This is a genomic window from Streptomyces roseifaciens, from assembly GCF_001445655.1.
In the GTDB taxonomy this organism is placed as follows: Bacteria; Actinomycetota; Actinomycetes; order Streptomycetales; family Streptomycetaceae; genus Streptomyces; species Streptomyces aureoversilis.
Genome location: NZ_LNBE01000004.1, coordinates 340450 through 1258881 on the forward strand (window position 1 = coordinate 340450; position 918432 = coordinate 1258881).

825 protein-coding genes, 8 tRNA genes, 3 rRNA genes, 1 other RNA gene, 15 pseudogenes and 3 riboswitches (2 of these 855 cut by a window edge) are annotated in these 918432 nt (G+C 72.5%); of the genes and pseudogenes, 480 read left to right on the top strand and 372 right to left on the bottom strand.

The features are described from left to right. On the bottom strand, positions 1-593 hold the start of the coding sequence (locus AS857_RS18585; protein ID WP_058044434.1) for an amino acid permease. 850 nt of this gene lie to the left of the window's left edge; only the first 593 of its 1443 coding nucleotides appear in the window; it begins with the start codon at positions 591-593; the stop codon falls past the left edge of the window. A gap of 167 nt (positions 594-760) precedes the next feature. Between AS857_RS18585 and AS857_RS18590 the strand changes: the two genes are divergently transcribed. Both AS857_RS18590 and AS857_RS18595 read left to right on the top strand, forming a co-directional pair. Next, positions 761-1249, top strand: coding sequence for a ribose-5-phosphate isomerase (locus tag AS857_RS18590; protein ID WP_058044435.1), 489 nt, complete (start codon positions 761-763; stop codon positions 1247-1249). 167 nt (positions 1250-1416) lie between these two features. Further along, positions 1417-2226, top strand: coding sequence for an Fpg/Nei family DNA glycosylase (locus AS857_RS18595; protein ID WP_058044436.1), 810 nt, complete (start codon positions 1417-1419; stop codon positions 2224-2226). A 46-nt stretch (positions 2227-2272) separates the two neighbouring features. Here AS857_RS18595 and AS857_RS18600 read toward each other — a convergent pair whose 3' ends face one another. After that, the gene (locus AS857_RS18600; RefSeq protein WP_058044437.1) at positions 2273-3502 is read right to left on the bottom strand and encodes a GNAT family N-acetyltransferase; all 1230 of its coding nucleotides are present in this window, start codon (positions 3500-3502) and stop codon (positions 2273-2275) included. Positions 3503-3649: 147 nt separating this feature from the next. On the opposite strand from AS857_RS18600, the gene AS857_RS18605 reads away from it, so the two are divergent. Then, positions 3650-4789 (top strand): PP2C family protein-serine/threonine phosphatase, encoded by a 1140-nt coding sequence (locus AS857_RS18605; RefSeq protein WP_058044438.1) that lies wholly within the window; start codon positions 3650-3652, stop codon positions 4787-4789. A 22-nt stretch (positions 4790-4811) separates the two neighbouring features. Then, positions 4812-5258: an HD domain-containing protein gene (locus tag AS857_RS18610; RefSeq protein WP_058044439.1), complete on the top strand. Its 447-nt coding sequence runs from the start codon at positions 4812-4814 to the stop codon at positions 5256-5258. Positions 5259-5279: 21 nt separating this feature from the next. On the opposite strand, the gene AS857_RS18615 is transcribed toward AS857_RS18610, so the two are convergent. Further along, entirely contained in the window at positions 5280-6362 is a 1083-nt protein-coding gene (locus AS857_RS18615) for an acyltransferase family protein (RefSeq protein ID WP_058044440.1), read from the bottom strand. Between the two features lie 227 nt (positions 6363-6589). On the opposite strand from AS857_RS18615, the gene AS857_RS18620 reads away from it, so the two are divergent. After that, entirely contained in the window at positions 6590-6784 is a 195-nt protein-coding gene (locus tag AS857_RS18620; protein ID WP_058044441.1) for a hypothetical protein, read from the top strand. Positions 6785-6891: 107 nt separating this feature from the next. On the opposite strand, the gene AS857_RS18625 is transcribed toward AS857_RS18620, so the two are convergent. After that, a tRNA-Gly gene (locus AS857_RS18625) sits at positions 6892-6965 on the bottom strand. 198 nt (positions 6966-7163) lie between these two features. Here AS857_RS18625 and AS857_RS18630 point away from each other — a divergent pair. From AS857_RS18630 to AS857_RS18670, 9 genes are all read left to right on the top strand, one after another. Further along, positions 7164-7240 (top strand) — tRNA-Pro (locus AS857_RS18630). A 157-nt stretch (positions 7241-7397) separates the two neighbouring features. After that, a complete protein-coding gene (gene tig, locus AS857_RS18635) occupies positions 7398-8750 on the top strand; it encodes a trigger factor (protein WP_058044442.1) in 1353 nt (450 codons plus the stop codon). 389 nt (positions 8751-9139) lie between these two features. Then, positions 9140-9745: an ATP-dependent Clp protease proteolytic subunit gene (locus tag AS857_RS18640; protein WP_058044443.1), complete on the top strand. Its 606-nt coding sequence runs from the start codon at positions 9140-9142 to the stop codon at positions 9743-9745. A gap of 93 nt (positions 9746-9838) precedes the next feature. Continuing rightward, entirely contained in the window at positions 9839-10492 is a 654-nt protein-coding gene (locus AS857_RS18645) for an ATP-dependent Clp protease proteolytic subunit (RefSeq protein WP_058044444.1), read from the top strand. Positions 10493-10634: 142 nt separating this feature from the next. Beyond that, positions 10635-11924 (top strand): ATP-dependent Clp protease ATP-binding subunit ClpX, encoded by a 1290-nt coding sequence (gene clpX / locus AS857_RS18650; RefSeq protein WP_030366476.1) that lies wholly within the window; start codon positions 10635-10637, stop codon positions 11922-11924. Between the two features lie 77 nt (positions 11925-12001). Next, the gene (locus tag AS857_RS18655; RefSeq protein ID WP_058044445.1) at positions 12002-12397 is read left to right on the top strand and encodes a hypothetical protein; all 396 of its coding nucleotides are present in this window, start codon (positions 12002-12004) and stop codon (positions 12395-12397) included. Positions 12398-12480: 83 nt separating this feature from the next. After that, on the top strand, positions 12481-12882 hold the full coding sequence (locus tag AS857_RS18660; protein ID WP_058044446.1) for an ACT domain-containing protein: 402 nt from the start codon (positions 12481-12483) through the stop codon (positions 12880-12882). A gap of 191 nt (positions 12883-13073) precedes the next feature. Beyond that, positions 13074-13604 carry a DUF4232 domain-containing protein gene (locus AS857_RS18665; RefSeq protein ID WP_058044447.1) on the top strand — a complete coding sequence of 177 codons (531 nt, stop codon included), beginning with the start codon at positions 13074-13076 and terminating at the stop codon, positions 13602-13604. 132 nt (positions 13605-13736) lie between these two features. Beyond that, positions 13737-14156 carry a hypothetical protein gene (locus AS857_RS18670; protein ID WP_058044448.1) on the top strand — a complete coding sequence of 140 codons (420 nt, stop codon included), beginning with the start codon at positions 13737-13739 and terminating at the stop codon, positions 14154-14156. 459 nt (positions 14157-14615) lie between these two features. Here the strand turns inward: AS857_RS18670 and AS857_RS18675 are convergent, their stop codons facing one another. Next, positions 14616-14858: a GntR family transcriptional regulator gene (locus tag AS857_RS18675; RefSeq protein ID WP_245700308.1), complete on the bottom strand. Its 243-nt coding sequence runs from the start codon at positions 14856-14858 to the stop codon at positions 14616-14618. A gap of 171 nt (positions 14859-15029) precedes the next feature. On the opposite strand from AS857_RS18675, the gene AS857_RS42105 reads away from it, so the two are divergent. Then, the gene (locus AS857_RS42105; protein WP_338058268.1) at positions 15030-15437 is read left to right on the top strand and encodes a hypothetical protein; all 408 of its coding nucleotides are present in this window, start codon (positions 15030-15032) and stop codon (positions 15435-15437) included. A gap of 99 nt (positions 15438-15536) precedes the next feature. Here AS857_RS42105 and AS857_RS18685 read toward each other — a convergent pair whose 3' ends face one another. The 4 genes from AS857_RS18685 to AS857_RS18700 all read right to left on the bottom strand — a co-directional run bounded on the left by AS857_RS18685 (position 15537) and on the right by AS857_RS18700 (position 18567). Then, positions 15537-15821: a hypothetical protein gene (locus tag AS857_RS18685; RefSeq protein ID WP_058044449.1), complete on the bottom strand. Its 285-nt coding sequence runs from the start codon at positions 15819-15821 to the stop codon at positions 15537-15539. 145 nt (positions 15822-15966) lie between these two features. Beyond that, positions 15967-16899, bottom strand: coding sequence for a hypothetical protein (locus AS857_RS18690; protein ID WP_058044450.1), 933 nt, complete (start codon positions 16897-16899; stop codon positions 15967-15969). 116 nt (positions 16900-17015) lie between these two features. Next, positions 17016-17711: a hypothetical protein gene (locus AS857_RS18695; protein ID WP_058044451.1), complete on the bottom strand. Its 696-nt coding sequence runs from the start codon at positions 17709-17711 to the stop codon at positions 17016-17018. Between the two features lie 70 nt (positions 17712-17781). Continuing rightward, positions 17782-18567 (bottom strand): hypothetical protein, encoded by a 786-nt coding sequence (locus tag AS857_RS18700; RefSeq protein WP_058044452.1) that lies wholly within the window; start codon positions 18565-18567, stop codon positions 17782-17784. Positions 18568-18666: 99 nt separating this feature from the next. Between AS857_RS18700 and AS857_RS18705 the strand changes: the two genes are divergently transcribed. After that, positions 18667-21300, top strand: a complete 2634-nt coding sequence (locus AS857_RS18705) for a valine--tRNA ligase (protein ID WP_058044453.1) — start codon at positions 18667-18669, stop codon at positions 21298-21300. A gap of 214 nt (positions 21301-21514) precedes the next feature. Here AS857_RS18705 and AS857_RS18710 read toward each other — a convergent pair whose 3' ends face one another. The 5 genes from AS857_RS18710 to AS857_RS18730 form a co-directional block, all read right to left on the bottom strand. After that, positions 21515-22690, bottom strand: coding sequence for a hypothetical protein (locus tag AS857_RS18710; RefSeq protein WP_058044454.1), 1176 nt, complete (start codon positions 22688-22690; stop codon positions 21515-21517). Between the two features lie 204 nt (positions 22691-22894). Further along, positions 22895-24259, bottom strand: coding sequence for a glycosyltransferase family 2 protein (locus AS857_RS18715; protein WP_058044455.1), 1365 nt, complete (start codon positions 24257-24259; stop codon positions 22895-22897). A 256-nt stretch (positions 24260-24515) separates the two neighbouring features. After that, complete coding sequence (gene wecB / locus AS857_RS18720) at positions 24516-25646, bottom strand: non-hydrolyzing UDP-N-acetylglucosamine 2-epimerase (protein ID WP_079110493.1); 1131 nt, start codon at positions 25644-25646, stop codon at positions 24516-24518. Between the two features lie 121 nt (positions 25647-25767). Further along, positions 25768-26496, bottom strand: a complete 729-nt coding sequence (locus tag AS857_RS18725; RefSeq protein ID WP_058044456.1) for a response regulator transcription factor — start codon at positions 26494-26496, stop codon at positions 25768-25770. Further along, positions 26493-27671 carry a sensor histidine kinase gene (locus AS857_RS18730; protein WP_079110494.1) on the bottom strand — a complete coding sequence of 393 codons (1179 nt, stop codon included), beginning with the start codon at positions 27669-27671 and terminating at the stop codon, positions 26493-26495. The genes AS857_RS18725 and AS857_RS18730 overlap by 4 nt, the downstream gene beginning before the upstream one ends. A gap of 167 nt (positions 27672-27838) precedes the next feature. Here AS857_RS18730 and folC point away from each other — a divergent pair, with 167 nt between their 5' ends. From folC to obgE, 15 genes are all read left to right on the top strand, one after another. Continuing rightward, a complete protein-coding gene (gene folC / locus AS857_RS18735; RefSeq protein ID WP_058044457.1) occupies positions 27839-29365 on the top strand; it encodes a bifunctional tetrahydrofolate synthase/dihydrofolate synthase in 1527 nt (508 codons plus the stop codon). Between the two features lie 2 nt (positions 29366-29367). Continuing rightward, positions 29368-29721, top strand: a complete 354-nt coding sequence (locus AS857_RS18740) for a DUF4233 domain-containing protein (protein ID WP_058044458.1) — start codon at positions 29368-29370, stop codon at positions 29719-29721. A 116-nt stretch (positions 29722-29837) separates the two neighbouring features. Beyond that, complete coding sequence (ndk, locus tag AS857_RS18745) at positions 29838-30251, top strand: nucleoside-diphosphate kinase (protein WP_058044459.1); 414 nt, start codon at positions 29838-29840, stop codon at positions 30249-30251. A gap of 296 nt (positions 30252-30547) precedes the next feature. Beyond that, on the top strand, positions 30548-31567 hold the full coding sequence (locus AS857_RS18750) for a rod shape-determining protein (RefSeq protein ID WP_058046895.1): 1020 nt from the start codon (positions 30548-30550) through the stop codon (positions 31565-31567). Between the two features lie 215 nt (positions 31568-31782). Beyond that, positions 31783-32715, top strand: a complete 933-nt coding sequence (gene mreC / locus AS857_RS18755) for a rod shape-determining protein MreC (RefSeq protein ID WP_058044460.1) — start codon at positions 31783-31785, stop codon at positions 32713-32715. 2 nt (positions 32716-32717) lie between these two features. Beyond that, positions 32718-33347, top strand: coding sequence for a rod shape-determining protein MreD (gene mreD, locus AS857_RS18760; protein WP_058044461.1), 630 nt, complete (start codon positions 32718-32720; stop codon positions 33345-33347). A gap of 5 nt (positions 33348-33352) precedes the next feature. Next, a complete protein-coding gene (gene mrdA / locus AS857_RS18765; protein ID WP_420823986.1) occupies positions 33353-35485 on the top strand; it encodes a penicillin-binding protein 2 in 2133 nt (710 codons plus the stop codon). Continuing rightward, positions 35482-36681 (top strand): rod shape-determining protein RodA, encoded by a 1200-nt coding sequence (gene rodA, locus AS857_RS18770; RefSeq protein ID WP_058044463.1) that lies wholly within the window; start codon positions 35482-35484, stop codon positions 36679-36681. The genes mrdA and rodA overlap by 4 nt, the downstream gene beginning before the upstream one ends. A gap of 141 nt (positions 36682-36822) precedes the next feature. Then, the gene (locus AS857_RS18775; protein ID WP_058044464.1) at positions 36823-38382 is read left to right on the top strand and encodes a CYTH and CHAD domain-containing protein; all 1560 of its coding nucleotides are present in this window, start codon (positions 36823-36825) and stop codon (positions 38380-38382) included. A 101-nt stretch (positions 38383-38483) separates the two neighbouring features. After that, positions 38484-40409: a TIGR03960 family B12-binding radical SAM protein gene (locus AS857_RS18780; protein ID WP_058044465.1), complete on the top strand. Its 1926-nt coding sequence runs from the start codon at positions 38484-38486 to the stop codon at positions 40407-40409. A gap of 140 nt (positions 40410-40549) precedes the next feature. Continuing rightward, a complete protein-coding gene (locus tag AS857_RS18785; RefSeq protein ID WP_058044466.1) occupies positions 40550-41335 on the top strand; it encodes a TIGR03936 family radical SAM-associated protein in 786 nt (261 codons plus the stop codon). A 221-nt stretch (positions 41336-41556) separates the two neighbouring features. Continuing rightward, positions 41557-45396 (top strand): Rne/Rng family ribonuclease, encoded by a 3840-nt coding sequence (locus tag AS857_RS18790; RefSeq protein ID WP_058044467.1) that lies wholly within the window; start codon positions 41557-41559, stop codon positions 45394-45396. Positions 45397-45769: 373 nt separating this feature from the next. Next, positions 45770-46090 (top strand): 50S ribosomal protein L21, encoded by a 321-nt coding sequence (gene rplU / locus AS857_RS18795; RefSeq protein ID WP_058044468.1) that lies wholly within the window; start codon positions 45770-45772, stop codon positions 46088-46090. Between the two features lie 14 nt (positions 46091-46104). Further along, a complete protein-coding gene (gene rpmA / locus AS857_RS18800; protein WP_058044469.1) occupies positions 46105-46359 on the top strand; it encodes a 50S ribosomal protein L27 in 255 nt (84 codons plus the stop codon). A gap of 125 nt (positions 46360-46484) precedes the next feature. Next, positions 46485-47921, top strand: coding sequence for a GTPase ObgE (gene obgE, locus AS857_RS18805; protein WP_058044470.1), 1437 nt, complete (start codon positions 46485-46487; stop codon positions 47919-47921). A 293-nt stretch (positions 47922-48214) separates the two neighbouring features. Here the strand turns inward: obgE and AS857_RS18810 are convergent, their stop codons facing one another. Beyond that, positions 48215-50251 carry a hypothetical protein gene (locus AS857_RS18810; RefSeq protein WP_058044471.1) on the bottom strand — a complete coding sequence of 679 codons (2037 nt, stop codon included), beginning with the start codon at positions 50249-50251 and terminating at the stop codon, positions 48215-48217. Between the two features lie 271 nt (positions 50252-50522). Between AS857_RS18810 and proB the strand changes: the two genes are divergently transcribed. The 5 genes from proB to AS857_RS18835 all read left to right on the top strand — a co-directional run bounded on the left by proB (position 50523) and on the right by AS857_RS18835 (position 55679). Further along, the gene (gene proB / locus AS857_RS18815; RefSeq protein WP_058044472.1) at positions 50523-51623 is read left to right on the top strand and encodes a glutamate 5-kinase; all 1101 of its coding nucleotides are present in this window, start codon (positions 50523-50525) and stop codon (positions 51621-51623) included. Positions 51624-51894: 271 nt separating this feature from the next. Further along, positions 51895-52326, top strand: coding sequence for a hypothetical protein (locus AS857_RS18820; RefSeq protein ID WP_058044473.1), 432 nt, complete (start codon positions 51895-51897; stop codon positions 52324-52326). A gap of 103 nt (positions 52327-52429) precedes the next feature. Beyond that, positions 52430-53749 carry a glutamate-5-semialdehyde dehydrogenase gene (locus AS857_RS18825; RefSeq protein WP_058044474.1) on the top strand — a complete coding sequence of 440 codons (1320 nt, stop codon included), beginning with the start codon at positions 52430-52432 and terminating at the stop codon, positions 53747-53749. A gap of 50 nt (positions 53750-53799) precedes the next feature. Beyond that, entirely contained in the window at positions 53800-54429 is a 630-nt protein-coding gene (locus AS857_RS18830) for an SCO2584 family spore wall biosynthesis protein (RefSeq protein ID WP_058044475.1), read from the top strand. A 155-nt stretch (positions 54430-54584) separates the two neighbouring features. Next, positions 54585-55679 (top strand): SCO2583 family membrane protein, encoded by a 1095-nt coding sequence (locus tag AS857_RS18835; RefSeq protein ID WP_058044476.1) that lies wholly within the window; start codon positions 54585-54587, stop codon positions 55677-55679. Here the strand turns inward: AS857_RS18835 and AS857_RS18840 are convergent. Then, complete coding sequence (locus AS857_RS18840; protein WP_058044477.1) at positions 55676-56800, bottom strand: M48 family metallopeptidase; 1125 nt, start codon at positions 56798-56800, stop codon at positions 55676-55678. The genes AS857_RS18835 and AS857_RS18840 overlap by 4 nt on opposite strands. A 76-nt stretch (positions 56801-56876) precedes the next feature. Here AS857_RS18840 and AS857_RS40430 point away from each other — a divergent pair, with 76 nt between their 5' ends. The 9 genes and pseudogenes from AS857_RS40430 to phsA form a co-directional block, all read left to right on the top strand. Beyond that, positions 56877-57044: a hypothetical protein gene (locus AS857_RS40430; RefSeq protein WP_173864779.1), complete on the top strand. Its 168-nt coding sequence runs from the start codon at positions 56877-56879 to the stop codon at positions 57042-57044. A 128-nt stretch (positions 57045-57172) separates the two neighbouring features. Then, on the top strand, positions 57173-57337 hold the full coding sequence (locus AS857_RS40435) for a hypothetical protein (RefSeq protein WP_173864780.1): 165 nt from the start codon (positions 57173-57175) through the stop codon (positions 57335-57337). 55 nt (positions 57338-57392) lie between these two features. Beyond that, positions 57393-57998, top strand: a complete 606-nt coding sequence (gene nadD / locus AS857_RS18845) for a nicotinate-nucleotide adenylyltransferase (protein WP_058044478.1) — start codon at positions 57393-57395, stop codon at positions 57996-57998. Between the two features lie 34 nt (positions 57999-58032). Beyond that, positions 58033-59724: an LCP family protein gene (locus AS857_RS18850; RefSeq protein ID WP_058044479.1), complete on the top strand. Its 1692-nt coding sequence runs from the start codon at positions 58033-58035 to the stop codon at positions 59722-59724. Positions 59725-59870: 146 nt separating this feature from the next. Further along, positions 59871-60320: a ribosome silencing factor gene (gene rsfS, locus AS857_RS18855; protein WP_058044480.1), complete on the top strand. Its 450-nt coding sequence runs from the start codon at positions 59871-59873 to the stop codon at positions 60318-60320. Then, on the top strand, positions 60317-60973 hold the full coding sequence (locus AS857_RS18860) for a histidine phosphatase family protein (protein WP_058044481.1): 657 nt from the start codon (positions 60317-60319) through the stop codon (positions 60971-60973). Before rsfS ends, AS857_RS18860 begins: the two co-directional genes overlap by 4 nt. A gap of 112 nt (positions 60974-61085) precedes the next feature. Next, positions 61086-61158, top strand: a tRNA-Ala gene (locus AS857_RS18865). A gap of 124 nt (positions 61159-61282) precedes the next feature. Continuing rightward, the gene (locus tag AS857_RS18870) at positions 61283-61516 is read left to right on the top strand and encodes a hypothetical protein (RefSeq protein ID WP_058044482.1); all 234 of its coding nucleotides are present in this window, start codon (positions 61283-61285) and stop codon (positions 61514-61516) included. A 325-nt stretch (positions 61517-61841) separates the two neighbouring features. Next, positions 61842-63458: pseudogene (gene phsA, locus AS857_RS18875) on the top strand (O-aminophenol oxidase PhsA); the annotation flags it as partial. On the opposite strand, the gene AS857_RS37855 reads toward phsA, so the two are convergent. Further along, entirely contained in the window at positions 63424-64830 is a 1407-nt protein-coding gene (locus tag AS857_RS37855; RefSeq protein WP_420823951.1) for a glycosyltransferase 87 family protein, read from the bottom strand. The pseudogene phsA and the gene AS857_RS37855 overlap by 35 nt on opposite strands. Before the next feature lie 183 nt (positions 64831-65013). Here AS857_RS37855 and AS857_RS18885 point away from each other — a divergent pair. After that, a tRNA-Ala gene (locus tag AS857_RS18885) sits at positions 65014-65086 on the top strand. A 77-nt stretch (positions 65087-65163) separates the two neighbouring features. On the opposite strand, the gene AS857_RS18890 is transcribed toward AS857_RS18885, so the two are convergent. Then, positions 65164-66699, bottom strand: a complete 1536-nt coding sequence (locus AS857_RS18890) for an NADH-quinone oxidoreductase subunit NuoF family protein (protein WP_058044484.1) — start codon at positions 66697-66699, stop codon at positions 65164-65166. After that, positions 66696-66824, bottom strand: a complete 129-nt coding sequence (locus AS857_RS41955) for a hypothetical protein (protein WP_275477374.1) — start codon at positions 66822-66824, stop codon at positions 66696-66698. The genes AS857_RS18890 and AS857_RS41955 overlap by 4 nt, the downstream gene beginning before the upstream one ends. Before the next feature lie 319 nt (positions 66825-67143). On the opposite strand from AS857_RS41955, the gene AS857_RS18895 reads away from it, so the two are divergent. From AS857_RS18895 to AS857_RS18920, 6 genes are all read left to right on the top strand, one after another. After that, the gene (locus tag AS857_RS18895) at positions 67144-70032 is read left to right on the top strand and encodes a leucine--tRNA ligase (protein WP_058044485.1); all 2889 of its coding nucleotides are present in this window, start codon (positions 67144-67146) and stop codon (positions 70030-70032) included. Between the two features lie 142 nt (positions 70033-70174). Next, positions 70175-70972 (top strand): hypothetical protein, encoded by a 798-nt coding sequence (locus AS857_RS18900; RefSeq protein WP_058044486.1) that lies wholly within the window; start codon positions 70175-70177, stop codon positions 70970-70972. A gap of 174 nt (positions 70973-71146) precedes the next feature. Then, positions 71147-71992, top strand: a complete 846-nt coding sequence (locus AS857_RS18905) for a DegV family protein (protein ID WP_058044487.1) — start codon at positions 71147-71149, stop codon at positions 71990-71992. A 118-nt stretch (positions 71993-72110) separates the two neighbouring features. Further along, positions 72111-72962, top strand: a complete 852-nt coding sequence (locus tag AS857_RS18910; protein ID WP_079110495.1) for a ComEA family DNA-binding protein — start codon at positions 72111-72113, stop codon at positions 72960-72962. After that, complete coding sequence (locus AS857_RS18915) at positions 72959-75514, top strand: ComEC/Rec2 family competence protein (RefSeq protein ID WP_079110496.1); 2556 nt, start codon at positions 72959-72961, stop codon at positions 75512-75514. Before AS857_RS18910 ends, AS857_RS18915 begins: the two co-directional genes overlap by 4 nt. 170 nt (positions 75515-75684) lie before the next feature. After that, the gene (locus tag AS857_RS18920; RefSeq protein WP_058044488.1) at positions 75685-76539 is read left to right on the top strand and encodes an arylamine N-acetyltransferase family protein; all 855 of its coding nucleotides are present in this window, start codon (positions 75685-75687) and stop codon (positions 76537-76539) included. Position 76540: 1 nt separating this feature from the next. Here the strand turns inward: AS857_RS18920 and AS857_RS18925 are convergent, their stop codons facing one another. Then, the gene (locus AS857_RS18925) at positions 76541-76813 is read right to left on the bottom strand and encodes a hypothetical protein (protein WP_079110497.1); all 273 of its coding nucleotides are present in this window, start codon (positions 76811-76813) and stop codon (positions 76541-76543) included. A gap of 72 nt (positions 76814-76885) precedes the next feature. Between AS857_RS18925 and holA the strand changes: the two genes are divergently transcribed. Beyond that, positions 76886-77872 (top strand): DNA polymerase III subunit delta, encoded by a 987-nt coding sequence (gene holA, locus AS857_RS18930; protein WP_058046898.1) that lies wholly within the window; start codon positions 76886-76888, stop codon positions 77870-77872. 275 nt (positions 77873-78147) lie between these two features. On the opposite strand, the gene rpsT is transcribed toward holA, so the two are convergent. After that, positions 78148-78414, bottom strand: a complete 267-nt coding sequence (gene rpsT, locus AS857_RS18935; protein WP_058044490.1) for a 30S ribosomal protein S20 — start codon at positions 78412-78414, stop codon at positions 78148-78150. 213 nt (positions 78415-78627) lie between these two features. Between rpsT and lepA the strand changes: the two genes are divergently transcribed. The 3 genes from lepA to hemW all read left to right on the top strand — a co-directional run bounded on the left by lepA (position 78628) and on the right by hemW (position 83993). Further along, positions 78628-80490, top strand: a complete 1863-nt coding sequence (gene lepA, locus AS857_RS18940; RefSeq protein ID WP_058044491.1) for a translation elongation factor 4 — start codon at positions 78628-78630, stop codon at positions 80488-80490. Between the two features lie 252 nt (positions 80491-80742). After that, positions 80743-82632, top strand: coding sequence for an AMP-dependent synthetase/ligase (locus AS857_RS18945; RefSeq protein ID WP_058044492.1), 1890 nt, complete (start codon positions 80743-80745; stop codon positions 82630-82632). Positions 82633-82760: 128 nt separating this feature from the next. Then, a complete protein-coding gene (hemW, locus tag AS857_RS18950; protein ID WP_058044493.1) occupies positions 82761-83993 on the top strand; it encodes a radical SAM family heme chaperone HemW in 1233 nt (410 codons plus the stop codon). 86 nt (positions 83994-84079) lie between these two features. On the opposite strand, the gene AS857_RS18955 is transcribed toward hemW, so the two are convergent. Next, positions 84080-84907 (bottom strand): DUF3097 domain-containing protein, encoded by an 828-nt coding sequence (locus AS857_RS18955; RefSeq protein WP_058046899.1) that lies wholly within the window; start codon positions 84905-84907, stop codon positions 84080-84082. 5 nt (positions 84908-84912) lie between these two features. Continuing rightward, entirely contained in the window at positions 84913-85665 is a 753-nt protein-coding gene (locus AS857_RS18960) for an MBL fold metallo-hydrolase (protein WP_058044494.1), read from the bottom strand. A gap of 186 nt (positions 85666-85851) precedes the next feature. On the opposite strand from AS857_RS18960, the gene hrcA reads away from it, so the two are divergent. The 5 genes from hrcA to AS857_RS41535 all read left to right on the top strand — a co-directional run bounded on the left by hrcA (position 85852) and on the right by AS857_RS41535 (position 90902). Next, positions 85852-86868 (top strand): heat-inducible transcriptional repressor HrcA, encoded by a 1017-nt coding sequence (hrcA, locus tag AS857_RS18965; RefSeq protein WP_058046900.1) that lies wholly within the window; start codon positions 85852-85854, stop codon positions 86866-86868. Further along, positions 86869-88005 (top strand): molecular chaperone DnaJ, encoded by a 1137-nt coding sequence (gene dnaJ, locus AS857_RS18970; RefSeq protein WP_058044495.1) that lies wholly within the window; start codon positions 86869-86871, stop codon positions 88003-88005. 151 nt (positions 88006-88156) lie between these two features. Next, positions 88157-89287 carry a nitronate monooxygenase gene (locus AS857_RS18975; RefSeq protein WP_058046901.1) on the top strand — a complete coding sequence of 377 codons (1131 nt, stop codon included), beginning with the start codon at positions 88157-88159 and terminating at the stop codon, positions 89285-89287. Next, positions 89284-90036 carry a 16S rRNA (uracil(1498)-N(3))-methyltransferase gene (locus tag AS857_RS18980; protein ID WP_058044496.1) on the top strand — a complete coding sequence of 251 codons (753 nt, stop codon included), beginning with the start codon at positions 89284-89286 and terminating at the stop codon, positions 90034-90036. The genes AS857_RS18975 and AS857_RS18980 overlap by 4 nt, the downstream gene beginning before the upstream one ends. A 119-nt stretch (positions 90037-90155) precedes the next feature. Further along, a complete protein-coding gene (locus AS857_RS41535; RefSeq protein ID WP_245700313.1) occupies positions 90156-90902 on the top strand; it encodes a helix-turn-helix transcriptional regulator in 747 nt (248 codons plus the stop codon). 573 nt (positions 90903-91475) lie between these two features. Here the strand turns inward: AS857_RS41535 and AS857_RS18990 are convergent. The 3 genes from AS857_RS18990 to AS857_RS18995 are packed head-to-tail and all read right to left on the bottom strand — an operon-like array spanning position 91476 to position 92742. Then, positions 91476-91667 carry a DUF397 domain-containing protein gene (locus AS857_RS18990; protein WP_058044498.1) on the bottom strand — a complete coding sequence of 64 codons (192 nt, stop codon included), beginning with the start codon at positions 91665-91667 and terminating at the stop codon, positions 91476-91478. 4 nt (positions 91668-91671) lie between these two features. Then, complete coding sequence (locus tag AS857_RS37860) at positions 91672-91875, bottom strand: DUF397 domain-containing protein (RefSeq protein WP_079110498.1); 204 nt, start codon at positions 91873-91875, stop codon at positions 91672-91674. A 12-nt stretch (positions 91876-91887) separates the two neighbouring features. Continuing rightward, on the bottom strand, positions 91888-92742 hold the full coding sequence (locus tag AS857_RS18995; protein ID WP_058044499.1) for a helix-turn-helix domain-containing protein: 855 nt from the start codon (positions 92740-92742) through the stop codon (positions 91888-91890). A gap of 162 nt (positions 92743-92904) precedes the next feature. Here AS857_RS18995 and AS857_RS19000 point away from each other — a divergent pair, with 162 nt between their 5' ends. From AS857_RS19000 to AS857_RS19025, 6 genes and pseudogenes are all read left to right on the top strand, one after another. Further along, positions 92905-93354, top strand: coding sequence for a hypothetical protein (locus AS857_RS19000; protein WP_058044500.1), 450 nt, complete (start codon positions 92905-92907; stop codon positions 93352-93354). A 23-nt stretch (positions 93355-93377) separates the two neighbouring features. Further along, a pseudogene (locus AS857_RS42405) lies at positions 93378-93437 on the top strand (hypothetical protein); the annotation flags it as partial. A 1482-nt stretch (positions 93438-94919) separates the two neighbouring features. Further along, the gene (locus AS857_RS19010; RefSeq protein ID WP_058044502.1) at positions 94920-95897 is read left to right on the top strand and encodes a GlxA family transcriptional regulator; all 978 of its coding nucleotides are present in this window, start codon (positions 94920-94922) and stop codon (positions 95895-95897) included. Positions 95898-95993: 96 nt separating this feature from the next. After that, on the top strand, positions 95994-96341 hold the full coding sequence (locus AS857_RS19015) for a hypothetical protein (protein WP_058044503.1): 348 nt from the start codon (positions 95994-95996) through the stop codon (positions 96339-96341). Next, complete coding sequence (locus AS857_RS19020) at positions 96341-96832, top strand: hypothetical protein (RefSeq protein WP_063804338.1); 492 nt, start codon at positions 96341-96343, stop codon at positions 96830-96832. Before AS857_RS19015 ends, AS857_RS19020 begins: the two co-directional genes overlap by 1 nt. A 167-nt stretch (positions 96833-96999) precedes the next feature. Beyond that, positions 97000-97623 (top strand): RICIN domain-containing protein, encoded by a 624-nt coding sequence (locus AS857_RS19025; RefSeq protein ID WP_058044505.1) that lies wholly within the window; start codon positions 97000-97002, stop codon positions 97621-97623. A gap of 98 nt (positions 97624-97721) precedes the next feature. Here AS857_RS19025 and AS857_RS19030 read toward each other — a convergent pair whose 3' ends face one another. From AS857_RS19030 to AS857_RS19045, 4 genes are all read right to left on the bottom strand, one after another. Beyond that, positions 97722-100094 (bottom strand): galactose oxidase early set domain-containing protein, encoded by a 2373-nt coding sequence (locus AS857_RS19030; protein WP_058044506.1) that lies wholly within the window; start codon positions 100092-100094, stop codon positions 97722-97724. 65 nt (positions 100095-100159) lie between these two features. After that, positions 100160-101362: a glycosyltransferase gene (locus AS857_RS19035; protein WP_058046902.1), complete on the bottom strand. Its 1203-nt coding sequence runs from the start codon at positions 101360-101362 to the stop codon at positions 100160-100162. An 83-nt stretch (positions 101363-101445) separates the two neighbouring features. After that, on the bottom strand, positions 101446-103158 hold the full coding sequence (locus AS857_RS19040) for an ArnT family glycosyltransferase (RefSeq protein WP_079110501.1): 1713 nt from the start codon (positions 103156-103158) through the stop codon (positions 101446-101448). After that, positions 103155-104411 carry a glycosyltransferase gene (locus tag AS857_RS19045; RefSeq protein WP_058044507.1) on the bottom strand — a complete coding sequence of 419 codons (1257 nt, stop codon included), beginning with the start codon at positions 104409-104411 and terminating at the stop codon, positions 103155-103157. The genes AS857_RS19040 and AS857_RS19045 overlap by 4 nt, the downstream gene beginning before the upstream one ends. A 329-nt stretch (positions 104412-104740) precedes the next feature. Between AS857_RS19045 and AS857_RS19050 the strand changes: the two genes are divergently transcribed. Genes AS857_RS19050 through AS857_RS19070 form a run of 5 tightly spaced genes read left to right on the top strand, consistent with a single transcriptional unit; the run spans position 104741 to position 109158 of the window. Beyond that, positions 104741-105283, top strand: a complete 543-nt coding sequence (locus tag AS857_RS19050; RefSeq protein ID WP_144440882.1) for a hypothetical protein — start codon at positions 104741-104743, stop codon at positions 105281-105283. Positions 105284-105338: 55 nt separating this feature from the next. Further along, the gene (locus AS857_RS19055; RefSeq protein ID WP_058044509.1) at positions 105339-106688 is read left to right on the top strand and encodes an ATP-binding protein; all 1350 of its coding nucleotides are present in this window, start codon (positions 105339-105341) and stop codon (positions 106686-106688) included. Beyond that, positions 106685-107839, top strand: a complete 1155-nt coding sequence (locus tag AS857_RS19060; protein ID WP_058044510.1) for a tetratricopeptide repeat protein — start codon at positions 106685-106687, stop codon at positions 107837-107839. Before AS857_RS19055 ends, AS857_RS19060 begins: the two co-directional genes overlap by 4 nt. Before the next feature lie 42 nt (positions 107840-107881). Further along, positions 107882-108238 carry a histidine triad nucleotide-binding protein gene (locus tag AS857_RS19065; protein WP_058044511.1) on the top strand — a complete coding sequence of 119 codons (357 nt, stop codon included), beginning with the start codon at positions 107882-107884 and terminating at the stop codon, positions 108236-108238. An 11-nt stretch (positions 108239-108249) separates the two neighbouring features. Continuing rightward, complete coding sequence (locus AS857_RS19070) at positions 108250-109158, top strand: ribonuclease Z (RefSeq protein WP_058044512.1); 909 nt, start codon at positions 108250-108252, stop codon at positions 109156-109158. A 37-nt stretch (positions 109159-109195) separates the two neighbouring features. On the opposite strand, the gene AS857_RS19075 is transcribed toward AS857_RS19070, so the two are convergent. Next, positions 109196-110008, bottom strand: a complete 813-nt coding sequence (locus AS857_RS19075) for an HAD family acid phosphatase (RefSeq protein WP_245700316.1) — start codon at positions 110006-110008, stop codon at positions 109196-109198. An 87-nt stretch (positions 110009-110095) separates the two neighbouring features. Then, positions 110096-111463, bottom strand: coding sequence for a 6-phospho-beta-glucosidase (locus AS857_RS19080; RefSeq protein ID WP_058044514.1), 1368 nt, complete (start codon positions 111461-111463; stop codon positions 110096-110098). A 71-nt stretch (positions 111464-111534) separates the two neighbouring features. Between AS857_RS19080 and AS857_RS19085 the strand changes: the two genes are divergently transcribed. The 4 genes from AS857_RS19085 (at position 111535) to AS857_RS19100 (ending at position 115666) form a co-directional block, all read left to right on the top strand. After that, the gene (locus tag AS857_RS19085; RefSeq protein ID WP_079110502.1) at positions 111535-112716 is read left to right on the top strand and encodes a PfkB family carbohydrate kinase; all 1182 of its coding nucleotides are present in this window, start codon (positions 111535-111537) and stop codon (positions 112714-112716) included. Positions 112717-112867: 151 nt separating this feature from the next. Further along, positions 112868-113869: a PhoH family protein gene (locus tag AS857_RS19090; protein WP_058044515.1), complete on the top strand. Its 1002-nt coding sequence runs from the start codon at positions 112868-112870 to the stop codon at positions 113867-113869. 7 nt (positions 113870-113876) lie between these two features. Further along, entirely contained in the window at positions 113877-114374 is a 498-nt protein-coding gene (gene ybeY, locus AS857_RS19095) for an rRNA maturation RNase YbeY (RefSeq protein WP_058044516.1), read from the top strand. Then, entirely contained in the window at positions 114371-115666 is a 1296-nt protein-coding gene (locus AS857_RS19100; protein ID WP_058044517.1) for a hemolysin family protein, read from the top strand. Before ybeY ends, AS857_RS19100 begins: the two co-directional genes overlap by 4 nt. A 75-nt stretch (positions 115667-115741) precedes the next feature. On the opposite strand, the gene AS857_RS19105 is transcribed toward AS857_RS19100, so the two are convergent. Next, a complete protein-coding gene (locus AS857_RS19105; protein ID WP_058044518.1) occupies positions 115742-117196 on the bottom strand; it encodes an MFS transporter in 1455 nt (484 codons plus the stop codon). Positions 117197-117277: 81 nt separating this feature from the next. Between AS857_RS19105 and AS857_RS19110 the strand changes: the two genes are divergently transcribed. The 5 genes from AS857_RS19110 to era all read left to right on the top strand — a co-directional run bounded on the left by AS857_RS19110 (position 117278) and on the right by era (position 120875). Next, complete coding sequence (locus tag AS857_RS19110; RefSeq protein ID WP_058044519.1) at positions 117278-118144, top strand: helix-turn-helix transcriptional regulator; 867 nt, start codon at positions 117278-117280, stop codon at positions 118142-118144. 90 nt (positions 118145-118234) lie between these two features. Continuing rightward, entirely contained in the window at positions 118235-119017 is a 783-nt protein-coding gene (locus AS857_RS19115; protein ID WP_058044520.1) for a hypothetical protein, read from the top strand. 44 nt (positions 119018-119061) lie between these two features. Then, complete coding sequence (locus tag AS857_RS19120; protein ID WP_058046904.1) at positions 119062-119412, top strand: hypothetical protein; 351 nt, start codon at positions 119062-119064, stop codon at positions 119410-119412. Positions 119413-119415: 3 nt separating this feature from the next. Further along, complete coding sequence (locus AS857_RS19125; protein ID WP_058044521.1) at positions 119416-119826, top strand: hypothetical protein; 411 nt, start codon at positions 119416-119418, stop codon at positions 119824-119826. Between the two features lie 107 nt (positions 119827-119933). Further along, positions 119934-120875, top strand: coding sequence for a GTPase Era (gene era / locus AS857_RS19130; RefSeq protein WP_058044522.1), 942 nt, complete (start codon positions 119934-119936; stop codon positions 120873-120875). Between the two features lie 39 nt (positions 120876-120914). Here the strand turns inward: era and AS857_RS19135 are convergent, their stop codons facing one another. Beyond that, positions 120915-121187: a protealysin inhibitor emfourin gene (locus AS857_RS19135; RefSeq protein WP_058044523.1), complete on the bottom strand. Its 273-nt coding sequence runs from the start codon at positions 121185-121187 to the stop codon at positions 120915-120917. Between the two features lie 29 nt (positions 121188-121216). Continuing rightward, positions 121217-122275, bottom strand: coding sequence for a M4 family metallopeptidase (locus tag AS857_RS19140; RefSeq protein WP_058044524.1), 1059 nt, complete (start codon positions 122273-122275; stop codon positions 121217-121219). 329 nt (positions 122276-122604) lie between these two features. On the opposite strand from AS857_RS19140, the gene leuA reads away from it, so the two are divergent. Together leuA and AS857_RS19150 are read left to right on the top strand one after the other, a co-directional pair. Next, positions 122605-124374 (top strand): 2-isopropylmalate synthase, encoded by a 1770-nt coding sequence (gene leuA, locus AS857_RS19145; protein WP_058044525.1) that lies wholly within the window; start codon positions 122605-122607, stop codon positions 124372-124374. Between the two features lie 177 nt (positions 124375-124551). Next, entirely contained in the window at positions 124552-125289 is a 738-nt protein-coding gene (locus AS857_RS19150) for a tellurite resistance TerB family protein (RefSeq protein WP_058046905.1), read from the top strand. A 12-nt stretch (positions 125290-125301) separates the two neighbouring features. On the opposite strand, the gene AS857_RS19155 is transcribed toward AS857_RS19150, so the two are convergent. Continuing rightward, positions 125302-126426 carry a hypothetical protein gene (locus AS857_RS19155; protein WP_058044526.1) on the bottom strand — a complete coding sequence of 375 codons (1125 nt, stop codon included), beginning with the start codon at positions 126424-126426 and terminating at the stop codon, positions 125302-125304. 97 nt (positions 126427-126523) lie between these two features. Here AS857_RS19155 and recO point away from each other — a divergent pair, with 97 nt between their 5' ends. Both recO and AS857_RS19165 read left to right on the top strand, forming a co-directional pair. Next, the gene (gene recO / locus AS857_RS19160) at positions 126524-127270 is read left to right on the top strand and encodes a DNA repair protein RecO (RefSeq protein WP_058044527.1); all 747 of its coding nucleotides are present in this window, start codon (positions 126524-126526) and stop codon (positions 127268-127270) included. Positions 127271-127300: 30 nt separating this feature from the next. Next, complete coding sequence (locus tag AS857_RS19165) at positions 127301-128134, top strand: isoprenyl transferase (RefSeq protein ID WP_058044528.1); 834 nt, start codon at positions 127301-127303, stop codon at positions 128132-128134. 66 nt (positions 128135-128200) lie between these two features. Here the strand turns inward: AS857_RS19165 and AS857_RS19170 are convergent, their stop codons facing one another. The 4 genes from AS857_RS19170 to AS857_RS19185 form a co-directional block, all read right to left on the bottom strand. Then, on the bottom strand, positions 128201-128611 hold the full coding sequence (locus AS857_RS19170) for a Fur family transcriptional regulator (RefSeq protein WP_058044529.1): 411 nt from the start codon (positions 128609-128611) through the stop codon (positions 128201-128203). A 95-nt stretch (positions 128612-128706) separates the two neighbouring features. Beyond that, positions 128707-129597: a metal ABC transporter permease gene (locus tag AS857_RS19175; RefSeq protein WP_058044530.1), complete on the bottom strand. Its 891-nt coding sequence runs from the start codon at positions 129595-129597 to the stop codon at positions 128707-128709. Beyond that, positions 129597-130364, bottom strand: a complete 768-nt coding sequence (locus tag AS857_RS19180) for a metal ABC transporter ATP-binding protein (RefSeq protein ID WP_058044531.1) — start codon at positions 130362-130364, stop codon at positions 129597-129599. The genes AS857_RS19175 and AS857_RS19180 overlap by 1 nt, the downstream gene beginning before the upstream one ends. A gap of 20 nt (positions 130365-130384) precedes the next feature. Then, the gene (locus AS857_RS19185) at positions 130385-131440 is read right to left on the bottom strand and encodes a metal ABC transporter substrate-binding protein (RefSeq protein ID WP_058044532.1); all 1056 of its coding nucleotides are present in this window, start codon (positions 131438-131440) and stop codon (positions 130385-130387) included. Between the two features lie 164 nt (positions 131441-131604). Here AS857_RS19185 and AS857_RS19190 point away from each other — a divergent pair, with 164 nt between their 5' ends. The 3 genes from AS857_RS19190 to AS857_RS19200 all read left to right on the top strand — a co-directional run bounded on the left by AS857_RS19190 (position 131605) and on the right by AS857_RS19200 (position 134991). After that, positions 131605-132987 (top strand): glycine--tRNA ligase, encoded by a 1383-nt coding sequence (locus AS857_RS19190; RefSeq protein ID WP_058044533.1) that lies wholly within the window; start codon positions 131605-131607, stop codon positions 132985-132987. 169 nt (positions 132988-133156) lie between these two features. Continuing rightward, positions 133157-134359 carry a sensor histidine kinase gene (locus tag AS857_RS19195; RefSeq protein WP_058046906.1) on the top strand — a complete coding sequence of 401 codons (1203 nt, stop codon included), beginning with the start codon at positions 133157-133159 and terminating at the stop codon, positions 134357-134359. Next, entirely contained in the window at positions 134347-134991 is a 645-nt protein-coding gene (locus AS857_RS19200) for a response regulator transcription factor (protein WP_058044534.1), read from the top strand. The genes AS857_RS19195 and AS857_RS19200 overlap by 13 nt, the downstream gene beginning before the upstream one ends. A gap of 22 nt (positions 134992-135013) precedes the next feature. Here AS857_RS19200 and AS857_RS19205 read toward each other — a convergent pair whose 3' ends face one another. The 3 genes from AS857_RS19205 to AS857_RS19215 all read right to left on the bottom strand — a co-directional run bounded on the left by AS857_RS19205 (position 135014) and on the right by AS857_RS19215 (position 138633). Further along, positions 135014-135595, bottom strand: a complete 582-nt coding sequence (locus AS857_RS19205) for a TetR/AcrR family transcriptional regulator (protein ID WP_058044535.1) — start codon at positions 135593-135595, stop codon at positions 135014-135016. A gap of 445 nt (positions 135596-136040) precedes the next feature. Further along, on the bottom strand, positions 136041-137045 hold the full coding sequence (locus AS857_RS19210) for an aldo/keto reductase (protein WP_058044536.1): 1005 nt from the start codon (positions 137043-137045) through the stop codon (positions 136041-136043). A 115-nt stretch (positions 137046-137160) separates the two neighbouring features. Continuing rightward, on the bottom strand, positions 137161-138633 hold the full coding sequence (locus AS857_RS19215) for an MFS transporter (RefSeq protein ID WP_058044537.1): 1473 nt from the start codon (positions 138631-138633) through the stop codon (positions 137161-137163). Positions 138634-138734: 101 nt separating this feature from the next. Between AS857_RS19215 and AS857_RS19220 the strand changes: the two genes are divergently transcribed. Continuing rightward, positions 138735-139631 carry a helix-turn-helix transcriptional regulator gene (locus AS857_RS19220; RefSeq protein ID WP_058044538.1) on the top strand — a complete coding sequence of 299 codons (897 nt, stop codon included), beginning with the start codon at positions 138735-138737 and terminating at the stop codon, positions 139629-139631. A gap of 234 nt (positions 139632-139865) precedes the next feature. Here the strand turns inward: AS857_RS19220 and AS857_RS19225 are convergent, their stop codons facing one another. Both AS857_RS19225 and AS857_RS19230 read right to left on the bottom strand, forming a co-directional pair. Beyond that, a complete protein-coding gene (locus AS857_RS19225; protein ID WP_058044539.1) occupies positions 139866-140315 on the bottom strand; it encodes a MarR family winged helix-turn-helix transcriptional regulator in 450 nt (149 codons plus the stop codon). Further along, a complete protein-coding gene (locus AS857_RS19230; RefSeq protein ID WP_058044540.1) occupies positions 140312-141730 on the bottom strand; it encodes an MFS transporter in 1419 nt (472 codons plus the stop codon). Before AS857_RS19230 ends, AS857_RS19225 begins: the two co-directional genes overlap by 4 nt. Positions 141731-141832: 102 nt before the next feature. Between AS857_RS19230 and dusB the strand changes: the two genes are divergently transcribed. From dusB to AS857_RS19245, 3 genes are all read left to right on the top strand, one after another. Next, positions 141833-142975 carry a tRNA dihydrouridine synthase DusB gene (gene dusB / locus AS857_RS19235; protein ID WP_058044541.1) on the top strand — a complete coding sequence of 381 codons (1143 nt, stop codon included), beginning with the start codon at positions 141833-141835 and terminating at the stop codon, positions 142973-142975. 380 nt (positions 142976-143355) lie between these two features. Continuing rightward, on the top strand, positions 143356-146085 hold the full coding sequence (gene ppdK / locus AS857_RS19240; protein WP_058044542.1) for a pyruvate, phosphate dikinase: 2730 nt from the start codon (positions 143356-143358) through the stop codon (positions 146083-146085). 756 nt (positions 146086-146841) lie between these two features. Then, the gene (locus tag AS857_RS19245; RefSeq protein ID WP_079110804.1) at positions 146842-147894 is read left to right on the top strand and encodes an ArsR/SmtB family transcription factor; all 1053 of its coding nucleotides are present in this window, start codon (positions 146842-146844) and stop codon (positions 147892-147894) included. 141 nt (positions 147895-148035) lie between these two features. On the opposite strand, the gene AS857_RS19250 is transcribed toward AS857_RS19245, so the two are convergent. The 4 genes from AS857_RS19250 to AS857_RS19265 all read right to left on the bottom strand — a co-directional run bounded on the left by AS857_RS19250 (position 148036) and on the right by AS857_RS19265 (position 153053). Then, on the bottom strand, positions 148036-148905 hold the full coding sequence (locus AS857_RS19250) for a carbohydrate ABC transporter permease (protein WP_058044544.1): 870 nt from the start codon (positions 148903-148905) through the stop codon (positions 148036-148038). After that, positions 148902-149819: a carbohydrate ABC transporter permease gene (locus AS857_RS19255; RefSeq protein WP_058044545.1), complete on the bottom strand. Its 918-nt coding sequence runs from the start codon at positions 149817-149819 to the stop codon at positions 148902-148904. Before AS857_RS19255 ends, AS857_RS19250 begins: the two co-directional genes overlap by 4 nt. 1 nt (position 149820) lies before the next feature. Next, the gene (locus tag AS857_RS19260; protein ID WP_058044546.1) at positions 149821-151068 is read right to left on the bottom strand and encodes an ABC transporter substrate-binding protein; all 1248 of its coding nucleotides are present in this window, start codon (positions 151066-151068) and stop codon (positions 149821-149823) included. 95 nt (positions 151069-151163) lie between these two features. Then, the gene (locus tag AS857_RS19265) at positions 151164-153053 is read right to left on the bottom strand and encodes an APC family permease (RefSeq protein ID WP_058044547.1); all 1890 of its coding nucleotides are present in this window, start codon (positions 153051-153053) and stop codon (positions 151164-151166) included. A 220-nt stretch (positions 153054-153273) separates the two neighbouring features. Here AS857_RS19265 and AS857_RS19270 point away from each other — a divergent pair, with 220 nt between their 5' ends. Next, a complete protein-coding gene (locus tag AS857_RS19270) occupies positions 153274-153873 on the top strand; it encodes a hypothetical protein (RefSeq protein WP_063804339.1) in 600 nt (199 codons plus the stop codon). Between the two features lie 47 nt (positions 153874-153920). Here AS857_RS19270 and AS857_RS19275 read toward each other — a convergent pair whose 3' ends face one another. Both AS857_RS19275 and AS857_RS19280 read right to left on the bottom strand, forming a co-directional pair. Further along, positions 153921-154850 (bottom strand): oxidoreductase, encoded by a 930-nt coding sequence (locus AS857_RS19275; RefSeq protein WP_058044548.1) that lies wholly within the window; start codon positions 154848-154850, stop codon positions 153921-153923. A 137-nt stretch (positions 154851-154987) separates the two neighbouring features. After that, entirely contained in the window at positions 154988-155359 is a 372-nt protein-coding gene (locus tag AS857_RS19280; RefSeq protein ID WP_058044549.1) for a nitrite reductase small subunit NirD, read from the bottom strand. A 203-nt stretch (positions 155360-155562) separates the two neighbouring features. Between AS857_RS19280 and AS857_RS19285 the strand changes: the two genes are divergently transcribed. Together AS857_RS19285 and AS857_RS19290 are read left to right on the top strand one after the other, a co-directional pair. After that, on the top strand, positions 155563-156348 hold the full coding sequence (locus AS857_RS19285) for a sulfite exporter TauE/SafE family protein (RefSeq protein WP_058044550.1): 786 nt from the start codon (positions 155563-155565) through the stop codon (positions 156346-156348). Between the two features lie 170 nt (positions 156349-156518). Beyond that, the gene (locus AS857_RS19290) at positions 156519-157481 is read left to right on the top strand and encodes a trypsin-like serine peptidase (protein WP_245700323.1); all 963 of its coding nucleotides are present in this window, start codon (positions 156519-156521) and stop codon (positions 157479-157481) included. Between the two features lie 95 nt (positions 157482-157576). Here the strand turns inward: AS857_RS19290 and AS857_RS39065 are convergent, their stop codons facing one another. The 3 genes from AS857_RS39065 to AS857_RS19305 form a co-directional block, all read right to left on the bottom strand. Continuing rightward, positions 157577-157942 (bottom strand): hypothetical protein, encoded by a 366-nt coding sequence (locus AS857_RS39065; RefSeq protein WP_058044552.1) that lies wholly within the window; start codon positions 157940-157942, stop codon positions 157577-157579. Beyond that, entirely contained in the window at positions 157939-158802 is an 864-nt protein-coding gene (locus tag AS857_RS19300) for an isocitrate lyase/PEP mutase family protein (RefSeq protein ID WP_058044553.1), read from the bottom strand. Before AS857_RS19300 ends, AS857_RS39065 begins: the two co-directional genes overlap by 4 nt. A 344-nt stretch (positions 158803-159146) precedes the next feature. Next, positions 159147-159854, bottom strand: a complete 708-nt coding sequence (locus AS857_RS19305) for a SanA/YdcF family protein (RefSeq protein ID WP_173864782.1) — start codon at positions 159852-159854, stop codon at positions 159147-159149. Positions 159855-159959: 105 nt separating this feature from the next. Between AS857_RS19305 and AS857_RS19310 the strand changes: the two genes are divergently transcribed. From AS857_RS19310 to AS857_RS19330, 5 genes and pseudogenes are all read left to right on the top strand, one after another. Then, positions 159960-161285: a deoxyguanosinetriphosphate triphosphohydrolase gene (locus AS857_RS19310; RefSeq protein ID WP_058044554.1), complete on the top strand. Its 1326-nt coding sequence runs from the start codon at positions 159960-159962 to the stop codon at positions 161283-161285. Positions 161286-161452: 167 nt separating this feature from the next. Continuing rightward, the gene (locus tag AS857_RS19315) at positions 161453-162730 is read left to right on the top strand and encodes an NAD(P)/FAD-dependent oxidoreductase (RefSeq protein WP_058044555.1); all 1278 of its coding nucleotides are present in this window, start codon (positions 161453-161455) and stop codon (positions 162728-162730) included. A 39-nt stretch (positions 162731-162769) separates the two neighbouring features. Further along, complete coding sequence (gene dnaG, locus AS857_RS19320) at positions 162770-164323, top strand: DNA primase (protein ID WP_245700326.1); 1554 nt, start codon at positions 162770-162772, stop codon at positions 164321-164323. A 501-nt stretch (positions 164324-164824) separates the two neighbouring features. Beyond that, positions 164825-165448: pseudogene (locus AS857_RS41540) on the top strand (DNA primase); the annotation flags it as partial. A gap of 455 nt (positions 165449-165903) precedes the next feature. Further along, the gene (locus AS857_RS19330) at positions 165904-167247 is read left to right on the top strand and encodes an RNA polymerase sigma factor (protein WP_063278425.1); all 1344 of its coding nucleotides are present in this window, start codon (positions 165904-165906) and stop codon (positions 167245-167247) included. Positions 167248-167262: 15 nt separating this feature from the next. On the opposite strand, the gene AS857_RS19335 is transcribed toward AS857_RS19330, so the two are convergent. Together AS857_RS19335 and AS857_RS19340 are read right to left on the bottom strand one after the other, a co-directional pair. Next, positions 167263-168693: an FGGY family carbohydrate kinase gene (locus tag AS857_RS19335; protein WP_058044557.1), complete on the bottom strand. Its 1431-nt coding sequence runs from the start codon at positions 168691-168693 to the stop codon at positions 167263-167265. A gap of 93 nt (positions 168694-168786) precedes the next feature. Beyond that, positions 168787-169074, bottom strand: coding sequence for a hypothetical protein (locus AS857_RS19340; RefSeq protein WP_058044558.1), 288 nt, complete (start codon positions 169072-169074; stop codon positions 168787-168789). A 174-nt stretch (positions 169075-169248) separates the two neighbouring features. Here AS857_RS19340 and AS857_RS19345 point away from each other — a divergent pair. The 5 genes from AS857_RS19345 (at position 169249) to AS857_RS19365 (ending at position 171426) form a co-directional block, all read left to right on the top strand. After that, positions 169249-169321: transfer RNA gene (locus AS857_RS19345), tRNA-Asn, on the top strand. Positions 169322-169510: 189 nt separating this feature from the next. Further along, positions 169511-169584, top strand: a tRNA-Ile gene (locus tag AS857_RS19350). 246 nt (positions 169585-169830) lie between these two features. Further along, positions 169831-170244 (top strand): thioredoxin, encoded by a 414-nt coding sequence (gene trxA / locus AS857_RS19355; RefSeq protein ID WP_058044559.1) that lies wholly within the window; start codon positions 169831-169833, stop codon positions 170242-170244. Further along, a complete protein-coding gene (locus tag AS857_RS19360; protein ID WP_058044560.1) occupies positions 170237-170842 on the top strand; it encodes a histidine phosphatase family protein in 606 nt (201 codons plus the stop codon). The genes trxA and AS857_RS19360 overlap by 8 nt, the downstream gene beginning before the upstream one ends. Before the next feature lie 158 nt (positions 170843-171000). Beyond that, on the top strand, positions 171001-171426 hold the full coding sequence (locus tag AS857_RS19365; protein ID WP_058044561.1) for an OsmC family protein: 426 nt from the start codon (positions 171001-171003) through the stop codon (positions 171424-171426). Positions 171427-171466: 40 nt separating this feature from the next. Here AS857_RS19365 and AS857_RS19370 read toward each other — a convergent pair whose 3' ends face one another. Both AS857_RS19370 and AS857_RS19375 read right to left on the bottom strand, forming a co-directional pair. Next, a complete protein-coding gene (locus AS857_RS19370; RefSeq protein ID WP_058044562.1) occupies positions 171467-172090 on the bottom strand; it encodes a class F sortase in 624 nt (207 codons plus the stop codon). A gap of 142 nt (positions 172091-172232) precedes the next feature. Further along, entirely contained in the window at positions 172233-172925 is a 693-nt protein-coding gene (locus tag AS857_RS19375) for a hypothetical protein (RefSeq protein ID WP_245700329.1), read from the bottom strand. A gap of 104 nt (positions 172926-173029) precedes the next feature. Here AS857_RS19375 and AS857_RS19380 point away from each other — a divergent pair, with 104 nt between their 5' ends. Further along, on the top strand, positions 173030-173749 hold the full coding sequence (locus AS857_RS19380; protein ID WP_058044563.1) for an ABC transporter ATP-binding protein: 720 nt from the start codon (positions 173030-173032) through the stop codon (positions 173747-173749). Then, positions 173746-175524 (top strand): hypothetical protein, encoded by a 1779-nt coding sequence (locus tag AS857_RS39070; protein WP_058044564.1) that lies wholly within the window; start codon positions 173746-173748, stop codon positions 175522-175524. The genes AS857_RS19380 and AS857_RS39070 overlap by 4 nt, the downstream gene beginning before the upstream one ends. 119 nt (positions 175525-175643) lie before the next feature. On the opposite strand, the gene AS857_RS19390 is transcribed toward AS857_RS39070, so the two are convergent. The 3 genes from AS857_RS19390 to AS857_RS19400 form a co-directional block, all read right to left on the bottom strand. After that, positions 175644-176159 (bottom strand): DinB family protein, encoded by a 516-nt coding sequence (locus tag AS857_RS19390; RefSeq protein ID WP_058044565.1) that lies wholly within the window; start codon positions 176157-176159, stop codon positions 175644-175646. 91 nt (positions 176160-176250) lie between these two features. Then, positions 176251-177066: a VOC family protein gene (locus AS857_RS19395; RefSeq protein WP_058044566.1), complete on the bottom strand. Its 816-nt coding sequence runs from the start codon at positions 177064-177066 to the stop codon at positions 176251-176253. A gap of 138 nt (positions 177067-177204) precedes the next feature. Continuing rightward, positions 177205-177960 (bottom strand): MgtC/SapB family protein, encoded by a 756-nt coding sequence (locus AS857_RS19400; RefSeq protein WP_058044567.1) that lies wholly within the window; start codon positions 177958-177960, stop codon positions 177205-177207. Positions 177961-178048: 88 nt separating this feature from the next. On the opposite strand from AS857_RS19400, the gene AS857_RS19405 reads away from it, so the two are divergent. Both AS857_RS19405 and AS857_RS19410 read left to right on the top strand, forming a co-directional pair. Next, entirely contained in the window at positions 178049-179362 is a 1314-nt protein-coding gene (locus AS857_RS19405) for a C15 family peptidase (RefSeq protein WP_058044568.1), read from the top strand. A 7-nt stretch (positions 179363-179369) separates the two neighbouring features. Beyond that, complete coding sequence (locus AS857_RS19410; protein WP_058044569.1) at positions 179370-180098, top strand: carbon-nitrogen hydrolase family protein; 729 nt, start codon at positions 179370-179372, stop codon at positions 180096-180098. 36 nt (positions 180099-180134) lie between these two features. Here the strand turns inward: AS857_RS19410 and AS857_RS19415 are convergent, their stop codons facing one another. Both AS857_RS19415 and AS857_RS19420 read right to left on the bottom strand, forming a co-directional pair. Continuing rightward, positions 180135-180941 (bottom strand): EI24 domain-containing protein, encoded by an 807-nt coding sequence (locus tag AS857_RS19415; RefSeq protein WP_058044570.1) that lies wholly within the window; start codon positions 180939-180941, stop codon positions 180135-180137. 89 nt (positions 180942-181030) lie between these two features. Continuing rightward, positions 181031-182044: an NADP-dependent oxidoreductase gene (locus AS857_RS19420; RefSeq protein WP_058044571.1), complete on the bottom strand. Its 1014-nt coding sequence runs from the start codon at positions 182042-182044 to the stop codon at positions 181031-181033. 100 nt (positions 182045-182144) lie between these two features. Between AS857_RS19420 and AS857_RS19425 the strand changes: the two genes are divergently transcribed. Then, positions 182145-182573 carry a MarR family winged helix-turn-helix transcriptional regulator gene (locus tag AS857_RS19425; RefSeq protein ID WP_058044572.1) on the top strand — a complete coding sequence of 143 codons (429 nt, stop codon included), beginning with the start codon at positions 182145-182147 and terminating at the stop codon, positions 182571-182573. A 131-nt stretch (positions 182574-182704) separates the two neighbouring features. Here AS857_RS19425 and AS857_RS19430 read toward each other — a convergent pair whose 3' ends face one another. Both AS857_RS19430 and AS857_RS19435 read right to left on the bottom strand, forming a co-directional pair. Beyond that, complete coding sequence (locus AS857_RS19430; RefSeq protein ID WP_058044573.1) at positions 182705-183220, bottom strand: isochorismatase family protein; 516 nt, start codon at positions 183218-183220, stop codon at positions 182705-182707. 364 nt (positions 183221-183584) lie between these two features. Next, positions 183585-184475: an SGNH/GDSL hydrolase family protein gene (locus tag AS857_RS19435; protein WP_058044574.1), complete on the bottom strand. Its 891-nt coding sequence runs from the start codon at positions 184473-184475 to the stop codon at positions 183585-183587. Positions 184476-184797: 322 nt separating this feature from the next. Here AS857_RS19435 and AS857_RS19440 point away from each other — a divergent pair, with 322 nt between their 5' ends. Both AS857_RS19440 and AS857_RS19445 read left to right on the top strand, forming a co-directional pair. Next, complete coding sequence (locus AS857_RS19440; RefSeq protein ID WP_058044575.1) at positions 184798-185292, top strand: DUF3145 domain-containing protein; 495 nt, start codon at positions 184798-184800, stop codon at positions 185290-185292. A 64-nt stretch (positions 185293-185356) separates the two neighbouring features. Continuing rightward, positions 185357-186277 carry an NAD(P)-dependent oxidoreductase gene (locus tag AS857_RS19445; protein WP_058044576.1) on the top strand — a complete coding sequence of 307 codons (921 nt, stop codon included), beginning with the start codon at positions 185357-185359 and terminating at the stop codon, positions 186275-186277. 71 nt (positions 186278-186348) lie between these two features. On the opposite strand, the gene fabF is transcribed toward AS857_RS19445, so the two are convergent. From fabF to AS857_RS19470, 5 genes are all read right to left on the bottom strand, one after another. After that, a complete protein-coding gene (fabF, locus tag AS857_RS19450; RefSeq protein ID WP_058044577.1) occupies positions 186349-187614 on the bottom strand; it encodes a beta-ketoacyl-ACP synthase II in 1266 nt (421 codons plus the stop codon). Between the two features lie 70 nt (positions 187615-187684). Continuing rightward, a complete protein-coding gene (locus AS857_RS19455; protein WP_058044578.1) occupies positions 187685-187933 on the bottom strand; it encodes an acyl carrier protein in 249 nt (82 codons plus the stop codon). A gap of 102 nt (positions 187934-188035) precedes the next feature. Beyond that, complete coding sequence (locus AS857_RS19460) at positions 188036-189082, bottom strand: ketoacyl-ACP synthase III (RefSeq protein ID WP_058044579.1); 1047 nt, start codon at positions 189080-189082, stop codon at positions 188036-188038. Positions 189083-189095: 13 nt separating this feature from the next. Next, positions 189096-190049: an ACP S-malonyltransferase gene (locus tag AS857_RS19465; protein ID WP_058044580.1), complete on the bottom strand. Its 954-nt coding sequence runs from the start codon at positions 190047-190049 to the stop codon at positions 189096-189098. 89 nt (positions 190050-190138) lie between these two features. Beyond that, positions 190139-191323 carry a PucR family transcriptional regulator gene (locus AS857_RS19470; protein ID WP_058044581.1) on the bottom strand — a complete coding sequence of 395 codons (1185 nt, stop codon included), beginning with the start codon at positions 191321-191323 and terminating at the stop codon, positions 190139-190141. Between the two features lie 57 nt (positions 191324-191380). On the opposite strand from AS857_RS19470, the gene AS857_RS19475 reads away from it, so the two are divergent. Continuing rightward, complete coding sequence (locus AS857_RS19475; protein WP_058044582.1) at positions 191381-192067, top strand: pirin family protein; 687 nt, start codon at positions 191381-191383, stop codon at positions 192065-192067. Between the two features lie 29 nt (positions 192068-192096). Here the strand turns inward: AS857_RS19475 and AS857_RS19480 are convergent, their stop codons facing one another. Then, complete coding sequence (locus AS857_RS19480; RefSeq protein WP_058044583.1) at positions 192097-192915, bottom strand: serine hydrolase domain-containing protein; 819 nt, start codon at positions 192913-192915, stop codon at positions 192097-192099. Between the two features lie 150 nt (positions 192916-193065). Between AS857_RS19480 and AS857_RS19485 the strand changes: the two genes are divergently transcribed. Together AS857_RS19485 and AS857_RS19490 are read left to right on the top strand one after the other, a co-directional pair. Beyond that, positions 193066-193551 (top strand): MerR family transcriptional regulator, encoded by a 486-nt coding sequence (locus AS857_RS19485; RefSeq protein WP_058044584.1) that lies wholly within the window; start codon positions 193066-193068, stop codon positions 193549-193551. A 7-nt stretch (positions 193552-193558) separates the two neighbouring features. Next, positions 193559-194584 (top strand): aldo/keto reductase, encoded by a 1026-nt coding sequence (locus AS857_RS19490; protein ID WP_058044585.1) that lies wholly within the window; start codon positions 193559-193561, stop codon positions 194582-194584. A gap of 64 nt (positions 194585-194648) precedes the next feature. On the opposite strand, the gene AS857_RS19495 is transcribed toward AS857_RS19490, so the two are convergent. From AS857_RS19495 to AS857_RS19515, 5 genes are all read right to left on the bottom strand, one after another. Further along, positions 194649-195326 (bottom strand): response regulator, encoded by a 678-nt coding sequence (locus AS857_RS19495; protein ID WP_058044586.1) that lies wholly within the window; start codon positions 195324-195326, stop codon positions 194649-194651. Next, the gene (locus tag AS857_RS19500) at positions 195323-196690 is read right to left on the bottom strand and encodes a sensor histidine kinase (protein WP_063804341.1); all 1368 of its coding nucleotides are present in this window, start codon (positions 196688-196690) and stop codon (positions 195323-195325) included. The genes AS857_RS19495 and AS857_RS19500 overlap by 4 nt, the downstream gene beginning before the upstream one ends. 109 nt (positions 196691-196799) lie before the next feature. Further along, entirely contained in the window at positions 196800-197660 is an 861-nt protein-coding gene (locus AS857_RS19505) for a DUF4429 domain-containing protein (RefSeq protein WP_058044587.1), read from the bottom strand. A 115-nt stretch (positions 197661-197775) separates the two neighbouring features. Beyond that, positions 197776-198996, bottom strand: coding sequence for an alpha/beta hydrolase (locus tag AS857_RS19510; RefSeq protein WP_245700333.1), 1221 nt, complete (start codon positions 198994-198996; stop codon positions 197776-197778). Between the two features lie 98 nt (positions 198997-199094). Continuing rightward, positions 199095-199757: a TetR/AcrR family transcriptional regulator gene (locus tag AS857_RS19515; protein ID WP_058044588.1), complete on the bottom strand. Its 663-nt coding sequence runs from the start codon at positions 199755-199757 to the stop codon at positions 199095-199097. A 113-nt stretch (positions 199758-199870) separates the two neighbouring features. On the opposite strand from AS857_RS19515, the gene AS857_RS19520 reads away from it, so the two are divergent. Continuing rightward, entirely contained in the window at positions 199871-201463 is a 1593-nt protein-coding gene (locus tag AS857_RS19520) for an MFS transporter (protein ID WP_058044589.1), read from the top strand. 115 nt (positions 201464-201578) lie between these two features. Beyond that, positions 201579-201962 (top strand): peptidase inhibitor family I36 protein, encoded by a 384-nt coding sequence (locus AS857_RS19525; protein WP_058046911.1) that lies wholly within the window; start codon positions 201579-201581, stop codon positions 201960-201962. A 74-nt stretch (positions 201963-202036) separates the two neighbouring features. On the opposite strand, the gene aceE is transcribed toward AS857_RS19525, so the two are convergent. Continuing rightward, on the bottom strand, positions 202037-204769 hold the full coding sequence (gene aceE / locus AS857_RS19530) for a pyruvate dehydrogenase (acetyl-transferring), homodimeric type (protein WP_058044590.1): 2733 nt from the start codon (positions 204767-204769) through the stop codon (positions 202037-202039). A gap of 479 nt (positions 204770-205248) precedes the next feature. On the opposite strand from aceE, the gene AS857_RS19535 reads away from it, so the two are divergent. The 6 genes from AS857_RS19535 to AS857_RS19560 all read left to right on the top strand — a co-directional run bounded on the left by AS857_RS19535 (position 205249) and on the right by AS857_RS19560 (position 209816). Then, complete coding sequence (locus AS857_RS19535) at positions 205249-205671, top strand: DUF3052 domain-containing protein (protein ID WP_058044591.1); 423 nt, start codon at positions 205249-205251, stop codon at positions 205669-205671. 184 nt (positions 205672-205855) lie between these two features. Then, positions 205856-206314, top strand: coding sequence for a peroxiredoxin (locus tag AS857_RS19540; RefSeq protein ID WP_058044592.1), 459 nt, complete (start codon positions 205856-205858; stop codon positions 206312-206314). Between the two features lie 120 nt (positions 206315-206434). After that, the gene (locus AS857_RS19545) at positions 206435-207010 is read left to right on the top strand and encodes a TerD family protein (RefSeq protein WP_058044593.1); all 576 of its coding nucleotides are present in this window, start codon (positions 206435-206437) and stop codon (positions 207008-207010) included. Positions 207011-207127: 117 nt separating this feature from the next. After that, positions 207128-207703, top strand: a complete 576-nt coding sequence (locus AS857_RS19550) for a TerD family protein (RefSeq protein WP_058044594.1) — start codon at positions 207128-207130, stop codon at positions 207701-207703. A gap of 49 nt (positions 207704-207752) precedes the next feature. Next, the gene (locus AS857_RS19555; protein ID WP_058044595.1) at positions 207753-208907 is read left to right on the top strand and encodes a DUF475 domain-containing protein; all 1155 of its coding nucleotides are present in this window, start codon (positions 207753-207755) and stop codon (positions 208905-208907) included. A gap of 165 nt (positions 208908-209072) precedes the next feature. After that, a complete protein-coding gene (locus tag AS857_RS19560) occupies positions 209073-209816 on the top strand; it encodes a TerD family protein (RefSeq protein WP_058044596.1) in 744 nt (247 codons plus the stop codon). Positions 209817-209996: 180 nt separating this feature from the next. Here the strand turns inward: AS857_RS19560 and AS857_RS19565 are convergent, their stop codons facing one another. Then, entirely contained in the window at positions 209997-210944 is a 948-nt protein-coding gene (locus tag AS857_RS19565; protein WP_058044597.1) for a TerD family protein, read from the bottom strand. 241 nt (positions 210945-211185) lie between these two features. On the opposite strand from AS857_RS19565, the gene AS857_RS19570 reads away from it, so the two are divergent. Genes AS857_RS19570 through AS857_RS19585 form a run of 4 tightly spaced genes read left to right on the top strand, consistent with a single transcriptional unit; the run spans position 211186 to position 216491 of the window. Beyond that, positions 211186-212355, top strand: a complete 1170-nt coding sequence (locus AS857_RS19570; protein ID WP_058044598.1) for an HpcH/HpaI aldolase/citrate lyase family protein — start codon at positions 211186-211188, stop codon at positions 212353-212355. After that, positions 212352-214976: a phosphoribosyltransferase gene (locus AS857_RS19575; RefSeq protein WP_058044599.1), complete on the top strand. Its 2625-nt coding sequence runs from the start codon at positions 212352-212354 to the stop codon at positions 214974-214976. Before AS857_RS19570 ends, AS857_RS19575 begins: the two co-directional genes overlap by 4 nt. After that, a complete protein-coding gene (locus AS857_RS19580) occupies positions 214973-215776 on the top strand; it encodes an HAD family hydrolase (protein WP_058044600.1) in 804 nt (267 codons plus the stop codon). Before AS857_RS19575 ends, AS857_RS19580 begins: the two co-directional genes overlap by 4 nt. A 49-nt stretch (positions 215777-215825) precedes the next feature. Continuing rightward, entirely contained in the window at positions 215826-216491 is a 666-nt protein-coding gene (locus AS857_RS19585) for an O-methyltransferase (RefSeq protein WP_058044601.1), read from the top strand. A 7-nt stretch (positions 216492-216498) separates the two neighbouring features. Here the strand turns inward: AS857_RS19585 and AS857_RS19590 are convergent, their stop codons facing one another. The 3 genes from AS857_RS19590 to AS857_RS19600 all read right to left on the bottom strand — a co-directional run bounded on the left by AS857_RS19590 (position 216499) and on the right by AS857_RS19600 (position 219253). Next, positions 216499-216714 carry an FmdB family zinc ribbon protein gene (locus AS857_RS19590; protein ID WP_058044602.1) on the bottom strand — a complete coding sequence of 72 codons (216 nt, stop codon included), beginning with the start codon at positions 216712-216714 and terminating at the stop codon, positions 216499-216501. Between the two features lie 283 nt (positions 216715-216997). Next, on the bottom strand, positions 216998-218395 hold the full coding sequence (locus AS857_RS19595) for a coiled-coil domain-containing protein (protein WP_079110506.1): 1398 nt from the start codon (positions 218393-218395) through the stop codon (positions 216998-217000). Positions 218396-218479: 84 nt separating this feature from the next. Continuing rightward, positions 218480-219253 carry a DUF4097 family beta strand repeat-containing protein gene (locus tag AS857_RS19600; protein WP_058044603.1) on the bottom strand — a complete coding sequence of 258 codons (774 nt, stop codon included), beginning with the start codon at positions 219251-219253 and terminating at the stop codon, positions 218480-218482. 202 nt (positions 219254-219455) lie between these two features. Here AS857_RS19600 and AS857_RS19605 point away from each other — a divergent pair. Continuing rightward, positions 219456-219530, top strand: a tRNA-Val gene (locus AS857_RS19605). Positions 219531-219585: 55 nt separating this feature from the next. On the opposite strand, the gene AS857_RS19610 is transcribed toward AS857_RS19605, so the two are convergent. From AS857_RS19610 to AS857_RS19675, 15 genes are all read right to left on the bottom strand, one after another. Beyond that, complete coding sequence (locus tag AS857_RS19610) at positions 219586-220731, bottom strand: tyrosine-type recombinase/integrase (protein WP_079110507.1); 1146 nt, start codon at positions 220729-220731, stop codon at positions 219586-219588. Further along, positions 220731-220919, bottom strand: a complete 189-nt coding sequence (locus AS857_RS19615; protein ID WP_058044604.1) for a helix-turn-helix transcriptional regulator — start codon at positions 220917-220919, stop codon at positions 220731-220733. The genes AS857_RS19610 and AS857_RS19615 overlap by 1 nt, the downstream gene beginning before the upstream one ends. Next, positions 220916-222316 carry a replication initiator protein RepSA gene (repSA, locus tag AS857_RS19620; RefSeq protein ID WP_058044605.1) on the bottom strand — a complete coding sequence of 467 codons (1401 nt, stop codon included), beginning with the start codon at positions 222314-222316 and terminating at the stop codon, positions 220916-220918. Before repSA ends, AS857_RS19615 begins: the two co-directional genes overlap by 4 nt. Then, complete coding sequence (locus AS857_RS19625; protein WP_058044606.1) at positions 222313-222492, bottom strand: hypothetical protein; 180 nt, start codon at positions 222490-222492, stop codon at positions 222313-222315. Before AS857_RS19625 ends, repSA begins: the two co-directional genes overlap by 4 nt. Next, on the bottom strand, positions 222489-222662 hold the full coding sequence (locus AS857_RS40440) for a hypothetical protein (RefSeq protein ID WP_173864783.1): 174 nt from the start codon (positions 222660-222662) through the stop codon (positions 222489-222491). The genes AS857_RS19625 and AS857_RS40440 overlap by 4 nt, the downstream gene beginning before the upstream one ends. A 94-nt stretch (positions 222663-222756) precedes the next feature. Then, positions 222757-223002 (bottom strand): hypothetical protein, encoded by a 246-nt coding sequence (locus AS857_RS19630; protein WP_058044607.1) that lies wholly within the window; start codon positions 223000-223002, stop codon positions 222757-222759. A gap of 14 nt (positions 223003-223016) precedes the next feature. Beyond that, entirely contained in the window at positions 223017-223193 is a 177-nt protein-coding gene (locus AS857_RS39075) for a hypothetical protein (RefSeq protein WP_216824005.1), read from the bottom strand. Between the two features lie 168 nt (positions 223194-223361). Continuing rightward, positions 223362-223547 carry a hypothetical protein gene (locus tag AS857_RS19635; RefSeq protein WP_058044608.1) on the bottom strand — a complete coding sequence of 62 codons (186 nt, stop codon included), beginning with the start codon at positions 223545-223547 and terminating at the stop codon, positions 223362-223364. 21 nt (positions 223548-223568) lie between these two features. Beyond that, positions 223569-223760: a mobile element transfer protein gene (locus tag AS857_RS19640; protein ID WP_058044609.1), complete on the bottom strand. Its 192-nt coding sequence runs from the start codon at positions 223758-223760 to the stop codon at positions 223569-223571. Between the two features lie 15 nt (positions 223761-223775). Continuing rightward, positions 223776-224480 carry a DUF2637 domain-containing protein gene (locus tag AS857_RS19645; protein ID WP_058044610.1) on the bottom strand — a complete coding sequence of 235 codons (705 nt, stop codon included), beginning with the start codon at positions 224478-224480 and terminating at the stop codon, positions 223776-223778. Positions 224481-224749: 269 nt separating this feature from the next. Further along, positions 224750-224944, bottom strand: a complete 195-nt coding sequence (locus tag AS857_RS19655) for a hypothetical protein (protein WP_058044612.1) — start codon at positions 224942-224944, stop codon at positions 224750-224752. Between the two features lie 31 nt (positions 224945-224975). Beyond that, positions 224976-225179: a hypothetical protein gene (locus tag AS857_RS19660; protein WP_144440883.1), complete on the bottom strand. Its 204-nt coding sequence runs from the start codon at positions 225177-225179 to the stop codon at positions 224976-224978. 5 nt (positions 225180-225184) lie between these two features. Next, a complete protein-coding gene (locus AS857_RS19665) occupies positions 225185-225376 on the bottom strand; it encodes a hypothetical protein (RefSeq protein WP_058044614.1) in 192 nt (63 codons plus the stop codon). Between the two features lie 96 nt (positions 225377-225472). After that, the gene (locus AS857_RS19670; RefSeq protein ID WP_058044615.1) at positions 225473-226828 is read right to left on the bottom strand and encodes an FtsK/SpoIIIE domain-containing protein; all 1356 of its coding nucleotides are present in this window, start codon (positions 226826-226828) and stop codon (positions 225473-225475) included. A gap of 5 nt (positions 226829-226833) precedes the next feature. Continuing rightward, positions 226834-227172, bottom strand: coding sequence for an SCO3933 family regulatory protein (locus tag AS857_RS19675; RefSeq protein WP_058044616.1), 339 nt, complete (start codon positions 227170-227172; stop codon positions 226834-226836). Between the two features lie 156 nt (positions 227173-227328). On the opposite strand from AS857_RS19675, the gene AS857_RS37880 reads away from it, so the two are divergent. From AS857_RS37880 to AS857_RS19690, 3 genes are all read left to right on the top strand, one after another. Then, a complete protein-coding gene (locus AS857_RS37880) occupies positions 227329-228102 on the top strand; it encodes a GntR family transcriptional regulator (protein ID WP_079110808.1) in 774 nt (257 codons plus the stop codon). Between the two features lie 43 nt (positions 228103-228145). Next, positions 228146-228661 carry a GNAT family N-acetyltransferase gene (locus AS857_RS19685; RefSeq protein WP_079110508.1) on the top strand — a complete coding sequence of 172 codons (516 nt, stop codon included), beginning with the start codon at positions 228146-228148 and terminating at the stop codon, positions 228659-228661. An 891-nt stretch (positions 228662-229552) separates the two neighbouring features. After that, positions 229553-229909 (top strand): hypothetical protein, encoded by a 357-nt coding sequence (locus AS857_RS19690; RefSeq protein ID WP_058044618.1) that lies wholly within the window; start codon positions 229553-229555, stop codon positions 229907-229909. Between the two features lie 295 nt (positions 229910-230204). On the opposite strand, the gene AS857_RS19695 is transcribed toward AS857_RS19690, so the two are convergent. The 3 genes from AS857_RS19695 to AS857_RS19705 all read right to left on the bottom strand — a co-directional run bounded on the left by AS857_RS19695 (position 230205) and on the right by AS857_RS19705 (position 231896). After that, positions 230205-230420: a hypothetical protein gene (locus AS857_RS19695; RefSeq protein ID WP_058044619.1), complete on the bottom strand. Its 216-nt coding sequence runs from the start codon at positions 230418-230420 to the stop codon at positions 230205-230207. 42 nt (positions 230421-230462) lie between these two features. After that, the gene (locus AS857_RS19700) at positions 230463-230855 is read right to left on the bottom strand and encodes a carboxymuconolactone decarboxylase family protein (protein WP_058044620.1); all 393 of its coding nucleotides are present in this window, start codon (positions 230853-230855) and stop codon (positions 230463-230465) included. A 138-nt stretch (positions 230856-230993) separates the two neighbouring features. Beyond that, positions 230994-231896, bottom strand: coding sequence for a LysR family transcriptional regulator (locus AS857_RS19705; protein WP_058044621.1), 903 nt, complete (start codon positions 231894-231896; stop codon positions 230994-230996). Positions 231897-232160: 264 nt separating this feature from the next. Between AS857_RS19705 and snpA the strand changes: the two genes are divergently transcribed. Further along, positions 232161-232835: a snapalysin gene (snpA, locus tag AS857_RS19710; protein ID WP_058044622.1), complete on the top strand. Its 675-nt coding sequence runs from the start codon at positions 232161-232163 to the stop codon at positions 232833-232835. Between the two features lie 169 nt (positions 232836-233004). Continuing rightward, positions 233005-233532 (top strand): DUF1990 family protein, encoded by a 528-nt coding sequence (locus tag AS857_RS19715; RefSeq protein WP_058044623.1) that lies wholly within the window; start codon positions 233005-233007, stop codon positions 233530-233532. A gap of 180 nt (positions 233533-233712) precedes the next feature. Here the strand turns inward: AS857_RS19715 and AS857_RS19720 are convergent, their stop codons facing one another. The 3 genes from AS857_RS19720 to AS857_RS19730 form a co-directional block, all read right to left on the bottom strand. Continuing rightward, a complete protein-coding gene (locus tag AS857_RS19720; RefSeq protein ID WP_058044624.1) occupies positions 233713-234336 on the bottom strand; it encodes a DedA family protein in 624 nt (207 codons plus the stop codon). Between the two features lie 230 nt (positions 234337-234566). After that, a complete protein-coding gene (locus tag AS857_RS19725) occupies positions 234567-234977 on the bottom strand; it encodes a DoxX family protein (protein ID WP_058046915.1) in 411 nt (136 codons plus the stop codon). Positions 234978-235273: 296 nt separating this feature from the next. Then, complete coding sequence (locus AS857_RS19730) at positions 235274-235942, bottom strand: HNH endonuclease family protein (RefSeq protein WP_058044625.1); 669 nt, start codon at positions 235940-235942, stop codon at positions 235274-235276. 230 nt (positions 235943-236172) lie between these two features. On the opposite strand from AS857_RS19730, the gene AS857_RS19735 reads away from it, so the two are divergent. Both AS857_RS19735 and AS857_RS19740 read left to right on the top strand, forming a co-directional pair. Continuing rightward, complete coding sequence (locus AS857_RS19735; protein ID WP_245700337.1) at positions 236173-237009, top strand: ABC transporter permease; 837 nt, start codon at positions 236173-236175, stop codon at positions 237007-237009. A gap of 183 nt (positions 237010-237192) precedes the next feature. Then, a complete protein-coding gene (locus tag AS857_RS19740) occupies positions 237193-237774 on the top strand; it encodes a TMEM165/GDT1 family protein (protein WP_058044626.1) in 582 nt (193 codons plus the stop codon). Between the two features lie 124 nt (positions 237775-237898). Here AS857_RS19740 and AS857_RS19745 read toward each other — a convergent pair whose 3' ends face one another. After that, positions 237899-238573, bottom strand: a complete 675-nt coding sequence (locus tag AS857_RS19745) for an HAD-IA family hydrolase (protein WP_058044627.1) — start codon at positions 238571-238573, stop codon at positions 237899-237901. Positions 238574-238850: 277 nt separating this feature from the next. Between AS857_RS19745 and AS857_RS19750 the strand changes: the two genes are divergently transcribed. The 3 genes from AS857_RS19750 to AS857_RS19760 all read left to right on the top strand — a co-directional run bounded on the left by AS857_RS19750 (position 238851) and on the right by AS857_RS19760 (position 242367). Further along, a complete protein-coding gene (locus tag AS857_RS19750) occupies positions 238851-240950 on the top strand; it encodes an MDR family MFS transporter (protein ID WP_058044628.1) in 2100 nt (699 codons plus the stop codon). A gap of 55 nt (positions 240951-241005) precedes the next feature. Continuing rightward, positions 241006-241356 carry a hypothetical protein gene (locus tag AS857_RS19755; RefSeq protein ID WP_058046917.1) on the top strand — a complete coding sequence of 117 codons (351 nt, stop codon included), beginning with the start codon at positions 241006-241008 and terminating at the stop codon, positions 241354-241356. Between the two features lie 252 nt (positions 241357-241608). Beyond that, positions 241609-242367, top strand: a complete 759-nt coding sequence (locus tag AS857_RS19760) for a GntR family transcriptional regulator (protein ID WP_058044629.1) — start codon at positions 241609-241611, stop codon at positions 242365-242367. A 105-nt stretch (positions 242368-242472) separates the two neighbouring features. Here the strand turns inward: AS857_RS19760 and AS857_RS19765 are convergent, their stop codons facing one another. Together AS857_RS19765 and AS857_RS19770 are read right to left on the bottom strand one after the other, a co-directional pair. After that, positions 242473-242937, bottom strand: a complete 465-nt coding sequence (locus AS857_RS19765; RefSeq protein WP_245700350.1) for a GNAT family N-acetyltransferase — start codon at positions 242935-242937, stop codon at positions 242473-242475. 107 nt (positions 242938-243044) lie between these two features. Continuing rightward, positions 243045-244214 (bottom strand): steroid 3-ketoacyl-CoA thiolase, encoded by a 1170-nt coding sequence (locus AS857_RS19770; RefSeq protein WP_058044631.1) that lies wholly within the window; start codon positions 244212-244214, stop codon positions 243045-243047. A 237-nt stretch (positions 244215-244451) separates the two neighbouring features. Between AS857_RS19770 and AS857_RS19775 the strand changes: the two genes are divergently transcribed. From AS857_RS19775 to AS857_RS19790, 4 genes are all read left to right on the top strand, one after another. Beyond that, on the top strand, positions 244452-245684 hold the full coding sequence (locus AS857_RS19775) for a cytochrome P450 (protein ID WP_058044632.1): 1233 nt from the start codon (positions 244452-244454) through the stop codon (positions 245682-245684). Between the two features lie 230 nt (positions 245685-245914). Then, positions 245915-246535, top strand: a complete 621-nt coding sequence (locus tag AS857_RS19780; protein ID WP_058044633.1) for a DUF6230 family protein — start codon at positions 245915-245917, stop codon at positions 246533-246535. 1 nt (position 246536) lies between these two features. After that, positions 246537-247106 carry a DUF6114 domain-containing protein gene (locus AS857_RS19785; protein WP_245700351.1) on the top strand — a complete coding sequence of 190 codons (570 nt, stop codon included), beginning with the start codon at positions 246537-246539 and terminating at the stop codon, positions 247104-247106. Beyond that, positions 247103-247816 (top strand): hypothetical protein, encoded by a 714-nt coding sequence (locus AS857_RS19790; protein WP_058044634.1) that lies wholly within the window; start codon positions 247103-247105, stop codon positions 247814-247816. The genes AS857_RS19785 and AS857_RS19790 overlap by 4 nt, the downstream gene beginning before the upstream one ends. On the opposite strand, the gene AS857_RS19795 is transcribed toward AS857_RS19790, so the two are convergent. Beyond that, positions 247806-249836 (bottom strand): bifunctional glycosyltransferase 87/phosphatase PAP2 family protein, encoded by a 2031-nt coding sequence (locus AS857_RS19795; RefSeq protein ID WP_058044635.1) that lies wholly within the window; start codon positions 249834-249836, stop codon positions 247806-247808. The genes AS857_RS19790 and AS857_RS19795 overlap by 11 nt on opposite strands. Before the next feature lie 148 nt (positions 249837-249984). Between AS857_RS19795 and AS857_RS19800 the strand changes: the two genes are divergently transcribed. Next, positions 249985-250521 carry a GNAT family N-acetyltransferase gene (locus AS857_RS19800; RefSeq protein WP_058044636.1) on the top strand — a complete coding sequence of 179 codons (537 nt, stop codon included), beginning with the start codon at positions 249985-249987 and terminating at the stop codon, positions 250519-250521. A 79-nt stretch (positions 250522-250600) separates the two neighbouring features. Continuing rightward, positions 250601-251689 carry an amidinotransferase gene (locus AS857_RS19805; protein WP_107105633.1) on the top strand — a complete coding sequence of 363 codons (1089 nt, stop codon included), beginning with the start codon at positions 250601-250603 and terminating at the stop codon, positions 251687-251689. A 54-nt stretch (positions 251690-251743) separates the two neighbouring features. Here AS857_RS19805 and AS857_RS19810 read toward each other — a convergent pair whose 3' ends face one another. After that, on the bottom strand, positions 251744-252535 hold the full coding sequence (locus AS857_RS19810) for an ECF transporter S component (protein WP_058046918.1): 792 nt from the start codon (positions 252533-252535) through the stop codon (positions 251744-251746). Between the two features lie 137 nt (positions 252536-252672). Beyond that, positions 252673-253593: pseudogene (locus tag AS857_RS19815) on the bottom strand (energy-coupling factor ABC transporter ATP-binding protein); the annotation flags it as partial. Positions 253594-253665: 72 nt separating this feature from the next. Between AS857_RS19815 and AS857_RS41545 the strand changes: the two are divergent. After that, positions 253666-253776: pseudogene (locus AS857_RS41545) on the top strand (MerR family DNA-binding transcriptional regulator); the annotation flags it as partial. Positions 253777-254058: 282 nt separating this feature from the next. On the opposite strand, the pseudogene AS857_RS19820 reads toward AS857_RS41545, so the two are convergent. The 4 genes and pseudogenes from AS857_RS19820 to AS857_RS19835 form a co-directional block, all read right to left on the bottom strand. Further along, positions 254059-255024, bottom strand: a pseudogene (locus AS857_RS19820) (ABC transporter ATP-binding protein); the annotation flags it as partial. Continuing rightward, complete coding sequence (locus tag AS857_RS19825; RefSeq protein ID WP_420823952.1) at positions 255021-256547, bottom strand: energy-coupling factor transporter transmembrane component T; 1527 nt, start codon at positions 256545-256547, stop codon at positions 255021-255023. The gene AS857_RS19825 and the pseudogene AS857_RS19820, both read right to left, overlap by 4 nt. Beyond that, a complete protein-coding gene (locus AS857_RS19830; protein ID WP_420823953.1) occupies positions 256544-257242 on the bottom strand; it encodes an SCO2322 family protein in 699 nt (232 codons plus the stop codon). The genes AS857_RS19825 and AS857_RS19830 overlap by 4 nt, the downstream gene beginning before the upstream one ends. Then, on the bottom strand, positions 257239-258513 hold the full coding sequence (locus AS857_RS19835; RefSeq protein ID WP_058044639.1) for a prenyltransferase/squalene oxidase repeat-containing protein: 1275 nt from the start codon (positions 258511-258513) through the stop codon (positions 257239-257241). Before AS857_RS19835 ends, AS857_RS19830 begins: the two co-directional genes overlap by 4 nt. A gap of 456 nt (positions 258514-258969) precedes the next feature. Between AS857_RS19835 and AS857_RS19840 the strand changes: the two genes are divergently transcribed. The 6 genes and pseudogenes from AS857_RS19840 to AS857_RS42410 all read left to right on the top strand — a co-directional run. Next, complete coding sequence (locus tag AS857_RS19840; protein WP_058044640.1) at positions 258970-260469, top strand: aldehyde dehydrogenase; 1500 nt, start codon at positions 258970-258972, stop codon at positions 260467-260469. 3 nt (positions 260470-260472) lie between these two features. Further along, on the top strand, positions 260473-260721 hold the full coding sequence (locus AS857_RS19845) for a ferredoxin (protein ID WP_058044641.1): 249 nt from the start codon (positions 260473-260475) through the stop codon (positions 260719-260721). 143 nt (positions 260722-260864) lie between these two features. Continuing rightward, a complete protein-coding gene (gene lanKC / locus AS857_RS19850) occupies positions 260865-263726 on the top strand; it encodes a class III lanthionine synthetase LanKC (RefSeq protein WP_058044642.1) in 2862 nt (953 codons plus the stop codon). Between the two features lie 113 nt (positions 263727-263839). Then, a complete protein-coding gene (locus AS857_RS19855; RefSeq protein WP_058044643.1) occupies positions 263840-263965 on the top strand; it encodes a SapB/AmfS family lanthipeptide in 126 nt (41 codons plus the stop codon). A 114-nt stretch (positions 263966-264079) separates the two neighbouring features. Further along, positions 264080-265783, top strand: coding sequence for an ABC transporter ATP-binding protein (locus AS857_RS19860; protein WP_058044644.1), 1704 nt, complete (start codon positions 264080-264082; stop codon positions 265781-265783). Positions 265784-266817: 1034 nt separating this feature from the next. Then, positions 266818-267396, top strand: a pseudogene (locus AS857_RS42410) (ATP-binding cassette domain-containing protein); the annotation flags it as partial. A gap of 324 nt (positions 267397-267720) precedes the next feature. Here AS857_RS42410 and AS857_RS37900 read toward each other — a convergent pair. Next, complete coding sequence (locus AS857_RS37900; protein WP_079110515.1) at positions 267721-268332, bottom strand: response regulator transcription factor; 612 nt, start codon at positions 268330-268332, stop codon at positions 267721-267723. A gap of 193 nt (positions 268333-268525) precedes the next feature. After that, entirely contained in the window at positions 268526-269164 is a 639-nt protein-coding gene (locus tag AS857_RS19875; RefSeq protein WP_058044646.1) for a TetR family transcriptional regulator, read from the bottom strand. Positions 269165-269385: 221 nt separating this feature from the next. On the opposite strand from AS857_RS19875, the gene AS857_RS19880 reads away from it, so the two are divergent. The 5 genes from AS857_RS19880 (at position 269386) to AS857_RS19900 (ending at position 275102) form a co-directional block, all read left to right on the top strand. After that, a complete protein-coding gene (locus tag AS857_RS19880) occupies positions 269386-270759 on the top strand; it encodes a glycosyltransferase family 4 protein (protein ID WP_058044647.1) in 1374 nt (457 codons plus the stop codon). Positions 270760-270895: 136 nt separating this feature from the next. After that, positions 270896-271630, top strand: coding sequence for a class I SAM-dependent methyltransferase (locus AS857_RS19885; RefSeq protein ID WP_058044648.1), 735 nt, complete (start codon positions 270896-270898; stop codon positions 271628-271630). Then, entirely contained in the window at positions 271627-272709 is a 1083-nt protein-coding gene (locus AS857_RS19890) for a prenyltransferase/squalene oxidase repeat-containing protein (RefSeq protein ID WP_058044649.1), read from the top strand. Before AS857_RS19885 ends, AS857_RS19890 begins: the two co-directional genes overlap by 4 nt. Positions 272710-272793: 84 nt before the next feature. Then, positions 272794-273606 (top strand): maleylpyruvate isomerase family mycothiol-dependent enzyme, encoded by an 813-nt coding sequence (locus AS857_RS19895; protein WP_173864785.1) that lies wholly within the window; start codon positions 272794-272796, stop codon positions 273604-273606. A gap of 80 nt (positions 273607-273686) precedes the next feature. After that, positions 273687-275102, top strand: a complete 1416-nt coding sequence (locus tag AS857_RS19900; protein ID WP_058044650.1) for a M1 family metallopeptidase — start codon at positions 273687-273689, stop codon at positions 275100-275102. Positions 275103-275133: 31 nt separating this feature from the next. On the opposite strand, the gene AS857_RS19905 is transcribed toward AS857_RS19900, so the two are convergent. The 4 genes from AS857_RS19905 to AS857_RS19920 form a co-directional block, all read right to left on the bottom strand. Continuing rightward, the gene (locus AS857_RS19905; protein WP_058044651.1) at positions 275134-276141 is read right to left on the bottom strand and encodes an LLM class F420-dependent oxidoreductase; all 1008 of its coding nucleotides are present in this window, start codon (positions 276139-276141) and stop codon (positions 275134-275136) included. Between the two features lie 232 nt (positions 276142-276373). Then, complete coding sequence (locus AS857_RS19910; protein WP_058044652.1) at positions 276374-277222, bottom strand: hypothetical protein; 849 nt, start codon at positions 277220-277222, stop codon at positions 276374-276376. A gap of 191 nt (positions 277223-277413) precedes the next feature. Further along, positions 277414-278367: an N-acetylmuramoyl-L-alanine amidase gene (locus tag AS857_RS19915; protein WP_245700353.1), complete on the bottom strand. Its 954-nt coding sequence runs from the start codon at positions 278365-278367 to the stop codon at positions 277414-277416. Positions 278368-278429: 62 nt separating this feature from the next. Further along, positions 278430-279068 (bottom strand): class I SAM-dependent methyltransferase, encoded by a 639-nt coding sequence (locus AS857_RS19920; protein WP_058044654.1) that lies wholly within the window; start codon positions 279066-279068, stop codon positions 278430-278432. 146 nt (positions 279069-279214) lie between these two features. On the opposite strand from AS857_RS19920, the gene AS857_RS19925 reads away from it, so the two are divergent. Next, positions 279215-279766, top strand: coding sequence for a superoxide dismutase family protein (locus AS857_RS19925; RefSeq protein WP_245700355.1), 552 nt, complete (start codon positions 279215-279217; stop codon positions 279764-279766). A 91-nt stretch (positions 279767-279857) separates the two neighbouring features. Next, entirely contained in the window at positions 279858-280298 is a 441-nt protein-coding gene (locus tag AS857_RS41555; RefSeq protein ID WP_245700356.1) for a hypothetical protein, read from the top strand. 196 nt (positions 280299-280494) lie between these two features. On the opposite strand, the gene AS857_RS19935 is transcribed toward AS857_RS41555, so the two are convergent. The 4 genes from AS857_RS19935 to AS857_RS19945 form a co-directional block, all read right to left on the bottom strand. Then, positions 280495-281676 (bottom strand): bifunctional RNase H/acid phosphatase, encoded by a 1182-nt coding sequence (locus AS857_RS19935; RefSeq protein WP_058044655.1) that lies wholly within the window; start codon positions 281674-281676, stop codon positions 280495-280497. 5 nt (positions 281677-281681) lie between these two features. After that, positions 281682-282425, bottom strand: coding sequence for a zinc ribbon domain-containing protein (locus AS857_RS19940; protein WP_216824021.1), 744 nt, complete (start codon positions 282423-282425; stop codon positions 281682-281684). After that, positions 282422-283279 carry a Nif3-like dinuclear metal center hexameric protein gene (locus AS857_RS37905; RefSeq protein WP_079110516.1) on the bottom strand — a complete coding sequence of 286 codons (858 nt, stop codon included), beginning with the start codon at positions 283277-283279 and terminating at the stop codon, positions 282422-282424. Before AS857_RS37905 ends, AS857_RS19940 begins: the two co-directional genes overlap by 4 nt. Before the next feature lie 122 nt (positions 283280-283401). Continuing rightward, positions 283402-284442 carry an ABC transporter substrate-binding protein gene (locus AS857_RS19945; protein ID WP_058046922.1) on the bottom strand — a complete coding sequence of 347 codons (1041 nt, stop codon included), beginning with the start codon at positions 284440-284442 and terminating at the stop codon, positions 283402-283404. A gap of 301 nt (positions 284443-284743) precedes the next feature. On the opposite strand from AS857_RS19945, the gene AS857_RS42115 reads away from it, so the two are divergent. Beyond that, positions 284744-287452 carry a hypothetical protein gene (locus tag AS857_RS42115; RefSeq protein ID WP_338058270.1) on the top strand — a complete coding sequence of 903 codons (2709 nt, stop codon included), beginning with the start codon at positions 284744-284746 and terminating at the stop codon, positions 287450-287452. Positions 287453-287674: 222 nt separating this feature from the next. Further along, positions 287675-287830, top strand: a complete 156-nt coding sequence (locus AS857_RS40445; RefSeq protein WP_168094376.1) for a hypothetical protein — start codon at positions 287675-287677, stop codon at positions 287828-287830. Between the two features lie 94 nt (positions 287831-287924). Here the strand turns inward: AS857_RS40445 and AS857_RS19955 are convergent, their stop codons facing one another. The 3 genes from AS857_RS19955 to AS857_RS19965 all read right to left on the bottom strand — a co-directional run bounded on the left by AS857_RS19955 (position 287925) and on the right by AS857_RS19965 (position 290910). Next, complete coding sequence (locus AS857_RS19955) at positions 287925-288866, bottom strand: 3-oxoacyl-ACP reductase (protein ID WP_058046923.1); 942 nt, start codon at positions 288864-288866, stop codon at positions 287925-287927. 14 nt (positions 288867-288880) lie between these two features. Next, positions 288881-289957 (bottom strand): alcohol dehydrogenase catalytic domain-containing protein, encoded by a 1077-nt coding sequence (locus AS857_RS19960; protein WP_058044657.1) that lies wholly within the window; start codon positions 289955-289957, stop codon positions 288881-288883. 89 nt (positions 289958-290046) lie between these two features. Continuing rightward, the gene (locus AS857_RS19965; protein ID WP_058044658.1) at positions 290047-290910 is read right to left on the bottom strand and encodes a MaoC/PaaZ C-terminal domain-containing protein; all 864 of its coding nucleotides are present in this window, start codon (positions 290908-290910) and stop codon (positions 290047-290049) included. 135 nt (positions 290911-291045) lie between these two features. Here AS857_RS19965 and AS857_RS19970 point away from each other — a divergent pair, with 135 nt between their 5' ends. Next, entirely contained in the window at positions 291046-292200 is a 1155-nt protein-coding gene (locus AS857_RS19970) for a sensor histidine kinase (RefSeq protein WP_058044659.1), read from the top strand. Then, on the top strand, positions 292197-292802 hold the full coding sequence (locus tag AS857_RS19975) for a response regulator transcription factor (RefSeq protein WP_058044660.1): 606 nt from the start codon (positions 292197-292199) through the stop codon (positions 292800-292802). The genes AS857_RS19970 and AS857_RS19975 overlap by 4 nt, the downstream gene beginning before the upstream one ends. 69 nt (positions 292803-292871) lie before the next feature. Here the strand turns inward: AS857_RS19975 and rnpB are convergent. Together rnpB and AS857_RS19980 are read right to left on the bottom strand one after the other, a co-directional pair. Further along, positions 292872-293274: RNase P RNA component class A (gene rnpB / locus AS857_RS33460), an RNA gene on the bottom strand. An 81-nt stretch (positions 293275-293355) separates the two neighbouring features. After that, entirely contained in the window at positions 293356-294822 is a 1467-nt protein-coding gene (locus AS857_RS19980) for an RNB domain-containing ribonuclease (RefSeq protein ID WP_058044661.1), read from the bottom strand. A 204-nt stretch (positions 294823-295026) separates the two neighbouring features. On the opposite strand from AS857_RS19980, the gene yaaA reads away from it, so the two are divergent. Then, positions 295027-295833 carry a peroxide stress protein YaaA gene (gene yaaA, locus AS857_RS19985; RefSeq protein WP_058046924.1) on the top strand — a complete coding sequence of 269 codons (807 nt, stop codon included), beginning with the start codon at positions 295027-295029 and terminating at the stop codon, positions 295831-295833. A 66-nt stretch (positions 295834-295899) separates the two neighbouring features. Then, complete coding sequence (gene eda / locus AS857_RS19990; protein WP_058044662.1) at positions 295900-296559, top strand: bifunctional 4-hydroxy-2-oxoglutarate aldolase/2-dehydro-3-deoxy-phosphogluconate aldolase; 660 nt, start codon at positions 295900-295902, stop codon at positions 296557-296559. A 24-nt stretch (positions 296560-296583) separates the two neighbouring features. On the opposite strand, the gene AS857_RS19995 is transcribed toward eda, so the two are convergent. From AS857_RS19995 to AS857_RS40710, 3 genes are all read right to left on the bottom strand, one after another. Beyond that, complete coding sequence (locus AS857_RS19995) at positions 296584-296883, bottom strand: winged helix-turn-helix domain-containing protein (RefSeq protein ID WP_079110517.1); 300 nt, start codon at positions 296881-296883, stop codon at positions 296584-296586. Continuing rightward, positions 296880-297299 (bottom strand): hypothetical protein, encoded by a 420-nt coding sequence (locus AS857_RS20000; protein WP_058044663.1) that lies wholly within the window; start codon positions 297297-297299, stop codon positions 296880-296882. The genes AS857_RS19995 and AS857_RS20000 overlap by 4 nt, the downstream gene beginning before the upstream one ends. Before the next feature lie 102 nt (positions 297300-297401). After that, entirely contained in the window at positions 297402-298013 is a 612-nt protein-coding gene (locus AS857_RS40710; protein ID WP_107105634.1) for a hypothetical protein, read from the bottom strand. A gap of 236 nt (positions 298014-298249) precedes the next feature. On the opposite strand from AS857_RS40710, the gene AS857_RS20010 reads away from it, so the two are divergent. The 3 genes from AS857_RS20010 to AS857_RS20020 all read left to right on the top strand — a co-directional run bounded on the left by AS857_RS20010 (position 298250) and on the right by AS857_RS20020 (position 302487). Then, positions 298250-299728 carry an alkaline phosphatase D family protein gene (locus tag AS857_RS20010; RefSeq protein WP_058046926.1) on the top strand — a complete coding sequence of 493 codons (1479 nt, stop codon included), beginning with the start codon at positions 298250-298252 and terminating at the stop codon, positions 299726-299728. 168 nt (positions 299729-299896) lie between these two features. Beyond that, positions 299897-301195 (top strand): multidrug effflux MFS transporter, encoded by a 1299-nt coding sequence (locus AS857_RS20015; protein WP_058044665.1) that lies wholly within the window; start codon positions 299897-299899, stop codon positions 301193-301195. Between the two features lie 278 nt (positions 301196-301473). After that, on the top strand, positions 301474-302487 hold the full coding sequence (locus tag AS857_RS20020) for a small ribosomal subunit Rsm22 family protein (RefSeq protein ID WP_058044666.1): 1014 nt from the start codon (positions 301474-301476) through the stop codon (positions 302485-302487). A 93-nt stretch (positions 302488-302580) separates the two neighbouring features. On the opposite strand, the gene ddaH is transcribed toward AS857_RS20020, so the two are convergent. Then, a complete protein-coding gene (gene ddaH / locus AS857_RS20025; RefSeq protein WP_338058271.1) occupies positions 302581-303411 on the bottom strand; it encodes a dimethylargininase in 831 nt (276 codons plus the stop codon). A gap of 115 nt (positions 303412-303526) precedes the next feature. Then, positions 303527-303709, bottom strand: a complete 183-nt coding sequence (locus AS857_RS20030) for a DUF6243 family protein (protein WP_058044668.1) — start codon at positions 303707-303709, stop codon at positions 303527-303529. Positions 303710-303826: 117 nt separating this feature from the next. On the opposite strand from AS857_RS20030, the gene AS857_RS20035 reads away from it, so the two are divergent. Both AS857_RS20035 and AS857_RS20040 read left to right on the top strand, forming a co-directional pair. Then, positions 303827-304459: a TetR/AcrR family transcriptional regulator gene (locus AS857_RS20035; RefSeq protein ID WP_058044669.1), complete on the top strand. Its 633-nt coding sequence runs from the start codon at positions 303827-303829 to the stop codon at positions 304457-304459. Positions 304460-304622: 163 nt separating this feature from the next. Further along, positions 304623-305345 (top strand): bifunctional DNA primase/polymerase, encoded by a 723-nt coding sequence (locus AS857_RS20040; RefSeq protein WP_058044670.1) that lies wholly within the window; start codon positions 304623-304625, stop codon positions 305343-305345. 59 nt (positions 305346-305404) lie between these two features. On the opposite strand, the gene AS857_RS20045 is transcribed toward AS857_RS20040, so the two are convergent. The 7 genes from AS857_RS20045 to AS857_RS20075 all read right to left on the bottom strand — a co-directional run bounded on the left by AS857_RS20045 (position 305405) and on the right by AS857_RS20075 (position 312995). Continuing rightward, on the bottom strand, positions 305405-306355 hold the full coding sequence (locus AS857_RS20045) for an SCO2278 family lipoprotein (protein WP_476718237.1): 951 nt from the start codon (positions 306353-306355) through the stop codon (positions 305405-305407). Next, the gene (efeU, locus tag AS857_RS20050; RefSeq protein WP_058044671.1) at positions 306267-307235 is read right to left on the bottom strand and encodes an iron uptake transporter permease EfeU; all 969 of its coding nucleotides are present in this window, start codon (positions 307233-307235) and stop codon (positions 306267-306269) included. The genes AS857_RS20045 and efeU overlap by 89 nt, the downstream gene beginning before the upstream one ends. Before the next feature lie 31 nt (positions 307236-307266). Then, positions 307267-308577: an iron uptake transporter deferrochelatase/peroxidase subunit gene (gene efeB, locus AS857_RS20055; RefSeq protein WP_058044672.1), complete on the bottom strand. Its 1311-nt coding sequence runs from the start codon at positions 308575-308577 to the stop codon at positions 307267-307269. Between the two features lie 13 nt (positions 308578-308590). Continuing rightward, positions 308591-309724, bottom strand: coding sequence for an iron uptake system protein EfeO (gene efeO, locus AS857_RS20060; RefSeq protein WP_058044673.1), 1134 nt, complete (start codon positions 309722-309724; stop codon positions 308591-308593). A 144-nt stretch (positions 309725-309868) separates the two neighbouring features. After that, positions 309869-310723, bottom strand: coding sequence for a heme ABC transporter ATP-binding protein (locus tag AS857_RS20065; RefSeq protein ID WP_058044674.1), 855 nt, complete (start codon positions 310721-310723; stop codon positions 309869-309871). Between the two features lie 94 nt (positions 310724-310817). Continuing rightward, on the bottom strand, positions 310818-311927 hold the full coding sequence (locus AS857_RS20070; RefSeq protein ID WP_058044675.1) for a FecCD family ABC transporter permease: 1110 nt from the start codon (positions 311925-311927) through the stop codon (positions 310818-310820). A 6-nt stretch (positions 311928-311933) separates the two neighbouring features. Next, entirely contained in the window at positions 311934-312995 is a 1062-nt protein-coding gene (locus AS857_RS20075) for a heme/hemin ABC transporter substrate-binding protein (protein ID WP_079110519.1), read from the bottom strand. 137 nt (positions 312996-313132) lie between these two features. Here AS857_RS20075 and AS857_RS20080 point away from each other — a divergent pair, with 137 nt between their 5' ends. Next, entirely contained in the window at positions 313133-314617 is a 1485-nt protein-coding gene (locus AS857_RS20080) for an HtaA domain-containing protein (protein ID WP_079110520.1), read from the top strand. A 110-nt stretch (positions 314618-314727) separates the two neighbouring features. Further along, positions 314728-316464, top strand: coding sequence for an HtaA domain-containing protein (locus AS857_RS20085; RefSeq protein ID WP_058044676.1), 1737 nt, complete (start codon positions 314728-314730; stop codon positions 316462-316464). A gap of 70 nt (positions 316465-316534) precedes the next feature. Here AS857_RS20085 and AS857_RS20090 read toward each other — a convergent pair whose 3' ends face one another. Next, positions 316535-317197, bottom strand: a complete 663-nt coding sequence (locus AS857_RS20090; protein ID WP_058044677.1) for a biliverdin-producing heme oxygenase — start codon at positions 317195-317197, stop codon at positions 316535-316537. Between the two features lie 135 nt (positions 317198-317332). Next, a complete protein-coding gene (gene map / locus AS857_RS20095) occupies positions 317333-318190 on the bottom strand; it encodes a type I methionyl aminopeptidase (RefSeq protein WP_058044678.1) in 858 nt (285 codons plus the stop codon). Between the two features lie 68 nt (positions 318191-318258). Between map and AS857_RS20100 the strand changes: the two genes are divergently transcribed. Continuing rightward, entirely contained in the window at positions 318259-318501 is a 243-nt protein-coding gene (locus tag AS857_RS20100; protein ID WP_058044679.1) for a hypothetical protein, read from the top strand. Between the two features lie 49 nt (positions 318502-318550). Here the strand turns inward: AS857_RS20100 and AS857_RS20105 are convergent, their stop codons facing one another. Next, positions 318551-319879: an MFS transporter gene (locus AS857_RS20105; RefSeq protein ID WP_058044680.1), complete on the bottom strand. Its 1329-nt coding sequence runs from the start codon at positions 319877-319879 to the stop codon at positions 318551-318553. 82 nt (positions 319880-319961) lie between these two features. Next, complete coding sequence (locus AS857_RS20110) at positions 319962-320606, bottom strand: hypothetical protein (protein ID WP_058044681.1); 645 nt, start codon at positions 320604-320606, stop codon at positions 319962-319964. 282 nt (positions 320607-320888) lie between these two features. Between AS857_RS20110 and AS857_RS37915 the strand changes: the two genes are divergently transcribed. Beyond that, positions 320889-321281, top strand: a complete 393-nt coding sequence (locus AS857_RS37915) for a helix-turn-helix domain-containing protein (RefSeq protein WP_173864786.1) — start codon at positions 320889-320891, stop codon at positions 321279-321281. A gap of 92 nt (positions 321282-321373) precedes the next feature. On the opposite strand, the gene AS857_RS20120 is transcribed toward AS857_RS37915, so the two are convergent. The 4 genes from AS857_RS20120 to AS857_RS20135 all read right to left on the bottom strand — a co-directional run bounded on the left by AS857_RS20120 (position 321374) and on the right by AS857_RS20135 (position 324746). After that, positions 321374-321982 (bottom strand): ClpP family protease, encoded by a 609-nt coding sequence (locus tag AS857_RS20120; protein ID WP_058044682.1) that lies wholly within the window; start codon positions 321980-321982, stop codon positions 321374-321376. Between the two features lie 4 nt (positions 321983-321986). Next, a complete protein-coding gene (locus AS857_RS20125) occupies positions 321987-322640 on the bottom strand; it encodes a ClpP family protease (protein WP_058044683.1) in 654 nt (217 codons plus the stop codon). 145 nt (positions 322641-322785) lie between these two features. Next, the gene (locus AS857_RS20130) at positions 322786-324012 is read right to left on the bottom strand and encodes an MFS transporter (RefSeq protein WP_058044684.1); all 1227 of its coding nucleotides are present in this window, start codon (positions 324010-324012) and stop codon (positions 322786-322788) included. A gap of 131 nt (positions 324013-324143) precedes the next feature. Then, on the bottom strand, positions 324144-324746 hold the full coding sequence (locus AS857_RS20135; protein ID WP_058044685.1) for a DUF2867 domain-containing protein: 603 nt from the start codon (positions 324744-324746) through the stop codon (positions 324144-324146). A gap of 96 nt (positions 324747-324842) precedes the next feature. Between AS857_RS20135 and AS857_RS20140 the strand changes: the two genes are divergently transcribed. After that, a complete protein-coding gene (locus AS857_RS20140; protein WP_058044686.1) occupies positions 324843-325403 on the top strand; it encodes a TetR/AcrR family transcriptional regulator in 561 nt (186 codons plus the stop codon). A 75-nt stretch (positions 325404-325478) separates the two neighbouring features. On the opposite strand, the gene AS857_RS20145 is transcribed toward AS857_RS20140, so the two are convergent. From AS857_RS20145 to AS857_RS20155, 3 genes are all read right to left on the bottom strand, one after another. Further along, a complete protein-coding gene (locus tag AS857_RS20145) occupies positions 325479-326414 on the bottom strand; it encodes an endonuclease/exonuclease/phosphatase family protein (RefSeq protein WP_420823987.1) in 936 nt (311 codons plus the stop codon). Positions 326415-326750: 336 nt separating this feature from the next. Beyond that, on the bottom strand, positions 326751-327359 hold the full coding sequence (locus tag AS857_RS20150; protein WP_058044688.1) for a TetR/AcrR family transcriptional regulator: 609 nt from the start codon (positions 327357-327359) through the stop codon (positions 326751-326753). Next, on the bottom strand, positions 327356-328987 hold the full coding sequence (locus AS857_RS20155) for an MFS transporter (RefSeq protein ID WP_058044689.1): 1632 nt from the start codon (positions 328985-328987) through the stop codon (positions 327356-327358). The genes AS857_RS20150 and AS857_RS20155 overlap by 4 nt, the downstream gene beginning before the upstream one ends. Before the next feature lie 182 nt (positions 328988-329169). On the opposite strand from AS857_RS20155, the gene panB reads away from it, so the two are divergent. The 3 genes from panB (at position 329170) to AS857_RS20170 (ending at position 331983) form a co-directional block, all read left to right on the top strand. Further along, entirely contained in the window at positions 329170-330042 is an 873-nt protein-coding gene (gene panB, locus AS857_RS20160; RefSeq protein ID WP_058044690.1) for a 3-methyl-2-oxobutanoate hydroxymethyltransferase, read from the top strand. An 85-nt stretch (positions 330043-330127) separates the two neighbouring features. Then, positions 330128-331162, top strand: a complete 1035-nt coding sequence (locus AS857_RS20165; protein ID WP_058044691.1) for an ATP-binding cassette domain-containing protein — start codon at positions 330128-330130, stop codon at positions 331160-331162. Then, complete coding sequence (locus AS857_RS20170) at positions 331159-331983, top strand: ABC transporter permease (protein ID WP_058044692.1); 825 nt, start codon at positions 331159-331161, stop codon at positions 331981-331983. Before AS857_RS20165 ends, AS857_RS20170 begins: the two co-directional genes overlap by 4 nt. A gap of 18 nt (positions 331984-332001) precedes the next feature. Here the strand turns inward: AS857_RS20170 and AS857_RS20175 are convergent, their stop codons facing one another. Next, positions 332002-335466, bottom strand: coding sequence for an AfsR/SARP family transcriptional regulator (locus AS857_RS20175; RefSeq protein WP_058044693.1), 3465 nt, complete (start codon positions 335464-335466; stop codon positions 332002-332004). A gap of 138 nt (positions 335467-335604) precedes the next feature. Between AS857_RS20175 and AS857_RS20180 the strand changes: the two genes are divergently transcribed. Continuing rightward, positions 335605-336408 (top strand): site-2 protease family protein, encoded by an 804-nt coding sequence (locus AS857_RS20180; protein WP_058046930.1) that lies wholly within the window; start codon positions 335605-335607, stop codon positions 336406-336408. 93 nt (positions 336409-336501) lie between these two features. On the opposite strand, the gene AS857_RS20185 is transcribed toward AS857_RS20180, so the two are convergent. The 4 genes from AS857_RS20185 to AS857_RS20200 form a co-directional block, all read right to left on the bottom strand. Next, on the bottom strand, positions 336502-337722 hold the full coding sequence (locus tag AS857_RS20185) for a cytochrome P450 (RefSeq protein ID WP_058044694.1): 1221 nt from the start codon (positions 337720-337722) through the stop codon (positions 336502-336504). 107 nt (positions 337723-337829) lie between these two features. Further along, positions 337830-338621 (bottom strand): ABC transporter permease, encoded by a 792-nt coding sequence (locus tag AS857_RS20190; protein WP_058044695.1) that lies wholly within the window; start codon positions 338619-338621, stop codon positions 337830-337832. Beyond that, complete coding sequence (locus tag AS857_RS20195) at positions 338618-339631, bottom strand: ATP-binding cassette domain-containing protein (protein WP_079110521.1); 1014 nt, start codon at positions 339629-339631, stop codon at positions 338618-338620. The genes AS857_RS20190 and AS857_RS20195 overlap by 4 nt, the downstream gene beginning before the upstream one ends. A gap of 322 nt (positions 339632-339953) precedes the next feature. Then, a complete protein-coding gene (locus AS857_RS20200; RefSeq protein WP_058044696.1) occupies positions 339954-340679 on the bottom strand; it encodes a DUF4232 domain-containing protein in 726 nt (241 codons plus the stop codon). A 164-nt stretch (positions 340680-340843) separates the two neighbouring features. On the opposite strand from AS857_RS20200, the gene AS857_RS20205 reads away from it, so the two are divergent. Then, on the top strand, positions 340844-342334 hold the full coding sequence (locus tag AS857_RS20205; RefSeq protein ID WP_058044697.1) for a transcriptional regulator: 1491 nt from the start codon (positions 340844-340846) through the stop codon (positions 342332-342334). 61 nt (positions 342335-342395) lie between these two features. Here the strand turns inward: AS857_RS20205 and AS857_RS20210 are convergent, their stop codons facing one another. Next, positions 342396-342587: a hypothetical protein gene (locus AS857_RS20210; protein WP_058044698.1), complete on the bottom strand. Its 192-nt coding sequence runs from the start codon at positions 342585-342587 to the stop codon at positions 342396-342398. Between the two features lie 96 nt (positions 342588-342683). Next, on the bottom strand, positions 342684-343397 hold the full coding sequence (gene npdG / locus AS857_RS20215) for an NADPH-dependent F420 reductase (protein WP_058044699.1): 714 nt from the start codon (positions 343395-343397) through the stop codon (positions 342684-342686). 62 nt (positions 343398-343459) lie between these two features. Between npdG and AS857_RS20220 the strand changes: the two genes are divergently transcribed. Beyond that, a complete protein-coding gene (locus AS857_RS20220; protein ID WP_058044700.1) occupies positions 343460-343678 on the top strand; it encodes a DUF2277 domain-containing protein in 219 nt (72 codons plus the stop codon). Between the two features lie 17 nt (positions 343679-343695). On the opposite strand, the gene AS857_RS20225 is transcribed toward AS857_RS20220, so the two are convergent. The 6 genes from AS857_RS20225 to AS857_RS20250 all read right to left on the bottom strand — a co-directional run bounded on the left by AS857_RS20225 (position 343696) and on the right by AS857_RS20250 (position 350764). Beyond that, entirely contained in the window at positions 343696-344391 is a 696-nt protein-coding gene (locus AS857_RS20225) for a DsbA family oxidoreductase (protein WP_058044701.1), read from the bottom strand. Between the two features lie 69 nt (positions 344392-344460). Further along, positions 344461-346062, bottom strand: a complete 1602-nt coding sequence (locus AS857_RS20230; protein WP_058044702.1) for a S1 family peptidase — start codon at positions 346060-346062, stop codon at positions 344461-344463. 77 nt (positions 346063-346139) lie between these two features. Then, positions 346140-346598 carry a hypothetical protein gene (locus AS857_RS20235; protein ID WP_058044703.1) on the bottom strand — a complete coding sequence of 153 codons (459 nt, stop codon included), beginning with the start codon at positions 346596-346598 and terminating at the stop codon, positions 346140-346142. A gap of 167 nt (positions 346599-346765) precedes the next feature. Continuing rightward, positions 346766-348520: an NAD+ synthase gene (locus AS857_RS20240; protein WP_058044704.1), complete on the bottom strand. Its 1755-nt coding sequence runs from the start codon at positions 348518-348520 to the stop codon at positions 346766-346768. Positions 348521-348626: 106 nt separating this feature from the next. Further along, complete coding sequence (locus tag AS857_RS20245) at positions 348627-350246, bottom strand: multicopper oxidase family protein (RefSeq protein ID WP_058044705.1); 1620 nt, start codon at positions 350244-350246, stop codon at positions 348627-348629. 59 nt (positions 350247-350305) lie between these two features. After that, positions 350306-350764: a DUF6153 family protein gene (locus tag AS857_RS20250; protein ID WP_245700362.1), complete on the bottom strand. Its 459-nt coding sequence runs from the start codon at positions 350762-350764 to the stop codon at positions 350306-350308. A 103-nt stretch (positions 350765-350867) separates the two neighbouring features. On the opposite strand from AS857_RS20250, the gene gadC reads away from it, so the two are divergent. The 5 genes from gadC to AS857_RS20275 all read left to right on the top strand — a co-directional run bounded on the left by gadC (position 350868) and on the right by AS857_RS20275 (position 359521). Next, the gene (gene gadC / locus AS857_RS20255) at positions 350868-352334 is read left to right on the top strand and encodes a glutamate/gamma-aminobutyrate antiporter GadC (RefSeq protein ID WP_058044706.1); all 1467 of its coding nucleotides are present in this window, start codon (positions 350868-350870) and stop codon (positions 352332-352334) included. Between the two features lie 115 nt (positions 352335-352449). Continuing rightward, positions 352450-353310, top strand: coding sequence for an alpha/beta fold hydrolase (locus tag AS857_RS20260; RefSeq protein ID WP_058046933.1), 861 nt, complete (start codon positions 352450-352452; stop codon positions 353308-353310). A gap of 171 nt (positions 353311-353481) precedes the next feature. Continuing rightward, positions 353482-354867 carry a cytochrome P450 gene (locus AS857_RS20265; RefSeq protein WP_058044707.1) on the top strand — a complete coding sequence of 462 codons (1386 nt, stop codon included), beginning with the start codon at positions 353482-353484 and terminating at the stop codon, positions 354865-354867. A 157-nt stretch (positions 354868-355024) separates the two neighbouring features. After that, positions 355025-356386, top strand: coding sequence for a type I glutamate--ammonia ligase (gene glnA, locus AS857_RS20270; RefSeq protein ID WP_058044708.1), 1362 nt, complete (start codon positions 355025-355027; stop codon positions 356384-356386). A 72-nt stretch (positions 356387-356458) separates the two neighbouring features. After that, entirely contained in the window at positions 356459-359521 is a 3063-nt protein-coding gene (locus tag AS857_RS20275; protein ID WP_058044709.1) for a bifunctional [glutamine synthetase] adenylyltransferase/[glutamine synthetase]-adenylyl-L-tyrosine phosphorylase, read from the top strand. Between the two features lie 39 nt (positions 359522-359560). Here the strand turns inward: AS857_RS20275 and AS857_RS20280 are convergent, their stop codons facing one another. The 6 genes from AS857_RS20280 to AS857_RS20305 all read right to left on the bottom strand — a co-directional run bounded on the left by AS857_RS20280 (position 359561) and on the right by AS857_RS20305 (position 366377). Continuing rightward, positions 359561-360409 carry a phosphatase PAP2 family protein gene (locus tag AS857_RS20280; RefSeq protein WP_079110522.1) on the bottom strand — a complete coding sequence of 283 codons (849 nt, stop codon included), beginning with the start codon at positions 360407-360409 and terminating at the stop codon, positions 359561-359563. Between the two features lie 36 nt (positions 360410-360445). Next, positions 360446-361498 carry a LacI family DNA-binding transcriptional regulator gene (locus tag AS857_RS20285; protein ID WP_058044710.1) on the bottom strand — a complete coding sequence of 351 codons (1053 nt, stop codon included), beginning with the start codon at positions 361496-361498 and terminating at the stop codon, positions 360446-360448. 25 nt (positions 361499-361523) lie between these two features. Beyond that, positions 361524-363161, bottom strand: a complete 1638-nt coding sequence (locus tag AS857_RS20290; protein WP_058044711.1) for a glycoside hydrolase family 13 protein — start codon at positions 363159-363161, stop codon at positions 361524-361526. A gap of 103 nt (positions 363162-363264) precedes the next feature. Then, positions 363265-364131: a sugar ABC transporter permease gene (locus tag AS857_RS20295; protein ID WP_058044712.1), complete on the bottom strand. Its 867-nt coding sequence runs from the start codon at positions 364129-364131 to the stop codon at positions 363265-363267. Beyond that, positions 364128-365069: a carbohydrate ABC transporter permease gene (locus AS857_RS20300; protein ID WP_058044713.1), complete on the bottom strand. Its 942-nt coding sequence runs from the start codon at positions 365067-365069 to the stop codon at positions 364128-364130. Before AS857_RS20300 ends, AS857_RS20295 begins: the two co-directional genes overlap by 4 nt. Positions 365070-365075: 6 nt before the next feature. After that, the gene (locus AS857_RS20305; protein ID WP_058044714.1) at positions 365076-366377 is read right to left on the bottom strand and encodes an extracellular solute-binding protein; all 1302 of its coding nucleotides are present in this window, start codon (positions 366375-366377) and stop codon (positions 365076-365078) included. Between the two features lie 259 nt (positions 366378-366636). Between AS857_RS20305 and AS857_RS20310 the strand changes: the two are divergent. Both AS857_RS20310 and pulA read left to right on the top strand, forming a co-directional pair. Then, positions 366637-368016 (top strand): annotated as a pseudogene (locus AS857_RS20310) (alpha-amylase); the annotation flags it as partial. Between the two features lie 250 nt (positions 368017-368266). Continuing rightward, on the top strand, positions 368267-370840 hold the full coding sequence (gene pulA / locus AS857_RS20315) for a pullulanase-type alpha-1,6-glucosidase (RefSeq protein WP_079110524.1): 2574 nt from the start codon (positions 368267-368269) through the stop codon (positions 370838-370840). A 4-nt stretch (positions 370841-370844) separates the two neighbouring features. Here pulA and AS857_RS20320 read toward each other — a convergent pair whose 3' ends face one another. The 10 genes from AS857_RS20320 to sph all read right to left on the bottom strand — a co-directional run bounded on the left by AS857_RS20320 (position 370845) and on the right by sph (position 384102). Beyond that, entirely contained in the window at positions 370845-371561 is a 717-nt protein-coding gene (locus tag AS857_RS20320; protein ID WP_079110811.1) for a TetR/AcrR family transcriptional regulator, read from the bottom strand. A gap of 84 nt (positions 371562-371645) precedes the next feature. Next, positions 371646-373589 (bottom strand): hypothetical protein, encoded by a 1944-nt coding sequence (locus AS857_RS20325; protein ID WP_058044717.1) that lies wholly within the window; start codon positions 373587-373589, stop codon positions 371646-371648. A 68-nt stretch (positions 373590-373657) separates the two neighbouring features. Continuing rightward, entirely contained in the window at positions 373658-374461 is an 804-nt protein-coding gene (locus tag AS857_RS20330; protein WP_058044718.1) for a tyrosine-protein phosphatase, read from the bottom strand. 70 nt (positions 374462-374531) lie between these two features. Then, positions 374532-375137 carry a rhomboid-like protein gene (locus AS857_RS20335; RefSeq protein WP_245700365.1) on the bottom strand — a complete coding sequence of 202 codons (606 nt, stop codon included), beginning with the start codon at positions 375135-375137 and terminating at the stop codon, positions 374532-374534. A gap of 241 nt (positions 375138-375378) precedes the next feature. After that, positions 375379-378519 (bottom strand): alpha-N-acetylglucosaminidase, encoded by a 3141-nt coding sequence (locus tag AS857_RS20340; RefSeq protein WP_058044719.1) that lies wholly within the window; start codon positions 378517-378519, stop codon positions 375379-375381. Between the two features lie 93 nt (positions 378520-378612). Beyond that, on the bottom strand, positions 378613-379305 hold the full coding sequence (locus tag AS857_RS20345) for a LuxR C-terminal-related transcriptional regulator (RefSeq protein ID WP_058044720.1): 693 nt from the start codon (positions 379303-379305) through the stop codon (positions 378613-378615). A 127-nt stretch (positions 379306-379432) separates the two neighbouring features. Beyond that, positions 379433-380719 carry a sensor histidine kinase gene (locus tag AS857_RS20350; protein WP_058044721.1) on the bottom strand — a complete coding sequence of 429 codons (1287 nt, stop codon included), beginning with the start codon at positions 380717-380719 and terminating at the stop codon, positions 379433-379435. A 206-nt stretch (positions 380720-380925) separates the two neighbouring features. Then, positions 380926-381537, bottom strand: a complete 612-nt coding sequence (locus AS857_RS20355) for a winged helix-turn-helix domain-containing protein (protein ID WP_058044722.1) — start codon at positions 381535-381537, stop codon at positions 380926-380928. A gap of 444 nt (positions 381538-381981) precedes the next feature. Next, positions 381982-383025: a S66 family peptidase gene (locus tag AS857_RS20360; protein WP_058044723.1), complete on the bottom strand. Its 1044-nt coding sequence runs from the start codon at positions 383023-383025 to the stop codon at positions 381982-381984. Positions 383026-383058: 33 nt separating this feature from the next. After that, the gene (gene sph, locus AS857_RS20365; RefSeq protein ID WP_058044724.1) at positions 383059-384102 is read right to left on the bottom strand and encodes a sphingomyelin phosphodiesterase; all 1044 of its coding nucleotides are present in this window, start codon (positions 384100-384102) and stop codon (positions 383059-383061) included. Between the two features lie 245 nt (positions 384103-384347). On the opposite strand from sph, the gene AS857_RS20370 reads away from it, so the two are divergent. Together AS857_RS20370 and AS857_RS20375 are read left to right on the top strand one after the other, a co-directional pair. Beyond that, the gene (locus AS857_RS20370; protein WP_058044725.1) at positions 384348-384974 is read left to right on the top strand and encodes an HAD family hydrolase; all 627 of its coding nucleotides are present in this window, start codon (positions 384348-384350) and stop codon (positions 384972-384974) included. A 4-nt stretch (positions 384975-384978) separates the two neighbouring features. After that, on the top strand, positions 384979-385731 hold the full coding sequence (locus AS857_RS20375; protein WP_058044726.1) for an SDR family oxidoreductase: 753 nt from the start codon (positions 384979-384981) through the stop codon (positions 385729-385731). Between the two features lie 55 nt (positions 385732-385786). Here AS857_RS20375 and AS857_RS20380 read toward each other — a convergent pair whose 3' ends face one another. Together AS857_RS20380 and AS857_RS20385 are read right to left on the bottom strand one after the other, a co-directional pair. Next, positions 385787-387676 carry a glycoside hydrolase family 15 protein gene (locus tag AS857_RS20380; RefSeq protein WP_245700368.1) on the bottom strand — a complete coding sequence of 630 codons (1890 nt, stop codon included), beginning with the start codon at positions 387674-387676 and terminating at the stop codon, positions 385787-385789. A gap of 100 nt (positions 387677-387776) precedes the next feature. After that, positions 387777-388151 carry an arsenate reductase family protein gene (locus AS857_RS20385; protein WP_058046937.1) on the bottom strand — a complete coding sequence of 125 codons (375 nt, stop codon included), beginning with the start codon at positions 388149-388151 and terminating at the stop codon, positions 387777-387779. A gap of 119 nt (positions 388152-388270) precedes the next feature. Here AS857_RS20385 and AS857_RS20390 point away from each other — a divergent pair, with 119 nt between their 5' ends. The 3 genes from AS857_RS20390 to AS857_RS20400 all read left to right on the top strand — a co-directional run bounded on the left by AS857_RS20390 (position 388271) and on the right by AS857_RS20400 (position 390402). After that, a complete protein-coding gene (locus AS857_RS20390; protein ID WP_058044727.1) occupies positions 388271-388534 on the top strand; it encodes a hypothetical protein in 264 nt (87 codons plus the stop codon). 108 nt (positions 388535-388642) lie between these two features. Beyond that, positions 388643-389398: an SDR family oxidoreductase gene (locus AS857_RS20395; RefSeq protein ID WP_058044728.1), complete on the top strand. Its 756-nt coding sequence runs from the start codon at positions 388643-388645 to the stop codon at positions 389396-389398. A 116-nt stretch (positions 389399-389514) separates the two neighbouring features. Next, positions 389515-390402 (top strand): DUF8017 domain-containing protein, encoded by an 888-nt coding sequence (locus tag AS857_RS20400; protein ID WP_245700383.1) that lies wholly within the window; start codon positions 389515-389517, stop codon positions 390400-390402. Positions 390403-390922: 520 nt separating this feature from the next. Here the strand turns inward: AS857_RS20400 and AS857_RS37925 are convergent. Beyond that, positions 390923-391789 (bottom strand): hypothetical protein, encoded by an 867-nt coding sequence (locus AS857_RS37925; RefSeq protein WP_079110527.1) that lies wholly within the window; start codon positions 391787-391789, stop codon positions 390923-390925. 318 nt (positions 391790-392107) lie between these two features. On the opposite strand from AS857_RS37925, the gene AS857_RS39645 reads away from it, so the two are divergent. Next, the gene (locus tag AS857_RS39645; RefSeq protein ID WP_144440884.1) at positions 392108-392380 is read left to right on the top strand and encodes a hypothetical protein; all 273 of its coding nucleotides are present in this window, start codon (positions 392108-392110) and stop codon (positions 392378-392380) included. An 87-nt stretch (positions 392381-392467) separates the two neighbouring features. Here the strand turns inward: AS857_RS39645 and AS857_RS20405 are convergent, their stop codons facing one another. Together AS857_RS20405 and AS857_RS37930 are read right to left on the bottom strand one after the other, a co-directional pair. After that, the gene (locus AS857_RS20405) at positions 392468-393745 is read right to left on the bottom strand and encodes a tyrosine-type recombinase/integrase (RefSeq protein WP_058044729.1); all 1278 of its coding nucleotides are present in this window, start codon (positions 393743-393745) and stop codon (positions 392468-392470) included. After that, positions 393738-394055 carry a helix-turn-helix domain-containing protein gene (locus AS857_RS37930; RefSeq protein WP_063278426.1) on the bottom strand — a complete coding sequence of 106 codons (318 nt, stop codon included), beginning with the start codon at positions 394053-394055 and terminating at the stop codon, positions 393738-393740. Before AS857_RS37930 ends, AS857_RS20405 begins: the two co-directional genes overlap by 8 nt. A gap of 413 nt (positions 394056-394468) precedes the next feature. Between AS857_RS37930 and AS857_RS20415 the strand changes: the two genes are divergently transcribed. From AS857_RS20415 to AS857_RS20430, 4 genes and pseudogenes are all read left to right on the top strand, one after another. Further along, positions 394469-394693 (top strand): helix-turn-helix transcriptional regulator, encoded by a 225-nt coding sequence (locus tag AS857_RS20415; protein ID WP_173864787.1) that lies wholly within the window; start codon positions 394469-394471, stop codon positions 394691-394693. 406 nt (positions 394694-395099) lie between these two features. Continuing rightward, complete coding sequence (locus tag AS857_RS20420) at positions 395100-396386, top strand: DUF3631 domain-containing protein (protein ID WP_245700385.1); 1287 nt, start codon at positions 395100-395102, stop codon at positions 396384-396386. Positions 396387-396709: 323 nt separating this feature from the next. Continuing rightward, the gene (locus AS857_RS20425) at positions 396710-397285 is read left to right on the top strand and encodes a hypothetical protein (RefSeq protein ID WP_058044731.1); all 576 of its coding nucleotides are present in this window, start codon (positions 396710-396712) and stop codon (positions 397283-397285) included. Further along, a pseudogene (locus AS857_RS20430) lies at positions 397275-398972 on the top strand (relaxase/mobilization nuclease domain-containing protein). The gene AS857_RS20425 and the pseudogene AS857_RS20430 overlap by 11 nt, the downstream one beginning before the upstream one ends. Before the next feature lie 106 nt (positions 398973-399078). Here AS857_RS20430 and AS857_RS42120 read toward each other — a convergent pair. The 3 genes from AS857_RS42120 to AS857_RS20445 are packed head-to-tail and all read right to left on the bottom strand — an operon-like array spanning position 399079 to position 402480. Next, positions 399079-401130 (bottom strand): lactate/malate family dehydrogenase, encoded by a 2052-nt coding sequence (locus AS857_RS42120; protein WP_338058272.1) that lies wholly within the window; start codon positions 401128-401130, stop codon positions 399079-399081. Beyond that, positions 401127-402293, bottom strand: a complete 1167-nt coding sequence (locus AS857_RS20440) for a hypothetical protein (RefSeq protein ID WP_058044732.1) — start codon at positions 402291-402293, stop codon at positions 401127-401129. The genes AS857_RS42120 and AS857_RS20440 overlap by 4 nt, the downstream gene beginning before the upstream one ends. A gap of 1 nt (position 402294) precedes the next feature. Then, positions 402295-402480, bottom strand: coding sequence for a hypothetical protein (locus AS857_RS20445; protein ID WP_058044733.1), 186 nt, complete (start codon positions 402478-402480; stop codon positions 402295-402297). Positions 402481-402732: 252 nt separating this feature from the next. Between AS857_RS20445 and AS857_RS20450 the strand changes: the two genes are divergently transcribed. Both AS857_RS20450 and AS857_RS20455 read left to right on the top strand, forming a co-directional pair. Next, a complete protein-coding gene (locus tag AS857_RS20450) occupies positions 402733-404088 on the top strand; it encodes an NsdA family TPR-like regulatory protein (protein WP_058044734.1) in 1356 nt (451 codons plus the stop codon). A gap of 1 nt (position 404089) precedes the next feature. After that, positions 404090-404632: an NUDIX domain-containing protein gene (locus AS857_RS20455; protein WP_058044735.1), complete on the top strand. Its 543-nt coding sequence runs from the start codon at positions 404090-404092 to the stop codon at positions 404630-404632. Positions 404633-404898: 266 nt separating this feature from the next. Here AS857_RS20455 and AS857_RS20460 read toward each other — a convergent pair whose 3' ends face one another. From AS857_RS20460 to glnA (AS857_RS20470), 4 genes and pseudogenes are all read right to left on the bottom strand, one after another. Beyond that, positions 404899-406182 (bottom strand): hypothetical protein, encoded by a 1284-nt coding sequence (locus AS857_RS20460; RefSeq protein ID WP_245700387.1) that lies wholly within the window; start codon positions 406180-406182, stop codon positions 404899-404901. A gap of 68 nt (positions 406183-406250) precedes the next feature. Further along, positions 406251-407933 (bottom strand): DEAD/DEAH box helicase, encoded by a 1683-nt coding sequence (locus AS857_RS20465; protein ID WP_058044736.1) that lies wholly within the window; start codon positions 407931-407933, stop codon positions 406251-406253. 18 nt (positions 407934-407951) lie between these two features. Beyond that, positions 407952-408161, bottom strand: a pseudogene (locus tag AS857_RS42415) (HNH endonuclease); the annotation flags it as partial. Positions 408162-409119: 958 nt separating this feature from the next. Then, the gene (gene glnA, locus AS857_RS20470; protein WP_058044737.1) at positions 409120-410529 is read right to left on the bottom strand and encodes a type I glutamate--ammonia ligase; all 1410 of its coding nucleotides are present in this window, start codon (positions 410527-410529) and stop codon (positions 409120-409122) included. 329 nt (positions 410530-410858) lie between these two features. Here glnA (AS857_RS20470) and AS857_RS20475 point away from each other — a divergent pair, with 329 nt between their 5' ends. After that, positions 410859-411326, top strand: a complete 468-nt coding sequence (locus AS857_RS20475) for an RDD family protein (RefSeq protein WP_079110529.1) — start codon at positions 410859-410861, stop codon at positions 411324-411326. Between the two features lie 83 nt (positions 411327-411409). On the opposite strand, the gene AS857_RS20480 is transcribed toward AS857_RS20475, so the two are convergent. The 4 genes from AS857_RS20480 to lipB all read right to left on the bottom strand — a co-directional run bounded on the left by AS857_RS20480 (position 411410) and on the right by lipB (position 414540). Beyond that, complete coding sequence (locus tag AS857_RS20480) at positions 411410-412093, bottom strand: DUF4191 domain-containing protein (protein WP_058044739.1); 684 nt, start codon at positions 412091-412093, stop codon at positions 411410-411412. A gap of 10 nt (positions 412094-412103) precedes the next feature. Then, positions 412104-412364, bottom strand: a complete 261-nt coding sequence (locus AS857_RS20485; RefSeq protein WP_058044740.1) for an SCO2195 family GlnR-regulated protein — start codon at positions 412362-412364, stop codon at positions 412104-412106. Between the two features lie 269 nt (positions 412365-412633). Then, a complete protein-coding gene (gene lipA, locus AS857_RS20490) occupies positions 412634-413599 on the bottom strand; it encodes a lipoyl synthase (protein WP_058044741.1) in 966 nt (321 codons plus the stop codon). 143 nt (positions 413600-413742) lie between these two features. Further along, positions 413743-414540 carry a lipoyl(octanoyl) transferase LipB gene (gene lipB / locus AS857_RS20495; protein WP_058044742.1) on the bottom strand — a complete coding sequence of 266 codons (798 nt, stop codon included), beginning with the start codon at positions 414538-414540 and terminating at the stop codon, positions 413743-413745. Positions 414541-414881: 341 nt separating this feature from the next. On the opposite strand from lipB, the gene AS857_RS20500 reads away from it, so the two are divergent. After that, positions 414882-416321: an NsdA family TPR-like regulatory protein gene (locus AS857_RS20500; protein ID WP_058046943.1), complete on the top strand. Its 1440-nt coding sequence runs from the start codon at positions 414882-414884 to the stop codon at positions 416319-416321. 548 nt (positions 416322-416869) lie between these two features. On the opposite strand, the gene AS857_RS20505 is transcribed toward AS857_RS20500, so the two are convergent. Both AS857_RS20505 and AS857_RS20510 read right to left on the bottom strand, forming a co-directional pair. Beyond that, entirely contained in the window at positions 416870-418195 is a 1326-nt protein-coding gene (locus AS857_RS20505) for an NAD(P)/FAD-dependent oxidoreductase (protein ID WP_058044743.1), read from the bottom strand. Between the two features lie 173 nt (positions 418196-418368). Then, the gene (locus AS857_RS20510; protein WP_058044744.1) at positions 418369-419277 is read right to left on the bottom strand and encodes a TIGR01777 family oxidoreductase; all 909 of its coding nucleotides are present in this window, start codon (positions 419275-419277) and stop codon (positions 418369-418371) included. Positions 419278-419340: 63 nt separating this feature from the next. Between AS857_RS20510 and AS857_RS20515 the strand changes: the two genes are divergently transcribed. Further along, entirely contained in the window at positions 419341-419835 is a 495-nt protein-coding gene (locus AS857_RS20515) for a GNAT family N-acetyltransferase (protein ID WP_058044745.1), read from the top strand. An 8-nt stretch (positions 419836-419843) separates the two neighbouring features. On the opposite strand, the gene AS857_RS20520 is transcribed toward AS857_RS20515, so the two are convergent. Continuing rightward, positions 419844-420362: a DUF4240 domain-containing protein gene (locus tag AS857_RS20520; protein ID WP_058044746.1), complete on the bottom strand. Its 519-nt coding sequence runs from the start codon at positions 420360-420362 to the stop codon at positions 419844-419846. Between the two features lie 170 nt (positions 420363-420532). On the opposite strand from AS857_RS20520, the gene AS857_RS20525 reads away from it, so the two are divergent. Continuing rightward, positions 420533-421498 (top strand): SDR family oxidoreductase, encoded by a 966-nt coding sequence (locus AS857_RS20525; RefSeq protein ID WP_058044747.1) that lies wholly within the window; start codon positions 420533-420535, stop codon positions 421496-421498. Between the two features lie 90 nt (positions 421499-421588). Here the strand turns inward: AS857_RS20525 and AS857_RS20530 are convergent, their stop codons facing one another. From AS857_RS20530 to AS857_RS20555, 6 genes are all read right to left on the bottom strand, one after another. Continuing rightward, entirely contained in the window at positions 421589-422554 is a 966-nt protein-coding gene (locus AS857_RS20530; protein ID WP_058044748.1) for a helix-turn-helix transcriptional regulator, read from the bottom strand. A 249-nt stretch (positions 422555-422803) separates the two neighbouring features. After that, positions 422804-423427, bottom strand: coding sequence for a GntR family transcriptional regulator (locus tag AS857_RS20535; protein ID WP_058044749.1), 624 nt, complete (start codon positions 423425-423427; stop codon positions 422804-422806). Between the two features lie 188 nt (positions 423428-423615). Beyond that, complete coding sequence (gene sucB / locus AS857_RS20540) at positions 423616-425397, bottom strand: 2-oxoglutarate dehydrogenase, E2 component, dihydrolipoamide succinyltransferase (protein ID WP_058044750.1); 1782 nt, start codon at positions 425395-425397, stop codon at positions 423616-423618. A 49-nt stretch (positions 425398-425446) separates the two neighbouring features. Continuing rightward, a complete protein-coding gene (gene lpdA, locus AS857_RS20545) occupies positions 425447-426835 on the bottom strand; it encodes a dihydrolipoyl dehydrogenase (RefSeq protein ID WP_058044751.1) in 1389 nt (462 codons plus the stop codon). Positions 426836-427139: 304 nt separating this feature from the next. Next, entirely contained in the window at positions 427140-428672 is a 1533-nt protein-coding gene (locus tag AS857_RS20550) for a leucyl aminopeptidase (protein ID WP_058044752.1), read from the bottom strand. 573 nt (positions 428673-429245) lie between these two features. Further along, on the bottom strand, positions 429246-430043 hold the full coding sequence (locus AS857_RS20555) for an adenosylcobinamide-GDP ribazoletransferase (protein WP_058044753.1): 798 nt from the start codon (positions 430041-430043) through the stop codon (positions 429246-429248). 75 nt (positions 430044-430118) lie between these two features. Between AS857_RS20555 and AS857_RS20560 the strand changes: the two genes are divergently transcribed. Further along, the gene (locus AS857_RS20560; protein WP_058044754.1) at positions 430119-430856 is read left to right on the top strand and encodes a hypothetical protein; all 738 of its coding nucleotides are present in this window, start codon (positions 430119-430121) and stop codon (positions 430854-430856) included. On the opposite strand, the gene AS857_RS40065 is transcribed toward AS857_RS20560, so the two are convergent. The 6 genes from AS857_RS40065 to AS857_RS20590 all read right to left on the bottom strand — a co-directional run bounded on the left by AS857_RS40065 (position 430823) and on the right by AS857_RS20590 (position 436976). Further along, entirely contained in the window at positions 430823-431545 is a 723-nt protein-coding gene (locus AS857_RS40065; protein WP_058044755.1) for a hypothetical protein, read from the bottom strand. The two genes, AS857_RS20560 and AS857_RS40065, sit on opposite strands and share 34 nt — an antisense overlap. Continuing rightward, positions 431542-433308, bottom strand: a complete 1767-nt coding sequence (locus AS857_RS20570) for a phosphatidylglycerol lysyltransferase domain-containing protein (protein WP_058044756.1) — start codon at positions 433306-433308, stop codon at positions 431542-431544. Before AS857_RS20570 ends, AS857_RS40065 begins: the two co-directional genes overlap by 4 nt. 66 nt (positions 433309-433374) lie before the next feature. Beyond that, complete coding sequence (locus AS857_RS20575) at positions 433375-434433, bottom strand: nicotinate-nucleotide--dimethylbenzimidazole phosphoribosyltransferase (RefSeq protein WP_058044757.1); 1059 nt, start codon at positions 434431-434433, stop codon at positions 433375-433377. A 95-nt stretch (positions 434434-434528) separates the two neighbouring features. Then, entirely contained in the window at positions 434529-435755 is a 1227-nt protein-coding gene (locus AS857_RS20580) for a sensor histidine kinase (RefSeq protein ID WP_058044758.1), read from the bottom strand. A 102-nt stretch (positions 435756-435857) separates the two neighbouring features. After that, entirely contained in the window at positions 435858-436136 is a 279-nt protein-coding gene (gene pspAA / locus AS857_RS20585) for a PspA-associated protein PspAA (protein WP_058044759.1), read from the bottom strand. A gap of 45 nt (positions 436137-436181) precedes the next feature. Beyond that, on the bottom strand, positions 436182-436976 hold the full coding sequence (locus tag AS857_RS20590) for a PspA/IM30 family protein (protein ID WP_079110530.1): 795 nt from the start codon (positions 436974-436976) through the stop codon (positions 436182-436184). Positions 436977-437254: 278 nt separating this feature from the next. On the opposite strand from AS857_RS20590, the gene AS857_RS20595 reads away from it, so the two are divergent. Beyond that, positions 437255-437857: a DUF3043 domain-containing protein gene (locus AS857_RS20595; protein ID WP_058046944.1), complete on the top strand. Its 603-nt coding sequence runs from the start codon at positions 437255-437257 to the stop codon at positions 437855-437857. Between the two features lie 59 nt (positions 437858-437916). Here AS857_RS20595 and AS857_RS41565 read toward each other — a convergent pair whose 3' ends face one another. After that, entirely contained in the window at positions 437917-438063 is a 147-nt protein-coding gene (locus AS857_RS41565; protein WP_245700762.1) for a hypothetical protein, read from the bottom strand. Between AS857_RS41565 and AS857_RS20600 the strand changes: the two genes are divergently transcribed. Continuing rightward, complete coding sequence (locus AS857_RS20600) at positions 437998-438651, top strand: class I SAM-dependent methyltransferase (RefSeq protein ID WP_245700636.1); 654 nt, start codon at positions 437998-438000, stop codon at positions 438649-438651. The two genes, AS857_RS41565 and AS857_RS20600, sit on opposite strands and share 66 nt — an antisense overlap. Before the next feature lie 142 nt (positions 438652-438793). Then, a complete protein-coding gene (locus tag AS857_RS20605) occupies positions 438794-439882 on the top strand; it encodes a S1C family serine protease (protein WP_058044761.1) in 1089 nt (362 codons plus the stop codon). 46 nt (positions 439883-439928) lie between these two features. Here AS857_RS20605 and AS857_RS20610 read toward each other — a convergent pair whose 3' ends face one another. Beyond that, entirely contained in the window at positions 439929-440138 is a 210-nt protein-coding gene (locus AS857_RS20610; protein WP_058044762.1) for a hypothetical protein, read from the bottom strand. Between the two features lie 138 nt (positions 440139-440276). Here AS857_RS20610 and AS857_RS20615 point away from each other — a divergent pair, with 138 nt between their 5' ends. Then, entirely contained in the window at positions 440277-441494 is a 1218-nt protein-coding gene (locus AS857_RS20615) for a bifunctional adenosylcobinamide kinase/adenosylcobinamide-phosphate guanylyltransferase (RefSeq protein ID WP_058044763.1), read from the top strand. 21 nt (positions 441495-441515) lie between these two features. Continuing rightward, positions 441516-442211, top strand: a complete 696-nt coding sequence (locus tag AS857_RS20620; RefSeq protein WP_058044764.1) for a response regulator — start codon at positions 441516-441518, stop codon at positions 442209-442211. Positions 442212-442260: 49 nt separating this feature from the next. Here AS857_RS20620 and nadA read toward each other — a convergent pair whose 3' ends face one another. Beyond that, entirely contained in the window at positions 442261-443448 is a 1188-nt protein-coding gene (gene nadA / locus AS857_RS20625; RefSeq protein ID WP_058044765.1) for a quinolinate synthase NadA, read from the bottom strand. 246 nt (positions 443449-443694) lie between these two features. Between nadA and AS857_RS20630 the strand changes: the two genes are divergently transcribed. Then, complete coding sequence (locus AS857_RS20630) at positions 443695-444051, top strand: HesB/IscA family protein (protein WP_058044766.1); 357 nt, start codon at positions 443695-443697, stop codon at positions 444049-444051. A gap of 81 nt (positions 444052-444132) precedes the next feature. Here AS857_RS20630 and AS857_RS20635 read toward each other — a convergent pair whose 3' ends face one another. Together AS857_RS20635 and AS857_RS20640 are read right to left on the bottom strand one after the other, a co-directional pair. Further along, positions 444133-445650: a hypothetical protein gene (locus tag AS857_RS20635; protein WP_058044767.1), complete on the bottom strand. Its 1518-nt coding sequence runs from the start codon at positions 445648-445650 to the stop codon at positions 444133-444135. Positions 445651-445788: 138 nt separating this feature from the next. Beyond that, positions 445789-446004, bottom strand: coding sequence for a hypothetical protein (locus tag AS857_RS20640; protein ID WP_058044768.1), 216 nt, complete (start codon positions 446002-446004; stop codon positions 445789-445791). Between the two features lie 164 nt (positions 446005-446168). Between AS857_RS20640 and AS857_RS20645 the strand changes: the two genes are divergently transcribed. Then, positions 446169-447143 (top strand): carbohydrate kinase family protein, encoded by a 975-nt coding sequence (locus tag AS857_RS20645; protein WP_058044769.1) that lies wholly within the window; start codon positions 446169-446171, stop codon positions 447141-447143. Between the two features lie 46 nt (positions 447144-447189). On the opposite strand, the gene AS857_RS20650 is transcribed toward AS857_RS20645, so the two are convergent. Beyond that, the gene (locus tag AS857_RS20650) at positions 447190-448572 is read right to left on the bottom strand and encodes a cysteine desulfurase/sulfurtransferase TusA family protein (protein ID WP_058044770.1); all 1383 of its coding nucleotides are present in this window, start codon (positions 448570-448572) and stop codon (positions 447190-447192) included. A 278-nt stretch (positions 448573-448850) separates the two neighbouring features. On the opposite strand from AS857_RS20650, the gene ctaC reads away from it, so the two are divergent. From ctaC to AS857_RS20670, 4 genes are all read left to right on the top strand, one after another. Next, positions 448851-449822: an aa3-type cytochrome oxidase subunit II gene (ctaC, locus tag AS857_RS20655; protein ID WP_058044771.1), complete on the top strand. Its 972-nt coding sequence runs from the start codon at positions 448851-448853 to the stop codon at positions 449820-449822. Next, positions 449819-451546, top strand: a complete 1728-nt coding sequence (ctaD, locus tag AS857_RS20660; protein WP_058044772.1) for an aa3-type cytochrome oxidase subunit I — start codon at positions 449819-449821, stop codon at positions 451544-451546. Before ctaC ends, ctaD (AS857_RS20660) begins: the two co-directional genes overlap by 4 nt. After that, complete coding sequence (locus AS857_RS20665) at positions 451543-451941, top strand: cytochrome c oxidase subunit 4 (protein WP_058044773.1); 399 nt, start codon at positions 451543-451545, stop codon at positions 451939-451941. Before ctaD (AS857_RS20660) ends, AS857_RS20665 begins: the two co-directional genes overlap by 4 nt. Before the next feature lie 119 nt (positions 451942-452060). Further along, the gene (locus AS857_RS20670; protein WP_058044774.1) at positions 452061-453317 is read left to right on the top strand and encodes a L,D-transpeptidase; all 1257 of its coding nucleotides are present in this window, start codon (positions 452061-452063) and stop codon (positions 453315-453317) included. A gap of 16 nt (positions 453318-453333) precedes the next feature. On the opposite strand, the gene AS857_RS20675 is transcribed toward AS857_RS20670, so the two are convergent. Then, a complete protein-coding gene (locus AS857_RS20675; RefSeq protein ID WP_058044775.1) occupies positions 453334-453735 on the bottom strand; it encodes a DNA-binding transcriptional response regulator in 402 nt (133 codons plus the stop codon). Between the two features lie 237 nt (positions 453736-453972). Between AS857_RS20675 and ctaE the strand changes: the two genes are divergently transcribed. The 6 genes from ctaE to AS857_RS20705 all read left to right on the top strand — a co-directional run bounded on the left by ctaE (position 453973) and on the right by AS857_RS20705 (position 461090). Next, positions 453973-454593, top strand: coding sequence for an aa3-type cytochrome oxidase subunit III (ctaE, locus tag AS857_RS20680; protein ID WP_058044776.1), 621 nt, complete (start codon positions 453973-453975; stop codon positions 454591-454593). A gap of 67 nt (positions 454594-454660) precedes the next feature. Further along, on the top strand, positions 454661-455470 hold the full coding sequence (gene qcrC / locus AS857_RS20685; RefSeq protein WP_058044777.1) for a cytochrome bc1 complex diheme cytochrome c subunit: 810 nt from the start codon (positions 454661-454663) through the stop codon (positions 455468-455470). Then, a complete protein-coding gene (qcrA, locus tag AS857_RS20690; RefSeq protein WP_058044778.1) occupies positions 455467-456522 on the top strand; it encodes a cytochrome bc1 complex Rieske iron-sulfur subunit in 1056 nt (351 codons plus the stop codon). Before qcrC ends, qcrA begins: the two co-directional genes overlap by 4 nt. Beyond that, positions 456519-458144 (top strand): cytochrome bc1 complex cytochrome b subunit, encoded by a 1626-nt coding sequence (gene qcrB / locus AS857_RS20695; protein ID WP_058044779.1) that lies wholly within the window; start codon positions 456519-456521, stop codon positions 458142-458144. Before qcrA ends, qcrB begins: the two co-directional genes overlap by 4 nt. Positions 458145-458308: 164 nt before the next feature. Next, complete coding sequence (gene trpD / locus AS857_RS20700; RefSeq protein ID WP_058044780.1) at positions 458309-459373, top strand: anthranilate phosphoribosyltransferase; 1065 nt, start codon at positions 458309-458311, stop codon at positions 459371-459373. Between the two features lie 89 nt (positions 459374-459462). Beyond that, a riboswitch (SAM riboswitch) is annotated at positions 459463-459579 on the top strand. 149 nt (positions 459580-459728) lie between these two features. Beyond that, a complete protein-coding gene (locus tag AS857_RS20705) occupies positions 459729-461090 on the top strand; it encodes an aminotransferase class V-fold PLP-dependent enzyme (RefSeq protein WP_058044781.1) in 1362 nt (453 codons plus the stop codon). 229 nt (positions 461091-461319) lie between these two features. On the opposite strand, the gene AS857_RS20710 is transcribed toward AS857_RS20705, so the two are convergent. Continuing rightward, positions 461320-461601 (bottom strand): Lrp/AsnC family transcriptional regulator, encoded by a 282-nt coding sequence (locus AS857_RS20710; protein ID WP_058044782.1) that lies wholly within the window; start codon positions 461599-461601, stop codon positions 461320-461322. Between the two features lie 9 nt (positions 461602-461610). Next, on the bottom strand, positions 461611-462360 hold the full coding sequence (locus AS857_RS20715; protein ID WP_079110532.1) for a rhomboid family intramembrane serine protease: 750 nt from the start codon (positions 462358-462360) through the stop codon (positions 461611-461613). 152 nt (positions 462361-462512) lie between these two features. Here AS857_RS20715 and AS857_RS20720 point away from each other — a divergent pair, with 152 nt between their 5' ends. The 5 genes from AS857_RS20720 (at position 462513) to AS857_RS20740 (ending at position 468099) form a co-directional block, all read left to right on the top strand. After that, a complete protein-coding gene (locus AS857_RS20720; RefSeq protein ID WP_058046947.1) occupies positions 462513-462752 on the top strand; it encodes a hypothetical protein in 240 nt (79 codons plus the stop codon). A 19-nt stretch (positions 462753-462771) separates the two neighbouring features. Next, positions 462772-464151, top strand: a complete 1380-nt coding sequence (locus tag AS857_RS20725) for an NYN domain-containing protein (protein ID WP_079110533.1) — start codon at positions 462772-462774, stop codon at positions 464149-464151. 218 nt (positions 464152-464369) lie between these two features. Beyond that, positions 464370-465437, top strand: a complete 1068-nt coding sequence (locus tag AS857_RS20730; RefSeq protein ID WP_058044783.1) for a C40 family peptidase — start codon at positions 464370-464372, stop codon at positions 465435-465437. Between the two features lie 236 nt (positions 465438-465673). Further along, a complete protein-coding gene (locus AS857_RS20735; protein WP_058046949.1) occupies positions 465674-466744 on the top strand; it encodes a C40 family peptidase in 1071 nt (356 codons plus the stop codon). A gap of 146 nt (positions 466745-466890) precedes the next feature. Next, complete coding sequence (locus AS857_RS20740; protein ID WP_420823988.1) at positions 466891-468099, top strand: hypothetical protein; 1209 nt, start codon at positions 466891-466893, stop codon at positions 468097-468099. Between the two features lie 68 nt (positions 468100-468167). On the opposite strand, the gene AS857_RS20745 is transcribed toward AS857_RS20740, so the two are convergent. Continuing rightward, on the bottom strand, positions 468168-469319 hold the full coding sequence (locus AS857_RS20745) for a glycosyltransferase 87 family protein (RefSeq protein WP_420823954.1): 1152 nt from the start codon (positions 469317-469319) through the stop codon (positions 468168-468170). On the opposite strand from AS857_RS20745, the gene AS857_RS41570 reads away from it, so the two are divergent. Then, positions 469291-469467, top strand: a complete 177-nt coding sequence (locus AS857_RS41570; protein ID WP_245700763.1) for a hypothetical protein — start codon at positions 469291-469293, stop codon at positions 469465-469467. The genes AS857_RS20745 and AS857_RS41570 overlap by 29 nt on opposite strands. Positions 469468-469552: 85 nt before the next feature. After that, positions 469553-470695 (top strand): glycosyltransferase family 4 protein, encoded by a 1143-nt coding sequence (locus AS857_RS20750; RefSeq protein ID WP_058044786.1) that lies wholly within the window; start codon positions 469553-469555, stop codon positions 470693-470695. Positions 470696-470784: 89 nt separating this feature from the next. On the opposite strand, the gene AS857_RS20755 is transcribed toward AS857_RS20750, so the two are convergent. Then, positions 470785-472581: an AMP-dependent synthetase/ligase gene (locus tag AS857_RS20755; protein WP_058044787.1), complete on the bottom strand. Its 1797-nt coding sequence runs from the start codon at positions 472579-472581 to the stop codon at positions 470785-470787. 292 nt (positions 472582-472873) lie between these two features. Here AS857_RS20755 and AS857_RS20760 point away from each other — a divergent pair, with 292 nt between their 5' ends. From AS857_RS20760 to AS857_RS20785, 6 genes are all read left to right on the top strand, one after another. Beyond that, positions 472874-473635 (top strand): metallophosphoesterase family protein, encoded by a 762-nt coding sequence (locus AS857_RS20760; RefSeq protein WP_058044788.1) that lies wholly within the window; start codon positions 472874-472876, stop codon positions 473633-473635. 67 nt (positions 473636-473702) lie between these two features. Continuing rightward, a complete protein-coding gene (locus AS857_RS20765; RefSeq protein ID WP_058044789.1) occupies positions 473703-474152 on the top strand; it encodes an SRPBCC family protein in 450 nt (149 codons plus the stop codon). Positions 474153-474202: 50 nt separating this feature from the next. After that, entirely contained in the window at positions 474203-475546 is a 1344-nt protein-coding gene (locus tag AS857_RS20770) for an ArsA family ATPase (protein ID WP_058044790.1), read from the top strand. Between the two features lie 80 nt (positions 475547-475626). Continuing rightward, positions 475627-476091, top strand: a complete 465-nt coding sequence (locus AS857_RS20775) for a DUF5304 domain-containing protein (RefSeq protein ID WP_058044791.1) — start codon at positions 475627-475629, stop codon at positions 476089-476091. A 57-nt stretch (positions 476092-476148) separates the two neighbouring features. Beyond that, the gene (locus AS857_RS20780; RefSeq protein WP_058044792.1) at positions 476149-477090 is read left to right on the top strand and encodes an ROK family glucokinase; all 942 of its coding nucleotides are present in this window, start codon (positions 476149-476151) and stop codon (positions 477088-477090) included. Positions 477091-477290: 200 nt separating this feature from the next. Next, complete coding sequence (locus AS857_RS20785) at positions 477291-478052, top strand: endonuclease/exonuclease/phosphatase family protein (RefSeq protein ID WP_058044793.1); 762 nt, start codon at positions 477291-477293, stop codon at positions 478050-478052. 10 nt (positions 478053-478062) lie between these two features. Here AS857_RS20785 and AS857_RS20790 read toward each other — a convergent pair whose 3' ends face one another. After that, on the bottom strand, positions 478063-478653 hold the full coding sequence (locus AS857_RS20790; protein WP_058044794.1) for a hypothetical protein: 591 nt from the start codon (positions 478651-478653) through the stop codon (positions 478063-478065). Then, positions 478646-479425, bottom strand: coding sequence for an alpha/beta hydrolase (locus AS857_RS20795; RefSeq protein WP_058044795.1), 780 nt, complete (start codon positions 479423-479425; stop codon positions 478646-478648). The genes AS857_RS20790 and AS857_RS20795 overlap by 8 nt, the downstream gene beginning before the upstream one ends. Before the next feature lie 126 nt (positions 479426-479551). Here AS857_RS20795 and AS857_RS20800 point away from each other — a divergent pair, with 126 nt between their 5' ends. Genes AS857_RS20800 through AS857_RS20815 form a run of 4 tightly spaced genes read left to right on the top strand, consistent with a single transcriptional unit; the run spans position 479552 to position 483348 of the window. Then, positions 479552-480310, top strand: a complete 759-nt coding sequence (locus AS857_RS20800) for a lysophospholipid acyltransferase family protein (protein WP_079110534.1) — start codon at positions 479552-479554, stop codon at positions 480308-480310. Positions 480311-480359: 49 nt separating this feature from the next. Further along, positions 480360-481586 carry a MacS family sensor histidine kinase gene (gene macS, locus AS857_RS20805; protein WP_058044797.1) on the top strand — a complete coding sequence of 409 codons (1227 nt, stop codon included), beginning with the start codon at positions 480360-480362 and terminating at the stop codon, positions 481584-481586. Then, positions 481583-482275: a response regulator gene (locus tag AS857_RS20810; RefSeq protein WP_058044798.1), complete on the top strand. Its 693-nt coding sequence runs from the start codon at positions 481583-481585 to the stop codon at positions 482273-482275. Before macS ends, AS857_RS20810 begins: the two co-directional genes overlap by 4 nt. 41 nt (positions 482276-482316) lie before the next feature. Continuing rightward, a complete protein-coding gene (locus tag AS857_RS20815; RefSeq protein ID WP_058044799.1) occupies positions 482317-483348 on the top strand; it encodes a 6-phosphofructokinase in 1032 nt (343 codons plus the stop codon). Positions 483349-483459: 111 nt separating this feature from the next. Here the strand turns inward: AS857_RS20815 and AS857_RS20820 are convergent, their stop codons facing one another. After that, positions 483460-485445: an anthranilate synthase family protein gene (locus tag AS857_RS20820; protein ID WP_058044800.1), complete on the bottom strand. Its 1986-nt coding sequence runs from the start codon at positions 485443-485445 to the stop codon at positions 483460-483462. A 95-nt stretch (positions 485446-485540) separates the two neighbouring features. Continuing rightward, positions 485541-485597 carry a trp operon leader peptide gene (locus AS857_RS42420; protein ID WP_079110815.1) on the bottom strand — a complete coding sequence of 19 codons (57 nt, stop codon included), beginning with the start codon at positions 485595-485597 and terminating at the stop codon, positions 485541-485543. A gap of 257 nt (positions 485598-485854) precedes the next feature. Here AS857_RS42420 and AS857_RS20825 point away from each other — a divergent pair, with 257 nt between their 5' ends. Further along, complete coding sequence (locus AS857_RS20825) at positions 485855-487204, top strand: class II 3-deoxy-7-phosphoheptulonate synthase (RefSeq protein WP_058044801.1); 1350 nt, start codon at positions 485855-485857, stop codon at positions 487202-487204. Between the two features lie 119 nt (positions 487205-487323). Next, positions 487324-487578, top strand: a complete 255-nt coding sequence (locus AS857_RS20830) for a (2Fe-2S)-binding protein (protein ID WP_058044802.1) — start codon at positions 487324-487326, stop codon at positions 487576-487578. An 18-nt stretch (positions 487579-487596) separates the two neighbouring features. On the opposite strand, the gene bfr is transcribed toward AS857_RS20830, so the two are convergent. Next, positions 487597-488085: a bacterioferritin gene (bfr, locus tag AS857_RS20835; RefSeq protein WP_058044803.1), complete on the bottom strand. Its 489-nt coding sequence runs from the start codon at positions 488083-488085 to the stop codon at positions 487597-487599. 155 nt (positions 488086-488240) lie between these two features. On the opposite strand from bfr, the gene AS857_RS20840 reads away from it, so the two are divergent. Continuing rightward, positions 488241-488873: a sulfite oxidase-like oxidoreductase gene (locus tag AS857_RS20840; protein ID WP_058044804.1), complete on the top strand. Its 633-nt coding sequence runs from the start codon at positions 488241-488243 to the stop codon at positions 488871-488873. Between the two features lie 22 nt (positions 488874-488895). Here AS857_RS20840 and AS857_RS20845 read toward each other — a convergent pair whose 3' ends face one another. The 5 genes from AS857_RS20845 to thiO all read right to left on the bottom strand — a co-directional run bounded on the left by AS857_RS20845 (position 488896) and on the right by thiO (position 494081). Further along, on the bottom strand, positions 488896-489780 hold the full coding sequence (locus tag AS857_RS20845) for a deoxyribonuclease IV (RefSeq protein WP_058044805.1): 885 nt from the start codon (positions 489778-489780) through the stop codon (positions 488896-488898). 2 nt (positions 489781-489782) lie between these two features. After that, a complete protein-coding gene (gene pknB, locus AS857_RS20850) occupies positions 489783-491738 on the bottom strand; it encodes a Stk1 family PASTA domain-containing Ser/Thr kinase (RefSeq protein WP_079110536.1) in 1956 nt (651 codons plus the stop codon). Positions 491739-491835: 97 nt separating this feature from the next. Then, a complete protein-coding gene (locus AS857_RS20855) occupies positions 491836-492636 on the bottom strand; it encodes a thiazole synthase (protein WP_058044806.1) in 801 nt (266 codons plus the stop codon). Positions 492637-492645: 9 nt separating this feature from the next. Then, complete coding sequence (thiS, locus tag AS857_RS20860) at positions 492646-492846, bottom strand: sulfur carrier protein ThiS (RefSeq protein WP_058046951.1); 201 nt, start codon at positions 492844-492846, stop codon at positions 492646-492648. Positions 492847-492881: 35 nt separating this feature from the next. Next, complete coding sequence (thiO, locus tag AS857_RS20865; protein WP_058044807.1) at positions 492882-494081, bottom strand: glycine oxidase ThiO; 1200 nt, start codon at positions 494079-494081, stop codon at positions 492882-492884. Then, positions 494080-494191, bottom strand: a riboswitch (TPP riboswitch). It overlaps the preceding gene by 2 nt. 128 nt (positions 494192-494319) lie before the next feature. Here thiO and AS857_RS20870 point away from each other — a divergent pair. The 5 genes from AS857_RS20870 to AS857_RS20890 all read left to right on the top strand — a co-directional run bounded on the left by AS857_RS20870 (position 494320) and on the right by AS857_RS20890 (position 498962). Further along, positions 494320-495555, top strand: a complete 1236-nt coding sequence (locus AS857_RS20870) for an NAD(P)/FAD-dependent oxidoreductase (protein WP_058044808.1) — start codon at positions 494320-494322, stop codon at positions 495553-495555. A gap of 60 nt (positions 495556-495615) precedes the next feature. Next, positions 495616-495981, top strand: a complete 366-nt coding sequence (locus AS857_RS20875) for an Rv2175c family DNA-binding protein (RefSeq protein WP_058044809.1) — start codon at positions 495616-495618, stop codon at positions 495979-495981. Between the two features lie 141 nt (positions 495982-496122). Further along, entirely contained in the window at positions 496123-496773 is a 651-nt protein-coding gene (gene thiE / locus AS857_RS20880) for a thiamine phosphate synthase (RefSeq protein ID WP_058044810.1), read from the top strand. A gap of 153 nt (positions 496774-496926) precedes the next feature. Continuing rightward, positions 496927-497844, top strand: coding sequence for a methylenetetrahydrofolate reductase [NAD(P)H] (gene metF, locus AS857_RS20885; protein ID WP_058044811.1), 918 nt, complete (start codon positions 496927-496929; stop codon positions 497842-497844). A 41-nt stretch (positions 497845-497885) separates the two neighbouring features. Beyond that, entirely contained in the window at positions 497886-498962 is a 1077-nt protein-coding gene (locus AS857_RS20890) for a hypothetical protein (RefSeq protein ID WP_058044812.1), read from the top strand. Positions 498963-499013: 51 nt separating this feature from the next. Here the strand turns inward: AS857_RS20890 and AS857_RS20895 are convergent, their stop codons facing one another. Further along, the gene (locus AS857_RS20895) at positions 499014-500540 is read right to left on the bottom strand and encodes a phytoene desaturase family protein (RefSeq protein WP_058044813.1); all 1527 of its coding nucleotides are present in this window, start codon (positions 500538-500540) and stop codon (positions 499014-499016) included. A 364-nt stretch (positions 500541-500904) separates the two neighbouring features. Beyond that, positions 500905-501519 (bottom strand): TetR/AcrR family transcriptional regulator, encoded by a 615-nt coding sequence (locus AS857_RS20900; protein WP_058044814.1) that lies wholly within the window; start codon positions 501517-501519, stop codon positions 500905-500907. A gap of 208 nt (positions 501520-501727) precedes the next feature. On the opposite strand from AS857_RS20900, the gene AS857_RS20905 reads away from it, so the two are divergent. Then, complete coding sequence (locus tag AS857_RS20905) at positions 501728-502489, top strand: methyltransferase (protein WP_058044815.1); 762 nt, start codon at positions 501728-501730, stop codon at positions 502487-502489. Positions 502490-502726: 237 nt separating this feature from the next. Continuing rightward, positions 502727-503131 (top strand): DUF3040 domain-containing protein, encoded by a 405-nt coding sequence (locus AS857_RS20910; protein WP_058044816.1) that lies wholly within the window; start codon positions 502727-502729, stop codon positions 503129-503131. Positions 503132-503177: 46 nt separating this feature from the next. Here AS857_RS20910 and AS857_RS20915 read toward each other — a convergent pair whose 3' ends face one another. The 4 genes from AS857_RS20915 to AS857_RS20930 form a co-directional block, all read right to left on the bottom strand. Beyond that, positions 503178-505526, bottom strand: a complete 2349-nt coding sequence (locus AS857_RS20915; RefSeq protein ID WP_058044817.1) for a transglutaminase TgpA family protein — start codon at positions 505524-505526, stop codon at positions 503178-503180. Continuing rightward, positions 505523-506905 (bottom strand): DUF58 domain-containing protein, encoded by a 1383-nt coding sequence (locus AS857_RS20920; RefSeq protein WP_079110537.1) that lies wholly within the window; start codon positions 506903-506905, stop codon positions 505523-505525. Before AS857_RS20920 ends, AS857_RS20915 begins: the two co-directional genes overlap by 4 nt. Beyond that, entirely contained in the window at positions 506905-507951 is a 1047-nt protein-coding gene (locus AS857_RS20925; RefSeq protein ID WP_079110538.1) for an AAA family ATPase, read from the bottom strand. Before AS857_RS20925 ends, AS857_RS20920 begins: the two co-directional genes overlap by 1 nt. Positions 507952-508107: 156 nt before the next feature. Beyond that, complete coding sequence (locus tag AS857_RS20930) at positions 508108-508659, bottom strand: beta-class carbonic anhydrase (protein ID WP_058044818.1); 552 nt, start codon at positions 508657-508659, stop codon at positions 508108-508110. Positions 508660-509090: 431 nt separating this feature from the next. Between AS857_RS20930 and rsmH the strand changes: the two genes are divergently transcribed. The 16 genes from rsmH to AS857_RS21010 all read left to right on the top strand — a co-directional run bounded on the left by rsmH (position 509091) and on the right by AS857_RS21010 (position 527027). Further along, entirely contained in the window at positions 509091-510050 is a 960-nt protein-coding gene (gene rsmH / locus AS857_RS20935; RefSeq protein WP_058044819.1) for a 16S rRNA (cytosine(1402)-N(4))-methyltransferase RsmH, read from the top strand. Continuing rightward, entirely contained in the window at positions 510047-510514 is a 468-nt protein-coding gene (gene ftsL / locus AS857_RS20940; RefSeq protein ID WP_173864788.1) for a cell division protein FtsL, read from the top strand. The genes rsmH and ftsL overlap by 4 nt, the downstream gene beginning before the upstream one ends. A 4-nt stretch (positions 510515-510518) precedes the next feature. Further along, on the top strand, positions 510519-512462 hold the full coding sequence (locus tag AS857_RS20945; RefSeq protein ID WP_058044820.1) for a peptidoglycan D,D-transpeptidase FtsI family protein: 1944 nt from the start codon (positions 510519-510521) through the stop codon (positions 512460-512462). Positions 512463-512476: 14 nt separating this feature from the next. Further along, positions 512477-514171, top strand: a complete 1695-nt coding sequence (locus AS857_RS20950) for a UDP-N-acetylmuramoyl-L-alanyl-D-glutamate--2,6-diaminopimelate ligase (protein ID WP_058044821.1) — start codon at positions 512477-512479, stop codon at positions 514169-514171. Positions 514172-514236: 65 nt separating this feature from the next. Beyond that, positions 514237-515658, top strand: coding sequence for a UDP-N-acetylmuramoyl-tripeptide--D-alanyl-D-alanine ligase (locus AS857_RS20955; RefSeq protein WP_058044822.1), 1422 nt, complete (start codon positions 514237-514239; stop codon positions 515656-515658). Next, positions 515658-516722, top strand: coding sequence for a phospho-N-acetylmuramoyl-pentapeptide-transferase (gene mraY / locus AS857_RS20960; RefSeq protein ID WP_058044823.1), 1065 nt, complete (start codon positions 515658-515660; stop codon positions 516720-516722). Before AS857_RS20955 ends, mraY begins: the two co-directional genes overlap by 1 nt. Further along, positions 516704-518173, top strand: a complete 1470-nt coding sequence (gene murD / locus AS857_RS20965; RefSeq protein ID WP_058044824.1) for a UDP-N-acetylmuramoyl-L-alanine--D-glutamate ligase — start codon at positions 516704-516706, stop codon at positions 518171-518173. Before mraY ends, murD begins: the two co-directional genes overlap by 19 nt. A 115-nt stretch (positions 518174-518288) precedes the next feature. Next, positions 518289-519692, top strand: coding sequence for a putative lipid II flippase FtsW (gene ftsW, locus AS857_RS20970; RefSeq protein ID WP_058044825.1), 1404 nt, complete (start codon positions 518289-518291; stop codon positions 519690-519692). 6 nt (positions 519693-519698) lie between these two features. Continuing rightward, positions 519699-520793, top strand: coding sequence for an undecaprenyldiphospho-muramoylpentapeptide beta-N-acetylglucosaminyltransferase (gene murG / locus AS857_RS20975; protein ID WP_058044826.1), 1095 nt, complete (start codon positions 519699-519701; stop codon positions 520791-520793). Positions 520794-520816: 23 nt separating this feature from the next. Further along, positions 520817-521683, top strand: a complete 867-nt coding sequence (locus AS857_RS20980; RefSeq protein WP_058044827.1) for a cell division protein FtsQ/DivIB — start codon at positions 520817-520819, stop codon at positions 521681-521683. 239 nt (positions 521684-521922) lie between these two features. Then, positions 521923-523158 (top strand): cell division protein FtsZ, encoded by a 1236-nt coding sequence (ftsZ, locus tag AS857_RS20985; protein WP_058044828.1) that lies wholly within the window; start codon positions 521923-521925, stop codon positions 523156-523158. Between the two features lie 55 nt (positions 523159-523213). Next, a complete protein-coding gene (gene pgeF, locus AS857_RS20990) occupies positions 523214-523939 on the top strand; it encodes a peptidoglycan editing factor PgeF (RefSeq protein WP_058044829.1) in 726 nt (241 codons plus the stop codon). 5 nt (positions 523940-523944) lie between these two features. Continuing rightward, entirely contained in the window at positions 523945-524673 is a 729-nt protein-coding gene (locus tag AS857_RS20995) for a YggS family pyridoxal phosphate-dependent enzyme (RefSeq protein ID WP_058044830.1), read from the top strand. A gap of 122 nt (positions 524674-524795) precedes the next feature. Beyond that, a complete protein-coding gene (locus tag AS857_RS21000) occupies positions 524796-525407 on the top strand; it encodes a cell division protein SepF (protein WP_058044831.1) in 612 nt (203 codons plus the stop codon). Positions 525408-525484: 77 nt separating this feature from the next. Further along, entirely contained in the window at positions 525485-525769 is a 285-nt protein-coding gene (locus tag AS857_RS21005) for a YggT family protein (protein WP_058044832.1), read from the top strand. Between the two features lie 49 nt (positions 525770-525818). Then, complete coding sequence (locus tag AS857_RS21010) at positions 525819-527027, top strand: DivIVA domain-containing protein (protein ID WP_058044833.1); 1209 nt, start codon at positions 525819-525821, stop codon at positions 527025-527027. Positions 527028-527209: 182 nt separating this feature from the next. Here the strand turns inward: AS857_RS21010 and ileS are convergent, their stop codons facing one another. Next, positions 527210-530362, bottom strand: coding sequence for an isoleucine--tRNA ligase (gene ileS / locus AS857_RS21015; protein ID WP_058044834.1), 3153 nt, complete (start codon positions 530360-530362; stop codon positions 527210-527212). Positions 530363-530851: 489 nt separating this feature from the next. Here ileS and AS857_RS41960 point away from each other — a divergent pair, with 489 nt between their 5' ends. From AS857_RS41960 to AS857_RS21040, 5 genes are all read left to right on the top strand, one after another. Beyond that, positions 530852-532408: a TraR/DksA family transcriptional regulator gene (locus tag AS857_RS41960; protein WP_079110539.1), complete on the top strand. Its 1557-nt coding sequence runs from the start codon at positions 530852-530854 to the stop codon at positions 532406-532408. Positions 532409-532486: 78 nt separating this feature from the next. Further along, entirely contained in the window at positions 532487-533035 is a 549-nt protein-coding gene (gene lspA / locus AS857_RS21025) for a signal peptidase II (RefSeq protein WP_058044835.1), read from the top strand. Between the two features lie 42 nt (positions 533036-533077). Continuing rightward, positions 533078-534019 carry an RluA family pseudouridine synthase gene (locus AS857_RS21030; RefSeq protein ID WP_058044836.1) on the top strand — a complete coding sequence of 314 codons (942 nt, stop codon included), beginning with the start codon at positions 533078-533080 and terminating at the stop codon, positions 534017-534019. 5 nt (positions 534020-534024) lie between these two features. Then, positions 534025-534507 carry a GNAT family N-acetyltransferase gene (locus AS857_RS21035; protein ID WP_058044837.1) on the top strand — a complete coding sequence of 161 codons (483 nt, stop codon included), beginning with the start codon at positions 534025-534027 and terminating at the stop codon, positions 534505-534507. A 105-nt stretch (positions 534508-534612) separates the two neighbouring features. Then, positions 534613-536205: a Na+/H+ antiporter gene (locus AS857_RS21040; RefSeq protein WP_058044838.1), complete on the top strand. Its 1593-nt coding sequence runs from the start codon at positions 534613-534615 to the stop codon at positions 536203-536205. Positions 536206-536792: 587 nt separating this feature from the next. Here AS857_RS21040 and AS857_RS21045 read toward each other — a convergent pair. Next, positions 536793-537896: a mechanosensitive ion channel family protein gene (locus AS857_RS21045; protein WP_058044839.1), complete on the bottom strand. Its 1104-nt coding sequence runs from the start codon at positions 537894-537896 to the stop codon at positions 536793-536795. Between the two features lie 117 nt (positions 537897-538013). Here AS857_RS21045 and AS857_RS21050 point away from each other — a divergent pair, with 117 nt between their 5' ends. Continuing rightward, on the top strand, positions 538014-538640 hold the full coding sequence (locus tag AS857_RS21050; RefSeq protein ID WP_058044840.1) for a dienelactone hydrolase family protein: 627 nt from the start codon (positions 538014-538016) through the stop codon (positions 538638-538640). On the opposite strand, the gene AS857_RS21055 is transcribed toward AS857_RS21050, so the two are convergent. The 6 genes from AS857_RS21055 to AS857_RS21080 all read right to left on the bottom strand — a co-directional run bounded on the left by AS857_RS21055 (position 538621) and on the right by AS857_RS21080 (position 544905). Then, on the bottom strand, positions 538621-540258 hold the full coding sequence (locus AS857_RS21055; protein ID WP_058044841.1) for an alkaline phosphatase D family protein: 1638 nt from the start codon (positions 540256-540258) through the stop codon (positions 538621-538623). The two genes, AS857_RS21050 and AS857_RS21055, sit on opposite strands and share 20 nt — an antisense overlap. 77 nt (positions 540259-540335) lie before the next feature. After that, on the bottom strand, positions 540336-541157 hold the full coding sequence (locus tag AS857_RS21060; RefSeq protein ID WP_058044842.1) for a thioredoxin domain-containing protein: 822 nt from the start codon (positions 541155-541157) through the stop codon (positions 540336-540338). 46 nt (positions 541158-541203) lie between these two features. Further along, positions 541204-541872: a hypothetical protein gene (locus AS857_RS21065; RefSeq protein WP_058046956.1), complete on the bottom strand. Its 669-nt coding sequence runs from the start codon at positions 541870-541872 to the stop codon at positions 541204-541206. 121 nt (positions 541873-541993) lie between these two features. Further along, complete coding sequence (locus AS857_RS21070; protein WP_058044843.1) at positions 541994-542827, bottom strand: thioredoxin domain-containing protein; 834 nt, start codon at positions 542825-542827, stop codon at positions 541994-541996. A gap of 47 nt (positions 542828-542874) precedes the next feature. Continuing rightward, positions 542875-543510 carry a hypothetical protein gene (locus AS857_RS21075; RefSeq protein ID WP_058044844.1) on the bottom strand — a complete coding sequence of 212 codons (636 nt, stop codon included), beginning with the start codon at positions 543508-543510 and terminating at the stop codon, positions 542875-542877. A 60-nt stretch (positions 543511-543570) separates the two neighbouring features. Next, a complete protein-coding gene (locus AS857_RS21080; protein WP_058044845.1) occupies positions 543571-544905 on the bottom strand; it encodes a DUF2252 domain-containing protein in 1335 nt (444 codons plus the stop codon). Between the two features lie 158 nt (positions 544906-545063). Between AS857_RS21080 and dnaE the strand changes: the two genes are divergently transcribed. Continuing rightward, the gene (dnaE, locus tag AS857_RS21085; protein WP_058044846.1) at positions 545064-548609 is read left to right on the top strand and encodes a DNA polymerase III subunit alpha; all 3546 of its coding nucleotides are present in this window, start codon (positions 545064-545066) and stop codon (positions 548607-548609) included. Positions 548610-548731: 122 nt separating this feature from the next. Here dnaE and AS857_RS40450 read toward each other — a convergent pair whose 3' ends face one another. Continuing rightward, a complete protein-coding gene (locus AS857_RS40450; protein ID WP_173864789.1) occupies positions 548732-548905 on the bottom strand; it encodes a hypothetical protein in 174 nt (57 codons plus the stop codon). Positions 548906-549161: 256 nt separating this feature from the next. Between AS857_RS40450 and AS857_RS40715 the strand changes: the two genes are divergently transcribed. The 5 genes and pseudogenes from AS857_RS40715 to AS857_RS21110 all read left to right on the top strand — a co-directional run bounded on the left by AS857_RS40715 (position 549162) and on the right by AS857_RS21110 (position 553840). After that, positions 549162-550319 (top strand): NYN domain-containing protein, encoded by a 1158-nt coding sequence (locus tag AS857_RS40715; RefSeq protein WP_079110540.1) that lies wholly within the window; start codon positions 549162-549164, stop codon positions 550317-550319. A gap of 439 nt (positions 550320-550758) precedes the next feature. Next, a pseudogene (locus AS857_RS21095) lies at positions 550759-551193 on the top strand (NYN domain-containing protein); the annotation flags it as partial. Positions 551194-551302: 109 nt separating this feature from the next. Continuing rightward, entirely contained in the window at positions 551303-552274 is a 972-nt protein-coding gene (locus tag AS857_RS21100; RefSeq protein ID WP_058046957.1) for an ABC transporter ATP-binding protein, read from the top strand. Positions 552275-552329: 55 nt separating this feature from the next. Further along, complete coding sequence (locus AS857_RS21105) at positions 552330-553166, top strand: ABC transporter permease (RefSeq protein ID WP_079110541.1); 837 nt, start codon at positions 552330-552332, stop codon at positions 553164-553166. Between the two features lie 56 nt (positions 553167-553222). Next, the gene (locus tag AS857_RS21110) at positions 553223-553840 is read left to right on the top strand and encodes an ABC transporter permease (RefSeq protein WP_058044848.1); all 618 of its coding nucleotides are present in this window, start codon (positions 553223-553225) and stop codon (positions 553838-553840) included. Between the two features lie 303 nt (positions 553841-554143). On the opposite strand, the gene AS857_RS42545 is transcribed toward AS857_RS21110, so the two are convergent. From AS857_RS42545 to AS857_RS21125, 4 genes are all read right to left on the bottom strand, one after another. Then, complete coding sequence (locus AS857_RS42545; RefSeq protein ID WP_430542707.1) at positions 554144-554218, bottom strand: 50S ribosomal protein bL37; 75 nt, start codon at positions 554216-554218, stop codon at positions 554144-554146. A 100-nt stretch (positions 554219-554318) separates the two neighbouring features. Then, the gene (gene ybaK / locus AS857_RS21115; RefSeq protein WP_058044849.1) at positions 554319-554819 is read right to left on the bottom strand and encodes a Cys-tRNA(Pro) deacylase; all 501 of its coding nucleotides are present in this window, start codon (positions 554817-554819) and stop codon (positions 554319-554321) included. Positions 554820-554836: 17 nt separating this feature from the next. Then, on the bottom strand, positions 554837-555574 hold the full coding sequence (locus tag AS857_RS21120; RefSeq protein WP_058044850.1) for an LON peptidase substrate-binding domain-containing protein: 738 nt from the start codon (positions 555572-555574) through the stop codon (positions 554837-554839). Between the two features lie 44 nt (positions 555575-555618). After that, on the bottom strand, positions 555619-557220 hold the full coding sequence (locus AS857_RS21125; protein ID WP_058044851.1) for a hypothetical protein: 1602 nt from the start codon (positions 557218-557220) through the stop codon (positions 555619-555621). Positions 557221-557366: 146 nt separating this feature from the next. On the opposite strand from AS857_RS21125, the gene hisD reads away from it, so the two are divergent. The 8 genes from hisD to hisF all read left to right on the top strand — a co-directional run bounded on the left by hisD (position 557367) and on the right by hisF (position 563229). Beyond that, entirely contained in the window at positions 557367-558704 is a 1338-nt protein-coding gene (hisD, locus tag AS857_RS21130) for a histidinol dehydrogenase (RefSeq protein ID WP_058044852.1), read from the top strand. A 5-nt stretch (positions 558705-558709) separates the two neighbouring features. Beyond that, positions 558710-559816, top strand: coding sequence for a histidinol-phosphate transaminase (locus AS857_RS21135; RefSeq protein WP_058046958.1), 1107 nt, complete (start codon positions 558710-558712; stop codon positions 559814-559816). Between the two features lie 142 nt (positions 559817-559958). Beyond that, on the top strand, positions 559959-560552 hold the full coding sequence (hisB, locus tag AS857_RS21140; protein WP_058044853.1) for an imidazoleglycerol-phosphate dehydratase HisB: 594 nt from the start codon (positions 559959-559961) through the stop codon (positions 560550-560552). Next, a complete protein-coding gene (locus AS857_RS40465; protein WP_058044854.1) occupies positions 560549-560716 on the top strand; it encodes a hypothetical protein in 168 nt (55 codons plus the stop codon). The genes hisB and AS857_RS40465 overlap by 4 nt, the downstream gene beginning before the upstream one ends. Continuing rightward, positions 560713-561357: an imidazole glycerol phosphate synthase subunit HisH gene (hisH, locus tag AS857_RS21150; RefSeq protein ID WP_058044855.1), complete on the top strand. Its 645-nt coding sequence runs from the start codon at positions 560713-560715 to the stop codon at positions 561355-561357. The genes AS857_RS40465 and hisH overlap by 4 nt, the downstream gene beginning before the upstream one ends. Further along, entirely contained in the window at positions 561354-562079 is a 726-nt protein-coding gene (gene priA / locus AS857_RS21155) for a bifunctional 1-(5-phosphoribosyl)-5-((5-phosphoribosylamino)methylideneamino)imidazole-4-carboxamide isomerase/phosphoribosylanthranilate isomerase PriA (protein ID WP_058044856.1), read from the top strand. The genes hisH and priA overlap by 4 nt, the downstream gene beginning before the upstream one ends. Beyond that, the gene (locus AS857_RS21160) at positions 562076-562477 is read left to right on the top strand and encodes a RidA family protein (RefSeq protein ID WP_058044857.1); all 402 of its coding nucleotides are present in this window, start codon (positions 562076-562078) and stop codon (positions 562475-562477) included. The genes priA and AS857_RS21160 overlap by 4 nt, the downstream gene beginning before the upstream one ends. Continuing rightward, complete coding sequence (gene hisF, locus AS857_RS21165) at positions 562474-563229, top strand: imidazole glycerol phosphate synthase subunit HisF (protein ID WP_058044858.1); 756 nt, start codon at positions 562474-562476, stop codon at positions 563227-563229. Before AS857_RS21160 ends, hisF begins: the two co-directional genes overlap by 4 nt. A gap of 152 nt (positions 563230-563381) precedes the next feature. Here the strand turns inward: hisF and AS857_RS21170 are convergent, their stop codons facing one another. The 3 genes from AS857_RS21170 to AS857_RS21180 are packed head-to-tail and all read right to left on the bottom strand — an operon-like array spanning position 563382 to position 565482. Next, positions 563382-563915, bottom strand: a complete 534-nt coding sequence (locus AS857_RS21170) for a DoxX family protein (RefSeq protein ID WP_058044859.1) — start codon at positions 563913-563915, stop codon at positions 563382-563384. A 39-nt stretch (positions 563916-563954) separates the two neighbouring features. Continuing rightward, entirely contained in the window at positions 563955-564587 is a 633-nt protein-coding gene (locus AS857_RS21175) for a TIGR03085 family metal-binding protein (RefSeq protein WP_058044860.1), read from the bottom strand. 46 nt (positions 564588-564633) lie between these two features. Next, complete coding sequence (locus AS857_RS21180) at positions 564634-565482, bottom strand: septum formation family protein (RefSeq protein WP_058044861.1); 849 nt, start codon at positions 565480-565482, stop codon at positions 564634-564636. A gap of 75 nt (positions 565483-565557) precedes the next feature. On the opposite strand from AS857_RS21180, the gene hisI reads away from it, so the two are divergent. From hisI to AS857_RS21245, 14 genes are all read left to right on the top strand, one after another. Next, entirely contained in the window at positions 565558-565926 is a 369-nt protein-coding gene (gene hisI, locus AS857_RS21185; protein WP_058044862.1) for a phosphoribosyl-AMP cyclohydrolase, read from the top strand. An 11-nt stretch (positions 565927-565937) separates the two neighbouring features. Then, positions 565938-567464 (top strand): anthranilate synthase component I, encoded by a 1527-nt coding sequence (locus tag AS857_RS21190; protein WP_058044863.1) that lies wholly within the window; start codon positions 565938-565940, stop codon positions 567462-567464. Positions 567465-567512: 48 nt separating this feature from the next. Next, positions 567513-568100, top strand: coding sequence for a TIGR02234 family membrane protein (locus AS857_RS21195; protein WP_058044864.1), 588 nt, complete (start codon positions 567513-567515; stop codon positions 568098-568100). Between the two features lie 109 nt (positions 568101-568209). Continuing rightward, positions 568210-568443 carry an HGxxPAAW family protein gene (locus AS857_RS21200; protein WP_058044865.1) on the top strand — a complete coding sequence of 78 codons (234 nt, stop codon included), beginning with the start codon at positions 568210-568212 and terminating at the stop codon, positions 568441-568443. A 125-nt stretch (positions 568444-568568) separates the two neighbouring features. Then, the gene (locus AS857_RS21205) at positions 568569-568973 is read left to right on the top strand and encodes a DUF2752 domain-containing protein (RefSeq protein WP_338058273.1); all 405 of its coding nucleotides are present in this window, start codon (positions 568569-568571) and stop codon (positions 568971-568973) included. A gap of 172 nt (positions 568974-569145) precedes the next feature. Further along, entirely contained in the window at positions 569146-569955 is an 810-nt protein-coding gene (trpC, locus tag AS857_RS21210; protein ID WP_058044867.1) for an indole-3-glycerol phosphate synthase TrpC, read from the top strand. A gap of 8 nt (positions 569956-569963) precedes the next feature. Further along, a complete protein-coding gene (trpM, locus tag AS857_RS42425; protein ID WP_079110543.1) occupies positions 569964-570182 on the top strand; it encodes a tryptophan biosynthesis modulator TrpM in 219 nt (72 codons plus the stop codon). Positions 570183-570244: 62 nt separating this feature from the next. Beyond that, complete coding sequence (gene trpB / locus AS857_RS21215; RefSeq protein ID WP_058044868.1) at positions 570245-571495, top strand: tryptophan synthase subunit beta; 1251 nt, start codon at positions 570245-570247, stop codon at positions 571493-571495. Beyond that, positions 571495-572310, top strand: a complete 816-nt coding sequence (gene trpA, locus AS857_RS21220; protein ID WP_058044869.1) for a tryptophan synthase subunit alpha — start codon at positions 571495-571497, stop codon at positions 572308-572310. The genes trpB and trpA overlap by 1 nt, the downstream gene beginning before the upstream one ends. A gap of 65 nt (positions 572311-572375) precedes the next feature. Then, positions 572376-573155 (top strand): DsbA family protein, encoded by a 780-nt coding sequence (locus AS857_RS21225; RefSeq protein ID WP_058044870.1) that lies wholly within the window; start codon positions 572376-572378, stop codon positions 573153-573155. Positions 573156-573232: 77 nt separating this feature from the next. Beyond that, complete coding sequence (gene lgt / locus AS857_RS21230; RefSeq protein ID WP_058044871.1) at positions 573233-574150, top strand: prolipoprotein diacylglyceryl transferase; 918 nt, start codon at positions 573233-573235, stop codon at positions 574148-574150. A 279-nt stretch (positions 574151-574429) separates the two neighbouring features. Then, positions 574430-575161 (top strand): VIT1/CCC1 transporter family protein, encoded by a 732-nt coding sequence (locus tag AS857_RS21235; RefSeq protein WP_058044872.1) that lies wholly within the window; start codon positions 574430-574432, stop codon positions 575159-575161. A gap of 324 nt (positions 575162-575485) precedes the next feature. After that, entirely contained in the window at positions 575486-580051 is a 4566-nt protein-coding gene (gene gltB, locus AS857_RS21240; RefSeq protein WP_079110544.1) for a glutamate synthase large subunit, read from the top strand. Continuing rightward, positions 580044-581504: a glutamate synthase subunit beta gene (locus AS857_RS21245; RefSeq protein WP_058044874.1), complete on the top strand. Its 1461-nt coding sequence runs from the start codon at positions 580044-580046 to the stop codon at positions 581502-581504. Before gltB ends, AS857_RS21245 begins: the two co-directional genes overlap by 8 nt. A gap of 85 nt (positions 581505-581589) precedes the next feature. On the opposite strand, the gene AS857_RS21250 is transcribed toward AS857_RS21245, so the two are convergent. From AS857_RS21250 to AS857_RS40720, 4 genes are all read right to left on the bottom strand, one after another. Beyond that, positions 581590-582255, bottom strand: coding sequence for a 3-keto-alpha-glucoside-1,2-lyase-like domain-containing protein (locus AS857_RS21250; protein WP_058044875.1), 666 nt, complete (start codon positions 582253-582255; stop codon positions 581590-581592). Then, on the bottom strand, positions 582252-583442 hold the full coding sequence (gene wecB / locus AS857_RS21255; RefSeq protein ID WP_058044876.1) for a non-hydrolyzing UDP-N-acetylglucosamine 2-epimerase: 1191 nt from the start codon (positions 583440-583442) through the stop codon (positions 582252-582254). The genes AS857_RS21250 and wecB (AS857_RS21255) overlap by 4 nt, the downstream gene beginning before the upstream one ends. A gap of 80 nt (positions 583443-583522) precedes the next feature. Continuing rightward, complete coding sequence (locus AS857_RS21260; RefSeq protein WP_107105638.1) at positions 583523-584782, bottom strand: glycosyltransferase family 2 protein; 1260 nt, start codon at positions 584780-584782, stop codon at positions 583523-583525. Next, positions 584779-584997: a hypothetical protein gene (locus AS857_RS40720; protein ID WP_216824006.1), complete on the bottom strand. Its 219-nt coding sequence runs from the start codon at positions 584995-584997 to the stop codon at positions 584779-584781. The genes AS857_RS21260 and AS857_RS40720 overlap by 4 nt, the downstream gene beginning before the upstream one ends. A 324-nt stretch (positions 584998-585321) precedes the next feature. On the opposite strand from AS857_RS40720, the gene AS857_RS21265 reads away from it, so the two are divergent. Continuing rightward, on the top strand, positions 585322-587136 hold the full coding sequence (locus tag AS857_RS21265) for a DUF2334 domain-containing protein (RefSeq protein WP_058044877.1): 1815 nt from the start codon (positions 585322-585324) through the stop codon (positions 587134-587136). Beyond that, positions 587133-588209, top strand: coding sequence for a glycoside hydrolase family 113 (locus AS857_RS21270; RefSeq protein ID WP_058044878.1), 1077 nt, complete (start codon positions 587133-587135; stop codon positions 588207-588209). The genes AS857_RS21265 and AS857_RS21270 overlap by 4 nt, the downstream gene beginning before the upstream one ends. 18 nt (positions 588210-588227) lie before the next feature. On the opposite strand, the gene AS857_RS21275 is transcribed toward AS857_RS21270, so the two are convergent. Continuing rightward, the gene (locus tag AS857_RS21275; RefSeq protein ID WP_058044879.1) at positions 588228-589115 is read right to left on the bottom strand and encodes a hypothetical protein; all 888 of its coding nucleotides are present in this window, start codon (positions 589113-589115) and stop codon (positions 588228-588230) included. A gap of 231 nt (positions 589116-589346) precedes the next feature. Here AS857_RS21275 and AS857_RS21280 point away from each other — a divergent pair, with 231 nt between their 5' ends. The 5 genes from AS857_RS21280 to AS857_RS21300 all read left to right on the top strand — a co-directional run bounded on the left by AS857_RS21280 (position 589347) and on the right by AS857_RS21300 (position 594023). Further along, positions 589347-590138: a S1 family peptidase gene (locus AS857_RS21280; RefSeq protein WP_058044880.1), complete on the top strand. Its 792-nt coding sequence runs from the start codon at positions 589347-589349 to the stop codon at positions 590136-590138. A 328-nt stretch (positions 590139-590466) separates the two neighbouring features. Beyond that, entirely contained in the window at positions 590467-591201 is a 735-nt protein-coding gene (locus tag AS857_RS21285) for a hypothetical protein (RefSeq protein ID WP_058044881.1), read from the top strand. Between the two features lie 118 nt (positions 591202-591319). Continuing rightward, positions 591320-591997, top strand: a complete 678-nt coding sequence (locus AS857_RS21290) for a response regulator (protein ID WP_058044882.1) — start codon at positions 591320-591322, stop codon at positions 591995-591997. Next, the gene (locus AS857_RS21295) at positions 591994-593145 is read left to right on the top strand and encodes a sensor histidine kinase (protein ID WP_058044883.1); all 1152 of its coding nucleotides are present in this window, start codon (positions 591994-591996) and stop codon (positions 593143-593145) included. Before AS857_RS21290 ends, AS857_RS21295 begins: the two co-directional genes overlap by 4 nt. 137 nt (positions 593146-593282) lie before the next feature. Then, positions 593283-594023: an MBL fold metallo-hydrolase gene (locus AS857_RS21300; protein ID WP_245700401.1), complete on the top strand. Its 741-nt coding sequence runs from the start codon at positions 593283-593285 to the stop codon at positions 594021-594023. A gap of 22 nt (positions 594024-594045) precedes the next feature. On the opposite strand, the gene AS857_RS21305 is transcribed toward AS857_RS21300, so the two are convergent. Continuing rightward, a complete protein-coding gene (locus AS857_RS21305; protein ID WP_058044884.1) occupies positions 594046-594426 on the bottom strand; it encodes a VOC family protein in 381 nt (126 codons plus the stop codon). A 130-nt stretch (positions 594427-594556) separates the two neighbouring features. Here AS857_RS21305 and AS857_RS21310 point away from each other — a divergent pair, with 130 nt between their 5' ends. The 4 genes from AS857_RS21310 (at position 594557) to pepN (ending at position 602384) form a co-directional block, all read left to right on the top strand. Continuing rightward, on the top strand, positions 594557-597730 hold the full coding sequence (locus AS857_RS21310; protein ID WP_079110545.1) for an endo-alpha-N-acetylgalactosaminidase family protein: 3174 nt from the start codon (positions 594557-594559) through the stop codon (positions 597728-597730). Positions 597731-597859: 129 nt separating this feature from the next. Continuing rightward, a complete protein-coding gene (locus AS857_RS21315) occupies positions 597860-598750 on the top strand; it encodes a helix-turn-helix domain-containing protein (protein ID WP_058044885.1) in 891 nt (296 codons plus the stop codon). A gap of 11 nt (positions 598751-598761) precedes the next feature. Next, on the top strand, positions 598762-599067 hold the full coding sequence (locus tag AS857_RS21320) for a chorismate mutase (protein ID WP_058044886.1): 306 nt from the start codon (positions 598762-598764) through the stop codon (positions 599065-599067). 782 nt (positions 599068-599849) lie between these two features. Continuing rightward, the gene (pepN, locus tag AS857_RS21325; RefSeq protein ID WP_058044887.1) at positions 599850-602384 is read left to right on the top strand and encodes an aminopeptidase N; all 2535 of its coding nucleotides are present in this window, start codon (positions 599850-599852) and stop codon (positions 602382-602384) included. Positions 602385-602516: 132 nt separating this feature from the next. Here pepN and atpF read toward each other — a convergent pair whose 3' ends face one another. Further along, positions 602517-603071: a F0F1 ATP synthase subunit B gene (gene atpF, locus AS857_RS21330; RefSeq protein WP_107105639.1), complete on the bottom strand. Its 555-nt coding sequence runs from the start codon at positions 603069-603071 to the stop codon at positions 602517-602519. A 221-nt stretch (positions 603072-603292) separates the two neighbouring features. Here atpF and AS857_RS21335 point away from each other — a divergent pair, with 221 nt between their 5' ends. Together AS857_RS21335 and AS857_RS21340 are read left to right on the top strand one after the other, a co-directional pair. After that, positions 603293-604822, top strand: coding sequence for a pyridoxal phosphate-dependent decarboxylase family protein (locus AS857_RS21335; RefSeq protein ID WP_058044888.1), 1530 nt, complete (start codon positions 603293-603295; stop codon positions 604820-604822). Continuing rightward, positions 604819-606324 (top strand): lysine N(6)-hydroxylase/L-ornithine N(5)-oxygenase family protein, encoded by a 1506-nt coding sequence (locus AS857_RS21340; RefSeq protein ID WP_079110546.1) that lies wholly within the window; start codon positions 604819-604821, stop codon positions 606322-606324. The genes AS857_RS21335 and AS857_RS21340 overlap by 4 nt, the downstream gene beginning before the upstream one ends. Here AS857_RS21340 and AS857_RS21345 read toward each other — a convergent pair. Beyond that, the gene (locus tag AS857_RS21345) at positions 606280-608094 is read right to left on the bottom strand and encodes a bifunctional metallophosphatase/5'-nucleotidase (protein WP_058044889.1); all 1815 of its coding nucleotides are present in this window, start codon (positions 608092-608094) and stop codon (positions 606280-606282) included. The two genes, AS857_RS21340 and AS857_RS21345, sit on opposite strands and share 45 nt — an antisense overlap. Before the next feature lie 190 nt (positions 608095-608284). Here AS857_RS21345 and AS857_RS21350 point away from each other — a divergent pair, with 190 nt between their 5' ends. After that, the gene (locus tag AS857_RS21350) at positions 608285-608989 is read left to right on the top strand and encodes an SIMPL domain-containing protein (protein WP_058044890.1); all 705 of its coding nucleotides are present in this window, start codon (positions 608285-608287) and stop codon (positions 608987-608989) included. A gap of 143 nt (positions 608990-609132) precedes the next feature. Then, a complete protein-coding gene (gene pyk / locus AS857_RS21355) occupies positions 609133-610554 on the top strand; it encodes a pyruvate kinase (RefSeq protein WP_058044891.1) in 1422 nt (473 codons plus the stop codon). Positions 610555-610565: 11 nt separating this feature from the next. Here the strand turns inward: pyk and AS857_RS21360 are convergent, their stop codons facing one another. Together AS857_RS21360 and AS857_RS21365 are read right to left on the bottom strand one after the other, a co-directional pair. Then, the gene (locus AS857_RS21360; protein ID WP_058044892.1) at positions 610566-611336 is read right to left on the bottom strand and encodes a hypothetical protein; all 771 of its coding nucleotides are present in this window, start codon (positions 611334-611336) and stop codon (positions 610566-610568) included. Positions 611337-611455: 119 nt separating this feature from the next. Next, positions 611456-611530, bottom strand: a tRNA-Leu gene (locus AS857_RS21365). 95 nt (positions 611531-611625) lie between these two features. On the opposite strand from AS857_RS21365, the gene AS857_RS21370 reads away from it, so the two are divergent. Further along, a complete protein-coding gene (locus AS857_RS21370; protein WP_058044893.1) occupies positions 611626-612276 on the top strand; it encodes an ANTAR domain-containing response regulator in 651 nt (216 codons plus the stop codon). Positions 612277-612330: 54 nt separating this feature from the next. Here AS857_RS21370 and AS857_RS21375 read toward each other — a convergent pair whose 3' ends face one another. The 8 genes from AS857_RS21375 to AS857_RS21410 all read right to left on the bottom strand — a co-directional run bounded on the left by AS857_RS21375 (position 612331) and on the right by AS857_RS21410 (position 621740). Continuing rightward, positions 612331-613047: an ABC transporter ATP-binding protein gene (locus tag AS857_RS21375; protein ID WP_058044894.1), complete on the bottom strand. Its 717-nt coding sequence runs from the start codon at positions 613045-613047 to the stop codon at positions 612331-612333. Continuing rightward, the gene (locus AS857_RS21380; RefSeq protein ID WP_058044895.1) at positions 613044-613910 is read right to left on the bottom strand and encodes an ABC transporter ATP-binding protein; all 867 of its coding nucleotides are present in this window, start codon (positions 613908-613910) and stop codon (positions 613044-613046) included. Before AS857_RS21380 ends, AS857_RS21375 begins: the two co-directional genes overlap by 4 nt. Next, positions 613907-615787: a branched-chain amino acid ABC transporter permease gene (locus AS857_RS21385; RefSeq protein ID WP_245700642.1), complete on the bottom strand. Its 1881-nt coding sequence runs from the start codon at positions 615785-615787 to the stop codon at positions 613907-613909. Before AS857_RS21385 ends, AS857_RS21380 begins: the two co-directional genes overlap by 4 nt. A 5-nt stretch (positions 615788-615792) precedes the next feature. After that, positions 615793-616725: a branched-chain amino acid ABC transporter permease gene (locus tag AS857_RS21390; protein WP_058044896.1), complete on the bottom strand. Its 933-nt coding sequence runs from the start codon at positions 616723-616725 to the stop codon at positions 615793-615795. A gap of 161 nt (positions 616726-616886) precedes the next feature. Beyond that, positions 616887-618125 (bottom strand): branched-chain amino acid ABC transporter substrate-binding protein, encoded by a 1239-nt coding sequence (locus tag AS857_RS21395; protein ID WP_058044897.1) that lies wholly within the window; start codon positions 618123-618125, stop codon positions 616887-616889. 302 nt (positions 618126-618427) lie between these two features. Further along, positions 618428-618814 carry a hypothetical protein gene (locus AS857_RS21400; protein WP_058044898.1) on the bottom strand — a complete coding sequence of 129 codons (387 nt, stop codon included), beginning with the start codon at positions 618812-618814 and terminating at the stop codon, positions 618428-618430. An 82-nt stretch (positions 618815-618896) separates the two neighbouring features. Next, entirely contained in the window at positions 618897-619358 is a 462-nt protein-coding gene (locus AS857_RS21405) for a PaaI family thioesterase (RefSeq protein ID WP_058044899.1), read from the bottom strand. Positions 619359-619424: 66 nt separating this feature from the next. Next, positions 619425-621740, bottom strand: a complete 2316-nt coding sequence (locus AS857_RS21410) for an FdhF/YdeP family oxidoreductase (protein WP_058044900.1) — start codon at positions 621738-621740, stop codon at positions 619425-619427. 170 nt (positions 621741-621910) lie between these two features. Between AS857_RS21410 and polA the strand changes: the two genes are divergently transcribed. The 4 genes from polA (at position 621911) to AS857_RS21425 (ending at position 626173) form a co-directional block, all read left to right on the top strand. After that, positions 621911-624646: a DNA polymerase I gene (polA, locus tag AS857_RS21415; protein ID WP_058044901.1), complete on the top strand. Its 2736-nt coding sequence runs from the start codon at positions 621911-621913 to the stop codon at positions 624644-624646. Positions 624647-624788: 142 nt separating this feature from the next. Next, the gene (locus AS857_RS39110) at positions 624789-624923 is read left to right on the top strand and encodes an SPW_0924 family protein (protein WP_107105640.1); all 135 of its coding nucleotides are present in this window, start codon (positions 624789-624791) and stop codon (positions 624921-624923) included. 15 nt (positions 624924-624938) lie between these two features. Then, complete coding sequence (gene pgfA, locus AS857_RS21420; protein WP_079110548.1) at positions 624939-625970, top strand: cell envelope lipid trafficking protein PgfA; 1032 nt, start codon at positions 624939-624941, stop codon at positions 625968-625970. Then, entirely contained in the window at positions 625967-626173 is a 207-nt protein-coding gene (locus AS857_RS21425; RefSeq protein ID WP_058044902.1) for a hypothetical protein, read from the top strand. The genes pgfA and AS857_RS21425 overlap by 4 nt, the downstream gene beginning before the upstream one ends. Positions 626174-626640: 467 nt before the next feature. Here the strand turns inward: AS857_RS21425 and hrpB are convergent, their stop codons facing one another. Next, positions 626641-629187 carry an ATP-dependent helicase HrpB gene (gene hrpB, locus AS857_RS21430; RefSeq protein ID WP_058044903.1) on the bottom strand — a complete coding sequence of 849 codons (2547 nt, stop codon included), beginning with the start codon at positions 629185-629187 and terminating at the stop codon, positions 626641-626643. Positions 629188-629232: 45 nt separating this feature from the next. Continuing rightward, a complete protein-coding gene (locus tag AS857_RS21435) occupies positions 629233-630036 on the bottom strand; it encodes a class I SAM-dependent methyltransferase (RefSeq protein ID WP_058044904.1) in 804 nt (267 codons plus the stop codon). A gap of 341 nt (positions 630037-630377) precedes the next feature. Between AS857_RS21435 and rpsA the strand changes: the two genes are divergently transcribed. The 7 genes from rpsA (at position 630378) to AS857_RS21470 (ending at position 635839) form a co-directional block, all read left to right on the top strand. Next, the gene (gene rpsA / locus AS857_RS21440) at positions 630378-631880 is read left to right on the top strand and encodes a 30S ribosomal protein S1 (protein WP_058044905.1); all 1503 of its coding nucleotides are present in this window, start codon (positions 630378-630380) and stop codon (positions 631878-631880) included. A 207-nt stretch (positions 631881-632087) separates the two neighbouring features. Beyond that, positions 632088-633032, top strand: a complete 945-nt coding sequence (locus tag AS857_RS21445) for a PAC2 family protein (protein WP_058044906.1) — start codon at positions 632088-632090, stop codon at positions 633030-633032. A 25-nt stretch (positions 633033-633057) separates the two neighbouring features. Further along, complete coding sequence (gene coaE / locus AS857_RS21450; protein ID WP_058044907.1) at positions 633058-633660, top strand: dephospho-CoA kinase; 603 nt, start codon at positions 633058-633060, stop codon at positions 633658-633660. Positions 633661-633831: 171 nt separating this feature from the next. Next, positions 633832-634425, top strand: a complete 594-nt coding sequence (locus tag AS857_RS21455) for a hypothetical protein (protein WP_144440886.1) — start codon at positions 633832-633834, stop codon at positions 634423-634425. Between the two features lie 12 nt (positions 634426-634437). Continuing rightward, complete coding sequence (locus AS857_RS21460) at positions 634438-634758, top strand: WXG100 family type VII secretion target (protein ID WP_058044909.1); 321 nt, start codon at positions 634438-634440, stop codon at positions 634756-634758. Then, the gene (locus AS857_RS21465) at positions 634755-635486 is read left to right on the top strand and encodes a WXG100 family type VII secretion target (protein WP_058044910.1); all 732 of its coding nucleotides are present in this window, start codon (positions 634755-634757) and stop codon (positions 635484-635486) included. Before AS857_RS21460 ends, AS857_RS21465 begins: the two co-directional genes overlap by 4 nt. 17 nt (positions 635487-635503) lie before the next feature. Next, positions 635504-635839, top strand: a complete 336-nt coding sequence (locus AS857_RS21470; protein WP_058044911.1) for an HMG-box domain-containing protein — start codon at positions 635504-635506, stop codon at positions 635837-635839. 39 nt (positions 635840-635878) lie between these two features. Here the strand turns inward: AS857_RS21470 and AS857_RS21475 are convergent, their stop codons facing one another. From AS857_RS21475 to AS857_RS21490, 4 genes are all read right to left on the bottom strand, one after another. Next, positions 635879-636169 (bottom strand): DUF6343 family protein, encoded by a 291-nt coding sequence (locus AS857_RS21475; RefSeq protein ID WP_058044912.1) that lies wholly within the window; start codon positions 636167-636169, stop codon positions 635879-635881. Between the two features lie 150 nt (positions 636170-636319). Further along, positions 636320-637750 carry a WGR domain-containing protein gene (locus AS857_RS21480; RefSeq protein ID WP_058044913.1) on the bottom strand — a complete coding sequence of 477 codons (1431 nt, stop codon included), beginning with the start codon at positions 637748-637750 and terminating at the stop codon, positions 636320-636322. 116 nt (positions 637751-637866) lie between these two features. Then, positions 637867-638460, bottom strand: coding sequence for a methylated-DNA--[protein]-cysteine S-methyltransferase (locus AS857_RS21485; RefSeq protein WP_079110549.1), 594 nt, complete (start codon positions 638458-638460; stop codon positions 637867-637869). Between the two features lie 102 nt (positions 638461-638562). Continuing rightward, positions 638563-639534 carry a glycerophosphodiester phosphodiesterase gene (locus AS857_RS21490; protein WP_079110550.1) on the bottom strand — a complete coding sequence of 324 codons (972 nt, stop codon included), beginning with the start codon at positions 639532-639534 and terminating at the stop codon, positions 638563-638565. A gap of 230 nt (positions 639535-639764) precedes the next feature. On the opposite strand from AS857_RS21490, the gene uvrB reads away from it, so the two are divergent. The 4 genes from uvrB (at position 639765) to AS857_RS21510 (ending at position 645735) form a co-directional block, all read left to right on the top strand. Continuing rightward, complete coding sequence (gene uvrB, locus AS857_RS21495) at positions 639765-641906, top strand: excinuclease ABC subunit UvrB (RefSeq protein WP_058044914.1); 2142 nt, start codon at positions 639765-639767, stop codon at positions 641904-641906. Positions 641907-642041: 135 nt separating this feature from the next. Next, a complete protein-coding gene (locus tag AS857_RS21500) occupies positions 642042-642620 on the top strand; it encodes a TerD family protein (protein WP_058044915.1) in 579 nt (192 codons plus the stop codon). A 116-nt stretch (positions 642621-642736) separates the two neighbouring features. Beyond that, positions 642737-644602: a TerD family protein gene (locus tag AS857_RS21505; RefSeq protein WP_058044916.1), complete on the top strand. Its 1866-nt coding sequence runs from the start codon at positions 642737-642739 to the stop codon at positions 644600-644602. Between the two features lie 110 nt (positions 644603-644712). Beyond that, positions 644713-645735, top strand: a complete 1023-nt coding sequence (locus AS857_RS21510; protein ID WP_058044917.1) for a TerC family protein — start codon at positions 644713-644715, stop codon at positions 645733-645735. Between the two features lie 48 nt (positions 645736-645783). On the opposite strand, the gene AS857_RS21515 is transcribed toward AS857_RS21510, so the two are convergent. The 3 genes from AS857_RS21515 to AS857_RS21525 all read right to left on the bottom strand — a co-directional run bounded on the left by AS857_RS21515 (position 645784) and on the right by AS857_RS21525 (position 648703). Beyond that, a complete protein-coding gene (locus AS857_RS21515) occupies positions 645784-647067 on the bottom strand; it encodes an MFS transporter (RefSeq protein WP_058044918.1) in 1284 nt (427 codons plus the stop codon). 260 nt (positions 647068-647327) lie between these two features. Then, complete coding sequence (locus tag AS857_RS21520; protein ID WP_058044919.1) at positions 647328-647984, bottom strand: MBL fold metallo-hydrolase; 657 nt, start codon at positions 647982-647984, stop codon at positions 647328-647330. 26 nt (positions 647985-648010) lie between these two features. Beyond that, entirely contained in the window at positions 648011-648703 is a 693-nt protein-coding gene (locus AS857_RS21525) for a maleylpyruvate isomerase family mycothiol-dependent enzyme (protein ID WP_058044920.1), read from the bottom strand. A 213-nt stretch (positions 648704-648916) separates the two neighbouring features. Between AS857_RS21525 and uvrA the strand changes: the two genes are divergently transcribed. Further along, on the top strand, positions 648917-651853 hold the full coding sequence (gene uvrA / locus AS857_RS21530; protein ID WP_058046966.1) for an excinuclease ABC subunit UvrA: 2937 nt from the start codon (positions 648917-648919) through the stop codon (positions 651851-651853). A 21-nt stretch (positions 651854-651874) separates the two neighbouring features. On the opposite strand, the gene AS857_RS21535 is transcribed toward uvrA, so the two are convergent. Then, the gene (locus tag AS857_RS21535) at positions 651875-652801 is read right to left on the bottom strand and encodes a carbohydrate kinase family protein (protein ID WP_058044921.1); all 927 of its coding nucleotides are present in this window, start codon (positions 652799-652801) and stop codon (positions 651875-651877) included. A 120-nt stretch (positions 652802-652921) separates the two neighbouring features. Here AS857_RS21535 and AS857_RS21540 point away from each other — a divergent pair, with 120 nt between their 5' ends. After that, entirely contained in the window at positions 652922-653377 is a 456-nt protein-coding gene (locus tag AS857_RS21540) for a Rieske (2Fe-2S) protein (RefSeq protein WP_058044922.1), read from the top strand. A 64-nt stretch (positions 653378-653441) separates the two neighbouring features. On the opposite strand, the gene AS857_RS21545 is transcribed toward AS857_RS21540, so the two are convergent. Beyond that, positions 653442-654389, bottom strand: coding sequence for a hypothetical protein (locus tag AS857_RS21545; protein ID WP_058044923.1), 948 nt, complete (start codon positions 654387-654389; stop codon positions 653442-653444). Positions 654390-654624: 235 nt separating this feature from the next. Here AS857_RS21545 and AS857_RS21550 point away from each other — a divergent pair, with 235 nt between their 5' ends. The 13 genes and pseudogenes from AS857_RS21550 (at position 654625) to pgi (ending at position 669862) form a co-directional block, all read left to right on the top strand. Continuing rightward, positions 654625-655254: a papain-like cysteine protease family protein gene (locus AS857_RS21550; protein WP_058044924.1), complete on the top strand. Its 630-nt coding sequence runs from the start codon at positions 654625-654627 to the stop codon at positions 655252-655254. 4 nt (positions 655255-655258) lie between these two features. After that, entirely contained in the window at positions 655259-656104 is an 846-nt protein-coding gene (locus AS857_RS21555; RefSeq protein ID WP_245700403.1) for a hypothetical protein, read from the top strand. A gap of 132 nt (positions 656105-656236) precedes the next feature. Beyond that, positions 656237-658273 (top strand): excinuclease ABC subunit UvrC, encoded by a 2037-nt coding sequence (gene uvrC, locus AS857_RS21560; protein WP_058044925.1) that lies wholly within the window; start codon positions 656237-656239, stop codon positions 658271-658273. Between the two features lie 66 nt (positions 658274-658339). Then, a complete protein-coding gene (gene rapZ, locus AS857_RS21565) occupies positions 658340-659272 on the top strand; it encodes an RNase adapter RapZ (protein WP_173864790.1) in 933 nt (310 codons plus the stop codon). Next, complete coding sequence (locus tag AS857_RS21570; RefSeq protein WP_058044927.1) at positions 659269-660321, top strand: gluconeogenesis factor YvcK family protein; 1053 nt, start codon at positions 659269-659271, stop codon at positions 660319-660321. Before rapZ ends, AS857_RS21570 begins: the two co-directional genes overlap by 4 nt. Next, complete coding sequence (gene whiA, locus AS857_RS21575) at positions 660312-661319, top strand: DNA-binding protein WhiA (RefSeq protein WP_030366605.1); 1008 nt, start codon at positions 660312-660314, stop codon at positions 661317-661319. Before AS857_RS21570 ends, whiA begins: the two co-directional genes overlap by 10 nt. Before the next feature lie 170 nt (positions 661320-661489). Next, positions 661490-663703 (top strand): annotated as a pseudogene (locus tag AS857_RS21580) (M14 family metallopeptidase); the annotation flags it as partial. Positions 663704-664061: 358 nt separating this feature from the next. Continuing rightward, positions 664062-665066 carry a type I glyceraldehyde-3-phosphate dehydrogenase gene (gene gap / locus AS857_RS21585; protein ID WP_058044928.1) on the top strand — a complete coding sequence of 335 codons (1005 nt, stop codon included), beginning with the start codon at positions 664062-664064 and terminating at the stop codon, positions 665064-665066. A 177-nt stretch (positions 665067-665243) separates the two neighbouring features. Continuing rightward, a complete protein-coding gene (locus tag AS857_RS21590; RefSeq protein ID WP_058044929.1) occupies positions 665244-666455 on the top strand; it encodes a phosphoglycerate kinase in 1212 nt (403 codons plus the stop codon). A 6-nt stretch (positions 666456-666461) separates the two neighbouring features. Then, positions 666462-667238, top strand: coding sequence for a triose-phosphate isomerase (tpiA, locus tag AS857_RS21595; protein ID WP_058044930.1), 777 nt, complete (start codon positions 666462-666464; stop codon positions 667236-667238). 114 nt (positions 667239-667352) lie between these two features. After that, on the top strand, positions 667353-667583 hold the full coding sequence (gene secG, locus AS857_RS21600) for a preprotein translocase subunit SecG (protein ID WP_030366610.1): 231 nt from the start codon (positions 667353-667355) through the stop codon (positions 667581-667583). Positions 667584-667744: 161 nt separating this feature from the next. Continuing rightward, a complete protein-coding gene (locus AS857_RS21605) occupies positions 667745-668080 on the top strand; it encodes an RNA polymerase-binding protein RbpA (protein ID WP_079110552.1) in 336 nt (111 codons plus the stop codon). Positions 668081-668209: 129 nt separating this feature from the next. Continuing rightward, a complete protein-coding gene (pgi, locus tag AS857_RS21610) occupies positions 668210-669862 on the top strand; it encodes a glucose-6-phosphate isomerase (protein ID WP_058046968.1) in 1653 nt (550 codons plus the stop codon). A gap of 287 nt (positions 669863-670149) precedes the next feature. Here the strand turns inward: pgi and pgl are convergent, their stop codons facing one another. The 5 genes from pgl to tkt are packed head-to-tail and all read right to left on the bottom strand — an operon-like array spanning position 670150 to position 676774. After that, positions 670150-670929 carry a 6-phosphogluconolactonase gene (pgl, locus tag AS857_RS21615; protein ID WP_058044932.1) on the bottom strand — a complete coding sequence of 260 codons (780 nt, stop codon included), beginning with the start codon at positions 670927-670929 and terminating at the stop codon, positions 670150-670152. Further along, positions 670926-672011 (bottom strand): glucose-6-phosphate dehydrogenase assembly protein OpcA, encoded by a 1086-nt coding sequence (opcA, locus tag AS857_RS21620; RefSeq protein WP_058044933.1) that lies wholly within the window; start codon positions 672009-672011, stop codon positions 670926-670928. The genes pgl and opcA overlap by 4 nt, the downstream gene beginning before the upstream one ends. Next, entirely contained in the window at positions 672008-673534 is a 1527-nt protein-coding gene (gene zwf / locus AS857_RS21625) for a glucose-6-phosphate dehydrogenase (RefSeq protein WP_058044934.1), read from the bottom strand. Before zwf ends, opcA begins: the two co-directional genes overlap by 4 nt. Position 673535: 1 nt before the next feature. After that, entirely contained in the window at positions 673536-674651 is a 1116-nt protein-coding gene (gene tal, locus AS857_RS21630) for a transaldolase (RefSeq protein ID WP_058044935.1), read from the bottom strand. A 35-nt stretch (positions 674652-674686) separates the two neighbouring features. Continuing rightward, positions 674687-676774 (bottom strand): transketolase, encoded by a 2088-nt coding sequence (gene tkt / locus AS857_RS21635; RefSeq protein ID WP_058044936.1) that lies wholly within the window; start codon positions 676772-676774, stop codon positions 674687-674689. Between the two features lie 432 nt (positions 676775-677206). On the opposite strand from tkt, the gene AS857_RS21640 reads away from it, so the two are divergent. From AS857_RS21640 to AS857_RS21650, 3 genes are all read left to right on the top strand, one after another. Next, positions 677207-678148: a heme o synthase gene (locus tag AS857_RS21640; protein ID WP_173864791.1), complete on the top strand. Its 942-nt coding sequence runs from the start codon at positions 677207-677209 to the stop codon at positions 678146-678148. A 58-nt stretch (positions 678149-678206) separates the two neighbouring features. Beyond that, on the top strand, positions 678207-678584 hold the full coding sequence (locus tag AS857_RS21645; protein WP_058044937.1) for a hypothetical protein: 378 nt from the start codon (positions 678207-678209) through the stop codon (positions 678582-678584). 76 nt (positions 678585-678660) lie between these two features. Then, entirely contained in the window at positions 678661-679710 is a 1050-nt protein-coding gene (locus AS857_RS21650) for an amidohydrolase family protein (RefSeq protein WP_058044938.1), read from the top strand. Here the strand turns inward: AS857_RS21650 and AS857_RS21655 are convergent. From AS857_RS21655 to AS857_RS21665, 3 genes are all read right to left on the bottom strand, one after another. Next, entirely contained in the window at positions 679680-680672 is a 993-nt protein-coding gene (locus AS857_RS21655) for a COX15/CtaA family protein (protein ID WP_058044939.1), read from the bottom strand. The genes AS857_RS21650 and AS857_RS21655 overlap by 31 nt on opposite strands. 128 nt (positions 680673-680800) lie before the next feature. After that, positions 680801-681586: an ABC transporter permease gene (locus AS857_RS21660; protein ID WP_058044940.1), complete on the bottom strand. Its 786-nt coding sequence runs from the start codon at positions 681584-681586 to the stop codon at positions 680801-680803. Between the two features lie 85 nt (positions 681587-681671). Then, entirely contained in the window at positions 681672-682631 is a 960-nt protein-coding gene (locus tag AS857_RS21665; protein ID WP_058044941.1) for an ABC transporter ATP-binding protein, read from the bottom strand. A gap of 192 nt (positions 682632-682823) precedes the next feature. Here AS857_RS21665 and AS857_RS21670 point away from each other — a divergent pair, with 192 nt between their 5' ends. The 8 genes from AS857_RS21670 to AS857_RS21705 all read left to right on the top strand — a co-directional run bounded on the left by AS857_RS21670 (position 682824) and on the right by AS857_RS21705 (position 689490). Beyond that, positions 682824-683633 (top strand): helix-turn-helix transcriptional regulator, encoded by an 810-nt coding sequence (locus AS857_RS21670; RefSeq protein ID WP_058044942.1) that lies wholly within the window; start codon positions 682824-682826, stop codon positions 683631-683633. Continuing rightward, complete coding sequence (gene sufB / locus AS857_RS21675) at positions 683630-685051, top strand: Fe-S cluster assembly protein SufB (RefSeq protein ID WP_058044943.1); 1422 nt, start codon at positions 683630-683632, stop codon at positions 685049-685051. The genes AS857_RS21670 and sufB overlap by 4 nt, the downstream gene beginning before the upstream one ends. A 94-nt stretch (positions 685052-685145) precedes the next feature. Beyond that, positions 685146-686327 carry a Fe-S cluster assembly protein SufD gene (sufD, locus tag AS857_RS21680; RefSeq protein ID WP_058044944.1) on the top strand — a complete coding sequence of 394 codons (1182 nt, stop codon included), beginning with the start codon at positions 685146-685148 and terminating at the stop codon, positions 686325-686327. Beyond that, positions 686324-686650: a non-heme iron oxygenase ferredoxin subunit gene (locus AS857_RS21685; protein WP_058044945.1), complete on the top strand. Its 327-nt coding sequence runs from the start codon at positions 686324-686326 to the stop codon at positions 686648-686650. The genes sufD and AS857_RS21685 overlap by 4 nt, the downstream gene beginning before the upstream one ends. Before the next feature lie 7 nt (positions 686651-686657). Beyond that, complete coding sequence (gene sufC / locus AS857_RS21690; RefSeq protein WP_058044946.1) at positions 686658-687425, top strand: Fe-S cluster assembly ATPase SufC; 768 nt, start codon at positions 686658-686660, stop codon at positions 687423-687425. Beyond that, positions 687422-688678: a cysteine desulfurase gene (locus AS857_RS21695; protein ID WP_058044947.1), complete on the top strand. Its 1257-nt coding sequence runs from the start codon at positions 687422-687424 to the stop codon at positions 688676-688678. The genes sufC and AS857_RS21695 overlap by 4 nt, the downstream gene beginning before the upstream one ends. 12 nt (positions 688679-688690) lie before the next feature. Next, positions 688691-689155: a Fe-S cluster assembly sulfur transfer protein SufU gene (gene sufU / locus AS857_RS21700; RefSeq protein ID WP_058044948.1), complete on the top strand. Its 465-nt coding sequence runs from the start codon at positions 688691-688693 to the stop codon at positions 689153-689155. Then, positions 689152-689490 (top strand): metal-sulfur cluster assembly factor, encoded by a 339-nt coding sequence (locus AS857_RS21705; RefSeq protein ID WP_058044949.1) that lies wholly within the window; start codon positions 689152-689154, stop codon positions 689488-689490. Before sufU ends, AS857_RS21705 begins: the two co-directional genes overlap by 4 nt. 62 nt (positions 689491-689552) lie before the next feature. Here AS857_RS21705 and AS857_RS21710 read toward each other — a convergent pair whose 3' ends face one another. Beyond that, positions 689553-690548 carry an agmatine deiminase family protein gene (locus tag AS857_RS21710; RefSeq protein WP_245700409.1) on the bottom strand — a complete coding sequence of 332 codons (996 nt, stop codon included), beginning with the start codon at positions 690546-690548 and terminating at the stop codon, positions 689553-689555. Between the two features lie 157 nt (positions 690549-690705). Here AS857_RS21710 and AS857_RS21715 point away from each other — a divergent pair, with 157 nt between their 5' ends. From AS857_RS21715 to dapD, 3 genes are all read left to right on the top strand, one after another. Beyond that, complete coding sequence (locus tag AS857_RS21715) at positions 690706-691029, top strand: DMT family transporter (protein WP_058044951.1); 324 nt, start codon at positions 690706-690708, stop codon at positions 691027-691029. After that, on the top strand, positions 691029-691580 hold the full coding sequence (locus tag AS857_RS21720; protein ID WP_058044952.1) for a TetR/AcrR family transcriptional regulator: 552 nt from the start codon (positions 691029-691031) through the stop codon (positions 691578-691580). The genes AS857_RS21715 and AS857_RS21720 overlap by 1 nt, the downstream gene beginning before the upstream one ends. A gap of 146 nt (positions 691581-691726) precedes the next feature. Continuing rightward, positions 691727-692716: a 2,3,4,5-tetrahydropyridine-2,6-dicarboxylate N-succinyltransferase gene (dapD, locus tag AS857_RS21725; protein ID WP_058044953.1), complete on the top strand. Its 990-nt coding sequence runs from the start codon at positions 691727-691729 to the stop codon at positions 692714-692716. A 66-nt stretch (positions 692717-692782) separates the two neighbouring features. Here the strand turns inward: dapD and dapA are convergent, their stop codons facing one another. Next, complete coding sequence (dapA, locus tag AS857_RS21730) at positions 692783-693694, bottom strand: 4-hydroxy-tetrahydrodipicolinate synthase (protein WP_058044954.1); 912 nt, start codon at positions 693692-693694, stop codon at positions 692783-692785. Positions 693695-693764: 70 nt separating this feature from the next. After that, positions 693765-695606: an endonuclease/exonuclease/phosphatase family protein gene (locus tag AS857_RS21735; RefSeq protein ID WP_058044955.1), complete on the bottom strand. Its 1842-nt coding sequence runs from the start codon at positions 695604-695606 to the stop codon at positions 693765-693767. 294 nt (positions 695607-695900) lie between these two features. On the opposite strand from AS857_RS21735, the gene AS857_RS21740 reads away from it, so the two are divergent. The 3 genes from AS857_RS21740 to AS857_RS21750 all read left to right on the top strand — a co-directional run bounded on the left by AS857_RS21740 (position 695901) and on the right by AS857_RS21750 (position 700319). After that, on the top strand, positions 695901-697409 hold the full coding sequence (locus AS857_RS21740; protein ID WP_058044956.1) for a hypothetical protein: 1509 nt from the start codon (positions 695901-695903) through the stop codon (positions 697407-697409). A 360-nt stretch (positions 697410-697769) separates the two neighbouring features. Next, entirely contained in the window at positions 697770-699209 is a 1440-nt protein-coding gene (locus AS857_RS21745) for an alkaline phosphatase PhoX (RefSeq protein ID WP_058044957.1), read from the top strand. Positions 699210-699278: 69 nt separating this feature from the next. After that, positions 699279-700319, top strand: coding sequence for an MsnO8 family LLM class oxidoreductase (locus AS857_RS21750; protein WP_058044958.1), 1041 nt, complete (start codon positions 699279-699281; stop codon positions 700317-700319). Here AS857_RS21750 and AS857_RS21755 read toward each other — a convergent pair. Both AS857_RS21755 and AS857_RS21760 read right to left on the bottom strand, forming a co-directional pair. Continuing rightward, a complete protein-coding gene (locus AS857_RS21755) occupies positions 700294-701505 on the bottom strand; it encodes a TerD family protein (RefSeq protein ID WP_079110554.1) in 1212 nt (403 codons plus the stop codon). The genes AS857_RS21750 and AS857_RS21755 overlap by 26 nt on opposite strands. A gap of 125 nt (positions 701506-701630) precedes the next feature. Beyond that, positions 701631-702440, bottom strand: a complete 810-nt coding sequence (locus AS857_RS21760) for an NAD-dependent epimerase/dehydratase family protein (protein WP_058044960.1) — start codon at positions 702438-702440, stop codon at positions 701631-701633. 237 nt (positions 702441-702677) lie between these two features. Between AS857_RS21760 and AS857_RS21765 the strand changes: the two genes are divergently transcribed. Next, on the top strand, positions 702678-703844 hold the full coding sequence (locus AS857_RS21765; RefSeq protein WP_058044961.1) for a serine hydrolase domain-containing protein: 1167 nt from the start codon (positions 702678-702680) through the stop codon (positions 703842-703844). Between the two features lie 102 nt (positions 703845-703946). On the opposite strand, the gene AS857_RS21770 is transcribed toward AS857_RS21765, so the two are convergent. From AS857_RS21770 to AS857_RS39120, 3 genes are read right to left on the bottom strand one after another with little or no spacing between them, the layout of a single operon-like run. Continuing rightward, positions 703947-704570: a response regulator gene (locus AS857_RS21770; RefSeq protein WP_079110819.1), complete on the bottom strand. Its 624-nt coding sequence runs from the start codon at positions 704568-704570 to the stop codon at positions 703947-703949. Between the two features lie 38 nt (positions 704571-704608). Further along, complete coding sequence (locus tag AS857_RS39115) at positions 704609-705892, bottom strand: sensor histidine kinase (RefSeq protein ID WP_058044963.1); 1284 nt, start codon at positions 705890-705892, stop codon at positions 704609-704611. Then, positions 705889-706896 carry a hypothetical protein gene (locus tag AS857_RS39120; protein WP_058044964.1) on the bottom strand — a complete coding sequence of 336 codons (1008 nt, stop codon included), beginning with the start codon at positions 706894-706896 and terminating at the stop codon, positions 705889-705891. The genes AS857_RS39115 and AS857_RS39120 overlap by 4 nt, the downstream gene beginning before the upstream one ends. A gap of 281 nt (positions 706897-707177) precedes the next feature. Here AS857_RS39120 and AS857_RS21785 point away from each other — a divergent pair, with 281 nt between their 5' ends. Further along, on the top strand, positions 707178-708218 hold the full coding sequence (locus AS857_RS21785) for an aminotransferase class V-fold PLP-dependent enzyme (protein ID WP_058044965.1): 1041 nt from the start codon (positions 707178-707180) through the stop codon (positions 708216-708218). 158 nt (positions 708219-708376) lie between these two features. Here the strand turns inward: AS857_RS21785 and thpD are convergent, their stop codons facing one another. From thpD to ectA, 4 genes are all read right to left on the bottom strand, one after another. Next, entirely contained in the window at positions 708377-709294 is a 918-nt protein-coding gene (gene thpD / locus AS857_RS21790; RefSeq protein ID WP_058044966.1) for an ectoine hydroxylase, read from the bottom strand. Between the two features lie 3 nt (positions 709295-709297). Further along, complete coding sequence (locus tag AS857_RS21795) at positions 709298-709696, bottom strand: ectoine synthase (protein WP_058044967.1); 399 nt, start codon at positions 709694-709696, stop codon at positions 709298-709300. A 59-nt stretch (positions 709697-709755) separates the two neighbouring features. Continuing rightward, on the bottom strand, positions 709756-711024 hold the full coding sequence (ectB, locus tag AS857_RS21800; protein WP_058044968.1) for a diaminobutyrate--2-oxoglutarate transaminase: 1269 nt from the start codon (positions 711022-711024) through the stop codon (positions 709756-709758). 116 nt (positions 711025-711140) lie between these two features. Further along, positions 711141-711710 (bottom strand): diaminobutyrate acetyltransferase, encoded by a 570-nt coding sequence (ectA, locus tag AS857_RS21805; protein WP_079110555.1) that lies wholly within the window; start codon positions 711708-711710, stop codon positions 711141-711143. 422 nt (positions 711711-712132) lie between these two features. On the opposite strand from ectA, the gene AS857_RS21810 reads away from it, so the two are divergent. Beyond that, positions 712133-713233, top strand: coding sequence for an amidohydrolase family protein (locus AS857_RS21810; RefSeq protein ID WP_063278427.1), 1101 nt, complete (start codon positions 712133-712135; stop codon positions 713231-713233). Between the two features lie 494 nt (positions 713234-713727). On the opposite strand, the gene AS857_RS21815 is transcribed toward AS857_RS21810, so the two are convergent. Beyond that, a complete protein-coding gene (locus AS857_RS21815; protein WP_058044971.1) occupies positions 713728-714678 on the bottom strand; it encodes a bile acid:sodium symporter family protein in 951 nt (316 codons plus the stop codon). Positions 714679-714951: 273 nt separating this feature from the next. On the opposite strand from AS857_RS21815, the gene AS857_RS21820 reads away from it, so the two are divergent. Further along, positions 714952-715983: an SCO1860 family LAETG-anchored protein gene (locus AS857_RS21820; RefSeq protein ID WP_058046970.1), complete on the top strand. Its 1032-nt coding sequence runs from the start codon at positions 714952-714954 to the stop codon at positions 715981-715983. 14 nt (positions 715984-715997) lie between these two features. Here AS857_RS21820 and cobC read toward each other — a convergent pair whose 3' ends face one another. Together cobC and AS857_RS41965 are read right to left on the bottom strand one after the other, a co-directional pair. Next, positions 715998-717098 carry an Rv2231c family histidinol phosphate aminotransferase CobC gene (cobC, locus tag AS857_RS21825; RefSeq protein ID WP_275477377.1) on the bottom strand — a complete coding sequence of 367 codons (1101 nt, stop codon included), beginning with the start codon at positions 717096-717098 and terminating at the stop codon, positions 715998-716000. 181 nt (positions 717099-717279) lie between these two features. Then, positions 717280-717807: a cobalamin biosynthesis protein gene (locus tag AS857_RS41965; protein ID WP_079110820.1), complete on the bottom strand. Its 528-nt coding sequence runs from the start codon at positions 717805-717807 to the stop codon at positions 717280-717282. On the opposite strand from AS857_RS41965, the gene AS857_RS21835 reads away from it, so the two are divergent. After that, a complete protein-coding gene (locus AS857_RS21835; RefSeq protein WP_420823955.1) occupies positions 717742-718449 on the top strand; it encodes a ZIP family metal transporter in 708 nt (235 codons plus the stop codon). The two genes, AS857_RS41965 and AS857_RS21835, sit on opposite strands and share 66 nt — an antisense overlap. Here AS857_RS21835 and AS857_RS21840 read toward each other — a convergent pair. From AS857_RS21840 to AS857_RS21870, 7 genes are all read right to left on the bottom strand, one after another. Next, positions 718443-719999, bottom strand: coding sequence for a cobyrinic acid a,c-diamide synthase CobB (locus tag AS857_RS21840; protein WP_063278428.1), 1557 nt, complete (start codon positions 719997-719999; stop codon positions 718443-718445). The two genes, AS857_RS21835 and AS857_RS21840, sit on opposite strands and share 7 nt — an antisense overlap. Continuing rightward, positions 719993-720601: a cob(I)yrinic acid a,c-diamide adenosyltransferase gene (gene cobO / locus AS857_RS21845; protein ID WP_058044974.1), complete on the bottom strand. Its 609-nt coding sequence runs from the start codon at positions 720599-720601 to the stop codon at positions 719993-719995. The genes AS857_RS21840 and cobO overlap by 7 nt, the downstream gene beginning before the upstream one ends. Further along, entirely contained in the window at positions 720601-722682 is a 2082-nt protein-coding gene (locus AS857_RS21850; protein ID WP_058046973.1) for a putative cobaltochelatase, read from the bottom strand. Before AS857_RS21850 ends, cobO begins: the two co-directional genes overlap by 1 nt. A gap of 38 nt (positions 722683-722720) precedes the next feature. Next, positions 722721-724268 (bottom strand): cobyric acid synthase, encoded by a 1548-nt coding sequence (locus AS857_RS21855; protein WP_107105717.1) that lies wholly within the window; start codon positions 724266-724268, stop codon positions 722721-722723. 29 nt (positions 724269-724297) lie between these two features. Then, complete coding sequence (locus AS857_RS21860; RefSeq protein ID WP_058044976.1) at positions 724298-725263, bottom strand: cobalamin biosynthesis protein; 966 nt, start codon at positions 725261-725263, stop codon at positions 724298-724300. Between the two features lie 128 nt (positions 725264-725391). Then, positions 725392-725511, bottom strand: a riboswitch (cobalamin riboswitch). 376 nt (positions 725512-725887) lie between these two features. Next, positions 725888-726118, bottom strand: a complete 231-nt coding sequence (locus AS857_RS21865) for a hypothetical protein (RefSeq protein WP_058044977.1) — start codon at positions 726116-726118, stop codon at positions 725888-725890. 19 nt (positions 726119-726137) lie between these two features. Next, positions 726138-727382, bottom strand: coding sequence for an inorganic phosphate transporter (locus AS857_RS21870; RefSeq protein WP_058044978.1), 1245 nt, complete (start codon positions 727380-727382; stop codon positions 726138-726140). Between the two features lie 138 nt (positions 727383-727520). Between AS857_RS21870 and AS857_RS21875 the strand changes: the two genes are divergently transcribed. From AS857_RS21875 to AS857_RS21885, 3 genes are all read left to right on the top strand, one after another. Next, positions 727521-728171: a class II aldolase/adducin family protein gene (locus tag AS857_RS21875; protein ID WP_079110557.1), complete on the top strand. Its 651-nt coding sequence runs from the start codon at positions 727521-727523 to the stop codon at positions 728169-728171. A gap of 439 nt (positions 728172-728610) precedes the next feature. After that, the gene (locus AS857_RS21880) at positions 728611-729738 is read left to right on the top strand and encodes an alpha/beta hydrolase (protein WP_058044980.1); all 1128 of its coding nucleotides are present in this window, start codon (positions 728611-728613) and stop codon (positions 729736-729738) included. A 111-nt stretch (positions 729739-729849) separates the two neighbouring features. Continuing rightward, the gene (locus AS857_RS21885; protein WP_173864792.1) at positions 729850-731262 is read left to right on the top strand and encodes a hypothetical protein; all 1413 of its coding nucleotides are present in this window, start codon (positions 729850-729852) and stop codon (positions 731260-731262) included. Positions 731263-731332: 70 nt separating this feature from the next. On the opposite strand, the gene AS857_RS21890 is transcribed toward AS857_RS21885, so the two are convergent. Together AS857_RS21890 and ypfJ are read right to left on the bottom strand one after the other, a co-directional pair. Then, complete coding sequence (locus AS857_RS21890) at positions 731333-731734, bottom strand: VOC family protein (RefSeq protein WP_058044982.1); 402 nt, start codon at positions 731732-731734, stop codon at positions 731333-731335. Between the two features lie 46 nt (positions 731735-731780). Beyond that, positions 731781-732668 (bottom strand): KPN_02809 family neutral zinc metallopeptidase, encoded by an 888-nt coding sequence (gene ypfJ / locus AS857_RS21895; protein ID WP_058044983.1) that lies wholly within the window; start codon positions 732666-732668, stop codon positions 731781-731783. Between the two features lie 142 nt (positions 732669-732810). On the opposite strand from ypfJ, the gene AS857_RS21900 reads away from it, so the two are divergent. The 4 genes from AS857_RS21900 to AS857_RS21915 all read left to right on the top strand — a co-directional run bounded on the left by AS857_RS21900 (position 732811) and on the right by AS857_RS21915 (position 736793). Continuing rightward, positions 732811-733488: a hypothetical protein gene (locus tag AS857_RS21900; protein WP_058044984.1), complete on the top strand. Its 678-nt coding sequence runs from the start codon at positions 732811-732813 to the stop codon at positions 733486-733488. Between the two features lie 205 nt (positions 733489-733693). Continuing rightward, entirely contained in the window at positions 733694-735292 is a 1599-nt protein-coding gene (locus AS857_RS21905) for an ABC-F family ATP-binding cassette domain-containing protein (protein WP_058044985.1), read from the top strand. 369 nt (positions 735293-735661) lie between these two features. Then, on the top strand, positions 735662-735883 hold the full coding sequence (locus tag AS857_RS21910; RefSeq protein WP_030366669.1) for a helix-turn-helix domain-containing protein: 222 nt from the start codon (positions 735662-735664) through the stop codon (positions 735881-735883). A gap of 118 nt (positions 735884-736001) precedes the next feature. After that, positions 736002-736793, top strand: a complete 792-nt coding sequence (locus AS857_RS21915) for an enoyl-CoA hydratase/isomerase family protein (protein WP_058044986.1) — start codon at positions 736002-736004, stop codon at positions 736791-736793. Positions 736794-736870: 77 nt separating this feature from the next. Here the strand turns inward: AS857_RS21915 and AS857_RS21920 are convergent, their stop codons facing one another. Both AS857_RS21920 and AS857_RS21925 read right to left on the bottom strand, forming a co-directional pair. Beyond that, complete coding sequence (locus AS857_RS21920) at positions 736871-737644, bottom strand: hypothetical protein (protein WP_058044987.1); 774 nt, start codon at positions 737642-737644, stop codon at positions 736871-736873. Between the two features lie 106 nt (positions 737645-737750). Next, entirely contained in the window at positions 737751-738446 is a 696-nt protein-coding gene (locus AS857_RS21925) for a hypothetical protein (RefSeq protein WP_058044988.1), read from the bottom strand. A gap of 226 nt (positions 738447-738672) precedes the next feature. Here AS857_RS21925 and AS857_RS21930 point away from each other — a divergent pair, with 226 nt between their 5' ends. From AS857_RS21930 to amaP, 5 genes are all read left to right on the top strand, one after another. After that, the gene (locus AS857_RS21930) at positions 738673-739101 is read left to right on the top strand and encodes an Asp23/Gls24 family envelope stress response protein (protein ID WP_058044989.1); all 429 of its coding nucleotides are present in this window, start codon (positions 738673-738675) and stop codon (positions 739099-739101) included. An 11-nt stretch (positions 739102-739112) separates the two neighbouring features. Continuing rightward, the gene (locus AS857_RS21935) at positions 739113-739304 is read left to right on the top strand and encodes a hypothetical protein (RefSeq protein WP_058044990.1); all 192 of its coding nucleotides are present in this window, start codon (positions 739113-739115) and stop codon (positions 739302-739304) included. 72 nt (positions 739305-739376) lie between these two features. Beyond that, a complete protein-coding gene (locus AS857_RS21940; RefSeq protein WP_079110822.1) occupies positions 739377-739760 on the top strand; it encodes an Asp23/Gls24 family envelope stress response protein in 384 nt (127 codons plus the stop codon). Between the two features lie 17 nt (positions 739761-739777). Next, the gene (locus tag AS857_RS21945) at positions 739778-740371 is read left to right on the top strand and encodes a DUF6286 domain-containing protein (RefSeq protein WP_058046974.1); all 594 of its coding nucleotides are present in this window, start codon (positions 739778-739780) and stop codon (positions 740369-740371) included. A 4-nt stretch (positions 740372-740375) separates the two neighbouring features. Beyond that, entirely contained in the window at positions 740376-740981 is a 606-nt protein-coding gene (gene amaP, locus AS857_RS21950; RefSeq protein ID WP_107105643.1) for an alkaline shock response membrane anchor protein AmaP, read from the top strand. A gap of 167 nt (positions 740982-741148) precedes the next feature. On the opposite strand, the gene AS857_RS21955 is transcribed toward amaP, so the two are convergent. The 4 genes from AS857_RS21955 to AS857_RS21970 all read right to left on the bottom strand — a co-directional run bounded on the left by AS857_RS21955 (position 741149) and on the right by AS857_RS21970 (position 745607). Continuing rightward, entirely contained in the window at positions 741149-741904 is a 756-nt protein-coding gene (locus AS857_RS21955) for an SDR family oxidoreductase (protein ID WP_058044993.1), read from the bottom strand. A gap of 4 nt (positions 741905-741908) precedes the next feature. Then, positions 741909-743696, bottom strand: coding sequence for a glycoside hydrolase family 15 protein (locus AS857_RS21960; protein ID WP_058044994.1), 1788 nt, complete (start codon positions 743694-743696; stop codon positions 741909-741911). A gap of 29 nt (positions 743697-743725) precedes the next feature. Further along, positions 743726-744538 (bottom strand): SURF1 family cytochrome oxidase biogenesis protein, encoded by an 813-nt coding sequence (locus tag AS857_RS21965; protein ID WP_058044995.1) that lies wholly within the window; start codon positions 744536-744538, stop codon positions 743726-743728. A gap of 64 nt (positions 744539-744602) precedes the next feature. Continuing rightward, the gene (locus AS857_RS21970) at positions 744603-745607 is read right to left on the bottom strand and encodes a DEDDh family exonuclease (protein WP_058046975.1); all 1005 of its coding nucleotides are present in this window, start codon (positions 745605-745607) and stop codon (positions 744603-744605) included. A 232-nt stretch (positions 745608-745839) separates the two neighbouring features. On the opposite strand from AS857_RS21970, the gene AS857_RS21975 reads away from it, so the two are divergent. Continuing rightward, positions 745840-746808, top strand: coding sequence for a sterol desaturase family protein (locus AS857_RS21975; protein WP_058044996.1), 969 nt, complete (start codon positions 745840-745842; stop codon positions 746806-746808). Beyond that, positions 746805-747509: a lysoplasmalogenase gene (locus tag AS857_RS21980; protein WP_058044997.1), complete on the top strand. Its 705-nt coding sequence runs from the start codon at positions 746805-746807 to the stop codon at positions 747507-747509. The genes AS857_RS21975 and AS857_RS21980 overlap by 4 nt, the downstream gene beginning before the upstream one ends. On the opposite strand, the gene AS857_RS21985 is transcribed toward AS857_RS21980, so the two are convergent. Continuing rightward, entirely contained in the window at positions 747467-749008 is a 1542-nt protein-coding gene (locus AS857_RS21985; protein WP_058044998.1) for a S8 family peptidase, read from the bottom strand. The two genes, AS857_RS21980 and AS857_RS21985, sit on opposite strands and share 43 nt — an antisense overlap. 604 nt (positions 749009-749612) lie before the next feature. Between AS857_RS21985 and AS857_RS21990 the strand changes: the two genes are divergently transcribed. The 3 genes from AS857_RS21990 to moaA all read left to right on the top strand — a co-directional run bounded on the left by AS857_RS21990 (position 749613) and on the right by moaA (position 752792). After that, positions 749613-750011: a DUF485 domain-containing protein gene (locus AS857_RS21990; RefSeq protein ID WP_058044999.1), complete on the top strand. Its 399-nt coding sequence runs from the start codon at positions 749613-749615 to the stop codon at positions 750009-750011. Continuing rightward, positions 750008-751645, top strand: coding sequence for a solute symporter family protein (locus AS857_RS21995; RefSeq protein ID WP_058045000.1), 1638 nt, complete (start codon positions 750008-750010; stop codon positions 751643-751645). Before AS857_RS21990 ends, AS857_RS21995 begins: the two co-directional genes overlap by 4 nt. 157 nt (positions 751646-751802) lie before the next feature. After that, a complete protein-coding gene (moaA, locus tag AS857_RS22000) occupies positions 751803-752792 on the top strand; it encodes a GTP 3',8-cyclase MoaA (RefSeq protein ID WP_058045001.1) in 990 nt (329 codons plus the stop codon). Positions 752793-752836: 44 nt separating this feature from the next. On the opposite strand, the gene AS857_RS22005 is transcribed toward moaA, so the two are convergent. Both AS857_RS22005 and AS857_RS22010 read right to left on the bottom strand, forming a co-directional pair. Further along, positions 752837-753061, bottom strand: coding sequence for a hypothetical protein (locus AS857_RS22005; protein WP_058045002.1), 225 nt, complete (start codon positions 753059-753061; stop codon positions 752837-752839). Between the two features lie 215 nt (positions 753062-753276). Next, positions 753277-753651, bottom strand: coding sequence for a DUF3099 domain-containing protein (locus tag AS857_RS22010; protein ID WP_058045003.1), 375 nt, complete (start codon positions 753649-753651; stop codon positions 753277-753279). Between the two features lie 230 nt (positions 753652-753881). Here AS857_RS22010 and AS857_RS22015 point away from each other — a divergent pair, with 230 nt between their 5' ends. Continuing rightward, on the top strand, positions 753882-754169 hold the full coding sequence (locus AS857_RS22015) for a GlsB/YeaQ/YmgE family stress response membrane protein (RefSeq protein ID WP_058045004.1): 288 nt from the start codon (positions 753882-753884) through the stop codon (positions 754167-754169). A gap of 70 nt (positions 754170-754239) precedes the next feature. On the opposite strand, the gene tyrS is transcribed toward AS857_RS22015, so the two are convergent. The 3 genes from tyrS to AS857_RS22030 all read right to left on the bottom strand — a co-directional run bounded on the left by tyrS (position 754240) and on the right by AS857_RS22030 (position 758712). Continuing rightward, positions 754240-755640, bottom strand: a complete 1401-nt coding sequence (gene tyrS / locus AS857_RS22020; RefSeq protein WP_058045005.1) for a tyrosine--tRNA ligase — start codon at positions 755638-755640, stop codon at positions 754240-754242. A gap of 160 nt (positions 755641-755800) precedes the next feature. Beyond that, positions 755801-757192, bottom strand: a complete 1392-nt coding sequence (locus tag AS857_RS22025; RefSeq protein ID WP_058045006.1) for a metallopeptidase TldD-related protein — start codon at positions 757190-757192, stop codon at positions 755801-755803. Continuing rightward, positions 757189-758712 (bottom strand): TldD/PmbA family protein, encoded by a 1524-nt coding sequence (locus AS857_RS22030; protein WP_058045007.1) that lies wholly within the window; start codon positions 758710-758712, stop codon positions 757189-757191. The genes AS857_RS22025 and AS857_RS22030 overlap by 4 nt, the downstream gene beginning before the upstream one ends. Positions 758713-758999: 287 nt before the next feature. On the opposite strand from AS857_RS22030, the gene fabG reads away from it, so the two are divergent. The 3 genes from fabG (at position 759000) to AS857_RS22045 (ending at position 761021) form a co-directional block, all read left to right on the top strand. Beyond that, a complete protein-coding gene (gene fabG / locus AS857_RS22035; protein WP_058045008.1) occupies positions 759000-759719 on the top strand; it encodes a 3-oxoacyl-[acyl-carrier-protein] reductase in 720 nt (239 codons plus the stop codon). Between the two features lie 5 nt (positions 759720-759724). Further along, positions 759725-760495, top strand: coding sequence for an enoyl-ACP reductase FabI (gene fabI / locus AS857_RS22040; protein WP_058045009.1), 771 nt, complete (start codon positions 759725-759727; stop codon positions 760493-760495). Positions 760496-760676: 181 nt separating this feature from the next. Next, positions 760677-761021 (top strand): hypothetical protein, encoded by a 345-nt coding sequence (locus AS857_RS22045; protein WP_058045010.1) that lies wholly within the window; start codon positions 760677-760679, stop codon positions 761019-761021. 71 nt (positions 761022-761092) lie between these two features. Here AS857_RS22045 and AS857_RS22050 read toward each other — a convergent pair whose 3' ends face one another. After that, on the bottom strand, positions 761093-761776 hold the full coding sequence (locus AS857_RS22050; RefSeq protein WP_058045011.1) for a FadR/GntR family transcriptional regulator: 684 nt from the start codon (positions 761774-761776) through the stop codon (positions 761093-761095). A 43-nt stretch (positions 761777-761819) separates the two neighbouring features. Here AS857_RS22050 and AS857_RS22055 point away from each other — a divergent pair, with 43 nt between their 5' ends. From AS857_RS22055 to AS857_RS22065, 4 genes are all read left to right on the top strand, one after another. After that, entirely contained in the window at positions 761820-763115 is a 1296-nt protein-coding gene (locus AS857_RS22055; protein WP_058045012.1) for an MFS transporter, read from the top strand. A 42-nt stretch (positions 763116-763157) separates the two neighbouring features. Further along, complete coding sequence (locus AS857_RS41970) at positions 763158-763277, top strand: SGM_5486 family transporter-associated protein (RefSeq protein ID WP_256790788.1); 120 nt, start codon at positions 763158-763160, stop codon at positions 763275-763277. Positions 763278-763478: 201 nt separating this feature from the next. Then, on the top strand, positions 763479-763691 hold the full coding sequence (locus tag AS857_RS22060; RefSeq protein WP_058045013.1) for a hypothetical protein: 213 nt from the start codon (positions 763479-763481) through the stop codon (positions 763689-763691). Between the two features lie 86 nt (positions 763692-763777). Beyond that, positions 763778-764296: a SixA phosphatase family protein gene (locus AS857_RS22065; protein WP_058045014.1), complete on the top strand. Its 519-nt coding sequence runs from the start codon at positions 763778-763780 to the stop codon at positions 764294-764296. Between the two features lie 114 nt (positions 764297-764410). Here the strand turns inward: AS857_RS22065 and serB are convergent, their stop codons facing one another. Both serB and AS857_RS22075 read right to left on the bottom strand, forming a co-directional pair. Then, entirely contained in the window at positions 764411-765643 is a 1233-nt protein-coding gene (gene serB / locus AS857_RS22070) for a phosphoserine phosphatase SerB (protein ID WP_058045015.1), read from the bottom strand. A gap of 103 nt (positions 765644-765746) precedes the next feature. Continuing rightward, positions 765747-767417, bottom strand: coding sequence for a streptophobe family protein (locus tag AS857_RS22075; protein WP_058045016.1), 1671 nt, complete (start codon positions 767415-767417; stop codon positions 765747-765749). Positions 767418-767647: 230 nt separating this feature from the next. On the opposite strand from AS857_RS22075, the gene AS857_RS22080 reads away from it, so the two are divergent. Next, positions 767648-770266 carry an ABC transporter ATP-binding protein/permease gene (locus AS857_RS22080; RefSeq protein ID WP_079110560.1) on the top strand — a complete coding sequence of 873 codons (2619 nt, stop codon included), beginning with the start codon at positions 767648-767650 and terminating at the stop codon, positions 770264-770266. 87 nt (positions 770267-770353) lie between these two features. On the opposite strand, the gene AS857_RS22085 is transcribed toward AS857_RS22080, so the two are convergent. Both AS857_RS22085 and AS857_RS22090 read right to left on the bottom strand, forming a co-directional pair. Next, a complete protein-coding gene (locus tag AS857_RS22085; protein ID WP_058045018.1) occupies positions 770354-771061 on the bottom strand; it encodes a transglycosylase SLT domain-containing protein in 708 nt (235 codons plus the stop codon). Positions 771062-771399: 338 nt separating this feature from the next. After that, the gene (locus AS857_RS22090) at positions 771400-772098 is read right to left on the bottom strand and encodes a nitroreductase family protein (protein ID WP_173864793.1); all 699 of its coding nucleotides are present in this window, start codon (positions 772096-772098) and stop codon (positions 771400-771402) included. Between the two features lie 120 nt (positions 772099-772218). Here AS857_RS22090 and AS857_RS22095 point away from each other — a divergent pair, with 120 nt between their 5' ends. From AS857_RS22095 to AS857_RS42125, 4 genes are all read left to right on the top strand, one after another. Then, complete coding sequence (locus AS857_RS22095; protein WP_058045020.1) at positions 772219-773397, top strand: GAF domain-containing sensor histidine kinase; 1179 nt, start codon at positions 772219-772221, stop codon at positions 773395-773397. Beyond that, complete coding sequence (locus AS857_RS22100) at positions 773390-774037, top strand: response regulator (RefSeq protein WP_058045021.1); 648 nt, start codon at positions 773390-773392, stop codon at positions 774035-774037. The genes AS857_RS22095 and AS857_RS22100 overlap by 8 nt, the downstream gene beginning before the upstream one ends. 163 nt (positions 774038-774200) lie before the next feature. After that, complete coding sequence (locus AS857_RS22105) at positions 774201-774440, top strand: chaplin (RefSeq protein WP_058045022.1); 240 nt, start codon at positions 774201-774203, stop codon at positions 774438-774440. A gap of 180 nt (positions 774441-774620) precedes the next feature. Continuing rightward, entirely contained in the window at positions 774621-775097 is a 477-nt protein-coding gene (locus AS857_RS42125) for a chaplin family protein (protein ID WP_063804343.1), read from the top strand. 96 nt (positions 775098-775193) lie between these two features. On the opposite strand, the gene AS857_RS22115 is transcribed toward AS857_RS42125, so the two are convergent. Then, positions 775194-776000, bottom strand: coding sequence for a hypothetical protein (locus AS857_RS22115; protein WP_058046976.1), 807 nt, complete (start codon positions 775998-776000; stop codon positions 775194-775196). A gap of 90 nt (positions 776001-776090) precedes the next feature. On the opposite strand from AS857_RS22115, the gene AS857_RS22120 reads away from it, so the two are divergent. The 4 genes from AS857_RS22120 (at position 776091) to AS857_RS22135 (ending at position 779350) form a co-directional block, all read left to right on the top strand. Next, the gene (locus AS857_RS22120) at positions 776091-776900 is read left to right on the top strand and encodes an ABC transporter ATP-binding protein (protein ID WP_058045023.1); all 810 of its coding nucleotides are present in this window, start codon (positions 776091-776093) and stop codon (positions 776898-776900) included. A 70-nt stretch (positions 776901-776970) separates the two neighbouring features. Next, positions 776971-777393 carry an NfeD family protein gene (locus AS857_RS22125; RefSeq protein ID WP_107105644.1) on the top strand — a complete coding sequence of 141 codons (423 nt, stop codon included), beginning with the start codon at positions 776971-776973 and terminating at the stop codon, positions 777391-777393. A 157-nt stretch (positions 777394-777550) separates the two neighbouring features. Then, positions 777551-778495, top strand: a complete 945-nt coding sequence (locus tag AS857_RS22130; protein ID WP_058045024.1) for an SPFH domain-containing protein — start codon at positions 777551-777553, stop codon at positions 778493-778495. Between the two features lie 78 nt (positions 778496-778573). Beyond that, positions 778574-779350 (top strand): sulfite exporter TauE/SafE family protein, encoded by a 777-nt coding sequence (locus AS857_RS22135; protein ID WP_058046978.1) that lies wholly within the window; start codon positions 778574-778576, stop codon positions 779348-779350. Here AS857_RS22135 and AS857_RS22140 read toward each other — a convergent pair. Together AS857_RS22140 and AS857_RS22145 are read right to left on the bottom strand one after the other, a co-directional pair. Continuing rightward, entirely contained in the window at positions 779347-779841 is a 495-nt protein-coding gene (locus AS857_RS22140; RefSeq protein WP_058045025.1) for an HNH endonuclease, read from the bottom strand. The two genes, AS857_RS22135 and AS857_RS22140, sit on opposite strands and share 4 nt — an antisense overlap. A 431-nt stretch (positions 779842-780272) precedes the next feature. After that, a complete protein-coding gene (locus AS857_RS22145) occupies positions 780273-780812 on the bottom strand; it encodes a YbhB/YbcL family Raf kinase inhibitor-like protein (RefSeq protein ID WP_058045026.1) in 540 nt (179 codons plus the stop codon). Between the two features lie 95 nt (positions 780813-780907). Between AS857_RS22145 and AS857_RS40470 the strand changes: the two genes are divergently transcribed. Then, positions 780908-781375 (top strand): guanyl-specific ribonuclease, encoded by a 468-nt coding sequence (locus AS857_RS40470; protein ID WP_245700413.1) that lies wholly within the window; start codon positions 780908-780910, stop codon positions 781373-781375. Beyond that, positions 781372-781803, top strand: coding sequence for a barstar family protein (locus AS857_RS22155; RefSeq protein WP_058045027.1), 432 nt, complete (start codon positions 781372-781374; stop codon positions 781801-781803). Before AS857_RS40470 ends, AS857_RS22155 begins: the two co-directional genes overlap by 4 nt. 75 nt (positions 781804-781878) lie before the next feature. Here the strand turns inward: AS857_RS22155 and AS857_RS22160 are convergent, their stop codons facing one another. Beyond that, positions 781879-782661, bottom strand: coding sequence for a sporulation protein (locus AS857_RS22160; RefSeq protein WP_058045028.1), 783 nt, complete (start codon positions 782659-782661; stop codon positions 781879-781881). A gap of 83 nt (positions 782662-782744) precedes the next feature. Here AS857_RS22160 and AS857_RS22165 point away from each other — a divergent pair, with 83 nt between their 5' ends. From AS857_RS22165 to AS857_RS22195, 6 genes and pseudogenes are all read left to right on the top strand, one after another. Next, positions 782745-783431 (top strand): DNA-3-methyladenine glycosylase, encoded by a 687-nt coding sequence (locus AS857_RS22165; RefSeq protein ID WP_058045029.1) that lies wholly within the window; start codon positions 782745-782747, stop codon positions 783429-783431. A gap of 537 nt (positions 783432-783968) precedes the next feature. Next, a 16S ribosomal RNA gene (locus AS857_RS22175) occupies positions 783969-785492 on the top strand. 276 nt (positions 785493-785768) lie between these two features. Next, positions 785769-788891, top strand: a 23S ribosomal RNA gene (locus AS857_RS22180). 106 nt (positions 788892-788997) lie between these two features. Beyond that, positions 788998-789114 (top strand): 5S ribosomal RNA (gene rrf, locus AS857_RS22185). Together the 16S, 23S and 5S rRNA genes form the textbook arrangement of a ribosomal RNA operon. Before the next feature lie 131 nt (positions 789115-789245). Beyond that, positions 789246-790514: pseudogene (locus AS857_RS40070) on the top strand (hypothetical protein); the annotation flags it as partial. Between the two features lie 21 nt (positions 790515-790535). Continuing rightward, on the top strand, positions 790536-791420 hold the full coding sequence (locus tag AS857_RS22195) for a tetratricopeptide repeat protein (protein ID WP_079110561.1): 885 nt from the start codon (positions 790536-790538) through the stop codon (positions 791418-791420). 72 nt (positions 791421-791492) lie between these two features. Here the strand turns inward: AS857_RS22195 and AS857_RS22200 are convergent, their stop codons facing one another. After that, positions 791493-792800 carry a DUF1015 domain-containing protein gene (locus AS857_RS22200; protein WP_058045032.1) on the bottom strand — a complete coding sequence of 436 codons (1308 nt, stop codon included), beginning with the start codon at positions 792798-792800 and terminating at the stop codon, positions 791493-791495. Positions 792801-792875: 75 nt separating this feature from the next. On the opposite strand from AS857_RS22200, the gene AS857_RS22205 reads away from it, so the two are divergent. Beyond that, on the top strand, positions 792876-793907 hold the full coding sequence (locus AS857_RS22205) for an HAD-IIA family hydrolase (protein WP_058045033.1): 1032 nt from the start codon (positions 792876-792878) through the stop codon (positions 793905-793907). Between the two features lie 192 nt (positions 793908-794099). On the opposite strand, the gene AS857_RS22210 is transcribed toward AS857_RS22205, so the two are convergent. Beyond that, positions 794100-794927, bottom strand: a complete 828-nt coding sequence (locus tag AS857_RS22210; protein ID WP_058045034.1) for a siderophore-interacting protein — start codon at positions 794925-794927, stop codon at positions 794100-794102. A 62-nt stretch (positions 794928-794989) separates the two neighbouring features. Then, positions 794990-796024 (bottom strand): ABC transporter substrate-binding protein, encoded by a 1035-nt coding sequence (locus AS857_RS22215; RefSeq protein WP_058045035.1) that lies wholly within the window; start codon positions 796022-796024, stop codon positions 794990-794992. Between the two features lie 112 nt (positions 796025-796136). Between AS857_RS22215 and AS857_RS22220 the strand changes: the two genes are divergently transcribed. The 3 genes from AS857_RS22220 to AS857_RS22230 all read left to right on the top strand — a co-directional run bounded on the left by AS857_RS22220 (position 796137) and on the right by AS857_RS22230 (position 799136). Beyond that, a complete protein-coding gene (locus tag AS857_RS22220; protein ID WP_058046980.1) occupies positions 796137-797159 on the top strand; it encodes a FecCD family ABC transporter permease in 1023 nt (340 codons plus the stop codon). 53 nt (positions 797160-797212) lie between these two features. Beyond that, positions 797213-798259 (top strand): FecCD family ABC transporter permease, encoded by a 1047-nt coding sequence (locus AS857_RS22225; RefSeq protein ID WP_058045036.1) that lies wholly within the window; start codon positions 797213-797215, stop codon positions 798257-798259. A 70-nt stretch (positions 798260-798329) separates the two neighbouring features. Beyond that, positions 798330-799136 (top strand): ABC transporter ATP-binding protein, encoded by an 807-nt coding sequence (locus tag AS857_RS22230; protein WP_058045037.1) that lies wholly within the window; start codon positions 798330-798332, stop codon positions 799134-799136. A gap of 61 nt (positions 799137-799197) precedes the next feature. On the opposite strand, the gene AS857_RS22235 is transcribed toward AS857_RS22230, so the two are convergent. Continuing rightward, entirely contained in the window at positions 799198-799545 is a 348-nt protein-coding gene (locus AS857_RS22235; protein WP_058045038.1) for a hypothetical protein, read from the bottom strand. Between the two features lie 68 nt (positions 799546-799613). On the opposite strand from AS857_RS22235, the gene AS857_RS22240 reads away from it, so the two are divergent. The 3 genes from AS857_RS22240 (at position 799614) to AS857_RS22250 (ending at position 801779) form a co-directional block, all read left to right on the top strand. Further along, positions 799614-799961 carry a hypothetical protein gene (locus AS857_RS22240; protein ID WP_058045039.1) on the top strand — a complete coding sequence of 116 codons (348 nt, stop codon included), beginning with the start codon at positions 799614-799616 and terminating at the stop codon, positions 799959-799961. Between the two features lie 13 nt (positions 799962-799974). Beyond that, on the top strand, positions 799975-800790 hold the full coding sequence (locus AS857_RS22245; protein WP_058045040.1) for a TlyA family RNA methyltransferase: 816 nt from the start codon (positions 799975-799977) through the stop codon (positions 800788-800790). Between the two features lie 77 nt (positions 800791-800867). Next, entirely contained in the window at positions 800868-801779 is a 912-nt protein-coding gene (locus AS857_RS22250; RefSeq protein WP_058045041.1) for an NAD kinase, read from the top strand. A 55-nt stretch (positions 801780-801834) separates the two neighbouring features. Here the strand turns inward: AS857_RS22250 and AS857_RS22255 are convergent, their stop codons facing one another. Next, complete coding sequence (locus AS857_RS22255) at positions 801835-803280, bottom strand: S41 family peptidase (protein WP_058045042.1); 1446 nt, start codon at positions 803278-803280, stop codon at positions 801835-801837. A gap of 121 nt (positions 803281-803401) precedes the next feature. On the opposite strand from AS857_RS22255, the gene recN reads away from it, so the two are divergent. The 3 genes from recN (at position 803402) to AS857_RS22270 (ending at position 807809) form a co-directional block, all read left to right on the top strand. Further along, entirely contained in the window at positions 803402-805171 is a 1770-nt protein-coding gene (gene recN / locus AS857_RS22260) for a DNA repair protein RecN (RefSeq protein ID WP_058045043.1), read from the top strand. 625 nt (positions 805172-805796) lie between these two features. Further along, the gene (locus tag AS857_RS22265; protein ID WP_058045044.1) at positions 805797-806555 is read left to right on the top strand and encodes a hypothetical protein; all 759 of its coding nucleotides are present in this window, start codon (positions 805797-805799) and stop codon (positions 806553-806555) included. Positions 806556-806696: 141 nt separating this feature from the next. Next, positions 806697-807809, top strand: a complete 1113-nt coding sequence (locus AS857_RS22270) for a glycosyltransferase family 4 protein (RefSeq protein WP_058045045.1) — start codon at positions 806697-806699, stop codon at positions 807807-807809. A 58-nt stretch (positions 807810-807867) separates the two neighbouring features. Here AS857_RS22270 and AS857_RS22275 read toward each other — a convergent pair whose 3' ends face one another. Further along, positions 807868-808713, bottom strand: coding sequence for a pentapeptide repeat-containing protein (locus AS857_RS22275; protein ID WP_058045046.1), 846 nt, complete (start codon positions 808711-808713; stop codon positions 807868-807870). 41 nt (positions 808714-808754) lie between these two features. Continuing rightward, the gene (locus AS857_RS22280) at positions 808755-810359 is read right to left on the bottom strand and encodes a PucR family transcriptional regulator (RefSeq protein ID WP_058045047.1); all 1605 of its coding nucleotides are present in this window, start codon (positions 810357-810359) and stop codon (positions 808755-808757) included. A gap of 121 nt (positions 810360-810480) precedes the next feature. On the opposite strand from AS857_RS22280, the gene AS857_RS22285 reads away from it, so the two are divergent. Continuing rightward, positions 810481-811797: an MFS transporter gene (locus AS857_RS22285; protein ID WP_079110563.1), complete on the top strand. Its 1317-nt coding sequence runs from the start codon at positions 810481-810483 to the stop codon at positions 811795-811797. Positions 811798-811923: 126 nt separating this feature from the next. Here AS857_RS22285 and AS857_RS22290 read toward each other — a convergent pair whose 3' ends face one another. Further along, positions 811924-813726, bottom strand: coding sequence for a glycoside hydrolase family 15 protein (locus tag AS857_RS22290; protein ID WP_079110564.1), 1803 nt, complete (start codon positions 813724-813726; stop codon positions 811924-811926). Between the two features lie 450 nt (positions 813727-814176). On the opposite strand from AS857_RS22290, the gene AS857_RS22295 reads away from it, so the two are divergent. The 10 genes from AS857_RS22295 to AS857_RS22340 all read left to right on the top strand — a co-directional run bounded on the left by AS857_RS22295 (position 814177) and on the right by AS857_RS22340 (position 826194). After that, on the top strand, positions 814177-815826 hold the full coding sequence (locus AS857_RS22295) for a CTP synthase (RefSeq protein WP_058045050.1): 1650 nt from the start codon (positions 814177-814179) through the stop codon (positions 815824-815826). A 75-nt stretch (positions 815827-815901) separates the two neighbouring features. Continuing rightward, positions 815902-816528, top strand: coding sequence for an NUDIX domain-containing protein (locus AS857_RS22300; RefSeq protein WP_058045051.1), 627 nt, complete (start codon positions 815902-815904; stop codon positions 816526-816528). Positions 816529-816787: 259 nt separating this feature from the next. After that, the gene (locus AS857_RS22305) at positions 816788-818902 is read left to right on the top strand and encodes a tetratricopeptide repeat protein (protein WP_079110824.1); all 2115 of its coding nucleotides are present in this window, start codon (positions 816788-816790) and stop codon (positions 818900-818902) included. Positions 818903-819052: 150 nt separating this feature from the next. After that, positions 819053-820168: an alanine dehydrogenase gene (ald, locus tag AS857_RS22310; protein WP_058046982.1), complete on the top strand. Its 1116-nt coding sequence runs from the start codon at positions 819053-819055 to the stop codon at positions 820166-820168. Positions 820169-820511: 343 nt separating this feature from the next. Then, complete coding sequence (locus AS857_RS22315; protein ID WP_058045052.1) at positions 820512-821639, top strand: ParA family protein; 1128 nt, start codon at positions 820512-820514, stop codon at positions 821637-821639. Further along, positions 821624-822181 (top strand): hypothetical protein, encoded by a 558-nt coding sequence (locus tag AS857_RS22320; RefSeq protein WP_079110565.1) that lies wholly within the window; start codon positions 821624-821626, stop codon positions 822179-822181. Before AS857_RS22315 ends, AS857_RS22320 begins: the two co-directional genes overlap by 16 nt. Positions 822182-822246: 65 nt before the next feature. Next, the gene (locus AS857_RS22325; protein WP_079110566.1) at positions 822247-823272 is read left to right on the top strand and encodes a segregation and condensation protein A; all 1026 of its coding nucleotides are present in this window, start codon (positions 822247-822249) and stop codon (positions 823270-823272) included. A 116-nt stretch (positions 823273-823388) separates the two neighbouring features. After that, the gene (scpB, locus tag AS857_RS22330) at positions 823389-823955 is read left to right on the top strand and encodes an SMC-Scp complex subunit ScpB (protein WP_420823989.1); all 567 of its coding nucleotides are present in this window, start codon (positions 823389-823391) and stop codon (positions 823953-823955) included. Further along, positions 823955-825250 (top strand): pseudouridine synthase, encoded by a 1296-nt coding sequence (locus AS857_RS22335; RefSeq protein WP_058045054.1) that lies wholly within the window; start codon positions 823955-823957, stop codon positions 825248-825250. Before scpB ends, AS857_RS22335 begins: the two co-directional genes overlap by 1 nt. A 137-nt stretch (positions 825251-825387) precedes the next feature. Continuing rightward, positions 825388-826194: a nucleotidyltransferase domain-containing protein gene (locus AS857_RS22340; RefSeq protein ID WP_058045055.1), complete on the top strand. Its 807-nt coding sequence runs from the start codon at positions 825388-825390 to the stop codon at positions 826192-826194. On the opposite strand, the gene AS857_RS22345 is transcribed toward AS857_RS22340, so the two are convergent. Next, positions 826191-826844 carry a nucleotidyltransferase domain-containing protein gene (locus tag AS857_RS22345; RefSeq protein ID WP_079110825.1) on the bottom strand — a complete coding sequence of 218 codons (654 nt, stop codon included), beginning with the start codon at positions 826842-826844 and terminating at the stop codon, positions 826191-826193. The two genes, AS857_RS22340 and AS857_RS22345, sit on opposite strands and share 4 nt — an antisense overlap. Positions 826845-826915: 71 nt before the next feature. Further along, entirely contained in the window at positions 826916-827278 is a 363-nt protein-coding gene (locus AS857_RS22350; RefSeq protein WP_058045056.1) for a DUF952 domain-containing protein, read from the bottom strand. Between the two features lie 153 nt (positions 827279-827431). On the opposite strand from AS857_RS22350, the gene AS857_RS22355 reads away from it, so the two are divergent. From AS857_RS22355 to der, 4 genes are all read left to right on the top strand, one after another. Next, positions 827432-828517: a prephenate dehydrogenase gene (locus AS857_RS22355; RefSeq protein ID WP_058045057.1), complete on the top strand. Its 1086-nt coding sequence runs from the start codon at positions 827432-827434 to the stop codon at positions 828515-828517. Positions 828518-828687: 170 nt separating this feature from the next. Beyond that, positions 828688-829401, top strand: coding sequence for a (d)CMP kinase (gene cmk, locus AS857_RS22360; protein ID WP_058045058.1), 714 nt, complete (start codon positions 828688-828690; stop codon positions 829399-829401). A 50-nt stretch (positions 829402-829451) separates the two neighbouring features. Continuing rightward, positions 829452-830039: a lysophospholipid acyltransferase family protein gene (locus AS857_RS22365; protein WP_245700645.1), complete on the top strand. Its 588-nt coding sequence runs from the start codon at positions 829452-829454 to the stop codon at positions 830037-830039. Between the two features lie 58 nt (positions 830040-830097). Continuing rightward, positions 830098-831555, top strand: coding sequence for a ribosome biogenesis GTPase Der (der, locus tag AS857_RS22370; protein ID WP_058045060.1), 1458 nt, complete (start codon positions 830098-830100; stop codon positions 831553-831555). Between the two features lie 447 nt (positions 831556-832002). On the opposite strand, the gene AS857_RS22375 is transcribed toward der, so the two are convergent. Beyond that, positions 832003-832329, bottom strand: coding sequence for a hypothetical protein (locus AS857_RS22375; protein ID WP_058045061.1), 327 nt, complete (start codon positions 832327-832329; stop codon positions 832003-832005). Between the two features lie 143 nt (positions 832330-832472). Beyond that, positions 832473-833297, bottom strand: coding sequence for a hypothetical protein (locus tag AS857_RS22380; RefSeq protein WP_058045062.1), 825 nt, complete (start codon positions 833295-833297; stop codon positions 832473-832475). Between the two features lie 187 nt (positions 833298-833484). Between AS857_RS22380 and AS857_RS22385 the strand changes: the two genes are divergently transcribed. The 3 genes from AS857_RS22385 (at position 833485) to AS857_RS22395 (ending at position 836751) form a co-directional block, all read left to right on the top strand. Continuing rightward, the gene (locus AS857_RS22385; protein WP_058045063.1) at positions 833485-834735 is read left to right on the top strand and encodes a glycosyltransferase family 4 protein; all 1251 of its coding nucleotides are present in this window, start codon (positions 833485-833487) and stop codon (positions 834733-834735) included. Then, entirely contained in the window at positions 834732-835712 is a 981-nt protein-coding gene (locus AS857_RS22390) for a hypothetical protein (RefSeq protein ID WP_245700415.1), read from the top strand. The genes AS857_RS22385 and AS857_RS22390 overlap by 4 nt, the downstream gene beginning before the upstream one ends. Positions 835713-835776: 64 nt before the next feature. Continuing rightward, on the top strand, positions 835777-836751 hold the full coding sequence (locus AS857_RS22395) for a helix-turn-helix transcriptional regulator (RefSeq protein WP_058045064.1): 975 nt from the start codon (positions 835777-835779) through the stop codon (positions 836749-836751). Here the strand turns inward: AS857_RS22395 and ctaD (AS857_RS22400) are convergent. Next, positions 836705-838390 carry an aa3-type cytochrome oxidase subunit I gene (gene ctaD / locus AS857_RS22400; protein ID WP_058045065.1) on the bottom strand — a complete coding sequence of 562 codons (1686 nt, stop codon included), beginning with the start codon at positions 838388-838390 and terminating at the stop codon, positions 836705-836707. The two genes, AS857_RS22395 and ctaD (AS857_RS22400), sit on opposite strands and share 47 nt — an antisense overlap. Positions 838391-838855: 465 nt before the next feature. Here ctaD (AS857_RS22400) and AS857_RS22405 point away from each other — a divergent pair, with 465 nt between their 5' ends. After that, positions 838856-839071: an I78 family peptidase inhibitor gene (locus tag AS857_RS22405; RefSeq protein WP_058045066.1), complete on the top strand. Its 216-nt coding sequence runs from the start codon at positions 838856-838858 to the stop codon at positions 839069-839071. Between the two features lie 116 nt (positions 839072-839187). Here the strand turns inward: AS857_RS22405 and AS857_RS22410 are convergent, their stop codons facing one another. Beyond that, positions 839188-840198, bottom strand: a complete 1011-nt coding sequence (locus AS857_RS22410; RefSeq protein ID WP_058045067.1) for a phosphatase PAP2 family protein — start codon at positions 840196-840198, stop codon at positions 839188-839190. A gap of 273 nt (positions 840199-840471) precedes the next feature. Continuing rightward, complete coding sequence (locus AS857_RS22415) at positions 840472-841665, bottom strand: glycosyltransferase family 39 protein (protein ID WP_058045068.1); 1194 nt, start codon at positions 841663-841665, stop codon at positions 840472-840474. Between the two features lie 201 nt (positions 841666-841866). On the opposite strand from AS857_RS22415, the pseudogene AS857_RS22420 reads away from it, so the two are divergent. Continuing rightward, a pseudogene (locus AS857_RS22420) lies at positions 841867-843593 on the top strand (MFS transporter). A 129-nt stretch (positions 843594-843722) separates the two neighbouring features. Further along, complete coding sequence (locus tag AS857_RS22425; protein WP_420823956.1) at positions 843723-844889, top strand: acyl-CoA dehydrogenase family protein; 1167 nt, start codon at positions 843723-843725, stop codon at positions 844887-844889. Positions 844890-844974: 85 nt separating this feature from the next. Here the strand turns inward: AS857_RS22425 and AS857_RS22430 are convergent, their stop codons facing one another. Next, a complete protein-coding gene (locus AS857_RS22430) occupies positions 844975-845412 on the bottom strand; it encodes a cell division protein SepF (RefSeq protein WP_058045069.1) in 438 nt (145 codons plus the stop codon). 286 nt (positions 845413-845698) lie between these two features. Here AS857_RS22430 and AS857_RS22435 point away from each other — a divergent pair, with 286 nt between their 5' ends. The 8 genes from AS857_RS22435 (at position 845699) to AS857_RS22470 (ending at position 856435) form a co-directional block, all read left to right on the top strand. Next, positions 845699-846973: a DUF5685 family protein gene (locus tag AS857_RS22435; protein WP_173864794.1), complete on the top strand. Its 1275-nt coding sequence runs from the start codon at positions 845699-845701 to the stop codon at positions 846971-846973. 484 nt (positions 846974-847457) lie between these two features. Further along, a complete protein-coding gene (locus tag AS857_RS22440; RefSeq protein WP_079110569.1) occupies positions 847458-849431 on the top strand; it encodes an FAD/NAD(P)-binding protein in 1974 nt (657 codons plus the stop codon). A gap of 181 nt (positions 849432-849612) precedes the next feature. After that, a complete protein-coding gene (locus tag AS857_RS22445; RefSeq protein WP_058045070.1) occupies positions 849613-850653 on the top strand; it encodes an LLM class flavin-dependent oxidoreductase in 1041 nt (346 codons plus the stop codon). Next, on the top strand, positions 850650-851963 hold the full coding sequence (locus tag AS857_RS22450) for an NtaA/DmoA family FMN-dependent monooxygenase (RefSeq protein WP_058045071.1): 1314 nt from the start codon (positions 850650-850652) through the stop codon (positions 851961-851963). Before AS857_RS22445 ends, AS857_RS22450 begins: the two co-directional genes overlap by 4 nt. 5 nt (positions 851964-851968) lie before the next feature. Further along, the gene (locus AS857_RS22455) at positions 851969-852769 is read left to right on the top strand and encodes a DUF1684 domain-containing protein (protein WP_058045072.1); all 801 of its coding nucleotides are present in this window, start codon (positions 851969-851971) and stop codon (positions 852767-852769) included. A 163-nt stretch (positions 852770-852932) separates the two neighbouring features. Continuing rightward, entirely contained in the window at positions 852933-853847 is a 915-nt protein-coding gene (locus tag AS857_RS22460; protein WP_058045073.1) for a S1 family peptidase, read from the top strand. 151 nt (positions 853848-853998) lie between these two features. Then, positions 853999-854871: a slipin family protein gene (locus tag AS857_RS22465; protein WP_063804344.1), complete on the top strand. Its 873-nt coding sequence runs from the start codon at positions 853999-854001 to the stop codon at positions 854869-854871. A 481-nt stretch (positions 854872-855352) separates the two neighbouring features. Beyond that, complete coding sequence (locus tag AS857_RS22470; protein WP_058045074.1) at positions 855353-856435, top strand: S1 family peptidase; 1083 nt, start codon at positions 855353-855355, stop codon at positions 856433-856435. 113 nt (positions 856436-856548) lie between these two features. Here AS857_RS22470 and AS857_RS22475 read toward each other — a convergent pair whose 3' ends face one another. Then, positions 856549-857004 (bottom strand): subtilase-type protease inhibitor, encoded by a 456-nt coding sequence (locus AS857_RS22475; RefSeq protein WP_058045075.1) that lies wholly within the window; start codon positions 857002-857004, stop codon positions 856549-856551. Positions 857005-857417: 413 nt separating this feature from the next. On the opposite strand from AS857_RS22475, the gene AS857_RS22480 reads away from it, so the two are divergent. The 4 genes from AS857_RS22480 (at position 857418) to AS857_RS22495 (ending at position 863172) form a co-directional block, all read left to right on the top strand. Then, entirely contained in the window at positions 857418-858389 is a 972-nt protein-coding gene (locus AS857_RS22480) for an ABC transporter permease (RefSeq protein ID WP_079110570.1), read from the top strand. A gap of 129 nt (positions 858390-858518) precedes the next feature. Further along, positions 858519-860303, top strand: a complete 1785-nt coding sequence (locus tag AS857_RS22485) for an ABC transporter substrate-binding protein (RefSeq protein WP_058045076.1) — start codon at positions 858519-858521, stop codon at positions 860301-860303. A gap of 47 nt (positions 860304-860350) precedes the next feature. Then, positions 860351-861343 (top strand): ABC transporter permease, encoded by a 993-nt coding sequence (locus tag AS857_RS22490; RefSeq protein ID WP_058045077.1) that lies wholly within the window; start codon positions 860351-860353, stop codon positions 861341-861343. Beyond that, positions 861340-863172 (top strand): dipeptide ABC transporter ATP-binding protein, encoded by a 1833-nt coding sequence (locus tag AS857_RS22495; RefSeq protein ID WP_058045078.1) that lies wholly within the window; start codon positions 861340-861342, stop codon positions 863170-863172. Before AS857_RS22490 ends, AS857_RS22495 begins: the two co-directional genes overlap by 4 nt. Here AS857_RS22495 and AS857_RS22500 read toward each other — a convergent pair. Both AS857_RS22500 and AS857_RS22505 read right to left on the bottom strand, forming a co-directional pair. Beyond that, entirely contained in the window at positions 863152-864105 is a 954-nt protein-coding gene (locus tag AS857_RS22500) for a terpene synthase family protein (RefSeq protein WP_058045079.1), read from the bottom strand. The two genes, AS857_RS22495 and AS857_RS22500, sit on opposite strands and share 21 nt — an antisense overlap. Positions 864106-864262: 157 nt before the next feature. After that, positions 864263-864832: a signal peptidase II gene (locus AS857_RS22505; protein WP_058045080.1), complete on the bottom strand. Its 570-nt coding sequence runs from the start codon at positions 864830-864832 to the stop codon at positions 864263-864265. Between the two features lie 189 nt (positions 864833-865021). Between AS857_RS22505 and AS857_RS22510 the strand changes: the two genes are divergently transcribed. After that, on the top strand, positions 865022-865348 hold the full coding sequence (locus AS857_RS22510; protein WP_058045081.1) for a cupin domain-containing protein: 327 nt from the start codon (positions 865022-865024) through the stop codon (positions 865346-865348). Positions 865349-865368: 20 nt separating this feature from the next. Here AS857_RS22510 and AS857_RS22515 read toward each other — a convergent pair whose 3' ends face one another. Then, entirely contained in the window at positions 865369-866394 is a 1026-nt protein-coding gene (locus tag AS857_RS22515) for a YhgE/Pip domain-containing protein (RefSeq protein WP_058045082.1), read from the bottom strand. A 171-nt stretch (positions 866395-866565) separates the two neighbouring features. Here AS857_RS22515 and AS857_RS22520 point away from each other — a divergent pair, with 171 nt between their 5' ends. The 9 genes from AS857_RS22520 to AS857_RS22560 all read left to right on the top strand — a co-directional run bounded on the left by AS857_RS22520 (position 866566) and on the right by AS857_RS22560 (position 875408). Further along, a complete protein-coding gene (locus tag AS857_RS22520) occupies positions 866566-870117 on the top strand; it encodes a DNA polymerase III subunit alpha (protein ID WP_058045083.1) in 3552 nt (1183 codons plus the stop codon). After that, positions 870114-871232: a DNA polymerase Y family protein gene (locus tag AS857_RS22525; protein ID WP_079110572.1), complete on the top strand. Its 1119-nt coding sequence runs from the start codon at positions 870114-870116 to the stop codon at positions 871230-871232. The genes AS857_RS22520 and AS857_RS22525 overlap by 4 nt, the downstream gene beginning before the upstream one ends. 197 nt (positions 871233-871429) lie before the next feature. Next, positions 871430-872329 carry an esterase/lipase family protein gene (locus tag AS857_RS22530; RefSeq protein WP_058045084.1) on the top strand — a complete coding sequence of 300 codons (900 nt, stop codon included), beginning with the start codon at positions 871430-871432 and terminating at the stop codon, positions 872327-872329. Between the two features lie 43 nt (positions 872330-872372). Further along, entirely contained in the window at positions 872373-872882 is a 510-nt protein-coding gene (locus AS857_RS22535; protein ID WP_058045085.1) for a ribonuclease FAU-1 family protein, read from the top strand. Between the two features lie 119 nt (positions 872883-873001). Then, a complete protein-coding gene (locus AS857_RS22540) occupies positions 873002-873196 on the top strand; it encodes a hypothetical protein (protein ID WP_058045086.1) in 195 nt (64 codons plus the stop codon). Next, positions 873180-873689 carry a DUF6879 family protein gene (locus AS857_RS22545; protein ID WP_058045087.1) on the top strand — a complete coding sequence of 170 codons (510 nt, stop codon included), beginning with the start codon at positions 873180-873182 and terminating at the stop codon, positions 873687-873689. The genes AS857_RS22540 and AS857_RS22545 overlap by 17 nt, the downstream gene beginning before the upstream one ends. Then, positions 873673-874530 (top strand): helix-turn-helix domain-containing protein, encoded by an 858-nt coding sequence (locus AS857_RS22550; RefSeq protein WP_245700417.1) that lies wholly within the window; start codon positions 873673-873675, stop codon positions 874528-874530. Before AS857_RS22545 ends, AS857_RS22550 begins: the two co-directional genes overlap by 17 nt. Before the next feature lie 98 nt (positions 874531-874628). Then, complete coding sequence (locus tag AS857_RS22555; protein WP_058045089.1) at positions 874629-874853, top strand: DUF397 domain-containing protein; 225 nt, start codon at positions 874629-874631, stop codon at positions 874851-874853. 87 nt (positions 874854-874940) lie between these two features. Beyond that, positions 874941-875408, top strand: coding sequence for a hypothetical protein (locus AS857_RS22560; protein ID WP_058045090.1), 468 nt, complete (start codon positions 874941-874943; stop codon positions 875406-875408). A 142-nt stretch (positions 875409-875550) separates the two neighbouring features. Here the strand turns inward: AS857_RS22560 and AS857_RS22565 are convergent, their stop codons facing one another. Beyond that, positions 875551-876630: a type III polyketide synthase gene (locus tag AS857_RS22565; RefSeq protein WP_058045091.1), complete on the bottom strand. Its 1080-nt coding sequence runs from the start codon at positions 876628-876630 to the stop codon at positions 875551-875553. A gap of 296 nt (positions 876631-876926) precedes the next feature. Between AS857_RS22565 and AS857_RS22570 the strand changes: the two genes are divergently transcribed. Then, positions 876927-877496, top strand: coding sequence for a hypothetical protein (locus AS857_RS22570; RefSeq protein ID WP_058045092.1), 570 nt, complete (start codon positions 876927-876929; stop codon positions 877494-877496). Between the two features lie 44 nt (positions 877497-877540). Here the strand turns inward: AS857_RS22570 and AS857_RS22575 are convergent, their stop codons facing one another. Further along, a complete protein-coding gene (locus tag AS857_RS22575) occupies positions 877541-878827 on the bottom strand; it encodes an APC family permease (protein ID WP_173864795.1) in 1287 nt (428 codons plus the stop codon). Positions 878828-878908: 81 nt separating this feature from the next. Between AS857_RS22575 and AS857_RS22580 the strand changes: the two genes are divergently transcribed. From AS857_RS22580 to AS857_RS22640, 13 genes and pseudogenes are all read left to right on the top strand, one after another. After that, the gene (locus AS857_RS22580) at positions 878909-879370 is read left to right on the top strand and encodes an Lrp/AsnC family transcriptional regulator (protein ID WP_058045093.1); all 462 of its coding nucleotides are present in this window, start codon (positions 878909-878911) and stop codon (positions 879368-879370) included. Positions 879371-879374: 4 nt separating this feature from the next. Beyond that, positions 879375-880920, top strand: a pseudogene (locus AS857_RS22585) (carboxyl transferase domain-containing protein); the annotation flags it as partial. Positions 880921-881208: 288 nt separating this feature from the next. Then, entirely contained in the window at positions 881209-882240 is a 1032-nt protein-coding gene (locus AS857_RS22590) for a FecCD family ABC transporter permease (protein WP_420823957.1), read from the top strand. Continuing rightward, positions 882237-883403, top strand: a complete 1167-nt coding sequence (locus tag AS857_RS22595; protein WP_245700429.1) for a FecCD family ABC transporter permease — start codon at positions 882237-882239, stop codon at positions 883401-883403. The genes AS857_RS22590 and AS857_RS22595 overlap by 4 nt, the downstream gene beginning before the upstream one ends. 377 nt (positions 883404-883780) lie before the next feature. Continuing rightward, a complete protein-coding gene (locus tag AS857_RS22600; RefSeq protein ID WP_058046994.1) occupies positions 883781-884572 on the top strand; it encodes an ABC transporter ATP-binding protein in 792 nt (263 codons plus the stop codon). Positions 884573-884671: 99 nt separating this feature from the next. Further along, on the top strand, positions 884672-885676 hold the full coding sequence (locus AS857_RS22605; protein WP_058045094.1) for an ABC transporter substrate-binding protein: 1005 nt from the start codon (positions 884672-884674) through the stop codon (positions 885674-885676). Between the two features lie 170 nt (positions 885677-885846). Continuing rightward, positions 885847-887088: an ATP-grasp domain-containing protein gene (locus tag AS857_RS22610; protein ID WP_058045095.1), complete on the top strand. Its 1242-nt coding sequence runs from the start codon at positions 885847-885849 to the stop codon at positions 887086-887088. Continuing rightward, a complete protein-coding gene (locus AS857_RS22615) occupies positions 887085-888833 on the top strand; it encodes an IucA/IucC family protein (protein ID WP_058045096.1) in 1749 nt (582 codons plus the stop codon). The genes AS857_RS22610 and AS857_RS22615 overlap by 4 nt, the downstream gene beginning before the upstream one ends. Next, positions 888830-890029: an MFS transporter gene (locus AS857_RS22620; protein WP_058045097.1), complete on the top strand. Its 1200-nt coding sequence runs from the start codon at positions 888830-888832 to the stop codon at positions 890027-890029. Before AS857_RS22615 ends, AS857_RS22620 begins: the two co-directional genes overlap by 4 nt. After that, complete coding sequence (locus AS857_RS22625) at positions 890030-891742, top strand: IucA/IucC family protein (RefSeq protein ID WP_058045098.1); 1713 nt, start codon at positions 890030-890032, stop codon at positions 891740-891742. After that, on the top strand, positions 891739-892953 hold the full coding sequence (locus tag AS857_RS22630) for an alanine racemase (protein ID WP_058045099.1): 1215 nt from the start codon (positions 891739-891741) through the stop codon (positions 892951-892953). The genes AS857_RS22625 and AS857_RS22630 overlap by 4 nt, the downstream gene beginning before the upstream one ends. Positions 892954-893180: 227 nt before the next feature. Beyond that, positions 893181-895031: an asparagine synthase (glutamine-hydrolyzing) gene (gene asnB / locus AS857_RS22635; RefSeq protein ID WP_058045100.1), complete on the top strand. Its 1851-nt coding sequence runs from the start codon at positions 893181-893183 to the stop codon at positions 895029-895031. A gap of 18 nt (positions 895032-895049) precedes the next feature. Further along, positions 895050-895421 (top strand): GntR family transcriptional regulator, encoded by a 372-nt coding sequence (locus AS857_RS22640; protein ID WP_058045101.1) that lies wholly within the window; start codon positions 895050-895052, stop codon positions 895419-895421. A 256-nt stretch (positions 895422-895677) separates the two neighbouring features. On the opposite strand, the gene AS857_RS22645 is transcribed toward AS857_RS22640, so the two are convergent. Further along, complete coding sequence (locus tag AS857_RS22645) at positions 895678-896835, bottom strand: DUF5925 domain-containing protein (protein WP_420823990.1); 1158 nt, start codon at positions 896833-896835, stop codon at positions 895678-895680. Between the two features lie 126 nt (positions 896836-896961). Between AS857_RS22645 and AS857_RS22650 the strand changes: the two genes are divergently transcribed. Next, complete coding sequence (locus AS857_RS22650; RefSeq protein ID WP_107105726.1) at positions 896962-898356, top strand: xylan 1,4-beta-xylosidase; 1395 nt, start codon at positions 896962-896964, stop codon at positions 898354-898356. 30 nt (positions 898357-898386) lie between these two features. Here the strand turns inward: AS857_RS22650 and AS857_RS22655 are convergent, their stop codons facing one another. The 6 genes from AS857_RS22655 to AS857_RS22680 all read right to left on the bottom strand — a co-directional run bounded on the left by AS857_RS22655 (position 898387) and on the right by AS857_RS22680 (position 906860). Next, positions 898387-902148, bottom strand: coding sequence for a lipopolysaccharide biosynthesis protein (locus AS857_RS22655; protein WP_058045103.1), 3762 nt, complete (start codon positions 902146-902148; stop codon positions 898387-898389). After that, complete coding sequence (locus AS857_RS22660; RefSeq protein ID WP_058045104.1) at positions 902141-902941, bottom strand: polysaccharide deacetylase family protein; 801 nt, start codon at positions 902939-902941, stop codon at positions 902141-902143. Before AS857_RS22660 ends, AS857_RS22655 begins: the two co-directional genes overlap by 8 nt. Next, positions 902938-904008 (bottom strand): glycosyltransferase family 2 protein, encoded by a 1071-nt coding sequence (locus tag AS857_RS22665; RefSeq protein ID WP_058046996.1) that lies wholly within the window; start codon positions 904006-904008, stop codon positions 902938-902940. Before AS857_RS22665 ends, AS857_RS22660 begins: the two co-directional genes overlap by 4 nt. 2 nt (positions 904009-904010) lie before the next feature. Beyond that, complete coding sequence (locus AS857_RS22670) at positions 904011-904823, bottom strand: glycosyltransferase family 2 protein (RefSeq protein WP_058045105.1); 813 nt, start codon at positions 904821-904823, stop codon at positions 904011-904013. A gap of 410 nt (positions 904824-905233) precedes the next feature. Continuing rightward, positions 905234-906328 (bottom strand): GNAT family N-acetyltransferase, encoded by a 1095-nt coding sequence (locus AS857_RS22675; protein WP_058045106.1) that lies wholly within the window; start codon positions 906326-906328, stop codon positions 905234-905236. Position 906329: 1 nt separating this feature from the next. After that, the gene (locus tag AS857_RS22680) at positions 906330-906860 is read right to left on the bottom strand and encodes a hypothetical protein (protein ID WP_079110574.1); all 531 of its coding nucleotides are present in this window, start codon (positions 906858-906860) and stop codon (positions 906330-906332) included. 288 nt (positions 906861-907148) lie between these two features. Between AS857_RS22680 and AS857_RS22685 the strand changes: the two genes are divergently transcribed. Continuing rightward, positions 907149-907952 (top strand): SGNH/GDSL hydrolase family protein, encoded by an 804-nt coding sequence (locus tag AS857_RS22685; protein ID WP_058045107.1) that lies wholly within the window; start codon positions 907149-907151, stop codon positions 907950-907952. A gap of 4 nt (positions 907953-907956) precedes the next feature. On the opposite strand, the gene AS857_RS22690 is transcribed toward AS857_RS22685, so the two are convergent. Then, positions 907957-909633, bottom strand: coding sequence for a serine/threonine-protein kinase (locus AS857_RS22690; protein WP_058045108.1), 1677 nt, complete (start codon positions 909631-909633; stop codon positions 907957-907959). 240 nt (positions 909634-909873) lie between these two features. On the opposite strand from AS857_RS22690, the gene AS857_RS22695 reads away from it, so the two are divergent. Then, entirely contained in the window at positions 909874-910137 is a 264-nt protein-coding gene (locus AS857_RS22695) for a hypothetical protein (protein WP_058045109.1), read from the top strand. Positions 910138-910280: 143 nt separating this feature from the next. Here AS857_RS22695 and AS857_RS22700 read toward each other — a convergent pair whose 3' ends face one another. Continuing rightward, positions 910281-911069: an ABC transporter permease gene (locus AS857_RS22700; RefSeq protein ID WP_058045110.1), complete on the bottom strand. Its 789-nt coding sequence runs from the start codon at positions 911067-911069 to the stop codon at positions 910281-910283. After that, positions 911066-912058 carry an ATP-binding cassette domain-containing protein gene (locus AS857_RS22705; protein WP_058045111.1) on the bottom strand — a complete coding sequence of 331 codons (993 nt, stop codon included), beginning with the start codon at positions 912056-912058 and terminating at the stop codon, positions 911066-911068. Before AS857_RS22705 ends, AS857_RS22700 begins: the two co-directional genes overlap by 4 nt. Before the next feature lie 66 nt (positions 912059-912124). Between AS857_RS22705 and AS857_RS22710 the strand changes: the two genes are divergently transcribed. Continuing rightward, the gene (locus AS857_RS22710) at positions 912125-912910 is read left to right on the top strand and encodes a TetR/AcrR family transcriptional regulator (RefSeq protein WP_058045112.1); all 786 of its coding nucleotides are present in this window, start codon (positions 912125-912127) and stop codon (positions 912908-912910) included. Here AS857_RS22710 and AS857_RS22715 read toward each other — a convergent pair. From AS857_RS22715 to AS857_RS22735, 5 genes are all read right to left on the bottom strand, one after another. Then, the gene (locus AS857_RS22715) at positions 912856-913611 is read right to left on the bottom strand and encodes a GntR family transcriptional regulator (protein WP_058045113.1); all 756 of its coding nucleotides are present in this window, start codon (positions 913609-913611) and stop codon (positions 912856-912858) included. The two genes, AS857_RS22710 and AS857_RS22715, sit on opposite strands and share 55 nt — an antisense overlap. A gap of 22 nt (positions 913612-913633) precedes the next feature. Then, positions 913634-914977 carry a homogentisate 1,2-dioxygenase gene (gene hmgA, locus AS857_RS22720; RefSeq protein ID WP_058045114.1) on the bottom strand — a complete coding sequence of 448 codons (1344 nt, stop codon included), beginning with the start codon at positions 914975-914977 and terminating at the stop codon, positions 913634-913636. 99 nt (positions 914978-915076) lie between these two features. Next, complete coding sequence (locus tag AS857_RS22725; protein ID WP_058045115.1) at positions 915077-915694, bottom strand: TetR/AcrR family transcriptional regulator; 618 nt, start codon at positions 915692-915694, stop codon at positions 915077-915079. Between the two features lie 107 nt (positions 915695-915801). After that, a complete protein-coding gene (locus tag AS857_RS22730) occupies positions 915802-916404 on the bottom strand; it encodes a TetR/AcrR family transcriptional regulator (protein WP_420823958.1) in 603 nt (200 codons plus the stop codon). Beyond that, positions 916401-917162, bottom strand: coding sequence for an SDR family oxidoreductase (locus AS857_RS22735; RefSeq protein ID WP_058045116.1), 762 nt, complete (start codon positions 917160-917162; stop codon positions 916401-916403). The genes AS857_RS22730 and AS857_RS22735 overlap by 4 nt, the downstream gene beginning before the upstream one ends. Before the next feature lie 201 nt (positions 917163-917363). On the opposite strand from AS857_RS22735, the gene AS857_RS22740 reads away from it, so the two are divergent. Next, on the top strand, positions 917364-918432 hold the 5' portion of the coding sequence (locus tag AS857_RS22740) for an exo-beta-N-acetylmuramidase NamZ family protein (protein ID WP_058045117.1). It continues 218 nt past the right edge of the window; the window shows 1069 of its 1287 coding nt (coding positions 1-1069); it begins with the start codon at positions 917364-917366; its stop codon lies beyond the right edge, outside the window.

Genomic DNA, 918432 nt, shown 5'->3' on the forward strand with positions numbered 1-918432 from the left:
CCCGGCAGCACGCCGAAGACGGCCAGCATGCCGATGACCACGAACGCGGCGATCGCGACGACCTTGATGCCGGCGAACCAGAACTCGAACTCGCCGTACGAGCTGACCGAGGCGAGGTTGGTCGCCGTCAGCACGATCATGACGATCAGGGCCCAGGCCCACTGCGGGACGGACGGTATCCAGCCGTTGAGGATGGCGGCGCCGGCGGTCGCCTCGACCGCCAGCACGACGACCCAGAAGAACCAGTACAGCCAGCCGATGGAGAAACCGGCCCAGCGGCCGAGCGCCCGGTCCGCGTAGGCGGAGAACGAGCCGGAGGTCGGGTTGGCCGCGGCCATCTCGCCGAGCATCCGCATCACGAAGACGACGAGCGTGCCGACGAGGGCGTAGGAGATGAGAATGCCGGGGCCGGCGGCGGCGATGCCGGAGGCGGAACCCACGAAGAGGCCCGCACCGATCACACCGCCAATGGCGATCATGGACAGGTGGCGGTTCTTGAGTCCGGCCTTGAGGCCTTCCCCGCCCGCCGCCGGGGCGTTGCCGGGATCGCCGGTCGTCGACCCCTTCGTCATGGTCGGCGGTGTCGCGCTCATATGCACGTTCCTTCGGGTTGTTCCTTTGGTTCTCGGGTTACGAGCCACCGCATTAGAACTTTTCGAAGGTGTCTTTAGGAAGACCCGAATCCATTTCGTTGTGTTCACTCAGAGTTACGACGACCTGCTGGCCGATCACGGTCCCCGTTCGTGCCACACTCGGACGCATGCGCGTGTACCTCGGCTCCGACCATGCCGGCTACGAACTCAAGAACCACCTCGTCGAGTGGCTCAAGGCCCACGGCCACGAGCCCGTCGACTGCGGTCCCCACATCTACGACGCCCAGGACGACTACCCGCCGTTCTGCCTCCGCGCCGCGGAGAGGACCGCCGCCGACGCCGACAGCCTCGGCATCGTGATCGGCGGCTCCGGCAACGGCGAGCAGATCGCCGCGAACAAGGTCAAGGGCGTCCGGGCCGCCCTCGCCTGGAGCGAGCAGACGGCCGCCCTCGGCCGCGAGCACAACAACGCCAACGTGATCAGCATCGGCGGCCGGATGCACACCGAGGAGGAGGCGACGAAGTTCGTCGAGATCTTCCTGGCCACGCCGTACTCCGGTGAGGAGCGCCACACCCGCCGCATCGAGATGCTGGCGCGCTACGAGGAGACGGGCGAGCTGCCCGCGATCCCGGCGCACCACCCGCAGCAGGGCTGACCTCCCGTCCCGGTCGCCGGGCAGGCGGGAGATCCAGCCTGTCCGGCGCTTGAGGAAGCCGCGCGCAGCGCGGTCCGGGGCCCGGGGCGGAGCCCCGGTTCGGGAAGGGGCGGGCAGGGGAGAAGCCGCCGGCCGCCCGCAGACGGAAGCACACAGGAGACACCGCCATGCCCGAAGGGCATACGATCCACCGCCTCGCGGCCGACCATCGTGACCTCTTCGCGGAGCGCCCCGTCCGGGTGACCAGCCCCCAGGGCAAGTTCTCCGACGGCGCGGCCCTCGTCGACGGCCGCCCCCTGGAGACCGCCGAGGCCCACGGCAAGCACCTCTTCCTCGGCTTCGGCGGCGGCGACTGGATCCACATCCACCTCGGTCTCTTCGGCAAGTACGCCTTCGGGACGGGGCACGCCCCGCCCCCCACCGACACGGTGCGCCTGCGCCTGGCGAACCCCGAGGGCCACGCGGACCTCCGCGGCCCCACCACCTGCGCCCTGATCACCGACGCCGAGAAGCAGGCGATACACGACCGCCTCGGCCCGGACCCGCTGCGTCCCGAGGACGACGGCGAGGCGGCCTGGCACCGCATCTCGCGCAGCCGCACCAGCGTCGCCGCCCTCCTCATGGACCAGAAGGTCATCGCGGGCGTCGGCAACGTCTACCGCGCCGAGGTCCTCTTCCGGCACGGAATCGACCCGTACCGGCTCGGCCGTGATCTGACCCGTTCCGAATGGGAAGGGATCTGGTCGGATCTGGTCGAGCTGATGCGCGAGGGCGTGCGCAACAACAGGATCGACACCGTGCGGCCCGAGCACACCCCGGAGGCCATGGGCCGCCCGCCGCGCGTCGACGACCACGGCGGCGAGGTCTACGTCTACCGCCGCGCCCGGATGGCCTGCCACATCTGCGGCGGCGAGATCCGCACCGCCGGTCTCGCCGCCCGCAATCTCTTCTGGTGCCCGGGCTGCCAGCAGCGCTGACAGCCCGTCAGCAGGATCCCGGTACCGCGGTGCCGTGGTTCCGCGGTCAGAAGCCGTGCGGCAGCCACGGCGCCACATCGCTGCCGAAGGCCGCCGCCGCCTCCTCCAGCGCACCCTCGCGCAGCTCCCGCACCCGGCCGGCCCCCGCCAGCGCGGCGAGCGACACCCCGCCGAGATAGGCCGACCCCAGCTCCCGTACGGACAGGGCCAGGTCGGCCGCGTCCTCGGTGCGCTCGCAGGACGCGCCCTTCGCATCGCCGGTCAGCCGCCACCGCCCCGCGTTCCAGGGGCAGAAGTCGTCGGCCACCTCCAGCACGACGTCCACCGGGCTCCGGTAGGTCCGCGCGGTGAGCGCGCTCCCCACCTCGACCAGCCGCACGTGCAGCGAGTCCTTGACCCGGGGCTCGCACCGCCGGATGTCGCTGACGAGATGCAGCAGCGGGTCGTCCACGGGCCGGTTGTGGGCGGTCACGAGCGACGTCAGGTCGATCTCCGTCAGATAGCGCCACAGGGCGGCGTACGCGGCCGGGGTCAGCGCCTCCACGTCGCGCAGGAGCACCGTCCCGCCCGGGCCCGACTCGGCCCACAGCGGCCGGACCGCGTACCGCGCGTACCCCACCGTCCGCCCGCCCTCCTCGGCGAGCACGCACTGCAGCGGCGACGCGCCCTCGCGCCCGTCCGCCGGGTCCAGCAGCGGCACGGCCTCCCAGCCCGGCTGCCGCGCGAGCATGCCCGGGCGGGCGGCTACCCGGCGTGCGTAGACCGCCTCGCAGGCGTCGCGCGCTTCATCGGGCTTCGACAAGCGCAGCCGCACCCCGTCCGTGCCCTCCGGGGCGGACACGCGCACGCGGGTCGTATCGATACGGACGCTCAGGGAGTGGGTCGCGATGCCGTAGCCGAACCGCCCGTAGATGTCCGGCTCGGAAGCCGTCAGGACGGCCAGGGGTTCGCCCCAGGCCCGCAGGTCGTCCAGCTGCCGCCGCATCATCTGCCGCAACACGCCGCGCCTCCGGTGCGTCGGCCGCACGCTCACCATCGTCACCCCGGCCGCGGGCACCGGGGCGCCCCCGGGAACCGTGATCCGCAGGGCGAACGCCCCGGTCGTACCCACCGCCTCCGCGCCGTCCCAGACCCCGACCGAACGGTCGAGGCCGGCCAGTTCACGCCACAGGGCGGCCTCCTCGGGGGCCTCGGGGACCCCGCCGAACCCCAGCTCCACCGCGGTGTACCAGGCGTCGAACTCAGCACCGCGAAGGACTCGCAACTCCGTCGTCATACCCCATGCCTAGCAGCGACCCGGCCCTCCGGGCGAAGGAATTTCGCATATGGGGCCGACCCCGCCGCACGGGACGTACCGTGCGCGGCCGTGTCGGCGCGGCGTGAGTCGACGCACCGCCGAATGGGTGGATAAGGTCACGATGCAATGACTGGCGGTGCGGAGACCCCGACGGCCCGGATGCGCAAGGCATGGCACCGGGCCCGTACAAGCGTGCGCAAAGCCGGGGTCGACTACTTCCGCGGCGACGGATCCGACTGGATCGCCCTCGCGGCCCTGCTGCTCACGATCCCCGCCCTCGCCCTGACCACCATCGCGCTGCCCGCCTGGTGCGTGCCCACCGCCCTCGTCCTGCCGATCGTCGCCGGCGGGCTGCTGCTGCGCCCCGCCAGCCTGCTCGCGCTGTACGCGGCCTCGGCCGTGGCCCTCATCGCCGAGGCCGCCGTGCTCAACCCCGACGCCTCCGGCGACGGCGTCCGCGTCACGCCCGGCACGATCCTCGTCGTCGCCGCCGTCGGCCTCCTCGGGCTGCTCATCGCCCAGTTCCGCAGCCGCGTCGGCGTGCCCTGGCGGCGCGGCGGCACCATGCTCTTCGACCTGCGCGAACGCATCCGCGTCCAGAGCAAGCTGCCCAAGCTGCCGCGCGGCTGGCACCGGGAGATGGCGCTGCGCCCGGCCGGCGGCCAGTCCTTCTCCGGCGACTTCGTCGTCGCCGCCCGGACGAACGGCGGCCGCACCCTGGAGGTCGTCCTGACGGACGTCTCCGGCAAGGGCATGGACGCCGCCTCCCGCGCGCTCCTGCTCTCCGGCGCCTTCGGCGGCCTCCTCGGCTCCCTGCCGCCCCACGCCTTCCTGCCCGCCGCCAACGGCTACCTGCTCCGCCAGGACTGGGACGAGGGCTTCGCGACCTCCGTGCACCTCGTCCTCGACCTCGACAGCGGCGACTACGAGATGTTCTCCGCGGGCCACCTGCCCGGCCTCCAGCTCTGCGCCGGCACCGGCCGCTGGGAGGAGAAGGCCGCGGAGGGGCCGCTGCTCGGCGTGTACGACGGCGCCCAGTTCGACCCGATAAAGGGCACCCTGCAGCCCGGCGACGTCCTCATGCTCTTCACCGACGGACTGGTCGAGACCTCCGAGCGGGACCTCACCGAAGGCATGGACCGCCTCACCGGCGAGGCCGACCGCTACGTCTCCGCCGGCTTCCAGGGCGCGGCCTGGCACCTGATCGAGGCCGTCGCGAAGGACGTCAACGACGACCGGGCCCTGCTGCTGATCTGCCGGCACTGACCCGCAACCACGGAGGACCCGCATGACCGCTCTCGACCTCGCCGCCGTGGAGGCGCTCGCGCGGCGCGCGCACGCCGCCCAGACCGACAAGGCCGGCCGCCCGTACACCGAGCACCTGGCCGCCGTAGCCGAGGGCGTACGGCGGCGCGGCGGCAGCGACGAGCAGATGGCCGCGGCCTGGCTGCACGACGCCGTCGAGGACGGCGCGGTGAGCGAGGAGTGGCTGGAGGCCTCGGAGCTGCCCCGGCCGGTCAAGGACATGGTCCTGGCGGTCACGAAGCGCCCGGGCGAGGCCCCGGAGGACTACGCGGCCCGCATCCTGGCCACGCCGGGAGCCCTCCTGGTCAAGGAATCGGACCTGGCGCACAACTCCGACCCGGAGCGGGCGAAGGAACTGGACGAGGCGACGCGGGGTCGCCTGGCGGCGAAGTACGCGCGGATGCGGCGGCTGCTGGGCATCGAGGCGTAGGGACGCGGCCGGTCCGTAGGCCTAGGGCTTACGGAACGCCCACTCCATGCGCGGCTCCATGACACACCGGAACACCCGCCGCACAGGCGACGTGCACAGCGCCGTCATGCCCGCGATCGCGATCAGGGTGACCACGACCTCGCCGACCGGCCCGCGGATCCACGCGGCCGCGTCGTACCACTCCCACCAGCGCGACAGCTTGATCAGGAAGCCGTGCAGCAGGTACCCGTACAGGGTCCCCGCGCCCAGCGCCGTGAACCACACCTTGCGGCGCGGCACCCAGGCCAGGAACCCCGCCGTGAGCACGGCCGCGCAGGCGAACAGGACGAAGGTCATCACCGGGGCCGTCCAGGCCGGCTCGTGCAGGTCCTGGACGGCGCTGCTGCGGTAGAGCCAGCCGGTGTCCAGCCGGGGCGCCAGCCAGTACGCGACGGCGATCGCCGCGGCGAAGACCGGCACCGCCGCGATCCGCACCCAGCGGCGCCGCACCATCTCGAAGTGCTCGCGGCGCAGGTGCAGTCCGATCACGAAGAACGGCAGGAACTGCAGCACCCGCTCCATGGCGAAGTCGCCGCCGACCTCGGGGGAGACCGCGGCCAGGACGGCCACGGCGAAGGCGACGGGGATCGGCCGGCGGATGAGCTTCCACACCGGGGTGGTCAGCCGCCAGATGAAGAGCGCGGCCAGGAACCAGTTCAGGTACCACGGGTTGAGCAGGGAAATGGGCTCCGGCGGCGCGTCGTCCTCCGCCCAGTGCTGGAAGTACGTGTAGGCGACTTCGAAGACCAGGTACGGCACGACCACACCCGTGAGCAGGCGCTTGAGCTTGGCGGGGCTCAGATCGAAGCCGCGGGAGAAATAGCCGGATATCAGGATGAACGCCGGCATGTGGAAGGTGTACACGGTCATGTAGAGCGCCAGCGCGGCCCGGCTGGTGTGCGAGAGCGGCTCCCACGCGTGCCCCAGCGCCACGAGGACGATCGCGAGGTATTTCGCGTTGTCGAAAAAGGGATCGCGCTGTGCTGGGGCGGCGGGTGCGGACGCAGTGCCGGGCTGCCCCGAGGGGATCACCGCGCGGGCGGGAGGTGTGACAGCGGGGGACATCCGACGCACCCTAGCGGCGCCGAAGCCGCCGCCGCCACGCGGACCGTCAAGTCACCCGATTTCCACTGCCCACGGCTTTGCAGGCAGTTTCTGGACGAAGTGCCGATGAAATGTCACAGGCCCACGGAAACAGGCAAGTTGGTGGCACGATGGTTGACGGGCGAGGGCCGCGGGGAGCATGTCTCCCGGGCAGACCAGTGAGTATCCGACCGAGGGTGTGATCAGTTGTGGCCATTTCGCTGTCAGTGGTGCTGCTCTTGGCGATCGTGCTGGTGGTGCTCTTCCGCTCCGGCAGCATCAAGGGCGGCCCGGCACTCGTCGCCATCCTCTTCGGCTTCTTCCTCGCCTCGACGGGCATGGCGCCGTCGATCCAGAGGTTCCTGAACTCGATCGCCGAGACGATAAACGGCATCAAGTTCTGAGCCGCCCGGACGGCGTTCCCCGGGTAGGACACGGGAACGCCACGGGAAACCGGCAGGGGACCCGGCAGAGGAACGACAAACGCCTCCGGCAGGGCCGGAGGCGTCGGTGGAGCGGGCGACGGGAATCGAACCCGCGTAGCCAGTTTGGAAGACTGGGGCTCTACCATTGAGCTACGCCCGCATGCGCCGCGAACCCGGACAGGGCCGTGCGGCACGTTGTGCATCGTAGCGGGTCCGGGCCGTGCATCGCACGTCACCCCTTCGGCCCTCCGCCGCGCGCCGCTTCCGCGCCGCCTCCGCGCCGCCCCGTGCTTCCCGGCGCCGACGTTAATCAGGCCACTGTTACCCCCGCGGGCATGTACCCTACGTCTCGCACTTACGGGGTGTGGCGCAGCTTGGTAGCGCGTCCGCTTTGGGAGCGGAAGGTCGTCGGTTCGAATCCGGCCACCCCGACCACACGACCACGGTCAAGATCACATTGTGGGGCTCATCCTGCTTGCGGTTACTATGCAAGCTGCGCGCCCGTGTGTCTGCACCACCGAGTCTGCCTACCGGGCGCGATCCGCTGAACCTCAGCAGAATCACCAGAAGTCAGCCCCAAGGAGACCGAACCGTGAAGAGCGCCGTGGAGACCCTGAACCCGACTCGGGTTCGGCTCACTGTCGAGGTGCCCTTCGAGGAGCTCAAGGCCAGCCTCGACGCGGCGTACAAGAAGATCAACCAGCAGGTCACGGTGAAGGGCTTCCGTCAGGGCAAGATCCCGGCCCGTGTCATCGACCAGCGCTTCGGCCGCGGTGCGGTGCTGGAGGAGGCCGTCAACGACGCGCTTCCGAAGTTCTACACCGAGGCGATCAACGAGGCCGAGCTGAACCCGCTGGGTCAGCCCGAGGTCGACATCACGGAGCTGAAGGACGGCGAGCTGCTGGCCTTCACCGCCGAGGTGGACATCCGCCCGACCCTGGAGATCCCGGACTACTCCGGCATCGAGGTCACCGTCGACTCCGTCGAGGTCACCGACGAGGACGTCGAGAAGTCGCTCGAGCAGCTGCGCGACCGCTTCGCGACCACCTCCCCCGTCGAGCGCGCCGCCGCCGAGGGTGACATCGTCACCGTCGACCTGGAGGCCAAGGTCGACGGCGAGGTCCTCGAGGACGGCGTCGCCAAGGGCGTCGACTACACCATCGGCTCCGGCCAGCTGCTCGACGGCATCGACGAGGCCGTGACCGGTCTCGAGGCCGGCGGCACCGCCACCTTCACCTCCGAGCTCAAGGGCGGTTCCGCCGAGGGCAAGGAGGCCGAGGTCAAGGTCGACGTCACCGCCGTCAAGTCCCGCGAACTGCCGGAGCTCGACGACGACTTCGCCCAGCTGGCGAGCGAGTTCGACACGCTGGAGGAGCTGCGCGCCGACAGCCGCAAGCGCCTCGAGCGGATGAAGAAGTTCGACCAGGCCACGCAGGCCCAGGAGAAGGTCCTCGACGAGCTGATCAAGCTGGTCGAGGTCCCGATGCCGGAGAAGCTGCTCGAGGACGAGGTCAACACCCGCAAGCACAACCTCGAGCACCACCAGCTGGGCCAGATGGGCCTGGACCTGGCGAAGTACCTGGAGATCCAGGGCAAGTCCGCCGAGGAGTTCGACGCCGAGCTCAAGGAGCAGGCCGAGAAGGGCATCAAGACCCAGTTCATCCTCGACGAGATCGTCAACAAGGAGAAGGTCTCGGTCGGCCAGGAGGAGCTCACCGAGCACCTCATGCGCCGTGCCCAGTCCTCCGGCATGAGCCCCGACCAGTTCGCCCAGGCGGTCGTCGAGGGCGGCCAGGTCCCGATGCTGGTCGGCGAGGTCGCCCGCGGCAAGGCGCTGGCCACCGTGGTCGAGGCCGCCACCGTCAAGGACGCGTCCGGCGAGGTCATCAGCCTGGACGACGAGGACGAGGACGGCGAGACCGCCGAGGCCACCACCGAGGCCTGAGCCCCGGCAGCCGCATAGGGCGGCCGCTCAGGCAGCCGCACAGCAGCTACGGACGGGTCCGGACGTTTTCACGCGTCCGGGCCCGTCCGCGTCCCCGGGTGCCCCAGGGTGCCCGGGGGCGCCCGGCGCGCCTCGAAGGCGCCTCAAAGGGCCTCCGCCGGCCTCTGCGGGCTGCTGTGCGACCTGCGGAACCTGCGCTCAGAGCGAACAGTTCCTGATGCGGGATGGCGCCCGCCGAACAGCGCGTTAGGGTCCGTAGATACGAGGGCAGGGGAGACATGGCAGCGCGCCGGCGAGCAGTCCGGCCGAGCCGGACCCCGGTCCCCGGAGAAGACGCGGAGACGGCCCGTTGCCGTCAGAGACGAGCAGGTGGATACGTGACGAATCTGATGCCTTCCGCCGCCGGTGAGATCGCCATCGGTGGTGGCCTCGGCGACCAGGTCTACAACCGGCTGCTCGGGGAGCGGATCATCTTCCTCGGCCAGCAGGTCGACGACGACATCGCCAACAAGATCACGGCGCAGATGCTCCTCCTGGCCGCCGACCCGGACAAGGACATCTACCTCTACATCAACAGCCCCGGCGGCTCGGTGACGGCCGGCATGGCGGTCTACGACACCATGCAGTACATCCCGAACGACGTGGTCACCATCGGCATGGGCCTCGCGGCCTCGATGGGCCAGTTCCTGCTGACCGGCGGCACCCCGGGCAAGCGCTTCGCGCTGCCCAACACCGACATCCTCATGCACCAGGGGTCCGCGGGCCTCGGCGGCACCGCCTCGGACATCAAGATCCAGGCCGAGCAGCTGCTGCGCACCAAGAAGCGCATGGCCGAGATCACCGCGCACCACACCGGCCAGACCGTGGAGACGATCATCCGCGACGGTGACCGGGACCGCTGGTTCACCGCGCAGGAGGCCAAGGAGTACGGGATCATCGACGAGATCATCACCCACGCTTCCGGCGTTCCGGGCGGCGGCGGCACCGGGGCCTGAGCCCCGGCGCAGTACGTACCGCCAGAGAGCCCGCTTCCGGGCCGGGAAGCTGCTTCCCGGCCCATCGACCGCCACCAGGATGGTGAAACCCGCATGAACATCTCGTCCCCGAGCGGCCTGTACACCGGCCCCCAGGCCGAGGCCCGCTACGTCGTCCCGCGCTTCGTCGAGCGCACCTCCCAGGGCGTCCGCGAGTACGACCCGTACGCGAAGCTCTTCGAAGAGCGCGTGATCTTCCTCGGCGTGCAGATCGACGACGCCTCCGCCAACGACGTCATGGCGCAGCTGCTGTGCCTGGAGTCGATGGACCCGGACCGCGACATCTCGATCTACATCAACAGCCCCGGCGGCTCGTTCACGGCCCTCACGGCCATCTACGACACGATGCAGTTCGTGAAGCCGGACATCCAGACGGTCTGCATGGGCCAGGCCGCCTCCGCCGCCGCGATCCTGCTCGCGGCCGGCACCCCGGGCAAGCGCATGGCCCTGCCCAACGCCCGCGTGCTGATCCACCAGCCCTCCAGCCAGACGGGCCGCGAGCAGCTCTCCGACCTGGAGATCGCCGCGAAGGAGATCATGCGGATGCGCACCCAGCTGGAGGAGATGCTGGCCAAGCACTCCACCCAGCCGATCGAGAAGATCCGGGACGACATCGAGCGCGACAAGATCCTCACGGCCGAGGACGCGCTCGCCTACGGCCTGGTCGACCAGATCGTTTCTACCCGCAAGAGTTCCGTAAACGTTTGATCGCCGTGCCGCTGGTATCCCCCTTGAGCCGACCGAGTAAGGCCAAGGGGGGCCCGCTCGGGGGGCCCGGCAAGGTACCGTCGATAGGCAAGCACCCGGGTTCGCAGTGCAAGGCGGATCCCAGGCGAAGGGGAAGCACCTCGTGGCACGCATCGGTGACGGCGGCGATCTGCTCAAGTGCTCGTTCTGCGGCAAGAGCCAGAAGCAGGTGAAGAAGCTCATCGCGGGTCCTGGTGTGTACATCTGCGACGAGTGCATCGACCTCTGCAACGAGATCATCGAGGAAGAGCTCGCGGAGACGAGCGAGGTGCGCTGGGAGGAACTCCCGAAGCCCCGCGAAATCTACGAGTTCCTCGAAGGCTATGTCGTGGGCCAGGAGGCCGCGAAAAAGGCCCTCTCTGTCGCCGTCTACAACCACTACAAGCGCGTGCAGGCCGGCGAGACCGGCGCGCACAACCGTGACGACGGCATCGAGCTCGCCAAGTCCAACATCCTGCTGCTGGGCCCCACGGGCTCCGGCAAGACGCTGCTGGCCCAGACCCTGGCCCGCATGCTGAACGTCCCCTTCGCCATCGCCGACGCGACGGCCCTGACGGAGGCCGGCTATGTCGGCGAGGACGTCGAGAACATCCTGCTGAAGCTGATCCAGGCCGCCGACTACGACGTCAAGAAGGCCGAGACCGGCATCATCTACATCGATGAGATCGACAAGGTCGCCCGTAAGAGCGAAAATCCGTCGATCACACGGGACGTGTCGGGCGAGGGCGTCCAGCAGGCTCTGCTGAAGATCCTGGAAGGCACCACGGCCTCGGTCCCGCCCCAGGGCGGCCGCAAGCACCCGCACCAGGAATTCATCCAGATCGACACGACGAACGTGCTGTTCATCGTCGGCGGCGCCTTCTCCGGCCTGGAGAAGATCATCGAGTCCCGGGCGGGCGCCAAGGGCATCGGCTTCGGCGCGACGATCCGCTCCAAGCGCGAGATCGAGGCCAGCGATCAGTTCCAGGAGGTCATGCCGGAGGACCTGGTCAAGTTCGGCATGATCCCGGAGTTCATCGGCCGCCTGCCGGTCATCACCTCCGTCCACAACCTGGACCGCGAGGCCCTGCTCCAGATCCTGGTCGAGCCGCGTAACGCCCTGGTGAAGCAGTACCAGCGTCTGTTTGAACTCGACGGCGTCGAGCTGGAGTTCGACCGCCCCGCCCTGGAGGCCATCGCCGACCAGGCCATCCTCCGCGGCACGGGGGCGCGCGGCCTGCGCGCCATCATGGAGGAAGTCCTGATGTCGGTGATGTACGAGGTCCCGTCGAGGAAGGACGTGGCCCGCGTCGTCATCACGGCGGACGTCGTCCACTCGAACGTCAACCCGACCCTGGTCCCGCGCGAGCCGCGCATCGTGGGCAAGGACGAACGGCACGAGAAGAGCGCGTAGGCGCTGCGCTGAGCTGAGCTCGCGCAAGGGGTGCCCGGCGGATCGCCGGGTGCCCCTTTCTTGTTGTCTGCGGGTTCGTGGAACTGGTGAACGGGCTGGGCCCACTGGACGCGCCGGCGCGTGCCCTGGGAACGGTTGGCGAAGAGTCCGTCGCGTACTACTCGGAACTGCTGGAGATCGGCCTGGGAGAGACCCCGGCGAGGGAGACCTGGAGGAACCTGATGACCATCCGTACGTACTTCCCCGGCCGGGGCACCCTCGTCGAGGAGACGCTCCTGGAGGGCACGGCCAAGGGCGAGGCCAAGGGTAAGGCGGAGATGGTGTTGCGCGTGCTGGAGCACCGTGGGGTTCCGGTGTCCGACAGGGACCGGGAGCGCATCGCGGAGTGCACGGATCTGGGCATCGTGCAGGGCTGGGCCGACCGCGCCTTCACCGTCGCCTCCATCGAGGAGCTCTTCGGCGAGGAGAGCTGAGCGGTAGCGTGGAAGAGGGCGTCCGGACGAGTGCCGGGCGCCCTTTCGTGTGTCCGTGCACGCTCGTACGTAGGGTGGCGGGCATGGCAGGAGAACGCGATCTGACGAAGCTGCTGGGCGGTATGCGGCCCGTGCTCAACGGCGGGCGGTACGTGTACGGGACGGTGGAGGGGGAGGCCCCGGCGGGTGTGGCCCCCGTCGTGACGGTGAGGGAACCGGAAGGCCTCACCGTGGTCGTACGGCAGGAGGAGGCCGACGCGGCCGGCCTGGCGTACGAGTACGTGGCGGGCTGGATCACGCTGCAGGTCCATTCGGCGCTGGAGGCGGTAGGCCTCACGGCAGCAGTCGCCCAGGCCCTCGCCCAGGCCGACCTCAGCTGCAACGTCGTGGCGGGCTTCCACCACGACCACCTCTTCGTCCCGTACGAGCGGGCGGAGGAGGCGGTGAGCCTGCTGGAGGCGCTGGCGGAGGGGGCGGGGGAGTAGCCGGCCCGTTCTCGTTCCAGTGCGGCGTTCCAGGCGGGCGGTGTTTCCGCAGGTCGGGTTGGGTGGAAATGTTCCGGTGTCCCGAATGATGCGGTGGATCTTGTGAGCGCGGGAGAGTGAGAGACAGGCTGGCGACACGCCCCGGGCAACTCCGCCCCAGGGGGCGTTCGGCAACCCTTGGAGACACTCGTATGCGTACCGCCCGCATCACCGCCACCGGCCTCGCCCTCGCAGCCACGCTGCTCGTCGGCACCGCCGCCGCCACGACTGCTCAGGCGCAGGCCGCGGAACCGGCGGCGACGTCCATCCCGGCCTGCTCCTTGAGCAACACCAAGGTCACGGTCCAGAACGTGTCCCGCCCGATCAACCACCAGCTGCTGACGGCCACCAACACCAGCTCCCAGCCGTGCTTCGCCTATGCCCACCCGCACCTCGCTTTCGACGCCGCGCAGCACGTGGTGCCGGTCGTGGAGGACTCCATCCCGCAGGCCGTCGTCACGTTGGAGCCCGGCCAGTCCGCGTACGCGGGCATCAACCTGTCCGCCGCCGACGGCTCCGGCACGGACGGGCGCACCGCGAGCGTCCTGCGGGTGAGCTTCGACGAGGGCGACGGCACGCAGAGCCGGGCGCGCACGGTGAAGCTCCCCAAGGACACGTGGGTCGACAGCAAGGCGGCGGTGACGTACTGGCAGAGCGACGTCGAAAGCGCCCTGATGTGGTGAAGCCGCGGACGGCTCAAGGCAGCCCGGGTGGTGGCTGATTAGGGCTCTGGCCAGGGGAGGCGGGGTGGGCGAGCATGCGGTGGGTCCGGCCCGGTTTCGGGCCCACGTATCCCCGACGTTCAGGAGAAGGTCATGGCCGGTCACTTCATCCTCAAGAGCATCAGCAACAGCGATCTGACCATCGCGACGAGTAAGGGCGCCGCTTGGTCCCCCCTCCAGCACGCCAACGTCGGTTGGAACGCGGCCTCGCGTGCCGTGCTGTCCAAGGCCCTCTCCGGCCAGTCGATCGGCAACCGCGACGGCTTACCGCCCCACCGCTACCTGGAGTCCAAGGTCAGCACCGGCCCGACGCTGGAGAAGTACCTGCGCAGCGCCGGCTGGGCCGACCTGCTCATCCGCCCGGCCAGCCCGGGCCTGGGGCTCCGCGAGCTGAGCCCGAAGGCCAAGGCGGCCTGGGACCGCGGCGACCGCACCGGCGCCCTGGTCGAGCAGTTCCTGCACGGCACGGCGACCGTGGAGGTGTACTACATCAACGGGACCGAGATGAGCTGAGCGGGGGCTGGGGTCAAGGCAGGCCGGCGGGGGGCAGGTGGGGGCTCGGGTCCGGTGTGTTGGCTGTGTGGTGGGTGGGGTGTTGAGCGCCGTACTCCTGCCGTCACGGATGCGGCTGCGTGAGGAGACCTTGCGCTCCGGCCGTGGCTGAGGGTGAGCGGGCTGCTGCCGCGATGTGGTTCCTGCCGTCGTGGGCGCTTCGCTCAGCTCGGCACCGTAGTGGCCGGGCGTCCGGCTGTCCCGCGGTGGGGACTCTTGTGGCACGGGGTGCCTGGTGGGCTGCTGAGGCGCTCGACCGCCATCTTGAGTCACTTATCCGCCGCCCTACGGCGCAGGCCGGTGGATTTCCGCGCCCAAGTGCATCCCGCAGCCGGACGAGCAACCACGACGGTGCCGCGCTGAGCGAAGCACCCATGACGTGCCCGGCCACATCGCGGCAGCTGCCAGCCTGTCTTGACCTCAGCCGTCCTGCGGCTGCGGGGAGACGTACGAGCCCAAGCCCGGTTCCGTGTAGATGAGCCCCTCCTCGCGCAGTCCACGGTGGACCTTGTGGGCCGTCATGGCCGCGATGCCGAACTCTTCGGTGAGTTGGTTGATTGACGGAACGCGCGAGCGGGGCGGGTACGTGCCGTCCTTGATGCGTTGCCGGATCACTTCGGCCACTTGGCGCCAGCGCGGGATGTCAGGAGCGAATTCGACCACATGGGAACGCTACGTGTTCCAAGTGTTCACTGCAATGCACAGATATCTTCGTTCCCTTAGTTATCTACGGGCCCTATGGTTCCCTGCGCTAGGCTCTCCGCGTTGTGGAAGACCCCGGCGACCGCTGGCACGGTCCCGGGGCGTGGCCAACGCCTACGTAGGAGCGTCGACATGCGCAACCTTATCCGCCGCTGGTTCCGTCAGGTACGGCAGATTTCCGCCCCCGAACCACCGCCCGTCCCGCAACCCCGTACCCCAGAGGGGCCGTCCTGCAGGGTCTACGTATGGGCCACCGCCCACGGCATCGACCTCCGGCCCCGGTCTCCGTTGGGCGCGTGCACCTGCGCTGCCCGGAACCATCAGCAACCCCTGCCCGGCATCGGCACGTTCGTCCTGGACACCCGCGACGGAGCCGTCGGGCAGGTCATGCGCAACGGCGGGCCGCAGCTCCTGCTGCGTACGCTCGCAGGAGGCAAGGAGTGGGAGGCCGCACCCGACGCGGTCCGGCCCGTCACCGAGGCCGAGCTGCTCAGCGCCAAGGTGCAGGCCGCCAACACCGCCAGCAGATGGGGGAAATAGCCGAGTGCGGTAACGGCCGCAGCTGTGGCCGTTACCGCTGGCAGGCTGACGTTCCCTGCTCGGTGGTCAGGCAGGGTTGTCAGAGATGCCTGAGGTGCCTCAGTGGGCGGCGCACGCGAAGTCGGCGTGTGCGGGGCGAACGCCGAGGAGCTTCAGCATCTCTATGCAGGGCTCGTTGCCGCCCGTCATTTCATCGCTCCAGTCGTTAGCTGCAAACTGGCAAGCCTCCTTCACCTTGGGGCCGACAGAGTAGCCGTACGACTTGAGGTAACTCGTGCACTGGGCAGGAGTGGCTTCTGCCGTAGTCGAGGTGGCGAGTTGAAGCGTGCCAGCCGCCATGATCAGCCCTGCTGCAACCGCCACCCGCTGCGCCAACTTGCGCACGTTGTTGTCTCCCTCATGTTTGAGTAGCCTGCCGGGCAACCTCAATGGCCGCTCGGCAGACTTGATCATCCTTGTGGGTGACGCTACTAGCAGGACCGACAACAGACCGTCGCTATCCAGCCAACTTTCAGACTGTCGCGAGAGCTCACTTGTCCTTGCGGACCTCGTTGCGGATCTTGGCGGTTGCCCCGGCCATGTCCTGGGCGGACATCACGTTGCCGGTGGCGGCGCTGCCTCCGTAGGGGCTGTTGCTCTTCGAGACCGCATGCCGCACGAAACCGACGGCGCTCGAGTCGCCCCAGATGCAGGTGCTGAACTCGTTTGAGGCCGAAATGGCGCCCATGGCGACTGTCGACTTCTTGGTCGAGCACTTCATGACTGCGCCGTCGAAGCCACTCGGGGAGAACTCCGCCCAGGCCGTGACCGTCTCGATCTTGGCGCCCTGCATGGCTGCAGAGTTCTTCTTCTCGTTCTCCTCCATCTGCGCGATCATCGCGTCGACCGTCTTCTTCGGGTCCGATAGATCGCCGTGCACGCCCGTCACGTGAAGGTTCTGCTTCTCGGCGTTGGTGTAGCTGCCCGAGACGGCCGTGCCGTTGGAGATCCCCAACTGCTTGATCTTCTCGTTGTTCGTCAGGTCCTGAGTGTCCGTCTGCTTGGACCCCGGGGAGCTCACACTGCTCTTCGTGTACTTCCCGTCCAGCAGCTTGTCCGGCATCACGATCGTGTACGGCTTGACCTCGCCGTCGCCGCCCATGAAGTACACCGCACCCGCGATGAGCGCGCCCACGACCGCCACCGCGCCGATCGTGATGCCGATCGCCTTGCCCTTGCCGCCGCCCTGGGGCGGGACCGGCGGGGGGTACTGGCCCGGGTAGCCGGGCTGGGGCTGCTGGCCGTACGGGGCCGGCTGCTGGGGGGCGCCGTAGGGCTGCTGCGGGGCGCCGTAGGGCGTGCCGGGCGGCGGGGGCGGCGGCGGGTAACCGTAACCGGGCTGGCCGGCGGGCGCGCCCTGGGCGTAGGGGCCCGGCTGCTGGGGCGGCTGCTGCCCGTACGGGCCCGGCTGGTTGTAGCTCATGCGTCTCTCTCGATCCGTGGGGGGACTCGTGTGACAGTCCCGCTATCCTTCCGGATCTCTTAGGTGGTCCTTACCGTAGAGCGGCAACGGTTTCGGAACAGTTCTGCCCCGCACGGCTACTTCTCCTTGCGGACCTCGTTGCGGATCTTGGTCGTCAGCTCGGCCAGCCTGCCCGCGGGCAGGCCGTCCGACTGCCCGGCGTCGTCACCGCTGCCCATGGAGTGGCTGATGACGAGCCCGACGGCGCCCTTGTCGCCCCATATGCACTGGCTCGTGGTCTGCGAGTACTTCGTGTCGACGACCGTGAACGCCATCGTGTCCTGCTTGCACTTCAGGACGGCCCCGTCGAAGCCGCTCGGGCGGTAGTCCTCGTACTCCCCGCGCTTGATCTCGTCCCCCGGGGAGGGGGCGTCGTCGTCCTCGGCCATCCCCTTGATCATCTTGTCTACGGTCTTCGCCGGGGCCGGGATCGCGCCGTAGAAGCCGATGACCTGGAGGCCCTGCTTCTTGTCGTTCCTGTAGCCGGCGTTGTCGCCGTCCGCCTTCTCCAGGTCCAGCTTCTTCATCTCGGCGCGGTCCTCGGCGTCGAGGTCCTTCTTCTCCTTCTTGCCGGGGAGCCGCTTGTACTCGCCGTCCGCCAGCGTCTGCGGCATTTCGATCGTGTACGCGCCCGTCTTGTCGTCATTGCCGCTGACCATGTACAGGCCGCCGCCCACGAGGCCCACCAGTACGGCCAGGACTCCCGCCCCGATGCCGATCGCCTTGCCCTTACCGCTCGGCTGCCCGTACGGCGGCTCGTTCGTCCCGTTCATCGGATGGTCCCCCCACGTCTCTTTGTCGATAGAAGTCGGGGTACATCCTTTCTTGTCGTTTATTCAGCCCCTACCGCGGGGCCCGCGCCGCCCCCCGCAGTTCCCCCGTCGCCTCCGCCGCCTCCGAGATGCCCGCCCCTCCGCCCAGGGCCGCGCCCACGACGCCCACCGTGCTGTGGTCCGCCCACACGCAGTACGAGAAGGGCAGGCCCGCCCCGGTGCCGCCGTCCGCGGGGGTGAAGTGCACCGATTGGCACTTCATCACCGCATCGCCCGTGCCCTGCGGGCTCACCCGTACCGGGCTGCCCTCGATCTCCTCCCGCGTCCCCTGTTTCACCGGCTGTTCCCGCGCGTCCTCCGCCATCGCTTCGAACATGCCGTCCACCGCCCGCTCGGGGTCCTTCACTTCCCCCCACAGCCCGCTGTACATCAGCATTCCGCCGCGGGCGGGGCCGGACGCGTAGCCCGCCGTGACGCTCCCCGCGTCGCGGACGCCCAGGCGTCGCAGCCGCTCCAGGTGGTCCGCGCGGAAGGTGCGGTCCACGGGGGCGTCCCTGCGGAAGTCCCCCACGCGCTCCGGCGCCGTCAGCCGGTAGCGCGCGCCGCCGTGTGCCGCGCTGCCGTGTGCCGAGCTGCCGCCTCCCGTGAGGAGCAGAAAACCGCCCAGAAGTGTGCACATCGTGATGAGTGAACCGATCGCCACGGCGGCCACCACCTTGCCCCTGCCGCCACCCCGCCGGTCCGGTACCGGCGGCGGCCAGACGGCCGCGCCGTAGCCGCTCGGGCCGCCCGGCCGCGCGTAGGAGCGGGGCGCCGCCGGGAGCGGCTCGTACAGGCCGGCCTGCTGCTTGCTCATGGTTCTCTCATCGCTTCGCTGTCCGCTGAGGCGTCATCCTTGCCGATCCCGCGGGAATGGGTTCGAAACCCCCGCGCGTGCCCCCGTAGAATTCACCCCGTGACCGACAACACTCAGCGCCCCGACAGCGGGCACGCCGACCGCACCCCTGACCTGCCGACCCAGTACGCGCCGGCCGACGTAGAGGGGCCGCTGTACGAGCGCTGGGTAGAGCGGGGCTACTTCGAGGCGGATGCCAAGAGTGAGAAGGAGCCCTACACGATCGTCATTCCGCCGCCGAACGTCACCGGTTCCCTCCACCTGGGCCACGCCTTCGAGCACACGCTGATCGACGCCCTCACGCGCCGCAAGCGCATGCAGGGCTTCGAGGTCCTGTGGCAGCCCGGCATGGACCACGCGGGCATCGCCACGCAGAACGTGGTCGAGCGCGAGCTGGCCAAGGAGGGCAAGTCCCGCCACGACCTCGGGCGCGAGGCGTTCGTCGAGCGCGTGTGGCAGTGGAAGGCCGAGTCCGGCGGTCAGATCTCCGGGCAGATGCGCCGTCTGGGTGATGGCGTCGCGTGGTCGCGCGAGCGCTTCACCATGGACGAGGGCCTGTCCAAGGCCGTCCAGACGATCTTCAAGAAGCTCTACGACGACGAGCTGATCTACCGCGCCGAGCGCATCATCAACTGGTGCCCGCGCTGCCTCACGGCCATCTCGGACATCGAGGTGGAGTACCAGGAGGACGACGGCGAGCTCGTCTCGATCAAGTACGGCGAGGGAGACTCCTCCATCGTCGTCGCCACCACCCGCGCCGAGACGATGCTCGGTGACACCGCCGTCGCCGTCCACCCCGAGGACGAGCGCTACAAGCACCTCGTCGGCACCGAGATCGAGCTGCCGCTGACCGGCCGCCGCATCCCGGTCGTCGCCGACGAGCACGTCGACCCCGAGTTCGGCACGGGTGCCGTCAAGGTCACCCCCGCCCACGACCCGAACGACTTCGAGATCGGCCGCCGGCACGACCTGCCGAGCCTCACCGTTCTGGACGAGCACGGGATCATCACGGCCCACGGTCCGTTCCAGGGGCTCGACCGCTTCGAGGCCCGCTCCGCGATCGTCGGCGCCCTGCGCGCCGAGAGCCGGATCGTCGCCGAGAAGCGCCCGTACACCCACTCCGTGGGCCACTGCTCGCGCTGCAAGACGACCATCGAGCCGCGCCTGTCCATGCAGTGGTGGGTCCGGACCGCGCCGCTGGCCGCGGCCGCGAGCGACGCCGTCCGCAAGGGCGACGTGAAGATCCACCCGCAGGAGATGGAGTCCCGCTACTTCGGCTGGGTCGACAACCTCCACGACTGGTGCATCTCGCGCCAGCTGTGGTGGGGCCACCGCATCCCGGTCTGGTACGGCCCGGACGGCGAGATGGTCTGCGTCGGCCCGGACGAGCAGCCGCCGGCCGGCGAGGGCTGGCACCAGGAGACCGACGTCCTCGACACCTGGTTCTCCTCGGGCCTGTGGCCGTTCTCCACCCTCGGCTGGCCCGAGAAGACCGAGAGCGTCGAGAAGTTCTACCCGAACTCCGTCCTCGTCACCGGCTACGACATCCTCTTCTTCTGGGTCGTCCGGATGATGATGTTCGGCCTGTACGCGATGGACGGCACCCCGCCGTTCCACACCATCGCCCTGCACGGCATGGTCCGCGACCAGTTCGGCAAGAAGATGTCGAAGTCCTTCGGCAACGCGGTCAACCCGCTCGACTGGATGGACAAGTACGGCTCCGACGCCGTCCGCTTCACCCTTGCCCGCGGCGCCAACCCCGGCGTCGACGTGCCGATCGGCGAGGACTGGGTCCAGGGCTCGCGCAACTTCGCGAACAAGATCTGGAACGCCACCCGGTTCGCGATGATGAACGGCGCCACGGTGGAGGGCGACCTGCCGCCCGCCGAGCAGATGTCGGCCACCGACCGCTGGATCCTCTCGCGCCTCAACGCCGTCGTCGCCGAGGTGGACGCGCTCTACGACGACTACCAGTTCGCGAAGCTCTCCGACGCGCTGTTCCACTTCGCGTGGGACGAGGTCTTCGACTGGTACGTCGAGCTGTCCAAGACCACCTTCCAGAAGGGCGGCGCCGAGGCCGAGGTCTCGCGCCGCGTCCTGGGCGAGGTCCTCGACGTCACCCTCAAGCTCCTGCACCCGGTCGTGCCCTTCGTCACCGAGACGCTGTGGACCACGCTCACCGGCAAGGAGTCCGTCGTCATCGCCGACTGGCCCAAGGACAGCGGCTTCCGTGACGCGGCCGCCGAGCAGGAGATCGCGACCGTCCAGCAGGTCGTCACCGAGGTCCGCCGCTTCCGCTCCGACCAGGGCCTGCAGCCGGGCCAGAAGGTCCCGGCCCGGCTGGACCTGACCGGCACGGCGCTCGCGGCCCACGAGGACGCGATGCGTTCGCTGCTGCGCCTGCAGCCGGCCGGCGAGGGCTTCGCCGCCACCGCCTCGCTGCCCGTCGCCGGTGCCACCGTCGCCCTCGACCTGTCCGGCACGATCGACGTCGAGGCCGAGCGCAAGCGCCTGACCAAGGCGCTGGCCGCGGCCGAGAAGGACAAGGCGCAGTCCACGGCCAAGCTCGGCAACGAGGCGTTCCTGGCCAAGGCCGCGGAGGCCGCCGTGGAGAAGATCCGCAAGCGGCTGGAGACGGCCGATGCCGACATCGAGCGGATCAGCTTGCAGCTGGCGGGTCTGCCCAAGGGCTGAGTCGGCGCCGCCGGGATTTGAGTGGCCCCCGTACCCATGGGTACGGGGGCCACTCGCATGTCTACGGCTGCCTGCCGGGGTGCGGTTCCTTCACTGCGGGCCGGTGGGGGCTTGTCGCGCAGTTCCCCGCGCCCCTTACGGGGCGCGGTTTCGAAGCGCGCGCCCACGCGGCGGAGCCGCAGATTGACACGGCCCCGCGCCCCTTACGGGGCGCTCAGCGAGCCGCCCACGGTCGCGTCCGGTTCGGGTCCCACATCGGGCCCCATGGGCCCTCCACCGGGCCCTCGTCCTCCTCGGCGAGGGGCCGGCGGCGCCGCCGGCGCCGGTGCTGCGGCCAGAACAGTACGTACGCCGTCGACACCGCCACGAAGCCCAGCCGGATCAGGCCCTTGGCCGACTCGTCGGGTACGACGAAGACGCTTCCGTAGAGCACGATGAGCGCGATCCAGCTCCACCACGGCACGAGGCGGCGCTGTCCGCACACGTCCCAGAGCAGGGTGCCGAGCAGCACCGAGGCCGTGTAGTAGGTGTAGACGCTGGGGTCGAGGAGGATGCGGGCGTTCGCGCCCAGCAGCACGACCCCGGCCCAGCGGCCGCGCCACACGGCGACCGCGCCCAGCGTGAGGCCGAGGGCGGCCTGGGCGGGGCGGGCCCAGTCGGGGGTCACGGGGGTGTTGCCGCCCAGCCAGCGCAGCGCGGAGGCCGGGTTGTTGGGGATGGTGAACTTCGCCGCGGCGAAGGAGTCCGGGGCCGCGAGGAAGAACGGCAGCCAGGCGACGGCCAGCAGGGCCGCGCACCAGAGGACCGCCCGCAGCCAGCGGTCCCGCGGGAGGGCGAGGATCAGCGGTACGAAGGCCAGCGCCGTCGGCTTCGAGTCCATCGCCAGGGCCAGGCAGACGCCCACGGCGGCCGGGTTGCAGCGGGTCAGGAACCACACGGCCAGCGCGGTGAAGAACAGCGCCAGGACGTCGTCCAGGTGCCCGAAGCGGACCGACACCTCGATCCACATGGGGATGAACGCGGCGCCCGCGATGAGGACGCGCTGCCGCAGGCGCTGGTGGTTGGTGCCGGTGCCCAGGAAGTGGATGGCGGCGCTGCGCCCCGCGAGCACCACGATGACCAGTCCCAGCGCGGACATGAAGGCCGCCGACAGGAACTGGCCGGTGTGCTCGGAGAACGGGTTGAACAGGCCCGCCACCAGGAAGCTGATGGGGCCCATCTGCAGCTCGGGGTGGTGGGCGTAGAGGTTGAGCCCGCCGGTGCCGTCACCCGACGCCCCCTGGTAGATCAGCTCGCCGCCGGTGCGCAGGTAGTGCCAGGAGAAGCCGCCGTTGGGCTCCACCAGGGCGAACCACAGCACGGTCCACACCGTGAGCAGCAGCAAGTGCATCCGTGTGCTGATTTCCGGTACTCGTACCCGCACCGCACAACGCTCCCGTTCCGCTGCCCGGACCTGCTCCGGACATGTGTCACCGGGGGTCAGATGGCGGAACGGGGGCGGAGGTTGCGCTGTGGGCCAGAAGTGTGACCCGGTTCATGGTTTACCCGATTTGCGCGACGCCTCATCGTCCTCTCGGGCGCGAGTGACGTGTTGTCAGCTCTCGATCGCGACCGGGCCCGACGTGACCACCTCCGCGTTGCGCCGCGTCTTCGCCCAGCCGTTGCGGCCGCGCAGCATGCGGACGAAGCCGCGCGCGGACGCCGGGAAGAGGTGGTACGCGTACAGCCACAGGGCGAGCCCCCACAGCAGGGCGGACAGCAGCGAACGGTCGGACGCGCGGTCGCGGCGGTAGACCGGGCCCCACAGCACGAACGGCAGCACCGAGACGACGGCCAGGCCCAGCACCAGCGGCCACAGCGCGAGCATGCCGCCGAACGCCTCGCCGACGCCGTCCTGCGCGGCGGTCAGGCCCAGCAGGGCGAACATGACGGCGCACAGCGCCAGGGTCACCAGGTGGGCGACCGGCTGCAGGAAGGTGTAGAGCGTCTCCAGGACGCCCTTGCCGCCGTAGTGGCGCGAGGAGACGATGCGCGGCGCGTAGCGGACGCACTGCAGGTTGCCCTGGGCCCAGCGGGTGCGCTGGGTGAGGAACCGGCGGGCGTGCGGGAGGCCCTCCTGGGAGACCCAGGTGTCGGCTATGTGGGATATCCGGTCGCCGTTGAGGATCATGTGCAGGCCCAGCTCGTAGTCCTCCAGCAGCGCGCCGCGCTGCCAGGGGCGGCGCTCGGCGGCGGCGATGCGGTCCAGGGCGGCGAGCCGGGTGAACTGGCCGTTGCCGCCGAGGCCCACCGAGCCGGTGCGGCCGCGCAGCAGCTGCATGCCGGCGTTGGAGACGGAGAACTCCATGTCCTGCATGCGGACGAGGAGGCGGGCGAAGGCGTTGCGGGCGCGGCCGCGGTCCGGCAGCGGGCGCGGGTCCCCGGCGTTGCGCATGCGGACGCTGACCTGCACGCCGCCGGTCTCCGGGTCGCCGAAGCCGGCCGGGCCGCTGACGCGCTCCAGCGCGTACGGGTCGAGCTGGCCGTCGGCGTCGATGACGCAGACGACGACGCGCTCGCGGTCGGTGTCCTTGGACAGGAACTGGTTCAGCTCGTCGTAGGCGGCGTTGAGCGCGGCGCCCTTGCCCTGGCGGGCTTCGGGGCGCACACGGCTGACCAGGTGCACGCGGCGGTCGGTCTCGGCGAGCCCGGCGACGATGGCGCCGGTGCGGTCGTCGCTGTCGTCGTCGATGACCCACACGTGAGCGCGCGGGTGGTCGGTGCGCAGGCGTTCCACCGTGGTGCCGACGACTGCTTCCTCGTCCCGGCACGGGACGAAGAAGTGCCAGTCGAAGGCGCCGGGGTCGCCGTTCTCCGCCTCGGGGCGGCGGAGGTAGGCGTGGCGGGCGCCGGCCCAGTAGAGGAGGAAGCAGGCGAGGAGGAAGAAGGGGAAGGCGAGGAGGAAGGGGCTGGAGAACACGGGTTCTGCTCCGGGGGCTTTCGGCGGGTACGGCACCGCCGGTCACGTGCGTGGGGGTTGCTCGCCGTTGCGGCGGAGGAAGAGGCCCCGGTCCCGCCCTTGCACCGTTTCGTCCTCAACGCCGGACGGGCTGGATGGTGCCCTGCCGGGCACTCTTCAGCCCGTCCGGCGATTGAGGACGAGCGCGTTCAGCGCGATACGGGGGTCCGGGGGCTTGCTCCCCGGTTACGGGAAGGGGCGGGGCTGGGGAATCCCCCTACGCGGCTGCCGCCAGCTGCTGCGGTGCGGCGATCGCCGTCAGGAGCGTCACGATGCGGTCCGAAGCCAGGCCGTCCCCGAAGGGGCTCGGCAGCGAGGACAGGCGGGCCAGACCCTCCGGGCCCTCCGCGAGGCGGCGCACCGCGGCCTCCCCGATGGCGCGGCCCGGCGCCACCAGGTCCGCGAAGTCGGCCATCGCCTCCGGCCGCTCCGTGGAGCGGCGGACGACCACCAGCGGGCGGCCGAGGACCGTGCACTCCTCCTGGATGCCGCCGGAGTCGGAGACCAGCAGCGCCGCGTGCCGGGCCAGGGCGAGGAACTCGCCGTAGCCGAGCGGGCGGGTGACGGTCAGGCCCGCCAGCAGGTGCTCCAGGCCGGCGGCCTCGACGCGGGCCCGGGTGCGCGGGTGCAGCGGCAGAACGACGGGCCGGCCGTCGGCCACGAGCGCGGCGAGCTCGGTGAAGATGGCCCGCAGCGCCTCGGGGGAGTCGGTGTTCTCGGGGCGGTGGATCGTGGCCAGGACGTAGGAGTCGGCGGTCAGGCCGTGCAGCCGCAGCAGCTCCGCGCGCTCGGAAGCCGACGGCAGCTGCCCCTGTACGGCCTCGACGACCGTGTTGCCGGTCACCGCGATGCGGGCGTCGTCGACGCCTTCGGCGAGCAGGTTCGCGCGGTTGTCCTCGGTGGCCGCGCACAGCACGTCGGCGATGCGGTCGATGAGGACGCGGTTGTGCTCCTCGGGCATGTTGCGGTCGTGGCTGCGCAGGCCGGCCTCGACGTGCAGCAGCGGGATGCCGCGGGCGTTCGCGGCGAGCGCGCCGGCGAGGGCCGCGTTGGTGTCGCCCTGGACGACGACGGCGAGCGGCGGCTCGGCGGTGAACAGTTCGTCGAGCTGCGCGAGGGCGCTGGAGATCTGGACGGCGCGCGGCTGCCCGCCGACCCCGGTCAGGAACGTCGGCTCGGGCAGGCCCAGCTCGGTCAGGAAGCGGCCGGACAGTTCCTCGTCGTAGTGCTGACCGGTGTGCACCAGGTGGGCGGCAGGGCCCAGGAGGCGTACGAGGTCGGTGAGCTTGACCAGCTCGGGGCGGGTGCCGAGGACGACGGCGACGCTACGGGCGGGCAGGGACTGCACGAGGTGACTCCTGGGGCCGGCGGGCTGTGACAGCTCACGACCTTGCGGTGCCTCGGTTGCACCCCTGGGGTGACTTCGGTTGCCGGACGGTTGCGAATCGCCCGAAGCGGGCCGGAAACCCTCAGAAGGGACCTTCGCCCTCCCCGTCCCCGGGACCTTCGCCCCCGCCGTCGGCCCGGTAGCGGTAGCCCAGGCCCCGTACGGCCTCCAGCGGGTCCGCGGCCTCGTCGCCCGCGGCCTGCCGCAGCTTGCGCCGCAGCCGCAGCACGGCGAACTTCACCCGCTCGCGGCCGGTGCCCTCCGGGTCGTCCCACACCCGGTCGAGCAGCTGGTCGGTGGTGATCACCCGGCCGCGGTTGCGGACGAGCACCTGCAGCAGCCGGTACTCGATGTCGCTGAGCCGGGCCTCGTGGCCCTGCCAGACCGCCGAGCGCCGCTCGGGCACGAGCCGCAGCCCGTCGTCGAAGGAGTCGCCGGCCCAGCGGGTGGGGGCGGTGCGGCGCAGCAGCGCCTCGACGCGCGCGAGCAGCTCGTCGTTGCCGAAGGGCTTGGGCAGGTAGTCGTCGGCGCCGGCCCGCAGGCCGCGGACCCGGTCGGTCTCGGCGCCGCGGGCGGTGAGCAGCAGGACGGGCAGGTCGCTGAGGTCGCGGGTGCGCTCCAGCACCTCCCAGCCGTCGAGCTGCGGCAGCCCGATGTCGAGGAGCATGAGGGCGGGGCGCTCGGCGAACAGCAGCCGCAGCCCGTCGCGGCCGTTCCCGGCGTGGGCGACCTCGTAGCCCGCGCGGGTGAGGAGGGTGCGCAGGGCGAGGGCGAGGTCGGGATCGTCCTCGACGACGAGCACGCGGGTCACGGGGCCTCCTCCGTTACCGGTGCGTCCGGGCCCGGTGCGTCCGGTGCGTCCGGCGGGCCCGCGACCGGCAGCCGGATCAGGAAGGAGGCGCCCCCGCCCGCGGCGTCGCCGACGGTGATCGTGCCGCCGTGCAACTGGACGATCGCGCGGCTGATGGCGAGTCCGAGACCGGTGCCGGGATAACCCCCCGTACGTGCGTTCGGGGCCCGGACGAAACCATTGAAGATCTCTTCGCGGAATTCCTCCGGCACGCCGATTCCGGTATCCGCGACTTCGATCTCCCAGAACTCGCCGCGCGGTGCCGCCGTGACCGAGATCCGGCCACCCGTGGGGGTGTATTTCGCGGCATTCTCCAGAAGATTGGCCAGGACGTTCTGCAGCCGGTGCCGGTCACCCCTCAGGACGGGCCCCGCAGTGCACTCCAGAACGGTGAACAATCCCGCTTCCCGTGCCGTGCCCATCCGGTCGAGGACGGCGTCCAGCAGCATCCGGTCCACCTCCACGGCCCCGAATTCCGGCTCCAGGCCCGCGGTGGCCCGCATCCGGGTGGTCAGCAGCAGGTCGGAGATCACCCGCTGCATGCGGTCGGCGTTGCGCCGGACGGCCTCCAGGAAGGAGGCCTGCTCGTGGGTGAGGGCGCCGAAGGCGGGGTCGGTGAGCAGTCCGCAGAAGCTGATGATGGAGGTGAGGGGGGTGCGCAGCTCGTGGGAGGCGGCGGCGGTGAAGGCGTTGCGCTGCCGGGCGAGCTCGGTGAGCGCCACGTTGTCCCGCTCCAGGTCCCGCTCGCGCCGCTTGCGCTCGGTGATGTCGTCGTAGGTCCACAGGGCGCCCAGGTAGGTGCCCTCGTGGCGCAGCGGCTCGATCACGCGGCGGAGGGTGCGGCCGTCGGGGAGGGGGATCTCGGCCGTCCGGTGGACGTGGCGGCCGCCGGGGACGCCGCCGGGGGCGAGGGCGGTCCGGCCGTCCAGGTCGAACATGCGGTGGAACCTCCCGTTGGCCGCGAGCACCTGCCCGTCCGGGCTCTGCACGGCGGCGCCCGAGGGCAGGGCCTCCAGGAGCGCGTCCAGCAGCGCCTGCGGCCGGACCCGGTCCCGGTCCTCGCCCAGGTCCTCGCCCGGGCCCTCGCCCCGGTTCCTGCCCCGGTCCTCGCCTTCGCCTTTGTCCTCGGACGGCATCCCGCTCACCCAGCTCCGGCTCTTTCCCGTCAGGACTCCCGTAAGGGACATTCCGGAAAAACCGTATGACATGACTGCAGGGTGCGCCCGTGCGGCGGGAGGCGACGCGAGGGCCGCCGCGACGCCTGCCGCCCGCTCCGTCGTACCCCCTCCGTAGACTGGTCCGCGTGAGCGAGCGCCCCCTGAACGACGACAACGGCAGCACCGGCCCCGAGGGCGATGACCGCTTCGCGGAAATCGTCGATGCCGAGACCGAACGCGACCCCGACCTCGCCGTCATCGAGGCCGGCAGCCGGACCCTGCGCGCCCAGGCGGGGCCGCCGCAGGGCGACATCCCCGCCCGCCCCGAGGACCCCGAGACCGACCGGGCGCTGCGCGAGGTCGAGACCGAGCTGGCCGGCCGCTGGGGGGAGACCCAGCTCGACCCCTCGCTGGTCCGCATCGAGGCCCTGATGGACATCCTGGGCCAGCCGCAGCGCGCCTATCCCGCGATCCACATCACGGGCACCAACGGCAAGACCAGCACCGCCCGCATGATCGAGTCGCTGCTGGGCGCCTTCGACCTGCGCACCGGGCGCTACACCAGCCCCCACGTCCAGTCGGTCACCGAGCGCATCAGCCTCGACGGCGCCCCGATCTCCGCCGAGCGCTTCATCGAGACGTACCGCGACATCCAGCCGTACGTCGAGATGGTCGACGACCGCGAGGAACACCGCCTGTCCTTCTTCGAGGTCATGACGGCCATGGCCTACGCGGCCTTCGCCGACGCCCCGGTCGACGTGGCCGTCGTCGAGGTCGGCATGGGCGGCACCTGGGACGCCACCAACGTCGTCGACGCCGGCGTCGCCGTCGTCACCCCCATCTCCCTCGACCACACCGACCGCCTCGGCGCGACGCCCGGCGACATCGCCGCCGAGAAGGGCGGCATCGTCAAGCAGGACGCCACCGTCGTCCTCGCCCAGCAGCCGGTCGACGCGGCCCAGGTGCTGCTCAAGCGCTCGGTCGAGGTCGACGCCACCGTCGCCCGCGAGGGCATGGAGTTCGGCGTCGTCTCCCGCGAGGTCGCCGTCGGCGGCCAGCTGCTGACGCTGCGCGGCCTGGGCGGCGAGTACCCCGAGCTCTTCCTGCCGCTGTACGGCGCCCACCAGGCGCACAACGCCGCGGTCGCCCTGGCCGCCGTCGAGGCGTTCTTCGGGATCGGCTCGCAGCACGCCCGCACGCTCGACCCCGACACCGTCCGCCGCGCCTTCGCCCAGGTCACCTCCCCGGGCCGGCTGGAGGTCGTGCGCCGCAGCCCCACCGTCGTGCTGGACGCCGCGCACAACCCGGCCGGCGCGCAGGTCACGGCCGAGGCCGTCACCGAGGCGTTCGGCTTCAGCCGCCTCATCGGCGTCGTCGGCGCCAGCGCCGACAAGGACGTCCGCGGCCTGCTGGAGGCCTTCGAGCCGGTCTTCGCCGAGGTCGTGGTCACCCGTAACTCCACCCCGCGCTCCATGGACCCCGACGAGCTCGCGGCCATCGCCGTCGAGGTCTTCGGCGCCGAGCGCGTGCAGGTCGAGCCCCGTCTGGACGACGCCCTGGAGGCCGCGATCACCCTCGCGGAGGAGGAGGCCGAGTTCTCCGGCGCGGGCGTCCTCGTGACCGGCTCGGTGATCACGGTCGGCGAGGCCCGGCTGCTCCTCGGAAAGGGCTGATCATGCGAATGCTGTGCGCCAGCACTCTGATCGGTGAATTCTTCGTCATCGGGTTCGCCGGCCTGGTGGCCATGCAGACCTCCGACCTCTCGGCGGGGACCGTGTGGGCCGTCAGCGGCACGGCGATGGTGCTCAGCGTGCTGCTGTGCGGCATGCTCACCCGGCCCGGCGGCGTCCAGCTGGGCTGGCTGCTGCAGATCGGCCTGGTCCTGAGCGGTTTCATCGTCCCGATGATGTTCATCCTCGGGGTGGTCTTCGGCGGCCTGTGGTGGGCCTCGGTCCACTTCGGCCGCAAGATCGACGAGGCCAAGGCCCGCTTCGCCGCCGCTGCGGCCTCGGCGGCCGACGCCGCGTAGCCCCGAGGTCCACGGTCCGAGGGTCCCCCGGCGCCGGCCGGGGGAGGGTACCGGGTGCCCGCGGCACCCCTGTAGCCTCTGCGGCACTACACCCTGTCCCTGCAAGGAGCCGCAGTATGAGCCAGCGCACCCTCGTCCTCCTCAAGCCGGACGCCGTCCGCCGTGGTCTGATCGGCGAGATCGTCGGCCGTATCGAGCGCAAGGCGAACTGGACGATCGCTGCTCTGGAGCTGCGCACCCTCGACCGTGCCACCCTCGCGCAGCACTACGCCGAGCACGAGGGCCGGGACTTCTACGAGCCGCTGATGGGCTTCATGGCCTCCGGCCCCGTCGTCGCCATGGTCGTCGAGGGCGAGCGCGTCATCGAGGGCGTGCGCGCCCTGGCCGGCCCCACCGACCCCATTTCGGCCGCCCCGGGGTCCATCCGTGGTGACTTCGGCACCATCACGCGCGAGAACCTCATCCACGCCTCGGACTCCGAGGACTCGGCCCAGCGGGAAATCAAGATTTTCTTTCCCGGTCTCGCCTGATAGCTCTTCAGGCCCGGAGCCTTTCCGATCAGGGGCGACCGATTTAATTTCGGTCGCCCCTGGCATATGCGCGGCGAACGAGGGAACCTCTCACTCCGACACGACGTCACCATTACTGGGGGAGGCTCGACTTCCGCCGACAATGGCGGAGGAACCCTCGCACCGCGTTCGACCGGTCGAGACTACGATGAGAGCTTCCGCGCCCGCGGCGCACCGCAGCAGCAGCACACCCTGCCGACCTCAAGTAAGCACTCGCTCCAGCTGGGAAGGCCAGACGTATCCTCATGGGGAACAACATGTCGTTCATCGGCCGTGACATGGCTGTCGACCTCGGGACCGCCAACACGCTGGTGTACGTCAGAGGCCGCGGAATCGTCCTCAACGAGCCATCCGTCGTCGCCATCAACACCAACACCGGCGGCATCCTCGCGGTGGGTGCCGAGGCGAAGAAGATGATCGGCCGCACCCCGGGCAACATCGTCGCGGTCCGGCCGCTGAAGGACGGCGTGATCGCCGACTTCGAGATCACCGAGCGCATGCTCCGCTACTTCATCCTCAAGATCCACAAGCGGCGCTGGATGGCCCGGCCCCGCGTCGTGGTCTGCGTCCCCTCGGGCATCACCGGCGTCGAGCGGCGCGCCGTCATCGAGGCCTCCACCCAGGCCGGCGCCCGCCAGGTGCACATCATCGAAGAGCCCATGGCCGCCGCGATCGGCTCCGGCCTGCCCGTCCACGAGGCCACCGGCAACATGGTCGTCGACATCGGCGGCGGCACCACCGAGGTCGCGGTCATCTCCCTCGGCGGCATCGTCACGGCGCAGTCCATCCGCGTCGCGGGCGACGAGCTCGACAACGCGATCATCCAGCACATCAAGAAGGAGTACAGCCTCCTCCTCGGTGAGCGCACCGCCGAGCAGATCAAGATCACCATCGGCTCGGCCTACGACCTGGAACAGGACGAGCACACCGAGATCCGCGGCCGGGACCTGGTCAGCGGTCTGCCCAAGACCGTCGTGATCTCCGCCGGCGAGGTCCGCAAGGCCATCGAGGAGCCCGTCAACTCCATCGTCGACGCCGTCAAGACCACCCTCGACAAGTGCCCGCCCGAGCTCTCGGGTGACGTCATGGACCGCGGCATCGTTCTCACGGGCGGAGGCGCCCTGCTGCGCGGCCTCGACGAGCGGCTGCGCCGGGAGACCGGCATGCCGATCCACATCGCCGAGGACCCGCTGGACTCCGTCGCGCTGGGCTCCGGCAAGTGCGTCGAGGAGTTCGAGGCCCTCCAGCAGGTCCTCGACGCCCAGCCGCGCCGCTGACGCGCCCGCCCTCCCGGCGGGCCTTCCGGGGTGCCGTCGCCGGGCGTCGTTCCACCTGCCGGGGGACGCCGCCGCACCCCCTCGGCAGCGGCCGGCGCCGACGCCACCGGCGTACCGCCGTTGCCGGGAAACAACCTGATATACAGGCACAACGCTCCGGATGACCGGCCCGCCCCGCAGCCCGCCGGTCCTACGAGAAGGGCACGCCGCCGCACGTGAGGGACACACGAGAGAGCCGGCTGCTGCTGGTGCTGCTGGTCGCCATCGCCTTCGCACTGATCACGGTCGACATCCGTGGCGGTGAGCGGTCCCCGCTCGACGGCGTCCGGCACGTGGCAGCCTCCGTCTTCGGGCCCGTCGAGAAGGGCGTCGCCTCCGCGGTCGACCCCGTCGGCAACGCCGTGGCGGCCGTGCGTGACTCCGACGAGCGGCACAACCGGATCAGCGCCCTGGAGCGCGAGAACACCGGCCTCAAGCAGCGCCTCGGCAGCGACGACCGCAACCGCGGCCGGGCCGCCGAGCTCGACGCCATGCTCAAGACCGCCGGCCGCGGCCAGTACGGCATCAAGGGCGCCCAGGTCATCGCCATAGGCGCGGCCCAGGGCTTCTCCTGGACCGTCACCATCGACGCCGGCAGCCGCGACGGCATCAAGCGCGACATGACCGTCCTCAACGGCGACGGCCTCGTCGGCCGCGTCACCACCGTCGCCCGCGACACCGCGACCGTCCTGCTCGCCAACGACCCCAAGTTCACCGTCGGCACCCGCATGGAGAAGAGCGGCGAGCTCGGCTTCGCCAACGGCCAGGGCGCCGGCGTCCTGCGGGTCGAACTGCTCAACGGCAAGGCGGCCGTCCGCCCCGGCGACCGCCTGGTCACCTTCGGCTCCAGCAAGGACAAGCCGTTCGTCCCCGGCGTCCCCGTCGGCGAGGTCACCCGCGTCGAACCCGCCGGCGGCAGCCTCACCCGCACCCTCCAGGTCCGTCCCTTCGTCGGCTACAGCAAGCTCGACATCGTCGGCGTCGTCGTCGAACCCCCGCGGACGGACCCCCGCGACACGGTGCTCCCGCCCAAACCGGAAGCACCCAAGCCCACGCCCACCGTGACCGTCACGGTCACGCCCTCCGCGAGCGCCAAACCCGAGGACTGACGATGCGCCTCAACCGGATCCTGCTCTCGACCGCGCTCGTGGTGGTCGCCCTCGTCGTGCAGGTGACCGTCCTGGCACGGCTCCACCTGCCGGGAGCCGTGCCCGACCCCCTGCTCCTCGTCGTCGTCGGGCTCGCCCTCGTCCACGGCCACACCAACGGCGCCGTCATCGGCTTCTGCGCCGGTCTGCTGGCCGACATCGCCCCACCCGCCGACCACGCCACCGGGCGCTACGCCCTGGTCCTGTGCGTCATCGGCTATCTCGTCGGCCTCGCCCGGCCGGAGACGGGCAAGCTGCGCTCGGCCACCGTGCCCATGCTCGTCGTCGTCGCCGCGGCCGTCGCCTCCACCCTGCTCTACGCGGGCGTCGGCTCCCTCGTCGGCGACACCGCCGCCCGTAACGTCGGCCTCACCAGCCTCGTGTTCACCGCGGCCCTCTACGACCTGCTGCTCGCGCCCTTCGTCGTGCCGCTCGTCATGGCCATGGCCAGGCGCGTCCAGCCCGATCCGCTGTCCGCCGACGGCCCCAGCACGATGGGCGGCTCCCGCACGAACCGCGTCGGCGGGCAGCGCACGGGCATGCGCGCCGGCCTGCGCCGGCCGAGCCGGCTCAAGGGGGTGAAGCGCCTGTGAGCAGCATGTCCGACGGCGGGGGCACCTCGCGGGTCGCGATCCGCCTCATCGTCATCCAGATCCTCGTCTTCTCCCTCCTGCTCACCCTCGCCGGCCGCCTCTGGTACCTCCAGATCCGCAACGGCGACGAGTACACGGCCGAAGCCGCCGACAACCACATCCAGCAGGTCGTCGCCCCGGCCACCCGCGGCTCGATACTGGACGCCCGCGGCGTCCCCCTCGCCGACAACGAGACCCGCCTCGTCGTCTCCGCGAGCCGCACCGACCTGATGAAGATGAAGGACAAGGGCAGGACCGTCCTCACCCGCCTCGCCGGAGTGCTCGGCATGAAGCCCGAGGACGTAGCCGCCAAGGTCCGGCTGTGCGACGCCAAGACGCCCAAGCCCTGCTGGGCCGGCTCGCCCTACCAGCCGATCCCCATCACCGACGAGGCCACCACTCAGCAGGCCCTGCAGATCCGCGAGCGCGCCGAGGACTTCCCCGGCATCACCGCCGAGCCCACCGCCGTCCGCCGCTACGCCGGCCCCGGCGGCTCCAACACCGCCCAGGTCCTCGGCTACCTCTCGCCCGTCACCGACGAAGAGATCATCAAGGCCAAGGCGGGCCGCTCCCCGCTGCTCCGCTCCGACCAGGTCGGCCGCTCCGGCCTGGAGCGCCAGTACGACTCCCAGCTGCGCGGCAAGGCCGGCGTCACCCGCTACGAGGTCGACAACCTCGGCCGCGTCATCGGCAAGGCCAGGAGCGACAAGGCCGTCCCCGGCTCCAACGTCGTCACCAGCATCGACGCCCGCGTGCAGGCCATAGCGGAACGGGAGCTGGACCAGGCGATGAAGGACGCCCGCAAGGAGGTCGACCGCAACACCGGCACCAACTACAAGGCCGACGCCGGAGCCGTCGTCGTCATGGAGGCGAAGACCGGCCGCGTCGTGGCCATGGCCTCCAACCCCACCTACGACCCCAACGCCTGGGTCGGCGGCATCTCCGCCAAGGACTACCAGAACCTCACCGGCAAGGACTCCGGCTTCCCGCTGCTCAACCGGGCGATCCAGGGCCAGGCCGCCCCCGGCTCGATCTTCAAGGTCGTCTCCGCCACCGCCGCCGTCAAGGCGGGCTACGGCTTCAACGACAACTACAACTGCTCCGCCTCGTACAGCATCGGCAACCAGGTCTTCAAGAACTTCGAGTCCAAGGGCTACGGCCCCATCAACCTCGGCCGGGCCCTGGAGGTCTCCTGCGACACCGTCTTCTACGACCTGGCCTACCGCCAGTGGCAGAAGGACGGCGGCAACAACCCCAAGCACCCGGCGGACTGGTTCTACAAGACCGCCCACGAGTTCGGCCTCGGCAAGGAGACCGGCATCGACCTCCCCAACGAGGTCACCGGCCGCATCCCCGACCGCGAGTGGAAGAAGAAGTACTGGGAGGCCAACAAGGACTCCTGGTGCAAGCAGGGCAAGACCGACGACAGCTACGCCGGGCAGATCGCCAAGGAGAACTGCGAGTCCGGCATGCGCATGCGCGCCGGTGACTCCGTCAACTACTCCATCGGCCAGGGCGACACTCTCGTCACCCCCCTCCAGATGGCCACCATCTACGCCGCCATCAGCAACGGCGGCACCCTCTGGAACCCCACCGTCGGCAAGGCCGTCATCAGCCCCGACGGCAGGACCGTCCAGGAGATCGCCCCGAAGCCGCACGGCAGGCTGCCGTTCGACGGCAGGACGCGCAACCAGATCGACGCCGCCCTCGCGGGCGTCGCCACCCAGGGCACCGCCGCCTGGCGCTTCGAGGGGTGGCCGCAGAAGGAGATCCCGATGCACGCCAAGACCGGCACCGCCGAGGTCTACGGCAAGCAGACGACCTCCTGGTTCGCCACCTACACCGGCGACTACGCCGTCGTCATGACGATCGCCCAGGGCGGCACCGGCTCCGGCGCCTCCGGCCCCGCCGTGCGCAACATCTACAACGCCCTCTACGGCGTCGACGACAAGGGCAAGGTCGACGCCAAGAAGGCGCTCCTGCCGCACCCCCAGGCGGGCCTGCCCAAGGTCGAGAAGGACGGCACCATCGAGGCCCAGCCCATCGAGCCGCCCCCGCCCAGCCCCTCGGCCCGGAAGGAGGAGGAGAAGGACACGTGACCGCCACCGACGGCTACCGCGCCCGCCGCTACAGCCCCGAGCGCTCCGCCTGGGGCCGCCTCACCGCCCGCGACTCCGTCCTCCGCCGCCTGGACTGGGTCATGGTGTGGGCCGCCCTCGCCCTCTCCGGCATCGGCACCCTGCTCGTCTACTCGGCCACCCGCAACCGCACCGAGCTCAACCAGGGCGACCCGTACTACTTCCTGCTCCGCAACATCCTCAACACCGGCATCGGACTGGGCCTGGCCATCGGCGCCGTCTGGGTCGGCCACCGCGCCCTGCGCGGCGCCGTGCCCATCCTCTACGTCATCTCCGTCCTGCTCACCGTCGCCGTCCTCACCCCGCTCGGCGCCACCATCAACGGCGCCCGGTCCTGGATCCAGCTCGGCGGCGGCTTCTCCCTGCAGCCCTCCGAGTTCACCAAGATCACCATCGCGCTGGGCATGGCGATGCTGCTCGCCGGGAAGGTCGACGCGGGGGAGCGGCTCAACCCCGACCACCGCACCGTCGTCGAGGCCCTCGGCCTCGCCGCCCTGCCCATCGTCATCATCCTGCTGATGCCCGACCTCGGCTCGGTGATGGTGCTCGTCGTCATCGTCCTCGCCGTGCTCCTGGCCTCCGGCGCCTCCAACCGCTGGATCGCCGGGCTGCTCGGCACCGGCGTCCTCGGCTGCGTCCTCATCTGGCAGCTCGGCGTCCTCGACGAGTACCAGATCAACCGCTTCGCCGCCTTCGCCAACCCCGCGCTCGACCCCTCCGGCGTCGGCTACAACACCAACCAGGCCCGCATCGCCATCGGCTCCGGCGGCCTCCTCGGCTCCGGCCTCTTCCGCGGCTCCCAGACCACCGGGCAGTTCGTGCCCGAGCAGCAGACCGACTTCATCTTCACCGTCGCCGGCGAGGAGCTCGGCTTCGTCGGCGCCGGTGCGATCATCTTCCTCGTCGGCGTCGTCATCTGGCGCGCCTGCCGCATCGCCCGCGAGACCACCGAGCTCTACGGGACGATCGTGGCGGCCGGGATCATCGCCTGGTTCGCCTTCCAGTCCTTCGAGAACATCGGGATGACGCTCGGGATCATGCCGGTGACGGGCCTGCCGCTGCCCTTCGTCTCCTACGGGGGGTCGTCGATGTTCGCGGCGTGGATCGCGATCGGGCTCCTGCAGTCGATCAAGGTGCAGAGACCCGTTTCGGCCTAGCGCCTGTCCGGGGCGCTCCGGCCGGGGCGGCCGCGCATTCCGCCGGTCAGCCACAGCGTGGCCGGCCGGCGGTGCCGAATCCGCCGCAGCCCGGCGTGAAGAGGGCTGCCCCGGGCGGCGCATGCGGACTAGATTCGCCTTATGGCGGACACTCTGCGCGAGATCGAGCGGAAGTACGAAGCCGGCGGCCCCGCGGCAGCGGCCTCGCTGCCCGACCTGAGCCGTGTCGCGGGCGTCGCGACCGTCACCGACGAAGGCACGCACAAACTCGACGCCGTCTACTACGACACCGCGGACCGGCGTCTCGCCGCGGCCGGCATCACCCTGCGCCGCCGCACCGGCGGCTCCGACGAGGGCTGGCACCTCAAGCTGCCCGTCGCTCCCGGGGTGCGGGACGAGATCCGGGCGCCCCTCTCGCCGGACGTGCCGCGCGCCCTCGCGGCCCTCGTCAGGGCCCGCATCCGGCACGCCGGGCTCCTCCCACTCGTCCGCATCCGCTCGCGGCGCGAGGTCACCCACCTGCTCGACCCGCAGGGCACGCTCCTCGCCGAGGCCAGCGCCGACAAGGTCAGGGCCGACCGGCTCGGCGACGGCGGCCGCAGCGCCCGCTGGACCGAGTTCGAGGTCGAACTCGGCAGCGGCACCGACCCCGCCTTCCTCGACACCGTCGAGGAGTGCCTCCTGGAGGAGGGCCTGCGCCCCTCCGACGCGCCGTCGAAGCTGGCGAGGGCGCTGCAGGAAACGGGGGACGGGAAGAAGGCGGGGGAAGCGGGTAGGCAAGCGGCGAGGAAGCCGAAGAAGGGCGGCCGAGGGGCCGTCACCGCCGGGGACCACGTCCTCGCCTACGTCCGCCACCAGGCCGACGCCCTCCTCGCCTACGACACCGCCGTCCGCCGCGACGCCGAGGACTCCGTCCACCAGATGCGCGTCGCCACCCGCCGCCTGCGCAGCGCCTTCCGCACGTACCGCGACGTCCTGGACCGCGAGGTCACCGACCCGCTCGGCACGGAGCTGAAGTGGCTCGCCGAGGAGCTCGGCGCCGACCGGGACCGCGAGGTCGTCGCCGAGCGGCTGAAGGACGCCCTGGGCGCGCTGCCGGGCACGCTCGTCCTCGGGCCCGTCCGCGCCCGGCTGCGGATCTACGCCGCCGGCCGCGCCCAGGGCACGCGCAAGCGCCTCGCCGCCCTCCTCGACAGCGACCGCTACCTCACCCTCCTCGACGCGCTCGACGCCCTCCTCGCCGACCCGCCCCTGCGCCGGGCCGCCGCGCTCCCGGCGCCGGAGGTCCTGGCCGGGGCCGTCCTGCACGACTACGAGCGCCTGGCCGGCCGCGTCGAGCACGCCCTCGCCACGGCCCCCGGCCCGCAGCGCGACACCGCCCTCCACGACGCCCGCAAGGCGGCCAAGCGGGCCCGCTACGCCGCCGAGGCCGCGATGCCCGCGCTCGGCAAGCCCGCCAAGCGCTTCAGGTCCCGGATGAAGGACGTCCAGACGCTCCTCGGCGACCACCAGGACAGCGTCATGACCCGCACGGTCCTGCGCACCCTGGCGGCCGAGGCCCACGCGGCGGGGGAGAGCACGTTCACCTTGGGACTGCTGTACGGCCGGGAGGAACGGCAGGCGGCGGACGACGAGAGGGAGCTGCCGGACGTGTGGGCGAAGGCGGCCCGCAAGCGGTACCGGGCGGCACTGGGGGCGTGACCCGGGGGCGTCCCGCGATGGTCAAGATCGCGTGCAAGGGGCGATTCCCGGCACGTTACGCTTGAGAGTCGCCCCTTGCCAGCTCACGAAGGTCCCCCCAGATGACTGCCGAATCGGTCTTCCCACAGCTCGAGGCCCTGCTCCCGCATGTGCAGAAGCCCATCCAGTACGTCGGCGGAGAGCTCAACTCCACGGTCAAGCCGTGGGAGAGCGCGGACGTCCGTTGGTGCCTGATGTACCCGGACGCCTACGAGGTCGGTCTGCCCAACCAGGGCGTCATGATCCTGTACGAGGTCCTCAACGAGCGCGAGGGCGTCCTCGCCGAGCGCACGTACAGCGTGTGGCCGGACCTCGAGGAGCTCATGCGCGAGCACAAGGTGCCGCAGTTCACCGTGGACAGCCACCGGCCGGTCAAGGCGTTCGACGTCTTCGGCCTGAGCTTCTCCACCGAGCTCGGCTACACCAACATGCTCACCGCGCTCGACCTGGCCGGCATCCCGCTGGAGTCCAAGGACCGCACGATCGACGACCCGATCGTGCTCGCGGGCGGTCACGCCGCCTTCAACCCCGAGCCGATCGCGGAGTTCATCGACTGCGCGGTCATCGGCGACGGCGAGCAGGCCGTCCTGGAGATGACCGAGATCATCCGGGCCTGGAAGGCCGAGGGCCGCCCCGGCGGCCGCGAGGAGGTGCTGTTCCGCCTCGCGAGGACGGGCGGGGTGTACGTCCCGGCGTTCTACGACGTCGAGTACCTGCCGGACGGCCGCATCGGCCGCGTCGTGCCCAACAAGTCCGGCGTGCCGTGGCGCGTGTCCAAGCACACCGTGATGGACCTGGACGAGTGGCCGTACCCGAAGCAGCCGCTCGTGCCGCTCGCGGAGACCGTCCACGAGCGCATGTCCGTCGAGATCTTCCGCGGCTGCACCCGCGGCTGCCGCTTCTGCCAGGCCGGCATGATCACGCGCCCCGTGCGGGAGCGGAGCATCACCGGCATCGGCGAGATGGTGGACCGCGGTCTGAAGGCGACCGGCTTCGAGGAGGTCGGCCTCCTGTCGCTGTCCTCCGCCGACCACACCGAGATCGGTGACGTCGCGAAGGGCCTGGCGGACCGGTACGAGGAGGACAAGATCGGTCTGTCCCTCCCCTCCACCCGCGTGGACGCCTTCAACGTCGACCTCGCCAACGAGCTGACCCGCAACGGCCGCCGCTCCGGTCTGACGTTCGCCCCCGAGGGCGGCTCCGAGCGCATGCGCAAGGTCATCAACAAGATGGTCTCGGAAGAGGACCTGATCCGTACCGTCGCCACGGCGTACGGCAACGGCTGGCGCCAGGTGAAGCTGTACTTCATGTGCGGCCTGCCGACCGAGACCGACGAGGACGTGCTCCAGATCGGCGACATGGCGGTCAACGTGATCGCCAAGGGCCGCGAGGTCTCCGGCTCCAACGACATCCGCTGCACCGTCTCCATCGGCGGCTTCGTGCCCAAGCCGCACACCCCGTTCCAGTGGGCCCCGCAGCTCTCCGCGGAGGAGACGGACGCCCGCCTGGCGAAGCTGCGCGACAAGATCCGCGGCGACAAGAAGTACGGCCGTTCGATCGGTTTCCGCTACCACGACGGCAAGCCCGGCATCGTCGAGGGCCTGCTCTCGCGCGGCGACCGGCGGATCGGCGCGGTCATCCGCGCGGTCTACGAGGACGGCGGCCGCTTCGACGGCTGGCGCGAGCACTTCTCCTACGACCGCTGGATGAAGTGCGCCGAGCAGACGCTGCCGGACCAGGGCGTCGACGTCGCCTGGTACACGACGCGCGAGCGCACCTACGAGGAGGTCCTGCCCTGGGACCACCTGGACTCCGGTCTCGACAAGGACTGGCTCTGGGAGGACTGGCAGGACGCGCTCGACGAGACCGAGGTCGAGGACTGCCGCTGGACGCCGTGCTTCGACTGCGGCGTGTGCCCGCAGATGGACACGTCCATCCAGATCGGCCCGACGGGCAAGAAGCTGCTTCCGCTCTCCGTCGTCAAGTAAGGACGTTTGTTCGAGTGGGGGCCCTGCCGGGTTGGCAGGGCCCCCGCTGCACGTACTCTAGGTAGCAGTACGACCGCACTCACGAAGGAATCAGACCACTGGGCAAGCGACAGCCCGAAGGCCCCCCGCCCGCTCCTGCGGTGCAGCGCATTCGCCTGCGCTACACCAAGCGCGGCCGCCTCCGGTTCACCAGCCACCGTGACTTCCAGCGCGCCTTCGAGCGCGCCCTGCGGCGCGCCGAGGTGCCCATGGCGTACTCGGCGGGCTTCACCCCGCACCCCAAGGTGTCGTACGCCAATGCCGCACCCACCGGCACGGGCAGTGAGGCCGAGTACCTGGAGATCCAGCTCGCCGAGGTCCGCGAGGTGGAGCAGCTGCGCAAGCTGCTCGACGAGTCGCTGCCGGACGGGCTGGACATCACGGACGCCGTGGAGGCCCGCACGTCCTCCTTCGCCGACCGGCTGGAGGCCTCCGTCTGGGAGCTGCGGCTGGACGGCGTGGAGGCCGCGGACGCCGAGCGCGCCGTTGCGGCGTTCATGGCGGCCGAGCAGGTGGACGTCCAGCGCCGCACCAAAAACGGGTTGCGGACCTTCGACGCCCGTGGCGCCGTGATCCGGCTCGAAGCGCGGGACGCCGCGGCCGATAGGCCCGGCGACGGTCCCTGTGCGATACTGCGGCTGGTTGTTCGGCACGCCACACCCGCCGTTCGACCCGACGACGTCCTGTCCGGTCTCCGCGCTACGGCCGACCTGGCGCCGCCGGTCCCCGCTGCGGTGACCAGGCTGGCGCAGGGGCTGCTCGATGAGGAGTCCGGCACGGTGACCGACCCGCTCGCGCTTGACCGCGAAGCCGCCCCGGCCTTCCCCACCACGGCCGCCGGGCCGAGCCCCGCAGGCGATGCGCAGGTGCCGGAAGGTTCCGCGTAAGGACGGCCGTCGAAGCGCCGCCGGACACCAGGGAGCCACCCGGTGCGGCAGGCGCACTGACCAGGAGACTTTCGCCGGTGCCGATGAGCATCGGACCCGGCGAGCGAGACGACAGCTCCCGTGCGGCGACCGCGCCCCGGACGGCGGTACCGCGCACATCACGCGGGCCGGCGGGCCGGAACCGGCGCGGCGCCCGGGAGCGTGACGGGAGAACCGCCCGCATGCTCGAATCCATTGAGCCCACCGAGCCCGGCTCCGCCGGGACCGAGGACAACAACAGCCCCAGCGACACGCTGCCGGCACGTCGCCGCCGCCGTGCGGCTTCCCGCCCCGCGGGCCCGCCGGCCGCGGCCGGCGCCTCCTCCGAGGCCCCCGAAGCCGCCGCCGCACCCGCGGCGGAGGCCCCTGCAGCGCCGGAGGCCGAGGCCACGGCCGCTCCTTCGACGCCCGCCCGCCCGCGCCGCCGCGCCACCCGCAAGGCCGCTGCGCCCTCCGGTGCGCCGAAGGCCGCCGAGCCCGCCGTGGCGACCGCCCCCGAGGTGGCCGAGTCCCCGCAGCCGGTCGAGCTGACCGCCGAGCCCACCGAGGAGCCCGCGGCCGAGCCCGCTCCCCGTACGCGCCGCCGCGCCACCCGTAAGGCCACCGCCCCGGCGGGTGCGCCCAAGGGTGCCGAGGCCGTCGTCGAGCCGGTCGAGCCGGCCGTCGCCGCCGCCGTCGAGGAAGAGGCCGAGGAAGTGGCCGAGGAGCTCCAGGCCGCTGCGGCCGCCCCTGCCCGTCCGCGCCGCCGCGCCACCCGCAAGGCCACGGCGCCCGCCGGCGCCCCGCAGGCCGCCGAGGCCGCCGAGCAGGTGACCGAGCCCGCCGAGGCCGAGGCCGCCGCCGCGCCCGAGGAGCAGGCCCCCGCCGCCGAGCCCCGTGGCCGCCGTACGCGCCGCCGTGCCACCGCCCCCGCCACCGCCGCCGAGGCCGAGCAGCCCGCCGAGGCCGCCGCCGAGCCGGCTCCGGCCCGTCCGCGGACGCGCCGCCGTGTCGCCGCCGGTGACGCCGAGCAGGCCGCCGCCGCTCTCGAGGCCGCCAAGGAGGCGAGCCGCGCCCGCGAGGCCGAGGCCGAGGCCGCCCCGGCCGCGGAGCCCGCCGCCCCTGCGCGTGGCCGCCGCCGCGCCGTGCGCCCCCCGACGGCCGTCTTCCAGGCGCCCGTCTTCACCGAGCCGATGTTCCAGACCCCGGAGACCGCCGCTGCTGCCGCCGCCGCGGCCGCCGTGGAGGAGCAGCCCGAGGCCGAGGTCGTGGAGGAGCGCGTCGTCGAGGCGCAGCCCGCCGGCCGCCGCCGTCGCCGCCGCCGCGGCGAGCCCGCCGAGGCCGAGCAGGTGGAGGCCCCGGCCGCCGCCGCTGCCGAGGAGGAGCCGGAGGCCGAGTCCGATGAGGCCGCCGAGGCCGCCGCCGAGGACGAGGAGCAGGGCGAGCGCCCGTCGCGCCGTCGTCGCCGGGGTGGCCGTCGCCGCCGCCGTGGCGAGGCCGCGGACGCCGAGGGCGAGCTCGAGGACGAGCAGGCCGCCGAGGCCGAGGAGGCCGAGGCCCGCGAGGAGGAGGCCGAGGAGGGCGAGGAGGCCGAGGGCAGCTCCAGCAGCCGCCGTCGCCGTCGCCGTCGCCGCCGCAGCGGTGAGGCCATCGACACCGAGCCGGGTGCGGACGAGCCCGAGCGCACGGTCGTCAAGGTCCGCGAGCCGCGCAAGCGCGAGGAGCGCGAGCCGGGCACCGGCTTCGACGAGGTGCAGTCCATCAAGGGCTCGACCCGCATGGAGGCGAAGAAGCAGCGCCGCCGCGAGGGCCGCGAGCAGGGCCGCCGCCGTGTGCCGATCATCACGGAGGCCGAGTTCCTGGCCCGCCGCGAGGCCGTCGAGCGGGTGATGGTCGTCCGCCAGAGCGGCGAGCGCACCCAGATCGGCGTGCTGGAGGACAACGTCCTCGTCGAGCACTTCGTCAACAAGGAGCAGGCCACCAGCTACGTCGGCAACGTCTACCTGGGCAAGGTCCAGAACGTGCTGCCGTCGATGGAGGCCGCCTTCGTCGACATCGGCAAGGGCCGCAACGCCGTCCTCTACGCCGGCGAGGTCAACTTCGAGGCGCTCGGCATGGGCAACGGCCCGCGCCGCATCGAGACCGCGCTGAAGTCCGGCCAGTCCGTGCTCGTCCAGGTCACCAAGGACCCGATCGGCCACAAGGGCGCGCGTCTGACCAGCCAGGTCTCCCTCCCGGGCCGCTACCTCGTGTACGTGCCCGAGGGTTCGATGACCGGCATCAGCCGCAAGCTTCCCGACACCGAGCGGGCGCGTCTGAAGACCATCCTCAAGAAGATCGTCCCCGAGGACGCGGGCGTGATCGTGCGCACCGCCGCCGAGGGTGCGAGCGAGGACGAGCTGCGCCGTGACGTCGAGCGTCTGCAGGCGCAGTGGGAAGACATCCAGAAGAAGGCGAAGCAGATCTCGACGAGCTCGCCGAGCCTGCTCTACGGCGAGCCGGACATGACCGTCCGCGTCGTCCGCGACATCTTCAACGAGGACTTCTCCAAGGTCATCGTCAGCGGTGACCAGGCCTGGGAGACCATCCACGGCTACGTCTCGCACGTCGCGCCCGACCTGGCCGACCGGCTGCAGAAGTGGACGTCGGACGTCGACGTCTTCGCCACGTACCGGATCGACGAGCAGCTGATGAAGGCGCTGGACCGCAAGGTCTGGCTGCCGAGCGGCGGCTCGCTGGTGATCGACCGGACCGAGGCGATGGTCGTCGTCGACGTCAACACCGGCAAGTTCACCGGCCAGGGCGGCAACCTGGAGGAGACGGTCACCAGGAACAACCTGGAGGCGGCCGAGGAGATCGTGCGCCAGCTGCGGCTGCGCGACCTCGGCGGCATCATCGTGATCGACTTCATCGACATGGTGCTGGAGTCCAACCGGGACCTGGTGCTGCGGCGCCTGCTGGAGTGCCTGGGCCGGGACCGTACGAAGCACCAGGTCGCCGAGGTGACCTCGCTGGGCCTGGTCCAGATGACCCGCAAGCGGGTGGGCCAGGGCCTGCTGGAGTCCTTCTCCGAGGGCTGCGTGCACTGCAACGGCCGCGGCGTGATCGTCCACATGGACCAGCCGGCGTCCGTCGGTGGCGGTGGCGGTGGCGGCAAGCGCGGCAAGAAGAAGGGCAAGGGCGCGGGTGCCGCGCCCGAGCACGAGCACGTGCACGAGGCGGCTCCGGTCACCGAGGAGGTCTCCTCGATCGCGGAGGCCCCCGCGGCCGCCGCCGTCGAGCCGGCCGACGAGGCGCCCGAGCTGGAGCCGGTGGCCGTCACCGAGGCGCAGCTGCAGCCGTCGGTCGGCGGTGACGAGGAGTGGTTCGGCAGCGCCGCGGAAGCGGAGGCTGCGGCCGCCTCTTCCAAGCGTGGCCGTACGCGCCGCCGGGCGACCCGCAAGGCGTCCGCTCCGGCGGGTGCGCCGCGGGCCGCCGAGGCGGAGCCCGAGGTCGTCGTGGAGGCGCCTGCGCCGGCCGCTGCCCCGGAGGCCGTCGCCGAGCCGGTCGCGGAGCCGCAGGCCGAGGTCGTGGAGCCCGTCGCCGAGCCGGTGGCGGAGCCCGTGGCGGAGGCGGCCCCGGCCGCTCCCGCCCGCCCGCGCCGCCGGGCGACCCGCCGGGCCTCCGCGCCCGCGGGCTCCCCGTCGGACACCGAGGCAGCCGTCGTGGTCGTCCCGTCCGTGGCCGCGGCCGCGGAGCCGGAGTCCGCGCCGGTGGAGACCCCGGCCGCGGAGCCGGTCGCCGAGGGCGTCGAGGGCGTCGGCGAGGCGGAGGCCGCGGCCCCCGCCGAGAAGCCCGCCCGCAAGACGGCCGCGAAGAAGGCCACCGCCAAGAAGGCGCCGGCGAAGAAGGCCGCCGCCAAGAAGACGGCGGCCAAGAAGACGACGACCGCGAAGAAGGCCACGGCCAAGAAGGCCGCCACCAAGACGGTGGCCAAGAAGGCCCCGGCCAAGCGGGCGACGAAGAAGGCGGCCGCGGAAGCGGTGTCCTCCTCGGAGGACTGAGCGCCCTGGGCGCCGCCGGTCGGCCACGTCGTGGTTGCGCGCCGTTGCGGCGGGAGGAACTCGCTGGGCTCAGCGAATGTCCTTCCGCCGCAACGGCGGTCAGCCCCCGCGGCGGAGTCCGGCGGTGCCGAGCCGGCCGTACTCGTACACCCCCTGTGCGAAGACGGCCACCCCGGGCGAGGGGTCGGTTTGACCCGTTCGTCAAGGGCACGTAATCTTGACGGTCGGTGTCTGTTACGGCACCACGCCACTGAGCAAACACCTTCCGGCCCGCCGGGAGAGGCCGCTCGTCCACTCGGACGGTCACGGGTTCCGGCCCGTGCGAGCGGCTGGCATCAGAGGTCCCCTTTACTAGCGAGAGAGTGAGATCCGCGTGTACGCAATCGTGCGTAGCGGTGGTCGTCAGCACAAGGTTGCTGTCGGCGACATCGTCGAGGTTGACAAGATTTCCACCGGCAACGTGGGCGACGCGGTCGAGCTCTCGACGCTGCTCGTCGTCGACGGTGAGAACGTCACCAGCGACCCGTGGGTCCTGGCCGGCATCAAGGTCTCGGCCGAGATCGTCGACCACCACAAGGGTGCCAAGATCGACATCCTGAAGTACAAGAACAAGACCGGTTACCGCAAGCGCATCGGTCACCGCCAGCAGTACACCGCGGTGAAGATCACCGGCATCCCCACGGCTGCGAAGTAAGGGACTGAGGAGACATGGCACACAAGAAGGGCGCATCGTCCACCCGGAACGGTCGCGACTCCAACGCTCAGCGGCTCGGCGTGAAGCGCTTCGGCGGTCAGGTCGTCAACGCCGGTGAGATCCTGGTCCGCCAGCGTGGCACCCACTTCCACCCGGGCGCCGGTGTCGGTCGCGGTGGCGACGACACGCTGTTCGCGCTTGAGGCCGGTGCGGTGCAGTTCGGCACCCACCGCGGCCGCAAGGTCGTCAACATCGTTCCGGCTGTCTGATCCAACGGGATCTGACGCCGTAGAGCGATAACGAGGGCGGACCTCCCTTCCCTGCACGGGAAGCGGGTCCGCCCTCGCTGCGTTACAACAGAGACAATCCCGTATGTACCTGGAGGCACACCGCTATGACCACCTTCGTGGACCGCGTCGAGCTGCACGTCGCCGCGGGTAACGGAGGCCACGGCTGCGCCTCCGTACACCGTGAGAAGTTCAAGCCGCTCGGCGGCCCGGACGGTGGCAACGGCGGCCGTGGCGGCGACGTGATCCTGGTCGTGGACCAGTCGGTCACGACCCTGCTCGAGTACCACCACAGCCCCCACCGCAAGGCCACCAACGGCAAGCCCGGCGAGGGCGGCAACCGCTCCGGCAAGGACGGCTCCGACCTCGTCCTGACCGTCCCGGACGGCACCGTCGTCCTCGACGCCAAGGGCAACGTCCTGGCCGACCTCGTCGGCGAGGGCACCACCTACATCGCCGCCCAGGGCGGCCGCGGCGGCCTCGGCAACGCCGCGCTGGCCTCGGCCCGCCGCAAGGCGCCCGGCTTCGCGCTGCTGGGCGAGCCCGGCCAGACCGGCGACGTCGTCCTGGAGCTCAAGACCGTCGCCGACGTGGCCCTCGTCGGCTTCCCGAGCGCCGGCAAGTCCTCGCTGATCTCGGTGCTCTCCGCCGCCAAGCCGAAGATCGCCGACTACCCGTTCACCACGCTCGTCCCGAACCTGGGCGTCGTCACGGCCGGTGCGACCGTCTACACCATCGCCGACGTGCCCGGTCTGATCCCCGGCGCCAGCCAGGGCAAGGGCCTCGGCCTGGAGTTCCTGCGCCACGTCGAGCGCTGCTCGGTGCTCGTGCACGTGCTGGACACCGCGACGCTGGAGTCCGAGCGCGACCCGCTGACCGACCTCGACGTCATCGAGGCGGAGCTGCGGGAGTACGGCGGCCTGGAGGACCGGCCGCGCATCGTCGTCCTGAACAAGGTCGACATCCCCGATGGCCAGGACCTCGCGGACATGATCCGCCCCGACCTGGAGGCCCGCGGCTACCGCATCTTCGAGGTCTCCGCCGTCTCCCGGCACGGCCTGAAGGAGCTGTCCTTCGCGCTGGCCGGCATCGTCGCCGAGGCGCGCGCCGCCAAGCCGAAGCAGGAGGCGACCCGCATCGTCATCCGCCCGAAGGCCGTCGACGACGCGGGCTTCACCGTCACCCTGGAGGAGGACGGCCTCTACCGCGTGCGCGGCGAGAAGCCGGAGCGCTGGGTGCGCCAGACCGACTTCAACAACGACGAGGCCGTCGGCTACCTGGCCGACCGCCTCAACCGCCTCGGCGTCGAGGACGAGCTGATGAAGGCCGGTGCCCGCGCGGGCGACGGCGTCGCCATCGGCTCCGAGGACGACGCCGTCGTCTTCGACTGGGAGCCGTCCATGGCCGCCGGTGCGGAGATGCTGGGCCGCCGCGGCGAGGACCACCGCCTGGAGGCCCCGCGGCCCGCGGCGCAGCGTCGCCGCGACCGCGACGCGGAGCGGGACGAGGCGGAGCGGGAGTTCGACGAGTTCAACCCGTTCTAACGGGTACCCGCGCCCCGTAAGGGGCGCGGGGCAGCGTCATTCACACGCCCCGTAAGGGGCGCGGGGAACTGCGCGAGCAACCACAGCCGGCCCGCAGCCGACGGAGCACGCGGCCTCCGGCCATACGGCATGGCGCACTTGAGGCAGCGCGCTGCACCGGTCGGGCGGCTGAAGGCCGTCTTCGGGCCGGTCGCGCACTTCCCCGAGCCCCTGACGGGGCACGGCACCGCACAGTCAGCATGACGAAGGCCCCGGGAGGAACCTCCCGGGGCCTTCGTCATGCTGACGCAGACTTACACGGCGGCAGCCGTGTCCGCCTCGCGCTGCATCGGGATCTCGGAGGCGCGAGCCTCCATCCGCGCGCGCCGGGCGTCCGCCTCGGCGGCGAGCGCCAGCGCGGCCGCGTTGAAGCGGACGAGCGACGGCGGGTCGGACGGGCCGAGCAGCTGGACCTTGAGCTCGGCGCGGGCCTCGGCGAGGCCGTCCAGGCGGGGGTCGCGGACGGCCGCGAGCAGGCCTGCGACCTCGCCCGCCTCCGGGCTGAGGATCGTCGCCGCGCTGACGGTCGGGAAGTTCGTGCGGAACTCCTCCTCGGTCATGCCGCTGGTGTTCGCGACGGCGTACGGCTTCTCGCTGATCAGGTAGTCCGAGACGACGCTCGACACATCGCTGATCAGGACGTCCGCCTCGTTGAAGCAGCTGAAGAGCGCCGGGCGGGCGGTGGTGATGATCTGGTGCTCCCACTCCGGCAGGGAGGCCCAGTAGGCGGTCTCCCAGGCGGTGGTGGCGGCCTCGACCGTCGCGGCGCGGCCCGGTTCGGGCGTGCCCTGCAGCATCATCCGCTCGATCTCGTCCGCGCTGTCACGGAAGGTGCTGGTGGTGAGGCGGTCCAGCTCGGCCGTGCGGCGCTCCAGCTCGGCGGTGGCCTCCGGGCCCGGACGGGCGCCGTTCCGGGCGGCGTTGGCCTCGCGGATCATGGCCTGGATGCGCTCGTTGGCACGGCCCGCGCGCGGGTCGACGGAGCCGGTCATGGGGTGCGGCTTGTAGAGCAGGCGCACCTTGGGGTCGGCGAGGAGCGCGCGGACGATGTTCTCGCCGGCGAGCATCACCGAGGTGTTGCCGGGGTTGCCGTCCCAGCCCTCCCAGGTGGGTGCGTAGAGGACGGTCGTCAGCTCGCGTGCGGGCGCGCCCGTGTACGGCCGGATCGGGGCCAGCTGCGGGCGGCCGACCTCGACCACGTCGCGGTCGTCGACGCCGATGTCGGCGAGCTGGTAGCGCTCGCGGGCGGCGGGGCCGGCGACCCAGATCTCGTCGTACGCCTTGGAGTAGGGGTTGCAGCTGGAGAGCTTGTCGCTCTCGCCGTGGTTGATGAAGGCGTGCTTGATCGACGGCATCCGCAGGACCTGCGAGGTCTTACCGGAGTTCGCCGGGTGGATCATCATCTTCAGCGAGGACTTCTCCAGGGCCATCAGGTGGACGACCTTGGGGATGCAGATGATCGGCACGTCGGTGGCCTCGATCTTCTGCACCATGAAGCGCTCGCGGAGCACGATCACGGGGTTGCCGTCGAGCGCGGCGAGGGTGGAGAGCCACATGTTGGCCTGGTAGGCCGAGGTGGTGCCGCCCGAGAAGTACATGCCGGCGGAGGGCTTGTAGTCGGCCAGCCAGCGGTCGAGCCACTCCAGGGCGCGCTGCTCGTCGGCGATGCGCTTCTTGGGCCGCAGCCAGCTCGCGAGGTGGACGGCGCCGCCGGCCGCGAGCAGCAGGGCCAGGCCGACGCCGAGCATGCCCCACAGGGGCTTCTCGGTGCCGACGGTGACCAGCAGGCCCGCGGTGGCCGGGATCGCGAAGCGCAGCAGCCGGCGGCCGTGCTGGCGGGCCAGCAGGCGCGGCGGGGCGGCGGTCAGGCGCAGGCCGGAGGTGTCGATGTTGCGGGTCACGAAGGGCAGCGTGCGGCTGCGGCGGACCATGATCGCGGTGGCCTGGCAGGCGAGGTGCGCGGCGTAGAAGAGGACGAGCCCGACGAAGACGGGGGCGTATCCGCGCAGCGAGCCGTCGCCCTGGAGCCGCAGGAGCCCGAGGAGGATCAGCATGTCGCGCAGCAGCTGCCGGACCATGACGTCGAAGCGGACCTTGCCGAGGACGGCGACGAGACCGGGGTCACGGTGCTGCAGGTAGAGATCGAGGGCGAGCCCCGCCGCGGACGCGGCGATCAGCAGCGCCACGTCGGGCAGCAGCGCGCCGACGAGCTGCGTGGCGAAGAACACCAGCATCGCGAGGAGCGCCGCGGCCTGGACGGCGCGTCGGGAGGCTGTTCCGGCAGAAGGCACTGGGAGGGCTCCTGGCAGGCGGACTAGGGGGGACTGTGGGCGTGGGGGAACCGTGCCTGGGCAACGGTCGACTACCGACCGTATGACGCGGGCTGGTCCACGAGCAATCTTCCGTGACGGCAATCATCGCAAAACAGGGCCGAACGACCACAATCCCAGACGGTAGATTTGCGGGCCTGAGGCAGCCCGGAAGAGGCGGGCGACCGGCGAATCACCTGGGGTGTGTGCAGTGACTGGGGCAGGGGAGCAGCAAGGGGCCCGTGAAGCGGCGGTGGCGGGCGCCCGCAGGATCGTGGTCAAGGTGGGGTCCTCCTCGCTCACCACCGCGGGCGGGGGGCTGGACGCCGACCGCGTTGACGCGCTGGTCGACACGCTCGCCAAGACCACCGGCCACAAGGAGGTCGTGCTGGTCTCCTCCGGCGCGATCGCGGCCGGACTGGCCCCGCTGGGCCTCGACCGCCGCCCGCGCGACCTGGCGCGTCAGCAGGCCGCCGCGAGCGTCGGCCAGGGCCTCCTCGTGGCCCGTTACACCGCGTCGTTCGCCCGTTACGGCCGGCGCGTGGGCCAGGTGCTGCTCACGACGGACGACACCAGCCGCCGTGCGCACTACCGCAACGCCCGCCGGACGCTGGACCAGCTGCTGGCCATGGGCGCGGTGCCGGTCGTCAACGAGAACGACACGGTGGCCACGGACGAGATCCGCTTCGGCGACAACGACCGGCTGGCCGCCCTCGTGGCCCACCTCGTCCGGGCCGACCTGCTGGTGCTCCTCTCCGACGTGGACGGCCTCTACGACGGCGACCCCAGCACGCCGGGCACCTCGCGGATCGCCGAGGTCACCGGGCCGAAGGACCTGGAGGGCATCTCGATCGGCAGCGCGGGCAAGGCCGGCGTCGGCACCGGCGGGATGGTCACCAAGGTCGACGCGGCCCGGATCGCGGCCGCCGCCGGCATCCCGGTCGTGCTGACCTCGGCCAGCCAGGCGGCGGACGCCCTCGCGGGCCGCGGCACCGGCACGTTCTTCCACCGCACCGGGCGCCGCTCCGCCGACCGCCTGCTGTGGCTCGCCCACGCCTCCACGCCGCGGGGCGCCCTGACGCTCGACGACGGGGCCGTGCGGGCCGTGGTCGACGGCACCGGCTCGCTGCTGCCCGCCGGCATCGCCCGGGTCGAGGGCGAATTCAGCGCGGGCGATCCGGTCGAGCTGCGCGATTCCGCGGGCCGGGCCGTCGCGCGCGGGCTGGTGGCCTTCGACGCGGGGGAGATCCCCCAGCTGCTCGGCCGCTCCACCCGCGACCTGGCCCGGGAGCTCGGGCCCGAGTACGAGCGCGAGGTCGTGCACCGTGACGACCTCGTCGTGCTGCGCCGCTGACGGGCGTCGAACACGGCGCGACAGCGTGACGACAGAGTGTGGTAAGTCCAGCCTTTCCATGGGGCCTTTCCGTAAAAACGCCACGCGGTCGCCCGCAGACTGGTCAACTTTGATGCGAGGCACATGCGGGGAGCCGTTCCGGGCAGGCGGGTTCTCGCGTACCACCGCTCCGCCGCACGCACGCGGAGCAGCGAGCAACAGGAGGCCGCCGGTGAGACGAGGGCGCCCAGGGGCGCTGCCCCGCGCTGGAGGCACGCCCCCAGCCACGGCTGTGGGCACCTCCGCCCAGGCCCGCGGGGCCGTGGGGGAGCCGCGCACGCTGACCAGCATCGGGGGCGGGGGCGGGGGCGATGCGGTGGAAGTGTCCCGGCTGTGGCACATCACCCTGAGCGTCTCGGGCGCGGAGGCGCCGCTCGCCGAGGTCCGGCGGGCGCTGGAGCAGCTCGCCCACGACCACCCCTTCCTGCTGACCAGCCGCTACGCCCAGGACCACGCCGAGATCCGCTACTGGGAGGAGGCGCGCGACCTGCACGACGCCGCGGCGGTCGCGCTCCGGCTGTGGGGCGAGCACCGCTCGACGGCCCGGCTCCCGCCGTGGGAGATCGTGGGCCTGGAGGTCATCGACCGGGAGACCTACCACCAGCGCATCGCGGAGGGCTACGGCCCCCTGCCGGCCACACCGGTGGGGGTGCACCCGTTCTGAGCGGGGCGGCACGCCGTGCGGAGGGCCGTCCACGGGCCGGACCGACCGTCCACAGTCCGGAATGCCCGCCGCCCAGGCGTCCCGCGCGGCTAGGCTTCCGGGCATGAGCAGCGTTTTCCCCTCCCCCCTCGCCGACCCGATGCCGCAGTCCCCGGTGCTGCGCGCCGCCTACCGCGCCCGCGCCGCCGCCGCGGAGCTGGCGCCACTGCCGCGCTCGGTGAAGGACGGGGCGCTGCTGGCGATCGCCGACGCCCTGGAGGTGCGGACGAAGGAGATCGTCGAGGCCAACGCCGAGGACGTGGCCAAGGCCCGTGCCGCCGGCACGAGCGAGAGCGTCGTCGACCGGCTGACCCTCACCCCGGAGCGGGTGCGGGCCATCGCCAAGGACGTCCGCGACGTCGTCGCCCTGCCCGACCCGGTGGGCGAGGTCGTCCGTGGCTCCACCCTCCCCAACGGCATCGACCTGCGCCAGGTCCGGGTGCCGCTCGGCGTCGTCGGGATCATCTACGAGGCCCGGCCCAACGTGACCGTCGACGCGGCCGCCCTGTGCCTGAAGTCGGGCAACGCCGTCCTGCTGCGGGGCTCTTCCTCCGCGTACTCCTCCAACACCGCGCTCGTGCGCGTCATCCGCGACGCCGTGGGCGGGGCGGGCCTGCCCGCCGACGCCGTGCAGCTGGTGCCGGGCGAGAGCCGCGACTCCGTGCGGGAGCTGATGCGCGCCCGCGGCATGGTCGACGTGCTGATCCCGCGCGGCGGCGCCTCCCTGATCCGCACCGTCGTCGAGGAGTCCACGGTCCCCGTGATCGAGACGGGCACCGGCAACTGCCACGTGTACGTGGACGCGCAGGCCGACCTGGACATGGCCGTGGAGATCCTCGTCAACTCCAAGGCGCAGCGCGTGAGCGTGTGCAACGCGGCCGAGACCCTCCTCGTCCACCAGGACATCGCGCAGGAGTTCCTGCCGAAGGCGCTCGCCGCCCTGGCGGAGGCCGGGGTGACCGTGCACGGCTGCGAGCGCGTCCTCGCGCTGGCCGAGGGCGGCCCGGCCACCGTGGTGCCGGCGACCGCCGAGGACTGGGAGACCGAGTACCTGTCGTACGACATCGCCGCGGCGGTCGTCGACGACCTGGACGCCGCGGTCCGCCACATCCGGCTGTGGTCCTCCGGCCACACCGAGGCCATCGTCACCACCTCGCAGGCCGCCGCGCGCCGCTTCACCCAGCTCGTGGACTCGACGACCGTCGCGGTCAACGCCTCGACGCGGTTCACGGACGGCAGTCAGTTCGGCTTCGGCGCCGAGATCGGCATCTCCACACAGAAGCTGCACGCGCGCGGTCCGATGGGCCTGCCCGAGCTGACCTCGACGAAGTACATCGTCACGGGCGACGGCCACGTGCGCGGCGGCGGGCTCCCGGCGAGCTGAATTCCCCTACGGGCCGCACGGATTGACCCTTCCGGGGCTACGCTGGACGAGTGCCGGACGACGTGGGGGGCCAGCCGTTCCCGGACGGCGAGGAGCCCGACAGCTACCGCAGCGGGGACGATCCCTTCGCCTCCGTGGTCTTCGACGAGGAATTCGTGCGGTCCGCCAGGATCCACGAGCCCTCCGCGGTCGAGCGGATGCTCGCCGCCGACCGGGCGCGCGCCGAGAGTGAGACCTCGCAGTCCGCTCAGCGCTCCCGGTCCGGCGGCGGCACCGCCGACGACGATCCCTACGACGACTACGAGGACGGCTTCGGCGGCGCCGCGCCCGGGTACCACCCGGGCCGTGCGGGCACCTGGCCCACCCTCACCCACGACCTCGACCCCGACGACGCCTACGGGCCGTACGGCCGCCACGGCGGCCTCCGGCGGCCCTACCGGGGCCATGCCCGCTGGCACCGCCCGGTGGCCTGGGTGCTCGCCGTGGTGATGGGCATAGGCGTGGTGGCCCTCGCCTTCGCCGCCGTCTACCGCAGCGCCTCCTCGGGCAATCGGCCGAGCTCCGATCCGCCGCCGGCGACCAGCGGGGTGGACGCCCCGGCGGGGGCGCGGCCGGGCCCGCTGCCCTCCGTATCGGCGGATTCCGAGCCTCCGGTGGCCTCGGCGGTGCCCCGGCCCTGAGGGACGCCGGGAACCACCGGTCCGGGGCCATGGGCTCACCCGCCGCAACGGCTGTGACCAGCACATATGTGCGTGGCCCCGGCAGGCAGTTTTTCTTCGGAACTTGTCGTGTACCAGGGCGTTTACCGAAGCCCCGGCAGACCTACTCTTGATGTATGGACGGGCCTGGAGACCCACCTGAGGGCACGCCCGAGGGTGTCCCGGCAGGTGGGGACGACGAATACCGATCCGTCGTCTTCGACGAATCGTTCGTGCGCGCTGCCCGGCTCCAGGAGCTTTCCGCCAGCGAGCGCATGGGTGACCACGCGCTCGCGGTCCGCAACCGCCACCTGTGGTCCCGGGTCAGCACCTCACGCCAGGTGATCGTCCTGGTGATCCTCATAGCCCTGGCCTTCGGCACGGCCGTCTACATGGGACTTCGCCATCCCTACAAGGACCCCGCCGTGCCCGCTGCCGAGCCCATGCGGGCCACGCTCGTCCCGCTCGCGCCGCACGACCCGGTGCCCGGCGGCCGCGCGCAGGAGCTGTTCGACCACAGCTCCGCCGCGCAGTTCCGGCTGGGCGCCGAAGGCGTCAATCTGCCCGCCGCGCGCAGCACCCAGCACTTCTCCGAGAGCCAGGTGATGGCGGCCCTCGCCGCCGCCAAGGAGTACACGGTGAAGTCGGCCCTCGACCCGGCCGTGCTCACCGGCGGCGCCCAGCGGACCGTCCGGCTGCTGCTGGACCCCGCCCAGCTCGACCAGTTCGACCGCAGCTTCGACCGGCCCGTGGACGACGGGCGGCACGCGGCCACCGGCTGGCTCGTGCGCTTCGACCCCACCCAGGTGGCCCTCGTAGACACGCCCGTGCGCACCCGCGGCGTCTTCTCGATAGCCGAGAGCGGGCCGGCCACGCTGGAGGTCTCGGCCGACCACACCTTCGTCTACGCCCTGCGCCCGGCGAAGGAGGCGGCGGACCGCAGTGCGAACGCGGACAAGTCGTCGCTGTTCACCGTGCGGCGGGCGGTGAAGTTCCGCTTCGACCGGGAAGGGCTGCAGGAGCACCACCTGATCGTGGTGCAGAGCTACGTACAGGCCGGGCCCGAGTCCTGCTCGGCCGACGACGAGGTCTACCTGCGGCCGCTGCTGGCCGGCCAGAAGCCGGACGGATCCGTGCCGGGCGACACGGACCCGTACGCCACGGGACCGGCCACCGCCGCGGTGTGCGGCTCCCTGGCAGCGAGCGCCCAGCCGGCGCCGCCGGGCCGCTAGGCCTTCCCGCCGCCCTCCGAGGGGCCTTCCGGGCCCTCCTTGGGGGAACCGTTCGCCGGGCCTCCCGGGCCCGCGGGGCGCCCGGTGAAGACGTCCTTGAGCCGACCGCCCAGGTCCCCCGCTCCGCCGGCGATGTCCCGCACCAGCCCCATCAGCGGATCCTTGCTGGACCGCACCGACTCCGCGTAGTGGTTCGCGGACTCCCGGAGGGAGTCCGTCACCGACGTGTCCTTGTCCTCCGTGCGCCGCGGGTAGTGCCCGTCCATGATCCGCTGGTAGTCCCGGCTCTCGGACCACTTCTTCAGCTCGGCGGCTCGCACCGTGGTGAAGGGGTGGGTGCGCGGCAGAACGTTCATGATCTTCAGGACGGAGTCGCGCAGGTCCCCGCCCGCCTCGTACTCCTCGGCCTGGGCGAGGAAGGCGTCCACGTTCATCTCGTGCAGGTGATTGCCGCCGGCGATCTTCATCAGGCCGCGCATCGACGCCCGGACGTCCTGCCCGACCAGCAGGCCCGCCCGGTCCGCGGACAGCTCCGACTTGCGGAACCACTCGCGCAGGGCCGTCACGATCGCCATGATCGCGACATTGCCCAGCGGGATCCAGGCCACCTTGACCGCGAAGTTCGTCAGGAACAGCAGGATCGTGCGGTAGACGGCGTGCCCGGACAGGGCGTGCCCCACCTCGTGGCCGACGACGGCCCGCATCTCCTCCTCGTCCAGCAGCTCGACCAGGCCCGTCGTCACGACGATGACGGGCTCGTCCAGGCCGATGCACATGGCGTTGGGCTGCGGGTCCTGGGTGACGTACATCGGCGGGACCTTCGGCAGGTCCAGGATGTAGCAGGCGTCCAGGAGCATCGTGTGCAGGTGCTGGAACTGCTGCTCGCCCACGCGCACCGAGTCGGACAGGAACAGCAGGCGCAGGCTGCGCTCGGGCAGCAGCGCGCTGAGCGCCTTGAAGACCGTGTCGAAGCCGCTCAGCTTGCGCAGCGCCACCAGGGCGGAGCGGTCCGCCGGGTGCTCGTAGGCGCGCGAGGAGACGTCCGGGAAGCGCTTGCGCTGCCGCCCCGGTAGCCGCTCCCCGGGAGCGTGGCCGTTGCTGCCGTTGCTGCTGTCACTCATCGAGACCCCCTCGGCGGCGTGTGCACCTTCCGGACCCCACCCTAGGCGCTGCCGCCGACAGGGCTACCGTGGAGACATGCCCCATCTGCATGCACTTGCCGCACAGCCCGGCGTGACCGAGCTCCTCGCCGTCTCCAAGGACGACACGGGCCCGGGCGCGGTCCTCCGCACCGTGCTCATCGTCGGTGTCGTCGGCATCGTCTTCCTGGCCTGGTTCCTGCTGCGCGGCTACAAGAAGGACTGACGCGGGCCCGGCGCCGCGCCCCCGACGCGCGCAGCAAGCGTGGAGTCGGCGTGAGCCCGGCCGCGGCCCCCGCATACGATGTGGCAGAAATCTCTGCCCGCTACCGTCCCGGATTGGTCCTGCCGACGATGACTGCCTTCGCCTCAGCGCACACCGCCCTCGCCACCCTCGCCTCCGAGGGCGAGCACGTCGACACGCACCCCAGCATCAGCCCCTACATGACCGGTGGCGCCGCCCTGGTCATCCTGCTGCTCCTGCTGTGGGTCACCACCCGCTTCAACCGCGACCGCTGAGCGAGCCGGTCCCTGCGGGTCCGGCGCCCGGCCGCGCCCAGTAGGGTCTGCACGCATGGGAGAGCAGACAGGGCCCGTGAAGCGGCGACTCGGCGTGATGGGCGGGACCTTCGATCCGATCCACCACGGCCACCTGGTCGCCGCGAGCGAGGTGGCCGCGCGTTTCCACCTGGACGAGGTGGTCTTCGTACCGACCGGGCAACCGTGGCAGAAGAGCCACCGGGAGGTGTCCACGGCCGAGGACCGCTATCTGATGACGGTGATCGCCACGGCGTCGAACCCGCAGTTCTCGGTCAGCAGGATCGACATCGACCGCGGCGGGCCGACGTACACCACGGACACGCTCCGTGAGCTCGCCGCCCTCAACGACGACTCGGACCTGTTCTTCATCACCGGCGCCGACGCGCTGTCCCAGATCCTGACCTGGCGGGACACGGAGGAGCTCTTCTCCCTGGCCCACTTCATCGGCGTGACCCGGCCCGGCCACATACTGGCCAATCCGGGGCTGCCGGAGGGCGGCGTCTCCCTCGTCGAGGTGCCGGCCCTCGCCATCTCCTCCTCCGACTGCCGCGCGCGCGTGGCGCAGGGCGACCCGGTCTGGTATCTGGTCCCCGACGGCGTGGTGCGCTACATCAACAAGCGCAAGCTCTACCGGCGCTGAGCGGCACGGAACCGAGGGGCACTGAGGGGAACCGGTGAACGACCGACAGGACCCGTACGCACATCAGCCGCAGGTGTACGGCTACGACGCCTACGGGCAGCCGGTGTACCACCCGGACGCGCCCGAGCGGGTCTACGACCCGTACGGTCAACCGGTGCAGCAGCACTCCTTCTCCCCTCAGGAGGCCGGCCACGGGGGCGGCGGGTACGACGGCTACGGCGGGTACGACGGCTACGGCACGGGGGGCGGCCACGACCCGTACGGCGTGCCTGCGCAGCAGCCCCCTCAGCAGCAGGCCCAGCAGCAGGAGTGGATCCCGCGGCAGGCGGGCCCGCCGTACGCCGAGGAGCCCGGCGTCCGGGAGCGGCAAGCGCAGACCCCCGGGGCGCAGCCCCACGGGGCGGGGGCCTACGAGGCGGAGCCTCAGGCGCCACCGGCCGGTCGGCAGGCACCCGGCAAGGTGCCCGCCCCCACCGCGGCGGCGGACTACCGCACCGAGCAGTTCTCGTTCATCGAGGAGCCCGACGAGGACTCCGAGGACGTCATCGACTGGCTCAAGTTCAGCGAGAGCCGCACCGAGCGGCGCGACGAGCGCAAGCGCAAGGGCCGCAACCGGATCGTCGCCCTCGTCGTGGTGCTCGTCCTCGCGGTGGGCGGCGCGGCCGGCTATCTGTTCCTCACCGGCTCGGACGGCAAGAAGGGCGCGGCCGCGACCGCCGGGGGGCAGAAGCGCGACGTGATCGTCGTCCATCTGCGGCAGACCCGCGGCGGCGGCTCCTCCACCGCGCTGCTGGTCGACAACGAGACCACCAAGAAGGCCACCACCGTCCTGCTGCCGAACACCCTGGCCGTCGCCAAGGAGGGCGGCGCCGGCTCCACCACGCTCGGCAAGTCCGTGCAGGACGACGGCACCGGGGCCACCCGCGACGCCCTGAACACGCTGCTGGGCTCCGACATCAAGGGCAGCTGGCGGCTGGACACCCCCTACCTGGAGAACCTGGTCGAGCTCGTCGGCGGCATCGAGGCCGACACCGACACCGACGTCCCCGGCGAGAAGCCCGGCGACAGCCCGCTCGTCCGGCGCGGCACCGCGCAGAGCCTGAGCGGCCGCACGGCCGTCGCCTACGCCACCCACCGCGGGCCCGGAGAGGACGAGGGCAAGCAGCTCGCCCGGTTCGGCCAGGTCATGCAGGCGGTGCTGAAGAAGATGCCGGACGACAGCGCCTCGGCCACGCGCACCGTGGAGTCGCTCGCGCAGATCCCCGACCCCTCGCTCTCCACCGAGCAGCTGGGCGCCTCCCTGGCCCACATGGCCGCGCTGGCCCGGAAGGGCTCGTACGCCACCGCGCTGCTGCCCGTGGAGAAGGACGGCACCCTCGGCGAGAAGGCCACCGGAGGCGTCGTCAAGGAGGTCCTGGGCGGCACGGTGAGGAACACCGGCCGCGACGCGACGCCCCGGGTGAGCGTGAAGAACGCCACAGGCGGCAAGGGACCCGCCACCTCCGCCCAGATCACGCTGGTCAACAGCGGCTACAGCGTGATCGACGGCGGCACGGCGGGATCCGCGGCGACGGCCTCGGCGGTGCTCTACGCGGACGAGAAGCGGGCGGCGGAGGCCAAGGAGGTCGCCAAGACGCTGGGGCTGCCGGCGGGCGCGGTGAAGCAGGCGAAGGACGCGACGACGGCCGACGTCACCGTGGTCCTGGGCAAGGACTACAAGGGCTGAGGGGGGCGGGCGGTCACCGGAGCGCCGGGGGGCGGCCACGGGGGCCGGGGGCCGCCCGGGGGCCGGCCGTAATGGCCAGGAGGGTCGCCGGTGGGTCGTGAGACCCTTGATGGGTACCCGAATCCTCTTCGACGAAAGCATGGCTTGTGACCGCCACGGACCGCTCCATCGAGCTCATCAAGGCCGCCGCCCAGGCGGCCGCCGACAAGCTCGCGCACGACATCATCGCGTACGACGTCAGCGACGTACTGTCGATCACCGACGCCTTCCTGCTGGCCTCGGCTCCCAACGACCGCCAGGTCAAGTCGATCGTCGACGAGATCGAGGAGCACCTTGCCAAGGAGCTCGGCGCCAAGCCGGTGCGCCGTGAGGGCGACCGCGACGCCCGCTGGGTGCTGCTCGACTACGTCGACATCGTCATCCACGTGCAGCACAGCGAGGAGCGCGTCTACTACGCCCTGGAGCGCCTGTGGAAGGACTGCCCGGAGATCGAGCTGCCCGCCGACGCCGTCGCGACCCGCGGCAAGGCCGAGGAGCACTCCCGTGCGCAGGCCGCGGAGGCGGACCTCGACGGCGTGGACGGTGAGCTGAGCTGAGCGGCGGCAAGAGCGGCGGCCGGGGCCGCCGCATCGTCCTGTGGCGGCACGGCCAGACCGCCTGGAACCTGGAGCGGCGCTTCCAGGGCTCCACGGACATCGAGCTGACCGGGACCGGCGTGGCGCAGGCGCGCCGGGCCGCCCGGCTGCTGGCCGGCCTCGGGCCGGACGTGATCATCGCCTCGGACCTCAGCCGGGCCACGGCCACGGCGGCGGAGCTCGCCGCCGTCACCGGCCTCGAGGTCACCACCCACGCCGAGCTGCGCGAGACGTACGCGGGCGTGTGGCAGGGCCTCACGCACGACGAGATCATCGAGCGGCACGGCGAGGAGTACGCGGCGTGGAAGCGCGGCGAGCCCGTCCGGCGCGGCGGCGGTGAGCTGGAGACCGAGGTCGCCGACCGGGCCGCCCCGGTCGTCCTCGAGCAGGCCGCGAAGCTGCCGGAGAACGGCACGCTCGTCGTCGTCAGCCACGGCGGCACCATCCGCACCACCATCGGCCGGCTGCTCCAGCTGGAGTCCCGCTCCTGGGAGTCGCTGGGCGGCCTGACCAACTGCTGCTGGTCGGTGCTGGGCGAGGGCGCGCGCGGCTGGCGCCTGCTGGAGCACAACGCGGGGACGCTCCCCGAGCCGGTGCTCGGCGACGACGACTGAGCGCCCCCGGGGAGCCCCCGGGCCCGGATTTCACATCCGGGCAGGTGGCAGGCTAAAGTTCTTCTTGTTCGCGGGGAACGCCGGGGGAAACGCCGGAAGACCTGAGAACAGCGGGGCTATAGCTCAGTTGGTAGAGCGCCTGCATGGCATGCAGGAGGTCAGGAGTTCAATTCTCCTTAGCTCCACAGTTCGAAACGATCCCGTCTCCGTCACCGGAGGCGGGATCGTTTGCTTTAGCGGCACATTCCCGTGGCAGAATCCGGTCGTCGGGAGCGGAGGACGGGCCGAAGGGGAGGGAACGGCTGACCCATGGGTGCTCACAGCCGGAAGTGCGACTGGTGCGGCAGCGGCACGCCCATCGTGCGGGACATGGAACCGCTCAACTCCGCCTTCCAGTACTGGTGCGTGGAGTGCGCACGGGCGCTGATCATAAAAGGCGACCCCATCGAGACCTACCGCGAGCTCGAAGGCGAGCCGATCTACGGGCGGCTGCTGGACGAGCACTGCACGCTCAAGCGCTTCTACTCCTTCGCCACGGCCTGACGGCCCCGGCCGGAACGGGTCCCGGCCCGGCCCGAACGGATCCCGGCCCGGCCCGAGCGGCCGCGCACCGGAACGCACACGACCGCGCACCACGGTGTGGCGGAACCTGTGATTTCCCGGTTTTTCCCCGGATTTCCTTCATGTCCGGCAACCCTCTCCAGAGACGCACGCGTCCTGAGGGGTGAAGCTGCCGCCGGGAACGGCCGGCGGCACGGGGGAAGCATGCGGAGGACACCGCGTGACCGAAACTGTCATCGGCCCGGCCGGCTCCGAAGAGGCCGTGGCCGAACTCACACCCTTTCTCGACGCCCTGCGCGTCCCGCCGGTGCTGCGGCCCGGCCGGACCGAAGCGCTCCGCGGCATCGAGATCGACCAGACCGCCACCTGGGTCCGGCTGCACTCGCAGCTGCCGCCCACCCGCGTATGGGCCTACGAGGGCCACGTCCCGGGGCCGACGATCGAGGTGCGCCGCGGCCGCCGGCTGCGCATCACCTGGAGCAACCGCCTCACCGGCCCCCACCCGGTGACCGCCGTGGAGGCGGCGCAGGTGCCCGGCGCCCCGGCGCCCGACACCGTGCCCGGCCGCAGCGGCGCCGTACCGCTGGCCGACGTCGCGGCGCTGCCCGCCTGGACGGTGACGCACCTGCACGGCGCACCCACCGGCGGCGGCAACGACGGCTGGTCGGAGAACGCCGTCTCACCGGGCGACAGCCAGCTCTCCGAATATCCCAACGACCACCGTGCGGTCGCCTGGTGGTACCACGACCACGCCATGGACATCACCCGCTGGAACGTCTTCGCGGGCCTGGCGGGGATGTACCTCGTCCGGGACGCCGAGGAGGACGCGCTGCACCTGCCCTCGGGCGAGCGCGAGATCCCGCTGATCGTCCAGGACCGCAACCTCGACCAGGACCCGGACGGCAAGCTGACCGGCCGGCTGCTCCACAAGACCGTGATCGTCGGCAAGGACGCCCAGGGCAAGAACGTCACCCGCTCCTTCAACGGCCCGTACACCCTTGTCAACGGCGTCATCTGGCCTTACCTGGACGTGTCCGCCCAGTGGTACCGCTTCCGGCTGCTCAACGCCTCCAACGCGCGGACCTACGCGCTGCGGCTGGTCGACGGGGAGACCGGTGAGCCGGTGCGGGGAGCGGCCTGGCAGATCGGCACGGACGGCGGGCTGCTGCCGCGTCCGCTGCCGCTGGACGGGGTGCTGTCCGTGGCGCCCGCCGAGCGCATGGACCTGCTGGTCGACTTCGGGCTGCTGCGGGGCCGCCGCGTCCGGCTGGTCAACGAGGCCCCGGGGGTGCCCCATCCGCAGGTCATGGAGTTCCGGGTGGCGGACGAGGAGGAGTGCGACCCCTTCGTGCTGCCGGCGGTGATCTCCAGCTCCTTCGAGCGGCTCACCCACGACACGGTGCCCGAGCACGAGCACCGGCTGATCGCCCTGGTCCCGCCCGGCACGGCCGGGAACGCCCACCCGGGCATGTGGGAGATGCAGAAGGCCGAGCCGGGCGACGTGCACGTCCCGGGCGTGGGGGTGATCCAGGTCAAGGGCGCGGACGGCAAGCTGCGGACGTACCGCAGGGCCGCCCAGACCTTCGACGACGCGCTCGGCTTCATGGTCACCTACGACGGCTGGGAGCAGTGGAGCTTCCTCAACCTGGGCGGCCCGACGCACCCGATGCACATCCACCTGATCGACTTTCAGGTCCTCAGCCGCGACCTCTACCCCGCGGGCCCGCAGAGCCCCTTCGACGTCGCCCTGGGCGGCACGCGCGCACCGCTGGAGTTCGGGGGGCGGGCGCCGGTGTCGGAGGGCGACGCGGGCTGGAAGGACGTGATCCAGGTGCCGGCCGGGCAGATGGTCAACGTGATCGGCCGCTTCCGCGGGGCGCGCGGCCGGTTCATGTACCACTGTCACCTGCTGGAGCACGAGGACATGGGGATGATGCGTCCGTTCGTGGTGATGCCGGGTGAAGTGCTGAAGTTCCATCACGGGGAGCACGGCGGCCACGGGGGTCACGGCCACTGAGGCCGTCCCGCGCCGGGCGGTCCGGCCCGGCGCCCGCGGTCCGGAGGGCGGCCAGGGCGAGGAAGGCCGCCCCGGCCGCCGGGTAGCCGGCGGAGAGCAGCATCCGGCCGCCGTCCTGCCGGAGTTCGGGCCGGGTCTGCGGGTCGTGGGGGACCCGCCACAGCGCGTAGGAGCAGAACAGCACGGCGGCCACCGCGGTCCCCGCCCACCAGGCGCGGCTGCCGCGGGCGGCCGCCTCGCGGGCGAGCAGCAGCCCGGCCGGTACGCACCACACCCAGTGGTGCGACCAGGAGACGGGGCTGACGAGCAGTGCGGTGGCCGCGCAGGAGAGGGCGCCCCAGGCGGTGGCCCGCGGCCCGCACCGCTGCGTCCGGACCGCGACCGTGAGGCCGAGCACGGTGACGGCCAGCGCCGCGACCGCCCACCACGCCCCGGGGTCGCCGGTGTGCAGCAGCCGGGCGAGGACGCCGCGCAGCGACTGGTTGGCGGTGTCCTCGGCGTGGCCGACCCGCTCGGTGGCGAAGACGGCGTCCGTCCAGAAGCGGCGCGAGTCGTACGGCAGGGCCAGCGCGGCGAGGACCGCCGTCCCGGCGAAGGCGGCGGTGGCGACGGCCGCCCGGCGCAGCCACGGTCCGCCGCCCGCCGCGCCCGCGCCGCCTGCTCCGCCCCCTGCGCCCGCTCCGCCCGCGCGCCGGGCGAGGCCGGTCGCCGCCAGGTGGACGACGAACAGGGCGGGGGTGAGCTTGATGCCCGTCGCGAGGCCGGTGCCCAGGCCCGCCCAGCGGTGGGCCGCGGGGCGCGTCAGGTCCCACAGCACCAGGACGACGACGAGGAGGTTGATCTGTCCGTTGCGCAGGGTCTGCCACACGGGCTCGCACCAGACGCACAGGGCGGCCGCCGTGAGCGTCACGGCGGCGCGCGGGCGGACGTCGACGAGCCGCAGGGAGAGGTGGACGAGGGCGAGCAGCAGGCCGAGGTTGGCGAGCTCGGTGAGGACGCGCAGCGCGGTCGTGCCGGGCAGCGTCAGGGCGGTGAACAGGAGCGCTGCGAAGGGCGGGTAGGTGGCGGGCAGGCCGCGGTGCGTGGCGCGCATCGCGTAGAGGTCGCCGCCGGTGCGGACGGTCCACCCTTCGGCGCGGTAGACGAGGACGTCGATGGAGGTGACGTGGGCGGCCCGCTGGGCCAGCAGGAAGAGGCAGAAGGAGACCAGACAGCCCGCGGCGGCGGCCAGGGTGCTGCGGCGGCCGGGGCGGCCGGGCCGGGCTGGCACGAGGAGCACTCCGGTTCCACGGGTGACAAATCGGGCGAATAGTGGGCGATGTTATCCCATTCGCCCAGGTTCCCGGTGGCGCCGGGCGGCCGATTTGGCAGGCGGCGGGGGTCTCCGTGTAATGTTGTCGATGTCGCCGGGGGGAACGGCAAGGGAAACAACCCGAACCGAACCCGGTGGAAAACAGAACACGGGGCTATAGCTCAGTTGGTAGAGCGCCTGCATGGCATGCAGGAGGTCAGGAGTTCAATTCTCCTTAGCTCCACAGAAAATAAGCGGGTCGTCCGGAAACGGACGGCCCGCTTTTTCGTTTCCGCACCCGGCTGCCGGGAGCTCCGGTGGCTAACGCTCCTTGTCCAGCCGGAGGGCCAGCGCGGGGCAGCGCCGTACGGCCCGCTGTGCCCGGCCCCGCAAATGGTCCGGCACGCCCGCGTCCGCGAGCGCGGGATAGCCGTCCGGCCCGGTGCGGACGAGCTGCGGCAGCAGGTCCGCGCACAGCCCGTGCCCCTTGCACAGCGTCCAGTCCACCGCCAGCCGCTCCACGCGGCGCGGGGCGCCGGTGACGGCGTCCGGGCCGCCGGACGGGGGCAGCGGCAGCACCCCGGCCGTCGGGCGCCCGCAGCCGGCGCCCAGGACGTGCGCCGCGAGGTCGTCCGTGAAGGCCGACAGCGCGCTCAGGACGAACCGTGCGGCACCGTCCGGATGCCCGCACGCCCCGCGCCCCCGCACCGCCCCGGCGGCCTCCCGCACGGCCTCCAGCGCGCCCTGCCCGCCGCCGGCCGTGACGTCCGCCAGCGCCCCGGCGAGCGTGGGCAGCCCGAGCCGGCACGGCCCGCACTGCCCGGCCGACTCGGCGGCCAGCCAGTGCGCGACCCGTACCGTCTCGCCCAGCGGGCAGGTGTCCGCGGGCAGCGGCAGCACCGCCCCCGCCCCGAGCGCCCCGCCGCGGGCGGCCAGGCCCTCGTGCGACACCGGGGCCGTGGCCGCCGTCGCCGCGTCCAGCCATGCGCCGTGGTAGCCGCCGGTCAGCACCGCCTGCGGGGCCGGGGCGGCGCCGCAGGCGCTCAGGACGGAGGCGAGCGGCACCCCGCTCGGCGCCTCCACGACCTGCGGCTCCGGCACCGCGCCCGAGACGGTCAGCAGCACGGTGCCGGGCTCGCCCGCGGTGCCCGCGGCCGCATAGCCCTCGGGCCCCAGGCGGGCGGCGAGGGCGAGTTGGGCGTAGGTCTCGGCGTTGGACAGAAGCGTCGGCGCCCCGCTCAGCCCCTCCTGCGAGGCCCTGCCGTGCCGCCCGGGCGGCAGCGGCGGCCCGCCGTCGGCGGCCCGCAGCAGCGCCGAGGACTCGCCCGAGACCAGCCGCTCGGGCAGCCGCACCACCCGGGCGCGCACGGACAGGCCGCGCACGGGCCGCCCGTGCCGGTCGGTGAGGCCCCGCTCGGCGAGCGCCTCCCGCACCGAGGCCTCGGCCGTCGCCCGGGTCACCCCGACCACCACCGAGCCGGCGCCGAGGGCGGCCGCGGCCAGCAGCGCCCCGTCCAGCACCAGGTGCGGCGCCCGTCCGAGCAGCACGGCGTCCTTGCGGCAGGCCGGATCGCCCTCGCAGCCGTTGACCACCACCGCGGGGCGCGCGCCGCGCCGCTGTGCCATCCGCCCGACCGCCCGCAGCTTCTGCGCGAACGGGAAGCCCGCGCCGCCGCGGCCGCGCAGCGCGACCGCCTCCGCCAGCGCCGTCAGCTGCTCCTCGGTGTGCCCGGGCAGCGAGCCGTGCACCGACAGGTGTGCGCTGCGGTCCAGCCGGGCCGCCCTGTCCAGCCCGGCCAGCAGGTGCGGCGCCCCCAGGGAGAGGACCGCCGGCTGCTCGGGAAGTGCGGCGCTCACCGGGCCCGGCCCGGGGCGTCCGGCCGCAGCCGGTCCGCCCCTATGCGCCGGTGGACCGCCGTCGCGGCGAGCGGGGCCGGGCCGAGGACGCCACCGGCGCGTTCGGGGAAGTCGAGGAGGTCCATGGCACGGCACCGTAGGGAGCCCACCGGCGGCGTGCGGTCCGCTTCGCACAACCCCGGCGCGACGGGTCTCACCACTGCTAACGTCGGTTCGTTCGGCGCAGCCGTACCAGGGCCCGAACCTCGATGCGGCCCCTTCGGCCCCTGCGGTAACCTGGCCCCATGCGTGCCGTACGCCTTCTGCTTAGCGGGCCGCGCTGATCAGTACCGACCGGTGACCACGGTCGGCATCGGCGCGGCGTCCCCTCCTGTGCGAGGGGATTTTTCATTTCCGCAGGTGCCGCAGGTAGAGACGACGACGATCGATGGAGCTTTGAGGACGATGAGCGAGACCAACACCGCCGCCGAGGTGGCTGCCCCGCACCGCTACACGGCCGCGCTGGCCGCCGACATCGAGGCACGCTGGCAGGACTTCTGGGACGCCGACGGCACCTACGAGGCCCCCAACCCCACCGGTGACCTGGCGGGCGACCCCGCCGTCGTGGCCCGCCCCAAGAAGTTCATCATGGACATGTTCCCGTACCCCTCGGGTGCGGGCCTGCACGTCGGCCACCCGCTCGGCTACATCGCCACCGACGTCTACGCGCGCCACCACCGCATGACCGGCCACAACGTCCTGCACACCCTCGGCTTCGACGCCTTCGGCCTGCCCGCCGAGCAGTACGCCGTGCAGACCGGCACGCACCCGCGGGTCTCCACCGAGGCCAACATCGTCAACATGAAGGCGCAGCTGCGCCGCCTGGGCCTGGGCCACGACAAGCGCCGCTCCTTCGCCACGATCGACCCGGCCTACTACAAGTGGACCCAGTGGATCTTCCTGCAGATCTTCAACTCCTGGTACGACGAGGAGGCGAAGAAGGCCCGCCCGATCGGCGAGCTGATCGCGCAGTTCGAGAGCGGGCAGCGTGAGGTGCCGGGCACGCGCGCGTGGAGCGAGCTGAGCGGCGCCGAGCGCGAGGACGTCCTGGGCGGCTACCGCCTGGCCTACGCCTCCGACGCGCCGGTCAACTGGTGCCCCGGCCTGGGCACCGTCCTGGCCAACGAGGAGGTCACCGCCGACGGCCGCTCCGAGCGCGGCAACTTCCCCGTCTTCAAGTCCAAGCTGCGCCAGTGGAACATGCGGATCACCGCCTACGCGGACCGCCTGCTGGAGGACCTGGACGCCCTGGACTGGCCCGAGGCCATCAAGCTCCAGCAGCGCAACTGGATCGGCCGCAGCGTCGGCGCCCGCGTCGACTTCGCCGTCGAGGGCCACGAGGACGCGAAGGTCACCGTCTTCACCACGCGCCAGGACACCCTCTTCGGCGCCACCTACCTGGTCGTCGCCCCCGAGCACCAGCTCGTCACCGAGGACGAGGCCCACCGCTCGGTCGTCCCGGCCGCCTGGCCCGAGGGCACGCACGAGGACTGGACCGGCGGGCACGCCACCCCGGCCGAGGCCGTCGCCGCCTACCGCAAGGAGGCCGCCGCCAAGTCCGACGTCGAGCGGCAGGCCGACGCCAAGGAGAAGACCGGCGTCTTCACCGGCGTCTACGCGGTCAACCCGGCCAACGGCGAGAAGCTGCCCGTCTTCACCGCCGACTACGTGCTGATGGGCTACGGCACCGGCGCGATCATGGCCGTCCCCGCCCACGACAGCCGCGACTTCGCCTTCGCGCGCGCCTTCGACCTGCCGATGCACTGCGTCGTGCAGCCGGCCGACGACCGCGGCACCGACCCGTCCACGTGGGCGGAGTCCTTCGACTCCTACGACGCCGAGATCATCAACTCGGCCGGCGAGGGCATCTCCCTGGACGGCCTGGTCGTCCCCGAGGCGAAGTCCCGCATGGCCGAGTGGCTGACGGAGCAGGGCATCGGCGAGGCCACCGTCAACTTCCGCCTGCGCGACTGGCTCTTCAGCCGCCAGCGCTACTGGGGCGAGCCCTTCCCGATCGTCTACGACGAGCAGGGCGTCGCCCACTCGCTGCCCGAGTCGATGCTGCCGCTGGAGCTGCCCGAGGTCGAGGACTACTCGCCGCGCACCTTCGAGCCCGACGACGCCGACACCGAGCCCGAGACCCCGCTCTCCCGCAACGAGGAGTGGGTCAACGTCACGCTGGACCTCGGCGACGGCCCCAAGCGCTACCGCCGCGAGACCAACACCATGCCCAACTGGGCGGGCTCCTGCTGGTACGAGCTGCGCTACCTCGACCCGAACAACGACGAGAAGCTGGTCTCCGCCGAGGCCGAGCAGTACTGGATGGGCCCGCGCGAGGGCCAGCCGCACGGCGGCGTCGACCTGTACGTCGGCGGTGCCGAGCACGCCGTGCTGCACCTGCTGTACGCCCGCTTCTGGTCCAAGATCCTCTTCGACCTGGGCCACGTCTCCTCGGCCGAGCCGTTCCACAAGCTCTACAACCAGGGCATGATCCAGGCGTACGTCTACCGCGACGCCCGCGGCATCGCCGTCCCCGCCACCGAGGTGGAGGAGCGCGGCGGCGCGTACTACTACCAGGGCGAGAAGGTCAGCCGGCTGCTCGGCAAGATGGGCAAGTCCCTGAAGAACGCCGTCACGCCGGACGAGATCTGCTCCGAGTACGGCGCCGACACCCTGCGCCTGTACGAGATGGCGATGGGCCCGCTGGACGTCTCCCGCCCGTGGGACACCCGCGCCGTCGTCGGCCAGTACCGCCTGCTGCAGCGCCTGTGGCGCAACGTCGTCGACGAGGCGACCGGCGAGGTCACCGTCGTGGACGCCGAGGCCGACGAGGCCACGCTGCGCGCCCTGCACAAGGCGATCGACGGCGTCGGCCAGGACCTGGCGAACCTGCGCTTCAACACCGCCATCGCCAAGATCACCGAGCTCAACAACCACGTGACCAAGCTGAGCGAGGTCCCGCGGTCCGTCGCCGAGGCCATGGTGCTGCTGATCGCGCCGCTGGCCCCGCACATCGCCGAGGAGCTGTGGCACAAGCTCGGCCGCTCCGGCTCCGTGGTGCACGCGGACTTCCCCGTCGCCGACCCCGCCTACCTGGTCGACGAGGCCGTGACCTGCGTCGTCCAGATCAAGGGCAAGGTCAAGGCGCGGCTGGAGGTCCCGCCGTCCATCTCCGACGAGGAGCTGGAGAAGGTGGCGCTGGGCGACGAAGCGGTCGTCGCGGCGCTGGGCGGCGCGGGCATCCGCAAGGTCATCGTGCGGGCGCCGAAGCTGGTGAACATCGTTCCGGCGTAAGGTTCGGTCCGGCCTACTGAGGGTTCTTCCCTACGGGCAGGTTGGGGGTTCGTTCGGAACCCCTGGCCTGCCCGTGCCGTTTACGGTGGAGACGTAGGAAAAAACCGTAGGGAAAGCTGTCGTCCCCCAGCCGAGGAGCGTCATGGAAGCCGTGGCCGTGATCGTCGTTCTGATCTTCGCGGTCCTCGTCGCACTCGGGGTGATCGCCACGGTCAGGACGGCACGGGCGGTCAAGCGCGGAGTGGACCGCACCGTCGGCCAGGCGCGCCGCACGGTCGAGGACACCCGGTTGAAGGCCCGGCAGTTCGCCCAGCCGGGAGCGGCCGGGGAGGTCGCCCAGCTGCGCCTGTCCCTGCGCACGTCGATGCGCGCCACGCAGGACGCCCTGCAGAGCGCCGCGCCCGACGACGCCTCGCTGTCCGAGGCGCTCGCCCTCTTCCAGCGGCTCAGCGCCCACGGCCACGAGCTCGACGACGAGCTCAAGCGCCTGGAGAACGAGCCGGACAAGGCCCGCGTCGCGGCCTGCCTGCCCGAGCTCCGCGAGCGCACGGCCCGCGTCAAGGACTCGGCGGACTCCCTGCGCTTCGCCGCCCAGGACCGCGCCCGGCGCTTCGCCGAGGACGACCTGGAGACGCTGAGCGGCCAGATCCGCATGGAGGCGGGGGCGCTGCGGCACTGGAGCGACGAGCCGGTGGCCGGAGGGGCTGCGGGCATGCCGGGTCCGGCCGGTCCGGTGGGTGCGCAGGCTGCGGCGGGTGGGCAGGCTGCGGCGAGTGCGCCGGCCGGGGAGCCGGCTGCGGCTCCGGGCGCCGGTGCACCGGCGGGGGAGCGGCCCGAGCCCGCGCCCGAGCCTCGTGCGATCACCGGGCGGGACCAGGACGGATGGCGGCAGCCGGGCTATTCCTGGCAGAAGACGAGCCGCCCGGAGAGCACCACCTGACCGGTCCGGTGCGCCCGCTGCTCGCGGCCCGCTGCCTGTGCCCCGGTGCGCCCTGTGCGTGTGTCCCGTGCGTGTACCCCATGCGGCCTTCCGCTGTCCGGCGGTCCCGCGGGATGATCACCTGTACGGGGCCCGTACTGCCGTCGGAGCGCCCCTGCGGGTAATCTCCGGAACATGTCCCGCCATGTCGCTGTCATTACTGATTCAACGGCCTATCTGCCGCAGCGGGCGATGGAGCGGCACAGCATCACCGCCGTACCGCTGACCGTCGTACTGGGCGACGAAGCGCTCGAAGAGGGCACCGAGATCTCGGCCCGCAGTGTGGCCCAGGCCCTGCAGAAGCGCAGGTCGGTGACCACTTCCCGGCCCGGCCCCGAGGTCTTCGCGGCCGCCTATCGCGCGGCGGCCGAGGCCGGCGCGCGGGGCATCGTCTCGCTGCACCTGTCGGCCGAGTTCTCCGGTACGTACGACGCGGCGGTCCTCGCGGCGCGCGAGGCGCCGGTGCCGGTGCGGGTCGTGGACACCGGCATGGTCGCCATGGCCCTCGGTTTCTGCGCGCTGGCCGCCGCCGAGACGGCGGACGCCGGCGGCACCCTCGACGAGGTCGTCGCCGCCGCGGAGAAGCGGGCCCAGGGCACGGCCGCCTTCTTCTACGTCGACACCCTCGACTACCTCCGGCGGGGCGGCCGCATCGGCGCGGCCCAGGCCCTGCTGGGCTCGGCGCTCGCCGTCAAACCGCTGCTGCAGCTGGAGGGCGGCCGCATCGAGCTGCGCGAGAAGGTGCGCACGGCGTCCAAGGCCATCGCCCGGCTGGAGGAGATCGCGGTGGAGCGCGCGGGCGCGGCCCCCGTCGACATCGCCGTCCACCACCTGGCCGCCCCCGACCGCGCGACCCTGCTGGCCGACCGGCTGCGGGAGCGGCTGCCGGCGCTGGAGGAGCTGCACGTCAGCGAGGTGGGCGCGGTCATCGGGGCGCACACCGGGCCGGGGTTGCTGGGCGTGGTGGTGGCACCGAAGTAGGGCCGCAGCTCCTTGTCCTTCCCCCGGTGGGGTGACGGGGTTATCCACAACTGCCGGGATATCCACGGGAATCGGGCCGTCCGAGCGGGATCGGGCGTCTCGCTCTACGGTCTTGCGCATGACGGATCGCCCGAGAAATGCGGCAGTTGAGCCCGGCGGCCCTTCGCTGCGGGAGCGGGCGGGGGAGCTGTTTCCGGGGCGGCCGGCGGGGCCTGCCTCGGGTGCGGAAGACTCCGGCGGACTGAATGACCCTCGCAGCGGGGCGAGTTGGCGGCTCGCGCTGCGGGAGCGGCTGCCGCTGTGGGCGCAGCTGCGGTGCGGCATCGAGCCGAGGACGCTCGCGGCGCTGACGGTCCTGCTGGTCGCCGCGTGCGCCTTCGCCGCGTACCACTTCCTGGCCGGGCGCCCGCAGACCGTGCGGGTGCCCTCACGGGAGGCACCGGCCGCAGCGGCCGCGCCGCCGTCCTCGCCGGCCGTTCCCGCGCCCGTCGCGCCCTCGGTGGCCCGTACGGGCGGGGCGGTGGTGGTGGACGTGGCGGGCAAGGTCCGCAAGCCCGGCGTGCTGCGCCTGCCGCCCGGATCGAGGGTGGCCGACGCGCTGGCCGCGGCCGGAGGAGCCCGGCCGGGGGCGGACACGACGGGCATCAACCGGGCGCGCGTCCTCGTGGACGGCGAGCAGATCGTGGTGGGCGCACCGGGGCCCGCGGCTGCTCCGGGCGTCCCCGGAGCCTCGGCGGCCCCCGGGGCTCCGGCGGGTGCGGGAGGCCCGGCGCCCGGCGTGCCGCTGAGCCTGAACGCCGCGACGGCCGAGCAGCTGGACGCCCTGCCGGGCGTCGGGCCCGTCCTGGCCCGGCACATCCTCGACTACCGCACGCAGCACGGCGGTTTCCGCTCCGTCGAAGAACTGCGCCGGGTCAACGGCATCGGCAGCCGCCGCTTCACCGACCTCCGCCCGCTGGTGCAGCCATGACGACCACCACCGACACCGGACCGCCGCCCGAAGCCCTACCCGGGCTCCGCCGCGAGGGCCCAGTGGACCTGCGGCTGGTGGCGCCCGCGTTGGCGGCGTGGGCGGCAGCGGCCGCGGCCCTGACGGCGACGGGGTGGACGGTCGCTCTGTCGGCGGCGGCCGGAGTGCCGGCGGCCGGGGCACTCATGGTGGGCGCGCTCGCCGCCGGTGGCGGCCGCGGCCCCCACGGGCCGCCGGACCCACAGAGCGGCGCCCCGTTCCGCGCACGAGGCCCGCGGCGTGGGATCGTCGTCGCTCTCGCCGCCGTCCTGTTGTGTGCCGCCGCCGGTGCGGCGGTGGCCGCCCTGCGGGGTGCCGACGTCCGCCGTGGGCCGTTGCCCGGGCTGGCTCGCGGACAGGCCGACGTCGCCGTCGAGGCCACGGTCACCACCGACCCCAGGGCCACGCGTCCCCACGCGCGGGGCGCGGTCCATGCGGCGCCGGCGGTCGTGATCGGGGCCGAGGCCACCGAGGTCACCGCCGGGCGCATCACCACCGCCGTCCGTACGCCCGTGCTGCTGATCGCGCCGCCCTCCTGGGCCGGGCTGCTGCCCTCCACCCGGGTCCGGGCCGAGGGGCGCCTGGCCCTGCCGTCCCGGGCGGCGGGCTCCGGGCCCCCGCCCGCCGCGGTCCTGCGGATCGGCGGCCGGGAGCCGCCCGCCGTCGTGGGCGGCCCCAGTGCGGTCCAGCGGGTCGCGGCCCGGTTCCGCGCCGGTCTGCGGGACGCCACGGACGGGCTGGACCCGGACGCCCGCGCGCTGCTTCCCGGGCTGGTGGTGGGGGACACCTCCCGGGTTCCGGAGGACCTCGACGAGGCGTTCCGGGCGACCGGGATGACGCACCTGCTGGCCGTCTCCGGCAGCAATCTCGCGATCCTGCTCGCGGTGCTCGTCGGCCCGCCGCACCTGGCCGCGCGGGCCGAGCGCCGCGGGCTCGCCGCCCGGCTCGGGGTGCCCCTGCGGGCCACGGCGGTGCTGGGCGCGGGGCTCGTGCTGGGGTTCGTCGTGGTGTGCCGCCCCGAGCCGAGCGTGCTGCGGGCGGCCGCCTGCGGACTGGTGCTGCTGCTCGCGCTCGCCACGGGCCGCCGGCGCAGCCTGCTGCCCGCCCTGGCAGCGGCCGCCCTGCTGCTCGTGCTCTACGACCCCTGGCTGGCCCGCAGCCCCGGCTTTCTGCTGTCGGTGCTGGCCACCGGCGCCCTCCTGACCCTCGCGCCGCACTGGAGCGCCGCCCTGCAACGACGAGGGGTGCCGCCACGCCCGGCCGAGGCCCTGGCCGCGGCTGCCGCCGCGCAGGCCGTCTGCGCGCCGGTGATCGCGGTGCTCGCGGAGCGGGTGAGCCTGGTGGCGGTGCCCTGCAATCTCCTCGCCGAGGCAGCGGTCGCGCCCGCCACGGTGCTGGGCTTCGCCGCGATGGCCGTGTCCCCCGTGGCCCCGGCCGTCGCGGAGGGGTGCGCCTGGCTCGCGTCCTGGCCCGCATCGTGGGCCGCCGCGGTGGCCCGTACGGGCGCGGGTCTGCCCGGCGCGGAGCTCGGCTGGCCGGGCGGCTGGGCCGGGGGCCTGCTGCTGGCCGCCCTGACGGCTGCCGCCGTGCTCGCCGCCCGCGGGCTGCTGCGCAGCCCCTGGGCCTGTGCGGGCTGTGCGCTGCTGCTGCTCGTGGCGGTCGTCCGCCCGGCGCCCCTGACCCGGGCGGTGACGGGCTGGCCGCCGCCCGGGTGGCGCCTCACCGCGTGCGACGTGGGCCAGGGGGACGCGCTGGTGCTCGCGGCGGGCGAGGGGAGCGCGGTGGTCGTGGACGCCGGTCCGGAGCCGCGCGCGGTCGACCGGTGCCTGCGGGCCCTCGGCGTGGACAGCGTGCCGCTCGTCCTGCTGAGCCACTTCCACGCCGACCACGTCGACGGCCTGCCCGGGGTGCTGCGCGGGCGCGCGGTCGGGGCCGTCGAGACGACGTCGCTCGCCGAACCCCCGGGCCGGGCCGCCTTCGTCCGCCGCGAGGCCGGGCGCGCGCACGTGCCCGTGACCACGGCCCGGCCGGGGGAGCGCGGCCGGGTGGGGGAGCTGGAGTGGGAGGTGCTGTGGCCGCCGCCCGCGGGCACGTCGGCCGTGGCGGAGGAGGGCCCCAACGACGCCAGCGTCACCCTGCTGGTCCGCAGCGGGGGCCTGACCGCACTGCTCCTCGGCGACCTCGAACCGCCCGCTCAGCAGGCCCTCGCGGAGGCGCATCCCGGGCTGCCCGCCGTGGACGTCCTGAAGGTCGCCCACCACGGCTCCGCGTACCAGGACCCGCAGTTGATACGCAGGCTCCGCCCCCGCCTGGCCGTCGTCTCGGCCGGCGCCGGGAACCCGTACGGGCACCCGTCGCCGCGCACGCTCGCCGCGCTCCGGGAGCAGGGTGCGGCCGTCGTCCGCACGGACACCGACGGGCCGGTCGCGGTGACGGGCGCGGGGAGGGAGGTCGCAGCGGTCACGAAGGCTTCCGCCGGCCGGCGGCGAGCAGGGGCGGGAGGACAGGCATGAGAGGACAGGGGCGAGCGAGCAGGAGCGAGAGGACAGGGACAAGGGACGAGCGAGCAGGAACGAGAGACCAGGGACCAGGGACGAGCGACCAGGGACGGGAGAGCAAGGACACAGAGATGCAGGACCACAGCCCGATGTCACCGGCCCCCGGCCTGAGGGATAACTGACCCATGGACAAGATCATCAGTGACGAGGCGGTCGACGCCTATCTGAGCCGCATCGGCGGCACCCGCCCCTCCGCCGCGGGTCCGGAGGCGCTGCGCGAGCTCCACATCCGCCACCTGCACGCGGTGCCCTTCGAGAACCTCTCGGTCCACCTGGGCGAGGAGGTCGTGCTGGACCCCGCCGCCCTGGTGGCCAAGGTGACCGCCGGGCGCGGCGGATTCTGCTACGAACTCAACGGCGCCTTCGCCGCGCTGCTGAGCGCCCTGGGCTACCGGGTCACGCTGCTGGCCGGGCGGGTGGTGGGGCCCGACGGCTCGTTCGGGCCGCCCTTCGACCACCTCGCGCTGCGGGTCGACGCCGGGGAGCCGTGGCTGGTGGACATCGGCTTCGGCAGGAACAGCCACTACCCGCTGCGGTTCGACGAGCGGGGGGAACAGCCCGACCCCGCCGGGACCTTCCGGATAGCCGAGACGGAGGACGGGGACCTCGACGTCCTCAAGGACGGCGAGCTGCAGTACCGCCTCGAACGCCGGCCCCGGGAGCTGGCGGACTTCGAGGGCTGCTGCTGGTGGCACCGCACCTCGCCCAAGTCCCTCTTCACCCAGGCGGTGATCTGCTCGATGCTCGCCGGCGAGGGCCGGGTCACCATCAGCGACCGCACCCTGGTGACCAGCGGCCCGACGGGCCGTCAGGTGCTGACGCTGGCGGAGGAGGAGATCCTGCCCGCCTTCCGGGAGCACTTCGGCATGGAGCTGGAGCGCGTACCGCAGGCGCGCCCGGCTCAGGCACGCCCGTCGCAGGCGGGCGGTCCGCAGGAGGCCGGGGCGCAGGCGGGCGGTCCGGTCCCCGCGGAGGGGTGAGTCACTCCCTTTCGAGCCAGCCGTCGTACTCCTCGGCGAGCTCGCGCAGGGCGGCGAGGTCGAGTTCCCCTTCCGGGTCCTCCAGGACGACCAGCCACTGGGCGTCCTCGGCGTCGTCCTCGCCGGCCAGCGCCTCGCGCACTATCTGCGGGTCGTCGTCCAGGGTGAAGCGCTGGGCGGCCTCCTCGGCCGCCTCCTCGGCGGCGTCGCGGTCGGGAAGCACCAGGAGGTGTCGTACGGAATCGGTGTCTGAAGAGAGATAACGGCTGCTCACACGCACATTGTGCGATACCGGGGGACGGCTGCGCGGGGGGAGGTGTCAGTAGCGCGTGGGATGCTGGACGCGATGGCCAGGAAGACTGCAACCGACGATCTGCTCGCCCCCCTCACGCTCGCCGTGGGCCAGGAGGATCTCCTGCTGGACCGCGCCGTCCGGGAGGTGGTCGCGGCCGCCCGCGCCGCCGACGCCGACACCGACGTCCGCGACCTCACCCCCGATGCGCTCCAGCCGGGCACCCTCGCCGAGCTGACCAGCCCCTCGCTCTTCGCCGAGCGCAAGGTCGTGATCGTCCGCAACGCCCAGGACCTCTCCGCGGACACGATCAAGGACGTGAAGGGGTATCTCTCCGCGCCCGCCGAGGAGATCACCCTGGTGCTGCTCCACGCGGGCGGCGCCAAGGGCAAGGGCCTGCTGGACGCGGCGCGCAAGGCCGGGGCGCGCGAGGTCGCCTGCCCCAAGATGACCAAGCCTGCCGACCGCCTGGCATTCGTGCGGGGTGAGTTCCGGGCCGCCGGCCGTTCCGCGACCCCCGAGGCCTGCCAGAACCTGGTGGATGCGATCGGCAGCGATCTGCGGGAGCTGGCCAGCGCCTGCACGCAGCTCGTCGCCGACATCGACGGCACGATCGACGCCGCCGTCGTCGGCCGCTATTACACGGGCCGCGCCGAGGCCTCCAGCTTCACCGTCGCCGACCGCGCGGTGGAGGGGCGGACCGCCGAGGCGCTGGAGGCGCTGCGCTGGTCGATGTCCACGGGCGTCGCGCCCGTCCTGATCACGAGTGCGCTCGCCCAGGGCGTCCGCGCCATCGGCAAGCTCGCCTCCGCCCCCCGCGGGGCGCGGCCCGGGGATCTGGCCAGGGATCTCGGGATGCCGCCGTGGAAGATCGACCGGGTGCGGCAGCAGATGCGGGGGTGGTCGGCGGACGGAGTGGCCGCGGCGCTGATCGCCGTCGCGGAGGCCGACGCGGGCGTCAAGGGCGGCGGTGACGATCCGGAGTACGCGCTCGAAAAGGCGGTCGTCGCCGTGGCGCGGGCGGCCCGTAGCCGCGGCTGAGCGTCGTCGTCGACCGTCGTAAGGGGGGGGCAGAACATGTTCTGCCCCCCCTTACGACGGTCGACAACAATCCAGGCCCCGAAAACCCCGAAGGCCCCGGGTCACCCTTGGGGAAAGGGTGACCCGGGGCCCGGGTTCGTTCATCGAGCCGTGAGGCTCATGCCGCGCCCGCGTGGCGAACGACCGTGCGCGGCGGGGTGCCGTACCGGAGCGGTAGAGAGGGTCCGCTGGGTCCGGTGCCGGCGAAGGACCGGGGCTCACGCCCCGGAAAGGCTTCAGCCCTTGAGGGCGGCAACCTGCTTGGCCAGCGCCGACTTCTTGTTGGCGGCGGCGTTCTTGTGCAGGACACCCTTGGTGGCGGCCTTGTCGAGCTTCTTGCCGGCCAGGGCAACGGCGGCGGTGGCCTTCTCGGCGTCACCGGCGACGATGGCCTCGCGGGCCGCACGGACAGCGGTCTTGACCGCGGACTTGACGGCCTTGTTACGCAGGCGCGCCTTCTCGTTGGTCTTGTTCCGCTTGATCTGGGACTTGATGTTCGCCACGAAAGAGCCTTTTCAGGTTCGTTGGATTTCGAGTACTGCGTGGTGTGGCCATCGTGTAGAGGGCACGACAGGCACAGTGGACCAGGCTACCAGTAGCCCCTCCGGCCGCCCAAACCGGACCGAGGCCGCCGGTCGTGGGACGATGGGGGAGTCGTATACCCGACTCCCGCCGAGACTGGCGTTCAAACGCCGAAGTCACCGAATGGATCCTGCGTGCCCGCGACCCCTACCAACGTGCCCGAGCCGAGCCGTACCGACCCGGCTCTGATCCGTAACTTCTGCATCATCGCGCACATCGACCATGGCAAGTCGACGCTCGCCGACCGGATGCTTCAGCTGACCGGCGTGGTCGACCAGCGGCAGATGCGCGCGCAGTACCTCGACCGGATGGACATCGAGCGCGAGCGCGGCATCACGATCAAGTCCCAGGCGGTCCGTCTGCCGTGGGCGCCCACCGAGGACAAGGGCAACACCCACATCCTCAACATGATCGACACCCCTGGTCACGTCGACTTCACCTACGAGGTCTCGCGCTCGCTCGCCGCGTGCGAGGGCTGCATCCTCCTGGTCGACGCCGCGCAGGGCATCGAGGCCCAGACCCTCGCCAACCTCTACCTGGCGATGGAGAACGACCTCACGATCATCCCGGTCCTCAACAAGATCGACCTGCCTGCCGCCCAGCCGGAGAAGTTCGCCGCCGAGCTCGCCAACCTCGTCGGCTGCGACCCCGAGGACGTCCTCAAGGTCTCCGCCAAGACCGGCGTCGGCGTGCCCGAGCTGCTCGACCGCGTCATCCGCGAGGTCCCGGCCCCGGTCGGCGTCAAGGACGCCCCGGCCCGCGCGATGATCTTCGACTCGGTCTACGACTCCTACCGCGGCGTGGTCACCTACGTCCGTGTCGTCGACGGCGAGCTCAAGAAGCGCGAGCGCATCAAGATGATGTCGACCGGCGCGACCCACGAGCTGCTGGAGATCGGCACCAACTCGCCCGAGATGCTCCCGGCCGACGGCCTGGGCGTCGGCGAGGTGGGCTACATCATCACCGGTGTGAAGGACGTCCGGCAGTCCAAGGTCGGTGACACGATCACCTCCCAGCAGAACGGCGCCACCGAGGCCCTGGGCGGCTACAAGGACCCGAAGCCCATGGTCTTCTCGGGCCTGTACCCGCTGGACGGCTCGGACTACCCGGAGCTGCGCGAGGCCCTCGACAAGCTCCAGCTCAACGACGCCGCGCTGGTCTACGAGCCGGAGACCTCGGCCGCCCTCGGCTTCGGCTTCCGCGTCGGCTTCCTCGGCCTGCTCCACCTCGACGTGGTCCGCGAGCGGCTCGAGCGCGAGTTCGGCCTGGACCTCATCGCCACCGCGCCCAACGTGGTCTACAACGTGCGGATGGAGGACGGCGCCGAGTACGTCGTCACCAACCCGAGCGAGTTCCCCGAGGGCAAGATCGCCGAGGTGCACGAGCCGGTCGTCAAGGCGACCGTCCTCGCGCCCACCGAGTTCGTCGGCGCGATCATGGAGCTCTGCCAGTCCCGCCGCGGCACGATGCTGGGCATGGACTACCTCTCCGAGGACCGGGTCGAGCTGCGCTACACCCTCCCCCTCGCGGAGATCGTCTTCGACTTCTTCGACCAGCTGAAGTCCAAGACCCGCGGCTACGCCTCCCTCGACTACGAGCCCACGGGCGAGCAGACCGCCGACCTGGTCAAGGTCGACATCCTGCTGCACGGCGACAAGGTCGACGCCTTCTCCGCGATCACGCACAAGGAGAAGGCCTACGCCTACGGCGTGCGGCTCGTCGCCAAGCTGCGCGAGCTCATCCCGAGGCAGAACTTCGAGGTGCCGATCCAGGCCGCGATCGGCTCCCGCGTCATCGCCCGTGAGACGGTCCGCGCCATCCGCAAGGACGTCCTCGCCAAGTGCTACGGCGGTGACATCTCCCGTAAGCGGAAGCTGCTGGAGAAGCAGAAGGAAGGCAAGAAGCGGATGAAGATGGTCGGCAGCGTGGAGGTCCCCCAGGAGGCCTTCATCGCGGTGCTGTCCAGCGACGAGTCCGGGGAGAAGGGCAAGAAGTAGCCCTGCCGGAGGCCCCGGCGAAGCGACCCGGCGGACACCCGCCGGCACCGCCTCGCAGCGCTCCGAAGCGCCCGTTCCCCTCGGGGGACGGGCGCTTTTGCGTCATTGGCCGCGCCGGGGGCGCGCCTGCTGGTCACAGCTTCGACAAGCCCATCCCAGGCCCTTACGCAGCGGGCCCGGGCGGCTTACGCTGATCACTGCTTGGAAGGTTACTCGTGAGTCACCAGCAACGATCGGGCCCCGGAGGACGCCGTGACCGAGACACAGGCTTTGATCGAGAACCGGCCGCCCTCCGTGGCGACGATCCTCCTCGAACGCGTCGAGGCGACACCCGACGCGGAGGCCTACCGCTATCCGGTCCCCGCCCCCTCCGGCCAGGGCGCCGAAACCTGGGCCTCGCTCTCCTGGGGTGAGGCGGCCGAGCGGATCTTCGCGATCGCCGCGGGCCTCGCCGACCTCGGCGTACGGGCCGAGGAGCGCGTAGCCCTCTCCAGCGCCACCCGAGTGGAGTGGATCCTCGCCGACCTCGGAGTGCTCTGCTCCGGCGCCGCCACGACCACGGTCTACCCCAGCACCAACGCCGAGGAGACGGCGTTCATCCTCTCCGACTCCGAGAGCCGGGTGCTCATCGCGGAGAACGCGGCGCAGCTCGCCAAGGCCCGCGAGCACCGCGCCGACCTGCCCGGACTCGCCCACGTCGTCGTCATCGACGAGAAGGACGCGGTCCCCGCCGACGGCGACCCCGACGGCTGGGTGCTCTCCCTCGCCGAGCTGGAGCGGCGCGGCGCCGCCCGCCTGGAGGCCGAGCCCGGCACCGTCCGCGACCGCATCGCCGCTCTGCGCTCCGAGCAGCTCGCGACGCTCATCTACACCTCCGGCACCACCGGCCGCCCCAAGGGCGTCCGCCTGCCCCACGACACCTGGTCGTACATGGCGCGCGCCATCCAGGCCACCGAGATGGTCCGCCCCGACGACGTGCAGTTCCTGTGGCTGCCGCTCGCCCACGTCTTCGGCAAGGTGCTGACCTGCAGCCAGATCAGCACCGGGCACGTCACCGCCATCGACGGGCGGCAGGACCGGATCGCCGAGAACCTCAAGGTCGTCCGGCCCACCTACATGGCTTCCGTCCCGCGCATCTTCGAGAAGGTCTACAACGGCGTCGCCGCCAAGGCCCGCGAGGGCGGCGGGGCCAAGTACAAGATCTTCCGCTGGGCCGCCGAGGTCGCCCGCGAGTACGCCCGGGTCTCGCAGGAGAACTTCCGCCGCACCGGCAGCAGGACCGTCCCCTTCGGCCTCGCCGCGCAGCACCGGATCGCGGACACCCTCGTCTACGCCAAGATCCGCGAGGCCTTCGGCGGCCGGCTGCGCGCCTGCATCTCCGGCGCCTCCGCGCTGCCCGTGGACATCGGCCTCTTCTTCTCCGGCGCCGGCATCCACATCCTGGAGGGCTACGGCCTCACCGAGACCAGCGCCGCCAGCTTCGTCAACCCCGGCGAGGCCTACCGCACCGGCACCGTCGGCAAGCCGCTGCCCGGCACCGAGGTCCGCATCGCCGACGACGGCGAGATCCTGCTGCGCGGCCCCGGCGTCATGGCCGGCTACCACGGCCTGCCCGAGAAGACCGCCGAGGTCCTGGAGAGCGACGGCTGGTTCCACACCGGCGACATCGGCGAGCTCTCGCCCGACGGCTACCTGCGCATCACCGACCGCAAGAAGGACCTGATCAAGACCTCGGGCGGCAAGTACGTCGCACCGACCGAGATCGAGGGCCGCTTCAAGGCCCTGTGCCCCTTCGTCTCCAACGCCGTCGTGCACGGAGCCGACCGCAACTACTGCACCGCCCTCCTCGCGCTGGACGAGCCCACCCTCATGACCTGGGCCGCCGAGCACGGCCTGGCGGGCAGGTCCTACGCCGAGGTCGTCGCGGACAGGCAGACCACCGAGCTCATCGAGGGCTACGTCGAGCGGGTCAACGAGGGCCTGCAGCGCTGGCAGACGATCAAGAAGTTCCGGCTGCTGCCGCGCGACCTCGACGTCGAGCACGGCGAGCTCACGCCGAGCCTGAAGCTGAAGCGGCCGGTCGTGGAGCGGCGCTACAAGGACCTGATCGAGGAGATGTACGAGGGGGCTCGCGAGAAGTGATCGCCGCGGGGTGATCGCTTCTCGGGAGGTGTCCCGAGGCGTCCCCCTCCGGGCGGTGACCCGGCCGGTCCCGACCGGGGCGGTCCCGGCCAGGCCGGTCCGCTCCGGCGATGCCGGACAATGGACTCATGCCTTCCGTACTGCCTGACGGCGAACCCATGCCCGAGGACGGGGCCCTGCCCCGTCACGCCCTTGTCGGCGCCGGGCAGCGGCCGCTCGGGTTCTACCTGCACGTGCCCTACTGCGCGACGCGCTGCGGGTACTGCGACTTCAACACGTACACCGCGAGCGAGCTGCGCGGCTCCGGCGGCGCGCTCGCCTCGCGGGACAACTACGCCGAGACGGTCGCCGAGGAGATCCGCCTCGCACGGAAGGTCCTGGGCGATGACCCGCGCCCCGTCGAGACCGTCTTCGTCGGCGGCGGCACGCCCACGCTGCTGCCCGCCGCCGACCTCGTGCGGATGCTCGCGGCGATCCGCGACGAGTTCGGCCTCGCGGACGGCGCGGAGGTCACCACCGAGGCCAACCCGGAGTCCGTCGACCCGCGCTACCTCGCGGAGCTGCGCGAGGGCGGCTTCAACCGGATCTCCTTCGGCATGCAGAGCGCCCGGCAGCACGTCCTGAAGATCCTCGACCGCACGCACACGCCCGGCCGCCCCGAGGCGTGCGTCGGCGAGGCGCGCGCGGCCGGCTTCGAGCACGTCAACCTCGACCTGATCTACGGCACCCCCGGGGAGTCGGACGACGACTGGCGCGCCTCCCTCGACGCGGCGATCGGCGCCGGCCCCGACCACGTCTCCGCGTACGCGCTGATCGTCGAGGAGGGAACCCAGCTGGCCCGCCGCATCCGCCGCGGCGAGGTCCCGATGACCGACGACGACGTCCACGCCGACCGCTACCTCATCGCCGAGGAGGCGCTCACCGCCGCGGGCTTCTCCTGGTACGAGGTCTCCAACTGGGCCACGACCGACGCCGGCCGCTGCCGCCACAACGAGCTCTACTGGCGCGGGGCGGACTGGTGGGGCGCGGGACCCGGCGCGCACTCCCACGTGGGGGGCGTGCGGTGGTGGAACGTCAAGCACCCGGGCGCGTATGCGCAGGCGCTGGCCGAGGGACGCTCCCCGGGAGCGGGCCGCGAGGTCCTGCCGGAGGAGGACCAGCGGGTCGAGCGGATCCTGCTGGAGCTGCGGCTGGTGGACGGCTGCCCGCTGTCGCTGCTGCGGCCCGCGGGCGCGGCGGCGGCCGCCCGTGCTCTGGCGGACGGCCTGCTGGACCCCGGCCCGTACGCGCAGGGCCGCGCGGTCCTGACCCTGAGGGGTCGGCTGCTGGCCGATGCGGTGGTGCGGGACCTGGTGGACTGAGGTCCCGGGGCTCTGCCCCGGACCCCGGTCCTCAATCGCCGGACGGCTGAAAATCTTTAGCCGTCCGGCAGCGGGCGGAGCCGCGGCTATGGAGCCGTCACGAAGTCGATCAGTTCCTCCACCCGTCCCAGCAACTCCGGCTCAAGATCCTTGTACGAGCGCACGCCCGAAAGGATCCTCTGCCACGCGGCGCCCGTGTTCTCCTGCCACCCCAGTGCCCGGCACACCCCCGTCTTCCAGTCCTGCCCCCGCGGCACCCGCGGCCACTCCCGGATGCCCACGGACGACGGCTTCACCGCCTCCCAGACGTCCACGTACGGGTGACCCACGACCAGCGCGTGATCGCCCGTCACCTCCGCCGCGATCCTCGACTCCTTCGAGCCGGGCACGAGGTGGTCCACCAGGACGCCCAGCCGGGCGTCCGGCCCGGGGGCGAAGGAGCGGACGATCGCCGGGAGGTCGTCGATTCCCTCCAGGTACTCGACGACCACGCCCTCGATGCGCAGGTCGTCGCCCCACACCCGCTCCACGAGCTCGGCGTCGTGGCGGCCCTCCACGTAGATGCGGCCCGCCCGGGCGACGCGTGCGCGCGCCCCGGGGACGGCGATCGAGCCGGAGGCCGTCCGCGCGGGCCCTTGGGGAGCGCGTGCCGCACCCGCGGGGCGTACGAGGGTGACGACGCGCCCCTCCAGGAGGAAGCCGCGAGGCTCCATCGGGAAGACCCGGTGCTTGCCGAAGCGGTCCTCAAGGGTGACCACCGGCCCCTGCGCCGTCTTCTCGCACCGGATCACCGCCCCGCAGAAACCGGTGGTGACCTCCTCGACCACGAGGTCGGCCTCGGCCGGCACCTCGGGCACGGGCGTGTTCCGCTTCCACGGAGGGGTCAGGTCCGGTCCGTACTGTCTGCTGCGCATGGCGATCATTCTTCCCGGGACACGCCGAAGCGTGCCGCCAAGGCGTCCCGCTGCGCCCGTACGAACGCCGCGTCCACCACCGCCCCGTGCCCCGGCACGTACAGCGCGTCCTCGCCGCCGAGCGCCAGCAGCCGGTCCAGGGCCGCGGGCCACCGGTGGGGGAGAGCGTCCGGTCCGGCCTGGGGCTCGCCGGACTCCTCCAGCAGGTCCCCGCAGAAGACGACCTCGGGCGCCCCGCCCGAGCCCGCGACGAAGACCGCCAGGTCGTGCGCGGTGTGGCCGGGCCCGAGGTTGGCGAGGAGCACCCGCGGCCCGTCGCCCAGGTCCAGCGTCAGCTCCCCGCTGACCGGGTGCCGGGGCGTGACCAGCCGCTCGGCGGCCTCCGCGGCGGCCCCGGGCGCGAGCCCGTACCGCTCCGCGTCCAGGCGCAGCTCCTCGCGCTCGCGCCGCATCAGCTCGGCGGCGCCCACGGCCCCGTACACCTCCGCGCCCGGGAAGGCCGCCGTGCCGAAGACGTGATCGAAGTGGGGGTGCGTCAGAGCGATATGCGTCACTTCCCGGCCGAACAGCTCGCGCACCTCGCGCCCGAGCTCAGCGCCCTCCGCGACCGTCGAGCCGGTGTCCACGAGCAGCACGCCCGTACTGCCCGCGACGGCCCCGACGGTGGCGTCCCACGTCGGCATTCGGCGGCGCGCGACGCCCGGCGCGAGCCGCTCCCACCGTGCTGCATGCCCCTGGCCTTGCTGACCGCTGTCCATACCAGGACGCTAGCGGGAGCGCGGTACGGTTGCCCGTCCGGCGTCCTGCCGCGGGCACGCGGCGGGGACGGCTCTTGCCCTGCCTGTGGTGCACGGCCGTACACTGGCTGGAGGGCTTTGGCACTCGTGACTGCTGAGTGCCAGGAACGGGCCCCGTAAGACGGTCTGGACTTGGAGGTGCGCGCGATGCTGAGCGAACGCAGGCTCGAGGTGTTGCGCGCCATCGTCCAGGACTATGTGGGCACAGAGGAGCCGGTCGGCTCCAAGGCCCTCACCGAGCGGCACCGGCTGGGTGTTTCCCCGGCCACGGTGCGCAACGACATGGCCGCGCTGGAGGAGGAGGGCTTCATCGCCCAGCCGCACACCAGCGCCGGCCGCATCCCGACCGACAAGGGCTACCGGCTCTTCGTCGACCGCCTGGCGGGCGTCAAGCCCCTGTCGACGCCGGAGCGGCGCGCCATCCAGAACTTCCTGGACGGCGCCGTCGACCTGGACGACGTCGTGGGGCGCACGGTCCGCCTGCTGGCGCAGCTGACCCGGCAGGTCGCGGTGGTGCAGTATCCGTCGCTGACCCGTTCGACGGTGCGCCACGTGGAGCTGCTCTCGCTGGCTCCGGCCCGCGTCATGCTCGTGCTGATCACGGACACCGGGCGGGTCGAGCAGCGCATGATCGACTGCCCGGCCCCGATCGGCGAGACCTCCCTGGCGGATCTGCGCGCGCGGCTCAACAGCCGTGTCGTGGGCCGCCGGTTCACGGACGTCCCGCAGCTGGTGGCGGATCTGGCCGAGTCCTTCGAGCAGGAGGACCGCGGAACCGTTTCTACGGTGCTGGCCACCCTGCTGGAGACGCTGGTCGAGGAGACCGAGGAGCGGCTGATGATCGGCGGCACCGCCAATCTCACCCGTTTCGGTCACGACTTCCCCCTCACCATCCGGCCCGTGCTGGAGGCGCTGGAGGAGCAGGTCGTGCTGCTGAAGCTGCTGGGCGAGGCCAAGGACTCCGGGATGACGGTGCGCATCGGCCATGAGAACGCTCACGAGGGACTGAACTCCACATCGGTCGTCGCCGTCGGCTACGGTTCGGGCGACGAGGCAGTCGCCAAACTCGGCGTGGTCGGACCGACCCGCATGGACTACCCCGGAACGATGGGAGCGGTACGCGCAGTGGCACGTTACGTCGGACAGATCCTGGCGGAGTCGTAAGTGGCCACGGATTACTACGCGGTCCTGGGCGTACGGCGCGACGCCTCGCAGGACGAGATCAAGAAGGCCTTCCGCCGCCTCGCCCGCGAGCTGCACCCGGACGTCAATCCGGACCCGAAGACGCAGGAGCGGTTCAAGGAGATCAACGCCGCCTACGAGGTGCTCTCGGACCCGCAGAAGAAGCAGGTCTACGACCTCGGCGGCGACCCGCTCTCCGCGTCCGGCGGCGGTGGCGGCGCCGGTGGCTTCGGCGCGGGCTTCGGCAATTTCTCCGACATCATGGACGCCTTCTTCGGACAGGCGTCGCAGCGCGGCCCGCGCTCGCGCACCCGGCGCGGCCAGGACGCCATGATCCGTCTCGAAGTGACCCTCGACGAGGCCGCCTTCGGGACGACCAAGGAGATCCAGGTCGACACCGCCGTCGTCTGCACCACCTGCAGCGGCGAGGGCGCGGCCCCGGGCACCTCCGCCCAGACGTGCGACATGTGCCGCGGCCGCGGCGAGGTCTCGCAGGTCACCCGCTCCTTCCTCGGCCAGGTCATGACCTCCCGGCCGTGCCCGCAGTGCCAGGGCTTCGGCACCGTCGTGCCGACCCCCTGCCCGGAGTGCGCCGGCGACGGCCGCGTCCGCTCGCGGCGCACCCTGACGGTCAAGATCCCGGCCGGTGTCGACAACGGCACCCGGATCCAGCTCGCGGGCGAGGGCGAGGTCGGCCCCGGCGGCGGCCCCGCCGGCGACCTGTACGTCGAGATCCACGAGAAGCCGCACACGGTCTTCCAGCGCCGCGGTGACGACCTGCACTGCACGGTCACCATCCCGATGACGGCCGCGGCCCTCGGCACGAAGGTGCCGCTGGAGACCCTGGACGGCGTCGAGGAGATCGACATCCGGCCCGGCACGCAGTCGGGCCAGTCGATCCCGCTGCACCAGCGCGGCGTCACGCACCTGCGCGGCGGCGGCCGGGGCGACCTCGTCGTGCACGTCGAGGTCATCACCCCCAACAAGCTCGACCCGCAGCAGGAAGAGCTGCTGCGGCAGCTGGCGAAGCTGCGGGGCGAGGAGCGGCCGATGGGCGAGTTCAAGCCCGGGCAGCAGGGGTTGTTCTCGCGGCTGAAGGATGCGTTCAACGGGCGGTAGGCGCTGGGCCGGGGACGGACGCTGAGCGCTCCGCTTCCCCCTGGTCCTCTACGCACCTGTGTGGTCTTTTTCACCGGACGGGCTCGGATCGAGCCCGTCCGGTGATTGACATGGTCTGTGACACGATGTGGTCATGGCATACGAACCCAGGGTGGCCTCCGCGCTCACCGGCCTGTGCCGGCACCCGGTCGTGCAGGCGCCCATGGCCGGCGGCGTCTCCGGGCCCGCCCTCGCGGCCGCGGTGTCCGAGGCCGGCGGCCTCGGCTTCCTGGCCGCCGGTTACAAGACGCCCGCGGCGATGTACGAAGAGATCAAGCAGCTTCGCGCCCGCACCGCCGCACCCTTCGGTGTGAATCTGTTTATGCCGCAGCCACCCGCCGCCGACCCGGCGGCCGTCGAGGTCTACGCCGAGCAGCTCGCCGGCGAGTCCGCCTGGTACGAGACGCCGCTGGGCGACCGGGACCACGGCGGCGACGACGCCTACGACGCGAAGCTCGCGATCCTCCTCGACGACCCCGTGCCGGTCGTCTCGTTCACGTTCGGCTGCCCCTCGCGCGAGGCCGTCGCCGCCCTCGCCGCCGCCGGCACGCTGACCGTCGTCACCGTCACCTCGGCCGCCGAGGCGCTGGCCGCCCGCGACGCCGGTGCGGACGCCGTGTGCGCCCAGGGCATCGAGGCCGGCGGCCACCAGGGCACCCACCGCGACGACCCGCACGCCGACGGCGCGGGCGCGGGCCTCGGCCTGCTGTCCCTGCTCGCCCAGGTCCGCGACGCCGTCGACCTCCCCGTGATCGCCACCGGCGGGCTGATGCGCGGCGAGCAGATAGCCGCCGTCCTCGCCGCGGGCGCGAGCGCCGCGCAGCTCGGCACCGCCTTCCTGGCCTGCCCCGAGTCCGGCGCCCACGCCCTGCACAAACAAGCCCTGACCGACCCGATGTTCGTGGGTACGGAGCTCACCCGGGCCTTCTCGGGCCGTCCCGCCCGCGGGCTGGTGAACCGTTTCATCCACGAGCACGGCCCGTACGCCCCCGCCGCCTACCCCCAGGTCCACTACCTGACGGCAGGGCTGCGCAAGGCCGCCGCCCAAGCGGGCGACCCGCAGGCGATGGCCCTGTGGGCCGGCCAGGGCCACCGGCTCGTCCGGCCCCTGCCCGCCGCCGCGCTCATCGAGACGCTCATCACCGAACTCGACGCGGCACGGGACACATCGACGCAGGGGGAGCGGGGCACGGTACGGGGGAGCGAGACGCGGGGGAGCGAAATGCGAGGGAGCGAGTCATGACAGCGCCGGTGTTCCTGGTCGAGGAGGACGCCCTGACGGGGGTCTTCCCCGGTACCGTCTTCCCCCTCGACGGCCCCGAAGGGCGCCACGCGGTCTCCGTCCGCCGCCTCCGGGTCGGCGAGGAGATCGGCCTGACGGACGGTCAGGGCAATGGCGCCTTCGGCACCGTGGCCGCCGTCGAGGGCAAGGACCGGCTCGACGTCGCCGTGACGTCCGTACGCTCCGAGCCGCAGCCCGAACCCCGCATCACCGTCGTCCAGGCCCTGCCCAAGGGCGACCGCGGCGAAGTCGCCGTCGAGACCATGACCGAGACCGGCGTCGACGCGATCGTCCCCTGGGCCGCCTCCCGCTGCATCACCCAGTGGAAGGGCGACCGGGGCCTGAAGTCCCTCGGCAAGTGGCGCGCCACCGCCCGCGAGGCCGGCAAGCAGTCCCGCCGCCTCCGCTTCCCCGACGTCGCCGAGCCGATGACGACCCGCCAGGTCGCCGGGCTGCTCGCCGGCGCCGCCTTCGCCGCCGTCCTCCACGAGGAGGGCCACAGCGCTGCGCTCGCCACGGCCGCACTGCCCGCGACGGGCGACATCGTCCTCGTGGTCGGCCCCGAAGGCGGCGTCTCCCCCGAGGAGCTCGCGGCGTTCGCCGAGGCCGGCGCCCAGCCGTACCGCCTGGGCGCCAGCGTCCTTCGCACATCGACCGCGGGCACGGCTGCCGCTGCGCTGCTGCTGGGGCGTACGGGACGCTGGTCCTGACGGGCGGCGGGCGGCGGGCCGCGGGTGGTGCGCCGCGGGTGGTGCGCCGCAGGCGCGCGTAAGACGACTTCGAGAAGTATGAGGATGACGGGGGTCACGAGGGGGGAGCGAGCTCTGCCATGGCAGCACAACTCCGCACACGGGACTACGGGCGCATGCTCGACCTGGTCGTCGCGGTCCTGGAGCACGAGGACCTGGGCTCTGCCTGGCACCTGATCGCCCGGGAGCTGCTGGACTCGCTGGGCTGCGACTCGGCGACGTTCTCGGAAGTACGGATCGCAGAAGGCACCGGATCGGTACGGGGCTGGGCACCGGACGCCCTGACCAAGATCGTCGACGGTCTGGTCGAACGGCGGATCCTTCAAGGCCACCCGCTCCTGGAGTACGGGATGACCGAGCAGGCCCCGGTGAAGATCACCGACATCTGCGACGACTGGCGCAACACCCAGTGGTACCGGGAAGCGCGCCGGGACTTCGGCGTCACCCAGCAGGTGGGCGTCCCCCTCGCCTGCGAGGACGGCAAGATGTGCGTCGCCCTCGTGGGCCGCCGCGGCGACTTCGGCGACCGGGACCTCGCCTTCCTGACCCGCATGCAGCCGGTCATCCAGACCATGGCCAACCACGTGTACGAACTGCGCCGCCTGCGCAGCGCGATCGTCCCGGCCGTCGGAAGCGATCTGACGCCGCGGGAAGTCACCGTACTGGGCCTGCTGGCCGAAGGCCTCACCGCCGCGGCGATCGCCCGCCGGCTGACGATCTCGCCCCACACGGTGAACCGTCACCTGGAACGGATCTATCGGAAGCTCGGCACGAACAATCGGGTGTCGACGCTGGTGGTCGCCCGGCAGGGCGGGCTCGTCGCCTGACGGGTCGGGCATTCGCCCAACTCGCTGGCTGGCAAACGCTATTGTGATCTGTGGCGCACCTCGTGCGCCCCCTCCCACGAGGACGTGGATCCATCCCTCCGGACGCTCGCCCAGGGCGCCCGGCGTGGGCGTCCTCCGGAGCACCCCCGGGCAGGGTGCGTTTGTAGGGAGGGGGCGCCCATGGGACGCCACCGGAAGAAGCCGCTTCGCGAACGGATCTTCGCGGTGATCCGCGAGTTCGGGAGGTGGCTGACGGGACGGTGACCGGCAGTCCTCACACAGGCTGAGGGCTGACGGTCAAAACCGTCCGTCACTTTCGGTCGACCCTCGTCACGGACTAGCCCTCCGCGGCGGGGGTCTTTGCGCGACCGGGCGCCCAGCCGCACGTCCACCAAGCTAGCACTTGCCCCTGAGGCCGCACCACGACCGGAGACGGTCCGGGCCCGGACCCTGTCCGGGCGCAGCGCGGTAGGAAGATCTTCCTATGGCCCGGCCGGCCCTCCCTCGGCGAGGCTACTCCTACGGAACGGCCGGGGCCGGCCGCCGGATACGGGGGTACCGGCGGCCACCCGGTCAGCTCGCACTGGGCGTTCCGGTTTTCAGGCGGGTGAGCAGGGGGCGGAGCGCCGCGGGGGTTGTGGCGAGGATGACGTCCGGGGTTTCGCTCTCGCGGAGGAGGACGGCGCCGGGGGCGCCGACGGCGAGGTGGATGCATGTGGAGCCTGCCTCGCAGTACGAGGACTTCTGCCAGTGCAGTCCGGACACGGCCTCATCCTTCGCTAGAGAGCCTGATCAGCGTTCCGGCCTTTATGTGGGATATGAGGGGGCGGAGTCTGGTGCGAGGCGCGGAGAGTACGGCGCCGGGTGTGTCGCTCTCGCGGAGGAGTACCTGCCCTGACGGAGCAGCAGCCAGATAGACGCAGGACGAGGCCTCCTGGCTGTAGGACGACTTCTGCCAGATGAGCGTGGACACTTCCTTGTCCCTTCAATTGCCTTTGGCGATGCGGTGAATGATGTCGCGCGAAGCCGCAGGCGATACTGCTGCCTCCTCCATGCGGTCCTGCACGAGCCGGTACTTCTGAAGTTTGGCTGCGCTGTCGATCAGCGCGCCGCCGTGTTCCGTATCGATCTGTACGGTGTCGAGCTGAGTGACCGGGCCGTAGAAGTAGTCGACCCCCTGGCCGGAGGTGGGAAAACCTTTGCCGCCGAAGGGGATGACGAGGATGGCGATGTGGTTGTGCTCGCTCATGTCCAGGAGGTGGGCAAGCTGCTCGTCCGCGATGGCGGTACCACCGAAACGCATACGCAGTGCGGCTTCGTGAATGATCGCTTTGTAGGGCGGTGGATTCTCCCGGTAGAGGATGGCCTGACGCTTGATCCGATGGGAGACCCGGTATTCGATCTCATGCATCAAGAGTTGCGGCACGGCTTCGCGAAAGATGGCACGAGCGTAGTCCGTGGTCTGAAGCAGGCCCGGGATGTTGATGACCTGCGAAACCCGCAATCCAACAGCATGGTGTTCGAGTTCGGCGAGGTCGATCAGGCTCGCGGGCAGTGAATCGCGGTACTCCTCCCACCAGCCACGCCTGCGCTCGCCTGTCATTGCGGCCAGCGCATCGACGAGGGCTTGGTCCGAGCAGTCGTAGTGGCGGGCCAGCGTCCGCACCCTGTCGGCGCTGACGCCGTAGCGACCGGATTCGATATTGCTGATGCGCGATTGGGTGGCACCCAGCAACTGCCCTGCTTGTGTGGCGGTCAGATCGGTCCGCTCGCGGAGCCTGCGCAGCTCGGCCCCAAGACGTCGTCGGCGCACCGTCAGTGGAGGTGTGCTGGATGGCATTGCGTTCCCCTCGCGCTCGCACGTGCGTGTGCCGCCCCACCCGAACGGGTCTCTTGTGGGCTGCTCCCCACCGTTTCTGTGGAATGCATTCCCCGGCGGCGCTACGGTATGTGACGTGGGCCACTCGAACGGCCCAACCTCACCTCGTCGCCGGGAGGCCTCATGGCAACCGTATCCGCATCGCAGCCCTGGACGTATACGCTCGAACTGCCGCGCGACGCATCCGCACAGGCGGTCGCTCGGGCCGTGTTGCGGGCCGTCCTCGGGGAGCGGGGCATGACGGAACTGGCGGGCGCCGCCGAGACGTTGACGGCTGAGCTCATCGCCACCGCGCCGGCACCCGCAGGGGCAACGCTGCGGCTGAGGCTGCGAGGGGGCGAAGGCGGCGGCCGGCTGCAGGTGAGCGTGGGTGGCCACATCACGGAGGTGGCCGAGCAGCACGCCCGCGCAGCGTCGACCGTGTCGCTGGTCGGATGCAAGGAATGCGCCGAACTGGAGGCGGCCCGCCGCGAGGCGGAAGCGTGCGGCGGGGACAGGGCGGTGGACGCGGCGATCGCCGTGCGCAGGCACTTCCGCAACGCGCACCGGCTGGCCGAAGGGGCGATCGGGTGACCACCGTGGTGGGGAGGCTCGTGGTGAGGTGTGCGCACGCGACGGGGTGGACGCAGGAGGGAGACGCGGCGAGGTGCGACCGCTGCGGAACCCGGCGTTTTACGGGCTATGGGGCGCTGCTGATCCCGGAGTTGCCGCAGTGGGAGCCGGGCGGCGGCAGGTAGCGGGCGGTCGGGGCGGCTTGTGCGCCACTGTCCGTGAGCTCCAGCATGGTTCCCTGACGGGGGGCTGGGCGATGGGAGTGATCTGCAGTGGCGGTCCGGGATGGCGACAGGATCCGTGTCGAGGCGAGCGGTTCGGGGTGGGCCGACGGGGTCGAGGGCGTTGTTGCCGGGACGTGGGAAGGCCGTCTGCGGATCAAGGTCACCAAGAACGCACCACCAGGGGTGAGCGCGATCCTCTTGGAAGAGGACTCCGTATACGACCGGATCGGGGTATCGGAACCGATGCCGTTGTGCTCATCGTGCCAGGGGAGCGGAAAGATCGAGTGGGAGGACGAGGACGGGTGGCAGCACGAAGCGCCGTGCACGTTGTGCAACGGTGAAGGCGAAGTGACTCCCTGAGAGCGCCCGACCGGCCTCGGCGGCTCGCGGTCGCTCGTCGGCCGGTGGGGTGTTGGCCGCCGTACTCCTGCCGTCACGGATGCGGGTGCGTGAGGAGACCTTGCGCATGGGCCTGGGCTGAGAGGGGAGCTGGCTGCTGCCGCGATGTGGTGTCCGCCGTCGTGGGCGCTTCGCTCACCGGGCCGCCGTTGTGGCCGAGGGTCCGGCTGCGGACTGGTGGGAGCTTCGGCCCGGGGGTGTGGGCGGGTGGCGGCCGGTGCCTGCCTTCTTGTGGCTGAGTTCCGTGGTTCGGGTGCGGGTCAGAACAGGCTGGCAGCGGGGGGATGGGGGCGCGGGCCCGTAGGACGGCTTGCGGCCGGTGGGTGGTTGGCCGCTGTGCTCCTGCTGTCTACGGATGCACGCGCGTGAGGAGACCGATCCCATAAGCCTGGGCTGAGGGGGAGCGGGCTGCGGCCGGGGCTGGGGGCGCTTCGCTCAGCGCGGGACCGTGGTGGTTGCCCGTCCGGCTGCGGGTCGGTGGGGTGGCGGCTCGTTTGGGGGGACAGAAATCCACCGGCCTGGCCTGTAGCAGCGGGCGGGTAAGTGGCCCGGGTCGGCGGCCGAGTGCCTCAGCAGCCCCAGCAGGGTGCCCTTGCCTCATACGCGCCCGGTCTGGGCCCTCGCCCGGCGGGTAAGTGGCCCGGGATGGCAGCTGGACGCTCTCTGCAGTCCCAGCAGCTCCCTCTCGCCTCACTAGCCCTCACTCAGGGACAGTCGGCCGCGTAACCACGATGGCGGCGCGCTGAGCGAAGCGCTCACGACGGGCCCAACCACATCGCGGCAGCAGCCCGCTCCCCCTCAGCCACAACCGGACAGACCGGTCTCCTCGCGCGCCCGCATCCGTGACGGCGCGAGTGCGGCGGCCAGCCACCCACCGGCCGTAAGCCAACCGCAGGGCGAATTTGCCGCCCCCGGCCACGCCGCCCCCCTGGCGGACCCGGCACGTCGCCTACCGTTTCCGGCGTGAAGATCTCGGTTCTGGTCGTGGACGGTGTGTTCGACTCCGGGCTTGCGTCCGTGCTCGACGTGCTGCAGACGGCCAATGAACTGCGCCACGAGGTGCCGCAGCCCCCGCCCCCGTGGGAAGTGGCCTGCGTCAGCCCGCACAAGCCGACCGTGCGGACCGCCGCCGGGCACCGGGTGGATGCCGTGGCCCCGGAGGCGGCCCCCGTACCCGAGGTGCTCGTCGTGCCCGGGGTCGGGCACAGGCGGGCGGGGCCGCTGGCCGAGTGGGTCGCCTCGCCGGACCGGGCACCCGAACGGGAGCTCGTGCGGCAGGCCCGCGACACCCGTACGGCCCTCGCCGCCGCCTGCACCGGCACGTTCCTGCTCGCGGAGAGCGGCGTGCTCGACGGGCAGCCCGCCACCACCACGTGGTGGCTCGCGCCCGACTTCCGGCAGCGCTATCCCGAGGTCCTGCTGGACGAGACGCGCATACTCGCCCACGCCCCGGGCCTGACCACGGCCGGCGCCGCCACGGCACACCTGGACCTCGTGCTGTCGCTCGTGCGGGACCGCAGCCCGGCCCTCGCGGAGCTCACCGCGCGCTACCTGCTCATCGACACCCGACCCGCCCAGGCGGGCTACGCCGTGCCCAGCCACCTGGCCCGTACCGACCCGCTGGTCGCCGGGTACGAGCGCTGGGTGCGCGAACACCTCGAACAGCCGCTGCGCATCGCGGACGTCGCCCGCGGCCTGGGCGTGAGCGAGCGCACCCTGCAGCGTGCCGTGGACCGCGTCCTCGGCATGTCGCCGCTGCGCTTCGCCCAGCGGATCCGGCTCGAACAGGCCGCTCACCTGCTCCGTACGACCGCCCTGCCCACCGACGCCGTGGCCCGCCGCGTCGGCTACGAGAACGCCACCACCCTCACCACCCTCCTCCGCGAACGTCTCGGCACGACCCCTGGCCGGCTCCGCCGCCCGGCCGGGAATCCGGCGTGAGGGGGCTGAAGGGGCTGAGGAGGCCGGCTGAGATAGTGCGGGTACTGCGCGTACTGGAAGAGGCCGAGGTCGTACCGAAGCCCGGAACGGGGGATTGTGGACCGGCTCTCCGAAGAAGAGGAATGCGTTCTCATCAACGCCCGGGAAATGTCCCCCCTCTGGTCCGTCGTGATGGACTGGACCCGTGGTGGAGACGACGCCGAGTGCTCGGCCGTCGTTCCCGTCTTCGCCGAGATCATCGGCCGGTGGGAGCGAGCCGGATACGTCGAGGTCTATCAAGGTGACGAATGGCCGGCGCACGAGGGTGGGGAGCGGTTGACCGGCGACGTGCTTGAGGACGTGCTCCGCAGTCCGTCCACCTGGGAGTACCGGGAAACGCCCCCGGTGATCGGGCTGTTGGACGCGCCGGGCAGCTCCGCGCTGCGTTCGGCCTGGCTGGGTTGATGTCCTTGCGACCCGACGAACATCCGGAGATCCGCTCCTGGATCGACGGCTACACGGGCGGCGGACTCGACTCCGTCGATTTCCTCACGCAGAACTGCACGCCCGGCATGTGGCTCGCTTTCGCCCACCTCATGAACCCCGAGTTCGTCGAGGTGCGCGGGTGCGTGCTGCGGAAGCGCTCGTACGCGCCGGACAACTTCGACGACTGGTACCGGCACCTCGGCGGGGACGTCCGCGGGATCGAGGCCGTGCTCAACCGCTTCGTGGTCGGTGACGCGGTCGACTGCGGCAATGGCGGCAATGGCGGCAATGGCGGCGACGCCGACACCGCCGACGAGGAGGAAGTCCTCGGGTACATCGCGCGGGCGATCGCCCACTCCTGGGAGGCCGCCCTCGCCCGGGCCTTTCCGGCGAAGCGGTTCGACGTGCGGGTCGTGGACACCGACGACGGCCCGGTCGTCATGTTCGGGCAGGCGGCGTCCGCGTCCTGACCGGCTCCCCCGCCCCACCTCGTCCAGCCCGGCCCCGCTCGGCCCGCACCCCACCCCCCTCGTTCGTCCGGAATCTGACGGTTCACTTCGTTCTCCTGCCTGGCACATGCATGCCCCGTGTGTCCGTATGGCCCCGGCACACTCCGCAGCTGAGAAACGAGGCGAACATGCACACGTCCCGAGCAGCACTCGGCATCGCCGCCGGGCTGAGCGCCCTCACCTTCACCCTGGCCGCCGGGGCGGGGGCGCAAGCGCAGACACCGCAGCCGGTCACGGGGCCCGCCGCGGGCAAGGCCGTCGTCGACATCAGATCCGCCGCCGGGCTGCCCGGCACCGGATCGTCCGGCAAGCCCGCCGTCGACACCGTCTACCGCACGCCCGCCTTCACCAACCACCTCGGCGGGCAGTGCCTCGACGGCGACCGGAACCAGATTCCCAACAACGGGGCCAAGGTCCAGCTCTGGGGCTGCAACAGCTGGGACAACCAGAGCTGGTACTGGACGCCCGTGCCCAACCAGCCCGTCGGCTACTACACGATCCAGAACGGCTACAGGTCGCAGTGCCTCGACGGCGACCTCAACACCATCCCCAACAACGGGGCCGTGGTCCACCTCTGGGGCTGCAACGGCTGGAACAACCAGATCTGGATCTGGAACGGCACCAACCTGCAGAACGCCCAGGGGCAGCAGTGCCTCGACGGCGACACCAACACCATCCCCAACAACGGCGCCAAGGTGCAGCTCTGGGCCTGCAACGGGTGGACCAATCAGAAATGGACCTTCAACAGCTGAGTGGCTGAGTGGTTGAGCAGCTGATTGAACGAGCCCTGCCGCCGGTCGGTTCCTTCCTCGCCGGCAGCAGGGCTCCGTCCTCAGTTCCTCCTACGAGCTCACCCGCACGCCTTCCCGTTCCCGTCCGGGTCCAGCCTCAGCGGGTCGTCCTTCCCGTTCACCCTCAGGTTCTTGTAGCCGTGTTTCCCGAGCCACTCGCACCGGGCCTTCGTCGTCGGCGCGACCTTCGCCGGGAACACCGTCGGCACGCACACGTTCTCCGCGCCGTAGTGGCGGTCGCAGCCTGCGATCTGCGTGTCCACCTTCGCCGACGTGCGCTTCGGTTCCTGCTTCTTCTCCGCGGAGTGCGGCATGCCGCCCGCGAAGCCGTGCACCATCGGGCTCGCCTCGGCCGCCGTGGCCTGCGGTCCGCCCAGGTGCACCCATGACGCCACCGACGGGACCCCGGCCGCGTCGACCGCGAAGAGCATGTACCAGCCGGGCGGCGCCAGGTTCGGGTTGCTGGTGACGTTCAGGTCGATCGTCCTGCCGTCCGAGCCGACGCTCATGGGCAGGTCGACGAAGCGCTGGTTGGGGTCGGAGGAGTGGGTGACGGCCGCCGGGCGGATCAGTTCCGCCTTGACCACCGGGCGGTCCACCGTGATCCGCTGCGTGCTCGCGTAACTCCACCGGTCCGTCGCGACCGACGTGATCTGCGGGCGCGCGCCCTTGTAGAGGTACGGCGGGGTGTAGATCGACACGTGGTCGTCGAAGGTGCCGTTGCCGGGGTTGTCGCCGACGGCCATCACCCGGCCGTCGGGCAGCAGGAACGCCGACGAGTGGTACGTCCGCGGGATCGGGTCCGTCGCCAGGCCCGGCTGGAAGGTGTTCGCGGCCGGGTTGAACATCGACGCCTCGTAGACGGGGTCGGCCCGGTCGTGCAGGCCGCCGCCCGTCTCCAGGACCTTCCCGTCCGGGAGGAGGACCGCCGAGACGTACATCTTGCCCTGGCCGCCCGTCTGCGGCTTGCGGCCCTGGCCCTGGTCGACCTCGCCCTGCGGCAGCAGCGGGCCGGGCGTGTACGCCGGGTTGGGCTTCTTCAGGTCGATGATGTCCGTGTGGCGGTTCGCCTCGGGGTTGGTGTTGACGTTGCCGCCGCCCATCGTCAGGACCCGCTGGTCCTGCGCCGGCGGCAGCAGGACGCTCGCGGACTGGTCGCGGTGGTCCTTGTCCTGCAGCCCCGGCACGTCCGTGATCTTGTTGGCGCCGTAGTCGTAGACCGACGCGCCCGTGCCCGGCGTGCCGTTGCCGAAGACGTGGCTGCCGGAGTAGAACAGCCGCCCGTCCTGCATGAGGATCATCGACGGGTACAGGCCCCAGTACGACCAGGTCTGGTTGACCTCGTTCATCGGCAGCCACTTCTGCTGCGCCTGGCTGAACTTCTCGGCGGTGACGCTGCCCGTGGAGTCCTCGCGCAGCCCGCCGAAGGAGATCACGTCGCCGTTGCCGAGGAGCGTCGCGGACGGGTACCAGTGGCCGTCGTTCATGTCGTTCGTCTTCACGTACGACTCGGTCGACGGGTCGAAGAGGTACGAGTCCTTGAAGCCCTCGTAGCCGTGGCTGCCGTCCGCCGCCGGGTAGGCCTTGTTGCCGCTCATGATCAGGACGCGGCCGTCGGAGAGCTGCACGTGGCCCGCGCAGAACATGTCCACCGGGGTCGGGATGGTCTTCATCGCCCCGGTCTTCGGGTCGTAGACCGCCGATGTGAACGTGCCCGCCTTGAACATCTCCGGGTCGTTGCCGGAGCCCGCGACGAGCAGCACCTTGCCGTTGCGGAGCACGACCGAGTGCATGCTGCGGACCGGGTTCTTGAACGGCATCACGGCCCAGCTGCCCTTGGTGCAGGCGGCGCCCGCGGTGCAGGCGTTGCCCGGCGCCGGCTGGGTGGCGTCCTCCATCACGTAGTCGTCGGTGGTGACCGTGCCCGTGCCGTACACCGAGACGCCCCAGGTGATCTGGTCCGTTCCGGGCGGGACGACGGGCGTACGGACCTCCGCGCGCGTGTAGCCCGCGCTCACCGGCAGCGTCTTGAGGTCGGTCCAGTACTGCCAGCCGTCCTTGACGTCGTGCCGGAAGACGGTGACGGACGCGTCGGGCGTCGTCGACTTGTACCAGAGGGACAGGTCGTACTGGTGGGACGGGCTCACGTTCGGCGCGCAGGAGGTGTCCTCCAGCATCAGGGCCTTGCGGTCCCCGCTCAGCCGCCGGGTGAGCGTCACCGACATCGCCCGCCCGCCGCTGTGGGCCTCGGCGGCGCCCGTCAGCGCGTACGTGAAGTCGTTGTCGCCCCAGCCGGACTTCTGCCAGCACGTCGGCTCGCCGTTCGCGCGTACGGACTCGAAGCCGGGGTTCACCAGCAGGTTCGAGCCGGCGCTGGCCGGGCCGGGGGCCGACAGCAGCAGACCGGCGGAGGCCGTGCAGGTCACGAGCATCGCCGTCGCCAGCCGTGCGCGTCTGCTGCGTCTGCGGCGCCCTCGCAGCGGATTGCGTCCCGTCGTCAGTGGCATCCGTCCGTCCCTTCTCCACAGTGCCGCTTGCGGCTCTCGGGGCCCCTGCGGGCCTTGCGCGGCAGATAGACCAGGGCCTCCGTCGCCGCGAAGCGCAGCACGAAGGTCGTCAGCAGGGCGATGACCGTCGCGTGCAGCACTTCCAGGTGCAGCAGGCCGACGAGCAGCGCGATGAGCGGGATCCGCAGCAGCAGATCGGCGTTGGCGAGGAGCGCGAAGCGGGCCACCCGGTCCGCCCAGTGGCGGTGGCGGCGCCGGTCGCGGAAGAGCAGCACCTCGATCAGGAGGAAGTTCCACAGCACGCCGAGCTGGTTGGCGGCGATCTCCGCCGGTACGTAGTGCAGCCCGGCGCGCGTCAGCAGGTGCAGGCCCAGCAGGTTGGGCAGGAAGCCGGTGAGGCCGATGAGGCCGAACACCAGCATGCGGGCCCAGGGGGCGGAGGTGCGCAGCGTGGTGAGGTGTCCCAGGAAGCGGAACCCTTCGCGGGCCGAGGACTTGGACTCGCCGGAGAAGCGGTCCTGGAAGGCGAACGGCAGCTCGGTGACGGAGGCCGGGCGGCAGCGCACCGCCAGCTCCATGAGGATCTTGTAGCCCAGGGGCCGCAGCTCCTCCGTCGACGCGACCGTCTCGCGCCGGACGGCGAAGAAGCCGCTCATGGGGTCGCTGATGCCGCGCAGCAGCCGCGGGAAGGCCCCTTTGGCCAGCCAGGTCGCGGCGCGCGAGACGGCGACGCGGCGGCTCCCGGCGAGCCCGGCCCGGCTGCCGCCGGGGCGGTATCGGCTGGCGACGACGAGGTCGGCGCCCTCGCGCACCCCCGCCTCGACCAGGTCCGGCACGAGCTCGGGCGGGTGCTGCAGGTCGGCGTCCATGACGACGATCCAGCCGGGCTCCTGCGTGCCCGTGCCCGTGCCCGCCGCCCGCATGCCCTCGACGACGGCCCCGCCGAGGCCGCCCACGGGCTCCCGGCGCCGGATGACCGTGACGGGGTACGGGCAGGTGCGCGCGGCCTTCCGGATCGCCTCGGCGGTGTCGTCGGTGGAGTCGTCGACGAAGACGACCTCGCAGGAGGAGAGGCGGGTGGGCAGGGCCGCGCCGAGGCGGCGCAGCAACTCCTCCACGTTCCCGGCCTCGTTGAAGGTGGGGACCAGGACGGTGACCGCCTCGGTGACGGCGCGCGGGGCGCCGGTGGTCACCTCGGGAGAAACCTCGGCGGGAGCCTCGGCAGGAACCCCGGCAGAGGCCTCGGCCCCCCGGCGCGGGCCGGTCTCGAAGAGCGTCACGGGGCGGCCTCCAGCAGCGCGACCCGCGGCCCGGTCGGCGGCGGCCCGGCCTGTGACGTGCCGGCCGGCGAGGTGCCCGCCCGGGCGGCCGCGACCCCGACCCGCCGGATCTCGATCCGGTCCTCTCCGCGCCCGAAGGCCGCCACCACCTCCGAGTGCTCCAACGCCCCCTTGACCACCGGCAGATGGGAGGCGTCCCGCCGCACCGTCGGCGAGGCGACCACGTAGTCCAGGTCCTGCCAACCCCGCGGCAGCGTCCTGCTCACGGCCGGGTCCAGGTCGGCCTTGTAGAACCAGATGGCGCCCGTGCCCGGGGCGTAGCCCGCGTGCACCAGGTCGAGCCAGATCGCGTCGTCGGCGAGGACGCGCGTACGGGCCGGGTCGGGGACGTTGCCCCGGTCGGCGAGCCAGGCCTTCGCGGCGCGGTAGGGGCCGTTGACGTCGGTGGTGAGGGCGGCGCGGTTGCCGTCGTACCAGCGCGGCACCACGTACGCGGCGGCCGTCACGGCGAGCAGGACGAGCGCGGCCCAGCGCGCCGCGTACCAGCGCCGGCGGAAGCCGGGCCGGGTGCGCAGCAGCGCGCAGCCCACGGACGCGGCCGCTCCGGCGAGGGCCAGGGACAGGAACGGCAGGGCCTGGATGATGTACATGGCGGGCAGGTAGCCCGAGGTGCGCATGGCCACGGCCGCCAGGATCAGCACGGCCAGTGCGGGCCCGGCGAGCGCCCGGCCGGTCACGGAGCGGCGGAAGGAGGCCAGGAGCACCACGGCGGCGGCGAGGCCGCCGACGGGCAGCACCCGGTCGTAGTAGAGCCAGGAGCCCAGCACGTCGTGCGCGGCGGACGAGGGGTCGAGGAGGAAGCCCGAACCGGCCCGGCTCATCTGGTACGTGATGCCGTCGACGAGCGAGACGTGCCCGGGACCGGGGAACAGCTCGTGGTTGAGCAGCGCGAACAGCGGGTACGCCAGGCCGATCAGCGCGCACACGGTGATCGCGCCCGTCACCGCGAACTTGCGGGTGTCGCGGTGGCTGTGCCGCCACATGGTCACCAGCAGCGCGGGCAGGACGACCAGCATGGTCTCCTTCGACAGCACGGCGACGGCGGCGGCCACGCCCGCGCCGAAGTGGTGCCACAGGTGCCGGCGGGGGGAGGCCGCGAGGCAGAAGGCCAGCAGCATCCACATCACGGCGAGGTTGTCGAGGAAGATCTCCCGCTGCAGGACGACGGCGAGCGGGGACAGCCCGAACAGCGCCGTGGCCAGGCCTGCGGCCCACAGCTGCAGGCCGAGCCGGCGCGCGAGCACGTGGAGGAGGACGCAGCTCGCCGCCGTCACCACGAGCATCGCGCAGCGCATCGGGGCGACCGTCAGCGACTCGGGCGAGACGACCGACGGCAGCCACGTCAGCGCGGCTATCTGGATCCAGCCCAGCGGCGGGTGGTCGTACCAGTAGGTGTAGTGGGCGAGGCCCTCGCCCTGCTGGACGGCCCACGCCTGGGCCAGGTACGTGCCCTCGTCGTCGCTCAGGCCCGGGAAGCCGGTGATGTTCCAGCCCTGGACGAGCAGGACGGCCGCCAGCAGCAGTCCGCACAGCAGCAGGTCGGGGCGGGAGCGGCGCAGGCGCAGCACGGGGCGTACGGCCACCCGGGCCGTGGCGTGGTCAGGGGCCGCCGCCGGGCGGGCCGGGGCGGCGGGGAAGGTGGCGGTCACGTCGTGACGTCCTCTCGGGTGAGGTGCGCGCCGGCGTGGGCGGTGAGCTCCCACTCGTTGCGGCCCCGCTGCTCGCGCCAGACCGCGCGGATCGCGGCTCCGGCGAGGAGCAGCTGGTAGAAGGGCCCGCCGAGGACGAGCTTGAGGTAGTGCACGAAGCGCACGCGCAGGCCGTACTGCACGCCGAAGTCGTGCAGGCCGACGATCTCGAAGACGAAGGTGACGAAGGCGGTGACGGCCGGCAGGAAAGTGAGCACCGCGACGTACACGGGGACGTGGAGCAGGAGCGTCACGGCGATGTTGAGCGGCACGACCACGCCGGTGAAGGCCTGCAGGAACGGTGTCATCAGCGTGTAGCGGGCGAGCATCCGCTGCCCGAAGCCGGGCAGCCGGTGCCAGTCGCGCTTGCGGTAGACCTGCAGGAAGCCCTGGTTCCAGCGGGTGCGCTGCTTGAGCAGGCTCATCAGCGAGCCCGGCGTCTCCTCGCGGGTGACCATCTCGGGGTCGTAGGCGACGACGACGCGCTTGCCCTTGCTGGAGAGCCGGACGCCCAGGTCGCAGTCCTCGGCGAGGCACTCGGCGTCCCAGCCGTCCGCCTCGCGCAGCACCTCGGTGCGGACGAAGACGGTGTTGCCGCCGAGCGGGATGAAGCCCTTCTCCGCGTGCAGGTGCAGCCGGCTGCGGAACCAGAAGAAGTACTCCAGGCAGTTGCGCAGGCTGTACCAGCTGGAGTGGAAGTTGATGAGCTGGACGCCGCCCTGCACGACGTCGGCGCCGGTGCTGCGGAAGGCGTGGTCGACGTGCGCGAGCAGCGCCGGGTGCACCTGGTCCTCGGCGTCGAAGACGCCCACCACGTCGCCCAGGCAGTGAGGGAGTGCGGTGTTGAGGGCCTTGGGCTTGTTCTTCACGGCGTGGGTGTCGGTGATCACCCGGACGCGGTTGGGCGCGGCGGCGGCCATCCGCTCGGCGACCTCCGCGGTCTCCGGGTCGTCGTGCCCGACGATCACGAGGATCTCGTAGCGCGCGTGCGTGGACTCCAGCAGGCGTCTGACGGTGTGCTCGAGGACGGCCTGCTCGTGCCGGGCGGGCACCAGCAGGGAGAACGACAGGGCGCCGGTGTCGGCGGCCGGCTCGAAACGGGTCGCGGCGAGCGTCTCGGGCGTGCGCCAGGCGTGCATTTGCCACCACAGCGTGAAGGCGGCCATCCAGAACAGCGCCAGTGACACGGCGCAGACCAATACGGACGTGAGCAAAGATGTCCCCCCTAGACATGAATGCCGTGGGCGCGCCCGGCAGCGCTGAGTCAGCCACGAGCCGCGCGGCGGCCAAGACCCCCCGGCCTCCGCAGCAGCGTTGAATGCCCCCTCACGCGACTCCCCAGTGCGCGTGTGTCCCCCTTCGCAGGAGAGATTAAGGGGGGTGGGTGAAACTCAGGTGCGTAATTGATAAATCCTGTGTTTCCGAACTTACGGTCGATGCCGGGGAGTTGGGGCATTGCCGGACCGGCCGGGCCTTCCGCCCGGCCCCGGGGAGTGGGAAACTGCCGCGTATGCGGGCATTGAGGCGCCTACGGGGACGATCGGTGCTGTGTGCAGCGGGTGCGGTGGCGCTCACGGGCGTGGCCGCGGTGGCGCTCACCGGCTGCCGTCAGGAGGGCCCGGGCGGGCTGGACTCGGTGATCGTGGCCGTGACCGCCGACAAACGGGCCACCGGCCGCCTGGAGCACGACGGCTATCCCGTCCAGTGGCTGACCTGCACGGGAAAGGCCGAGGACCCCGGCGTGACGGAGAAGGGCGGGGCGCGCCCGGTCAACGCCGTCGGCGTCGACTGCGACGGCCGCACCAGCGGCGGGCAGAAGATCATCGTCTACGGGCGGGTGACGGGCCTCCACGACGACTCGTGCGTACAGGGGAAGCTGACGGCGAAGGTCGACGGGAAGACGGTCTTCACGGCGAGCGTCCTCGGCGACTGCTCGGGCAGCGGCGCGACGAACGGCGGCGGCGACTGCGGCGGCGGCAGCGGGGGCGGCAAGGGCGGCGGCGACAAGAGCACCGGCAACGACGGCGGCAAACACGGGAAGAAGGACGACAAAAACTGGCAGGAAGGACATCACCAGTCCAAGTAGGGACATCGCCAAGCCGCCTGGAGGCCCGCCCCGGACCCCCGCTTACCCTTGGTCCATGCCCGAAGAGTCCCCGCTCCTCAAGAGCCTGCGTGCGGCCGTCGACGCCGCGCCCGACGACGTGCCCCTGCGCCTGCACCTCGCCCAGCTGCTCCTCGACGCGGGGCACGTCCAGGACGCGATCTCCCAGGTCGCCGCGGCCCTGCAGCGGGAACCGGGCAACGCGGAGGCGCAGGCGCTGATCGCCCGCGCCGTCGCCCCGCCGGTGACGGCTCCGGCCGCGGCCCCGGCACAGGCCCCTGCCCAGGCCGCGCCCGCGCCCGTACCCGTGCCCGCCGAGGCCCCGGACGGCGCACCCGCCGAACCGCCCCGCTACGACTGGAAGCAGGCCGAGGACGAGCTGTCCGACGTCATCCCGCCGCGCTTCGTGGAGACCTCGGAGCAGGAGCCGGAGCCGGGTCAGCAGTCGCAGTCGCATCCGCAGCCGCTGTCCGCCGACGGCGAGGACGACCCGGCCGGCGTCAGCGCCTGGGACGTCGAGAACGCGGACCTCTCCCTCGCCGACGTCGGCGGCATGGACCAGGTCAAGGAGCGCCTCCAGGCCGCCTTCCTCGCCCCCATGCGCAACCCCGAGCTCCGCAGGCTCTACGGCAAGAGCCTGCGCGGCGGACTGCTGATGTACGGGCCGCCCGGCTGCGGCAAGACGTACATCGCCCGGGCCGTCGCCGGCGAGCTGGGCGCCCGCTTCATGACGGTCAGCATCACCGACGTCCTCGACATGTGGATCGGCAACTCCGAGCGCAACCTGCGCGAACTCTTCGAGACGGCCCGCCGCAACGCCCCCTGCGTCGTCTTCCTCGACGAGCTGGACGCCCTCGGCGCCAAGCGCAGCCAGCTCCGCCACTCCGGCCTGCGCACCACGGTCAACCAGCTGCTGACCGAGCTGGACGGCGTGGACGCCCGGGCCAACGAGGGCCTGTTCGTGCTCGCCGCCACCAACCACCCCTGGGACGTCGACCCCGCCCTGCGCCGCCCCGGCCGCCTCGACCGCACGGTCCTGGTCCTGCCGCCGGACGAGTCCGCCCGCGAGTCGATCCTGCGCCACCACCTCAAGGACCGCCCGGTGGCCCGCATCGACCTGCGCAAGCTGGTCAAGCGCACGGACGGCTTCTCCGGCGCGGACCTCCGTCACCTGTGCGAGAGCGCAGCCGAGCGCGCCCTGATGGACTCGGTCCGCACCGGCCAGGCCCGCATGATCGAGACCGACGACCTGCTCGCGGCCCTCACCCAGCTCCGGCCCTCGACGGGCCCGTGGTTCGACTCGGCCCGCAGCGTCGCCCAGTTCGCCAACGAGGGAGGGCAGTACGACGAACTGCTCGCGTACCTCAAGAAGAAGAGGATGCTGTGAGCAATACCCCCTACGGCGGCGGGCACCCGAACGTGGCCCGGGCCGAGGCGCTGCTGAGCGTCGGCCGGACCGACGAAGCCTGTGACCTCCTCACCGCGCACACGAAGGAGGTCTCCCACAAGGACGCCGACGTCTACGCCCTGCTCGCCTGCTGCTTCTACCGGAAGCAGGCGTGGCCGGCATGCCTGGTCATGGCGGAGTCCACGCTCAAGCTCAGCCCCTCCCACACCGACGGCCACATCTACCGCAGCGAGGCGCTGTGGCGCCTCGGCCGTGCGGACGAGGCCGTCACCGCGGCCCGCGAGGCGGTACGGATCTCGCCGCACCACCAGACGCCCTACCAGTCGCTGTCGGCGGCCCTGCGCGCCGCCGGCGATCTCGACGGGGCGCTGGCGGCCGCGAACGAGTCCGTGCGCGTCAGCCCGGAGTCCGTGAACTCGCACTTCGCCCGGTACTCCGTCCTGATGGACATGGGCGACAAGGCCGGTGCGCAGCAGGTGATGCGCGACGTCCTGAGCTTCGCCCCCGAGGACGCCGATGCGCGCGCCATCCTCGCGGGGCTCAAGGACGAGGCCCGCGAGCTCAGGCTGCCGGAGCTGGCCAAGGAGTACACCGCCGCACTGGGGTCGGACCCCACGAGCGCGTACATCACCGCCAAGCTGGAGGACGTCGCCCTGCGCCTGGTGCGCCGCACCCGCTGGGTCGCGCTGATCTGCCTCCTGTACGCGGCCGTCGTCTCCCGGGCCTTCCCGACGGGCGACGACCCGACCTCCCTGCCCGCGCCGCTCGGCCCGCGGATGTGGTTCTTCTTCCTGATGTGCGTGGGCTGGGGGCTGTGCATCTGGCGCACGTACTTCAAGCTGCCGAAGGGCGCCCAGCTCACCCTGCTGTCGGTGATCCGGCGCGCCCTCGCCGCGAAGCTGGCCGTGGCGCACTCGCTGTGGGGCACGCTCTGCGCGGTGCTGCTGGTGACCGTGCCGTGGACGGACCGGGGCTACGAGCAGGCGCTCGTGTGGATCGGCGCCGTGCCCGTGGTGCTGGCCATGTGGTGGGGGAACGCCCGGCGGCGCAACGAGCGCGAGGAGGCCGAGAAGGCGAAGCAGAAGCGGCTGAAGAGCGCCCGCGAGAGGGAATCGCAGGCCGCCCGGTAACATCCGGACGGTACGAGCCGACGACGCGTGAGGAGCCCACCGGTGGCGGGAGAACCGCAGGCCGACTGCCTGTTCTGCAAGATCGTCAAGGGGGAGGTGCCGGCGACGGTCGTCAAGGAGACGGAGACCACCCTCGCCTTCCGGGACATCAACCCCCAGGCACCCGTGCACGTCCTGGTCATCCCCAAGGTGCACTACCCGGACGCGGCCTCCCTCGCCGCGGCCGAGCCGGCGATCACCGCCGAGGTGCTGAAGACCGCGGGCGAGGTGGCTCTCCAGGAGAACGGGGACAAGGGCTTCCGCATCGTCTTCAACACCGGCGCCGGCGCCGGGCAGACCGTTTTCCACGCGCACGCCCACGTCCTCGGCGGCCGCGGCTTCAACTGGCCCCCCGGGTAGGAAGAACCCCCTTGTCCGTACGTGAACTCGTCGTCCTGGGCACCGCCAGCCAGGTGCCCACGCGGCACCGCAACCACAACGGCTACGTCCTGCTCTGGGACGGCACCGGCCTGCTCTTCGACCCGGGCGAGGGGACCCAGCGGCAGATGCTGCGCGCCGGGGTGGCGGCGCACGACCTGAACCGGCTGTGCGTCACCCACTTCCACGGCGACCACTCCCTCGGCCTCGCCGGGGTGATCCAGCGCATCAACCTGGACCAGGTGCCGCACCCCGTCACCGCGCACTACCCGCGCAGCGGCAAGCGCTTCTTCGAGCGCCTGCGCTATGCCACCGCCTACCGCGAGACGGTGCAGCTGGCCGAGGAGCCCGTCTCCGGCGCGGGCGGGGTCCTGGCGGAGGAGCCCTCGTACCGCCTGGAGGCCCGCAAGCTCTCGCACCCGGTCGAGTCCTACGGCTACCGTCTGGTCGAGCCCGACGGGCGGCGCATGCTGCCCGAGAAGCTCGCCGCGCACGGCATCGGCGGCCCGGATGTCGGCCGGCTGCAGCGCGAGGGCGCCGTCGGCGGGGTCACCCTGGACGAGGTGAGCGAGGTGCGGCGCGGGCAGCGGTTCGCGTTCGTGATGGACACCCGGCTGTGCGACGGCGTGTACGAGCTCGCCGAGGGCTGCGACATGCTCGTCATCGAGTCGACGTTCACCGACGAGGACGCGGCCCTCGCCGCGGACCACGGCCACCTGACGGCCGGTCAGGCCGGCCGGGTCGCCGCGGAGGCGGGAGTGCGGCATCTTGTGCTGACGCACTTCTCGCAGCGGTACGACGACCCGGCGGTCTTCGAACGGGAGGCCCGTGCGGGCGGCTTCGAGGGTGAGCTCAGCGTAGCCCGGGACCTCATGCGGATCCCGGTGCCGAAGCGCCGATGAACGATGTCCTCAATCGCCGGACGGGCTTGATTTTTTTCTAGGGCAGGAAATACATCGGGTTCGGCAGCTTGTACGTGTGCTGCGCGTACCCGCCCTGCAGGTCGCTGTACTGGTCGCCGAAGTTGGCGACGATGCGGTAGCCCTGGGACTCGATGTGCTTGCGCGTGCCCGCCTTGTACTCGACGGTGGTGCACTTGGCGCCGCACGGCAGGTACGCCGGCGGCGTCTTCTTGTTCTTCAGGTAGAAGTGCGCGGGGTCGGCGGCGGGCTTGTAGCCGGCGTTCTTGAGGTTGCGCACGCTCCAGTCGCGCTGGTGCTCGCCGCGGCCGGTGACGTAGAAGACCGTGATGCCCTTGGACTGCGCCCAGTTGACCAGCTGCGGCATGCCGAAGACCGGGGCCATGTCGGTGGACTTCAGGTACGCGTCCTGGGACTCGGGCGTGAAGTGGAAGCCGACCTGGAGCTCGTAGTTGTAGGTGAGCAGGGTCGTGTCGTCGAGGTCGAGGACGATGGCGGGCTTGGCGGCGCCCTTCCTGCCGGCCTGATTCTTGCCTGCCTGGTTCTTGACGACCTTCTCCAGCTGCGCCTTCGCCTTCTTCTCGATGTCGGCGACCTGCTTGGCGTAGTTGCTGTCGGGCGACGCGTGGTGCTGGCCGTTCTTGTCGACCGTGTCGCCGTAGTAGGCCTTGATCTTGTCCGTCACCTTGGTGAGGTTCGGGATCTCCTTGTCCGTGCGCGGCACGGAGTGCTCCGCGCCGGCCGCGCCGGCCGTGTAGAGGCCGGCGCCGACGGCGAGTGCGGCGCCGGCCGCGGCGATGCGGGCGCGCTTGGACGCAAGGCTGAGCTGCACGTGTGTACTCCTGAGTGGCAAGGGCGGTGCAGCGCGAAGCTAGGGCCTTGCCGGGGGCAGGTCAAGCAAGTGCAGGTCAAGCCTTGTCTACGCGGGTAGGGGCGTCGTCTCCCCTCCCGGGCGCCGGACGGGCCCGCGCCCGGCCCGCTCCAGGATGCGGGCCGCGACCGCCGGCGAGTCGACCAGCGGGTGCAGGGCGAGGGCGCGCAGCGCCGCGTCGCGGTCCTCGTGCACCGCGGCCGCGATCGTGGCCCGCTCGACCGCCTTGAGCTGCAGCATCAGCCCCAGCTGGTCCTCGCGCAGGGGCTTGCACGGCAGGGGGCGGGCGCCCTGGGCGTCCACCTCGCACACCGTCTCGATGATGGCCTCGGGGGCCAGCCCGGGGACGGTCGTGCCGTTGGGGACGTTGAGGATCAGGCGCGTGGGCTCGTCCCGGGCGATGGCCCGCATCAGTTCGAGCGCCACCTTGTCGTAGCCGCCGCCGTCCAGGTCGCAGGAGTCCCGCTGCCAGCCGCCGCTGGCCGCGCGGCTCTCGGCCATGTACGTGGACTCGCGCTGCAGCCGGGTGCGCTCCCACAGCTCGTACGAGCGCTCCGGCGTGGCCGCCGCCTCGGTGAAGAAGCCGCTCTGCTGCTGGTCGAGGAACTGGCCCCGGGTCTCGGGGGATTCCAGCACCGAGCGCAGGGTCTCGCGGCGGAAGTAGTAGTAGTGCAGGTATTCGTTCGGCAGCGAGCCCAGGGCGCGCAGCCAGTCCGCGCCGAAGAGCTTGCCCTCCTCGAAGGAGGCGAGGGCGTCGTCGTCCGCGAGCAGGCGCGGCAGGAGGTCCTCGCCGTCGACGCACAGCGATCTGAGCCAGCCGAGGTGGTTGAGTCCCACGTAGTCGAAGGTCACCCGATCCGGGTCGGTTCCGGCGGCCCGCGCCGCCCGCCGCACCAGCCCCACGGGTGAATCGCAGATGCCGATGACCCGCCGCCCCAGAACGGCCGACATCGCCTCCGTCACCATGCCCGCGGGGTTGGTGAAGTTGATGACCCAGGCGTCGGGGGCGACCGCCGCCACGCGTTCGGCGATCTCCATGGCCACCAGCACCGTGCGCAGCCCGTACAGGACCCCGCCCGCGCCGACGGTCTCCTGCCCCAACACCCCTTCGCTCAGGGGGATCCGCTCGTCCAGCACCCGGCCGGCCGTGCCGCCCACCCGGATGGCCGAGAACACGAAGTCGGTGCCGCGCAGCGCGTCGTCCAGGCTGTGCGCGATGCGCACGGAGGGGGCGCCGGGCACCCCGTCGGCCTGCGCCGCCAGCACCGAAGCGATCACTCTCATGCGCATGGAATCGGTGTCGTAGAGCACGAGTTCCGTACAGCGGCCCGGGGTGTCGCGCCGCGTGTCGTCCAGGAGGGCCCGGTGCACCAGAGGCACCCGGAACCCGCCACCGCCGAGAATCGTCAGCCTCATATTCCGGAAGGTACCTCAGCATCGGGCACACTGTCCGGATCCGCACCCCGTGAGAGGAGCAGCGAGCGCGTATGACGACCTCTTCGCCCCACTCGACGCCCCGGCAGGACATCCGGAACGGGCACTGCCCGGGCGAGCGCACCGAGGGATTCGAGTTCCAGGGGGCGGCTCCCGTCCTCGACCCGCTGGCCGAGGTCCGCTCGGCGGACGACCCGCCCACCGACGTGTACCTGACCGGAACGGTCTTCCTCGACATCATCTTCACGGGCCTGGACTCGGCCCCCGTGCGCGGCACGGAGTCCTGGGCCCGGGGCATGGGGTCGAGCCCGGGCGGCATCGCCAACATGGCCACCGCCCTGGCCCGGCTGGGCCTGCGCACCTCCCTCGCCGCGGCCTTCGGGGACGACATGTACGGCGAGTACTGCTGGGAGGCGCTCGCGCAAGGGGAGGGGATCGATCTCGGCCTGTCGCGCACGGTGGCCGGGTGGCACTCGCCGGTGACCGTCTCGATGGCCTACGAGGGCGAGCGGACGATGGTCTCGCACGGACACGAGGCGCCGCCGCCCGGTGACGGAGGGGTGCCCGCGCCCGAGTGCCCGCCGCCCTCGCGGGCCTGCGTGGCCCTGCTGGTGCCGGGCCGCGAGGAGGAGTGGATCGCCCGGGCGGCGGCCCGGGGCAGCAGGGTCTTCGCGGACGTCGGCTGGGACGAGACCGGCCGCTGGGACCCGGCCGACCTGGCGGGCCTGGAGCACTGCGAGGCCTTCCTGCCCAACGCGGAGGAGGCCATGCGCTACACCCGCACCGACTGCCCGCGGGCCGCGGCCCGCGCGCTCGCCGAGAAGGTCCCGGTCGCCGTCGTCACTATGGGGGAGAAGGGCGCCTTCGCGGTCGACAGCCGGACGGGGGAGAGCGCGGAGATCCCGGCGATCGCCGTCGAGGCGCTCGACCCCACGGGCGCCGGCGACGTCTTCGTCGCGGGCTTCGTCACGGGCACCCTGGCCGGCTGGCCGCTCGCCGACCGGCTCGCCTTCGCCGGGCTGACGGCCGCCCTGTCCGTACAGGAATTCGGAGGGTCTCTGTCGGCCCCCGGGTGGGTCGAGATCGCCGCCTGGTGGAAGCACGTGCGGTCCTACGACGACCAGAGCCCGGCCGTCCGCCGCCGCTACGCCTTCCTCGACGGCCTGCTGCCCGCGGCGGCCCGGCCCTGGCCGCTGCGCCGGGCCGTGCCGACGCTGGGATTCCGCAGACCGTAGCCGCGGGGCCCGCGCGGGCGGCCCCGCGCAGCCGGAAAAGCCCTCGGGCCCCTGGGCCTGCCGTCGTACCCTGGTATTCCAAGGATTTCCGGACACCGGCCGGACACAGGAGTGCAGAAAAGAGGCGATGAGCAGGCCATCGGGCCGGCCCATGACGCAGACACCCACACGACCGCAGGCGACGGCGAGGTTCACGGTCCCGGCCAAGCACCCCATGGTGACGGTCCTGGGCTCGGGGGACTCCCTCCTGCGGGTCATCGAGAAAGCGTTCCCGTCGACGGACATCCACGTACGGGGCAATGAGGTAAGCGCCACCGGGGAGCCGCGGGAAGTCGCCCTCGTGCAGCGCCTGTTCGACGAGATGATGCTGGTGCTCCGCACGGGTGCGCCGATGACGGAGGACGCGGTGGAACGCTCGATCGCCATGCTCAGGGACGAGGAGCAGGGGGCCGAGACCCCCGCCGAGGTCCTCACCCAGAACATCCTCTCCAGCCGCGGCCGCACCATCCGGCCCAAGACGCTCAACCAGAAGCGCTACGTCGACGCGATCGACAAGCACACGGTCGTCTTCGGCATCGGCCCCGCCGGCACCGGCAAGACCTACCTGGCCATGGCCAAGGCGGTCCAGGCCCTGCAGTCCAAGCAGGTCAACCGGATCATCCTGACCCGGCCGGCCGTCGAGGCGGGCGAGCGGCTCGGCTTCCTGCCCGGCACGCTCTACGAGAAGATCGACCCCTACCTGCGCCCGCTCTACGACGCGCTGCACGACATGCTCGACCCCGACTCCATCCCGCGCCTGATGGCCGCCGGGACGATCGAGGTCGCGCCGCTCGCGTACATGCGCGGCCGCACCCTCAACGACGCCTTCATCATCCTGGACGAGGCCCAGAACACCAGCCCCGAGCAGATGAAGATGTTCCTCACCCGGCTCGGCTTCGACTCCAAGATCGTCATCACGGGCGACATCACCCAGATCGACCTCCCCGGCGGTACGAAGAGCGGACTGCGCCAGGTGCGGGAGATCCTCGAAGGGGTGGAGGACGTCCACTTCTCCCTGCTCACCAGCAACGACGTCGTCCGGCACAAGCTCGTCGGCCGTATTGTCGACGCGTACGAGCAGTACGACAGCCGAAACGAAAGCACCCCCCGGTAAAAACACGATGGCTATCGACGTCAACAACGAATCCGGCACGGACATCGACGAGCAGGCGGTCCTCGACATCGCCCGCTACGCGCTCGCCCGGATGCGCATCCACCCGCTCTCCGAACTCTCGGTCATCGTTGTCGACGCCGAAGCCATGGAGCAGCTCCACGTCCAGTGGATGGACCTGCCCGGGCCGACCGATGTGATGTCCTTCCCGATGGACGAGCTCCGTCCCCCGGCCAAGGACGACGACGAGCCCCCCCAGGGCCTCCTCGGCGACATCGTGCTGTGCCCGGAGGTCGCCAAGAAGCAGGGCGAGGACGCGCCCACCGGGCACTCCATGGACGAGGAGCTCCAGCTGCTCACCGTCCACGGCGTCCTCCACCTCCTCGGCTACGACCACGAGGAGCCCGACGAGAAGGCCGAGATGTTCGGCCTCCAGGCCGCCATCGTCGACGGCTGGCGGGCCGAGCGCGGGATCGAGGGGCCCTCCCCGGCGCCCACGATCACGTGACCGGCCGGCTGATCGCGGTCGCGGTCCTCCTCCTGGTCGTGGCCTGGCTCGCCGCCTGCGCCGAGGCCGGCCTCGCGCGGACCACCCGGTTCCGCGCGGAGGAGGCCGTCCGCTCCGGGCGGCGCGGCAGCGCCAGGCTGATGGCCGTCGCCGCCGACCCCACCCGCTACCTGAACGTGGCCCTGCTCGTCCGCGTCGCCTGCGAGATGGCGGCCGGCGTGCTGGTCACCTACGCCTGCCTGCAGGAGTTCGAGAAGACCTGGCAGGCGCTGACCGTCGCCATCGCCGTCATGGTCCTCGTCTCCTACGTGGCCGTCGGCGTCTCCCCGCGCACCATCGGGCGCCAGCACCCGCTGGGCACCGCCACCGCGGCCGCCTACGTCCTGCTGCCGCTCGCCCGCATCATGGGCCCGGTGCCGCAGCTGCTGATCCTCATCGGCAACGCCCTCACCCCCGGCAAGGGCTTCCGCAAGGGCCCCTTCGCCTCCGAGGCCGAGCTGCGGGCGATGGTCGACCTCGCGGAGAAGGAGTCCCTGATCGAGGACGAGGAGCGCCGCATGGTGCACTCCGTCTTCGAGCTCGGCGACACCCTCGTGCGCGAGGTGATGGTGCCGCGCACCGACCTCGTCGTCATCGAGCGCGGCAAGACCATCCGCCAGGCCCTCACCCTCGCCCTGCGCTCCGGCTTCTCCCGGATCCCGGTCACCGGCGAGAGCGAGGACGACATCGTGGGCGTCGTCTACCTCAAGGACCTCGTCCGCAAGACGCACATCAGCCGGGACGCGGAGTCCGAGCTGGTCTCCACCGCGATGCGGCCCGCCGTCTTCGTGCCCGACACGAAGAACGCGGGGGACCTGCTGCGGGAGATGCAGCAGCAGCGCAACCACTGCGCCGTCGCCATCGACGAGTACGGCGGCACCGCCGGCATCGTCACCATCGAGGACATCCTCGAGGAGATCGTCGGCGAGATCACCGACGAGTACGACCGCGAGCTGCCGCCCGTCGAGGAGCTCGGCGAGGGCCGCTACCGCGTCACCGCCCGCCTCGACCTCGGCGACCTCGGCGAGCTCTACGGCTTCGACGAGCTCGACGACGAGGACGTGGAGACGGTCGGCGGCCTGCTGGCCAAGTCCCTGGGCCGGGTGCCGATCGCGGGCGCGGTGGCCGAGGTCGACCTCGCCGACTACGGGCTGGGGGAGCCCGGCGGCATCACGGGCCTCCGCCTGACCGCGGAGGCGGCGGCGGGCCGCCGGAACCGGATCGTCACGGTGCTGGTGGAGCCGGTTCGCTGACTTCACCCCATACCGGACGGGCTGAGTGGTTGACGCGACGCGTCAACCACTCAGCCCGTCCGGGGGCCGGGGCCCTCAGGCCTTGACCCGCCCGCGCAGGCCCACCGCCACCAGTACCGCCACCGCCGCCACGATCGCGGCGTCCACGCCCATGCCCAGGCGGATGCCGCCCAGCGTCGCCGACGCGAAGTCCGAGCCGCCCTCGGAGAGGGTGGCGGTCCGCGCCGAGGACACCGCGCTCAGCAGCGGGATCCCGATCGTGAGCCCGACCTGCTGCGAGCTGGTCACCAGACCCGTCGCCAGGCCCTGCTCGGTGTCCGGCAGGCCCGACGTCGCCGTCACCCCGTAGGCGACGATCGCCCACAGGTGCCCGATGCAGGCGATGCTCGCCGCCGCCAGGGCCAGCCACGCGCCGGAGGCGTCCTGCCCCAGGGCGAGCAGTGCGGCCGAGAAGACGGCCTGGACGGCCAGGCCGGCGAGGAGCGTGGTGCGGGCGCCGAAGCGGGCGATGACCCGCGGCGCCGTCATGCCGGCGGCGACGGCGAAGACGCCCTGCACGCCGAAGACCAGGCCCGTGCGGAAGGCCGAGAGCTCCAGCACCTCCTGCAGGTAGAGGGTGAGCAGGAAGACGACGGTGCTCATCATCGCGAAGGTGACCAGGCCGGCCAGGTTCCCCCAGGCGACCGTCCGCCGCCGCAGCATCGGCAGGGAGACCAGCGGCTCGGCGGCCCGGGACTCGACGAGGACGAAGGCCGCGAGCAGGACGGCGCCCAGGACGAGCGAGACGAGGACGTCCGCGCCGCCGAAGCCCCGCTGGGCCGCGGTCGACAGCCCGTAGATGAGGGCCAGCAGGCCGCCGGTGACGGTCACCGCGCCCGGTATGTCGACCCGGGGCCGCTGCGGGTGCCGGGACTCGGTGAGCAGACCCGGAGCGACCGCGAGGATGCCGAGGCCGGCCACGGCCAGCAGGCCCATCGTCGAGCGCCAGCCGAGCGTGTCGGTCATGACGCCGCCGAGCACCATGCCGATGGTGAAGCCGAGGGAGAGCAGGGTGCCGCTGATGCCCAGGGCGCGTTCGCGCTGCGGGCCCTCGGCGAACGTCGTGGTCAGCAGCGACATGCCGGTCGGCACGATGATGGCCGCGCCGAGCCCCTGCAGGGCGCGCGCGGCGAGGAAGACGGCCGGTGCCCAGGCGAGCGTGGCGAGCACGGAGGCCGCGGTGAACAGCGCGAGCCCGGCCAGGAAGACGCGGCGCCGCCCGTACAGGTCGGCGATCCGGCCGGAGAGCAGCAGGAAGCCGCCGGAGGGCAGGGCGAAGGCGGTGACCGCCCACTGCAGGTCGGCCTGGCCCATGCCGAGGTCGTCGCCCAGGACGGGCAGGGCCACGTTCAGGATGGAGAAGTCGAGGGCCACGATGAACTGCGCGGCGCACAGCACGAGCAGGACCAGCTTGTCGCGGGCGGACATGCCCGGGCCGGCCGCGGCGGCCGCACCGGCAGGGGTCGTACGGGGAGGGGAGTCGATCGCCATGCGCCCACCTTCCGGCGCGCGGAAGAAACGTGGGGAGAGCGTGCTTATGGTGGTGGCCGCACCACCAGGCAAGGGGGAGAGATGACCGTACAGACGCGTCGTCGCCAAGAGCTGCGTGACTTCTTGACGACCCGTCGGGCCCGGGTGTCCCCGGCCGACGTGGGTCTGCCGGACGGCGGGGGCCGCCGGCGCACGCCCGGACTGCGCCGCGAGGAGGTCGCCGTCCTCGCGGGCGTGGGCGCCTCCTGGTACCAGTGGCTGGAGCAGGGGCGGGACATCACCGTCTCGCCGCAGGTGCTGGACTCCGTGGCGAACGTCCTCAAGCTGAGCGGGGACGAGCGCCGGCACCTGTACGTGCTCGCCGGGCTGAACCCGCCGCAGCCGCAGTCCCCGTACGACCCGGACTACCTGTGCGAGGGCCTGCAGCGGCTGATCGACGGCTGGATGCCGTACCCGGCGCACATCATGGACCCGTACTGGAACCTGGTCGCCTTCAACGACTCGGCCCGCATGGTCATCGGCTTCCGCCGGAAGCCGCGGCCGAACTGCCTGGTCGACTTCTTCACCGACCCCGCCTACCGCGCCCGCGCGGCGAACTGGGAGCAGAACGCCCGGCGGGTCGTCGCCCAGTACCGCGCCGCGTGCTCGGAGCGCCCGGACGACGAGGGGTTCCAGGAGATCGTGGCGGAGGTGGCCGCGGCGAGCCCGGAGTTCACGGAGCTGTGGGCGCAGGGCGACGTGCAGGCGGGCGGCCAGCTGGTCAAGGAGTTCGACCACCCGGTGGCCGGGCCGCTGTACCTGGAGAGCACGCACCTGCGCGTGCCGGCCCGGCCGGACCTGACGATCGTCATGCACAACCCCGTGCCGGACACGGGCACGGCCGCGAAGCTGGAGTGGCTCGTCTCGCCGGAGGGCCGGCGGGGCGGCATGTACTCGGTCGCGGGCTGAGGCGGGCCGCCGGTGCGGGGCCGCCGTAGCCCCATGGGCTTTGCCCTGTGCATACTTCGGGCAGACCGTCCCTTTACCTAAGGATTCCTCGTGTCCGCTGCCCTGCGCCGTGGCGCCCTCGCCGCCGTCGCCGCCGCGTCCCTCCTGACCCTCTCCGCGTGCGGGGGCGGCGACCAGGGCGGCGCGCCGCAGTCCGCCGCGCAGAGCAGCGGCTCGGCCGGCGGCAGCGCCGCCCCCGCCCCGGGCAAGGACGCGGGGGCCCGGCCCCTGACCGCCGCGCAGGCCAAGGCTGCCCTGCTCACCCCGGGCGACCTGCCCTCGGGCTGGGAGGTCAACAAGGACATCCCGGCCTACGACGTCGGCGCGACCGGCATGCAGTTCGGCAAGGCCGACAAGGCCGCGTGCCAGCCCCTGCTCGACGTCTTCGTCGGCGCGGACAACGGCCCCAAGGCGCAGGCCCACGCCATGACCGACCTCAAGCAGGCCGGCGAGACCGGGATCCAGATGACCCAGGGCGTCACCTCCTACCAGGAGGCCGAGGCCGTCAAGATCATGCAGCAGAAGATCGACTTCGGTGCCTGCGGGAAGTTCGCGGCCAAGGGCGCCGACGGCACCACGGACCAGGCGGCCGGCAGCGAGCTGACCGTGCCCGCGCTCGGCGACGGGGCGCGCGGCGTGCGGGTGGTCTTCGCCGCGACCGAGGAGGGCGTGAGCATCCAGCACGACATCGCGGCCGTCCGCGTCGGCGGCACCGTCGTGACCGTCTCCCAGGCCAGCTTCACCACCGCCGACACGGCCGCCTTCGAGTCGTCCCTGCGCAAGGCCGTCGAGAAGGTGCAGCAGGCGCAGCAGAAGGCCGGCGGCAAGGCCTGATCCCGGGGCGATCGGGGGGACCGGCGCTGCTTATGCTCCCCGGTATGACGGAGACGACGCTGGACCCCGAAGACCGCAAGATCATCACGCTGGCCCGTTCCGCGCGCGCCCGCAACGGCGTGCCCGAGGGCGCCGCCGTGCGCGACGAGACGGGCCGCACGTACGTGGCCGGCACGGTCGCGCTCGACTCGCTGCGGCTCAGCGCGCTGCGGACCGCGGTCGCCATGGCCGTCGCGAGCGGGGCGAAGTCCCTGGAGGCCGCGGCCGTCGTCTCCGAGGCGGACGCCGTCCCCGCGGAGGACCGCGCGGCCGTGCGCGACCTGGGCGGCCCCGCCACCCCCGTGCTCCTCGCGGGCCCCGACGGCACCCTGCGCAGCAGGGTCGACGCCGGCTGAGCCGTGGCGCGGAACGAGACCCCGGCCGGCTTCGCCTGGTTCATGACCGCGGCGTCGGCCGCCCTCACGCTCACCCTGGCCGTCGAGTGGGCCCGCGGCGAGGGCTTCGACTGGATGACGGCCGCCTGGCTGATCGTCCTGTGGCCGCACGCCCTGAGGGACCTCCTGCGCGCACGCGGCCGCCGCCGGGCCGCCGGCCGCGCCGACACCGTGGGGGGCTGGAGTCCCTTCCTGGCCACCGCCGCCCTGTGGACCGGGCTCGTCCTCGGCTGGACGCGCGGAGAGGGCACGGACTGGTTCGCCCTCGCGGCCGGCCTGCTGCTGCCCGCCGGCGGGGCCTTGTGGCTCGTGGCCAAGGTGGCCGGGCGGCGCCGCGGCTCCGGGCCGGCCGCGCGGCGCCTGCGGCGGGCCTGAGGCCGTACGGCCCGTCCTGCCCGCCCGGCCCGTCGCGGCGTCCGGTACCGTCCGGCCGGACGGGCCGCTGGTCGGCGGGTGGGCAGGGATCGGGGAGAATGGCCGGTATGGATAACGCCTCGTCCCCCTCCCAGGCCCCCCACCGCGCGGGCTTCGCGTGCTTCGTCGGCCGCCCCAACGCGGGCAAGTCGACCCTGACCAACGCACTGGTGGGGACGAAGGTCGCGATCACCTCCAACCGTCCGCAGACCACGCGCCACACCGTGCGCGGCATCGTGCACCGGCCCGACGCCCAGCTGGTGCTCGTCGACACCCCCGGTCTGCACAAGCCGCGCACGCTCCTGGGCGAGCGGCTCAACGACGTGGTCCGGACCACCTGGGCCGAGGTCGACGTCATCGGCTTCTGCCTGCCCGCCGACCAGAAGCTCGGCCCCGGCGACCGCTTCATCGCGAGCGAGCTGGCCGGGATCAAGAAGACCCCGAAGATCGCCATCGTCACCAAGACGGACCTGGTGGACTCCAAGGCGCTCGCCGAGCAGCTGATCGCCATCCAGCAGCTGGGCGAGGAGCTGGGCATCCAGTGGGCGGAGATCGTCCCGGTCTCCGCGGTGGGCGACAAGCAGGTGTCGCTGCTGGCGGACCTGATCGCGCCGATGCTGCCGGAGAGCCCGCCGCTCTACCCCGAGGGCGACCTCACCGACGAGCCCGAGCAGGTCATGGTGGCCGAGCTGATCCGCGAGGCCGCGCTGGAGGGCGTCCGCGACGAGCTGCCGCACTCCATCGCCGTCGTCGTCGAGGAGATGCTGCCGCGGGAGGACCGGCCGGCGAACAAGCCGCTGCTGGACATCCACGCCAACGTCTACATCGAGCGCCCCAGCCAGAAGGGCATCATCATCGGCCCGAAGGGGGCCCGCCTCAAGGAGGTGGGCATGAAGTCCCGCAAGCACATCGAGGCGCTCCTGGGTACCCCGGTCTACCTCGACCTGCATGTGAAGGTCGCCAAGGACTGGCAGCGCGACCCGAAGCAGCTGCGCAAGCTGGGGTTCTAGCGGCAGCTGCGCACGCTGGGCTTCCAGCCGCCCCCGCGGCTATGCACCCTCCTTGAGTACCAGCCTGATCAGCTCACGCTGATCATGGCTGACATGAGGGTCCGCGCAGTGCACCGTGCGCCCGTCCACGTCGATCTCGTAGTGGAAGCCGTCCGGCACCCCCCGCACGGCCGCCGCCTCGGCGGGCGATGCGGTGAGCGCGCGGTGGGCCAGGGCCTGCACATGGGTGGCGTCGGGCCGGCCGGAGGTGTCCAGCTCGGCCCGACGCTCGATCCCGGCGAACCCGCCGGTCCGGGTGATGACGATCCGCATGGCGTCATTCTCGCCCCGGCGGGCGGTCCCTACGAGGTGGGGACGCCCACCTGCTCCCACGCCTTGAGGACGGCCTGGACCTCGTCGCCGTCGCTGTAGAGCGTGCGGGCGGTGGCCACGGTCTGCCGGGCGAAGTCGGCGAACTGGGCGTCCTCCTTGAGTTTCCCGCTGGTCAGCGTCGCGTACCAGACCTTGCCCGCGCGCTCCCAGGCGTTGCCGCCGAGCCGGGTGGCCAGCAGGTAGAAGGCCCGGTTGGGGATGCCGGAATTGATGTGCACCCCGCCCTGGTCGCGGGAGGTGCGGACGAAGTCGTCCATGTGGCCGGGCTGCGGGTCCTTGCCGAGGACGTCGTCCTCGTAGGCCGTGCCCGGCTCCTTCATGGACCGCAGGGCCACCCCGCGGTCCACGCCCGGGCCCAGCAGCCCCTGGCCGATCAGCCAGTCGGCCTGCTCGGCGGACTGCCCCAGGGCGTACTGCTTGATCAGCGAGCCGAAGACGTCCGAGACGGACTCGTTCAGCGCCCCGGACTGGCCGTAGTACTCCAGGTTCGCCGTGTACTGGGTGACACCGTGGGTGAGCTCGTGGCCGATGACGTCCACGGGGATGGTGAAGTCCAGGAAGACGTCCCCGTCGCCGTCGCCGAAGACCATCTGGCTGCCGTCCCAGAAGGCGTTGTTGTAGCCCTCGCCGTAGTGGACGGTGGCGTCCAGCTGCAGGCCCGCGTCGTCGATGGAGCGCCGGCCGTACGCCTTGAAGAACAGCTCGAAGGTGGCGCCGAGCCCGGCGTACGCGCGGTTGACCGTGACGTCCTTCGACGCCGGGTCGCCCTCGCCGCGCACCTTCCGGCCCGGCTGGGTCGCCCGGTGCTCCGCGTCGTAGATCGTCCGGCGGGGGCTGTCGGAGGGGGTGCCCGCAGGGGCGGCGAGGCCGCGCAGGGCGGTGACCCGGCGCCGGGTGCGGTGCGCCGAGTCGTGCTCCAGGGTGCGCTGCGCGATGTCGGCGCGCGCGGAATCGTCGGCCCGTGCGAGCTTGTCGAGCACGTGCGGCGGGACGATGGTGCAGAAAACGCTCTTCACGTTGTCACTCATGGCCTGAATCTGGCAGCGCCCCCCGGCCTTGTCAGGCCCCGGTGCACCGATTAACACAATCGAGTGGCACCGTTCCGTGTTGCGCCCGTGTCCCGCATGCTGGAACGCCCGTACCGAATCCCGTCCGGCTCGGCTACCGTGCTGTGCATCATGCGTTTCGGGCTGCTTCTTCTTAGCTGCCGCGGCGAGGGTCTGTAGTCGATCGGCCGACCCCCTCCCCGCGGTGTGAGGCGTTGCGGTCACCCGTGGTGACCTGCCCGTCGGCCTCCCCCGAGCTCGCCGCCGAGCCGGGGGAACCCCACCTCAGGACATACGAGGAGCCCCCGCAGATGCCCGAGACCTCCGCTTCCGTCGGCCGTCCCACCCCCCTCACCGCGGCGACCGTGACCCAGCGCCCCTCCGGGATGCCGGTGCACAAGTACCGCCCCTACGAGGCCGTGGACATCCCGGACCGCACCTGGCCCGGCCGGCGGATCACCGAGGCTCCCCGCTGGCTGTCGACGGACCTGCGCGACGGCAACCAGGCGCTGATCGACCCGATGTCCCCGGCCCGCAAGCGCGAGATGTTCGACCTGCTGGTCCGCATGGGCTACAAGGAGATCGAGGTCGGCTTCCCCTCCTCCGGCGCCACCGACTTCGACTTCGTCCGCTCGATCATCGAGGACGACGCGATCCCGGAGGACGTGACGATCTCCGTCCTCACCCAGGCGCGCGAGGAGCTGATCGAGCGCACGGTGGAGTCCCTGCGAGGGGCCCGCCGCGCCACGGTCCACCTCTACAACGCCACCGCGCCGGTCTTCCGGCGGGTCGTCTTCCGCGGCTCGCAGGAGCAGGTGAAGCAGATCGCGGTCGACGGCACCCGGCTGGTCGTGGAGTACGCGGAGAAGATCCTCGGCGACGAGACGGTCTTCGGCTTCCAGTACAGCCCGGAGATCTTCACCGACACCGAGCTGGACTTCGCGCTGGAGGTCTGCGAAGGCGTCATGGACGTCTGGCAGCCGGAGGCCGGCCGCGAGATCATCCTGAACCTGCCGGCCACCGTCGAGCGCTCCACGCCCTCCACGCACGCCGACCGCTTCGAGTGGATGTCGCGGCACCTGTCGCGCCGCGAGCACATCTGCCTGTCCGTACACCCGCACAACGACCGGGGCACCGCCGTCGCCGCCGCCGAGCTGGCGATCATGGCCGGGGCCGACCGGATCGAGGGCTGCCTGTTCGGCCAGGGCGAGCGCACGGGCAACGTCGACCTGGTCACCCTGGGCATGAACCTGTTCTCCCAGGGCGTCGACCCGATGATCGACTTCTCGCAGATCGACGAGGTGCGGCGGACCGCCGAGTACTGCAACCAGATGGAGGTCCACCCGCGCCACCCCTACGCGGGCGACCTGGTCTACACCGCCTTCTCCGGCTCCCACCAGGACGCCATCAAGAAGGGCTTCGAGGCGATGGCCGACAGCGCCGCCGCCGAGGGCAAGAGCGTGGACGACATCGAGTGGGCCGTCCCCTACCTGCCGATCGACCCCAAGGACGTCGGCCGCTCCTACGAGGCCGTCATCCGCGTGAACTCGCAGTCCGGCAAGGGCGGCATCGCGTACGTCCTGAAGAACGACCACAAGCTGGACCTGCCGCGCCGGATGCAGATCGAGTTCTCCCGGATCATCCAGGGCAAGACCGACGCCGAGGGCGGCGAGGTCACCCCCGCCGAGATCTGGTCGGTCTTCCAGGACGAGTACCTGCCCACCGAGGGCAACCCCTGGGGCCGGATCGCGCTGCGCACCACCCAGACCTCCACCACGAGCGAGGGCAGCGACGCGCTGACCGTCGAGGCCGTCGTGGACGGTGCCGACACGGTGCTGACCGGTACCGGCAACGGTCCGATCTCGGCCTTCGTCGACGCGCTGGGCGCGATCGGCGTCGACGCCCGGGTCCTGGACTACAGCGAGCACACCATGAGCGAGGGCGCCGCCGCCCGCGCCGCCTCGTACATCGAGTGCGTGATCGACGGCCAGGTGCTGTGGGGCATCGGCATCGACCCGAACACCACGCGCGCCTCGATCAAGGCCGTCGTCTCGGCGGTCAACCGGGCGTACCGGGGCTGAGGCGGACCCGCCGTCAAGGGGCCGCCGCCGATTCCACCGTATCCGGTGGCCCCGTGGCGGGTTCCCCCGTATGACGCCCGCAGTCTGCGCACGGGGTACTGACGTCGCATCATCGATGTGGCTAACATCACGTCAACGCGGCGACGAGGCCGTGGCGTTATGGAGGTGTGCGCCGTGATGCACGCGCAGGGCCGACCCGGCCGGGACCGGTGTGTGGTGGGCGTACGCACCGTATGGCGCACGGTCGGCGACGGCGAGTTCTACTGCCCCGGCTGCGGCGGCGACCGCAATTACCGCCGCCGCACCGGGCGCCGCCGCCTCGTGGCCTTCGGCCTGCCGCTGCTGCCGCGCGGCCCCGTCGGGCCGGTCGTGGAGTGCTCCGCGTGCCGGGCCCGCTACGGCACGGACGTCCTCGACCACCCCACCACCACCCGCTTCTCCGCGATGCTGCGCGACGCCGTGCACACCGTCGCGCTCGCCGTCCTCGCCGCGGGCGGCACCGAGGCCCGTACGGTCCGCAGAGCGGCCGTCGGCGCGGTCCGGGCCGCGGGCTTCGTGGACTGCAGCGAGGAACAGCTGATCACCCTGATCGAGGCCCTCGCCGCCGACACGGGGCGCCTGCCCGGCGCCTACGGCACCGACCTGGGCACCCCGTCCCCCTACGCCGGGCGGGACGGCTTCGACCCCCGGGGCACGGCCCTCGCCATCGAGCTGCACGAGGCGCTGGAGCCCCTCGCCCCCCACCTCGCCCCCGCGGGCCGCGAATCGATCCTGCTGCAGGGCGCCCGCATCGCCCTCGCCGACGGCCCCTACCGGCCCGCGGAGCGCGAGGTGCTCGCCACGGTCGGCCGGGCGCTCATGCTCTGCCCGGAGGACACGGACCGGCTGCTGGCCGCGGCGCGGACGCCGTCGTAGGGCCCCCGCCGCTCAGGAGCCGTAGCCGGACAGCGGGACGGGCTCCTGCGCGCCCGCCCCGCCCGGGGCCGGCTCCTGCAGGGCGCCGAGGACCCACGGCGCGTGCTTGCGCTGCACGCCGATGAGCACCTCCCCGTGGCCGTCGCGGCAGACCACGACCACCTGGCGCAGCGCCTTCCGCCGGCCCCGGGCCTCCGCGGTGACGCGCGCCGGATCCGACCGGTGGGGGACGCGGACGCCCTCCACGACCAGCGTGCGCGGCAGGGCCCTGCGGAGGGTGCGGCCCGCCGGATCGGGGGTCACCGCGAGCAGGCCGGGGCCCGCCACCAGGTACGGGCCGATGAGCTCGGCGCCGTACGGCGTGTCCGCCGCGACCCCGCCCTCGAAGCGCTTCTCCTTGCCGGGGACGACCGGGGCGAGCCCGCTCTCCGCCGGCCGCCGCCGCACCCGCACGCGCCACGAGGCGCCGAGGGCGACCGGCACCGCCCCCGCGCCGGTCAGCGTCAGCGCCGTCGGCACCGTGTCCGTGACCAGGGCCGCGACGAACGCGACGACGGCGATCAGGACCCCCGCGCACGTGGGCACGGTGGTCTGCCAGGTGTACCGCTCGGGGGCGCGGGGGGAGTGCCGGACCATCCAGTAGGCGATCCCGGCGAACGTCGCGCCCAGCACGAGCAGCCCGAGGCCGCAGGCGAACGGCAGGCGGTAGGCGTCCTTCGGCTGGTCGGCCGTCAGCTGCACGGTGCCCCGGAAGTCGACGAAGCGGATCTTGCCGCGCCAGTAGGTGGCGCGCACCTTGTCGCCGGGCTTGACCTTGGCGAAGACCGAGAGCGGCCCGTTCATGTCCGCGTGGTGGGTGGAGCCGTCGCGCCCCGTGAACGTGAGCCAGTAGTGGGTCGTCTTGCCCTGCGGAGCGGTCTCGGTGTGCTTCACCGCGCCCTCGACCACCTTGCGGCACTCCAGGGCCGGCTCGTCGCCCACGCACGCGGGAGCCGTCGCGAAGGCCCGGCTGTCGGCGCGCTTGTCCGGCACGGTGACGAACAGCAGGAACAGCGCGGCCAGCACGCACACGAGGGCCGCGGCTGCGGTGGAACGGACGGGGTGGCGCCTGCGGCGTCGGCGGCGGATGGGGGTCACCGGGTACTCACTGGGGGGAGGAAGATCGACATGGGGGTCACATTGTGCCTCCGGAGGCGGGGACGTTCAGCCTTCGTCGGTACGGGACAATAACTGCATGAGCCTCTTCCGCGACGACGGCGTCGTCCTCAGGACCCAGAAGCTCGGTGAGGCGGACAGAATCATCACCCTCCTCACGCGCGGCCACGGCCGCGTGCGCGCCGTCGCGCGCGGGGTGCGGCGGACCAAGTCGAAGTTCGGGGCGCGCCTGGAGCCGTTCTCGCACGTCGACGTGCAGTTCTTCGCGCGGGGGAGCGAGCTCGTCGGGCGGAGCCTGCCGCTGTGCACGCAGAGCGAGACCATCGCCGCGTACGGCGGACCGATCGTCGCCGACTACGCGCGCTACACCGCGGGCACCGCCATGCTGGAGACCGCCGAGCGGTTCACCGACCACGAGGGCGAACCGGCCGTGCAGCAGTACCTGCTGCTCGTCGGCGGCCTGCGCACGCTCGCCGCGGGCGAGCACGCCCCGGGCCTCGTCCTGGACGCCTTCCTGCTGCGCTCCCTCGCCGTCAACGGCTACGCGCCCAGCTTCGAGGCCTGCGCCCGGTGCGGAATGCCGGGTCCGAACCGGTTCTTCTCGGTGGCCGCCGGCGGCGTGGTCTGCGGGGAGTGCCGGGTGCCCGGAAGCGTCGTACCCTCCTCGGAGGCGATCGGGCTGCTCGGCGCGCTGCTGACGGGCGACTGGGCTACGGCGGACGCCTGCGAGCCGCGCCACGTCAGGGAGGGCAGCGGCCTGGTCGCGGCGTATCTGCACTGGCACCTGGAGCGCGGCCTCCGCTCGCTCCGGTATGTCGAGAAATAGGGAAACAGGGACCAAGGAGTAGTGGCACGCATGGCACGACGCGGGATTCTGGGCCGTTCCCGACGCGAGTACCGCACACCCGAGCCGCACCCGTCCGGGGCGCGGCCGCCGAAGATCCCCGGCGAGCTGGTCCCCGAGCACGTCGCGATCGTCATGGACGGCAACGGCCGCTGGGCCAAGGACCGCGGCCTGCCGCGCACCGAGGGCCACAAGGTCGGCGCCGAGCGCGTGCTGGACGTGCTGCAGGGCGCGATCGAGATGGGCGTCGGCAGCATCTCCCTGTACGCCTTCTCCACCGAGAACTGGAGGCGTTCGCCGGACGAGGTGCGCTTCCTGATGAACTTCAACCGCGACTTCATCCGCAAGACCCGTGACCAGCTCGACGAGCTCGGCATCCGGGTGCGCTGGGTGGGCCGCATGCCCAAGCTGTGGCGGTCGGTGGCCAAGGAGCTCCAGATCGCCCAGGAGCAGACCAAGGGCAACGACAAGCTCACGCTGTACTTCTGCATGAACTACGGCGGGCGCGCGGAGATCGCGGACGCGGCGCAGGCGCTGGCCGCCGACGTGAAGGCGGGCCGCCTCGACCCGTCCAAGGTCACCGAGAAGACCTTCGCGAAGTACCTCTACTACCCGGACATGCCGGACGTCGACCTGTTCCTGCGCCCCTCGGGCGAGCAGCGCACGTCCAACTACCTGATCTGGCAGAGCGCTTACGCCGAGATGGTCTTCCAGGACGTGCTCTGGCCGGACTTCGACCGCCGCGACCTGTGGCGCGCGTGCCTGGAGTACGCGTCGCGGGACCGCCGGTTCGGCGGGGCGATCCCCAACGAGCAGCAGCCCGCGGAGGAGCAGGGCACCGCGTGAGCTGAGCGCGCAGGCACGCAGGAGGGCCCCGGGCATCGCCCGGGGCCCTCGGTGCACGCGGCCGGGTCAGCGCTTCGCGGCGCACTCCCCGCACGTGCCGAAGATCTCGATGGTGTGCGCGACGTCCACGAAGCCGTGCTCCTCGGCGATGGAGTCCGCCCACTTCTCGACGGCGGGGCCCTCCACCTCGACGGCCTTGCCGCACAGCCGGCACACCAGGTGGTGGTGGTGCCCGCTGGAGCAGCGGCGGTAGACCGCCTCGCCCTCGCTGGTGCGCAGCACGTCGACCTCGCCCGCGTCGGCGAGGGACTGCAGCGTGCGGTAGACGGTGGTCAGGCCGACCGACGCACCGCGGTGCTTGAGCATGTCATGGAGTTCTTGCGCGCTACGGAACTCGTCCACCTCGTCGAGCGCGGCCGCCACCGCTGCCCGCTGCTTGGTGGACCGGCCGCGTACGGGGGGACCCGCGGTCGCCACAGTTGCCTCCTCCAGCTCGCCTGAACACCCATCCGCACATGTCGCACGGCAATTGTGCCAGTCCGCGCGGGCGGGTGGGCAAGCCCGGACGGGCGTCAGACCTTGACGTCGTCCGCCGCCGTGCGCGCGGCCGGCGCCTTGAGGGTGCATTCCCCGTCCGCCGCGGCCTTCCCCGCGCGCCGCTTCGCCAGGGGCGCGGCGAGCGCGGTGAGGACGACGAACAGGCCGATGGCGAAGAGCACGATGGTCGCGCCGGAGGGCACGTCGGCGTAGTAGGACGTGGCGGTGCCGGAGAGGGTCACCGTGACGCCGATGCCCACCGCGAGGGCGAAGGTCGCCTTGAAACTGCGGGTGATCTGCTGCGAGGCGGCGACCGGGATCACCATCAGGGCGCTGACGAGCAGCAGGCCGACGACGCGCATGGCGACGGTGACGGTGACCGCGGCGGTGACGGCGACGAGCAGGTTCAGCAGCCGCACCGGCAGCCCGGTGACGCGCGCGAACTCCTCGTCCTGGCAGATGGCGAAAAGCTGACGGCGCAGCCCGACCGTGGTGAGGATCACAAAGGCGGCCAGGATGCAGATCGCGACGATGTCCTCCTCCGAGACCGTGGCGATCGAGCCGAAGAGGTAGCTGCTCAGGTTGGCGCTGGAGCCGTTGTCGGAGAGGTTCATCAGCATCACGCCGCCGGCCATGCCGCCGTAGAAGAGCATCGCGAGGGCGATGTCGCCGCGCGTCCGCCCGTACCAGCGGATCAGCTCCATGACGACGGCGCCCGCGATGCACACGGCGGTGGCCATCCACACGGGGCTGGAGTTCAGCAGGAAGCCGAGGCCGACGCCGGTGAGGGCGACGTGCCCGAGGCCGTCGCCCATGAGGGCCTGGCGGCGCTGGACGAGGTAGGTGCCGATGGCGGGCGCGGTGACGCCCACGAGGAGCGCCGCGAGCAGGGCCCGCTGCATGAAGGCGAGGTCGAGGATGTCCATCAGGTCAGCAGCCCTGTCCGAATCGGTTCCGCAGCCGGGCCGGCGTGCGGGTGTACGTGGTCGTGGCCGGGCAGCGCGTGCTGGCCGACGGCCTCCGGGGGCGGGCCGTCGTGGACGACGCAGCCGTCGCGCAGCACGACCGCCCGGTCGATGAGCGGCTCCAGCGGGCCCAGCTCGTGCAGCACGAGCAGGACGGTGGCCCCGCGGGCGACCTGGGCGCGCAGGGCCTCGGCGAGGACCTCCTGGCTCGCGAGGTCGACGCCGGCCATCGGCTCGTCCATGATCAGCAGCTCGGGTTCGCCGGCCAGGGCGCGGGCGATGAGGACCCGCTGGTGCTGGCCGCCGGAGAGGGCGTCGACGGAGTCCCCGAGGCGGTCGTCCATGCCGACGAGCTCCAGGGCGCGTATGACCGCCTCCTTGTCGGCCTTGCGCATCATCCCGAACCGGGTGCGGGCGAGCCGCCCGGCCGAGACGACCTCGCGCACGGTCGCGGGGACCCCGCCGGCGGCGGTGGTGCGCTGCGGCACGTAGCCGACGCGGGCCCAGTCGCGGAAGCGCCGCCGGGGCGTGCCGAAGAGCTCCAGTTCGCCGCCGGTGAGCGGCACCTGGCCGACGATGCTGCGCACGGCCGTGGACTTGCCCGAGCCGTTGGCGCCGAGCAGGGCGACGACCTCGCCGGAGCGGACGGTCAGGTCCACGCCGCGCAGCACCGGGCGGCCGCCCAGGCTCGCGGTGGCGTCCCGCAGGGATATGACGGGCTGCTCCATGGTGATCTCCTCGGGCGCGCTCACTTGGTGCCGAGCGCCTTCTGCAGGGCGGCCAGGTTGGCTTCCATGACCTCGATGTAGTCGTGGCCCTTGGACTTGTCCGTGATGCCTTCGAGCGGGTCCAGGACGTCGGTCTTCAGCTTCAGGTCCTTGGCCAGCGTCTTCGCGGTCGCCGGGCTGGCGAGGGTCTCGAAGAAGATCGTCGAGACGTGGTGGTCCTCGGCGAGCTTGTGCAGGTCCTTGATGCGGGCGGCGCTGGGCTCGGACTCGGGGTCGAGGCCGCTGATGGCCTCCTCGGTCAGGCCGTAGCGCTCGGCGAGGTAGCCGAAGGCCGCGTGGGTGGTGATGAAGGTGTCCGAGGCGCGGTTCTTCAGGCCGTCCTTGAACTTGGCGTCCAGGGCGCCGAGCTTCTTCACCAGGGCGTCGGCGTTCTTCTCGTAGTCGCCCTTGTGCCCGGGGTCGGCCTCGGCGAGGGTCTTGGCGACGCCCTTGGCGGCCTCGGCGTACTTCACCGGGTCGAGCCAGATGTGGGGGTCGGCGCCGCCCCCGTGGTCGTGCCCGTGGCCTTCGTGGCCATGCTCGTCGTGGCCGTGGTCGTCGTGCCCGGCCTCCTCCGACTCCTCGGAGTGGGAGTGGTTGTCGCCGGTGGTGTGGTGCTTGCCGTCGACCTCGGTGCCGTGCTCCTCGAGCTCGGTGAGGGAGGCCACGTCCACGGCGTGCTTGTTCTTCGACTGCTTGATCGCCTCGTCCACGGCGGGCTGGACGCCCTTGAGGTAGACGATCGCGCCCGCGTCGGCGAGGGAGCCGATCTGCTTGGGCTTGAGCTCCAGGTCGTGGGGCTCGACGCCGGGCTTGGTCAGGTTGGTGACGCTGACGTGCTCGCCGCCGATCTGCTCGGCGAGGTACTGCATGGGGTAGAACGACGCCACCACCGCGAGCTTGCCGTCCGCCGCCTTGCCCGCGGACTCGTCCGGGGAACAGGCGGAGAGACCGAGCACTCCGAGTGCGGCGGCCGCGGCGACGACGGCGGTGCGTATTCGGGGGGCGCGGAGCTGGGGGAGGCGGCTTACGTTCATGACAGTCATTTTCAACAAAAATGGAAACGATTGTCAACAAGGTGGTCCGGGGCGGGGTGCGGAGGGGCATGGTCAAGCCAAGGCCAGAGCCGATTTGATTAGGAGGGTGGCAGCGCCGGTAACCTGAGTCATTCGCTGTTCGTCGTCGCAATGAAGAGAGCACCGTGGCCGCCGACAAGATCGACACCATCGTCAGCCTGAGCAAGCGCCGTGGCTTCGTCTATCCGTGCAGTGAGATCTACGGCGGACAGCGTGCCGCCTGGGATTACGGTCCGCTGGGCGTGGAGCTCAAGGAGAACATCAAGCGCCAGTGGTGGCGCTCCATGGTCACCTCGCGCGACGACGTCGTCGGTCTCGACTCGTCGGTGATCCTGGCCCGTGAGGTCTGGGAGGCGTCCGGCCACGTCGCGACCTTCACGGACCCGCTGACCGAGTGCACCTCCTGCCACAAGCGCTACCGCGCCGACCACCTGGAGGAGGCGTACGAGGCCAAGCACGGCAAGCTGCCCGAGAACGGCCTCGCCGACCTCAACTGCGCGCACTGCGGCACCAAGGGCGCCTTCACCGAGCCCAAGCTGTTCTCCGGCCTGCTGTCCACCCACCTGGGCCCGACCCAGGACTCCGGTTCGGTCAGCTACCTGCGCCCCGAGACCGCGCAGGGCATCTTCACCAACTTCGCCCAGGTCCAGCAGACCTCGCGGAAGAAGCCGCCGTTCGGCATCGCCCAGACCGGCAAGTCCTTCCGCAACGAGATCACGCCGGGCAACTTCATCTTCCGCACCCGCGAGTTCGAGCAGATGGAGATGGAGTTCTTCGTCAAGCCGGGCGAGGACGAGACCTGGCACGAGTACTGGATGGAGCAGCGCTGGAGCTGGTACACCGGCCTCGGCATGCGCGAGGAGAACATGCGGTGGTATGAGCATGCCGCGGAGAAGCTCTCCCACTACTCCAAGCGCACCACTGACATCGAGTACCGCTTCAACTTCGGCGGCACCGAGTTCTCCGAGCTGGAAGGCATCGCCAACCGCACGGACTACGACCTGAAGGCCCACTCCCAGGCCTCCGGCCAGGACCTGACCTTCTTCGACCAGGAGGCCGGCGAGCGCTGGTTCCCGTACGTCATCGAGCCGGCGGCCGGCCTGAACCGCGCCATGCTCGCCTTCATGCTCGACGCGTACAACGAGGACGAGGCCCCCAACGCCAAGGGCGTCATGGAGAAGCGCGTCGTGATGCGCCTCGACCCGCGCCTGGCCCCGGTCAAGGTCGCCGTCCTCCCGCTGTCCCGGAACCCGCAGCTGTCCCCGAAGGCCAAGGGCCTCGCCACGGACCTGCGCAAGAACTGGAACATCGAGTTCGACGACGCGGGCGCCATCGGCCGCCGTTACCGCCGCCAGGACGAGATCGGCACGCCGTTCTGCGTCACGGTCGACTTCGACACGCTCGAGGACAACGCCGTGACCGTCCGCGAGCGCGACACGATGAAGCAGGAGCGCGTCTCCCTCGACCAGATCGAGGGCTACCTGGGCTCGCGTCTGCTGGGTTGCTGACGTCTTTTCGTAACGGCCGGAGGCCCCGGTTCCCCACTCGGCGGGGACCGGGGCCTCCGGCTTTTCCACGTTCCCCCCGGACGTCCGCCCGAGGGTGGCACCAGCTGCACCACCGAGCCGGACGCCAGCACCATCGCCCGCCCCTGACCTGCGCACCTACCGTGTGACCATGCGAATCCCCATCCCCCTCCGCCGCCCCTTCGACGGGGCCGGCCGCGCCGCCGTCTTCCTCGCCGTCGGCGGGCTCGTCCAGTTCGGGGCGCTCGCCGTGCTGGCGGTGCCGTGGCTGGACGGCGGGCCGACGAGGGCGACCAGCTGCCTGCTCGCCCTGGCGGTGATGACGGGGGTCCTCGGGGCCGCCTGCCCCGTGCTGACGCGGGCGCAGCGGGCGCGGTTCCGGGCGTGGCTCGGGGTGGAGATACCGGTCGCGGGCCGGTCCTGGTCGTGGCGGCAGGTGGGCTACCACCTGGTGGCGGGGCCGCTGATCGCGCTGGGCGGCGCGCTGACGCTGCTGCTGTGGGCGGCGGCCGCGGTGGCCGCCACGGTCTACGTCTGGGTGTGGGCGCTGCCGCCCGACACGCGGCCGGCGCAGGTGGGTTACGCCGTACAGGCCGCCTACCTCACCGTCGCAGGACTCGCCGGGCTCTACGGCGCGGCATGGCTCTCCCGCGCGCTCGTCCGGCTCGACACCCGCGCCGCCACGGACCGCCTCGGCCCCAGCCGCGCCGAGGTGCTGGAGCAGCGCGTCGAGGAGGTCGCCGCGAGCCGCGCCGGCGTCGTGGACGCCGCCGACGCCGAGCGCCGCCGCATCGAGCGCGACCTGCACGACGGGGCCCAGCAGCGGCTCGTGTCGATGGCGGTGAACCTGGGGCTGGCCAAGGTGACGCTCAAGGACCTGCCCGAGGAGGCCCGCCAGGTCATCGACGAGGCGCACCGCGAGGCGAAAGAGGCCATCGCCGAGCTCGGCAACCTCGTACGCGGCCTGCACCCGGCCGTGCTGGAGGACCGCGGCCTCGACGCCGCCCTGTCCGGCATCGCCGAGCGGACGCCCCTGCCCGTGGGGCTGACGGTCGACCTCGCCGACCGGCCCGCCCCGACCGTCGAGGCCGTCGCCTACTTCGTCGTCTCCGAAGCGCTCGCCAACGTCGTCAAGCACGCGCGGGCGAACCGGGCCGACGTCCGCGTCGAACGGCGAGGGGGGATACTTCTCGTCGTCGTCACCGACGACGGCGTGGGCGGGGCCGACCCTACGGGCGGCAGCGGGCTGGCCGGACTGGCCAAGCGGGTCGCGTCGGTCGACGGCACGTTCTCGATCAGCAGCCCCGTGGGGGGCCCGACCGTCGTGACTGTGGAGCTGCCGTGCGCGCCGTGATCGCCGAGGATTCCGTCCTGCTCCGGATCGGCCTGGTGAAGGTCCTGGAGACGGCCGGGTTCGACGTGGTCGCGGAGACCGGCGACGCGGAGGCGCTGCTGGCGGCGATGGAGGAGCACCGGCCCGGTCTCGCCGTCCTCGACGTGCGCATGCCGCCGGGCTTCACCGACGAGGGCGTGCGCGCCGCGCTCGTCATCCGCAAGCAGTGGCCGGACACGGCCGTGCTGCTGCTCTCCCAGTACGTGGAGGAGCGCTACGCCGCCGACCTGCTGTCCGGGGACACGCGGGGCGTCGGCTACCTGCTCAAGGAGCGGGTCGCCGACGTGGAGGAGTTCATCGACGCGCTGCGGCGCGTCGCGGGCGGCGGCACCGCGCTCGACCCGCAGGTCGTCTCGCAGCTGCTGCTGCGCCGGCACAGCGATCCGCTGGACCGGCTCACGCCGCGCGAGCGGGACGTGCTGGAACTGATGGCGTCCGGGCGGTCGAACGCGGGGATCGCGGAGGGGCTGGTCGTGAGCGAGAGCGCCGTCGCCAAGCACATCAACTCGATCCTGGCGAAGCTGGACCTGCCGAAGGCGGACGCGGACCACCGGCGGGTGCTGGCGGTCCTGCGGTTCCTCGGCGTGGGCTGACGGGGCGTGGGCTGACGGTTTTTCAGCCCTGCAGGCCGCGCAGCAGCAGGTCGCAGACGGCGTCGAACGCGGCGTCGATGCCCGGGAGCGACCAGTCCGCGGCGTACGCCGGGTCGTGGAAGCGGTTCGTCGCGTCCCAGAGCGCGCGCGCCGTGGCCGCGGCGTCGGTCCCGGCGAACTCGCCGCTGCGGACGCCGCTCTCCACGATCCGGGCCAGCTGCCCGATCATCGTCTCGATGTGCCGGTCGACCGTGGCGCTGTTCTCGCCCACGAGGACCATGTACGTGGCGAACAGCTCGGGGTCGTCCCCCGCCTTGCGCCGCTTCGCGGCGAACAGCGCGGCGAGCCAGGAGCGCAGCCGCGGGCCGGCGGGGCCGTCCGCGTCGGCGACGGCCGACAGCTCCGCGTGCGACAGGTCCAGCCAGCGCTGCGTGACCGCCTCCCGCAGGGCGGCCTTGCTGCCGAAGTGCCGGTAGACGCTGCCGTGACTGACGCCCAGCGCACGTGCGACGTCGACCACGGTGGCCTTGGCGGGCCCGAAGCGGCGCAGCACGTCCTCGGTGGCTTCGAGGATGCGTTCGGGGGTCAGCGGCGCGGGCGACATGCGGGCTCGTACCTTTCGGCTAGGGACGGGCGGTCCGGGAATGACGTACGCCCAGATGGACGGTACCTGTCCGGCACCGGCCGGTGGGTGCCCAGTCCCGCGACCGGTCTCCCACCGCCGGACCCGCCGGTGGGGGTTGTGCGCCGTCGCGGCGGGGTTCCCTGCCGGGGCAGGGAGCGTTGAGAGGCGCTGCCTCTCGATTCCGCCGCCGCGGCGGGTCTCCTGCCCGGCGGCAGCAGGTGGCGAGAGGCCGTGCCTCTCTGTTCCGCCGCTGTGGTGAGCAACCACCGCGGTGAAGCCCGGCGGTGCCGGTCCGGCCCCGGGCTCGGGCCGTGTGGCACCGCCGGACCCGCCGGTGGGGGTTGCGCGCCGTCGCGGCGCGGACTGGCTGCCCGCGGCGGTAAGCGCACCCCCGTCCGGGGATCGGGTGAGCCGCCCGTAGGGCTCACCGTTCGCTGTCGAGGTGGGCCATCTGGGATTCCGGGTAGCGCGCGCCGGCCGCGGCGCCCGCGGGGACGGCCGCCTCGATGGCGGCGAGGTCGGCGGCGTCCAGGGTCAGGGCGAGCGCGCCGAGCGCCTCCGTGAGGCGGTCGCGGCGGCGGGCGCCGACGAGGGGGACGATGTCCTCGCCCTGGGCGAGGACCCAGGCGATGGCGGTCTGCGCGACGCTCGCGCCCTTGCTGTCGGCGACCTTGCGCAGGGCGTCTACCAGGTCGAGGTTGCGCTGCAGGTTCTCGCCCTGGAAGCGCGGGCTCATGCCGCGGAAGTCGCCCGCGCCGAGCTGCCGGTCCCGGCCGAAGTGGCCGCTGATGAGGCCGCGCGAGAGCACGCCGTACGCGGTGACGCCGATGCCCAGCTCGCGGGCGGTGGGCAGGATCTCCTCCTCGATGCCGCGGGAGATCAGCGAGTACTCGATCTGCAGGTCGGAGATGGGCGCCACGGACGCGGCCCGGCGCAGGGTGTCGGCGCCCACCTCGGAGAGGCCGATGTGGCGCACGTGGCCGGCCTCGACGAGCTCGGCGATGGCGCCGACCGTCTCCTCGATCGGCACGCCGGGGTCGACGCGGGCGATGCGGTAGACGTCGATGTGGCCGGTGCCCAGGCGCTGCAGGGAGTAGGCGGCGAAGTTCTTCACCGCGGCGGGGCGGCCGTCGTAGCCGGACCAGCCGCCGTCCGGGTCGCGCAGGGCGCCGAACTTGACGCTGGTGAGCGCCTTGGCGCGGTTGGCCTCGCTCGTCGTGCGCAGCGCTTCGCCGATGAGCAGTTCGTTGTGGCCCATGCCGTAGAAGTCGCCGGTGTCGATCAGGGTGACGCCGGCGTCGAGGGCGGCGTGGATCGTGGCGATCGACTCGGCGCGGTCGGTCTCGCCGTAGAGGGCGGACATGCCCATCGCGCCGAGGCCGAGGGCGGAGACCTGGGGGCCGGTGGTGCCGAGGGTGCGGTGCTGCACGGGAGCTCCTTCGGAGGGGAAGCGGGCAGAAAGGGGCAATCCGCCCAGAAGTGGGTAAGCCGGATTGCAGGCTCCCTTGAAGAGTGGCACATGGAATGACAGATTTCAATATCTGTCATTCATTCGTGCGCGGCAGCCGCAGCGTCAGCAGCACGGTCGCCACCACCGTCACCAGCTGCACCCCCAGCGTCACCGCGAGGGCATCCCGCATCCCCACCGCATCCGACAGCGACAGGAACAGCGACCCGAGCGTGGCCACGCCCAGCGCCATGAACGACTGCTGCGTGGTGACCATGACCCCGCCGCCCACACCCGCCTGCGCCACCGGCACCTCGCTCAGCACCGTCCGCAGCGTCAGCGGCAGCAGCAGCCCCTGCCCCAGACCCTGGACGGCCAGCGCCACGCACGGGCCCCACAGCCCCGCCCCGTCCCAGCCCCAGTAGAAGGCCGCCGCCACCCCGAGCAGCCCCACCCCCTGGACCAGCGCCCCGGCCGTCACGGCCCGCCGCCCGTACCGGCTGAACAGCCGGGGGCAGGCAAGCGAGGCCGCGAAGAACGTCACGCACATCGGCACCAGCGACAGCCCCGCCGCCAGCGGCCCCAGCCGCAGCCCCTCCTGCAGCACCACCGCCAGGACGAACATGAAGCCGCCCCAGCCGAGCGAGAACGGCACCAGCACCGCCAGCCCCGTACGCACCGACCGCACCCGCAGCAGCGACGGCGGCACCAGCGGCGTCCGCCCCTCCCCGCCGGACCGCTCCAGGCGCCGCTCCGTGACGGCGAACGCCACCGCCGCGAACGGGAAGACCGCCAGCAGCACCCACGACCACACCGGCCAGCCCGTCGCCCGGCCCTCCGTCAGCGGCACCAGCAGGGAGACGAGCGACAGCGACAGCAGCGCCGTACCCAGGCCGTCCACCCGCGTCGGGCGCGCCGAGCGGGTCTCGGGCACCGCGCGGCCCGCCAGCAGCAGCGCCACCGCCGCGACCGGCGCGTTCACCAGGAAGATCGACCGCCAGCCCATGCCCGCGACGTCCGCCGCGACCAGCACCCCGCCCAGCACCTGGCCGACCGAGGCGGCGACCCCGGACGTACCGCTGTAGAAGCTGAGCGCCCTGGCCCGGGCCTCCCCGCTCGTCGTGGCCTGGATCGTCGCCAGCACCTGCGGCAGCATCAGCGCGGACGCCGCGCCCTGCGCGATCCGCGCGATCACCAGCTCCCAGGCGCCCGGCGCCAGCCCGCACGCCACCGACGTCACCCCGAACGCGGCCGTGCCCCACAGGAACAGCCGGCGCCGCCCCACCGTGTCGCCCAACCGCCCGCCGAGCACCAGCAGCACGGCGTACGCGACCCCGTAGCCGCCGACCACCATCTCCAGGAGCGCCGGGCCCGCGTGCAGGTCGTGGTCGATGGCCGGCAGGGCGACGTTGACGATGAAGAAGTCGACCATGGGCAGCGCCGCGCCGACCAGCACGGTGAACAGGCCCAAGGGGGTCAGGACGGGATGCGCGGCGGAATGCGGGGCGGGATGCGGGACGGGGGCGGCAACGGCCGCTTCGGTGGGGGAGGTTATCCGGGTATCGCTCACCGTCCCGACGATGCCCGCCCGTCCAGACCGGTACCAGAGCCTTCTTATCCTGGTACCCGTACTACCTGGAACGGGCCGCCGGCCTCGCGCACGCTGGAGACATGACCACGATGCTGCAGGAACCCCGGACCGTCGCCGCGTCCGCGTCCGCGCCCCTGCTCACCGCCGACGACGTACGCCGCGGGGAACTCGCCGCGTTCCTGCGCAGCCGCCGCGAGCGCGTCTCCCCCGAACAGGCCGGGCTGCCGCGCGGGCCCCGGCGGCGCACGCCCGGGCTGCGCCGGGAGGAGGTCGCCCACCTCGCCGCCGTCGGCGTCACCTGGTACACGTGGCTGGAACAGGCCCGCGACATCAAGGTCTCGCCGCAGGTCCTCGACGCCGTCGCCCGCGCCCTCCAGCTCGACCGCAGCGAGCGCAGTCACCTCTTCGCCCTCGCCAACGCGGTCGACCCGCTGCCGGAGACCGACTGCCCCGGGGTCTCCGCGGACCTGCGGATGATGCTGGACCGGCTGGAGCCGTTCCCCGCCTGCATCCAGAACTCGCGCTACGACATCCTCGCCTACAACCGCACCTACAGCGCGCTCATGTGCGACCTCGACAAGCTGCCGCCCGAGGAGCGCAACTGCATGTGGCTCGCCTTCACCAACGCCGAGGTGCGGGCCACGTTCCTCGACCGGGAGGAGACGATCCGGGCCATGGCCGCGAAGTTCCGCGCGGCCATGGCCGAGCACCTCACCGATCCGGCGTGGAAGCACCTGCTGGCGAAGCTGCTGCGGGCGTCACCGGAGTTCCGGATGCTGTGGGCCCGGCACGAGGTCGCCCCCGTCACGGCCTACCGCGTACGCACCCTGTGGCACGCCCGCACGGGCGAACTCCGCCTGAACCACACCAGCCTCTGGACCGGCCCCCACCCGGGCGGCCGCCTGGTGACGTTCACCCCCGCGGACACCACGACCCACGAACGCCTGATCGCACTCACGAGCGGCGGTACGCCCTGAGGGAGCCCGGCGACCTCCTTCCGCCGCGGTGGTGAGCAACCGCTACGGTGGCGTCCGGCGGTGCCGAACAGGCCTCGGGCCCGGGCCGCATGGCACCGCCGGGATGCGCCGTCGGGGTTTCTCGCCGTCGCGGCGGACGTTGTGGGCGCCGGCGACTTTCTGTTCCGCCGCCGCGGCGCGTAACCACCACCGTGGAGCTCGGCGGTGCCGGGCCGGCCCCGGGCCGCTCGCGGCCTACTCCGGAGCGTTCCGGTCCGGTGTTCCCGTCAGGCGGGCCGTGATGCGGTCCAGGGCCGCGAGGTCTTCCGGGGGGAGGGCCAGGAGGGCCGGGGGCGGGGTGCCGAGGATGGCTTCTGCCCGGGCCGCCGCCTCGCGGCCCGCCGGCGTGGCCGAGACGATCTTCGAGCGGCGGTCGGCCGGGTTCGCGGTGCGTTCCACCAGGCCGCGCCCGGCGAGGTCGTCCACGACCAGCGTGGCGTAGGGCCGGTCGGTGAGCAGCTGTTCGGCCAGTTCGCGGAGCGTGAGCGGGCCGCGGGCGATCCGCCGCAGGGCCTTGACGCGGAAGAAGCTCATGCCGAGCGCTTCGACGACCTCCTTGCGGCGCTCGTTGCCGCCGAGGACGATCTCCCGCAGCTGCCCCCAGGCACGCTGCGCGGCCTCGTCGTGTGTGTCGTGCGCGGTCATGGTGTCGTCACCGGGATCCTGCTCCGCTCGGCGTGGGGGTCGGGGCGGGCCGCGGCCCGCTCGGCGGTCCGGGCGGCCCAGCGGCCGGTGGTGATCGTACCGACCAGGAGGACGGCCGCACCGCAGCCGGAGACGATCCACCAGCCGGTTCCCTGCAGCCCCGCGGCGACGGCCGCGCCGATCACGGCGACGCCCAGCGAGCTGCCGACCTGCCGGCTGGTGGAGGCGACGGCGGCGGCGACCCCGGCCCGGGCGCGCGGCAGGCCGGAGACGGCGGTGTTGGTGATGGGCGCGTTCACCAGGCCGAAGCCGATGCCGAAGAGGACGTAGGCGGTGAACAGCAGGGCGTCGGAGGAGCCCGCGTCGAAGGCGGCGAAGAGCAGGCCGCTCGCCGTCATGGCCACCCCGGCGAGCAGCAGCGGCAGCCGCGGCCCGCGGGCCCCGACGAGCCGGCCGGACAGCGGCGCGAAGACCAGGCACATGACGGCCATGGGCAGCATGTAGAGGCCGGCGTCGAGGGCGGAGAGGCCGCGCTCGTTCTGCAGGTGCAGGGTGTTGAGGAAGAGGAAGCCGCCGAGCGCGGCGAAGGCGGACACCGCGGTGACGGTGGCCCCGCTGAAGGGCGCGCTGCGGAAGAGCCGCGGCTCGATCAGGGGTTCCGCGCGGCGCCGCTCGTAGGGGACGAGCGCGGCCAGGGAGGCGGCGGCGACGGCGAAGCAGCCGAGGATGAGGGGCGAGCCCCACCCGGCGGCGGCGCCCTCGATGATCCCGTACGTGAGCGAGCCGAGCAGCGCGATCACCAGCAGCTGGCCGACGGGGTCGGCCCGGCGGGCGGTGGCGGCGCGGGACTCGGGCACGTACCGCGCGGTCATGGCGAGCGCGGCCAGCCCGACCGGCAGGTTGATCCAGAAGATGGCCCGCCAGCCGGTCGTCTCGACGAGCGCGCCGCCGATGATCGGCCCGGCGGCCATGCTGATGCCGACGACGCCGCCCCACACGCCTATGGCGCGGGCCCGCTCCCGGGGGTCGGTGAACGTGTTGGTGATGATCGACATGGCGACGGGGTTGAGCATGGAGCCGCCCACGGCCTGCACCATGCGGAAGACGATCAGCCAGCCGAGCCCCGGCGCCAGGCTGCACAGCACGGAGCCGGCGGTGAAGAGCACCAGCCCGGCCTGGAAGACGCGTCTGCGGCCCAGCCGGTCGGCGGTCGAGCCGGCGAGCATCAGCAGCGAGGCGAGGACGAGGGTGTAGGCGTCGATCGTCCACTGCAGCCCGGAGACGGAGGCGTCGAGCTCCCGCTGCATGGAGGGCAGCGCCACGTTGAGGATCGTGTTGTCGAGGCTCACCATCAGCAGGCTCGTGCAGCAGATGGCGAGGATCAGCAGCCGGCGGCGCCGGGAGAGCTCGGGCAAGGGGACCCCCTGGGGGAGTGGGCGCACAACAGATAGTTGTACATCTCCAATGATTTTAAGAGTACAACTAAAGGGCCGGTCGCGGTACGCGACAATGGGGCCATGACCAATGACGCCGCCACGCCGCTCCAGATCGGCCCGCACACCGTGTGGCCGCCGGTGGTCCTCGCCCCCATGGCGGGCATCACCAATGCGCCCTTCCGCACGCTGTGCCGCGAGTTCTCCGGCGGCAAGGGGCTGTTCGTCAGCGAGATGATCACCACCCGCGCCTTGGTCGAGCGCGACGCCAAGACCATGCGGCTGATCCACTTCGACGGCACCGAGAAGCCCCGCTCGATCCAGCTCTACGGCGTCGACCCGGTCACCGTCGGCAAGGCCGTCCGCATGATCGTGGACGAGGACCTGGCCGACCACATCGACCTCAACTTCGGCTGCCCGGTCCCCAAGGTCACCCGCAAGGGCGGCGGCTCGGCCCTGCCCTACAAGCGCAACCTGCTGCGCTCGATCCTGCGCGAGGCCGTCGGCAACGCCGGCAGCCTCCCGGTGACGATCAAGATGCGCAAGGGCATCGACGACGACCACATCACCTTCCTCGACGCCGGCCGGATCGCCGTCGAGGAGGGCGTCACCGCCGTCGCCCTGCACGGCCGCACGGCCGCCCAGCACTACGGCGGCACCGCCGACTGGGAGGCCATAGCCCGCCTCAAGGAGGCCGTGCCGGAGATCCCCGTGCTCGGGAACGGCGACATCTGGTCGGCGGACGACGCCGTGCGGATGATGCGCGAGACCGGCTGCGACGGCGTCGTCGTCGGCCGCGGCTGCCTGGGACGCCCCTGGCTCTTCGGCGACCTGGTCACGGCCTTCGAGGGCGGCGACGCCTTCACCGCGCCCACCCTGCGCGAGGTGGCCCGCGTGATGCTGCGCCACGCCACGCTCCTCGGCGAGTGGCTGGAGAGCGAGGAGCGCGGCGTCATCGACTTCCGCAAGCACGTGGCCTGGTACACCAAGGGCTTCTCCATCGGCTCGGACATGCGCAAGAAGCTGGCGATCACCTCGTCCCTGGACGAGCTGGACGCTCATCTGAGCGAGCTGGATCTGGACCAGTCCTGGCCGGTCGGCGCCGACGGCCCCCGCGGCCGCACGTCCGGCCGCAACCGCGTGGTGCTCCCGGACGGCTGGCTGGACGATCCGTACGACTGCGCGGCCGTCAGTGCGGACGCCGAACTCGACACATCCGGCGGCTGAGAAGGCGTGATTCTCGCCACCCCTGATCGGGGGTCCGCTCAGATGAGCGTCTGACCCGGGGGTGCATCTCTTGAGGGGTGGCACTGCGTGCCACCCCTCTTGCTTTCACAAGTCGACGTCGCACCTCGCCGTTCATCGACCCTCCGTGATCTGCTGACTTCTTTTTGTCATTCTGTCTTCAGAAGTCGAACGATCGGCTGCCGGGCCCTTTACCGGGGCGTGACTTTCGATCTGCTGGCTGACAGGCGGTTACGCCCATATGGCCGGGGGGTGGACCTCCTCATAAGCCTTCGATCTGGGTACGCTCCCCGCCGTCAGCACGTTTGAGCACGCCTTCCCCCAACTGTGTACGGGGGGACCCCAGTGAGGAGTCGAGTCCCGTGCCGGAAACCACAGATCAGCAGAAGTTCGTCTACGACTTCACCGAGGGCAACAAGGACCTGAAGGACCTGCTCGGCGGGAAGGGCGCCAACCTCGCCGAGATGACCAACCTCGGCCTGCCCGTTCCCCCCGGCTTCACCATCACCACCGAAGCCTGCAAGGTCTACCTCGAGAGCGGCACCGAGCCCGTCGCCCTGCGCGACGAGGTCTCCGCCCACCTCGACGCCCTCGAGAAGCAGATGGGCAAGAAGCTGGGGCAGGCGGACGACCCGCTGCTGGTCTCGGTACGGTCCGGTGCCAAGTTCTCCATGCCCGGCATGATGGACACCGTCCTCAACATCGGGCTCTCCGACGACTCCGTGGCCGGGCTCGCCGCCCAGGCCGGCAGCGAGCGCTTCGCCTGGGACTCCTACCGCCGCCTCATCCAGATGTTCGGCAAGACCGTCCTCGGCGTCGACGGCGAACTCTTCGAGGAGGCCCTCGACGAGGCCAAGCGCGCCAAGGGCGTCACCACCGACGTCGAGCTCGACGCCGCCGACCTGCAGCGCCTGGTCGAGGAGTTCAAGGGCATCGTCGCCAAGGAGACCGGCCGGGACTTCCCGCAGGAGCCGCGCGAGCAGATGGACCTCGCCGTCCGGGCGGTCTTCGACTCGTGGAACGGCGACCGCGCCAAGCTCTACCGCCGCCAGGAGCGCATCCCCGGCGACCTCGGCACCGCCGTCAACATCTGCTCCATGGTCTTCGGCAACCTCGGCCCCGACTCCGGCACCGGCGTCGCCTTCACCCGCGACCCCGCCAGCGGCCACCAGGGCGTCTACGGCGACTACCTGCAGAACGCCCAGGGCGAGGACGTCGTCGCGGGCATCCGCAACACCGTGCCGCTCGCCGACCTCGAGCGCATCGACAAGGCGTCCTACGACCAGCTGATGCAGATCATGGAGACGCTCGAGACGCACTACAAGGACCTGTGCGACATCGAGTTCACCATCGAGCGCGGCAAGCTGTGGATGCTGCAGACCCGCATCGGCAAGCGCACCGCGGGCGCGGCCTTCCGCATCGCCACGCAGCTGGTGGACCAGGGCCTGATCGACGAGGCCGAGGCGCTGCAGCGCGTCACCGGCGGGCAGCTCGCTCAGCTGATGTTCCCGCGCTTCGACGACAGGGCCTGCGGCAGGGAGGGGTCCGAGCTCCTCGGCCGCGGCATCGCCGCTTCGCCCGGCGCCGCCGTCGGCAAGGCCGTCTTCGACTCCTACACCGCAGTGAAGTGGTCGCGCTCGGGCGAGAAGGTCATCCTCATCCGCCGCGAGACCAACCCCGACGACCTCGACGGCATGATCGCCTCCGAGGGCATCCTCACCTCGCGCGGCGGCAAGACCTCGCACGCGGCCGTCGTCGCCCGCGGCATGGGCAAGACCTGTGTCTGCGGCGCCGAGGAGCTGGAGGTCGACACCAAGCGCCGGCGCATGACCGCCCCCGGCGGGATCGTCATCGAAGAGGGCGAGGTCGTCTCCATCGACGGCTCGACCGGCAAGGTCTACCTCGGCGAGGTGCCCGTCGTCCCCTCCCCGGTCGTCGAGTACTTCGAGGGCCGCATGCAGGCCGACGCGGCCGACGCTGACGAGCTCGTCCAGGCCGTGCACCGGATGATGTCCTACGCCGACGGCGGCCGTCGTCTGCAGGTCCGGGCCAACGCCGACAACGCCGAGGACGCCGCCCGCGCCCGCCGCTTCGGCGCCCAGGGCATCGGCCTGTGCCGCACCGAGCACATGTTCCTCGGCGAGCGCCGCGAGATGGTCGAGCGCCTGATCCTCGCCGACACCGAGGCCGAGCGGGACGAGGCCCTCGGGGCCCTGCTGCCGCTGCAGAAGGCCGACTTCGTCGAGCTCTTCGAGGCCATGGACGGGCTGCCCGTCACGGTCCGCCTGCTCGACCCGCCGCTGCACGAGTTCCTCCCCGACATCACCGAGCTGTCGGTACGGGTCGCGCTCGCCGAGGCCCGCCGCGAGCCGCACGAGAACGAGCTGCGCCTGCTCCAGGCCGTGCACAAGCTCCACGAGCAGAACCCGATGCTCGGCCTGCGCGGCGTCCGCCTCGGCCTCGTCATCCCGGGCCTGTTCGCCATGCAGGTGCGGGCCATCGCCGAGGCCGCGGCCGAGCGCGCCACCGCCGGTGGCGACCCGCGCGCCGAGATCATGATCCCGCTGGTGGGCACCGTCCAGGAGCTGGAGATCGTCCGCGAGGAGGCCGAGCGGGTCATCGCCGAGGTCGAGCAGGCCACCGGCACCGACCTGGGTCTCACCCTCGGCACCATGATCGAGCTGCCGAGGGCCGCGCTCACGGCCGGCCAGATCGCCGAGGCCGCCGAGTTCTTCTCCTTCGGCACCAACGACCTGACCCAGACCGTGTGGGGCTTCTCCCGCGACGACGTCGAGGCGAGCTTCTTCACCGCGTACCTGGAGAAGGGCATCTTCGGCGTCAGCCCCTTCGAGACCATCGACAGGGACGGCGTCGGCTCGCTGGTGCGCTCGGCCGTCAAGGCCGGCCGGGCCACCCGCCCCGACCTCAAGCTCGGCGTCTGCGGCGAGCACGGCGGCGACCCCGAGTCGGTGCACTTCTTCCACGAGGTGGGGCTGGACTACGTCTCCTGCTCCCCCTTCCGCATCCCCGTTGCGCGCCTGGAGGCGGGCCGTGCCGCCGCGCTCGGCAACGGGGGCTCCGACAGCCGCTGATGCGGCGGCCGCACCGGCCCGGCACGAACCGGGCCGGCGCGGCGGAGCCGTCGCCGGGGCGACCCCGACCCTCAACCCGGCGACGGCTCCCGATCCATGAAGGGGCGGCACCCGTGCGGGGGGCCGCCCCTTCGCCCTTGTGCGGCGGTTGCGTACGGTGGACGGGTGGCCCGGCGGCCGGGCGGACGGTTTTGCGGACGGCCGGGCGGACCGCCGGTCGAACGGCCCGGCGGACCGCCGGAGGCGGACCGGTACGACCGGTCGGTACGTACCAAGCCCCCTCGGCCGGAAGGGCGGTGGCGGAAAACCGCCCCTCGCCCGGGGCCCGTGGGGCGCGCGGCGGGGCGGCAGTGTCTCCGGCACATGACGCAGGGGTTACCGGCAGGTGATCGTCCTGTGGTGGTCATGCGCCCGAGATGTGCCCGACATGTGGCTGACCTGTGGTCATGCGGGGGCCGGACAGGGCGAAGGGGCGGCGCCCGTGCGGGAGCGCCGCCCCTCTTTACTCCCCCACCGGGAGTTGTTGCCGCCCGCATCGGCTCGGGCGGCAACTCGCATACTCAGCGGCCGCTTTTTCGCTCGCCACCCCCCACGGGAACGAGCGGGGGCGACCCCGAGTGCGTGAATAGCATTTCGCTTCCCCCACGTTCGCCGCGAGTCCTTTCAACTGTGGCCAAAAGGGCGTGGTAACAGCTCGTATCGGTGTGCATACTCAGTGAGCGGGGGGTGGTTGCGGATGTCTCATGTGGGGGTTTGGTGCTGCGCGTCCATTTCACTGGACTCGATCTGGCCCGGTTGCGCCTGGCCGGAGACCCGGACGCACTCTGGGAAACCGTATTGAGCCTCCACCGGCTCCGGGACAAACAAGGCGAGTCGATCTTCGGGGATTGGCGCTCGGAAACCCGGACCCGGTTGAATGGTGAAACTCGGCTTCTCGCCCCGCTGGTGCCTTCCCGCGGGTATTTTCCGGACTTCCTCACACCTCCCGAAGGGGTACTCGGACTCGACTCCGGCATGCAGGCCCTGCGCGAGACGCCGGGGGAGCGGGTGCACCGCGAGCTCGGCCGGCTCTCCACGGCCCGTACGCTCCCCGCTTGGATACGATCCATGGCCGAGGGCGACGACCGCGCCTTCGCCAAGCTCACCGGGGCGCTCCAGGCGTACCACGAGGCTGCGATAGCACCCTACTGGCAGCACATCCAGGCCCAGATCGAGGCCGACCGCGCCGTGCGGGGCCGGGCCCTGCTGGACGGCGGCGCCGACGCCCTGCTCTCCTCGCTGCCGCCCATGATGCGCTGGCGCGCACCCGTCCTGGAGGCCGACTACCCCGTCGACCGCGACGTCCACCTCAACGGCCGGGGCCTGCTGCTCGTTCCCTCCTTCTTCTGCCGGCGCACGCCCGTCACCTACCAGGACCCCGACCTCACCCCGGTCCTCGTCTACCCCGCCCGGCACATGTCGGAGTCCGCGCCCGCCGTGCAGACCGCGCCGCGCTCGCTCGGCAAGCTCGTCGGGCACACCCGCTCGGCGGTGCTCGGCTCCATCGGCGGCGGCTGCACCACGAGCGAACTCGCCCGCCGCGTCGGGGTCTCCGCGGCCTCGGCCAGCCAGCACGCGGGCGTACTCCGCGAGGCCGGCCTCGTCCTGACCCTGCGCAACGGCAGCGCCGTGATGCACACCCTGACGCCCCTGGGCGCGGCCCTCCTGCGCGGCGGCCACAAGTCGCCGCAACTCGCCCGGAGGACGCCTCAGTCGTCGATCCCCGAGCGTTCCACCCCCGCCACGATGCTGCAATCCCCCGGGGGATGACCCCCGGACCCCCAGCCGGGGGTGGGCTGGGCGGGCCGTCTCAGTCGTCGATCCCCGAGCGTTCGACGCCCGCCACGATGCTGCAATCTCCCGGGGGATGACCCCCGGACCCCCAGCCGGGGGTGGGCCGGGCGTGCCGTCTCAGTCGTCGATCCCCGAGCGTTCGACGCCCGCCACGATGTAGCGCTGCAGCACCAGGAAGACCAGCAGCAGCGGTAGCACCGACACGGCGGCCGCCACGAACAGTTCGTGCAGGTTGACCGCTTGGGCCGTGGTGAACGTCGACAGGGCCACCTGGACCGTCCAGGCGTCGCGGTCCTGGCCGATCACCAGCGGCCACAAGAACGAGTTCCATGCCCCGATGAAGACGATCGTGCCGACCGCGGCGAACACCGGGCGGGAGTTCGGTACGACGACGAGCCAGTACGTGCGCCAGGGGCCCAGGCCGTCCACCTGGGCCGCGTCCTCCAGTTCGCGCGGGAAGCCCAGGAAGTACTGGCGGAAGACGAAGCAGGCGAAGGCGCTGAAGAGCGTCGGCACGATCAGGCCGCGCAGGCTGGAGACCCAGCCCAGCGACGACACCAGTACGAACGACGGCACGAAGGTGACCGCCGCCGGCACCAGCAGCGTGCCCAGGACCGCGTGGAGGACGGCGTCGGCGTGCCGGTAGGGGATGCGGGCCAGGCCGTAGCCGGCGAGGGAGGCGAGGAGCAGCGTGCCGAGCGTGGTGGCCACGGCGATCAGCGAGGAGTTCAGCAGCGCGTGCGCCATCGGCACGTCCGGGTCGGCGAACAGCTCCCGCACGTTCGACCAGTGCACCTCGGACGGGAAGAACGTCCACTCCGGCGAGGTGATGTCCTCCTCGGCGGCGAGCCCGTTGCGCACCAGCAGGTAGAAGGGGAGGAGGAACAGCACGGCCAGCGCGATCAGCAGCACCAGCCGCAGCGCCCGCCCGGCCCGTACGAGGGCGTCGTCCGTCCGCCTCACGCTTCCCTTCACGCCTTCCCTCATGCTTCCCGCCTGCCCAGGCCGAACCAGCGCACCTGCACCACCGACACCACCGCGATCACCAGCGCCAGGACGACGGCGCCCGCGCTGCCCAGCCCGAGGTTCTGCCCCTGCCCGAGCGCCGTGTAGTAGAGGTAGACCAGCGGCGGCCGGGCGTAGGGCGGGTAGCCGCGCGCGTCCGACAGCAGGTTGTAGAACTCGTCGAACGCCTGGAAGGCGTTGACGATCAGCAGCAGCACCACCGCGACCGACGTGGCCCGCAGCGCCGGGAAGGTGATGTGCCGGAAGGTCTGCCACCCCGGCCGCGCCCCGTCGACGGCCGCCGCCTCGTACAGCTGCGCCGGGATGCGCTGCAGCCCGGCGAGGAAGAGCACCATGTAGAAGCCGGCCTGCAGCCACAGCCGGACGGTGACCAGGACCAGCCAGTACCAGGGCGGGTCGGTGGTCGACAGCCATGCGACCTGCTCGGCGCCGAACCAGCCGAGGACGGTGTTGGCCAGCCCGAACCGCACCCCGTTGAAGATCGACAGCTTCCACACCAGCGCCGCCACCACGTAGCTGCAGGCCGTCGGCAGGAAGAACACCGACCGGAAGAAGGCCTGGGCGACGCGCAGCCGCCCCACCGCCAGCGCGAGCCCCAGCGACAGCACGTACGTGGCCGGCACGATGAACGCCGTGAACAGCACGAAGGTGCCGAGCGCGGAGCGGAAGGCCGGATCGCCGAGCACCTCGCGGTAGTTGTCCAGGCCCGTGAAGTCGGTGGGGGAGACGGTGTTGTGCGCGTCGAAGAAGCTGAGCCAGACGCTCCAGGCCAGGGGCACGTAGGTGAAGAGGGCGAGGCCGAGGACGAAGGGGCCGGTGAACGCCCAGAACCACAGGGCCTGCCGCCGCCTGCGCTGCGCACCGTGGGCCGCCACGTCAGGGCTTCTTCCCGGCGCGCCGCAGCTCGTCCGCGGTGCGGCGCACGACCGCCTTCAGCTCGCGCTCCGGATCGGCCCCGTCCTTGATGATCCGGCTGAGCGCGTCCTGGTAGGCGGTCCGCGCGGCGACCGTCCACAGCAGCGGCTGGGCGTAGCCGTGGTCGGTGGTGAACCGTACGACCTCCGCCGCCGCACCCCCCTTGAGCTTGGCCGCCTTCGCCGCCAGCGAGGTGCGGGCGGGGATGTGGAAGCCGTAGGAGAGCGCGAAGTCCTCCTGGTGGTCGGTGCGGTCGACCCACAGCCACTTCACGTACGCCTCGGCCTCCTTCCGCCGCGCGCTGCGGGCGCTGACCGCCGCGGCGTACGCGCCGACGGGCACGGCCGGCTTGCCCGCGGGCCCGTCGGCGGGGAAGGGCAGCACCCCGAAGTCGTCACCGAGCGCCTTCTTCACCTGCGGCAGGGCCCACAGCCCGGACCACTGCATGGCGGTGAGGCCCTGGACGAGCGCCGCAGGGTCGGACCAGTCGGCGGGCGCGCCCAGCAGCAGGGACTTCCCGGCGTGGAGCCGGTGCAGCTTGCCGAGGGTGCGGGCGGCGGCCGGGTCGTCGAAGCCGGGCTTGCCGTCGGCGGTGACGAGCGAGAGGCCCGCCGCGTACAGGGGCGTGCCGCCGAGGACGCCCGCGCCGCCGTCGTTGCCCAGGAAGAGGCCCTTGACCGGGCCGGAGGTGAGCCTCCCGGCGGCGTCGACGAGCTCGTCCAGGGTCCGCGGCGGGCGCACCCCGGCCTTCTCCAGCAGGCTCCGGCGGTAGTAGAGCAGCTGGGTGTCGATCGCCTGCGGGACGCCCCACACCCGCCCGTCCCAGGTCTTGGGGGCGAGCACCGCGTGGTGGAAGTCGTCCTTCACGCCGTCCAGCAGGGCGGTGAGGTCGGTGACCTGCCCGCCGCGGATCTGGTCCAGCGTCGGGCCGTCGACCTCGAAGACGTCCGGCCCGGAGTCCGTGAGCAGGGCGGCGGCGGTCTGCTGGTCGTAGTTGCCGGGCCGCCACTCGATCCGCACGTCGGCCTTGTCGTACGCGGCGGCGTACCGTCCCACGGCCTGCCGGGTGCCGGCCTCGCCGTACTGGTGGTACCAGTGGGAGAGCCGGGGTCTGCCCGGTCCCTTGTCGCCCCGCCCGGTGTCGGACCCGCACCCGGTCAGTGCGAGCGCGGCACCACCGGTCAAGAGCAGTCTGCGGCTGATCGGCATGTCGGTTCTCCCCCTCGCGGTCGGGACCGTACGGACCAACGATCAACGATGGGGGAGGATTACGACAGAGGGAATTACCGCCGCGTGCCGGCCTTTCAGGCCTTTCGCGGGGCCGGTTCCGCGCCTGTGCGGAAGCGCAGGCGGCAGATCACCGCGTCCGTGTCGCGGCGCACCGCGTGGGCGACGACGGCGCCGCGCTGGTTCTGCAGCAGCCGCTGCCACACGTGCGCGGGCTCGACCTCGGGGATGAGGACGGTGACGCGGTTGTCGGGGTGCCGGGCGGTGAGCTCGTGGACGTAGTCCACGATCGGGCGGCCCAGGGCGCGCGTGGGCGCGGGCAGTTCGACCAGGTCGACGCCCGGGTTCCACAGCTCCCAGTCGCGCCGCAGGGACTCGGCGGCCCGCGCCCCCTCCGCATCGGGCTGGACGGCGGTCACCGCGACCACCTCGTCGCCCAGCGACACGGCGGCCGTCAGGGCCTTGCTGGTCAGCCGGGAGAGGGAGGAGACGGGCACGACGACCACGCTGTGGCAGCGGCGCGGCGCCTCGGGCACCCGGCCCAGCCCCAGCCGCTCGCCGATCCGCCCGTACGCGCGGTGGACGGTCTCGAAGGCCAGCACGATCAGCGGCAGCGCCAGGACGATCAGCCAGGCGCCCTCCTCGAACTTCGTGGCCGTGACCACGACCGCCGACACGCCCGTCAGCAGCGCGCCGAAGCCGTTGAGGAGCGCCTTGCCCCGCCAGCCGGCCGAGCGCTCCTGCCGCCAGTGCCGCACCATGCCCACCTGGCAGATGGTGAAGCCCACGAACACCCCGATCGCGAACAGCGGCACGAGGGTGTTGACGTCGCCGCCGGAGAAGAGCAGCAGCAGAGCGGAGACCGCGGCCAGGGCCAGCACGCCGTGCCGGTGCACCTGCCGGTCGGCCTTCAGGCCGAAGACGTGCGGCAGGTAGTTGTCCCGGGCCAGCAGCGCCATCAGGACCGGCAGCCCGCCGAAGGAGGTGTTCGCGGCCAGCGCGAGCAGGACGACGGTGGCGAACTGCACCACGTAGAAGGCCCAGTTGTGGCCGAGCGAGGCGTCGGCGAGCTGGGCGAGGACGGTGACGCCCTCGGCCGGCTGCAGGTGGAAGCGGCCGATCAGCACCGACAGGCCGATCAGCATGACGCCCAGCAGGGCGCCGAGCGCGACCTCCGTGCGCTGGGCCCGCCGCTGCGCCGGGGCGCGGAAGGACGGCACGGCATTGGCCACGGCCTCCACGCCGGTCAGGGCGGAACAGCCCGCGGCGAAGGCCTTCAGGAGCAGCAGCGCGCCGACGGCCGTGGCGTTGCCGGTGAGCACGGAGGCGTGCCCGGCGGCGGCCTCGGTGCTCGCGGGGGCGTCCCGCAGCAGCCCGGCCACGATCATCGTCAGGATCGAGCCGACGAAGACGGCCGTCGGCACCATGAACCACTTCGCGGACTCCACGATGCCGCGCAGGTTCACCCCGGTCACCAGGGCCAGCACGGCCAGGCAGATCCACAGCCGGTCGCCGTAGAGGGAGGGGAAGGCGGAGGTCAGGGCCGCGACGCCGGCGGTGACCGACACCGCCACGTTCAGCACGTAGTCCAGCACCAGGGAGGCCGCGGTCACCAGGCCGGTGCGCCGGCCGAGGTGCCGCTTGGCGACCGCGTACGAGCCGCCGCCGTCCGGGAACGCCGCGATGACCTGCCGGTACGAGGCGACGAGCACCGCCAGCAGGGCGGCGATCGCGAGCGTGACCGGGAGCGTGAAGCCCAGTCCGTACGCGCCCGCCGCGGCCAGCACCAGGACGATCGACTCGGGGCCGTAGGCCACCGACGCCATCGCGTCCAGGGACAGGGCCGCGAGTCCCTGAGTGGCGGTCAGCCGGTGTCGGTCCTCGGCGGAAGGCCGCGCGGCGCCGGTATCGGGCGGCTCCTCGTCGGCCGCACCGGGCCGCCGGTTCCCGTGGGCAAGCAGGGACATTCTGTTCGTACCTCCGTGAGTGGGACGCCCAGCGTGCAGCCGGTCCCGCGCGCACGCGCACGGTCTTGGCGGCCTCTTGGCGCGCTCCGGGGGGATCTTCACGCGTTCTTGACGGCCGGGGCGGGGTTGCGTCAGCGGGGCGTAAGGGTTGGCCCGAGCGGCGTCAGCGCTGCGTCAACAGCCGATGGCGCGCCCCCGGCCCGGGCCTAGCGTCACGAGCATGGGACGGCGACAGCCCTTGAGGGTGCGGGCAGACGGGCACGACGCACACGCGAGACGGACGCGGACCCACCCGCCGGGCGGCCGGGTCCTCGCCCACGACCGCAACTGGCGGCGCGAGGCGCGGGCCGCCTGGTACTGCGGAACGGCCCTCGCGGGCGTCCTCGTCCTCGCCGACCTCGGCAGGGGCGGCCTCGACGGGCCGCGCGGCGCCTGCTGGGCCGGGCTCGGGGCCCTCCTCGTGGCCGTGCTGCTGCCGCACCGGGTCACCGCCGGCGACGGCTGGCTCGCCGTACGCGGCATGCTGGGCGAGAAGCGCGTGCGCACCGACCTGCTGACGCAGGTGCGCCGCGCGGACGGCATGACGCCGCGCCTCGTGCTGCGGGACGCCGGGGGCGGCCGCGTGGAACTGGACCCGCAGGTGCTCGTCGCCAACCCGCTGCTGTGGCACCGGCTGGACGCGGGCGCCCGGCGCTCGCGCGAGAGCGGCCTGCTGCGGGAGGGCGGGGCGCCGCTGGCGGAGCTCGCGGAACGGATCGACGGCGAAGGCGCACGGCGGCTGCTGGACAGCTGCCGCTTCCCGGGCCCGTCCGGCGAATGAAGCCCGTCCGGCGGACGAAGGCGACGGCGTCCGGGGCGGAGCCGCGGTCACAGCCAGGCGTACGTCACGCCCGTCAGCCGCTCCGACGCCGCCCAAAGCCCCGCGCTCGCCCGGTCGTTGCGCGTCCAGGGCGCCCGGACCGCCCGCCGCGTGGGCGCCGCGCCGCCGCGGAACTCCAGGCGCGGGCCGAAGTAGTCGTCCTGCCGGACGTCCGCCGCGGTGGCCGCGTACAGCGTGGGCAGGGCGCCGTTCTCCGGGCTCTGCGCGAAGAGCCGGTTGCCGAGCTGTACGAAGTGCTCGGCGACCTCCCGCCCCTCCATCCGCACCCCGGCCGTCTGCAGATTGGTCGCCGCGTACCCCGGGTGGGCGGCCGCCGCGACGACCCGCGAGCCCTCCGCCACCAGGCGCCGCGCGAGCTCGTGCGTGAAGAGCAGGTTCGCGCTCTTGGAGCGGCCGTAGGCGATCCAGCGGCGGTAGTGGTGCTCCATGTTGAGGTCGCGCGGGTCGACCGTGCCCAGGACGTGCAGCCCGCTGGCGACGGTGACGACCCGCGCGCCGTGCCCGGCCTCGCGCAGTCTCGGCAACAACAGCCCGGTCAGCGCGAAATGGCCGAGATGGTTCGTGCCGAACTGCATCTCGAAGCCGTCGACCGTGCGGCGCTGCGGCAGCGCCATCACCCCGGCGTTGTTGATCAGCAGGTCCAGCCGGTCGCCGGGGAGGCCGTCCGCGAAGGCCCGGACGGAGGAGAGGTCCGCGAGGTCCAGCGGGGCGAACTGCACGTCGGCGCCGGGCGCCGCCGCCCGCACCCGCTCCTCGGCCGCCTTGCCGCGCGTGGCGTCCCGGCAGGCCAGGACCACCGCCGCGCCGCGGCGCGCCAGCTCGCGGGCCGTGACGAAGCCGATGCCGCTGTTGGCGCCGGTGACCACCGCCGTACGGCCGCTCTGGTCGGCGATCTCGCCCGCGTTCCATACCGTCACGTCTGCTGCGCTCCTCTGCGGTCCGCACCCGGCCCATACGCGTCAGTAGCCCTCGTGGGAACCAGCGTAGGCGAGGGCGCGGCCGCGCAGGGCGGGCATTCGCCCGTTACGGTGGCCCGCGCGCGGGGCGCTCCCGCTCAGCGCAGCCGGACCGTATACGCGGGGACCGACACCGCCGCGTCGTCCAGGCACCTGCCGTCCGTCAGGTCGAACCGGCGTCCGGCCGGCGGCGAGGTGACGTACGCCCGCCCGCCGGCCGAGCCCAGCGGCCCGCGCGCGAGGACGTACGCGCCGCTGAACGGGTCCCGGTTGCCTATCGCGTACGCCCGCCCGGCCCGGTCGAGGAAGACGGCGGCCTGCCGGCCGTCCGGCAGCAGGACCGCCACGCCCCGCCCGGGCCGCAGATCGCCCAGCTCGCACAGGGCGTGCCACCGGCGCCCCAGGAGCGCCTCGACGCGGACGGACACCGGTGCGGGGACGTGCGGCAGCTGCTCGGGTGCGACGGTCATCGCAGGAGGTCCCTTCGGGAGAGCGGACAGGGACGGTGGGGGAGCGGGCTGCGGAGTGCCCAGAACTGTGGCACAGCCGCCGCCGTCTGTCGTCACCGTGGCACGTGTTTTCACCGGTGACGTGACATCCGTGTGTCCGAGTCCCGCCGGGACTGCGGCCCTGTTCCGCGGGCGAGTTGGGAGGAGCCCGTACGATCGCCGGGGTGACCACCGACATATCGCTGTCGACCCTGCTCGTGCTCTGCCTCGCCGCGGCCGCGGCGGGGTGGATCGACGCGGTGGTGGGCGGCGGCGGCCTCCTGCAGCTCCCGGCGCTCATGGTGGGCCTGCCGCACGTGCCGCCCGCACACGTCCTCGGCACCAACAAGGCCGTGGCCATCTGCGGCACCGCGGCGGCGGCCGTCGCCTACGCCCGGCGCGCACCGGTGAACCCGCGCACGGCCCTGCGCATCGGCCTGGCCGCGCTCGGCGGCTCCCTGGCCGGGGCGGTCTTCGCCACCGGCATCAGCAACGCCGTCCTGCGGCCCCTGATCATGGCCATTCTGCTGGCCGTGCTCGCCTTCGTGCTGCTGCGCCCCACCTTCGGTACGGCCGTGCCCTCCGCCGAGCCGGTCTCCCGGCGCCGCACCCTCGCCGCGATCCTCGTCGCGGGCCTCGGCATCGGCTTCTACGACGGCCTCATAGGCCCGGGCACCGGCACCTTCCTCGTGCTCACCCTCGCCGCGATCCTCCACATGGACCTGGTGACGGCCTCCGGCACCGCCAAGATCGTCAACGTGTGCACCAACGTGGGCGCCCTCGTCACCTTCTCCCTGCACGACTCCGTGATCTGGCAGGTCGCCGCCCCCATGGCGCTGTTCAACCTCACCGGCGGCGCGGTGGGGGCCCGGATGGCGCTCAAGCGGGGGAGCGGCTTCGTGCGGGCGGTGCTCCTCGTGGTGGTCGTGTCGCTGGTGTGCAAGCTGGGCTACGACCAGTGGGGCGGCTGACCGGCTGGCCTGCCCGGCTGCCCGGCTGCCCGGCTGCCCGTCCGGGCCGGCCGTCCACGGCCGACCGGAGCACGACGAAAGGTAAAGCAGGAGGTAAAGCGATAGGTAAATCGGCCCGGCGCGATCCCGTACACAGCAGATGCGGTTAGCCTGTCGACTACCTTCCTGACGTGGTGGGGGTTCTCGTGCGTTTCTCCCGGTGGGGCCGGGTCCGATGGGTCCGGGCCGTGCTCGCGGGGCTCTATGTCGTCACCCTCGCGGCGGCCGTGCCCCGGGGGGCCGGAGGCCATGGCCGGGAGGGCAGCTGGTCCAGCGAAGAGGCCCGGCGGTTCTGGGGCCCGACACGGATGGAGCAGTCCGTGAACGGCAGCGGCAGCGGCGGAAGCGACGACGGTGCCGGCGGCGGCGCCGCGCCCGCCGCGCAGCGCATCACCGGCAGCGCCCGCCACTTCGACGGCGTGCCGTCCGTGGGCGTCCTGTTCTCCGTCGGCGAGGACATGCGCGACCACCACTGCACGGCCAGCGTGGTGCACAGCCCCAAGGGCAACCTGATCGTCACGGCCGGTCACTGCTCCGTCGGCTCCGACGCCGCCTTCGTCCCCGACTACCGGGCCGGCGCCGACCGGCAGCCGTACGGCGTGTGGGCCGTGGACCGCGCCTTCGTCGACCCCCGCCGCTCCGACACCGGCCCGGGCTCCGACCTGGACTTCGCCTTCGCCACCGTCAGACCCGACGGCCGCGGCCGCCAGGTCGAGCGCGTCACCGGCGCCAACCGGCTGGTCCGCACCCCCGGTTACGTCAACCGGGTCACGGTCATCGGCTACCCCGACGCCGATGACGACCCCGCCGACCAGGCCATTCGCTGCACGGCCATGACGACCCGCCTCGACGATCGCCGGCAGCTGCGGATGCGCTGCGACGGCTACGTCTCGGGCACCTCCGGCAGCCCCTGGCTGACCCACTTCGACGAGCGCACGAAGACGGGCGACCTCGTCGGGGTCCTCGGCGGCGTCAACGGGGGCGGGCCGGAGGGGGACGAGAGCGCGCAGATTTCGTACAGCCCGGTCAACGACGACGAGATCTTCAAGCTGTACCTGGACGCGATAAACGGACGGGAGCCGCAGCGGGCCTGACGCCCCCGCGGCTCCCCGCGCCCTTGCCGGCCCTCCTCCCGGCCTCCTCCCGGCCTCCTCCCGGCCTCCCCCCCCGGTCCTCCTCGTCGCCTCCCTCAGTCCTCCTCGTCCTCGCTGCCGGGCGTGTGACCGATCCAGCCGCCCTCCGGCTGCGACTGGGCGGAGCCGCCCACGTCCCGGTTGCGCACGTCGATGGCGCCGCCGCCGCCGTCGTGGTCGCTGCCGGCCGTGCCCTTGCTGCCGACGAGCGCGTTGGCCGTCCGGTCGACCTCCAGCCAGGAGTCGGCCCGTGAGTTGTCGACCACGAGGACGCCGACGTTGGAGGGGCCGATGCCCTTGGGGCAGGGCTCCGGCGGCTCGACCCGCACGCGGACGACGGCGGCGGCCTCGCCGCCCAGGAGCGTGCCGGCGATCACGGCGCCGGCGACGCCCGCGGCGAGGAGAGCGGTGCCACGGATCACGCCGGGACCGCCTGCCGGTCCAGGCGCTGCCCGCCGATGTTCCGTTCCAGCAGGCGGGTGGAGCTCGCCACCCCGACTTCGCCGCCCGCCGCGGCGTCCGGCAGCCTCCCGTCGTCCTCCCGCAGGGCGGTCAGTGCCCCGTCGATCGCACGGTGCGCGGCGAAAAGGCACGGGGTGCTGTAAATGGCGAGATCGACGCCGAGTCCGGCGAGCTCGGTCAGCGAAAGGCGGGGCGATTTCCCGCCCGCGATCTGGTTGAACAGCAGCGGTTTGTCACCGATGACGGAACGGACCTTGCGAATCCACTCCACGCTGCGCACCCCGTCGACCAGGACGACATCCGCACCCGTTTCCGCCAGGGCCGCCGCGCGGCGCAGGATCTCGTTCTCCTCGGTGGCATCGGTGCGCGCCACGACGAGCAGATCATTCCGGGCCGCCAGCACCAGTTCGAGTTTGTTCAGGTATTCGTCCAGCGGCAGGATGATCTTTCCGTCCGCGTGGCCGCACCGGCGCGGCCGCTTCTGGTCCTCCAGGATCACCCCGGAGGCGCCGGCCCGCTCCAGCCGCCGCACCACGTGGCACGCCACCTCGGGGTCGACGTAGCCGTCGTCGATGTCCACCAGGAGGTGGTGGCGGGGGAAGGCCGGGCGCAGGCGTTCCACGAAGCCGAGCATGTCGGGCCAGGCGATGAAGCCGATATCGGGGAGGCCGTAGTGGGACGCGGCGAATCCGAACCCGGATACGAAGAATCCGTTGTAGTGCTGCGCGGCGATGGAGGCCGAGTACATGTCGTAGATACCGATGAGGGGGGTGGTACCGGGCGCTGTGATGTCCTCCCGCAGGGCGGTGCCGTGGCGCATCTGTCCTCCTGACGTCCGGTTTCCGGCTAATTCACCGGAGTGGCGGCCATACGCTGTCAGAAGATTCCGGGAGGTGTAAACGGCGCTTCAACGAATCACCAAGGAGAGGACTGGTGCGACAGTCCCTTTATATGGTCGGCAGTGGATTTCTGCAGGCAGGTCAGAGGCTCGCCGACGGGACGGCGTAGGGAAATGCGGCGCGCATCGTGGGCCGCGCGCGACGGCCCGGTCCTGACCCCGGCATACTCACTCCGCGCGGCGCCCGCACGAGGAAGACGTAGCCGCGCTGGCCCGGAAGCCGTACGGGCCGTCGCCCCGGATTCCGCCCGCGCCTGCGCCCGGGCTCACCGCCCGTCCGCCTCCGCCAGCGCCTGCTGGACGCCCGGCTCGTGCGGCCCCAGGAACCGCGGCCCCGGCCGGACGAGCGCATCCAGCGCCGCCTTCCCCGAGGCGAACACCTCGCGCGCGCCTCCCGCGTACCAGGTGACGTCGTGCTTGGCGGCCACGGCGACCCCGTACGCGTCGATGCCCGCGGCCCCGCACAGCGCCAGCGCCCGCCGGACGTGGAAGCCCTGGGTGATCAGCACCGCCTTCTTCACCCCGAAGACGCGGGCGGCGCGCGTGCACGAGTCCCAGGTGTCGAAGCCCGCGAAGTCGCTCACGATCCGCTCGCCGGGCACCCCGCGGTCCGTCAGGTACTTGCGCATCGCATCCGGCTCGTCGTACTCCACGCGGCTGTTGTCGCCGGTGACCAGCACGACGCGGACCTTGCCCGCCCGGTACAGCTCGACGGCCGCGTCCAGGCGGTGCGCCAGGTAGGGGGACGGCTCGCCCTCCCACAGGCCCGCGCCGAAGACCACGGCGACCGGCGCGGACGGCACGTCGGCAACGGTGCGCACGCGCGGCGCTGCCGCCGCGTACACCCACGTAACCGGCAGCAGCGCGAGCACGCAGCCGGCCACGGCCGCCCACAGCAGCCGCCGTCTCTCCCGCCGCGTCCGCGGCATCCGCACCCGCATCCGCAGCACGCGGCCCCGCACCATGTCGATCATTCCTCCCCGTCGCCCGGTAAGAACGCCCCGGACGCACCGCAGGTTCCCGCTCCGCTCCAGCTCACGCCGTCGCTGCTGTCACACCCGGCGGTTACCGTCGGGGGTATGAACGCAGCGGCACGCACTCCCGGCGAGAAGCCCGTCATCGCCGGATACGACGAGCAGGACCTGGAGCGCTGGGCGCCCGAGCCGGACAAGCGCCCCGGACGCACCGCCTTCCAGCGCGACCGGGCCCGCGTGCTGCACTCTGCGGCCCTGCGCCGGCTGGCCGGCAAGACCCAGGTCGTCACGCCCGGGGTCAGCGCCCAGGCCTGGGACGCCAGCCCCCGCACCCGCCTCACGCACTCCCTGGAGTGCGCCCAGGTGGGCCGCGAGCTCGGCGCGGCGCTCGGCTGCGACCCCGATCTGGTGGAGGCCGCCTGCCTCGCGCACGACATGGGCCACCCCCCGTTCGGCCACAACGGCGAGCAGGCGCTCGACGAAGTCGCCGGCCCGTGCGGCGGTTTCGAGGGCAACGCCCAGTCGCTGCGCCTGCTCACCCGCCTGGAGCCCAAGCGGTTCGTCCCCAGCGACAGCACCGGCGAGCTCGTCAGCGTCGGCCTCAACCTCACGCGGGCCGCCCTCGACGCCGCCACCAAGTACCCCTGGCCGCGCGGCGGCCACCCCACCGACCCGTCCTCCCGCAAGTTCGGCGTCTACGAGGACGACCTGCCCGTCTTCACCTGGCTCCGGCAGGGCGCCCCCGAGGGGCGGCAGAGCTTCGAGGCCCAGGTCATGGACTGGGCCGACGACGTCGCCTACTCCGTGCACGACGTCGAGGACGGCCTGCACGCCGGCCACCTCGACCCCAACGCGCTCCTCGCCGAGCCCGAGCGGCAGGACGTCTTCGCCGTCGCCGCCGGACGCTACGCCCCCGGCGCCGCGCCCGAAGAGCTCGCCGAGGCCCTCGACCGCCTCCTGGAACAGGAGTGGTGGCCGCACGGCTACGACGGATCCGCCGTAGCCCAGGCCCGCCTGAAGGACGCCACCAGCCAGCTCATCGGCCGCTTCTGCCTGGCCGCCGAGAGCGCCACCCGCGCCGCCTACGGCCCCGGCCGGCTCACCCGTTACGGGGCCGAGCTCGTCGTCCCCCGCGAAACCCGCCTCGAATGCGCCGTCTTGAAGGCCGTGGCCGACCGCTACGTGATGCAGCGCCCGGCCCAGGAGAAGCTCCGCGCCGACCAGCGCGTCGTCATCGCCGAGCTCGCCGAGGCCCTCACCGCCCGCGCCCCCGACGGCCTCGACCCGCAGTTCCGCTCCCTCTACGCGGCCGCCGCCGACGACGCGGGCCGCCAGCGCGCGGTCGTCGACCAGATCGCCGCCCTGACCGACGTCTCCGCGCGCTCCCTGCTCACCCGCCTCACCGACGGACGTGCTGTGTCAGAAGGGTGACCGAATGTCCACAGAATCCGAGGACTTCCCCCACACCATGCGGGTACTGACCCGTCCGGGGTAGTCCCTCTTCCGGCGGCGGGCCCCGTGCGGCAACCTCTGCACGGGCGATTCCGGCCGGGGGCGGTTCAACGCAGACGCACTGCGTGGCAGCGAGGAGGCAGCAAGTGGTCGACGCGAACCAGACGTTCGTCATCGTCGGAGGGGGCCTGGCCGGGGCGAAGGCCGCGGAGACCCTGCGCGCGGAGGGCTTCACCGGCCGGGTGATCCTCATCTGCGACGAACGCGAGCATCCCTACGAGCGCCCACCGCTCTCCAAGGGCTATCTCACCGGCAAGGAGGACCGCGACAGCGTCTTCGTCCACGAGCCCGGCTGGTACGCCCAGGCCGACATCGAGCTGCACCTCGGCCAGCCCGCCGTCCACCTCGACCGCGCGGCCCGCTCCGTCCGCCTCGGCGACGGCACCTGCGTCCACTACGACAAGCTGCTGCTGGCCACCGGCGCCGAGCCCCGCCGCCTCGACATCCCCGGCACCGGCCTCGCCGGCGTCCACCACCTGCGCCGCCTCGCCCACGCCGAGCGGCTGCGCGGCGTCCTCGCCTCCCTCGGCCGCGACAACGGCCACCTCGTCATCGCCGGCGCGGGCTGGATCGGCCTCGAAGTCGCCGCCGCCGCCCGCTCCTACGGTGCCGAGGTGACCGTCGTCGAACCCGAGCCCACGCCGCTGCACCCCGTCCTCGGCCCCGAGCTCGGCCAGCTCTTCACCGACCTGCACAGCGAGCACGGCGTCCGCTTCCACTTCGGCGCCCGCCTCACCGAGATCACCGGCCAGGACGGCATGGTCCTCGCCGCCCGCACCGACGACGGCGAGGAGCACCCCGCCCACGCCGTCCTCGCCGCCATCGGCGCCGCCCCCCGCACCGCCCTCGCCGAGGCCGCCGGCCTCGCCCTCGTCGACCGCGCCGACGGCGGCGGCATCGCCGTCGACGCCTCCCTGCGCACCTCCGACCCCGAGATCTTCGCCGCGGGCGACGTCGCCGCGGCCGAGCACCCGTGGGTGGGCACCCGCCTGCGCGTCGAGCACTGGGCCAACGCCCTCCACACCGGCCCCGCCGCCGCCCGCGCCATGCTCGGCCGGGAGATCGCCTACGACCGGGTGCCCTACTTCTTCTCCGACCAGTACGACGTCGGCCTCGAGTACTCCGGCTACGCCCCGCCCGGCTCCTACGACCAGGTCGTCTGCCGCGGCGACGTCGGCAAGCGCGAGTTCATCGCCTTCTGGCTCGCCGAGGGACGGCTTCTCGCCGGGATGAACGTCAATGTGTGGGATGTCACGGAGACCGTCCAGAAGCTCATCCGCTCCGGTGCCCCGCTGGACCCCGACGCCCTCGCCGACCCCGCCGTGCCCCTCGACGCCCTGCTGCCCAGCCCCGCGCAGTCCTGACGGTCCCGGGCCGGCGGCCCCCGCCCGTAGAATTCACGCGTGGCAGGACGGATCAACGACGACGACGTGAAGGCGGTACGGGACGCGGTCCCGATCGACGCCGTCGTGTCCGAGTACCTCCAGTTGCGCAACGCGGGCGGCGGCAACCTCAAGGGCCTCTGCCCCTTCCACGACGAGAAGTCCCCGTCCTTCCAGGTCAGCCCGGCCAAGGGCCTCTTCTACTGCTTCGGCTGCCAGGAGGGCGGGGACACGGTCGACTTCGTCATGAAGATCGACCACCTCTCCTTCGCCGAGACGATCGAGCGGCTGGCCGGCCAGGCCGGCATCACCCTGCGCTACGAGGAGGGCGGCTACACCCCGGGCCGCCAGCAGGGCGAGCGCATCCGCCTCGTCGAGGCCCACAAGCACGCCGCCAAGTTCTACGCCGAGCAGCTCGGCAGCGCCGAGGCCGAGATCGGCCGGCAGTTCCTCGCGAGCCGCGGCTTCGGCCAGGAGGCCGCCGAGCACTTCGGCGTCGGCTACAGCCCCGCCGGCTGGGACCACCTCACCCGCTTCCTGCGCGGCAAGGGCTTCAGCGACAAGGAACTGATCCTCTCCGGCCTCGCCCAGGAGAGCCGCGGCGGCCGGCCCATCGACCGCTTCCGCGGCCGCCTGATGTGGCCCATCCGCGACATCACCGGCGAAGTCGTCGGCTTCGGCGCGCGCAAGCTCCGCGACGACGACAACGGCCCCAAGTACCTCAACACCCCCGAGACGCCGCTCTACCGCAAGTCGCACGTCCTCTACGGCATCGACCTCGCCAAGAAGGACATCGCCAAGACCAGCCGGGCCGTCGTCGTCGAGGGCTACACCGACGTCATGGCCTGCCACCTGGCCGGCGTCACCACCGCCATCGCCACCTGCGGCACCGCCTTCGCCGGCGACCACATCAAGATCCTGCGCCGGCTGCTGATGGACAACTCCGGCGCGAAGGTGATCTTCACCTTCGACGGTGACGCCGCCGGGCAGCGCGCGGCGCTGCGGGCCTTCGAGGACGACCAGAAGTTCGCCGCGAGCACCAAGATCGCTGTCAGTCCCGGCGGGATGGACCCCTGCGAGCTCCGCCTCGCCGACGGCGACGACGCCGTACGGCGACTGGTCGAGGAGAGCACCCCCCTCTTCGAGTTCGCGATCCGTTCCGTGGTCGCCCGGCACGCCGTCGAGGAGCCCGAGGGCCAGGCCGCCGCCCTGGAGGAGGCCGCGCCCATCGTGGCCAACATCAAGGACGGCTCCATCCGGCACCAGTACGCCGTGCGGCTCGCCGGCCTGCTGGGCATCCTCGACACCCAGTTCGTCGTCATGCGCGTGGGACAGCTGGCCCGCTGGGCGCGCGAGCGCGGGGAGCGCGGCGGTCACCAGCAGCGCTCCGCCGTCCGGGCCGGCGTGCCGGCCCCCGGGTCCGGCGCCGGGCCCGCGGCGGGGCCCGACCACCACCGGACCGGCGGGGGGCCGGCCCCCCCCCCGCCGGTCCGGTGGTGGTCGGGCCCCGCCGCGGGCCCGGCGCCGGACCCGGGGGCCGGCACGCCGGCCCGGACGGCGGAGCGCTGCTGGTGACCGCCGCGCTCCCCGCGCTCGCGCGCCCAGCGGCCGCCCGCCGATCTGCCGCAGGGGGAACCGGCGCACCTCGCCGACGAGGCGACGGGCTCCGGCGCGCCCGCGAGCGGGCTGGACGAGCCGGTGCCGGACGAGGCCCTGCCCGGCGCCCTCGACGAGGCCGTGCCCGGCCCCGGCCCCGGTCACACGCCGGAGCCGGTCGCCGCCCCCGCCCCGCAGCCCGTGGGGCCCGTGGGGCACGTCGACAACCCGTTCGGCGCGCTCGCTCAGCTCGCCCAGGCCGCTGCGGGCGGTCTCGTACGCGTGCCAGGCGTCGAGCCGGTCCTGGGCCTCCCGACCGGTCGTGCCGCCCGTGATGATGTCCTGCCGGACCTGGGACCGCTCCCGCATGGCGAGTGCCGCATCCCGGGCTCCGGGGCGCCCGCCCGGGCGGGCGCCCCGGAGCCCGTCGCCTCGTCGGCGAGGTGCGCCGGTTCCCCCTGCGGCAGATCGGCGGGCGGCCGCTGGGCGCGCGAGCGCGGGGAGCGCGGCGGTCACCAGCAGCGCTCCGCCGTCCGGGCCGGCGTGCCGGCCCCCGGGTCCGGCGCCGGGCCCGCGGCGGGGCCCGACCACCACCGGACCGGCGGGGCGCAGGCCGTCCGCGGCCCCGCGCTCAACCTGCGCAGCCCCGTCGCGCTCACCGAGCGCGAACTGCTCAAGCTCGCCCTGCAGCGGCCCGAGCTCGTCGCCCCCGCCTTCGACGCCTACGGCGAGGACGAGTTCACCGCCGCGCCCTACGTGGCCGTGCGCCGCGCGATCGAGGAGGCCGGCGGCGTCACCGGCGCCCCGGCCGACTACCTCACCCGCGTCCGGGACGCCGCCCCCGACGACACCGTCCGGGCGATGATCACCGAGCTGGCGGTCGAGGCGATCCGGCACAAGAACGTCGACGAGGTCTACGCGGGAATACAGCTCGTCCAGGTCCGGCTGCGCGCCGTCGAACGCCGCATCCAGGAGGTCCAGGGCAGCCTCATCCGGCTGGGCAGCCGGCCGGATCCGGAGCACCTCGCCGCCGTGCAGAACGAACTGTGGGTGCTGGAGCAGTACGCCCGCTCCCTGAAGGACCGCGGGGCGTCGGCCCTCTAGGGCCCGCCCCCGCGAAGGGGGCCGGCCCCTTCGCCTGCCCCGCCTACGGCGCCGCCCGAAAGCGTCGTCCGGCACCGCCGGTCTCCGCGGCGGCGGCTTCAAGGGTGCCGGTGATCCGGCCCTGAAGGGGCTCGGCGGGCGCCGTTTCTTGTCGAGGGGCCGGGCCCCTCGAATCCGCCGCTGTGGTGATCGGCCACCACGAGCCTGACCGGCGGTGCCGAGCCCTCCGGAAGCCTTGTCCGGCACCGCCGGTCACGTCGTGGGGGTTGCTCGCCGCCGCGGCGGGATGGAAGGGCCCGGGCCTTCGCCCGTATGACCCGGCGGTGCCGGGCCGGTGCCGAGCCCGGGACCGGGGGTGCCGGCACCGTTCCGTAACCCCCGGTCACGGAACGGACTCAGAAAGTGCCCGCACGCCCCTCGTGGCGGGCCCGCGTCGTACCCCACACTGGTGGGCGGTGCCTGAGTCCTCGGACGCGGCAGGCCCGGCCGCTCGGACCCGGAACTCGGAACCCTTCGCGAAGCCGCTCCTGATCCCCGGGACGGCCGGCGGCCAGGCCGCTGCCGCCCCTCCGGCGCATGCCGCCCCGAAACCGGCAGCGATCACCTTGGAGGTCGCCCCCGTGCAGACCCGGACACCGACCAGGCTCCCCTCACGGCCCGCGGCCGCCCCGGCCCAGGGCGTCCCCCGGCAGCCCGCCGCGCCCCAGGCCGAGAGCCTCTCCGACGAGCCGCCCCTGCCGGATCCGGCGGGGAGCACCACGCCGGCCGGCGCCCCGCACGAGGCCGAGGAGACCGAGACCGAGACCGACGCCGAGGAGACCGGGACCGCGTCCCCCCGGGCCGCGCGCGCCGAGCAGTCGGACTCCGCCCGTACCGACTCCGGCGGCAGCCCGTCCTCCGACCTCTTCCGGCAGTACCTGCGCGAGATCGGTCGCATCCCGCTGCTGTCCGCCGCCGAGGAGGTGGAGCTCGCCCGCTGTGTGGAGGCGGGGCTGTTCGCGGAGGAGAAGCTCGCCGGCGCCCCGGACCTGGACTCCCAGCTCGCCCTGGACCTCGACCGCCTCGTCGTCCTCGGCCGGATGGCCAAACGGCGGTTGATCGAGGCGAACCTGCGCCTCGTCGTCTCGGTCGCCAAGCGCTACATCGGCCGCGGCCTGACCATGCTCGACCTGGTCCAGGAGGGCAACCTGGGCCTGATCAGGGCGGTCGAGAAGTTCGACTACGCCCGCGGCTACAAGTTCTCCACGTACGCGACGTGGTGGATCCGCCAGGCCATGTCGCGGGCCCTCGCCGACCAGGCCCGCACGATCCGCGTCCCGGTGCACGTCGTGGAGCTCATCAACCGCGTCGTCCGCGTCCAGCGCCGCATGCTGCAGGAGCGCGGCTACGAGCCCACGGCCGACGAGGTGGCCGCCCAGCTCGACCTGACCCAGGAGCGGGTCAGCGAGGTCCTGCGGCTGGCGCAGGAGCCCGTCTCCCTGCACGCGCCCGTCGGCGAGGAGGACGACGTCGCCCTCGGCGACCTGATCGAGGACGGCGACGCGGCGTCCCCCGTCGAGTCGGCGGCCTTCCTGCTGCTGCGCGAGCACCTGGAGGCGGTCCTGTCGACGCTCGGGGAGCGCGAGCGCAAGGTGGTGCAGCTGCGCTACGGGCTGGTCGACGGCCGTCCCCGCACGCTGGAGGAGATCGGCCGCATCTTCGGAGTGACCCGCGAGCGCATCCGCCAGATCGAGTCCAAGACCCTCAACAAGCTGCGCGACCACGCCTTCGCCGACCAGCTGCGCGGCTACCTCGACTGACCGGGGGAGCGCCGGCTAGCCGGCGGCGTCGAAGGCCCCCGGGTGGGTCTGCTCGCGCACGGCGGCGTACTGCTGGCGCACCGCCTGACCCACCGGCAGGTCCTCGCCCGGCTCGAACACCTGGCTGGCCGCCGCGGGCCACAGGGGCGGCTCGTGGGGGGCCAGCGCGCCCTGCTGGACGCCCAGCGCCCAGGCGGCCTGCCGGGCCGCGCCCAGCGCCGCGTAGTCCGCCGGCTGGGGCACGACGACCTGCGTGCCGAACAGCGCGGGAGCGGCGGCCTGCACGGCGGGCAGCTCCGCCGCGGCCCCCAGCAGGAACACCCGGCGCACCTGCACCCCGCGCCCCCGCAGCACGTCCAGCGCGTCCGTGAGCCCGCACAGCATGCCCTCGAACGCGGCCCGCGCCAGGTGCTCCGGCTTCATGCTCTCGCGGCGCAGCCCCGCCAGCGTGCCCGCGGTGTGCGGCAGGTGCGGGGTCCGCTCGCCCTCCAGGTACGGCAGCATCACCAGGCCGTACGAGCCCGGGCTCGACTGCAGCGCCAGCTCCGACAGGCCGGCCAGGTCCGTGCCCAGCAGCTCCGCCGTGCCGCGCAGCACCCGCACGGCGTTGAGGGTGTGCACCACGGGCAGGTGCATGCCGGTCGCGTCGGCGTAGGAGGTGATCGTCCCGGAGGGGTCCACCAGCGCCTCGTGGTGCACGGCGAAGACCGAGCCCGAGGCGCCCAGGGAGACCACGGCGTCGCCCGGTCCCACGCCCAGTCCGAAGGCGGCCGCCATCGTCTCGCCGGTGCCGGCGGAGATCAGCAGGCCCTCGGGGGTGTGCCCGGCGGGCTCGGCGGGCGCGAGCACGTCCGGGAGCACGGCCGGGCGGCCCAGGGCCAGCTCGACCAGGTCCGGCCGCCAGGAGGCGGTCGCGGCGGACCACAGGCCGGTGCCGGAGGCGTCGCCGCGGTCGGTGGTGCGCCGCAGCGGGCGGCCGAGGAGCTGCCACACGAGCCAGTCGTGCGGCTGGAGCAGGGCGGCGATGCGCTGGGCGGACTCGGGTTCGTTGCGGGCGAGCCAGCGCAGCTTGGCGACCATCTGGCCGGGCTGCGGCACCGAGCCGACGGCCTGCGCCCAGGCGGCGCGGCCGCCGAGCGCGTCGGTCAGGTCGGCCGCGGAGGGCTGCATGCGCTTGTCGTTGCCGAGCATCGCGGGCCGGACGAGGACGCCGCCGGCGTCCAGCGCGAGCAGTCCGTTCTGCTGCGCGGAGACCCCGATGGCCTGCACGCCCTCCAGGAGGCCTCCGGCGGCGGCTTCGCCGAGGGAGATCAGCCATGCCTGGGGGTCGCCGTCGGTCGGCGGATGGGGGGCGTACCCCTGGCGGAGCACGGCCCCCGTGTCCGTATCGCAGACGACGATCCGTGTGCTCTCGGTGGAACTGTCCAAGCCCGCGACTATGCCCATGCCGAGATGATGCCAAACACCGGGGCATGCTCCGTGCGCCGGTCGGGTGTTGACCCGGCCGGACGGCGGCCGGGTCAGGGGCTCACGACCGGGTCAGGTGTTACTGGTGCCCCAGTCGTCCTCGGAGCCCTGTCCCCGCTCGCGCAGCGACCGCACCCGCTCGCCCACCGAATCCGGCAGCCGGTCGCCCACCTTCGCGAAGGCCCGGGAGCTCATGGCCCTGCCGTTCTGGGCGGCGGACTCGACCGTATTGCGGACCGCGGGGTTCTGGGCGATCTGCCGGGCGCCCTTGCGCAGCTGCTCGTACCGCTCGCGGCCGGCCCGTGCGCCCAGTACGTACCCGACGGCTGCCCCGATCATGAACGTCAGCCGGTAGCGCATCCCGCTCCACCCTTCCCTCGGACGCTGTGGTCGCCGCCTACCCGCCGGGTGCGAAGGTCACTCCCGGGGAACCGATTGGCGGAGCACCCCCCTGCTTGCGCTAATGTATGTCTCGCAGCGAGCGCACGCCGCCCGGAAGCCCGGGCAGCACCGCATTCGTGGCAAACGCAGCAGTCCCCTGTAGCTCAATTGGCAGAGCAGCCGGCTGTTAACCGGCAGGTTACTGGTTCGAGTCCAGTCGGAGGAGCAAGCGATCGAGGACCCCTTCGGGGGTCCTTTTTCGTATCCGGACGCTTCCGGAGGGAACCGCCCCGCCGTGATCGAAGTCCTCATGGTCAGGTAGGTCACGCAATACGCCCCCTCAGGGGCAGCAGATCGTATGAGCGGCTATGCTGCGGCAGACGGCGCGCACAGATGTGCGCGACGCGCCGTGAACGGGGCGGTAGCTCAGCCGGTTAGAGCAGCGGACTCATAATCCGTCGGCCGTGGGTTCGAGTCCCACCCGCCCCACACGCGTGACGTTGGTGCAGAAACGATGCGACCAGCGTTTTCGATGCCCCGCCCGGTTCCGGACAGGAACGACCCGGCGGGGCTTCGTGCTGTCGGGGGCCGGGCGGCGCACGTCTTCGGCCACGCAGTCCGTCTGCCCCGCCCGGGCACGGGTATGCGGCGGAATACGGCCCGGCTTCATCCTGTTGGCGCTGCTGGGCCGGTCCGACGGTCACCCGACGCCACAGCGGAAGCAGGTAGCGACGCATGAGCAGCAGCACGGTGGAGCTCACCAAGGACAACTTCGACGAGATCGTCTCCGGCAGCGGATTCGTCCTCATCGACTTCTGGGCGTCGTGGTGCGGCCCCTGCCGGCAGTTCGCGCCGGTGTACGAGGGCGCGGCGGAGCGCCACGGCGACCTGGTCTTCGCCAAGGTCGACACCGAGGCCCAGCCCGAGCTCGCGGCCGCGTTCGAGATCCGGTCGATCCCCACGCTGATGATCGTGCGGGACAACATCGCCGTCTACGCCCAGCCGGGCGCCCTCCCGGAGGCCGCCCTGGAGGACGTCATCCGCCAGGCCCGCGCGCTCGACATGGACGAGGTGCGCGCCTCCGTCGCCGAGGAGCAGGCCAAGGCCGGGCGGGCGGCGCAGGGCGAGGGACAGTCCGCCGGTGAGTGAGCTGCTGCTGGTCCGCCACGGCGAGACCGAGTGGAGCCGCGACGGCCGGCACACCGGCTTCACGGACGTGGCCCTGACCGGGCGCGGCGAGCGGCAGGCGGAGGCCCTGCGGCCGCTGCTCGCGGGCCGTACGGCCGCGAAGGTGCTGGTGAGCCCCATGAAGCGGGCCCTGCGCACGGCCGAGCTCGCCGGGCTGGACGGCGCCGAGGTCGACCCCGACCTCCACGAGTGGGACTACGGCGGCTACGAGGGCGTGACGACCGCGGAGATCCACCGCACCCGCCCCGGCTGGTACCTGTGGGACGACGGGGTCGTCCCCGGGCCGCCGGAACACCCGGGGGAGACGCCCGCGGAGGTCGGCGCCCGCGCCGACCGCGTCCTCGCGCGCATCGCGCCCTGGCTGGACGGGGACCGCGGGGACGGGGGCGACGTGGTGCTGGTGGCGCACGGCCACTTCCTGCGCGTGCTGACCGCCCGTAGGCTCGGCCTGCCCCCGGCCGCGGGCGCGCTCTTCCGCCTCGACACCGCCACCCTCAGCCGGATCGGCACCGAGCACGGCCGCCCCGCGCTCGTGGCCTGGAACCAGGCGGCTGCGTGATCCGTTGCAGGATCGGCGGAGCGTGTCGGAACCGGGGCCACGGCCGCCGTGGACCGATGATCGGGGCGGACCGGAAGGGCCGGTGACGCCCCGGTCGTGACGCCCCGGTCCCCGTACGACCGCCTTCGTACGACCGACTTCTGTGGAGGGATGTATTCGTGGCCACCACCCGCACCGCGCACACCGTCTGGGAAGGTGAGCTGCTCAAGGGCAGCGGCACCGTCACCTTCGACTCGTCCGGCATCGGCTCCCAGCCGGTGTCGTGGCCGTCGCGCGCCGAGCAGGCCAACGGCAAGACCAGCCCCGAGGAGCTGATCGCGGCCGCGCACTCCAGCTGCTTCTCCATGGCCCTCTCGCACGGCCTGACGGGCGCGGGCACCCCGCCCACCCGCCTGGAGACCAAGGCCGACGTCACGTTCCAGCCGGGCGAGGGCATCACCGGCATCCACCTCACCGTCCGCGGCGAGGTGCCGGGCCTGGACGAGGCGGGCTTCCAGGAGGCCGCCGAGGGCGCCAAGAAGAACTGCCCCGTCAGCCAGGCCCTCACGGGCACGACGATCACGCTGACGGCCGAGCTGGTCTGACCCCTGCCCCTTCGCGCTCCGCGGCCCTGATGCGTAACGCCTACGACGTCAGGGCCGCGTAGACGATCAGGTTCTGTACCGGGTGCCCGTCCGCGTCGAGGGTCCCCGCGCAGGTGACCAGGCGCAGCGCCCGCTCCCGCGTCTCCCCGTAGACCTTCTGCGTCGGGAAGACGGACTTGTCGACGGTCTCCTTCCCCGTGACGGAGAAGTGCAGCACCTTACCGTCGCCCCGCCGCACGTCGACGACGGTCCCCTTGTCCACCTTCCCCAGGTCGTGGAAGACGGCCTTGCCGTCGCGGGTGTCGTTGTGGCCGATGAGGACGGCGGCGCCGGGCTCGCCGGGCGTCGCGCCGCCGGTGTACCAGCCGGCGGTCATGCCCTTCTCCGGCGGCGGCACCTGCACGGTGCCGTCGCCGTTCTTGCCGAGGCGCAGCAGGGCGCTGTCCACGCCGATGGACGGTATCGAGACGCGGGCGGGCTCCTCGGCCGAGGCCGGGGTGCCGCTGGCGGCCGTGCTGCCCTCCGTGCCCGACGAGCAGCCGGTGAGCAGGGCCGCGGCGAGCGCGGCGGGCAGCAGCAGGGCCGCGAGGGCGAGTGAGGGAAGGCGCGCACGGCGCGTACGGGGTGCACACGGCGTACGAGGTGCACGGGGTGTACGGGGCATCGGGCATCCATCCGGGCGTGGGGGGAGGGAACGCTGCCCACGCTAGGGACGGCCTCGGCGTCCCGGCTTCGGGTGAACGGCCAGTTCTGCCTCCCCCGGAAGGAGGAGGCGCACCCCCGCCCGGTGGTGGCCCCAGGGCACCTCAGACGAACCGCTGCAGCAGCCCCCACGTGAACTCGGCCGTGTACTCGGCCCGCTCCCCGGAGGCGTCCGGCGCCGTGAAGGCGAGCTGCCAGCGGGTGGGGGCCGTGCCCTCCAGCGGCCGGGCGGGGGCGAAGGCGCGCGCCACCTCGTCCACGGTGCACGACCAGGGCTTCAGGTCCTCCACGGTCCGCAGCCGAGGGCCGGGCGCGCCCGGGGCGCGGACCAGCCACTCGTTCCAGACGGCCCCGCCGGGCGCCGCCAGCACCTCGAACCGCAGGTCCGGCCAGAGCGGCACCCGCCACGTCGCCGTCTCGAACGTCAGGTCGCCCACGTGCCGCTCGCCGGTGGCCTCGGGCGGGCCGAGCACCGAGCGGTAGTGCGGACGCGCCCCGCGCTGCCCGGGGGCCCGCAGCGCTGCCTGCCAGCGGCGGTTCGTCTTCCGCATCCTGCTCCGGTCGACGCCGAGTTCGCGCAGGGCGTCCTCGACCAGGCCGGGCTGGTGGTCGGCCATCCGCCGCAGGAGGACGAGCTGGAAGCCGAGGGGGCCGAAGGCCTCCCAGGCGCCGGTAGTACCGGGAGTGCGGGGACGGGCGGGACCGGTGGGGCGGCCGGTGCTGCCGGACCGGCCGAAGGCGCCGGGAGTGCCGGACCGCCGGCCCGGCTCGGACGGAAAGTCGGAGGCTGGGTACATGGGGGCCATCGTCGCGCACCCGGCAGCGGGCCGGGGTAGGGCTCCGCGGACGCCGCCCGCTCACTAAGGTCGGGGTGAGTGATCACTGGCGTACGGAGGCTCTGATGTCCGGCTCGAAGGCCCCGCAGGGCGGCGGCCCCGCCCCGCTCCTGCGGCTGCGCGGAGTCAGCCGCACCTACGGGGAGAGGGAGGCCCTGCACCCGCTCGACCTCGACCTGGAGCCGGGGACCTGCACCGCCCTCTTCGGCCACAACGGATCGGGCAAGTCCACGCTGCTGCGGATAGCCGCCGGCCGGGACGAGCCCACCGCCGGCACCGCGCACTTCGCGGGCCGCAAGGTCTCCGAGGACGACCCGGAGGTACGGGCCAGGGTCGCGGTCGTGGGCGACACCGTGGCCACCTACCCCGATCTGACCGTGCGCGAGCACCTCGAACTCGTCACCGTCGCCCACGCCGTGGAGGACGCCGGCGCCTGGATCGACCACGTGCTCGCCGACCGCCGGCTGACCGACCACGCGCGGGCGCTGCCCGGCTCGCTCTCCTCCGGCCAGCTCCAGTCGCTGCTGCTGGCCGCGGCGCTCGTCCGCCCCCGCGACCTGCTCATCCTGGACGAGCCCGAGCAGCGGCTCGACCCGGACGCCCGGGTCCGCCTCGCGGAGCTGCTGAACGGCGAGAAGCGCGACGGCGTGGCCGTCCTGCTGGCGACCCACCAGGCCGACCTGGCGGAGTCCGTCGCGGACCGGATGATCGCCCTGGAGGACGGCCGGGTGATCGCCGAGGGCGCACCGGCGGAGGTCCTGGCCGGGCTGGGGCTGCGCGGATGAGCGGCGAGGCGCCGGGCGGGGCCCCGGCCACCGACGAGGGCGGCGAGGCCCGCACCGACACTGACGCCGACATCGACACCGACACCGGCGTTGACGCCGACGCCGACGCCGACGCCGACGCCGACGAACCCACCTGGACCGAGGAGGAGGACGACCGCACCGCCGAGACGCTGGCCTGGCTGCGCGAGAAGCGCAAGGCCCACCGCCGGCAGAAGGGCCGCGACCTCGCCGTCTTCCTCTACTCGGTCGTCCTCATCGTCGCGGGCTACGGCAGCGCCTACGCCGTCCACTTCCTGCAGCGGGCCCGGCTGGGCGCGGACCACGGCGGCCTCGGCGAGCGCGTCCAGGACACGCTGCCCGCCCTGTTCGCCCTCCTGACCGCCGTCCTGGCCCTGCTCGCGGCGCGCGACGCCCTGTGGCGCGGCCCCGTCGTCGTCCCCGCCCCCTCGGTCGGCTGGCTGCTCGCCCAGCCCGTGCGCCGCGCGGCCGTCCTGCGCCCGTGGTTCTGGCTGTCGGCCGGGGTCTCGGTCGTCCCGGCGCTGGTGGTGGCGGTCGCCGCGGCCGTCGTCCTGCGCGTCGTGGACCTGGCCCCGCTCGGTACCGCGCTGCTCGCGCTCCTGCCGGCCGCGGTGTGCCTGCCGCTGCTGGCCGTCGCGGTCGGCATGGCGGTGGAGCACCGGGCCGGGCTCGCGCGTCTCGTACGCCGCTTCACGCCCCTGGCCGTCCTCGTGCTGATGCTGCTCGCGGGACAGGTCGCGGGTGCGGCGTACGGGCACCGGAGTGCGGTGCTGGAGCAGGTGGAGCTGTGGTCCGGGCCGTGGGGCTGGGCCGCACAGCCCGTCGTCTCCGTGGCCGGCGGCCACGCGCCCGCCTGGCCCGCCGCGGTGGCGCTGCTGGTGCTGCTGGCGGCCGCGGGCCTGGTGCAGGGGCACCGGGACGCCGCGCGCGTGCCCACGACCCAGCTGCGGCGGCGTGCGGCGACCGCCCAGACGGTCTCCTCGGTGATGTACTCGGTGGAGCTGCGGGCCGCCAAGCTGGCCCTGATGGACGCCACGGGCACCGGCAGCACCCGCCGGGTGCGGCTGCCGCGCCCGCGCAGCAAGTACCTCGTGGTGGTGTGGCGGGACCTGCTGTCCCTGCTGAGGGCGCCCGCACGCCCGGCGAAGGCCCTGCTGTGGACGGTGTGCGCCACGGCGACGGCCGCCCTGGGGCTGCAGTTCGGCGGACCGGAACGCGTGATCGGCCTTGTCGCCGCGCTGCTGCTCGGCTACGTCGGCGTGGGTGCGCTCGCCGAGCCGGCCCGGCTGGAGACGGACGACGTGCGGCGCGCGGCCTGGTCCCCGTTCCGCTTCCGCACGCTGATGCTCCAGCACGCGGTGGTGCCGACGGTGCTGGGCGCCCTGACGGCGCTGCTCGCGGCGGTGCCCTTCGCGGTGGCGGGGGCGCCCTGGGCGCTGCTGCTGATGCCGGTGTGCGCGGTGCCGTTCGCGGCGGCGGCGGTCTTCGCGGCGTGCCGGGGCCCGGCCCGTACGCACCTGATGGCCACCGGCGTCAGCACGCCGATGGGCGACCCCGGCGTGATCCTCTTCCTCGGCTGGTACGCGGCGGGGCCGCTGGTGACGGTGGGCGGCCTGGGGATCGCCCTGCACAAGGTGCTGGGGCGGGGGCAGCTCGACGCGGGGGCCGTGGCCGATGTGACCGCCGTGGCAGCGGTGCTGACGGCGGGCCTGCTCGCCTTCGCGGCGTGGTCGGCGGACCGGCTGGTCCGGCACTGACGCACGAGCCAGCACCGATGCACGAGCCGGTACCTACGCACGAGCCCGCACCGACGCACGAGCCGGCGCGGCGGCGGCCGGGCCGTCGCGGTGGCGGCCGGGCCGGTCCGCCTCCGCGCTCAGCCGCCGGTGACGCCGTCCACCCGCTCCCGCAGCAGGTCCGCATGCCCGTTGTGGCGGGCGTACTCGCCGATGAGGTGGAGGTGGACGAAGCGGAGCGAATACGGCTCGCCGTCGATGGTGAACGTGTCGTCCAGGGACGCCCCGGCGAGCACCTCGTCGGCCAGGCGCTGCTCCTCCAGCAGGCACGCGTAGTACGCGGCGGCGCGGGCCGGATCCGCCTCATCGAAGTCGGCGTTCTTGTTGTCCTCCGTGCTGTAGAGCCGCGGCAGGTCCTGACCGGCGAACCGCTCGCGGAACCAGATGCGCTCGACCTTCGCCATGTGGCGGATCAGCCCCAGCAGCGACAGGTCCGACGGCGGCACGGTCCGCTCGGCCAGCTGCTCGCCGGTCAGCCCGGCGCACTTGTGCAGCAGGGTGCTGCGGTGCCAGGCGAGCAGGCCGGTGAGCAGCGTGCGTTCGCCGGCCGCGAGGGATCCGGCCGGCCGGGTGATGGCGGGTGCTGTCCACGTCATCCGGCGATCATGCCCGGGCCAGTGCGGCGGCGCGAGCCCTTTCCCCGGCGGTCCGGCCCACGGCCGTCCGAGCCCTCGGCAGCCCCGGCCCTCAGCCGCCCGAGCCCTCGGGTTCCGGCTTGAGTACCACGAAGTCGGCTCCCGCCGGGTCCAGGCAGATGGCCAGCCGGCCGACGCCCTCCGCGTCCTCCGGGCCCATCTGCACCGTGCCGCCGCCCTCGACGACCTTCGCGACCGTCGCGTCGCAGTCGCCGGTGGCGAAGACCGGGTGCCAGTAGGGGCGGCCGCCGTTCAGGGCGAGGTGCTCGGAGGGGAGCTGCATCAGGCCGCCGTGCATCAGCTCCTTGTCCCGCCCCTCCGGGGTGAGCAGGACGTACGTCCCTCCGCCGCCCGGGAGCGGCATGTCCTCCGCGGTCCAGCCGAAGACCGCGCCGTAGAACTCCTGCGCCGCCGCCGCGTCGGTGGTGTACAGCTCGGTCCAGGACAGGGTGCCGGGGGTGTCGGCCGCCTCCAGGCCGGGGTAGGTGCCGGGCTGGAAGACGGCGAACTGGCCGCCCTGGGGGTCGGTGAACTGGGCCATCCGGCCCTCGCCCTCGCCCTCGCCGGGGCCCATCGGCGGCACCCGCACCGTGCCGCCCGCCCGCTCGACGGCCCGGGCCGCGGCGTCCGCGTCGGCCGTCCCGAAATAGATCATCCAGGCGGAGCGGGCGCCCTCCTCGGTGAGCGGGCCGATGCCGGCGACGGACTTGCCGTCCAGCCGGAAGACGCCGTAGTCACCCGCCTCCTCGCCGTGGGACTGGAACTCCCAGCCGAACACCGATCCGTAGAAGGCGGCCGCGGCCGGGACGTCGGGGGCGCCGAGGTCGAGCCAGGAGGGGGAGCCGGGGACAAAGTCGGTGGTGATCATGGAAGTGATCTCCCTTCGCGGGTCCTTTGCGAAGCCAGCGTGACACCCGCCACTGACAACCGCCCGTCGGCACAGGTCGCCCGGGTCGCCGGGGTCGCGCCGGCCCCGTGGACGGCCGCGGCACCCGGGGGCCGGGGGCTAGTCCGCGGCGTCCTGGTGCGCCCGCAGTCCGACCCCGATGATCCCGTCCCAGTACGTCAGCTCCTCCACGAGCGGGTACGCCGGGCCCTTGCCCTCCAGGCTCAGCACCACCCCGGCCTCCTTGGCCCTGCCCCGCTCCCGGCCGTCCGCCGGCTGCTCCGGCTCGATGTGCACGTCCGTGACCCGGAAGCCGCGCTTCGTGCACAGCTCCAGTATTCGCGCGAGCAGCCCTCTGCGGGTGCGGTACGACAGGTGCAGCTCGACCCGGTCGCCGGGTATGAGGGCCATGCGCCGGGTGATGACGGGGAAGCCGCGCACCACCAGGAAGTGCACCAGGGTCGCCGCGACGCCGAGCAGCGGCAGGCTCCCGCCGCAGGCCATGCCCAGCGCGCAGGTCAGCCATATCGTGGCCGCCGTCGTCAGGCCGCGCACCGCGTCGCGGCGCACGAAGATCAGGCCGCCGCCTATGAAGCCGATGCCGGAGACGATCTGGGCGGCCACGCGCGAGGGGTCCTGGCGGACGCCGACGATGCCGGACACGGCGTCGAAGCCGTGGATCGAGACCTCCATGAACAGCGCGCTGCCCACCCCGACGAGGGTGTGGGTACGCAGCCCGGCGCTCTTCTGCTGTAACTCGCGCTCCAGGCCGATGAGCGAGGAGAGCAGCAGCGCGATGCCCAACTCGGCGAACTGCCGCGCGCCTTGACCGGAGAGATCGAACAGGGGGACCGCAATGTGCTGCACGGTGTTCATGCCTCATTGTGGCTTGAAATCCACTGTCCTAGAAGGGAGTTGACACCCCACTACCGTACGACCGGGCTCAGTGGATACGTTCCGGCTCATGAATCCCATGAGACTTGGCGGAATACCCCTCGGTGCGGCGCTCGGCGCCGCCCTTCTCGCCGCCTCCGCGGCCGCCCCGCCCGCCACCGCCGCCCCGGCGCCCGCCACCGCCCCCGCCGCGCGGCAGGCCCTCACCGCCGAGGAGCAGCGCCTGTCCGGCCCCGTGCCGCAGGAGATCCTGCGCCGCGGCGGGTTCGCGGACACGGCCCCGGACTTCGCCGCCGCCCTGGCCCGTACGCGCACCCTGCCGCAGGCGCAGCGGCTCGCGACGGCCGAGGGGCAGCGGCTGTGGCGGCGGGCCGTTGACCGGGTGCAGGGCCGCGGGCCGGGCCCGGAGCGCGCCGGCGACCTGAGCCGGGACGACGACCGCCCGCTGTACTGGGCGCGGCTCGGCATGACCCGCGCCCTGCAGGAATGGAAGCCTGCCTTCCGGCTGTCCGGGCCGCAGCGCGCCGAGCTCACCGGCCGCATCGAGCGCTCCTCGCGCGGCCAGGACTCCATCGACCTCCCCGCCGGCGAGCAGGTCAGGCGCGTCCTCATCACCGGCTTCGACCCGTTCCAGCTCGACGCCGACCCCCGCCGCTCCAACCCCTCCGGCGCGGCCGCGCTCGCCCTGGACGGCACGACGATCGACACCCCGGCCGGCCCGGCGCGCATCGAGGCCGCCGTCTTCCCCGTCCGCTGGGCGGACTTCGCCGACGGCACGGTGGAACGGACCCTGCTGCCGCACTTCCGGCCGGGCCCGCGCCGGGTGGACGTCTTCACCACGATCAGCCAGGGCCGCCCCGGCCGCTTCGACGTCGAGCGCACCAACGGCGCCTGGCGCGGCGGCTACCCGGACAACGCGAACGTCTCCCGCACGGAGACCGTGCCGGTGCCGCCCGGCGTCCCGACCGTGCACCCGCAGCCGCAGTGGACGTCCACCAGCCTCCCGTACGCGGCGATCACCGCGGCCGCCACCGGGCCGTTCGCCGTGCACGACAACACCGAGGTCACGGAGATCCCGGCGGGCGCCACGGAGCCCGTCGACCGACCGGACGGGCCGACCCCCGGCTCGACCGCCCGCGCGGGCGGCGGAGGCGACTACCTCTCCAACGAGATCGCCTACCGGGCGACGCTGCTGCGCGACGCGGTGCGCCTGGGCGTACCGGGCGGGCACCTGCACACCCCGGTGCTGCAGTTCGGCCGGGGCAACGAGGATCCGGCGACCGGCACGGTCACCGACCCCGGGTTCGTCCGCAACCGGCTCGCGATCGTCGCGCAGGTGCGGTCGATCACAGGGGTGGCCGTCGCGGCCGGCCGGACGCCATGATGGACGGATGATCATCGCCGCAGCTCAGTTCACCGCCCGCCCGTGCGACATCGAAGCGAACGCGGCCCGGATGGCCGCGTTCGTGACCGAGGCGGGGGAGCGCGGCGCCGGGCTCGTCGTCTTCGCCGAACTCGCCGCCACCGGCTACGAACTGGACGCGATCATCGGCGGGGGCGACCGGCTGGTCATGGAGCCCGGCGACCCGCGGCTCGCCCCCGTGCGGGACGCGTGCCGCACGGCGGGCGTCGCGGCCGTGGTCAACTGCGCGGGCCGGAACGCCGCGGGCACGACGATCACCAGCTACGTCTACGGCCCGGACGGCGCCCTCCTCACCCGCTACAACAAGGTGCACGTGACGGACACGGAGCGGGCCGCGGGCTTCGCGGCGGGCACGGGCGAGGGCCGGTTCACCCTCCACGGCGTCCGCTTCGCGCACGTCATCTGCTACGACGCCCACTTCCCCGAGTGCGCGGCCCGCGCCGCCGCCGACGGGTGCGGCGTGCTGCTCGCCAGCTCGCTGTACGGGCAGGGCGGCGGCGCACAGGAGCGGATGGAGATCTTCCCCGCGCTGGCGAAGGCCGCCGGCCTCCACGTCCTGCTGGCGAACCACTGCGGCCCGTCGGGCCCGTACGACGCCTGCGGCCTCAGCGCGGTGTGGGCGCCGGACGGCACCGTCCTCGCGGAGGGCTCGGCCACGGAGGCGGAGCTGGTGCCGGCCGGGCTGACGCTCGGCTGAGAGCCGGCTGATTCTCAGCTGAGAACGGGCCGCCTCTCAGCCGAGCGCGGCGCCCTCGTCCTCCGTCCGGGGGCCGGGGCCGCCGGAGGCGTCCTCCTCCGCGGCCTCCTCCCCCATGAGGTCCCGGACGAGCAGCGTCGCACCGGCCACCGCGCCCGGCATCACGAACACCGCCACGAACGGCACCAGGAACAGCAGCGTCAGCGGCACCCCGAAGCCCAGCGCGAGCAGCTTGCGCGAGCGCAGCAGCCGCAGCCGCTCGCGCAGCGGCACGCCGCGGCGCTGCAGGGCGACGGCGGTGAGCTCCTCGGCGAGGAAGAAGCCGGAGATGCAGAAGCCGAGGGCCGGGATCACGGTCTGCCCGACGACGGGCACGAAACCGAGCGCGAAGAGCAGCACGCCCCAGACGGCGACGCGCACGAGCACCGCGAGGCTCTCGCGGGCCGCGATCCACAGCTCGCGCCAGAGCGGCAGCCCGGACTCGGGGACGTCGCCGCCCACGGAGCGGTCGACCCGCTCGGACAGCTCCTCGTAGAAGGGCTGGCCCACCAGCAGGGTCACGGCGGTGAAGGAGATGAGGGCCAGCAGCAGGCCGCCGCCGAAGAGCAGGACGGTCAGCGCGCCCCGGAACAGGCCGGCCCAGGGGGAGGACCAGCCGTCGGCGAAGGGCGTGGCCCAGCCGACGGCATCGCCCGCGTACAGGGCGAGGCAGACGACCGCCGCCGCGTAGCCGACGAGGGTGATGAGCCCGGGCAGCAGCCCGAACCCCCACTGCCGCCGGTTGCGCGCCACCCAGCGCTGGCCCTTGCCCAGGTACGTCAGTCCCGCCATGAGATCTCGCATGGCGGGAAGGGTATCCGGCGCGCCCCGGCCGGCCCGGGGGGCGGACGGCCGGAGCGCGCAGGACGGGTGGGAAGGGCGGAAAGGGGCCCTTAGAACGTGACGATCATCTTGCCGGTGTTCTCGCCCCGCAGCATGCCCAGGAACGCGTCCAGGGCGTTCTCGACGCCGTGGACGACCGTCTCGCGGTACTTGAGCTCGCCGGAGCGCACCCAGCCGCCGACCTCCTGCACGAACTGCGGCTGCAGCGCCTTGTGGTCCCCGACGATCATGCCCTGCAGGCGCAGCCGCTTGCCGATGATCGCGATCATGTTGCGCGGGCCGGGCTGCGGCTCGGTGTCGTTGTAGCCCGCGATGGCGCCGCAGAGGGTGGCGCGGCCGTGCAGCTTCATCGCGCCGATCGCGGCCTCCAGGTGCTCACCGCCGACGTTGTCGAAGTAGACGTCGACGCCGTCGGGCGCGACCTGCTTGAGCTGCTCGGCGACCGGGCCGTTCTTGTAGTTGAAGGCGGCGTCGAAGCCGTACTCCTCGACGAGGGCCTTGACCTTCTCGTCCGTGCCCGCGCTGCCGACGACGCGCGAGGCGCCCTTGAGCCGGGCGATCTGGCCGACCTGGAGGCCGACCGCGCCCGCGGCGCCGGAGACGAAGACGGCGTCGCCCTCCTTGAAGGAGGCGACCTCCAGCAGGCCCGCGTAGGCGGTCAGGCCCGGCATGCCGAGCACGCCGAGGTAGGTGGACAGCGGGGCGAGCTCCGGGTCGACCTTGACCGCGTGCGCGGCCTCGACCAGGGCGTACTCCCGCCAGCCGAGGCTGTGCAGGACGTGGTCGCCGACCTGGAAGGCGTCGCTGCGCGAGGCGACGACCTCGCCGACCGCGCCGCCCTCCATGGGCCGGTCGAGCTGGAAGGGCGGGATGTAGGAGCGGGCGTCGTTCATCCGGCCGCGCATGTACGGATCCACCGACATGTGGATGTTGCGCACCAGGATCTGCCCCTCGCCGGGCTCGGGCACGGCCGTCTCCCGGAGCGCGAACTCCTCGGGCTTCGGCCAGCCGTGCGGGCGGGCGACGAGGTGCCATTCACGGCTGGTGGTGGGCGTGGCGGACATGGGACGCGACCTCCTGGTGGACGAGCAAAAGCTTAAGGAACTGAAACAACCATGCTCCTCGATATTTCATGTTGTCAAGCAACCGGGTAACCTGGAGGGCATGGTCCCCCGAACCGATGCCCTGACCCGTGAGGTCGTCGACCTCATCGCGGCCGTCGTGGCCCGCTACCACGAGGAGTACGAGGAGGCGGCGGCCAAGCACGCGCTCACCGGCGCCCAGGCCAAGGTCCTCGCCCTGCTCGCGCGCGAGTCCCTGCCGATGCGCCGCATCGCCCAGCTCCTGAAGTGCGAGCCGTCCAACGTCACCGGCATCGTCGACCGCCTGGAGGCCCGCGGCCTGGTGGAGCGGCGCCCCGACCCCGACGACCGCCGCATCAAGCTCGCGGCGGCCACGCCGGCCGGCCTCGACACCGCCGGGCGCCTGAGCGAGTCGCTGGACTTCGCCCGCGAGCCGCTCGCCGGCCTCTCGGCCGAGGAGCGCGGGGTCCTGCGGGACCTGCTGCGCCGGATGCTGGAACCGGGCGCCTGAGCGGACCCGCCTGAGTCTGCCGGGTGCGCCCGGCAAGGGGCGCGGGGAGCTGCGCGACCGGCCGCCCTTGACCCGCAGCCGACCGGCTGCCCACCGTCTCGGCCGAAGGGCCCGGGGCGGTCCGGCGCCCCTTATGCAGGGAACCGCAGTTCCGCGGCCTTGGTCACCGTGCCCAGGCGCGGCATGTCCAGCGTCACCGACGCCCGGTGCTCCTCCGCCGTCAGCGCACTCATCGCGTCCTCCGCGAACACCAGCCCGTAGCCGTGGTCGGCGGCCGCACGGGCCGTCGACTCCACGCCCAGGTTGGTGGCGATCCCGCCGAGAACGAGCGTCCGCACGCCGCGCTCGCGCAGCCGCGCGTCCAGGTCCGTGCCGTGGAAGGCGCCGACCGACCGCTTCACCACCTCGACGTCGCCCTCCTCGGCGAACCCCGCGAGCAGCCCGCTCCCCGGCGGCTGCTCCGGCACCCCCGGCCGCTCGGTGCGCACCACGACCACCGTGCCCCCGGACTTCCGGAACGACCGCGCCAACTCCTCCGCCGTGCGGACCACTTCGTCCCCGCTGCGCGGAGCGAGGGGGAGCGCGACGATGCGCTCCATCAGGTCGACGAGGACGAGGGCGGTGCGCTGCGGGTCGATTTCCGTCATGGCCAGACGGTACCGGTCGGGCCCGGGCCGCGGGCGGCCTCCGGAACGCCTCCGGGATGACGATAGGTAAAGGTTGTCCGACGTCCACGTGGCCGCAGGTGCGTGGCAGGGACGGAAGTTGACCCGCGTAGGGGTGAACTTGCTTATGAGTAAGGTCTGTTCATCGGATACCGTGCTGATGAGCAGGCGCGAACGCCCGCCCGGACGCGGCCTTGGCCAAAGCCGGGGGCGTGCAGTGCGCGTGCACGCGGTGCCGGATGTCCGGAGCGAGGGTACGTACGTCCGCGCCGCGCGCACGCCGCACGACCGCGTCTGACCGGGGCGGGGCCACCTGACAGGTCCCGCCCCGAGCCACCCTCCGGCCTCAGGCCGGGTGCTTCTCCGCGGTGATGGTCCGGTAGGCCAGGGCCGCCAGCTCCCCCTGGCCCTTCCTGCTCGGGTGGAACCAGTCCCACTTGCTGAGCGCCTCGCTCGTGAAGTCGTAACCGTGGACCGCGCCGTCGTAGCGGCACAGCGCGTCCCGGCGGCAGACGTCCTTCAGGACCGCGTTGTACTCGGCGACCCGCTTGACGACCTGGGCGCGGCGCTGCTCCGCCGCCGGGTCGGCGGACTCGGAGTCCTTGAGCATCGACGGGCAGATGCCCAGCTTCCAGACCGTCTTGGCGTAGCCGTTCGCGCGGCCCTGCGACCACAGGCGCTGCAGGTCGGGCACGCTGGCCACGTAGAGCTGCGACTTCGGCAGGGAAGTGCGCAGGTTCTTCACCGAGGCCTCGAAGTCCGCGCGGAACGAGGCCGTCGGCGTCATGTCGGCCACATTGTCGCGGCACGCGTCGTTGGCGCCCAGGAGGACGGTCACCAGCTGCGGCTTGTGGGCGATCGCCGACTGCATCTGTCCCGGGAGATCGGCCATCCGGGCGCCGGTCCGCGCGTAATTCCAGCTGCTGGTCTGCGGCGACGCCAGCAGTTTCCGCGCGACGCTGTCGACCTTCGTGCCCGTGGCCCAGGAGACCTCCGGGCAGTCCGCGAGCACCCCGCAGGCGTCGAATCCGCGCGTAATGGAGTCGCCCAGCGAGGCGATGGACCCGGGGCGGGTATTCCACGCGGGGGCGGCGGGCGAGGCGCTCGGCTTTCCCGCGGAGGTGTCCCCTTCACCGCTGTCACAGCCCGTGACGAGCAGGGCTGCCGAGAAGGCGGAGACCGCTGCGACGGCCGCCCTGGCGGCTCCGCGCACCTTCCGCACCGTGCTGCGGCGCATCGCTTTTTCCCCTCCGGCCGGGTGATATCTGTTCGGGTCCGACGGTACGTCACCGCGGGGGTCCGTTCGCACGGTAGCTTTTCCCCGGGGTGGTTGTGCCGGGCCCCGGGGCGGCTTTGCACTTCCGGCACAACTGAAATACGACACGTCACATCCTGTCCCTTTCAGGAGAAATGCTCCCGATGGTGTTTACTGTTGGTAACCTCGCGAGCTGGTGCGGGAGTGGCCATTGGGGCAGAATGTCTCACGCTGTCCCAGGCGGGACCGGTACAGGTGCGAGGCCGCTGGGGAAGGCGAACCTCGAACCGCACTGGAGGTCCCGGTGACGACACGTGGAGTTCTGTATGTGCACTCCGCGCCGCGCGCGCTGTGCCCGCACGTCGAATGGGCGGTCGCGGGCGTGCTCGGTGTGCGGGTCACCCTCGACTGGATCCGACAACCCGCCTCGCCCGGCACCTGGCGTGCCGAATTCTCCTGGCAGGGTCAGGTCGGCACCGCCTCCAAGCTCGCCTCCGCACTGCGCGGCTGGCACCTCCTGCGCTTCGAGGTGACCGCCGAGCCGTGCGCCACGGCCGAGGGCGAGCGCTACAGCTCCACCCCCGACCTCGGCATCTTCCACGCCGTCACCGGCATCCACGGCGACATCCTCGTCCCCGAGGACCGCCTGCGCGCGGCCCTCGCCCGCGCCGCCCGCGGCGAGACGGAACTGGAAGCCGAGGTCGCCAAGCTCCTCGGCAAGCCCTGGGACGACGAACTGGAGCCCTTCCGGTACGCGGGAGAGGGCGCACCGGTGCGCTGGCTGCACCAGGTGGTCTGACGCGCCGCCCACCGGGCGTGCGGGCGTTTGCCCTGGAGCGCGCTCCACCCCCTAGCGTCGGGGCATGACCGAAACGATCACGCCTGACACGCGCACGCCGGGTTCGGGCACGCCGGCCGTCGCCGTCCTCGGCACCGGCATCATGGGCGCCGCCATGGCCCGCAACCTCGCCCGCGCCGGGTTCTCCGTCACCGCCTGGAACCGCAGCCGCGACAAGGCCGAACCCCTCGCCGCCGACGGCGTGCGGATCGCCGGCACGCCCGCCGACGCCGTCCGCGCCGCCGACGTCGTCCTGACCGTCCTGTACGACGGCCCGGCCACGCTCGCCGCGATGGGCGCCGCCGCCCCCGCCCTGCGGCCCGGCACGGTCTGGGTCCAGTCGGGCACCGTCGGCCTGGAAGGCTTCGAGGGCCTCGCGGCCTTCGCGGGCGAGCACGGACTCGCCCTCGTGGACGCCCCCGTCCTCGGCACCAGGCAGCCCGCGGAGGAGGGGAAGCTGACCGTGCTGGCCGCCGGGCCGGAGGAGGTGCGCAAGACCCTGGAGCCGGCCTTCGCCGCCGTCGGCAGCCGGACGGTGTGGCTCGGCGGCGACGCCGCGAGCGGCGCGGCCACCCGCCTGAAGCTGGTCATCAACAGCTGGGTGCTGACCGTCACCCACGGCACGGCCGAGGCGCTCGCCCTGGCGAAGGGCCTCGGCGTGGACCCGGCGGGCTTCCTGGACGCCGTTGCCGGAGGCCCGCTCGACATGGGCTACCTGCACGCCAAGGCCGCGATGATCCTCGGCGGCGACCTCACCCCCAGCTTCGCCACCGCCACGGCGGAGAAGGACGCCCGTCTCATCGTCGCCGCGGGGGAGCGGGCCGGGGTGCGGATGGACGTGGCGGCCGCGGGCGCCGAGCGCTTCCACCGGGCCGTGGAACAGGGCCACGGCGAGGAGGACATGGCGGCTTCGTACTACGCGTCCTTCGACGCGCCCGCCCGGTAGCCCGGCCCGGAACGGCAGCGGCCCGCCCCGGGAACCCCGGGGCGGGCCGCTGTGCCGGCGCAGAGCGTCGGTCAGACCGAGCGCAGGGCCAGGACCACGTTGTGGCCGCCGAAGCCGAACGAGTTGTTGATCGCGGCGATCGGGCCCTCGGCGGGGAGGGCGCGCGGCTCGTCGCGGACGATGTCCGCGTCGATGTCCTCGTCCAGGTCGTCGACGTTGATGGTCGGCGGGGCCACGCGGTGGTGCAGGGCGAGGACGGTCATGACCGTCTCGATGCCGCCCGCGCCGCCCAGCAGGTGACCGGTCATCGACTTGGTCGCGGAGACCGCGACGTGGTCGAGGTCGTCGCCGAGGACCTTGCGCAGCGCCTTGATCTCGGCCGCGTCACCCTGCGGGGTGGACGTGGCGTGCGCGTTGAGGTGCACGACCTCGGACGGCTTGAGGTCGGTGCTGTCGAGCAGGCTCTGCAGCGCGGCGGCGATGCCGCGGCCCGTCGGCTCGGGCTGGGCGATGTGGTGGCTGTCCGCGGACAGGCCCTGGCCCAGCACCTCGCAGTAGACCCGCGCGCCGCGGCGGGCGGCGTGCTCGGCGGACTCGAGGATCACGACGCCGGCGCCCTCGCCGAGGACGAAGCCGTCACGGGCCTTGTCGTACGGGCGGGAGGCCTTCTCGGGCTCCTCGTTGTTCTTGGACATCGCCATCATGTTGGCGAAGGCCGTGATGGGCAGCGGGTGGATCGCCGCCTCGGTGCCGCCGGCGACGACCACGTCGGCGCGGCCGCTGCGGATCATCTCGACGGCGTAACCGATGGCCTCGGCGCCGGAGGCGCAGGCGCTGACCGGGGTGTGCACGCCCGCCTGGGCGTTCACCTCCAGGCCTACGTTGGCCGAGGGGCTGTTCGGCATGAGCATGGGGACGGTGTGCGGGGAGACGCGGCGGACGCCCTTCTCCTTGAGCACGTCGTACTGGTCGAGCAGGGTGGTCACGCCGCCGATGCCGGAGGCGATGACGGTGCCGAGGCGCTCGGGGGCGATGGACGAGTCCTCGCCGGCCATGGCGGTGTAGCCCGCGTCGGCCCAGGCCTCGCGGGCCGCGATCAGCGCGAACTGCGCCGAGCGGTCCAGCTTGCGGGCGAGCGGGCGGGGCAGGACATCGCCGGGGTCCACCGCCGCGGAAGCGGCGATGCGGACCGGAAGGCCGGCGAAGCGCTCACCCTCGAGGGGCTTGACGCCGGACCGGCCGGCGAGCAGAGCCTCCCAGGTCGTCGCGCTGTCGCCACCCAGCGGTGTGGTTGCGCCGATACCGGTGACGACCACGGTGCGATTGGTCGAGCTCACAGGAATTCTGTCTCCACGTGTAGAGGTGCTGGTGAAACCGCCACCGCTGGGGTGGCGACGAACGCTCGGGTCAGTCCTGGTGCTTCAGGATGTAGTCCGCGGCGTCGCCGACGGTCTTGAGGTTCTTGACGTCCTCGTCGGGGATCTTCACGTCGAAGCGCTCCTCGGCGGCGACGACGACCTCGACCATGGACAGCGAGTCGACGTCCAGGTCGTCGGTGAAGGACTTGTCCAGCTTGACGTCCTCGACCGGGATGCCGGCGATCTCGTTGACGATGTCGGCGAGGCCCTTGAGGATCTCTTCCTGGGTGGCGGCCATGTGCGGCGCTCCTTCTATCTGTGCGGTGGAACTGCGTGGTAAGGAACTGCTGGTGCGGTGAGCTCTGCGCAGCGAGGCGGGGCCGGGCTGCGCGGATCTCGCCTAGGGGAGGGTAACGACCGTGGCGGCGTAGACGAGACCCGCCCCGAAACCGATGACGAGCGCGGTGTCCCCGCTCTTCGCCGCGCCGGTGGCCAGGAGCCGCTCCATGGCCAGCGGAATGGAGGCCGCGGACGTGTTGCCCGTGGTCTCCACGTCACGGGCGACCGTGACGCTCTCCGGCAGCTTGAGGGTCTTGACCATCGAGTCGATGATCCGCATGTTGGCCTGGTGCGGGATGAAGACGTCCAGGTCCTCCGCACTGACCCCGGCGTCGTCCAGCGCCTGCTGGGCGACCTTGGCCATCTCGAAGACGGCCCAGCGGAAGACCGCCTGGCCCTCCTGCGTGATGGCCGGGAAACGGAGCTCGTCGAGGGCCTTGCGGGCCTCGGGGCCGTCACCGCCGGGCACCGGGGTGGTGCGGTAGGCGTCCCACCCCAGGGTCTGCTTGATGGTCTGCGACTTGTCGCCCTCGGAGCCCCAGACGGTGGGGCCGATGGCCGGCTCGTCGGAGGGGCCGACGACCACGGCGCCCGCGCCGTCGCCGAAGAGGAAGGCCGTCGCGCGGTCCTCCAGGTCGGTCAGGTCCGACAGCCGCTCGACGCCGATGACCACGACGTACTCCGCCGAGCCCTCGACGACCAGGCCCTTGGCCAGCGTCAGCCCGTAGCCGAAGCCCGCGCAGCCCGCGGAGATGTCGAAGGCGGCCGGCTTGTCCGCGCCGATCCTGTGCGCGATCTCGGTCGCGATCGCCGGGGTCTGGTGGAAGTGCGAAACCGTGGAGACGACCACGGCGCCGACCTGCTCGGGGGTGATGCCCGCGTCGGCGATGGCCTTGCCGGCCGCCTCGACCGACATCGCGGACACCGTCTCCTCCGGACCGGCCCAGTGCCGCGTCGCGATGCCGGAGCGGGAGCGGATCCACTCGTCCGAGGAGTCGATGTACTTCAGGATCTCCTCGTTCGGCACCACCCGGGTGGGGCGGTAGCCGCCCACGCCGAGAATGCGCGCGTACGGCGCGCCCTTGCTCGGCTTGATCTTCGAGGTCATGCTCCGAGACTCCTTATTCGGCCGGGGACCCGGCGGGTGCGGCGTGCTCGGCGATCAGCTCACGGGCTGCGTCGAGGTCGGCCGGCGACTTCAGGGCCAGGGTCTTCACGCCGGGCAGGGCACGCTTGGCCAGACCGGTCAGCGTACCGCCGGGGGCCACCTCGACCAGGGCCGTGACGCCGAGCTCCTTGAAGGTCTCCATGCACAGGTCCCAGCGGACGGGGTTGGCCACCTGGCCGACCAGCCGCTGCACGATCTCCGCGCCCGAGGCGACGACGGCGCCGTCCTTGTTCGAGACGTAGCGGGTGTGCGGCTCGGCGGGGGACAGCTCCTGCACGGCGGCCTCCAGGGCCGACACGGCCGGGGCCATGTGGTGCGTGTGGAACGCGCCCGCCACCTTCAGCGCGACGACCTTGCGGGTGCCCTCGGGCTTGTCCTCAGCGAGCGCGGCCAGCTGCGCGGCGGTGCCGGCGGCCACGATCTGGCCCGCGCCGTTGACGTTGGCGGGGGTCAGGCCGAGCTTCTCCAGGTGCGGCAGGACGACCTCGGGGTCGCCGCCGAGCAGCGCGGACATGCCGGTCTCGGTGACGGCCGCGGCCTCGGCCATGGCCAGGCCGCGCTTGCGGACCAGCTCCATGGCGGAGCGCTCCGGCAGCACGCCGGTCAGCGCCGCCGCGGCGAGCTCGCCCACGCTGTGGCCCGCGGCCGCACCCACCAGGCGGGCGAAGTCCTCCGCCGCCGGGAACAGCTGCCGGGCCGAGACCAGCGCCGACGCGACCAGCAGCGGCTGGGCGACGGCGGTGTCGCGGATCTCGTCCGCGTCGGCCTTCGTGCCGTAGTGGACCAGGTCCAGGTCGATGGCGGCGGACCACTCACGGAGCCGGTCTTCGACACCGGGGAGGTCGAGCCAGGGGGTCAGGAAGCCGGGCGTCTGAGCGCCCTGGCCGGGAGCGACGAGTACGAGCACCCTCACACTCTCTCTCGTGGACGGCTCCGGCCACCCGTGGGGATGGGGACCAAGAACCGTCAGGGGAATTGTTGACGTTCGACAAAAGGCTAGAGGGCCGTCTCCGTGTCGGCCAGACGCCCCAGGATGAGCGCGATCCGCAGCGTGAACGCGGAGCGGACATCGGAGGGTGACCAACCGGTGACGTCCGTCACACGTCGGAGGCGGTATCTCACGGTGTTGGGATGGACGAACAGCATCCGTGCCGCACCTTCCAAGCTACTCGCCTGCTCCAGGTAGACACTCAGCGTCTCCAGCAGAGCCGAGCCCGCTTCCTGGAGCGGTCTGTAGATCTCCTCCACCAGCTGATCGCGGGCCGTGGTGTCCCCGGCCATCGCCCGCTCCGGCAGCAGATCGTCGGCAGGCACCGGACGGGGGGCGTCCGGCCAGGCCGCGCACGCCTTCAGGCCGGCCGCCGCGGCCTGCGCCGAGCGCGTCGCCGACAGCAGGTCCGGCACCACCGGGCCGGCCACCACCGGGCCCGCCGCGAACGGCCCGATCAGCGCCTTGGCCGTCTGCAGCGGATTGTCGGAGCCGCCCGCGATCACCACCAGGCGGTCGCCGAGCACCCCCGTCAGCACCTGCACCTTGGCGTGCCGCGCCGCGCGCCGGATCGCCTCGACCGTCAGCTCGCTGTCCCCGTTCGGGGCGGTGCCGAGCACCACGCAGACGTGCGCCGGGGCGCTCCAGCCGAGGGCCGCGGCCCGGGACAGGGCGCCCTCGTCCGCCTCGCCCGACAGCACCGCGTTGACCACCAGCGACTCCAGCCGGGCGTCCCAGGCGCCCCGCGCCTCGGCGGCCTGCGCGTAGACCTGCGCGGTGGCGAAGGCGATCTCGCGGGCGTAGACGAGCAGCGCCTCCCGCAGGACGCCCTCGTCGCCGGGGGCCGCCACCTCGTCGATCGCCGACTCCATGACCTCGATGGTCGTCCGGACCATCTCCACCGTCTGGCGCAAAGTGATCGCCCGCGTCAGCTCGCGCGGGGCCGTGCCGAACACGTCCGTGCTGATGGCCTGCGGGGTCTCCGGATGCCGGAACCACTCCGTGAAGGCCGCGATGCCGGCCTGGGCGACCAGGCCGATCCACGACCGGTTCTCCGGGGGCATCGCCCGGTACCACGGCAGCTGGGCATCCATGCGGGCGATGGCGGCGGCGGCCAGCGTGCCGGATGACTTCTCCAGGCGGCGGAGGGTGGCGCTGTGCGGATGCGGGGTGTTAGCGGCGGGTTCAGGCACGGGGACAAGCCTGCCTTATTCGGGTCCGGTGCGGGGTCGCCGGGCTACCGTAGCCCGATGACGCACGTACAGCGGTCCGTCCAGCGCGCCGGTGAACGCTTCCGCGGCGGCGACCCGGACGCCGGGATCGAGACCTGGCACGCCTTCTCCTTCTCCGGCTTCTACGACCCCGACAACGTGCGGTTCGGACCGCTCGCCGCCTGCAACGAGGAGCGGCTCGCCGCCGGCGCGGGCTTCGCGGAGCACCCGCACCGCGACGTCGAGATCGTCACGTGGGTGGTCGAGGGAGAGCTCACCCACGAGGACTCCACCGGGCACACCGAAATCGTGCGGCCCGGTGACGTGCAGCGGCTCAGCGCCGGCGCCGGCGTCCACCACTCGGAGCGGAACGAGGGCGGGGTGCCCCTGCGCTTCGTGCAGATGTGGCTGACCCCGTCGGAATACGGCGGCGAGCCCTCGTACGAGGTGGTGCGGGGCGTCGCCGACGATGCGTCCTACGTGTTGCCGGGGGCGGAGGCGGTGCTTCATGTGCGGCGGCTCCGGGCCGGCGAGCGGGGGTCCCTGCCGGGGGCGCCGTGGGTGTACGTGCATGTCGTACGCGGTGATGTCCGGGTGGACGGCGATGTCCTGCGCCCGGGGGACGCTGCGCGACTGCTGGACGCCTCCGCCGTCGAGGTCGAGTCGCTCGGCGCCGATGCGGAGTTGCTGGTGTGGGAGATGCACGCCGAGCCTCACTTCGGGTGACCCGGCGCTTCGCGCACTCCCGACGAGGGTCAGGCCGGGCGCAGCTCGGCCAGGACCGCGTCCGTCAGGGCCGGCCAGACCTCGGTCGCCCACGGCCCGAACGCGCGGTCCGTCAGGGCGACGCACGCCGCACCCGCGGCGGGGTCCACCCACAGGAACGTCCCCGACTGCCCGAAGTGACCGAACGTGCGGGGCGAGGACGACGCGCCCGTCCAGTGCGGGGACTTGCCGTCGCGGATCTCGAAGCCGAGGCCCCAGTCGTTCGGCCGCTGGTGCCCGTAGCCGGGCAGGATCCCGGTGAGGCCGGGGAAGGCCACCGACGTCGCCCCGGCCACCGTCTCCGGCGAGAGCAGCCGCGGCGCCTGCAGCTCCGCGGCGAAGCGCACCAGGTCGGCGACGGTGGAGACGCCGTCCTTGGCGGGCGAGCCCGGGAGGTCCGTCGCCGTCATGCCCAGCGGCTCCAGCACCGCCTCCCGCAGGTAGTCCGCGAAGGGGATGTCCGTGGCCTTGGCGATGTGGTCGCCGAGCACCTCGAAGCCGGCGTTGGAGTAGAGCCGCCGCGTGCCCGGCTCCGCCATGGCCCGGTGCTCGTCGAAGGCCAGCCCGGAGGTGTGGGCGAGGAGGTGGCGGACCGTCGAGCCCGCGGGACCGGCCGGCTCGTCCAGCTCGACCGCGCCCTCCTCGACGGCGACGAGCGCGGCGTAGGCGGCGAGCGGTTTGGTGACGGAGGCCAGCGGGAAGCGGTGCTCCACCGGGCCGTGGGCGCCCACCGTCGTGCCGTCGGCCCGTACGACCGCCGCCGCAGCGGTGTCCACCGGCCAGTTCTCGATCATCCGCAGGCTCTGCATGGATCCGAGCCTATCCCGGCCGCGCCGCCCGGCCGCTCCGGCCAAGATTCCCCCAAGAGTTCGCTTGCCTGGAGTGCACTCGAACTCTCTAGCGTTGTGGCCATCGCAAGGGCAACGACTGCGAACGCCCGCGAAACAGGGGGAAGCTCGATGACCGTCTTGGACACCGCACCGACCGTCGTGGACACCGCACCGCCGGCCGCCGTGTGCACCGTGCTGGAGCGGCAGCGCCACAGCCGCCCGGCGGGGCGCGACCGCTACACGATCAGCGAAGTGGCGGACTGCACGGGGCTGTCGGTCCACACGCTGCGCTGGTACGAGCGGATCGGGCTGATGCCGCACGTGGACCGCTCGCACACCGGCCAGCGCCGCTACACGGACCGGGACCTGGACTGGCTGGACCTGGTGGGGCGGCTCCGCCTGACCGGCATGCCGGTGGCCGACATGGTCCGCTACGCGCGGCTCGTCCGCGAGGGCGAGCACACGCTGGCCGAGCGGGAACGGCTGCTGACCGCGCACCGGGAGGACGTCCGCAAGCGCATCGCCGAGCTGCGCAGCACCCTCGAGGTACTGGACTACAAGATCGACATATACGCCGACGCCCGGCGACGGGCCGAGGCCGCCGAAGGGGCCTGACGCACCGATGACCGACAGCAACGACAAGATCTCGACCGTGACCCTCGGCACCGGCGGCCCCGAGGTGGGCGTCCAGGGCCTGGGCTGCATGGGCATGAGCTTCGCCTACGGCCCGACGACCGACCCGGACGAGGCCCGGGCGACGCTGGAGCGCGCGCTCGAACTGGGCGTCACGCTCTTCGACACCGCCGACGTCTACGGCCTCGGCGAGAACGAGAAGTTCATCGCGCCCTTCGTCCGGGCCCATCGCGAAGACATCGTCCTGGCCACCAAGTTCGCCCTCGGGACCGACCCCGGGAACCCGCAGGTCCGGACGATCCGCAACGACCGCCCCTACATCCGGCAGGCCGTGGAGGCCAGCCTGCAGCGGCTCGGCGTCGGCGAGATCGACCTCTACTACATGCACCGGCGCGACGTGAACGTCCCCATCGAGGAGACGGTCGGCGCCATGGCCGAGCTGGTCGCCGAGGGCAAGGTCAAGCACCTGGGCCTCAGCGAGGTCACCGCCGGCGAACTGCGCGCCGCGCAGGCCGTGCACCCGATCGCCGCCGTGCAGTCGGAGTGGTCGCTCTTCAGCCGCGACATCGAGACGCACGTGGTGCCGGCGGCGCGGGAGCTGGGCGTGGCCCTCGTGCCCTACTCCCCGCTCGGGCGGGGCTTCCTGACCGGCTCCTTCGTGCGAGCCGAGAGCGAGCTGTCGGGCGACGACTTCCGCCGCACCATGCCGCGCTTCACCGGCGACAACGCGGAGACGAACGCGGCACTGCTGGAGCCGGTCCGGCGGATCGCGGAGCGGCGCGGCACCTCCCCGGGCCAGGTGGCCCTGGCCTGGGTCCAGCAGCAGGCGCAGGTGCACGGCCTGACGGTCGTTCCGATCCCGGGCACGCGCCGCCGCTCCCGCCTGGAGGAGAACACGGGCGCGACCCGCATCACCCTGACGGCGGACGAGCTCGCGGCCCTGGAGCCGATCGCGGCCGAGGTCGCGGGCGGCCGGTACGCCGACATGACGTTCACCTCCGCCGGCCGCGAGTGACACGGCGCGAGTGACAGGGCACGGGTGAAGACGGCGCGGGCAGGGCAGCGCGGGTGACGTCCCGTCACTGCCCGCCCGGGGCCACCAGCCCCGACTCGTAGGCGAAGATCACCGCCTGGGCGCGGTCGCGCAGGTCCAGCTTGGCCAGGACCCGGCCGATGTGCGTCTTGACGGTCTGCTCGGCGAGCACCAGGGACGCCGCGATCTCCTGGTTGGACAGTCCTCGCGCGATGAGTTCGAGGACCTCGGTCTCGCGCGGCGTGAGCCCGTTCAGCCGCAGGGACGGGCCCTTGCGGCGGGCGGGGCGCTGCTTGGCGAAGTCGGCGATCAGACGGCGCGTCACGGACGGGGCCAGCAGGGCCTCCCCGGCGGCCACGACCCGCACCGCCGAGATCAGGTCCGCGGGCGGGGCGTCCTTCAGCAGGAAGCCGGAGGCTCCCGCGCGCAGCGCCTCGTAGACGTAGTCGTCCACGTCGAACGTCGTCAGCATCAGCACCTTCGGGCGGTGGTGCACGCCGGGCGGGGGGTCGAGGAGGCGCCGTGCGGCCTCCAGCCCGTCCATCTCGGGCATCCGGACGTCCATCAGCACGACGTCCGGGTGGGCGCTGCGGCCCAGCTCCACGCCCTGCCGCCCGTCCGCGGCGTCGCCGACGACGTCGATGTCGGGCTGCGCGGCCAGCAGCGCGGCGAAGCCCGCCCGCACCATGGCCTGGTCGTCGACGATGATCACCTTGATGGTCATGCGGTGCGGGAGTCCTCTTCTGTTCCTGTGGTGCCCGTGAGTGTTTCCGTGGGGAATTCCGTGCCCGGCTCCGCGGCGAGCGGGAGCCGGGCGGCGACGCGGAAGCCGCCGCCGTCCAGCGGGCCGGTGTCGAGCGTGCCGCCGACCAGGCGCACCCGCTCCCGCATGCCGATCAGGCCGTGGCCCGTGCCGCCGGTCTCCACCGGCGGCGCGTCCCGGTCCGCCGCGGCGGTGTTGACGACCAGCACCACCAGACCCGTGCCGGCCTCGTCGACGGACACCGACACCCGCGTGTCCGCCCCCGGCGCGTGCCGGACGACGTTGGACAGGGCCTCCTGGACGATGCGGTACGCGGAGAGGTCCACGGTCTGCGGCACGGCGTCCGGCACGGGATCCGGCATGGCCAGCTCCACCGGCAGCCCGGACCGCACGGTCGCCTCGACCAGCTGCGGGATCCGCGCGACGCCCGGCTGCGGCGCCCGCTCGGCCCCGCCCGCGCCTGCGCCCGAGGCGTCCTCGCTGCGCAGCACCCCCAGCAGCCGTCGCATCTCGGTCAGCGACTCCCGCGCCGTGGCGGCGATCGTGCCGAACTCCTCGCGCGCCTGCTCCGGCAGGCCCTCGATGCGGTACGGGGCGCTGTCCGCCTGCACGGTGATCACCGACATGTGGTGGGCGACGACGTCGTGCAGCTCGCGGGCGATGCGGGTGCGCTCCTCCAGCAGGGTGCGCCGGGCCCGCTCGGCCTCGCTGATGGTCTCCTGCTCCGCCAGCGCCCGCCGTGCGTCGCCGCGCTCGCGCAGGGCCCCGGCGAGCAGCATCAGGATGCCGCCGGTCACGAACAGGGTGATCCAGACGTTGGTGGAGCTGCGCTCCGGCACCAGGCCCCGCAGGACCGCGCCCGAGACGCCCGTGGCGAGCCAGACGGCGACGAGCGTCGGGCGCCGCTCCCGCATGCCGACCGCGAGCATCAGCAGCAGCAGGCCGATCACGGCCGTCGGCGGCCACGGCCACGGCCAGTCGCCGTTCACCGGCTCGGCCAGCGCGGCCACCGCCGCCACGAGGCTCGCCGTGAAGGCGATGGCCCAGGCGATCAGGGGCCTGCGGACGGCGATGAGCAGGGGCACGGTCTGGGCGATGCCGAGGGACAGCGCGAGGCCGAAGCCCAGGCCGTAGGCCTCCGCCAGGTTGTGAGCCGTCAGCGGCAGCAGCAGGGCGGTGAACGGCCAGGCGATCACGTAGGGCAGCCTCCGCACCCAGCGCCGGCGCGACCGGCCGCACAGCGGCACGGGCGGCCCGGCGGGGGTGCAGACGTCGACCACGAAGGCGCGCGCCCGCGCGAGGGGGGCAGGAGGTGACTGGATCATGACCCCTTCAGCCTAGGCCGCCGCCCGGGCACGGGCGTCACCCCAGGGTGGGGGCTCGTGGGTCATACCGGGGTAGCACCGGTAGCAGCCGCGCACGGGGCACGGACGGTCACAGCTCGGCGAGCAGCTGGGCCTTCTTCGCGCTGAACTCGTCGTCCGTGAGCAGCCCCGCGTCGTGCAGCGCGCCCAGGTGGCGGATGCGGTCGGCGATGCCGCCCGGGTCGGGCCGGGCGGCCGGGACGCGCGCGCCCGGCGAGGCCGGGGAGGCGGCCCGGACGGCCTGCAGGACGGCCGCGGCGAACGGCAGCGACTCGTGGAGGAGCCCGTAGCCCATGCCGAAGACGACGGCCGCCGGATCCTGGTCGGCCTGGCCCGGTGGCCCGCCCTCGGCGCCGCGCGGCACCAGCCGCAGATAGCCGCCGGCGATCTCGGGGGAGCGCCACTGGACGCCCGAGAGCTCCTCGACGGCGAACCGCTGGTCGCCGGCCTTCCACTTGGCGGAGGACGCGCCCGTCCAGAACCACCGGAAGGCGACGGAGGCGCCGTCGAAGGAGGCCTTGCCGTCGTAGGCCTTGAAGGACGCCGGGGGAGTGGGTGCCGCGACCAGGGGGCGCTGGGCGGGCACGGCCGCGTCCGGGCCCAGCGCGGCCCGTATCTCGTCGGCGTAGTACTCGGCGAGGGCGTCGCGCTCGGCGGGCAGCACCAGCCGGTAGGGGTCGCTGCCCTCCTTGAGCTGGCCGTCGGCGACGTCCATCAGCGGATCGGCGCCCGGTCTCGGCACCGCACGCAGTACCACCGTCCCGCGCTTCCCCGGGGCCTGCTCGACGGCCGCGAGCGCCTCGTAGGGGATGCGTCGTTCACCGAGCGCCTGGAGCAGCTTCGGTGTGCGGATCCCCCGTTCGAAGCGGATGAGCACGGAGTCGGTGTCGAACTCCCAGACGGTGTGGAAACCCGTCAGCACATCACCCATGCCGTCATCGTATGCGTCGCCCGCTCGCGCGTCCCCCCTGCGGGGAGCGGGGAGCTACGCGCGTCGTCCGTCCGCGCGGCCCCGCCCGGCGTGCGGCCCGGCCCGGCTCGTACCGCTATGCGCCTTCGGTGCAGGAGGCGTCCGCGTCCGCGCAGGCGACCGTCGCGGGGGCGCCGACGCCGATGCCGGCGAAGTTGGCGAGGCTCGTCGTGCCGGGCTCGAAGTACCCGGCGTGGCCCTCCGCGCCGTGGGCGGACAGCACCCGCGCGCCGAAGGCCTGCGAGACGGGGTCGGCACCGTGGCCGAGGCCGCCGACCTCCAGGTGGGGAACGCCCTGGATCCAGTCGTCCGGGTCGCGCATGGCCCATATCCGGGCGCTGGTCCGCAGCTCGGAGACGTGCTCGGCGCGCATCCCGGGGCTGCCGGCCACCGCCACGTCGGTGACCCGGGGCGACATCTCACGCGCGGCGACGCCGCACACCACCGAGCCGTAGCTGTGGCAGAAGAGGGAGACCCGCGAGGTGCCGGGCAGCGCCCGCACGGCGGCGCGCAGCCGCAGGGCGCCCTCGGCGGCGAGCTTGCCGGTGGCGGCGTCCATGCCCACGCCGGCGGGCGAGGTGTAGTCGGCCCAGGCGATGACGGCCGTACGGATGCGGGGGGCAGTCTTGCGCTCGGCGGCGTAGAGGGAGCGGGCCATGCCCACGGGGGCGCTGTAGGCCCGCTGGGACTTCTCGAACGTCAGCAGGTTGGTGTCGACGCCGGGGACGACGACGGAGACCCGCTCGGCCCGGTCGAGGTCGCCGATGACCTCCGCGACCCGGCCGGCGCCGGTGGGGTCGAAGGCGAGGATGTGCCGCCCGCCCTCGCGCAGGGACTCGAAGCGGTGCATGCGGCGCACGGCCTCCTGGCGGCCCACCGGGCTGAGGCCGCTCGCGTGGCTGCGGCGCTTCTCGACCGCGCGCGCCCGGTCCAGGGCGACGCGGTTGGCGCGGTAGCGCAGGGCGGTCGGAGCGCCGTTGAGGTTGCCGACGACGAAGGGGTGGTCGTCGGCGAGCCGGGCCTGCTGGGCACCGGTGAGGGAGGCGAAGAAGCGGGCCACGGCGTCGGGGGCCGTCCCCGGGGCCGGCAGCGGTCTGCCGGCCATGGAGCCGTGCAGCCAGGCGCTGAGCGAGACCGTACGGGCGTCCCCGGCCGCCTTGTGGCTTCTGACGGCCGTCCAGCCGGTCGTCCCGAGCATCACGAACACCACGGCCAGGGCGAGCAGTGCGCGCCACACGGTGGCCGTGGTCGTCCACGGTACGGAGGAGGGGGAGCCGAGCTCCGGGAAGGAAGTCACCGCGAAACACAGTAGGAGAAACGCGGCGGCGACTGCGAAGTCCGTGAGCTATCTCACGTTTGAGTGTGGGTAATTGGGCACATGCGTGGGTTTCTCGATCAAGCGCGCCAGTTTCCGGCCAAAGCCGGACCCAGCTGGTCCAGATAAGCCACGGTGAGCAGCCGGAGATCCTCCAGACCGCCCTCCCCGCGCTCGCCCCAGATCCTCGCCGTGACGCGCATCACCCCGCCGAACGCCGCCACGAGCACGTGCGGCCGCGGGTCGGCGCCCAGGTCCAGGCCCTCGCGCCGGGCGATCTCGCAGGTCAGCTGCTCCTCCACCTCGGAGAGCTTCCGCAGCCGCGCCGCCAGCAGCTGGGGCGTCGACTCGATCATCCGGTACATGCGCAGGTGCAGTTCGAGCGGCACGACCGACTCGATGACCTCGCCCGCGCCCTCCCAGGTGGCGAGCACGGCGCCGCGCAGCGCGGGCAGCGGCGCCTCGGCCGCCGGGCGGGAGCGCAGCGTGGCCAGGAAGAGGGCGTCCACGGAGGTCTGCATGGCCAGCGCGACCTCTTCCTTGTTCGCGAAGTAGCGGAAGAAGGTGCGCTGGGAGACCTCCGCGGCCTCGGCGATCTCGTCGACGGTGGTGCGTTCGTAGCCCTTGAGGGCGAACAGCTCCAGGGCGGACCGGATGAGGGTGTCCCGCGTGCGCCGCTTCTTGCGCTCGCGCAGACCGGACGGTGGCGCCGTACGGGCCGCCGAGTCCTCGATCGCCGGCATCGCTCGTCTCTCCTCCGCCACGTTTGTGCTGCTCAGAATAGCCGCGCAGAAAAGTGACAGGCGTCAGCGGATGCGGTCGACAGCCAATTGGCAGGCACTGACATAATTCTCCCATGACGTCTCAGACCGCTGTCGCCGAGGCGCAGCCGGACCTCGGGCCCCGCAAGGGGCTCCGCGGCCACCCGTGGCTGACCCTCGTCTCCGTGGCGATAGGCGTGATGATGGTCGCGCTCGACGGCACGATCGTCGCCGTCGCGAATCCCGTCATCCGGGATGACCTCCACGCCTCGCTCGCCGATGTCCAGTGGATAACCAACAGCTACCTCCTCGCCCTCGCGGTCGCGCTGATCACCGCGGGCAAGCTGGGTGACCGCTTCGGTCACCGGCTGACCTTCCTCATAGGTACCACCGGCTTCGCCGTCGCCTCCGGAGCCATCGCGCTCTCCGGCAGCGTGTCGGCCGTCGTCGCCTTCCGGGTCCTGCAGGGCCTGTGCGGGGCGCTGCTCATGCCGGCCGCGCTCGGCCTGCTGCGCGCCACCTTCCCGGCCGAGAAGCTCAACATGGCCGTCGGCATCTGGGGCATGGTGATCGGCGTCTCGACCGCCGGCGGCCCGATCCTCGGCGGCGTCCTCGTCGAGCACGTCAACTGGCAGTCCGTCTTCTTCATCAACGTGCCGGTCGGCGCCCTCGCGCTCGCCCTGGGCCTGGTGATCCTCAAGGACCACCGCTCCGACCACGCCCCGCGCTCCTTCGACCTCCCCGGCATCGGCCTGCTCTCGGCCGGGATGTTCTGCCTCGTCTGGGCGCTGATCAAGGCCCGGGAGTGGAGCTGGGGAGATGGCAAGACCCTGCTGTTCCTGGGCGGAGCGGCCCTCGCCCTCGTCCTGTTCGTCCTGTGGGAGACCAAGGCCCGCGAGCCGCTGCTGCCGCTGCGCCTCTTCCGCTCCGTACCGCTGAGCGCGGGCACCGCCCTGATGCTGCTGATGGCCTTCGCCTTCATCGGCGGGCTGTTCTTCGTCACCTTCTACCTGCAGAACGTGCACGGCATGAGCCCGGTCGACTCGGGTCTGCACCTCCTTCCCCTGACCGGCATGATGATCGTCGCCTCGCCGGTCGCGGGCGCGCTCATCACCCGGGTCGGGCCCCGGGTCCCGCTGGTCGTCGGCATGCTGCTGACCACCGTCGCGTGCTTCGGCATGTCCCGGCTGGAGGCCGGCTCCGGCACGGGCGTGATGTCGGTGTGGTTCGCCCTCTTCGGCCTCGGCCTGGCCCCGGTCATCGTCGGCGCGACCGAGGTCATCGTCGGCAACGCCCCGCTGGAGCACGCGGGCGTCGCGGGCGGCCTGCAGCAGGCCGCCATGCAGGTGGGCGGCTCGCTCGGGACGGCCGTGCTGGGCGCCGTCATGGCCGCCCGGGTCGACAGCGCCCTGCCCGGCAAGTGGGCCGGTGCCGGGCTGCCCCCGGGCAGGCCGGAGGAGATGGCGCAGGCGGCCGACGCCGTGGCCGTCGGTGTGCCGCCGGTGCCGCCGGGGACGCCGCCGGACGTGGCCGGGAAGATCACGGGCATCGCGCATGACACTTTCGTGTCAGGGATGAGCCTGTCCTTCACCGTCGCGGGCATCGTCGCGGCCGTCGCCGCCGTGGTCGCCCTGTTCACCAAGCGCGGATCCACCCCCGGGGCCGCGGCCGGGGCGGGTCACATCTGAGCCTGTCCGGACTGCTTCCCCTATCAGGGCCCCGCACCGCGGGGCCCTCTTGGCAGCTCCGATCACTCCCGTCAGGATGCGGAATGCAACACAGTCGACACAGGGAGTGATGCTCATGCGTACGATCCGCACCGCCGCCGCCGTCACGGCCGCGGCCGCCGCGCTGGCCCTGTTCTCCGCGCCCACCGCGGGCGCCGCGGGCACGGCCGGCAAGGAGCGGCTCGGTACCTGCGCCGCCGGGCAGCTGTGCCTGTGGACGAAGGCCGGCTTCCGCGGGGCGCGCAGCACGAGCGAGCTCGCGGACATCGGCATCGAGGACTGCGTGGCCTTACCGGCGGGCGTCAGCGCGGTCTCGCTGGCCAACCGCACGGGGCGCCCCGTCACCACGTATCAGAGCGCCACGTGCGCGGAGACGGGCGAGTTCGACACGTACCCGTCGGGGACGTGGGTCCCGGAGAGCCCGTACGTCGTCCGGGCGTACAAGGTCTGGGAGCACTAGCTCCCGCCGGAAACGCCGGTGCCCCCGGCCAGCATCGCTGGCCGGGGGCACCGGTGGTGAAACGGGGTGACCGCTTACGCGTCGCCGCCCGCGGCGCCCGGGTCGGCCGCCGTGACGTCCAGCAGCTGGTAGCGGTCCACCGCCTGCTTCAGCGCGGAGCGGTCCACCTTCCCCTGCTTGGCGAGCTCGGTGAGCACGGCCAGGACGATCGACTGGGCGTCGATGTGGAAGAAGCGACGTGCCGCGCCACGGGTGTCGGCGAAGCCGAAGCCGTCGGCACCCAGCGACTGGTACGCACCCGGCACCCAGCGCGAGATCTGGTCCGGAACGGCCCGCATCCAGTCGGACACGGCCACGAACGGGCCCTCGGCGCCCTGGAGCTTCTGCGTGACGTACGGCACGCGGAGCTCCTCCTCCGGGTGCAGGAGGTTGTGCTCCTCCGTCTCGATGGCGTCCCTGCGCAGCTCGTTCCAGGAGGTCGCCGACCAGACGTCCGCCTTGACGTCCCACTCCTCGGCGAGGATCTTCTGGGCCTCGATCGCCCACGGCACCGCGACACCGGAGGCGAGGATCTGGGCCGGGATCGCGCCCTTCTCGCCCTGCGCGAAGCGGTACAGACCCTTGAGGATGCCCTCGGCGTCCACGTCCGCCGGCTCGGCCGGGTGCTGGATCGGCTCGTTGTAGACGGTCAGGTAGTAGAAGACGTCCTCGGCGTTCTCGCCGTACATCCGGCGCAGACCGTCCTTGACGATGTGCGCCATCTCGAAGCCGAACGCGGGGTCGTAGGAGACGACGCCCGGGTTGGTGGACGCCAGCAGCTGCGAGTGGCCGTCGGCGTGCTGCAGGCCCTCACCGGTCAGGGTGGTGCGACCCGCCGTGGCGCCGAGCACGAAGCCGCGCGACAGCTGGTCGGCCATCTGCCAGAACTGGTCGCCCGTGCGCTGGAAGCCGAACATCGAGTAGAAGACGTAGACCGGGATCAGCGGCTCGCCGTGGGTCGCGTAGGCGGAGCCCGCCGCGATCAGCGAGGCCGTGCAGCCCGCCTCGGAGATGCCGTCGTGCAGCATCTGGCCGGTCGGCGACTCCTTGTACGCGAGCAGCAGCTCGCGGTCCACGGACTCGTACTGCTGGCCGAGCGGGTTGTAGATCTTGGCCGACGGGAAGAACGCGTCCATGCCGAAGGTGCGGTACTCGTCGGGGGCGATCAGCACGAAGCGCTTGCCGATCTCCTTGTCCCGCATGAGGTCCTTCAGGATGCGGACGAACGCCATGGTGGTGGCGATCGACTGCTGGCCGGAGCCCTTCTTGGCGCTCGCGTAGACCTTGTCCTCCGGGAGGACCAGCGGCTTCGACCGGTCGACACGGGTCGGCACGTAGCCGCCGAGCCCGTTGCGGCGGTCGTGCATGTACTGGATCTCCTCCGAGTCGCGACCCGGGTGGTAGTACGGCGGCAGGCCGGACTCCAGCTCCTTGTCGGCGATCGGGATGTGGAGGCGGTCGCGGAAGCGCTTGAGGTCCTCGACCGTGAGCTTCTTCATCTGGTGGGTCGCGTTGCGGCCCTCGAAGTTCGGACCGAGGGTCCAGCCCTTGACCGTCTGCGCGAGGATCACGGTCGGCTGGCCCTTGTGGGCCTTGGCCGCCGCGTACGCCGCGTAGATCTTCTTGTGGTCGTGACCGCCGCGGCCCAGGTGCAGGATCTGGTCGTCGGTCATGTTCTCGACCATCTTGCGGAGACGGTGGTCGTCGCCGAAGAAGTGGTCGCGGATGTACGCACCGGTCTCGGTGGCGTACGTCTGGAACTGGCCGTCCGGGGTGCTGTTGAGCTTGTTGACCAGGATGCCGTCGCGGTCCTGGGCCAGCAGCGGGTCCCAGGAGCGGTCCCAGACGAGCTTGATCACGTTCCAGCCGGCGCCGCGGAACTGCGACTCCAGCTCCTGCATGACCTTGCCGTTGCCGCGGACCGGGCCGTCGAGGCGCTGCAGGTTGCAGTTGACGACGAAGGTCAGGTTGTCCAGGCCCTCACGGGCGGCGATGGACAGCTGGCCGAGCGACTCCGGCTCGTCCATCTCGCCGTCGCCGAGGAACGCCCAGACGTGGGACTTGGAGGTGTCGGCGATGCCGCGCGCCTGCATGTAGCGGTTCATGCGGGCCTGGTAGATCGCACCGAGCGGGCCGAGGCCCATCGAGACGGTCGGGAACTCCCAGAAGTCCGGCATGAGGCGCGGGTGCGGGTAGCTGGAGAGGCCGTAGGGGGCCTTGGACTTCTCCTGGCGGAAGGAGTCCAGGTTCCGCTCGGACAGCCGGTCCAGGAGGAACGCGCGGGCGTAGATGCCCGGGGAGGCGTGACCCTGGAAGAAGATCTGGTCGCCGCCGTCGCCCTCGTCCTTGCCGCGGAAGAAGTGGTTGAAGCCCACGTCGTACAGCGAGGCGGAGGAGGCGAAGGTGGCGATGTGGCCGCCGACGCCGATGCCGGGGCGCTGGGCACGGGAGACCATCACGGCCGCGTTCCAGCGGGTCGCGTTGAGGATCTTGCGCTCGATCTCCTCGTTGCCGGGGAAGAACGGCTCGTCCTTGGTCGCGATCGTGTTGACGTAGTCCGTGCTGCGCATCTCGGGCACCGCGACGCGCTTCTCGCGTGCGCGCTCGATCAGGCGAAGCATGAGGTAGCGGGCACGTTCCCGGCCTCGCTCATCGACGGCTGCGTCGAGCGAGTCGAGCCACTCCTGGGTCTCTTCGGGATCGAAGTCCGGGACCTGGCTGGGAAGGCCGCCAATGATGATCGGGTTGCGATCGGATCCGGAAGCCACGCTGTTCCTTCGCTGTTCGGTCGTGGTCGTGCTCTGCACGCGATGTTGCTGCGCACGCGGTCAAATATTGCTCTGCTTTATGTCGCGCCGGTCCCATCGTGGACCGCGGCGGCGGAAACGTCATCTCTACTGGGCGGTAACCACCACTGGTGAGACGAAGCAGCGTTTGTCGGTCGCCCGGGGCGGCCAAATCGCAACCTTACGCCCCCAAAGGAGGTTCCCTGTGTACGGCTGTTCGGGGTCGGCCCGGGTCATCACATGGAGTAACTTCGCAAAACCGGCAAAGTTCTGTGTTGTGAATCACTTGCCCCTCCTGCCTCATGGTTGGAGTTGCCATAGGACGTCCCCGTCCGTCAACGTTTCGGCGGTCCCGATGGCCGGGTACTTGCGCGATCCGTCCGTCACGTGTGGACTACGCCCATCGTTTCGCGTACGCGCGAGGCGAATGAAACGTCTCGAAGGATGACAGGAGGAAATCCGTGAGCGCGACCGCGGACCACGCGGAGGAGCGGACCAATCCGGCTGCAAGGCTGGGTTTCGAGCCCGGGCAGGTGGTCCAGGAGATCGGTTACGACGACGACGTCGATCATGATCTCCGTGAAGGTATCGAGTCCATCATCGGCCAGGACCTCGTTGACGAGGACTATGACGACGTGGCCGACGTCGTCCTGCTGTGGTTCCGGGATGAGGACGGAGACCTCACGGACGCGCTGGTGGACGCCATCGGTCTGCTCGAGGACGGCGGCAACATCTGGCTGCTGACGCCCAAGACCGGCCGCGACGGCTACATCGAGCCGAGCGACATCCAGGACGCCGCGCAGACCGCCGGGCTCTCCCAGACGAAGAGCATCAGCGTGGCCAAGGACTGGACCGGCACCCGTCTGGCCGCCCCCAAGCGCTAGGAACGCCGCCGGCCCCCGGGCCCGCCGCCGGAAGAGCCGCCGCCGCGCCCCCCGACAGCACAGCTGCCGGGGGGCGCGGTGCATCGCGGGGGGCGCACAGTGACACACTGGGCGCCCTACCCGCCGGTGGCCGGGTCCGGGCGCGGACCCCGGGCCGGCCCCTGCCGAGATGAGGGATGCGAACATGGCGATCGAGGTCGGCACCAAGGCTCCGGACTTCGCGTTGAGGAACCAGCACGGCGAGACCGTCCGGCTCTCCGACTACCGCGGTGAGAAGAACGTCGTCCTGCTCTTCTACCCCTTCGCCTTCACCGGCGTGTGCACCGGCGAGCTGTGCGCCCTGCGCGACGAGCTGCCGAAGTTCGTCAACGACGACGTCCAGCTGCTCGCCGTCTCCAACGACGCCCCGTTCTCGCTGCGCGTCTTCGCCGAGCAGGAGGGCCTCACCTACCCGCTGCTCTCCGACTTCTGGCCGCACGGCGACGTCAGCCGCGCCTACGGCGTCTTCGACGAGGAGAAGGGCTGCGCGGTGCGCGGCACCTTCATCATCGACAAGGAGGGCGTCGTGCGCTGGACCGTCGTCAACGGCCTGCCCGACGCGCGTGACCTGGACGAGTACACCAAGGCGCTCGCAGCTCTCTGAGCAAGAAGTATGTAATCGGTGGGAACCGGTCACTAGGATCCACACGTTGACCGGATGCCATCGCACACCGGGGGCGCAGGCGGAGCCCTACCCCCTCGAACTCGAACCAATGGAGGACTCGTGGGAGTCAGTCTCAGCAAGGGCGGCAACGTCTCGCTGACCAAGGCGGCCCCGAACCTGACCGCGGTCATCGTCGGTCTCGGCTGGGACGCCCGTACCACCACCGGTACGGACTTCGACCTGGACGCCAGCGCACTGCTGACGAACGACCAGGGGAAGGTCGCCAACGACCAGAACTTCGTCTTCTTCAACAACCTCAAGAGCCCCGACGGCTCCGTCGAGCACCAGGGTGACAACCTCACCGGTGAGGGCGAGGGCGACGACGAGGTCATCAAGGTCAACCTGGCCGGCGTGCCCGCCGATGTCGCCAAGATCGTGTTCCCGGTCTCGATCTACGAGGCCGAGTCGCGCCAGCAGAGCTTCGGTCAGGTCCGCAACGCGTACATCCGCGTGGTGAACCAGGCCGACAACGCCGAGCTCGCCCGCTACGACCTCAGCGAGGACGCCTCGACCGAGACCGCCATGGTCTTCGGCGAGCTCTACCGCCACGGCGCGGAGTGGAAGTTCCGCGCCATCGGCCAGGGTTACGCCTCGGGCCTGCGTGGCATCGCGCAGGACTTCGGCGTCAACGTCTGACCGACAGGCCATCCGCGTCCGGCGCCGCACCCCCGTTCCCGGGAGTGCGGCGCCGGACGTGCACGGTGCCCCCGCTGCCCGAGGGCGCCGGATCTCGACCGGGGAGGAAACAAGATCATGGGCGTCACGCTCGCCAAGGGAGGCAACGTCTCCCTCTCCAAGGCCGCACCCAACCTCACCAATGTGACGGTCGGTCTCGGCTGGGACGCGCGATCCACCACCGGAGCCCCCTTCGACCTCGACGCCAGCGCCCTGCTGTGCGCCACGGGCCGGGTGCTCGGTGACGAGTACTTCGTCTTCTACAACAACCTCAAGAGCCCCGAGGGCTCCGTCGAACACACCGGCGACAATCTCACCGGTGAGGGTGACGGCGACGACGAGACGATCCTGGTCGACCTCACCAAGGTCCCGGCCGCCTGCGACAAGATCGTCTTTCCGGTCAGCATTCACGACGCCGATGCCCGTGGCCAGAGCTTCGGCCAGGTCAGCAATGCCTACATCCGCGTGGTCAACCAGGCCGACGGCACCGAACTCGCCCGCTACGACCTCAGCGAGGACGCCTCCAGCGAGACCGCGATGATCTTCGGCGAGGTCTACCGTTACGGCGGCGAATGGAAGTTCCGGGCGGTGGGTCAGGGGTACGCGTCGGGCCTGCGCGGCATCGCCCTAGACTTCGGGGTCAACGTTTCGTAAAGCCGCGCACGGCGCGGGGGAAACCCCATAACGAAGGATTGGGTAGCCAGTGCTCCTGAAAACCTTTGGTTGGTCGTTCGCCATCACGGCGGCCGGACTGGCCTTGGCCGGTGTCCTCTGGGGGTGGCAGGGGCTCGCGATCGTCGCGATACTGTCCGTCCTCGAGATCTCGCTCTCGTTCGACAACGCGGTCATCAATGCCGGAATCCTCCGGAAGATGAACCCGTTCTGGCAGAAGATGTTCCTGACCCTGGGCATCCTCATCGCCGTCTTCGGCATGAGGCTGGTGTTCCCGGTCTTCATCGTCGCCATCACCGCGAAGCTGGGGCCGATCGAAGCGGTCAAGGTCGCCATTCAGGATCACGACCGGTACGAGGCGCTGGTCACCAGCGCCCACCCGGCCATTGCCGCGTTCGGTGGCATGTTCCTGCTGATGATCTTCCTGGACTTCGTCTTCGAGGACCGGGACATCAAGTGGCTCGCCTGGCTGGAGAAGCCGCTCGCCAAGCTCGGCAAGCTGGAGACCCTCTCCATCGTCGTCTCCCTGGTCATCCTCCTGATCGCCGCCACCACCTTCGCCACCGCCGTCCCGGTGCACGACGGTGAGGGCACGATCGACAAGGCCACCACGGTCCTGCTCGCCGGAATCGGCGGTCTGGTGACGTATCTGGTCGTCGGCGGAATCTCCGGCTTCTTCGAGAACCGTCTCGAAGAGGCCGAGGAGGACGAGGAGGACGAGGCCGCGAAGGATGCGGCGCCCGCCACCGCGAAGCAGGGCAACGGCTCGGTCGTCGGCCTCGCCGGCAAGGCCGCCTTCTTCCTGTTCCTCTACCTCGAGGTCATCGACGCGTCCTTCTCCTTCGACGGTGTCATCGGCGCCTTCGCCGTCACCAACGACATCTTCGTGATGGCCCTCGGCCTCGGCATCGGCGCCATGTACATCCGGTCGCTGACGGTCTTCCTCGTCCGCAAGGGGACCCTGGACGACTACGTCTATCTCGAGCACGGCGCGCACTACGCCATCGGTGCCCTCGCCGTCATCCTGCTGATCTCCATCAAGCACGAGGTCCCCGAGGTCGTCACCGGTCTCATCGGTGTGGTCCTCATCGGGCTGTCCTTCATGTCCTCCGTGATGCGCAACCGCAAGGAGGCGGCGGAGGGCAATGGCTCCGGCACCAAGTCGGAAGTCGCTTCCGGCGCCTGACCCACGCTTCCGGGGAGTGACCCGCCCTTTCCAGGGTGTGACCCCTCCCGGGGTGTGACCCTGGCACATTTGAGGAACGCTCTCAGCGGGGCGGTCGTGAGGCTCACCTCACGGCCGCCCCGCGGCAGTTGAGCGGGAATGTGCAGAAAAAGGGGTGGGGTTCCTATGGCGGTCTGGGACAGGTTCTTCAGCAACTGGGGGCGCGCGGCCGCGCAGCAGCTCGACTTCGGCGGTGCGCACGGCGCCGTCGAGCTGACCAAGCGTCATCCCTCGTTCTCGCTCAGCAAGCAGGGGGCGGTCACCGGCAATCTCCGGGTCAACCTCTCCTGGCGGATGCGCACCTCGGACTTCGGCGACCGGCCCGGCCGCATCCAGGGTCTACGGCACCCCATGCGCAAGTTCCGGCCCGAGATGGTGCAGGCGCAGGGCCCCGCCATGGTGAACGTCGACCTCGACCTCGCCTGCATGTACGAGCTCCAGGACGGCGCCAAAGGCGTGGTGCAGCCCCTCGGGAACATACTGGGCAGCATCAACAGCCCGCCGTACGTCCAGCTGAGCGGCGACGACAGGTTCGGCTCCGGGTCCGGCGAGACGATCTACATCAACATGGACCACCGTGCCGAGATCAAGCGACTGCTGATCTTCGTCTACATCTATGACGGCACCCCGGCGTTCGACCGTACGCACGCCACGGTCACGCTCTACCCGGGCAACGGCCCCCGGATCGAGATCGCCCTGGAGGAGCGCGCACCGGAGGCGCGGTCGTGCGCCGTGGTGATGCTGGAGAACGTCAAGGGCGAGATCATCCTGCGGCGCGAGATGAAGTACGTGTACGGCTTCCAGGCGGAGCTGGACCGGTTGTACGGGTGGGGGCTGCAGTGGGGGAGGGGGTACAAGACGAAGGTGTGACCGCGCCTTCGCCGGGTGCCGCGCCGACGCGGGTGCCTCGCGCCCATACGAAGGCGGTCACTCCAACATCTTCAGCCGTCCGGCGCTTGAGGACCGGGGTCCGGGGCAGAGCCCCGGGGCGGTGCTGCGGGCAGCGGTTCGCTGCGGCCGGCGGTTCCCCGCGGCCGGCGGCCCCCGCGGTCAGCGGTTCGGCAGGAACTGCGGGCCCTGCGGCGGCAGCCGGAAGGACGGGTCCGGCACCGGCCGGTACGGCGGCGGATACCCGTAGGACGGCGCGCCCGCCGAGGGCACGGGCTGCTGCGGGTAGCCGTACGCCGGCTGCGGCGGCGCCACCGGTGCGGCCGGGGCCACCGGCGGTACCGGGGGCGGCGGCGGATACCCGTACCCCGGCTGCGGCTGCGGCTGCGGCTGCGGCGCCGGCTCAGGCGTGCACTCCGGATCGGGCGCGGGGGCGGGCGTGGGCGTGGGCGCCGGTGTGGGCATCGGTCCGCCCGTCGGTGTGGGGGACGGCGCCCCCTCGGGCGCCCCCGTGGGCACTCCGGCCGGCGCCTGTCCCTCGCCGCCCGTCTCCTCGGATTCGTCGACCGAGATCCCGAACTCCGTGGCCAGTCCGACCAGCCCCGACGCGTAGCCCTGCCCCAGCGCCCGGAACTTCCAGCCCTCCCCGCGCCGGTAGAGCTCCCCGCAGATCATCGCGGTCTCGGAGCCCGTCTCCGGCTGGACCTCGAACAGTGCGAGCGGCTCCCCGGTCTGCCCCGGGGGGACCGCCGCCGCGTCGTAGACCAGGACGCACAGGTCCCGGACCCGGCCGAAGTCGCCGCCGTCCGCCGAGGCGGCCAGCACGACCCGCTGCACCGACGGCTCCAGCGCGGTCAGGTCGGTCTCGATCGCGTCCGTCAAGCCTTCGACCAGCCGTTTCTTGCGCAGGTGGCGGACGGCGCCGGAGGGGTGGCGGGGCTGGTTGTAGAAGACGAAGTCCTCGTCCGAGCGAACGCGGCCCTCCTCGCCCACGAGCAGGGCGGAGGCATCCACGTCCGGGACGCCCGGGCCGGGGGTCCAGCGCAGTACGGCCCGCACGGCGCGGGCGTCCAGCGGGATGTTCGACCCCTTCAGCATGGCGTGCGTCATGTCCGCAATCCTGCCCTCCCACGGCTGCGGGGGACAACGCAGGGGGCGGCGGCGGTGGCGACGATCACGAAACCGGCACACGGTGCCCCCGCCGGCTCCCCGTGCCGACACTTCGGGGACTCATACGGGGCCCCAGATTTTCATGCACTTGGGGAACTCTTGACCCGTCGCCGGACGTACGATAATCGGCCACACTTCTGCCCGGACGAGCCGGTGGGAGGTCGTGGTCACGGGGAGAGTAATGAGGCATTTCGAACACCTTGCGCCCTCAGTGCGGAATGGTCTGTTCCACCGGGAGCCGGTCGCCTTCGACGCCGGCTCCCCGGCCCGCACGCTCTCCGTCGCCCTCGGCGCCACGCTCTACAGCCCCGGCACGCGGCCGGCCCTCGCCGCGGACATCGCCAAGCAGGCCGGGCGCGGCGTCGTGTCCATGGTGCTCTGCCTGGAGGACTCCATAGGCGACCAGGACGTCGTCGCCGCCGAGGAGAACCTCGTCCGGCAGTTCACCGCGATGGACGCGGCCGGCGGCGGTCCGGTGCCCCTGCTCTTCATCCGTGTGCGCGAGCCCGCCCAGATCACCGATCTCGTGCGGCGGCTCGGGCCCGCCGTCCGGCTGCTCTCCGGCTTCGTCCTGCCGAAGTTCACCGAGGAGCGGGGCGTGCCCTTCCTGGAGGCGCTCACCGAGGCCGAGGCGGAGTGCGGCCACCGGCTCTTCGCCATGCCCGTTCTGGAGTCGCCCGAGCTGCTGCACCTGGAGACGCGGCGCGAGGCCCTCGCCGGGATCGCCCGCACCGTCGAGAAGTACCGCGACCGGGTGCTCGCCCTGCGGCTCGGCGTCACCGACTTCTGCTCCGCGTACGGGCTGCGCCGGGCGCCCGACATGACCGCCTACGACGTCCAGCTCGTCGCCTCGGTGATCGCCGACGTCGTGAACGTGCTCGGACGGGCCGACGGCACCGGGTTCACCGTCACCGGCCCGGTGTGGGAGTACTTCAGACAGCACGAGCGGATGTTCAAGCCGCAGCTGCGGCGCACGCCCTTCGCCGGGCCCGCGGAGGAGCTGCGCACCGCCCTCATCCAGCACGACATGGACGGGCTCCTGCGCGAGATCCAGCTCGACCGGGCGAACGGGCTCCAGGGCAAGACCTGCATCCACCCCTCGCACGTCGCGCCCGTTCACGCCCTGTCCGTCGTCAGCCATGAAGAGTTCAGCGATGCGCAGGACATCCTGCGGCCGGAACAGGACGGCGGCGGCGTGCTGCGGTCCGCCTACACGAACAAGATGAACGAAGTGAAGCCGCACCGGGCCTGGGCCGAGCGGATCATGCTGCGCGCCGAGGTGTTCGGCGTCGCGCGGGAGGACGTGAGCTTTGTGGAGCTGCTGGCGGCGAGCGTGGGGGCGGGCGCGTGACGGGCTCCGGGGCGGGTGTGTGGTCCGGACAGTGGGTCGCCGAGCGGCTCGGCGTCTCCCTGGACGGTGACGCGCAGCTGCCGGGGCTCCTGGGGCTGGCGCTGAGGAGGAACCCGAAGCGGGCGCATCTGCTGGTGTCGAACGTGCTGGGCAAGCACGTGCCGGCGTCGCCGGCGGCGGTGTACGAGTCCGGGGCCGGGCTCGGGCGGCGGGTGCGGGCGCTCCTCGGCGAGGCGGAGGCTGCTCGGGCCGTCGTCCTGGGGTACGCGGAGACCGCTACGGGGCTGGGGCACGCCGTCGCCGACGGGCTGGGGCTCGCTCCTTACCTGCACTCGACGCGGCGGGCCGTGGCGGGGGTTGCCCCCGTCGGTGGCTTCGAGGAGGAGCATAGTCACGCCACGTCGCATTTGTTGCTGCCCGAGGATGCGGGGCTGCTGGCGGGGGACGGGCCGTTGGTGCTGGTGGATGACGAGTTCTCCACGGGGCGGACGGTTCTGAACACGATCGCGGCGTTGCATGCGCGGTTCCCGCGGGCGCGGTACGTGGTGGTTGCGCTGGTCGACATGCGGTCGGAGGGGGACCGGGCTCGGCTGGAGGAGTTCGCGGCGGAGCTGGGGGCGCGGGTCGATCTGATCGCTCTGGCTTCGGGGGCGGTGCGGTTGCCGGAGGGGGTGCTGGAGCGGGGGCAGGAGCTGGTGGCGGAGCAGGAGGCTGCTGCGTCTGCGTCTGCGGGTGCGTCTCGGGTCCGGCGGCGGGGGCTCCGGGGTGGGGGTCCGGGGCCGTATATTTACGGGCCGGTACCCCCGGCGTCAGCGGAGCACGCACCCGTGACTGGCCCGCAAATACACGTCAGCGCCCCGGACCCCCACCCCTGCGCCCCCACCACCTCCCGCGTGGACCTTCCCTGGCCGCCCGGCGTCCCGGACGGCGGCCGCCACGGCTTCACCCCCGAGCACAGGGCATCTCTGGAAGCTGCGCTGCCGGCGATGGCAGCCCACCTCGCCTCAAGTGTTGTGGGCACCCCCAGCGGTAGCTGGGGGAGGGTGGGCAGGCTCGCGGACGGCGATGGCGCTCAGCCCCCGCAGACGGATGCAGCACCGGCCCGCATCCTCGTCCTCGGCAACGAGGAGCTGATGTACGCACCCCTGCGCCTCGCCGGCGCGCTGGACGACGCCCTCGACGGCGCCGACGTCTTCTTCTCCACGACCACCAGGTCGCCCGTGCTGCCCGTGGACGACCCGGGCTACGCGATCCGTTCGCGGATCACCTTCCCGGCGCACGACGCCCCCGACGACGGCCCGGGCGACCGCTACGCGTACAACGTGGCGGGCGCCGGCTTCGACGCGGTCGTGGTCGTGGTCGACTCCCGCGGTGACACCGCCGAGCTCCACGCCCCGGGCGGCCTGCTCGACGCAGTCGCCCCGCATGCCGGTCAGGTGCTGCTGGCCGTCGTTCCCTCCTACGTTCCCGAGGTCGCTTCCTCCATGCCCGAACCGCTCAGAGGCCCCGCCTTCTCCTCCTACGAGCCGGAGGACGTCGGCTGGCTCCTCCAGGACCTTTCCGGTGCCGAGCTGGAGGCGCCCACCGAGGAGCGCGAGGAGGCCATTCAGAGCGGCGGTGCGCACTACGCCGAGTCGCTGCCCGTCGAGTACCAGCCGAGCGAGCAGTACCAGGCGCTCTTCCACGCGGCTCTGGAGACGTCGGCGGCGCGCATGGCCCGTGCCGTGGGAGCCGTCACCGAGATGGTGCTCGCCGAGCGTTCGCCGCGGCCGGTGCTCGTTTCGCTGGCCCGGGCCGGGACGCCCGTGGGCGTGCTGATGCGCCGCTGGGCGCGGCACGCGCACGGTCTGGACCTGCCGCACTACGCCGTCTCCATCGTGCGGGGCCGCGGCATCGACCGCGTCGCCCTGCGCTGGCTGGCCGAGCACCACGACCCCGCCGACGTCGTCTTCGTGGACGGCTGGACGGGCAAGGGGGCGATCACCCGCGAACTGGCGGCTGCGCTGGAGGAGTTCCCCGGCTTCGACCCGCGGATCGCCGTGCTGGCCGACCCCGGGCAGTGCGTGGACACCTACGGCACGCGGGACGACTTCCTCATTCCGTCCGCCTGCCTCAACTCGACTGTTTCCGGGCTGATTTCCCGCACCGTCCTGCGTCCCGACCTGGTCGGGCCGGAGGACTTCCACGGCGCGAAGTTCTACCGCGAGCTCGCCGGGGCCGACGTGTCCCGGGACTTCCTCGACGCCGTCACCGCCCGCTTCGGCGAGGTGGAGGAGGACGTGGCGCGGGACGCCAAGGAGCTGGCCGCCGCCGACCGGACGCCCACCTGGGCCGGCTGGGCCGCCGTGGAGCGGATCAGCGAGGAGTACGGCATCCACGACGTCAACCTCGTCAAGCCGGGGGTGGGAGAGACCACCCGGGTGCTGCTGCGCCGCGTCCCGTGGAAGATCCTCGCCCAGCGCGGGACCGGGGAGGACCTGGCTCACGTGCGGCTGCTCGCCGAGCAGCGGGGCGTGCCGGTGGAGGAGGTGGACGGGCTGCCGTACAGCTGCGTCGGCCTCATCCACCCCCGCTACACCCGCGGCGCCACCGGCGCCGACGGCAAGGCGGTGACCAAGTGACCGTCGTCGTCGCCAGTGATCTCGACCGCACCCTCATCTATTCGGCCGCGGCGCTCGATCTCGCCGGGCCCGACGCCTCGGCGCCCCGGCTGCTGTGCGTCGAGGTCTACGACCGCAAGCCGCTGTCGTACATGACCGAGGCCGCGGCCGCCGCGCTGGCGGAGCTGACCGCCTCCGCCGTGTTCGTGCCCACGACCACCCGGACGCGCGAGCAGTACGGGCGGATCAGCCTGCCCGGCCGCCCTCCCGCGTACGCGATCTGCGCCAACGGCGGGGAGCTGCTCGTCGACGGCGAGTCCGACCGCGCCTGGCGGGCCGGCGTGGAGCGGCGGATCGGCGCCGAGTGCGCCACGCTCGCCGAGGTGCGCGAGCACCTGGTGCGCACCGCCGACCCGGCGTGGCTGCTCAAGGAGCGCACCGCGGAGGGCCTGTTCGCCTACCTCGTCGTGGACCGTTCCCTGCTGCCCGGCGAGTGGGTCGCGGAGCTCACCGAGTGGGCCGGCGCCCGCGGCTGGAGCGTGTCCCTGCAGGGCCGCAAGCTCTACGCCGTGCCCCGGCCGCTCACCAAGGGCGCCGCGGTAGCCGAGGTCGCGCGGCGCACGGGCGCCTCCGAGGTGCTGGCCGCGGGGGACTCCCTGCTCGACGCCGACCTGCTGCTGGCGGCCGGCCGCGGCTGGCGGCCCGGCCACGGCGAGCTCGCCGACTCCGGCTGGTCCGCCCCGCACGTCACGGCCCTGGAGACGCGCGGCGTGGCCGCGGGCGAGGAGATCCTGCGGGCTTTCACGGGCGCGGCGGCGTAGGCTCGTTCGCGGTTTGCGGCAAGTCGTCGGCGAGTCGAGGAGAACCCCCGTGGCAGAGCTCAAAGGCACTCCCATCACGCCCGAGCTGCACGCGTACGTGCTCGCTCACAATCCCCCGCTCGACCCCGTGCAGCGGGGGCTGGTGGAGACCACGCAGCGGGCTCTTCCGAGGCACGCGGTCAAGCAGATCGCCCAGGAGCAGGGGCCGCTCCTGGCCTTCCTCGTCCGGCTGACGGGCGCCCGGCACATCGTGGAGGTCGGCACCTTCACCGGCCTGTCCGCGCTCTCCATGGCCCAGGCGCTGCCCGAGGGCGGCAGGCTCGTCGCCCTGGACATCTCCGAGGAGTGGACGGCCTACGCACGCCAGGCGTGGGAGCAGGCGGGCGTCGACGGCCGCATCGACCTGCGCATCGCGCCCGCCCTGGACTCCCTGCGGGCCATGCCCGAAGAGCCCCACGTCGACCTCGCGTTCATCGACGCCGACAAGGACAACTACATCAACTACTGGGAGGAGCTCGTCCCGCGGATGCGGCCGGGCGGGCTGATCGTGGCCGACAACGTGTTCATGATGGGGTCCGTCCTCGACCCGGGGAACCACCCCATGGGGGCCGCCGTGCGGCAGTTCAACACGCACGTGGCGGCCGACAAGCGCATGGAGTCCGTGATGATCACGGTGGCCGACGGGCTGACCCTCGCGCGGCGCGTGGGCTCCTAGCCGCGCGCTAGGAGCAGCAGCCGCCTCCGCAGCAGCCTCCGCCGCCGCCCTGCGGGGCCGGCGCGGAGGAGGAGCCGCCGCCCGTGACGGCCACGGCGGACAGCAGCTTCACCGTGTCCTCGTGCCCCACGGGACACGTGGCCGGTGCAGCCGACTCGGCCATGGGCCGGCTGAGCTCGAAGGTGTCTCCACAGGCACGGCAGCGATATTCGTAACGAGGCATGCGGGCAGCATAGCCAGGCCCGAGTGCCGTGCGGCCCCCGCGGTTGTGCCGCCCCAGCGGCACGACTGCCCACAACCGCGGGGGGCGTCACCGGCGGGAGGTGGTGGGGGCGCAGGGGTGGGGGTCCGGGGCGCTGACGTGTATTTGCGGGCCAGTCACGGGTGCCGGTGCCCGTGACGCCGGGGGGACGGGCCCGTAAATATACGGCCCCGGACCCCCACCCCGGAGCCCCCGCCACCGAACCCGAGACGCACCCGCACCCGGTCACCACCGCACCCGGCGACTACCGCCCCCGCTCCCCCCGTATCCCCTGGACGACCTCCGCCACAACCCCCCGCACAGCCTCCGTCTCGGTCAGGAAGTGCCACCAGTCCGGGTGGCGCCCCTCCAGCCCCGCCACCGCCCGCTCCAGGCGCTCCACGGCCTCGTCCAGCGGCCGAGCGTGCCGCGGATCGGGCGTGCTGCGCCCCTCCATCGCGAGCCGCTGGGCGTCGCGGATCGCGAAGCGGGTGCGCTCGACCTCGCCCTGGTGGTCGAAGGAGACCTCGTCCAGCCGCCGCAGCCGGTCCCCGGCGGCGGAGACGGACTCGTCCGTCGTGCTCAGCACGGCCCGCACGGTCGACAGCAGGGCCAGCGCGTCCGGCCACCGCTGCTCGTCCCGCGCCCGGCGCGCCTCGGCGAGCTTCTCCTCGGCCCGGGCGACGGCCCGCTGCGCCTCCTCGGGCACCTGCTGGAGGTCCTGCCAGCAGGCGGCGCTGTAGCGGCGGCGCAGTTCGCTGAGGACGGGCTGGACGCCCGCGGCACGGGTCGTCAGAGCCTGAGCGCGCGTCCGCAGGGACACCAGCCGCTTGTCGATCTCGGCGACCTTCGCGGGCAGCGCCTCGGCCTCGCCGCGCACGGCCTCGGCTTCGTGCAGGACCCTTTCCGCACGCTGGAGGGTCTCCTGTACGCCGTGCTGCCCGGCGCCCTGGTTGAGCCGGGTGAGCTCGGGGGAGAGGGCGGCGAGGCGCGCGGCGAGGCCGTCGGCCTTCAGGCCGGTCTCCCGGACGGCGTCGAGGGCCTGCGTGGCGGCGAGGAGGCCCTGGCGGGCCCGCTCGACGGCGGGCGCGAGCCGGGCGAGCTGCGTCTCCGCGGCGGCCAGCAGCGGGCCGAGGCCCTGCCCGAAGCGCTCCAGGTCGGCCTTGGCGCGCAGCAGCTCGTCCTTGGCGGCGGTGAGGTCGGCGCGGGCCCGGGCGGCGGCGCCGGAGTCGAGGTCCTCGCGGTCGATGTCGTGGGAGTCGACGGCGGAGATGTAGGCGTGGGAGACCTCGTCGATGCGCTGCCCGAAGGAGGCGAAGTCGGCTTCGGCCTTGCGGGCGGCGGGGGAGGAGTCCACCGCCGTGATCGTCTCGATGGAGATCCGCAGCTCGCGCTGGGCGGTGTCGAGCTCGTAGAAGGCGGCTGCGGCGGCGTCCTTCGCGGCCTGGGCGTCGGCCCGCTGTCCTTCGCCGCGGCCCCAGCCCCAGCGGCGCGTGCCGCCGCCGGCGAAGGCCGCGGGCGCGGCGGTGACGGCGGCCGCGGCGAGCAGGGGGACGGGCAGCAGCGCGAGGGCGAGGGTCTCCCGGGCGGCGGCCGTGAGGGCTCTGACGGCCCGGAAGCGGCGGTGTGCCGGTCGTACGGACTGCGCGAAGGTCGCCGTCACTTGCCCTCTCCCGATGGATCGCCCCTGGCCCGGATGCCATTCTCCCACCCGGTAAGGACGAACACACAGGACGGATGGTTCGCGCTACTCCGCCGTGCGGATCTTCAGCTCGCCGTTGCCGGTGCGGGCCGAGACGACGTGCTTGCTGTTGTCGTCGCGGGGCACGTCCACGTGCTCGGCGCCGTTGCGGCTGCGCGCGTCGACCCGGTAGGAGGCGCGGGGCAGGTCGAGGGTGAGGGCGCCGTTGTTGCTCGTGGCCTCCACCCGGTCCGGGACCCGGCTGAGCGTGAGCCGCACCGCGCCGTTGTCCGAGCCGGCCTTCACCCGGGCCGAGGTGATGCCGGTGGTGCGCACGGTGCCGTTGGAGCTGAAGAGGTCGAGGGCTCCGCTGCTGTCGACGACCGCCACGGCGCCGTTGTCAGAGGTGATCTTGAGGTCAGTGTCGAAGCCGCGGGTCTTCACCGAGCCGTTGTCGCTCTTCACGGTCACCTTCACCCCGCGCGGCACCTCGATCTTGTGCCGGGCCTCGCAGTCCGCGCTCAGCCCGCTGCACTGCTCCTTCAGCTTCAGCACGGAGCCGTCCAGCTCCCAGGAGACCTTGGTGGTCCCGCCCAGGGTCCACCCCGAGAACCAGCGTGTGACCTCGACACCCTTGACGTCGGCGGGCACGATCTCCAGGGCCGAGTTGTCGGACTCGACGGTCAGCTCCTTGCCGGCCAGCGCGAACGTCTTGCTCTCGGGCTTCGCCTCGCTCGCGTCCGCGCTCCCGCAGCCGGCCAGGGCCGCCCCGGCGGCCAGCACGCCGGCCGTGACGAGAGAGAAGCGGGCGGCGGAACGGGCGCGGGAGCGCGGCTTCATCGGAACTCCGGGGTCGGGTCGACGGGTGCTGTGTACCCGGCAAGCGTAGAAGTGGATCACGCCCGGGCGCGATGAAGCCTCCTACCGGACGGGGGTGAAGCCTGCTACCGGACCGGGGGTGGGGATAACCCCCGTACGCGCCCCGCCGCCCTCACATTTGCGGGGACCCGGGCGGTGCCATGTAGGCTGTCACCTCGTGCCGGGGCGCATAGCTCAGCGGTAGAGCGCTGCTCTTACAAAGCAGATGTCGGCGGTTCAAATCCGTCTGTGCCCACCAGTGCGAAGGCCCCCGGCGGATCACCGCCGGGGGCCTTTGACATCCACGGATGACATCAACGTCGGCGACGGCCGAGCATACGGTCCATGTGGGCCACAGCTTCGCGCTTTAGCGCGTCCGGCACGTGCGTATAGACGTCCATGGTCACGCTGATCTTGCTATGCCCGAGGATCTCCATGGCTACGCGCGGATGAACGTTGCCCGCAGCAAGCAGCGTGGCCGCTCCGTGTCGCGCGTCGTGCACCCGGATCCTCGGGACGTCAGCCTTGGCACTCAGCCGGTGGAACGATCGAAGGACGTTACTGCCCTCGATCGGCCGACCGGTGCGCGTGGTGAACACCAGGTCACTCTCTCGCCACGAGTCCCCTGCCTTCGCGTGCAGGGCTTGCTGGCGCATGCGCTGCCAACGGAGTGGTGCTACACACAGAACCGGTAGCGGCAAGGCACGCTTGCGGCGGTTCTTGGTGTCGTCCTCGTAGTTCTCCCCGCCGACGCGTTGGCGCTGCTTGCGTACCTGAACGGTCATGCTGTCCAAGTCGATGTCCTGCCAACGTAGTCCGACGAGTTCACCACGCCGCAGGCCGAGGCCGACCGCGAGCATGAAGGCCGCGTACAGGGGGTCGCGGCGAGCGACGAAGATGAACTTCAGCGTCTCCTCCAACGTCCACACGCTGCTTTCGTAGACATCCACGCTCGGCGCTTCGACGAGCTTCACCACGTTGCGAGTGATCAGTTCCTCGCGGCAGGCCGTTGAGAGAGCAGAGCGCAGAACACGGTGTGATTCCTTCGCGGTCGCTGCTGTTGTGGCCTTGGCGATCCGAGCCAGGGCAGCCCGAACGTCCCGCGCGCTCAGCTTTTCCAGGGTCTTTGTTCCGAGATGCGGATTCAGATAGAGACGGGCATGCGTCTCGTACTTCGCGTATGTCGTGCGCTTCCGGTGGGGCTTAATGACGTGCTCCAGCCAGTAGGGCAGCCACTCCGAGAGCTTTGCCGACCGAGTAGGGACAGGAATGCCGCTGTGTACCTTGTTGAGAAGCTCTCGCCTTTTGACGTCGCACTCTGCCCAGGTCTTGCCGTAGGCGAACTTACGCGCCCGGGTCCCATCCGGCTGCAGCACGTAAACCGCAGCTTGATACCGGCCGTCTTTGCGCTTGGTGATTGTTCCGGCCCCGTTGGGGTTGCGCTTGCGCTCGGTGGCCATCAGGCAGCCTCCTCGATCCGGTCGGCAATGAAGCCGCGTACGGCGCCAGCAGGGATACGCCGCGAACGGTCGATGGTGATGGAGGCCAGGCGTCGGCTACGGATCAGGTCGTAGACCTTGGAGCGCCCGAGCTTGAGGAGCCTCATGACTTCTGGCACGGTGAGTAGTTCCTCGGTGGCAGTGGTCATGGCTGCTCCTCCTTCTCAAAGTGCCGACCTTGCTGAACCTCGCGGGTGGTTTCACGGTTGATCCGAATGCCTTCGGCGATGCTTGCGGCGAGGGCGGATTCGCCGGGGGTGTGTCCATGGCCAGCGAATTGCCAATCGGCCAGGACGAGCACGGTTCCAGGCTCGATCTCGGGGAGCCCTAGAGCTTGCCGTTGTTGGGTGGCACGGTAATCAGCCCGAGCCTGCCGGAGCGCGCCGAGGGTGGTGGAGTACTGGCGGGACTTGGTGGAGAAGTGGCCCCGGAAGCCGAGCATGTGCGCCCAATCCCACAGACGTCGTTCGGGGTAGGCCTTATCGAGGTCCCAGCAGGCACGGATGAGCCGACGGGCGTGGGCGGGGACTTGGTGTTGGTCGAGTTCGGCAAGTTCTCCGATGCGGCGGTCTAGGGTACCGGTCACTTCGGCGGCTTTGGTGGCGTACTTGGCGACGTAGGAAGCGACTGCCTGTTCGGTGATGTCGTGGCCGCTGTTGAAAGCCTGAATAGGGCGGATGTCGAGTTGTTCGCCCCAACGCAGTTCCCGGCCGATGTGGTAGCCCGCTTCGTCGTTCGGAGGAACCTTCACCGTGGTGTAGGCGTGCGTGGCGGCGGCCCGGATTGCGTCGGTGAGCAGGTCGAGGGTGGCCCATGTGGGCAGGGTGTCGGGGCAGCGCTTGGGTCCGTCGAGTCGGATGACGGCGTGGAAGTGCACGGCGCCACGCTTCTGGAATTCGGCGACCTTGCCGAAGGCCACTTGCAGGTAGTCGGGAAGCTCCCGTTGGGTGATACCGACGCGTGAGGCGATCTCGCGACGCAGACGGCGGGTGAAGCGGGCCCACAGTTCTCCGGCGTGATTGTTGAAGAGGACGGCGGCTGCGTAGTCGTAGGTGTGCGGGTTGAGCGGCGTTCCCAGGGCGGGATCACCGTCGGGGTGATGGGTTTTGCAGCGGCAGCGGCCGGTCGACGGGCGGTTGTGGACTGGGCCGAAGGAAGGGGCGGTCAGGGTGAGGAAGACGCGGGGCCGGTTGCGGACGGCGGTGGAGATGTTCTTGTTCTCGTCGCCGACGAGGCCAGCGCGGATGAGGTGGAAGGTGTCACCGGCGTAGAGCCAGGCGCAGGAGGGGCAGCGGGATGCGCGGCGATTCCCGCAGGCGATGCGCAGACGCCCGCCGGGCTCGGTGTCCGTGCTGTAGCTGTGGAGGATCTCCCCGGTGGCACCGTCCCGTGTGACCGCCCAGCCACGCAGATGGATCGGATCAGCGCAGCCTCCGGTACGGCGGATCTGGTCTTGCCACCGGGCGAAGTCGGGGGCCGAAGCCACCCTGAGTAGATCGCCCAGGATGGTCGGGTCGAGCAGGTCTGGCACGGGCTTGGCGCTCATCGGCCGTTGCCCTTCTCCTCACTGGTGCGGTGGGTGTCGTACCAGTTCTCCGCACAGACCTTGTGGACGGGCCTACCCCGGTCGGAGCGTAAGGGGGTGGGCTTACCGCAGCACACGCACGGCTTGTCGCCGCTGGAGTCGAAGTGCTTGGGGTCATGCCAGTCGAGGAGGGTCACCGGGCCACCTCCTGGCGTTCGCGAGGGGTACCGGTGCCGCGGCAGGTGCGGCAGACAACGCGGAGCAGGGCGCGGGAGCCGTCACGGTGACGGGTGCCGGTGGTGACCATGGCCGATGCGAAGCCGTCGCAGGCACGGCAGACGCGCGGGCCCAGGGTGTGCTGAGGCATGATGAGGTCTCCCTTTCGGGTCCGTTGGATCTGAAATGGGGCCAGGCGCCCGGGGCGGCGAAAGTTTGGCGACCGAGGCCGCCCCGGGGGCCGTTCAGCGGCGTCGGCCGCGACGGGGTTTGGAGTAGGCGGGCGGGATGGCGTCGTACGCGTCCTGACCGTCCTTGAAAGAGGCCCAGTCGGCTTCGGCAAGACCGTGCTCGCGCTCGACGGTGCGAACGATTTGGTTCATGGCCCGGCGGTCGCCGTGACGCTTGGCGATGGCGTAGTCCCGGCCCAGTTCCGACAGTGCGGGATCGACCTGCAGAGCTTCCTCTTTCTTGCGATTGAACAGGCCCATCGCAGGGGCTCCTTTCAGCGTTGGGTGTGGGAGGAGTTCAGGAGCGATCGGGCGACCAGGGCGACGACGACGAGTGAGCCAGCCGTGATGGAGATGGCCAGGAACATGCCGACCAGGACGGCACCGATGACGAGCACGGCGACTGTTCCCGCACCGATGGCCGCGACCGTGGCGCCCGCCGACAGATGCACACCGCCAGAGACCGGAGCCGTAGGGGTGGGCGAGTGCTGACAGAGCGGTGTCGACGTCCCGGCATGCCTCTCGACGGGCGCCTCAGGGGCGGGCCTGATGAGCGGGGCGGGAAGCGGGTTGGCCGGTACGTGGGGGCGGAGCATGGTGGTTCTCCCCTCTGAGGTGGGTTACTTGGAGCCGCCGATGACGGTGGCTCCGCCGTTGATGCCGGACTCGATCGGTCCGGCGAGGAAGCTATTGGCGAGCAGGACGCCGCCGACTAGGAGGACGAGGACGACCCACATAGGCGGGCGGGTGAGCTTGACCCCGAGATAGGCGACGACGGCGACGACGAACCAGAGCGGGACGTTCACGGTTGGTCTCTCCTTCTGCTGCTATCGGGGGTCGCAGCGGTGGGTCTGAGCGGCGAGTTCGGCGGCGGCGGGGTTGAGGTAGTCGGCCGACCAGTTGCAGCCCGGGGCGGTGCAGGCGACGGCGTGAGCGACGCGCCCGAGCCGGTCGGTGTGAGTCGCGATCTCGACCTTTCCAATGCGGTCGCGGTTCCAGAAGCGCTTGTTGCGCGACATGGGCTGGATCTCCTCTCAGGCGAGTTGGGCGGCGATGGCCTCAGCCATGGCGGCGGGCACTCCGAGGCGAGCGCGCAGGGTGTCGGGGTCGATGTCGTTTCCGGTCGTGGCCCTGTGGGCTTCTGCGACCTTGCGAGCGTGGGCGACCAGGGCAGCAGGCGCGGAAACCTGGATCACAGGTGGCTCCGGCAAGGCCAAGGCATCAGCGGACTCGTCTTGCGGGCGCGCTTCGGACGGTGGCTGCTCGAGCGCCTGCCGGTATTCCGCCGGAGGCGTCGCTTCAGGCTCCGCCGCAGGCGTGGCAGCCACCAGTGAAACCTCAGCCGGTGCCGGATCAGTAGCTGAGATGGCCGTTGTGGGGATTGGGCTGTGTGCGAGAAGGGTGCCACCGAGGAAGGCCGCGGCGGGCCAGCCAGCGACCAGCATTCGCAGCCAGGACGGGGGGTGGCCCAGGTCGAGGAAGCCCGCGGTGGCGACGTTCGCGCCGAGGGACGCGGTGAGGGCGATGAGGAACCAGACCCAGCCCAGACGCACCCCGTGCCCGGAGCGCAGACGACGCCACGCGGCGACCAGAAGCAGATCAACGGATACGGGATAGGCCCAGCCCTTCCACCCGTCTTGCCCGGCAGCTTGAGCGATGTCGTGCAGGTGGGCGAAAGACAGGGCACCGGCGATCACCGCTTGAACCAACACCGGGTCACGGTGGGAGAGGCGTTTCATCGCGCGGTTCTCCTTCCGGAGCATCTCGGTCAAGGAGGGGCCGGGCGGGCTCTTGGGGAGCGGCGACGCCCGGCCCCGAATGGATCAGGTGGCGGGAGGCTCTTCGCCTGTGCCTAAGCAGGTCAGGCACAGGGCCTCTTGGCGGTCCGGGCTGTCGCTCTTCTTGCGGCCGCCGACCTTGAAGGACATGGAGACCTGTCCTTGCTGACAGTCCGGGCACTTCTTCGTTCGGGGCTTGCGCTGAGTGGTCCTCTTGGTGGCCATGGCGCTTACCGGATCTGCGTGCAGTTGCTGCGAACCAGGCGGCCCTCACGCAGCTTCGGGTCCTTGATGACCATGTCCATCACCATGGCTCGCGACATCGACTGTTCGGTCTCGCAGTCGTTCGATGTGATCTCGCCTTGGCTGACGAAGATCTCGTTGTTGAGCTCGATGGCGACGTCGTACTTCCAGCGGAGCATCATGGGCTGTCTCCTTCGTTGTGTGAGTGACCGGTTAGTGCGTGGTTCGGGGGTAGCTGTGACCCTCGGGCGGATAGTCGCCATCCCACTTGGCGTCGTGCTCAGCCCTGAGCGACGAGTAGAGGACGGCGACGAACTCTGGGTCGTGCCCCGGATCGGTGAGGTACTCATCGATGCTGTGAGCCATCAGGTGCGTCACGTGGGCGTCGGCGTGCTGGGGGTCGTCGCTGCAGGCCATGGAGCTCACCGGTCCGAGCGGGGGTAGTCGTGCCCGGCGGGCGGGTAGTCGCCCTGACGCTCACGGCTGGCCTGCTCCAGCATCGAGCCGAGCACGGTACTGGCGAACTCCGTGTCCGCCCCGTCACTCTCGGCGTACTCGCAGACGTCGCGCGTCATGCGGGCACTGCGGTCGAAGTCGTCGGTACGTCGGGACATTGCTTCTCCTTTGGATCTGGCCCGGTTTTTGGGCATGGGCCGGGTAGGGACTTGGCGCGTTGGAGGCCGCGCCGGCCGGTTGTGCGCGTGGGTGGGTCAGGCTGGCTCTGTGACCGGGACCGGCGTCTCGACGGACGCGGGTACGGTGTCCGGCCGGAAGGGAGCCAAAGCCGGGACTTCCGGCGTGATGTGGGCGAACTCGTTGCAGGCCGCCACGGTTTCGTTCAGGCTCGTGAAGGGACTGCGCACGACGGTCCACCTGTCGCCCGTTCCGCCCACCACAGCCGTTCCCGCACGGTTCGCGGGGATTGCGGTTGCCGCAGCCATTGCCATGGGACTGATGTCGCCGAGGGCCATCTTCGCGGAGCCCTCGTCATTGACTCGGTGCGCCGTGCGACCAGTGAGCTGGGCGCGGAGTGTCGTTGCGCCGGGGCCGAGTTCGGAGCCGAACCGCTGGCCGCAGATTTCGAGGTACACCGCGGCTGCACGTCCGAGCTGCGCGAGTCGGATCATTTGGGTGACCATGTGGTCACGGCGTTTGGTGTCTGCTGAGGAAGTGGTGAGGAAGAGTTCCGCGACTTCATCGACGATCACCACGATGGGCACCGGTCGGATGTCTTCGGGCAGCCCCCAGACGTCGGAGGTGATCTCCTCCATGGGCACGTCAGGAGGAAGGTTCTGAGCGGTACGGATCAGCTCGTACCGGTCGCTCATCTCTTGAACGAGCACGTCCAGGAGCGCGGCAGCCTCTTCCGGGGTGTAGGCCAGTGCCGAGAACCTACGGGCCAGCGGGGCAAGTTCCACGCCCCATTTGCAGTCGATGCCGACCAAGGCCACCGGCTGTGGTGCCAGCCCCTTGACCAAGCGACGCAAGTAGACCGACTTGCCAGATCCAACGGCTCCGACGACCAACTCGTGAGCAACCGTCCGGAATTCCCGCATGTGGACCAGGCCGTCTGATCGCAGCGACACCGGCACTCGGAGCAGTTCGGCGGTCGCGCTGCGTGGCATGACCACCCGTTGCAGCAGGTCGTAGGCGATGAGTCGGATCTCTAGCCATCCGGGCTTCAGGGCTCGCATGTGGATCCCGTGGGCCCGCCACGCATGACGCAGGCGCTCCGCCGCCACTTCGAAGTCGCGGACTTCCTGGCCTGGCTGCATCTTGATCTGCAGCACCAGTCCCGCCCGCGTGACCTTGACTCGCCGTAGCCGGGGAATCATCCGCGTCGGCTCCCGGTCCATGGTCTTGGCCAGCCACAGCCGTGCCCGGGACGGCCGTTCCGTCAGGTCACACGCTTCCATCACAGACCGGTAGGTGAGCTGGACGCGGACGATGGCAATCACCGCGCCGATACCGGCCCAGTACCAGAAGGGACGATGGCGACGCAGGAGCGCGGCCCCAACGACGATCAGACCTAAGCCGATCAGTAATGCAGCCTGCCCGATGGTCATCGAGATCAGCCCTTGCTGCTGAGCGCCGTGACCGCAACGGCGCGGAAGCTGATGCCGTGCCGCTTCTGGCCGTTGAACTCGTTCTCCCACGGACGGGCAACCAGCCCCGTCAGTGCCACCGGAGTCCCCATGGTCATCTTCTCGGAGATACCCGTCTCAGGGACAGTCAGCGTGACGACATCCGCGTTGCCATCCATGACGAACAGCACGTCCACCGTCATCAGAGCGGCACCGGTCTCGCGGTCCGTTGCGACCAGGCCGGACTGCCTATCTGCCAGCTTCTTCTGCGGCGGCTGCGCGATCATGACCGTCGCTGTTGTCGTGTCCACAGGGATCTGACGCATTGCTGTACTCCCTCACAGGAGAAGGGGAGTTGCCCCAGGAGCTACGAGGGCACCCCCACAGGAAACTGGCTTGAGCCAGTTCTGGCTTAAGCCAGTAGAGCATGCGCCGTGTCGCGAGTCAAGCAACTGGCTTGGGCCAGTTGTATGCTGACCCTCATGACGACCCCCGAACGCTCACAGGAAGGGCTCCCGAGCAGGCGCATCGCCGAAGATCTGCGGCAAAAAATCTTGAGCGGTGCCCTCGGGCCCGGCGACAAGCTGCCGTCGGAGCGCGCGCTGGCCCAGGAGTACGAGACGGCCCGAAACACCGCGCGCGAAGCGATCCGGCTGCTTGCCGAACAGGGCCTTGTTACCGCCGAGCACGGGCGAGGGGTATTCGTACGAGAGCCGCAGCGACTCTTTAGGTTCGGCAGTGACCGCTACTCAATTGCGAACCGGTCAACCGGGCTTACTCCGTTCCGGCTTGAGGCTCAGCGCCAAGGGAAGACCCCAAGGGTTGAAGTCGTAAGCATCTCTCGTGAGGCCCCTCCGCCGGACGTTGCAGAGCGTCTCATGGTGCCCGCCGATGAGGAGAGTGTTGTTCATCGAGAGAATCACTACTTTGCCGATGAAGAACCAGTGCAGATCGTGTCGACCTATCTTCGATGGGAGGAAGCGCAAGGCACGAGGCTCATGGAGCCCAAGACTGGCCCTAACGGGATCTACGGACGTCTTGAAGAGCTTGGCCATGTGATGACCGCCGGGTGCGACGAAGTCACGGCGCGCATGGCAAGCCCAAACGAGGCCTTGCATCTTCGGCTTCCTACAGGGGTCCCTGTTCTTGAAGTGCTGCATACGAGCCTTGACCAGAACGAGACGCCATTTGAAGTAAGTCGTTACGTGCATCGCGCCGACCGGACGGGGCTGCTCTACAAGTTCCCTGTTCAGTAGCCTGACGCTGCCCGAGTGAACCATCGAGTCCGAAGGAGTGCGCATGGAAGAGACGCCGGTCATCCGCATTCGGCAGAGTGGCGATCTCCCTGGAACAGCAGACGCCCTTGTTGCAGTTCACGCCAGCGATGGGTATCCAGTCGAAGGCGTCGACCACCCTCAAGAATGGCTCAACCCGCCCGGGTTTATCAGGGCTTGGGTGGCAGAGATTTCTGGGCGAGTAGTCGGGCACGTGGCCATCAGTAGCCCTCAGGGCGAGGATGCGGTCTCGCTCTATCGGCGCCATGCACAGGACTCTCAAGAGAGCGTCGCGGTCCTTGCCCGCCTCTTCGTTCTTCCTGAGGCGCGAAACAGGTCCACCGGTGAACGCCTCATGGAAGCAGCGACCCGGCACGCCGAGGAAGAGAACCTGCGACTCGTGTTGGATGTGATGACCAAGGACGTCGCAGCCATTCGCCTGTATGAGCGGTTGGGGTGGCAGAGGCTGGGAACGACGACCCACACCTACGGGGAAGGCCAGCAAACAGAAGCAGTTTGCTTCGCATCGCCCAACAGGTGAAGCCGAGCAACGCGCGGTCAAAGTTTCTCTACCTCATCAAGCCCCCGCCCTCCTGGGCGGGGGAGGGGAGGGAGGGGGGCCGCCCAGGGGCTTGCACCCCATAGGTCATCCCCAGCGTCGCCTCTATGACCATGAGGCGAAAGGGTCCAGGAAGCCGAGCGCTCCGATCGCCGGTCCGCTTACCGGTGCTCTTTTGGGCATTGGTCGGGCTGCCCGTGGTCGGCCCGGCGTTCTTGTCTCGGCAGCTCTCTGCCCTGGTGACCGGCTGCTCTTGCCCTTTCGGGCATCCGGCGCGGCATGCCAATGTCTTCTTCAAAGCCACCGCTACGGAGCACACCCGCCCGGCCAGCACGGCTGGCCGCCCGGGGCTCGGGACTCGCGCCGCCATGCCTTCGGCCCGCGGCGCGGCCCCGGCCCCGCGCCATCGATATGCCGCGGGGTACTCCGCTTCACGCTTTGGCACGCCCAACAGCAGCCCCGGACTCCGAGAGCCCCACGCCGGTCACCCTGGCATGACGCTGCCGGAACGCCCAGGACCGACCGTGAAGCGCCAGCCAAGGACCCAGAGGAAGGCCCACGACCGTGCACAGAACGCCAAGCCCCGGCCGCATCGCATCGTCAACCGGTTGCGCCGGAAGGGCCGCGGGATAGCGAAGGGCGGGGGGAGTGGGATGAGTGGGGGGCGGGCGGCTCTGCGGCTTTACCCACCTCCCCGGGCCGGGGCCCGCGTCGAGCAAGACCAGGGGGCCACTCGACCAAATTCCGGGCAGGATCACAACCTGCCCGAGTTGCCAACCAGCGTACGGCCCCCTGGCCATGCTCGACCCCAACCCGGGCAGGACACCGGCCAAAGCCCCAGAGCCACCCTCACGTAGCCCGTAGGGTGCGGGTATGACTATCCCCCGTGAGCCTAGTGGGCGCCCGCTCACGCTCTACACATTGGATCAGGATGCCGCTCTGGCCTACGCCCATGAGGCACTGTCGGAAGGGCTGAACGTCGAGATCAAGGACTGGGACCTTCGCGACACTAAGACCTATGGCACCTTCCAGAAGTCTCCGATCTTGGTGAAGTACTGGTCCGTGTCAGTCACGGATGGCGAGAGCGCCATGGGATACCGATCCTCCTCCGCGCACCAGATCATCGAGGCAGTCGAAGCGGTGACCCCCGAGGAGTATGGCGCCATCCATGCTGAAGATCTCGTGGCTTTCTGCCGGGATCACTACAACAAGACCGGTAACAAACAGTGAAGGGCTAAAGTGTCCGGGGGTGAGGTCGCCCGCACGGTAAAGGACGGGACCCGGGGTGCGGACAGGGCCGTCTGCCTCACCTCCTTCACTCAGGTCGAGCGAAGATCGTGGAGCTGGATTACCGGGCCTCCCTGACATCCACGCCTGACATCAACGGCAGTGGACAAGGCGAGACCCCGGCGACTCTCCACGGAGTGGGGCCGTCGCCCAGAGTGTTGTGTCCAGTGCTGAACCGGCGCCTCGATCGAACTTACAAAGCAGATGTCGGCGGTTCAAATCCGTCTGTGCCCACTCTTCATTCCCGCGGTTTCCGCTCCGGCGGTTCTCCGTGCAGCCGCGCCGCCTGTGCGTCGTAGCTTCTCAGGACCTCCTTCAGCCGGTCCAGCGGCTCCTCGCCGATTTCCGGGGGAGCGGCCTCGGTCACATAGCGGGCCGCGGCGATCAGCGCCGCGAACTCGTACACGTGCGAGGTCACCCGCAGAACGCCCGGCCGGGCCCATTCGAGCTGCATCGGTCGGTCCTTCTCCGTCTCCGTCGGTTGTTCTCCGCAGGTTCAGCCCTGCGCGCCGAGGTATCCCTTGATCTGGCCGAGTTCCTGGGCGAAGTCGTCGTAGTCCTCGCGGATGCCGTTGAGGTAGGCGCTCCAGCCGAGGCTGTGCTTCGCGTAGTGGACCGCTTCCTGGATCTCCTCCTCCGAGGCGCCGAAGATCCTGGCCGCTTCGGTGTGGAAGAGCGTGCAGTACCGGCACTTGGTCTCGGAGTGCAGGGCGATTCCCATGAGCTCCTTGTACTTGTTCGGAATGAGGGTCTCGCCGAGTTCGAGCCTCTTGAAGAGCTCCCATTCGTATTCGAGCAGGTCGTCGGGGATGCCGCTGAAGAAGTGCGGGACGAGTCCCAGCGCTTCCTTGATCTCCGACTCGACTTCGCCGCGGCTGCGGTCTCCCATGGCAGCCACCCCTTTCGTCGGGATGAGCAGCTGTCCTCTTTATTACGATAGGTCCGCCGAGCCCGGGTGTCGCGGGCGCAGGCGCGGGCGCGGGGTGCCGGCGTGCCGTGCCCGCCGGGGGCCCGTCCCTTGTGCCGCTTACGCAGCCGGCAGCATGCCGCCGTTGCGGTGCAGCCACGACCGGTAGGCCGGGTGGGCGTAGGCCAGGGACCGGTAGGCGTCCTCCAAGTCGCCGAAGACGGCGTCGGCTTCCGGGAGGGAGAGGGCGCCGGGGCGGGTGGCGAGGGAGAGTTCGGCGGTGAGGGGGTCGCCGTAGAGGGGGCGGAGGACCGTGCCGGGCGTGGCCTCCGCGGTGGGCTGGCAGGCGCGTACGGCTTCGCCCGAGGCGACGAGGTCCGCGGCCGTGGCGGCGTCGCGCACGTGCACCAGGCGCGGGTCGGTGCCGGCCGCGGTGAAGGCCCGCTGCAGGGCCGACCACTCGTGGTCGGCGGCGGGGTCCACGATCCAGGCGTCGTCGGCGAGTTCGGCGAGCCCCACCACCGGGCGGCCGGCCGCCGGATGTGCGGCGGACAGGGCGACGAACCTCGGTTCCCGTGTCATCAGGACCCGTTGCCCGACGCCCGGTGGTATGTGCAAAGGGAAACCCTCCGCCTCGTGGACGAAGGCGACGTCGAGCTGATTGGTCGCGAGCAACTGCAGCAACGTGCCCGCGGAGACCTCGATGTGGATGGTGACGTCCGTGTCGGGCAGGCGGGCGTGCAGCCGCCGCAGCCAGCCCGCGACCACGCGGCCGCCCATGCTGCCGACCCGCAGCCGGGCCCCGCCCGCGCCCGCCGCCGCGTCGCGGGCCGCCGCCATCAGGGCGGTCATCTCGGCGATGATGGGCCGCGCCCGGGAGAGCACCGAGTGGCCGAGGGGCGTGGGGCGGCTGCCCGTCTGGCCGCGGGTGAACAGCAGGCCCCCGACGGCCCCTTCGATGCGGCGGAGCTGGGTGGTGAGCGAGGGCTGCGTCATGCCCAGCTGCAGCGCGGCCTTCCGCACACTTCCCGCATCCGCAATGGCGCAAAGCGCGCGGAGGTGCCTGACCTCGAGCTCCACGGGGGGAGCATAACTGCGCCTCGCACGTCACACCAGGCACATGCCGGGGCAGGGTAGGTGATTGCACGGTGCTATGGCCAGTTGGCATCATCCGCACCGCTGATAACTCGTCACAGACTCTGCGGGACCAGCAGTTCACCCGACGGACATCCGGCCGGCGTTCCCACCACGCCCCCGGGCGTCCTCGGCACGAATGGAGTCCCCCACATGAAACGCTCCACGATGGTGCTGTCGGCGGCGATCGGCCTCGGGCTCTCGGCGGCGATGACGGCGGTCCCCGCGTCCGCCTCCGCCCCGTCGGTCACGGCATCGCAGACGGCGCAGACCGTGTCGTCCTACGCCGGCTCGTCGGCCGAAGAGGCCAACAACAAGGCGTTCTTCGACGCGGTGATGAAGTCGGCGCAGGCCAAGGCCGCGAAGTCGCCGGGTCTGCGGGCCGTCACGGTGACCTACGACGCCAGCAGAGCGCCCAGCTTCGCCTCCCAGATAGCCGCCAGCGCCCAGATCTGGAACAGCTCCGTGCGCAACATCCAGCTGCGTGCGGGCAGCAACGCCGACTTCAGCTACTACGAGGGCAACGACTCCCGCGGCTCGTACGCGAGCACCGACGGCCACGGGCGCGGCTACATCTTCCTCGACTACCGGCAGAACCAGCAGTACAACTCCACGCGCGTCACCGCGCACGAGACCGGGCACGTCCTCGGCCTGCCGGACCACTACTCCGGTCCGTGCAGCGAGCTGATGTCGGGCGGCGGCCCCGGCCCGTCCTGTCAGAACACCCGCCCGAACAGCGCGGAGAGCAACCGGGTCAACCAGCTCTGGGCCAACGGCCTGTCGGCCTTCAAGAAGGACGACAAGGGAGCCTTCACCACGGCTCGATGAGCTTCACCGCCCGGTGAGCCTCTCGGCTCGGTGAGCTCCACGGCCCGATGAGCTCTACCGCCCGGTGAGCACGCTCACCGGGCAGGGCCCTGCCCGTCCGGCGGCCCGGTTCCCTCGCGGAGCCGGGCCGCCGCCCGTCTCCGGGCCCGTGCGGCCCATACTGGAACCGATGACACACGTGCCCCCCGGCCTCACCTACGCGGAGGCCGGCGCCACCGCCCGCCGGCCGCTCCCCGCCGGCTACCACCATCTCCGTGAGGTCGGATACCTCGGCCGCGGCCGCCCCGTCTTCGAGGCCGCGGCCGACGCGCTGCTCTCCTGGCGCATGCACCGCGCCGCCGGCGTCCGCATCCCCGCCGGCACCCTCCCGGCCGCCCCCGGCGTCACCGTGGACCTCTCCCTCGGCCTCGGCCCGCTGCGCGCCTCGGGGACCTGCGCGGTCGTCTGGGCCGTGCGGGAGGAGCGCCGCGCGGGCTTCGCCTACGGCACGCTGCCGGGCCATCCCGAGTGCGGGGAGGAGTCCTTCGTCGTCACGCTCGACGGCGCGGAGGACGTACGCCTGGCCGTGACCGCGTTCAGCCGTCCGGCGCGCTGGTTCACCCGGGCCGCCGGGCCGCTGGTGCCGGCCTTCCAGCGCAGGTACGCGCGCCACTGTGCGCGGGTGCTGCGCGCGGAGACCGCTCGCGCGATGAAGTGACGGAGACCACCCGCCGGGCGACGTAGAAGGGCGGACGGGCAGGCGTACGCACGCTCGTGCGACCGCGGAATCCTGTCGTCCATCCGTCACCGACCGGACGTACGGTCGCTGCTGTAACGGGTGCTACCGAAGGTGCGGGCGAGGCCGGGCCCGGGGCCCTGTGACGCCTCGCGCCCCCTGCTACGCCTCGCGTGCCCTGGGGCGCTTCACGACGTACGCGGCGCCCGCGCCGGCGGCGAAGAGGGCGAAGAAGGAGACGGCCGTGCCGATCCAGCCGGCGCCGAGCCACTGGCCGCCGAAGTAGCCGAGGCTCACGCTGTACGCGGCCCAGGCCAGACCGGCCAGGGCGGACCACGGGAGGAACTCGGCGGCCCGGCGGTGCATCACGCCGGCGCCGAGGCTGACGACCGACCGGCCGGCCGGTGCGAAGCGGGCGACGACCACCAGGGGGCCGCCGCCGCGCAGCAGCGCCGTGCCGAGCTTCGCCTGCGCGGCGGTCAGCCGGCGCGAGCGGGCGATGGCCCGGTCGAAGCGGTCGCCGCCGCGCCAGGCGAGCCGGTAGGCGACCATGTCGCCCATGACGGACGCGGTCGCGGCGCACATGACCAGCGGCAGCATCTCGGAGAAGCCGGCGTGGCCGTGGCCGCCGACGGCGCCCGCCGCGGTGCCCGCGGCGGCGGTCGCCGCCGTGATCACCAGGACGCCGCTGGGGAGGACCGGGAGGAAGACGTCGAGCAGTACGGAGATGCTGACGATCACGTAGATCCATGGGGTGTCGGCCAACGCCCCCAGTTTTTCCAGCACGTCCTGATCTCCCGGTACGGTCCCCCGCCGCGACGTCGCAGGGGAGCGGCAGGGGCGGCCTTCACAACCGAACAGCGTACGCCTGGGGCGTGTGTGACGTGTGAGTGGGGGTGGTGATGTTGTGCGCATCACGGTACGGATCGCGACATCACGGACGCCGGTCCACACACCGGGCGGGTCCGGGCTGGGGCCCGGCGGGTCCGGGAGCGGTACCGGACCCGCTCCGCGGATCAGCCGCGGCGGGAGAAGAGCCGGTCCAGGGACAGCGCGCCCGGGCCGGTGAAGACGAGGAGCAGGAAGGCCCAGCAGAACATCGCGGAGGCCTCGCCGCCGTTCTGGATCGGCCACAGGGCCATGCTCTGGTGCACGTCGAAGTACGCGTAGGCCATGGAGCCGGAGGCGATCAGGGCGCCGGTGCGGGTGCCCACGCCGAGCAGGACGAGCGCGCCGGCGACGAGCTGGATGGCGGCCGCGTACCAGCCCGGCCAGGTGCCGGCCTCGATGGTGCCGCCGTTGGTGCCGGCCGCCCCGCCGAGGACGCCGAAGAGGGAGGCGGCGCCGTGGCAGGCGAAGAGCAGGCCGACCACGATCCGGAAGGCGGACAGGGCGTACGGGCGGGCCGCGTCGAGCCGCTGCGTCAGGGCCGGGGCCGCGTCCGCGGAGGTTCTCGCGGGGGCGGCGGGCGCCGGGGCGGAGGGGGAGGTGGCGGTGGGCGTGGGGGGCATGACGGGGGCTCCTCGTATCGGGGACAGGAACGATGAGGGAACCAGGTTAGGTACCCCTTATCGATACTTGCAAGTTCAAGTTCTTGTTTCATTGTGCCGGACTCCGCTCCGGAACGCGTGGGGGCCGATTGCCGCCTGCATGACAGTGGGGCGGTCCGGATGGAAATCCATCCGGACCGCCCCACTGTGCGAAGGCCGAGGGGAGGGCTGCCTCAGCAGCCGTTGAGGACCGCCGCCAGCTTCTCCTTCTCGGCCGAGTCGACGGTCAGCTTGTAGTGGTGCTTCACCGTGACCCACATCCGCGCGTACGTGCAGGCGTAGGAGTTCAGCGGCGGCATCCACTGCGCCGGGTCCTTGTCGCCCTTCGCCTGGTTGACGCGGTCGGTCACGGCGATCAGCTGCGGCCGGGTCAGGTCGTTGGCGAACGCCTGGCGCTGCGCCGTGGTCCAGGCGTTGGCGCCCGAGCGCCAGGCCTGGGCGAGCGGCACGATGTGGTCGATGTCGATGTCCTGGGCGTCGTGCCAGGTGGCGCCGTCGTAGGGGGAGGCCCAGGTGCCGGAGACGGCGGCGCACTTGCCGTCCTGCTGCACGTTCTCGCCGTCGCGCTTGAGGACGACCTCGCGGGTGTTGCACTGCCCGGACTGGGTGCTCCAGTGCGGGAACTTCGTCCGGCTGTAGCCGTCCATGGAGCCCTCGGGGCTCACCTTCAGCTCGCCGAGGTAACCCCGGACGGTCGCGGCGTCCGGCGGGGTGGGCGGCGCGGCGTGGGCCGTGCCCCCGCCGAGGGTGAGCGAGCCGGCCAGTGCGGCGAGGCTGCACGCCACGGCGGCGCGACGCGCGTAGAGACCGCGCGCGGCGGAGGGGGTGCGTATTGCGGACATGAGAACTCCCTGTGAAGTGGGGGGTCTTCGGCCGTCGGGAGCGGCCAGGATCGCGGCGTCCGGTGTCCGGGGGGTGGGCGCCAGGTAACAGGGTGACGACGCGATCATGACAAGGCAAGAGCCCGTTCACGTGACCTTGACCGCGATCGGCGCCGCCGCGCGCCGCCTTCCTGACACGCCGCCATGCGACCGCCGGTAACCGGCCGTTCGGGCCGCCTAGGGTGGGCCGCGTGCTCGCCGCCGCAGCGTTGCTGCCCGTCAACGCCACGCTCGCCGTGGTGCTCGCCGTCCTGCTCGTGGCCGCAGCGGGCGTCGCGGCCGCCGCCCGGCTCGGCGACGGGCGGGGGCGCGGGCACGCCCGCTCCATCGCCGTCGCCGGGGTGCGCGCGGCCGCCCAGCTGGCCGCGGTCTCCGCCGTCATCGGCTGGGTGGTCCGCGCGGTTCCCCTCCTCCTCTGCTTCGTCGGGCTGATGTTCGCCGTCGCGGTGCGGACCGCCGGGCGGCGCATCACGGACAACCGCACCTGGTGGTGGGCCGCGGTGCCGATCGGCGCGGCGGTGCTGCCGGTCGTGGCCCTGCTGCTGCTCACGGGGCTCGTGCCGCTCAAGGGCATCGCCCTGATCCCGGTCACCGGGATCCTCATCGGCGGCGGGCTCACGGCGACGGTCCTCGGCGGCCGGCGCGCCCTCGACGAGCTGCACACGCGGCACGGCGAGGTGGAGGCCGGCCTGGCGCTCGGCATGGCCGACCGCGACGCCCGCCTGGAGATCGCCCGCCCGGCCGCGTCCGACGCCCTGCTGCCGGGCCTCGACCAGACCCGCACCGTGGGTCTCGTCACACTGCCCGGCGCGTTCGTCGGCATGCTGCTCGGCGGCGAGTCGCCGCTGCTCGCGGGCGCGGTGCAGCTGTTCGTCCTGGTCGCGCTGCTGGCCGTGCAGGCGGTGGCCGTGGCGCTCGTCCTGGAGCTGGTGGCGCGGGGGCTGCTCCACCGCGAGGAGGGCGCGGCCGGCGGGCCGAGGCGATTCGCCCGCAGGTCGCGTACCCTGAACGGAGCAGAAGGGGAGTAGCTCTTCGCCGGACCGTCGACATACTGCCGAGCTCGCCTCGGCCGGCGCCCGGAGGCAGGCGTTCGCGCCCGCCAGCGAGACCTTCGGCCGCAGTGTCCACGACGCTGCCGTGCCGAAGCGACCCCTCGACAGGTTCAGGTCCCCTCGGTGCGGCAGCACCCCACCGACTGAGGGAATGCCTCCGTGATCAGCTTCACCGTCGCCGCCCTGGCCTTCGGCGTCGTCTTCCTCGCCGAACTGCCCGACAAGACCGCCCTGGCCGGCCTCATGCTCGGCACCCGCTACCGCGCGAGCTACGTCTTCGCCGGGGTCGCCACGGCCTTCGCCGTGCACGTCGCGCTCGCCATCGCCGCCGGGAGCGTCCTGACGCTGCTGCCGCACCGCCTCGTCCAGTGCGTGGTCGGCCTGCTCTTCCTCGCGGGCGCGGTCATGCTGCTGTTCAAGAAGGACGAGGGCGACGAGGAGCTGCGCAAGCCCGCCGACCAGTCCTTCTGGAAGGTCTCGGGGGCCGGCTTCATGCTGATCCTCGTCGCCGAGTTCGGCGACCTCACCCAGATCATGACCGCCAACCTCGCCGCCCGCTACGACGATCCGCTGTCGGTGGGCCTGGGCGCCGTGCTGGCCCTGTGGGCCGTCGCGGGCCTGGGCATCGTCGGCGGCCGCACCCTGATGAAGTACGTGCCGCTGGCGCTGATCACCAAGGTGGCGGCCGTGGTGATGCTGGGACTCGCGGGCTTCAGCCTGTACGAGGCGGTCGCGGGCTGATCCGCGCGAACGCCGACCGCCGGCCCGGGGCGGTCAGCGCGCCGGGCCGGCGGACGGGTGGGCCGGGCCGGGTGGTGTCGTCGGGCCGGGCCGGCGGACAGGTGGTGTCGTCGGGCCGGGCCGGTCAGGCCGAGACGTGGAGGACGACGGCGCCGTTCGCGTCCGCCTCCACGCGTATCCGGGTCAGGTCCGCGACGTGGACGTCCGGGTTGTGGGCCGCCGCGCGCGGGCCGACGCCCACCACGCGCATGCCCGCCGCCTTGCCGGCCGCGATGCCCGCCTCGGAGTCCTCGAAGACGATGCAGTCCGCGGGGGCGAAGCCCAGGGCCGCGGCGCCCTTGAGGAAGCCCTCCGGGTCCGGCTTGCTCGCGCCGACGGACTCCGCGGTCACCCGGACCTCCGGCATGGGCAGGCCCGCCGCGCCCATGCGGGCCTCGGCCAGGGCGCGGTCGGCGGAGGTGACCAGGGCGTGCGGGAGGGCGGCGAGGGCCGCCATGAAGGCCGGGGCGCCGGCGACCGGGACGACGCCGTCGACGTCGGCGGTCTCCGCGGCGAGCATCCGGCGGTTGTCGGCGTGGTTCTGCTCCATCGGGCGGTCCGGGAGCAGCACGGCCATCGTGGCGTAGCCCTGGCGGCCGTGGACGACCTTCATCACGGCGTCGCCGTCGAGCCCGTGCGCGGCGGCCCACTCGCGCCAGCAGCGCTCCACGACGGCGTCGGAGTTGACGATCGTCCCGTCCATGTCCAGGAGCAGGGCGCGGGCGGTCAGCGTGGTCGTGGTGGGGGCGTAGGCCTGCATCGACGGCTCCAGGGCGCGGGAATAAGGCAAGGCGGTCCCGCCCGCCGGTCAGGGAATACGGGCGGGACCACTTTGTTTCCTAACGATACAAAAAGTCCCGCCCGGAAAGCCAATGGCCTACCCCGGCGGGCCGGACGGGGCGATCCGGACCACGATGGAAGAGCGTTGCGCGCGTGAAGCGAGGCGGTGCGGGGTGCGGAAGCGCCGCGCAGCCCCGTTGTCCCGTAGTCCCGTATTCCGTAGTTCCAGGAGATCCCAGGAGACCCCAGGAGCGCCCATGGCGGACGACACCCCGGGCCCCTCCGTGGCCACGGAGCCCGAGCCCCTGCCCGCGCCCGGCCAGGGGCAGTCCCGGCGCACCCTCCTCGTCGCGATCGGGGCCCTGCTGCTCGGCATGCTGCTGGCCGCGCTGGACCAGACGATCGTCTCCACCGCCCTGCCCACGATCGTCAGCGACCTCGGCGGCCTCGAACACCTCTCGTGGGTCGTCACCGCCTACCTGCTCGCCTCCACCGCCGCGACCCCCCTGTGGGGCAAGCTCGGCGACCAGTACGGGCGCAAGAAGCTCTTCCAGACGGCCATCGTCATCTTCCTGCTCGGCTCCGTGCTGTGCGGCATCGCCCAGAACATGGGCGAGCTCATCGCCTTCCGCGCCCTGCAGGGCCTCGGCGGCGGCGGGCTGATGGTGCTGTCGATGGCGATCGTCGGCGACCTCGTGCCGCCCCGGGACCGCGGCCGCTACCAGGGCCTGTTCGGCGCGGTCTTCGGCGGTACGAGCGTGCTCGGCCCGCTCCTCGGCGGCCTGTTCGTCGACCACCTCAGCTGGCGCTGGGTCTTCTACATCAACCTCCCCATCGGCATCGTCGCCCTCTTCACCATCGCCGCCGTCCTGCACATCCCGGCCCGCCGCACCCCGCACCGCATCGACTACCTCGGCACGTTCCTCATCGCGGCCGTCGCCACCTGCCTGGTGCTGATGACCTCCCTCGGCGGCACGACCTACCCCTGGTCGTCCTGGCAGATCATCGGCCTCGGCGTGCTCGGCGTGGCGCTGCTCGTCCCCTTCGTGCTGGTGGAGCGGCGCGCCGCGGAGCCCGTCCTGCCGCTGAAGCTCTTCCGGATCCGCACCTTCACCCTCTGCTCGGTGATCGGCTTCGTCGTCGGCTTCGCGATGTTCGGCTCGATGACCTACCTGCCGACGTTCCTGCAGGTCGTGCAGGGCGTCTCGCCGACCATGTCCGGGGTGCACATGCTGCCGATGGTGGCCGGGCTGCTCATCGCCTCGACCGCCTCCGGCCAGATCGTCAGCCGCACCGGCCACTACAAGGTCTTCCCGATCGCCGGCACGGCCGTGATGACCGTCGGCCTGCTCCTGCTGCACCAGCTCGACCCCGGCAGCAGCACCGGGGAGATGAGCGCGTACTTCTTCGTCTTCGGCTTCGGGCTCGGCCTCGTCATGCAGGTCCTCGTCCTGGTCGTGCAGAACGCCGTCTCCTACCGCGACCTCGGCGTCGCCACCTCCGGCGCCACCTTCTTCCGCTCCATCGGCGCGTCCTTCGGCGTCTCCATCTTCGGCACGATCTTCGCCAACAAGCTCGGGCCGCGGATCGCCGACGCCCTCTCCGGCGCGAGCCTGCCCGCCGGCATCAGCCCCGACAGGCTCCAGGCCGACCCGCGCGCGGTCTCCGCCCTCCCGCCGGGCGAGCGGGCGGGCGTCCTAGCCGCCTACTCCACGTCCATCACCGACGTCTTCCTCTACGCGGTGCCCGCCGGGCTCGTCGCCTTCGCCCTCGCCTGGCTGCTGCGGGAGGAACCCCTGCGGGGCAGCGTCACCGCGCCCGACAACAGCGAGGTCATCTCCAGCAACCCCGTCGAACGCTCCTCGCGCGACGAGGTCGCCCGCGCCCTGTCCCTGCTCGGCAGCCGCGAGGGCCGCAAGAAGGTCTACGAGGTGATCACCGAACGGGCCGGGCTCGACCTGCGTCCCGCCGCGAGCTGGATGCTCCTGCGCATGAACCGCTACGGCTCCGTGGAACCCTCCCTGCTCGCCGAGCGCGTCGACGTCCCCCTGCGCGCCGTCACCGAGGCCGCCATCCAACTGGAGGTCCGGGGCCTGGCCCGCCGCGAGGGCCTGCCCCTCGTCATGACGGACGAGGGCCGGCGCGTCGCGGGCCTGCTGTTCCGGGCCCGCGAGGAATCCCTCGCCGACCTCCTCGGCAACTGGTGGACCCCGGACCGCCCCACCGACCTCGACGCCCTCGTCCGCGAACTCACCACGGAACTGTGCGGCTCGGACGCGGAACAGCCCCACGACGGCGACGCGCTGCCCCGGCGGGACCATGATGCGCGGCGGGACCCGGGGAGGCGGCAACCGTGAAAGGGTGACCGACGGCTTCACCCGCGCACAGCCGTCGCACCTGGAGGGGCGCCCCATGAGCGCAGCCGATCAACCGGCCGAGCAGAGAGACGTCCCGCCCCGTCCGGAGCGCACTCCGGACGCCCTCCGCCTGGCGCTCACCCGGCTCGCTCCCCACCGGCTGGCCGAGATGGAACGGCAGAAGAACGAGGCGTTCCAGCTCGCGGTCCAGAACGACAGCCTCGGCCCGATCCGCGGCTGGGTGACCATCTGGGCGGCCGAGGCCGAGGTCGAACGCCGCCCCGACCTCCTGGCCCGGCGCCGCGCCGCCGAGTACGCCGTCCAGACCCTCGACCGGGACGACCCGGCGTGGCGCGCCGCCATGGACGAGCTCCAAGCCGTCCTCACCGAGGCCCGCGAGGGGTAGCCGCTCCGGCGCCGTATGCCGGGCGGGGGTCAACGCCCGGCGGGCCCGGGCACGGCGTGGTCCAGGCGCCAGTGGTTACGGAATCGGTTCAAGGCGTCGACGGCCGAGTCCGCACGCTCTCCGGCCGCGGCGCACGCGGCGCGCCAGGCGGCGTCGAGTTCGGCGCATCCGACGCACCCCGACCAATGTGCCCTGTCGCCGTTGGCCAGAACCCGGAACGCCCCCCGCTGGAGAGGAAAGAGGTGATCACCGATGGCTGACCAGGGCGCTGGCCGCCGACCCAAGTACCAGCGGATCGCTGCCGATCTGCGGGACGCGATCCAGGGCGGCGAGTACGAACCCGGTGGTCGGCTGCCCGGCGAGAACGAGTTGATGGCCACCTACGGCGTGGCCCGCATGACCGTTCGTCAAGCACTCGGTCTGCTTCAGAGTGAAGGCATCGCCGAGGCTCGAAAAGGTGCGGGCGTCTTTGTGCGCTCGTTCCGGCCTATCCGGCGCCGGGGCATTCAGCGGCTGACCGAAGACACGTGGACTTCCGGGCGGTCCATATGGGCGGCCGATATCGAGGATCGCGACCTCGCGGTGGACCGCATCGAGGTCACCGAAGAGTCGGCACCGGAACATGTGGCCTCGATCCTCGGGCTGGCTCCGGAGGCCGCCGTCTGCGTGAGGAGCAGGCGCTTCGTACTCGACGGCAGGCCGGTCCTGCTTTCCGTGTCCTACCTCCCCGCCGAACTCGTGGCGGGGTCCCCGATCACCCGGGAGGACACCGGCCCCGGAGGTACCTACGCACGCTTGGCGGAACTCGGAGCCGCGCCCGTGCGCTTCCGCGAGGAGATCCGGTGCCGGATGCCTTCGGGTGACGAGGCCGACCGGCTCGGCCTGACGTCGGGGACCCCGGTCGTCTTGATCTGCCGCACGGCCTTCGCCGAAGGCGGTCGAGCCGTCGAGGTCAACGAGATGACGCTCGACTCGGCTTCGTACGTGCTGGAGTACGAGTTCGACCGGTAGCGGCGACCGCTCCACTGACGAAGGTGCGCTGTCCGTCCGCGGACGTACGGCCCCACCGTCTTCGTCAACTCGCAGATCGCGCGCGCCCGCTAGCGCGCAGGGCCGTCACCCGAGCGCGAACACCAGCTCCGGCCGCTCCCACGTGACCGGCCCCTTCGCGGGCACCGTCCCCGTCCGTTCCGCGCCCACGCTGCGGTAGAAGCCCTCGGACGGCGGGTGGGAGACGACGCGTACGCCGGAGAGCCCCGCTGCCCGGGCCCGGTCCTTCATGTGGGCCGCCAGGCGGCGGCCCACACCCAGCCCCTGGGCCTCGTCCGCGACGAACATGAGGTCCAGTTCGGCGGGCGGGCCGAGGATCAGGGCGTAGAAGCCGAGGAGCGCCCCGCCGCCCGGGCCGCCCCCGTCGCCCCCGCCGTCCCGCTCGGCCACGAAGACGTCGTGGGCCGCTATGTAGTCCGCGGTGACCTCGTAGTCCTCGACCATCGCCGCGTAGCCGCCCCGGTACGCCCCCGAGCCGCGCACCAGTTCCGTGAGCCGTCCTGCGTCCGCCGCCGTGGCCCGCCTGATCACCTGTGCCGCCCCCGTACGAGTGGAGTAATAGATCTAATGGCGTAGAGGCTATTACTTCACCCGTGCTGCGGCCCATGGCCTCCGTCACATCACGCCCGTCACGGCCCTCACAACCGCTGAATGATCGTTCCCGTCGCCAGCGCCCCGCCCGCGCACATCGTGATCAGGGCGAACTCCTTGTCCGCCCGCTCCAGCTCGTGCAGGGCGGTCGTGATCAGCCGGGCCCCCGTCGCGCCGACCGGGTGGCCGAGGGCTATCGCGCCGCCGTTGACGTTGATCTTCTGCAGGTCCTGTTCGAAGACCTGGGCCCAGGAGAGCACGACCGAGGCGAAGGCCTCGTTGATCTCCACGAGGTCGATGTCGCGGAGCGACATGCCTGCCTTGCCGAGGACGGCGCGCGTGGCGTCGATCGTGCCGTCTAGGTGGAAGTGCGGGTCGGCCCCGACGAGCGCCTGGGCGACGATGCGGGCCCGGGGGCGCAGCTTGAGCGCACGGGCCATCCGCTTGGACGACCACATCAGCGCGCACGCGCCGTCGGATATCTGCGAGGAGTTGCCGGCGGTGTGGACGGCGGTGGGCATGACGGGCTTGAGCCCGCCGAGCGCCTCGGTGTTCGTGTCGCGCAGCCCCTCGTCGCGGTCGACGAGCCGCCACATGCCCTGTCCCGCGTACTGCTCCTCCTCCGTCGTCGGCACCTGGACGGCGAACGTCTCCCGCTTGAAGCGCTCCTCGGCCCAGGCGCGGGCGGCCCGCTGCTGGGAGAGGAGGCCGAGTCCGTCGACGTGCTCCCGGGTCAGGCCGCGCTTGCGGGCGATGCGTTCGGCGGCCTCGAACTGGTTGGGCAGGTCGACGCTCCACTCGTCGGGGAACGGCTTGCCCGGTCCGTGCTTGGAGCCGCTGCCGAGCGGGACCCGGGACATGGCCTCGACGCCGCACGCGATGCCGATGTCGACGACGCCGCCCGCGATCATGTTGGCGACCAGGTGGTTGGCCTGCTGCGAGGAGCCGCACTGGCAGTCGACGGTGGTGGCCGCGGTCTCGTAGGGCAGGCCCATGGCCAGCCAGGCGGTGCGCGCGGGGTTCATGGACTGCTCGCCGGCGTGGGTGACCGTGCCGCTGACGATCTGCTCGACGCAGTCGGGCTGGATGCCGGTGCGGGCGAGCACCTCCCGGTACGTCTCGCCCAGCAGGTAGGCGGGGTGGAGATTGGCGAGCGTGCCTCCGCGCCGGCCGATGGGGGTGCGTACGGCTTCGACGATGACGGGTTCCGCGGCCATGGGTTCGTCCTCTCGTGGCATCCGCTGGGCGTCCCGGCGCCCCCGGCAAACAAGAACACGTTCTTATTCCGCTCTTCGCTCGCAGTCTTATGAGCGCTACCCCCGGTACGCAAGGGTCGCGCACGTGCTGCGCCCGCGACAGATGGCCTCGCGCCCTCCCTTGCCGCCCGCGGGGCGGCGTCACTACCTTCGGGACGCAGGCCGATAACTGATGGACCGTCAGACATGGAGGGGCCGATGCCCTGTCCCGCGCTCCCCGACGGCTTCGACTTCACCGACCCCGACGTCTACCACCGCCGCGTCCCCCTCCCGGAGTTCGCCGCGCTGCGCGGCACGGCGCCGGTGTGGTGGAACGCCCAGCCCCACGGCGTCGCCGGCTTCGACGACGACGGCTACTGGGTGGTCACCCGGCACGCGGACGTGAAGGAGGTGTCCACCCGGCCGGACCTCTACTCCGCCGCCCTCAACACCTCGATCATCCGCTTCAACGAGCACATATCCCGCGACCAGATCGACGTCCAGCGGCTCATCATGCTCAACATGGACCCGCCCGAGCACACCCGCGTCCGCCAGATCGTGCAGCGCGGCTTCACGCCGCGCGCGGTCCGCTCCCTGGAGGCGGCCCTGCGGGCGCGCGCGGGCGCGATCGTGGCCGCGGCGCGGGAGCGCGGCAGCGGCGACTTCGTCACCGACGTCGCCTGCGAACTGCCGCTGCAGGCGATCGCCGAGCTCATCGGCGTCCCGCAGGAGGACCGGGCCCGGATCTTCGACTGGTCCAACAAGATGATCGCCTACGACGACCCCGAGCTGGCGATCACCGAGGAGGTCGGCGCGAACTCCGCGATGGAGCTCATCTCGTACGCGATGAACCTGGCCGCCGCGCGCAAGGAGTGCCCGGCGAAGGACATCGTCAGCCGGCTGGTCGCCGCCGAGGACGAGGGCAACCTCACCTCCGACGAGTTCGGCTTCTTCGTGCTGCTGCTGGCCGTCGCCGGCAACGAGACCACGCGCAACGCCATCAGTCACGGCATGCACGCCTTCCTCACCCACCCCGGTCAGTGGGAGCTCTACAAGCGCGAGCGCCCCGCGACCGCGGCGGAGGAGATCGTCCGCTGGGCGACGCCCGTCGTCTCCTTCCAGCGCACGGCCACCCGGGACACCGAGCTCGGCGGCGCCTGCATCCGAGCAGGTCAGCGGGTGGGCATCTTCTACGCCTCCGCCAACCACGACCCCGAGGTCTTCACGGACCCGGAGGTCTTCGACATCACCCGCGACCCCAATCCGCACCTGGGCTTCGGCGGCGGCGGCCCGCACTTCTGTCTCGGCCGGTCGCTGGCCGCGCTGGAGATCGACCTCATCTTCGACGCGGTCGCCGACACGCTCCCGGACATCAGGCTGGAGGGCGAGCCGCGGCGGTTGCGGTCGTCCTGGCTGAACGGGATCAAGGAGCTGAAGGTCCGCTATCGGTAACCGGCTCCCCGATAACTGATTGATCGTCAATTTCCTTTCCCCGCAGGGGAATAGTCCGTACCGGGACCTTGTACGGCGACGGCCGCGGACTTACTCTCGGGTACACCTTCCGGGCAGGCCCGTTCGTCACGCCCCACGCCCGTCACAGCACCGACCCGCGCGATGCGGCGGGACACGGCGGCCACCCGTCCGGCAGCTCTCATCCGAGGCTCTCCGAGGGGACGATCAGCATGAACGATGCGCAGGACAGACCGGTCACGGGACGGGTCAGGTGGCGCAAGTTCGCCGTCCTGGCCGTGCCCGGCTTCGCGGCCACGGCGGCGCTGGCCGTCGCGCTCGCCGAGGGGGCCCTCGCGGCCTCGTTCGCCGTGTCGGGCCAGGAGTTCAAGGTCTCGGCCGACAGCCTGGAGGGCAAGGGGTTCGCGCAGTACGGCGGCGTGGACACCAACGCCCGCGGCGACCTGCTGCCCGTGGCGGTCACCGCGATCAAGGAGGCCGAGCTGCAGAAGCTCTGCCAGTCCGTGGTCACCCACCTGCCCGTCATCGGGGACATCTCCCTCAACCTGACGGCGGGCGGGAGCGGCACCCCGGTCAAGGCCACCAACCTCTTCATCGACGCCACCCAGCTCGGCGGCGACGCGGAGTTCACGAACATCGAGATCGGCCGCGACGCCTCCACCCTCGACAAGGGCCCGGCCGACGCGCAGGGCATGCAGGACCTCTTCGCCCAGCAGGCCGACCGCGTCAGCATGAAGAAGGTCCGGCAGGTCGCCTGGGCCACCAACGCAGGAACGTTCAAGCTCGCGGGCCTGCGGATGAACATCTCCAAGGGCAAGCAGGAGTGCTTCTGACGTGGCGGCCGGCACCGGGACCGCCGCCGCCCGTCCCCGCCCCCGTCGGCGGCCGTGGGCCGCGTGGCGCCGGTGGCGCAAGGCGCGGCCCTTCTGGGGCGGCCTCGCCACCGTGCTCGCCGGAGCGGAGATCTCCGTCATCCCGCTGGCGCCGCTGAAGATCATGCTCCATCAGGGGATCGCGGGCATCCCCTCGGTCCTGATGGGCCTGGTCATGGTGCTGATGGGCCTGAGCGCGTGGTTCGCACCGCAGTACCGCACCCTCGCCGGGGTGGTGACCGTCATGATCGCGGCCGCGGCGCTGGTGATGTCGAACCTCGGCGGGTTCCTCATCGGCACCATCCTCGGCGTCATCGGCGGGGGCATGGTCTTCGCCTGGCAGCCGGTGACGCCGGTGCCGGCGCCGGAAGCAGGGGGCACGCCCGGTGCCGGGGATGCGCCCGGTACCGGAGACGTGCCCGAGACCGGAGGCACGCCCGGCAGCGAGCCGTCCCACCCACCGCACGACGGGGCGCGCCCCGGACCGCACCACGATCCCCCCGCGCACCTCCCACACAAGGAGACCCGATGACCTCCGTGACCTCTCGCAGACTCCGTCCCCGCGCCCTCCTCGCCTGCGGCGCAGGGCTGGCCGTCACCGCCGCCCTCACCCTCACCGGTGCCGCGGGCGCCCAGACGGGCCCGGCCACCGGCCCGGCCGCCGCCGCGGGATCCACCACCGTCACCCCGGCCGGCCACTCCTTCGCGGCCACGCTCAACGGGAAGGCCACGTTCAAGGCCGGTTCGGTGACCGCCACCTGTACGGTCTCCAGCTCGCAGCCGTCGTCCGGCTCCGGCAACAACCGGATACCCGACGCGCCCGGCAACCAGAACCCCTCGGGGCCGGTCTCCAGCAGCATCAACCCGCCCACGTACTCCGGCTGCACCGCCAGCATCGCCGGGGTGACCGCGACCGTCACCACGTCCGGCACGTGGAGCGTGTCCATGCAGCACGGGTCGCCGATCACGGCCACCCTCGGCATCCCGGTCGGCGGCTTCGTCCTGGAGTCCAAGGGCCTGGCCAACTGCAAGATCACGGCCGCCCCGGCCGCGCCCGCGGACATCCTCACGACCTACACCAACGGCACGCCGTCCACGCTCACGGTCACCAACGCCACCGTCCCGGTCAAGGTCACGGGCGGGTTCGGGTGCCCGACCAGCGCGACGTCGTCGGTGTTCAACGCCGTCTACGACATCACGGACACCACCGACCCCGCCTCCCAGATCACCGTCAGCGACTGAGCCGGACCCCCGCAGGCAGCGGATCGCTCTCGCTGCGCGCCGCCGGCACCTTGCCGAACACCTGCCGCCCCGGGCCGCTGAGCGCGTACTGGACGGCGAAACCGGACAGCACGACGAGTGCACCGCCGACCGCGTCGAGCACGTAGTGGTTGGCGGTGCCGACGATCACCGAGAGCGTCAGCAGCGGGTAGAGCATGCCGAGGCACTTCATCCACGGCTTCGGCGCGACGGCGGCGATCACGACGCCGCACCACAGCGACCAGCCGATGTGCAGCGACGGCATGGCCGCGTACTGGTTGGACAGCTCCGTCAGCGCCCCGAAGTCGGGGTGGGCGAGGTCCTGCGGGCCGTTGGCCGTGTCGATGAAGCCGAGGCCGGGCATCAGCCGCGGAGGCGCCAGCGGGTAGGCCCAGAAGCCGGCCAGCGCCATCAGCGTGGCCAGGGACAGCGCGGTCCTGGCCCAGCGGTAGGTGCCGGGGCGGCGCACGTAGAGGTAGACCAGCAGGGACACCGGCACCAGGAAGTGGAAGGTGCCGTAGTAGTAGTTCATGCTGTCGGTGAGCCAGCCGATGCCCGCCACGAAGTGGTTGAAGCCGTGCTCGACGTCGATGTGCAGGAACTCCTCGATGCCGAGGATCTGCCGGCCGTGGGCCTCCGCGAGGGAGCGCTCGCCGGTCGCCTGCGCGCGGATGAACGAGTAGACCCAGTAGCCGACCCGTAAAAGCATCAGCTCCAGCAGGACGTTCGACCGGGACAGCGGGCGCTTCCAGAAGCGGAAGAGCGGCACCCAGGCGAAGCGGCCCTGCTGCGGCTCGGTCACCGGCGTCGGCAGCGGCCGCTCCCAGCCCTCCGCCGTGCGCGGGAGGAAGGGCACCGCGCAGGCCGCCAGGAGCGCGGCGAGCAGCGGGGCGTTGTCCCCGAGGGGGCGCAGGAACGGGTTGTCCGGCATCAGGGCGGTGCTCGTGAGCGTCATCACCAGGACGACGAGCACGGGCCATGCCAGCCGGTCGGCGCGGCGCCTGCCGACCCGGCCGACGACCGCGAGCAGGAGCCACAGCTGCTGGTGCTGCCAGGCCGTCGGCGAGACTGCGACGGCGGTGCAGCCCGCGATGGCCGTCGCGAGCAGGACCTGCCCGTCGAGGGCGTAGCGCGCGGCGCGGCGCAGGCCGAGCACGGCGACGGTCGCGGCCAGCAGCCCGTACAGCGCCAGTTCGGCCGGGCCGTGCAGGCCCAGGCGGAGCAGCAGGCCGTGCAGGGACTGGTTGGCGAGCCCGCCGGGAGCGTGACCGAGGCCCGCGCCGGCGATGTGGTGGATCCAGTACGTCCACGAGTCGTCCGGCATGAACACCCATGTGAGTGCCGAGCAGGCCGCGAAGGTGACGCCGCCGGCGGTGGCCGCGCGGCGGCGGCCCGTCAGCCACAGCAGGACGGCGAAGAGCAGCACGGTGGGCTGCAGCGCCGCGGCGACCCCGATGAGCAGGCCGCTCGTCCGGCCGGAGCCCTGCGCGAGGCGGGGCGGGCAGCAGGCGAGGAGCACCAGCAGGACGGGGATGATGCTCGTCTGCCCGAGCGTGAAGGTGTTCCGCACGGGCAGCGAGGCCACGGTCAGGATCACGGCCACGGGGGCGGCCAGCAGCGCCGTACGGCGCGGGACGGGCCCCGGCAGGGAGCGGGCGGCGACGAGCGCGAGGGCCACGACCAGCAGGAGCGTGCCGAACGTCCAGAAGACGCCGAGGTTCTCCTCGGCGGCCTTCGTCAACGGTTTGAGGACGAGTCCCGCGAAGGGGGTACCGGTGAACCGGTCCGTGTCGTAGAGCGAGCCGCGCACATGCAGGACACCGTTGTCGCCGATCCACCGGCCGAGATCGGTGAAGCGCCGCTCGGGAGGCAGTCTCAGCACCGCCGCGGCCTGACGCACGGCCAGCAGCCCGGCGACGAGCCACAGCACGCCCAGGGCGAGGCCGGTCCCCGCCCCCGCTCCCGGCGGACTTCCCGGCCCGCCCCTCTGTGCATTCACCACGCCCGGCCGCACCTCCAGTCGCCCAGCTGGGTCACCCTCGTAGTGCTCGTTGAGACCTTACTGAGTCCTGAAGAACAGACCAGGGCACCTCCACGTCACCGCGCATAATTCGGGCGCACTCTCGAACATCCCGTGCGACCATGCCCGCATGACCGGTACGGCCCCCCTCCCCGCCTCCTCCTGGAGCATCGCCCCGCAGTCCGTAGGCTCCGCCGAGTCCGCCGCGTTGCTGCGCGAGTACCTGACGGACGTCGCCGACCGCTGGTACGTCCTCAACCTCGGGCGGCGGTGCACCCCCGAGGAGATCGCGGGGCACCTCGCCGAGGATCCCAGCGACGATCTCGACCCGCCGAGCGGGCTGCTGATGGTCGCGCGGCGGGACGGGGAGCCGGTGGGGTGCGTGGGGCTGCGGTGGTTCGACCGGGTGCGGGGTGCGGCCGAGTTGAAGCGGATGTACGTGCGGCCGGGCGCGCGCGGGCAGGGGCTCGCGCCCGCGCTGCTGGCCGAGGCCGAGGCCGTCGCCCGGCAGTGGGGCGCGGAGCGGATCCTGCTGGACACGCGGAAGGACCTGGTGGAGGCGGTGGCGCTCTACGCCCGGCACGGGTTCGCCCACGTCCCGCGGTACAACACCCCCGAGGAGAATCCTTACGCCGAGGTGTGGATGGCGAAGGAGCTCCGGGCCTGACGCGAGCCCCCGCGAGGCTGCTTCGAGCCCCCGCGCGGTCACTTCGGGTGACGTGCCGGATGCAGTAGGTTACGGCGCTGTGGAACCTCTCGTTTCGCCCGTCAATTCGCACAACGAGTGGGACCCGCTGGAAGAGGTCATCGTCGGGCGCCTCGACGGCGCGGCGATCCCTTCCGACCACCCCGTCGTGGCCTGCAACCTCCCGCCGTGGGCGGCGCGGTTGCAGGGGCTCGCCGCCGGATTCCGGTACCCGCGCGTGCTGATCGAGCGGGCGCAGGAGGAGCTCGACCGGTTCGTCGCCCTCCTGGAGTCCCTCGGCGTCACGGTCAGGCGCCCGGACGCGGTCGACCACAAGCGGCGGTTCGCCACCCCCGACTGGTCGTCGCGCGGCTTCGCCAACGCCTGTCCGCGCGACAGCATGCTCGTGATCGGCGACGAGATCATCGAGACCCCGATGGCCTGGCCGTGCCGCTACTTCGACACCCACCCCTACCGCACGCTCCTCAAGGACTACTTCCGGCGCGGCGCGCGGTGGACGGCGGCGCCGAAGCCGCAGCTCACCGACGCGCTGTTCGAGGCGGATTTCCGTGCCCCCGCGCCGGGCGAGCCCGTGCGCCGCATCCTCACCGAGTTCGAGCCGGTGTTCGACGCCGCGGATTTCGTACGCGCCGGACGCGACCTGTTCGTGACGCGGAGCAACGTCACCAACCGCATGGGCATCGAGTGGCTGCGCCGTCACCTCGGGCCCGGCTACCGCATCCACGAGATCGAGAGCCGCTGCCGCACGCCCATGCACATCGACACGACGTTCCTTCCGCTCGCGCCCGGCAAGGTGCTGGTCAACCCCGAGTACATCGACGTCGGCCGGCTGCCCGACGTCCTGCGTTCCTGGGACGTCCTGGTCGCCCCCGAACCCGACCCGATCGAGGACCGCCTGCTCCGGATCACCTCGATGTGCGGCAAGTGGCTCAGCCTGAACGTCCTGGTGATCGACGGCACCAGGGTGGTGGCGGAGCGGCACCACACCCGCATGCTGCGCGCGCTGGAGCGATGGGGGTTCGAGCCCGTCCCGTGCGACCTGCTGCACTACGCGCCGTTCGGCGGCTCGTTCCACTGCGCGACGCTCGACGTCCGGCGCCGCGGCACGCTCGCATCGTATTGCCCGTGACCTGCGACCGGTGACCCGCGGGCGGGCCGAGGACGAGGTCCTGCTCCTCGGGCGTCAGCGCGGCTCCCCGAACGTCACCGGTGCGTCGAACGCCGCCCTCCGCGTCGCCCGCCGCAGCGCCTTCAGGACCGTCGGGCCGAGCGTGAGCGTCGCCGTGACCGTCACGACCGCGCGCGGCACGTCCCAGCCCAGGGAAGTCGCCAGGCAGTACGCGACGAAGCGGGCGAGGTTCTCCTCGACCGGGTCGCCCGGGACGAAGGAGACGCCCGTGGCGAGCGAGCCGATGTACGGCCAGCCCTGGAGGTTCATCACCGTGCCGTAGAGGAGGGAGGCCACCGCGCCGTAGCCCGCGAGCATCAGCACCTCGCGGGGGCCGCGCAGGCGGTCGGGGCCGGGCAGCAGGCCCGCGCCCATGGCCACCCACCCCATCGACAGCATCTGGAACGGCATCCAGGGCCCGACGCCGCCCGTCAGCAGCGCCGACGCGAACATCGACACCGCACCGAGCACGAAGCCGAAGCCGGGGCCGAGGACCCGGCCCGACAGCACCATCAGGAAGAACATCGGCTCGATGCCCGCCGTCCCCGCGCCCAGCGGCCGCAGGGCCGCGCCCGCCGCCGCCAGGACGCCGAGCATCGCGATCGCCTTCGCGTCCAGGCCCGAGTCGGCGATGGCCGCCACCACGACGGCCAGCAGCAGCGGCAGCAGGGCCGCGAACAGCCACGGCGCGTCCTGGGAGTGCGCGAGGCCCGACGCGGAGTCGGCGAGCAGGGGCCAGCCGAAGGCCGCCACCCCGGTCGCGGAGACGAGGAGCAGGGCCGCGATCGAGCGCCTGCCGAGGCGTATCGCTCGCGCTTGGCGGTCGGGAGCGGCGCTGCCGCGGCCGGGTGCGGTGTTCTCGCGGTCGGGGCCGGTGTCCCCGCGGCCGGGTGTGACGTTCTTCCCGTCGGGTGCGGAGTCCTCGCGGTCCGGTGCGGCGTCCGTCACGAGCCCGCCTCCAGCGCGTCCCGCACCTGTCCCACCGTCAGCCACGGCTGCGGCGCGAGGACCTTGGCCACCTGCGGCGCGAAGGCCGGCGAGGAGACCACCACCTCGGCCGTCGGGCCGTCCGCGACGATCTCGCCGTCGGCGATGACGACGACCCGGTGGGCAAGCTCCGCGGCCAGTTCCACGTCGTGCGTCGCCAGGACGATCGCGTGCCCCTCGGCGGCGAGGCCGCGCAGGATCTCCACCAGGCGGTGCTTGGCCGCGTAGTCGAGGCCGCGGGTCGGCTCGTCGAGGAGGATCAGCGGCGGGCTCGCCGTCAGGACGACCGCGAGGGCGAGCGCGAGGCGCTGGCCCTCCGACAGGTCGCGCGGGTGCGTCGTGCCGGGGACGTCCGGGAGGAGCCGGGAGACGAGCGCGCGGCAGGTGCCCGGTTCCGCGCCCGCGTCACCGTCGGCCGCCGCGCACTCGGCGGCGACCGTGTCCGCGTACAGCAGGTCGCGCGGCTCCTGCGGTACGAGGCCCACGTGGCGCAGCAGTTCCGCCGGGGTCGTGCTCTGCGGGGCGGCGCCGCCCACGCGCACGGAGCCCGCGGCGGGCTTGTGCATGCCGACGAGCGTGCGCAGCAGCGTGGACTTGCCCGCGCCGTTGCGGCCCATCAGCGCGACCGTCTCCCCGGCCCGTACGGACAGGTTCACGTCGCGCAGCGCCACCAGCCGGCCGTGCCGGACGGCGAGCCCGGCGGCGGCCGCGGCGGGGGCGGGGCCGGTGTCCGCCGTGCGGCGGGCCTTGCGCAGGAAGCCGGCGCGGCGGGTGCGGGCCGTGACGCCCTCCGCGCCCTGCGGGGCGGGTGCGGCCGGCGGGGCCGGCGGGGGCCGCCCCCCCCCCCCGGCGCGGGGGGGGGGGGGGCCCGCCGCCGGTTTCACAGCGCCGGTGGCACAGCAATACTGTTCGACACCGACAGGTGCGGAACAGAGAGCGAGGTGCCGCCCATGGCCGCGGAGACGGAGACCGGGGAAGCGACCCTGACGGTGGACGAGTTGGCCGCCCGGGCCGGGGTGACCGTCCGCACCGTGCGCTTCTACAGCACCCGGGGGCTGCTGGAAGCGCACGGTGCGGACGGTCACCCCGGCCCGGGCGGCCAACTCGTCCACCGTCAGGGTCGCTTCCCCGGTCTCCGTCTCCGCGGCCATGGGCGGCACCTCGCTCTCTGTTCCGCACCTGTCGGTGTCGAACAGTATTGCTGTGCCACCGGCGCTGTGAAACCGGCGGCGGCCCCCCCGCCCCCCCGCGCGCGGGGGGGTGGGGGCGGGCCTGTGTGCAGGACCGGTCAGGATCCGTCAGGGCCGGTCAAGGCCCATCAAGCCCCCGTCAAGGCCGGTCAGTGCCGGTGGGCGCGGGCCCCGCCCCCGCCGCGGCCGCCGCCGGGCTCGCCGTCCGGCACGGCCGGCTGGTGGCGCTGCGCGACGTGAACCTGTCCGTACGGGACGCGCGCCGCATGGCGCCGGCCCTGCGGGTGCGGCCGGCGGGGCCGGCGGGGCCAGCCGCTCCCGCAGGGCCGGCGCCATGCGGCGCGCGTCCCGTACGGACAGGGGGAGCGGCGACCAGCCGGCCAGCCGGCCCAGGTCGACGACGGGCGGGTGGACCGGCGACACCGCCATGACCTCGGCCGGCTCGCCCATGACCGGGGCCTGCCCGGGGCCGGGCAGCAGGATGACGCGGTCCGCGTACTGCACGACCCGCTCCAGCCGGTGCTCGGCCATCAGGACCGTGGTTCCCAGGTCGTGGACCAGGCGCTGCAGGACGGCGAGCACCTCCTCGGCCGCGCCCGGGTCCAGGGCGGACGTCGGCTCGTCGAGGACCAGCACCTTCGGGTGCGTGGTCAGCACCGAGCCGATCGCGACGCGCTGCTGCTGCCCGCCGGAGAGCGTGGCGATGGGGCGGTCGCGGAGGGTCGCCAGGCCCAGCAGGTCGAGGGTCTCCTCGACGCGGCGCCGCATGGTGTGCGGGGGGATGCCGAGGGACTCCATGCCGTACGCGAGCTCGTCCTCGACGGTGTCGGTGACGAAGTGCGCGAGCGGGTCCTGGCCCACGGTGCCGACGACGTCGGCGAGTTCGCGCGGCTTGTGGGTACGGGTGTCGCGGCCGGCGACGGTGACGCGGCCGTGCAGGGTGCCGCCGGTGAAGTGCGGGACGAGGCCGCTGACGGTGCCGAGGAGGGTGGACTTGCCGACGCCGGACGGGCCGACGAGCAGGCAGAGTTCGCCCTCGGGGACGGTGAGGTCGACCTCTTGGAGGGAGGGTGCCTCGGCGTCGTCGTAGGTGACCGACACCTGCTCGAAGCGGATCACTCGGAGGGCTCCTCGGGGTGGGTCGTGCGGGTCGTTTCGGCACCGCCGGGCTCCCCGGCGGGGGCTGAGCGCCGCCGCGGCGGGAGACCTTCCGGGGGCTCGCCCCCGGACCCGCGGGGGCCGGGGCGCAGCCCCGGGAAACGGTGAAGGGGCGGGACCGGGGCATCTTCTCCCGCCGCAGCGGTGCTCCGCCCCCACCGGCCTGCCCGGCGGTGCCCGGCAGCCTCCGGCTCGGCCGTCCCCGGTTCGGCAGGGCCCGGCTCGGCGGCCCGCTGCGGGCGCCTCGCGGTCCCCGGCCCGGTGGCCGCATCCCGCGAGCCCCCGTCGGCGGGCGCCGGCGCCACGAACGCCGGGAGCAGGCCGATCAGGATCGCCGCCGCCGGCCACACCGGCAGCTGCGGCGCCGTCAGCGGCACCGCCGGCGGATGCAGCGCGGCCGCCGCGTAGGCGTTCGCCTGGATCATCAGGGCCGCGACGGCCACGCCAGAGCCCGATACCAGCCAGGCCCGTACGCCCCACCGGTCCGGCCGGTAGCGCGTGCGGACGGAGCGGCGGCCGCCCAGCCACAGGCCCGCCAGTGCGGCGGCGAGGCCGGCCAGCAGGACGGGCATGCCGTAGCCCGCGCCCTGGTCGGCGAGCAGCCCGTACGTGCCGGCGCAGACGCCCATCAGGCCGCCCAGCGTCAGCGCGCTCGTGGTGCGGCGGACCGCGCGCGGCACCCGGGCCGTGCGGCCGTAGCCCCGCGCGTCCATCGACGCCGCCAGCGCCACGGAACGCTCCAGCGCGCCCTCCAGCACGGGCAGGCCCACCTGGAGCAGGGCGGCGAGGCCGCGGTCGGGGCGCCCGCGCAGGCGGCGGGCGGCGCGCAGCCGCTGGACGTCGGCGACGAGGTTCGGCGCGAACGTCATCGCGACGACGACCGCGACGCCCGCCTCGTACAGCGCCCCGGGCAGGGACTTCAGCAGCCGCGCCGGGCTGGCGAGCGCGTTGGCCGCGCCCACGCACACCAGCAGCGTGGCCAGCTTCATGCCGTCGTAGAACGCGAAGAGCAGCCCCTCGGCCGTCACCCGGCCGCCGAGCCGCACCCCCCGCGCCCAGTCCGGAAGCGGCACCTCCGGCAGGACGAAGAGCGTGTGCGTGCCGGGGATCGGGGAGCCCAGCACGATCGCGAAGACGAGGCGGATGCCGATGACGGCGAGGCCGAGCTTGAGGAACGCCCCGTACGAGCGCGCCCAGGGCGCGTCCGTGCGTCGCGCGGCCACGACGTAGCCGGCGACGGCGATGAGCAGGCCGAGCAGCAGGACGTTCGTGGTGCGGGAGGCCGCCGCGGCCAGGCCGAGCGCCCACACCCACCAGGCGCCCGCGTGCAGTGCGGAGGCGCGCGAGGTCAGCGGCGCGCCCCCGACGCCGGCCTCGGCGCCACCGCCGGCACCGGCGCTGACACCAGCACCAGCACTGGCCCGGGCACCGGCCCGGGCGCCCACCCCTGCCCCGCCCCGCGGAGGCTTCTTCCTGTCGCTCATCCGCGGCGTCGGCGGGCCTGCCAGAAGGCCGCGGCGCCCAGGACGACCACGGCGGCGATGCCGCCGATCAGGCCGGCCGAGGGACCACCGCCGTCACCGTCGGAGCCTTCGCTCCCGGCCGGGCCCGGCTGAGCGCTCTCCGTGCCCCGGGAATCCTTCTTCGCGCCACCGACCTGCTCGCCGCAGCCGGTCCGCGGGTAGCCGGCGATGGCGCACAGCAGCGCGGAGGAGTCGTAGCGCAGCGGCTTGGCGACGGCGGCCAGCGCCTCGCCCGCGGTCGCGTCCTCGCCCACCTGGGCGCAGGCCGAGCGGGCGGCGGGCGGCGTCTCGCCCCCGGGGGCGTCCGCGGCCGTGCCGAAGTCGAGGACGACGGCGACGCGCTTCGTACCGTCCTTGGCGGCGGTGCTGTCGCAGACCGCCCCGAAGTCGGCGGCGGCGCGAGGCTTCGCGGCGTCGGAGGAGTCCGCACTGACGGCGAACCGGAACCCGACGGCCTCGCCGTCACCGGGCCGGGCCGTGGCCGGACCCTGCGTGGCGTACGCCCACTGCCCGCCGGAGCCCTGCCAGAACGACCAGTACCGGTACCCGGCGGCCTGCGCGGGGGCCGTGCCGAGGAGGGTGAGGAGCACGGCGGCGAGCGCGGCGACCGCGCCGCCGCGCGTCACCGCGCCCCGTGCCGCAGCCGCTCGCGTCACAGCTGCTGCTTCTTCTTGCGGCCGCTGATCAGGAAGCCGATGCCGGCGCCGAAGGCCAGGCCGACGCCCACGATCCACCACACGTTGACGGTGACGGAGTCGTCGTCCTTCTTCTCCTCCGTCCCCATGCCGCCGGTGGCCTTCTTCTCCGGGGCCGGGCCGGTGGCGTTCAGCTGCTCCACCAGGTCGGTGCCCGCGAAGTCGTGCGGGTTGCCGCCCGCGGCGCGGGTGGCCAGGATCAGCTTGGCGAGGCGGCCGGGCTGGTCCTTGGCCCACTCGGCGGTGCCGCTCTCCTTGGACTGCAGCCACTTCAGGGGCTTCTCGGCGGCCGAGCGGTGGCCGCCGGCGGCGAGGGCGAGGGCGGCGTCGGCGGTGTTGCCCTGGTCGGGCTTGGCGGGGGCGCCGGGCATGGACGGCAGCAAGTAGCCGCCGTTCTTGTCCATGGTGGCCACGAGGTAGCCGTCGACGGCCTCGGCGGCAGCGGCGGCGTCCTTGGGCCCGGCCTTGTCGTCGCCGGAGCACTCCAGCGGCTTGACCGGCTGGTCGGCGTCCTTCTTCGGGGGCTCGACGAGGTAGCCCTTGCCGCGCGTGGCGAGCGCGGCGGCGGCGCTGGCGAGGTTGTCGGCGCGCAGCCCCTTGTCGTCCTTGAGGTACGCGAACGCGCCGCGCTCGCCCTCCTCCTTCGCGTCACAGCCGAGCTGGAAGGTCAGCAGCGTCTCGACGGGGTTCTTGCCGTTCTTGACGGCGTCCTTGGCCGGGTCCTGACCGGCCGCGGCGAACGCGCCGAGGGTGATGGAGGTGGAGTTGGCGTCGCTCGGGCTGCCGGCCTGGTAGCCCCAGCCGCCGTCCTCGTTCTGGTGGGCCTTGAGCCAGTCGAGGCCCTTCTTCACGGCGTCCGCGCGCCCGCCGGCCGCGGCGAGGCCCTGCACGGCCGCGGCGGTGGCGTCCGTGAACTCGTCCTTCTTGGGGTCGCACGCCTTGCTCGTGTCGGCGCGGTAGCCGGGGAAGCCGCCGTCCGCGCACTGCTGGCCGGCGAGCCAGTCGACGGCCTGCTTGGCCGGGGTGACGCCCGCCGTGCTCTGCGCCATGAAGGCCAGGGACTGCCGGAAGACGCCGTCGAACTTGGGGTCCGTGGTGCCGTAGAGCCCGGGGGCGGCCGGGGACGGGGAGCCGTCGGCGACGGCGGCGGGGACCACGGCCGTGCTCAGGGCGGCGGCGGTGGCCAGGACCGCGGCGCCGCGGCGCGCGTGGACGACGAGGGAGGGGGCCATGGGGTCGTGCCTCTCGGGTGGGTGTCACTGCGGTGGCCGGCGTGCCGGGGTGCGCGGCGGCGCAGCCGGGCGCGGCTGCCGCCCCGCGAGCTTCGCGCGGTGGCACCGGGCTCGGCTCCGCATACCTCGACGGTGCCGGTGGACCGGGCGGCACCGCCAGGCGGTACGACCGGCTCCGGAAGCCTGCCGCCTGGCCCGGGTGGTCCGGCTCGTACGGCCGCGCCGGGCGGCGGGCCGTAGTCACGGTTGCGGGTCAGCGCCGGATTTGCACCGGCTTCCCCCGTTCCGAGGCGGGATGAAGTTGTCACGGACACTTTAACCGGCCGGGTCGGCGGCCGGCCGTCCGGCGGCGGGGCCGCCGACCCCGTTGCCGCGGCGCCGGAGGAGCTGCTAACTGTCTGATGCAGCGTCAGATCCGACGCTCAGGGCTCCGCAGACGCGCGGGAGGCATCGGACATGAACCGGGACCTGAACCGGGACGGGAACGGACTGATCGAGCACGGGCAGCTCTTCATCGGCGGCACCATGACCGACCCGGCCGGCCGCGCCGTCATCGACGTGGTGTCGCCGCACTCCGAGGAGGTCATCGGCCGCGTCCCGCACGCCTCGCGCGAGGACGTCGACCGCGCGGTGGCCGCGGCCCGCACCTCCTTCGACTCCGGGATCTGGGCGGACCGGCCGGCGGCCGAGCGCATCGAGGTCGTCACCCGGATCAAGGACGGCATCGCCGCCCGGCACGAGGAGCTGGCCCGCACCGTCTCCGCGCAGAACGGCTCCCCCTACTCCTGGAGCGTCCTCGCCCAGGCCCTCGGCGCGATGATGGTGTGGGACTGCGCGATCGCCGTCGCCCGCGACCTGCCCTACGAGGAGCGGCGGGCGGGCGCCCTCGGGCCGCTGCTGGTGCGGCGCGAGCCCGTCGGCGTCGTCGCGGCCGTCGTGCCGTGGAACATGCCGCAGCTGGTGGCCGCGGCCAAGCTCGCGCCCGCGCTGCTGACCGGCTGCTCGGTGGTGCTCAAGCCCTCGCCCGAGACGCCCCTGGACTCCTACCTGCTGGCGGAGATCGTCACCGAGGCGGGCCTGCCGGAGGGCGTGCTGTCCATCCTCCCCGCGGAGCGCGAGGTCAGCGAGTACCTCGTCGGCCACCCGGGCGTCGACAAGGTGGCCTTCACCGGCTCGGTCGCGGCGGGCAAGCGCGTCATGGAGGTCGCCGCGCGCAACCTCACCCGCGTCACCCTGGAGCTCGGCGGGAAGTCCGCGGCGATCATCCTGCCGGACGCCGACCTGGACGCGGCCGTCACCGGCATCGTCCCCAGCGCCTGGATGAACAACGGCCAGGCGTGCGTCGCCCAGACGCGCATCCTCGCCCCCCGCGCCCACTACGCCGAGCTGGCCGAGCGCTTCGCCGCGGCCGCCTCCGCCCTCGTCGTCGGCGACCCCCTCGACCCCGCCACCCAGGTCGGCCCGCTCGTCGCCGAGCGGCAGCGGCGGCGCTCGCTGGAGTACATCGCGCTCGGGCAGCGCGAAGGGGCCAAGGTGCTCGCCGGCGGCGGCCGGCCGGCGGACCGCGGCACCGGCTGGTACGTCGAGCCCACCCTCTTCGGCGACGTCTCCAACGCCATGCGGATCGCCCGCGAGGAGATCTTCGGCCCCGTGATCTGCCTCCTGCCCTACGACACGGAGGAGGAGGCCGTGCACATCGCCGACGACTCCGACTACGGGCTCTCCGGCAGCGTCTGGACCCGCGACCCCGAGCGCGGCATCGAGGTCGCCCGCCGGGTGCGCACCGGCACGTACTCGGTCAACACCTTCGGCCTCGACATGTTCGGCCCCTTCGGCGGCTACAAGAACTCCGGCCTGGGGCGGGAGTTCGGGCCCGAGGGCTTCGCCGAGTACCTGGAGCACAAGACCATCCACCTGCCCGCGGGACACGGGGAGCCCGCCGGGGGAGAGGCGTGACCGATGGCGGACGAGCGCTGGCGCGTGCGGGTCGACCGGGGGCTGTGCGTGGGCTCGGGGATGTGCGCGGGGTACGCGCCCGAGGCGTTCGCGCTCGACGCGGGGCATCGCTCGCGCCCGGTCGCGGAGGAGACGGACGCATCCGGCCCGCTGTTCACGGCCGCCGAGAGCTGCCCGGTGGAGGCCATCACGATCAGCGCCCTGGACACGGGTGAGCCCGTCTTTCCCCCGGACTTCCCCCCGGAGGAGTGAAGCGGAGGCGTGTGCAGCAACGCCGTTCGCACGCACGCGCGTTGTTACTCATGCGTTCCGCACACTTCCTTGATGACACATGTGACTGGCCGGGCCCCTCACGGCGTGGAAATCTCTAGGCAACGCAGCCGAGGGGGGCGACGATGGACGCGCGGTACGAGGTCTACTGCCTGGCCGACAGGCACTTCTACGAGACCCCGGACCGCCTGTCCGTCCCGGGGGCGGACGGCGGGGGAGCCCAAGAGGCGGGCCTGTACGAGACCGCCCGCCGCCCCGCCCCCGCCGGCTGGAGCACCGCCCGCCACGGCGACTGGCTCCACGTCTTCCCCACCGGGGAGGACGGCGGCCCGCGGCCCGGGCCCCTCCAGGGCTGGAAGATCCACGTCTCCGCCACGGCCGACACCGCGGACAAGACCGCCTCCGACGTGTGGGACTACTGCGTCGCCCGGGACATCCCCTTCAAGTTCGTCCCCGGCCCCCACCTGCTCCACCTGCGCAACAACAAGTACGCGGAGCGCGGCCACAGCGGGAAGTTCGTCACCGTCTACCCCTCCGGCGAGGAGCAGCTGCACACCACCCTCGCCGGACTGCACGAGATCATCGGCGGCCGCCCCGGCCCGTACATCCTCACCGACCTGCGCTGGCACGAAGGCCCGCTCTACGTCCGCTACGGCGCCTTCACCCGCCGCTTCTGCATCGACGGGCGCGGCACCCTCGTGCCCGCGATCGAGGACGGGGACGGCAAGCTCGTCCCCGACTCCCGCAACCCCGCCTTCCAGGTCCCCGCGTGGGTGACGCTGCCCGGCTTCCTCGCCCCGCACCTCGCCGCGCGCAACGCCACCACCGTCGGCGACCTGCCCTACCGCATCGAGAAGGCCCTGCACTTCTCCAACGGCGGCGGCGTCTACTCCGGCACCGACACGCGCGACGGCCGCAAGGTCGTCCTCAAGGAAGGCCGCCCCCACGCCGGGCTCGCCGCCGACGGAGCCGACGCCGTGGCCCGCCTGGAGCGCGAGAAGGACGCCCTGGAGCGGCTCGCCGGCCTCGGGGTCGCCCCCGAGCCGCGGGACTGGCTCACCATCGGCGACCACCGCTTCCTCGTCATGGACTTCGTCGAGGGCAAGCCCCTCAACTCCTTCTTCGCCCACCGCCACCCGCTGCTTGCCGCGGACCCGGAGCCCACCGCCACCGCCGACTACACCGCGTGGGCGCTGCGCATCCACCGGGCCGTCGAGGAGGCCGTCGAGAAGGTCCACGCGCGGGGCGTCGTCTTCAACGACCTCCACATGTTCAACATCATGGTCGCGCCCGACGAAGAATCCGTCGTCCTCATCGACTTCGAGGCCGCCGCGCCCGCCTCCGAGCACGGCCGGCAGGTCGTCGCCCACCCCGGCTTCTTCGCCCCGCCGGACCGCCGCGGAGCCGACGTCGACCGCTACGCGCTGGCCTGCCTGCGGCTCGCCCTCTTCCTGCCCATCACCACGCTCTTCGTGATCGACCGGGCCAAGGCGGCGCACCTGGCCGACGTGATCGCCGAACAGTTCCCGGTGCCGCGGGAGTTCCTCGACGAGGCGGTGGCGGAGATCACGCGGGGGGCGGGGACGGTGGCGGAGCCCGCCGGGACGGCGGCGGGAACCGTAGCGGTGGCGGATTCGCCGGGCCGCGCGGCGCTGCCGAGCCCCGGCCCGGCTGCGGCCGCCCCGGAAGCGTCCGCGGGCGCCGCGGAGGAAGCTGCCGCGCCTGCCGTCTCCGCGGCCTCCGGCCCCGCCGGGCGCCGCACCCACACCCTCGCCCCCGGCGCCGGCCGCGCCCTCGCCCCGCACGCCCTCCCCGACCCCGCCGAGGACTGGCCCCGCGCCCGCGCGTCCATGGTCCGCGGCCTCCTCGCCTCCGCCACGCCGGAGCGCGACGACCGCCTCTTCCCCGGGGACATCGCCCAGTTCGCCGAGGGCGGCGGACTCGGCCTCGCCCACGGCGCCGCAGGCGTCCTGCACGCCCTCGCCGAAGCCGGCGCCGAGCGCTACGAAGAGGGCGAGCAGTGGCTCCTGCAGCACACCGCCCCCGTGCCGTCCGGCACCCCGCTCGGCCTCTACGACGGCCTCGCCGGCGTCGCCTGCACCCTCGACCGGCTCGGCCACACCCAGCGCGCCCTCGACCTGTCCGGGCTCATGCTCGGCGAGCAGTGGCAGCGCCTCACCTCCGACCTGCGCAGCGGCCTGGCCGGCGTCGGCCTCGCCCTCGACCACCTCGCCCGCACCACCGGCGAACGCCAGCTCCACGACCAGGCCGTCGAAGCCGCCCAGCTCCTCGCCGACCGGCTCGCCGCCGACTCCTCCGGCCAGGAGGAGGACGCCGGCGCACCCCGCCGGCGCGCCGGCCTCATGCGCGGCGCGAGCGGGCCCGCCCTGCTCTTCCTGCGGCTGTACGAGCGCACCGGCGCCCCGGCCCTCCTCGACCTCGCCGGGCAGGCCCTGCGCACCGACCTCGCCCGCTGCACCCGCACGGACAACGGCACCCTCGAAGTCGACGAGGGCTGGCGCACCATGCCCTACCTCGGTGACGGCAGCGCCGGCATAGGCATGGTTCTGGACGACTTCCTCGCCCTCGCCCCGGACCCCGACCCGTACTTCACCGAGGCCCGCGACGGCATCCTCACCGCCGCCCGCTCGCGCTTCTACGCCCAGCCCGGGCTGTTCCAGGGCAGGGCCGGGATGATCCTGCACCTCGCCCGCACCACCGCGCCCGGCGCGACCGCGGAGCACCTCGCCGCGCAGGTCCGCGGACTGTCCTGGTACGCCATGTCCTACCAGGGCGAACTCGCCTACCCCGGCAGCCAGATGATGCGGCTGTCCATGGACCTCGCCACCGGAACGGCCGGCTGCCTGCTCGCCCTCGCCGCCGCCCTCGACGACGACGGCGCCCGGCCCGCAGGGCCCGCGCAGCTGCCGTTCCTCGCGCCCCCACGGGGGCCCCGAAGCCGGCTCCATGCCGTTGTGGAGCCGTAGCAAGAAAACGCAAGTAGCAAATAGCTAGTGGCTAGTGGCTAGTGGCTAGTGGCAACAAGAACAAGAGAAACCGAACCCCGTCCCCACGGGAACCCCACGAAAGGAACACGACCATGGCGCTCCTCGACCTGCAGAACATGGAGTCCGACGAGAACACCGGCGGTCACGGCGGCGGCGGCCAGAGCACGGTCAGCCTGCTCTCCTGCGTCAGCACCGCCAGCGTGCTGATCTGTCTGTGATCCGGCACCGGATCCGGCACTGATCCGGCACCGGGCGGGCCCCTCCTGCGACGAGGGGCCCGCCCGGGTCCGCTTTTCCCCTACGGATGGTACGGACGCGAGGGCCACCGATCCATGGCACACACCCGCACCGCCACGGCCTCCGCCGGAGACCGGCTGCTGCTCGGCACCGCCCGGCACAGCGCCGGCCGCGCCGCCGCGCTCGCCCTCCTCGCGGTCGCCTCCACCGGAGCCGCGCTCCTGCTGCCCGTCACCCTCGGCCACACCCTCGACCTGCTCCTCGCCCGCCACGGCGCCGACGCCGGCCGATGGGTCGCCCTGTGCGCACTCCTCGTCGCCGGCCCCGCCGCCCTCGACGCCCTCACCGAACTCCTCACCGGCACCACCGCCGCCCGCGCCACCGCCCGGCTGCGCCACCGGCTCCTCGGCCACGTCCTCGCCGCGGGCCCGCGGACCACCGGCCGCTTCCCGCCCGGCGACCTCGTCACCCGCCTCGTCGGCAACGCCGCCGACACCGGCACCGCGCCCGCCACGCTCGCCCACGCCGCCGCCTCCGTGGCGGGCCCCGTCGGCGGGATCGTCGCCCTCGGCCTCATCGACCCCTGGCTCGCGCTCGCCTTCCTCGCCGGCGCCCCCCTGCTCGCCGTCCTCCTGCGCGCCTTCACCCGCGCCTCCACGGACTGCGTCGCCCGCTACCAGCAGCTCCAGGGAGACATCGCCGGGCGCCTCGTCGAAGCGCTCGACGGCGCCCGTACCATCGCCGCCGCCGGCACCGCCGCCCGCGAAGAGGCCCGCATCCTGCGACCGCTGCCCGGGCTCTCCCGCCAGGGGCACCGCATGTGGCGCGTCCAGGGCCGCTCCACGGCCCAGGCCGGCACGCTCGTGCCGCTGCTCCAGATCACCGTCCTCGCCGTCGCCGGCCTCCGGCTCTCCCAGGGCCTCCTCACCGTCGGAGACCTCCTCGCCGCCTCCCGCTACGCCGTCCTCGCCACCGGCGTCGGCATGCTCGTCGGCCACCTCAACGCCGCGGCCCGCGCCCGCGCCGCGGCCGCCCGCGCCGCGGAGGTCCTTGCCGTGCCCGAAGTCCCTTACGGGGAGCGGCCGCTGCCGCCCGGGCCCGGCACGCTGGAGCTGCGGGGGGTGAGCGTCGTACGGGGCGGGCGGACCGTGCTGCACGAGGTGAGCGTGACGGTCCCCGGAGGGACGTCGCTGGCCGTCGTCGGACGCTCCGGCAGCGGCAAGTCCGTCCTCGCGCAGGCCGCCGGCCGGCTCACGGACCCCGACGCCGGCACCGTCCTCCTCGACGGCGTCCCCCTCCCCGCCCTCCGCCGCGACGACCTGCGCCGCGCCGTCGGCCACGCCTTCGCCCGGCCCGCGCTGCTCGGCGGCACCGTCGGCGGCACGATCGGCTTCGGGGCGGTCACGCCGGGGCGCGAGGCGCGGGAGGCCGCGGCGCGGGCGGCCTGCGCGCACGACTTCGTACGGCGCCTCCCGCGCGGGTACGACACGCCCTGCGCGGACGCCCCCCTCTCGGGCGGAGAGGCCCAGCGCCTGGGTCTCGCCCGCGCCTTCGCCCACACGGGCCGCCTCCTGATCCTGGACGACGCCACGTCCAGCCTGGACACGGCGACGGAACGCCGCGTCACAGCAGCCCTGCACGCGTCGTCCGCCCCCACGCGCGTACTGATAGCCCACCGCGTGACGACGGCCGCGAGCACGGACCGCGTCCTGTGGCTCCACGAGGGCAGGACAAGGGCGGTGGCCCCACACGCCGAACTGTGGGCCGACCCGGAATACAGGGCGGTCTTCAATGCCTGAGACGACGTCATGACCGCCGGTCCGACCGGCGGGGGCGGGCCACCGCGGCGGCGGTTTCCCTTCCACCCCTGGTTGCTGAAGCCGGCCGGGTCGGCTGCTTCCCTTCCGCCGCGACGGCGAGTCGCCCCGCGGTGCGTCCCGGCGGTGCCGTCCCGGACGCAATCGTCCCGCCGACTCAGGAGGTCCCCGTGACACCCGTTGAGCCCGGGCTCGTCCGGCGAGGGGTTCGGTATCTCGCCGGGCGGCGGCGCGTCGTCGCGGTGCTGCTCGCGTGGTCCGTCGTGGAGGCCGGGCACACGTTCGCGCTGGGGTACGCGCTGGCCGAGGCGCTCGACGCGGGGTTTCTCGCCGGGCGGCCCCGCACCGGGCTCGCGTGGCTGGGGCTGGCCGCGGTGGCCGTGGTCGTCGGGGCGTACGGGACCGGGCGCACGTACGGCGGCGTCGCCGGTCTCGTGGAGCCCTTCCGGGACGGGCTCGTGAGGACGGTCGTCTCCCGCGCCCTGCACCGGGGCGACACCGCGGCCGTGTCCCGGCTGACGCACCAGGTGGAGATAGCCCGTGACGCCTTCGCCGGCCTGGTCATGGTCTCGCGCTCGTTCGTCTTCACCGCGGCCGGCGCCCTGACGGGCCTGTTCCTGCTCGCGCCCGCGCTGCTGGCGGTCGTCGCGCCGCCCCTCGTGCTCGGCCTCGCCCTGTTCCTGGCGACGCTGCGCCCGCTGGCCCGCCGCCAGGAGGCCTACCTCGCCGCGGACGAGGCCCTCGCCGCCGCGCTCGGCGACGTCTTCTCCGGTCTGCGCGACGTCACCGCGGCGGGTGCCGAGCCCCGCGTCCGCGCGGAGACAGGCGCGCTCACCGACGCCGCGCTGCACGCGTCCCGTTCGCTCGCCCGCTGGTCCGTCGTCCGGGTTGTGGCCCTGGCCCTGGCCGGGCAGCTGCCGGTGGTGCTCCTGCTGGCCGGGGCGCCGTGGCTGCTGGACCGGGGCGTCACCGCGGGCGCCCTGGTGGGCGCGCTGGCCTATCTGACGCAGTCCCTGATGCCCGCGCTGCAGAACCTCGTCCACGGCCTCGGCACGAGCGGCTCGCGCCTCGCCGTGGTGGTGCGCAGGCTGACGGCGCCGGGCCCGCCGGTGACGGGGGTGGCGGACATCCCGTCGGCCACCCCGCCGTCCACCTCCACCCCCACCCCCGCCCTCGAACTGCGCCACCTCACCTTCGCGTACGGCGACCGCGCCGACCCCGTCGTACGGGACCTGGACCTGACGCTGCCCCGGGGCGCGCACCTCGCGGTCGTCGGGCCCAGCGGCGTCGGGAAGTCGACGCTGGCCGGGCTGGTCGCGGGGCTCCTGCGCCCGGGCGGCGGCGAGGTCACCGTGGGCGGCGCCCGGGCGGGCACGGCGGCCGCCGCCGCGCAGCGGGTGCTGATCCCGCAGGAGGCGTACGTGTTCTCGGGGACGCTCGCCGACAACCTGGGCTATCTGCGCGCCGCCCCCGTCCCGGAGACGGAGCTGAGGGCGGCCGCGGAGGCGCTCGGCATGGAGGGACTCGTCCGCCGCGTGGGCGGTTTCGAGGCCCCCCTCGCCCCGGCGGAGCTCTCGGCGGGGGAGCGGCAGCAGATCGCCCTGGCCCGGGCGTACCTGTCGCCCGCCCCCCTGGCCGTGCTGGACGAGGCGACCTGTCACCTCGACCCCGTCGCGGAGGCCCGCGCGGAGCGGGCCTTCGCGCGCCGCCCGGGCGGCACCCTCGTCGTCATCGCGCACCGGGCGGCATCCGCCCGCCGGGCCGGCCGCATCCTGGTGATGGACGGCGCGGACACGGCCTGCGGGGAGCACCACGAACTGCTGGCGCGGTCCCCGCTCTACCGCGACCTCATGGGCGCCGCGGAATCCATGGACCCCGCGCACCCCGCGCACCCCGCGGCCCCCGCACCCCGCAACCCCTCACACCCACCCCGCCACCTGCGAGATACGGATCGCGTCGACCCGGTTCCGTGCCCCGGTCTTGCGGGTGATGGCGGCCATGTAGTTGCGCACCGTCCCGTTGGACAGGTGGAGGCTGCGGGCGATCTCCCCGACGGACGCCCCCTCCGCCGCGAGTGACAGGACGCTCAGCTCGCGTCTCGTCAGGGGCATCTCCGAGGCCTCCAGGAAGCCGAAGCCGAGCGTCTCGTCGATGTACCGCTCGCCGTTCGCCACATGCCGTATCCCTTCGACGAGCCGGTCGGGAGAAGCGTTTTTGCTCAGGTACCCCAGGGCCTTCTCCTCGTACGCCCGGCGCAGGGGCCCCGGCCGTCCCGCGCTGGCCAGGGCGAGCAGGGCCGCCCTGTCGTCGCGTGCGTCACCGTGCCCGGACAGCTCCCGCAGGCCGCCCGGCCCGCCGGCCTCCGGGCTGTCCATGTCCACCACGCACACGTGCGGCCGCAGCGAGTCCGACATGGCCACCGCGCGTTGCCAGGACGCGGACGAGACCTCCAGGTCCGGTTCTCTGCCGATGAGAGCCGCCAGCGCCGCTCGCAGCAGATAGGTGTCATGCACCAGTAGCACCCGGATCACGGTCCCCGCCTTCCCGCTCCCCCGCGCAGCGAGTGCTGCGCCGGACACCGACGCTCATTCATACCGGCGTGTGCCACCGCTCCGGGCGCGTATACCGGACATGGAGGGGGCGCAAGGGCGCATGAATTCCGCCACGTGCGCCCCAAGTTCACTCGAAAGCGCCCCTCATGAATCGGGTGCCGGGGGTAGCGCGTCAGGCCTGCTGTGGGGTAGTGAGCCGGATGAGCCGGCAGACGGTCTCGATGTCGATCCGCACCTGTGCGATCGAAGCGCGCCCCGAGAGCCAGGTGATGAGCGCCGAGTGCCAGGTGTGCTCGATGACGCGGACGGCGGAGAGCTGCTCGGGGGAGGGCGGCCCGGCCGGCCCCATGGCGTCCAGGATGATCGCCGTGGTGAGCCGGGAGACGGTGTCGACCTCGGCGCTCACCGAGCGGTCGGCGAAGGTGAGGGCGCGCATCATCGCATCGGCCAGATGCGGTTCGCGCTGCATGGCGCGGAAGGCCCGCATCAGGGTCTGGGCCACGCGCGCGGCCGGGTCGGCGTCCGTGGGCGGGCGCTTGCGCAGCGTCCCGTGCAGCCGCTGCAGCTGGTCCTGCATGGTGGCGACCAGCAGGTGGACCTTGGAGGGGAAGTAGCGGTAGAGCGTGCCGAGCGCGACGCCCGCCGCCTCGGCGACCTCGCGCATCTGCACGGCGTCGAAGCCGCCGCGGCTCGCGAGCTCCGTGGTGGCCTGCAGGATCCGGCGGCGGCGGGCCTCCTGACGCTCGGTCAGGGGAAGGCTGGGCCCGGCGAGCACGGCCCGCGCGGTCGGCGACTTGGGTTCCGTCGTCATATGTCCCATTCCGTGGCAATCCATCCAGGGTGTCCGTACGGCCCGGACGGCACAGCATGGCAGGGGCCGGGCCGTGGCGCGAATCACCCGATCCGGTCCTGGCGACCGCCTTTCCGGCCGGTAGATTCGAGGCTTCTGGACGACCCAGTCTGAAACTTGTTCTAGATTAGCGCGACCGGTTACGCTCCGGCCGGAACAGCAGCCAGAAGGAGGCCGGGGGAGTGACCGCTGAGGCCACTGAGGCAGCTCTCGCACATGCGGCGCGCGAGGCGCGCGCGGGGCAGGACGCACGGAACGACGGCCTCCGGGACGGGGACGGCGACCGCCCCCTGCGGATCGCGCTGCTCACCTACAAGGGCAACCCGTTCTGCGGCGGCCAGGGCGTCTACGTCCGCCACCTCTCCCGCGAACTCGCCCGCCTCGGGCACAGCGTCGAGGTCATCGGCTCCCAGCCGTACCCCGTCCTCGACGAGGGCGTGACCCTCACCGAGCTCCCGAGCCTCGACCTCTACCGCCAGCCGGACCCGTTCCGCACGCCCGGCCGCGACGAGTACCGCGACTGGATCGACGCGCTGGAGGTCTCCACCATGTGGACGGGCGGCTTCCCCGAGCCGCTCACCTTCAGCCTGCGCGCGCGGCGCCATCTCGCCGCGCAGCGCGGCCGGTTCGATGTCGTCCACGACAACCAGACCCTGGGCTACGGGCTCCTCGGCGGTCCCGACGCGATCGGCGCGCCGCTGGTGACCACCATCCACCACCCCATCACCGTCGACCGGCAGCTCGACCTCGCCGCCGCGGCGGACTGGAAGCGGCGGGCCTCCGTGCGCCGCTGGTACGGCTTCACCCGGATGCAGAAGCGGGTCGCCCGCCGGCTGCCGTCCGTGCTCACCGTCTCCGGCTCCTCGCGCCAGGAGATCGTCGACCACCTCGGCGTCCGGGCCGAGCGGGTGCACGTGGTGCCCATCGGCGCCGACACCGACCTGTTCTCGCCCGACCCGTCCGTGCCCGAGGTCCCGGGCCGCATCGTCACCACCTCCAGCGCGGACGTCCCCCTCAAGGGCCTCATCCACCTGATCGAGGCGCTGGCCGTGGTCCGCCGCCGCCACCCGGACGCGCACCTCGTGGTCGTCGGCAAGCGTGCCGAGGACGGGCCGATCGCCACGGCGATCCGGCGCTGCGGGCTGGAGGGCGCCGTCGAGTTCGTCAAGGGCATCACCGACGCCGAGCTCGTCGGCCTCGTGCGCTCGGCGCAGGTCGCCTGCGTGCCGTCGCTGTACGAGGGCTTCTCGCTGCCGGCCGCCGAGGCCATGGCCACGGGGACGCCGCTGGCCGCCACCACCGGCGGTGCCATACCGGAGGTCGCGGGCCCCGACGGGGAGACCTGCCTGGCCGTCCCGCCGGGCGACTCCGGAGCCCTCGCCTCCGCCCTGGACCGGCTCCTCGGCGATCCCGGACTCCGCCGCCGCCTCGGTGCCGCGGGCCGCGAACGCGTCCTCTCCCGCTTCACCTGGCGCGAGGCCGCGCTCGGCACGGCCCGCCACTACCGCGAGGCGATCGCCCTCGCGGGCGCCCGGCCCGCCGGACGGCGAGGCTAGTGCGGCCCGGCACCACGTCGCGGGGCCCGTCCGCCACGGCAAGCGACCACCGTGGCGCGGTCCGGCGGCGTCCAGCCGGCCGTCACCCGTACGCACCCGTCAACCACCCCGTCCCGCCGGCCGAAGGCAAATACCCGTGCTGACCGTCGATTTCTCCCGCTTCCCGCTCGCCGCAGGCGACCGCGTCCTCGACCTGGGCTGCGGCGCGGGCCGGCACGCCTTCGAGTGTTACCGGCGCGGAGCGCGCGTCGTCGCGCTCGACCGCAACGGCGAGGAGATACGCGAGGTCGCCAGGTGGTTCGCCGCCATGAAGGAGGCCGGTGAGGCCCCGGCCGGGGCCACCGCCACCGCCATGGAGGGCGACGCCCTGGCCCTGCCCTTCCCCGACGACAGCTTCGACGTCGTCATCATCTCCGAGGTCATGGAGCACATCCCGGACGACAAGGGCGTGCTCGCCGAGATGGTCCGCGTCCTGAAGCCGGGCGGCCGGATCGCGGTCACCGTCCCGCGCTACGGCCCGGAGAAGATCTGCTGGGCGCTCTCGGACGCCTACCACGAGGTCGAGGGCGGCCACATCCGCATCTACCGCGGCGACGAGCTCCTCGACCGGATGCGCGAGGCCGGCCTGGAGCCGTACGGCACCCACCACGCCCACGGCCTGCACAGCCCCTACTGGTGGCTCAAGTGCGCCTTCGGCGTCGACAACGACAAGGCGCTGCCCGTCCGCGCCTACCACAAGCTCCTGGTCTGGGACATCATGAAGAAGCCCGTGGCCACCCGGGTCGCCGAGCAGGCCCTCAACCCGCTCATCGGCAAGAGCTTCGTGGCGTACGCGACCAAGCCGCACCTGCCCGCCGGGGCGGAGGCGTGACCTTCTTCAGCCGCGGCTCCGGCCGCACCGAGCGCCTCGTGCTGCCCGGCGTCCTGACCGCCGAGCAGGTCACCGGCACCGTCGCGGGCATCGCCGCCGTCCAGCGCGAGGACGGCGCCATCCCCTGGTTCCGCGGCCACCACCTCGACCCGTGGGACCACGTCGAGGCCGCCATGGCCCTCGACGCCGCCGGCGAGCACGGGCGCGCCGAGGCCGCCTACCGCTGGCTGGCCCGCCACCAGAATGCCGACGGCTCCTGGTTCGCCGCCTACGCCGACGGCGCCGCCGACGAGCCCACCGACCGCTCCCGCGAGTCCAACTTCGTCGCCTACGTGGCCGTGGGCGTCTGGCACCACTACCTCGCCACCGGCGACGACGCCTTCCTCGACAGCATGTGGCCGACCGTCTACGCCGCCGTCGAGTTCGTCCTGGCGCTCCAGCAGGCCGGCGGGCAGATCGGCTGGAAGCGCGAGGACGACGGCACCCCCGTCACCGACGCGCTGCTGACCGGTTCCTCGTCCATCCACCAGGCGCTGCGCTGCGCCCTGGCCATCGCCGAGCACCGCGAGGAGCCGCAGCCGGACTGGGAGCTGGCCACGGGCCTGCTCGCGCACGCGATACGCCGCCACCCGGAGCGGTTCCTCGACAAGGGCCGCTACTCGATGGACTGGTACTACCCCGTCCTCGGCGGCGCGGTCACCGGCGTCGCCGCCAAGGAGCGCATAGAGGAGGGCTGGGACCGCTTCGTGGTGCCGGGCCTGGGCGTGCGCTGCGTGCTGCCCAACCCGTGGGTGACGGGCGGCGAGAGCTGCGAGCTCGCCCTCGCGCTGTGGGTGATGGGGGAGTCCGACCGCGCGGTGCAGATCCTGCAGTGGATCCAGCACCTGCGGGCCGAGGACGGCATGTACTGGACGGGCTACGTCTACGACGACGACGCCGTCTGGCCGGAGGAGCGCACCACGTGGACGGCGGGTTCGCTGCTGCTCGCGGCGGCCGCGCTCGGGGGCGACGAGGCGACGACCGCCGTGTTCGGCGGGGAGCGGCTGCCCTCCGGGCTGGAGCCGGACTGCTGCCCCTAGCGGCGCACCCTGAAGGGGCGAACCGGAATCTGAACGTCCGGGCTCGTCCGGGGAGTTGTCAGTGGGCGGACCTACAGTGAGGTCATGACGATGACGCTCAGCCACGACCGCTACTGTTCCGAGATCCTGCACCAGACCGAGCTGCTGCGCGGCGCCCTGGGCGAGGGCGCCGACGTGTCGGTCACCGTGCCCACCTGCCCGGAGTGGACGCTCGGGCAGCTCCTGCTGCACGTGGGCCAGGCCCACCGCATGGCCACCGGGCTCGTGCGCGATCAGGTCAAGGAGTTCGTGCCGCCGTCCACCGCCGCCCAGGGCGGCCCCGCGCCCGCCCCGGGCGAGCCCTCCGCGGACGATCTGCCCGCTCTCGCCGCATGGCTCGGCGAAGGCGCCGAGGCGCTGGTGGCCGTCCTGCGCGAGGCGGGGCCCGACAGCCCCGTGTGGACCTTCTCCGAGGACCAGCGGTCCGTCTTCTGGGCCCGCCGGATGACGCACGAGACCCTCATGCACCGCGCCGACGCCCTGGGCGCCCTGGGCGTCCCCTTCACGGCGGAGCCCGAAGTGGCGGCCGACTGCGTCGACGAGTGGCTGGACATCCTCACCTTCCCGGCGGCCGTCGCGTTCAAGCCGCGCCTGGCGGAGCTGCCCGGCCCCGGCCGCACCCTCCACCTGCACGCCACCGACACCCCGGCGGAGCTCGACGCGGAGTGGTTCATCGACCTCACCGGCGAGGGCGTCTCCTGGCGCCGGGCCCACGAGAAGGCCGCCGTGGCCGTGCGCGGTCCGGTGACCGACCTGCTGAGCGTCCTCTTCCAGCGCCTTCCCGCCGACAGCGACCGCGTCGAGGTCCTGGGCGACCGCGAGCTGCTCGACTTCTGGCTGGATCGGGCCGTCTTCTGAGGCCCCTGTCCTCCGTGCTTCCGGCCCCCGCGAGGCATGTCCTGACAGGCCGTCCAACAGTCGGATGAGAGCATGACCGTATGACCGTTGTGCCCAGATCCCCCGTGCCCAGGTGGCTGCGGCGGGCCGTGCTGCCCGCCGCCCTCGTGCTCCTCGCGGCCTGCGGCGGTTCCGGTGACGCCGCGTCCCGCGAGGCCGGCGCCCCCGGCGCGGGGGACCCGCTCTTCCCCCGCCTGGGCAACGGCGGTTACGACGTCCGGCACTACGGCCTGACCCTCGACTACGACCCCGAGGACAACCACCTGGAGGCCACGGCCGTCATCACCGCGCGGGCGACGCAGGACCTCAGCGCGTTCAACCTGGACCTCGACGGGCTGAAGGTCCGCAGCGCCCGCGTGGACGGGCGGCCCGCGCGCACCGCCAGGAAGGGCAGCGAGCTGACGGTGACGCCCCGGGCGTCCATCGCCAAGGGCCACGAATTCGAGACGGTCGTCGTCTACGACGGCACGCCGAAGGAGATCAAGGACGAGGACGGCGACGTCGCCGAGGGCTGGGTCGAGACCGACGACGGAGCGGCCGGCCTCGGCCAGCCCACCGGCTCGATGGCCTGGTTCCCCGGCAACCACCACCCCTCCGACAAGGCCTCCTACGACTTCACGGTGACCGTCCCCAAGGGCTACACCGCCGTGGCCAACGGCGAGCTGCAGCGCCGCCTGACCAAGGGCGACCAGACGACCTTCACCTGGCACAACGCCGAGCCGATGGCGAGCTACCTGGCCAGCGTGGCCGTCTCCCCCTTCAAGGTCACCACCACCCGCGCCGGCGACCTGCCGGTCTACATCGCCACCCACCCCAAGGAGGCCGCGGCCACGCCCCGGCTGGAGAAGCTCCTGCCCGAGGCCATCGCCTGGGCGAGCGAGCTCTTCGGGCCCTACCCCTTCTCCTCCGCCGGCGCCGTCGTCGACCACAACCCCTACGTCGACTACGCCCTGGAGACCCAGACCAAGCCCTACTTCAACGCCGCCCCGGACGACGTGACCGTCGTGCACGAAGTCGCCCACCAGTGGTTCGGCAACTCCGTCAGCCCCCGCACCTGGCGCGACATGTGGCTCAACGAGAGCTTCGCCGCGTACGCGGAATGGCTGTGGGAGGAGAAGCAGGGCGGGCGCTCCGCGCAGCAGATCTTCGAGGACCACTACACCGGGAAGGACCCGCTCAGCGAGGGCATCTGGGCCTTCCCGCCCGCCGACCCCACCCCGGCCACGGTCTCCGACCCACCCGTCTACGGCCGCGGCGCGATGGTGCTGCACAAGCTGCGCCGGGCCGTCGGCGACAAGACCTTCTTCGCGACCGTCCGGGCCTGGGTGAGCGAGCACCGGCACGGCAACGCCGACACCGCCGGGTTCGAGCGGTTCTGGCAGGAGCGCACCGGGAAGAACCTCGGCGGCGTGTTCGGCCCGTGGCTCCACGGGCAGGGGAGGCCGGAGCAGCCGTGACCGCCGGGCGCGCGGCGCCCCGCCGCTCCGGTCACACCAGCTCCGCCAGCACCCGCAGCGTCTCCGGGTCCGGCGCGGTCACCAGCAGGTCCGTCACCGGCCCGGCCCGCCACAGCTCCAGCCGCTCCGCGATGCGCCCGCGCGGCCCGACGAGGGAGATCTCGTCGGCGAAGGCGTCCGGCACGGCCGCGACGGCCTCCTCCCGCCGGCCCGCCAGGAACAGCTCCCGCACCCGCTGCGCCTCCTCCTCGTACCCCATGCGGGCCATGAGGTCGGCGTGGAAGTTGCGGCGCGCGTGCCCCATGCCGCCGATGTAGAACCCCAGCATCGCCTTCACCGGGCGCAGCCCCTCGGCGACGTCGGCGCAGACCCGCGCCTGGGCCAGCGGCGCCACCAGGAAGCCCTCGGGCGCGGTGGCGAGGGCGGCCGCGTGCAGGTCCGTCCGCAGCGGGGACCAGTACAGCGGCAGCCAGCCGTCCGCGATGCGCGCGGTCTGGGCGACGTTGCGGGGCCCTTCGGCGCCGAGCAGGACGGGCAGGTCCGGGCGCAGGGGGTGGGTGATGGGCCGGAGCGGCCTGCCGAGGCCGGTCGCGCCGGGGCCGCGATAGGGGAGCGCGTGGTGGCGGCCGTCGAGCGTCACCGGCGCCCGGCGGCGCAGCACTTGGCGGACCACGTCCACGTACTCGCGCGTCGCGGTGAGCGGGCTGTCCGGGAACGGCCGCCCGTACCAGCCCTCCACGACCTGCGGGCCGGACAGCCCCAGGCCGAGCAGCAGCCGGCCGCCGGAGAGGTGGTCGAGGGTGAGGGCGTGCATCGCCGTGGCGGCCGGGCTGCGGGCGGCCATCTGCGCGACCGCGGTGCCGAGCCGGATGCGGGTGGTGTGCGCGGCGATCCAGGTGAGCGGGGTGAAGGCGTCGGATCCCCAGGACTCGGCCGTCCACACGGAGTGGTAGCCGAGGCGTTCCGCCTCCCGGGCGAGGTCGAGGTGGCGCGGGTCGGGGCTGCGTCCCCAGTAGCCGAGCGCGAGGCCGAGCCGCACGGATGCCCTCCCGGCGGGTCCAGCGAGCTGACGGGCTGTCAGGTTCGGGGTCTCCGACGGTAGGCCCGTGCCGGTGCCCCGGCAAGAGGACCCCGCAAGAGGCCCCGGCAAGAGGTCCCGGCAAGAGGATCCGGCAAGGGGCCCCGGCAAGGGGTCCCGGACCGGGCGCCGGTAAAGGCGACGGCCCGCCGGGATCTCCCGGCGGGCCGCCATCTTTCGGCTACGGCGCGGATCAGCCGCGCTGGATGCCCGTCGTGTCCTGCAGGACGCCGCGGCGGCCGTCCTGCGTCTGGGCGACGAGGGCCTGGCCGCGCTGCTCCACCGCGAGGTACCAGGTGCCGGGCGCGAGCTCGGCGATCTGCGACGGCGAACCGTCCTCGCCGTACAGCGGGCGGGGCACCGGCACCGCGAACCAGAACGGGGCGAAGTCCCCGGCCGGAGCGGCCGCGGCCTGGCCGGCGGCCGGCTGCGGCGAGGCGGCGCCGCCCAGACTCGCGTCAGGCTGACCCGGCTGCGCGCCGTAGGGCTGCTGGGCCTGGGCGCCGTACGGACCGGCGGCACCGGGCTGGGCACCGCCCGGGCCCGGGTAGCCGTAGCCCGGGTTCGGGCCGGCGCCGAAGGGGGACGGGGCCTGCGGGCCCGGGGCGCTCACCAGCGGGGCCTTCAGGGCCGGGGTGCGCGGGGTGAGCAGCGCCGCGGCGGCCAGGGCCGCGTTGGCGAGGAGGCCCAGGATCTGGCCGACGCCCGGGGACACGCCCTGGGCGCCACCGACGATCGTCCACAGCGAGGACCACGCGGCGAACACGGCGAACGCGGTGCCCCACTGGACGAGCTCCAGGCCCACGAGCTTGCGCCCCTCGGGCTGGAAGCGCGCGGCGACGATGAGCGCGGCGGCGATGATCCCGGCGAGGAAGATCGACGGCAGAACGGGGAAGAGGCCGGCCTTCCAGCCGTTCGGCTCCGTCGGGCAGATCGATCCCGCGCAGTCGTACGAGTAGAAGCTCAGGAACGAGGCGATGAACAGCAACACCGCTGCTCCGATCACCACGCCGTCGCCTCGAGTGAGGGAGCGGATGTTCACCTAAAGTCCTTTGTCAGTGTGATCATTAACGTCGCTTTCGCCGGCACGCGAGTATGCGGGGGCGCGGGGGTGGCCCCCCATCGTACGGGTGAACCTATCGCCTGCACGGTCGGGGCGTCCTCTTCGTATCTGCCTCGTGACAAGCGCGCGGCCCGCGGGCGCCGCTACGGCCCGTTACCGCCCGGGGAGCCCTACCCGTCCAGGAAGTCCGTGATGCCGTCGGCGATCCCTTGCGCCGCCTTCTGCCGCCATGCACCGTCCGTCAGCAGGGCGGCGTCCTTGGGGTCGCGCATGTTGCCGCACTCGACGAACACCTTGGGGACGGTGGAGAGGTTGAGCCCGCCGAGGTCACCGCGGGTGTCCAGACCGGTACCGCCGCCGATGTAGTTGGACGGGGCGCTGCCCGTGCTCCGCACGAAGTGGCCCGCGATGCGCACCCCGAGGTCCTTCGACGGCCCGGCGATGGGCGAGGTGTCCGCGCGCCCGCCCTTGACGGAAGCGGGCAGGATCACATGGAAGCCGCGGTTGCCGACGCCCGAGCCGTCGGCGTGCACCGAGACGGCGGCGTCGGCGTGCGCCCGGTTGCCGATCGCGGCCCGCTCGTCCACGCACGGGCCGTACGGGCGCTCGCCGTCGTGCGTGAACACCACCTTGGCGCCCTGCGCCCGCAGGAGCGTGCGGATCCGGTGGGCGACGTCGAGGCTGAACGTGGCCTCGGCGTAACCCGCGTCCGTGGACGTCCCCGTGGTGTCGCACTCCTTGCGGCCGGTGCCGATGTCGACGGAGCGGTTGATCTCGGCGGTGTGCTCACTGTTGCGGATGTTGTGACCGGGGTCGACCAGGACCACCTTGCCCTTGAGCGGGCCGTCCGGCAGCGGCCCCTCGTCGGCCGCGGCGGGCGACGCGCTCGGCGGCGCGGACGACCCGGACGCCGAGGGGGACCCGGCGGACGGCGACGGCTGCCGGGACGGGGCCTGCGAGGCGGGGGAGCGGCCGGGCGAGGCCGACGACGCGGCGGCCACCGGGGCCTTCTCCCCGCCGTCCGCGCTCGCGTCCCACAGCAGCCAGCCCGCGAAGCCGGCCGGCACCAGGGCCGCCACCGCGATGACGACGGGCCTACGGATGCCGCCCGGACGGCGGGTCACACGGGGAAAGCTGCCTTTGGACACCCGGCGATGCTACGCCGCCGCTCCACCGCGCAGGGGGCCTACGCCGCAACCGGTACGCGCCGCAGCACCCGCAGCGAGCGCGTCACCGACACTTCGGTGAACTCCCCGGATTCCAGTGCCCTGCGGTACACGCGGTACGGCGCCTGCCCGCCGTCCGCCGGGTCGGGGAAGACGTCGTGGACTACCAGCAGCCCGCCCGGGGCGAGGTGCGGCACCCAGCCCTCGTAGTCCGCCGTGGCGTGCTCGTCGGTGTGCCCGCCGTCGATGAACACCAGCCCCAGCGGCGCCGCCCAGAGCGAGGCCGCCAGCGGCGACCGCCCCACGATCGCCACCACGTGCTCCTCCAGCCCCGCCTGATGCAGCGTGCGCCGGAACGCCGGCAGCGTGTCCATCCGCCCCACGGCCTCGTCGACGAGCGACGCGTCGTGGTACTCCCAGCCCGGCTGCTGCTCCTCGCTGCCCCGGTGGTGGTCCACCGTCACGGCCGTGACCCCCGCCTCCCGCGCCGCGGCGGCCAGCAGGATCGTCGACCGGCCGCAGTACGTGCCGACTTCGAGCAGCGGCAGCGCGAGCCGCGCGGCCTCCTCGGCGGCGGCGTGGAGCGCGAGCCCCTCGTCGAGCGGCATGAACCCCTTGGCCGCCTCGAAGGCGGCGAGGATCTCGGGCTTGGGGGGCATGGTGTCGTCCTCCTGGGGTACGCGGTGGTCGGCTCATTGTCCTCACGGGCCGCCGTGCGCGGTGCGCGAGGGGTCGATACCGTGGGGAAGCACGTCCGCGGGACGCAGGGGGAAGCCACTGCTGAAGCTCCTGAAAGGGGCGGAAGATGTCCTTCGCCGTATCGCTGCTCGCCGCTTCCATGGCAGTCGTGTCCCCCATGGGCGGGGCCCACTGCCAAGGGGCGAGCGTGAGCGCCGTCTTCGCGGAGCCCACGGCCGACGTGCTGCGCGCCGTGACCTTCGACGACGCCGCGGTCCCGCCGGGCGCCCGCGTCTCCGTCGTCGAGCGGACCGGCCACCGCGGCACGGCCGTCCAGCTGCGCCTGCGCGGCGTCCAGCCGGGCCGTACGTTCGGCGCCCACGTCCACACGAAGCCGTGCGGCACCCTGCCCGACCACTCCGGCCCGCACTACCAGCACGTCAAGGACCCGAAGCAGCCCTCGACCGACCCCCGGTACGCCAATCCGCGCAACGAGGTCTGGCTCGACCTCACCACCGACCGGCGGGGCGACGGCACGTCCTCCGCCTCGGTCGCCTGGCGCTTCCGCGCGGGCGAGGCCCGCTCCGTCGTCATCCACGAACACGCCACCGAGACGGGCCCGGGCCGGGCGGGCATGGCGGGCGCGCGGCTGGCGTGCGTCAACGTGCCCTTCAAGTGAGCGTCGAACAATAGGACGAGGCACTCGCAAGGGTGATCGTGCGCGCTGCAGGGCCCGGGCACGGCCCCCGGCGCCATAGCCTGCTGCCGCCATGAACGATTTCGTTGACGAAGCACGCTCACGCGTCGCACACCTGCTCCGGATGGCCAACACCACGGACGACCGGGTCAGGGCACGGATCATCGAGTACGCGGACACCACCCCGGAGCCGCCTGTCATGAGCCGGGCCGGGATCGTCACGACCGGATGCGCGCAGTGCCTGAGGACCGCGTGGAGGCAGCAGGACGCGGAAGGACCCGTGTGGGTCTGCGCGTCGTGCGGCCATGTCGAAGGAGTGACCGTGAACTGCCCCCACTGCAAGGTGGCCATGACCCCGCCGCCCCTCGGCGCCCCCGACCGGTGGCAGTGCCCGCGGTGCCCTCGGGTCGCGGCCACGGGTGAGAGTGCGCAGGACATCGAGGAACGCGAGCGGCAACGGCTTGCGGCGGTTGCCGCGCTGGACTCGGCGATGGCCCTGCGGGCCGGCGAGTGAGTGCTGCGCTGATGCGCCGAAGTTCACTGCGAGGTCACGCCCCGCAAGGGGCGCGGGGAACTGCGCGACCAGCCACGGTCCGCCCGCAGCCGACCGACGGCACGGCACCGCCGGTCGGGCACATGGTGGTTTCTCGCCGCTGCGGCGGAAGAACATGCCCGCCGCGGTGCAGGGCTGCCGTACGGCCACCGGCCGGCTACCGCAGGTGCCCCGTGTCGTTCAGCAGCCGCAGTGACGCGTTCCCGTCCGCGTAGTACGCCACCGCCGACAGCGACGCCGCCGACAGCTCCATGCGGAACAGGGACTCCGGCGGGGCCCCGAGGGCCAGCCGGACGAGGGTCTTGACCGGCGTCACATGGGTGACCAGCAGCACCGTGCGGCCGGCGTACCGGGCGAGGAGCTTGTCGCGCGTGACCGCCATGCGGCGGGCGACCGCCGCGAAGCTCTCGCCGCCGCCGGTCGGGGCCGCCTTGGAGGAGGCCAGCCAGGCGTCGAGGTCGGCGGGGTGGCGCTCGCGGACCTCCGCGAACGTCAGGCCCTCCCAGGCCCCGAAGTCGGCCTCGCGCAGACCCTCCTCGACGCGCACCTCCAGGCCCAGGCGCGCGGCAGCGGCGGCCGCGGTCTCGCGGCAGCGCCGCATGGGCGAGGAGACGATCGCCTGGATCGTGCCGCGCGCGGCGAGCGCCGCGGCCGTGTGCTCGGCCTGGCGGAGGCCGACGGGCGAGAGCTCGGGGTCGCTGCCGCCACTGCCGGAGAATCGCTTCTGCGGAGTGAGGGCCGTCTCGCCGTGCCGCAGCAGCACGAAGGTGGTCGGTGCCCCGAGGTCGGCGGGGGCGGCCCAGCCGACGGGAGCGGCCTTGGGCTCCTCGAGCGGCTCCGCCACGGGCTCCGCCGTACGTACGGCCGTGCGCGCGGCCGTACGCTCCGCGAGCGCCGCCGCGGAGGCGCCCGCCTCCCACTGACGGCCCGCCTTGCCCGCGTCCATGGCCTCGTTGGCGAGCCGGTCCGCGTGCTTGTTCTGCTCGCGCGGGATCCACTCGTACGCGACCTGCCCCGCGGGGTAGAGCGCGCGCGCCCGGGCGGCGAGCGGCCGCATGTCCGGGTGCTTGATCTTCCAGCGGCCCGACATCTGCTCCACGACGAGCTTGGAGTCCATCCGGACCAGGACCCCGGCGCCGGGGTCGAGGGCCTTCGCGGCCTCCAGGCCGGCGATGAGCCCCCGGTACTCGGCGACGTTGTTCGTGGCCGTGCCGATGTACTCGGCGGCCTCGGCGAGCGCCTCGCCGGTCGCCGCGTCCAGCACGACGGCGCCGTAGCCGGCGGGGCCCGGGTTGCCCCGGGAACCGCCGTCCGCCTCGACGATGAAGCGAGGGGCCACGGGGCTTACAGGCCGGACTCGGAGGTGCGGACCAGGATGCGGCTGCAGTTCTCGCAGCGGACGACCTGGTCCGGCGCGGCGGCGCGGACCTCGTTGAGCTCGGTGATGTCCAGCTCCAGGCGGCAGCCCTCGCAGCGGCGCTGGTTCAGGCGCGCCGCGCCGATGCCGCCCTGCTTCGCCCGCAGTCGGTCGTAGAGCTTGAGCAGGTCGGCCGGGACGGAGCCGGAGACGATCTCGCGCTCCTTGGTGACCGAGGCGGCCTCGGCGTCGATCTCGCCGACGGCGGCGTCGCGGCGCGCGACGGCGTCGTTGACCTTGGCCTGGACGGACTCGACGCGGCCGGTCAGCTCGGTGACCCGCTCCTGCGCGGACTCGCGGCGCTCCATGACCTCGAGGACGACGTCCTCCAGGTCGCCCTGGCGCTTGGCGAGCGAGGCCACCTCGCGCTGCAGGTTCTCCAGGTCCTTGGCGGACATGCCGACGCCGGTGTCCAGGCGCTGCTGGTCACGGGCGGCGCGCTGGCGGACCTGGTCGACGTCCTGCTCGGCCTTGGTCTGCTCGCGGGCGGTGTCGCTCTCCTCGGTCTGCGCGGCGACGAGGAGGTCGCGGTGCTGGGCGAGGTCGGCCTCGAGGGAGGCGATCTCGGCGTGCTCGGGCAGGGTCGTGCGCTTGTGGGCGAGCTGACCGAGGCGGGTGTCCAGCGCCTGGAGGTCGAGGAGGCGGATCTGGTCGGCGGGCGCGGCGTTCAGTTGGGGGCTCCTGTTGAGTGGTGGTCGGTGGAGGACGCCGCGTGGGCGGTCCAGGGGTCGGTGACGATCTTCGAGACGTGGGTGCGCAGGCCCCAGCCGTGCCGGTCGGAGATCTCGTCCAGCTGGGCGGCCGCCTGCTCGGTCCAGGGCCACTCGGTGGCCCAGTGCGCCGCGTCGACCAGCGCCAGCGGGCTGTGCTGCTGGGCCTCGGACGCGGGGTGGTGGCGCAGGTCGGCGGTGACGTAGGCGTCCACGCCGGCGGCTCGCACCGCATCGAAGAGGGAGTCGCCGGAGCCGCCGCAGACCGCGACGGTGCGGATGGTGCGCCCGGGGTCGCCGGCGACCCGGATGCCCTGGGCCGTGACGGGCAGCCGCTTGGCGGCGTGCTCGGCGAATGCGGCCAGATCCATGGGCGGGTCGAGCTCGCAGACGCGGCCGAGGCCGCGGCGGCCCGCGGGGTCGTCCGGGTCGGGCACGAGCGGGCCGGTGACGCGCAGGTCGAGCGCGCCGGCGAGGGCGTCGGAGACGCCGGGGTCGGCGCGGTCGGCGTTGGTGTGCGCGACGTGCAGGGCGATGTCGTTCTTGATCAGCGTGTGCACGGCCCGGCCCTTGAAGGTCGAGGCCGCGACGGTGGTCGTCCCGCGCAGGTAGAGCGGGTGGTGCGTGACCAGGAGGTCGGCACCGAGCTCCACGGCCTCCTCGACGACCTCCTGGACGGGGTCGACCGCGAACAGGACCCGGGTGACCGGGGCGCCGGGGTCGCCGCAGACCGTGCCGACGGCATCCCACTGCTCGGCCCGCTCGGGGGGCCACAGGGCGTCGAGGGCGGCGATGACTTCAGACAGTGCGGGCACGGAGGAAAGGCTACCTGTCCGCCGTGCCCGCGCGGCCATCGCTCAGCGCATGGTCATGCCGGGGGTTCCGGGGCGGGCTCCCGGCCGGGGTGCCGGCCGGGGGTGCCCGCTACGTCACCCTGCTACTTCACGAGGAAGCCGCGGAGGTCGTCGAGGACGCTGTTGGCGGCCGTGACGCCCAGGCCCAGGTACCAGGTCTCGTCCTTGACGTCCTTGGCCCGGTCCTCCTTGACCGCCTTCAGGCTCTTCCACAGCGGGTTGCCCTCGGCGGCGTCGCGCTTGGTCTTGTCCGCGGCGCCGTAGACGCCGGTGAAGATCCAGTCGCCGTCGGCCTGGTCGATCTGCTCCGGGGAGATCTCCACGGCGAGCTTGTCGGCCTGCTGGTTCTTCGGGCGCGGCAGGCCGGCGTCCTTGAGGATCGTGCCGATGAAGGACTGCCCGGCGTACAGGCGCGTGAACTGCGGCAGGTAGCGGACCATCGAGATGGTGGGCTTGTTCTCGCCGAGGTCCTCGCCCAGCTTCTTCGCCTTGGCGGCGTACGCGTCGAGGTTCTTCCTCGCCTCGGCGGTCTTGTCGAGCGCGGCCGCGTTGAGGAGGTAGTTCTCCTTCCACGTGAAGCCCGGGCGGAGGGAGAAGACGGTCGGGGCGATCTTGGCGAGGTCCTTGTAGTTCTTCTCCGCGCGCAGCTTGCTGCCGAGGATCAGGTCCGGCTTGAGCTCGTTGATGGCCTCGAGGTCGAGGTTGTTGATCGTGCCGACGTTCTTCGGGTCGCCGGCGTCCTTCTTCAGGTACTCCGGGAGCTCCTGGCTGCCCTCGCTGGGGGCCCAGCCGACCGGCTGGAGGCCGAGCGAGACCACGTTGTCGAGCTCGCCGACGTCGAGGACGACGACGCGCTTCGGGCGCTCCTTCAGCTCGGTCTTGCCGAGCGCGTGCGTGATGGTGCGCGGGAACCGGCCGGGCGCGGCGTCCGTGCCCATCTTGGCGGTCTCCTCGGCGGCCTTGCCGAAGTCCTTGCCGCCCTGCGCCACGGCCTTGGAGCCGCTGCCGCCGTCCTTGCCCGCGGCGTCCTTGCCACCGTCCTCCGACGACCCGCAGGCCGTGAGGGAGAGCGCGGCGGCTACGGACAGGGCGACTGCGGCGGTGCCGCGGCGACGAAGGGACATCACGTACTCCATGTCGGTCCGGCCGGCCATCGGGGCCGGCGGGTGGTCAAGGGGGCCTTTTCAGCCACCCCCCGCGACTACTTAGGCACGCCTTACCTTACGTGACGGTGCGAATGCGCGAAGCACAGCCTCCTCCTGCTCCTCAGGCGAATCGGACAAGAGCCACCCTTACGCGTGAAGCGGGCCGACTCTCATTGTTCGGCTGGAAGTGCGATAACTACGTTCAGTGCCGGAGGTGACGTTTCTCATGACGGTCTGTGCCCCCCAGAGCACTCCACAGAGCACCCCGCGGAGTGGCTCGATGGACATGAGACGCGCGGCGTTCACGGTCACGGCGAACGGCTCGTACGCCGCCCGGCTGGCCCTCGACGGCGGCACGGGCGGCTGGTTCCCCGAGCGCTGGACGCTCGACGGCCCCGAGCCCTACGCCGTGCCGCTGCCCGGCAGCCAGCCCGAGGAACCCGACAGCGAAGTGCAGCCGCTCGCCGACGGGCGGGTCCTCATCCGCCGCCGCGTCGCCGAGCGGCACACCCTCTCGCTGCTCTACCCCACCGGCCCCGGCACCGGGGAGCTGGCCGTCGGCGCCGTCGAGTGCGCCCGGCTGACCCTGCTGCCCCCCGCGCCGGGCGGCGCCGCCGCCTACGGGCTCGTGCACGCCGAGCGGACCACCGCGCTGTGGCGGCTGCACGGCGGCTCCTTCGGGCCCGAGCGGGTCGTGGAGGTGCCGGGCCGCTGCGCCGGCGGCGCCTGGCTCGACCGCACGGGCCGGCTGCTGGCCCTCGACCGCGAGCTGGACGGCCGCACCAAGACCGTCGTCGTGGACCTGGAGCGCGGCGGCGAGACCAGCCCCCTGCTGCAGATCACCGAGGAGAGCAACGACCGGCTGCTGCTCGCCGACCCCTACAGCGGCCTGCTGCTCGTACGGTCCGACGCCCCCGGCCAGGACCGGCTCGGATGGGGCGTGCTCGGCTCCGCCCGCCCCGTGCGCTTCCCCGAGTGCCTGCGGCCCGCGGGCGCCGCGCTCACCCCCTTCGCCGCCCAGCCCGGGCAGGAGCTCACCCCCGAAGGGTGCGCGGTGGCCTTCCGGGTCGAGGGAGCCACCGGCAGCTGGGTCGGCGTGTGGCGCCCCGCAGGGAAACAGCTCCAGCAATTCCCGGCACCCGCCGGGTGGCTGGTCGGCGCCGGCCTGTGGACCAGCGGCGGCGAACTGCGGCTGCCGTTCGTCACGCCGTACGTGCGCTGCGGCCTGGCACGGCTGCGGCTGCCGGAAGGGGAGCGGGGCGAGACACGGGATACCGACGGGCGCGGTGCGGCGCGGGACGCGGCCCCCGGAGGGCCGCGCACCGCGCCGGGTCAGGCACCGCGGCCTCCCCTGGAACAGGTGCAGCAGCCGCTGCCACCGCACAGGCCCCCGTCCGGCTCCCAGCTGCGGACCGGGCCCGCCCCGGCGGCCGAACAGCAGCCACAGACGCCTGCGGCGCCCGCGCAGACGCAGCAGCCGCTGCTGCAAGTACCGCGCCCGATGCCGGAGCAGACACCCGCCGGGCCGCAGCGGCCACAACAGCCGCTGCTGCGGGAAGCCTCACGCCCGGCGGGGCCGTCGACTTCCGCCGCGGCGCATCGGCCGCAGCCGCTGCTGCAGGAAGTACGGCCCGCGGCGCCGCAGCCGGTCCGGCCGGTGCTGGGGTCCGGGGCTGCGGATGGGCCGCAGGAGCAAGTGCCGTTCCTGCACGAGGTGCCCCGTGCGGCGGAGCCGCCGGTCTCCGTCGTGCCGCCTGCGCCGCAGTCGTTGCTGCGGGAAGTACGGCCCTCCGGGCCGGAGCCGGCCCGGTCGGTGCCGGAGTCCGGGTTTGCTGCGGGCGGGCCGCAGCTGCAGGCGCCGTTGCGGCAGGAAGCGCCGCGGCCGGTGCCGGAGGAGCAGGCCGCCGCAGCGCCGCAGCGGGTGGAGCAGCCGCTGCTGCACGAAGCGCTCCGCCCGGCGCCGCCGCAGACGCCGCTGCTGCAGGACGCACCCCGCCCGGCGGAGCAGCCGGGCTCCGCCGCGGCGCATCGGCCGCAGCCGCTGCTGCAGGAAGTACGGGACGCCGGGCCGCAGTCGGTCCGGCCGGTACCGGAGACCGGTTTCGCGGGTGGCCCGCAGATGCAGGCGCCGTCACTGCACGAGGCGTCCCCTGCGGCGGAGCCGCCGGTCCCCGCGGCGCCGCAGCCGTTCCGGCCGGTGCCGGGGTCCGGGGCTGCGAGTGGGCCGCAGGTGCAGGTGCCGTTGCTGCACGAGGTGCCGCGGCCGGGCTCTGCTGGGGTGCATCAGCCGCAGTCGTTGCTGCGGGAGGTGCCGTCCTTCGAGCCCCAGTCGGCGCGGCCGGTGTCGGAGTCCGGACCGGCGGGTGGGCCGCAGGCGCAAGCGCCGTTGCTGCACGAGGTGCCCCGCCCGGCGGAGCAGCAGGCTCAGCCGCAGCTGCAGGAAGTCCCGTCCCCCGAGCCGCAGCAGGCGCGGTCGGAGTCCCGTTTTGCGGGTGGGCCGCAGGCGCAGGTGCCATTGCTGCAGGAAGTTCCGTCCCCCGAGCCGCTGCCGACGCGGCCGGTGTCGGAGTCCGGACCGGCGGGTGGGCCGCAGGCGCAAGCGCCGTTGCTGCACGAGGTGCCCCGCCCGGCGGAGCAGCAGGCTCAGCCGTTGCTGCAGGAAGTCCCGTCCCCCGGGCCGCAGCCGGCCCGCCCGGTGTCCGAGGAGTCGGCTTCCGCAGGGCGGCCGCAGCAGCCGTTGCTGCATCAGGTGCCTTGCCCGCCGCAGGCGTCCCCGCAGGCGTCCCCGCCCCTCATGGAGCGTCCCCACGAAGGGCCCCCGCCCTGCCCGCCGCCTCAGGCTGAGCGAGGTGAGTCGCCCGCGTCCGTGTGGACCGCCGTGCCTCCCACCGGTCTTCCGGGCGCCGGTATGCCGGGTGCCTGGTCCGCGGCGGCTTCCAGGCCCGTGCCCCTGCAGCAGGCACCGCTGGGACGGGAGTCCCGGCCTTGAGCGGCCGCCGACTCGCGGCCCGGCCGGGTGGCCCGGGCGATCAAGGTCCCGTTAGAATCCGGGCGGGGGTTGCGCAGCTGTGCCGGACGGTGACGGTCACCGTCGTGAGCCGGACGGCCGTGCGCGGAGGACGTGTCGGCGTCCGCCGACACCGCGCGCCACTGCCGTGGCAGCCCCCTACGCGCAAAGCACGCATCCCCATCCGACGGAGTGACTTTCCCCATGCCCGACGCCCGAACCGACACGACCGAGGCGCGCCCCCTTGAGGCGTCCCAGGCCGCAGCCGCCGGCTCCGGCAGGCACCGTGGTCCGGCTTCCCCCGACGACAACAGCTCACCTGCCCACGGCAAGCACCGCCGTACGCCGGAAGGCCACTGACCGGCGTCGCCGACGATTCCGGTCAGCCCTCGGGCGCCGGGTGGTCCCGCTCAGCGGAGACTCCCGGCGCCCGAGGCGTTTTCCCGGCCGGTGCTCAACCGGGCCCGAGCTGCCACACCTCCGGCGCGGCGAACGTCTCCCCGGGCGGCCGCCCGGCGAAGTGCGGGGAGAGCAGCCCGTCCAGCTCCTCGGCGGTGAAGACGTCCCCGGCCGTGCCGAACTGCGCCGCGACCTTCGGCCGCTCCATGACGGCGACCATGCCGCCGTGGACGAGGAGCACCTGCCCGGTCACCCCGGCCGCGGCGGGCGCGGCGAGGTAGCCGACGAGGGGCGCGACGTGCTCGGGGGCCAGCGGGTCGGGCCCGCCGTCCGCGGGCGTGCCGACCCCGGCGAAGATCTGCTCGGTCATCCGGGTGCGGGCCCGCGGGCAGATGGCGTTCACCGTGACCCCGTACTTCCGCAGGGCCTCCGCCGTGGAGGTGGTGAGGCCGACGACGCCGCCCTTGGCCGCCGCGTAGTTGGGCTGGCCGGGTGAGCCGATGAGGAACGCCTCGGAGGAGGTGTTGACGATCCGTCCGTACACCGGTCGCCCGGAGGCCTTCGCCCGCTCCCGCCAGTGCGCGGCGGCGAAGCGCACGGTGTTGAAGTGGCCCTTGAGGTGGACGCGGACGACCGCGTCCCACTCGTCCTCGGCCATGGAGAAGACCATCCGGTCGCGCAGGATGCCCGCGTTGTTGACGAGGACGTCGAGCGAGCCGCCGCCGGCGTCGACGGCGAGCCGGACGAGGTCGCGGGCCGTCCCGAAGTCGGACACGTCGCCGACGTGGGCGGTGGCGCGGCCGCCGGCCGCCCGGATCTCGGCGGCGACGGCCTCGGCGGGCGCGGCCGATGCCTCGCCGGAGCCGTCCGCGCCGGGCTGCCCGTAGTCGTTGACGACGACGTGCGCGCCGAGCCGGGCGAGTTCGAGGGCCTCCGCCCGGCCGAGGCCGCGCCCCGCGCCGGTGACGATCGCGGTCCTGCCGCGCAGGGACACCATGCCCGTCACCCCTCTCAGATCTCGATGCACGTGCGCAGTGCCTCGCCCGTCCGCATCTGTTCCAGGGCGTCGTTGACGCCGGACAGCGGGACCCGGTGGGTGATCAGGCCCGCGAGGTCGATGCGGCCGGCCCGCCACAGGGCGACGGCCCGTTCGTAGGAGCGCAGGACGTCCCCGCCGCCGTACAGGGACGGCAGGATCTTCTTCTCGTCGAAGAACAGCTCGAACATGTTGATCTGGAAGAGGTCGTCCATGGCCCCGGCCCCGACGATGCAGAGCGTGCCGCCCCGCCGCGTCGCGTCGTACGCGGCGCGGGCGGTGGCGGAGGTGCCGACGACCTCGAAGGCGTAGTCGAAGCCCTCGCCGCCGGTGACGCGCGCCTTGGCGTCGGCGAGCGCGTCGGGCGCCACGGCCTCGGTCGCGCCGAAGCGCAGCGCGGCCTCGCGCCGGGAGGCGACCGGGTCGACGGCGACGATCTGCGCCGCGCCCGCGGCCCGCGCGCCCTGGATCGCGCAGATCCCGACGCCTCCGCAGCCGATGACCGCGACCGAGGAACCGGCGGTGACGTCGGCGGTGTTGAGGGCGGCCCCGAGGCCGGTGGTGACGCCGCAGCCGATGAGGGCGGCGATGTCGTAGGGCAGGTCGTCGGGGATGGGCACGGCGCAGCCGGCGCCGACGACGGCCTCCTCGGCGAAGGTGCCGGTGCCGGCGAAGCCGAAGAGGTCGGAGCCGTCCAGGCGGAAGTTGGGGGTGCCGGCCTCCATGAGGCTCGCCAGGCACAGCTGGCTCTGGCCGCGCTTGCAGGCGGGACAGCCGCCGCAGGGCGGCAGCCAGCAGACCAGGACGCGGTCGCCCGGCTGCAGCCCGGTCACGCCCTCGCCGACCTCGACGACTTCGCCGGCGCCCTCGTGCCCGGGGACGAAGGGCACCATCTGGGGGAGCACCCCGCTCATGGCGGACAGGTCGGAGTGGCACAGCCCGGTGGCCCGCATGCGCAGCCGGACCTTGCCGGGGCCGAAGCCCACCGCCTCGACGTCGTCGCGGACTTCGAGGCGGGGCCGTCCCGTCTCGTGCTGTACGGCTGCGCGCATGACGGACTCCTCTGACGTGGGAACGACGTAGGAAGGGGTCTCTGCGGGTGACGTGGAACGAGGTCTTCGTGGGCAGTGCGCCCGGTTGCTCACCCGTGCGTGACGACCGTGTCCGCGAGGACGGGTGCGTCGTCGCGCTCCACGGCGCTGACGGCGACCTGGATCCGGCCGGGCGCCGGGGTCTCCCGCCACATCCGCACGCGCAGCGTTTCGCCGGGGTAGATGACGCCGGCGAAGCGGGTGCGGTACGCGCGGACGCGGGTGACGTCCCCGGCGAGGGCGGTGTCGACGACGGCCTTGAGGGTGATGCCGTACGAGCACAGGCCGTGCAGGATCGGCCGGTCGTAGCCCGCGAGCTTGGCGAACTCGGGGTCGGCGTGCAGGGGGTTCCAGTCGCCGGAGAGGCGGTAGAGGAGCGCCTGGTCCTCGCGGACGGGCCGCTCCACGGTGGTGTCGGGGGCGCGGACGGGCGCCTCCAGGCGGGTGGAGGCGCCGCGTTCGCCGCCGAAGCCGCCCTCGCCCTTGACGAAGATCTCGCTCTCGCCCGTCCACAGCGGCCCGCCGGCGTCCGCGGCCTCCGAGCGCAGCACGATGACGGCCGCCTTGCCCTTGTCGTGGACGGCGGCGACGCGGGAGGTGAGGGTGGCGGCGCCGCGGACCGGGAGCGGGCGGTGCACGTCGAGGGACTGGCCGCCGTGCAGCACCGCGGCGAGGTCGATGTCGATGCCGGGGGCGGAGAGGGCGCCGGCCTGCGCGACGCCGCCGCCGGCGACGGTGGCGAAGCTCGGGAGGACGTGGAGCCGGCTCTCCAGGGTGTACCGGAGCTCGTCCGGGTCCGTGGCCGGGGTGCCCGCGCCGATGCCGAGGTGGTAGAGCAGGACGTCCTTGTGATCCCAGGTCAGGGAGGTGCTGCGCGGGGCGGCGGCGACGGCCCGGCGTACGTCGATGGGCATCGGGAACCTTCCTAGAACGCGTTCTAGCCGATCCGATGGGACCCCCTGTATAGCCGGGTCCGGGACAAATGTCACGGGTAGTCGCCCACACTTGCATCTGCCCAGCTCAGCGGCGGGTTCCTTAGGGTCGGAGCCATGACCGACAGCAAGGCCGGGGCCGAACGGCACAAACCCCCGGGGAAATTCGCCTTCCTTCCCTGGCTCTTCATGCTCACCGGGGACGTCCAGGACCTGTTCCGCGGCGAGGTGCCGCTGCCCTGGCTCGGCGGGCTGGGCGTGCTGGCCTTCGCCGCGATGTACACCGTCACGGTCTTCACCGGCCTCGACGCGCGGTACAGGACGACCCGCGTCCCGCGCCTCGCGCTGGCCGGACTGGCCGTCGTCACGTACGCGCTGACCATCGGGTACGGCGGCGACTGGCTGCTGTGCTTCCCGCTGCTGTCGCTGGCCTCCGGCATCGTGCTGCGGCGCGGGCTGACCGGGAGCGGGCGCCGGCCGGTCCTCCTCGTCCTCACCGTGGCCGGCTCGGCCGGGCTGATCGCGAGCATGCGCGGCGACCCGTCGGAGTCGCTGACCGTCGCCTACGGGACGCTGCTCTCCGGCTTCGTCACCGCCGCGGTCCTCACCCTCTTCGAGACGGTGGCCCAACTGCGCGCCACGCGCGAGGAACTGGCCCGCAGCGCCGTCGAGCGGGAACGGCTGCGGTTCTCGCGCGACCTGCACGACCTCCTCGGGCACACCATGTCCGTCATCGTCGTCAAGGCCGAGGCGGTGCGCCGGCTCGCCCCGCGCGACCTGGACGCGGCCGTCGGACAGGCGGCCGACATCGAGGCGGTGGGCCGGCAGGCCCTCACCGAGATCCGCGAGGCCGTCACCGGCTACCGCGAGGGCAGCCTCACCACCGAACTCGACCGCGCCCGCTCCCTCCTGGAGGCCTCCGGCATCACCGCCGGCCTGCGCCAGTCCGGCCCCCCGCTGCCGCCGCAGACCGCGGCCCTGCTGGGCTGGGTCGTCCGCGAGGGCGTCACCAACGTCGTCCGGCACAGCGGCGCGGGCCGCTGCACGGTCGAGGTGCGCGGCGAGACCGACCGGGTACGCCTGGAGATCACCGACAACGGGCGCGGCGTAGGCTCGGGGCAGGCCGCGCCGGGGACGGGCCTGAAGGGCCTGACGGAGCGCATGGCCGCCGCGGGCGGCCACCTGAGCGCCGGCCCGGACGGGCGCAAGGGCTTCCGGCTCGTGGCCGAACTGCCCGTGGACCCGGAGTCCGAGGAGGACCACCGCTCATGATCAAGCTGCTCCTCGCCGAGGACCAGGGAATGATGCGGGGCGCGCTCGCGCTGCTGCTCGGGCTGGAGGAGGACATGGAGGTCGTCGCCCAGGTCGGCGACGGCGACGAGATCGTCCCCAAGGCCCTGGAGACGAAGCCCGACGTCGCGCTCCTCGACATCGAACTGCCCGGCCGCAGCGGCCTGGACGCCGCCGCCGACCTGCGCGCCCGGATGCCCGGCTGCCAGGTGCTGATCCTCACCACCTTCGGCCGGCCCGGCTACCTGCGCCGCGCGATGGAGGCCGGAGCGTCCGGCTTCCTCGTCAAGGACGGCCCGGTCGAGGACCTGGCCGCGGCGGTCCGGCGCGTCCTGGCCGGGGAGCGCGTCATCGACCCGGCCCTGGCCGCCGCTGCCCTCGGCGCCGGCCCCAACCCCCTGACCCGGCGCGAGCGCGACGTCCTCGCGGCGGCGGTCGACGGGGCGACGGTGGCCGACATCGCGGCGAAGGTCCACCTGTCGCCCGCGACGGTCCGCAACTACCTGTCGGCGGCCATCGGCAAGACCGGGACCCGCAACCGCATGGAGGCCGTCCGCGCGGCCCGGCAGAACGGGTGGCTGTGACTCGGTGAGCACGAGAGCCCCCGCCGCCCGCGCATCGGCGGGCCGCAGGGGCTCGTGCAGAACAGGCGGCGGACGAGTCGGCCTGTACGCCGGGTTCTGTCACCCGGGTCCCTTGCGGGGCCCGGGGTAGCGGCCATCCATCTAGGCCTGCCGTTGCCGGCAGGCTCGTGCGGTCTACCCGCGGACTCGGGCTGGCAGCCCTCGATCGTCCGCGCAGGGCCGCCGCGAAGGCGGCCCCTCTTGACCTTGCTCCGGGTGGGGTTTACCTAGCCGCCTGAGTCACCTCAGGCGCTGGTGGTCTCTTACACCACCGTTTCACCCTTACCGGAGGCCTTGCGGCCCCCGGCGGTCTGTTTTCTGTGGCACTGTCCCGCGGGTCACCCCGGGTGGGCGTTACCCACCACCCTGCCGTATGGAGCCCGGACGTTCCTCGGGGGATCCGAAGACCCCACGCGGCCGCCCGGCCGGCTCGTCCGCCGTGCCGACCATGCTACCTGGCGGGGGCTGTCACGATCGCCCCGGGAGAACCCGGAGCCCGTCACCGCCGCTCCGGCTAGGCCGGGGCGAACCACACCTTGTCGCGGCCCGGGTCCGCCTCGATCACCCGGACGCGCATGCGGTGCCCCAGGGGCAGGGGCGGGCCGTCGCCGTCGCCCTCGATGTGGCCGATCACCGCCGGCTCGTAGAGGTGGACCGTGCCCGCGGTGGGGCGGTCCGCCTGGACGTCCACCACGTAGGCGTCGAAGACCTGGCCGATCCGGTCGCGCAGCAGCGCCGCCTCGACCATGTCCACGCACTCCCGCTCCACCTGGCCCGCGCGCCGCGCCCCGGTCTCCATCTCGCCGGGCAGGGCGTCGAGCGCGGCGCGCACCCACTCGGGCGGGTCGGTGCCCGCGGCAGCGGCGAGGCACAGCTCGCCGGTGTAGCGGTCGACCAGGCGGCGCAGGGGGGCGGTGCAGTGCGCGTACGGGGCGGCGAGGGCGGCGTGGCCGGGATCCGCCGGCAGCGGGCGTTCCGTGGGGCGTTCGCGGTCGAAGACGGTGTAGCCCGCGCCGCGCAGCAGTGCCGTGCACTCCTGGAGGAAGGCCGCGTGCTGGGTGTGGGAGGGGTCGAGGGCACGGATGACGACCGCGTACGGCATGTCCTCCGGCCAGGTGACGCCGAGGGCGCGCGCCACGCGCCGCAGCCGGTCGACCGCCCGCTCGGGCGCGGCGGGCAGGGTGCGCAGGATGCCCGTGCCCGTGCGCAGCATCAGGTCGGCCGCGGCCATGCCGGTCATCAGGGATATCTGGGCGTTCCAGCCGTCCGCCGGCAGGGGCGTGCGGTAGGCGAGCGCGTAGTGGCCGCCGCGGCGCACGATCTCCTGCTCGGGGACGTTGAGGGAGATGCCGCCCCGGGCGCGCTCCAGCGCCTCGCGCCGCATCCCGATCTCGCGCAGCAGGGCCAGCGGCTCCTCGGCCCTGCCGGAGTCCACGGCGGCCTGGACGGCCGCGTAGTCGAGCCGGGCCCGGCTGCGGACGAGCGCGCGCCGCAGGTCCGTCCCCTCGACGCGGCCGTCCGCGTCGAGGTCGAAGCGCCACAGCAGGGCGGGCCTGCTGTGGTCGGGGAGCAGGCTGGCCGCGCCCTCGCCCAGGACGTCGGGGTGGAGGGGGACGCGCCCGTCGGGGTAGTAGAGGGTCATGACGCGGCGGTGCGCCTCGGCGTCGAGGGCCTGGCCGGGGCGGACGAAGGCGGCGACGTCGGCGATCGCGTAGTGCACGCGGAAGCCCCCGCCGTCGCGCCGCTCCAGGTACATGGCCTGGTCGAGGTCCATCGAGCCGGGCGGGTCGATGGTGAACAGCGGCAGCTCGGTGGCGTCGTACGCCGGGAGGCGGGGCCGGCGTGCGGCCTGCTCGGCCTCCGCGAGGGCGGCGGCGGGAAACTCCTCGGTCACCCCGGTGTCCTCGCGCAGCCGGCGCAGCGCCGCTCGCAGGGGGCTGCTGCCGTCCGCGTCGGTCACGTGCATCTTGCGGCGAGGCATGGGACGAGCGTATTTCCGGTGCGGGCGCGGGGCACGGCGAGCGTGGCGTGCGGCGTCGGGGTCGGGGTTAGGCTCGTCGGGGCGTGCGGGGAGGCCCGGCGTGCCGGGCGTGCCGGGTGCCGCGCGATCCGTATGCGCACCGACCCGTGCTCGCACCGCTCGTATCCGCACCGCCCCGTATCCGTACCGATGGGAGAAGACACCGTGCTCGTGCTGTTGCCGCCGTCCGAGGGGAAGGCCGCCGCCGTCGGTTCCGGCGCCGGGGCCGCGCTGGAGGTCGGTGCGCTGTCGCTGCCGGGGCTGGCCGGGGCGCGGGAGACCGTGCTGGCGGAGCTGGTGGAGCTCTGCGCGGGCGACGAGGACAAGGCCGCGGAGGTGCTCGGCCTGTCCCCGGGGCTGCGGGGCGAGATCGCGAAGAACGCGGCGCTGCGGACGGCGGGCACCCGCCCCGCGGGCGAGGTCTACACCGGCGTCCTCTACGACGCGCTCGGCCTGGCCTCGCTGGACGCGGCGGCGCGGGAGCGGGCGGAGCGCTCGCTGCTGGTCTTCTCGGGGCTGTGGGGCGCGGTCCGGGTCGGTGACGCGATCCCGTCGTACCGCTGCTCGATGGGCGTGAAGCTGCCGGGCCTGGGCGCGCTGGGCACGTACTGGCGCGGCGTCATGGACGACCACCTGCCGCAGGAGGCGGGCGACGGGCTGGTGCTCGACCTCAGGTCGGCCGCGTACGCCGCCGCGTGGAAGCCGAAGGGCGCCCTCGCGGAGCGGACGGCGACCGTCCGGGTGCTGCAGTCGAAGATCGTGGACGGGGTGGAGAAGCGGTCCGTCGTGAGCCACTTCAACAAGGCCACCAAGGGCCGGCTGGTCCGGGACCTGCTGACGGCGGGCGCGGAGCCGGACGGGCCGGCGGAGCTCGCGGAGGCGCTGCGCGGCCTCGGGTACGCGGTGGAGGGCGGGGCGCCCGCGAAGGGCGGCAAGCCGTGGGCGCTCGACGTGGTGGTGACCGAGCTCTGAGGGCCCCTCGTTGCACATAGTGCAACGACCGTTGCGTTAAGTGGTGGCGGCGCGCAGGATGGGCCCGTGACCGCCGCCGCGCCCGCCCCAGCGCCCGCCTCCGTCCTCGGCCTCGCCCCCGTCATCCCCGTCGCCGTCCTCCCCGACGCGTCCGACGCCGTGCCCCTAGCCCGCGCGCTCGTCGCGGGCGGGCTGCCGGCGATCGAGGTGACGCTGCGGACGGACGCGGCGCTCGATGCGATACGGGCCGTCGCCGCGGAGGTCCCGGAGGCGGTCGTGGGCGCGGGGACCGTCCTCTCCCCGGCCCTGGCGGAAGCCGCGGCACGCGCCGGGGCCCGCTTCCTGGTCAGCCCGGGCTGGACGGACCCCCTGCTGGAGGCCCTGCGGGAGACGGGGCTGCCGTTCCTGCCGGGCGTCTCGACGGTCTCGGAGGTCATGGCCCTGCTGGAGCGCGGGGTGAGCGACATGAAGTTCTTCCCCGCGCAGGCGGCGGGCGGCACGCCGTACCTCAAGTCCCTGGCCTCCCCGCTCCCCGGCGCCCGCTTCTGCCCCACCGGCGGCATAGGCCCCGACACGGCCCCGGCCTACCTGGCCCTGCCGAACGTCGCCTGCGTCGGCGGCTCCTGGATGCTCCCCCCGGACACCCTGGCCCGCCGCGACTGGCCCCGGGTGACCCAACTGGCCCGCCAGGCATCCCAACTGGTCCCCGGCCCGGCCTCTGCCTGACGGAACGCCCGCCTGTCCGCCCCGCTACCCGCCGGCGATCGCCCGCAGCGCGGCACAGTGCGCGGTGAACGCGGCCCGGCCCTCCTCGGTCAGAGCCAGCCATGTGCGCGGCCGCTTGCCCACGTACCCCTTGGTGACCTTGACGTAGCCCGCCTTCTCCAGCGTGGCGACCTGCTTCGACAGCACCGAGTCGCTCACTTCGACGGTGTCGCGCACGAACGCGAACTCGGCCTTGTCGGCGGCGGCCAGGGTCGCCGCGACGGAGAACCTCACGGGCGCGTGGATCACCTCGTCCAGGCCGTGGCGCGGGTGGCTCGCCGTCACCGCCGCCCCTCCCGCCAGGCGCCGACCAGCCCGGGCAGGGCGACGACGACGGCGCCGGGCACCCACCACGCGGGGTCGCCCCGGAACCAGGTGGTGCCCGGCACGATCACGGCGGCGTGGAGCAGGCCCCAGGTGGCGATCAGGTAGTGGTGCCGGCGGCCGAGCCCGCGCCGGCTGACGGGCTGCAGGTTCGCCCAGACGGCCAGGGCCGTCACCGTCCCCGCCCAGAACAGGGCGAAGGCGAGCGCGCTCCCCGGTCCGTCGATCAGGCTGCAGGCGAGCACGGCCACCGCGGCCGCGCAGCCGAACACCAGCTGGTAGCGGGCGAACCACCGGGATCCGTCCCGCACCGTGGAGTCCAGCGCTTGCGCCCGGGCCAGTGCCGTCGCCGCGGCGGTCGCTTCGGGGTCAGGCATGTGAGCCTCCGTCAGTTGCCTCGTGTCGTCCGTACGGGAGCACGATGGCAACTACTTTCCGAACTGGCAAGTACTTTCCAGTCGGCTATGGCCCGGTCGTCGCTACGATCCGAACGTGAAGTTGGAGTGGTTCGTGGCCAGTTGCCTGCCGTCCGGGCCGTACGCCGTGACCTGGAGCTGCCAGCGCACCGACGGTGTCGGGACGAGGAACGTGGGGTGCCAGTCCGTGCTGTCCCAGGCCAGGACCGGGGAGCCGATCACGCTGTCGCCGCTCATGCTCTGCTTGGTGACGTCGTTGTAGGTGTGCCACCTGATGGAGCCCGTCCTGCCCTTGAGGCCTTTGAAGGTCACGTTCACCCGGACCTTGGTGACCGTCGGGGTGACCGCGCCCTGGGTGAGGACGCTGACGACCCGTGCGGACACCGCGGGCGCGGACGGCGACCGGGTGCGGGAGGGTGTGCCCGGCGGGGACGGCGTTCCCGGGTCGGTGGGGCCGGCCGAACTCCCCGTGCCTCCTGAGCCCCCTGAACCCTCCGAGCCCCCTGAGCCTCCCGAACTCCCCGGCCCCGCAGGGCTCCCCGGGGCCGGCGGGCTCGTGGCCGGCGGGGGAGCGGTCGTCGGGTCGCGCCCGCCCGCCCCGTCCGCCTCGAAGGGGCCCGCCTTGAACAGCACCGGGAGGATCGCCGCCAGCACCACGGCCAGGCCTGCGGTCACCCAGTACTTCCACACGTGGGACCAGAAGCGGTTCTCGGGCGGTTGCGGTTGAGGTTGTGGAGGTTCTCCGTCGTGGCTCACCGCGCCACCTCCCCCGTGGTGTCCGGCCTCGCCTCCTGGGACGGTACACCTGGAACGGGTCGTTCGGGCGGGTACGGAGCAGGTGGGACGGAACTGCCGTCGAAGGCGTGACGCGGCTCTTCACAGCCGCCCCAGCCGCGCGCAATCTGAACGGCATGACCCCCCTCTCCGAAAACCCCTTCACCCTCGGAGTGGCCTCCGGCGACCCGCTGCCGGACTCCGTCGTGCTGTGGACCCGGCTCGCGCCCCGGCCCCACGAGCCGGGCAACGGCCTGCCCGCCGAGGGCGGCATCGCCGTCCAGTGGGAGCTCTCCGAGGACGAGGCCTTCCGCCGCGTCGTGCGGAGCGGCACGGCCACGGCCCCGGCCGCCGACGGCCACACCGTCCACCTGGACCTGTGCGGCCTCGAACCCGGCCGCGGCTACTGGTACCGCTTCCGCGCCGAACGCTGGATCAGCCCGGTGGGCCGCACCCGCACCGCGCCCCGGGCCGATGCCGCCGTCGCCGCCGCCCGCTTCGGCCTGATCTCGTGCCAGCAGTACGACGAGGGCTACTACACCGCCCTCGGCCACCTCGCGCGCGAGGACCTCGACGCGGTGTTCTTCGTCGGCGACTACATCTACGAGAACGCCATCGACGCCCGCGCGGGCGCCCGGAACTACACCGAGCCCCTGCCGGAGTTCTACAACCACTGGACGCACACCCTGGAGGACTACCGCCAGCGGTACGCCCTCTACAAGACCGACGCCGAGCTCCAGGCCGCGCACGCCGCCCACCCCTGGTACGTCACCTGGGACGACCACGAGGTCGAGAACAACTACGCGGGCGACGTCTCCCAGCACGACGACCCCGTCGACCGCTTCCGCGCCCGCCGCGCCGCCGCGTACCGCGCCTACTGGGAGAACATGCCGCTGCGCACTCCCCAGCGGCCCGCCGGGCCGGACCTGCGTCTCTACCGGCGCTTCGCGTACGGCCGCCTCGCGCAGTTCGACCTCCTCGACACCCGCCAGTACCGCTCCGACCAGGCCTACGGGGACGGCTGGCACACCCCCGGCCCCGAGTCGCAGGACCCGGCCCGCACGATCACCGGCGACGCGCAGGAGCGCTGGCTCCTCGACGGCTTCCGCGCCTCCACCGCCACCTGGAACGTCGTCGCCCAGCAGGTGTGCTTCTCCCAGCGCAAGGAGACGCCCGGCGACTCCTCCCGGGTCAGCATGGACACCTGGGACGGCTATCCGGCCTCGCGCGCCCGCGTCCTGGCCGGCGCCGAGCGTGCGGGTATCCGGAACCTTCTGGTCCTCACCGGCGACGACCACACCCACTGCGCGTACGAGGTGAAGAAGGACTTCGACGACCCGGACTCCGCCACGCTCGGCGTGGAGTTCCTCGGCACCTCCGTCTCCAGCGGCTTCGACGGGCAGGCGCGCCCCGAGGACTGGGAGACGGCGCGCGCGGCGAACCCGCACCTGAAGTACTACGACGCCCGGCGCGGGTACGTCGTCGTCACGCTCGACCCGGAGCGCGTGCGGGGCGACTTCCGGACGCTGTCCGGGGTCACCACACCGGGCGCTCCGATCTCCACCGCCGCGTCGTTCGTCTCGGAGGCGGGTGCTCCGGGGCTCCGGGAGGCGTAAGGGCCCGGACGCCGGTGACGCCGGTGATGCCTTCCGGAGTCGGTGCATGCCCGGGTCAGTGCATCCCGTCACACCCGCCCCCCGAATAACATGTAAGACCCAAGTATGGGCCGCGGTCATGACACCATGGTTGAACAGACGACAACCACGGAGCACGGAGCGCGACGCATGACGGACCCCGGCCAGGACACGGCCGAGCAGGAACAGCAGCCCGCCCGGCCCGCCGAACGCCACTCCACGGGCCCCGGCACGGCCGGGGCCCGTGCCGCCCGCGCCACGGGCCTCATCGTCACCCTCGTCCTCGGCGGCCTGAGCGCGCTGCCGCCGCTCTCCATGGACATGTACCTCCCGGCCCTGCCGGAGGTCACCGGCGCGCTCCACAGCCCCGCCGCGACCGTCCAGCTCACCCTCACCGCGTGCCTCCTGGGCATGGCGCTCGGCCAGCTCGTCGTCGGCCCCATGAGCGACAAGTGGGGGCGCCGCCGCCCCCTCCTCGCCGGCATGGCCGTCTACGTCGTGGCCACCGCCGCCTGCGCCCTCGCCCCGAACGCCGGGCTGCTGATCGGCTTCCGCCTCGTGCAGGGCCTCGCCGGTGCCGCCGGCATCGTCATCGCCCGGGCGGTCGTGCGCGACCTCTACGACGGCGTGGCCATGGCCCGCTTCTTCTCCACCCTCATGCTGATATCCGGCGTGGCCCCCGTCGTCGCCCCGCTCATCGGCGGCCAGATCCTGCGCCTGACCGACTGGCGGGGCGTCTTCGTCGTCCTCACCGCCGTCGGCCTGCTGCTCACCCTCGCCGTATGGCGCTTCCTGCACGAGACCCTGCCGCCGGAGCGGCGCCAGGCCGGCGGCCTCGGGGCGACCCTGCGCACGATGGGCGCCCTCCTCTCCGACCGGGTCTTCACCGGCTACATGCTCGCGGGCGGCTTCGCCTTCGCCGCGCTCTTCGCCTACATCTCGGCGTCGCCCTTCGTCGTCCAGGACATCTACGGGGCCTCCCCGCAGACCTTCAGCCTGCTCTTCGGCGTCAACTCGATCGGCCTCGTGCTGGTCGGCCAGATCAACGGCAAGCTGCTGGTCGGCCGCGTGAGCCTCGACAAGGCCCTCGCCGTCGGCCTCGTCGTGATCGCCCTGGCCGCCGCGGCCCTGCTGCTGATGGCCTCCGGCGTCTTCGGGAAGGCGGGCCTCGCGCCGATCGCGGGCGGGCTGTTCGTCCTGATGTCCGCGATGGGCCTGGCCATGCCCAACACCAACGCCCAGGCCCTGATGCGCTCCCGCGACGCCGCGGGCTCCGCCTCGGCCCTGCTGGGCACGTCCACGTTCCTGCTGGGCGCGCTGGCCTCGCCGCTCGTGGGCATCGCGGGGGAGGGCACGGCGGTGCCGATGGCGGTCGTGCAGCTGGTGTGCGCGCTCGCGGCGGCGGCGTGCTTCCTGGGCCTGTGCCGCCCCTGGCAGAAGCGCGACTGAGTCGCCTTCCGGGCGGGGCACCCGCCCCGCCGCGGCCCGGCCGGTGCCGGCCGCACGGCCTCGCCGCCCCCCGCGCCTCCCGGTGAGCCCGGCACCGCCGGGCACGTACGTCGTGGCCGATCGCCGTCGCGGCGGAAGGATCCGCCGAGGCGGCCCCGGCGCATCCGCCGCGGCGGCGAGCAGCCACGACGCCGCGTCCCGGCCGTGCCGGACTCGCCGGCCACCGCGGCCTCACCAGCCGCAGGCGCCGCACCCGACCCCGACATAGACTCCATCAAATGCACGTCCCCCATTCCCCCCGGTCCGGCGACGAACTGCGCACCGCGCTCGCCGGGCTCCTCGACGGTCTGCCGCCGCGCCAGGCCGCACAGGCCGTCGACCGGCTGATCGCCAACTACCGGGGCCTGACCCCCACCGACGCCCCCGTGCTGCGCGACCGCTCCGACGTGGCCGCGTACGCGGCCTACCGCATGCCGGCCACGTTCGAGGCCGTGCGGTCCGCGCTGGAGGCGTTCCGGGACCGGCTGCCGTCCTTCGTGCCCGCCTCGCACGTGGACGTGGGCGGCGGCACCGGCGCGGCGACGTGGGCCGTGGCCTCCGCCTGGGAGGGCGAGAGCCGGGAGACGACGGTCCTGGACTGGGCCGCGCCCGCCCTCGCGCTCGGTGCCGAGCTCGCCGGGGAGGCCTCCGAGCCGGCCCTTCGCGCGGCCCGCTGGGAGCGGGGGATCATCGGCGACGGGCTGAAGGTGCCGGAGGGCACGGACCTCGTCACCGTCTCGTACGTGCTGAAGGAGCTGACCGACGCCGGCCGCGCCGCGGTCGTGTCCGAGGCCGCCCGCACGGCGCGGGCGGTCGTGATCGTCGAGCCGGGCACGCCCGACGGCTACCTGCGGATCATCGAGGCGCGCGACCGGCTGATCGCGGCGGGCTTCCGCGTGGTCGCGCCCTGCCCGCACAGCGCGGCGTGCCCGATCGAGCCGGGCACGGACTGGTGCCACTTCTCGGCCCGGGTGAGCCGCTCCTCGCTGCACCGGCAGGTCAAGGGCGGCTCACTGGCGTACGAGGACGAGAAGTTCTCGTACGTGGCGGCGGTACGGGGCGACGTGCCGGAGGCTGCTGCACCCGCGCGCATCGTCCGCAAGCCCCAGATCCGCAAGGGCCAGGTCCTCCTCGAACTGTGCACGCCCGAGGACGGCCTGACCCGCGAGACGGTGACCAAGCGCCACGGCGACGCCTACAAGCGGGCGCGCGACGCGGCCTGGGGCGACGAGTGGCCTCCGGCCGGGGGATGACCCGGGTGCTCTGCCGGCCGCGGGCCGTGCGTGGCCGATCGCGGCCACGCGGCGGAGCCGCAGATCGACACCGCCCCGCCGCAGGGGAGGGTGTTAAACCCGTAGCTCCTGCGTGCAGCACTTCACGCTGCCGCCTCCCTTCAGCAGTTCGCCGAGGTCCATCCCGATCGGCTCGTACCCCCGTGCGCGCAGCGGTTCGAAGAGCCCCACCGCCGCCTGCGGGAGCAGCACGTGCCGCCCGTCGGACACGGCGTTGAGGCCGAGGGCCGACGCGTCCTCCTCGCTCGCGATCAGGGCGTCGGGGAACAGCCGTCTCAGCACCTCGCGGCTGCCCGCCGAGAACGCGCCCGGGTAGTACATGATCTCGCCGTCGGTGGTGTCGTCGAGGACGCAGAGCGCCGTGTCCAGGTGGTAGTAGCGGGGGTCGACCAGGTCGAGGCCGATCACCGGCCGGCCGAAGAACTCCTGCGCCTCGGGGTGGGAGAGCGGGCTGCTGCGGAAGCCGCGGCCGGCGAGCAGCCAGGAGGCGGTGACGGCGAAGTCGCCCTCGCCCTCGTTGATGTGCTCGGGTTCGAGCACGTCGGCGTAGCCCTGCTCCCGGAACCAGGCCGCGTGGATCGCGGCCTCGGCGGTCCGCTCGGGGTGGGCGAAGCGCGCGCCGAGCACCCGGCCGTCCACGACGGTCGCGCCGTTGGCGGCGAAGACCATGTCGGGCAGTCCGGGCCGGGGCTCGAGCTCCTCGACGGTGTGCCCGAGGGCCAGATAGCGGTCCCTGAGGTCCTCCCACTGCGCGAGCGCAAGAGGGATGTCGACCGGTTTGGCCGGATCCATCCAGGGGTTGATGGAGTAGGTGACCTTGAAGTGGGCCGGGGGGCACATCAGATAGCGCCGCGGAGTGGCTGCGCGTGGAGCTGTACTACGCAAGGAGTGCTCCTCACGGTGGTGTTGGGCACGTACGGGATCGTCGTGCGTGCCCAAATCGTCCACGCTCCACGGGCTTTGGCGCATGAACCGTACGGGTGGTTTACCGCTGGCTCACTCACGCGCCGGTGGTTCCGCTTCGCCCTTCCCGCAACTTCCGCAGCAGTTCCCGCTTCTGGGCCGCCGCGTCCGCGCCGCCTCCCGCGCGCCCGCCCCTGCCACCGCCGCGCAGGGCGTTGCGGGAGAGGTTGCTGCGGGTGCCGCCGACTCCGAGCATGCCGCCCGATCCGCTCCTGCTCATGGGGTTCTCCCTTCAGTTGAGCGAGACGCTCCGTCTCGCTTCGCCCCAAGGATCCAACGAGACGTCTCGTCTTGTCAAGACGATACGTCTCGCTCCATGCGTGGCTAGGATGCCGCCATGACCGACGCCCCGACCCCGTCCTCGCCGTCCTCGCCGTCCGCCAAGGCCCCCGACGCCTCACGCCGCAGCGAGCGCTCCCGCCGCGCGATCCTCGACGCCGCCCTGGAGCTCGTAGGCGAATCCAGCTTCGCGAAGCTCACCATCGAGGCCATCGCCGCCCGCGCAGGCGTCGGCAAGCAGACCATCTACCGCTGGTGGCCCTCCAAGGCGGCGGTCCTCTTCGAGGCCTGCGTCCTCGAGGGCGTCGACCCGGCCGGCGTCGAGCTCCCGGACACCGGCGACATCGCGGCCGACCTCAGGGCCGTGCTGCGGGCCACCGTCGACCAGCTCAACGACCCGCGCCTCGACGCCCCCACCCGCGCCCTGGTCTCCGAGACCGCCAACGACCCCGAACTCGGCCGCGCCCTCACCGAGAAGGTCCTCGAACCCCAGCTCCAGGCGTACGCCCGACGCTTGCGCACCGCCCAGGAAGCCGGCCAGGTCGACCCCGACACCGACGTCCGCATCGCCCTCGAACTGCTGGTCGGCCCGCTCTTCCACCGCTGGCTGAACCGCACCCTGCCGCTCACCCACGCCTACGCGGACACCGTCCTCGACCTCGCCCTGCGCGGTCTCGCGCCGCGCCCGTGACCCGTCCGGCGCAGGCTCCGGACCGGCCGGGACGGCGGACCGGATAGATGGCCCCGCCCGCGCGAGCGGCCGGTCTCACACCCCCTGGATACGTCCGACGGTCACACCAGGCGCAGGATGGTGGCAGCATTGACCGGAGACCGCGGTCGAAGTGAGGGGATAGATGGAACGCAAGAGCAGGTTCTCCCAGTGGCTGCGCCGCCCCAGGAGCGGAGCGGGCGGCGGTACGGGCACCGGCGCGGCATCCGAGGCCGCCCGCGAGGAACTGCTCCTGGCCGCGGCAGCCGCGGGCTTCCCGCTGGCCCCGGCCGCGCACCCGTCGGGGTACGGCTGTTCCTGTGAGCGCATCGGGTGTCCCACCCCCGGCCGCCACCCCGTCTCCTTCGCCTGGCAGACCCTCGCCACCACCGACGCCGAGAAGGTCACGGCGTGGCTGCGCAGCCAGCCGGAGGCCAATTTCGTCACCGCCACCGGCATCGCGCACGACGTGCTCGACGTCCCCCTCGAGGCCGGCCGGCAGGCCCTGGAGCGGCTGCAGAAGGCCGGGGTCGAGACCGGGCCCGTGGCCACCGTCGCCCCCGACCGCATGCTCTTCTTCACCGCCACCCGCGGCACCCCGGACGACGAGGACGAGTGGTGGCCCTGCGAGCTCGACTGCCATCCCGAGACGATGGACGAGCATCCGGGCCTGCGCTGGCACTGCCGGGGGAGCTATGTGCTGCTGCCCCCCTCGCGGCTGCCGGAGGAGTCCGGAGTGGCCTGGCTGCAGGGCCCCGAGCGGCCGCTGCCGGATCCGCTGACGCTCCTGGAGACCCTCACGGACGCCTGCGCCCAGTACGCGGGCGGCCGCCCCGATCACGAGGCGGCCTGGCCGATCGGCCGCTGACCCCACCCGGCCCGACGGGTCCGGCTCGCCCCGCCGCCCGGTTCCGTACGCCCGGCGCGCTATTCGCCCTGCGCGGCCGTCATCGTGTCGATCCGGTTGAGGAAGTTGATCATCCCGCCGTCCGCGTCCCGCGGGGGCACCTCGACCGCCGCCTCCGAGACCCGCGTGTACGTCACCGAGCGCTTGAGCTCGCCCTTCAGCAGCGCCTTCGTCCGCGGGTCGGTGACCGCGGGCCGCAGCCCCTCGGCCATCGTGCGCTTCTCCCGGTGGTGCGCGGTGAAGAACACCAGCGCACCGCCGCCCTTGGTGCGCAGCGCCGGAGCGGGGAAGGCGGGCGCCTTCTCGGGGGTGTCGATGAACTCCGTCCAGAAGGTGGCCGTACGGCGCACCTTGTCGCGCTCCTCCCGCAGCCCCGTGGTCCGCGGGCCCGGCACGAAGTCCTTGCCCTTGCCGGTGCGCAGGAAGTCGGTGTAGACGGCGCTCACCTTGCCGGGGTCGGCCATCAGGCCGTGGTCCTTGCCCTTGGCCGCCGGGACGGCCTCCGCGTGGCCGTCCTTGCCGGTCGTGAACTCCGGCACCTTCCCCGGGTTGACGATCGACAGGTAGGCGGCCTTCCACGGCTCCTTCACCCCGTACCGCGTGAAGACCACGAGCCAGCGGTTGGCGTCGCGGTTGCTGCGGGTGTCGGCGAGGAAGAACTTCGGCCAGCCGGCCTGCCCGGGGATCGTGAAGCGGGCGTCGTCGAGGACCAGGGAGGGGTACTTCGGGTTGCCGCCCGGCGTCTGGACGCTCTGCGCCGCCAGGTCGGCCTTGCCTATCTCGGCCAGCGCACCGGTCTCGACCCGGGCGATGACGCCCGGGTCGAGCTTGCGGTAACCCTCGTTGTAGCCGTCGGTGAAGGCCTTGAGGACCTTGGCGGCCTCAGCCTTGCCCACCGACGGGACGATCTCCCGTTCCCCGTGCACCGTCATGCACCCGGTCGCCGTCAGCAGCAGCGCCGCCGCCGTCACTGCCGTCCGCGTCGCGCGCGGTCTGCCGGCCCCCCGTCGTCTCATCGGGCTTCGACTCCTTGGTGGCTGCTCGGTTCGGCGCCACCCTACCCGGGGCGAAGAACACCAGGAGGGTGGGTACCAGATACAGCGCCCACACCGCCACCTGCAGCCAGGTCGGGTCCGGCTGGAAGTTGAAGACGCCCTTGAGCAGGGTGCCGTACCAGCTGTCGGCCGGGACCTGCTCGCTGATGTCGAAGGCCCTGTCCCCGAGGCCCGGCAGGATGTCGGCCTCCTGCAGGTCGTGGAAGCCGTAGGCGAGCACGCCCGCCGCGACCACGATCAGCATGGCGCCGGTCCAGGTGAAGAACCTCGCCAGGTTGATCTTCAGCGCGCCGCGGTAGAACAGCCAGCCCAGCACGACGGCCGTGAGCAGTCCGAGCAGCGCGCCGGCCAGCGGCCGGACCCCGTCGTCGGTGGCCTGCACGGCCGTCCAGACGAACAGCGCGGTCTCCAGGCCCTCCCGGCCCACGGCCAGGAACGCGGTGACGACCAGTGCGGTCGTGCCCATCGCGAGCGCGGCGTCCAGCTTGCCGTGCAGCTCCTTCTTCAGGTGCCGCGCGGTGCGCCGCATCCAGAAGACCATCCACGTCACCAGGCCGACGGCGACGATCGACAGCGAGCCGCCGAGCATCTCCTGGGCCTCGAAGGTCATGGTCCGCGAGCCGTACTGGAGCAGCGCGCCGAAGCCCATGCTCAGCAGCACGGCCGCGGCGATGCCGGCCCAGACCGGGCGCAGGGCGTCCCGGCGCCCGGTCTTGACGAGGTAGGCGACGAGGATGCAGACGACCAGGCTGGCCTCCAGGCCCTCGCGCAGGCCGATCAGATAGTTGCCGAACACGCGGCATCTCCTCCCCGGGAAGAACCGGTGGTCATGCGAACAGGGCCTTGCCCCACCAGTCGTCCTTGTCCCGGACGCCCGGCGGCACGGCGAAGACCGCCGAACCCACGTGCTGGATGTACTCGTTGAGGGTGTCGTTGCGCGCCAGGTTCATCTGCAGCGGCACGAACCCGTCCCGGACGTCCTTCTGGTACGCGATGAAGAACAGCCCGGCGTCCAGCCGGCCGAGCTTGTCCGTGCCGTCCGTGAAGGAGTAGCCGCGGCGCAGGATCGTCACGCCGTTGTTGCTGTCGGGGTGGGCGAGGCGCACGTGCGCGTCGGGCTTCATGGCCTTCAGCAGCGGCTCGTCGTGCTCGCGCTCCTTGCCGACGGGCGCGCCCTCGGCCTTGTCCCGGCCGAAGATGTCCTCCTGCTCGGCGAGCGAGGTGCGGTCCCAGGTCTCGATGTGCATCCGGATGCGGCGGGCCACGAGGTACGAGCCGCCGGTCATCCAGTCCGGGCCGTCCTTCTCGCCGACCCACACGTGCTTGTCCAGGCGGTCGGTGTCGGTGCCGGCGATGTTCCGGGTGCCGTCCTTGAAGCCCATCATGTTGCGCGGGGTCTGCGCGTCGGGCGTCGTCGAGGAGGTCTTGCCGAAGCCGAGCTGCGACCAGCGGATGGCGACCTTGCCCATGCCGATGCGGGCCAGGTTGCGGATGGCGTGCACGGCGACCTGCGGGTCGTCCGCGCAGGCCTGGACGCACAGGTCGCCGCCGCTGCGGGCCGCGTCGAGGTTGTCGCCGGGGAAGACCGGCAGGTCGATCAGGGCCTTGGGGCGGCGGTCCTTGAGACCGAAGCGGTCCTTGCCGTCCTTCTCGAACAGGCCCGGGCCGACGCCGAAGGTGAGGGTCAGCCGGGACGGCTTGAGGCCGAGGGCCTCGCCGGTGTCGTCCGGCGGCAGCTCGTCGTTGCCCGGGACGGCGCCCTCGCCGATCTCGTGACCGGCGGTCATCCGCGCGGCGGCGGCCGTCCACTCTTGGAGCATCCTGACCAGGGCGGCGCGGTCGCTCGTCGTCACGTCGAAGGCGGCGAAGTGCAGCCGGTCCTGGACGGGGGTGGCGATGCCGGCCTGGTGGGCGCCGTGGAAGGGGACCGCGTCCCCGGCCGCGGCGGCCGGGGACGCGTCCTCGCCGATGCGCAGCGCGGCGGCGGTGCCGCCCGCGGCCGCGGCGCCGAGCGCGAGGCCGGCACCGCCCCAGCCGAGGACGGAGCGGCGCGAGGGCCTGCCGCCCCCGGGCGCGCCCGCGGCCGCGCTCTCGTCGGCGGGCTGCTGCGGCCCGCCGGTCTTCTCCGCGTCGGTCATGGGAGCTCCCCCGTTACTTCGCGACGGTGCCGGCGAGCTTGGACAGGGGCTCCGCGAGGGCGTTCACGGCGTCGGACAGCTTCTTGCGGTCCTCCTTGCCGACGCCGTCGTACGCCTTGAAGGTGTCGCCGTCGCGGTACTCGTCGAGCAGCTTCTTCAGGTCGCCGAACTGCTTGTCGAGCTCCTTGGCCAGCGCGGCGTCGCTCTTGGCGGCGACGGGCTTGAGCAGCGCGTAGGACTTCTCGGCGCCCTCGACGTTGGCGTGGAAGTCGACGAGGTCGGTGTGGCTGTAGCGCTCCTCCTCGCCGGTGACCTTGCCGGTCGCGACCTCGTCGAGCAGCTCCTTGGCGCCGTTGGCCATGCTGGTCGGGGTGATCTCGGCGGTGCCGACGCGCTTCTGCCAGTCCTTGAGGTCCGTCATCAGCTGGTCGGCCAGCTTCTTGTCGTCCTCGTCGATCTTCTTCTCGTCCCAGAGCGACTTCTCCAGCTTGTGCCAGCCGGTCCACTTCTGGTCCTTCTCCAGGCCGTCCTCGCGGACGTCGACCTTCGGGTCGATGTCGCCGAAGGACTCCGCGACCGGCTCGGTGCGCTCCCAGCCGATGCGGGAGACCGCGTAGAGCTTCTTGGCCTCGTCGACGTCGCCGCTCTTGACCGCGTCGGCGAACTTCTGCGCCGCCGGGATCGTCTCGTCGGCCTGCTGCTGGACGTACTTGCGGTACTCGGCGACCGCCTTGTCCAGCTCCGGGTTCGCCTTCTCCGCCTTTCCGCCGCCGGTGACGGTGATCTTCTGGCGGATGCCGTCGCCCTTCATGCCGGGCTTGCAGGCTATTTCGTAATCGCCCGGCTTCTTGATCGTCGCGGTGATCTCGGCCTTGGTCTTCGGGCCTATGTTCTCCCGCTCCGTCACGATCCGGTCGCCCGCGGCGTACACGTACACCTCGGTGACCTTGGAGCCCGTGTTCTCAATGTTGATCTTTATGTGACCGGAGGGGAAAGAGGTCCTGGAGACCTCGCACTTGTCGTCGGAGGCGGTCACCTCGATCGCATCGGAGCCCTTGCCGTCCGACTTCTCGGCGCAGCCGGACACGGCGGTCAGGGCCGCGGCCGCGGCGACGGCGGCGACGGCGGAGGAGCGGAGGGCGCGCATAAGGGCTCCAGGCGTGCTCGGAGAGGACGGAAAGGACGTTCGCGCCGTAAACGGCATGGCCGAAAACCGGCTGGCCGGATAAGGCCGCCCTAACTTATCTGAGGCTTGCCTACCCTGTTCCCGGACGGGTGCGTGATTCTGCTCTCACGAAGCAAAATCTCGTACCTCGCGCCTCGGGATCACCAATGGCTCACCCGTACGCGGATGATCAATAACCTCGACCGGCTGCGAATACACACGACTGAGCAATTCCGCTTCGAAGACGCGCGCCGGCGGCCCCTCCGCCGCGATCCGCCCTCCGTGCAGGACCGCCACCCGGTCCGCGTATGCGCCCGCCAGGCCGAGGTCGTGCAGGACGACCACCACCGCGGCCCCGGCCGCGGCCCGCTCCCGGCAGATCCGCAGCACCAGTTCCTGGTGGCGCAGGTCCAGCGCGGCGGTCGGCTCGTCGAGCAGCAGGAGCGGGGTGCGCTGCGCGAGCACGCGCGCCAGGGCGACCCTCGCCCGCTCGCCGCCGGAGAGCCCGGCGAACGGACGGGAGGCGAATCCGGCCACCTCGGCGGCGGCCATGGCGGCCCGGACGGCCTCGTCGTCCTCGTCCTCGGCGGGGGTCCCGGCCCACGGCGCGCGCCCCATCCGGACGACCTCCTCGACCGGGAACGGGAACGACAGCTCCGCCGACTGCGGCAGCACGGCCCGGCGCACGGCGAGTTCGGCGGCCGTCCAGGCGGCGGCGGGCTCGCCGTCGATGCGGACCTCGCCGGACCCGGCGGGCAGGTCGTGGGCGAGCGCGGCCAGGAGCGTGGACTTGCCCGCGCCGTTGGGGCCGACGAGCGCGAGGACTTCGCCGGCCGCGACCTGGAGGTCCACGCCGTCGAGAACGGTACGGCCGGCGAGGCGCACGTGCAGGGCACGGGCCTCGGCACGGACGGTCCCGAAGGGGGAGGGGAGGGGGAGCCGGCGCTTCCGCCCGCGGTTGCGCAGAAGTTCCTTGATCATGCCCGGCTCCCTTGCTTGCGCCGGGTCCTTCTGAGGAGCCAGCTGCGTTTTCCCGGGGGCAACCCCCGGACCCCCGGCCGGAAACCTGCCCACCTCACGCCCAGCCTCCCTGCTTCCGCCGGGTCCTTCGCAGCAACCAGAAGAAGAACGGGCTGCCGAACAGGGCCGTCAGGACGCCCAGGGGCAGCTCCGCCGGCTGGGCGGCCGTACGGGCCGCGAGGTCCGCCGCGACCAGGACCAGCGCCCCGCCCAGCGCACTGCCCGGCACAAGGAACCGGTGACCGGGGCCCGCGGCCATCCGCAGCAGGTGCGGCACCAGCAGGCCCACGAACGTGATGACCCCCGCCACGGCCACCGCCGCGGCCGTCAGCAGCGCGACCACCAGCACCAGCACCAGGCGCAGCCGCTCGACGTCCACGCCCAGGTGGCGCGCGGGCCGTTCGCCGAGCGCCAGGAGGTCCAGCTTCCGCCCGTAGAGCGGTGCGACGGCCAGGCCGGCCAGGGCGCACGGCAGGACGGCGAGCACCTTCGGCCAGGTCGCCTGCGCGAGCGAGCCGAGCTGCCAGAAGGTGATCTGGCTGACCTGGGCGTTGTCGGCGATGAAGATGCCCAGGCCGACGAGCGCCCCGCCGAACGCGTTCACCGCGATGCCGGTGAGGATGAGCGTGACCACCTCCGTACGGCCGCCCGAGCGCGAGAGGGCGTAGACGAGCAGGACGGTCACGAGCCCGGCCGCGAACGCGCAGGCGGTCACCGTCCAGTTGCCGAGGAAGGTCAGGCCCAGGGAGATCGCGGCGACCGCGCCGACGGCCGAGCCCATCGAGATGCCGATGACGCCGGGTTCGGCGAGCGGATTGCCGAACACGCCCTGCATCAGCGCCCCCGCGCACCCCAGCGACGCCCCGACGAGCAGGGCCAGGGCCACGCGCGGCAGCCGTACGTTCCACAACACGCTCTCGGGGACCCGGTCCAGCTCCGCCCCGCCGAGCCCCGCCCGGTGCAGCAGGGAGCCCACGACGTCGCCGAGCGGGATGTCGTACGCGCCGATCCCGGCGGAGAGCAGGCACGCGAGGAGCAGGGCCGCGGCCATGCCGGTGGCGAGGAGGGCGCTGGTGCGGCGGCGACGGGGCTGCTGCCCGCCGCCGGGCTCACCGGCGGGGCCGGCGGCCACGGGGGAGGGGGCCGTGGTTCTGAGGAGGCTCATCCCGCGTCACTTCCCGGCGTGGATCTGCTCGATGAGGGAGGTGAGGACGGTGTCGGTGCGGGGGCCGAAGTTCAGCAGCACGCCGTCGTCCACGGAGGCGACGCGGCGGTCCAGCCCGGCCGGCGTCTGCCCGACGCCGGGGATCTTCACCAGCCCGTCCACGCCGCCGACGGACGCGAGCCCCTTGCTCATCACGAGGATGACGTCGGGCGCGGCCTTGGCGAGGGCCTCGCTCGTGATGGGCGTGAAGTCCTTCTTCAGGCCGGACTCCTTGCCCGCGTCCACGCCGCCCGCGGCCTCGATGAGCGAGTCCGCGCCGGACCCGGCCCCGCCGAGGAGGTAGACGGAGGCCGAGCCGCGCAGGTAGAGGAAGGCGACGCGCGGCTTCTTCCCGCTGTTCCCGCCGCTGTTCGGGATGGCCTTCTCCGCCTTCTCCAGGCGCTGCCGGGTACGGCGGTCGAGCTCGTCCCCGGCGGCCGGGACGCCGAGGGCGGCGGCCACCTTGCCGATGCGCGGGCCGACGTCTTCGAGCTTCTTGGCCGGGTCGAGGACGACGAGGGGGACCCCGGCGGCGCGGATCTGGCCGATGGCTTCCGCGGGCCCGGTCGTGGTCTCCGCCAGGACGAGCGTGGGCTTCAGCGAGAGCACGCTCTCCGCGGAGACGTCGTGGGCGCGGGTGACCACGGGCAGCTTCGCCGCCTGCTCGAAGGTGGCGGTGATGTCGCGGGCGACGACCCGGTCGCCGAGGCCGAGGCTGAAGACGATTTCTGAGAGCGCTCCGGTGAGCGGAACGATCCGGTCCGTGCTGCGGACGGTGACGTCGTGGCCGTCCGCGGACCTTACGGTGGCGGGCAGTTGGGCCTTAGGCGTGCCGGAGAGTGGCTCGATACGGTCGGCCGCCGGTGCCTTGGCTGCTGCCTTGGACGCCCCTGAGCTGCTCGAACTGCCCGAGGAGCCACAGCCGGTGAGGGCCAGGGCGGCCAAAGTGAGCCAAGTGAGCAGTGCGGCGCATATGCCGGTGCGGCGTGGGGTAGGTATCGCGGGGCCCGCCGACTGCCGTTGAAGCACGGTTCTGCCTTTCGCTCCGGCCGGGGGTTTCCGACCTGATGGGACATAGCTTAGGTTAGCCTTACCTAAGTCGCTATGGCGTGATGTCTCGCGATGTCTGCCGTCCCGCGCTGTCCCACCCGAAAGGGGCCCTTTCGATGCTGCCGCCGCCCAGACCCGCCCGCGCCCCGGTCGTCGCCCTGCTGGCGGCGGTGCTGGCGGGGTTGGTGCCGGGGGTGGGGCCGGGGGCGGTCGCGTCCGCGGCGCCCGCGGCACCGGCGGCGCCCGCGGACGGGAACGCCGGCGGTGCGCGGACGGTCTCCGGCGGGCGGCTCGACTGGGGCGTCAAGTCCTCCTTCCAGGGCTACGTCACCGGGCCCATCGCCCAGGGGCGCTGGGACCTGCAGGGCGGCGCCGCCACCATCGGCGGCAGCCGGTTCCGCTTCCACTCCGCCAAGGGCGGCTACGAGGCGGGGAGCGGGGCCTTCGAAGCCGGCTTCTCGGGCGGCGTGCACTTCACGGGCCACAAGAAGCCCGACGGCTCGTACGAACTCGACCTCACCATCAGCCGCCCCACCGTCCGCATCAAGGACGGGAGCGGCACGCTCTACGCCGACATGACCAGCAAGGCCAAGGGCACGGGCGAGGTCACACAGGCGGCGCAAGTGCCGCTGGCCGCGCTCGATCTGAAGGGCGTGAACATGCGGGGCGCGACGACGGCCGTGACGCTGGCCAACGTCCCCGCCACGCTCACGGCCGACGGCGCGAAGGCCTTCGCGGGCTACTACACGGCGGGCACGGCGCTGGACCCGGTCGCGCTGTCGGCGGACGTCCTGGCCGCGGCGAGCCCCGCGCCCGGCGGAGCACCGTCCTCCGGCGCGCCCGAGCCGGAGAAGAAGGACGCGCCCAAGGGCGAGTTCACCGGCGCGGCCGTCGACTGGGGCGTACGCCGCACCTTCCGCGAATACGTCACCGGATCCATCGCCCAGGGCTCCTGGAAGCTGAGCGACGGCGCCCAGGACGGCGGAGCGCTCTTCCGCTTCCCGGACGGCAAGGGCACCTACGACGCGGAGGCGCACACGCTCGACGCCGCGTTCACCGGCACGGTCCGCTTCACCGGCAAGCACCTCGACCTCGCCCTGAGCGCGGTCAAGGTGACGGCGAAGGACGGCAAGGGGACGCTCGCCGCCGACGTGAGCGGCGGCGGCGGAGAGCAGCGGAAAAACGTTCCTCTCGTCACCTTCGACGCCGCCGGCCTCAAGGAGAAGGACGGCCTCGCCGCGGTCACCGAGGCCCCGGCCAAACTCACCGCCGACGGCGCGAAGGCCTTCGGCGGCATGTACCAGGAGGGCGCGGAGATGGACCCCGTCTCCCTCGCCGTCCCCCTCGACACGAAGGCGAAGCTGCCGCCGCTGCCGGACCTGGGCAAGGCGCCGGCGCCTGCGGCGAGCGCCGCCCAAGAGGCGGATTCCGGCCGCAAAGTGTCCGCAAACAGTGCAACCGATACCTCATCCGACTCGTCCTTCCCGGTGCTCCCGGTCGTCGCTGGGGGCGCGGGAGTCCTGGCCGTGGCCGCCGCCGCGCTCGTGGTGCTGCGCAAGCGCCGCGCTGCGGCGGCGGGCCGGCCCGCCGCCGAGGACTGACGCCCCACCGACTCCGCGCCGGCCGCGGCGCACCCCTCACGCGGCGCGGCCGGCGCGGGCCCTTATCCCACTGACACCAGCGTTTTCCTACCCATAGGAGACAACCGACCATGACAGTCCCTGCACGCCGCCGCTCTCTCGCCCTCGCGGCCGCCGTCGCCACGGCCGCCGCTCTGGGCGCCACCGCGCTGACCGTCCCGGCGGCCCATGCGGCGGACGGCCCGCCCGCCAAGTCCGGGCTCAAGGACGGCACGCTGGAGTGGGGGTTCAAGGAATCGTTCCGTCAGTACGTCGAGACCGGTTTCGGTGACGGCAAGATCGAGGTGACCGACGGGACGCAGCGCACCGGCGACGGCCCCTTCACCTTCGTCGACGGCCAGGGCTCGTACGACTCCTCCTCACAGGCGGTCAGCACCACGTTCAAGGGCGGCGTGCACTTCCTCGGGCATGCCAAGGACGGCAAGTATGAACTGGACCTCAAGTTCACAGATCTGAAGCTGGTGTCGTCCGACGGCAAGGGCGGGCGCATCACCGCCGATGTCACGGCGGGCGGCGGAAAGCCCCAGGAAGACGTCCCGATCGCCTCGCTGGACCTGGAGAAGGCGAAGAAGAACGAGGCGGGCGGCGCGCTCACCCTCGCCGAGATACCCACGAAGCTGACCGAGGAGGGCGCGAAGGTCTTCTCGTACAAGAACCGCTCCTTCTACAAGGCGGGCGCCGCCCTCGACCCCGCGAAGCTCGTGGCGAAGACGGTTGCCGCAGTGCCGAACCCGCCCGCGGGCGGCGACACGTCGGGTGGAGCGTCCAACGGGACGGCCGGCAGTGGCGCGTCGGCCGGCACGACGGGCGGCACGTCCGGCAGTGCCTCGGCTGGGAACACTGGCGGCACGGCGGGCACGACCGGCGGCGGTGCGTCGGCCGGGGCCTCCGGTGGTGCGTCGAGCGGGACCTCGGGCGAGCAGACCGGCCAGACGTCGGGCGGGACTTCGGCCGGCTCGACCAGTGGCACGTCCGGGGAGAACTCCGCCAAGGACAAGGTCTACGACGGCAGGCTCGACTGGGGCGTTAAGAAGTCCTTCCGCGACTACATCACCGACGGGTACGCCAAGGGCAAGATCGAGCTCTCGGGTGACGTCGCGAAGAAGGGCGACGGCTACCGGTTCGCGAAGGGACGCGGCACTTACAACGAGGCCGCCGCCAAGCTGGACGCCACCTTCAACGGGCAACTGCACTTCACCGGCGACCAGGGCAAGTTGGACCTCAGGTTCAGCAACCTCAAGGTCAAGGCGTCGGGTACCACCGGCACACTCAGTGCGGATGTCGCCACCAAGGACGGTGAGACGACGACCAAGAAGAACGACGTGCCGCTCGCGGACCTGACGCTTTCCGCGGACGCCCTCAAGGTCAAGGACGGGGTCGTCTCCCTGTTCGCCGTCCCTGCGAAGCTGACCGAGGAGGGCGTGAAGGTCTTCTCGCACGGCGAACGCGCCTTCTACAAGAAGGGTGCCGAGCTCGACCCCGTCTCGCTCGCCGTCACCGTCGACGAGAAGGCCAAGCTGCCCGAGGACTCGGCCGACACCGGCTCCGGCACGGGCTCCGGTTCCGGGAGCAGCACGGGAGGCAGCGGCTCGGCGTCGGGCACCGGCGGCGCCGGCACGACCGGCGGGGCCGCCGCAACCACCGGCGGCGGCTCCACCGGCGGCAGCCTCAACACCGCCTCCCTCGCCAGCACTGGCGCCAGCACCCCCACCGCCCCCCTCCTCGGCGCAGCCGGAGCGCTCGTGCTTGCGGGGAGCGGGGCCGTGTTCGCCGCTCGCCGGCGCGGCCGCGGCGCGGCGCAGGTCTGATTCCCGGCGCCCCGCATACCGGCGCCCCCCGCCTCCACAGGCCCCGGCGGGGGGCGCCGTCGCGCGTGGGTCACGCGCTCAGCGGGAACTCCCGGCCCAGCGCCTGGAAGACCGCCGTGTTCAGCGCGAACGCGCGCTTGCACTCGTCGATGACGCGCTGCTTCTCCAGGTCGTCCACGGGCAGGGCGTCGAGCAGCTCGCGGTACTCGCGCTTGAAGGCGGCCGGGTTGGCTATGGCCTCGAAGACGTAGAAGCGGACGCCGTCCCCCTTGCGGGCGAAGCCCCAGGTCTTCTCGGCGGTGCCGCGGATGATCTGGCCGCCTGAGAGGTCGCCCAGGTAGCGCGTGTAGTGGTGGGCGACGTAGCCCGCGGGCCAGTCGCGGGCGCACTCCTCGATGCGGGCCGCGTACTGCGCGGTCGCGGGGAGGGGCTGCAGGCCGCTGCGCCAGTCCGGGCCGCCCAGGTGGGCCAGGTCGCGCTCCAGCTCGGCGGTGCGGGCCAGCTCGGGGCGGATGAAGGGCCCGGCGACGGGGTCGTCCGCGAGGCCCGGGGAGGCCGCTTCCAGGGCGCGGTAGACGAACCAGAGCTGCTCGGTGTAGCGCCGGTAGGCGTCGACGCCGAGGTGGCCGCCGAGCATGTCGCTCATGAACGACGAGTTCTCCGCTTCCGTGTGCTGCTCGTGCGAGGCCGTGCGGATGAGCGTGGAGAACGGCGTGGTGGCGGGCGCGTCCAAGGCGGACCTCCGGGTGACCGAGGGGACGGGCGTGGCGTCAGGAAGCCATTGTCGCTACTTAGGCTTACCTAAGTCAATGACTTCCCGACGTCCCGTCGGTAAAAACGTTAGCGCCCGGACGGCCGCCCCGCAGGGTTACGGGAGAGTGAGGATCTCCGCACCCGTGTCCGTCACCACCAGCGTGTGCTCGAACTGCGCCGTCCGCTTCCGGTCCTTGGTGACGACCGTCCAGCCGTCCTCCCACATGTCGTACTCGTACGTCCCGAGCGTCAGCATCGGCTCGATCGTGAACGTCATACCGGGCTGGATCAGGGTGTCGTGGTGCGGGCTGTCGTAGTGGGGGACGATCAGGCCGGAGTGGAACGAGGAATTGATGCCGTGGCCCGTGAAGTCGCGCACGACGCCGTAGCCGAAGCGCTTGGCGTACGACTCGATCACCCGGCCGATGACGTTGATCCGGCGCCCGGGCTTGACCGCCTTGATCGCGCGGTTGAGCGCCTCGCGCGTCCGCTCGACGAGCAGGCGCGACTCCTCGTCCACGGCGCCGCACAGGTAGGTGGCGTTGTTGTCGCCGTGCACGCCGCCGATGAACGCCGTCACGTCGAGGTTCACGATGTCGCCGTCGCGCAGGACGGTCGAGTCGGGGATGCCGTGGCAGATGACCTCGTTGACGGAGGCGCACAGCGACTTCGGGAAGCCGCGGTAGCCGAGCGTCGAGGGGTAGGCGCCGTGGTCGCACATGTACTCGTGCGCGACGCGGTCCAGCTCGTCCGTGGTCACGCCCGGGGCGATCAGCTTGGCCGCCTCCTCCATCGCCTGCGCGGCGATGCGGCCCGCGACGCGCATCCGCTCGATCGTCCCCTCGTCCTGGATCTCCGGGCCGGAGTACGGGGCGGGGGAGTCCTTCCCGACGTACTCGGGCCGCGGGATGGAGGCGGGGACGGGGCGGGTGGGGGACAGGGTCCCCGGGGTGAGAAGCGACTGGCCAGACATGTCAGCGAGTGTAGCCAGGGCTCATCGGGGACCATGTGGGCGAGACGACGGATGTGAGGGAGGTCCCGATGCCACTGTTCAGGAAGCGCGCGGACGGCAAGCCGGGCGAGTGGTACTACTGCCTGAAGCACGGGACGGTCGAGGAGGGCCCGGAGTGCCGGGCCGCCGACCGGCTGGGTCCGTACGGGACCCGCGAGGAGGCGTCGCACGCGATGGAGACCGCGCGCGAGCGGAACGAGGAATGGCGGCAGGACCCGCGCTGGAACGACGACGTCGACGATGCCGCGGGCGGCGGCGCCAAGGGGGAGTGAGCGAGCCGGTCCCGGGGCGTCCGACGCCCCGGGAACCGCACCGCGGCCGCTAGGCCGCCTCGGCCACCGCCTCCGCCGCCTTCTGCTTCCGCATCCGCACCGCGTGCTCGTCCGTCCGCTGGTCGTAGGCCATCAGCTTCGGCAGCGACAGCGCCAGCAGGCCCACGGACGCCACGCACGCCAGACCGCCCGCCCACACGGACGCGCGGACGCCCGTCAGGGACGCCATGCCGCCCGCCCGTACCTGGCCCAGCTGCGGGCCCACCGAGTACGAGAGCATCTCGATGCCGGCCAGGCGGCCCCGCAGCGCGTCCGGGATCGTCTGGTCCCAGATCGCCGAACGGAACAGGCCGCTCACCATGTCGCAGCCGCCCGCCACGGCCAGGAACAGCAGCACCAGCCACACGTTCCCCAGCCAGCCCGCGACGGCCATCGCAGCGCCCCAGCCCAGGGCCGCGTAGACCACCATCCGGCCGTGCCGGTGCACCCGCGACGCCCAGCCGCTGGTCAGGCTCACCGTCAGGGAGCCCACCGCGCCCGCCGCGTACATCAGGCCCAGCGCCCACGGCGCGTCCAGGTCGTCGGCCAGGAACGGGAAGATCGCGGTCGGGAAGGCGAACAGCATCGCCGCCATGTCGATCGCGTACGTGCCGAGCAGGTCCTTGCGGCTCCACGCGTAGCGCGCGCCCTCCAGGATCCCGCGCAGCGACGGCTTCTCCGCCTCGTGCGAGGCGGGGGAGGGGGCCAGCCCGAGCAGCAGCAGCGCGGAGACCGCGTACGAGACGACGTCCAGCGCGTACGCCCACTGCAGGCCCGCATAGGCGGTGATCACACCGGCCAGCGACGGGCCGACGATGGCGCCGATCTGCCAGCGGATCGAGTTCAGCGCGACAGCCGCCGGCAGCTGCTCGTGCGCGACGATGCGCGGCACGATCGCCTGCATCGCCGGCCGCTGGAGCCCGCTCAGCGCGCTGACCAGACCCGCCACCACGTACAGCGGCCAGATCATCGGGTGCGGCAGGAGGGTGTTGAGCAGCAGCAGAGCGGAGAGGACGCCGAGACCGGCCTCCGTCCACAGGATCAGCTTCCGCCGGTCGAGCGCGTCGGCGAGCGCCCCGCCGTACAGGCCGAATACCACCAGCGGAACCAGCTCCACCGCCCCGACCGCACCCACCGCGAGCGCGGAGCCGGTCAGCTCCTTCAGCTGCAGGGGCACCGCGATGAAGGTCAGGCACGTACCGAAGACCGTGACCAGACCCGCCACCCACATGCGGCGGAAGTCACGGGAGGCGCGCCACGGCGTCAGATCGGGCAGCAGGGCGCGGAGCCGTCCGGAGGCGGGCGCGGGGGAAGAGGGAGGGGGGTCTTGCGCAGTCACGGGAGACCATGGTCCATAAGCGGAAGATCAGGAGCAAACGCTTTTTCGAATGCGGACTTCCATCTTCAGCTTCTGCTCGGGCCTACCAGCGCGGCGGAGGCGGCGCGGTCAGCTGGTCCGCCAGCCGCGCCAGCCGGTCACGGAACCGCCGCCGGCCGCCGCGCGGCGCGGGCAGCCCGTTCTCCCCGGCCGCCGCGCTGACCAGATGCTGCACCGTGTCCAGATCGAGCTCCGTCGTCGTCGAGACACACGACGTGGGCGGCGGCACGGGCACGGCCAGCCGGTCGTGCGCGAGCGCCGACATCTCGGAGCCCGCGTCCTCCGGGGCCCCGTCCAGCGACAGCACGGTCGCCCCGCCCCGGCGGGCGTCGTGCACCCGCTCCAGCAACCCCTCACCCGGTTCGTCCGCCGTCACCACCAGCAGCGTCTCGCCCCGGCGCGCCGCCTCCAGCCGCCCGAGCCCGACCGACAGATGGGCCGGGACGCCCGCCGGAACCCGGTGCCGCACGAGCGTCGGCGACAGCTCCGGCAGCCCCGACCAGGCGGCCTCGTCATCCAGATGCGCCGCCAAGTGCCACGGCTCGTACGCCTCGGTCCCCACCAGCAGCAACCCCCCGTGCCGCCGCGCCACCGACGCGCGCAACGCCCCGGCGAACCGGCGCGTGTCCTGCAACCACTCGGTCCCGGCCAGCACTTCGCGCAACAGCGCGACCCGTACGGCGTCCATACGTCCGCATGGTTCCGGAAGTTGTCGATCGGATGGGGAAGTTACGGGGGTTCTCACCCATATGGGCGGAGGCTCGTCCGGCTGCGGGTTGGTCGGGGCCCGGGAATCAACCGGCCTCGGGCGTAGGGCGGCGGATAAGTGGGCCGGGACGGGGGCCGGGTGCCTCGGCGGGTCAAGGTGACCCGCCTCGCCCGCCGTTGGTGCACCCGCCGTGGCGCAGTTTCGCGGGCGGCAGAACGCTCACCCCGCCCCGGACCGCCCGCACCCTTCTACGCTGGTGAGGTGACCACCCACGCCTCGAAGCCGGCCGCCCCCGCCCCCGCCCGTCCCAGCGAGCCCCTCTGGCGGAACGTCGTGGGGGACGTTCTGCGTCGTGAGCGGCTTGCTCAGAAGCGGACGCTCAAGGACGTGGCCGACGCGGGGCGGATCTCGATGCCGTATCTCTCCGAGGTGGAGCGCGGGCGCAAGGAGGCCTCCTCCGAGGTGCTCGCGGCCGCCGCCAAGGCGCTCGGGCTCAGCCTGGCCGAGCTGCTCGCCCTGGTGCAGGCGGAGCTCATCCGCCTGGCGAGCCGTACGCAGGTCCAGTCCGTCCGGTCCGTCCGGTCCGTCCGTCCGGTCGGGCAGGCCGCGCCGCAGTCGGTCGCACGGCAGAACGAAGTGCGCCTCGCGGCCTGACCGCCGGTCCCACTTCCGGGGCGGCCCGACTGCCGTCCCGGCAGGCGGCCGCCCACCCCCGTAGCGCGGCCGCCTGTCATCGGCCCGCCCCCTCAGGCGGCAGCCGTGAGCGCTCTGCGGCTGAGGACCGCGTCGGCGAGGCCGTACGCCACCGCCTCCTGTGCGGTGAAGACCTTGTCGCGGTCCATGTCGGCGCGGAGGGCCGCGACGTCGTGGCCCGTGTGCCGGGACAGGACCTCTTCGACCTCGCTGCGGATGCGGAGCATCTCCTTGGCCTGGAGGGTGAGGTCGGAGACGGTCCCCTGCTGGCCGCGGCTCGCCGGCTGTCCCAGCAGGATCCGGGCGTGTTCGAGGACGAAGCGCCGTCCCGGGTCGCCGCCGGCGAGGAGGACGGCCGCGGTCGAGGCGGCCTGGCCGACGCAGAACGTCGAGATGGGGGCGCGGACGAAGGTCATCGTGTCGTAGATGGCCATCAGGGAAGTGAAGGATCCGCCCGGGGAGTTGATGTAGAGGGCGATCTCCGTGTCCGGTGCGGCCGATTCGAGGTGCAGCAGCTGGGCGATGACGACGTTGGCGACACCGTCGTCGATCTCCGTGCCGAGGAAGATGATGCGCTCGGAGAGCAGCCGGCTGAAGACGTCGTAGGCCCGCTCGCCGTTGGGGGTGCGCTCGACCACGGTCGGAATCGTGTACTGGCTCATGTCGTCAGAGTCCGATCCGTCGCTTCGTGCCGGCCGGGCGGACGTCCTCCATGGACTCCACGACGCGGTCGATCATGCCGTAGTCCTTCGCCTGCTGCGCCGTGAACCACCGGTCGCGGTCGCCGTCGCGGGAGACGGTCTCCTCGGACTGGCCGGTGTGCTCGGCGGTGATGCGCTCGATGGCCTTCTTGGTGAATTCGAGGTTCTCGGCCTGGATGGCGATGTCGGCGGCGGTGCCGCCGATTCCGGCCGACGGCTGGTGCATCATGATCCGCGCGTTCGGCAGGGCGTAGCGCTTGCCCGGCGTCCCGACGGTGAGGAGGAACTGCCCCATGCTGGCGGCGAATCCCATGGCGAGGGTGGAGACGTCGTTGGGGATCAGCCGCATCGTGTCGTAGATCGCCAGCCCGGCCGTCACGGAGCCGCCGGGGCTGTTGATGTAGAGGGCGATGTCGGTGCGGGGGTCCTCGGCGGAGAGGAGGAGCAGCTGGGCGCAGACGCGGTTGGCGGAGGCCTCGTTGACCTCGCTGCCGAGGAAGACGATGCGCTGTGTGAGGAGCAGCGAGGCGAGGTGGTCGTCGAAGCGGGTCGGGGACGCTTCCCCGTCGGCGGCGCGCGGTGCGAGAACGGCGTGCGGTGCGAGGGCGAGCGGTGGCATGGAGCCTCCTGGGGCCGGAGAGTGGTGCGGTCCCACCACTCTCCGGCCGTCCGTGCCCTCGCGGCAGCTTTCTCTGCCTGCGGCAGATTCGCCGACGGCAGAGCGGCGGGCAGAGCGGCGGGCCGAGCGCCTCGGCCCGTACCCGCTACGCCACCCGGTCCGCCGCCGGAGCCCGGTCCTCGCCGGCGGCGCCCGCGTCGCCGGACGCGACCACCCGCGACGGCTCCGCCCCGTCGCGGTCCAGCGCGCCGGACACCACCGCGCACAGCAGGCCCGCCGCGGCCAGGGCCGCGCCGACCAGCGTGGGGGACGTCCAGCCCCAGCCCGCTGCGATGGCGACGCCGCCGAGCCACGCGCCGCCCGCGTTCGCGAGGTTGAACGCCGAGTGGTTGGAGGCGGCGGCGAGCGTCGGGGCGGCCTTGGCCTTGTTCATGATCAGCATCTGGAGGGGGGTGCTGGTCATGGAGCCGGCGGCGCCGAGCAGGACGACCGTCAGCAGCGCCGCCCACTTCACGTGCACGGTGAAGTCGAAGACGACGAGGACCGCGGCGAGGCCGGCCAGGGCTCCGTAGAGCGTGGGGCGCAGAGCGCGGTCGGTGAGGGGGCCGGCCGCCAGGACGCCCAGGGTCATGCCGATGCCGAAGAGCGCCAGCACGAACGTGACCGAGGTTTCGGAGAAGCCGGTGACCTCCACGGCCATCGCGGACAGGTAGCTGTAGACGGCGAAGACGCCCGCGAAGCCGAAGACGGTGGTCAGCAGGCCCAGCAGCACCTGGCGGCCGCCCAGGGCCCGCAGCTCCTTGCCCAGGCCCGCGCCCTGCTCGGGCGGCAGCTGGGGGATCAGCCGGGCGAGCGCGGCCATCGCCGCGAGGCCGATCGCGGCCACGACGAGGAACGTCGCGCGCCACCCCAGGTGCTGCCCCAGGAGGGTGGCCGCGGGGACGCCGACGATGTTGGCGACCGTCAGGCCGAGGAACATCATGGCGACCGCCCGGGCCTGCCGTCCCTCACCCGCGAGGCGGGCGGCGACGACGGAGCCCACGCCGAAGAACGCGCCGTGCGGCAGCCCGGCCAGGACCCGGCCCGCGACGAGCGTCCCGAAGGAGGGGGCGATCGCGGAGGCCAGGTTCCCGGCCGTGAAGACCGCCATGAGCAGGATCAGCATCCGCTTGCGGGGGATGCGTGAGCCGAGGGCGGTGAGCAGGGGGGCGCCGACGACCACGCCGAGGGCGTAGGCGGAGACCAGGTAGCCGGCGGTGGGGACGGAGGTCCCCAGGTCGTCGGCGACGTTGGGCAGGAGGCCCATCATCACGAACTCGGTCGTCCCTATGCCGAAGGCGGAGACGGCGAGCGCCAGCAGAGCCACGGGCATGAGGAGGGGGGCCTTTCGGACGGGCGTGCGGGGCAAGCCGTCCAGCCTACGGGATGGCCTCGCGGCGTCCGGCCGGCCCGTCAGGCAGCCCGGTCGGCCGTCCCGTCAGGCCGTCCCGTCAGGCCGTCCCGTCAGGCCGCGCTCTTCCCGGCGCGCCTCTCGGCGGCCGTCGCCTCCCACTCGCGTCCGATCTGCCGGAGCAGCGCCGGGTACACGCCCACGTACCGGAAGAGCTTGATGCCCGCCATGTAGACGGCGCCGAAGAGCCCGTTCGGCTTCACCAGGACGGCCATCTGCGCGTGGTGGCCCCCGGTCCCGTCCGGCACCCAGCCGAGGTGCAGCACTCCCCGTACGGTCCGGTTGGACATCTCGGCCGCCCACTCGTCGTGCGTCCGGTAGACGGAGGTGAACTTGCGGAAGTCGGGTCCGCGGGGGCCTTCGCGGAGGTCGGCGGGCAGCCGGTCCCGCAGCCCGGGCTCCTGGTCGCCCACGCCGGTGCCGGACTCGTCCCAGCCGAGCAGGGCCCCGAGCTTCCAGCGGACCGCGAAGAGCGCGCGGCCCACGCGGGAGTCGACGTAGTCCCCGTCGCCGGTCGAGAACTGCTTCACCAGGTGCGCGAGGTCGTCCGGGCCGCCCGGCGTCGGGAGGGCCCAGACGTCCTCGACGCGGAAGTCGGGGGCGATCTCGTGGATGCGCCAGGGGCGGGAAGTGTGTGCCGTGACCGGCAGCCTCATGATCGGTCCCCCATCTATACGATGCCGTATAGATCGAGGCTAGGCCCGTCTGTACGGCTCCGTATAGACGGAGGGAACGTGAGGGGAGACACAGTCATGGGCGCCATCCGTACGCCTCGCGAGAAGTGGATCGAGGAGGGGCTGCGCGCGCTCTCCGCCGGCGGCCCGGAGGCCGTCCGGATCGAGTCCCTGGCGCAGGCCCTCGGCGTCAGCAAGGGCGGCTTCTACGGCTACTTCCGCAACCGGGACGCGCTGCTCGCGGAGATGCTCGACACGTGGGAGCGCGAGGTCACCGAGGCGGTGGTGGAGCAGGCCGAGAGCGGCGGGGGAGACGCCCGGGCCAAGCTGGAGCGGCTGTTCGCGATCGTCTCGGCCGCCGCCGAGCGGCCGGTGACGAGCGTGGCGGCCGAGCTTGCGATCCGCGAGTGGGCCCGGCGCGACGAGGCGGTCGCGGAGCGGCTGCGGCGCGTCGACAACCGGCGCATGGACTACCTGCGCTCGCTGTTCGGCCCGATCTGCGCCGACGAGGACGAGGCCGAGGTCCGCAGCCTGCTCACCTTCTCCTCGCGGATCGGCACCCGCTTCATGGCCGCCGACCACGGGGGGCGCAGCCACGAGGAAGTGATGCGGCTGACCAGGAAGTGGCTCCTGAGGTAGCCGCTTCCCGGTCGCGCGGGTGCCGGTCGTGCGAGTGCCGGTCGTACGGGCGTCGGTCGTACAGGTGCCGGCGGGTCAGATCCTGACCCGCGCCGCCACCGGCAGGTGGTCGCTCTTCGTCGCGGGCAGCGTCCACGCCGAGACCGGGTCCATGCCGCGCACCATGATCTGGTCGATGCGGGCCATGGGGAAGCTCGCCGGCCAGCTGAAGCCGAAGCCGTCGCCCGCTGCGCCCTGGGCGGAGCGCAGCTGGGAGGTGATGGGGGCCAGGGAGCGGTCGTTCATGGTGCCGTTGAGGTCGCCGAGGAGGATGACGCGCTTCTCCGGCTCCTGCGCGATGGCCTGGCCGAGCGCCTCGGCGCTGCGGTCGCGCTGCCCGGCGGTGAAGCCCGCGTTGAACTTGACGCGCACCGACGGCATGTGGGCGACGTAGACGGCGACGGGGCCCTGGGGGGTGCGGACGGTGGCGCGCAGGGCGCGCACCCAGCCGAGCCGGATGTCGACGGGCTGGACCAGCTCCAGGGGGTACTTGCTCCATATGCCGACCGTGCCCTGCACGGAGTGGTGCTTGTACGTGCCCGCCAGCGCCTTCTCGTAGCGCGAGGCGTTGGTGAGCTCCTCCAGGGCCACCACGTCGGCCCCGGAGGCGGCGACGGCCCGGGCCGTGGCGGCGGGGTCGGGGTTCTCGGCGTTGACGTTGTGGGTGGCCACCGTGAAGTTGCCGCCCTTGGCGGTCTTGTCGCTGAGCAGGCCGCCGAAGAGGTTCACCCAGGTGACCACCGGGAGCAGCAGCGCGATCAGCGCGGTCGCCGAGCGGCGCACGATCGCCAGGACGAACAGGACGGGGATGCCCAGGCCGAGCCAGGGCAGGAAGGTCTCGGTCAGGCTGCCGAGGTTGCCGACCCGGTTGGGCAGCTGGGTGTGCAGGAGCATCAGCAGTCCGAGCAGGACCGCGAGGGCGGCGAGGACGAGGCCGCGCCGCCAGACGTCGCGGTCCCGCCACCGGTCCATGAGGCGCCGGGCCCCGGATCCGGTCCCCTCCGGACCGGCTCCGTCTCGGCCCGTCTCCTGCATGTACGCCTGCGCCATCCGTCGTCCTCAACTCTTCATCCGCTGCGGCCCCGCCCACCAGACGATAGGTGATCACCCGGTGAGTGCGGCATGCGCCGCTTCCGCTTCCGACGTGGCACCCCTGGTGGGGGTGTCGGTGGGAAGGACGACGTCCCGGCGGACCGGGGTTCCGGGCCGGGGGCCCGTAGGGGCGTGCTGTGACACAACGGGCATATTCGCCGGTGTCCGGGGTCGTACGGGCCGCTGCCGGGTCCCGTACGGCGGCAAGCCCGGCCGTCAGCGGGGGCGCACGCCTTCCAGGACCGCGTCGACGATCTTCCCGGGGAGGTCCTCCGGCAGGTCCGCCCGCTCGTGGAACATGGCCCGCGACAGCATGGGGCTGACGATGAGGTCGCCCATCAGCTCGACGTCCAGGTCGGAGCGGATCTCGCCGGTGGCCATGCCGCGCCGCAGGACGGCGTGGACCGCCTCGCGGCGGGCCGTGACGACCTTCTCGTGGTACTCCTGCCAGAGGCCGGGGTGGGCCTTGATCTGGGCGAGGACCGTGCGCAGGACGGCCGAGGAGCGCTTGGCCAGGCCGCGCCGGCGCAGCGTCTCCAGCAGCGTGACCAGGTCGTCCCGTACGGACTCCCCGGCGAGCTCGGGGGCGGCGTGCTCCAGGGAGCGCATGACGTCGAGCATCAGCGCCTCCTTGCCGGGCCAGCGGCGGTAGACCGTGGCCTTGCCGACGCCGGCCTCGCGCGCGATGCGCTCCATCGACAGCTCGCCGAGCGTCACGCCCTCTTCGAGCAGGCGCAGGACGGTCTCGACGACGGCCGTGTCGAGGGCGGCGTTGCGGGGGCGGCCGCGGCGCTCGGGAGCCGGGGCCGCCTGGGGGTGGGTCATGCGCCTGCTCCCGCCTGTTCCTTCTGGCCGTCCGGGCGCGCGGCGCCGGGCGCCGTGCGGACGGCCCCGCGCTTGGGCAGGAAGAGGGCGACGACGGCCGCGCCGACCAGGGCCGTGGCGCTGGCGCCGATGAGCGTGACGTGCATGGCGTGGACGAAGGCGGCGTGCGCGGGGCCGATGAGCGCCCTGCCCTCCGGGCCGAGCGTCGCGGCGACGTTCAAGGTCGCCTCGACGGACTCTCCCGCCGCGTGCCGCGCCTCGTCCGTCAGGCCGGGGAGGCCGGCGATCCGGCCGGAGATGCCGTCGCGGTAGGTGGTGGACAGGACGGAGCCGAGCACGGCGATGCCCAGCGAGGCGCCGACCTGCCGGAAGGTGTTGTTCACGGCGGAGCCCGAGCCGGCCCGCTCGCGCGGCAGCGACTGCATGATCGAGACGGTGGCGGGCGGCATGATGTGCGCCATCGAGGCGCCCTGGAAGAACAGCAGCACCTCCAGCACCCAGACCGGGGTGTCCTGGTCCAGCAGCAGGAAACCGGCCATCGTCGCGGAGACCATCACCATGCCGCCGGTGCACACGATGCGCACGCCGAACTTCTCCACGACGCGGCGCACGCGCACGGCGAAGAACATGTGGGCGGCCGCGAGCGGCAGCATCAGCAGCCCGCTCTGCAGCGGCGTGAAGCCGCGCACGCTCTGGGTGTAGAAGACGGTCATGAACGTGACGCCCATCAGGGCGAAGAAGACCAGCGCGATGGCGGAGACGGCGGCGGCGAAGGCCGGGTTGCGGAACCAGCGCACGTCGAGCGAGGGGTGGTCCGAGCGCCGCTCGTGCAGGACGAAGAGGACCAGGACGAGCAGGCCGGAGCCGGCCGTGCCGAAGACCTCGGGGTCGGTGAAGTCCGCCAGCTGGCCGCCCTTGATGATCCCGTAGACCAGCAGGACCAGGCCCACGACCGAGAGCCCCGCGCCGACCGGGTCGAGGCGGCCCGGCCGCGGGTCCCTGGAGTCGGGGACGAGCACGGACATCGCGATCAGGGCGGTGATCACGATGGGGACGTTGACCAGGAAGACCGAGCCCCACCAGAAGTGCTCCAGGAGGATGCCGCCGGTGATCGGCCCTATGGCCACGGCGAGGCCCACGGCGCCCGCCCAGATGCCGATGGCCTTGGGCTGCTCCTCGCGCTCGAAGACGTTCATGATGATCGCGAGGGTCGCGGGCATCACGAACGCGCCGCCGAAGCCCATGAGCGCGCGGAAGGCGATGAGCTCGGTGGGCGAGCCGGAGAAGGCGGAGAGCACGGAGCCGGCGCCGAAGACGACCATGCCCGCGAGCAGGACCTTCTTGCGGCCGAGCCGGTCGCCCAGCAGGCCGGCGGTGAACAGGATCCCGGCGAAGACCAGGGTGTAGGAGTTGACGGCCCACTCCAGCTGGCTCTGGGTGGCGCCGAGGCCGATGGGCGCGGGGGTGGCGATCGTCTTCATCGCGACGTTCAGGATCGAGTTGTCCAGCACGACGATGAGCAGGCTGAACAGCAGGACGGCCAGGATCGCCCAGCGCCTGCGGTGCACCGCCTCCGGGACCTTCCGGGGCGGCGCGGCGCCCGGGGCGCCGGAGGGAGCGGGTGTCATGCCCGCCAGCCTAGATCCTTTCCGATACGAACCCGTCTCGTATTGGAAAACCTTTACCCCGGTCCGACGAACGGGTGTGCGTGGGGGTCCCTTCCCCGCCCGGAGCGCGCGTGTCAGCATGGAGGTGATCCGGGGACGCCGTCAGGGCGCCTCGAGACGACATCAACACAGGAGCAACCGCCATGACGACGACGCATGCCTCGAACACCCCCGACAGCAGCCGCGACCCCAAGGCGCTGTACGGGGGCAAGGGATCCCGGCGCATCACCGTCCGCGACATCGCCGCCGCCAAGGTGCGCGGCGAGAAGTGGCCCATGCTCACCGCGTACGACGCGATGACCGCCTCCGTCTTCGACGAGGCCGGCATCCCCGTCCTGCTCGTCGGCGACTCCATGGGCAACTGTCACCTCGGCTACGAGTCCACCGTGCCCGTCACCATGGACGAGATAGCCGTCCTCTCCGCCGCCGTCGTCCGCGGCACCAAGCGCGCCCTGATCGTCGCCGACCTGCCCTTCGGCTCCTACCAGGAGGGCCCGGTCCAGGCGCTGCGCAGCGCCACGCGGCTCGTCAAGGAGACCGGCGCGAACGCGGTCAAGCTGGAGGGCGGCGAGCGGTCCGCCGAGGCGATCAAGCTGCTGGTCGACGCCGGCATCCCGGTGATGGCCCACATCGGCCTCACCCCCCAGTCGGTCAACGCCTTCGGCGGCTACCCCGTGCAGGGCCGCGGCGAGGAGGCCGCGCAGCAGCTGCTGCGCGACGCCAAGGCCGTGCAGGACGCGGGCGCCTTCTCCGTCGTCCTGGAGCTCGTCCCGGCCGGGCTGGCCGCCGAGGTCACCCGCACCCTGCACATCCCGACCGTCGGCATCGGCGCGGGCTCGCAGTGCGACGCGCAGGTGCTCGTGTGGACGGACATGGCCGGCATGACGTCCGGCCGCGTGCCGCGCTTCGTCAAGCAGTACGCGCAGCTGCGGGAGGTTCTCGGCGGGGCGGCGCGCGCCTTCGCGGAGGACGTGGTGGACGGTGCGTACCCGGCCGAGGAGCACGCTTTCCACTAGGCGGCTACCCGCTGACAGGTCACCGACAAACCCCTGTCGGTGACCTGTCGGTGCGTTGTCAGTGGCTGCTGGCACTGTGGTGGGCATGACGCGAAACGACACCACACGAGGGGCGGGCAGCGGCGGGAACGCCGTCGAAGTCCGCGGCCTCGTCAAGCACTTCGGGGACACCAAGGCGCTCAACGGCGTCGATCTCGACGTACGCGAGGGCACCGTCCTCGGCGTGCTCGGGCCCAACGGCGCGGGCAAGACCACCCTCGTGCGCTGCCTGTCCACGCTGCTCCGGCCGGACGCGGGCACCGCCCGCGTCGCGGGGTACGACGTGGTGGCCCAGCCCCGCCAGCTGCGCCGCGTGATCGGCCTGACCGGCCAGTACGCCTCGGTGGACGAGAAGCTGTCCGGCTTCGAGAACCTGTACATGATCGGCCGGCTGCTGGACCTCTCCCGCAAGGACGCCCGCCGCCGCGGCGAGGAGATGCTGGAGCGCTTCTCCCTCACCGAGGCCGCCAAGCGCCCCGCCGGGCAGTACTCCGGCGGCATGCGCCGCCGGCTGGACCTCGCCGCCTCCATGATCGGCCAACCGGCCGTGCTGTATCTGGACGAGCCCACCACCGGCCTCGACCCCCGCACCCGCAACGAGGTGTGGGAGGAGGTCCAGCGGATGGTCTCCGAGGGCGCCACCGTCCTCCTCACCACGCAGTACATGGAGGAGGCCGAGCAGCTCGCCCACGAGCTCACCGTCATCGACCGCGGCCAGGTCATCGCGGGCGGCCGGGTGGACGAGCTGAAGGCGAAGGTCGGCGGGCGCACCCTGCAGATCCGCCCGGCGGACCGCGCCGAGCTGCCCCGCATGGTCGGCGCGCTGGCCCAGGCCCAGCTCGACGGGATCGCCGGTGCCACCGCCGACGAGGCCGAGGGCGTCGTCAACGTCCCCATCATCAGCGACGAGCAGCTCACCGCCGTCGTCGCCCTGCTGGGCTCGCGCGGCTTCGCGATCTCCGGTATCTCCACCCACCTGCCGAGCCTCGACGAGGTCTTCCTCGCCGTCACCGGCCAGAAGGCGTCCGTCCCGCAGCAGGACGCCGCCGACACCGACGCACTCCAGGAGGTCGCCGCATGAGCGCGGCTACGCTCGGCGCGCCCGCGGCGGCGCCCGCCCACGAGGGCCGCATCGGCCTGCGGGCCAACCTGCGGCACATCGGCGCCCTCGCGCGCCGCAACATGCTGCAGATCAAGGCGGACCCGGAGTCGATGTTCGACGCCGTGATCATGCCGATCATCTTCATCCTGCTCTTCACCTACGTCTTCGGCGGCTCGATGGCCGGCAAGGGCCACGAGCAGGAGTACCTCAACTACCTGGTGCCCGGCCTGATGGCCATGCAGGGCATGAACATCGCCATGGCCGTCGGCACCGGCGTCAACGACGACTTCAAGAAGGGGGTGATGGACCGCTTCCGCACCATGCCGATAGCCCGGTCCTCCGTCCTCGTCGCGAAGATCGTGGTCGAGATCGGCCGGATGCTCATCGCCACCGCCATCCTGCTCGGCATGGGCTTCGCCCTCGGCCTGTCCATCACGACGACCCCGCTGCACCTGCTGGCCGCGGTGGCCCTGTCCGTGGTGTTCGGCGCCTCGCTGATGTGGGTCTTCATCCTGCTGGGCCTGTCCCTGAAGACCCCGCAGGCCGTCCAGGGCATAGCGATGCTCGTCCTGATGCCGCTGCAGTTCGGCAGCTCGATCTTCGCGCCGACCGCGAAGATGCCCGGCTGGCTGGAGGGCTTCACCGAATACAACCCGCTGTCCAACCTCGCCGACGCCGCGCGGCACCTGATGCGCGGCGGGCCCGTCGCCCACTCGGTGTGGATGACGCTGGCCTGGGCCGTCGCCATCACGGTCGTGACCGCGCCGCTGGCCGTCTCGAAGTTCCGCAAGAAGACCTGAGCCGGTCCCGTGTCCGCGTCATACGAGGGCGGTGGCCTCCTCCAGGGTGAGGCCGCCGCCCTCGGCGCACGCGCGCTCGTACGCGGCGTCGCCGAGCACCTTCCGCACCTCGGTCTCCGTGTGCTCGCGCACCTCGCGCTCCACCGACGCCACCGGGAAGTCGGCCGGGCGCAGGCCGTCACCGGCGCCGATCAGCCGGGCCGCGCACAGCGCGTGCTCCTCGCGGGCGGACGGCTCGGCGCGCTCCCCGCCGGCCAGCCCGGCGTGGGCGAAGGCGGCGAACAGCAGGTGCGTCATCGGCAGCTGCGGCACCGCCAGCGTCGACAGCGGGTCCCCGGCCATCGACAGGGCCTTGCGCAGCCTCGGCAGGGCGTCCGCCGGACGGCCCTCCAGCGTGTCCAGCCAGGCCATCTGGCCGCACATCAGGCTCTCGAACATCACCACCGAGCGGATGCCGAAGTCCGACACCAGCTCCTCGAAGATCTCCCGGGCCTCGGCCGTCCGCCCGGCGCGGGCCACCCGCACGCCGAGCTGCAGCCTGCCGAAGATCGCGGCGTCCGTATTGCCCTGCTCCGCCTCCGCGATGGCGTCGCGGAGCATCTGCTCGCCCTCGTCGTCGCCGACCGTCCCCGCCTCCACCAGCGCCCCGGCGAGGCGGGCGCGCAGCGCCGGCAGCTGCCCGGTCGAGCCGAGCTCCCGGACCTGCTCGACGGCCTCCCGGTAGTCCTCGGCCGCCAGGCCGAACTGCCCGCGCCGCTCGTGCACCTCGCCCAGGCCCGTCAGGCCCTCCGCCACGCCCCAGGAGTCCCCGAGCCGCCGGAAGATCCGTACGCTCTCCTCCGCGTCCGCGGTGGCCTGGTCCAGCCCGCCGGGCTGGTCGTTGAATATCTTCGAGCGCAGCTGCAGCGCGTGGCCGAGCTCCCACTCGTAACCCAGCTCGCGGCAGCGCGCGACGATCGTGTCCAAGCTCCTGTAGAGCGCCTCGAACTCGCCGGTCATGAGGAAGGCGAAGAAGACGATGAAGCCCGGCACGCGGCAGGTCTGCGGCTGCCCGTCCGCGTAGGCCGCGGAGATGCCGCGCAGTCTGCGCTGCATCTCCGGCGAGTGGATCAAGGCCATGTCCGTGATGCTGACCAGCCGCGTGAGATGCACCCCGCGCCGTGCCTCCGCCAGCAGCTCGGGCGGCATCGGGGGCGGCTGCTCGGTGCAGGTCACGTACAGCGGCGCGACCGGGGCGACCGGCCCGGCGAACGGATCGGGGCCCATCGCGCCCACGACCTCCGCCCAGTGCGCGGCATCCGCGCGGTGGTCCCTGAGCTGCCAGAACCAGCCCATGGACAGCACCAGGCACAGCGCCTCCTGCTCGTCCTGCGCCGCGACGGCGCGCCGCAGGGCGGTGCGCAGGTTGTCGTGCTCCAGCTCCAGCCGCTCCAGCCAGACGCCCTGGGCCGGGCCGCGCAGCAGCGGGTCCGCGGTGCGGGCCAGCTCGCGGTAGGCCAGCAGGTGGCGGCGCTCGGCGCCCGCCCGCTCGCCCGCCTCGTCCAGCCGCTCGGCGGCGTACTCCCCGACGGTCTCCAGCAGCCGGTAGCGCATCTCGCCGCCGGCCGAGGGCTCGGCGACCACCAGCGACTTGTCGACGAGCGAGCCGAGGAGGGCGGCGACGTCACGGGCCCCGACGGCGCCGGGTACGGGCGGGGTGCCGGCGCCAGTGCCGGTGCCCGGGTCCTGACCGTCGGAACACACCTCCTCGGCGGCCGCCAGGTCGCAGCCGCCGGAGAAGACCGACAGGCGGCGCAGGACGGCACGCTCGGGCCCGTCGAGCAGGTCCCACGACCAGTCGACGACGGCGCGCAGCGTCTGCTGGCGCGGCAGGACGGTGCGGCTGCCGGAGGTCAGCAGCCGGAAGCGGTCGTCCAGGCGGTCGGCCAGGGTGCGCGGGCCGAGCAGCCGCAGCCGGGCCGCGGCGAGCTCGATGGCCAGCGGCAGCCCGTCCAGACGGCGGCAGATCTCGGCACACGCCTCCGGGTCGTCCTCGATGCGGAAGCCCGGGCGGGCCGCGGCGCCGCGGTCGGCGAGCAGCCGCAGGGCGACCGTGTCGGGCAGCGGCTCCACGGGCCGCACCGCCTCGCCGGGCACGCCCAGCGGCTCGCGGCTGGTGGCGAGCACGGTGACGCCCGGGCAGTGGGCGAGGAGCGTCTCGGCCAGGCGGGCCGCGGCGTCGACGACGTGCTCGCAGTTGTCGAGGACGAGCAGCATGCGGCGCGGCGCGCAGTGCTCGGCGAGGCGCGCCAGCGGGTCCGTCGCGGAGGCGTCACCGGCGGCCCGCAGCCCGTCGGCGGTCGTCCGCACCACGGTCTCGCGGCCGCCGAGCGCGGTCAGCACCGCCTCGGGCACGGTGGCCGGATCGTCGACGGGCGCGAGCTCGGCGAACCACACGCCGTCGCTCCACCCGCCCCCGTCCCCGGCAGCGGCCTCGGCGGCCTCCAGTGACAGCCGCGTCTTCCCTGCGCCCCCGGGCCCGAGCAGCGTCACCAGCCGGTGCGCGCGCAGATCGCCCCCGATGGCCGCGATGTCGTCCTCCCGCCCGACGAAGGAGGTGAGCCGGACACGGAGGTTGCCGGGCGGGTACGGCCGGTCGTGCGGCGCCGTGGTGCCGCGTGTGCCGATGCCGCCGGGGCGCTGCACGCCGTCCGGCCCGGGCGCGTGGGGCGGGCCCTGCGGCGGCGCCGTGCCGTCCGCGGTCGCGCCGTCCGTCGCTCCCCGGTCCGGGTTCAGGAGTTCTGCGTGGAGGGCGCGGAGTTCCGGGCCCGGGTCCGTGCCCAGGCGGGTGGAGAGGTCGTTCGCGATGTCCGCGTACGCGGCGAGCGCCTCCGCCGGGCGCCCCGCGGCCCGCAGGGCGCGCAGCCGCACGGTGTGCAGGGGCTCGTCCAGCGGATGCTCCTCGCACAGCGCGGCGAGCTCCGGAAGGATCTGCTCCGCCCGGCCGAGGGCGACCGCGGCGGCCAGTTGCGTGCGGCGGGCGTCCAGGCGGCGCGCCTCGTAGCGGACGGCGAGGGCCGCCCGGCCCGGGAGGTCGGCGAGGACGGGCCCGCGCCACAGGGCGAGGCCGGTGCCGAGCAGGTCCGCGGCCTTGGCGGGGTCGCCGTCGGCGAGGGCCCGCGCGCCTTCCTCCGCGAGCCGCAGGAAGCGGTGCAGGTCGACGTCCTCGGGCGCGGCGCAGAGCCGGTAGCCGCCGGACGCCGAGGCGACGGCGTCGTGCCCGACGGCCCGCCGGAGCCGGCCCACGAGGGCCTGCAGGGCGCCCGCCGCGTCGGCGGGCGGCTCGTCGCCCCAGACCTCGTCGATCAGCGCCTCGGCGGTGCGCACGCGCCCCGGGTGGAGGGCGAGCGCGGCGAGCAGGGCGCGCAGCCGGGCGCCGCCGAGGGCGGCGGGCCGGCCGTCGCCGGAATGGACCTGGGTGGTGCCGAGGATGCCGTAACGCACGGCCCCATTCTCTCCCGGGCCCGTACCGGCCGGGTTACGGCCCGGAGGGGCGGAGGAAGTACCGTCACCCGGTACGTCCGCCGCAGCCGCCCGCCCGGGCGGCCCGGCGGGGCCGCCCACCTCACAGGAGCAGAAGCCATGCCGACAGCGACCCGCGGCGAACGGCGCGTGAGTCCCGTCTTCCTCGCCCTCGTCGCCATCATGGGCGTCTCCATATGGGCGGTGTGGACGGACTTCTCGGCGAGCCCCGGCTTCGCCGTCTTCCTCTTCGTCGTCTCCGGCTGGGTCGTCTCGCTGTGCCTGCACGAGTACGCGCACGCGCGCACCGCCCTGCACGGCGGCGACCTCACGGTGGGCGCCAAGGGCTATCTGACGCTCGACCCGCTGAAGTACACGCACGCGATGCTGAGCATCGTCCTGCCCGTCATCTTCGTGATCATGGGCGGGATCGGCCTGCCCGGCGGCGCGGTCTTCATCGAGCGGCACCGCATCCGCGGCCGCTGGAAGCACAGCATGATCTCGGCCGCGGGCCCGCTGGCGAACGCCGCGTTCGCCGTGGTGGTCACCGCCCCGTTCTGGCTCGGCGCGATGGACGGCGTCCCGGACCACTTCCGCTACGCGCTCGGCTTCATGGCGCAGCTCCAGGTGACCGCCGCGATCCTCAACTTCCTGCCGGTGCCGGGCCTGGACGGCTACGGAGTGGTCGAGCCGTGGCTGTCGTACAAGGTGCGGCGCCAGGTGGAGCCGTTCGCGCCGTTCGGGATACTGGCCGTCTTCGGCTTCCTGTGGATCCCCGAGGTCAACCACGCGTTCTTCGACATGATCGACGCGGTGCTGCGGTTCCTCGACGTGACGGCGTGGGACACGTACTGGGGCCAGGAGCTGTTCCGCTTCTGGCAGGGCACGCCGGACATCCCGCCGCTGTCGGGCATCGTCCTCTGAGCCGCCGGTCCGACGGGCGTCGATCCATCGATCCGAGGCACGCGAAAGCCCCAGGCCCCCCCGTGTGGGCCCGGGGCTGGTCTCACGCCGCGCTCACGCCGCGTCCCAGGTGACCGGGAGGCTGTGCACCCCGTAGATGTTCGAGTGGGTGCGCAGCGGCACCTCCTCGGCCGGGACTGCCAGGCGCAGCGCCGGGAACCGGCCGAAGAGCGCCGGCAGGGCGACCCGCATCTCGACGCGGGCCAGCTGCTGCCCCAGGCACTGGTGGATGCCGTGGCCGAAGCCCAGGTGCCCGGTGGCCTTGCGGTGCAGGTCGAGGGCGTCGGGGCCGGGGAACCGGAGCGGGTCGCGGTTGGCGGCCTGGAAGGAGAGGGTGACGCTCTCGCCGGCCTTGATCAGGTGACCGTCCAGCTCCACGTCCTCCAGCGCCGTCTTGATGCCGGTGTGGGCGATGGTCAGGTAGCGCATCAGCTCCTCGACCGCCTGGTCGGCGAGATCCGGGTCGCCGCGCAGGGCGGCGAGCTGATCCGGGTTCTGCAGGAGGGCGAAGGCCCCGTGGGCGATCATGTTGGCGGTGGTGTCGAGGCCGGCGCCCAGCAGGAAGCTGCCGAGGCCGGCGAGTTCCTCGTCGGTGAGGTCGCTCGTCGTCAGATCGCTGAGGATGTCGTCGGTGGGCTCGGCCCGCTTGGCCGGCACCAGCGTGTGCAGGTACTCCTGTATCCCGCTCATGGCTGCGTACATCTCCTCCTCGGAGGAGCGCATGTCGGTCAGCGTCAGCGTGTGCCGCTGGAAGACGTCGCGGTCGGCGTAGGGCACGCCGAGGAGCTCACAGATCATCAGCGCGGGGATCGGCTGGGCGAAGGCCTCCATCAGGTCGGCGGAGGAGCCCCGGCGCTCCATGGCGTCCAGGTGCTCGGCGGTGATCTGCTCGACGCGCTCGGTGAGGGCCCGCATCCGGCGGACGGTGAACTTGCCGGCGAGCAGCCGCCGGTAGCGGGTGTGCTCGGGGGCGTCCAGCCCCGTCATGTCCCCTATGGGCGCCGGGGGCATGCCGCCTTCGGGCAGGCCGGGCAACTCGAACGGGAAGTGCATGAGCTCGTACCGCGAGCTGAAGCGCGAGTCGGCCAGGATCGCGCGGATCGTGGCGTGGCCGGTGGCGAGCCAGCCCAGGTGGCCGTCCGGGTAGCGCATCCGCGTCAGCGGCTGCTGTTCGCGCAGCTCGGCCAGTCCGGCGGGCGGGTCGAAGGGGCAGCCCGCGGGGCGGGTCGTCGGCAGCGCTGCCAGGGGCTGGGCGTCGGGCAGTTCGCGTTCCATGGAAGTCCTCCGGTTGCAGAGTCAGAGTGCAAGTGCGGTGTGCGGTGTGCAGAGCGACGTGCGACGTGCGGGTGGACGTACAGGTGGACGTGTGGTGGGAAGGGGGCCTACCGCCGGGTTCCGCGGTGGAAGACCGCCCGGGCCCACAGGTAGCCGGCCAGGCTCAGGCCCAGGCACCAGGCGAGGGCGGCGATGCCGCTGTTGCCGATCTCCGTGCCCATCAGCAGCCCGCGCAGGGTCTCGATGACGGGGGTGAAGGGCTGGTACTCGGCGAACCAGCGCAGCCCGGTCGGCATCGACTCCGGCGGCACGACGGCGCTGCCGAGGAAGGGCAGGAACGTCAGCGGCAGGGGCACGTTGCTGGCGGTCTCGGGGTTCTTGGCCACCAGGCCGATCGCGGCGGACAGCCAGGTGAACGCCAGGGTGAGCAGCGTCAGGAGGCCGGCGGCCGCGAGCCACTCGACGGGCGTGGCGTCCGGCCGGAACCCGATGAGCAGCGCGACGCCGACGACGACGGTGATGCTCGCCATCGTCTGGATGACGCTGCCGACGACGTGCCCGGTCAGGAACGAGGCGCGGGAGATCGCCATGGTGCGGAAGCGGTTGACGATGCCCTCGGTCATGTCGACGCAGACGCTGACCGCGGTGGCCACGGCCCCGGAGGTCGCGGCCATCAGGATGATGCCGGGCGCGACGTAGTCGATGTAGTCGACGCCGCCCTTGGGCGCCCCGCCGATGCCGGTGCCCAGGGCGCCGCCGAAGACGTAGTTGAAGAGGAGCAGCATCATGACGGGCATGACGACGACCGAGATCGTCATCGACGGGTAGCGCAGCGCGTGCTTGAGGTTGCGCCGCAGCATCGTCCGCGCATCGCTGACGGCGTGGGACATGGTGCTCATCGGGCGGCCTCCTGCAGGCTCGGGCTCAGGCTCGGGAGCGGCTCCGGGTTCGGGCGGCCGGTGAGGGCGAGGAAGACGTCGTCGAGGTCGGGGGTGTGCACCGTGAGGCCCTCGGCCCGGACCGACGCGGCGTCCAGGACGTCGAGGACGGCGCGCACGGTGGGGATGGTGCCGTCGCCGGGAACGTCCAGGGTGAGCGCCTCGGGGTCGTGCTTGGCGATGGTGCCGAAGAGGCCGGCGGCGGAGTGGAGGTCGCGCGGGCTCGCGAACCGCAGGCGGACGTGGCCGCCGGGGACACGCCGCTTCAGCTCGTCCGCGGTGCCCTCGGCGACCAGCACCCCGTGGTCCAGGACGGCGATGCGGTCGGCGAGCTGGTCCGCCTCCTCCAGGTACTGGGTGGTCAGGAAGACGGTGACGCCGTCGTCGTCGACCAGGCCGCGGATGATCTCCCACATGGTGCGCCGGCTGCGCGGGTCCAGGCCGGTGGTCGGCTCGTCGAGGAAGATGATGCGCGGATTGCCGACCAGCGTCATCGCGAGGTCGAGTTTGCGCCGCATGCCGCCGGAGAACGTGGCGGCCGGCTTCCGGGCCGCCTCGGCCAGGTCGAAGCGGCGCAGCAGCCCGGCGGCGCGGCGGTGGCCTTCGCGGCGGCTCAGGTGGTGCAGGTCCGCCATGAGGATCAGGTTCTCCTCGGCGGTGAGCAGGTTGTCCACGGCCGAGAACTGGCCGGTGACGCCGATCGCCGCGCGCACGCCGTCCGGATCGCTCTCCAGGTCGTGCCCCGCGAGCCGCGCCCGGCCGGCGTCGGCGGGGATCAGCGTGGAGAGGATCTGCACGGTGGTGGTCTTGCCTGCGCCGTTGGGCCCGAGGAGGGCGAAGACGGTGCCCTGGGGGATGCACAGGTCGATGCCGTCGAGCACCTTCTTGTCGCCGTAGGCCTTGCGCAGGCCGACGGCGGAGACCGCCGGTTCCGCCGGTGGCATCGGGTGCATCGGTTCCGTGGTGTTCATGGCGCGGGGGTGCCTCTCGCGTCGCGGATGGTCGGGAGGGGTGATTCAGGCGCGGTGGATCAGCCGGGATGGATGAGGTGCGGTGGATCAGGCGCGGGGGATCAGGACGTTGCCGACGCCCGTGCCGGCGTGGACCACGACGGTCTCCCCGGAGCCGCCGGGGTCGCGCCGTGACGTCATCATGGCACCGTCGTGGCGCCATTCGCAAGAGGGGTGGCGCAACAGGGGGTTCGGGGGGTGGCGTCACGGGTGGTGGTGCGTCAACGGGAAGAGCCCCAGGCCTGGGAGGCCTGGGGCTCGGAGGGTGGTGCGGGGGGCGGGGTCAGGAGAGCGCGTCCTCGACCGTGGACACCCAGTACGTGACGCGCAGCGAGTCGTCGATGTGCACGCCCTCGGCCGGAAGGGCTGCCTTGGCCATCCTGCCGCCGCCCTCGAAGCCGACCTCGAGGCTGTTCGCCGTACGGCCCTCGCCGCCGCTGCCGTCGCCCGCGGAGAGGATCACGGCCGCGTAGCCCTTCCCGCCCGGCGGCAGGGAAGTGACCGCCTGCGGCTTGGTGTTCTCCATGACCGGCGGGACGGACTGGGCGCCCTCGAACTTCACGGCGGGGTACCCCTTCAAGTCGCACATCTTGGAGCCCGTGTTGGTGACGGTGAGCAGCATGTGGTTGAGGGGGCGGGGGAGCGGTGCGGCGACGACCTTGGTGTTGGCGGCGGTGCAGGGCACGCGGTTCTCCGGGGCGTACGGGTCGTGCGTCGCACCGGTCCGCTGCGCGCCGTGCGGCGTGGCGCCGGCCGACCTGCCCTTGTCCGTGCCCGGCTTGCCCTGGGGGGCCTGCCCCGCCTGCGGGGACCTCGAAGGCTCCGGGGGCAGGGCGGTCGCGCCCGTCTCGGCGGGCTGCGAGGAGGCGGCGCCCTCCTTGCGGACGCCCTCGCCCTCCCCGCTTCCGCTGCACGCCGCCAGCGAGAGCATGGCGAGTGCGGCGGCCGCCAGGCCCGCGGTGGCGAACGGACGGGGGCGGGGGTGGGCTCGGCGGGCGGAGGCGCGCATGGCTGGTCTCTTTCTTCGCGGGCAGGCAGCGGAGTGCCGCTCGACCGGATTGCGGGAGCGGCGTGCTTGGATGGCGAAAGCTTGTGCGGTATCCCGTCCCGGGCGCCAGGGTTGCCGGCCGATCAGGGACGCAGGAACGCTTGCACAGGCTCTGACCTGGGGGAATGACCATTCCCTGGAACGGGTACCTGGGATGGGGGAGTGACGTGGAGGCGGGCGATCTCGCGGAGATGCTGCGGTCGCTGAAGGAGCGGTCGGGCCTGAGTTACGGGGTGCTGGCCAAGCGGCTGCACGTCAGTACGTCGACGCTGCACCGGTATTGCAGCGGGTCCGCCGTGCCGACGGAGTTCGCTCCGGTGGAGCGGCTGGCCCGGCTGTGCAAGGCCACGCCGGAAGAACTGATGGAGGTTCACCGGCGGTGGATCGTCGCGGATGCGACGCGCGGACGCAAGACGCAGGCGGCGGCCGCCGGTCCGGAGCCGGCGGCCGAGGCTGCCCCGGAACCGGTGCCCGAGGCGGGCCCGGAGCCGGCGCCCGAGGCCGCTACGGAAGCGGTGCCCGTGGCACCGGGATCGATATCCGGGCCCGGGCCGCAGCAGGCCGGCGATCCCGGCCGTTCCGTCCGGCCGGAGTCGGTGGCGCCATCGCTGGCTCCATCGGGTGAGGGTGCGGCGCCATCGCGGCGGCGGCGCCCGTCCCGGAAGGCCGTCCTCGCCACGCTGTCGGCTGTCGCCGCGGCCACTGTGCTGGGCTCCACCGCGCTGGCCGTCGGCCTGGGAGGCGACGACCGGCCCGGGTCCGCCGCGAAGCGCCCCGCGGGAGCGGCCTCCCGGGCGGTGTCCGGGGCGCACGGGAAGCCGGGGGGCTCCGGCGGGCCGAGCACGGGCCCGGGCGGCAGCCCGTCCTCGTCGGCGCCCGGAAAGGAGAAGCAGGAAGGGGGCGAGGGGAGCGAAGGGGAGAAGGAGAGCGGTGCCCCCGCGGCGTCCCCGTCGCAGGGCGGTTCCGCCCCCGCCGCCCCCGGGGGCAAGCCGCACGGCGGCCCCGCGGAGAGCGGCGTCCCCCTGACCGCCCACGTCCGCCCGTACGCGTTCGAGGACCCCTGCTCCCAGCGCTATCTGATCGACCGGGCCCCGGGCGGCGTCACGCCGCCCCCGTCGGAGCAGGACGCGCCGGGCTGGGTGTCCGCGCTGGGCGGCGTCGCGGCCGGCTCGCAGTTCATCGAGATCACCCTGCAGGGCACCGGCAAGGACACCGTCGTCCTCGAAGGGCTGCACGTGCGGGTCCGGGGCACGAAGGCGCCGCTGCCCTGGAACAGCTACATCATGGGCGTCGGCTGCGGCGGGGACGTGTCGACGAAGTCCTTCGGCGTCGACCTCGACGCCGCCCGGCCCGCCGTCACCGCGAAGGCCGGCCAGCGCGACTTCCCGTACAAGGTGAGCGAGAGCGACCCCGAGGTCTTCTACGTCAAGGCGGCCGCCGCGCAGCACGACGTGAAGTGGTACCTGGAGCTGCAGTGGTCCAGCGGCGACCGGCGCGGCGTCCTCCGGCTCGACGACCGGGGCAGGCCCTTCCGCACCAGCGGAGCCGGGGGCAGGCCCGTCTACAAGCAGCCGCCGGGCTCGTCACAGGGGTGGGAGCCGGAGCCCGGGGCGTGACGCCCCGGGGGCGGCCGGGGCCGGAGGCCGGAGGCGGGGGAGCGGGGGCGGAGGGCCCGTCCTACGCGTCCCCGCCCTCGGCGGCGGCCTTGTCGTTCTTCGCCTTGCGCACGTAGTACCAGGCGATGTTGGACGAGACGCCCAGCATCAGGATCCAGACGATGCCGAGCCAGCTGCCCTGCGCGAAGGAGACGACGGCCGCCGCGACCGAGAGGACGCAGACGGCGAGGGCGTAGAGGGCGAGGCGGGGCATGGGGGACGGCTCCTGTCCGGGGGCGCATACGGTCACGATCCCGGCCATTGTCGCTCAGGCGCCGCGCCGCCGTGGCGTCCCCCCACCCGCCGCCCGTCAGACGTCGGTGACGCGCAGCCCGGCGTGGGCCTTGTAGCGGCGGTTCACCGAGATCAGGTTGGCGACGAGCGACTCCACCTGGTGGGCGTTGCGCAGCCGGCCCGCGAAGACGCCGCGCATGCCGGGGATGCGGCCCGCCAGGGCCTGCACGATGTCGGTGTCGGCCCGCGACTCGCCGAGCACCATCACGTCGGTGTCGATCGCCTCGATCTCCGGGTCCTGCAGGAGCACCGCGGAGAGGTGGTGGAAGGCGGCGGTCACGCGCGAGTCCGGCAGCAGCGCGGCGGCCTGCTCGGCGGCGCTGCCCTCCTCCGGCTTGAGGGCGTAGGCGCCCTTCTTGTCGAAGCCCAGCGGGTTGACGCAGTCGACGACGAGCTTGCCGGAAAGCTCCTCGCGCAGCCCTTCGAGGGTCTTGGCGTGGCCGTCCCACGGCACGGCGACGATCACGATGTCGCTGCGGCGGGCGCACTCGGCGTTGTCGGCGCCCTCGATGCCGAGGCCCAGCTCGCCGGCGGCCGCCTGCGCGCGCTCGGCCGCCCGCGAGCCGATGATCACCTGCTGGCCGGCCTTGGCCAGCCGGTAGGCGAGGCCGCGGCCCTGGTCACCGGTGCCGCCGAGCACGCCGACCACGAGGCCGGAGACGTCGGGGAGCTCCCAAGGGTCCTTCGCCGGGGCCTTCTTCGCGTCCTGGGCAACATCAGAAGTAGTCATGACAGCGATACTGTCACGCTGCGGTGCACGCACGTACGAGGGAGCGGCGGCACACTGGACTCATGTGCCGCAGCATCAAGACCCTGCGCCCGCCGATGACGCCCTCCGTCGAGGAGGAGGACATCCGCGCCGCCGCCCTGCAGTACGTACGGAAGGTGTCGGGGTTCCACCACCCCGCCGCGCACAACCAGGCCGTCTTCGACGAGGCGGTGACCGCCGTCGCGGCGGCCACGCAGCGGCTCCTGGACGGTCTGGAGGTGCGCGGCGCCGCGAAGCCCTAGCCCGGGCGGCCCGGGGCTCAGACCGCGCAGGCGCCGTCCGCGCAGGCCTCGCCGGCTCCTGCCCCGGCCCCGGCCTCGGCCCCGGTCGCCTCCGCGACCTGCTGGAGGATCTTCAGGAAGGTGGCCGGGTCCTGCCCGCCCTGGACGGCCCACTGCCCCTCGAACACGAACGTCGGCACCGCGGTGACGCCCCGCTGCCGCGCCTCCTCGATCTCGTCGAGGACCTCGTCGTGCAGGTCGTCGCCGTCGAGGAAGACGGCGACGGGATCCCGGTCCAGGCCCACGGTGACGGCGGCGTCCGTCAGGTGCTCGCGGTCGCCGATGTCGAGCCCCTCGCCGAAGTGGGCCTCCAGCAGCCGCCCCTTGAGCCGGGCCTGGGCGTCCCGCCCGTACTTCTCCAGGACGAAGCGCAGGAGCCGGTGGGCGAGGAGGGAGTTGTTCTCCACGACGCTGTCGAAGTCGAAGGTGAGTCCCTCGTCCGCCCCCAGCCGCGTGATGTGGTCGTCCATGGCGACGGACTGCGGCCCGTACTTGGCGGCCAGCACCTCGCGGTGGGGCAGCGGCTCCTCGGGGGCGTGCGGGTCGAGCTGGAAGGGCCGGTAGACCACCTCGACGCCGTCGGCACCGGGGAACGCGGCCAGGGCCTGCTCGAAGCGGCTCTTGCCGACGTGGCACCAGGGGCAGGCGATGTCGCTGTAGATCTCGACCTTCACTGCTGACTCACTCCGTTAGCATTGCTTGAATAATCAAGCAATGCTAACGCGAGCGGCCGGAGAACGCCGTCAGCCGACGAGCTGGATCTCCTTGTGGGTGCCGGAGGCGTCCACGTCGGCGTAGTAGCTGAGGTTGCCGTCGGCCCAGCGGATGAGAAGGTCCTCCCCGCCGCCGCCCCCGAAGGAACCGGCCGTCAGGATCTGGGCGTACTTCCAGGCCGAGTCCTCGGGGCGGAGACTGATGTCGTCTCCCTCGTAGGAGCCGTTCGCCTGGAAACCGGGCAGGAGGTCCGTCATGCCGTTCTTCCAGCGGACGATGATGTCGTCGGTGCCCTTGCCGGTGAACGGGCCGGAGGCGAGCTGCGCGTCGATCATGGCCTCCGTCGCCCCGGTCATCTGGGTCTCCTTCGAGACGCCGTTGATGCCGGTGTCGGTGTACGTGGACCAGGAACCGTCGGCCCAGAGGACGGCCAGATCGTCTCGCAGACCGTTGGAGCTGTGGCGGCCGGCCACGATCGAGCGGGCGTTCTTCCAGCTGTTGCGGTAGACGAGGGTCTTCTCCTCGAAGAGGCCGTACTCGTCGAGGTGGGTGAAGGTCGAGAGCTTGCCGGTGTTCCAGCGGACGGTGAGCCCGTCGCTGCTGGTGCCGCTGGAGGTGTCGTCGGTGACACGGGTGCCGGTGACGGCTTCGGCGTTCTTCCAGTAGCTGCCCTTGGGGGCGACCGAGTACTCCGCCGAGAAGGGGTGGCTGTCGTCTGCCGGGTCGGCGCCCTGGAAGACGCTGGCCGAGCCGTCGGCCCACACGACGAACAGGTCCTTGCGGGGGGCGTTGCCCCTGCGGTAGTCCCTGGTGAAGTTGCCCGAGGCCGTGTGGACGGCGTCCTTCCAGTTGTGCCGGGACAGGACCGTGCGGGCGGTGACGGCCCGCACCCACCCCTTGATGTCGTCGACACGGACCTCGGTGGCCGTGCGGCGCGTCTCGGACTCGTCCGAGCCGAAGCACCCGGCCTGGCCGGAGGTGTTGTGGATGCCGACCAGCTCGTAGAAGCCGCCGACGTCCTTGAAGGCCGGTCCGCCCGTGTCGCCTGCGCACACGGCGGCGCCGGACGACTTGGGGGAGAGGTTCATGGTGCCGTTCGCGAGCGAGTCGATCTTGAACTCGGCGTCGTGCATGCGGTCGGGAACCCACTCGTCCTTGGTCCGGCCGTAGCCGGTCACCCGAACGGTCTCTCCCGCCATCAGCCGGTCGGGGCTGAAGCGGACCGGCTTGACGTCCGTGACCGGCCGCGCCAGCCGCGCCATCACCAGGTCGCGGTCCTTGTGCGGGACGAGCTCGACGACGTCCACCACGCTGCCGCCCTTGCCCGTGATGTCCGTGCGGCCGATGGTGGCGGTCGTCTTCAGCCGGGGAGCGCCCTCGGGGACGTAGCGGTCCTTGGTCAGGTCGTCGGTGAAGCAGCTGGCGGCGCTGATCAGCCACTCCTGCTCGACGAGGGCGGCGGAGCAGTAGCGCCGTCCCTCGATGTCGAGCTTCGCCGTGAAGGCGTAGGCGCCGTCGGCGGTCTCGTCGCCGGCGATCGCGTGCGCGGGGGCGCCGGTCAGCAGGCTTGCCGCGACGGCGGACGCGAGAAGCCCGGTCATCCACGCGGCGCGCGGACGTATGGCAGTCATGACGGTGTTCCTCCGTGGGCCCCGGCGTACGACGGGCCCGGGTGAAGAGTGATGGGAAGGGCGGGCGCAGTCGTGCGTCAGACCATGATCCGGTTCAGGACGACGGGCTTGTCGAAGTGCTTGGTGAGGCCCTTGGGCAGCTCGAAGAGGCCCGGGAACTCGCTGGCCGTGACCTTGGTGTCGTACTGGCCGGCCGAGACCGCGGTCACGCCCTCGACGTACATGTCGAGTCGGCCGGTCTTCTTGCTTCCCGTCACCTTGAAGCAGTGCTTGCCCTGGTCCGGACCGTCCTGCTTGTTCGTGAAGACGACGATGTCGCTGACGGACTTGCAGTCGCCCAGGACGATGTGGCCGTCGCCGCGCCAGAGCTTGATGCCCCGCTCCTTGTAGATCTTCGCGGCGCCCGGGTAGTCGAGGGTCTCGATCGCGTGGGGCAGGGCGTCGTCGCCCGCCGCCATGCCGGGGGCGGCAGCCCCCAGGACGACCGCCGCGGCGCCGACGCCGCCGATCAGAAGTGTGCGTGCACGAGAAAACACGTGGAATCCCCCCGGATTCGGAAAAGTCAGACCTGTAACCTACCACTCGGTACGATCTTGGCCATCCGGATTTCGCCAAGGTTGCGCAGTGGCGAAAAGGCCGGTGGGGACCGCAGACCTGCGGTCCCCACCGGCCTTTGGGCGGCCGTACAACAGCCCCGCCCGCCTCACCCCGTCTCGCGCCACCGATTGGTGATAGGCAACCGCCGGTCCTTCCCGAACCCCTTCGCCGAGATCTTCGTGCCCGGCGGGTACTGCCGCCGCTTGTACTCCGCCGTGTCGACCAGCCGCAGAACACGCGTGACGAGCTCCGCGTCGAAGCCCTCGGCGACGATTTCCGCGTGGCCGCGGTCGCGGTCGACGTAGAGCTCCAGGATGCGGTCGAGGACGTCGTAGTCCGGCAGGGAGTCCGTGTCCACCTGGCCCGGGCGGAGTTCGGCGCTCGGGGGCTTGGTGATGGAGTTCTCCGGGATGGGCGGGGTCTCGCCGCGGGACCCGGCGTCCGCGTTGCGCCACTTCGCCAGGCGGAAGATCCAGGTCTTGTAGACGTCCTTGATCGGGCCGTACGCGCCGACCGAGTCGCCGTAGAGCGTGGAGTAGCCGCACGCCAGCTCGGACTTGTTGCCCGGGGCGAGGACGATGTGGCCCTCCTGGTTGCTGATGGCCATCAGCATCGTGCCGCGCAGCCGCGACTGCAGGTTCTCCTCGGCGAGGCCGGTCAGGCCCAGCGCGCCCATGTAGGCGTCGAACATCGGCGCGATCGGGACGGTGCGGAAGTTCAGCCCGGTGCGGCGGGCGAGCTCCTCGGCGTCGGCGAGCGAGTGCTCGGAGGAGTAGCGCGACGGCATGGCGACGCCGTACACGTTCTCCGCCCCGACGGCGTCGCAGGCGAGGGCCGCGACGAGCGCGGAGTCGATGCCGCCGGACAGGCCGATGAGGACGCTGCGGAAGTTGTTCTTGGTGACGTACGCGCGCAGGCCGGTGACCAGGGCCTGGTAGACCTCGGCGTCGTCGCCGAGGTGCGGCGCCGAACCGCCCGGCGTCTCCGGCTCGTAGGGCGGGAGCGGGTCCGCGGAGAGGGTGACGTGGTCGATGCGCAGGCCGTCGTCGACGGTCCCGGACGGCGGCCCGCCGGCGGCGGCCGGCAGGTCGAGGTCGAGGAGCATGCAGCCCTCCTCGAACTGGGGGGCGCGCGCGACGACCTCGCCGTGGCGGTCGACGACGATCGTGTCGCCGTCGAAGACCAGCTCGTCCTGGCCGCCGGTCATGGCCAGGTACGCGGTCGTGCAGCCGGCCTCCTGGGCGCGCTTGCGCACCAGTTCCAGGCGGGTGTCGTCCTTCTCCCGCTCGTACGGGGAGGCGTTGACCGACAGCAGCAGCCCGGCGCCCGCGGAGCGCGCGGCGGGCACCCGGCCGCCCTCCTGCCACAGGTCCTCGCAGATGGCGAGGGCCACGTCCACGCCGTGCACCCGGATCACCGGCATGGTGTCGCCGGGCACGAAGTACCGGAACTCGTCGAAGACGCCGTAGTTCGGCAGGTGGTGCTTGGCGAAGGAGAGGGCGACCGCGCCGCGGTGCAGCACGGCCGCGGCGTTGCGCGGGGCGCCCGCGGGGCGGCCCAGGCGCGGCCGCGCCTCCTCGCTGCGGTCCAGGTACCCGACGATCACCGGCAGTTCGCCGAGGCCCTCGTCGGAGAGGCGTGCGGCGAGCGCGCGCAGCGCGGCGCGCGAGGCCTCCACGAAGGAGCCGCGCAGGGCCAGGTCCTCGACGGGGTAGCCGGTCAGCGCCATCTCGGGGAACGCCACCAGGTGGGCGCCCTGCCCGGCGGAGTGCCGGGTCCAGTGGACGATCGACTCGGCGTTCCCGGCGAGGTCCCCGACGCAGGAGTCGATCTGGTTCAGAGCGAGGCGAAGTTGAGGCACGCCGCCCAGAGTACTCGTCTAACTGACGCGATCTCGGGGCTCCCACGCCGGAGGGCCGGGCCGGGCGGGTCGCGGTCCGCCCGCCCGTCCCGGCCCCCGCCCGCGGTTACTTCCGATAGCCGAGCAGCGTCATCATCCCCGACTCGGAGTGGTAGACGTTGTGGCAGTGGAGCATCCACAGGCCCGGGTTGTCGGCGTCGAAGTCCACGTCCAGCCGCTTGCCGGGCAGCACGATCGCCGTGTCCTTGCGCGGGCCCCCGCCCGGCAGGGCGAAGGTGTGGCCGTGCAGGTGCATGGGGTGCCACATCGTGGTCGCGTTGACAAAGGAGAGCCGCACCCGCTCGCCCGCCGCCACCGGGAGCCGCCGCGAGGGCGCGTACTTCTCCCCGTTGATCGCCCAGTCGTACTTGGCCATCGAACCGGTCAGCCGGAGCGTGACCGTGCGGTCGGGCTCGCGGTCACGCAGCCGCACGGCCCGGTCCGCCTTGAGCCGGTCGGCGGTGAGGAGCTGCCCGTCCAGCTCGCGCGGGCGCGCCGACGCGTCGGGGGCCGAACCGCCGCCCGTCCGCAGCAGCGCCAGCGCGGCCTCCTTCTTGCCCTCGGCCAGCGCCGTCAGCGGGAAGACGCCGTCCTTCGCCTCGACCAGAACGTCGTAGCGCTCGCCCATGCCCAGCAGCAGCGCGTCCGTCTCCGCGTGCTCGACGGGGAAGCCGTCGGTGTGGGTGACCGTCATCCGGTGGCCGCCGAGGGCGACGCGGAAGGCGGTGTCCCCGCCCGCGTTGACGAAGCGGATGCGGATCCGGTCGCCCGGCTTGGCCGCGAAGGTCTCGGGGTCGGCCGGCGCACGCCCGTTGACCAGGTAGTACGGGTAGGCGACGTCGCCCGCGTCCCCGCCGAGGAGGGGGCTGGTGGCGCCCATCAGCATGCGGGACGGCGACTTCTCCGATGCTGTGGATGCCCTGGATGTCGCCGATGTCATCGACATGTGGTGCATGCCGCCTCCGCCGCCCCCGCCGTGGCCCGTGCCGCCCCCGCCGTGGTCCATGCCCCCCATGTCGTGGTCCATGCCCTTGGCCAGCTCCGCCAGCACCGCGTCCGGCGTGCTGCCGTCCACCCCGTCCACCCAGTCGTCGAGGACGACGACCCACTCCTTGTCGTACTGCAGCGGCTCCTTGGGGTCCTCCACGATCAGCGGCGCGTACAGCCCGCGGTCCTGCTGGACGCCCGAGTGCGGGTGGAACCAGTACGTGCCGGGGTGCGCGACCGCGAAGCGGTAGGTGAACGACGCCCCCGCCCTGACCGGCTGTTGCGTGACGCCCGGCACGCCGTCCATGTCGTTGCGGAGTGCGAGCCCGTGCCAGTGCATCGAGGTGGGTTCGGGCAGGTGGTTGGCGAGGGTGAGGGCGAGCGTGTCGCCCGCGGTGACCCGGACCTCCTTGCCGGGCAGCCGGTCGCCGTAGGCCCAGGTGCCGACGGTACGGCCGCCCAGGTCGATCTGCGTGCGGGTGGCGGTGAGCCGGACGTCGCGGACGGGGCCGCTCCCGCGCTTCGCCTCGGCCGCGGCGACCTCCGCGCCGTCCGGCGCGACGAAGGCGGCGGGCGCGGCGGAGGGGGAGGAGGAGCCGCCGGAGCCGTCGGAGCAGGCGGCGAGCAGGCCGCTCCCGGCGGCGGCGAGGCCGGCGCCGAGCACGGCGCGGCGCGTGTGGGTACGGGTGTGCGTACGCATGGTGAGTGCACCTCTGAGGGATCGGTGAAGAAGGGGTAGGGACGCGTAGAGGCGCGCTCCTACACCCGCAGCACCGACAGCCGCGCGAGGGACTTGTGCCGCGGAGGCGGCGGGATCGGCCACAGGGCCCGCAGCAGCCGCACCCGGGCCGCGGCCACGGCTGCGGCGGGGCGGCGGAGGGCGGCGGTGACCAGCAGCAGGACGAGCGCCAGGAGAGCGGCGCCGAGGACGGCCAGGCAGACGGACATGGGGTCCATGCCGGGGGCGGAGAGGGGATCGCCGGCGATGGGGCCGGATGCGGGGGCGTGGGCGGCGGAGTGAGCCTGCGGATGCGCCCCGGCGGCCGCATGTGCCCCGGCGGCCGCATGCGTACCGGCCTTGTGGCCCGTACCCGCACCCGCGTGCCCCGTCGGATGTCCCAGCGTGTGCATCGTGACGATGCCCAGGAGCAGGGCGGAGAGCAGCAAAAGGCGCCCGCACCACGCGGCCGCCGTTCCCTGCTGTCCGTTCTGGATCACCCTCGCACCCTACCCCCGCGGGGTATGCCCGTTCCATGGCCCCGGAAATGGGATTATGGGGCGAAAACGATTGACGTACGGCTTGAAGGACGCTCCCCCTCCCATGACCATCACGGAACAGGTGAGGGACGACCGTCCCGTCGCCGCCGTCCCCGCACCGCCGACGGCCCCGCAGCCCCAGTTCATCTCGTGGGTGACCCTCGCGATGATGACCACGGCCTCCGTCGCCAACCTGCGGCCCTCGCCGTCCATGGCGCTCTACGGGCTCGCCGCCGTCTTCCTCTACCTCCTCCCGGCCGTCGTCTTCCTGCTGCCGACCGCCCTGGTCTCCGCCGAGCTGGCCTCGGGCTGGACCGGCGGCATCTACCGCTGGGTCAGCGAGGGGCTCTCCAAGCCGCTGGGCTTCCTGGCCGTGTGGTGCCAGTTCGCGATGACGATCGCCTACTACCCGAGCCTGCTGGCCTACGTGGCGAGCACCTTCGCCTACGTCGTCGACCCGCGGCTCGCCGACAACGGCGTCTACGTCGCCATCGTGATCGTCGTCGTCTACTGGGCCGGCGTGCTGATCTCCTCCCGCGGCACGAAGGCCGTGGCCGGGCTCTCCAGCATGGGCCTCGTCATCGGCACCCTGATCCCGGGCGTCGTCCTCGTCGTCCTCGGCCTGGTCTTCCTCGGCCAGGGCAACGCCTCCGCCGCGCCCATGGACAGCGGCCACCTCCTGCCGCCGTGGACCGGCCTGGCCAGCCTCGTGCTGATCGTGGGCAACTTCCTGTCGTACGCGGGCATGGAGATGAACGGCGTCCACGTCGCCTCGCTGCGCGAGCCCGGCCGGCAGTTCCCGCGCTCGGTGTTCGCGGCCACCGGCCTCGTCCTGCTGATCTTCATCCTGCCCGCCCTGGCCATCAGCTGGGTGATGCCCGGCGAGGACCTCAGTCTCACCGCCGGAGTGATGCAGGCCTTCCAGGGCTTCTTCGACCACTTCCACGTGGGCTGGCTGACCAAGGTCGTCGGCGTGCTGCTCGTCGCGGCGGCGCTCGGCGGCATGCTCGCGTGGCTGGCCGGGCCGTCCAAGGGGCTGCTGATGGTCGCCCGGCAGGAGGGCTACCTGCCGCCCGTGCTGCAGAAGCTCAACAAGAACGGCGTCCAGCGCAACATCATGGTCGCCCAGGGCGGGCTGACCACCGTCATCGCGCTCCTCTACGCGTTCGTCCCGGACGTCTCCAGCGCGTACTGGATCTTCTCCGTGATCACCACGCAGATCTACCTCGTCGTCTACCTGCTGATGTTCGCCGCCGCCGTGCGCCTGCGGGCCACCCAGCCGGACCGGCCGCGCGGCTTCCGCGTGCCCGCCCTGCACCTCGTCGCGGGCGTCGGCTTCGCGGCCTCGCTCGCCGCCATGTGCATCGGCTTCGTGCCGCCCGAGCAGTTCGGCGGCGGGCCGCTGTGGCGCTACCTGCTCACCGTCGGCGGCGGACTGCTCGTGCTCGGGTTCCTCGCGCCGCTCGCGTTCCTGAAGTTCCGCAAACCCCACTGGGTGGCACCGGAGCACCGGGAGAGCCTCGTCCGTTAGCTTGTCGGAGAGCGACGAGGGGGAGCCCATGAACAGCGCGAACGGCGGCAGCGGCGTGAACGGCACGGTGCGGCCGCGGACGTCGGGGAGCGAGACGGCCCGGCCGCCGGGGCGCATGCTGCGGGTCGGCGGGGTGCCGCTGCACGTGGTGCGCGAGGGGTCGGGGCCGGTGTGCGTGCTCAGCGCCGGGCTCGGCATGGGCTGGTTCGACTGGGAGCCCGTCGTGCCGCTCCTCACCCCGCACCGCACCGTCGTCCGCTTCGACCGGCCCGGCCTCGGCTTCAGCGCCCCGCCGCTGGAACCACCCACCGCCGCGGGCGAGGCCGACCGGATAGCCGGCGTCCTCGACGCGCTGGGCCTGCGCGAGCCCGCGACGGTCGTCGGCCACTCCCTGGCCGGCTTCCACGCCGAGGCCTTCGCCCGGCTGCACCCGCAGCGCACGGCCGGCATCGTGCTGGTCGACGGCAGCGTCGAGGAGGACGCCCGCCCCGCCCCCGCCCGCGAGCTGCGCACCACCGCCGCGCACGCCCGGGGCGTGGTCGTCGCCGCCGCGGGGCTGCCGCGCGCGCTCGGCCCGTCCCTGCGCCGGCTCACCGTCCGCGTCTCCTCCGTCAACCGCCAGGACCCCGCCCCGGCCGACCTGGTGCGGCGCACGTACGGCACCGGGCGGGTGGTGCGCGCCCTGCTGATGGAGAACGCCCGCTACCGCGACGTGGCCGCCGAGCTCGACGCCCTGCGCGAGAGCCGGCCCATGCCGCCCGTGCCCGTGAGCGTCCTCGCGGCCTCCCCGGGCACCGGCTCCTGGCTGGAACGCCGCTGGCTGGAGCGGCAGCGGGCGCTCGCCGAGCGCCTCGACGGCCGCTTCGAGGCGGTGGCCCCCGCGGGCCACCTGCTGATGTACGACCGCCCGCAGTCGGTGGCCACGGCCATCCTGGCGACCCCGCCGACCCGCTTCCACCGGCCGGACGGTTCCTGAGCCCGCCGCGGCCGGCGGCCGAGCGCACGGAACCAGCCCCTCCATCCCGTGTCCATCCGCCCCGCCCCAGGCGTTCGGAAGACGTCAAACCAGAGAAACCCGGGGTTTTGAGGTCCATCGCGGCGGAAAACCTCGTGGCGCGTTCGGTGCACCGCCGATTGAGGGACCGCCATGCCCGCCACGTACGTGTCCGGAACCGCCCCCGGGGCCCTGCCGCTCGTCGGTCACGCCTGGCCGCTGATGCGCAGGCCCCTCGACTTCCTCCGTTCCCTGCCCGCCCACGGCGACCTGGTGGAGATCCGCCTGGGCTCCGTCCCGGCCTACGTCCCCTGTCATCCCGAGCTGCTGCGGCAGGTGCTCTTCGACGACCGGACCTTCGACAAGGGAGGGGCGTTCTTCGCCCGGTTCCGGGACGTCGTCGGCAACGGCCTGGGCAGCTGCGAGCACCGGGACCACCGCCGCCAGCGCCGCCTGGTCCAGCCGTCGTTCCACCGCTCCCGCCTGGAGGGCTACGCGGAGGTGATGGCGGACGAGGCCGCCCGGCTGTCCGCGTCCTGGCACGGCGGCCAGGTCGTCGACGTCTTCCCCGCCATGTTCGGGCTCGCCCTGCGCACCGTCACCCGCAGCCTCTTCTCGGCCCATCTGGCCGAAGCGGACGTGGCCCGCCTGCAGGACTCCTTCCGCGTCGCGCTCAGCGGCCTCTTCCGGCGGATGTTCGTGCCCGGGCCGGTGCAGCGCCTGCCCCTGCCCGCGAACCGCCGCTACGCGCGGGCCCTCGCCGACCTGCACGGCACGGTCGACCGCCTCGTCACCGCGTACCGCCGCGGCGGGCAGGACCACGGCGACCTGCTGTCCACCCTGATCGCCGCCCGGGAGGAGGACGGCCGCGGGGGACTGACCGACGCCGAGATCCACGACCAGGTGACGACGATGGTCTTCGGGGGCTCGGAGACCGTGGCCGCGTCCCTGACCTGGTCGCTGTACGCCCTGGCCCGGCACCCGGAGGCCGCCCGGGAGCTGCACGCCGAACTCGACGCCGTCCTCGGCGACCGGGCCGTCACGCCCGCCGACCTCCCGCGCCTGCCCCGCACCGGCCAGGTCGTCACCGAATCGCTGCGCCTCTACCCGCCCGCATGGCTGTTCACCCGCGTCACGACGGTCCCGGTGGAGCTGGCCGGCCGCCGGCTGCCGCCCGGGACGACGATGGTCGTCAGCCCGCCGGTCGTCCACCACAGCCCCGCCGTGCACGCGTGCCCGGCGGAGTTCCGCCCCGACCGCTGGCCCGCGGACCAGCCCGGGCGGCCGCCCCGCGAAGGCTTCGCGATCTTCGGCGTCGGCGCCCGCAAGTGCATCGGCGACGTCTACGCCATGACCGAGGCGACGCTCACCCTGGCCACCCTCTGTCACCGCTGGCGGATGGAGTTCGCACCCGGCACGGACACCCGCCTGCCGCCCCTGGCCACGGTGCAGTACCCCCGGCGGCTGCTGGTGCGGCTCTCGGAGCGCGGGCCGGCCGCGGACCGACGGGCGGCCCGGCCGTGCGGCACCGGCGGGTGAGCAGGCAGTATGGGGTGGGGGCACCCCGGGCACCCCGGACTCCGCGTTCGGACTCACGCATGCAACGCGCCCGACATCATGTGGTGGGATGCTCTATGCCCCCCGACGTGCCCCGCGGCTTGGGAAGGGGCGGCCTGACCAGCGAGGATGGGTAGCTATGGATAAGCAGCAGGAGTTCGTGCTCCGCACTCTGGAAGAGCGCGACATCCGCTTCGTGCGGCTGTGGTTCACCGACGTGCTGGGCTATCTGAAGTCCGTGGCCGTCGCCCCCGCCGAGCTGGAGCAGGCCTTCGACGAGGGCATCGGCTTCGACGGCTCCGCGATCGAGGGCTTCGCGCGGGTCTACGAGTCCGACATGATCGCCAAGCCGGATCCGGGCACCTTCCAGATCCTGCCCTGGCGCGCCGAGGCCCCCGGCACCGCCCGGATGTTCTGCGACATCCTCATGCCCGACGGCTCGCCCTCCTACGCGGACCCGCGCTACGTCCTCAAGCGCATCCTCGCCAAGACCTCCGACCTCGGCTTCACCTTCTACACCCACCCCGAGATCGAGTTCTTCCTGCTCAAGGACAAGCCGGTGGACGGCACCCGCCCGGTGCCCGCCGACTCCTCCGGCTACTTCGACCACACCCCGCAGAACGTGGGCATGGACTTCCGCCGCCAGGCGATCACCATGCTCGAATCGATGGGCATCTCGGTCGAGTTCAGCCACCACGAGGGCGCCCCCGGCCAGCAGGAGATCGACCTGCGCTACGCCGACGCGCTCTCCACCGCCGACAACATCATGACCTTCCGGCTCGTGATGAAGCAGGTCGCGCTGGAGCAGGGCGTGCAGGCCACGTTCATGCCCAAGCCGTTCTCCGAGTACCCCGGCTCGGGCATGCACACCCACCTCTCCCTCTTCGAGGGCGACCGCAACGCCTTCTACGAGTCCGGCGCCGAGTACCAGCTCTCCAAGGTCGGCCGGTCCTTCATCGCCGGCCTGCTCCGGCACGCCGCGGAGACCTCCGCCGTCACCAACCAGTGGGTCAACTCCTACAAGCGCATCTGGGGCGGCTCGCAGCGCACCGCGGGCGCCGGCGGCGAGGCCCCCTCGTACATCTGCTGGGGCCACAACAACCGCTCCGCGCTCATCCGCGTCCCCATGTACAAGCCCGGCAAGACGGGGTCGACGCGCGTGGAGGTCCGCTCCATCGACTCCGGCGCCAACCCCTACCTGACCTACGCGGTCCTGCTGGCCGCGGGCCTCAAGGGCATCGAGGAGGGCTACGAGCTCCCGGCCGGCGCCGACGACGACGTGTGGGCGCTGTCCGACTCCGAGCGCCGCGCCATGGGCATCGAGCCGCTGCCGCAGAACCTCGGCGAGGCCATCGAGCTGATGGAGCGCAGCGAACTGGTGGCCGAGACCCTCGGCGAGCACGTCTTCGACTTCTTCCTGCGCAACAAGAAGCAGGAGTGGGAGGAGTACCGCTCGGAGGTCACGGCGTTCGAGCTGCGCAAGATGCTGCCGGTGCTGTAGGCGGGAGCCGGGGCCGCGGGGCCGCGAGGTCCCGCGGCTATCATGGCCGCAGCGCGCGAGCGAGAGGTGCCGATGACACTGCCTGAAGGGCGTCGCAGCAGCTCGTACACCCGGCTGCTGAAGTACGGCTTCACCGATCCGGCGGCCGCCGAGCGGCGGCTGGAGGCTCCGGCGCTCGCGGCGAGACGCACCGACCCCGTCCTGCTCGACGCCCTCGGCACCACCGCCGATCCCGACCTCGCGCTGCACGGCCTGGTGCGGCTCGCGGAGGCGCTGGACGCCAGGGACGGCGGCGACCGGCAGGCCCTGATGGACACGCTCGTCACCGCCAAGCCGCTGCGCGACCGGCTGCTCGGGGTCCTCGGCGCCTCCGAGGCCCTCGGCGACCACCTCGCCCGCCACCCCGGCGACTGGCACGCGCTCGTCACCTACGAGGCGGCCGATCTCAACCCGGGCGTACCGGAGTTCGAAAAGGCGCTGGCCGACGGCGCGCGCGGCGGCCGGGAGGCCGGGCTGGACGCCGCGGACGCCCTGCGCGCCGCCTACCGCCGCTGCCTGCTGACCATCGCCGCGCGGGACGTGTGCGGCACCACCGACGTCGCCCAGACCGCCGCCGAGCTCGCGGACCTGGCCACCGTCACCCTGCGCGCCGCCCTCGGCATCGCCGCCGAGGAGCAGCCCGGGGACGCCGCGGCCTGCAGGCTCGCGGTCATCGGCATGGGCAAGTGCGGCGGCGGGGAGCTCAATTACGTCTCGGACGTGGACGTCGTCTTCGTGGCGGAGGCGAAGGAGGGGACGGCCGAGGGCGCCGCCCTGCAGGCCGCCACGCGGCTGGCCTCGCGGATGATGCGCGTCTGCTCCGACGTCACGCCCGAGGGCACCATCTGGCCCGTGGACGCCAACCTGCGGCCCGAGGGCCGCAACGGCCCCCTCGTGCGCACCCTCTCCAGCCACCTCGCCTACTACCAACGCTGGGCCAAGACCTGGGAGTTCCAGGCCCTGCTCAAGGCCCGCCCGGTCGCCGGGGACCTCGCCCTGGGCCGGGCCTACACGGACGCCCTCGCCCCCCTGGTGTGGCAGGCCGCCGAGCGCGAGAACTTCGTGCCCGACGTGCAGCAGATGCGTCGCCGCGTCATCGCCTCCATCCCCGCCGGCCAGGTCGACCGCGAGCTCAAGCTGGGCCCGGGCGGCCTGCGCGACGTCGAGTTCGCCGTGCAGCTGCTGCAGCTCGTCCACGGCCGCGGCGACGCCACGCTGCGCGCCTCCGGCACCCTCGACGCCCTGACCGCCCTGGCCGCGGGCGGTTACGTGGGCCGCTCCGACGCCGCCGCGCTCGACGCCGCCTACCGCTTCCTGCGCACGATGGAGCACCACATCCAGCTCCACCGCCTGCGCCGCACGCACCTGATGCCGGAGGCCGAGGCCGACCAGCGCCGCCTCGGCCGGTCCCTCGCCCGCGTCCTGCAGTGGCCGCCGGGCACGGAGCCGGTCGACGGCCTCGGCCGCGAGTGGAAGCGGCACGCGCGCGAGGTGCGCCGGCTGCACGAGAAGCTCTTCTACCGGCCGCTGCTGGACGCCGTCGCCCAGCTGGAGCCCGGCGAGATCCGGCTCAGCGCCAAGGAGGCGGGCAACCGCCTGCAGGCCCTCGGCTATGCCGACCCCGCCGCCGCCCTGCGCCACCTGGAGGCGCTCGCCTCGGGCGTGTCCCGCAAGGCCGCCATCCAGCGCACCCTGCTGCCCGTCCTGCTCGGCTGGTTCGCCGACTCCGCCGACCCCGACGCCGGCCTGCTCAACTTCCACAAGGTCTCCGACGCCCTCGGCCGCACCCCCTGGTACCTGCGGCTGCTGCGCGACGAGGGCGCCGCCGCCGAGAACCTCGCCCGCGTGCTCTCCGCCGGCCGCCTCGCCCCCGACCTGCTGCTGCGCGCCCCCGAGGCCGTGGCCCTGCTCGGCGACCCCGAGGGCCTGCGCCCCCGCGGCCGGGAGGCCCTCGAACAGGAGACGCTGGCCGCCGTCAACCGCTCGGAGGGCGCCGAGGCCGCGATCGTCGCCGTCCGCGGGGTCCGCCGCCGCGAGCTGTTCCGCACCGCCGCCTCGGACATCATCGGGGCCTACGGGCGCAACGGCTCCCAGGGCGCGGGCACGCCCAACGGCGAGCGCGACCCCCACGTCCGCGTCGACACCGTCGGCGACGCCGTCTCCGACCTCAACGCCGCCGCCGTCGCGGGCGCCCTGCGCGCCGCGGTGCGCGCCGAGTGGGGCGAGACCCTGCCCACGCGCTTCGCCGTCATCGGCATGGGCCGCTTCGGCGGCCACGAGCAGGGCTACGGCTCGGACGCCGACGTGCTCTTCGTGCACGAGCCCCGCGAGGGCGTCCCCGACGAGGAGGCGGCCAAGGCGGCCTCCGCCGTCGCGGGGGAGATGCGCCGCCTCCTCCAACTTCCCACGACCGATCCGCCCCTGCACATCGACGCGGACCTGCGGCCCGAGGGCAAGTCGGGCCCCATCGTGCGCAGCCTCGCCTCGTACGCCGCCTACTACCGGCGCTGGTCGCTGGTGTGGGAGAGCCAGGCGCTGCTGCGCGCCAAGCCGGTCGCGGGCGACGCCGAGCTGGGGCAGCGGTTCATCGACCTGATCGACCCGCTGCGCTATCCCGCCGAGGGCCTCGGCGAGGACGCGGTGCGCGAGATCCGGCGGCTCAAGGCCCGCATGGAGCGCGAGCGCCTGCCGCGCGGCGCGGACCCCACGACCCACACCAAGCTCGGGCGCGGCGGCCTGTCGGACGTGGAGTGGACCGTCCAGCTGCTGCAGCTGCGGCACGCCTGGGCCGAGCCCGGGCTGCGCACGACCCGCACCCGCGAGGCGCTCGCCGCGGCCTGCGCCGCCGAGCTGCTGAGCACGGAGGCGGCTGCCATCCTGGATGATGCGTGGGTTCTCGCGACGAGCGTGCGCAATGCGGTCATGCTCGTGCGCGGCCGGTCCGGGGACACCTTCCCCACGGAGCCGCGGGAGCTCGCGGCCGTGGGCCGCTACCTCGGCTACGAGCCGGGCCACGTGGGGGACATGCTCGACGAATACCGGCGGACGACGCGGCGCGCCCGCGCCGTCGTGGACGAGCTGTTCTACGGGGCGTGAGCCGCGGCCGGGGGCCGCGGTCGCCGGGCCCCGGCGGGGCTACGCCACGCGCCGCGCGAGCCGGCCCGGCGTCGCCCCGAACCACGCGAAGGAGACGGCGAAGCCGAACGAGAGGCAGAGCAGGCCCCCCACGGCGTCGAGCCAGAAGTGGTTGGCCGTCGCCACGATGACCACCAGCGTGGCGAACGGATACAGCAGGCCGAGGACCTTCGCCCACACCGGGCGCGCCACCATCGCGATGATGACGCCGCACCAGGTGGACCAGCCGATGTGCATCGACGGCATCGCCGCGTACTGGTTGGACATGTCGGCCAGGTTGCCCGAGGCCATGGAGCCCCAGGTGTGGTGCACCACGACGGTGTCGACGAAGCTCTCGCCCAGCATCAGCCGGGGCGGGGCCAGGGGGAAGAGGTAATAGCCGAGCAACGCCACGGCCGTGGTGGCGAAGAGGGCCAGCCGGGCGGCGGAATAACGGCCCGGATGCCATCGGTAGAGCCACACCAGCACACCGATCGTCAGCACGAAGTGCAAGGTGGCGTAGTAGTAGTTCATGCCCACGATCAGCCACGTCACCGAATTCACCGCGTGGTTGATCGAATTCTCCACGGCGATCTGCAGTGTGTGCTCGGCCCGCCATATCCAGTCCGCGTTGCGGAGGGCTGCCGCCCGCTGCTCGGGAACGGCGTTGCGCACCAGGGAGTACGTCCAGTAACTCACCGCGATCAGCAGCACCTCGAACCACAGACGCGGCCTGCGCGGAGCACGAAGCCTCCGCAGGCCGGTCCGCTGCTCGGTGGCACCGTCCGCCGACGGCCTGTCCGCTCGCTCCTCGGTGGGTGGCGGGGCGGCCGTCCGGCCTTCCAGTGTCCTTGCCGTCGCTTCACCCATAGGGAAACAGTCTGCCAGAAACCGGCCTGCGGCAGATCATCCCCAAGTCTGGTCTTCGCCCGCTTTCGGCCGGGTTTCCGGGACCGATGCGGTTGAACCCCGAACCACCAGTTCGGGGAGGAAGACGAACTCGCTGTGCGGCGCCGGGGTGCCGCCGATCTCCTCCAGCAGCGCGCGCACCGCGGCCTGCCCCATCGACTGCACCGGCTGCCGGATCGTCGTCAGCGGCGGGTCCGTGAAGGCGATGAGCGGCGAGTCGTCGAAGCCGACGACCGAGACGTCGCGCGGGACCTCCAGGCCGTGCTGACGGGCCGCCCGGATCACGCCCAGCGCCATCATGTCGCTCGCGCACACCACGGCCGTGCAGCCGCGCTCGATGAGCGCCGCTGCCGCCGCCTGACCACCCTCCAGCGTGAACAGCGAGTGCTGCACCAGCTGCTCGGCCTCGGCCTCCGCCAGGCCCAGCTCCTCGCGCATGCTGCGCAGGAACCCCTCGATCTTGCGCTGCACCGGCACGTACCGCCGCGGCCCCAGCGCCAGGCCGATCCGCCGGTGCCCCAGTGCGGCCAAATGGGTGACGGCCAGCCGCACCGCGGCCCGGTCGTCCGGCGAGACGAACGGCGCCCGCACCTTCGACGAGAAGCCGTTGATCAGCACGAACGGCACGCCCTGGGCCCGCAGCCGCTCGTAGCGCTGCATGTCCGCCGAGGTGTCGGCGTGCAGCCCGGAGACGAAGATGATGCCGGAGACCCCGCGGTCGACGAGCATCTCCGTGAGCTCGTCCTCCGTGGAGCCGCCGGGCGTCTGCGTGGCCAGCACCGGGGTGTAGCCCTGGCGCGTCAGGGCCTGGCCTATCACCTGGGCGAAGGCCGGGAATATGGGGTTGTCCAGCTCGGGCGTGATCAGCCCGACCAGGCCCGCGCTGCGCTGCCGCAGCCGTACGGGGCGCTCGTAGCCCAGGACGTCGAGCGCGGCCAGCACGGACTCGCGGGTGGAGGCGGCGACCCCCGGCTTCCCGTTGAGTACCCGGCTGACGGTTGCTTCGCTGACACCCGCTTGGGCTGCGATATCGGCCAGCCGTGCGGTCACAGGACTGGACCTTACCGGTCGCATTTCAGACTGCCCACCAAACACATGAATCAGAGGGGATACGGACCGTACCACCGGTGAATTCCAAGGCGGCCGTGGCCAGCACCGGGCGGCCCGGCACCGGCATCCCGACCTCCTCGTCGCTCGTGTTCAGCGTGCACACCAGGCCCGGCCGGGCGAAGGCCAGCACGCCCTCGGGCGCCTCCAGCCACGTCATCTCCCCGTCGCCCAGGCCCGGCAGCTCGTGGCGCAGGGCGAGCGCCGAGCGGTAGAGCTCCAGCGTCGAGCGCGGGTCCCCGGACTGCGCCGCCACCGACAGCTCCGCCCACTGCTCCGGCTGCGGCAGCCAGCTGCCGCCCGGCCCGAAGCCGTACGGGGCGGCCCCGCCCGACCACGGGATCGGCACCCGGCAGCCGTCGCGCGTGCCGTCCTGCCCGTCGCCGCGGAAGAACGCCGGGTCCTGGCGCACCTCGTCCGGCAGGTCCACGACCTCCGGCAGGCCCAGCTCCTCGCCCTGGTAGACGTACGCCGAGCCCGGCAGGGCCAGCATCAGCAGCGCCGCCGCCCGCGCCCGCGCCAGGCCGCGCTCCCCGCCGCCGTAGCGCGTGGTGTGCCGCACCACGTCGTGGTTGGAGAGCACCCAGGTCGTGGGCGCGCCCACCGAGCGGGTCGCCGCCAGCGAGTCGTCGATCACCGCGCGCATCGAGCCGGCGCCCCAGTCGCAGGTCAGGAACTGGAAGTTGAACGCCTGGTGCAGCTCGTCCGGGCGCACGTACAGCGCGAGCCGCTCCGAGGTCGGCGCCCACGCCTCCGCCACGCCGATCCGCTCGCCCGGGTAGGAGTCCAGCAGCCGCCGCCAGGCGCGGTGGATCTCGTGCACCCCGTCCTGGTCGAAGAAGGGCAGCACCTGGGCCCCGATGAGCTTCGCCTGCTCGCTCAGCCCGATGTCCGGCAGCCCCGGCGCCTTGACCATGCCGTGCGCGACGTCGATGCGGAAGCCGTCCACGCCCAGGTCCAGCCAGAACCGCAGCACGGACTCGAATTCCTCGCGGACCTCCCGGTTCTCCCAGTTGAGGTCGGGCTGCTCGGGTGCGAACAGGTGCAGGTACCACTCGCCGGGCGTGCCGTCCGGGCGCGCCGTGCGCGTCCACGCCGGGCCGCCGAAGACCGACTCCCAGTCGTTCGGCGGCAGTTCCCCGGCCGTGCCGCGGCCCGGCCGGAAGTGGTAGCGCTCCCGCGCCGGACCGCCCTCTCTGTCGGCGAGGGCCGCCCGGAACCAGGCGTGCTGGTCGGAGGTGTGGTTGGGCACGATGTCGACGATCACCCGCAGGCCCAGCCGGTGCGCCTCCCGCACCAGGTCGTCCGCGTCGGACAGGTCCCCGAACAGCGGGTCCACGGCCCGGTAGTCCGCGACGTCGTAGCCGCCGTCCGCCTGCGGCGAGGCGAAGAACGGCGTGAGCCACACCGCGTCCACGCCCAGCTCGGCCAGGTACGGCAGGCGGTCGCGGATCCCGCGCAGGTCGCCGATGCCGTCGCCGTCGCTGTCGGCGAACGAGCGCACGTACACCTGGTAGATGACGGCGCTGCGCCACCATCCCTCGGATACGGCCTCGGACGGGGCGGCGGCGGCCGGGCGGACGGAGGGCGCGAGGTCCTGGGTCATGTACGTCCTATCGATTCGGTTGCGGAGGCGGAAGCGGTGGATCCCGTGGATCCCAACGGGTCAACGACGGCGGGCGGACAAGGTCAGCGGGTGCCGGTGGCGGTCAGCCCTTGGTGCCGCCCGCGGTCAGGCCGGCCACCAGGTGCCGCTGGGCGACGAAGAACACCAGGGCCGCCGGAATGGTGATCAGCACGGCCGCGGCCGTCATCAGGCCCCACTCGGCCTTCTGCTGGCCGACGAACGTCTGCAGGCCCACGGCGAGGGTGTAGTGCTCCTCGCTGCTCATGAACTGGGTGGCGAAGGCGACCTCGCCCCAGGCGGTGATGAAGGAGTAGAAGCCGGTCACGGCCAGGCCCGGGCGGGCGAGCGGCACGATGAGCCGCCAGAACGTCCCGAAGGGGGTCAGCCCGTCCACCCGCCCCGCCTCGTCGATCTCGACGGGGACGGTGTCGAAGTACCCCTTGAGCATCCACGCGCAGAACGGTACGGAGATCGAGCAGTACGTCACGATCAGCCCGGTGTAGGAGTCCAGGAGTTCCAGCTCACCGAGAATGTTGTACAGCGGCACGATCAGCACCGCCATCGGGAACATCTGAACGACCAGGAAGGTCCACATCAGCGGCCGGTGACCGGGGAAGCGCATCCGCGAGACGGCGTAGCCGGCGGTCGCCGCGATGAGCACGCCGAGGACGGTCGCCCCCAGCGCCACGATCACCGAATTGCCGAACCACGTCAGGAACTTGGTCTCCCCGAGGATGTGGCTGTAGTTGGAGACGTCGAAGCCGACCAGCCGCGTGGGCTCCTGCCAGCCGTCGCGCCCCCGCAGCGAGACGAAGACGATGAAGGCGATCGGGAACACCGACACCAGGCTCGCGGCGACCAGCGCCGTGTGCAGCGCGGCCGACGCCGTGCGCGAGCGCTGCTCGCGCGGGCGGTGCCGGAGGGGGCGTGCGGGCTGGGCGGTGCTCATCGCACTGCCTCCTGTCGGGTGAGCATCCGGCGGTAGAAGACGGCGAAGACCAGCAGCAGCGAGAGGATGAGGATGCCGTACGTGGCCGAGCCCGCGTAGTCGCGGACGCCCTGGAAGGCGAGCCGGTAGGCGTAGGTCACGAGGATCTCGCTCTCGGAGCTCGCGCCCTGCCCGATCAGCAGGTAGATGACCTGGAACATGTTGAACGTCCAGATCACGCCGAGCAGGATCACCGTCCCGCTCACGGACTTCAGCCCCGGCAGCGTCACGTGCCGGAAACGCTGCCAGGGGGTGGCGCCGTCCATCTCCGCGGCCTCGTGCAGCTCCCGCGGGATGGACTGCAGCCCGCCCAGGATCGCGACCATCATGAACGGCACGCCCAGCCAGACGTTCACCGCCACCGCCGACACCTTCTGCAGCGTCGCGTCGCCCAGCCAGTCCACCGGGTCCATGCCCAGCTTCGTCAGGAAGGCGTTGAGCACGCCGTACTTCTCGTTGAACATCAGCCGCCAGGAGAAGGTGGCGACGAAGGCCGGCACCGCCCACGGCAGGATCAGCAGCACCCGGTACAGCGCCCGGAACCGCATCGGCCGGTTGAGCAGGAGGGCGAGCCCGAGACCGAGCGTGTAGTGCAGGAACACGCACGACGCGGTCCACACCACCGTCCAGCCGAGGCGGGAGTAGAAGTGTCCCTCCTGCCCGGAGAGCACCTTCCAGTAGTTGTCCAGGCCGACCGACTTGTAGGTCGCCTCTATGTGGTTGACCCCGATGGTGCGCGCGACGTTCGCCTCGTTGGCGTCGGTGAAGGACAGGTAGACGCCCTTGCCCAGCGGGTAGCCGACGAGGACCGCGAGGACGATGACGACGGGCAGCACCATCGCCCACGCGTACCAGTGGGTGCCGAAGGATCGCCGGACCGTGGTGACGACTGTGGCCATCAGGCCCTACTCCTCGATGCCGTAGTCCTTGAGGAGCGCGGACTGCCAGGCCTTGGCCGTGGCGTCCAGCCCTGCCTTCGGCTCCTCCTTGAGCGTGAGGATCTTCGTGTAGTGCTGGAGCCAGTCCGTGAAGAGGTCGCCGCCCTGCGGGATCGCGGGCCGCGGGTGGGCCTTCGACAGCGCCTGGTGGTACGCGCTGCGCACCGGGTCGGCCAGGACGTCCTTGGTGTAGGCGGACTTGCGCGTCGGCAGCACGCCCACGCCGGTCGAGGCCTGCTCCTGCTGCGCGGTGTCGGTCATGAAGCGCGTGAAGAGGTAGGAGGCGTCGAAGTTCTTCGAGCCGGCGTAGACCACCAGGTTGTGGCCGCCGACCGGCGCGCCCGCGGTGCCCGTGGAACCGGCCGGGACGGCCGAGATGCCCAGGTTGTCCTTGGACTTGTACGCGTCGCCGCCGAAGATCTCCTTGGTCGCCCAGGGGCCGTCGAGCAGCATCGCCAGCTTGCCGTTCTTGAAGTCCGTCTTGAGGGCGTTGTAGCCGTCGGTGCCGGCCGGCTTGGGCGCGGCGCCGGACTTCACCAGGTCGACGGCCGTCTCGATGCCCTTGCGGGACGCGGCCGAGGAGATGGTGATCTTCTTCTTGGCGACGTCGACCATGTCGCTCTTCTCGCCGTAGAGGAAGGGCAGCGAGTAGTAGCTGTCGGGGCTGAGGCCGATGCCCTCCGCGCCCGTCTTCTCCTTGATCTTCAGGGCGGCGTCCTTGACCTCCTGCCAGGTGGCCGGCGGCTTGTCGACGCCCGCTTTCCGGAACAGCTCCTTGTTGTAGAGCAGTCCGAGGGTGTCGGTGACCTGCGGGACGCCGTACGTCTTGCCCTGGTACGCCGCGTTCTTCAGCGGCCCCTCGAGGAAGTCCTCGGGCTTGTCGAGCGCCGGGGTGCCGGTGAGGTCCTTGAGGTAGCCGAGCTGGGCGAAGCCGGGCGTCCAGCCGACGTCGGAGCGCAGCACGTCCGGGGCGCCCTTGCCGGTGGCGGCGGCGGTCTTGAACTTCTGCTGGGCCTGGTCGAACGGCACGTTGACGTACTCGACCTTGATCTTCGGGTACTTCTGCTCGAACGCCGAGACCAGCTTCTTGAACGCGGGCGCCTCGTTGGTGGCGTCCGAGGTGTCCCACCAGGTCACCGTGCCGCTCACACTGCCCGGGTCGCTCGCCGCCTTGGCGCCGTCGTTCCCGCCCCCGCCGTCACCGCCGCACGCGGTCGCGGTGAGTGCCAGCACACCGACGACGGCAGCGACCGATATGCCTCTTCGCATATGGATCTCCTCATGAAGGAGGCCGACCGTCGCGGGCGGCCCCGAGCTGTGGAGGAACGTAACAGGCTGCAATCTCTTGCGAAAGGGTTTGCAAGAACGAAACGGCGAGATTTCTCGGTGGTAACCGTCTCGTGTCCCAGGGGTTGACCGGCCGTTACCCGGCTCGTACGGTCTCGTGCGCAGCAGGTTCCGGTTGGCTTGCGAACGGCTTGCGCAAGAACCTTCATTGCTGCACATCCCCCACCCCCAGGAGCTCCGCATGCCTGCGACAGCCCGAAGAACCCTTTCTGCGGCCTTTGCCCTGGCGGCCGCCGTCACGGTCTGTGTCCCCCGGGCGGAGGCCGCCGCGCCCGGCGGCAAGGACGTCACGGCCGTCCTCTTCGAGTGGAAGTACGACGCGGTCGCGAAGGAGTGCAAGGACGCCCTGGGCCCGGCCGGTTACGGCTACGTCCAGGTCTCCCCGCCCCAGGAACACGTGCAGGGACCGCAGTGGTGGACCTCGTACCAGCCGGTGAGCTACGCGATCGCGGGCCGGCTGGGGGACAGGTCCTCCTTCGCGAACATGGTCAATTCATGTCATGGCGCGGGCGTCAAGGTCGTCGTCGACGCCGTCGTCAACCACATGGCCGCCGGATCCGGCACCGGAACCGGCGGCTCCGCGTATACGAAGTACGACTACCCCGGTACGTACCAGCGCCAGGACATGGACGACTGCACCGCCGTCGTCGGCGACTACCGCGACCGCCGCAACGTCCAGGACTGCGAACTCGTCGGCCTCGCCGACCTGGACACGGGCGAGGAGCACGTGCGCGGGCGCATCGCCCGGTACCTGAACGACCTGCTGTCGCTCGGCGTCGACGGCTTCCGCATCGACGCCGCCAAGCACATCCCCGCGGCCGACCTCGCGGACATCAAGTCCCGGCTGAGCCGGAGCGGCGTCCACTGGAAGCACGAGACCATCCACGGCGAGGGCGAAGCCGTCCGGCCCGAGGAATACCTCGGCACCGGCGACGCCCAGGAGTTCCGCTACGCACGCGACCTCAAGCGGGTCTTCCAGCACGAGCGGCTCGCGTACCTCAAGAACTACGGCGAAGGCTGGGGCTACCTGCCCGGCGGGCAGGCGTCCGTCTTCGTCGACAACCACGACACCGAACGCGGCGGCGACACCCTCAGCTACAAGGACGGCGCCGACTACACCCTCGCCAGCGTCTTCATGCTCGCCTGGCCCTACGGCTCGCCCGACGTCCACTCCGGCTACGAATTCACCGACCGCGACGCCGGGCCGCCGAACGGCGGCGCGGTGGGGGCCTGCTGGCAGGACGGCTGGAAGTGCCAGCACAAGTGGCCGGAGATCCGGAGCATGGTCGGCTTCCGCAACGCGGTGCGGGGCACGGCGGCCGGCAACTGGTGGGACAACGGGTACCAGGCCGTCGCCTTCGGACGCGGCGACAAGGGCTACGTCGTCCTCAACCACGAGTTCTCCGCGCTCGGCCGCACGTTCCAGACGTCCCTGCCCGGCGGTGAGTACTGCGACGTGCAGAGCGGGCGGCGGGTGACCGTGGACGCGAACGGGCGCTTCACGGCGACCGTGGCGCCGGGCACGGCGCTGGCGCTGCATGTGGGCGCGCGTACGTGCGGTTGATTTTTCCCCTGACCCGCCCCTTCCCGTAACCGGGGGCAAGCCCCCGGACCCCTGTCGCGCTGAACGCGCTCGTCCTCAAACGCCGGACGGGCTGAGAAGTGGCCGGCCTCGGACTTTCGGGCTGCCCGGCACAATCCAGCCCGGCCGGCGTTTGAGGCCAACGGGGGCCGGGGCGGAGCCCCGTTTCGGGAAGGGGCGGGTCAGGGGAAGGCCCCATCTTTGACCCCAGCCAAAGGAGCAGCCTTCCGTGAAACGACTGGCCGCATTGGCGGCAGCCATAGGCTCCCTCGTGCCACTTGCCGGCGTCGGCACGGCCACCGCCGCCACCCCACCCCCGACAGGGGCAAGGGTCCAGTGGATCGACCGCACCACGCTCGCCTGGCCCAAGGGCCTGGGCGACCCGGCCCGCCCCCACCGCCTCCTGCACGACAGAGGCGGCTTCGAGCTGACGGCAACCCCCGGCGGCCTCACCCCCGCCCAGCGCACGAAGTACCCCCACCTCGCCGGATACGACGCCTACCGCGTCGGCGCGACCCCCGGTCAGGAACGGGCCGCGCTCAAGGGCGCCCTCACGGCCGTCGCCGGCGACGTCGCCACCGGCGTCCAGACACCCGGCGTGCTCGACGACCTGTACGCGTCCGCCGCCGGCAGGGCGACCCTCGGCCCGTCCTTCCGCGACGGCCGCCCCACGCTCTCCGTCTGGGCCCCCACGGCCCGCCGGGTGGCGCTCGAACTCGACGGCCGCACCGTGCCGATGCACCGGGACGACGCCAGCGGCGTCTGGAGCGCGACGGGCAGCCGTGACTGGACCGGCAAGCCGTATCGCTACGCCGTGACCGTCCACGCCCCGGCCGCCGGCAAGGTGGTCACCAACCGCGTCACGGACCCGTACTCCACGGCCCTGACCGCGGACTCGGCCCGCAGTCTCGTCACCGACCTCGCGGATCCGGCCCTGGCCCCGGCGGGCTGGCGCGGCCTCCGCAAGCCGGAGGCCGTTCCGCTGCGCGACGCGCAGATCCAGGAACTGCACATCCGGGACTTCTCCCCGAAGGGCGACTACCTCGCCTTCACCGACCGCTCCTCGCCCGGCATGAAGCACTTGGCGTCGCTCGCCGGCGCCGGCACCTCCTACGTCCACCTCCTCCCGGCCTTCGACTTCGCGACCGTCCCCGAGCGGCGCGCCGACCAGGCGACCCCGCCCTGCGACCTCGCCGCCCTCCCGGCCGACTCCGACCGCCAGCAGGACTGCACCGGCAAGGCAGCCGCCCGCGACGCGTACAACTGGGGCTACGACCCGCTGCACTACACCGTCCCCGAGGGCTCCTACGCCTCCGACCCGGACGGCCCCGGCCGCACCCTGGAATTCCGGCGGATGGTCCAGGGGCTGGCCGGTGCCGGGCTGCGGACCGTCATGGACGTCGTCTACAACCACACCGCCGCCTCCGGCCAGGACGACAAGTCCGTCCTCGACCGCATCGTGCCCGGCTACTACCAGCGCCTCCTGGACGACGGCGGCGTCGCGACCTCCACCTGCTGTGCGGGCACCGCCCCCGAGAACGCCATGATGGGCAAGCTCGTCGTGGACTCCGTGGTCACGTGGGCGAAGGAGTACAAGGTCGACGGCTTCCGGTTCGACCTCATGGGCCACCACCCCAAGGCGAACATCCTGGCCGTGCGCAAGGCCCTCGACGCCCTGACCCCGGCCCGGGACGGCGTCGACGGCAAGTCCGTGATCCTCTACGGCGAGGGCTGGAACTTCGGCGAGGCCGCGAACGACGCGCGCTTCGTCCAGGCCACGCAGAAGAACATGGCCGGCACGGGCATCGCCACCTTCTCCGACCGCGCCCGCGACGCCGTCCGCGGCGGCGGCCCCTTCGACGCCGACCCCCGCGTCCAGGGCTTCGCCTCGGGGCTGTTCACCGACCCCAACAGTGCCCCGCAGGGCACGCCGGCGGAGCAGCGCGCCCGGCTCCTGCACGCGCAGGACCTCATCAAGGTCGGCCTGACGGGCAACCTCGCCGGCTACCGGTTCACCGACTCCGCCGGCCGCAGCGTCCGCGGCGCCGACGTCGACTACAACGGCTCGCCCGCCGGCTACGCCGCCGCACCCGGGGACGCCCTCGCCTACGCCGACGCCCACGACAACGAAACCCTCTACGACGCCCTCGCCTTCAAGCTCCCGCAGGGCACGTCGCCCGCCGACCGGGCCCGTATGCAGGTCCTCGCGATGGCCACGGCCGCGCTGTCCCAGGGCCCGGCGCTGTCCCAGGCCGGTACGGACCGGCTGCGCTCGAAGTCGCTGGACCGCAACTCCTACGACAGCGGCGACTGGTTCAACGCCATCCAATGGGACTGCGCCGCCGGCAACGGCTTCGGCCGCGGCCTGCCCCCGGCACGCGACAACGCCTCCAAGTGGGACCACGCCCGGCCGCTCCTCGCCGACCCGGCGCTGAAGGCCGGCTGCGGCCCCGTCGAGGCGGCCTCCGCCGCCTACCGCGACCTGCTGCGGATCCGTACGACCGAGAAGGCCTTCGGCCTGGCGACCGCCGGGGCCGTCCAGGAGGCCCTGTCCTTCCCGCTGTCCGGCCCGGAGGAGACGCCCGGCGTCGTCACGATGCGCCTGGGCGGCCTGGTCGTCGTCCTCAACGCCACCCCGCAGCGGCAGGACCAGCGCATCGCGGCCCTCGCCGGCCGGCCCTGCGCCCTGCACCCGGTGCAGGCGGCCGGAGCGGACGAGGCCGTCAAGGCCGCTGCCTGCGCACCCGCGACGGGCACCTTCACCGTCCCGGCCCGGACCGTCGCCGTCTTCAGGGCCGGCTAGCGGGTCAGGACGGCTGGGGCTGGGGCTGAGGCTGGGTCGCCACCCCGCCGAGCCGGTTCACGAGGTCGGAGAACGGCCCGTGGACCGGCTCGTCCTCCAGGATGCGGTGCAGGACGGCCGCCATGTCGTCGTCGTGGGCGGCGCTGACGGCCGCGAGCGCCGCGAAGGCGTGGACGAGCTGCAGCTCCAGCTCGCCGCGCGGGATGCGGCGGCCGTCGAGCCAGAGCAGGGCCGTGGTCTCGGTGAGCGAGATCCAGGACCGGAGGGCGAGGTCCAGGCGCGGGCCGGGGGCGGGGATGCCCAGGTGGTCGAGCATCTGGGCGTACGCGGCCCGCCGCACCCCGTCGATCATGGCGCACGTCCTGCCGGAGCCCGCCGCGGGGCCGCCGCGCATGAGGGCGGCGAAGCCCGTGCCGTGCTCCTCCACGTAGTCGAAGAAGCGGCCCATCACCCGCAGCAGACGGGCGCCGAGGGGGCCCTCGCGGGGCTCTTCGAAGAGGGCCGACAGCTCCTGCGCGGCGCGGCCGAGCGCGGCCTCGTAGAGGCTCTGCTTCCCGGGGAAGTAGTGATAGACGAGCGGCCGGGATATCCCGGCCGCGGCTGCTATCTCGTCGATGGAGACGTCGTCCGGGGAGCGTTGCCCGAACAGCTCGAGCGCGACCGAGATCAGCTGCTCACGGCGCTGCTCGACACCCATCCTGCGACGTATCCCGGTCTTCATGGCGGTCATCTTAGGGCAGACCGGAAACCGTCATTCGCCCCTGGTTTCCGGCCTGCTGACTCCATTTCAGCTGCTGGAGCGCCGCTATCGCAGAGTGGAAATCCGCCGTCCACCGGCGAGGCGCGCACTCAGCTCGGCCTGAGCCCCGGCCTTGGCCGGGACCGCCAGCCGGTCGCCGGGGGCGCTGCCGCGGACCCCGCCCGAGGCCGTGACCGACTGGACGTCGCCGCCGCCCGCCGCCGCCAGGGCGTACCACGTGCCGGCGGCCGACTTCCACAGGACGCCCGCGAGGACGTGCGGGTCGCGGGTGCCGCAGGCGGGGGTGTCCTCGGCGCGGGCGACGACGGTGCCCGCCGCCGCGGCCCGCGCGCCCGGCACCTGGAAGAGGGCCAGCGCCCGGCTGCCCGCACCCCGCCAGGTCTCGGCCCGGGCGCACGTCCACTCGGCGCTGCCGGCCCCGCCGGGCAGCTGCTGCACCGAGTACGGCCAGGCGTTGACCGTGCGCACGCCCTGGCCCCGCATGGTCTGCAGGTGGCAGGCGGTGTGGGCCCAGCCGGCCCGGGCCCGGTCGCCGACGTCGCGCGGGGCGGCGGGGGTGCCGCTGGTCAGGCGCGCGGGCGTCAGCTCGCCCAGGTCGGTGACGAGGCGGCCGCCCATCTGCAGGGCGGGCCAGCCGTGGCAGTCGCTGGCGGGGGCGGGGCTGGGCGTCGGGTCCGTGACGCCGTCGGCGCCGCGGCGGAGCGGGATCGGCGCCTCGCCCGGCTTGAGGAGGTCGCGCACGGAGACCTCGTCGACCCAAGGGGCGGTCAGATAGCGGACGTTGTTGTCGGCGCGGCCCACGACGACGGCCGTCGCGGTGTCGGCGTCCGCGGCGTCGGTCCGGGCGAAGTCCAGGGCGGCGGCCCCGCCGTCGCCGCTCTTCGACTCGGCGTAGCGCACGACGCGCAGCCCGTCGTGGAGCAGGACGACCGCGGCCTGGCCGACCTCGCCCGCGTACAGCAGCTGGGGCGGGCCCGCGGCAGGCCCGGACGGGGTGCCGGGCGTGGCCGTCACCTGGACCGAGCGGCCGGGCCGCGCCCACACGGCGAGGGCGCGGTGCAGCAGCTCGCGGTCGCCGAGGCGGTCTCCGCGGGCGGGCCAGGCGGCGAAGCCGGGGCGGTCGGCGGTCTTCCAGGCGCCCGGCGCCGCCTTCGTCAACTTGGCGGGGTCGAGGGCCTGTTGCGCCGCGGTGTTCTGCGCGTAGGGCGGGGCGGCCGCGCCGTCGGGGCCCCAGCCGTCGCCCGGCAGTGCCACGAGCATCCCGCACACCGCGGCCGCCGCAAGGGCGGCGATGGCCGCCCGGGTGTGCTGGCGGCGGCGCATCAGGTCCGTCGGCCGGGCCTGCAGGGAACAGGGGTCGAACTCCATGGACTCCAGCAGCGAGGCGTCCCGGCTGCCGGCGGGGGCGCGCAGCCCGTCCGCTTCGAGGACCGCGGCCCCGGGGTCCTCCACCCCCGCCGCCGCCAGCACCTGGCGGACGTCACGGTCGGCCGGCAGCTCCAGGGCGCGCAGCACGTACGCCGCGCGGCCGGGGCCCGACAGGGCGGACAGGGCCTGGTCCAGCGCGAGCTCGTCGGCCCCGCCCGAGCGGGGGAACAGCCGCAGGCCCCACACCTGCGGCAGCAGCGGAGGCAGCTGGCCGGGGCGCGGCAACTGCCAGCGCCCGCGCGGCCGGCCGGCCTCCAGCGCCGCCCGCAGGACCCGCAGCCGCACGTAGGCGTAGCCGGGGTCGGCGGGGGAGCCGTCGGGGCCGCGCGGCGGCGGCACCGGCAGACCGGACTGCTCGCCCGCCGCGACGCGGTTGCGCGGCAGGGCCCGCTGGGCGAGGGCGTGCGCGGTCAGCACGCGGCGGTTGCGGCCCAGCGACGGCGGCAGGACGAGATACCCGAGGCGCACCAGGCGCGGGTAGTGCTCGATGAGCGCGGCCTCGGCCTGCTCGACGTCGACGGGGGAGGGGAGGGGGCGGGGGGCTGTTGCTTGCTGCTCCACGATCCGTAGAACGAGTGAATGGTGAGATGGTCACCTCACCCTTGGGTGGGGCCCCCGGTGCTGCTGCGTCAGGCGATGCAGCGCGCGCGGATGCGGTCGACGGCGTCGTCGGGGAGGCCGAGGCCGTCGCGGACGTACGCCTCCACCCCGCCGTAGGCGCGGTCCATCTCCTCCAGCGCGGCCGTGAGGTAGGCGGAGCGCACCCCCAGGATCGCGTCGGCGATCTCCGGGTCGCCGCCCGCCGCCGTGAAGCGGTCGGTGAGGGGGGCGAAGGCGGTGCGCACGGCCGGGTTCACCGCGAGGTACTCGGCGCGGACCGTCTCCTCGTCCGCGCCCAGGAGCAGCAGGATCACGGCGGCGGCCCAGCCGGTGCGGTCCTTGCCCGCCGTGCAGTGGAAGAGCAGCGGGCCGCAGTCCGGCTCGGCGAGCGCGGACAGCAGGCTGCCGTAGGCGGAGCAGCCGGACTCGGAGGAGACGAAGGCGCGGTACGAGTCGCACAGCAGCTTCTCGGCCTTGCCGTTGCCCAGGTACTCCTCGGCGATCGCGGGGTTGCCCAGCACGGAGTCGAGCCTGGCCGGGACGTCGTCGCCGGCGGCCGCGCGGGCCGCCGCGCCGTCGGCCATCACGTCCGCGACGATCAGTCGGGCGCCGTCCGGCACCTGGTCGGGCCGCTCCTCGCGCTCGTGCTCGGTACGCAGGTCCACGACCGTGTGGATGCCGAGGGCGGCGACCGCCGGGTCCGCGGCGGGGTCGAGGCGGTCGAGCTGGCCGGAGCGCAGCAGCAGGCCGGGGCGGACGGCGGAGTCGCCGGCCAGCGCGATGCCTCCGAGGTCGCGGAGGTTGATGATCGTCGAGGCGTCGAACTGCGGCATGCGGGCGTCTCCTGTGTCTGTAGCGCACAGCGTGTCTGATATTGCTCAGATATCTACCGGTTATCTACCGTTATTGTGCCGAACGGAGAGCGAGCCCGCGCTCGCACCCCAGCCCCAGGCCGATTCCCAGGCCCAGGGCCGTCAGGTGTCCCGCGTCCGTGAAGGTCGGGCGGCGGTGCAGGAGGGGGCGGGCGCAGAGGGTCAGGAGGGCCGCGTACGCGCCCGTGCGGGCCGCGCCCCGCGGGAGGAGCGCGCCCAGCGTGCCGAGGGCGGCGTAATACCCGTAGCTCGGGCCGACGTCGGTCGCGGACCGCGTGCGCGCGGGGGCGCGCACGGCGCGCAGCCCCCGGTAGACCAGGAGCGACGCGCCCACGTGCCCGAGGACGAACGCGCCCGCCGCCCACCAGGCGCCGTACGCGTACTCCGTGTATCCGAGCACCGCCAGGAGCAGCAGCGCGTAGGGCAGTTCCAGCGGCCCCTCGGTCAGGAGCGCGCTGGTCGCCAGGGTGTCCCAGCGCCCGGCGTCGAGATTGTCGACATTGGTCGAACACCGGCGCAGGATGCGCTCGCGCGCGGCGGGCGCGAGCATCCGGTGCAGGGCGTAGGAACCGGCGAGGAGCCCGCCGACGTAGACGGGCGCGAGGCGTACCTGGGGCACGCGGGGCAAGGAGATCACCGGCCCATGGTCACCCGGGAACCCGGCCCGGGCCAGAGCCGCGGGGCTGCTTGCCGCAGCCCGGCGGTGCCGTCGTGGTGGAGCGCCGTCGCGGCGGAAGTGTCCTTGCCTGCGGCAAGGGGCAGGAGCCGGCCGGTGGCACGTGGCCCGACGGCCGGCAGGCCTCCGGCCGCAGGCAGGAATGAATCCGCCGCAACGGCGCTCCACCACGACGCTGGGATCCGGCGGTGCCGGACCCGGCCTACGCGTCCACGGCCCAGCCCGCGAACTGCGCAAGCCCCCGCGCCCCGCTGCCGTCGTTGCCCGCCGTCAGGAACAACCCCACGTCCTGCCACGCGGCAGCACCCCGCACCGTCGCCGTGGCGACCGGGAGCCACGTCTCGCCGTCCGTCGCGTACTCCGCGTCGAACGTGCCGGCCCCGGTGCGTGTGAGGCGCAGGGAGACCGGGGCGCGGACGCCCTTCACCTGGCGGTAGGTGTCGAACGTGCCGTCGCCGTCGGCGTCGTAGGACAGGACGACGCCCTGCCCCGGCGTCACCGCCAGGTTCACGGCCCCCGCCGACCACGGCGTGCCGAGGGCGTTGCGCACGATGATGCCCGTACGCGCCCAGCTTCCCGTGTCCGTCTGGCCGAGGACGCGCACCCGGGCGGTCGCGCCGGACGCCAGCGCGCCCGCCCGGTACACCGCACCGAACTCCTCGGTCCGTCTCCACAGGTCGTCGCCCGAGCCGTCGATCGCGAAGCGGTCCGCGCCCAACTGGCCGAAGACGGCGGCGTTGTTGGTGAACGTCCGCCACCCGGCGGCCAGGGGACCGGCCAGGAAGAGCGTCCCGGAGCGCACGGCCCGCACCGGCTCCTCGCCCTGCGGCCCGTAGCGGGCGCTCACCTCGTACGGCAGGGGCTGCAGCGGCTGCTCCAGCGGGGCGGCGGGGGCGGTGACGCGCCAGCGGGCCGAGCCCGTGGCCCCGGGGTCCAGGCGCGGCAGCGACGTGGGGCCCTGGGCGACGGCCGCGAGGCCGGAGACGGCGAGGGCGACGGGCCCGGTGGCGCGGAAGCCGTTGACGTTGGCGAGGGAGACGGTGAGCGCCGCCGTACCGCCCGGCGCGACGGCCGCCGGCTCCAGGGCGGCCGCGAGCGCCCCCTGGTAGGGCGCGGCCGCCAGCGTGTCCCGTACGCGCACCGCCGTGCGGTACGGGTCGCCCACCGGCCGCTGCGCGTGCTCGGTGCGCTCGCGCGTCCAGAACTCCTCGACGGCGTACCAGTCGACGGCCCGCGGCGCCCGCCCGGCCCGCAGGGCGTCCTCCAGCTCCTCCAGCCAGCGGCGCCACCGCGGCAGGTAGAAGTCGCCGACGAGGCCGTGCCAGTCGCGGCTCGCGTAGTCGTGCAGCTTCCCGCCGTCGGAGGTGCTGCGCCCGCCCCACACGGTGACGAGGACGCGCGCGGTGCGCTCCAGCTCGGCGGCCTCGTCGGGGTCGGTGCCCATGGCCCGGGCGGCCGCGGTCCAGGGGCCGAGCAGGAACGCCTTGTGCGTCCCCGCGATGTCGTCGGCGAGCCGCATCAGCTTCAGCCACAGCGCGGACAGCGTGCGGAAGGAGGCCAGGTCCTTGCGCGCGTACGCCTCCTTGAGCTGGGGGAGGAGCTGCCGGCTGCGGTGGGCGACGGCCTGCCGGGCCACGTCGACCAGGTCGTGGCGGTAGGTGTCGGTGCCGCGCGGCCCGGCGGCGACGCCGAGCAGCGAGGTGAGGACGGTGTCGAAGCGGGCCGGGTCGTAGGACGGGGCGTTCGGCGCGTACTCGGCGGCGCGGTCGGCGCCGAGGGCCGGGCGGGCGGCGAAGAGGCTGTCGTGCGGGTCGCTGCGTCCGGGCGCGCTCTGCCGGTAGGCGGTGTCGCCCAGCACGGTCCACGCCTCCTGCGCCGCCTTGTCCGCACGGCCGTAGCGGAAGGCGGCGTACGCGCCGAACCACCGGGCCCGGTCGGGCGCGCGCTCCAGCCAGGCCAGCTCGGAGAAGTACTCGAAGGCGGCGGGGTCGCGGTCGGCGCCCTCCGGCATGAACGCCGTGCCGGCCAGGGCGCTGCCGGGCTTGTCGCGCCACGCGAAGAACTTCTCGTCCCACACGTGCGTCTTGGCGCCGATCGTGGTCCGCCCGCCGAAGTTCGGGATGCTGCCGAAGGCGTACGGGGTGCCGCCCCAGTCCTTCTCGCGGTCGGTGACGCCCTTGAAGCGGTCGGAGATGCCGTCGACGATCAGCATCCGCTGCCGGTCGACCGCGCCGAGCAGCTCGGGCAGCGGGTTGTCCTCCCAGCCGAGGATCACCCAGGTCGCCTCCGGGTGCGCGGTGCGCAGGGCCTTCTCGACGGCGCGGGCGGCGGCCGCGACGGGCACGTCGCCCGCGGCGCCGCCCTCGTGCAGCAGGTCCATCTTGAAGTGCTGCGCGGGGCCGAGGAGGCGTTCCTGGTGGCGGTAGAAGGACGCGGCGACGGCGGCGAACGCGCCGGAGCGCGGGTCGAGCCAGTCCGGTCGCCGGAATCCGTGCCAGATGCCCTGCGGGACGACGCGGGCGTCCGCGTTGCGCGCGGCGAAGCCCTCGGGCACGGAGCCGTAGTAGCCGGGCAGGACGGGCGCCATGCCCAGCTCGCGCAGCCGGGCGGTGATCCGGGCCCCGAGGGCGGCGCGGGCGTCGATGAGCTTGCGGCCGAGCGGGCCGCCGTAGCCGCTGAGGTTCTGCAGCAGCCACCACGGCTGGTGGGAGGGGGCGGGCAGCCAGCCGCGGGCCTCGGCGTCGTCGTAGCCGAAGTCGCGCAGGACGCACTCGTAGACCGCTTCGTGCCCGCTTATCACCAGGACCTCGTTGCAGCCGTGCAGGGCCAGGACGTCGATCATCCGCTCCCAGTAGGCCCAGTCGGCGTACGGGAAGGTGTAGCCGTCGTTGGTGTCGTTGAGGGCGAAGCGGTGCCGGAGTCCGGTGGATCGTTTCAGCGGGCGGGCCGGGGCGGGCAGGCTGCGGGGCAGGTCGACGTGGCGGGCGCTCCAGGTGATGTGCGCCCCGCACACGTACTTGAGGTACCAGTGCACCCCCGTCAGCAGCACCGCCGGGCTCGTCCCGGCCACCTCGATCCGCCCCGTGCGGCCGGTGACCTCGAACAGGTCCCCGCCCCCGGCGGCCGCGAGCGGGGTCAGCCGGAACTGCTCCGCGTGCCCGCCCAGCAGCCGTACGAGCGCCGCCTTCGCGGGGGCGGTGTCGAAGGGCACGCGGGCGGCGGCCCGGGCGGGTGCGCGGGAGGCGAGGGCGGCTCCGGCCCCGACCGCGCCGGCGGCCCCCAGCAGCAGGCGTCTCGACGGGTTCGGCTGATCGGTCGACTGAACGGCCGGCTGATCGGTCATGGCGCTCCCCACTGTGCTGAATGCGACAACGGACGCGTGCGCGGCGCACGTTAACCGCCGTCACATGCGGGAGCAACGGGACGCGCTCTGCGTTCAGCCCCGCCCGGGGTGCCGGTGGGCCGGTCGGCCCCGGCCGGGATCGCCCCGGTCGAGGTACGCCAGCACCGCGAGGACGCGGCGGTTGTCGTCGTCGGACGGCGGCAGGCCGAGCTTGCCGAAGATGTTCGACGTGTGCTTCGCCACCGCCCGCTCGGTCACCTGCAGCTGCGCGGCGATCGCCGCGTTGGACCGGCCCTGCGCCATCAGCTCGATCACCTCGCGCTCGCGCGGCGTCAGCCGGCCCATCGGCCGGTCCTGCTCCCGCCGGGACAGCAGCTGCGAGATGACCTGCGGATCCATGGCGGTGCCGCCCGCCGCGACCCTGCGCACCGCGTCCACGAACTGTCCGGCCTCGAAGACCCGGTCCTTGAGCAGATAGCCGACCCCGCCGCTGCCGTCGGCGAGCAGCTCCCGCGCGTACAGCTGCTCCACGTGCTGGGACAGCACCAGCACCGGCAGGCCCGGCGTCTCCCGCCGCGCCGCCAGGGCACACTGCAGGCCCTCGTCGGTGAACGACGGCGGCAGCCGTACGTCCACCACCGCCACGTCCGGCCGCAGCTCGGCGAGGGCCCGGGAGAGCTCGGGGCCGCTCTCCACGGCCGCGGCGATCTCGAAGCCGTACGCCTCCAGCAGCCGGACCAGACCGTCCCTCAGCAGGAACAGGTCTTCGGCGAGCACAACGCGCACGGGCACTCCATCGTGGGCAGGGGCGGCACCCCTCGACAGCCCGGCGGGCAGGGGCGGTTCGCCTCCATCGTCGCCGATCCCGCAGGGGCCGCGGGAACCGGGCGCAGGCGGGCCCCGCGGCGGCTCGTCAGCGCAGGGCGCAGGGGATCTCCATCGTCACCATCGTCGGGCCGCCGGCCGGGCTGCTGACGGCCAGGACCCCGTCCAGCGTGCCGAGCCGGCGCTCGATGCCGGCGAGCCCGGAGCCCGCGGACCCGCCCGGGGCACCCGGGGCGACGGCCCCGCCGCGGCCGTCGTCGGTGACCGCTATCCGCAGCATGCCCTCGGCGTGGTGCACGTCGACCCACACCTGCCGGGCGCCCGAGTGCTTGGCGGCGTTGGTGAGCACCTCGCTCACCGCGAAGTACGCCGCCGTCTCGACGGGCTCCGCGGCCCGGCCCGCCAGCTCGACGTCCACCTCGACGGGCATCCGCATCCGCAGCGCGAGGGCCCGCAGGGCGTCGCCCAGGCCGCGCTCCGCGAGCACCGGCGGGTGGATGCCGCGCACCAGGTCGCGCAGCTCGGTGAGGGCCTCGGCGGAGTCGGCGCGGGTCGCGGCGGCGAGCTGCTTGGCGCGGGCCGGGTCCGATTCGATCAGCGCCTCGATGGTGCCGAGGCTCATCCCCATCGCGACCAGGCGGGCCTGTGCCCCGTCGTGCAGGTCGCGCTCGATGCGGCGCAGCTCGGCGGCGGAGCCGTCCACGGCGTCGTGCCGGGTCTCGGTGAGCCGGTCCACGCGCTGCGCCAGCTCGCGCTCGCGGAGGGTGGCCCATCCGGGCGCCAGCATCTGCCCGGCCAGCAGGAAGTCCAGGCGCAGCAGCGGTCGTGCGACGAAGACGGCCAGGACGGCCAGGGCGCAGCCGAGGCCGGCCGCCAGGTTCGCGGTGAACTGGTCGGTGACCGGGATGAACGCGTACCACTGGGTGCCGTCCGCCCGGACGATCGGCTTCCAGACGCCGAGGGCCAGCACGAAGCCCCAGGGCAGATAGAGGACGAGGGTGGGCGGCAGGAGGGCCAGGAACGTGCCCGCCACCGCATCCACCGGCAGCCACAGCAGGTCGCGCCAGGTGGCGGGGTCCTTGAGCAGGGCCGTGCAGAACTCCACACGACCTGCGAGGCCGGGGCGCCGGGCGGGCATCGGCCGGTACGGATCGGGGATCTCCACGCCGGCCCACGCCCGTGCCTGGCGGCGCCGCAGCGACGCGTGGGCCCGTACACCCGCCAGCACCACGGGGGTGGTGAACAGGCCGATCCCCAGCACCGTGAGGACCAGCGACACCAGGGTGAGCGCGAACAGCAGGATCGACGTCGCCATGCCGAAGATCGCCAGCCACAGGCCGCGGGCAGCGGCCAGTAGTGCGTTGCTGACCTTCATCCGGTGTCCCCCCGAGTACGTTCCCGGGCCCGTCCCTCGGGCCCGGGAACCAGTCTGGCCGTCCGCGGCATGATCGTCACTGGGGGCACCGCCCCGGCCGGGGGTGTACCTAGCCCCCCTCTGACCTCGGCCTTCGGCCTCAGGGGAGGCCCCAGGGAGGCCTCGGAGGACTTGGGGGACTTGGGGGACTCGGGGGAGGGGGAAGATCAGAAGCCGGCCGGCGGCGCGTACTTGTAGCCGACGCGGCGGACGGTGACGATCGAGGCGCGGTGCTCGGCGCCCATCTTGCGGCGCAGCCGGGCCACGTGCACGTCCACGGTCCGGCCGTCGCCCACGTGCCCGTAACCCCACACCGTGGTCACCAACTGGTCGCGGGTGTGCACCCGGTGGGGGTGCGCGACGAGGTGGGCCAGCAGCTCGAACTCCAGGTACGTGAGGTCGAGCGGGCGCCCGGCCACGCTGGCCGTGCGCTGCTCCGGGTCGATGCTCACCAGCGCGTCCCCGTGGGTGGCGGCGGGCGCGGCCTCGGGGGCCTGCTGCTGCTCGGCCGGCACCAGCACCAGGTAGCCGATCATCGGCGGCTGGCCCGGCAGGGTGGGCAGGGTGTGCTGCGGCGCGGGCATCCAGGTGGCCGCACCGGAGTGCAGCAGCTCGGCGACCGGCGGCACCTCGTCCGGCGCGACGGCCCGGAGCCGGTGGCGGTGCGCGGTATGGGACGGGTGGGCGGGGTGCGCGGCGGTGGACGAGGCCGTGGCGGTGGCGGTGGCCGCGGCCGGGACGGACGGGGCGGGCACGGTGAGGGTACGGAGGTTCGTCATGGAGAGCTCAGCTCTTTCGCGCGAGAGACCGTCGAGGGGACGTGCGTGTGCGCGGGGCCGTTGGCCGGAACCGGGGACCGGCGGCTGACTTCGACGTGGGGGTCAGCGGGAGGAGAGGGCCTGCGCGGAAGTCGCGCGGCAACACACTCGGTCGAAGTCGTCGTGCTGACGGGAAGGCCAGAAGGGCTCGAGGTCGCTGCGACCCGTCGCGGTGTTCTGGAAGCTGGCCATGCCCCTATTGAAGCATGACCTGCGACGCGACAGCAGACTCGGAGGGGCCGCGGATACGCAATCCTGGCGTGATGCGGACCACCGTGAACGCCCCGGCGAATACGGAGTAATCGGCTCCGGATGGTGGGGGCGGTGCGGGGGTGGTGCGGGGGTGGTGCGGGGCACCCTGGCGTCCGGGCCGGTGCGGGCCGGGGCGGTGCGGCCGGACGGCCGTCAGTACGTGACCGTGATCCGCCGCGCCGGGCCGTCCACCCGCACCAGGCCCCCGTACGGGATCACCAGCTGCGGATCGGTGTGCCCCAGGTCCACGTCGAAGACCGCCGTCATCCCGGGCGCGTACGCGTCCAGCGCGCGCTCCACCGCCTCCCGCTGCGCCCGCCGGTACGCGGCGCCGTCCTCGCGGTTCAGCGGCCGGTCGAAGGACCATGCCTTCGGCCGGCCCATCAGCAGCGCGGAGAACTGCCGCAAGAGTCCCCGTTCGCCCATATTGCGCAGAATGCGGAAAACGTCCCCGGCGGAGGGCAGCTCCTCCGAGGTCTCCAGGAACAGCACGCGGCCCTCGTACGCCTCAGGGGCCCCGATCTCCCGGTCGGCCATCAGCAGCCACGACAGCACCTCGATGTTGCCGCCCCACGCGATGCCCTCCACCGCGCGGCCGGCGTTCCGCCACGACCACTCGTCGCAGGGCGCGAGCGCCGGCTCGCTCGCGAAGGTCTTCGGCTCGTCCCAGGGGCGGTCGACGTCGTTCGAGGCGCCGGGCGCCGTGAGCTCGTACGGCCCGTGAGCGAAGAGCGCGGCCCGCAGCGAGGCCGCCGTCCGCGGGTGCAGCGAGCCGGGCCGGCCGAGCTCCACCATGACGCTGCAGCCGTGGTACCCGACGATCCCCGTGGTGCTCAGCCAGGCCAGCAGCGCGGTGTTGTCGCTGTATCCGAAGAACGGTTTGGGGTGCGCCCGGACGAGTTCGCGGTCCAGCAGCGGCAGCACCGTGATCTGGTCGTCGCCGCCGATGCTGGCGAACACGGCCGTGATGCCCGGGTCGGCGAAGGCCGCGTGCAGATCGGCGGCCCGCTCGGCGGGACTCGACCCCATTTTCCGGGTCGTCGGATATTCCACCGGGCGCAGCCCGAATTCCGACTCCAGCCGCCGCAGCCCGAGTTCGAACGGGACGGGGAAGAGGCCCGGCAGCCCCGAGGACGGTGAGATCACCGCAACGCGGTCGCCGGGCCGGGGTTTGGGCGGGTACTCGGGTGCGTCCATGCGGTCACCCTAGGCCGCACCGGGCCCTTCCGCTCAGGAGTTCCCGGCGATTACCGGATAGTGGTCACTGAGGTTCGTGTAGGTGTACTCCTTGCCCCAGCTGGAGACGGTCCACGGCGCCGAGGCCTCCTTGGCCACCGTGTTCTTCCAGTTCCCCGGGCGGGCGTGGCCATTGCGGTGCAGGACGTAGTCCAGGTCCTCGCGCCCGTCCGTGGGGTAGCGATAGGCGGCGATGGAGTTCTCCTTCGTGTCGAAGGAGTACGGGTGCCCGGTGCGCTCCGTCGCCGGGGCGAGATCGGCGTTCGCGAGCATGGATGCGTATTCGCTGCCGTGCGCGTCCACATTCAGGTCGCCGGCCACCATGACCTGCTCGCCCGCGGGAATGTTCTTCGCGTCGAGGAAGGCGTCGATCTGCCGGAACTGCTTGGCCCGGTCCGCAGCCGCCTCGCCCGCCTTGCAACCGCTGTCGGTCGACTGCGCGTGCGTACCGACCACGTGCACCTTCGTGCCGTTCACGTTCAGCACCACGTAGGCGAAGCCCTTGTTGGACCACCAGTCCGCACCGCACGCGTCCTGGTAGATCACCTGCTCCTTGCGGAGGATCGGCCACTTGCTGAGCACGGTCACCCCGCCGTCCTCCGGGGTGGTGGACGAGTAGTTCCCGCCGGTGGCGTCCCAGCCGTCCTTGCTCCGCCCGACCACCGGCGTCTGGTACGGATACCGGCCCGCCGCATTCGCCTTCAACGCGTCGGAGGCGCCGTTGTCGAAGGCTTCCTGCAGGACGACGACGTCATTGCCCTGGAAGAAACCGGCCGCGGGTATCTCCTTGGCGCGGTGGTCCTGCCCCCAGTTGGGATAGAGGTTCTTGCTCATGAGAAAGACGTTGTACGTCAGAACCTTCAATTCCGGCACGGCGGCGGTACCGGCGGTACTGGCGGCCCCTGCGGAATCGGCGGAACGGGCCGGACCGGTCGGCGCGGCCTGCGCCGCCGTTTGCGGCAGGGCAGCGGTGAGGGCGACGGCGGCGAGTGCGGTCGCGAGCGCGGAGGCCGCGCGGGCGGGCTTGAGGATCGGCACTGCAACTCCCTGAGGGGGGTGGGGGCACCGTGGTCGCAAGGTGCCCCAGTGCGAGCTGGGGAACGAGCCGCCCACATCAAATCAGCCAGGGTTACTTCCGGACACCCTTCAGGTGATCAATTCCCTTACGCGGGCCGACGACTTCGTGCCGGGCCACGTGTCGTGCGCGCGCATGAGTCGTTGAATCCGTTGGAAGAGATGAGTTCGGAAGAGGTGTGGTGTCCGGCCCACCGTGAGGAGTTCCCATGCCCCAGCCCCTGCGCCAGGGCCTCGTTCTCGATTTCGGCGGGGTCCTGACCACTCCGGTCGCCGAGTGCACCCGGGCCTTCTGCCTGCGCGAAGGCCTCGCCCCCGACGCCTTTCTCCAGGTCATCTCGGCGGACCCGGTAGGGAGCGAGATCTACGCCCGGCTGGAGCGCGGCGAGATCGGCCAGGCCGAGTGGAACGAGCGCACCGCCGCCCTGCTCGGAGTCGATCCCACGGACCTGATCCGCCGCGTCCTGGCCGACCTCAAGCCGGAGCCCCTGATGCTCGCGGCCGCCCAGTCGGCCCGCCGGGCGGGCGTGAAGCTGGGCATCCTCTCCAACAGCCTGGGCTCCGGCCCCTACGACCCCTACCGGGGCTACGGCTTCGACACCCTGTACGACGCCGTGGTGCTGTCCGGCCACCACGGGATCCGCAAGCCCGAGCCCGGTATCTACCCGGTGGTCCTGAAGCAGCTGCAACTCCCCGCCGAGGCCTGCGTCTTCGTCGACGACTCCGCCCGGAACCTGCTGCCCGCCCAGGACCTCGGCATGACCACCGTCCTGGACGGCGATCCGGCGGAGACGGTCAAGCGCCTGGAGGAGATCTTCGGGCTCCCGCTGAGGTGACGCGATGAACATCGACGGCTCGACCGCTCTCGTGACCGGCGCCAACCGCGGCATCGGGCGCGCGCTCGTCACCGCCCTCCTCGCGCGCGGCGCCGCCCGCGTCCACGCCGCCGCCCGGAACCCCGCGACCCTGGAGCCGGTCGTGGCCCTGGCCCCGGACCAGGTGATCCCCCTGGGGCTGGACCTGACCGTCCCCGCCACCGTCGAGGCCGCGGCGGAAGCGGCGTCCGACGTCACCCTGCTGGTGAACAACGCCGGTACGCACGGGGTCGGCCACCTCCTCGACATGGACCTGGACGTCGTCGAGGACGTGATGCGCACCAATTTCCTGGGCACCCTGCGGGTCCTCCGGGCCTTCGTGCCCGTCCTGGAGCGCAACGGCGGCGGAGCCGTCGCCAACGTCATCAGCATCGGCGCCTTCGGGGGCACGCCGTCGCTCGGCGGGTATCCGGCGTCGAAGGCCGCCCTGCTGCTGATGACGCAGGCCGTCCGGGCGGACCTCGCGCCGCGCGGGATCACCGTGCACGGCGTCTTCCCGGGCCCCGTGGACACCGACATGCTCGATTACGTCGCCCGCCACGAGCCGGCGTTCGGGGATTTCCCGCGGGCCTCCGCCGACGAGGTGGCCGGCCGTACGCTCGACGGCCTCGAAGCGGGCGCGGAGGACATCTTCCCGGACGACTTCGCCGCCCAGGTGGGGCGGGAGTGGAGGGCCGACCCCAAGGCGCTGGAGAGGCGGCTGTCGGGGATCACCTGAGCCGCCGGGGATCGCCTGAGCCGTTGGGGACCCGCCGGGTTCCCCGGGGGCAGGGTCAGCTCGTGTGCCAGTGCCGGGCCGCCGGGCCGTGGTGTGCCGCGAGGGCGCGGTCCAGGTTCGTGGCGGCGCTGATCAGGGCGAGGTGGGTGAACGCCTGCGGGAAGTTCCCGAGCGCCTCGCCCGCCGGCCCGATCTCCTCGGCGTAGAGGCCGAGGTGGTTGGCGTGCGTGGTCATCTTCTCGAAGACGTAGCGGGCCTGGCCGATCCGGCCGGAGCGGGCCAGCGCCTCCACGTACCAGAACGAGCAGAGGTTGAACGTCCCCTCGCTGCCGTCCAGCCCGTCGCCGCCGTCACCGCCGCCGTCACCGCCGTCGGTCCGGTAGCGGTGCACCAGGCTGTCGCTGACCAGCTCCTCCTCGATCCGCCGCACCGTGGACAGGAACCGCGGGTCCTTGGGCCCGGTGAACTTCACCAGCGGCATCACCAGCAGCGAGGCGTCGAGCGTCGAGCAGTCCGGGTACTGGCAGTAGGCGCCGAGCTCCGGCGACCAGCAGCGGTCCTGGACGAACCGGTAGGCGGCCGCGGCGGTGTCCCGCCACTGCTCGACGGGGGCGGGCATGCCGCGGTGCCGCGCGATGCGCATCGCCCGCTCGAAGGCGACCCAGGTCATCAGCGCGGAGTACGTGAAGCGCCGCCGGCCGCCGCGGGTCTCCCAGATCCCGTCGTCGGGCTCCTCCCAGTTCTTCTGCAGCCAGTCGAGCTGGCGGGCCAGCGCCTCCCACAGCTCGTAGGAGATGGGCTCGGCGTGCTTGTTGTACAGGTAGACGGAGTCCATGAGCTCGCCGTGGATGTCGAGCTGGGTCTGGCGGGCCGCGGCGTTGCCGATGCGGACCGGGCGCGCACCGCGGTAGCCGCAGAGGTGATCCAGGACGGTCTCGGGCAGGTCGGCGCGGCCGTCGATTCCGTACAGCACCTGCAGCCCGGTGCCCGGAGGGGCCTGCGCGCAGCGCTGGTGCAGCCAGTCGATGAAGGCGGCGGCCTCCTCGGTGAAGCCCAGCCGCATCAGCGCGTAGAGGGTGAAGGCGGCGTCCCGGATCCAGGTGTAGCGGTAGTCCCAGTTGCGGCCGCCGCCCGGTGCCTCGGGCAGGGAGGTGGTCGGCGCGGCGACCAGGGCGCCGGTCGGCTGGTAGACGAGCAGCTTCAGGGCCAGCGCCGAGCGCTCGACCGCCTCGCGGTAGCGGCCCCGGTACTGCGACTGGCGCAGCCAGCCGTCCCAGTACTGCAGCGTCGTGTCCAGCAGCCGGGCGGCCTCCGCGCCGTCGAGCGGGCACAGGACGCCTTCCCGTACGGCCCCGTCCCCGTCCCACTGCGCGGCGAGCTCCAGCGACTGGCCGGGCTCCAGGGTCACCGTCGTGCGGGCGGCCGCGCCGTCGGGCGTCAGGGGCACGGAGGAGCGCAGCACGAGGAACCCTGCGGGTCCGGTGAAGACCACGCCGGCGTTGCCCACGGCGCTGACCTCGTGCGGGGCCCGGCCGTAGTCGAAGGCGGGCCGGCAGTGCACGTCGATCGTGGCCCGACCGCGCAGCACCCTCACCTGGCGGACGATCTGGCGGACGCCCGAGGAGGGGCAGGAGGGGTGGTCGGGCACCATGAAGTCGTACAGCTCGGCCACGGACTCCTGGCCGAGGAAGCGCGTCAGCAGCACGTTCGAATCCGGCATGTACATCTGCTTGGTGCGTTCCGCGCCGCGGACCGTGACGGAGAACGAGCCGCCGCGCTCGGCGTCGAGCAGGGAGCCGAAGACGGAGGGCGCGTCGAAGCGCGGCAGACAGCACCAGTCGATCGTGCCGTCGACGCCGACGAGCGCGACGGTGTGCAGGTCGCCGATGATCCCGTGGTCCTCGATGGGCAGATAGCCGGGGCGGGTCTCGGGTATGTGCTTCACGGGCGCCTCCTGGATGGGGGCATGCCACACCACCCGTTATACCGCCGGTGACGGCACGGCGCCCGGCGGAGCCCCGGCCTCGGCCCGGGCCCCGGCGGCCTCAGCCGGCGGCCTGCGACCGGGACAGGGCTTCCCGCACGGCCTCCTCCGTACGGGCCACCACCGCCGTCCCGTCGTCGGCCGTGATGATCGGCCGCTGGATGAGCTTGGGGTGCCCGGCGAGGGCGGTGATCCAACGCTCCCGGGCGCCCTCGTCGCGCGGCCACTCCTTGAGGCCGAGCTCCTTCGCCGCGGCCTCCTGGGTCCGCGTGATGTCCCACGGCTCCAGCCCGAGCCGGTCGAGCAGCGCGCGGAGCTCGTCCTCCCCGGGGACGTCCTCGAGGTAGCGGCGGACGGTGTAGCCGGCGCCCTCGGCGTCGAGCAGGCCGATGGCGCTGCGGCACTTCGAACAGGCGGGATTGATCCAGATCTCCATGCCCCACACCGTACCGCCTGCCACCATCAAATCCCTTCTGAGCTGGGGCGATTGTCAGTGGGGGGCAGTAAAATCGAAGACAGACGAGAGAGGTTACGAACCCCTCAGGAGGAACGCCGATGGCCGTAGCCGCACCCACTCTTCCCACCCTGCCGAAGGAGCCGCTGCCCGCGGGCCGCCCGCGCGGCTGGTACGAGGCGCACAACCGCCAGCTGAAGGCCATGCGCCTGGCCATCGCCCTGCTGCACACCGGGGTGTACCGCCCGGAGCAGGCGAGCAACCGCAGGATACGGGCGACCGCCGTCCGCATCGGGGTCCACGCGCCCTCCGACACGACGTGCCGGGCCGTGCGCTCCCTCATCCACGACGCCGCCAACTACTGACCACGACTGAACGGCAGGCACGGGCCTCTCCCGGCCGCCCGCATGCGAACCCTTGAACTTGCCCATAACGTGACAAGAGGGTCGTCATGTCGTCACCGGGAGAGGTCCATGCCTGCTCGTACGCTCAAGGACAAGGTCGTCGTCATCGGCGGTGCGTCGAGGAACCTCGGCGGCCTCATCGCCCGGGAGATCGCCCCGGACGGCGCCAAGGTCGTCGTCCACTACAACAGCGACTCCTCCCGCGACAAGGCGGAGCAGACCGTCGCGGACGTGAAGAAGGCCGGCGGCGACGCCTTCGCCCACCAGGGCGACCTCACGAAGGTCGCCGAGGTCGAGCAGCTCTTCGACGCCGCGGTGCGGACGTTCGGCAAGGTCGACTGCATGGTCAACACGGCCGGCATGGTCATCAAGAAGCCCATGACCGAGACCTCGGAGGAAGAGTTCGACAAGATGTTCGCCGTCAACACCAAGGCGGCGTACTTCATGATGCGCGAGGCCGCCAAGCGCATCGAGCGCGACGGGGCCATCGTCACGATCGTGACCTCCCTGCTCGCCGCCTACACCGGCCTCTACTCCGTCTACGCCGGCAGCAAGGCCCCCGTCGAACACTTCACCCGGGCCCTCTCCAAGGAACTCTTCGGCCGGAACATCTCGGTGAACAACATCGCCCCCGGCCCCATGGACACCCCGTTCTTCTACCCGGCCGAGAGCGACGACTCCGTCGCGTACCACAAGTCCTCGTCCATGAACGGCGACCTCACCAAGATCGAGGACATCGCCCCCTACGTGAAGTTCCTCCTCACCGACGGCTGGTGGCTCAACGGCCAGACCCTCTTCATCAACGGCGGCTACACCACCCGCTGACCCGCCGGGGCCGCCCGGGCCCGCGTATCCCTGCCCTGTGCAAGCGCTTAGGGTTGCCTCTCATGTGGCAAGGACAACAGCCTCCGGGGAACGGGCAGGACCCGCAGGGCCGTCAGGTGAATCCGTATCAGCAGCCGAGCCCGTACGGGCAGACGCAGTGGAGCGGCGACTCCGTGGGAGCGCCCGGGCCTCCGGCGGGCGGCGGGAAGAAGACCGCGGTCATCGCCGTCGCCGTGGCCGCGGCGGTGGTCGTCGCTGCGGGCGTCACCGGCTTCCTGCTGCTGGGAGGCGACGAGGGCGACGAGGCGAAGGGCCCGCAGCCGGCCGCCAGTTCCTCGGCACCGGCCGAGGGAACGGATCCCACCGCCGCGGAGAAGGACGACAACCCCCGGGCCGACCGCGACCCCAAGCCGGTCGTCCCCGGCTGGAAGGTCGTCGTGAACCCCACGCGCGGCATCGTCTTCGACGTGCCCCCCGAATGGGACCGCAAGGAGACCGACTGGGCCAGCTACGTCTCCGAAGACGGGGACTCCGAGGAGAAGCCCCTCGTCGGCTTCACCGCACCGGCGATGCTCAACGAGCAGTGGTGCCGCGCCGACGCCGACGGTGACGGCAAAGAGGACGACGTGTCGCTCGCCGCCGCCGGCTCCCGCGGGGAGAGCTCCGCCCGGAGCGCCGAGGACGCGGCCCGGACCACCGCCGGGCTCTGGGTCTACGGCCGGTACACCCAGCCGGACAAGAAGAAGGCCGAGACCGGCCCGGCGGAGAGCTACACCACCAAGTCCGGACTCACCGGCTCCCTGGCCACGTCCTCGTCCAGCGGCGTCCGGAAGAAGAACAAGTGCGACTCCGACGGCAAGGCCACCACCTTCGCCTTCAAGAACGCCAAGGGCGAGCTCACCTCCTGGACCTTCTTCGGCGCGAAGGGCGTGAAGGACGAGGTGCCGGACGAGACCGTCCGCAAGATCCTCAGCACGGTCCGCCTCACCGAGCCCCCGAAGTAGCGACCGACCCGGCACGGCCGCGCGCCCCGAAAAGACCGCCGGCCGTGCCTTCCCCGAGGGGACGGCACGGCCGGCGGGAATTCGCGATGACCTGCGGGGTTCTTAGATGTCGAAGTAGAGGTGCGAAAGGGCTTTGACCTGCATGTACAGGCCTCTAGCGCCGAGCGGGTGCACAAGCGGTGCACCGGAGACCAGGGTCAGGTGGGGTCCTGGCCTCGCCTGGGGTTTCGGCTCTGTGTTTTTTGCCTCTCGGGGATAGGGCGGCGTTGAGGCGTACCCTTTCGGGTCGCACGGCGTCGGTGCTCAAGGACCGCGACCCACCATGCCAACCGATCGCTGGACTGATCCGGGATGAGCAGCCGGAGGGCTCGGAGGAAGAAACTGCCCAGCCCTGCCACGACGGCGACGAGGCAGGCCGCCCACCAGGGCACGCCCGCCGCTAACTTTGTAAGGAACTCGATCACGACGTGAGTACGCTTCCTGTCAGGGAACCAGCGGAGACAAGCGACGTGCTGCCGGTCTACGTATGTCGCGAACGAAGGCTGAGGGTGGCACTTCCCAGGGTGATCACGAGGTGGTTGCTGCTTGAGAGCACCTTGGCCCCGGGAACGCCGACGATTGGATCGGTCATGGCTGCAGCGAGATCATCTGGATAGGGGTACGAGTTCCACAGCAGTTCCCAGTCGTTGCCGGAACCATGCAGCTTCCTGCCGCCCCCATACTGGCGTGCGCTGTCGAGCCGGCCCGGGCGGTCCAGAGGGTCGTAGAACCAGTTCCCGATGGCCCACTTGCCGCCAGGATCGGTGACCGAGATGCGGCAGAAGACCCCAGCCAGTAGTCGCTGCGCGTCTTTGCTGATGTCGGGAACTCTGGCCAACTGCTCCCGCTCGTCGGGACTGAGAGGAGTGCTTGTGGTGAAGAAGTCACGGTAAGGATTGTTTCGTGCGCCGGTGGGCCTTCCTGTCGGGTTGCGTGTGATCACGAGCTGTGCGTTGGTGGGCAGATGGCGGGCGATGTGGGTGCCGTTGCCGCGGCGTTCCTCGAGTCGCAGTCCGGGCAACCTGGACAGTGAGTTCGGGCGGGGGAGGAGATACGGGGCCACGTTGTCTGGCACGTCGGTGATGAGCACCAGGCGTTCGAAGCGTGGTGACGCTGTGATGGTGTACGCGGAGAGAGTGCTCATGTGCCATCCGGCGGGGGTGCTGTAGTCAACTCCCTGGTTGAAGAAACCAAGCGCAAGCAGCGCCCGAAACTCTCGTTGCTCGGGCAGGCAGACGTCCAGGCCCGCGGAATGATCGCGAGCGATGCCGGCCCTTGCTGCCTCGTAGGCCTCACCGGTGTACAGCGCGCGGGTGCGAGCGGCGATCTTTCGCTGACTTTCGGGCATGCTTCACCTCGTCGCCGCCCGGTCGGCGCATCAGGGTCACATACCTCGTGAGACCGCACTGCTGCAACGCTGCGGAGTGGGTGCTCCACACCCTTGCACAGCTTCTGTGAGTACCGGGCTCACATACTTCTGCTGGCATCCGGATCTCCGCGAACCGGCATGCGATTGCACTGTACCCGACAGGTATCCACCTGTGCATGGGTTCAACCGAAGGCAATGGCAGGGTGGTTGGGGTGACGGACGTTGCAGGGTGATCTACGCAAGGGCTTGAGGCATGTTGCTTCCGCCAGGCAGTGTGGCCCTCATACTGTGACGCCTATGACAGCAACCTCGAAGGAACAGCTCGACGAGTTGATACAGGTTGTCGCGAACCTGCACATAGCAACGGTGCGTGATGAAGATGCTCGTGTGGCCTCTGAAGCCGCTGCCAATCTCTGTTCGGGAACTAGCTTCTTGAATGCCCCGATGGAGGTCCTGCAGATGTTCGCCCAGGCCATCGAGGTCGGCTATGCGGCAGCTCTGCACGATGTCCGTGACGGCGCCTTTGACGAAAGAGTCCGGGATTGGCGGCCCGATCTGTTTGAGGCTTGAGTGCAGCCTCTGTCGTAACGAGGCCCGGCGGAACTGTCGTCCGCCGGGCCTCACGCATGCGAGGGGCCCAAGCTGTGAGGTGAGGTTTCACGCAGCCAGGCGGTAGCGCTTCCCGATGGCCTTCCGGGCCTTCTCGACTGCCCCCGTGACGCGGTGCACGTAGCGGCGGAGTGTGAAGGCCGGGTCTTCGTGGCCGAGCAGGTCGGCGAGTGTGTAGACGTCAACGCCCTCGTTGATCGCCTCCGAGGCGAACAGGTGCCGTAGGGCATGCATCATCTTGTCGCGGCATGCCTCCCACTTGCGGCCCTTGCCGACCGGCTTGTCGTTCACCGCCTTGATGCCGCCGATGGCCTCCAGGGCCGCCTTCCAGAGGTAGTTGAAGTAGTTCCCGTTGAGGGCCTTGCGCTCACGCGTGGTGAACATGAGACGTACGGTGACCAGCTCTCCGTCCTTCTCCAGCCACGGCAGTGTGACCTCGACCGGTGGGAACACGCGCATGTGCTCGCGCAACCGTGTCGCCAAATCCTTGTCGAGGGGGACGTACCGGTCCTTCGGGTCGTCCTTGGTGCCGCCTTTGGGCGGAGCGAAGACGAGCGTGCCGCGGTGATGCGTGATCTGGCGACAGATGCGGACGGTCTTGTCCTCCTCCGACCAGTCCACGTCGTCCGGGCTGAAGCCGAATATCTCGCCCTGCCGCATCCCGAGCCCTCGGCCGCAGTCGACCGTGGCCTGATATCGGTCGGGCAGCTGCTTGCGCAGGTCGTCCGTCTGTTCCCAGGAGAGCGGTACGTCTTTGGCCGACTTCTTCGACCTCCTGGGCTTCACGCGCTTGACCGACCCGGTCTCGCAGGGGTTCTTCGGGATCAGGTCGTCGTCTACCGCCATGGCCAGGATTGACGACAGATGGGTGAAGACCAGGCCGACTGTGGTCTCGTCGAGGACTTGTAGCCGGCGCTTGATCCACGTCTGGACCGTGGACGCCTTGACCTCCCGCAGTTTGAGATTCCCCAGAGGTCCGACGATGTGGTTGCGGACGCGGGATTCGTATTGGTGGTACGTCCGGGGGTTGCCGAATGTCTGGTTCGCCAGCCACTGCTCAGCGATCGTTTTGAGCAGCGTGTCGCCCTTCCTCGGGGCGATATACGTGCCGTCGTCGACGGCCCCGAGCATCCGCGTCAGATGCTGGCGCGCGTCCTCGTAGCGATCGAAGCTCTCGCTCTGCTGCTGCCCTTCGGGGTCACGCCACCGAGCCAGCCACCTTTTTCCGCGCCCGTGTTCACGGGACGGCACTTTGCCGTGGGTCTTGCACTTCTCGTCACCGGGCTGCGGGCGCTTCTTGTGCCAGCGGTCGTACGGCTCAGCCAAGAAGGGCCTCCTGCATGGGGCTGAAGGTCCGGGCCGCGGAGTGGGAGACGACACCGCGAGCCACCCACTGGGGCAGCAGAGCACCAGGGGATATGTCGAGGGCGGCGGCGATGGCGACCAGGTCGTCGACGTCGCAACGGCGACGGCCACGTTCGGTGCGGCTCACAGCGATGTTGGTCATCGGGCGGCCCAGGGCAGTGCAGCGCTCGGCGAGCTGCCGCTGGGTGAGGCGGCACGCCACACGGGCCGCCTCGATATTGCGGGCCGTGTCGATTCCGGCCGGTCCGATTTCGATGGGGTAAGTAGCCATGACGGATAGCTGTAACTCGAAATCGGCGGCTATGGCAATAGTTAGCTCTGAAACTCTACAGAACTTGCAGGCGCGGGATATTTGCCAAGGCTGGGCCTTCCGGCGTATCGGTAGTCGAGCGGTACTGTCCCGCGCCGTTGCGGTGGTGAGAGGCGTTGGTAGTCACCGCAGAGGCTACTGGCCTGCTGTTTCCCCGGCGACGGGTCGTTGAACGCCTACGCGGATTTTCGAGGGAGAACCGGACGGGCGGCGAGCTTTTTGGTCAACCGGTGATCCGGTCTTACGGTTATGTCCTCTTCGGTTGCCCCGCCATTCGCGGGTGCCGAGGAATGCCTAAAGACGCATATGGACAGAGCCCGGCGTGTGTGGCTTTCTTGCCCATGCCCGTCGCCTGCAACCGATATGGAGTGCCCTTGCCCAACGGATTCCCTCGCCCCGCCACGACCGTCGCGCGCGGCCCGCTCGCCACGCCTGCTGAGATCGCTACCTATCTCGGGGTGCCGGTGAAGACTCTCTACCAGTGGAAGTACCGGGGTATCGGCCCGAAGGTCCACAAGGTCGGCCGTCACCTGCGCTATCGCTGGCGCGAGGTCGACGCCTGGCTCGACCAGCAGACCTTGTACGACCTCACGGCATGACTCATGGGGGAGCAGAGCGGCCCTCGGCGCGTCAACGCCGGGGGCCGGAGAATCCCCCACGCATCGCCCATCCCTGAACGAATGAGCCAGTGAGGGGCGGGACCTTGCCCGTCCTGCCCCTCACCAGAGAGGAATGTCTATGGAGGACTCTACGTCCTCACGCACTTCGAGTGCGTCCGCCAACGCGGAAAGCAAGCCCCAAGTTGCCTGGCCGCCCGTGGCCGTCCCCGGGCAGCGGACAGATGCCGGGGACCGGTCCCATCGCGCGGGGACCGGGGACCGACCGCACCACAGTCTTGCTCCGCTGCGGCCGAAGGGCGCGGCCTGGCCCCACGAGCCCGAAGAGGGGACCGGTCCCCAGACCGCGGGGGACCGTGCGGCAGGGGACCGTGGTCCCGAACAGTCCGTGGGGACCGAGCAGGTGCGGAGCGGGACCGCGGTCCCGGACGGCGGTTCGGGGACCGGAGACTGTGGGCGCGCAGGCGCCGAGGCGGCCGGTGACGGGGCGGAGCTGCTGGACGAACTGCAGGCGGCGATCGGCCGGTACGTAGTGTTGCCGAGTGAGGAGGCTCTGACGGCGGTCACGCTGTGGGTGGCGGCCTCTCACATCCAGCCCGCCCTCCAGCACGCGCCGCGTCTGGCGGTGGTGGGACCGACCAAGGGGTGCGGCAAGTCCCGTGTCCTGGACGTGCTCCACGAGACGGTGCACCAGCCGATGATGACGGTGAACACCTCGCCGGCGGTGGTCTTCCGCGTCATCGGCAAGAACCCGCCGACCCTGTTGGTGGACGAGGCCGACACCATTTTCGGCCCCAAGGCGGGCGAGAAGGAGGACCTACGTGGCCTGCTGAACGCCGGGCACCAGCGCAACCGGCCCGCCTGGCGCATCTCCGGGCCGGAGCACAAGCCGACGGCGTTTCCCACCTTCGCCATGGCCGCGCTCGCGGGGATCGGCGACCTGCCCGACACGATCATGGACCGGGCGGTCGTGCTGCGCATGCAGAAGCGCAAGCCCGGCGAGCGGATCACACCGTTCCGATCCCGGTACTCCGTGCCTGAACTGCACGCGGTGCGCGACCGGCTGGCCGCGTGGCTGACGCCGCTGCGCGAGGCTGCCGGCCGTCTGGTGCCGAAGATGCCGGTCGAGGACCGGGCGGCGGATACCTGGGAGCCGCTGGTCATCGTCGCCGACTTGGCCGGCGGCCACTGGCCCGCGAAGGCCCGTGCGGCCTGCTTGGCGATGACTCGGCACGAGGCCGTCCAGGATGAGCAGACGACCCTGAAGACGCGGCTGCTGCGTGATATCCACCGCATCTTCGAACAGGAGGGCAACAAGGAGGCTCTGCGCTCGCAGGATCTGCTGGCCGCTCTCCTGGCAGACGCTGAATCTCCATGGCCGGACTACGGCACCAAGGGGCTGACCGCCTTCCACTTGTCGGCGCTGCTGAAGGACTTCGGTATCCGCCCGGCGAATCACCGCTTCGAGCAGGGCCGTCAGGCCAAGGCGTACGTCCGCAACCAGTTCCTCGACGCCTGGGCCCGCTACTGCCCCACCCCCGCCCAGCCGGCCCCCGCAGTCGGGCACGAGTTCGCGCCCGTACGTCCAGGCCAGGGCAAGCCGCCCGTTCCTCCGACCGGGTCGCTGCCCGTCGGCCCGCCCGGCGGCATCGCAGGCCCCAAGCCCACCCGCTGACCTACCTCCCCCTGGGCCCGTCTCAGTCCGTCCCGTCCGTCCCTGCGCAGGTCAGCGCGGGGACGGACTTCCTCACCGGGACGGAGATGTCCGTACCTGCACTCGAGTCCGTACCTGTCCTGACCAGCCATGGGACGGATGCGACGGACGTGACGAAGCCCTGCCCCATGCCACACCGGAGCATCACCATGCACGACAACAACGTGAACGACGCGCCTTCCCACCACCGCAGGGGACTGTTCAGGCTGGCCCGCCGAACAGCAGCAAGCTGGAGCGAACGAGCCTCTAACGAGGCTTCGTCCGCGCTTGCCCCCGTTCCAGGGGTGGCGGAGGAGAAGGCCGGGCGCCAGGGGGCGCCCGAGCCCGGGGAGGGGACGACCGAGCCCAGCACCACACCCGTCAGCGACCGCGCCGCCCCGCACCCCGAGCAGCATGCCGGTGCCCGACCGCCTGCCGAGCAGCCTTCGTGGCGCGAGCCCGACGCCCCGGCGCTACCTGCACTGATGAACCGCAAGCGCACCACCGAGAAGCGCGATCAGGAAAAGACCATCCGCTTCACCCCGACCGCGGTCCGCATCATCGCCGAGGAGGCCGAGCGGCGCGGTCAGAAGTTCGCCGGGTTCGTCGGCGACGCCGCGCTCGCTGTCGCGCTCGGCAAGGCGGGCATGGTCGGCAGCCCGGAGGACGATCCTGTCCGCCCGCTGATCGAGGCCGTCGAGGCTCACACAGTCGCGCTGAACCGCGTCGGCCGCAACCTCAATCAGATAACCGGAGCCATTCACCGAGGAACCGTTCCCGAGCAGGCCGAGGCTGTGCTCGCTCGCGTCGAGCGGACGGCCGAGAGCAGTTACCGGCTGATCGACCAGCTTCTGGTAGAAGGGGAAAGCCGTGGTGCCTGATGTATCCACCGGCTCCAGCACCTGCGGACTGATCAACTATCTCTTTGGCCCGGGCCGACGGGACGAGCACACCGACCAGCACATCGTCGCCGCCTGGGATATGGCAGGCGCCCCCGACCCCGGCCGTGACCCCGAAGCCACCCAGAGCCAGCTCGCCAGGCGCCTCGACCACCACGTCGACCTGCGCACGCGCGAGCTGGGTGGCAAGAAGCCGCCGCAGCACGTGTGGCACTGCCCCGTACGCACCGCCCCCGGCGATCGCTACCTCACCGACGCCGAGTGGGCCGAAGTCGCCCGCCGCGTCGTCGCGGCCACAGGCATCGCCCCCGAGGGCGACGAGAAGGCGTGCCGGTGGATCGCCGTACGGCATGCGGACGACCACATCCACATCATGGCCACCACCGTCCGCGCCGACGGGCGCCGGCCCCGCACCCACCGCGACGGACAGCGGGCCCAGGCCGAGTGCCGCAAGATCGAGGCCGAGTTCGGCCTGCGCCGCCTGAAGTCCGGTGATTTCACCGCGCCCCGCACCCCCACCGGCGCCGAACGCGCCAAGGCCGAGCGGCACGGCCAGACGGTCACAGCACGGCAGTGGCTGCGCGAGCAGGCGTACGCGGTCGCCGCCGCCGTACGCAACGAAACCGACTACTTCACCGTGCTGCGGTCCCTCGGCATCAAGGTCAAAACACGCCTCGGTCCGGAGACCGGCGACGTGATCGGCTACAGCCTCGCCGCACCTGGCGACACCAACGCGGCCGGCGAACCCGTCTGGTACGGCGGCTCCAAACTCGCTCCCGACCTCTCCATCAACCGCCTACGCGAACGCCTCCCTGCCCGGGAAGTGGCCGACCGTCCGCAGCATGCGGCGGATCCCGACGAGCCATGGCGGCACACCACTACCGCACTGCAGGCGGCGTACACCGTTCTCGGATCCAGTGATGATGCCGCTGCCCAGGGCTACCTGGCCGCCTTTGGCGATGCCCTGTACAACATCGCCAGTGCCACGACCGGCCCACACCGGACAGAACTGCGGGCGGCGGCGATGGCATTCAATCGTGCCCGCCGTTCGGCCACCCGCGCCGACCACCAAGCCGCCATCGGCCTGTGCAAGGCCGCCAAAGAACTGGCTTACGCCTCCAGCGAGCCGGGCGGGCTCGCCGTCGCCCTGCTCTTCGCCACCGTGCATCTGGCCCGCGCCGCCGCTTAGTGGCATGAACAACGCGGCCACGAACAGCAGGCCGCAGCGGCCGAGGAAGCCTTCCACCATCTACAGGTTGCCTACCAGCAGACCGCCACACCGGCCTTGGCGGACCTCGCCCTCCGCGCACCACGTGCCACAACCGCCGGCCGCTTCGAGCAGGACCTTCGTGCGACCATCCCCAACCACGCCGACCGCGTCCTGGCCGACCCCGCCTGGGTTGCGCTGACCACAACTCTCGCCCGCGCCGAAACCGTCGGCCGCAGCCCCCGCCAGCTCTTGGCGGAAGCCGCTGCCGAACGCGACCTCGACACCGCCGAGCATCCCGCTCAGGTCCTCATCTGGCGTATCACCACCCAACCGAGCAAGCGTGTGCAGGCAGCACGCAGGCGAAGCGCCGCCAGCGGCATATTCACCACGCCTTCCGCGTCACAGGCTCCCGTCATGACGGTGAATGCGAGGGCTGAGGAACGCCGACGACATCGATAGCGGCACATGTGCGCCCAACGACATCACGGGGGTGCCGTCCAGGCAGTTGATCTCTCTGATGGCGACGATGGCGGAAATGCCGTGGGGCATCCCCGCCATCGTTCGTTCATGCGGTCGAGCCTGCGACCCGGGTGAGGAAGTCGGTGTTTGCCTTCACGTCGTGCCCCAGGGACAGGACGTTCCGGGGAAGTTCGCCAAGGAGTTCGAGCAGAGGCTGAGTGTCGGGGAGGTCGGAGGGCAGGAGGCCGAAGACGTCGGGGTAGCGGTCTTCGGTACCGGCGGTGAAGAAGTCGGCGTCGCGAACGGTGCGCTCCTCGTCCAGGACGGTGGGTTCGGCTCCGGGGGTGATCTGGGGGAAGAGGATGCGGGCCGAGTGGCCTTCGGTAGCCAGGGTCAGGCCGAGCCAGGAGTGAAGCTGGTCGGGGAAGAACTGCGGCTTCAGCTCCTTGCCGGACTCCTTCCACAGGGGTGTGCGGCTGCCGGAGTGGAGGGCGTCGGTCACCTTCTGGTGCTGGGTGGGGTGGAGCTGTTCACCCCGTTGGACGCGTTCGCGGACCTGGTCGTACCAGCCGAGGGCATCGAGGAGGCCCAGGCCGATGGCGGCTGCCGACGGCCAGGGCAGGACCCGCAGTCGGTCGTCCTCGCGACGGATGAAGACGCGGTCGTTGGCCAGCAGCTGCCAGCCGGCACGGGCCAGGAGGAGGGCGGTGGTGGTCTTCCCTGCGCCCTTGTCGCCCAGGGTCAGCACGGTCTGCCCGTCGCGGACGACGGCGGAGGCGTGCAGGATCGACCAGCCGTCCGCCAGGAGCTGCCCGCGGACGACCTCGCGGGTGAGCCGTGCGGTGGCCAGGGCGACAGGAATGTCTTCACACCCGTAGATGCGCAGGGGCCCGCCGGGCTCGGCCCGGTAGACGAGCTTTTCGTCGGGCTGGGAAGCGGCCACGGTGCCGTCGTCGTCCTGGTCGAAGAGCATGTTCGAGTTCGCGTAGACGGTCTTCTCGTGGGGGTGGTCGGCCACGCGCTGGGCGATCTCGGTGACCCGGCCGGCGTTGACGTCGGTGATCACTGCTGCGTTGGTGTCCGGGGCGGTGCTGGTGGCATTCCACCAGGGGCCGAAGTAGCGAAGGGCCCAGTCTGTGACCACCGGGCTGTTGCTGGTGACGGTCGCGGCCTGGGTGGCCGTGGCGATACGGACAGCGGTCTGAGGCACTGCGGTCTTCTCCTTCTGTCGGGGGTGCGCGGGGAGGTACAGGCGGGCCAGGGGCTCGTAGGCATCACGGAGCTTGGCGTCGGCGGCTATCAGCTGACGGGCCTCGGCGGCGTCCAGCCGGGGGAGGCACACGGTCGGGGTTCCGGCGGTGAAGCGCAACGGAATTCCCCTCCACCTCCCCTCGTGGTTGACGCACAACTCCGTAACCGCGTCGTCCAGGCCCAGGCCTGCGCGGAGGGCAGCGATCACCGCCCCGGCTGGGCCGCAGCGGGTACGGCCCAGCTCTGCGTTGATCCGCCGGGGCCGGTCGCTCAGCTCGTCGCGGACGTGCCGCAGGGGCACCGGCACGGGCAGGTCACCGACGCGGGTAGCCGACGCGCACACCACGGCCTGGTCGCCGTGCTCGCCGATCACGTGGCCGACCACGGCCTGCGGGGGCACGTCCAGGAGGCGGGCAAGGGCGAGGCGGTAGCGGGCGGTGTCGGTGTTCGAGCCGACCCCGTACACGTGGGGGCAGCCGGAGACCTCGGCGAACAGGCGGGTGAGGACGTCGACGGGGTTGGTCACCATGACCACGAGTCCCTGGTACTGGTCCAGTTTCCGCGCGAGGTCGGCGATGACGGGGGCATTGGCGTTCAGGCCGGCCATCCGGATGTCGGTGCGGGTGGTGTTGGTGAAATCGCCCCGCGGGCAGACGACCACCGCTTCGCAGGAGGCGAGCTGTCCGGCGTCGGTGACGTGGACCGCCCGGACGGAGGAGGCGGTGACCTGGCACATGTCCTCCAGATCGGTCACCAGGGCCCGGGCCGAGAGCCCGGTGCGGGAGACGATGCGGACGGACTCGCACCAGCCTCCGGCGGCCAACAGCATGGCCACGCTCTGGCCGACGGCTCCGGCGCCGATTACTCCGACCGCGCCGACCGGCGGTGGCGTCAGCGGTGGCGTCACCGGTCGGCCGCCTTCGCCACGTCAGCCAGGGCGAGCCGCCACACCGCCCGCGGGTCTGCCCCGGCGAGCAGGTTCGCGGTGGTGCGGTCGAGCAGGGTGCACACCGACATGGCCTGATGGGTGATTTTGACGGCGTGCTCGGGCAAGGGCAGGTTGGCTGGGCAGGTCAGGTAGGTGCTGAGGATGTTGGTGGTGTCCATCAGCCACAACACCACCAGGTGCTTGATCCATGCGGCTCGCTCGTCGGGCCCGAGGTCGGCGGTCATCACGTCGACGAAGACCTCGATGCCGCCAACAACCGCTTTGGCCGCTGCCCGGTCCGGAGGTGAGGCGACCAGGTTCAGCACCGTCCGCGAGACCAGCTTCGCCGCATCTGTCTGGGGCCGGCCGCGGGCGAGGGCCGGGTCGAGGAAGACCGGACGGTCCTCGGGGCCACCGGGGAAGACCGCGTGGTCCGGCTTGAGGTCGCCGTAGACCACCGGCCGCCGCCCGGCCGCCGGAGCCGGTCGCAGCCGTCGCAGTCTGCCCACCATGCCCGCCAGCACTTCACCCGTCTGCCCCGCTTTACGCAGGTAGGTCGGGCCGCTGATGCCGTTGAACTTGCGGTGAAAGGTTGGCCCAATGCCCCGTTCGACGATCGCCACTTCGTCCACGGACTTGGCGATCGCGGGCCGCTGCAGACCCGCTAGCTCCACCAGGACGCGGGTCATCAGCTCGCCACTGCGGTGGGGCTCCTTGGCCAGCAGGTCGGCCAGCGTCGGGCCCGTCACTTGCTCGGTGAACAGCACGCCACTCTGGAGCCCGGCGACGCGGCAGGCCAGCACTCCGGCCTCCTCGCGCAGGATGTCCAGTCCCCGGGCTTCCCGCTCCAGCAGAGTGCCCGGCGAGCCCTGGTAAGCCGCCTGGGCGGCCCGGACCTGGGCCCAGTCCCCGGCCGTACCTCGCAGCACCGACACCAGCGACAGGCCCAGCAGTGAGACCTTGGCGAACAGGTCCCGCTCATCCACCTGAACTCGACGGACGTAGGCCGTCACGCTCGGCGTGTGCACCCCGAGCCGCACCGCGGCCCCCGGCCACAGCCTGGCCGCGGCCTGCTCGATCTGCCGGTCCGCGTAGGCGAAGACATCCGCGGCCGCCAGGGAGGCGCTCGATGTTTCCGCCATCTCAGTGGACCTCCGGCCACGACACCGCCGCGACACCATCCGCGCGATGGGTCAGGTCATGGCCCACGATGGTGGTCAGGCCGCTCGCCGCCGCGAGCGTGCCGAGAGCCCAGATCCAGCCGAGCGTCACGCCCAGCCAGTCGCCACGGGGCTTCCTGTCGCTGGTTGTACGGGACTTGTACGTCACCGTCGTCTCCTTCGGGAATGGATGCAGCGGGCCGCCGGCACGGCGAGGAGACAACTGGTGGGCGCCGGGGGCCCGCTGCGGCTTCATAGGCCGCCAGTCAGTCGGGCAGGGAGCTGCCGAGGGGAGAGCCAGGATGCGTTCGGGCAGTTCCAGGCGGCTGCGATTAAGTGAACCGGCGGTCACGCACAGTGGGTACGGTGAAGGCGAGGCCAAGCGGTATACGCGGTTTACAGCCCCAGGACGGAGGAGGTCATGGCGGCACCCAACAGACCCAATATCCGTCTGCGCGAGGTCATCGACGCGATCGGCTGCACGTACGAAGCGCTGGCCAGGGATGTGCGCCGGATCGCTGCGGAGAACGGCGAGATCATCCAAACCAACAAGTCGGCGATCTCCCACTGGGTGAACGGCACCCGGCAGCCCACTGGTCAGACCGGTCACTACCTGGCGGAAGCTCTCTCGCGCAGGGCCGGCCGCACCATCACCCTCACCGAGATCGGCCTGCGCGACCCCGAAGTCACTGTCCCCGACGACCCCGATCCCGTCGTCACAGCGACCGACCTCGGCCGCGCCGACGTCGAGCGACGCCGCTTCCTGGCTGTGGCCGCCTTTACCACCGCAGGCGTGGCGATGCCCCTGGCCTACGACCACGAGGCGGCATCCCGCATGCTTCGCGCACGCACCGGTAGGTCCCTGGTCGGGTCGGAGGACGTCGAGGTGGTCCGCCAGATCACCGCCGCGTTCAGCGCGGCCGACGAACGCCTGGGCGGTGGCCACGGGCTCACCACCGTCACCGCCTACCTCGCCGACACCGCCTCCCCCATGCTCCGCGCCCGCTTCCCCTCCGATGCCTTACGCCGTGCCGCCTTCGGCGCCGTCGCAGAGCTGGCATACCTCGCGGGCTGGAAGCACCACGACCTCGGCCAGGAAGGCGCCGCCCAGCGCTACTACCAGGTCGGCTACCAGCTCGCCTGCGAAGCCGACCCGCACGGCCACGCCGCCTGGATGATGCGCGCCCTCGCTCACCAGGCCCTCAGCCTCAAGCAGCCCCACCACTGCGTCGACCTCGTCGAAGGAGCCCTCAGCCGCGGCCTCGGCCACGTCGACGGCCAGACCGAGGCACTGCTCCACATCACTCACGCCCGCGCCTTCGCCGCAGTCGACGCGAGGTCCGCAGCGGCCCGCGCCCTGCTCGCAGCCGAGGACGCCCTGCTCCGCGACGACTGCCCCCAACCCAGCTTCTCCCTCGTCAGCGGGCCGGCCGCCGGCACCGTCGCAAGCCACACGGCCCGTACGCTCACCGACCTCGCCGATCACCTCGGTACCGAGCAACAGCACCGCGATGCGCTCGTCCGCTGGGATCCCGAGAAGTACAAGCGCGTCCACGCCCTCACCTATGCCGACCTCGGCGACAGCCTCGCCGCCCAGGCCCGTGCCGATGAGGCCGTCGCCGCCTGGAACCAGGCCCTCACGCTGATGGAGGGCATGACCTCCGACCGCACCCGCAAGGCGATCACCTCCATCCGATCGACCCTGGTGATCTACCAACGGCGCAAAGTGCCCGGCGCAGCCGATCTCGCCCGCCGCGCCCGGGAGGCGCTCGCCTAACATGCCCACCAACCCGGCCGACGAAGGGACCCCCGTGGCTCAGCCGACAACCGATGACCAGCCCAAGGCGCTCAAGCCCGCCCTGGAATCCATGACCCTGCTGGTCGCCGCCGTCATCGTCCACGACAAGACCACCAACCGCGTGGTCCTCCTCCAGCGCAGTGACCAGGCCAAATTCGCAAAGGGCAAGTGGGACCTCCCCGTCGGCAAGAGCGAGCCCGGCGAACCCATCACCGAAACGGCGGTTCGCGAGCTGTATGAGGAGACCGGCCTGACCGTGAAGCCGGCAGCGCTCAAGGTCGCCCACGTCATCCACGGCGCCTGGGGCGTGGAGGCCCCGAACGGCTTTCTCACGGTCGTCTTCGTCACCCACGAGTGGGCCGGTGAACCCGAAAATCGCGAACCGAAGAAGCACGCCCAGGTGCAGTGGGTGGGCGTAGACGCCGTCCCAGAGGAATTCGTCGATACCACCGCCAGGGCTCTTCACCATTACCTGGCTGGCGGTCCGCAAGTCTCGCTGGACGGCTGGGGACAGGGCTCCTAATTGCTCGCGAGGGAGGTGCTCCACGCCGCACGGTTGCATCAGCTGGCAGTTCAGGTTAAGCCGCCGCAGGCTGGACTGGGCCTTCTGCCACGTGGCGCTGATTAGGGAACACAGCGCCACGCAGCAGGGCGAGCGGAATCCGGCCATGGTTCGGCCCCACCACTACCTCGCCGCTGAGGTGGTGATACTCGATGCTCGTCACGGGGAGAGCACGCCCCGCCAGCGAAGCACTCACTTCGACAACGGACACCTGCAGGACGATGGCATCACGCTCCACCGACTGCGCGTAGGGCGGGACGAGGACCTGCCTTCCTGAGGCTTTCGAGGCACGCCTCCACGCTCCTCTGAAGGCTCTCCAATTTCTCGACCATATCGGCCTCGTACATGTCGGCCAAATCGTTCAGATCCAGTTGCTCGAACGCTTTCGAAGCCTTCTGTACATTGCTGTAGAACCTGGCCTGACGCTCCCGAATGTTGACTGCCGGGTCAGCCTTGATCGACTCGGCGATGAGCTGCTGGACAGTCTCGTACGCCTCAGTGATTGACTCAGCCGGGTTGACGTCCGCCAAGTGCTCAATTTGTGCCAATTGGCGCTCTGCTTCGGATTTCACCTCAACGGAGGCTTCGATGATCTGGCCCGCTGGGGTTTTAAAATTCCCCTGCTCCGCGATCTTGCGGACATAGTCGAGCTGGTCTGTCCGCCTAGTCTCTGCAGCCACTGCCTTCTTCAGCTGAGGGACTTCAGCTACGGTCCGTGCCATGGCAGCCTGAAGTTCTGGGTCTTCCCCTAGCCTTTGCATCAAGGCTTCGCGTGCAGCTTCTGCCGTCTTTGCGTCCGCGAGAATTGCAGTCCGGAGGTCGCTCGGATGATGGGCAACGTGGAGAGCCCCCACGAAGCTGGTGCCCGCCGCCTCGGCCTCCGCAGCAATGTTCTGGCGCCTATCTGTGCTGCGTTCGGCGCTCGTGAAATATTCACTCCACGTTTCACCATCGGGCAGTTCGACATCTACACCGGGGGCGAGATCCTCAGAGGCTGGAACGACACGAGCCTCTGCCGCACGCTCCCACGCCCGGTAGAAACGCATCACACGAGAGGGTTTTGTTCCTGCCATGTCAGCAAAATCCTTTGCCGACACCTTCGTAACCTCATTGTTCTCGTCAAGAGAAGATCCCGACTTCTTCCCCTGCCCTGAGCCCGGTTGGACGTTACGAGCCACCAAGAGGCCGAAGCGCCATCCTCCTGAGCGAGTGTACGCACCAAAGTCGCGTGCGTCGCGCTGGACCAGGTCGATCTCAGCAGCCCGCCGTTCAGGCTCACGCAGGCTATCGACCGGGACGTCAAGCGCTCGCGCGAGCAGGTCGAGTGTGTCCTCATCGTCACCGATGAGACGCACGACGTCATCCAGCGTTCGCCCCAGTCCGCCAGTGGGTGCCGTGGTTACGAACGACTCGAAGGTGTTGTGTGTAACCTCCTCGCCCCGAGGTGTCGTGAACTGTCGCCACGATCCTTCTTCCAGCACACGCCGGATCAAGCCTGGGGCGGTCTCCATCCCGTTGAGAGTGGAACGGACAGACGAACTTAGGACGTTGACCAACACGGCGTTACCGTCTGATCGGCTCATTCTTCCTCCTTCAACCAGCCGTCCAGCATGTCAACTCGCTTGTAAAGCGAATCCAGCGGGGCATCGGTGACCTTGTTGCCCAAATGTTGGTTCATTTCGCTGTGGATGTGCGAGTGAGGGACGCCCCTCATGATCGACAGCTTGCTGACCTTCCTCCTAATCAATAGCCGGACATCCTTCTTCCGGTCGGAGAGTGTCGCGTGCGTGGGCGTCGCGTTCCGTTGGTGGGGCACAGGGGTTGCTTGGCCACCGAGGCGAAGAACGAGTGCAACGGCTTCGGGAGTCATACTTCGCGGGAGGGCAGATCCGGCAGCACTCAATACAGCTTCGGCCTTAACCTTCTCCTCCGTTGTGATGGCCTCACCATTCGCGATGGTGGCGTGATGCCTTGCAATCGAGGATCCGATCACCTCGATGGTCGGGATCAGTGACGGAGGTTTATCGGGATCGTCGTCACCTTCCTGGGACTCACGGACCCGCTTCTCCTCATCGGCCAGCACCGCGTCCACGGTCTTCTCAATGTCTCTCGCATACGACAGAAGCGGCTCAATAGACGGGATGAATACTCGTGCAGTGGTTTCATCCTCTTCGCCCCGCATCCGAACAAAGCGCCCGACCACTTGGATAAAGAACATCTGCGTGCGTACACGCGAGGCGTATACACCTACCGCGAGTCGCGGAATATCCACGCCCTCGGCCACCATCTGCACCGCAATGATCCATTGCTGACTGGAGGCAGCAAATTCCTTGATGACCTTGGATGCCTCGGGATCGTCCGACACGGCGATAGCTGGTCGCTCGCCCGTAATTCGTTCGAGAATCGCAGCGTAGGCGCGTGCAGCGCTCTGGTCACTGGCGACCACCAGGCCACCTGCATCCGGGGTGTCGATTCGAGCCTGCGTCAAGGCGGCATGTGCTTCAGTGAGTACTGAAGGAATCCACTCTCCGTTCCAATCAAGGGCTGCGCGCAGCGCAGGGGGGACAGTCTTCTCGTCGGTCTCGGCCAGAGTGATGGACGTGGTGGCCAGCTCGCCAGAACGACGCCACTTGGACTCACCGTCCATGGCCGGAAAGACTGCCGGACGCACCACGCCGCCGTCTGCTAGGGCCATACCATAGTCGTAGTTGTACCCGGGCATGGCGCGACCGTTCTCGTAGTGCACGAACGGGATCGGTTTTGCATCGCTACGAAACGGGGTTCCGGAGAGCAGTAGCCTGCGAGTGGCGAGCTCGAAGGCATCCTTGAGGGCTTGTCCCCAAATGAGGTTCTCTCCGTCGCCTGCGTGATGGATCTCATCGAAGACCACGAGGGCGCGGTCGGAAGTCAACTTGCGCCACAGGAGCGGCGAGGACGCTACGGCCTGGTACGTGACCACGACGCCGTCGTAGTCGCTGCCCACGGTCCCATTCTTGTTCACGAAGGTATCGTCGAGCTGCACTCCCTTTTTGTGGGCGGCTTCAGCCCACTGACGGCGCAGATGTGCAGTGGGAACCACCACCACGAGGCGACTGATAGTCCTCTGCTCGATCAGATCCTGAGCAATGGTCAGTGCGAAGGTGGTCTTACCCGCTCCTGGAGTGGCCACGACCAGGAAGTTGCCGCTCTCGCCGCCATTACGGCCGTGGTAGCGCTCACGAGCCTCCTGCTGCCACTCGCGCAGTCCGAACGCATCTGCCATAGAAGTCGTTCCCTTCTTCACGTTGCACCCCGGGCAGAGCGCCTGCCCATTCACGACGTCCGTTGGTCCACCTTTGGACCACGCTTGCACGTGGTCTCCGTGCCAGCCCGGAGGCAGCTCTTGACCGCATCCTGAGCACTGCCCGTCGGCGGCGAGGAACAACGCGACGCGCTCATCGCTGTTGAACGCCCGCCGCCGGTCACGAGGCCCGTCAGAGACTCCTGTCATAACTCCGCAGAGTATCCGCCAGGTCTGACAACGGGCCCTGGAAGTCTGGGAACTGATGGGCCGACCCTGCCAGTTGTGGATCACCAAGGCGGGAGCGGCGCTGTCTTCTGTACCACTCCGGTTCCTGCGCTGCCGGGTGGCGGGCCGGCAGGGGTGCCCTGCGGTGCGGGACTAACCGCCTCATATATGACCGAACATGACCACGCGACATGACAGGCTCGTCGTCCCGCTACGAAGCGATCTTGCTGTCAGTCCTCACAAGGAGTTGCTATCAGCAGCACCTCGCGATGGGCCTTCGGCTGAGATGAGTGTGCCTGGGCAGCGATGGCGATGGCGTGAGCGGACGTATCAAGAGCCGTCGCAAGCTGGACAAAACGTCTCGTGCATGGCGCCGACTTGCCAGAACGGTGCCGCGCGGCACAACCGCCTTCGATCATGGGTTCGTGGTGCTTGCGAGCCTCGATCGGTCGGTGCACGGACCGAGTGGTACTCGCTGATGATCACGTGAGTCCTGGGCGGGCAGCCGGACCGTGTGGGGCCGGCCTACCGTCCACGCTCTCTTGCAGCGGCACGTGAGCCAGTCCTGGCAGTCCGCACGCAGTCCGCAAGACGCCCGATCAAGACCGTTGCACCCCATCGCCAGCCATCACCAAAAGGTCAGGTCGGCGACCTGCGGCACCTATCGCCTCTGGTCACCGGCCTGGCTCATTACTAGGAGACCCAAGAAGGCCGCCACTGTATCCAGAGTCTGGACAAGGAGCGAGGGCCGCTACCCCGACTAGGGGGTAGCGGCCCTCGCTGTCATTCCTGACATCAAGTCAGGGGATTAGTCGAGCGGTGCACACCGGGTGCACAAGGGGGTGGAAGGTAGGCGGTGACAGCGAGAACTGCTGAGAAGAGTTTTCGCAGGTCACAGCACGTTTTCAGGGCTTCCGCCCAGGCCGCCCGGCCTCGCCTCTTAGATGTCGAAGTACATCTCGAACTCGTGCGGGTGCGGGCGGAGCTGGATCGGGGCGATTTCGTTGGTGCGCTTGTAGTCGATCCAGGTCTCGATCAGGTCGGAGGTGAAGACGCCGCCGGCCTGGAGGTACTCGTTGTCCTGCTCCAGGGCGTCGAGGACGGCCGGGAGGGAGGTCGGGACCTGGGGGACGTTCGCGTGCTCGTCGGGGGCGAGCTCGTAGAGGTCCTTGTCGATCGGCTCGGCGGGCTCGATCTTGTTCTTGACGCCGTCGAGGCCGGCCAGGAGGAGGGCCGAGAAGGCGAGGTACGGGTTCGAGGACGGGTCCGGGGCGCGGAACTCGACGCGCTTGGCCTTCGGGTTGGAGCCCGTGATCGGGATGCGCATGGCGGCGGAGCGGTTGCGCTGGGAGTAGACCAGGTTGACCGGGGCCTCGAAGCCGGGGACCAGGCGGTGGTAGGAGTTCACCGTCGGGTTGGTGAAGGCCAGCAGCGACGGGGCGTGCTTGAGGATGCCGCCGATGTAGTAGCGGGCGGTGTCCGAGAGGCCCGCGTAGCCCTGCTCGTCGTAGAAGAGGGGCTCGCCGCCGGTCCACAGGGACTGGTGGACGTGCATGCCGGAGCCGTTGTCGCCGAAGATCGGCTTCGGCATGAAGGTGGCGGTCTTGCCGTTGCGCCAGGCGACGTTCTTCACGATGTACTTGAAGAGCATCAGGTCGTCGGCGGCGGCGAGCAGCGTGTTGAACTTGTAGTTGATCTCCGCCTGGCCGGCCGTGCCGACCTCGTGGTGCTGGCGCTCGACCTGCAGGCCGGCCTTGTCCAGCTCCAGGGAGATCTCGGCGCGCAGGTCGGCGAAGTGGTCGACCGGCGGGGCCGGGAAGTAGCCGCCCTTGTAGCGGACCTTGTAACCGCGGTTGTCCTCGACCGCACCGGTGTTCCAGGCGCCGGCCTCGGAGTCGATGTGGTAGAAGGACTCGTTCGCGGCGGTGTTGAAGCGCACGCTGTCGAAGACGTAGAACTCCGCCTCCGGGCCGAAGTACGCGGTGTCCGCGATGCCCGTGGAGGCGAGGTAGGCCTCGGCCTTCTTGGCGATGTTGCGCGGGTCACGGCTGTACTGCTCGCCGGTGATCGGGTCGTGGATAAAGAAGTTGATGTTGAGCGTCTTGTCCCGGCGGAAGGGGTCGACACGAGCCGTCGACAGGTCCGCGCGCAGCGCCATGTCGGACTCGTGGATGGCCTGGAAACCGCGGATCGAGGAGCCGTCGAAGGCCAGCTCCTCGGCCGGGTCGAACGCCGCAGCCGGGATCGTGAAGTGCTGCATCACGCCGGGCAGGTCGCAGAACCGGACGTCGACGAACTTGACGTCCTCGTCCGCGATGAACTTCTTGGCGTCGTCGCCGTTCTGGAACATCCAACTCCTCCTAGCCCGCCCGTGAACGGCCGGGGTTGTTTCGGTGGCGCGGTCCCTGTGCGGATTCGTGCAGGCTCCGCAGATGCAGTTCCCATGCAGTGGTGCGCGCTGGGGCCGACCCTAGAGAGACGGGATTTCCCGGGCATGACCCATTTGTTTCGCCGAGGTTAACCGGGATGCGGCCGGTACGTGCTCTGAAACACGGTCGTGGGGCGGATACGGAAACGGATGCGGAAGCGGATACGGCATACGGTGGCGGGGCCGGTGCGTCACACGGACGTGCGACCCCGGGCCGAAGGGAACGAATGCGGGCGCAGTACCTTGGACGGGTGGACAACAGGCAAGCAATCGGCTCATGGCTCTCCGGCCCGCGCGCGGCCGCCGAGGAGATGGGCGTCGACTTCGGGCACCGGGGTGAGCGCCTCGGGCTCCCGGCGGACGGGCCCGGCTCCATCGCCCCGCTCGGACGGCGCTTCGGCGCCGTTTTCATCGACTGGGCGCTGTGCATGCTCATCGCCTACGCCCTCCTCGCGGACGGCAAGCCCCAGCAGACGGGCAACTGGGCCCTGCTGATCTTCTTCGTACTCAGTGTCGTCACTGTCGGTACGGTCGGCTGCACCCCCGGCAAGCGCCTCCTCGGGCTGCGCGTCGTCAGCGAGGGCGGCGGACGCCTCTCGCTGCCCCGCGTCCTGTTCCGCAGCGTACTCCTCGCCGTCGTCATCCCGGCCGTCATCTGGGACCGCGACACCCGCGGCCTGCACGACCGCCTCGCCCGCGCCGTACAGGTGCGGATCTGACCGACCGCACACACATCACAAAGAGGGCGGGGCGGATCCGAAAGGATCCGCCCCGCCCTCTTCGATTTCCCGCCGTCCGCGCCTCAGCGGCCCTTCGGCGCCCGCATGCCCTTGGGCATCGGGCCCTTCGGGATCGGCATGTTCTTCATGGGATCGCCCATCGCCCGCAGGCGGTCGGTGGTCGCCGTGACCTTGTCGCCGGGGACCACGCGCGGCAGCTTGGCCAGCGTCGTGCGCATCTTCTTCAGCGGCAGCTGGCCCTCGCCGTTGCCGATGATGAAGTCGTGCACGGGGACGTCCGTCACGATGCGCGCCATCTTGCGCTTCTCGGCCGCCAGCAGGCCCTTGACCCGGCCGGGGTTGCCCTCGCCGATGAGGACGATGCCGGCCTTGCCGACGGCCCGGTGGACCATGTCCTCGTCACGGTTGAAGGCGACGGCGGTCGTGGTCGTCCACTGCCGGCCCATCTGCTGCTCCAGGATGGATGCGGCAGCGCCCCGCACGCCCTCCATCTTGCTGTTGTAGGCGCGCTGGGCGCGCTGGCCGAAGACGATCGCCATCGCGAGGAACGCCAGCAGGACGCCCAGAAGGCCCAGGTAGACCGGGTGGCCGATCGCGAAGCCCACGGCGAGCAGGACACCGAGGGTCACGATGCCCACGGCAGCGACGACGAGACCGACCTTCGGGTCAGCCTCTCGCGTCATCTTGTACGACAGGACGATCTGCTGCAGTCGCCCCTGCTTCTCAGGTGTTGCCTTCCTCGCCATAAGGCGAAGTTTACGTCGCCTGCGGACCGGGGGCCGCCACGGCCTCCAGCACGTGCTGCGCCTCGCGCCTGTCCTTGGCGCGGCGGCGGTCCTCCAGCACCGCGGTCCAGGCGTTGCGCCGGGCGGTGCGCTGGCCGCCGCGCATCAGCAGCCCCTCCAGGGCCCGCAGGGCCCCGGTGACGGACGGGGGCCGGACGGAGAGCGTCGCGGGGAGGGTGGAAGCGGCGCGGGTGGCTGTCGCCATCGCTGCCTGGGCGGGCGCGGCCTGCATGTCGTTGTCCCCTCGGGAGCGGAAGTGAATCATTGGGCAGCGGGGGGCTGGCGGTGCGTACCGACGGAGAAGTGTGCTGGGAAACGCCGTGCATGGGAACTGCTGTGCGTGCCCCTATCGTCACCGAACGGTGTTACCAACGCATGACCTCTCGGTCAAACACCTATGAAACGTTGACGCGGCCCGCATCGTCCCCACCGTCGTACGGGGGGTGATGCGGGCCGCGTCCAATGCCGTGCCGGGAGGCCGTCTCTGCAGGTCGGAGCCGGTCAGACCGCCTGGGCGGAGGGTGCCGCCGCGCGCCGCTCCATCGCCTGCTGGTAGAGGCGGCCGGCGCGGTACGACGAACGGACCAGGGGGCCGGACATGACGCCGGCGTAGCCGATCTCCTCGGCCTCCTGCTTCAGCTCGACGAACTCCTGCGGCTTCACCCAGCGCTCCACCGGGTGGTGCCGCGGCGACGGCCGCAGGTACTGGGTGATCGTGATGAGTTCGCAACCCGCCTCGTGCAGGTCGCGCAGGGCCTCGGTGACCTCGGCCCGCTCCTCGCCCATGCCCAGGATCAGGTTGGACTTGGTCACCAGGCCGGCCTCGCGGGCCTTGGTGATGACCTCCAGCGAGCGCTCGTAGCGGAAGCCGGGGCGGATGCGGCGGAAGATCCGGGGGACGGTCTCGACGTTGTGCGCGAAGACCTCGGGGCGCGAGGCGAAGACCTCGTCCAGCAGCTCGGGGACCGCGTTGAAGTCCGGCGCGAGCAGCTCGACCTTGGTGCGGCCGGCCTCGCGGCCGGCGGTCTGCAGGTGGATCTGGCGCACGGTCTCGGCGTACAGCCAGGCGCCGCCGTCCGCCAGGTCGTCGCGGGCGACGCCGGTGATCGTGGCGTAGTTCAGGTCCATCGTGACGACCGACTCGCCGACGCGGCGCGGCTCGTCACGGTCCAGGGCCTGGGGCTTGCCGGTGTCGATCTGGCAGAAGTCGCAGCGCCGGGTGCACTGGTCGCCGCCGATGAGGAACGTCGCCTCGCGGTCTTCCCAGCACTCGTAGATGTTGGGGCAGCCCGCCTCCTGGCAGACGGTGTGCAGACCCTCGCGCTTCACCAGGCCCTGCAGCTCGGTGTACTCGGGGCCCATCTTCGCCCGGGTCTTGATCCACTCGGGCTTGCGCTCGATGGGGGTCTGGGCGTTCCGGACCTCCAAGCGCAGCATCTTGCGTCCGTCGGGTGCGACTGCCGACACGTCCGGCTCCCTATGGCTTCGATTCTTCGGCGGACACCAGGGTACGCCCGATATTTCCTACGCTCTTACTCGTATGCCCAAGGCAACTCATGGAACCCGGGCCACATTCCCCCCACGGCCCCCACCGGCCGGCGCCGGCCCGGCTAGCCCGCCGCGGTCTCCACGACCCGCGGCAGCGGCTCCGCCGTCTCCAGGATCTCCCGCAGGTGCTTCTCCACCACGGGCAGGACCTCGGCCACGGACACCCGCCGGCCCAGCTCGTTCGAGAGCGAGGTCACGCCGGCGTCCCGGATGCCGCAGGGCACGATCCGGTCGAACCAGGTGTTGTCAGGATCACAGTTCAGCGCGAAGCCGTGCATCGTGACGCCCTTGGCGATCCGGATGCCGATCGCGGCCAGCTTGCGGTCCTCGCGGCGCTGGCCGGCGTTCGAAGGGGCGTACTCCGGGCCGTTCAGCCGGGGGTCGAACTCCTCGTCCGTCAGCCGGGGGTCGAAGTCCAGGGACAGGCCGCCGATGGCCGGGCGCTGCTCGACGGGGTCGCCCAGCACCCAGACGCCGCTGCGGCCCTCGACGCGCGTGGTCTCCAGGCCCAGCTCGGCGCAGGCGCGGATGAGCGCCTCCTCCAGCCGGCGGACGTGGGCGATCACGTCCACGGGGCGCGGGAGCTTGAGGATGGGATAGCCGACGAGCTGTCCCGGGCCGTGCCAGGTGATCTTTCCGCCGCGGTCGACGTCGACGACGGGCGTGCCGTCCAGGGGGCGCTCGCTGTCCTCCGTGCGCCGTCCCGCGGTGTAGACCGCCGGGTGCTCCAGCAGCAGGCAGGTGTCCGGGACCTCGTCCGCGAACCGGGCGGCGTGGACCCGGCGCTGCTCCTGCCAAGCCTCCTGATACTCGACGGCGTCCGCCCCGAAGCCCAGGTGGACGAAGCGCAGCTCATTCACGGCGGCTCCTCAGCTCCTCTTCGACTCTGCTCCGACTGTGCCGTGCCCCCGTACGCCCCCGGTGAGGGCGCGCAGGTGGCGCGTATGGCGCGTATGGGTGCATCTCGCGTGAATTCCCACGCTCTCGACGCGCCCTTGCCACTGTACGGCGGTCCGCGGACATCGCCGCAGGCGGGCGGGGCGCCGCGGGCGGAGGGCCGGTGGGGTCCGGACCGCCCTCCGGGTGTATTTGATCTGTCCTCACACGATCGGATGAATGCGGGGCGAAGGGAGCGATCAGGGCGTTGAGGACCGCTAAGTTCGCGCCGTTCCAGAACGAGATCAGGGAGACCGGCAGGCTGATGACGGAACGACCCCCGCAGCGCATCCCCAATCGTCAGCTCGCCGCGTTGATCGCGGAGGCGGGCTTCTCCAACGCAGGGCTGGCTCGGCGAGTCGATCAGTTAGGGCTTGAGCACGGCCTCGACCTGCGTTACGACAAGACGTCCGTCACCCGCTGGCTGCGCGGCCAGCAGCCCCGGGGCACCACCCCGGCGCTGATCGCCGAGGTGTTCACCCGGCGGCTCGGGCGGCGGCTGTCCGCGCAGGACCTGGGGCTGGACGCCTGCGCCCCGGTGTACGCCGGGCTCGAATTCGCCGCGTCCCCGGAGGAGGCCATCGACATCGTCAGCGGCCTCTGGCGCAAGGACTCCGGCAGCCACACCGAGCTCCGGAAGATCGCCTTCACCCCGGCCGGGCTGGTGGTGCCCAGCCGGGACTGGCTGATCGGCCGGGCCGACGAGCGCGTGGCCCGCGGTGCCCCCGCCTCCGAGGGCGGCCGCGTGCCCGCCCAGGGGCGCGGCCACCCGCCCCGCCCGCGGCACGTCGAGCGCGGCCCCGGCGGCCGGGTCTCGATGGGCGACATCGCCGCGCTGCGCTCGGTCGGCGAGCTCTTCCGCACGCTCGACCACGCCTACGGCGGCGGGCACGCCCGCCAGGCCCTCGTGCGCTACCTGGAGCACGAGGCCGAGCCGATGCTGCGCGGCACGTACGGGGAGGCGACGGGGCGGCGGCTCTTCGCCGCCGTCGCCGACCTCACCCGGCTCGCCGGATGGACGTCGTACGACATCGCCGCGCACGGTCTGGCGCAGCGGTACTTCGTCCAGGCGCTGCGGCTCGCCCAGGCCGCGGGGGACCGCGCCTACGGCAGCTACGTGCTGGTCACCATGAGCCGGCAGGCCGTCTATCTCGGCCACGGCCGGGAGGCGGTGCAGCTGGCCAGGGTCGCCCAGCAGGGCATCGGGTCCAGCGCCCCGTCCGTCGTGCAGTCGCTGCTGCACGCGGTGGAGGCGCGCGGGCACGGCGTCCTCGGCGAGGTACGGGCCTGCTCGGCGTCGCTGGCGCGGGCGGAGCGGGCGCTGGAGTCCTCCCGGCCGGGGGACGACGTGCCGTACTGGGCCCGGTTCTTCGACGAGGCCCAGCTGGCGGACGAGTTCGGGCACTGCCACCGCGACCTCCAGCAGTACCGGGCCGCCGCGCAGCACGCGGAGCGCTCCCTGCAGCTGCGCAGCCAGGCGTACGCCCGCAGCAGGCTCTTCTGCCGCGTGGTGCTGGCCACGGCGCGGCTGGGCCTGGGCGAGCTGGAGCAGGCGTGCCAGCTGGGCGCGGAGGCGGCGCAGGCGGCGGCCGAGATGCGGTCGGTGCGGGCGCTGGAGTACATCCGCGACTTCGAGCGGAGGCTGGAGCCGTACCGGGACGCGGCGGCGGTCCGGGCGTACCGGGAGAAGGTGGCGGCGCTTTAGCCTGCGGGGTCCCCTGGCCGGGTGGGCGCGGCGCCGCCGGGTTCGCCTGCGGCGGGGCTGATACGTCGGCTCGGCCAGGGGTCGCTCGGCACCGCCGGGGTCCCCGGTGGGGGCTGGGCGCCGTCGCGGCGGGTTCAAGAGGCTCTGCCTCTTGAACTCCGGTGTCCTGCCTGCGGCAGGCGGCCTCTTGCCGCAGGCAAGATCGATCCGCCGTCGCGGCGAGCAGCCTCGACCGGAGGTGCTCGGTGGTGGGGTTCCGGCCTCCGGTGCTCGGCACCGCCGGGGTCCCCGGTGGGGGCTGAGCGCCGTCGCGGCGGGTTCAAGAGGCCAGGCCTCTTGGGCTCCGGGGCGCTGCCTCCGGCGGGCGGTCTCTTGCCGCAGGCGAGACCGACCCGCCTGCCGCGGCGGGCAACCCGACCGGAGGAGCCGGGCGGTGGGGCCTCCTTCCTGCGGCAGGCGGCCTCTTGTCGCAGGCAAGATCATCCCGCCGCCGCGGCGAGCAACCCCCACCGGAGGTGACCGGCGGTGCCGTGCCGGGCTCGGCCCGGCTATGCCGCCTGCAGTTCCTCCGTGTCCTGTGGGGCCCGGATGCCCAGGTCCCGTAGGACTGCCAGCGCGGCCCTTCGGCCTGAGAACAGTGCTCCCTGGACCGTGCTGGTGTCGCGGTGGTCGCCGCAGACGTACAGGCCCGACAGCAGCCGCACCGGGCGGCGCACGTCGTGGGGTGCCGGCATGGCCGGAACCGCTTCCGGGTCGTGGTGGGCCGCGAGGAGCTGCCAGTCGGCGGCCGGGGCGCCGTAGACGCGGGCGAGCTGGGCGCGCGCGGCGCGGTCGAGCTCGGCGAGGGGCAGGCCCGCGGCCGCGCCCAGCACGGTCGAGGTGATCAGGGGCCGCCCGGCGGGCGCCCGCGAGGGGTCCACCTCGCTGGTCACCATCGTGTGGGCGACCGGCCCGCGGCGGCCCGCGGCGATGATGAGCGAGGCCTCGCGCAGCGGCGGTTCGTCCGCGGTGTGGTGGAGCACGGTCACCGGGTGGAAGCCGGGCAGCCGCAGGCCGGGGATGAGTTCGGCGGCGGCGCGCGCACCCGTGGCCACGACGACCGAGCGGCACCGCAGGACGCCGTGCTCGGCGGTGGTCACGGAGGTGGTGCAGGCGGCCTTGGCGTGGACGCCGGTGCGCACCGTGCCGGGCGGCAGCAGGTCCGCCAGCAGCGCCGGTACGGTGTCGGCCCCGCCGGCCGGCAGACAGAGGCGGCCGCGCGCGTAGCCCCGCAGGACGAGGTCGGCGCAGCGGCTGGACGTGGTCAGCTCCGGATCGCACAGCAGGGACGCCAGCAGGGGCCGCAGGAACACCTCGACGGTGCGGGCGGGCAGGCCGCGGCCGGCGAGCGTCTCGGCGGTGGGCCGGTCGGGCCGGGCGAGGACGCGGTGGGCGGGCAGGGCGGCGAGGCGGCCCAGCGCGGTGCCCAGCCGGGCCTGGTCGAGGCCGCCGGCCCGGGACGCGCGCGCCGCGGTCGCGAGGGCCCGTGCCGTGGTGAACGCGCGCTTGGCCGTCCGGGGTTCGGCCGTGCGCTGGTTGCGCCCGTCGGCGTGGACGAGGACCCCCGGCGTGAACGGCTTCAGGGTGAGCGCGTCGAGGCCGGGGGTGCGGAGGAGCTCCGGGAAGGAGGTGTTGAGCAGCTGGGCCGTGCGGTCCAGCCGGAAGCCGTCGGCCCGGTCGGTGGCCATCCGCCCGCCGACGTGGGGGGCGGCCTCCAGAACGGCGACCGTAACCCCTGCGGCCGTGAGCCGGTGCGCCGCCGAGAGCCCGGCGAGGCCGGCTCCCACGATGACGATGTCGGCGTCGATAGCGGTGTCGCGTGCGCTGCTGAGCACGTGCCCTCCCGGGTTCGGTCCGCTCGCTCGGTGCCCTGATGCCCTCAACGGGCCGTGGCGATGCGCGATTTGACTTGACCGTAGAGAGAAATTCGGTCAATAACAGTCGCGCACGGACAGGGCACGGTCGCACGGTGGGTAGCACGGCCGCCGGCCGCGTGCGCGGTCCGTGGTCAGTGTGTGTCCGCCAGCGCCGCTCGTACGGCGCTCTCGACGTCCGGGAAGGTGAAGGAGAACCCGGAGTCCAGCAGCCGCCGGGGCACGACCCGCTGACTGCCCAGCACGTCCGTGGCCATTTCGCCGAGGGCCAGCCGGAGCAGCGGGGCGGGCGCGGGGAGGAGCGCCGGGCGGTGCAGCACGCGCCCCATCACCTCGGTCACCTGACGGTTGGTGACCGGATGGGGGGCGGTGAGGTTGACGGGCCCGGCCACGTCGTCGGCCTCCAGGAGGTGGCGGAGCGCGGCGACGTGGTCCTGCAGGGCGATGAAGCTCCAGTACTGCCGCCCGTTGCCGAGGCGCCCCCCGAGGCCCGCCCGGAAGAGCGGGAAGAGCTTGCCCCACGCGCCGCCCTCGCGGGCCACGACCAGCCCGGTGCGCGCGAAGACGGTCCGTACGCCGGCTTCGGCGGCGGCCGCGGCCGCGTCCTCCCACTCCTGGCAGACGCCGGCGAGGAAGCCTTGCCCGGGCGGGGTGCCCTCGTCGGCGAGCCGGTCGCCGGTGTCGCCGTAGATCCCGATCGCGCTGCCGCTGACGAGCACGCGCGGCGGGGTGTCGAGGGAGGCGACGGCCTCGGCGATCGCGGCGGTGCCGAGGACGCGGCTGTCCCGGATCTCCTTCTTGTAGGAGGGCGTCCAGCGGTGGTCGCCGACGCCCGCGCCCGCCAGGTGCACCACGCCCGTGCAGCCGGCGAGGCCGGAGGTGTCGACGGTCTGCCGCAGGGGGTCCCAGGAGACCTCGCCCCGCGCGCGGGCTTCGCGCCGCACGAGGCGTACCACCTCGTGGCCGTCCGCCCGCAGGGAGCGCACGAGCGCCGTGCCGATGAGCCCGGTGGAACCGGTGATCGCGATCCGCATACGCCTCATCCTGCCCCCGGGTCCCGAAAAAATGGCAGAGGGGTCGCGGGGCGCGCCTGGCACAGTGGCCCCATGGTGAATCCGATCATCCGTCCGGCCACCGAGGCCGACGGCACAGTCCTCGCCGAGCTGGACCGGCGCACGTGGTCCCCCCTGCACGCGGTGCAGCCGCGGCCCGAGCCGCCGTACGAACCGTTCTTCACCGAGCGGAACCGGCCGGAGCACATCCTGGTGGCCGAGGCCGGCGACCGGCTCGCGGGCTACATACGGCTCGTGGTGCCCACGCCGCTCGCCTGCAACGCCCACGTGCGCCAGATCCAGGGGCTCGCGGTGGACGACGACTTCCGCGGGCAGGGCGTCGCCCGGACGCTGCTGCGCGCGGCGGGCGAGGAGGCCCTGCGGCAGGGGGCGGTCCGGCTCACGCTGCGGGTGCTCGGGCACAACTCGCCCGCCCGGAGCCTGTACGCCTCGGAGGGCTTCGCCGTGGAGGGCGTGCTGCCGGGGGAGTTCCTGCTGGAGGGCGGCTACGTGGACGACGTGCTGATGGGGCGCTCCCTCACCCCCTGAGCACGCGCCTACTCCCTGAAGCGCTCCCACAGCGCGGGGAACCGCTCGGCGAGCGCCGCCTCGTCCTCCGGGTCGACGGGCGTGCCGAGCGGCTCCGCCGGCTGGTCGGGCAGCCCCAGGTCCGGGGTCTCGGCCCCGGTGAGCTGTTCGTACGCCTCGTCGGCCGCGTAGCCGAGGTCCTCGCCGTCCCCGTCGACCTCCTCGTCGAAGTCCTCCAGGAGCTCGGCGAGCCGGTCCGGGTCGTGCATCGCCCCTTCGAACACCTCCCGGCCCTGGCCGATCAGCCAGCACCGGAAGTAGTCGAAGACGTCGTCGCTCGCGCCGTTCAGCATGACCGCCGCCGCGCCCCACAGGTCCCACAGGTAGGCGCGGTTGTAGCGGGACTCGAAGTGCCGGGCGAAGTCCACCACGCGCTCGGGGTCGAGCTGCATCAGCCGCTCGACCAGCAGGTCCGCCTGGTCCTCGGCGTCGCCCTCGGCGGCCTCGCGCGTGGTGTCGATCAGTTCCCAGAACTCCGTCTCGTCCACGCCACCAGCATCGGGCCAAGCACCGGCCCCCGCACGCGGAGCGGGGCGGATGCGGCCGTCTCGTTATCGGGGCGTGCCACCGGGCGCGGTGTGACGTGTGAAACAGGACAGAGGGTGTCTTGTTTCGGTGACAGGGTCACGACCGTACCGAGGAGAGGAGACCCGAGGACATGGGTACGGAGACGCAGAGGCGCACGCAGGCTCAGGCGCAGGACGACCGGCCGCTCGCGGGCAAGGTCGCGCTCGTGGCGGGGGCCACCCGCGGCGCGAGCCGCGCGATGGCGGTCGAGCTCGGCAGGGCCGGTGCGGTCGTCTACGTGACCGGCCGGACCACGCGCGGCCACCGCAGCGAGGTCGGGCGGTCCGAGACCGTCGAAGGGACGGCCGAGCTGGTGACCGGGGCAGGGGGGACGGGGATCGCCGTCCCCACCGACCACCTGGAGCCGGCGCAGGTGGAGGCGCTCGTACAGCGCATCGACCGTGACCACGGGCGGCTCGACGTGCTCGTCAACGGCCTGTGGGGAGGCGACCACCTCGTCGGCTTCCCCGACGCCTTCAGCAGGAAGATGTGGGAGCACGACCTGGACGCGGACCTGCGCATCCTGCGGCTCGGCATCGACTCCCACCTGATCACCAGCCGCTTCGCGCTGCCGCTGCTGACGCGGCGGCCCGGCGGGCTGGTGGTCGAGGTGACCGACGGGACGGCCGGGTACAACGCGAACTACCGCGGTCACCTCGCCTTCGACCTCGCCAAGTACGCGCCGATCCGCATGGCTGTGGGGCTCGCCGAGGAGCTCCGGGACCTCGGGTGCACCGCGGTCTGCCTCACGCCGGGATACCTGCGGTCGGAGGCGATGCTGGACACGTACAAGAAGGTGACCGAGGAGACCTGGCGCGACGCCCTGCGGGAGGACCCGCACTTCTGCATCTCGGAGAGCCCGGCCTACGTCGGGCGCGCCGTGGCCGCGCTCGCCGCCGACCCCGAGGTGGCGCGGTGGAACGGGCAGTCGCTGTCCAGCGGACAGCTGGCCCGCGTCTACGGGTTCACCGACACCGACGGGACGCAGCCGGATGCGTGGGGGTACATCACCGCCTTGGAGGCGGGGGAGGAGCCCCAGGAGGCGGACTACCGCTGACGGTGGAGCGGGGGGCCGCGGCGGACCCTGCCCCCGCCGCGCTGAACGCGCGGTGTCCTCGAACGCCGGACCGGCTGAGCAGTCGCCGCCTCAGCCGTACAGCTCGGCCACCCTTCTTGCCGCTTCCGCGAAGCGCTCGCGCAGCTCGGGCGGGCCCAGGACCTCCGCCTCGGGGCCGAGCGCCAGCAACTGCTCGTAGGCCACGTCCAGGGACTCCACGGCCAGCGTGACCGTGACGCGCCCGAGGCCGTCGGGGGCCGGGGCGGCCGCCAGGGCATCGGCGGCGGCCGCGCCGTCCGTCACGTGCGGCAGGCGCCGGGCGCCGTCCGGAGTGAGGCGCAGACCGACCCGGTCGCGGAGGATCGAGCGGGCGAACTCCGCTGCCCGCTCCTCCCAGAAGGCCGGCAGGTCGAACGTCCCGTCCCGTTCGAAGCGGTCCGCCCGGGCGGCCACGGCCGTGAAGCGGTCCACCCGGTAGACGCGGAACTGCTCGCCGGCACGGGCCGCGACGTACCAGATGCCCCCTTTGAGGATCAGTCCGTACGGCTCCAGCTCGCGCTCGACCTCGGTGTCCCGCCGCCGGTAGCGGGCCGTGACGGGGCGGTCGTCCCAGACGGCGTCCGCGACGGCGGGCAGCAGGGGCGGCGGGTCGCCCTCGCGCCACCAGCCGGGTGCGTCGAGGTGGAAGCGCTGGGCCGCGGACGCGGAGGCGTCGCGGAGCTCGGGCAGGAGGGCGGCGGAGACCTTGAGGCGGGCGGCCGAGGCCGCGTCTGCCAGGCCCATCTCGCGCAGCGCGGAGGGGACCCCGGAGAGGAACAGCGCCTCCGCCTCGGTGCGCCCGAGGCCGGTCAGGCGCGTGCGGTAGCCGCCGACGAGGCGGTAGCCGCCCGTGCGGCCGCGGTCGGCGTAGACGGGAACGCCCGCTTCGGACAGCGCGAGGACGTCCCGGGCGACGGTGCGCTCGGAGACTTCCAGCTGCCGGGCCAGCTCGGTGCCCGTCATCGAAGGGCGGGACTGGAGCAGCAGCACCAATTTGATCAGCCGTGCGGCGCGCATGGCTCAAAGGGTAAGGGGAGTGGCGACAGGAGCCGGTGCGCAGCCAGGGCAGGAAGACGCACGGGCTCCTGTCGTCACTTCTGAGCCGTTCCGCGACACAGGACAGGGCGCGCGGGACGGCTCGACGGAGACTGTACGCCCCTGATCGATGATCGATCAATCCTTGAGACCCAACAGAGACCACCCGGCAGGGACACCAGGGGGCTCGGATCCACGTCGGATCCACGTCGGATCCACGTCGGATCCGCGTCAGATCCGCGGCGCGCAGCTCAGCACGTGCGTCTTCAGCAGCTCCCCGATCGCCGGGTCGCGCCGCCGGAACGCGGCCACGATCTCGGCGTGGTCCTCCGCGTGGGCGCGCGGCTCCGGGCTGAGCCAGCGGATCGACAGCGTCGTCCACACCTCGATGCCCAGCGACTCCCAGGTGTGCAGCAGGACGGCGTTGCCCGCGGCCTTCACGATCTCCCGGTGGAAGGCGACCGTGTGCCGCACCTGCGCCTCGCCGTCGCCCACCCGGTCCGCCTCGTACAGCGCGGCCACCTCCGGCTCCAGCGCCGAGACGTCCTCGGCCAGCGCGGGCGCGGCCAGCTCCGCGGCCACCTGCTCCAGGCCGGCCCGGACCGGATAGCTCTCCTTGAGATCCGTGGCGGTCAGCTCGCGGACCCGGACGCCCTTGTTGGGCGAGGACTCGATCAGCCGCAGCGACTCCAGCTCGCGCAGCGCCTCGCGCACCGGCGTCTGGCTCACCGCCAGCTCGGCGGCGATCCGCCGCTCGACGATCCGCTCGCCCGGCTGCCAGCGCCCGCCGACGATCCCTTCGAGGATGTGCTCGCGGATCTGCTCACGCAGCGAGTGCACGACGGGTGTGGCCATGGGAGAGGCTCCTCAGCGGGGTGGTGCGCGGTAGTGCGGGGTGGTGCGGCGGTGCGGGGGCGGCGGGTGCGGGGGGCGGCGACTCGGGCGGTGACTCAATTATCCCGGCGGTGCACAAGGGCGCGGCCCCGGCTCGTACGAAACGAGCCGGGGCCGCGCCCTGATGACATCCTGCCGTGCCGCGAGGACTACAGACCGATCTCGGCCTCGAACTCGGCGGCCTCCAGGAGCTCCTTGATCGCCGTCAGGTAGCGGGCGGCGTCGGCGCCGTCCACCAGACGGTGGTCGTAGGAGAGCGTCACGTAGGTCATGTCGCGGACGGCGATGGTCTCGCCCAGCTCCGGGTGGCTGATGACCACCGGGCGCTTGACGGTCGCACCGATGCCCAGGATCGCGACCTGGTTCGGCGGCACGATGACCGTGTCGAACAGCGCACCGCGCGAGCCGGTGTTGCTGATCGTGAAGGTCGCGCCCGACATCTCGTCCGGGCTGATCTTGCCGGTGCGGACCTTGCCGGCCAGCTCCGCGGTCTTCTTGGCGATGCCCGCGATGTTGAGGTCACCCGCACCCTTGATGACCGGGGTCATCAGGCCCTTCTCCGAGTCGACGGCGATGCCGACGTTCTCGGAGTCGAAGTAGGTGATGGTGCCCTCGTCCTCGTTGATCCGGGCGTTGATGACCGGGTAGGCCTTCAGCGCCTGGACGGCGGCCTTGACGAAGAACGGCATCGGCGACAGCTTGACGCCCTCGCGCTGGGCGAAGGAGTCCTTGGCCTTGCCGCGCATCCGCATGATCTTGGTGATGTCCACCTCGATCACGGAGCTCAGCTGGGCCTGGCCGTGCAGCGCCTTCATCATGTTGTCGGCGATGACCTTGCGCATGCGCGGCATCTTGACCGTCTGACCGCGCAGCGGCGACGCCTGGAGGGCCGGAGCCTTCGGGGCGGCAGCGGCCGGGGCGGCAGCCGGGGCCGGGGCGGCCTTGGCGGCCTCCGCGGCGGCGATGACGTCCTGCTTGCGGATGCGGCCGCCGACGCCGGTGCCCTGGACCCGGGTGAGGTCCACGGCGTTCTCGGCGGCGAGCTTGCGCACCAGCGGCGTGACGTAGGCACCGTCGGTGACGGCGGCAGCGGCGGCCGGGGCCGGCGCCGCGGGGGCGGCCGGAGCGGCCGGCGCGGGAGCCGGGGCCGGGGCGGCCGGAGCAGCCGGAGCGGCGGGGGCCGCGGCCGGAGCCGGGGTCCCCGGGGCGGCCGGGGCGGCAGCCGGGGCCGGGGTGGCCGGAGCGGCCGGAGCGGCGGCGGGGGCAGCCGGGGCGGCCGGAGCGGCAGCGGCCGGAGCCGCGCCCGCGGCACCGATCACGGCGAGCTTGGCGCCGACCTCGGCGACCTCGTCCTCACCGACGGCGATCTCGAGCAGCACGCCGGAGACCGGGGCCGGGATCTCGGTGTCGACCTTGTCGGTGGAGACCTCGAGCAGCGGCTCGTCGGCCTCGACCGTCTCGCCGACCTGCTTCAGCCAGCGGGTGACGGTGCCCTCGGTGACGGACTCGCCCAGCGCGGGCAGGACCACGTCGGTGCCCTGGGCGGCGCCGGCCGGAGCCTCGGCGGCGGCCGGGGCGGCGGGCGCCTCGGCCACGGGGGCGGCCTCGGCCGGAGCCGGGGCGGCGGGGGCCTCGGCGACCGGGGCCGGAGCCTCGGCAGCGGCCGGAGCCTCGGCGGCGGCGGGGGCGCCGCTGCCGTCGTCGATGATCGCGAGCTCGGCGCCGACCTCGACCGTCTCGTCCTCGGCCACCTTGATGGAGGCGAGGATGCCGGACGCGGGGGCCGGGATCTCGGTGTCGACCTTGTCGGTGGAGACCTCGAGCAGCGGCTCGTCGGCCTCCACGCGCTCACCCTCGGCCTTGAGCCAACGGGTGACGGTGCCCTCGGACACGCTCTCGCCGAGCGCCGGCAGGGTTACGGAAACCGCCATGGTTGCGGTTGCTCCTTACGAGTAGTGCGGATGGTGGTGCGCTCGGGACTTAGTCGTGCGAGTGCAGCGGCTTGCCGGCCAGGGCCAGGTGAGCCTCGCCCAGAGCCTCGTTCTGCGTCGGGTGCGCGTGGATGAGCTGCGCGACCTCGGCGGGCAGCGCCTCCCAGTTGTAGATCAGCTGGGCTTCGCCGACCTGCTCGCCCATGCGGTCGCCGACCATGTGGACGCCGACGACGGCACCATCCTTGACCTGGACGAGCTTGATCTCGCCCGCGGTCTTCAGGATCTTGCTCTTGCCGTTGCCCGCGAGGTTGTACTTCAGAGCGACGACCTTGTCGGCGCCGTACAGCTCCTTGGCCTTCGCCTCGGTGATGCCGACGGAAGCGACCTCGGGGTGGCAGTACGTGACGCGCGGCACGCCGTCGTAGTCGACCGGCACGGGGTTGAGACCGGCCAGCCGCTCCGCAACCAGGATGCCCTCTGCGAAGCCGACGTGCGCGAGCTGGAGGGTCGGGACGAGGTCACCGACGGCCGAGATGGTCGGCACGTTGGTGCGCATGTACTCGTCGACCAGGACGTAGCCGCGGTCCATCGCGACGCCCTGCTCCTCGTAGCCCAGGCCCTGGGAGACCGGGCCGCGGCCGATGGCGACCAGCAGCACCTCGGCCTCGAACTCCTTGCCGTCCGCAAGGGTGACCTTGACGCCGTCGGCGGTGTACTCCGCCTTCTGGAAGAAGGTGCCCAGGTTGAACTTGATGCCGCGCTTGCGGAACGCGCGCTCCAGCAGCTTGGAGCTGTTCTCGTCCTCGACCGGGACGAGGTGCTTCAGGCCCTCGACGACGGTGACGTCGGTGCCGAAGGACTTCCACGCGGAGGCGAACTCGACGCCGATGACGCCGCCGCCCAGGATGATCGCGGACTTCGGCACGCGGTCCAGGGTGAGCGCGTGGTCCGAGGAGATGATGCGGTTGCCGTCGATCTCCAGGCCCGGCAGCGACTTCGGCACGGAGCCGGTCGCCAGGAGGACGTGGCGGCCCTGGATGCGCTGGCCGTTCACGTCGATGGAGGTCGGGGAGGACAGGCGGCCCTCGCCCTCGATGTAGGTCACCTTGCGGGAGGCGACCAGGCCCTGCAGGCCCTTGTACAGGCCGGCGATCACGTCGTCCTTGTACTTGTGGACGCCCGCGATGTCGATGCCCTCGAAGGTGGCCTTGACACCGAACTGCTCGCTCTCGCGAGCCTGGTCCGCGACCTCACCGGCGTGCAGCAGCGCCTTGGTGGGGATGCAGCCGTTGTGCAGGCAGGTCCCGCCAAGCTTGTTCTTCTCGATCAGGGCGACGTCCAGACCCAGCTGCGCTCCGCGCAGGGCAGCGGCGTAACCGCCGCTACCGCCTCCGAGGATCACTAGGTCGAAAACGGTGCTGGCGTCGTTCGCCACGTCACGTCCTCCATGCATGGGTACGCCGGAGCCGGTCACCGATGACCGGGCGGCGGCTGTCGTTCGGCCGCGTTTCTTCGGCCCTGTGATTAGGGGGGCCCTGTCCTGCCGAGACAACATCTTCGCATTTGTTGACGGACGGCGGGACGCCGGGCCGGTCCCGGAGGCGACGGTTGCGTCACCTTCGGGGGTTACTCGTGCGTACGGCCGAGGTATTTCGTTACAAGCGAACGGATCCGCACGGCCCCGGGCAAAAGCCGCGGGACCGTGCGACCGTACGGGCCGTGCGGACCGTGGGTGATGCTCAGCCGAGGTCGCCGGCGGCGGTGTGCTCCGCCAGGCGGACCAGCGTGCGGACCGCGGAGCCGGTGCCGCCCTTCGGGGTGTAGCCGTACGGGGCGCTCTCGTGGTACGCCGGGCCCGCGATGTCCAGGTGCGCCCAGGCGATGCCCTCGCCCACGAACTCCTTCAGGAAGATGCCCGCGAGCAGGCCGCTGCCCATCCGCTCGCCCATGTTGGCGAAGTCGGCGACCGGGGAGTCCATGGCCTTGCGCAGCTCGCCCGGGAGCGGCATCGGCCACGCCTGCTCGCCGACCTCCTCGGCGATCTCGTAGACCGAGGTGCGGAACGCGTCGTCGTTGCCCATGACGCCGAACGTGCGATTGCCCAGCGCGAGCACCATGGCACCCGTCAGGGTGGCGACGTCCACGATCGCGTCCGGGTTCTCCTCCGAGGCGCGGGCCAGGGCGTCGCCCAGGACCAGGCGGCCCTCGGCGTCCGTGTTGAGGACCTCGACGGTCTTGCCGCCGTACATCTTCAGGACGTCACCCGGGCGGGTGGCGGAGCCGGAGGGCATGTTCTCCGCGAGGGCCAGCCAGCCCGTCACGTTGACCTTCAGGCCCAGGCGGGCGGCGGACACGACCGCGGCGAAGACGGCGGCCGCGCCGGCCATGTCGCACTTCATGGTCTCGTTGTGACCGGCCGGCTTCAGGGAGATGCCGCCCGAGTCGTAGGTGATGCCCTTGCCGACGAGGGCCAGGGTCTTCTCCGCCTTCGGGTGGGTGTAGCCGATCCGCACCAGGCGCGGCGGGGCGTCCGAGCCGCGGCCGACGCCCATGATGCCGCCGAAGCCGCCCTTCAGCAGGGCCTTCTCGTCCAGCACCTCGACCTTGAGGCCGAACTCCTTGCCGGCGGTCTGGGCCGCGGCGGCGAAGGTCTTCGGGTCGAGCTCGTTCGGCGGCATGTTGACGAGGTCGCGGGCGCGGTTGACCTCTTCGGCCACGGTCGCGGCGCGCTCGGCCGCGGCCTTGAACGCCTTGTCGCGGGGCTTGCCGCCCAGCAGGGCGATCTCGGCGAGCGGGGCGCCCTTGTCGGCCTTGCCGTCCTTCTTCGCGGCGGCGGCGTTGCGGGCCGGGCGGTAGGAGTACGCGCCGAGCAGGGCGCCCTCCGCGACCGCGCCGGCGGCGTCGGCGTCCTCGACGGGCAGCGCGAACGCGGCCTTCTTGGAACCGGCCAGCGCACGGGCCGCGGAGCCCGCGGCGCGGCGCAGGGCCTCGTGGGCGAAGCCCTCGTCCTTCGCCGGGGCTTCGCCCAGGCCGACCGCCAGCACGACCGGGGCCTTCAGCCCGGACGGGGCGGGGAGCTTGGTCGTCTCCCCCTCGCCGCCGGTGGCGCCGAGGGCCTCCAGGACGGCGGTCAGCTTGCCGTCGAAGGCCTTGTCAACGGCTTCGGCGCCGGCCGCGACGACGGGGCCCTTCGGGCCCTTCGCCACGCCGATGACGACGGCGTCCGCGCGCAGCGTCGCCGCACTGGAAGTGCTGAGAGTCAGAGCAGACACGGTGGTGAGGTCCCTACTTCCGTTGAGTTTCTCGGCCGAGCGGGTGGGTCGGCCGCACCCCGGGCATCGTATGCGCCATATCGCTGCGGGGGGCATCCAAGGGTCTTCAGTGGCCGCGCGGTTCGGCCGGCGCCGGGCCCGCGTCCACCTCCGCCGCGGCGGTGATCGGCCACAGTGGCGCGTTTCGGCGGTGCCGTGCGGTGCCCGGCCGGGCTCGGCGCCGCCGGGTCGGTCGTGTGGGTTCCCGCCGTTGCGGCGGTGGAGAAGTGCCTGGTGGGCGCCATTTGCCGGACAGTCAGCCGTTTCCCGGGCGGTCGGCCGGTACGTCCTCCGCCGCGGCGGTGATCAGCCACCGTGATGCTGACCGGCGGTGCCGTGACCGGCTCGGCGGGGATGGGCACCGCCGGGTTGGTCGAGTGGGGTTCTCGCCGTTGCGGCGGTGGGAAGGTGCGTGGTGCTCGGGGAGCGTGCCCGGGTGCGGGGCGCTCTGTCTGCCCGGCCGGCACCGGGCATCTTCCGCCGCGGCGGTGATCAGCCACCCCGGTGCTCCACCGGCGTTGCCGGGCCGGGGCGCTAGCCCAGGGTCATGGTCACCAGGGCCGTCGTCGCCGCCGTTTCCGCGAGGGCGCCGAAGACGTCGCCCGTCACCCCGCCGAAGCGGGACACGCACCTGCGGAGGAGCAGTTCCGCGCCGAGGAGGCCCGTCGCGGCCGCCGCGGTCGTGTGGAGGGGGCCGTACGGGCCCAGGAGGGCGCCCCACGCCGCGCAGGCGGCCACCACCGCCACTCCGGCCGCCAGCGCCCCGCGAGGCGGCACCACGCCTGCCACGGCCGCCCCCAGGCCCTCCGGGCGGGCCGCCGGTACGGACGGGCGGCACGCGAGGGTCAGGGCGCAGCGGGCCGTCACGGCCGCCGTCAGCGCCGCGAGCGCCCCCCGCAGCGGGGACGCCGCGTACGCCCCGGACAGCGCCGCCACCTGCGCCAGCAGGACGAGCAGGAGTGTCACGACCCCGAACGGCCCGATGTCCGACTGCTTCATGATGCGCAGCGCGTCGTCCGCCGGCTTCCCGCTGCCCAGCCCGTCCGCGACGTCCGCCAGGCCGTCCAGGTGCAGCCCGCGGGTGAGGACCGCCGGCACCGCGACCGCGGCCACCGCCGCCAGGAGCGGCCCGGACCCCAGCGCCAGGAGCGCCGACCCCGCCGCCGCGGCCCCGGCGCCCACCGCGAGCCCCGCCAGCGGTGCCGCGAGCATGCCGCCGCGCGCGGCGGGGCGGTCCCAGCGGGTGAGGCGGACGGGCAGCACGGTGAGCGTGCCGAAGGCGAAGCGGAGGGCGTCGCCGGGGGTGGCGCGCGCGGGTGTCGTGTCGGTCATCGCGGGCACACTATCCGGCCCGCCGAGGGCAGTAGGTTGCCGGTGGAGGGCCGATCGGGAGCGGGTGCGTACGTCATGGGCCAGTGGTTGAGCCGCAACATCGTGGAGCCAGGGAAGCTGCCCCTGCTGCTCGCCCTGGGGGCCTTCGTCCTGACCTTCCTGGTGACCCGCGTCATCACCCGTCTGATCCGCGCGGGCAAGGGCCCCTTCCGCAACATCAGCCCCGGCGGGATACACGTCCACCACGTGGTGCCCGGCGTGGTGCTGATGGTGATCGGCGGCTTCGGCGCCGTCGCCTCGGGCCGGCACGGCCTCGGGGCGATGACCGCGGCCGTCCTGTTCGGTACGGGGGCGGGGCTCGTCCTCGACGAGTTCGCGCTGGTCCTGCACCTGGACGACGTCTACTGGACCGAGCAGGGCCGCAAGAGCGTCGAGCTCGTCGTGCTGACGGCGGCCCTCGTGGGCCTGGTGCTGGCCGGTTTCCTGCCCTTCGGGGTGAACGAGCTGACCCCGGAGGAGCTGCACGACCGCGGCCTCGTGGTCGTCAACGTCCTGATCAACTTCCTGATCGCCCTGTTCGCCCTGGCCAAGGGCAAGCCGCGGATCGCCCTGATCGGCGCGGTGGTCCCGTTCGTCGCCCTCTTCGGCGCGGTGCGCCTGGCCCGCCCCGGATCGCCCTGGGCGCGGCGCTTCTACCGCCACCGGCCGCGGGCCCGCCGCCGGGCCCGGGTGCGGGCCTACCGGCACGACGCGCGCTGGGAGGCGGTCCGCAACAGGATTCACGACCTGCTGGCGGGCGCCCCGGACCGCTGACCGCGCTGGACGTCCTCCTGCGCGCGGGCCTCGCGGCGCCTGCGCCGCACCTCGTCCGCCGCGCACAGCGCGAGCACCGCGACGACGGCCGCGATGTGCTCCTTCCCCGCCAGGTTCGGCTTGATCACCACCTCCACCGCCATCGCGAGCACGACCGCGGCACAGGTGAACCAGGCCCGGTAACGCCAGGAGACGAAGATCGCGAGCCCTACGACGGCCGCCGACGGACCGGTGTCGACGACCTTGGCGGCCTCGGGCGGCAGCCCGAACACCGAGTCGGGACCGATGTGGACGGCCAGCCGCGCGTACATCGTCCCGGCGAGCGTGGCCACGTAGGAGATGGCGAGCGTGCGCCACTTGCCCAGGCAGATCTCGGCGATGCCGAAGACCAGCAGGACCTGCGCCAGCGCGCCCCACACCGGCAGGTCCAGGGCCGGGACGAAGAGCGACAGCGGCGTCCGCAGCAGCGCGAGCCACCACGGCAGCTGCGCCTGCACCGAGCCGATCCGCTGCACCGGCCCGAAGCCCCAGGACTGGTTCTGGACGATCTGGAAGACGGCGGTGAGGAGGACCGCCGCGAGGGTCATCGGGACCGCCCGGAACTTCTTGCGTACGAGCGCCCGCCGGACGGTCCCGAAGAGCGGGCCCCACTCGGTCAGCGCGGCGCGTCGCAGCGCCGCGCGGTTCATCGTCGGCTCTCCAGGTGCTTGCGGTTGAGCCACTTGGGCAGGCCGGGGGCCTCCAGGAAGCCCTCGGCGCGTGCGCTCGCGATGCCGATCCGCAGCAGATCGCTGCTCTTCTCGAACAGCATGAAACGAGGCTCCCAGATGGGGCGGTATTTCGCATTTGCTCGATAGAGGGACTCGATCTGCCACCAGCGGGAGAAGAAGCTGAGCAGCGAGCGCCACGCCCGCAGCACCGGCCCCGCGCCCAGCCGGGAGCCGCGCTCGAAGACCGACCGGAACATCGCGAAGTTCAGCGACACCTGGTGGATGCCCAGCCCCTTGGCCTGCTGCAGCAGCTCGATGACCATGAACTCCATCAGGCCGTTCTCGGAGTCGCGGTCGCGCCGCATCAGATCCAGCGACAGCCCCTTGGGGCCCCACGGCACGAAGCTCAGCAGGGCGCGCAGCTCACCGCTGCCGTCGTGGCACTCCAGCATCACGCAGCGGCCGTCGAGCGCGTCGCCGAGCCGGCCCAGCGCCATCGAGAAGCCGCGCTCGGTCGCCCCGTCGCGCCAGTCGTCGGCACGCAGCAGGAGCTGCGCCATCTCCTTCTCGGGGATGTCCTCGTGGCGCCGGATCCGCACCGTGTAGCCGGCGCGCCTGACCCGGTTGTACGCCTGCCGCACGGTGCGCATGGCACGGCCCTCGAGGGTGAACTCCGCGGTGTCCACGATGGCCTCGTCCCCGAGCTCCAGGGCGTCCATGCCGTGGCGCGCGTAGATCGTGCCGCCCTCTTCGCTCGCGCCCATGACGGCCGGGATCCAGCCGTGCTCGCGCGCCTCCGCCAGCCACGGCTCGATGGCCCCGGGCCAGGCCTCCGGGTCGCCGATGGGATCGCCGGAGGCCAGCGAGACCCCGCCCACGACGCGGTAGGTGACCGCGGCCTTGCCGCTGGGGGACCAGATGACGCTCTTCTCGCGGCGCAGCGCGAAGTAGCCGAGGGAGTCGCGGTCGCCGTGCCGGTCGAGCAGGGCGCGCAGCTTCTCCTCGTCCTCGGCGGTGAGCGGGTCGGTGGCGCGGCGGGCCCGGAAGGCCGCGTACACCACGACCAGCAGCAGGACCGAACTCATCACGTTGATGGTGACGTCCACCCACCCGGGGACGGACAGCCCCGGGTAGGCGCTCTCGTCGACCTGCAGCGAGATCAGCCGCATGAAGCCGTAGTGCCAGCGGTCGAGGAACGTCGCCCGGTACTCGTCCGGGGCGTCGTTCGCGGCCCGCACCAGCAGCGCCGCCGTCAGCGAGGTGACCAGCAGGCCGACGACGGCGACGATCGCCGCCAGCTTCGGGTTGGAGCGGTCGCCCTTGGCGTAGAACTCCTTGCGGCCGGCCAGCAGGGCCCCCACGAAGAGGCCCGTGGCCACCAGCGAGAACCAGTTCAGCGCGTGCCGGTTGAACTCCCGGGAGAACATGAGCGTCGCCATGAACACCAGGAACAGCCCGGCCAGCACCAGGTTCAGGATCCACGACGCGCGCTTGCGCCGGCGCAGCGTGACCGCCATGACGAACGACCACAGCGCCGACGCGAAGCCCGCCGTCAGCAGGTACGGAGTGAAGAACTCGGCGTCGTTGTGCCGCCGGATGTCCGCGCCGAACGACACCCACACCGCGCTCAGCAGATTGACGAAGGTGACGAAGCGCAGGTACCACACGGCGAAAGCGGCGGCGCGCCGTGACCTGGCGCCGGCAGGTGCGCCCTCATCCGGAGTCAAGCGGACTTCTCCCATGAAAGATCATCATTCGGGGCATTGTCTGCGGCGGGCTCCGCGCTCCTCACACCGGCTGCCTGTCGGTCAGTCGCGATCCGGAAGTCGCTCGGGAAGGTCCGCCGCCAGGGCCGCGGCCGCCTGCACCAGTGGCAGAGCGAGCAGCGCCCCAGTCCCCTCGCCCACAGTGACGCCGTGATCGAGCAGAGGGTTGAGCGCCATCCGGTCAAGCGCCTTCGCCTGCGCCGGGTCGCCGCCGGCCTGGCCGGCCAGCCACCAGTCCGGCGCCCGGAACGCGACCCGCTGCGCGACCAGCGCGCACGCCGCGGAGACGACTCCGTCGAGGATCACCGGGGTGCGGCGCACCGCGCTCTGCAGCAGGAAACCCGTGGCAGCGGCCAGGTCGGCGCCGCCCGTCGCCGCCAGTAGCTCCAGCTGGTCGCCCAGCACCGGGCGGGCCCGGCGCAGACCGTCCCGGATCGCCGCGCACTTGCGCATCCAGGCCAGGTCGTCGATGCCGAAGCCGCCGCGGCCCGTCACCACGGAGGCGTCCGTGCCGCACAGCGCGCCGATCAGGGTGCCGGCCGCCGTGGTGCCGCCGACACTCAGATCGCCCAGAACCACCAGGTCGGTGCCCGAATCGGCCTCCTCGTCGGCGATCGCCATGCCCGTACGGAACGCGGCCTCCGCCTCCTCGGGCGTCAGCGCGTCCTCGATGTCGATCCGGCCGGATCCGCGCCTGACACGGTGCCGGGTCACCTCCTCCGGCAGCTCGGCGGGATCGCAGTCGACCGCCATGTCGACCACGCGCAGCCGCGCCCCGGCCCGCCGGGCCAGCACCGCGCCCGCGCTCTCGCCGGCCAGCGCCGCCTTCACCAGGACCGCCGCGCCGCCCTCGGGGCCCGCGGAGACGCCCAGCTTCGCGACCCCGTGGTCGCCCGCGAACACCAGGGCCGTGACCTGCTCCACCGGCTTGACCGGCACCGCCCCCTGCGCGGCGGCGAGCCACTCGGCCAGCTCGTCCAGCCGCCCCAGCGCACCGGGCCGCAGCCCGAGCCGCTCCCGCCGCTCCTCCGCGTCCCGCCGCACGCCCGGGTCGGGGCGCTCGATCAGCGTGGCGAAGTCATCAAGATTCAGACCGCTCATCCGCCGAACCCTACCCGCCCGGAGGGCGGCTAGACCTGGCTCGTACGGGTTGCTGCCGGTTCGCCGGGCGGCGACGGGGCGCGGGGGCCGTGCCCCTACGGTCTCCTCGGGAGGGGGAGCGTCGCCCGGACGCGGAAGCCCGTCGCACCCCCCTCGCCGGAGGCGGCCACGCACTCGCCGCCCAGTGCCGCCACCCGCTCCCGCATGCCCACCAGGCCGTGCCCGCCCGTGAGCGCAGCCCCGCCGGGAGGGCACCCCGTGCCGTCGTCCTGGACGGTCACGGACAGGGCGTCCGGGCCGCGGGTCAGCGTGATCTCGGCCCGCGCCCCGGGGCCCGCGTGTTTGTGGACGTTCGTCAGGGCTTCCTGGACGACGCGGTACGCCGTCAGGTCGACCGCCGCCGGCAGCGCCCCGACCGCCGCCACCGCCTCGGGCCCGCCGGCGACCGTCACCTCCAGCCCCGCCCGGGCGAACCCGTCGACGAGCTGGTCGAGCACGCCGAGGCCGGGCGCGGGCTCGGTGGGCGCCTCCGGGTCGCCGTACTGCCGCAGCAGCCCGACCGTGGCGCGCAGCTCCGACAGCGCCGAGCGGCTGGCCTCCCGTACGTGGGCGAGGGCCTGTTTGGCCTGGTCGGGGCGGCTGTCCATGATGTGCGAGGCGACGCCGGCCTGGACGTTGACGAGCGCTATGTGATGGGCGACGACGTCGTGCAGCTCGCGGGCGATCCGCAGCCGCTCCTCGGCCACCCGCCGCCGCGCCTCCTCCTCGCGGGTGCGCTCGGCCCGTACCGCGCGCTCCTCGATCGCCGCGACGTAGGCCCGGCGGCTGCGGACGGCGTCGCCCACGGCCCCGGCCAGGGCCGTCCAGGCGAAGAGCCCGAGGTTCTCGGGGGAGTACCAGGGCGGGGCGCCCAGGACCATGACGGCCGCGGTCAGGCCCGCGACCGTGGCCAGGGCGAAGCGCCACGCCGCCGGGCGTTCGGTGCGCGCGGCGACGGTGTAGAGGGCCACGACCACGGCCATCGCGATCTGGGTGCGCGGGGGAGCGGCGCGGTCGGTGGCGATCTCGGCCAGGGTCAGGGCGGACGTCACGCCGAGGACCGTGCGCGGGGCGGCCCGGCGCGCCGCCAGCGCGGCGCAGGTCAGCGCGCTCAGCACCAGGAAGCCGGCCCCCGGCGGCTCCGTGGCCCGGCCCCGCCCCGCGAACGACCCGATGAGGACGATCGCGAAGACGGCCAGGGAGAGCAGCGAGTCGGCGGCGACCGGGTGCGCCCGCAGCCAGCGGTGCGGGCGGGCCATGCCGGGAACGGCGAGGGAGCTCATCGCGAGAGGGGTCCCGTCTCGTGGCGGCGCCCCCGTCCCGGACGGGGACAGGGGCGCGGCGGGTGCTGGAGTACCGGTACCGGGCGGAGCGGGCCCGGGCGGTCAGCCGGGGATGAGGCCGTCGTCGCTCAGCATCTCGCGGACCTCTTCGAGGCTCGCGTCGGGAGCGGGCAGGATCAGCTCGGAGGGCTCCAGGGCGTCGTCGGGCAGCGGGCCGCCCAGCCGGCGCACGGCTTCCAGCAGGGCGTCGAGCGTGCGGCGGAAGCCCTCCTGATCACCGTTCTCCATCTCCTCCAGGAGCTCGTCGTCGAGCTTGTTGAGTTCGACGAAGTGGGCGTCGTCGAGCTTCCACTGCCCTTCCCCCATGATCCGTACGATCATGACGGTCTCTCCCTCGGTCGGGTGCGGGTGCCTGGGACCTGCGGACTACTGCTTGTCGAAGCGCGGCCGCTCCTGCTCGGTGCGGGAGGCGGCCTGGCCGCCGTTGCCGCCCTCGATGGCCTGCTTCGGGGCGCTGCCGCCGGCCAGCTCGGCCTTCATCCGCTGCAGCTCCAGCTCCACGTCCGAGCCGCCCGAGAGGCGGTCCAGCTCGGCGGTGATGTCGTCCTTGGCCATGCCCGTGGGGTCGTCGAGCGCGCCGGAGGCGAGCAGCTCGTCGATGGCGCCGGCGCGGGCCTGCAGCTGTGCCGTCTTGTCCTCGGCGCGCTGGATGGCCATGCCGACGTCGCCCATCTCCTCCGAGATGCCGGAGAAGGCCTCGCCGATGCGGGTCTGGGCCTGGGCGGCGGTGTAGGTGGCCTTGATGGTCTCCTTCTTCGTACGGAAGGCGTCGACCTTGGCCTGCAGGCGCTGCGCGGCGAGGGTGAGCTTCTCCTCCTCGCCCTGCAGCGTCTGGTGCTGCGTCTCCAGGTCGCTGACCTGCTGCTGCAGCGCCGCGCGGCGGGAGAGGGCCTCGCGGGCCAGGTCCTCGCGGCCCAGGGCGAGGGCCTTGCGGCCCTGGTCCTCCAGCTTGGAGGACTGGCCCTGGAGCTGGTTGAGCTGCAGCTCCAGGCGCTTGCGGGAGGTGGCGACGTCCGCGACGCCGCGGCGCACCTTCTGGAGCAGTTCGAGCTGCTTCTGGTACGAGTAGTCGAGGGTCTCGCGCGGATCCTCGGCCCGGTCCAGGGCCTTGTTGGCCTTCGCGCGGAAAATCATCCCCATACGCTTCATGACACCGCTCATGGGCCTCGCGCGCCCCCTTCTGACGGACTTCGGCTCCAGCACACCTTGCAGACCCCACAGTAAGGGCCCTGCTTCCATTACCGCACTGTTCGGGCCCCGATGCGCTCCTCCTCCAGGACGATCAGGCGGCCGCCGTCCTCCGGCGCAGGGAGTAGACGTCCACCCGGGGAGAAGTCCGGGGAGGAGCGGGGGAACAACCAGGGCAACGGCTGCCGTTGCCGGATCGTTCCCCCGGACGGGCGGGTACCCGCTCCCCTTACCCCGTACCCTTGGGTTTCGTGTTCCGAAGCCGTTCCACTTCCAAGGATGAGCAGGCCGCCGCCGCCAAGGTGACCGCGGACCAGCCCCAGCAGACCCGTGACCCGCAGGCCCCCAAGGGCCGCCCGACCCCCAAGCGCAGCGAGGCGAACTCCCAGCGCCGCGCCGTGGCGCACACGCCCGCCAACCGCAAGGACGCCGCCAAGCGCGCCCGCGAGACCCGCCGGGCCGACCTGGCCAAGCAGCGCGAGGCCCTCGCCAACGGGGACGAGCGCTACCTGCCCGTCCGCGACAAGGGCCCCGTCCGCCGCTTCGCGCGCGATTTCGTGGACTCGCGGTACTCCGTGGCGGAGTTCTTCCTGCCGCTCGCCGTCCTCATCCTGATCCTCAGCATGATCAACAAGGGCGCGTTCCAGACGTACGTGCTCCTCGCGTGGATGATCGTGATCGCCCTGATCGTCATCAACTCGGCGGTCACCGGCATCTCCCTCAAGCGCGCCCTCAAGCAGCGCTTCCCCGACGAGAACACGCGCGGTGCGGTGGCCTACGCCATCATGCGCACGCTCCAGATGCGCCGGCTGCGCCTGCCCAAGCCGAAGGTCAAGCGCGGGGAGAAGCCCTGAGCGCCTTCGCACCCGGCTTCGGTGCCGGTGCCGAGGGCCGGCTCCGGGGCCTTGGGGGCTTACGGAACACCGTCCGGCAGGAGCTGGTCGCCCGCCAGCTCGACGAGCAGATAAGCGCCCGCTATCCGGTCGGCCGGCGGCTGCGCATCCTCGACGTCGGCCCCGGCCAGGGCACCCAGGCCCTCCGGCTGGCCCGCGCGGGCCACGAGGTCACCGGCCTGGAGTCCGATCCCGTGATGCTCGGCGCCGTGCGCGAGGCGCTGGCCGCCGAGCCGGAGGGCATCCGGGAGCGGGTGCGGCTCGTCGAGGGCGACGGCCGCGAGACCGGCGCCCACTTCACCCCGGGCTCCTTCGACATCGTGCTCTGCCACGGCGTCCTGATGTACGTGCCCGAGCCGGATCCGATGCTCGCCGGGCTGGCCCGGGTGCTCGCCCCCGGCGGCCTGCTGTCCCTCCTGGTGCGCAACGCCGACGCCCTGGCCATGCACCCGGGCCTCGCCGGCGACTGGGACACCGCCCTCGCCGCCTTCGACTCGCCCGCCTACACCAACCGCATCGGCCTGGAAGTCCGCGCCGACCGCCGGGAGACCCTGACGGCGACGCTCGCCGGGATCGGGGCGCCGCTGCACACCTGGTACGGCGTGCGGGTCTTCACCGACCAGGCGGTCGACGGGCGCGAGCCGCCGGGAGGCCCGGAGCTGGAACGGCTGATCCTCGCGGAGGACCGGGCCGGACGAACGGATCCCTACCGCTCGGTGGCGGCCCTGCTGCACCTGTGCGGCGTCCGGGGCTAGCGGCCCCGGGGCGCCCGGCGCCGACGCCGGTCTTCCCGCGGCCCGGGCCCGCCGGGGCCGCCCCGAGCCGTGCACCCGGCCCGTACCACCCGTTCGTAGGCCCGGCCGGGACAGGGGCCCCCGCAGGGGCAATACTCCGAGCATGGATGGCTCACGCGCCCATGCCCGTGCCACGTTCCTGCTGACCGCCCTCGTCTGCTCCGCCGCGCTGACCGCCGGCTGCTCCGCCACCTCGCCCCGCCCCGTGGAGCGGGAGGGCCCCGAGAAGGCGCCCGCCGTGTCCGGGGCGCCCACCATCCGGGGGTCCGCCGGGGACCTCCAGGCCGCCTACGAGAAGGTGGTCAAGGACGTCCTGCCGTCCGTCGTGCAGATCACCGCGGGCGACAGCCTCGGCTCGGGCGTCGTCTACGACGACAAGGGCCACATCGTCACCAACGCCCACGTCGTCGGCTCCGCGCAGTCCTTCAAGGTCACCCTGGCGACCGGCGGCGGCCCCGTCGGCGCCCGGCTGGTCGCCGCCTATCCCGAGCAGGACCTGGCGGTCGTCCGGCTCGACGAGGTCCCCAAGAGCCTCAAGCCCGCCACCTTCGGGGACTCCTCGAAGGTGGAGGTCGGCCAGATCGTGCTGGCGATGGGCAATCCGCTGGGCCTGTCCAGCAGCGTCACGCAGGGCATCGTCTCGGCCGTGGGCCGCACCGTGAGCTCCGGCCGCAGCGGCGGCGGCACGGGCGCCACCATCGCCAACATGGTGCAGACCTCCGCGGCCATCAACCCGGGCAACAGCGGCGGCGCCCTCGTCAACCTCGCGGGCCAGGTGATCGGCATCCCCACCCTCGCCGCCACCGACCCGGAGCTCGGCCGGGGCCCGGCGCCCGGCATCGGCTTCGCGATCCCCGCCGTGACCGTCCGCACCGTCGCGGGCCAGATCGTCAGGAGCGGCAGGGTCACCGACTCCGGCCGGGCCGCGCTCGGGATCACCGGGCGCACGATCGTCGGCCCGGACTTCACTCCGGCCGGCGTCGCGGTCGTCGCCGTCAACCAGGGCGGTCCCGCCGACCGGGCGGGCCTGCGCGCAGGGGACGTGATCACCGCGGTGGGCGGGAGCGGCATCTCCACGATGCAGTCCCTGTCCGAGGCGCTCGCGGGCCTCAAGCCGGGCGAGCGCACCGAGGTGACCTACGACCGGGACGGCGCCGAGCACACCACGACCGTGACCCTCGGTGAAATCTGAGACCGCCTGCCGCCCCTTCCGGGGGCGGCAGGCAGCGGGACGCAGGTCAGCTCTCGGCCGCCGCGCGCAGGCTCATCACGTAGATCTTCGTGTCGTCCTCGAACAGCGTCACCTGCTCCGCGCCGCCGTCCAGGAGCTCCTTCCAGACCTCGCCGATCCAGGACTCGGCATCGCCCTGAGTCGTGAACTCCTCCGGCTCGACCGCCGGGGAGGTCTCCGTCCCGTCGGCCTTCTCGAACCGCCACAACCACGCCATGTCCGCCTCCTGAGTCCCACCGGAACGTGCTGGATAGGTCCTGCATACGTGCTGCGCTGCGCAGCCTAACGGCCCGTCGGCGACGAGAAAGGGTGAGCCCCGCGCGCCCGCCGCGCGCGGACGCGAGACGATCAGTGCGTGGAACTGACACTGCTCGGCACCGGAGCCCCCGAAGGGCTGCCGCGCCCCGACTGCCCCTGCGCCTCCTGCGCCACCGCCGTGGGCGACGAGGCGCGGGCCGCGACCGCGGTCCTCGTCGACGGGGCGCTGCTGCTGGACCTCACCCCCGGGCCGGCCTTCGCCGCGGCCCGCGCGGGGCGGTCGATCGCCGGGGTCCGGCAGGTCCTGCTCTCGCACCCGCACGACGGGCCGGCCGTGGAGTTCCCGGCGGGCCTGCCCGCGCCGGTCCGGGTGCCGGACGGCCGGGAGCTGGCCGTGATCAGCGGCCACCGGATCCGGGCGGTGGCCCTGGACGCCCCGGGCACGGGGTACGAGGTGACCGCCGCGGACGGCGAGCGCCTGCTCTACCTACCGCCGGGCGCGGCCCCCGCTGGCCTGAACGGGCCGGGCCCCGGCCCCGACCGCCCGGGCGGCCCGTACGACATGGTGCTGCTCGACGTCCTCGGCCGGCCGGACGCGCTCGCCCGGCTGCGCTCCGCGGGCGCCGTCACGGCCACGACGGACGTCCTCGCCGTGCACCTCGACCACGACGTGCCGCCCGGGCGGGAGCTGCACCGGCAGCTCGCCGCGGCCGGCGCCCGCACGGTGCCCGACGGCACGACGCTGGTCGTCGGCGACTACCACGCGGTACCGGACCTGCCGCGGCGCACGCTGGTGCTGGGCGGCGCCCGCTCGGGCAAGTCCGTGGAGGCCGAGCGGCGGCTGGAGTCGTTCCCCGACGTGCTCTACGTGGCCACGGGCGGCACCCGCCCGGGCGACGCCGACTGGTCGGCGCGGGTGGCCCTGCACCGCGAGCGCCGGCCCGGCTCGTGGCGCACGGCCGAGACCTGCGACCTCGTGCCCCTGCTGGCCGGGGAGGGCCCGCCGCTGCTGCTGGACTGCCTGTCGCTGTGGCTGACGGACGCGATGGACTCGGTCGGGGCGTGGGACGACGAGTCGTGGGCCGACGGGGGCGCGGACGCGCTGGCGGCGAGGGTCGCGGAGCTGGTGGCGGCCGTGCGGGCCACGCGGCGCACGGTCGTGGCGGTGAGCAACGAGGTGGGTTCGGGGGTCGTCCCGGCGACGGCGTCGGGGCGGCGCTTCCGCGACGAGCTGGGCCGGCTGAACACGGCGGTGGCCGCGGAGTGCGAGCACGTCCTGCTGGTGGTGGCGGGACAGGCCCTCGCGCTGCGCTGAGCGCTCCGTACCCTGAGGCCCATGCCTGCACCCGACCGCCCCGCCATCCGCGTCCTGCTCGCCGACGACCAGGCCCTGCTGCGGAGCGCCTTCCGCGTCCTGGTGAACTCGGAGCCGGACATGACCGTCGTGGGGGAGGCCGCCGACGGCGCCGAGGCCCTGGAACTGGCCCGCAGCCGGGCCCCGGACGTGGTCCTGATGGACATCCGGATGCCGGGCACGGACGGCCTCGCCGCCACCCGCGCGATCTGCTCCGACCCGGCCCTGGCGGACGTCCGCGTGGTGATGCTGACGACCTTCGAGGTCGACGAGTACGTGGTGCAGTCGCTCCGGGCGGGCGCCTCCGGGTTCCTCGGCAAGGGCGCCGAGCCGGAGGAGCTGCTGTCGGCGATCCGGATAGCGCGGGCGGGGGAGGCGCTGCTGTCGCCCGCGGCGACGAAGGGGCTGATCGCGAGGTTCCTCGCGCAGCCGGGGGAGCCCGAGCGCCCGGCGGGCCGGGCCGTGCGGCTCGACGCGCTCACCGGCCGCGAGCGGGAGGTGCTCGTCCAGGTGGCGGGCGGGCTGTCCAACGACGAGATCGGCGAGCGGCTGGAGGTCAGCCCGCTGACCGTCAAGACGCACGTCAACCGTGCGATGGCGAAGCTGGGGGCGCGGGACCGGGCCCAGCTCGTGGTCATCGCCTACGAGTCGGGCCTGGTCCGGCCGAGGACGGACTAGCGGCGGTTCCCGGGGCTCGCCACGGAGCCCCGGGAAGGTGCCGTGGCGGCTACGGCAGGGCCAGCATCCGCTCCAGCGCGAGCTTCGAGAACGCCGCGACCTCGGGGTCGACCTCGATGCGGTTGACGACCTTGCCGTCCGCGAGGGACTCCAGCGCCCACACCAGGTGCGGCAGGTCGATCCGGTTCATCGTCGAGCAGAAGCAGACCGTCTTGTCGAGGAAGACGATCTCCTTGCCCTCGTCGGCGAATCGATTCGCCAGACGCCGGACCAGGTTCAGCTCCGTGCCGATGGCCCACTTGGAGCCGGCCGGGGCGGCCTCCAGGGTCTTGATGATGTACTCCGTCGACCCGACGTAGTCGGCCGCGGCCACGACCTCGTGCCTGCACTCGGGGTGCACCAGGACGTTGACGCCCGGGATGCGCTCGCGCACGTCGTCGACGGAGTCGAGCGAGAAGCGGCCGTGCACGGAGCAGTGCCCGCGCCACAGGATCATCTTGGCGTCGCGCAGCTCCTGGGCGGTCAGCCCGCCGCCCGGCTTGTGGGGGTTGTACAGGACGCAGTCGTCCAGGGACATCCCCATGTCGCGGACGGCCGTGTTGCGGCCGAGGTGCTGGTCGGGGAGGAAGAGGACCTTCTCGCCCTGCTCGAACGCCCAGGTCAGGGCGCGCTCGGCGTTGGAGGAGGTGCAGATCGTGCCGCCGTGCTTGCCGGTGAAGGCCTTGATGTCGGCGGAGGAGTTCATGTACGAGACCGGGACGGTCGCCTCGGCGATGCCCGCCTCGGTCAGCACGTCCCAGCACTCGGCGACCTGCTCGGCGGTGGCCATGTCGGCCATGGAGCAGCCGGCGGCGAGGTCCGGCAGGACGACCTGCTGGTCCTCGGTGGTGAGGATGTCCGCGGACTCGGCCATGAAGTGCACGCCGCAGAAGACGATGTACTCGGCGTCCGGCCGGGCGGCGGCGTCGCGGGCGAGCTTGAAGGAGTCGCCGGTGACGTCCGCGAACTCGATGACCTCGTCGCGCTGGTAGTGGTGGCCGAGCACGAAGACCTTGTCCCCGAGCTTCGCCTTGGCCGCTCGGGCACGCTCCACCAGGTCCGGGTCGGAGGGCGCCGGCAGGTCGCCGGGGCACTCCACACCGCGCTCGCTCTTCGGGTCGGCCTCGCGGCCGAGCAGCAGGAGCGCGAGGGGCGAAGGGGAGGGGGCCTGGAAGTCCAAGGGCTGGGCGGTGGTCACGTCACGCACCCTTTCTGTTCTGCGGACGGCCGGAAAGGGCCTTGTCGTCAATATGACGCTATCTATCATAACCGCTTCGCGTCACTTTGACGATGGTGATCGCGTCGATGTGACACATTCCCGATCCGGCGAACGGTGTGCGAGCATGAAAGGCGGAATACACCGCAGCAGGCCCGGAATGAATCCGGGAGACCGGCGGTTGCAGCCGAGGGCAAGCAGTCCGCACCAAACCCGGGAGTGAAGCAGATGTCCGTTCAGGACGAGAAGACCACTGTGAGCGACGGCATCCTCCTGTCCGATGCCGCCGCCGCCAAGGTCAAGGCCCTGCTGGAGCAGGAAGGCCGTGACGACCTCGCGCTGCGCGTCGCCGTCCAGCCCGGCGGCTGCTCCGGTCTGCGGTACCAGCTCTTCTTCGACGAGCGCTCGCTCGACGGTGACGTCGTCAAGGACTTCGACGGTGTCAAGGTCGTCACCGACCGCATGAGCGCCCCGTACCTGGGCGGCGCCTCCATCGACTTCGTCGACACCATCGAGAAGCAGGGCTTCACGATCGACAACCCGAACGCCACGGGTTCCTGCGCCTGCGGTGACTCCTTCAGCTGAACCGTCACCACCTCGTGACCGCGAAGGCGGTGGCCCCGGCCGGGGCCACCGCCTTCGCGGTTTCGTACGGGCGCGATCCGCTCACTTCTCCTGCTGCTGCGCCACCGGCTCCCCGGTCGAGACGTCCACGACCTTCCGGTCGCCCAGGGGCTCGTCCAGCGTCACCGTCTCGTCGAACTTCTTCGCCATCAGCACGCACTGCCGTCCCGGCTGCTTCTCCGTGCCGGTGACCTTGACCGTCACCGCGGAGGAGGACTGCTCGGCGGAGACCGCGTAGTTCTGGCACACCCCGCCCCAGAAGTGCAGGACGAGCTTCCGGTCCTCCACGCTGTACGACGTCACGCGCACGGGGGACGACTTCGGCGTGTCCTTGCCGGGGCGCTCGGAGCGGGCCGGTGCCGGCGAGGGCTTCGCCACGAACTTCGGGTCCACCGCGGGCTGGGCGACGGTGACCGCCTGCCCCTTCTCCGCACCCGGCAGGCGCACCTGGAACAGCCACGACGGCACCAGCGCCGGCCGCCCGGCCACCGACTGCGCCGACAGGCCGAACGCCGCCCCGGTCACCACCGCGGGCTCGCGCGGCGGCTGCTTCGGCGGGCAGGGCGGCGCGAAGCCGCCCGGCACGTCCGAGCCGTCGTGCGGGACGGGCGAGGCGCAGCCGCCGATCCCGCCGCCGGTGCCGCCGCCCTTGTTCAGCTCCTTCAGCGCCTCGTCCGCCGTCACCACCGGGTACGTCGCGCCCTTCGGGGGGACCTGCAGCTGGCCGCTGCCGCGCACGATCTGCGCGTCCGAGCCGACGTCGAGGGTCGTCCGCCAGCCGAAGGCCGGCAGGCCGTCCAGCACGGGGTCGGCGTTGACCGTCCGCACGGCGCCGAAGAGCACCGAGGCGTCCACCTTGGAGTCGTCCTGGCCGAGCGCCTTCAGCACGGGCGCGGCGGCGCCCTTCGCCTTCTCCTCCGGCACGGGCGGCTGCCCGTCCGAGGCCTTGCCCTCCTGCTGCGGGCAGCGGTCGGCGGCGCCGGGGGAGAGGTCCGCCGCGGGGTCCGTGCCCGGCCCCGAGGCCGGGTGCGCACAGCTCTTGCCCGCGTCGCCGAAGCGCGCGAACGACCAGTTGCCCGGGCCCTTGCGGGCCACCCGCAGGACCGGCTCGTCCGCCCCGGGCGGACCGCCCACCCGCCACACGTCCCCGTCCGCGGTGGGCGTGCCCGGCACGTGGAGGGCCTCGGCGAGACGGGCCACGTCCTCGCGGCCCACCTCGCCCTTCGGCAGCCGCACCGGGGCCGTCCGCGGCCCGTCGGGCAGCTTCCCCCCGGCGCGGTAGCGCACGCCACCGGGGTCCGGCTCGCCCACGGCGATGCCCTGGTGCGGAGAGCCGGCGGGACCGCCGCCCGCGGACGGCGCGTCCAGCGCGAGGGGTGGTGGCGGGCTCTCACCGCCCGCCGAACCCTTGTCCTTGCCGCCGTCGCCCTCCGAGGCCGTGGCCGCCCAGTACGCCCCGCCGCCACCGGCCAGCAGCACCGCCGCCGCGACCGACGCGACCGCGAGCCGGGACCGCTTCCGCTGCTGCTTGCCTTCGGGGCTGCCGCCCTCGGTACTCACCACATCGCTCCTTCACTCCGCCCAATGTCCGTAGCGCCGCATCCCCCGCGAGGGGGACGCCGCTTGGACGGAGCGCAGGAGCGAGTGGTTCCACCGGGATCCGTCTACACCGGATCCGTCAGTCGCCGTATTCGGGCATCAGTCGCCGTACTCAGACATTCCGTCGATCAGCCGTGGCGTCCCCGCCGGCACCGAGACCCCCCTGATCCACGAGGGCGGGACGACCGCGGCGGCCTGCCGCTGCCCGGTGCCGCCCGTCCAGTGCGGGGACATCCGCGCGCACAGCCCGCGCAGCTCCGCCAGGGATTCGGGCTCGGAGTCGGAGAAAGTGACGTCCTTCACAGGGTTCGGCATAACGGCACCGTATGCAGCTCGCGACGCACGATGAAAGGGCTACTATTTGGTAATTTTGTCCGGACGGTGGCCGAAACCGTACCCAGGTGCGATATCCGGACCCGGTAGCGTGGTGTGGCTCGTCTCGAATTCCACCCACCTCGCCCCGCAGGAGCAGAACCGCCGTGCGTATCGCTGTCACCGGCTCCATCGCCACCGACCACCTGATGACGTTCCCCGGCCGTTTCGCCGATCAGCTCGTGGCGGACCAGCTGCACACCGTCTCGCTCTCCTTCCTCGTCGACGACCTCGACGTCCGCCGCGGCGGTGTCGCCCCCAACATCTGCTTCGGCATGGGCCTGCTCGGCCTGCACCCGATCCTGGTCGGCGCCGCCGGCGCCGACTTCGCCGAGTACCGCGCCTGGCTGGAGCGGCACGGCGTGGACACCGACTCGGTGCGCATCTCCGAGGTCCTGCACACCGCGCGCTTCGTCTGCACCACGGACACCGACCACAACCAGATCGCGTCCTTCTACACCGGCGCGATGAGCGAGGCCCGCCAGATCGAGCTGCAGCCCGTCGCCGACCGCGTCGGCGGCCTCGACCTGGTCCTGATCGGCGCCGACGACCCCGAGGCGATGATCCGCCACACCGAGGAGTGCCGCTCGCGGGGCATCCCCTTCGCCGCCGACCCCTCCCAGCAGCTGGCCCGCATGGACGGCGACGACATCCGCGTCCTCGTCGAGGGCGCCACGTACCTCTTCACCAACGAGTACGAGAAGGCCCTCATCGAGTCCAAGACCGGCTGGTCGGCGGACGAGATCCTGGCCAAGGTCGGCACCCGCGTCACCACCCTCGGCGCCCGGGGCGTGCGCATCGAGCGCGCGGGCGAGCCCGTCGTCGAGGTCGGCTGCGCCCAGGAAGAGGCCAAGGTCGACCCGACGGGCGTCGGCGACGCCTTCCGCGCCGGCTTCCTCGCGGGCCTGACCTGGGAGCTCTCCCTGGAGCGCGCCGCCCAGCTGGGCTGCATGCTCGCCACCCTCGTCATCGAGACCCTGGGCACCCAGGAGTACGAGCTGCGCCGCGGCCACTTCATGGAGCGCTTCACCAAGGCCTACGGCGACGAGGCGGCCGCCGAGGTCAAGGCGCACCTGTCCTAGTCCGCGAAGGCCCCTGCCCCCGCCCGGGGCAGGGGCTCACGCGTTTCTACGTGCGGCGCCGCACCACGTACGCCGTGCCCCGCTCCGCCGGGCGCTCGCCCACGTACTCCTGCTCCCGCATGTCGCACCACGCGGGGATGTCCAGCCGCGCGGCCTCGTCGTCGGACAGGACGGTCACCAGCCCGCCCACCGGCACGTCGCCGATGGACTTGGCCAGCTCGATCACCGGGATCGGGCAGCGCTTGCCCAGCGAGTCGATCACCAGCTCCGACGCCGTCCGGGAGACCGGCTCCGGCGCGGCCGGCGCGCCCAGCTGCTGCCGCACGGACGCCACCACGCCCGGCAGGACGTCGAGGAAGCGCTCGACGTCCTCCTCCGCGGTGCCCGCCGGCAGCGACACCCGGACGTTTCCCTCCGACAGCACGCCCATCGCCTGCAGCACGTGGCTCGGGGCCAGCGTGCTGGAGGTGCACGAGGAACCGGAGGAGACCGAGAAGCCCGCCCGGTCCAGGGCGTGCAGCAGCGTCTCACCGTCGACATACAGACACGAGAAGGTGACCAGATGCGGCAGCCGCCGCACCGGGTCGCCCACCACCTCCACGTCCGGTACGAGCGCCGGCACCCGCTCCCGGATCCGCTCGACCAGCGCCCGCAGCCGGGCGCCCTCGGTCGCCGCCTCCTGCCGCACGGCACGCAGCGACGCGGCCGCCGCCACGATCGCCGGCAGGTCGGGGAAGCCCGGCGCCCGGCCCGACTCCCGCTCGTCCGCGGGCCCCTGGGGCGCGAACCGCACCCCCTTGCGCACGGCCAGCAGGCCCACGCCCGCCGGACCGCCCCACTTGTGCGCACTGGCCGTCAGCAGCGACCAGCCGCCCTCCACCGGCCCCCACGCGAGCGACTGCGCGGCGTCCACCAGCAGCGGCACGCCCGCCGCCCGGCACTCCTCGGCCACTTCGGCCACCGGCTGCGCGGTGCCCACCTCGTGGTTGGCGGACTGCAGGGCGGCCAGCGCGGTGTCGGGGCGCAGCGCGGCGGCGTACGCGCCGGGGGCCACGCGGCCCCCGCGGTCGACGGCGACCTCGGTGAAGCTGCCCCCGGCCGCCTCCAGGGCCGCGGCGGAGTGCAGCACGGCCGAGTGCTCGACGGCGGAGACCACGAGGTGGCGGCCGGTGCGGCGGCGCCCGGCGAGGGCGCCGGCAATGCCGTCGTGCAGGGCGCGGGTACCCGAAGGGGTGAAGACGAGCTCGTCCGGGCGGCAGCCGACGGCCTCCGCGGCGGCCTCGCGCGCGGCGTCCAGCAGCAGCCGGGCCCGGCGGCCCTCGCGGTAGAGCCGGGCCGGATCGGCCCAGCCCTCGTCGAGGGAGGCCAGCAGCGCCTGGCGGGCGACGGGGTGCAGGGGGGCGGCGGAGGCGGCGTCGAAGTAGGGCACACCCAGAAACTAACCTGCCACCGGCGCGCGGCCGGTGCGTACCGCCCGACCTGCGAAGCAGTCGTCTGACGGTCCCCCAGACGGCGGCCGGACCCGTGGATTCCATCCCTTCGGGGAGTGACGCGGCGCGTTGGGCACCCTCCCCGCGCGGCCCCAAATAGCGTCCAGTAGGGTTTGGTCCGCATAAACATCCAAACCCCTGCCCGCAGCGGGCCGGCGACCGACCAGCGAGACGGCCGCAGCCGGCCGCACGGGCGAGACTCTCGGGAAGGCGCTACGTGAGTCCCAACGGCTCCGACCGCTCGTCGCGGCGCCCGGTGCGGCGGAAGCTGCTGCAGGCGCTGGCCGCGGGCGCTGTCCTGGCGACCGCCTCCGGTTGCACATATAAGGACTTCCCCCGCCTCGGAATGCCCACTCCCGTCACGGAAGAGGCGCCGCGGATCCTCTCCCTGTGGCAGGGCTCCTGGGCCGCCGCCCTCGTGGTCGGTGTCCTGGTGTGGGGCCTGATCATCTGGAGCGTCATCTTCCACCGGCGCAGCCGGACGAAGGTGGAGGTGCCCCAGCAGACCCGGTACAACATGCCGATCGAGGCGCTGTACACCGCGGTCCCGATCATCATCGTGTCGGTGCTCTTCTACTTCACCGCTCGCGACGAGAACAAGCTTCTCACCAACCCTGAAAAGCCTCAGCACGTCATCAACGTGGTGGGCTTCCAGTGGAGCTGGGCCTTCAACTACATGGAGGACGTCGACGGCAACGCCGCGACCCCGGCGAAGCCGCTCCGTGACAACAAGGAGCTCGACGCGATCCCGGACCGGTTCCTGACGAAGGCACCGAAGGGCGCGGAGGGTGTCTACGACATCGGCATCCCCGGCACGCGCAACGAGCAGACCAACAACCCGGGCCCCACGCTGTGGCTGCCCAAGGGCGAGACGGTTCAGTTCGTGCTCACCTCGCGGGACGTCATCCACTCCTTCTGGGTGGTGCCGTTCCTGATGAAGCAGGACGTCATCCCGGGTCACACCAACAGCTTCACGGTGACCCCGAACAAGGAGGGCACCTTCCTGGGCAAGTGCGCCGAGCTGTGCGGCCAGGACCACTCCCGGATGCTCTTCAACGTCAAGGTCGTCTCTCCTGAGCGTTACAAGCAGCACCTGAAGGAGCTGGCCGCGAAGGGCCAGACCGGCTACCAGCCGGCGGGCATCGCGCAGACGGATCACGCGAAGAACGCGGAGACCAAGAACAAGTGAGCATCCTCAACGAACCCCAGGGTGCCGCCGCCGCGACAGCCACGGCAGCACCGCCAGTCCGCCAGAAGCAGCCCGGTATCAATGCGGTCAAGTGGCTCACCACCACCGACCACAAGACCATCGGCACGCTCTACCTGGTCACGTCGTTCGCGTTCTTCTGCATCGGCGGTCTGATGGCGCTGCTGATGCGCGCCGAACTCGCCCGTCCCGGCACGCAGATCATGTCGAACGAGCAGTTCAACCAGGCGTTCACGATGCACGGCACGATCATGCTGCTGATGTTCGCGACGCCGCTGTTCGCCGGTTTCGCGAACTGGATCATGCCGCTGCAGATCGGTGCGCCCGACGTGGCGTTCCCGCGGCTGAACATGTTCGCCTACTGGCTCTACCTCTTCGGCTCGATCATCGCGGTGGCCGGGTTCCTCACCCCGCAGGGTGCGGCCGACTTCGGCTGGTTCGCCTACTCCCCGCTGTCGGACGCCGTCCGCTCGCCGGGTGTCGGTGCCGACATGTGGATCATGGGTCTGGCCTTCTCGGGCTTCGGCACGATCCTCGGTTCGGTCAACTTCATCACCACGATCATCTGCATGCGCGCGCCCGGCATGACGATGTTCCGCATGCCGATCTTCACCTGGAACGTCCTGCTGACCGGTGTGCTGGTCCTGCTGGCCTTCCCGGTGCTGGCGGCGGCGCTGTTCGCCCTGGAGGCGGACCGCAAGTTCGGGGCCCACGTCTTCGACGCGGCCAACGGCGGTGCGCTCCTGTGGCAGCACCTCTTCTGGTTCTTCGGCCACCCCGAGGTGTACATCATCGCGCTGCCGTTCTTCGGCATCATCTCCGAGGTCATCCCGGTCTTCTCCCGCAAGCCGATGTTCGGCTACTGGGGTCTGATCGCGGCGACGATCTCGATCGCGGGTCTGTCGGTGACGGTGTGGGCGCACCACATGTACGTCACGGGCGGTGTGCTGCTGCCGTTCTTCTCCTTCATGACCTTCCTGATCGCGGTCCCGACCGGTGTGAAGTTCTTCAACTGGATCGGCACCATGTGGAAGGGCTCGCTGTCCTTCGAGACCCCGATGCTCTGGGCCGTCGGCTTCCTGATCACCTTCACCTTCGGTGGTCTGACCGGCGTCATCCTGGCCTCGCCGCCGATGGACTTCCACGTCTCCGACTCGTACTTCGTGGTCGCGCACTTCCACTACGTCATCTTCGGCACCGTGGTGTTCGCGATGTTCTCCGGCTTCCACTTCTGGTGGCCGAAGTTCACGGGCAAGATGCTGGACGAGAAGCTCGGCAAGATCACCTTCTGGACGCTGTTCGTGGGCTTCCACGGCACGTTCCTGGTCCAGCACTGGCTGGGCGCCGAGGGCATGCCGCGCCGTTACGCGGACTACCTCGCCGCCGACGGCTTCACCACGCTGAACACCATCTCGACCATCAGCTCCTTCCTGCTGGGCCTGTCGATCCTGCCGTTCATGTACAACGTCTGGAAGACCGCCAAGTACGGCAAGAAGGTCGAGGTCGACGACCCGTGGGGCTACGGCCGCTCGCTGGAGTGGGCGACCTCCTGCCCGCCGCCGCGGCACAACTTCCTCACGCTGCCGCGCATCCGCTCCGAATCCCCGGCGTTCGACCTGCACCACCCGGAGATCGCGGCCCTGGAGCTCGAAGAGAACCTCGCGGCTGAGAAGGCCCTCGCGGGTGGCAAGGAGGCCGGCAAGTGAAGATCCAGGGCAAGATGTTCATCTGGCTCTCCGTCTTCATCCTCGCCATGGCGTGCGTCTATGGCGTGTGGTCGAAGGAGCCGGCCGGTACGACGGCGCTCTTCCTGGCCTTCGGCCTGTGCATCATGGTCGGCTACTACCTGGCGTTCACCGCGCGCCGGGTGGACACCGGCGCCGGTGACAACAAGGAGGCGGACGTCGCCGACGACGCCGGCGAGCTGGGCTTCTTCGCCCCGCACAGCTGGCAGCCGCTCTCCCTGGCGATCGGTGGCGCCCTGGCCTTCATGAGCATCTGCTTCGGCTGGTGGCTGATGTACTTCTCGGCGCCGGTCATCGCAGTCGGTCTCTTCGGCTGGGTGTTCGAGTTCTACCGAGGCGAGAACCAGAACCAGTAACGAGCGGCCGCTGCCGTCCCGGGCCCCGCACACCATCCGGTGTGCGGGGCCCGGTGCATTTCCACCCGTTTGCAGTCACCCGGCAGGCCGTACGCCCCGATCCTTCCTACGGTGTGACCATGACCCAGTCACGTCGACACCGTCTGGCGCTCACCGGGGCGGTGCTGCTGACCGCGCTGGTGGTGGGGGTCACCGCCTGCGCCGGCTCGTCCAACCCGCTGGCCGACAAGCCCTACGACGCCAGCGGCCAGGTCGAGCTCACCTCTGCCCGCGACGGGCAGAAGGCGGACCCCAGCAAGCCCCTCGAGGTGGTCGCCCGGGGCGAGGACCGGATCACGGACGTCACGGCGACGGACGCGGCGGGGCGCTACGTCAAGGGCGAACTCTCCGCCGACGGCTCCCGCTGGCACAGCACCGGCGCGCTCGCAGCCGGTGCCCACTACACCGTGCGCGTCACCACCGAGGACGAGAACGGCTCCCAGGGGCGCCGCACGATCGGCTTCGACACCAACCCGGCCGACCGCCTCCTGCGCGTCAGTTTCGGCCCGCAGAGCGGCACCTACGGCGTGGGACAGCCCATCACCGCCGAGCTGAGCACCCCCGTCCAGGACCCGGCCGCCCGCGCGATCGTCGAGCGCACCTTCAGGGTCGAGTCCCGGCCCGCAGTGGAGGGCGCCTGGCACTGGGTGGACAACCGCACCCTGCACTACCGCCCGAAGGAGTACTGGCCCGCCCACACCACCGTCGACGTGCACGCCACCCTCGACGGCATCAAGGTCGGCGGCGGCCTCTACGGAGGCCCCTCCAGGGCCGTGCGGATGACGACGGGCGACCGAATCGAGGCCGTCACCGACGCGAGCGCGCACAGCATGACCGTGCTCGTGAACGGCAAGGAGGTCCGGTCCATCCCGGTGACCACCGGTAAGCCCGGCTACGCCACCCGCAACGGGGTCAAGGTGATCCTGGGCCGGGAATCCTTCGTACGCATGCGCGGCACCAGCATCGGCATCGCCGAGGGCAGCGCGGACTCCTACGACCTGCCCGTCCACTGGGCCACCCGGGTCACCTGGAGCGGCGAGTACGTGCACGCCGCGCCCTGGTCCGAGGGGTCCCAGGGCGCCGAGAACGTCAGCCACGGCTGCACCGGCATGAGCACCGCCAACGCCAAGTGGTTCTTCGACACCGTGCACGTCGGCGACATCGTCAAGGTCGTGGGCAGCGCCGGCGCGACCATGACCCCGTTCGACAACGGCTTCGGCGACTGGAACATGGCCTGGGACGAATGGCGCAAGGGAAGTGCCCTCGTCGGAGGGAAGACCGGGAAGACCGAGGGGAGCAGCCCTGCCGACGCGGCCCGCCTGCGCCCCGAGCTCTAGCCGCCCGGGCGCCGCCTCAGGCGTCCACGGCCTTCCGGGCGCGCAGCAGGCCCGCCAGGGCGTCGGCGAAGGCCGCCGGGTCCAGCGGGTGCGTCACGGCCGCGTCGGCGCGGCTCCAGGTGGCCAGCCAGGCGTCCTGCGGGCGGCCCATGAGCAGCAGCACGGGCGGGCAGCGGAACACCTCGTCCTTCAGCTGCCGGCACACCCCCATGCCGCCCGCGGGCGCCGTCTCGCCGTCCAGGACGCACACGTCCACGTGGTGCTCCTCCAGGGCCGTGAGCACGCCCGGGAGCGTCGCGCACTCCACGTACACGACCGGCGGCACGTCGGGGGCGGGCCTGCGCCCGGCGGCCAGCCGGACCTGCTCGCGGGTGTCCGCGTTGTCGCTGTAGACCAGCACGGTGGCCGTCGGCTGCATCGTTCCTCCAGGCTTGTGTTCGGCACAGCTGTGGATCTGACGTGGAGCTGATCGATGGCCGGACTCTACTCCGCGAACACCCTTCCGGAGGAGGGTCCGTCAGGCCCGCGAGGTGCCCCGGAACGTCCGGTTCCCCCCTTTGGGGGACCCCGGCGCTGGGCCGTACGAGCACGGCACATGCTCTTGACACACCGAACGGCACCCCCCGGAGTGAGCACGAGATAAGCGACCGACATAATGTCGGTCGTGGCGACTGCAACAGCAACAGATACCGGGCACGCACACCCGTCGGTCAATCGACCGAACCTCACCAGCGTCGGAACCATCATCTGGTTGAGTTCCGAGCTGATGTTCTTCGCGGCCCTCTTCGCGATGTACTTCACCCTGCGATCGGTGACGGGCACCGAGTTCTGGTCGGAAAAGGCGTCCGCGCTGAACCTGCCGTTCTCGGCGACCAACACCACGATCCTGGTGCTCTCCTCCCTCACCTGCCAGCTCGGCGTCTTCGCCGCCGAGCGCGGCGACGTGAAGAAGCTGCGCACCTGGTTCGTGATCACCTTCGTGATGGGTGCCATCTTCATCGGCGGCCAGGTCTTCGAGTACACCGAGCTCGTGAAGAACGACGGGCTCTCGCTCTCCTCCGACCCGTACGGCTCGGTGTTCTACCTGACGACCGGCTTCCACGGCCTGCACGTGACGGGCGGTCTGATCGCCTTCCTGCTGGTTCTGGGCAGGACGTACGCGGCCAAGAGGTTCACCCACCACCAGGCGACGGCGGCCATCGTCGTGTCCTACTACTGGCACTTCGTCGACGTGGTGTGGATCGGCCTCTTCGCCACGATCTACTTGATCAAGTAATCGGTCCCGTCCCGCACCGGACCAACAGTCCAGATCGACGCAGAAGATCCTGACACCGGGGTAATCCGTGAAAAAGCTCTCCGCACGACGACGCCATCCGCTGGCGGCGGTCGTCGTCCTACTCTTCGCGCTGGCGGTAACTGGGGGGCTGTACGCCGCGTTCGCGCCGGCGGACACGGCCAAGGCCGATGAAACCGCCCAGTCCCTCGCCATCGAGGAGGGCAAGAAGCTCTATGCCGTGGGCTGCGCAAGCTGCCACGGCACCGGCGGTCAGGGCACCACCGACGGCCCGAGCCTCGTCGGCGTGGGCGCCGCGGCCGTCGACTTCCAGGTCGGCACCGGCCGCATGCCGCTCCAGCAGCAGGGTGCCCAGGCCCCCCGCAAGAAGGCGATCTACTCGCAGGCCGAGCGCGACCAGCTCGCCGCGTACATCGCCTCGCTGGGCGCCGGCCCCGCGATCCCGACCAAGGATCAGTACAGCCCGGACGGCGCGGACATCGCCAAGGGCGGAGAGCTCTTCCGCACCAACTGCGCCCAGTGCCACAACTTCACCGGTAAGGGCGGCGCGCTCTCCAACGGCAAGTACGCCCCCACGCTTGAGGACGTAGACCCCAAGCACATCTACGAGGCCATGCAGACCGGCCCGCAGAACATGCCTTCCTTCCCCGACACGACGATGACGGAGAAGAACAAGAAGGACATCATCGCGTACCTCGACACGGTCAACAGCAGCAAGTCGGAGAGCCCGGGCGGCCTCGAGCTGGGTGGGCTCGGCCCGGTCAGCGAGGGTCTGTTCGCGTGGATCTTCGGACTGGGTGCGCTGATCGCAGTAGCCATCTGGGTCGCGGCCCACACCGCTAAGGCCAAGAAGTCATGAGTAGCCAAGACATTCCAGAAGAGAACCTGCCGAGCACGCAGGACGCGCACGGCGGTGCCGTGACGAAGACGGCCGGCGACCCGTTCGCCGACCCCGGCCTGCCGCCGCACGAGGCCCGCATCCAGGACATCGACGAGCAGGCCGCCAAGCGCTCCGAGCGCGTGGTCGCCTTCCTGTTCCTGCTCTCGATGCTGGCCACGGTCGGCTTCATCGCCTCCTACGTGACCCTTCCGGTCGACAAGAGCATCTACGTCTTCCCGATCGGTCACATCAGCGCCCTGAACTTCGCGCTGGGCATGACCCTCGCGGTGGCGCTGTTCTGCATCGGCGCGGGCGCGGTCCACTGGGCCCGCACCCTGATGTCGGACGTGGAGGTCGCCGACGAGCGGCACGCCATCGCCGCCGAGCCCGACGTCAAGGCCAAGGTCATGGCCGACTTCAGGCAGGGCGCGGAGGAGTCGGCCTTCGGCCGCCGCAAGCTGATCCGCAACACGATGTTCGGTGCGCTGGCCCTGGTGCCGCTCTCCGGCGTGGTGCTGCTGCGCGACCTCGGACCGCTTCCGGGCACCAAGCTCCGGAAGACCGCCTGGTCCGAGGGCAAGATGCTGATCAACCAGAACACGCTGCAGCCGCTGCGTCCCGAGGACATCCAGGTCGGCTCCCTCACCTTCGCCATGCCCGAGGGCATGAAGGAGGAGGACCACGACTTCCAGAAGGAGATCGCCAAGGCCGCCCTGATGATCGTCCGGCTCCGTCCGGAGAACATCAAGGACAAGCGCGAGCTCGACTGGTCCGCCGACGGCATCGTCGCGTTCTCCAAGATCTGCACCCACGTCGGCTGCCCGATCAGCCTCTACGAGCAGCAGACGCACCACGTGCTGTGCCCGTGCCACCAGTCCACCTTCGACCTCTCCGACGGCGGACGCGTGATCTTCGGCCCGGCCGGCCACGCCCTTCCGCAGCTGCGGATCAAGGTCAACGACAAGGGCTACCTTGAGGCCATGGGCGACTTCGCCGAGCCCGTCGGTCCTGCCTACTGGGAGCGCGGATGAGCACTACGACTGACAATCGCCGCAAGGCGCCCGCAGGCGAGCGGGTCGCCGACTGGGCCGACGGCCGTCTGGGTATCTACACCCTGGCCAAGGCCAACATGCGGAAGATCTTCCCGGACCACTGGTCCTTCATGCTGGGCGAGGTCTGCCTCTACAGCTTCGTGATCATCATCCTCACGGGTGTGTATCTGACGCTGTTCTTCCACCCGAGCATGAACGAGGTCGTCTACCACGGCTCGTACGTGCCCATGCAGGGCATGCACATGTCCGAGGCGTTCAAGTCGACCCTCGACATCAGCTTCGACGTCCGTGGCGGTCTGCTCATCCGGCAGATCCACCACTGGGCCGCGCTGATCTTCCTCGCGGGCATGTTCGTGCACATGATGCGCGTGTTCTTCACGGGTGCGTTCCGCAAGCCGCGTGAGGTCAACTGGCTGTTCGGCTTCCTGCTGTTCGTCCTCGGCATGTTCACCGGCTTCACCGGTTACTCGCTCCCGGACGACCTGCTCTCCGGCACCGGTGTCCGCTTCATGGAGGGCGCGATCCTGTCCGTGCCGATCGTCGGCACGTACATCTCGATGTTCCTCTTCGGCGGCGAGTTCCCCGGCTCGGACTTCGTGCCGCGGTTCTTCTCCATCCACGTCCTGCTGCTGCCGGGCATCATGCTCGGTCTGCTGGTGGCCCACCTGATCCTGGTGATCTACCACAAGCACACGCAGTTCCCCGGCCCGGGCCGCACCAACAAGAACGTCGTCGGCCTCCCGCTGATGCCGGTCTACATGGCCAAGGCCGGTGGCTTCTTCTTCCTGGTCTTCGGCATCATCGCGGCCATCGCGGCGATCGCCTCGATCAACCCGATCTGGGCCATCGGCCCGTACCGCCCGGACCAGGTGTCCACCGGCGCCCAGCCCGACTGGTACATGGGCTTCGCCGAGGGTCTGATCCGTGTCATGCCGGGCTGGGAGATCAACCTGTGGGGCCACACGCTCGTCCTGGGCGTGTTCATCCCGCTGGTCATCTTCCCGCTGGTGCTCGGTGCGATCGCGGTCTGGCCGTTCATCGAGTCCTGGGTCACCGGTGACAAGCGCGAGCACCACCTGCTGGACCGCCCGCGCAACGCCCCGACGCGCACCGCCTTCGGTGCCGCCTGGATCGCCGCGTACTTCGTGATGCTGGTCGGTGGTGGAAACGACCTGTGGGCCACCCACTTCCACCTGTCGATCAACGCCATCACCTGGTTCGTCCGCATCGGCTTCTTCGTGATCCCGGTCCTGGTGTTCATCGCCACCCGCCGGATCTGCATGGGCCTGCAGCGCCGCGACAGGGACAAGGTGCTGCACGGACGCGAGTCCGGCATCATCAAGCGCCTGCCGCACGGTGAGTTCGTCGAGGTCCACGAGCCGCTCTCGCAGGAGCAGATGCACACCCTCACGGCGCACCACCAGCCGCAGCCGCTGGAGCTGGAGCCGGAGTACGACGAGAACGGCGTGGCCCGCAAGGCCGGCGCCGGGCAGCGCCTCCGGGTGAAGCTCTCGAAGGGCTTCTACGGCGAGGGGACCCAGATCCCCAAGGCCACCGTGGAGGAGTACGAGGAGATCACGAGCGGCCACGGCCACCACTGATCCCCCGGATCACCCGCTGATCCACCCTGATCGCTGATCGCCACAGCGAGAGCCCCGTCCAGGCCCTGGACGGGGCTCTTCGCTGTCTCCGGGGGTGGATAGGCTGGGCGGGCAGACCCCGGGACGAACCCGGCTCTCCGGACCGACCACCAGGAGCGTGGACCATGAACGTTGTGACCCCGGCAGGCGGCGACAGCGCGGTGGCCCCCTCCTGGCCGGGCCTCCTGGACGCCCTGCTCTCCGGCCGTGACCTCACCGTCGACGACGCCGCCTGGGCCATGGACCGGATCATGCGCGGCGAGGCCACCGACGCGCAGATCGCGGGCTTCCTGGTCGCCCTGCGCGCCAAGGGCGAGACGGTCGCCGAGATCTCCGGCCTGGTGCGCACGATGTACGAGCACGCCCGGCTGATCGAGGTGCCCGGCCCCAGCGTCGATATCGTCGGCACCGGCGGCGACGGCGCCAAGACCGTCAACATCTCCACCATGTCCTCGATCGTCGTCGCCGGCACCGGCGTGAAGGTCGTCAAGCACGGCAACCGGGCGGCGTCCTCGGCCAGCGGCGCCTCGGACGTGCTGGAGAAGCTGGGCGTCAACCTCGACCTCAGCCCGAAGCGGGTGGTGGAGGTGGCCGAGGAGGCCGGCATCACCCTCTGCTTCGCGGTGAAGTTCCACCCGGCGCTGCGGCACGTGGCCGCGGCCCGGCGCGAGCTCGGCATCCGGACCATCTTCAACGTGCTCGGCCCGCTGACCAACCCCGCGAAGGTACGTGCCCAGGCCACGGGCGTCGCGGACGCCCGGATGGCCCCGATCCTCGCCGGGGTGCTCGCCGAGCGCGGCTCCTCGGCGCTGGTCTTCCGCGGCGACGACGGCCTTGACGAGCTGACCACGACCGCCACGTCGCGGGTGTGGGTGGTCTCCGGCGGACGGGTCCGCGAGGAGGCCTTCGACCCGCGGGACGTGGGGATCGACCTGGTGCCGGTGGAGGCGCTGCGGGGGGCCGACGCGTCGTACAACGCGGACGTCGCACGGCGTCTGCTCGCGGGCGAGACGGGTCCGGTGCGGGACGCCGTGCTCCTCAACTCCGCCGCGGCGCTGGTGGCGTTGGCGCCCACGGAGGAGCCGCTGGCGGAGCAGATCCGGGGCGGGCTGGCCCGGGCTGCGGAGTCCATCGACTCCGGGGAGGCCCGGCGGGTGCTCGAGCGGTGGGCCCTGGCGAGCAACGCGTAGCGCTGTGAAGCAGTAGTGCCGTGAAGGGGCGTCCGTGATACGGACGCCCCTTCACGGTCGGCGATCAGTTGTGCCATACTCTCGGCCAAGGTCACGAGTGACAGCGACACGGCCCCGGCCCGCTGTCCGGCAACCCTCCTTCCGTGGCGGGGTGCCCCGGGTGATGACCAGGTCGCAGGCAGCGAGGTCTGCGGCAAGCGCGGGTCCCTCGCCAGGGATCCTGGTTGTCGAGGGAGTTCCTTCCGTGGTTCAGCGAATGCGTTAGGGCTCGAAGAGCCCCTTTTCCCGCACCCTCCTTTCCTTTCCCGCGCCCGTCGCGCGGTGGAATTCGCCTGCCTTTTTACGGGAGTTCGCCATGTCTGTCCCCACCCTTGCCTCCGACCGGTCCGTTTGCACCCCTCTGCCCGTTCTCGGGTGTGATGTCCGGGTCCCGCTGGTGACCGGGGGAGAGGTGACCTACGCGGCGCTGGACTACGCGGCCAGCGCCCCCGCCCTGCAGCGGGTGTGGGACGACGTGGCGGCGTACGCGCCCTACTACGGCAGCGTGCACCGCGGCGCGGGCTACCTCTCGCAGCTGTCGACGGAACTCTTCGAGAACAGCCGGGCGGACGTCGCCGCGTTCCTCGGCTGCCGGGACGGCGACCAGGTGCTCTTCACCCGCTCGACCACCGACTCGCTCAACCTGCTCGCGGCCGTACTCCCCGCCGGTACGCGGGTGTTCGTCTTCGAGACCGAGCACCACGCGGCGCTGCTGCCCTGGGAGCGGCGCGCGGACGTCGAGGTGACCTACCTCGACGCGCCCCGCACCCCGGGGCAGGCGGTCGAGACGCTCGAGCAGGCGCTCGCGGCCCGCGAGCCCTACGGTCCCGCGCTGGTGTGCGTGACCGGTGCGTCCAACGTGACCGGTGAGCTGTGGCCCGTACGGGAGCTGGCCGCCGCCGCGCACGCCCACGGCGCGCGGATCGTCGTGGACGCGGCCCAGCTCGTCCCCCACCAGCGGGTGGACATCGCGGAACTCGACGCCGACTGGGTCGCCTTCTCCGGGCACAAGCTGTACGCGCCCTTCGGTGCCGGCGTGCTGGCCGGGCGGGCGGACTGGCTCCGGGACGCCGAGCCCTACCTGGCGGGCGGGGGCGCGAGCCGGCGCGTCGCGCGGGGCGCCTCCGGCGAGGTGGAGGTCGACTGGCACGAGGGGGTCGCCCGGCACGAGGCCGGCTCGCCCAACGTCATCGGGGCCTACGCCATCGCGTCCGCGTGCAAGGCGCTCGCCGAGGCGGGCTTCGACCGGCTCGCGGAGCGGGAGCGGCAGCTGATCACCGCGGTGCGGGAGGGGCTGGCGGCGGTGCCGGGGGTGCGGGTGCTGTCGCTCTTCGGGCCCGGCGCCCCGAGCGTGGGCGTCCTGTCCTTCACCGTCGACGGCTGGAACAGCTCGCACTTCGCGGCGGCGCTCTCCGCGGAGTACGGGATCGGCGTCCGCGACGGCCTCTTCTGCGCGCATCCGCTGGTGCGGACGCTGGTGGGCGCGGACTCCTCCGCCGAGGGGGAGTGCGGTGCGCCCGACGAGGGCGCGCCCCTGAACGCGATCCGCGTCAGCTTCGGCGCCGGCACGCCCGACGAGCACGTGGAGCGCTTCGTGGCGGCGGTGGACGAACTCGTCCGCCACGGAGCGAAGTGGTCCTACCGGACCGAGGGCGGGCGTTGCGTCCCGGTCGCCTGACGGCGCTTGCAGGATCCACGGTTGCGCCCGGTCCGGCACCGCCGGATGTGCGGGCGGGGGTTGGGCGCCGCTGCGGCGGGGACGGCTGCCGGGGCAGGCCCCGGCTCCCCGCAGGGGAAACGGCGAAAGGGTGGGTCCGGGGCCTCCCCGCCGCCGCAACGGCGATCAGCCGCAACCGGCGTGACCGGCGGTGCCGATCGGCATGAGCCGTTGTCCCGGCGACGTGCCGTCAGGTATCCAGGCCGATCGCGAACGCCGCCTCCAGGTCGTGCTGGGAGTACGTGCGGAACGCGATGTGCGTCTCCGTCGAGGCGACGCCCGGGACCTTGCTGATCCTGCCCGGGATGACGTCCGCGAGGTCGTCGTGCCGGGCCACCCGCACCATGGCGATCAGATCGTGCGCACCCGTCACCGAGTACACCTCGCTCACGCCCTCGATCGCGGCGATCTGCTCGGCGATCTCGGGGATCCGGTCGACGTCGGTCTTGATCAGCACGATCGAAGTGATCACTGCGGGCTCCTATCGGGGGTCGGGGGGCAGCCCCGCCTTCACTCTAGTCGCACGTCCGTACCTCGCCCACGCGTACAGGAAGCCCAGCGCGAAGCCCACGACGTGGGCGAGGTAGGCGACGCCGGGGCGGTCGCCGGCGGCGCGGGCGGCCACCCACTGCAGGCCGAACCAGAAGAGCAGCACGGCCCAGGCGGGGAACCGCAGCGGCAGGAAGAAGAGGAACGGGAAGAGACTGGTGACGCGGGCCCGGGGGAAGAGGTAGAGGAAGGCTCCGAGGACCCCGGAGATCGCGCCGGAGGCGCCGACGAGCGTGCGGTCGGATGCGGCGTGCGCGGCCGCGTAGCCGAGCAGGGCGAGCACTCCGGCGGCGAGGTAGAAGAGGACGAAGGGTCCGCGTCCCATCCGGTTTTCGGCCATGGCGCCGAAGACGTAGAGGAAGAGCATGTTCCCGAGCAGATGCAGCCAGTTGCCGTGCACGAAGAGCGCGGTGAGCGGGGTGATCAGCTCCGCCGGCGGCCCGTGCCAGAGCTTCTCGGGCACCACGCCCCACCGCTCGAAGTAGGCGGTCTGGGCGGCGAGGAGGTTGCTGCCGCTGCCGTGGCCGGCCAGGGGCGCGGTGAGCTCCGCCGCGGGGCCCAGGAGGAACACCGCGCAGCAGGCGCCGATGAGGGCGTAGGTGACCAGGGGAACCGGCGGGCGGATCCCGTCGTGGGCCCCTTGCGCCGCCGTCCCGGCTGCCTTTCCCGCCTTTCCCAACATGAGCAGATCATGACGTACCGGCAGCAAAGCGCACAGAGTGCCTCGCCGGGCCGGTGAAGCGGGCCCGCACTCCGCGCCGCATGACCATCAGGCCGTAGGGTTACGGGAAGCACACCCGCAGTTCGATGGACTTGATGAGGACGGACGACACGATGGGCGTTCCCCAGCCGACAGCCGGGACCCGGTGGCGCTGCGCTCTGTGCGGCAATCTCACCCGGTTCGATGTGACGCGTACGACCAAAGCCGTGGAATTCGTTCATCTCGACCTCTCCGGCGAGCCGCGCGTGGAGGAACGCGAGGTGGTCAGTGAGACGATCGGGTCCGTGCGTTGCCGCTGGTGCAACGCGGTCGACCAGGTCGAGCTGGTGGACCGGCCGGGCGCGAAGGCCTGAAGAACGGGAGCGGTGAGCGGTGGTGGAGCACACGGGTGGCGCGGAGGCGGCCGGTGGGCCTGGTGACACCGGTGGGACCGACGGCGCTGCCGAGGTGCTCGACCGTCCGTTGCCGGAGGGCGTGCGGCGCCGGGTCATCGGCCTGGTGGCGGAGGCGTTCGGCGGCCTGACCGTGGCCGAACTCCCGGCGGCGCTGCGGCAGTACGCCCGGTTCACGCCGAGCCGGCGGGCCAAGTTCGCGGGCAATGCGATGGCGGCGGCGGTGGAGAACGACGCCGCGTTCCGCCAGCGCATCTCGGCCCGGCTGCGCGAGACGGGCTCCGAGCTCGCCGAGGCGCTGGACGCGGGTTCGCCGCCGGCGGCCGCCGATCCGGAGGACGTGGCCGCCATGGCCTACGTGCTGCGGCCCACGGGCTGGGTCAAGCTCGTGACGGCGGCCGGCGAGGAGGCCCTGCGGGCCACCGCGGAGCGCGCGGGCGAGGAGGCCCAGCGCGAACTGCGGCGGCTGCGCGAGGAGCTGGCGGAGGCCCGGGCCGCGGCGCGGGCCGAGGCCGAGCGGGTCCGCGCCGAGCTGGAGGCCGCCCGCAGGGAAGCCGATTCGCTGCAGCGCAAGCTGCGCAGCGCGGTCGCCGACGTGCGGCGCGGCGAGGCCGCCCTGCGCAAGGCGGAGACCGAGCTGGAGTCCGTACGGGCGGCCGGTGCGGCCGAGAAGGCCGCCGCGCTGGGGGAGACCCGCCGGCTCAAGACGCGGCTGTCGGAGGCCGAGGCCGCGCTGGAGGCGAGCCGCCGGGCCGTGCGCGAGGGCCGCAGCGTGGAGGACATGCGCCTGCGGCTGCTGCTGGACACGGTCCTGGACGCGGCGCAGGGGCTGCGCCGCGAACTGGCGCTGCCGCCCGCCTCCGTGCACCCCGCGGACACGGTGGACGCCGTGGAGCCGGGCCGGATGACCCCGAAGGACATCGCCACGCGCGCCCTGTCCGAGACCGATCCGGCGCTGCTGGACCAGCTGCTGGCCCTGCCTCAGGCGCACCTCGTGGTCGACGGGTACAACGTCACCAAGACCGGCTATCCGACCATGCCGCTGGACAAGCAGCGGCTGCGGCTGCTGGGCGGGCTCGCGATGCTGGCCGCGCAGACGGGCGCCGAGGTGACCTGCGTCTTCGACGGGGCCGAGCTGGCCGCGCCCGTGCTGCTCGCGCCGCCGCGCGGGGTGCGGGTGCTCTTCAGCAAGCCCGGGGTGACCGCGGACGAGCTGATCCGCCAGCTGGTGCGGGCCGAGCCGCCGGGCCGTCCGGTCGTGGTGGTCTCCACCGACCGCGAGGTCGCCGACGGCGTCGCGAAGGCGGGCGCGCGGCCGGTCGCATCGGCCTTGCTCCTCAAGCGACTTGCCCGTACCTGACCGTCAAGCCGTCATCACCGGCTGTGTCATGTTGGTAAAGCTTCTGTTGAGGCGAGAGATTTTTCTGATGAGGATTTGAACGGATCAGTCAGGGGTCACTAAGGTCGGGCCTCGAACCTTCGCCCGGTCGATCATCCATTCGGGGTGACGGTGAAGGTCCCGCCCGAACCGTGCCCTCCGGCGTGCGGTGGCGGCCGAGGAAGAAGGAGCCCGTCTCCGTGGCGTCCCACCGTCGACCCAAGCAGCCGGGCCGCGCCCGTGTGACCGTGCTGACCGCGACCGCTGCGGCCGCCGTCGCCCTCACCTCGCAGGCCGCACACGCCGATCCGAAGGCCTCCAAGGCGGAGGTCAAGGAGAAGGTCGACAAGTACTACGAAGAGGCCGAGCAGGCCACGGAGAAGTACAACGGGGCCAAGGAGAAGCAGGACAAGCTCGACAAGCAGGTCACCGATCTCCAGGACAAGGTCGCCCGCGGCCAGGAGGAGATCAACAAGCTGCGCAGCGGCCTCGGTTCGCTGGCCACCGCGCAGTACCGCAGCGGCGCCGTCGACCCCTCGCTGCAGCTGCTGCTCTCCTCCGACCCCGAGGGCTACCTGGACAAGGCCTCGACGCTCAATCAGGTGAGCGCCAAGCAGGCCAGCACCCTCAAGCAGATCTCCGAGAAGCAGCGCGTGCTCAAGCAGCAGCGCCAGGAGGCGAGCGGCAAGCTCAAGGACCTCGCGGAGACCCGCAAGGTGCTGGGCGAGCAGAAGGAGTCCGTCCAGGAGAAGCTCGCCGCGGCCAAGGAGCAGCTCAACACCCTCACCGCCGCGGAGCGCGCCGAGATCGTCGGCGAGAAGGAGCAGGCCGGCGGCGGCAAGGGCGGCGAGGAGCGCGCCGGCCGCGGCGGCGGCAGCAGCAGCCGCCCCGACCTCGGCAAGGACGTGCCCACCTCCGGCCGCGCCGCCGCCGCGCTCGCCGCCGCCCAGGGCAAGATCGGCTCCCCGTACGTCTGGGGCGCGACCGGCCCGGGCTCCTTCGACTGCTCCGGGCTGACCGGCTGGGCGTACGCACAGGCCGGCGTCACCCTGCCGCGCATCTCCCAGGACCAGGCCAACGCCGGCACCCGCATCTACGACCAGAGCCAGCTCAAGCCCGGTGACCTGGTGCTCTTCTACGGCGACCTGCACCACATAGGCCTCTACGCGGGCAACGGCCAGACCCTGCACGCCCCCAAGCCGGGCGCCAACGTGCGCTACGAGTCGATGGGCAACATGCCCTTCCAGTTCGGCGTCCGCATAGGCTGACGACTGGGCCGAATGGCTGACCCGCCGCCCGTTCGGGCGAATCGCGGTGGCCCTCGCTGACATCACGCCCCGCCGGTGACCTGCGTCTCCGGCGGGGCGTCCGCATTCCCGTCCCATTCCCACCCCGCGAGGTCTTTGAACACGGGGTGAGCGCGCCGCTACTGTCTGGCGCTGCGGTACCGGCACGCCGGGCAGACCGCGCCCACAGTGCAGCAAGGAAGGGAGTGCGGCAGCCCGTGGCGTCCCATCGCCGTTCTTCGCAGTCCGGTCTCACCCAGACCGTCCGGGTCACCGTCCTGTCCGCCGCCGTGGCCACGGCCGCGGCCGCGATGGCGCCCCCGGCCGGAGCACGGCCCAGCGACACCGCCCGCGACGACCGGTCCCGCGGGACCGTCAAGACGCAGGTCGACCGGCTCTACGAGCAGGCCGAGCGGGCCACCGAGAAGTTCAACGAAGCGGGCGAGCGCGCCGGCGAGCTCCGCAGGAAGGTCGCCGAGGCCACCGACCGCGTCGCCCGCGGCCAGGAGCGCGTCAACCACATGCGCACCGCCCTCGGCATGGTCGCCGCCGCCCAGTACCGCAGCGGCGCCGTCGACCCCGCCCTCCAGCTGCTCCTGTCCTCCGACCCCGACGGCTACCTGGACCGCGCCGCCACCCTCGACCGCGTCTCCGACCGGCAGGGCGAGCAGCTCAGGGCGCTCACGGAGGCCCAGCGGGCACTGCGCCAGGAGCGCAGCGAGGCGGCGCGGATGCTCGGCGAGCTGGAGCAGACGCGCAAGGCCGTCGAGCAGCACAAGCGGGAGGTCGAGGGGAAGCTCGCCACCGCCCGCCGCCTGCTGAACGCCCTGCCGGCGGCCGACCGGGAGGCCTACGCCCGCGCCTCGCGCTCCGGCGGCACCCGGCAGCTGGAGCGCTCGGACGGGGGCGCCCTCGGCGGGCTGCAGGATCTCGCCGCCGCCTCCTCCCGCGGCGCCGCGGCCGCCATGGCCGCCCGCTCCGCAGTCGGCTCGCCCTACGCCTGGGGCGCGACCGGGCCCGGCGCCTTCGACTGCTCCGGGCTCATGCAGTGGGCGTACGGGCGGGCCGGGGTCGGTCTGCCGCGCACCTCCCAGGCGCAGCGCAACGCCGGACGGCACGTTCCGCTGTCCGAGGCGCGCCCCGGGGACCTCGTCATCTACCGCGACGACGCCAGCCACGTCGGCATGTACGTCGGCAACGGCCAGGTCGTCCACGCGCCCTACCCGGGCGCCCGGGTGCGCTACGACCCGGCCAACATGATGCCGATTTCGTCGGTGACCCGGCCGTGATCACGTCCTGAGCGCGCCTCCGGGGGCGCACGGCTCGTACGATGCGGGACGTGACGGGCCGGTGGTGGAGGAGCGGACGCGGGGGCACACGAGCGGGCGGCCGCGGGCCGGCCCGCCGGGCGGCGTGCTGCCTGGCGGCCCTCCTCATGGCCCTCCAGGCCTGCCTGACCGGCTGCTCCGGAGGGCTCTCCGGGGGCCCTGACGCCCGCGAGCAGGCCCTGCAGGGGGTCCTGGACCGGTGGGCCGCCGCGGTCCGCGACCGCGACGAGGGCGCCTTCCTGGCCGCCGTCGATCCGGCCGCCGGGAGCTACCGGGAGGAGCAGCGCCGCCTCTTCGCCAACCTCGCGGCCGTCCCGTTCGCCTCCTGGGACTACCGCCTCGTACGCACGGGCGGCTTCACCCCGGCGCCCGGGGACGGCCGGCGGGTCGCCGCCGAGGCCGAGCTGCGCTACCGGCTGGCGGGCTACGACAGCGCCCCCGTCACCGCCCGCAGCCGGCTGACCCTCGTCGAGCGCGACGGGCGCTGGTACGTGGCCGCCGGATCCCGGCGCGGCGGGCACCAGCTGTGGGAGCAGGGGCCCGTGAGCGTCGTCCGCGGCGAGCGCAGCCTCGTCCTCGGCGTCGGCCAGGACCGCGAGCGGCTGCGCGCCCTCGCCGACCTCGCCGACAAGGCCGTCCCGGCCGTCGGCGCGGCCTGGCGGGCCGGGTCGCGCGAATGGCCCGGCCGGGTCGTGGTCGAGATGCCCGCCTCGCTGGACCGGATGGCCGCGCTCCTGGACTCGCCCGTCTCCAACTACCGGGGCATCGCCGCCGTGACCACCGGCGAGGCGGGCGGCTCCGGCGCCGCCGCGCCCGCGGACCGCATCATCGTCAACCCCGAGGCGTACGGGGTGCTCGGCGCGTTCGGGCGGCGCATCGTGCTCACCCACGAGACCGCCCACGTGGCCACCCGGGCCAGGACGACGAAGGCCACGCCGCTGTGGCTGTCCGAGGGCTTCGCCGACTGGGCCGCGTACCGCGACACCGGCCGCACCGTCCGCCAGGCCGCCCCCGAACTCTCCCGCGCGGCCGCCGCCGGCACCCTCCCCGGCCGGCTGCCCGGGGACCCCGAGTTCGGCTTCACCGGTGAGGCGGGGCGGCTCGCCCGCGCGTACGAGGAGGGGTGGCTGGCCTGCCGGCTGATCGCCGACCGCTGGAGCGAGGAGAAACTGGTCGAGTTCTACCGCGCGGTGGGCTCCCACACCCGCCGCGACGGGGCCGTCGAGACCGCGCTGCGTGACGTTCTGGGCGTCTCGACGCAGGAGTTCACGGAACGGTGGCGCGCGTACGTCGTGGAGCAGCTGCGCTCGGGCTGACGGGCCCGCCGTTGCGGCGGTTCTTTCTTGACTGCGGCAAGATGCCCGGTGGCTGCCCGGGAAGTCGCCTAACCGGCCAGCAAGGCCGGTTCCTTCTCCGCGGGAGGGTCGTCCGGTGTGTCGGACGCCCCCGGCAGGGACACCGTTTCCCGCCACAGGCGCGTGCACGACACCAGCGTCGCCACGACCAGCAGCCCGTTCCGCAGGGTCAGCGTCGCCACGCCCAGCTTGTCGCTGGCCACCACGTGCGAGAACCAGATCGGGAACTCCAGCTGGGTCAGCGGGGCGGCCAGCAGGACCAGGGCGATGGGCAGGCGCTGCCGCGTCGTGCCCATCGTGAGGCACACCGCCGCCAGCCCGAGCAGCCAGACGACGTACTGCGGGCTGATGACGCGGCTGGTCGTGGTGAACAGCAGCACCGACGCGAACGCCGCCTCGTACGGCGTGCAGGCCGTGAACCTGCGCGCCCGTACGCGCCACAGCAGCAGCCAGGCGAACGCCACCACGCTCAGCACGAGCGCGAGCCGGCTCACCGTGTGGACGTAGGGGCCGAGGAACTCCACCGAGCCGTAGTGCAGCCGCGCGTGGCCGTGCCAGCCGACGTGCCGCCCCAGGTGGAAGACGAGCGAGCCCAGGGACTCCACCTCCGTGCCCCGGTCCCGCTGGAAGGTCAGGAACGCCAGCGCCCCCGGCATGGTCGCCGCGAACGCCAGCCCGAGCACGGCGGCCGTCACCACCGCCGCGCCCCACGCCTCCCGCGTGCGGGGCCCCCGCGGCGTGCCGACCAGCAGCAGCACCGGCCACACCTTCAGCAGCGCCCCGAAGGCCGCGAGCGCCCCCGAGAGCCGCGCCCGGCGCCCGGCCGCGAGGAGGGCGGCCACGGCGACGGCCGTCACCATCACGTCGTAGCGGGCGTAGACGATCGGGCCGAGCAGCGGGACCCCGGCCACCCACACCCACACCCCGGCGGTGCGGCGCCGCCCGCCCCGCACCGCGTACAGCAGCAGCGCGTAGACGACCGCGTCGGCGAGGAGGCACACCACGAAGAAGGCGGGGGCGTAGTCGAGGAAGGGGAGCAGGCCGGGGGCGAGCACGGCGAAGGCCGCGGCGGGCGGGTACTGCCACGTGACGTCGTCGTAGGGGAAGGTGCCGGTGCTCAGCACCCCGTACCAGCCCTGGTAGATCACCTCGATGTCGACGGAGACGTCCGACCCCGGCATCACCCACACCCGCAGCACGCACATCAGCAGCACGGCCCGGGTGACGGCCCACGCCGCGAACGAGAGCCGCAAACCCCTGCCCGCCATCATCCACCTCGCCCTTCACGGTCACTACACGCTGTACGCGCGCCGCTACTGCAAGGCATGATGCCGTTCCGGCCGGTCCATACGCCGTGACGTGGCGGGACGGGGCCCCGACTGCCCCCGATCGCACCCGGTACTGTCGGACGGCGATGGACAAGACTCTCGTCGTCACCAACGACTTCCCGCCCCGCCCCGGCGGCATCCAGGCGTTCCTGCACAACATGGCGCTGCGCCTGGACCCGTCGGGCATCGTCGTCTACGCCTCCACCTGGAAGCGCGGCCAGGAGGGTGCGGAGGCCACCGCCCGCTTCGACGCCGAGCAGCCGTTCACGGTCGTCCGCGACCGCACCACCATGCTGCTGCCGACGCCCCGGGTGACCCGGCGCGCCACCGGCCTGCTGCGCGAACACGGCTGTACCTCGGTGTGGTTCGGGGCCGCGGCCCCGCTCGGGCTCATGGCCCCGGCGCTGCGCCGGGCGGGCGCCCGCAGGCTGGTCGGCACCACGCACGGGCACGAGGCCGGCTGGGCGCAGCTGCCCGCGTCGCGCCAGCTGCTGCGGCGGATCGGCGAGGGCACCGACACCCTCACCTACCTGGGGGAGTACACGCGCTCGCGGATCGCCTCCGCGCTGACGGACGAGGCGGCGGCCCGGATGGTGCAACTGCCGCCCGGCGTGGACGAGAAGACCTTCCACCCCGGCTCCGGCGGCGACGAGGTCCGCGCCCGGCTCGGCCTCGCGGACCGCCCGGTGGTCGTGTGCGTCTCGCGGCTGGTGCCGCGCAAGGGCCAGGACACGCTGATCCTGGCCATGCCGCGGATCCTGGCGGCCGTTCCGGACGCGGTGCTGCTGATCGTCGGCGGCGGACCGTACGGGGACGACCTGCGGCGGCTGGCCGAGGAGACGGGCGTCGCCCACGCCGTCCGCTTCACGGGCGCCGTGCCGTGGGAGGAGCTGCCCGCGCACTACGGGGCGGGCGACGTCTTCGCCATGCCGTGCCGCACGCGCCGCGGCGGGCTCGACGTCGAAGGCCTCGGCATCGTCTACCTGGAGGCCTCGGCGACGGGTCTGCCGGTGGTCGCCGGGGACTCGGGCGGGGCGCCGGACGCGGTCCTGGAGGGCGAGACGGGGTACGTGGTGCAGGGCGGTTCGCCGGCCCGGGCCGCGGACCGCATCGTGACGCTGCTGCGGGACCCGGAGCTGCGCGCGCGCATGGGCGCGCGGGGGCGGCAGTGGGTGGAGGAGAAGTGGCGCTGGGACCTCCTGGCCGAGCGCCTCAAGACGCTGCTCTGACAAGCCTCCTCGTAGGTGCCGTACGTGCCGGAGGGGCCGGATGCGATGGCATCCGGCCCCTCCGGCACGTACGGGGAGAAGAGGGCGGGTCAGCCGCGGTAGATCGCCTCGATCTCGTCCGCGAAGTCCTTCGCGACGACGTTCCGCTTCAGCTTCAGCGACGGCGTCACGTGCCCCGACGCCTCCGTGAACTGCGCGGGCAGGATGCGGAACTTGCGCACCGACTCCGCCTTGGAGACGGCCGCGTTGCCGTCGTCGACGGCCTTCTGCACGTCCGCCAGCAGGTCGGCGTCCTCGGCCAGTTCGGCCGGCGTCATCCCGGCGGGCTTGCCGTGGTCGGCGAGCCAGCGCGGCAGGAAGTCCTCGTCGAGGGTGACGAGCGCGCCGACGAACGGGCGGCCGTCGCCGACGACCATGCACTCGGCGATCAGGGCGTGGGCCCGGATGCGGTCCTCGATCACGGCCGGGGCGACGTTCTTGCCGCCCGCGGTGACGATGATCTCCTTCTTGCGGCCGGTGATCGTGAGGTAGCCGTCCTCGTCGAGGGTGCCGAGGTCGCCGGTGTGGAACCAGGCGTCGGACAGCGCCTCCTCGGTGGCCGCCTCGTTGTTCCAGTAGCCCTGGAAGAGGTGCTCGCCGTGCAGCAGGACCTCGCCGTCGTCGGCGATGCGCACGACGGAGCCGGGCAGCGGCTGCCCGACGGTGCCGATCTTCGGCCGGTCCCAGGGGTTGAACGCGGTCGCCGCACAGGACTCGGTCAGGCCGTAGCCCTCCAGGACCGTGAAGCCGATGCCGCGGTAGAAGTGGCCCAGGCGCTCGCCCAGCGGCGCGCCGCCGGAGATGGCGTGGGTGGCCCGGCCGCCGAGGACGGCCCGCAGCTTGCCGTAGACGAGCTTGTCGAAGACGGCGTGCTTGATGCGCAGGCCCAGGCCCGGCCCGGACGGGGTGTCGAGGGCCCGGCTGTAGGCGATGGCGGTGTCCGCGGCCTTGTCGAAGATCTTGCCCTTGCCGTCGGCCTGGGCCTTGGCGCGGGCGCCGTTGTAGACCTTCTCGAAGACGCGCGGCACGCCCAGGATCAGCGTCGGGCGGAAGGCCGCGAGCTCGTCGGTGAGGTTGCGGATGTCGGGCACGCAGCCGAGGCGGATCGGCGCCAGCATCGCGGAGATCTCCACCAGGCGCCCGAAGACGTGGGCGGTGGGGAGGAAGAGCAGGACGGACGACTCGCCCGTGTTGAACAGCGGCTTGAGCCGCTCCACCGCATTGCCGCACTCCGCGAAGAACGCGCGGTGGGTGAGCACGCAGCCCTTGGGGCGGCCCGTGGTGCCCGAGGTGTAGACGATGGTCGCGGGCGAGTCGGCGTTCGCGAGGCCGCTGCGCTCGTCGACCTCCTCGTCCGTGATGCCGGCGCCGGCCTCGCGCAGCTTCGCCACGCCGTCGGCCTCGATCTGCCAGACGTGGGAGAGCGCGGGCAGCCGGTCCTTGACGGACTCGACGGCCTCCTCGTGCGCGGCGGTCTCGACGAGGCAGGCGACGGCGCCGGAGTCGCTGAGGATCCACTGGATCTGCTCGGGCGAGCTCGTCTCGTACACCGGCACGGTGACGCCGCCGGCGCTCCAGATCGCGAAGTCCAGCAGCGTCCACTCGTAGCGGGTGCGGGACATCAGCCCGACCCGGTCGCCCGGCCGCACACCGGAGGCGATCAGACCCTTGGCGGCCGCGCGGACCTCGGCGAGGAACTGCGCCGCACTGACGTCCTCCCACCGGTTGCCGGCCTTGCGGCCTATGACGGCGACGTCGGGGCGCTGCGCGGCGTTGCGGCGGATCAGATCCGTCAGGTTTCCGTCCGCAGGGACCTCATAGAGGGCCGGAAGGCTGAACTCGCGCAAGACTGCTGCTCCTCGTCGGGCGCCGGCGCCGCCGCGTCTTCGAGGGGCGCTGCGTCGGCTGCGGTCCATGATCAGGCAAGGGGGGTAGTGGACTGCCCGGACGTTACCCACCAGTACGGCTTTCGAATAGGGGGCTGCGCCCAGATGTTCTCTGCGTCACATGCCGCGGGACTGCTCCCCGCACCCTAGCCGGTCCGTTTGGTGACCCGGAAGTAACCACAGAAGTAACCGCAGGTCGCAGCCCTTCCGGAGGCTGCGCCGCAGCGCCTAGGGTGATCGGCATGGAGGCGGTATGAGGGTTCATGTGGTCAGCGACGTGCACGGCAACAGCACGGCCCTCGCCCGGGCGGGCGACGGCGCCGACGCCCTGATCTGTCTGGGCGACCTGGTCCTCTTCCTCGACTACGCGGACCACTCGCGCGGCATCTTCCCCGAGATCTTCGGCGTGGAGAACGCCGACCGGATCGTCGCGCTGCGCACCGCGCGCCGCTTCGACGACGCCCGTGAGCTGGCGCGGAGCCTGTGGCGCGGCATGGACCGGGACTCCGCCATCGAGACCGCCGTCCGCAAGCAGTACACCGAGCTCTTCGCCGCCTTCCCCGCGCCCACGTACGCCACGTACGGAAATGTCGACATCCCCCGACTCTGGCCGGAATTCGCCCGGGAGGGCACGACCGTCCTCGACGGGGAGCGGGCCGAGATCGGCGGACTCGTCTTCGGATTCGTCGGCGGCGGCCTCCCCTCGCCCATGCGCACCCCCTACGAGATCTCCGAGGAGGAGTACGCGGCGAAGGTCGCGGCCCTCGGCGACGTGGACGTCCTGTGCTCGCACATCCCGCCCGACGTGCCCGAACTCTGCTACGACACCGTCGCCCGGCGCTTCGAGCGCGGCAGCTCCGTCCTCCTCGACGCCATCCGCGCCACCCGCCCCCGCTACGCGCTCTTCGGCCACGTCCACCAGCCGCTCGCCCGCCGGATGCGGATCGGGGGGACGGAATGCGTCAACGTCGGCCACTTCGCCTCCACGGGTACACCCTGGGTGCTGGAGTGGTGACGGGCGGCGCGATGTAGCCTTCAGCGGCAGACACCAGGCGGCGGACCGGTACGGAGGAGCCACTGAGATGGCGGAACACACCAGCTCGAGCATCACGATCGAGGCGACCCCTGCCGAGGTGATGGCCGTGATCGCCGACTTCGGCCGCTACGCGGAGTGGACCGGCGAGGTCAAGCAGGCCGAGGTGCTGGAGAAGGACGAGCAGGGCCGGGCCACGCAGGTGCGTCTCGTGCTCGACGCCGGCGCCATCAAGGACGACCACGTGCTGGCCTACAGCTGGCCCGAGGAGAACGTGGTCAGCTGGTCGCTGGTGAAGTCGCAGATGCTGCGCCAGATCGACGGCTCCTACAGCCTCGCGCCGGCCGCGGGCGGCAAGCACACCGAGGTCACCTACCAGCTCACCGTCGACGTGAAGATCCCCATGCTCGGGATGATCAAGCGCAAGGCGGAGAAGGTCATCATCGACCGCGCCCTCGACGGCCTCAAGAAGCGCGTCGAGAGCGGCGCGGCCTCCTGAGCCCCGGCCGCTGACCGCCTTACGTACCTTCACCGCTGGAGGCTCCCCCCTTGCGCACGGTCCTCGTCACCGGTCCCGGCGGCGCGGGCCGCACCACCGCCGCGGCGGCCACGGCCCTCGCCGCGGCCCGCGAGGGGCGGCGCGTCCTGCTCCTGACCGCCGACCGCGGCCCCGCACCCGAGGCCGTGCTCGGCACCGCCCTGCCCGCCCCCGAGGCGGGCGGCGGCGCGCTCTGGGGCCCGCCCTCCGAGGCGGCCCCCGGGCTCCACGCCGCCCGCATCGCCACCGGCGAGCACTTCCAGGACCGCGCCCGCGACCTGCAGGACCGCGGCGCCTCCCTCTTCGACCTGCTCGGCGCGAGCCCCCTCGACCCCGAGGAGCTCACCGAACTCCCCGGCGCCGAGCCCCTCGCGCTCCTCACCGCCCTGCGCGCCGCCCACGCGGACGGGGGCTACGACCTGCTCGTCGCCGACATGCCGCCCCTGCACGCCACGGTGCGGCTGCTGGCCCTCCCCGAGCAGCTGCGCCGCTACCTGCGCAGGCTGCTGCCCGCCGAGCGGCAGGCCGCCCGCGCCCTGCGCCCCGTGCTCGCCCAGCTCGCCGGCGTGCCCATGCCCACACAGCGGCTCTACGAGACCGCCGGCCGCTGGGAGGCCGAGCTCGCCGCCGTCCAGGACGTCCTCGAAGCCGAGGGCACGACCGTGCGGCTCGTCGCCGAACCCGGCCCGCTCGCCACCGGCGAACTGCGCCTCGCCCGCGCCGCCCTTGCCCTCCAGGGCTGCCGCGTCGACGCCCTCGTCGCCAACCGCCTGCTGCCCGGCGTCACCGGCGACGGCGTGACGGACGGCGAAGTCACCGCCGACCCCTGGCTCGCCGGCCTCGTCACCGAGCAGCTCGCCGCCCACAAGACCCTGCACGAGGAGTTCCTCGTCGACGGCGTCACCGTCTGCGAGCTGCCGCACCTCGGCCGCGGCCCGCGCGGCCGGCAGGACCTCGCCGAGCTCGCCGCGCGTGCGCGCTCGACCACCATCGGCGTCGCCGCCGCAGGAGGAAACGGTTCGGCCGGCGGCTTCGGCGTCATACCCGGCGGCGGCCTCACCGACGAGCTCGACGGCTGGACCGGCACCGGCGCCGCCGGAGAGCCGGCCGTCGAGGACCGCCTCGCCGCCGACGGCGTCCTGCTGTGGCGCCTCCCGCTGCCCGGCGCCGACCGCGGCGACCTCGACCTCCTGCGCCGCGGCGACGAACTCATCGTCGGCGTCGGCCCGTTCCGCCGCGTCCTGACCCTGCCCTCCGCGCTGCGCCGCTGCACCGTCTCGGGCGCGGGCCTGCGGGACGGAGCGCTGTGCGTACGCTTCACCCCCGACCCCGACCTGTGGCCAAGGCCCTCTTGAACGGCACTGTCCGAACGGCGCCCTGCCCTTCGGGTAACGTCGGAGAAAACCCCTGTTTGCAGGAGCCAGGAGGCGCTGCCATGAGCGATCACACCGAGCGCCCCGCACCCGGGGCGGCGCCCGACCCCGATGCCTGGGAGCAGGCCTGCGCCGAGGACCTCGAGGCCGAGCGCGCCCGCCGGCGCGCGCAGCAGGGCCCGCCGCCCGGCACCGCCGCCGAGGAGCTGCGCAAGCTCGTCGACGCCGTCGCCGACAAGGTCTCCGGCATGCAGCTGCCGCTCGGGGGCGGCACCGCCCAGGGCGTCGTCCAGCAGGTCGTCGCCCAGGCGAAGGCCGTCGTCGAGCCCGTCATCGAGCGCAACCCCGACGTCTTCGACCACCTCGCCTCCGCCGGCTCCGAACTCCTGGCCGCCTACCGCGCGGCGGTCCGGGGCCAGGAGGCCCGCTGGGTGCGCGACGAGCCCGCGCAGCACCCCGGAAAGCCCGCCGGACCCGGCGAAGGTGACGGAGGCAAGGGCGGGAGCGAGCGCATCGACCTCGACTGATCCCCGGCTCCGGTACGGTGGGTCGCGGCGGGGTTCGAGCGAAAAACTGAGGGACACATGGGACTCACCATCGGCGTCGACATCGGCGGCACGAAGATCGCGGCCGGTGTGGTCGACGAAGCGGGCAACATCCTCGCGACGTGCAAAGTGCCTACCCCGTCGACCCCCGAGGGCGTCATCGACGCCATCGCGGACGCGGTGCGCACGGTCAGCGCCGACCACGACGTGGAGGCCGTCGGCATCGGCGCCGCCGGCTACGTGGACGACAAGCGGGCCACCGTCCTCTTCGCCCCGAACATCAACTGGCGCCACGAGGCGCTGAAGGACAAGGTCGAGCAGCGCGTCGGCCTCCCGGTCGTCGTCGAGAACGACGCCAACGCCGCGGCCTGGGGCGAGTACCGCTTCGGCGCCGGCCAGGGCCACGACGACGTCATCTGCATCACCCTGGGCACCGGCCTCGGCGGCGGCATCATCATCGGCAACAAGCTCCGCCGCGGCCGCTTCGGCGTGGCCGCCGAGTTCGGCCACATCCGGGTCGTCCCCGACGGTCTGCTGTGCGGCTGCGGCAGCCAGGGCTGCTGGGAGCAGTACGCCTCCGGGCGCGCGCTCGTCCGCTACGCCAAGCAGCGCGCCAACGCCACCCCCGAGAACGCCACGATCCTGCTGGGCCTCGGCGACGGCACGGTCGAGGGCATCGAGGGCAAGCACATCAGCGCCGCCGCCCGGCAGGGCGACCCGGTCGCCATCGACTCCTTCCGCGAGCTGGCCCGCTGGGCGGGCGCGGGCCTGGCCGACCTGGCCTCGCTCTTCGACCCCTCCGCGTTCATCGTCGGCGGCGGCGTCTCGGACGAGGGCGACCTCGTGCTCGACCCCATCCGCAAGTCCTTCAAGCGCTGGCTGATCGGCGGCCAGTGGCGCCCGCACGCGCAGGTGCTGGCCGCGCAGCTGGGCGGCAAGGCGGGGCTCGTCGGCGCGGCCGACCTGGCCCGGCAGGGGTAGTTCCGCGGTCCGGGGTCCCCCCGTTCCCGTCCGCCGCCGGGCATTCCCCTCCGCCGCGGCGGACATCAACCACGACGGCGCATGCCTGCGGTGCCGAACTCGGCTCAAGTGGATTCGGCACCGCCCCCAGCTACCGCTGGGGGGACCCCCAGACCGCCGTCTCGCATCGCGCCGTTGCGGCGGAAGGGATCGGCGAGCGCATGAGTGCAGACGTCCTGGCGGACCTCCCGGCATCGCGTACCGAGCCGGACGGCTCGGTCGTCATCCGCGTGCTCAGTTACAACATCCGCTCCATGCGCGACGACGTCGCGGCCCTCGCCCGGGTGATCCGGGCCTGCCGGCCCGACGTCGTCTGCGTTCAGGAGGCACCCCGCTTCTTCCGCTGGCGCAAGGCCGCCGCCCGGCTCGCCCGGACCTCCGGGCTCGTCCACGTCTCGGGCGGCGCCACCGCCTCAGGGCCCATGGTCCTCTCCTCGCTCCGCGCCCACGTGGAGCGCACCGAGGATGTCCTGCTGCCCCGTACCCCCGGCCTCCACCAGCGGGGCTTCTCGACCGCGGTGCTCCGCTTCGGCCGCGCCCGGCTCGGCGTCCTCAGCTGCCACCTGAGCATCAACGACCGGGAGCGCTACGAACAGGGCCTGCTGCTCCTCGACCGGCTGGCCGCCATGGACGTGCCGCACGCCGTCGCCGCGGGCGATCTCAACGACCGCCCCGACGGCCGCACCTTCGGCCTGCTGGCGGACGCCCTGCAGGACGGCTGGGCGACGAAGCCGTGGGGGAGGGAGCACACCACCCGGCTGGGCGATCCGCTGCAGCGGATCGACGCGGTCTTCGCGACGGAGGGGGTGGAGGTGCTGGGGTGCGGGGTGCCCATGGGGCTGCCCGGCATCGCCGAAGGCGATCTCCGGGCAGCCACGGATCACCTGCCGGTGCTGGCCGCCCTGCGGGTGCCGGCGGCGTAGGGCGGGCGGTTCACACCACCGCGCCGCGCCCCGGGTCGTCGTCCTCGTCGTCGCTGTCCTTCATCCGCAGGACGAGCGTGGCGAAGCCGCCGAGGAAGCCGCCGACCCCGATCGTCGTCACCCACCAGGTGAGCTCCTGCTGCAGCAGCACCATGATCAGGAGCAGCAGCGGGCCGCCCAGCACGGCGATCCAGGCGAAGCGGGCGGTGACGTCCCCGGTGGGCAGGGGCGGCGGCTCGGGCGGGATGAAGTGGCCCTCGTCGTCCGCGTCGTCCGTGTCGTCCGCGCCGCCCTCCGGGGGCTCCGGCGTGCTCCAGTCGCGGGGGCCGACGCCGGGCGCGTAGACGATGAAGCTGCCCGGGGGCTCCTCCCGTGCCGGAGAGGGCTCGGGGGAGGCGTCCTTCCCGGTGACGTCCTTCTCCGCCGTGTCCTTGGCGTCCTTCCCGGCCCCCGCAGGGGTGCCGGTGTCGTCGCCCGTGGCCGGCCAGCGGCCGGTCGCGGGGTCGGGCTGTTCCCCGTACGCGGCGACGAGCTCCGCCCAGGCCGCGTCCTCGTCGAGCGGGTCGCGGCTCTCGTCGCGGCCCGCGTCACGCTCAGCCACGGGCGGCCGTCCCCTCCTGGGTGCCGACGCCGGAGAGCCGGCCGATGAACGCGTAGGTGTCCTCGAAGATGCGCTCGGCGTCGTGGTCCAGGGTGGCCACGTGGTAGCTGCGCTCCAGCAGTCGCTCGGTGACGTCCCGGGAGGAGACGCGGGCGAGGATGCGGGCGGAGTCGGCCGGCGGGACGACGTGGTCCTCGGGGCTGTGCATCAGCAGCAAGGGCTGGGTGACCTGGGGCAGTTCGGCGTCGACCAGCTGGAAGAAGCGGCGCACCGAGTGCGCGGCGTGCAGCGGCACCCGGTCGTAGCCGACCTCCTGGGCGCCGGGCTTGGCGATGTCGCTCGCGATGCCCTTGGTGGAGGGCACGAAGTGGCGCACGACGGGCAGGGCCCGCGCGGCCAGGCCATGGACCTTGTTGCCCGGGTTGACGAGGACGATGCCGCTGACCGCGTCCCCGTGGCGGGCCGCGAGGCGCAGGGCGAGCGCCCCGCCCATCGACAGGCCGCACACGAACACCTGCGAGCAGCGCTCGCTCAGCTCCCGCAGCGCGTGGTCGACCTCCGCGTACCAGTCCTGCCAGCCGGTGAGCTGCATGTCCTGCCAGCGGGTGCCGTGCCCGGGCAGCAGCGGCAGCGAGACGCTCAGGCCGCGCCCGGCCAGGTGGTCCGCCCAGGGCCGCACGGACTGCGGGGAACCGGTGAAGCCGTGACACACGAGGACGCCTACCTCTCCGCCTTCATGGCGGAACGGCTCGGCTCCGGGGAGGAGCGGCACCGGGATCTCCGATCGGTGGAACGGGGGCAAGGGAGGACACAGAGGGTCCGGTCCTCAGCGTACGCGGAGCGCCGCACGGCGGGTAGGCAGGTTAAGGTCTCCTCGTCGCACACAGGAGGTTCTCGGTTGTTCTACGGCGCTATGAAGGTGTCCATCGGCGGGTCGCTGAAGCTTGCCTTCCGGCCGTGGGTGGAGGGCCTGGAGAACATCCCGGCCGAAGGGCCCGCGATCCTCGCGAGCAACCACCTGTCGTTCTCGGATTCGTTCTTCCTGCCCGCGGTGCTCGACCGTAAGGTCACGTTCATCGCGAAGCAGGAATACTTCACCTCCCCCGGAGTCAAGGGGAAGCTGACGGCCGCGTTCTTCAAGGGCGTGGGCCAGCTGCCCGTCGACCGTTCGGGTGCCCGCGGTGCGGGTGAGGCCGCGGTCAAGAGCGGCCTGGACGTGCTGGCGCGCGGTGAGCTGTTCGGCATCTACCCCGAGGGCACCCGTTCCCCCGACGGCCGTCTCTACCGGGGCAAGCCGGGCGGGCTCGCCCGGGTGGCCCTGCTGTCCGGGGCGCCGGTGATCCCCGTGGCCATGATCGACACCGAGAAGGTGCAGCCCCCGGGCAAGGTGCTGCCCAAGATGGTGCGCCCGGGCATCCGCATCGGCGAGCCGCTGGACTTCAGCCGCTACCACGGCATGGACGGCGACCGCTTCATCCTGCGCTCGGTCACCGACGAGGTCATGTACAAGATCATGGAGCTCTCGGGCCAGGAGTACGTGGACATCTACGCGACCGCCGCCAAGCGGCAGATCGCGGACGAGGCGAAGCGGAAGGCCGAGGAGGAGAAGGCGGCGAAGGCCGCCGGGCTCGGCAAGGCCGATCAGGGCGGAAAGTAAAGGGGAGCGGCAGCCGGCGGCGCAGCGCGCCCGGCTCGGGGGTTGGTCGATGACACCGCGCAGCAGGAAGCCGCGCGTCGTACGGATGTCGGTGGAGCTGCCGCTGTGGCGCGCGCTGACCGGCTACCGCATTCTGACGCTCTGCTACGCCCTGGCGATCTTCGCCATCAACTACCACGAGTACGCCCATCCGCTCGGCGGCGCCCTCTACATGGGCGTACTCACCGGGTGGATGGCGCTCACGTGGAACCGCACCTCGGCGCCGGAGCGCTGCACGAAACGGTTCCTCATCGCCGACCTGGCCCTCGCACTCGCCGGAATCCTCGTCACCGCCGTCGTCGACTCCCCGGCCCGCATCGACGGCGGCGCGGCCACCCTGCCGTCCATATGGACCGGCGGCGCCGTGCTGGGCCTGGCCATCAAGGGCGGCTGGCGCTGGGCGGCCGTCGGCTCCACCCTCGTGGCCGTCGCCAACCTCGCCGAGCGCGGCAGCCCCGCCCGGGACACCGTCCACAACGTGCTCCTGGTGTGGGTCTCCAGCATCGCCATCGGCTACATCGTCGAGGTCGCCCGCGCCAGTGAGCGCACCCTCGCCCGCGCCCTGCGGATCGAGGCCGCCACCCGCGAGCGCGAGCGGCTCGCCCGCGACATCCACGACGGCGTCCTGCAGGTGCTGGCCATGGTGCAGCGGCGCGGTGCCGCGCTCGGCGGCGAGGCGGCCGAGCTCGGCCGGATGGCCGGCGAGCAGGAGATCGCCCTGCGCACCCTGGTCGCCGGGGGCCTGCTGCCCCCGCAGCGCTCCGCCGAGGAACTCGCCGGGGACGCGGAGCTGGTCGGCGCCGTGGCGGCCGCACCACCGGTCCCCACCGGCCCCATCGACGTGGGAGCGCTGCTCGCCCCGCACGCGGGCGCCGACGTCTCCTTCGCCGGGCCCGGCACCCCCGTCCTGCTGGAGGCGGCCGCCGCCGCCGAGCTCGCCGCCGCCGTCGGCGCCGCCCTGGACAATGTGCGCAAGCACGCGGGCGAGGGTGCGCAGGCCTGGATCCTGCTGGAGGACGAGCCCGACGCGGTGATCGTCACCGTGCGGGACGACGGCCCCGGCATCCCCGAGGGCCGGCTCGCGGACGCCGAGCGGGAGGGGCGGATGGGCGTCGCCCTGTCGATCCGCGGGCGGCTGAGGGACCTGGGCGGCAGCGCCGAGCTGCTGTCCGTCCCCGGCCAGGGCACAGAAGTCGAACTGAAGGTTCCACGGGGGAACGGGAAAGAACAGCGATGAGCGAAACGCAAGCCGAAGCACCCGCCGAGCGCACCGTGAAGGTCATGGTCGTCGACGACCACCCCATGTGGCGCGACGCCGTCGCCCGCGACCTGGCCGCCGCCGGGTACGACATCGTGGCGACCGCCGGCGACGGCCCCGAGGCCGTGCGCCGTGCGAAGGCCGCCGGCCCCGACGTCCTGGTCCTCGACCTCAACCTGCCCGGCCTGCCCGGCGTGGCCGTCTGCAAGGAGCTCGTGGGGGAGAACCCCGCGCTGCGCGTCCTCGTCCTCTCCGCCAGCGGCGAGCACGCCGACGTGCTGGAGGCCGTGAAGTCCGGCGCCACCGGCTACCTGCTGAAGTCGGCCAGCACCCAGGAGCTCGTGGACGCCGTGCGGCGCACCGCCGCGGGCGACCCCGTCTTCACCCCCGGCCTCGCCGGACTCGTCCTCGGCGAGTACCGGAGGCTGGCCGCCGACCCCGCCCCGGCCGCGCCCGACGAGCCCAAGGCGCCCCGGCTGACCGACCGCGAGACCGAGGTGCTGCGCCTCGTCGCCAAGGGTCTGTCGTACAAGCAGATTGCCGAGCGGCTGGTTATTTCCCACCGCACGGTGCAGAACCATGTGCAGAACACCTTGGGCAAGCTCCAGTTGCACAACCGCGTGGAGCTCGTGCGCTACGCGATAGAGCGAGGTCTCGACGACGCCTGACCTTGACCCGGCCGGGCGTCCTCCGGCTGAAGGAGAGTGTCATGCGGATCGGAGTGCTGACCGGCGGCGGTGACTGCCCCGGGCTCAACGCGGTCATCCGCGCCGTCGTCCGCAAGGGCGTCCAGGACCATTCCTACGACTTCATCGGCTACCGGGACGGCTGGCGCGGCCTCCTCCACGGCGCCACGTCCCGGCTCGACATCCCCGCCGTGCGCGGCATCCTCCCGCGCGGCGGCACCGTGCTCGGCTCCTCCCGCACCAACCCCTTCAAGGAACCCGGCGGCATCCGGCGGATCCGCGAGAACCTCGCCGCTGACGAGGTGGACGCCCTCGTCGCCATCGGCGGCGAGGACACCCTCGGCGTCGCCGCGCTCCTGTGGGCCGAGCACGGCATCCCGTGCGTCGGCGTTCCCAAGACCATCGACAACGACCTCTCCGCCACCGACTACACCTTCGGCTTCGACACCGCCGTCGGCATCGCCACCGAGGCCATCGACCGGCTCCACACCACCGCCGAGTCCCACATGCGCGTCCTCGTCGTGGAGGTCATGGGCCGGCACGCCGGCTGGATCGCCCTGCACTCCGGCCTCGCCGGCGGGGCCAACGTCATCCTCATCCCCGAGCAGCGCTTCGACCTCGACGAGATCTGCGGCTGGGTCACCTCCCGCTTCCGCGCCAGCTACGCGCCCATCGTGGTGGTCGCCGAGGGCGCCATGCCCAAGGACGGCGACCTCGTCCTCAAGGACGGCTCGTCCCACGACGCCTTCGGGCACGTGCGGCTGTCGGGCGTCGGGGAGTGGCTCGCGAAGGAGATCGAACGGCGCACGGGCAAGGAGGCGCGGACCACCGTGCTGGGCCACGTCCAGCGGGGCGGCACGCCCAGCGCGTTCGACCGGTGGCTGGCGACGCGGTTCGGGTTGCACGCGGTCGATGCGGTGCGGGAGCGGGACTTCGGGCGGATGGTGGCCCTTCGGGGTACGGACATCGTCCGCGTGCCGTTGGCCGAGGCCACGGCCCGCCTGAAGACCGTGCCGGTCGAGCGCTACGAAGAAGTGAAGGTGTTCTTCGGCTGACGCCGGTCTCCCGCGCCTCCGGCGCGGTTTCGCCCACCCACCCGCCCGATCACCCAGAACGTTTCCGGTAACGGGTGGGCGGGTGGGACGGTCCCGCCGCGCAGCGGCGGGTCAGACCAGGACGCTCACCAGGAGCTCCGCCACGATCGTCGCGCCGTCCAGCGTCAGGACCGACTCCGGGTGGAACTGGACGCCGGCGAAGCCGGGCCCGCGGACGGCGTGCACGTCGCCCGTCGCCGCGTCCCGGCTCAGCTCCACCCGGTGGAGCGCCAGCTCCCCCTCGGCCTCCGCCTCGCACCGCGCGGTGAACGTGTTGTAGAACCCGACCGTCTCGGGCCGCCCGAAGAAGTCGATCCGCTCCTGCGCCCCCTGGTACGGCACGTCCTTGCGGACGATCTCCAGCCCCACTTCCGCCGCGATCAGCTCGTGCCCCAGGCACACGCCCAGGAGGCCGTGCCGGTGGCTCCGCAGGAGCTCCGCCGCGAGGGCGCGGAGCAGCCGCATCTTCGGGTCGGCCGCGTCGGAGGGGTTGCCGGGGCCGGGGCCCAGGACGACGGGGCCCTCGTGGGCGAGGGCGGCGGCGCGCAGGCCGGGCTCGTCGTAGCGCCGTACGGTCACCTCCAGGCCGGATGTGCGCAGCAGGTGGGCCAGCATGGCCGTGAACGTGTCCTCGCCGTCGATCACCAGGGCGTGCCCGGTCAGCCGGGCGGTGGCGGCGGGAGCGGTGGCGGCGCCGTCCACGGACTGCATGCGCAGCCAGAAGGGGGCGAGGTCCGCGCGGCGGGCGTCGAGCGCGGCCCGTACCTGCGGATCGTCGGCGAGCCGCAGGGCCGGCGCCGCGGACCGGTCCGGCCGCGGGGTGCGCACGCCGAGGGCGGCGAGGACGCCCGCCGCCTTGGCGTGGGTCTCGGCGACCTCGGCGTACGGGTCGGAGCGGCGCACGAGCGTGGCGCCGACCCCGACGCGCAGCCGCCCGCGGCGGTCGATGTCGGCGGTGCGGATGAGGATGGGCGAGTCCAGGGTGCGGGCGCCGCCGGCGTCGCGGCCGATGAGCGCGAGGGCGCCCGAGTAGTAGCCGCGCCCGCCGGGCTCGTGGCGCTCGATGACGCGGCAGGCGTTCTGCACGGGGGAGCCGGTGACGGTCGCCGCGAACATGGTCTCGCGCAGCACGTCGCGCACGTCCAGGGAGGAGCGGCCGCGCAGTTCGTACTCGGTGTGGGCGAGGTGGGCCATCTCCTTCAGCCGCGGTCCGACGACGACGCCGCCCATGTCGCCGACGGTGCACATCATCTTCAGCTCCTCGTCCACGACCATGGACAGCTCCTCGACCTCCTTGCGGTCGTGGAGGAAGGCCAGCAGGCCGTCCTTGGCGGGGCCGGAGGCGGGGTAGCGGTAGGTGCCGCTGATGGGGTTCATCACGACCGTCCCGCCGGACATGCGCACGTGTACCTCCGGGCTGGCCCCGACGAGCGTGCGGTCGCCGGTGTGCACGACGTACGTCCAGTAGGCGCCGCGCTCGCCGGCCAGCAGGCGGCGGAAGAGGGCGAGGGCGTCGGCGGGGGTGAAGCCGTGGATCTCGCCCTCGAAGGTCCGCCGGATGACGAAGTTGGCGCCTTCGCCGGTGCCGATCTCGTCCTCGATCACGCGCCGGACGATGTCCGCGTAGGCGTCGTCGCTCACGTCGAAGGCGCCGCCCTCGACGCGGACGGCGTGGGCGGGCAGGGCGGCGAGGACGTCGTCGAGGGGCAGCTCGTGGCTCTCCTCGGGGCGCAGGACGGCCAGCGGGGTGCCGTCGTCGCGGACGTCGAAGCCGCGCTCGCGGATCTGCCGGAAGGGCACGAGGGCGAGGGCGTCGTGGACGGGACGGCCGCCGCCGGGCCGGCCGGCGGGCAGCGGGATGTCGGCGAGGCGCTCGACCTCCTCGACGGGGCCGAGGAGCAGCTCGACGGTGCCGGCGGGCGCGCCCGCCCCGTCTCCGGCGTCCCGGGGGAGGCCCGGCGTGCGGCGGTGGAGGAGGGCGAAGGGCGGGCAGACGGGACCGGTGAGCCGGGCGAGCAGGGCGGCGGTGCCGGCGGGCCGGGCGGTGTCGCTGGGCATGGGGAGGGTTCCTTCCGGTGCGGAGAGGAACGGCCCGGGAAATGCGGAAGGCCGCCCCTCGGGCGGCCTTCGCGATGCGTCGGTGGTACGCGCAGTCAGTGGGCCGCCGGATGAGCGGTCCACCACCAGTTCTGGATCTGCAGCGCGAACATGCTGGGCACCCTACCCGAAGCACGCTCCCTACCGGCGGGTATCAGCCGTGGTCAGAGCGTAGGAATGGAAGCTTCCGGGGTGTGGGGCGAGGGCGTGGGGACGCCCGTGTCCCGTGCGGTCGCGAAGCAGTACGGGGATGGCCGGTATCGAGCGGTGGCTCTGGCGTGTCTTGGGCGCGTCTCGCCCTCGTATCGGCAAATGTCTCAAAGTGCGGTCCGGCGGCCGGGCAGCCGCCGCGACCCCGTAGGGTTGGAGCGTGACCGTGAACGCTGAACTCCACGCCGGTGGCAACACCTGGCGCTCCCTTCCCGCGGCGCAGCAGCCCGAATGGCCGGACCAAGAGGCTCTGCGCGATGTGATCGCCGAGCTCGAGTCCTATCCGCCTCTCGTCTTCGCGGGCGAATGCGACCAGCTGCGCCAGCGCCTGGGAGCGGTCGCCCGTGGAGAGGCGTTCCTGCTCCAGGGCGGCGACTGCGCCGAGGCCTTCGATGCCGTCGGTGCCGATCAGATCCGTAACAAGCTCAAGACGCTGCTCCAGATGGGCGCCGTGCTGACCTACGCGGGCCAGGTGCCCGTCGTCAAGGTCGGCCGCATCGCCGGTCAGTACAGCAAGCCGCGCTCGAAGCCGACCGAGACCCGCGACGGCGTGACCCTGCCGACCTACCGCGGCGACTCCGTCAACGGCTTCGCCTTCACGCCCGAGGCCCGCACGCCGGACCCGCAGCGGCTGAAGCGCATGTACCACGCCTCCTCGGCCACGCTGAACCTGGTGCGCGCCTTCACCACCGGTGGCTACGCCGACCTGCGCCAGGTGCACGCCTGGAACCAGGACTTCGTGAAGTCCTCCCCGTCCGGGCAGCGCTACGAGGCCCTGGCCCGCGAGATCGACCGCGCGCTGAACTTCATGAACGCCTGCGGGACGGACCCGGAGGAGTTCAAGACGGTCGAGTTCTACTCCTCGCACGAGGCCCTGATCCTCGACTACGAGTCGGCCCTGACCCGTACGGACTCCCGCACCGGGAACCTGTACGACGTCTCCGGCCACATGGTCTGGATCGGCGAGCGCACCCGTCAGCTGGACGGCGCGCACATCGAGTTCGCCTCGAAGATCCGCAACCCGATCGGTGTGAAGCTGGGCCCCACCACCTCGGCCGAGGACGCGCTCACCCTGATCGAGCGCCTCGACCCGGAGCGCGAGCCGGGCCGGCTCACCTTCATCACCCGGATGGGTGCGGGCAAGATCCGTGACCACCTCCCCGAGCTGGTGGAGAAGGTCACCGCCTCCGGTGCCCAGGTGGCGTGGATCTGCGACCCGATGCACGGCAACACCTTCGAGGCGGCCTCGGGCCACAAGACCCGCCGCTTCGACGATGTGCTGGACGAGGTCAAGGGCTTCTTCGAGGTCCACAAGAGCCTCGGCACGCACCCGGGCGGCATCCACGTCGAGCTCACCGGTGACGACGTCACCGAGTGCGTGGGCGGCGGCGACGAGATCTTCGTCGACGACCTGCACCAGCGCTACGAGACGGCCTGCGACCCCCGCCTCAACCGCAGCCAGTCCCTGGACCTGGCGTTCCTCGTCGCGGAGATGTACCGCGACCAGTAGGAGCCGGTGAAACGAGCGAGCCGTGGGGCGGGGATCTGTGATCCCCGCCCCACGGCGTTGTTTTTCCGCCACCGGGCCGGGTAAGGTTAGGGTTACCTTATTGATCAACCCGGCTGGCGGTGAACCGCGTGTACGTCTGCTCGTGCTTCGGCATCACGGAGCAGCAGGTGCGTGAGCACGCGGACAAGGGGGCGTGCACGCCCCGGCAGATAGCCTCCGCCAGCAAGGCGGGCACCGACTGCGGCAGCTGTGTGCGCCGCATCCAGGCGCTCCTCGGCCGCGGCGCGTGCCCGCGCCGCCAGCTGGCCGACCAGGGGGATTCCGGCGTGCTCAGTGCCGAGATACCCGCGCTGCCGCAGCCCCAGGCGGCCTAGCGGCCCGGGTGGCCCCGGCTAGTCCGATCCGCCGTTCTCCTGCTCGATGAACTGCGCGATGTACAGCGCCTCGCCGAGTTTCTCGATCAGCTCCAGCTGAGTGTCCAGATAGTCGATGTGGTCCTCTTCGTCCGCGAGGATCGCCTCGAAGATGTTGGCCGAGGTGATGTCGCCCTTGGCCCGCATGACCTCCACCCCGCGCCGGAGGCGGTCGATGGCCTCGACCTCCACCTGCCGGTCGGCCTGGAACATCTCCGTGATGGTCTGGCCGATCCGGACGTGGAAGAGCCGCTGGTAGTTGGGCAGCCCCTCCAGGAAGATGATCCGGTCGGTGAGGGTCTCCGCGTGCCGCATCTCGTCGAACGACTCGGCGCGCGTATGCGACGCGATCTTGGTCCACCCGTGGTGCTCCTGCAGCTTCGCGTGCAGGAAGTACTGATTGATGGCGGTCAGCTCGGCAGTCAGCTGTTCATTGAGGAACTCGATGACCTCGGGGTCGCCCTGCATTGCAGAGGCTCCTTCCAAGCAAGGATGAATGGCAGGTTGCGCGCATCCTCGCACCGCCCTTCGAAACCGTCCAGTAAGTGCACACTTAGTGGGAGTTGTCCCAATAGTGGAACCCCTGGTCATCGGTGCCGTGAAAGGTCTGACACCATGGGGGCATGGGGCCCTCGAAAAACACCGAAAGCCGCAAAGGGGAGCTCCCCCAGCTGCCGCCGGGGCAGCGTCTTCAGCGCGGATGGCCGGTGACGCACTACGGCCCCGTGCCGAGGTTCAAGCCGGACCGGTGGGAGTTCCGGGTCTTCGGATCCACCGCCGACGGCGACAAGCACTGCTGGACGCACGAGGAATTCTCCGCCCTGCCGTACACGACGGTGGTGGCCGATCTGCACTGCGTCACGAAATACAGCATGCTCGACGCCGAATGGGGCGGGGTGTCGGCCCGTACGGTGCTCGAACTCGCACCGCCCGCGCCCGAGGTCACGCATGTGATGGTGTGGGCGGAATACGGCTTCAGCTCCAATCTGCGACTGGCCGACTTCGCCTCCGAAAAGACGATTTTCGCCACGCACAAGGACGACGAGCCGCTCACCGCCGAGCACGGTTTCCCCGTCCGTCTCGTCGTGCCGCACCTCTACGCCTGGAAGGGGCCCAAATGGGTGCGCGGCGTGGAGTACATGACGGCCGACCGGCGCGGATTCTGGGAGGAGCGGGGCTACCACAACGTCGGGGACCCCTGGCGCGAGCAGCGCTACTCCTACCAGGAGCAGCCGGGCGAGGGCCCGGAACTCTAGCCCTGCGCCGGCCCGCCTTCGCCTACAGCACGCCGTCGCGCAGTTCCTTCAGCCGGGCCACGTCCGCGGCGTGGCCCGTGGGACCGCCCGGCGTCTCGATCGTCAGCGGCACCCCGGCCGTCGCCGGGTGGCGGAAGAGCTCCGCGAAGGGGCCGGCGCCGATGTGGCCGGAACCGATGTTCTCGTGCCGGTCGAGGTGCGCGCCGACGACCGCCTTCGAATCATTGGCGTGGATCAGCCGCAGCCGTCCCTCGCCCACCACGGAGACCAGCTCGTCCAGCGTGCTCTTCATCCCGCCCGGCCCGGCGAGGTCGTGGCCCGCCGCGAAGACGTGGCAGGTGTCCAGGCACACCCCCAGCTTCGGGTGGTGCTCCAGCGCCTCGAAGTAGGGGCCGAGGTCCTCGACCAGCGAGCACAGGGACGCGCCCTGGCCGGCCGTGGGCTCCAGCAGCAGCCAGGGGTCGTCGTCGTGGGTCAGCTCGTCGAGTACGGGCAGCAGCCGCTCGTGGACCTGCTCCAGCGCCGCCCGGCGCGGCCGGCCGCCCGTCGCGGAGCCGGTGTGCACGACCACGCCCTGCGCGCCGATGGCCCGGCCGCGGCGCAGCGAGTGCCGCATCGACTCCGCGGACAGCTCGACCGTCGCCTCCGTGTGCGAGCCGAAGTTGATCAGGTAGGGGGCGTGCACCCAGACCGGCAGGGACTCCTCCGCGCACGCGGCGCGGAACTCCTCGTCCTGCCGTGGGTTGCCCGCGGGCGTCGCCCAGCCGCGCGGGTTGGCGACGAAGACCTGCAGGGTCTCCGCGCCCATCTCGCGCGCGTAGGCCAGGCCCACCTTGGCCAGCCCGCCCGCCACCGGCACGTGCCCGCCTACGGGGTTGCGCAGCCGCCCCGGGGTCAGCTCCTCCACCGCTACAGACCGCCCTTGAGCTTGACGGTGATCGTGTCGCCCTTGGCGGCCTGCTCGCCGCCCTTGACCGACTGGCTCTCCACCGAGTCCTGCGGGAAGAAGAACGGCTTGTCGACCTTCACCTTGAAGCCCGCCTCGGTCAGCAGCCGCTTGGCCTCGGCCTCGTTCCTGCCCGTGACGTCCGGGACCGGCACCATCTCCTTGCCCTTGGAGACGGTGAGGGTGACCGTGTCGCCCTTGGCGGCCTTGTCGCCCGTACCGGGGGACTGCTCGGCCACGGAGCCCTTGGCGCGGTCGGAGAAGACCTGGGCGTCCGACACCTTCGCCTCGAAGCCCTTGTCGCGCAGGGCGGCGGTCGCGGCGTCCAGGGACATGCCCCGCACGTCCGGCACGTCCAGCGGCGCACCCTTGCTGACGGTCAGCGCGACCGGCGCCTCCGGCCGGCGCTGCTCGCCCGGCTTCGGGTCGGTGGCCAGCACCGAGCCCTGCGGGGTCTCGCTGCTGAACTGCTTGCCGACCTCGCCGACGGTCAGGCCCGCGCCCTCGATCTTCTTCTTCGCCTCGTCGAAGGACATGCCGACGACGTTGGGCACCTCGGCCCGCGCGGGCCCGCGCGAGAGGGTGATCGTCACCTTGCCGGTGTTGCGGATGCGCTTGCCGGGCGCCGGGTCGGCGGCGATGACGTGGCCGCGCTCGACGGTGTCGCTGAAGTCCTCCTTCGTGCGCACCCCGAGCCCGGCGTCGTCCAGGGTCTTCTCCGCCTTGTCCCGGGTCATGTCCAGGACGGCGGGGACGGTCGTGAACTGGCCCGAGTTGATGTACCAGACACCCGCGCCGATCAGCACCGCCAGCAGCGCGGCGACCACCGCGAGGACCCCGCGCCGCGGCGCCTGCCGGAACCGGCCGCGCGGGCCCGCGGGGGGCGCCGGCGGGACCGGGGGAGCGGGCGGGTGCTCCAGCCGCGTCGTGCGGTTCAGCCGGTCGCCGTCCTCCGCGGGCAGCGGGCGCGCGGCCGGCCGGGGCAGCACGCTCGTACGGTCCTCCGGGCCTGTCGTGCGGCCCGTGAGCGCGTCGGTGAGCGCCTGCGGGGGCACCGCGTCCAGCTGCTCGTCGCTCAGCTCCGCGCGCGCCGCGCGGGCCAGGCCGAGCAGCGCGACGGCGTCCGCCGGGCGCAGCTGCGGGTCGCGGGCCGTGGCGCCGGCGACGAGGCCGTCCAGCCCGGCGGCCAGGCCCGGCACGGCCGCCGACGGCGGCGGGACGTCCGCGTGGAGGTGCTGGTAGAGGACCTGGGCCGGGGTGCTCCCCGTGTGCGGCTTGGCACCGGTCAGCATTTCGTAGAGGACGACGCCGCACGCGTAGACGTCCACGCGCGGATCGGCGGTGCCGTGCTCCAGCTGCTCGGGGGCCAGGTACGACACGGTGCCGAGGACGGATCCGGTGGACGCGGTGGTGTCGGTGTCCACGGCCCGGACGAGCCCGAAGTCGGCGACCTTCACCCGGCCGTCGTCGCCGATCAGCACGTTCTCGGGCTTCATGTCGCGGTGCACCAGGCCCGCGAGGTGGGCCGCGCCCAGCGCGGCCAGCACCGGCTCCAGGATGTCGAGGGCGGCGCGGGGCTGGAGGGCCCCGCGCTCGCGCAGCACGTCGCGCAGGGTGCACCCGGGCACGTACTCCATCGCCAGGTAGACGTACGGGCCGTCGGTGCCCTGGTCGTGGACGCCCACCACATTGGGGTGGTCCAGGCGCGCGACCGACTTGGCCTCGCGGATGAAGCGCTCCACGAAGGCGGTGTCGGCGGCGAGGCCGGGGTGCATCACCTTGACCGCGAGCACCCGGTCGAGCCGGGTGTCGAGGGCGCGGTAGACCGTGGCCATGCCGCCCACGGCGATGCGGGCCTCGACCCGGTAGCGGTCGTCGAGCGTGTGCCCGACCAACGGGTCCCCTAGCGTCGTATCCACGCGACGAGTCTAAAAGGGGCGGGGACGAAGCCCTGACCCGGCAAAATCCGGCCCGTCCGGCGATTGGGGACAAAAGGGGTCAGGGGTGGAGCCCCTGCTACTGAGCGAACTCCGGACGTTCCGGATCGAGACGCGCCAGGCCCTCCGCAGGAGAGGACGCCTCGGCGAAGTGCCGCCGCGGTATCCGTCCCGCCCGGTACGCCAGCCGCCCCGCCTCCACGGCGTGCCGCATCGCCTCCGCCATCAGCACCGGCTCCTGCGCGCGGGTCACCGCGGAGGCGAGCATCACCGCGGCGCAGCCCAGCTCCATGGCGAGCGCCGCGTCGGAGGCCGTGCCGGCGCCCGCGTCGAGGATCACGGGGACCCCGGCCCGCTCGGTGATCAGCTGGAAGTTGTGCGGGTTGCGGATGCCGAGCCCGGAGCCGATGGGCGAGCCCAGCGGCATGATCGCCGCGCAGCCGGCGTCCTCCAGCTTGCGGGCGAGGACCGGGTCGTCGTTGGTGTACGGCAGCACCGTGAAGCCGTCGTCCACGAGGATCTCCGCGGCGTCGAGCAGCTCGACCGGGTCGGGCAGCAGCGTGCGCTCGTCGGCGATCACTTCGAGCTTGACCCAGTCCGTGCCGAGCGCCTCCCGGGCCAGCCGGGCGGTCAGGACGGCCTCGCCGGCGGTGTAGCAGCCGGCCGTGTTCGGCAGCACCCGGATGGAGTGCCGCTCCAGCACGGACAGCACGGAGCCCCGGACGCTCGCGTCCAGGCGGCGCATCGCGACGGTGGTCAGCTCGGTGCCGGAGGCGAGCAGCGCGCGCTCCATGACGTCGAGGCTGGGCGCCCCGCCGGTGCCCATGATCAGCCGGGAGCCGAAGGTGGTGTCGGCGATGGTGAGCAGATCGTCCGCCATCAGTGCTGATCAGCCCCCCTGCACTGCGGTGAGGACCTCGACGCGGTCGCCCGCGCCGAGCCGTGTGGCGGGCCACTGGCCGCGCGGCACGACGGCCTCGTTGACGGCGGCGGCCACACCGCCGGGCGCGGTGGTCATGCTCGCCACGAGAGCGCCGAGGGTCAGGCCGTGGGGCACCTCGCGGTGCTCGCCGTTGACGCTGATGCCCATGTGGGCCTCGGGGTTGTCGGTGGGGTCGCTGGGGTTCATACGGGCAGCTCCTGCAGCGCGTTCGAGAAGCGTCGGGGGGTGAAGGGGCGGGCCTCCTGGGGGAGGCGCCCGGTGGTCAGCACCTCGGCCATGACGTCGCCGGTCAGCGGGGTGAGGAGGACGCCGTTGCGGTGGTGGCCGGTGGCCGCGTGCAGCCCGGGCAGGGCGGTCGGGCCGAGCAGGGGGGCGTTGTCGGGGGAGCCGGGGCGCAGCCCGGCGGAGGTCTCCACCAGGGGCAGCTCGGTGATGCCGGGCACCAGCTCGTGGGCGTCGCGCAGCAGCTCGTAGACGCCGCCGGCGGTGACCGTGGTGTCCCAGCCGAGCTCCTCGGTGGTCGCGCCGAGGACGAGCTCGCCGTTCTCGCGCGGCACCAGGTACACCGGGCCGCCGCGGACGACGGCCCGCACGGTGCGGGAGAGGAAGGGCGCGTACGCGTCCGGGACGCGCAGCCGCAGCACCTGGCCCTTGACGGGGCGCACGGGCGGCAGGACGTCGGCGGGGACGCCGGCGAGCGTCCCGCTGCGGCTGCCCGCGGCGAGCACCACCTGCTCCGCGGCGACGCGGCGGCCGTCCGCGAGCTCGGCGCCCGTGGCGCGGTCCCCGGAGAGCAGCAGCCGGGCGGCCCCGGCGCGGTGGAAGGCGACCCCGGCCCGCTCGCAGGCCGTGAGCAGCGCCCGCGCGAGCCTGCGGGGATCGGTCTGGTGGTCCCCGTCCACCCGCAGCCCCCCGCGTACGCCGGGCGCGAGCATCGGCTCCAGGCGGCGGCACTCGCGGCCCGTGAGCCACTGCGAGTCCAGGCCGGAGCGCTGCTGCAGGGCGTGCAGTTCGCGCAGGTGCTCGCGGTCGTCGGCGTCGAGGGCGACGGCCAGCGTGCCGCACGCCCGGTAGCCGGTGGCGACGCCGCTGGCCTCCTCCAGCTCCGCCGTGAAGTCCGGATAGCGGCGCGCGGAGGCCAGGTTGAGGGCGAGCAGCGCCTCCTCGCCGTAGTGCAGCTCGGTCACCGCCGCCAGCATCCCGGCGGCGACGCGCGCCGCGCCGCCGCCCGGCGCGGGGTCGGCGACGGCGGTGCGCAGCCCGCGCTGCGCGGCGCGCCAGGCGGTGACGAGCCCGATGAGCCCGCCGCCCACGACGAGGACGTCGCAGGCGGGAACGGTCGGCGCGGTCGGTGCGCCCGGTGTGGTCGTCGACGCGGCCATGAGGTGTCCAGCCCCTCCCTTCGCCGGCATGACCCGGATCAGGTTCGTACGGTCGGAGGCCGTCCAGCCTCCCTCTCAGCCCGGTCGTCCGGGCTCCCGCGAGTGCTTGCACCGGCCACCCTAGTACGCGCCGCGAACCCACCGGAAGGCCGGACCGAGGCGCCCCGCGGCGCGGGAGAAGACCCGCCGGGCGGGCCCTGGCCCCGGTCGCGCACGGCCGTCGTCCTACAGTGATCGGGTGAGCGAGCACCGGGAAGAACCACTTGCCGCCAGTGAGCGGCGCGTCGTCATCGTGGGTGCCGGAATGGCCGGCGTGCAGACCGCGGTCGCCCTGCGCGAGCTCGGCTGGGCCGGCACCGTCACCGTGCTGGGCGCCGAGCCGCACGCCCCGTACGACAGACCCCCGCTCTCCAAGGCCGTCCTGCTGGGCAAGGCCGACGGCTCCGCCTTCGAGGTGGACTTCGACCTGCTCGGAATAGACCTCCAGCTCGGGCGGGAGGCCACCGGCCTGCGCCCGGCCGAGCACCTGGTGGACACCCCCTCCGGGCCGGTCCCCTACGACGTCCTGGTCATCGCCACCGGCGCCGAGCCCGTCCGGCTGCCCGGCAGCGAGGGCCTGCCCAACGTCCACCTGCTGCGCACCCTCGACGACGCCGTGCGGCTGCGCCCGGTCCTGGCCGCGCAGCACGACGTCGTGGCCGTCGGCGCGGGCTGGATCGGCGCCGAGGTCGCGACGGCCGCCCGGGAGGCGGGCTGCGAGGTGACCGTCGTCGAGGCCGCGGACCGCGTCCTCGCCGGCGCCGTGCCCGCCGAGGTCGCCGCCCGGATGGCCCCCTGGTACGCCGAGAGCGGCGCCCGGCTGATGCTCGGCGCGCGGGTGACCACCGTGGAGCCCGACGCGGTCGTGCTGGCCGACGGCACCCGGCTGACGGCCGGCGCCGTGGTCGTCGGCGTCGGGGCGCGGGCCGCGACCGGCTGGCTGGAGGGCTCCGGGATCGCGCTCGGCGAGGACCGCGCCGTCCTGGCCGACGAGCGGCTGCGCACCTCGCTGCCCGGCGTCTACGCGGTCGGCGACTGCGCGTCGTTCCCCTCCGCCCGCTACGGCGAGCGGCTGCTCGTGCACCACTGGGACAACGCCATGCAGGGGCCGCGGACCGTCGCGGCGAACATCGTGCTGGGCCCGGCCGAGGGGCCGTCCTACGACCCGGTGCCGTACTTCTGGTCCGAGCAGTTCGGGCGGTTCGTGCAGTACGTCGGCCACCACGCCGCCGCCGACGAGCTGCTGTGGCGCGGCGACCCCGCGAGCGCCGCCTGGAGCGTGTGCTGGCTGCGCGCCGGCGTCCTGGTCGCCCTGCTGGCCGTCGGCCGTCCCAGGGACCTGGCCCAGGGCCGCAAGCTCATCGAGAAGGGCGCCTCCCTGGACCGCGCCAAGGCCGCCGACGCGTCGGTTCCGCTGAAGGCCGCGACGCTGTGACGCGCCCGGGTCGGGTCAACCCGGCTACCGGCTGTCAGCGGCAGATGGCAGGCTTGTCCCGTGACCGAGATTGACGCAAAGATCGACGCGCTTGTTCCCGCCTGGCTCAACCTCCCCGACATCGCCGAGAAGCTCGGCGTGGAGGTGACGCGCGTGCGGCAGCTGGTGAAGGAGGGCCAGCTGATCGCCGTGCGCCGCGGTGAGAACCGGGTGCTCATGGTGCCCGCCGCCTTCATCGGCGAGGGCAAGGTCGTCAAGGGCCTGGCCGGGACCCTGACGCTGCTGCGGGACGACGGCTTCAGCGACGAGGAAATGCTGGAGTGGCTGTTCACCGCCGACGAGACCCTGCCGGGCACCCCGGCGGACGCCCTGCGGGAGAACCGCGGCACGGAGGTGAAGCGGCGCGCCCAGGCGCTCGCCGTCTGAGCCGCCGGGCAGCCCGAGGGCACGGCCCGATCCAGGGCCCGATCCGTTTCAGGGCGCGGTGACCGCGCCCGTCAGAACCGTCCGGTGTGCGGGCGGGGCACGCCCCCGCCCGCACACCGCCGACCCGGGGGGAACCACCCGATGTCCGCCACCGCCCGCGATGTCCTCGCCGACGCCCGGCTGTACCTGTGCACCGACGCCCGCAAGCGCCAGGGCGACCTGCCGGAATTCCTCGACGCGGTCCTCGCCTCCGGTGTCGACGTCGTCCAGCTGCGCGACAAGGGCATGGAGGCGGGCGAGGAGCTGGAGCACCTCGCGGTCCTCGCCGACGCCGCCCGGCGTCACGGCAAGCTCTTCGCGGTCAACGACCGCGCCGACGTCGCCCACGCCGTCCGCTCCGACGTGCTGCACCTCGGCCAGGGCGACCTGCCGGTGCCCGCGGCCCGCGCGATCCTGGGCGAGGACGTCCTGATCGGCCGGTCGACGCACGCCGAGGCCGAGGTGGACGCCGCGGCCGCCGAGCCCGGCGTGGACTACTTCTGCACCGGCCCCTGCTGGCCGACCCCCACCAAGCCGGGCCGGCACGCCCCCGGCCTGCCCCTGGTCCGCCACGCGGCGGCCCTGGGCACCGAGCGCCCCTGGTTCGCGATCGGCGGCATCGACCTGGGCAACCTGGAGCAGGTGCTCGACGCGGGCGCCCGCCGGGTCGTCGTGGTCCGCGCGATCACCGAGGCGGACGACCCCGGAGCGGCCGCCGCAGAGCTGGCCAAGCGGGTCCGCGAGCGCCTCTGAGGCCGCGCCCGGTCCCTTGCGGCGGCCCGGGAACGTCAACGGAGCATCAACGGAACATGAAGATGCGTCCGCATGCCGGACGGGATACCGGCCTATCGGGCAAATCGCAGAAGTGGGTTGGGGGCCGCGGGGAGCGCTGGTTAACTTGCCGGTATGGCCCTTGGTACCGCCTCCACCAGGACAGACCACGCGCGCACGGTGCGTGAGCTGCTCGCCTCAGGCGAGCGGTCGTATTCCTTCGAGTTCGCCGCCCCGAGGTCCGAGAAGGGGGAACGCACCCTCTGGGACGCCATCCGCCGGATCGAGGCCGTCGGCCCGACCTTCGTGTCCGTCACCTACGGCGCGGGAGGCTCCTCCCGCGAGGGCACCGTGCGGGTGACCGAGCGCATGGCGACCGACACGACGCTCACGCCCGTCGCCCACCTGACAGCCGTCAACCACTCCAAGGCCGAGCTGCGCAACATCATCGGCCAGTACGCCGACGTCGGCATCCGCAACATGCTCGCCCTGCGCGGCGATCCGCCCGGCGACCCCATGGGCGAGTGGGTGCGCCACCCCGCGGGCCTGCACTACGCCGCCGACCTCGTGAGCCTCATCAAGGAGTCCGGCGACTTCTGCGTCGGCGTCGCCGCCTTCCCGGAGATGCACCCGCGCTCCACCGACTGGGACACCGACGTCCGGTACTTCGTGGACAAGTGCCGCGCGGGCGCGGACTTCGCCATCACCCAGATGTTCTTCTACCCGGAGGACTACCTCCGGCTGCGCGACCGGGTGGCCGCCGCCGGCTGCGACACCCCGATCATCCCCGAGATCATGCCCGTCACCAACGTCCGCCAGATCGAGCGGTTCGCGCAGCTCAGCAATGCCGCGTTCCCCCCGGCGCTGGCCGAGCGGATCCTCGCGGTCAAGGACGACCGGGCCGCTGTACGCTCGATCGGGATCGAGTACGCCACGGAGCTGTGCGCTCGGTTGATGGCCGAGGAGATTCCCGGGCTGCACTTCATTACCCTGAACCACTCCACGGCGACGCTGGAAATCTACGAGAATCTGGGACTGCACCAGCGGTCCTGACGGCCGGCCCCTCGAAGGCGGCGGCCATGAGAGGGGCGTAAATGGGCTGGACGGTCCTCTACATCGCGTTCGGCGTCGTCGCGCTCTGGCTGCTCGGCGAAGTGCTGCTGCAGTACAAGGCGCGGCTGCGCTGGCGCCTCCTCGCCTTCGCCGGGTTCCTCGGCGTCGTCGCGGGCGTCGTCATCCCGTCCGTCGCGGTCATCGCGGCGGGCGCGGTGGCCTTCGCCGTCGGCCAGACGTACGTGACGCTCTCCTTCCGCCGGGGCTTCTCCCGCGGCTGGGCGCTCCGCCGGGACAAGGCCGGCAACACCGACAACGCTGACAACACAGGCGAGTTCGGCAAGTCCGGTAAGGAGGAGAAGTCCGGTACGGGTGGTAGGTCCGGAAGGGGCGTCAAGTCCGGTAGGCGCGCCGGGAAGCCGGCCGCCGAGGACGACGCCCCGAAGGAGCCGCGCGCCGGCCGCCGCCGCAGGACGGAGCGGGCGGAGGCCCCGCCGCTCGACGAGACCGCGGCCATGCCCGCCGTTCCCCCGCTCGCGGAGCCCGCGAGCGACCCCGGCCCGCCCGTCGCCGGCCACCAGCCGCATGCCGTCCCCGCCCCCGGCACCGCGGGCGACGCGGCCTACGGCGGCTACGGCGACGGCGGATACGGCGCCGCCTCCGCTCCCCCCGCCCCGGACCACGGCCCCGTCCCGTACGACGACCCCTACGGCGCCCAGGTCCCGTCGGCACCCGGCGTGCCCGCCGAACCCGGTCAATTCGACTACGGGCAGGGACAGTACGCCGCGTACTCCGACCCCTACATCGGCAGCCGGCAGCAGGCCTACGAGCCGTACGACTCCTACGGGCAGTACCAGCAGCCCGCCCCGCAGCCGTACGGCATGGGCGGCCACCCCGCCGAGGCCTACGCCCCCGCCCCGCAGTACGACACGGACACCCCGCCCGGCGGCGTCTGGGTGCCGCAGCAGCGCGACGGCGACTACCCGCCCGTCCCGCAGGGCTACGCCCAGCAGCCCTACCCCGGCTACCCCCAGCAACTCCCCGCGCAGGGCCAGGGACAGGGGCCGGGCTACGGCGAGCAGTACACCGAGCACCACAACGAGCAGCCCCGCTACTGACCGTGGGGCCCCGCCGCCGAGGCGGCGGGGCCCCACGCGGGGAACCCCTGCCTACTGGGAGCCGCGCCAGTCCGCGCCGGAGACGATCAGGCCCGCGGCCATCGTCCCGGACATCCCCGCGTGCGCCAGCCCGCCGCCGGGGTGGGCGAATCCGCCCGCCAGATACAGGCCCGGCAGCGCCGTCGCATTGGCGGGCCGGAGGAACGCGCCCCCGCCGCCGGCCAGCACCGGCGCCGGAACGCCCCCGCCCTCGGCGCCCGTCGCGCGCTCGGTGTCGGCGGGCGTGCGCACCTCGTGCCACAGCAGGCGCTCCCGCAGGCCCGGCAGCACCCCTTCCGCGGCGTCGAGCACGCGCTCGGCAAAGGCCGCCGCAGTCGCCTCGTCGCTCCAGTCCACCCGGCCGTGCGGGGCGACCGTGGCGGTCAGCGTGACGGCCTCGTGGCCGTCGTCCGGGCGGACGTCCGGATCGTCCGGGCGCAGCACGGTCACCGTCGGCCGGTAGTGCAGCGCGGCGGGGCCGCGCGCATCCTCGCCGAAGATCCCCGCCAACTCCGCGCCGCGGTCCAGCGAGTGGACCACCGTGCGGTGGGCGGTCGCAGCGGGCCGCGCCCCGCGGAGCGCGAGGAAGAGCGTGAACCGCCCGGGCGGCACCGGCGGGCCGGGCCGCACGGCGGGCCCGCAGGCCGCCGGGGCCAGACGCCGCAGCAGCCCGGGCGAGACGCCGGCGACCACCATGTCGGCCTCGGCCGTGCGCCCGTCCGCCAGCTCCACTCCAGCCGCGCGGCCGTCCTTCTCGACGACCGCCGTGACCTCCGCGCCCAGGACGAACTCCACCCGGCGCGCCAGGCACCGCTCGTGGACGGCATCGGCCAGGCCGCGCATCCCGCCGCGCACGTACCAGCTGCCGAAGGTCTGCTCCATGTACGGCAGGACCGTCGCGCTCGCGGGGGCGCGGCGCGGATCGAGCCCGTACGCCAGGGCGTGGCTCTCCAACAGGGCCGTGAGCCGGGGGTCCTTCAGCTCGCGCTCGGCGACGGCCGCGAGCACGGGCGGCGTGCTCCGCCGGAACAGGCCGCGCTTGCGCAGCCCCGGATAGGGGTCGTGGCCCAAGGCCTCCAGATACTCGGGGTCGTCGAGCAGGGGCTCCTCCAGCAGGGGGCGGCGCGTGGCGTCCCACACCACGCGCGCCCGGTTCACGAGCTCGCTCCAGCGCTCGCCGGCGCCCGCGCCCACTGCCTCGTCGAGGGCTTGGACCACCCCGGCCCGGGAGGCGTTGGGCAGGGCGACGGAGGTGCCGTCGGCGAAGACGTGCGCGCTCGCCGGATCCACCTGGACCAGGGCGACGCTCTGCTCCAGCGACTCCTTGCCCGTCTTGACGAACAGGTCGCGGTACACGGCCGGCAGGTGCAGCAGCCCCGGCCCCGTGTCGAAGGCGAAGCCGTCCCGCGTCATGCGCCCGACGCCTCCGCCGTGCGTCGCCGCCTTCTCGTACACCGTCACCCGGTGGCCCGCGACGGCCAGCCGGGCGGCGGCAGCCATCGCGCCCATCCCGGCGCCGATCACCGCAATCCGTGCCATGGGGCGACTTTATCCGGCGGCACCGACAGCGCCGGGCGGCACCGGCCCCGGGCCCGGACGCAGGGCTCCGGACGGGGCACGCCTGGGGCTGAACGCCCAGGCGTGAGTACCCGTACTCAGAGGAGGAGATGAGTAGGCGCACGGATGGGCCGGGGGCCCGCCGGGCGGAAGAGTGGTGCCCACGGAAGGGGCGCGGCGCCGGTACCGCCGGCACGGGGCTGCGGAACGGCGCGGCACCCCCGACGTGACCGGGGGGCGGGGGCCCCTGCAGGGGGGTTCGGGGGATGCACGGGGGAACGCCGTTCCGGAGGCGGCCGAGGGGGATTCGGCCGCCGCCGGAACGGCACCATGCGCGTCCGCCGCGCTAGCGGACCACGCCGCCCAGCCGTCCCTGTAAGACCCGCGCCAGCGACGCGTGGACCTCGTCCACCGACCGCTCCGGCTGGAACGACTGCCAGTCCAGCGCCGTCACGAGCACCATCCCGAACAGCGCCGACGCCGTCAGCGCGACGTCGGCCCCCGCCGCCGGGTCGTCCTCCGCGGCCGCCTCCCGCAGCACGGACTCGATCACCTCGACCGCCTGCTGCCGCACCCGCGTCAGCGTCGGGCGCCAGGCCCGGTTGGTGCGCCACAGCTCGGCGACGTAGAGCTGGGCCAGCGACGGCTGGCGCGCCACGAAGTCCAGCCCGGCGCGGATCATCGCGTCCAGCGCCTCGGCCGCACCGCCGCCGCGCTCGGCCGTCTCGTCGGCCGCGGCCCGCAGCGCCCCGGTCAGCAGCTCCATGCCGTGCCGCAGCAGCTCCTCGAACAGATCGGTCTTGCTCGCGAAGTTGTAATAGACGGTGCCCTTGGCCACCCCGGCCCGTTCCGCTATCTCGTCCACGGTGGTGGAGGAGAAGCCCTGTTCGGCGATGAGGGTCACCGCGGCGTCGAAGAGCTTTCGCCGGGTGTTCTGACGGCGCGTACTGCTGCTGTCCATGGAGTGATTCTCCCTGCCCGCCCCGCGGCCCCCGCGCCTGCGTCAACCTCGCGTGGCCGTACGGGTATTCGCGCAGGCCGGAACCCTCGCCCGGAGCGCCCCGCACGGCGCCGCGCCGGGCCGGACGGCCGCGTCGTCCCGGCCCCGGGCACGGCCCATTAGGCTGGGGCGGACGCAATCGTTCGCCACCGCCGAGGAGCCACCCGCCGTGTCAGACCCGCTGCGCCCCCGGGCGTCCCTGCGTACCGCCGTGGTCTGGGAGGTCCTGCGCGACGCCCTGGACCGCCGGGTGAAGGCCGCCGGCCCGGCCGGCGGCGTGCTGGAGGTGCTCGACACCGGCGGCGGCTCCGGCCACTTCGCGGTGCCCGTCGCGGCCCTCGGCCACCGCGTCACCGTCGTCGACCCCAGCCCCAACGCCCTCTTCGCGCTGGAGCGCCGGGCCGCCGAGGCCGGCGTCGCCGAGCGGGTGCGCGGCGTCCAGGGCGACGCCCACGGCCTGTTCGACGTGGTGGACCGCGGCGCCTACGACGTGGTGCTGTGCCACGGCGTCCTGGAGTACGTGGACGACCCCGCCGAGGGCGTGCGCAACGTCATCGAGGCGCTCCGCCCCGCCGGCACCCTGAGCCTGCTGGCCGCGGGCCTTGGCGGCGCCGTCCTCTCCCGTGCGCTCGCCGGGCACTTCACCGAGGCCCGCCAGGTCCTCACCGACCCGTCCGGCCACTGGGGCGCGGGCGACCCGATGCCGCGCCGGTTCACCGCCGAGCAGCTGACGGAGCTCGTGACCGCCGCGGGCCTGGAGGCCGGTGCCGTGCACGGCGTGCGCGTCTTCGCCGATCTGGTGCCCGGCGTGCTGCTCGACGCGGAGCCCGGGGCCCGGGAGGCGCTCGCCCAGCTGGAGGCCGCCGCGGCCGCGCTGCCGGCCTTCCACTCCGTGGCCACCCAACTGCACGTACTGGCCGAGCGTGGCTGACTGCGCGCTGTAGGTCACACACCACCCGATCAGCTGGTTCGCCCCGTATGATCGGGGGACGCCGTCCGGCATGGCCGCTCGGCGAACCGGGAATGTACGTCCCGACACCACCGATCGCCACACGGACATCGGTGGGCGGATTGGCGCAGAGGGGCGGGTTTCACGGGGGCGATTCCCTGCCTATCCTGAAAGGGTCGCACCCGGTCGCCCCCCGCGACCGACGAGTAGGAGGACTCCGTGCCGCTCTCGGAGCACGAGCAGCGCATGCTCGAGCAGATGGAGCGAGCGCTGTACGCCGAAGATCCCAAGTTCGCGACAGCGCTCGAGGGCAGCGGCCTGCGCACGTACACCCGGCGACGGGTCTACCAGGCAGTCGCCGGGTTTCTGGTGGGTATCGCGCTCTTGATGACCGGCGTGATGATTCAGGGGCAGTACTGGATCAGTGTGGTCGGCTTCCTCGTCATGCTGGGCTGCGCGGCGCTCGCCGTCACCGGCTGGCGCAAGGCGCCGAGGCCCGGTGCGCAGCAGGGGACGGGCCCGGCGGGGCCCCTGGGCGGCCGCGGCCAGACGCGCCAGCGCCGCAGCATGATGGACCGCATCGAGCAGCGCTGGCAGCGCCGCCGCGACGAGCAGGGCCACTGAGAGCCCTTCCGTTTTCCTCATCCGTTTCTTCGTTCATGGCGTGGGGTCAGGAGCAGGTCTCCTGACCCCACGCCATGTCCGTATCCGGCGGGTGCCGTTCAGGCTCTGGGGGAGGTCCTGAGCCGGAGCCCGCGGATCCGCCGGGCCGCGGCCGCGGGGCGTACAGCACTTGCTCGACCGCGGTGGCCACGCGGGCCGCGGACGCGGCGGCGGGCCCTTCCAGCGCCCCGGCGGCGACGATCCGCTCGGCGGCGGCGCGCGGGGTGCGGGAGTCGTCGGGCGGGATGCCGTAGTCCCAGGCGGAGTCCGTCAGTTCGCGCCAGGCCGCCAGCGTGCGCTCCGCGGTCGGGGCGCCCGCGGCGGCGGCATCCGGCGGACCCCCGCCCGGCTCCGCCGGACGGGAGGGTTCCGCGTGCAGACCCGGCCCGGCCAGGCGGCGGGCGCGCACCCGCCGGCGCCACAGCATCGGCAGCAGGGGAAGCCCCAGGGCCGCCAGCGCCGCCACGGCGATGCCCGCCACCGCACCCGCGGAGGGGCCGCCGGAGGCCTGTCCGCCGCCGTCGGCCTGCCGGTCGGCGGGCGGGCACTCGCCGAGCTTCTTCTGCGCCGGCGGGCAGGCGTCCGTGTCCTGCGGGGCCGCCGGGGCCGCGGCGCTCCGCTCCGGAGCCGGGGCCGGAGCGGCGCCGGCCTCGCCAGCGCCGGCCGGCTCGGCGACCGCGTACTCGGGCGTGGTGCCGCGGCTGGGGGTGGGCTCGAAGCGCGTCCAGCCGGCGCCCTCGAAGTACAGCTCGGGCCAGGCGTGGGCGTCCTTGGACCCGACGGACACCGAGCCGTCCGCCAGGGGCGTGCCCGGCATGAAGCCGACCGCCACGCGCGCGGGGATGCCCAGCGTCCGTGCCATCGCCGCCATCGAGAAGGAGAAGTGGATGCAGAAGCCCCGCTTGGCCTCCAGGAAGCGGACGACGGCGTCCGTGCCGGTGCCCGAGGCGACCTGGGTGTCGTACTGGAAGCCCCCGCCGACCGAGAACCAGTCCTGCAGCATGACCGCCTGCTGATAGGCGTTCGCCGAGCCCGCCGTCACCTTCCGGGCCGTCTGCGCCACCACCGGCGGCAGCGACCGGGGCACCTGGGTGTAGGCCCGCAGCACCTGCTCCGGGGGAGCGGGGGCGCTCGCGAGCTGCGCCGCCGTGGGCTCCACCTGCAGGCTGGCGACCTGGTAGCGGACGCCCCGGGTGGTCTGGCCGCGCTCGCCGGCGAGGATCCGGCCCTCCGGCTCGTACCGCCAGCGGCCCTCGGTGCGCACCTCCTCGGCGGGGTAGGGCAGCGGCAGGTAGTTCTGCGCGTAGCCGGCGGAGGCCGTGACGGTGGTGTCGAGGCGCGTGGTGCGCACGCCGGGGGTCAGTCCCGCCGGGGTGGGCAGGACCGCGGGCAGCGCCGCCAGGGGGCGCTCGGTGGTCTGCCACGACGCGCCGTCGAAGCGGTCGAGGGCGACGATGCGCAGGTAGAGGTCGCGGGTGTTCTCGGCGGAGGTGCGCAGGCGCAGCAGCTCGCGGTTCGCCGGCTGGTTGAGGTTGTCCTGGAGGGCGACCAGCGGCTTGACGGAGGTGAGCCCGCCGCGGCCGGATCCTGCGGCCTCGCTCCGGCCCCGGGGCTCGAAGAGCCCGCTGTCCATGGAGGGCAGCACGGCCGGGACCACCAGGGCGATGCCGAGGGCCAGTGCCCCGATGCGCCGGCCCGTACGGAGGGGGCCGGTGGAGGCGCGGCCCGGCGCGGGCCCGGGTGCCGGGGGAGCCGTCCGGCGGCCGGCGAAGACCCGGCCCCACTCGGCGAGCCGCTCCCTGCCCTCGGCCAGGAGGAGCAGCAGATAGCCGCTCGCCGCCGCGAGGAACCACAGCCACCCCGAACCGCCCTGGCCGAGCCCGGCGGCCACGGAGTACAGGGCGAGCAGCGGCAGCCCGGCGGGGGCGGCGCTGCGGTACGTGACCGCGACGGCGTCCACCGTCAGGCCCACGACCAGCACGCCCCCGACGAGCAGCAGCCGGATGCCGGCCGTCGCCGGCGCGGGGATGGCGTACCGGCCGACGTCCTCGGTGCCCTCCTGCACCAGCTGGCCGAACTCGCGGAAGACGTCGGGGCCCGGCAGCAGCCCGGCGACCGCCTGGTCGCCGGCGAAGGCCACGGTGAGCAGGAGCAGGGACACCAGGGCCTGTGCGGCCACGGTCACCGGCCTGGCCAGCGGCACCCGGCGGGCGAGGGCGCCCACCACGCTCTGGAGGGCCAGCAGGAAGGCGGCCTGCAGTATCCAGGCGGACTTGTCCACCAGCGGCAGCATCGCGCAGGAGGCGGCGAGCGTGGCCACCGCGGCGGTCACCGCCAGCCGGGTGCGCCCGGTCATACCCGCCCTCCCGCCGTGCCCGCCCCGGGGAAGCCGGGTGAGCCCGCAGGGGCGGCGGGGCCGGGCCCGGCCGCCAGCCTCCACAGCTCGGGCAGCGAGGCCCCGGGGCCGGCGGGCAGCGCCGTCCAGCCCGCGCCGCGCAGCGCCTGCAGCCGCAGCCCGGCCGCGCCGTGGCCCCGGGGATCCCCCCGCCAGGCGGCCGGATCGAGGACGAAGCCGACGGCGGTGCCGCCGCGCCCGCGCATCCGGGCCGCCAGGGCCGCCTGCTGCTCGTCGAGGCCGCCGAAGAACGCCACGAGCAGCCCGCCCTCGCCGCGCAGGGAACCGAGGGCGGGGGAGAGGCAGGTGCCCTCCGAGTGCTCCACGGCCGCGAGGGTCTCCAGCAGCAGGCCCGCCGCATCCGCGGACTCGTGGGGGAGACCGACGAGCTCGCCGGGGGCGCCCGGGCCGGGGATCGCGGCCCCGGTGTCGGTGAGCAGCTGCACGGAGAAGCCGCGCCCCAGCAGATGCAGCGCGGCGGAGGCGGCCGCCGAGACCGCCCACTCGAAGGACGAGCCGGGGCCCCTGCCCTCGTGGGCGGTGCGGCGCGTGTCCAGCAGCACGGTGCAGCGGGCCCGGCGCGGCTGCTCCTCGCGGCGCACCATGAGCTCGCCGTGGCGCGCGGTGGAGCGCCAGTGCACGCGGCGCAGGTCGTCCCCGTGGCGGTAGCCGCGGGGGATGACGTCGTCCTCACCGGCCAGGGCGGGGGAGCGCCGCAGGCCGTCGCCGTGGCCCGCGCCCGGGCCGCCCAGGCGCACCGGGGGCAGCGGCTCGGTGTGCGGCACGACCGTCAGCGTGTCGTACGCGCTGAAGCCGCGGGTCAGCTCGCACATGCCGAAGGGGTCCGTCAGCCGCAGCTGCAGCGGGCCGAGCGGATAGCGGCCGCGCAGATCGGAGCGGACGCGGTAGGAGACCTCGCGCCGGCCGCCGGGCTCGATCCGGTCGAGCACGAAGCGGGGGCGCGAGCCCAGGACGTAGGGCACCCGGTCCTGGAGCATCAGCAGGCCGGTGGGCAGCCGGGAGACGCTGTCGATCCGCAGCTGGACGCGGGCCTCGGCGCCGGCGGGAACACGGGAGGGCGTCAGGCGGCGGCTGGCCGTGACGCGGTGGCGGGTGCGGTGCAGCACGGCCACGCAGAGCAGGGGCAGCACGGCCAGTAACAGCCCGACCCGCAGCAGATCGGCCTGGCCGAGCACGTAGGAACAGGAGGCGGCTGCGATGCCGGCGGCCAGGAAGGAGCGGCCGCGGGTGGTCAGCCCGCCCAGCGCCGCCCACAGGCTGCCGCCCGCCGCGGACGGACCGCCTTCCCGCCCGGGATCCGCGCCGTCCCCCGGGGCCATCACAGCCTCCGGGCCTGCCGCCAGGCAGCCTGCGCCGACGGGTCGGGCACGGGGGTCCGCCGGAGGAGGTCGAGAACGGCCTGCTCGGCGGTGCGCCCGCCCAGCTGGGCCTGGGCCGTGGGCAGCAGCCGGTGGGCGAGGACGGGGACGGCCAGCGCCTGGACGTCGTCGGGCAGGACGAACTCGCGGCCCGCCAGGGCGGCCGCCGCCCTGGCCGCGCGCACCAGGTGGAGCGTCGCCCGCGGGGACGCCCCGAGCCTGAGGTCGGGGTGGTGCCGGGTGGCGGTGACGAGATCCACGGCATAGCGCCGGACGGAGTCGGCCACGTGCACCGAGCGGACCGCTTCGACGAGCTTGACGACCTCGTGGGCGTGGGCGACCGGCTGCAGGTCCTCCAGCGGGGAGACCTGGCGGGAGCCGTCGTGCACGTCCAGCATGCGCAGCTCGGCCTCGGGGCTGGGATAGCCCATGGAGACCCGGGCCATGAAGCGGTCGCGCTGGGCCTCGGGCAGCGGGTACGTGCCCTCCATCTCGACGGGATTCTGCGTGGCCACCACCATGAAGGGGCTCGGCAGCTCGTAGGTGTGCCCGTCGACGGTGACCTGGCGCTCCTCCATGGACTCCAGCAGCGCCGACTGGGTCTTGGGCGAGGCGCGGTTGATCTCGTCGCCGATGACGATCTGCGCGAAGACGGCGCCCGGCTTGAACTCGAAGTCGCGCCGCTGCTGGTCGAAGACGCTCACGCCCGTGATGTCCGAGGGGAGGAGGTCGGGCGTGAACTGGATGCGGCGCACCGAGCAGTCGACGGAGCGCGCCAGGGCCTTGGCGAGCATCGTCTTGCCGACGCCCGGCACGTCCTCGATGAGCAGGTGGCCCTCGGCGAGGAGCACCGTAAGAGCGAGCCGCACGACCTCCGGCTTGCCCTCGATCACGCCCTCCACCGCCCGGCGGATCCGCTCCGCGGTGGTGCTCAGGTCTCCCCCTGCGCTCGGCTCCGCCCGCGTGGGGGGACCCCCAAGGCTCCCCGGCTCGCCATAGGTCGTCACCCGGCCCTCCTCGGCCCGTCCTGCGGGCTTGCGGTCCGCTGGTCGCGAACCGGCCCGCCCCCGAATACGGACACCGCGCCCCGCTCGTCACACGAGGGCGGCGTCCTCTCCGCATTCTGGCCGCCCGCGCGGCGCCGCGTCACCGCCTGTGGACAATCAGTGCTGCGGGTCGATCTCGCGCAGCAGACCCGTCGTCACATCGAAGATGAAGCCACGGACGTCGTCGGTGTGGGGCAGGAACGGCGAGGTCCGTACGCGCTGCATGGACTGCCGGACATCCTGCTCCAGGTCCTTGAACGCCTCCACCGCCCACGCCGGGCGCTGCCCGACCTCCGCCTCGATCTCGTGGCGGAAGTCCTCGGTCAGGGTCAGCAGACCGCAGCCGGTGTGGTGGATGAGGACGACGGAGCGGGTGCCGAGCGCGCGCTGGCTGATGGTCAGCGAGCGGATGATGTCGTCGGTGACGACGCCGCCCGCGTTGCGGATGGTGTGGCAGTCGCCGAGCTGCAGGCCCAGCGCCGCGTGCAGGTCGAGCCGGGCGTCCATGCAGGCGACGACGGCGACCTTCAGGACGGGGCGTGCGTCCATGCCCGGATCGGAGAAATGGGAGGCGTACTCAGTGTTGGCCTGAACCAGACGGTCCGTGACCGTCGGCTGCCGGGCGCTGTCGGAGCTCTGGGGCGCCGGCTGGGACGCGGATATCGACATACGAACGACGGTAGTCGGCGCAGCGCCCCCAGGCCCGTTACGCCCGCCACAAAACCCCGCTCACAGGGGCCTCTGTGACGTAAGCCACAGGGGTGGCGGCCCTTCGGCCGTCCGGGTGAACGGAATGCTTCCCGCCATTTGTGACCGGGTCCACCCCGCGCCGCGCCCGTCCCGGGACGCGCTGGCCGGTTGATTGACCGGGGGGACGAGTGGACTAAAGTGACGCGAAGTGGGAGGCCCGATGCTCCCCCTGGACACCGAAAGAACCCGCATGCGCGCGACGCGGACGTACCCCTCGGCCTCCTCCCGCTCCCCGGTCGTCCGGCGCCCCTTCCCCGGTGCCGGGCAGGCCGCTTCCCCTTGGAGCGGGTGGGGACCCGGGGATACGGACGCCTGTGCGCGTCCCGGGTACCCCTAACTCAGAAGGGCGCATGAGCAGCAACGCGCGACACGTCCCCGTCATGCTCCAGCGCTGCCTGGACATGCTCGCTCCCGCTCTCACCGAGCCCGGCGCCGTCGTGGTCGACTGCACCCTGGGCGCCGGCGGGCACAGCGAGGCGCTGCTCAAGACCTTCCCCGAGGCCCGGCTCGTCGCCCTCGACCGCGACCCCACCGCCCTCGACCTCGCGGGCGCGCGCCTCGCCCCCTTCGGCGAGCGCGCCACCCTGGTGCGCGCCGTCTACCACGAGCTGCCCGAGGTGCTGGAGCGGCTCGGCATCCCCAAGGTCCAGGGCGTCCTCTTCGACCTGGGCGTCTCCTCCATGCAGCTGGACGAGGCCGACCGCGGCTTCGCCTACGCGCAGGACGCCCCGCTGGACATGCGCATGGACCAGACGACGGGCATCAGCGCGGCCGAGGTCCTCAACACGTACGCCCCCGGCGACCTGGTGCGCATCCTGCGCGCCTACGGCGAGGAGAAGCAGGCCCGCAGGATCGTCGAGGCCGTCGTCCGCGAGCGCGCCAAGGAGCCCTTCACCAACAGCGCCCGCCTCGTCGACGTCATCCGCGAGGCCCTGCCGCAGGCCGCCAAGCGGCACGGCGGCAACCCCGCCAAGCGCACCTTCCAAGCCCTGCGCATCGAGGTCAACGCCGAGCTCGCCAGCGTCGAGGCGGCCATCCCCGCCGCCGTCGCCGCGCTCGCCGTCGGCGGCCGCATCGCCGTGCTGTCCTACCAGTCCCTGGAGGACCGCATCGTCAAGCAGGTCTTCGCGGCCGGCGCCGCCACCACCGCGCCCCCCGGCCTGCCCGTCGTCCCCGAGCGCTACCAGCCCCGCCTGAAGCTCCTCACCCGCGGCGCCGAACTGCCCACCGAGGAAGAGGTCGCCGAGAACCGGCGCGCCGCCCCCGCCCGGCTGCGCGGCGCCGAGCGCATCCGCGAGGACATCCCGTGACCCCGGCCGCCCGCCGGGGCCTCCGGCTGGGCCGCCTCGTGGGCGGGCCGGCCGGAGTCAAGCGCACCCCCTTCGTCCTGCTGGTGGTCGTGCTGCTCGGCTCCGGCCTGATCTCCCTCCTGCTGCTCAACTCCGCCCTCAACCAGGGCTCCTTCGAACTCTCCCGCCTCCAGCGCAAGACCACCGAGCTCACCGACGAGCAGCAGGCCCTCCAGCAGGAGGTCGACCAGCTCGCCGCCCCCGACGCCCTGGAGCGCCGCGCCCGCGAGCTCGGCATGGTCCCCGGCGGCAACCCCGCCTTCCTCGGCCCCGACGGCACCGTCCGCGGCTTCCCGTCGCCCGCCGCCGACCCCGCGGCCTACCGCGCGCCCGCGCCGGCCGTCCCCGCGCCTCCGCCGGCCCCCGTGCCGGCCCTGATGCCCGCCCCCACCGCAGTGCCGACCACCCCGACCACCGGCAGGTGACGCTGTGCCGCAGAACCCCGGGGGCCGGCCCCCCAGGCAGTCCGGGCCCGCCCGCCGCCGCGTCCCCGAGCCCGCCCGCCCCCAGGCCCGCCCCCGCCCGGCGCGCCTGAAGACCGCCGGGGACCGGCCCCTGAAGCTCGGCAACCCCCGGCCGCGGCTGCGCCTGGTCGGCTTCGGTCTCACGCTCGTCCTGCTCGTCTTCACCGTCCGGCTGCTGCAGGTGCAGGCCTTCGACGCGAGCGCCTACGCGGCCCGCGCCAACGTCAACCGGTACATCCCGGTCACCCTCGCCGCGGAGCGCGGCACCGTCACCGACCGCTCCGGCATCGACCTGGCCACCACGGTCGACGCCTACGACATCACCGCCGCGCCCGACCTGCTGACCCCCGAGCGGATCAAGGCCGAGGGCGCGGCCCGGCGGGCCGCCGCCCTGCTCGCGCCCGTCCTCGGCGAGCGCCCCTCGGTGCTGGAGCAGAAGCTCACCGCCAACCCCAAGTCGAAGTACGTCGTCCTCGCCCGCCGGCAGACCCCCAAGGTCTGGAACCGGATCAAGGAGCTGAAGAAGGCCTCCGCCGCCGGGGCGCAGCGCAAGGAGGGCGCCGACGTCCTCGCCGGGGTCAACAGAGAACCGCACAGCAAGCGCGTCTACCCCAACGGCGGCCTCGCGGCCGGGATACTGGGCTTCGTGAACGCGGAGGGCCGCGGGGGCGGCGGTATCGAGGCGCAGTACGACCGCGTCCTCGCGGGCCAGGACGGCAAGCTCGTCTACGCCCAGTCCGGCGGCCGCCAGGTGCCCACCGGGGACGTCAAGGAGCAGCCCGCCGTGCCCGGCTCGGACATCGAGCTGACCATCGACCGGGACGTCCAGTGGGCCGCCCAGAGCGCCATCACCCGGCAGGTGCAGGAGTCCGGGGCCGACCGCGGCTACGTCGTCGTCCAGGACAACCGCACCGGCGAGATCCTGGCCATGGCCAACGCCCCCGGCTACGACCCGAACGACCTCGCCCACGCCGACAGCGCCGCCCTCGGCAACGCCGCCCTGCAGGACGCCTACGAGCCCGGCAGCGTCAGCAAGGTGATGACCATGGCCGCCGTCCTGGAGGAGGGCGCGGCCACCCCCGGGACCCACGTCGAGGTGCCCAACCGGCTGCCGCGCGCCGACCGCTCCTTCGCCGACGACGTCGACCACCCGACCTGGCACCTGACCCTCAACGGCGTCCTCGCCAAGTCCAGCAACATCGGCACCATCCTCGCCGCCGAGCAGCTGGGCAAGGACCAGGGCCGGGCCAACCAGGTCCTCTACTCCTACCTGCGGAAGTTCGGCATCGGCGAGCCCACCGGCCTCGGCTTCCCGGGCGAGACGCCCGGCATCCTCGCCCAGCCGGCCAAGTGGCAGGGCTCCCGGCAGTACACCATCCCGTTCGGCCAGGGCCTGTCCCTCAACGCCGTCCAGGCCGCCTCGGTCTACTCCACGATCGCCAACGGCGGCGAGCGCATCCGCCCCACCCTCGTCCGCGGCACCAAGGGCCCCGACGGCCGCTTCACCCCCGCGCCCGTCCCCGAGCGCACCCGGGTGATCAGCGACCGCACCGCCCGGGAGCTCTCCACGATGCTGGAGTCCGTCGTCGACGACCGCGAGGGCACCGGCACCAAGGCCAAGATCCCCGGCTACCGCGTCGCGGGGAAGACCGGCACCTCCAACCGGGTGGACCCGCGCACCGGCCGCTACCACGGCTACACCGCCTCCTTCGCCGGCTTCGCCCCCGCCGACCAGCCGCGCGTCACCGTCTACTGCGCCATCCAGAACCCCACCAAGGGCAGTTACTTCGGCGGCCAGATCTGCGGACCCGTCTACAAGCAGGTGATGGAGTTCGCCCTGAAGACCCTGCAGGTACCCCCCTCCGGCACCCAGCCGCCCCGGCTGCCGGTGAGCTACGACGACCAGTGAGCCCGGGGCCGGCCGTGACGACCATCACTCCCGATCCCGGGAACCGCGGCCCGGGGCGCCCCTCGCTTCGCGACGGAGCGGGTGCGCCCGGTACGCTCACCGCCGTGCCACACGCTGATCAGTCCCACACCAGCCCCCAGGGCGCCCCCGCCGTTCCCGCGGGTGCGCCCCGTCCCACCCATGTCCGCCCCGCGCCCCTGGCGGAGCTGGCCGGTCAGCTGGGCATCCCCGCGCCGCAGGGCTCCGGGGCCGCCGTCACCGGCATCACCCACGACTCACGGGCCGTGCGGCCGGGCGACGTCTACGCCGCCCTGCCCGGCGCCCGCTTCCACGGCGCCGACTTCGCGGCCCAGGCCGCGAGCCTCGGCGCCGTCGCCGTGCTGACCGACCCCGCCGGCGCCGAGCGCGCCGCGGCCACCGGGCTGCCCGTGCTCACCGTGGCCGGCCCGCGCGCCGTCATGGGCGAGCTGGCCGCCACGATCTACGGCCGTCCGGGTGAGGAACTGCTCCAGATCGGCATCACGGGCACCTCCGGCAAGACCACCACCGCGTACCTCATCGAGGGCGGGCTGCGGGCGGCCGGGGCGATGACGGGCCTGATCGGCACCGTCGAGTCCCGGATCGGCGACGAGCGGATCAAGTCCGAGCGCACCACCCCCGAGGCCACGGACCTGCAGGCGCTCTTCGCCGTCATGCGCGAGCGCGGCGTCCGCTCGGTGGCCATGGAGGTCTCCAGCCACGCCCTGCGCCTGGGCCGCGTCGACGGCTGCGTCTTCGACGTCGCGGTCTTCAACAACCTCAGCCCGGAGCACATGGAGTTCCACTCCGGCATGGAGGACTACTTCCAGGCCAAGGCGGAGCTCTTCACCAAGACCCGCAGCCGCGCCGGCGTGGTCAACCTCGACGACGAGTACGGCCGCCGGCTCGCCTCCGGCGAGTCCGAGGTGCCCGTGACCACCTTCTCCGCCGAGGGCCACCCGGACGCCGACTGGCGCGCGGACGCCGTCGAGATCGGCCCGTTCGACTCGGTCTTCACGATCCTCGGCCCGCAGGGCGAGCGCGTCCGCGCCAAGGCGCCGCTCGCCGGCCCGTTCAACGTCGCCAACACCCTGGCGGCCGTCGTGGCCCTCGTCGCGGCCGGGATCGACCCGCAGACCGCCGCCGACGGCGTCGCCGCCGTGCCCGGCGTGCCCGGCCGCCTGGAGCGCGTCGACGCCGGCCAGCCCTACCTGGCCGTGGTCGACTACGCGCACAAGACGGACGCCGTCGAATCGGTTCTCCGCGCGCTGCGCAAGGTCTGCAGCGGCCGCATCCACGCCGTCCTCGGCTGCGGCGGCGACCGCGACACCACCAAGCGCGCCCCCATGGGCGCGGCCCTCGCCCGGCTCGCCGACACCGCCGTGCTGACCTCCGACAACCCCCGCTCCGAGGACCCGCTCGCGATCCTCGCCGCCATGCTCACGGGCGCCGCCGAGGTGCCCGTCCACGAGCGCGGCACCGTCCTGCTGCTGGAGGACCGGGCCGACGCGATCGCCGCCGCGGTCGCCCGGGCCGAGCCCGACGACATCGTCCTGATCCTCGGCAAGGGCCACGAGCAGGGCCAGGACATCAACGGCGTCGTCCGCCCCTTCGACGACCGCCAGGTGCTGCGCGAGGCCGTCGAAGCCGCGCTGCGCTCGTTGACCACGCACCGGAACGACCAGGGATGACAGACCGCCATGCGCGCACAACCCTCCCCCCGGAAGCTCTCCCGAACGGCCGGAGGTAAATCTCAGTGATCGCTCTGTCCCTCGCCGAGATCGCCGCCATCGTCGGCGGGCAGCAGCACGACATACCGGACCCCGGCCGCATGGCCGAAGGCCCGGTCGTGCGCGACTCCCGCGACGTACGGCCCGGCAGCCTCTTCGCCGCCATCGCCGGCGAGCGCGTCGACGGCCACGACTTCGCCGAGCGCGCCGTCGCCGACGGCGCCGTGGCCGTCCTGGCCACCCGCCCCGTCGGCGTCCCCGCCATCGTCGTCCCCGACGTCGTGGCCGCCCTCGGCGCCCTCGCCCGCGCCGTCGTCGACAAGCTCGGCACCGACGTGGTGGCCCTGACCGGCTCCGCCGGCAAGACCAGCACCAAGGACCTGATCGCCCAGCTGCTGCAGCGGCTCGGCCCCACCGTGTGGACCCCCGGCTCCCTCAACAACGAGATCGGGCTGCCGCTGACGGCCCTGACCGCCGGCCCCGAGACCCGCACCCTCGTCCTGGAGATGGGCGCCCGCGGCATCGGCCACATCCGCTACCTCACCGAGCTGACCCCGCCGCGCATCGGCGTCGTCCTCAACGTCGGCACCGCCCACGTCGGCGAGTTCGGCGGCCGCGAGCAGATCGCCGTGGCCAAGGGCGAGCTCGTCGAGGCGCTGCCCCCGGCGGACGCCGGCGGCGTCGCCGTGCTCAACGCCGACGACCCCCTGGTGCGCGCCATGAGCGACCGCACCAAGGCCCGCACGGTCCTCTTCGGCGAGGCCGCCGACGCCCACGTGCGCGCCGAGGACGTCCGCCTCACCGCGACCGGACAGCCCTCCTTCACGCTTCACACACCCACCGGGTGCGCCGCCGTGACCATGCGGCTGTACGGTGAGCACCACGTGTCGAACGCGCTCGCCGCCGCCGCCGTCGCCCATGAGCTGGGCATGCCCGTGACAGAGATCGCCACCGCGCTCTCCGAGGCGGGCCAGCTCTCGCGCTGGCGGATGGAGGTCACCGAGCGCGCGGACGGCGTGACGATCGTCAACGACGCCTACAACGCCAACCCCGAGTCCATGCGAGCCGCGCTGCGCGCGCTGGCCGCCATGGGCGCCGCCGCCACGGCGAAGGGGGCCCGCACGTGGGCGGTGCTCGGTCGGATGGCCGAACTCGGCGAGGAGTCACTCGCCGAGCACGACGCGGTCGGACGGCTCGCCGTCCGGCTCAATGTCGGCAAGCTCGTGGCAGTCGGGGGCAGGGAAGCGGCCTGGCTGCAGATGGGCGCCTATAACGAGGGTTCGTGGGGTGAGGAGTCGGTGCACGTGTCCGACGCGCAGGCGGCGGTCGACCTGTTGCGCAGCGAGCTGCGCCCGGGTGACGTCGTGCTGGTGAAGGCGTCCAGGTCGGTGGGGCTGGAGCGGGTGGCCGAGCAGCTGCTCGCCGTCGACGGTGAGGTCGCCGGCTGATGAACCAGATCCTCTTCGCGGGTGTCATCGGTCTCTTCCTGACCCTCATCGGCACCCCGCTGCTGATCAAGTTCCTCGCCCGCAAGGGCTACGGCCAGTTCATCCGCGACGACGGCCCGCGTGGCCACGCCGGGAAGAAGGGCACGCCCACCATGGGTGGCATCGCCTTCATCCTGGCCACGCTGATCGCCTACGCGCTGACGAAGGTCATCACCAGTCACGAGCCGACCTTCTCCGGTCTGCTGGTGCTGTTCCTGACGGCGGGCATGGGCCTCGTCGGCTTCCTCGACGACTACATCAAGATCGTCAAGCAGCGGAGCCTGGGCCTGCGGGCCAAGGCGAAGATGGCCGGCCAGCTGATCGTCGGCATCGCCTTCGCCGTCCTGGCCCTGCAGTTCGCGGACACCCGCGGGCAGACCCCGGCCTCCACCCGGCTCTCCTTCACCCAGGACTTCGGCTGGTCCGTCGGCCCGGTCATCTTCGTGGTGTGGGCGCTGTTCATGATCCTCGCGATGTCGAACGGCGTGAACCTCACCGACGGCCTCGACGGCCTGGCCACCGGCGCCTCCGTGATGGTCTTCGGCGCCTACGTCTTCATCGGCACCTGGCAGCACGGCCAGTCCTGCGGCAACCCGCTGACCGCCGGCTCCGGCTGTTACGAGGTACGCGATCCACTCGACCTCGCCGTCGTCGCCTCGGCCCTGATGGGCTCCTGCTTCGGCTTCCTGTGGTGGAACACCTCGCCCGCCAAGATCTTCATGGGCGACACCGGCTCGCTGGCCCTCGGCGGCGCCCTCGCGGGCCTCGCGATCTGCTCGCGCACCGAGCTGCTGATCGCCCTCCTCGGCGGCCTCTTCGTGCTGATCACCCTGTCGGTGGTCATCCAGGTCGGCTCGTTCCGCCTCACCGGGAAGCGGGTCTTCCGGATGGCCCCGCTCCAGCACCACTTCGAACTCAAGGGGTGGAGCGAAGTCCTCGTGGTGGTCCGCTTCTGGATCATCCAGGGCCTGTGCGTGGCCGTCGGCCTCGGAATCTTCTACGCGGGATGGCTGGCCATCAAGTGACGCTCCCCTCCGCCTCCGCCGCCTGGAGCGGCAAGAACATCACCGTCGCCGGCCTCGGCGTGAGCGGCATCAGCGCCGCCCGCGCCCTGGCCGGCCTCGGCGCCCGGGTGACCGTCGTCGACGGCGGCGACGGCCCGAAGCTGCGCGAGCGCGCCGCGGCCCTGGAGGCCGAGGGCATCGCCGTCCGCCTCGGCGACGCGGAGACCCTGCCCGAGGGCACGGAGCTCGTCGTGACCTCCCCCGGCTGGAAGCCGTCGAGCCCGCTGTTCGCGGCCGCCGCCGAGGCGGGCGTGGAGGTCGTGGGCGACGTGGAGATCGCCTGGCGCCTGCGCGGCGAGAACGGCCGCGAGCCGGCCGCCTGGCTCGCGGTCACCGGCACCAACGGCAAGACCACCACGGTCCAGATGCTGGCCTCGATCCTCGAGGCCGCGGGCCTGCGCACGCGGGCCGTCGGCAACATCGGCACGCCGATCATCGACGTGGTGCTGGGCGAGGAGGAGTACGACGTCCTCGCCGTCGAGCTCTCCAGCTACCAGCTCCACTGGGCGCCGTCCGTCCGCGCCCACTCCGCGGCCGTCCTGAACCTCGCCCCCGACCACCTCGACTGGCACGGCTCCATGCGGGAGTACGCCGCCGACAAGGGCCGGATCTACGAGGGCAACCAGGTCGCCTGCGTCTACAACGCCGCCGACCCCGCCACCGAGCACCTGGTCCGCCAGGCCGACGTCGAGGAGGGCTGCCGCGCGATCGGCTTCACCCTCGGCGCCCCCGGCCCGTCCATGCTCGGCGTCGTCGAGGGCATCCTCGTGGACCGGGCCTTCGTGGCGGACCGGCAGACGACCGCGCAGGAGCTCGCCGAGGTCGCCGACGTGAAGCCCGCGGCCCCGCACAACGTCGCCAACGCCCTCGCGGCCGCGGCCCTCGCCCGGGCCTTCGGCGTCGAGCCCGCGGCCGTCCGGGAGGGCCTGCGCGCCTTCCGGCCGGACGCCCACCGCATCGCCCACGTCGCGGACGTCGCCGGCGTCGCCTACGTGGACGACTCCAAGGCCACGAACACCCACGCCGCCGAGGCGTCCCTCGCGGCCTACGAGTCGATCGTGTGGATCGCCGGCGGGCTCGCCAAGGGCGCCACCTTCGACAGCCTCGTCACCAAGGCCGCCAAGCGGCTGCGCGGCGTCGTCCTCATCGGGGCCGACCGCGCCCTGATCGCGGAAGCGCTGGCGCGACACGCCCCGGATGTCCCGGTGGTCGACCTCGACCGGACCGACACTGGGGCGATGGCCGCGGCGGTGCGGGAAGCCGCACGGCTCGCCGGGCCGGGGGACACCGTGCTCATGGCCCCGGCCTGCGCCTCGATGGACATGTTCACCGACTACAACAAGCGCGGCGAGGCCTTCGCCGAGGCGGTCCGGGACCTGGCCGGCCAGGAGCCCGGCGGCGCAGGCGCCTAGCGGCACGGCTCCTTGTGGCGGCCGGAGGGTTTCGCGGATCCGGGAAACCCTCCGGCCGGTCCCGACGGAACGGTGCAGCCGTACGCCGCCGGAGACCAGCGAAGGGGACACCCGGATGCACGCGGACGACACCCTGAGGCCGTCCGGCCCTTGGACGGCCCTGCGCGGCCCCGTCGCACGCTCCGGACCCGCACGGACGGCCCGTCCGCGCCCGGCAGCGGGCCGTGGAGGCGGCGCGGGCCGCGGCGGGCCCGGCGGCCCCAGGCCGCCCCGCGGCAGCCTGCTGGGCGGCCTCAGGCAGCTGCACAGGCGCGCCAAGCGCGCCTGGGACCGCCCCCTGACCGCGTACTACCTGGTGATGGGCGGCTCCCTGCTGATCACCGTGCTCGGCCTCGTCATGGTCTACTCGGCCTCCCAGATCAAGGCCCTGCAGAACGGCCTGCCGCCGACCTACTTCTTCCGCAAGCAGCTCCTGGCCGCCGCGATCGGCGCCGTCATGCTGCTCCTGGCCGCGCGCATGCCCGTGCGCCTGCTGCGCGTCTTCGCCTACCCCGCGCTCGCCGGCTCGCTCTTCCTGCTCTGCCTGGTGCAGGTGCCGGGCATCGGCGAGACCATCAACGGCAACACCAACTGGATCTCCCTCGGCGGCCCCTTCCAGCTCCAGCCGAGCGAGTTCGCCAAGCTCGCGCTGGTGCTGTGGGGCGCGGACCTGCTGGCCCGCAAGCAGTCCAAGAAGCTGCTCACCCAGTGGAAGCACCTGCTGGTGCCGCTGGTGCCCGTCACCTTCGTGCTGCTCGGCCTGATCATGCTGGGCGGCGACATGGGGACCACCGTGGTGCTCACCACGGTGCTGCTCGGGCTGCTGTGGGTGGCCGGGGCGCCGACGCGGCTGTTCGCCGGGGTCTTCGGCGTCACCGCCGTGCTCGCCGTCCTGTTCATCAAGACCAGCGCCAACCGGATGTCCCGGCTGGCCTGCATCGGGGCCACCGACCCCGGCAACCACGACCAGTGCTGGCAGGCCGTGCACGGGATCTACGCGCTGGCCAACGGCGGCTGGTTCGGTGCCGGGCTGGGGGCGAGCGTGGAGAAATGGGGCGAACTCCCCGAACCCCACACCGACTTCATCTTCGCCATCACCGGCGAGGAGCTGGGCCTGGCGGGGACGCTGTCGGTACTCGCCCTCTTCGCGGCTCTAGGCTATGCGGGTATCCGCGTGGCCGGACGCACGGAGGACCCCTTCGTGAGGTACGCCGCGGGAGGTGTGACCACCTGGATCACGGCCCAGGCCGTGGTCAACATCGGTGCGGTGCTCGGCCTGCTGCCGATCGCCGGTGTCCCCCTGCCGCTGTTCTCCTACGGAGGGTCCGCCCTGCTGCCGACCATGTTCGCCATCGGGCTGCTGATCGCCTTCGCGCGCGACGAACCCGGTGCACGGGCGGCGCTGGCCATGCGGCAGCCTGGGGTGAGATGGAAGACGATGAGACGGCGCGTCAAGAAGCGACCGTCCGGAGAGCGGTGAATTTCGGTGCATGTCGTACTCGCCGGTGGGGGGACCGCCGGCCACATCGAGCCCGCGCTCGCCCTCGCGGACGCCCTGCGCAGGCAGGACCCGACCGTGGGGATCACGGCGCTCGGCACGGAGCGGGGCCTGGAGACCCGGCTCGTGCCCGAGCGGGGCTATGAGCTCGGTCTCATCCCCGCCGTACCGCTGCCCCGCAAGCCCACACCCGAGCTGATCACCGTCCCCGGGCGGCTGCGCGGCACGATCAAGGCGGCCGAGCAGATCCTGGAGCGCACCAAGGCGGACTGCGTGGTCGGCTTCGGCGGCTACGTGGCGCTGCCCGGCTACCTGGCCGCCAAGCGGCTCGGCGTGCCGATCATCGTGCACGAGGCCAACGCCCGGCCCGGCCTCGCCAACAAGATCGGCTCGCGCTACGCCGCCGGGGTCGCGGTGTCCACCCCGGACAGCAAGCTGCGCAACGCCCGCTACGTGGGCATCCCGCTGCGCCGCACCATCGCCACCCTGGACCGCGGCGCCGCCCGGCCCGAGGCGCGGGCGTACTTCGGGCTCGACCAGAACCTGCCCACGCTGCTGGTCTCCGGCGGCTCGCAGGGCGCCCGCCGCCTGAACGAGGTCGTCCAGGCCGTCGTCCCGTTCCTGCAGCGTGCCGGCATCCAGGTGCTGCACGCGGTCGGTCCGAAGAACGACCTGCCGCGCGTGGACAACATGCCCGGAATGCCGCCCTACATCCCGGTACCGTACGTGGACCGGATGGACCTCGCGTACGCCGCGGCCGACATGATGCTCTGCCGCGCGGGCGCGATGACCGTCGCCGAGCTGTCCGCCGTCGGGCTGCCCGCCGCCTACGTCCCGCTGCCCATCGGCAACGGCGAGCAGCGGCTGAACGCCCAGCCGGTGGTCAAGGCCGGCGGCGGACTGCTGGTGGACGACGCCGAGCTGACGCCCGAGTGGGTGCAGAGCCACGTGCTCCCGGTGCTCGCCGACCCGCACCGGCTGTACGAGATGTCCCGTGCCGCCTCCGAGTTCGGCCGCCGGGACGCCGACGACCTGCTCGTCGGCATGGTGTACGAGGCGATTGCCGCCAAGAGAGCGGGCTGACGCCCGGAGCAGGAGGCTGGAGCGTGGCCGGACCGACGACCGCACGGCGCGGTGGCGCGAGGAGCAGCAAGTCGGTGCGGCCCGGCGGCGGCGCTCCCTCCCGGCCGGCCAGGAAGCCGGCCGGGAGGCCGCCCGGGCGCGGTCCGCGCCGCGGCGGCCTGCGCTCCAGGCTGCCCCGCGGCCGCCGGCTGGTGCTGTGGGCGGTGGCCGCCGTACTCGCCGGCGGTGCCGCCGGATGGGCCCTCTACGGCTCCACCTGGCTGCGCGCCACCCGGGTGGAGGTTTCCGGCGCCCGCGTGCTGACGCCCGCTGAGGTGCGGGCCGCCGCCGACGTCCGGCTCGGCGGTCCGCTGGTCTCCGTGGACACCGACGCCATCGAGGAACGGCTGCGGGACGCCCTGCCCCGGATCGCCTCGGTCAGGGTCGAGCGGTCCTGGCCGCACACGGTCGGCCTGAAAGTGGTCGAGCGTCAGCCCAAGGCGATCGTCCAGGACGCCGCAAAGGGTGGAAGATTTATCGAAATCGACGGCGAGGGCGTACGGTTCGCCACAGTCGATCAAGCTCCGGGCGGCGTGCCCCGGCTGTCCGTGGAGCCCTCGGGCGCCGCGGCGGCCAGTCTGCGCCGGTTCGGCCCCGAACGGCTGGAGCGCGAGGGCGTCCGGGTCGCCGAGGCGCTGCCCGAGGCCGTGCGGGCGGACACCCGAACCATCCGCGTACGCTCGTACGACTCCATCACCCTGGAGCTGACGGGCGATCGGACGGTCGTGTGGGGCAGCGGGGAGCGGGGCGAGGCGAAGGCCCGTGCGCTGACGGCTCTGCTGAAGGCCGCGCGGGGTGCCGATCGCTTCGACGTGAGCGCTCCCAGCGCTCCCGCGGCGTCGGGGAGTTGACGGCCGGGGTGGCCGGGCAGCACCCTGGCTGGCTACGGCTATGGGTGATCACATAGGGTGAAAAGAAAAACGGGAGGTTCGGCGTGTTCGTTGAACGCGCGCGGCTTGTCGACTTAGTGTCCTGTTCGGAGAACCCCAGCGAACAGCGGCACCGGTAACCCTAAACTTCACGTTGAGGGTTCGGGTCGGCACTGAACCGTCCCCCAGGCATACGTAACTCGAGGCGAGAGGCCTTCGACGTGGCAGCACCGCAGAACTACCTCGCAGTCATCAAGGTCGTCGGCATCGGCGGCGGTGGCGTGAACGCCATCAACCGGATGATCGAGGTCGGTCTCAAGGGCGTCGAGTTCATCGCGATCAACACCGATGCACAGGCCCTGCTGATGAGCGACGCCGACGTCAAGCTCGACGTCGGCCGTGAGCTCACCCGCGGCCTCGGCGCCGGCGCCAACCCCGACGTCGGCCGCAAGGCCGCCGAGGACCACCGCGAGGAGATCGAGGAGGTCCTCAAGGGGGCCGACATGGTCTTCGTGACCGCGGGCGAGGGCGGCGGTACCGGCACCGGCGGCGCCCCCGTCGTCGCCAACATCGCCCGTTCGCTGGGCGCCCTGACGATCGGTGTGGTCACCCGGCCGTTCACCTTCGAGGGCCGCCGCCGTGCGAACCAGGCGGAGGACGGCATCGCGGGTCTGCGCGACGAGGTCGACACCCTCATCGTGATCCCGAACGACCGGCTGCTGTCCATCTCGGACCGTCAGGTGAGCGTGCTCGACGCGTTCAAGTCCGCGGACCAGGTGCTGCTGTCGGGCGTCCAGGGCATCACCGACCTGATCACCACCCCGGGCCTGATCAACCTCGACTTCGCCGACGTCAAGTCCGTGATGTCCGAGGCGGGCTCGGCGCTCATGGGCATCGGCTCGGCCCGCGGCGACGACCGCGCGGTGGCCGCCGCCGAGATGGCGATCTCCTCGCCGCTGCTGGAGGCGTCCATCGACGGCGCCCGCGGCGTCCTGCTCTCCATCTCCGGCGGCTCCGACCTCGGTCTCTTCGAGATCAACGAGGCCGCCCAGCTGGTCAGCGAGGCCGCCCACCCCGAGGCCAACATCATCTTCGGTGCCGTCATCGACGACGCCCTGGGTGACGAGGTCCGGGTCACCGTCATCGCCGCCGGCTTCGACGGCGGCCAGCCGCCGGCCAAGGGCAGTCGCGACAAGGTGCTCGGCTCCTCCTACGGCTCCGGCCGCGAGGAGACCCCGGCCGCCTCGGCCCCGCGCCCGGCCACCCCGGCCGAGCCCTCGCGTCCGTCCTTCGGCGGCCTCGGCAGTGTGACCCCGCGCACCGAGGAGCCCGCGGCCGACCCGGTGCCGGTCAACGAGCTCCCCCCGCCGCCGGTCTCCTCCCCGCAGGTCCCGCCGGCCCGTCCGTACCAGGACTCGACCGCCGAGGAACTGGACGTTCCGGACTTCCTCAAGTAGGACGTACGAGCGAGTGAGCGGCATAGGACAACAGCACGCAGTGACATCGGAAGCTGTGTCGCACGATCAGCACGGAAGCGGCGCGCACTTCGCCTTCACCGACAGGTGGGGCGGGGTGAGCGCCGCTCCGTATGACGAGCTCAACCTCGGCGGCGCGGTCGGCGACGACCCGGCCGCCGTCCGGGCCAACCGGGAGCGCGCGGCGAAGTCGCTCGGCCTCGACCCGGCGGACGTCGTCTGGATGAACCAGGTGCACGGCCGGGACGTGGCCGTGGTCGACGGCCCCTGGCGGAGCGCCGACATCCCCGCGGTCGACGGGGTGGTGACCGCCCGTCGGGGTCTGGCCCTCGCGGTCCTGACCGCGGACTGCACCCCGGTACTCCTCGCCGACCCGGTCGCCGGAGTCGTGGGCGCGGCCCACGCCGGCCGCCCGGGTCTGGTCGCGGGAGTGGTTCCCGCGACCGTCGAGATGATGATCACTCTCGGCGCGGACCCCGCCCGGATCCTCGCGCACACCGGCCCCGCGGTCTGCGGCCTGTGCTACGAGGTGCCCGAGGCGATGCGGGCCGAGGTCGCCGAGACCGTGCCCGAGGCCTGGGCCACCACCCGGCAGGGCACCCCGGCCGTGGACGTGGCCGCGGGAGTGCGCGCCCAACTCGCCCGGCTCGGCGTGACGATGAGCGGACAATCTCACATCTGCACGCTGGAGTCGGCTGATCACTTCTCGTACCGGCGCGAGCGCACCACGGGGCGACTCGCCAGCTATGTCTGGTTGGACTGAGAACTGTGACGGACCGGAGAACGGAACTCGCCGACAACCTGGCCCGCGTGGAGGAACGTATCTCCGCGGCCTGCGCCGCGGCGGGCCGCCCGCGCGAGGACGTGACCCTGATCGTGGTCACCAAGACCTACCCCGCGAGTGACGTGCGACTCCTCGCCGAGCTCGGGGTGCGCCACGTCGCCGAGAATCGCGACCAGGACGCGGCGCCGAAGGCGGCCGAGTGCGCGGATCTGCCCCTCACCTGGCACTTCGTCGGACAATTGCAGACGAACAAGGTGCGTTCGGTGGCCGGTTATGCCGACTTTGTGCATTCGGTCGACCGGACCCGGCTCGTCACCGCACTCTCCACGGCGGCCGCCAAGGCCGGCCGGACCCTGGACTGCCTGATTCAGGTGGCACTTGACGCAGAGTCGGGCGAACCCGGAAAACGCAGCGAAAGGGGCGGAGTCGCTCCTGACGGTGTGGCAGAACTCGCCGATGCGCTCGCCGGAGCCGAAGCGCTGCGCCCCGCGGGCCTGATGACGGTCGCTCCGCTCGTCGGACCATATGCAGGACGGCCGAGGGCCGCCTTCGACCGGCTGATGGAAATCTCAACGGGCCTGCGCGCGGCCCATCCTGCTGCGAACATGGTGTCAGCAGGGATGAGCGCGGATCTGGATGACGCCGTGGCCGCCGGGGCGACACATGTACGTGTCGGATCGGCGGTACTCGGAGTCCGACCCAGGCTCGGGTAACGTCGCCAAGAAGTCGGACCACAGCAAAAAATATGGTCATTCCCGCCAGAAGGCGGGCAGACCGCGTGGATCCAAGGCGCCGTTGACGGAGCCGATCCACCACAGAGCGGAGGACGCAGAGAATGGCCGGCGCGATGCGCAAGATGGCGGTCTACCTCGGCCTCGTGGAGGACGATGGGTACGACGGCCCGGGGTTCGACCCCGACGACGAGTTCGAACCCGAGCCGGAGCCCGACCGACGCAGGCAGCAGCATCAGCAACACCTCGCACAACAGACGCAATCGGACGAACCGGTTCGAGTCGCCCAGCCGCCTGCACAGCGCGAACCCGCTCCGCTCACAGCGGAAACGGGACGACCCGCCCGAATCGCCCCCGTGGCGTCCATCACACCCGAACGCCACTCTCTGGAGAAGAACGCACCGGTGATCATGCCCAAGGTTGTGTCCGAGCGGGAGCCCTACCGCATCACGACGTTGCACCCCCGGACCTACAACGAAGCCCGTACCATCGGGGAACACTTCCGCGAGGGCACCCCGGTGATCATGAATCTGACGGAGATGGACGACACGGATGCGAAGCGACTTGTCGACTTCGCCGCCGGCCTCGTCTTCGGTCTCCACGGCAGCATCGAGCGGGTGACGCAGAAGGTGTTCCTGCTGTCTCCTGCTAACGTCGATGTCACGGCGGAGGACAAGGCCCGCATCGCAGAGGGTGGGTTCTTCAATCAGAGCTGAGACGCAATACCTGGCGATACCGGGAGAATGACGGCCGAACAGGCCGGGTACGAGCAAGGGGAGAGGGAAGCGCGGGAATGAGCATCGCACTGCAGGTGATCTACGTCGCGCTGTATTGCTTCCTGTTTGTACTGATCTTCCGGCTGGTGATGGATTACGTCTTCCAGTTCGCTCGCTCATGGCAACCCGGTAAGGCGATGGTGGTCATCCTTGAGGCCACCTACACTGTCACCGATCCGCCACTCAAGCTTCTGCGGCGGTTCATTCCGCCGCTGCGTCTCGGGGGCGTGGCGCTCGACCTGTCCTTCTTCGTATTGATGATTATCGTCTTCATCCTGATCCGCGTCGTGGAGCAGGTGTGAACGATACGGTCTTGCCGATTGCCGACGACTACGTTGAGGTGAAGAAGAGATGCCGTTGACCCCCGAGGACGTGCGGAACAAGCAGTTCACGACCGTCCGTCTCCGAGAAGGCTATGACGAGGACGAGGTCGATGCCTTCCTGGACGAGGTCGAGGCCGAACTGACCCGTCTGCTCCGCGAGAACGAGGATCTGCGCGCCAAGCTGGCCGCCGCCACGCGTGCCGCCGCGCAGAACCAGCAGCAGGGCATGCGCAAGCCCGAGCCGCAGGACCAGCGACCCGGCGGGGCTCCGGTGCCCGCCGCCATATCCGGACCGCAGCCGGTGCCGCAGCAGCAGCAGATGGGCGGCCCGCCGCAGCTGCCGGGCGGTGCCCCGCAGCTTCCGGCCGGCCCCAGCGGTCACGGCCACGGTCCCCAGGGTCCGCACGGTCCCGGCCCGATGGGTCAGAACGGTCCCGGCCCCATGGGTCAGAACGGTCCGATGGGCGGCCCCATGGGCGGTCCCATGGGTCAGAACGGTCCGATGGGTCAGAACGGAATGGGGCAGAACGGTCCCATGGGGCAGAACCCCATGGGTCAGAACGGCCCCATGGGCGGCCCGCAGCTGCCGCAGCCGGGCCAGGGCCCGGGCGGTGACAGCGCCGCCCGTGTGCTCTCGCTCGCTCAGCAGACCGCCGACCAGGCGATCGCGGAGGCCCGTTCCGAGGCCAACAAGATCGTCGGCGAGGCGCGCAGCCGGGCCGAGGGCCTGGAGCGGGACGCCCGCGCCAAGGCCGACGCCCTGGAGCGGGACGCGCAGGAGAAGCACCGCGTCGCGATGGGCTCCCTGGAGTCCGCCCGCGCCACGCTGGAGCGCAAGGTCGAGGACCTGCGCGGCTTCGAGCGCGAGTACCGCACCCGTCTGAAGTCCTACCTGGAGAGCCAGCTGCGTCAGCTGGAGAACCAGGCGGACGACTCGCTGGCCCCGCCCCGTAACCCCAACACCCCGTCGCTGCCCGCGGCCCCCTCGATGAGCGGGTCGATGGCTCCGGCAGGTGCGGGCATGGGCGGCCACAGCATGGGCGGCAACCCGTCCATGGGTGGCAACACCTCGATGGGCGGCAACTCCTCCATGGGTGCCCCGTCCTACGGTGGCCAGCAGCAGATGTCCCCGGCGATGACCCAGCCGATGGCACCGGTGCGGCCGCAGGGCCAGCAGCCGATGCAGCAGGCGCCGTCCCCCATGCGGGGCTTCCTCATCGACGAGGACGACAACTGAGGCGCCCGTACGGCCGCTAGTCGGCAGTCGGTCGGTCGGCAGTCATAAAAGGGCCGGGCCCCTGGGATTCCCCAGGGGCCCGGCCCTTTTATTCGCTCTGCATTTCCGTACGGATGTCGGTCAATACGACATATGGCAATGGCCGGGCGAGGGAATCCCTCGCCCGGCCATTGCCGGTTTTATCAGGCCTCGGTCGTCTTGCGGAGACGGAACGTCAGCGAAAGCGCCTCGTCGGTGAAAGGCTCACCGTAGGATCCGTCGGCCTCGCCCGTGGCGAAGTCCGTGGCCAGGACCTCGTCCGCAATCAGGGAGGCGTGCTCCGAGAGGGCGGTACGGACTTCCTCGGCCGCCGACTCCCAGCGCACGGCGATCCGGTCGGCGACGTCGAGGCCGCTGTTCTTCCGGGCCTCCTGGATGAGCCGGACGGCATCGCGGGCGAGGCCCGCGCGGCGCAGCTCCGGGGTGATCTCCAGGTCGAGGGCCACCGTCGCACCCGAGTCCGAGGCCACCGACCAGCCCTCGCGGGGCGTCTCGGTGATGATGACCTCGTCGGGGGAGAGGGTGACCGTCTCGCCGTCCACCTCGACCGAGGCCGTGCCCTCGCGCAGGGCCAGCGACAGCGCCGCGGCGTCGGCCCCGGCGACGGCCTTGGCGACCGCCTGGACGCCCTTGCCGAACCGCTTGCCCAGGGCACGGAAGTTGGCCTTGGCCGTGGTGTCGACCAGGGAACCACCCACCTCGGAGAGCGAGGCGAGGGAGGAGACGTTGAGCTCCTCGGCGATCTGGGCGCGCAGCTCGGCGCCCAGCTCCTCGAAGCCGGCCGAGGCCACCAGCGCGCGGGAGAGCGGCTGGCGGGTCTTGACGCCGGACTCCGCGCGGGTGGCGCGGCCCAGCTCGACCAGGCGCCGCACGAGCAGCATCTGCTGCGACAGCTTCGGGTCGACGAGGGCGGCGTCCGCCACCGGCCAGGTGGCCAGGTGGACCGACTCGGGGGCCTGCGGGTCGACGGGGACCACGAGGTCCTGCCAGACGCGCTCGGTGATGAACGGCACCAGCGGGGCCATCAGGCGGGTCACCGTCTCGACGACCTCGTGGAGGGTGCGCAGCGCGGCCGCGTCACCCTGCCAGAACCGGCGGCGCGAGCGGCGCACGTACCAGTTGGACAGGTCGTCGACGAAGGAGGACAGCAGCTTGCCGGCCCGCTGGGTGTCGTAGGCCTCCATGGCCTCGGTGACCTGGCCGACGAGGGCGTTGAGCTCGCCGAGCAGCCAGCGGTCCAGCAGCGGGCGGTCGGCCGGGGCCGGGTCCGCGGCGCTGGGGGCCCAGCCGGATGTACGGGCGTAGAGGGCCTGGAAGGCGACCGTGTTCCAGTACGTCAGGAGCGTCTTGCGGACGACCTCCTGGATGGTGCCGTGACCCACGCGGCGCGCGGCCCACGGGGAGCCGCCGGCCGCCATGAACCAGCGGACGGCGTCGGCGCCGTGCTGGTCCATCAGGGGGATCGGCTGGAGGATGTTGCCCAGGTGCTTGGACATCTTCCGGCCGTCCTCGGCGAGGATGTGGCCCAGGCAGACGACGTTCTCGTACGACGACTTGTCGAAGACGAGGGTGCCGACGGCCATCAGCGTGTAGAACCAGCCGCGGGTCTGGTCGATGGCCTCGGAGATGAACTGCGCCGGGAAGCGCTGCTCGAAGAGCTCCTTGTTCTTGTACGGGTAGCCCCACTGCGCGAACGGCATCGAGCCCGAGTCGTACCAGGCGTCGATGACCTCCGGCACGCGCACGGCCGTGTGGGCGCAGCCCTCGGCGGTGCAGGTGAAGGTGACGTCGTCGATGTAGGGGCGGTGCGGGTCCAGGCCGCTCTGGTCGGTGCCGGTGAGCTCGGTGAGCTCGGCCAGGGAGCCGACGCAGGTGAGGTGGTTCTCCTCGCAGCGCCAGATGGGCAGCGGCGTGCCCCAGTAGCGGTTGCGGGAGAGCGCCCAGTCGATGTTGTTGTTCAGCCAGTCGCCGAAGCGGCCGTGCTTGACCGACTCGGGGAACCAGTTGGTCTTCTCGTTCTCCTCGAGCAGCCGGTCCTTGACCGCGGTGGTGCGGATGTACCAGGACGGCTGCGCGTAGTAGAGCAGCGCGGTGTGGCAGCGCCAGCAGTGCGGGTAGCTGTGCTCGTAGGCGATGTGCTTGAAGAGCAGGCCGCGCTCGTCGAGGTCCGCGACGAGCTTCTCGTCGGCCTTCTTGAAGAACTGGCCGCCGACGAGGGCGAGGCCCTCCTCGAAGGTGCCGTCCGGGCGGACCGGATTGACGACCGGCAGGCCGTAGGCGCGGCAGGTCCTGAGGTCGTCCTCACCGAAGGCGGGCGCCTGGTGGACCAGACCCGTGCCGTCCTCGGTCGTGACGTACTCGGCGTTGACGACGAAGTTGGCGCCCTCCAGCTCGACCAGGTCGAACGGGCGGCGGTAGGCCCAGCGCTCCATCTCGCGACCGGTGAAGGACTGCCCCGTCGCGGTCCAGCCCTCGCCGAGGGCCTTCTCCAGCAGCGGCTCGGCGACGACCAGCTTCTCGGAGCCGTCGGTGGCGACGACGTAGGTGACGTCGGGGTGTGCGGCGGCGGCCGTGTTGGAGACCAGCGTCCAGGGGGTGGTCGTCCACACCAGCAGCGAGGCCTCGCCCGCGAGCGGGCCGGAGGTCAGCGGGAAGCGGACGAAGACGGAGGGGTCGACGACCGTCTCGTAGCCCTGGGCCAGCTCGTGGTCCGACAGGCCGGTGCCGCAGCGGGGGCACCAAGGGGCCACGCGGTGGTCCTGGACCAGCAGGCCCTTGTTGAAGATCTCCTTCAGCGACCACCACACGGACTGGACGTAGTCCGGGTCCATCGTGCGGTAGGCGTCGTCCAGGTCGACCCAGTAGCCCATGCGGGTGGTGAGCTCGGCGAAGGCGTCCGTGTGGCGGGTGACGGACTCGCGGCACTTGTCGTTGAAGGCCGCGATGCCGTACGCCTCGATGTCCTGCTTGCCCGAGAAGCCCAGCTCCTTCTCCACCGCGAGCTCCACCGGCAGGCCGTGGCAGTCCCAGCCGGCCTTGCGGCCGACGTGGTAGCCCTGCATCGTGCGGAAGCGGGGGAAGACGTCCTTGAAGACGCGGGCCTCGATGTGGTGCGCGCCCGGCATGCCGTTGGCCGTGGGCGGGCCCTCGTAGAACACCCACTCGGGGCGGCCCTCGGACTGCTCGAGGCTACGGGCGAAGACCTTGCTCTCGCGCCAGAACTCGAGCACGGCGTGCTCCAGGGCGGGCAGGTCCACCTGGGCGGGTACCTGGTGGTACTGCGGCTGGGGACTCATATGAGGCTTCCTCCGGCGGAACGTCATTGCGCTGTCCGTCGGAGGGACGAGATGCGCCGTGCGGTGCGCTTCCCGCGGTACCACCCTCCTTGGCCGCGGGCGCTCGCGCCCGGGGCCCCCTCATTGGGCCGCGATGCCGGCTCTACTGACCCGCCGGGGTGTCCGGGGGCGTTCTTCCGGCGGCTCAGGGGTGATCTTCACACCGCGCACGCCCCCGGGCTCCCACCGTCCCCGGGTCGCTACAGGCTGCGTGCGGCGCTACTCGTCCCTTCCACGCCTTTCGCTGCGCCCCAGTGTACGGGGCCGGACCGGACGCGGCCCACCGGTTTCGGCCGGGGCCGGGCGGGGGACGGGTGCAGTCCGATTACAGGGCCGGGGGCGGGGCACAACCGAGGAGACCGGCGTGCCCCGTTGCCGCGTGCCCGGTGGAGTTTTATCGTTCCGGCACGATTCGCGCGCAAGATCATAAAATGTGAAGGGGCCGCGGTCATGGTGGCGAAGAGAGCGGCGGCGGACGTCGCTTCCGCGAAGGGGAAGGCCCACGGGGCCGCTGCCGCCAGGGCCGCCGCTGCCGCCGGGGGCGGCGGGAAGGCGGCGAAGACGGCGCCGTCGGCGAAGCCCGCCGGGGGCGGCGGAAGCGCGGCCAAGGGATCCGCGCCGGCGAAGACGTCGTCCGCCGCGGGCAAGGCCGCCAAGGCGGCGGACGGCGGGAAGGCTGCGGAGGAGGCTGCGCCGGCTCAGAAGACGGCTGCAGGGGGTGCGACCAGGGCGTCCCGGAAGGCGCCGTTGCCGGCGGGCGGGGCCGCGGAGGCCGCCGGGGGCGGGGGGAGGCCGGTCAAGGCGTCCGCGGCGGCTGAGAAGGAAGCCGCCGGGAGTGTGTCCGGGTCGGCGAAGAAGGCGGCCAAGACGTCTGCTCCGGGCAAGGCGTCGTCGGCCGCGGGCGAGGCTGCCAAAGCCGCGGACGGCGGCAGGAAGGCTGTTCCGGCCAAGAAGACGTCGCCGTCGGCGGGCAAGGCCGCGAAGACGGCCGCCCCGGCCGGGAAGGCGGCGGACAAGCCGCCTGCGGCGAAGAAGGCGGCCGCTCCGGCGAAGAAGGCGGCGGCGAAGAAGGCCGCTCCGGCGAAGAAGACGGCCGCCAAGAAGACGGCTGCCAAGACGGCGGCCGCCAAGAAGACAGCCGCCAAGAAGACGGCGGCGGCCAAGACGGGGGCCACCAAGGCGGCGGCCACCAAGGCGGCCACCAAGGCGGCGGCCCCCAAGAAAACAGCCGCCCAAAAGGCGGTGGCCTCGGCCAAGGAGGTCGTCGGGAAGAAGGCGGCGCCCGCCGAGAAGCGTGCCGCCGTCGCGGTCGCGGCGTCTTCCGCCAGGACGTCCGCGGAGAAGGCCGCAGGCAAGAACAAGAAGGCGGCGCCCGCCCCGGCGGGTTCCCCCGCCTCCGGCGGCACGGCGGCACCCGCCGAGGAGAGTGCCACCCGGGCGGTCGGCAAGCGCGCCGCAGGCGAGAAGGCCGCCCCCATCGAGAAGGCCGCACCTGCCCAGAGGGCGGTGCCCGCGAAGAAGACGGGAGCCAGGACGGTGGCTGCGAAGAAGACGATGGACGGGACACAGGCCGCCGGGAAGGTGCCGGGGGCCCGTACGGGACCCGTGGAGCCCGGCGAGCTGGCCGTGCGGCCGGGGGAGGAGCCCTGGTCGCCGGGCGAGGTGGCCGAGGCCCGGACGGAGCTGCAGAGCGAGGTACTGCGGCTGCGGGCGGAGATCGCCCACTCGGAGGAGGCGATCAGCGGCCTGATGCGGGACTCGGGCGACGGCGCGGGCGACGACCAGGCCGACACCGGCACCAAGAACATCACCCGGGAGCACGAACTGGCCCTGGCGGCCAACGCCCGGGAGATGCTGGACCAGACCGAGCGGGCGCTGGAACGGCTCGACGCGGGCACGTACGGGCTCTGCGAGAACTGCGGGAGGCCCATCGGCAAGGCCCGCATGCAGGCGTTCCCGCGGGCCACCTTGTGTGTGGAGTGCAAACAGCGCCAGGAACGCCGCTGACCCCCTCGCACGGGCGTGCCGTACCCTCGTCCTCAGCCAGGCAGGCCCTGGCGACCTGGACGACGTCGAAGGACTCACGTGACAGAGGCGGAACAGACCACCACCGGCACGCCGGAGGCCGCGGAACCGACCACGGCCAAGGGCGGGCGGCGCATCGGGGTACTCCTGGCGGTGGCCGCCTTCGCCTATGTCCTGGACCTCGGCAGCAAGCTGTTCGTGGTCGCGAAGCTGGAGCACCACGATCCGATCGAGGTGTTCGGCACCTGGCTGCAGCTGGAGGTGGTCCGCAACCGCGGTGCCGCCTTCGGCATCGGCGAGGCGATGACGATCGTCTTCACGGTGATCGCCTCCGCCGTGATCGTGGTGATCGCGCGGATCGCCCGCAAGCTCTACAGCCTGCCGTGGGCGATCGCGCTGGGCCTGCTGCTCGGCGGCGCGCTGGGCAACCTCACGGACCGCCTGTTCCGCGCCCCGGGCGGCTTCGAGGGCGGTGTCGTCGACTTCATCGCGCCCGCGCACTTCGCGGTCTTCAACCTCGCCGACTCCGCGATCGTCTGCGGCGGCTTCCTGATCGTGATCCTGTCCTTCCGCGGTCTGGACCCGGACGGCACGGTCCACCAGGACTGAGCCCGGGGCGGGGGTGTCGCACCCGTCCGTCATACTCGACGGGTGAGCACCATTCCCGAGATCCGCGCCCTGCCCGTACCCGACGGCCTGGAAGGCGAGCGCGTCGACGCCGCCATCGCCCGTATGTTCGGCTTTTCCCGCACCAAGGCGGCCGAGCTGGCGGCCGCGGGCAAGGTCCAGCTGGACGGGGCGGAGGCCGGGAAGTCCGACCGCGTGACCGGCGGGGCCTGGCTCGAGGTCGAGATGCCCGCCGCGCCCGCCCCGGTGCAGATCGTCGCCGAGCCCGTCGAGGGCATGGAGATCGTCCATGACGACGACGACATCGTCGTGATCGTCAAGCCGGTCGGCGTGGCGGCCCACCCCAGCCCCGGCTGGACGGGCCCGACGGTCATCGGCGGCCTGGCCGCCGCGGGCTACCGCATCTCCACCTCCGGCGCCGCCGAGCGCCAGGGCATCGTGCACCGCCTGGACGTGGGCACCTCCGGCCTGATGGTCGTCGCCAAGTCCGAGCGCGCCTACACCCTGCTCAAGCAGCAGTTCCGCGAGCGCACGGTCGACAAGCGCTACCACACGCTGGTCCAGGGGCACCCGGATCCGATGAGCGGCACCATCGACGCCCCCATCGGCCGCCACCCCAACCACGACTACAAGTGGGCCGTCACCGCCGAGGGCAAGCCCTCGGTCACCCACTACGACCTGATCGAGGCCTTCCGCGCGGCCAGCCTGCTGGACGTGAAGCTGGAGACCGGCCGTACGCACCAGATCCGCGTGCACATGGCCGCCCACCGCCACCCCTGCGTCGGCGACCTCACCTACGGCGCCGACCCGACCCTCGCCAAGCGCCTCAAGCTCACCCGCCAGTGGCTGCACGCCGTGCGGCTCGGCTTCGAGCACCCCGAGGACGGCCGCTGGGTCGAGTTCGAGAGCTCCTACCCCGAGGACCTGCAGCGCGCGCTGGACACGGTGCGCGCCGAGAGCGCCTGAGCACCGTGGGCGCCGCGCAGGGGATCACGGTCCGCGTCGTCGGCCCCGGCGAGCTGCCCGGCTGCCACGCCGTGCGCCGCGAGGTCTTCGTCGGCGAGCAGCGCATCCCCGAGGCCGAGGAGATGGACGCGTACGACGTCCACGCCGTCCACCTCCTGGCCACCGGGCCGGCCGGCCCCGTCGGCACGGTCCGCTTCCTGCACGGCGCCCCGGCCCGGAAGAAGTACGGCCCCGCGGGCGTCGAGGACGACGTCACGGCCGTCCTCGGCCGGCTCGCCGTCTCCCGTGCCGCGCGCGGCACGGGCCTGGGCGCCGAGCTCGTCCTGGCCGTCGAGGCGGAGGCCCGCCGGCTGGGCCTGGCCCGGGTCTACCTGGAGGCCCAGACGCACGCCCTCGGCTTCTACGAGCGGCTCGGCTATGCGGCCCACGGGCCCGAGTTCGACGAGGGCAGCGGCATACCGCACCGCGCGATGACGAAGGCGCTGTGAGCAGCACGCGCTGACTCCGTCCGGAATCTCCGGAAGATCCGGGTTCGTCCGGTTCGTGGCAGGCTGGGAAAACGATCGCCTGCCCGATCCGCCCGGAGGACGTCCGTGGACCAGCTCGCCCTGCTGTTCGTGCTGCTCATCGGATCGCTGGTCATGGTGCCCGTCGCGGACCGGCTGCGCCTGCCGGCCCCCGTCCTCATGACGCTGGGCGGCATCGTCCTCGCGCTGCTGCCCTTCGTGCCCAACGTGGAGATGCCGCCGGAGTTCATCCTCCCGCTGGTGCTGCCGCCCCTGCTCTACGCGTCCGTGCAGCGCACGTCCTGGCGGCAGTTCCAGGCCAACGTCCGGCCCATCCTGCTGCTCGCGGTCGCCCTGGTGTTCGTGACCACCGCGGCCGTGGCCGCCGTCGCCGACGCCATCGTGCCCGGCATCTCCCTCGCCGCGGCCGTCGCGCTCGGCGCCCTCGTCGCCCCGCCCGACCCGGTGGCCGCGACGGCCGTCGCGGGCTCGCTCGGGCTGCCGCGCCGCCTGATCTCCATCCTGGAGGGCGAGGGGCTCTTCAACGACGTGACGGCCATCGTGCTCTACCACGTGGCCATCGCCGCGGCCGTCAGCGGCAGCTTCTCCGCCCCGAAGGCCGCGGGCGAGTTCGTGCTGTCCGCCGTGGTCGCCCTCGCGGTCGGGCTCGCGCTCGGCTGGGCGGCCAAGAAGCTCATGGACGTCCTCGGCGACGCGACCCTCCAGATCGGCCTCACCCTGCTCGTCCCCTTCGTCTCCTACGTCCTCGCCGAGGAGCTCAAGGGCTCCGGCGTGCTCGCCGTGCTCGTCACCGGGCTCTTCCTCGCCGAGTACGCCGGTGACGCCGACGACGTGCTCGGCCGGCTCGCCCGGCACTCCTTCTGGGAGGTCATCGACACGCTCGTCACCGGCGTCGCCTTCGGCCTCATCGGCCTCGAACTCCACCACGTCCTGCGGACCGCCTCCGGCCGGTGGGGCGAGATGCTGGGCATCGGCGCCGTCGTCGTCGCGGTCGTCGTCGGCGTACGGCTGCTGTGGCTGCTGCCCGCCGCGTGGCTGGCCAAACAGCTGCACAGCCGGCGGGACATCGACGAGGACGTCCCCATCAGCTGGCGCGAGACGGTCGTGATGTGGTGGTCCGGGATGCGCGGCGTCGCCTCCGTCGCGCTCGCCCTCGCCATCCCGCACACCCAGGACGACAAGACGCCCTTCCCCGCCCGCGACGAGATCGTCTTCGTCGCCTTCGCCGTCATCCTCGCCACGCTCGTCCTGCAGGGCCTCACCCTGCCGTGGCTCGTGCGGAGGCTGGGCGTGCAGTCCGACTCCGACGCCGAGCGGGAGCTCGCCCGCCTGCTCGCCGTCCGCGCCGCGAAGGCCGCCAAGCGGCGGCTGAAGGAGATCCAGGAGACCGAGGAGATCCCCGACGACATGGTCGAGCAGCTCACGCGGCGCGCGTACGACGTCGGCGCCCGCATCAGCCCCGACATGGTCGACGAGGAACGGCGCGAGGCGCACGCCCAGCGGGTGGAAAGGATCCGGGCGACCCAGCGCATCCAGGCCGAGATGCTCTCGGCCGCCCGCCGGGAGGTCCTGTCGGCCCGCAGCGAACCGGGAGCGGACCCGGAGATCGTGGACCGGGTCCTCCGCCACCTGGACGTCCGCAGCCTACGGGGAGGCTGACGCCGCGGGGCTCCACGGCCGGGGCGGCCAGGGCCCGGCCCGGCCTGCCGGGCTGCGCCGCGGTGGCCGGCCGCGGCGGCTTCTTCCTGCCCGGCGGCGGTTCCTTTGCCCGGGAGGGCGACCCCGGGGGGCGACCCTGGGGCGGCTGTCCGCCGGGGGCCACGCCCCGCGGCCGGGGCCCGGGCCGGCACCGCCGTGCGACGCCGTGGTGGCTGATCGCCGCCGCGGCGGGGTTTTTCCGCCGGACGGCGGCCCATTTGTCCAGGGCGGTCGACCGCCGGGGGCAACGACCAGTGGCCGGGTCCCGGCCCGGCACCGCCGGGCTGCGGCTCCGGTGGCTGATCGCCTTTGCGGCGGAATTTTCTGCCTGGGGAGACGTGCCAGGGGGCGCCCGACCGGGCTCCATCCGTCGTCGCCGGGCAACAATCCTCCGCCGCAACGGCGATCCGCCACGACGGCGCCCTCCGGCGGTGCCGAGCCGACCGTACGACCTGGTGGCCGACAGGCCGAGAGGCCGGCGGCCGCGAGGCCGGGCCCGGTGGAGCCGGAAGCGGGCGCACCCCCGGAGCCCCGAACCCAGGCGGAGCCTACGTCGTGCCGGGGCCCGGGCCGATGTCCTCCGACGTCGGCGGAGCCTGGCGGCGGTCCGGAGCCTGCTCCAGGCCCGGGGCCGGCGCCGTGTTGATGCGCGGCAGTGCGTACGGGTGCTCCCGCCGCAGCCACTCGATCAGCTGCTCCCGCACCACGCACCGCAGCGTCCAGATGTCGTCGGCGTCCTTCGCCGTCACCAGCGCCCGCACCTGGATCGTCGTCGGGGTCGTGTCGGTGACCACCAGGCTCCAGGACCGCCCGTCCCACTCCGGCAGGCCCTTGAGGATCCCGTGCAACTGCTCCCGCATGAGGTCTATGGGCGTGGAGTGGTCGAGGTGGAAGAAGACCGTGCCGGTCATCCGGGGGTTGCTGCGGGACCAGTTCTCGAAGGGACGGCTGGTGAAGTACGACACCGGCATGGTGATGCGCCGCTCGTCCCAGGTGGTCACCACCAGATAGGTGAGCGTGATCTCCTCCACCCGGCCCCACTCGCCGTCCACGACGACCGTGTCCCCGATGCGCACGACGTCGCCGAAGGCGATCTGCAGCCCGGCGAAGAGGTTGGCGAGCGTGGACTGCGCCGCCACACCGGCGACGATGCCGAGCAGACCGGCCGAGGCCAGCACGGACACCCCGGCGGCCCGCATGGCCGGGAAGGTGAGCAGCATCGACGCCACCGCGACCACGCACACGACGGCCGTGACGATCCGCCGGATGAGCGTCACCTGGGTCCGTACCCGGCGCACCCGGGCCGCGTCCTCCGCGCGCGCGGCGTAGCGCGCGTAGGCCGCCTCCACTATGGCGACGGCGACCCGCACCACCAGCCACGCGCAGGCGCCGATCAGCACGAGCGTCAGGACCTGGCCGACCACCTCCTCGTGGTCCGGCAGGATGCCGGCCGAGCGGTAGCCGCCGCGCAGCAGCGCCGTGCACAGGACGACCTGGAGGGGGAGCCGGCACCGGCGCAGCAGGTCCCACAGGGGCGTCTCGGGGTGGCGCTCGTCGATTCTGCGCACGACCTGGTCGGCCACCCACCCCACGACCAGGGTGACGATCAACGCTCCGCCGATGACGGACAGCGGACGCAGTACGCCCTCCATGGACACCTCAGCTCCTTCCGGCCGGCTGCTGGCGGGGCACTCACCGGGTGGCGCTTCACCCCGACCGTAGCTGGCACGATGGGAGGCACGCGATCCACCTGTTAGGAAGTGACTCCAGTGGCGTCCTCTACCACGATTGTCCTTTTTCATTCGGCCTACGGCCTGAGGCCGGCCGTGCACGCCGCTGCCGAGCGCCTGCGCGCCGCCGGGCACGAGGTGCACGTACCGGACCTCTACGAGGGCCGGACCGCGGACACCGTGGAGGACGGCATGGCCGTCAAGGACGGGATCGGCCGCGAGGAGCTGCTGCGCCGCGCCGTCACCGCGGTGGCGCCGCTGTCGGACCGGGGCCTGGTCTACGCCGGCTTCTCGCTCGGCGGGTCGATCGCGCAGAACCTGGCGCTGGGCGACGAGAAGGCGCGCGGCCTGCTGCTCCTGCACGGCACCTCGGACCTGGCCGACGACGCCGCCGTGGACGAGCTGCCCGTCCAGCTGCACGTCGCCGACCCGGACCCGTTCGAGCCGCACGACTGGCTCAACGCCTGGTACCTGCGCATGGGCCGGGCCGGGGCGGACGTGGAGGTCCACCGGTACCCCGGGGCGGGGCACCTGTTCACGGACCCGGACCTCGCGGACTACGACGAGGAGGCCGCGGAGACGGCCTGGCGCGTCGCGCTGGCCTTCCTGGAGGAGATCGGCGACCAGGCCGGGGGCCGGGCGCGGATCACCGCACCGGCGTCCTGACCCGCTCGACCTGCTGCGTGCCCGAGCGCGTCCGGTACGAGCGGCTCCACTCGGTCGTCGCCTTCGGGTCGGCCTTGTCGGAGAGGACGTAGTAGTCCATCTGCGCCTGCTCGGGGGTGATGTCGAGGACCCCGTAGCCGTGGGAGTCCATGTCCACCCACTTCGCGTGCCGGTTGGCGGCCTTGATGGCGGTGACCGCGGCGAGCGAGACGGTGTGCGGGGCCACGCCCAGGAGGTCGTCCAGGTTGTCGGAGCTCACCGACGTGACGACGAACTCGGTGGCGACGGACGGCGACAGCGGGTACGTGGCGGCCTTCTTGGGCACGTCGTTGGCCCAGGACATGTGGATGTCACCGGTCAGGAAGACGGTGTTGCGGATCCCGCGGTCGCTCAGGTGGGCGAGGAGCTCGCGCCGGTCGTCGGTGTAGCCGTCCCACTGGTCGGTGTTGGCGGCTATGCCGCCGGCGGGCAGGCCCAGCAGCTTGGCGAGCGGCTCCAGCAGGTGGGCGGGCAGGGCGCCGAAGGCGAACGGGGAGATCATCACGGGGTTGCCGACGAGGCGCCAGGTGGTGTCGGAGGAGGCGAGCCCGGCCTTCAGCCAGTCGAGCTGGGCGCGCCCGGTGATCGTGCGCTCGGGGTCGTCCACCTTGCCGTTGCCCGGCTTGACCTGCTGGGACCGGAAGGATCTGAGGTCCAGCAGGTGCAGGTCTGCGAGGTTGCCGAAGCGCAGGCGGCGGTACGTGGTGCCCTCGGTGGACGGGCGCACCGGCATCCACTCGAAGTAGGCCTGCTTGGCGGCCGCCATGCGCGCGGCCCACTCGCCCTCGGCGCCGGGGGTGTGGTTCTCGGCCCCGCCCGTCCAGGTGTCGTTGGCGAACTCGTGGTCGTCCCAGATGGCCACGAAGGGGTGGGTCCGGTGGAGGGCCTGCAGGTCGGGGTCCGTCTTGTAACGGCCGTGGCGGGTGCGGTAGTCGGCGAGGGTGACGATCTCGTGGGCCGGCGCGTGCGGGCGGACGACCTGCTTCGCGGGCGGGTAGGTGCCCGAGGCGTACTCGTAGATGTAGTCGCCCAGGTGCAGGACGGCGTCCAGGTCGCGGCGGTCCGCGAGGTGGCGGTAGGCCGCGAAGTGACCGGACTCCCAGTTGGCGCACGAGACGACGCCGAAGCGGACGCCGGCGACGGCCGCGCCGGCCGCGGGTGCCGTACGGGTGCGGGCGGCGGGGGAGTGCGCGCCGCCGGCGGCGAAGCGGTACCAGTAGCCGGTGGCCGGGCGCAGGCCGCGGACGTCCGCCTTGACGGTGTGGTCGCTCGCGGCCGTCGCGGTGACCGTGCCGCGGGCGACGACCCTGCCGAACGCCTCGTCCTCGGCGACCTCCCAGGCGACCTCCACGTCCGCGCCGCGGCCCGAGCCGGGCACGGCGTCGGGGGAGGGCGTGACGCGCGTCCACAGCAGGACGCCGTCGGGCAGTGGGTCGCCCGAGGCGACGCCGTGCAGGAAGAGGGAGGGGTCCGCGGCGTGTGCCGGGGCGGCTGCGGCCAGCGGCAGGAGGGCGACGGTCGCGGCGCCGGCGACGGCCGTGACGGCGGTGCGGCGCGATATGCAGGAGTCGATGGTCACGGACCATCACCTTACTGCCCGGTAAGCCCCGGGGCGGACGAAACCTGACAGTTCGTCCGCCCCTCACCGGCCCGTCACTACTTCTTCGGGCCGAATTCCTTGTCGATCGCCGCGATGAAGGACTCCTTGGCCATCGGCGGGTTGCCGTTCGGGCCCTTCAGCTGCTTGTCGCCGTGGAGCAGGGCCGGGGTGCCGCCGATCTTGTTCTTCTCGAACAGCGTGCCCATCTCGACGGCCCACTTGTCGTAAGTGCCCTCGTTGACGGCCTTCTCGAAGTCCTTGTTGCCCTTCAGGGCCGGGACCTGCTGCGCGATCTCGATCAGCCGCGAGTCCTTGGCGAAGGCGTCGTCGCGCTCGTCGGGGTGGTTCTTCGGGGAGTAGAGCGCCTCCTTGTACGCGACGAAGGCGTCCGGGCTGACGTTGAGCGCGGCGCCGAGGGCGCTGACGGCGTTCTTCGAGCCGGTGCCCTTGGCCAGGTCGTCGATGAAGTTCACCATGACGAACCGGACCTTGTAGCGGCCGTCCTTGACGTCCTGGCGCAGCTGGGCGCCGGACTCGTTCTCGAAGGCGGCGCAGGACGGGCAGCGCGGGTCCTCGTAGACCGTGAGGGTCTCCTTGGCCTTGGCGTCACCGAGGACGATCTCGTTGCCGTTCTCGCCGGTGGTGTTGGCGGGCTTGACCAGGGTCTTGTCGCTCGCCCAGCTGCTCGCGCCGTCCTTGCTGTCGTTCATGTTGGTCACGGCGTAGCCCACGCCGCCGGCTATCGCGAGGACGACGACGATGGCGCCGGCGACGACGAGCTGACGGCGCGTCTTGTCCCGGCGGGCCTGGCGCTCGCGCTCGGCGCGCAGCCGCTCGCGCGCGGCCTGCTTGTTCTGCTGGTTGTTGCGGTTGCTCATGATGTCTTCTCCGGTGTGGACGTACGGGAATGGGGGGACCGCGGGCTCAGGCAGCTGCCGGAGCGAGGGGCGGTCCGCGCCGTACGACGGAGTGGACGAGGAGGGGGAGGCCGCGCGCCCGGAGCGTGCGGCGCGCGGGGCGTACGCGCGCGCCCGGGGCGGCGGGCGCCGCCGGGGAGGCGAAGGCCAGGAGCAGGGGGCCGAAGGCGAAGGCGGCGGCCGTGCGCAGCAGCTGGGCCAGGGCGGCCTCGCCGCGGCGCAGCCAGGCGGCGGCCAGCAGGCCCACCGCGACGTGGCCGGCGAGCAGCAGCCAGGGCAGTGCGGAGCCGGCGACCGGCCCGGCGTCGCCCTCGGCGGCCATGCGGGCCAGCGGGGTGCCGACCTCGCCGCGGCAGGCGAGGTCGAGGCCCAGGGAGTGCAGGGGGCCCGCGACGGGCCCGCCGGCCCGCCCGTAACAGGCGTGCTGGCCCACCGTGAACACGGTGTCCGCCGTGAGCTCCAGGGGGACCATCAGCGCGGCGATCGACCCGAAGCCGCGCTCGCGGCCCGCGAGGGCGTAGGCGACGGCGAAGAACACCGCCGACAGCACGGCGACGGTGACGGCGGGAAGGGGCGTACGGGAGAGCAGGACGTGCGAAGCGGCGGACAGCGTGACACAGAGCGCCGTGAAGAGCGCTGCGCGCAGCGCCCTCAGTCGAACTCCCGTCCCCTCCATGAGGCCGAAGTCTGCCACGGCAGCCGTTAAGTGTCGTGTCAAGATTCGGCATCGCTGGACGCCGCCGGAGGGGACGGGAACCCGGGCGGAAACCCGGACGGAATCCCGGACGGGAGGACCGTCAGGACTTCAGGGCCGCGTCGACGGCCTTGGTGTACTGCTCGGGGGTGATCGGGACGTTCTTCCCGTCCTCCGCCGTCAGCTTCTTGCCGTCGAGCTTGAGGGTCGGCGTGCCGGTGACGTCCTTGGCCTTGTCGAACTCGTCGGACACCGTCAGCGCCCACTTGTCGAAGGTGCCGTCCTTGACGTTCTTCTCGAAGTCCTTGTTGCCCTTGAGCGCCGGCACCTCGTTGGCGACCTTCAGCAGGACGTCGTCCTTGGCGTAGTCGTCCTTCGTCTCGTTGGGGTGGTTGGCCTTGGAGTAGAGGGCCTTGTTGTAGGCGCTGAAGGCCTCGGGGCTCACGTCGAGCGCGGCGCCCAGCGCGCTGAGGGCGTTCTTGGAGCCGCTGCCGCCGAAGTTGCGGTCGAGGAACGTGGCGACGTGGTACGAGACCTTGTACTTGCCGTCCTTGACGTCCTTGTCGATCGTGCCGCCGACGCTCTGCTCGAAGACCGAGCAGATCGGGCAGCGCATGTCCTGGTAGAGGTCCAGGGTGTGCTTGGCGTTCTTGTCGCCGATCGTGACCTCGGTGCCCTTGTCGCCGCCCGTGTTGGCGGGCTTGACGAGCTCCTTCTTGGACGCGGCCTCCCACGCCGCGTTCAGCCCGCTCTTGCCGTCCTTGCCCAGCTGGGAGACGGCCACGACGATGCCCGCACCGACGGCCAGGACCGCGGCGACGGCCCCGCCGACGACGAGCTGGCGGCGCGTCCTGTCCTTCTTGGCCTGCCGCTCCCGCTCGGCGCGCAGGCGCTCGCGTGCGGACTGCTTGTTCTCCCAGTTGTTGCGCTTGCTCATGGTCTTGCTCTCCGTGCTCGGTCGTGCGTGATGCGTGGTGGGTGTGCTCAGGCGGGGGCGGGCCCGGGCGGCGGTCCACGGCGGACGACGGAGTGCACGAGGAGGGGAAGGGCCGGTGCCCTGCGGGCGGGCCCGGCGGCCCGCACGGGCGCGGTGCGACACCGCCCGCCCGCGGCGGCCGTTGTGGGGGCGGGCAGCAGGCGGCGCAGGGCCGCCCCGGCGAGCGTGCCCAGCAGCCGGGCCAGCGCCGCCTCGCCGAGCCGCAGCCATGCGGCGGCCAGGAGGCCGACGGCGACGTGGGCGGCGAGCAGCAGCCACGCGGCGGTGTCGGGGCCCGGCGCGGGGGCGAAGGGTCCGCCGACCGTGCCACCGCCGCACAGGGCGGTCAGCGCGCCCGGCACGGCGTGCCCGCCCGTGCCGTAACAGCTCTCCTGGCCGGTGGAGAAGAGGGCGTCGGAGGCCAGCTCCAGCGGGACGAACAGCGCGGCGATCCGCGCGAAGCCGCGCTCGCGGCCCGCCAGGGCGTACGCGAGCGCGAAGACGGCGGCTCCGGCCACCGCGACCGTCGCCAGGGGCAGGCCGGTGCCGGACAGCAGCACGTGGGAGCCCGCGGACAGCGTCACGCACAGCGCTGTGAACAGCGCCGCGCGCAGTGCCCGCAGCCGTGCCGCCGATATGTCCATGGGGAACGAGTCTGGCACGACCCGCCGTAAACCGTGCCTAAAGGCGGCCCGGAGCCGGTCCTAGAGGCCGGGGATGCGGCCGTTGCGGAAGAGGTCCACGAAGATCTGGTGGTCCGCGCGGGCCCGGGCCCCGTAGGAGTGGGCGAAGCCGGTCAGGAGCTCCGCGAAGCCCTCCTCGTCGGCGGCGATCACAGCGTCGATGGCCCGCTCGGTGGAGAAGGGCACCAGGGAGTGGCCGCTCTGGTCGTCCGCCGCGGCGTGCATGGCGGCCGTGGCGCGGCCCAGGTCGGCGACGACCGCCGCGATCTCGGCCGGGTCGTCGATGTCCGACCAGTCCAGGTCGACCGCGTACGGCGAGACCTCGGCCACCAGCTGCCCGGTGCCGTTCAGCTCGGTCCAGCCCAGCCACGGGTCGGCGTGCGCCTGCAGCGCGCGCTGGGAGATCACCGTGCGGTGGCCCTCGTGCCGGAAGTAGTCGCGCACGGCGCGGTCGGCGATGTGCCGGGAGACCGCCGGGGTCTGCGCCTGCTTCATGTAGATGACGACGTCGTTCTCCAGGGCGTCGCTGTTGCCCTCCAGGAGGATGTTGTACGAGGGCAGGCCGGCGCTGCCGATCCCGATGCCGCGGCGGCCGACGACGTCCTTGACCCGGTAGGAGTCGGGGCGGGCGAGGCTCGTGTCCGGGAGGGTCTCCAGGTAGCCGTCGAAGGCCGCGAGGATCTTGTAGCGCGTGGCCGCGTCCAGCTCGACGGCGCCGCCGTCGGCGGCGAAGCGGCGGTCGAAGTCCCGGATCTCCGTCATGGAGGCGAGCAGCCCGAAGCGCGTCATCGAGCGGGCCTCGCGCAGGGCGCCGAGCAGGGGGCCGTCGGCGGTGTCGAGGGTGAAGGGCGTGTGGCCGTCCTCCGCGGTGCCGGTGGCCAGGGCGTGGATGCGCTCGCGGTAGGCGGCGGCGTAGGTCCGCACCAGCTCGGTGATCATCTCGTCGCTGAGGGCCTTGGTGTAGCCGATCAGGGCGACGGAGGCGGCGAAGCGCTTGAGGTCCCAGGTGAAGGGGCCGACGTAGGCCTCGTCGAAGTCGTTGACGTTGAAGACCAGGCGGCCGCCCGCGTCCATGTACGTGCCGAAGTTCTCGGCGTGCAGGTCGCCGTGGATCCACACCCGGCTCGTGCGCTCGTCCAGGTACGGCCCGGCGGCGCCCTCGGGCGCCTCCGCGGCCAGGTCCCGGTAGAAGAGGCACGCCGTGCCCCGGTAGAAGGCGAAGGCGGAGGCCGCCATCTTCCGGAACTTCACCCGGAAGGCGGCGGGGTCGGCCGCGAGCAGCTCGCCGAAGGCGGTCTCGAAAACGGCGAGGATCTCCTCGCCGCGCTGCGCGGCCCGGTCGTGCTCGGTCGCCATCGCGGGGTCCTCCTGGGGTGGGGCATGGAACGAACATCAGTGCTGTGGTGCTCAACGCGTGAGGCTACCGGCGCGTGCCCGCGGCTGTCGGTGGGGGCCGGTAACCTTCAAAACTGTCCCGCCCGACCCGCAGCCACCACCGCCGGAGGTCTCCCACCGTGGCCACGAAGCCGCCCTTCACGCACCTGCACGTCCACACCCAGTACTCCCTGCTGGACGGTGCCGCGCGGCTCAAGGACATGTTCAATGCCTGCAATGAGATGGGCATGACACACATCGCCATGTCCGACCACGGCAACCTGCACGGCGCGTACGACTTCTACCATTCCGCCCAGAAGGCCGGGGTCGTCCCGATCATCGGCATCGAGGCCTACGTCGCCCCCGAGTCCCGGCGCAACAAGCGCAGGATCCAGTGGGGCCAGCCGCACCAGAAGCGGGACGACGTCTCGGGTTCGGGTGGTTACACCCACAAGACCATCTGGGCGGCGAACGCCACCGGTCTGCACAACCTCTTCCGGCTGTCCTCCGACGCCTACGCCGAGGGCTGGCTCACCAAGTGGCCCCGCATGGACAAGGAGACCATCAGCCAGTGGTCCGAGGGCCTGATCGCCTCCACCGGCTGCCCCTCCGGCGAGCTGCAGACCCGGCTGCGCCTCGGCCAGTTCGACGAGGCCCTGAAGTCCGCCTCCGAGTACCAGGACATCTTCGGCAAGGACCGGTACTTCCTGGAGCTGATGGACCACGGCATCGAGATCGAGCGCCGCGTCCGCGACGGCCTGCTGGAGATCGGCAAGAAGCTCGGCATTCCGCCCCTGGTCACCAACGACTCGCACTACACCTACGCGCACGAGGCCGAGGCGCACGACGCCCTGCTGTGCATCCAGACCGGCAAGAACCTCTCCGACCCGGACCGCTTCCGCTTCGACGGCTCGGGCTACTACCTGAAGTCCACGGACGAGATGTACGCCATCGACTCCTCGGACGCCTGGCAGGAGGGCTGCGCCAACACCAGGCTGGTCGCCGAGCAGGTCGACACCGAGGGCATGTTCCAGTTCCGGAACCTGATGCCCAAGTTCGACATCCCCGAGGGCTACACCGAGGTCACCTGGTTCCGCGAGGAGACCATGCGGGGCATGCACCGCCGCTTCCCCGGCGGCATCCCCGAGGACCGCATGAAGCAGGTCGAGTACGAGATGGACACGATCATCTCGATGGGCTTCCCGGGCTACTTCCTCGTGGTCGCCGACTTCATCATGTGGGCGAAGAACCAGGGCATCGCGGTCGGCCCCGGCCGAGGCTCCGCGGCCGGCTCGATCGTCGCGTACGCCATGGGCATCACCGACCTCGACCCGATCCCGCACGGCCTGATCTTCGAGCGGTTCCTCAACCCCGAGCGCATCTCCATGCCCGATGTCGACATCGACTTCGACGAGCGCCGGCGCGCCGAGGTGATCCGGTACGTCACCGAGAAGTACGGCGCCGACAAGGTCGCCATGATCGGCACCTACGGCACCATCAAGGCCAAGAACGCCATCAAGGACTCCGCCCGCGTCCTCGGCTATCCGTACGCGATGGGCGACCGCCTCACCAAGGCGATGCCCGCCGACGTCCTCGGCAAGGGCATCCCCCTCTCCGGCATCCTCGACCCGCAGCACCCCCGCTACGGCGAGGCCGGCGAGATCCGCGGGATGTACGAGAACGAGCCGGACGTGAAGAAGGTCATCGACACCGCGCGCGGCGTCGAGGGCCTGGTCCGGCAGATGGGCGTGCACGCGGCCGGCGTGATCATGTCCAGCGAGACGATCACCGACCACGTCCCGGTCTGGGTCCGGCACACCGACGGCGTGACCATCACGCAGTGGGACTACCCGAGCTGTGAGTCGCTCGGCCTGCTGAAGATGGACTTCCTCGGCCTGCGCAACCTCACGATCATGGACGACGCCGTCAAGATGGTGAAGGCCAACAAGGGGATCGACATCGATCTCCTCAGCCTGCCCCTCGACGACCCCAAGACCTTCGAGCTGCTCCAGCGCGGCGACACCCTCGGCGTCTTCCAGTTCGACGGCGGCCCCATGCGGTCCCTGCTGCGGCTGATGAAGCCCGACAACTTCGAAGACATCTCCGCCGTGTCCGCCCTGTACCGGCCGGGCCCGATGGGCATGAACTCGCACACGAACTACGCGCTGCGCAAGAACGGCCAGCAGGAGATCACGCCGATCCACCCGGAGCTGAAGGAGCCCCTCGAAGAGGTCCTCGGCGTCACCTACGGTCTGATCGTCTACCAGGAGCAGGTGCAGAAGGCCGCGCAGATCGTCGCCGGGTACTCGCTCGGCGAGGCCGACATCCTCCGCCGCGTCATGGGCAAGAAGAAGCCCGACGAGCTGGCGAAGAACTTCGTCTTCTTCAAGGAGGGCGCACAGAAGAAGGGCTTCTCCGACGAGGCCATCCAGGCCCTGTGGGACGTGCTGGTCCCCTTCGCCGGCTACGCCTTCAACAAGGCCCACTCCGCCGCGTACGGCCTCGTCTCGTACTGGACCGCCTACCTCAAGGCGAACTACCCCGCCGAGTACATGTCCGGGCTGCTCACCTCCGTGCGCGACGACAAGGACAAGTCGGCGATCTATCTGAACGAGTGCCGGCGCATGGGCATCAAGGTGCTCCCGCCGAACGTCAACGAGTCCGAGGCCAACTTCGCCGCCCAGGGCGACGACGTGATCCTCTTCGGCCTCACCGCCGTCCGCAACGTCGGACAGAACGTGGTCGACTCGATCATCCGCTGCCGCAAGGCCAAGGGGAAGTACGGCTCCTTCCCCGACTTCCTCGACAAGGTCGAGGCCGTCGTCTGCAACAAGCGCACCGTCGAATCGCTGATCAAGGCCGGCGCCTTCGACGAGATGGGCCACACCCGCAAGGGCCTCACCGCGCACTACGAACCGATGATCGACAACGTGGTCCAGGTCAAGCGCAAGGAGGCCGAGGGACAGTTCGACCTCTTCGGCGGCATGGGCGACGACACCGGCGACGACGGCCCCGGCTTCGGGCTGGACGTGGAGTTCTCCGACGTCGAGTGGGAGAAGGCCTACCTGCTCGCGCAGGAGCGCGAGATGCTCGGCCTCTACGTCTCCGACCACCCGCTCTTCGGCATCGAGCACGTCCTCAACGACAAGGCCGACGCCTCGATCTCCCAGCTCACCGGCGGTGAGCACGCCGACGGCGCGATCGTCACCATCGGCGGCATCATCTCCGGCCTGCAGCGCAAGATGACCAAGCAGGGCAACGCCTGGGCCATCGCCACCGTCGAGGATCTGGCCGGATCCATCGACTGCATGTTCTTCCCCGCCACCTACCAGCTGGTCTCCACCCAGCTCGTCGAGGACGCCGTCGTCTTCGTCAAGGGCCGCCTCGACAAGCGCGAGGACATCCCCCGCCTGGTCGCCATGGAGCTGATGGTCCCCGACCTGTCCAACGCGGGCACCAACGCCCCCGTGATCATCACCATCCCCACGGTGAAGGTCACCCCGCCGATGGTCGAGCGGCTCGGCCAGGTCCTCACCCACCACCGCGGCTCCACCGAGGTGCGGATCAAGCTCCAGGGCCCGCGGAAGACCACCGTCCTGCGCCTGGACCGGCACCGGGTCACCCCCGACCCGGCGCTCTTCGGCGATCTCAAGCAGCTGCTCGGCCCGTCCTGCCTGGCCGGCTGAGCACCGGCCGAACCCGCACCCGCGCACGAGGGGCGCGCCCGGATCCTCCGGGCGCGCCCCTCGCTGCATCAAAGCGCCGCCGGGCGCCGTCGCTTATCGGCCGGATGCCGTGCGGGCACCGCTCAGTTGTGCCCGAAGCGCTTCTGCTTGCTCTTGCGAGCCATGTCGCCCGGGGTGACCTGCGTGGCCCGCTGGTCGCTCTGGGACTCGATCGAGGAGCTCTTGGCCTGCTGCTGTCCGCGCTCCGCGGCGCTGCCCCGCTGCTGGCTCCTGTCCTGCTTCTTGTTCTTCGCCATGCTCAGCCTCCACTCGGGGTGTCCCCCCGCCGAACACACTCGCACGCACCGGCGAATGGCGCATTTCGGGTAATTACCGTGCGTGATCCGTGCACTTACCGCCGGGAAGGCGTATCCGCCACGCCGAAGATCCAGTTCGGACTGATAACCCCCGCACGGTCGGGCAGACTCCAGGGAAAGCCGAGGAGAACCGGGGCACTGCTTGCCGTGCCGGGGGGCGACCGCAATTTCTGCACGCACAGAAAGAGGGTGGAACGTGGACCGCTGCGTCGTCCTGGTGGACGCCGGGTACCTGCTGGGCGCCGCCGCGAGCCTGCTGGCCGGCGAGCCCGCCCGGTCCCGTATCTCCGTCGACCACGCGATCCTCATCCGGGGGCTGCGTGAGCGCGCCGAGGCCGAGACCGAGCAGCCCCTGCTGAGGATCTACTGGTTCGACGGCGCGCCCGACCGGGTGCCCCAGCCCGAGCACCGCAGGCTGCGCGTCATGCCCCGCGTCACCGTCCGGCTGGGGGCCCTGACCCGCAGCGACGGCCGCTGGGCGCAGAAGGGCGTCGACGCCGCCATGCACGCCGAGCTCACCGAGCTCGCCCGCAACCGCGCCTGCTCCGACATCGTGCTCGTCACCGGCGACGGCGACCTCCTCCCGGGCCTGATGTCCGCCAAGGAGCACGGCGTCGCCGTCCACCTGTGGGCCGTCCAGGCCGCCGACGGCGACTACAACCAGTCCGAGGACCTCGTCGCCGAGGCCGACGAGCGCCGCGTCCTCGACCGCACCTGGATCACCCGCGCCGTCCGCGCCAAGGAGCTCACCGGGCCCTGCGCCCCGCAGCCCGCGCCCCGCCCCGAGATCGCCGCGATCCTCTCCGCCCCCCTCCCCGAGACCGCCGCGGCGGGCGCGGCCCCGTCGCCCCGCCCGGCCGAGCCGGTCCCCGCCGAGCGCAACGGCTCCCGGCCCGCTCAAGGTGGCGCGGATGTGCGTAGGGCTGTACTGGGCACCCTGCAGCTCGTCAGTCTGCCTGTGCATTGTGGATTCTCCAGTCGCTTTCAAATTGGCGCTGCCTATATGGCGCCAGTAGGTTCCGGAACCTACTGGCGCCATATAGGCAGCGCCAATTTGAAAGCGACTGGAGAATCCACAATGCACAGGCAGACTGACGAGCTGCAGGGTGCCCAGTACAGCCCTACGCACATCCGCGCCACCTTGAGCGGGACGGGGAGCGTGGAGGACGCGTCCAAGGCCCTCGGGATCTCGCGGGCGAAGGGCTACGACCTGGTCCGTCAAGGCGAGTTCCCCTGCCGCGTGACACGCATCGGCCGTAAGACGCGTGTTGTCACCGCCTCCCTGCTTCGCGTGCTCGACAGCGGAGAGCCGGAGTACGGCGGCGCCCGCATCGCACGCTGCACACCGTCGTAGTCCGTGAGACGGCGAACCCCCGCAGGGAGGTCTCCCTGCGGGGGTTCGCCGTCTCACGGACTATCACACAGCTGTCACCGACTGCACGGGCTCCCCGAGACAAGAAGGCCCTGACCTGGCTTTCAGCGCCTCTCCTGGATCTGCTGGACACCCGTGGACGGCCTATACGACCTGTGCCATGTAGTGCCCAGGCAGTGGCCAGTTTCGGGGGAAGTCATTGCCGAGAGCAGCCAGGGCCGCATCGTCGTCACCAGCGTCTGCCGCACGGCGCAGCACCCTGTGGAGTCGGGCTTGGTCGGAGGGGCTGGTCAACACCGCCGCCCTGGCCCGGCTGCCCGCCGGGGCCGGACTGGGCCGCGGCCCCGCCGGCCAGCCCGCCGCGGCCCAGTCCGGCCCCGGCGGGCAGCCGGGCCAGGGCGGCGGCCAGGGCGGCACCCTCGCCGCCAACGCCACCCTGCGCTGGTCCTCCGACAAGGGCTGGATCGAGCGCGGCACCGGCACCGGGCTCGGCGAGCCCCCCGAAACCGCCTCCCTGCCGATGCTCGCCCAGCTCACCAGCGCCGAGCAGCGCTGGGCGGACCGCGAGGAGGACATCACCACCGTCGGCGGCGACCCCTTCGAGGTCGGCCAGGTCTTCGCCCGGCGCTGGGCCGAGCGGCTCCCCGACGCCGTCCACCTGCAGCACCTCTCCACGGAGTACCCCCGCATCCCGCACCGCATCGACGGCGAGCTGCTCCGCTACGCCGCCCGGTTCGGGCTCCTCGCCCACAAGGACGACCAGATCGACGAGCACGACCGCTATGCGATCCGTGCCGGGTTCTGGCGCGAAATCGACGCGCGCACGGCCGCGGAGAAGGCGCCGGTGGGCGACTGACGGCACCACGCCCCGCCTTCGGGCGCCCCAACGGCCGGGGCGCGAGCCCAACCGCGTACCCTCATAGCTCGTGAGGACGGGCGTGAAAGAGGCGGCGGCAGCCGCCACGGTGTGCACCGTGCGCGGCCTGGTCAAGACCTACCCCGCCGCGCGCGGCCGCCGCGGTGCGCCCGGGACCGCGGCCGTGCGCGCCAGCGACGGCATCGACCTGGAGGTCCGGCGCGGCGAGATCTTCGGACTGCTCGGCCCCAACGGAGCCGGCAAGTCCACCCTGGTGCGCCAGCTGACCGGCCTGCTGCGGCCCGACGAGGGCAGCGTCGAGCTCCTCGGCCACGACCTCGTGCGCCACCCCGAGCGCGCCGCCCGGCTCGTCGGCTACCTCGGCCAGGAATCGACCGCGCTCGACGAGCTGACGGTCTCCCTCGCCGCCGAGACCACCGGCCGGCTGCGCGGCCTCGGCCTGCGCGCCGCCCGCGCCGAGCGCGACGCCGTCCTCGAGGAGCTGGGCCTCACGGACATCGCCGGGCGCCCGCTGAAGAAGCTCTCCGGCGGCCAGCGCCGGCTGGCCTGCTTCGCCGCCGCGCTCGTCGGCGACCGGCCCGTGCTCGTCCTCGACGAACCCACCGCCGGCATGGACCCCGTGGCCCGCCGCGCCGTCTGGGCCGCCGTCGACCGGCGGCGCGCCGAGCGCGGGGCGACCGTCCTGCTCGTCACCCACAACGTCATCGAGGCCGAGACCGTCCTCGACCGCGTCGCCGTGCTGGAGCGCGGACGCATCATCGCCTGCGACACCCCCGCGGGGCTGAAGGAGCTCGTCGGCGACGAGGTCCGCGTCGAGCTCGTCTGGCGCGACGAGGCCCCGCTGCACGTCCCCGAGGTCGCCGCGCTGCGCGACGCCGCGCACGCCGCGGGGCGCCGCTGGACGCTGCGGCTCGCCCCCGCCGAGGCGCGCGCGGCCGTCGCCGCCGTGACCGGCGGGCCCGCCTTCGCCGCGCTCGACGACTTCACACTGACCACGCCGAGCCTGGAGGACGTGTACCTGGCGCTCGGCGGCCGCGCGGACGGGCTGGTGAAGGCGTGACGGGGACGACGGCGAGACGGGGTCACCGGACCCGACCGAACAGGAGCTGTGCCGGGTGAGTGCTGTATCCGCAGAGGCGGTGTCCGGGGCGGTCCGGACCGGGAGCGACTCCCGGCCGCGGTCCGGCGGCGAAGAGGCCGCCCCGCTCGCGCCCAGGGCGAAGCTGCTGCCCGCCCTGGCCGCCGTGTACCGCGCGCAGCTCTCGCGGGCCAAGGTGGCGCGGATCCCGCTGCTCTTCGTGGCCACGTTCCAGTCCGTCGGCATCATGATCATGATGCGCGGGGTGGTGGACGGCGGCGACGAGGCGCGCGCCGTCGTCGCGGGCTCCAGCGTGCTCGTCGTTGCCTTCGTCGCCCTCAACCTCCTCGCCCAGTACTTCGGGCAGCTGCGTGCCGGCGGCGGCCTCGACCACTACGCGACGCTGCCGGTGCCGCCCGCGGCCGTGGTCCTCGGCGCGGCCGGCGCGTACGCCTCCTTCACCGTGCCCGGCACGGCCGTCACCGCGGTCGTCGGCAGCGTGCTCTTCGACCTGCCGATGGGGCACCTGTGGGTGCTCGTCGCGGTGGTCCCCCTCTCCGGCGCCGCCCTCGCCGGGCTCGGCGCGGCCCTCGGGCTGCTCGCCCCCCGGCAGGAGCTGGCCACGCTCTGCGGGCAGCTGGGCATGTCGGCCGCGCTGCTGCTGGGCGTGCTCCCCGCCGCCCACATGCCCGCGCCCATCGCCTACGCCCGCGACCTGCTGCCCTCCACGTACGGAGTGGAGGCGCTGGCCCGCAGCTTCGACGCGAGCCCCGACTGGGCCGTGGTCGCGGCCGACCTCGGCGTGTGCGCCGCCGTCGGCGTGGTGTCGCTGGCCGCGGCCACCTGGGCGTACCGCCGGGCGGCCGTGCGGTGACGCGCCAGGACCGTCCTGCCGCGGGCCCGGCGGCCCCGACCTGGCACGATGACAGGGTGACCGCACCCCTGACGCCGCATGACCAGCCCGCCGACGAGCAGCCCGCCGCGGACGGGCCCGCCGTTCTCCCCGCCGACCGGGAGGAGCTCCGCACCGAGGCGCGGGAGGCCGCGGTCGTCGCCGCGGTGGTGGCCGTCGCCGGAGTGCTGCTCGGGCTGCTGTGGATGTGGCTGGCGCCGCGCGTGCCGCTGATCTCGGACGGCAAGGCGGTGTACCTCAAGAACAGCGAGGGGGAGCAGGCGATCGGCGCCGACGGCATGTTCGTGCTGCTGGCGCTCGGGTTCGGCGCGGTGAGCGGCGCGGTCGTCTTCCTGCTCCGCCGCCGCGGGGGCCTCCCGCTGGTCATCGGCCTCGCCGCCGGTTCCCTGGTCGCCTCGGTGATCGCCTGGCGCGTGGGCGCTGCGCTCGGCCCGACGACGGACGTGGTGGCGGCGGCCCGCGCGGCGGGACGCGGGGTCGTCTTCGACGCCCCGCTGAAGCTCGCGGCCAAGGGCGCACTGCTGGCGTGGCCGCTGGCGGCGCTGGCGGTGCACCTGGTCCTGACGGCCGTCTTCGGCCCCCGGGACCCCGAACCGGACTGGTCCGTCCCGGCAGACCCGGACCCCTCGGCCTGACGCCCGGTCCGGCACCGCCGGATTCGTCCGTAGTGGTTGCGCGCCGCTGCGGCGGGGAAGAGGACCGGCTTCGGCAATCCGTGCCCGCCGGGGCGGAAGCTGCCTGCTTGGGCGGAAGCGTTGAGCAATGGTGCAGCTACGGGCACACCCTCCCGCCGCGACGGTGAGTAGCCACAGTGGCGAGAGTCCGGCGGAATCCGCAGATGCCCCGCGGCACCGAGCCGGGCCCCGGCGTGGTGCCGGTCCGGCGCCGCCGGGTCGTCCGTAGTGGTTGCGTGCCGCCGCGGCGGAGAGAGCGTGCGGCTACGCCGGCCTGCGGCCGTGGTTGGCGCGGTTTTTCTTCAGGCGCCAGCGGCGCTTGCGGGTGCGCTTCGACATGGGCGTCCCTCCCGGGTCGCGGGCCGCACGCGCGGCGGCCCGCTCCTGACGGTCGTAGTCGAGGGACGGCCGGCCGTCCAGACCCCCGGCGCCCGCGGCGTCACGCGCGGGCGATGGGGGCGATCACCGCGTCCGTGAGGGCGGCCAGGTCGGCGGGGGAGAGTTCGATCTCCAGGCCGCGCCGCCCGGCCGAGACGCAGATGGTCGCGTGGGAGCGCGCGGAGGCGTCCAGCGCGGTCGGCAGGCGCCGGCGCTGCCCGAGCGGGGAGATGCCGCCCCGTACGTACCCCGTGGTGCGCTCGGCGGCCGCCGGATCGGCCATGGCGGCTCGCTTGCCGCCGACCGCCGCCGCGAGCGCCTTGAGGTCGAGCGAGCCGGAGACGGGCACGACGGCCACGGTCAGGGCGCCGTCGACCTCGGCGACGAGCGTCTTGAAGACCTCCGCGGGATCGCGCCCGAGCGCCTCCGCGGCCTCCTCGCCGTAGGACGGGGCCGCCGGGTCGTGGGCGTAGGAGTGCACGGAGAAGGCGGCTCCGGCCTTCTCCAGGGCGACGATCGCCGGGGTCGAGCCCGCCTGCTGTTTGCCGGCCTTGCGTGCCAAGGGTCCGTCCCGTCGGGTCAGTTGGGGTTCGTGGGCCGCCGGGTGAAGTCGACGGCCGGCAGCGAGGGGAGCTTACCGATCACCGCGGTCTCGGTGCGCAGCAGTTTCAGCTCGCGCGCGAGCCGCGTGGCCGTGTCCGGCGTCTCCAGGAGCCGCTGCTTGGCGGGGGTGTCGAGCATCGCCGCGGCGGCGACCAGGTAGGAGAGGACGGACGGCTCGCCCGGCAGGTCGCTCTGTCCGGCGAGCGTGCGCTCGGTCGCTCCCGCGAGCCGCTTCTGGTAGGCGCGGAAGGCGCGGACGACCCCGGAGGCGAGCGCGCCCGCCCCTTCGCCCTGCTCCTCCTCGATGTCCTCGACCTCGCCGGTCAGGTAGGGGCCGGAGGTGTCGACGGACAGCAGGCGGAAGCGGGTGGTGCCGGTGGAGAGGACCTCGTACGTGCCGTCGGAGCGCTCGCGGATCGTCGCCGCCTCGGCCACGCAGCCCACGGCGTGGAACGCCTTGCGGGGGTCGGGGCCGAAGCCGGAGGCGGGGCCGGGCTCGGGGCGGGCGCCCTCGGGCAGCCCGGGCGCCGTGGGCGCGACCTCGCTGCCGTCGCGGATGGCGACGACGCCGAAGCGGCGCGGTTCCTCCTCCGGGAGCGCCGACAGGTCGCGCATCAGCGCGCGGTACCGCTGTTCGAAGACGTTCAGGGGCAGGACGAGCCCAGGGAACAGCACCGAGTTCAGCGGGAAGAGGGGCAGGCGCGCGGTGGTCACAGCCGGTAAGCCTAATGGCCTGTGCAGCAATGCCGCCCCGGCGTTCACTGCCGGCGCAGCAGCCGGGACGCCCCGGCCGCCACGGTCGTCGCGAGCACCCAGCCCAGCAGGATGAGCGCGGTCACCACCCACTGCGCGGCGCCGGTGGGCCGCCAGGCGCCGCCCTGTCCCAGGTCGATGACGGGGACGAGCAGGTCGAGGGCGTAGAGCTCGGGGCTCCAGGCGGGGCCTTCGCCCTCCTTCAGCGGCGGCACGGGCCGCCAGGCGAAGTAGACCGTGGCGGCCGCCCACAGCACGGCCATCCACACGGCCGCCCGCCCGGGGCGGTAGCCGTAGGCCACCGTCCAGTCCTGCAGATAGCCCCAGGCCTTGCCGGCCGGGGGGAGCGTCTCGCGGCGGCGCCGCTGCTTGGCGAGCAGGACGGCGCGGGCGTCGGCGTCCTCGCCGCTGCCGCGCAGGGCGCCGGCCAGCCGCTCGTACGGCTCGGGGGCGTATTCGGGGGTGGCCGCGGCCACCCATTCCAGGCGCAGGGCCAGGGGGAAGTGGCCGAGCGGTATCAGCGTCTCGTAGGAGAAGCCGGCCATCACCAGATTGCCCGGGCCGGGCCAGCTCGCGTAGCGGTCGACCAGGTTGGAGACGCGGGCCCCGGAGAGGACCACCCGGCCCCGCTGGACCCATTCGCCGAGGAAGCGCAGCTCGGGGGTCTGGACGCGGCGCAGCGACAGCTCCTGGTCGGACTCCAGGACGAACCGGGCCTGGCTGAAGTCGACGGCGTCGCCGAACCGGCCGTCGTCGAGGCGGACTCCGCCGCGGCACTCGAAGGCCTGGGTGCGGATGCCGTGCTGCGGGGTGGTGGTGATGCCGTACGGGGGAGTGGCGCCCGTGGCGAACGGATAGCCGCCGACCCCGGCCCCGGTCAGATAGAGCGTGCGCTCCACGGTCAGCTGCGGGGCGTTGAGCGCGCGCCGCCCCTGCGGATTGCTCAGCGTGGAGCCGCGCAGGCTCAGCGAGACCCCTATCGTCGCGGCCCGCATGCTCAGCTCGCCGTACGAGCGCATCATCTCGGCCTGCAGGTCCTGCCCGACGCTGATGCCGTCGGCGGCGATGGACACCCCGCGCCGGTCCGCGCGCACCACGAGCTGGTTGAGCAGCAGGTCGGTGCCTATCTGGGCGTCGGTGAGCCGTATGCCGCGCTGGACGGCGCACCGCGGCAGGTGCAGATCGCCCTCGGTGTGCAGCCGGGCGGCCTCCAGCCGGGGCAGGGCGCAGGCGACCAGCCGCAGCGTCGTGAAGTGGCTCTCGGGCAGCAGCACCTCCTGCTCGAAGCGGCAGTTGTGCATCTCGACGTACGGCACGACCGTGCCCCCCGACAGGTCGAGCTGGCCGGTGATCTGCACGCCGTTGAGCTTGAGGGCGCAGACGCGGCCGGGCAGCGCGGGCGGGCCGTCCAGCAGGAGGAGGGCCACGAGCCGGGCCCGCACGCTGCGCTCGGGCCCCCACGCGTGCGGCGCGCGCGGATCGTTCCACTCGGGGCGGGGGGTGCGCAGGTCGTGGGTGGCGCCGCGGCGGAAGGCCTCCCACATGGCCCGCTCGGGGGGTGTCAGCTCGAGCTCCGCCGGCGGGTCGCCGTCCGTCGGGTCGGTCACGCTCCGTACCCCCTCCCGTCCCGTACACCTCGGTGTACTGTCCCCTTTCCCAAACGTGTGACCGATTGAACACTCTCGGTGAAACTCCCGTACCACTGAGTGGTACGGGGCGCCGTGCGACGGTACGGGTCTGAGACAATTACCGTGTGATCTCCCGAATCGATCTGCGTGGTTCCGCCTCCGCCCCGGGCTCCCCCGAGGCCGGCGTCGACCGCGACCTGCTGCCCCGAGCCGAACTCGACGTCGAGGCCGCCCTGGAGAAGGTGCGGCCCATCTGCGAGGACGTGCATCATCGCGGTACCGCGGCCCTGATCGACTACGCGCATCGGTTCGACGGCGTCACGCTCGACCGGATCCGGGTCCCCGCCGAGGCGATCACCCGCGCCCTCGAGGAGCTCGACCCCGCCGTGCGCGCCGCGCTGGAGGAGTCCATCCGCCGCGCCCGGATCGTCCACCGCGAGCAGCGCCGCACCGACAAGACCGTCCAGGTCGTGCCCGGCGGCACGGTCACCGAGCGCTGGGTGCCCGTCCAGCGCGTCGGGCTGTACGTCCCGGGCGGCCGGTCCGTCTACCCCTCGTCCGTGATCATGAACGTGGTGCCGGCCCAGGAGGCCGGCGTCGGCTCCATGGCCGTCTCCTCCCCGCCCCAGGCCGGCTTCGGCGGCCTGCCGCACCCCACGATCCTGGCCGCCTGCGCGCTGCTGGGCGTCGACGAGGTGTACGCCGCGGGCGGCGCCCAGGCCGTCGCCATGTTCGCCTACGGCACCGAGGAGTGCCGCCCGGTCAACATGGTCACCGGCCCGGGCAACATCTGGGTCGCCGCCGCCAAGCGGCTGCTCAAGGGCCGCATCGGCATCGACGCCGAGGCCGGCCCCACCGAGATCGCCATCCTCGCGGACGCCACCGCCGACCCCGTGCACGTCGCCGCCGACCTGATCAGCCAGGCCGAGCACGACCCGCTGGCCGCCTCCGTCCTCGTCACCGACTCGGAGGACCTGGCGAACGCGGTGGAGAAGGAGCTCGAGACCCAGGTCGCCATGACCCGGCACGTCGAGGACCGGATCGTGCCCGCGCTCGGCGGCCGCCAGTCCGGCATCGTCCTGGTCGACTCCGTCGACCACGGCCTCGCCGTCGTCGACGCCTACGGCGCCGAGCACCTGGAGATCCAGACCGCCGACGCCGCGGCCGTCGCCGCCCGCGTGCAGAACGCCGGCGCGATCTTCGTCGGCCCGTACGCCCCCGTCTCGCTCGGCGACTACGCGGCCGGCTCCAACCACGTGCTGCCCACCGGCGGCTGCGCGTGCCACTCCTCCGGCCTTTCCGTCCAGAGCTTCCTGCGCGGCATCCACGTCGTGGACTACACCCGGGAGGCCTTGGCCGAGGTCGCGGGCCACGTGGTGACGCTCGCCGAGGCGGAGGACCTGCCGGCGCACGGGGCCGCGGTCAAGGCAAGGTTCGACTGGAAGGTTCCGGACGGCAAGTGACGCACGTGACCCGTATCGACGATCTCCCCATCCGGGACGAGCTGCGCGGCAAGTCCCCGTACGGCGCCCCCCAGCTGGACGTGCCCGTACGCCTGAACACCAACGAGAACCCCTACCCGCTGCCCGAGCCCCTCGTCGCCCGCATCGCCGAGCGCGTCGCCGAGGCCGCGCGGCACCTCAACCGCTATCCCGACCGGGATGCGGTCGAGCTCCGCACCGAGCTGGCCAAGTACCTCACCCGCACCGCCGGGCACGAGGTCACCATGCGTCAGGTGTGGGCGGCCAACGGCTCCAACGAGGTCCTCCAGCAGCTGCTGCAGACCTTCGGCGGCCCCGGCCGCACCGCGATCGGCTTCGAGCCCTCGTACTCGATGCACGCCCTGATCTCGCGCGGCACCGGCACCGGCTGGATCTCCGGCCCCCGCCGCGACGACTTCACCATCGACGTGGAGTCGGCCGAGCGCGCCATCGCCGAGCACCGGCCGAACGTCGTCTTCGTCTGCTCGCCCAACAACCCCACGGGCACGGCGGTCGGGGCGGAGACGGTCCTGCGGCTGTACGAGGCCGCGCAGGCGGCCGGGCCCTCGCTGGTGGTCGTCGACGAGGCGTACGGCGAGTTCAGCCACCGCCCCTCGCTGCTGCCGCTCATCGAGGGCCGCCCGAACCTCGTCGTCTCCCGCACCATGTCCAAGGCGTTCGGTGCGGCCGGGCTCCGGCTCGGCTACCTCGCCGCGGACGCGGCCGTGGTCGACGCCGTCCAGCTCGTCCGCCTGCCGTACCACCTGTCGGCCGTCACCCAGGCCACGGCGCTGGCCGCCCTGGAGCACACGGACACGCTGCTCGGCTACGTCGAGCAGCTCAAGGCCGAGCGCGACCGCCTGGTCACCGAGCTGCGCGCGATGGGCTGCGAGGTGACCGACTCGGACGCCAACTTCGTCCAGTTCGGCCGGTTCGAGGACAGCCCCACCGCGTGGCGGGCCATCCTCGACCACGGCGTGCTGGTGCGGGACAACGGCGTACCGGGGTGGCTGCGGGTCACCGCCGGCACCCCGGAGGAGAACGACGCGTTCCTGGACGCGGTCCGCGCAGTACTGAAGGAGACCAAGTCATGAACCGCGTGGGCCGCGTGCTGCATCTCCCGGGGGCTCAGACATCAGCGGCTGACGCCGCGGGCCCCCGGACCCCCGGCCGGGTCCGGTTCGACGCCGACCGTATTGCGCGCCGCGGACGGCGCAACCGCAAGGAGACCACCGTATGAACCGCGTGGGCCGCGTAGAGCGCACCACCAAGGAGACCTCCGTTCTCGTCGAGATCGATCTCGACGGGACCGGGCAGGTCGACGTGTCGACCGGGGTCGGTTTCTACGACCACATGCTCGACCAGCTCGGCCGCCACGGCCTCTTCGACCTCACCGTCAAGACCGACGGCGACCTGCACATCGACACCCACCACACCATCGAGGACACCGCCCTCGCGCTGGGCGCCGCCTTCCGGCAGGCCCTCGGCGACAAGGTGGGCATCTACCGCTTCGGCAACTGCACGGTCCCGCTGGACGAGTCCCTCGCCCAGGTCACCGTCGACCTCTCCGGCCGCCCCTACCTGGTGCACACCGAGCCCGAGAACATGGCGCCGATGATCGGCACGTACGACACGACGATGACCCGGCACATCCTGGAGTCCTTCGTCGCGCAGGCGCAGATCGCCCTGCACGTGCACGTCCCGTACGGGCGCAACGCGCACCACATCGTGGAGTGCCAGTTCAAGGCCCTCGCCCGGGCCCTGCGCTATGCCTCCGAGCGCGACCCCCGCGCTGCCGGAATCCTCCCCTCCACGAAGGGTGCCCTGTGAACGGCCTGTCCACCACGCTCATCGTCGTCGGCCTGTTCCTGGTCGGCGGCATCATCTCCTTCCTCAAGCAGGGCATGCCCAAGGGCATCGTCGTGCTGCTCGGGATAGGCGCCGCGATGTGCCTGACCGCCGGAACCCTCCGGATCGAAGGACTGTGGTCATGAGCGCCCCGAAGAAGAAGGTCGTCGTCTTCGACTACGGCTTCGGCAACGTCCGCTCCGCCGAGCGCGCCCTCGCCCACGTCGGCGCGGACGTCGAGATCACCGGCGACTACGACAAGGCCATGAACGCCGACGGCGTCCTCGTCCCCGGCGTCGGCGCGTTCGCGGCCTGCATGCAGGGCCTGCGCGCCGCCCGCGGCGACTGGCTCGTCGGGCGCCGGCTCTCCGGCGGCCGCCCCGTGATGGGCATCTGCGTCGGCATGCAGATCCTCTTCGAGCGCGGCATCGAGCACGGCGTGGAGACCGAGGGCCTGGACGAGTGGCCCGGCGTCGTCGAGCCCCTCAAGGCGGACGTCGTCCCGCACATGGGCTGGAACACCGTCACGCCCGCCGCGGACTCGCAGCTCTTCGCCGGCCTGGACGCGGACACCCGCTACTACTTCGTGCACTCCTACGCGGTGCGCGAGTGGAGCCTGGAGGTGACCAACCCCCACATCCGCGCCCCCAAGGTCACCTGGGCCACGCACGGCGAGCCCTTCGTGGCCGCCGTGGAGAACGGCCCCCTGTGGGCCACCCAGTTCCACCCCGAGAAGTCCGGCGACGCCGGCGCCCAGCTCCTCACCAACTGGATCGGAACCCTGTGAGCAAGCTCGAACTCCTCCCCGCCGTCGACGTCCGCGACGGCCAGGCCGTGCGCCTCGTCCACGGCGAGTCCGGCTCCGAGACCTCGTACGGCTCCCCGCTGGAGGCGGCCCTCGCGTGGCAGCGCTCGGGCGCCGAGTGGCTGCACCTGGTCGACCTGGACGCCGCGTTCGGCACCGGTGACAACCGCGAGCTCATCGCCCAGGTGGCCGGGGCCATGGACATCAAGGTCGAGCTGTCCGGCGGCATCCGCGACGACGCCTCGCTCGCCGCCGCCCTCGCCACCGGCTGCACCCGCGTCAACCTCGGCACCGCCGCCCTGGAGACCCCCGAGTGGGTCGCCAAGGTCATCGCCGAGCACGGCGACAAGATCGCGGTCGGCCTGGACGTCCGCGGCACCACCCTGCGCGGCCGCGGCTGGACCCGCGACGGCGGCGACCTCTACGAGACCCTCGCCCGCCTCGACTCCGAGGGCTGCGCCCGCTACGTCGTCACCGACATCGCCAAGGACGGCACCCTCCAGGGCCCCAACCTGGAGCTGCTGAAGAACGTCTGCGCGGCCACCGACAAGCCGGTCGTCGCCTCCGGCGGGGTCTCGTCCCTTGACGACCTGCGCGCGATCGCCAACCTGGTACCGGAGGGTGTCGAAGGCGCCATCGTCGGAAAGGCCCTCTACGCCAAGGCGTTCACCTTGGAAGAGGCCCTGGAGGCTGTGTCCGTATGACCGAAGCCGTGCAGCGTGTGCAGAGCGACAGTCCCTGGGAAGAGGCCTTCGGTTGTGCGCGCGCCGTCGCGGCGGGAGACCGGGTGCTCGTGGCCGGCACCATGCCGTTCACCGGCACCGTGCTGAACGGCGAGGGCGATCCGTACGAACAGGCCAGGTCGGCCTTCGGCAACGCCCTCGCCGCGCTGGAGCGGTTCGGCCTCGGCCCCGAGGCCGTCGTCCGCACCCGGATGTACCTGACCCACGCGCGAGACGTGGACGAGGTGGGCCGTGCCCACAAGGAGCTCTTCGACGCGGTCCGCCCGGCGGCGACCCTGATCGTCGTCTCCGGCTTCGTCGACTCGCGCGTGCTGGTCGAAGTAGAGCTGGAAGCGTACCGAGGAGCAACGAGCACATGACCCTGGCGGTCCGAGTCATCCCCTGCCTGGACGTGGACAACGGCCGTGTCGTCAAGGGCGTCAACTTCCAGAACCTGCGCGACGCGGGCGACCCGGTGGAAATGGCCAAGGTGTACGGCCGGGAGGGCGCCGACGAGCTGACGTTCCTCGACATCACCGCCTCCTCCGGCAACCGCGAGACCACCTACGACGTGGTCCGCCGCACGGCCGAGCAGGTCTTCATCCCGCTGACCGTCGGCGGCGGCGTGCGCACCGCGGCCGACGTCGACAAGCTGCTGCGGGCCGGTGCCGACAAGGTGGGCGTCAACACGGCGGCCATCGAGCGGCCCGAGCTCGTCCAGGAGATCGCCGAGCGCTTCGGCCGGCAGGTCCTCGTCCTGTCGGTCGACGCCCGCCGCACCCCCTCCGGCAGCTTCGAGGTCACCACCCACGGCGGTCGCCGCGGCACCGGCCTCGACGCCGTCGAGTGGGCCCACCGCGCGGCGGAGCTCGGCGCCGGGGAGATCCTGCTGAACTCCATGGACGCCGACGGCACCAAGGACGGCTACGACACCGAGATGATCCGGGCCGTGCGCAAGCACGTCACGGTGCCGGTCATCGCGAGCGGCGGCGCGGGACGCTTGGAGCACTTCGCTCCGGCGGTGGCGGCAGGCGCGGACGCGGTCCTGGCCGCGTCGGTCTTCCACTTCGGTGACCTGCGGATCGCCGACGTCAAGAGCGCCTTGCACGAGGCGGGCCACCCGGTCCGGTAGGCCCGCGGTGGGTCCGGCACCGCCGGTCCGCACCGTCGTGGTGCCTCGCCGTTGCGGCGGGCAATCCTCTTCCGCCGCAACGGCGACACGCCACGACACGGCAGCCCGGCGGTGCCGGACCGCGCTGTAGCCGGGTGAAGATCCGCCGGAGGCTAGTCACGGATCAGCAGGAAGATCGCCCCCGTCACCAGGGCGAGGGCGATCGCCGCGATCCCGTAGGACAGCCGGTGCTGCCGCAGGACCGGCAGGTGCGCGTCCGCCGAGTACCTGCCGGGGCCCGTGAGCGCGAGCGCCGCCGCCGTGACGGCGACCAGCAGGGTGAACTCGATGCCCTTCGGGAGGAAGAACCCGCCCCACGTCACCCCGAGCGCGTTGACCATCGTGCCCAGCACGGCGGCCGCGGCCAGTGGGGTGAGGAGGCCGAGGAAGAGGCCGGCGCCGCCCAGCGTCTCGCTGAGGCCCGCGATGACGGCCATCGCCTTGGGCGCGGGATAGCCCCAGGCCTGGAAGGCCTTCGCGACCGCGTCGAGGCCCGGCTCGCCGAACCAGCCGAACAGCTTTTGCGTGCCGTGCCCCATCATGATGAGGCCGAGCATCATCCGGAGCAGCAGGATTCCCAGCGAGAAGCCGGTCAGGGGTGGTGCGGGCGACGGGGCGGAGTGGGCGGGTCTGCTGGTGTACGCCATGGCAGGGCACCTCTTCGGAGTCGGGTCCGGCACGGAACCTCAGATTCCCAGCTTGGCCGCCTCTACCTTGGCCACCGCGTCCTTTTCGCCGTCCAGCTCCACCCGGGCGGCCGCCTGGCGGCCGAAGACGAAGAGGGTCAGCTCGCCGGGCTCCCCGGTGACGGTCACCACCGGCGCGCCGCGCTGGGCGACCGCCGTACGGCCGTCCGGGCGGCGCAGGACCAGGCCGACGGGCGATCTGCGGCCGAGCATCCGGGCCACCCGCTCCAGCCGGGTCCACAGGGCGTCCGCGAAGACGGGGTCGATCTCGCGCGGGGCCCAGTCCGGCTGGGCCCGGCGGACGTCCTCGGCGTGCACGTAGAACTCGACCGTGTTCGCGGCCTCGTCGATCTGCTTGAGGGCGTAGGGCGACAGCCGCGGCGGCCCGGTGCGGATGAGCTGGATCAGCTCCTCGTAGGGCTTGGCGGCGAACTCCGCCTGCACCCGCTCCAGGCGTGCGGCCAGGGGCTTGAGCACGATCCCGGCGGCGGCGTCGGCGCGGCGCTCGCGCACCACGACGTGGGCCGCGAGGTCACGGGCCCGCCAGCCGCCGCAGAGCGTCGGGGCGTTCGGGCCCGCCGACTCCAACAGATCGGCGAGGAACAGACGTTCGCGCTGGGCGTGGGTCGACATGGCGCCACCCTAAGGCCGGCCCCCTGCCGGTGCCACGCCCCCGCGACTACTCGGGCAGCGGCTTGTCCATCTTCTGGCCGCCCTGCGAGACGCTCAGCGTCATCGAACACGTGATCTGGTCCTGGCCCCGGGCGTAGGTGGTCGGGGTCGGGTAGAGCACGTACGAGTAGTAGTTCTTGCCGTCGGTTATGGAGCGCATGCGGTCCTGCGCCCTCTTCTTGCACAGCTCCCGGGCCTTGGTCTGGATGTCCAGCTCGGTGTCGAACTTGCCGGTCAGGGTCTCGTTGGCGATGACCTCGCCGTCGTGCGGACCGCTGCACGGCTTCGTCTTCACCTCGGTGAGCCCGATGCTCATGCGCGGGTGGTCGAAGCACTGGCCGGGCTTGAGCACCACGTACGGCACGCGGGAGATCGACGGCAGGCCGGAGGAGGACGGCTCCGGGCCCGAGGGGTCGGTGCCCGGGGCGCTCGGGTCCACGGCCGGCGCGGAGGGCGCCGCCGACGGGGCCGACGAGCTCTTCGGCTTGGCGGTCGGCTTGTCCTCCTTGTCGCCGCCGGCGGTCAGCATGATGCCGCCCACGATGAGGCCGACCACCAGGACGCAGCCGATGACGATCGCGGCGACCTTCGCGCCGTTGCCGCCCGAGGGCGGGGGCGGCGGAGGCATGGGCTGGCCGAACTGCTGTCCGTACTGCTGTTGCTGGCCGTACTGGCCGTACTGGCCGAAACCCGGCTGCTGACCGAAGCCGGGCTGCTGGCCGTATCCCTGCGGCGCTTGGGGCTGTCCGTAGGGCTGGGCGGGCGGCTGGGCCGACGGCGGCCCGAACTGCTGCGGCGGGCCGAACCCACCGCCGCCACCGGGGGGCTGCGGGGGGTTCGAGGGCGGAGTACTCATGGGCGAAGCATGCCGTACGCCACTGACAGGCCCGTTCGGGGGGTCCCGGCCGGCCCGCGCGGCAGAATGGACCCCATGACCGGCAACACCGCCCCCGCGTCCTCCCTCGACCCCGCCATCGCCGCGCGCCTCAAGCGCAGCGCCGACGGGCTGATTCCCGCCATCGCCCAGCAGTACGACACCGGCGAGGTGCTCATGCTCGGCTGGATGGACGACGAGGCGCTCCACCGCACCCTGACCACCGGCCGCTGCACCTACTGGAGCCGCAGCCGCCGGGAATACTGGGTCAAGGGCGACACGTCCGGACACGTCCAGCACGTGAAGTCCGTGGCCCTCGACTGCGACAAGGACACCCTCCTCGTCAAGGTCGACCAGGTGGGCGCCGCCTGCCACACAGGCGACCGCACCTGTTTCGATGCCGACGTCCTCCCGCTGGGCAAGTAGGCTCCGCTGCCATGGCTGCCACGACCACCGGTGACATCACCCCGGACGCCGACACCTTCCGTACGCTCGCGAAGGACCGCCGGGTCATCCCGGTCACCCGGCGGTTCCTCGCCGACGGCGACACCCCCGTCGGCCTGTACCGCAAGCTCGCCGCCGAGCGCCCCGGCACCTTCCTGCTGGAGTCCGCGGAGAACGGCCGCACCTGGTCGCGCTACTCGTTCGTGGGCGTCCGCAGCGCCGCGACCCTCACCGCGCGCGACGGCCGGACGCAGTGGCTCGGCACCCCTCCCGTCGGCGTCCCCACCGAGGGCGACCCGCTGGAGGCGCTGCGCGCCACCGTGGCCGCCCTGCACACCCCGCGCGACCTCATAGAGGGTGCCGGACTGCCGCCCTTCACCGGCGGCATGGTGGGCTACCTCGGCTACGACGTCGTCCGCCGCCTGGAGAAGATCGGTGAGCACGGCGGCGAGGACCGCGACCCCCTCGGCCTGCCCGAGCTCACCATGCTCCTCACCTCCGACCTCGCCGTCCTCGACCACTGGAACGGCACGGTCCTGCTGATCGCCAACGCGATCAACCACAACGACCTCGACACCGGCGTGGACGAGGCGTACGCCGACGCCGTCGCCCGGCTGGACGCGATGGCCGCCGACCTGCACCGGCCCGCGCCCTCGGCCCCCACTGCCCTGCCCCCCTCCGAGCTGCCCGGGTACACCGCCCGCTGGGGCGGCCCGGACTACATGGCGGCCGTCGAGGACATCAAGGAGCGCATCCGCGCCGGCGAGGCCTTCCAGGTCGTGCCCTCGCAGCGCTTCGAGACGCCCTGCACGGCCTCCGCGCTCGACGTCTACCGCGTGCTGCGGGCGACGAACCCGAGCCCGTACATGTACCTGTTCCGGTTCGACGGGTTCGACGTCGTCGGCTCCAGCCCGGAGGCGCTCGTCAAGGTCGAGGACGGGCAGGCCATGGTGCACCCCATCGCCGGCACCCGGCCGCGCGGGGCCACCCCGCAGGCGGACGCCGCGCTCGCCGAGGAGCTCCTCGGCGACGCCAAGGAGCGCGCCGAGCACCTGATGCTCGTCGACCTCGGCCGCAACGACCTCGGGCGGGTCTGCGAGCCCGGCAGCGTCGAGGTCGTCGACTTCATGTCGATCGAGCGCTACAGCCACGTGATGCACATCGTCTCCACGGTCACCGGCCGCCTGGCCGCCGGGCGCACCGCCTTCGACGTGCTCACCGCCTGCTTCCCGGCCGGCACGCTCTCCGGCGCGCCCAAGCCGCGCGCCATGCAGATCATCGAGGAGCTGGAGCCGTCGCGCCGCGGCCTGTACGGCGGCTGCGTCGGCTACCTGGACTTCGCCGGGGACTCCGACACCGCCATCGCCATCCGCACCGCCGTCCTGAAGGAGGGCACCGCCTACGTCCAGGCGGGCGCGGGCGTCGTCGCCGACTCCGACCCGGCGGCGGAGGACGCGGAGTGCCGCAACAAGGCGGCGGCGGTGCTGCGCGCCGTGCACACCGCGAACCGGCTCGCCTAGCCGCCCCCCGGCGGCGCCGACAAACCACCCACAAGGGATAGTGGACCCGTGAGCACTGGAAGAACCGTAGGCACCGCGCTGCTCCTCGGCGCGGCCGGCGCCGCCCTCGCCCTGCTCGCGGGCGGCCGCACCTGGGCCGAGGGGACGACGACCGTCGCCCAGAGCACCGTCGCCAAGCACGTCAGCGGCCAGGACGTCACCGGCCTGCCCGGCGCCCTCGCCGTCGTCGGCCTCGCCGCCCTCGTGGCGGTCTTCGCCGTCCGCGGCGTCTGGCGCACCGTGGTGTCCGCCGGGCTCGTCCTCGCGGGCGCCGGGGTCGTGGCCGGCGCGGTCACCGGTGCGGGGGACACCTCCGCCCTGGACGAGCAGGCCGCCAAGGCCAACGGGCTCACCAGCGGCGCCATCGACAACGTCACCCACACGGCGTGGCCGTGGGTCGCCCTCGCGGGCGGCGTCCTGCTGATGCTCGCGGGGCTCCTCGCCCTGCGTTACGGCCGCCACTGGCCGGCCATGTCCGGGCGGTACGAGCGCGACGGCACTCCGCGCCCGCGCCGCACCCGCACCGCCCCCGACCCGGAGCGCCCCGAGGAGCTGTGGAAGGCCCTCGACCGCGGCGAGGACCCCACCAGGGCGTGACACGCCCCGGCGGCGCCCCCCGGATCGAGGCGGCCCCGGCCGTCGGGGACAATGACCATGAGCGTTCTCCGCGCCCGCGGGCGCGCCACAGCAACGAGGAGTCTTAGTCATGGCGGGTACCAGCCACGGACACACCCCGGCCGCCTGGACCGGTGTCACGATCGCCTTCATCGGCTTTTGCGTCTCCGGCGCCTTCATGGTGGCCGCGAAGCCGGCCGGCTTCTGGGCCGGCATCGCCATCATCGCGATCGGTGGTGTCGTGGGCGGCGTCATGAGCATGATGGGCATGGGCATGCCCAAGAGGGCTCCTCTGAAGGTGGCCGGCGAGTCCGGCCGGAGCTGACGCCCCGCGTCCTCCACGCCATCCCTGCCCCGAGGCGCGGCCCCGGGCCCGTACGGTCCTCCGTACGACGGCCCTGAGCTGCGCCTTCGTGCTGTCCGGCGGAGACTTTCGGTGTGATTGCCGCTGTGAGGGACCGTGCGCGCCTGCTGGCCGCCCCGCTGGGCGTCGCGGCCGGCCTCGCCGCGGCCTTCGGCTACGTCGGCGCCGTGGACCCCGGCCGCCCCGGCCACTACCCCGCCTGCCCCCTGCTGCGCTGCACGGGCCTGTACTGCCCCGGCTGCGGCGGGCTGCGCGGCGTCCACGCCCTCGCCCACGGCGACCTCCCGGCCGCGCTCGGCGCGAACGCCCTGGCCGTCGCCGGGTACGCCGCCTTCGCCGTCCTGTGGTGCGTGTGGATCACCAGGGTCCTGCGGGGACACGAGGGCGTGCAGCTGTCCCCGCGCGCCCGCCACTGGTGGGCCCTCGGCACCCTCGTCCTGCTCTTCACGGTCGTGCGGAACCTGCCCTTCGGCGCCGCCCTGACCCCCTAGACGGACGCCCGGTCGGGCAGCGGAGGGTGTCCACCGGACGTCCACGACGTGGGACCCGCGTCAACCGGATGCGAAACCTTCGCCCCGCGGCAGATACCATCGCAGTGCCTGGTGGGGGAGGATTCCTGCCTCACCAGCCCAGACCATCCGAGTCCGGAAGGGGGCCGCTCGCGTGAGTGTGCTCGACGAGATCATCGAGGGCGTCCGTGCCGACCTCGCGGAGCGGCAGGCGCGCGTCAGCCTCGACGAGCTCAAGGAGCGGGCCGCCAGGGCGCCACAGGCGAAGGACGGCGCCGCCGCCCTCCGCGGCGAGAACGTCAGCGTGATCTGCGAGGTCAAGCGCTCCAGCCCCTCCAAGGGCGCGCTGGCCGCGATCGCCGACCCCGCCGGCCTCGCCGCCGACTACGAGGCGGGCGGCGCGGCCGTGATCAGCGTGCTGACCGAGCAGCGGCGCTTCGGCGGCTCCCTCGCCGACCTCGAAGCCGTCCGCGCCCGGGTCGACATCCCGATCCTGCGCAAGGACTTCATCGTCACCGCCTACCAGCTGTGGGAGGCCCGCGCCTACGGCGCCGACCTGGCCCTGCTGATCGTCGCCGCCCTGGAGCAGGAAGCCCTCGTCTCCCTCATCGAGCGGGCCGAGTCCATCGGGCTCACCCCGCTGGTCGAGGTGCACGACGAGGAGGAGGTCCAGCGCGCGGTCGACGCCGGCGCCCGGATCATCGGCGTCAACGCCCGCAACCTCAAGACCCTCGAGGTGGACCGCGGCACCTTCGCCCGGGTCGCCCCCGAGATCCCGGACGGCATCGTCAAGATCGCCGAGTCCGGCGTGCGCGGCCCGCACGACCTCATCGCCTACGCGAACGACGGCGCCGACGCCGTCCTGGTCGGCGAGTCCCTGGTCACCGGCCGCGACCCCAAGGGCGCCGTTGCCGACCTGGTCGCGGCGGGTGCCCACCCGGCGCTGCGGCACGGGCGGGGCTGACGCCCCGGATGACCAGCCGCCGCACCTGCCGCACCGGACCGGGCCGACGCCCGGCTCCCGCGTGTGCGCCAGCGGCCGGGCTGTCCGCCCCGGAGCCTTACGCACGTCTGGCCCGGGGCTGCCGCCCCCGGGGCTGCCGCGCGCCTGCGCGACGCATCCTCGGGCGTCGCGTGCGGTACCACATCGGCTGTGAGCCGGGTCAGATCAACGGGATGCGATGGCGCTGAGCGCTGCGCTCCAGCCATCCACCCGTCACCCATAACCTCACAGTCGTCCGAGGAGTACGTACGTGTCCTCTGAATTCTTCGTCCCGGACCCGGAGGGTCAAGTTCCCAGCGCCGAAGGCTACTTCGGCGCGTTCGGCGGCAAGTTCATCCCCGAGGCCCTCGTCGCCGCCGTCGACGAGGTCGCCGCCGAGTACGAGAAGGCCAAGGCCGACCCCGCCTTCGCCGCCGAGCTGGCCGACCTGATGGTCAACTACACCGGCCGGCCCAGCGCCCTCACGGAGGTGCCGCGCTTCGCGGAGCACGCCGGCGGCGCCCGGATCTTCCTCAAGCGCGAGGACCTCAACCACACCGGCTCGCACAAGATCAATAACGTGCTGGGCCAGGCGCTGCTCACCAAGCGCATGGGCAAGACCCGCGTCATCGCGGAGACGGGCGCCGGCCAGCACGGCGTCGCCACCGCCACCGCCTGCGCCCTCTTCGGCCTCGAATGCACCATCTACATGGGCGAGGTGGACACCCAGCGGCAGGCGCTGAACGTCGCCCGCATGCGGATGCTCGGCGCCGAGGTCATCGCCGTGAAGTCCGGCAGCCGCACCCTGAAGGACGCCATCAACGAGGCGTTCCGCGACTGGGTCGCCAACGTCGACCGCACGCACTACCTCTTCGGCACCGTCGCGGGCCCGCACCCTTTCCCGGCCCTCGTCCGCGACTTCCACCGGGTCATCGGCGTCGAGGCGCGCCGCCAGATCCTGGAGCGCGCCGGCCGCCTGCCGGACGCCGCCGTGGCCTGCGTGGGAGGCGGCTCCAACGCCATCGGCCTGTTCCACGCCTTCCTCCCCGACGAGGGCGTGCGCCTGATCGGCTGCGAGCCCGGCGGCCACGGCCTGGCCACCGGCGAGCACGCGGCCACCCTCACCGCCGGCACGCCCGGCATCCTGCACGGCTCGCGCTCCTACGTCCTGCAGGACGAGGACGGCCAGATCACCGAGCCGTACTCGATCTCGGCGGGCCTGGACTACCCCGGCATCGGCCCGGAGCACTCGTACCTGAAGGACACCGGCCGCGCCGAGTACCGCGCCGTCACGGACGACGACGCCATGCAGGCCCTGCGGCTGCTCTCCCGCACGGAGGGCATCATCCCGGCCATCGAGAGCGCGCACGCGCTGGCCGGGGCGCTGGAGGTCGGCAAGGAGCTGGGCAAGGACGGGCTGGTCCTGGTCAACCTCTCCGGCCGCGGCGACAAGGACATGGACACCGCAGCCCGCTACTTCGGGCTGTACGACCCGACCGATGAAAGCGCGGGGGAGCAGTAATGGCGGGCAACATCGAACTCCTCAGCTCGGTCCTGGCCGCCGCCAGGGCCGAGAACCGCGCCGCGCTCGTCGGCTACCTCCCCGCCGGCTTCCCGACCGTGGACGACGGCGTGCGTGCCATCACCGCCATGCTCGACGGCGGTTGCGACGTCGTCGAGGTCGGCCTGCCGCACAGCGACCCCGTCCTGGACGGCCCGGTCATCCAGACCGCCGACGACATCGCCCTGCGCGGCGGCATCAAGATCGTCGACGTCATCCGCACGGTGAAGGAGGCGCACGAGATCACGGGCGCGCCCGTGCTGTGCATGACCTACTGGAACCCCGTCGACGCCTACGGCCCCGAGCGCTTCGCCGCCGACCTCGCCGCGGCGGGGGGAGCGGGCTGCATCCTGCCCGACCTGCCGGTCGAGGAGTCCGAGGCCTGGCGCAAGGCCGCCGAGCAGCACGGGCTCGCCACCGTCTTCGTGGTCGCGCCCAGCAGCCGCGACGAGCGCCTCGCCAAGATCACGGCAGCGGGCAGCGGCTTCGTGTACGCGGCCTCGCTGATGGGCGTCACGGGCACCCGGGAGTCCGTCGGCAACGAGGCGCAGGACCTGGTGCGCCGCACGCGCGCGGTCACCGAGCTGCCGGTCTGCGTCGGCCTGGGCGTCTCCAACGCAGCCCAGGCTGCGGAGGTGGCGGCCTTCGCCGACGGCGTGATCGTCGGCTCGGCCTTCGTCAAGCGGCTCCTGGACGCCCCCGACCTGGAGGCCGGCCTCACCGCCGTCCGCGCCCTCGCGGGTGAACTGGCCGAGGGCGTGCGCAAACGCGCGTAACTCTTTTGAAGGAACCGACGACCGGGGGCGCGCATGGGCGGGCCCCCGGTTCGTTGTAGGGGGATGTGAGCCAGAAGAACTCGGATGGGAAGCGCAGCGCCCGTGAGCGGCTGCAGGAACAGCGGCAGCGCGAAGAGGCCCGGGCCAAGCGCAAGCGCACGCTGATCGCCGGTGTCGTCGTCGTCGCGGTCCTCGGCGTGGGCGGCGGCATCGCGGCGCTCGTGGCGAACATGGGCGGCGGCAAGAAGGAGGCCGCCGGGCCCCTGGTCGCCCCGCAGGGCGCCACAGGAAAGGACAGCGTCACCATCCCGGTCGGCAAGCCCGCCGCGAAGGCGACCCTCACGGTCTACGAGGACTTCCGTTGCCCCGGCTGCGGCGGCTTCGAGAACGTCTTCCGCGACACGGTCAACGAGCTGGAGCAGAAGGGCCAGCTCAAGGCCGAGTACCACCTGGTCACCCTGATCGACAACAATCTCGGCGGCAGCGGCTCGCTCAACGCCGCCAATGCGGCGGCCTGCGCGCAGGACGCGGGGAAGTTCGCCCCGTACCACGACCTGCTCTTCAAGAACCAGCCGCAGGAGACGGACGACGCCTACGGCAAGAAGGCGCGCCTGCTGGAGCTGGCCGGGCAGGTGCCCGGGCTGGACACCCCCGCCTTCCGCACCTGCGTGGACGACGGCACCCACGACAGCTGGGTGAAGAAGTCCCACGAGGCCTTCGGCAAGTCCTCCTACCGCGCCACCCCGACCGTCCTGCTCAACGGCAAGAGCATCTACGGCGACCAGAAGAACCCGCTCACCCCGGACAAACTCCGGCAGATGGTCGCCGAAGCCGCGAAGGGCTGAGGCCCGGGGCGTTACTCAGCTGTTGCGCCGGGTGGGTTGCCGTTCCGTCGCCCCGGCAGGGTAGCGTCGGGGATGTCATGGAACTCGCATACATTCCCAGCCCGTCGACCGGCGTGATCCACCTCGGACCGGTCCCGCTGCGCGGCTATGCCTTCTGCATCATCATCGGCGTCTTCGTGGCGGTCTGGCTGGGCAACCGGCGCTGGATCGCCCGCGGCGGGCGGGCCGGGACGGTTGCCGACATCGCCGTCTGGGCGGTTCCCTTCGGGCTCGTCGGCGGCCGGCTCTACCACGTCATCACCGACTACGAGCTGTACTTCGGCGAGGGCCGCGACTGGGTCAACTCCTTCAAGATCTGGGAGGGCGGCCTCGGCATCTGGGGCGCCGTCGCGCTCGGCGCGGTCGGCGCATGGATCGGCTGCCGCCGCCGCGGCATCCCCCTGCCGGCCTGGGCGGACGCCCTCGCCCCCGGCCTGGCCGTCGCCCAGGCGATCGGCCGCTGGGGCAACTGGTTCAACCAGGAGCTGTACGGCAAGCCGACGACGCTGCCGTGGGGACTGAAGATCGACGCCGATCCGGCGATCGGCCGGGTCGCCGGGACCTACCACCCGACGTTCCTGTACGAGTCGCTGTGGTGCCTGCTGATCGCGGGCCTGGTGATCTGGGCGGACCGGCGCTTCACCCTCGGGCACGGGCGCGCGTTCGCGCTGTACGTGGCCTCGTACACGGTGGGCCGCTTCTGGTTCGAGTACCTGCGCGTGGATGATACGCACCACGTGCTGGGCCTGCGGCTCAACGGGTGGACGTCGATCGTGGTCTTCATCGCGGCCGTCGCCTACATGATCATCTCCGCGAAGCGGTGCCCCGGCAGGGAGCTCGTGGTGGAACCGGGGGCTATCGGGGAAGCCGGCGAGGGGCCGACTTCCCTGACAAAGCCGGGGAGTGACGGTGACTCGCCCGTAGAGGGCTCGTCCCCCAAACCGAAGAAGGTCTGAGCTTCGCTCGGCACCTCGCCCAGCTAGCGCTGGGGGGACCCCCAAACCCGCCGCAGTGGCTGATCGCCGCTGCGGCGGGATTTTTGTGCCTGCGGCACAGGTCGCTGCAGCGGACCGGACCGGCAACCGGATGGCCTTCCCCGACCCCGCCAGAAGGACCCATACGCCCAGGTCAGCCAGGCCTTCCTTGCTAGCGGATCATCGTGTTCGTGCGTACCTTCGAATCAGCGGGGGCGGGCGGACGAGGCGCCACCCCCAGGGGAAGGGAGCCCACCGGAGATGTCTGTCCTGGAAGCCGTTGCCGCACCGCACGCCGCGCACCGCGACAACCACACGCACCGCGACGTGAACGGCGGCTGGCTGCGCCCCGCGGTGTTCGGTGCCATGGACGGGCTGGTCTCCAACGTCGCCCTGATGACCGGTGTCGCGGGCGGCTCCGCCTCCGCGCAGACGGTCGTCATCGCCGGCCTGGCCGGCCTCGCCGCGGGCGCGTTCTCCATGGCCGCCGGCGAGTACACCTCCGTCGCCTCGCAGCGCGAACTCGTCCTCGCCGAGCTGGACGTGGAGCGCCGGGAGCTGCACAAGCACCCGGCCGACGAGCTGGCGGAGCTGGCCGCGCTCTACGAGTCGCGGGGCGTCGAGCCCAAGCTCGCGCTCGAGGTCGCCATGCAGCTGTCCCGCGACCCCGAGCAGGCGCTGGAGATCCACGCCCGCGAGGAGCTCGGCATAGACCCCTCCGACCTGCCGTCGCCCATGGTCGCGGCGGTGTCGTCGTTCGGCTCGTTCGCGCTCGGCGCGCTCCTGCCCCTGCTGCCGTACCTGCTGGGAGCGACCGCGCTGTGGCCCGCCGTGCTGCTCGCGCTGCTCGGTCTCTTCGCCTGCGGGGCCGTCGTGGCGCGGGTGACGGCCCGCTCCTGGTGGTTCAGCGGCCTGCGCCAGCTGTTCCTGGGCGCCGCGGCCGCGGGTGTGACTTACGCCCTCGGTATTGCCTTCGGCACCGCCCTGGGGTGATGCTTTATGCGGGCTCCCGCATAACGTACGGATGACATCGCGGTTTCAGGCCCTCGACGGCCGGGCACAATCCGGTAGCGCAGCGGGCAACGCCGCCCGCTCTGTGCTGTGTCCGGCGGGGCCGGGCCGGGCGATCCCCAGTGCTTCCGGCAGCTCGCCGCCTTCACCGCAGTGTCCACATGCTGGACCGGTGCTTCCGCTTTTCGAGAAGCGCCCCATCATGTAACCTGCACCAAATTTCTTCCGCAGAGGGCCAACGTCGTCCCTCGGCACATGCACCGGCCGCACCGGCCGGGACTGCCAAGACGACGACGGGAGCCGCCGATGCGATCCGCATCCCACCCCGCCCAGCAGGGTATGTACGACCCGCGGAACGAGCACGACGCCTGTGGCGTCGGCTTCGTCGCGACCCTCACCGGCGAGGCGAGCCATGCGCTCGTGCAGCAGGCGCTCACCGTCCTCCGCAACCTGGAGCACCGCGGCGCCACGGGCTCCGAGCCCGACTCGGGCGACGGCGCCGGCATCCTGATGCAGGTCCCCGATGCCTTCCTGCGCGAGTCCGCCGGCTTCGAGCTCCCCGAGCCCGGCGCGTACGCCGTCGGCATCGCCTTCCTCCCCGCGGACGGCGCGGACGCGGACGCCGCCGTCTCGTCCATCGAGACGATCGCCCGCGAGGAGGGCCTGACCGTCCTCGGCTGGCGCGCCGTCCCCGTCGCCCCCGAGCTGCTCGGCGCCAGCGCCCGCGCCACCATGCCGGACTTCCGCCAGCTCTTCGTCGGCGACGGCGAGAACACCGGGCTCGCCCTCGACCGCAAGGCGTTCGTGCTGCGCAAGCGCGCCGAGCGGGAGGCCGGGGTCTACTTCCCCTCGCTCTCCGCCCGCACCATCGTCTACAAGGGCATGCTGACCACCGGTCAGCTGGAGCCGTTCTTCCCGGACCTCTCCGACCGCCGCTGCGCCACCGCCATCGCGCTGGTCCACTCCCGCTTCTCCACCAACACCTTCCCCAGCTGGCCGCTCGCCCACCCGTACCGGTTCGTCGCCCACAACGGTGAGATCAACACCGTCAAGGGCAACCGCAACTGGATGCGGGCCCGGGAGTCGCAGCTGGCCAGCGAGCTGTTCGGCTCTGCCGACCACGGCGGGGGCCGCGGCATCGACCGCATCTTCCCCGTCTGCACCCCCGACGCCTCCGACTCGGCCTCCTTCGACGAGGTCCTGGAGCTGCTCCACCTCGGCGGCCGGTCCCTGCCGCACAGCGTCCTGATGATGATCCCGGAGGCCTGGGAGAACCACGCCTCCATGGACCCGGCCCGGCGCGCCTTCTACCAGTACCACTCCACCCAGATGGAGCCCTGGGACGGCCCGGCCTGCGTCACCTTCACCGACGGCACCCTCGTCGGCGCCGTCCTCGACCGCAACGGCCTGCGCCCCGGCCGCTACTGGGTCACCGACGAGGGCCTCGTCGTGCTCTCCTCCGAGGTCGGCGTCCTCGACATCGACCCGGCGAAGGTCGTCCGCAAGGGCCGCCTGCAGCCCGGCCGGATGTTCCTGGTCGACACCGAGCACCACCGCATCATCGAGGACGACGAGATCAAGGCCGGGCTCGCCGCCGCGGCGCCCTACGGCGACTGGCTGGAGGCCGGCCTGATCGACCTGGCCGACCTCCCCGAGCGCGAGCACATCGTGCACACCCACGCCTCGGTCACCCGCCGCCAGCAGACCTTCGGCTACACCGAGGAGGAGCTGCGCGTCATCCTCGCGCCCATGGCCAAGGCCGGGGCCGAGCCCATCGGTTCGATGGGGACCGACTCCCCGATCGCCGCGCTCTCCGAGCGGCCCCGGCTGCTCTTCGACTACTTCACCCAGCTGTTCGCGCAGGTCACCAACCCGCCGCTGGACGCCATCCGCGAGGAGCTCGTCACCTCGCTGATCTCCTCCCTCGGCCCGCAGGGCAACCTGCTGGAGCCCACCGCGGCCTCCTGCCGCAGCGTCACCCTGCCCTTCCCCGTCATCGACAACGACGAGCTCGCCAAGCTCATCCACATCAACGCCGACGGCGACATGCCGGGCCTGAAGGCCGTCACCCTCTCCGGCCTCTACCGCGTCACCGGCGGCGGCGAGGCCCTGGCCGCCCGCCTGCAGGAGATCTGCGCCGAGGCCGACGCCGCCATCGCCGACGGCGCCCGGCTCGTCGTCCTCTCCGACCGCCACTCCGACGCCGAGCACGCGCCGATCCCGTCGCTGCTGCTCACCTCCGCCGTCCACCACCACCTCATCCGCACCAAGCAGCGCACCCACGTGGGCCTGCTGGTCGAGGCCGGCGACGTCCGCGAGGTCCACCACGTCGCGCTGCTCATCGGCTACGGCGCGGCGGCCGTCAACCCGTACCTGGCGATGGAGTCCGTCGAGGACCTCGTCCGAGCAGGGACGTTCCTGCAGGACATCGAGCCCGAGGCCGCGATCCGCAACCTCATCAAGGCCCTCGGCAAGGGCGTCCTGAAGGTCATGTCCAAGATGGGCATCTCCACCGTCGCCTCCTACCGCGGCGCCCAGGTCTTCGAGGCGATCGGCCTGAACGAGGAGTTCGTCGAGACCTACTTCCACGGCACCGCCACCAAGATCGGCGGCGCCGGCCTGGACGTCGTCGCCCGCGACGTCGCCGCCCGCCACGCCAAGGCCTACCCGGCCACCGGCATCGCGGCCACCCACCGCCGCCTCGACATCGGCGGCGAGTACCAGTGGCGCCGCGAGGGCGAGCCGCACCTCTTCGACCCCGACACCGTCTTCCGGCTGCAGCACGCCACGCGCGCCCGCCGCTACGACATCTTCAAGCAGTACACCGAGCGTGTGAACGAGCAGTCCGAGCGGCTGATGACGCTCCGCGGCCTGTTCTCGCTCAGGACCGACCGGGAGCCCGTCCCCCTCGACGAGGTCGAGCCCGTCAGCGAGATCGTCAAGCGCTTCTCCACCGGCGCCATGTCGTACGGCTCCATCTCCCGCGAGGCCCACGAGACCCTCGCCATCGCCATGAACCGGCTGGGCGGCAAGTCCAACACCGGCGAGGGCGGCGAGGACCCCGAGCGCCTCTACGACCCCGAGCGCCGCTCCAGCATCAAGCAGGTCGCCTCCGGCCGCTTCGGCGTCACGAGCGAGTACCTGGTCAACTCCGACGACATCCAGATCAAGATGGCCCAGGGCGCCAAGCCCGGCGAGGGCGGCCAGCTGCCCGGCCACAAGGTCTACCCCTGGGTCGCGAAGACCCGGCACTCCACCCCGGGCGTCGGCCTGATCTCGCCGCCTCCGCACCACGACATCTACTCCATCGAGGACCTCGCCCAGCTGATCCACGACCTCAAGAACGCCAACCCGGCCGCCCGCATCCACGTGAAGCTGGTGTCCGAGGTCGGCGTCGGCACGGTCGCGGCGGGCGTCTCCAAGGCCCACGCCGACGTCGTCCTGATCTCCGGCCACGACGGCGGCACGGGCGCCTCGCCGCTCACCTCCCTCAAGCACGCGGGCGGCCCCTGGGAGCTCGGCCTCGCCGAGACCCAGCAGACGCTGCTGCTCAACGGCCTGCGCGACCGCATCGTCGTGCAGACCGACGGCCAGCTGAAGACCGGCCGCGACGTGATCGTCGCCGCCCTCCTCGGCGCCGAGGAGTTCGGCTTCGCCACCGCCCCGCTGGTCGTCTCCGGCTGCGTCATGATGCGCGTCTGCCACCTGGACACCTGCCCGGTCGGCATCGCCACCCAGAACCCCGTGCTGCGCGAGCGGTTCTCCGGCAAGGCCGAATTCGTCGTCAACTTCTTCGAGTTCATCGCCGAGGAGGTCCGCGAGATCCTCGCCGAGCTGGGCTTCCGCACCCTTGAGGAGGCCGTCGGCCAGGCCGAACTCCTCGACACCGGCCGGGCCGTGACCCACTGGAAGGCCCAGGGACTGGACCTCGCCCCGCTGCTGCACGTGCCGGACCTGCCCGCCGGGGCCGTCCGCCACCGCACCACCGAGCAGGACCACGGCCTGGCCAAGGCCCTCGACAACGAGCTCGTCAAGCTGGCCGCCGACGCCCTCGAGGTCTCCTCCGCCGAGGACGCCCGCCCCGTCCGCGCCCAGGTGCCCATCCGCAACATCAACCGCACCGTGGGCACGATGCTCGGCCACGAGGTCACCAAGCGGTTCGGCGGCGCCGGACTGCCCGACGACACCGTCGACATCACCTTCACGGGCTCCGCCGGCCAGTCCTTCGGCGCCTTCCTGCCCCGCGGCGTCACCCTGCGCCTGGAGGGCGACGCCAACGACTACGTGGGCAAGGGCCTCTCCGGCGGCCGCATCGTCGTCCGCCCCGACCGCGGCGCCGACCACCTGGCCGAGTACTCGGTCATCGCCGGCAACACCCTCGCCTACGGCGCCACCGGCGGCGAGATGTTCCTGCGCGGCCGGGTCGGCGAACGCTTCTGCGTCCGCAACTCCGGTGCCACCGTGGTCTCCGAAGGCGTGGGCGACCACGGCTGCGAGTACATGACGGGCGGCCGGGCCGTCGTCCTCGGCGAGACCGGGCGCAACTTCGCGGCCGGCATGTCCGGCGGCGTCGCCTACGTCGTCGACCTCGACCCCGACAACGTCAACAAGGAGCTGGCCGGCGCCGTCGAGACCCTCGACGCCGACGACCGGCAGTGGCTGCACGACGTCGTGCGCCGCCACCAAGAGGAGACCGCCTCCACCGTCGCGGCCGGGCTCCTCGCCGACTGGGACACGGCCGCCGGCCGCTTCCGCAAGGTCGTCCCGGCCACCTACAAGGCAGTGCTCGCCGCCAAGGACGCCGCCGAGCGAGCCGGTCTCTCCGAGACCGAGACCCACGAGAAGATGATGGAGGCGGCGACCCATGGCTGACCCGAAGGGCTTTCTGACCGAGGACCGCGAGGTCGCCCGCACCCGTCCCGTCGCCGAGCGCGTCCGCGACTGGAACGAGGTCCACGTCCCCGGCTCGCTCCTGCCGATCATCAGCAAGCAGGCGAGCCGCTGCATGGACTGCGGCATCCCGTTCTGTCACAACGGCTGCCCGCTCGGGAACCTCATCCCCGAGTGGAACGACTACGCCTACCGCGACGACTGGCAGGCCGCGAGCGAGCGGCTGCACGCGACCAACAACTTCCCCGAGTTCACCGGCCGCCTGTGCCCCGCGCCCTGCGAGTCCGCCTGCGTGCTCGGCATCAACCAGCAGCCCGTCACCATCAAGAACGTCGAAGTCACCATCGTCGACAAGGCGTGGGCCGCGGGCGACGTCACCCCCCAGCCGCCCGAGCGGCTCTCCGGCAAGACCGTCGCCGTCATCGGCTCCGGCCCCGCCGGCCTGGCCGCCGCCCAGCAGCTGACCCGGGCCGGGCACACGGTCGCGGTGTACGAGCGCGCCGACCGCATCGGCGGCCTGCTGCGCTACGGCATCCCCGAGTTCAAGATGGAGAAGCGGCACATCAACCGCCGCATCGAGCAGATGCGCGCGGAGGGCACCAAGTTCCGCACCGAGGTGGAGATCGGCCGCGACATCGACGCCGCCAAGCTCCGCAAGCGCTACGACGCCGTCGTCATCGCCGCCGGCGCCACCACCTCCCGCGACCTGGCCGTCCCCGGCCGCGACCTCAAGGGCGTCCACTTCGCGATGGAGTACCTGCCCATGGCGAACAAGGTGCAGGAGGGCGACCTGACGGTCTCCCCGATCACCGCCGAGGGCAAGCACGTCGTCGTCATCGGCGGCGGCGACACCGGCGCCGACTGCGTGGGCACCGCCCACCGCCAGGGCGCGGCCTCCGTCACCCAGCTGGAGATCATGCCCCGGCCGGGGGAGGAGCGGAACGAGGGCCAGCCCTGGCCCACCTTCCCCATGCTCTACAAGGTCACCTCGGCCCACGAGGAGGGCGGCGAGCGCGTCTACTCCGTCTCCACCACCCACTTCGAAGGGGACGAGGACGGCAACGTCCAGTGGCTGCACCTCGTCGAGGTGGAGTTCGCCGGCGGCAAGCTCACGCAGAAGCCCGGCACCGAGCGGAGGATCCCGGCCCAGCTGGTCACCCTCGCCATGGGCTTCACCGGCACCGACGTGCAGAACGGCCTCGTCGAGCAGTTCGGCCTGGAGCTGGACGCCCGCGGCAACATCGCCCGCGACGCCGACTACGCCACCAACGTCCCCGGCGTGTTCGTCGCCGGTGACGCCGGGCGCGGCCAGTCCCTCATCGTCTGGGCCATCGCCGAGGGCCGCTCCGCCGCCCGCGGCGTGGACCGCCACCTCACCGGCACCAGCACCCTGCCGGCCCCGGTCCGCCCGACGGACCGCTCCCTGACGGTCTGACCCTCCCCGAAAAGCTCGCGGCGCCTGCCCCACCCCGACCACAGGTGGCAGGCGCCGCGCTGTCGTACCCGCGCCGTACCGGCCGTCACCCGGTCCGGCGCACCAGCAGATCGCGGAACTCCACCTTCGCGTCCTCGGTGTACACCCCCACGCTGCCCTCCCGGTAGGGCCGCTCGTGGTCCTCGTAGGCCACCAGGCCCCGGCCGTCGACGCTCACCTCCATGCGTGCGCCGCGCTGCGCGACGCGGACGGAGGACCACTCGCCTACGGGGAAGCTCCCCTGGCCGGTCGCCAGGAAGCGCTGCCCGCCCTCGTAGGCCGGGTCGCGCTTGCCGAGCTCCCAGCCGTTGGGCTTGAGGGTGACGTAGTAGAAGTGCTCGGGGTCGGTGTACGCCCACAGCAGCCACGGCACCTCCCACGGATTGGGCTCGGGCGTGCGCAGCTGGGCGACGGTCCGCATGCGCGCCTCGTAGTCCAGATCCCCGAAGCGGTCCGTGGAGACGATCAGTCCGGCGTGGGTCTCGTCCGGCACCCGGGCGGGCAGGGGGGCGAGGAAGAGGCCGTCGTGGCGGCCGATGTTCTCGCCGTGGCCGTCGAAGACCGACCGCCACGGGCCGTGGACCGAGCCCTCGGCCCACGGCCGCTCCGGCTCGCCGTCGCCGGACCAGAGGCTGCTCGCCGCGAGGGCGGCGCCCGCCACCACGACGGCGGCGAGCAGCGCGAGACCGAGCAGCCGCTGAACTCTCGTCATGCCGTCGAGTATGACCCCGGCCCCTCGGTGCGGGAGGCGACCAGTTCGGGCCCGCCGCCGTCGTCCGGGTCGGCGCCGAAGTCCTCCGCGAGCTGGGCGATGATGCGGTCGGTGGCGTGTCCGTCCCCGAAGGGATTGCCCGCCGTGGCCATCCGCTCGTAGGCGGCAGGATCATCCAAAAGGTGGACGGCGGCCTCCAGGATGCACTCCGGTTCGGTGCCCACGAGCCGGGCCGCGCCGGCCTCGACCGCCTCGGGGCGCTCGGTGGTCGTGCGCAGCACGAGGGCGGGCTTGCCGAGGGTGGGGGCCTCCTCCTGGATGCCGCCGGAGTCGGTGAGGACCAGGTCGCATCCGGCGAGCGTGGCGGAGAAGTCGAGGTAGCCGAGCGGTTCGACGACCTCGATGTGCGGGTGGCCGGTCAGCTCCGGCAGGAGGGCCTCGCGGACCGCGGGGCTCTTGTGCAGCGGCACCACCATCTCCACGTCGCCGCGGTCGGCGAGCCGGCACAGGGCCCGGCCCATGGAGCGCATCACCGCGCCCTGGTTCTCGCGGCGGTGCAGGGTGACCAGCACGCGCCGCAGGCCGGTGCGGAAGAGGCAGCGGCCGGTGCCCTCGGCCAGCACCCACAGCAGGTTGTCGATGACGGTGTTGCCGGTGGTGAACACTTCGGCGTCCGGGACGCCTTCGGCCGCCAGGTGGGCCGCGGCGCGCTCCGTGGGCGCGAAGTGCCAGCGGGCCATACGCCCTATCAGGCGCCGGTTGAGCTCCTCCGGGAAGGGGTTGTCGAGGACGCCGGTGCGCAGGCCGGCCTCCACGTGGGCGATGGGGACGTGCTCGTAGAACGCGGCGAGGGCGCCGGTCAGGGCGGTGGTGGTGTCGCCCTGGACGACGACGAGGTCGGGGCGCCCGGCACGGATCACCTCGCCGAGGCCGTCCACGAGGCGGGCGGTGAGGGTGGACAGCTGCTGCCGCTCGCGCATGACGTCGAGCCCGGTGTGGACCGGTACGCGCAGCAGGTCCAGCATCTGGTGGAGCATCTCGCGGTGCTGGCCGGTGGTGACGACGAGCGGCTCGAAGAGCGGGGAGTGCGCCATGGCACGGGCCACGGGCGCCAGTTTGATGGCCTCGGGTCGGGTGCCCAGTACGAGCATGGCGCGTACGGGCGCGGTGATGAGGTCAGCGGACATGGTTCTCCCTGGGAAAGGCCTGTCGCGGGGAAGGCCTGACGGGCGGGTGGAGTGCGGGGGTTCGGGTGCGCGCGGTCGCTTCAGGTGCGCGCCGTCTTCAGCCACGTCTGCTTGCCGGTGAGCATCCGCCACAGTCCCCACCAGCCGGCCGCGAACCAGATGTAGCCGTAGAAGATGAAGACGTGCGAGAGCAGGATCGAGCGCACGAGCCCGAGGCCGCGTTCGCGCCGGCGGTAGACGAATCCGTACGCGTAGGCCGCGGTGAAGGAGAGCACGTACGGGCCGATGATCCACATCGGGGAGATCAGGGCGCGCCCGGCCTGCACGGAGCCGATGACGGTGCCGGCCACCGCGACCAGGAAGGACAGCGGCAGCAGGGAGGTGAGCAGGATCAGGACCGGGCTGGAGAGGTGGTAGAGCAGGTCGACGGCGGCGCGGGTGGGGACGGAGCGCAGGATCAGCGGCACCAGCCCCGCCGACTGCAGGTGGCCCTGGAACCAGCGGGAGCGCTGGCGCACCAGGCGCCGTACGTCGAGCACGGCCTGCTGGGAGACGGCCGCCGCGGTGCAGTGCTGGTTGGTCCAGCCGCGGGCGATGAGGCGGACCCCGAGGTCGAGGTCCTCGGTCAGCGAGTCGCTCCAGGGCCCGCCGGCCGTCTCGCCGGGCGGGGCGAGGGAATCCAGCGCGGCGAGCCGCATGAACTGTCCGTTGCCGCCCATTCCGACGCTGCCGATATAGCGCCGGGCGCACTGGAAGATATCGCCGTAGATGACGAATTCCATGTCCTGGAGCCGGGCCAGCAGCCCTTGGTGGCGGTTGTACATCCGTACGCCGACCTGGGTGGCGCCGGTGCGCGGATTGTCGAAGAAGGGGTCGACGGACTGGACCACGTGTTCGTCGAGGCGGCCGTCGGCGTCGACGACGCAGACGATGACGTCGCGCGGGTCGTAGCCGTCGAGCAGGCCCGACTCGCGCAGGTGCCGTATTCCGGCGTTGAGGGCGGCGCCCTTGCCCCGGCGGGCATCGGGCAGGGTGCGCTGCAGCAGCCGGACGCGCTCGGGGTCGGCGGCGCGGGCGACCTCCGCGGTCCCGTCGTCGGAGCCGTCGTCGATCACCAGGGCGAGGAAATTGCCTGCGGGCAGGGCAGTGATGCGGGCCAGGCTCTCGGCGAGAACCTTTTCCTCGTTCAGACAGGCGAGCAGAAAGACGTACAGACGCCGTTGGCGGGGGCCGCGGACGCGGCGCACCCGGCGCCGGGAGAGCAGGAAGAGAGCGGTGTTGTAGCAGCCCGCCATCACGATGATGGCGATGGCGGATCCCAGCAGGATCTCGCCGGTCAAGGCCGGCCGCCGGGGCTGTGGTCCATGGTGGTGGCGCGGACGGCGAACCAGAGTTTGACGGCGATGATGACGAAAGCGCTCGCACAGTACAAGAGGAATCCGGCCCCGGCCGCCTCCTGCAATCCGCGGGCAAATGGAATGCCCGGTAGCACTTCCGGTGCCGCAGTGAGCCCGGCCATGGGCAGGACGGATCCCAGAGCGGGTTTTCCGTACATGAGTTCTCCCCCGTATGTCGCCTCGATGCGAGGCAAGGCATGCGCAGGGAAGGTATCAGATCAGACAGGTACTACTGTCGGACTTGATGAGAATTGTTGGAGCGGAATCTCAAATTCGGTGAACGTACCGGTAATTATGCCTGGTGATCGCTTATCTGTGACGGGTGTGACCTCTGGTCTGCACCAGGATGGCTGCACGGAACTGCACATTCGAGATCGAAGTTGTCTATTGACATACATCCTTCCCGGCCAGAAGAATCTGGCGCCTGTCGGGCCCCCGAAGGAACGGGGGTGGCGACCGCTGCATTACCCAGGGGGAATTTCATGCAAAAGAAGTGCTGGAGATCCAGGAAAGTCCGGATCTCCGCCGTCGTCATGCTCCTCGCCGCCCTGCTGGGCGGCGTCGTGCTTTCCCGGAGCGCCGAGGGCGCGATATCCCGGCCGCGCGCCACCGACGCCGTGAACCCGGTCTCGCTCTCACCGAACAGCACCAAGGACCTCGCCGCCGCGGTGAAGGCCCGGATCGGCTCGGACCGGCTGCGCCGCGCGGGCAGGCTGGCCCTGACCCTCGCGCCCCTCACGAAGGCCCCCGCCGCCCAGGCGGCCGCCGCTCCGGCCGGCACCTCGGCCCTCGTCCTGTACGACAACGCCGGCCCCTACGGGCAGCTGGGCGAGCTCTACGCCATGGCGACGGCCAACCTCGCCGGCCACTTCGGCACCGTCACCGCCAAGCCCGTCTCGGCCTACACCGCCGGCATGGTGAACCAGTACACCGCCACGGTCTACCTCGGTTCGACCTACTACGGGGGCACCATCCCCGACGCCGTCCCCGCCGCCTTCTACCAGGACGCGCTGGCCACGAGCCGGCCCGTGACCTGGATCGGCGACAACATCTGGAACATGGCGGGCGCCGTCGGCGTCACGCAGTTCAAGCAGAAGTACGGCTGGGACCCCACCAACTCGTACTACGAGTCCGGCGGTTCCGTCGGGAACATCAACCAGGTCACGTACAAGGGACGGCAGCTGACCCGGAAGATCCCCGCCGGCCAGGACGGGGGAGTGCTCCACCCGGACATCCTCACCGGGCCCGGCTACCCGGCGGTCACCCGCCTCGCCGAGGCCAAGGACGGCACCTCCGGCGCCGTCAGCCCCTGGGCGATCCGCTCCTCGAACCTCACCTACCTCGGCGAGATGCCCTTCGCCTACGTCTCCGAGAGCGACCGCGTCATCGTCTTCGAAGACCTCCTCTTCGACGCCCTCGCCCCCGCGACCGCCGAGCGCCACCGGGCCTTCGTGCGGCTGGAGGACATCAGCCCCAAGGCCGAGCCCGCCCAGCTGCGGGCCATCGCGAACTACCTCAAGTCGCAGAACATCCCGTACGGGATCAACGTCATCCCGGTCTACAAGGACCCCAAGGGCACCTACAACAACGGCGTCCCCGAGACCGTCACCCTCGCCCAGGCCCCGGCCGTCGTCGCCGAGCTGAAGCACATGCTCGCCAACGGCGCCGTCCTGATGAACCACGGCTACACCCACCAGTACGGCACGGCGAACAACCCCTACAACGGCGTCACCGGCGACGACTTCGAGTTCTTCCGCGCCCACGTCGACACCTCGGACAACGTGATCCTCGACGGGCCGCCCGCGGAGGACTCCACCGTCTGGGCCCAGAGCCGGGTCACCCAGGCCCTGGCGGGCTTCGCCGCCGCCGGACTGCCGAAACCGGCCTTCTGGACCACTCCGCACTACGCGGCCTCCGCCACCGACTACCGTGTCTTCGGCCAGAACTACTCCGCCCGCCTGGAGCGCTCGTTGTACTTCTCCGGCACGCTCACCGGTGGCACACCGGACACCGGCCGCTACATCGGCCAGTTCTTCCCGTACGCGGTCAAGGACGTCTACGGGACGACCGTCCTGCCCGAGAACATCGGCAACTACGAGCCCGACGCGTACAACAACCACCCGCCCCGCTTCCCCGCCGACCTGATCGCCTCGGCCAAGGCCAACCTGGCCGTCCGCGACGGCGTGGCGAGCTTCTTCTACCACCCCTACTACCCGGTGGCGCCGCTGCAGCAGACGATCGAGGGCATCAAGGCCCTCGGCTACACCTTCGTCGGCCCCGCGGACCTGAAGCAGTGAACGCCCGGAGGAGGGCGGCCGGCGCGCTGCTCGCGGCCGCCCTCCTCCTCGCCGGGTGCTCCTCCGGCCGGGGAGGGGAGGGCGGGGAGGAGGGGCCCGGACCGAGCACGGGCACCCGCCCCGGGGACGGAAAGGCGGCGGGACTGCGCGGCATCACGCTCCCCTCGTGGAACACCGGCGACTACAGCAGCCCCGACGCCGCGGCGTACCTGCGGCAGATCGCGGCCACCGGCGCCCGCTGGGTGACCTTCACCCCCACCTGGTACCAGGACGGCGCCGCCGAGGCGGACATGCACACCACCGGCGAGACCGCCGGCGACGACAGCCTCCGGCACATCATCGGGCTCGCCCACCGGACCGGCCTCAAGGTCATGCTCAAACCCCACGTCGACCTCGCGCAGGGCGGCGACCGGGCGGGCATCCGGCCGCACGACCCCGGCGCCTGGTTCAGCGCGTACGAGCGCTTCATCACCCACTACGCGAAGCTCGCCGAAGACACGGGGGCCGAACAGTTCGCCGTCGGCACCGAACTGGCCGGCACCTCCCGCGACGGCGCCCGCTGGAGCAAGGTCGTCCGGGCCGTCCGCGCGCAGTACCGCGGGCCGCTGACCTACGCCGCCAACTACGACGAGTACCGCACCGTCCCCTTCTGGGACGACCTCGACGTCATCGGCATCGACGCCTACTGGCCCCTCGCCGACCGCCCCACCGCCGACGCCGCCCGGCTGCGCGACGCCTGGAAGCCCATCACGCGGGAGCTCGCCGCCTTCTCCGCCCGCCACCACCGCAGGATCCTCTTCACCGAGGCCGGCTACGTCAGCCAGCGCGGCGCCACCACCGCGCCCTACTCCTGGACCGTCAGCAAGAGCGCCGGGGAGGACGAACAGGCCGCCGCCTACGAGGCGCTGCTCACCGCCCTCGACGGAAAGCCCTGGTGGGCGGGGGTCTGCTGGTGGATGTGGGACGACTGGCCCGACAGCGGCGAGACCCCGCGGCGCCTCGCCTACACCCCGCATGGCAAGCCGGCCGAGAAGATCCTGCGCGGGCACTGGCGCAACGGCGGTACGGGTTGAGGGCAGCCGGGCGCGGCCCTACGTGTCGCAGTCGAGCACGGTGCGGCAGAGCCCGCAGCGTGCTCGTACCTTTCCCCGTACCGGCACCCGGATGCGCTGGTGGCACGTCGGGCACGGGAAGCTGACCCGCAGCGGGCCGTCGCCCTCGAAGGCGTAGTCCCGCTCGCCCGGCGTGCCGGGCCTCGCGCTCTGCACGGCGCGCCGGTCGCGGGCGTAGCGGTGGCGGCCGAGCCGCCCGGCCGCCGCGAGCGGGGGCCGCCGGCCGTCGCGCCGGGCCTCCGCCAGGCCCTTCACGTAGGCCTCGTACGCCTGGGGGCTGGTGAACCACGGGGAGGGGTCCTCGCCGAAGGCCAGCGCCCGCTTGGCGATGACGTAGCCGAACTCCTCCGGGGTGAGGTAGCCGAGCTTCTGCGTGGAGACCGACGACTCGCGGTAGGCGTCCAGCAGCAGCCAGCCCGCCCCCAGGTAGGCCGCCGCGGTGTCGGTGAGGATCTCGTTGTCCCGCGTGCCGGGGAAGGCGAGGCCGAGCCGGTGCAGGTAGACGTGCATGACCTCGTGGGAGAGGGCCGCGCCGATGTCCCTGCGGTGGGTCTTGAAGCGGGAGTTGAGCTCGATGAAGTACTCCGGGCCGGCGGCGAGCTCGATGCTGCCCGCGTGCCGCATCTCGCGGAAGCTGACGATCATCCGGGCGTCCGGCAGCCGCAGGTGCCGCACCATCGCGCCGGCGACGCGCTGCACGCCGAGGTAGGGATTCTCCTCGTCGGAGAAGGCGACGTCGGACGGGGGCACGCTGAGCCCGAAGCTGTGCACCGTGTCGTAGGAGAGGCGCTTGTACAGCGCGGTGATCGCGGCGCGCACCGTCGCGATGTGCGGAAAGCCGTGCACGATCTCGATGCCGGTGCCCACGCGTGACCACCCCCTGGGGTCCCCCTGCCGGCCGCTGCGCCCCCTGTCCACTGTACGGGCGGGGCCCCGCCGGCGGGCAGTGCGCCGGGCTGGCCGAAACGGGGTGCTTGTCGCACGTTCGTCCGATCCTCATAATCGCACCGCGCATCGAAGGTTCGATTCCGGTAATCGGACGGCCGGGATTGTCATGAGCCTGACATTCGTGCGTAACCTCCCACGAAAGGAAGACCGTTGCGCTCCTTCCTCTTCACGCTCAGGAGAACCGTCGCCGTCGGCGCGGCCACCGTCGCCGCGCTCGCCCTCACCGCCACCGCCGCCCTGGCCGACGACCCCACCCCGCGCCCGGGCGTGGTCGGCGGCACCCCCGCCCAGCAAGGCGAATTCCCCTGGATGGTGCGGCTGTCCATGGGATGCGGCGGCTCGCTCTACACCCAGCAGATCGTCCTCACCGCGGCCCACTGCGTCAGCGGCAGCGGCGCCAACACCTCCATCACCGCCACGGCCGGCGTCGCCGACCTCGGCTCCTCCCAGGCGATCAAGGTGAAGTCCACCCGGGTGCTCCAGGCCCCCGGCTACAACGGCTCCGGCAAGGACTGGGCGCTGATCAAGCTCGCGCAGCCCATCAACCTGCCGACCCTCAAGACCGCCGACACCTCCGCCTACAACAACGGCACCTTCACCATCGCCGGCTGGGGCGCGGACCGCGAAGGCGGCAGCCAGCAGCGGCAGCTCCTCAAGGCCACCGTCCCCTTCGTCGACGACACCGCCTGCCAGAAGGCCTACGGCAACCTCATAGCCGGCGAGGAGATCTGCGCCGGGTACCTCGACCAGGGCGGCGTCGACACCTGCCAGGGCGACTCCGGCGGCCCGATGTTCCGCAAGGACGCGGCCGGCGCCTGGATCCAGGTCGGCATCGTCAGCTGGGGCGAGGGCTGCGCCCGGCCGCACTACCCCGGCGTCTACACCGAGGTGAGCACCTTCGCGGCGAACATCAAGAGCGCCGCCGCGAGCCTGGGCGGCTGACGACCGGCCTGCCCGGCGGATCCCGCCACGTCCCGCCGGGCAGGCCCCGCCCCCCCGGCCCGCTGGGCCGTCCGGATGGTCCCGCGAACCCGTACGGACCAGTCCCGGTACGGCCCTCCCCGGCCCGCCCGCCCGACTCCGGTATGACGTGGGCGGGCCTCCGTCATCCTTTCGGCCGAGGCGGGAATGGTCGGACAGTCGAGGTGTGGGCGCGATAAAGGCCCGTAACGTGAGGAGCGTGGCCCGCCGGCCCCGGAGGACGACACGAATCCGGGGCGCCCGCGGCGGCCGCAGACCGAGCCGTCCGTTACGGAAAGGGACCACCTCCGTGTCCGCCAAGACCCGCATCGCCGCCGCCACCGTCCTCGCCGCAGCCGTCGGCGCGGTGGCCTGGCCCACGGCGAGCGCGTTCGCCGCGGACCTGCGCACCGCCGGCGACACGGACGGCGGCAGCGGCCGCCCCACCCGCCCGGACCGCCCCGTCGTCGTGCAGCAGGTCCAGCTGCCCGACGGCAGCCGGGCCCGGCTGACCTCCGGCGAGCGCGGCACGACCGTCACCGTGACCAAGCACGGCAAGCAGCGCCACACCTTCGACACCGCCCGCCCCACGGCCGACCTCGACCGGCTCCACCTGCGCATCCTCGGCGGCGACACGCACAAGCCCACCCTGCGCGCCTCCCTCGACGGCACCGGGCTGACGAACTACTACGACTTCGCCTCCGGCACGCTGCGGCACACCCCCGACGGGGCCGAGGGCACCACGGTCACGAGCAGCGGCGCCGGCCACGACAAGGGCGCCAAGCACGCCCGCGGCGTGGTCACCGTGCGCAACGGCTCCGCGGAGGGCCACGAGCAGCAGGCCACGCCCCCCGCGCGCACCCTCCACGCGGCCTCCAGCAACCCCGTCAAGCGCGTCGTCGAGGCCGGCGAGGTCATCAAGGTCCGCCACGACATCGGCACCCCCGCCCTCGCGGGCGGCGCCGGGCTGCTCGCCCTCGGCGGCGGCGCCTACGGCATGCGCCGCCTCGCCGCCCGGCGCGCCGCCGCCCGCACCGGAGCCTGACCCGCGGTTGCGGCGGCCCAGCGGCCCCGCTGACATGGAGGGGCGGCCGGAGGCGGCACCGGCCCGTCACCCGCACACACCAGGCCCCCGCACGGCCGGCACAGCGCAAGGAACGAGTATGGCGATCACCGTGGTCATCGCGGACGACCAGGAGATGGTCCGCACCGGCTTCCGCATGATCCTGGAGAGCCAGCCCGACATCGAGGTCGTCGCCGACGTCGTGGACGGCGAGGCCGCCCTCACCGCCGTCGAGCAGTACGAGCCCGACGTGCTCCTCCTCGACATCCGCATGCCCAAGCTCGACGGCCTGGAGGTCACCCGCCGCCTCTCCGAACGCGCCGCCGACCGCCCCGGCACCGGACGGCGCCCCCGCATCGTCATCGTCACCACCTTCGACCTCGACGAGTACGTGCACACCGCGCTCCGCAACGGCGCCTCCGGCTTCCTGCTCAAGGACGCGAGCCCCGCCATGCTCGTCGAGGCCGTGCACGCCGCCGCCGTCGGCGACTCCCTCATCTCGCCCGCCATCACCGTCCGCCTCCTGCGCGACATGGCCCCCGCCAACCCGGCGGGCCCCGCCCGGGCCCCCTCCGAGCCGCTCACCGACCGCGAGGCCGACGTCGTGCGCTGCCTGGCCCGCGGCGCCACCAACGCCGAGATCGCCGCCGAGCTCTTCGTCTCGCTGTCCACGGTCAAGACCCACCTGGCCAACGTGCAGCTGAAGCTCGACGCCCGTAACCGCGTCGAGATCGCGGCGTGGGCCTGGGAGAGCGGACTGGCCACGGGCAGCGCATGAACAGAGTGGCCGGATGGGCCGCCCGGCACCCCCGGCGCGCCGCCGCCGCGAAGGTCGCCCTCGCGGTCGCCCTGCTCTGCCTGGTCGTCTCCGAGAGCATCGTCCTCGCCCGGCAGCCGAGCCGCCCCCACGCCATGGTGCTGGCCTCGGGCGTCGCCGTCTGCCTGTGCGCCGTCCCCTACAAGTGGATCCCCCTCACCGTCCGGGCCTCCGCCGCCGTCGCCGTCTCCTGGACCACCAGCCTCGTCCTGATGACGGGGCAGCACCCCGAGACCGTGTGGGGCATGGGCGAGGCCATCGCCCTGCTCGCCCTCCTCACCTCCGTCCTCCAGCGCGCCTCCACGCGCGTCGCCGCGATCCTCGGCCCCACGCTCGCCCTCGCCTGCCTCGCCGCCCCCATGCGCGACCTCGACCCCGGGCCGTTCACCGCCGTCTTCTGCACGCTCACCGTCGTCGTCACCGCGTACTCGATGCTGCTGCGCAGCCAGTCCGGGCAGCGCGTCCGCGACCTCGCGGCCGTCCGCAACGCCGAGCGCCTCGAACTCGCCCGCGAGCTCCACGACCTCGTCGCCCACCACGTCACCGGCATCGTCGTCCAGGCCCAGGCCGCCCGCTTCACCGCCCTCGACGGGCCCGCCGCGGCGGCCGCCTTCGAACGCATCGAGGTCTCGGCCGGCGAATCCCTGAGCTCCATGCGGCGCCTGGTGGGCATCCTGCGCGAGGGCGACGCCGAGACCGAACCGGTGGCGGGCCTGCCGGAAGTGCGCGCCCTCACCGAGGCCTTCGCCCGCACCGGGCCGCCCGTCACCCTCTACATCGAGAAGGGGATGGAGAACTGGATCCCCGCCGAGGTCGCCGCCGGCGTCCACCGCGTCGTCCGCGAGGCCCTCACCAACATCCGCAAGCACGCCGCCGACGCCACGGCCGTACGGATCGGGATCCGCGGCGTCCCGGCCGGCGTCGAGCTGCGCATCGCCGACGACGGCAAGCACGCGGCCGTCCTCTCCGACAAGGCCCGCGGCGGCGGCTTCGGGCTCGTCGGCCTCAGCGAGCGCGCCAAGGCCATGGGCGGCATCCTGCGCGCGGGCCCCGCACCGGAGGGCGGCTGGGAGGTCACGGCGCTCTTCCCGGCGGACCGCAGGCGGTAGGGCGGGCCCGGGACCACGGGCGGTACCGCCCGCGGCAGGCACGACGCCGTCGCCCGGCGGCCCGTTCGCCCCGCGCTCAATCCGCCACGGGCGCAAAACCCCGGGCGCGCGCCCTCCGCGTGCCTACGGTGGGCGTCATGAAGATCAGCAAGGAAGCCGCCATGGAGACCTCCCAAGTCACCGACCGCATATGGATGTTCCGCTTCCCCGTCGGGCAGGCCTACGCCCTCCGCCTGCCCGACGAAAGCTGGACCCTCGTCGACACGGGCCTGCCCGGGTACGCGCAGCAGATCCTCGCCGCCCTGCGCGGTCTCGGCGCCGCTCCCGGAGACCTCCGCGAGATCGTCCTCACCCACTCCCACGGCGACCACACCGGCTCCGCCGCCGCCCTCGCGGCCGCCACCGGCGCGCGCGTCCTGGCGGGTGCCGGCGACGCCCCGGTGATCCGCGGCGACGTCCCCGAGCCGCCGCCCGCCTTCCTCGACTGGGAGGTGCCGCTCTTCGAGTCCGTGCACGAGCTCGTCCCGGAGCTCGCGCACACCACGGTCACCTGCCCCGTCGACGGCGAACTCGCCGACGGCGACACCCTCGACTGGGGCGAGGCGGCCACGGTCGTCCACGTGCCCGGGCACACCGCCGGCGGGATCGCGCTCCACCTGCCAGCCTCCGGCGTGCTGTTCACGGGCGACACCATCGCCAACGTGCAGCAGCTGATGCCGGGCGTGTTCAACACCGACCGGCCGCAGCTGTTCGACTCCTTCCGTCGCCAGGCCGCCCTCGACGTCGAAACGGCGTGCTTCGGCCACGGCGACCCCCTGGTCGGGGGAGCGGGGAAGGCGTTGCGCGCGGTGGCGGCGGGTCTGGACCGACAGGTGTAGGGCTACGGGTAAGGGACAAGTCCTAGAGCGACTGCCCGTAGCAGAGGCAGAAGGGGTGCCCCGCAGGGTCGTTGAACACCCGGAACCCCTTCCGCTCGCCGCCGCTGTCGTGGAGGAAGGTGGCCCCCAGTGCGATCACCTCGCGCTGGGCCCGCTCCACGTCCTCGATCGTGTCGACCTCGAAGTCCAGGTGGAACTGCTGCGGGAACTCCGGGTCCGGCCAGCGCGGCGGGCGGTGGTCCTTCGCCTCCTGGAAGGCGATCTGCTGCCCCGTGGAGGACGTCAGCCACACCCACTCCGGGTCGGAGGCGTCCACCTCCCAGTCCAGGATCCGGGCGTAGAAACCGGCCAGGGCGGCGGGATCCGGGCAGTCGACGACGGGATACATCAGTTTTGCGATCATGAAACGATCCTGCCCTCTTCCGGACAGGAGTCCAAGAGCCGCCGCACTTTTGTCCATGGGCGTCGCAGCCCGCGCCCTCCACTGTGAGCCGTGACCACAGGTACGGAGGGGTACGGAGGAGGAGCACGGCGTGGATGTCGACCCAGGGACGCGGCAGCAGCCCCCGCACGGCGGCAGCGGAGCGCCCACCCGGCGCACCGTGGTCACCGCCGGCACCCTCGCAGGAATCGCAGGCATCACCGGCATCGCCGGAGCGGCCGGTGCCACCGCACTCGCCGGGACGGCCGCGGCCGCCACCCCCACCCGGCCCGCCGCCGAAGCCGTCCTGCGCTCCGCCGACCTCGACGTCCGCATCGACACCGCCTTCCCCCGCATCATCGCCTACACCCACCGCCCCACCGGAGACGTCGTCCACGCCCAGGAGGACCCCGTCACCTCCCTGCTCGTGGACGAGAAGGAACACACCCCCCACGTCACCTCCACCGTCCGCGGCGACCGCGCCGCCTACGCCCTCACCCTCGACGGCGGCACCCGCATCGACGCCGAGATCCACGTCGACGGCCTGCTCGTCCACTGGCGGATCACCCGCATCGCCGACACCCCCGCCCTGCGCGTCGGCACCCTGCGCATCCCCGGACTCGCCCTGCTCAGCGTCCGCAGCAGTCAGCCCGGAGCCGCACTCCTCGCCGCCCGCATCCAGCTCGACAAGGCCAAGAACGGCGACACCCTCGTCCGCCCCGGCCCGGACACGCCCGCCGACGAGGCGCCCATCGGCTGCGCCTACGCCGTCGTCAGCACCGGCCGGCTCGCCGCCGCCGCCGACACCAACACCGTCCAGGACCGGCCCGACGCCGCCACCGCCTGGGAGAACGGCCGCTTCCGCCGCCAGACCCTCACCCGCACCGGCTACACCAAGACCCAGCTCACCTGCGGCCAGTGGACCCACCGGGCCGCGGGAGCCGCCCCCACCGACACCGAACCCCTGCCCCGCGCCACCGTCATCCTCACCCGCGACCGCAACGGCGACGGCGACGCCGACTGGCAGGACGCGGCCATCGCCCTGCGGGACATCACCCCCGAGCCCCTCGGAGCCGCCGAACAACACCTGCGCGTCGTCCCCCACATAGCGTTCAACTTCGCCAGCCAGGCCACCAACCCGTTCCTCGCCACCCTCGACGACGTCAAACGGATCGCCCTGGCCACGGACGGACTGCGGCAGTTCACCCTCCTCAAGGGCTACCAGTCCGAAGGCCACGACTCGGCCCACCCCGACTACGGCGGCAACTACAACACCCGCGCCGGCGGCCTCGCCGACCTCAACACCCTGCTGCGCGCCGGAAAACGCTGGAACAGCGACTTCGCCGTGCACGTCAACACCACCGAGTCCTACCCGGTGGCCCACGCCTTCTCCGAGACCCTCGTCGACAAGAACGACAGACAGTGGGACTGGCTCGACCAGTCCTACAAGATCGACGCTCGGCGCGACCTCCTCTCCGGCGACGTCGTCCGCCGCTTCCGGCAGCTGCGCGACGAGACCGACCCCGCCCTGACCACCCTCTACATCGACGTCTTCCGCGAGTCCGGCTGGAACTCCGACCGGCTCCAGCGCGCCCTGCGCGAGCAGGGCTGGCAGATCACCACCGAATGGGGCCACGGCCTGGAGCGCTCCAGCCTCTGGGCGCACTGGGCGAGCGAGACCGACTACGGGCCCGACACCTCGCGCGGCATCAACTCCCGGCTCATCCGCTTCGTCCACCACCACCGCAAGGACGTCTTCGCCGACAAGTGGCCGCTCCTCGGCACCGCGAAGCTCGGCACGTTCTCGGGGTGGCAGGGCAAGACCGGCTGGGAGCCCTTCCATCGCCTGCTGTGGACCGAGAACCTCCCGGCCAAATACCTCCAGGCGTACCCCGTCCGCACCTGGGGCGAGCACGAGATCACCTTCGAAGGGCCGACACGGACCGCCGTCGCCGACGCCGACGGCACGCGGACCATCACCACGGACGGGCGCGTGGTCTACCGCGGCGGCACGTACCTCCTGCCCTGGGAACCGCGCGAGGCCCGCGACCCCGCCAAGCTCTACCACTACAACCCGCAGGGCGGCACCACCCGCTGGCGCCTGCCGCGCGGCTGGGCCGGGCGGCGCACGGTCGTCCTCCACCGGCTCACCGACCAGGGCCGCGCCGACGCCCTCGAACTGCCGGTCAGCGGCGGCGAGGTCACGATCGGGGCCGCGGCCGGGCAGCCGTACGTCCTCACCCGCGGCCACGGCCGCTCGCCGGACCCCGCCTGGGGCGAGGGCACCCCCCTGTACGACCCCGGCTTCCACTCGGGTGGCCTCGGTGGCCTCGGTGGCCTCGGCGGGTGGCAGGTCACCGGGCCCGCGGCCATCGAACGCAGCCCCCTGGGCGACTGGGAGCTCGTCGTCCGCGCCGGGGGAGCGGCCACGGCCGGCCAGCGGCTCGCCCGCCTCAGGCCCGGCACCTACGCGGCGTCCGTACAGGTCGAAGTCGGCGACACCGCGGGGGAGCGGCGCCGGGCCGGCCTGGAGATCCGCACCGCCGACGGCGTCACCGCCGCCAACTGGACGGACACCTCGACCGCCGTCAATCACGTGGCCGCCGACCGCAAGCACGGCACCCGCTTCCAGCGGATGTTCACCCGGTTCACCGTGCCGCCGGGCGGCGGTCCCGTCACCCTGACGCTGACCGCCGCCGAGGGCGGCGCGCGCGTCCGCTTCGACGCGCTGCGGGTCGTCGCCACGGAAGCGCCGGCCACTCGTGCCGGCGCGCTCGTCTTCGAGGACTTCGAGCACGTCCCCCAGGGGTGGGGCCCCTTCGTCAAGGGCGACGCGGGCGGCGCGACCGACCCCCGTACCCACATCGCCCAGCGGCACGCGCCCTTCACCCGGCGCGGCTGGAACGGCAAGGCCGTCGACGACGTCATCGACGGCACCCAGTCCCTCAAGTCGCGCGGCGAGAACACCGGCGTCGTCTACCGCACCGTGCCGCACACCGTCCGCTTCCGGCCCGGGCACCGCTACCGCGTCTCCTTCCGCTACGAGAACGAGACCGCCGGGCAGTACGCCTGGATCACCGCCGTCGACACGCCGGAGACCCGCGAGCTGCACCGCACCCCGCTGCCCGCCGCCCACGCGCCCGCCACGCACACGTACGAGTTCACCGCGCCGGAGGCGGGGGAGGCGTGGGTGGGGCTGCGCAAGACGGGCGACGGCAGCACGGCGGAATTCGTCCTCGACGGCTTCACGGTGCACGAAGCGGACGGGGCGGACGGGGCGGCGTAGGGGCCGCCGATGCGGCCGTCGGTGGGGCCGTCGATGGGGCTGTAGAGGGGGCCGCCGCCCCCTGGTGAAAGCGCGTCGCCATGCGCGAAGATCGGCACACGGGGCCGACACCGCGGGAGGCCGGGACCCATGTACCAGACATGGATGCGCTACTTCACCCCCGGCCCCGTCCACCACCGCCTCGGCCTCGTCTGCCTCGGCGTCGGCCTGCAGCACGGGGCGCTCCCCGCGGTCGGCCCCCGCACCCTCGACCACCACGTCGCCGTCGTCGTCCACGCCGGCAGCGGCTGGCTGCGCACGCCCGACGGGCGCACCCGCACCGTCACCGGCCCCGCGCTCCTGTGGCTCGCCCCCGGGGTCCCCCACCACTACGGGGCCGCGGGCGGGACCGGCTGGGACGAGAGCTTCGTCGACTTCACCGGCCCGGCCGTCGCCGCCTATACGGAACTGGGCTGCATCGAGCCCCACCGGCCCCTCGTGCCCCTCACGGACACCACCGCCGTCCGCGCCGTCGTCCACCGCATCGCCCGCGCCGCCCGGCGCGCCAATCCGCTCCTGGAGGTCGAGACCTCCGCGGCCGTGCACGAACTCCTGGTCGCCCTGCGCCGGGCGCGGGCCGACACCACGCGTGGCGGAGAACCGATTCTCCAGGCGCTCGCCCGGGACGCCTTCCTGCCCCTGTCCGTCGCCCAGCACGCCGCCCGGCACGGCATGACCACCGCCGAACTGCGCGCCGCCGTACGCCGCGGGGCCGGCTGCAGCCCCAAGGACTACCTGCTGACCATCCGCCTCGGCCGCGCCAAGGAACTCCTCGCCGCCACGGAACTGCCCGTCGCCGCCGTCGCCCGCCGCGTCGGGTACGCCGACCCCGCCTACTTCAGCCGCCTCTTCACCCGCCGCGTCGGCACCGCGCCCGTCCGCTTCCGCGCCCGCCAAGGGCGCGCCGTGCCCGGCGGATGGAGCGCGCGCATCCCCGACCCGGACCACCCACCGGTGATCGCACCCCGCCCCTCCGCATAGGCTCGGTGACCATGAGCAACAGTTCCATGGACGAATCCGTACGGGCCGAGCTGGGCCGGCTGCGCGACAGCATCGACAACATCGACGCAGCGGTGATCCACATGCTCGCCGAGCGCTTCAAGGCCACCCAGCAGGTCGGCCACCTCAAGGCGGCCCACAAACTGCCCCCCGCCGACCCGGCCCGCGAGGCCCGCCAGATCGCCCGCCTCCGCGAACTGGCCGAGAACGCCAAACTCGACCCCGCCTTCGCGGAGAAGTTCCTGAACTTCATCGTCGCCGAGGTCATCCGCCACCACGAAACCATCGCCCGCGCGTAGCGCTTCCAGCGCGTGCAGCACGACGCGCACGGACCCGGCCCACCCCTGGGCCGGCACCGCGGCTGCCGCACGCCCCTTCCACCGCAGCAGCACCCAGCCGCAATGACGCGGCCCGGCGGCGCCGTACTCACCTCCAGGCCGGCTCGGCACCGCCGGTCTCCGCCGCGGGGGTTGGTCGCCGTGGCGGCGGGGGCGTGGTGCGTGGCACGGGCCCCGGAGCGGAACCCTGTCCGGGCGAGACAGCCGCTGCCCTCTCCCGCCGCAGCGGCGCCCAGCCGCAATGGCGCGGCCCGGCGGTGCCGTGCTCGCCTGCCGGCCGGCTCGGCACCGCCGTTCTCCCCTGTGGGGATTGTCCGCCGTCGCGGCAGGGGCGTGGTGCGTGGCACGGGCCCGGAGTGGAGCCCTGTCCGGGCGGGGCAGCCCGCTGCCTTCTCCCGCCGCGGCGGCGCTCAGCCGCGATGGCGCGGCCCGGCGGTGCCGTGCTCACCTCCAGGTCGGCTTGGCACCGCCGGTTTCCGCCGCGGGGGTTGTCCGCCGTCGCGGCGGGGGAGAGGCTGCAGGGCACCCTCATGCGTAAGCCGCGAGTCTTCTCCCGCCGCGGCGGCGCTCAGCCGCGATGGCGCGGCCCGGCGGTGCCGTGCTCACCTGCTGGCGGCTCGGCGCCGCCGGTCTCCGCCGTGCGGGCCGCCCGTCGCCGCGGCGGAGAGGAGCCCACCCCGCACCGCGCCCGAACCCCCAATTCCCGCCTCGGCACAGCGCCAGCGATACGGCAGCATGGACCCATGCCCGTACTCACACGCGATGAAGCCCAGGCCCGCGCCCGTCTCCTCGACGTTCACCGGTACACCGTCGACCTCGATCTCACCCGTGGCGACGAGCTCTTCGGATCCACGACCCGTATCCGGTTCACCGCGCGCCACGCGGGCGACACCTTCGTCGAGCTCCGGCCGGCCGCCCTGCACCGCGCCGTCCTCGACGGCCGGCCCCTCGACACGGCCGCGCTCGACGACAACCGGCTCGCCCTCGCCCTGACCCCGGGCGAGCACGAGCTGCTGATAGAGGCCGACATGCGCTACTCCCGTACGGGCGAGGGCATGCACCGTTTCACCGATCCCGCCGACGGCGAGACCTACCTCTACACCCAGACCTTCATCGACGACGTCCAGCGCGTCTTCGCCGCGTTCGACCAGCCCGACCTCAAGGCGGTCTTCGACGCGACGGTGACCGCCCCGCCGCACTGGACCGTCCTCGGCAACGCCGTGGCCACCCGCACCGGCGACCCGGCCGAGGGCCGCTGGACGCTCGCCACCACGCAGCCCCTGAGCACGTACTTCGTCGCCTTCGCCGCCGGCCCCTGGCACTCCGTCCGCACCGAGCACGCCGGCCTGCCCTTCGCCCTGCACTGCCGCCGTTCCCTCGCGCCTCACCTGGACGCCGACGCCGAGGAGCTCTTCGACATCACGCGCCGCTGCTTCGACCGCTTCCACGAGATCTTCGACGAGCCCTACCCCTTCGACTCCTACGACCAGGCGTTCGTCCCCGAGTTCAACGCCGCCGCGATGGAGAACCCGGGACTGGTCACCTTCCGCGACGAGTACATCTTCCGTTCGGCGGTCACCGACACCGAGCGCGAGACCCGCGGCGTGACGGTCGCCCACGAGATGGCCCACATGTGGTTCGGCGACCTGGTCACCCTCCGCTGGTGGGACGACATCTGGCTCAACGAGTCGTTCGCGGAGTACATGGGCTACCAGATCCTCGCCGAGGCCACCCGCTTCGACGGCACCTGGACCGACTTCGCCTGCGCCCGCAAGGGCTGGGGCTACGACGCCGACCAGCGCCCCTCGACCCACCCCGTCGCCCCCGACGCGGAGGCCGTCCGGGACACCGCCTCCGCACTGCTGAACTTCGACGGCATCTCCTACGCGAAGGGCGCCTCCGCCCTGCGCCAGCTCGTGGCCTGGCTCGGCGAGAAGGACTTCCTCGCCGGCATCAACGACCACTTCGCCCGCCACCGCTTCGGCAACGCCGCACTCGCCGACTTCCTCGACTCCCTGGCCCGCAACACCGACCGCGACGTGCACGCCTGGGCGGCGACCTGGCTGCGCACCAGCGGCGTCGACACCCTCACCCCCACGGTCGCCGACGACGGCCGCGGCGGCTGGCGCCTGGACGTCCGCCACGACGGCACCCGCCCGCACCACCTCGCCGTCGGCCTCTACGACCGCGCCCCGGACGGCTCCGGCGCCCTCGTCGCCCGCGACCGCCTCACGGCCGACCTGCCCGTGGGCGGCGGCACCCGCACCGTCGAGGGCACCGGCCCCCGCCCGGCCCTCGTCCTGCTCAACGACGGCGACCTCACGTACGCCAAGGTCCGCCTGGACGCCACGTCGTGGGAGACCGCCCTCGGCTCGCTGCCGGCGCTGCCCGACCCCCTCACCCGGGCCGTCCTGTGGAACGCCGCCCGCGACATGGTCCGCGACGGCGAGCTCGCCCCCGCCGCGTACCTGGACGCCGCCCGCGCCCACCTGCCCCACGAGACCGACGTGGCCGTCACCCGGGGCGTCCTCGCGTTCGCCCGCGGCCAGGTCGCCGACCGCTACGTGACCCCCGCCGACCGCCCCGCGGTCCTGGCGGGCCTCACCGCCCTCGCCCAGGACCTGCTGGACCGCACCCACGACCGGGAGGAGGACGGCACGGCCCAGGGCCTGCGCCTGACCGCCGTCCGCACCCTGATCGACAGCGCCACGACCCCGGACACGCTCGACGCCTGGCTCCGGGACGGCACCGTCCCCGGCGGCCCGGCCCTCGACCCCGAACTGCGCTGGCGCGCCCTCGCCCGCCTCGCCGTCCTCGGCGCCACCACGGCCGCGGCCGTCGACGCCGAGCTAGCCCGCGACCCGAGCGCGACCGGCCAGGAGGGCGCCGCCCGCTGCCGGGCCGCCCTCCCGCACCCGGCGGCCAAGGAAGCCGCCTGGCGGGCCATGTACGACGCGGAGCACCGCCCGGAGCTCTCCAACTACCTGTTCACCGCCACCGCCGAAGGCTTCTGGCAGCACGAGCAGCTCGACCTCGTACGCCCCTACCTCGACCGCTACCACCCGGCCGCCGTCGCCCTCGCGGCCCGCCGCGGCCCCGCCCTGGCCGCGGCCGCGGGCGCCGCCGGCTTCCCCCGCCCCTTCGTCGAGCAGCACACCCTCGACCTCGGCGAGGAGTGCCTGCGCACGGACGGCCCGACCCCCGCCCTGCGCCGCCGGCTCGACGACCAGCTCGACGACCTGCGCCGCGCCCTGCGCATCAGGGAACGCCAGGGGTAACCGCCCCGGGAAGCCGGGAAGCCGGGAAGCCGGGAAGGCCTGGAACACCCGGGAACGCCGAAGGCTCCGCACCCGGAAAGGGGTGCGGAGCCTTCGGCGTCCGAGATGTGTCGCAGCGGCGGCCTGCCGCTGTCAGCCGCGCGCCTCGCGGGCGGCGTCGGAGGCCTGCGCGGTGCGCAGCTCCTCCATGAAGCGGTCCACCGTGCCGTTCTCGCGGGCGGACTGGGCGACGTCCTCACCGACGATGCGGCCGGCCAGCTCCGTGGCCAGCACGCCGACCTGCTCGCGCAGCTCGGCCTCGGCGACCGCGCGCTCGGCGTCGATCACGGCGTGGCCCGCGGAGATGATCTCCTCGCGCTGGCGCTGGCCCTCGGCACGCAGCTCGGCGATGATCGCCGTGCCCTGCTCGAGCGACTCCTGGCGCAGGCGCGCGGCCTCGTGCCGGGCCTCGGCCAGCAGCTCCTGGTACTCGGTGTGGACCCGGGCGGCCTCCGCGCGGATCTCCTCCGCCTCGTCGAAGCGGCCGTCGGTGGCCTTCTCGCGCTCGACGAGGACCTTGTTGATCCGGGGCAGCAGCACCTTCGCCATCACGGCGAAGACGATGAAGAACAGCACGGCGCCGAGCACGAGCGGCGCGGGCTCGGGCTTGAGCGGCCCTACGTCGAGAGCGAGAAAGTTCATGGCCATGGGGTGCAGATTAGTCGACGGAACGGGGTGCGTCCGCCCCGGACCCCATTAGCAGACACATCTCACCCCGGTTGCACGGCCTTCCCCCCATCGAGCGAAACCCGCCGCTACGCCGGTCACCGAACGTGCGCCGAACGTAACTTGTTGCAGTTGCCGCTCGTCACAGCCCGGACCGACCCCACAGCATGCGCTCGAAGTCAACCCAAAAGGGGCAAAGTTAAATGCCTGCGCCCGCCGGCCCCACCGTCGCCTCCCCCCACGACGCCGCAGACCGCACCCCAGCCCCCCTCGCCGGCGGCACCCGAGGGCCCGAGGCCCTGCGCCCCCTCCTCGGTACCGTGCTCGACGCCCTCGCCGAAGGCGCCGCCACCCGCCGGGGCCCCTTCCCGCCCGGCGGCCCCGAAGCCGTCACCGCCCGCGTCCGCGCCCGCGCCGCCCCGGTCCTCCCCGAGACCGGCACCGGGGCCCACGAAGCGCTCCACACCCTCGTCGGCGCCCTGGCCGAGGGCGCCGCCGACCCGGCCCACCCCCACTGCGCCGCCCACCTGCACTGCCCGCCCCTCGCGGTGGCCGCCGCAGCGGACCTCGCCGCCGCCGCCCTCAACCCCTCCCTCGACTCCTGGGACCAGGCCCCGGCCGCCACCGCCCTCGAAACCCTCACCACCCGGGCCCTGGCAGCCCTCGCCTACCCCCGGCACCCGGCCCCGGACGCCTTGGTCACCACCGGCGGCACCGAGTCCAACCAGCTGGCCCTCCTCCTGGCCAGGGAGACGGCCGGAGAGACGGCCCGGGCAGCAACCGGAGACGCGCCCCGGGGGCCGTCAAGGCAGCCGGCTCCCGAATCCGCCACACAACCCCCCGGGCGAGCCGCCCACCCGCTCCGCATCATCTGCGGAGCCAACGCCCACCACAGCATCCACCGCGCCGCCTGGCTCCTCGGACTGCCCGCCCCCCTCACCCTCCCCACCCCCGCCGGCATCCTCGACCCCACCCTCCTCCACACAGCCCTCACCGACCCCGCCACCACCGGCACCCCCACCCTCGTCGTCGCCACCGCCGGCACCACCGACACCGGCCGCATCGACCCCCTCCCCGCCATCGCCGACCTCTGCCACACCCACGGCGCCCGCCTCCACATCGACGCCTCCTACGGCGGCCCCCTCCTCTTCAGCGACACCCTCCGCCCCGCCCTCGACGGCCTCGACCGCGCCCACACCATCGCCGTCGACCTCCACAAACTCGGCTGGCAGCCCGTCGCCGCAGGCCTCCTCGCCGTCCCCGACAGCGCCGCCCTCCACCCCCTCGCCCACCACGCCGACTACCTCAACGCCCCCGACGACACCCGGGCCGGCCTCCCCGACCTCCTCGGCCGCTCCCTGCGCACCACCCGCCGCCCCGACATCCTCAAGATCGCCGTCACACTCCGGGCCCTGGGCCGCCGCGGCCTCGGCGACCTCGCCGAACGGGTCTGCACCGCCGCCCGGCACTTCGCCGACCTCATCGACGCCCACCCCGGCTTCGACCTCTACGCGCGCCCCACCCTCAGCACCGTCCTCTTCCGCCCCACCCCCACCGACGACCGCACCACCGCCGCACTCCGGCGCACCCTCCTCCACCACGGCCACGCCGTCCTCGGCCGCACCACCACCCCCGAGGGCCTCTGGCTCAAAGCCACCCTCCTCAACCCCCACACGACACCCGACGACCTCCGCACACTCCTCACCCTCGTGGAAGGCCAGGTACGCCGATGAAAACCCCGCCACCCCCGAAGAACCCCCCGCAGAACACCCCCGACACCCCGCCGCCCCCCAAGCCCGAAACAGCCCCCGAAACACCGGCCTCCCCCCAGACCACACCCGACCGCCCACTCGACATCGCCGGCATCGGCATCGGCCCCTTCAACCTCTCCCTCGCCGCCCTCGCCCACGGCATCCCCGGCCTCCGCACCGCCTGCTACGACCAGAACCACACCTTCCGCTGGCACGCGGGCCTGCTCATCGACGGCACCACCCTCCAGGTCCCCTTCCTCGCCGACCTCGTCACCCTCGCCGACCCCACCAGCCCCTGGAGCTTCCTCAACTACCTCAAGTCCCGCGAACGGCTCTACCCCTTCTACTTCGCCGAGCGCTTCCACATCCAGCGCGCCGAATACGACGCCTACTGCCGCTGGGTCAGCCAATCCCTCCCCGGCCTCCACTTCGGCCACCAGATCGACGCGATCCGCTGGAACCCCGAACGCAACCTCTTCGAAATCGACTTCACCCAGCTCGACACCGACGGCGAAGCCGAAGCCCTCGGCCGCACCTACACCCGCAACCTCGTCCTCGGCGTCGGCACCGCCCCCTACGTCCCCGACCCCCTACGCCCCCTCGTCGACGCCCCCGCCGTCCCCGTCATCCACTCCGCCGACTACCTCGACCACCGCGAACGCATCCTCGCCGCCGAACACATCACCGTCATCGGATCGGGCCAGTCCGGCGCCGAAGTCTTCCTCGACCTCCTCCGCAACCGCCCCGCCGGCCGCGAAAAACTCCACTGGCTCGCCCGCACCCCCGCCTTCGCCCCCATGGAATACAGCAAACTCGGCCTCGAACAATTCACACCGGACTACACCCGCTACTTCCACGCCCTCCCCGAAGCCGTACGCAACCAACTCCTGCCCCAGCAATGGCAACTCCACAAGGGCATCGCCGCCGACACCCTCGCCGCCATCCACGACGAGCTCTACCGCCGCAGCCTCCACGGCGGCTGGCCCGACACCGTCCTCACCCCCGGCGTCTTCGTCCGCACCGCCGGCCGCGTCGGCACCACCCGCGTCGAACTCCACCTCGAACACGCCCAGCAAGGCACCCGCTCCCGCGTCACCACCGACGCCGTCATCCTCGCCACCGGCTACCGCGAACGCCCCGTCGACACCCTCCTCGCCGCCCTCGACCCCTACATCCGCCGCGACCACAGCGAACGCCCCCGCATCGACGAGAACCACCGCCTCGTCCTCGACCCCCTGGTCCGCGGCGCCATCCACGTCCAGAACGCCGAACGCCACACCCACGGCATCGGCACCCCCGACCTCGGCCTCGCCGCCTGGCGCAGCGCCACCATCCTCAACGCGATCACGGAAAAGGCGGCCTACCCCCTGCCGGAGCGGACCGCCTTCACCACCTTCGGCCTGGAGCCACGGCCTCAGCCACGACCCCGCGCCACCGCATCAGAAGACCGGCGCACCATCCCGCGTCAGCTTCCAGTCCACTGAGGCGAACTTCGCCACATCGATCGTCCCCTGAGCCTTCACCCAAGAAATGATCGTGTTACGGATCTCCTCCGGATTCGCCCACACCTGCTTCGCCCGAGCCACGTGCGGGAAATTCCCCCCACCACTCGCCCGGTAATTGTTCACCGCCAGCACGAACTGCGCCGCGTCGTCCAGCGGCTTCCCGTCGAACATCAGCTTCGCGATCCGCGACCCCGGCGCCTTCGCGATGTCGATCTCGTACGAGAGGCCGCTGACCGCGTCATAGTTGTAATCCGGAATGCTCTCCGCATTCGTCAGCCTCGCCGGATCCACCGGCGCACCCGCAGCCGTCCGGACGAAATACCGCGCCGAGAACTCCAGATACTCCCGCAGCTGCGCACCCGTCAGCACCCGGGCCTCCAGCGTGTTCTCGAACGGATACAACCCGGCGACCTCACGGATCGTCACCTTCCCCGCCGGCACCGCCGCCGTCCGCGAGAAACACGACGCCTGCGACAACACCGGCAACGCCGCATGAGCCGTCCCGGCCAGCGCCGCCTTCACCGTCTCCTTCTGCACATGATTGATGAAGTCGATGATCGGCGTGTCCTTGTACGCCGCCTCGGCCGCGCTCATCGCCCCCGTCGACGTACCGATCACCTGGTTCACGTACGCCACGACCTTCTCGTGCTCGTCGCGCAGCAACCGGGTGATCTTCTTGTCCTCGGCCACCGTGTTCGAATTCAGCACCTTCGCCGAAACCGACTCCACCTGCCAGCGACCCCGCTCCCACACCAGACCGAAGTCGAAGAGCGTCAGCCGCTGACCCCACTTCAGCGGCTCCGACAGCACGACCTGCTTGCCCGTCTTCTTGTTCGCCACCCGGTACTCCGGGATCTCCGTGTGCGCATGGCCCACCAGGATCGCGTCGATCCCCGGCACCTGCTCCGCAACCAGCGCAGCCGCATTCTCGATGTGCGGCAGCTGGTCACCGTACGAAGAGGTCCCGCTCGAACCCGAGTGCGCCGAGACGATCACCACGTCCGCACCCATCGAACGCAGCCGCGGCACCCACTTCGCCGCCTGCTCCTCCAGACCCGGGAACACCATCTTCCCCTGGACATTCGCCTTGTCCCAGATCGCGATACCCGGATTCGTCAGCCCCAGGATCGCCACCTTCACATCACGCCCGAAAGGCGTGCACACCCGCTTCATCACATAAGGCGCAAAAGCCGGCCGCAGCGACTTCGCATCGAGCGCATTCGCCCCCAACAGCGGGAAGTCGCACTGCTCCTCGAACTTCCGCAGCACCGGGATGCCGTAATTGAACTCGTGATTCCCGAGCGCCGCGGCGTCGTAGCCGATGGCATTCATCGCCTGGGCCATCGGATGCACCGGACCGTGCGCCTTGGTGATCGGGTCCACCTTGGCGTAGTAGTACGACAACTGGGTGCCCTGGATCGTGTCACCCGCGTCGATCAGCAGGGTGTTGCGGCGCCCCTTCTCCGCACGGACCTGATTCACGAGCGTCGAGATCTTCGCCAGACCCACGTCATTGTGCGCCTTGTCGTCGAACTCGGCGTCCGTGAAATAGTCCCAGTTGAAGACGTTCCCGTGCAGGTCCGTCGTCCCCATGACAGTGAACGAGTACTTCCGCTTCCCCCGGCCGCCCGTCAGGCCCCCATCCACCTCCCGCGCCTCGGCCGACCCGGCACCCACCGCCCCCACGAGCGCGACCCCCGCGCCCGTCGCGGCAGTACGCCCCAGAAAGTTCCTCCGGTTCAGCGGCACTTCTTCTCCCCAAGTCACAGTGCAAGTCACAGCGCAAGTCACAATGCTGACAACGCGCGTAGATTCTGACCCGGGCCACCCCGCCCGCGACACCCTCCCAAGGTTGCGATCCGGTGACTCCCCGGTAACTTCGCCCGGAGAGCCCGGAGAGCCCGGAGAGCCCGGAGAACCGGGAGGTCACACTGATCACATGACCGCACCCACACCCCTGCCCTACGGCACCCCCGAAACCCCCCGCGTCTCCGTCCGCGGCGAAGCCCGCCTCGAAGCCGACCCCGAAATCGCCCGGCTCCGCATCACCGTCACCGCCCGCGGCACCGACCGCACCACCACCCTCCACGACCTCACCCAGCGCAACTCCCGGGCCCTCGACCTCCTGAAGTCCTATGGCGAAGCCGTCGAAAAGACAGAGACCGGATACATCAGCATCACCCCCCAGCTCACCGAAAAGGGACGCGGCGAACGCATCAGCGCCTACAACGGCAGCATCCACCTCACCGCCACCGTCAACGACTTCACCGTCCTCGGCGAACTCACCACCCGCCTCGCCGACCTCCCCCTCACCCGCATCGGCGGCCCCTGGTGGGCCCTCCGTCCCGACTCGCCCGCCCACGCCGAAGTCCGCCGCAAGGCCGTCCGCGAAGCCGTCCAGCGCGCCCGCGAATACGCCGCCGCCCTCGGCGCCGACCTCACGGCCCTCCTCGAACTCGCCGACGACGGCGCCGAGCACACCGGCTTCTCGGGCCCCGGCGGCGCCATGCCCCGCCGGCCCCGCGCCGCCGCCGGCGCCGCGGGAGCCGCCGCCTCCGCGCCCGAACTGGATCTCGAACCCCAGCGACAGACCCTCCGCGCCCAGGTCAGCGCCCGCTTCACCATGACCCCGCCCCGACTCTGACCCCGCCGGGCGAGGACCCCGAGGGTGCTCATCGGAGCGCGCGCACGCACATTCACTCGTTGTCAAAAACCTTTTACCGAAAGGCCGTTGGGCTGTCACGGCCGACGGATTCGCTACCCACTGGTAGGTCGTAAGGTCGAGACATGCGCCGAGCAAAAATCGTCTGCACCCTCGGGCCCGCCACCGACTCGTACGAGCAGATCAAGGCACTCGTCGACGCCGGCATGGACGTCGCCCGCTTCAACCTCAGCCACGGCACCTACGCCGACCACGAGGCCCGGTACCAGCGCGTACGCAAGGCCGCCGAAGAAGCCGGCCGCAGCGTCGGCGTCCTCGCCGACCTTCAAGGCCCGAAGATCCGCCTCGGCCGGTTCCACGAGGGCCCCGTACTCCTTGAACGCGGCGACGAATTCACCATCACCGTCGAGCCCGTCGAAGGCGACCGCCACACCTGCGGCACCACCTACGACGGCCTCGCCGCCGACGTCAGCAAGGGCGAACGCATCCTCGTGGACGACGGCCGCGTCACCCTCGAGGTGACCGAGGTCGACGGCCCGCGCGTACGGACCATCGTCATCGAAGGCGGCATGGTCTCCGACCACAAGGGCCTCAACCTCCCCGGCGTCGCCGTCTCCGTCCCGGCCCTCTCCGACAAGGACGTCGAAGACCTGCGCTGGGCCCTGGACATCGGCGCCGACATCATCGCCCTGTCGTTCGTCCGCAGCGCGGACGACGTCGTGGACGTCCACCGCGTCATGGACGAGGAAGGCCGCCGCCTCCCCGTCATCGCCAAGATCGAGAAGCCGCAGGCCGTCGAGAACCTCGACGGCATCGTCGCCGCCTTCGACGGCATCATGGTCGCCCGCGGCGACCTCGGCGTCGAAATGCCCCTGGAAACCGTCCCGATCGTGCAGAAGCGGGCCATCAAGCTCGCCAAGCGCAACGCCAAGCCCGTGATCGTGGCGACGCAGATGCTCGACTCGATGATCGACGCGTCCCGCCCCACCCGCGCGGAGGCCTCGGACGTCGCGAACGCCGTCATCGACGGCACGGACGCGGTGATGCTCAGCGGCGAGACGAGCGTGGGCAAGTATCCCGTGGAGACGGTCAAGACCATGGGCCGCATCGTGGCCGCCGCGGAGGAGGACCTCCTGGCGAAGGGTCTGCCGCCGCTCACCGAGCGGAGCAAGCCCCGCACCCAGGGCGGCTCGGTGGCGCGCGCGGCCGCCGAGATGGGTGACTTCCTGGAGGCGAAGTTCCTGGTCGCCTTCACCCAATCCGGCGACACGGTCCGAAGGCTGTCGCGCTACCGCTCCCCGATCCCGCTGCTGGCGTTCACGCCGGAGGCGGCGACGGCGGCCCAACTGAGCCTGACGTGGGGAGTGGAGACGTTCCTGGGGCCGATGGTGCAGACGACGGACGAGATGGTCGACCAGGTGGATGAGTACCTGCTGCGGATCGGGCGGTGCCGGCGGGGGGATCGGGTGATCATCACGGCGGGTTCGCCGCCGGCGACGCCCGGCACGACGAATATGGTGCGGGTGCACCACATCGGGGAGGAGTAGCCGCACTCCGGTCAGTACTTGGGGCCTATGTAGGCGTCCATGAGGGCGACGGATGCTTTGCGGGCTACGGAGATGCTCTGAGCTCTTCGGCTCTGGCGAGTGGACTTCCAGTCGACGCCGACCCTGTCGAGGGTGTCGGTGAAGAGCTTCAAGATGTCTGTAGACGCGTTGGTGAAGAAGTACCGCGGGTATTCGTAGCGCTTGGGCTGGCCGTTGATGATGCGGGACGTCCAGTTGGTGATGCGTGAGCCGTCCGAGTGGATGAGCCCGCGGATGAACGGCCAGGGATGCGCCTCTACGAGCTCCTGCTGCCACGGCTCCAGCCTGATGGGGCGCTCATGCTTCTTTCCGGGGCCGTGCTGCGGAAAGAGACAGGGCCAGTGCTTGCTGGAGCTGGTGACTGCGACACAACCCTGCTTGCGGACGATGCAGACGCTGTTCGTCGGGCGAACCCTCGCCATGGCATCCCGGCAGGACTCGATGAGGCCGGGCCACGCATCCGCGCAGGCAATGCGTAAGGCGTAGACGCCGCGTCGACCGGCGCTCAGGCAGCCGTCGCCGAGGTATAGGCCGAGCAGGTAGCAGTAGGTGGCGTGATCCGCTGGTGGCTGGGGATCGCCGTCACACATGGAGCACTCGGTCGTGCGTGGGAGGGGTTCGGTCCCGGCTTGCCATCCGCGTATCGCGGACCGGGATACCCCGGTCTGTTTACTCACCGAGTTAAGGCTGCGGCCCTGGTTGACGAGTGTGAGCGCGTACCGACGCGTTCGGATGTCGTACATGCCAACGAGCCTGGTCGAGCGGTCGCGTCTCGCAGGCTAATTCGAAGCAATGTTCACCATGGCGAGTGAAGATCGCCAACGGTTTAGAGCTTCGGCTGACCTTCGAATCGAAGGTGAAGTGCCCCGGGTCGGACTCGAACCGACACTGGATGGGTTTTGAATCCATGGCCTCTAACCAATTGGGCTACCGGGGCCTTGCAATCTAAGGGAAGTGTATACCCCCTCGGTGCTCAAAACTACATGACGTAGGTAGGCTCGTGCAGCAGCACCTGCCCTAACGAGGAGACCCGTGACCGCCGCCGAGCCCACGCCGCCCGTCGACGACGAGCCGCAGCACACCCCTCCGCATGTCACCCGTGTCGTGATCGCCGAGGACGAGGCCCTGATCCGTCTCGACCTCAAAGAGATGCTCGAGGAAGAGGGCTACTCCGTCGTGGGCGAGGCGGGCGACGGCGAGACCGCGGTCGCGCTGGCCCGGGAGCACCGTCCCGACCTGGTGATCCTCGATGTGAAGATGCCCGTCCTGGACGGGATCTCCGCCGCCGAGCAGATCGCCCGCGATTCGATCGCGCCCGTGCTGATGCTGACCGCGTTCTCCCAGCGCGAGCTGGTGGAGCGGGCCCGGGACGCCGGGGCCATGGCCTATCTGGTGAAGCCCTTCAGCAAGAGCGACGTCGTCCCGGCCATCGAGATGGCCGTCTCCCGCTTCACGGAGCTGAAGGCTCTGGAGAAGGAGGTCGCGGATCTCTCCCAGCGGCTGGAGACGCGCAAGCTGGTCGATCGTGCGAAGAGCATTCTGCAGACGCAGTACGGGCTGACGGAGCCGGCCGCTTTCCGCTGGATCCAGAAGACGTCCATGGACCGCCGTCTGTCGATGCAGCAGGTGGCCGAGGCCGTCATCGAGGACGCCGAGGAGAAGAAGGCGGCGAAGGGGCAGTAGCCCGGCCGTGATGTGAGAGCGAGGGCCCGTGTCCGTACCGGACACGGGCCCTCGTCAGTCCTCGCCGAGGTACGCCTTGCGTACCGACTCGTCGTGGAGGAGGTCCGCCCCCGTCCCGGAGAGGACGATCTTCCCGATCTCCATGACGTGCGCGCGGTCGGCGAGGGAGAGCGCGGCCCGGGCGTTCTGCTCGACGAGCAGGATCGTGGTGCCGGAGGCCCTGAGCTCGGTGATCGTGGCCATGATCCGCTGCATCATGATGGGCGAGAGGCCCATGGAGGGCTCGTCCAGCATGAGGAGCTTGGGGCGGGACATGAGGGCCCGGCCCATGGCGAGCATCTGCTGTTCGCCGCCGGACAGGGTGCCGGCGGCCTGGCGGGCGCGTTCGCCGAGGATGGGGAAGAGGTCGTAGACGCGGCGTACGTCCTGCGCGATTCCGGTCGTGTCCTTGCGGAGGAACGCTCCGAGCTGGAGGTTCTCGGCGATGGTGAGGCGGGGGAAGATGTGCCGGCCTTCGGGGGAGTGGGCGAGGCCGAGGGCGACGACGCGGTGGGCGGGGACTCCGGTGAGCGGCCGGCCTTCGAAGCGGATGGTGCCGTCGAGGGGTTTGAGGAGGCCGGAGAGGGTGCGCAGGGTGGTGGTCTTGCCGGCGCCGTTGGTGCCGATGAGGGTGACGACCTGGCCGGCTTCGACGGTGAACGAGATGCCTTTGACGGCTTCGATCTTGCCGTAGGCGACGCGGAGGTTCTGGACTTCGAGGAGGGCGGTCATTGCTCGTCCCCTTCCTCCGTGCGGGCTTCGGCGGCGGCCACTTCGGCCGCTTCTTCCTGTCCCGGGGCGCCTTCGAAGGGGGTGCCGAGGTAGGCGGCGATGACGCGTTCGTCGGCTTGGACGGCTTCGGAGGTGCCTTCGGTGAGTTTTTCGCCTTGGACGAGGACGGCGACGCGGTCGCAGAGGTTGAAGATGAACCGCATGTCGTGCTCGATGACGAGGACGGCGGTGTCCTGGGCGCGGATGGCGCGGACGAGGGTCTCGGTGGCGCGGGTTTCCTGGGGGTTCATTCCGGCGGTGGGTTCGTCGAGGAGCAGGAGGCCGGGGTCGCTGGCGAGGGCGCGTGCGATTTCCAGCTTGCGTTGTTCGCCGTAGGGGAGGTTGCGGGCGAGGTGGTCGCGTTTGGCGGCGAGTCCGGTGAAGGCGAGGAGTTCCATGGCGCGGTTTTCGGAGGCTTGTTCGGCGCGGCGGAATCCGGGGCCTCGTAGGAGGGCGGAGAAGAGGCCTTCTTTGGTGCGGGTGTGGCGGCCGACGAGGACGTTTTCCAGGACGGTCATGTTGGCGAAGAGCCGGATGTTCTGGAAGGTGCGTGCGATGCCGGCTTTGGTGACGAGGTGGGGTTTGGGCGGGAGGGTGGTGCCTTTGTAGGCGACGGTGCCTTCGGTGGGGATGTAGAGGCCGGTGAGGCAGTTGAAGAAGGTGGTCTTTCCTGCGCCGTTGGGTCCGATGAGGCCGACGATTTCGTTGCGGTGGACGGTGAGGTGGACGTCGCGTACGGCGGTGAGGCCGCCGAAGCGCATGGTGACGCCGGTGGCGGTGAGGGCGGGTGTGTCGGCGGGGGCGGGGGCGGCGGTGGTGGTCATGGTGTGGACGCCTCCGCGTGCGTGAGGGTGCTGCTGCCGGTGGTGCCCTCGTGGAATTCGAGTTGTCGGCGGCGGTCGGGGATGAGTCCTTCGGGGCGGAAGCGCATGAGGAGGATGAGGGCGGCGCCGAAGGCGAGCAGTTGGTAGTCGTGGAGGAACTGGAGTTTGGCGGGGATGAGGTAGAGGAGGGCGGCGCCGAGGAGGGGGCCGCTGATGGTGCCCATGCCGCCGAGGATGACGGCGGCGAGGAGGAAGGCGGAGTTGGGTGGTACGGGGCCTGCGAAGACGTATTGCTCGGGGACGACGGTGTAGGCGACGTGGGCTTGGACGGTGCCGGCGAGTCCGGCGAGGGTGGCGCCGAGGGCGAAGGCGAGGAGTTTGAGGCGGAAGCCGTTGATGCCCATGGCGGTGGCGGCGGTTTCGTCCTCGCGGATGGCGATCCAGGCGCGTCCGATGCGGGAGTCGCCGGCGCGGCTGAAGACGAGGACGACGAGGACGGTGAAGAGGAGCATCAGGAGGTAGTAGTTGGCGAAGGGGTTGAGGGTGATGCCGCCCAGGGTGTGGGTTTCGCCGAAGTTGTAGCCGAAGAGGGCGAGGTCGGGGATGTTGGGGATGCCGTTGGGTCCGTTGGTGAGGGAGGGGCCGGATTCGCCGTTGAGGTTGCCGACGGTGATGCGGAAGATTTCTCCGAATCCGAGGGTGACGATGGCGAGGTAGTCGCCGCGCAGGCGCAGGGTGGGGGCGCCGATGACGACGCCGAAGACGAGTGAGGCGGCGGCTCCGGTGAGGACGGCGGCCCAGAAGGGGAAGCGGATGTCGAGGGTGGATGCGGTGGTGCCGGAGACGAGGGCGGCGGTGTAGGCGCCGACGCCGAGGAAGGCGACGTAGCCGAGGTCGAGGAGGCCGGCGAGGCCGACGACGACGTTGAGGCCGAGGGCGACGGTCGAGAAGATCAGGATGTTGACGGCGATGAGTGTGTACTGGTCGGTGTCCTGGGTGAGTGGGAAGAGGGCCGCGGCGACGAAGGCGGCGGTGACGGTGGGGGTGCGGTGCCTGGCGGTGAGGGCGGTGAGCCGCCCGATGAGCCCGGCCCGGGCGAGGGCTGCGGCGCCGAGGCCGGCCAGGAGCAGGAATCCGGTGAAGAGCTCTCCGTAGGCGGTGCCGATGCCGTAGGTGACGAGGCCCAGGGCGAGGCCGAAGGATGCGGCGATGATGAGGATCTCGGCCCAGGCGGGCAGGGGCCGGGCGGGTGGTGTTCGCCGGTCGGGGCGGCCGGGGCGGATGGTGCGCAGTACGGAGCGGAGGGCGGTTCCGGTGCGGGTGGTGCTGAGGCGGCTGGTGGGTGGGAAGGAGGTGGTGGTGCGTCGGTCGAGGGGGAGGGCGAGGGTGCCCAGGAGGGTGGTGAGGGTGGTGAGGGCGGCGGCGTATCCGCCGGGTTCGAGGTTGACGATGCCGCCGAGTTGTACGGCGATGGCGATGAGTGTGTACCAGGTGGTGGCGAGGGTGGCGGTGGCCAGGAGTGCGGTGGCGTTGTGGCTGCCGGCGGGGTTGAGCCAGCGGAGGCCTGGGAGGTTCCAGGTGGTGAGGGCGTAGAGGAGGGTGAGGAGGGCGCCGGTGAGGGTGAGGAGTTGGAGGCCGCCGGGGTAGCCGGTGACGGTGAGGTTGCCGGGGAAGGCGGTGGTCCAGGTCCAGGGGAGGAAGGTGGAGGCGGCGCTGAGGGCGGCTCCGGTGGCGGTGAGGGTGCGGGCGGTGCCGAGGGGGAGGGGGATGACGGGGGTGGTTTCGGTGGTGGGTGCTGCCGTCCCGTTCCCGTTCCCGTTCCTGTTCCCGGGTCCGTTGCTGTTCGCGTCGTCGCCTGCGGTCTTCTGTGGGTTCATCGCGTTCACGCCCGATCCGCGACACGTTCGCCGAGCAGGCCTTGGGGCCTGATGAGGAGGACGAGGATGAGGAGGGCGAAGGCCCATACGTCCTTCCAGCCGCCTCCGCCGAGTTGTTGCATTCCGGGGATGTGCTGGATGTAGGTGGAGGCGGCGGCTTCGGCTATGCCGAGGACGACTCCGCCGAGCATGGCTCCGTAGATGTTGCCGATGCCGCCGAGGACGGCGGCGGTGAAGGCTTTGAGGCCGAGGATGAAGCCCATTTCGAAGTTGATCTGTCCGGCGCGGAGGCCTGCGGCGACTGCGGCGACGGCGGCGAAGGCGCCGCCGATGGCGAAGGCCAGGACGATGATGCGGTCGGTGTTGATGCCCATGAGTTTTGCGGTGTCGGGGTCCTGGGCGGTGGCCTGCATGGCGCGGCCGGTGCGGCTTCTGGCGACGAAGAAGCCGAGGGCGAGCATGCACAGGGGTGCGGCGATGAGGACGAAGACGTCGTCGCGCTGGATGTGGAGGTTGCCGGCGAGTTCGAATGCGTCGCCTTGGAACTGGGGGAAGCCGCGGGATTTCTTGGCGTCGGGGTAGAAGGCCCAGACGAGTTGCTGGAGGGCGATGGACAGGCCGATGGCGGTGATGAGGGGGGCGAGCCTGGGGGCGTCGCGCAGTGGCCGGTAGGCGAAGCGTTCGGCTGCGGTGGCGACGGCGACGGAGGCGAGGGCGCCGCCGATGAGCATGAGGGGGAGGGCGGCGGAGAGGGGTGTGCCGGCGGGAAGCCACAGGTGGACGCTGAGGGCGCCGAAGCCCCCGATCATGACGATCTCGCCGTGGGCGAAGTTGATGAGCTGGACGATGCCGTAGACCATGGTGTACCCGATGGCGATGAGGCCGTAGAGGGCACCGAGGGCGAGACCGTTGACCAGCGTTTGCGGCAGTTGGTGCACCGCTGGGCCTCCGATGCGGGTGTCGGATGTGGGTCCGCGCGAGGGCGTGGGTTGCGTCCTCGCGCGGTGGGTGCGGTTTCCGCGGGGCCTGTTGCGGGCCCTTCGTTCTTTGCGGTCCTGCTCAGTCCTCTTCGGTCCTCTTCAGTCCCTGGGAGGGCTGTTCAGTCCTTGAAGGTGGCGCTCTTGAGGGACTGCCAGGTGTCGCCCTTGACCTGGTAGACGGTCAGTTGTTTGTTGGTGGTGTCCCCGTATTCGTCGAAGGAGACTTTTCCGGTCACGCCTTCGAAGGAGACCTTGCCCATGGCTTCGGTGACCTTGGCGCGGGCGTCGGCGGGGAGTTTTCCGTTGTTGTCGGCGACGACTTTCTTGACGGCTTGGACGATGGCCCAGGCGGCGTCGTAGGAGTAGCCGCCGTAGGCCGCGTAGGGGTCTTTGTAGGCGGCGTCCTTGTAGTTCTGGACGAAGGCCTTGGCGGAGTCGAGGCCTTCGACGGGGTAGCCGACGGAGGTGCCGAGGTCGCCGTCGTTGTTCTCGCTGGAGGCTTTGATGAAGGCGGGGTCGTAGACGCCGTCGCCGCCCATCAGGGGGATGCGGGCTCCGGTCTTCTTCACCTGGTCGGAGAGGAGGCCGCCTTCGGGGTACTGGCCGCCGTAGTAGACGATGTCCGCGCCGCTGGTCTTGACTTTGTTGGCGACGCTGGAGAAGTCGGTCTCCTTGACGGTGATGTGGTCGGTGCCGACGACTTCGCCGCCGAGGCGTTTGAATTCCTGGGCGAAGATGGAGGCGAGGCCGACGCCGTAGGTCTGTTTGTCGTCGACGACGAAGACTTTCTTCTTCTTGGCGTCCTTGTAGGCGTATTGCGCGGCGAAGCGGCCTTGGATGATGTCGGTGGTGGCGGTGCGGAAGTAGGTTTTGAAGGGGCGTTTCTTCTCTCCCTTGAGCCAGTTGTCGCCCTGGCTGAGCTCGGGGCTGGTGTTGGCGGGGGAGACCTGTGTGAGGTCGGCTCGGGCGAAGACGCCCTGCATGGACTGGGACACGCCGGAGTTGAGGGGGCCGACGACGCCGAGGACGGTCTTGTCGGCGACGAGTTTGGTGGCGTTCTGCTGGCCGGAGGCCGGAACGGCCTGGTCGTCCAGGGCTTCGGTCTTGAAGGTGATGCCCTGGACCTCTTTGTTCTTGTTGGCGGTGCGGGCGGCGAGGTCGACGGAGTTCTTGATGCCCTGGCCGAGGGCGGACAGGGAGCCGGTCAGCGGGGCGTCGACACCGATCACCACGGTGGTCTGCTTGCCGCTGCCCTCGTTGTCGTCGCTCTTGCCGCCGTCGCGTGAGCCGCAGGCGCTCAGGGCGAGTGTGCCGGCGGCGAGGGTGCTGGTGAGGATGAGCAGGGGACGGTGGCGCACGGTGTGTCCTTTCCCCGGCGGGGTGGTGACTGGCCGTGACTCTAAGGGGGTGCGGCTGCGGGGGGCAGAGGTGCTGGCCATGATGTGACTGTCTTGTTATGACGCAGATCACTTCTGGGGAGTTTTGTGTAGCAGCCGTGAGCGAATGATCTTCGCGGATGGGGATTTGTCCCCCGAGTGCGGAGCCAGAAAGTGCAGTTCCGCTAAGCAGTCGGGGGCGCGGGAAGGGATGGACGGGCCGCGAGGAGCGCGGTCCTGCCGACGGTGCTACGTTTCCCGTCCTACGTGACGATTACACACGGTCACGTGGGAGGCCGCCAGTTCTCCGAGCTGCGGGTGGCCCCGCCCGCGGCCTCGCAGCGCTGCCGCGCCTGGCGGCGGGCCAGTTCGAGGGCCGCGGCGGTCCCGTGTCTGCGCTGTTCGCCGCGGGCCGCCTGCACGATGTCGTCGTAGAGGGCGAACTGCTCGTTGGACAGGCCTTTCTGCTCCCAGTCGAGCCCGGCCCACTTGCTGCCGATGAGGTCCTGCTCGGCCCAGTAGGAGATGAGCTTGGTGCACAGCTGCACGGGGGAGTCGGGTGTGGGGGAGCGCGGGGCCGGGCCGGCCGCGGAGTCCCCGCAGCCGGCCAGGAGCGCGGCCGTCAGAAGCAGCGATGCGCCGGCCGGCCGGCGGCGCGAAGGTGCCCGCATGCGGGCACGGTAGAGCGCCCCGGCGGGCGCGGGAAGGTGCTGCGGGACGCGGAGGCGGTTGTCAGGACCGCTCCGGCGTCGGTCAGGCCGCTTCGGCGTCGCGCAGGACGCAGGTCAGACGCGCGGAGCACACGCGCTTGTCGTTCTCGTCGGTCACGACGATCTCGTAGGTGGCGGTGGTGCGCCCGCGGTGGACGGGGGTGGCGACGCCGGTCACCATTCCGGAGCGGACGCCCCGGTGGTGGGTGCAGTTGAGGTCGACGCCGACGGCGATCCGGGAGGGACCGCCGTGCAGCATGGCGCCGATGGAGCCGAGGGTCTCGGCGAGCACGGCGGAGGCGCCGCCGTGCAGCAGGCCGTACGGCTGGGTGTTGCCCTCGACGGGCATGGTGCCGACCACGCGCTCCGGGGAGGCCTCGACGACCCGTACGCTCATGCGCTCGCCGAGGTGCCCGGCGGAGAAGAGGGCGGGCAGGTCGAGCCCGCTGCCGGACCACTGGTCCAGGACCTCCTGCGGAAACGTGGTCTTGCCGTGCTCGCCCATGCGTCGTGCTCCGATCACCCTCGGCCGTTGTGGTGTGAACGTTTTTTCAGTTCAACGGCCTTGCCGTCAACCGGTCCGGTCGTCCTTCCGCCCGGTCCGTGCCGCCTGCTCCGCCTTTTCGATCCTGATGACCAGGGACTTGCTGGCGGGGGTGTTGCTGATGTCGGCGGTGTGGTCGAGCGGGACCAGGACGTTGGTCTCCGGGTAGTAGGCGGCGGCGCAGCCGCGGGCGGTCGGGTAGTGGACGACGCGGAAGCCGGCGGCGCGGCGTTCGGTGCCGTCGGTCCACTCGCTGACGAGGTCGGCGTAGGAGCCGTCGGCGAGGTCGAGCTCGCGGGCGTCCTCGGGGCTGACGAGGACGACGCGCCGGCCGTTCTTGATGCCGCGGTAGCGGTCGTCGAGGCCGTAGATCGTGGTGTTGTACTGGTCGTGCGAGCGGAGCGTCTGCAGCAGCAGGCGGCCTTCCGGGAGGCGGGGGTACTCGACCGGGGCGGCGGTGAAGTTGGCCTTGCCGGTGGCGGTGGGGAAGCGGCGCTCGTCGCGGGGCGCGTGGGGCAGGGTGAAGCCGCCGGGGTGGGCGACGCGGGCGTTGAAGTCCTCGAAGCCGGGGACGACGCGCGCGATGCGGTCGCGGATCGTGGCGTAGTCCCGTTCGAAGGCCTCCCACGGGGTGGCGGAGGCCGCGCCGAGCACGCGCCGGGCCAGGCGGCAGACGATGGCGGGCTCGGACAGGAGGTGGGGGCTCGCGGGCTTCAGGCCGCCGCGGGAGGCGTGGACCATGCCCATCGAGTCCTCGACGGTGACGAACTGTTCGCCGCCGGCCTGCCGGTCGCGTTCGGTGCGGCCGAGGGTGGGCAGGATGAGGGCGCGGGCGCCCGTGACGACGTGGGAGCGGTTGAGCTTGGTCGACACGTGCACGGTGAGGCGGGCGCGGCGCACGGCGGCTTCGGTGACGTCGGTGTCGGGGGTGGCGGAGACGAAGTTGCCGCCCATGGCGAAGAAGACCTTGGCCTGTCCGTCGCGGAGCGCACGGATGGCGCGGACGACGTCAAGGCCGTGCTCGCGCGGCGGGGTGAAGCCGAATTCCTTTTCCAGGGCGTCGAGGAATGCCGGTGCGGGGCGCTCGAAGATGCCCATGGTGCGGTCGCCCTGGACGTTGCTGTGGCCGCGGACGGGGCAGACGCCGGCGCCGGGGCGGCCGATGTCCCCGCGCAGCAGCAGGAGGTTGACGACCTCCTTGATGGTGGGCACGGCGTGCTTGTGCTGGGTGAGGCCCATGGCCCAGCAGACGATGGTGCGCTTCGAGGCCAGGACCATGCCGAGCGCCTGCTCGATCTCCGCCCGGCTCAGGCCGGTGGCCCGCAGGGTCTCGTCCCAGTCGGCGGCGAGTGCGGCGTCGCGGAAGTCCTCGAAGCCGTGGGTGTGTTCGCGGACGAACTCCGTGTCGACGGCGCCCTCGGTCTCCAGGACGAGCTTGTTGAGGATGCGGAAGAGCGCCTGGTCGCCGCCGAGGCGGATCTGCAGGAACAGGTCGGTCAGGGCGGTGCCGCCGCCTGCGAGGCCGCGGGCGTTCTGCGGGTTCTTGAAGCGTTCCAGGCCCGCTTCGGGGAGCGGGTTGACCGTGATGATCTTCGTCCCGCCGCGCTTGGCCTTCTCCAGGGCGCTGAGCATGCGGGGGTGGTTGGTGCCCGGGTTCTGCCCGGCGACGATGATCAGGTCGGCTTTGTAGAGGTCCTCCAGGAGGACGCTGCCCTTGCCGATGCCGATGGTCTCCGACAGCGCCGAGCCGGAGGACTCGTGGCACATGTTGGAGCAGTCGGGCAGGTTGTTGGTGCCGAATTCGCGGGCGAAGAGCTGGTAGAGGAAGGCGGCTTCGTTGCTGGTGCGGCCGGAGGTGTAGAAGACGGCCTCGTCGGGGGAGCCGAGGGCCGCCAGCTCCTCGCCGATGATGTCGAAGGCGCGCTCCCAGCTGACCGGCTCGTAGGCGTCGGACCCCTCGGCCAGGTACATGGGGGTGGTCAGGCGGCCCTGCTGGCCGAGCCAGTAGCCGCTGCGCCCGGCGAGGTCGGGGACCGGGTGCCGGGCGAAGAAGTCGGGGGTGACGCGGCGCAGCGTGGCCTCTTCGGCGACGGCCTTGGCGCCGTTCTCGCAGAATTCGGCGGCGTGGCGCTTGTCCGGCTCGGGCCAGGCGCAGCCGGGGCAGTCGAAGCCGTCCTTCTGGTTGACCTTGAGCAGGGTGAGGGCGGTGCGGCGCGCGCCCATCTGCTGGTGGGCCATGCGCAGGGAGTGGGCGACGGCGGGCAGCCCGGCGGCGGCGTGTTGCGGGGCCGTGACGTCCGGTGCGTCCTGGACGGGATCGCCGGTGGGTGGCCTGCCTGCCATGTCGCTCCCCCTTGAGCGGTCGGTGGTGCGCTGTCGCGTACGGGTCTCCCGTACGGATCTCCACGTCGGATCTCTGCGTACGGCTCCGATCCTGTCACGGGGCGGCGGGGGGCGCCGGGGCGAGGTCGCCGTGGCCGGGATTGTCAGTGGGCCGTGGCAGGATCGGGGGCGTGGCAGCAAAGGCAGTGAAGACGAACGAACCGACCGGCACCGAGGCAGCGGAGGGAGGTCGCCCCCGCCTGCTCCTGATGGACGGGCACTCGATGGCGTACCGGGCGTTCTTCGCGCTGCCCGCGGAGAATTTCACGACGGCCGCCGGTCAGACGACGAATGCGGTGTACGGCTTCGCGTCCATGCTGGCGAACACCCTCCGTGACGAGCAGCCCACGCACTTCGCCGTGGCGTTCGACGTGTCGCGCAAGACGTGGCGCTCCGAGGAGTTCCCGGAGTACAAGGCGACGCGCTCCAAGACGCCGGACGACTTCAAGGGCCAGGTGGAGCTGATCGGCGACATGCTGGACGCGATGAGCGTGCCGCGGTTCGCGGTCGACGGCTTCGAGGCCGACGACGTGATCGCCACGCTTGCCACGCAGGCGGAGGCCGAGGGTTTCCACGTCTCGATCGTCACCGGCGACCGCGATTCCTTCCAGCTCGTCTCCGACGACGTCACGGTGCTGTATCCGACGAAGGGCGTCTCGGAGCTCACCCGCTTCACTCCGGAGAAGGTGCAGGAGAAGTACGGCCTGACCCCCTCGCAGTACCCGGACTTCGCGGCCCTGCGCGGCGACCCGTCGGACAACCTGCCGGGCATCCCGGGCGTGGGCGAGAAGACCGCCGCGAAGTGGATCAACCAGTTCGGTTCCTTCGCCGATCTCGTGGAGCGCGTCGAGGAGGTCAAGGGCAAGGCCGGGCAGAACCTCCGCGATCACCTGGAGGCCGTCAAGCTCAACCGCCGCCTGACGGAGATGGTGCGTGACGTCGAGCTGCCCGTGCGCCCGGAGGGGCTGCGCCGCGCGGCGTACGACCGCAAGGCGCTGATCGCGTTCCTGGAGGGTCTGGAGATCCGCAACCAGGGCCTGCGGGACCGGCTGCTGGCCGCCGACCCGGGTGCGGAGGCCGCGGAGGAGATCGTCCCCGAGGCCGGTGCGGAGGTGGACGGCTCGGTGCTGGGCGCCGGCGAGCTCGCGCCGTGGCTGGCCGGGCACGGCTCGGTTCCGCTCGGTGTGGCCGTGGTCGACTCGTGGTCGCTGGGCAGTGGCCGGGTCGCGGAGATCGCGCTGGCGACGGGTGAGGGCCCGGCCGCCTGGTTCGATCCCGCCGAGCTGGACGAGGCCGACGAGCGGGCGTTCGCCGCGTGGAGCGCGGATGCGGGTGCGCCGAAGGTCATGCACGACGCCAAGTCCGCGATGCGGGTCTTCGCCGAGCACGGCTGGACCGTCGAGGGCGTCAGCATGGACACGGCGCTGGCCGCGTATCTCGTGAAGCCCGGGCGTCGCTCCTTCGCGCTGGACGCGCTGTCCGTGGAGTACCTGGGCCGCGAGCTGGCCACGGCCGCCGCGGGCGACGGTCAGCTGGCCTTCGGCGCGGACGAGCAGGCCGAGGCCGATGCGCTGATGGGCCGGGCCCGTACGGTCCTGGACCTGGGCGCGGCGTTCACCACGCGCCTGGAGGAGGTCGGCGCGGCGGAGCTGATGCGCGACGTGGAGCTGCCGACGAGCGCGCTGCTGGCCCGTATGGAGCGGGCGGGCATCGCCGCCGACCGCGGCTGGCTGGAGCGCATGGAGCAGCAGTTCGCGGCCGCGGTGCAGCAGGCCGTGCAGGAGGCGCACGCCGCGGCGGGCCGCGAGTTCAACCTGGGCTCCCCGAAGCAGCTGCAGGAGGTGCTCTTCGGCGAGCTGGGCCTGCCCAGGACCAAGAAGACCAAGACCGGGTACACCACGGACGCCGACGCCCTGGCCTGGCTCGCGGCGCAGACGGAGAACGAGCTCCCGGTGATCATGCTGCGGCACCGTGAGCAGTCGAAGCTGCGCTCCACGGTCGAGGGGCTGATCAAGGCGATCGCGCCCGGCGGCCGTATCCACACCACCTTCAACCAGACGGTGGCGGCCACGGGCCGGCTCTCCTCCACCGACCCCAATCTGCAGAACATCCCGGTGCGGACGGACGAGGGCCGGGCCATTCGCCGCGGTTTCGTCGTCGGCGAGGGCTTCGAGTCCCTGATGACGGCCGACTACAGCCAGATCGAGCTGCGCGTGATGGCCCACCTGTCGGAGGACGAGGGCCTGATCGAGGCGTTCAACTCCGGCGAGGACCTGCACACCACCGTCGCCTCCCAGGTCTTCGGCGTGGCCAAGTCCGAGGTCGACCCGGAGATGCGCCGGAAGATCAAGGCGATGTCGTACGGCCTCGCGTACGGGCTGTCGGCCTTCGGCCTGTCCCAGCAGCTGAACATCGCCCCGGGCGAGGCCGGCAAGCTGATGGACACCTTCTTCGAGCGTTTCGGCGGCGTGCGGGACTACCTCCAGCGGGTCGTCGTCGAGGCCCGCGCCACGGGCTACACCGAGACGATGCTCGGCCGCCGCCGCTACCTCCCGGACCTCAACAGCGACAACCGCCAGCGCCGCGAGATGGCCGAGCGGATGGCGCTGAACGCCCCGATCCAGGGCACGGCCGCCGACATCGTCAAGATCGCGATGCTGCGGGTGGGCGAGGCGCTGGAGGCGGAGGAGCTCTCGTCCCGGATGCTCCTGCAGGTCCACGACGAAATCGTGCTGGAGATCGCGCCGGGCGAGCGGGAGGCCGTCGAGGCGCTGGTCCGCCGCGAGATGGCGGGGGCGGTGTCGCTGAGCGCTCCGCTGGACGTGTCGGTCGGCGTGGGCCGGGACTGGGAGTCCGCCGCGCACTGAGTGCGTCCGCGTGTGTGCGTACGGCCCTTCTCCTTTCACGGGAGAGGGGCCGTACGCGTGGTTCTCATCTGCCGCGTGCGTTGCTACCGTGCCCACTCCTGACGCCTCGTCAGGTCCGGGTGATCCCGCCGGGAGGCTTCGCATGCGCGCACTGGCCGCCGCGGCCGTCGGACTGGCCGCCGCCCTCGCCCTGGTCCTCGCCGTCACCGGGATCGGCCCGCCCGAGGGGACGACCTCCCCCGGGCCCCTGCTCACCTCCGCACCCGCGCACCCCTGACGGGCCGGCCGCGCCGTGCGCCGCAGAGCGAGCCTCGTCCTTCTCGCGGTGGCCGTGTTCCTCGCGGCCCTCGCCCCGCTGCTGCGCTGGTACGCCTTCCCCCGCCTGGCCAAGGTCCCGGCGGGCAGCTACCAGACCGCCGTCCTGGAGGCGAAGGACGCGACCCTCCTCGACTACGCCCGTATGGAGCCGCGGACCGTCCCCAAGGTGACCCTCGTCCAGACCCTCAAGGGCAACGCCGAAGAGGCCCGCAAGGTCCGCCGCGAGACCGGCCGCGACGTCGTCGTCTGGGACACCCTCACCCACATGGCCGGGCCCGACGGCGCGATGATCTCCCAGATACCCGAGCGCTACGTCTTCGACGCCCACAGCCAGCAGCCCGTGCACGCCGGCGGCGAGCACGTCGACGACACCCCCGTACGGCGCGACGGCATCGCGTACAAGTGGCCCTTCCTCGCGGAGAAGCGCGACTACCGCTACTTCGACATGCAGACCCGCACCTCCGCACCCATCCACTACCGGGGCACCCGCTCCTTCCACGGCCTCGACGTCTACTACTTCGAGCAGACCGTCCCCTGGACCCGCGTCCCCCTGCCCCGGCGGATGCCCCTCGGTGTGACGCCCGAGACCGTCCGGCAGCTGGGGCTGGAGCGCTGGTACACCACCCGGCGCATGTTCTGGGTCGACCCCGTCACCGGCGCCCCCGTCAACGGCGAGGAGATCCACCGCGAGGAGCTGCGCTGGACCGGGCACCCGGAGAAGAAGCCGATCACGGCCTTCGCCGGGCACGTGAAGATGCGCGCCGACTACATCGACTCCACCGTCGCCCTCGTGACCTCCCAGCGGCGGCTCGTGCTCCTGCTGACCTCGTGGCTGCCGTGGGGGAGCGCGGTCCTGGGCGGCGCCCTGCTGACCCTCGCCCTGTTCCTGGAGGCCCGCGCCCGCCCTCGTCGTGCATTTACCGGACAAAAGGAACACGATGGAGGGAAAACCGAGCGGCAGGCCCCGGGGAAAAGGGCCGCATGGAGCAGAGGAGGCTCGCCGTGAAGGAGAAGACGACGAAGGAGAAGACCGAGGACGGATCCACCGCGTCCCGGCCCAGGCGGCTGTACACCGGGGGCGAACGGCCGTTCGACCCCGAGGACCTCGTCATGGCGTCCGGCCGGGACGTGACACCGAAGCGGGTGGAGCGGGCGAAGCGGCTCATCGAGGAGAAGGGCCCGGCGGCGGTCGAGCGCTACCTCCCCTGAGACGCCGTCGCCCTCCGGGCCGCTCCCGGAGGGCGACACCGGGGCCCGCCGTCCCGGCGGAGGAGAAAGGTGCGCGGGGCCTTCTTCCACCGGGACGGCGGGCCGCGGTGCTGTCGGCGGCGCCGACCGCCCACTGCCGGTGGCGAGCCGACTGCCAGGCGCCGGGTGTCCCGGCCGGGCCAGGCACCTCTTTCGGCCCGGCCGAATTCTTCCGCCGCAGCGGCGGGTAACCGGATACGGGCTGTCCGGCGGTGCCGACGGGCCTCTTCCGGCAGGGGCGAGTGCGCAGGTGCCGGGTGTCCCGGCCGGGCCAGGCACCCGTTTCGGCCCCGCCGAAATCTTCCGCCGCGACGGCGAGCAACCGGATACGGGCTGTCCGGCGGTGCCTCGCCGGGCCCGGCCGGTGAAGTCTGGGGCGTGGGGCGCCGTGGCCGAGCCGTGCCGGACCGCGGCGTATCCCGTACCCCCTAGTGACCCCCCGTCGCCCGCCGCGTAGGCGGCGCCGTCGTCGGGTCCTCCGGCCAGGGGTGGCGGGGGTAGCGGCCGCGGAGTTCGGCGCGTACCGAGCGGTAGCCGTCGCGCCAGAACGACGCCAGGTCCGCCGTGACGGCCGCAGGCCGCCCCGCGGGGGACAGTAGGTGGACGAGCAGCGGGACCCGGCCGCCCGCGAGCCGCGGCGTCTCCTGCCAGCCGAACAGTTCCTGCAGCTTCACGGCCAGCACCGGCTGCCCGCCGCCGTAGTCCACGCGGATCCGCGAACCGCTGGGCACCTGGATCCGCTCGGGCGCCAGCTCGTCCAGGCGTGCCGCGTCCCCGGACGCCCATGGCAGGAGCCGCTGCAGCGCCTTGCCGCCGTCCGCCCGTTCCAGGTCCGACCGCCGGCGGGCGCGGGCCAGCTCCCAGCCGAGCCAGTCGTCCAGGCGCTCCAGCAGAGCGGCGTCGGACACGTCGGGCCACGGCTCGCCCAGCTCCCCGTGCAGGAACGCCAGCCGCTGCCGCAGCCCCGCCGCCTCGGCCGTCCAGCGCAGCAGGCCCGGGCCCTCCCGCCGCAGCCCCTCCTCCAGCGCGGCCCGCAGGAGCTCCGGTCCGGGCTCCGGCAGCGGACGGGACGCCAGCTCGACGGCGCCGAGCCGCTCGACGCGCCGCGCCACCACGTCCCGCCGCTCCTCCGACCAGCGGACCTCCTCGCCCTCCGCGTGCAGGGCCCCGGCGGCGGCCCGCGCAGTGTCCTCGTCGATCACCGCACCGAGCAGCACCCGCGCCGAGGCCGCCGTGACCGGCCGGTCGGCGACGGCGATCGCGAGCCAGGGCGCGCTGCGCAGCCGGGACCCGTCGCCGAGCTGAGCCCCCGTGCCGGACACCATGAGGTACGAGCCCTCGCCGCGCAGCCTGGCCACCCGCTCGGGGTAGGCGAGCGCGGTGACGAGCCCGGCCACGGCGTCGTCCGACAGCGCACAGGGACCGGGCGACCCGGCCGAGCCGGTCGCGCCTTCCTCCGCCACCCCCTTCAGCGCTCCTTCGAGCCTGCGTGCCTCCGCGCGCCACCGCGCCCCGTACGCGTCGCCGCCGCGCCGCGCCGTACGCCAGGCGGCCGCCAGGTCGTCGCCGTACTCCCGGGGCGGTTCCTCGCTCAGGAGGGCCACCACCTCGGCCGCGCGGCGCGCACCGGCCTCCCGGGCCCCGTCGAGGAGGGCGCGCGCGAGGCGGGGGTGGACGCCGAGGCGGGCCATGCGCCGGCCCCGGTCCGTGGGCCGGCCGTCGGCCGAGACGGCGCCCGTGGCCGTCAGGACCTCGCGGGCGGCGGCCATCGCCCCGGACGGCGGCGGGTCGAGCAGGGCGAGCCCGGACGCGTCGGGATCGCCCCAGCACGCCGCCTGCAGGGCGAAGGCCGTCAGGTCGGCCACCGTGATCTCCGCCGCCGGAAACGCCGGCAGCCGTACGTCGTCGGCCTCCGACCAGCAGCGGTACACCGTCCCCGGCGCCTCGCGCCCCGCACGCCCGGCGCGCTGCCTGGCCGAGGCCCGCGAGGCCCGTACGGTCGTGAGCGCGCTCAGCCCGCGCGCGTGGTCGGTACGGGGCTCCCGGGCCAGGCCCGCGTCCACCACGACCCGCACCCCGGGGACCGTCAGGCTGGACTCGGCCACGGACGTCGCGAGGACGACCCGCCGGCCCCCGCTCGCCCCGGCCAGCACCGCGTCCTGCACCGCGGCCGGGGCCCGCCCGTGCACCTGCAGCACCTCGGCCCCCAGCGCCTCCCGGCCGCCCAGCCGGCCCGCCACGCGCGCGATCTCCCCGACGCCGGGCAGGAAGCACAGGACGTCGCCCTCCCGCTCCCGCAGCGCCCGCCGCACGACCCCGGCGACGTGCTCCAGCAGGGCGGGGTCCACCCGCATCCCGTGCGGCGGCCGCACCGGCCGCTCCGGCGGCGTCCACACCGCCTCCACCGGGTGCGAGACGTCCTCGGCCGTGATCACGGGCGCGTCGCCGAGCAGCCGGGCCCAGCCCTCGGCGTCCGTCGTCGCGGACGCCGCCACCAGGCGCAGCTCGGGGCGGAGCGCGGCCCGTACGTCCAGGAGGAAGGCGGCGGCGGTGTCCGCGTCGAGGTGGCGTTCGTGGCACTCGTCCAGCACGACCGTGCTCACGCCCGCGAGCTCGGGGTCGCGCTGGAGCCGCTGCAGCAGCACGCCGGTGGTGACGACCTCGACCACGGTGCGGGGCCCGGCCCGCCGCTCCCCGCGCACGGTGAAGCCGACCTGCTCGCCCACGCTCTCGCCCAGCAGCCACGCCATGCGGCGGGCGGCGGCCCGCGCGGCGATCCGGCGCGGCTCGGCGACCACGACGCGCCGGCGCGGGCCGCCCCCGGTGAGCCCGGCGAGGACCAGCGGCACGAGGGTGGTCTTGCCGGTGCCGGGGGGCGCGCACAGCACGGCCGCGCCGTGCGCGTCGAGCGCGCGCGTCAGGGCGGGGAGGGCGGAGCGGACGGGCAGCCGGTCGAGGGCGTCGCTGTGGATCACACGCCCAGTCTCGCCCAGGGGCCCGCGGGCCCCCGAACGGTCCTGCTAGTCCCGCTCGCAGACGAAGATCGCCGTGCCGGGGATGAGGTTCCCGCGCAGCGGGGACCAGCCGCCCCACTCCTGCTGGTTCCAGGCGGGCCACTCGGGCTCGACGAGGCCGGTCAGCCGGAAGCCGGCGGTGACGACGTCCTGCACGCGGTCGCCGAGCGTGCGGTGGTGCTCCACGTAGACGGCGCGGCCCTGGTCGTCCTGCTCCACGTAAGGGGTGCGGTCGAAGTAGGAGGCCGCGACGGAGAGGCCCTCGGGGCCCGGCTCGTCGGGGAACGCCCAGCGGATGGGGTGGGTGACGGAGAAGACCCAGCGGCCGCCGGGCCGCAGCACGCGCCGGACCTCGCGCATCACCTGCACCGGGTCCGCGACGAAGGGGACGGCCCCGTAGGCCGAGCACGCCAGGTCGAAGGAGCCGTCGGCGAAGGGCAGGGCGCACGCGTCGGCCTCGACCAGCGGAACGTCACCGCCGATGCGCAGGGCGTGCTGGAGCTGGCGGTGGGAGAGGTCCAGGGCCACCGGGCGGGCGCCCTGCGCGGCGAGCCAGCGCGAGCACTGGGCCGCGCCGGCGCCGATCTCCAGCACGTCGAGCCCCTTGAGGCCGCTCGCCGGGCCCAGCAGGGCGGCCTCGGCCTCGTCCAGCCCCTCGGGGCCCCAGACGAAGCGGTCGTCGCCGAGGAAGGCGCCGTGCTCGGTCTGGTACTCGTCGGCGTTGCGGTCCCACCAGCCGCGGCTCGCCCGGCTGCTCTCGGCGCCGCCCGTGGTCCGCCGGACCGCTTCCGGCTCGTGCTCTTCGATCATCGGCGGCGTGCCCCCCGCGGTAGTGTGCGCGAGGCCCTCGTGGCCTCGCAAAACATAAGTTGTGCCCGGTATGGGGAGATTCGTCCCGGGTGTGCGCCTTCGCGCATTGACCGTGCCCGGCTGCCCCCGTATGCTACAAGTTGCGCTGCGGGCCTGCGCGCCTCAGACGGAGCAGGCCGCGCTCGCACTTGTTGTATGTCCCCTCGGTTGCCGAGGCGTGAGCGGTGATCTTCGGATCCCAGAGCCTGCGCCTCCAAGGCTGTCCGGCTTCGGCAGTGCGATACGGGCTCTCGGCGTAGCAGTACCTACGACTCAATGTCCGTACCGGAGCCCTTTCCCACATGACGAGCAGCACCGAGACCACCGCCACCACCCCGCAGGTTGCGGTCAACGACATCGGTAACGAGGAAGCCTTCCTCGCCGCGATCGACGAGACGATCAAGTACTTCAACGACGGCGACATCGTCGACGGCGTCATCGTGAAGGTCGACCGGGACGAGGTCCTGCTCGACATCGGTTACAAGACCGAGGGTGTGATCCCCTCCCGCGAGCTCTCGATCAAGCACGACGTCGACCCGAACGAGGTCGTCAAGGTCGGCGACGAGATCGAGGCCCTGGTTCTCCAGAAGGAGGACAAGGAAGGCCGCCTGATCCTCTCGAAGAAGCGCGCCCAGTACGAGCGCGCCTGGGGCACCATCGAGAAGATCAAGGAAGAGGACGGGATCGTCACCGGTACCGTCATCGAGGTCGTCAAGGGTGGTCTCATCCTCGACATCGGCCTCCGTGGCTTCCTCCCGGCCTCCCTGGTCGAGATGCGCCGCGTCCGCGACCTCCAGCCCTACGTGGGCAAGGAGCTCGAGGCCAAGATCATCGAGCTGGACAAGAACCGCAACAACGTGGTCCTGTCCCGCCGTGCCTGGCTGGAGCAGACCCAGAGCGAGGTCCGCCAGACCTTCCTCACCACCCTCCAGAAGGGTCAGGTGCGCTCCGGCGTCGTCTCCTCCATCGTCAACTTCGGTGCCTTCGTGGACCTGGGCGGCGTCGACGGTCTCGTCCACGTCTCCGAGCTGTCCTGGAAGCACATCGACCACCCGTCCGAGGTTGTCGAGGTCGGCCAGGAAGTCACCGTCGAGGTCCTCGACGTCGACATGGACCGCGAGCGCGTCTCCCTGTCGCTCAAGGCCACCCAGGAAGACCCGTGGCAGCAGTTCGCCCGGACCCACCAGATCGGTCAGGTCGTCCCGGGTAAGGTCACCAAGCTCGTTCCCTTCGGTGCGTTCGTGCGCGTCGACGAGGGCATCGAGGGCCTGGTCCACATCTCCGAGCTGGCCGAGCGCCACGTGGAGATCCCGGAGCAGGTCGTCCAGGTCAACGACGAGATCTTCGTCAAGGTCATCGACATCGACCTCGAGCGCCGTCGCATCAGCCTCTCGCTGAAGCAGGCCAACGAGTCCTTCGGTGCCGACCCGTCCGTGGTCGAGTTCGACCCGACCCTGTACGGCATGGCCGCGTCCTACGACGACCAGGGCAACTACATCTACCCCGAGGGCTTCGACCCCGAGGCCAACGACTGGCTGCCGGGTTACGAGAAGCAGCGCGAGGAGTGGGAGCGCCAGTACGCCGAGGCGCAGCAGCGCTTCGAGCAGCACCAGGCGCAGGTCATCAAGTCCCGCGAGGCGGACGCCGAGGCTGCGGCCGAGGGCGCCCAGGCTGCCCCGCAGGCCGGTGGCGCCCAGGTCTCCGGCGGCTCGTACTCCTCGGAGTCGGCCGACAACTCCGGCGCCCTGGCGTCGGACGAGGCGCTCGCCGCCCTCCGCGAGAAGCTCGCCGGCGGCCAGAGCTGAGGCTCTGCACCACGGCAGCTGACAGCTGACTGAGTAAGGCCCGTTCCCCTTGGGGAGCGGGCCTTACTCGTGTTCTGCTGACAGCCGTTCGTTTCCGCCGGGCGCCCCTTCCGTGATGTGAGATGCGCCGGCGTGATCCGGAAGGCGGGAATGGCGGGGCCCTCCAGGCGCGTTCCCCCGTACGGAACATGAGGAGGAGCGGTCACTGTGTTGGATCCGCAGGGTTTGTACGAATGGGAGCCCAAGGGGCTCGCCGTGGCCGACCTGGCCTTGGCCCAGGACACGGCCGGCCTGGTCATGCTCTATCACTTCGACGGCTACATCGACGCGGGGGAGACCGGCGAGCAGATCGTCTCGCGACTCCTGGACACCCTGCCCCACCAGGTCGTGGCCCGCTTCGACCACGACCGGCTCATCGACTACCGCGCCCGCCGCCCGCTGCTGACCTTCCAGCGGAACCGCTGGAGCGCCTACGAGACCCCGGCGATCGAGCTGCGCATCGTGCAGGACGCGACGGGCGCCCCCTTCCTGCTGCTGTCCGGCCCCGAGCCGGACGTCGAGTGGGAGCGGTTCGCCGCCGCCGTGCGGCAGCTGGTCGAGCGCCTCGGCGTGCGGCTGTCCGTCAACTTCCACGGCATCCCCATGGGCGTGCCGCACACCCGCCCCGTGGGCATGACCCCGCACGGCAACCGCACCGACCTGATGCCCGGTCACCGCAGCTTCTTCGACGAGGCGCAGGTGCCGGGGAGCGCCGAGGCCCTCGTCGAGTACCGCCTCGCGGAGGCCGGTCACGACGTGCTCGGCGTCGCCGCCCACGTCCCGCACTACATCGCCCGCTCCGCCTACCCGGACGCGGCCCTCACCGCCCTCGAAGCGGTCACGGCCGCCACGGGCCTGGTGCTGCCCAACGCCGCCCACGCCCTGCGGTCCGAGGCGCTGCGCACCCAGGAGGAGATCGAGCGTCAGATCGCCGAGGGGGACGAGGAGCTCGTCTCCCTGGTGCGCGGCCTCGAGCACCAGTACGACGCCGTGTCCGGTGCCGAGACCCGCGGCAACCTGGTCGCCGAGCCGGTCGAGCTGCCCTCCGCCGACGAACTGGGCGCCGAATTCGAGCGCTTCCTCGCCGACAGGGAGGGCGACAGCGGTCACTGACCGCACGCCCGCTACCGTGGGGCCCATGCTGAGAGTGGGCCTCACGGGCGGAATCGGTGCCGGCAAGAGCGAGGTGTCGCGGCTGCTGGCTTCGTACGGAGCGGTGATCGTCGATTCCGACAGGATCGCCCGCGAAGTGGTCGAGCCGGGAACGCCCGGACTGGCCGCGGTCGTCGCCGAGTTCGGCGAGGCGGTCCTCACGCCCGAGGGCGCGCTCGACCGCCCCCGGCTGGGCGCCGTCGTCTTCGCCGACCCGGACCGGCTGGCCGCCCTCAACGCCATCGTGCACCCCCTCGTCCGGGCCCGCTCCGCCGAACTGGAGGCGGCCGCCGCCCCGGACGCGGTCGTCGTCCACGACGTCCCCCTCCTCGCCGAGAACGGCCTGGCCCCCCTCTACGACCTGGTCCTCGTGGTCGACGCAGGTACCGGAACCCGCCTGGACCGCCTGGTCCGCCTCCGCGGCATGACCCCGGACGAGGCCCGCGCCCGCATGGCGGCCCAGGCCACCCGCGAGGACCGGCTCGCGGTGGCCGACTTCGTCATCGACAACGACGGCCCGATCGAGGCGCTCCGGCGCCAGGTCGAGAAGGTCTGGGACGAGCTGCGCGAGCGCAGCGCCCGGCGTTAGTCATATCGGGTGAGGGCCCGCCGGCCCGGTGCGCGGGCGGCGGACAGGCGGGGCAAGGGCGCGGGGCCTGCGACCGGTGTCCCGTGCCGGCTTCGCCCGCCGTCGACGCCGTTGCCGCGTGCATAAGGTTTCCGCGATTCCGCTCGCCGAGCCGTTTCGAGGAGACCTTGCGTGGCCGTGCCCGAGTTAGCCGCGACGAGCCCGTTCTGCCCGCTGCCCGCACCACGGCCCCTGCCGCGACTGTTCGGTGTCGGCGTCGTCGTGTTGTCGTTGACCTGCATGGGGGTGATGGTCCGGCAGGCCGAGAAGGCCGCCGGGCTCGTGGCCGGCAAGGGCACGCTGACGGTGGAGAGATGCGAGCAACGCCGCGAGGGCGGCCAAGGGAGAGGCGCCTCGCGTTCGCACACCCTGTGCTTCGGCTCCTTCCGCGCCGACAGCGGCCGGGTCGTGCGCGACGGCTCCGCTCTCCGGGGCTGGTACGTGACGGGCGAGAAGGTGCGCGTCTACCGCGAGGGCCACGGCTACCACCCGGTCGGCCTGCGGTACTTCTGGGGCGGACTGGCCTTCTTCTTCGCCGGGCTGGCGGGGGTCGCCGTCGGAGTGATGACCGCGGTGGTCGGGTACCGCGTGAGGACCGTCGGGGAGAGCAGGGCCGCTTGGGCGATGCTGCGCCGGACCTCCGTGGCGCCCTACGTCACGTGGCTGTTCCGTGCCGCCGGAGCCGGAACAGCCGTGTGCGTCCTGCTGCTCCTCGTCTCGCCGTAGGAGGGGAAAGACATGGTCCTGAGGGTCGACCCCGGACAGCTCGAGGCGTTCGCGCGGCAGGTCGGCAGGGGCGCCGAGGACATGCGGGCGGTCCTGGCGTACGTCCGGCGGCACACTGCCCTGCCTCCGGGAGCGGGCGGGCTGTTCGAGGAGGCGTGCCGGCGGCACGGCTCCCTGCGCAGCGACGTCCTGAGCGCCGTGCAGCGCGTGGCCGAACTCCTGCAGAGCTCCTCGGAGGAACTCGCCACGGCGGCTTCCTATTACCGCCGTACCGACCGTGGTGCCGCCGCCCAGTTCGATGCGGCGGCCCGGGGACGGGGCGGGGAACGGTGACGCACTTCGCCGATGTGACGGATCCGGCGGCGTACCTCGTCCCGCCCGGGGAACCGGAGGACTTCCTCGATCCGATGAAGCCGCTCAACGAAGTGGCGGAATTCCTCAGCGCGTCCGGCTGGCTGTTCAAACTGGCGGAGCTGTACCTGCCGAAGGATCCCGTGAAGTGGGCCAAGGAGAGCTTCGCCGGTGACTGGAAGGCCTATGCCAGGTGTGTCTCGGCATGGCAGGAGACGGGGCGGGCCTGCGACGGCGTCGCGCGCAACCTCCGGTCCGGGAGCGCGCGCATCGACGCGACCTGGGACGGCAACGCCGCCGAGGCGGCCGCGCACTACTTCTCCGATCTCGCCGGAAATCTCGCGGACTTCCGCACCGCCCTCGACGCGATGGGCGTGGAATACCTCGGCATCGCCCAGTCGGTCTCCTCTGCCGGGGAAGCCGTCGGCGACTGCCTCGGGGCGATCGTGGACGCGCTGATCACCCTGGCTCTCGCGGCTGCGGTCGAAGCGGCCAGCGGCGGAACCGCCGCAGTCGCGGCCGCCGCGCTGGGCACCGAGGAACTGCTGACCATCCTGAGGGAGTGGGAGCGCATGGTCCGGTTCGTCGCCGCGGCCCAGGCGGCGATGCACGCCGGCCACGGCACGCTGGTCCGTCTCGGCACCGAGGCCCTGGCCGGGCTCAACGCCTTGCCGCTGCCCGGCGCGAGCTACGACCACCCCGCGGTCTGAGAGGAGAGGAGGACGACGTGACCGAACAGCACGTGGGATTCGAGGAGTTCGTGACGCCGGGGCGCAGCGCCGACCGGGCGCGGGCCCTCCACGGGGTGCTGCAGCGGCTCGCCGCCGGAAGCGCCGGGGGCGCGCTCCAGGAGATGGCCCGCGAGGTCCTCACGGGCCGCATCGGCCTGAGGGACGCCGTGCGGGTCGGGACGTACGCCGAGGCCCTGGGCGAGGGGACGCGGGCCCTGTGCGCGGCATGGCGGGCCCTGCCGGAAGAGGAACGCGCGCGGTACGCGGACGAGGCCCGGCGCACGCTCGGCGCGCCCAGGGGCGACGGGACCGTGCCCCCGTACCTGTGCTGACCGCGGCCTCCCCACGGGCCGGGTGGCCGGGCTGGGGGCCTACGGGCCGCGCCGGCCCTCCCCGGGGTCGCGGCGCTCGCTGACGGGCCGGTACGGCGGGACGTCCCGGCCCGGCTGGTAGTGCGGGCCCTGCCGGATGTGCCGGATCACCAGCGACAGGTCGACGGCGGTGACGGCGGTCAGGACGCCGCAGGCGACGGCCCAGCCGGGGTGGCCGGTGATCGCGAAGAGCACGGTGCCCGCGACGGCCCAGGCCAGGCCCCAGGCGGCCAGCCCGCAGCGCAGCCGCAGGGGGCTGCGGGCCGTGGCGGGTTCGTTGCCGGTGCGCATGGCGGTGCCTCCACCTCCAGCATCCACCCGGAAGGCGCCTTCGGCGTCCGCCAGGAAGGGGCGGCCTTCGGTGTCCGCCAGGAAGGGGCGGCCTTCGGTGTCCGCCAGGAAGGGGCGGAGGGCGCCGCCGGGCCCGGACCCCGCCGGGGATCAGACCAGGCGCCGGATCTCGCCCCGTACGCGGTAGAAGCCGCCGGCGGCGGGGGAGAGGGCGTCGATGACGTAACGGGCGCCGGGCTCGCGTATGTGACGCGGGAACTGAACGTTCCAGGTGGGGTCGTAGCCCTCGGAGACGACGTGCACGCGCAGCCGGCCGGCGTCCTGCACGCACTCGACCACGATGCCCGAGGCGGGCGCCGCGCTCACCGTGGAGAGCGTGCGGGCCGGGGTGTACGTGGGCACGGCGGCGGCCGACTTGACGTCCACCGGCACGGGGACGCTGCCCGCCTGCGCGGCGGAGACCGCGCCCTCACTGGCGTCGACGCAGACCAGCGAGCCGTCCGTGGTGACCATGTACAGCTTCTCGTTCAGGTACTGCATGGACAGCGCCGAACCGCTGCCCGTGCCGAGCTTCCACAGGCGGGTGCCGTCCGCCGCGAAGCAGTACACCGAGGAGGCGGAGTCGCCCGCGAAGACATAGCGGCCGCCGGGCGCGGTGGCGCAGGAGTAGACCACGGTGTCGCACTGGTAGGTGGCCTCGACGGCGCCCGTGGCCTTCGACAGGCGCTGGACGACGCGGCGGTTGGTGCCGGCGTAGACCGCGTGGTCCTCCTGCCAGCCGAACAGCACCGAGCCGGAGGTGGGGGTGTGCCACAGCTCGCCGGTGCCTTCGGGGGCGTAGGCGGTCACCCCGCGCGCGTGCCCGTGGTAGACGGCGTGCTCGTCGCGCCGGACCATCCAGGCGTGGTCGCCGCTGCTGCGGCGCGACCACTGGTGCTCGTCCTCGTGGTCGATGACGGTCAGTCCGCCGTTGCGGTCGGCGACGTCGAGGACGCCCTCGCGGATGTCGAGCCAGAAGATGTCGACGTCGGAGGCGATCTGGTAGGCGGCGAAGGGGAGCTTGGAGGACAGGTCGTAGACCGTGCCGTCGTCGCAGCCGGCGTAGATCCAGAAGTCGTCCGCCACCAGGCACTTGACGCCGGCGGGCAGCTGGTAGCGGGCCAGCACCTCGCCGTCGTGGCCGAGGGTGTGGACGTGGCCGGCCTGGTTGCCGACCCAGCAGCGGTCCTCGTCCACGTGGATGCCGAACGCGGAGGAGCCGGTGGCGAAACGCCACAGCACCGGGGCAACGGCCCGCGCGGTCGACGGCGCGGACGTCACCTCGCGGCGCGTCACGGGCCGGGCCGCCCGCTGCCCCGCCACCGCCGGGGCGTAGCCCTTGCGGACCTTCTCGCCCACCTTCTTCGCCGCCGCGGCCCGGGCCTTCTCCACGCTGGGGAACGACGAGGTCTGGACCTGGCCCGCGGCGCCGATCCGGCCGTAGCGCACCGTGACCGCCGTGCCGGCGACCGTGACCTCGTAGAACTTGTGCGCCCCGCCGCCGTCCTGCGACAGCTCCAGGTACGTCGTCTCTCCCGCCATGGCAAAGCCCCTCTCCCCGTCGGCCGCGCCGGCCGATCTCCGGTGCGCAGCACGCTAGGGGCAGCCACTGACAATGGGTCTCCGGGCCGCCTGCGCGAACGCCGGCGGGGCGGCGGTCAGAAGAGAGGCTCGGGAAGCACCCCTTCGAGGGACAGGAGCGAGCGCTTGATCTCCAGGCCGCTGCCGAACCCGCCCAGGCCGCCGTTGCTCTCGATGACGCGGTGACAGGGCACCACGACCGGCAGCGGATTGCTCCCCATGGCCACGCCCACGGCGCGGGCGGCGCCGCGCTCGCCGACGCGGTCGGCCAGGTCCTGGTAGCTGACCACCGTGCCGTAGGGGACGCCGCCGGCCAGCTCGCGCAGCACCTGGCGGTTGAAGCCCGAGATCAGCGACCAGTCCAGCGGGACGGAGAAGGTCTCCCGGCGGCCCGCGAAGTAGTCCTCGAGCTCGGCCGCCGTCTCGGTGAGGATCTCGCGCGAGGCGCAGGGCCCGGACACCGGGCCGGTCCCCATGCGGCGGGTGAGGGCGGCCACGGCCTCGGCGGACACCGCCTCGTCCGCACGGAAGGCGACCTGCAGCAGACCCTTGGGCGTCGCCGCGAGCCCCAGCGGTCCGATGGAGGTGCCGACCGTCGTCCACGCCCACTCCTGCGGGCGGGGCGACGGGGCCGGGGCAGCCGCCGGGGCGGTCGGTTCCAGGTCCGTCATGAGGCCCAGCGTAGGCCGTCCGGGGCCCCGCCGGACCCCGGACCGGACAAGTGATCCACGATCAAGTGATCCCCGGCCCCCGCGGGCTGCGGGGGTGCCGGTCTACAGGCCCAGGAAGCCCAGGATCGACAGGCCGTCGTCCTCTTCCTCGTCCTGCTCGTCCTGCTCGTTCTGCTCGTCGAGGTCCTCCTCCAGGGCGTCCTCGATCTCGTGCGGGGCGTTGCTGATGATGCCGTCGACCCCCATGCGCGCCAGGGCGACGGCCCGGTCGCCGTTGTCCACGGTCCACGCCGAGACCTCGAGCATCCGCCCGTGCGGCCCCCGCAGGGCGTGCACCGCCCGCACCCATGCCGCGGTGACGCTCCGGTGGTGCGGGTTGATCTGGTCGGCGAAGGCGGCGTACGAGCGCAGCTCCGAGGGCTTCGGGGCCCCGAGGAACCCCGTCTTCACGTCCGGCCGCACGCGGTGGAAGGCCTTGAGGGAGGCCGCGCTGAAGGACTGCACCACCAGGGAGCTCCGCACGTGGCGCGCGTTGAGCCACCCGGCGCGCTGCAGCTCGCTCGCCAGCTGCCGCTCGATGCCCGGGTAGAGCTCGGGGGCCTTGACCTCCAGCAGCAGCTTCTGCCGGTTGCGGTCGACGCGCTGCAGATAGCTGCGCAGCGTGGGCACCCGTTCCCCGGCGAACCTGCGGTCGTACCAGCTGCCCGCGTCGAGCTTGCGGATCTCGGCGAGGGTGAAGTCGGCGATCTTCCAGGGGGCGCGGCCGGGGAAGCGCCGCTTGACGTCGGTCGTCCGCTCCAGGGTGGTGTCGTGCATGACGATCAGGGCACCGTCCTTGGTGCGCTGCACGTCGTTCTCCACCCAGGTGATCCCCAGTTCGGCGGCTCTGTCGACGGAGGCCAGCGTGTTCTCCGGGGCCTGCACGGGCACACCGCGGTGGCCGATCGCGAGCGGCACGCGCGTGTGCGCGGCGGCCCGCACGGGGGCGGCCGCCCGGGCGTGGGGGGCGGCGAGGACGAGCGTGGACAGGACGAGCAGCGCGCTGGTCACGGCGGAGACGGGGCGGATGCGCATACGGGCTCCTCGCGGCGTCTGGACACGGACGGGCACGTACATCGGGGACCGGGCGTCCCCGGCCCTTGGTGTACGGGATGGGCGTACCTCAGACAAGTACGCGACGGGGGCGGGGGAAGGGAACGGGAACGGCTGTTCTTCGCCGGATCGACGCCACCCGTTCGCCCCGGGAACGGGGGCCGGACGCCGGGTGTCCGGCCGTTGTCAGTGGGGGGCCGTACCGTGGTCTCATGCGGCCCGTATCGAAGATCGAACGCAAGGTGGCGCCTTTCGAGGTCGTCAGCCCCTTCCAGCCCAGCGGTGACCAGCCGACGGCCATCGCCGAGCTGGAGCGACGTATCCGCGCAGGTGAGAAGGATGTCGTACTCCTCGGTGCGACCGGCACCGGCAAGTCCGCGACCACCGCGTGGATGATCGAGAAGCTCCAGCGGCCGACGCTCGTCATGGCGCCGAACAAGACCCTGGCGGCCCAGCTCGCCAATGAGTTCCGCGAGCTCCTGCCCAACAACGCCGTCGAATACTTCGTCTCGTACTACGACTACTACCAGCCCGAGGCCTACGTACCGCAGTCGGACACGTACATCGAGAAGGATTCCTCGATCAATGAGGAGGTGGAGCGGCTGCGCCACTCCGCCACCAACTCCCTGCTCACCCGGCGTGACGTCGTGGTGGTGGCCTCGGTGTCCTGCATCTACGGCCTGGGCACCCCCCAGGAGTACGTCGACCGCATGGTGCCGCTGAAGGTCGGCGAGGAGATCGACCGCGACGAGCTGCTGCGCCGCTTCGTGGAGATCCAGTACACCCGCAACGACGTCGCGTTCACCCGCGGCACCTTCCGCGTCCGCGGCGACACCATCGAGATCTTCCCGGTCTACGAGGAGCTCGCGGTCCGCATCGAGATGTTCGGCGACGAGATCGAGGCGCTCTCGACGCTCCACCCGCTCACCGGCGAGGTCCTCTCCGACGACCGGGAGCTGTACGTCTTCCCCGCCAGCCACTACATCGCCGGTGCCGAGCGGATGGAGAAGGCCGTCGCCGGCATCGAGGCGGAGCTGGAGGAGACCCTCGCCCGCATGGAGAAGCAGGGCAAGCTCCTGGAGGCGCAGCGCCTGCGCATGCGCACCACGTACGACATCGAGATGATGCGCCAGATCGGCTCCTGCTCCGGCATCGAGAACTACTCGCTGCACATGGACGACCGCGAGCCCGGCTCCCCGCCCAACACCCTCCTCGACTACTTCCCGGAGGACTTCCTCCTCGTCATCGACGAGTCGCACGTCACCGTCCCCCAGATCGGCGCCATGTACGAGGGCGACGCCTCCCGCAAGCGCACGCTCGTGGAGCACGGCTTCCGGCTGCCCTCGGCCATGGACAACCGCCCGCTGAAGTGGGAGGAGTTCACCGAGCGCATCGGCCAGACGGTCTACCTCTCGGCGACCCCCGGAAAGTACGAGCTCTCGCGCTCGGACGGCTTCGTCGAGCAGATCATCCGCCCCACCGGCCTGGTCGACCCCGAGGTCGTCGTCAAGCCGACCGAGGGTCAGATCGACGACCTGGTGCACGAGATCCGCACGCGCACCGAGAAGGACGAGCGCGTCCTCGTCACCACCCTCACCAAGAAGATGGCCGAGGACCTCACGGACTACTTCCTGGAGCTCGGCATCCAGGTCCGCTACCTGCACAGCGACGTCGACACGCTGCGCCGCGTGGAGCTGCTGCGCGAGCTGCGGGCCGGCGAGTACGACGTCCTGGTCGGCATCAACCTGCTGCGCGAGGGCCTCGACCTGCCCGAGGTGTCCCTGGTCGCCATCCTGGACGCCGACAAGGAGGGCTTCCTGCGCTCGGGCACCTCCCTGATCCAGACCATCGGTCGTGCCGCGCGCAACGTCTCCGGCCAGGTCCACATGTACGCCGACAAGGTCACCCCGGCGATGGAGAAGGCCATCGACGAGACCAACCGCCGCCGGGCCAAGCAGATCGCGTACAACAAGGAGCGGGGCATCGACCCCCAGCCCCTGCGCAAGAAGATCGGCGACATCGTCGCCACCCTGGCCCGCGAGGAGATCGACACCCAGGAGCTCCTGGGCTCCGGCTACCGCGAGAAGGGCGCCAAGGGCAAGGCCCCGGTGCCCACCGCGCAGGCCGGGAAGGCGGCGGGCAAGGGTGCCAAGGCCGCCAAGGGCAAGGCGAAGGCCGCCGTCGCGGTGACGGACCGTCCCGCCGCCGAACTGGCTCAGCAGATCGAGGACATGACCGACCGTATGCGGGCCGCGGCCGCGGAGCTGCAGTTCGAGGTCGCCGCCCGGCTGCGCGACGAGGTGAGCGAGCTGAAGAAGGAGCTGCGGCAGATGAAGGAGGCCGGGCTCGCCTGAGGTACGGGCGGGGATGTTGCAAGACCGCCACAAATCCCGTTCGGATTCGTGCGGGGTCGGGGTCCGTGCGTAGGGTCGGGGCGGAGGCCGTGCGGACGCCCGGCCCACGGGGATTAGAACGAGAAGGGACTGCGCGTGACGGTCAACTTGTCCAAGGGTCAGGGCATCAGCCTGCAGAAGGCAGACGGAGGCACCCTGACCGCCGTGCGGATGGGGCTTGGCTGGCAGGCCGCCCCCCGCCGCGGACTGTTCGGGTCGCGCACGAGGGAGGTCGACCTCGACGCCTCGGCGGTGCTCTTCGCCGGGGGCCAGCCGGTGGACGTGGTCTTCTTCCGCCACCTGGTCAGCGACGACGGCTCGGTGCGGCACACCGGTGACAACCTGGTCGGCGGCGCCGGCACGGGCGGCGACGACGAGGCCATCCTCGTCGACCTGCAGCGCGTCCCCGTGCACATCGACCAGATCGTCTTCACGGTGAACTCCTTCACCGGCCAGACGTTCTCCGAGGTGCAGAACGCCTTCTGCCGCCTGGTCGACGAGACCAACGGCCAGGAGCTCGCCCGCTACACCCTCGACGGCGGCGGCGCGTACACCGCGCAGATCATGGCGAAGGTGCACCGCTCCGGCAACGGCTGGGCGATGACCGCCATCGGCAACCCGGCCAACGGCAAGACCTTCCAGGACCTCATGCCGGCGATCCTGCCGAGCCTGTAGGCGTACGCATCCTGAGAACATCCCGGGCCCGGCGGAGAGCGTTTCCGCCGGGCCCGCGGGCACGACAAGCGCAGCACGAGCACGAGCACGAGCACGAACAACGAGGGGGCGCAGCAATGACGGCCGAGCTGGTGCGGGGGCAGAACCACCCGCTGTCCGGTACCCGCCTGGAGATCCGGGTCGCGGCGGGAGGCCCCGTCGTCGCGGGCGCCACGCTCGCCGGGGCTGACGGCAAGGTGGCCGGCGCCGACCGCGTCGCGCACCCCGCCTCCCACCGCCTCCCCGGCCTGGAGGTCTCCCGGCAGGCCGCGGCCGACCACCGGCTCGCCGTCGACCTGGAGGCCCTCCCCGAGGACGTGCACCGGGTCCACGTGATGCTCGCGCTGCCCACCGGAGCGGGCGGTCCCACGTCCTTCGGCACGCTGGCCGCCCCGTTCATCGCCGTCACCGAGCTCGACGGGGCCGAGATCGCCTCCTTCACGATCACGGACCTCGGCGAGGAGTCCGCCGTCGTCGCCCTGGAGCTGTACCGCAGGCAGGGCGCCTGGAAGGTGCGCGCCGTCGGCCAGGGGTACGCGGGCGGGCTCGCCGCGATGCTGCACGACCAGGGGCTGGAGCAGTCCTTCGAGACCGCCGCGGCCATCAACGAGGCCGTCACCCGGGGCATGGCCCGCGCGGTCGCACCGCCGCCCCCGCGCCCGGTTGCGGACCCCGCGCCGCAGGCCCCCGCACCGCAGGCCCCCGCGCCCGGCGGCGGCCCCGTCGACTACCGCCACCCCCGCCGCGCCACCGCGACGCCCCCGGACCCCGCTCCGGCCGCCGCCCCGCCCGCAGAGCCGGGGCAGCCGCCCCGCCCCGTCGCGGGCGACGCCAACGGCTGGACCATGAACGAGCGGCTCTACAACCAGGTGTGGGGCATGTTCGAGGACCTGGCCCGCTCGGCCGCGGCCTACCGCAGCGCCGTCGACTTCGCGGAGTCGCGCCTGGAGCAGGAGCTGGACAAGGTCCTCTCCGACCCGGCCACGCGCGTGGGTGCCGCGGCCGACGCGGCCCGGGCCGAGGCCCGGGCCCGGCAGGCGAGCCTCGTGGAGCAGGCCCGGGCGGTCCTCGACCGCGACCTCGCCCAGCTCGCCGCCGAGGCCGAGGTCGTCGAGCACGCACTGCCGCCGGCCTTCGCCCGCTGGGACAGCCCGGTCTGGCAGGGTTTCCAGGTGCCGCTGGAGACCCCGATGGCGCTGCGCCTGGGCGAGCTGCACCTGCCGGAGCGCACCGACCTGCGGATCCCCATGCTGGTGCGGCTGCCCCTGGAGCGCGGGCTGTGGATCGACAGCGGCCGCACCTCCGGCCTGCAGGCGGCGATCGTGGACTCCTCCGAGCTGCGCCGCCTGGCCATGGAGACGGCGGTCGCGCACGCCGCGCGGCTGCTGGCCGTGCACCCCGTCGGCGACTACACGGTGCACGTGATCGACCCGGCGGGCGCGGCCGGCGGGGCGCTCGCGCCGCTGCTGCAGTCCGGCGCGCTGAAGGAGGCTCCCGCGGCCGGGGCGCAGGGGGTCTCCGCGCTGCTGGACCGGCTGACGCGCCGCGTCGACCTGGTGCAGATGGCCGCGCGCAGCGGCGCCTCCGACTCCCTCCCGCCGGATGTGGACACCGCGGAGCAGCTGCTGATCGTCAACGACTTCCCGCACGGCTTCGACGACCGCTCGGTCAACCAGCTGCGGTACATCGCGGACGAGGGGCCGTCCGTGGGGGTGCACCTGATGATGGTCGCCGACCGGGAGGACGCCCGGGGGTACGGGCCGGTGCTCGACCCGCTCTGGCGCGCCCTGCTGCGCATCACGCCGGTCCCCGACGACCACCTCGCCGATCCGTGGGTCGGGCACACCTGGACGTACGAGCCCTCGCTCGTGCCGGTCGGCAGCGATGTGCTGGGGCAGGTGCTCCGGAGCGTGGGGCAGGCGCGGCAGGCGTATGGCATCTAGCAGGTAAAGGGCTACCGAGCTGGGGTTTTTGGTCTTTCTTTACTCTTCCTTGGCCTTTCCTGTACCGTTCTGAGGACTGCCGTACGCCCGTACGACGTACCGGAGGAACAGTGGACGTCTCCCTGACCCTGTGGGTGCTGACCATTCTCGGTCTGTGCGCCCTCGTCACCGCCGACTTCTTCATCGGAGGTCGCAAGCCGCACGAGGTCTCCCTCAAGGAAGCCGGGGTGTGGACCGCGGTCTGGGTCGCCCTCGCCGGCCTCTTCGGCCTCGGCCTGCTGCTCTTCGGCGGCGGCCAGCCGGCCGGCGAGTTCTTCGCGGGCTTCATCACCGAGAAGTCGCTCAGCGTCGACAACCTCTTCGTCTTCGTCCTGATCATGGCGAAGTTCGCGGTCCCGTCGGTGTACCAGCAGCGCGTCCTGATGGTCGGCGTGCTCATCGCCCTGGTCCTGCGGGCCGTGTTCATCGGCGCGGGCGCGGCGATCATCGCCAACTTCTCCTGGGTCTTCTACATCTTCGGCGCCTTCCTCATCTGGACGGCCTGGAAGCTCATCCAGGAGGCGCGCGCCGACGAGGAGGACGAGGAGTTCGAGGAGAATCGTTTCCTCAAGCTGGTCGAGAAGCGCTTCCCCTCCACGGACCGCTACCACGGCACCAAGCTCTTCATCGTGGAGAACGGCAAGCGTCTGATGACGCCGATGCTGATCGTCATGCTGGCGATCGGCACCACCGACGTCCTCTTCGCCCTGGACTCGATCCCCGCGATCTTCGGCCTGACCCAGGACCCGTACATCGTCTTCACGGCGAACGCCTTCGCCCTCATGGGTCTGCGCCAGCTGTACTTCCTGATCGGCGGACTGCTGAAGAAGCTCGTCCACCTCTCGTACGGCCTGTCGGTCATCCTGGGCTTCATCGGCGTCAAGCTCGTCCTGCACGCCCTCCACGAGAACGGCGTGGGCGTCCCCGAGATCAGCATCCCGGTGTCCCTCGGCGTCATCTGCGCGGTGCTGGTCGTCACCACGATCACCAGCCTGCGCGCCTCCCGGAAGCAGGAGCAGGAAGCCGCCCTGGAGGGCATGGCCGCTGCGGAGGCCGAGGAGGCCCCGGAGGGCAAGGACGAGGTCCGCGTCTGACGCAGGTCCCGCCCCTGCCGCCCGCGCTTCACCGGAGGCCGTCCCCGCTCAGGCGGGGGCGGCCTCCGCCGCGGTTGCGGGCGCCGCGGCCGGCCGGGTCTCGGGCAGCAGGGCGAAGCAGCCCAGGCTGACGAGGGCGACGACCCCGAGGTAGCCGGCGACCGCCCAGGGCGGACCGGAGCCCTGCGCCAGCGCCGTCGCCGCGACCGGGGTGAGGCCGCCGCCCACCACCCCGGCCAGGTTGTAGCCGACCGCCGCCCCCGTGCAGCGCACCCGGGTCTCGAACAGCTCCGGGAGATAGGCGGCGACGACGCCGACCACCGCCGAGAAGGGCACCGCCGCCCCCGCGAAGCCCAGCAGCATCCAGGCGGGCCGCCCGGTGTGCAGCAGGCCCATCAGCGGGACCATCCACAGGCCGAGGCCGGCGCTGCCGGCCAGGCACAGGGAGCGCCGCCCGTAGCGGTCGCCCAGCACGGCGAAGAACGGGGTGAGCAGGCTGGAGACGACGACGCCCGCCATGATGCAGCCGAGCATGGCCGTGCGGCCGACCTCCAGCTGCTCGGTGCCGTAGGCCAGGGCCCACGTGCTGATCGCGTAGTGGGTGGCGAAGACGAGGGAGAGCCCGCCCGCAGTGAGCAGGACCGGCCGCCAGTGCCCGCGCAGGAGCTCGGCGAAGGGCAGGGCGGCCCGGGTGTCCGTGGCCTCCAGCGCGCGGAACTGCGGCGTCTCCGGGAGCCGGGAGCGCAGCAGCAGGCCCACCGCCGCCATGAGGCCCGCGCCCCAGAACGGCACCCGCCAGCCCCAGGCCAGGTAGTCCGCCTCGGAGAGCCCCGCCGACAGGACGAGGGCGAGACCGTTGGCCAGCAGGAACCCCGTCGGCGCGCCGAGCTGCGGGAGGCTGGTCCACAGGGCGCGGCGGTGCGCCGGGGCGTGCTCCGCGGTCAGCAGCACCGCCCCGCCCCACTCCCCGCCGAGCCCCAGCCCCTGCGCGAACCGCAGGACGAGCAGGAGCAGCGGCGCGGCGATGCCGATGCTGTCGTAGGTGGGGACGAACCCCACCGCGACCGTGGCCAGGCCCGTCAGCAGCAGGGACGCCATGAGGACGGGCCGCCGGCCGTGCCGGTCGCCGATGTGGCCGAAGAGCACCGCGCCCAGCGGGCGGGCGAGGAAGCCGATCCCGAAGGTGCCGAAGGCGGCGAGGGTGCCGAGCAGCGGGGAGACGGTGGGGAAGTACAGCGGCCCGAGGACGAGGGCCGCCGCGGTGCCGTAGACGTAGAAGTCGTAGAACTCGACGGCGGTGCCGGCCATGGCGGCGAGCGCCAGGCGCAGCATGGACGGCCGGCGAGGGGGCGGGGTGCTGTGCGGTTGCATGTACTGCCCAACAGCCAGTCGGCAGGGAGGCAACGGGCGTGCGGTGGCGCAGCGGGGGGCGCGCGGGGCCGTGAAGGCCGCAGAATATTTTTCGTCCGGATTTGCGTAGATGTGGCCATCCGGCGCGAGGGGGAGTACCTTAAGAAATGAGGCCGCCGCATCCGGAGTGATTTGGATGGACGGCCTCACTGCATGCCCGGAGCATTCCGGTGCGGGGAGTGTCACCAGCCGCGTTCGCGCCATTCGGCGAGGTGGGGGCGCTCGGCGCCCAGCGTGGTGTCCGCGCCGTGGCCCGGGTAGACCCACGTCTCGTCCGGGAGCTCCCCGAAGAGCTTCGTCTCCACGTCGTGGAGGAGGCTCGCGAAGGCCTCGGGGTCGTCGTGGGTGTTGCCGACGCCTCCCGGGAACAGGCAGTCGCCGGTGAACACGTGCGGGTGGCCGTGCGGGTCGTCGTAGACCAGCGCGATGCTGCCCGGGGTGTGCCCCACCAGGTGCCGTGCGGTCAGCTCCACGCGGCCTACGCGGATGACGTCGCCGTCGGCCACGGGCACGGCGGTCGGCACGGGGATGCCCTCGGCGTCCTCGCGGCCCGCGTACGTGGTGGCGCCGGTGGCGTCGGCCACCTCCTGCAGGGCTCCCCAGTGGTCGCCGTGGCGGTGCGTGGTGACCACGGAGGCGATGCCGCTGTCCCCGATCAGGGAGAGCAGGGTGTGCGGCTCGGCGGCGGCATCGATCAGCAACTGCTCGTCCGTCGCGCGGCAGCGCAGCAGATAGGCGTTGTTGTCCATCGGGCCGACCGCGACTTTCGAGATCATCAGGTCGGTCAGCTCGTGCACGTCCGCCGGTCCGCCGACCTTCACCGCTCCGCTGTACGTCATGAAGCCAGCCTATTCCTTCGGGTCGTTCACAGCGGGGGGAGGGCGGGGAGCGGTGCGCCCGAAGTGCCGAGCGCCGCGCCCTTGTCGCCGCGGCCCGCGAGCCAGCCCAGGAGGTCCGCGGGCGCGCCGCTGACGGTGACCGGGGCGCCCTCCGCGGTGCCGCCCGTGTGCCAGCGCCTGCCGTCGTCGGCGACGACCGTGACGGCGGGGATGCCGGGCCGGGTCGACCAGCGCTCGGCGAGGAACTCGATCTCCCGTCCGGTGAACTCCTCCGGCAGGTCCTGCAGCTCGTAGCCGACGCCCAGGTCGACGAGGTGCAGTTCGAGCTCGATCCAGCGGCGGAAGGGGACGCGGGCGGCCCGGTCGGTCACGCCGTTGCGCATGGTGATCGTGCGGTCCCAGTCGGCGGGGACGGCGGCCTGGGCCCGCAGGCGCGCGGCGCTGTCGCGCAGGTCGGCGAGGTGCTCCGCCAGGGAGCGGCCCGCGCCCTTCTCGATGTCCTCGTCCCGGGCCTCGGCGGTCACGTACATCGGGCGGCCGGCCAGGACGTTGACGAGGGCGTCCGCGTTGCGCGCGACGTGCGCCATCACGTGCCCGCGGGTCCAGCCCGGGAGCCGGGACGGGGCGGTCACGGCGGCGTCGTCGAGGGCGCCGGCCGCGCTCAGGAACCGCTCGGTCGCTCGGTGTACAGAGGCCAGGTCGCGCACGTGGTCGATCATGCGGCCGACGATAGCGCCGCCACTCGTCCGGGTGAAGGTGTCCGGCTCCGGCCGTAAATCGAATGTGCGTGCTATAGGCTCGATGAGGCATCGGATCCGACATCCGCGCGGCGACCCCCATACCCTGGGTCGGGGGTGCGCGCCCCATTGCTCTCAAGAACCACTCTCAGGAACCACCCCCCTTCTTCGTTCTCAAGAAAGGTGCCGACCGGCGTGGCTGACCGTCTCATCGTCCGTGGCGCTCGCGAGCACAACCTCAAGAACGTCTCGCTCGACCTCCCCCGCGACTCCCTCATCGTCTTCACGGGGCTCTCCGGCTCGGGCAAGTCGTCCCTCGCGTTCGACACGATCTTCGCCGAGGGGCAGCGCCGCTACGTCGAGTCGCTCTCCTCCTACGCCCGGCAGTTCCTCGGGCAGATGGACAAGCCCGATGTGGACTTCATCGAGGGCCTGTCCCCGGCCGTCTCCATCGACCAGAAGTCGACCTCGCGCAACCCGCGCTCGACGGTCGGCACGATCACCGAGGTCTACGACTACCTCCGGCTGCTCTTCGCCCGCATCGGCAAGCCGCACTGCCCCGAGTGCAGCCGCCCCATCACCCGCCAGTCGCCGCAGGCGATCGTGGACAAGGTGCTGGAGCTCCCCGAGGGCAGCCGCTTCCAGGTGCTCTCGCCGCTGGTGCGCGAGCGCAAGGGCGAGTTCGTCGACCTCTTCTCCGACCTGCAGACCAAGGGCTACAGCCGGGCCCGGGTGGACGGCGAGACCGTCCAGCTCTCCGATCCGCCCAAGCTCAAGAAGCAGGAGAAGCACACCATCGAGGTGGTCGTCGACCGCCTCACCGTCAAGGACGGCGCCAAGCGCCGGCTGACCGACTCGGTCGAGACCGCGCTGGGCCTCTCCGGCGGCATGGTCATCCTCGACTTCGTCGACCTCCCCGAGGACGACCCCGAGCGCGAGCGGATGTACTCCGAGCACCTCTACTGCCCCTACGACGACCTGTCGTTCGAGGAGCTGGAGCCCCGCTCGTTCTCCTTCAACTCGCCCTTCGGCGCCTGCCCGGAGTGCACGGGCATCGGCACCCGCATGGAGGTCGACCCCGAGCTGATCATCCCGGACCCGGAGAAGTCCCTGGACGAGGGTGCGATCAGCCCCTGGTCGCACGGCCACACCAAGGACTACTTCGGCCGCCTGGTCGGCGCCCTCGCCGACGCCCTCGGCTTCCGCACGGACATCCCCTGGGCCGGCCTGCCCGCGCGCGCCAAGAAGGCCCTGCTCAACGGCCACAAGACCCAGATCGAGGTGCGCTACCGCAACCGCTACGGGCGCGAGCGCGCGTACACCACCGCCTTCGAGGGTGCGGTGCCCTTCGTCAAGCGCCGCCACTCCGAGGCCGAGAGCGACGCCAGCCGCGAGCGCTTCGAGGGCTACATGCGCGAGGTGAACTGCCCCACCTGCGAGGGCACGCGCCTGAAGCCGATCGTGCTCGCCGTCACCGTCCAGGGCCGGTCCATCGCGGAGGTCTCCGCGATGTCGATCAGCGAATGCGCCGACTTCCTGCGGGACATGAAGCTCACCGGCCGCGAGAAGAAGATCGCCGAGCGGGTCCTCAAGGAGGTCAACGAGCGCCTGAAGTTCCTCGTCGACGTCGGCCTGGACTACCTCTCGCTCAACCGCGCCGCGGGTACCCTCTCCGGCGGCGAGGCCCAGCGCATCCGCCTCGCCACGCAGATCGGCTCCGGCCTCGTCGGCGTGCTCTACGTTCTGGACGAGCCCTCCATCGGCCTCCACCAGCGCGACAACCACCGCCTCATCGAGACCCTCGTCCGCCTGCGCGACATGGGCAACACCCTCATCGTCGTCGAGCACGACGAGGACACCATCAAGGTCGCCGACTGGGTCGTGGACATCGGCCCCGGCGCCGGCGAGCACGGCGGCAAGGTCGTGCACAGCGGCCCCTTGAAGGAGCTCCTGCGCAACAAGGAGTCGATGACCGGGCACTACCTGTCCGGCAAGAAGGCCATCGCCATACCGGACGCCCGCCGGCCCGTCGACCCCGAGCGCCGGATCACCGTCCGCGGCGCCCGCGAGAACAACCTGCGGGACATCGACGTCTCCTTCCCGCTCGGCGTGCTCACGGCCGTCACCGGCGTCTCGGGCTCCGGCAAGTCGACCCTGGTCAACGACATCCTGTACACGCACCTGGCCCGCGAGCTGAACGGCGCCCGGGCCGTGCCCGGCCGTCACACGCGCGTCGACGGCGACGACCTGGTCGACAAGGTCGTCCACGTCGACCAGTCGCCCATCGGCCGGACGCCGCGCTCCAACCCCGCCACGTACACCGGCGTCTTCGACCACGTCCGCAAGCTCTTCGCGGAGACGATGGAGGCCAAGGTCCGCGGCTATCTGCCCGGCCGCTTCTCCTTCAACGTCAAGGGCGGCCGCTGCGAGAACTGCTCCGGCGACGGCACCATCAAGATCGAGATGAACTTCCTGCCGGACGTGTACGTGCCGTGCGAGGTCTGCCACGGTGCGCGCTACAACCGGGAGACCCTGGAGGTGCACTACAAGGGCAAGTCCATCGCCGAGGTGCTGGACATGCCCATCGAGGAGGCGCTCTCCTTCTTCGAGGCCGTGCCCACCATCGCCCGCCACCTGCGCACGCTCCACGAGGTCGGCCTCGGCTACGTCCGCCTCGGGCAGTCCGCGCCGACGCTCTCCGGCGGCGAGGCCCAGCGCGTGAAGCTCGCCAGCGAGCTGCAGAAGCGCTCCACGGGCCGTACGGTCTACGTCCTGGACGAGCCCACCACGGGCCTGCACTTCGAGGACATCAACAAGCTCATCTCGGTGCTGGCCGGCCTGGTCGACAAGGGCAACAGCGTCATCGTCATCGAGCACAACCTCGACGTGATCAAGACCGCCGACTGGGTCGTGGACATGGGCCCCGAGGGCGGCAACGGCGGCGGCCTGGTCATCGCCGAGGGCACGCCCGAGGACGTCGCGTCCGTGCCGTCCAGCCACACCGGCAAGTTCCTGCGGGAGCTGCTGGGGGACCGGGTGAGCGATGCGCCTGCGGTCTCCGCTCCGAAGGCACGGAAGAAGGCCGCGGCCAAGAAGGCGCCGGCCAAGAAGGCCGCTGCCGGGAAGGCGTGACCACGCCCTCCCGGGCGGAGGTCATGACGACAGCTCGGCGCCGTACGGCGGCTCCGCACCGGCCCTCGTGCAGGTGAGGGCCGCCGCGCGGGCCGCGAAGGACAGCGCGTCGCGCCAGGCGGGGCCGTCGAGCCGGGCGGGCCCGTCCAGCGCGCCCGGCAGCGCCGCGAGGCGGTGGAGCAGCGCGGCGTTCACCGTGTCCCCCGCGCCGATCGTGTCGGTGACCGCCACGCGGGGCGCGGGCACGCCGATCCGCTCGCCGGAGCGCGTGTGGACGGCGAGCCCCTCGCCGCCGTGCGTGATGACCACCGCGGCCGGGCCGGCCGCCAGCCACTCCTCCGGGGAGCCGCCCAGCCAGCGGGCGTCCTCGGCGGAGAGCTTCAGCACCGACACGTACGGCAGCCAGGAGCGGAAGCGGGCCCGGTAGGAGTCCGCGTCGGGGATCAGCCCCGGGCGCACGTTCGGGTCGAGCAGGGTGAAGACCCCGCGCTCCGCCTCGCGCCGCAGCAGGGCCTCGTACGCGCTCGCCCCCGGCTCCAGCACCAGCGAGCACGTGCCCAGGCACAGCGCCCGTGCCGGGCCCGGCAGCGGCCCGGGCAGCTCGAAGAGCCGGTCGGCGGTGCCCTGCGCGTAGAAGCCGTAGCCCGCGGAGCCGTCCGCGCCGATGTCGGCCACCGCCAGGGTCGTCGGCTCGGGCCCCCGCTGCACCAGCGCCGTGTCCACCCCCGCGGCCCGAAGGCCGGCCAGCAGCGCCTCCCCGAAGCCGTCCGTGGAGACCCGCGAGCAGAACGCGGCCGCCGTCCCCAGTCGCCCCAGGGCGACGGCGGTGTTGTACGGGCCGCCGCCGCGCCGCGGCAGCAGGGCCGGCAGGTCGCCGGCGGGGTCCCCGTCCGGCGCCTTGCCGGCCGGCACGAGGTCGATCAGGGCTTCTCCGGCTACGACGATCACGAAGCGGGTCCTCTCTGGCCGTGGCTCCTGCGGCTCAGCCTGCCAGGCGCAGGGCGGTCCCGGGGGCCGGGTAAGGTCGACGATCGGCAGTTCACCGTGAGTCCAGCGCTGGAGCCCCCCATGACCACCCCCTCGTGCCCGCAGAGCCCCGCCGAGCCCCCTTGTGCGTCGCGGCGCACCGTGCTGCTCCGGGGCGCCGCGCTCGCGGGCGCCGCCGGGCTGGGGGCCGCCGCCTGCGACGGCAAGACGGGCCCCAAGGCGTCCGCCACGCCCACCGCTCCGGTGGATCTCGGTGCGGCGGACGGCGTGCCCGTCGGCCAGGCGCGGCTCTTCCGGGAGGAGCGGCTGGTCGTCTCGCAGACCGCTCCGGGCGAGTACAAGGCCTTCAGCGCGGTGTGCACGCACGCGGGCTGCGTGGCCGACAAGGTGGAGAACGGCAAGGTCCGCTGCCCCTGTCACGGCAGCGAGTTCGACGCGAACACCGGCAAGGTCCTCCAGGGCCCGGCCGGCGCCCCGCTGCCGGCCGTGCCGGTCAAGGCGGTCGGCGGCAAGCTGATCGCGGGCCCGGAGGCCTGAGCCGCCGCCGGGCACGCCCTCCGGCCCCGGCCGGCCCTCGGGCGTCACCCCGGTCGTCCGGTCCTCAGGACCAGTCCCAGGCGATCCCCACGATCCCCGGGCGCACCGTCTGCTCCACCAGGTGCACCATGCGGTGGCGCCCCGCGAGCGTCAGCTCCTGCTGCCCGCCGCGGGGCGCGCCCGCCGAGGTGCGGGTGAAGCGCAGGCAGTGCGCGGGCAGCTCGGCGGCGTCGAAGCGGACCTGCAGCACGTACTGCCCGCCGGCGAAGCTGAAGCCGCGCACGTACTCGCTGCTGGGCCCCGCGGTGCCGTCCTCGAAGCCGTAGCCGAAGACGTACGTGTCCCCGGCCCGCAGCCGGGTGTCGAAGAGCAGCTCCGCGACGAGCACGCCGGCCGCCGTGTGCCACCGCACCCGGCCGACGCGGCAGTTCTCGTTCGCCCGCACGGTCACCCGGCCGGGGTCGCAGCCCCGGTCCCCGTGGTGGATGGCGAGGTAGCGGTCCACGCCGTCGCGGTGGGCGCGCACGACGTGGTGGGAGTCGCGCCCCTGCAGCTCCCGGCCGGCGCCTATGCGGACCCGCTCCAGGTGGCAGACGGTGTGCAGGCCGCCGTCGGAGGGGGAGCCCAGGTCGGCGAGGAGCCGTTCCAGGGCGCGGGACTCCTCGACCAGGGAGCGGTACGAGCGCGCGGCGGGCCGCTCGGCACCGGTGAGCGGGGAGGCCGGCTCCAGCAGCCGGGTCAGGGAGTGGGCGGGCAGCTCCAGGAGCTCTTCCAGCGCCCGCACCGCCCTGAGCGACTCCGCGCGCTGCGGCCGGCGCGCGCCCTGCTGCCAGTAGCTGAGGCTCGTCACGCCGACGTGCACGCCGCGCTGCGCGAGCCGGTGCTGCACGCGGTGCAGCGCGAGCCCCCGTGCGCTGAGCGCGGTCCGCAGTGCCACGTGGAAGGGCCCGGTGCGCAGGGCCAGGGCCAGTTCGGCCTCGGTCGCGTCGCCGTTCGCGCGTCTGCGTGCCATCCGTCCCACCCCTGCGCCTCTGTGAATATTCACCAGCGGTGAATGCGGCGGGGGCCGCCGGACCGCTGTGATCCTCATGGCCGGGCAGCGGACGTTCACATCCGGTACGCCTCGTTCACACCGTCGGCTCACCGAGCATTGAAGCCGGTTGACCATTCACTGACAACTCCCTGATGCTCCTGACCAGCGTCCGGACGCGCCTCCATCACCACCCCCCGCCTCGGGAGGAACGTCCATGTCCCGTGCATCGGCACAACCGAACAAGTCCGGAAGGACCCGCATACGCGGCAGACGGCTGTCCACCGCAGCCGCCGTGGCCGCCGCCCTGCTCCTCGCCGTCCCCACCACGGCGTCCGCAGCCGGCGGCGACCAGCCTTCCCTGCGCGCCTCGAAGAAGCTCGACATCACCATGCAGGCCCAGCAGAAGAGCAATTGGTGCTGGGCCGCCTCCGGCAACACCATCGCCACCTGGCTCGGGCGCAACTACACCCAGAACCAGTTCTGCAACGCGGCCTTCCGCCGCCAGATGGGCTCGGAGTGCCCCAACAACCAGGCCACGCTGGGCAATGTGCAGACCGCCTTCCAGTGGGCGGGCATCAACCCCGGTTCGTACGTGACCGGGTGGCTGCGCTACCCGACCGTCCAGAACGAGGTCAGCGCCAACAGGCCCATTGAGACGCGCATCCAGTGGTCCTCCGGCGGCGGCCACATGCACGTCATCTACGGCTACGACGACGCGAACCAGTTCGTCTACTGGGGCGACCCCTGGCCCTCCAGCAACCGCTACAACTGGGCGTCCCACAGCTGGTACGTGAACAACAACAACTTCTCCTGGACCCACTCGCTCTACCGGATCGGGGCGTGACGTCATGACCGACCGGATGCACCAGCAGCAGCACGTCCGGAGGAACGCGGCCCGTGCGGCGGCCGCCGGCGCGCTCACCGTCGCCCTCCTCGGCCTCGCACCCCTCGCGCACGCCGCCACGCCGGCGCCTCCCGCGGCCCCCACCGCCGCCGGAGTCTCCGCCGCGCACGAAGCGGCCGCCTCCTCCTCGACGCTCGGGACGCTGTCCCGCTTCTTCGCCCGCGACGGTGCGGTCGCCGCGGCGAAGGCGCAGCCGAGGATCGAGGGCGCGACGGTGCCCGTCTACACGCTCTCCCCGGAGTTCGTGGCGGGCAAGGACGGCGCCCCCGTCGCCACGCTCGAATTCCTCGCCAGCAAGGCCGTCTCGTCCGACGGGCAGAAGGCGTCGGTGTGGACGGCGCGCACCGGAGGCGACTGGAAGGTCGTCAACATCGCCACCGGTGACGACGAGACGCGCTACGCCGCCGAGGGGGCGCAGAAGCTCGGCGGCGGCACCGTCTTCCGTGAGCCGCAGATCGACGCCTGGTACGTCCAGCGCGGCGACAAGGTCCTGCCGCTGGACGCCGACGCCGTCCGTGCCGTCGGCGCGCAGGGCACTACGCTCGACGGCTACCGCGCCCGCGTCCACAAGGCGTACGGCGACAAGCTGCCCGGCTCCGCGTACGCGAAGGACGGCCGGGCGGGCGGCTACGGTCCGCAGCAGGACGCGGCCGCGGAGCAGCAGGCGGCCCCGGCGCCGCAGGACGGTTCCGGCCCGCTGAGCACCACCTCCGCCGCGGCGGCCGGCGGTGCGGCCCTGCTCCTCGGCGCGGGTGCGGTGGCCGCGCGGCGCAGGCTCCGGCGCCGCTGACCGCTCCGGGAGCCGGCCTCCGGGCCGGCTCCCTTCCGGCTCCGTCCCCGGCAGCCACCCCCCGCCGGGGCCGGAGCCGGTCCCTCCGCAGGCGGACGCGGATTGTCACTGCCCGCAAGTAGGGTGTGTGACATGGCCGACCCCAGCAGCTACCGACCCAAGCCGGGACAGATCCCCGACTCGCCGGGGGTCTACAGATTCCGTGACGAACACGGCCGGGTGATCTACGTCGGGAAGGCGAAGAGCCTGCGCCAGCGGCTCTCCTCGTACTTCCAGGACCTCGCCGGCCTGCACACGCGCACCCGCACGATGGTGACCACGGCCGCCTCCGTCGAGTGGACCGTGGTCTCCACCGAGGTCGAGGCGCTCCAGCTGGAGTACACCTGGATCAAGGAGTACGACCCCCGCTTCAACGTCAAGTACCGCGACGACAAGAGCTATCCCTCCCTCGCCGTGACCATGGGCGAGGAGTTCCCGCGCGTCCAGGTCATGCGCGGCCCCAAGAAGAAGGGCGTGCGCTACTTCGGCCCGTACGCCCACGCCTGGGCCATCCGCGAGACCGTCGACCTGATGCTGCGCGTCTTCCCCGTGCGCACCTGCTCCGCCGGGGTGTTCAAGCGCTCGGCCCAGATCGGCCGCCCCTGTCTGCTGGGGTACATCGGCAAGTGCTCCGCCCCCTGCGTCGGCCGCGTCAGCGCCGAGGAGCACCGTGAACTGGCCGAGGAGTTCTGCGACTTCATGGCCGGCCGCACCGGTGCCTACCTGCGCCGCCTGGAGCAGCAGATGCACGAGGCCGCCGAGGAGATGGAGTACGAGAAGGCCGCCCGGCTGCGGGACGACATAGAGGCCCTCCGGCGCGCCCTGGAGAAGAACGCCGTCGTCCTCGCCGACGCCACCGACGCCGACCTGATCGCCGTCGCCGAGGACGAGCTGGAGGCCGCGGTGCAGATCTTCCACGTGCGCGGCGGCAGGGTGCGCGGCCAGCGCGGCTGGGTGACCGACAAGGTGGAGGCCGTCGACACGGCGGGTCTCGTCGAGCACGCCCTGCAGCAGCTCTACGGCGAGGAGCGCGGCGACGCCGTGCCCAAGGAGGTCCTGGTCCCGGCCCTGCCGGAGCCGGTGGAGCCCGTCGCCCAGTGGCTGGGCGAGCGCCGCGGCTCCCGGGTCGACCTGCGCATCCCCCAGCGCGGCGACAAGAAGGACCTGATGGCCACGGTCCAGCGCAACGCCCAGCAGGCCCTCGTCCTGCACAAGACCAAGCGCGCCTCCGACCTGACCACCCGCTCGCGGGCTCTGGAGGAGATCGCCGAGGCCCTGGAGCTGGATTCCGCGCCGCTGCGCATCGAGTGCTTCGACATCTCCCACCTCCAGGGCCAGGACGTGGTGGCGTCGATGGTCGTCTTCGAGGACGGCCTGGCGCGCAAGAGCGAGTACCGCCGCTTCCAGATCAAATCCTTCGAGGGTCAGGACGACGTCCGGTCGATGCACGAAGTGATCGGCCGCAGGTTCCGCCGCTATCTGCAGGAGAAGCAGAAGGCGGGGGAGTGGTCCGAGGAGAACGCGGTCGAGGAGGAGAACGGGCGCGGCGAGGACGTCCGCGCCGGGGATCCCCGCACCGGGGAGGTCCCCGTCGGGGAGGCCCGCACCGAGGACGGGCGCCCCAAGCGCTTCGCCTACCCGCCGCAGCTGGTCGTCGTTGACGGCGGGCAGCCGCAGGTGGCGGCCGCCCGGAGGGCGCTGGACGAGCTCGGCATCGAGGACGTGGCGGTCTGCGGCCTGGCCAAGCGGCTGGAGGAGGTCTGGCTGCCCGGCGAGGACGACCCCGTCGTGCTGCCCCGCACCAGCGAGGGCCTCTACCTCCTGCAGCGCGTGCGCGACGAGGCCCACCGCTTCGCCATCGCCTACCAGCGCAGCAAACGCACCGGGACGCTGAGGGCCGGGCCGCTCGACGAGGTCCCGGGCCTGGGCGAGACCCGCAAGAAGGCGCTGCTCAAGCACTTCGGCTCGGTCAAGCGGCTGCGCGCCGCCACGGTCGAGCAGATCTGCGAGACGCCGGGCATCGGCCGCAAGACCGCCGAGACGATCGCCGCCGCGCTCGCGGCGGCCGCCCCGCCCGCCCCCGCCGTGAACACGGCCACAGGCGAGATCATGGAAGAGGCGGGGGAATGATGGGGCACGCAGTATGGAAGACGGGGCCGCACCCGCGGCACCGTCGGTGAGACGGGGGTAGGCAGTATGACCGGGACCGAGCGAGACGGAGCACAGGTGAGTACGGGCACGACGGCGGATGCGACCGGCGAGGGCACGGCCATCCCCGAACTGGTGATCATCTCCGGCATGTCGGGGGCGGGCCGCAGCACCGCCGCCAAGTGCCTGGAGGACCTCGGCTGGTTCGTCGTGGACAACCTGCCGCCCGCCCTGATCCCCACCATGGTGGACCTCGGCGCCCGCTCCCAGGGCAACGTGGCCCGGATCGCCGTGGTCGTGGACGTGCGCGGCCGGCGCTTCTTCGACAACCTCCGCGAGTCCCTGGCCGACCTGGCCGCCAAGAAGGTCAAGCGGCGCGTGATCTTCCTGGAGGCCTCCGACGACGCCCTGGTGCGCCGCTTCGAGTCCGTGCGCCGCCCGCACCCCCTCCAGGGCTCCGGGCGCATCGTCGACGGCATCGCCGCCGAGCGGGACCTGCTGCGCGAGCTGCGCGGCGACGCCGACCTGGTGATCGACACCTCCAGCCTCAACGTCCACGAGCTGCGCGCCAAGATGGACGCCCAGTTCGCCGGCGAGGAGGAGCCGGAGCTGCGGGCCACCGTCATGTCCTTCGGCTACAAGTACGGCCTGCCCGTCGACGCCGACCTCGTGGTGGACTGCCGCTTCCTGCCCAACCCGCACTGGGTGCCGGAGCTGCGCCCCTTCACGGGCCTCAACGAGGAGGTCTCGGGCTACGTCTTCAACCAGCCCGGCGCCAAGGAGTTCCTCGACCGCTACACCGAGCTCCTGCAGCTCATCGCCGCGGGCTACCGCCGCGAGGGCAAGCGCTACGTGACCATCGCGGTCGGCTGCACCGGCGGCAAGCACCGCTCCGTCGCCATGTCCGAGAAGCTCGCCCACCGCCTGGCCTCCGAGGGCGTGGAGACCGTCGTCGTCCACCGGGACATGGGGCGCGAGTGACCGGCCGCACGTCCCGGCTCCGCCGGGTGCGCCGCCTCGTCCCCGGACGGACCACCCGGGGGCCCGAGGGCCGTGCGAAGCGCGGCGCCCAGCCCAAGGTCGTCGCCCTCGGCGGCGGCCACGGCCTGTCCGCCTCGCTCGCCGCCCTGCGCCGGATCACCGGCGACCTCACCGCCGTCGTCACCGTCGCCGACGACGGCGGCTCCAGCGGCCGGCTCCGCGACGAGCTGGGCGTCCTGCCCCCGGGCGACCTGCGCAAGGCCCTCGCGGCCCTGTGCGGCGACGACGACTGGGGCCAGACCTGGGCCCGGGTGATCAAGCACCGCTTCACCAGCGAGGGCGATCTGCACGACCACGCCGTCGGCAATCTGCTGATCGTCGCCCTGTGGGAGCAGCTCGGCGACCCCGTGCAGGCCCTCGACCTGGTCGGCAAGCTGCTGGGCGCGCACGGCCGGGTGCTGCCCATGTCCGCCGTGCCGCTGGAGCTGCAGGCCCTCGTCAGGGGGCACGACCCCGCCGAGCCCGGCGCCCTCAGCACCGTCCGCGGCCAGGCCACGGTGGCGCTGACCCCGGGCGAGGTGCAGTCCGTGCACGTCGTGCCGGAGGATCCGCCGGCCGTGCCGGAGGCGGTCGCCGCCGTCCTCGACGCGGACTGGGTGGTGCTCGGCCCCGGCTCCTGGTTCTCCTCCGTCATCCCGCACCTGCTCGTCCCCGAGCTGCTGGAAGCCCTGCAGGAGACCAAGGCCCGCCGGGTGCTGTCGTTGAATCTCGCACCACAACCGGGTGAAACCGATGGCTTCTCCCCGCAGCGTCATTTGGAGGTTTTGGCCCGACACGCCCCTAAACTCGCCCTGGACGTGGTGCTGGCCGACGAGGCCGCCGTGCCCGACCGCGAGAGCCTCACCGATGCCGCTAAGCGGCTCGGGGCCGCGGTCGAGCTGGCGCCGGTCGCCGCGCCCGACGGCTCCCCGACCCACGACCCGGAGCTGTTGGCCGCCGCGTACGACCGTATTTTTCGGATGCATGGAAGGATCGGCCCATGGCGATGACGGCAGCGGTGAAGGATGAAATCTCCCGGCTCCCCGTCACCCGCACCTGCTGCCGGAAAGCGGAGGTCTCGGCGATCCTGCGGTTCGCGGGTGGTCTGCACCTGGTCAGCGGGCGCATCGTGATCGAGGCGGAGCTGGACACCGGGATCGCCGCCCGGCGGCTGCGCAAGGACATCCTGGAGATCTTCGGACACGCCTCCGACCTGGTGGTGATGGCCCCCGGCGGACTGCGCCGCGGCAGCCGGTACGTGGTGCGGGTGGTGGCGGGCGGTGACCAGCTGGCGCGCCAGACCGGCCTGGTCGACGGCCGCGGCCGGCCGATCCGCGGGCTGCCCCCGCAGGTCGTCTCCGGGGCCACCTGCGACGCCGAGGCCGCCTGGCGGGGTGCCTTCCTCGCCCACGGCTCGCTCACCGAGCCCGGCCGCTCCTCCTCCCTGGAGGTGACCTGCCCCGGGCCCGAGGCGGCCCTGGCGCTGGTCGGTGCGGCCCGCCGGCTGCAGATCGCGGCCAAGGCGCGCGAGGTGCGCGGCGTCGACCGCGTGGTCGTCCGCGACGGCGATGCGATCGGCGCCCTGCTGACCCGCCTGGGCGCGCACGAGTCCGTGCTGGCCTGGGAGGAGCGCCGGATGCGCCGCGAGGTGCGGGCCACGGCCAACCGCCTCGCCAACTTCGACGACGCCAACCTGCGCCGCTCGGCCCGGGCCGCCGTCGCGGCGGGCGCCCGGGTGCAGCGGGCCCTGGAGATCCTCGGCGAGGAGGTGCCCGAGCACCTCGCGGCCGCGGGCCGGCTGCGCATGGAGCACAAGCAGGCGTCCCTGGAGGAGCTGGGCGCCCTGGCCGACCCGCCGCTGACCAAGGACGCCGTCGCCGGCCGGATCCGGCGCCTTCTCGCCATGGCCGACAAGCGCGCCCAGGACCTCGGCATCCCCGGCACCGAGTCCAACCTCTCCGACCTGTCGGACCTCTCGGAGGAGATGGCGGAGGGCATGGCGGGCTGATGCCCCGCACGGGCGCCGCCCGCAGCGCCGTCCCGTACAACCGGTACGTCGAGTCACCCCGCGCCGTGCAGGGCGCCGGAGTGGCTCTTTCTGCATCGTTGACATGATCATGCAGTCTCTCCAGTCTGTCGTCCGTGCACTGACGTGGCAGACAACAGCAAGGGGGGCTCATGAGACGCAGGACGAGATCGGTCCTCGCGGCGGCTTCGCTGCTCTTAGGCGGACTGGCCGCGGCACCCTTCGCCCACGCACAACCCGGTGCCGCGACGGCGGCGCGGGACGGCGACGGCGCACCGGCCGTCTGGACCGCCCGCATCACCGCCGGCCAGGTGCCGCTGCTCCTCGCGGCCGGCGTCGACGGCCACGAGCTGGCCGAGCGCCCGACCGGGACCAAGGCCGCCTCGGTCGAGCTCTACCTGACCGGCGAGCAGGCCCGCGAGCTGCGCTCCCGGGGCGTCGACCTCACCGAGAAGCGGATACCGCAGCGCACCGAGGAGCGCCTCAAGGCCGCGGGCGACGGCGTCTTCCGCCCGTACAGCGGCAGGAACGGCCTCCGGCAGGAGCTCCTGGACACGGCGAAGGCCCACCCCGGCCTCACCAAGGTCGTGACCATCGGCAAGACCGTCCGCGGCCAGGACATCCTCGCCCTGAAGCTGAGCAAGGACGCCCGCACCGCGCCCGACGGCCGCAAGCCCGCCGTGCTGTACATGTCCAACCAGCACGCCCGGGAGTGGATCACGCCCGAGATGACCAGGCGGCTGCTCCACCACTACCTCGACGCCTACGGCAAGGACGCCCGCGTCACCGACGTCGTGGACCGCGCCGAACTGTGGTTCGTCCTGTCCGCCAACCCCGACGGCTACGACCACACCTTCCAGAGCCCGGGCACCCGCCTGTGGCGCAAGAACCTGCGCGACAACAACGGCGACGGGAAGATCACCCCGGGCGACGGCGTCGACCTCAACCGCAACTTCTCCTTCAAGTGGGGCCACGACAACGAGGGTTCCTCGCCCCGCCCGGGCTCCGAGACCTACCGCGGCACGGCCCCCGCCTCCGAGCCGGAGACGAAGGCGATCGACGCCTTCGAGAAGGCGCACCGCTTCAGCTACGCCGTCAACTACCACTCGGCCGCCGAACTGCTGCTCTACGGCGTCGGCTGGCAGGTCGCCACCCCCACCCCGGACGACGTCCTCTACAAGGCGCTGGCCGGCACGCCGGAGAAGTCCGCGATCCCGGGCTACCACCCGCAGGTCTCCTCCGAGCTCTACACGACCAACGGCGAGGCCGACGGGCACGCGGCGAACGTCAACGGGACGATGATGTTCACCCCCGAGATGTCGACCTGCCGCACCGCGTCGCAAGCCGACCCGAACGACCGCTGGAATCCGGGCGACTGCCCCTCGGCCTTCAGCTTCCCCGACGACGAGAAGCTGATCCAGCAGGAGTTCGCCAAGAACGTCCCCTTCGCGCTGTCCGTCGCCGAGACCGCCGTCAACCGCGAGGGCGCCGACCGGCCCCGCTCGGCCGTGGGCCTCTCCGCCCCGGACTTCACCCCGGACGCCTTCACCACCTCCTACGCGCTCGGCGACGAGCAGGAGGTCTCCGTCACCGCCCGCAAGAGCCTGCGCGACCTGCGCCTCAACTACCGCATCGACGGCGGGCGTACGCACACCGCCCCGCTGGAGGCGTGGAAGGGCGGCGACCGCTACGGCGGGCAGGACAGCATCCGCTTCGCCGAGTACCGCGCCTACGTCGAGGGCGCCGAGCCCGGCTCCCGCGTCCGGGTCTGGTACACCGGCCGGACGCGCGAGGGCAGGGCCACCGCCAGTGAACCCTTCACGTACACCGTGGCGGACCGCCCCGAGGCCGACACCCTGGTGATCGCCGACGAGGGCGGGCCCGGCGCCGCCCGGCACACCGCCGCCTACACCGCGGCGCTGGCCGCGGCCGGCCGTGACGCCGCCGTGTGGGACGTGGCCGGCCAGGGCGCTCCGCACGCGCTCGGCGTGCTGGGCCACTTCAAGAGCGTCGTGTGGTACTCCGGCGGCAACCGGCCCGGCGGGGCCACGCTGACGGCCGTGCGGGACTTCGTCAACGAGGGCGGCAAGCTCGTCGCCGCGGGCAGGCAGGCGGGCGGCTACGGCGTCGTCGGCACCGCCGAGACGAACGATTTCAGCCAGTACTACCTGGGCGCGGGCAGCCGTCTGCAGCACCCCGCCCCGGCACGCTTCACCGGCTCCGGCGCGCTCGCCGGCATCAGCGTCCGCCTCGGCGACGCCCCCGGCGACAAGCTGGACGCCGCGGGCTCGTACGCCCCCATTTCCGACGAGCTGCCGCCCGCCGACTTCCCCCAGTTCCGCAGCGAGGCCGCGGGCGCCTACGCGGCGGCCGGTCGGGCGGCGGGGAACCCGAACGGCGCAACCGGCGACCGCTGCACCGCATCCGGTGTCACGCTCCGTGACGAGACCTGCCCGGCGGCGGCGGACGCGCAGCGCGCGGCGGCCGTCTCCACCGCCGGCACGGTGCTCCTGGGCTTCGGCCTGCAGCACGTCCCGGACCCCGGAGAGAGGTCCGCGCTCATTAGTGCAGCACTGCGCTCTGTCAAGGGGTGAAGCCGCTCTACGGGCCCAGTGAAGCCAATGTCACGTCCTCCTCTACTTAGAGGTAGGGTCGGTGTTGGTCGGGGACATCCCAATACAGCCGCCGGCGGACAGCCCGGCATACCAACGAGGAGATCGGTTCGTGACGATCCGCGTAGGCATCAACGGCTTTGGCCGTATCGGTCGCAATTACTTCCGTGCGCTCCTGGAGCAGGGTGCGGACATCCAGATCGTCGGTGTCAACGACCTGACCGACAACGCCACTCTGGTTCACCTGCTGAAGTACGACAGCATTCTCGGTCGCCTCAAGCAGGAGGTCAGCCACACCGACGACTCGATCACGGTCGGCAACCAGACCTTCCGCACGATGGCCGAGCGCGACCCCGCGAACCTCCCCTGGGGCGAGCTGGGCGCCGACATCGTCATCGAGTCCACCGGCATCTTCACCAAGCGCGAGGACGCCGCCAAGCACCTCGCCGCCGGCGCGAAGAAGGTCCTCATCTCGGCTCCGGCCAAGAACGAGGACATCACCATCGTGATGGGCGTCAACCAGGACAAGTACGACGCGGCCAAGCACGACGTCATCTCCAACGCCTCCTGCACCACCAACTGCGTGGCGCCGATGGCCAAGGTCCTCGACGAGACCTTCGGCATCGTCAAGGGCATGATGACGACGGTCCACGCGTACACCAACGACCAGCGCATCCTGGACTTCCCGCACTCCGACCTGCGTCGCGCCCGCGCCGCCGCGGAGAACATCATCCCGACCTCGACGGGTGCCGCCAAGGCCACCGCCCTGGTCCTCCCGCAGCTGAAGGGCAAGCTGGACGGCATCGCCATGCGCGTCCCGGTCCCGACCGGCTCGGTCACCGACCTCGTCCTGGAGCTCGACCGCGAGACCACCAAGGAAGAGATCAACGCCGCCTTCCAGAAGGCCGCCGAGGGCCAGCTCAAGGGCATCCTCGAGTACACCGAGGACCCGATCGTCTCCTCGGACATCGTCAACTGGCCGGCCTCCTGCACCTTCGACTCGCAGCTGACGATGGTCCAGGGCAAGCAGGTCAAGGTCGTCGGCTGGTACGACAACGAGTGGGGCTACTCCAACCGCCTGGTGGACCTGACCGTCTTCGTCGGCGGCCAGCTCTGATCTCTCTGCCCGCTGGTCGTACGATCACAGGCATCGGGATGTAGGGGACGGGGCTCGTACGACGCGATGGCGCGTCGTACGAGCCCCGTCTCATGACTGTCCCCCAGCTACCGCTGGGAGGGGCCCCCATCCGGCTGGGCGGCGAGCCCCCACCTACGGACGTACCGGAGTCACCGCATGAAGACGATCGACGAACTCATCCAGGACGGTGTCGAGGGCAAGCGGATCTTCGTCCGCGCCGACCTCAACGTGCCGCTCGCCGGCACCACCATCACGGACGACGGCCGCATCCGCGCCGTCGCCCCGACGATTGCCAAGCTCGCCGCCGCAGGCGCCAAGGTGATCGTCGCCTCCCACCTGGGCCGTCCCAAGGGCGCCCCGGACCCCCAGTTCTCCCTCGCCCCCGCCGCCGCGCGGCTCGGCGAGATCCTGGGCAAGAAGGTCTCGTTCGCCACCGACACGGTCGGCGACAGCGCGAAGGCCACCGTCGCCGCACTGGCGAACGGCGAGGTCACGCTGCTGGAGAACCTCCGCTTCAACGCGGGCGAGACCAGCAAGGACGACGCGGAGCGCGGCGCCTTCGCCGACGCCCTCGCGTCCCTGGCCGACCTGTACGTGGGCGACGGCTTCGGTGCCGTGCACCGCAAGCACGCCTCGGTCTTCGACCTCCCGGCGCGCCTGCCGCACGCCGCCGGCGACCTGATCGCCACCGAGGTCGGCGTCCTGAAGAAGCTCACCGAGGACGTCGCGCGCCCCTACGTGGTGGTGCTCGGCGGCGCCAAGGTCTCCGACAAGCTGGGCGTCATCGACAACCTGCTGGAGAAGGCCGACCGCATCCTCATCGGCGGCGGCATGTCGTACACCTTCCTCAAGGCCAAGGGCCACGAGGTCGGCATCTCGCTGCTGCAGGAGGACCAGATCCCGGTCTGCCTGGAGTACCTGGCCCGCGCCGAGAAGCGCGGCGTGGAGTTCGTCCTCCCCGTCGACGTCCTGGTGTCGGCCGACTTCCCGGACCTGAAGACCAAGGCCCCGGCCAACCCGGAGCTCGTCGCCTCGGACGCCATCCCGGCGGACAAGGAGGGCCTGGACATCGGCCCGAAGACGCGCGAGCTCTACGCCTCGAAGCTCGCCGACGCCGGCACCGTCTTCTGGAACGGCCCGATGGGCGTCTTCGAGCACCCCGACTACGCCAACGGCACCAAGGCCGTTGCCCAGGCCCTGCTGGAGTGCGACGGCTTCACCGTCGTCGGCGGTGGCGACTCGGCCGCGGCCGTGCGCACCCTGGGCTTCGACGAGAATGCTTTCGGCCACATTTCGACCGGCGGCGGCGCCAGCCTCGAATACCTCGAGGGCAAGACGCTCCCCGGCCTCGCCGCACTGGAGGACTGAACCACTGTGAGTGCACGTACCCCGCTGATGGCGGGCAACTGGAAGATGAACCTCAACCACCTCGAGGCCATCGCGCACGTCCAGAAGCTCGCCTTCGCGCTCGCCGACAAGGACTACGAGGGCACCGAGGTCGCCGTCCTGCCGCCCTTCACCGACCTCCGTTCGGTGCAGACGCTGGTCGACGGCGACAAGCTGAAGATCAAGTACGGCGCCCAGGACGTCTCGGCGTTCGACTCCGGCGCGTACACCGGTGAGATCTCCGGCGCCATGCTCGCCAAGCTGAAGTGCACCTACGTGGCGATCGGGCACTCCGAGCGCCGCCAGTACCACGGCGAGGGCGACGAGATCTGCAACGCCAAGGTCAAGGCCGCCTACCGGCACGGGCTCACCCCGATCCTGTGCGTCGGCGAGGGCCTGGACGTCCGCAAGGCCGGCGGCCAGGTCGCGCACACCCTCGCGCAGGTCGACGGCGCCCTCAAGGACGTCCCCGCCGAGCAGGCGGAGACCATCGTCATCGCCTACGAGCCCGTGTGGGCCATCGGCACCGGCGAGGTCGCCACGCCGGAGGACGCCCAGGAGGTCTGCGGTGCCATCCGCGGCCGCCTCGCCGAGCTCTACGGCCGTGAGGTCGCCGACAAGATCCGCATCCAGTACGGCGGCTCCGTCAAGTCCGGCAACATCGCCGCGATCATGGCGCAGCCCGACGTCGACGGCGCGCTGATCGGCGGCGCCGCGCTGGACGTGGACGACTTCGTCAAGATCGTCCGCTTCCGCGACCAGTAGCAGCGCTATGACGAGGACTCCTCCTCGTCGTACCCTGTCGGGGCCGGGACCGGCGTTTTCACGCCGCCCCGGCCCTCACCATCGACGTCCGAGAGAGTTGGTCCAGCCGTGGTCATGGGGTTCTCGATCGCCCTCATCATCTTCAGCGTGCTGATGATGATGCTGGTGCTCATGCACAAGGGGAAGGGCGGCGGCCTGTCCGATATGTTCGGCGGCGGCATGCAGTCCTCCGTCGGCGGTTCCTCCGTCGCCGAGCGGAACCTCGACCGCATCACCGTGGTCGTCGGTCTGCTGTGGTTCGCGTGCATCGTCGCGCTCGGCCTGCTGATGAAGCTCGATAGCTGACGTACCGTCGTGAACGCGGCCTATCATTGGGGTCGCGTCCTCGCGGCCGGGCTGTAACTCCTGCCACTGGACGCGCGTTGGGCCTTACGTAGACTGGGGCGCCCGCAGCGGAACCATCGGTTCAGATGATCCGCAGCACCATTACGCAGGGAGTTACGACCGTGGCAAGTGGCAACGCGATCCGGGGAAGCCGGGTCGGAGCGGGGCCGATGGGTGAGGCCGAGCGGGGCGAGTCCGCGCCGCGCCTCCGCATCTCCTTCTGGTGCTCTAACGGGCACGAGACGCAGCCGAGCTTCGCCAGCGACGCACAGGTACCGGACACCTGGGACTGCCCGCGCTGCGGCTTCCCGGCCGGCCAGGACCGGGACAGTCCGCCGGACCCGCCGCGCACCGAGCCGTACAAGACGCATCTCGCGTACGTCCGGGAGCGGCGCAGCGACGCCGACGGCGAGGCCATCCTCGCGGAGGCGCTCGCCAAGCTCCGCGGAGAGATCTGATTCGCGGCGACATTCAAGGAAGCGGCACCCCTCGTGGGTGCCGTTTCGTCTTGCGCTCGAACCGACCGCAGATCAATTAGGTTGGAGGGCGGCGGGGCAGTTACGAGAATGAATGGGCTGATGTCCGAGATGAACGCAGAGGACCGCACCAGGCTGGACCGGACCCCGGAGTGGAACGCTCTGGCCAAGCACCGGGACGAGCTGGGGGAGGTGCACCTGCGCGAGCTCTTCGCGGACGATCCGCGACGCGCCGAGAAGTACGCGCTCACCGTCGGCGACCTCCATCTGGACTACTCCAAGCACCTCGTCACCGACGAGACCCTGCGCCTGCTGCGCGAGCTGGCGGCCGCCGCGGACGTGGCCGGGCTGCGCGACGCCATGTTCCGCGGCGAGAAGATCAACACCACCGAGGGCCGCGCCGTGCTGCACACCGCGCTGCGCGCCCCGGAGTCCGCCGTCGTCAAGGTCGACGGCGAGAACGTGGTCCCGGCGGTCCACGCCGTGCTGCGCAAGATGCAGGTCTTCACCGACCGGGTGCGCAGCGGCGACTGGAAGGGCCACACCGGAAAGCGCGTCAAGAACATCGTCAACATCGGTATCGGCGGCTCCGACCTCGGTCCGGCGATGGCCTACGAGGCGCTGCGCGCCTACACCGCCCGCGACCTGACGTTCCGTTTCGTCTCCAACGTGGACGGCGCGGACCTGCACGAGGCCGTGCGCGACCTGGACGCCGCCGAGACGCTGTTCATCGTCGCCTCCAAGACGTTCACGACGATCGAGACCATCACCAACGCCACCTCCGCGCGGAACTGGCTCCTGGACCGGCTGGGCGCCGGCGAGGAGGCCGTCGCCAAGCACTTCGTGGCCCTGTCGACGAACGAGGAGAAGGTCTCCGAGTTCGGCATCGACACGGCCAACATGTTCGAGTTCTGGGACTGGGTCGGCGGCCGCTACTCCTACGACTCGGCCATCGGGCTCTCCCTGATGCTCGCCGTCGGCCCGGACCACTTCCGCGAGATGCTCGCCGGCTTCCACCTCGTCGACGAGCACTTCCGCACGGCCCCGCCGGAGGAGAACGCCCCGCTGCTGCTCGGCCTCCTCGGCATCTGGTACGGCAATTTCCACGACGCGCAGTCGCACGCCGTGCTGCCCTACAGCCACTACCTGTCGAAGTTCGCGGCCTACCTGCAGCAGCTGGACATGGAGTCCAACGGCAAGTCCGTCGACCGCGAGGGACGGCCCGTCAACTGGCAGACCGGGCCCGTCGTGTGGGGCACGCCGGGCACCAACGGTCAGCACGCGTATTACCAGTTGATCCACCAGGGCACGAAGCTGATCCCCGCGGACCTCATCGGCTTCGCCAAGCCCGTGGACGACCTGGAGCCGGGGCTGGTGGCCCAGCACGACCTGCTGATGGCGAACCTGTTCGCGCAGGGGCAGGCGCTGGCCTTCGGCAAGACGCCGGAAGAGGTCGCGGCGGAGGGCGTGCCGGCCGAGCTCGTCGCGCACAAGACCTTCCGGGGGAACCGCCCCACGACGACGATCCTCGCGGACGAGCTGAGCCCGTCCGTGCTCGGTCAGCTCATCGCACTGTACGAGCACAAGGTCTTCGTCCAGGGCGCGATCTGGAACATCGACTCCTTCGACCAGTGGGGCGTCGAGCTCGGCAAGGTCCTCGCGAAGCGGGTGGAGCCGGCACTCACGTCCGGCGCGGAGGTTCCGGGGCTGGACGCGTCGACGGCGGCCCTGGTCGCCCGCTACCGCGAGCTGCGGGGCCGCTGACGCGGGGCCGCTGGGGCGCTCGGCCTGAGGGGGATCCGGCACCGCCGGACTGCGCCGTAGGGGTTGCGCGCCGTCGCGGCGGGAGGAAGCCCAGTCCCGCCCGCCCCTTTCCGAAACCCCCGCGGGGGGGCTGGGGGCTTGCCCCCAGGAAACGGTGAAAGGGTGGGGCCCCGGGGCCTCTTCCTCCGCCGTGACGGCACGCAACCACCGCCGATGCATCCGGCGGTGCCAAGACAACGGCCCGGCCCCCGAACAGACGGGGAGCCGGGCCGTTGTCGTGCGTACCGTCAGGGCGAAGCCGGGGGGTACAGCCCCCGGGGCAGCTGGGCCGCGGCCGGCGCGTCCAGGAGCCACAGCGTGCGCTGACGCCCGTACGCGCCCGCGGCGGGCGCCTGGATCTCGCCCGCGCCCGACAGCGCCATGGCAACGGCGTTCGCCTTGTCCTCGCCCGCGGCGAGCAGCCAGACCTCGCGGGCCGCCCGGATCGCCGGCAGCGTCAGGGAGACGCGGGTCGGCGGCGGCTTCGGCGCGCCGTGGACGCCCACGACCGTGCGCTCGGTCTCCCGGACGCCCGGGAGCTCCGGGAAGAGCGAGGCGACGTGCGTGTCCGGGCCGACGCCCAGCAGGAGGACGTCGAAGGACGGGACGGGACCGTGGTCCTCCGGGCGCGCGGCCGTGGCCAGCTCCGCCGCGTAGGACTCGGCCGCCGCGTCCGCGTCGTCGTGCTTCCCGTCGGCCGCGGGCATGTAGTGCACCCGCGCCGGGTCGAGGTCCACGGAGTCCAGCAGGGCCTCGCGGGCCTGCGTGGCGTTGCGCTCGGGGTCGCCCTCGGGCAGGAAGCGCTCGTCTCCCCACCACAGGTCGAGCCGGGACCAGTCGACCGCGTCCCGGGCGGGCGCGTCGGCGAGGGCCGCGAGCAGCCCGTTGCCGTTGCGCCCGCCGGTGAGGACGACGGAGGCCGAGCCGCGGGCGGACTGGGCGTCCACGATCTTCGTGATCAGCCGGGCCGCCGCGGCGCGGGCCATCAGCTCCTTGTCCCGGTGGACGACGATCTGCGGGGTGCTCACTTGCCGGCCGCCTTCTTGCCGCCGGCCTTCTTGGCGGCGGCCGGAGCGGGCTTCTCCCCGGCCTCCGGCGCCTCGGCCGCATCCGGAGCCTCTGCAGTGGCCGGAGCCTCGGCGGCCTCGGCGGCCGGGGCCTTCGCGGCCGGCGCCGCAGCCGGTGCGTCGCTCAGCCGGTCCACGCCGTACTTCAGCGCCGACTCGTAGATGTCGTCCGGGTCGAGCCGCCGCAGCTCCTCCGCCAGGAGCTCCGCCGTCTCGCGCCGCTGGAGTGCGACGGCGCGGTCGGGCTGGCCGGGCATGGAGAGCGTGGCCAGGGAGCCGTCCGGGCGGTCCAGGACGACGGGGCCGTTCTTGGTCTCCAGGCGGACGGCCGTGAGGCCGGGGCCGTCGGAGACGGTGCGCCGGACCGGGACGCCGAGGCGGTCGGCGAGCCACAGGGCGAGGAGCTCGGCGCTGGGGTTGTAGCCCTCGCCCTCGACCTCCGCGGAGACGACGTCGGCGTGCTGCTGGTCCAGGGCGGCCGCGAGCATGGAGCGCCACGGCGTGATCCTGGCCCAGGCGAGGTCGGTGTCGCCGGGCGTGTAGTGCGCCGAGCGGGCCGCGATCTCCTTGACCGGGTCCTCGGCGGCGTACGCGTCGGTGACGCGGCGCTGGCCGAGCGCGCCCAGCGGGTCCTTGTCGGGGTCGACCGGGGAGCCGACCGGCCACCAGACCACCACGGGGGCGTCGGGCAGCAGCAGCGGCAGGACGACCGACTGGGCGTGGTCTATCACCTCGCCGTACAGCCGCAGCACGACGGTCTCGCCGGTGCCCGCGGAGGTGCCGACCCGGACCTCGGCGTCGAGGCGGGCCTTGGCGCGGTCGCGCGGGGAGCGGCTGACGCGCTTGATGACGACGAGCTTGCGCGACGGGTGCTCGCGGGACGCCTCGTTGGCGGCCTTGAGCGCGTCGTAGGCGTGCTCCTCGTCGGTGACGATGACCAGGGTGAGGACCATGCCGATGGCGGGGGTGCCGATGGCGCGGCGGCCCTGGACCAGCGCGTTGTTGATCTTGCTGGAGGTGGTGTCCGTAAGGTCGATCTTCATGGCCGGCGCCAGCTCCGTCCGTCTCGTGCGAGCATCTCGTCCGCCTCGACCGGTCCCCAGGTGCCGGCCGGGTAGGACGCGGGCTTGCCGTTGCTCTCCCAGTACTGTTCGATCGGGTCGAGGATCTGCCAGGAGAGCTCGACCTCCTTCAGGCGCGGGAAGAGGTTGGCGTCGCCCAGCAGCACATCGAGGATGAGCCGCTCGTAGGCCTCGGGGCTGGACTCGGTGAAGGACTCGCCGTAGGCGAAGTCCATCGAGACGTCCCGGACCTCCATCTGGGTGCCGGGCACCTTGGAGCCGAACCGCATGGTGACGCCCTCGTCCGGCTGCACCCGGATGACCAGGGCGTTCTGCCCCAGCTCCTCGGTCGCGGTGTGGTCGAAGGGGGAGTGCGGGGCGCGCTGGAAGACGACCGCGATCTCGGTGACGCGGCGGCCCAGGCGCTTGCCGGTGCGCAGGTAGAAGGGGACGCCCGCCCAGCGGCGGTTGTCGATCTCCAGCTTGATCGCGGCGTAGGTGTCGGTCTTGGAGTGGGGGTCGATGCCCTCTTCCTCCAGGTAGCCGACGACCTCTTCGCCGCCCTGCCAGCCGTGCGCGTACTGGCCGCGGACGGTCTCCTTGCCGAGGTCCTTGGGCAGCCGGACGGCGCCCAGCACCTTGGTCTTCTCGGCGACCAGCGCGTCCGCGTCGAAGGAGGCGGGCTCCTCCATGGCGGTCAGCGCGAGGAGCTGCAGCAGGTGGTTCTGGATGACGTCACGGGCGGCGCCGATGCCGTCGTAGTAGCCGGCGCGGCCGCCGATGCCGATGTCCTCGGCCATGGTGATCTGCACGTGGTCGACGTAGGACCGGTTCCAGATCGGCTCGAAGAGGGTGTTGGCGAAGCGGAGCGCCAGGATGTTCTGGACGGTCTCCTTGCCCAGGTAGTGGTCGATCCGGAAGACCTCTTCGGTCGGGAAGACCTCGTGGACGACCTTGTTGAGCTCCTGGGCGCTGGCCAGGTCGTGGCCGAAGGGCTTCTCGATGACGGCGCGCCGCCAGGAGCCCTCCTTCTGGTCGGCCAGCCCGTGCTTCTTCAGCTGCTGGACGACCTTGGGGAACCACTTGGGCGGCACCGAGAGGTAGAAGGCGAAGTTGCCGCCGGTCCCCTGGGCCTTGTCGAGCTCCTGGATGGTGCTCTTGAGCGTGTCGAAGGCGACGTCGTCGTCGAAGTCGCCCTGCACGAAGCGGCAGCCCTGCACCAGCTGCTGCCAGACCTCCTCGCGGAAGGGCGTGCGGGAGTGTTCCTTGACGGCGTCGTGGACGATCTGGGCGAAGTCCTCGTTCTCCCAGTCGCGGCGCGCGAAGCCGATGAGCGAGAAGCCCGGCGGCAGCAGCCCGCGGTTGGCGAGGTCATAGACCGCCGGCATCAGCTTTTTCCTGGACAAATCGCCCGTGACGCCAAAGATGACCAGGCCCGACGGCCCCGCGATACGCGGGAGCCGTCGGTCCAGAGCGTCACGCAGCGGATTGCTGCTTGTGCTCAATTCACGCCTCCGGAGCGAGGCGCTTGAGCTCCGCCTCGGTGGACTTCAGCAGGTCGTTCCAGGACTGCTCGAACTTGTCGACGCCCTCGTCCTCCAGGAGCTGCACGACCTCGTCGTACGAGATCCCGACCTTGGCGATCGCGTCGAGCTCGGCCTTGGCCTGCTCGTACGTGCCGCGCACCGTGTCACCGGTGATCTGCCCGTGGTCGGCCGTGGCCTCCAGGGTGGCCTCCGGCATGGTGTTGACCGTGTTCGGGGCGACCAGGTCGTCCACGTACAGCGTGTCCTTGTAGGCCGGGTCCTTGACGCCGGTCGAGGCCCACAGCGCACGCTGCTTGTTGGCGCCGGCCTTCTCCAGGGCGGCCCAGCGGTCCGAGGAGAAGACCTCCTCGTACGCCTGGTAGGCCAGGCGGGCGTTGGCGAGGGCGGCCTTGCCGCGCAGCGCCTTGGCCTCGTCGGTGCCCAGGGCGTCCAGGCGCTTGTCGATCTCGGTGTCCACGCGGGACACGAAGAAGGACGCGACCGAGTGGATCAGGGACAGGTCCAGGCCCGCGGCCTTCGCCTGCTCCAGACCGGTCAGGTAGGCGTCCATGACCGCGCGGTAGCGCTCGAGGGAGAAGATCAGCGTGACGTTGACGCTGATGCCCTTGCCGATCACGTCGGCGATGGCCGGCAGGCCCGCCTTGGTGGCCGGGATCTTGATCAGCGTGTTGGGGCGGTCCACCAGCCAGGCCAGCTGCTTGGCCTCGGCGACGGTGGCCGCGGTGTTGTGCGCGAGGCGCGGGTCGACCTCGATGGAGACCCGGCCGTCCTGGCCGTCCGTCGCGTCGAAGACCGGGCGCAGGATGTCGGCGGCGTCGCGGACGTCCGCCGTGGTGATCATGCGGATGGCCTCGTCCACGGTGACCTTGCGGGCCGCGAGGTCGGCGAGCTGCGCCTCGTAGCCGTCGCCGCCCGAGATCGCCTTCTGGAAGATCGACGGGTTGGTCGTGACGCCCACGACGTGGCTCTGGTCGATCAGCTCGGCCAGGTTGCCGGACGTGATGCGCTTGCGGGACAGGTCGTCCAGCCAGATCGCGACGCCTTCGTCGGAGAGGCGCTTGAGTGCGTCTGTCATGGGTTCTGCATCTCCTACTTGCTCGTAAAGGGGCGTCAGCGGCGGTTGGCGTCGGCGTGCTCGATCGACTCGCGCGCGGCCGCCACGACGGCCTCGGTGGTCAGACCGAACTCGCGGTAGAGCACCTTGTAGTCGGCGGAGGCGCCGAAGTGCTCGAGCGACACGATGCGGCCGGACTCGCCGACGTAGCGGTGCCAGGTCAGGCCGATGCCGGCCTCGACGGCCACGCGGGCCTTGACGTCCGGCAGCAGCACGCCGTCGCGGTACGCCTGGTCCTGCTCCTCGAACCACTCGACGGACGGCATGGAGACCACGCGGGTCGGGATGCCCTCGGCCTGGAGCTGCTCGCGGGCCTCGACGGCCAGCTGCACCTCGGAGCCGGTGCCGATCAGGATCACCTGCGCGCGGCCGCCCTCGGCCTCGAACAGGACGTAGCCGCCCTTGGCCGCACCCTCGTTCGCCTCGTACGTCGGGACGTTCTGGCGGGTGAGGGCCAGACCGTGCGGCGCGGGCTTGACGGTGTGGCGCTTGGTGATCTCGCGCCAGGCGATCGCCGTCTCGTTGGCGTCGGCCGGGCGGACCATGTTCAGGCCCGGGATGGCGCGCAGGGCGGCCATGTGCTCGACCGGCTGGTGGGTCGGGCCGTCCTCGCCGAGGCCGATGGAGTCGTGCGTCCACACGTAGGTGACCGGCAGCTTCATCAGGGCGGCGAGACGCACGGCCGGGCGCATGTAGTCGGAGAACACCAGGAAGGTGCCGCCGTAGACGCGGGTGTTGCCGTGCAGCGCGATGCCGTTCATGGTCGAGCCCATGGCGTGCTCGCGGATGCCGAAGTGGATCGTGCGGCCGTAGGGGTTCGCCTCCGGCAGCGGGTTGCCCTTCGGCAGGAAGGACGACGACGGGTCGATCGTGGTGTTGTTCGAGCCGGCGAGGTCGGCGGAGCCGCCCCACAGCTCGGGGATCACGCCGCCCAGCGCCTTGAGGACCTCGCCCGACGCCTTGCGGGTCGCGACGTCCTTGCCGGCCGGGAAGACCGGGAGGGCCTTCTCCCAGCTGTCGGGCAGCTCGCCCGAGGCGATGCGGTCGAACTCCGCGGCGCGCTCCGGGTTGGCCTCGCGCCACTCCTGGATGCGCTTGTCCCACGTGGCGTGGGCCTCGCGGCCGCGGTCGACGACCTTGCGGACGTGGCTGAAGACGTCGTCCTCGACCTGGAAGTCCTGCTCCGGGTCGAAGCCCATGACGCGCTTGGTCGCGGCGACCTCGTCGGCGCCCAGCGCCGAGCCGTGCGAGGCCTCGGTGTTCTGGGCGTTCGGGGCCGGCCAGGCGATGATCGTGCGCGCGGCGATGAGCGAAGGACGCTCGGTCTCCTCCTGCGCGGCCTTCAGCGCGGCGTGCAGGGCGTGGACGTCGAAGTCGCCGTTGGCGGCCTGCTCGATGCGCTGGACGTGCCAGCCGTAGGCCTCGTAGCGCTTGAGGACGTCCTCGGAGAAGGCGGTCTCGGTGTCGCCCTCGATCGAGATGTGGTTGTCGTCGTAGAGCGCGACGATGTTGCCGAGCTTCTGGTGGCCGGCGAGCGAGGAGGCCTCCGCGGAGATGCCCTCCTCCAGGTCGCCGTCGGAGACGATCGCCCAGATGGTGTGGTCGAACGGGGAGGTGCCTTCGGCGGCCTCCGGGTCGAACAGGCCGCGCTCGTAGCGGGCGGCCATGGCCATGCCCACGGCGTTGGCGATGCCCTGGCCCAGCGGGCCGGTCGTCGTCTCGACGCCACGGGTGTGACCGTGCTCCGGGTGGCCGGGGGTCTTGCTGTCCCAGGTGCGGAAGGACTTCAGGTCCGACAGCTCCAGGCCGTAGCCCGCCATGAACAGCTGGACGTACAGCGTCAGGCTGGTGTGGCCGGGGGAGAGGACGAACCGGTCGCGGCCGGTCCAGTCGGCGTCACTGGGGTCGTGGCGCATCATCTTCTGGAACAGCAGATAGGCGGCGGGGGCCAGGCTCATGGCCGTGCCCGGATGGCCGTTGCCGACCTTCTGCACGGAGTCCATGGCCAGGACGCGGGCGGTATCGACGGCCCGCTGGTCCAGTTCGGTCCATTCGAGGTCTGTGGTGGTCGGCTTGGTGCTCACCCTTGGATCAGGGCTCCTCTCCACATGGTCTTATCTGCCGGGGGCGGTATGTTCCGCCACGACGCGGCGTGGTCGAGCCTACCCCTGCGGGGACGTGCATCTTTTCGACGTACAGTCGGCTGCCCGCTTACGGGCAGACGAATCGCGGCGGCAGGGATTCCCGCCGCGGGTGCGGCGCCCTGTTCACAGCCTGCCGGGCGGGGCGGCCGCCCGCCTCCCGAACGCCACCGTTCCGTCATGTCCGGGGGTTCCGCGGCCGCGTCCGGGTGGTGCGGGGGCGCCTTCTTGATCCCTTCGGTGCGCCCCCAACACGACCCACCCCGGCGGAGGCCGCGCCATGCCCTGCGTCTAAAGTGGCGTGGTACGCGCAAGTCTTTACCGGGCTTTCCGTCCCGGATGTGCTTGCTGGCCTTATCTCTGTCAGGGGTGTGCGTGACGGCCGTCGAATCCCGTCCTGCGGGGGTGCTCACCGAGAGCCCCGGTCACCGGCCGTTCGGGGCCCGTGCCAAGGCGTTCGTGGCGCTGACCAAGCCGCGTGTCATCGAGCTGCTGCTGATGACGACGGTGCCGGTGATGTTCCTCGCGGCCGAGGGCGTGCCCGACCTGTGGCTGGTCCTGGCCACCTGCATCGGCGGCTACCTGTCCGCTGGCGGCGCCGGCGCGTTCAACATGTGGTACGACCGCGACATCGACGCGCTGATGGACCGCACGTCGCAGCGGCCGGTGGTGACCGGCATGGTCTCCCCGCGCGAGTGCCTGGTCTTCGCCTCCGCGCTGACCGTCGGCTCGACCCTGTGGTTCTGGTTCCTGGTCAACCCGCTGTCGGCGATGCTCTCCCTCGGTGCCAACGCCTTCTACGTCGTCGTCTACACGATGATCCTCAAGCGCCGCACCGCGCAGAACATCGTCTGGGGCGGCATCGCGGGCTGCATGCCGGTCATCATCGGCTGGTCGGCCGTCACGAACTCCGTCTCCTGGGCCGCGCTCGTCCTCTTCCTGGTCATCTTCTTCTGGACGCCGCCGCACTACTGGCCGCTGTCGATGAAGGTCAAGGACGACTACGAGCGCGTCGGCGTGCCGATGCTTCCCGTCATCGCGGGCAACAAGGCGGTCGCCAAGCAGATCGTCATCTACAGCTGGGTGATGGTCGCCGTCTCGCTCGCGCTGCAGCCGCTCGGCTACACCGGCTGGTTCTACACGGTGGTGGCGGCCGCGCTCGGCGGCTTCTGGCTGAAGGAGGCCCACGCCCTGCAGGCCCGGGCCAAGGCCGGCATCACGGGCGCGAAGCTCAAGGAGATGCGGCTGTTCCACTGGTCCATCACCTATGTGTCGCTGCTGTTCGTGGCGGTGGCCGTGGACCCCTTCCTGCGCTGATCGCTTCTTCCTGCGCCGGTCCCTTCCTTCGCTAATTACCGCTCGGTAGCATCTGCGTATGGCAGATGACACCACCTCGCAGGACGGCTCGGCCGAGAAGGCCGCGCCGTCCGACGCCCGGGCGGACCGCAAGGCCGCCCGGCTCGCCCGTCAGATCGACGCGTTCGCCAAGAGCCACGGCGGCTCCGCCGAGGGCCAGCTGGCCCACATCGCCCGTGGCACTACCCGCATCGCCCTGGTGGGTGCCAACGGCGAGTGGGGCAACCTCGTCGCCCCCTCCATGGACGTCGCCCGCAAGGCCGCCGAGAAGGCCGGGCTCACCCTCCACGACGACTTCGACGGCGAGTTCGCCGCCAAGGTCCGCACCGGCCCGTACGAGTGGTCGCGCATGGCCGGCATCCAGCTCGGCGGGCCGGCCAACCCCGCCGATAACTGACGCGCCCCTCGGCCGTTAGACCCGCGGGGAGCGGCCGCACACGCGCCGCTCGGGGGGTACGGCACGAGGGGGGCGGATGGACGGCTTGCCGCTGCTCGTCGACCAGCACAGTCACGGCGCGGTCCACGGAGAGCTGGGGCTCGGCGGGTTCGAGGCGCACCTGGCCGCGGCCGCCGGGGCCGCGGGCCCCGCGCCGCCCGGCACCACCTTCTTCGACAGCCGCACCGGGCTCGCCCTGCGCCGCTGGTGCCCGCCCCTGCTCGGCCTGGACCCGCACTGCTCGCCCGTCCGCTACCTGGCCCGCCGCCGCGAGCTGGGCGCCTACCGCGCGGGGCAGCTGCTGCTGCGCGGCGCGGGCATCGGCACCTTCCTGCTGGAGACGGGGGAGCCGAGCGGCCTCACCTCGGCCGCCGAGCTCGCCGGGGCCGCGGACGGCAGAGCCCACGAGGTCGTCCGGCTCGAACCGCTCGCCGAGCAGGTCGCCGACACCTCCGGAAGCGCGGACTCCTTCACGGCCTACCTGGCCGAGGCGCTCTACGCGGCCGCCCTGAGCGCCACCGCGTTCGCCTGCGGCGTCCCCTTCTGCGACGGCAGCCCGCCGGGCCTCGCGGAGGTGCGCAAGGCCGCGGGGCAGTGGCTGAGGACGCGCCGCCCGGGCGGCCGGCTGGACGATCCGGTGCTCGCCCGCCATCTGCTGTGGAGCGCGCTGGCCGCCGGGCTGCCCGTCCAGCTGCACTGCCCCGACCCGCTGCGGCTCTCCCGCTTCCTGCGGGCCACCGCGGGCCTGGGCGCCGATCTGGTGCTGCTGCCGGACCCGTGGCACCACAGGGAGGCCGCGCAGCTCGCGGGGGCCTTCCCGCACGTGTACGCGGACGTGGGCGCCCGGCCCGAGGAGACGCTGCGCGAGGCGCCCTTCGGCAAGCTGCTGTTCTCCAGCGGCGCGCGCGGCCCGGCCGAGCTCTACGTGGTCGCCGCCCGGTCGTTCACGCAGGCCATGAACCGGCTGATGAACGACTGGGTCGCCGACGGCTGGTGCCGGTGGGCGGACGCGCGCAGGATCGCCTCGCTCGTCGCCGCCGGCACCGCCCGCAGGGTCTACCGGCTGGACGCGGAGGCGGCGGTCTGAAGCGCCTCGTGCTCACCCGAAGGAGCGGGCAGGGTGGCCGCCTCGCCCCGCTCCCGCAGCGACAGGAAGACCCGCAGCACGGCGATCCACACCAGGCAGGAGCCGAACATGTGGGCGCCGACGACCAGCTCCGGCTCGTCGTTGAAGTACTGCACGTAGCCGATGACGCCCTGGAACATCAGCACGGCGAACAGCTCGACCACGCGGCGGCGCGGCACGGCCGGCGCCTTCACGGCCCGCAGCACGAACCACAGGGCGACGGTCAGGCCGACCACGATGTAGACGAAGTCGACGTGCAGCTGGGTGACCTCGCGCCAGTCCAGCGGGATGCGGTGGACGTCCTTCGAGGCGTCGCCCGCGTGCCGGCCGGAGCCGGTCACCACCGTGCCGACGAGGATCAGCAGGACGGTCGCCCCGACCAGGACCCAGCTGAGCTGCCGCACCGGACGGGCCACCAGGTCGCGCGGCTCGTCGTCGCCCTCGGCCGAGCGGTGCCACATCACCACGGCCACCGTCAGCAGCGCGGTCGCCGCCAGGAAGTGCAGGGCCACGATGTACGGGTTGAGGCCCGTCAGCACCGTGATGCCGCCGATGATGCCGTTGCTCGCGATGAGCCAGAACTGGGCCCAGCCCAGACGTGTGAGGGAGCGGCGGCGCGGGGCACGCGCGCGTGCCGCCACGATCGCGACGCCGACGAACACGCACAGCACGTACGTCAGCATGCGGTTGGTGAACTCGATGACGCCGTTGATGCCCATCTCCGGGGTCGGCGTCAGGCTGTCCTCGGTGCAGGTGGGCCACGTCGGGCAGCCGAGCCCCGACTGGGTGAGCCGGACCGCGCCGCCCGTGACCACGATGACCACGGCCATCACCACGGCGGCGAGGGCCGCCCGCCGGACGAAGCGCGCGGAGGGCTGCCAGCGGTCGGCGACGATCTGGAGGGGGTTCAGCGTTTTCGGCACGGGCTCATCGTAAAGGGGAGCTTGTGCATGCATTCACGAGGGGGTGTGGGGGAGTCGCCTCCCCGGGAAAGGCAGCACGAGGGGGGTGCGTGGCGTCCGCCAAGCTCACCCCCGTCGCTGCGCTCCCGTCACTCCCAGCGGAAGAGCTTCGCCGCTGCTCCGAGGCCCAGCACCGCCCACACGGCGAGGATGCCGAGGTCGCGCCACGGCATGCCCGCGCCGTGCTGCAGGACGTCCCGCAGGCCGTCCGAGAGCGCCGAGATCGGCAGCAGCTCCAGCGCCGCCCGCACCCCGCCGGGGAACTTCTCCATCGGCACGATCACCCCGCCGCCCACCAGCAGCAGGAGGAAGACCAGGTTCGCCGCGGCCAGCGTCACCTCGGCCTTGAGCGTGCCGGCCATCAGCAGCCCGAGCCCGGAGAAGGCCGCCGTGCCCAGGACGAGCAGCAGCAGGACCGCGAAGGGGTTGCCCTGCGGCGACCAGCCCAGTGCGAAGGCGATCACCGTCAGCAGCGCGATCTGCAGCACCTCGGTGACCAGCACCGAGCAGGTCTTCGCCGTCATCAGCGCCCAGCGCGGCAGCGGCGAGGCGCCGAGCCGCTTGAGCACGCCGTAGCGGCGCTCGAAGCCGGTGGCGATGGCCTGGCCGGTGAACGCCGTGGACATCACGGCCAGCGCCAGCACGCCCGGGGCCAGGAAGTCGACGGCCTTGCCCTCGCCCGTGTCCACGATGTCGACGGCGCTGAAGAGGACGAGCAGCAGTGTGGGGATGACGACGGTCAGCAGGAGCTGCTCGCCGTTGCGCAGCAGCATGCGCGTCTCCAGCGCTGCCTGCGCGCGGATCATCCGGGAGAGGGGCGCGGCGCCGGGCCGCGGGGCGAACGTCCCGTTGCCCGTCGAGATCACATCACTCATGCCCGCAGCTCCTTGCCGGTCGGCTCCAAGCTGCGTTCTCCCGGGGGACAACCCCCGGACCCCCGGCCGGGCCGTACGTACTCGCTCATGCCCGCAGCTCCTTGCCGGTCAGCTCCAGAAAAACGTCCTCAAGCGTGTGCCGCTCGACCGCGATGCGGTCCGGCATGACGCCGTTCTGCGCACACCACGTGGTCACCGTGGCGAGCAGCTGCGGGTCGATGCGGCCGCCGACGCGGTACGTGCCCGGGGTGAGCTCCGCCGCCGTCGAGTCGGCGGGCAGGGCCTTCAGGAGCGAGCCGAGGTCCAGTCCGGGCCGGCCGCTGAAGCGCAGGGTGTTCTCCGCGCCGCCCCGGCACAGCTGCTCGGGGCTGCCCTGGGCGATGACCCTGCCGCTGTCGATGATGGCGACGTCGTCGGCCAGGGCCTCGGCCTCGTCCATGTAGTGCGTGGTGAGGACGATGGTGACGCCGTCGGCGCGCAGCTCGCGCACCAGGTCCCAGGTGGCGTGCCGGGCCTGCGGGTCGAGGCCGGCCGTCGGCTCGTCGAGGAAGACCAGCTCGGGGCGGCCGACGACGGCCATGGCGAGCGCGAGGCGCTGCTGCTGGCCGCCGGACAGCCGCCGGTAGGCCGTCCTGCCGCAGCCGCCCAGGCCCAGCCGGTCTATGAGGGACGGGACGTCGAGGGGGTGGGCGTGCAGGGAGGCGACGTGGCGCAGCATCTCCTCCGCACGCGCCCCCGCGTACACCCCTCCGCTCTGCAGCATCACGCCGACGCGGGGCCGCAGGGCCGCGGAGTCGGCGACGGGGTCGAGCCCGAGGACGCGGACGGTGCCTGCGTCGGGGCGGCGGTAGCCCTCGCAGGTCTCGATCGTGGTGGTCTTGCCGGCCCCGTTGGGGCCGAGGACGGCGGTGAGGCCGCCGCGGGCGACGGACAGGTCGAGTCCGTCCACCGCGGCCTTCTGTCCGTACCGCTTCACCAGCCCGCGGACCTCGACCGCGGGCGGGCCGGGGGCCTCGGGGGTGTCCCCCGGGAAGACGCTGCGCATGGCGGGAAGTCTACGAAGCCCGGCGTGTCCCCGGATGCCCCGGGGTGGAACCCGCTTCCGGGCGGGCGGCCGCGGGCCGGGTAAGACCAAGATCGACGGGTGGCGGTTAGGTAACCCTTAGTGATCGAGGACACCGCCGCGCGGTCGGGACCGGGCTTGTCCGCCTCCTGGTAATTACGCAACAATGGTGTTGTGAAATACGCGCGCGAGGTCCCGCAGGACCCCGCGGCCAGTCCGGGAGGACCCGTGGCCGCCGGGCCGCAGCAGGCTGCACCTGCGCCCGCCCGCGCCGACGAGCGCGGTCACGACGAGCAGCGCGGCACCCGCAATCGCGTCGCCCGCTCCATCCTCGACCACGGTCCGTCCACCGCGGCCGACCTGGCCGTGCGCCTGGAGCTCACCCAGGCGGCCGTCCGCCGCCACCTCGACACCCTCGTCGCCGAGGGCGTCGTCGAGCCCCGCGAGAAGCGGGTCTACGGCGCGCGCGGCCGCGGCCGCCCCGCCAAGGCCTTCGCCCTGACCGACTGCGGCCGGGACGCCTTCGACCAGGCCTACGACAAGCTCGCCGGGGACGCCCTGCGCTGGATCGCGCAGGCCGCCGGCGGCGGGGAGATGGGCGAGGCCGCCGTCGCCGCCTTCGCCCGGGCCCGCATGGCCGCCCAGGCCGAGGGCTACCGCAAGGCGCTCGAGGCCGCCGCACCCGAGTCGCGCACCGAGGCCCTTGCCAGGGCATTGACCGCGGACGGGTACGCTGCTACGGCGCGTAGCGCGCCGGTCGGCGAACAGCTTTGCCAGCACCACTGCCCGGTCGCCCATGTCGCCGAGCAGTTCCCGCAGCTGTGCGAGGCGGAGACCGAGGTCTTCTCCCGCCTGCTCGGGACTCATGTGCAGCGTCTTGCCACCATCGCCCACGGCGACGGGGTGTGCACGACGTTCATCCCGAAGAGCAAGACCAAGACCACCACAGCATCCGCCAGCACGGCCGGGAGGAACCCCGCATGACTCTCCCCACGGAGACTGCCCACCCTGAGCTCGAAGGCCTGGGCACGTACGAATACGGCTGGGCCGACTCCGACGTGGCCGGTGCCGCAGCCAAGCGCGGCCTCTCCGAGGCGGTCGTCCGCGACATCTCGGCCAAGAAGTCCGAGCCGGAGTGGATGCTCAAGCTGCGGCTGAAGGGCCTGAAGCTCTTCGACAAGAAGCCCATGCCGACCTGGGGCTCCGACCTCTCGGGCATCGACTTCGACAACATCAAGTACTTCGTGCGCTCCACGGAGAAGCAGGCCGCCACCTGGGAGGACCTGCCCGAGGACATCAAGAACACCTACGACAAGCTGGGTATCCCGGAGGCGGAGAAGCAGCGCCTGGTCGCCGGTGTCGCCGCGCAGTACGAGTCGGAGGTCGTCTACCACCAGATCCGTGAGGACCTGGAGGAGCAGGGTGTCATCTTCCTGGACACGGACACGGCGCTGAAGGAGCACCCGGAGCTCTTCCAGGAGTACTTCGGTACGGTCATCCCGGTCGGTGACAACAAGTTCGCGTCGCTGAACTCGGCCGTGTGGTCCGGTGGCTCCTTCATCTATGTCCCGAAGGGTGTCCATGTCGACATCCCGCTGCAGGCCTACTTCCGTATCAACACGGAGAACATGGGTCAGTTCGAGCGGACGCTGATCATCGTCGACGAGGACGCCTACGTCCACTACGTCGAGGGCTGCACGGCTCCGATCTACTCCTCGGACTCGCTGCACAGTGCCGTCGTGGAGATCATCGTCAAGAAGGGCGGCCGCTGCCGCTACACGACGATCCAGAACTGGTCGAACAACGTCTACAACCTGGTCACCAAGCGTGCCGTGGCCTACGAGGGCGCGACCATGGAGTGGGTCGACGGCAACATCGGCTCCAAGGTGACGATGAAGTACCCGGCCGTGTACCTGATGGGTGAGCACGCCAAGGGCGAGACGCTGTCCATCGCGTTCTCCGGTCAGGGTCAGCACCAGGACGCCGGCGCGAAGATGGTCCACATGGCGCCGAACACCTCCTCGAACATCGTCTCGAAGTCGGTGGCGCGGGGCGGTGGCCGTACTTCCTACCGTGGTCTGATCGAGATCGGCGAGGGCGCCCACGGCTCCAAGTCGAACGTGCTCTGCGATGCCCTGCTCGTGGACACCATCTCCCGCTCGGACACCTACCCCTACGTCGACGTCCGCGAGGACGACGTCTCCATGGGCCACGAGGCGACCGTCTCCAAGGTCAGCGACGACCAGCTCTTCTACCTGATGAGCCGTGGTCTGTCCGAGGACGAGGCGATGGCGATGATCGTGCGCGGCTTCGTCGAGCCGATCGCCCGGGAGCTGCCCATGGAGTACGCGCTGGAGCTCAACCGGCTGATCGAGCTGCAGATGGAAGGCTCCGTCGGCTGACCCTCCCCCCGCCCCCGAAGGCAGGGGAGGGGCACGGACGCCCCCGACCGCAGCAGCGAACCCTTTGTGACAGGAAGAGAGCACGACGACAGCCATGGCTGACAACACCCCCGCCGGCAGCACGACCGACGGCGCCATCCAGGTGGGCGGGCCCCGCCAGCCCATCGACGCGCGCGTGAGCGCCCCCGCCTCGTACGACGTGGCGGACTTCCCCGTGCCGCACGGCCGCGAGGAGGAGTGGCGCTTCACCCCGCTGGAGCGCCTGCGCGGTCTGCACGACGGCACCGCCGTTGCGAACGGCGGCGGCGTCAAGGTCGAGGTCAGCGCCCCCGCGGGCGTCACCGTCGAGACCGTCGGCCGTGACGACGCCCGCCTCGGCCGCTCCGGCAAGCCGGTCGACCGCGTCGCCGCCCAGGCCTACACCTCCTTCGAGAAGGCCTCGGTCGTCTCGATCCCCAAGGACACCGTGCTCACCGAGCCCGTCACGATCTCCGTGCACGGCGAGGGCGGCGTGGCCTTCGGCCACCAGGTGATCGATGTCGGCGCCTTCGCCGAGGCCGTCGTCGTCCTCGACCACACCGGTGACACCACGCTCGCCGCCAACGTCGAGTTCCTCGTCGGCGACGGCGCCAAGCTCACCGTCGTCTCCGTCCAGGACTGGGACGCCACCGCGGTGCACGCCGCCCAGCACACCGCGCTGGTCGGCCGCGACGCCTCCTTCAAGTCCGTGATCGTCACCTTCGGCGGCGACCTGGTCCGCCTCCACCCCCGGGTCGTCTACGGCGCCCCCGGCGGCGAGGCCGAGCTCTACGGTCTGTACTTCACGGACAAGGGCCAGCACCAGGAGCACCGCCTCTTCGTCGACCACGACACCCCGCACTGCCGCAGCAACGTCGCCTACAAGGGGGCGCTGCAGGGCCAGGACGCCCACGCCGTCTGGATCGGCGACGTCCTCATCCGCGCGGAGGCCGAGGGCACCGACACCTACGAGCTCAACCGCAACCTCGTCCTCACCGACGGCGCCCGCGTCGACTCCGTGCCCAACCTGGAGATCGAGACCGGCGAGATCGTCGGCGCCGGCCACGCCTCGGCGACCGGCCGCTTCGACGACGAGCAGCTGTTCTACCTGATGGCCCGCGGCATCCCGGCCGACGAGGCCCGCCGTCTGGTGGTCCGCGGCTTCTTCGCCGAGCTGGTCCAGCAGATCGGCATCCCGGAGCTCGAGGAGCGCCTCATCGCCAAGATCGAGGCCGAGCTGGAGGCGTCGGTGGCATGAGCGAGACCCCGTACATCCGCGCGGCCGCGCTGAGCGACCTGGAGGAGGACACTCCCAAGCGGGTCGAGATCGACGGCGTCCCCGTCTCCCTCGTCCGCACGGAGGGAGAGGTCTTCGCCATCAACGACATCTGCTCGCACGCGAACGTCTCGCTCTCCGAGGGCGAGGTGGAGGACTGCGCCATCGAGTGCTGGCTGCACGGCTCCAGCTTCGACCTGCGCACGGGCAAGCCCTCGGGCCTGCCCGCCACGCGCCCCGTCCCCGTATACCCCGTCAAGATCGAAGGGGACGACGTGCTCGTCTCCGTCACCCAGGAGTCCTGAGTTCCCCATGGCAACGCTTGAGATCCACGACCTGCACGTCTCCGTCGAAGCCGAGAACGGCCCGCGCGAGATCCTCAAGGGCGTCGACCTGACCGTGAAGCAGGGCGAGACCCACGCCATCATGGGCCCCAACGGCTCCGGCAAGTCGACCCTGGCGTACTCCCTCGCGGGTCACCCCAAGTACACGATCACCGGCGGCACCGTCACCCTCGACGGCGAGGACGTCCTGGAGATGTCCGTCGACGAGCGCGCCCGTGCCGGCGTCTTCCTCGCCATGCAGTACCCCGTCGAGGTGCCCGGCGTCTCGGTCTCCAACTTCCTGCGCACCTCCGCCACCGCCATCCGCGGCGAGGCCCCCAAGCTGCGCACCTGGGTGAAGGAGGTCAAGGGAGCCATGGAGCGCCTGAACATGGACCCCGCCTTCGCCGAGCGCAACGTCAACGAGGGCTTCTCCGGCGGTGAGAAGAAGCGCCACGAGATCCTCCAGCTGGAGCTCCTCAAGCCGAAGATCGCGATCCTCGACGAGACCGACTCCGGCCTGGACGTCGACGCCCTGCGCCAGGTCTCCGAGGGCGTCAACCGCGTCCGCGAGACCGGTGAGGTCGGCACCCTGCTGATCACGCACTACACGCGCATCCTGCGCTACATCAAGCCGGACTTCGTCCACGTCTTCTCGGGCGGCCGCATCGTGGAGTCCGGCGGCGCCGAGCTCGCCGACAAGCTCGAGGCCGAGGGCTACGAGGCCTACCAGACGAAGGGCGGCGTCAGCGCGTGACCATACTGCCGGGCCTCCTCGACACCGAGGCGATTCGCAAGGACTTCCCCATCCTGGACCGCACGGTCCACGACGGTAAGAAGATCGTCTACCTGGACTCCGCGGCCACTTCCCAGAAGCCGCGCCAGGTGCTCGACGCGCTCAACGCGTACTACGAGCGGCACAACGCCAACGTCCACCGCGGCGTCTACACCATCGCCGAGGAGGCCACGGCACTGTACGAGGGCGCCCGCGACAAGGTCGCCGCCTTCATCAACGCCCCCAGCCGCGACGAGGTCATCTTCACCAAGAACGCCTCCGAGTCGCTCAACCTCGTGGCCAACATGCTCGGCTGGGCCGACGAGCCCTACCGCGTCGACCACGACACCGAGATCGTCATCACCGAGATGGAGCACCACTCCAACATCGTCCCGTGGCAGCTGCTCTCGCAGCGCACCGGCGCGAAGCTGAAGTGGTTCGGCCTCACCGACGACGGCCGCCTGGACCTGTCCAACATCGACGAGATCATCACCGAGAAGACCAAGGTCGTCTCCTTCGTGCTGGTCTCCAACATCATGGGCACCGTCAACCCCGTCGAGACCATCGTCCGCCGCGCCCAGGAAGTCGGTGCGCTCGTCGTCATCGACGCCTCCCAGGCCGCCCCGCACATGGTCCTCGACGTCCAGGCCCTCCAGGCCGACTTCGTGGCCTTCACCGGCCACAAGATGTGCGGCCCGACCGGCATCGGCGTCCTGTGGGGCCGCCAGGAGCTGCTGGAGGACCTCCCGCCGTTCCTCGGCGGCGGCGAGATGATCGAGACCGTCTCGATGCACTCCTCCACCTACGCCCCCGCCCCGCACAAGTTCGAGGCCGGTACGCCCCCGATCGCCCAGGCCGTCGGCCTCGGCGCCGCGGTGGACTACCTGTCGGCGATCGGCATGGAGAACATCGCCCGGCACGAGCACGCCATCACGCAGTACGCCGTGCGCCGCCTCCAGGAGGTGCCGGACCTGCGCATCATCGGCCCCACCACGGCCGAGGACCGCGGCGCCACGATCTCCTTCACCCTCGGCGACATTCACCCGCACGACGTGGGCCAGGTCCTCGACGAGCAGGGCATCGCCGTACGCGTCGGCCACCACTGCGCGCGGCCCGTCTGCCTCCGGTACGGAATTCCTGCGACCACGCGGGCGTCGTTCTACCTGTACTCCACCCCCGGCGAGGTCGACGCCTTGATCGAGGGTCTGGAGCACGTCCGGAACTTCTTCGGCTGAGAGCTGCTGACTGTGAAGCTTGATTCGATGTACCAGGACGTCATCCTGGACCACTACAAGCACCCGCACGGCCGGGGCTTGCGGGATGGCGACGCCGAGGTGCACCACGTCAACCCGACCTGCGGCGACGAGATCACGCTGCGGGTGCGCATGGCCGGCGACACCATCGAGGACGTCTCGTACGAGGGCCAGGGCTGCTCCATCAGCCAGGCCAGCGCCTCCGTGCTCAACGAGCTGCTGGTCGGCAAGGAGCTGGAGCAGGCGCAGAAGATCCAGGAGACCTTCCTGGAGCTGATGCAGTCCAAGGGCCGCATCGAGCCGGACGACGCGATGGAGGAGGTGCTGGAGGACGCGGTCGCGTTCGCCGGCGTCTCCAAGTATCCGGCGCGCGTGAAGTGTGCTCTGCTGAGCTGGATGGCGTGGAAGGACGCGACCGCCCAGGCAATGGGTGAGAGCGCTGAAAGGAAGACCGCATGAGTGACAACGCAGAGGTGACCACCAAGCCGGCCACGGAGGAAGAGGTCCGCGAGGCCCTCTACGACGTGGTCGACCCCGAGCTGGGCATCGACGTCGTCAACCTCGGCCTGATCTACGGCATCCACATCGACGACGCCAACATCGCCACCCTCGACATGACCCTGACGTCCGCGGCCTGCCCGCTGACCGACGTCATCGAGGACCAGGCGAAGTCGGCCACCGAGGGCATCGTCAACGAGCTCCGGATCAACTGGGTCTGGATGCCGCCGTGGGGCCCGGACAAGATCACGGACGAGGGCCGCGAGCAGCTCCGGGCGCTCGGCTTCAACGTCTGAGCCGCACCCGTACAAGCTGTACGACCCCGTACGACAGCAGCAGCCCGCTCCCTGACCCCCGGTCAGGCGGCGGGCTGCTGCTGTGTGGCGCAGTGGATGCCGCCGCCGCCCTCCGCCAGGTCGTGGATCCCGACCTGGCGGACGGTGCGGCCGGGGTGGAGGTCGCGCAGGAGGGACGCCGCGTGGTCGTCGGCGCGGGGGTCGCCGAAGCGGGGGACGAGCACGGCGCCGTTCGCCACGTAGTAGTTGGCGTAGCAGCCGAGGAAGTCCTCGCCGCGCCTGCCCAGCTCCGCCGGGTCCGGCTCGGGGAGGTCCACGATCTCCAGACGGCGGCCGTGGGCGTCGGTGGCCGCCTCCAGGGTGGCGCGCGCCTGCTCGTACACGCGCGTCCAGACGTCCGGCCGCGCCCCGGGCGGCGGGCTGCTCAGCAGGACCGTGCCGGGGGCGGTGAAGCGGGCGAGGGCGTCGACGTGGCAGTCGGTGATGTCCTCGCCGCGCACGCCCTCCAGCCAGATCACCTTGCGGGCGCCGAGCAGCTCCACGAGGGCCTTTTCGATGTCGTCGCGCGAGCGGCCCGGGTTGCGGTTGTCGTTCACCAGTGAGCTCTCGGTGACCAGCAGCGTGCCCTCGCCGTCGGTCTCCAGCGAGCCGCCCTCGGCGACGATCGGCGCCTCGACGCGCGGCACCCCGAAGGCCTCCAGCACCCGGCGCGCGACCAGGCCGTCCCGGGCGTGCTCCTGCTTGCCGCCCCAGCCGCTGAAGCCGAAGTCGACGCCCGCGGCCGCCCCGTCGGGGCCGGTGACGAAGACGGGGCCGGAGTCGCGCAGCCAGAGGTCGTCGACGGGCACGGGCATGACCTCGACGCCCCCGCCGCACGCCTTCCGCGCCGCCGCGGCGTCCTCGGGGGCCGCGAGCAGCACCACGGGCTCGTACTCCGCGATCGTCCGGGCGATCGCGGCGACGTCCCCGCGCACCGCGGCGGTGTACCGGCCCCAGACGGAACCGGCCGGCGGCCAGCCCATGAAGGTGCGCAGGTGGGGCTGTGACTCGGCGGACATCTGATGCATCGTCGGGTTCCTCGGAGCTGCTCGGACGGACTGCGGTCATGGCTTCTTCGCTCCACACCATGGTCATCGATGCACGCGGTCCGAGGCCTCCTTCCGCGCCGGGAATCGATGCGTACGGCCGTACGCATCGATGTGTACACTCGTACGCATGATGTACGTGACGCTCGCCGGAGCGATCCTCGCCGAGATCATGGCCACCACCGCCATGAAGTTCAGCGACGGCTTCAGCAAGCTGTGGCCCTCGGTGGGCACGGTGGCGGGGTACCTCGTGGCCTTCGCCCTGCTCGCGCAGACGCTCAAGACCATGAACGTCGGAACGGCCTACGCCATCTGGTCCGGCGCCGGCACCGCCGTCGTGGCCGCCATCGGCATGCTCTTCCTCGGCGAAGCCGTCAACGCGGCGCGGATCGGCGGCGTCCTGCTGGTGATCGCCGGTGTCGTCGTCCTCAACCTGGGCGGGGCGTCCCACTGATGGCCCGCCGCTACGACCCCGAGCGCCGCGACCGCATCATCGACGCCGCCATCCGCGTCGTCGCCGAGCGCGGCATCGACGCCCTCGGCCACCGGGCCGTGGCCGCCGCCGCCGACGTGCCGCTCGGCTCCACCACGTACCACTTCGCCACCCTGGACGACCTGCTCGTGGAGGCGCTGCGGCGCACCGCACGGGAGTGGCTCGACGGCCTCGCCGCCTGGGAGCGGGCCGTCGACCCCGGCCTGCCCCTCGCCGAGGAGCTGGGCCGGCTCGTCGGCGAGTCGCTCACCGGGGACCGCAGGCGCCTGGAGCTGGAGTACGAGCTCTACCTCGCCGCGCTGCGCCGCCCGGCCGTGCGGCCCATCGCCGCGGAGTGCGTGGACGAGATGGTCACCGTCCTGCGCCGCCGCACCGCCGACGAGGCGACCGCCCGCGCGCTCGTCGCGCTGATCGACGGCATGCTCCTGCAGCACCTGCTCACCGGGCGGTCCTTCGACCGGGACGAGGCGGTCCGGGCGCTGGCCGCCGTGACGGGCGGGTCGGCCCCGTGACCGGTGCCCGGTCCGGTGACGGGCGGCCCGATTCGAGGGCGGGCGGCTCCGCCCGGTGACCGGCAGGGGCCGTCCGGGCCGGGGCGCGACCGCCGCGGGCGCGACCGGTTCGCCTTGAGAGGGCCGGTCCGGTTAGGTTTTCGAGCATGACCGATGCTGTTGCCTCCCGTACCACCGGCGCCGTCGCCGCCGGCCTTGCCACGATCACCGAGGACGGGACCGTCCTCGACACCTGGTTCCCCGCCCCGGAGCTCACCGAGGACGCCGGCCCGGCCGGCACCGAGCGGCTGAGCGCCGAGCGCGCCGCCGAGCTGCTCGGCGAGAACGCCCTCAAGGCCGTCGGCCCGGACCCGCGCCGTGGCGTCGAGGTCGTGGCCGTCCGTACGGTCGTCGCCTCGCTGGACGACAAGCCGCTCGACGCGCACGACGTCTACCTGCGTCTGCACCTGCTCTCCCACCGCCTGGTCAAGCCGCACGGCCAGAACCTGGACGGCATCTTCGGCATGCTCGCCAACGTCGCCTGGACCTCGCTCGGCCCCGTCGCCGTCGACCGCGTCGAGACGACCCGCCTGGCCGCCCGCGCCGAGGGCCTGCACCTGCAGGTGACCAGCATCGACAAGTTCCCGCGGATGACGGACTACGTCGCCCCGTCCGGCGTGCGCATCGCCGACGCCGACCGCGTCCGCCTCGGCGCCCACATCGGCTCCGGCACCACCGTCATGCACGAGGGCTTCGTCAACTTCAACGCCGGCACGCTGGGCACCTCCATGGTCGAGGGCCGCATCAGCGCGGGTGTCGTCGTCGGCGACGGCACCGACATCGGCGGCGGCGCCTCCACCATGGGCACGCTCTCCGGCGGCGGCAAGCAGATCATCTCCATCGGCGAGCGCTGCCTGCTCGGCGCCGAGTCGGGCATCGGCATCGCGCTCGGCGACGAGTGCGTCGTCGAGGCCGGCCTGTACGTCACGGCCGGCACCCGCGTCACCCTGCCGGACGGCGAGATCGTCAAGGCGCTGACCCTCTCGGGCGCGGACAACATCCTCTTCCGCCGCAACTCCACGACGGGCGCCGTCGAGGCCCGCCCCTACAAGAGCACCTGGGGCGGCCTGAACGAGATCCTGCACAGCCACAACTAGAGGTGGACGGGGCGGGACGACTCCGGGCCCGCCCCCTCCCGTGCCGCCGCGCTGCGAGCGGTGTCCTCACACGCCGGACGGGCCGAGAACTGCGGCGTCGTATGCCTTGACCAGTGCTTCCGTACGGTCCGGGGACGCCGCCCGCAGCGGTGCCCGCACCGGCCCACCGGGCAGGCCGAGGGCGTTCAGCAGGGCCTTCGCCGTGACCGTGCCGGGGAGGCCGGACGCCATCATCAGTCCGGTCAGGGGCAGCACCTGCTGGTGCAGGCGGGTGGCCTCCGCCGGGGCGCCGCGGTCGAAGGCGTCAAGGGCCGCGGCCAGCAGCGGGCCCGCGACGTTGGCGACCGTGCTGACGTAGCCGGTCGCGCCCACGGCGCGCAGCGGGAGGTTGAGCTCCTCGGAGCCCGAGTAGTACGCGAGGTCCGTGGCCGCGATGACCTTCGCGCTGCCCAGCAGGTCGTACGCGCAGTCCTTGACCCCGGCGATGCGCGGGTGCTCGGCCAGGCGCAGCATGGTGCCGGGTTCGATGCGGGTGGCGGTGCGGCCCGGGATGTCGTAGAGCATCACGGGCAGTCCGGTCCCGTCGGCCACGGTCAGGAAGTGCTCGGCGATGTCCTCCTGCGGCGGCCGGCTGTAGTAGGGGGTCACCACGAGCACGCCGTGCGCTCCTGCCGCCTCGGCGGCCCGGGCCAGTTCCACGGTGTGCCGGGTGTCGGCCGAGCCGACGCCCGCCGTGATGCGGGCCCGGTCGCCGACGGCCTCGGCCACGGCCCGCACGAGCGCGCTCTTCTCCGCGTCGCCGGTGGTCGGCGACTCCCCGGTGGTGCCGTTGAGGACGAGGCCGTCGCAGCCGCCGTCCCCGACGAGGCGGTCGGCCAGGGCCTGCGCGCCGTCGAGGTCGAGCTCTCCCTCCGGGGTGAAGGGGGTGACCATCGCGCAGACGGTACGGCCGAAGGGGCTGGTGGGAGTGGGCGTCATGGACGCGATTCTCGGCCCCTCCGACCGTACAGGTCTATTTAATTGTTGTGGCTGCGACCGGTAAGCGCTGCTACGGCTTCCAGCGCAACACCTGCGGGTCGTGGTCGCTCGCCTGGTCGGCGAACTCCGCGTTGATGTGCACGATGTCGTAGTCCACGCGGCGCACGTGAGGGCTGGTCAGGATGTGGTCCAGCACCTGCGAGTTGCCCTGGTAGACGTAGCCGTAGCGCTCGTTGCGCGGCAGCCGGTCGACCTGGTCGGTCAGCGCCTTGCCCGCGGTGAGGGTCTTCACGGCGGACGAGAACTGGAAGTCGTTCAGGTCGCCCGCGACGATGACGTTCGCGTGCCGGTCGGCCGCCAGCAGCTGCTTGACGAAGGCGTTCACCGACTTGGCCTGCTCCTTGCGCTGCACCTCCGACGGGCGGGCCGGGGGCTGGAAGCGGCTGTCGACGCCCTGGTCGCCGCCCTTGGAGTTGAAGTGGTTCGCGACGACGAAGACCCGCTGGCCCCGGAAGGTGAACTGGCCCGCGAGGGGCTTGCGGCTGTTCGCCCACGCGGCGTTGCCGGGGTCGATGCGGCCGGGGGAGGCGGTCAGCGCGGCCTTGCCGCCCGCGCGGACGGCCTTGACGGCGGTGGTGGAGTCGCCGCCGGGGGTGTCGGTGAAGGAGACCCGTGCGGGGTTGAAGAGGAACGCGGTGCGGATGTTGCCGCCCGGCTGGCCGCCGTCCTGACCGTTGACGGGGTTGATCTGCCGCCACTCGTACGCCGGGCCGCCGGCCGCCTTGATGGCGTCCGTGAGCTTCCTCAGCGTGTGGCCGGCGTCCACGGTGCCGTCGTCGGTGGTGCCGTTGTCGTCCTGGACCTCCTCCAGGGCGACGATGTCGGGCGAGGCGAGGTTGGTGACCAGCGCGGCCGCCAGCCGGTCGAACTTCGCCTGCGGCGTCCTGGGGGAGAGGTTCTCCACGTTGTACGTGGCGACCGCGAGCTCGTCGCTGCGCTGCTTGCGCGTCGTCTCGCGCTTCAGGCCGCGGTCGGCGAGCTTGCCGAGCTCGGTGGCCTGCAGGGTGTAGCCGCCGAAGTTGTCGTAGTCCAGCGGGCCGGCGGTGGTGCCGGTCAGCTCGTCGCCGACGTTCGCGACGGGGAAGGGGCGCTGGGCGAAGGGGATCAGGGAGACCACCTTGACCCGGCCGGCGTTCGGGTCGCCGTAGGAGCCGTAGAGGGTGCCGCCGCGGGCGGTGCGGTTGTGGCGCGGCTCGGCGGTGACCCACAGGTCCTTGTGCTCGCTGGTCGCGCCGACGACGGGGGCGTCCTGCACGGAGACGCGCATGCCCTCCAGCGACTCGTAGCGGTCCAGGGCGTACGAGCCCGGCCGCAGCGCGAGCTTCTCGACGGAGCCGCCGCGCGCGTCCGGGGCGTAGCGGTCGGGGATCTGCGACGGGCGCAGCCTGACCGGGGCGGGCAGGGCGTTGCCGGAGGAGTGCACCGTCCACGTGGCCCTGGTGAGCTGGGTGACCGACTGCAGGCCGGCCTTCTCGCCGCCCGGGTAGTACTCGGTGACGGTGGCGGAGACGGTCACGGCGTCGCCCACGGCGACGGACGGCGCGGTGGAGCCGGTGAAGACGAAGACGCCCTCGCTCGTCGCGTCGTTGCGGTCCGGGCGGGTGTCCTGGATCCAGAAGCCGCGGGCCGAGCCGAAGGCGCGCACGGCCGTGACGACGCCGGGGACGTCCGACACCTGCTGTCCGGCGAGCGGGGACACCCGGGTCCTGCCCTGGATGTCGTGGATGCGCAGGCCCTCGGCGTTCGCCTGCTGCGGGGCGGCGAGCAGCCCCGCGGCGAGCGCGCCGGCGACGAGGGAGCCGAGGGCCGCGGGTCTGCGCAGGGAGCGGCGGGTGGACGGGCGAGCGGGCACGGGTGCCTCCGGTGGGAATGCGAGGGGGGTATGACGTGGAGGAATCGTCGTTGACGCGATCCTGACGATCTCTACGCGCGTCAATGTCTTGCGAGCCCGGGGAAGTTGTCAAGGTTCCGCGGGTAACCGTCAGCCATATGTCCGTCGGCGGTTCGGCGAACCGGGCGGCAAGACGGAAATCCCGTCTACGCTTGGGAAGCGCGCCCGGTCTGCGGCGCCGCCTGCCACACCGCGCATCGCCGCACGTCGCCGCACGTGCCGCGACGCATGTCACGACGAGGAGAGACCCCCCTGATGTCCGGAGACCGTCCGACCATGCCGCCGGTGCGGCTCCCCTCCGACGCGGAGCTCGCGCGCGACGCGCTGTCCGCGCCGCTGCTCGCCCGCGCCGCGAAGCTCGCGCGCTGGGCCGGCGAGGAGGGCATCCCGGTCGGGGTCGGCGGCGAGCTGCTCGCGGAGCAGCTGCGGGCCGCCACGGAGCTCCTCGGGCTCGCGGGCGACGAGGACGGCGACGCGTACGCCATGGACGCGTGGCAGCACGCGCTCGACACGGGGCTCGTGGACTTCGAGGAGAACGAGGAGGGCGAGGAGGGCGACGAGGAGCCGGAAGCGGGCGAGGACGAGCCCCGCGGCACCGCCGTCGCCGGCGAGGAGCTCGCCACGCTCACCTCCGGCAGCCCCGCCGACGTCCTCGAACTGTTCCTCGGCGGCTTCGAGAGCGTCCTCGCCGACGCCGCCGCGCCCGACCTCGGCGACATCGCCGACCGGATCGCCGAGGGCGAGGACCTCGACCTCGACTCCCTCGACTGGGACCCCGAGGGCGAGGCCGACTTCCTCGACGGCGTCCTCGGCAACCTCTACCTGCTGACCGCGCTCGAGCAGAGCGACGCGCAGCACCCCGTACCGCTGCCGGCGCTCGCCGCGTCCATGATCGTGCCCGACGACATGGACGAGCCCACGGACGACATCCTCGAAGAGGTCTCCGACGCGATGATGCGCCTGGACGACCAGTTCCGGCTGCTCGCGCCCACCGGGATCATCGAGTACCGGCCCGTCGACGAGTCCCTCATCGAGGAGGTCGACGGCGAGGGCCACATCCGCGAGTCCGTCGACGGCGTCGCCTCCGACGCCCCCGAGGACGAGGACGTCAGCCGCTACGGCATGGTCTCCCTCACCCCCCTCGGCCTCTTCGCCGTCCGGACCCGCATGGCGGAGGCGGGCATCGACGCCCCCGCCGTCGGCGACCTCGCCGACAAGGGTGCCGACGTGCTCCTGGCCGCCCTTCCCGGCCACCCGGAGACGGCCGCCCGCGCGGAGGCCGACCTGTGGCTCGCCCGCCGCACGCCGGAGGATGCCGCCCGCGAGCTGCTCGCCGCCGGGCGCGGCAACGACATGGACGCGCCCTCGCGCCGCCTCGCCTGCCAGGAGACGCTCTCCCTCCTCGGCGCCGGGGCGGAGCCGGCCGTGCGCGAGGTCCTCGACGACCGCGAGCTGGGCGGGCTCGCCCGCGTGTGGCTCGCCGAGCGCGGGGCGGCGGACGTGCCCGAGCCGGGCGAGGACATGGTCTTCTGGCTGACCATCGACACGATCGCCGCACAGCTGGCCGCCTCCGGCGACACGGACGAGCTGCGCGGCCTCGTGGAAGGCCTGGTCGGTCAGCACGGCGGGTTCTTCGAGACGGCGTGGCGGGTGGACCACCCGGCGACGGCGGAGGTCCTGGAGGCCATGGGCCGCCTCCACCCCGAGAAGAAGATCGCCAAGGAAGCCCGCAAGGCGGCCTTCAAGGCCCGCTCCCAGCGGTGACGCTGCGCTGGGCTCTGCGGTAACGGCGCGGCCGGGCGCCGGCACGGCGCCGCCGGTCCGCGCCGCGGGGGATTCGCCGTCGCGGCGGGAGAAGCCCCGGCACCGCCGGGGACGGCTGCCTGCGGCTGGGCGTGGCTCGGCGCCGCTGGTTTCCGCCGTGGGGGTTGCTCGCCGTTGCGGTGGAAGTGGGTGGTCGTGCCTCGCCGGGTGCAGCCCGTGACGTTGTGGGCGGCGTGCGGGAGTGTTCTCGCGCTCTTGTGGCGCTAGGGGTTCCGTCCCGTGCGCTTCGTGTGGTGTTCATACGGTATTCGGCGGGGAACGGGAACGTAGGGGCGTGAGCCCGCGGACCCTGGAGATCAGATGACCCTCAGCCGAAGAGACTTCGCGAAACGATCCGCCGTCGCCGGTGCCGGGGTGGCCCTGACCGGCAGCGTCGGCGTGCTCGCCAGTGCCCCCGGAGCCCTGGCGGGCGCCGTGCCGGAGCAGTCCGGCGCCCGCCCCCGCCCCCGGCCCGGCTACGGGCCCCTCGTGCCGGACCCGAAGGGCCTGCTGGCGCTGCCCGCCGGGTTCTCCTACCGCGTCGTGACCCGGGCCGGCGTCACCAAGCTGGAGTCCGGCGAGCACACGCCCTCGAACCACGACGGCACCGCCGCCTTCGCAGGCCCCCGCGGCGCCACCGTCCTCGTCAACAACCACGAGCTCAAGGGCCCCCGGGCCGGCTGGAAGCACCCGGTGCCCCTCACCGAGGGCCTCGTCTACGACCCGGCCGCGTCCGGCGGCTGTACCGTCGTCGAGGTCTCCCACGACGGCTCGCACGTCGCCGAGCGGGTCGGCATCGCGGGCACGTCCACCAACTGCGCCGGCGGCGCCACCCCCTGGGGCACCTGGCTGACCTGCGAGGAGACCGAGGACAAGGCCGGCCGGAACGGCATGACCAAGGACCACGGCTACGTCTTCGAGGTCGACCCGCTCGACCGCCGCGCCAACCGTGCCCCCAAGCCCGTCAAGGCGCTGGGCCGCTACGCCCACGAGGCCGTCGTCACCGACCCCTCCCGCGGCCACCTCTACCTCACCGAGGACGCCTCGGGCCCGAACGGCCTGCTCTACCGCTGGACCCCGCCGAAGGGCTTCCGGCACGGCCGCGGCCGGCTGCGCACCCTCGCCGACGACGCGGGCGCGCTCCAGGCCTTCAAGTGCTTCGACTCCGGCGGCCGCTTCGTCGACGACCTCGCCCGCGCCACCCGGACGGGCACGGTCTACGGCGTCGACTGGGTCGGCGTGCCCGACCGCGACGCCGGGTCGGTGCCGGTGCGCAAGCAGTTCAAGGACGGCGAGGTCACCCGGGCCCGCAAGCTGGAGGGCATGTGGTGGGCGGACGGGGGCGCGTACATCGTCGCGTCGTTCGCCCGGGAGGAGAGCCCCGCCCAGCACGACGGCCAGGTGTGGTTCTACAACCCCGGGCGCCGCACCCTCACCCTGAAGGTGCGCCTCGGCGTCAACAAGGACCCGGGCCGGGACGGCGCCTTCGACGGCCCGGACAACATCACCGTCTCGCCGCACGGCGGCCTGGTGGTGGCCGAGGACGGCGAGGGGATCCAGCACCTCTTCGGCGCCCTCGACGACGGCCGCACGTACCCCATCGCCCGCAACGAGCTCAACATCGGTACCGCTCAGAAGCCCGAGTACAGCGAGTTCACCGGGGTCACCTTCTCGCCGGACGGCAAAACGCTCTTCGCCAACATCCAGGATCCCGGCATCATGCTGGCGATCACCGGCCCCTGGCGCCGTCAGGGCAGGTGACCGGGCACATGAGTACCTGAGTACCTGAGTACCCGGGAATCATGACCGGCCGCCTTTGTTGAAGGAGAGGTGACGATCCGGCTCTCCGTACTCGACCGCTCCCGCACCCGCCGGGGCCGCCCGCAGGGCGAGGCGCTGCGCGACACCGTGCGGTTCGCGCAGCAGGCCGAGGCGCTCGGCTACCACCGCTTCTGGGTCTCGGAGCACCACAGCGTGCCCGGCGTGGCGGGCTCGGCCCCGACCGTGCTCGCCGCGGCGGTGGCGGCCGCGACCTCGCGGATCAGGGTGGGCACGGGCGGTGTGATGCTGCCCAACCACCGCACGCTCGTCGTCGCCGAGCAGTTCGGGGTGCTGGAGTCCCTCTTCCCGGGCCGCATCGACATGGGCCTGGGCCGCTCGGTCGGCTTCACGGACGGCATCCGCAGGGCCCTGGGCACGGACAAGGACGCCATGGGGGACTTCGCCGGGCAGCTCGCCGAGCTGGAGGGCTGGTTCACCGGGGGTACGCGTACGCACGACGGGGTGCACGCCCGCCCGGCGGAGGGCCTGCGGGTCCCGGCGTTCGTCCTCGCCAACGAGGCGGGCGCGGACCTGGCTGCTGCCGCCGGGGCGGCCCTGGTGATCGGCGGCCTGGGCGGCGAGGAGCGGATGCTCGCCGCCGTCGACCGCTACCGGGCGGCCTTCCGGCCCTCGGCGTGGTGGCGGCGCCCGTACGTCGTGGTGGCGGGGAACGTGGCCGTCGCGGCCACCCGCGAGGAGGCCCGCAGGCTGCTCGTGCCCGAGGCGTGGGCGCTGGCGCACGCGCGGACGCACGGCGCCTTCCCGCCGCTGGAGCCCGCGGAGGAGACCGAGGCGCGGGCGATGAGCGAGCGGGAGCGCCGGCTGTACGAGGACGGGCTGCGCGGGCACGTCCACGGCACGGAGGACGAGGTGTCCGCCGCGCTCGGTGCGCTGGTCGGGCGCAGCGGCGCCGACGAGGTGCTCGTCACCACGTCCTCGTACGACCGGGAGGGGCTGCTGGACTCCTATCGCAGGCTGGCCCGGCTCGCCGGGCTGACCGCGGGGCCGGCGAGCCGGGAGCGGCTCACAGGGCCTGCGCCGCGGGCTTGACCAGATCGCGCACGGTGCGCGACTTCACGAACTCGCCCAGGGCCGTCATCTCCCACTCGCCCGAGTACTGCCGGATGAACTTCGCCATGAGCACACCGGTCTTGGGCTCCGCGCCGGTCAGGTCGAAGCGCACCAGCTCCTCGCCCGTGCGGGCGTCGAGCAGGCGGCAGTAGGCCTTGGCGACCTGGTTGAACTTCTGGCCGGTGAAGGAGCTGACGGTGAAGACCAGGCCGGTCACCTCGGGCGGCAGGCCCTCCATGTGCACGGTGATGGTCTCGTCGTCGCCGGAGCCCTCGCCGGTGAGGTTGTCGCCGGAGTGCTGGATGGCGCCGTTGAGGATCTGCAGCTTGTTGAAGTAACAGGCGTCGATCATGTTGCGGTCGGGGCCGTAGGCGATGACGGAGGCGTCCAGGTCGATGGCGGGGGCGCCCCAGGCGGGCTCCCAGCCCAGGCCCATCTTCACCGACTGCGTCAGCGGCCGGCCGCCCTTGACCAGGGACACCGTCTGGTTCTTCTGCAGGCTGACCCGGCCCTTGTCCAGGTTGATCTTCCCGGTGCCGGGGGCGGGGGCGGGCGGCGCCGGGGGAGCGGCGGGCGCGGCCGGGGCGGCCACGGGCATCGGCGGCACGGGGGCGGCCGGCTGCACGGGCGCGGGGGCCGCGGGGGCAGGCGCGGGGGCCGCGGGCTCCTCCACGCTCACGCCGAAGTCGGTGGCGATGCCCGCCAGGCCGTTCGCGTACCCCTGACCGACCGCGCGCACCTTCCAGGCGCCCGCCCGCCGGTAGACCTCCACGATCACCAGGGCGGTCTCGGAACCCAGCCGGGGCGGGGTGAACGTGGCGAGGACCGAGCCGTCGTCGGTGCTGCGGACGGTGGCGGTCGGCTCGACGCCGGCGAAGCTCGCGCCCTGGGCGTCGGGGCTGGCGGTCACCACGATCTTCTCGATGCCGGCCGGGACGGCGGCGGTGTCCACCACGATGGCGTCGGGCGCGCCGCCGGACGCGGCGCGGTGGCTCACGCCCGGCCCGGAAGGCTGGTTGTAGAAGACGAAGTCGTCGTCGGAGCGCACCTTGCCGTCGGCGGTGAGCAGCAGGCCCGATACGTCGAGCCGCACCGGGGCGGTGACGTCCACCGTCACGCGGGCGACGGAGAGAGGGATGTTCGAGCCGGGTGTCATAGCGGTCATGTCCCGGGTAACGAGTGGCCGCTCTTTGCGGTTCCATTACCGAGCCGCCGGTTCCGCCCGGTTCCTCCGGATGGCGGCCGGGCCCGTAGGCCGCCGCAGACCGGCCGGTGTGCCGTCGCCGCAGGTCAGCCCGGGTTCCAGCGGGGCGGCTCGGCCGCGCAGAACTCGCCGCCGACGCGGCCGTGGCCCTCCCGCGGGGTTCCGCTCTCCGCGGCCAGCAGGGCGGGCGCGTACGGCTCGGAGTCGTCCTGGGGCTCGTAGCCGAGGGCGCGGGCGGTCGACAGGTCCCACCAGAGCCTGGTGTTCGCGGAGCTGCCGTAGGCGACGGTGTGGCCGACGCCGTCCGCCGTCAGGGCGGCGTGCACGAGCCGGGCGCAGTCGCCGGGGCTCAGCCAGACCGACAGCATGCGTACCGACACGGGCTCGGGGAAGCAGGCACCGATGCGCAGGGACACGGTCTGGATGCCGTGCCGGTCCCGGTAGAGGGAGGCCAGGTCCTCGCCGAAGCACTTGGAGAGGCCGTAGAAGGTGTCCGGGCGGTGCGCGGTCTCCACGGGCAGGAGCGGGGCGCCCTCCGCGGGGACGGGCGCGAAGCCGACGGCGTGGTTGCTGGAGGCGAGGACCACGCGCCGTACGCCCGCCTCCCGGACGGCCTCGTACAGGCGGTACGTGCCCTCGACGTTGGCGCGCAGGATGTCCTCGAAGGACGCCTCCAGGGGGATGCCCGCCAGGTGGACGACCGCGTCCACGCCGTCGACGGCCTTGCGCAGCGCCTCGCGGTCGGCGAGGTCCGCGGTGACCGCGTCCGGCTCGCCCGGCACCGGCCGGGCGTCGAACAGGCGCAGCCGGTGGCCGAGGGCGGGCAGCCGGGTGCGCAGGTGGGTGCCGATGCGGCCGGCCGCGCCGGTGAGGAGGACCGTGCGGGATGCGGGCATGGCGCCTGGGCCTCCTGAGGCAGTCCGGAAGGGGAAGCGCACACGCTAAGGAGCCGGTGCGGGGCGGTCAAGGAGGCACGGACGGCTTTCGGCGGGCGGTGTCCTTCCAGGAGACCGTCAGGCCGGAATCCTTCAATCCGTTTATTCCGTCGGCGAGATGACGATCGTCACGAAATAACGACGGGCCCCGCTCTGCTGCACCCACCGGAGTCATCACTGATCACAGGGAGCACACACATGCCGAGCCCCACCGCCGCGCAGGGGACCGTCGTCCGGGGAACCGTCGCCAAGGGGTACGAGGGCGTCCGCGAGGAGTTCGAGGCCACCTTCGCCGAGGAGCGGGCCGGGCACTCCGCCCAGCTCGCCGCCTACGTCGACGGCGAGCAGGTCGTCGACCTGTGGGGCGGCCCCGGCATGGAGGGCGACTCGCTCACCGGCGTGTTCTCCTCCACCAAGGGCGCGGCCCACCTCGTCGTCGCCCTCCTCGTCCAGGAAGGCGTGCTCGACCTCGACCGCGAGGTCGCCCACTACTGGCCCGAATTCGCCGCCGCCGGCAAGGAATCCGTCACCCTGCGCGACCTCCTCGCCCACCGGGCCGGAGTCGTCGGAGCCGAGGACGGCTTCACCACGGAAGAGCTCGCCGACGACCGCGCCATAGCCGAGAAGCTGGCCGGCCAGCGGCCCCACTGGCGCCCCGGCACCGCCTTCGGCTACCACGCCCTCGTCATCGGCGCCCTGACCGGCGAGGTCGTCCGCCGCGCCACCGGACGCACCATGCAGGAGCTCTACGAGGAGCGCATCCGCGCCCCCTACGGCATCGACTTCTACATGGGCCTGCCCGAGGAGCACGAGCGCCGCGTCCTCGACATCCAGCCCATGGACCCGACGCCCGGCCAGAAGCGCGCCCTGCTCGAGAACGCCCCCGGGCCGCAGAGCCTGACGGGCATCGCCTTCAACCTCAACCACCCCCGGCCCACCGTGCTGGAGGACCTGCCGAACCACCGCGTCATCCGCGCGGGCGGCCCCGCCTCCGTCGGCGGCATGGCCTCCGCGCGCGGCCTGGCCCGCATGTACGCGGCCGCCATCAGCGGCGTCGGCGGCAAGGAGGCGCTGCTGACGCCCGCCACCGCCGCCGACTTCGCCCAGATCCACTCCATCGGCTACGACGTGGTCGCGCGCCAGCACCAGGCCTTCGGCCTGGGCTTCGGCGCCATGGGGGACAAGTACCCCTTCCTCGGCGCCCGCGCCTTCGGCCACGGCGGCGCCGCCGGCTCCCAGGCCTTCGCCGACCCGTCCAACGGCCTGGCCTTCGGCTTCAACCGCCGCCGGTACGGCTTCCGCGACGACAACGACGCGCAGGTCGCGCGCCTGGCCAAGGCCGTCGGCGAGGCGGTGGGCCGCTGACCCCCCAGGGGGTCTTCCTTCCGCCGCAGCGGGGCGTGACCCCCCCCACCGGGGCGTTCGGCGGCGCCGGGCCGGCCGCAGGCCGTCCGGCGCCGCCGCCCCTCAGCGCGGGGACACGAAACCGCACTCGTAGGCCGCGATGACCGCCTGGGTGCGGTTGCGGACGCCCAGTTTGGCCAGGGCGCCTGCCACGTGGGTCTTCACCGTCGCCGCGCCCAGGACGAGCTGCTCGGCGATCTCGGCGTTCGACAGGCCCCGGGCCATCAGGCGGAGGACCTCCGCCTCCCGGTCCGACAGCTGCGCGCGCAGCTTCCCGGCGGCCGTCCTCGCCCGGCGGGCCTCCGCGTGTTCCGCCGCCAGGGCGCGCACGGCGGAGGGGAAGAGCAGCGAGTCGGTGCGGGCCACGAGCCGGACGGCCTGGACGAGTTCGTCGGCGCCCGACCGCTTGAGGAGGAAGCCGCTGGCGCCGGCGCGCAGCGCGTCGTACACGTAGCTGTCGTTCTCGAACGTGGTGACGACCAGGACGCGCGGCGGGGAGTCCATGCCGCCGATCAGCTGCTCGGTGGCCCGGATCCCGTCGACCTCGGGCATCCGTACGTCCATCAGGACGACGTCGGGGCGCAGTTCGCGGACGACGGAGACCGCTTCCGCGCCGGTCGTGGCCTCGCCGACGACCTCCAGGTCCTCCTCGGCGCCCAGGATTGCCCGCAGGGCGGTCCGCACCATGCGCTCGTCGTCGGCGAGCACGATCCGCAGGGGCGCCGTCACCGGCCCGCACCCCCGCCCAGCGGCAGGCGGACGGCGAGCCGCCACACCCCGTCCCGCTCGCCGGAGCTGCTGCTGCCGCGCAGCAGCCGGGCCCGTTCGGCTATGCCCGTCAGACCGCGGCCGCCGCCGGTGCGGCGGTGCGCGCGGCCGGGGGCCTTGTCGGGGTTGACCGGATTCTCCAAGGCGACCTCCACGGCGTCGTCGTGCACGGTGATCCGCAGCAGCACGGGCACCCGGCCCGCGTGCCGCAAGGCATTGGTGAGGCCCTCCTGCACGATCCGGTACGCCTCGCGGGAGACGACCGGCGGCACGCCGTCCAGGGCCGGAGGTGAGGCGAGGGTGACGGTGCCGCCCGCGGCGCGGGTGCGCTCCAGCAGCCCGTCCAGGTCGGCGAGGGTCGGCGCGGGCGCGGCGGACGCGGCGCCGTCCTCGCGCAGCAGCCCCAGCACGGTGTCCAGTTCGCCGACCGCCTCGCGCGTCGTCTCCTCGATCGCGGCCAGCGCCTGCCGCGCGAACTCCGGGTCGGCGTCGAGGACCTTGCGCGCCGCGCTCGCCTGCAGGGTGACCGCGCTCAGGGCGTGCCCCACGGAGTCGTGCAGCTCGCGCGCCAGCCGGTTGCGCAGGGCCAGCCGCATGGCGTGCTGCTCGGCCTCGGCCAGCCGGTCGGCGGCCGTCGGGCCGAGGAGGAGGGGTGCGCAGCGGGCGAGGAGCGTGCCCGCGCCCCAGGACGCCCCGACGAGCAGGACCAGCACCGCCAGGCCGGCGGGCACCGCCAGCAGCGTCCACGGGAAGGCCAGGTCCCCCAGCCCGTACGGGGCGTCCTCGCCCCCCGGAACACCCGTGACCGGCAGGGCGATCAGCGTCAGCGCGAACGGGGGCGTGGCCAGCGACATGCCGCTCACGATGCCGCCGGCCAGCAGGTGCAGGGTGTACCACAGGGCGGTCCGCCCGCGCGCGGCCCGCGAATCGCCCGGGCCCGTCGCGAGCGCCTCCTCCGGCACCCCGCACAGGGCGCGTGCCGCCACCGACTCCAGCGTCCGCACCAAGGGCACCAGCGCGGTCACCGCCGCCGGCACCAGCGCCAGCGCGAAGACGCCGAACTGCCGGCCGACGGTGGAGGGGAACAGGATGTTCGTGTCCCGGACGAAGACCGCCGTCAGCGTGCTCGCCAGCAGGTAGTACGGCATCAGCAGCGCACCGCCGAGCAGCAGGTGCACCCACCGCAGCCGGGCGCGGCGGCCCACCAGGGCGACGGCGCCGCGCCGGAGGAGAGCCGTCACAGGGCGGCGGCCCGGGCGGAGCGCTGGACGAAGAAGCGCGTGCCGGCGGCGAGGACCAGCAGACCGATGATCACTTGCACAGCGTAGGCGACGGCCATCGTCGCCGTCGGCCCCCGGCCTTCGTCGGCCAGGGACGTCAGCATCGCGAGCAGTTGCCAGCCGCCCCACGCGGCCGAAGCGGCCGAGCCGACGCCCGCGAGGAGCAGCGGCACCCGCAGCGGCAGCCGGCCGCCGTGTCCGGACCGTGCCCGGCCGGACAGCAGCAGGACGGCACCCGCGATCGTCGCGGCGGCGTACAGCACGTAGCCCGACTCCCCGGCCGCGAAGGTGCCGCTGTACATCCGGGCCATCTCCGGCGAGAGGCCCGCCGACACCCCGCACGTCCACATCAGGTGGACCGCGCCGGGCAGCACGGCCAGCACTCCCGCCGCGGCCAGTGCGGCCCGCTGCCCGCGGCCGGGCGGACGGCCCGCCAGGTCCCCGACGCGGCCCCGCCACAGGTGGCCCCAGCGCTCGCGGGCGTACAGCACGAACAGGGTCCCCAGGGCCAGCCCCTGGACGATGAACCCCGTGTAGACCACGCCGAAGACCCACTCGTCGAGGAACGGCTCGTCGGCCTCGCTCCCGGAACCGGACGCCGAACCGCCCAGGGCACGGACGATCAACTGTGCGGGAAAGGCGTACATGATGGGCGCCAGCAGCCCCACCGCCCCCCACATCGGCAGCACGAGCAGCCAGGCGGGGACGCGCTTGCCCCAGGGCCGGGTCAGCAGCAGGGCGAGGACCACGACCGCGGCGTCCATCAGGATGGTCACGGCGTTCGCCACGACCATGCTCGTGTCGGCATCCCGCAGGCCGCTTCCCTCCGGGATGCCGATGTGACTCCCCGCCACCCAGGCCGCCTTGAGGCCGAGGTAGGGCAGGCAGGCGGCGATGGTCACCGCGCGGAGCGCGCGGCGTTTGGTGGCGTGGTCGTCCGGGACGGTCGTCGTCGTACTGGTCATGTGACCAGCGTTCCGTCCGGCGGGCGCCGGCGCGTCGCCCTGAGCGGCGGACCGCCTCCGCCGCGAGGCGGAGGGACGGCTAGTTCTCAGGCAGGGGACGGGAGGCCCGCACGGGCGGACCGGTGGATGGACCACTGGACGGACCGGCGGACGGACTGATGAACAGGCTGATGGCTGGACTGGTGGACGGACCGATGGCTGGACTGATGGCCGGACTGATGGGCGTACCGATGGCTGGACCGATGGACGGATTGATCGCCGGACGCGCATAGTGGGTGGGCATGGAGAGCCTCGCCCCCGCACACTTCGCGCCCGAGACCGTCTACCTCAACACCGCCGCCACCGGGCTCGTGCCCTCGCCCGCCGTCGCCGCCATGACCGAGGCCGCCACCGCGTTCTCGCTGGGCCGCCCCGGCGCGGAGGACCACTTCCCGGTCGTGGAGGCCGTCCGCGCCACGTTCGCCCGGCTCGTCGGCGTGCCCGCCCGGCAGGTCGCCACCGGGGGTTCGGCCGCCGTCTTCTGCGGGCTCGTCGCCCAGTCGCTGCCCGAGGAGTCGGAAGTCCTCTGCGCGGAGGGGGACTTCAGTTCCCTCGTCAACCCCTTCCACGTGCGGCCCGGGCTCCGCGTCCGCACCGTTCCCCTGGAGAAGATCGCGGACGCGGTGGGGCCCGGGACCGCGCTCGTCGCCGTCAGCGCCGTCCAGTCGGCCGACGGCCGCCTCGCCGGCCTCGGGGCGATCGGGGAGGCCGCCCGCGCCCACGGCGCCCGGACGCTCGTCGACGTCAGCCAGGCCGCGGGCTGGCTGCCCGTCGACGCGGGCGCCCACGACTTCACCGTCTGTGTCGGCTACAAGTGGCTGATGGGCCCCCGCGGCACGGCCTACCTCACCGTCCCCGAGGACCTCGGCGGCCTCACCCCCGTCTTCGCCGGGTGGGTGGCGGGGGAGGACCCCTGGGACAGCACGTACGGGCAGGTGTCGCTCGCCCGCTCGGCCCGCCGCTACGACGAGAACCCCGCCCTCCTGCCCTACACCGGCGCCCTGGCCGGCCTCCGGCTCGTGGAGGAGCTCGGGACGGAGCGCATCGCCGCACACGACCGGGCCCTCGCCGACCGCTTCCGCACGGGGCTCGCCGCGCTCGGGCACCGGTCCGCCCCGGCGGAGGACTCCGCGATCGTCTCGGTCCCCGGCCTCGGCCGCGCGGCGGAGCGCCTCGCGGCGGCGGGGGTACGCGTCAGCGCCCGCGCCGGGGGCCTGCGGGCGTCCTTCCACCTCTACAACAGCACGGATGACGTGGACCGGTGCTTGGAGGCGCTGGCCTGAGAGGTCGCGGGGCGGGGCGGGGCGTGGGCCGGTGAAGCCCGGGGGCCTTCCCTCCGCCGCAACGGCGATCCGCCACGACGCCGGTACCCGGCGGTGCCCGCGACCTGTCGGTCGGGACGGCACCGCCGGGCACGTCCGGTGGGGGTGCGCGCGGCCGGTTACTTCACCGGCGTGAAGTCCCGCGCCCCCACGAATTCAGGGCGGCGTCTCGGGGCCGCGAACGGCTCGACCGCCGTGTTCTCCACGCTGTTGAAGACGATGAAGACGTTGCTGCGCGGGAACGGCGTGATGTTGTCGCCCGACCCGTGCATGCAGTTGCAGTCGAACCACGTCGCCGAACCGGCCGCGCCCGTGAAGAGCCGGATGCCGTGCCGTCCCGCCAGCGCGGCGAGCGCGCTGTCCGACGGCGTGCCGGCCTCCTGCATCCGCAGGGACCGCTTGTAGTTGTCCCGCGGCGTCACGCCCGCGCAGCCCAGGAACGTCCGGTGCGAACCCGGCATGATCATCAGGCTGCCGTTGGTGTCGAGGTTCTCCGTCAGCGCGATCGACACCGACACCGCACGCATCCGCGGCAGCCCGTCCTCCGCGTGCCAGGTCTCGAAGTCCGAGTGCCAGTAGAACCCGGAGGCCCCGAAGCCCGGCTTGACGTTGACCCGCGACTGGTGGACGTAGACGTCCGAGCCGAGGATCTGCCGCGCCCGGCCCACCACGCGCGGATCGCGCACGAGCCGCGCGAACACCTCGCTGATCCGGTGCACTTCGAACACCGACCGCACGTCCTTCGAGTGCGGCTCGACGACAGCTCTCTCGTCGGCCCGCACCGCCGGATCGGCGATCAGCCGGTCGAGCTCGGCGCGCAGGACCTGCACCTCGTCCGGCGTGATCATCTCGTCGGCGGTGAGGAACCCGTCGCGTTCGTAGCCCGCGAGACCGGCCGCGTCGATCGGCCCGGGCGTGCCGGTGCCGGTGCCGGCGCCGGAGGCGGACCCGGACCCGGGCCACACCACGGGGTCACGGCGCGGGACGGCCACCTCGTGCGTGCCGCGCGTGGGGTAGAGGTCGGTGACCGCGGCCATGGCTCAGCCCTCCTCCGTCAGCAGCGGGTAGACGCCGTTCTCGTCGTGGTCCTCCCGTCCCGTGACCGGCGGGTTGAAGACGCACACGCAGCGGAAGTCGGTCTTGGGGCGCAGGGTGTGCCGCTCGTGGCCGTCGAGCAGGTACATCGTGCCGGGCGAGATCCAGTGCTTCTCGCCGGTCTCGTCGTCGGTGAGCTCGGCCTCGCCCTCCACGCACAGCACGGCCTCGATGTGGTTGGCGTACCACATGGAGGTCTCCGTGCCGGCGTAGAGGACGGTCTCGTGCAGGGAGAAGCCGACCCGCTCCTTGGCGAGCACGATCCGCTTGCTCTCCCACGTACCGGACTTGGCCTTGACGTGGCGGTCGGTGTTCTCGATGTCCTGGAGGGAACGGACGATCACGGGTTGTTCCTTTCTTTCGGTACTACCGGTGCCGGTGCCGGTGGCGGCAACGGTGGTGGTCAGGCCGTCTCGCGGACCGCACGGGCGACGATCCGCAGGCCCTCGTCCAGCTCGTCGGGCGAGATCGTCAGGGCGGGCAGCAGCTTGAGGACCTCGCCCTCGGGGCCCGACGTCTCCACGAGCAGGCCGAGCTCGAACGCCCGCCGGGCGACCGCGGAGGCCCGGGGCTTGTCGGCGAACTCCAGCCCCCACACGAGGCCGCGGCCCCGGTAGTGCGCGCCCAGCTCGGGGTGTTCGGCGCAGATGGCGCGCAGCGCCTCCTCGGCCTGCTCGCCGCGGGCGAGGGTCTGCTTCTCCATCTGCCCGTCGGTCCAGTACGCGTCGAGCGCCGCGGCGGCGGTGACGAAGGAGGGGTTGTTGCCGCGGAACGTGCCGTTGTGCTCGCCGGGCTCCCAGACGTCGAGCTCCGGGCGGAAGAGGGTGAGCGACATGGGCAGGCCGTAGCCGCCGATGGACTTCGAGAGGGTCACGATGTCCGGGGTGATGCCCGCCTCCTCGAACGAGAAGAAGGCGCCGGTGCGGCCGCAGCCCATCTGGATGTCGTCCACGATCAGCAGCATGTCGTGGCGCTCGCACAGCGCGGCGAGCCCGCGCAGCCACTCGGGGCGGGCGACGTTGATGCCGCCCTCGCCCTGCACCGTCTCCACGATGACGGCGGCGGGGGTGTTCAGGCCCGAGCCCTGGTCGGCCAGCAGCCGCTCGAACCACAGGAAGTCCGGCACCTGGTCGTCCAGGTAGTGGTCGAACGGCATCGGCGTGCCGTGCACCAGGGGGATGCCCGCGCCGGCCCGCTTGAAGGCGTTGCCGGTGACGGCGAGCGAGCCCAGCGACATGCCGTGGAAGGCGTTGGTGAAGGACACGATCGCCTCGCGGCCCTTGACCTTGCGGGCCAGCTTCAGCGCGGCCTCCACGGCGTTGGTGCCCGTCGGGCCGGGGAACATCACCTTGTACGGCAGGTCGCGCGGCCGCAGCACGACGTCCTGGAAGGCCTCCAGGAACGCGCGCTTGGCGGTGGTGCCCATGTCCAGGCCGTGGGTGACGCCGTCGCGTTCGATGTAATCGATCAGGGCGCGTTTGAGGACCGGGTTGTTGTGCCCGTAGTTGAGAGCCCCGGCGCCGGCGAAGAAGTCCAGGTACGTGTGGCCGTCCTCGTCGTACATCCGGCTGCCCTGGGCCCGGTCGAAGACCGCGGGCCAGCTGCGGCAGTAGCTGCGCACCTCCGACTCCAGGGTCTCGAAGACGCTGAGGGCGGGCGGGGTGATGGTCATGGGGGTGCTCCTGTCGGTGCGTGAGGGTTCTCAGGGCGTGAGGGTTCTCGGGGCGTGAGCGGTCTCAGGGCGTGAGGGTTCTCGGTGCGTGCGGGGGCCTCAGTGCGTGCGGGGCCTCAGTGCGTGAGGGGGCCGATGCGGTGCAGGACCTCGGGGTCGTGCCCCGTCTCGGGGAACAGCCCGCCGTGGAAGAGGACTTCGCGCTCCACGGGCGCGCCGTGCCGCTCGGCGAAGGAGGCGAACAGGCGGTTGGAGGCGGTGTTGCCGGGCGTGACGGTGGTCTCGATCCCGTCGATGCCGGTCTCGCTCTCGCGGGCGACGCGTGCGACGAGGCCCTCCAGCAGCGCGGCGGCCAGGCCGCGGCCGCGGTGCGGGCGGTCCACGGCGACCTGCCACACCACGAGGGTGCGGGGGCGGGCCGGCCGGACGTAGCCGGTGATGAAGCCGGCGGGCTCCCCGTCGCCGGTGCGGCGGGCCACGGCCGAGGTGGCCGCGAAGTCGCGGCACCACAGCAGGTAGCTGTACGAGGAGTTGAGGTCCAGGGTTCCCGAGTCGCGGGCGATGCGCCAGATCGCGGCTCCGTCCTCGACGCGCGGGACGTCGAGGGTGAGGTCCTCCGGCAATTCCGGGAATTCCCGGAGGGAGGCGGGACGGGCACGTGCAAGGTCTGCTTGTGCTGCGGTCATGCGGAGGGAATTTACCGATGCGGATCGGAAATCGCATCGGGGGTCCGGGTTACCCGGGGGTGGGTGGTTGTGTTATCGCGCGGAGGCGCGGGGGCGCGCAAAGCGGGTGTGGGATGGGATGGTTTGCCCGTTAATATCCGGGCAAATCGCAGACTGTGTGGAGTACGTCACAAGTGATCGCTGGGGTCGCGAATTCGTTTGCGGAAGCGTAAGGAAAATGCTGCGTTTAGGGTGCGGAAAAGCGGGCATGAGAATGCGCGGAGAGTTGTCTCCGGAATTATCGGAGAGGAGTTCCGGGGAATTGCCCGGGGCGGTGCCCGGCCGCGCCGGCCGAGGGTCCGCCGGGCATCGGCGGCGACCCGGCCGAGCCCCGGCGACGGCCCCTTGGCGGGCGGGAGGAGCGGGCTCGTACAGTGCGGTCCATGAGCGACAGTGGGGTGCTGCACATCAAGGGGCGGGTGCTCGTCGGCGCGGACCCGGACGGCGGGGTGCGCGACGAGCTGTGGGCCGTCGACGGCCGGATCACCTTCGAACGGCCGGTGGGGGCGCGGGACGTCACCACCGTCGAGGGCTGGGCACTGCCCGGCCTCGTGGACGCGCACTGCCACGTGGGCCTCGACGCCCACGGGCCGGTCGACGAATCCACCGCCGAGAAGCAGGCGCTCACCGACCGGGACGCGGGAGCGCTGCTGCTGCGCGACGCCGGCTCCCCCTCGGACACGCGCTGGATCGACGACCGCGAGGACCTGCCGCGCATCATCCGCGCCGGGCGCCACATCGCGCGCACCCGCCGGTACATCCGCAACTACGCGCACGAGATCGAGCCCGACGACCTCGTCGCGTACGTGGCGCGGGAGGCGCGGCGCGGGGACGGGTGGGTCAAGCTCGTCGGCGACTGGATCGACCGCGAGACGGGCGACCTGTCCTCCTGCTGGCCGCGCGGGGAGGTCGCGGCCGCGATCGCCGAGGCGCACCGCCTCGGGGCGCGCGTGACCGCGCACTGCTTCGCGGAGGAGTCGCTGGCGCCGCTCGTGGAAGCGGGCATCGACTGCATCGAGCACGCCACCGGGCTCACCGAGGAGACCATCCCGCTCTTCGCCGAGCGCGGGGTCGCCATCGTGCCGACGCTCGTCAACATCGCGACGTTCCCGCGGCTCGCGGACGGCGGCGAGGGCAAGTTCCCGCGCTGGGCGGACCACATGCGGCGCCTCCACGCCCGGCGCTACGAGACGGTGCGGGCGGCGTACGACGCGGGCATCCCGGTCTTCGTCGGCACGGACGCGGGCGGCTCCCTCGCCCACGGCCTCGTGGGCCAGGAGGTGGCCGAACTCGTCAAAGCCGGCCTGCCCCCGCTCGCGGCCCTCTCGGCCACCACGTGGTCGGCCCGATCCTGGCTCGGCCGCCCGGGCCTGGAGGAGGGCGCCCCGGCGGACATCGTCGTCTACGAGACGGACCCGAGGACGGACGTGAGAGTCCTGGGCTCACCGAAGCGGGTGATCCTGCGGGGGAGGGTGATCCGCTGACCGCGGAGCACCGGGCGACCTGCGGTCGGCTTGGCCCGGGGGGCCGGGGGGTCGGCGTGTGCCCGCCGGGCTCGGTAACTTCCCTCCGCCGCGGCGGTGATCCGCCACGACGGTGCTGCCCGGCGGTGCCTGGCCTCCCTGGGGTCGGTTTGGCACCGCCGGGGGCGTTCGGTGGGGGTTGCGCGCCGTGGCGGCGGGGAGAGGGGCGTGGCCCGGTTGGTGTGGCGGGCTGCTTCGGCGTGGCTCCGGGCCGGGCAACTTTCCTCCGCCGCGGCGGTGATCAGCCACGGCGGTGGTGTCCGGCGGTGCCTGACGACCTGCGGTCGGGTCGGGGAGCAGGGCGTGCCCGCCGGGCTCGGTAACTCCCCCCCCCCGCGGCGGTGATCCGCCACGACGGTGGTGCCTGGCCCGCCTGGGGTCGGGACGGCGCCGCCGGGGGGCGCTGCGGCGGTGCAGGAGTTGCTGCCCGGCTGGTGGCGTGGGCGGCGTAGGTGTTAGGGGTGGGGGCGTCTTGACATCCAGGCTGCTACCGCCGCGCCCGACACGTTGTGCCATACCGAGAAGATCGCCGCCGGCAGCGCCGCCGCCGGGCTGAAGTGGGCCGTGGCCAGTGACGCCGCCAGGCCCGAGTTCTGCATGCCGACCTCGAAGGCCATGGCCCGGCTCGACGGGCGGCCGAGCCGGGCGAGCCGGCCCGCCGCGTAGCCGAGGGCGAGGCCGAGGCCGTTGTGGAGGACGACGGCGAGGAGGACGAGCGCGGCCGCGTCCTTGATGCGGGACGCGCTGCCCGAGACCACGATGAGGACGAGGACGGCGATCGTCAGCGCCGAGAGCGCCGGCAGGGCGCGCAGCACCTTGCCGATCCACCGCCCCGCGGCCATCCGCACGAGCGCCCCGCCGAGCACCGGCACGAGCACGGTCTTGAGGATGTCGGTGAGCATCGCGCCCGCGTCCACGTCCAGGAACCGGTCCGCCAGCAGCAGCGTCAACGGCGGGGTGACGAGCGGCGCGACGAGCGTGGAGACGGTGGCGACGGACACGGACAGGGCGACGTCCCCGCGCGCGAGGTACGTGACGACGTTGGACGCCGTCCCGCTCGGCGCGCAGCCGACGAGGATCACCCCGGCGGCCAGCTGCGGCGGCAGCCCGAGCACCGTGGCGATCAGCCAGCCCAGCCCCGGCATGATCACGTAGTGGGCGACGAGGCCGAGCCCGACCGCCCAGGGCCGTTTGGCGACGGCGCGGAAGTCGTCGCCGGTGAGCGTGAGGCCCATCGTGAACATCACGACGCCCAGCAGCCAGGGCACGGCGGGCGCCCAGCCGGTGAAGTGGGAGGGTGCGGCGAGCCCCACCCCTCCGGCGGCGAGGACGAGCAGGGGGAACACGGTGACAGCCAGCCGCGCCGTCCGGTCGGCGGCTGTCGGGGCTATCCGCGGGGTCGACATACGGCGGCACCTTAGCGATCAAGCCCGCCTCCCGAACAGGGGTTACGCCAGTGACGAGGATCAACTCCCGCGCCCGGCGAATCGAAAGCCGTTGCGGAAACAACCCGTTGGGGTGAACTGCCCTCGGGGGGACGCCCCTTCACCCTCCGGGGGTCAAATATGGCGGGGTCCCAGCCGCCGGCGCGAGCTGTCCCCCGTCGACCGCGCCGGCGGCGCCAGCGCTCCCGTGGGGGTTCCACGCACGTGTCCAGCACCACCAGCCCTTCCTTCGGCATGCCCGCACGCAGGCTCGCCGCCCTCGCCGCGGCGGTCACGACCGTCGCCGCCGCGGCCGCCGGCCCCGCGTACGCCACCGGAGGCGGCACCGCCTCCCCGGCCGAAGCCAAGACCGGCACCAGCACCGGCACCGGCACCGGCACCGGCGCCAACACCACCGGCACCGGCAAAGCCGGCGCCGTCGTCCTGCGCACCGGCCTCGACGTCTCCCTGCTCAGCAAGACCGTCCACGTGCCCCTCAGGGCATCCCTCAACGAGGTGCAGGCCCCCGCCGGCGCCGACAAGACCGCACTCACCGTCACCCTCAACGGCGTCGACCAGGGCAAGCCCGTCGACGTCCTGCGCGCCGACGCGGCCACCGCCCGCGCGACCGCCGACCGCACGAAGGCCGAGGCGTACGCGAACCTCGCCCGCGCCCGCGTGCACGTCCCCGGCCTGCCGCTGCTCTCCCTCGTCGAGGTCGAGAAGGTCACGTCGCGCGCCGTCTGCACGGCGGGCGGGAAGCCCACCGCCGCCTCGAACCTCCTCGGCGCCGTCACCGTCCTCGGCAAGAAGGTCACGCTGACCACGGCCGGGACGACCAAGGTGGAGGTCCCGGGCGTCGGCGAGGTGCGCCTCGACCTGTCGCGGACCGGCACCACGTCCCGTACGGCCGCGGCCACGGCCCTGCGCCTGAAGGTGTCCGTCAACCCCCTGCGGCTGAACGTCGCCGGAGTCCGGGGCGAACTCACCCTCGCCGAGGCCACGTGCGAGACCCCGCCGGGCGCCGCCCACGACCCGGCCGCGAAGCCGAAGCCGGAGCCGGAGCCGAAGTCCAAGTCCAAGTCGGCGGACTCCGCCTCCGCCCCCGCGGCCGGACCGCAGACCGTGGCGCACAAGGCCGCGGAGCCCGCCGCGAAGGACCTCGCCGCGACCGGCGGCAGTTCCGCCACGCCCTACGTCGCGGGCGGCGCGGCCCTCCTCGTCGCCGCGGGGGCGGGCGCCCTCGTCGTCACCCGCCGCCGCTCGGCCGCCCGCCGCGGCGACTGAAACCGGAGCGGTCCTCAGCCCTCGGCCAGCGCCTTGCCGAGGGCCTCCGCGAAGCGGTCCGTGGTCTCCCGGTCCCGGACCGCGAGGCGCAGGTAGTCCGGCCCGAGCCCCGGGAACGTGTCGCCGCGGCGCACCGCGAACCCCAGCCCCCGCAGCCTGCCCCGCACGGCCGCGGCACCCCGCACCCGGATCAGCAGGAACGGCCCGGCCGCCGGACCGTGGACCCGGACCCCCTCGAACTGGCCGACCGCGGCCGCGAGATAGGTCCGGTCCTCGGCGAGACGGTCCGCGGCGCGCGCGGCCTCCGCGAGCGCCGGGGGAGCGCTGCACACCTCCGCCGCGGCCAGCGCCGGCGACGACACCGGCCACAGCGGCTGGGCCCGCTCCAGCCTGGCTATGGTGCCGGGCGACGCGAGCACGTAGCCGATCCGCAGCCCCGCCAGCCCCCATGTCTTGGTGAGGCTGCGCAGCACGATCAGCCCCGGCAGGTCCGTGACGGACGCCAGCGACTCGGCCTCGCCCGGCACCGCGTCCATGAACGCCTCGTCGACCACCAGCGTCCGCCCCGGCCGGGCGAGCCGCGCCAGGTCCCGCGCCGGGTGGAGGACGGACGTGGGGTTGGTCGGATTGCCGACGACGACCAGGTCCGCGTCGCCCGGCACCGCACGCGGGTCCAGCCGGAACCCGTCCGCCTCGTCGAGCAGCACCCGCTCCACCCGGTGCCCGGCGTCCCGCAGCGCCGCCTCCGGCTCCGTGAACTGAGGGTGCACCACCACCGGCCGCCGCACCCGCAGCGCCCGCGCGAGCAGGACGAACGCCTCCGCGGCCCCCGCCGTCAGCAGCACGCGCTCCTCCGGCAGCCCGTGCCGCTCCGCCACCGCCCGCCGGGCGGCGCGCCCGTCCGGGTAGGCGGCGAGCCCGTCGAGCGACGCGGCGATGTGCTCGCGCAGCCACACCGGGGGCGTGCCCGCCCGCACGTTCACCGCGAGGTCCGTCAGCTCCGCGCCGGCACCCCGCACTTCGGCGTCACCGTGGTGGCGCAGGTCGGGTTCGCTGGGAGTGTGCATGGCCGCGGGCCGCCTTCTCTCGTCCGTTTGCTGCTGGTCGTCGTTCACACGTCTCCGGGCGTGAGGATCGCCCGCACCAAGACCGTACTGACGGCTGCGGAACGACCGTCAAGCGGGTCCGTACGTCGGCCCGTACGTCGGCCCGTACGTCGGCCTGTATGTCGGCCTGTACGTCAGCCCGTACGTTGGTTTCCATACGTCGGCCCGTGCTCCCGCGCGCAGCCCCCGTTCACCCGCGCCCGTACGCCACCGCGCACGTCACCCGCGCCGACTTCCGCTTCCCCACGGCCAGCACGCCGCCCTCCCCGGCCGCCAGCAGCGCCGCCGCCTCCGCCACCGCGGGCGTCCCCACGGCGGCCAGCGCGGCGGCCGAGGGGTCCGTCACCGCGACCCCGGCCAGCGCACCGGCCCCGTACACCCGCAGCGGCACGCCCAGCTCGGCCGCCGCCTCCACCAGCCCGCCCTCGCCCGCCTTCGCCTCGGCCGTCGCCAGCGCCGCCGGCCGCAGCCCCCGCCCCCCGGCCTCCGCCAGCGTCCGCTCCACCAGCTCCAGCACCTCCGCGGCCGTCACGCCGCGCCGGGCGCCCACCCCCACGTACACGGCGGGTGCGGCGGGTACGAGTGCGAGGGCCGGACCCGCAGGAGATACTGCAGCCGCGAGAAGGGTGGAACCGTGCCGGTCGTGATCGCCATGGGCGCGTTCCTGATGACGCTGCTCGGCGGCTGGGCCGCGCACCGCATCACCGACCGCAGACACCTCGTCCTGGGGTTCGCGGGCGGGCTGATGCTCGGCGTCGTCGGCCTCGACCTGCTGCCCGAGGCCCTGGAGGCCGCCGGTCAGGACGTCTTCGGCGTGCCGGCCGCCCTGCTGTGCTTCGTCGCCGGCTTCCTCGCCGCCCACATGGTCGAGCGGCTCCTGGCCGTCCGCAAGGCCGCCCACGGCGTCAGCGCCGCCGAACGCACCCCGCAGGTCGGTCTCACCGCGGCCGCCGCCCTCGTGGGTCACAGCGCCATGGACGGCGTCGCCATCGGCGCGGCCTTCCAGGTCGACCACGGCGTGGCGGTCGCCGTCGCCGTGGCCGTCATCGCGCACGACTTCGCGGACGGCTTCAACACGTACACGATCACCGACCTGTACGGGAACGACCGGCACCGCGCCCTCCTGATGCTCGCCGCGGACGCCGTCGCCCCCCTCATCGGCGCGGCGTCCACCCTGCTGTTCACCCTCCCGGCCGGATTCCTCGGCGTCTACCTCGGCTTCTTCGGCGGCGTGCTGCTCTACCTGGCCACGTCCGACATCCTCCCCGAGGCCCACCACACCCACCCGGCCGTCTCCACGCTCGCCTGCACGGTGGCCGGGGCGGGCTTCATCTGGCTGGTCGTGGGCCTCGCTCACTGACGCTCGCCGGCACCGCCCGCGGTCGCTGCCGCGGCCGCGGCCGCCACCAGGCGGGCGGCCGTGCCCGGGGCGCCCGCCCAGTGCACGTGCAGGTACGAGGCGTGCACCCCGTCGCGTGCGAAGCCCTCCGTACGGCGCTCCGGGTGGGTGAACCCCCAGGCGGGGGTCCCGCCCGCGCCCGGCTCGGTCACCGTGCGGTGGAACTCGTGCCCCCGGACGCGCGTGCCCGCCTGCGCCAGCACGTTGTCCGCGATGGCCACCGCCTCGCGGTAGCCGAGGGTGAGCCGGCCGGACATGCGGGCGTCCGCGGGGAGCACGCCGCACATGGGCTTGCCGTCCAGCGAACGGGAGAGGTAGAGCAGGCCCGCGCACTCGGCGACGACCGGGGCGCCGGTTGCCGCGAGGGCGGCGACCTCCTTGCGGAGGGGTTCGTTCGCGGAGAGCTCCGGGGCGTAGACCTCGGGGAATCCGCCGCCTATGACGAGGGCGGCGGTGCGGTCCGGGAGGGCCTCGTCGCGGAGGGGGTCGAAGGTGACGACGTCCGCGCCGGCGGCCTTCAGGAGCTCCGTGTGCTCCGTGTACGAGAACGTGAACGCCGGGCCGCCGGCCACGGCGATCACCGGTTTGTTCTTCGGGTGCGGCCCGGTGGCCGGTTTGTGCCCACCCGTCCCGCTCTGCGGGACGCCTGCCCACAAACCGGTGGGGGTGGGGGAATCGGGGACGCCTGCCCGCAAACCGGTGGGGGTGGGGTGGGAAGCCGGGGCGCCTGTTCGCAAACCGGTGGGGGTGGGGGAAGCCGGGGCGCCTGCCCACAGCCCATGGGGTGCCCATGGCTCGTCCACCAGCGGAGGCGCCGTGCGCGCAAGCGCCAGCAACCCCTCCAGGTCGCAGCCCTCCCTCACCCGGGCGGCCTGGGCCGCCACCGCGTCCGTCGCTTCCGTGCTGCGTTCGGCCACCGGGACAAGGCCCAGGTGGCGCGAGGGCGTGTGGACCTGCTCGGCGCGGCGTACCGCGCCGAGGACCGGTACGCCCGACTCCGTCAGCGCTTCCCGCAGCAGCGCCTCGTGCCGGTCCGAGCCGACCTTGTTGAGGATGACGCCCGCGACCCGTACCTCCGGGTCCCAGGACGCGAAGCCGTGCACCAGCGCGGCCACCGACCGCGACTGCGACGACGCGTCGACGACCAGGACGACCGGGGCCTTGAGCAGCTTGGCCACGTGGGCCGTCGACGCCAGCTCGCCCTGTCCGCTCGCCCCGTCGTAGAGGCCCATCACGCCCTCGACGACCGCGACGTCGCAGCCCGCGGCCCCGTGCAGGAACAGCGGGGCGATCCGGTCCGGGCCGCACATGTACGCGTCCAGGTTGCGGCCGGGGCGGCCCGTCGCGAGCGCGTGGTAGCCCGGGTCGATGTAGTCCGGGCCGACCTTGTGCGGCGACACGGCGAGCCCCGCGTCCGCGAAGGCCCGCATCAGGCCGGTGGCCACCGTGGTCTTGCCGCTGCCGGAGGCCGGGGCGGCGATGACCAGGCGGGGGATGTGCGTACTCACCACTCGATGCCCCGCTGGCCCTTCTGCCCGGTGTCCATCGGGTGCTTGACCTTGGACATGTCGGTGACCAGGTCGGCGAAGTCGACGAGCGCCTGCGGGGCGTTGCGGCCCGTGATCACCACGTGCTGGGTGCCGGGGCGGTCGCGCAGCACCTCGATCACCTCGCCCGTGTCGATCCACCCCCAGTGCAGGGGGTAGGCGAACTCGTCCAGCACGTAGAGCTTGTGCGTCTCGGCGGCCAGGTCGCGCTTGACCTGCTCCCAGCCCTCGCGCGCCTTGTCCTCGTTGCTCTGCTCGCCGTCCTTGGGGTCGCGCTGGATCCACGACCAGCCCTCGCCCATCTTGTGCCAGGCGACCGTGCCGCCCTCGCCCGACGCACCGAGCACCCGCAGCGCGTTCTCCTCGCCGACCTTCCACTTCGCCGACTTCACGAACTGGAACACCCCGACCGGCCAGCCCTGGTTCCACGCCCGCAGCGCCAGGCCGAAGGCGGCCGTGGACTTGCCCTTGCCGAGGCCGGTGTGGACGAAGACCAGCGGCCGGTTGCGGCGCTGACGCGTGGTGAGTCCGTCGTCGGGAACGACGGTCGGCTGTCCCTGGGGCATTACGCGGCCTTCCTGGTGTGTGCGGTCCGTACGGTGCGTACGAGCGCGGAGACGCTGTCCGCGCGCAGCTCGTCCAGTGTCACGACCGGGCCGCGCAGCTCCCGGCCCAGCTCGGCGGCGAGCCCGAGCCGCACCGGCCCCTGCTCGCAGTCCACGACCACCGACGCCGTGCCCTCGCCGGCCAGCAGCCGGGCGGCGCGCGCCGCCCTCGCCAGCGGCTCCGGGCCGCCGGTGGCCCGGCCGTCGGTGACGACGACCAGCAGCGGGCGCCGCGACGGGTCGCGCAGCCGCTCCACCCGCAGCACCTCGTGCGCCTGCAGGAGGCCCGCCGCCAGGGGCGTGCGCCCGCCGGTCGGCAGCTTCTCCAGCCGTGCCGCGCCCGTGTCCACCGAGGACGTCGGCGGCAGCGCCACGTCCGCGCCGGCGCCCCGGAACGTCACCATGCCGATCTTGTCCCGGCGCTGGTACGCGTCCAGCAGCAGGGACAGCACCGCGCCCTTGACGGCGCCCATCCGCTTGCGGGCGGCCATGGAGCCGGAGGCGTCCACGACGAACAGCACGAGGTTGCCCTCGCGGCCCTCGCGCACCGCCTCCCGCAGGTCGTCGCGGCGGACGACGAGCCCGGCGCCGCTGCGCCCGCGCGCCCGCTGGTGCGGGGCGGCGGCCTGCACCGTGGCGGCCAGGTGGAGCTTGGACAGGGTGCCGCGGGGGCGGCGGGACCCGGTCGTCCGGCCGTGGGCCGTCCGGGCCCGCGAACGGCGGCCGTCGGCGCCCTCACCGAGACCGGGGACGTCGAACTTGCGGGTGCGGAAGGGGTCGGCCGCGGCGACGGCCGGGGCCTCGGGGGTCTCCCCGCGGGCGGGGGCGCCCTCGGGGGCGTCCGGGCCCTCCGGGGAGGCGGGCTCGGGGCCGGTGGACTCCGGCTCCTGGCGCTGCTGCGGGACGTCGGGGGTGCCGTCGGAGCCCGTGCCGTCCTGCGGGGGCTGCCCGCCGCCGTCGGGACCGCTGCCGTCGGGACCGCCGCCCTCGGGGCCGCCGTCGGGGCCGTCGTCGTCCGGGCCCTCGGGCTCCGGCTCCGGCTCCGGTTCGGGCTCCGGCTCGTCGTCCTCGAACCGGCCGAGGATCTCGTCGAGCTTGTCCTCGTCCAGGCCCGGCGCGTCGAAGGGGTTGCGCCGGCGCCGGTGCGGCAGCGACAGCAGCGCCGCCTGCCGTACGTCGGCCGTCGTCACGTCCGTGCGGCCCGCCCACGCGGCGAGTGCGGTCGCGGTGCGCGCGGTCACGATGTCCGCGCGCATGCCGTCCACCTCGAAGCCCGCGCACACGGCGGCGATGCGGCGCAGCGCGCCGTCGCCCAGGCGTACGGACGGCAGCAGCGCGCGGGCGGCGGCGATCCGCTCGCGCAGCGTCTCCTCCTCCGCCGCCCACTTCGCGGCGAAGGCGGCCGGGTCCTCGTCGTACGCCAGTCGGCGCCGGACGACCTCGACGCGCTCGTCGGGCTCGCGCGAGGCCGCGACCTCGACGGTCAGGCCGAAGCGGTCCAGGAGCTGGGGGCGCAGTTCGCCCTCTTCGGGGTTCATGGTGCCGACGAGGAGGAAGCGGGACGCGTGGCGTACGGAGACGCCTTCGCGCTCGACGTAGGCGGCGCCGGTGGCGGCCGCGTCGAGGAGGGCGTCGACCAGGTGGTCGCCCAGCAGGTTGACCTCGTCGACGTACAGCACGCCCCGGTGCGCGGCGGCCAGCAGGCCCGGCTCGAACGCCTTCACGCCCTCGCCCAGCGCGCGTTCGATGTCGAGCGCCCCCACGAGCCGGTCCTCGGAGGCGCCGACGGGCAGTTCGACCATGCGGGCGGCACGGGCGGCGTGCGCCGCCCCGTCCTCGTGCGGGCCGTCCGGGCAGCGGGCGTCGGGGGACGCCGGGTCGCACGAGAACCGGCATCCGGCGACGGCGTCGATCCACGGCAGCAGCGTGGACAGGGCGCGGACGGTCGTCGTCTTCGCCGTGCCCTTCTCACCCCGTACGAGCACCCCGCCGATGGACGGCGAGATGGCGTTGAGGAGCAGGCCCAGCCGCATGTCGTCCATGCCGACGACCGCGGTGAACGGGTAGGTGGCCGAGGCCGTCAACGGGTACCCCCTGTGTTGTCGTTCCGCGCGAGCGGAGCCGGTGCGCCCGGCGGTATGAACGGGACCCCCGGGGGAACCCCGTCCTCGATCAGCCGCAGCAGCGCGTCCGTGTCCGCGTGTTCCTCGATCAGATCGCCCAGCCGGTCCAGCTGTTCCTCCCGCAGCGCCGCGAAGCTCGTGTCCGGTGCCGGGACGAACGCCCGGCCCGCGGCTTCCGCGACGCGCCGCAGGAACGCCCGCCGGAAGCCGTCGCTCTCCAGCGAACCGTGCCAGTGCGTGCCCCACACGGCGCCCACGCGGCAGCCGTCGAGGAACGGCTCGTCGCCGCCCTGCACGTCGGCCACGCCGTGGTGGATCTCGTAGCCCTCGACGGGCTCGCCCAGGGCCGTGCCCACCGGCCGTGCCAGGGTCTTCTCCGCGTCGAAGCGGATGCGCACCGGCAGCAGGCCCAGCCCCTCGACGACGCCCGCCCGGGACTCCACCTCGTCCTCGATCCGCTCGCCCAGTACCTGGAAGCCGCCGCAGATGCCCAGGACCGGGCGGCCCTCGGCGGCGCGCCGGGCCAGCGCGTCCGCGAGCCCGCGCTCGCGCAGCCAGGCCAGCGCCCGTACCGTCCCGCGCGTCCCCGGCACGACCACCAGGTCCGCGTCGGCGAGCTCCTCGGGGCGGTCCACGAAGCGGACGACCACGCCCGGCTCGGCGGCCAGCGCGTCCACGTCCGTGAAGTTGGACATCAGCGGCACCGCGCACACCGCGACCCGCAGCACGTCCGCCCCGTGCGGCGGGGCCACCACCGACTCCCGTACGGCGCCGCGCAGCGAGACGCGCAGGCCGTCCTCCTCGTCGATGCCCAGGCCGTGCGCGAACGGCAGGACGCCGAACGTCCGCCGGCCCGTCAGCTCGTACAGCATGTCCAGGCCGGGCTCCAGCAGCGTCACGTCGCCCCGGAACTTGTTGACGACGTAACCCGCTATCAGCTCCTGGTCCTCGGGCGAGAGCAGGGCCGTCGTGCCGAAGAACGACGCGAAGACGCCGCCGCGGTCGATGTCGCCGACCACGACCACGGGCAGCCGGGCCGCCCGGGCGATGCCCATGTTGACGATGTCGCTGCGCCGCAGGTTGATCTCGGCCGGGCTGCCGGCGCCCTCGCAGATCACCGCGTCGTGCGTGCGCCGCAGCTCCTCCAGGCACTCCGTCACCGTGCCGAACAGCTGCTCCTGGCGGCCCGCGTGATAGCCGCGCGCGCTGAGCTCGCCCACCGGCTTGCCCATCAGCACGACCTGGCTGCTGCGGTCGCCGCCCGGTTTGAGCAGCACGGGGTTCATGAGGGCGCTCGGCTCCACGCGGGCCGCGGCCGCCTGCATGGCCTGGGCCCGGCCTATCTCCGCGCCCTCGCGCGTGACGAACGAGTTGAGCGACATGTTCTGCGCCTTGAACGGCGCGACCTTGACGCCCTTGCGGGACAGCCAGCGGCAGATGCCGGCCGTCACCACGCTCTTGCCCGCGTCCGAGGTGGTGCCGGCCACCAGCAGGCCCCCGCCCAGCGGGCCCGCGGGCCCGCTCCTGTCAGCCGTCACCGGCTCCTCCTCCGTGCGTACCGTGCGAAGTTTCCGACAGAGAGCCTGCCCACCACGGCCGTTCCCAGGGCCAGCAGGGACACCCGGCGCGAAAGGCGTACCGCGCGTTCGATGTCGTCCGTCGCCACCGGGCGGTTCTCCGCCCCCAGCACGGGACGGTGCTCGACGCGGCCCGCGTACGCGAGGGTGCCGCCGAGGCGCACGCCGAGGGCGCCGGCGAACGCGGCCTCCACGGGGCCCGCGTTGGGGCTGGGGTGACGGGACGCGTCCCGCCGGACCACCCGCCAGGCGCCGCGCGGATCCGGGCCCGCGAGGACGGCGAGGGCCGCGGTGAGGCGGGCGCCGGGCCAGCCGGCGACGTCGTCGAGACGGGCCGAGGCCCAGCCGAAGCGGCGGTATCGGGGCGACTTGTGGCCCACCATCGCGTCCAGCGTGTTCACCGCCCGGAAGCCCACCAGCCCCGGCACGCCCCCCAGGGCGCCCCACACCAGCGCGCCGACGACGGCGTCGGAGGTGTTCTCGGCCACGGACTCCACGACGGCGCGCGCGATCTGCTGCCCGTCCAGGGCCTGCGGGTCGCGCCCGCACAGGTGCGGCAGGCGCTCGCGGGCGACGTCCTCGTCGCCGGCGGCGAGCGCGCCGCCGATGGCGCGGGCCTCGCGGCCCAGGGAGGTGCCCCCGAGCACGGCCCAGGTGGCGGCGGCGGTCAGGGCGATGCCGGCGGGGCGGGAAGCGCGTGCGGCGCGCGCCAGCAGCGCGGCACCGGCGGCGGCGCCGCCCGCGCACAGCAGGGCGTGCACGGCGCCGTGGCCGCGGTGGTCGCGCCACAGGCGTTGCTCGACGGTCTGGGCGGCGCGGCCGAACGCGGCCACGGGGTGGCCGCGGCGGGGGTCGCCCAGGACGCGGTCACCGAGGAAGCCGAGGGCGGCGCCGCACGCGAAACCGATCGGATCGGCACGCATCGGCTCAGACCGCCGTCACGCCTCGGCGGGGGGAGGGAAGTGTGCGGGGCGTTCGGTGGCGGGCGCCGGGCATGACGATGTGTCCTCACTCAGGGTCCGCGCCCTGGCTCGACGTGACCGGCGACCAGAGTCTCCTGGCTCCCGGATCCGCGCCGCCCCGGCCTTCCGGCTCGCCGCCGTGGCATCGCGTGGGGGAGACGCTCCCCGGTGACAGTGGCGGGACCGCGCCGGATTCACACCGGCTTCCTCTGCTGTCGCCGTTTGGCTCCGGAAGTCCACCATGCGCCGCGGGCGCCGTCAACTCACCTCTGACCTGGCCCGACCCGACGTTCCCGGCTGCGCCGAGCAGACCGGGAGCAGAGCACCGCCGGGCTCCGCCGTGCTGGTTGCCCGCCGTTGCGGCGGATGTTGCGTGCGGCGGGCGCGAGGGCGAGGGCGGCCCCGGCCTTTGCCGCCCGGGCCGAGGCGGAATCTTGTGCCGCCGCCGCGGCGCGCAACCGTGACGCGCCTTCCCGGCGGTGCCGTGCCGCCTGCGACACCCGAAGGTGCCTGCAACCCCCGGAGGGGAAACGCAGCGGCCGGGACCCCCATGGGGGTCCCGGCCGTCGAAGCGGGTCGTGGCGGTTACACCACGATCAGGTAGATGCCGTAACCCACGGCCGCCGCGCACAGTGCGAAGCACGCGTACGCACCGGAGCGCCGCGCGAGCGCACCCGCACCCGCCGCCGAGCCCGCCGAGCTCCCCGCACGGGGAGACGTGCCGACGATGCCGAGGGTGAAGATGCCCACCAGGCCGACCGTCACCACGAGGCTGACGCCGAAGACCTGGCCGAGGGCTGCCCAGTCGATCTGCATGCTGTTTCTTCCTTAAGCCTTAGCTCGCCGTGGCGGCGGCAGGAGCCCGCCCGGCCTCGGGGGAGGGGGAGACCGCGGCGGCCAGGGGGCCGGCCGGCGGCGGGGCGACGGCCTGCAGGGCCGCGGTGACGACACCGGCCGGCTCGGCGTCGGTGCCGGCCTCGCTCGAGTCGAGGTCCTCGTGGGTGACCGGCTTGCGGCGCGAGGCCAGCCAGATCGCGCCGGAGACGGCCAGGCCGAGGACGGCGACGGCCGCGACGCCCCAGTCGCCCTGGTCGGCGAGGAGGGCGGCGCCACCGGCGACCAGGCCCGCGGCGGGCAGGGTCAGGCCCCAGGCCATGATCATGCGGCTTGCGGTCGACCAGCGGACGACGCCGCCCTTGCGGCCGAGGCCGGCGCCCATGATCGAGCCGGAGCAGACCTGGGTGGTGGAGAGGGCGAAGCCGATGTGCGAGGAGGCGAGGATCACGGTCGCGGCGCCGGTCTGCGCGGCGAAGCCCTGCGCGGGCTTGATGTCGGTGAGGCCCTTGCCGAGGGTCTGGATGATGCGCCAGCCGCCCAGGTACGTGCCGAGCGCGATGGCCAGGCCCGCGGAGACGATGACCCACATGGGCGGGTCGGCGTGCGGGGCGACGACGCCGCCGGCGACGAGGGCGAGGGTGATCACGCCCATGGTCTTCTGGGCGTCGTTGGTGCCGTGGGCGAGGGAGACCAGGGCGGCCGAGGCGATCTGGCCGGCGCGGTAGCCCTTGGCGGTCTCGCGCTCGTCGCGGCCCTTGGTGAGCCGGTAGGTGAGGCGGGTCGCGCACCAGGCGGCGATGCCGGCCACGAGCGGCGCGGCGACGGCCGGGATCAGCACCTTCATGACGACCTTGTCGGTGTTGACCGCGTCGAAGCCGACGGCGACGACCGTCGCACCGATCAGACCGCCGAAGAGGGCGTGCGAGGAGCTGGAGGGGAGCCCGGCGAGCCAGGTCAGCAGGTTCCAGACGATGGCGCCGACCAGACCGGCGAAGATCACTTCGGGTCTGATGCCGGCGGTCTCATCGATGATTCCCCCGGAGATGGTCTTGGCCACCTCGACGGACAGGAACGCCCCGACGAGGTTCAGGACCGCCGACATCGCCACCGCGGTCTTGGGCTTGAGAGCCCCGGTGGAGATGGTGGTGGCCATGGCGTTGGCCGTGTCGTGGAAGCCGTTCGTAAAGTCGAACACCAAGGCCGTGACGATCACGATCCCGATGAGAAGCGTGATGTGTTCCATTCACCCAGGCAATCAGCTCGATGGTCAGTACAGCGTGGACCGTAAAGACCCTGGGTGAACGGAAGGTGAACTGGGCCGGACCGATCAGTGACGCGAACCGGAGGTGGGGCACGAATGGCAGGACGGACGGAGGGACGGATGAGAGAGAGCGAACAGATCCGCCGGGCATGGGACGGCGTCGTCGCCACGGCCCGGCGCACCACGGCCGACGGCCTCGTGGTGGGCACCTCGGGCAACGTCTCCGCACGGGTCGGGGACGCCGTCGTCGTCACCCCGAGCGGCATCCCGTACGACCGGCTGACCCCGCGCGACCTGGTCGCCGTCGACCTGGAGGGCCGCCCGCTCCTGGGCGACCTGGCCCCCACCAGCGAGCTCCCCCTGCACCTCGCCGTCTACCGCGCCACCGGCGCCGCGGCCATCGTGCACACCCACGCCGTGCACGCCACGGCCGTCTCCACCCTCGTCGACGAGCTCCCGCTGATCCACTACATGGCCGGCGCCCTCGGGGGGCCGGTCCGCGTCGCCCCCTACGCCCTCTACGGCAGCGACGAGCTGGCCGCGCACGCCCTGGAGGCCCTCACCGGCCGCACCGGCTGCCTCCTGCGCAATCACGGAACCCTCACCTACGGCGCGAGCCTCGACCAGGCGTACGACCGCACCGCCCAGCTGGAGTGGATGTGCCGGGTCTGGCTCACCGCCTCGTCACTCCCCGGCCGCACCCCCACGCTCCTCACTCCCGCCCAGGCCGAACGAGCCGAGGAAAAACTCCGCGGCTACGGGAGGCCGTAGGCGGCCCTGGCCGCCCGGGGCCGGGGCCCGAGGTTCCGGAGGCCGGGCCCCGGTCGCCGGGGCCGTGACCTCGGCCACACCCTCCGCCGCAGCGGCGAGTAACCACCGCGGCGGAGCCCGGCGGTGCCGAGCCGACGGCGAGTCCGGCACCGCCGGGATGGCACGTCGCGGTTGCGCGCCGTGGCGGCGGGAGATTCCGGCTCGGCCCGAGCGGCGAATGCCATGGCCGCCCTCCAGCTGCCACGCAGCAAACCCCCGCCGCGACGGCGAGCAGCCACCGCGGCGGAGTCCGGCGGTGCCGAGCCGGCGGCGAGTCCGGCACCGCCGGGATGGCACGTCGCGGTTGCACGCCGCGGCGGCGGCAGGAGATTCCGGGCCCGCCGCCGGCAGGCAACCCGCCCACTGGCCGGTGTCGGCCCGGCCGCCCACACTGGGGAGCATGGGCATACGGACCACGGCGGCCGTGGCCGCCGTCACGGCTTTCGGTGCCGGTGCGGCCGCCCTGGCGGCCGGACGGTACGCCTCCGACGCCGCCCTCCGGGCTTCCCCCGGCGGGCCGCCGCCCGATCAGCCGCGGCTCGCCGTCCACGCCGTCGACGGCGACTTCATCACCCTCACCCGCCACCAGGCCTCGCTGCGCCCGGGCGTCTACGGGCTTACCGGAAGCGGCCTGCACGCAGTCGTCGGCTCCGTCGTCCAGGACGCGCCGCACGCCGCCGACGCCGTGGTGCGCCGCCTGGAGCGCGTCACGCGCGGCGTGCCCGAGCCGGGTGACCGGGTGTGGATGACCCCGCAGCTGCACGCCGGGAACCCCCGCGACGCCCTCGGCCTCGACCACGCCGACGTCGTGGTCCCCGGCGAGCTCGGACCGCTGCCCGCCTGGTTCCTGCCCGCCGCCCGCGACACCTGGGTGATCACCGTGCACGGCCTGGGCGCCACCCGCGAGCACCCGATGGTCGTCATGCCGCTCCTGCACCGCCTCCGGTTGCCGGTCCTCGACCTGGCCTACCGGGGCGATTCCGGAGCCCCCCGGCCACCGGACGGAATCAGCCGTTTCGGGCTGGCCGAATGGCATGATCTCGCCGCTGCCGTCCGCTATGCCCTGGCCCAGGGTGCCCGCCGTATCGTCCTCCACGGCTGGTCCACGGGCGCCACCATGGCGCTGCTCGCGGCCACCGACCCCGCCCTGCGCCCGCACATCAGTGGCCTGGTCATGGATTCGCCCGTGCTCGACTGGCCGGCCGCCCTGCACTCCCTGGCCGCGGCCCGCGGCGTGCCCGCCCCGCTGCTCCCGCTCGCCCTGCACGCCGCCCGCGGCCGGACCGGAATGGCCCCGGACGGGCTCGCCCGGGTCCGGGACCCGGCCCGGCTGACCCTGCCCGTCCTCCTCGCCCACGGCCCCGACGACACCGTCGCGCCGTGGCACACGTCACGCGAACTCGCGGCCGCCCGCCCCGATCTGATCGTCCTGCACACCGTCGGCCGGGCCCCGCACGCCGCGATGTGGAATGCCGCCCCGGGGCGTTACGAGGAGGCTCTGCGGAGGTTCCTCATCCCCTTGATGTGACGCCCTCACAGCCTCCAAGCAGCCCTGATCCAGCGGCAGGAAGTGAATGGTGGAGGGCTGGACAATTGATTCCGATTGGGTTTTCGGAGCGGCAGCGGCAAGACTGCTCCTGTGACGTCCCGTACTCCGCGCGACTCCCGGCTCAGACTTGTCCCCCGACAGCCGATCGCCGCTGCCCGCCGGGCCGTGGCGAACCGAGGCTCCCGCCCGGCGCCCCGCCCGCCCGCCGGCACGCCGGCACCGGCGGAGCTGGCCCGGCAGGCCAGAAACTGCCTCACCGGCGCGGTCCGCGTGGCCCGCTGGGCGGCCGACGAGCGCGGCCGCGGCGCCACCTTGCGCCCCGGCACCACCGGAGGGCTTTCCGCGGAGACGGCCGAGCGGGCCGCCGCGGCCCTGGGTCTGACGCCCCACCAGGCGCGTACCGACTGGGACCACGCCCGCCTCGCGGGGCTCGTCGAGCTGCACGGCGGCACCGCCCGCCCCGGCTGGCGCCTGCAGGCGTGGGACCGCGACGACGGCGCCGTCCTGCGCGGCTGGGTCGCCCTCTTCGACGCCTGGTCCCTCGCCCACCCCGCGCCCGCGGGCACCGACGCGACGGTCGCCGCCGAGGTCGTCGAGGCCGCGCCGCAGCTGCTGTCCGTCATGCACCTGTCGGCCGGGCCGGTGGCCGTGCCGATGCTCCTCGACCTGCTCCAGCAGCGCGTCGCCGAGATCCGCGCCGAGCGCTGCGAAGTGCCCTACGGCGGCCGGCCGGTGCCCCCGGCCCGGTCCGCGCCCACCGACGAGGACCCCCTGGAGGAGCTGCTGGCCTGGGCCCTCGAAGGGCTCGCCTCCGTCGGCGCCCTGGTCGTGCCCGGCGGCACCGGGCCGGGGGCCGAAGCCGTGCTGACCCCGCTCGGCAACTGGGCGGTGTGGGTCAAGCTGGAGCAGATCTGCGTCGCCGCGCAGAGCCCCGCGGGCAACATCGAGCTGTCCGCCGAGGCCATGCTGCGCGGCTGCGCCGACCTCACCCCGGGCCCGGCCCGCGCCGAGTACCGCGCCTGGCTGGCCGCCCGCCCCGCCGGCAGCGCCCTCAGCGAGCTCCTCGACGCCGCCCGCGGCGACGACGCCCTCGTGCGGGGCCTGGCGTTCGAGGCCCTGCGCGCGGTCGGCGCGGCAGCGGAGCCGGCCGTGCGGGCCGTGGCCGACGAGCCGTGCCTGCGGCCCTACGCCCTGCTGTGGCTCCCCCAGCACGAGGGCCGCGACCCGGAGCAGGCAGCCGAGGTGCTCACCCGCGAGGAGGCCACCTGGCTGTGGGTGGACACCGCCGCGGCCGTCGCCGACCACGGGGAGAGCCGGCTGCTGGTGCGGCACCTCGACTCGGCGGTCCAGGGCACGGTGCCGGGGCTGCTGGAGGAGGTGCGGGCGGTGGGGCACCCGCGCACGGTGCAGGTGCTGGTCGCCCTCGCGGCGGCCCATCCGGACCCGGCCTTGGCCAAGGCTGTCCGGAAAGCCGCCTTCCAGGTCCACACGGGCGGAGCCTAGGAGCCAGGGCGGGGCCCGGACGGAGCCCGGCCGGCCAGGGCCGGGCCCGTCCCCGCCGGCCGCGCCGGGCTCACCCCGCCGGGACGTACGTCCCGAAGCTCCACACGTTCCCCTCCAGGTCCCGCGCCATGTAGTCCCGCGAGCCGTACTCCTGGTCCGTCGGCGGCATCAGGATCTCCACGCCGCTCTTGTCGGCCTGCCGGAAGTGCGTGTCGGTGTCCTCGACCACGACGTAGACGCCCACCGGACCGCTCTCGCGCATGGCCTCGGCGAACACCCCCACCCGTCCCTTCGAACCGATCATCACCCTGCCGTTGCCGTAGGCGAGTTCGGCGTGCAGGACCGTGCCGTCCTCGCTCTCGTACAGGGCGGCCTGAGCGAAGCCGAACGCCTTGGTGAGCTGTGCGATCGCCGCCTTCGCGTCGCGGTAGAGCAGCGTGGGGTAGATGCTCGGCGTGTGCGTGCCTGTCATCTGGGGTCACTCCTCGGTCGGCGGAATCGGTGGTCGGCGGAATCGGTCAGCGGAAGGTGTTGCACCGGGCCATGTCCCCCGTGCTGTACCCCGTGTTGAACCACTGCTGCCGCTGTGCGGCCGAGCCGTGCGTCCAGCTCTCGGGGGTCACCCGGCCCTGGAACTTCTCCTGGATGCGGTCGTCGCCGACGGCCGCGGCCGCCGACAGGCCGTCGTCGATGTCCGCCTTGGTCAGCTGTTTGATCAGGGGGCGCCCGGTGGACTTCTCGGGCGTGGTCGTCGCGTGCCGGGCCCAGACCCCCGCGTAGCAGTCGGCCTGCAGCTCGACCCGGACGGCGTTGCTCCCGGCGCCCGTGCCGCCGTCCTGGGAGCGGCCGAGCGTCCCCATCAGGTTCTGGACGTGGTGCCCGTACTCGTGCGCGACGACGTAGGCCTCGGCGAACGGGCCGCCGCTCGCCCCGAACTTCGTCCGCAGCTCGTTGAAGAACCCGAGGTCGAGGTAGACCTTCCGGTCGCCGGGGCAGTAGAAGGGCCCGACGGCCGAGGACGCGGGTCCGCAGGCCGTACGGACCTGGCCGGTGAAGAAGACCGTCGACGCCGGCGTGTAGGTGGCCGAGCGGCGGGCGAACTCCCGGCTCCAGAAGGACTGGGCGCTGTTGACCACGGCGACGATGCGGCAGTCCTCGCGGGTGTTGGCGTCCCGGCCCGTCTTGCAGTCCCGGGTGACCTGGGCGTCGCTGTTCGAGGTACCGCCCGGCGCCGGTTCGGAGGTGAGCCCGAGCTCCTGCGGGCCGATGCCGAAGAACAGCCCGAGCACCAGTGCGACCAGCCCGACGATGCCGCCGCCGATGGTCATCCCGCCGCCCGGGATCCGGCTGCCGCGCTCGTCCTGGACCTGGGAGGTGTCCAGTCCCGCGTCGTCGTCGAACTGCATGCGCCCACCGCCTTCCCATCCCTGAGTATCGGCGAATCGCCCCATTTGTGGCTATTGCGGAACTGTCCGGTCCGGCGTGTCGGCGGGGCCGTCCGGCGGCGCCCCGGATATCCAGGACAAACGGTACGGAAGGAGTGCCCCCATGGCGACGGCGGATACGGTGCACGGCGGCCGCGGCACCCCCTTCCCTGCCTCCCTCGTGCTGCTCCTCACCACCCTGCTCCTGGTCCTGCTGATGGCCGCCGCGGCCCGCCACGTCCAGCACGCCCCCTTCGGCGACCGGCTCACCCTGCACGCCGCCGCCCGCCCGGCCCTCTCCGCCGCCGCCCGCGCCCCCCGGCTGCGGCTCGCGCGGGGCGGCCTGGAGGCGTACGACCCGGACACGGGCGCGCGCCGCTGGACGTACGCCCGTGACGGGCACCGCCCGCTCCAGGCCCGCCCCGCCCGCGGCGCGGCCGTCGCCCTCTGGGACGACGGCCTGGTCACCGGCACCGCCCTGCACCACGGCACCCTCTCCGTCTGGCACCGCGGCGCCCCCGGCTGGCCCGGGACCCCGGCCGTCCGGCGCGCGTCCGGCGTCCTTCAGCTGCTCGGCCCGCAGCCGGGCGCCGTGGCCGTCGTCACCCCGCGCCTGGTCACCGCCTACGCGCTCGGCGACGGCGGCCTCCGGTGGCACCGCGGCGCGGGGGCCGGCTGCGCCTTCGACCCGTCCCGCACGGCCCGCCGCACCGACGTCCTCCTGATCGCCCGCCACTGCGCCCCCGGAACACCGTGGACGTCCCGGATCGCGGCGTTCTCCGCGGACCGCCCCTTCGCCTGACCGCGCGCGGCGCCCGGTCCGCGGGCCCGGAAACGCCCCGGAAAGCGAGTTGCGCTTCCCCGTTAGACTGATGGGCATGGCATTCCTCCTCGTGCATTAGACGGCGCCGGCCGCCCGTCGCCCGCGTGCCCGCAAGGGCCCGCCCGCGCGCTGCCGAGTTCACCCCCGTCCCCACCGCCGTCCACCACGCCCTGGAGTAATCCCCGTGATCACCGCCTCCGGCATCGAGCTGCGCGCCGGCGCCCGCATCCTCATCGAGAACGCCTCCTTCCGCATCGCCAAGGGCGACCGCATCGGCCTCGTGGGCCGCAACGGCGCGGGCAAGACCACCCTCACCAAGTGCCTGGCCGGCGAGGGCATGCCCGCGGGCGGCACGATCAGCCGCTCCGGCGAGGTCGGCTACCTCCCGCAGGACCCGCGCACCGGCGACCTCGACGTGCTCGCCCGCGACCGCATCCTCTCCGCCCGCGGCCTCGACTCCGTCCTGCGCAAGATGCGCGAGAACGAGGACCGCATGGCCAACGGCAAGGGCGCCACCCGCGACAACGCGATGAAGAAGTACGCCCGTCTGGAGACCGAGTTCCTCACCAAGGGCGGCTACGCCGCCGAGGCGGAGGCCGCCACCATCGCGGCCGCCCTCGGCCTGCCCGACCGCATCCTCGGCCAGCCCCTGCACACCCTCTCCGGCGGTCAGCGCCGCCGCGTCGAGCTGGCCCGGATCCTCTTCTCCGACGCCGACGTCCTGCTGCTCGACGAGCCCACCAACCACCTCGACGCCGACTCCATCGCCTGGCTGCGGGACTACCTCAAGACGTACCGCGGCGGCTTCATCGTGATCTCCCACGACGTCGACCTCGTCGAGACCGTCGTCAACAAGGTCTTCTACCTCGACGCGAACCGTTCGCAGATCGACGTCTACAACATGGGCTGGAAGCTCTACCAGCAGCAGCGCGAGGCCGACGAGAAGCGCCGCAAGCGCGAGCGCCAGAACGCCGAGAAGAAGGCCGCCGCCCTCAACTCGCAGGCCGACAAGATGCGCGCCAAGGCCACCAAGACCGTCGCCGCGCAGAACATGGCCAAGCGCGCCGAGCGGCTGCTCAAGGGCCTGGACGAGGTCCGCGTCTCCGACAAGGTCGCCAAGCTCCGCTTCCCGGAGCCCGCGCCGTGCGGCAAGACCCCGCTCACCGCCGAGGGCCTGTCGAAGTCCTACGGCTCGCTGGAGATCTTCACCGACGTCGACCTGGCCATCGACAAGGGCTCGCGCGTGGTCATCCTCGGCCTCAACGGTGCGGGCAAGACCACGCTGCTGCGGCTGCTCGCCGGCGCCGAGAAGCCCGACACCGGCCAGGTCACCCCCGGCCACGGCCTCAAGCTCGGCTACTACGCGCAGGAGCACGAGACGCTCGACCCGGACCGCACGGTCCTGGAGAACATGCGCTCCTCCGCGCCCGACCTCGACCTGGTCGAGGTCCGCAAGACGCTGGGCTCCTTCCTGTTCTCCGGCGACGACGTCGACAAGCCCGCGGGCGTGCTGTCCGGCGGCGAGAAGACCCGGCTGGCCCTGGCCACCCTGGTCGTCTCCTCCGCCAACGTGCTGCTGCTCGACGAGCCCACCAACAACCTCGACCCGGCCAGCCGCGAGGAGATCCTCGGCGCGCTGCGCACGTACAAGGGCGCAGTGGTGCTGGTGACCCACGACGAGGGCGCCGTCGACGCGCTCGAGCCGGAGCGCATCATCCTGCTGCCGGACGGCGTCGAGGACCTCTGGGGCCCGGACTACGCGGACCTGGTCGCCCTCGCCTGACCCCCCGCCCCGTACCGGGCGTGATCGGTGCCGTCCCGATCATTCGGCCGACGGGTGATCCATCATCTGAGTGAGAGCGGCTCGTACCCCGCTGTCACCCGCCGCCCCGGCGCACGACCAGTGTCATGCGCCGGGGCGTTCGCACCACCGGGCGGGAGTGCCCCGTCTGACCTGCCCCTTCGCTACGCCACCCGTACGGCCGTACGAGCGCGCCCGTTCGGAATTTCCTGTTCCGAGGCCCGCCGACGCCGGATTTCGGGGCCGCCGGGGCCCGCGGACTTCTCATGGACCTTGTCGAATGGGTGGCCAGGAGGCCGTATAGGGGTGATCATGAGAGTCAAGAGGCGCATCTCCCATGAGGAGGCACGGGTGGCCGAGACTCTGAAGAAGGGCAGCCGGGTGACCGGCGCCGCGCGCGAGAAGCTCGCGGCAGACCTGAAGAAGAAGTACGACTCCGGTGCGAGCATCAGGGCGCTGGCCGAAGAGACCGGCCGCTCCTACGGCTTCGTTCACCGGATGCTCAGTGAATCCGGCGTGATCCTCCGGGGTCGCGGCGGAGCGACGCGCGGCAAGAAGGCCGCCTCGGCCTGACGCCCCGCGCACCCCAGGGCAACCGACAGTGTGGACAGTGCCACCCGGTCGGTCGAGCAGTCGACCGGGTGGTTACTGTGCAGTCACCTACTGTGCAGTAGTCCGATCGGAGGCCCTGATGACTACCCCCAAGACTCTGCTCGACCAGGACGGCGTACGGCTCACCGTGGATGACGCGGTGGCCACCGTCACCCTCACCAACCCCGCCAAGCGCAATGCCCAGTCGCCCGCACTCTGGCGGGCGCTGACCGAAGCCGGACGGCTGCTCCCGGGCAGCGTGCGGATCGTCGTGCTGCGCGGGGAGGGCAAGTCCTTCTCGGCCGGTCTCGACCGGCAGGCCTTCACTCCCGAGGGCTTCGAGGGCGAGCCCTCGTTCCTCGACCTGGCCCGCGGCCCCGAAGAGGCGCTCGACGCCGAGATCTCCGCGTACCAGTCCGCCTTCACCTGGTGGCGGCGGAGCGACATCGTCTCCATCGCCGCCGTCCAGGGCCATGCGATAGGCGCCGGCTTCCAGCTCGCCCTCGCCTGCGACCTGCGGGTCTGCGCCGAGGACGTGCAGTTCGCCATGCGCGAGCCCAGCCTGGGCCTGGTGCCCGACCTGGGCGGCACCCAGCCGCTCGTCGCGCTCGTCGGCTACGCCCGCGCGCTCGAGATCTGCGCCACCGGGCGCTTCGTGCACGCCGAGGAGGCCGAGCGCACGGGCCTCGCCAACCTGGTCGTGCCCGCGGAAGAGCTCGACGCCGCCGTCCAGGACCTCGCCGCGGCCGTCCTCGCCGCACCGCGGGACGCCGTCGTCGAGACCAAGGCGCTGCTGCGCGGCGCGGCCGGACGCACGTACGACGACCAGCGCGCCGCCGAGCGCGCCGCCCAGGGGCGGCGGCTGCGGGACCTGGCGGGGCTGGGGGAGTAGGCCCCGGCTGAGGGGGAGTGAGCCCCGGCCGGCGCGAGTGAGCCCCGGCTGGGGGAGTGAGCCCCCCTTTCCGCGGCTCAGCCGCGGACGCGGACGCCGTGGCGGGTGCGCAGCACGTGCAGCTCCCAGTACGACACGGCGGTGACGGAGAGGGGGCCGCCGAGGAACGCGGCGATCTGCACCCCCACCGGCCCGTTCGGCAGGCCGTCACCGAGCTGGACGACGTTGAGCACCCACACGAGGACGGCCGTCAGGACGGCCGGCAGCGCGGCGTGCACATCGGCCGTGTTGAAGGCGTAACGGGCGGCGGAGCCCGAGGAGAAGACGAGGAACGCCGCCGCCCAGACCAGGAACGGCAGGCCCACGACGAGGATGGCGAGGGAGATGACCGCCTGGAGGGCGAAGATCCCCTGCGAGGCCTTGAGCAGCAGGGCCAGGACCGCGAACCCGGCGACCGCGCCGAGCGGTATGCCCAGGTACCAGCCGATGGCCCTGAGCGGGTAGCGCAGTCGTGAGCGCAGCACCGGGCGGTGCTGCGGCGGCACGTACCAGATGAAGCCGGCGATGACGAGCGGGCCGACGAGCAGCAGGACCAGTGGTGCCGCGAACAGCTTGGTGAGCCCGTCCTCGAACACCGCGCTCCAGCCGCCGTCGACGCCGTAGACGGATATCAGCCCGAACGTGGTGAGGGCTCCGACGACGGCCCGTGCCTTCTGGACGCGGCCTATGACCGGGTCGGTGGTGCGGCCGGGGCCGGCGGTGGCGAAGATGCTGTTGGCGTGGCGGCGGGCGTGGCGTACGCCTCCCAGCCAGGTGCTGCCGCCGAATGACATCAGCTGTCTCAGCGCCATGGGTCTTTCTCCCCCTGTGTTCCTCGTGAAGATTTTTCGAAGAGCGGGCCGCCGAGCATGGGGTGCACGACGCACACCCGGACGAGGCCGAACGTCGCCACCGTGCTCAAGCAGGCGGGGATTCTATCGTTGTGACCATGACAGAAGTCGTCGACGGTGGCGGTACGACCTGCGCCGACGCCCGGGTCACCGCCGTGCGGACGTCCCGCGCCACATCCAGTGCGCGGTGCTCCGCCGTCACGGCGATGTCCGTCTGGACGTGATCGCCGCCCCTCCTCCGCAGCGTCGCGTGGGAGACGCCCCGGACGGAGAGGGCCGCCCGGGTCAGCGGGTCCTGGCCGGCCGGGGGTGGCGGCTGGGGCCGGGGCGGCGCGGCGGCGGTGCCGTCCCGCCCGTCCCGGGGCGGCCTGTCGTCCAGCAGTTCCGTCAGCCTGAGGTCGATCGCCTCCACGCGCAGGCCGATCCGCTCGGCGGCGGCCCGCCCCAGCACCGCCCGCAGCCGGGCCGCCGTCTCCGGGAACGGGACGTCCGCCGTCGTCGCGCAGTCCGCCTCGATGCGCAGGGGCCCCGGCGGGAGCGCGCTCGGGGGCGGCGGCACCGCCGGTGGAGAGGCCGCCTTCGTGAGGGCGATGCGGACCGTGTTCAGACGCACCGCCGGGAGCGCGGCGTGCGCCGCACGGCGCAGTGCGCCCACGGCCGCCGACTCCGTGATCCAGGCGCCGTCCGCCGCGCCGCCCAGGGTGAGCAGCCTGCCGAGTGCGAGCTGCCGCCGTACGGTCTGTGCCCACTGGTCTGCGGCCATCGTGGTCACCCCTCAGCCCTGTGGGGCAGGCCTTCGCCGCCCCCTCGCCTTCAGCCTGCCCCACCCGGCGCGTTCCGGACGGAGGGCTCACTCGGACAGCGGTTCGCTCCGGCCGTTTCCCCCGGATCCCCCGAGCGGTACGGGTGAAGCGCACCTAAGGTGGCAAACGGAGCCCGTCAGTGTCAGCCATGACGTTTTCCTTTCACGGGAAAGAGGCGAATGGACGATGAGCGAGACCGTTAGCGGCAAGGAGACCGTTCCGACCGCCCCGGCCGACCGTGGCCGCACCACCATCGCCGACGGGGTCGTGGAGAAGATCGCCGGACTCGCGGCGCGGGACGTCGTCGGCGTCCACGCGATGGGCAGCGGTCTCTCCCGCACTTTCGGGGCCGTCCGCGACCGGGTGCCCGGGGGCAACAGGTCCGTCGCCCGCGGGGTGAAGGCCGAGGTCGGCGAGGTCCAGACGGCCCTCGACCTGGAGATCGTCGTGGATTACGGAGTGGCCATCGCGGATGTCGCCCGCTCCGTCCGGGAGAACGTCATCGCGGCGGTGGAGCGCATGACCGGCCTCGAAGTCGTCGAGGTGAACATCGCCGTCAGCGACGTGAAGCTGCCCGACGAGGAAGAGGAAGAGCCGGAGCCGAGGCTCCAGTAGAGGAGCGCAGGATGAGCATGGCCGTCGTCGGCATGATCGCCGGCTTGGCGCTCGGGTTCGCCGGGTACTTCGGCGGGTTCGGAGCCTTTCTGCTTGTGGCTGCCCTGGGCGCGGTCGGGTTCGTGGTGGGCCGCTTCCTGGACGGGGACCTGGATCCGGGGGAGTTCTTCCGTCCCCGGGACCGGGAGGGGCGGCGGCGGTGACGTACGGGTCCGCCGCGCCGGGTGTGACGGGTGCGAGGCGTGCGAGGCGTGCGGAAGGGGTGACGGCCGGTGGTGGAGGCCGCTGAGCGCGGTGCGACCCGGATCGCCGACCGCGTCGTCGCGAAGATCGCTTCGCAGGCGGCGCGGGAGGCGTTGAGCGGCGCTCCGGCAAGAGGGGGCCCGGTGGGTGTTTCGGCGAAAGGTGTTCCGACGACCGGCGCGGACGTCTCCCCGCCGTACGCCACGGTCACCGTGCACGACGACGTCGCGCGGGTCCGGGTCGCCGTCGAGCTGGCCTATCCCTCGGACATCGGGGCGCAGTGCGGTGCCGTGCGGCGGCGGATCGCCGAGCGGGTGCGGGCTCTCGCGGGGATGGAGGTGCCGGAGGTCGCGGTCAGCGTGGAGCGGCTGCACTCCGTGCACACGGCGTCGGCGGGGCGGGAGCGGGTGCGGTGAGCGCGGGCAAGGAAGAGGTGCGTGGGGACGAGGGTTCGAGCGAGGGCACGGGCACGGGCGCGCTCCGGGCGCCTGCGCGGCGGTTCTGGTCCGTGCGGCGCGTGCCTGCGTTTCTGGTGGCCGCGGTGGTGCTGGGGGCGGCCGGTGTCCTCCTGTACGACGTGGCGGCCGTCCGTGCGCACCGGCCCGCCATGGGATGGCGGCGCAGGCTCGCGCACGAGCTGGCCACCCGCCCCCTGGAGGACGCGTGGATCGTCGCCTGTGCCGGCGTGGCCGTGGTGGCGGGGGTGTGGCTCGTCGCGCTCGCCGTCACGCCCGGGCTGCGGTCCGTCCTGCCGATGCGGCGCGACCGCGCGGACCTCAGGGCCGGCATCGACCGGCGGGCCGCGGCGCTGGTGCTGCGGGACCGGGCCATGGAGGTGGCGGGGGTGCAGTCGGTACGGGTCGGTGTCGGCCGGCGCCGGGTGAGGGTGCGCGCGCAGTCCCACTTCCGGGACCTGGACGACGTACGCGGGGATGTGGATGCGGTGATCGCCGAGGGCGTGCGGAAGCTGGGACTCGCGCACGAGCCCGGGGTTTCGGTGCGGGTGAACCGGCCGGTGAAGCGGTGAGGATGTGGGGGCCGTGCTGAAGTCCGTCAACCGGGTGCTGGTGGGAGTCGCCGGGCTGGTCCTGGCCGGGGGCGGCTCGGCGGTCCTCGTCGGGTCGTTCGACCTGCGGCGGCGGTGGGGGCTGTCCCTGCCGTCTGTCTGGCCGTTCGACGGGCCGCGGGACGTGCTGCTGAGCCGGGCCGCGCAGGTGAAGTGGCGGGGCGAGGGATGGTGGTGGCCGGCGGTCATCGCGGCCCTTGCCGTGGCGGTCCTGCTGGCGTTGTGGTGGTTGCTGGCGCAGGTGAGGCGGCGGCGCCTGAGGGAACTGGTCGTGGACAGCGGGGACGGGGAGGAGGCGGTTCTGCGGGGGCGGGCGCTGGAGGAGGCGGTCTGCGCGGAGGCCGAGGCGCTGGAGGGGGTGGAGCGGGCGCTCGTCGCGCTGCTCGGGCGGCGGACGGCGCCCGAGGCACGGGTGGGGCTGACGCTGGCTCCGCACGCGTCGCCGGCGGTGGCGCTGGCGCGGCTGGACGGGGAGGCGCTGGAGCACGCGCGGGTGTCGGCGGGGGTGGGGCGGCTGCCGGTGGAGGTGCGGCTGAGGGCCGTCCGGCACCGGGCCGAGCGGGTGGGGTGAGCGGGCGGTGCGGGGCCGGGGCCTCCGGGGCAGGGGTCCGGGACCGTATGTTTACGGGCCCGTGCCCGGCGCCGCATCGGTGCCCCGTCCCTCGCCGGGCCCGCACATACACGTCAGCGTCCCGGATCCCTGCCCCTGCGGCCCCGTTCCCTCCTGTCCGCTCCCCGTCAGAAGCCGTGGCGGGCGCCGCCGTCCACCGGGAGCATGATGCCGGTGAGGTAGGACGCCGCGGGGGAGAGCAGGAACGCCGCCGTCTTGCCGAATTCGGTGGGGGTGCCGTAGCGGCCCAGGGGGATTTGCGCCGTGTGGTGCTGCCGTGTTCTCTGCGGGTCGTCCGAGAGGGCGTCCAGTTCTCTGGCTCTGTCCGTGTCGATGCGGTGGGGGAGGAGGCCCACCACGCGGATGCCCCGCGGGCCCAGTTCCGCGGAGAGGGATTTCGCGAAGCCCGCCAGGCCCGGGCGCAGGGCGTTGGAGACCGTCAGGCCCCGGATCGGCTCGTGGACCGATGCGGAGAGGACGAATCCGATGACCCCGCCCGGGGCGAGGGCGGCCGCCGCCGTGCGGGCCAGGCGGATCGTTCCCAGGAAGATCGTGTCGACGGCTCTGTGCCACTGGTCGTCGGTGACGTCCGCCGTGGTTCCCGCCGGCGGGCCGCCCACGCTGATGAGGATGCCGTCGAAGCGGCCGAAGTGGTCGCGGGCCGCGGCGATCACGCGGTCCGGGGTGGCGGGGTCGGCGTTGTCGGCCGCCACGCCGAGGGCGTCGGGTCCCAGGGCCGCGGCGGCCTTGCGTACGGATTCCTCCGTGCGGCCGGTGATGACGGCCTTCGCGCCGTCGGCGACGAGTTCTCCGGCCGCGGCGTTGCCCAGGCCTCTGGTCGCGCCGGTGAGGACGTACGTGCGGTCCTTCAGTCCCAGATCCATGGGGTCAGTCTTGCGGAGGGAAGAGCGCCAGGGCGGTGTTGACCAGGCCGATGTGACTGAACGCCTGGGGGAAGTTGCCGAGGTGCCGCCCGGCGCCGGGGTCGTACTCCTCGGCCAGGAGGCCGACGTCGTTGCGGAGGGAGAGGAGGCGCTCGAAGAGGTCGTGCGCCTCCTTGGTGCGGCCGGTCATGTGCAGGGTTTCGGCCAGCCAGAAGGAACAGGCCAGGAACGCGCCCTCGTTGCCGGGCACGCCGTCCATGGGCTTTCCGTCGGAGCTGTAGCGGCGGACGAGGCCGCCGTGGTCCAGCTCGCGGCGGACCGCGTCGACCGTGCCGGTCACGCGGGGGTCGTCGGGCGGGAGGAAGCCGACGCGGGGGATGAGGAGCGTGGCGGCGTCGAGCTCCTCGGAGCCGTAGGACTGGGTGAAGGTGCCGCGCTCGGCGTCGAAGCCCCGCTCGCAGACCTCGCGGTGGACCTCGTCGCGCATGGCGCGCCAGCCGTCCGCGTCGCCGTCCAGGCCGGGGTCCGCTTCGAGGGCGCGGACGGCGCGGTCGGCGGCCACCCAGGCCATGACCTTGGAGTGGACGAAGTGACGGCGGGGGCTGCGGATCTCCCAGATGCCCTCGTCGGGCTCGCGCCAGTGCTCCTCGATGTACGCCATCAGGGAGCGCTGGAGCTTCCACTCGTGGGGCTTGGCCGGCAGGCCCCAGCGGCGGGCGAGGTGGAGGGAGTCCATGACCTCGCCGTAGACGTCGAGCTGGAGCTGCTTGACGGCGCCGTTGCCGATGCGGACGGGGGCGGAGCCCTCGTAGCCGGGGAGCCAGGGGAGTTCGGTCTCGGGGAGCCGGCGCTCGCCGGCCAGGCCGTACATCACCTGCAGGTCGGCGGGGTCGCCGGCGGCGGCGCGCAGGAGCCAGGAGCGCCAGGCGGCCGCCTCGTCGGCGTAGCCGGCGGAGAGCAGGGCGCCGAGGGTGAGGGTGGAGTCGCGCAGCCAGCAGTAGCGGTAGTCCCAGTTGCGGACGCCGCCGATCTCCTCGGGGAGGGAGGTGGTCGCGGCGGCGGCGATGCCTCCGGTGGGGGCGTAGGTGAGCGCCTTGAGGGTGATCAGGGAACGGACGACGGCTTCGCGGTGGGGGCCGCGGTAGCAGCAGCGGGCCGCCCACTCGCGCCAGTCCTCCAGGCTGTGGCGCAGGGACTCGTGGGGGTCGACGAGGGCGGGGCGCGGCTGGTGGGAGGGGTGCCAGGTGAGGACGAAGGCGACCGAGTCGCCGGCGGAGACGGTGAACTCGGAGCGGGTGCTGAAGTCGCGGCCGTAGGTCTTGACGGGGGGCTCGCTGCGCAGCCAGGCGGAGTCGGGCCCGGCGACGGCGACGCGGTGGCCGTAGGCGCGCCGTATCCACGGCACGATGCTGCCGTAGTCGAAGCGCAGGCGCAGGACGCCGAGCATCTCGACGCTGCCCGAGACGCCCTCGACGATGCGGACGACGTCGGGGGCGCGGTCGCGCTGGGGCATGAAGTCGGTGACCTTGGCGGTGCCGGACGGCGTCTCCCAGACGGTTTCGAGGACGAGGGAGTCCTCGAGGTAGGCGCGGCGCGTGCACGGGGTGCCGGGGGCGGTGCCGGCGGGGGCCAGTCTCCAGTGGCCGTTGTCCTCGTCGCCCAGGAGGGCGGCGAAGCAGGCGGCCGAGTCGAAGCGGGGCAGGCAGAGCCAGTCGATCGAGCCGTCGCGGCCGACCAGGGCGGCGGTCTGCAGGTCGCCGATGAGCGCGTAGTCCTCGATGCGTGCTGCCACGGACTGCGTCTTCCCCCGGTGCGGGGCGGCTACTCCGGGGCGGCGGCTGTACGGGCGACCGCGGGCTGTGCGCCGGTGGCGTCCGCGGTCCCGGCGGCGGCTTCGGCGGCGCGGTCGCGGCGCTCGCGGCGGACGAGGACGACCCAGCCGACCGGCACGAAGGCGGCGAACAGCCACCACTGGACGGCGTACGCCATGTGCGGGCCGATGCTGTCGTGGTCGGGGGCGGCCACGGGCTCGGGGCCCTTGTCACCGGGGTCCGGGGCGGTGAGCTCGATGTAGCCGCCGAGGACGGGACGGTGCAGCGATTCCGCCTGGCGCTCGCTGTTGATGCGCATCACCTGACGGGGCGGCAGACCGCGGGTGTCCTTGATGCCGCTGGAGTCGGTCTCGTCGGCGCGCAGCCGGCCGGTGACGGTGACCTTGCCGGCGGGCGGTGCGGGGACCTCGGGGAACTTCGTCAGATCGCCGGTGGAGGGGATCCAGCCGCGGTTGACGAGCACGGCCCGCCCGTCCGCCAGCAGGAGGGGGGTGAGGACCATGTAGCCGGACTTGCCGTCGGCGTCGGTCCGCAGCCGGACGACGACCTCGTCCTTGGTGTCGAAGGTGCCGCTCGCGGTGACCTGGCGCCAGACGTCGCCGGAGACGTCCTTGCCGGGCCCGGACAGCTCGGCGACCGGCACGGGGTCGGCGGCGAGACTGCGGGCGACGAAGTCGTTGCGCGCGACCCGGTGCTCGTGGCGGTGGAACTGCCAGAAGCCCAGTTTGATCATCACGGGGATGAGGACGAGCCCCACGAGGGTGAGGATCACCCACTGCCGGGACAACAGGAAGCGGTACACGCATTTGACGGTACCTGGCCCGGTTTACCCCGGGGCCATCGGGTGCCCCGCCGGCGCTCCCCCGTCAGCCCTGCTGCCCGCCGGGCGCCGGGACCACGTGCGAGAGCAGCTGGACGAAGACCGCCTCGTCGATCACCGGGGTGCCGAAGGAGCGTGCCTTGGTGGTCTTGGTCGTGGGGGAGTCCGGGTCGTTGGTCACCAGCACGCTGGTCAGCCGGGAGACGCTGGTGGCGATGTGCAGCCCCGCCTCGATGGCACGGTCCTCCAGCAGCTCGCGGTCGATGGAGGTGTCACCCGAGAAGGCCACCCGCATGCCCTGAATGAGCTGTTCGCCCTCTTTGTACCGCCCGGGGTTCGGGTACGGGCAGGCGGGCCGCTTACGGCTGGGCCGCCAGCTGTTGGACGAGCCGTACGAACGCTGTTGCCCGATATGTCCCGAAGTGCGGGGAGTCGCCGGGCCGTCGGACCACTCCGTCAGGGGCTGGCAGGCGAGCAGCGGAAGCCGCAGATCGGCCCCGGCCGCCAGGTGCAGGCTCGGCCGGAACGCCTCGGCCAGCACGCGGGCGTCGTCGAGCGCGTGGTGGGCGCGCTCCTGCACGACGCCGTAGTGCGCCGCGAGCGACTCCAGCTTGTGGTTGGGCAGCGGCAGCTGCAGCTCCTTGGAGAGCGCGATCGTGCACAGCCGCTGCCGCACGGGCGCGGTCGCCCGCGCGCGGGCGTACTCCCGGGCGATCATCGACCAGTCGAAGGCGGCGTTGTGCGCCACCAGGACCCGGCCCTCCAGCCGCTTCGCGAACTCGTCCGCGATCTCGGAGAACAGCGGCGCGCCGGACAGGACGGCGGTCGTCAGGCCGTGGATCCACACGGGCCCGGGGTCGCGCTCGGGGTTGACCAGCGTGTACCAGTGGTCCTCGACCTGCCCGCGGGCGTCCAGCTGGTAGACCGCCGCCGACACTATCCGGTCGTCCCGCGCGAGCCCGGTGGTCTCCACGTCGACGACCGCGTACCCCTCGGGGTACGCGGCCGGCCACGGAGTGGGAGTGTCGGCGGTGGTCTGGTCTTCGAGCATGGTCACACAGAATACGGGGGCGTACTGACAGTGAGGCGAGCGGGCGGTGCGGCGACGACGGGCGGGGAAGGTCCCACGCCCGCCCCGGCCGCCCCGCGAGATGCCCGGGTGAGAAGACGCCCACGCCATTGACGGGCCCTCCCTCCGTACGGCGAACCCCGGGTAACACAATTTCATACCGATGGGTAACTACCCCTAGCGGCACGGCTGATGACGTGCCTATCGTGCGCCCATGCCGCACCTTCCCGATGTCGTGCTGTGGTCCATACCGGCCTTCCTCCTGCTCACCGTGCTGGAGCTGGTGAGCTACCGGCTGCATCCCGCCGAGGAGACGGGTGACGCGGGCTACGAGGTCAAGGACGCGGCGACCAGTATCGGAATGGGCGTCGGCAGTCTCGTCTTCGACGCGCTGTGGAAGATTCCGATCGTCGCCGTCTACACCGCGCTCTACGAGCTCACGCCGCTGCGCATTCCCGTGCTGTGGTGGACGCTCCCGCTGATGCTCCTGGTGCAGGACTTCTTCTACTACTGGTCGCACCGGGGGCACCACGTCATCAGGATCCTGTGGGCCTGCCACGTGGTGCACCACTCCAGCCGGAAGTTCAACCTCACCACCGCGCTGCGCCAGCCCTGGACCACGCTGACGGTGTGGCCCTTCTACCTGCCGATGATCGCCGTGGGCGTGCACCCGGCCGCGCTGGCCTTCTGCTCGTCCGCCAACCTCGTCTACCAGTTCTGGGTGCACACCGAGCGGGTGCGCAAGCTGCCCCGGCCCTTCGAGTACGTCCTGAACACGGCCTCCCACCACCGGGTCCACCACGCCTCGCAGGGCGGCTACCTGGACCGCAACTACGGCGGGATCCTCATCGTCTGGGACCGGCTCTTCGGGTCCTTCGTCCCCGAGGGCGAGCGGCCGGTCTACGGGCTGACCAAGAACATCGACACCTACAACCCGCTGCGCGTCGCCTCGCACGAGTACGCCGCCATCGCCCGCGACCTGCGCGCGGCGCGTGACTGGCGGGAACGGCTGGGGCGGGTGTTCCGGGGGCCGGGCTGGCAGCCGGCGGCCCGGCGGGAGGCGACGGCTGCAGGGCGGGACACGCCGGACGCCGGACGGGAGGCTGCGGCTGCCGGCCGGGAGACGGCGGCTGCCGGGACCCCGGCCACCGGAACCGCCCCCGCCCACGAGCAGGCCGCGTGAGGCCCACCCGCGCCCTTCCCGCCCTCTTCGGCGCCGTCGCCCTCGCCCACCTGGCCGCCCTGCCGGCCGGGTCCGAGGTCGCGCTCGTCACCAAGCCCGCCCTCATGCCCCTGCTCGCGGCGTGCGTCCTCGTGCGAGGCGGGCCCCGGCTGCTCGTCGTGGCGCTGCTGTTCGGATGCGGGGGCGACACGCTCCTGCAGATCGGCGGCGACGTGCCGTTCCTGCTCGGCATGGCGTCCTTCGCCGCCGGGCACGCCTGCTACCTCGTGCTGTGCTCGCGGCACGGCACCTCCGGCGGCGCCCGCACCCGCGGGCTGGCCGCCGGCTACGGGGCGGCCTGGCTCGGCACCGTCGTGCTGCTGTGGCCCGACCTGGAGGCCGGGCTGCGGGTGCCCGTCGCGCTCTACAGCCTGCTGCTCGTCACGATGGCGCTGTACGCGACCCGCACCCTGCCGCTCGCCGCGGCGGGCGGTGCGCTGTTCGTCGTGTCGGACACCCTGATCGCCACCGGCGTCGCCGAATGGCCCCAGGCGCCCGCCGCCCAGTTCTGGATCATGCTCACCTACCTCGGCGCGCAGGTCCTGCTCGCCGAGGGGCTCCTCCGCAGTGCGGAAGGGGCCGGGCTCCAGCCCGGCCCCTCCTCCGACGAGCGCGAGCGTCAGCGCACCGCGTCCAGGGCGTCGACGATGCCGAAGCCGTAGAAGCCGTTGACGTTCTTGTTGCCGGTGCAGACGGCGTCGACCTTGCCGTCGCCGTCACCGTCGTACGGGCCCGTGGGGCAGCCGGGGTTGTCGGCCTGCGCCTTGAGGAGCCACTGGATCTCCTGCGGGGACGACTTGGGGTGCGCGCTCTTCAGCAGCGCCGCCACGCCGGCCACGTGCGGGCCGGCCATCGAGGTGCCCTGGAGGTAGCCCCAGTCGCCGCCGGGCAGCGTGGAGAGGATGCGACCGTCCTTGGCGGGCAGGTCCGGGACCTGGTACTTGTCGCCGCCGGGGGCCGCCACGTCGACCTGGTTCAGGCCGTAGTTGGAGTAGTAGGCCTTCGCCGACTTCACGCCGGTCGAGGAGACCGTGACCACGCCGGGCAGCTGGGCGGGGACGTCGAGGCAGACGGACGGGTCGATCTTGCGGTTCTCGGCCGGCCTGCCGCGGTCGTTGGGGCTGGAGGTGTCGGTGATCTCCTTGGCGGCCAGGTCGAAGTTGGAGTTGCCGGCCGAGGCGACGTTGACGGTGCCCTTGTCCTGGGCGTACTTCGTGGCGCGGGCGACCGACTCGGATATCGCCTTCTGGTCGGGGTCGTCGGCGCAGTTGAACAGCCACGGGTCGACGTAGTAGCTGTTGTTCGTCACCGCTATGTCGTGCTCGGCGGCGAAGACGAACGCGCAGACCACGCTCTCGGCGTAGAAGAAGCTGCTCCTGTTCGACACCTTGATGCCCGAGACCTTGACGTTCGGGGCGACGCCCGCGACGCCGACGCCGTTGCGGGCCGCGGCTATCGTCCCGGCGACGTGCGTGCCGTGGTAGTCCTCCGCCGGGTCGTACGGCCGCCACGCGCCGGGGCTGGTGTCGGCCTTGCCGGTGACGCAGCTCGCCGACTGGCTCCGGGAGAAGTTGGGGGCGAGGTCCGGGTGGGTGTCGTCCACGCCGGTGTCGATGACGCCGACGGTGACCTTGCGGCTGCCCGGGTTGATCTTCGCGGCCTGGTCGGCCTTGATGGCGGGGAGGTCCCACTGCAGGTCCTCCAGCGGCTCGGCGCCGCCGGCCTGCTGACGGGCGGCCGCCGCCGCGCTGCCCTTGGGCAGCTTCACCTTCTCGGGCTTGCCCACGTCGGTGGTGCCGGCCGGGGCGATCGGCGCGGTGCGGGTGGCGCCCGCCGACTGCACGCCGGGGACCGCGCGCAGCGCCGCGGCGAAGCCGGGGTTCTTGGAGTGGGCGACGATCACGCCTATCCGCCCGTAGGTTTCCACGATGCTGCCGTCGGCCCGGGCGACGGCCTTCTTCACCTTGGCGAGGGTGGCGCGGTCGGTGGCGGTGTTCACCACGTACGACAGGAGGGGGCCGTCCGTGGCGGCCGTCTTCGCCCGGGGCTCGGGCTGCGGGGCGGCGGCGGCCACTCCGGGCAGGAGGCCGAGCGAGGCGGTGAGGGCGAGACCGACGGGAACGGCCAGCAGGGCGTGCCGTCTTGAACGCAGAGGAGCCATGGGTTCTCCACATCATCCGAAAACCGCCGGAGCGCAGGTCGCGCGCGGACGGGTACATGACGAGTGAAGCTAGCGCCGATCATGGCACCGGGCAATGCATTCCGGAACAAACGCCCTGAGTGGCCATGACCCGGCAACAAATGGCGCAGAGCCGGGGGGAGTTCGGAACGACTCCCTCCGGAAAAGCCCCCGGAAAGCCCTCCCGGAAACCCTCTGGGCAGACCCTCCGGAAGAGGGCCGCGTCAGGGCGTGAGATCGCTGTCGCGCAGCCCGTCGATGCTCAGCGGCGGAAGCGGCACCCGGGGCCCGAACCACCGCCCCGCTCTCGGGAGGGGGACGGACCGGCCGGTCGTCACCGCCGCTATGGGCGCCGTCAACCTGACGATCCCGAACGGTCGTCGACCGGGGGACGGCGGGGTGGGAGGAGGCGCATCGCTCACACCAGGGTCAACGACACCGCGGGCGGGCGGTGTCGCCCCCGGCGGCAGCTGCTGCCGAATTACGCACCTTCCCCCTGTCGCATACTGCGACCTGCCTCTACGATGCGTGATCCGGATCACAAGCCATCGGCTCGCGCCTCACACCCCCCTTGTCAGGAGAGACCGTGGACACCGCACCAACGACTACACAGGGGCCGGACGAGCCCGACGGCCCATCGACCACCCAGGCCGCCCCGCCCGCGGCCGGGAACGATCGTTTCAGCACGCTGCAGTCGAGCGCGGAGTTCGGCGAACTGCGCCGCGCGCAGCGCTCGTTCGCCTTTCCGCTCACCATCGCCTTCGTCTCCTGGTATCTGCTGTACGTCCTGCTCTCGAACTACGCGGGCGATTTCATGGGCACCACGGTCATGGGCAACATCAACGTGGCGTTCGTCCTGGGGCTGGCCCAGTTCCTCACCACCTTCCTGATCGCCTGGTGGTACTCGCGGCACGCGGCCGCGAAGCTCGATCCCAAGGCCGAGGCCCTGCGGGCCCGTCTGGAAGCGGGGGAACGACCGGCATGACCAGCGCCCTGCAGTCGGGCCTCCCCCTCGCGGCCGGTGCCGCGGGCGAGCACCGCACCCTGATCATCACGCTCTTCTCCGTCTTCGTCGCCGCCACCCTCGCCATCACCGTCTGGGCCGGGCGGCAGACCAAGGACGCCACCGACTTCTACGCCGGCGGCCGCTCCTTCACCGGCTTCCAGAACGGCCTCGCCATCTCCGGCGACTACATGTCCGCCGCGTCCTTCCTCGGCATCGCCGGCGCCATCGCCCTCTTCGGCTACGACGGATTCCTCTACTCCATCGGCTTCCTCGTCGCCTGGCTGGTCGCCCTGCTGCTCGTCGCCGAACCGCTGCGCAACTCCGGCCGCTTCACCATGGCCGACGCGCTCGCCTACCGGCTCAAGCAGCGCCCCGTACGCACCGCCGCCGGCACCTCCACCATCGTCGTCTCGATCTTCTACCTGCTCGCGCAGATGATCGGCGCGGGCGCGCTCGTGGCGCTCCTGCTCGGGGCCTCGGGCGAGAGCTCGCGGCGCTGGATCATCGCCCTGGTCGGCCTGGTAATGGTCCTCTACGTGACCATCGGCGGGATGAAGGGCACCACGTGGGTGCAGATCGTCAAGGCGGTCCTGCTCATCCTGGGCACCCTGCTCATCACCGTCCTCGTGCTCAACAAGGTCGGCTGGAACATCTCCACCCTGCTCGGGCGCGCAGCCGAGGAGAGCGGCAAGGGCAAGGCCTTCCTCGAACCGGGCCTGCAGTACGGCAAGGACGGCACCACCAAGCTCAACTTCATCTCGCTCGGCCTCGCCCTCGTCCTGGGCACCGCCGGCCTGCCGCACATCCTCATCCGCTTCTACACCGTGCCCACCGCCAAGGCCGCCCGCAAGTCCGTGAACTGGGCCATCGGCATCATCGGCGCCTTCTACCTGATGACCATCGCCCTGGGCTTCGGCGCCGCCGCCCTCGTCGGCTCGAAGTCCATCACCGCCTCGGACCCCTCGGGCAACACCGCGGCCCCGCTGCTCGCCCGGGAGGTCGGCGGCGGCGCCGGATCCACCGGCGGCGCGGTCCTCCTCGCCGTGATCTCCGCCGTCGCCTTCGCGACGATCCTCGCGGTGGTCGCGGGCCTCACGCTGGCCTCGTCAGCCTCCTTCGCGCACGACCTGTGGGCCAACGTCATCCGTAAGGGGAAGACCAGCGAGAAGGAGGAGCTCCGCACCGCCAAGTGCGCCGCCGTCGTCATCGGCGCGGTCGCGATCCTGCTGAGCATCTTCGCCCACCGGCTCAACGCCGCCGCCGTCGTGGCCCTCGCCTTCGCCGTCGCGGCCTCCGCCAACCTCCCCACGATCCTCTACAGCCTCTTCTGGAAGCGCTTCACCACCCAGGGGGCCCTGTGGTCGATCTACGGAGGGCTGATCTCCTCCGTCGGCCTGGTGATCTTCTCCCCGGTCGTCTCCGGCAACGAGAAGGCGCTCTTCCCCGGGATGAGCTTCGACTTCTTCCCCCTCGGCAACCCCGGCCTGGTCTCCATCCCGCTCGGCTTCCTGCTGGGCTGGCTCGGCTCGCTGCTGTCCAAGCCGCAGCCGGAGGCGGACGCGAAGTACGCCGAGCTCGAGGTCCGCTCCCTCACGGGCTACGGCGCGCACTGACGCCGCCCGCCGCGGCGCCGGACGGGCCGGTGAGCCCGTCCGGCGTCCGACGCCCGGCGCCTGCCCGCTCAAGTCCGCGAAGACCCACCGTCACCGCCCATCACGTACGCTGCGGACAGCGAACGAACGTTCAAGCCCAGTCCGCAGGAGGCGCAGCGTGCTCATCGACACCTACGGTCGCGTCGCCACCGACCTCCGTGTCTCCCTGACCGACCGCTGCAACCTGCGCTGCACCTACTGCATGCCCGAAGAGGGCCTCCAGTGGCTCGCCAAGCCGGACCTGCTCACCGACGACGAGATCGTCCGCCTGGTCCGCATCGCCGTGACCTCCCTCGGCGTCACCGAGGTCCGCTTCACCGGCGGCGAGCCGCTGCTGCGCCCCGGCCTCGTCTCCCTGGTCGAGCGCTGCGCCGCCCTGCGGCCGCGTCCCCGGATCTCCCTCACCACCAACGGCATCGGCCTCGCGCGCACCGCGACGGCCCTGGCCGACGCCGGCCTCGACCGGGTCAACGTCTCCCTCGACACCCTGCGCCCCGACGTCTTCCAGAAGCTGACCCGCCGCAAGCGCCACCAGGACGTCCTCGACGGCCTCGCCGCCGCCCGCGCCGCCGGCCTCGTACCCGTCAAGATCAACGCCGTGCTGATGCCCGGCCTCAACGACGACGAGGCCCCCGACCTGCTGGCCTGGGCCCTCGGACACGGCTACGAACTGCGCTTCATCGAGCAGATGCCGCTCGACGCCCAGCACGGCTGGCGCCGCGACGGCATGATCACCGCGGCGGACGTCCTGGCGAGCCTGGCCACCCGCTTCGACCTCACCCCCGAAGGCGCCGACGAGCGCGGCGCCGCCCCCGCCGAACGCTGGCTCGTCGACGGCGGGCCCGGCCGCGTCGGCGTGATCGCCTCCGTCACCCGGCCCTTCTGCGGCGCCTGCGACCGCACCCGCCTCACCGCCGACGGACAGATCCGCAACTGCCTGTTCGCGCGCGAGGAGTCCGACCTGCGCGCGGCGCTGCGCTCCGGGGCCACCGACGAGGAGATAGCCGGGCGGTGGAAGCAGGCGATGCACGGGAAGAAGGCGGGGTCGGGTCTGGACGACCCGTCCTTCCTGCAGCCGCAGCGGCCCATGTCGGCGATCGGGGGCTGAGCCCCGCCCGGGCGCTGAGCCCCGCCGGGGCCCGGCACCGCGTGCTACGTGCGCGGAGAGGCCTCCCACTCCGCCAGCGTCACCACGTCCTTCAGGAAGCCGCGCAGGCCGAGGAAGTTGGACAGGTGCTCACGGTGCTCGTCGCACGCGAGCCACGTCTTGCGGCGGTCGGGGGTGTGCAGCTTGGGGTTGTTCCACGCCAGCACCCACACGGCGGGGGCGCGGCAGCCCTTGGCGGAACAGATCACGGCGTCATCGGGGGAATTCACACCCCTGACTCTACGAACCGTGTGCAGACACGGCGACGCCGGGCAGCCACGGGGGGAGCCGCCCGGCGTCGGTCTGTCGCTCCGACGGGGGATGCGGAGCGCTTAGGAAGTATGTCACGGGGTGCCCGGCGCGCGGCACTGAAACCACATGATTGATCTGAGGTTTTCTTGAGCTTTGCCGAGCGCGCCACCACCCGCCGTGCCCCCGCGGGGCATCAGCCGTGGTCACGCCCTTGATCGCCCTCGGGGCCGGGGGCGGCTTCCGGGACGGATTCCGCCCTCTCCTCGCCCGGACCGGGCATCAGCACCGGCCGCGTCGGTGCCGGTACGAACGTGCCGGGGAGCGAAGGGGCGTTCTCCCGGCCCGCGTTGGCGATCACGACCGCCACGTAGGGCAGCAGGGCGCCCAGGATCAGCGTGCCCACCGCCACATAGCGCTCGACGTTCCACAGCACCACGGTGAGCACCACCGACAGGGTGCGGATCAGCATCGAGATGACGTAGCGACGCTGGCGGCCGCGCACGTCCTCGGCCAGCCCCTGACGGGCGCCGGTGATCCTGAAGACCGCCGTCCCGCCCTGCTTCCGCATCACGTTCCACCACCTGATCCACCGTGCCCGCACGCCCTGAGGCGGGACACCCTCCACGTTACGCCGCGTGGCCGCCGGGTACGAGAGCGGGTCCCCCGCCGTCCCCGCTCCGACCTGCGGCTGCGTACTCCACAGCCGCACCGCGGCGGAGGGACGGCTCCGGCGTGCGCCGTACGCACAGTGGCCCCAGAATGGCGGGGCACGGCACATCGCGCCGCTGAGGAGGCGACATGAGCTGGTTGTGGGCCATCATCGTCGGACTTGTCCTGGGCCTGATCGCCAAGGCGATCCTGCCGGGCAAACAGCAGGTACCCCTCTGGTTGACGATCGTCCTGGGCATGATCGGCAGCGTGCTCGGCAACTGGGCCGCCACCGGGCTCGGCATCAACGAGACCAAGGGCATCGACTGGGGCCGGCACCTGCTGCAGCTGGCGGGCGCGGTCCTCGTGGTCGGCATCGGCGACCGGTTGTGGGTCGCGGTGCGCGGCAACAGGAGCGGCGGGAGACACGCGGCGTGACGGACGGGTGAGGCCCGTGCGCAGCTCGCGCACGGGCCTCACCGAGTCTTCGTCCCTGCCGGCGAAAGCCCTACCGCAGCTCGGCGATCTTCCGGCCGGCCTTGAGGTAGACCCGCCCGGCCCCGGCGACCCCGGCGACCGTCTCCGCCACGACCTCGCCCAGCGGGCGGATCGCGTCGGCCTCGGCCAGCACGACGGCCTCCTGGCCGCCGTCCGTCTCGACCACGAGGCGCAGGCCGTTCTGCTTGGCGACCCGGCGGGCCGCCGAGGCGGACGGCTGGAAGCCCAGGACCTGGCTGAGCACGGCCGTCGCAGGCGAGGCGCCGTGCTCCGAGAGCTCCACCACGGGCGTCTCCACGTCGGAGAAGCTCTTCTTCGAGAACTGCGCGACGAACCCGGCCCGGGCCGTCATCGCCGCCTCGATCCCGTACAGCGCGGCCACGACCTCGCCCGCGAGGATCTTCTTGAGGTCCATCGGGTGCAGCGAGCGCTGCTCGACCCGGGACAGCGCGAGGGCGATCTCCTCGTCCGTCCACTCGGTCCAGGCCTTCAGGTACGGCTCCATCAGCCGGTCCGGAACCGACATGATCTTGCCGAAGACGTCGTCGGCCGGAGCCGACAGGCCCACGTAGTTGCCCTTGGACTTGGACATCTTCGCGCCCGTGCCGTCCGTGCCCTCGATCAGCGGCATGGTGACGACGAGCTGCGGCCGCTGGCCCTTCAGCTCCATGAGCTTGCGGCCCATCTGCAGGTTCAGCAGCTGGTCGGCGCCGCCCAGCTCGACGTCGCAGTCCAGCGCGACCGAGTCCAGGCCCTGGGCGATCGGGTACAGCAGCTCCGACATCGTCAGACCCGACCCGGCCGCCAGCCGGTTGCGGAAGTCCTCGCGCTGCAGCAGCTGCGAGACCGGCACCTGCGAGAGCAGGCCGAGCAGCTCCGGGAAGGTGTACGGGGCCAGCCAGGTGCTGTTCTGGACGAACGTGACCTTCTCGAAGTCGAAGAACGGGCGGACCTGCTCGCGGTAGCCCGCGAGGTTCTTCGCGATGTCCTCGTCGGTCAGCGGCGGGCGCTCGGCCGTGCGGCCCGTCGGGTCGCCGATCTTGGCCGTGAAGTCACCGATCAGGAGGGTGACGTCGTGGCCCATGCGCTGGAAGCGGCTGAGGATGATCATCGGCACGGCGTGGCCCAGGTGGACGTCGGCCGCCGTCGGGTCGATGCCCAGCTTGAGCTGCAGGCCCTTGCCCGCCGCGCGCCGCTCCTCGATGCGCTCGGCCAGCTTGTCCACACCCGGCAGCACCTCGACGGTGCGGGCGGCGATCAGCTCGGCCTGCTCCTTCGCCGACAGATCCGTCAGATCGAGATAGCGCCGCGAGCCCGTCTCCTGGAGCAGCCGCTGGACGGTCTGGTCGGAGGAGAGGTCCTGCGCGAGGAGCTCACCGGCGCGGGCGACGGATTCGCCGAGGCGTGTCATGACATTCCTGGGGATCGATGGGACGGATGAGAAACGGACGGAGAAGAAAAGGGACGCATACGGAAGACGTATGCGAGCGGGGGACAGGTGGACGCGGACCAGTCTATTCGGCCCGGTGCCGCGTCCCGGCTGTCACACCCCCTGCGGTCGCCTCCTGCGGTCACACGCCCCGGCTGACGGAGCTCATGTTGAAGTCCGGCACGCGCAGGGCGGGCATCGCGGCCCGGGTGAAGTAGTCGCCCCACTCGCGCGGCAGCGTCGGCTCGGTGCGGCCCGCCTCGGTGGCGCGCGAGAGCACCGACACCGGGGACTCGTTGAAGCGGAAGTTGTTGACCTCGCCGACGACCTCGCCGTTCTCCACGAGATAGACGCCGTCCCGGGTCAGCCCCGTCAGCAGCAGCGACGCCGGGTCCACCTCGCGGATGTACCACAGGCAGGTCAGCAGCAGGCCGCGCTCGGTGGCCGCGACCATCTCGTCGAGCGTGCCGGTGCCCCCCGCGTCCAGGATGAGGTTGTCCACGAGCGGGGTGACCGGCAGGTCCGTGAGCCCGGCGCTGTGCCGCGTCGTGACCAGGTGCTCCAGCACGCCGTCGCGGATCCAGTCCGTCGGGCCGAGCGGCAGGCCGTTGTCGAAGACCGACGCGTCGTCCCCCGAGCTGGTCGTGAGCACGAACGGCGCGCACTCCAGGCCCGCGGCGTGCGGGTCGCTGCGCAGCGTCAGCGGCAGCGGGGACAGCTTCTCGCCGACCCGGGTGCCGCCGCCGGTCTTCGAGAAGACCGTCCGGCCCTCGGCGGCGTCACGGGCGGCCGCCGACCACATCTGGTAGACGAGCAGGTCGGCGACGGCGCTCGGCGGCAGCAGCGTCTCGTACCGCCCGGCCGGCAGCTCGATCTTCCGCTCGGCCCACGCGAGGCGCTGCGCCAGCTCGGCGTCCAGGGCCTGCGGGTCGACGTCGGTGAAGTCGCGCGTGGCCCGGCCCGCCCACGCGGAACGGGTGCCGTCCGGCGACTTGGCGTTGAGCTCCAGGGACCCGGTCGGCTGGTCGTGGCGCAGCCGCAGCCCGGTGGACGTGCCGAGGTAGTACGAGGAGACCTCGTGGAGGGCGAAGCCGTACAGCTCGCGGCCCTGCGCCCGGGCACCGGCGAAGGACTCGCCGAGCGCGGGAGCGAAGCCGTCGAAGACCGCGGATGAGGTCTCGGCGGGCGGGGCCGTGAAGTCGGGGGAGTGCGGGACGCCCGACACCAGCGGCTGGGCGTCCTCGGCCGGCCCGGCCTCGCGCGCGGCGGCCTCGGCGGCCCGCACCAGCGGCTCCAGCTCAGCGGTCGTGACGGCCGACCGCGAGACGACGCCCGAGGCGGTGCCCTCGGCGCCGTCCACCGTGGCGATCACCGTGACGGTACGGCCGCGGGTGACGCCGTTGGTGGTGAGCGCGTTGCGTGCCCAGCGGAGGTTGGCGGTGGAGCGCTCGCCGGCGATGACCATGCAGCCGTCGGCACGGGACAGCTCCAGGGCGCGCTCGACGATCTCGTGCGGCTGGTTACGAGGGCTCACTGACCCGCCTCCTCGGTGGTGTTCAAGATGTTGACGTTCTCGAAGAGGGCCGAGGGGCAGCCGTGGGATACGGCCGCGACCTGCCCGGGCTGGGCCTTCCCGCAGTTGAACGCGCCGCCCAGGACATACGTCTGCGGCCCGCCGACGGCCGTCATCGAGCCCCAGAAGTCCGTGGTCGTGGCCTGGTAGGCCACGTCCCGCAGCTGCCCCGCCAGCCGGCCGTTCTCGATGCGATAGAACCGCTGTCCTGTGAATTGAAAGTTGTACCTCTGCATGTCGATCGACCATGAGCGGTCGCCGACCACGTAGATCCCGCGCTCGACGCCGGAGATCATCTCCTCGGTCGACGGCCCGCCGGGCGCCGGCTGCAGGGAGACGTTGGCCATCCGCTGGACCGGCACGTGGGAGGGGGAGTCGGCGAACGCGCAGCCGTTGGAGCGTTCGAAGCCGGTCAGCTTCGCGATGCGGCGGTCCAGCTGGTAGCCGACCAGGATGCCGTCCTTGACGAGGTCCCAGGACTGGGCCTCGACGCCCTCGTCGTCGTAGCCGGTGGTCGCGAGCCCGTGCTCGGCGGTCCGGTCGCCGGTGACGTTCATCAGCTCCGAGCCGTACTTCAGCGAGCCCAGCCGGTCGAAGGTCGCGAAGGACGTGCCCGCGTACGCGGCCTCGTAGCCCAGCGCGCGGTCCAGCTCGGTGGCGTGGCCGATCGACTCGTGGATCGTCAGCCACAGGTTGGACGGGTCGACCACCAGGTCGTACGAGCCCGCCTCGACGCTCGGGGCGCGCATCTTCTCGGCCAGCAGCGCGGGGATCTCCGCCAGCTCGGCGTCCCAGTCCCAGCCGGTGCCCGTCAGGTACTCCCAGCCGCGGCCGGCCGGGGGCGCGATGGTGCGCATCGCGTCGAAGCCGCCGGTGGCGGGGTCGACCGCGACCGCCGTCAGCTGCGGGTGCAGCCGGACGCGCTGCTGGGTGGTGGTCGTGCCCGCCGAGTCGGCGTAGAACTTGTTCTCCTGGACGGTCAGCAGCGAGGCGTCCGCGTGCGCCACCCCGTCCGCCGCCAGCAGCCGCGAGCTCCAGTCCGCGAGCAGCTCGCCCTTCTCCGCGTCCGGCACGTCGAAGGGGTTGATCTCGTAGGACGACACCCAGGTCCGGTCGGCGTGCACCGGCTCGTCCGCCAGCTCCACCCTCTCGTCCGAGCCGGCCGCCGCGATCACCTTCGCCGACAGCCGCGCCATCGCCACGGCCTGCCCCGCCACCCGGGCCGCCGCGTCCATCGTCAGCTCGACGCCCGCCGCGAAGCCCCAGCTCCCGCCGTGCACCACCCGCACCGCATACCCCAGGTCGGTGGTGTCGGAGGTGCCGGCCGGCCGGGCGTCCCTCAGCCGCCAGGAGGCGCTGCGCACCCGCTCCAGGCGGAAGTCCGCGTGGTCGGCCCCCAGCGCGCGGGCGCGCGCGAGGGCCGCGTCGGCGAGTTGCCGCAGCGGCAGCGCGAGGAACGACTCGTCGATTTCATGTGGCACGGATGGCCTCCCCTAGGCATGCAATGTCTCCCGAGGACGCAGTGAATCACGCCCCGCCGCCCATGGTCCCGGGCTTTTGCCCAGTTCAGGGGCGGATCGGGGAATGCCCCCCGCACGGGTCCGGACGGGCCTCGCAGCTCTGCTTTCTGTAGGGACCCCACAGGGTCCGCCATGTGCTCCTGTTAGGGGCGGGCTGCACGTCAGAGGCCTCGGCCCGATAGTTTTCGTACGGTACAGACGACCAATGGCAGCCAGCTGGCAGCTACACGTGAAGGAAGGGTGGTCCTTTGAGCCGCTCGGTTCTGGTCACCGGAGGAAACCGGGGCATCGGCCTCGCCATCGCCCGCGCCTTCGCGGAGGCGGGCGACAAGGTCGCCTTCACCTACCGCTCGGGAGAGCCGCCGGCCGCCCTCCTGGACCTGGGGTGCCTCCCCGTGAAGTGCGACATCACGGACCCCGAGCAGGTCGAGCAGGCCTACAAGGAGATCGAGGAGAAGCAGGGCGCGGTCGAGGTGCTGGTGGCCAACGCCGGCGTCACCCGCGACCAGCTGCTCCTGCGCATGTCCGAGGACGACTTCACCTCCGTCGTCGACACCAACCTCACCGGCACCTTCCGGGTCGTCAAGCGGGCCTCGAAGGGCATGCTGCGCGCCCGCAAGGGCCGCGTCGTGCTGATCTCCTCCGTGGTGGGCCTGCTGGGCTCCGCGGGCCAGGCCAACTACGCCGCCTCCAAGGCCGGCCTGGTGGGCTTCGCCCGCTCGATCGCCCGTGAGCTGGGCTCCCGGAACATCACCTGCAACGTCGTCGCCCCCGGCTTCGTCGACACCGACATGACCCGCGTGCTCACCGACGAGCAGCGCGAGGGCATCACCAAGCAGGTTCCGCTCGCGCGCTACGCGCAGCCCGAGGAGATCGCCGCCTCGGTCCGCTTCCTCGCCTCCGACGAGGCCGCATACATCACTGGAGCCGTCATTCCTGTCGACGGCGGATTGGGCATGGGTCACTGAACGTCATGAGTGGAATCCTTGCAGGCAAGCGCATCCTGGTCACCGGCGTCCTCACGGAGTCGTCGATCGCCTTCCAGGCCGCCAAGGTCGCCCAGAACGAGGGCGCCGAGGTCATCCTGACCGGCTTCGGCCGGCTCTCCCTGGTCGAGCGGATCGCCAAGCGGCTGCCGAAGCCCGCGCCGGTCATCGAGCTGGACGTCAGCAACCAGGAGCACCTGGACGGCCTGGCCGACAAGGTGCGCGAGCACCTCGGCGAGGGCGTGGCCCTCGACGGCATCGTGCACTCCATCGCCTTCGGCCCGCAGGGCGCCTTCACCTTCCTCGACGCCACCTGGGAGGACGTCTCCACGGCCGTCCAGGTCTCGGCGTACTCCTACAAGTCGCTGGCCATGGCCCTGCTCCCGCTGATGCGCGAGGGCGGCTCGATCGTCGGTCTGACCTTCGACGCGCAGATCGCCTGGCCGAAGTACGACTGGATGGGCGTGGCCAAGGCCGCCCTCGAGGGCACCAACCGCTACCTCGCCCGTGACTTCGGTCCCAAGGGCATCCGCTGCAACCTGGTCTCCGCCGGTCCGATCAAGTCGATGGCCGCCAAGTCCATCCCGGGCTTCGAGGAGCTCGCGGACGTGTGGAACCACCGCGCCCCCATCGGCTGGGACCTGGCCGACCCGGAGCCGGCGGGCCGCGGCGTCGTCGGTCTGCTGTCGGACTTCTTCCCCCGCACCACGGGCGAGATCGTGCACGTCGACGGTGGCGTGCACATGATGGGCGCCTAGCACCCACTCGCCGGACGGGCGCCCGAGCCCACGGCTGAGGTCCCGGCGCACATGATGGGCTCCTGAGCCCCGAAGCGCACGCCCGGTGCCCGTTCCGCTACGCCGGAACGGGCACCGGGCTTTTCCGGCTCGTGCGCCGGAGCCCGCCCCCGCACACTGAAGGGCGGGAGGAGGTACGCGCATGAGCTCCCCGCTCCGCCGCACCGCGGCCCTGCTGATCGCCGCCGCGGCCCTGGCCGGCTCGACGGCCCCGGTGTCCCCGGCTGCGGCCGCCGCCCCGGCCGCTCCGCCCGTCCCGCGGCACGCCGAGTGCCGCACGCGCGTCCACGGCTCCCACGCCACCACCCACTGCTTCAACGGCAACGCCACCACCGACCACGTCCAGCTGCACATCGAGTGCGTGCGCTGGTGGGACCCGGACATGGACACCGCGCAGGCCACCGTCGGCCCCGCCGGGCACGTCGCCCTCAGCCAGCGCTGCTGGCTGGGGATACGCCACGCCTGGGTGACCCACAGCCCTGCTTGAGACTGCTGGTGACCCACCGCCCCGCTCAAGACTGCTTGACCACCCGCGGACTGCCGGAGCCGCCCGAAGCGTCAGCCTGCCGGTTCCGCCGCGCCCAGGCAGCCGAAGGGGTACGCGCTCGCCTCCGCCCCCGCGGTCTCCTCGTCCCCCTCCTCGATGGCCGCGACGAGCCGCCCGTGGTCGACGAGCCCTTCCGGCTGCAGCGCCGTCCCCACACCGGCCCGCAGGAAGTCGCGCATCACCCCGCCGAGGTCCGCGTACACCTCGGCCATCACCTCGTTGTGCGCGGCGGAGACGACGGCCGTGTGCAGCGTGGCGTCCGCCTCCACGAACCGCTCGGCGTCGCCCGAGCGCCACGCCTCCTCGCGCCGCTCCAGCAGCGCCGCCAGCTGCACCAGGTCCTGCTCGGTGCGCCGGCGGGCCGCGAGCCGGGCGGCCGACGCCTCCAGGGCGCTGCGCAGCTCGGCCACGTGCAGCGGGTCGGCGTCGGCGAAGCGGCGGTTCATCACGCCCGCCAGCTCGCTCGTGGCGATGACGTAGGTGCCGGATCCCTGCCGGATGTCCAGCAGGCCGTTGTGCGCGAGGGCGCGCACGGCCTCGCGCACGGTGTTGCGCGCGACGCCGAGCTGCTCGACCAGCTCCGGCTCGGTGGGGATGCGCGAGCCGACGGGCCACTCACCGGACGTGATCTGGCTGCGCAGCCCGGCGATGACCTGGTCGACGAGGCGGGAGCGCTTGGGCGAGTTCAGTGGCATCGACAGCCTCCATTCATCCCATGATTCTATCTATGATGCCGTCATGGCATCCACGGCAGACGAAGACCTGAGAGCGGCCGAGGCCGCCGCCGCAGTCGACCCCGCCGGCCCGCTGCAGGCCCCCGCACCGGCGGGGGAGGGCGCTCCGGGTTCCGCCTGGGCGGCCCGGCTCCTGGTCGCCGGCCTCGTCCTTGCCGCGCTCAACCTCCGCCCCGCCGTGACGAGCCTGGGCTCGCTGCTGAAGGAGGTCCGCGCCGACCTCGGCATGAGCGGCACCGTGGCGGGCCTGCTGACGTCCGTGCCCGCGTTCTGCTTCGCGGTCTTCGGCCTCGCCGCGCCCCGGCTGGCCCGCCGCTTCGGCCCCGCGGCCGTCGTCTGCGCGGGCATGGCGGCGATAGCCGCCGGTCTCGCCCTGCGGCCGTACGCGGGCGGCGTCTCCGGCTTCCTCGCCCTGAGCGTGCTCGCGCTCGCGGGCATCGCCGTCAGCAACGTCCTGATGCCCCTGGCCGTCAGACGCTGGTTCCCCGACCGGGTCGGCCCGATGACCGGCCTGTACTCCATGGCCATCGCCGCGGGTGCCGCGGCGGCCGCCGCAGGCACCGTGCCGCTCGCCGGGGCGATGGGCCACAGCTGGCGCCTCGGCCTCGGCTCGTGGGCGCTGCTCGCCGCCGCGGCCGGGCTGCTGTGGATGGTGGCCGCCCGCCGCGGCCGTACGGACGGATCCGCCGCCCCCGCGGCCGCCGCCCAGGACGCTGCCCGCACCAGCATCACGCGCAGCCCCACCGCCTGGGCACTCGGCATCTTCTTCGGCATCCAGGCGACCGGCGCCTACATCGTCATGGGCTGGATGCCGGCGATCTTCCGCGACGCCGGGGTGTCCGCCTCCGCCGCGGGCATCCTGAGCGCCGTCACGATGCTGACCGGCATCCCCCTCGCCTTCGTGCTGCCGCGCCTCGCCGCCCGCCTGCCGCACCAGGGCGTCCTCGTCGTCGCCCTGGCCTGCTTCGGGCTGGCGGGGTACGCGGGGCTGTGGCTGGCCCCGGCCGCGGGCGCCTGGGCCTGGGCCGTGCTGCTGGGCGTGTCCAACAGCGCCTTCACGCTCGCCCTGACGCTGATCGGCATGCGCGCCCGCACCGGCGGGGGCGTGGTGCGGCTGTCGGCGTTCGCCCAGAGCACCGGCTATCTGATCTCCATCCCCGGCCCGCTGCTCGTGGGCTGGCTCAACGAGCGCACGGGCGGCTGGGACGTGCCGCTCGCGCTGATGGCCGCGCTGATGGTGCCTCAGGTCGTGGCGGGCGTGCTGGCCGGGCGCGCCCGCACCGTGGAGGACGAGCTCTGACCCGGACGCGGCCGCCCGCGCGCGGGGTGGGAGACTGGTCGCATGCAGCCTGTGCTCGATCCCAACCCCAAGAACGGTCAGAAGACCCTGCTGACGATCCTCGGCGCGATGCTGGGCATCACGGTGGTCATCTCGGTCATTGCGACGGTCTTCTCCCCCTGACCCCGGCCTCCCCCCCCGGCCTCGGCCGGGCGTCCTCTTCCGGTCTGCCTCCAGGCGATGGTGGGGCTAACCCCCCATCCCCTAGGGGGGACAGGTCAGGGGCAAGTGGGTGGTCCACCGGATGGGAGCGGGGCGCCGTTCTCCGTAGGTTCGTAGTACACCGCGACGGGGCGGTGCACCGAACAGCTCGGAGGCGATCCCATGCCCGCCGGTACGAAAGCCCGGACTCCCGGCACCGTGCAGACGCGGCTGCCCTGGTGGGCCCTCGCGCTCGCCGCCGCGGCGTTCACCGTCTTCTGCACCCTGCTCGCCGTTCCCGCCACCGCGGACTCCGGTCCGGATCCCGCCGCCTCGGGCACGGTCGCCCGCGTGGTCGCCTTCGTCCGGCTCGCGCTGGGCGACGAAGCCCCGTGAGGGCAGGTGGGGCGCGTGCGCCGCTTCGGGTGCAACCCTTTCAACACCCCGCGCCTCGCCGTGGGTTTCATGCGAAGCTGGACGGCATGAGCTCCGAACCGACCCGCAGGATCGTCGTATTCCGGCACGCCAAAGCCGAATGGTCCGACGTGGACGACCACGAACGTCCGCTCGCGGACCGCGGCCGCAAGGACGCCCCGGTCGCAGGCCGCTGGCTCGCCGGTTCCGGCATCGATCCCGACCTGGCCCTCTGCTCCACCTCCGCCCGCACGCGCGAGACCTGGAAGCTCGCCGTCCCCGAGCTGTCCCAGCGCCCCCGGACGGTCTACGAGGAGCGGATGTACGAGGCCTCGCTCGGCGAGCTGATCGCCCTGCTCAACGAGGTCTCCGACGAGGTCCAGGACGTCGTCATGATCGGGCACAACCCCGGCATGCACGCCCTGGCCGACGCCCTCGCGGGCGAGTCCGACGGCGATCTGCTGCCGCGGCTGAACCGCACCGGGTTCCCCACCTCCGCCATCGCGGTGCTCGCCTTCACCGGATCGTGGAAGGCCGTCGAGCACGGCGTCGGCCGGCTGGTCGCCTTCTGGACGCCCCACGCGTAGCGCCCGTCCGGCGGATGAGGTGCGTGCACCGACTCCGGCCGTCGCTCATTCCGCCGGACCCTCGCCGTCGTGGTGCCCCGCCCCCGTCGTTGCGGCGGGCACGTCCGCCGGCCCCTACTCGTGGGTCCTGGCCGCCTCGACCTCTTCGCGGGTGACGCCCAGCAGGTAGAGCACCGTGTCCAGGAACGGGACGTTCACCGCCGTGTGCGCCGCCTGGCGCACCACCGGCTTGGCGTTGAAGGCCACGCCCAGCCCCGCGGCGTTGAGCATGTCGAGGTCGTTCGCGCCGTCGCCGATGGCCACGGTCTGCGCCAGCGGCACGCCCGCCTCGGCGGCGAACCGCCGCAGCAGCCGGGCCTTGCCCGCCCGGTCCACGATCTCCCCGGTCACGCGCCCGGTCAGCCGGCCGTCGACGATCTCCAGGGTGTTCGCCGAGGCGAAGTCCAGCCCGAGCCGCTCCTGCAGGTCGTCCGTGACCTGGGTGAACCCGCCGGAGACCACGCCCACCTGGTAGCCGAGCCGCTTGAGCGTGCGGATCAGCGTCCGGGCGCCCGGCGTCAGCCGCACCTCCGCCCGCACCTTGTCCACGACGGACTCGTCCAGCCCCGCCAGCAGCGCCACCCGGGCGTGCAGGGACTCCTCGAAGTCCAGCTCGCCGCGCATCGCCCGCGCGGTCACCTCCGCGACCTCGGCCTCGCAGCCCGCGTGCGCGGCGAACAGCTCGATGACCTCGTCCTGGATCAGCGTGGAGTCGACGTCCATCACGATCAGCCGCTGGGCCCGCCGCTGCAGTCCCGCCGCCACGACCGCCACGTCGACCCCGCGCACCGCGGCCTCCAGGGCCAGCGCCGTCCGCAGGGGCTCCGTCTCCACGCCGGACACCGCGAACTCCACGGCCGTCACCGGATACTTGGCGAGCCGGAAGATGCGGTCGATGTTGCCGCCCGTGCCGGTGATCCGCGCCGCGATGGCGGCCGTCGACTCGGCGGTGAGCGGATGGCCCAGCACCGTGACGTGGGAACGCCCCGTGCCGCGCGGGCGGTTGTCGCCCAGGCCCGAGATGATCTCGGCCTGCAGCCGCATCGACTCGGCCCAGCTGTGCACCGTGGCCCGCAGCTCGCCCTCGGCGTTCCCGCCTCCCTCCGGCGCCGTGACCAGCGCGCACAGGGTGATCCGGCCCCGGGTGACGACCTGCTCGATGTCGACGACGTCCACGGCGTACGCGGCGAGCGTGTCGAACAGCCCGGCGGTGATGCCCGGCCGGTCCTTCCCGAAGATCTTGACGAGGAGGGTCGGCTCGTCGTCGGCGGGGACGGGGGTGGCAGGCGAGGTCTGCGATGCGCTCATGGTCCTCTTACCGTATCGGGCCCCGCGCCGGATACGCACAGGTGTCCCGGCTACCGCTCGGCGAAGACATGCCCAAGGCATGGCCTACACGGCGTGAACGCCGTCATCGGCGCCCCGGCGGGGGCCCGGGCGGCGGAGGCGGAGGCTCCTCCGGCGGCGGCGCCCCGTAGCGGTATCCGCTGCCCCGGGGCCGGCGGGGCGGCGGCAGCGGCCGGCCCGTCTGCGTCGGCGCACTGGAGCGGTCGTCGAAGAGCGGGCGCTTGTACGGGTTGGTGTCGTCCCGCGCGGGACGCCGGTACGGGTTGGGGTCCTCCTGCCCGGGCCGCCCCGGCGAGGGACGGTACGGGCCGGGCGGCGCCGCCGCGGCCGGGTGGGCCGCAGCGGCCGCCTCCGGCCGCCCGAAGGCCACCGCCCGCCGCCCCGCCGTGCCGGTCGCGCACGCGAGGAGACCCCCGAGCGCCCCGGCGGCGGCGCCCCACGCGGCGCCCAGCGCCAGCGCCATCGCCGCATTGCCGCGCAGCTCCAGGCCCGCCCCGAAGGCGTCGAAGCCCAGCACCGACAGGCTCGCGTCCGCCTTCACCCGCGTCGCGAGCACCAGCAGCGGCAGGGCCAGGGCCGTCGCCACTCCCAGCGCCACGGCGCAGCGCGCGGCGAACGCCGTCGGCCCCAGGCCCTCCCGTGGCGCGCGGACCGCGGTGAGCACCCCGACGCCCAGCATCATCAGCGCACAGGCGACGGCCAGCAGCCACACCGTGCTGTCGAGCTCGGCCAGCCGCCCCAGCGTGACCGCCTCCTCGGCCCGCGCGCTCAGCAGCTCGTCCAGCGGGGAGGGCAGCACCTTGGTCAGTGCGCCCGTGGCCGTGCCGCGCCAGGAGACGAACAGCCCCAGCGGCACCGCGAGGAACACCCCGTTCGGCGCCCCGAGCAGCGCGGCGCCGAAGATCCGCTTCGGCTGGTCGTCGCCGGCCGCCGCGTACGCCGCGGCGGCCACGCCCGCCGCCACCGCGAGGACCAGCACCGCGCACAGCGCCGAGACCGCGGGGCGCACGCCCCGGTGCAGCGCCTGCAGGCCGCGGGGGAGCGGGGCCCGGCGCGAGCCCAGCACCGCGATCAGCAGGATGCCCAGGACCCAGACGGCGCCCCCGAACAGCGAGGGCCCCGTCCGCACGCTGAAGCCGACGGCGGCCTTGGCGTCGGCCAGGCCGGCGAGCCGGTCCGGCAGCCCGCCCGCGATGTCCCCGACGTCGCCGATGCCCGGGATCACCAGCTTGGGGCCCCCTCCGCCCCCGCCGCCGTCCTTGCCGCCCCCCAGGCCCAGGCTGCTCCCGTCGATGGTGATCGAATCCTCCCCGGCCCAGGCGAGGCCGCCGAGCAGGAGCAGGAAGAGCACGATCACCGCGCCGGCCCGCGCGGCGAGCTCTCCGGCGCCGATCGTGGCACCGGCCCGGCGCAACGATCGCGCAAAGATCATTCCCAGCAACAGGGCGCCCGCCAGGCTCACTCCCAGTGGCGCGATATCGATGGCGGTGTGCGCCCCGGCGCCCTTCAGGCCGAATGCTTCAATATCCCCCGAAGGCGTGAGTGATCCACCTACGGCGAGCACGACGACCGCCGCGGTCATCGGCCCCAGCGCGCCCGCCGTATCCGCACCGAGCAGGTGCAGCCCGAGCGCCGCTATCCCCGCCATGGCCAGAAAAGACCAGCTCACAGCCGCAATCGACGTCAGCAACAACTCCGCCGGACGCACCCCGCGCCCGCCCCCGTCCACGGTCATCACGGCCCCCCGTGCCGGTCTGCAGCCGGGCTATTGCCCGGATGCGCATGATCCGTACGTATCCATGGCGGTAACCACTCTCAGGGTATGTTTCGGATCGGTCAACGGCGCCTGTTACACGGTCGCGGCAATCCCCGACTTTCGGTTCGGGGACTGTGCCTGAAATAGTTCCTCCCGATGTTCGCCATCCCTAGACTCCCTGATGCAGGGGGCTCATCGGGGGACAAGTAGTGGGGCATGGAGTGCCGGAACTCGTACTGGAATTGAATGGACAGACCTGGACGCTCGATCCGTCCAGGTCCTACACCCTCGGGCGGGATCCGCAGGGTGACATGGTGCTGCAGGACGCCCGCGTCTCGTGGCGGCACGCCACCGTACGGTGGGAGGGCCGCAGTTGGGTCATCGAGGACCACGGCAGCACCAACGGCACGTACGTGCAGGGCCAGCGGATCCACCACATGGAGATCGGCCCCGGCTCGACGGTGCACCTGGGCAATGCGACGGACGGCCCGCGGCTGAACCTGAGCGCCGGTGCCGCCGGCGCCGGGGCCGGCGTCCCGGCCGCGGACCTCTACAGCGCGCAGACCGCCATGGCCGCGCCGCTGCACCAGGCTCCGCCGCAGCACACGCCGCACCAGCCGCCGCAGCACCAGCAGCCCGGCGCCTGGCAGCAGCCGGGGCAGTACCAGCAGCACCCGCAGCAGCCTCAGCAGCACCAGCAGCCCGGCGGCTGGCAGCAGCCCCCGCAGCAGGCGTACGTCCCCCAGCAGCCGGGACCCGGCGCGCACCAGCCCCCGGCGCACGGCGGCACGCCCTCGCAGGGCGGCGCCCCGCCCGTCTACGGCGACCGCAGCCCGACCAGCTTCCACCAGATGGCCGTCGGCCGCGGCACGATGCGCATCGGTCGTGCCCTGGAGAACGAGCTGGTCGTCTCCGACCTCCAGGTCTCCCGGCACCACGCCGAGTTCCGCTCCACCGGCGACGGCCGCTTCGAGATCGTCGACCTCGGCAGCCACAACGGCACCTACGTCAACGGTCAGCCGGTCCGCCAGCAGATCATCGGCCCCAACGACATCGTCGGTGTCGGTCACTCCACCTTCCGCCTGGTCGGCGACCGGCTGGAGGAGTTCGTCGACACCGGCGACGTCTCCTTCTCCGCCCGCCACCTGACGGTCACCGTCGACGGCGGCAAGCAGATCCTCAAGGACGTCTCCTTCGGCGTCCCCGAGAAGTCGCTGATCGCCGTCATCGGCCCCTCCGGCTCCGGCAAGTCCACCCTCCTCAAGGCGCTCACCGGCTACCGGCCCGCCAACGAGGGCGACGTCCTCTACGACAACCGGAATCTCTACAAGCAGTTCGCCGAGCTGCGCCAGCGCATCGGCCTCGTCCCGCAGGACGACATCCTGCACAAGGAGCTCACCGTCCGGAAGGCGCTGCGCTACGCGGCGAAGCTCCGCTTCCCCGGTGACACCGCGGCCTCCGAGCGCGAGGCCCGGATAGACGAGGTGCTGCGCGAGCTCAAGCTCGACATCCACAAGGACAAGAAGGTCACCGCCCTCTCCGGCGGCCAGCGCAAGCGCGTCTCGGTGGCCCTGGAGCTGCTGACCAAGCCCTCGCTGATCTTCCTGGACGAGCCCACCTCCGGCCTCGACCCGGGCATGGACCGCGACGTCATGCAGCTGCTGCGCGGCCTCGCGGACGACGGCCGCACGGTCCTGGTGGTCACCCACTCCGTCGCCGAGCTCGCGCTCTGCGACAAGCTGCTCGTCATGGCCCCCGGCGGTTCCGTCGCCTACTTCGGCCCCCCGGAGGAAGCGCTCAACTTCTTCGGCTACGAGACCTGGGCGGACGTCTTCTCGGCCTTCGAGAACTACCGCGACTACGACTGGTCGGGCCGCTGGCGCGGCTCGCAGCACTACCAGATGTACGCGGCCGACATCGACGCCGTCGCCCCGCAGTCGGTGCACGTCCAGCCGCAGATGGTGCGCCCGCCGAAGGCCCAGAGCTGGGGCTCCCAGCTGTGGACGCTGATGCGCCGCTACGTCTCCGTCATCGCCTCGGACCGCGGCTTCATGGCCCTGATGCTGCTCCTCCCGGCCGTCCTCGGCGGTGTCAGCACGGTGATCCCGTCCGACTTCGGCCTCGGCCCGGCGACCAAGGGGCACTTCAACCAGGACGCCGGCACGATCATGCTGATCCTCGCGGTCGGCATGTGCTTCTCCGGTGCCGCCAACTCCGTCCGTGAGCTGATCAAGGAACGGGTGATCTACGAACGGGAACGGGCCGTCGGCCTGTCCCGCTCCGCGTACCTGATGTCCAAGGTGGTCGTCCTCGGCATGATCACCGCGGTGCAGGGTGCCCTCATCTGCGCCATCGGCTTCTCGGTCCGCAAGCTGCCGGAGAACGGCCTGGTCTTCAAGGCGGCGCCCGCCCTCGAGCTCTGCCTGGTGATCATCGCCCTGGGCTTCACCTGCATGATGATCGGCCTGGTCATCTCCGCGCTGGTGAAGACCTCCGAGAAGACCATGCCGCTGCTGGTCATGTTCGCGATCGTCCAGGTCGTCTTCACCGGCATCCTGTTCAAGATCTACGACTCGCCGGGCATCGAGCAGTTCGCCTGGCTGATGCCGGCCCGCTGGGCCATCGCCGGCGTCGGCACCACGCTGGACCTCTCGCACGTCATGGCCCCGTTCGACAAGACCAGGCCCCCCAAGCTCGACCCGCTCTGGGAGCACACCGCCACCCAGTGGACGATCGACATCGTGGCCCTGATCGTCATCGGCGTCGCCTGTGGCTTCGCAGTCGCACGTTTGCTGCGCCGCCACGAGCCGGAGGTCATGCGCAAGTAGTCCCGCGCCCCGCCCCGCATACGCCGAAGGGCGGCACCCGCGCCGGGTGCCGCCCTTCGGCGTATGTCGCTGTCCGCGCTCTCGGCCTTAGTAGGCGGAGTTCACGTTGTCCATGGAGCCGTAGACCTTCCACGCGTAGTTGCACGCGGCGGTGATGTTGGCGACCGGGTCGTAGATGTCCCAGGAGGTGCCCTCGACGTGGTACGCCTTGAAGGTCGGGTCGATCACCTGGAGCAGGCCCTTGGAGGGGATGCCCTTGGCGGCGTTGGAGTCCCAGAGGTTGATGGCCTTCGGGTTGCCGGTCGACTCCCGCATGATGTTGCGGTGGATGCCGTTGTAGGAGCCCGGGATGCCCTTGGCCTTCATGACGTCGAGGGCTTCCTTGATCCAGCCGTCGAGGTTGTCGGCGTAGGTCTTCGGGGCCGGCGCGGCGGGCGCGGCCTGGACCGGCTTGCGCTCCTGGGAACGGCTCGCGGCCTCCTTCTCGGCGCGCTCCTTGTCGGCCTTCGCCTTGGCGGCGGCCTCGGCGTCGGCCTTCTTCTTGGCCTCGGCCTGGGCCTGCGCCTGCTTGGCGGCGTTGTCGGCCTGCTTGGTGAGCTGCTCCTGCTGCTCCTGGTGGCCGAAGGCCTCCGCGCTCCACGCGACGGGCTTGACGGCGATGGGCTGCTTCTCCGCGTCGGCGGAGCCCGGTATCGCGGCGAACGTCAGAGCGGCGACGCCCGCAGCGGCGATGCCGGCGGCGGAGAACTTCTGGACCTTGGACAGGCGGCTATAACCAGAGATGGGGGAGCGCATGCTGAGGGGAACCTTCCGATCGCACGAAGTCGCAGTGGCCCGGAGCGGCGCGAATGAGCGCCGCGTCTCGATCGACGGCGCCGTGCGACGGGAGAATTCTTAGCGGCCGCAAAATGCTGTGGCAAAGGCGTGACGTACTACCCGGCTTCGTTGCCGAGGGTGCTGCGGGGAGGGGCAAAGGGAAGGTCAAAAGGGCCCCTGCCACCCGCTTACGCCGGTTTTATGCGCCCACTAGGCAAGGTCGTAGGTGACGTGCGTCCTATGTGCGGGGTCACACCGGGCGAGCGCTCCCGTCGCCCGGTGCGACCGGTTCCGCACACAGCGTTCCCGTTCTGGGCTCAGACCTCCACCAGCACCTGATCGAGGCTCTTGCGCACCAGGTCCGGCACCCGGCAGTCGTCCGACGGATAGCCGACGGGGATCACCGCGAACGCCTTCTCGTTCACCGGACGGCCCAGCGCCTCGGACAGGAAACGCATCGGGCTCGGCGTGTGCACCAGGGCGGCGAGCCCCGACAGGTGCAGCGCGGACAGCAGCATCCCGACCGCGATGCCGACCGACTCGTCCACGTAGTAGTGCTTGCGCTTCTCCCCGTCCTCGCCGAGCCAGTACCGCTGCTGGAAGACCACGATCAGCGCGGGCGCGTCCGTCAGGTGCGGCTTGACCTCGTCCGTGCCCAGCGGCCGCAGGGCCGCCAGCCACTCCTCGCCCAGCCGGCCCGCGTACGAGAGCTGTTCCTCCTCCTCCGCGGCGGCACGGATGCGCCGCCGCACCCCGGGGTCCTTCACCAGGACGAAGGTCCACGGCTGCTGGTGCGCCCCGGAGGGCGCGGTGGCCGCGCACGCGATGGCGTCCCGGACCACCTGGTCCGGCACCGGATCGGCGGAGAACTGCCGCACCGTCCGCCGCCCGTCCATCCGCTCGCGCAGCTCGGCGGCGCGGGCGAGGGACTCCTGGACGGGCATCCGCCGGGGCCGGTAGGGCACGGGCCGGTAGGGCTCACCGTGGGTGGGTGTCCACTGGGTTGGTATAGACATGGCAAGTACATGCCCACGGGAGGGCGGGCAGCCACCCGACCACGGGCCTAAGCCGAACGACCCAGGCCCGGCCACCGCCGGCCTGATCCCCGGCCCCGCGGGCCTCGCTACCGTAAAGCCATGACCAATGGCCCCCGCTCCGGCCTCACCGCCGTGAGCACCGCACTCCTCGCCATGAGCAGACACCTGCAGGTGCACGACGTCCTGAAGACGATCGTCGTCTCCGCCCGGGAGCTGCTGGACGCCCGGTACGCGGCCCTCGGCGTCCCGGACGACCACGGCGGCTTCGCCCAGTTCGTCGTCGACGGGGTCAGCGACGAGCAGTGGAAGGCCATCGGCCCTTTGCCCCGCCAGCACGGCGTCCTCGCCGCGATGATCCAGCACGCGACCCCCGAGCGCCTCGCCGACGTCCGCTCGGACCCCCGCTTCGGCGGCTGGCCCGCCGCCCACCCCGACATGCGCGATTTCATCGGCATGCCGGTCGCGGACGGCGACGAGGTCCTCGGCGCGCTCTTCCTCGCGAACAAGAAGCGCCCCGCCCGCCCCGGCGAGCCGCCCTGCGGCCTCGAGGAGGCCGGCCGCACCTGCGGCTTCACCGCGGAGGACGAGGAGCTGCTGAGCGTGCTCGCCCAGCACGCGGCCATAGCCCTCACCAACGCCCGCCTCTACGAGCGCAGCCGCGAGCTGACCATCGCCGAGGAGCGCGCCCGCCTCTCCCACGAGCTGCACGACGCCGTCGCCCAGAAGCTCTTCTCGCTGCGGCTGACCGCCCAGGCCGCCGCCGCGCTCGTCGACCGCGACCCCGCCCGGGCCAAGGAGGAGCTCCACGAGGCCGCACGGCTCGCCGCGGAGGCAACCGACGAGCTGCGGGCCGCGGTCGTGGAGCTGCGGCCCGCAGGGCTGGACGAGGACGGCCTCGTCGCGACCCTGCGCACCCAGGTCCAGGTCCTCGACCGGGCCCACAGCGCCAAGGTCACCTTCGCCTCCCACGGCGTACGGGCCCTCCCGGCCGCCCAGGAGGAGGCCCTGCTGCGCGTGGCCCAGGAGGCCCTGCACAACGCCCTGCGCCACTCCGGAGCGGGCCGCGTCCAGGTCACCCTCACCCGCGCGGGCCAGGGCGCGGCGCTGTGCGTCGCCGACGACGGCTGCGGCTTCGAGCCCGAGGCCGTCCGCCGGGCCGGGCGCCACCTCGGCCTCGTGTCGATGCGGGACCGCGCCAGCGGCGTCGGCGGCAGTCTGACCGTTACCTCGGAGCCCGGGATGGGCACCGCGATCGAGATGGAGGTGCCCGGTGGCTGAAGGCGTGATTCGCGTGGTGCTGGTGGACGACCACCAGGTGGTCCGCAGGGGCCTGCGCACCTTCCTGGAGGTCCAGGACGACATCGAGGTGGTGGGGGAGGCGGCGGACGGCGCGGAGGGCGTCGAGCGTACGGAGGAGCTGCGCCCGGACGTCGTCCTCATGGACGTGAAGATGCCCGGGACCGACGGGATCGAGGCGCTGCGCCGGCTGCGGGAGCTGGAGAACCCCGCCCGGGTGCTGATCGTCACCAGCTTCACCGAGCAGCGCACGGTCATCCCGGCCCTGCGCGCGGGGGCGGCGGGCTACGTCTACAAGGACGTGGACCCCGACGCCCTGGCGGGCGCGATCCGCTCGGTGCACGCGGGTCACGTCCTGCTGCAGCCCGAGGTGGCGGGGGCGCTGCTGTCGCAGGAGGAGGCCGGGGGCGTGGGCCAGGGGCGGGGCAACGCGCTGACCGAGCGGGAGCGGGAGGTGCTGGCGCTGATCGCGGACGGCCGTTCGAACCGGGAGATCGCCCGCGCGCTGGTGCTCTCGGAGAAGACCGTCAAGACCCACGTGTCGAACATTCTGATGAAGCTGGATCTCGCCGACCGGACGCAGGCGGCGCTGTGGGCCGTCCGACATGGGATCGGAGCCTGACCGGCACGGGCCCGCGGCAAAGCGGAACGTCGCGTTCTGATCAGAGATTCATACGACCGTGTGGTGGTCGCCCCGGCCCCGCAACCCGAATGGCCGCGGCCCGTTCTCCATGGCGTACCGCGGCGGCTGGCCGTGGCAACGCCCTAGGAAGGTCATAAGAAGAGTGAAGAACATGAAGAAGGCCGCAGTCATCACCATCGCCGCCGGCGGTCTCGCCCTCGCCGGTGCCGGTGCCGCCTCTGCGCACGCCCAGGCCGACGGCACGGCGAAGAACTCCCCGGGTGTCGCCTCCGGCAACGTCGTCCAGGTTCCGGTGAAGGTCGGCGCGAACCTCTGCGGCAACACCATCAGCATCGTCGGCGTTCTCAACCCCGCCGCCGGCAACCTCTGCGTCAACAAGTAATACCGGTGCATCCCGCCTGCCCGGCGCGCCCTGCATAGCCCGGGCAGGCGTGGGCGAGCAATCGTCCGAACGAGGGCAACACCGCCGATGGCCGTGCCGTCGGCGGTGCGCTGGCGTTCATCACTACGCGACCCCGCGGCTGGGGCCGCCGAGAACGTCAGCAGAAGGAAGACCCTCACCATGAACAGTGCCAAGAAAGCCGCTCTCGCCCTGGCGGTCACGGGGCTCGCCGTCGGTTCCACTGTGGGCGTCGCGTCCGCTCACGACCGTGGTGATCGCCACGACCACAGTGACCGCCAGGTGCACCAGCACCGCCACCACCCGGGTGGCGCCATCGCCAACGGCGTCGCCAAGGGCTCGCCGGGCGTCGTCTCCGGCAACGTCATCCAGGTGCCGGTGCAGGTGCCGCTGAACGTCTGCGGCAACACCATCGACATCCTGATCGGCCTGCTGAACCCGACCTTCGGGAACACCTGCGTCAACGCCAGCAGCGGCTGGGACGAGCACCGCAGCTACCACGAGCACCGCGGTCACCACGACAAGCACGGTCACGACGGCGGTCACTGGAACGGCCACGACCGGCACGACGGCCACAACGGTCACGACGGCCACAACGGTCACAACGGCCACTGGGGTGGCCACAACGGGCACCACTGACCCGTACCGGCGCAACGGGAAGGCCCCGCGGACCTCTGGGTCCGCGGGGCCTTCCCGCGCCTTCCGCCCTGCCTGCACGACCGGGCGGTCACGGCCTCAGTGCCGCTTGCGGGCCCGCTCCTCGACGATCGCGTTGTACGCGGCCACCTGGGCCCGCCGGGCCGTCCGCTCCACCGGCCGCAGCGCCAGCGCCCGCGCCGCTATCTCCGACGCGCTCACCGCGGCCCCGTGCTCGCGGCCGCCGCCGTCCCCCGGCTCGTGGGCGATCGCGATCAGCGCCCCCACGCGCTGCGCCAGCTCCAGCACGCGCACGGCCCGCGGCGGATACCCCGGTGCCAGCACCTCGCGCCCGCGCTCCGCCCGCGCCCGGTACGCCTCCAGTGCTGCCTGCGCCACCGGCCCGGACCCCGCCACGTCCAGCCGCGTGAGCACCTCCGTGGCCTCCCGCAGGGCCTCCGCGAGCTCCCGTTCGGCCTCCCCGAGCGAGGGCACGTCCGCCGGCGGCGCGTCCCGTACGGGCAGGCAGTGCCAGACGACCTCGACGTGCACGTCGCCCTCCGGCCCGGCCTCGTACACCTCCGGCACGAGCCCCAGCGCGGCTCCCGTGGCGACGACCGCCTCCCCGGCCTCCAGAGCGCGGGCATTGAACTCCGGCGGGCCGCTGAGGCCCAGCGGATGGCCGGGGGCGGGCAGGGCGAGGCGCAGTCCCGTGGCCCCGAGCGCCCGCAGCCGGCCGAGGGCGAGCGTCAGGCCCACGGGGCCGGATTCACCGGGAAGGCCCACGACGCGGTGGACGGCGTCATCCCCGGTGATGTGGTGCGCGGCGTCATCAGGTGCGGCAAACCCGGCAATGAGGGCATTTCCCCACGCAGTGAGCCGCCCTGAGCGATGTTCATCGAGCATGGCCACCAGCCTAAGGACTGGTGTCCCCGGCGGGTGGCGTAGGTTTTCCCTGGGGGCTGCGCTTACCGGCGCCGCGACGACGAGACTGCAATGGGAGACAACGCGCTCATGAGCGAAGTGCTGGAACTGGTGGACGTATCCGTGGTCCGCGAGGGCCGGGCTCTGGTGGACCAGGTCTCCTGGTCGGTCAAGGAGGGGGAGCGCTGGGTCATCCTCGGCCCCAACGGCGCCGGCAAGACCACCCTCCTGAATGTCGCCTCCAGCTACCTCTTCCCGACCACGGGCACGGTCAAGGTCCTGGGCGAGAAGCTCGGCGCGGTCGACGTCTTCGAGCTGCGCCCGCGCATCGGCGTGGCGGGCATCGCCCTCGCCGACAAGCTGCCGCGCAGCCAGACCGTCCTGGAGACGGTCCTCACCGCCGCCTACGGCATGACGGCCACCTGGCAGGAGAGCTACGAGGAGGTCGACGAGCAGCGCGCCCGCGCCTTCCTCGACGTCCTCGGCATGACGGACCTGCTGGACCGCAAGTTCGGCACCCTCTCCGAGGGCGAGCGCAAGCGCACCCTCATCGCCCGCGCGATGATGACCGACCCCGAGCTGCTGCTCCTCGACGAGCCCGCCGCGGGTCTCGACCTCGGCGGCCGCGAGGACCTCGTGCGCCGCCTCGGCCGGCTCGCCCGCGACCCGCTCGCCCCCTCGATGATCATGGTCACGCACCACGTCGAGGAGATCCCCGCGGGCTTCACCCACGTCCTGATGATCCGTCAGGGCAAGGTGCTGGCCGCCGGCCCCGTCGAGCTGGAGCTCACCTCCCGCAACCTCTCCCACTGCTTCGGCCTCCCGCTGGTCGTCGAGCGCAGGGGCGACCGCTGGACGGCCCAGGGCCTGCCGCTCTCCTGACCCGAAACCAGGGCGCCCGGCTTCCCGGGCACCCTGTCCCGGGGGCGGTCACCGCGCCTACCATGACCATGTGGACACATGGGTGTGGTGGCTGGTGGCCGCCGTCGGACTGGGCATCCCGCTGGTGGTGACCGCGATGCCCGAGTTCGGCATGCTCGCTCTCGGCGCCGTCGCCGCCGCCGTGACCAATGCGCTCGGTGCGGGCACCGTGGCGCAGTTCGTCGTCTTCGCCGCCGTCTCGGTCGCCCTCATCGCCGTCGTGCGCCCGGTCGCCATGCGGCACCGCGCCCAGCGGCCCGAGCTGGCGAGCGGCGTGGAGGCCCTCAAGGGACGGCAGGCCGTCGTCCTGGAGCGGGTCGACGGCAGCGGCGGCCGGATCAAGCTCGCCGGTGAGATCTGGTCGGCCCGGGCCCTCGACTCCGAGCGCACCTTCGAGGCCGGCGAGCACGTCGACGTCGTCGAGATCGAGGGCGCCACGGCCATTGTGATGTGACGCGGCGTCCATGAAAGCGCTGTCGGCGAAGCGACGTCCGTGGAAGCGATGTCCGTGAAGTGCAGTCAACGCCTGCACGGCGGCACCGCGTTCTGAAAGACTCGAACTGGATCAACCCGGTCCACCCGATCAACGACCAGAGGCACGGGGAGCCCCGATGGAACCGATCATCATCGTCCTGATCATCTTGGTGGTGCTCGTCTTCATCGCCCTCATGAAGACGGTGCAGGTCATTCCGCAGGCCAGCGCCGCCATCGTGGAGCGCTTCGGCCGCTACACCCGCACCCTCAACGCCGGCCTGAACATCGTCGTCCCCTTCATCGACTCCATCCGCAACCGCATCGACCTGCGCGAGCAGGTCGTGCCGTTCCCCCCGCAGCCGGTGATCACCCAGGACAACCTGGTCGTCAACATCGACACCGTCATCTACTACCAGGTGACCGACGCCCGCGCCGCCACCTACGAGGTCTCCAGCTTCATCCAGGCCATCGAGCAGCTCACCGTCACCACCCTGCGCAACATCATCGGCGGCATGGACCTGGAGCGGACCCTGACCTCCCGCGAGGAGATCAACGCCGCCCTCCGCGGCGTCCTCGACGAGGCCACCGGCAAGTGGGGCATCCGCGTCAACCGCGTCGAGCTCAAGGCCATCGAGCCCCCGACCTCCATCCAGGACTCGATGGAGAAGCAGATGCGCGCCGACCGTGACAAGCGCGCCGCCATCCTCACCGCCGAGGGCATCCGCCAGTCGCAGATCCTCACCGCCGAGGGCGAGAAGCAGTCCGCGATCCTGCGCGCCGAGGGCGAGGCCCGGGCCGCGGCCCTGCGCGCCGAGGGCGAGGCCCAGGCCATCCGTACGGTCTTCGAGTCCATCCACGCCGGAGACGCCGACGAGAAGCTCCTCGCCTACCAGTACCTCCAGATGCTCCCGAAGATCGCCGAAGGCGACGCCAACAAGCTCTGGATCGTGCCCAGCGAGATCGGCGACGCCCTCAAGGGCCTGAGCGGCGCCGTCGGCAACCTCGGCCCCATGGGCGGCGCGCCCAAGTCCCCCCGGTCCCCCAAGGAGCCTCCGCGCCGCGAGCAGCCCGGCATCGACTGACGGCCACCCTCTCCTGCATGATCAGCAAGGCCCCTCGACCTTCCACGGCGGGGAGGCGACACCCTGATCATGAAGGAGATGGCCTTGTCCATCTGGGAAGCACTCGCGGTCTTCGCCGCCGGCATCGGCGCGGGCACCATCAACACCATCGTCGGCTCCGGCACCCTGTTCACCTTCCCGGTGCTCCTCGCCGTCGGCCTGCCGCCGGTGACCGCCAACGTCTCCAACACCATCGGCCTGGTCACCGGCAACATCAGCGGCACCCTCGGCTACCGGCGCGAACTCCGCGGCCAGCGCGCCCGCGCCGTCCGCCTCGGCCTCACCGCCCTCGTCGGCGGCCTCGCCGGAGCCGTCCTGCTGCTCGCCCTGCCCTCGAAGGCGTTCGACGCCATCGTGCCCGCCCTCATCGGCATCGCCCTGGTCCTCGTCGTCCTCCAGCCCCGGCTCGCCAAGGCCCTGGCCCGCCGACGCGAACGCAACGGCACCGAGGACGAGCGCACCGACGGCGGCCCCGCCCTCCTCGTCGGCCTGCTCCTGGCCAGCGCCTACGGCGGCTACTTCGGCGCGGCCCAAGGGGTTCTCTACCTCTCCCTCATGGGCCTGCTCCTGCGCGACGACCTCCAGCGCATCAACGCCCTCAAGAACCTCCTGGCCGTCATCGTCAACGGCGTCGCCGCGCTCTTCTTCGTCTGCGTAGCCGACGTCGACTGGACCGCCGCCCTGCTCGTCGCCGCCGGCTCCACCCTCGGCGGGCAGATAGGCGCCAAGGTGGGCCGCCGCCTCTCGCCCACGGCGCTGCGCGGCGTCATCGTCGCCGTGGGCGTCGTGGCCATCGTGCAGATGCTGCTGCGCTAGGCCGCCGAGCCGCGCCGGACGGGGGCGCCGTACGCCCCCGTCGCCAGCAGCAGCGACTCCGCCGGAGTGGGCTCGAACGGCAGGCTCAGCAGCGGCATCCCCGCCTGCTCCGGCGTCCGGTCCGCCTTGCGGTGGTTGTCCTCCGCGCAGGCCGCGACCGTATTCAGCCAGCTGTCCTCGCCGCCGCGCGACCGGGGCACGACGTGGTCCACGGTCGTGGCCCGCCGCCCGCAGTACGCGCACCGGTGCCTGTCCCGCACCAGCACCCCCCTCCGCGACCAGGGCGCCCGTCTTCGGAACGGCACCCGGACGTACCGGCAGAGCCTGATCACCTGCGGTGCGGGTACGTCGATCGCGGTGCCCCGCACCCGGAGCCCCGGGCGAGCCTGCTCGACCACGGCCTTGCCCTGCAGAACGAGCACCACCGCACGCCGCAGCGACACCGTCGCCAGCGGCTCGAAGCTCGCATTGAGGACCAGCGTCTCCCGCATCCCGGCCACCTCCCGGATCACCCCCGCCCCAGCGGCGAGGTGGCTCAACTGTGCCGGGGTGGTTGCGCAGCGGACAACGCAATTTCAGCGCTGCGAAAGGGAGTTGAAGGTGGAGGTCGTGAAGCGGGCAGGGGAGAGGACGGGGCTGAAGAAGGGGGGCAACGCTCCGGGCCCTTCCCCCGTAACGAACACGGGCCCGGAGCGTACGGCAGCGGACGCGGTCGCCCGGCACGCAGCCCGGCTCCGGCAGACCGCGGACGCAACTGCGCCCCGCCGCCCCCGCCACTGCGGTGTCCACTGCCCGACGGCCATGCGGGGCCGTCAGCCATGCACCACTGTGCGATTCAAGGGCGGCGGGGCGCAACGGAATTTCCGGTCGCACCATGCCGGACGGGCCCGCGCAGCACGCGCGACGGGCCCGCGCAGGAGCCTCAGCCCGCGGCCGGCGCCTCGTACTCGCCGATCAGCTGGGCCCGTCCCAGCGCATGGAACCGCAGGTGGAAGCCCACCACCGCCGGCGAGGCGTCCGCGTCCGGACCGAGCTTCTCCTGGTCCACCGCGTACACCGTGAACACGTAGCGGTGCGACCCGTCGCCCGGCGGCGGAGCGGCACCACCGAAGTCCCGCGTGCCGTAGTCGTTGCGCGCGTGCACCGCGCCCGCCGGAAGCCCCTTCATGTCCGCGCTGCCCGCACCCGCCGGGAGCTCCGTCACCGAGGCCGGGATGTCGAACAGCACCCAGTGCCAGAACCCGCTGCCCGTCGGCGCGTCCGGGTCGTAGCACGTCACCGCGAAGCTCTTCGTGTCCGCGGGGAAGCCCTCCCAGCGCAACTGCGGAGAGACGTTCCCACCGCTGTGGACCTGATCCCGGCCGAGCGTCCCACCATCCGTCAGATCGTCGCTCGCCACCGCGAACGAGGGCACCGGCGGATGGAAATCGTGGGGGAGCGGCCGTCGCTTCTGCTTGGACACCTCTGCGCCTCCTGATAACGCGCGGGAATGCTGCGGAACACTGAAGACGCCAGCCTAACGAGCCCTCAGGGGCTGCGGCTGAGACCATACGAAGCGTGCTTCGACAGTTTGGCCCCATCGGACGACCGGCAGGCCGCGCCCTGCGCACCCTGACCGTCCTCCTCGCCGCCCTCCCCCTGCTCCTTCTGCCCGGCTGCTCCTCCTCCGACGGCGGCAGCGGCAAGAAGGGCGGGGGCGGCGGCGCCTCGACCGCCGCACCGCCCGCACCCTCGTGGGCGCACGGCATGAAGACCGTCCCGCGGGAGAAGCTGCCGCCCGAGGCCCGCAAGACCCTCGACCTTATCGACAAGGGCGGACCCTTCCCGTACGACAAGGACGGCACCGTCTTCGGCAACTACGAGAACCGGCTGCCGAAACAGACCCGCGGCTACTACCACGAGTACACCGTCCCCACGCCCGGCGCCCGCAACCGCGGTGCCCGCCGCATCATCACCGGCAGCCACGCCGAGCGCTACTACACCAGCGACCACTACCAGACCTTCGAAGCGGTGGTACAGCCATGACCGACCTGCTGCCCGCCCCCGGACTCACCGGACTCCTCCTCGGCACGACCCCGCCCGGCGTCTACCGGCTGCCGCCCACCGACACCACCCCCCGTGTCGTGTCGCTCGCCGCCGAGGCCGACTGGCGCGGGGCCACCCTGCACCTCGGCGGGGTCACCACCAAGACGGCCTTCCTCGAGCGGTGCGCCACCGACCTGGAGTTCCCCGAGTGGTTCGGCCGCAACTGGGACGCCCTCGCCGACTGCCTCACCGACCTCTCGTGGTGGCGAGAGGAAGGCAAGGCCCGCGGCTACCTGGTCCTCGCCGAGGAGTGGACGGCCTTCCGCAAGGCGTCGCCGAAGGACGCCCGCACGGCGGAGGCTGTCTTCGGCGACGCCGTCGACTACTGGGCCGAGGCGGAGACACCGCTGGCGGTGCTGCTGGGGTGACCCCGGGAGGTGGCTGGTGAGAGGTGGGCGGTGAGAGGCGGGCAGTGAGGGCTACGGCCGGTCCGGACTTGACCGTCAGAGCCAGTTGCGCCGGCCGCCGACCTCCGCCAGCCACTGGTTGAGGTACGCCGCCCAGTCCGTCTGCCCGTACGCGTGCAGGTCGACCGTGAACGACCGGTAGGTGTCGCTGCCCTCGGAGAACAGCCCCGGCTTCTTGTCCATCTCCAGCACGACGTCCATCTCGCGGTCGTCCGCGACGAACGACAGCTCGACCTCGTTCAGCCCCCGGTACTGCGCCGGGGCGCGGAACTCGATCTCCTGATAGAAGGGCAGCTGCTGGCGCGTCCCCCGGATCCGGCCGCGCTCCAGGTCCGCGGCCTTGAAGGCGAAGCCGAGCTGCCCGAACGCGTCCAGGATCGCCTGCTGCGCCGGCAGCGGGTGCACATTCACCGGATCGAGGTCGCCGGAGTCCACGGCGCGGGCGATCGCCAGGTGCGTCGTGACCCCGACGTCCATGCCCGTCAGGTGCCGCCCCAGGAAAGTGGTGACCGGCGTCTCCCACGGGATCTCCAGCCCGAACGGCACCGAGTGCACCGCCCCGGCCTGCACCTCGAACGCCCCGCCCAGCTGCATGCGGGTGAACTCCACGTCCTGCTTGTACTCGCTGTCGTCGCCCTCGACCTCCACCCGGGCCTGCAGCCCGATGGACAGGGCCTGGATCTCCTGCGCGACGGAACCGCCCTGGATCCGCACCTCGCCCTGGACGATGCCGCCGGGGACGACGTTCTCCTCGAACAGCACCGTCTCCACCGAGGCACCCCCGGCGCCCAGGCTCGCCAGCAGCTTCTTGAACCCCATGACCGCGACCTCTCCTTACCGGACCCGCGCCCCCACTGATTCGGAGCGAGCCCTTCCGTTCTTGTCCGTTACGCTCGATCGGCATGATCGCCGCGCCTGACCGTATGCCAATCGCCCGCGACTTCTTCGACCGTCCCGTGCTCGAGGTCGCCCCCGAGCTGCTGGGCCGGACCCTCGTCCGTACGACCCCGGACGGACCGATCGAAGTCCGCATCACGGAGGTCGAGGCATACGCGGGCGAAGCGGACCCCGGCTCCCACGCCTACCGCGGCCGGACCGAGCGCAATGCCTCGATGTTCGGACCGCCGGGGCACGCGTATGTCTACTTCATCTACGGCATGTGGTTCAGCCTCAACCTCGTCTGCGGGGAGGAGGGCACCGCGAGCGGCGTCCTCCTCAGGGCGGGCGAAGTGATCAAGGGGCAGGACCTGGCCCGGGAACGCCGCCCCAAGGCACGCAAGGACCGGGAGCTGGCGCAGGGTCCCGCCCGCCTGGCCACGGCACTGAGTGTCGACCGCAGCCTGAACGGCACGGACGTCTGCGCAGGCCCCGGCACCCCGCTCGCCGTCCTCGCAGGCCACCCCGTATCCCCGGACCGGATCCGCAACGGCCCGCGCACGGGCGTGGGCGGCGAGGGGGCCACCCACCCCTGGCGCTTCTGGGCGGACGGCGACCCAACGGTCAGCCCGTACCGCGCACACGTTCCGCGGCACCGAGGGGGACGCGGCAAGGAAGGGCCCGGCAAGACGGGGCGACCGGCCGGTGCTTGACTCCCGGACGCCGAGGCTCTAACGTAGCCCGAGCCGCTTGAGACGGACGTGCCGTGTGCACGGACCGGTGGGCGGCACAATCACTACTACGAGGTCACCCCGGATCGGGGTCATATTTTGCTGTGCCGAAAATATGACGACGATCGGCTCGATTAGGAGCCAACGGGAAGAGCCGCTAAAGTAGTGAACACCCCGCCGACAGGGGATCGGAAAACGAATTCGAGCCGGGAACGGCACGGAAAACGATCTGATAGAGTCGGAACACGAAATACCGAAGGGAAGCGCCCGGAGGAAAGCCCGAGAGGGTGAGTACAAAGGAAGCGTCCGTTCCTTGAGAACTCAACAGCGTGCCAAAAGTCAACGCCAGACTATAAAATACCCCGTCCTCGGTCATCTCTGACCGGGACGCGGTTCCTTTGAAAGTCCTGCCGGTCCTTCGGGAGCGAGCAGGCAACACAGCGAGGACGCTGTGAACGACCGGGATTATTCCTCCTGGTCGTTCCGCTCTCGTGGTGCTAACCGGATTACCGGTAAACATTCACGGAGAGTTTGATCCTGGCTCAGGACGAACGCTGGCGGCGTGCTTAACACATGCAAGTCGAACGATGAAGCCCTTCGGGGTGGATTAGTGGCGAACGGGTGAGTAACACGTGGGCAATCTGCCCTGCACTCTGGGACAAGCCCTGGAAACGGGGTCTAATACCGGATACGACCTGCCGAGGCATCTCGGTGGGTGGAAAGCTCCGGCGGTGCAGGATGAGCCCGCGGCCTATCAGCTTGTTGGTGGGGTAATGGCCTACCAAGGCGACGACGGGTAGCCGGCCTGAGAGGGCGACCGGCCACACTGGGACTGAGACACGGCCCAGACTCCTACGGGAGGCAGCAGTGGGGAATATTGCACAATGGGCGAAAGCCTGATGCAGCGACGCCGCGTGAGGGATGACGGCCTTCGGGTTGTAAACCTCTTTCAGCAGGGAAGAAGCGAAAGTGACGGTACCTGCAGAAGAAGCGCCGGCTAACTACGTGCCAGCAGCCGCGGTAATACGTAGGGCGCAAGCGTTGTCCGGAATTATTGGGCGTAAAGAGCTCGTAGGCGGCTTGTCACGTCGGATGTGAAAGCCCGGGGCTTAACCCCGGGTCTGCATTCGATACGGGCAGGCTAGAGTTCGGTAGGGGAGATCGGAATTCCTGGTGTAGCGGTGAAATGCGCAGATATCAGGAGGAACACCGGTGGCGAAGGCGGATCTCTGGGCCGATACTGACGCTGAGGAGCGAAAGCGTGGGGAGCGAACAGGATTAGATACCCTGGTAGTCCACGCCGTAAACGTTGGGAACTAGGTGTGGGCGACATTCCACGTCGTCCGTGCCGCAGCTAACGCATTAAGTTCCCCGCCTGGGGAGTACGGCCGCAAGGCTAAAACTCAAAGGAATTGACGGGGGCCCGCACAAGCAGCGGAGCATGTGGCTTAATTCGACGCAACGCGAAGAACCTTACCAAGGCTTGACATACACCGGAAACACCTAGAGATAGGTGCCCCCTTGTGGTCGGTGTACAGGTGGTGCATGGCTGTCGTCAGCTCGTGTCGTGAGATGTTGGGTTAAGTCCCGCAACGAGCGCAACCCTTGTCCTGTGTTGCCAGCATGCCCTTCGGGGTGATGGGGACTCACAGGAGACTGCCGGGGTCAACTCGGAGGAAGGTGGGGACGACGTCAAGTCATCATGCCCCTTATGTCTTGGGCTGCACACGTGCTACAATGGCCGGTACAATGAGCTGCGATACCGCGAGGTGGAGCGAATCTCAAAAAGCCGGTCTCAGTTCGGATTGGGGTCTGCAACTCGACCCCATGAAGTTGGAGTTGCTAGTAATCGCAGATCAGCATTGCTGCGGTGAATACGTTCCCGGGCCTTGTACACACCGCCCGTCACGTCACGAAAGTCGGTAACACCCGAAGCCGGTGGCCCAACCCTTGTGGAGGGAGCCGTCGAAGGTGGGACTGGCGATTGGGACGAAGTCGTAACAAGGTAGCCGTACCGGAAGGTGCGGCTGGATCACCTCCTTTCTAAGGAGCATATGGCCGACTGCGAGCGAATGACTCGCACGGTTGCTCATGGGTGGAACGTTGACTATTCGGCACAGTCGTGAGGGATCACTAGTACTGCTTCGGCGTGGAACGTGAATCCTGAGAGGCTGGGCCGGGCACGCTGTTGGGTATCTGAGGGTACGGACTTCGGTCCGACCTTCGCGATGCCGGCCCCAGTGAACTGCTGCGCTTGCGTGGTGGGTGATGGGTGGCTGGTCGTTGCTTGAGAACTGCACAGTGGACGCGAGCATCTGTGGCCAAGTTTTTAAGGGCGCACGGTGGATGCCTTGGCACCAGGAACCGATGAAGGACGTGGGAGGCCACGATAGGCCCCGGGGAGCTGTCAACCAAGCTTTGATCCGGGGGTGTCCGAATGGGGAAACCCGGCAGTCGTCATGGGCTGTCACCCGCTGCTGAACACATAGGCAGTGTGGAGGGAACGCGGGGAAGTGAAACATCTCAGTACCCGCAGGAAGAGAAAACAACCGTGATTCCGGGAGTAGTGGCGAGCGAAACCGGATGAGGCCAAACCGTATGCGTGTGATACCCGGCAGGGGTTGCGTATACGGGGTTGTGGGATCTCTTTTTCATAGTCTGCCGGCTGTGAGACGAGTCAGAAACCGTTGGTGTAGGCGAAGGACATGCGAAAGGTCCGGCGTAGAGGGTAAGACCCCCGTAGCTGAAACATCAACGGCTCGTTTAAGAGACACCCAAGTAGCACGGGGCCCGAGAAATCCCGTGTGAATCTGGCGGGACCACCCGTTAAGCCTAAATATTCCCTGGTGACCGATAGCGGATAGTACCGTGAGGGAATGGTGAAAAGTACCGCGGGAGCGGAGTGAAATAGTACCTGAAACCGTGTGCCTACAAGCCGTGGGAGCGTCGCGCATCGAGCTTGCTCGGTGCGTCGTGACTGCGTGCCTTTTGAAGAATGAGCCTGCGAGTTTGCGGTGTGTTGCGAGGTTAACCCGTGTGGGGAAGCCGTAGCGAAAGCGAGTCCGAATAGGGCGATTGAGTAGCGCGCCCAAGACCCGAAGCGGAGTGATCTAGCCATGGGCAGGTTGAAGCGGAGGTAAGACTTCGTGGAGGACCGAACCCACCAGGGTTGAAAACCTGGGGGATGACCTGTGGTTAGGGGTGAAAGGCCAATCAAACTCCGTGATAGCTGGTTCTCCCCGAAATGCATTTAGGTGCAGCGTCGTGTGTTTCTTGCCGGAGGTAGAGCACTGGATAGGCGATGGGCCCTACCGGGTTACTGACCTTAGCCAAACTCCGAATGCCGGTAAGTGAGAGCGCGGCAGTGAGACTGTGGGGGATAAGCTCCATGGTCGAGAGGGAAACAGCCCAGAGCATCGACTAAGGCCCCTAAGCGTACGCTAAGTGGGAAAGGATGTGGAGTCGCAGAGACAACCAGGAGGTTGGCTTAGAAGCAGCCACCCTTGAAAGAGTGCGTAATAGCTCACTGGTCAAGTGATTCCGCGCCGACAATGTAGCGGGGCTCAAGCGTACCGCCGAAGTCGTGTCATTTCAGCATGAGGGCCAACGCCCGCTGGGATGGGTAGGGGAGCGTCGTGTGCCGGGTGAAGCAGCCGCGGAAGCGAGTTGTGGACGGTTCACGAGTGAGAATGCAGGCATGAGTAGCGATACACACGTGGGAAACGTGTGCGCCGATTGACTAAGGGTTCCTGGGTCAAGCTGATCTGCCCAGGGTAAGTCGGGACCTAAGGCGAGGCCGACAGGCGTAGTCGATGGACAACCGGTTGATATTCCGGTACCCGCTTTGAAACGCCCAATATCGAATCAGGCGATGCTAAGTCCGTGAAGCCGTTCCGGATCCTTCGGGTGAGGGAAAGTGGTGGAGCCGACGACCCAGACTTGTAGTAGGTAAGCGATGGGGTGACGCAGGAAGGTAGTCCAGCCCGGGCGGTGGTTGTCCCGGGGTAAGGGTGTAGGCCGTGTGGTAGGCAAATCCGTCACACGTTAAGGCTGAGACCTGATGCCGAGCCGATTGTGGTGAAGTGGATGATCCTATGCTGTCGAGAAAAGCCTCTAGCGAGTTTCATGGCGGCCCGTACCCTAAACCGACTCAGGTGGTCAGGTAGAGAATACCGAGGCGTTCGGGTGAACTATGGTTAAGGAACTCGGCAAAATGCCCCCGTAACTTCGGGAGAAGGGGGGCCATTTCCGGTGATGGAATTTACTTCCTGAGCTGGGGGTGGCCGCAGAGACCAGCGAGAAGCGACTGTTTACTAAAAACACAGGTCCGTGCGAAGCCGTAAGGCGATGTATACGGACTGACGCCTGCCCGGTGCTGGAACGTTAAGGGGACCGGTTAGCTCCATTTCGGTGGGGCGAAGCTGAGAACTTAAGCGCCAGTAAACGGCGGTGGTAACTATAACCATCCTAAGGTAGCGAAATTCCTTGTCGGGTAAGTTCCGACCTGCACGAATGGCGTAACGACTTCTCGACTGTCTCAACCATAGGCCCGGTGAAATTGCACTACGAGTAAAGATGCTCGTTTCGCGCAGCAGGACGGAAAGACCCCGGGACCTTTACTATAGCTTGATATTGGTGTTCGGTTCGGCTTGTGTAGGATAGGTGGGAGACTGTGAAGCCGTGGCGCCAGCCATGGTGGAGTCGTCGTTGAAATACCACTCTGGTCGTGCTGGATGTCTAACCTCGGTCCGTGATCCGGATCAGGGACAGTGTCTGGTGGGTAGTTTAACTGGGGCGGTTGCCTCCTAAAGAGTAACGGAGGCGCCCAAAGGTTCCCTCAGCCTGGTTGGCAATCAGGTGTTGAGTGTAAGTGCACAAGGGAGCTTGACTGTGAGACCGACGGGTCGAGCAGGGACGAAAGTCGGGACTAGTGATCCGGCGGTGGCTTGTGGAAGCGCCGTCGCTCAACGGATAAAAGGTACCCCGGGGATAACAGGCTGATCTTCCCCAAGAGTCCATATCGACGGGATGGTTTGGCACCTCGATGTCGGCTCGTCGCATCCTGGGGCTGGAGTCGGTCCCAAGGGTTGGGCTGTTCGCCCATTAAAGCGGTACGCGAGCTGGGTTTAGAACGTCGTGAGACAGTTCGGTCCCTATCCGCTGCGCGCGTAGGAGTCTTGAGAAGGGCTGTCCCTAGTACGAGAGGACCGGGACGGACGAACCTCTGGTGTGCCAGTTGTCCTGCCAAGGGCATGGCTGGTTGGCTACGTTCGGGAGGGATAACCGCTGAAAGCATCTAAGCGGGAAGCCTGCTTCGAGATGAGGACTCCCACCCACTTGATGGGGTAAGGCTCCCAGTAGACGACTGGGTTGATAGGCCAGGTGTGGAAGACCGGTAACGGTTGGAGCTGACTGGTACTAATAGGCCGAGGGCTTGTCCTCAGTTGCTCGCGTCCACTGTGTTAGTTCTGAAGCAACGAACAGTTGCTGGTTCGAGCAGAACCACTTAATTGAAGAGTGTGCTTGTTCGCTCGTAACTTCATAGTGTTTCGGTGGTCATAGCGTTAGGGAAACGCCCGGTTACATTTCGAACCCGGAAGCTAAGCCTTTCAGCGCCGATGGTACTGCATGGGGGACCGTGTGGGAGAGTAGGACGCCGCCGAACAATTTTTCAAGGACCCTTGGTCCCAGCGTTCACGCTGGGACCAAGGGTCCTTTTTTGTATTTCTGCCGAAGCGCGCCGGCCGTCCGGTTGCGCGAGAATGACTGCGGTACCCGAAGACAGGAGTCACGTCGATGCCCACCAACTACCCCGACGATCGTTCGGGTGGCGACCGCGGCGGTTCCCGCCGCGACGACCGACCGGCGTACCGGCGTGACGACCGCGGCGACGACCGGCGTGGCGGCCCCCGCCGCGACGACCGTGGCGGGCGCCCCGCCGGCGGTGGCTTCGGTCGCCGCGACGACCGCCCCTCTTTCCGCCGCGACGACGACCGCGGTGGCTTCCGCGGCGGCCGCGACGACCGTGGCCCGCGCCGCGATGACGACCGCGGCCCGCGCCGTGACGACGACCGTGGCGGACGCCCGGCCGGCGGTGGCTTCGGTCGCCGCGACGACCGTCCGTCCTTCCGTCGCGATGACCGTCGTGACGACCGCGGCCCCCGTCGCGATGACGACCGCGGCGGTTTCCGCGGCGGCCGTGACGAGCGCCGTGACGACCGCCCCTCTTTCCGTCGTGACGACCGTGCTCCGCGCCGTGACGACGACCGCGGTGGCTTCCGTCGCGATGACCGTCCGTCCTTCCGTCGTGATGACGACCGCGGCCCGCGCCGCGACGACCGTGGTGGCTCCGACCGTCCCCGCGGTGGTTTCCGTGGCGGCCGTGACGACCGTCCGTCCTTCCCCCGCGACGACCGTGCTCCGCGCCGTGACGACGACCGTGGCGGTTTCCGTCGCGATGACCGTCCGTCCTTCCGTCGCGATGACGACCGGGGTCCCCGCCGTGACGACCGTGGCCCGCGCCGTGACGACGACCGTGGCGGTTTCCGTCGTGACGACCGTCCGTCCTTCCGTCGCGATGACCGTCGTGACGACCGTGGCCCGCGCCGCGATGACGACCGCGGTGGTTTCCGCGGCGGCCGCGATGAGCGCCGTGACGAGCGTCCGTCCTTCCGTCGTGACGACGACCGTGGTCCCCGCCGTGACGACCGTGGCCCGCGCCGTGACGACGAGCGCGGCGGCTTCCGCCGCGACGACCGTCGTGACGACCGCGGCCCGCGCCGCGACGAGCGTCCCTCCTTCCGTCGTGACGACGATCGTGGTCCCCGTCGTGACGACGACCGTGGCGGCTTCCGCCGTGACGACCGTCGCGATGACCGTGGCCCGCGCCGTGATGACGACCGCGGTGGTTTCCGCGGTGGCCGCGATGACCGTGGTCCGCGCCGCGATGACGACCGCGGCCCGCGCCGCTCGTTCCGTGACGACCGGCAGGGTGGCGGCGGCTACCGCGGTGGCCGGGACGACCGTTCCGGTGGTTACCGCGGCGGCCGCGACGAGCGCGACCGGGACCGTGGCGACCGCGAGCCGGTGAAGCGCCTGCCGATCCCCGACGACGTCACCGGTGACGAGATCGACGCGGACGTGCGGCAGGAGCTCATGAGCCTGCCGAAGGGCCTCGCCGAGGAGGTCGCCCGGAACCTCGTCATGGTCGCCAACCTGCTGGACGAGGACCCGGAGCAGGCCTACGCCTACTCGCGGATCGCGCTGCGTCTCGCCTCCCGCGTCGCCGCGGTGCGCGAGGCCGCCGGCTTCGCCTCGTACGCGACGGCCAAGTACTCCGAGGCGCTCGCCGAGTTCCGCGCCGCCCGCCGGATGACCGGCTCCGTCGAGCTGTGGCCCGTGATGGCCGACTGCGAGCGCGGCATGGGCCGTCCCGAGCGCGCCCTGGCCATGGCCGGCGAGCCCGAGGTCAACAAGCTCGACAAGGCCGGCCAGGTCGAGATGCGCCTGGTCGCCGCCGGTGCCCGCAAGGACATGGGCCAGGCCGAGGCCGCCGTCGTGACGCTGCAGAGCCCGGAGCTCGCCTCCAGCTCGGTCCAGCCGTGGACCGCGCGCCTGCGGTACGCGTACGCCGACGCGCTGCTGGAGGTCGGCCGCGCGAGCGAGGCCCGCGAGTGGTTCGCCAAGGCCCTCGAAGCTGACCAGGGCGGCCAGACGGACGCCTCCGACCGCCTCGCCGAGCTGGACGGCGTCGAGTTCACGGACGCCCTGGCGGAGTCCGAGGACGAGGTCGCCTCCGGCGAGGAGCCCGGCGCCTCCGAGGTGTCCGAGGAGCCGGTGGCGAAGCCGGTCGAGACCGAGGTTTCCGTCGGGACCGAGGCGCCTGCCGAGGCCGAGAAGCCCGTCCAGGCCGAGGAGTCCGCTGACGCCGACAAGGCCGGCGACGACAAGGCCGGCGACGACAACCGCTGACCCGTAGAGCAGTGACGAAGAGGCCGGCACCCCGATCCCGGGGTGCCGGCCTCTTCGTTCTGCCGGGGTGTCTCAGTTCAGGGCCAGGCTCCGCAGCACCAGGCCCGTCGCCGGCTTGGGGCCGAACGACGTGGACTTGCGGGGCATGGTCACGCCCTGTTCCGCCAGCTCCCGGACGACGTCCTCCTGGACGGGGTGCATCAGCACCGCCGTGCCGCCGTGCCGCTCGGCCTGCTTGACGGCCGCGGCCGTCTCGTGGATGTAACTGATGTTCTCGGGGTTGTCCGGCACCTGCCAGACGTGTTCCAGCAGCACCGAGTGCAGGACCGTCGCGTCCAGCGTGCGCCAGGCCTCGGGGCGGTCGGTGGGGACCACGCGGGCCAGCAGGTCCGGGTCCGGCCGGTCGAGGAGGTGGAAGCGGCCGTCGCCCGCCAGGACGAAGGCGTTCCCTGCTTCTCCGGAGGCCCCGGACGCTTCGGACACCTCCGTCAGCGCGTCGAGCGCCTCCGGCAGCGGGCCGTCGATCGTGCGCACCCGGAAGGAGCCCTTGAGGGCCTCCAGGGCCTGGGCCACCGGAAGCCGGTGCAGCAGGCGGTGGATGGCCCGTACGCGCAGCGGGTAGCGGGCGGTGTCGACGAGGAGAACGAGGCCGAAGTCCCAGGGGCCGGGGGCCGGCTGCTCGGCGCGCAGGCGCAGGTAGGTGGCCCAGCGGTGGTGGCCGTCGGCGATCAGCGCGTGCTGCTGGGAGAGGTCCTTGCCGATCGTTTCGAGGTCGTGCGGGTCGGTGACGGACCACAGGCGGTGGGCGTAGCCGTCGTCGGTGGTCGTGGACAGCAGCGGTTCGGTGCCGGTGACGCGGTCGATGACGGCCGCGGCGCCGGTCGTGCTGCCGTTGCCGCGGTAGGAGAAGAGCAGCGGTTCGAGGTTGGCGCCCGTGCCGCGCATGAGGGCCGCGCGGTCCTCGACGATGTGCGGCATGACGTCCTCGTGCGGGAGGACGACGCCCTCCTCGCGGGGGCTGAGGCGGAGGGCGCCGATGAGGCCGCGCTGCAGTATGCCGCCGCCGCGCTGCTCGTAGACGTAGAGGGCGGGCTCGGGGTCGGCGGCGAGGACGTGCTCCTCCTGCCAGCGGCGGAGGGTGTCCGCGGCCAGCCGGTGCCGGTCCGCGGCGCTCGCCGCCTGGGGGAGGATCAGCCTGACGATGTTGTGCGGATCGGCAGTCTCCAGGTGACGCAACCCGTCGGGCCGTACGACGACGTCGTACGGTGGCGAGGTGACGGCGGCGAGGCTGCCGACCCGCTCCGGGACATAACGCAGCCCACGGAAGGGGGCGAGCTGGAGTCCTTGCCCTGCTTTCCCTGCTCGGCCTGGAGTGCTCATTGGGAAATGTTATGTCTCACGGCCCTGTGAGCAATGATCGTGGAAGAGACGTACAGCACAAGGAGCGAGTACAGCATGAATCAGACCGCCCGTACGCGGCCCGACGGCAGCGAGCGTGCCCTCAGCGAGGCCTACGACACGGCGCTGCTCGACCTCGACGGCGTGGTGTACGCGGGTGGAGAGGCCATCGCGTACGCCGTCGAGTCGCTCGGGACGGCCCGCGAGGGCGGGATGCACCTCGCCTACGTGACGAACAACGCCGCGCGGACGCCGGAGACGGTCGCCGAGCACCTGACCCGGCTGGGCGTGCCCGCCGAGGCATCCGACGTGATCACCTCCGCCCAGGCCGTGGCGCGGCTGATCTCCGAGCAGCTGCCCGGCGGGTCCCGGGTGCTGGTGATCGGCGCCGAGGGGCTGCGGGTGGCCCTGCGGGAGCGCGGGCTGGTGCCCGTGGAGTCGGCGGACGACGACCCGGCGGCCGTCGTCCAGGGCTACGGCGGGCCGGACATGCCGTGGTCGCGGCTGATGGAGGCGTCGTACGCCGTGGCGCGGGGCCTGCCGTGGTTCGCGTCCAACACGGACCTGACGATTCCGAGCGGGCGCGGCATCGCGCCGGGCAACGGCGCGGCCGTGGAGGTCGTACGGATAGCCACGGGCGCGACGCCGCAGGTGGCCGGCAAGCCGCTGCCGCCGATGCACCGCGAGACGGTGCTGCGGACCGGTGCGGAGCGGCCGCTGGTGGTCGGCGACCGGCTCGACACGGACATCGAGGGCGCGCACGTGGGCGGGGTGGACTCGCTGCTGGTGCTGACCGGCGTGACGACGGCCGCGCAGCTGGTCGCGGCGCGGCCGGAGCACCGGCCCACGTATGTGGCCGAGGATCTGCGGGGGTTGCTGGTTCCTCAGCCGGAGGTCGTGCCGGTGGGGGACGACGGGTTCCGGTGCGGGGGGTGGACGGCGTCCGTTGGCGCGGACGGGCTTGCCCTTGAGGGCGACGGGGATGCCGTGGACGGGCTTCGGGCGCTTTGTGCGGTGGCGTGGACGGCTGCGGGGGACGGGGTGTGTGAGCTGGATTCGGCCAAGGTGGTGGCCCGGCTGGGGCTGTGACCGTGGCTGGGGCGGGTTGGGGTTCTTCCCCTGACCCTCCCCCAGAGGGGGCACCCCCACTTCCCGTAACCGGGGCTGCGCCCCGGACCCCCCTTCCGCGCTGAACGCGCGTCGTCCTCGAACGCCGGACGGGCTGAGTTGGTGCCGGGACGGGCTTGGCCGGGGTGTCGGGGCGGGCTGAGTTGGTGCTCGTCAGGCCAGTTCCGCCAGGAGGTCCTCCTCCGTTGCTCCGCGGCGCCAGTAGCCCGTGAACGTCACCGTGCGGCGGTCGATGCCGCGGTCGTTGACCAGGTGGCGGCGGAGGCCGCGGACCGTGCCGGATTCGCCGGCGAGCCATGCGTAGGGCGTGCCGTCGGGCAGGTCGGCTGCGCGGACGGCGCTCAGGACGGGCTCCGCCGCGCCCCGTACCAGCCAGGTGATCTCCGCGGCGGCGTCGGTGGGCAGGTCCTGGACGTCCTCCGGGTGGGGGACCTCTATCCAGATCTTGGCCGGGGTGCCCGCCGGCAGCCAGGCGAGGATGCCGGCGACGGCGGGCAGCGCCGTCTCGTCGGCGGTGATCAGGACCCAGTCGGTGCCGGCGGGCGGCTGGAAGTCGACGCCGCCGTTGTCCTCGACGACGGGGGCGAGGACGGTGACGCCGTCGCCGGGGCGCGCGGCCTGGGCCCAGTTGGTGGCCGGGCCGCCGTGCCCGTTCGCGTCGCCGTGCACGGCGAAGTCGACGTCCATCTCGTCCGGCCCCTGCCGCAGGTCCCGCACGGTGTAGGTGCGCATGAAGGCCCGTACGGCCGGGTCCTGGGCGCGCCATTCGGTGAACCAGGTCTCGTCGAGGTTCTCGGGCAGGACCGGGCGGTCCTGGCCGGGCTGGGGCAGGAACAGCTTGAAGCGCTGGTCGCGGCCGCCGGTGACGATGTCGCGGAGCTCCTTGCCGCCGAAGGTGACCCGCATCATGGCGGGGCTGATCCGCTCGGTGCGGAGCACCTCCAGGTCGAAGAAGCGGTACGGGAGGGTGGTGCCGGCCATGGGGGTGTTTTCCTTTCGCTCGGGTGCGCCTGTCGGGCGACTCGGTTGGGCCTGTCGGGCGGTCAGGCGACCTTCTTGGCCTTCTGGACGGCCTCGGCGAGGGCCTCGACGAGCGGTGCGCACCCGGCGTGGGAGTAGCGCGGCTCGCTGAGCCAGGGGCTGATCTGGCCGGCCTTGACGGCGGGCAGACCGGCCCAGGTGGGCTTGGCGGCGAGGTCCTTGGGCTGGAGGGCGGCGGTGCGGTTGTCGAGGAGGATCAGGTCGGCGGGGTACTTGCCGGCGTTCTCCCAGCTGAGGCTCTCGAAGAAGCCGCCGGTGACCTTGTCGGGGACGACGAAGTCGACGCCGAGGGACTTGAAGTAGGCGAGGTCGGCGTAGACGCCGGGGTCGGAGACGTAGAGCAGGTCGGCGGAGCCGGAGGCGGCGAGGACCTTGAGGCCCTTGTTGTCCCGGGCGGCCTTGCGGAGGGTCTCGGAGGCCTTCTCGAAGCGGTCCTTGGCGTCGGTGACCTCCTTCGCCTTGAGGTCGGCGCCGAGGGAGTCGGCGAGCGCGGCGTAGCGTCCGATGACCTGGGTCAGGGAGACCTTGGTGACGTTGATGCCGATGCTGGGGGCGAAGCCGAGGATCTTCTTCTTGCTCTCCTCGGGGACGTACCAGAGCTCGGTGCCCTGGATCATGTTGGTGACGAGCAGCTCGGGGGAGAGGGCCGCGTACTTCTCGACGCCGAACTCGCCCCAGGCGTTGCCGAGGACGGTCAGCTTGTCGATGTCGAGGTCGCCGGCCTGGGGGTCGGGCTCGCCTCCCTTGCGGATGGTCGGGCCGAAGACGCCGACGCACTCGACGCCGAAGTCGTGCAGGGCCGCGGCGGTGCCGGTGAAGGCGACGACCTTCTTCGGGGTGCGATCGGCCTTCGCGGTCTCGCCGCGGTCGTCCTTGAAGCTCCACGGGCCCGAAGCGGAATCTGAGTCCCCGTCCGAGGAGCCCTTCGAGCCGCCCCCGCAGGCCGTCAGGAGGGCACCTGCGCCGAGGGCGCCGCCCGCGGCCAGCAGGCCGCGGCGGGACATGAAGGAGCTGGTGGAGGTGCGGGGGGTGCTCATGGTGGTGCGCTTCTCTCAAGAATGAGGCAAGAACGGGGGGAGTTAAGGGTAGGCTAACCTAAGGGTCGTGTTGGTTGACAGTCCCCCCGAGCCCCCGGCGGACACCGGTCCGCTGCCGCCGCAGATACCCCCGGCAAGCCGTAAGCGGAATGCCGCACGGGCGGCCGGACTGCTCGCGGCGACCGGTCTGCTGCTGCTCGTCGCCGTCGCGAGCATCGCCGTCGGCGCCAAGCCGCTGCCGCTGGACCAGGTCTGGCACGGGCTGTTCGACGACGCGCACGGCGAGGCCGGCGTCATCGTGCGCGAGGTCCGCCTGCCCCGTACGCTGCTCGGCCTGCTCGCCGGCGCCGCCCTCGGGCTCGCCGGCGCCGTGATGCAGGCCCTCACCCGCAACCCGCTCGCCGAACCCGGCATCCTCGGTGTCAACGCGGGCGCCGCGGCGGCCGTCGTATCCGCCATCACCTTCCTCGGCGTCAGCTCGCCCGGCGGCTACGTGTGGTTCGCCCTCGCCGGTGCGGCCGTCGTCTCCGTCGTGGTCCACGTGCTCGGCGGCAGCCGGGGCGCCACGCCCGTACGGCTCGCCCTGGCCGGCACCGCCGCGACGTACGCGCTCTACGGCTACGTCAACTCCGTCCAGCTGATGGACTCCGCCGCGCTCGACCGGATGCGCTTCTGGACCGTCGGCTCCCTCGCCTCCGCCAACGCGGACGTCATCCGGCAGGTCCTGCCCTTCATCGCCGCCGGCACGCTGCTCGCCCTCGCACTCGCCCGGCCCCTGAACGCCATGGCGCTCGGCGACGACAGCGCCCGCGCGCTCGGCACCCGGCCCGCCCGCACCCGCGTCCTCGCGATGGCCGCCGTCACCCTGCTGTGCGGCGCCGCGACCGCCGCCTGCGGGCCCATCGTCTTCATCGGCCTGATCGTCCCGCACCTCGTGCGCGCCCTCACCGGCCCCGACCAGCGCTGGGTCCTGCCGTACGCGGCCGTCCTGTCGCCCGTGCTGCTGCTCGGCGCGGACATCATCGGGCGGGTCGTCGCCCGGCCCGGAGAGCTCCAGGCCGGGATCGTCACCGCCGTCGTCGGCGGGCCCGTCTTCATCCACCTCGTACGGCGCCGGAGGGTGGCCCAGCAGTGAGCGCGCCCGCACGAACGACACCGACGACACCCACAACACCAGTGACACGGACGATGCGAACGGCGCGCACGACGCGGACCATCCGCACCGGCGGCGGGCTCTCCCTGCGCGTGGACGCCCGCGCCGGCCTCGTCGTCCTGCTGCTCCTGGCCGTCGCGGCGGCCGCCTCCGTGGCCCTCATCGCCACCGGCGACTTCCCCATGTCGCCCGCCGACGTCCTGCGGACGCTCGCCGGCGGCGGCACCCCCGCACAGGACATCGTCGTCCACGACCTGCGCCTGCCCCGCGTCCTGGTGGGCCTGCTCGCGGGCGCCGCCCTCGGGCTGGCCGGCGCGGTCTTCCAGTCCGTCTCCCGCAACCCGCTCGGCAGCCCGGACGTGATCGGCTTCGGCCAGGGCTCCGCGGCCGGTGCGCTCGTCGTCATCGTCCTCTTCCACGGCGACCCCTTCGCCGTGGCGGCCGGAGCCGTCGCCGGCGGCATCGGCACCGGACTCGCGGTCTACCTGCTGGCCTGGAAGAAGGGCATCAACGGCTACCGCCTCGTGCTCGTCGGCATCGGCGCCGCCGCCGTCCTCACCGGCCTGCGCGACTACCTGATGACCAAGGCGGACCTCGTCGACGCCACCCGCTCCATGATCTGGATGGTCGGCTCGCTCAACGGCCGCGACTGGGCACAGGTGTGGCCCCTGCTGTGCGCGGTCGCCGTGCTCCTGCCCCTCGTCCTCGGGTACGGGCGCGCCCTGCGCATGCTGGAGATGGGCGACGACGCCGCCCACGCCCTCGGGGTGCGGGCCGAGCGCACCCGGCTCGTGGTGATGGCCTGCGCCGTGCTGCTCACCGCCGCCGCCACGGCCGCCGCCGGGCCCGTCGGCTTCGTGGCCCTCGCCGCGCCGCAGCTCGCGCGCAGGCTGACCCGCGCCCCCGGCCCCAACCTCCTGGCCTCCGCGGCCATGGGCGCCACCCTGCTCGTCGGCGCCGACTGGGCCTCGCAGCGGCTCTTCGGTGCCGACGAGCTGCCCGTCGGCGCGCTGACCGGAATGCTCGGCGGCTGCTATCTGCTGTGGCTGCTGTTCACGGAGCGCAAGGCGGGCCGGGTGTGAGCAGCGCACCCCGTACGACCCTCAGACCTTCAGCACGACGGAGACGACCCCTCACCAAGGAGACAGCACCATGAGCCGACTGACGGCCGAATCCGTCACGCTCGCCTACGACCAGCGGGTCATCGCCCAGAAGCTCTCGGTCGCCATCCCCGACCGGTCGTTCACCGTCATCGTCGGCCCCAACGCCTGCGGCAAGTCGACCCTGCTGCGCGCCCTGGCCCGGATGCTCAAGCCCGCCGCCGGATCCGTCCTGCTCGACGGCGCCGCCATCGGCTCCTATCCGGCCAAGCAGGTCGCCCGCACGCTCGGGCTGCTCCCGCAGTCCTCCATCGCGCCCGACGGCATCACCGTCGGCGACCTCGTCGCCCGCGGCCGCTACCCCCACCAGGGCCTGCTGCGGCAGTGGTCGCGCGAGGACGAGCGGATCGTCACCGAGTCCATGGCCGCCACCGGCGTCGACGCCCTCGCCGAGCGGCACGTCGACGAGCTCTCCGGCGGTCAGCGCCAGCGGGTCTGGATCGCCATGGCCCTCGCCCAGCAGACCCCGCTGCTCCTGCTGGACGAGCCCACCACGTACCTCGACATCCAGCACCAGATCGAGGTGCTCGACCTGTGCGCCCAGCTCCACGAGGAGCAGGGCCGCACGCTCGTCGCCGTCCTGCACGACCTCAACCACGCCGCGCGCTACGCCACCCACCTGATCGCCATGCGCGACGGCAGCGTCGTCGCCGAGGGCGCGCCGGGGGACATCGTCACCGCCGAGCTCGTGGAGCAGGTGTTCGGGCTGCGCTGCCAGGTCATCGACGACCCGGAGACGGGGACGCCGCTGGTGGTGCCGGCCGCACGCCGGTCCAGGGCCGCCGTGCTGCAGAAGTGACCGGGCCGGGGCAGTGGCGGCAGCTGCGGCTACGGCAGTGACCGGCCCGTGGCAGCGGCGGCTACAGCAGTGACCGCAGCCGCAGGACGTCGCGCAGGCTCGCCTGGACCCTGACCCGGCCGGCGGCCCACGCCTTCGCGAAGTTCAGCCGGCCGTCCACCAGGGCCACCAGGTCGTCGCCCGCCATCGTCAGCGCGATCTCCGAGCGCCGCTCGGGCGTGCCCGGCCGCGTCTCCACGTCCTGGATGTGCCCGCCCACGAGGTGGCCGGTGAAGGTCACGTCGAGATCGGTGATGTGGCAGCTGAGCGAGCGGTCGGGCGCGGCCGCGTCGCGGAGCTCGTCCTTCGCCCCCGCGAGGTTCTCCGCCAGTCTGTCGAGTGCGGCGCGGCACTCCTCGATCGTCGCCATCACCAGGGACGGTACCGCAGCAGGCCGCGTACGCCGCAGAGGCGCCGTTCCGGGGTAGCGTCGGAGCCATGAGCGATGCGATGACTCCTGCGCACCGGGAGACTCCCGGGGGCCCGGAGACCTCTGCGGACCGGGAGACTCCTGCGGATCCGGAGGCGGTCGGGGCCGCCGGGGCGGGCGAGCCCGGCCCGCTGCCGCTCGGCGTCGTGCGCACCCCGACCGGCGACCCCGCCGTCGACGCGCAGCTCGTCCGGCTGGCGGACGCCGACCACCTCGCCGCGAGCGGCCACCTCGAGGTGTACGAGGATGTACACCGGGGCCTGCGGGAGGCGCTGAGCGCGCTCGACCGGAGCCCCGGCCCGTCCGGGGCACCCGCGGCCCCGGGCGCCCCCGCTTCGTACGACACCAGGAGCTGAACCACCCGTGGCAGTGACCCGCCCGCGACGCAGCCGACTCGACGCCGAGCTCGTGCGCCGTAAACTCGCCCGCTCCCGCGAGCACGCGAGCCAGCTCATCGCGGCGGGCCGGGTGACCGTCGGCGGCGCCGTCGCGACCAAGGCGGCGACCCAGGTCGAGATCAGCGCCGCGGTCGTCGTCACCCAGGACGAGAACGACCCCGACTACGTCTCCCGCGGCGGCCACAAGCTCGCCGGCGCCCTCGCCGCCTTCGTCCCGCGCGGGCTGAAGGTCGAGGGCCGCCGCGCCCTCGACGCCGGGGCGTCCACCGGCGGCTTCACCGACGTCCTGCTGCGTGCCGGTGCCGCGCACGTCGTCGCCGTCGACGTCGGCTACGGGCAGCTCGCCTGGTCGCTGCAGAGCGACGAGCGGGTCACCGTGAAGGACCGCACGAACGTCCGCGAGCTGACGTTGGAGCAGATCGACGACGTCCCCGTCGACCTCGTCGTCGGCGACCTGTCGTTCATCCCGCTCGGGCTCGTCCTGCCCGCGCTGGTGCGCTGCGCCGCTCCCGACGCCGACCTGGTGCTCATGGTCAAGCCGCAGTTCGAGGTCGGCAAGGAGCGGCTCGGCAGCGGCGGGGTCGTGCGCAGCACCCAGCTGCGGGCCGAGGCGGTGCGCATGGTCGCGGCCCGCGCCGCCGAGCTGGGGCTCGGGGTGCTCGGCGTGACCGCGAGCCCGCTGCCCGGACCCTCGGGCAACGTCGAGTACTTTCTGTGGCTGCGCGCCGGAGCGCCCGAACTGGACCCGGCGGACGTTGACCGTGCAGTGGCGGAGGGGCCGCGTTGACGACTTCAGAAGCAGCATCAGAGGCAGCAGCACAGGCAGGGACACAGGCAGCAACGGCGGCACAGGGGGGCTGCGGGATGGACGACGGAGGGAAGCGCACCGTCTTCCTGCTCGCGCACACGGGCCGCCCGGCGGCCATCCGCAGTGCCGAACTCGTCGTCCAGGGGCTGCTGCGCTGCGGCATCGGCGTGCGGGTCCTCGCCGAGGAGGCAGCCGACCTGCCGCTGCCGTCCGCGGTCGAGCTGGTCGAGGCCGGCCCCGAGTGCTCGGAGGTCCTGGAGGGCTGCGAGCTCCTCGTCGTCCTCGGCGGCGACGGCACGCTGCTGCGCGGCGCGGAGTTCGCGCGGCGCTCCGGGGTGCCGATGCTGGGCGTGAACCTCGGCCGGGTCGGGTTCCTCGCCGAGGCCGAGCGGGACGACCTCGACAAGGTCGTGGACCGGGTGGTGACGCGGGAGTACGAGGTCGAGGAGCGGATGACGCTCGACGTCCTCGTGCGCACCGACGGGCACGTGGTGCACACCGACTGGGCGCTGAACGAGGCGTCCGTGGAGAAGGCCGCGCGCGAGCGGCTGCTGGAGGTCGTCACGGAGGTCGACGGGCGCCCGGTGTCGCGCTTCGGCGGCGACGGCGTCGTGTGCGCGACGCCCACCGGGTCGACGGCCTACGCGTTCTCGGCGGGCGGCCCCGTGGTGTGGCCGGAGGTGGAGGCGCTGCTGATGGTGCCGATCAGCGCCCACGCGCTGTTCGCCAAGCCGCTGGTCACCGCCCCGGACTCGGTCCTCGCGGTGGAGGTCCAGCCGCAGACCCCGAACGGGGTCCTGTGGTGCGACGGCCGGCGGACGGTGGAGCTGCCCGCGGGGGCGCGGGTGGAGGTGCGGCGGGGGGCCGTGCCGGTGCGCCTGGCGCGGCTGCACCACGCGTCCTTCACGGACCGCCTGGTGGCGAAGTTCGCCCTGCCGGTGGCGGGGTGGCGCGGGGCGCCGCACTGATCCGTCGATCCGCCACCGGTGCGGCGGGAGTACGTCCCGCCGCACCGGGCGGGCCTCAGCGGTGGGAGCGGGCCACGAACCTCCGCGCCTCGGCGAGGGCCGAGTCGCGGTGGGCGCGGAACTCCTCCTCCGTGAAGACGGGCGTGGCGACATCCGGGGAAATGCCCGTGATGTCATAGGTCGTCCGGTGGTCCCGTGCGCTCAGGAACTCCTCGTTCGGCAGGATGAACTGCCAGCCGTTGGGCAGCCGCCGCTCGAGGGTGTCGGAGAAGGACCCCTGGGTGTTCTCGCCGATCCGCTCCGTGGGCTGCGCACGGCCCATGAGGGCCTGCGTGAGCGTCTCGCCCGCGCTGATGGTGAGCCGGCCCGTGAGTACGGCCACGGGGCCGGTGTAGGCGGGCCCGCGGTGCGGGGTGACCGTGACGGGCTGCTCGGGCGTGAACTTGCGCGGGTCGCGCGGATCGTTGCGGGCGTGCTTGAGGTACGCGAGGTAGGGGCGGTCCGTCAGCCGCTCCGCCACGCGCAGGGCGAGCCGGTCGGAGCCGCCGCCGTTGAAGCGCAGGTCGAGCACCAGGCCGCGCAGGGCGCCCGGGCCGCGGGTGCGGGCGGCCGTGAAGATCTCGTCGAGGGCGCGGTCGACGACCGCGCTGTCCTCGGCGTAGCCGCCGTCCTCGGTGTAGCCCTGGAACCCGGTGATGCGCAGGTAGCCCGTGCGGTCGGGCAGTTCGGCGTACGAGATGCGGCCGTTGCCCCACGTGCGCCACCGGGCCTCGGGCACGCCGACGCTCTCCTTGACGGCCTTATCCATCCGGAGCATGCCGTCACGGTCCGGGATCGTGGTGTCCTCGCGGTGGCCGCCGAAGCGCCCCTCCGCCTTCTCCGGGTCGGAGACGATGCCCGTGTGGCCGTCGTGCAGCGGCTCGATCATGCTCTTCAGGACCTCGAACAGGGCCGTGTCGTCCGTCGCTGCCGCGGCCCGCGGGCGGAACTTCTCGCGGACGTCCTTCCAGTCGATCCCCTTCTGGGCGAAGAAGGGATAGTTCTCGGCGTAGGTCTGCCAGAAGACGTCGAAGACGCGGAGATTGTCCGTCTTTGCGGGAGCGGGAGCGGGAGCGGGAGTGTCGCGGCACTCGGCCGGCAGGGCGGGCAGGCGGCGCAGCGTACGGTGCCCGACGTTGTCGCCGAAGGACAGCACCGCGCGGTCGCGGCCGTGCGCCGTCACCGTGATCGGCGCGTCCTTGTCCTGCTGGAAGGTGCCCGGGGCGGTCGTACGGGTGGCGTCGCGGAAGCCCGGCAGGCAGCTGACGGCCGTGGTGTCGTACGTCCGCAGCCTGCGGCCCCCGTCCTCGATGGAGACGACCGTGCCGTAGCCGTCCATGCGCCACGCCCCGTCCAAGGGGGCCCGGGCGGGCGCGGCGAGCGCGCTGCCGGTGGAGGCTGCGGTGGTCAGAACGACGGCGGAGGCCAGGAACAGGGCTGCCGTGCGGGAACGTGCGGTCATGGCCCGATCGTGCCCGGAACCGGGCCGGAGCGGCCATGGAGCGATCACCCGGAACGGTGGTGGGGATTCCCCCAGGGGGGTCGGTGGGGGTGGCCGTCGCGAGGGGCCCCCGGAACCTCGTATGGTCGTATCCGTGTTGGAGGAGATGCGGATCCGGTCCTTGGGCGTCATTGATGACGCGGTCGTCGAGCTGTCACCCGGTTTCACCGCGGTGACCGGCGAGACCGGCGCGGGCAAGACCATGGTCGTCACGAGCCTCGGTCTGCTGCTCGGCGGGCGCGCCGACCCCGCCCTGGTGCGCATGGGGGCCCGGTCCGCGGTCGTCGAAGGGCGGCTCGCCGTCGACCCCGGCTCGCCCGTGGCCCTGCGGGCGGAGGAGGCGGGCGCCGAGCTCGACGACGGCACCCTGCTCATCAGCCGCACCCTCTCCGCCGAGGGACGCTCCCGGGCGCACCTGGGCGGGCGCAGCGTGCCCGTCGGGCTCCTCGGCGAGCTCGCGGACGACCTCGTGGCCGTCCACGGGCAGACCGACCAGCAAGGGCTGCTGCGGCCCGCCCGGCAGCGCCAGGCCCTCGACCGCTACGCGGGCGACGCGGTGGCCGCGCCGCTCGCCAAGTACGCCGACGCCTACCGGCGGCTGCGCGCCGTCGCCGCCGAGCTCGCCGAACTGACGACGCGGGCCCGCGAGCGCGCCCAGGAGGCCGACCTCCTGCGGTTCGGGCTGGACGAGGTCGCCGCCGTCGAACCGCTGCCGGGCGAGGACGCCGAGCTCGCCGCCGAGGCCGAGCGGCTCGGGCACGCCGAGGCCCTCGCCTCCGCCGCCACCGCCGCGCACGCCGCGCTCGCCGGGAACCCCGAGGACCCCGAGGGCATCGACGCCGCCACGCTCGTCGCCGGCGCGCACCGGGCCGTGGAGGCCGTACGGTCGCACGACCCCGCCCTCGCCGCCCTCGCCGACCGCATCGGCGAGATCGGCATCCTGCTGTCCGACGTGGCCGGGGAACTGGCCGGATACGCCTCCGACCTGGACGCCGACCCGCGGCGGCTGGCCGCCGTCGAGGAGCGGCGCGCCGCCCTCACCCAGCTGACGCGCAAGTACGGCCAGGACATCGCCGAAGTCCTCGCCTGGGCCGAGCGCGGCGCGGAACGGCTCGGCGAGCTCGACGGCGACGACGAGCGCATCGAGGAGCTCGCCGCCGAACGGGACGCGCTGCGCGCGGAGCTGGGCGGGCTCGCCCAGGTGCTCAGCGACGCCCGGGCGGAGGCCGCACAGCGCTTCGCCGACGCGGTCACCGCCGAACTCGCGGAGCTGGCCATGCCGCACGCCCGCGTCAGCTTCTCGATCCGCCAGGCCGAGGTCGCCGAAGCGGAGGCGGAGAGCGGCATCGAGGTCGGCGGCCGCGCCGTCGCCTACGGCCCGCACGGCGCCGACGAGGTCGAACTGCTCCTCGCGCCCCACCCCGGCGCGCTGCCCCGGCCCATCGCCAAGGGCGCGTCCGGCGGTGAGCTCTCGCGCGTCATGCTCGCCGTGGAGGTCGTCTTCGCGGGCTCCGCCCCCGTGCCCACGTACCTCTTCGACGAGGTCGACGCGGGCGTCGGCGGCAAGGCGGCCGTCGAAGTGGGCCGCCGCCTCGCGCGCCTCGCGCGGACGGCCCAGGTCGTGGTGGTCACCCACCTCCCGCAGGTGGCGGCCTTCGCCGACCGGCACCTGGTGGTGGAGAAGACCCACGAGGGGTCGGTGACGCGCAGCGGCGTCCAGGCGATGGAGGGCGAGGACCGCATCCGCGAACTCTCCCGCATGCTGGCGGGCCAGGAGGACTCGGAACTGGCCCGCGCCCACGCGGAAGAACTCCTCGCAACAGCGCGCGGCGCCTCCGGCGGGGGTGCGTGACGCTCTGCGGCACGCCCGGTTCGCCGGGCGGCCTCGCTGTGGTTGACCACCGTCGCGGCGGGGTCAGGGTGACCGCGGCGGTCGGGTGTCCGTTGCCGGAACGTCTGCCGACGCCGCCGACGCCGCAGGCCGGTCCGGCACCGCCGGGCCGCCTCGTCGTGGCTGATCGCCGTTGCGGCGGGATACGAGTGCCGGAGTCGATCCTTCGCCGGCTGGGCGCCGGCCACTTGTTTCCGCCGCCGTGGTGGGTAACTCCCACGGAGTGGTCCGGCGGTGCCGGGCTGGGCCGCGTGGTGCGTCGTCGACCGCTCTGAGTGAGCTGGGTCCGGCACCGCCGGGCTGCGGTGTTGTGGCTGATCGCCGTTGCGGCGGGAGGTGAATGCCGGGGCCGGTTCTTCATCGGTTGGGCAGTGGCCACTTGTTTCCGCCGCTGTGGTGGGCAACCTCCATGGTGTGGTCCGGCGGTGCCGGGCCGGGGTGGTGCCGGGGAGCTTTCGGTCGGGCGTCGGCCACTTGTTTGCGCCGCCGTGGTGGGTAACCCCCACGGCGTGGTCCGGCGGTGCCGGGCTCGGCCGGGGTGGCACCCGTCGGTGGTGTAGAAGGCCGTGGCTCGTAGGGTCGGGGCATGATCCGGGTTGGGGTGGTGGGGAAGGCGGCGCTCTGTGGGGCGGTCGTGGCGCGAGGGGTTTATGAAGGGGCGCGGTGGCGCCAAGGTGCGCGCTGGCAGCGGCGCAATCACGCCGGCCGCACGGTCGACCTGTACGCCGGCCCCGCCGCAGCCGCCGGCACCGCGCTCGCCCTGGCCGTCACGCCCGCTCTGCCGCCGAGGGCGCGGGCGGCCGGAGCGCTGGCCGTGCTTGCGGCCGGGGCCTGCGGGGCCTACGACGACTTCGCGGGCGCCGGGGATCCCCGGCGGGGGTTCCGGGCGCACCTGGGCGCCCTGCGGCGGGGCGAGGTGACCAGCGGGGCCGTGAAGCTCTTCGGGGTCGGGGCGGCGGCCGTCGTGGCGGGCGCGGCCGTCAAGGAGCGGCCGCTCGACAAGGCGCTCGCCGCGGTGGTGATCGCCGGCTCCGCCCACCTCGTCAACCTGCTGGACGTACGGCCGGGAAGGGCCGCCGGGGCCGTCCTGGCGCTCTCCGCGCCGGGCCTCGCCCGCCGCGGCGTCGCGGCCGTCGCGGCCGTTCCGATGGGCGCGGCGGCCGCGCTGATCGCGGACGATCTCGCCGAGCGGACCATGCTCGGCGACACCGGCGCCCACGCGCTCGGGGCGGGTCTGGGGCTCGCCGTCGTGGCAGGCAACGGCCGTGCCGGGCTTGCCCTGCACGCCGCCGCACTGGTGGGCACGGCCCTGGCGATGGACGCGAGAAATCACCTATGTGAGTGAATCCGCGGATGCGCGGGCGCGGTAGGGCGCTCAACCCGCGAGACGGTGGTCCCGTGATGTCGGCGGACGCTGGCATCCTGGGCGGCAGCACTGCGCCGTACGCCTCTCCGATGCCGACGCCGAATCAGGAGTTCTCCCCGCGTGAGCAGTACACCCGCGCCCCACGGGCGGCCGCCCCTGCACGCGGTGCAAGTGCTGGGCAGCGGGGGAGCCGGCAGCGGCGCGCACGTGCGCTCCCTGGCGGCCGGGCTGGTGGCCCGCGGGCTGCAGGTGACGGTCTGTGCGCCGCAGCAGACGGGCGAGGGGTACGCGTTCACGTCCGCGGGTGCGGCCTTCGCCCCGCTGTGGGCCAGGCCGGACGCCCTGGCGGTGGCCGGCATCCGCGCGGCCAGCGCCGGAGCCGACGTGGTCCACGCGCACGGCCTGCGCTCCGCGGTCCTCGCCGCCCTGGCGCTGCGCGGCCGCACCACCCCCCTCGTGGTCACCTGGCACACCACGTGCCACGTGGAGGGCGCTCGCGGCCGGTTCCTGCGGCTGATGGAGCGGCGCGCGGCCCGCGCCGCGGCCGTCGTCCTCGGGGTGACCTCCGAGCTGGTCGACCGGGCCCGGCTGCGCGGCGCGCGCGACGCCCGCCTGGCCCCGGTGGCCGTGCCCGCCCCGCGCCAGGCGCCGGACGACGACGAGCCGCGCGACAAGACCCGTGCCGAACTGGGCGCGGTGGCCCGCCCGTTGCTGGTCACCGTCGGCCGCCTGGAGACGGGACGGGGCCTCGGCGTCCTGCTGGACGCGGCCCGCGTCTGGCGCGAGCTGGACCCCGAGCCGCTGCTGATCGTGGCGGGCGAGGGCCCCGAGCGGCCGCTGCTGCAGCGCCGCATCGAGGAGGAGAACCTCCCGGTCCGCCTGGTGGGCCGCCGCGACGACGTCCCCGAGCTGCTCGCCACGGCCGACCTCGCGATCCTGCCCAGCCGCTGGGAGGCCCGCTCCCTGCTCGCCCAGGAGGCGCTGCACGCGGGCGTCCCCCTGGTGGCCACGGCCGTCGGCGGCGTTCCCGACCTGGTCGGCGATGCGGCCGAGCTCGTCCCCTACGGCGACTCCGCCGCCCTCGCCGGGGCGGTGGCCCGCCTGCTGGCCGATCCGGCCCGCCGCGCCGAGCTGACCACGGCCGGCCGCGCCCAGGCGGCCACCTGGCCCACGGAGGACGACACGGTCGCCCACGTCCTCAGCGTCTACGACGAGCTGGCCGCAGGCGGATAGCCCGCCCCGTCCTCTCGCAGGCGGAACGTTTCAGGCGCAGTGTTTCAGGCGCAGCGTCTCAGGCGGCCGGGCCCCAGTGCGCCGGCCGGCTCAGCGCCGCCGGCAGCTTCGTGCTCGCATCGCCCCGCGCCGCGTTGAGCTGGGCCTGGGTGAGGAAGACGCTCCCGGTCAGGTCGGCCCCGGCGAGGTTGGCGTCGCGCAGGTCGGCCCCGAGGAGGTCGGCGGTCCGCAGGTCCGCGCCGCCGAGGTCCGCGGCGATCAGGTACGCGCCGCGCAGGTTGGCGCCCCGCAGGTCGGCGCCGTGCAGCCGGGCCCCCATCAGGTCGGCCCCGCGCCGGTTCTTCTTCTTGCCGGGGACCTGTGCCCGTACGAGCTCGCTGGTGCGCTGCAGCAGCTCGCCGACCTCCATCCGGCGCGCCGCCACGTCCACCTCCAGGATCGCCTCGGGGCTCTCGTGGGTCAGGCGCTCGACGGCGTCGTGCACGCGCCGGACCTCGGCGTGGAGCCGCCGGGCGGCGGGCAGGGTCAGGGCCTCGGCCAGGTACCAGAGCAGCTCGTGCAGCTGCCGCATGACCGGGTAGACGGCGAACATCTGCCGGGCGGTCCCGGGGTCCTGCCGCCAGTCCCGGCCGCCGAAGGTGACCTGGGAGACCTTCTGCCCCGCACCCTGGCAGTCGTAGACGGTGCAGCCGGAGAAGCCCTTCTGCCGCAGCTTGGTGTGGATGCCGCAGCGGAAGTCCTGCTGGATGTTGCCGCACGGCTTGCCCGCGTCCTTGGTCACGGCGAAGTCCGCCGAGGCGACGAACGGCAGCGCGACGCAGCACAGCGCGAAGCAGCTGCCGCAGTCCGCCCGCAGGTCCTCGCGGTCCGCCGCGACGGCGCCGACTGCCGCATTCTTCTTCATTCCGGTCACCGTTCGAGTAGAGCCCGGTGCGTCTGTGCAGGTCAAATCCATTCCGTATGACGCCGCGCACGCAGTGCGAGGCTCAGGGACAGCACCGTCTCCGGGTCCTCCAGGTCCGCGCCCAGGAGCCGGCCGATCCGTGCCAGCCGGTCGTAGAGCGTCTGGCGGTTGAGGTGCAGCTCGCGCGCGGTCTCCGCCTTGCGGCCCGCGTGGGCGAGGTACGCGGTCAGGGTGGGCAGCAGCGCCGGCCGGGAGGCGGCGTCGTGCGCGATCAGCGGGCCGAGCACGCGGTCGACGAACGCCGCCAGATCGCCCTGGGAGCGCAGCCGCCACAGCAGGACGTCGACGTCGAGCCGGCGCACGTCGTGCCAGGGCCGGTCCGGCAGCCCCTGGGCCGCCGTCGCCGCCTCCGCCGCGTGCCGCAGGCCCGCCCCGGCCGTCTCCCACGTCGCCGGGGCCCCGGCCACCACCACGGGCGCCGGGAAACCGGCCCGCTCCGCGCCCGCCCGCAGCGCCGCGGCCACCCGCCCGGCCACCGCCGTCCGCTCCGCCGCGTCGCGCAGGCCCACCAGCAGCGGCACCCGCCCCTCCGGCATCCGGACGCCCAGCAGCACCGGAACTCCCACCCCGGCCAGCTCCTCCTGCACCGCGCAGGCCAGCGCGGCCCGGCAGTCCGCCGGCGCCAGATCGGTGGCCGGGCGCATCACGAGCGGCAGCAGCGGGCCCGGCCCCGGCTTGAAGCCCAGCACCCGGGCCTGCGCGGGCGCGTCGGCCGCGGACACCCGCTCCTCGGCGAGGTCGGAGAGGAAGTCGCCGCGCCCGCGCGCGGCCAGCTCCTCCTCCTGGCGGGCCTGCAGCAGGACGACCGCGAGCAGCCCGGCCGTACGGTCCGCGGCGATCCGGTGCACGGGCGCCAGCGGGGCGTCCACCGGCAGGACGGTCAGCCGGGCCCGTACCGCACCCGGCCCGGGACCGGTCCCGGGAATGTCGGTGACGACCGCCCCGGCCATCCCCGCCGACCGCAGCCCCTCCCACACCTGCAGCGGATCCGACCCGCCGGCGGCGCCCTCCGGCCCCGCCGCGTACAGCAGCCGGCCGTCCGGAGTCCCCAGGAACACGGGGTTGCCCGCGAAGCCCGCGAACAGCCGCAGCACCTCCGGCACCCCGCCGCCGCCCAGCAGCACCTCCGTGCACCGCCGGTGCACCTCCTCGGCGCGCCGCAGCAGCGCGTAGTGCTCGTTGACGAGCTCGGTGTGGATCTCCTCCGTCACCGCGACGAACGGCACCTCCCGGTGCAGCTGCACCAGCGGCAGCCCGCACGAGCGGGCCGTGTCCACCACCGCGGCCGGCAGCGTCGTGAAGCGCGCGCCCAGCTCGACCACCAGCGCCGCGATGTCCCGCTCGGCCAGCCCGCGCACGAAGGCGCGCTGCTCGGCGGGGCGGCTGCCCAGCCCCAGGCCGGTGGTCAGCAGCAGCTCGCCGCCCTTGAGCAGCGCGGCGATGTTCGGGGCCTCGCCCGCGTGCACCCAGCGGACCGGCCGGTCGAGCCGGTCGCCCGCCGCGAGCACCTCGGGGAGTCCCTTGCGCAGGGTGGGCAGCGCGATGGCCCGTGCCACGGTGATGGTGCCCTGCGGGGTGTGTTCCATGCCCGGAACCTAACGGCCGTCCGGCCTGGTTGTCAGATACGGCCTTGCTGCGGGGGCGCCGCCGGTCGGCGCACGGCGGACGCCGTATGCACCGCCCCGCGCCGCACCTACGCTGTCCCGCATGACCGCCGTGCCCGAGAGCCCCGAGTCCGCCCCCTCCGGCTTATCCCCCTTGTCCCCGGAGCCGGGCCAGGACGCCGTCCTGCCCGACCGCGCCGCCGTCCAGCGCCGTACGGTCAACGTCCTCATGGCCGCCCAGATCTTCATCGGGGTCGGCATGGGGGCCGTGATCTCGTCCGGGAGCCTGCTCGTGGAGCGGCTCACCGGGTCCCAGGCGGCCTCCGGCTTCGCCACCACCCTGGTCACCCTCGGCGCCGCGGCGCTGTCCGTCCCCCTGGCGGCGCTCTCCCGCTCCCGCGGCCGCCGCGCCGGGCTCGGCACCGGCGCGCTGATCGCCGCCGCGGGTTCGCTGGTCGTACTGGTGGCCGCCCCGCTCGGCTGGGTGCCGCTCGCGTTCCTGGGCCTCCTCCTCGTCGGCGCCGGGACGGCCGCCAACCTCCAGTCCCGGTTCGCGGCGACCGACCTCGCGGAGGCCGGCGGGCGGGCCCGCGCCCTCTCCCTGGTCGTCTGGTCGGTGACGGTCGGCGCCGTCCTCGGCCCCAACCTGACCGGTCCGGGCGCCGCCCTCGCCCGGGCCCCGGGGCTGCCCGAGGAGGCGGGCGCCTTCGTCTTCTCCGGCGTGGCCTACCTCCTCGGCTGGGCCCTCATCCACACCTGGCTGCGCCCGGACCCGATGCTGCTCGCGGCCCGGCTGAACCCGGGCGAAACGACCGAGCGAGGCGCCCGCTTCCTTACCCGAATGAGCGGCGCCCTGCGACACGTGGCCGCATCACCCTCGGCGCTGACCGGGCTGATCGCCCTGGTGCTGGGCCATGCCGTGATGGTGTCGGTGATGACGATGACGCCTGTGCACCTCGCTCACCACGGGGCATCACTGAGCGTCGTCGGCTTCACCATCAGCCTGCACATCGCAGGCATGTACGCGTTCTCGCCTCTGGTGGGCCGGGCGGCGGATCGGTTCGGCAGGGTACCGGTAATCCTGGCCGGGCAGGTCGTCTACGTGGCCGCGACGCTCCTCGCGGGCACGGCCGGGGACCGGCGGTGGGCCGTCACGGCCGGGCTGTTCCTGCTGGGCGTCGGGTGGTCGTGCGCGACGGTCGCGGCGTCCACGCTGCTGAGCGAATCGGTGGACGCCGGGCACCGGGCCGAGGTGCAGGGGGCTTCCGACATGCTGATGGGGCTCGTGGGGGCGGCGGGAGGAGCGCTCTCCGGGGCGTTCGTCGCCGTGAGCGGCTACGGCGGCCTGAACGCCGCCGCGGCCGTTCTGGTCCTGCCGGTCAGTGCGTGCGCGCTGTACTTCGGGTTGCGGAAGCGCTGACCAGTGCGTTCGGCTCGGCTCCGGGCGTAGAGCCCGGCTTTGTCCGCCGCAGCGGCGATCAGCCACTGCGGCGGAGACCGGCGGTGCCGGACCGCCTGTGCGAGGGGCGAACCTCGAAGGCCGCCCCTAACCCCCGAACGCGCTGGACGCCGTCAGGCGCAGCGCCGTGTCGATCAGCGGCACGTGGCTGAACGCCTGCGGGAAGTTCCCCACCTGGCGCTGCAGCCGCGGGTCCCACTCCTCCGCCAGCAGACCCAGGTCGTTGCGGAGCCCCAGCAGCTTTTCGAACAGCTGCCGCGCCTCGTCGACCCGGCCGATCATGGCCAGGTCGTCCGCGAGCCAGAAGGAGCAGGCGAGGAAGGCGCCCTCGTCGCCCTCCAGGCCGTCCACCCCGGCCTCCTCGCCCGCGGTGGGGTAGCGCAGCACGAAGCCGTCCGGCGTCGACAGCTCGCGCTGGATCGCCTCGATCGTGCCGATCACGCGCTTGTCGTCGGGCGGCAGGAAGCCCATCTGCGGGATGAGCAGCAGGGAGGCGTCCAGCTCCTTCGACCCGTAGGACTGGGTGAAGGTGTTGCGCTCCTTGTCGTAACCCTTCTCGCACACGTCCCTGTGGATGTCGTCGCGCAGCTCGCGCCACCGCTCCAGGGGGCCGTCCACGTCGCCGGACTCGATGAGCTTGATGGTGCGGTCGACGGCCACCCAGGCCATCACCTTGGAGTGCACGAAGTGGCGGCGCGGGCCGCGCACCTCCCAGATGCCCTCGTCCGGCTCGTTCCAGTGGTCCTCGAGGTAGCCGATCAGGCGCAGCTGCAGCAGCGAGGCGTAGTCGTTGCGGGCGAGGCCCGTCATGTGGGCCAGGTGGAGGGCTTCGGTGACCTCGCCGTAGACGTCCAGCTGGAGCTGGTCGGCGGCGCCGTTGCCGACCCGGACCGGCGTGGAGTTCTCGTAGCCGGGCAGCCACGGCAGCTCGGCCTCGCCCAGCTCGCGCTCGCCGGCGATGCCGTACATGATCTGCAGGTTCTCCGGGTCGCCGGCGACCGCGCGCAGCAGCCACTCGCGCCAGGCGCGGGCCTCCTCGCGGTAGCCGGTGCGCAGCAGGGAGGAGAGGGTGATCGCCGCGTCGCGCAGCCAGGTGTAGCGGTAGTCCCAGTTGCGGACGCCGCCGATCTCCTCCGGCAGGGAGGTGGTGGGCGCGGCCACGATCCCGCCGGTCGGCGCGTAGGTGAGGGCCTTCAGCGTGATCAGCGAGCGGACCACGGCGTCCCGGTAGGGCCCGTGGTACGTACAGTGCTCGACCCACTCGCGCCAGAACTCCTCCGTGGCCTCCAGCGAGCCCTCGGGGTCGGGCAGGGCGGGCGGCTCGCCGTGCGAGGGCTGCCAGCTGATGGTGAAGGCGACGCGCTCACCGGGGGAGACGGTGAAGTCCGCGTACGTGGTGAGGTCCTTGCCGAAGGTGTCGGCGGTGGTGTCGAGCCACACCGAGTCGGGGCCGGCGACGGCCACCGTGCGGTCGCCGACCTTGTGCACCCAGGGCACGACCCGCCCGTAGGAGAAGCGCATGCGCAGCGCGGAGCGCATCGGCACCCGCCCGCTGACGCCCTCCACGATCCGGATCAGCTGGGGCGCGCCGTCGCGCGGCGGCATGAAGTCGATGACGCGGACCGTGCCGCGCGGGGTGTCCCACTCGGATTCGAGCACGAGGGAGTCCCCCCGGTACCGGCGGCGGTCCGCGGGCGGCGGGGCCGCGCCCGAGGGGTGCGCGGGGCCGACCCGCCAGAAGCCGTGTTCCTCCGTGCCGAGCAGACCGGCGAACGCGGCATGGGAATCGAATCGGGGCAGGCACAGCCAGTCGGCCGTGCCGTCCCGGCAGACAAGGGCGGCGGTCTGCATATCACCGATGAGTGCGTAATCCTCGATACGCCCGGCCACGTCATCTCCAGTCGAACGGCGCCACATGACCCCGGCAGGGGTCCCTCTTGCGGTCAAGCGATCTTTAGACGAGCTCTGTTCCGGAATGGTGCGTCTCCCTTGGGAGCACCTCCAGCGGTAGCTGTGGGGAGGTGGCTGGGGGAGGGCGGGATGATGCCGTGCCGGCCGGCTCGCTGCATGTGTCCGAGCAGGATACGACGCCGAGTTGGTGCGACGCGCGACGGTTGGAGGACGAATCTGAGCCGAATGGGTGGCCTGTGACAGGGCCGCCACGCAGGGCCACACAGGGCGCCCGGACGCGTCGGCGGGCGCGGCCGGGCCGGGGCGCTGATACCCTGGTACCCCGTGGACCGGTGGGCGCAAGACCCCCCAACCGCAGCGACGGCACCCCCGAAAACTCCGGGTGGGCGCCGGTACGCACCCTCCACTCGCGACCACGGGAGCCCCCCTTTGGCCATTGCCGCTAAGCCCACGACGACCAAGCACCTCTTCGTCACGGGGGGTGTCGCCTCCTCGCTCGGCAAGGGACTGACCGCCTCCAGCCTGGGCGCGCTGCTCAAGGCCCGGGGACTGCGGGTCACGATGCAGAAGCTCGACCCCTACCTCAACGTAGACCCGGGCACGATGAACCCCTTCCAGCACGGTGAGGTGTTCGTCACCAACGACGGTGCCGAGACCGACCTGGACATCGGTCACTACGAGCGTTTCCTGGACGTCGACCTCGACGGCAGCGCGAACGTCACCACCGGCCAGGTGTACTCCTCGGTGATCGCCAAGGAGCGGCGTGGTGAGTACCTGGGTGACACCGTGCAGGTCATCCCGCACATCACCAACGAGATCAAGCACCGTATCCGCCGGATGGCGACGGACGACGTCGATGTGGTGATCACCGAGGTCGGCGGGACGGTGGGTGACATCGAGTCGCTGCCGTTCCTGGAGACGGTCCGTCAGGTCCGTCACGAGGTCGGCCGGGACAACGTCTTCGTCGTCCACATCTCCCTCCTGCCCTACATCGGTCCGTCGGGTGAGCTGAAGACCAAGCCGACCCAGCACTCGGTGGCGGCGCTGCGCAACATCGGTATCCAGCCCGATGCGATCGTGCTGCGTGCCGACCGTGAGGTGCCCACGGCCATCAAGCGCAAGATCTCGCTGATGTGTGATGTCGACGAGGCTGCCGTGGTCGCGGCCATCGACGCCCCGTCGATCTACGACATCCCCAAGGTCCTGCACACCGAGGGCCTGGACGCCTATGTGGTGCGCAAGCTGGACCTGCCTTTCCGTGACGTGAACTGGACCCAGTGGGAGGACCTGCTGGACCGCGTCCACAACCCCTCCCACGAGGTCACGGTCGCGCTGGTCGGCAAGTACATCGACCTGCCCGACGCCTACCTGTCGGTGACCGAGGCCATCCGTGCGGGCGGCTTCGCCAACCGTGCCAAGGTCAAGGTCAAGTGGGTCGCCTCCGACGACTGCAAGACCCCGGCCGGCGCCGCCGCCGCGCTCGGTGACGTCGACGCCATCTGCGTCCCCGGCGGCTTCGGCGACCGCGGCGTGAACGGCAAGGTCGGCGCGATCACCTACGCCCGCGAGAACAAGGTGCCGCTGCTGGGCCTGTGCCTGGGCCTGCAGTGCGTGGTCATCGAGGCCGCCCGCAACCTGGCCGGCATCGAGGGCGCGAACTCCACCGAGTTCGACCCGGCCACCGCCAACCCGGTCATCTCCACGATGGCCGAGCAGCTGGACATCGTCGCCGGCGAGGGCGACATGGGCGGAACGATGCGCCTGGGCATGTACCCGGCCAAGCTCGCCGAGGGCTCCATCGTCCGCGAGGTCTACGACGACCAGCCCTACGTGGAGGAGCGCCACCGTCACCGCTACGAGGTGAACAACTCCTACCGCGCCGAACTGGAGAAGGCCGGCCTGGTCTTCTCGGGCACCTCCCCCGACAACAAGCTCGTCGAATACGTCGAGTACCCCCGCGAGGTCCACCCCTACCTCGTCGCCACCCAGGCCCACCCCGAGCTCCGCTCCCGCCCGACCCGCCCCCACCCGCTCTTCGCGGGCCTGGTGAAGGCGGCCGTCGAGCGTCAGCAGGGCTGACCTATACGGTTGACCGGGGTGAAGGTTTCCGCACGGAGGCCCTCACCCCGGTTTCCGCATTTCTGGAGGACGCACATGGGCATCAAGGACACCGCCGCCGAGTGGCCGGTCACCGCCACACAGACCCCGTTCACCGGCAACAAGACCAGCGTCCGCACGGACGAGGTGGAGATGCCCGACGGAACCGTCGTCAAGCGCGACTACCAGGTGCACCCGGGCTCCGTCGCCGTCCTCGCCCTGGACGAGGAGGGCCGCGTGCTGGTCCTCAGCCAGTACCGCCACCCCGTCCGGCAGAAGCTGTGGGAGATCCCCGCGGGCCTGCTCGACGTGCCCGGCGAGAACCCGCTGCACGCCGCCCAGCGCGAGCTGTACGAGGAGGCCCACGTCAAGGCCGAGGACTGGCGGGTGCTGACCGACGTCTACACCACCCCCGGCGGCTGCGACGAGGCCGTGCGGATCTTCCTGGCCCGCGAGATCTCCGACGTCGAGGGCGAGCGCTTCGAGGTCGAGCACGAGGAGCTCGACATGGAGCTGGCCCGGGTGCCGCTCCAGGAGCTGGTGCGCGGCGTCCTCGCGGGCGAGCTGCACAACAACTGCCTGGTCGTCGGCGCCCTCTCGCTCACGGCGGCACTGGCCGGCGACGGCCTGGACGCCCTCCGCCCGGCGGACGCGCCGTGGCCGGCGCGGCCTTTCGAGGCGTAGCCGCCTCTTTCCGCGGACCGGGGTGACCACGGTCGCCGCGGATTCCGCCGGACTCCCGCCGTGGCAGGGCACGGGTTTTCCCGATGAGCATCAGAACCGAATAGGTGATCTTCTGCGGCGGCGGCCGGGACTCACCGGGGCGCGTCGGGCCGTGAACTAGGCTCGTCGCGTGCTCGACCGCGGCCGCGGCGGGCTCGTGCGTGGCAGGTGGACGGGAGTGTGCCCCGTGGCGGAGCGGGCGGTGGAGACCGGCGGCGGGATGGCGGCGGTGCCGCCGGGGCGGCGGCTGTCCGTCCCGGCGGCGAGCGCCCCGGCCCGCGCGGCGGCCTTCGCGCTGCCAGGGTTCGTCGGGCGCCGCCGGGAGCTGGAGGAGCTGCGCGCCGACATCGTGCGCGCGGGCCTGGACACCCTCGCCGGCCGCAAGAGCGGGCGCGGCCGGGTCCTGCTGATCGCCGGGCGGCCCGGCTCCGGCCGTACGGCCCTGGCCGAGGAGCTCGCCGGGCAGCTCGCCGGGCGCTATCCCGACGGCGTGCTGCGCGCCCGGCTCACCGAGACCGACGGCTCTCCCGTCCCCACCGAGCGGACCGCCCGCGCGCTGCTCGCCGCGCTCGGCGAGCCCGTCCCTCCGGGGGCGGAGGAGGACGAGCTGACGCAGGCGGTGCGCGCCGCCCTGCGCGGCCGCCGGGCGCTGCTGGTGCTCGACGACGCCGCGGGCGCCGAGCAGGTGGACCCGCTGCTGCCGGACAAGTCCGAGTGCCTGGTGGTGGCCGTCTCGCGGGGCCCGCTGACCGGCGTGCCCGACGTGCGGCCCTGCACCCTGGGCGGCCTCGACACGGCCTCCGCCGTCGATCTCCTGGAGCGCTTCGCGGGCCCCACGCGCATCACGTGCGACCCGGCCGCCGCGCAGGCGGTGGTCGAGGAGTGCGGCGGGCAGCCCGCCGCACTCGTCCTGGTGGGCGGCTGGCTGGCGGCCATGTCCAAGCTGTCCGTGGTCGACGCGGTCACCCGGCTGCGGGAGCTGCCGCCCGGCGAGGGCCTCGACGTCGCGGGCCGTTCGCTGTCCCGGGCCTTCCGGCTCGCCCACGAGGCGCTGCCCGCGCCCTCCGCCCGCATCCTGCGGCTGCTCGCGCTGGCCCCGGCCGGCGCCGTCGACGCCCACACCGCCTCCGCGCTGGCCGGCTGCTCGGTGGCCGCCGCGCAGAGCGCCCTGGAGGACTTCGAGGCCCGCGGCCTGCTGCGGGCCGAGCCCTCCCCGGGCTCGCTGGCTCCGCAGTACCGGGTGCCGGGCTGCCTCACGGCGCTGCTCCGGGAGCTGATGCAGGCCCAGGAGCGCCCGGCCGAGATCGAACTGGCCCGGGCGCGGATGCTGGAGCGGACGGTCCGTCAGCTGCACTCGTGCCGGGCCGCCACCCGCACCGACGACCCGCTGACCCGCAAGCGGCTGGCGGAGCTGCCCAGACCCCTGCGGTTCGCCTCGCCGCAGACGGCCGCCGAGTGGCTGCGCTGCCGGCTGCCGGCGCTGCTGGCGGCCGCCCGGCTCGCCGTGCAGGACGGGCACCTCGACACGCTCGCCCGGCGGCTGGTGTCCGCGCTGACCCGGGCCCTGACGGCCCATTTCGGCGCCGAGGAGGCGGGCCCGGAGCTCTATGGCCTCCACCAGCTCGTCCTGGACGTGGCGCAGCGCTGCGAGATGCCGCTGGAGAAGGCGGCCGCCCTGCTGAACCTGGGCGACCTGGACGCCCGGGCCGGCCGGGTCCCCGCCGCCCTGGGCCGCTACCGGGAGGCCCTGGACGCGGCGCGTCACGCGGGCGACCCGTACGCGATCAGCCGCTCCCTGGAGTCCATCGCCGCCTCCTACCACGAGCTCGGGGACTGGCAGCGGGCCGTCGACTGGTACGGGCGGGCGCTGGAGCTGCGCCTGACGCGCGGTGAACTCGCCGACGAGGCCCGGCTGTACGGGCGGCTGGGCGCCGTACGCGCCTACGCCGGGCAGTGGAACGAGGCGCTGCGCGACTGGCGGGCGGCGGCGGCCGCGTGCCGCCGACTGCGGGACCTGCCGGGCCACGCCCGGGCCCTCACCGAGATCGCCCGGGTGCAGGAGTACGCCGGCCGCCCGCAGGAGGCGCTGCGGACCTGCCGGGAGGCCGTGGAGTGCGCGCGGCAGGCGGGCGACGACCGCATGCGTGCCGCGGTGCTGCTGCGGCTCGCGGACGTGCTGGAGCGGCTCGGGGACCCCGGGGCGGCCGGTGAGCACCGTGCCGCGGCGGGAGAGCTGCTGGTGGCCGGGCCCGACGGGCCCCCTGCCGGGCCGGGTGGCGCCATAGCGGCCGTGCCCCCACCCGCCGAGGCTGAGGGTTACCTACGAAATCAGTAGTGGTCTTCCAAAAAATTGGCTCTTTGCAAGGCTAGACAGCACAGGATCCTTCATTAGACTGGTTGGGCCGCGGTCGACGCGGTCTGCTCTGGTATGCCCCCGCATTTCCGGATTAGCCTGTAATTCTCTGATTCAAGGACCGTGATCGACGTGAAGGTCGGCATCCCCCGCGAGGTCAAGAACAACGAGTTCCGCGTGGCCATCACGCCCGCCGGCGTGCATGAGCTCGTGCGCAACGGCCACCAGGTCTTCGTCGAGAAGAACGCCGGTGTGGGCTCCTCCATCACCGACGCCGAGTACGTCGCGGCCGGCGCCGCGATCCTGGACACGGCCGACGAGGTCTGGTCGACCGCCGACCTGCTGCTGAAGGTCAAGGAGCCGATCGCGGAGGAGTACCACCGTCTCCGCAAGGGCCAGACCCTCTTCACCTACCTGCACCTGGCCGCCTCCCGCGAGTGCACCGACGCCCTGCTGCAGTCCGGCACCACGGCGATCGCGTACGAGACGGTCGAGCTCGCCAACCGCGCGCTGCCGCTGCTCGCCCCGATGTCCGAGGTCGCGGGCCGCCTGGCCCCGCAGGTCGGCGCCTACCACCTGATGCGCTCGGCCGGCGGCCGCGGCGTCCTGCCGGGCGGCGTCCCGGGCACTGCGGCCGGCAAGGCCGTCGTCATCGGCGGCGGCGTCTCCGGCTGGAACGCCGCGCAGATCGCCGTCGGCATGGGCTTCCACGTCACCCTGCTCGACCGTGACATCAACAAGCTCCGCGAGGCCGACAAGGTCTTCGGCACCAAGGTGCAGACGATCGTCTCCAACGCCTTCGAGCTGGAGAAGGCCGTCGTCGAGGCCGACCTCGTCATCGGCGCCGTCCTCATCCCGGGTGCCAAGGCCCCGAAGCTGGTCACCAACGAGCTCGTCGCCAAGATGAAGCCCGGAAGTGTACTTGTCGACATTGCGATCGACCAGGGCGGCTGCTTCGAGGACTCGCGTCCGACCACCCACGCCGAGCCGACCTTCGAGGTCCACGACTCGGTCTTCTACTGCGTCGCCAACATGCCGGGCGCGGTGCCGCACACCTCCACCTACGCGCTGACCAACGCCACGCTGCCCTACATCGTGGAGCTGGCCAACCGCGGCTGGCAGGAGGCGCTGAGCCGGGACGCCGCGCTCGCCAAGGGCCTCAACACCCACGAGGGACAGGTCGTTTACGGCCCCGTCGCCGAGGCGCACGGCCTGCCGTTCGTCGAACTGAGCACCCTGCTCGGCTGAGTCGTCAACACGACACGCCAAGAGCGCACCCCCGGCCGGGCCTTGTTCAGCAAGGTCCGGCCGGGGCCGTTTCCGCCCAGTTTGTGAGCGGTTTCAACGCCTGGTCACCCACCCGCGAAACTTCCGGGTTGTGGGCCGCAAACCCTTGACAGAAGCCTGTTCGATTGCCGACACATCGTGCCGTCTCCGGCGGATTGTGTTGCTGCGAACCGCCGACACGCCATAGAGTCGCCAACCGTCGGCATGGTGCAACGCTGACCTATCTAGATGTTTCCTGGTCACCAAGGAGGTAGGACGACTTGTGAATGAGTCGACATTTGCTCCCGGGGGTGGTCACCCAGGAATGTCTGCGCAGGGCCAGAGTCCCACGGGGCTCGAAGCTGTCGGCTCCGTCGCTGTCCACACCTTCGCGGCACACCAGAGCATCCAGAGCACACCGACAGCCCACCAGAGCATGGACGGCCATCACGTGAACGCCATGGCCGGCGACCGGGGCGGGGTCGATCCCGCGCGGCTCGCCGACTACGAGGACGTGCCCGACGGGCACTTCTACGACCCTGACGCGGAGTACGAGCCCGACCCCGAGTACGCGGCCACCCTCGCGCCCGACGCTGCCCGGCAGCGCCGCGAGCGCATCGGCCCCACCGGGCGTCCCCTGCCGTACTTCCCCATCCCCGGTCCGCTGACCGACCACGGCCCCGCGAAGATCATCGCGATGTGCAACCAGAAGGGCGGGGTCGGCAAGACCACCTCGACCATCAACCTGGGTGCCGCCCTGGCCGAGTACGGGCGCCGGGTGCTGCTCGTCGACTTCGACCCGCAGGGCGCGCTCTCCGTCGGCCTCGGCGTCAATCCGATGGAGCTGGACCTGACGGTCTACAACCTCCTGATGGAGCGGGGCATGTCGGCCGACGAGGTCCTCCTCAAGACGGCCGTGCCCAACATGGACCTGCTGCCCAGCAATATCGATTTGTCTGCCGCCGAGGTCCAGCTCGTCAGCGAGGTGGCCCGCGAGTCGACGCTGCAGCGCGCGCTCAAGCCGCTGCTCGCCGACTACGACTACATCGTCATCGACTGCCAGCCCTCGCTCGGCCTGCTCACCGTCAACGCCCTGACGGCCGCTCACAAGGTGATCGTGCCGCTGGAGTGCGAGTTCTTCGCGCTGCGCGGTGTGGCGCTGCTCACCGAGACGATCGAGAAGGTCCAGGAGCGACTCAACCCCGAGCTGGAGCTCGACGGCATCCTCGCCACCATGTACGACTCGCGGACGGTGCACAGCCGCGAGGTCCTCGCGCGCGTGGTCGAGGCCTTCGACGATCACGTCTACCACACCGTCATCGGCCGTACGGTCCGCTTCCCCGAGACCACGGTCGCGGGCGAGCCGATCACCACGTACGCGTCCAACTCCGTGGGTGCCGCCGCCTACCGCCAGCTCGCCAGGGAGGTGCTCGCCCGGTGTCACGCCGAGTGAGTCTGCCCGGCGCCGACGAACTGTTCCGTACCACCGGGGGGTCGGGGCTGCAGTCCTCCTCCCCCCGCCGGCAGGCGAACGGCGAGGGCGCCCCGCGGGTGCCCGGCCCGGCCGGTGACTCCGAGACCACGCCCGAAGGCGGCGCCGCCGGCGCGGGCGGCGAGCCCGGCGGCCGGGGTGCCGCCGCGGCCGACCGGGACAGCGCCCCCGAGCGCCGTCCCGCGTCCGCGCAGGAGCGCCCCGCGGGCACCGTCCGGGCCGCGGGCCAGGGCGAGGCCGCGGCGCCCGCGCAGGGCCGCCGCAGGGGGCGCGGGGCGGGCCGCCGGCCCAGCGGCCGGGAGCGCCACGACGAGAAGATCACGGTCTACGTCTCCGCCGAGGAGCTCATGGACCTCGAACACGCGCGCCTGGTGCTGCGCGGTGAGCACGGGCTCGCGGTCGACCGCGGCAGGATCGTGCGGGAGGCCGTCGCGGTCGTCCTCGCCGACCTGGAGTCGCGGGGCGACGCGAGCATCCTCGTACGGCGCCTGCGCGGCCGCTGAGCGGCATTCGCCGGTAGCCTGCCCCTTGGCCGTACGGCCCGTCTCCGCCTGCACCTGGACCCCTGATGCCCTCAGTTTCCTCCTCGGCCCGCCGTCGCCTGGGCCTCGGCCCCGGTACGGCGTCGCCTGCCGGCGGAGGTGAGGGGGACGGGGGCGCGGGGGCGCCTGCCGGCGCGGGTGACGGTGGCGAGTGCGCCGCGGCGGGGACGGCGTCCCTGCCGGATGCGCCTGCCGACGGGAAGGACACCGCCGACGGGAAGGCCGACGCCGCCGAAGGCACGGCCGACGCGAGGTTCACCGTCCGGCTCGACAACTTCGAAGGGCCCTTCGACCTCCTGCTGCAGCTGATCGCCAAGCACAAGCTGGACGTCACCGAGGTCGCCCTCCACAAGGTCACCGACGAGTTCATGGCGCACATCCGCGCCATGGGGCCCGACTTCGACCTGGACCAGACCACCGAGTTCCTCGTCGTCGCAGCGACCCTGCTCGACCTCAAGGCGGCCCGCCTGCTGCCCGCCGCCGACGTGGAGGACGAGGCCGACCTCGCCCTCCTGGAGGCGCGCGACCTGCTGTTCGCCCGCCTCCTGCAGTACCGGGCGTACAAGCGGGTCGCGGAGATCTTCAGCGGCCGGCTGGACGAGGAGGCGCGGCGCTTCCCCCGTACGGTCGGCCTGGAGCCGCACCACGCGGAGCTGCTGCCCGAGGTCGTCCTCGGCATCGGGCCCGAGCGCTTGGCCGAGCTGGCCGTCAAGGCCATGCGGCCCAGGCCGGCGCCGCAGGTGTACGTCGACCACATCCACGCGCCGCTGGTCAGCGTCCGCGAGCAGGCCGAGGTCGTCGTGGCCCGGCTGCGGCGGGCGGGCCGGGTCAGCTTCGGGGAGCTGGCCGGCGACGCCCCGGACACCCTCACCGTCGTCGCCCGCTTCCTGGCGCTGCTGGAGCTCTACCGCGAGCGCGTGGTCGCCCTGGACCAGGACGAGGCCCTCGGCGAGCTGGGGGTGCGCTGGACGGGCGAGGAGGGGGCGGAACCGCTGGTGACGGACGAGTTCGACCGGGAGCCGGAGACCGAGCCGGAGGAGAGTGCACAGTGAGCGCAGAGACGGCGGAGACCTACGTGACGTACGAGGGCGAGGAAGCCCCCGCAGGGGCCTCCGGTGTGTCCGGCGTCTCCGGGCTTGCCCTCAAGCCCGCCCTGGAGGCCGTCCTCATGGTCGTCGACGAGCCCGCCACCGAGGAGCACCTGGCCAAGGTCCTGGAGCGCCCCCGCCGCGAGATCGCCGCGGCCCTCGGGGAGCTGGCCGGGGAGTACGACGCCCAGGGGCGCGGTTTCGAGCTGCGGCAGGTCGCCGGGGGCTGGCGCTTCTTCACCCGGGCGGCCTACGCGGACGCCGTCGAGGCGTTCGTCCTCGACGGCCAGCAGGCACGCCTCACCCAGGCCGCCCTGGAGACCCTCGCCGTCGTCGCGTACCGTCAGCCGGTCAGCCGGTCGAAGGTCTCGGCGGTGCGCGGCGTGAACTGCGACGGGGTCATGCGCACCCTCCTCCAGAGAGGTCTGGTGGAGGAGGCGGGGACGGAACCCGAAACAGGTGCGATCCTGTACAGGACGACGAAGTACTTTCTGGAGCGCATGGGCCTGCGAGGCCTGGACGAGCTCCCGGAGCTCGCGCCCTTCCTCCCCGAGGCGGAGGCGATCGAGGGCGACACTCAGGAAGGTGTGCCGTCGTTCGATCCGGACGCACCGGACACCGAAGCGGACGACAAGACGGAACTTTGATGCGAAGCAGCGGCAGGAACAGCGGAAGCGGCAACCGGGACGACCGGGGCGGTCGAGGACGTCCGGCGTCCGGGGGCGGGCGCGCGGGCGGCGGCCGTTCCGGCGGCGGGCGCCCCGAGGGCGGCGGTCGCTCCGGCGGCGGGAGCTACGGTGGCGGTCGTTCCGAGGGCGGTCGCTCCGGTGGCGGCGGTCGTTCCGAGGGCGGGCGCTACGACGGCGGTCGCTCCGGGGACCGGCGCGACGACAGGCCGCAGGAGCGTCCGCGTCGTCCGCGCCCCGAGGAGCGTCGCTACGACGTGGGCCCCGACGCCGAGCGCACCCGCAGCGGCCCCACCAGCGGCCGCACCAGTGGACCCACGAGCGGCCGCGGTGCGGCGGCCCGCGGCGGAGCCAAGGGCGGCCCCCGCAAGAGCTCCACGGCAGGCTCCGGCGGCCGCAGCAGCGGGCCCGCCCGCGGCCACGGCCATGCCCCCGCCCGCTCGCGCGAGCTCGACGCCAAGATCGAGGAGCGCAACCGGGAGCGGCACAACAAGCCGCAGGTGAAGACTCCCAAGACCTTCCCCGGCGCCGAGCAGGAAGGCGAGCGCCTGCAGAAGGTGCTGGCCCGGGCCGGCATGGGCTCGCGCCGTGCCTGCGAAGAGCTGATCGAGATGGCCCGCGTCGAGGTCAACGGGCAGATCGTCACCGAGCAGGGCCTGCGGGTCGACCCGGAGAAGGACGAGATCAAGGTCGACGGCCTGACCGTCGCCACCCAGTCCTACCTGTTCTTCGCCCTCAACAAGCCGGCCGGCGTCGTCTCCACCATGGAGGACCCCGACGGCCGCCAGTGCCTCGGCGACTACGTCACCAACCGCGAGACCCGGCTCTTCCACGTCGGCCGGCTCGACACGGAGACCGAGGGCATCATCCTGCTCACCAACCACGGCGAGCTGGCCCACCGTCTGACGCACCCGCGCTACGGCGTGCAGAAGACGTACCTCGCCGCCATCACCGGGCCGCTGCCGCGCGACATCGGCAAGCAGCTCAAGAACGGCATCGAGCTGGAGGACGGCTACGCCCGCGCGGACAACTTCCGCGTCATCCAGCAGACCGGCAAGAACTACCTGGTCGAGGTCACCCTCCACGAGGGCCGCAAGCACATCGTGCGCCGCATGCTCTCCGAGGCGGGCTTCCCCGTCGAGAAGCTGGTCCGCACCGCGTTCGGCCCGATCGCCCTGGGCGACCAGAAGTCCGGCTGGCTCCGCCGCCTGACGAACACCGAGGTCGGCATGCTGATGCGCGAGGTCGACCTCTAGACCGGAGCGCCGCTGCGGCGGAGAGGACCTTCTCCGGAAGGATCCTTTCCGCCGCGGCGCAGCCCGGCGGTGCCGTACCGGCCCGGAGGCGACGCGATTCGCCGACCGCCCGGAGGGCCCGCTGGGAGACTGGGCCCATGAGTGATCAAGCCATACGCTCCGGAGCCGCGAAGCTCCGTGACGCCGGCGTGCCGGCCGTCGACCTCTCGACCCTCCTCGCCGGGCAGACGATCGTGTTCGCCACCGTCTCCGGCGCGCACCTCTACGGCTTTCCGTCCCGGGACTCCGACGTCGACCTCCGGGGCGCGCACCTGCTCCCGGTCGCCGATCTGCTCGGCCTGAAGGAGCGCGAGGAGACCCGTACGCGGATGGGCGACCACGACGGCGTCGAGACGGACCTCGTCACGCACGACCTGCGCAAGTTCGCCCGCCTGATGCTCCGCCGCAACGGCTACGTCCTGGAGCAGCTCCTCTCGCCCCTCGTCGTGCACACGACGGACGTCCACGCCGAGCTGACCGCCCTGGCCCCCGGCCTGCTCACCCGCAACCACGCCCACCACTACCGCGGCTTCGCCGTCACCCAGTGGCGGCTGTTCGGCAAGCAGGGCGCGCAGGGCGAGCTCAAGCCGCTGCTCTACACGCTGCGCGTGCTGCTCACCGGCATCCACCTCATGCGCAGCGGCGAGGTCGTCGCCCACCTCCCCACGCTCGCCGGCCTGGCCGAAGCCCCCGCCTACGTGGCCGAGCTGATCGCCGCCAAGGCGGAGGCCGAGCACGGCCCGGTCCGGGACCTGGTGGACGCCGCCCGGCTGCAGGAGGACGTCGAGAGGCTGCACACCGTGCTGGACGACGCACAGGCCGCCTCCCGGCTGCCGGAGCAGCTCTCGCATGAGGCCTACGACGCCCTGCACGACCTCGTCGTCCGGGCGCGTACGTCCGCCTAGCCCGCCCCGGCCCCCGCCCCCGCCGAAGCGCGGCGTACGCGTATCAGGAAGTCTTCGACGCGGGCGTGGTCCGGTTCCCCGGGGAGGGGGCTCGTGCGGGACGCCTCCTCGGCTTCCTCGGTCAGGCGGTTCAGCCAGGCCTCCGCCTCGGGCCAGGGCACCTCGCCCCGCCGCACGGCCAGCAGAGGTTCGCGCATGGCGCCGACGTCGAGCACGAGCGACCCCGTGCGCAGCAGGTCGCGGCCGCACATCAGCAGCCGCAGCGCGTGCATGACGGGCTTCCAGCGCCGCGGCGTGCCGTGCGCCCGCACGTCCGCCGCGAACTTCTTGCGCTGGTCGGCGGCGTAGCCCGCGTACGTCGTGTGGACCCTGCGGGAGAGGAACGCCTCCCGCAGGGCCAGCAGCTCGCGCCCCGTGTCGTCGACCTGCTCGACGAGCGGGGAGTGCAGGCACTCCAGGATGTTCGGGTTGCCCCGCAGCGCCAGCTCGCAGAAGCGCTCCAGCTCCCAGGAGAACTGCTCCTCGGCCGGTCCCTCCATGTGCGGCGGCGGCTTCTCGAAGCCCCAGAACAGGGGCGTCGGCGCCACGTACACGCCGCGCCGGTCCGTATCGCTCGCCTCCGTGGCCAGCCCGAAGGCGCGCGAGCCCATCACGCACGCGTAGACCGTGTGCTCGGTGACCAGCGCGACCGGAGCGACCGGGGTGAGCGGGGGAACGGGCGTCACGACCACACCGCCAGCCCCGTCGCGCGGCCCGCCTCGTCGCGCTGGATCTCCATCATCCCCTCCACGGCGTCCCGGTTGATCCGCCCGAAGACGTGCGGGAACTGCGTGCCCGGGTCCACGCCGGGCGGCGGGGCCGGGTCGGCGGCCTCCCAGCGGACCAGGACGTCCAGCTTGTGCTCGTCGATCAGGAGGACCATCAGCGGGCCGGGCACGTCCCTGTAGAAGGCCGTGGCCACGGCGAGCGTCGTCTCCTCGTCGGGGGAGCAGTGGACGAAGCCGTCCTCGGAGAGGGAGGCGGGGGAGTACGGACGGTCGGGCACGGCCAGCCAGTCGTCCAGGGGCACCACGTGGTAGATCATGTGCACGGTTGTACCGGACGCGGGCCCGGCAGTCCCGCAGGGCGCCCGCCCCGGCCCCGCAGGGCCGCCCGCCCCGCACGGCCGGCGGAGCGGCTGGATAGGCTGGCCGGGCCCGCTCTCCGTCACGCTCCACGCACCTCGCAAGGACTCTCAGTGAGAACCGCCCTCGTCATCGGCACCGGACTGATCGGCACCTCCGCCGCGCTCGCCCTCGCGGGCCGCGGGGTCCACGTCCACCTCAGGGACCACGACCCGGACGCGGCGCGGACGGCCGCGGCCCGCGGCGCCGGCACCGACCAGGCGCCCGAGGGCCCGGTCGACCTGGTGATCGTCGCGGTGCCGCCGGCGCACGTCGCTGCCACGCTCGCCGGGGCGATCCGGGACGGCCTCGGCCGCGGCTACGTCGACGTCGCGAGCGTCAAGGGCGGCCCGCGGCGCGAGCTGGAGGCCCTCGGCGCCGACCTCTCCTGCTACCTCGGCACGCACCCGATGGCAGGCCGCGAGCGCTCCGGCCCCATGGCCGCCACCGCCGACCTCTTCGAGGGCCGCCCCTGGGTGCTCACGCCCACCCGCGCCACCGACACCGAGGTCCTCAACCTCGCCCTCGAGGTCGTCGCCCTGTGCCGCGCGGTCCCCGTCGTCATGGACGCCGACGAGCACGACCGGGCCGTCGCCCTCGTCTCGCACACCCCGCACCTGCTCTCCAGCATGGTCGCCGCCCGCCTGGAGGAGGCGGACGAGACGGCCGTGCGCCTGTGCGGCCAGGGCATCCGCGACGTGACCCGGATCGCCGCCTCCGACCCCCGGCTGTGGGTCGAGATCCTCTCCGCCAACCCCGGCCCCGTCGCCGACATCCTCGCGGCCGTCGCCTCCGACCTCGACGAGACGGTACGGGCCCTGCGCGCCCTGGAGGCCGCGGACGACGACAAGCGCGACGAGGGCGCCGCCGGCCTCGAGGACGTGCTGCGCCGCGGCAACGCGGGCCGCAGCCGGGTCCCGGGCAAGCACGGGGCGGCTCCCGCCGCGTACGAGACCGTCTCCGTCCTCATCGGCGACCAGCCGGGCGAGCTCGCCCGGATCTTCGCCGACGCGGGCCGGGCCGGCGTGAACATCGAGGACGTCCGCATCGAGCACGCGACGGGCCAGCAGGCGGGCCTGATCCAGCTCATGGTCGAGCCGGGCGCGGTGGGGTCCTTGACGGCGACCCTCCGTGACCAGGGCTGGTCGTTGCGCCAGTAGGACGTCAAGGGCTCGTGCCCTCGAATCCGCCGCCGCAGCGGACTCAAGGGCACGAGCGCCCTTGCCCGGCCCGGCCTCGCCCGGCCGCGGCCCGGGCCGCCTCCGCGAGCCAGTAACCTTGTCGCAGGCTGATAAAAGCCGCCCGTACTTTCACCCCGTGCACAAGGAAGGTGTCTGACACCGTGGAAACCGCCGCCCGGACCGCTCCGGCAGCAGTCATCGTCGGCATCGACGGCCCCTCCGGCACGGGCAAGTCCAGCACGTCCAAGGCCGTCGCGGCCAAGCTCGGCCTGCGCTACCTGGACACCGGCGCGCAGTACCGCGCGATCACCTGGTGGATGCTGAGCAACGGCATCGACGTGAACGACGCCGCGGCCGTCGCCGACGCCGCGGGCAAGCCCGAGATCATCTCCGGCACCGACCCGTCCGCGCCGACCATCACGGTCGACGGCGCCGACGCCGCGGGACCCATCCGCACCCAGGAGGTCACCTCCGCGGTCAGCGCCGTGAGCGCCGTCCCGGAGGTGCGCACGCGCCTGACCGAGCTGCAGCGGTCCATCGCCGCCGAGGCGCCGGCCGGCATCGTCGTCGAGGGCCGTGACATCGGCACCACCGTGCTGCCCGACGCCGACCTCAAGATCTTCCTGACGGCGTCCGCCGAGGCGCGGGCCGCCCGCCGCAGCGGCGAGCTGAAGGGCAAGGAGGCCACCGACCTGGCCGCCACCCAGGCCGCCCTCGTCAAGCGGGACGCCGCCGACTCCGGCCGGAAGACCTCGCCGCTGGCCAAGGCCGGCGACGCGGTCGAGGTGGACACGACGGAGCTGACCCTGGAGCAGGTCATCGAGTGCGTGGTGACCCTGGTCGAGGAGAAGCGGGCGGCGTGACCGCGTCCCCCGGGGGTGCCGCCGTCGGCCGGCGGATCGGCATAGGCCTGATGTACGGGCTGTGGAAGCCGCGTGTGCTGGGCGCCTGGCGGGTGCCCGCCGCGGGGCCGGTCATCCTCGCGGTGAACCACTCCCACAACCTCGACGGCCCGATGCTGATGGGCACCGCGCCCCGGCCGGTGCACTTCCTGATCAAGAAGGAGGCGTTCGTCGGCCCCCTCGGCCCGTTCCTGGAAGGGATCGGCCAGCTGAAGGTGGACCGGACGAGTGCCGACCGCGCCGCGATCACGGAGGCGCTCGGCGTCCTGGAGGGCGGCGGCGTCCTGGGGATCTTCCCCGAGGGCACCCGGGGCGAGGGCGACTTCGCCTCGCTGCGCGCCGGCCTCGCCTACTTCGCGGTGCGGTCGGGGGCGCCGATCGTGCCGGTGGCGGTGCTCGGCAGCGCGGAGCGCAAGGGCCGCGTCGTGCGCGGCCTGCCGCCGCTGCGCAGCCGGGTCGACGTCGTCTTCGGGGACGCCTTCGAGGCCGGTGACGGCAGCGGCCGGCGCACCCGCAAGGCGCTGGACGAGGCGACCGTGCGCATCCAGGAACGGCTGAGCGCGCACCTGGCGGACGCCAAGCGGCTGACCGGCCGCTGAACGAGACTTAGTAGCGGGCCCGCGGGTCCGCCGACCATACGAACGAGGAACGGACTTCATGAACGACCAGATCCACGGCGACGAGCACGGTGAGCTTGGCGACGCCGAGTACGCGGAGTTCATGGAGCTCGCGGCGCAGGAGGGCTTCGAGGCCGAGGAGATCGAGGGAGCCCTCGGCGAGGCCGGCCACGGCCCGCTGCCGGTGCTCGCCGTCGTCGGCCGCCCCAACGTCGGCAAGTCGACGCTCGTGAACCGCATCATCGGCCGCCGCGAGGCCGTCGTCCAGGACAAGCCCGGCGTCACCCGTGACCGCGTGACGTACGAGGCCGAATGGGCCGGCCGCCGCTTCAAGGTCGTCGACACCGGCGGCTGGGAGCAGGACGTGCTGGGCCTCGACGCCTCCGTCGCCGCCCAGGCCGAGTTCGCCATCGAGGCCGCCGACGCGGTCGTCTTCGTCGTGGACGCCACCGTCGGCGCCACCGACACCGACGAGGCCGTCGTCAAGCTGCTGCGCCGGGCCGGCAAGCCCGTCGTGCTGTGCGCCAACAAGGTCGACGGCCCCGCCGCCGAGGCCGACGCCGCCCTGCTGTGGTCGCTGGGCCTGGGCGAGCCGATGCCGGTCTCCGCGCTGCACGGCCGCGGCACCGGCGACATGCTGGACGAGGTCCTCAAGGCCCTGCCCGAGGCCCCGGCCCAGCGCTTCGGCACCGCCGTCGGCGGTCCGCGCCGCATCGCCCTGATCGGCCGCCCGAACGTCGGCAAGTCCTCGCTGCTCAACAAGGTGGCCAACGAGGAGCGCGTCGTCGTCAACGAGCTCGCCGGCACCACCCGCGACCCGGTCGACGAGCTGATCGAGCTCGGCGGCGTGACCTGGAAGTTCGTGGACACCGCGGGCATCCGCAAGCGCGTCCACCTCCAGGAGGGCGCCGACTACTACGCCTCCCTGCGCACCGCCGCCGCGGTCGAGAAGGCCGAGGTCGCGGTCATCCTGATCGACGCGAGCGAGAGCATCTCCGTCCAGGACCAGCGCATCGTCACCATGGCCGTCGAGGCCGGCCGCGCGATCGTCATCGCGTACAACAAGTGGGACACCCTCGACGAGGAGCGCCGCTACTACCTCGAGCGCGAGATCGAGACCGAGTTCCAGCAGATCGCGTGGGCTCCGCGGGTCAACGTCTCGGCGCAGACCGGCCGGCACATGGAGAAGCTCGTCCCGGCGATCGAGACGGCCCTCGCGGGCTGGGAGACGCGCGTGCCGACCGGTCGGCTGAACGCCTTCCTCGGCGAGCTCGTCGCGGCCCACCCGCACCCGATCCGCGGCGGCAAGCAGCCCCGCATCCTCTTCGGCACCCAGGCGGGCACCAAGCCCCCGCGGTTCGTGCTCTTCGCCTCCGGCTTCATCGAGGCGGGCTACCGGCGCTTCGTCGAGCGTCGCCTCCGCGAGGAGTTCGGCTTCGAGGGGACTCCGATCCACATCTCGGTGCGGGTGCGGGAGAAGCGCGGGCGCAAGAAGTAGGGCGAGCTCTGCCGGGCCCCCGGCCGGGGGTCCGGGGGTTGCCCCCGGGAAATGCAGTATCGAGGCGGGCTACTGGCGCTTCGTCGAGCGTTGCCTCCGCGAGGAGTTCGGCTTCGAGGGGACTCCGATCCACATTTCGGTGCGGGTGCGGGAGAAGCGCGGGCGCAAGAAGTAGGGCGAGCTCTGCCGGGCCCCCGGCCGGGGGTCCGGGGGTTGCCCCCGGGAAATGCAGTATCGAGGCGGGCTACTGGCGCTTCGTCGAGCGTTGCCTCCGCGAGGAGTTCGGCTTCGACGGGACTCCGATCCACATCCCGGTGCGGGTGCGCAAAGTAGGCCTTGCCCGGGTTCGGCCGGGGGTCCGGGGGTTATCCCCCGGGAGATGCAGCAGAAGCAGGCGCAAGAAGCAAGGGTCTGTGGGGGCCGGCGGCCCCCACAGACCCTCTGTCGCTAATAGCCGCGCATGCGGCCGTCACGCGGAGCGGGCGGCAGCGCGGCGGGCACGTGCCCGCCGCGCTGCCGCCCGTAATGCGTGTCCCAGGCGGTGTTGTAGCCCGAGTGGACGTGGTAGCCCAGCTGGCCGGCGTAGCCCTGCTGCCCGCCGTACTGCCCGTAGCCGAGCTGCGGACCGAAGCCCACGAACCTCAGCTCCTCCTCGCCCGAGCGGTCGAAGGGGAGCGCCCGGAACGAGCGGCGGTACTCGGAGTAGAGCGCATCGTAGATCGGGGTGACCGAGACGGGGTGGCTCTGCGGGGTGGCTTCGCGGGATGGGCGCATGCCGGGGATGTGGTTCGGGTACGGAATCCGCGGGGCAGGCTCGTATGAGTGCACATACGAGCCAACGAGTCCGTGGCCCGGGGGATGCGGGCCCGGCCGGTAATGGGCCGCCGGAGCGTGGCGGACGGGGTGCACGGCGCCCGTCACGTACCCGCGAGGGGCATGGTCGTGGCGACGAGCCGCCCGGCCGACGCCGCCCGGTCCAGCGCCTCGCGCAGCAGGTCCTCGCGCGGCTGCGAGCCGATCGTGCCGACCGGCGCGGCGAAGACCAGCACCCGCTTCGTCTTGTTCACGGCCGACCGCCACTCGGGCGCCACCTGCATCGCCTGGTGCGCCTGCCACCACGCGGTGGGCTGGGAGCCCGCGACGCCGGGCATGAGGATCGCGTGCAGCTGGCCCATGGCCAGCAGCACCGACCAGCCCGGCGTGGACGGCGGCACCTTCTCCACGGTGGCGACGGGGGCGAAGCCCTGCTCGATCAGGAGCGGCAGGAAGACGTCGACCGGGCCGTTCGTCCCCGCGCGCGCGATCGGCCCGAGCGGCTCCACGACGAGCGCCGGGTGCAGGTCGCCGCCGACCAGCACCAGGCCGCTGGTCACGCCCAGCTCGGCCTGCACGGGGCCGTCGGGCGCGGCCGTGAGCGTCGGCATGGTGGCCGGTGCCGGCAGCTGGGGGGCGCCCGCCTGGTCGCCCTCTCCCTGGATGGAGCGCACGGCGCCCTGGAGCTGTTCCTCGGAGACCGCGACGACCTGGGAGGGGATGCAGGCTGCGTGGGCGAAGGCGAGCACGGCCGTCTCCTCGCCGACGAAGAGCACGGTGCTGGTGCGCTCGCGGTCGGTGTCGCCGGGGGTGCGGCAGGAGGTGCAGTCGTAGCTGCCCGGGGCGCTGTCGCCGCCCAGCAGTCGTTCGGCCTCTTCGTCGCCGATCTCGGCGCGGACGTCGTCACTGACGTCGAGCATGCGCGGCACGGGTGGCTCCTAGATATCGGTGCGTATCACACGGGGGTTCCCGGTTCGTAAGAGCACAACGGGCGATCCGTGGCAGGGGTCACGCGTAACGAGTTGGTGATCAGGGCCAACCTCACGCGCCCCACCACGGTCTAATCTCTGGGTAGGCGGGCTGGATGGAATGTCCGCGGCAAACGGCTGGGGACGAATGCACATCTCATTCCTGATTCACAACGCGTACGGCATCGGCGGGACGATCCGGACCACGTTCAACCTCGCGAGCACCCTCGCCGAGCAGCACGACGTGGAGGTCGTCTCGGTCTTCCGGCACCGGGAGGAGCCGGTGTTCGCACCGAGCGGCAAGGTGCGCCTGCGCCACCTGGTCGACCTGCGCAAGGGGACCCCGGGCTACGAGGGGGACGACCCCGAGTACGAGCGCCCGGCCGCCGTCTTCCCCTCCGCCGAGGGCCGTTACAAGCAGTACAGCGCCCTGACCGACCGGCGGATCGCGGAGCACCTGCGCACCCTGGACTGCGACGTGGTGGTCGGCACCCGCCCCGGCCTGAACGTGCACATCGCCCAGCAGGCCCGCCGCGGCCCGGTCCGGGTCGGCCAGGAGCACCTGACGCTGAGCACCCACTCCCAGCCGCTCAAGCTGACGCTGCGCACGCACTACCCGCGGCTGGACGCCGTCACGACCGTCACCGAGGCCGACGCCGCGACCTACCGCAAGCTGATGCGGCTGCCCGGAGTGCGGGTCGAGGCCGTGCCCAACAGCATCCCCGCCCCGGCCGTGGCCCCCGCCGACGGCAGCGGCAAGTGGGTGGTCGCCGCCGGCCGGCTCGCCCCCGCCAAGCGCTACGACGTGCTGATCCGCGCCTTCGAGAAGGTCGTGGCCGAGCGGCCCGACTGGAAGCTGCGGATCTACGGCGCCGGTGCCGAGCGCGCCAAGCTGCGGGCCCTCATCGACAAGCGCGGCCTCTACAACCACGTCTACCTCATGGGCCCCGCCAACCCGCTGGACCCCGAGTGGGTCAAGGGCTCCATCGGCGCCGTCACCTCCAGCCTGGAGTCCTTCGGCATGACCATCGTCGAGGCGATGCGCTGCGGCCTGCCGGTGGTCTCCACCGACTGCCCGCACGGCCCCGGCGAGATCATCGCCGACGGCGTCGACGGCCTGCTCGTGCCGGTCGGCAAGGTCGACAGGATCGCCGGCGGCCTGCTGAAGCTGATCAACGACGACGAGCTGCGGCAGCGGATGGGCCGGGCGGCGCTCGAGAGCTCCGCCCGCTTCGACCCGGCGCAGGTCGCCGGGCGCTACGAGCAGCTCTTCGGCGACCTGGCCGCCCGCGGCTCCCTGCGCGGCTCGCTGCACCGCACCCGCGGCGCCCTGCTCAGCAACGCGTTCAGGACCTCGGACGCGAGCCGCTCCGCCCTGCGCCGGGTGCGTGCCGCATGACCCCCGAGACCGGTAAACCCTCCGTGCCCCCGAACGCCGCCGGATCCGGCGGCTCCACCACCCCCGAGGAGAGCACCATCGTGTCTGCCCCGGCCCCGCCGCGCGCCGACTGCATCGCGGACTCCGCGGGCGGGCTCACCTTCGACCTCGACGCCCCCGGCCCCGGACTCGACCTCAGCGAACCGGACCACTGGACCGCCGCGCTGGTCCTGCGCCGCCGCGGCAGCGACGACGAGGCCGAGGAGATCCGCCTGCCGCTCGCGCCCGACGGCGAGGGACGGCTGCGCGCCGTGCTGCCCAGCACGGTCGCGCTCCCCGAAGGCCGCTGGGACGTCTACGTCGCCTTCGCCGACGCCGAGCCCCGCCGCCTGGTGCCGGGCCTGGCCGACCTCAGATCGCTGGTCGACCGCAGACCCGGCCCGAGCACCTCGCCGCTGGCGGTCCGCATCCCGTACGCGACCAAGCACGGCAACCTCTCCCTGCGCAGCTGGCTGCGCGGCCCGCACGCCGAGGCGGGCGACCTGTACCCGGACGCCTCCGGCCTGACCGCCCACGGCCGCATCCACCGCGTCGCGGACCCGGCCGCCTGGCTCACGGGCGCCGTCGTCGAGGCCCGCTGCCGCCGCGCGCCCGACCTCGTCGTCACCGCCCCGGTCACCCGGGAGAAGCAGGCCGAGGACGCCCCCGCCGAGGAGGCCGACGGCCAGGACTTCTCCTTCACCCTGGAGTACGCCCGGCTCGCCGGGGAGTGGCACGGCGGCCTGGACGTCTGGGACCTGTGGCTGCGCCCGGCCGACGGCTCGGAGCCCGCGCGCATCGCCCGCCTCCTCGACGACGTCGTGGACAAGCAGCAGATCTTCACCTACCCCGTGCTGCCCGTCGACGCCGCGTACGCGCCCGCGCAGGCCGGCCCGTACTACACCGCCGACAACGACCTGGCGGTCAGGATCGAGGAGCGCCCGCCCGTGGCGGGCTGACCTCCCGGGCCGCCGGGCCCATCGCGGACGGAAGCCGTCCGCATGGGGCGGCATACTTCCTGCCATGTTGGAGACCTCGGCACGTCTGCTCCGCCTGCTCTCCCTGCTGCAGGCCCACCGCGAGTGGTCCGGCCCGGACCTCGCCGGCCGGCTCGGCGTGACCGCGCGCACCGTGCGCCGGGACGTCGACCGGCTGCGCGAGCTCGGCTACCCCGTGCACTCCGCGCCCGGCACGGCCGGCGGCTACCGGCTCGGCCCGGGGGCGCAGCTGCCCCCGCTGCTGCTGGACGACGAGGAGGCCGTGGCCGTCGCCGTCGGGCTGCGGACCGCGGCCGCGGGCGGCGTCGAGGGCATCGAGGAGACGTCCGTACGGGCGCTCACCAAGCTCGAGCAGGTCCTGCCGGACCGGCTGCGGCGGCGGGTGAGCGCCCTCAACGCCTTCACCGTGCCGATGGTCTCCGCGCAGCGGGGGCCCACGGTCGACGCGGCGGTCCTGACCGAGCTGGCCGCCGCGTGCCGGGACGGCGAGCGGCTGCGCTTCGCCTACCGCGACCACAACGGCGACTCCACGCGCCGCACCGTCGAGCCGCACCGGCTGGTCTGCGCCCAGCGCCGCTGGTACCTGGTGGCCTGGGACACCGACCGCGAGGACTGGCGGACGTTCCGTGCGGACCGCATCACGCCCACGCCCCCGCACGGGCCGCGCTTCGCCCCCCGCCGGGCGCCGGCGGAGGACCTGGCGGCCTACGTCTCCCGCGGCGTGTCCACCACCGCCTACGCCGAGCACGCCACGGTGCTGCTGCGCGTGCCGCTGGAAGTGGCCGCGCAGAAGGTCTCGCCGGCCGCGGGGACGCTGGAGGCGGTCGACGGCGACAGCTGCCTGCTGCGCACGGGCGCGCACACCCTCGATGTGATGGTCGTGCACATCGTGCTGATGGGCTTCGACTTCGAGGTGCAGGAGCCGCCCGGGCTCGTCGACCGGATACGCGAGATCAGGGACCGGTTGTCCCGGGCGCTTCCGCCGTCTGCGGAGCGTTGACCTTGGCCACCTCCGGGTGGTGCAGGTCGAAGGCGGGCGACTCGGAGCGGATCCGGGGCAGGGCCGTGAAGTTGTGCCGGGGCGGCGGGCAGCTCGTGGCCCACTCCAGGGAGCGGCCGTACCCCCAGGGGTCGTCGACCCCGACGGGCTTCCCGTACCTGGCGGTCTTCCAGATGTTGTAGAAGAACGGCAGGTTGGACAGGCCGAGCAGGAACGCGCCGATGGTCGACACCGTGTTGAGGGCGGTGAAGCCGTCGGCCGCGAGGTAGTCGGAGTAGCGCCGGGGCATGCCCTCGGCGCCCAGCCAGTGCTGGACGAGGAAGGTGAGGTGGAAGCCCAGGAACAGCGTCCAGAAGTGCACCTTCGCCAGCCGCTCCTCCAGCATCTTGCCCGTGAGCTTGGGCCACCAGAAGTAGAAGCCCGCGAACGTCGCGAACACCACCGTCCCGAACACCACGTAGTGGAAGTGCGCGACGACGAAGTAGCTGTCCGTGACGTGGAAGTCCAGCGGCGGCGAGGCGAGGATCACGCCGGTCAGCCCGCCGAAGAGGAAGCTCACCAGGAAGCCCACCGCCCACAGCATCGGCGCCTCGAACGACAGCGACCCGCGCAGCATGGTGCCGATCCAGTTGAAGAACTTCACGCCGGTGGGCACCGCGATGAGGAACGACATGAAGGAGAAGAAGGGCAGCAGCACCGCCCCCGTGGCGAACATGTGGTGCGCCCAGACCACCACCGACAGGGCCGTGATCGCCATGGTGGCGCCGATCAGCGTCAGATAGCCGAAGATCGGCTTCCGGGAGAACACCGGGATGATCTCGCTGATGATGCCGAAGAACGGCAGGGCGATGATGTAGACCTCGGGGTGGCCGAAGAACCAGAACAGGTGCTGCCACAGCAGCGCCCCGCCGCTCGCCGAGTCGAAGACCAGGGACGCGAAGCGCCGGTCCGCCTCCAGCACCAGCAGCGCCGCCGCCAGCACGGGGAAGGCCAGCAGGATGAGGATCGAGGTGAAGAGCACGTTCCAGGTGAAGACGGGCATCCGGAACATCGTCATCCCGGGGGCGCGCATCCCGATGATGGTGGTCAGGAAGTTCACCGCACCGAGGATCGTGCCGAAGCCGGAGAGCGCCAGCCCCATGATCCACATGTCGGTGCCGATGCCGGGGGAGCGGACCATGCTGCTCAGCGGGGCGTAGCCGGTCCAGCCGAAGGTGGCGCCGCCCTGCGGCATCAGCAGGCTGGAGACGACGATCAGGCCGCCGAAGAGGTACAGCCAGTACGCGAACATGTTGAGCCGGGGGAAGGCCACGTCCGGGGCGCCGATCTGCAGGGGCATGATCGCGTTGGCGAAGCCCGCGAAGGCGGGGGTCGCGAAGAGCAGCAGCATGATCGTGCCGTGTGCCGTGAAGGCCTCGTTGAACGACTCGTTGGTCATCAGCTGCAGGCCGGGCCGGGCCAGCTCGGCCCGCATCAGCATCGCCAGCAGCCCGCCCGCCAGGAAGAAGGCGAACGAGGTGATCAGATAGAGGTGGCCGATCGTCTTGTGGTCGGTCGTCGTCAGCCAGTCGATCACGATCCGGCCCGGTCGGCGCTCCCGCACCGGCCCGGTGGTCGCCTGCGCGGTGTCCGTCCCCATCTGCGCTCCCTCGATGTCACCTTCGACGGGCTTTCGGGCTCACGCCATGATGCTCGCCCCGGGGGCCGTCGCGCGAGGGTGCCTCCTGGGGTTCCGGGGGCGGGCGCGGCCGGTCCGGTGAATCGGAATTCTTTATTCCGGATGTTTCCGGACCGCGCTATTCCAGTGACCGTGAACACGGATCCGCAATATCCTGTGCGCCCGTTGTGCGGTCATTTCCGGTACGTGCCCGGGTGATTTCGGCGGACCTCCCGAAAAGATGCCGCGCATTTCCCGCCGAGGATTGGTGAAGACGTTCCGCGCGATCCCGTAATCCCCGTAGGGGTGAAGTGTTCCGCGGCAAACCACAACGGGTTCTCTGTGACAGAAGTGTGACCGCCGGAGGACGGTGGCCCCACGGCCCCGCGCTCCGGCCGCCCCGGACTCCGCTTCCGTACGGCGACGGGGCGGCCTACGGTGACGGGCATGGCACCTCTACCGAACCTCCCCGCCGACCCCGACGACGACCCCGCCGCCTACGTCGGCCTCGCGACGGCCGCCGCGGCCGAGCGGGCCCGCGCCCGCGGCTGGGCCACCGTGCGGGCCCTCGCGCCCGGCACGCTCGTCACCATGGAGTACCGGGCGGGCCGGCTGAACTTCGAGGCCGAGGACGGCGTCGTGAAGCGCTGCTGGAAGGGCTGACGACCCGCGGCCGGCGACCCGCGCGGCCGACGACCCGCGCATACGACGACGGCGGCCCCGGAACCTCTCCGAAGAGGTGGTTCCGGGGCCGCCGTCGTACGCGGGGAAGCGGGCCGTCAGCCGCCGACCGTCCGGCCGCGGCCCGCGGCCGGGCCCAGCGGGCTGGTGCGCGGCGCCCGGTCGGGGTTCGGCGGGCGGCGGCTGCCGGTCGGCGTGACCGGCGTCCGCTCGGAGCGGGCCGTGTGCGGCCTCGCCGGCAGGTGGGGGCGCCCCTCGGGGGCCCGCACGCTCGCGGACCGGCCCCCGACGCCCACCGGCTCGCGGGCCGGCTGCTGGTCGTCGGCGGGGGAGCGCGGGGCGGCCACGGCCACCGGGGCGACCGGGGCGGGCACGAACACGGCGCGCTCGCGCACCCGGCGCCACAGGGCCAGCAGCCACGCCTCGGCGCGGGCCATCGGCGCCTCGAACCACGGCAGGGCGAGCAGCACCAGCAGCCCGGCCGTCCAGCCGAGGGTCACGTCGCTCATCCAGTGCGTACCGAGGTAGACCGTGGTCATGCCGACGCCCAGTGCGAGGAGCGCGGCGATCACCGAGGCCACCCGGCGGGTGCGCGGGGTGGTGGCCAGATAGGCCAGGACGCCCCAGGTCACCACGGCGTTGGCGGTGTGCCCGGAGGGGAATATGTCGCCGCCCGCGAACATCTCGTTCGAGCCGATCGAGGTGGCGTAGTGCGGACCGAGCCGGCCCATGCCGATCTTCGCGGCGCCCACGGTGGCGTTGAGCAGCAGCAGCGACGTGCCGAGGACCAGCAGCGGCCGCAGCGTCCCCAGCCTGTAGGTGCGCCAGCCCAGCCAGGCCGCGACCGCGACGGCGGTCGGGCCGCGCTGGCCCAGGACCACGAAGTAGTCGAGGAAGGTGTGGATCTCCGGCCACTGCTTGTACGGCCGGAAGAGCATGACCTGCCAGTCGAACCGCACCGGCCAGGACGTGGTGAGCACGCCGACCACGATGGCCAGGTAGACCACGGAGGTCGCCACGAAGATCCCGAGGCGGGTCCGGGTCATCCGCGGCCGCACGGGCTCGGTCGGGCGCTCCTCCGCTTGGACGAGCTCGTCGTTGGTACGCACTCAATCGACGTTACATTGAGTGACAGGAAGCTTCGGCCGATCGGGCCTGTTTGTGATGACGATGTGATGTGGAATGCGTCTCAAGCATGACGTGCGCCACATTGGATTCCCCGGGGCAACTCCCGTCCGGGAAATTCCCGGGCCGCCCCGACCGCCCTCCCGGGCCCTATTCCTTCTCTTTGCGGCCCGTTGTTTATCGGGGATTGGCCGGGCCGTTCCACTACGTTTTCCGGTGGCTCCGGGAGGGAGCCGGGCGGCCGTCCCGGAAAACGATCACGGGGGGCCGGAGCCGTGCAGCCAGAACGCCCCGTACACCGCGGACACCAGCACCACCACGCCCACCGTCGCCACCGCCCGTACCGTCCGTGTCCGCGCGAGGGCCACCGCGAGCGGCAGCAGCAGCGGGAAGGCCGGCATCATCAGGCGCGGCTTCGAGCCGAAGTACCCCTTCGCCGTCAGCGCCAGCAGCAGCACCGCGCCCGCGTAGCCCAGCAGCGGCAGCGGCTGGCGCTGCCGCACGCACGCCGCGTACAGCCACAGCACCAGGCCCACGCCCACCAGCAGGCCGAGCCCCGCGGCGAACGCGGAGCCGAAGAGCCGCCCGGCGACGAACGAACCGAAGGCCAGCCCTCCGTCGAAGCCGTTGCCCCAGCCGCCTTGGACGTCCAGATAGCCCGTGAAGCTGCCGGTCCGCACGCCGACCCAGGCGAAGTACGCGAGCCAGCCCAGCGGTGCGAGCACCGCGCCCAGCAGCATCCGGGGCAGCTCACGCCGCTCCCGCAGCTCCTGCCGTTCCCCGCGCCGCAGCGCGACCAGCACCCCTAGCCACACGGCCAGGACCACCGCCGCCCCCACCGGGCGCGTCAGCCCGGCGAGCGCCGCGAAGGAGCCCGCCCACACCCAGCGCCGGGTGAGCACCGCGTACAGGCTCCACGCCGCCAGCGCCGTGAACAGCGACTCCGAGTAGGCCATCGACTGCACGATCCCGACCGGCAGCGCCGCCCACAGTGCGACGAGCGCCACCCCCGCCCGCCGGCCGTACAGCCGCTCCCCGATCAGGAAGACGGCCCAGGCCGCGAGCAGTGAGGACAGCGCGCTGACCACCAGGCCCGCATCCGCCGCCGACAGCGGGAAGACCGCCGACAGGCCCCGTTCCAGCCAGGGCAGCAGCGGGAAGAACGCCAAATCCGAGTGGATCTTCCCGCCCGGCAGGTGAAGTGTGTAGCCGTAGCCGTCCTCGGCGATGCGCGAGTACCAGAGGGAGTCCCAGCGCGCCGAGAGCAGCTGGTGCGGGCTCTTGCCCGCGAAGTGCCCCCACACGGCGAGCACCGCGATCCCCAGTGCCCGCACCGCCGCGTAAACCAGCAGGGCGGGCAGTGCACGGCGCAGCGCGCCACGCACCCGGCGGGCGGCGGGCGGCCGGTCCGCCCCGGCGCCCGTACCGGCGGGAGAAAAAAGATCAGTCACCGATCAATTGTCCAGCATGCGCGGAGCGCCTCCACGATCGGCCCGGACGGTGACGGAGCACACGGATCCGTGCCCGGGACTCGCGTACTCTGTCGAGTCACTCGCCCACGACGATTCCCCCGGCCACCCACCGGGCGGCAACCCCGGCCCACGTCCCCAGGGCCGGCGGGCGGACGGCGAGCGCACGATACGGAGGTGTGAATGTCCGGGACGACCACGGCCGGCCCGCCGAGGGCCGACGGCGTCCCCCGGCAGCGGTACCGGCGCGGACAGCGGCAGCGGCCGCCGTACGGGCCGGGCGCCGGCGCCGGGGCGAACCGCTGGACCGTCCTCGTCGTCCTGTGCGTCAGCCTGCTCCTCGTCGCCGTCGACGCGACCGTCCTGCACGTCGCCGTGCCGGCCGTCACCGAGGACCTGCGGCCCGGGGCGATCCAGCTGCTGTGGATCGTCGACGTCTACCCGCTGGTCTGCGCCTCGCTGCTGATCCTCTTCGGCACCCTCGGCGACCGCGTCGGCCGCCGCCGGGTGCTGCTGCTGGGCTACGGGCTCTTCGGCGCGGCCTCCGCGCTCGCGGCGTTCGCCCCCACGCCCGAGGTGCTCGTCGGGGCCCGCGCGCTGCTCGGCGCGGGCGGCGCGATGATCATGCCGGCGACGCTGTCGATCCTCCGCCAGGTCTTCCCCGACCGGCGCGAGCGGGCCCTCGCCGTCGGCGTGTGGAGCGCGGTCGCCGCCGTGGGCGCCGCGGTCGGGCCGCTGCTCGGCGGCTTCCTCCTCGAACACTTCTGGTGGGGATCGGTCTTCCTCATCAACATCCCGCTGATGGCCGCCGCACTCCCGGTCGGGCGCTGGCTGCTGCCCGAGTCGACCGGGCCCCGCGACGGGCCCTGGGACGTGACCGGCGCGCTCATGGCCGCGTTCGGGCTGTTCGGGCTCGTCCTCGGCGTGAAGCGGGCCGGGGCCGGCGACGCGCTCAGCCTCGGCACGATCGTGCCGGGGGCCGTCGGCGCGGCCCTGCTGATCCTCTTCGTCCGCCGGCAGCGCCGGCGCACCCACCCGCTCGTCGACCTCCGGCTGTTCGCCCGGCCCGCCTTCGGCACCTCCGTCGGGTGCATCGTGCTGGCCATGCTCGCGCTCGTCGGGCTGGAGCTCATAGCCGCCCAGTACCTGCAGCTCGTCCTCGGGCTCACCCCACTGGAGACCGGCCTGCGGCTGCTGCCGCTCACGCTCGCCGCGATGGCCGCCGGGCTCGTCGGCTCCCGGCTGCTGCAGCGGCTCGGCCCGCGCACGATGGTCGCCCTCGGCTTCGTCCTGACCGCCTCGGCCGTCGCCTCGCTGACCGCGATGGGGCTGCACGACCGGCCCGGGGTCCTCGTGGCCTGCTTCGTCCTGCTCGGCTTCGGCCTCGAGACCACGCTCTTCGGCGCGTACGAGTCGATGCTCAGCGAGGCGTCCGCGGAGTCCGCGGGCGGTGCCGCGGCGATCGGCGAGACCTCGTACCAGCTCGGCGCCGGCATCGGCATCGCCCTGCTGGGCAGCGTCATGAACGCCGCGTACGCGCCCGGCGTCGACTCCGTTCCCGGCGTGCCCAGCGCGGCGGGCGCCTCCCGGCTGGGGGGACCGGCCGGGAGGCGACGTCGTACGCCTCGCCGAGGGGGGGGGGCCCCCCGGGGAGCCACTCCCTCGGCGAGGCGTACGACGTCGCCTCCCGGCTGGGGGGACCGGCCGGGGAGGCGCTGCGGGTCGCGGCGCGGGACGCATTCGTGCACGGGCTGCACGTGACGCTGGCGCTGAGCGCGGCGTTGCTGCTGGCGGGGGCGGTCGCCGCGCTGCGGCTGCCGCGGGTGATGGACTGCGGGGCGGTGGCGTCTCCGGCGCCGGTGCCGGCCCCGGCTCCGGCCGAGGAGAGCCCGGCACCGCCGGTCACGTAGCGATCGGCGGTGCGGTGCGGCGGTGCCGAACCGGCGCCCGGATCCTCTGGACTCGGCCGGTTACCCGGCCGTAGCGTGCTGGCGAAGCGAAAGACGATCACATTCGCCCGCACCCCGCCGGAGGCAGCCGTGTTCGACCCGCATGATCCCCTCGGGATCGAGGACCTGCTCAGCCCCGAGGACATCGCCGTCCGGGACACCGTCCGCCGCTGGGCCGCCGACCGTGTCCTGCCGCACATCGCCCAGTGGTACGAGGCCGGTGAACTCCCCGGCGTCCGCGAGCTCGCCCGCGAGCTCGGCGCGATCGGCGCGCTGGGCATGCAGCTCAGCGGCTACGGCTGCGCGGGCGCGAGCGCCGTCCAGTACGGCCTGGCCTGCCTGGAGCTGGAGGCCGCCGACTCCGGCATCCGCTCCCTGGTCTCCGTCCAGGGCTCCCTCGCGATGTACGCGATCCACCGCTTCGGCTCCGAGGAGCAGAAGCAGCAGTGGCTGCCGGCGATGGCGGCGGGGGAGACCATCGGCTGCTTCGGCCTGACGGAGCCCGACCACGGCTCGGACCCGGCCGGCATGCGCACCTACGCCAAGCGCGACGGCACCGACTGGGTGCTGACGGGCCGCAAGATGTGGATCACCAACGGCTCGGTCGCCGGGGTCGCCGTGGTCTGGGCCCGGACCGACGACGGCATCAGGGGCTTCGTCGTGCCCACCGACAGCCCCGGCCTGTCCGCGCCGGAGATCCGGCACAAGTGGTCGCTGCGCGCCTCCGTCACCAGCGAGCTGGTCCTCGACGAGGTGCGGCTGCCCGCGGACGCGGTGCTGCCGGAGGCCACCGGGCTGCGCGGCCCGCTCGGCTGCCTGAGTCACGCGCGGTACGGCATCGTCTGGGGCTCGATGGGCGCAGCGCGTACGAGCTTCGAGACCGCGCTCGACTACGCGCGCACGCGCGAGCAGTTCGGCAAGCCCATCGGCGGCTTCCAGCTCACCCAGGCCAAGCTCGCCGACATGGCGGTGGAGCTGCACAAGGGGATCCTGCTGGCGCACCACCTCGGGCGGCGGATGGACGCGGGGAGCCTGCGACCGGAACAGGTGAGCTTCGGCAAGCTCAACAACGTGCGGGAGGCGATCGAGATCTGCCGGACGGCGCGGACGATCCTCGGTGCGAACGGGATCTCCCTGGAGTACCCGGTGATGCGGCACGCCACGAACCTGGAGTCCGTGCTGACGTACGAGGGCACGGTGGAGATGCACCAGCTGGTGCTGGGCAAGGCGCTCACCGGTCTCGACGCGTTCCGGTAAGCCCTCGCCCTTCGCGGCTTCGCCCCCTTGCGGCTCCACCCCCTCGCAGCTCCGCCGCGGAACTCGGCTCTGGTTGCCGCTCGGCTCAGCTCTGGTTGAAGAAGCCGCCGTTCGCCCGTCCCCTCGGCTCCCCGCTGACCACCATGTAGTCGGCGGGGGTCAGCAGGAACACGCGGTTGGCCACGCGCTCGATGGAGCCGCGCAGTCCGAACGTCAGCCCGGCGGCGAAGTCCACGACGCGCTTGGCGTCGTTGGGCTCCATGCCGGTGAGGTTGACGATCACCGGGACGCCGTCGCGGAAGAGCTCGCCGATGCCCCGGGCGTCGCGGAAGCCGTCCGGGGTGACGGTGGCGATGCGCGTGCCCTGTTCCTGCGCGGCCTCGTCCGCCACCCGCACCTTGGGGTTGGTGACCCAGGCGTCACCGGGCTCGGGTCCCTCGGCGTACTCGTCGTCGTAGTAGCGCTCGTCATCGCTGTCGTCGACGAGGCCGAGCCAGGCACTCGCCTTGCGCACCGATCCCATGGACGCCTCCTCTCACACGCGGGGTGTTCCGTCCGCTTCTCTATCGTCGTCCATGATGCGGATGGTGTGCCAAGTGGATAGCCGCCGGACGAGCATTTCGTGACGCATCTGGTGCAAACCGGTTGGCGGTGCGTCAGAAACCCCGCAGGCCCCTTCTTGCGCCCTGGACCTGGGCATATGCGGCTACGGCGGGCGATTGGGGGGCGCGGGGCGGGCCCCGGTCGGGTCGGGTGGTCAGGTGATTAGGATGCCCGGGTCCATTCACACCACACACGGGGGCTGGGTTTTGTTCGGGATCATAAGGCCATGCCGGCACCGGTTGTCAGAGGCCATGCGCACGGAATGGATGGCGCATCTGTGCGGACTGTGCCTCGCGCTGCGCGGCGACCACGGACAGTTCGCGCGCGCGGCCACCAACTACGACGGTCTGGTCATATCGGTCCTGGTGGAAGCCCAGTCGCCGGCGGACGAGGGCGCCAACTCCTGGCGCCGCACGGCCGGACCGTGCCCGCTGCGCGGCATGCGCACCGCTTCCGTGGCCAAGGGTGAGGGGGCGCGTCTCGCCGCCTCGGTCTCGCTGGTGCTGGCGTCGGCGAAGATGCGCGACCATGTCGCCGACGGCGACGGCGTGTTGGCGCGCCGCCCGGTCGCCGCGGCGGCGCGCCGCGTGGCCGCGAAGTGGGACCGGGCCGGTGCCCGTACGGGAGCGGACCTCGGTTTCGACACCGCCGTCCTGGTCGACGCGGTCGAACGGCAGGCCGGCATCGAGGCGCTGGCCGGTGCGGGGACGTCGCTGCTGACGGTGACGGAGCCCACCGAGACGGCCACCGCCGCGGCCTTCGGCTACACCGCCGTGCTCGCCGGGCGGCCGGGCAACAAGGAGCCCCTGGAGGAGGCGGGCAGGCTCTTCGGGCGGCTCGCGCACCTGCTGGACGCCGTGGAGGACATGGCGGAGGACGCGGAGACCGGGGCGTGGAACCCGATCGCCGCGACCGCTACCGACCTCGCCGAGGTGCGCAGGCTGTGCGACGACGCGGTGCACGGCGTCCGTCTGGCGCTGCGCGAGGTCGACTTCGCGAGCAGGAGCCAGAGCCGGCTCGCACACGTCCTGCTCGCGCACGAGCTGGAGCGCGCCGTCGACCGGGCGTTCGGCACGGCGGGCTGCGGGCACGCCGGACACGCCGGACACGCCGGACCGGCCGGACACGCCGGATCCGCTGTCCTCCAGGACGGCGCGCCGCAGGGCGCGTTCGGACCGCCGCCGGTCATGCCGCCCGGCCAGATGCCGCCGGGCCAGATGCCGCCCGGCGCGCCGCCCGAGCCGCCGCGGCGGGGGCGGCAGCGCGGGCTGATAGCCGGCTGTGCGGTGTGGGCCACGCTTTTCTGCACGTGTCAGGTCTGCTGCCGCGACCCGTACTTCGACCCGTGGGACGGCCAGCAGCGTGAGGGCTGGTGCCACAAGTGCGACTGTGGCGACTGCGATTGCAGCGGCTGCGGCGATTGCTGCAACTGCTGTGACTGCTGCGGTGACTGCGACTGTGGTTGTGACTGCGGTTGTTGAGAACGAGGGTAAGCCTCGTGGTCGAGCGCGATGCGAGGGGAGGGTGCGGCGCAATGCCGCGGATGTGAAGGTCTGAAGCGTGAAGGCCTGAAACGTGAAGGCGTGAAGGCGTGAAGGCGTAGGGCTCCGCGGGAAGCGCGGTCAGCCCGAGCAGGAACCCGGAAGAGGTGCACGGAAGCCGGGACACGACGCGGACCACACCCGACCGAAGTCGATGTGGTCCCGGGTGACCAGCCGTTGCCCTGGGTGCATGGGCCAAGTGGAACAGCCTTCCGTTTCCCCGTCAACTGTGCTGAGACGGCCTGCCCACAGTGTGGACAGGAGTACGGACAGGCTTGACAGTTGGCCAGGGCACGTGAATAGCCTCGGAGTTCGGCCGTGCTGAGGGGCGCGGCCGGATGCGCACGACGCCTCCGATGTGAAGGCACGTCCCGTCGAGTGAAGGCACGTCCCGTGTCCGATCCCGTATCCACGGAGCCTTCCCATGCCCTCCCTCGTCGTCATCGGTGCCGGTCCGCGCGGCACCGGCCTCCTCGAACGCATCGCCGCCAACGCCCCCGGACTCCTCGCGGGGGCCCGCCTCGATCTCCACCTCGTGGACCCCTTCCCGCCCGGCGGCGGCCGCGTGTGGCGCCACGACCAGTCCCCGCTGCTGTGGATGAACTCCATGGCCGAGGACGTCACCGCGTTCACCGACGCCTCGGTGCGGACCGAGGGGCCCGTACGCCCCGGCCCGACGCTCGCCCAATGGGCGGCCTGCGTCCGCGACGGCACGGTGCCCGCCCCGCCCGACCCCGCGACCGCCGGCGAGGTCCGCGCCCTGACCGGACGCAGCTTCGCCGGACGGCGGGTGCAGAGCGCCTACCTGCGCTGGACGTACGAACAGGCCGTGGCCGCCCTGCCGCCCGGCGTCACCGTCCACGAGCACCGGCGGCGCGCCTTACGCCTGTCCGGCGCGCGCGACGCACGGCAGCACGTCTGGCTGGAGGGGCTCGCGGCACCGCTCCCCGCCGACCTCGTCGTCCTCGCCCTCGGTCACCTGCCGTCCGCCCCCGACGCCGGGCAGAGCGCCCTCGCCCGTTTCGCCGCGCGCCACCGGCTGGCCTACCTGCCGCCCGAGTTCACCGCCGACAGCGACCTGAGCGCCCTGCGCCCCGGCGAGCCGGTGATCGTCCGCGGCCTCGGGCTCGCCTTCGTCGACCTGATGGTGCTGCTCACCGAGGGGCGCGGCGGCACGTACGCCACCGGCCGCGACGGCGAGCCGGTCTACCGCCCCTCCGGACGCGAACCCGTCCTGTACGCGGGCTCCCGGCGCGGCGTCCCGTACCGCTCGAAGATCGGCTACTCCTGGGAGGGCGAACGGCCGCCGCTGCCCCGCTTCTTCGGCCCGGCCGAGGCCGCGGCGCTGCGCGACCGGCCCGGCCCCCTCGACTTCCGCCGCGACCTGTGGCCCCTGGCCGGGAAGGAGCTCGGGTTCGCCCACTACCACCGGCTGTTCACCGCGCACCCCGAGCGCACCCGCATGCCCTGGCCGGCTTTCGAGGAGCGGTACGCCTCCTGCGCGTCCGGCAGCGCCGAGCTCCTCGCCCTGACCGCCGCAGCCGTGCCCGGCCCGGCCGACCGGTTCGACCCGGCCGCGCTCGACCACCCCCTCGCCGGCCGCCGCTTCACCGGAGCCGACGCCCTGCAGCGCGGCCTGCGCGCCCACATCGAGGCCGACCTCGCCCGCCGTCACGACCCCCGCCACAGCCCCGACCTCGCCGTCTTCCTCGGCCTGCTCTCCGTCTACGGGCAGCTCGCCGGCCTCGGCGACACGGGACCCTGGTGGCACGGGTTCTTCAGCTACCTCGCCTCCGGCCCGCCCGGACCCCGGCTGCAGCAGCTCCTCGCGCTCTCCCGCGCCGGGGTGGTGCGCTTCCTCGGCGCCGACCTGACCGTCACGGCCGACGCGGAACACGGCGTGTTCCGGGCGCACAGCGCGAGCGCGCCGGGCGTCGTGACCGCGGCGCGCGCCCTGGTCGAGGCGCGGCTGCCGCCCCCGTCCGTCGCCCGCTCCCTCGACCCCCTGCTGCGCTCCCTCCACCCCGAGGCCGCCACCACGCCCGCCGGCCTGCTGGCCGTCAGCCCCGAGGACGGCCGGATCCTCGGCCCCGACGGACGCCCGCACCCGCGCCGCTTCGCCCTCGGACCGCACACCGACGCCCGCGCGACCGCCGCCTTCGCCCGGCCGGGCACCGACGCCCCGGCGTTCCGCCAGAACGACGCCACGGCGCGCGCCGCGCTGAGCTTCCTGCGCACGGTCGCGGGCCGTACTCCTCCGGAGCGGGACGGGGGCTCCCGCGGGCCCGGCACCGCCGGTCACGTAGTGGGGGCCGGAGCGCCGTCGCGGCGGAAAGGACCGCCGGGCCCCGGACCCGTGGATGCGCCGGGGGCCGGGGCTCGCCCCGGGAAGCGGTGAAAGGGCGGGAGCGGGGCCCCGTTCTCCCGCACGCAGCGGGAAGCGGTGGTGCCCCCGGAAGCCCCTCCCGCCGGAGCGGACGGGCACCGCCGCCCCGGAGCACCTCCCAGCCGTAGCCGGGGAGAGCAACCACCCACCGAGCCACCGGCCCCACCGTGGCCCCACACCCCCAGGGAAGCCCATGTCCGCACCCATCCGGCCCCTGCACCTGGCCGTGAGCATCGACCGCCCCGGCGTCCGGGACGCCGAGCCCTACGTCCGCGCGGCCCGCCTCGCCGAGCGCGGCAGGCTGGACTTCGTCACCCTCGGCGACACGCTCGGCCCGCCCCGGCGCGGCGAGAGCCGCCTCGACGCCCTCGCCGTCCTCGCCCGCGTCGCGCCCGCCACCGAACGCATCGGCCTGGTGCCCACCGTCACCACCACCCACACCGAGCCGTTCCACGTCTCCAACGCCGTCTCCACCCTCGACTGGGTCAGCGGCGGCCGCGCCGGCTGGACCGTGGAGGTCTCCGGCACCGAAGCCGCGGCGCGCCACTTCGGCCGCCGCGCCGCGGCCCCCGCCGACGAGCTGTGGCACGAGGCCGCGGCCGTCGCCGACGTCGCCGCCCGGCTCTGGGACAGCTGGGAGGACGACGCCGAGATCCGCGACGCGGCCACCGGCCGCTTCGTCGACCGCGACAAGCTGCACCACGTCGACTTCGAAGGCCCCGGCTTCTCCGTCCGCGGGCCCTCCATCGTGCCCCGGCCCCCGCAGGGCCGGCCGGTGATAGCCGTCGACGCCACCCGCCTGCTGCCCCGCGCGGCCGCCGCCCGCCACGCCGACGTCGCCTACGTCCGCACCGGGCCCGCGCCCACCCCCGGCGCGGTCCGCGCCGCCCGCGACGACCTGCACGCCCGGCTGCGCTCCCTCGGCCGCGACCCCGGCCGGATCGTCGTCCTCGCCTCCCTGCCCGTCGCGCTGTACGCGGCCGCCGACGCCGTCGCCCTCGCCGACCTGGCCGGCTCCTGGTGGGCCGACGGCGTGGTCGACGGCTTCCACTTCCGGCCCGAGGACCCCGACCGGGACCTCGCCCTGCTGGTCGACGGGACCGTCCCCGTACTCCAGCACCGCGGCCTGCTGCGCTCCTTCTATCCCGGCGGCACGCTCCGCGAGCACCTGTGCCTGCCGCGCCCCGCCAACCGCTACGCCGATCGCCACGCCACCGCGAGGAGGCCCGCATGACCGCCCCCGGGGCACGCCGCCGCAAGCAGATGCACCTGGCCGCCCACTTCCCCGGCGTCAACAGCACGACCGTGTGGACGGACCCGCGGTCCGGCAGTCAGATCGACTTCTCGTCCTTCCGGCACCTCGCCGCCACCGCCGAACGCGGCCTCTTCGACTTCTTCTTCCTCGCCGAGGGCCTGCGGCTGCGCGAGCACAAGGGCCGGATCCACGACCTGGACGTCGTCGGCCGCCCCGAGTCGCTCACCGTGCTCGGCGCCCTGGCCGCCGTCACCGAACGGATCGGCCTGGCGGCCACCGCCAGCACCACGTTCAACGAGCCCTACGAACTCGCCCGGCGCCTCGCCTCCCTGGACCACCTCAGCGGCGGGCGCGCCGCCTGGAACGCCGTCACCTCCTCCGACGCCTTCACCGGCGAGAACTTCCGCCGCGGCGGCTACCTCGACCGGGCCGAGAGGTACACGCGCGCCGCCGAGTTCGTCGCCACCGCGCGCGAGCTGTGGGACTCGTGGACGCCCGAGGGCGTGCCGCGCCCCTTCGCCCACCACGGGCGGCACTTCTCCGTCTCCGGCACCTTCGACGTGGCCCGCAGCCCGCAGGGCCACCCGGTCGTCATCCAGGCCGGGGACTCCGACGAGGGCCGGGAGTTCGCGGCCTCCGCCGCCGACGTGGTCTTCACCAGGCACGGCACCCTGGACGCCGGCCGCGCCTTCTGCGCCGACGTCAAACGGCGGCTCCCCGCGTACGGCCGGCGCCCCGGCGACCTCAAGATCATGCCCGGGGTGACGTTCGCCCTCGGGGACACCGACGCCGAGGCCCAGGAGAAGGCCGCCGAGATCCGCAGGCAGCAGGTCTCCCCGCAGAACGCGCTGCTCGCCCTGGAGCAGGTGTGGGGCCGGGACCTGTCCGCCTACGACCCCGACGGGCCGCTGCCCGACGTCGACCCGGACCCGGGCGGCGAGGTGGCCCAGGGGAGGGTGCGGATAGCCGACCCGTTCGCCGTCGCCGCCCGCTGGCGTGCCGTCTCCGAGGCCAAGGGGCTGTCCATCCGGCAGACCGTGATCGAGACGACCGGCCGGCAGTCCTTCATCGGCACACCCGCCTCGGTGGCCGCCCAGCTGGACGAGTTCGTCACGGCCGGGGCCGCCGACGGCTTCATCCTCGTCCCCCACCTCACCCCCGGAGGGCTCGACGACTTCGTCGACCGCGTGGTGCCCCTGCTGCAGGAGCGTGGCGCGTTCCGTACGGAGTACACGGGCGCGACGCTGCGCGAACACCTCGGGCTGCCGCTGCCCGTATGGAAAGGTTGACCGTCATGAGCACGGACACGGGCAACGACGCACGGCAGCAGTGGAAGACGTGGCGCGAGGAGCGTACGGAGACGGTCTGCGCACCGTACGGGCCGCTCGCGCTCACGGGGACCTACTGGCTCGCCGACGCCGCCGAGGGGCGATTTCCCGCCATCCCGGGGCACTGGACCGAGGACGGCGACGCCGTACTGCTGACCGCCACGGCCGCCGACGGGCTCACCGCGGACGGGCGGCCGGTGAACGGTGAGGTCCGGCTCGGCGTCGACAAGGGCCCGGCCGCGACGGCCCGTGTCGACCACGGCGGACGCAAGCTCGTGGTGCTGCGCCGGGAGGGGCTGTGGGCGGTGCGCGTCTTCGACCCCGGCTCGGCCGGGCGGCGGGCGTTCACCGCGATCGACGCCTTCGAGTACGACGAGGACTGGGTGCTGCCGGGGGTCTTCCGCCCGTACGACGGCAGCCGCAGGGTGCGGGTGGAGAACGCGGACGGGCGGGAGCGGGGACTCGGCCTGGACGGGGAGCTGGCCTTCACCGCCGCCGGTTCCGCGTTCGCGCTGCAGGTCGCCGTCGAGGTGGACGGCACGCTGTGGGCGGTGTTCGCCGACGGCACGAGCGGGGACACCAGCTACCGCTTCCGGTTCCTGCGGACGCCCGCGCCCGGCGTCGACGGACGGGTGACGGTCGACTTCAACCACGCCCTCCTGCCGCCCTGCGCCTTCGCCGACCACTTCATCTGCCCGTTCCCGCCCCCGGGGAACACCTTGCCGATCGCGGTCCCGGCGGGGGAGCGCCGCGTGCTGGTGGGCTAGCGCCCCCGACGGATACGGGTGCGCGCCGTCCGAAAGATGCTCTTGCGGCGGTCGGCGCGCGGCCCGAATACTCCCGAACAGTGCTTGTCAGGGGCACGACGAAAGTGGAATCCCGCGTGCCCGTTCCGGCTGCACCTCACCGACCCCACTCGGGAGGAAGAACGTGAGCATCAAGCGCACCACCCCCCGCACCGCGACACGTATCGCCCTCGCCTCCGCCCTCGCCGCCGCGGCCGCCCTCGCCGGCACCGCCGCCCACGCCGAGGGCAACGCCGCATCGGCCCCCGTCAGACACTCCGCCGCCCAGCTGTCCGCCGCGAGCACCGCCGTACAGGCCGCGGACGTCGCCGGCACCGCCTGGGCCGTCGACCAGGAGTCCGGCACGCTCGTCGTCACCGCCGACTCGACCGTCTCCGCCGCCGCCCTCGCCAGGATCAAGCAGAAGGCCGGCACCGCGGTGGAGGCCATACGCATCGAGCGCACCCCCGGCACCCTCCGCCCCTTCCTCGCCGGCGGCGACGCGATCTACGCCCCGAGCTGGCGCTGCTCGCTCGGGTTCAACGTGCGCAAGGGCAACACCGCCTACTTCCTCACCGCAGGCCACTGCACCGAGGGCAAGCCGCCCTACTACAGCAACTCCGGGCACACCACGAGCATCGGCCCCACCACGGGCACCAGCTTCCCGGGCAACGACTACGGCATCGTGCAGTACACCAACGGCTCCCTCCCGCACCCCAGCGAGGTCAGCCTCTACAACGGCCGCACCCAGCGGATCACCGCCGCCGGCAACGCGACCGTCGGCCAGTCCGTGCAGCGCAGCGGTTCCACGACCGGCCTGCACGGCGGCAAGGTCACCGGCCTCAACGCCACCGTCAACTACGGCAACGGCCAGGTCGTCCGCGGCCTCATCAAGACGAACGTCTGCGCCGAGCCCGGCGACAGCGGCGGCGCCCTCTTCGCCGGCTCCACCGCCCTCGGCCTCACCTCCGGAGGCAGCGGCAACTGCAGCTCCGGCGGAACGACCTACTTCCAGCCCGTCGGCCCGGCGCTCAAGGCGTACGGGGTGACGATCGGCTGAGGGCCCGCCCTCCCTCCGTTCCCGCGTCCACCAGCTCGGGAGCCCCCAGCACAGGAGTCCCCGGTCCGCACCTCGGCCGGGGGCTCGACCCTGTGCCCGATACGGGCATACCGTGGACATAACACCTGAGATGTACGGCAGGGGGCCTGCCATGGTCGAGGAACTGGTGGTGGCAGCCGTGGCCGCGGCGTCCGCCGGGGCGGTGTACGTCGCGGCGGCGGCCCGCGTGGTCAAGCAGTACGAACGCGGCGTGGTGCTGCGGCTGGGGCGGCTCCTGCCCGAGATCCGCTCCCCGGGGTTCACATTGATCGTCCCGGTCGTCGACCGGCTGCGCAAAGTGAACATGCAGATCGTCACGATGCCCGTGCCCGCCCAGGAGGGCATCACCCGCGACAACGTCACCGTCCGAGTGGACGCCGTCGTCTACTTCAAGGTCGTGGACCCGGCCGAGGCGGTCATCGCCGTGGAGGACTACCGCTTCGCGGTGTCCCAGATGTCCCAGACGTCACTGCGCTCGATCATCGGCAAGAGCGACCTCGACGACCTCCTGTCCAACCGGGAGAAGCTCAACCAGGGCCTTGAGCTCATGCTCGACAGCCCCGCCATCGGGTGGGGCGTGCAGATCGACCGCGTCGAGATCAAGGACGTGTCGCTGCCGGAGACGATGAAGCGGTCCATGTCCCGGCAGGCGGAGGCGGAGCGCGAGCGGCGGGCCCGGGTGATCAACGCGGACGCGGAGCTGCTGGCGTCGAAGAAGCTCGCCGAGGCGGCGGCCACGATGGCCGACCAGCCGTCGGCGCTGCAGCTGCGGCTGCTGCAGACGGTGGTGGCGGTGGCGGCGGAGAAGAACTCCACGCTGGTCCTGCCGTTCCCGGTGGAACTCCTCCGCTTCCTGGAACGCTCGGCCCAGCAGGGCCTCGTCCCCCCGGACACGCCCCGCGCACCGAAGCCGCCGCCGCCCGACCCGGCCGTGGAGCCCCCGCCGCCCCCGGAGGAACTCCCGCCGGGACCCCCGAACCCTTGACACAGCCGAGCGAGCCCGGGGCTTCGGGCTCCTTCTCCGCCGCGGCGCCGGTCGGCCTGCGCCGCCGGAATGGCCCGTTGGGCGTCACGTCGCCGCGGTGGGGTAAGAGGCAGGCGCAGCCTGTGAATCCGGGGCCATGGCCTCTGAGGCGCGGTCGTGGCGGGTGACCCGGACGGCGTAGTCCCGTGGTGCCGGTGGGGTCCGGGGCCACCCCGGTGGGCTAAGGCGGCGGCGCCGTATTTTCGCGGGCCGCGCCGTGCAACTCCCCGCGCTCCCGCGCGCATCCCGTGCTGGGGCGCGTAAAGCGACACGCGCGCAGGAGGAGTCCGCCTTGTGCGCGCCCTCCCCGGTTCCGGGATACTCGATTGGTCGACTTGGCATGGACGCGCCCTCTGTAAAGCCGGAGGCGAACCATGTCGTACCCCCTCCGGGCCCGCGGTGATCCCGTGGCGGTGCCCAACCCCCCACTGGAGGTGCCGAGTTGAAGCGCAGATGGATCTCCGTGCGCGCGGCCCTGGCGGCCGCAGCCACAGCCGCCCTCGCGGCCGTGACCCTCAGCCCGCAGGAGGCCGGCGCCTCGCCCGCCCCGGCCCCCGCGCTCTCCGCCTCCGACGCCGCGGCCGTCGCCCGGGCCCTCCCGGCCGGGCCGGAGGACGCCACTGCGGGTTCGTACTACGACTCCACACTCGGCACGCTCGTCGTCAACATCACCGACGGAAAGGCCGCCGGCCTGGTCCGTGCGATGGGCGGCGAGCCCCGCGCCGTGCGCAACTCCCGGGCCGAGCTCGACTCCGCGAAGGCCACGCTGGACGCGGGCGAGGCGATCCCCGGGACCACCTGGGGGACGGACCCGACCCTCAACCGGGTCGTCGTGACCGCCGACCCCACGGTCACGGGCGCGAAGCTGGCGCAGCTCAAGAAGTCGGTCGGGTCCCTCGGGGACGCCGTGCTGGTGAAGAGGACGTCCGCGAAGCTCACCCGGTACGTCGCGGGCGGCGATGCGATCTTCGGCGCCACCCACCGCTGCTCCCTGGGCTTCAACGTCAAGCGGGCCGGCAGGCCGGACGGCTTCGTCACGGCCGGGCACTGCGGCAAGGCGGAGAGCACCTGGCGCGCCACCAACGGCGGCCCGCAGATCGCGACGACCGAGAACGCGGTCTTCCCCGTCCACGACTACGCCCTCGCGGTGTATCCCGCCACCGGCGCCGTCGACCACCCGAGCGCCGTGAACCTCTACAACGGCACGTCGCAGACCGTCACCGCCGCCCGTGACGCGGTCGTCAACGAGCCGGTCCGGCGCAGCGGGTCCACCACCGGGGTGAAGAGCGGCACCGTCAAGCGCACCGGCGTGACCGTCAACTATCCGGAGGGCCAGGTCATCGGCCTGACCGAGACCACCGCCTGCGCCGAGGCCGGCGACAGCGGCGGATCCTACTTCTCCGGCAGCGACGCCCTGGGGATCCTCTCCGGCGGCAGCGGCGACTGCACGAGGGGCGGGATGTCGTACTTCCAGCCCCTGCCTCCGGTCCTCGCGGCGTACAACGCGACCCTCGGCGGTTCCTGAACGGCTGTGCACCGCCGTCCACCGCTGCTGCGGAAGACGACGGAGGGCGGCCCCCGGACACACCTCCACGGTGTCCGGGGGCCGCCTCGCGTTCAGTCGCTCTGCGGGGGGTTTCAGAACTCGAAGAGCTGCCCCTTGCCCGCCTTCGCCTCGCACGGGTTCGCGAAGGTGCGCTCGAAGCGGACCCGCTTGCCCTCCCACACGCCGTCGGCGGTGACGACGCTGGGGTTCCACTCCCTGGTGCAGGCCGTGCCGGACTTGATGGTGGTGATCTTCTCGAGGTCACCGCCGGCCGCGCGCAGTGCTGTGCACGCGCCCTTCGCGTCCGGGTGCGAGCCCGTCGCCTTGGGGAAGCAGGTCAGCGTCACCGCGCGGTCGACCGAGGCCTCGGTGGAGTTCGCACCGTGACCGACGGTCAGGACCAGGGCGGAGGACGCGTACAGACTCTGCGTCTGTGCTGCGGGGACAGGTGCGGGTGCTGCGCTCGCGGTCGTCGTTCCGGCGGCCAGGAGGCCGCCGCCCAGTGCGAGCGCGGCGCCCATCGCGATGCCCCCAGTGATGTACCGCATTCCGAACACTCCCTTGCTCGTGGCTGCAGATAACGGACGGAAGTCTTGCCCAAGTTGGGCATGAACGCACATTGGTCGAACACTTTCAGTCGCTGGTTGAAAACCCTCGGTAGTGGCCGGAACTCATGTGAGGCGCGTCTCATACGAGACGTGAGGGAAGTCGTCCGGCTTTCACGCATGCCCGATTGGGGGTAATTGCGGCGATTTAATGTTACGGGGATATTGACCAGCGAAGATTCCTTGTAATCCTTGATGAATTATCAAAACTGCCTTCAAAAAGATGGTTTGCGGCCACCTGTTTCATTGGATCTAATGATCCGCACCCCGGGGCGGGAGACCCCCGCAGCCCGGCCGAAAAGAGGCCCGCCGTGTGACCAACCGGCGGCCGGAGCGATTCAGGAGCGCGGCAGCAAATGGCCGAAGTGCACTCAGGAGGACCCCTCGAAGCGCCCTCCCGCGGGCCCCTCGCCACCGCCTGCCGCGCCTTCCGGCGCGACCGCACGGGCATGGCCGCCCTCGCCGTCGTCCTGTTCTGCGCCGTGCTCGCGGCGGCCGCGCCCCTGGTCACGGCCTTGTACGGGAAGAATCCCACCGAGCACTACGGCCAGCACGGCACCGGGTTGCTCAGCGCCGAAGGCCTGCCGGTCCTGCCCAACGGCGGCATCTCCGCCGACCACTGGTTCGGCATCGAACCCGGCCTCGGCCGCGACGTGTTCGCCCAGCTGCTGTACGGCATGCGCACCTCGCTGCTGGTCGCCTTCGCCTCCGTCGCCGTGATCGCCGTGACGGGCGTCGTCCTCGGGGTGACCGTCGGCTATCTCAGCGGTCTCGCCGACCGGGCCTTCACTTTCGTATGCAATGTGCTGCTCGGTTTTCCGACACTTCTGCTCCTCCTCGCGCTCAGCCCGGTCATCCAGACCCGCTTCGTCGGCCCCGGGGAGAACGAGCCCGCCTGGATGCAGTTCACCTCCCTCATCCTGGTCTTCTCGGCATTCGGCTGGGTGCCGCTCGCGATGGTCCTGCGCACTTCCGTAAGGGCCCTGCGCGAGCGGGAGTTCGTCGAGGCGGCACGGGCCGTCGGGGCGAGCCGCCGGCACATCGTGCTGCGCGAGCTGCTCCCCAACGTCTGGGCGCCCGTGCTCGTGCACGTCACGCTCGCCGTCCCCGGCATCGTCACCGCCGAGGCCGCGCTGTCCTTCCTCGGCGTCGGCATCAACGAACCGGTCCCCGACTGGGGCCGCATGATCTCCCGCGGCTCCGAGGTCTTCTACGACGACCCGACCTACATGGTCTTCCCCGGCGTGGCGATCCTCGTCTTCGTCCTCGCCTTCAACCTCCTCGGCGACGCGGTACGGGACGCGCTCGATCCGCGGATCGTGCGCTAGCGCTCCGCGCGCGCCGAGTTCGACTGCGGGCCGTCCGTGGCTGGTCGCGCAGTTCCCCGCGCCCCTTATGGGCGCTGCCCCTTACGGGGCGCCCCGCCTTCCCTTTCCCTTCTCGACCCGGAGTTCACCATGGCCCGCATCCGTCCGCGCACCGCAGCCGCCCCGGCCCTCGTCACTGCCGCCGTCCTGCTGATGTGCTCCTGCTCGGCCGGCGCGGGCAAGGACGCGGAGGGGGCGAAGGGCGGCGGCGCCACGGCCGCCAAGAGCGGCCAGCGGCTGACCGCCACGCTCGGCACCGCCAAGGACAGCCGGGGCCCGGCCCCGGCCGTCGAGGGGGCCCGGACCGGCGGCACGATCCGCATCGCCAACGCCAACGACTACGGCCACCTCGACCCGCAGAAGATCTACGCGGGCGAGTCGTACAGCACGTCCCTGCTGTGGGGCCGGCAGCTGACCCAGTATCAGGTCGTGGACGGCAAGCCCAAGCTCGTCGGCGACCTCGCCACCGACACCGGGCGGTCCTCCGACGGCGGCCGCACCTGGACGTACGAGCTCAAGGACGGCATCGCCTGGGAGGACGGCGAGCCCATCACCTCCGAGCACGTGAAGTACGGCATCGAGCGCACCTTCGCCCCCGGCTTCGAACTCGGCCCCACCTACTGGCCCGAGTGGCTCACCGGCTCCGAGGACCGCACCGCCGCCGTCGAGAAGTACGCCGGCCCCGAGCACGGCGACCTCGACGCCATCGAGACCCCCGACGCCAAGACGATCGTCTTCCGCTTCCCGCAGCCGCAGTCCGACGTGCCCTACATGGCCGCCCAGTCCTCCTCGTCCCCCGTCCGCAAGGACAAGGACACCGGCACCGGCTACGACACCCGGCCGTTCGCCACCGGCCCCTACCGGATCGCCGAGCACAAGCAGAACCAGAGCCTGACCCTGGAGCGCAACCCGCACTGGAAGCCGGAGACCGACCCCATCCGCCACCAGTACGCCGACCGCTTCGAGTTCACCTTCGGCAAGAAGATCCTCAACACCGCGCAGGAGGTCCTCAACGGGCGCGGCAGCGGACCCGACACCCTCTCCACCAAGAGCGAGGTGCCGCCGGAGCTCTACGCCGAGGCCCGGCGCGACGCGAAGAAGAAGGACCTCCTCGTCGCCGGCAGCCAGGGCGCCTACACCAGCGACCTCTACATCAAGAACAGCCGCGTCACCGACCCCGAGGTCCGCAAGGCCATCCACTACCTCTTCCCCCGCGAACAGGCCCGCCAGGTCCTCGGCGGCCCCCGCCTCGGCGACTTCGCCACCACGCTCTCCTCGCCCGCCGTCGTCGGCTGGAAGAAGTACGACCTCTACCCCGTCGCGCCCGCCGGGGACATCGAGAAGGCCAAGGAGCACCTGGCCCGGGCGAAGACCAAGGTCGACACGCTCACCTACGCGTACGAGAGCGACGCCCCCGAGAAGGACCGGCTCGCCCAGGTCCTCGTCGAGGCCTTCGCCAAGGCGGGCATCAAGCTCGTCACCAAGCCGCTGGAGAAGGCCGCCTTCACCAACGAGGTCTTCCGCGGACCGGCCCCCTACGACCTGTGGCTGTCCACCAACTCCGTCGACTGGCCCACCCCGTCCACGCTGCTGCCCGACAGCTACCACAGCAAGCTCGACGCCCTCGCCAACTCCATCCGCTACAGCAACCCCGAGGTCGACAAGGAGCTGGAGCGCATCGCGACCATCGGCGAGGCGCAGCAGAAGGCCGACGCCCTCATCGCCCTCGAACGGACCGTCATGAAGGACGTCCCGGTCGTGCCGTTCCTCTACACCGGCGTCACCCAGTTCCGCGGGGAGAACGTCGGCGGCGCCGCCATCCACCCGATCTACGGCTCCATCGCGGCGGCGGACCTGTACCTGAAGAAGTCCTGACCCGGAAGCCCTGATCGGAAGCCACGACCGGAAGCCCTGACCCCGACATGACCGGCTACCTCCTGCGACGGGCCCTCCAGGCCGCGGCGGTGCTCCTCGCGATCACCGCCGCCGCCTTCGGGCTCTTCTACGCCGCCCCCTCCGACCCCGCGCTCATCGCCTGCGGCCCCAAGTGCGACACCGCACAGGTCGAGGCCGTCCGCCACAGCATGGGCCTGGACCAGCCGCTGGCCGCCCAGTACCTCGACTACCTGCGCGGCCTCGTCGCCGGCCGCACCATCAGCGACGTCGACGGCAGCGTCATCGACTGCGCCGCGCCCTGCCTCGGCTACTCCTACACCCTCCACCAGCCCGTCCTCGACGCCATCGGCGACCGCTTCCCCGTGACGCTGTCGCTCGCTGGAGGCGCGCTCGTGGTGATCGTCGTCCTCGGCATCGGCGCCGGCTTCACCGCCGCGCTGCGCCGGGGCACGGCCGGCGACCGGCTGCTGTCCGGCTTCACCCTGGTCGGCGCGAGCGTGCAGATCTACTTCCTCGGCTACGCCCTGCAGTACCTGCTGGTCTACTCGACCGACCTGATGCCGCTGCCCGGCTACGTCCCCCTCGCCGAGGGGCCCGGCGCGTGGGCCGCCGGGCTGCTCCTGCCCTGGCTCGTCCTCGGCTTCGTCAACGCCGCCGTCTTCGCCCGCCTCGCGCGCTCCCAGACGCTCGAGACGATGCACGAGGGGTACGTGCGGACGGCCCGCGGCAAGGGGCTCACCGCGCTGCGGGCGCACGGGAAGTACACGGCGCGCGGCGCCGCCGGGCCCCTCGTCCAGCTGCTCGGGCTGGAGGCCGGGGCGCTCTTCGGCGGCGCGTTCATCACCGAGACCGTCTTCGGGCTCGGCGGCGTCGGAAAGCTCGCCGTCGACTCCGTCGTCCAGAACGACCTGCCGACGGTGGTCGGCACGGTGCTGCTCGCCGCGTTCTTCGTCGTGGTGTTCGTGGCCCTCGCCGACCTGGTGGTGGCCTGGCTCGACCCGAGGGTGAGGCTCGCATGACCCCGGCCCTGTCCGTACGCGACCTGACGGTCTCCTTCAAGGGGCGCGGCGGTACGCACGTCACGGCCGTCGACGGCCTCTCCTTCGACCTGGAACGCGGTGAAGTCCTGGGGCTGGTGGGGGAGTCCGGCTCGGGCAAGTCCACGGTGGGGCTCGCCGCGATGGGGCTGCACGACCCGGCCGGTACGCGGGTGAGCGGCAGCGTGCTGGTCGGCGGCACGGAGGTCGTCGGCGCGCCCGAGTCAGCGGTGCGTGCGCTGCGCGGCGCGCGGATCGCCATGGTCTTCCAGGACGCGCTCGCCGCGCTCTCGCCCTTCCACACGGTCGGCGCGCAACTGGCCGAGGCGTACCGCGTGCACGCCCCGGCGGGCGCCGGGCGGCGGGCCGACGCGAAGGAGAAGGCCCTCGCCGTACTGGAGCGCGTCGGCATCCCTGCCGCCCGCGCCCGCGACTACCCGCACCAGTTCTCGGGCGGCATGCGGCAGCGCGTGATGATCGCCATGGCGCTGGTCAACAGCCCCGACGTGCTCATCGCCGACGAGCCCACGACGGCGCTGGACGCGCGCGTCCAGCGGCAGGTCCTCGGCCTCCTGGCGGAACTGCAGGAGGAGAGCGGCACGGCGGTGCTGCTCGTCACCCACGACGTGGGGGTGGTGGCGCAGACGTGCGACCGCATGCTCGTGATGCGGGGCGGGAGGGGCCTGGAGGAGGGCCCCACCCGCAAACTGCTGAACGACGCGACGCACCCGTACACGAGAGCGCTGATCGGCGCGGCCCCGACGCTGAACACGGTGCCGGGGACACGATTGCCGACGGTCGACGACCCTGCTCCGGCTGCGGCCGGGCACGGCGGCGCTGCCGGGCAAGGGGTGTCCGCCGCGACGGCGGGTCGTCCGACGGCGGAGTCCGGCGGTGCCGGGCCGGCCTCGGCTGCTGCCGGGAAGGGGGTGGCGCGCCCTGCCGGCGGACGTGCCGGGCAAGGGGTGTCCGCCGCGACGGCGGGTCGTCCGACGGCGGAGTCCGGCGGTGCCGGGCCGGGCCCTGGCGGGCCCCTCGCCGAGGTTATCGACCTCCGCGTGGAGTTCGTAGGCCGCCGGGGGCTCTGGGGAGGGCGCGGCGCCGCCGTCCAGGCCGTGCGTGGCGTCAGTCTGCGTATCGGCGCAGGTGAGACGCTCGGGCTCGTGGGCGAGTCCGGGTCCGGGAAGTCGACCACGGCGAGGGTCCTCACGGGGCTGCAGCGCCCCACGTCGGGGGCCGTGCGGTTCGACGGCCGGGACATCTCCCGCGCCGCGGCCGACACCCGCCTGCGCCGCGAGCTCAGCCGCGACGTACAGCTGGTCTTCCAGGACCCGTACGCGTCGCTCAACCCGCGCCGTACCGTCGAGGAGATCGTCACCACGCCGCTGCGGGTGCACACCGCCCTGGGCAGGGAGGAGCGCCGCGCCCGGGCGGCGGAGCTGCTGGAGCAGGTGGGCCTGCAGGCCGCCCACCTCGGCCGCTACCCGCACGAGTTCTCCGGCGGCCAGCGCCAGCGCATCGGCATCGCCCGCGCCCTGGCCCTCCGCCCCCGCCTGGTCATCGCGGACGAGCCGGTGTCGGCGCTGGACGTCTCCGTGCAGGCGCAGGTGCTCAACCTCCTCATGGACCTCCGCGACGAGCTGGGCCTGTCCCTTCTCTTCGTCTCGCACGACCTCGCCGTCGTCCGGCACTTCTGCGACCGGGTGGCGGTGATGCGGGCCGGGACCGTCGTGGAGAGCGGGCCGCGGGACGAGGTGTTCGGCGACCCGAAGGCCCCCTACACGCGCGAGCTACTCGCGGCCACGATGTAGGGCGGTGCCCGCGCCGCCGCTCGTGGAGGGGACGGGCGGCGGTGCGGGTCGCCGTGGGCGCAGCAGGTCGACGGGGACGCCGGTGACGTCGTCGGCGAGGAGGAGCGGCCGGTGCCCGCCGGGTTCGGGGGCGGCCGCCCCGGCCGGACCGCCGTGCAGGGCCCATGCCAGCCGGCCGTCCGCCCAGAGCGTGAGGGCGTGGGCGTAGGCGGACACGGCGGAGAGCGCGGCCGGAGGGAGCCCGGCCCGCGCCGCCTCGGCCGCGAAGCCGTGGAGCGCGTCCCGGAGCGCATCGCGGAGCTCCTCCGCTTCCGGCTCCGTACCGTCCCGCGAGAGCACGGCGGAGGCGGCGCCGGTCACGGCCCGGAACGATGCCAGCTCGCGTGCGGACGGCGGGAGTTCGCCCCCGCAGACGTACTCGACGAGGTCGAGGGCGGACCCCGCGGCGAGGGCGTCCCAAGGCCGCCGGTCGGCGAGTTCGCGGAAGCGGGCGGCGAAGCGCTCGCGCCATGCAGGCGACATGGCCGGGGCCGTCATCCGCCAGACGTCGGCGAGGGCTCTCTGCAGCGCCGTCCGGGCCGGCGGGGTGGGCCCGCCGTCCGTGGGCAGGAAGTCGGGCAGCGCACCGAACCCGAACGCGTACTCCTCCCCGCGAGGATGGCGGCACCGGTCGTCCAGGACGTGGAACCAGACGATCCAGGCCGCCGTCCGCTGCAGTCGCGGGCACGTGGCCTGCGGAGCCACCCGCGCCGCGAGGTCGACGCAGCGCGCCCGGCGGAAGCGCCGCTGGGCGGAGAAGGACTGGATGAGCCCGGTGCGCCGCACCCACCGGTCGGTGAACGCGGCGGCTTCGTCGATGTGCGGGCTGACCCGCTCGGGTTCGGGCTCGGGGAGATCGGTGACCGGCGGCCGGTAACTGGGCACGAGGGACACGACGTTCCTCAAGGACGAGGGATGGGAAGTCACAGCGTCCACCCCGGCACCGCACCGGATCCATGGCCCGGCCCCGGTTCGCCAGCGGCTCATCAGTGCGCGGCCCGGCGCGCGGGGAATCGTGCGCGCCGGGCGGCGACCGACGAGGCAGGAGGGGTCAGGCGGCTTCGGCGCGCTCGCGGCCGGCTTCCCTGCCGGTGCCGTCCATCTCCCATCCGAGGAAGGAGTAGACCACGATCAGGACGCCCCCGCAGAAGATCGCCCAGTCGGCGAGGTTCATCACGCTGAAACCGCGGACGGAGATGAAGTCGACGACCGCGCCCTCGAAGCCTCCGGGGGAGCGGAAGAGACGGTCCGTCAGATTACCGAGCGCACCGCCCAGCAGCAGCCCCAGCGCGACGGCCCACGGGGCGCTGTAGAGCTTGCGCGACAGGCGGACGATCACCACGGCGACGGTCGTGGCGACGATCGTGAGCACGATGGTCATCGCCTCGGCGATGCCGAACGCCGCACCGGGGTTGCGTAGCACCTGCAGCTCCAGCCAGCTGCCGATCAACTGGACGGGAGCCCGGTTCTCCAGCCCGGCGACCACGGCCAGCTTGGTGCCCAGGTCGAGCGCGTAGGCGACGCCCGTCACCGCGAGGAGCAGGGGTATCCGCCGGCGGGCCGTGACGCCCTCTCCCCGGCCTTCACTGGGCACGCCCGCGGCCCGGCCCTGATCCGTCAAGTTCACTCACCTCGAAGAAGTCTGTCGTCCGGTCGTATCCCGGCTCACGGTTCCGAACCGAACCCGCGTACGGGATCGATGTCGCTCGCCTCAGCCTACGGACCGCCCCGGCCCCACCCGAGCCCAGGCCCGGCATCCTTTACCGTTCGGTCGACCAACCGGCCCCGCAGCCCGCCTAGCCTCTTCGCCGTGACGACGATCAACGTGAACGACACCGCCGCGGCCCTGCAGCAGGAGTGGAACTCCCTCGTGCTGGGGCACGTAGGCCCGGCCTGCATCAAGGTGCTGCGCATGAACGAACTGCCCCTGGAGGAGGAGAGCCACGACGCTCCGGAAGCCCTGCTCGTCCTGGAGGGGCGGCTCGAACTCGACGTCGCGGGCGCGGCGGTGCCGGTCGAAGCAGGCGGGCTCCACGTGATCCCCGCGGGAACACCGCACGCGGTCCGCCCGGGAAGCCACGGCACCCTCGTCATCGTCGAGCTCGACGACCTCGACGAACTCGACCCCCGTCCGTAGCCCCGGCCCGCCCGGCTTCGTCAGGGCGTGCCCGCGGGTTCGTTCCTCTCCTGCCTCCGCACCCCCGCACACACCATCGTCACCGCCGCCCCCGCCACCGCCCACGCCGACAGGACGAGCAGCGGGCCCGTCAGGCCGTTGCCGTGGAAGTAGGCGAGGGAGCGGGCGGACCAGGTGCCGGCGCCCGGGGGGAGGGCCGGGCCGATGGCGTTCCAGAACGGGGGGAGCAGGGGGTACGGGTAGGCGCCGCCGGCGCTCGGGTTGCCCAGGACGACCACGATCGCGATGGCCAGGCCGATGCCGACGATTCCCGCGAGGCCCTGGAGGGCGAGCGTCGTCGCTCCGACGGCGAAGACCACCAGCGTTCCCAGGCCCCACAGTCCGAGGATGCCCCCGGGCAGCGCGTCGAGGACCGGGCCTGCGATGACGGTCCCGAGCAGGCCGGCGGCCGCCGAGTAGAGGGCGAGGGCGCCGAGCCGGATGACGGCCCGGTGGGGGTTGGCGGGCCGGGCGCCCGCGCTGATGGCGAGGATCGCGGCGCACAGGTAGCCGCCCACGCACCATCCGACCACCAGGTAGAACGAGGTCAGGCCGCGGGCGTCGCCGGCCGCGGCGGGTGCGACGTCCCTGACCCGTACGGTGCGGCCCTCCACGGCCTCGGCCCGGGTGAGCACCGCCTCGGTGGCCTGGGCGAGGGAGGCGCCCGCGCCGCCGGCGACGAGGAGGGTGTCGGTGGTGCCGCGCGGGTCGACGACGAGCGCGGCGTCGAGGTCGCGCTCGCGGATCTTCGCGACGGCCGCCGCCTCGCCGCCGTCCACCGTGCGCACGTCCAGGGGCCTCCCGGGCAGCCTGTCGAGCCGTTCCTCCAGCTGCCCGCCGATCGCCCGAGGGGCGACGAGGCCCAGGGCGACCTCTTTCGGCCGTGGGTCGTGGAAGGCGCCGACGTAGGAGGCGATGAAGGCGAGCTGGAGCACCAGGGCGCCGATCACCAGGACCGCGGCCCGGGCGGTCACCGCGCTGCGCAGTTCCTGGGCGAATGAGGGCATGTCCCGAGCCTGCGGGGTGCGGGGGGCCTGCGCAGGCGGTGCGGGCTGTCCGGGTGATCGCCCCTCGCTCGCCTCCGCACACGTGTTCGTACGAATGTTCGAGAGAGTGGTTTATGGTGGATGGAGAGGGCGGTTTTCAGCCAGGGGGTGACAGGGACGGCAGGAGGTGCGATGACCGGGCTCGACACGTTCACGCACCTGCACACCGCATCCGGCTTCTCGATGCGGTACGGCGCCGCGCACCCCGAGCGGCTGGCCGAGCGCGCCGCCGAGCGCGGCATGGACGCCGTCGCCCTCACCGACCGCGACACCCTCGCCGGAGCGGTCAGGTTCGCCAAGGCGAGCGCCAAGGCCGGGGTGCGCCCGGTGTTCGGCGTGAACCTGGCCGTGCGGGAGCTGCCCCGGCAGTCCGCGCAGCAGCGGCAACGGCAGCGCACCCCCGTACGCGGCGGCGCCTTCGTCGACGAGTCCGCGCCGCGTGCGGTCTTCCTCGCCCGGGACGGCGCGCACGGCTGGGCCGCCCTGTGCGGACTGGTCTCCGCGGCCCATGCGGACACCAGCCATGCGGACACCACCCGTGCGAACACCACCCACGCGCACGCCGCCTCCCCCCGCCCCGAGCTCACCCGCGAGGACCTGGCGGCTGCCGCCCCCGGCATCCGCACCCCTCTCCACGTCCTCCTGGGCCCTGACTCCGAGCCCGGCCGCGCGCTCGCCGCGGGCCGCCCCGACCGGGCCGCCCGGCTGCTCGCGCCCTGGCGGGAAATGTTCGGTGACGCCCTGCGGCTGGAGGCCGTGTGCCACGGCCGCACCGGCACCGGCCCGGGCTCCCTGCGGCTGGCCGCCCGTACCGTCGGCTTCGCCGCGGAGCAGGGCGTCCCCGCCGTCCTCAGCAACGCCGTGCGCTACGCCGACCCCGGGCAGGGCCCCGTCGCCGACGTCCTGGACGCGGCCCGCCGGCTGGTGCCGATCGACCCCCGCAGGCCGGAGTCGCTCGACAGCGGGGAGCGCTGGCTCAAGGGGCCCGGCGACATGGCCGCCCTCGCCGAGCGGATCGCCGAGGCCGCCGGGCTCCGCCGGGACGCGGCCCGCCGGCTGCTCGCCACGACCGAGGAGACCGCCGCCGCGTGCCTGGTCGACCCCGAGGACGACCTGGGCCTCGGCAAGGTCCACTTCCCCGAGGCGCACCTGGTCGGCGCCGGGCGCCGCACCGCCGACCGCGTGCTGCGCTCCCGCTGCACGGCGGGCATGGTGCTGCGCGGGTACGACCGGCGGCCCCGCTACCGGCAGCGGCTGGAGGAGGAGCTGGCGATCATCGCAGGGCGCAACCTCGCCTCGTACTTCCTCACCGTCGCCCGGGTCGTGGACGACACCCGCGCCCTCGGCGTCCGGGTCGCCGCCCGCGGCTCCGGCGCCGGCTCCCTGGTCAACCACCTGCTCGGCATCGCGCACGCCGACCCGGTCGAGCACGGCCTGCTGATGGAGCGCTTCCTGTCCGTCCACCGCAAGGCGCTGCCCGACATCGACATCGACGTGGAGTCCGCGCGCCGCCTGGACGTCTACCGCGCGATCTTCGACCGCTTCGGCGCGGACCGGGTCGCGACCGTCGCCATGCCCGAGACCTACCGCGTCCGGCACGCGATCCGGGACGTCGGCACGGCCCTCGGCAAGGACCCGGCCGAGGTGGACCGGCTCGCCAAGGCGTTCCCGCACATCCGCGCCCGCGACGCCCGCGCGGCCCTGGCCGAGCTGCCCGAGCTGCGCGGGGTGGCCGCGGAGGACCACGGCCGGCTGTGGGAGCTGGTCGAGGCGCTGGACGGGCTGCCGCGCGGCGTCGCCATGCACCCGTGCGGGGTGCTGCTGTCGGACGCGACCCTGCGCGCCCGTACGCCCGTCGTGCCGACCAGCGGCGAGGGCTTCCCCATGGCGCAGTTCGACAAGGACGACGTGGAGGATCTCGGGCTGCTCAAACTCGACGTGCTGGGCGTGCGGATGCAGTCCGCGATGGCGCACGCGGTGGCCGAGATCGCACGGGCCACGGGGCGGCGCATCGACCTCGACGACCCCGCGGACGTACCGCCGGGCGACCCCCGTACGTACGAGCTGATCCGGTCCACCGAGACGCTCGGCTGCTTCCAGATCGAGTCGCCCGGCCAGCGCGACCTCGTCGGCCGGCTCCAGCCGTCCACCTTCCACGACCTCGTGGTCGACATCTCCCTCTTCCGGCCGGGCCCGGTCGCGGCCGACATGGTGCGGCCCTTCGTCGCGGCCCGGCACGGGCGCGCGCCCGTGCGCTACCCGGACCCGGCGCTGGAGGACGCGCTGCGCGAGACCTACGGCGTGGTCGTCTTCCACGAGCAGATCATCGAGATCCTGCACGTCATGACCGGCTGCGACCGGCACTTCGCGGACGAGACGCGCCGCGCGCTGTCCGACCCGCAGCTGGTGGGCCGGGTGCGCGTCTGGTTCGCGGAGGAGGCGGCGAAACTCGGCCACCGGCCCGACGCCGTGCGCCGCACCTGGGAGATCGTGGAGGCGTTCGGCAGCTACGGCTTCTGCAAGGCGCACGCCGTCGCGTTCGCCGTGCCGACCTACCAGTCGGCGTGGCTGAAGGCCCATCACCCGGCGGCCTTCTACGCCGGGCTGCTCACCCACGACCCGGGGATGTACCCCAAGCGGCTGCTGCTCGCGGACGCGCGGCGGCGCGGCGTGCCGATCCTGCCGCTGGACGTGAACCGATCGGGCGCGACCTATTCGATCGAACTGGTGTCCGACGCGAGGGGGTCGGACGGGAAGGGGTCCGGCGCCGGCGTGTGGGGCCTCCGCCTGGCCCTCTCCGACGTGCAGGGCATCACCCGGGCCGAGACCGGACGCATCACGGCCGGCCGCCCGTACACCTCCCTCCCCGACCTGTGGCACCGCGCCCGCCCCGGCCGGCCCGTCGCCGAACGCCTCGCCCGGGTCGGCGCGCTGGACGCCTTCGGCACCAACCGCCGCGACCTGCTGCTGCACATCGCGGAACTGCACCACGGGACGCGGGGACGGCACCACGCCGACGCCGCCCAGCCCACGCTGATCGACGGCGTCCTGGCCGAGCCCATCGGCCTGCCCGACCTCGACGCGGCCGAGCGCCTGGACGCCGAGCTGAGCGTGCTCGGCATGGACGCCTCGCGCCACCTGATGGCCGATCACCGGAAGTTCCTCGACGAGCTGGGGGCGATGCCCGCCCGGCGGCTGCGCGACGTCCGGCACGGTGAGACCGTCCTGGTCGCGGGCGCCAAGGCCGCCACCCAAACGCCACCCATCCGCTCCGGCCGGCGCGTCATCTTCACCACCCTCGACGACGGTACGGGCCTGGTCGACTGCGCCTTCTTCGACGACAGCCACCCCGCCTGCGCGCACACCCTCTTCCACTCCTGGCTGCTGCTCGTCCGCGGTGTCGTCCAGCGCCGCGGGCCGCGCAGCCTGAGCGTGGTGGGTGCGGCGGCGTGGGACCTCGCGCAGCTGACGAGGCTCCGTGCGGAGGGCGGGCTGGAGGCGGTGGCCGAGGTCCTCGCCGAGGGCGCGGCACCGGCCCCGGCCGCCGCCGCGGAGCCGTCCGGGCGGCGCATCCGCCTGTCCACCGGCTACGCCATGCACCCCTGGGCGGACCTCCGGCCCGCGGGCGAAGGCGCGGCCACGGGCCGCAAGTTGTGGCACGCGAGCCCGGGGAGCGCGGGATGAGCGCCCGAGCGCGGCTCGCCGCGGTCCCGGACCCGCCGCCGGACGCCCTGCCCGGACCGCCTGCCCCGCCCGCCCCGGCCGGCCCGCCCACCGTGCTCTACGTCCACTTCCACGCCGAGGCGGGCGCACCCCTCGGCGAGGAGACCTACGACGGCCTGCTCGCGCTGCTCACCGAGGTGACGCCCGTCGTCCAGGCGGTGCCGCCGGACGCGGCGCTGATGGAAGTGCGCGGCGCCACACGGTACTTCGGGCACGGCCCCGCCGGTCTCGCCGCGCTCGTACGGGTACGCGCCCTCGCGCGGTACGGGGCCGACTGCACGGTCGGCATCGCGGGCAACCCGATGCTGGCCCGGATGGCCGCGCAGGACGGGCCGCCCGGCGCGGTGCGCACGCTGCCCGGGGACCCCGCCGCCGTGACCGCGTTCCTCGCGGGCAAACCGGCCGCAGCCCTGTACGGCGTGGGCCCTGCCACCGCCCGCACCCTGTGCTCGTACGGGCTCGACAGCGTCGGCCGCATCGCCGCCGCGCCGCTGCCCGCGCTGCAGCGGATCCTGGGGCCCGCGGCCGGGCGGCGGCTGCACGAACGGGCGCGCGGCATCGACCCGACCCCCGTCACCCCGGGGGCGCGGGCCCGCTCGATGGCCGCGGAGCACCGCTTCGGCAGGGACGAGCTGGACGCGGACCGGCGCCGCCGCGCGCTGCTGGCGCTCGCCGACGGGCTGGGCGGCCGGCTGCGGGAGAGCGGCCGGGTCGCCCGGGGGCTGACCCTCACCGTGCGCTACGCGGACGGGTCGACGACCACCCGCTCCCGGACCTTCACCGAGCCGACCGCGCACACCCCCGCGCTGACCTCGGCCGCGTACGCCCTGCACGACGCGCTCGGGCTGCAGCGCGCCCGGGTCCGCAGCGTGGCGCTGCGCGCGGAGGGCCTCGGCGAGGCCGGATCGGCCGCGCACCAGCTGTCGTTCGACCCCGCCGACGAGAAGGCGCGCCGGATCGAGGCGGCCGTCGACCGGGCGCGGGCCCGCTTCGGGCCGGCCGCGGTGGGTCCGGCGGCGGCGGTCCGGGGGCCGGCGGCCGCGCGGGCGCAGGGGAAGCGGCGGGACGTGGCCTGAGCGGGGCAGGCGGGGGCTGGTCCCTTGTTGCGGACCGGCGTCCCGCACATGAAAAACATGTGTCGTATTCCTTGACCGATCAAGGAAGATCCACGCATTCTTACCCGCAGGTAAGTTAACGGCTTTTCAGCCCATTCCTGTTCCTGGTCACCCGTGTGCCCACCGCCGGGACCATCCCCCACCAGCGAGGTGTTCATATGAAGCTGCCCTGGAGACCCCTGCGCACCCTGCTCCCCGCACTGGCTCTCGCCCTCTCGGCCACCGCCCTCACCGCCCCCGGGGCCGCGGCCGCCCCGTCCCCCGAGCCCCGCGCCGCTGCCGCTTCCGGCACGACCGTCAGCAGCGGCTGGAACGACTACTCCTGCAAGCCGTCGGCCGCCCACCCGCGCCCCGTCGTCCTCGTGCACGGCACCCTCGGCAACTCCTGGGACAACTGGCTCGTCCTCGCGCCCTACTTGAAGAACCGCGGCTACTGCGTATTCTCCCTCGACTACGGCAAGCTGCCCGGTGTGCCGGTCTTCTACGGCCTCGGCCCGATCGCGAAGTCGGCCGAGGAGCTCTCCGCGTACGTCGACAAGGTCCGCGACGCCACCGGTGCGGACAAGGTGGACATCGTCGGCCACTCCCAGGGCGGCGCGATGCCGCGCTACTACCTCAACTTCCTGGGCGGCAAGGACAAGGTGAACTCCCTCACCGGCATCGCCCCCAACAACCACGGCACGACGCTGTCGGGCCTGGTCACCCTGATGGACAAGATCCCCGGAGCCCGCAAGGCGCTCGGCGGCATGACCCCCGGCCTCACCGACCAGGCGATCGGCTCCGACTACCTCAAGCGCATGAACTCCGTCCCCGACACCGTGCCGGGCGTCCGCTACACGGTCATCGCGACCAAGTACGACGAGGTCGTCACGCCGTACACCTCGGGCTACCTGACCGGACCCGACGTGCGCAACATCCTGCTCCAGGACCTGTGCTCCGTGGACCTCTCCGAGCACATCGCGATCGGCACCGTCGACCGCATCGTCGCCCACGAGGTCGCCAACGCCCTCGACCCGGAGCACGCCACCCCGACCACCTGCGCGTCCGTCATCGGCTAAAACCGCTGGCCCCGGCGCCGCCCATGGGGAAGTCTCAACCCTCATGAGCACCTCGAACACTGTTCTGCAGGCCGGTGGCGACGTGACGGTCACCCTGGTCAAGGAGTCCCGGTCCGGCATCGGTTACCCCGCGGTCGTCGTCCGCGACGACGGCACCCACGCCGTCGTGCGCGCGCCGTGGGCGGCCCCCTCGGACCGGGACTTCGGCTTCGTCCGCTTCGAACGCGGCGACGTCTTCACCGAGCACTACTGGCGCGACCGCTGGTACGCCGTCAAGGAGGTCCGCACCGCCGACGGCACCCTGAAGGGCTGGTACTGCGACATCACCCGCCCCGCACGGATCACCCCGGACGGCGTCGTCTCCACCGACCTGGACCTCGACCTGTGGGTCTCGGCGGACGGCACCACGGTGCTCCGCCTGGACGAGGACGAGTTCGAGGAGAGCGGCCTGGAGGAGCACGACCCGGCAGCGGCGGACCGGGCCCGCGCGGCCCTGGACGAACTGGAGCGGGTGGCGCGTGCGGGCGGGCTGACGGGGTTGCTGGGCCGGTAGCCCTGCGCCGCCCCACCTGGGGCAGGAATCTATGCGAGAACGTGACTGGAGGGCTCATTCCCCTTGATCAGGGGCAACCCCCTCCGTAGCTTGCTGCCGACGGCAAGGGAGGGGCTCGCATGAAGCTGACCAAGGTCGCCGGGGAAGACCCGGACTGTGACTCCGGCGACTGCGCCAACGTCTTCACCACGGACCAGCCCGGAAAGATCGCGGTACAGGGATATCTGACCGACCACCCGGCTCCCGAGGGCGAGGCAGTCGTGACGATCCCTGAGCGTGTGCTGAGGGAGGCCGCTCGTGCTCTTGGATGGTGATGCGTGGGCCGCGTACTTCCGTGACTTCGAACGGTCCGCGTGGCGGCTCGAAGCGCAGCCGGCCTACGCCATGCCGGCGGAGGCCGAGAGTCTGGCCCGCTTCCTTCGGGGAGAGCCCAAGCCTGATGACCACAACGCCAAGTGGCACGTGACCGTCCGGGATGCCGTGAAGGCCGGCAGGACGTTCGGCCGGGTGAGGGTGGTGCGCCGGCCGCTCACGAGCTACCAGAAATATCAGTTCGCCTGGGGTATCCCGGGCAACATCCGGGCCGGGGAGGACATCCGCGTCCTCGACCTGACGGACAGGGATCCGGGGCTACCGGATCAAGACTTCTGGCTGTTCGACGAGACGACCGTGGTGCACCTCAACTACCGGCCGGACGGGACCCAGATCAACCGGGAACTGATCCGGTCGCCCGACCTCGGCAAGTACCTCGCATGGCGTGACCTCGCCCTGGAAAACTCAGTTCCCTTCCGTGACTATCGAGCCTGAGCATCAAGCAAGAGAGCGAAAAGACCTCGCGGAGGCGCTACGGGGCCTCCGCGAGGCGGCCGGGCTGAGTGGTGAACGCCTTGCCGTGCGCTGCAATATGAGTCAGACGAAGATCAGTCGAATAGAGACCGGCCGGGCGCTGCCCACCGTCATCGACGTCCAGCGGATCCTGACCGCTCTCCAAGTGCCTGCGGAAGTCGCGGACGAACTGCTGAAGCTGGCTCGCAGGGCGAATGTCGACTATGCATCCTGGCGGACATACGCCCGTGTCGGCCTGTACCGGAAACAGGCCGAATTGAAGGCGCTGGAATCGACGTCGCGAGTGATGCGGCACTTTCTTCCGGCCATTCCCACGGGCCTGCTGCACGTCCGGCAGTACGCAGAGCAGACCCTGGCGAAGGCGGTGAAGAGTGACCCCGCCAGGGATGTCGCCAGAGCCGTACAGGCACGCATGGACCGTCAGGCCATCCTGGACGATCAATCGCGTCACTTCACGTTCCTGCTCACGGAGCAGGCGGTGCGGTGGCGCAGGGCGGACCATGAGGTCATGGCGGCGCAGTGCGCGCACATGGCCGAGGTGTCCCGGAGGCCGAACGTCGAGCTTGCGGTCATTCCCCGGGCGGCCCGGGTCCCCGGTACGCCCATGAACATCTTCGTGGTCTACGACGACCGGCTCGTCACCGTCGAACTGTTCTCGGGTGAAGTCGTATTGCGTGATCCCCGGGACATCTCCCATCACGTGGAGCTGTTCGAACTATTCCTCGGATGTGCCCTCACGGGAGCGGATGCAACAGCATTCCTCACAGGGGCCGCCGAGGACTTCATGCGTCTACGTGACTAAGGGTTCTCGCGAGTCGCAGGTCGTAGAAACATGGTCGATGACAGCGGACATCGAAAAGCCCGGTGCGGTGTCCACCCCGACCATCAGGAAGGTTTTCCATGACTGACCTGTACGGCCTGCCGCTCGAAGGCGCCCGGTTCTCGAAGGCGTGCGGGGGGAACACCCACCCGGACGGTGAATCGTGCGTGACCCTCGCCCGTATCGGTGAGGACGCTTACGCCCTCGGCGACAGCAAGCGGCCCGACGTGGCTCCGCTGAGGTTCACCGGTGCCGAACTCGGCGCGGCCGGCATCGATCCGGCCCGTTTCGGTCTCTCGGCCTGACCGGCCGCTCATCGACCGGTGGCCTTCGCTCTCCGGGGAGGGCGGGGGCCACCTCCAACTGCGCTGACGCCGAACGGGTAGAGCCCCTTGCACTTCCACGGATATCTCTGGACCGGCGACAAAGCGGTCCACGACAAGGAGAGCGTCCGGCGCCCTCCGTCGTCCACGGAGCCCGCCTCCACGAGTCCCCCTGAGGTCATCCAGCGGTACCGGGAAGCCGTCACGGAGTGGCGGGTGACGGGGGTCCCGCCGATGCAGACGGCGCACTGGCTCCTGAAACCGGCCGCGTTCGTACGCGGGACCTGGGACGATCCCGAGCGGGCGGCGGCGTGGCTCGGCGACCGCCTGGTGGAACACGCGCCCCGCTTCGCGGCGAAGGCCGACAGGGGGAGTGCGTGGCAGGCCGCCCTCGTTGCCGCTGCGGCCGAGCGGCTGGGGTGGGGCGGGGACGTCTCCCACGGCTTCTACCTGGAACGACCGGTGTTCCTGTCCCTGGCCTTGGTGACATGCTCTCCGAACCGTGCGATGGCGGACCAGCCGTGCCCGGCCGGGTAGCCGCTGCGCCCGTACTCAGCGCGGCAGGTCCGTCCCCTTCACATGGGACACGAAAGCGGCCCACGCCCCGGTCGTCCGCCGCAAGGCGGCCTCGTCCACGACAGCCCGCAGGGTGAGCGGGGCCGCCCTGCACCGCACCCCGTCACCAGCCGAGGAGTACCAGTTCGCTGGTGAGGCCCGGGCCGAGGGCGAGGAGGAGGCCGGGGGAATCCGGGGGCGGCGGGGTGGTCATTGTTCTGGCGAGGACGTCGAGCACGGAGGCGGAGGAGATGTTGCCGTGGTCGGCCAGGGAGGCCCGGCTGTGGGCGAGGGCGGCGGGCGGCAGGTCGAGGGAGCGGGCGAGGGCCTCGATGATTTTCGGGCCGCCGGGGTGGCAGACCCAGGTGGCGATGTCGTTCGCGGTCAGTCCGCGGCCGGCGAGGAAGTCGTGGACCTCGCCGGGGAGGTGTTTCTCGATGAAGTCGGGGACCTGCGGGGAGAGGAACACGGCGAAGCCGTCGGTGCCCAGGCGCATGCCCATGAGGTGCTCGGTCCCGGGGTGCAGGCGGCTGCGGGTCGCCAGCAGCGCGGGGCCGGAGGTCTCCCGGGCCCGGTGGGCGCCGAGGACCACGGCGGCGGCCGCGGCATCGCCGAACAGGCTGGTCGCGACGAGGTTGGCGACCGAGGCGTCCGCGTACTGGAAGTTCAGCGAGCACAGCTCCACGGAGACCAGGACGGCCACCTGGTCCGGGTGGCCCTTCAGATAGTCGTGCACTCTCGACAGGCCGGCGGCGCCTCCCGCGCAGCCGAGGCCGAGCATCGGCATGCGCGCCACGTGCTGCGGCAGGCCCACGCGCTGGACGAGTTCGGCGTCGAACGACGGGACGGAGGCCCCGGTGGTGGTCGTGGTGACGACGGCCCCGACCTCCTCGGGCCGTACGTCCGCCGCCCCGAGGGCCCGGGCGAGAGCTTCCTGCCCGACCTGACGCGCGGTGGCGGCCCACACCTCGTTGTACTCGGTGAAGGTGCGCGGCCGGGGGTACTCGGCCAGGGGCAGGGAGAGGTTGCGGTACTCGATGCCCGTGTGGGCGGCGATGCCGGTGAACTGCCGGCGGAGCGCCGGATCGGCGGAGAGGAACGCCCCGGCGAACACGGCGGCGATGTCCCGCTGGCGGTGCCGGTGCGGCGGTGCGGACACCGCGACGGAGGCCACCCGGGGAGCTGCCGGGCTCGCGTCGCTCATGGGCCGTCTCCTTCTGCCGCTTTCCGCACGGTTCCCTCACACGGTTTCTCCCGCGCGGTTTCCTTCGCATGGATTCCCTCGCACGGTCGGGCCCCACCGTGACGCGCGTGCGGCCCGGTCCGGCAGGGCGTGAAGCCGGGCGTGAGGGCGTGTACTGCGGCGTGGAAGGCACTGTGATGCTTTCGGTGCCGCGGGGAAGGCGGTGGAAAGCGGTGGAACCGGAGACGCCCGGGGTAGCCAAGGTGCCGGTAACCGCGCCGAGGGCCGGCGCACGCACCGGAAGCGAAGAGGTACCCATGATCGGCAAGCGTGGCATCGGGATGGCTCTGTCCTCCCTCACCCTGGTCGCGGCGAGCGTCGGCTGGGCGCCGACGGCCCAAGCCCGTACCGCCCAGGCCGACATCACCCATGACCGCCCCGCGCACGACCACTCCATCCAGGACTGCACGGGTCAGGAGAACATCACCTACGGCCCGGGTCTCGGTCTCTCCTCCGAGGCCTCGAAGGTCACCGTCGACGGCGCTTATCACTGCACGGACGCGTCAGGCCGCAGCACCACCGCCAAGTACCACACCGAGGGCGCCACGGCCGGCACCTGCCTGCTCCTCGCGTGGAACAAATCAGAGGAGACCCTGCATTACGCGGATGGCAGCAAGGCGGTCATCGCTTACCACTCCGGCCCTTCCCTACGGGTTCTGGGCCTCAACACCGCGAGGCTCTCGGGCGTGGTCGTCTCCGGGCGAGGCAAGGGGTCGGTCGCCGAGAAGACCATTCAGACGGTGCCCGGCAGCCTGCCGACCGACTGTGTGCTCGCCGACGGGATCCGGCACACCACCGCGTTCACGCACCTGAGCATCCACCCCTGAGGCCTCTTTGACGCCTCTTCGGCGTCCGTGTCCCCTTTCGGAGCCTAGCCGCGCCGCCGCCCCGCGAACGTCGTGAAGCCCCACGACAGCATCGCCAGCACCACCGGTATCACCAGCAGCACTCCCGAGAAGACCAGCACTCCCGCCGTGAGGACGGAGCTGGCGATCGCCGCGTACCAGAGCCACGTCCGGCGGGGGAGGAGGGCGAGGGCCGAGAGGAGGCCGGCCAGGGTGACCGAGGCCAGGCAGGTGGAGGTCGCGCGCATCAGGCCGTCCAGGTCCGTCGTGCCCAGGGAGGCGATCACGCCGACCCCCGTGCAGGCGACCGCCAGGACCGCCAGGCTGCGCCGCGGCACCTCGCCCGCGCCGCCGCCGTGGGCCAGCCACCGCGGGGCGGCGCCGTCGCGGCCGAGGGCCGCGCCCAGCCGGGAGGCGCCCGCGAGGTAGGTGTTGACCGCGCCGAAGGTCAGGAACAGGGCCGCCACCGCGGCGATCGGCCGGGCGGCCGTGCCCGCGCTCTGCGCGAGCAGGTCGGTCAGCGGGGTGTCCGTGCCGGCGGCGGCCGGGCCGAGGGCGCCGATCGTCGTCACGGCCAGGACGAGGTAGAGGATCGAGACGGCCGCCAGGGTGTACACCGTCACCCTCGGCAGGTCGCGGACCGGGTCGGCGAATTCGCCCGACAGGTGGCTGGCCGCCTCCCAGCCCGCGAAGGCGAAGAACAGCACGCCCGCCGCCGAGCCCACCGAGCCCCAGCCGTGCGGCATGAACGGCGTGAAGTGCGCGGACGTCATGTGCGGCGCCGCCGCGACCGCCGCGCCCAGCAGCACCGCCGCCAGCAGGGCGACGAGCAGCAGCTGCACCCGCCCGGACAGGTGCAGGCCAGCGCAGTTGGCCGCGAACGACGCCGCGATGACCACCGCTCCGATCGCCGTGGCCGCGGCGGATCCCCAGCCGAGCGCCCCCGCCACGTACTGACCGCCGATGAGGGCCGCCGCCACGACGCCGATCGGCACGGCCCCGTAGAACCACCAGCCGACCGCCGCCGCGGCGCGCGGCCCGGCCGCCCGGTGGACGAAGGTCGCCACGCCGCCGCCGTCCGGGTACCGGGCGCCCAGCGCGGCGAACGAGAGCGCCACCGGCACGCTCGTCACGAGCAGGACCAGCCAGGCCAGGATCGAGGCCGGGCCGGCCGCGTCGGCGGCCAGGGCGGGCAGGGCCAGGACGCCGGGGCCGAGGACGGCGCCGGCGCACAGGGCCGTGCCGCTGCCTATGCCCAGCCGCCGAACGGACGGCCGGGCAGGGGCGGAGGTATGGGTGGTTCGTACGGTCACGGGGGCTGAAGTTAGCTGCAGAAGTGGCAGATGAGGGGACTCGCCGAACGAAATTCGGTGCGTGCGGCATCATGTGCCCTTATGGACGACATAGATTCGGCGATCGTCAGGGAACTGCAGCGCGATGCACGGCAGACCAACCGCGACCTCGCCCGCACGCTCGGCATCGCCCCCTCCACCTGCCTGGAGCGGGTGCGGGCGCTGCGCCAGCGCGGGGTGATCACCGGGTACCGCGCGACGGTCGACCTGCGGGCGCTGGGGCGGCCGGTGCAGGCGCTGCTCTCGGTGCGGATCCGGCCGATGAGCCGGGAGGTCATCGAGGGCTTCAAGGCGTACCTCATCGGGCTGCCCGAGGTGCTCAACGTGTACGTGGTCGCGGGCGGCGACGACTTCCTCGTCCACGTCGCCGTGCCCGAGGTCGACGACCTGCACAGCCTCCTCATGGACCGCTTCTCCGGGCGCCGCGAGGTCGTGGACTTCCGCAGCTCCGTGATCTACCAGCACGTGACCAAGGACGTGGTGGGGCCGCTCGTGGCAGGGTGACGGCATGGACGCAAGCAGCCCCGGCAACCCTACGGACGCAAGCAGGCCTACGGACCCGGGCAGCCCTACGGATCCGGGCAGGCCCACGGACGCCGGCAGGCCCCGTACCCCTGCCCTCGGCCTCATCCGCACGGTGGTGGACCCCGGCAGCTGGCACTGCTGGGACGAGCCCGTCGGCGTCACGACGGACGACCCCGCCTACCGCGCCGACCTCCTCGCCGCGCGCGAGCGCACCGGCCTCGACGAGTCGGTCGTCACCGGCGAGGGGCGGGTCGGCGGCCGCCGAGTGGCCGTCGTGGCCTGCGAGTTCCGGTTCCTGGCCGGGTCGATCGGCGTCGCGGCGGGGGAGCGGCTGGTCCGGGCGGTGGAGCGGGCCACGGCCGAGCGGCTGCCGCTGCTCGCGGCGCCCGCGTCGGGCGGCACCCGGATGCAGGAGGGCACGGTGGCCTTCCTGCAGATGGTCAAGGTCGCCGCCGCCATCACCGACCACAAGGCGGCGGGCCTGCCCTACCTCGTCCACCTCCGGCACCCCACGACGGGCGGCGTCCTCGCCTCGTGGGGCTCGCTCGGCCACCTCACCTCCGCCGAGCCGGGCGCCCTCATCGGCTTCCTGGGCCCGCGCGTCCACGAGGCCCTGTACGGCGAGGAGTTCCCGCCCGGGGTCCAGCTCGCGGAGAACCTGCTGGCCCACGGCCTGGTGGACGCGGTCCTGGCCGCCGAGCAGCTGCCGGGGATCGTCGGCCGGGCGCTGGCGGTGCTCTGCGACGACGACCGATCCGGTGCGCGGTCCGGTGTGCGTTCCGGTGTGCGTTCCGATGTGCGGCGGTCCGGCGAGCACCCCATGGCGACCATGCCCCCCGCCGTCCCCTCCGCCGCCGAATCGATTCGCCGCTCCCGCGACCCCCAACGGCCCGGCGTGCGCGAGCTGCTGGACGCCGCGGCCACCGACGTCACCCTCCTCAGCGGTACGGGCGCGGGGGAGCGCGACCCGGGGCTGCTCCTCGCGCTCGCCCGCGTAGGCGGCACGCCCTGCGTGGTGCTCGGCCACGACCGCGGCAGCCGTCATGACCGCGGCAGCCGTCATGACGGCCGCAGCGCTACGGGGACCACCGGCGTGCCCGCCGCCGGGCAGGCGCTCGGGCCGGCCGGTCTGCGCGCGGCCCGGCGCGGGATGCGGATCGCCGCCGAGCTGGGCCTGCCGCTGCTCACCGTGGTCGACACGGCGGGCGCGGCGCTGTCGCGGGAGGCCGAAGAAGGCGGCCTGGCCGGGGAGATCGCCCGCTGCCTGGCCGATCTGGTGACCCTGCCGGCGCCGACGCTGTGCCTGCTGCTGGGGCAGGGAGCGGGCGGCGCCGCGCTCGCGCTGCTCCCTGCGGACCGGGTCGTCGCGGCCCGGCACGCGTGGCTGTCCCCGCTGCCGCCGGAGGGTGCCTCGGCGATCCTGTACCGCACGACGGACCGCGCCGACGAGGTGGCCGCCCGGCAGGGCGTACGCTCCGCGGACCTCCTGGCGCACGGGATCGTGGACCTCGTGGTCGAGGAGCCGGACGGCGGCGCGGCGTCTCCGGCGTCTCCGGCGTCTGCAGCGTCTTCGGCGGCGGAGTCGTCGGCGACCGACGATTTTCTGCCGCGCCTCGGGGCCCTTCTCGGGGCCGAAATGACCGCTCTCGGCGCACGCGAGCAGGGCGAACGGCTGGCCGACAGGCGGGCGCGCTACCGGCGGATCGGGCTGGGAAGCTGAGGCTCCGGCGGCACCAAGCTGGGCATTGAGGAAATAGCTGGTGTGCGAACCATCCAGAATTGACAAGGTAAGCCTTACCTAACCTAGGGTCTCCTCCGTGAACGAGACCGCTCCAGGAGCCGTCGCGCCCGCCGTCGGGCGTGCGGCTCCGATTCGCCGGGCCACCCTGCTCCTTGCAGGCGTGGCCGCGCTCGCCGTGTGCGCGGCGCTCAGCCTCGCGGCCGGCTCGCGCCCGGTGCCCCTGGCCACCGTGTGGCACGCGCTGGCCGGGGACGACGCCGGACGCGACGGCCTGGTCGTCACCGGGCTGCGCGTCCCACGGACCGTGATCGGCCTGGTCGTCGGCGCGGCGCTCGGCGTCGCGGGAGCCGTCGCCCAGGGCGTCACCCGCAACCCCCTGGCCTCGCCCACCACCCTCGGCATCAACGCCGGGGCGAGCTTCGCGGTCGTCACCGCCATCTACGCGCTGGGCCTCACCCGCCCCGTGGAGTACCTGTGGTTCGCCTTCGGGGGCGCCGCGCTCGCCACCGTCGCCGTGCTGGCGCTCGCCCGCCACGCCGGCGAACTCGACCCCGTACGGCTCGCGCTGGGCGGGACCGTGCTGGCCGCCGTCCTCAGCGCCTGGACCTCCGCGGTCATGCTGGCGAGCCACCGGACGCTGGACGAGGCCCGCTTCTGGCTGGCCGGTTCGCTCGCCGGGCGGCAGACCGACATCCTGCTGCCCGTCCTCGCGCCCCTGCTCGCCGGTCTCGTGCTGGCCCTCGCCATCACGCCCGCGCTCAACGCCCTCGCCCTCGGCGACGAGACCGCGCAGGCGCTCGGCGTGCCGGTCGCGAGGGTCCGCGCCGCCGGCGGGCTGGCCGTGGTGCTGCTCGCCGCGTCGTCCGTCGCCGTCGCGGGCCCGCTGTCCTTCGTGGCGCTCGCCGCCCCGCACCTCGTCCGCAAGCTCCTCGGCGCGGACCACCGCTGGCTCGTCCCGGGCTGTCTCGTCGCCGGGCCGCTGCTGCTCCTCGGCTCCGACATCGCCGGGCGGGTCGTCCTGGCCCCCACGGAGATCGAGGTCGGCATCGTCACGGCCTTCCTCGGCGCCCCGATGCTGGCCCTCCTCGCACGGAAGGCGACCCGATGAGCGACCTGATGGGCGAGCGGACGGGGGAGCGGACGGGCGAGCGGATGCAGGGCGCGAACGGCACCGGGCCGCGGCCGGCAGCGCGCCGGAGCCCGGCCCCCGCGCCCGCCCGGGCGTTCCTCCCGCACCGCCCCGGCGCGGGCGGATCCGCCCTCGCCCGGCAGCGGCGCCGCATCGCCCTCCTCTCCGCCGCGGCCGTCCTCCTCCTCGCGGTCCTCCTCGCCCTGGGCCTCAGCGCGGGCGAGGTCCACGTGCCGCCCCTGGACGCGCTGCAAGCCCTCGTCGGCCTCGGCGACAGCGCCGACGTGATGCTCGTTCAGGAGCTGCGCGCCCCCCGCGCCGTCGCCGCCATCGTGGCCGGTGCCGGGCTCGCCGTCGCCGGGACGCTGATGCAGCGCGTGCTGCGCAACCCGCTCGCCTCCCCGGACGTGATCGGCGTGACCGGCGGCGCCTCCCTCGGCGCGGTCGCCATCCTCGCCACCGGCGCTCCGGCCGTCCTCACCCCGGCCGGAGCGCTCGGCGGCGGCATGCTGGCGGCCCTGCTGCTCGCAGTGCTCTCCTGGCGCGGCGGCGTCACCGTCACCCGCATCGTGCTCGTCGGCCTCGCCGTGCAGCAGGGACTCGCCGCCGTCGTGAACCTCTTCATCGTCCGGTTCCCCGCCGAACTGGCCGCGGACGCGCTGCAGTGGACCACCGGCTCGGTCTACGGCCGCACCTGGACCGAGACGGGCACCGGCGGCGCGCTCGTCCTGTCCGGCGTCGTGCTCGCCCTCGCCGGCCACCGCAGGCTCGCCGTCCTCGACCTCGGCGACGAGTCCGCCGGCGGGCTCGGGATCGCCCCGAACGCGGCCCGCCTTCAGCTCCTGCTGCTCGCCGTCCTCCTGGCGTCCGTCGCCGCCGCCCTCACCGGGCCCGTCGGCTTCGTCGCCCTGGCCGTGCCGCACATCGTGCGGTTCCTGGCCGGGCCCCCGACGGCCGGCTCGCTCGTCCTCACCGCGCTCGGCGGCGCCGTCCTGCTGCTCGCCTCCGACCTCGCCGTCCTGCACCTGCTGCCCGTCCACGGCCTGCCCGTCGGGGTCGTCACCGCCACGCTCGGGGCCCCCTGGCTGCTCGTGCTGATGCTGCGTCAACTCAAGCCCACCGCTGGGAGCACCACCCGATGAGCGACGACCGTACGACCACGCCCGGCCCCACGGCCACATCCGGCCCCACGGCCACGCCCGACTCCGCGGCTGCCGACGGTTCTGCTGTCACCCGCGGCACTGCGGCTGCCGACGGTTCCGCTGCCGCCCGCGGCACCGCGACCGCCCACAGCCCGGCCGCCACCGGCACCCCGGCGCCTGCCCGCGGCCCCGTGGCCGACGGAGGCCCGGCATCGTCCCGAGCCTCCGTGGCCACCGGGGGCCCCGCGGCCGGTCCGGCGGCGTCCCGCGGCTCCGCCGACCCCCGCGGCTCTGCCGGCTCCGCCGCCCCGGCTGCGTCCCGCGACCCCGCCGCCCCCGCCGCCCCGGCGGCCCCCCGCGGCCTCGCCGCCCACGGCCTGAGTCTCGGTTACGCGGGCCGCACCGTCGTCGACGGCGTCGACCTCGCCGTCCCCGGCGGCGCTGTCACCGCCGTCGTCGGCCCCAACGCTTGCGGCAAGTCCACCCTCCTGCGCGGACTCGCCCGCCTGCTGGCCCCGACCGCCGGCACCGTCACCCTCGACGGCGCCGACATCCACCGCATGCCCGCCCGCGCCCTCGCCCGCCGTCTGGGCCTGCTCCCGCAGCAGGCCGTGGCCCCCGAAGGCGTCACCGTCGAGGGGCTCGTACGCCTCGGCCGCTACCCGCACCAGCGCATGCTCACCCCCTGGTCCAAGGCCGACCAGGCCGCCGTCGAAGAGGCCCTCGCCCGTACCGGCACCGACGTCCTGCGCGACCGCCCGGTCGACCAGCTCTCCGGCGGCCAGCGGCAGCGCGCCTGGATCGCCCTGGCCCTCGCCCAGGACACGCCCCTGCTGCTCCTCGACGAGCCCACCACCTTCCTCGACCTGCGCCACCAGCTCGACGTGCTCGACCTGGTCGAGGAGCTCAACGCCGAGGCCGGCCGCACCGTCGTGATGGTCCTGCACGACCTCGGCCAGGCGGCGCGGTACGCCGACCACCTCGTGGTCATGTGCGACGGCAGACCGGCCGCCGCCGGCCCGCCGGCCGACGTCCTCACCGCCGAACTCGTCGAGGAGGTCTTCCAGGTGGAGTGCCGGGTCGTGCCCGACCCGGAGACCGGCACGCCCCTGGTCGTCCCCCGGGCCCGCTCCGGACGGCGGCGCGCCCCCGGCCGGCCCGCCGCCTGAGGCCCACCCGCACCCGCCGGACCTCGGCCCCAAGCCCCACCCCCCAAGCCCCCACCCCCCACACCCGTCCCTCCCCTACCGCTCAGACTGGAGTCCGCCGTGACCACCCACCTCAGACCACCCCTCCACCGGCTGCGCAGGGCGCTCGCCGCGCTCCTCGCCGTGATCATCGGCACGGCCGTGCTCGCCGCGTGCGGCGGCGACGAGAAGGCGAAGGACGAGGGCAAGGCCGCGGGCGGCACCGGCTTCCCGCGCTCGATCACCCACGCCATGGGCACCACCGAGATCAAGCAGAAGCCGAAGCGCGTCGTCGTCCTCGACACCGGCGAACTCGACGACGTCACCATGCTCGGCATCGAGCCCGTCGGCGCGGTCTCCCCCCACATGAAGACCGAGGGCGGCTTCCCGCAGTACCTGTCGGCGAAGACGAAGAACACCAAGGACGTCGGCCCCATGGCCGAGCCGAACATCGAGCGGATCATCTCCCTCAAGCCCGACCTGATCCTGTCCTCCAAGGTCCGCCACGCCAAGGTCTACGACCGCCTCAAGGGCATCGCCCCGACCGTCTTCACCGAGACCACCGGCGCGCCCTGGAAGGAGAACCTCAAGGTCCACGCCAAGGCACTCGGCCTGGAGAAGGAGGCGGAGGCGGCCATGGGTGCGTACGAGAAGCGCGCCAAGGCCCTCGGCGAGGAGATCAAGAAGAAGAACAACGGCACGATGCCGACCGCGTCCGTCGTCCGCTTCGTCGCCGGCCCCACGCGCCTCTACCAGAAGGCCTCCTTCAGCGGCGTCGTCCTCTCCGACACCGGCCTGCGCCGCCCCGCCTCGCAGGACGTCGACGCCCCGATGACGGACGTCTCGCCGGAGCAGATCGACAAGGCCGACGCCGACCTCGTCTTCGTCACCGTCGCCGACGACCCCGAGAAGACCCAGCAGAGCGCCGTCCAGGACAACCCGCTGTGGAAGGGCCTCGGCGCCGTCAAGAACGACAAGGTCGTCCAGGTGCCGGACGAGACGTGGATGTCCGGCATCGGCATCCAGGCCGCCAACCGCGTCGTGGACGACATCGCCAAGGCCGCCGGCGTCGACGTCCCCAAGTAGCCGGTCCGCGGGGCCGGTTCACCCCGGCCCCGGACCCGGCCACCGGCAGCACCCCCGTTCCCCGGGCCCGCCGCCGGGCCGTCACCCCCTCCTCAACGGCCCGGCGGCGTCCCCCCCCCCACGTCCCCCCACGCATCACCGCCCCCCGCAGCCTGTCGAAAGGCGCTCCTGTGCGGCTTCACCTCCTCGCCCTGAACCCGACCGACTCCGTCACCCTCGGCTTCCTGCCCGCGGCCGCCCGTCTCGGAGTCGAGGTCACGCTCCTCACCGACCAGCCCGCCGCCCACCGCCGCGCGTACGAACAGAGCGTCGCCGACGGCGGCAAACTGCCCGAACTCTCCGTCCTCGGCTGCGACGTCACCGACTTCCGCGAGGTCGTCGCCCGGATCTCCGCGCTCGGCCGGTCGGCCCGCCCCGACGCCGTCTTCACCAACAGCGACCACCTCCAGCCCCAGGCCGCTCTGGCCGCCGCCTACTTCGGCCTGCCCGGCAAGGACTGGCGCTCCGCCCTCGACGCCAAGAACAAGGCCCAGCTGCGCCGCCGCCTCGCCGAGGCCGGCGCCGACACCGTCCGCTCCGCCGAACTCGCCCCCGGCGACGAGCCGGAGGGCCTGCCCGGCCGGCTCGCGGACCTGGGCCTGCCCTTCCCCTGCGTCGTCAAGCCGCGCGAGGGCGTGGCCAGCGAGGACGTCGTGCTCGCCGAGGACGAGGCGTCCCTCGTCCGCCACTGTCACGACATCCGCACCCGCAGGCCCGGCGCCTCCCTCCTCGTGGAGGAGTACCTGGACGGCGAGCTGCACACCCTGGAGACGCTCGGCGACGGCAGCACCCTGCACGCCCTCGCCTCCTTCCGCACCCGCCTGTCCCCGCTGCCGCACTTCATCGAGGAACGCCTCGACCTGCTGCCCGCACCGCCGCAGCCGCACACGGAACAGGTGCTCGCCCAGCTGCGCGCCCTCGGCGTCGGCTTCGGCGCCTGCCACACCGAGTACGTGGCCCAGGGCTCCCGCGCCCGCATCATCGAGGTCAACTACCGCGCCATCGGCGACCAGTGCGACCTCGCCCTCGCCGACGCCCTCGGCGTCCCCCTCTTCGAGCACGTCCTGCGCACCCACCTCGGCGAGCCGCTGCCCGCGGACCTCGGCGCGCGACCTGACGGGCGGCTGCGCGTGGAGTATGTCTGTGCGGACCGCGGGGGTACGCTCGAAAAGGCCCCCCCGGCGAGCGACACCGAGCGCGACGGCGTACGGCTGGTCTACCGGCCGCTGCGCGGAACCGGCGAGGCGCACCCGCTCCATCGCACCAACCGCGACTACCTCGGCGTCATCAGGGCGACCGGCACCGACCAGGGCCGGATCGACCGGGAAGTCGACGCGTTCCTGGCCGCACAGCGCTGGGAGATCATGTCATGAGCCTGACCAGCACGGACGTGGTGGAGGGCGACCTCCTGAGCCGCGTCCTCAGCACCCTGCTCCGCGAGGACGCCTACGGGCTGCGCCGCCACGCCCTCACCGAGCACCGCCCCGACGGCGACTGGCTCCACCTGCGCACCGCGGACGGGACCGTCCTGCTGCCCGTCGGCCCCGACGGCTTCCAGTGCGAGGTCCGGGTGCGCGAACCGCTCGCCGAGACGGACGGCGGCGTCCTCACCGGGCTGCGCCCCGTCCTCACGCGGCTGCGCGCCGCCGTGCCCCCCGAGGACCGGGCCGGCTACGACGCCTTCCTCGCCGAGTGCGAGGAGGCGCTGGCCGCCGCCCGCCTGCACGACCGCGTCCGCGACGGCGTCACCGCGCACCTGGCGGAGACCTACGGACAGCGCACCGACGGCTGGACGGGCCCGGGCGGCTCCCTCGCCTACGACACCCTCGCCGCCTACCGCGACCACCCCGTCTACCCCACCGGCCGCTCCCGCGCCGGCCTCAGCGAAGACGAACTACGCGCGTATGCGCCCGAGTTCCACCCCTCCTTCGCCCTGCGCTGGCTCGCCCTCCCGCACGGCGCCGTGCGCGGCGACCGGTCCGGCCTGCCCTCCTGGTGGCCCACCCCCGCCGGGCTCGGCCTGAGCGGGCTGGACGCCACCCACGTCGCCCTGCCCGTCCACCCGCTCACCGCGGCCGGCCCCCTCGAGGCGGCCCTGCGCGAGGCCGGACTCGGCGGATCCGCCCGCTTCGCCGAGAAGCCCTGGCTGGAGGTGCTGCCCACCCTCTCCACCCGCACCGTCGCCGTCGCCGACGACCCCGCCGTCCACCTCAAACTGCCCCTCGCCACCGCCACCCTGGGCCTGCGCAACCGGCGCACCATCAAGCCCGGCACCCTCCTCGACGGCGAGACCGGCCAGCGCCTCCTCGAAGAGGTCATGGCCCACGAGCCCCGCTTCGCCGGGCGGATCCTCCTCGCCGACGAGCGCACCCACCTGCAGTCCGACCACGAACTCCTCGCCGTCCTCGCCCGCCGCTACCCCGCCGGCCTGCAGGACGCCCACGTCCTCCCCGTCGCCGCGCTGCTCGCCCGCACCCCGGGCGGCTCCCTCGTCGCCGACGAACTCGCCGACCGCTACTACGACGGCTCCCTCGCCGCCCTCCTCGACGCCTACCTCACGCTCCTCCTGGACTGGCACACCACCCTCTTCTCGTACGGCATAGGCCTCGAATCCCACCAGCAGAACACCTCGCTCGTCCTGGACGCCCCCGGCGGCCGGACCCGTATGCGGCTGCTGCTGAAGGACAACGACGGGCCGCGCGTGCACGGCGTGCGCCTGGCCGCCCGGCTCGGCGGGGCGGCCGCCGACCTGCTGGGCTTCGACGACCGGCGCATCCTCGTGGCCGGCGACGGGCCCGTGGCCGACGTGTTCGCCACCATCACCGTCCACCTCTGCGCCGCCGCCCCCCTCTTCGAGCTCGCCCGGCTCGGCCGCGCCCCCCTCGGCGAGCTCCTCGCCCGCCTGCGCGACCGGCTCGCGGAAGCAGTCGAACGCACCGCCCGCACCGCCCCCGGCGCCGCCGCCGTGCTGCGCGCCCGCGTCCTCGACGCCGACCGGCTGCCGGTCAAGGCCATGGTCACCGCCGGCACCCTGCTCACCAAGGAGCGCTCGGGCGCGGCCGACATCAACAAGCACTACGTCCAAGGGCCCAACTACCTGCGGGGCGCGGGCAGATGACGGCCGTACTCCACGGCGGCCGCACCCGCGAGGAACGGCCCGTGCTGCGCACCCGCCAGGTCCACGCCGTCGCCGCCTGCTACTTCGTCGCGTCGTTCGCCGCCCTCGGCCTGCCCCCCTACCTCACCGAGATCCTGCCCTCCCTCGGCGACCACGGCGCCCGGTGGGCCGGGCTGCTCTACATCGTCCCCACCGTCTTCGGCGCCCTCGGCGCACCCCTGTGGGGCCGGCTCGCCGACCGCTACGGCCGCAAGCGCCTCCTGCTGCGCGCCCAGTTCGGCCTCGCCCTGTCCTTCCTGCTCGCCGGGACGGCCGACAGCCTGCCCGCCTTCGCCGCCGCCCTCGTCCTCCAGGGCGTCCTCGGCGGCACCTTCGCCGCCTCCAACGGCTACCTCGCCGCCTCCCTCGACGGCCGGCGGCTCTCCTGGGCGCTCACCCTGATGCAGGGCAGCGCCCGCCTCGCGCTCGTCGCCGCGCCCGTCGTCGTCGGCGGCCTCACGCCCTGGCTCTCCCCGCACCGCCAGTACGCGCTCCTCGCCGTACTGCCGCTGGCCGCCGCCCTGATGCTGGCAGCCCTCCCCGAACCGCCGCCCACGGCGCCGCCCGCACCCGCCGCCCCGGAGGAGGAGGGCCCGCCGCCGGGCCCGCTGCGCACCCTCTACGCCCTCGAATTCGCCTTCGTCCTCGCCACCGTCATCTCCTACCCGTACCTCATCACCCTGGTCGCCGAGCGGCTGCCGGGCCTCGGCCCCTCCGAGAGCGGCGCGCTCTTCGCCCTCCCGCACGCCTGCTACCTGCTGCTGGCCAAGCCCGTCCACGCCGCCGTCGCCCACCGCCCGCACCTCGGCGCCGTCACCGGCTTCGCCTGCGTGGCCGTAGCCCTCGCCGGGCACTGGGGAGCCGGCACCGTCGCCTCCTTCGTGGCGCTGCGGCTGCTCCTGGGCGCCGGCATGACGCTGGGCCTGGTCAGCCTGTCCGCGCTCGCCGCCGAGGCGAGCCGGGGCCGCGGGCCCGGCCGCCTCTTCGGCTCGCTGGAGTTCATATCCAAGGCCGGAGCCGTCGTCGCCGGAGCGGCAGCCGCCGCCTCCACCGGCATCTGGGGCCCGGCCGCACCCGCCGTCGCAGGATCCGCCGTCGCCGCCCTGACGGCCGTCATCAGCACCCCCACCCTCCTCCGCACCCGCTGGAGCCGCTGAATGTCCTCCGCAGCCGCCGCCGCCCTCCCCGGCGTGGCCACCGCCGACCACGTGGTCGCCCACACCCTGCTCAACTGCCTGCTCCGCGAGGTCTCCGGGCCCGAGCACCAGACCGCCGTCACCGACGGCCACCTGCTGCTGCGCCTGCCCCGCTGCGGCGTCCTGCTCCGCGTGGGGCTGCGGCGCGCCTCCTTGTTCGGCGCGCACCGCTTCACCGGCCCCGTCCGGACCGAGCGCGACGGCACCTGGACCGAGCTGACGTGGCAGGAGCTCGCCGAGCACATCCACCGCGAGCTGGAGCTGCGCACCGGCGTCCGCAACGAGGAGTTCCTCGGCCAGGTGGCCGCCAGCCACGCCGGCGTCACCGCGGCCCTCGGCGCCCCGCGCGGCGCGGCGGGCCCCGACGCGTACATGGAATCCGAGCAGTCCCTCCTGTTCGGCCACCGCTTCCACCCCACCCCCAAGGCCCGCACCGGCGCCCCCGAGGACTGGGGCCGCTACGCCCCCGAGGCCCGCGCCCGCTTCCCCCTGCACCACCTGGCCGTGCGGCGCGAGCACGTACGCCAGGAGGCCGCGGCCGACGGGGCCCTCGCCGCCCTCGACCGGCAGCGGCCCGTCCCCGACGGCTACCGGCTGCTGCCCGCCCACCCGTGGCAGTACGCGATGCTGCGCGAGCACCCCGTGCTGCGCGCCGCCGTCACCCGCGGCGACGTCCTCGACCTGGGCCCCGGCGGCGAGCCCTTCGAGCCGACCGCATCCGTGCGGACGCTCTACGACGGCCGGGACTTCCTCAAGTTCAGCCTCAACATCCGCATCACCAACTGCCTGCGCAAGAACGCCGAGTACGAGCTGACCGGCGCGGTCGCCCTCACCCGCCTGCTGGAGCCCGTCGCCGCCGACCTCGCGGCCCGCTTCCCGGGCGCCGGCCTGCTGCGCGAACCCGCCTACCGCACCCTCGACCTCGGCAGCCGCGAACTCGCCGAGGGCTTCGGCGTCATCGTCCGCGAAGGGCTCGGCGCCCGCCTCGCCCCCGGCGTCACCGGGCTGCTGGCCGCCGCCGTCGCCGACGAGTACCCCACCGGCGGCGCCCACCTCGGCGCACTGCTGCGCGGCGGCGGCCCCGCGGAGGCCCTCGCCTGGTGGAAGGCCTACCTCGCGCTGCTCGTCCCGCCGGTGCTCGCGGCCTACTTCGACCACGGCGTCGTCCTCGAACCCCACCTGCAGAACGTCGTCCTCGGCGTCGGCGCCGACGGCATGCCCCGGCAGGTCCTCTTCCGCGACCTGGAGGGCACCAAGCTGCTCCCCGGCCACCACGCCGCGGCCCTCGCGGCGCTCCCCGCGGACGTGGCCGGGCCCCTCACGTACGACCGCGAGCGCGGCTGGGACCGCGTCGTGTACTGCCTGGTCGTCAACCACGTCGCCGAGATGCTCGCCGCCCTCGCCGACCGCCACCCCCGCCTCGAACCCGAGCTGTGGACCGCCGTCCGCGGCATCCTCGCCGACCGCGCCGCCGCCCACGGCAACCCCCCGCTGCTGCGCGCCCTCGTCGCCGGGGTGCCGCTGCCCGCCAAGGCCAACCTGCTCACCCGCTGGGAGCGCAAGGCCGACCGGGACGCCGGCTACGTGCGCATCTCCTCGCCCCTGGTGCCGGACCTGCTGTCCGCCCTCACCACGGCCGCCCGCACCGAGACCACCTGGAGCGCAGCACAGTGATCCTTCCCCGTGTCGCCGGGCACGCCGCCGGCCTGCCCGGCGAGGAACTGCCCGCCTACGTCTACGACCTGGCGGCCCTGACCGGGCACGCCGCCGAAGTGCGCGCGGCCCTGCCGCCGGAGACCGAGCTGTACTACGCGGCCAAGGCCAACCCCGCCCCCGAGCTCCTGCAGGCCCTCGCCCCGCACGTCAGCGGCTTCGAGGTCGCCTCCGGCGGCGAACTGGCCCACGTCCGCAAGGCCGTCCCCGGCCTGCCGCTCGCCTTCGGCGGCCCCGGCAAGACCGAGCCCGAACTGCGGCTCGCCCTCGACCTGGGGACCGAGCGCATCCACGTGGAGAGCGAGAGCGAACTGCGGCTGCTCGCCGCCCTCGCCGCCGAACGCCCCGGCGGGGCGCCCGTGGACATCCTGCTGCGCGTCAACCTCCCCGTGAGCGAGGGTGACGGCGCGAGCCGCGACGGGCACGGCGAGCTGGCCGGCGCGGCCCTCGCCATGGGCGGCCGGCCCAGCCCCTTCGGCCTCGACCCGCGCCGCGCCGAGGCGTGCCTGCCCCTGCTGCGCGGCACCCGGCTGCGGCTGCGCGGCATCCACGCCCACCTGGCCAGCGGGCTCCCCGCGCCCGCCCTGCTCGCCGTCGCCGCCCGCGTCACGGCCTGGGCGCGCGAGCTGGACACCCGGCACGGCCTCGGGCTGGACGAGGTGAACGTGGGCGGCGGCATGGCCGTCGACTACGCCCGCCCGCACACCCGCTTCGACTGGGCCGCCTACGGCGCGGGCCTCGCCGCACTCGCCGCCGCGCACCCCGGCTACACCCTGCGCATCGAGCCCGGCCGCGCGCTGACCGCCCACTGCGGCTGGTACGTCACCGAGGTCCTCGACGTCCGGCACAGCCACGGCGAGGCGTTCGCGGTCGTGCGCGGCGGCACCCACCACATGCGCACCCCCGCCGCCAAGGGGCACGACCACCCCTTCACGGTGCTGTCCGTCGACACCTGGGAGCGCCCCTGGCCGCGCCCGGCCGCGCTGGACGAACCGGTCACCCTCAGCGGGCAGTTGTGCACCCCGAAGGACGTCCTCGCGCGGGCGGTCCCGGTCGCCGAGCTGCGGGCGGGGGACCGGATCGCCTTCGCGATGGCGGGCGCGTACGCCTGGAACATCTCGCACCACGAGTTCCTGATGCACCCGGCGCCCTCCTTCCGCTTCCTGCCCTGAGCGGGTCCTGAGGGGCGGACCCGCGATCGTGCGGCGGGGGGGGGCGGGAGTTGGCCGGTTCCCACTGGTTTCCCGGCGTTTTACTCCTACATGGATGGTGAATGCATCTATATGGGCGTACCGTGATCCCCGCGGTCCCCGCCGCCCCCGAGGCGGGGCCCGCACCCCACGGGGGAGCAGCCGTACCCGGACACCCGGGCGGCCTACCGAAAGGGGAGAACGCAACGATGTGCGGGATCACCGGATGGATCTCCTACGACCAGGACCTCACCGCCCTCACGACGGCGCGCGGCACGCTCGACGCGATGACGCACACCATGGCCTGCCGCGGACCCGACGCCGGCGGCACCTGGCTCGGCACCCACGCCGCCCTCGGCCACCGCCGCCTCGCCGTCATCGACATCGAGGGCGGCGCCCAGCCCATGCGCGTCGAACGCGACGGCCGCACCCTGCTCGTCACCACCTACAGCGGCGAGGTCTACAACTACCGCGAGCTGCGCGCCGAGCTGGAGAGCCGCGGGCACGCCTTCCGCACCAGCAGCGACACCGAGGTCGTCCTGCACGCCTACCTCGAATGGGGCGAGGACTTCACCGAGCGCCTCAACGGCATGTACGCCTTCGCCCTGTGGGACCCGCGCACCGAGGAACTCCTCCTCGTCCGCGACCGCATGGGCATCAAGCCGCTGTACTACCACCCCACGCCCGACGGCGTCCTCTTCGGCTCCGAGCCCAAGGCCATCCTCGCCCACCCCGCCGTACGCCCCGCCGTCGATGCCGAAGGCCTCGCCGAGCTCATCGCCTTCACCAAGACCCCCGGCCACGCCGCCTACAAGGGCATGTACGAACTGCCCCCCGGACACACCGCCCGCATCCGCCGCGGCGGCCTGACCCTGCGCCGCTACTGGGCCCTGGAGGCCCGCGAGCACACCGACGACCTCAAGACCACCGTCCGTCACGTGCGCGACCTGCTCGACGACATCGTCGGCCGCCAGCTCATCGCCGACGTCCCCCTGTGCACCCTGCTCTCCGGCGGCCTCGACTCCTCCGCCATCACCGCCCTCGCCGCCGCCGGAGCCGGCCCCGTCCGGTCCTTCTCGGTCGACTTCACCGGCCACACCGAGAACTTCCGCCCGGACCCCCTGCGGCCCACCCCCGACGGCCCCTACGCCCACGCCCTCGCCGCCCACGTCGCCTCCCACCACTCCGACATAGTTCTCGACGCCGCCGACCTGATGGCCAAGGCCAACCGCGACGCCGTCATCGCCGCCCGCGACATGCCCATCAGCGGCTTCGGCGACGGCGACGTCTCCCTCTACCTGCTCTTCAAGGCCATCCGCGAACAGTCCACCGTCGCCCTGTCCGGCGAGTCCGCCGACGAGGTCTTCGGCGGCTACTCGTGGTTCCACAACCCCGACCACGTGCACGCCGGCACCTTCCCCTGGGCCGCCGCCGGAGCCGCCGACCGCTTCGCCGGCGAGCACAGCGGAGGCCGCTCCGCCCTCCTCGACCGCGGCCTCCTCGCCAAGCTCGACCTCGCGGGCCACGAGGACACCCGCTACCGCGAAGCCCTCGCCGAAGTGCCCCGCCTGCCCGGCGAGACCGGCCTGGAACGGCGCATGCGGGAGATCAGTTACCTGCACCTGACGCGCTTCGTCCAGCTCCTCCTCGACCGCAAGGACCGCGCCAGCATGGCCGTCGGCCTGGAGGTCCGCGTCCCCTTCTGCGACCACCGCCTCGTCGAGTACGTCTTCAACACCCCCTGGGCCATGAAGACCTTCGACGGCCGCGAGAAGTCCCTCCTGCGCGCCGCCACCCGCGACCTCCTGCCGGACGTCGTCGCCGACCGCGTCAAGAGCCCCTACCCCAGCATCCAGGACCCCCGCTACGCCGCCGCCCTGCGCGCCGAGCTCTCCCGGGTCCTCGCCGACAAGGACGCGCCCGTACGGCCCCTGCTCGACACCGCGGCCGTCGCCGGCTCCCTCGCCGACGACGCCGGCGAGTCCTTCCGCTCCGCCACCGAACTCGTCCTCAACCTGGACGCCTGGCTGCGCATGCACGACACCGCGCTGGAGCTGTAGAAGCGGTAGAGTCCGAGCGTGGCCCTGAAGATCAACGTCGACCCGGACGCGGCCGAGCCGCCCTACGAGCAGATCCGCGCCCGGATCGCCGAACGCGCCCGCTCCGGCGAACTCCCCGTCGGCTACAAGCTCCCGACGGTGCGCGGCCTCGCCGAAGAACTGGGCCTCGCCGCGAACACCGTCGCCAAGGCCTACCGCGCACTGGAGGCCGACGGGGTCATCGAGACGCGGGGGCGCAACGGCACGTTCGTCGCAGCGCCCGGCGACACGGCGGCCCGTGAGGCCGCGGCTGCGGCCGCGGCCTTCGCGCAGCGCGCGCACCGTCTGGGCCTGGACCACGAGGCGGCCCGCGCCGCAGCGGAAGAAGCCCTCCGCGCGGTCTACGGTTAGACCACCCGGGCCGACGACCGGCACGGCACCGCCGGGCCACGCCGTCGTGGCCTGTCGCCGCTGCGGCGGACAGAGAGAGCGTGCGGCTGGCTGGGGCAGGTGCCGACGAAGGCCGGCCCTCCGCCACGGCGCATCGCCGCCACGACAAGGGCCCGCCGAAAACCCCCGCCGCAGCGGCGCTCAGCCACCGCGTGGCGGACCGGCGGTGCCGGAACCACCCCGGCCGGAGGCCATGAGGCGCGTCAAGGCGGGGGCGTCACAGATACAACCCCGCATCCGCCCCGTCGTGCTGCGGCGGCACCGACGCCGGCCCGCTGCCGCGCCGCAGGGCGAAGAGCTCCGCGAGCGTCGCGCCCTCGCGGCCCACTCCCTGGTCCGTGCCCAGCCAGCCCACGGACTCCGCGCGGCTGAGCGGGCCCACCTCGATGCGGGCCAGGCAGCGGCCCGGCCGCACCACGGCGGGGTGCAGGCGCTCCAGGTCCTCGTTGGTGGTGACGCCGACGAGGACGTTGCGGCCCTGCCCGAGCAGCCCGTCCGTGAGGTTCAGCAGCCGCGACAGGGCCTGGCCCGCCGTGTGCTTGGCCTCGCCGCGGATCAGCTCGTCGCAGTCCTCCAGGAGCAGCAGCCGCCAGCGGCCCTTGGAGCCGCCGTCGTCCTCGCCGATGGCGATGTCCATCAGATAGCCGACGTCGTTGAACAGCCGTTCGGGATCCAGCACGCAGTCCACCTGGCACCAGTCCCGCCAGGAGCGCGCGAGCGTGCGCAGGGCGGAGGTCTTCCCGGTGCCGGGCGGGCCGTGCAGGAGGAGCAGCCGGCCCGCGATGTCATCCGGGGTGATCTTCATCAGCCGGTCCATGGCGTCCGCGACGCGCGCGGTGTAGTTGGGCCGGACCTCCTCCCAGGTGCCCGCGGAGATCTGGCGGGTCGTCCGGTGCGGGCCGCGCCGCGGCGAGACGTACCAGAAGCCCATGGTCACGTGTTCGGGCTGCGGCTCGGGCTCGTCCTCCGCGCCCTCCACGGCCTGGCCCAGCACCTTCTTGGCCAGTTCTTCGCTGGTGGCCGTGACGGAGACGTCCGCGCCCCGGTTCCAGCGGGAGATCAGCAGCGTCCAGCCGTCTCCCTCGGCCAGGGTCGCGCTGCGGTCGTCGTCGCGGGCGGAGCGCACCACGTGGGCCGCGGGCGGCAGGAGCGTGGCCCCGGACTTCACGCGGTCCACGGAGCGGCTGTGCGCGTACGGCTGCTCGCCGGTGGCGAACCGGCCCAGGAAGAGGGCGTCGATGACGTCGGACGGCGAGTCGCTGTCGTCCACGTTGAGACGGATGGGCAGCGATTTCTCGGTCGGAGTGAAGTCCGGGTCGGTGGGCAGGGCCTGCCTCCTGGCGCTGGGTCGGCGGTCGGCACACATGCCGCCCATGATCCGGCACGGAGAGCCCTTGCGCACCCAGGTTTTCCCCTGATTCACGACCGGATCCGCAACACCCGTCCACGTTCGCCCGGAAGCCGCCGCACATCGTTTCGGCCGCGGATACGCTTGCCCATGATGGGACGACGGGGTGTGAGTCGGACGTTTTGGCGGGCCGGGTGGCGGCGGGCCGGGCGGTGGCGGTTCGCCGTGCTGCTTGCGGCCGGTGCGGTCGCGCTGGCCCTGCTGGTCGTCCTCTGGGCGACCGGCCGGCAGACGGGAGGGGACGGTTCGCAGGACGGCGCGAACGGTGACAGGGCGGCGCTCGAGCTCGGCTGGGGCTTCACCCACACCCAGTACAGCGCCGACCGCGGCGACGACGCCGCCCGGCGGACCACGGCCGGGCTGCTCACAGGCTCCGGCATGCCGCAGAACCAGCACATCATGGGCTGGGGGGTCGACAACCCCGAGCCCAAGCCCGGCACGTACAACTTCGGCGATCTCGACCGCCGCGTCGCCTACATGCGCAAGACCGGCACGACCCCCGTGCTCACCCTGTGCTGCGCGCCCGACTGGATGAAGGGCGGCGGGGAGCGCACCGACTGGTCGCTGAAGTCCCTGGAGAAGGCGCCCGATCGCGCCCACTACAAGGACTTCGCCAAGCTGGCCGGCGTCATCGCCAAGCGCTATCCGGACGTTCGTCATTTCATCGTGTGGAACGAGTTCAAGGGCTTCTACGACGAGGGCCGCAACCGCTGGAACTACGAGGGCTACACCGAGCTGTACAACCTGGTCTACGCGGAGCTGAAGAAGCAGAACAGGGCCAACCTGGTCGGCGGCCCGTACATCAGCATGGACAGCAATCCGCCCGGCTCCTCCTCCAACGCCTCCTCCCTGCGCGGGCCCTGGGGCTCGGTCGACCAGCGTGCCGTCGACGCCCTCAAGTACTGGAACGCCCACAAGAAGGGCGCCGACTTCCTCGTCGTCGACGGCGCCAGCTACACCCGCGAGGGCAGCAAGCTCTTCCCCGACGAGTTCGCCGCGACGCGCAAGTTCGCCGACGTGACCACGTGGCTGAGCAGGACCGTCGACCTGCCGGTGTGGTGGTCCGAGTGGTACGTGGAGCCCGCCGACGCCAACGACGACCGCAAGTCGTGGACCGAGGCGCACCGCACCGCCGTCCACGCCACGGCCTTGATCCACTTCGCCCGGGCGGGCGTCTCCGCGGCCTTCTACTGGAACCCGGAGGAGACGGGCGAGGACTGCCCCGGCTGTCTGTGGCGCAGCACCGAACTGAAGGGCGGCGGGGGCGGGCTGCCCATGCTGGACCTGCTCTCCCGTTTCGGGAAGGCCTTCCCGCCCGGGGCGGAGCTGCGCACCCCGGAGGTCACGGGGGACAACCGCGACGCCGTGTCCACCCTCGCCTCGGGCAGCACCGTCCTCGTCGTCAACATGCAGGACCGCCGGCTGACCGTCGAGGTAGACGGCAAGAGCCTGGACCTGGAGCCCAACGAGATCCGCTGGACCGGCTGACCCCCACCCGAACGGGCTACGGTGCCCGCTTCACGACATCGTCGCGAAGCGGTGCACCAGCGAGGCCAGCAGGACCAGCAGCAGCGGCAGCGCGAACCAGTACGACCCCTGCAGCCAGCGCAGCTGACGCACCCCCGGCCGGGCCACGACCCGCAGCACCTCCCGCGCCATCAGCAGCACCAGCAGCGCCACCGCCGCCAGACCGCCGACCACCGACACCGGCGTCCACGTCACCCGGGGGCCCGCCGGTCCCGGCCGGGGCTGCGGGGCCTCACCGGCCGGCCTCTCCTTCAGCTCGTACAGCACCGCATCGTCGTTGACGAGCACGCGGCGCAGCTCCGGCCGGCCGTCGAGCGTGTGCCGGATCCGGGCGTCCCAGTCCGCCGCATAGCCTGCGTCGAGTTCGAGATAGACCGACTGGCCGCGGTTGACCATCACATACGCCCGGGGACCGGCCTTGCGGAGCGCGGTGACCAGATCGTCCACGCGGGCAGGATCACGCGGGGCGAGCGTCGCGTCGTAGTGCACCCGCTCCATGTCCTTCGCACCCCACGGCATGGCGGGCGTGACGTTCTTCGAGGGGTCGCTGCTCATCCACAGCAGCCGTACGGTCGGCTCGTCGCGGGCGTACACGAAGTCCATCGCGGCGACCTCGCCGGGCCGCACCCGCTCGAAGGACTCGTTGCCCCAGCGGGCCACCAGGAAGCCGAAGATCAGGACCAGGCCCGCCAGCAGCGCGGCCACCGGCGCGAGGACCGGCCGGCCGGGCCGCTCCGTGGAGTGCGGGAACAGGGCGAGGGCCGCCAGGACGCACGCGCCCGGCAGGGCGAAGAGGAAGACCCGCAGGGCCACCTCGCCGCCGTAGGACTGCATGCCGAAGGCCAGGAAGGGCACCCCGGTCAGCACCAGCAGCGCCACGTCGCCGATCCCCGCCCGGCGGCGGCGCCACCAGCCGATCGCGGCGAAGGACAGCATCCCGCCCGCGAGCAGCACCCGGGCGTAGAGCACCAGCTTGTGGACGGGGCTGCCGCCCTCGATCCGGCCCGAGACCGACGAGGAGACGTTGCCGCCCAGGGAGCCCAGGCCGCCGAACAGCTCGTCGAAATGGCCCGACCAGTAGGGCTCCGCCAGGAAGCCCACCCACACGATCAGCATCACACCGCACAGCAGCGGCAGCCCGCGCAGCGTGGAGCGGCGGGTGACCACCAGGGCGGTCAGCACCCCCAGCATCACGAACGGCGTCAGCTGGTGGCTGGCCACCGACGCCGCGAACAGCGCGATGACCACGGCCAGCAGCGCGCCCTGCGCCCTCCGCCCGGCCGGCTGCGGCTCCGTCTCGCCCGGGAGCAGCGTGCCGCGCAGCTGCCGGGGCCAGCGGAACCACACCAGCAGCACCGCGGCGAACAGCAGGTAGAAGAAGTAGTTGAGCGCTTGGGGCGAGAAGTAGTCCTGCCCCACCCAGCCGCACAGCACGAACAGCCAGGCCGCAGTCCACTTCGCCCGCCACCCCGCGCGCACGGCCCGCAGCAGCAGCGCGAGCGGCGCCAGGCACAGCAGCTGGATCGCCGTCGGCCACCAGCGCAGCACCTCGGTGAGGTCGCTCACGCCCGCCGTCTTCGCGGCGAACGCCATCAGGGCGAAGAAGCCGGGCCAGCTCCAGCGGGCGTCCAGGTCCGGTGCCGCCACGCCCGTGCGGTCGATGAAGTCCAGGAAGCCCAGGTGCTGCCAGGCCGTAGCGAAGCGCGGCTGATCCTCCAGCACCGCCGGCAGGGCGTGCAGGGAGATCACCGTCAGCAGCAGCACGGCCGTGAGCAGCCGGCGCCGCTGCCCGTCCAGCCGCAGCGCGGCCACGAAGGAGACGACCAGCAGCGCCGCGCCCGCCAGCGTCGCCACGGGCAGCACGGAGATCAGGCCGAGCCCGCCCATACGGTCCAGGGTCGCCTCGCCGACGCCCACCAGCGGCAGCCAGTACAGCGTGAGGGCGGCCGCGAGCAGCAGCCAGACCGTCGCCTCGGGGCCGCTCCACCACGGCGCCGGGCCCGGGGGAGCGGAGGTCTTGTCCTGTGCGGCCTTGTCCTGCGCGGCCTTCTCCCGCGCGGGCGCCGCGACGGGCTGCTCGGAGGCCGCCTGGGACGCGGCCTGGGAGACGGAGTGGGACACGACGACTGCCTCCGGGGTGTGCCGGAGATCAGGGCGCCTCTCCAAGTGGTCGAAGTCCAGCCGCACGCCCAGCGGCATCGTGTCGGCGTCGAGCGCGGCGCGCAGCGCCCAGCGGGTGCCGTACGCGCCGCTGTCTCTCTCCCCGGGCTCCTGCTCGCCCTCACCCCCTAAGCCACGGGTGATGCCGTGCCGGGCCCCGCGCCGGAGCCCGCGGGGCTCGGTGCGCGGTGCGTCGTGCCGGTCGCCGCGGGCCGCCAGGTCGGCCAGATCGCCGTCCGGGGCCACGTCGGGGGCGTAGGCCGCGGGCTCCGGCCGGGCGAGGCGCAGTATCCGGCGGAGCTTGACCGCCGAGATGGAGACGATGACGGCCAGGCTGCAGATCTCGGCCACCCCCGCACCCGTGAGCCCCATGCGCGGCAGGAGCACCAGCGTCAGCCCGAGCACCAGCACGCACAGCAGCCCCTGGAGATAGGCCAGTCCGGCCGTCCGGCTCTGCGCCCGCAGCACCGCGAAGTAGACCTCCATGACCACGCGCAGCGCCGCGCCCACCGCGAACCAGCGCAGCAGCGGAGTGGCCGCATGGGCGTAACCGGGGCCGAAGACGCGCAGGATGTACGGCGCGAGGAGGAACAGCAGCAGACAGACCGGCACCATGATCGTGGCCATCCGGCGCAGCGCCGCCCGGCAGTTCTCCGCCAGCCGCGCCGGGTCGTGCGAGCCCTCCACCGTCAGCGACGCGCCCATGTTGATGGCGAGCAGGTTGACCGTGCCGCCGATGGTGGTGGTGATGTAGAAGTACGCGTTGTCCTCGGAGCTGACCTGGGAGGCGATGATCACCGGCACCAGGTAGACCACGGCCAGGGAGAACAGCGACCCCGTGTAGTCCCCGGCGAGGAAGCGGCCCATCTCCCGGTACGAGGCGGGCCGCGCGATCGCTTCCGTGGCGGTCACGTGCCGGGGCACCAGGCGGCGGAAGACCAGCCAGCCCAGCGGCACCACCGACACGGCGATCGAGACCACCCACGACACGAACACGCCGGAGGTGGGCAGCGTCGTCGCCAGCGCCACCAGCAGCGCGAGCTTGACGGCCGAGAAGACCGTGTTGCCCACGGGCACCCACAGGGCCCGGCGCAGGCCGGTCAGCACTCCGTCCTGCAGGGTGAGCACCGACCAGGCGATGACGGCGGCGACGAAGCCCAGGCCGTTGAGCGAGCCGTTCAGGAAGCTGTACGAGGGCCCCCACGAGCCCAGGGTGAGCAGGAAGACGCACGCCGCGGAGGCGACGAACAGCGAGCTGCCCGCGTACGTCCGGAAGACGAGCTTGCCCGTCGTCCGCCCGGCGACCGGGATGAACCGCGCCAGCCCCCCGGTCAGGGTCACCGCGGTGAGCCCCGCCAGGAGCTTCATCGCGGCGATGGCCGCCGAGCCCTGGCCGACCGCCTCCTCCGTGTAGTACCGGGCGGCGATCAGCCAGTACCCGAGCCCGAGGACGGCGCTGATGCCCGTGTTGAGCATCAGCGCGAAGGCGTTGCGGAACAGCGGGCTGCCGCCGCCCCGCCCCGGCAGCCGCAGCCTGCGGCCGGCCGGCCCCTCCGTCTCCCGCTCCTCGGTTCGGGTGGACGTGTCAGACACGGGTTTCGGTTGCCTTCCTGACGACCTGACGGGTTCTGCGGTAGAGGGCATAGCCCTTGGTGAGCGTCCGGTCCCGGGCGAAGATCCGCCCCACGCCCCGGCCCTCCACGAGCCGCTCGAACTCGGCGATGCCCGTCGAGCGCCGCACCGTCACCCGCTCCAGGGCGTAGGGCCCCTGGGGACGGGCGGCCAGGCCGTTGCCCACCGCCAGGGAGATGCCGAAGCCCGCCGCCCGCACGATGCGGCGGACCCTGCGGCTGGAATACCCGTAGGGGTAGGCGAAGGAGACCGGTGCGCGCCCCAGCTCCGTGGCCAGCACCTCGCGGCACTTCAGCACCTCGAACCACAGCTGGTCGTCCGGGAGCTGATCCAGCTCGGGGTGCGTGTGGCTGTGCCCGCCGATCTCCATTCCCGAGTCCGCCAGCTCCTTGACCTGGCCCCAGCTCAGCATCAGGTCGAGCGCGCCACCGGTGTCGTGCGGGCCGCGGAGCCAGCCGGTGGAGGCGAACAGCGTGGAGCGGAAGCGGTGCTCCGCCAGCGTGGGCAGGGCGTGCCGGTGCACGCCCTCATAGCCGTCGTCGAACGTGATCAGCACCGGCTTCCGGGGCAGCCCGGAACCGGAGCGCCACGCCGTGGCCAGCTCCTCGGCCGTCAGCGGGTGGAACCCGCGGTCGGCCAGCAGCCGCATCTGCCGCGCGAACGCGTGCGGCGAGACCGACAGGCCGTAGGTGGCGCGCGAGGGAGCGTGCGCCACCGCGTGATACATCAGTATCGGGACCCGGGACGCGCTCATGACCCGGCCTCCTCTGCCGGAGGTCTCGGCCCGGCCGGCTCCTGCGTCGCCGCGACCGCGTACCGGCTGCCGCTGCGGCGCGCCCGGAGCGTGCCCACCGCATAGCCCCCGGCCGCCGCCGTCACCCCGGCCAGGATCGCCCCGGCCCGGCCCGCCCCGCCGGGCCTGCCCAGCAGGGCGTCGCGCACCCCCCGGGCGACCCCGGCGGGCAGCACCCGCGTGGTGTACCGGCGCTCCGACGCCAGCCCGGCCTGCGCCCCCACGCTCTGCGCCACCAGGGCCTTGGACAGGCCCTCGGCGTACGAGCGGGTCCACAGATAGCGGAAGCGCTCGCGGGCCGCGGGCACCCGGTGGTGGATGACCGACCGGTCGTCGATCAGCAGCACCGCCTCGGGCATCGCCCGGGTCAGCCGGATGCACAGCTCCGTCTCCTCGCAGCCCAGCGGCAGCCGGTCGCCGTCGCGGCCGATGCCGCAGGCGAACCCGCCGGCCAGCTCGAAGGCCGACCGGCGGAAGGAGGCGTTGCCCCCGAGGACGTTGCGGACCGGCACCCTGCCGGGCGGCAGCCCCCGGTACGTGCAGCCGACCGCCCAGTCGAACTCCTCGGGGAACCAGGCGGGCCGCCGCCGGGACTCCCACACGGGCTGGGTGCGGCCGCCCACGGCCATCACCCGGGGGTCGGCATAGCCCTCCGCGAAGTGCCGCAGCCAGTCGCGCTCGGCGACGGCGTCGTCGTCGAGGAAGGCGATGACCTCGCCGGACGAGGCCTCGATGCCGGTGTTGCGGCCCGCGGACAGGCCGCGGGGGCCCGCGTTGGCGAGCACCCGCACCCCGTCCCCGGCACAGCCGTCGTCCCCGAAGTGCTTGGCGAGCCGCCGCAGCAACGCAGGATTGTGGTCCACGACCACCAGGGTCTCCAGCGCGGGCCGGGACTGCTCGCGGACCGAGGCCACCGCGGCGACGATGTCGTCCCAGCGGTCCTCGGTGTACACGCAGATGACCACCGAGACCGAGGGCCCCGTGGCCGTGCCCGCGCCGTCCGCCGTGCCGGCCGGGGAAGTGGTGATCGTCAAGACACTTCCCCACGGTTGGCCGCGGGCGCGATGGCGAGCCGCTGCGGGCGCCGCCGCCGGGCGCCGCGCTCCTGCAGGATCACTTTCAGTACGCGCAGCCCGTCGCGCACGGCCCGCAGGTTGCTGGTGCCGTGGATGCGGACGAACTCGTGGCTGGGAATCTCCTGGACGCGCAGGCCCGCCTTGACGACTCTGATGTTCATCAGGGTCTCGACCTCGAAGCCGGCGCAGTCGAGGGCGATCTCGTCCAGGCAGTGCCTCCAGAAGGCGTTGTAGCCGTAGCACAGGTCGGTGTAGCGGGCGCCGAACTTGTGGTTGACGATCGAGCAGAGCACGCGGTTGCCGAGCTTGCGGATGGGCGTCATGTCGTCCGTGCCGCCGCCGTTGGCGAAGCGCGAGCCCTTGGCGAAGTCCGCGCCGCCGACGAGCGCGGACACATAGCTGACGATCTCGTTGCCGTCGGCGGAGCCGTCGGCGTCGACCATCACGATGATCTCGCCCGTGCAGGCGGCGAAGCCGGTGATGAGGGCGTCGCCCTTGCCCTTGCCGAGCTGCCGGACCACCTTCACGTCCGGCCACAGCTGCCGTGCGACCTCGATGGTGTCGTCGGTGGAGTTGCCGTCGACGAGGACGACCTCGTGGACCCACTCCGGCAGCGTCTTGAAGACGTACGGGAGATTCTCCGCCTCGTTCATGGCGGGGATGACGACGCTCACGGGTGGAGCTATCGCGAGATGCGACGTCACCGGGCGGTAATGGGCGGCGACCAGGGCTTCCTGATCAGCCGCCGGGCGCAGAAAAGAACTCATGACTCGGATGTCCCTCTCGTCCGGTGGACCGCCCGCCCCGAGCGGTCCGGTGGCGTATCCGGTTCGAAAAGGGGGTACTCACCCCGCCCTGACGGCGCTCATCGCCGCATGGGCCGGGTGAGCTGGCAACGGTTGTTCGCCGCGCGGTCAACGCGACACGGCGACTCTGATCAGCCGGACGCGGCACCCCCCACCGCGCCCCGCCCCGGGCACCATCGCGACGCTTGCCCTCCCCTTGAGCCGCTTTGCATGATGGGCCGATGCGGGTGGATGTACGACGGTATTGATGGTTGAGACTGTATGGCAAGAGCTGGTGCGGTGACTCCTCCTTTGGGTGTTTTTTGCGCCCAAGTCATGCATCGTGTTGACGCTTTGCGCCGTTGGCGGCGCGCGCGGGGCGCAATGCGCCCTCAGTCGCCCTGACGCAGCCTTCCCACGCGCTTGAGCAACCGGTCGGCGGGCTCGAAGAGCTCGGGCCGGGACACCACGGTGTTGCGCAGGGCCCGCACCGGCGCACGCCGGGCCCGGTGCCCCAGCGCCACCGGATGACGCCGCATCACCCACCCTTCCCAGACGCTCAGTTCACGCGTCTTCAGCGAATCCTTGTACGCCTTGTCGCCCCGGCCGAGATCGAGATAGGCCATCCCCGCGGCGGCCGCCCCCTCCGCCATGTGCAGGTGCAGCAACAGGCCCGGCGAGAACCTCGCGAACGCCGGGTCGTACGACGGGAACCAGCAGCAGAGGACCTGCCGCGAACGCGGCCCGAAGTGCGCCGCGACCGGCCGGCCCCCGGCGTACAGCACCGACAGCAGCCCGGCGAAGGACTCCGTCCTGGTGTGGAAGAGCTGTTCGACCAGGCGCACTATCCAGGGGCGCGCGAACCGGTCGCTACGCCCTGTTCTTCGGTACTGCGCGGACTTCCAGGCGATCAGGGTCCGCAGCATCTGCGGGTCGCGCTCGTCGTGCACGTAGCGCACTTCGCCGACGTCCCGGCCGAGCCGGCGCTCCTTGGCGAGGGTGGCGCGGAGGAACTTCGGCGACCGCTTGCGCAGGACCGCCAGGTAGGACTCGAAGCCCTGCTCCACATCCATCACGGGCGAGCGGAACGCCCCGGAGGCGCTCAGCTCGAACGGCTTCTGCCCCTCCACCAGGTGGTCGAACTCCCACACCGAGAGCCCGCAGGCGTGCAGCAGCTCACGGGCGTCCCACTGGAAGCCGGTCCGGTGGACGAGCCCCTGGGCGTCCGAGAGCCCGAGCCCGATCGCGCGGCCCACCCCGAGGGCGGTGCGCTGGTACGGGAAGAAGCCCACGGGCTCGCCGTCCTCGCGCACCACCGCGATCCGCACCCCGCTCCGGCACCGGCCGACGGCGAGGGCGAACTCGGGTGCGAGGAAAGGATTCGCAAGCTGCGGCGAGCCGTCCTCGACCGCCGCCGCCTGCAGGGCAGACCAGGCCGCCCGGTCGGCCGCGGTGAGGTCACCGGGCCGGTACACGCTGATGTTCACCTCAGGAAGCCCGACTTTTCGCCGTGCGGCACCGGTGGCGCCGCACGTGTGCCAGCAGGAACAGGAGAAGGCTGACGGCCGCGACCGCGGCGACGCCACCCCGCACCGTCCAGGTGTGGAGCGCGAGCATGGCCTGGGCGACCAGCACGTCGACGGCGACGGCTCCGCCGGCCGCCACCACGGAGCGGCTGAGCGGATCGAGGCCGCGCAGCGCCGCCCCCACGGCGCAGGCCGGCGCGACGAGCAGGAAGAAGAGCGTGAACGGCGCACGCAGCGGTGAGCCGATGTCCGCGAGCGCCAGCACGGCGCCGACGCCCGCGATCGCCGTGGCGGCCCCGGCCGCCACGGGCAGGGAATCCCCGGCCGGCATGCGCGCGCCGCCGGGCCGGTCGGGTGCGGCCGGCGGTGCGGACAGGTCGGTGGCCGAGGCCGGATCGGACGGGCCGGAAGGTCCGGGTGGGCCGGACGGGATCGAAGAGCCGGGTGAGCCGGACGAGCCGGTGAGACCGGTGGGATCTGTGAAGCTCTGCATTGGCGACTTTGCCCCCCGAAGCGCCGGATGCCGAGGCTTCAATGTCGCGCAATCGGCGGAGCGACGTCAAGATGTGAAGGCCGTGCAAACGGGCTCCGGTTACCCGATCGGCACGGAACCGGAGTCTTTCGGTCAGATGAATACTGCACGAATATGTCGGGCCGTCAAAATGTCCCCCGGTGTCGGTGGTTGAGCGTTCATTGGCTCACATTTTTGACATGGACACTTCCGGTAGCCACGGGCTGCTGCTACCACGGGTACGGCAGAAACCCTGGTAAAGGAGGTTCCATGAAGCTGTCCCGCCTCGCGGGTTCCCTCTCCGCGATCACCCTCGCCGCCACCCTGGCCCTCGCCGGAGCCGGCTCCGCCCAGGCTTCGACGAAGTCCGCAACTCCCGCCTACGTGGCGCTCGGTGACTCCTATTCGTCCGGTCTCGGAGCCGGGAGCTACTACACGAACAGCGGGGACTGCAAGCGCAGCTCCAAGTCGTACCCCGCGCTCTGGGCCGCCGCGCACGCCCCCGCGAGCTTCGCCTTCGCCGCCTGTGCGGGGGCCCGAACGGGTGATGTTCTCGGCAAGCAGCTCGGCCCGCTGAACAGCTCGACCGGGCTCGTCTCGCTCAGCATCGGAGGGAACGACGCCGGCTTCGGCGACACCATGGTCACGTGCGTGATCAACTCCGACAGTGCCTGCATCAATCGGATCAATGAAGCCCGCACATTTGTCCAGAACACCCTTCCCGGTGAACTCGACAAGGTCTATACCGCCATCAAGGGAAGAGCGCCTTCCGCTCATGTCGTCGTCCTCGGATATCCACGCTTCTACAAACTCGGCGCGAGTTGCGCCGGGCTCAGCGAGACCAAGAGGAAGGCCATCAACGCCGCCGCCGATCTGCTCAACTCCGTCATCGCCAAGCGGGTCGCCGACCACGGCTTCACCTACGGCGACGCCGCGGCCGGCTTCGCGGGCCACGAGCTGTGCTCCGGCAGCCCCTGGCTCAACAGCGTGACCCTGCCCGTCGAGAGCTCCTACCACCCGACCGCGGCCGGTCAGTCCGGCGGCTACCTGCCGGTCTTCTCCAGGGCCGCCTGACCGCTCAGTACCCGTACGTCGGGTCCGTCGACGCGGAGGGCGACGGGCCCGGCGACCGGGACGGGCGGGACGGCGACGGCCTGTCCGACGGGCGGCCGGACGGCGGCCCCTGGCAGGTGACGGTGAACGGTACGCGATTGGAGGTGATCTTCTGCGGGCTCCTGACCTCGACTGCGAGCCAGTCCCTGCCCGTGCCGTGCTCGGTCTCGACGTACGTCAGGCCGAGGCTCTTGCCCGCCGAGATGTCGGAGGTCCGCCAGGGGTCGACCTGGCCGCTGCCCGTGACCACGCGGTAGGAGAGCCGGGCGGGGGTGCGGTCGACGGTGAAGGTCACCCGGAACGAGGGGCCCGCGCTCTTCGGCGGGCACGGGCCGGTGTAGGAGTCGCGCACCGCCTCGACGGAGACCCGCAGGCCGTACGAGGAGTCGCCGCCGTCCGGGGTCTTCCCGGAGCCGTCCCCCGACGCCGGCCGCGACCCCGCGTTCTTGTCCGGCGCGGCGGAGTCCGCGCTGCCGGCGGAGGATCCGCCCTCGTCGCCCTCGCCCCTGCTGAAGGCCCAGGCCAGCCCTCCCACCAGCAGGGCGAGCACGACGGCGGCCACCGCGAACACCAGCCCCGGGCGGCGTCGCCGGTCGTCACCGGTGGTGCCGAGGCCCCCCGGGGGTTCCGGGGGCCCGTACGGCCCGTCGCCGGCCGGCGGGCCGAAGCCGCCGCCGGCACCGTGCTCCCCGGAGAACGCCGCCGGGCCTGCGGGCGGGTCGCGCCGCGGGTGCGCCGGGACCGTCGGGGCCTCGGCGGTGGGCGGTGCGCCCGGGGTGGAGAGGGTGCCGCCCTGCGCGACCACCCGCAGCATCCCCTCCGCCTCCTCGGCGCCGAGCCGCAGGGCGGGATCCTTGCGCAGCAGCCCTTCCAGGACGGGTGCGAGCGCCCCCGCCCGGACGGGCGCCGGGAGCTGCTGGTCCACCACGGCCCGCATGGTGGAGAGCGGGGTGTCCTGGCGGAAGGGGGAGATGCCCTCCACCGTCGCGTACAGCGTCACCCCGAGGGACCAGAGGTCCGACTCCGGCCCCGGCGGGTTCCCCAGCGCCCGCTCGGGGGCCAGGAACTCGGGCGAGCCCACCAGCTCCCCGGTCCGCGTCAGCGCCGAGCTCCCCTCGACCGTCGCGATGCCGAAGTCGGTGAGCACGACACGCCCGTCGTTGGCGAGGATGACGTTTCCCGGTTTTACGTCCCGGTGCAGCACGCCCGCCGCGTGCGCCCCCCGGAGCGCGGAGAGCACGCCGGCGCCGATGTGCGCCGCGCGCGCCGGGGCCAGCGGGCCCTCGGCCTCCAGGACGTCGGCCAGGGACAGGCCGCGCACCAGCTCCATCACGATCCAGGGCCGCCCGTCCTCGGTGACCACGTCGAAGACGGTGACGACATGGGGATGCGAGATGCGCGCCGCGGCCCGGGCCTCGCGCTCCAGGCGCACGTACAGCTGCCGTATCTCGTGCTCGAGCAGGCCCGACGGCGCCCGGACCTCCTTGACGGCCACCTCGCGGTCGAGCACTTCGTCCCGCGCGCGCCACACCACGCCCATGCCGCCCTGGCCCAACCGCTCCAGCAGCCGGTAACGGCCCGCCACCACCCGGTCCGGCGGCACCGCTGCGCCCTCCGGACCGCCCCCGAACGTCCCGCTCATCGACGGGCCCCCTCCACCAAGAGAGCGATTCGGGGTGAATCTACCGCAACGGAGCGTGATTGCCCCCTCTTCTGCATATCCTTGTCCCGCTAACTCGCCCACAGTGACGGCAGGTTCACGCCAGCCCTGTCAACGCCCTTGACGGAGTGGTGAATCCACCCCGCCGATGCGCGGGTGACGGAATAGGGCGGTAGGGTTACCCTGCCTGAGCCGGGTGCCTCGTTCGGGTGGGGAGTCTCAATGGATCAGATAGCAATGCGCGGCAGGCCACGGGTGCCTGCCATCAGCTGCAACAGCGGTGCGTCCAGTGCGCGCCTCGACCGCCATCTCGCGGTGCTGGGCGGGCCTGCCGTGCCCCAGCGCGAAGTCGAAGGGGCGACCCTGCTGATGCGCGAGCTGACCACGCGTGATCACGCGCGCACCAAGCAGAGCCGGACCGCGAAGGTCTCCCTCTTGGCGCCGCTGAGACGCCTGCGTCGCTCCCTTTTCGGCAACCACGACTGAGCCCCGCCCCGAGCGCCCCGCCCCGCAGCCGTTCCGTCATCGACAGCGACACCGGTGCGACGCCGTCGGCCCTCCACCCTCTCCCCAGGGCGCGGCCGTACGGCGCCGTGGCATGTCCGGGCCCGTCTCCGGCCGTGCCGCGGTCAGGCTGAGTCCCGTGCGTACCGCCGCACCGTGAGCGGTACGAACACCGCGAGCAGCAGCACCGCCCAGCCGGTCGCCGCCAGGACGGGGTGTGCGACCGGCCAGGATGCGTCCGCCGCGGTGCTGCCGTTGCCGAAGAGCTCCCGGCAGGCGGTGGTGAGCGCGCTGATCGGGTTCCACTCGGCCACGGTGCGCAGCCAGCCCGGCATGCCCTCGGTCGGCACGTAGGCGTTCGACAGCAGCGGCAGCATGAAGGTCGCGCCGGCCAGCTGGCCCGCGGTCTCCTCGTTCCCGAGCACCATCCCCAGGTAGTGGCCCAGCCAGGCCGTGACCAGCCGGAAGAGCAGCAGCAGTGCGAAGGCGCCCGCGGCGCCGGCCGCACCGCCCTCGATCCGCCAGCCCACGGCGAGCCCGCACAGCACCAGCGGCACCGTCCCGATCGCCGCGAGCGTCACGTCCGCCGCCGTCTGCCCGGCCGGAAGGGCGAACCGGCTCATGGGCAGGGTCCGGAAGCGGTCCATCACCCCGCGCTGGGAATCCTGCGCCGACGCCAGCATGGATGTCATCACTCCGTTGACGGCCGTCACCGCGAACAACCCCGGTACGAGGTACGCCCGGTAGTTCGCGCCCCCCTCCAGCGCCACTGCGCTGCCGAAGACATAACCGAAGAACAGCAGCATCGTCACGGGCATGGTGAGCGTGATCACGAGCAGTCCGGGCACGCGGCGCATGCGCCGGAGGTGACGGCCGAGCACGGCCCGGGTGTCGGACAGCGCGAGGGAGCTCATGCGGCGGCCTCCCCGGCTCCGGCCTCGGCCCCGGCCCCGGTCCCGGCATGGTCGCCCGCGCCGGAGGTCAGGTGCAGGAAGACCTCGTCCAGCGTGGGCTGCCGCAGGCCGGCGTCGGCGAGGGGGACGCCCGCCGCGTCGAGTTCGCGCACGAGGTGAGGGAGCGTCAGGTCCGGGTCGGTGGTGACCGCTGCGGCCGCGCGCCGCCCGGTGTCGAGGACCGGCCGCCCGCCGGTGAGCCGGGCCAGGACGGCCGCGGCGCCCGCGAGCGCCTCCTCCTCCGCGACGACCACCTCGGCGCGGGCGCCGAGCCGGGCCTTGAGCTGTGCGGGGGTGCCCCGTACGGCGGCCCGCCCGTGGTCGATCAGCACGACGTCGTCGGCCAACTGATCCGCCTCCTCCAGGTATTGCGTGGTGAGCAGCACGGTGGTGCCGTGCTGCGTCAGTTCGCGGACGGCGCTCCAGATCGTGCTGCGGCTGGCCGGGTCGAGGCCGGTCGTCGGCTCGTCGAGGAAGAGCACGCGGGGCTTGGTCAGCACGCTCGCGGCGAGGTCGAGCCGGCGGCGCATGCCGCCCGAGTAGGTGCGGGCCGGGCGGTCGGCGGCGTCCCCGAGGCCGAAGTGCTCCAGCAGGACGTCGGCGCGGGCGTGCGCGGTCGCGCGGCCCAGCCGGTGCAGCCGGCCGAACAGCCGCAGGTTCTCGCGGCCCGTCAGATCGGCGTCCACGGAGGTCGCCTGGCCGGTCACCCCGATGGCCCGGCGTACGTCCCGGGGCGCGCGCGCCACGTCGTGCCCGGCGACCCGTGCGGTGCCCGCGTCGGGGCGGACGAGCGTGGTCAGGAGGCGGACCGCGGTGGTCTTGCCCGCGCCGTTGCGCCCCAGCAGGGCGCAGACGCTTCCTTCGGGCACGGCCAGGTCGAGCCCGCGCAGCGCGTGGACGGCCCCGAACCGCTTCTCCAGCCCCTCACTAAGTACAGCGTACGTAGTCATGGCCGTGACCCTACCCCACTACGTACGTCGTACGTAACTAGGATGGTGGGCGAGGTGATGTGATCCATGGCAGCCAGCGGCCGCACGGCCACCCCCGAGGTCATCTGGGCGCGCCCCGAACGCGCGGCCCGCGGCCCGCGCCCCGCGCACACCCGCGCCGAGATCGCGGCCGCGGCCGTGCGCGTCGCGGACGCGGAGGGGCCCGAGGGCGTCTCGATGCGCCGCGTGGCCGCCGAGACCGGCTGCGGCACGATGTCGCTCTACAACTACGTCCCGCGCAAGGAGGACCTGTACGAGCTGATGGTCGACGCCGTCAGCGCCGAGTACGACCTCTCCGCGGCGCCCTCGGGCGACTGGCGCGCCGACACGCTGGCCCTCGCGGGGCAGACGCGCGCCCTGATGCACCGCCACCCCTGGCTGCCGCGGCTGATGTCGCCCGCCCACGGCTTCAGCCCGAACGCCCTGCGGTACCTGGAGTACTTCCTGTGGGTGCTGGAACCCCTCGACGCCGAGGGGGGCACCAAGATGGAGCTCATCTCGATGGTCAACGGGGTCGTCTCCGCCTATGTGGTCAACGAGCTCTCCGAGGCCGAGCGGGCCCGCACCTCACCCTTCCCGCCCGGTCAGGAGCACGCCGCGCGCATGGCCCACCTGGCGCGCGAGCTCTCCGGTGGCGCCTACCCGCGCCTGGCCGGTGTCCTCGGCGCGGGCTTCGCCGCCGTGGACCTCGACGCACAGTTCGAGCGCGCCCTCGGCCGGCTGCTCGACGGCTTCGCCCCGGGGCGCGCCGGCGGGGGTCAGTCGGCGTCCGCCTCCAGCGTGACGCTGAAGGAGAACCGGTCGCCCCGGTAGCGGATCCGGGCCACGTCCACCGCCCGGCCCGAGGCGTCGTACGTCACGCCCGTGTAGTGCAGGATCGGGCTCAGCAGCGGCACCTGCAGCAGCCGCGCCGTCTCCGGGTCGGCCAGGCGGGCCTCGACCGTGTCGGTGATCCGGCTGATCCGCACGCCCACCGCGTCCCGCAGCACCTTCGTCATCGGCCAGCGCGCCAGGTCCGCCAGGTCGATGCGCTCGGCGAGCTCGGGGCGGACGAGGTTCTCCGCCCAGTTCGTCGGCTCGCCCGACTCCCCGTCGCAGCGCAGCCGGCGGAAGACCACCGCCTCCTCCAGGTCGGGGAAGTACTCGCCCAGCTCGGCCGGGACCGCCGCCGTCCCGTGGCCCAGCACGGTGGTCCGCTCGCCGGACTGCTGCGCCACGATCGCGTCCACCGAGCCGAGCAGCCGCACGGGGGAGACCCGCCGGGCGCTCGGCTCGATGAAGGTGCCGCGCCGCCGGTGCCTGCTGATCAGGCCCTCCGCCTCCAGCTCCTTCAGCGCTTGCCGCATGGTCAGCACGCTCACGCCGTAGTGCTCGGCGAGGGCGTCCTCGGTGGGCAGGCGCAGCGGGTCGCTCGGGCAGCGCCCGAGTATCGAGGCGCGCAGCGACTGCGACACCTGGTACCACAGCGGCAGCTTGCGGTTGAGCGCGAGGGAGTCGGGGGCGAAGGTGGTCACGGACACTCCGGCTCGTACGGCGTCACGGGCGGGGCTGGCGGAAATGACGCTCCAGACCCTGCCACACGTCGTCGTAGCGCGTCTGGAGATGGCCGGCGGTACGGGCCTGCTCCGTCGCGGTCACGGGCCAGCGCGTCTCGAACATGAAGGCCAGCCCGTCGTCCACCTTCTGCGGCTTCAGCTCGGCCGCGCTCGCCTTGTCGAAGGTGTCCCGGTCCGGGCCGTGCGCCGACATCATGTTGTGCAGCGAGCCGCCGCCCGGGACGAAGCCGCCCTTCCCGGCGGCCTTCGCGTCGTAGGCGCCCTCGATGAGGCCCATGTACTCGCTCATCACGTTCCGGTGGAAGTACGGCGGCCGGAAGGTGTCCTCGCCCACCAGCCAGCGCGGCGCGAAGACGACGAAGTCGACGCCCGCCAGGCCCGGGGTGTCCGACGGGGACGTGAGCACCGTGAAGATCGACGGGTCCGGGTGGTCGTAGCTGATCGAGCCGATGACGTTGAAGCGGCGCAGGTCGTAGACGTACGGGACGAGGTTGCCGTGCCAGGCGACCACGTCCAGCGGCGAGTGGTCGTACGTCGCCGTCCAGAGGCTGCCGCAGAACTTGTTGACGACCTCGACGGGGCCTTCGACGTCCTCGTAGGCGGCCACCGGGGCGAGGAAGTCGCGCGCGTTCGCCAGCCCGTTCGCGCCGATCGGCCCCAGGTCGGGGAGGGTGAAGGGCTGCCCGTAGTTCTCGCACACGTAGCCGCGGGCGGTGGCGTCCAGCAGCTCCACCCGGAAGCGCACCCCGCGCGGGATCAGGGCCACGTGCCCGGGCTCGGCGCGCAGCAGCCCGAACTCCGTGCGCAGCAGCAGCCCGCCGCGCTCGGGCACGATGAGCAGCTCGCCGTCGGAGTCGCTGAACACCCGGTCCGTCATGGAGGCGTTCGCGGCGTAGAGGTGGACGGCCATGCCCGCGCGCTGGGTGGCGTCGCCGTTGCCGCCCAGGGTCCACAGGCCGGCCAGGAAGTCCGTGCCCTCGGCCGGCTCGGGCAGCGGGTCCCAGCGCAGCCGGTTGGGGTCGGGCACGGCGTCGGCGAACGGCGCGCTCGCCAGGTGCCCGTTGCCGGTGCGGGCGAAGGGCGGGTGCGCGGCGGAGGGCCGGATGCGGTAGAGCCAGGACCGGCGGTTGCTGTGCCGCGGCTCGGTGAAGGCCGTGCCGCTCAGCTGCTCCGCGTACAGCCCGAGCGGGGCCCGCTGCGGGGAGTTGCGCCCTTCGGGCAGCGCCCCCGGGACGGCCTCGCTGCTGTGCTCGTTGCCGAAACCGGCCGAGTAGGCGAGCCCCTCGGCGGCCTTCCGCGCCTGCTCGTTGCCCGTACCGCTCATCGCGTGCTCCCAGCGCCGATGGATTCCTATGGGAGACCGTAGGATTCCCGGCGGGGTGCGTCAATGGATCAGCGCGGGAAACGGGCGGGCCGTTTCTTCCTACTTCTTCGCGTACCCCACCATGCGCAGCGCCAGGTCCGCGTACAGCTCGCCCACCTCGTCCGGCGTGCGCTTGCCCTCGGCGTTGAACCACCGGGCGACGTCGATGCACAGCGACAGCACCGCCAGCGTCGTCCCCGGCACGTCCGGGGTGCCGAAGTCGCCCGAGGCCACCCCGTCCTCGACGATGGTGCGCACCGCGGCGTCGGTATCCCGGCGCAGGGCGACGATCTCGGCGTAGTGCTCCTCGCCCAGCGCCCCCAGCTCGTACTGCACGACCCGGGCGGTGGTGTGGTGCTCGGCGTGCCAGCGGACGAAGCACCGCACGGCCTCGGAGAGGCGGTCGGCGGGGCTGCCGCCCGAGTCCCGCGCCCGGCGCAGGATGCCGAGGGCGAGCCGGTGGCCGACGCTGCTGATGCGGTAGAGCAGCTCTTCCTTCGTCTTGTAGTGGATGTAGAGCGCGGCGGGGCTCATGCCGGCGCGGCCGGCGATGTCGCGGGTGGTGGTGGCGTGGTAGCCGCGCTCGGCGAAGGCCTCCACGGCGGCGATCACCAGCCGCCGCGCGGCGTCGGGCGTGACATCGGCCCACTGCCCGCTCTGCTGCCCCTCCGCACCCATCCCACGCCCCGCTCTCCCGGCCCGCCCCGGGCCCTGCGCCCGCGGAACGAACACCATACCCCGAGGTGAGCAAGCGCTTAGGGAGGGTGTGGGGCGGTCCGGGTCCGCTACGGCCGCAGCGCCCGCATCAGCAGGTCCGCGAGGTGGCCGGCGACCTGTCCGGCGCTCAGCCGGCCCTCCGGGTGGTACCAGGCGCCCAGGTGGTGGACGGAGCCGAAGTGGTAGTCCACGACCAGGTCCGCGGGGGTGGCCGAGGTGAAGACCCCGGAGCGCTGGCCCTCCTCGACCAGGGCCCGGAACCGCTCGTGGTAGCGGCGCCGCTCCGCCCGCACCTGCGCGAGCTTCTCGGGGCCCAGGTGGTGCATGGACCGGAAGAAGATCTTCGTGTCGTCGAGGTTCTCGATGGTGGTGACCACCACGTCGGCCGCCGCCTCCCGCAGCCGCTTCTCCACCGGCGCGTCCGAGCGGGCGAAGCAGTCCAGCCGCTCCTGCTGCAGGCGCAGCACCCGCGCGTACACCTCGTGCAGCAGGTCGTCCTTCGAGCCGAAGTAGTGGTAGAGGGCGCCCTTGGTGACGCCCGCGGCCTCCACGATCTCCTGGACGGAGGTGCGGTCGTAGCCCCGGTCGGCGAAGAGCCGGGTGGCGGCAGCGAGCAGCCGCTGCGGCACGGAGCAGCCGCCCTCGCTCCCGCCCTCCACCGCTGTGTTCACAGCTCCTCTTCGAGCTTGCGCTGGAGGTGGTTCATGCCGCGCAGCCAGCGGTCGGGGTCGGTGGCGCGGGCCGCGTAGTAGTCGGCGACCTCGGGGTGCGGCAGGATCAGGAAGCGGCCCGCCGCCATCCCGTCGAAGAGCGCGTCGGCGACCTGCGCGGGCTCGATCGCCGTGGGCACGAGCACCAGGTCGCCGGCCGGGCCGGTGCCGCGCAGCATGTCCGTCCGCACGCCCTGCGGGCAGATGGCGTGCACGTCGATGCCGCAGTGGCGGTAGGTGAGGGAGAGCCATTCGGCGAAGGCGAGGGCGGCGTGCTTGGAGACGCTGTACGGGGCCGAGCCGAGCATCGTGAGCAGCCCCGCCGCGGAGACCGTGGACACGAACCGGCCCCTGCCGCGGTCGAGCCACTCGGGCAGCAGCTTGCGCGCCGCCCGCACGTGGGCCATGACGTTCACGTCCCAGGCGGTCTCCCAGAGGTCCTCCTCGGCCTCGGGACCGCCCGAGGGGGCCACGCCCGCGTTGGCGCAGTAGACGTCGACGTGGCCGCCGAGCGCCTCGCGGGCCGCCTCCACGACGTCGGAGGCGTCGCCCGGGACGGCCGTGGCGCCGATCTCCGCCGCGACCGCCTCCGCCTTGCCCGCGTCGAGGTCGTTGACCACCACCCGCGCACCCTCGGCCGCGAACCGGCGGGCGAGCGCGGCGCCGATGCCGCCCCCCGCTCCCGTGACGACGACTCCCGCGTCCCGCACGATGCCCACGCTCGGTCTCCCTCGGCTCGGCTGCTCGGCGCAGACTAACCAGTCGGTATGTGGCGGGGGAAGAGGACGGAACACGCCCGGAGGCGCGCCCTCCGGCTGCGGCCTCCCGGGGGACGACCCCCGTACCCCCGGCCTGAACTGCAGCGCGACCCCGGCCCGGCGAAGCGGTGCCACCACCGTCACGCCGTACTGTCCGTGTGCATGCGGCACTCTTCCGGGGGACGCCCCCCGTACGCACGGAATGTGACGAGACGGCAGGTGCTGGGCACGGCGGCCGCCGGAGCGCTCGTGTGCCCCGCCGCGCCGCCGGCCGGGGCCGCGGCGGCTGCCCGCGTCCGCACCGGCTTCGACCGGCTGGCGGAGAGCGGCTACGCCCTGCTCGCCGGGGCCCGCACCGGGGTCGTCACCAACCCCACCGGCGTCACCGCCGGCGTCCGCCACGTCGTGGACGTCATGCACGCGGACCGGCGGGTGGACCTCCGCGCGGTGTTCGGCCCCGAGCACGGCTTCCGCGGCACGGCGCAGGCCGGCGGCTCGGAGACCACGGGCACCGACCCGGCGACCGGCCTGCCGGTGCACGACGTCCACGGCCTGCGCGGCCGGGAGCTCGCCGCGCTGTTCGGCCGCGCCGGCGTGGACACCGTCGTCTTCGACGTCCAGGACGTGGGCGCACGCTTCTACACGTACGTCTGGACGCTCTACGACTCCCTGGTCGCCGCGGCGCTCGCGGGCCTGCGCATCGTCGTCCTGGACCGGCCCAACCCCGTGACGGGCCGCGGCGCGTACGGCCCGGTCCTGGAGCGCTCCCTGGCGTCGGGCGTGGGCCGCGAACCGATCGCCCAGGCCCACGGCATGACCGTGGCCGAGCTCGCCCTGCTGTTCAACGCTGACGCCGTGCCGAGGGCCGCCGGGCGCGCCGCGCGGCTGGAGACCGTGCGGATGAGCGGCTGGCGGCGCACGCACTTCTTCGGCGACACCGGCCTGCCGTGGGTGCCGCCGAGCCCCAACGTGCCCACACCCGACACCGCCCTCGCCTACGCGGGCACCTGCCTGCTGGAGGGCACCACCCTCTCCGAGGGGCGCGGCACGACCCGCCCGTTCGAGATCGTCGGCGCCGAGGGCGTCGACCACCGCTGGGCCGCGGCCCTGAACGCGCTGGACCTGCCGGGCGTGCGCTTCCGGGAGGCGTACGCGGTACCGGTGTTCTCCAAGTTCCACGGGCGCACCATCGGCGGGGTGCAGCTGCACGTGCACGACCGGCGGGCCTACG

Coding starts and splice junctions, on each gene's coding strand:
- glnA (WP_058044737.1), bottom strand. CDS start 410,529: ATGTTCCAGAACGGCGACGACGCCAAGAAGTTCATCGCGGACGAGGAC.
- AS857_RS41535 (WP_245700313.1), top strand. CDS start 90,156: ATGGCAGCACAACTCCGCACACGGGACTACGGGCGCATGCTCGACCTG.
- AS857_RS21485 (WP_079110549.1), bottom strand. CDS start 638,460: ATGACGGACCTGGAACCGACCGCCCCGGCGGCTGCCCCGGCCCCGTCG.
- AS857_RS20930 (WP_058044818.1), bottom strand. CDS start 508,659: ATGTCGATATCCGCGTCCCAGCCGGCGCCCCAGAGCTCCGACAGCGCC.
- AS857_RS20605 (WP_058044761.1), top strand. CDS start 438,794: ATGGATGGCTCACGCGCCCATGCCCGTGCCACGTTCCTGCTGACCGCC.
- AS857_RS20675 (WP_058044775.1), bottom strand. CDS start 453,735: ATGCAGCCGACGGCCACCGTGCTGGTCTACAGCGACAACGCGGACACC.
- AS857_RS21075 (WP_058044844.1), bottom strand. CDS start 543,510: ATGGACATATCGGCGGCACGGCTGCGGGCACTGCGCGCGGCGCTGTTC.
- AS857_RS22710 (WP_058045112.1), top strand. CDS start 912,125: ATGGCAGCCAGCGGCCGCACGGCCACCCCCGAGGTCATCTGGGCGCGC.
- AS857_RS19490 (WP_058044585.1), top strand. CDS start 193,559: ATGACCGACAGCAACGACAAGATCTCGACCGTGACCCTCGGCACCGGC.
- AS857_RS21545 (WP_058044923.1), bottom strand. CDS start 654,389: ATGGCACGCAGACGCGCGAACGGCGACGCGACCGAGGCCGAACTGGCC.
- glnA (WP_058044708.1), top strand. CDS start 355,025: ATGGATAAGCAGCAGGAGTTCGTGCTCCGCACTCTGGAAGAGCGCGAC.
- AS857_RS22135 (WP_058046978.1), top strand. CDS start 778,574: ATGGCCTTGTCCATCTGGGAAGCACTCGCGGTCTTCGCCGCCGGCATC.
- uvrC (WP_058044925.1), top strand. CDS start 656,237: ATGGCCGACCCCAGCAGCTACCGACCCAAGCCGGGACAGATCCCCGAC.
- AS857_RS19570 (WP_058044598.1), top strand. CDS start 211,186: ATGAGGCATTTCGAACACCTTGCGCCCTCAGTGCGGAATGGTCTGTTC.
- AS857_RS21550 (WP_058044924.1), top strand. CDS start 654,625: ATGTCCCGTGCATCGGCACAACCGAACAAGTCCGGAAGGACCCGCATA.
- AS857_RS20775 (WP_058044791.1), top strand. CDS start 475,627: ATGAGCGATCACACCGAGCGCCCCGCACCCGGGGCGGCGCCCGACCCC.
- AS857_RS19020 (WP_063804338.1), top strand. CDS start 96,341: ATGTCCTTGCGACCCGACGAACATCCGGAGATCCGCTCCTGGATCGAC.
- trpD (WP_058044780.1), top strand. CDS start 458,309: ATGAACGTTGTGACCCCGGCAGGCGGCGACAGCGCGGTGGCCCCCTCC.
- AS857_RS37880 (WP_079110808.1), top strand. CDS start 227,329: ATGACGACCCCCGAACGCTCACAGGAAGGGCTCCCGAGCAGGCGCATC.
- asnB (WP_058045100.1), top strand. CDS start 893,181: ATGTGCGGGATCACCGGATGGATCTCCTACGACCAGGACCTCACCGCC.
- AS857_RS21375 (WP_058044894.1), bottom strand. CDS start 613,047: ATGACCGCCCTCCTCGAAGTCCAGAACCTCCGCGTCGCCTACGGCAAG.
- AS857_RS21755 (WP_079110554.1), bottom strand. CDS start 701,505: ATGACCGCTATGACACCCGGCTCGAACATCCCTCTCTCCGTCGCCCGC.
- AS857_RS21235 (WP_058044872.1), top strand. CDS start 574,430: ATGTCTGTCCTGGAAGCCGTTGCCGCACCGCACGCCGCGCACCGCGAC.
- AS857_RS19665 (WP_058044614.1), bottom strand. CDS start 225,376: ATGTCCCGACGTACCGACGACTTCGACCGCAGTGCCCGCATGACGCGC.
- hmgA (WP_058045114.1), bottom strand. CDS start 914,977: ATGAGCGGTACGGGCAACGAGCAGGCGCGGAAGGCCGCCGAGGGGCTC.
- AS857_RS20460 (WP_245700387.1), bottom strand. CDS start 406,182: ATGGAGACCGCCCCAGGCTTGATCCGGCGTGTGCTGGAAGAAGGATCG.
- AS857_RS22525 (WP_079110572.1), top strand. CDS start 870,114: ATGAGCGCCCGAGCGCGGCTCGCCGCGGTCCCGGACCCGCCGCCGGAC.
- pyk (WP_058044891.1), top strand. CDS start 609,133: ATGCGCCGAGCAAAAATCGTCTGCACCCTCGGGCCCGCCACCGACTCG.
- gadC (WP_058044706.1), top strand. CDS start 350,868: ATGACCATCACGGAACAGGTGAGGGACGACCGTCCCGTCGCCGCCGTC.
- AS857_RS18780 (WP_058044465.1), top strand. CDS start 38,484: ATGACTGCCGAATCGGTCTTCCCACAGCTCGAGGCCCTGCTCCCGCAT.
- AS857_RS21060 (WP_058044842.1), bottom strand. CDS start 541,157: ATGAGCAACCGCAACAACCAGCAGAACAAGCAGGCCGCGCGCGAGCGG.
- AS857_RS21335 (WP_058044888.1), top strand. CDS start 603,293: ATGCCTGCGCCCGCCGGCCCCACCGTCGCCTCCCCCCACGACGCCGCA.
- rpsA (WP_058044905.1), top strand. CDS start 630,378: ATGACGAGCAGCACCGAGACCACCGCCACCACCCCGCAGGTTGCGGTC.
- AS857_RS19455 (WP_058044578.1), bottom strand. CDS start 187,933: ATGGCCGCCACCCAGGAAGAGATCCTCAAGGGCCTCGCCGACATCGTC.
- AS857_RS18840 (WP_058044477.1), bottom strand. CDS start 56,800: ATGAGTGACAGCAGCAACGGCAGCAACGGCCACGCTCCCGGGGAGCGG.
- AS857_RS19670 (WP_058044615.1), bottom strand. CDS start 226,828: ATGACCATCGGGCAGGCTGCATTACTGATCGGCTTAGGTCTGATCGTC.
- AS857_RS22625 (WP_058045098.1), top strand. CDS start 890,030: ATGTCCTCCGCAGCCGCCGCCGCCCTCCCCGGCGTGGCCACCGCCGAC.
- AS857_RS21715 (WP_058044951.1), top strand. CDS start 690,706: ATGATGTACGTGACGCTCGCCGGAGCGATCCTCGCCGAGATCATGGCC.
- AS857_RS21985 (WP_058044998.1), bottom strand. CDS start 749,008: ATGGCTCCTCTGCGTTCAAGACGGCACGCCCTGCTGGCCGTTCCCGTC.
- AS857_RS19250 (WP_058044544.1), bottom strand. CDS start 148,905: ATGAGGGAAGGCGTGAAGGGAAGCGTGAGGCGGACGGACGACGCCCTC.
- AS857_RS18670 (WP_058044448.1), top strand. CDS start 13,737: ATGGCCGGTCACTTCATCCTCAAGAGCATCAGCAACAGCGATCTGACC.
- AS857_RS22430 (WP_058045069.1), bottom strand. CDS start 845,412: ATGGGATCGGTGCGCAAGGCGAGTGCCTGGCTCGGCCTCGTCGACGAC.
- AS857_RS19415 (WP_058044570.1), bottom strand. CDS start 180,941: ATGCGAGATCTCATGGCGGGACTGACGTACCTGGGCAAGGGCCAGCGC.
- AS857_RS22305 (WP_079110824.1), top strand. CDS start 816,788: ATGGCGGCGGTGCCGCCGGGGCGGCGGCTGTCCGTCCCGGCGGCGAGC.
- thiO (WP_058044807.1), bottom strand. CDS start 494,081: ATGGCCGCGTCGACGACCACACCGGGCGCACCGACCGCGCCGACCGTT.
- AS857_RS21000 (WP_058044831.1), top strand. CDS start 524,796: ATGGCCGGCGCGATGCGCAAGATGGCGGTCTACCTCGGCCTCGTGGAG.
- AS857_RS20185 (WP_058044694.1), bottom strand. CDS start 337,722: ATGGAACGCGAACTGCCCGACGCCCAGCCCCTGGCAGCGCTGCCGACG.
- AS857_RS22520 (WP_058045083.1), top strand. CDS start 866,566: ATGACCGGGCTCGACACGTTCACGCACCTGCACACCGCATCCGGCTTC.
- AS857_RS21935 (WP_058044990.1), top strand. CDS start 739,113: ATGAGCATGGCCGTCGTCGGCATGATCGCCGGCTTGGCGCTCGGGTTC.
- AS857_RS19560 (WP_058044596.1), top strand. CDS start 209,073: ATGGCGGTCTGGGACAGGTTCTTCAGCAACTGGGGGCGCGCGGCCGCG.
- AS857_RS41555 (WP_245700356.1), top strand. CDS start 279,858: ATGAACGATTTCGTTGACGAAGCACGCTCACGCGTCGCACACCTGCTC.
- AS857_RS19225 (WP_058044539.1), bottom strand. CDS start 140,315: ATGACCGCGCACGACACACACGACGAGGCCGCGCAGCGTGCCTGGGGG.
- AS857_RS20210 (WP_058044698.1), bottom strand. CDS start 342,587: ATGCCCCGCCTCGCCCTCTACGCCCTCGCCGTCTGCGTCCTCTCGGTC.
- AS857_RS20750 (WP_058044786.1), top strand. CDS start 469,553: ATGGACAAGACTCTCGTCGTCACCAACGACTTCCCGCCCCGCCCCGGC.
- AS857_RS19825 (WP_420823952.1), bottom strand. CDS start 256,547: ATGAGCGACAGGAAGAAGCCTCCGCGGGGCGGGGCAGGGGTGGGCGCC.
- AS857_RS20020 (WP_058044666.1), top strand. CDS start 301,474: ATGCACGTCCCCCATTCCCCCCGGTCCGGCGACGAACTGCGCACCGCG.
- AS857_RS20230 (WP_058044702.1), bottom strand. CDS start 346,062: ATGACTGCCATACGTCCGCGCGCCGCGTGGATGACCGGGCTTCTCGCG.
- bfr (WP_058044803.1), bottom strand. CDS start 488,085: ATGCAGGGCGACCCCGAGGTCATCGAGTTCCTCAATGAACAGCTGACT.
- atpF (WP_107105639.1), bottom strand. CDS start 603,071: ATGGCCATGAACTTTCTCGCTCTCGACGTAGGGCCGCTCAAGCCCGAG.
- AS857_RS37925 (WP_079110527.1), bottom strand. CDS start 391,789: ATGCCCGAAAGTCAGCGAAAGATCGCCGCTCGCACCCGCGCGCTGTAC.
- AS857_RS19480 (WP_058044583.1), bottom strand. CDS start 192,915: ATGCAGAGCCTGCGGATGATCGAGAACTGGCCGGTGGACACCGCTGCG.
- AS857_RS19960 (WP_058044657.1), bottom strand. CDS start 289,957: ATGCGCGCAGCCGTACAGCACGAGACGGGACGGCCCCGCCTCGAAGTC.
- AS857_RS21180 (WP_058044861.1), bottom strand. CDS start 565,482: ATGAGTACTCCGCCCTCGAACCCCCCGCAGCCCCCCGGTGGCGGCGGT.
- lanKC (WP_058044642.1), top strand. CDS start 260,865: ATGGACGCGCGGTACGAGGTCTACTGCCTGGCCGACAGGCACTTCTAC.
- AS857_RS19835 (WP_058044639.1), bottom strand. CDS start 258,513: ATGGCCCCCTCCCTCGTCGTCCACGCGCGCCGCGGCGCCGCGGTCCTG.
- AS857_RS22485 (WP_058045076.1), top strand. CDS start 858,519: ATGGCCCGCATCCGTCCGCGCACCGCAGCCGCCCCGGCCCTCGTCACT.
- AS857_RS20590 (WP_079110530.1), bottom strand. CDS start 436,976: ATGAGCGGTGTCATGAAGCGTATGGGGATGATTTTCCGCGCGAAGGCC.
- tal (WP_058044935.1), bottom strand. CDS start 674,651: ATGACAGACGCACTCAAGCGCCTCTCCGACGAAGGCGTCGCGATCTGG.
- AS857_RS21245 (WP_058044874.1), top strand. CDS start 580,044: ATGGCTGACCCGAAGGGCTTTCTGACCGAGGACCGCGAGGTCGCCCGC.
- AS857_RS22155 (WP_058045027.1), top strand. CDS start 781,372: ATGACCGACCTGCTGCCCGCCCCCGGACTCACCGGACTCCTCCTCGGC.
- holA (WP_058046898.1), top strand. CDS start 76,886: ATGGCCAGGAAGACTGCAACCGACGATCTGCTCGCCCCCCTCACGCTC.
- AS857_RS22365 (WP_245700645.1), top strand. CDS start 829,452: ATGTACGGGCTGTGGAAGCCGCGTGTGCTGGGCGCCTGGCGGGTGCCC.
- pspAA (WP_058044759.1), bottom strand. CDS start 436,136: ATGATCGTACGGATCATGGGGGAAGGGCAGTGGAAGCTCGACGACGCC.
- AS857_RS20525 (WP_058044747.1), top strand. CDS start 420,533: ATGGGTACGGAGACGCAGAGGCGCACGCAGGCTCAGGCGCAGGACGAC.
- AS857_RS21405 (WP_058044899.1), bottom strand. CDS start 619,358: ATGGGCGAGCACGGCAAGACCACGTTTCCGCAGGAGGTCCTGGACCAG.
- AS857_RS18750 (WP_058046895.1), top strand. CDS start 30,548: ATGTCGTTCATCGGCCGTGACATGGCTGTCGACCTCGGGACCGCCAAC.
- AS857_RS22090 (WP_173864793.1), bottom strand. CDS start 772,098: ATGTCTATACCAACCCAGTGGACACCCACCCACGGTGAGCCCTACCGG.
- trpA (WP_058044869.1), top strand. CDS start 571,495: ATGGCGGGCAACATCGAACTCCTCAGCTCGGTCCTGGCCGCCGCCAGG.
- AS857_RS20900 (WP_058044814.1), bottom strand. CDS start 501,519: ATGGACAGCAGCAGTACGCGCCGTCAGAACACCCGGCGAAAGCTCTTC.
- AS857_RS22210 (WP_058045034.1), bottom strand. CDS start 794,927: ATGGCCGGCACCACCCTCCCGTACCGCTTCTTCGACCTGGAGGTGCTC.
- AS857_RS22615 (WP_058045096.1), top strand. CDS start 887,085: ATGAGCCTGACCAGCACGGACGTGGTGGAGGGCGACCTCCTGAGCCGC.
- AS857_RS22390 (WP_245700415.1), top strand. CDS start 834,732: ATGACCCCCGAGACCGGTAAACCCTCCGTGCCCCCGAACGCCGCCGGA.
- AS857_RS18610 (WP_058044439.1), top strand. CDS start 4,812: ATGACCGCTCTCGACCTCGCCGCCGTGGAGGCGCTCGCGCGGCGCGCG.
- AS857_RS20120 (WP_058044682.1), bottom strand. CDS start 321,982: ATGAGCCAGTACACGATTCCGACCGTGGTCGAGCGCACCCCCAACGGC.
- AS857_RS20085 (WP_058044676.1), top strand. CDS start 314,728: ATGACAGTCCCTGCACGCCGCCGCTCTCTCGCCCTCGCGGCCGCCGTC.
- AS857_RS22265 (WP_058045044.1), top strand. CDS start 805,797: ATGATCCGGGTTGGGGTGGTGGGGAAGGCGGCGCTCTGTGGGGCGGTC.
- AS857_RS22490 (WP_058045077.1), top strand. CDS start 860,351: ATGACCGGCTACCTCCTGCGACGGGCCCTCCAGGCCGCGGCGGTGCTC.
- AS857_RS19770 (WP_058044631.1), bottom strand. CDS start 244,214: ATGGCCGCGGAACCCGTCATCGTCGAAGCCGTACGCACCCCCATCGGC.
- AS857_RS18695 (WP_058044451.1), bottom strand. CDS start 17,711: ATGAACGGGACGAACGAGCCGCCGTACGGGCAGCCGAGCGGTAAGGGC.
- AS857_RS20580 (WP_058044758.1), bottom strand. CDS start 435,755: ATGAGCTCCCTCGCCGTTCCCGGCATGGCCCGCCCGCACCGCTGGCTG.
- AS857_RS19260 (WP_058044546.1), bottom strand. CDS start 151,068: ATGCCGATCAGCCGCAGACTGCTCTTGACCGGTGGTGCCGCGCTCGCA.
- AS857_RS20155 (WP_058044689.1), bottom strand. CDS start 328,987: ATGACACCCGCTCCCTCCGGCGCCCCGGGCGCCGCGCCGCCCCGGAAG.
- AS857_RS21880 (WP_058044980.1), top strand. CDS start 728,611: ATGGGCATACGGACCACGGCGGCCGTGGCCGCCGTCACGGCTTTCGGT.
- lgt (WP_058044871.1), top strand. CDS start 573,233: ATGGAACTCGCATACATTCCCAGCCCGTCGACCGGCGTGATCCACCTC.
- AS857_RS22255 (WP_058045042.1), bottom strand. CDS start 803,280: ATGACCGCACGTTCCCGCACGGCAGCCCTGTTCCTGGCCTCCGCCGTC.
- AS857_RS20275 (WP_058044709.1), top strand. CDS start 356,459: ATGACACTGCCTGAAGGGCGTCGCAGCAGCTCGTACACCCGGCTGCTG.
- AS857_RS20010 (WP_058046926.1), top strand. CDS start 298,250: ATGACCCCCCTCTCCGAAAACCCCTTCACCCTCGGAGTGGCCTCCGGC.
- tyrS (WP_058045005.1), bottom strand. CDS start 755,640: ATGACACGCCTCGGCGAATCCGTCGCCCGCGCCGGTGAGCTCCTCGCG.
- AS857_RS20815 (WP_058044799.1), top strand. CDS start 482,317: ATGCGGATCGGAGTGCTGACCGGCGGCGGTGACTGCCCCGGGCTCAAC.
- AS857_RS20450 (WP_058044734.1), top strand. CDS start 402,733: ATGGCGGCACCCAACAGACCCAATATCCGTCTGCGCGAGGTCATCGAC.
- AS857_RS22160 (WP_058045028.1), bottom strand. CDS start 782,661: ATGGGGTTCAAGAAGCTGCTGGCGAGCCTGGGCGCCGGGGGTGCCTCG.
- AS857_RS18590 (WP_058044435.1), top strand. CDS start 761: ATGCGCGTGTACCTCGGCTCCGACCATGCCGGCTACGAACTCAAGAAC.
- recO (WP_058044527.1), top strand. CDS start 126,524: ATGAGCCTCTTCCGCGACGACGGCGTCGTCCTCAGGACCCAGAAGCTC.
- AS857_RS20640 (WP_058044768.1), bottom strand. CDS start 446,004: ATGCCGAACCCTGTGAAGGACGTCACTTTCTCCGACTCCGAGCCCGAA.
- AS857_RS22240 (WP_058045039.1), top strand. CDS start 799,614: ATGAGCGATGCGATGACTCCTGCGCACCGGGAGACTCCCGGGGGCCCG.
- AS857_RS19405 (WP_058044568.1), top strand. CDS start 178,049: ATGAATCCCATGAGACTTGGCGGAATACCCCTCGGTGCGGCGCTCGGC.
- AS857_RS19895 (WP_173864785.1), top strand. CDS start 272,794: ATGACGATGACGCTCAGCCACGACCGCTACTGTTCCGAGATCCTGCAC.
- AS857_RS21665 (WP_058044941.1), bottom strand. CDS start 682,631: ATGCGCAGCGTCTTCCCGGGGGACACCCCCGAGGCCCCCGGCCCGCCC.
- AS857_RS18995 (WP_058044499.1), bottom strand. CDS start 92,742: ATGCCATCCAGCACACCTCCACTGACGGTGCGCCGACGACGTCTTGGG.
- AS857_RS19375 (WP_245700329.1), bottom strand. CDS start 172,925: ATGTACCCAGCCTCCGACTTTCCGTCCGAGCCGGGCCGGCGGTCCGGC.
- AS857_RS21540 (WP_058044922.1), top strand. CDS start 652,922: ATGACCACCCCCTCGTGCCCGCAGAGCCCCGCCGAGCCCCCTTGTGCG.
- rapZ (WP_173864790.1), top strand. CDS start 658,340: ATGACCGGGACCGAGCGAGACGGAGCACAGGTGAGTACGGGCACGACG.
- pgi (WP_058046968.1), top strand. CDS start 668,210: ATGAACGCAGAGGACCGCACCAGGCTGGACCGGACCCCGGAGTGGAAC.
- AS857_RS18905 (WP_058044487.1), top strand. CDS start 71,147: ATGTCCCGCCATGTCGCTGTCATTACTGATTCAACGGCCTATCTGCCG.
- AS857_RS22350 (WP_058045056.1), bottom strand. CDS start 827,278: ATGATCTACCACGTGGTGCCCCTGGACGACTGGCTGGCCGTGCCCGAC.
- AS857_RS21860 (WP_058044976.1), bottom strand. CDS start 725,263: ATGCGTGCCGATCCGATCGGTTTCGCGTGCGGCGCCGCCCTCGGCTTC.
- ileS (WP_058044834.1), bottom strand. CDS start 530,362: ATGAGTCCCCAGCCGCAGTACCACCAGGTACCCGCCCAGGTGGACCTG.
- coaE (WP_058044907.1), top strand. CDS start 633,058: ATGCTGAGAGTGGGCCTCACGGGCGGAATCGGTGCCGGCAAGAGCGAG.
- AS857_RS21815 (WP_058044971.1), bottom strand. CDS start 714,678: ATGTCGACCCCGCGGATAGCCCCGACAGCCGCCGACCGGACGGCGCGG.
- AS857_RS19105 (WP_058044518.1), bottom strand. CDS start 117,196: ATGGCGATCGACTCCCCTCCCCGTACGACCCCTGCCGGTGCGGCCGCC.
- AS857_RS20190 (WP_058044695.1), bottom strand. CDS start 338,621: ATGAGCACCATGTCCCACGCCGTCAGCGATGCGCGGACGATGCTGCGG.
- AS857_RS40450 (WP_173864789.1), bottom strand. CDS start 548,905: ATGGCGAAGAACAAGAAGCAGGACAGGAGCCAGCAGCGGGGCAGCGCC.
- AS857_RS18900 (WP_058044486.1), top strand. CDS start 70,175: ATGGAAGCCGTGGCCGTGATCGTCGTTCTGATCTTCGCGGTCCTCGTC.
- AS857_RS20370 (WP_058044725.1), top strand. CDS start 384,348: ATGCCCCAGCCCCTGCGCCAGGGCCTCGTTCTCGATTTCGGCGGGGTC.
- AS857_RS19975 (WP_058044660.1), top strand. CDS start 292,197: ATGATCAAGCTGCTCCTCGCCGAGGACCAGGGAATGATGCGGGGCGCG.
- AS857_RS21065 (WP_058046956.1), bottom strand. CDS start 541,872: ATGGAGGGGACGGGAGTTCGACTGAGGGCGCTGCGCGCAGCGCTCTTC.
- AS857_RS20895 (WP_058044813.1), bottom strand. CDS start 500,540: ATGGCACGGATTGCGGTGATCGGCGCCGGGATGGGCGCGATGGCTGCC.
- AS857_RS20110 (WP_058044681.1), bottom strand. CDS start 320,606: ATGGACGCCGTACGGGTCGCGCTGTTGCGCGAAGTGCTGGCCGGGACC.
- AS857_RS22235 (WP_058045038.1), bottom strand. CDS start 799,545: ATGGCGACGATCGAGGAGTGCCGCGCCGCACTCGACAGACTGGCGGAG.
- AS857_RS19080 (WP_058044514.1), bottom strand. CDS start 111,463: ATGAGGCTGACGATTCTCGGCGGTGGCGGGTTCCGGGTGCCTCTGGTG.
- AS857_RS22230 (WP_058045037.1), top strand. CDS start 798,330: ATGAGCCGACTGACGGCCGAATCCGTCACGCTCGCCTACGACCAGCGG.
- AS857_RS22275 (WP_058045046.1), bottom strand. CDS start 808,713: ATGAAGAAGAATGCGGCAGTCGGCGCCGTCGCGGCGGACCGCGAGGAC.
- repSA (WP_058044605.1), bottom strand. CDS start 222,316: ATGAGCGCCAAGCCCGTGCCAGACCTGCTCGACCCGACCATCCTGGGC.
- AS857_RS20245 (WP_058044705.1), bottom strand. CDS start 350,246: ATGCGTACGCACACCCGTACCCACACGCGCCGCGCCGTGCTCGGCGCC.
- AS857_RS19945 (WP_058046922.1), bottom strand. CDS start 284,442: ATGTCCCTTCGTCGCCGCGGCACCGCCGCAGTCGCCCTGTCCGTAGCC.
- AS857_RS19845 (WP_058044641.1), top strand. CDS start 260,473: ATGGCGGACGAGCGCTGGCGCGTGCGGGTCGACCGGGGGCTGTGCGTG.
- AS857_RS19270 (WP_063804339.1), top strand. CDS start 153,274: ATGGGACGGCGACAGCCCTTGAGGGTGCGGGCAGACGGGCACGACGCA.
- metF (WP_058044811.1), top strand. CDS start 496,927: ATGGCCCTTGGTACCGCCTCCACCAGGACAGACCACGCGCGCACGGTG.
- AS857_RS40065 (WP_058044755.1), bottom strand. CDS start 431,545: ATGAACCGCGCGGCGCTGCGACGCGCCGCGCTGACCGAGTGGGGCCCG.
- AS857_RS22340 (WP_058045055.1), top strand. CDS start 825,388: ATGAGTGATCAAGCCATACGCTCCGGAGCCGCGAAGCTCCGTGACGCC.
- AS857_RS19150 (WP_058046905.1), top strand. CDS start 124,552: ATGCACGCGCAGGGCCGACCCGGCCGGGACCGGTGTGTGGTGGGCGTA.
- AS857_RS22010 (WP_058045003.1), bottom strand. CDS start 753,651: ATGCGGAAGCAGGGCGGGACGGCGGTCTTCAGGATCACCGGCGCCCGT.
- AS857_RS22535 (WP_058045085.1), top strand. CDS start 872,373: ATGAGCACCTCGAACACTGTTCTGCAGGCCGGTGGCGACGTGACGGTC.
- trpM (WP_079110543.1), top strand. CDS start 569,964: ATGACCAGCCGCCGCACCTGCCGCACCGGACCGGGCCGACGCCCGGCT.
- AS857_RS19400 (WP_058044567.1), bottom strand. CDS start 177,960: ATGAACACCGTGCAGCACATTGCGGTCCCCCTGTTCGATCTCTCCGGT.
- AS857_RS20220 (WP_058044700.1), top strand. CDS start 343,460: ATGTGCCGCAGCATCAAGACCCTGCGCCCGCCGATGACGCCCTCCGTC.
- AS857_RS19195 (WP_058046906.1), top strand. CDS start 133,157: ATGCGAATCCCCATCCCCCTCCGCCGCCCCTTCGACGGGGCCGGCCGC.
- AS857_RS19800 (WP_058044636.1), top strand. CDS start 249,985: ATGACCGGTACGGCCCCCCTCCCCGCCTCCTCCTGGAGCATCGCCCCG.
- AS857_RS37930 (WP_063278426.1), bottom strand. CDS start 394,055: ATGGCTACTTACCCCATCGAAATCGGACCGGCCGGAATCGACACGGCC.
- AS857_RS21555 (WP_245700403.1), top strand. CDS start 655,259: ATGACCGACCGGATGCACCAGCAGCAGCACGTCCGGAGGAACGCGGCC.
- AS857_RS21650 (WP_058044938.1), top strand. CDS start 678,661: ATGGACGGCTTGCCGCTGCTCGTCGACCAGCACAGTCACGGCGCGGTC.
- AS857_RS21705 (WP_058044949.1), top strand. CDS start 689,152: ATGAGTGACAACGCAGAGGTGACCACCAAGCCGGCCACGGAGGAAGAG.
- AS857_RS18915 (WP_079110496.1), top strand. CDS start 72,959: ATGACGACCACCACCGACACCGGACCGCCGCCCGAAGCCCTACCCGGG.
- AS857_RS22445 (WP_058045070.1), top strand. CDS start 849,613: ATGTCCGCACCCATCCGGCCCCTGCACCTGGCCGTGAGCATCGACCGC.
- AS857_RS20440 (WP_058044732.1), bottom strand. CDS start 402,293: ATGGCGGAAACATCGAGCGCCTCCCTGGCGGCCGCGGATGTCTTCGCC.
- AS857_RS21685 (WP_058044945.1), top strand. CDS start 686,324: ATGAGCGAGACCCCGTACATCCGCGCGGCCGCGCTGAGCGACCTGGAG.
- AS857_RS19550 (WP_058044594.1), top strand. CDS start 207,128: ATGGGCGTCACGCTCGCCAAGGGAGGCAACGTCTCCCTCTCCAAGGCC.
- AS857_RS18660 (WP_058044446.1), top strand. CDS start 12,481: ATGGCAGGAGAACGCGATCTGACGAAGCTGCTGGGCGGTATGCGGCCC.
- AS857_RS21760 (WP_058044960.1), bottom strand. CDS start 702,440: ATGCCCGCATCCCGCACGGTCCTCCTCACCGGCGCGGCCGGCCGCATC.
- AS857_RS20760 (WP_058044788.1), top strand. CDS start 472,874: ATGAGGGTTCATGTGGTCAGCGACGTGCACGGCAACAGCACGGCCCTC.
- AS857_RS39645 (WP_144440884.1), top strand. CDS start 392,108: ATGACAGCAACCTCGAAGGAACAGCTCGACGAGTTGATACAGGTTGTC.
- AS857_RS19000 (WP_058044500.1), top strand. CDS start 92,905: ATGGCAACCGTATCCGCATCGCAGCCCTGGACGTATACGCTCGAACTG.
- AS857_RS21995 (WP_058045000.1), top strand. CDS start 750,008: ATGACCAGCGCCCTGCAGTCGGGCCTCCCCCTCGCGGCCGGTGCCGCG.
- AS857_RS18615 (WP_058044440.1), bottom strand. CDS start 6,362: ATGTCCCCCGCTGTCACACCTCCCGCCCGCGCGGTGATCCCCTCGGGG.
- AS857_RS22280 (WP_058045047.1), bottom strand. CDS start 810,359: ATGGAACACACCCCGCAGGGCACCATCACCGTGGCACGGGCCATCGCG.
- AS857_RS19120 (WP_058046904.1), top strand. CDS start 119,062: ATGACGGAGACGACGCTGGACCCCGAAGACCGCAAGATCATCACGCTG.
- AS857_RS19970 (WP_058044659.1), top strand. CDS start 291,046: ATGACCGACAGCAAGGCCGGGGCCGAACGGCACAAACCCCCGGGGAAA.
- AS857_RS21835 (WP_420823955.1), top strand. CDS start 717,742: ATGGGCGCGTTCCTGATGACGCTGCTCGGCGGCTGGGCCGCGCACCGC.
- panB (WP_058044690.1), top strand. CDS start 329,170: ATGACGACGACGCATGCCTCGAACACCCCCGACAGCAGCCGCGACCCC.
- AS857_RS19565 (WP_058044597.1), bottom strand. CDS start 210,944: ATGACGCACGCCATGCTGAAGGGGTCGAACATCCCGCTGGACGCCCGC.
- AS857_RS19085 (WP_079110502.1), top strand. CDS start 111,535: ATGACGACCTCTTCGCCCCACTCGACGCCCCGGCAGGACATCCGGAAC.
- AS857_RS22215 (WP_058045035.1), bottom strand. CDS start 796,024: ATGAGCACCCCCCGCACCTCCACCAGCTCCTTCATGTCCCGCCGCGGC.
- AS857_RS18700 (WP_058044452.1), bottom strand. CDS start 18,567: ATGAGCAAGCAGCAGGCCGGCCTGTACGAGCCGCTCCCGGCGGCGCCC.
- AS857_RS19175 (WP_058044530.1), bottom strand. CDS start 129,597: ATGGACATCCTCGACCTCGCCTTCATGCAGCGGGCCCTGCTCGCGGCG.
- cobO (WP_058044974.1), bottom strand. CDS start 720,601: ATGCCCCAGGGACAGCCGACCGTCGTTCCCGACGACGGACTCACCACG.
- AS857_RS19955 (WP_058046923.1), bottom strand. CDS start 288,866: ATGGTGTCCCTGCGCGGCAGGACCGCGATCGTCACCGGCGCGGGGCGC.
- AS857_RS20290 (WP_058044711.1), bottom strand. CDS start 363,161: ATGACCCAGGACCTCGCGCCCTCCGTCCGCCCGGCCGCCGCCGCCCCG.
- AS857_RS22645 (WP_420823990.1), bottom strand. CDS start 896,835: ATGGGCGGCATGTGTGCCGACCGCCGACCCAGCGCCAGGAGGCAGGCC.
- AS857_RS21770 (WP_079110819.1), bottom strand. CDS start 704,570: ATGGTGCGGACCGCCCTGCGGGCAATCCTGGGCGCCGAGGAGGACCTG.
- AS857_RS20670 (WP_058044774.1), top strand. CDS start 452,061: ATGACCCAGTCACGTCGACACCGTCTGGCGCTCACCGGGGCGGTGCTG.
- AS857_RS20560 (WP_058044754.1), top strand. CDS start 430,119: ATGGGCCAGTGGTTGAGCCGCAACATCGTGGAGCCAGGGAAGCTGCCC.
- AS857_RS20065 (WP_058044674.1), bottom strand. CDS start 310,723: ATGATCAAGGAACTTCTGCGCAACCGCGGGCGGAAGCGCCGGCTCCCC.
- AS857_RS21660 (WP_058044940.1), bottom strand. CDS start 681,586: ATGAGTGATGTGATCTCGACGGGCAACGGGACGTTCGCCCCGCGGCCC.
- hisH (WP_058044855.1), top strand. CDS start 560,713: ATGAGCGCCCCGAAGAAGAAGGTCGTCGTCTTCGACTACGGCTTCGGC.
- AS857_RS20785 (WP_058044793.1), top strand. CDS start 477,291: ATGAGTGCAGACGTCCTGGCGGACCTCCCGGCATCGCGTACCGAGCCG.
- thiE (WP_058044810.1), top strand. CDS start 496,123: ATGTCCGCCACCGCCCGCGATGTCCTCGCCGACGCCCGGCTGTACCTG.
- AS857_RS19520 (WP_058044589.1), top strand. CDS start 199,871: ATGACGTCTCAGACCGCTGTCGCCGAGGCGCAGCCGGACCTCGGGCCC.
- AS857_RS21160 (WP_058044857.1), top strand. CDS start 562,076: ATGACCGAAGCCGTGCAGCGTGTGCAGAGCGACAGTCCCTGGGAAGAG.
- AS857_RS21265 (WP_058044877.1), top strand. CDS start 585,322: ATGCAAAAGAAGTGCTGGAGATCCAGGAAAGTCCGGATCTCCGCCGTC.
- AS857_RS20630 (WP_058044766.1), top strand. CDS start 443,695: ATGTCCGTTCAGGACGAGAAGACCACTGTGAGCGACGGCATCCTCCTG.
- AS857_RS19920 (WP_058044654.1), bottom strand. CDS start 279,068: ATGCCCCCCAAGCCCGAGATCCTCGCCGCCTTCGAGGCGGCCAAGGGG.
- AS857_RS21820 (WP_058046970.1), top strand. CDS start 714,952: ATGCCCGCACGCAGGCTCGCCGCCCTCGCCGCGGCGGTCACGACCGTC.
- AS857_RS18775 (WP_058044464.1), top strand. CDS start 36,823: ATGGCGGACACTCTGCGCGAGATCGAGCGGAAGTACGAAGCCGGCGGC.
- AS857_RS19390 (WP_058044565.1), bottom strand. CDS start 176,159: ATGACGTGGACAGCACCCGCCATCACCCGGCCGGCCGGATCCCTCGCG.
- AS857_RS21925 (WP_058044988.1), bottom strand. CDS start 738,446: ATGGCCGCAGACCAGTGGGCACAGACCGTACGGCGGCAGCTCGCACTC.
- AS857_RS21915 (WP_058044986.1), top strand. CDS start 736,002: ATGACTACCCCCAAGACTCTGCTCGACCAGGACGGCGTACGGCTCACC.
- gltB (WP_079110544.1), top strand. CDS start 575,486: ATGCGATCCGCATCCCACCCCGCCCAGCAGGGTATGTACGACCCGCGG.
- sufB (WP_058044943.1), top strand. CDS start 683,630: ATGACTCTCCCCACGGAGACTGCCCACCCTGAGCTCGAAGGCCTGGGC.
- AS857_RS20145 (WP_420823987.1), bottom strand. CDS start 326,414: ATGGACCGGTGGCGGGACCGCGACGTCTGGCGGCGCGGCCTCGTCCTC.
- dapD (WP_058044953.1), top strand. CDS start 691,727: ATGACCGATGCTGTTGCCTCCCGTACCACCGGCGCCGTCGCCGCCGGC.
- AS857_RS20765 (WP_058044789.1), top strand. CDS start 473,703: ATGGCGGAACACACCAGCTCGAGCATCACGATCGAGGCGACCCCTGCC.
- AS857_RS18910 (WP_079110495.1), top strand. CDS start 72,111: ATGACGGATCGCCCGAGAAATGCGGCAGTTGAGCCCGGCGGCCCTTCG.
- AS857_RS22325 (WP_079110566.1), top strand. CDS start 822,247: ATGCCCTCAGTTTCCTCCTCGGCCCGCCGTCGCCTGGGCCTCGGCCCC.
- AS857_RS20515 (WP_058044745.1), top strand. CDS start 419,341: ATGGTGAATCCGATCATCCGTCCGGCCACCGAGGCCGACGGCACAGTC.
- AS857_RS20855 (WP_058044806.1), bottom strand. CDS start 492,636: ATGGCGGACGATCTGCTCACCATCGCCGACACCACCTTCGGCTCCCGG.
- AS857_RS19505 (WP_058044587.1), bottom strand. CDS start 197,660: ATGGGTGATGTGCTGACGGGTTTCCACACCGTCTGGGAGTTCGACACC.
- AS857_RS21490 (WP_079110550.1), bottom strand. CDS start 639,534: ATGCGCATCCGCCCCGTCTCCGCCGTGACCAGCGCGCTGCTCGTCCTG.
- AS857_RS21005 (WP_058044832.1), top strand. CDS start 525,485: ATGAGCATCGCACTGCAGGTGATCTACGTCGCGCTGTATTGCTTCCTG.
- AS857_RS19525 (WP_058046911.1), top strand. CDS start 201,579: ATGCGTACGATCCGCACCGCCGCCGCCGTCACGGCCGCGGCCGCCGCG.
- AS857_RS19730 (WP_058044625.1), bottom strand. CDS start 235,942: ATGTCCGCAATACGCACCCCCTCCGCCGCGCGCGGTCTCTACGCGCGT.
- mreD (WP_058044461.1), top strand. CDS start 32,718: ATGCGCCTCAACCGGATCCTGCTCTCGACCGCGCTCGTGGTGGTCGCC.
- AS857_RS19110 (WP_058044519.1), top strand. CDS start 117,278: ATGACCGTACAGACGCGTCGTCGCCAAGAGCTGCGTGACTTCTTGACG.
- ectA (WP_079110555.1), bottom strand. CDS start 711,710: ATGACCGCAGCACAAGCAGACCTTGCACGTGCCCGTCCCGCCTCCCTC.
- ypfJ (WP_058044983.1), bottom strand. CDS start 732,668: ATGCAGTTCGACGACGACGCGGGACTGGACACCTCCCAGGTCCAGGAC.
- AS857_RS20030 (WP_058044668.1), bottom strand. CDS start 303,709: ATGAGCAGGAGCGGATCGGGCGGCATGCTCGGAGTCGGCGGCACCCGC.
- AS857_RS22670 (WP_058045105.1), bottom strand. CDS start 904,823: ATGAGTTCTTTTCTGCGCCCGGCGGCTGATCAGGAAGCCCTGGTCGCC.
- secG (WP_030366610.1), top strand. CDS start 667,353: ATGGGGTTCTCGATCGCCCTCATCATCTTCAGCGTGCTGATGATGATG.
- AS857_RS21970 (WP_058046975.1), bottom strand. CDS start 745,607: ATGCTCGAAGACCAGACCACCGCCGACACTCCCACTCCGTGGCCGGCC.
- AS857_RS18665 (WP_058044447.1), top strand. CDS start 13,074: ATGCGTACCGCCCGCATCACCGCCACCGGCCTCGCCCTCGCAGCCACG.
- AS857_RS20195 (WP_079110521.1), bottom strand. CDS start 339,631: ATGAACACCACGGAACCGATGCACCCGATGCCACCGGCGGAACCGGCG.
- AS857_RS21350 (WP_058044890.1), top strand. CDS start 608,285: ATGACCGCACCCACACCCCTGCCCTACGGCACCCCCGAAACCCCCCGC.
- AS857_RS18920 (WP_058044488.1), top strand. CDS start 75,685: ATGGACAAGATCATCAGTGACGAGGCGGTCGACGCCTATCTGAGCCGC.
- AS857_RS22300 (WP_058045051.1), top strand. CDS start 815,902: ATGGGCATCAAGGACACCGCCGCCGAGTGGCCGGTCACCGCCACACAG.
- AS857_RS20180 (WP_058046930.1), top strand. CDS start 335,605: ATGCCGACAGCGACCCGCGGCGAACGGCGCGTGAGTCCCGTCTTCCTC.
- AS857_RS19685 (WP_079110508.1), top strand. CDS start 228,146: ATGGAAGAGACGCCGGTCATCCGCATTCGGCAGAGTGGCGATCTCCCT.
- AS857_RS22335 (WP_058045054.1), top strand. CDS start 823,955: ATGCGAAGCAGCGGCAGGAACAGCGGAAGCGGCAACCGGGACGACCGG.
- AS857_RS19055 (WP_058044509.1), top strand. CDS start 105,339: ATGCCCGAAGAGTCCCCGCTCCTCAAGAGCCTGCGTGCGGCCGTCGAC.
- AS857_RS21765 (WP_058044961.1), top strand. CDS start 702,678: ATGCCGAGCCCCACCGCCGCGCAGGGGACCGTCGTCCGGGGAACCGTC.
- AS857_RS18690 (WP_058044450.1), bottom strand. CDS start 16,899: ATGAGCTACAACCAGCCGGGCCCGTACGGGCAGCAGCCGCCCCAGCAG.
- AS857_RS40435 (WP_173864780.1), top strand. CDS start 57,173: ATGACTGCCTTCGCCTCAGCGCACACCGCCCTCGCCACCCTCGCCTCC.
- AS857_RS18640 (WP_058044443.1), top strand. CDS start 9,140: ATGCCTTCCGCCGCCGGTGAGATCGCCATCGGTGGTGGCCTCGGCGAC.
- AS857_RS20015 (WP_058044665.1), top strand. CDS start 299,897: ATGACGGACCCCGGCCAGGACACGGCCGAGCAGGAACAGCAGCCCGCC.
- mraY (WP_058044823.1), top strand. CDS start 515,658: ATGAACCAGATCCTCTTCGCGGGTGTCATCGGTCTCTTCCTGACCCTC.
- AS857_RS19185 (WP_058044532.1), bottom strand. CDS start 131,440: ATGAACGTAAGCCGCCTCCCCCAGCTCCGCGCCCCCCGAATACGCACC.
- wecB (WP_058044876.1), bottom strand. CDS start 583,442: ATGTCCGCTGACCTCATCACCGCGCCCGTACGCGCCATGCTCGTACTG.
- efeB (WP_058044672.1), bottom strand. CDS start 308,577: ATGACCGACGCGGAGAAGACCGGCGGGCCGCAGCAGCCCGCCGACGAG.
- AS857_RS19855 (WP_058044643.1), top strand. CDS start 263,840: ATGGCGCTCCTCGACCTGCAGAACATGGAGTCCGACGAGAACACCGGC.
- AS857_RS42125 (WP_063804343.1), top strand. CDS start 774,621: ATGAACAGTGCCAAGAAAGCCGCTCTCGCCCTGGCGGTCACGGGGCTC.
- AS857_RS20300 (WP_058044713.1), bottom strand. CDS start 365,069: ATGGCCACAGTCGTCACCACGGTCCGGCGATCCTTCGGCACCCACTGG.
- AS857_RS19500 (WP_063804341.1), bottom strand. CDS start 196,690: ATGATCCAGTCACCTCCTGCCCCCCTCGCGCGGGCGCGCGCCTTCGTG.
- AS857_RS22685 (WP_058045107.1), top strand. CDS start 907,149: ATGAAGCTGTCCCGCCTCGCGGGTTCCCTCTCCGCGATCACCCTCGCC.
- AS857_RS19495 (WP_058044586.1), bottom strand. CDS start 195,326: ATGACCATCAAGGTGATCATCGTCGACGACCAGGCCATGGTGCGGGCG.
- AS857_RS21070 (WP_058044843.1), bottom strand. CDS start 542,827: ATGAGCAAGCGCAACAACTGGGAGAACAAGCAGTCCGCACGCGAGCGC.
- AS857_RS19540 (WP_058044592.1), top strand. CDS start 205,856: ATGGCGATCGAGGTCGGCACCAAGGCTCCGGACTTCGCGTTGAGGAAC.
- sufD (WP_058044944.1), top strand. CDS start 685,146: ATGGCTGACAACACCCCCGCCGGCAGCACGACCGACGGCGCCATCCAG.
- AS857_RS22580 (WP_058045093.1), top strand. CDS start 878,909: ATGGACGACATAGATTCGGCGATCGTCAGGGAACTGCAGCGCGATGCA.
- AS857_RS22680 (WP_079110574.1), bottom strand. CDS start 906,860: ATGCAGAGCTTCACAGATCCCACCGGTCTCACCGGCTCGTCCGGCTCA.
- AS857_RS22475 (WP_058045075.1), bottom strand. CDS start 857,004: ATGCGGTACATCACTGGGGGCATCGCGATGGGCGCCGCGCTCGCACTG.
- AS857_RS19745 (WP_058044627.1), bottom strand. CDS start 238,573: ATGCAGGCCTACGCCCCCACCACGACCACGCTGACCGCCCGCGCCCTG.
- AS857_RS20890 (WP_058044812.1), top strand. CDS start 497,886: ATGGGCTGGACGGTCCTCTACATCGCGTTCGGCGTCGTCGCGCTCTGG.
- AS857_RS19165 (WP_058044528.1), top strand. CDS start 127,301: ATGGCACGACGCGGGATTCTGGGCCGTTCCCGACGCGAGTACCGCACA.
- AS857_RS21875 (WP_079110557.1), top strand. CDS start 727,521: ATGAGAGAGAGCGAACAGATCCGCCGGGCATGGGACGGCGTCGTCGCC.
- AS857_RS20810 (WP_058044798.1), top strand. CDS start 481,583: ATGAGCGAAACGCAAGCCGAAGCACCCGCCGAGCGCACCGTGAAGGTC.
- AS857_RS20705 (WP_058044781.1), top strand. CDS start 459,729: ATGTCTGTCCCCACCCTTGCCTCCGACCGGTCCGTTTGCACCCCTCTG.
- AS857_RS21010 (WP_058044833.1), top strand. CDS start 525,819: ATGCCGTTGACCCCCGAGGACGTGCGGAACAAGCAGTTCACGACCGTC.
- AS857_RS20920 (WP_079110537.1), bottom strand. CDS start 506,905: ATGGCCCCGGGGGACGGCGCGGATCCCGGGCGGGAAGGCGGTCCGTCC.
- hisF (WP_058044858.1), top strand. CDS start 562,474: ATGACCCTGGCGGTCCGAGTCATCCCCTGCCTGGACGTGGACAACGGC.
- ctaD (WP_058045065.1), bottom strand. CDS start 838,390: ATGGGGACGGACACCGCGCAGGCGACCACCGGGCCGGTGCGGGAGCGC.
- AS857_RS19445 (WP_058044576.1), top strand. CDS start 185,357: ATGACCGAAACGATCACGCCTGACACGCGCACGCCGGGTTCGGGCACG.
- AS857_RS22345 (WP_079110825.1), bottom strand. CDS start 826,844: ATGGGCTCGCGCGCCTTCGGGCTGGCCACGGAGGCGAGCGATACGGAC.
- AS857_RS20780 (WP_058044792.1), top strand. CDS start 476,149: ATGGGACTCACCATCGGCGTCGACATCGGCGGCACGAAGATCGCGGCC.
- AS857_RS19305 (WP_173864782.1), bottom strand. CDS start 159,854: ATGATCGACATGGTGCGGGGCCGCGTGCTGCGGATGCGGGTGCGGATG.
- AS857_RS21525 (WP_058044920.1), bottom strand. CDS start 648,703: ATGATCGACCACGTGCGCGACCTGGCCTCTGTACACCGAGCGACCGAG.
- AS857_RS20915 (WP_058044817.1), bottom strand. CDS start 505,526: ATGACCGGGCGCACCCGGCTGGCGGTGACCGCCGCGGTGGCCACGCTC.
- AS857_RS22440 (WP_079110569.1), top strand. CDS start 847,458: ATGCCCTCCCTCGTCGTCATCGGTGCCGGTCCGCGCGGCACCGGCCTC.
- AS857_RS19840 (WP_058044640.1), top strand. CDS start 258,970: ATGAACCGGGACCTGAACCGGGACGGGAACGGACTGATCGAGCACGGG.
- AS857_RS21170 (WP_058044859.1), bottom strand. CDS start 563,915: ATGGCGTACACCAGCAGACCCGCCCACTCCGCCCCGTCGCCCGCACCA.
- AS857_RS22060 (WP_058045013.1), top strand. CDS start 763,479: ATGCCCGCCGGTACGAAAGCCCGGACTCCCGGCACCGTGCAGACGCGG.
- mrdA (WP_420823986.1), top strand. CDS start 33,353: ATGTCCGACGGCGGGGGCACCTCGCGGGTCGCGATCCGCCTCATCGTC.
- AS857_RS22095 (WP_058045020.1), top strand. CDS start 772,219: ATGACCAATGGCCCCCGCTCCGGCCTCACCGCCGTGAGCACCGCACTC.
- AS857_RS39120 (WP_058044964.1), bottom strand. CDS start 706,896: ATGACCAGTACGACGACGACCGTCCCGGACGACCACGCCACCAAACGC.
- AS857_RS20485 (WP_058044740.1), bottom strand. CDS start 412,364: ATGCAGGCCGCGCCCGCCCAGGCAGCGATGGCGACAGCCACCCGCGCC.
- AS857_RS19090 (WP_058044515.1), top strand. CDS start 112,868: ATGACGCAGACACCCACACGACCGCAGGCGACGGCGAGGTTCACGGTC.
- efeO (WP_058044673.1), bottom strand. CDS start 309,724: ATGCGCGCCCTCCGCTCCTCCGCCGTCGCCGCCGTCGCCGCGGCCGCG.
- AS857_RS19430 (WP_058044573.1), bottom strand. CDS start 183,220: ATGACGGAAATCGACCCGCAGCGCACCGCCCTCGTCCTCGTCGACCTG.
- ctaE (WP_058044776.1), top strand. CDS start 453,973: ATGTCGGTCGTGGCGACTGCAACAGCAACAGATACCGGGCACGCACAC.
- murD (WP_058044824.1), top strand. CDS start 516,704: ATGGCTGGCCATCAAGTGACGCTCCCCTCCGCCTCCGCCGCCTGGAGC.
- AS857_RS21290 (WP_058044882.1), top strand. CDS start 591,320: ATGGCGATCACCGTGGTCATCGCGGACGACCAGGAGATGGTCCGCACC.
- AS857_RS20000 (WP_058044663.1), bottom strand. CDS start 297,299: ATGCCTGACCCCGAAGCGACCGCCGCGGCGACGGCACTGGCCCGGGCG.
- AS857_RS22375 (WP_058045061.1), bottom strand. CDS start 832,329: ATGCGCCCATCCCGCGAAGCCACCCCGCAGAGCCACCCCGTCTCGGTC.
- AS857_RS40720 (WP_216824006.1), bottom strand. CDS start 584,997: ATGTACGGAAAACCCGCTCTGGGATCCGTCCTGCCCATGGCCGGGCTC.
- AS857_RS20360 (WP_058044723.1), bottom strand. CDS start 383,025: ATGGACGCACCCGAGTACCCGCCCAAACCCCGGCCCGGCGACCGCGTT.
- AS857_RS20455 (WP_058044735.1), top strand. CDS start 404,090: ATGCCCACCAACCCGGCCGACGAAGGGACCCCCGTGGCTCAGCCGACA.
- AS857_RS19790 (WP_058044634.1), top strand. CDS start 247,103: ATGACCTCCGTGACCTCTCGCAGACTCCGTCCCCGCGCCCTCCTCGCC.
- AS857_RS22140 (WP_058045025.1), bottom strand. CDS start 779,841: ATGCGGGAGACGCTGGTCCTCAATGCGAGCTTCGAGCCGCTGGCGACG.
- AS857_RS19640 (WP_058044609.1), bottom strand. CDS start 223,760: ATGTCGCGCAACAAGCGCTTCTGGAACCGCGACCGCATTGGAAAGGTC.
- AS857_RS20465 (WP_058044736.1), bottom strand. CDS start 407,933: ATGGCAGATGCGTTCGGACTGCGCGAGTGGCAGCAGGAGGCTCGTGAG.
- qcrB (WP_058044779.1), top strand. CDS start 456,519: ATGAGCACTACGACTGACAATCGCCGCAAGGCGCCCGCAGGCGAGCGG.
- AS857_RS41570 (WP_245700763.1), top strand. CDS start 469,291: ATGTCGACGGAGACGTCCGACCCCGGCATCACCCACACCCGCAGCACG.
- AS857_RS20395 (WP_058044728.1), top strand. CDS start 388,643: ATGCCTGCTCGTACGCTCAAGGACAAGGTCGTCGTCATCGGCGGTGCG.
- AS857_RS19460 (WP_058044579.1), bottom strand. CDS start 189,082: ATGACCTCGAAGATCAAGCCGAGCAAGGGCGCGCCGTACGCGCGCATT.
- AS857_RS22165 (WP_058045029.1), top strand. CDS start 782,745: ATGATCGCCGCGCCTGACCGTATGCCAATCGCCCGCGACTTCTTCGAC.
- AS857_RS18710 (WP_058044454.1), bottom strand. CDS start 22,690: ATGCACTTGCTGCTGCTCACGGTGTGGACCGTGCTGTGGTTCGCCCTG.
- thpD (WP_058044966.1), bottom strand. CDS start 709,294: ATGGCCGCGGTCACCGACCTCTACCCCACGCGCGGCACGCACGAGGTG.
- AS857_RS42115 (WP_338058270.1), top strand. CDS start 284,744: ATGGACATGAGACGCGCGGCGTTCACGGTCACGGCGAACGGCTCGTAC.
- AS857_RS19180 (WP_058044531.1), bottom strand. CDS start 130,364: ATGGAGCAGCCCGTCATATCCCTGCGGGACGCCACCGCGAGCCTGGGC.
- AS857_RS22705 (WP_058045111.1), bottom strand. CDS start 912,058: ATGACTACGTACGCTGTACTTAGTGAGGGGCTGGAGAAGCGGTTCGGG.
- AS857_RS20205 (WP_058044697.1), top strand. CDS start 340,844: ATGACCATTCCCTGGAACGGGTACCTGGGATGGGGGAGTGACGTGGAG.
- AS857_RS19700 (WP_058044620.1), bottom strand. CDS start 230,855: ATGGGAGACCGCAGCCGCGGCGAAGTCGAGTCGGAGATCAAGGAAGCG.
- snpA (WP_058044622.1), top strand. CDS start 232,161: ATGAAACGCTCCACGATGGTGCTGTCGGCGGCGATCGGCCTCGGGCTC.
- AS857_RS20620 (WP_058044764.1), top strand. CDS start 441,516: ATGCCTGCACCCGACCGCCCCGCCATCCGCGTCCTGCTCGCCGACGAC.
- AS857_RS22285 (WP_079110563.1), top strand. CDS start 810,481: ATGACCGCCGTGCCCGAGAGCCCCGAGTCCGCCCCCTCCGGCTTATCC.
- AS857_RS20840 (WP_058044804.1), top strand. CDS start 488,241: ATGGGGCCCTCGAAAAACACCGAAAGCCGCAAAGGGGAGCTCCCCCAG.
- AS857_RS20150 (WP_058044688.1), bottom strand. CDS start 327,359: ATGACCCACCCCCAGGCGGCCCCGGCTCCCGAGCGCCGCGGCCGCCCC.
- hisI (WP_058044862.1), top strand. CDS start 565,558: ATGACCGGCAACACCGCCCCCGCGTCCTCCCTCGACCCCGCCATCGCC.
- AS857_RS20295 (WP_058044712.1), bottom strand. CDS start 364,131: ATGAGCACCGCCCAGCCCGCACGCCCCCTCCGGCACCGCCCGCGCGAG.
- serB (WP_058045015.1), bottom strand. CDS start 765,643: ATGAGCGCATCGCAGACCTCGCCTGCCACCCCCGTCCCCGCCGACGAC.
- AS857_RS19220 (WP_058044538.1), top strand. CDS start 138,735: ATGACCACGATGCTGCAGGAACCCCGGACCGTCGCCGCGTCCGCGTCC.
- AS857_RS19610 (WP_079110507.1), bottom strand. CDS start 220,731: ATGGCCACCGAGCGCAAGCGCAACCCCAACGGGGCCGGAACAATCACC.
- AS857_RS20130 (WP_058044684.1), bottom strand. CDS start 324,012: ATGCCCGTGGCTCTGCTGGCGCTCGCCGTCTCCGCCTTCGGCATAGGG.
- ndk (WP_058044459.1), top strand. CDS start 29,838: ATGAGCCAGCGCACCCTCGTCCTCCTCAAGCCGGACGCCGTCCGCCGT.
- AS857_RS18955 (WP_058046899.1), bottom strand. CDS start 84,907: ATGCGCAGCAGACAGTACGGACCGGACCTGACCCCTCCGTGGAAGCGG.
- AS857_RS22650 (WP_107105726.1), top strand. CDS start 896,962: ATGGGACGACGGGGTGTGAGTCGGACGTTTTGGCGGGCCGGGTGGCGG.
- AS857_RS22055 (WP_058045012.1), top strand. CDS start 761,820: ATGGCATCCACGGCAGACGAAGACCTGAGAGCGGCCGAGGCCGCCGCC.
- AS857_RS19630 (WP_058044607.1), bottom strand. CDS start 223,002: ATGGGCCTGTTCAATCGCAAGAAAGAGGAAGCTCTGCAGGTCGATCCC.
- AS857_RS18825 (WP_058044474.1), top strand. CDS start 52,430: ATGAGCAGCGTTTTCCCCTCCCCCCTCGCCGACCCGATGCCGCAGTCC.
- AS857_RS41955 (WP_275477374.1), bottom strand. CDS start 66,824: ATGGACCTCCTCGACTTCCCCGAACGCGCCGGTGGCGTCCTCGGCCCG.
- der (WP_058045060.1), top strand. CDS start 830,098: ATGAACGACCAGATCCACGGCGACGAGCACGGTGAGCTTGGCGACGCC.
- AS857_RS21475 (WP_058044912.1), bottom strand. CDS start 636,169: ATGCGCACCGGCAACGAACCCGCCACGGCCCGCAGCCCCCTGCGGCTG.
- AS857_RS19485 (WP_058044584.1), top strand. CDS start 193,066: ATGACCGTCTTGGACACCGCACCGACCGTCGTGGACACCGCACCGCCG.
- AS857_RS21200 (WP_058044865.1), top strand. CDS start 568,210: ATGGCGGGTACCAGCCACGGACACACCCCGGCCGCCTGGACCGGTGTC.
- AS857_RS18645 (WP_058044444.1), top strand. CDS start 9,839: ATGAACATCTCGTCCCCGAGCGGCCTGTACACCGGCCCCCAGGCCGAG.
- AS857_RS21865 (WP_058044977.1), bottom strand. CDS start 726,118: ATGCAGATCGACTGGGCAGCCCTCGGCCAGGTCTTCGGCGTCAGCCTC.
- obgE (WP_058044470.1), top strand. CDS start 46,485: ATGACCACCTTCGTGGACCGCGTCGAGCTGCACGTCGCCGCGGGTAAC.
- AS857_RS20500 (WP_058046943.1), top strand. CDS start 414,882: ATGACGGAACGACCCCCGCAGCGCATCCCCAATCGTCAGCTCGCCGCG.
- AS857_RS20265 (WP_058044707.1), top strand. CDS start 353,482: ATGCCCGCCACGTACGTGTCCGGAACCGCCCCCGGGGCCCTGCCGCTC.
- AS857_RS19755 (WP_058046917.1), top strand. CDS start 241,006: ATGAGCGCAGCCGATCAACCGGCCGAGCAGAGAGACGTCCCGCCCCGT.
- AS857_RS22725 (WP_058045115.1), bottom strand. CDS start 915,694: ATGGGTGCGGAGGGGCAGCAGAGCGGGCAGTGGGCCGATGTCACGCCC.
- AS857_RS21305 (WP_058044884.1), bottom strand. CDS start 594,426: ATGATCGCAAAACTGATGTATCCCGTCGTCGACTGCCCGGATCCCGCC.
- AS857_RS20820 (WP_058044800.1), bottom strand. CDS start 485,445: ATGCCCAGCGACACCGCCCGGCCCGCCGGCACCGCCGCCCTGCTCGCC.
- AS857_RS22480 (WP_079110570.1), top strand. CDS start 857,418: ATGGCCGAAGTGCACTCAGGAGGACCCCTCGAAGCGCCCTCCCGCGGG.
- AS857_RS21045 (WP_058044839.1), bottom strand. CDS start 537,896: ATGGAGGGCGTACTGCGTCCGCTGTCCGTCATCGGCGGAGCGTTGATC.
- npdG (WP_058044699.1), bottom strand. CDS start 343,397: ATGACTACTTCTGATGTTGCCCAGGACGCGAAGAAGGCCCCGGCGAAG.
- AS857_RS20170 (WP_058044692.1), top strand. CDS start 331,159: ATGAGCGCGGCTACGCTCGGCGCGCCCGCGGCGGCGCCCGCCCACGAG.
- AS857_RS19675 (WP_058044616.1), bottom strand. CDS start 227,172: ATGCGTCAGATCCCTGTGGACACGACAACAGCGACGGTCATGATCGCG.
- qcrA (WP_058044778.1), top strand. CDS start 455,467: ATGAGTAGCCAAGACATTCCAGAAGAGAACCTGCCGAGCACGCAGGAC.
- hisB (WP_058044853.1), top strand. CDS start 559,959: ATGAACCGCGTGGGCCGCGTAGAGCGCACCACCAAGGAGACCTCCGTT.
- AS857_RS22540 (WP_058045086.1), top strand. CDS start 873,002: ATGAAGCTGACCAAGGTCGCCGGGGAAGACCCGGACTGTGACTCCGGC.
- AS857_RS20100 (WP_058044679.1), top strand. CDS start 318,259: ATGCCACTGTTCAGGAAGCGCGCGGACGGCAAGCCGGGCGAGTGGTAC.
- AS857_RS19695 (WP_058044619.1), bottom strand. CDS start 230,420: ATGCAGCTCGAATGGGCCCGGCCGGGCGTTCTGCGGGTGACCTCGCAC.
- AS857_RS21955 (WP_058044993.1), bottom strand. CDS start 741,904: ATGGATCTGGGACTGAAGGACCGCACGTACGTCCTCACCGGCGCGACC.
- AS857_RS18870 (WP_058044482.1), top strand. CDS start 61,283: ATGGGTGCTCACAGCCGGAAGTGCGACTGGTGCGGCAGCGGCACGCCC.
- AS857_RS20070 (WP_058044675.1), bottom strand. CDS start 311,927: ATGAGCCTCCTCAGAACCACGGCCCCCTCCCCCGTGGCCGCCGGCCCC.
- AS857_RS21410 (WP_058044900.1), bottom strand. CDS start 621,740: ATGGCAGGCAGGCCACCCACCGGCGATCCCGTCCAGGACGCACCGGAC.
- AS857_RS22695 (WP_058045109.1), top strand. CDS start 909,874: ATGGATCAGATAGCAATGCGCGGCAGGCCACGGGTGCCTGCCATCAGC.
- AS857_RS21250 (WP_058044875.1), bottom strand. CDS start 582,255: ATGACGAGAGTTCAGCGGCTGCTCGGTCTCGCGCTGCTCGCCGCCGTC.
- ybeY (WP_058044516.1), top strand. CDS start 113,877: ATGGCTATCGACGTCAACAACGAATCCGGCACGGACATCGACGAGCAG.
- AS857_RS20330 (WP_058044718.1), bottom strand. CDS start 374,461: ATGCCGCAGTTCGACGCCTCGACGATCATCAACCTCCGCGACCTCGGA.
- AS857_RS19590 (WP_058044602.1), bottom strand. CDS start 216,714: ATGCCTCGTTACGAATATCGCTGCCGTGCCTGTGGAGACACCTTCGAG.
- macS (WP_058044797.1), top strand. CDS start 480,360: ATGACACCGCGCAGCAGGAAGCCGCGCGTCGTACGGATGTCGGTGGAG.
- AS857_RS22200 (WP_058045032.1), bottom strand. CDS start 792,800: ATGAGCACTCCAGGCCGAGCAGGGAAAGCAGGGCAAGGACTCCAGCTC.
- AS857_RS19420 (WP_058044571.1), bottom strand. CDS start 182,044: ATGTCCGCCACGCCCACCACCAGCCGTGAATGGCACCTCGTCGCCCGC.
- AS857_RS22495 (WP_058045078.1), top strand. CDS start 861,340: ATGACCCCGGCCCTGTCCGTACGCGACCTGACGGTCTCCTTCAAGGGG.
- AS857_RS21380 (WP_058044895.1), bottom strand. CDS start 613,910: ATGACCACCACCGCCGCCCCCGCCCCCGCCGACACACCCGCCCTCACC.
- AS857_RS21505 (WP_058044916.1), top strand. CDS start 642,737: ATGACGGCCGAGCTGGTGCGGGGGCAGAACCACCCGCTGTCCGGTACC.
- AS857_RS22225 (WP_058045036.1), top strand. CDS start 797,213: ATGCGAACGGCGCGCACGACGCGGACCATCCGCACCGGCGGCGGGCTC.
- AS857_RS20125 (WP_058044683.1), bottom strand. CDS start 322,640: ATGCCACCGCTCGCCCTCGCACCGCACGCCGTTCTCGCACCGCGCGCC.
- AS857_RS22130 (WP_058045024.1), top strand. CDS start 777,551: ATGGAACCGATCATCATCGTCCTGATCATCTTGGTGGTGCTCGTCTTC.
- AS857_RS22045 (WP_058045010.1), top strand. CDS start 760,677: ATGAGCTCCCCGCTCCGCCGCACCGCGGCCCTGCTGATCGCCGCCGCG.
- AS857_RS40445 (WP_168094376.1), top strand. CDS start 287,675: ATGCCCGACGCCCGAACCGACACGACCGAGGCGCGCCCCCTTGAGGCG.
- AS857_RS19715 (WP_058044623.1), top strand. CDS start 233,005: ATGACACACGTGCCCCCCGGCCTCACCTACGCGGAGGCCGGCGCCACC.
- AS857_RS18960 (WP_058044494.1), bottom strand. CDS start 85,665: ATGGACAGCGGTCAGCAAGGCCAGGGGCATGCAGCACGGTGGGAGCGG.
- AS857_RS20530 (WP_058044748.1), bottom strand. CDS start 422,554: ATGCGCGCCGCACGGCTGATCAAATTGGTGCTGCTGCTCCAGTCCCGC.
- AS857_RS19205 (WP_058044535.1), bottom strand. CDS start 135,595: ATGTCGCCCGCGCCGCTGACCCCCGAACGCATCCTCGAAGCCACCGAG.
- AS857_RS20745 (WP_420823954.1), bottom strand. CDS start 469,319: ATGCCGGGGTCGGACGTCTCCGTCGACATCGAGGTGATCTACCAGGGC.
- AS857_RS19900 (WP_058044650.1), top strand. CDS start 273,687: ATGACCGTTGTGCCCAGATCCCCCGTGCCCAGGTGGCTGCGGCGGGCC.
- AS857_RS22395 (WP_058045064.1), top strand. CDS start 835,777: ATGTTGGAGACCTCGGCACGTCTGCTCCGCCTGCTCTCCCTGCTGCAG.
- AS857_RS19340 (WP_058044558.1), bottom strand. CDS start 169,074: ATGCGCTACCGGCTGACGTTCATGATCGGGGCAGCCGTCGGGTACGTA.
- sufC (WP_058044946.1), top strand. CDS start 686,658: ATGGCAACGCTTGAGATCCACGACCTGCACGTCTCCGTCGAAGCCGAG.
- AS857_RS22555 (WP_058045089.1), top strand. CDS start 874,629: ATGACTGACCTGTACGGCCTGCCGCTCGAAGGCGCCCGGTTCTCGAAG.
- dusB (WP_058044541.1), top strand. CDS start 141,833: ATGACCAATGACGCCGCCACGCCGCTCCAGATCGGCCCGCACACCGTG.
- ftsW (WP_058044825.1), top strand. CDS start 518,289: ATGCACGCGGACGACACCCTGAGGCCGTCCGGCCCTTGGACGGCCCTG.
- AS857_RS19775 (WP_058044632.1), top strand. CDS start 244,452: ATGCCCTGTCCCGCGCTCCCCGACGGCTTCGACTTCACCGACCCCGAC.
- AS857_RS22565 (WP_058045091.1), bottom strand. CDS start 876,630: ATGAGCGACGCGAGCCCGGCAGCTCCCCGGGTGGCCTCCGTCGCGGTG.
- AS857_RS21900 (WP_058044984.1), top strand. CDS start 732,811: ATGGCGACGGCGGATACGGTGCACGGCGGCCGCGGCACCCCCTTCCCT.
- AS857_RS20575 (WP_058044757.1), bottom strand. CDS start 434,433: ATGAGCGGTCTGAATCTTGATGACTTCGCCACGCTGATCGAGCGCCCC.
- AS857_RS20535 (WP_058044749.1), bottom strand. CDS start 423,427: ATGGCCACACCCGTCGTGCACTCGCTGCGTGAGCAGATCCGCGAGCAC.
- AS857_RS20385 (WP_058046937.1), bottom strand. CDS start 388,151: ATGGAGATCTGGATCAATCCCGCCTGTTCGAAGTGCCGCAGCGCCATC.
- AS857_RS19380 (WP_058044563.1), top strand. CDS start 173,030: ATGTCCGGCTCGAAGGCCCCGCAGGGCGGCGGCCCCGCCCCGCTCCTG.
- AS857_RS21745 (WP_058044957.1), top strand. CDS start 697,770: ATGACCCTCAGCCGAAGAGACTTCGCGAAACGATCCGCCGTCGCCGGT.
- AS857_RS21300 (WP_245700401.1), top strand. CDS start 593,283: ATGAAGATCAGCAAGGAAGCCGCCATGGAGACCTCCCAAGTCACCGAC.
- AS857_RS19690 (WP_058044618.1), top strand. CDS start 229,553: ATGACTATCCCCCGTGAGCCTAGTGGGCGCCCGCTCACGCTCTACACA.
- scpB (WP_420823989.1), top strand. CDS start 823,389: ATGGTCGTCGACGAGCCCGCCACCGAGGAGCACCTGGCCAAGGTCCTG.
- AS857_RS19750 (WP_058044628.1), top strand. CDS start 238,851: ATGGCGGACGACACCCCGGGCCCCTCCGTGGCCACGGAGCCCGAGCCC.
- thiS (WP_058046951.1), bottom strand. CDS start 492,846: ATGGGCATCAGCGTCAACGGCGAGCACCGCGAGGTGCCCCACGGCCTG.
- AS857_RS20320 (WP_079110811.1), bottom strand. CDS start 371,561: ATGAAGACCGGGATACGTCGCAGGATGGGTGTCGAGCAGCGCCGTGAG.
- AS857_RS20355 (WP_058044722.1), bottom strand. CDS start 381,537: ATGACGAACCTCCGTACCCTCACCGTGCCCGCCCCGTCCGTCCCGGCC.
- AS857_RS19395 (WP_058044566.1), bottom strand. CDS start 177,066: ATGATCACCACCGACTTTGTCCCCGGCTCCCCCTCCTGGCTCGACCTC.
- AS857_RS22050 (WP_058045011.1), bottom strand. CDS start 761,776: ATGCCACTGAACTCGCCCAAGCGCTCCCGCCTCGTCGACCAGGTCATC.
- AS857_RS22085 (WP_058045018.1), bottom strand. CDS start 771,061: ATGCGCTCCCCCATCTCTGGTTATAGCCGCCTGTCCAAGGTCCAGAAG.
- AS857_RS20040 (WP_058044670.1), top strand. CDS start 304,623: ATGGAACGCAAGAGCAGGTTCTCCCAGTGGCTGCGCCGCCCCAGGAGC.
- leuA (WP_058044525.1), top strand. CDS start 122,605: ATGCCCGAGACCTCCGCTTCCGTCGGCCGTCCCACCCCCCTCACCGCG.
- era (WP_058044522.1), top strand. CDS start 119,934: ATGGATAACGCCTCGTCCCCCTCCCAGGCCCCCCACCGCGCGGGCTTC.
- AS857_RS39110 (WP_107105640.1), top strand. CDS start 624,789: ATGCGCGCACTGGCCGCCGCGGCCGTCGGACTGGCCGCCGCCCTCGCC.
- recN (WP_058045043.1), top strand. CDS start 803,402: ATGGTCGTATCCGTGTTGGAGGAGATGCGGATCCGGTCCTTGGGCGTC.
- AS857_RS20280 (WP_079110522.1), bottom strand. CDS start 360,409: ATGGGTGAAGCGACGGCAAGGACACTGGAAGGCCGGACGGCCGCCCCG.
- AS857_RS20610 (WP_058044762.1), bottom strand. CDS start 440,138: ATGGCGTGGTTGTGGCGGTTCGAGAAGGCCGACGGGACGGAGACCTCC.
- AS857_RS19875 (WP_058044646.1), bottom strand. CDS start 269,164: ATGACGACGGAACCCAAGTCGCCGACCGCGCGGGCCGTGCTCGCCGGG.
- AS857_RS20135 (WP_058044685.1), bottom strand. CDS start 324,746: ATGAGGCTGCCGGTCACGGCACACACTTCCCGCCCCTGGCGCATCCAC.
- AS857_RS18790 (WP_058044467.1), top strand. CDS start 41,557: ATGCTCGAATCCATTGAGCCCACCGAGCCCGGCTCCGCCGGGACCGAG.
- AS857_RS21810 (WP_063278427.1), top strand. CDS start 712,133: ATGAGCGACAGTGGGGTGCTGCACATCAAGGGGCGGGTGCTCGTCGGC.
- AS857_RS18740 (WP_058044458.1), top strand. CDS start 29,368: ATGCGAATGCTGTGCGCCAGCACTCTGATCGGTGAATTCTTCGTCATC.
- AS857_RS22250 (WP_058045041.1), top strand. CDS start 800,868: ATGGACGACGGAGGGAAGCGCACCGTCTTCCTGCTCGCGCACACGGGC.
- AS857_RS20200 (WP_058044696.1), bottom strand. CDS start 340,679: ATGCGCGCCTCCGCCCGCCGAGCCCACCCCCGCCCCCGTCCGTTCGCC.
- AS857_RS19980 (WP_058044661.1), bottom strand. CDS start 294,822: ATGCCTCGCCGCAAGATGCACGTGACCGACGCGGACGGCAGCAGCCCC.
- AS857_RS22530 (WP_058045084.1), top strand. CDS start 871,430: ATGAAGCTGCCCTGGAGACCCCTGCGCACCCTGCTCCCCGCACTGGCT.
- AS857_RS18730 (WP_079110494.1), bottom strand. CDS start 27,671: ATGCCGTCCGAGGACAAAGGCGAAGGCGAGGACCGGGGCAGGAACCGG.
- AS857_RS21480 (WP_058044913.1), bottom strand. CDS start 637,750: ATGGCGGGAGAGACGACGTACCTGGAGCTGTCGCAGGACGGCGGCGGG.
- AS857_RS20390 (WP_058044727.1), top strand. CDS start 388,271: ATGGCCGTAGCCGCACCCACTCTTCCCACCCTGCCGAAGGAGCCGCTG.
- AS857_RS42105 (WP_338058268.1), top strand. CDS start 15,030: ATGCGCAACCTTATCCGCCGCTGGTTCCGTCAGGTACGGCAGATTTCC.
- AS857_RS21850 (WP_058046973.1), bottom strand. CDS start 722,682: ATGGACGACATGCGGCTGGGCCTGCTCCTCAACGCCATCTCGCCGTCC.
- AS857_RS21190 (WP_058044863.1), top strand. CDS start 565,938: ATGGCTGCCACGACCACCGGTGACATCACCCCGGACGCCGACACCTTC.
- AS857_RS21870 (WP_058044978.1), bottom strand. CDS start 727,382: ATGGAACACATCACGCTTCTCATCGGGATCGTGATCGTCACGGCCTTG.
- AS857_RS22450 (WP_058045071.1), top strand. CDS start 850,650: ATGACCGCCCCCGGGGCACGCCGCCGCAAGCAGATGCACCTGGCCGCC.
- whiA (WP_030366605.1), top strand. CDS start 660,312: ATGGCGATGACGGCAGCGGTGAAGGATGAAATCTCCCGGCTCCCCGTC.
- dapA (WP_058044954.1), bottom strand. CDS start 693,694: ATGACGCCCACTCCCACCAGCCCCTTCGGCCGTACCGTCTGCGCGATG.
- fabI (WP_058045009.1), top strand. CDS start 759,725: ATGAGTGGAATCCTTGCAGGCAAGCGCATCCTGGTCACCGGCGTCCTC.
- AS857_RS21320 (WP_058044886.1), top strand. CDS start 598,762: ATGAGCAACAGTTCCATGGACGAATCCGTACGGGCCGAGCTGGGCCGG.
- AS857_RS22515 (WP_058045082.1), bottom strand. CDS start 866,394: ATGCCCTCATTCGCCCAGGAACTGCGCAGCGCGGTGACCGCCCGGGCC.
- AS857_RS19265 (WP_058044547.1), bottom strand. CDS start 153,053: ATGTCCCTGCTTGCCCACGGGAACCGGCGGCCCGGTGCGGCCGACGAG.
- AS857_RS18595 (WP_058044436.1), top strand. CDS start 1,417: ATGCCCGAAGGGCATACGATCCACCGCCTCGCGGCCGACCATCGTGAC.
- AS857_RS22115 (WP_058046976.1), bottom strand. CDS start 776,000: ATGCTCGATGAACATCGCTCAGGGCGGCTCACTGCGTGGGGAAATGCC.
- AS857_RS19660 (WP_144440883.1), bottom strand. CDS start 225,179: ATGGCCTGCAGCGACGACCCCCAGCACGCCGACGCCCACGTGACGCAC.
- AS857_RS20305 (WP_058044714.1), bottom strand. CDS start 366,377: ATGCGAAGAGGCATATCGGTCGCTGCCGTCGTCGGTGTGCTGGCACTC.
- AS857_RS21710 (WP_245700409.1), bottom strand. CDS start 690,548: ATGTCCGCCGAGTCACAGCCCCACCTGCGCACCTTCATGGGCTGGCCG.
- AS857_RS20720 (WP_058046947.1), top strand. CDS start 462,513: ATGGGCGTTCCCCAGCCGACAGCCGGGACCCGGTGGCGCTGCGCTCTG.
- AS857_RS20510 (WP_058044744.1), bottom strand. CDS start 419,277: ATGAGGCGTATGCGGATCGCGATCACCGGTTCCACCGGGCTCATCGGC.
- AS857_RS41960 (WP_079110539.1), top strand. CDS start 530,852: ATGGTGGCGAAGAGAGCGGCGGCGGACGTCGCTTCCGCGAAGGGGAAG.
- AS857_RS21340 (WP_079110546.1), top strand. CDS start 604,819: ATGAAAACCCCGCCACCCCCGAAGAACCCCCCGCAGAACACCCCCGAC.
- AS857_RS20340 (WP_058044719.1), bottom strand. CDS start 378,519: ATGACCGATCAGCCGGCCGTTCAGTCGACCGATCAGCCGAACCCGTCG.
- AS857_RS19515 (WP_058044588.1), bottom strand. CDS start 199,757: ATGCCGGCGATCGAGGACTCGGCGGCCCGTACGGCGCCACCGTCCGGT.
- AS857_RS22660 (WP_058045104.1), bottom strand. CDS start 902,941: ATGAGCGCGTCCCGGGTCCCGATACTGATGTATCACGCGGTGGCGCAC.
- AS857_RS21975 (WP_058044996.1), top strand. CDS start 745,840: ATGCCGCACCTTCCCGATGTCGTGCTGTGGTCCATACCGGCCTTCCTC.
- AS857_RS22120 (WP_058045023.1), top strand. CDS start 776,091: ATGGGAGACAACGCGCTCATGAGCGAAGTGCTGGAACTGGTGGACGTA.
- AS857_RS19410 (WP_058044569.1), top strand. CDS start 179,370: ATGATCATCGCCGCAGCTCAGTTCACCGCCCGCCCGTGCGACATCGAA.
- hemW (WP_058044493.1), top strand. CDS start 82,761: ATGCCTTCCGTACTGCCTGACGGCGAACCCATGCCCGAGGACGGGGCC.
- AS857_RS19615 (WP_058044604.1), bottom strand. CDS start 220,919: ATGACCACTGCCACCGAGGAACTACTCACCGTGCCAGAAGTCATGAGG.
- opcA (WP_058044933.1), bottom strand. CDS start 672,011: ATGAAGATCGACCTTACGGACACCACCTCCAGCAAGATCAACAACGCG.
- AS857_RS21785 (WP_058044965.1), top strand. CDS start 707,178: ATGGAGAGCCTCGCCCCCGCACACTTCGCGCCCGAGACCGTCTACCTC.
- AS857_RS21515 (WP_058044918.1), bottom strand. CDS start 647,067: ATGCTGCGCCTGGCGCTCGCCGCCATGGCCGGCACCGCCGTCGAGTTC.
- AS857_RS19280 (WP_058044549.1), bottom strand. CDS start 155,359: ATGACCGTCGCACCCGAGCAGCTGCCGCACGTCCCCGCACCGGTGTCC.
- AS857_RS21930 (WP_058044989.1), top strand. CDS start 738,673: ATGAGCGAGACCGTTAGCGGCAAGGAGACCGTTCCGACCGCCCCGGCC.
- AS857_RS20555 (WP_058044753.1), bottom strand. CDS start 430,043: ATGACCGACACGACACCCGCGCGCGCCACCCCCGGCGACGCCCTCCGC.
- AS857_RS22595 (WP_245700429.1), top strand. CDS start 882,237: ATGAGCGACCTGATGGGCGAGCGGACGGGGGAGCGGACGGGCGAGCGG.
- AS857_RS19860 (WP_058044644.1), top strand. CDS start 264,080: ATGGCACACACCCGCACCGCCACGGCCTCCGCCGGAGACCGGCTGCTG.
- AS857_RS21645 (WP_058044937.1), top strand. CDS start 678,207: ATGGCAGATGACACCACCTCGCAGGACGGCTCGGCCGAGAAGGCCGCG.
- AS857_RS21360 (WP_058044892.1), bottom strand. CDS start 611,336: ATGTACGACATCCGAACGCGTCGGTACGCGCTCACACTCGTCAACCAG.
- rpmA (WP_058044469.1), top strand. CDS start 46,105: ATGGCACACAAGAAGGGCGCATCGTCCACCCGGAACGGTCGCGACTCC.
- AS857_RS21590 (WP_058044929.1), top strand. CDS start 665,244: ATGAAGACGATCGACGAACTCATCCAGGACGGTGTCGAGGGCAAGCGG.
- AS857_RS20480 (WP_058044739.1), bottom strand. CDS start 412,093: ATGGCGAGGAAGGCAACACCTGAGAAGCAGGGGCGACTGCAGCAGATC.
- AS857_RS40440 (WP_173864783.1), bottom strand. CDS start 222,662: ATGCCTCAGCACACCCTGGGCCCGCGCGTCTGCCGTGCCTGCGACGGC.
- pepN (WP_058044887.1), top strand. CDS start 599,850: ATGCCCGTACTCACACGCGATGAAGCCCAGGCCCGCGCCCGTCTCCTC.
- AS857_RS19475 (WP_058044582.1), top strand. CDS start 191,381: ATGACGCACGTACAGCGGTCCGTCCAGCGCGCCGGTGAACGCTTCCGC.
- AS857_RS22690 (WP_058045108.1), bottom strand. CDS start 909,633: ATGAGCGGGACGTTCGGGGGCGGTCCGGAGGGCGCAGCGGTGCCGCCG.
- AS857_RS22385 (WP_058045063.1), top strand. CDS start 833,485: ATGCACATCTCATTCCTGATTCACAACGCGTACGGCATCGGCGGGACG.
- uvrB (WP_058044914.1), top strand. CDS start 639,765: ATGCGGCCCGTATCGAAGATCGAACGCAAGGTGGCGCCTTTCGAGGTC.
- rsmH (WP_058044819.1), top strand. CDS start 509,091: ATGAGCAGCAACGCGCGACACGTCCCCGTCATGCTCCAGCGCTGCCTG.
- AS857_RS21740 (WP_058044956.1), top strand. CDS start 695,901: ATGTCCGGAGACCGTCCGACCATGCCGCCGGTGCGGCTCCCCTCCGAC.
- trxA (WP_058044559.1), top strand. CDS start 169,831: ATGAGCAGCAGCACGGTGGAGCTCACCAAGGACAACTTCGACGAGATC.
- AS857_RS21435 (WP_058044904.1), bottom strand. CDS start 630,036: ATGATCGAAGAGCACGAGCCGGAAGCGGTCCGGCGGACCACGGGCGGC.
- AS857_RS22570 (WP_058045092.1), top strand. CDS start 876,927: ATGATCGGCAAGCGTGGCATCGGGATGGCTCTGTCCTCCCTCACCCTG.
- AS857_RS20570 (WP_058044756.1), bottom strand. CDS start 433,308: ATGGGAGAAGTCCGCTTGACTCCGGATGAGGGCGCACCTGCCGGCGCC.
- AS857_RS41970 (WP_256790788.1), top strand. CDS start 763,158: ATGCAGCCTGTGCTCGATCCCAACCCCAAGAACGGTCAGAAGACCCTG.
- AS857_RS20165 (WP_058044691.1), top strand. CDS start 330,128: ATGACGCGAAACGACACCACACGAGGGGCGGGCAGCGGCGGGAACGCC.
- map (WP_058044678.1), bottom strand. CDS start 318,190: ATGTCTGGCCAGTCGCTTCTCACCCCGGGGACCCTGTCCCCCACCCGC.
- AS857_RS20350 (WP_058044721.1), bottom strand. CDS start 380,719: ATGAAGGTCAGCAACGCACTACTGGCCGCTGCCCGCGGCCTGTGGCTG.
- AS857_RS19300 (WP_058044553.1), bottom strand. CDS start 158,802: ATGCGCCACGGCACCGCCCTGCGGGAGGACATCACAGCGCCCGGTACC.
- AS857_RS22455 (WP_058045072.1), top strand. CDS start 851,969: ATGAGCACGGACACGGGCAACGACGCACGGCAGCAGTGGAAGACGTGG.
- AS857_RS18605 (WP_058044438.1), top strand. CDS start 3,650: ATGACTGGCGGTGCGGAGACCCCGACGGCCCGGATGCGCAAGGCATGG.
- AS857_RS21315 (WP_058044885.1), top strand. CDS start 597,860: ATGTACCAGACATGGATGCGCTACTTCACCCCCGGCCCCGTCCACCAC.
- AS857_RS22620 (WP_058045097.1), top strand. CDS start 888,830: ATGACGGCCGTACTCCACGGCGGCCGCACCCGCGAGGAACGGCCCGTG.
- AS857_RS39070 (WP_058044564.1), top strand. CDS start 173,746: ATGAGCGGCGAGGCGCCGGGCGGGGCCCCGGCCACCGACGAGGGCGGC.
- AS857_RS19780 (WP_058044633.1), top strand. CDS start 245,915: ATGAACGATGCGCAGGACAGACCGGTCACGGGACGGGTCAGGTGGCGC.
- AS857_RS22205 (WP_058045033.1), top strand. CDS start 792,876: ATGAATCAGACCGCCCGTACGCGGCCCGACGGCAGCGAGCGTGCCCTC.
- AS857_RS20260 (WP_058046933.1), top strand. CDS start 352,450: ATGCTGCGGGTCGGCGGGGTGCCGCTGCACGTGGTGCGCGAGGGGTCG.
- AS857_RS19030 (WP_058044506.1), bottom strand. CDS start 100,094: ATGCTCGTGACCTGCACGGCCTCCGCCGGTCTGCTGCTGTCGGCCCCC.
- AS857_RS18835 (WP_058044476.1), top strand. CDS start 54,585: ATGGACGGGCCTGGAGACCCACCTGAGGGCACGCCCGAGGGTGTCCCG.
- AS857_RS19760 (WP_058044629.1), top strand. CDS start 241,609: ATGGCTGACCAGGGCGCTGGCCGCCGACCCAAGTACCAGCGGATCGCT.
- sucB (WP_058044750.1), bottom strand. CDS start 425,397: ATGGCGGTTTCCGTAACCCTGCCGGCGCTCGGCGAGAGCGTGTCCGAG.
- AS857_RS19425 (WP_058044572.1), top strand. CDS start 182,145: ATGGTCCCCCGAACCGATGCCCTGACCCGTGAGGTCGTCGACCTCATC.
- AS857_RS22315 (WP_058045052.1), top strand. CDS start 820,512: ATGTCTGCGCAGGGCCAGAGTCCCACGGGGCTCGAAGCTGTCGGCTCC.
- AS857_RS22465 (WP_063804344.1), top strand. CDS start 853,999: ATGGTCGAGGAACTGGTGGTGGCAGCCGTGGCCGCGGCGTCCGCCGGG.
- AS857_RS21460 (WP_058044909.1), top strand. CDS start 634,438: ATGGTCCTGAGGGTCGACCCCGGACAGCTCGAGGCGTTCGCGCGGCAG.
- nadD (WP_058044478.1), top strand. CDS start 57,393: ATGGGAGAGCAGACAGGGCCCGTGAAGCGGCGACTCGGCGTGATGGGC.
- AS857_RS19645 (WP_058044610.1), bottom strand. CDS start 224,480: ATGAAACGCCTCTCCCACCGTGACCCGGTGTTGGTTCAAGCGGTGATC.
- AS857_RS22065 (WP_058045014.1), top strand. CDS start 763,778: ATGAGCTCCGAACCGACCCGCAGGATCGTCGTATTCCGGCACGCCAAA.
- AS857_RS19370 (WP_058044562.1), bottom strand. CDS start 172,090: ATGCCCCGTACACCCCGTGCACCTCGTACGCCGTGTGCACCCCGTACG.
- AS857_RS22405 (WP_058045066.1), top strand. CDS start 838,856: ATGGCACCTCTACCGAACCTCCCCGCCGACCCCGACGACGACCCCGCC.
- AS857_RS21080 (WP_058044845.1), bottom strand. CDS start 544,905: ATGGCGACCGAGCACGACCGGGCCGCGCAGCGCGGCGAGGAGATCCTC.
- AS857_RS19435 (WP_058044574.1), bottom strand. CDS start 184,475: ATGCGCCGCAGCACGGTGCGGAAGGTGCGCGGAGCCGCCAGGGCGGCC.
- AS857_RS40430 (WP_173864779.1), top strand. CDS start 56,877: ATGCCCCATCTGCATGCACTTGCCGCACAGCCCGGCGTGACCGAGCTC.
- AS857_RS22015 (WP_058045004.1), top strand. CDS start 753,882: ATGAGCTGGTTGTGGGCCATCATCGTCGGACTTGTCCTGGGCCTGATC.
- AS857_RS21385 (WP_245700642.1), bottom strand. CDS start 615,787: ATGAACCCACAGAAGACCGCAGGCGACGACGCGAACAGCAACGGACCC.
- hrcA (WP_058046900.1), top strand. CDS start 85,852: ATGCTGAGCGAACGCAGGCTCGAGGTGTTGCGCGCCATCGTCCAGGAC.
- AS857_RS20035 (WP_058044669.1), top strand. CDS start 303,827: ATGACCGACGCCCCGACCCCGTCCTCGCCGTCCTCGCCGTCCGCCAAG.
- AS857_RS21890 (WP_058044982.1), bottom strand. CDS start 731,734: ATGACAGGCACGCACACGCCGAGCATCTACCCCACGCTGCTCTACCGC.
- AS857_RS22075 (WP_058045016.1), bottom strand. CDS start 767,417: ATGACCGTGGACGGGGGCGGGCGCGGGGTGCGTCCGGCGGAGTTGTTG.
- AS857_RS18600 (WP_058044437.1), bottom strand. CDS start 3,502: ATGACGACGGAGTTGCGAGTCCTTCGCGGTGCTGAGTTCGACGCCTGG.
- AS857_RS19025 (WP_058044505.1), top strand. CDS start 97,000: ATGCACACGTCCCGAGCAGCACTCGGCATCGCCGCCGGGCTGAGCGCC.
- AS857_RS21520 (WP_058044919.1), bottom strand. CDS start 647,984: ATGACGTACAGCGGAGCGGTGAAGGTCGGCGGACCGGCGGACGTGCAC.
- AS857_RS19335 (WP_058044557.1), bottom strand. CDS start 168,693: ATGGGCATAGTCGCGGGCTTGGACAGTTCCACCGAGAGCACACGGATC.
- AS857_RS20080 (WP_079110520.1), top strand. CDS start 313,133: ATGCTGCCGCCGCCCAGACCCGCCCGCGCCCCGGTCGTCGCCCTGCTG.
- ectB (WP_058044968.1), bottom strand. CDS start 711,024: ATGACCATCACCCCGCCCGCCCTCAGCGTCTTCGAGACCCTGGAGTCG.
- AS857_RS20715 (WP_079110532.1), bottom strand. CDS start 462,360: ATGTTGGGAAAGGCGGGAAAGGCAGCCGGGACGGCGGCGCAAGGGGCC.
- AS857_RS19655 (WP_058044612.1), bottom strand. CDS start 224,944: ATGATGCTCCGCTGGAAGTACGACGTCGCCATCGAGCTCAACAACGAG.
- AS857_RS21175 (WP_058044860.1), bottom strand. CDS start 564,587: ATGTCGACCCACGCCCAGCGCGAACGTCTGTTCCTCGCCGATCTGTTG.
- AS857_RS19965 (WP_058044658.1), bottom strand. CDS start 290,910: ATGCCCATCGACGTACGCCGGGCCGTCGCCGCCGCCCCGCGCAGCACC.
- AS857_RS20740 (WP_420823988.1), top strand. CDS start 466,891: ATGGCCCTCCAGGCCTGCCTGACCGGCTGCTCCGGAGGGCTCTCCGGG.
- AS857_RS19135 (WP_058044523.1), bottom strand. CDS start 121,187: ATGCGGATCGTCATCACCCGGACCGGCGGGTTCGCCGGGATCGAGCGT.
- AS857_RS21295 (WP_058044883.1), top strand. CDS start 591,994: ATGAACAGAGTGGCCGGATGGGCCGCCCGGCACCCCCGGCGCGCCGCC.
- AS857_RS20140 (WP_058044686.1), top strand. CDS start 324,843: ATGGGCGCCATCCGTACGCCTCGCGAGAAGTGGATCGAGGAGGGGCTG.
- AS857_RS21720 (WP_058044952.1), top strand. CDS start 691,029: ATGGCCCGCCGCTACGACCCCGAGCGCCGCGACCGCATCATCGACGCC.
- AS857_RS19925 (WP_245700355.1), top strand. CDS start 279,215: ATGTCCTTCGCCGTATCGCTGCTCGCCGCTTCCATGGCAGTCGTGTCC.
- AS857_RS22700 (WP_058045110.1), bottom strand. CDS start 911,069: ATGAGCTCCCTCGCGCTGTCCGACACCCGGGCCGTGCTCGGCCGTCAC.
- AS857_RS18980 (WP_058044496.1), top strand. CDS start 89,284: ATGACAGCGCCGGTGTTCCTGGTCGAGGAGGACGCCCTGACGGGGGTC.
- AS857_RS19310 (WP_058044554.1), top strand. CDS start 159,960: ATGAACGCAGCGGCACGCACTCCCGGCGAGAAGCCCGTCATCGCCGGA.
- AS857_RS21400 (WP_058044898.1), bottom strand. CDS start 618,814: ATGCGGGCACCTTCGCGCCGCCGGCCGGCCGGCGCATCGCTGCTTCTG.
- AS857_RS21920 (WP_058044987.1), bottom strand. CDS start 737,644: ATGGCGCTGAGACAGCTGATGTCATTCGGCGGCAGCACCTGGCTGGGA.
- AS857_RS20375 (WP_058044726.1), top strand. CDS start 384,979: ATGAACATCGACGGCTCGACCGCTCTCGTGACCGGCGCCAACCGCGGC.
- AS857_RS19140 (WP_058044524.1), bottom strand. CDS start 122,275: ATGAGTGACAACGTGAAGAGCGTTTTCTGCACCATCGTCCCGCCGCAC.
- AS857_RS19600 (WP_058044603.1), bottom strand. CDS start 219,253: ATGAAGCCGCGCTCCCGCGCCCGTTCCGCCGCCCGCTTCTCTCTCGTC.
- AS857_RS18895 (WP_058044485.1), top strand. CDS start 67,144: ATGAGCGAGACCAACACCGCCGCCGAGGTGGCTGCCCCGCACCGCTAC.